Annotated in this window: 721 protein-coding genes, 7 tRNA genes, 2 other RNA genes, 2 pseudogenes and 5 riboswitches (1 of these 737 only partly in view); of the genes and pseudogenes, 412 read left to right on the forward strand and 320 right to left on the reverse strand. The window is 60.9% G+C overall.

Annotated features, from left to right (window positions below; translation table 11 throughout):
- The 8 genes from ACYQ2T_RS05505 to ACYQ2T_RS05540 all read left to right on the forward strand — a co-directional run.
- Positions 1-58, forward strand: partial view of a phage major tail tube protein gene (locus ACYQ2T_RS05505; protein WP_459899089.1) — the final stretch only. The gene continues 449 nt to the left of window position 1, outside the view; only the last 58 of its 507 coding nucleotides appear in the window; its start codon lies off the left edge, out of view; the stop codon is at positions 56-58.
- Positions 59-190: 132 nt separating this feature from the next.
- The gene (locus ACYQ2T_RS05510) at positions 191-436 is read left to right on the forward strand and encodes a phage tail assembly protein (protein ID WP_459899091.1); all 246 of its coding nucleotides are present in this window, start codon (positions 191-193) and stop codon (positions 434-436) included.
- Between the two features lie 319 nt (positions 437-755).
- Positions 756-2255, forward strand: a complete 1500-nt coding sequence (locus ACYQ2T_RS05515) for a phage tail tape measure protein (RefSeq protein WP_459899093.1) — start codon at positions 756-758, stop codon at positions 2253-2255.
- Between the two features lie 5 nt (positions 2256-2260).
- On the forward strand, positions 2261-2674 hold the full coding sequence (locus ACYQ2T_RS05520; RefSeq protein ID WP_459899095.1) for a phage tail protein: 414 nt from the start codon (positions 2261-2263) through the stop codon (positions 2672-2674).
- Positions 2649-2852 carry a tail protein X gene (locus ACYQ2T_RS05525; RefSeq protein ID WP_459899096.1) on the forward strand — a complete coding sequence of 68 codons (204 nt, stop codon included), beginning with the start codon at positions 2649-2651 and terminating at the stop codon, positions 2850-2852. Before ACYQ2T_RS05520 ends, ACYQ2T_RS05525 begins: the two co-directional genes overlap by 26 nt.
- Positions 2843-3862 (forward strand): phage late control D family protein, encoded by a 1020-nt coding sequence (locus ACYQ2T_RS05530; protein WP_459899097.1) that lies wholly within the window; start codon positions 2843-2845, stop codon positions 3860-3862. Before ACYQ2T_RS05525 ends, ACYQ2T_RS05530 begins: the two co-directional genes overlap by 10 nt.
- 616 nt (positions 3863-4478) lie before the next feature.
- Positions 4479-6635, forward strand: a complete 2157-nt coding sequence (locus ACYQ2T_RS05535; RefSeq protein WP_459899099.1) for a methyl-accepting chemotaxis protein — start codon at positions 4479-4481, stop codon at positions 6633-6635.
- 435 nt (positions 6636-7070) lie between these two features.
- A complete protein-coding gene (locus ACYQ2T_RS05540) occupies positions 7071-7700 on the forward strand; it encodes an MBL fold metallo-hydrolase (protein ID WP_459899100.1) in 630 nt (209 codons plus the stop codon).
- Positions 7701-7859: 159 nt separating this feature from the next.
- On the opposite strand, the gene ACYQ2T_RS05545 is transcribed toward ACYQ2T_RS05540, so the two are convergent.
- A complete protein-coding gene (locus ACYQ2T_RS05545; protein ID WP_459899102.1) occupies positions 7860-8567 on the reverse strand; it encodes a TetR/AcrR family transcriptional regulator in 708 nt (235 codons plus the stop codon).
- A 1847-nt stretch (positions 8568-10414) separates the two neighbouring features.
- Here ACYQ2T_RS05545 and caiT point away from each other — a divergent pair.
- The 12 genes from caiT to panF all read left to right on the forward strand — a co-directional run bounded on the left by caiT (position 10415) and on the right by panF (position 25125).
- Positions 10415-11935: an L-carnitine/gamma-butyrobetaine antiporter gene (caiT, locus tag ACYQ2T_RS05550; protein WP_459899104.1), complete on the forward strand. Its 1521-nt coding sequence runs from the start codon at positions 10415-10417 to the stop codon at positions 11933-11935.
- Positions 11936-11985: 50 nt separating this feature from the next.
- The gene (gene caiA, locus ACYQ2T_RS05555; protein ID WP_459899106.1) at positions 11986-13119 is read left to right on the forward strand and encodes a crotonobetainyl-CoA dehydrogenase; all 1134 of its coding nucleotides are present in this window, start codon (positions 11986-11988) and stop codon (positions 13117-13119) included.
- Positions 13120-13164: 45 nt separating this feature from the next.
- Entirely contained in the window at positions 13165-14397 is a 1233-nt protein-coding gene (gene caiB, locus ACYQ2T_RS05560) for an L-carnitine CoA-transferase (protein ID WP_459899108.1), read from the forward strand.
- A 181-nt stretch (positions 14398-14578) separates the two neighbouring features.
- Entirely contained in the window at positions 14579-16195 is a 1617-nt protein-coding gene (gene caiC, locus ACYQ2T_RS05565) for a crotonobetaine/carnitine-CoA ligase (RefSeq protein WP_459899109.1), read from the forward strand.
- 114 nt (positions 16196-16309) lie between these two features.
- Entirely contained in the window at positions 16310-17161 is an 852-nt protein-coding gene (locus ACYQ2T_RS05570) for a MaoC/PaaZ C-terminal domain-containing protein (protein WP_459899110.1), read from the forward strand.
- 105 nt (positions 17162-17266) lie between these two features.
- A complete protein-coding gene (gene fixA / locus ACYQ2T_RS05575; protein ID WP_404844450.1) occupies positions 17267-18040 on the forward strand; it encodes a putative electron transfer flavoprotein FixA in 774 nt (257 codons plus the stop codon).
- A 12-nt stretch (positions 18041-18052) separates the two neighbouring features.
- Positions 18053-19000, forward strand: coding sequence for an FAD-binding protein (locus ACYQ2T_RS05580; protein ID WP_459899112.1), 948 nt, complete (start codon positions 18053-18055; stop codon positions 18998-19000).
- Positions 19001-19823: 823 nt separating this feature from the next.
- Positions 19824-21446 carry a sodium:solute symporter family protein gene (locus tag ACYQ2T_RS05585; protein ID WP_459899114.1) on the forward strand — a complete coding sequence of 541 codons (1623 nt, stop codon included), beginning with the start codon at positions 19824-19826 and terminating at the stop codon, positions 21444-21446.
- 127 nt (positions 21447-21573) lie between these two features.
- Positions 21574-22860, forward strand: a complete 1287-nt coding sequence (fixC, locus tag ACYQ2T_RS05590; protein WP_459899116.1) for an FAD-dependent oxidoreductase FixC — start codon at positions 21574-21576, stop codon at positions 22858-22860.
- A complete protein-coding gene (locus tag ACYQ2T_RS05595) occupies positions 22857-23144 on the forward strand; it encodes a ferredoxin family protein (protein WP_404844454.1) in 288 nt (95 codons plus the stop codon). Before fixC ends, ACYQ2T_RS05595 begins: the two co-directional genes overlap by 4 nt.
- Positions 23145-23320: 176 nt before the next feature.
- Complete coding sequence (locus ACYQ2T_RS05600) at positions 23321-23632, forward strand: YhdT family protein (protein ID WP_459899118.1); 312 nt, start codon at positions 23321-23323, stop codon at positions 23630-23632.
- Positions 23629-25125 carry a sodium/pantothenate symporter gene (panF, locus tag ACYQ2T_RS05605; protein ID WP_459899120.1) on the forward strand — a complete coding sequence of 499 codons (1497 nt, stop codon included), beginning with the start codon at positions 23629-23631 and terminating at the stop codon, positions 25123-25125. The genes ACYQ2T_RS05600 and panF overlap by 4 nt, the downstream gene beginning before the upstream one ends.
- A gap of 183 nt (positions 25126-25308) precedes the next feature.
- Here the strand turns inward: panF and ACYQ2T_RS05610 are convergent, their stop codons facing one another.
- The gene (locus ACYQ2T_RS05610; RefSeq protein ID WP_459899122.1) at positions 25309-25599 is read right to left on the reverse strand and encodes a transposase; all 291 of its coding nucleotides are present in this window, start codon (positions 25597-25599) and stop codon (positions 25309-25311) included.
- A gap of 642 nt (positions 25600-26241) precedes the next feature.
- On the opposite strand from ACYQ2T_RS05610, the gene ACYQ2T_RS05615 reads away from it, so the two are divergent.
- The 7 genes from ACYQ2T_RS05615 (at position 26242) to ACYQ2T_RS05645 (ending at position 32423) form a co-directional block, all read left to right on the forward strand.
- Positions 26242-26628 carry a DUF3568 family protein gene (locus ACYQ2T_RS05615; protein WP_459899123.1) on the forward strand — a complete coding sequence of 129 codons (387 nt, stop codon included), beginning with the start codon at positions 26242-26244 and terminating at the stop codon, positions 26626-26628.
- A 638-nt stretch (positions 26629-27266) separates the two neighbouring features.
- Entirely contained in the window at positions 27267-27602 is a 336-nt protein-coding gene (locus ACYQ2T_RS05620; protein ID WP_404844458.1) for a hypothetical protein, read from the forward strand.
- Positions 27603-27946: 344 nt separating this feature from the next.
- Positions 27947-29008 (forward strand): OmpA family protein, encoded by a 1062-nt coding sequence (locus ACYQ2T_RS05625; RefSeq protein WP_459899126.1) that lies wholly within the window; start codon positions 27947-27949, stop codon positions 29006-29008.
- A 107-nt stretch (positions 29009-29115) separates the two neighbouring features.
- Positions 29116-29889: a hypothetical protein gene (locus tag ACYQ2T_RS05630; protein WP_459899127.1), complete on the forward strand. Its 774-nt coding sequence runs from the start codon at positions 29116-29118 to the stop codon at positions 29887-29889.
- A 114-nt stretch (positions 29890-30003) separates the two neighbouring features.
- Positions 30004-31311: a GGDEF domain-containing response regulator gene (locus ACYQ2T_RS05635; protein WP_459899129.1), complete on the forward strand. Its 1308-nt coding sequence runs from the start codon at positions 30004-30006 to the stop codon at positions 31309-31311.
- A gap of 148 nt (positions 31312-31459) precedes the next feature.
- Positions 31460-31930, forward strand: coding sequence for a hypothetical protein (locus ACYQ2T_RS05640; RefSeq protein WP_404844462.1), 471 nt, complete (start codon positions 31460-31462; stop codon positions 31928-31930).
- Between the two features lie 214 nt (positions 31931-32144).
- Positions 32145-32423 (forward strand): hypothetical protein, encoded by a 279-nt coding sequence (locus ACYQ2T_RS05645; protein WP_404844463.1) that lies wholly within the window; start codon positions 32145-32147, stop codon positions 32421-32423.
- A 343-nt stretch (positions 32424-32766) separates the two neighbouring features.
- On the opposite strand, the gene ACYQ2T_RS05650 is transcribed toward ACYQ2T_RS05645, so the two are convergent.
- Positions 32767-34002 carry an ISL3 family transposase gene (locus ACYQ2T_RS05650; RefSeq protein WP_459899132.1) on the reverse strand — a complete coding sequence of 412 codons (1236 nt, stop codon included), beginning with the start codon at positions 34000-34002 and terminating at the stop codon, positions 32767-32769.
- Between the two features lie 197 nt (positions 34003-34199).
- Positions 34200-35105, reverse strand: a complete 906-nt coding sequence (locus ACYQ2T_RS05655; RefSeq protein WP_459899134.1) for a substrate-binding domain-containing protein — start codon at positions 35103-35105, stop codon at positions 34200-34202.
- A gap of 246 nt (positions 35106-35351) precedes the next feature.
- Between ACYQ2T_RS05655 and ACYQ2T_RS05660 the strand changes: the two genes are divergently transcribed.
- The 7 genes from ACYQ2T_RS05660 to ACYQ2T_RS05690 are packed head-to-tail and all read left to right on the forward strand — an operon-like array spanning position 35352 to position 41954.
- Positions 35352-36590, forward strand: a complete 1239-nt coding sequence (locus ACYQ2T_RS05660) for an ABC transporter substrate-binding protein (protein WP_459899136.1) — start codon at positions 35352-35354, stop codon at positions 36588-36590.
- A 37-nt stretch (positions 36591-36627) separates the two neighbouring features.
- Positions 36628-38646: an ATP-binding protein gene (locus ACYQ2T_RS05665; RefSeq protein ID WP_459899138.1), complete on the forward strand. Its 2019-nt coding sequence runs from the start codon at positions 36628-36630 to the stop codon at positions 38644-38646.
- An 18-nt stretch (positions 38647-38664) separates the two neighbouring features.
- Positions 38665-39378 carry a response regulator gene (locus ACYQ2T_RS05670; RefSeq protein WP_404844467.1) on the forward strand — a complete coding sequence of 238 codons (714 nt, stop codon included), beginning with the start codon at positions 38665-38667 and terminating at the stop codon, positions 39376-39378.
- Between the two features lie 28 nt (positions 39379-39406).
- Positions 39407-39979 carry a peroxiredoxin family protein gene (locus ACYQ2T_RS05675; protein WP_459899141.1) on the forward strand — a complete coding sequence of 191 codons (573 nt, stop codon included), beginning with the start codon at positions 39407-39409 and terminating at the stop codon, positions 39977-39979.
- 3 nt (positions 39980-39982) lie between these two features.
- Positions 39983-41140 (forward strand): rhodanese-like domain-containing protein, encoded by a 1158-nt coding sequence (locus ACYQ2T_RS05680; RefSeq protein WP_459899143.1) that lies wholly within the window; start codon positions 39983-39985, stop codon positions 41138-41140.
- Positions 41137-41619, forward strand: coding sequence for a MauE/DoxX family redox-associated membrane protein (locus ACYQ2T_RS05685; protein ID WP_459899145.1), 483 nt, complete (start codon positions 41137-41139; stop codon positions 41617-41619). The genes ACYQ2T_RS05680 and ACYQ2T_RS05685 overlap by 4 nt, the downstream gene beginning before the upstream one ends.
- On the forward strand, positions 41616-41954 hold the full coding sequence (locus tag ACYQ2T_RS05690) for a hypothetical protein (protein ID WP_459899149.1): 339 nt from the start codon (positions 41616-41618) through the stop codon (positions 41952-41954). The genes ACYQ2T_RS05685 and ACYQ2T_RS05690 overlap by 4 nt, the downstream gene beginning before the upstream one ends.
- A gap of 236 nt (positions 41955-42190) precedes the next feature.
- On the opposite strand, the gene ACYQ2T_RS05695 is transcribed toward ACYQ2T_RS05690, so the two are convergent.
- From ACYQ2T_RS05695 to ACYQ2T_RS05730, 8 genes are all read right to left on the reverse strand, one after another.
- Positions 42191-42925, reverse strand: a complete 735-nt coding sequence (locus ACYQ2T_RS05695; RefSeq protein WP_459899151.1) for a 4Fe-4S dicluster domain-containing protein — start codon at positions 42923-42925, stop codon at positions 42191-42193.
- A 1-nt stretch (position 42926) separates the two neighbouring features.
- Complete coding sequence (gene fdnG, locus ACYQ2T_RS05700) at positions 42927-45956, reverse strand: formate dehydrogenase-N subunit alpha (protein WP_459900088.1); 3030 nt, start codon at positions 45954-45956, stop codon at positions 42927-42929.
- A gap of 429 nt (positions 45957-46385) precedes the next feature.
- Positions 46386-47255, reverse strand: coding sequence for a transposase (locus tag ACYQ2T_RS05705; protein WP_404844473.1), 870 nt, complete (start codon positions 47253-47255; stop codon positions 46386-46388).
- A 209-nt stretch (positions 47256-47464) separates the two neighbouring features.
- Complete coding sequence (moaA, locus tag ACYQ2T_RS05710) at positions 47465-48457, reverse strand: GTP 3',8-cyclase MoaA (protein ID WP_459899153.1); 993 nt, start codon at positions 48455-48457, stop codon at positions 47465-47467.
- Complete coding sequence (locus tag ACYQ2T_RS05715; protein WP_459899155.1) at positions 48454-48975, reverse strand: TlpA family protein disulfide reductase; 522 nt, start codon at positions 48973-48975, stop codon at positions 48454-48456. The genes moaA and ACYQ2T_RS05715 overlap by 4 nt, the downstream gene beginning before the upstream one ends.
- Positions 48972-49577: a molybdenum cofactor guanylyltransferase gene (mobA, locus tag ACYQ2T_RS05720; RefSeq protein ID WP_459899157.1), complete on the reverse strand. Its 606-nt coding sequence runs from the start codon at positions 49575-49577 to the stop codon at positions 48972-48974. Before mobA ends, ACYQ2T_RS05715 begins: the two co-directional genes overlap by 4 nt.
- A 3-nt stretch (positions 49578-49580) precedes the next feature.
- Positions 49581-50330 carry a formate dehydrogenase accessory sulfurtransferase FdhD gene (locus tag ACYQ2T_RS05725; protein WP_459899159.1) on the reverse strand — a complete coding sequence of 250 codons (750 nt, stop codon included), beginning with the start codon at positions 50328-50330 and terminating at the stop codon, positions 49581-49583.
- A gap of 64 nt (positions 50331-50394) precedes the next feature.
- Complete coding sequence (locus ACYQ2T_RS05730; protein ID WP_459899161.1) at positions 50395-51276, reverse strand: formate dehydrogenase accessory protein FdhE; 882 nt, start codon at positions 51274-51276, stop codon at positions 50395-50397.
- 338 nt (positions 51277-51614) lie between these two features.
- Between ACYQ2T_RS05730 and ACYQ2T_RS05735 the strand changes: the two genes are divergently transcribed.
- The 7 genes from ACYQ2T_RS05735 (at position 51615) to ACYQ2T_RS05765 (ending at position 58136) form a co-directional block, all read left to right on the forward strand.
- Positions 51615-52382: an ABC transporter substrate-binding protein gene (locus ACYQ2T_RS05735; RefSeq protein WP_459900089.1), complete on the forward strand. Its 768-nt coding sequence runs from the start codon at positions 51615-51617 to the stop codon at positions 52380-52382.
- A 117-nt stretch (positions 52383-52499) separates the two neighbouring features.
- A complete protein-coding gene (locus ACYQ2T_RS05740; RefSeq protein WP_459899163.1) occupies positions 52500-53201 on the forward strand; it encodes an ABC transporter permease in 702 nt (233 codons plus the stop codon).
- A complete protein-coding gene (locus ACYQ2T_RS05745) occupies positions 53198-53854 on the forward strand; it encodes an energy-coupling factor ABC transporter ATP-binding protein (RefSeq protein ID WP_459899165.1) in 657 nt (218 codons plus the stop codon). The genes ACYQ2T_RS05740 and ACYQ2T_RS05745 overlap by 4 nt, the downstream gene beginning before the upstream one ends.
- 628 nt (positions 53855-54482) lie before the next feature.
- On the forward strand, positions 54483-55466 hold the full coding sequence (gene wtpA / locus ACYQ2T_RS05750) for a tungstate ABC transporter substrate-binding protein WtpA (protein WP_459899166.1): 984 nt from the start codon (positions 54483-54485) through the stop codon (positions 55464-55466).
- Between the two features lie 8 nt (positions 55467-55474).
- On the forward strand, positions 55475-56317 hold the full coding sequence (locus tag ACYQ2T_RS05755) for an ABC transporter permease (RefSeq protein WP_459899168.1): 843 nt from the start codon (positions 55475-55477) through the stop codon (positions 56315-56317).
- Positions 56314-57351: an ABC transporter ATP-binding protein gene (locus ACYQ2T_RS05760; protein WP_459899170.1), complete on the forward strand. Its 1038-nt coding sequence runs from the start codon at positions 56314-56316 to the stop codon at positions 57349-57351. Before ACYQ2T_RS05755 ends, ACYQ2T_RS05760 begins: the two co-directional genes overlap by 4 nt.
- 83 nt (positions 57352-57434) lie before the next feature.
- A complete protein-coding gene (locus ACYQ2T_RS05765; protein WP_459899172.1) occupies positions 57435-58136 on the forward strand; it encodes a molybdopterin-guanine dinucleotide biosynthesis protein MobB in 702 nt (233 codons plus the stop codon).
- Between the two features lie 206 nt (positions 58137-58342).
- Here the strand turns inward: ACYQ2T_RS05765 and ACYQ2T_RS05770 are convergent, their stop codons facing one another.
- The 5 genes from ACYQ2T_RS05770 to ACYQ2T_RS05790 form a co-directional block, all read right to left on the reverse strand.
- Positions 58343-59128, reverse strand: coding sequence for an ABC transporter permease (locus ACYQ2T_RS05770; protein WP_459899174.1), 786 nt, complete (start codon positions 59126-59128; stop codon positions 58343-58345).
- Positions 59125-60000, reverse strand: coding sequence for an ABC transporter permease (locus ACYQ2T_RS05775; RefSeq protein WP_459899176.1), 876 nt, complete (start codon positions 59998-60000; stop codon positions 59125-59127). Before ACYQ2T_RS05775 ends, ACYQ2T_RS05770 begins: the two co-directional genes overlap by 4 nt.
- On the reverse strand, positions 59987-61204 hold the full coding sequence (locus ACYQ2T_RS05780; protein WP_459899178.1) for an ABC transporter substrate-binding protein: 1218 nt from the start codon (positions 61202-61204) through the stop codon (positions 59987-59989). The genes ACYQ2T_RS05775 and ACYQ2T_RS05780 overlap by 14 nt, the downstream gene beginning before the upstream one ends.
- A gap of 161 nt (positions 61205-61365) precedes the next feature.
- Complete coding sequence (locus ACYQ2T_RS05785) at positions 61366-62310, reverse strand: ABC transporter ATP-binding protein (protein WP_459899180.1); 945 nt, start codon at positions 62308-62310, stop codon at positions 61366-61368.
- Positions 62286-63275 carry a phosphotransferase enzyme family protein gene (locus ACYQ2T_RS05790; RefSeq protein ID WP_459899182.1) on the reverse strand — a complete coding sequence of 330 codons (990 nt, stop codon included), beginning with the start codon at positions 63273-63275 and terminating at the stop codon, positions 62286-62288. The genes ACYQ2T_RS05785 and ACYQ2T_RS05790 overlap by 25 nt, the downstream gene beginning before the upstream one ends.
- A gap of 277 nt (positions 63276-63552) precedes the next feature.
- Between ACYQ2T_RS05790 and ACYQ2T_RS05795 the strand changes: the two genes are divergently transcribed.
- Genes ACYQ2T_RS05795 through ACYQ2T_RS05805 form a run of 3 tightly spaced genes read left to right on the forward strand, consistent with a single transcriptional unit; the run spans position 63553 to position 67923 of the window.
- On the forward strand, positions 63553-65541 hold the full coding sequence (locus ACYQ2T_RS05795) for a PAS domain-containing sensor histidine kinase (protein WP_459899184.1): 1989 nt from the start codon (positions 63553-63555) through the stop codon (positions 65539-65541).
- A gap of 59 nt (positions 65542-65600) precedes the next feature.
- Positions 65601-66818: an HDOD domain-containing protein gene (locus tag ACYQ2T_RS05800; protein WP_459899186.1), complete on the forward strand. Its 1218-nt coding sequence runs from the start codon at positions 65601-65603 to the stop codon at positions 66816-66818.
- Positions 66808-67923: an HD domain-containing phosphohydrolase gene (locus tag ACYQ2T_RS05805; protein ID WP_459899188.1), complete on the forward strand. Its 1116-nt coding sequence runs from the start codon at positions 66808-66810 to the stop codon at positions 67921-67923. Before ACYQ2T_RS05800 ends, ACYQ2T_RS05805 begins: the two co-directional genes overlap by 11 nt.
- 89 nt (positions 67924-68012) lie before the next feature.
- Here the strand turns inward: ACYQ2T_RS05805 and ACYQ2T_RS05810 are convergent, their stop codons facing one another.
- The 6 genes from ACYQ2T_RS05810 to ACYQ2T_RS05835 form a co-directional block, all read right to left on the reverse strand.
- Entirely contained in the window at positions 68013-68567 is a 555-nt protein-coding gene (locus ACYQ2T_RS05810) for an FmdE family protein (RefSeq protein WP_459899190.1), read from the reverse strand.
- Positions 68468-69352 (reverse strand): ABC transporter ATP-binding protein, encoded by an 885-nt coding sequence (locus ACYQ2T_RS05815; protein WP_459899192.1) that lies wholly within the window; start codon positions 69350-69352, stop codon positions 68468-68470. Before ACYQ2T_RS05815 ends, ACYQ2T_RS05810 begins: the two co-directional genes overlap by 100 nt.
- On the reverse strand, positions 69349-70419 hold the full coding sequence (locus tag ACYQ2T_RS05820; RefSeq protein ID WP_459899194.1) for a FecCD family ABC transporter permease: 1071 nt from the start codon (positions 70417-70419) through the stop codon (positions 69349-69351). The genes ACYQ2T_RS05815 and ACYQ2T_RS05820 overlap by 4 nt, the downstream gene beginning before the upstream one ends.
- Before the next feature lies 1 nt (position 70420).
- Positions 70421-71530: an iron ABC transporter substrate-binding protein gene (locus ACYQ2T_RS05825; protein WP_459899196.1), complete on the reverse strand. Its 1110-nt coding sequence runs from the start codon at positions 71528-71530 to the stop codon at positions 70421-70423.
- Positions 71531-71831: 301 nt separating this feature from the next.
- Entirely contained in the window at positions 71832-72359 is a 528-nt protein-coding gene (locus ACYQ2T_RS05830; RefSeq protein ID WP_459899197.1) for a GAK system XXXCH domain-containing protein, read from the reverse strand.
- A gap of 193 nt (positions 72360-72552) precedes the next feature.
- Positions 72553-73206 (reverse strand): response regulator, encoded by a 654-nt coding sequence (locus ACYQ2T_RS05835; RefSeq protein WP_459899198.1) that lies wholly within the window; start codon positions 73204-73206, stop codon positions 72553-72555.
- A gap of 558 nt (positions 73207-73764) precedes the next feature.
- On the opposite strand from ACYQ2T_RS05835, the gene ACYQ2T_RS05840 reads away from it, so the two are divergent.
- The 3 genes from ACYQ2T_RS05840 (at position 73765) to ACYQ2T_RS05850 (ending at position 77010) form a co-directional block, all read left to right on the forward strand.
- A complete protein-coding gene (locus ACYQ2T_RS05840) occupies positions 73765-74745 on the forward strand; it encodes an ABC transporter substrate-binding protein (protein WP_459899200.1) in 981 nt (326 codons plus the stop codon).
- Positions 74746-74751: 6 nt separating this feature from the next.
- Entirely contained in the window at positions 74752-76206 is a 1455-nt protein-coding gene (locus ACYQ2T_RS05845; protein ID WP_459899202.1) for an ATP-binding protein, read from the forward strand.
- A gap of 270 nt (positions 76207-76476) precedes the next feature.
- Complete coding sequence (locus tag ACYQ2T_RS05850) at positions 76477-77010, forward strand: hypothetical protein (protein ID WP_459899204.1); 534 nt, start codon at positions 76477-76479, stop codon at positions 77008-77010.
- A gap of 268 nt (positions 77011-77278) precedes the next feature.
- On the opposite strand, the gene ACYQ2T_RS05855 is transcribed toward ACYQ2T_RS05850, so the two are convergent.
- Positions 77279-77599 carry a heavy metal-binding domain-containing protein gene (locus ACYQ2T_RS05855; RefSeq protein ID WP_404844502.1) on the reverse strand — a complete coding sequence of 107 codons (321 nt, stop codon included), beginning with the start codon at positions 77597-77599 and terminating at the stop codon, positions 77279-77281.
- A 309-nt stretch (positions 77600-77908) separates the two neighbouring features.
- Between ACYQ2T_RS05855 and ACYQ2T_RS05860 the strand changes: the two genes are divergently transcribed.
- From ACYQ2T_RS05860 to ACYQ2T_RS05870, 3 genes are read left to right on the forward strand one after another with little or no spacing between them, the layout of a single operon-like run.
- Positions 77909-79192, forward strand: a complete 1284-nt coding sequence (locus ACYQ2T_RS05860) for an alpha/beta hydrolase (RefSeq protein ID WP_459899206.1) — start codon at positions 77909-77911, stop codon at positions 79190-79192.
- On the forward strand, positions 79192-79971 hold the full coding sequence (locus tag ACYQ2T_RS05865; protein WP_459899208.1) for an MlaA family lipoprotein: 780 nt from the start codon (positions 79192-79194) through the stop codon (positions 79969-79971). The genes ACYQ2T_RS05860 and ACYQ2T_RS05865 overlap by 1 nt, the downstream gene beginning before the upstream one ends.
- Before the next feature lie 45 nt (positions 79972-80016).
- On the forward strand, positions 80017-80343 hold the full coding sequence (locus ACYQ2T_RS05870; protein WP_459899210.1) for a hypothetical protein: 327 nt from the start codon (positions 80017-80019) through the stop codon (positions 80341-80343).
- 128 nt (positions 80344-80471) lie between these two features.
- On the opposite strand, the gene ACYQ2T_RS05875 is transcribed toward ACYQ2T_RS05870, so the two are convergent.
- Complete coding sequence (locus tag ACYQ2T_RS05875) at positions 80472-81296, reverse strand: purine-nucleoside phosphorylase (protein ID WP_459899212.1); 825 nt, start codon at positions 81294-81296, stop codon at positions 80472-80474.
- Between the two features lie 126 nt (positions 81297-81422).
- Here ACYQ2T_RS05875 and ACYQ2T_RS05880 point away from each other — a divergent pair, with 126 nt between their 5' ends.
- The 12 genes from ACYQ2T_RS05880 to ACYQ2T_RS05935 all read left to right on the forward strand — a co-directional run bounded on the left by ACYQ2T_RS05880 (position 81423) and on the right by ACYQ2T_RS05935 (position 93219).
- The gene (locus ACYQ2T_RS05880) at positions 81423-82178 is read left to right on the forward strand and encodes a motility protein A (RefSeq protein WP_404844507.1); all 756 of its coding nucleotides are present in this window, start codon (positions 81423-81425) and stop codon (positions 82176-82178) included.
- Positions 82168-82902 (forward strand): OmpA/MotB family protein, encoded by a 735-nt coding sequence (locus ACYQ2T_RS05885; protein WP_459899213.1) that lies wholly within the window; start codon positions 82168-82170, stop codon positions 82900-82902. Before ACYQ2T_RS05880 ends, ACYQ2T_RS05885 begins: the two co-directional genes overlap by 11 nt.
- A 1-nt stretch (position 82903) precedes the next feature.
- Positions 82904-83296: a PilZ domain-containing protein gene (locus ACYQ2T_RS05890; protein WP_459899215.1), complete on the forward strand. Its 393-nt coding sequence runs from the start codon at positions 82904-82906 to the stop codon at positions 83294-83296.
- Between the two features lie 4 nt (positions 83297-83300).
- Positions 83301-84719 (forward strand): biotin carboxylase N-terminal domain-containing protein, encoded by a 1419-nt coding sequence (locus tag ACYQ2T_RS05895; RefSeq protein ID WP_459899217.1) that lies wholly within the window; start codon positions 83301-83303, stop codon positions 84717-84719.
- An 88-nt stretch (positions 84720-84807) separates the two neighbouring features.
- Positions 84808-87078 carry a carboxyl transferase domain-containing protein gene (locus tag ACYQ2T_RS05900; protein ID WP_459899219.1) on the forward strand — a complete coding sequence of 757 codons (2271 nt, stop codon included), beginning with the start codon at positions 84808-84810 and terminating at the stop codon, positions 87076-87078.
- Between the two features lie 75 nt (positions 87079-87153).
- On the forward strand, positions 87154-87804 hold the full coding sequence (locus ACYQ2T_RS05905) for a biotin attachment protein (RefSeq protein ID WP_459899220.1): 651 nt from the start codon (positions 87154-87156) through the stop codon (positions 87802-87804).
- Positions 87805-87812: 8 nt separating this feature from the next.
- On the forward strand, positions 87813-88172 hold the full coding sequence (locus tag ACYQ2T_RS05910) for a hypothetical protein (RefSeq protein ID WP_404844512.1): 360 nt from the start codon (positions 87813-87815) through the stop codon (positions 88170-88172).
- A 37-nt stretch (positions 88173-88209) separates the two neighbouring features.
- A complete protein-coding gene (locus ACYQ2T_RS05915) occupies positions 88210-88722 on the forward strand; it encodes a single-stranded DNA-binding protein (RefSeq protein ID WP_459899222.1) in 513 nt (170 codons plus the stop codon).
- 443 nt (positions 88723-89165) lie between these two features.
- Complete coding sequence (locus ACYQ2T_RS05920) at positions 89166-89786, forward strand: class I SAM-dependent methyltransferase (RefSeq protein ID WP_459899224.1); 621 nt, start codon at positions 89166-89168, stop codon at positions 89784-89786.
- Between the two features lie 245 nt (positions 89787-90031).
- Positions 90032-90188: riboswitch (cobalamin riboswitch) on the forward strand.
- A 170-nt stretch (positions 90189-90358) separates the two neighbouring features.
- Positions 90359-92437 (forward strand): ribonucleoside triphosphate reductase, encoded by a 2079-nt coding sequence (locus tag ACYQ2T_RS05925; protein WP_459899226.1) that lies wholly within the window; start codon positions 90359-90361, stop codon positions 92435-92437.
- A gap of 51 nt (positions 92438-92488) precedes the next feature.
- Positions 92489-92737 carry a hypothetical protein gene (locus ACYQ2T_RS05930; RefSeq protein WP_459899228.1) on the forward strand — a complete coding sequence of 83 codons (249 nt, stop codon included), beginning with the start codon at positions 92489-92491 and terminating at the stop codon, positions 92735-92737.
- A gap of 284 nt (positions 92738-93021) precedes the next feature.
- The gene (locus ACYQ2T_RS05935; protein ID WP_459899230.1) at positions 93022-93219 is read left to right on the forward strand and encodes a hypothetical protein; all 198 of its coding nucleotides are present in this window, start codon (positions 93022-93024) and stop codon (positions 93217-93219) included.
- Here the strand turns inward: ACYQ2T_RS05935 and ACYQ2T_RS05940 are convergent.
- From ACYQ2T_RS05940 to ACYQ2T_RS05995, 12 genes are all read right to left on the reverse strand, one after another.
- The gene (locus ACYQ2T_RS05940; RefSeq protein WP_459899232.1) at positions 93213-94073 is read right to left on the reverse strand and encodes a hypothetical protein; all 861 of its coding nucleotides are present in this window, start codon (positions 94071-94073) and stop codon (positions 93213-93215) included. The two genes, ACYQ2T_RS05935 and ACYQ2T_RS05940, sit on opposite strands and share 7 nt — an antisense overlap.
- Positions 94074-94233: 160 nt before the next feature.
- Entirely contained in the window at positions 94234-95088 is an 855-nt protein-coding gene (locus ACYQ2T_RS05945) for an FAD/NAD(P)-binding protein (RefSeq protein ID WP_459899234.1), read from the reverse strand.
- Positions 95085-96158, reverse strand: coding sequence for a 4Fe-4S dicluster domain-containing protein (locus tag ACYQ2T_RS05950; RefSeq protein WP_459899235.1), 1074 nt, complete (start codon positions 96156-96158; stop codon positions 95085-95087). Before ACYQ2T_RS05950 ends, ACYQ2T_RS05945 begins: the two co-directional genes overlap by 4 nt.
- Positions 96158-97114 (reverse strand): 4Fe-4S dicluster domain-containing protein, encoded by a 957-nt coding sequence (locus tag ACYQ2T_RS05955; RefSeq protein ID WP_459899237.1) that lies wholly within the window; start codon positions 97112-97114, stop codon positions 96158-96160. The genes ACYQ2T_RS05950 and ACYQ2T_RS05955 overlap by 1 nt, the downstream gene beginning before the upstream one ends.
- Complete coding sequence (locus ACYQ2T_RS05960; protein ID WP_404844522.1) at positions 97107-97616, reverse strand: hydrogenase iron-sulfur subunit; 510 nt, start codon at positions 97614-97616, stop codon at positions 97107-97109. Before ACYQ2T_RS05960 ends, ACYQ2T_RS05955 begins: the two co-directional genes overlap by 8 nt.
- A complete protein-coding gene (locus tag ACYQ2T_RS05965) occupies positions 97604-99562 on the reverse strand; it encodes a 4Fe-4S binding protein (protein ID WP_459899239.1) in 1959 nt (652 codons plus the stop codon). The genes ACYQ2T_RS05960 and ACYQ2T_RS05965 overlap by 13 nt, the downstream gene beginning before the upstream one ends.
- 22 nt (positions 99563-99584) lie before the next feature.
- Positions 99585-100481 carry a CoB--CoM heterodisulfide reductase iron-sulfur subunit B family protein gene (locus ACYQ2T_RS05970; protein ID WP_459899241.1) on the reverse strand — a complete coding sequence of 299 codons (897 nt, stop codon included), beginning with the start codon at positions 100479-100481 and terminating at the stop codon, positions 99585-99587.
- The gene (locus tag ACYQ2T_RS05975; protein WP_459899243.1) at positions 100478-101038 is read right to left on the reverse strand and encodes a 4Fe-4S dicluster domain-containing protein; all 561 of its coding nucleotides are present in this window, start codon (positions 101036-101038) and stop codon (positions 100478-100480) included. Before ACYQ2T_RS05975 ends, ACYQ2T_RS05970 begins: the two co-directional genes overlap by 4 nt.
- 115 nt (positions 101039-101153) lie before the next feature.
- Positions 101154-102335: an iron-containing alcohol dehydrogenase gene (locus ACYQ2T_RS05980; RefSeq protein ID WP_459899245.1), complete on the reverse strand. Its 1182-nt coding sequence runs from the start codon at positions 102333-102335 to the stop codon at positions 101154-101156.
- 452 nt (positions 102336-102787) lie between these two features.
- Positions 102788-104128 carry a sigma-54-dependent transcriptional regulator gene (locus ACYQ2T_RS05985; RefSeq protein ID WP_459899247.1) on the reverse strand — a complete coding sequence of 447 codons (1341 nt, stop codon included), beginning with the start codon at positions 104126-104128 and terminating at the stop codon, positions 102788-102790.
- Entirely contained in the window at positions 104121-105326 is a 1206-nt protein-coding gene (locus tag ACYQ2T_RS05990; protein WP_459899249.1) for a two-component system sensor histidine kinase NtrB, read from the reverse strand. The genes ACYQ2T_RS05985 and ACYQ2T_RS05990 overlap by 8 nt, the downstream gene beginning before the upstream one ends.
- A complete protein-coding gene (locus tag ACYQ2T_RS05995; protein WP_459899251.1) occupies positions 105326-106468 on the reverse strand; it encodes an iron-containing alcohol dehydrogenase in 1143 nt (380 codons plus the stop codon). Before ACYQ2T_RS05995 ends, ACYQ2T_RS05990 begins: the two co-directional genes overlap by 1 nt.
- Before the next feature lie 190 nt (positions 106469-106658).
- On the opposite strand from ACYQ2T_RS05995, the gene ACYQ2T_RS06000 reads away from it, so the two are divergent.
- Positions 106659-107012: a hypothetical protein gene (locus ACYQ2T_RS06000; RefSeq protein ID WP_459899253.1), complete on the forward strand. Its 354-nt coding sequence runs from the start codon at positions 106659-106661 to the stop codon at positions 107010-107012.
- Positions 107005-108411, forward strand: a complete 1407-nt coding sequence (locus ACYQ2T_RS06005; protein ID WP_459899255.1) for a hypothetical protein — start codon at positions 107005-107007, stop codon at positions 108409-108411. The genes ACYQ2T_RS06000 and ACYQ2T_RS06005 overlap by 8 nt, the downstream gene beginning before the upstream one ends.
- Here ACYQ2T_RS06005 and ACYQ2T_RS06010 read toward each other — a convergent pair.
- Together ACYQ2T_RS06010 and ACYQ2T_RS06015 are read right to left on the reverse strand one after the other, a co-directional pair.
- Positions 108399-110060, reverse strand: coding sequence for an alkaline phosphatase family protein (locus ACYQ2T_RS06010; RefSeq protein ID WP_459899257.1), 1662 nt, complete (start codon positions 110058-110060; stop codon positions 108399-108401). The genes ACYQ2T_RS06005 and ACYQ2T_RS06010 overlap by 13 nt on opposite strands.
- A gap of 540 nt (positions 110061-110600) precedes the next feature.
- Positions 110601-111971 (reverse strand): alanine/glycine:cation symporter family protein, encoded by a 1371-nt coding sequence (locus tag ACYQ2T_RS06015; protein WP_459899259.1) that lies wholly within the window; start codon positions 111969-111971, stop codon positions 110601-110603.
- 125 nt (positions 111972-112096) lie between these two features.
- A riboswitch (glycine riboswitch) is annotated at positions 112097-112179 on the reverse strand.
- Positions 112180-112181: 2 nt separating this feature from the next.
- Positions 112182-112263, reverse strand: a riboswitch (glycine riboswitch).
- A 396-nt stretch (positions 112264-112659) separates the two neighbouring features.
- Here ACYQ2T_RS06015 and ACYQ2T_RS06020 point away from each other — a divergent pair.
- Entirely contained in the window at positions 112660-115068 is a 2409-nt protein-coding gene (locus tag ACYQ2T_RS06020; protein WP_459899261.1) for a methyl-accepting chemotaxis protein, read from the forward strand.
- 204 nt (positions 115069-115272) lie between these two features.
- A complete protein-coding gene (locus tag ACYQ2T_RS06025; RefSeq protein WP_459899262.1) occupies positions 115273-116613 on the forward strand; it encodes a cyclic 2,3-diphosphoglycerate synthase in 1341 nt (446 codons plus the stop codon).
- A gap of 149 nt (positions 116614-116762) precedes the next feature.
- Here the strand turns inward: ACYQ2T_RS06025 and ACYQ2T_RS06030 are convergent, their stop codons facing one another.
- Positions 116763-117884, reverse strand: coding sequence for a putative NPN-dependent ornithine cyclodeaminase (locus ACYQ2T_RS06030; protein ID WP_459899264.1), 1122 nt, complete (start codon positions 117882-117884; stop codon positions 116763-116765).
- A gap of 282 nt (positions 117885-118166) precedes the next feature.
- On the opposite strand from ACYQ2T_RS06030, the gene bioF reads away from it, so the two are divergent.
- The 3 genes from bioF to ACYQ2T_RS06045 are packed head-to-tail and all read left to right on the forward strand — an operon-like array spanning position 118167 to position 120713.
- Positions 118167-119357, forward strand: coding sequence for an 8-amino-7-oxononanoate synthase (gene bioF / locus ACYQ2T_RS06035; RefSeq protein ID WP_459899266.1), 1191 nt, complete (start codon positions 118167-118169; stop codon positions 119355-119357).
- On the forward strand, positions 119345-119971 hold the full coding sequence (locus ACYQ2T_RS06040) for an alpha/beta fold hydrolase (protein WP_459899268.1): 627 nt from the start codon (positions 119345-119347) through the stop codon (positions 119969-119971). Before bioF ends, ACYQ2T_RS06040 begins: the two co-directional genes overlap by 13 nt.
- Positions 119934-120713, forward strand: a complete 780-nt coding sequence (locus tag ACYQ2T_RS06045) for a methyltransferase domain-containing protein (RefSeq protein WP_459899270.1) — start codon at positions 119934-119936, stop codon at positions 120711-120713. Before ACYQ2T_RS06040 ends, ACYQ2T_RS06045 begins: the two co-directional genes overlap by 38 nt.
- Before the next feature lie 62 nt (positions 120714-120775).
- On the opposite strand, the gene bioD is transcribed toward ACYQ2T_RS06045, so the two are convergent.
- Together bioD and bioA are read right to left on the reverse strand one after the other, a co-directional pair.
- Positions 120776-121402, reverse strand: a complete 627-nt coding sequence (gene bioD, locus ACYQ2T_RS06050) for a dethiobiotin synthase (RefSeq protein ID WP_459899272.1) — start codon at positions 121400-121402, stop codon at positions 120776-120778.
- On the reverse strand, positions 121399-122691 hold the full coding sequence (bioA, locus tag ACYQ2T_RS06055; RefSeq protein WP_459899274.1) for an adenosylmethionine--8-amino-7-oxononanoate transaminase: 1293 nt from the start codon (positions 122689-122691) through the stop codon (positions 121399-121401). Before bioA ends, bioD begins: the two co-directional genes overlap by 4 nt.
- Before the next feature lie 109 nt (positions 122692-122800).
- Between bioA and ACYQ2T_RS06060 the strand changes: the two genes are divergently transcribed.
- The 4 genes from ACYQ2T_RS06060 (at position 122801) to ACYQ2T_RS06075 (ending at position 129596) form a co-directional block, all read left to right on the forward strand.
- Positions 122801-123337, forward strand: coding sequence for an aminodeoxychorismate/anthranilate synthase component II (locus tag ACYQ2T_RS06060; protein ID WP_459899276.1), 537 nt, complete (start codon positions 122801-122803; stop codon positions 123335-123337).
- Entirely contained in the window at positions 123309-124571 is a 1263-nt protein-coding gene (locus ACYQ2T_RS06065) for a chorismate-binding protein (RefSeq protein WP_459899278.1), read from the forward strand. Before ACYQ2T_RS06060 ends, ACYQ2T_RS06065 begins: the two co-directional genes overlap by 29 nt.
- The gene (locus ACYQ2T_RS06070) at positions 124568-125425 is read left to right on the forward strand and encodes an aminotransferase class IV (protein ID WP_459899280.1); all 858 of its coding nucleotides are present in this window, start codon (positions 124568-124570) and stop codon (positions 125423-125425) included. Before ACYQ2T_RS06065 ends, ACYQ2T_RS06070 begins: the two co-directional genes overlap by 4 nt.
- A gap of 136 nt (positions 125426-125561) precedes the next feature.
- The gene (locus ACYQ2T_RS06075) at positions 125562-129596 is read left to right on the forward strand and encodes a DUF748 domain-containing protein (RefSeq protein WP_459899282.1); all 4035 of its coding nucleotides are present in this window, start codon (positions 125562-125564) and stop codon (positions 129594-129596) included.
- 104 nt (positions 129597-129700) lie between these two features.
- Here the strand turns inward: ACYQ2T_RS06075 and ACYQ2T_RS06080 are convergent, their stop codons facing one another.
- Together ACYQ2T_RS06080 and ACYQ2T_RS06085 are read right to left on the reverse strand one after the other, a co-directional pair.
- Positions 129701-132154, reverse strand: a complete 2454-nt coding sequence (locus ACYQ2T_RS06080; RefSeq protein WP_459899284.1) for a methyl-accepting chemotaxis protein — start codon at positions 132152-132154, stop codon at positions 129701-129703.
- Between the two features lie 323 nt (positions 132155-132477).
- Positions 132478-135702 carry an SNF2-related protein gene (locus ACYQ2T_RS06085; protein ID WP_459899286.1) on the reverse strand — a complete coding sequence of 1075 codons (3225 nt, stop codon included), beginning with the start codon at positions 135700-135702 and terminating at the stop codon, positions 132478-132480.
- Between the two features lie 236 nt (positions 135703-135938).
- On the opposite strand from ACYQ2T_RS06085, the gene ACYQ2T_RS06090 reads away from it, so the two are divergent.
- Positions 135939-137624: a peptide-binding protein gene (locus ACYQ2T_RS06090; RefSeq protein ID WP_459899287.1), complete on the forward strand. Its 1686-nt coding sequence runs from the start codon at positions 135939-135941 to the stop codon at positions 137622-137624.
- A gap of 27 nt (positions 137625-137651) precedes the next feature.
- Positions 137652-139823 carry a RelA/SpoT family protein gene (locus tag ACYQ2T_RS06095; RefSeq protein WP_459899289.1) on the forward strand — a complete coding sequence of 724 codons (2172 nt, stop codon included), beginning with the start codon at positions 137652-137654 and terminating at the stop codon, positions 139821-139823.
- A gap of 475 nt (positions 139824-140298) precedes the next feature.
- On the opposite strand, the gene ACYQ2T_RS06100 is transcribed toward ACYQ2T_RS06095, so the two are convergent.
- The 10 genes from ACYQ2T_RS06100 to ACYQ2T_RS06145 form a co-directional block, all read right to left on the reverse strand.
- Positions 140299-141096: an HAD-IIB family hydrolase gene (locus ACYQ2T_RS06100; protein ID WP_459899291.1), complete on the reverse strand. Its 798-nt coding sequence runs from the start codon at positions 141094-141096 to the stop codon at positions 140299-140301.
- Positions 141097-141453: 357 nt separating this feature from the next.
- Positions 141454-142257, reverse strand: a complete 804-nt coding sequence (gene proC, locus ACYQ2T_RS06105; protein WP_459899293.1) for a pyrroline-5-carboxylate reductase — start codon at positions 142255-142257, stop codon at positions 141454-141456.
- A gap of 13 nt (positions 142258-142270) precedes the next feature.
- Positions 142271-142687 carry a nucleoside-diphosphate kinase gene (gene ndk, locus ACYQ2T_RS06110; RefSeq protein WP_404844551.1) on the reverse strand — a complete coding sequence of 139 codons (417 nt, stop codon included), beginning with the start codon at positions 142685-142687 and terminating at the stop codon, positions 142271-142273.
- 72 nt (positions 142688-142759) lie between these two features.
- Positions 142760-143554 carry an ABC transporter ATP-binding protein gene (locus ACYQ2T_RS06115; protein ID WP_404844552.1) on the reverse strand — a complete coding sequence of 265 codons (795 nt, stop codon included), beginning with the start codon at positions 143552-143554 and terminating at the stop codon, positions 142760-142762.
- Complete coding sequence (locus ACYQ2T_RS06120) at positions 143548-144435, reverse strand: ABC transporter permease (RefSeq protein WP_459899296.1); 888 nt, start codon at positions 144433-144435, stop codon at positions 143548-143550. The genes ACYQ2T_RS06115 and ACYQ2T_RS06120 overlap by 7 nt, the downstream gene beginning before the upstream one ends.
- 81 nt (positions 144436-144516) lie before the next feature.
- The gene (locus ACYQ2T_RS06125) at positions 144517-145491 is read right to left on the reverse strand and encodes an ABC transporter substrate-binding protein (RefSeq protein ID WP_459899298.1); all 975 of its coding nucleotides are present in this window, start codon (positions 145489-145491) and stop codon (positions 144517-144519) included.
- A 13-nt stretch (positions 145492-145504) separates the two neighbouring features.
- Positions 145505-146818, reverse strand: a complete 1314-nt coding sequence (locus ACYQ2T_RS06130; protein ID WP_459899300.1) for a divergent polysaccharide deacetylase family protein — start codon at positions 146816-146818, stop codon at positions 145505-145507.
- A gap of 65 nt (positions 146819-146883) precedes the next feature.
- The gene (locus tag ACYQ2T_RS06135; protein WP_459899301.1) at positions 146884-148161 is read right to left on the reverse strand and encodes a S41 family peptidase; all 1278 of its coding nucleotides are present in this window, start codon (positions 148159-148161) and stop codon (positions 146884-146886) included.
- An 89-nt stretch (positions 148162-148250) separates the two neighbouring features.
- Entirely contained in the window at positions 148251-149405 is a 1155-nt protein-coding gene (locus ACYQ2T_RS06140; protein WP_459899303.1) for a murein hydrolase activator EnvC family protein, read from the reverse strand.
- A complete protein-coding gene (locus ACYQ2T_RS06145) occupies positions 149386-150036 on the reverse strand; it encodes an endonuclease III domain-containing protein (RefSeq protein WP_459899305.1) in 651 nt (216 codons plus the stop codon). The genes ACYQ2T_RS06140 and ACYQ2T_RS06145 overlap by 20 nt, the downstream gene beginning before the upstream one ends.
- 117 nt (positions 150037-150153) lie before the next feature.
- Between ACYQ2T_RS06145 and ACYQ2T_RS06150 the strand changes: the two genes are divergently transcribed.
- On the forward strand, positions 150154-152397 hold the full coding sequence (locus ACYQ2T_RS06150; RefSeq protein WP_459899307.1) for an STT3 domain-containing protein: 2244 nt from the start codon (positions 150154-150156) through the stop codon (positions 152395-152397).
- Between the two features lie 199 nt (positions 152398-152596).
- Here the strand turns inward: ACYQ2T_RS06150 and ACYQ2T_RS06155 are convergent, their stop codons facing one another.
- The 3 genes from ACYQ2T_RS06155 to dut form a co-directional block, all read right to left on the reverse strand.
- Positions 152597-153460 carry a 50S ribosomal protein L11 methyltransferase gene (locus tag ACYQ2T_RS06155; protein ID WP_459899309.1) on the reverse strand — a complete coding sequence of 288 codons (864 nt, stop codon included), beginning with the start codon at positions 153458-153460 and terminating at the stop codon, positions 152597-152599.
- 260 nt (positions 153461-153720) lie between these two features.
- Entirely contained in the window at positions 153721-154920 is a 1200-nt protein-coding gene (locus ACYQ2T_RS06160; protein ID WP_459899311.1) for an aspartate aminotransferase family protein, read from the reverse strand.
- A gap of 33 nt (positions 154921-154953) precedes the next feature.
- On the reverse strand, positions 154954-155439 hold the full coding sequence (gene dut, locus ACYQ2T_RS06165; RefSeq protein ID WP_459899313.1) for a dUTP diphosphatase: 486 nt from the start codon (positions 155437-155439) through the stop codon (positions 154954-154956).
- A gap of 219 nt (positions 155440-155658) precedes the next feature.
- Here dut and glgP point away from each other — a divergent pair, with 219 nt between their 5' ends.
- The gene (gene glgP, locus ACYQ2T_RS06170) at positions 155659-158232 is read left to right on the forward strand and encodes an alpha-glucan family phosphorylase (RefSeq protein ID WP_459899314.1); all 2574 of its coding nucleotides are present in this window, start codon (positions 155659-155661) and stop codon (positions 158230-158232) included.
- 262 nt (positions 158233-158494) lie between these two features.
- Here the strand turns inward: glgP and ACYQ2T_RS06175 are convergent, their stop codons facing one another.
- From ACYQ2T_RS06175 to ACYQ2T_RS06255, 17 genes are all read right to left on the reverse strand, one after another.
- Positions 158495-159295 (reverse strand): sirohydrochlorin cobaltochelatase, encoded by an 801-nt coding sequence (locus ACYQ2T_RS06175; RefSeq protein WP_459899316.1) that lies wholly within the window; start codon positions 159293-159295, stop codon positions 158495-158497.
- 159 nt (positions 159296-159454) lie between these two features.
- Entirely contained in the window at positions 159455-160183 is a 729-nt protein-coding gene (locus ACYQ2T_RS06180) for an energy-coupling factor ABC transporter ATP-binding protein (protein WP_459899318.1), read from the reverse strand.
- Positions 160180-160935, reverse strand: coding sequence for a cobalt ECF transporter T component CbiQ (gene cbiQ, locus ACYQ2T_RS06185; protein ID WP_459899320.1), 756 nt, complete (start codon positions 160933-160935; stop codon positions 160180-160182). The genes ACYQ2T_RS06180 and cbiQ overlap by 4 nt, the downstream gene beginning before the upstream one ends.
- A 6-nt stretch (positions 160936-160941) precedes the next feature.
- A complete protein-coding gene (locus tag ACYQ2T_RS06190) occupies positions 160942-161520 on the reverse strand; it encodes a cobalamin biosynthesis protein CbiL (protein WP_459899322.1) in 579 nt (192 codons plus the stop codon).
- Between the two features lie 369 nt (positions 161521-161889).
- Positions 161890-162369, reverse strand: coding sequence for a Crp/Fnr family transcriptional regulator (locus tag ACYQ2T_RS06195; protein ID WP_404844569.1), 480 nt, complete (start codon positions 162367-162369; stop codon positions 161890-161892).
- A gap of 33 nt (positions 162370-162402) precedes the next feature.
- Positions 162403-164154 carry a Na(+)/H(+) antiporter subunit D gene (locus ACYQ2T_RS06200; RefSeq protein WP_459899324.1) on the reverse strand — a complete coding sequence of 584 codons (1752 nt, stop codon included), beginning with the start codon at positions 164152-164154 and terminating at the stop codon, positions 162403-162405.
- Positions 164144-164395: a hypothetical protein gene (locus ACYQ2T_RS06205; protein ID WP_404844571.1), complete on the reverse strand. Its 252-nt coding sequence runs from the start codon at positions 164393-164395 to the stop codon at positions 164144-164146. The genes ACYQ2T_RS06200 and ACYQ2T_RS06205 overlap by 11 nt, the downstream gene beginning before the upstream one ends.
- Before the next feature lie 14 nt (positions 164396-164409).
- Positions 164410-165891, reverse strand: coding sequence for a monovalent cation/H+ antiporter subunit D family protein (locus ACYQ2T_RS06210; RefSeq protein WP_404844572.1), 1482 nt, complete (start codon positions 165889-165891; stop codon positions 164410-164412).
- Positions 165892-165900: 9 nt separating this feature from the next.
- Entirely contained in the window at positions 165901-167400 is a 1500-nt protein-coding gene (locus ACYQ2T_RS06215) for a proton-conducting transporter transmembrane domain-containing protein (protein WP_404844573.1), read from the reverse strand.
- Positions 167400-167795: a cation:proton antiporter subunit C gene (locus ACYQ2T_RS06220; RefSeq protein WP_404844574.1), complete on the reverse strand. Its 396-nt coding sequence runs from the start codon at positions 167793-167795 to the stop codon at positions 167400-167402. The genes ACYQ2T_RS06215 and ACYQ2T_RS06220 overlap by 1 nt, the downstream gene beginning before the upstream one ends.
- Before the next feature lies 1 nt (position 167796).
- On the reverse strand, positions 167797-168630 hold the full coding sequence (locus ACYQ2T_RS06225) for a Na(+)/H(+) antiporter subunit B (RefSeq protein WP_459899327.1): 834 nt from the start codon (positions 168628-168630) through the stop codon (positions 167797-167799).
- The gene (locus ACYQ2T_RS06230) at positions 168630-168875 is read right to left on the reverse strand and encodes a Na(+)/H(+) antiporter subunit B (RefSeq protein WP_459899329.1); all 246 of its coding nucleotides are present in this window, start codon (positions 168873-168875) and stop codon (positions 168630-168632) included. The genes ACYQ2T_RS06225 and ACYQ2T_RS06230 overlap by 1 nt, the downstream gene beginning before the upstream one ends.
- A 4-nt stretch (positions 168876-168879) precedes the next feature.
- Positions 168880-169209, reverse strand: coding sequence for a monovalent cation/H(+) antiporter subunit G (mnhG, locus tag ACYQ2T_RS06235; RefSeq protein WP_404844577.1), 330 nt, complete (start codon positions 169207-169209; stop codon positions 168880-168882).
- 36 nt (positions 169210-169245) lie between these two features.
- Complete coding sequence (locus tag ACYQ2T_RS06240) at positions 169246-169524, reverse strand: MrpF/PhaF family protein (protein WP_404844578.1); 279 nt, start codon at positions 169522-169524, stop codon at positions 169246-169248.
- A 3-nt stretch (positions 169525-169527) separates the two neighbouring features.
- Positions 169528-170097: a Na+/H+ antiporter subunit E gene (locus ACYQ2T_RS06245; protein WP_459899331.1), complete on the reverse strand. Its 570-nt coding sequence runs from the start codon at positions 170095-170097 to the stop codon at positions 169528-169530.
- Between the two features lie 582 nt (positions 170098-170679).
- Positions 170680-172128 carry a transferase gene (locus ACYQ2T_RS06250; protein ID WP_459899333.1) on the reverse strand — a complete coding sequence of 483 codons (1449 nt, stop codon included), beginning with the start codon at positions 172126-172128 and terminating at the stop codon, positions 170680-170682.
- 95 nt (positions 172129-172223) lie between these two features.
- Positions 172224-173708: an SLC13 family permease gene (locus ACYQ2T_RS06255; RefSeq protein WP_459899335.1), complete on the reverse strand. Its 1485-nt coding sequence runs from the start codon at positions 173706-173708 to the stop codon at positions 172224-172226.
- A 795-nt stretch (positions 173709-174503) separates the two neighbouring features.
- Here ACYQ2T_RS06255 and ACYQ2T_RS06260 point away from each other — a divergent pair.
- The 30 genes from ACYQ2T_RS06260 (at position 174504) to ACYQ2T_RS06405 (ending at position 209446) form a co-directional block, all read left to right on the forward strand.
- Entirely contained in the window at positions 174504-175094 is a 591-nt protein-coding gene (locus ACYQ2T_RS06260; RefSeq protein WP_459900090.1) for a TrmH family RNA methyltransferase, read from the forward strand.
- An 8-nt stretch (positions 175095-175102) separates the two neighbouring features.
- Positions 175103-175714, forward strand: a complete 612-nt coding sequence (locus tag ACYQ2T_RS06265) for an L-threonylcarbamoyladenylate synthase (RefSeq protein ID WP_459899337.1) — start codon at positions 175103-175105, stop codon at positions 175712-175714.
- An 860-nt stretch (positions 175715-176574) separates the two neighbouring features.
- Positions 176575-177033 (forward strand): NUDIX domain-containing protein, encoded by a 459-nt coding sequence (locus tag ACYQ2T_RS06270; protein ID WP_404844584.1) that lies wholly within the window; start codon positions 176575-176577, stop codon positions 177031-177033.
- A 43-nt stretch (positions 177034-177076) separates the two neighbouring features.
- Positions 177077-178543 carry a glycogen synthase GlgA gene (glgA, locus tag ACYQ2T_RS06275; RefSeq protein WP_459899339.1) on the forward strand — a complete coding sequence of 489 codons (1467 nt, stop codon included), beginning with the start codon at positions 177077-177079 and terminating at the stop codon, positions 178541-178543.
- Positions 178544-178598: 55 nt separating this feature from the next.
- Positions 178599-178907 carry an isoamylase early set domain-containing protein gene (locus ACYQ2T_RS06280; protein ID WP_459899341.1) on the forward strand — a complete coding sequence of 103 codons (309 nt, stop codon included), beginning with the start codon at positions 178599-178601 and terminating at the stop codon, positions 178905-178907.
- 103 nt (positions 178908-179010) lie between these two features.
- Entirely contained in the window at positions 179011-180009 is a 999-nt protein-coding gene (gene pdxA / locus ACYQ2T_RS06285) for a 4-hydroxythreonine-4-phosphate dehydrogenase PdxA (RefSeq protein ID WP_459899342.1), read from the forward strand.
- 437 nt (positions 180010-180446) lie between these two features.
- A complete protein-coding gene (locus ACYQ2T_RS06290) occupies positions 180447-181082 on the forward strand; it encodes a cytidylyltransferase domain-containing protein (protein WP_459899344.1) in 636 nt (211 codons plus the stop codon).
- Positions 181079-182089 (forward strand): Gfo/Idh/MocA family protein, encoded by a 1011-nt coding sequence (locus ACYQ2T_RS06295; protein ID WP_459899346.1) that lies wholly within the window; start codon positions 181079-181081, stop codon positions 182087-182089. The genes ACYQ2T_RS06290 and ACYQ2T_RS06295 overlap by 4 nt, the downstream gene beginning before the upstream one ends.
- Complete coding sequence (locus ACYQ2T_RS06300) at positions 182086-183240, forward strand: DegT/DnrJ/EryC1/StrS family aminotransferase (protein WP_459899348.1); 1155 nt, start codon at positions 182086-182088, stop codon at positions 183238-183240. Before ACYQ2T_RS06295 ends, ACYQ2T_RS06300 begins: the two co-directional genes overlap by 4 nt.
- A 3-nt stretch (positions 183241-183243) precedes the next feature.
- A complete protein-coding gene (locus tag ACYQ2T_RS06305) occupies positions 183244-184344 on the forward strand; it encodes an NAD-dependent epimerase/dehydratase family protein (RefSeq protein ID WP_459899350.1) in 1101 nt (366 codons plus the stop codon).
- The gene (locus ACYQ2T_RS06310; RefSeq protein ID WP_459899352.1) at positions 184341-185120 is read left to right on the forward strand and encodes a GNAT family N-acetyltransferase; all 780 of its coding nucleotides are present in this window, start codon (positions 184341-184343) and stop codon (positions 185118-185120) included. The genes ACYQ2T_RS06305 and ACYQ2T_RS06310 overlap by 4 nt, the downstream gene beginning before the upstream one ends.
- Positions 185120-186163, forward strand: coding sequence for an N-acetylneuraminate synthase family protein (locus ACYQ2T_RS06315; protein ID WP_459899354.1), 1044 nt, complete (start codon positions 185120-185122; stop codon positions 186161-186163). The genes ACYQ2T_RS06310 and ACYQ2T_RS06315 overlap by 1 nt, the downstream gene beginning before the upstream one ends.
- 28 nt (positions 186164-186191) lie before the next feature.
- Positions 186192-188021, forward strand: a complete 1830-nt coding sequence (gene asnB / locus ACYQ2T_RS06320; protein WP_459899356.1) for an asparagine synthase (glutamine-hydrolyzing) — start codon at positions 186192-186194, stop codon at positions 188019-188021.
- Positions 188021-189142 carry an N-acetyl sugar amidotransferase gene (locus tag ACYQ2T_RS06325; RefSeq protein ID WP_459899358.1) on the forward strand — a complete coding sequence of 374 codons (1122 nt, stop codon included), beginning with the start codon at positions 188021-188023 and terminating at the stop codon, positions 189140-189142. The genes asnB and ACYQ2T_RS06325 overlap by 1 nt, the downstream gene beginning before the upstream one ends.
- Complete coding sequence (locus tag ACYQ2T_RS06330) at positions 189139-189525, forward strand: hypothetical protein (protein WP_459899360.1); 387 nt, start codon at positions 189139-189141, stop codon at positions 189523-189525. The genes ACYQ2T_RS06325 and ACYQ2T_RS06330 overlap by 4 nt, the downstream gene beginning before the upstream one ends.
- The gene (locus tag ACYQ2T_RS06335) at positions 189512-190369 is read left to right on the forward strand and encodes a class I SAM-dependent methyltransferase (RefSeq protein WP_459899361.1); all 858 of its coding nucleotides are present in this window, start codon (positions 189512-189514) and stop codon (positions 190367-190369) included. The genes ACYQ2T_RS06330 and ACYQ2T_RS06335 overlap by 14 nt, the downstream gene beginning before the upstream one ends.
- A gap of 144 nt (positions 190370-190513) precedes the next feature.
- A complete protein-coding gene (locus tag ACYQ2T_RS06340; RefSeq protein WP_459899363.1) occupies positions 190514-191614 on the forward strand; it encodes a radical SAM/SPASM domain-containing protein in 1101 nt (366 codons plus the stop codon).
- The gene (locus tag ACYQ2T_RS06345) at positions 191611-193179 is read left to right on the forward strand and encodes a glycosyltransferase family protein (RefSeq protein WP_459899365.1); all 1569 of its coding nucleotides are present in this window, start codon (positions 191611-191613) and stop codon (positions 193177-193179) included. Before ACYQ2T_RS06340 ends, ACYQ2T_RS06345 begins: the two co-directional genes overlap by 4 nt.
- The gene (locus ACYQ2T_RS06350) at positions 193176-194234 is read left to right on the forward strand and encodes a radical SAM/SPASM domain-containing protein (RefSeq protein WP_459899367.1); all 1059 of its coding nucleotides are present in this window, start codon (positions 193176-193178) and stop codon (positions 194232-194234) included. Before ACYQ2T_RS06345 ends, ACYQ2T_RS06350 begins: the two co-directional genes overlap by 4 nt.
- Positions 194234-196219, forward strand: a complete 1986-nt coding sequence (locus tag ACYQ2T_RS06355; RefSeq protein WP_459899368.1) for a hypothetical protein — start codon at positions 194234-194236, stop codon at positions 196217-196219. The genes ACYQ2T_RS06350 and ACYQ2T_RS06355 overlap by 1 nt, the downstream gene beginning before the upstream one ends.
- Positions 196216-197355 (forward strand): SGNH/GDSL hydrolase family protein, encoded by a 1140-nt coding sequence (locus ACYQ2T_RS06360; RefSeq protein WP_459899369.1) that lies wholly within the window; start codon positions 196216-196218, stop codon positions 197353-197355. The genes ACYQ2T_RS06355 and ACYQ2T_RS06360 overlap by 4 nt, the downstream gene beginning before the upstream one ends.
- Before the next feature lie 90 nt (positions 197356-197445).
- The gene (locus ACYQ2T_RS06365; RefSeq protein WP_459899370.1) at positions 197446-198783 is read left to right on the forward strand and encodes a DUF4910 domain-containing protein; all 1338 of its coding nucleotides are present in this window, start codon (positions 197446-197448) and stop codon (positions 198781-198783) included.
- Positions 198784-198795: 12 nt separating this feature from the next.
- Entirely contained in the window at positions 198796-199710 is a 915-nt protein-coding gene (locus tag ACYQ2T_RS06370; protein ID WP_459899371.1) for a class I SAM-dependent methyltransferase, read from the forward strand.
- On the forward strand, positions 199707-200405 hold the full coding sequence (locus ACYQ2T_RS06375; protein ID WP_459899373.1) for a class I SAM-dependent methyltransferase: 699 nt from the start codon (positions 199707-199709) through the stop codon (positions 200403-200405). The genes ACYQ2T_RS06370 and ACYQ2T_RS06375 overlap by 4 nt, the downstream gene beginning before the upstream one ends.
- Positions 200402-202288: an asparagine synthetase B family protein gene (locus tag ACYQ2T_RS06380; RefSeq protein ID WP_459899375.1), complete on the forward strand. Its 1887-nt coding sequence runs from the start codon at positions 200402-200404 to the stop codon at positions 202286-202288. The genes ACYQ2T_RS06375 and ACYQ2T_RS06380 overlap by 4 nt, the downstream gene beginning before the upstream one ends.
- A 4-nt stretch (positions 202289-202292) precedes the next feature.
- Positions 202293-203159 carry a radical SAM protein gene (locus tag ACYQ2T_RS06385; protein WP_404844607.1) on the forward strand — a complete coding sequence of 289 codons (867 nt, stop codon included), beginning with the start codon at positions 202293-202295 and terminating at the stop codon, positions 203157-203159.
- Between the two features lie 83 nt (positions 203160-203242).
- Positions 203243-205381, forward strand: a complete 2139-nt coding sequence (locus ACYQ2T_RS06390; RefSeq protein ID WP_459899378.1) for a glycosyltransferase family protein — start codon at positions 203243-203245, stop codon at positions 205379-205381.
- 5 nt (positions 205382-205386) lie between these two features.
- On the forward strand, positions 205387-206436 hold the full coding sequence (locus tag ACYQ2T_RS06395) for a TylF/MycF/NovP-related O-methyltransferase (RefSeq protein WP_459899380.1): 1050 nt from the start codon (positions 205387-205389) through the stop codon (positions 206434-206436).
- The gene (locus ACYQ2T_RS06400; protein WP_459899382.1) at positions 206436-207752 is read left to right on the forward strand and encodes a glycosyltransferase family 4 protein; all 1317 of its coding nucleotides are present in this window, start codon (positions 206436-206438) and stop codon (positions 207750-207752) included. The genes ACYQ2T_RS06395 and ACYQ2T_RS06400 overlap by 1 nt, the downstream gene beginning before the upstream one ends.
- 38 nt (positions 207753-207790) lie before the next feature.
- Complete coding sequence (locus ACYQ2T_RS06405) at positions 207791-209446, forward strand: CgeB family protein (protein WP_459899384.1); 1656 nt, start codon at positions 207791-207793, stop codon at positions 209444-209446.
- Here ACYQ2T_RS06405 and ACYQ2T_RS06410 read toward each other — a convergent pair.
- From ACYQ2T_RS06410 to ACYQ2T_RS06455, 10 genes are all read right to left on the reverse strand, one after another.
- Positions 209364-210362, reverse strand: a complete 999-nt coding sequence (locus ACYQ2T_RS06410) for a glycosyltransferase family 2 protein (RefSeq protein WP_459899386.1) — start codon at positions 210360-210362, stop codon at positions 209364-209366. The two genes, ACYQ2T_RS06405 and ACYQ2T_RS06410, sit on opposite strands and share 83 nt — an antisense overlap.
- 9 nt (positions 210363-210371) lie before the next feature.
- Positions 210372-211322 carry a glycosyltransferase gene (locus ACYQ2T_RS06415; protein ID WP_459899388.1) on the reverse strand — a complete coding sequence of 317 codons (951 nt, stop codon included), beginning with the start codon at positions 211320-211322 and terminating at the stop codon, positions 210372-210374.
- Between the two features lie 9 nt (positions 211323-211331).
- Complete coding sequence (locus tag ACYQ2T_RS06420) at positions 211332-212411, reverse strand: N-acetylneuraminate synthase family protein (RefSeq protein WP_459899390.1); 1080 nt, start codon at positions 212409-212411, stop codon at positions 211332-211334.
- On the reverse strand, positions 212408-213022 hold the full coding sequence (locus ACYQ2T_RS06425; protein ID WP_459899392.1) for a winged helix-turn-helix transcriptional regulator: 615 nt from the start codon (positions 213020-213022) through the stop codon (positions 212408-212410). The genes ACYQ2T_RS06420 and ACYQ2T_RS06425 overlap by 4 nt, the downstream gene beginning before the upstream one ends.
- Before the next feature lie 558 nt (positions 213023-213580).
- Complete coding sequence (locus ACYQ2T_RS06430) at positions 213581-214405, reverse strand: tetratricopeptide repeat protein (RefSeq protein ID WP_459899394.1); 825 nt, start codon at positions 214403-214405, stop codon at positions 213581-213583.
- 208 nt (positions 214406-214613) lie between these two features.
- On the reverse strand, positions 214614-215744 hold the full coding sequence (gene carA, locus ACYQ2T_RS06435) for a glutamine-hydrolyzing carbamoyl-phosphate synthase small subunit (RefSeq protein ID WP_459899396.1): 1131 nt from the start codon (positions 215742-215744) through the stop codon (positions 214614-214616).
- On the reverse strand, positions 215744-216487 hold the full coding sequence (gene kdsB / locus ACYQ2T_RS06440; protein WP_459899398.1) for a 3-deoxy-manno-octulosonate cytidylyltransferase: 744 nt from the start codon (positions 216485-216487) through the stop codon (positions 215744-215746). The genes carA and kdsB overlap by 1 nt, the downstream gene beginning before the upstream one ends.
- A complete protein-coding gene (locus ACYQ2T_RS06445; protein WP_459899400.1) occupies positions 216487-217758 on the reverse strand; it encodes a 3-deoxy-D-manno-octulosonic acid transferase in 1272 nt (423 codons plus the stop codon). The genes kdsB and ACYQ2T_RS06445 overlap by 1 nt, the downstream gene beginning before the upstream one ends.
- Positions 217759-217770: 12 nt before the next feature.
- On the reverse strand, positions 217771-218673 hold the full coding sequence (locus tag ACYQ2T_RS06450; RefSeq protein ID WP_459899402.1) for a D-alanine--D-alanine ligase family protein: 903 nt from the start codon (positions 218671-218673) through the stop codon (positions 217771-217773).
- On the reverse strand, positions 218636-219322 hold the full coding sequence (locus tag ACYQ2T_RS06455) for an HD domain-containing protein (protein ID WP_459899404.1): 687 nt from the start codon (positions 219320-219322) through the stop codon (positions 218636-218638). Before ACYQ2T_RS06455 ends, ACYQ2T_RS06450 begins: the two co-directional genes overlap by 38 nt.
- 236 nt (positions 219323-219558) lie before the next feature.
- On the opposite strand from ACYQ2T_RS06455, the gene hypD reads away from it, so the two are divergent.
- Together hypD and hypE are read left to right on the forward strand one after the other, a co-directional pair.
- On the forward strand, positions 219559-220650 hold the full coding sequence (gene hypD / locus ACYQ2T_RS06460) for a hydrogenase formation protein HypD (protein ID WP_459899405.1): 1092 nt from the start codon (positions 219559-219561) through the stop codon (positions 220648-220650).
- Between the two features lie 4 nt (positions 220651-220654).
- Complete coding sequence (hypE, locus tag ACYQ2T_RS06465) at positions 220655-221662, forward strand: hydrogenase expression/formation protein HypE (protein WP_459899407.1); 1008 nt, start codon at positions 220655-220657, stop codon at positions 221660-221662.
- A gap of 335 nt (positions 221663-221997) precedes the next feature.
- Here the strand turns inward: hypE and ACYQ2T_RS06470 are convergent, their stop codons facing one another.
- The 21 genes from ACYQ2T_RS06470 to ACYQ2T_RS06570 form a co-directional block, all read right to left on the reverse strand.
- Positions 221998-223641: an NAD+ synthase gene (locus ACYQ2T_RS06470; protein WP_459899410.1), complete on the reverse strand. Its 1644-nt coding sequence runs from the start codon at positions 223639-223641 to the stop codon at positions 221998-222000.
- A gap of 73 nt (positions 223642-223714) precedes the next feature.
- Positions 223715-224671: a chemotaxis protein gene (locus ACYQ2T_RS06475; protein WP_459899412.1), complete on the reverse strand. Its 957-nt coding sequence runs from the start codon at positions 224669-224671 to the stop codon at positions 223715-223717.
- A gap of 42 nt (positions 224672-224713) precedes the next feature.
- Positions 224714-225562 carry a 4-hydroxy-3-methylbut-2-enyl diphosphate reductase gene (gene ispH, locus ACYQ2T_RS06480; RefSeq protein ID WP_459899414.1) on the reverse strand — a complete coding sequence of 283 codons (849 nt, stop codon included), beginning with the start codon at positions 225560-225562 and terminating at the stop codon, positions 224714-224716.
- 3 nt (positions 225563-225565) lie between these two features.
- Positions 225566-226588, reverse strand: coding sequence for a tRNA dihydrouridine synthase (locus ACYQ2T_RS06485; protein WP_459899416.1), 1023 nt, complete (start codon positions 226586-226588; stop codon positions 225566-225568).
- Positions 226589-226730: 142 nt separating this feature from the next.
- Positions 226731-227591: a hypothetical protein gene (locus ACYQ2T_RS06490; protein WP_459899418.1), complete on the reverse strand. Its 861-nt coding sequence runs from the start codon at positions 227589-227591 to the stop codon at positions 226731-226733.
- Positions 227592-227601: 10 nt separating this feature from the next.
- On the reverse strand, positions 227602-228021 hold the full coding sequence (locus tag ACYQ2T_RS06495; protein ID WP_404844629.1) for a hypothetical protein: 420 nt from the start codon (positions 228019-228021) through the stop codon (positions 227602-227604).
- A gap of 156 nt (positions 228022-228177) precedes the next feature.
- The gene (locus tag ACYQ2T_RS06500; protein WP_459899420.1) at positions 228178-228507 is read right to left on the reverse strand and encodes a hypothetical protein; all 330 of its coding nucleotides are present in this window, start codon (positions 228505-228507) and stop codon (positions 228178-228180) included.
- Between the two features lies 1 nt (position 228508).
- Positions 228509-229222, reverse strand: coding sequence for a flagellar basal body-associated FliL family protein (locus ACYQ2T_RS06505; protein ID WP_459899422.1), 714 nt, complete (start codon positions 229220-229222; stop codon positions 228509-228511).
- Between the two features lie 39 nt (positions 229223-229261).
- Positions 229262-229645, reverse strand: a complete 384-nt coding sequence (locus ACYQ2T_RS06510; protein ID WP_459899424.1) for a chemotaxis response regulator CheY — start codon at positions 229643-229645, stop codon at positions 229262-229264.
- A gap of 21 nt (positions 229646-229666) precedes the next feature.
- Positions 229667-230455, reverse strand: a complete 789-nt coding sequence (locus tag ACYQ2T_RS06515; protein WP_404844633.1) for a FliA/WhiG family RNA polymerase sigma factor — start codon at positions 230453-230455, stop codon at positions 229667-229669.
- Positions 230409-231269, reverse strand: a complete 861-nt coding sequence (locus ACYQ2T_RS06520; RefSeq protein WP_459899426.1) for a MinD/ParA family protein — start codon at positions 231267-231269, stop codon at positions 230409-230411. The genes ACYQ2T_RS06515 and ACYQ2T_RS06520 overlap by 47 nt, the downstream gene beginning before the upstream one ends.
- On the reverse strand, positions 231250-232338 hold the full coding sequence (locus ACYQ2T_RS06525; protein ID WP_459899427.1) for a flagellar biosynthesis protein FlhF: 1089 nt from the start codon (positions 232336-232338) through the stop codon (positions 231250-231252). Before ACYQ2T_RS06525 ends, ACYQ2T_RS06520 begins: the two co-directional genes overlap by 20 nt.
- Positions 232328-234445, reverse strand: coding sequence for a flagellar biosynthesis protein FlhA (gene flhA / locus ACYQ2T_RS06530; RefSeq protein ID WP_459899429.1), 2118 nt, complete (start codon positions 234443-234445; stop codon positions 232328-232330). Before flhA ends, ACYQ2T_RS06525 begins: the two co-directional genes overlap by 11 nt.
- A gap of 33 nt (positions 234446-234478) precedes the next feature.
- Positions 234479-235540 carry a flagellar biosynthesis protein FlhB gene (gene flhB, locus ACYQ2T_RS06535; RefSeq protein ID WP_459899431.1) on the reverse strand — a complete coding sequence of 354 codons (1062 nt, stop codon included), beginning with the start codon at positions 235538-235540 and terminating at the stop codon, positions 234479-234481.
- 33 nt (positions 235541-235573) lie between these two features.
- Positions 235574-236356 (reverse strand): flagellar biosynthetic protein FliR, encoded by a 783-nt coding sequence (fliR, locus tag ACYQ2T_RS06540; RefSeq protein ID WP_404844638.1) that lies wholly within the window; start codon positions 236354-236356, stop codon positions 235574-235576.
- Between the two features lie 75 nt (positions 236357-236431).
- A complete protein-coding gene (locus tag ACYQ2T_RS06545) occupies positions 236432-238309 on the reverse strand; it encodes a polysaccharide biosynthesis protein (protein ID WP_459899433.1) in 1878 nt (625 codons plus the stop codon).
- 166 nt (positions 238310-238475) lie between these two features.
- Positions 238476-239462, reverse strand: a complete 987-nt coding sequence (locus ACYQ2T_RS06550) for an MraY family glycosyltransferase (protein WP_459899435.1) — start codon at positions 239460-239462, stop codon at positions 238476-238478.
- A complete protein-coding gene (locus tag ACYQ2T_RS06555) occupies positions 239452-240462 on the reverse strand; it encodes an NAD-dependent epimerase/dehydratase family protein (RefSeq protein WP_459899437.1) in 1011 nt (336 codons plus the stop codon). The genes ACYQ2T_RS06550 and ACYQ2T_RS06555 overlap by 11 nt, the downstream gene beginning before the upstream one ends.
- Positions 240459-241613, reverse strand: coding sequence for a glycosyltransferase family 4 protein (locus tag ACYQ2T_RS06560; protein WP_459899439.1), 1155 nt, complete (start codon positions 241611-241613; stop codon positions 240459-240461). Before ACYQ2T_RS06560 ends, ACYQ2T_RS06555 begins: the two co-directional genes overlap by 4 nt.
- Before the next feature lie 1347 nt (positions 241614-242960).
- Positions 242961-243866 (reverse strand): M23 family metallopeptidase, encoded by a 906-nt coding sequence (locus ACYQ2T_RS06565; protein ID WP_459899441.1) that lies wholly within the window; start codon positions 243864-243866, stop codon positions 242961-242963.
- Between the two features lie 73 nt (positions 243867-243939).
- Positions 243940-244689, reverse strand: a complete 750-nt coding sequence (locus ACYQ2T_RS06570; RefSeq protein ID WP_459899443.1) for a tRNA lysidine(34) synthetase — start codon at positions 244687-244689, stop codon at positions 243940-243942.
- 236 nt (positions 244690-244925) lie between these two features.
- Between ACYQ2T_RS06570 and ACYQ2T_RS06575 the strand changes: the two genes are divergently transcribed.
- The 5 genes from ACYQ2T_RS06575 (at position 244926) to ACYQ2T_RS06595 (ending at position 248903) form a co-directional block, all read left to right on the forward strand.
- Positions 244926-246209 (forward strand): hypothetical protein, encoded by a 1284-nt coding sequence (locus tag ACYQ2T_RS06575; RefSeq protein ID WP_459899445.1) that lies wholly within the window; start codon positions 244926-244928, stop codon positions 246207-246209.
- 56 nt (positions 246210-246265) lie between these two features.
- A complete protein-coding gene (gene rpoZ, locus ACYQ2T_RS06580) occupies positions 246266-246487 on the forward strand; it encodes a DNA-directed RNA polymerase subunit omega (RefSeq protein WP_404844646.1) in 222 nt (73 codons plus the stop codon).
- 3 nt (positions 246488-246490) lie between these two features.
- Positions 246491-247621, forward strand: coding sequence for a molecular chaperone DnaJ (dnaJ, locus tag ACYQ2T_RS06585; protein ID WP_459899447.1), 1131 nt, complete (start codon positions 246491-246493; stop codon positions 247619-247621).
- Between the two features lie 5 nt (positions 247622-247626).
- The gene (gene moaC / locus ACYQ2T_RS06590) at positions 247627-248106 is read left to right on the forward strand and encodes a cyclic pyranopterin monophosphate synthase MoaC (protein ID WP_404844648.1); all 480 of its coding nucleotides are present in this window, start codon (positions 247627-247629) and stop codon (positions 248104-248106) included.
- Between the two features lie 374 nt (positions 248107-248480).
- Positions 248481-248903 (forward strand): YjdF family protein, encoded by a 423-nt coding sequence (locus ACYQ2T_RS06595; protein WP_459899448.1) that lies wholly within the window; start codon positions 248481-248483, stop codon positions 248901-248903.
- 65 nt (positions 248904-248968) lie between these two features.
- Here the strand turns inward: ACYQ2T_RS06595 and ACYQ2T_RS06600 are convergent, their stop codons facing one another.
- Positions 248969-249253, reverse strand: coding sequence for a hypothetical protein (locus tag ACYQ2T_RS06600; RefSeq protein WP_459899449.1), 285 nt, complete (start codon positions 249251-249253; stop codon positions 248969-248971).
- 140 nt (positions 249254-249393) lie between these two features.
- Here ACYQ2T_RS06600 and ACYQ2T_RS06605 point away from each other — a divergent pair, with 140 nt between their 5' ends.
- On the forward strand, positions 249394-249888 hold the full coding sequence (locus ACYQ2T_RS06605; RefSeq protein ID WP_459899450.1) for a rubrerythrin family protein: 495 nt from the start codon (positions 249394-249396) through the stop codon (positions 249886-249888).
- Positions 249889-250062: 174 nt separating this feature from the next.
- Here ACYQ2T_RS06605 and ACYQ2T_RS06610 read toward each other — a convergent pair whose 3' ends face one another.
- The 3 genes from ACYQ2T_RS06610 to hisH all read right to left on the reverse strand — a co-directional run bounded on the left by ACYQ2T_RS06610 (position 250063) and on the right by hisH (position 252200).
- Positions 250063-250557: a NifB/NifX family molybdenum-iron cluster-binding protein gene (locus ACYQ2T_RS06610; RefSeq protein WP_459899452.1), complete on the reverse strand. Its 495-nt coding sequence runs from the start codon at positions 250555-250557 to the stop codon at positions 250063-250065.
- A 229-nt stretch (positions 250558-250786) separates the two neighbouring features.
- Positions 250787-251566 carry an imidazole glycerol phosphate synthase subunit HisF gene (gene hisF, locus ACYQ2T_RS06615; RefSeq protein ID WP_459899454.1) on the reverse strand — a complete coding sequence of 260 codons (780 nt, stop codon included), beginning with the start codon at positions 251564-251566 and terminating at the stop codon, positions 250787-250789.
- Positions 251556-252200, reverse strand: coding sequence for an imidazole glycerol phosphate synthase subunit HisH (gene hisH / locus ACYQ2T_RS06620; protein ID WP_459899456.1), 645 nt, complete (start codon positions 252198-252200; stop codon positions 251556-251558). Before hisH ends, hisF begins: the two co-directional genes overlap by 11 nt.
- Positions 252201-252392: 192 nt before the next feature.
- On the opposite strand from hisH, the gene rfaD reads away from it, so the two are divergent.
- Positions 252393-253364, forward strand: a complete 972-nt coding sequence (gene rfaD, locus ACYQ2T_RS06625) for an ADP-glyceromanno-heptose 6-epimerase (RefSeq protein ID WP_459899458.1) — start codon at positions 252393-252395, stop codon at positions 253362-253364.
- Positions 253365-253467: 103 nt separating this feature from the next.
- On the opposite strand, the gene ACYQ2T_RS06630 is transcribed toward rfaD, so the two are convergent.
- The 3 genes from ACYQ2T_RS06630 to ACYQ2T_RS06640 form a co-directional block, all read right to left on the reverse strand.
- Positions 253468-254133: a hypothetical protein gene (locus ACYQ2T_RS06630; RefSeq protein ID WP_459899460.1), complete on the reverse strand. Its 666-nt coding sequence runs from the start codon at positions 254131-254133 to the stop codon at positions 253468-253470.
- Between the two features lie 113 nt (positions 254134-254246).
- Entirely contained in the window at positions 254247-256244 is a 1998-nt protein-coding gene (gene mutL, locus ACYQ2T_RS06635; RefSeq protein ID WP_459899462.1) for a DNA mismatch repair endonuclease MutL, read from the reverse strand.
- Between the two features lie 375 nt (positions 256245-256619).
- Entirely contained in the window at positions 256620-258854 is a 2235-nt protein-coding gene (locus ACYQ2T_RS06640) for an LPS-assembly protein LptD (protein WP_459899464.1), read from the reverse strand.
- Between the two features lie 297 nt (positions 258855-259151).
- Here ACYQ2T_RS06640 and alr point away from each other — a divergent pair, with 297 nt between their 5' ends.
- The 8 genes from alr (at position 259152) to thrC (ending at position 266368) form a co-directional block, all read left to right on the forward strand.
- The gene (gene alr, locus ACYQ2T_RS06645; RefSeq protein ID WP_459899466.1) at positions 259152-260273 is read left to right on the forward strand and encodes an alanine racemase; all 1122 of its coding nucleotides are present in this window, start codon (positions 259152-259154) and stop codon (positions 260271-260273) included.
- A gap of 86 nt (positions 260274-260359) precedes the next feature.
- Positions 260360-260671, forward strand: coding sequence for a 30S ribosomal protein S6 (gene rpsF, locus ACYQ2T_RS06650; RefSeq protein ID WP_459899467.1), 312 nt, complete (start codon positions 260360-260362; stop codon positions 260669-260671).
- Positions 260671-260931, forward strand: coding sequence for a 30S ribosomal protein S18 (gene rpsR / locus ACYQ2T_RS06655; RefSeq protein WP_404844661.1), 261 nt, complete (start codon positions 260671-260673; stop codon positions 260929-260931). Before rpsF ends, rpsR begins: the two co-directional genes overlap by 1 nt.
- Positions 260932-260943: 12 nt before the next feature.
- Complete coding sequence (gene rplI / locus ACYQ2T_RS06660; protein ID WP_404844662.1) at positions 260944-261534, forward strand: 50S ribosomal protein L9; 591 nt, start codon at positions 260944-260946, stop codon at positions 261532-261534.
- Positions 261497-262963 carry a replicative DNA helicase gene (gene dnaB, locus ACYQ2T_RS06665; RefSeq protein ID WP_459899470.1) on the forward strand — a complete coding sequence of 489 codons (1467 nt, stop codon included), beginning with the start codon at positions 261497-261499 and terminating at the stop codon, positions 262961-262963. The genes rplI and dnaB overlap by 38 nt, the downstream gene beginning before the upstream one ends.
- 43 nt (positions 262964-263006) lie before the next feature.
- Complete coding sequence (locus tag ACYQ2T_RS06670) at positions 263007-264299, forward strand: phenylacetate--CoA ligase family protein (RefSeq protein ID WP_459899472.1); 1293 nt, start codon at positions 263007-263009, stop codon at positions 264297-264299.
- A gap of 9 nt (positions 264300-264308) precedes the next feature.
- Positions 264309-264815: a DUF456 family protein gene (locus ACYQ2T_RS06675; protein WP_404844665.1), complete on the forward strand. Its 507-nt coding sequence runs from the start codon at positions 264309-264311 to the stop codon at positions 264813-264815.
- Between the two features lie 101 nt (positions 264816-264916).
- A complete protein-coding gene (thrC, locus tag ACYQ2T_RS06680; protein WP_459899475.1) occupies positions 264917-266368 on the forward strand; it encodes a threonine synthase in 1452 nt (483 codons plus the stop codon).
- A 54-nt stretch (positions 266369-266422) separates the two neighbouring features.
- Here the strand turns inward: thrC and ACYQ2T_RS06685 are convergent, their stop codons facing one another.
- Entirely contained in the window at positions 266423-269320 is a 2898-nt protein-coding gene (locus ACYQ2T_RS06685) for a cache domain-containing protein (protein ID WP_459899477.1), read from the reverse strand.
- Between the two features lie 194 nt (positions 269321-269514).
- Between ACYQ2T_RS06685 and ACYQ2T_RS06690 the strand changes: the two genes are divergently transcribed.
- The gene (locus ACYQ2T_RS06690; protein WP_459899479.1) at positions 269515-270303 is read left to right on the forward strand and encodes a TlyA family RNA methyltransferase; all 789 of its coding nucleotides are present in this window, start codon (positions 269515-269517) and stop codon (positions 270301-270303) included.
- A gap of 83 nt (positions 270304-270386) precedes the next feature.
- Here ACYQ2T_RS06690 and ACYQ2T_RS06695 read toward each other — a convergent pair whose 3' ends face one another.
- Positions 270387-271226, reverse strand: coding sequence for a rhodanese-like domain-containing protein (locus ACYQ2T_RS06695; protein WP_459899481.1), 840 nt, complete (start codon positions 271224-271226; stop codon positions 270387-270389).
- Positions 271227-271391: 165 nt separating this feature from the next.
- Between ACYQ2T_RS06695 and ACYQ2T_RS06700 the strand changes: the two genes are divergently transcribed.
- Complete coding sequence (locus tag ACYQ2T_RS06700; protein ID WP_459899483.1) at positions 271392-271904, forward strand: rhodanese-like domain-containing protein; 513 nt, start codon at positions 271392-271394, stop codon at positions 271902-271904.
- Positions 271901-272914, forward strand: coding sequence for a MauE/DoxX family redox-associated membrane protein (locus tag ACYQ2T_RS06705; protein ID WP_459899485.1), 1014 nt, complete (start codon positions 271901-271903; stop codon positions 272912-272914). Before ACYQ2T_RS06700 ends, ACYQ2T_RS06705 begins: the two co-directional genes overlap by 4 nt.
- On the opposite strand, the gene ACYQ2T_RS06710 is transcribed toward ACYQ2T_RS06705, so the two are convergent.
- A complete protein-coding gene (locus ACYQ2T_RS06710; protein WP_459899487.1) occupies positions 272867-273634 on the reverse strand; it encodes a hypothetical protein in 768 nt (255 codons plus the stop codon). The two genes, ACYQ2T_RS06705 and ACYQ2T_RS06710, sit on opposite strands and share 48 nt — an antisense overlap.
- A gap of 2 nt (positions 273635-273636) precedes the next feature.
- Positions 273637-274362 carry an energy-coupling factor ABC transporter ATP-binding protein gene (locus ACYQ2T_RS06715; RefSeq protein ID WP_459899489.1) on the reverse strand — a complete coding sequence of 242 codons (726 nt, stop codon included), beginning with the start codon at positions 274360-274362 and terminating at the stop codon, positions 273637-273639.
- A 115-nt stretch (positions 274363-274477) separates the two neighbouring features.
- On the opposite strand from ACYQ2T_RS06715, the gene ACYQ2T_RS06720 reads away from it, so the two are divergent.
- The 9 genes from ACYQ2T_RS06720 to ACYQ2T_RS06760 all read left to right on the forward strand — a co-directional run bounded on the left by ACYQ2T_RS06720 (position 274478) and on the right by ACYQ2T_RS06760 (position 283564).
- Positions 274478-274915, forward strand: a complete 438-nt coding sequence (locus ACYQ2T_RS06720; RefSeq protein WP_459899490.1) for a hypothetical protein — start codon at positions 274478-274480, stop codon at positions 274913-274915.
- Positions 274916-275133: 218 nt separating this feature from the next.
- Positions 275134-275814, forward strand: coding sequence for a class I SAM-dependent methyltransferase (locus ACYQ2T_RS06725; RefSeq protein ID WP_404844675.1), 681 nt, complete (start codon positions 275134-275136; stop codon positions 275812-275814).
- Positions 275815-275859: 45 nt separating this feature from the next.
- Positions 275860-276279 (forward strand): nickel-responsive transcriptional regulator NikR, encoded by a 420-nt coding sequence (gene nikR, locus ACYQ2T_RS06730; RefSeq protein WP_404844676.1) that lies wholly within the window; start codon positions 275860-275862, stop codon positions 276277-276279.
- A gap of 5 nt (positions 276280-276284) precedes the next feature.
- Positions 276285-277067 carry a GTP cyclohydrolase FolE2 gene (gene folE2 / locus ACYQ2T_RS06735; RefSeq protein WP_404844677.1) on the forward strand — a complete coding sequence of 261 codons (783 nt, stop codon included), beginning with the start codon at positions 276285-276287 and terminating at the stop codon, positions 277065-277067.
- Between the two features lie 62 nt (positions 277068-277129).
- Positions 277130-277474: a flagellar basal body rod C-terminal domain-containing protein gene (locus tag ACYQ2T_RS06740; protein WP_404844678.1), complete on the forward strand. Its 345-nt coding sequence runs from the start codon at positions 277130-277132 to the stop codon at positions 277472-277474.
- Positions 277475-277664: 190 nt separating this feature from the next.
- The gene (locus ACYQ2T_RS06745) at positions 277665-278672 is read left to right on the forward strand and encodes a sigma-54 interaction domain-containing protein (RefSeq protein ID WP_459899494.1); all 1008 of its coding nucleotides are present in this window, start codon (positions 277665-277667) and stop codon (positions 278670-278672) included.
- A 108-nt stretch (positions 278673-278780) separates the two neighbouring features.
- A complete protein-coding gene (locus ACYQ2T_RS06750; RefSeq protein ID WP_459899496.1) occupies positions 278781-281930 on the forward strand; it encodes a tetratricopeptide repeat protein in 3150 nt (1049 codons plus the stop codon).
- A 48-nt stretch (positions 281931-281978) separates the two neighbouring features.
- A complete protein-coding gene (amrB, locus tag ACYQ2T_RS06755) occupies positions 281979-282788 on the forward strand; it encodes an AmmeMemoRadiSam system protein B (RefSeq protein WP_459899498.1) in 810 nt (269 codons plus the stop codon).
- 20 nt (positions 282789-282808) lie between these two features.
- On the forward strand, positions 282809-283564 hold the full coding sequence (locus tag ACYQ2T_RS06760) for a YMGG-like glycine zipper-containing protein (RefSeq protein WP_459899500.1): 756 nt from the start codon (positions 282809-282811) through the stop codon (positions 283562-283564).
- Between the two features lie 462 nt (positions 283565-284026).
- Here the strand turns inward: ACYQ2T_RS06760 and ACYQ2T_RS06765 are convergent, their stop codons facing one another.
- From ACYQ2T_RS06765 to ACYQ2T_RS06820, 12 genes are all read right to left on the reverse strand, one after another.
- Positions 284027-285661 carry a glutamate synthase-related protein gene (locus ACYQ2T_RS06765; RefSeq protein ID WP_459899502.1) on the reverse strand — a complete coding sequence of 545 codons (1635 nt, stop codon included), beginning with the start codon at positions 285659-285661 and terminating at the stop codon, positions 284027-284029.
- Between the two features lie 460 nt (positions 285662-286121).
- Positions 286122-288380, reverse strand: coding sequence for a polyribonucleotide nucleotidyltransferase (gene pnp / locus ACYQ2T_RS06770; RefSeq protein ID WP_459899504.1), 2259 nt, complete (start codon positions 288378-288380; stop codon positions 286122-286124).
- Positions 288381-288569: 189 nt separating this feature from the next.
- Positions 288570-288839, reverse strand: coding sequence for a 30S ribosomal protein S15 (gene rpsO, locus ACYQ2T_RS06775; RefSeq protein WP_459899506.1), 270 nt, complete (start codon positions 288837-288839; stop codon positions 288570-288572).
- A 61-nt stretch (positions 288840-288900) separates the two neighbouring features.
- A complete protein-coding gene (gene truB / locus ACYQ2T_RS06780) occupies positions 288901-289833 on the reverse strand; it encodes a tRNA pseudouridine(55) synthase TruB (protein WP_459899508.1) in 933 nt (310 codons plus the stop codon).
- Between the two features lie 12 nt (positions 289834-289845).
- Positions 289846-290814, reverse strand: a complete 969-nt coding sequence (locus ACYQ2T_RS06785; RefSeq protein WP_459899509.1) for a DHH family phosphoesterase — start codon at positions 290812-290814, stop codon at positions 289846-289848.
- Complete coding sequence (gene rbfA / locus ACYQ2T_RS06790; RefSeq protein WP_459899511.1) at positions 290789-291130, reverse strand: 30S ribosome-binding factor RbfA; 342 nt, start codon at positions 291128-291130, stop codon at positions 290789-290791. The genes ACYQ2T_RS06785 and rbfA overlap by 26 nt, the downstream gene beginning before the upstream one ends.
- A gap of 8 nt (positions 291131-291138) precedes the next feature.
- Entirely contained in the window at positions 291139-291450 is a 312-nt protein-coding gene (locus ACYQ2T_RS06795) for a DUF503 domain-containing protein (protein ID WP_404844689.1), read from the reverse strand.
- A gap of 27 nt (positions 291451-291477) precedes the next feature.
- Positions 291478-294543 (reverse strand): translation initiation factor IF-2, encoded by a 3066-nt coding sequence (gene infB / locus ACYQ2T_RS06800; RefSeq protein WP_459899513.1) that lies wholly within the window; start codon positions 294541-294543, stop codon positions 291478-291480.
- The gene (locus ACYQ2T_RS06805; RefSeq protein WP_404844691.1) at positions 294521-294799 is read right to left on the reverse strand and encodes a YlxR family protein; all 279 of its coding nucleotides are present in this window, start codon (positions 294797-294799) and stop codon (positions 294521-294523) included. Before ACYQ2T_RS06805 ends, infB begins: the two co-directional genes overlap by 23 nt.
- A 14-nt stretch (positions 294800-294813) precedes the next feature.
- Positions 294814-296157 carry a transcription termination factor NusA gene (nusA, locus tag ACYQ2T_RS06810; protein WP_459899515.1) on the reverse strand — a complete coding sequence of 448 codons (1344 nt, stop codon included), beginning with the start codon at positions 296155-296157 and terminating at the stop codon, positions 294814-294816.
- A gap of 36 nt (positions 296158-296193) precedes the next feature.
- A complete protein-coding gene (locus ACYQ2T_RS06815; protein ID WP_404844693.1) occupies positions 296194-296682 on the reverse strand; it encodes a ribosome maturation factor RimP in 489 nt (162 codons plus the stop codon).
- 81 nt (positions 296683-296763) lie between these two features.
- Positions 296764-296839 (reverse strand) — tRNA-Gly (locus ACYQ2T_RS06820).
- 331 nt (positions 296840-297170) lie between these two features.
- Between ACYQ2T_RS06820 and flgF the strand changes: the two genes are divergently transcribed.
- The 11 genes from flgF (at position 297171) to fliW (ending at position 307874) form a co-directional block, all read left to right on the forward strand.
- Positions 297171-297947, forward strand: a complete 777-nt coding sequence (flgF, locus tag ACYQ2T_RS06825) for a flagellar basal-body rod protein FlgF (RefSeq protein ID WP_459899517.1) — start codon at positions 297171-297173, stop codon at positions 297945-297947.
- Positions 297948-297964: 17 nt separating this feature from the next.
- Complete coding sequence (flgG, locus tag ACYQ2T_RS06830) at positions 297965-298747, forward strand: flagellar basal-body rod protein FlgG (protein WP_404844695.1); 783 nt, start codon at positions 297965-297967, stop codon at positions 298745-298747.
- A 24-nt stretch (positions 298748-298771) separates the two neighbouring features.
- A complete protein-coding gene (flgA, locus tag ACYQ2T_RS06835) occupies positions 298772-299797 on the forward strand; it encodes a flagellar basal body P-ring formation chaperone FlgA (protein WP_459899519.1) in 1026 nt (341 codons plus the stop codon).
- 27 nt (positions 299798-299824) lie between these two features.
- Positions 299825-300520: a flagellar basal body L-ring protein FlgH gene (locus ACYQ2T_RS06840; protein ID WP_459899521.1), complete on the forward strand. Its 696-nt coding sequence runs from the start codon at positions 299825-299827 to the stop codon at positions 300518-300520.
- Between the two features lie 100 nt (positions 300521-300620).
- Positions 300621-301718 carry a flagellar basal body P-ring protein FlgI gene (locus ACYQ2T_RS06845; protein ID WP_404845212.1) on the forward strand — a complete coding sequence of 366 codons (1098 nt, stop codon included), beginning with the start codon at positions 300621-300623 and terminating at the stop codon, positions 301716-301718.
- The gene (locus ACYQ2T_RS06850) at positions 301719-302876 is read left to right on the forward strand and encodes a peptidoglycan DD-metalloendopeptidase family protein (RefSeq protein ID WP_459899523.1); all 1158 of its coding nucleotides are present in this window, start codon (positions 301719-301721) and stop codon (positions 302874-302876) included. It abuts the gene before it with no gap.
- Positions 302877-302889: 13 nt separating this feature from the next.
- Entirely contained in the window at positions 302890-303369 is a 480-nt protein-coding gene (locus ACYQ2T_RS06855; RefSeq protein ID WP_459899525.1) for a flagellar protein FlgN, read from the forward strand.
- A complete protein-coding gene (flgK, locus tag ACYQ2T_RS06860; protein WP_459899527.1) occupies positions 303369-305483 on the forward strand; it encodes a flagellar hook-associated protein FlgK in 2115 nt (704 codons plus the stop codon). Before ACYQ2T_RS06855 ends, flgK begins: the two co-directional genes overlap by 1 nt.
- Positions 305484-305496: 13 nt before the next feature.
- Complete coding sequence (gene flgL / locus ACYQ2T_RS06865) at positions 305497-307059, forward strand: flagellar hook-associated protein FlgL (protein WP_459899529.1); 1563 nt, start codon at positions 305497-305499, stop codon at positions 307057-307059.
- Between the two features lie 72 nt (positions 307060-307131).
- The gene (csrA, locus tag ACYQ2T_RS06870; RefSeq protein ID WP_404844702.1) at positions 307132-307374 is read left to right on the forward strand and encodes a carbon storage regulator CsrA; all 243 of its coding nucleotides are present in this window, start codon (positions 307132-307134) and stop codon (positions 307372-307374) included.
- Positions 307347-307874, forward strand: coding sequence for a flagellar assembly protein FliW (gene fliW / locus ACYQ2T_RS06875; RefSeq protein ID WP_459899531.1), 528 nt, complete (start codon positions 307347-307349; stop codon positions 307872-307874). The genes csrA and fliW overlap by 28 nt, the downstream gene beginning before the upstream one ends.
- Here the strand turns inward: fliW and flgM are convergent.
- Together flgM and ACYQ2T_RS06885 are read right to left on the reverse strand one after the other, a co-directional pair.
- A complete protein-coding gene (gene flgM, locus ACYQ2T_RS06880) occupies positions 307871-308167 on the reverse strand; it encodes a flagellar biosynthesis anti-sigma factor FlgM (protein WP_404844704.1) in 297 nt (98 codons plus the stop codon). The genes fliW and flgM overlap by 4 nt on opposite strands.
- 27 nt (positions 308168-308194) lie before the next feature.
- Complete coding sequence (locus ACYQ2T_RS06885) at positions 308195-308611, reverse strand: DVU0524 family FlgM-associated protein (protein WP_459899534.1); 417 nt, start codon at positions 308609-308611, stop codon at positions 308195-308197.
- Between the two features lie 160 nt (positions 308612-308771).
- On the opposite strand from ACYQ2T_RS06885, the gene ACYQ2T_RS06890 reads away from it, so the two are divergent.
- From ACYQ2T_RS06890 to lon, 18 genes are all read left to right on the forward strand, one after another.
- On the forward strand, positions 308772-309620 hold the full coding sequence (locus ACYQ2T_RS06890; protein ID WP_459899536.1) for an NAD(+)/NADH kinase: 849 nt from the start codon (positions 308772-308774) through the stop codon (positions 309618-309620).
- 36 nt (positions 309621-309656) lie between these two features.
- Positions 309657-310838, forward strand: coding sequence for a murein transglycosylase A (mltA, locus tag ACYQ2T_RS06895; RefSeq protein WP_459899538.1), 1182 nt, complete (start codon positions 309657-309659; stop codon positions 310836-310838).
- Positions 310835-311488 carry a DUF4254 domain-containing protein gene (locus ACYQ2T_RS06900; protein ID WP_459899540.1) on the forward strand — a complete coding sequence of 218 codons (654 nt, stop codon included), beginning with the start codon at positions 310835-310837 and terminating at the stop codon, positions 311486-311488. Before mltA ends, ACYQ2T_RS06900 begins: the two co-directional genes overlap by 4 nt.
- A gap of 13 nt (positions 311489-311501) precedes the next feature.
- Positions 311502-312932: an Asp-tRNA(Asn)/Glu-tRNA(Gln) amidotransferase subunit GatB gene (gatB, locus tag ACYQ2T_RS06905; protein WP_459899541.1), complete on the forward strand. Its 1431-nt coding sequence runs from the start codon at positions 311502-311504 to the stop codon at positions 312930-312932.
- Between the two features lie 13 nt (positions 312933-312945).
- Complete coding sequence (gene mtnA, locus ACYQ2T_RS06910; RefSeq protein ID WP_459899543.1) at positions 312946-314004, forward strand: S-methyl-5-thioribose-1-phosphate isomerase; 1059 nt, start codon at positions 312946-312948, stop codon at positions 314002-314004.
- 125 nt (positions 314005-314129) lie between these two features.
- Entirely contained in the window at positions 314130-315467 is a 1338-nt protein-coding gene (gene der / locus ACYQ2T_RS06915; protein WP_459899545.1) for a ribosome biogenesis GTPase Der, read from the forward strand.
- A gap of 165 nt (positions 315468-315632) precedes the next feature.
- The gene (locus ACYQ2T_RS06920; protein ID WP_459899546.1) at positions 315633-316556 is read left to right on the forward strand and encodes a branched-chain amino acid transaminase; all 924 of its coding nucleotides are present in this window, start codon (positions 315633-315635) and stop codon (positions 316554-316556) included.
- A gap of 106 nt (positions 316557-316662) precedes the next feature.
- Entirely contained in the window at positions 316663-318531 is a 1869-nt protein-coding gene (gene dnaX / locus ACYQ2T_RS06925; RefSeq protein WP_459899548.1) for a DNA polymerase III subunit gamma/tau, read from the forward strand.
- A gap of 25 nt (positions 318532-318556) precedes the next feature.
- Positions 318557-318868, forward strand: coding sequence for a YbaB/EbfC family nucleoid-associated protein (locus ACYQ2T_RS06930; protein ID WP_404844714.1), 312 nt, complete (start codon positions 318557-318559; stop codon positions 318866-318868).
- Positions 318869-318877: 9 nt separating this feature from the next.
- Positions 318878-319483, forward strand: coding sequence for a recombination mediator RecR (recR, locus tag ACYQ2T_RS06935; RefSeq protein ID WP_404844715.1), 606 nt, complete (start codon positions 318878-318880; stop codon positions 319481-319483).
- Positions 319484-319593: 110 nt separating this feature from the next.
- A complete protein-coding gene (gene recD2 / locus ACYQ2T_RS06940) occupies positions 319594-321780 on the forward strand; it encodes an SF1B family DNA helicase RecD2 (RefSeq protein WP_459899551.1) in 2187 nt (728 codons plus the stop codon).
- Positions 321781-321870: 90 nt separating this feature from the next.
- Positions 321871-322872 (forward strand): lysylphosphatidylglycerol synthase transmembrane domain-containing protein, encoded by a 1002-nt coding sequence (locus ACYQ2T_RS06945; RefSeq protein WP_459899553.1) that lies wholly within the window; start codon positions 321871-321873, stop codon positions 322870-322872.
- Positions 322869-324230 carry a bifunctional hydroxymethylpyrimidine kinase/phosphomethylpyrimidine kinase gene (thiD, locus tag ACYQ2T_RS06950; protein ID WP_459899555.1) on the forward strand — a complete coding sequence of 454 codons (1362 nt, stop codon included), beginning with the start codon at positions 322869-322871 and terminating at the stop codon, positions 324228-324230. The genes ACYQ2T_RS06945 and thiD overlap by 4 nt, the downstream gene beginning before the upstream one ends.
- Before the next feature lie 232 nt (positions 324231-324462).
- Positions 324463-324547 (forward strand) — tRNA-Leu (locus ACYQ2T_RS06955).
- Positions 324548-324681: 134 nt separating this feature from the next.
- Complete coding sequence (tig, locus tag ACYQ2T_RS06960; protein ID WP_459899556.1) at positions 324682-325998, forward strand: trigger factor; 1317 nt, start codon at positions 324682-324684, stop codon at positions 325996-325998.
- A gap of 269 nt (positions 325999-326267) precedes the next feature.
- The gene (gene clpP / locus ACYQ2T_RS06965; RefSeq protein ID WP_404844720.1) at positions 326268-326876 is read left to right on the forward strand and encodes an ATP-dependent Clp endopeptidase proteolytic subunit ClpP; all 609 of its coding nucleotides are present in this window, start codon (positions 326268-326270) and stop codon (positions 326874-326876) included.
- 7 nt (positions 326877-326883) lie between these two features.
- Positions 326884-328134, forward strand: coding sequence for an ATP-dependent Clp protease ATP-binding subunit ClpX (gene clpX, locus ACYQ2T_RS06970; protein WP_459899557.1), 1251 nt, complete (start codon positions 326884-326886; stop codon positions 328132-328134).
- A gap of 157 nt (positions 328135-328291) precedes the next feature.
- Positions 328292-330781, forward strand: coding sequence for an endopeptidase La (gene lon / locus ACYQ2T_RS06975; protein WP_459899559.1), 2490 nt, complete (start codon positions 328292-328294; stop codon positions 330779-330781).
- 243 nt (positions 330782-331024) lie between these two features.
- Here the strand turns inward: lon and ACYQ2T_RS06980 are convergent, their stop codons facing one another.
- The 5 genes from ACYQ2T_RS06980 to ACYQ2T_RS07000 all read right to left on the reverse strand — a co-directional run bounded on the left by ACYQ2T_RS06980 (position 331025) and on the right by ACYQ2T_RS07000 (position 334260).
- Positions 331025-331654, reverse strand: coding sequence for a trimeric intracellular cation channel family protein (locus ACYQ2T_RS06980; RefSeq protein WP_459899561.1), 630 nt, complete (start codon positions 331652-331654; stop codon positions 331025-331027).
- A gap of 100 nt (positions 331655-331754) precedes the next feature.
- Positions 331755-332426, reverse strand: a complete 672-nt coding sequence (locus ACYQ2T_RS06985; protein WP_404844724.1) for a FlgO family outer membrane protein — start codon at positions 332424-332426, stop codon at positions 331755-331757.
- A gap of 12 nt (positions 332427-332438) precedes the next feature.
- Positions 332439-332726, reverse strand: a complete 288-nt coding sequence (locus ACYQ2T_RS06990; protein WP_459899563.1) for a hypothetical protein — start codon at positions 332724-332726, stop codon at positions 332439-332441.
- Positions 332727-332740: 14 nt separating this feature from the next.
- The gene (locus ACYQ2T_RS06995; protein WP_459899565.1) at positions 332741-333589 is read right to left on the reverse strand and encodes a FlgO family outer membrane protein; all 849 of its coding nucleotides are present in this window, start codon (positions 333587-333589) and stop codon (positions 332741-332743) included.
- Positions 333590-334044: 455 nt separating this feature from the next.
- Entirely contained in the window at positions 334045-334260 is a 216-nt protein-coding gene (locus tag ACYQ2T_RS07000) for a dual CXXC motif small (seleno)protein (RefSeq protein WP_404844727.1), read from the reverse strand.
- A gap of 290 nt (positions 334261-334550) precedes the next feature.
- Here ACYQ2T_RS07000 and ACYQ2T_RS07005 point away from each other — a divergent pair, with 290 nt between their 5' ends.
- The 5 genes from ACYQ2T_RS07005 to ACYQ2T_RS07025 all read left to right on the forward strand — a co-directional run bounded on the left by ACYQ2T_RS07005 (position 334551) and on the right by ACYQ2T_RS07025 (position 340718).
- Complete coding sequence (locus ACYQ2T_RS07005; RefSeq protein WP_404844728.1) at positions 334551-335063, forward strand: ferritin; 513 nt, start codon at positions 334551-334553, stop codon at positions 335061-335063.
- A gap of 46 nt (positions 335064-335109) precedes the next feature.
- Positions 335110-335625 carry a hypothetical protein gene (locus ACYQ2T_RS07010; protein WP_459899568.1) on the forward strand — a complete coding sequence of 172 codons (516 nt, stop codon included), beginning with the start codon at positions 335110-335112 and terminating at the stop codon, positions 335623-335625.
- 35 nt (positions 335626-335660) lie between these two features.
- Complete coding sequence (locus tag ACYQ2T_RS07015; RefSeq protein ID WP_459899570.1) at positions 335661-337385, forward strand: 2-oxoacid:acceptor oxidoreductase subunit alpha; 1725 nt, start codon at positions 335661-335663, stop codon at positions 337383-337385.
- Positions 337378-338229: a thiamine pyrophosphate-dependent enzyme gene (locus tag ACYQ2T_RS07020; RefSeq protein ID WP_459899572.1), complete on the forward strand. Its 852-nt coding sequence runs from the start codon at positions 337378-337380 to the stop codon at positions 338227-338229. Before ACYQ2T_RS07015 ends, ACYQ2T_RS07020 begins: the two co-directional genes overlap by 8 nt.
- 80 nt (positions 338230-338309) lie before the next feature.
- Positions 338310-340718, forward strand: coding sequence for a PAS domain-containing sensor histidine kinase (locus tag ACYQ2T_RS07025; protein ID WP_459899573.1), 2409 nt, complete (start codon positions 338310-338312; stop codon positions 340716-340718).
- A 72-nt stretch (positions 340719-340790) separates the two neighbouring features.
- On the opposite strand, the gene glpX is transcribed toward ACYQ2T_RS07025, so the two are convergent.
- The 8 genes from glpX to ACYQ2T_RS07065 all read right to left on the reverse strand — a co-directional run bounded on the left by glpX (position 340791) and on the right by ACYQ2T_RS07065 (position 349188).
- Entirely contained in the window at positions 340791-341774 is a 984-nt protein-coding gene (gene glpX / locus ACYQ2T_RS07030) for a class II fructose-bisphosphatase (protein ID WP_404844733.1), read from the reverse strand.
- Between the two features lie 30 nt (positions 341775-341804).
- Positions 341805-343784, reverse strand: coding sequence for a transketolase (gene tkt, locus ACYQ2T_RS07035; RefSeq protein ID WP_459899576.1), 1980 nt, complete (start codon positions 343782-343784; stop codon positions 341805-341807).
- A gap of 67 nt (positions 343785-343851) precedes the next feature.
- Positions 343852-344289: a ribose 5-phosphate isomerase B gene (gene rpiB, locus ACYQ2T_RS07040; RefSeq protein ID WP_459899578.1), complete on the reverse strand. Its 438-nt coding sequence runs from the start codon at positions 344287-344289 to the stop codon at positions 343852-343854.
- Between the two features lie 52 nt (positions 344290-344341).
- Positions 344342-344737, reverse strand: a complete 396-nt coding sequence (locus ACYQ2T_RS07045; RefSeq protein WP_459899580.1) for a hypothetical protein — start codon at positions 344735-344737, stop codon at positions 344342-344344.
- A gap of 18 nt (positions 344738-344755) precedes the next feature.
- Positions 344756-345586, reverse strand: coding sequence for a hypothetical protein (locus ACYQ2T_RS07050; RefSeq protein ID WP_459899581.1), 831 nt, complete (start codon positions 345584-345586; stop codon positions 344756-344758).
- Positions 345583-347121 (reverse strand): tetratricopeptide repeat protein, encoded by a 1539-nt coding sequence (locus ACYQ2T_RS07055; RefSeq protein ID WP_459899583.1) that lies wholly within the window; start codon positions 347119-347121, stop codon positions 345583-345585. The genes ACYQ2T_RS07050 and ACYQ2T_RS07055 overlap by 4 nt, the downstream gene beginning before the upstream one ends.
- A 317-nt stretch (positions 347122-347438) precedes the next feature.
- Complete coding sequence (locus tag ACYQ2T_RS07060; RefSeq protein WP_459899585.1) at positions 347439-348197, reverse strand: HD domain-containing protein; 759 nt, start codon at positions 348195-348197, stop codon at positions 347439-347441.
- Positions 348190-349188, reverse strand: a complete 999-nt coding sequence (locus ACYQ2T_RS07065) for a sigma-70 family RNA polymerase sigma factor (protein WP_459899587.1) — start codon at positions 349186-349188, stop codon at positions 348190-348192. Before ACYQ2T_RS07065 ends, ACYQ2T_RS07060 begins: the two co-directional genes overlap by 8 nt.
- 259 nt (positions 349189-349447) lie before the next feature.
- Here ACYQ2T_RS07065 and ACYQ2T_RS07070 point away from each other — a divergent pair, with 259 nt between their 5' ends.
- The 6 genes from ACYQ2T_RS07070 to radA all read left to right on the forward strand — a co-directional run bounded on the left by ACYQ2T_RS07070 (position 349448) and on the right by radA (position 355894).
- Positions 349448-351868, forward strand: coding sequence for a homocysteine S-methyltransferase family protein (locus ACYQ2T_RS07070; protein WP_459899589.1), 2421 nt, complete (start codon positions 349448-349450; stop codon positions 351866-351868).
- A 159-nt stretch (positions 351869-352027) separates the two neighbouring features.
- Complete coding sequence (locus ACYQ2T_RS07075; protein WP_459899591.1) at positions 352028-352528, forward strand: TlpA family protein disulfide reductase; 501 nt, start codon at positions 352028-352030, stop codon at positions 352526-352528.
- A gap of 6 nt (positions 352529-352534) precedes the next feature.
- Positions 352535-352999 carry an N-acetyltransferase gene (locus ACYQ2T_RS07080; protein WP_459899593.1) on the forward strand — a complete coding sequence of 155 codons (465 nt, stop codon included), beginning with the start codon at positions 352535-352537 and terminating at the stop codon, positions 352997-352999.
- A 77-nt stretch (positions 353000-353076) separates the two neighbouring features.
- Positions 353077-353583 (forward strand): hypoxanthine phosphoribosyltransferase, encoded by a 507-nt coding sequence (gene hpt / locus ACYQ2T_RS07085; protein WP_459900091.1) that lies wholly within the window; start codon positions 353077-353079, stop codon positions 353581-353583.
- Positions 353584-353655: 72 nt separating this feature from the next.
- Positions 353656-354477, forward strand: coding sequence for a DUF3426 domain-containing protein (locus tag ACYQ2T_RS07090; RefSeq protein WP_459899595.1), 822 nt, complete (start codon positions 353656-353658; stop codon positions 354475-354477).
- Between the two features lie 55 nt (positions 354478-354532).
- Positions 354533-355894 carry a DNA repair protein RadA gene (gene radA, locus ACYQ2T_RS07095; RefSeq protein ID WP_459899597.1) on the forward strand — a complete coding sequence of 454 codons (1362 nt, stop codon included), beginning with the start codon at positions 354533-354535 and terminating at the stop codon, positions 355892-355894.
- Between the two features lie 94 nt (positions 355895-355988).
- Here radA and ACYQ2T_RS07100 read toward each other — a convergent pair whose 3' ends face one another.
- From ACYQ2T_RS07100 to ACYQ2T_RS07125, 6 genes are all read right to left on the reverse strand, one after another.
- Positions 355989-358523, reverse strand: coding sequence for a transporter substrate-binding domain-containing protein (locus ACYQ2T_RS07100; protein ID WP_459899598.1), 2535 nt, complete (start codon positions 358521-358523; stop codon positions 355989-355991).
- Between the two features lie 225 nt (positions 358524-358748).
- Positions 358749-360206 carry a cysteine--tRNA ligase gene (gene cysS, locus ACYQ2T_RS07105; protein ID WP_459899599.1) on the reverse strand — a complete coding sequence of 486 codons (1458 nt, stop codon included), beginning with the start codon at positions 360204-360206 and terminating at the stop codon, positions 358749-358751.
- Positions 360207-360329: 123 nt separating this feature from the next.
- Positions 360330-361529: a 2-C-methyl-D-erythritol 4-phosphate cytidylyltransferase gene (gene ispD, locus ACYQ2T_RS07110; RefSeq protein ID WP_459899601.1), complete on the reverse strand. Its 1200-nt coding sequence runs from the start codon at positions 361527-361529 to the stop codon at positions 360330-360332.
- An 83-nt stretch (positions 361530-361612) separates the two neighbouring features.
- An RNA gene (rnpB, locus tag ACYQ2T_RS07115) (RNase P RNA component class A) lies at positions 361613-361974 on the reverse strand.
- 39 nt (positions 361975-362013) lie between these two features.
- A complete protein-coding gene (locus ACYQ2T_RS07120; RefSeq protein WP_404844749.1) occupies positions 362014-362745 on the reverse strand; it encodes a zinc ribbon domain-containing protein in 732 nt (243 codons plus the stop codon).
- Between the two features lie 90 nt (positions 362746-362835).
- Positions 362836-363645, reverse strand: coding sequence for a Nif3-like dinuclear metal center hexameric protein (locus ACYQ2T_RS07125; protein WP_404844750.1), 810 nt, complete (start codon positions 363643-363645; stop codon positions 362836-362838).
- 571 nt (positions 363646-364216) lie between these two features.
- On the opposite strand from ACYQ2T_RS07125, the gene ACYQ2T_RS07130 reads away from it, so the two are divergent.
- Complete coding sequence (locus tag ACYQ2T_RS07130; protein ID WP_459899602.1) at positions 364217-367174, forward strand: hypothetical protein; 2958 nt, start codon at positions 364217-364219, stop codon at positions 367172-367174.
- 91 nt (positions 367175-367265) lie between these two features.
- Here ACYQ2T_RS07130 and ACYQ2T_RS07135 read toward each other — a convergent pair whose 3' ends face one another.
- The 8 genes from ACYQ2T_RS07135 to ACYQ2T_RS07170 form a co-directional block, all read right to left on the reverse strand.
- Positions 367266-368429: a UxaA family hydrolase gene (locus ACYQ2T_RS07135; protein ID WP_459899604.1), complete on the reverse strand. Its 1164-nt coding sequence runs from the start codon at positions 368427-368429 to the stop codon at positions 367266-367268.
- Between the two features lie 11 nt (positions 368430-368440).
- Positions 368441-368722, reverse strand: coding sequence for a UxaA family hydrolase (locus ACYQ2T_RS07140; RefSeq protein ID WP_459899605.1), 282 nt, complete (start codon positions 368720-368722; stop codon positions 368441-368443).
- 74 nt (positions 368723-368796) lie between these two features.
- On the reverse strand, positions 368797-369759 hold the full coding sequence (locus ACYQ2T_RS07145; RefSeq protein ID WP_459899607.1) for a 2-keto-3-deoxygluconate permease: 963 nt from the start codon (positions 369757-369759) through the stop codon (positions 368797-368799).
- 163 nt (positions 369760-369922) lie between these two features.
- Positions 369923-371839 (reverse strand): sigma 54-interacting transcriptional regulator, encoded by a 1917-nt coding sequence (locus tag ACYQ2T_RS07150; protein ID WP_459899608.1) that lies wholly within the window; start codon positions 371837-371839, stop codon positions 369923-369925.
- Between the two features lie 349 nt (positions 371840-372188).
- Positions 372189-372264 (reverse strand) — tRNA-Ile (locus ACYQ2T_RS07155).
- An 82-nt stretch (positions 372265-372346) separates the two neighbouring features.
- Positions 372347-373264, reverse strand: coding sequence for an NAD(P)/FAD-dependent oxidoreductase (locus ACYQ2T_RS07160; protein ID WP_459899609.1), 918 nt, complete (start codon positions 373262-373264; stop codon positions 372347-372349).
- Between the two features lie 120 nt (positions 373265-373384).
- On the reverse strand, positions 373385-374074 hold the full coding sequence (locus tag ACYQ2T_RS07165) for a queuosine precursor transporter (protein WP_404844757.1): 690 nt from the start codon (positions 374072-374074) through the stop codon (positions 373385-373387).
- A 187-nt stretch (positions 374075-374261) separates the two neighbouring features.
- Entirely contained in the window at positions 374262-375758 is a 1497-nt protein-coding gene (locus ACYQ2T_RS07170) for a GGDEF domain-containing protein (RefSeq protein WP_459899611.1), read from the reverse strand.
- A gap of 282 nt (positions 375759-376040) precedes the next feature.
- Between ACYQ2T_RS07170 and ACYQ2T_RS07175 the strand changes: the two genes are divergently transcribed.
- The 3 genes from ACYQ2T_RS07175 to ACYQ2T_RS07185 all read left to right on the forward strand — a co-directional run bounded on the left by ACYQ2T_RS07175 (position 376041) and on the right by ACYQ2T_RS07185 (position 379759).
- Entirely contained in the window at positions 376041-376889 is an 849-nt protein-coding gene (locus ACYQ2T_RS07175) for a glycosyltransferase family 2 protein (RefSeq protein ID WP_459899612.1), read from the forward strand.
- A 109-nt stretch (positions 376890-376998) separates the two neighbouring features.
- Positions 376999-378645 carry a glycosyltransferase family 4 protein gene (locus ACYQ2T_RS07180; protein ID WP_459899613.1) on the forward strand — a complete coding sequence of 549 codons (1647 nt, stop codon included), beginning with the start codon at positions 376999-377001 and terminating at the stop codon, positions 378643-378645.
- A 10-nt stretch (positions 378646-378655) separates the two neighbouring features.
- Positions 378656-379759, forward strand: a complete 1104-nt coding sequence (locus tag ACYQ2T_RS07185) for a glycosyltransferase (RefSeq protein ID WP_459899614.1) — start codon at positions 378656-378658, stop codon at positions 379757-379759.
- Here ACYQ2T_RS07185 and ACYQ2T_RS07190 read toward each other — a convergent pair.
- Positions 379683-380594, reverse strand: coding sequence for an esterase/lipase family protein (locus ACYQ2T_RS07190; protein WP_459899615.1), 912 nt, complete (start codon positions 380592-380594; stop codon positions 379683-379685). The two genes, ACYQ2T_RS07185 and ACYQ2T_RS07190, sit on opposite strands and share 77 nt — an antisense overlap.
- 78 nt (positions 380595-380672) lie before the next feature.
- Positions 380673-381590: an exopolyphosphatase gene (locus tag ACYQ2T_RS07195; protein WP_404844763.1), complete on the reverse strand. Its 918-nt coding sequence runs from the start codon at positions 381588-381590 to the stop codon at positions 380673-380675.
- A gap of 186 nt (positions 381591-381776) precedes the next feature.
- On the opposite strand from ACYQ2T_RS07195, the gene ACYQ2T_RS07200 reads away from it, so the two are divergent.
- Entirely contained in the window at positions 381777-382619 is an 843-nt protein-coding gene (locus ACYQ2T_RS07200) for an alpha/beta hydrolase (protein WP_459899617.1), read from the forward strand.
- Between the two features lie 264 nt (positions 382620-382883).
- Here ACYQ2T_RS07200 and ACYQ2T_RS07205 read toward each other — a convergent pair whose 3' ends face one another.
- Positions 382884-384149 (reverse strand): tRNA nucleotidyltransferase/poly(A) polymerase-related protein, encoded by a 1266-nt coding sequence (locus tag ACYQ2T_RS07205; RefSeq protein ID WP_459899619.1) that lies wholly within the window; start codon positions 384147-384149, stop codon positions 382884-382886.
- Between the two features lie 76 nt (positions 384150-384225).
- On the opposite strand from ACYQ2T_RS07205, the gene ACYQ2T_RS07210 reads away from it, so the two are divergent.
- The 6 genes from ACYQ2T_RS07210 to ACYQ2T_RS07235 all read left to right on the forward strand — a co-directional run bounded on the left by ACYQ2T_RS07210 (position 384226) and on the right by ACYQ2T_RS07235 (position 396111).
- Positions 384226-385116 (forward strand): biotin--[acetyl-CoA-carboxylase] ligase, encoded by an 891-nt coding sequence (locus tag ACYQ2T_RS07210; RefSeq protein ID WP_459899621.1) that lies wholly within the window; start codon positions 384226-384228, stop codon positions 385114-385116.
- A 62-nt stretch (positions 385117-385178) separates the two neighbouring features.
- Positions 385179-388883 carry a pyruvate carboxylase gene (locus ACYQ2T_RS07215; protein ID WP_459899623.1) on the forward strand — a complete coding sequence of 1235 codons (3705 nt, stop codon included), beginning with the start codon at positions 385179-385181 and terminating at the stop codon, positions 388881-388883.
- A 220-nt stretch (positions 388884-389103) separates the two neighbouring features.
- The gene (locus ACYQ2T_RS07220) at positions 389104-392700 is read left to right on the forward strand and encodes a PEP/pyruvate-binding domain-containing protein (protein ID WP_459899625.1); all 3597 of its coding nucleotides are present in this window, start codon (positions 389104-389106) and stop codon (positions 392698-392700) included.
- Between the two features lie 140 nt (positions 392701-392840).
- Positions 392841-393512 carry a uracil-DNA glycosylase gene (gene ung, locus ACYQ2T_RS07225; protein ID WP_459899627.1) on the forward strand — a complete coding sequence of 224 codons (672 nt, stop codon included), beginning with the start codon at positions 392841-392843 and terminating at the stop codon, positions 393510-393512.
- A gap of 261 nt (positions 393513-393773) precedes the next feature.
- Positions 393774-394709, forward strand: coding sequence for an IS110 family RNA-guided transposase (locus ACYQ2T_RS07230; protein ID WP_459898185.1), 936 nt, complete (start codon positions 393774-393776; stop codon positions 394707-394709).
- 166 nt (positions 394710-394875) lie between these two features.
- On the forward strand, positions 394876-396111 hold the full coding sequence (locus tag ACYQ2T_RS07235) for an ISL3 family transposase (RefSeq protein ID WP_459899629.1): 1236 nt from the start codon (positions 394876-394878) through the stop codon (positions 396109-396111).
- Between the two features lie 255 nt (positions 396112-396366).
- Here ACYQ2T_RS07235 and ACYQ2T_RS07240 read toward each other — a convergent pair whose 3' ends face one another.
- Together ACYQ2T_RS07240 and ACYQ2T_RS07245 are read right to left on the reverse strand one after the other, a co-directional pair.
- Positions 396367-397290, reverse strand: a complete 924-nt coding sequence (locus ACYQ2T_RS07240; protein WP_459899631.1) for an IS110 family RNA-guided transposase — start codon at positions 397288-397290, stop codon at positions 396367-396369.
- A gap of 345 nt (positions 397291-397635) precedes the next feature.
- Positions 397636-398937, reverse strand: coding sequence for a M23 family metallopeptidase (locus tag ACYQ2T_RS07245; RefSeq protein WP_459899633.1), 1302 nt, complete (start codon positions 398935-398937; stop codon positions 397636-397638).
- Positions 398938-399535: 598 nt separating this feature from the next.
- Here ACYQ2T_RS07245 and ACYQ2T_RS07250 point away from each other — a divergent pair.
- The 4 genes from ACYQ2T_RS07250 (at position 399536) to ACYQ2T_RS07265 (ending at position 403155) form a co-directional block, all read left to right on the forward strand.
- Positions 399536-400489: a hydrogenase small subunit gene (locus ACYQ2T_RS07250; protein ID WP_459899635.1), complete on the forward strand. Its 954-nt coding sequence runs from the start codon at positions 399536-399538 to the stop codon at positions 400487-400489.
- A gap of 62 nt (positions 400490-400551) precedes the next feature.
- Positions 400552-402270, forward strand: a complete 1719-nt coding sequence (locus tag ACYQ2T_RS07255; protein ID WP_459899637.1) for a nickel-dependent hydrogenase large subunit — start codon at positions 400552-400554, stop codon at positions 402268-402270.
- A 94-nt stretch (positions 402271-402364) separates the two neighbouring features.
- Entirely contained in the window at positions 402365-402868 is a 504-nt protein-coding gene (locus tag ACYQ2T_RS07260; RefSeq protein WP_404844773.1) for a HyaD/HybD family hydrogenase maturation endopeptidase, read from the forward strand.
- A 20-nt stretch (positions 402869-402888) separates the two neighbouring features.
- Positions 402889-403155 carry a HypC/HybG/HupF family hydrogenase formation chaperone gene (locus ACYQ2T_RS07265; protein ID WP_404844774.1) on the forward strand — a complete coding sequence of 89 codons (267 nt, stop codon included), beginning with the start codon at positions 402889-402891 and terminating at the stop codon, positions 403153-403155.
- Between the two features lie 279 nt (positions 403156-403434).
- Here the strand turns inward: ACYQ2T_RS07265 and ACYQ2T_RS07270 are convergent, their stop codons facing one another.
- Positions 403435-403872: a CBS domain-containing protein gene (locus tag ACYQ2T_RS07270; RefSeq protein ID WP_404844775.1), complete on the reverse strand. Its 438-nt coding sequence runs from the start codon at positions 403870-403872 to the stop codon at positions 403435-403437.
- 190 nt (positions 403873-404062) lie between these two features.
- Between ACYQ2T_RS07270 and ACYQ2T_RS07275 the strand changes: the two genes are divergently transcribed.
- From ACYQ2T_RS07275 to ACYQ2T_RS07435, 33 genes are all read left to right on the forward strand, one after another.
- The gene (locus ACYQ2T_RS07275; protein WP_459899640.1) at positions 404063-404710 is read left to right on the forward strand and encodes a protein-L-isoaspartate(D-aspartate) O-methyltransferase; all 648 of its coding nucleotides are present in this window, start codon (positions 404063-404065) and stop codon (positions 404708-404710) included.
- Between the two features lie 45 nt (positions 404711-404755).
- Positions 404756-405715, forward strand: a complete 960-nt coding sequence (locus ACYQ2T_RS07280; protein ID WP_459899642.1) for a DUF368 domain-containing protein — start codon at positions 404756-404758, stop codon at positions 405713-405715.
- Between the two features lie 296 nt (positions 405716-406011).
- On the forward strand, positions 406012-406908 hold the full coding sequence (locus ACYQ2T_RS07285) for an Mrp/NBP35 family ATP-binding protein (protein WP_459899644.1): 897 nt from the start codon (positions 406012-406014) through the stop codon (positions 406906-406908).
- Between the two features lie 50 nt (positions 406909-406958).
- Positions 406959-407543 carry a lytic transglycosylase domain-containing protein gene (locus ACYQ2T_RS07290; protein ID WP_459899645.1) on the forward strand — a complete coding sequence of 195 codons (585 nt, stop codon included), beginning with the start codon at positions 406959-406961 and terminating at the stop codon, positions 407541-407543.
- Positions 407543-408103: a CDP-diacylglycerol--glycerol-3-phosphate 3-phosphatidyltransferase gene (gene pgsA / locus ACYQ2T_RS07295; RefSeq protein ID WP_404844780.1), complete on the forward strand. Its 561-nt coding sequence runs from the start codon at positions 407543-407545 to the stop codon at positions 408101-408103. The genes ACYQ2T_RS07290 and pgsA overlap by 1 nt, the downstream gene beginning before the upstream one ends.
- Before the next feature lie 68 nt (positions 408104-408171).
- Positions 408172-409254: a type IV pilus twitching motility protein PilT gene (locus ACYQ2T_RS07300; protein WP_404844781.1), complete on the forward strand. Its 1083-nt coding sequence runs from the start codon at positions 408172-408174 to the stop codon at positions 409252-409254.
- 13 nt (positions 409255-409267) lie between these two features.
- Positions 409268-410431 carry a type IV pilus twitching motility protein PilT gene (locus ACYQ2T_RS07305; RefSeq protein ID WP_459899648.1) on the forward strand — a complete coding sequence of 388 codons (1164 nt, stop codon included), beginning with the start codon at positions 409268-409270 and terminating at the stop codon, positions 410429-410431.
- A 34-nt stretch (positions 410432-410465) separates the two neighbouring features.
- Positions 410466-411101: a zinc-ribbon domain-containing protein gene (locus ACYQ2T_RS07310; RefSeq protein ID WP_459899650.1), complete on the forward strand. Its 636-nt coding sequence runs from the start codon at positions 410466-410468 to the stop codon at positions 411099-411101.
- A 20-nt stretch (positions 411102-411121) separates the two neighbouring features.
- Positions 411122-411397 carry a hypothetical protein gene (locus ACYQ2T_RS07315; RefSeq protein ID WP_404844784.1) on the forward strand — a complete coding sequence of 92 codons (276 nt, stop codon included), beginning with the start codon at positions 411122-411124 and terminating at the stop codon, positions 411395-411397.
- On the forward strand, positions 411366-411737 hold the full coding sequence (locus tag ACYQ2T_RS07320; protein WP_459899651.1) for an FtsB family cell division protein: 372 nt from the start codon (positions 411366-411368) through the stop codon (positions 411735-411737). The genes ACYQ2T_RS07315 and ACYQ2T_RS07320 overlap by 32 nt, the downstream gene beginning before the upstream one ends.
- Positions 411721-412635, forward strand: coding sequence for a tetratricopeptide repeat protein (locus ACYQ2T_RS07325; protein WP_459899653.1), 915 nt, complete (start codon positions 411721-411723; stop codon positions 412633-412635). The genes ACYQ2T_RS07320 and ACYQ2T_RS07325 overlap by 17 nt, the downstream gene beginning before the upstream one ends.
- Positions 412636-412809: 174 nt before the next feature.
- On the forward strand, positions 412810-413610 hold the full coding sequence (locus ACYQ2T_RS07330) for a hypothetical protein (RefSeq protein ID WP_459899654.1): 801 nt from the start codon (positions 412810-412812) through the stop codon (positions 413608-413610).
- A gap of 193 nt (positions 413611-413803) precedes the next feature.
- Entirely contained in the window at positions 413804-414826 is a 1023-nt protein-coding gene (gene fbp, locus ACYQ2T_RS07335) for a class 1 fructose-bisphosphatase (RefSeq protein WP_459899656.1), read from the forward strand.
- Positions 414823-415923 (forward strand): tRNA (adenosine(37)-N6)-threonylcarbamoyltransferase complex transferase subunit TsaD, encoded by a 1101-nt coding sequence (tsaD, locus tag ACYQ2T_RS07340; protein ID WP_459899658.1) that lies wholly within the window; start codon positions 414823-414825, stop codon positions 415921-415923. Before fbp ends, tsaD begins: the two co-directional genes overlap by 4 nt.
- 180 nt (positions 415924-416103) lie before the next feature.
- On the forward strand, positions 416104-416421 hold the full coding sequence (trxA, locus tag ACYQ2T_RS07345; protein WP_404844790.1) for a thioredoxin: 318 nt from the start codon (positions 416104-416106) through the stop codon (positions 416419-416421).
- A gap of 218 nt (positions 416422-416639) precedes the next feature.
- Positions 416640-417368, forward strand: coding sequence for an outer membrane protein assembly factor BamD (locus tag ACYQ2T_RS07350; RefSeq protein ID WP_459899659.1), 729 nt, complete (start codon positions 416640-416642; stop codon positions 417366-417368).
- A gap of 89 nt (positions 417369-417457) precedes the next feature.
- The gene (locus ACYQ2T_RS07355; protein WP_459899660.1) at positions 417458-418339 is read left to right on the forward strand and encodes a hypothetical protein; all 882 of its coding nucleotides are present in this window, start codon (positions 417458-417460) and stop codon (positions 418337-418339) included.
- Positions 418340-418398: 59 nt separating this feature from the next.
- Positions 418399-420450: an elongation factor G gene (gene fusA, locus ACYQ2T_RS07360; protein ID WP_459899662.1), complete on the forward strand. Its 2052-nt coding sequence runs from the start codon at positions 418399-418401 to the stop codon at positions 420448-420450.
- 37 nt (positions 420451-420487) lie between these two features.
- Positions 420488-420997 carry a DUF2062 domain-containing protein gene (locus tag ACYQ2T_RS07365; protein WP_459899663.1) on the forward strand — a complete coding sequence of 170 codons (510 nt, stop codon included), beginning with the start codon at positions 420488-420490 and terminating at the stop codon, positions 420995-420997.
- 171 nt (positions 420998-421168) lie between these two features.
- Positions 421169-421951 (forward strand): trehalose-phosphatase, encoded by a 783-nt coding sequence (gene otsB, locus ACYQ2T_RS07370; protein ID WP_459899665.1) that lies wholly within the window; start codon positions 421169-421171, stop codon positions 421949-421951.
- Between the two features lie 151 nt (positions 421952-422102).
- Entirely contained in the window at positions 422103-423578 is a 1476-nt protein-coding gene (locus ACYQ2T_RS07375; protein ID WP_459899667.1) for an alpha,alpha-trehalose-phosphate synthase (UDP-forming), read from the forward strand.
- 78 nt (positions 423579-423656) lie between these two features.
- The gene (gene rsmA, locus ACYQ2T_RS07380) at positions 423657-424466 is read left to right on the forward strand and encodes a 16S rRNA (adenine(1518)-N(6)/adenine(1519)-N(6))-dimethyltransferase RsmA (RefSeq protein ID WP_459899669.1); all 810 of its coding nucleotides are present in this window, start codon (positions 423657-423659) and stop codon (positions 424464-424466) included.
- A 304-nt stretch (positions 424467-424770) separates the two neighbouring features.
- On the forward strand, positions 424771-425043 hold the full coding sequence (locus tag ACYQ2T_RS07385; protein ID WP_404844799.1) for an HU family DNA-binding protein: 273 nt from the start codon (positions 424771-424773) through the stop codon (positions 425041-425043).
- Positions 425044-425062: 19 nt separating this feature from the next.
- Complete coding sequence (locus tag ACYQ2T_RS07390; RefSeq protein WP_404844800.1) at positions 425063-425251, forward strand: hypothetical protein; 189 nt, start codon at positions 425063-425065, stop codon at positions 425249-425251.
- Between the two features lie 218 nt (positions 425252-425469).
- The gene (rpsU, locus tag ACYQ2T_RS07395; protein ID WP_404844801.1) at positions 425470-425670 is read left to right on the forward strand and encodes a 30S ribosomal protein S21; all 201 of its coding nucleotides are present in this window, start codon (positions 425470-425472) and stop codon (positions 425668-425670) included.
- A gap of 161 nt (positions 425671-425831) precedes the next feature.
- A complete protein-coding gene (locus ACYQ2T_RS07400) occupies positions 425832-426281 on the forward strand; it encodes a GatB/YqeY domain-containing protein (protein ID WP_404844802.1) in 450 nt (149 codons plus the stop codon).
- A gap of 31 nt (positions 426282-426312) precedes the next feature.
- Positions 426313-428613 carry an endonuclease MutS2 gene (locus ACYQ2T_RS07405; RefSeq protein ID WP_459899673.1) on the forward strand — a complete coding sequence of 767 codons (2301 nt, stop codon included), beginning with the start codon at positions 426313-426315 and terminating at the stop codon, positions 428611-428613.
- A gap of 111 nt (positions 428614-428724) precedes the next feature.
- Positions 428725-430473: a DNA primase gene (gene dnaG / locus ACYQ2T_RS07410; RefSeq protein ID WP_459899675.1), complete on the forward strand. Its 1749-nt coding sequence runs from the start codon at positions 428725-428727 to the stop codon at positions 430471-430473.
- Positions 430460-432229 carry an RNA polymerase sigma factor RpoD gene (rpoD, locus tag ACYQ2T_RS07415; RefSeq protein ID WP_404844805.1) on the forward strand — a complete coding sequence of 590 codons (1770 nt, stop codon included), beginning with the start codon at positions 430460-430462 and terminating at the stop codon, positions 432227-432229. Before dnaG ends, rpoD begins: the two co-directional genes overlap by 14 nt.
- A gap of 116 nt (positions 432230-432345) precedes the next feature.
- Positions 432346-433044 (forward strand): thermonuclease family protein, encoded by a 699-nt coding sequence (locus ACYQ2T_RS07420; RefSeq protein WP_459899677.1) that lies wholly within the window; start codon positions 432346-432348, stop codon positions 433042-433044.
- Between the two features lie 412 nt (positions 433045-433456).
- Positions 433457-438025 (forward strand): glutamate synthase-related protein, encoded by a 4569-nt coding sequence (locus tag ACYQ2T_RS07425; RefSeq protein ID WP_459899679.1) that lies wholly within the window; start codon positions 433457-433459, stop codon positions 438023-438025.
- 401 nt (positions 438026-438426) lie between these two features.
- A complete protein-coding gene (locus ACYQ2T_RS07430; protein ID WP_404844808.1) occupies positions 438427-438693 on the forward strand; it encodes an RNA-binding regulator in 267 nt (88 codons plus the stop codon).
- Positions 438694-439352: 659 nt separating this feature from the next.
- The gene (locus ACYQ2T_RS07435; protein ID WP_459899681.1) at positions 439353-440186 is read left to right on the forward strand and encodes a carbohydrate-binding family 9-like protein; all 834 of its coding nucleotides are present in this window, start codon (positions 439353-439355) and stop codon (positions 440184-440186) included.
- A gap of 489 nt (positions 440187-440675) precedes the next feature.
- On the opposite strand, the gene ACYQ2T_RS07440 is transcribed toward ACYQ2T_RS07435, so the two are convergent.
- The 4 genes from ACYQ2T_RS07440 to ACYQ2T_RS07455 all read right to left on the reverse strand — a co-directional run bounded on the left by ACYQ2T_RS07440 (position 440676) and on the right by ACYQ2T_RS07455 (position 446467).
- Positions 440676-441164: a DUF1499 domain-containing protein gene (locus tag ACYQ2T_RS07440; RefSeq protein WP_459899683.1), complete on the reverse strand. Its 489-nt coding sequence runs from the start codon at positions 441162-441164 to the stop codon at positions 440676-440678.
- A 102-nt stretch (positions 441165-441266) separates the two neighbouring features.
- Positions 441267-443657, reverse strand: a complete 2391-nt coding sequence (locus ACYQ2T_RS07445; RefSeq protein WP_459899685.1) for an FAD-dependent oxidoreductase — start codon at positions 443655-443657, stop codon at positions 441267-441269.
- Between the two features lie 81 nt (positions 443658-443738).
- Entirely contained in the window at positions 443739-445373 is a 1635-nt protein-coding gene (locus tag ACYQ2T_RS07450) for a glutamate synthase-related protein (protein ID WP_459899687.1), read from the reverse strand.
- The gene (locus ACYQ2T_RS07455) at positions 445337-446467 is read right to left on the reverse strand and encodes a class II glutamine amidotransferase domain-containing protein (protein WP_459899689.1); all 1131 of its coding nucleotides are present in this window, start codon (positions 446465-446467) and stop codon (positions 445337-445339) included. The genes ACYQ2T_RS07450 and ACYQ2T_RS07455 overlap by 37 nt, the downstream gene beginning before the upstream one ends.
- 445 nt (positions 446468-446912) lie before the next feature.
- Between ACYQ2T_RS07455 and yajC the strand changes: the two genes are divergently transcribed.
- The 3 genes from yajC to secF all read left to right on the forward strand — a co-directional run bounded on the left by yajC (position 446913) and on the right by secF (position 450129).
- Positions 446913-447266, forward strand: a complete 354-nt coding sequence (gene yajC / locus ACYQ2T_RS07460) for a preprotein translocase subunit YajC (protein WP_459899691.1) — start codon at positions 446913-446915, stop codon at positions 447264-447266.
- A gap of 187 nt (positions 447267-447453) precedes the next feature.
- Positions 447454-449052 (forward strand): protein translocase subunit SecD, encoded by a 1599-nt coding sequence (gene secD, locus ACYQ2T_RS07465; protein WP_459899693.1) that lies wholly within the window; start codon positions 447454-447456, stop codon positions 449050-449052.
- 12 nt (positions 449053-449064) lie between these two features.
- The gene (gene secF, locus ACYQ2T_RS07470) at positions 449065-450129 is read left to right on the forward strand and encodes a protein translocase subunit SecF (protein ID WP_459899695.1); all 1065 of its coding nucleotides are present in this window, start codon (positions 449065-449067) and stop codon (positions 450127-450129) included.
- A gap of 1068 nt (positions 450130-451197) precedes the next feature.
- Here the strand turns inward: secF and ACYQ2T_RS07475 are convergent.
- The 3 genes from ACYQ2T_RS07475 to ACYQ2T_RS07485 all read right to left on the reverse strand — a co-directional run bounded on the left by ACYQ2T_RS07475 (position 451198) and on the right by ACYQ2T_RS07485 (position 455174).
- Positions 451198-451563: a hypothetical protein gene (locus ACYQ2T_RS07475; RefSeq protein ID WP_459899696.1), complete on the reverse strand. Its 366-nt coding sequence runs from the start codon at positions 451561-451563 to the stop codon at positions 451198-451200.
- 299 nt (positions 451564-451862) lie between these two features.
- Positions 451863-454280: a methyl-accepting chemotaxis protein gene (locus tag ACYQ2T_RS07480; protein WP_459899697.1), complete on the reverse strand. Its 2418-nt coding sequence runs from the start codon at positions 454278-454280 to the stop codon at positions 451863-451865.
- Positions 454281-454904: 624 nt separating this feature from the next.
- Positions 454905-455174, reverse strand: a complete 270-nt coding sequence (locus ACYQ2T_RS07485; protein WP_404844819.1) for a zinc ribbon domain-containing protein — start codon at positions 455172-455174, stop codon at positions 454905-454907.
- A gap of 1259 nt (positions 455175-456433) precedes the next feature.
- On the opposite strand from ACYQ2T_RS07485, the gene ACYQ2T_RS07490 reads away from it, so the two are divergent.
- From ACYQ2T_RS07490 to ACYQ2T_RS07525, 8 genes are all read left to right on the forward strand, one after another.
- Positions 456434-457132, forward strand: coding sequence for a YitT family protein (locus tag ACYQ2T_RS07490; protein ID WP_459899699.1), 699 nt, complete (start codon positions 456434-456436; stop codon positions 457130-457132).
- A 49-nt stretch (positions 457133-457181) separates the two neighbouring features.
- Positions 457182-457469: a hypothetical protein gene (locus ACYQ2T_RS07495; protein ID WP_459899700.1), complete on the forward strand. Its 288-nt coding sequence runs from the start codon at positions 457182-457184 to the stop codon at positions 457467-457469.
- A gap of 198 nt (positions 457470-457667) precedes the next feature.
- Positions 457668-459077, forward strand: coding sequence for a sigma-54-dependent transcriptional regulator (locus tag ACYQ2T_RS07500; RefSeq protein WP_459899702.1), 1410 nt, complete (start codon positions 457668-457670; stop codon positions 459075-459077).
- Between the two features lie 486 nt (positions 459078-459563).
- Complete coding sequence (locus ACYQ2T_RS07505) at positions 459564-460370, forward strand: FadR/GntR family transcriptional regulator (protein WP_404844822.1); 807 nt, start codon at positions 459564-459566, stop codon at positions 460368-460370.
- Between the two features lie 734 nt (positions 460371-461104).
- A complete protein-coding gene (gene betA / locus ACYQ2T_RS07510; protein WP_459899704.1) occupies positions 461105-462757 on the forward strand; it encodes a choline dehydrogenase in 1653 nt (550 codons plus the stop codon).
- Positions 462758-462785: 28 nt separating this feature from the next.
- Positions 462786-464261 carry a betaine-aldehyde dehydrogenase gene (gene betB, locus ACYQ2T_RS07515; protein ID WP_459899706.1) on the forward strand — a complete coding sequence of 492 codons (1476 nt, stop codon included), beginning with the start codon at positions 462786-462788 and terminating at the stop codon, positions 464259-464261.
- Between the two features lie 395 nt (positions 464262-464656).
- Entirely contained in the window at positions 464657-465583 is a 927-nt protein-coding gene (locus ACYQ2T_RS07520; RefSeq protein ID WP_459899708.1) for a glycine betaine ABC transporter substrate-binding protein, read from the forward strand.
- 452 nt (positions 465584-466035) lie between these two features.
- The gene (locus ACYQ2T_RS07525) at positions 466036-466362 is read left to right on the forward strand and encodes a nucleotide pyrophosphohydrolase (protein WP_459899710.1); all 327 of its coding nucleotides are present in this window, start codon (positions 466036-466038) and stop codon (positions 466360-466362) included.
- A 665-nt stretch (positions 466363-467027) separates the two neighbouring features.
- Here the strand turns inward: ACYQ2T_RS07525 and ACYQ2T_RS07530 are convergent.
- Together ACYQ2T_RS07530 and ACYQ2T_RS07535 are read right to left on the reverse strand one after the other, a co-directional pair.
- Positions 467028-468263 (reverse strand): ISL3 family transposase, encoded by a 1236-nt coding sequence (locus ACYQ2T_RS07530; protein WP_459899712.1) that lies wholly within the window; start codon positions 468261-468263, stop codon positions 467028-467030.
- A gap of 364 nt (positions 468264-468627) precedes the next feature.
- Positions 468628-468960 (reverse strand): TraR/DksA family transcriptional regulator, encoded by a 333-nt coding sequence (locus ACYQ2T_RS07535; RefSeq protein ID WP_459899714.1) that lies wholly within the window; start codon positions 468958-468960, stop codon positions 468628-468630.
- Between the two features lie 364 nt (positions 468961-469324).
- On the opposite strand from ACYQ2T_RS07535, the gene ACYQ2T_RS07540 reads away from it, so the two are divergent.
- The gene (locus ACYQ2T_RS07540) at positions 469325-470833 is read left to right on the forward strand and encodes a catalase (RefSeq protein ID WP_459899716.1); all 1509 of its coding nucleotides are present in this window, start codon (positions 469325-469327) and stop codon (positions 470831-470833) included.
- Between the two features lie 209 nt (positions 470834-471042).
- On the opposite strand, the gene nadB is transcribed toward ACYQ2T_RS07540, so the two are convergent.
- Genes nadB through nadC form a run of 3 tightly spaced genes read right to left on the reverse strand, consistent with a single transcriptional unit; the run spans position 471043 to position 474566 of the window.
- Positions 471043-472623, reverse strand: coding sequence for an L-aspartate oxidase (gene nadB / locus ACYQ2T_RS07545; protein WP_459899718.1), 1581 nt, complete (start codon positions 472621-472623; stop codon positions 471043-471045).
- Between the two features lie 27 nt (positions 472624-472650).
- Positions 472651-473682, reverse strand: coding sequence for a quinolinate synthase NadA (nadA, locus tag ACYQ2T_RS07550; protein WP_459899720.1), 1032 nt, complete (start codon positions 473680-473682; stop codon positions 472651-472653).
- 5 nt (positions 473683-473687) lie between these two features.
- Positions 473688-474566: a carboxylating nicotinate-nucleotide diphosphorylase gene (gene nadC / locus ACYQ2T_RS07555; RefSeq protein WP_459899722.1), complete on the reverse strand. Its 879-nt coding sequence runs from the start codon at positions 474564-474566 to the stop codon at positions 473688-473690.
- 119 nt (positions 474567-474685) lie between these two features.
- Here nadC and mgtE point away from each other — a divergent pair, with 119 nt between their 5' ends.
- Positions 474686-476044: a magnesium transporter gene (gene mgtE, locus ACYQ2T_RS07560; protein ID WP_404844832.1), complete on the forward strand. Its 1359-nt coding sequence runs from the start codon at positions 474686-474688 to the stop codon at positions 476042-476044.
- Between the two features lie 112 nt (positions 476045-476156).
- Here the strand turns inward: mgtE and ACYQ2T_RS07565 are convergent, their stop codons facing one another.
- The 8 genes from ACYQ2T_RS07565 to ACYQ2T_RS07600 form a co-directional block, all read right to left on the reverse strand.
- On the reverse strand, positions 476157-476903 hold the full coding sequence (locus ACYQ2T_RS07565; RefSeq protein WP_459899724.1) for a protein phosphatase CheZ: 747 nt from the start codon (positions 476901-476903) through the stop codon (positions 476157-476159).
- Positions 476904-476933: 30 nt separating this feature from the next.
- Positions 476934-477458 carry a PilZ domain-containing protein gene (locus ACYQ2T_RS07570; RefSeq protein WP_459899726.1) on the reverse strand — a complete coding sequence of 175 codons (525 nt, stop codon included), beginning with the start codon at positions 477456-477458 and terminating at the stop codon, positions 476934-476936.
- 21 nt (positions 477459-477479) lie between these two features.
- The gene (locus ACYQ2T_RS07575) at positions 477480-477920 is read right to left on the reverse strand and encodes an NIL domain-containing protein (protein WP_404844835.1); all 441 of its coding nucleotides are present in this window, start codon (positions 477918-477920) and stop codon (positions 477480-477482) included.
- A 43-nt stretch (positions 477921-477963) separates the two neighbouring features.
- Entirely contained in the window at positions 477964-478974 is a 1011-nt protein-coding gene (gene ybgF, locus ACYQ2T_RS07580; protein WP_459899728.1) for a tol-pal system protein YbgF, read from the reverse strand.
- On the reverse strand, positions 478971-479201 hold the full coding sequence (locus ACYQ2T_RS07585; RefSeq protein WP_404844837.1) for a PLDc N-terminal domain-containing protein: 231 nt from the start codon (positions 479199-479201) through the stop codon (positions 478971-478973). The genes ybgF and ACYQ2T_RS07585 overlap by 4 nt, the downstream gene beginning before the upstream one ends.
- 37 nt (positions 479202-479238) lie before the next feature.
- Positions 479239-479721: a signal peptidase II gene (gene lspA / locus ACYQ2T_RS07590; RefSeq protein ID WP_404844838.1), complete on the reverse strand. Its 483-nt coding sequence runs from the start codon at positions 479719-479721 to the stop codon at positions 479239-479241.
- A 94-nt stretch (positions 479722-479815) separates the two neighbouring features.
- Positions 479816-482638 (reverse strand): isoleucine--tRNA ligase, encoded by a 2823-nt coding sequence (gene ileS, locus ACYQ2T_RS07595; RefSeq protein ID WP_459899731.1) that lies wholly within the window; start codon positions 482636-482638, stop codon positions 479816-479818.
- Positions 482639-482764: 126 nt separating this feature from the next.
- A complete protein-coding gene (locus tag ACYQ2T_RS07600; protein WP_459899733.1) occupies positions 482765-483265 on the reverse strand; it encodes a hypothetical protein in 501 nt (166 codons plus the stop codon).
- A gap of 228 nt (positions 483266-483493) precedes the next feature.
- Positions 483494-483727, forward strand: a riboswitch (cobalamin riboswitch).
- Between the two features lie 251 nt (positions 483728-483978).
- On the opposite strand from ACYQ2T_RS07600, the gene ACYQ2T_RS07605 reads away from it, so the two are divergent.
- From ACYQ2T_RS07605 to cobI, 5 genes are read left to right on the forward strand one after another with little or no spacing between them, the layout of a single operon-like run.
- Positions 483979-484773 carry a sirohydrochlorin cobaltochelatase gene (locus tag ACYQ2T_RS07605; protein WP_459899734.1) on the forward strand — a complete coding sequence of 265 codons (795 nt, stop codon included), beginning with the start codon at positions 483979-483981 and terminating at the stop codon, positions 484771-484773.
- A 21-nt stretch (positions 484774-484794) separates the two neighbouring features.
- Entirely contained in the window at positions 484795-485877 is a 1083-nt protein-coding gene (locus ACYQ2T_RS07610; RefSeq protein WP_459899736.1) for a FecCD family ABC transporter permease, read from the forward strand.
- Complete coding sequence (locus ACYQ2T_RS07615) at positions 485874-486695, forward strand: ABC transporter ATP-binding protein (protein WP_459899738.1); 822 nt, start codon at positions 485874-485876, stop codon at positions 486693-486695. The genes ACYQ2T_RS07610 and ACYQ2T_RS07615 overlap by 4 nt, the downstream gene beginning before the upstream one ends.
- Before the next feature lie 34 nt (positions 486696-486729).
- A complete protein-coding gene (locus ACYQ2T_RS07620; RefSeq protein ID WP_459900092.1) occupies positions 486730-487530 on the forward strand; it encodes an ABC transporter substrate-binding protein in 801 nt (266 codons plus the stop codon).
- A 1-nt stretch (position 487531) separates the two neighbouring features.
- Complete coding sequence (cobI, locus tag ACYQ2T_RS07625; RefSeq protein ID WP_459899740.1) at positions 487532-488239, forward strand: precorrin-2 C(20)-methyltransferase; 708 nt, start codon at positions 487532-487534, stop codon at positions 488237-488239.
- 265 nt (positions 488240-488504) lie between these two features.
- Here cobI and ACYQ2T_RS07630 read toward each other — a convergent pair whose 3' ends face one another.
- Both ACYQ2T_RS07630 and ACYQ2T_RS07635 read right to left on the reverse strand, forming a co-directional pair.
- Positions 488505-489038 (reverse strand): bacterioferritin, encoded by a 534-nt coding sequence (locus tag ACYQ2T_RS07630; protein ID WP_404844845.1) that lies wholly within the window; start codon positions 489036-489038, stop codon positions 488505-488507.
- 226 nt (positions 489039-489264) lie between these two features.
- The gene (locus ACYQ2T_RS07635; protein WP_404845216.1) at positions 489265-489420 is read right to left on the reverse strand and encodes a rubredoxin; all 156 of its coding nucleotides are present in this window, start codon (positions 489418-489420) and stop codon (positions 489265-489267) included.
- Positions 489421-489761: 341 nt separating this feature from the next.
- Here ACYQ2T_RS07635 and ACYQ2T_RS07640 point away from each other — a divergent pair, with 341 nt between their 5' ends.
- From ACYQ2T_RS07640 to ACYQ2T_RS07650, 3 genes are all read left to right on the forward strand, one after another.
- Positions 489762-490499, forward strand: a complete 738-nt coding sequence (locus tag ACYQ2T_RS07640) for a PP2C family protein-serine/threonine phosphatase (RefSeq protein WP_459899742.1) — start codon at positions 489762-489764, stop codon at positions 490497-490499.
- A gap of 110 nt (positions 490500-490609) precedes the next feature.
- Positions 490610-490972: a hypothetical protein gene (locus ACYQ2T_RS07645; protein ID WP_459899744.1), complete on the forward strand. Its 363-nt coding sequence runs from the start codon at positions 490610-490612 to the stop codon at positions 490970-490972.
- Positions 490973-491042: 70 nt separating this feature from the next.
- A complete protein-coding gene (locus tag ACYQ2T_RS07650) occupies positions 491043-491498 on the forward strand; it encodes an alanyl-tRNA editing protein (RefSeq protein ID WP_459899746.1) in 456 nt (151 codons plus the stop codon).
- Between the two features lie 158 nt (positions 491499-491656).
- Here ACYQ2T_RS07650 and ACYQ2T_RS07655 read toward each other — a convergent pair whose 3' ends face one another.
- Entirely contained in the window at positions 491657-492022 is a 366-nt protein-coding gene (locus ACYQ2T_RS07655) for a hypothetical protein (protein WP_459899748.1), read from the reverse strand.
- 519 nt (positions 492023-492541) lie between these two features.
- Positions 492542-493000 (reverse strand): hypothetical protein, encoded by a 459-nt coding sequence (locus ACYQ2T_RS07660; RefSeq protein ID WP_459899750.1) that lies wholly within the window; start codon positions 492998-493000, stop codon positions 492542-492544.
- Positions 493001-493351: 351 nt separating this feature from the next.
- Positions 493352-493502: riboswitch (FMN riboswitch) on the forward strand.
- 121 nt (positions 493503-493623) lie between these two features.
- Between ACYQ2T_RS07660 and ribB the strand changes: the two genes are divergently transcribed.
- Positions 493624-494271, forward strand: coding sequence for a 3,4-dihydroxy-2-butanone-4-phosphate synthase (gene ribB, locus ACYQ2T_RS07665; RefSeq protein WP_459899752.1), 648 nt, complete (start codon positions 493624-493626; stop codon positions 494269-494271).
- A 380-nt stretch (positions 494272-494651) separates the two neighbouring features.
- Here the strand turns inward: ribB and greA are convergent, their stop codons facing one another.
- Together greA and putP are read right to left on the reverse strand one after the other, a co-directional pair.
- A complete protein-coding gene (gene greA / locus ACYQ2T_RS07670; RefSeq protein WP_404844852.1) occupies positions 494652-495131 on the reverse strand; it encodes a transcription elongation factor GreA in 480 nt (159 codons plus the stop codon).
- An 818-nt stretch (positions 495132-495949) separates the two neighbouring features.
- On the reverse strand, positions 495950-497428 hold the full coding sequence (putP, locus tag ACYQ2T_RS07675; protein WP_459899754.1) for a sodium/proline symporter PutP: 1479 nt from the start codon (positions 497426-497428) through the stop codon (positions 495950-495952).
- 585 nt (positions 497429-498013) lie between these two features.
- On the opposite strand from putP, the gene ACYQ2T_RS07680 reads away from it, so the two are divergent.
- Both ACYQ2T_RS07680 and ACYQ2T_RS07685 read left to right on the forward strand, forming a co-directional pair.
- Positions 498014-499513 carry an alkaline phosphatase gene (locus ACYQ2T_RS07680; RefSeq protein ID WP_459899756.1) on the forward strand — a complete coding sequence of 500 codons (1500 nt, stop codon included), beginning with the start codon at positions 498014-498016 and terminating at the stop codon, positions 499511-499513.
- Positions 499514-499591: 78 nt separating this feature from the next.
- Positions 499592-500827 carry a YibE/F family protein gene (locus ACYQ2T_RS07685; RefSeq protein WP_459899758.1) on the forward strand — a complete coding sequence of 412 codons (1236 nt, stop codon included), beginning with the start codon at positions 499592-499594 and terminating at the stop codon, positions 500825-500827.
- 80 nt (positions 500828-500907) lie between these two features.
- Here the strand turns inward: ACYQ2T_RS07685 and ACYQ2T_RS07690 are convergent, their stop codons facing one another.
- Both ACYQ2T_RS07690 and ACYQ2T_RS07695 read right to left on the reverse strand, forming a co-directional pair.
- Positions 500908-502362, reverse strand: coding sequence for a sigma-54-dependent transcriptional regulator (locus ACYQ2T_RS07690; protein WP_459899760.1), 1455 nt, complete (start codon positions 502360-502362; stop codon positions 500908-500910).
- A 96-nt stretch (positions 502363-502458) separates the two neighbouring features.
- On the reverse strand, positions 502459-504411 hold the full coding sequence (locus tag ACYQ2T_RS07695) for a hybrid sensor histidine kinase/response regulator (protein ID WP_459899762.1): 1953 nt from the start codon (positions 504409-504411) through the stop codon (positions 502459-502461).
- Positions 504412-504846: 435 nt separating this feature from the next.
- Here ACYQ2T_RS07695 and ACYQ2T_RS07700 point away from each other — a divergent pair, with 435 nt between their 5' ends.
- From ACYQ2T_RS07700 to ACYQ2T_RS07745, 10 genes are all read left to right on the forward strand, one after another.
- Positions 504847-506883, forward strand: a complete 2037-nt coding sequence (locus tag ACYQ2T_RS07700; RefSeq protein WP_459899763.1) for an FAD-dependent oxidoreductase — start codon at positions 504847-504849, stop codon at positions 506881-506883.
- A 93-nt stretch (positions 506884-506976) separates the two neighbouring features.
- A complete protein-coding gene (locus tag ACYQ2T_RS07705; protein WP_404844859.1) occupies positions 506977-507399 on the forward strand; it encodes a hydrogenase iron-sulfur subunit in 423 nt (140 codons plus the stop codon).
- 10 nt (positions 507400-507409) lie between these two features.
- Positions 507410-508552, forward strand: a complete 1143-nt coding sequence (locus ACYQ2T_RS07710) for a Coenzyme F420 hydrogenase/dehydrogenase, beta subunit C-terminal domain (protein ID WP_459899764.1) — start codon at positions 507410-507412, stop codon at positions 508550-508552.
- A gap of 33 nt (positions 508553-508585) precedes the next feature.
- On the forward strand, positions 508586-512062 hold the full coding sequence (locus ACYQ2T_RS07715; protein WP_459899765.1) for a 4Fe-4S binding protein: 3477 nt from the start codon (positions 508586-508588) through the stop codon (positions 512060-512062).
- The gene (locus tag ACYQ2T_RS07720; RefSeq protein WP_459899767.1) at positions 512059-512622 is read left to right on the forward strand and encodes a 4Fe-4S dicluster domain-containing protein; all 564 of its coding nucleotides are present in this window, start codon (positions 512059-512061) and stop codon (positions 512620-512622) included. The genes ACYQ2T_RS07715 and ACYQ2T_RS07720 overlap by 4 nt, the downstream gene beginning before the upstream one ends.
- Positions 512619-513536, forward strand: a complete 918-nt coding sequence (locus ACYQ2T_RS07725) for a CoB--CoM heterodisulfide reductase iron-sulfur subunit B family protein (RefSeq protein ID WP_459899769.1) — start codon at positions 512619-512621, stop codon at positions 513534-513536. Before ACYQ2T_RS07720 ends, ACYQ2T_RS07725 begins: the two co-directional genes overlap by 4 nt.
- Positions 513537-513551: 15 nt before the next feature.
- On the forward strand, positions 513552-514520 hold the full coding sequence (locus tag ACYQ2T_RS07730) for a universal stress protein (RefSeq protein ID WP_459899771.1): 969 nt from the start codon (positions 513552-513554) through the stop codon (positions 514518-514520).
- A 59-nt stretch (positions 514521-514579) separates the two neighbouring features.
- Complete coding sequence (locus ACYQ2T_RS07735) at positions 514580-515875, forward strand: (Fe-S)-binding protein (RefSeq protein WP_459899773.1); 1296 nt, start codon at positions 514580-514582, stop codon at positions 515873-515875.
- A 298-nt stretch (positions 515876-516173) separates the two neighbouring features.
- Positions 516174-516776: a phosphate-starvation-inducible PsiE family protein gene (locus tag ACYQ2T_RS07740; protein WP_459899774.1), complete on the forward strand. Its 603-nt coding sequence runs from the start codon at positions 516174-516176 to the stop codon at positions 516774-516776.
- Between the two features lie 60 nt (positions 516777-516836).
- On the forward strand, positions 516837-517184 hold the full coding sequence (locus ACYQ2T_RS07745; protein ID WP_459899776.1) for a hypothetical protein: 348 nt from the start codon (positions 516837-516839) through the stop codon (positions 517182-517184).
- Between the two features lie 143 nt (positions 517185-517327).
- Here the strand turns inward: ACYQ2T_RS07745 and tadA are convergent, their stop codons facing one another.
- Together tadA and ACYQ2T_RS07755 are read right to left on the reverse strand one after the other, a co-directional pair.
- Positions 517328-517837 (reverse strand): tRNA adenosine(34) deaminase TadA, encoded by a 510-nt coding sequence (tadA, locus tag ACYQ2T_RS07750; protein WP_459899778.1) that lies wholly within the window; start codon positions 517835-517837, stop codon positions 517328-517330.
- A gap of 138 nt (positions 517838-517975) precedes the next feature.
- Complete coding sequence (locus ACYQ2T_RS07755) at positions 517976-518785, reverse strand: phosphoribosylformylglycinamidine synthase subunit PurQ (protein WP_459899780.1); 810 nt, start codon at positions 518783-518785, stop codon at positions 517976-517978.
- A gap of 329 nt (positions 518786-519114) precedes the next feature.
- Here ACYQ2T_RS07755 and pyrG point away from each other — a divergent pair, with 329 nt between their 5' ends.
- The 18 genes and pseudogenes from pyrG to ACYQ2T_RS07845 all read left to right on the forward strand — a co-directional run bounded on the left by pyrG (position 519115) and on the right by ACYQ2T_RS07845 (position 535889).
- Complete coding sequence (pyrG, locus tag ACYQ2T_RS07760) at positions 519115-520758, forward strand: CTP synthase (RefSeq protein WP_404844870.1); 1644 nt, start codon at positions 519115-519117, stop codon at positions 520756-520758.
- Positions 520759-520923: 165 nt separating this feature from the next.
- Entirely contained in the window at positions 520924-521736 is an 813-nt protein-coding gene (gene kdsA, locus ACYQ2T_RS07765; protein ID WP_404845217.1) for a 3-deoxy-8-phosphooctulonate synthase, read from the forward strand.
- Positions 521726-522268, forward strand: a complete 543-nt coding sequence (locus ACYQ2T_RS07770) for a KdsC family phosphatase (protein WP_404844871.1) — start codon at positions 521726-521728, stop codon at positions 522266-522268. Before kdsA ends, ACYQ2T_RS07770 begins: the two co-directional genes overlap by 11 nt.
- Positions 522265-522831, forward strand: a complete 567-nt coding sequence (gene lptC, locus ACYQ2T_RS07775; RefSeq protein ID WP_459899783.1) for an LPS export ABC transporter periplasmic protein LptC — start codon at positions 522265-522267, stop codon at positions 522829-522831. Before ACYQ2T_RS07770 ends, lptC begins: the two co-directional genes overlap by 4 nt.
- 2 nt (positions 522832-522833) lie before the next feature.
- Positions 522834-523337: an LptA/OstA family protein gene (locus ACYQ2T_RS07780; protein ID WP_459899785.1), complete on the forward strand. Its 504-nt coding sequence runs from the start codon at positions 522834-522836 to the stop codon at positions 523335-523337.
- A 1-nt stretch (position 523338) separates the two neighbouring features.
- Positions 523339-524061: an LPS export ABC transporter ATP-binding protein gene (gene lptB, locus ACYQ2T_RS07785; protein WP_459899787.1), complete on the forward strand. Its 723-nt coding sequence runs from the start codon at positions 523339-523341 to the stop codon at positions 524059-524061.
- A gap of 224 nt (positions 524062-524285) precedes the next feature.
- Complete coding sequence (rpoN, locus tag ACYQ2T_RS07790) at positions 524286-525740, forward strand: RNA polymerase factor sigma-54 (protein WP_459899789.1); 1455 nt, start codon at positions 524286-524288, stop codon at positions 525738-525740.
- A gap of 106 nt (positions 525741-525846) precedes the next feature.
- Positions 525847-526404 carry a ribosome hibernation-promoting factor, HPF/YfiA family gene (gene hpf / locus ACYQ2T_RS07795; RefSeq protein WP_459899791.1) on the forward strand — a complete coding sequence of 186 codons (558 nt, stop codon included), beginning with the start codon at positions 525847-525849 and terminating at the stop codon, positions 526402-526404.
- On the forward strand, positions 526401-526850 hold the full coding sequence (locus tag ACYQ2T_RS07800; protein ID WP_459899793.1) for a PTS sugar transporter subunit IIA: 450 nt from the start codon (positions 526401-526403) through the stop codon (positions 526848-526850). Before hpf ends, ACYQ2T_RS07800 begins: the two co-directional genes overlap by 4 nt.
- Before the next feature lie 2 nt (positions 526851-526852).
- Positions 526853-527755, forward strand: coding sequence for an RNase adapter RapZ (rapZ, locus tag ACYQ2T_RS07805; RefSeq protein ID WP_459899795.1), 903 nt, complete (start codon positions 526853-526855; stop codon positions 527753-527755).
- A 55-nt stretch (positions 527756-527810) separates the two neighbouring features.
- On the forward strand, positions 527811-528242 hold the full coding sequence (locus ACYQ2T_RS07810) for a PTS sugar transporter subunit IIA (RefSeq protein ID WP_459899797.1): 432 nt from the start codon (positions 527811-527813) through the stop codon (positions 528240-528242).
- Between the two features lies 1 nt (position 528243).
- Positions 528244-528714, forward strand: a complete 471-nt coding sequence (locus ACYQ2T_RS07815; RefSeq protein ID WP_404844880.1) for a PTS sugar transporter subunit IIB — start codon at positions 528244-528246, stop codon at positions 528712-528714.
- An 88-nt stretch (positions 528715-528802) separates the two neighbouring features.
- The gene (locus ACYQ2T_RS07820) at positions 528803-529417 is read left to right on the forward strand and encodes a PTS sugar transporter subunit IIC (protein WP_487247227.1); all 615 of its coding nucleotides are present in this window, start codon (positions 528803-528805) and stop codon (positions 529415-529417) included.
- Between the two features lie 391 nt (positions 529418-529808).
- The gene (locus ACYQ2T_RS07825; RefSeq protein WP_404844881.1) at positions 529809-530732 is read left to right on the forward strand and encodes a manganese-dependent inorganic pyrophosphatase; all 924 of its coding nucleotides are present in this window, start codon (positions 529809-529811) and stop codon (positions 530730-530732) included.
- 573 nt (positions 530733-531305) lie between these two features.
- Positions 531306-532457 carry a glycosyltransferase family 2 protein gene (locus tag ACYQ2T_RS07830; protein ID WP_459899798.1) on the forward strand — a complete coding sequence of 384 codons (1152 nt, stop codon included), beginning with the start codon at positions 531306-531308 and terminating at the stop codon, positions 532455-532457.
- Entirely contained in the window at positions 532447-534186 is a 1740-nt protein-coding gene (locus ACYQ2T_RS07835; RefSeq protein WP_459899800.1) for a glycosyltransferase, read from the forward strand. Before ACYQ2T_RS07830 ends, ACYQ2T_RS07835 begins: the two co-directional genes overlap by 11 nt.
- 108 nt (positions 534187-534294) lie before the next feature.
- A pseudogene (locus ACYQ2T_RS07840) lies at positions 534295-535315 on the forward strand (IS481 family transposase).
- A 124-nt stretch (positions 535316-535439) separates the two neighbouring features.
- Positions 535440-535889 (forward strand): tetratricopeptide repeat protein, encoded by a 450-nt coding sequence (locus tag ACYQ2T_RS07845; protein WP_459899802.1) that lies wholly within the window; start codon positions 535440-535442, stop codon positions 535887-535889.
- Positions 535890-536083: 194 nt separating this feature from the next.
- On the opposite strand, the pseudogene dapA reads toward ACYQ2T_RS07845, so the two are convergent.
- From dapA to ACYQ2T_RS07935, 18 genes and pseudogenes are all read right to left on the reverse strand, one after another.
- Positions 536084-536959, reverse strand: a pseudogene (gene dapA, locus ACYQ2T_RS07850) (4-hydroxy-tetrahydrodipicolinate synthase); the annotation flags it as partial.
- Positions 536960-537003: 44 nt separating this feature from the next.
- A complete protein-coding gene (gene dapF, locus ACYQ2T_RS07855; protein ID WP_459899804.1) occupies positions 537004-537858 on the reverse strand; it encodes a diaminopimelate epimerase in 855 nt (284 codons plus the stop codon).
- A gap of 75 nt (positions 537859-537933) precedes the next feature.
- On the reverse strand, positions 537934-538833 hold the full coding sequence (locus ACYQ2T_RS07860) for a UshA-like (seleno)protein family 2 (RefSeq protein WP_459899806.1): 900 nt from the start codon (positions 538831-538833) through the stop codon (positions 537934-537936).
- A gap of 6 nt (positions 538834-538839) precedes the next feature.
- Positions 538840-539115, reverse strand: coding sequence for an HU family DNA-binding protein (locus ACYQ2T_RS07865; protein WP_404844887.1), 276 nt, complete (start codon positions 539113-539115; stop codon positions 538840-538842).
- 108 nt (positions 539116-539223) lie between these two features.
- Positions 539224-540051, reverse strand: coding sequence for a MinD/ParA family protein (locus ACYQ2T_RS07870; protein ID WP_459899809.1), 828 nt, complete (start codon positions 540049-540051; stop codon positions 539224-539226).
- Positions 540052-540066: 15 nt separating this feature from the next.
- Positions 540067-540882 (reverse strand): GGDEF domain-containing protein, encoded by an 816-nt coding sequence (locus ACYQ2T_RS07875; protein ID WP_459899811.1) that lies wholly within the window; start codon positions 540880-540882, stop codon positions 540067-540069.
- Between the two features lie 48 nt (positions 540883-540930).
- Positions 540931-542166 (reverse strand): ISL3 family transposase, encoded by a 1236-nt coding sequence (locus ACYQ2T_RS07880; RefSeq protein ID WP_459897527.1) that lies wholly within the window; start codon positions 542164-542166, stop codon positions 540931-540933.
- Between the two features lie 105 nt (positions 542167-542271).
- Positions 542272-543382 (reverse strand): peptide chain release factor 2 gene (gene prfB, locus ACYQ2T_RS07885; RefSeq protein ID WP_459899812.1). Its coding sequence is split into 2 segments (ribosomal slippage): positions 542272-543306 and positions 543308-543382, totalling 1110 coding nucleotides; the frame shifts between segments, so codons are not numbered across the junction.
- Positions 543383-543449: 67 nt separating this feature from the next.
- Complete coding sequence (lnt, locus tag ACYQ2T_RS07890; RefSeq protein WP_459899814.1) at positions 543450-544985, reverse strand: apolipoprotein N-acyltransferase; 1536 nt, start codon at positions 544983-544985, stop codon at positions 543450-543452.
- Positions 544986-544988: 3 nt separating this feature from the next.
- Positions 544989-545825: a hemolysin family protein gene (locus ACYQ2T_RS07895; RefSeq protein WP_404844892.1), complete on the reverse strand. Its 837-nt coding sequence runs from the start codon at positions 545823-545825 to the stop codon at positions 544989-544991.
- A gap of 63 nt (positions 545826-545888) precedes the next feature.
- The gene (locus ACYQ2T_RS07900) at positions 545889-546995 is read right to left on the reverse strand and encodes a PilZ domain-containing protein (RefSeq protein WP_459899817.1); all 1107 of its coding nucleotides are present in this window, start codon (positions 546993-546995) and stop codon (positions 545889-545891) included.
- Positions 546996-547683: 688 nt separating this feature from the next.
- Complete coding sequence (locus ACYQ2T_RS07905) at positions 547684-548538, reverse strand: menaquinone biosynthetic enzyme MqnA/MqnD family protein (RefSeq protein WP_459899818.1); 855 nt, start codon at positions 548536-548538, stop codon at positions 547684-547686.
- Between the two features lie 130 nt (positions 548539-548668).
- Positions 548669-549340: an adenylate kinase gene (locus ACYQ2T_RS07910; protein ID WP_404844895.1), complete on the reverse strand. Its 672-nt coding sequence runs from the start codon at positions 549338-549340 to the stop codon at positions 548669-548671.
- Between the two features lie 101 nt (positions 549341-549441).
- The gene (gene tilS / locus ACYQ2T_RS07915) at positions 549442-550464 is read right to left on the reverse strand and encodes a tRNA lysidine(34) synthetase TilS (protein WP_459899819.1); all 1023 of its coding nucleotides are present in this window, start codon (positions 550462-550464) and stop codon (positions 549442-549444) included.
- A 114-nt stretch (positions 550465-550578) separates the two neighbouring features.
- Positions 550579-550914, reverse strand: a complete 336-nt coding sequence (locus tag ACYQ2T_RS07920) for a hypothetical protein (protein WP_459899821.1) — start codon at positions 550912-550914, stop codon at positions 550579-550581.
- Between the two features lie 50 nt (positions 550915-550964).
- Positions 550965-552317, reverse strand: coding sequence for a glutamyl-tRNA reductase (gene hemA, locus ACYQ2T_RS07925; protein WP_459899822.1), 1353 nt, complete (start codon positions 552315-552317; stop codon positions 550965-550967).
- Positions 552314-553147, reverse strand: a complete 834-nt coding sequence (locus tag ACYQ2T_RS07930; protein WP_459899823.1) for a cytochrome C assembly family protein — start codon at positions 553145-553147, stop codon at positions 552314-552316. The genes hemA and ACYQ2T_RS07930 overlap by 4 nt, the downstream gene beginning before the upstream one ends.
- Complete coding sequence (locus ACYQ2T_RS07935; protein WP_459899824.1) at positions 553134-553811, reverse strand: precorrin-2 dehydrogenase/sirohydrochlorin ferrochelatase family protein; 678 nt, start codon at positions 553809-553811, stop codon at positions 553134-553136. Before ACYQ2T_RS07935 ends, ACYQ2T_RS07930 begins: the two co-directional genes overlap by 14 nt.
- 148 nt (positions 553812-553959) lie before the next feature.
- Here ACYQ2T_RS07935 and ACYQ2T_RS07940 point away from each other — a divergent pair, with 148 nt between their 5' ends.
- From ACYQ2T_RS07940 to ACYQ2T_RS07950, 3 genes are all read left to right on the forward strand, one after another.
- The gene (locus ACYQ2T_RS07940) at positions 553960-555273 is read left to right on the forward strand and encodes a glycosyltransferase family 9 protein (RefSeq protein WP_459899826.1); all 1314 of its coding nucleotides are present in this window, start codon (positions 553960-553962) and stop codon (positions 555271-555273) included.
- A 104-nt stretch (positions 555274-555377) separates the two neighbouring features.
- Positions 555378-556649, forward strand: a complete 1272-nt coding sequence (locus tag ACYQ2T_RS07945; protein WP_459899827.1) for a CgeB family protein — start codon at positions 555378-555380, stop codon at positions 556647-556649.
- A gap of 338 nt (positions 556650-556987) precedes the next feature.
- On the forward strand, positions 556988-557923 hold the full coding sequence (locus ACYQ2T_RS07950; protein ID WP_459898185.1) for an IS110 family RNA-guided transposase: 936 nt from the start codon (positions 556988-556990) through the stop codon (positions 557921-557923).
- A gap of 324 nt (positions 557924-558247) precedes the next feature.
- On the opposite strand, the gene ACYQ2T_RS07955 is transcribed toward ACYQ2T_RS07950, so the two are convergent.
- The 4 genes from ACYQ2T_RS07955 to ACYQ2T_RS07970 form a co-directional block, all read right to left on the reverse strand.
- Positions 558248-559522, reverse strand: a complete 1275-nt coding sequence (locus ACYQ2T_RS07955) for a replication-associated recombination protein A (protein WP_459899829.1) — start codon at positions 559520-559522, stop codon at positions 558248-558250.
- Entirely contained in the window at positions 559506-560234 is a 729-nt protein-coding gene (locus ACYQ2T_RS07960) for a 16S rRNA (uracil(1498)-N(3))-methyltransferase (protein WP_459899831.1), read from the reverse strand. The genes ACYQ2T_RS07955 and ACYQ2T_RS07960 overlap by 17 nt, the downstream gene beginning before the upstream one ends.
- A gap of 104 nt (positions 560235-560338) precedes the next feature.
- Positions 560339-561421, reverse strand: coding sequence for a glycine cleavage system aminomethyltransferase GcvT (gcvT, locus tag ACYQ2T_RS07965; RefSeq protein ID WP_404844904.1), 1083 nt, complete (start codon positions 561419-561421; stop codon positions 560339-560341).
- A 50-nt stretch (positions 561422-561471) separates the two neighbouring features.
- Positions 561472-563217, reverse strand: coding sequence for a hypothetical protein (locus tag ACYQ2T_RS07970; protein WP_459899833.1), 1746 nt, complete (start codon positions 563215-563217; stop codon positions 561472-561474).
- A 349-nt stretch (positions 563218-563566) separates the two neighbouring features.
- On the opposite strand from ACYQ2T_RS07970, the gene ACYQ2T_RS07975 reads away from it, so the two are divergent.
- From ACYQ2T_RS07975 to ACYQ2T_RS07990, 4 genes are all read left to right on the forward strand, one after another.
- The gene (locus tag ACYQ2T_RS07975) at positions 563567-564721 is read left to right on the forward strand and encodes a glycosyltransferase family 2 protein (protein ID WP_459899835.1); all 1155 of its coding nucleotides are present in this window, start codon (positions 563567-563569) and stop codon (positions 564719-564721) included.
- 84 nt (positions 564722-564805) lie between these two features.
- The gene (locus ACYQ2T_RS07980; RefSeq protein WP_459899837.1) at positions 564806-565768 is read left to right on the forward strand and encodes a GAF domain-containing protein; all 963 of its coding nucleotides are present in this window, start codon (positions 564806-564808) and stop codon (positions 565766-565768) included.
- 125 nt (positions 565769-565893) lie between these two features.
- Positions 565894-566919: a rod shape-determining protein gene (mreB, locus tag ACYQ2T_RS07985; protein WP_459899839.1), complete on the forward strand. Its 1026-nt coding sequence runs from the start codon at positions 565894-565896 to the stop codon at positions 566917-566919.
- Positions 566920-566999: 80 nt separating this feature from the next.
- Positions 567000-567785, forward strand: a complete 786-nt coding sequence (locus tag ACYQ2T_RS07990; protein WP_459899841.1) for an inositol monophosphatase family protein — start codon at positions 567000-567002, stop codon at positions 567783-567785.
- Between the two features lie 120 nt (positions 567786-567905).
- Here the strand turns inward: ACYQ2T_RS07990 and ACYQ2T_RS07995 are convergent, their stop codons facing one another.
- Positions 567906-568382 carry an NUDIX hydrolase gene (locus ACYQ2T_RS07995; protein WP_404844910.1) on the reverse strand — a complete coding sequence of 159 codons (477 nt, stop codon included), beginning with the start codon at positions 568380-568382 and terminating at the stop codon, positions 567906-567908.
- Positions 568383-568514: 132 nt separating this feature from the next.
- On the opposite strand from ACYQ2T_RS07995, the gene rimI reads away from it, so the two are divergent.
- The 5 genes from rimI to ACYQ2T_RS08020 all read left to right on the forward strand — a co-directional run bounded on the left by rimI (position 568515) and on the right by ACYQ2T_RS08020 (position 571475).
- Positions 568515-568985 (forward strand): ribosomal protein S18-alanine N-acetyltransferase, encoded by a 471-nt coding sequence (gene rimI, locus ACYQ2T_RS08000; RefSeq protein ID WP_459899843.1) that lies wholly within the window; start codon positions 568515-568517, stop codon positions 568983-568985.
- Between the two features lie 62 nt (positions 568986-569047).
- Positions 569048-570229, forward strand: coding sequence for a phosphoglycerate kinase (locus tag ACYQ2T_RS08005; protein WP_459900094.1), 1182 nt, complete (start codon positions 569048-569050; stop codon positions 570227-570229).
- A 4-nt stretch (positions 570230-570233) separates the two neighbouring features.
- Complete coding sequence (gene tpiA / locus ACYQ2T_RS08010; RefSeq protein ID WP_459899844.1) at positions 570234-570986, forward strand: triose-phosphate isomerase; 753 nt, start codon at positions 570234-570236, stop codon at positions 570984-570986.
- A gap of 43 nt (positions 570987-571029) precedes the next feature.
- The gene (gene secG, locus ACYQ2T_RS08015) at positions 571030-571377 is read left to right on the forward strand and encodes a preprotein translocase subunit SecG (RefSeq protein ID WP_459899846.1); all 348 of its coding nucleotides are present in this window, start codon (positions 571030-571032) and stop codon (positions 571375-571377) included.
- Positions 571378-571388: 11 nt separating this feature from the next.
- Positions 571389-571475 (forward strand) — tRNA-Leu (locus ACYQ2T_RS08020).
- Between the two features lie 263 nt (positions 571476-571738).
- Here the strand turns inward: ACYQ2T_RS08020 and ACYQ2T_RS08025 are convergent.
- Positions 571739-572674: an IS110 family RNA-guided transposase gene (locus ACYQ2T_RS08025; RefSeq protein ID WP_459899848.1), complete on the reverse strand. Its 936-nt coding sequence runs from the start codon at positions 572672-572674 to the stop codon at positions 571739-571741.
- 660 nt (positions 572675-573334) lie between these two features.
- On the opposite strand from ACYQ2T_RS08025, the gene ACYQ2T_RS08030 reads away from it, so the two are divergent.
- The 4 genes from ACYQ2T_RS08030 (at position 573335) to ACYQ2T_RS08045 (ending at position 577240) form a co-directional block, all read left to right on the forward strand.
- A complete protein-coding gene (locus ACYQ2T_RS08030) occupies positions 573335-574684 on the forward strand; it encodes a sodium-dependent transporter (RefSeq protein WP_459899849.1) in 1350 nt (449 codons plus the stop codon).
- A gap of 455 nt (positions 574685-575139) precedes the next feature.
- On the forward strand, positions 575140-576489 hold the full coding sequence (locus tag ACYQ2T_RS08035; protein ID WP_404844915.1) for a sodium-dependent transporter: 1350 nt from the start codon (positions 575140-575142) through the stop codon (positions 576487-576489).
- A 107-nt stretch (positions 576490-576596) separates the two neighbouring features.
- The gene (locus ACYQ2T_RS08040) at positions 576597-577073 is read left to right on the forward strand and encodes an N-acetyltransferase (protein ID WP_459899852.1); all 477 of its coding nucleotides are present in this window, start codon (positions 576597-576599) and stop codon (positions 577071-577073) included.
- Between the two features lie 80 nt (positions 577074-577153).
- Positions 577154-577240: transfer RNA gene (locus ACYQ2T_RS08045), tRNA-Leu, on the forward strand.
- Between the two features lie 363 nt (positions 577241-577603).
- Here the strand turns inward: ACYQ2T_RS08045 and ACYQ2T_RS08050 are convergent.
- Positions 577604-578539, reverse strand: coding sequence for an IS110 family RNA-guided transposase (locus tag ACYQ2T_RS08050; RefSeq protein ID WP_459899853.1), 936 nt, complete (start codon positions 578537-578539; stop codon positions 577604-577606).
- Positions 578540-578900: 361 nt separating this feature from the next.
- On the opposite strand from ACYQ2T_RS08050, the gene ACYQ2T_RS08055 reads away from it, so the two are divergent.
- Entirely contained in the window at positions 578901-579251 is a 351-nt protein-coding gene (locus ACYQ2T_RS08055; RefSeq protein WP_459899855.1) for a diacylglycerol kinase, read from the forward strand.
- 331 nt (positions 579252-579582) lie between these two features.
- Positions 579583-580515 (forward strand): GSU2086 family protein, encoded by a 933-nt coding sequence (locus tag ACYQ2T_RS08060; protein ID WP_459899857.1) that lies wholly within the window; start codon positions 579583-579585, stop codon positions 580513-580515.
- 307 nt (positions 580516-580822) lie between these two features.
- On the opposite strand, the gene ACYQ2T_RS08065 is transcribed toward ACYQ2T_RS08060, so the two are convergent.
- Positions 580823-581713, reverse strand: a complete 891-nt coding sequence (locus ACYQ2T_RS08065) for a LysR family transcriptional regulator ArgP (protein ID WP_404844920.1) — start codon at positions 581711-581713, stop codon at positions 580823-580825.
- Positions 581714-581838: 125 nt separating this feature from the next.
- On the opposite strand from ACYQ2T_RS08065, the gene ACYQ2T_RS08070 reads away from it, so the two are divergent.
- Together ACYQ2T_RS08070 and ACYQ2T_RS08075 are read left to right on the forward strand one after the other, a co-directional pair.
- Positions 581839-582456, forward strand: coding sequence for a LysE/ArgO family amino acid transporter (locus tag ACYQ2T_RS08070; protein WP_459899860.1), 618 nt, complete (start codon positions 581839-581841; stop codon positions 582454-582456).
- A gap of 332 nt (positions 582457-582788) precedes the next feature.
- Complete coding sequence (locus ACYQ2T_RS08075) at positions 582789-584177, forward strand: aminopeptidase P family protein (RefSeq protein ID WP_459899862.1); 1389 nt, start codon at positions 582789-582791, stop codon at positions 584175-584177.
- A gap of 99 nt (positions 584178-584276) precedes the next feature.
- Here ACYQ2T_RS08075 and ACYQ2T_RS08080 read toward each other — a convergent pair whose 3' ends face one another.
- The gene (locus ACYQ2T_RS08080) at positions 584277-585014 is read right to left on the reverse strand and encodes a sulfotransferase family 2 domain-containing protein (protein ID WP_404844923.1); all 738 of its coding nucleotides are present in this window, start codon (positions 585012-585014) and stop codon (positions 584277-584279) included.
- Positions 585015-585503: 489 nt separating this feature from the next.
- Between ACYQ2T_RS08080 and ACYQ2T_RS08085 the strand changes: the two genes are divergently transcribed.
- The 5 genes from ACYQ2T_RS08085 to ACYQ2T_RS08105 all read left to right on the forward strand — a co-directional run bounded on the left by ACYQ2T_RS08085 (position 585504) and on the right by ACYQ2T_RS08105 (position 596784).
- The gene (locus ACYQ2T_RS08085) at positions 585504-589241 is read left to right on the forward strand and encodes a GAF domain-containing protein (protein WP_459899864.1); all 3738 of its coding nucleotides are present in this window, start codon (positions 585504-585506) and stop codon (positions 589239-589241) included.
- 7 nt (positions 589242-589248) lie between these two features.
- The gene (locus ACYQ2T_RS08090; protein WP_459899866.1) at positions 589249-590649 is read left to right on the forward strand and encodes a sigma-54-dependent transcriptional regulator; all 1401 of its coding nucleotides are present in this window, start codon (positions 589249-589251) and stop codon (positions 590647-590649) included.
- Between the two features lie 370 nt (positions 590650-591019).
- A complete protein-coding gene (locus tag ACYQ2T_RS08095) occupies positions 591020-593119 on the forward strand; it encodes a methyl-accepting chemotaxis protein (RefSeq protein WP_459899868.1) in 2100 nt (699 codons plus the stop codon).
- A 111-nt stretch (positions 593120-593230) separates the two neighbouring features.
- Positions 593231-595687 carry a PAS domain S-box protein gene (locus ACYQ2T_RS08100; RefSeq protein ID WP_459899870.1) on the forward strand — a complete coding sequence of 819 codons (2457 nt, stop codon included), beginning with the start codon at positions 593231-593233 and terminating at the stop codon, positions 595685-595687.
- 2 nt (positions 595688-595689) lie between these two features.
- Complete coding sequence (locus ACYQ2T_RS08105) at positions 595690-596784, forward strand: HD domain-containing phosphohydrolase (RefSeq protein ID WP_459899872.1); 1095 nt, start codon at positions 595690-595692, stop codon at positions 596782-596784.
- A 69-nt stretch (positions 596785-596853) separates the two neighbouring features.
- On the opposite strand, the gene ACYQ2T_RS08110 is transcribed toward ACYQ2T_RS08105, so the two are convergent.
- From ACYQ2T_RS08110 to ACYQ2T_RS08130, 5 genes are all read right to left on the reverse strand, one after another.
- Entirely contained in the window at positions 596854-598443 is a 1590-nt protein-coding gene (locus ACYQ2T_RS08110; protein WP_459899874.1) for an N-acyl-D-amino-acid deacylase family protein, read from the reverse strand.
- 234 nt (positions 598444-598677) lie between these two features.
- Positions 598678-600105: a sodium:solute symporter family protein gene (locus ACYQ2T_RS08115; RefSeq protein WP_459899876.1), complete on the reverse strand. Its 1428-nt coding sequence runs from the start codon at positions 600103-600105 to the stop codon at positions 598678-598680.
- 15 nt (positions 600106-600120) lie between these two features.
- Positions 600121-601305, reverse strand: a complete 1185-nt coding sequence (locus ACYQ2T_RS08120; RefSeq protein WP_459899878.1) for a YgeY family selenium metabolism-linked hydrolase — start codon at positions 601303-601305, stop codon at positions 600121-600123.
- Between the two features lie 12 nt (positions 601306-601317).
- Entirely contained in the window at positions 601318-602538 is a 1221-nt protein-coding gene (gene dpaL / locus ACYQ2T_RS08125; protein ID WP_459899880.1) for a diaminopropionate ammonia-lyase, read from the reverse strand.
- A 13-nt stretch (positions 602539-602551) separates the two neighbouring features.
- Complete coding sequence (locus ACYQ2T_RS08130; RefSeq protein ID WP_459899882.1) at positions 602552-602926, reverse strand: RidA family protein; 375 nt, start codon at positions 602924-602926, stop codon at positions 602552-602554.
- A gap of 305 nt (positions 602927-603231) precedes the next feature.
- Between ACYQ2T_RS08130 and ACYQ2T_RS08135 the strand changes: the two genes are divergently transcribed.
- Positions 603232-604974, forward strand: a complete 1743-nt coding sequence (locus ACYQ2T_RS08135; protein WP_459899883.1) for a sigma-54 interaction domain-containing protein — start codon at positions 603232-603234, stop codon at positions 604972-604974.
- 186 nt (positions 604975-605160) lie between these two features.
- On the opposite strand, the gene ACYQ2T_RS08140 is transcribed toward ACYQ2T_RS08135, so the two are convergent.
- Both ACYQ2T_RS08140 and map read right to left on the reverse strand, forming a co-directional pair.
- Positions 605161-605237, reverse strand: a tRNA-Met gene (locus ACYQ2T_RS08140).
- Between the two features lie 96 nt (positions 605238-605333).
- Positions 605334-606116, reverse strand: a complete 783-nt coding sequence (map, locus tag ACYQ2T_RS08145; protein ID WP_459899885.1) for a type I methionyl aminopeptidase — start codon at positions 606114-606116, stop codon at positions 605334-605336.
- 312 nt (positions 606117-606428) lie between these two features.
- On the opposite strand from map, the gene ACYQ2T_RS08150 reads away from it, so the two are divergent.
- The 5 genes from ACYQ2T_RS08150 to ACYQ2T_RS08170 all read left to right on the forward strand — a co-directional run bounded on the left by ACYQ2T_RS08150 (position 606429) and on the right by ACYQ2T_RS08170 (position 609715).
- Positions 606429-606734 carry a TIGR03905 family TSCPD domain-containing protein gene (locus ACYQ2T_RS08150; RefSeq protein ID WP_404844937.1) on the forward strand — a complete coding sequence of 102 codons (306 nt, stop codon included), beginning with the start codon at positions 606429-606431 and terminating at the stop codon, positions 606732-606734.
- 218 nt (positions 606735-606952) lie between these two features.
- The gene (locus ACYQ2T_RS08155; RefSeq protein WP_459899887.1) at positions 606953-607213 is read left to right on the forward strand and encodes a hypothetical protein; all 261 of its coding nucleotides are present in this window, start codon (positions 606953-606955) and stop codon (positions 607211-607213) included.
- A 500-nt stretch (positions 607214-607713) separates the two neighbouring features.
- The gene (locus ACYQ2T_RS08160) at positions 607714-608067 is read left to right on the forward strand and encodes a helix-turn-helix domain-containing protein (RefSeq protein ID WP_459899889.1); all 354 of its coding nucleotides are present in this window, start codon (positions 607714-607716) and stop codon (positions 608065-608067) included.
- A 77-nt stretch (positions 608068-608144) separates the two neighbouring features.
- On the forward strand, positions 608145-608759 hold the full coding sequence (locus tag ACYQ2T_RS08165; protein ID WP_459899891.1) for a protein RhiA: 615 nt from the start codon (positions 608145-608147) through the stop codon (positions 608757-608759).
- A gap of 98 nt (positions 608760-608857) precedes the next feature.
- On the forward strand, positions 608858-609715 hold the full coding sequence (locus ACYQ2T_RS08170; protein WP_459899892.1) for an endonuclease I family protein: 858 nt from the start codon (positions 608858-608860) through the stop codon (positions 609713-609715).
- 223 nt (positions 609716-609938) lie between these two features.
- Here the strand turns inward: ACYQ2T_RS08170 and ACYQ2T_RS08175 are convergent.
- Together ACYQ2T_RS08175 and ACYQ2T_RS08180 are read right to left on the reverse strand one after the other, a co-directional pair.
- Positions 609939-610015, reverse strand: a tRNA-Met gene (locus ACYQ2T_RS08175).
- A gap of 97 nt (positions 610016-610112) precedes the next feature.
- Positions 610113-610919: an undecaprenyl-diphosphate phosphatase gene (locus ACYQ2T_RS08180; protein ID WP_404844942.1), complete on the reverse strand. Its 807-nt coding sequence runs from the start codon at positions 610917-610919 to the stop codon at positions 610113-610115.
- Between the two features lie 141 nt (positions 610920-611060).
- On the opposite strand from ACYQ2T_RS08180, the gene ACYQ2T_RS08185 reads away from it, so the two are divergent.
- Genes ACYQ2T_RS08185 through lptG form a run of 3 tightly spaced genes read left to right on the forward strand, consistent with a single transcriptional unit; the run spans position 611061 to position 613525 of the window.
- A complete protein-coding gene (locus ACYQ2T_RS08185; RefSeq protein WP_459899893.1) occupies positions 611061-611261 on the forward strand; it encodes a hypothetical protein in 201 nt (66 codons plus the stop codon).
- Between the two features lie 19 nt (positions 611262-611280).
- Positions 611281-612444: an LPS export ABC transporter permease LptF gene (lptF, locus tag ACYQ2T_RS08190; RefSeq protein ID WP_459899894.1), complete on the forward strand. Its 1164-nt coding sequence runs from the start codon at positions 611281-611283 to the stop codon at positions 612442-612444.
- A complete protein-coding gene (gene lptG / locus ACYQ2T_RS08195; protein ID WP_459899895.1) occupies positions 612434-613525 on the forward strand; it encodes an LPS export ABC transporter permease LptG in 1092 nt (363 codons plus the stop codon). Before lptF ends, lptG begins: the two co-directional genes overlap by 11 nt.
- Positions 613526-613634: 109 nt before the next feature.
- On the opposite strand, the gene yihA is transcribed toward lptG, so the two are convergent.
- Positions 613635-614216: a ribosome biogenesis GTP-binding protein YihA/YsxC gene (yihA, locus tag ACYQ2T_RS08200; RefSeq protein WP_459899896.1), complete on the reverse strand. Its 582-nt coding sequence runs from the start codon at positions 614214-614216 to the stop codon at positions 613635-613637.
- A 180-nt stretch (positions 614217-614396) separates the two neighbouring features.
- On the opposite strand from yihA, the gene ACYQ2T_RS08205 reads away from it, so the two are divergent.
- The 3 genes from ACYQ2T_RS08205 to ACYQ2T_RS08215 are packed head-to-tail and all read left to right on the forward strand — an operon-like array spanning position 614397 to position 617826.
- On the forward strand, positions 614397-614861 hold the full coding sequence (locus ACYQ2T_RS08205; RefSeq protein WP_459899897.1) for a type II 3-dehydroquinate dehydratase: 465 nt from the start codon (positions 614397-614399) through the stop codon (positions 614859-614861).
- A gap of 36 nt (positions 614862-614897) precedes the next feature.
- The gene (gene efp, locus ACYQ2T_RS08210; protein ID WP_404844948.1) at positions 614898-615461 is read left to right on the forward strand and encodes an elongation factor P; all 564 of its coding nucleotides are present in this window, start codon (positions 614898-614900) and stop codon (positions 615459-615461) included.
- Between the two features lie 58 nt (positions 615462-615519).
- Complete coding sequence (locus ACYQ2T_RS08215) at positions 615520-617826, forward strand: DNA translocase FtsK (RefSeq protein WP_459899898.1); 2307 nt, start codon at positions 615520-615522, stop codon at positions 617824-617826.
- A 248-nt stretch (positions 617827-618074) separates the two neighbouring features.
- On the opposite strand, the gene ACYQ2T_RS08220 is transcribed toward ACYQ2T_RS08215, so the two are convergent.
- Positions 618075-618620 (reverse strand): L-2-amino-thiazoline-4-carboxylic acid hydrolase, encoded by a 546-nt coding sequence (locus ACYQ2T_RS08220; RefSeq protein WP_459899899.1) that lies wholly within the window; start codon positions 618618-618620, stop codon positions 618075-618077.
- 187 nt (positions 618621-618807) lie between these two features.
- On the opposite strand from ACYQ2T_RS08220, the gene lolA reads away from it, so the two are divergent.
- Positions 618808-619482 (forward strand): outer membrane lipoprotein periplasmic chaperone LolA, encoded by a 675-nt coding sequence (gene lolA / locus ACYQ2T_RS08225; protein ID WP_459899900.1) that lies wholly within the window; start codon positions 618808-618810, stop codon positions 619480-619482.
- A gap of 16 nt (positions 619483-619498) precedes the next feature.
- Positions 619499-620098, forward strand: a complete 600-nt coding sequence (locus ACYQ2T_RS08230; protein ID WP_459899901.1) for a hypothetical protein — start codon at positions 619499-619501, stop codon at positions 620096-620098.
- Between the two features lie 97 nt (positions 620099-620195).
- Here ACYQ2T_RS08230 and ACYQ2T_RS08235 read toward each other — a convergent pair whose 3' ends face one another.
- On the reverse strand, positions 620196-621308 hold the full coding sequence (locus ACYQ2T_RS08235) for a pseudouridine synthase (protein WP_459899902.1): 1113 nt from the start codon (positions 621306-621308) through the stop codon (positions 620196-620198).
- A 9-nt stretch (positions 621309-621317) separates the two neighbouring features.
- A complete protein-coding gene (gene yedF / locus ACYQ2T_RS08240) occupies positions 621318-621941 on the reverse strand; it encodes a sulfurtransferase-like selenium metabolism protein YedF (RefSeq protein ID WP_459899903.1) in 624 nt (207 codons plus the stop codon).
- Between the two features lie 485 nt (positions 621942-622426).
- On the opposite strand from yedF, the gene ACYQ2T_RS08245 reads away from it, so the two are divergent.
- The 6 genes from ACYQ2T_RS08245 to ACYQ2T_RS08270 all read left to right on the forward strand — a co-directional run bounded on the left by ACYQ2T_RS08245 (position 622427) and on the right by ACYQ2T_RS08270 (position 633254).
- Positions 622427-624217: an ABC transporter ATP-binding protein gene (locus tag ACYQ2T_RS08245; protein ID WP_459899904.1), complete on the forward strand. Its 1791-nt coding sequence runs from the start codon at positions 622427-622429 to the stop codon at positions 624215-624217.
- A gap of 3 nt (positions 624218-624220) precedes the next feature.
- Complete coding sequence (locus tag ACYQ2T_RS08250) at positions 624221-624859, forward strand: lysophospholipid acyltransferase family protein (RefSeq protein ID WP_459899905.1); 639 nt, start codon at positions 624221-624223, stop codon at positions 624857-624859.
- Positions 624846-625778 (forward strand): polysaccharide deacetylase family protein, encoded by a 933-nt coding sequence (locus ACYQ2T_RS08255; RefSeq protein WP_459899906.1) that lies wholly within the window; start codon positions 624846-624848, stop codon positions 625776-625778. Before ACYQ2T_RS08250 ends, ACYQ2T_RS08255 begins: the two co-directional genes overlap by 14 nt.
- On the forward strand, positions 625779-626687 hold the full coding sequence (locus tag ACYQ2T_RS08260) for a lysophospholipid acyltransferase family protein (protein ID WP_459899907.1): 909 nt from the start codon (positions 625779-625781) through the stop codon (positions 626685-626687).
- A 377-nt stretch (positions 626688-627064) separates the two neighbouring features.
- Entirely contained in the window at positions 627065-629425 is a 2361-nt protein-coding gene (locus tag ACYQ2T_RS08265) for a CHASE2 domain-containing protein (RefSeq protein WP_459899908.1), read from the forward strand.
- Positions 629426-632666: 3241 nt separating this feature from the next.
- Entirely contained in the window at positions 632667-633254 is a 588-nt protein-coding gene (locus ACYQ2T_RS08270; protein ID WP_459899909.1) for a flavodoxin family protein, read from the forward strand.
- 428 nt (positions 633255-633682) lie between these two features.
- Here ACYQ2T_RS08270 and fsa read toward each other — a convergent pair whose 3' ends face one another.
- The 4 genes from fsa to ACYQ2T_RS08290 form a co-directional block, all read right to left on the reverse strand.
- Positions 633683-634333 (reverse strand): fructose-6-phosphate aldolase, encoded by a 651-nt coding sequence (gene fsa, locus ACYQ2T_RS08275; RefSeq protein WP_459899910.1) that lies wholly within the window; start codon positions 634331-634333, stop codon positions 633683-633685.
- Between the two features lie 279 nt (positions 634334-634612).
- The gene (locus ACYQ2T_RS08280) at positions 634613-634921 is read right to left on the reverse strand and encodes a transcriptional regulator (RefSeq protein ID WP_459899911.1); all 309 of its coding nucleotides are present in this window, start codon (positions 634919-634921) and stop codon (positions 634613-634615) included.
- 74 nt (positions 634922-634995) lie between these two features.
- On the reverse strand, positions 634996-635514 hold the full coding sequence (gene folK / locus ACYQ2T_RS08285; protein ID WP_459900095.1) for a 2-amino-4-hydroxy-6-hydroxymethyldihydropteridine diphosphokinase: 519 nt from the start codon (positions 635512-635514) through the stop codon (positions 634996-634998).
- Positions 635493-636659 (reverse strand): LL-diaminopimelate aminotransferase, encoded by a 1167-nt coding sequence (locus ACYQ2T_RS08290; RefSeq protein WP_459899912.1) that lies wholly within the window; start codon positions 636657-636659, stop codon positions 635493-635495. The genes folK and ACYQ2T_RS08290 overlap by 22 nt, the downstream gene beginning before the upstream one ends.
- A gap of 369 nt (positions 636660-637028) precedes the next feature.
- Between ACYQ2T_RS08290 and xerD the strand changes: the two genes are divergently transcribed.
- Together xerD and ACYQ2T_RS08300 are read left to right on the forward strand one after the other, a co-directional pair.
- Entirely contained in the window at positions 637029-637964 is a 936-nt protein-coding gene (gene xerD / locus ACYQ2T_RS08295; protein ID WP_459900096.1) for a site-specific tyrosine recombinase XerD, read from the forward strand.
- Between the two features lie 99 nt (positions 637965-638063).
- Positions 638064-638816: a polysaccharide deacetylase WbmS family protein gene (locus ACYQ2T_RS08300; RefSeq protein WP_459899913.1), complete on the forward strand. Its 753-nt coding sequence runs from the start codon at positions 638064-638066 to the stop codon at positions 638814-638816.
- Here ACYQ2T_RS08300 and ACYQ2T_RS08305 read toward each other — a convergent pair.
- Entirely contained in the window at positions 638781-639716 is a 936-nt protein-coding gene (locus ACYQ2T_RS08305) for a methionyl-tRNA formyltransferase (RefSeq protein ID WP_459899914.1), read from the reverse strand. The genes ACYQ2T_RS08300 and ACYQ2T_RS08305 overlap by 36 nt on opposite strands.
- Before the next feature lie 342 nt (positions 639717-640058).
- On the opposite strand from ACYQ2T_RS08305, the gene ACYQ2T_RS08310 reads away from it, so the two are divergent.
- The 13 genes from ACYQ2T_RS08310 (at position 640059) to ACYQ2T_RS08370 (ending at position 659352) form a co-directional block, all read left to right on the forward strand.
- The gene (locus ACYQ2T_RS08310; protein WP_459899915.1) at positions 640059-642890 is read left to right on the forward strand and encodes a CBS domain-containing protein; all 2832 of its coding nucleotides are present in this window, start codon (positions 640059-640061) and stop codon (positions 642888-642890) included.
- Positions 642891-643179: 289 nt separating this feature from the next.
- A complete protein-coding gene (locus ACYQ2T_RS08315; protein ID WP_459899916.1) occupies positions 643180-643650 on the forward strand; it encodes a TIGR00725 family protein in 471 nt (156 codons plus the stop codon).
- Positions 643651-643682: 32 nt separating this feature from the next.
- The gene (locus ACYQ2T_RS08320; RefSeq protein WP_459899917.1) at positions 643683-644198 is read left to right on the forward strand and encodes an HIT family protein; all 516 of its coding nucleotides are present in this window, start codon (positions 643683-643685) and stop codon (positions 644196-644198) included.
- Complete coding sequence (locus ACYQ2T_RS08325) at positions 644198-644563, forward strand: lipopolysaccharide assembly protein LapA domain-containing protein (protein ID WP_404844969.1); 366 nt, start codon at positions 644198-644200, stop codon at positions 644561-644563. Before ACYQ2T_RS08320 ends, ACYQ2T_RS08325 begins: the two co-directional genes overlap by 1 nt.
- A 30-nt stretch (positions 644564-644593) precedes the next feature.
- A complete protein-coding gene (locus tag ACYQ2T_RS08330) occupies positions 644594-645736 on the forward strand; it encodes a tetratricopeptide repeat protein (protein WP_459899918.1) in 1143 nt (380 codons plus the stop codon).
- A gap of 77 nt (positions 645737-645813) precedes the next feature.
- Positions 645814-648462 (forward strand): DNA mismatch repair protein MutS, encoded by a 2649-nt coding sequence (mutS, locus tag ACYQ2T_RS08335; RefSeq protein WP_459900097.1) that lies wholly within the window; start codon positions 645814-645816, stop codon positions 648460-648462.
- Positions 648463-648466: 4 nt separating this feature from the next.
- Positions 648467-648889, forward strand: coding sequence for a hypothetical protein (locus ACYQ2T_RS08340; RefSeq protein WP_459899919.1), 423 nt, complete (start codon positions 648467-648469; stop codon positions 648887-648889).
- Positions 648890-649079: 190 nt separating this feature from the next.
- Positions 649080-650318, forward strand: a complete 1239-nt coding sequence (lysA, locus tag ACYQ2T_RS08345; protein ID WP_459899920.1) for a diaminopimelate decarboxylase — start codon at positions 649080-649082, stop codon at positions 650316-650318.
- A gap of 383 nt (positions 650319-650701) precedes the next feature.
- Positions 650702-651055, forward strand: a transfer-messenger RNA (tmRNA) gene (gene ssrA, locus ACYQ2T_RS08350).
- Between the two features lie 425 nt (positions 651056-651480).
- Positions 651481-652908, forward strand: a complete 1428-nt coding sequence (locus ACYQ2T_RS08355; protein WP_459899921.1) for an HNH endonuclease domain-containing protein — start codon at positions 651481-651483, stop codon at positions 652906-652908.
- A gap of 233 nt (positions 652909-653141) precedes the next feature.
- On the forward strand, positions 653142-657473 hold the full coding sequence (gene hyoA / locus ACYQ2T_RS08360; protein ID WP_459899922.1) for an NACHT domain-containing antiphage protein HyoA: 4332 nt from the start codon (positions 653142-653144) through the stop codon (positions 657471-657473).
- Positions 657474-658043: 570 nt separating this feature from the next.
- Positions 658044-658724 (forward strand): hypothetical protein, encoded by a 681-nt coding sequence (locus tag ACYQ2T_RS08365; RefSeq protein ID WP_459899923.1) that lies wholly within the window; start codon positions 658044-658046, stop codon positions 658722-658724.
- A gap of 160 nt (positions 658725-658884) precedes the next feature.
- Entirely contained in the window at positions 658885-659352 is a 468-nt protein-coding gene (locus ACYQ2T_RS08370; protein ID WP_459899924.1) for a hypothetical protein, read from the forward strand.
- 92 nt (positions 659353-659444) lie between these two features.
- Here ACYQ2T_RS08370 and ACYQ2T_RS08375 read toward each other — a convergent pair whose 3' ends face one another.
- Both ACYQ2T_RS08375 and ACYQ2T_RS08380 read right to left on the reverse strand, forming a co-directional pair.
- Entirely contained in the window at positions 659445-663776 is a 4332-nt protein-coding gene (locus tag ACYQ2T_RS08375; protein WP_459899925.1) for a PLxRFG domain-containing protein, read from the reverse strand.
- Positions 663777-663869: 93 nt separating this feature from the next.
- A complete protein-coding gene (locus ACYQ2T_RS08380; RefSeq protein WP_459899926.1) occupies positions 663870-664508 on the reverse strand; it encodes a hypothetical protein in 639 nt (212 codons plus the stop codon).
- A 1086-nt stretch (positions 664509-665594) separates the two neighbouring features.
- Here ACYQ2T_RS08380 and ACYQ2T_RS08385 point away from each other — a divergent pair.
- Complete coding sequence (locus ACYQ2T_RS08385) at positions 665595-666992, forward strand: alanine/glycine:cation symporter family protein (RefSeq protein ID WP_459899927.1); 1398 nt, start codon at positions 665595-665597, stop codon at positions 666990-666992.
- 78 nt (positions 666993-667070) lie between these two features.
- Here the strand turns inward: ACYQ2T_RS08385 and ACYQ2T_RS08390 are convergent, their stop codons facing one another.
- The 7 genes from ACYQ2T_RS08390 to ACYQ2T_RS08420 all read right to left on the reverse strand — a co-directional run bounded on the left by ACYQ2T_RS08390 (position 667071) and on the right by ACYQ2T_RS08420 (position 673907).
- On the reverse strand, positions 667071-668174 hold the full coding sequence (locus ACYQ2T_RS08390; RefSeq protein ID WP_459899928.1) for a mechanosensitive ion channel family protein: 1104 nt from the start codon (positions 668172-668174) through the stop codon (positions 667071-667073).
- 261 nt (positions 668175-668435) lie between these two features.
- Entirely contained in the window at positions 668436-669314 is an 879-nt protein-coding gene (gene rimK / locus ACYQ2T_RS08395) for a 30S ribosomal protein S6--L-glutamate ligase (RefSeq protein WP_459899929.1), read from the reverse strand.
- Positions 669311-669781 carry an ATP-dependent zinc protease family protein gene (locus ACYQ2T_RS08400; protein ID WP_459899930.1) on the reverse strand — a complete coding sequence of 157 codons (471 nt, stop codon included), beginning with the start codon at positions 669779-669781 and terminating at the stop codon, positions 669311-669313. Before ACYQ2T_RS08400 ends, rimK begins: the two co-directional genes overlap by 4 nt.
- Positions 669782-670033: 252 nt before the next feature.
- Positions 670034-670579 (reverse strand): GNAT family N-acetyltransferase, encoded by a 546-nt coding sequence (locus ACYQ2T_RS08405; protein ID WP_459899931.1) that lies wholly within the window; start codon positions 670577-670579, stop codon positions 670034-670036.
- On the reverse strand, positions 670576-671589 hold the full coding sequence (locus ACYQ2T_RS08410; RefSeq protein ID WP_459899932.1) for a D-alanine--D-alanine ligase family protein: 1014 nt from the start codon (positions 671587-671589) through the stop codon (positions 670576-670578). The genes ACYQ2T_RS08405 and ACYQ2T_RS08410 overlap by 4 nt, the downstream gene beginning before the upstream one ends.
- Positions 671586-672599, reverse strand: coding sequence for a D-alanine--D-alanine ligase family protein (locus ACYQ2T_RS08415; RefSeq protein WP_459899933.1), 1014 nt, complete (start codon positions 672597-672599; stop codon positions 671586-671588). Before ACYQ2T_RS08415 ends, ACYQ2T_RS08410 begins: the two co-directional genes overlap by 4 nt.
- Positions 672600-672617: 18 nt before the next feature.
- Positions 672618-673907, reverse strand: a complete 1290-nt coding sequence (locus ACYQ2T_RS08420) for a KamA family radical SAM protein (RefSeq protein ID WP_459899934.1) — start codon at positions 673905-673907, stop codon at positions 672618-672620.
- A gap of 674 nt (positions 673908-674581) precedes the next feature.
- On the opposite strand from ACYQ2T_RS08420, the gene ACYQ2T_RS08425 reads away from it, so the two are divergent.
- The 10 genes from ACYQ2T_RS08425 to ACYQ2T_RS08470 all read left to right on the forward strand — a co-directional run bounded on the left by ACYQ2T_RS08425 (position 674582) and on the right by ACYQ2T_RS08470 (position 688890).
- Positions 674582-675658 carry a YeiH family protein gene (locus ACYQ2T_RS08425; protein ID WP_459899935.1) on the forward strand — a complete coding sequence of 359 codons (1077 nt, stop codon included), beginning with the start codon at positions 674582-674584 and terminating at the stop codon, positions 675656-675658.
- Positions 675659-675849: 191 nt separating this feature from the next.
- A complete protein-coding gene (locus tag ACYQ2T_RS08430) occupies positions 675850-676293 on the forward strand; it encodes a universal stress protein (protein WP_459899936.1) in 444 nt (147 codons plus the stop codon).
- A 24-nt stretch (positions 676294-676317) separates the two neighbouring features.
- Entirely contained in the window at positions 676318-677190 is an 873-nt protein-coding gene (gene phnD, locus ACYQ2T_RS08435) for a phosphate/phosphite/phosphonate ABC transporter substrate-binding protein (RefSeq protein ID WP_459899937.1), read from the forward strand.
- Positions 677168-678658, forward strand: a complete 1491-nt coding sequence (locus ACYQ2T_RS08440) for an ATP-binding protein (RefSeq protein WP_459899938.1) — start codon at positions 677168-677170, stop codon at positions 678656-678658. The genes phnD and ACYQ2T_RS08440 overlap by 23 nt, the downstream gene beginning before the upstream one ends.
- On the forward strand, positions 678655-680010 hold the full coding sequence (locus tag ACYQ2T_RS08445; RefSeq protein WP_459899939.1) for a sigma-54-dependent transcriptional regulator: 1356 nt from the start codon (positions 678655-678657) through the stop codon (positions 680008-680010). The genes ACYQ2T_RS08440 and ACYQ2T_RS08445 overlap by 4 nt, the downstream gene beginning before the upstream one ends.
- 420 nt (positions 680011-680430) lie before the next feature.
- Positions 680431-683067, forward strand: coding sequence for an SPOR domain-containing protein (locus tag ACYQ2T_RS08450; protein WP_459900098.1), 2637 nt, complete (start codon positions 680431-680433; stop codon positions 683065-683067).
- Positions 683064-684101 (forward strand): HlyD family secretion protein, encoded by a 1038-nt coding sequence (locus tag ACYQ2T_RS08455; RefSeq protein ID WP_459899940.1) that lies wholly within the window; start codon positions 683064-683066, stop codon positions 684099-684101. Before ACYQ2T_RS08450 ends, ACYQ2T_RS08455 begins: the two co-directional genes overlap by 4 nt.
- Positions 684076-685521, forward strand: coding sequence for a TackOD1 domain-containing metal-binding protein (locus tag ACYQ2T_RS08460; protein WP_459899941.1), 1446 nt, complete (start codon positions 684076-684078; stop codon positions 685519-685521). The genes ACYQ2T_RS08455 and ACYQ2T_RS08460 overlap by 26 nt, the downstream gene beginning before the upstream one ends.
- Entirely contained in the window at positions 685511-686818 is a 1308-nt protein-coding gene (locus ACYQ2T_RS08465) for a glycosyltransferase family 2 protein (protein WP_459899942.1), read from the forward strand. Before ACYQ2T_RS08460 ends, ACYQ2T_RS08465 begins: the two co-directional genes overlap by 11 nt.
- 77 nt (positions 686819-686895) lie before the next feature.
- Positions 686896-688890, forward strand: a complete 1995-nt coding sequence (locus ACYQ2T_RS08470; protein ID WP_459899943.1) for a copper-translocating P-type ATPase — start codon at positions 686896-686898, stop codon at positions 688888-688890.
- A gap of 93 nt (positions 688891-688983) precedes the next feature.
- Here the strand turns inward: ACYQ2T_RS08470 and ACYQ2T_RS08475 are convergent, their stop codons facing one another.
- The 8 genes from ACYQ2T_RS08475 to ACYQ2T_RS08510 form a co-directional block, all read right to left on the reverse strand.
- A complete protein-coding gene (locus ACYQ2T_RS08475) occupies positions 688984-689445 on the reverse strand; it encodes a hypothetical protein (protein WP_459899944.1) in 462 nt (153 codons plus the stop codon).
- 6 nt (positions 689446-689451) lie between these two features.
- Positions 689452-693405, reverse strand: coding sequence for an efflux RND transporter permease subunit (locus tag ACYQ2T_RS08480; RefSeq protein WP_459899945.1), 3954 nt, complete (start codon positions 693403-693405; stop codon positions 689452-689454).
- Between the two features lie 12 nt (positions 693406-693417).
- Positions 693418-695550 (reverse strand): efflux RND transporter periplasmic adaptor subunit, encoded by a 2133-nt coding sequence (locus ACYQ2T_RS08485; RefSeq protein WP_459899946.1) that lies wholly within the window; start codon positions 695548-695550, stop codon positions 693418-693420.
- 59 nt (positions 695551-695609) lie between these two features.
- A complete protein-coding gene (locus ACYQ2T_RS08490; protein WP_459899947.1) occupies positions 695610-696989 on the reverse strand; it encodes a TolC family protein in 1380 nt (459 codons plus the stop codon).
- 324 nt (positions 696990-697313) lie between these two features.
- On the reverse strand, positions 697314-698003 hold the full coding sequence (locus tag ACYQ2T_RS08495) for a GNA1162 family protein (protein ID WP_459899948.1): 690 nt from the start codon (positions 698001-698003) through the stop codon (positions 697314-697316).
- Between the two features lie 26 nt (positions 698004-698029).
- Entirely contained in the window at positions 698030-698503 is a 474-nt protein-coding gene (locus ACYQ2T_RS08500; RefSeq protein WP_459899949.1) for a DUF4810 domain-containing protein, read from the reverse strand.
- Positions 698503-698850, reverse strand: a complete 348-nt coding sequence (locus ACYQ2T_RS08505; protein ID WP_459899950.1) for a hypothetical protein — start codon at positions 698848-698850, stop codon at positions 698503-698505. Before ACYQ2T_RS08505 ends, ACYQ2T_RS08500 begins: the two co-directional genes overlap by 1 nt.
- A gap of 14 nt (positions 698851-698864) precedes the next feature.
- A complete protein-coding gene (locus ACYQ2T_RS08510; RefSeq protein WP_459899951.1) occupies positions 698865-699833 on the reverse strand; it encodes a CsgG/HfaB family protein in 969 nt (322 codons plus the stop codon).
- A 283-nt stretch (positions 699834-700116) separates the two neighbouring features.
- Here ACYQ2T_RS08510 and ybaK point away from each other — a divergent pair, with 283 nt between their 5' ends.
- A complete protein-coding gene (gene ybaK, locus ACYQ2T_RS08515) occupies positions 700117-700593 on the forward strand; it encodes a Cys-tRNA(Pro) deacylase (RefSeq protein WP_459899952.1) in 477 nt (158 codons plus the stop codon).
- 316 nt (positions 700594-700909) lie between these two features.
- Positions 700910-701833: an IS110 family RNA-guided transposase gene (locus tag ACYQ2T_RS08520; RefSeq protein WP_459898067.1), complete on the forward strand. Its 924-nt coding sequence runs from the start codon at positions 700910-700912 to the stop codon at positions 701831-701833.
- A 761-nt stretch (positions 701834-702594) separates the two neighbouring features.
- Here ACYQ2T_RS08520 and ACYQ2T_RS08525 read toward each other — a convergent pair.
- Positions 702595-703332 carry a FadR/GntR family transcriptional regulator gene (locus tag ACYQ2T_RS08525; protein WP_459899953.1) on the reverse strand — a complete coding sequence of 246 codons (738 nt, stop codon included), beginning with the start codon at positions 703330-703332 and terminating at the stop codon, positions 702595-702597.
- A gap of 303 nt (positions 703333-703635) precedes the next feature.
- Between ACYQ2T_RS08525 and ACYQ2T_RS08530 the strand changes: the two genes are divergently transcribed.
- The 4 genes from ACYQ2T_RS08530 (at position 703636) to ACYQ2T_RS08545 (ending at position 711344) form a co-directional block, all read left to right on the forward strand.
- Positions 703636-706134 carry a 2-oxoacid:acceptor oxidoreductase family protein gene (locus ACYQ2T_RS08530; protein WP_459899954.1) on the forward strand — a complete coding sequence of 833 codons (2499 nt, stop codon included), beginning with the start codon at positions 703636-703638 and terminating at the stop codon, positions 706132-706134.
- A 78-nt stretch (positions 706135-706212) separates the two neighbouring features.
- Positions 706213-708621: an acetate--CoA ligase family protein gene (locus tag ACYQ2T_RS08535; RefSeq protein ID WP_459900099.1), complete on the forward strand. Its 2409-nt coding sequence runs from the start codon at positions 706213-706215 to the stop codon at positions 708619-708621.
- A 131-nt stretch (positions 708622-708752) separates the two neighbouring features.
- Complete coding sequence (locus ACYQ2T_RS08540) at positions 708753-709991, forward strand: Glu/Leu/Phe/Val dehydrogenase dimerization domain-containing protein (protein ID WP_459899955.1); 1239 nt, start codon at positions 708753-708755, stop codon at positions 709989-709991.
- 207 nt (positions 709992-710198) lie between these two features.
- A complete protein-coding gene (locus ACYQ2T_RS08545) occupies positions 710199-711344 on the forward strand; it encodes an amino acid permease (protein ID WP_459899956.1) in 1146 nt (381 codons plus the stop codon).
- 191 nt (positions 711345-711535) lie between these two features.
- Here the strand turns inward: ACYQ2T_RS08545 and ACYQ2T_RS08550 are convergent, their stop codons facing one another.
- The 4 genes from ACYQ2T_RS08550 to ACYQ2T_RS08565 form a co-directional block, all read right to left on the reverse strand.
- Positions 711536-712549 carry a nucleoside hydrolase gene (locus ACYQ2T_RS08550; RefSeq protein ID WP_459899957.1) on the reverse strand — a complete coding sequence of 338 codons (1014 nt, stop codon included), beginning with the start codon at positions 712547-712549 and terminating at the stop codon, positions 711536-711538.
- Between the two features lie 229 nt (positions 712550-712778).
- Positions 712779-716162, reverse strand: a complete 3384-nt coding sequence (locus ACYQ2T_RS08555) for a hybrid sensor histidine kinase/response regulator (protein ID WP_459899958.1) — start codon at positions 716160-716162, stop codon at positions 712779-712781.
- Positions 716163-716536: 374 nt separating this feature from the next.
- On the reverse strand, positions 716537-717496 hold the full coding sequence (locus ACYQ2T_RS08560; RefSeq protein WP_459899959.1) for an AEC family transporter: 960 nt from the start codon (positions 717494-717496) through the stop codon (positions 716537-716539).
- Positions 717497-718050: 554 nt separating this feature from the next.
- Entirely contained in the window at positions 718051-718500 is a 450-nt protein-coding gene (locus tag ACYQ2T_RS08565) for a cereblon family protein (protein WP_459899960.1), read from the reverse strand.
- A gap of 448 nt (positions 718501-718948) precedes the next feature.
- On the opposite strand from ACYQ2T_RS08565, the gene ACYQ2T_RS08570 reads away from it, so the two are divergent.
- Positions 718949-719872: an IS110 family RNA-guided transposase gene (locus ACYQ2T_RS08570; protein ID WP_459898067.1), complete on the forward strand. Its 924-nt coding sequence runs from the start codon at positions 718949-718951 to the stop codon at positions 719870-719872.
- A 333-nt stretch (positions 719873-720205) separates the two neighbouring features.
- Here ACYQ2T_RS08570 and ACYQ2T_RS08575 read toward each other — a convergent pair whose 3' ends face one another.
- The 13 genes from ACYQ2T_RS08575 to ACYQ2T_RS08635 all read right to left on the reverse strand — a co-directional run bounded on the left by ACYQ2T_RS08575 (position 720206) and on the right by ACYQ2T_RS08635 (position 738086).
- Positions 720206-720859, reverse strand: coding sequence for a potassium channel family protein (locus ACYQ2T_RS08575; RefSeq protein WP_459899961.1), 654 nt, complete (start codon positions 720857-720859; stop codon positions 720206-720208).
- A gap of 45 nt (positions 720860-720904) precedes the next feature.
- Positions 720905-722272, reverse strand: a complete 1368-nt coding sequence (locus tag ACYQ2T_RS08580) for a TrkH family potassium uptake protein (protein ID WP_459899962.1) — start codon at positions 722270-722272, stop codon at positions 720905-720907.
- 29 nt (positions 722273-722301) lie between these two features.
- Positions 722302-723750: a TrkH family potassium uptake protein gene (locus tag ACYQ2T_RS08585; RefSeq protein ID WP_459899963.1), complete on the reverse strand. Its 1449-nt coding sequence runs from the start codon at positions 723748-723750 to the stop codon at positions 722302-722304.
- Positions 723751-725118 carry a Trk system potassium transporter TrkA gene (trkA, locus tag ACYQ2T_RS08590; RefSeq protein WP_459899964.1) on the reverse strand — a complete coding sequence of 456 codons (1368 nt, stop codon included), beginning with the start codon at positions 725116-725118 and terminating at the stop codon, positions 723751-723753. It lies immediately after the preceding gene.
- A gap of 1180 nt (positions 725119-726298) precedes the next feature.
- On the reverse strand, positions 726299-726562 hold the full coding sequence (gene rpsT, locus ACYQ2T_RS08595; protein WP_459899965.1) for a 30S ribosomal protein S20: 264 nt from the start codon (positions 726560-726562) through the stop codon (positions 726299-726301).
- 265 nt (positions 726563-726827) lie between these two features.
- Positions 726828-728918, reverse strand: a complete 2091-nt coding sequence (gene glyS, locus ACYQ2T_RS08600) for a glycine--tRNA ligase subunit beta (protein WP_459899966.1) — start codon at positions 728916-728918, stop codon at positions 726828-726830.
- A 21-nt stretch (positions 728919-728939) separates the two neighbouring features.
- Complete coding sequence (glyQ, locus tag ACYQ2T_RS08605) at positions 728940-729809, reverse strand: glycine--tRNA ligase subunit alpha (RefSeq protein ID WP_459899967.1); 870 nt, start codon at positions 729807-729809, stop codon at positions 728940-728942.
- 54 nt (positions 729810-729863) lie between these two features.
- A complete protein-coding gene (gene recO / locus ACYQ2T_RS08610) occupies positions 729864-730613 on the reverse strand; it encodes a DNA repair protein RecO (protein WP_459899968.1) in 750 nt (249 codons plus the stop codon).
- Between the two features lie 18 nt (positions 730614-730631).
- On the reverse strand, positions 730632-731597 hold the full coding sequence (locus ACYQ2T_RS08615; RefSeq protein ID WP_459899969.1) for a helix-turn-helix domain-containing protein: 966 nt from the start codon (positions 731595-731597) through the stop codon (positions 730632-730634).
- Positions 731598-731719: 122 nt separating this feature from the next.
- Entirely contained in the window at positions 731720-732658 is a 939-nt protein-coding gene (locus ACYQ2T_RS08620) for a SurA N-terminal domain-containing protein (protein ID WP_459899970.1), read from the reverse strand.
- Positions 732659-732886: 228 nt separating this feature from the next.
- Positions 732887-733981 (reverse strand): peptidylprolyl isomerase, encoded by a 1095-nt coding sequence (locus ACYQ2T_RS08625; protein WP_459899971.1) that lies wholly within the window; start codon positions 733979-733981, stop codon positions 732887-732889.
- Positions 733978-737439, reverse strand: coding sequence for a transcription-repair coupling factor (gene mfd, locus ACYQ2T_RS08630; RefSeq protein WP_459900100.1), 3462 nt, complete (start codon positions 737437-737439; stop codon positions 733978-733980). Before mfd ends, ACYQ2T_RS08625 begins: the two co-directional genes overlap by 4 nt.
- Before the next feature lie 170 nt (positions 737440-737609).
- Positions 737610-738086: a chemotaxis protein CheW gene (locus tag ACYQ2T_RS08635; protein WP_404845069.1), complete on the reverse strand. Its 477-nt coding sequence runs from the start codon at positions 738084-738086 to the stop codon at positions 737610-737612.
- A 296-nt stretch (positions 738087-738382) separates the two neighbouring features.
- Between ACYQ2T_RS08635 and ACYQ2T_RS08640 the strand changes: the two genes are divergently transcribed.
- Positions 738383-738604 (forward strand): hypothetical protein, encoded by a 222-nt coding sequence (locus ACYQ2T_RS08640; RefSeq protein ID WP_404845070.1) that lies wholly within the window; start codon positions 738383-738385, stop codon positions 738602-738604.
- A 244-nt stretch (positions 738605-738848) separates the two neighbouring features.
- Here the strand turns inward: ACYQ2T_RS08640 and ACYQ2T_RS08645 are convergent, their stop codons facing one another.
- On the reverse strand, positions 738849-740195 hold the full coding sequence (locus ACYQ2T_RS08645) for a UDP-glucose dehydrogenase family protein (protein WP_459899972.1): 1347 nt from the start codon (positions 740193-740195) through the stop codon (positions 738849-738851).
- Between the two features lie 267 nt (positions 740196-740462).
- Between ACYQ2T_RS08645 and ACYQ2T_RS08650 the strand changes: the two genes are divergently transcribed.
- The 10 genes from ACYQ2T_RS08650 to ACYQ2T_RS08695 all read left to right on the forward strand — a co-directional run bounded on the left by ACYQ2T_RS08650 (position 740463) and on the right by ACYQ2T_RS08695 (position 751317).
- On the forward strand, positions 740463-741188 hold the full coding sequence (locus tag ACYQ2T_RS08650; protein ID WP_459899973.1) for a pyridoxine 5'-phosphate synthase: 726 nt from the start codon (positions 740463-740465) through the stop codon (positions 741186-741188).
- An 8-nt stretch (positions 741189-741196) separates the two neighbouring features.
- A complete protein-coding gene (locus tag ACYQ2T_RS08655; protein ID WP_459899974.1) occupies positions 741197-741574 on the forward strand; it encodes a holo-[acyl-carrier-protein] synthase in 378 nt (125 codons plus the stop codon).
- 1 nt (position 741575) lies between these two features.
- The gene (locus ACYQ2T_RS08660; RefSeq protein WP_459899975.1) at positions 741576-743144 is read left to right on the forward strand and encodes an NAD(P)H-hydrate dehydratase; all 1569 of its coding nucleotides are present in this window, start codon (positions 741576-741578) and stop codon (positions 743142-743144) included.
- Complete coding sequence (locus ACYQ2T_RS08665) at positions 743137-743607, forward strand: CBS domain-containing protein (protein ID WP_404845075.1); 471 nt, start codon at positions 743137-743139, stop codon at positions 743605-743607. The genes ACYQ2T_RS08660 and ACYQ2T_RS08665 overlap by 8 nt, the downstream gene beginning before the upstream one ends.
- Positions 743608-743613: 6 nt before the next feature.
- Positions 743614-744090, forward strand: a complete 477-nt coding sequence (gene tsaE / locus ACYQ2T_RS08670) for a tRNA (adenosine(37)-N6)-threonylcarbamoyltransferase complex ATPase subunit type 1 TsaE (RefSeq protein WP_459899976.1) — start codon at positions 743614-743616, stop codon at positions 744088-744090.
- Between the two features lie 64 nt (positions 744091-744154).
- Positions 744155-745387 (forward strand): aspartate kinase, encoded by a 1233-nt coding sequence (locus ACYQ2T_RS08675; RefSeq protein ID WP_459899977.1) that lies wholly within the window; start codon positions 744155-744157, stop codon positions 745385-745387.
- Positions 745388-745391: 4 nt separating this feature from the next.
- Positions 745392-747035: a citramalate synthase gene (gene cimA / locus ACYQ2T_RS08680; protein WP_459899978.1), complete on the forward strand. Its 1644-nt coding sequence runs from the start codon at positions 745392-745394 to the stop codon at positions 747033-747035.
- Between the two features lie 82 nt (positions 747036-747117).
- Positions 747118-747942, forward strand: coding sequence for an MBL fold metallo-hydrolase (locus tag ACYQ2T_RS08685; protein WP_459899979.1), 825 nt, complete (start codon positions 747118-747120; stop codon positions 747940-747942).
- Positions 747943-748228: 286 nt separating this feature from the next.
- Positions 748229-749737, forward strand: coding sequence for a VgrG-related protein (locus ACYQ2T_RS08690; protein WP_459899980.1), 1509 nt, complete (start codon positions 748229-748231; stop codon positions 749735-749737).
- A 218-nt stretch (positions 749738-749955) separates the two neighbouring features.
- Positions 749956-751317: a response regulator gene (locus ACYQ2T_RS08695; RefSeq protein ID WP_459899981.1), complete on the forward strand. Its 1362-nt coding sequence runs from the start codon at positions 749956-749958 to the stop codon at positions 751315-751317.
- Positions 751318-752146: 829 nt separating this feature from the next.
- Here the strand turns inward: ACYQ2T_RS08695 and ACYQ2T_RS08700 are convergent.
- Positions 752147-752803, reverse strand: a complete 657-nt coding sequence (locus tag ACYQ2T_RS08700) for a class I SAM-dependent methyltransferase (protein ID WP_459899982.1) — start codon at positions 752801-752803, stop codon at positions 752147-752149.
- Positions 752804-753049: 246 nt separating this feature from the next.
- On the opposite strand from ACYQ2T_RS08700, the gene ACYQ2T_RS08705 reads away from it, so the two are divergent.
- The gene (locus tag ACYQ2T_RS08705) at positions 753050-754036 is read left to right on the forward strand and encodes an NYN domain-containing protein (protein WP_459899983.1); all 987 of its coding nucleotides are present in this window, start codon (positions 753050-753052) and stop codon (positions 754034-754036) included.
- Positions 754037-754580: 544 nt separating this feature from the next.
- Here the strand turns inward: ACYQ2T_RS08705 and ACYQ2T_RS08710 are convergent.
- Genes ACYQ2T_RS08710 through ACYQ2T_RS08720 form a run of 3 tightly spaced genes read right to left on the reverse strand, consistent with a single transcriptional unit; the run spans position 754581 to position 755984 of the window.
- The gene (locus ACYQ2T_RS08710; RefSeq protein ID WP_459899984.1) at positions 754581-754922 is read right to left on the reverse strand and encodes a phage holin family protein; all 342 of its coding nucleotides are present in this window, start codon (positions 754920-754922) and stop codon (positions 754581-754583) included.
- A 4-nt stretch (positions 754923-754926) separates the two neighbouring features.
- Positions 754927-755271, reverse strand: coding sequence for a hypothetical protein (locus tag ACYQ2T_RS08715; protein ID WP_459899985.1), 345 nt, complete (start codon positions 755269-755271; stop codon positions 754927-754929).
- A complete protein-coding gene (locus ACYQ2T_RS08720; protein WP_459899986.1) occupies positions 755271-755984 on the reverse strand; it encodes a hypothetical protein in 714 nt (237 codons plus the stop codon). The genes ACYQ2T_RS08715 and ACYQ2T_RS08720 overlap by 1 nt, the downstream gene beginning before the upstream one ends.
- Positions 755985-756226: 242 nt before the next feature.
- Here ACYQ2T_RS08720 and ACYQ2T_RS08725 point away from each other — a divergent pair, with 242 nt between their 5' ends.
- From ACYQ2T_RS08725 to ACYQ2T_RS08740, 4 genes are all read left to right on the forward strand, one after another.
- Positions 756227-757180: a metal ABC transporter solute-binding protein, Zn/Mn family gene (locus ACYQ2T_RS08725; RefSeq protein ID WP_459899987.1), complete on the forward strand. Its 954-nt coding sequence runs from the start codon at positions 756227-756229 to the stop codon at positions 757178-757180.
- Between the two features lie 197 nt (positions 757181-757377).
- Positions 757378-757878, forward strand: a complete 501-nt coding sequence (locus tag ACYQ2T_RS08730; protein ID WP_459899988.1) for a hypothetical protein — start codon at positions 757378-757380, stop codon at positions 757876-757878.
- A complete protein-coding gene (locus ACYQ2T_RS08735) occupies positions 757875-758645 on the forward strand; it encodes a metal ABC transporter ATP-binding protein (RefSeq protein WP_459899989.1) in 771 nt (256 codons plus the stop codon). The genes ACYQ2T_RS08730 and ACYQ2T_RS08735 overlap by 4 nt, the downstream gene beginning before the upstream one ends.
- Positions 758642-759925, forward strand: coding sequence for a metal ABC transporter permease (locus ACYQ2T_RS08740; protein WP_459899990.1), 1284 nt, complete (start codon positions 758642-758644; stop codon positions 759923-759925). The genes ACYQ2T_RS08735 and ACYQ2T_RS08740 overlap by 4 nt, the downstream gene beginning before the upstream one ends.
- Positions 759926-760051: 126 nt before the next feature.
- Here the strand turns inward: ACYQ2T_RS08740 and ACYQ2T_RS08745 are convergent, their stop codons facing one another.
- Entirely contained in the window at positions 760052-760933 is an 882-nt protein-coding gene (locus ACYQ2T_RS08745) for an AraC family transcriptional regulator (RefSeq protein ID WP_459899991.1), read from the reverse strand.
- 172 nt (positions 760934-761105) lie between these two features.
- Here ACYQ2T_RS08745 and ACYQ2T_RS08750 point away from each other — a divergent pair, with 172 nt between their 5' ends.
- Positions 761106-762029, forward strand: a complete 924-nt coding sequence (locus ACYQ2T_RS08750; protein WP_459899992.1) for a DMT family transporter — start codon at positions 761106-761108, stop codon at positions 762027-762029.
- Positions 762030-762733: 704 nt separating this feature from the next.
- Here the strand turns inward: ACYQ2T_RS08750 and ACYQ2T_RS08755 are convergent.
- On the reverse strand, positions 762734-764551 hold the full coding sequence (locus tag ACYQ2T_RS08755) for a methyl-accepting chemotaxis protein (RefSeq protein WP_459899993.1): 1818 nt from the start codon (positions 764549-764551) through the stop codon (positions 762734-762736).
- A gap of 113 nt (positions 764552-764664) precedes the next feature.
- Between ACYQ2T_RS08755 and ACYQ2T_RS08760 the strand changes: the two genes are divergently transcribed.
- On the forward strand, positions 764665-764853 hold the full coding sequence (locus ACYQ2T_RS08760; protein ID WP_459899994.1) for a hypothetical protein: 189 nt from the start codon (positions 764665-764667) through the stop codon (positions 764851-764853).
- Positions 764854-764983: 130 nt separating this feature from the next.
- Here ACYQ2T_RS08760 and ACYQ2T_RS08765 read toward each other — a convergent pair whose 3' ends face one another.
- The 4 genes from ACYQ2T_RS08765 to ACYQ2T_RS08780 form a co-directional block, all read right to left on the reverse strand.
- The gene (locus ACYQ2T_RS08765; RefSeq protein ID WP_459899995.1) at positions 764984-766369 is read right to left on the reverse strand and encodes an MBL fold metallo-hydrolase; all 1386 of its coding nucleotides are present in this window, start codon (positions 766367-766369) and stop codon (positions 764984-764986) included.
- Between the two features lie 270 nt (positions 766370-766639).
- Positions 766640-766915 carry a hypothetical protein gene (locus ACYQ2T_RS08770; RefSeq protein WP_459899996.1) on the reverse strand — a complete coding sequence of 92 codons (276 nt, stop codon included), beginning with the start codon at positions 766913-766915 and terminating at the stop codon, positions 766640-766642.
- A 129-nt stretch (positions 766916-767044) separates the two neighbouring features.
- The gene (locus ACYQ2T_RS08775; protein WP_459899997.1) at positions 767045-767248 is read right to left on the reverse strand and encodes a hypothetical protein; all 204 of its coding nucleotides are present in this window, start codon (positions 767246-767248) and stop codon (positions 767045-767047) included.
- Positions 767249-767326: 78 nt separating this feature from the next.
- Positions 767327-768727, reverse strand: a complete 1401-nt coding sequence (locus tag ACYQ2T_RS08780) for an SGNH/GDSL hydrolase family protein (RefSeq protein ID WP_459899998.1) — start codon at positions 768725-768727, stop codon at positions 767327-767329.
- 733 nt (positions 768728-769460) lie between these two features.
- Here ACYQ2T_RS08780 and ACYQ2T_RS08785 point away from each other — a divergent pair.
- Positions 769461-769985 carry a hypothetical protein gene (locus ACYQ2T_RS08785; protein WP_459899999.1) on the forward strand — a complete coding sequence of 175 codons (525 nt, stop codon included), beginning with the start codon at positions 769461-769463 and terminating at the stop codon, positions 769983-769985.
- Between the two features lie 27 nt (positions 769986-770012).
- Positions 770013-770897 (forward strand): hypothetical protein, encoded by an 885-nt coding sequence (locus ACYQ2T_RS08790; protein ID WP_459900000.1) that lies wholly within the window; start codon positions 770013-770015, stop codon positions 770895-770897.
- Positions 770898-771080: 183 nt separating this feature from the next.
- Here the strand turns inward: ACYQ2T_RS08790 and ACYQ2T_RS08795 are convergent, their stop codons facing one another.
- Positions 771081-771851 carry an alpha/beta hydrolase gene (locus tag ACYQ2T_RS08795; RefSeq protein WP_459900001.1) on the reverse strand — a complete coding sequence of 257 codons (771 nt, stop codon included), beginning with the start codon at positions 771849-771851 and terminating at the stop codon, positions 771081-771083.
- A gap of 361 nt (positions 771852-772212) precedes the next feature.
- Positions 772213-773784 (reverse strand): sigma-54 interaction domain-containing protein, encoded by a 1572-nt coding sequence (locus tag ACYQ2T_RS08800; RefSeq protein ID WP_459900002.1) that lies wholly within the window; start codon positions 773782-773784, stop codon positions 772213-772215.
- A gap of 343 nt (positions 773785-774127) precedes the next feature.
- Here ACYQ2T_RS08800 and hpdB point away from each other — a divergent pair, with 343 nt between their 5' ends.
- From hpdB to ACYQ2T_RS08825, 5 genes are all read left to right on the forward strand, one after another.
- Positions 774128-776842: a 4-hydroxyphenylacetate decarboxylase large subunit gene (gene hpdB / locus ACYQ2T_RS08805; protein WP_459900003.1), complete on the forward strand. Its 2715-nt coding sequence runs from the start codon at positions 774128-774130 to the stop codon at positions 776840-776842.
- A 2-nt stretch (positions 776843-776844) separates the two neighbouring features.
- Positions 776845-777105, forward strand: coding sequence for a 4-hydroxyphenylacetate decarboxylase small subunit (hpdC, locus tag ACYQ2T_RS08810; RefSeq protein ID WP_459900004.1), 261 nt, complete (start codon positions 776845-776847; stop codon positions 777103-777105).
- Positions 777106-777190: 85 nt separating this feature from the next.
- Positions 777191-778486: an MFS transporter gene (locus tag ACYQ2T_RS08815; protein WP_459900005.1), complete on the forward strand. Its 1296-nt coding sequence runs from the start codon at positions 777191-777193 to the stop codon at positions 778484-778486.
- Positions 778487-778566: 80 nt separating this feature from the next.
- Positions 778567-779547, forward strand: coding sequence for a glycyl-radical enzyme activating protein (locus ACYQ2T_RS08820; RefSeq protein ID WP_459900006.1), 981 nt, complete (start codon positions 778567-778569; stop codon positions 779545-779547).
- A gap of 148 nt (positions 779548-779695) precedes the next feature.
- Positions 779696-780295 (forward strand): DUF4125 family protein, encoded by a 600-nt coding sequence (locus tag ACYQ2T_RS08825; RefSeq protein ID WP_459900007.1) that lies wholly within the window; start codon positions 779696-779698, stop codon positions 780293-780295.
- A gap of 320 nt (positions 780296-780615) precedes the next feature.
- On the opposite strand, the gene ACYQ2T_RS08830 is transcribed toward ACYQ2T_RS08825, so the two are convergent.
- The 3 genes from ACYQ2T_RS08830 to ACYQ2T_RS08840 form a co-directional block, all read right to left on the reverse strand.
- Complete coding sequence (locus tag ACYQ2T_RS08830) at positions 780616-781599, reverse strand: L-lactate dehydrogenase (protein ID WP_459900008.1); 984 nt, start codon at positions 781597-781599, stop codon at positions 780616-780618.
- Positions 781596-782630, reverse strand: a complete 1035-nt coding sequence (gene gap / locus ACYQ2T_RS08835) for a type I glyceraldehyde-3-phosphate dehydrogenase (RefSeq protein WP_404845106.1) — start codon at positions 782628-782630, stop codon at positions 781596-781598. Before gap ends, ACYQ2T_RS08830 begins: the two co-directional genes overlap by 4 nt.
- A 273-nt stretch (positions 782631-782903) precedes the next feature.
- Positions 782904-783464 (reverse strand): GAF domain-containing protein, encoded by a 561-nt coding sequence (locus tag ACYQ2T_RS08840; protein WP_459900009.1) that lies wholly within the window; start codon positions 783462-783464, stop codon positions 782904-782906.
- A gap of 345 nt (positions 783465-783809) precedes the next feature.
- On the opposite strand from ACYQ2T_RS08840, the gene ACYQ2T_RS08845 reads away from it, so the two are divergent.
- Both ACYQ2T_RS08845 and ACYQ2T_RS08850 read left to right on the forward strand, forming a co-directional pair.
- Positions 783810-784241 carry a MarR family winged helix-turn-helix transcriptional regulator gene (locus ACYQ2T_RS08845; protein WP_459900010.1) on the forward strand — a complete coding sequence of 144 codons (432 nt, stop codon included), beginning with the start codon at positions 783810-783812 and terminating at the stop codon, positions 784239-784241.
- Positions 784242-784272: 31 nt separating this feature from the next.
- Entirely contained in the window at positions 784273-785283 is a 1011-nt protein-coding gene (locus ACYQ2T_RS08850) for a methyltransferase family protein (RefSeq protein ID WP_459900011.1), read from the forward strand.
- A gap of 74 nt (positions 785284-785357) precedes the next feature.
- Here the strand turns inward: ACYQ2T_RS08850 and ACYQ2T_RS08855 are convergent, their stop codons facing one another.
- From ACYQ2T_RS08855 to ACYQ2T_RS08865, 3 genes are all read right to left on the reverse strand, one after another.
- A complete protein-coding gene (locus tag ACYQ2T_RS08855; protein WP_459900012.1) occupies positions 785358-786044 on the reverse strand; it encodes a S1 family peptidase in 687 nt (228 codons plus the stop codon).
- 19 nt (positions 786045-786063) lie between these two features.
- The gene (locus ACYQ2T_RS08860) at positions 786064-786984 is read right to left on the reverse strand and encodes a glycine betaine ABC transporter substrate-binding protein (protein ID WP_459900013.1); all 921 of its coding nucleotides are present in this window, start codon (positions 786982-786984) and stop codon (positions 786064-786066) included.
- Between the two features lie 97 nt (positions 786985-787081).
- A complete protein-coding gene (locus ACYQ2T_RS08865) occupies positions 787082-788710 on the reverse strand; it encodes a BCCT family transporter (protein WP_459900014.1) in 1629 nt (542 codons plus the stop codon).
- A gap of 521 nt (positions 788711-789231) precedes the next feature.
- On the opposite strand from ACYQ2T_RS08865, the gene ACYQ2T_RS08870 reads away from it, so the two are divergent.
- The 5 genes from ACYQ2T_RS08870 to mnmG all read left to right on the forward strand — a co-directional run bounded on the left by ACYQ2T_RS08870 (position 789232) and on the right by mnmG (position 795786).
- The gene (locus ACYQ2T_RS08870; protein WP_459900015.1) at positions 789232-790566 is read left to right on the forward strand and encodes an amidohydrolase; all 1335 of its coding nucleotides are present in this window, start codon (positions 789232-789234) and stop codon (positions 790564-790566) included.
- Complete coding sequence (locus tag ACYQ2T_RS08875) at positions 790563-791966, forward strand: amidohydrolase (protein WP_459900016.1); 1404 nt, start codon at positions 790563-790565, stop codon at positions 791964-791966. Before ACYQ2T_RS08870 ends, ACYQ2T_RS08875 begins: the two co-directional genes overlap by 4 nt.
- Positions 791967-792064: 98 nt before the next feature.
- Positions 792065-792352, forward strand: a complete 288-nt coding sequence (locus ACYQ2T_RS08880) for a PxxKW family cysteine-rich protein (protein WP_404845115.1) — start codon at positions 792065-792067, stop codon at positions 792350-792352.
- A 240-nt stretch (positions 792353-792592) separates the two neighbouring features.
- Complete coding sequence (locus tag ACYQ2T_RS08885) at positions 792593-793819, forward strand: M20 family metallo-hydrolase (RefSeq protein WP_459900017.1); 1227 nt, start codon at positions 792593-792595, stop codon at positions 793817-793819.
- A 92-nt stretch (positions 793820-793911) separates the two neighbouring features.
- Positions 793912-795786 carry a tRNA uridine-5-carboxymethylaminomethyl(34) synthesis enzyme MnmG gene (gene mnmG / locus ACYQ2T_RS08890; protein ID WP_459900018.1) on the forward strand — a complete coding sequence of 625 codons (1875 nt, stop codon included), beginning with the start codon at positions 793912-793914 and terminating at the stop codon, positions 795784-795786.
- 418 nt (positions 795787-796204) lie between these two features.
- Here mnmG and ACYQ2T_RS08895 read toward each other — a convergent pair whose 3' ends face one another.
- The 11 genes from ACYQ2T_RS08895 to ACYQ2T_RS08945 all read right to left on the reverse strand — a co-directional run bounded on the left by ACYQ2T_RS08895 (position 796205) and on the right by ACYQ2T_RS08945 (position 809386).
- The gene (locus tag ACYQ2T_RS08895) at positions 796205-798211 is read right to left on the reverse strand and encodes a monovalent cation:proton antiporter family protein (protein WP_459900019.1); all 2007 of its coding nucleotides are present in this window, start codon (positions 798209-798211) and stop codon (positions 796205-796207) included.
- A 272-nt stretch (positions 798212-798483) separates the two neighbouring features.
- On the reverse strand, positions 798484-799746 hold the full coding sequence (locus tag ACYQ2T_RS08900) for a tetratricopeptide repeat protein (RefSeq protein WP_459900020.1): 1263 nt from the start codon (positions 799744-799746) through the stop codon (positions 798484-798486).
- Positions 799747-799755: 9 nt separating this feature from the next.
- Positions 799756-800439 carry an energy transducer TonB gene (locus tag ACYQ2T_RS08905; RefSeq protein WP_459900101.1) on the reverse strand — a complete coding sequence of 228 codons (684 nt, stop codon included), beginning with the start codon at positions 800437-800439 and terminating at the stop codon, positions 799756-799758.
- Positions 800439-800852 carry an ExbD/TolR family protein gene (locus tag ACYQ2T_RS08910; protein WP_459900021.1) on the reverse strand — a complete coding sequence of 138 codons (414 nt, stop codon included), beginning with the start codon at positions 800850-800852 and terminating at the stop codon, positions 800439-800441. Before ACYQ2T_RS08910 ends, ACYQ2T_RS08905 begins: the two co-directional genes overlap by 1 nt.
- Complete coding sequence (locus ACYQ2T_RS08915) at positions 800849-801433, reverse strand: MotA/TolQ/ExbB proton channel family protein (protein ID WP_459900022.1); 585 nt, start codon at positions 801431-801433, stop codon at positions 800849-800851. The genes ACYQ2T_RS08910 and ACYQ2T_RS08915 overlap by 4 nt, the downstream gene beginning before the upstream one ends.
- Entirely contained in the window at positions 801430-802920 is a 1491-nt protein-coding gene (locus ACYQ2T_RS08920) for a MotA/TolQ/ExbB proton channel family protein (protein ID WP_459900023.1), read from the reverse strand. The genes ACYQ2T_RS08915 and ACYQ2T_RS08920 overlap by 4 nt, the downstream gene beginning before the upstream one ends.
- A complete protein-coding gene (locus ACYQ2T_RS08925) occupies positions 802921-803685 on the reverse strand; it encodes a DUF3450 domain-containing protein (protein WP_459900024.1) in 765 nt (254 codons plus the stop codon).
- Between the two features lie 120 nt (positions 803686-803805).
- The gene (locus ACYQ2T_RS08930; protein ID WP_459900025.1) at positions 803806-805425 is read right to left on the reverse strand and encodes an ABC transporter ATP-binding protein; all 1620 of its coding nucleotides are present in this window, start codon (positions 805423-805425) and stop codon (positions 803806-803808) included.
- A gap of 1 nt (position 805426) precedes the next feature.
- A complete protein-coding gene (locus ACYQ2T_RS08935) occupies positions 805427-806455 on the reverse strand; it encodes an ABC transporter permease (RefSeq protein WP_459900026.1) in 1029 nt (342 codons plus the stop codon).
- Entirely contained in the window at positions 806448-807557 is a 1110-nt protein-coding gene (locus ACYQ2T_RS08940) for a microcin C ABC transporter permease YejB (RefSeq protein WP_459900027.1), read from the reverse strand. Before ACYQ2T_RS08940 ends, ACYQ2T_RS08935 begins: the two co-directional genes overlap by 8 nt.
- Positions 807554-809386, reverse strand: a complete 1833-nt coding sequence (locus ACYQ2T_RS08945) for an extracellular solute-binding protein (RefSeq protein WP_459900028.1) — start codon at positions 809384-809386, stop codon at positions 807554-807556. The genes ACYQ2T_RS08940 and ACYQ2T_RS08945 overlap by 4 nt, the downstream gene beginning before the upstream one ends.
- Positions 809387-809839: 453 nt before the next feature.
- Between ACYQ2T_RS08945 and ACYQ2T_RS08950 the strand changes: the two genes are divergently transcribed.
- From ACYQ2T_RS08950 to ACYQ2T_RS09035, 18 genes are all read left to right on the forward strand, one after another.
- The gene (locus ACYQ2T_RS08950) at positions 809840-812779 is read left to right on the forward strand and encodes a M16 family metallopeptidase (protein ID WP_459900029.1); all 2940 of its coding nucleotides are present in this window, start codon (positions 809840-809842) and stop codon (positions 812777-812779) included.
- 149 nt (positions 812780-812928) lie between these two features.
- On the forward strand, positions 812929-815424 hold the full coding sequence (locus ACYQ2T_RS08955; protein ID WP_459900030.1) for a TonB-dependent receptor plug domain-containing protein: 2496 nt from the start codon (positions 812929-812931) through the stop codon (positions 815422-815424).
- Position 815425: 1 nt separating this feature from the next.
- Positions 815426-816319, forward strand: coding sequence for an ABC transporter ATP-binding protein (locus ACYQ2T_RS08960; RefSeq protein WP_459900031.1), 894 nt, complete (start codon positions 815426-815428; stop codon positions 816317-816319).
- Between the two features lie 46 nt (positions 816320-816365).
- Entirely contained in the window at positions 816366-817037 is a 672-nt protein-coding gene (locus ACYQ2T_RS08965; RefSeq protein WP_459900032.1) for a hypothetical protein, read from the forward strand.
- Complete coding sequence (locus ACYQ2T_RS08970) at positions 817031-818275, forward strand: DUF4857 domain-containing protein (protein WP_459900033.1); 1245 nt, start codon at positions 817031-817033, stop codon at positions 818273-818275. Before ACYQ2T_RS08965 ends, ACYQ2T_RS08970 begins: the two co-directional genes overlap by 7 nt.
- 546 nt (positions 818276-818821) lie before the next feature.
- Positions 818822-820048: a glycine betaine/L-proline ABC transporter ATP-binding protein ProV gene (proV, locus tag ACYQ2T_RS08975; protein WP_459900034.1), complete on the forward strand. Its 1227-nt coding sequence runs from the start codon at positions 818822-818824 to the stop codon at positions 820046-820048.
- An 18-nt stretch (positions 820049-820066) separates the two neighbouring features.
- Positions 820067-820900, forward strand: a complete 834-nt coding sequence (locus ACYQ2T_RS08980; protein WP_459900035.1) for an ABC transporter permease — start codon at positions 820067-820069, stop codon at positions 820898-820900.
- A 15-nt stretch (positions 820901-820915) separates the two neighbouring features.
- Positions 820916-821944, forward strand: a complete 1029-nt coding sequence (gene proX / locus ACYQ2T_RS08985) for a glycine betaine/L-proline ABC transporter substrate-binding protein ProX (protein WP_459900036.1) — start codon at positions 820916-820918, stop codon at positions 821942-821944.
- Between the two features lie 226 nt (positions 821945-822170).
- The gene (locus ACYQ2T_RS08990; protein ID WP_459900037.1) at positions 822171-823997 is read left to right on the forward strand and encodes a cation:proton antiporter; all 1827 of its coding nucleotides are present in this window, start codon (positions 822171-822173) and stop codon (positions 823995-823997) included.
- A 437-nt stretch (positions 823998-824434) separates the two neighbouring features.
- Positions 824435-824749 carry a hypothetical protein gene (locus ACYQ2T_RS08995; protein ID WP_459900038.1) on the forward strand — a complete coding sequence of 105 codons (315 nt, stop codon included), beginning with the start codon at positions 824435-824437 and terminating at the stop codon, positions 824747-824749.
- Positions 824746-828348, forward strand: a complete 3603-nt coding sequence (locus ACYQ2T_RS09000) for a PAS domain S-box protein (RefSeq protein WP_459900039.1) — start codon at positions 824746-824748, stop codon at positions 828346-828348. The genes ACYQ2T_RS08995 and ACYQ2T_RS09000 overlap by 4 nt, the downstream gene beginning before the upstream one ends.
- Before the next feature lie 167 nt (positions 828349-828515).
- Positions 828516-829568, forward strand: coding sequence for an ABC transporter substrate-binding protein (locus ACYQ2T_RS09005; RefSeq protein WP_459900040.1), 1053 nt, complete (start codon positions 828516-828518; stop codon positions 829566-829568).
- Between the two features lie 44 nt (positions 829569-829612).
- Entirely contained in the window at positions 829613-830425 is an 813-nt protein-coding gene (locus ACYQ2T_RS09010) for an alkaline phosphatase family protein (RefSeq protein ID WP_459900041.1), read from the forward strand.
- Entirely contained in the window at positions 830422-831264 is an 843-nt protein-coding gene (locus ACYQ2T_RS09015; RefSeq protein ID WP_459900042.1) for an ABC transporter permease, read from the forward strand. Before ACYQ2T_RS09010 ends, ACYQ2T_RS09015 begins: the two co-directional genes overlap by 4 nt.
- Positions 831257-832030 (forward strand): ABC transporter permease, encoded by a 774-nt coding sequence (locus ACYQ2T_RS09020; RefSeq protein WP_404845143.1) that lies wholly within the window; start codon positions 831257-831259, stop codon positions 832028-832030. The genes ACYQ2T_RS09015 and ACYQ2T_RS09020 overlap by 8 nt, the downstream gene beginning before the upstream one ends.
- A gap of 21 nt (positions 832031-832051) precedes the next feature.
- Positions 832052-833068: an ABC transporter ATP-binding protein gene (locus ACYQ2T_RS09025; RefSeq protein ID WP_459900043.1), complete on the forward strand. Its 1017-nt coding sequence runs from the start codon at positions 832052-832054 to the stop codon at positions 833066-833068.
- On the forward strand, positions 833068-833730 hold the full coding sequence (locus ACYQ2T_RS09030; RefSeq protein WP_459900044.1) for an HAD family hydrolase: 663 nt from the start codon (positions 833068-833070) through the stop codon (positions 833728-833730). The genes ACYQ2T_RS09025 and ACYQ2T_RS09030 overlap by 1 nt, the downstream gene beginning before the upstream one ends.
- Before the next feature lie 30 nt (positions 833731-833760).
- Complete coding sequence (locus tag ACYQ2T_RS09035; protein ID WP_459900045.1) at positions 833761-834489, forward strand: UTRA domain-containing protein; 729 nt, start codon at positions 833761-833763, stop codon at positions 834487-834489.
- 238 nt (positions 834490-834727) lie between these two features.
- Here the strand turns inward: ACYQ2T_RS09035 and ACYQ2T_RS09040 are convergent, their stop codons facing one another.
- Complete coding sequence (locus ACYQ2T_RS09040; RefSeq protein ID WP_459900046.1) at positions 834728-835411, reverse strand: DmsC/YnfH family molybdoenzyme membrane anchor subunit; 684 nt, start codon at positions 835409-835411, stop codon at positions 834728-834730.
- Between the two features lie 241 nt (positions 835412-835652).
- On the opposite strand from ACYQ2T_RS09040, the gene ACYQ2T_RS09045 reads away from it, so the two are divergent.
- From ACYQ2T_RS09045 to ACYQ2T_RS09060, 4 genes are all read left to right on the forward strand, one after another.
- A complete protein-coding gene (locus tag ACYQ2T_RS09045) occupies positions 835653-836672 on the forward strand; it encodes a linear amide C-N hydrolase (protein WP_459900047.1) in 1020 nt (339 codons plus the stop codon).
- Positions 836673-837152: 480 nt separating this feature from the next.
- On the forward strand, positions 837153-837704 hold the full coding sequence (locus tag ACYQ2T_RS09050) for an Hsp20/alpha crystallin family protein (RefSeq protein ID WP_459900048.1): 552 nt from the start codon (positions 837153-837155) through the stop codon (positions 837702-837704).
- Between the two features lie 314 nt (positions 837705-838018).
- The gene (locus tag ACYQ2T_RS09055) at positions 838019-838519 is read left to right on the forward strand and encodes a YgjV family protein (RefSeq protein ID WP_459900049.1); all 501 of its coding nucleotides are present in this window, start codon (positions 838019-838021) and stop codon (positions 838517-838519) included.
- Positions 838520-838652: 133 nt separating this feature from the next.
- The gene (locus ACYQ2T_RS09060; RefSeq protein ID WP_459900050.1) at positions 838653-839861 is read left to right on the forward strand and encodes a tyrosine-type recombinase/integrase; all 1209 of its coding nucleotides are present in this window, start codon (positions 838653-838655) and stop codon (positions 839859-839861) included.
- Here the strand turns inward: ACYQ2T_RS09060 and ACYQ2T_RS09065 are convergent.
- From ACYQ2T_RS09065 to ACYQ2T_RS09080, 4 genes are all read right to left on the reverse strand, one after another.
- Positions 839788-840105, reverse strand: coding sequence for a helix-turn-helix domain-containing protein (locus tag ACYQ2T_RS09065; protein ID WP_459900051.1), 318 nt, complete (start codon positions 840103-840105; stop codon positions 839788-839790). The two genes, ACYQ2T_RS09060 and ACYQ2T_RS09065, sit on opposite strands and share 74 nt — an antisense overlap.
- A gap of 130 nt (positions 840106-840235) precedes the next feature.
- Positions 840236-840520, reverse strand: a complete 285-nt coding sequence (locus ACYQ2T_RS09070) for a hypothetical protein (RefSeq protein WP_459900052.1) — start codon at positions 840518-840520, stop codon at positions 840236-840238.
- Positions 840521-841077: 557 nt separating this feature from the next.
- Positions 841078-841542 carry a phage regulatory CII family protein gene (locus ACYQ2T_RS09075; protein ID WP_459900053.1) on the reverse strand — a complete coding sequence of 155 codons (465 nt, stop codon included), beginning with the start codon at positions 841540-841542 and terminating at the stop codon, positions 841078-841080.
- A 61-nt stretch (positions 841543-841603) separates the two neighbouring features.
- Entirely contained in the window at positions 841604-841867 is a 264-nt protein-coding gene (locus ACYQ2T_RS09080; protein WP_459900054.1) for a helix-turn-helix domain-containing protein, read from the reverse strand.
- Between the two features lie 157 nt (positions 841868-842024).
- Between ACYQ2T_RS09080 and ACYQ2T_RS09085 the strand changes: the two genes are divergently transcribed.
- From ACYQ2T_RS09085 to ACYQ2T_RS09100, 4 genes are all read left to right on the forward strand, one after another.
- A complete protein-coding gene (locus ACYQ2T_RS09085; RefSeq protein WP_459900055.1) occupies positions 842025-842453 on the forward strand; it encodes a helix-turn-helix domain-containing protein in 429 nt (142 codons plus the stop codon).
- Positions 842454-842640: 187 nt separating this feature from the next.
- Positions 842641-843540, forward strand: coding sequence for a hypothetical protein (locus ACYQ2T_RS09090; RefSeq protein WP_459900056.1), 900 nt, complete (start codon positions 842641-842643; stop codon positions 843538-843540).
- 2 nt (positions 843541-843542) lie between these two features.
- Entirely contained in the window at positions 843543-844061 is a 519-nt protein-coding gene (locus tag ACYQ2T_RS09095) for a hypothetical protein (RefSeq protein WP_459900057.1), read from the forward strand.
- Positions 844062-844064: 3 nt separating this feature from the next.
- Positions 844065-845597, forward strand: coding sequence for a KAP family P-loop NTPase fold protein (locus tag ACYQ2T_RS09100; protein WP_459900058.1), 1533 nt, complete (start codon positions 844065-844067; stop codon positions 845595-845597).
- Here ACYQ2T_RS09100 and ACYQ2T_RS09105 read toward each other — a convergent pair.
- The 12 genes from ACYQ2T_RS09105 to ACYQ2T_RS09160 form a co-directional block, all read right to left on the reverse strand.
- Positions 845594-846589: a phage late control D family protein gene (locus ACYQ2T_RS09105; RefSeq protein WP_459900059.1), complete on the reverse strand. Its 996-nt coding sequence runs from the start codon at positions 846587-846589 to the stop codon at positions 845594-845596. The genes ACYQ2T_RS09100 and ACYQ2T_RS09105 overlap by 4 nt on opposite strands.
- Positions 846580-846783 (reverse strand): tail protein X, encoded by a 204-nt coding sequence (locus ACYQ2T_RS09110; protein ID WP_459900060.1) that lies wholly within the window; start codon positions 846781-846783, stop codon positions 846580-846582. Before ACYQ2T_RS09110 ends, ACYQ2T_RS09105 begins: the two co-directional genes overlap by 10 nt.
- Positions 846758-847171, reverse strand: coding sequence for a phage tail protein (locus tag ACYQ2T_RS09115; protein WP_459900061.1), 414 nt, complete (start codon positions 847169-847171; stop codon positions 846758-846760). The genes ACYQ2T_RS09110 and ACYQ2T_RS09115 overlap by 26 nt, the downstream gene beginning before the upstream one ends.
- Before the next feature lie 5 nt (positions 847172-847176).
- Positions 847177-849177 carry a coiled-coil domain-containing protein gene (locus ACYQ2T_RS09120; RefSeq protein ID WP_459900062.1) on the reverse strand — a complete coding sequence of 667 codons (2001 nt, stop codon included), beginning with the start codon at positions 849175-849177 and terminating at the stop codon, positions 847177-847179.
- A gap of 133 nt (positions 849178-849310) precedes the next feature.
- On the reverse strand, positions 849311-849547 hold the full coding sequence (locus ACYQ2T_RS09125; protein WP_459900063.1) for a phage tail assembly protein: 237 nt from the start codon (positions 849545-849547) through the stop codon (positions 849311-849313).
- Positions 849548-849558: 11 nt separating this feature from the next.
- Positions 849559-850065 carry a phage major tail tube protein gene (locus ACYQ2T_RS09130; protein ID WP_459900064.1) on the reverse strand — a complete coding sequence of 169 codons (507 nt, stop codon included), beginning with the start codon at positions 850063-850065 and terminating at the stop codon, positions 849559-849561.
- A complete protein-coding gene (locus tag ACYQ2T_RS09135) occupies positions 850065-851273 on the reverse strand; it encodes a phage tail sheath C-terminal domain-containing protein (RefSeq protein WP_459900065.1) in 1209 nt (402 codons plus the stop codon). Before ACYQ2T_RS09135 ends, ACYQ2T_RS09130 begins: the two co-directional genes overlap by 1 nt.
- Before the next feature lie 4 nt (positions 851274-851277).
- A complete protein-coding gene (locus ACYQ2T_RS09140) occupies positions 851278-851616 on the reverse strand; it encodes a phage tail assembly chaperone (RefSeq protein ID WP_459900066.1) in 339 nt (112 codons plus the stop codon).
- Entirely contained in the window at positions 851603-851842 is a 240-nt protein-coding gene (locus tag ACYQ2T_RS09145; RefSeq protein ID WP_459900067.1) for a hypothetical protein, read from the reverse strand. The genes ACYQ2T_RS09140 and ACYQ2T_RS09145 overlap by 14 nt, the downstream gene beginning before the upstream one ends.
- A gap of 10 nt (positions 851843-851852) precedes the next feature.
- Entirely contained in the window at positions 851853-853397 is a 1545-nt protein-coding gene (locus ACYQ2T_RS09150) for a phage tail protein (RefSeq protein WP_459900068.1), read from the reverse strand.
- Positions 853398-853407: 10 nt separating this feature from the next.
- Positions 853408-854022 (reverse strand): phage tail protein I, encoded by a 615-nt coding sequence (locus tag ACYQ2T_RS09155; protein ID WP_459900069.1) that lies wholly within the window; start codon positions 854020-854022, stop codon positions 853408-853410.
- Positions 854015-854902 carry a baseplate assembly protein gene (locus tag ACYQ2T_RS09160; protein WP_459900070.1) on the reverse strand — a complete coding sequence of 296 codons (888 nt, stop codon included), beginning with the start codon at positions 854900-854902 and terminating at the stop codon, positions 854015-854017. The genes ACYQ2T_RS09155 and ACYQ2T_RS09160 overlap by 8 nt, the downstream gene beginning before the upstream one ends.
- Positions 854903-854998 lie beyond the last annotated feature (96 nt).

Genomic DNA, 854998 nt, shown 5'->3' on the forward strand with positions numbered 1-854998 from the left:
GCGCGTCATCGGCGGCAAGGATCAACTGAAGGAACTTCGCGACGCCTGCGGCATGTAGGTAGCCGTGAGCGCGTCGTGACGCGGCGCAGGGAGTCCACGGGGCAGAGGCCTTTGTGGACTCCCGTGCTGTGCGCCAACGAGTGTGGTGCGGGGGAAGTCAGCACGGCGCAAAGCCATACAAGGAGACGATATGAACAAGGAACGGATTACGCTGGATCATCCGGTAACGTGGCAGGGGCAGGAGATTGCGGCGCTGGACATGCGCCGGCCCAAGGTGCGCGACGTGGCCGCCAACGAGGAGCGCAAAGGCACGGACGTGCAGAAGGAAATCAGCCTGTTTGGGGACCTGTGCGAAGTGTCCGTTGATGTGCTGGAAGACTTGGACATGGCGGACTACCGCAAGCTCCAGCAGGCGTACACGGGTTTTTTGTCGTAGACGCCGAGACCGCCCGGCGCGGCGTTTTGGCCCTTGCGTATTACACGGGCTGGAGCCGCGACGAGCTCTTCGGCATGGATGTGGAGGAACTTATGATGTGGATGTCATATCTCCCAAAAGATGAACGGAGCAGGGCGTAATGCGGGGCAGCACAGCAGGTGTTATCCGGTTTGGCCTTGTGCCGGACGCATCCTTTAAGGCCGTGAGTCAAGACTTTGCGCAGAGTGCGTCGCTTGTTTCCCGGGCGCATCGGCGCGTTGTGGGAAAGCTGCGGTCTACAAAGGCGCCCGGTGGAGGCTCAGCCCCGCAGGTAAGAGGGGTGTCCGGCGGTGCCGGTTCGGGGCAGGCTTCCGGCGCGAGTGCTGCGGCGCCGTCGTCCGCCGCAGGTGCGGGCGGCTCTGGCATTGGCGCGGCGGGGGCGCAGGCCACCCAACTTGGCGCGGCGCTCGGCGGCGCATGGGAGCATGCGAAGACGCTAGGCGCCGCGCTCACAAACTCCAACCGTGAAATGACGCGTTTGTCCAATCAAGCGGCGTCTCTTGGTTTTTCGACCGAGGGACTGGCCGCGTGGAATGGTCTTGGCGCGGAAATGGGCCTGACTTCGGACCAGATTGGCGGCGTTGCCAGCAGTCTGCAGGCCACGATGACCCAGCTGGAGCAGGGCGGCGCTGCGGCGCACGGGGCGAAGGAAAGTCTAGGCGCTCTTGGCCTGTCCTTTGCCGAACTCAAAGATATGTCGCCGGAGGAACGCCTTCAGTGCGTGGCTGAAAGGCTTCGGACATTGGGGGATACGCAGCAGGCGGTGGACATCGGGGGCGCGCTGATGGGTGACAGTGGCGGCGAACTTGCTGCGGGCCTTTCGGAGCGCACCAAGAGCGTTGGCGAACTGCTTGCCACCCAGAAGGAACTGAACGTGGTGTCCGAGGCAGGCCGAAGTGGTGCCAAGAACTACACAGCCGCTTTTGGACGGTTCAGTACGGTGGTGTCCTCGGTGACGGGTGAGCTGTTTGGCGTCATCGGCGGCGCTTTGGCTCCGCTGCTCAATGAATGGGGTCCGCGCCTCGCCCAGTGGGCGCGCGAAAACCGGAGCGAATTCGGCAAAATTGGCGAGGCCGTGGCGCAGTTTGCCAGCGGCGCAGCCAAGGCGTTTTCCACCGTGGTAAGCTGCGTGACATGGGCGGCGGATGCCGTTGGCGGGTTTGAGAACCTTGCCATGATGCTGGGCGCTGTGCTGGCGGGAAAAACTGTGATGAGCGTGGTGTCCTTTGGCGCGTCGCTGATGTCCATTGGTAACGTGATGTCGGGCATTGCGGGGCGGGTGTTTCCGCTGCTGGTCTCTGGCATCAAGGCCGTGGGCATCGCCTTTGCGGCCAACCCTATCGGATTCGTCATCACGGGCATTACGCTGGCTGTGGTGCGGCTTATCACCATTTGGGACGACTTGAAAAAGGCCTTTACCGAGGGCGGATTCCTCGGCGCTGTGGGGCGCTTTTTCTCCCTGGGCGGCGATGACGACGATGAGGAGGACGAGCGCGTCAAACGGGCAAAGCCTGTCCAGCGTGCGAGGGAGCCGCGGCGGTTTGCTCCGGCGGCACGTGCGTCTGTTCCCGCGTCCGCGCCGCGCGCCGTTCCTGCTGTGCCTGCAGTTCCCGCCGCCGCTGGCGCTGGGGCGGCCCCGGCGCAGGTCTCGCAGCATATTGATTCCATCAACATCTATGCGACGCCGCAGCAGTCGGTTCACGACATCGCGGAAGCGGTGCTGCGACGGCTGGATGAACGCAGCCGCGTGGCGCGGCGGCGGGCGCTACACGACGGGTAGGGCTTATGTCGAAGAGTATTATGAAACTCGGTGACTACACGTTTTCCGTGGATACGGCCGCGCCCGGACGGTTGTCGCGCTCCACGGCGTATCGCTGGGGCGCGCAGGAGCGCCACGGGCGGGAGGCGGCGCTGCAGTACCTTGGGCCGGGCGCGGACAGCGTCAGCGTCTCCGGTGTGGTGTATCCGCACTTTCGGGGCGGGCTTTCGCAGGTGGCGGCCCTGCGCGCCGAGGCGGGGCAGGGCAGGCCGCTGCTATTCGTGGACGGGCAAGGGGGCATCCATGGCCGCTGGGTTGTGGAGGGCGTGGACGAAACCCGGCAGGAACTCTTCCCGGACGGGACGCCGCGCCGTATGGAATTCACCCTGAAGCTCAAGTACTACGGAGGGGCCGATGTGGTACCGCACGAAGGACGGTGACATGGTGGACGCCCTGTGCCACAGGCATTACGGGCGGACGGCGGGCACTGTGGAAGCTGTGCTGGAAGCCAACCCCGGCCTTGCTGACAAGGGGCCGGTCCTCGCGGCGGGTGTGGCAATCTTCTTGCCCGACCTGCCGGACCCGGAACCTGATGAAGGGGTGAGCCTGTGGGACTAGCACGCAACACGTATGCGCCGGTGTTCCGCGTGGAAGCTGGTGGTGAGGACATCACCGCCGTCATCCGTGAGCGGCTGATTTCCCTTTCCATCACTGATGAGGCGGGGATGCAGTCCGATGCGCTGTCGCTGACCCTTTCCGATGGCGCGCCGCATGTGGTGCTTCCCACCACGGGCGCGGAACTGCGCGTGTGGTTGGGTTATGGCGACAGCGCGCAGTATATGGGGCTGTATGTTGTGGATGGCGTCACGCTGTCCGGGCCGCCGCGGGTGCTGAGCATTACCGCCAGCGGCGCGCCCTTTGAGCGCAGCGGCACGTATACCCAGCTTCAGACCCAGCGCACGCGGTCGTGGACGCCGGGGACGCTGGGCGAGCTTGCACGGGTTGTGGCCGCAGAACATGGCCTGACGCCCGCCATTGCGGCGGAGGTCGAGGGCCGCCGCCTTGGGCACATTGATCAGATTCGCGAGAGCGATATGAACCTTGTCACGCGGCTTGCCGCGGAGATGGGCGTGCTGGCCAAGGTGGGCGGCGGCTTCCTCGTGTTGACGCCTAAAGCGGCGGGCAAGGCCGTGAGCGGCGCGCCGCTGGCGCGGGTGCGTCTGAGCCCCGGCGACGTGACAAGCTGGCGCGTGGAAATGGCAGAGCGCGGCGACTATCGCCGGGTGGTTGCCCAGTGGCGCGATACGGACAGCGCGTGTGACCGTGAGGAAAGCGTTGGTGACGGCGAACCCGTGTACCGCCTGCGCCACCCCTATGCCTCGCGCGATGCGGCAGAGCAGGCGGCGCGCGCCAAGCTGGAGGCTTTTCAGCGCGGGCGCGCCACGCTGTCCCTTACACTGCCGGGGCGTCCGGATCTGCGCGCTGAAGCGCTGGCGCAGCTTGAGGGATTCCGCGAGGGCGTCAGCGGCCAATGGACTGTGACCAAGGCCGAACACAAGCTGGACAGCTCCGGCTACGTGACCAGCGTGGACGGGGAACAAGGGCAGGACGCCGCCACGCCTGCTTAGGTGCAATGAACAGAGCGTGACGAACACGGGCCGCAGTGTTGCCGATTGGCGATGCTGCGGCCCTTTTGCATGAAGCGTTTGGGCGCGTGGTACTGCCGTAGAGGGGGAACATGTGCGGCGGGAATGTGTATGGCGACGGCTGGCGTATATTGACCAAGGTGCTGGCGGGGTGGGAAAGGGGATATTCGAGGGCTGTGCAGAGGGGGGGGTGCCCAACTTTGCAGTGCGGCAACAGGGCGGAAAAACACCTCTTCCGCCAGATAATTGACGGTAAAAAGTTCGATATTGCGTTGACAATAGTGCCAGAGTCTGGCGTGTATACTTTCGGAACGCCACGTGGGCGCTGCCACCGGAAGGTGGCGGATGGAAAAGCCTTGCAGATGCGGCCGCAAAACGCGTAGCCGCTTTTTCATGACCATGCGGATGATCATGATTATAAAATGCAATGCGATCAAACAGTGTGCCGAGATGTCGGGGCGGGGCGCTGTTGCATTGGGGGCCGGAAGGCGGCGGGTGGAGCTGTACCGCGCTGGTAAAGGTCGTTTCCCCGGCGCATTCGTGCAGAAAAGGGGGGCTGAGGCCCCTGTGAATTGCGCACTCTTTGAGGAGAAGACAAGTGTATTCGTTTCGGTCAATTAAAGGGAAAATTGTTCTATGGTCGGGGCTGTGCCTTGCCGCGTCCATTTTGGTGATCATTGCCTACACCACGTACACCACGCGGCAGGAGGCCCTGAAGGACGCCCTGCGGCAGGCGGAGGACCAGGCCACCGTTGAGGCGCTGAAGATTAAGAGCCGCTTTGAGGTGGGCCTTGATGCCGCGCGTACGCTGGCGCAGAGCTATCAGGGCATGCGCGAAACCAACCAAACGCCCTCGCGCGATGAGATGAGCGGCATGCTCCGCACGGTTGCCGCGGGGAACGAAGCCCTGCTTGGCGCATGGACCGTGTGGGAGCCGGACGCGCTGGACGGCGCGGACGCCGCACATAAGCACTACGACAAAGGGCACGACTCTACGGGCCGCTTTGTTCCGTACTGGAATAAGGTTGGCGGCCTGCACCTTGAACCGTGCGGTGACAGCTATCTCGACCCGGAGCGTGCGGGCTGGTACCTCAAGCCGCTGCGTTCAACGACGGATACGGTCTCCAAGCCCGTTATGTACAACATTGGCGGCAAGCGCCGCATGGTGGTGACCCTTGGTTCCTCCATCCGCGTAAACGGCAGGCCCGTTGGCGCGGTGGGCGTAGATCTGCCCGTGGACTTCCTGCAACAGATTGCGGACTCCATGACCCTACTTGGTACGCGCGCCATGGTGACGCTGGTCAGCCATGCCGGGACCATCGCCGCGCAGACGGACAAGCCCGACCTCGCGGGCAAGCAGGTGACTGAAGTCTTTACCCATCCGGACAAGGTGCTGCGCAGTCTTGCCCGCAACGAAGTCTACCGCAATTTCAGCGAGGGCTATTATGACCTCGTGGTGCCGGTAACCCTTGGCTCCAGCAGCGACCGCTGGGGCGTTGGCATCTCCGTGCCGGAAAAGCTTATTTACGAGCAGGCCAACGCCATGGCTCTGCACTCTGCGTTGATTGGCGGTGGGTGCCTGCTGCTGGCGGTTATCGTCCTGTGGGTGGTTGCCGGCATTATTGCCCGCCCCCTCAAGGTGACCGCCGCCGCAGTGAACAGCATTGCCGAGGGCGACCTTGATGTGCGCCTTGACGCCGAAGGCCGCGACGAGGTGGCCGGCGTGCAGAGCGCCGTGAATGTGATGGCGGAGAAACTGCACCAGAATATGGCCGACATTGAGCGCCAGATGGGCATTGCCGAGGAGAAGTCCCGCCAGGCCGAGCACGCCACGCAGATTGCCGAAGAGGCGCGCCAGCAGGCGGAAAAGGCCAAGGCCGAGGGCATGCTGCAGGCCGCGGAAAAGCTGGAGCGCGTTGTGGAGCGCATTTCCACGGCGATGGAGGAAATCTCCGCCCAGTCCGAGGAAATGCGCAAAGGCACCGAGCTACAGCGCGACCGTGTGCAGTCCACCTCCACAGCCATGGAAGAGATGAACGCCACGGTGCTGGAAGTGGCCCAGAACGCCGGCGACGCAGCGGACCACAGCGTCAGCGCCCGCGACACCGCGCGCGAGGGGCAGGACGTGGTTGGCAAGTCCATTGACGCCATGGCGACCACCAAGCGCCAGACCGAGCGTCTGCGCAGCGCCATGGACGATTTGGATTCGCAGGCCAAGGGCATTGGCAATATCATGAACGTTATCGAAGACATTGCCGACCAGACCAACCTGCTTGCGCTCAACGCCGCCATCGAGGCCGCGCGTGCTGGCGAAGCGGGCCGAGGGTTTGCCGTTGTCGCGGACGAGGTTCGCAAGCTGGCCGAAAAGACCATGACCGCCACCAAGGAAGTTGGCTCGTCCATCGAGTCCATTCAGAAGGTGGCGCACGGCAATATCGCGTCCATGGAGACGGCGGAGCAGGACCTTGAGCGGGCAGTGGCCTTTGCCAACAAGTCCGGCGAGGTGCTGGAAAAGATCGTGACGGGCGTGGAGGCATCCTCTGGGCAGATTCAGGGCATTGCCACCGCCGCGGGCCAGCAGTCCGCCGCCAGTGACGAGATTAACCGCTCCATCGAGGAAATTAACCAGATAACCAACGACACCGCGCAAAGCGTTGAGGAAACCGTCCTTGCCCTGCGCGAGATGGCGGAGCAGTCCTCCGGGCTGGCGTCCCTTATCCGTGAGTTGAAGGACGATTCGCAGGCAAGCCGCTAGGCGCTGTGGACTAAGATACGGCAAGGCCTCCGCGATGCGTCGCGGGGGCCTTTTGCTGCCCTGATTCGCCATTGGCGGGCGGCTCTTTTGGCGACGGAGAGGCGGGGTGCGGCGTTGGCGCCGCCAGCGCGCTGCGGGGGCAATTTCTCCGCCCCTGTCCACTAAAATGCAGGGGCGAAAGGTTTGCATGCAGGCGTTTTTCGTTTATGGACGCGGGGAACAAGGCCGCAAGGCGTCGCTTCGTGAAGCGCGGCGGGGTCGTTCCACACCCGGCGAAACCACGTTTGGACGCGTCTGTATTGGTTTGTAGCGAAGAGTAAGATAGAAAGAAAATCAGCATGTTGCGCGCTGTGCGCCCTTTGACGCTACTGGTTGGAAAACCACGGTGCGGGAGAGGGACCGCGCGGGCGCCGTGCAGAGTGTAAGGGAGTTGCAATGCAGATTCGGAAGTTTCCTCTTGGTCCATACCAAACGAATGGGTACCTGCTGTCCGAGGACGGCAAGGCTGTGGTGGTCGACCCCGGCGATAATTCCCCGCGCCTGTCCAGCATCCTGCGTGAAGAGGGGCTAGAGCTGACGCACATCCTCATTACGCATATTCATATTGACCACTTCTACGGCGCGCCGAAGCTGGCCGGCGAAACCGGGGCCAAGATTCTGGCCAGCCCCAAGGATTCCATCCTCGTCGCGGAGGAACTCCGCAACGCTGGCGAGTCCGGCTACCCCCGCCTGAAGGAAAAGTTCGTGTACGAGCCGCTTCATACGGGCACGCACGAGTTCCTTGGCCGCCCGTGCCACGTGCTGGCCACGCCCGGCCACACTCCGGGGAGCTTGACCTTCCACTTCGAGGATGACGGCGTGGCCTTTGTGGGCGACCTCATCTTTGCCGGCTCCGTTGGCCGCGCGGACTACACGGGGGGCAACGCCAAGGCGCTGTTTACCTCCATTGAGTCCAACATCTTCACCATGGCGGAAGCCACGGTGCTCTATCCCGGTCATGGTCCGCTGACCACCGCCGGCGATGAGAAGGCGCACAACCCGTTCTTCCGGGGACGTCGCCGCTAGGGTCCTTTGAGCCATACGCCGCCCGCCCGCTGGCGCGCGGCACAAGACGTCATACATCAAGGCGCGAATTCCGGAGTCATTTCGGAATTCGCGCCTTGTTTTTTGCGGGTGTGGCGGTGCGTAGCGCACGGAAGCGGTGGGGCTGTGAGGCTAGCTGCCCTAGCTCCACTTGTCGGCGGCTTTCTCCACCAAGTGGCGGTGCTCGGGCAGCACATAACAGCGGAAGATCTGGCGGTAGTACTTCATGGTCTTGGCGGTGCCGGCGCGCTTGTCCAGAGCGCCGGTTTTGACGTCTTCAAGGATGTACTTGGAGACCATGAGGGCGACATCGTTGAAGTCCTCGGCCATATCCTTGGTGATGAAGCCGTCCTCCACACAGTCGTTCAGCATGATGAAACTGCGGGAGTAGAGGTTGTTGATGTCGTATATTTTGTTGAAGGGCGCGGGGGCGTCCTTGACGATGCGCTCGGGAAACAGCTCGTAGTACTGGCGGGTGTATTCTTCGAGCTTGTCGTTGCCGTGGGTGAAGAACAGCAGTTCGTATATCTCGGGGTTGGCAAGGGAATACACCGTAAAGCACTTACAGATGGCCATGTACCGCTCAATGGAGTCCTCGCACTTGTTGACGTAGTGCGGGATGGCCTCGTGGTATTCCTCAAGATAGGTCATGGTCGCGAGGAAGACCAGATGCGGCAGGTTCTCGAAATAATTGTACAGCGTGGCGCTGGCGTAGCCTGCGATGTCGGCGGCCTTGCGGATGGTGACGGCCTCTATGCCTTCCTCTTGGATGATGTGGTTCGCCGCGTCGATGAAGTATTTCATCACGCGCTGTTGTTTGATCTTGGCCTTGTCGTTGGTTTGTCGCATGCTTTCCCTTTTGTTTGGCACCGGATGCGTCTGGTGCATGTTCGCTTCGAAGGACAGAGACAAGCGGAGAAGCATCGCAGTTCCGGGGTCGATACTTTTCCATGGTCGGCGAGCGCTGCGCCCATGGTGTGTGGAAAAAAGGTGTATGGCGTACGCTGCATCCGCGCGCTGGCGCGGTGTGGTTCGTCTGCATCCCGCCGCAGGCTATGAACGTATACCACTTTTGGCGCTACATACCAAAAAAAGATCACGATCATACACCTGCTGCGCCTATCCGTGCCGGGGCATCAAGCGCGCAGGGCACGAGGGCGCCCCGCTACGGAGCGCGCGACGTCTGTCAGGGGCGACGTCGCACGCGGGCTGCGCTTTTGCCGGGCGTGATGCCGGGTGCGTGAAGACGGAGTGGTGGTCCACATGTGGGATGCCAGCGTGGTGATGGCCCAGTGTGCCCTGCATGGTGTGTGGAACTAGCGGAGCAGTGGAGGCGGCGCGATCATAGGGCGCTCGCGTTCTTGGGGTAGGGCTGCCGTGTTCTCTCGCCCACACGGTGCCCGTCATCACAATCTGCTGAAATATAGCCGACTTGATATTCCGTTTCGCTGGAAAAGTCAATCCTAGCGCATCGCCGTCATCATGAAAACCTATGCGCAATAATGCGCAAGCTCCTCCGCGGGCGCCGCATGTATCCTGTCAGCAGTGGAATTTCTGCGTACGCAGTATGTCCTACGCAAGGCGTTTTGGGCGCGCTTGAAACGTTGGGGAACGCTCCGGAAGGATATTCTGTCATCTATAAGACGGTTTTGCGTCGTGGTGGTACATGCCGCTAGCGTCCACATCGGTCATGATTTCGCCCGGATGCGAGGCGATATTGGCGTGTGGGTGAGAAGGGCCGTGCTGCGGGAGCGGGGCCGCGCGAAGTAGGGTATAATCACGATTAGTAAATTTACCGTGATTGTGTTTGTGGTGCGTTTTGTCACGAATCGGACAATCTTGAAGGAAAGCATATTATTTCGACTGTTTATAGTAAATGCCTGCGTCCGCATTCTCCCCCTCAAAATGGTGGCATACCGACCACGCTGGAAAAACTGCCAAAAAAACATTTGAGATAACCCACCGGATTCTCTGCTTTTCACTCAAAAAATCCCGTCTATGAACGTGGTTATAAAAAAAATGTGATTGCAAAATGATCGCGATCATGCAAATTTTCACGAGCGCGGCACGGGAGATTGTCTGGAAATGGACAACCGCACCGCGAGGAGCAAACCATTTGAAAACACGAGCGTATCGTAGGGCACCACTCTCAACGCTTCATTGGTAGCGGTGATCTTGGATCAGAACTCGTGCGGTTTTCGCCTCCAGATTGACAACGCGGGCGGCAAAACGCCGCCACAGCCATGTGCCGGATGGAACTTCCCCGGATGTGTTGAATGGCGAACAGGGCGCAACAGGGCGTGTGGAACACGCGCGCAGGCCACATGTGGCAAGCGCGCGAGCCCGAAGCGGACCGTTCGAAATTCATCCGTATCCACGGAGGGTGGCGCGAAAGCGCCAACTGACGGAAGCAGGCCGCGTTGTCCTCCCGATGTCGCCAGCTGTTGCTGCGTGAGGGGCGCATCACAATAAGCCCCGTGCGGCAACGCGTGTTTTATGCGGTGTAATGCTCATGTCGGGTTGGAACGCAAGGCCTTTAGGGGCAGGGGCATTCGCCTGTCAGGGGGAGCTGGTAGCACCATCCGCGGAGGGTCATGGGTTGGCATGGGCGCATGCGTACGTGACCAGCAAACATGCCGCGGGGCCGTGGGGCTGGCTTCAGGAACATTTTTCAATTGCAGTTGGAGATCTACCGGATGGGTACTGAACAAGGGAAATCAATCAAGATTGATCCGAAAGTCTTTTTTCCGTCGCTGATCATAGTCGGCATCCTGTGCTACTTGACTGTTCGCGACCTCGACGCGGCGAACAAGGTCATCAACTCTCTGTTCCACTACGTCACCCACTCTTGGGGCTGGGCGTTTGAGTGGTACATGATTGTTATGCTGGCTGGCTGGGCATGGCTGGTCTTTGGCCCCTGGAAGCATAACAAGCTGGGCGACCCGGATGAGGAACCTGAATTCAGCACGTCAAGCTGGGTGTTCCTGCTGTTCGCGTCCTCCACGTCCGCTGCCGTTTTGTTCTGGGGCTCCTACGAGGCCTACTGCTACGTGGCTACGCCGCCGTTTGGCTTTGAACCCTTCTCCGTCACGGCGCAGGAATACGGCCTTGCCTACAGCCTGTTCCATTGGGGCCCGCTGCCCTGGGCTGGGTACGGGTTCTTCACCGTTGCCTTCGGCTACTTCCTGTTCGTGAAGAAAATCAACGTCATCCGCCCCAGTGGTACCCTCGCCCCCCTTATCGGCGAAAAGAACTGCAAGGGCATCATCGGTACCGTCATCGACAATATGTACATTGTCGGCCTCATCCTCGCCATGGGCACCAGCCTTGGTCTGGCCACGCCGCTGGTGACCGAGTGCATGCAGTACCTCTTTGGCATTGAGCACACCCTTGGTCTGGACGCCGCCATCATTGCCGCATGGATTGTCTTCAACGCCATCTGCGTTGCCTGCGGTCTGCAGAAGGGCATCAAGTTCGCCTCCGACCTGCGCAGCTACCTGACCATCGGCGTTCTGCTGTGGGTGCTGGCCCTGAGCGGTACTACCTTCATCGCCAACTACTTCACCGACTCCGTGGGCGTGCTGCTCGACAAGTTCGGCCGCATGCTGTTCTACACCGACACCATCGGTGGCGGCGGCTTCCCGCAGGGTTGGACCGTGTTCTACTGGGCCTGGTGGGTCATCTACGGCATCCAGACCTGCATCTTCCTCGCCCGTATCTCCCGCGGACGCACCGTCCGCCAGGTCTGCGTCGGCATGGTTTCCGGCCTGACCGTCACCACCTGGTTCATGTGGACCGTTCTGAGCGGCAACACCATGGACCTTATCCACAAGGGCGCACTGGACCTTACCAAGCTGGTTGCCGAGCACGGCGCGCCGCGCGCCGTCATCGAAACGTGGGCTGCGCTGCCGCTGAGCACCGTGACCATCGGCGCCTTCTTCATCCTGTGCTTTGTGGCGACCGTGACGCTGATTAACGCCTGCTCCTACACGCTGGCCATGTCCACCTGCACCGAGGCCGACGGCTACAGCGAGCCTCCGGTTTGGGTCCGTGTTGGCTGGTCCATCCTCGTGGGCGTCATCGGCGTGACCCTGCTGGCTCTTGGCGGCCTGAAGCCTCTGCAGACGGCCATCATCGCCGGCGGTTGCCCGCTCTTCTTCGTCAACCTCATGATCATTACGTCCTTCATTAAGGATGCAAAGAAGCGGAACTGGTAAGTTCCCTAGTGATACCAGGTAGATAAAAAGAAAACTCAAGGAGAATCCACATGGATTTCAAGCTTTCTGATGAACAGGAACTGTTTGTAGCTGGCGTACGCGAGCTGATGGAGCGCGAAAACTGGGAAGCCTACTTCGCAGAGTGCGACGAAAAGCACGTGTACCCCGAGCGCTGGGTTAAGGAACTGGCCGACCTCGGCATCGACACCATGCTGCTGCCCGAAGAGCACGGTGGAATGGAAGCTGGCATGGTCACTCTGGCCGCCATCTGGGAAGAGCTGGGCCGCCACGGCGCACCCACCTACGTTCTGTACCAGCTGCCCGGCTTCGGCACCATTCTGCGCTACGGCACGCAGGAGCAGATTGACAAGATCTTTGCCTTCCGCGGCACCGGCAAGCAGATGTGGAACTCCGCCATCACCGAGCCCAGCGCCGGCTCCGACGTGGGTAGCCTGAAGACCACCTACACCCGCAAGAACGGCAAGGTGTACCTGAACGGCCACAAGTGCTTCATCACCAGCAGCGCCCATTGCCCCTACCTCGTGGTGATGGCCCGCGACTCCGAGTCCGAGAAGCCTGTCTTCTCCGAGTGGTTTGTGGACATGAGCCTGCCGGGCATCAAGCTGAACCCCCTCGACAAGCTGGGCCTGCGCATGGACAGCTGCTGCGAAGTCATCTTCGACAACGTTGAGCTGGAAGAGAAGGACCTCTTCGGCACCGAAGGTAACGGCTTCAACCGCGTGAAGGAAGAGTTCGACGGCGAGCGTTTCCTCGTGGCCTGCACCAACTACGGCGTGGCCTACTGCGCCTTTGAGGACGCCGCCAAGTACGCCAACCAGCGCGTGCAGTTTGGCGAAGCCATCGGCCGCACCCAGCTGATTCAGGAAAAGTTCGCCCACATGGCCATCAAGCTGAACAGCATGAAGAACATGATCTACGAAGCCGCATGGAAGTGCGACAACGGCATCATGTCCTCCGGCGACGCCGCCATGTGCAAGTTCTACTGCGCCAACGCCGCCTTTGAAGTTGTGGACGACGCCATGCAGATTCTCTGCGGCATCGGCATCACCGGCCACCGCGTGGGCCGCTTCTGGCGTGACCTGCGTGTTGACCGCGTTTCCGGCGGCTCCGACGAGATGCAGATCCTGACCCTTGGTCGTTCTGTCCTCAAGCAGTACCGCTAGGCGACTGGCCCGGAAATCGTACAACACTTCCAAGGACACAGTAGAATGTCGAATAAAGTGCAGACTCCCAAGTTCGGCCCGCTGAGCGGCGTACGCGTCGTGTTCTCGGCCATCGAGATCGCCGGTCCGTTCTCTGCCCAGATGCTCGCCGAGTGGGGCGCAGAAGTCATCTGGATTGAGAACACGGCCTACGCGGATACCATCCGTGTGCAGCCGAACTATCCCGAATACTCCCGCCGCAACCTCCATGCGCTGTCGCTGAACCTGTTCTCCGACGAGGGCAAAGAAGCGTTCCTGAAGCTCATGGAGACCACGGACATCCTCATCGAGTCCAGCAAAGGCCCCGCCTTTGCCCGCCGCGGCATCACCGACGAACTGCTGTGGGAGCACAATCCCGCTCTGGTCATCGCGCATCTGTCCGGCTTCGGCCAGTACGGCGTGGACGAGTACACCAACTCCGCCGCCTACAACACCATTGCGCAGGCCTTCAGCGGCTACCTCATCCAGAATGGCGATGTGGATCAGCCCATGCCCGCCTTCCCGTACACCGCGGACTATATTGCGGGCTTCACCGTCACCAGTTCCGTTCTGGCCGCCCTGTACAAGGCCAAGCAGACCGGTGAGGGCGAAAGCATCGACGTCGCCATGTACGAAGCCATGCTCTGCGTGGGCCAGTACTACATGATCGACTACTTCAACGGTGGTCAGGTCTGCCCGCGTCAGACCAAGGGTAAGGACCCCATCTGGGCCGGTTGCGGTACCTACAAGTGCAAAGACTGCTACTTCGTCACCGAAGTGGTGGGCGTCAAGCAGGTCAAAGGCATGCTCGAAAAGCTGGGCCTGTCCAATCTGCTTGGCACCGAGGACGTCCCCGAGGGCTGCCAGCTTATCAAGCGCGACTGCGAAGCTGGCCGTCTGTTTGAGGACAAGCTCGACGAGCTCTTCGCCGAGATGTCCCTTGAGGACGTGCAGGAGCTGCTTGGCTCCATGCGCATCGCCTTTGCCAAGGTGCTCACCGTCCCCGAGCTGGAGTCCAATCCCCAGTACATCGCCCGCGAATCCTTCACCCAGTGGGAAACGCAGGACGGCAAGGAGTTCAAGGGCCCCAACGTCATGCCGAAGTTCAAGAAGAACCCCGGCAAGATTTGGCGCGCCATGCCCCAGCACGGGCAGGACACCGCCGCCATCCTCGGCGACCTCGGATACACGGAAGAAGCCATCAGCGCTCTTGCAGACAAGGGCATTGTCAAATTGAGCGATCCTCCCAAGGCCGACTAACACTCGGTTAAAGTTGTGGGGGAGGGACAGCCGTTTCCCTGGCGGCTGTCCCTCCTGTCACCACACGGTGGAACGTCAGTTCCTGTGAGACGGTTCCGGCAGATGAACGAAGACGGACCGGAATGCACAAGGTTTCCGCTGTGGCCTGAAGATGAATGAGCTGAGCGAAGAGGTGCGAGCGATGGATATTATCGGCAACAAAAACCTGCGCTGCATGTGGGATGAACTGGCCTGCATGCATGGCAACAAGACGGCGCTGGTTTTTGAAGACATTTCAGGAAATACAAGACAATACACCTATGCCGAGCTCAATAGGGAGATCAACAGGGCCGCCAACCTGTTTCTTTCGCTTGGTATCAAAAAGGGCGACAAGGTCGCCATTCAGCTCCACAACAGCCCCGAATTCATCGTGAGCTGGTTCGGACTGGCCAAGATTGGTGGCGTTATGGTCCCCATCAATGCCCACTATCTGCACGGCGAAAGCGCCTACATCCTGCAGAAGTGCGACATCAAGACCATCGTCATCGAAAAGAAGTTCTTTGAAATTTACGACACCATCCAGCGCAAGGGCGACGCTGCGCTGGAGACCATCCTCGTGGCGCGCATGGAGCACGGCGAGGACATTCCCGGCACGGTGAATTTTGGCAGGGAGATGGCGCAGCAGCCGGACACGCTGCAAACCATTGTCCCCCTGTCCAGTGATGATGTGGCCGAGATTCTGTTTACCTCCGGCACCACCTCGCGCCCCAAGGGCGTGGTCATCACGCACTACAACCTGCTGTTCGCCGGGCGCTACACCTCGTGGCAGTGTTGCCTGCGCAGCGACGACAGGTATCTGACCATGATGCCCGCGTGTCATATCGATTTTCAGTGTACGGCGGCCATGCCGACGTTCACCACCGGCGCGGCGTTCATCATGCTTGAGAAGTACAGCGCCCACCGGTTCTGGAGTCAGGTGTGTCTGCACCGGGCCACCATCACGGAGTGTATACCCCTCATGGTCCGCACCCTGCTGCTCCAGCCCGAACAAGCGTGGGAACGCAACCACTGTCTGCGCGAGGTGCTCTTCTACCTCGACCTCGCGGAGAGTGAGAAGGACGCCTTCATGCAGCGCTTCGGGGTTCGCTTTTTGACCTCGTACGGCATGACGGAAACCATCGTCGGCATCATTGGCGACAGGCCGGGCGATGCGCGGCGCTGGCCGTCCATCGGCCGCGTGGGCCTGACCTACGAAGCCAAAATCGTGGACGAGTGCGGCAACGAGGTGGAGCCGGGAACCCTCGGCGAAATTTGTGTGAAGGGTATTCCCGGCAAGACCATCCTGCGGGAGTACTACAACGCACCGGAAGCCACCGCCCGCGTGCTAAGCAAGGACGGCTGGCTGCGCACCGGCGACAACGGCTTCATGGACGAGGACGGCTACTTTTATTTCATGGACCGCAATATGAACCTCATTAAGCGGTCCGGGGAGAACATCTCGGGGACGGAGATTGAAAACGTTCTCGTGTGTCACCCCAAAATCGTGGACGCCGCCGTTGTGGGCGTGCCCGATGACATCAGCGACGAAGCCGTGAAGGCCTTCGTCATCATCAAGGAAGGCGAAACGCTGAGCGTGGACGAGATTTTTGACTACTGTTCCGCGCACATCGCCAAGTTTAAGGTGCCTTCCTACATTGAGATTCGGAAGTCGTTCCCCCGGTCCTGCTCCGGCAAGGTCCAGAAGAACGTGCTGAAGATGGAAAGCGTTGGAGGCAACAGCTTGACTGCTGCCAACGTATGTAGCGCCAACGCGCAGTAGTGCGCAGCGCGGCAGAAAGCTGAGCGCGCCGGATTCGTGGACGCAAATTCCTGATCGTGATCAGTAAGTGACCACCCGGCAGGTAATAATCACAGTCATAAAAGGAAGGTCGACATGGCTTTAAAGTTGGACATGCAGGGCAAGACCTACGGCCCGTTCGTGCGTGAGTATGATTTCAAGGACCTGAGCCTCTTCGCACTGGGTTGCGGCGCCGGTTACGACGGCAAGACGGACCTCCAGTACGTCTACGAGAAGGACATGAAGGTTCTGCCGATGTTTGCTGCCATGCCCATTGTGGACAGCGAAGTCACCAAGACGATCGACTACGGCTTCAACTGGGGCGGCTCCCTGCACTGGGGCTTTGACCTGCAGTTCCACCAGCCCATGACCGCTCTGTCCGGCACCCTGAGCACCCACGTCCTGCTCAAGGGCCTGTATGACCGCGGCGAAGGCCGTGGCCTGCTGGCGCAGCACATTGGCGACACCTACGACGAGAACGGCACCAAGCTCTTCACCAACGAGAGCTGGGACTGCGCCCTCTACGACGGTGGCTGGGGTGGCCCCAAGGCCCCCAAGGACATTGTCGAAATCCCCGATCGCGAGCCCGACTTTGAGGTGAGCGAAGAGATCGCCCTGAACCGCGCCCTCATCTACCGCCTCTCCGGCGACTTCCACCCCCAGCACATCGACTGGGCCTATGCGCAGGAGTTCGGCCATCCCAAGCCGAATCTGCACGCCGTCAGCACCGCCGGTGTGGCGTGCCGCCACATCATCAACACGCTGTTCCCCGGCGAGCCGGAGCGCCTGACCCGCTTCAAGACCCGCATTACCAAGTCCCTGTACCCGGGCTGCACGATCAAGACCCAGATGTGGAAGTGGGACGACAATTCCATCCACTTCCGCGTGATTGACGCCGACAACCCCGAGATCGTGTACCTGAACTACGCTCTGGCCGAGTGGAAGTAGGGCGCTGAGCTTTTTACTGCTTCCGGGGCACTGCTCCGGGGCCGTCAGGGGGCGGCGCGCGCCGCTCCCTGACACAAAAAGTATACGAGACAGATTGGAGAAAGCATGAAGATCATCGTTGGATGCAAATTGGTTCCTGAAGAGCAGGACATCGCTGTCAACAAGGACGGCAGCCTCGACACCAGCAAGGCCGCTCCCAAGATCAGCCAGTTCGACCTCAACGCCGTGCAGGCTGCTGTGGATATGAAGGGCGAGATTGAGGGCACCACCGTCACCGCCCTGAGCGTTGGCGGCAAGGAGCTGGAAAACACCAAGGCCCGCAAGGACATCCTGTCCCGCGGCATGGACGAACTCACCGCCGTCATCGACGAAGGCTTCAAGGGCGCTCTGCCGCACAAGACTGCCGCCGTCATGGCCGCTGCCGCCGAAAAGGTCGGCTACGACCTCATCCTCTGCGGCGACGGCTCCGGCGACCTGTACGCCCAGCAGGTTGGCGTGCGCCTTGGCGCACAGCTGGACGTGCCCACCGTCAGCGGCGTGAGCAAGATTGTCTCCGCCGAGGAAGGCAAGCTCACCGTTGAGCGCGCTCTGGAAGACGAAGTGGAAGTGCTGGAAATCGCTCTTCCCGCCGTTGTTTCCGTCACCGCCGACATTAACGTTCCCGCCATTCCGGGCATGAAGGCCATCCTTCAGGCCGCCAAGAAGCCCGTGAACGTGCTCACCGCCGACGAACTCGGCCTTGGCGAGCAGTCCGAGCTTGTGGAGTCCGTCTCCGTGCAGGCGCCCAAGCAGAAGGAACGGAAGAAGATCATCATCGAAGGCGATGGCGAAGATCAGATCGCTGAATTCGTCGGCAACCTCCGCAAAGTCATCAACTAAACGGGGAAGAAAATGAGCAAACTTTCCAACGTATGGGTATTCAGTGATGCGGCTTCCCGTCTGGCCGAAGTGATCGCCGGCGGCGCCGAACTTGGTGAAAAGGTCTCCGCATTCGTCCTCGGTTCTCAGGACGACGTGGCCAAGGCTTTCGCCCTGGGCGCAAGCGCCGTGTACCACCTTGGCGACAAGGACTCCGCCCGCATCGTCGAGGACTACGCCGACACCATGGCCAAGGTCATCGCCGAGGGTGAAACCCCGGCAATGGTCCTGCTGCCCGCCACCCGCCGCTGCAAGGGCCTTGCCTCCAAGCTGGGCGTGAAGCTGGACGCCGGCGTGCTGACCGAGGCCGCCGACATCGAAGCCGGCGCCGAAGGCGTGTCCGGCAAGCACATGGTCTACGGCGGTCTGGCCCTTGGCGAAGAGAAGGTGACCTCCGCCGTCTCCATCGTCGTGGTTGCCAGTGGCGTGTTCGCTGGCGGCGAGGCCGACGCCTCCAAGACCGGCGAAGCCGTCTCCGTGGACTTTGTGGAGCCCAAGTGCGCCGTGAAGTGCGTTGAGCGCCGCGCCAAGGAAGGCAGCAGCGTCGACCTGAACCGCGCCAAGCGCGTTGTGGGTATCGGCCGAGGCATTGCCAAGCAGGAAGACATCGCCATCGCCGAACAGCTGTGCTCCGCCATCGAGGCCGAGCTGGGCTGCTCCCGTCCCATCGCCGAAGGCGAGAAGTGGATGGAGCACGAGCGCTACATCGGCATCTCCGGCGTTATGCCCAAGCCCGAAGTGTACCTCGCTCTGGGCATCTCCGGCCAGATTCAGCACATGGTTGGCGCCAACGGCGCACAGACCATCGTGGCCGTGAACAAGGACAAGAACGCCCCCATCTTCCAGTTCGCTGACTACGGCATCGTCGGCGACATCTACAAGGTCATGCCCGCGCTGACCGAAGCTTTTAAAGGCGAGTAGACATCTGGGACTCCGGGCGGGGCCGCACTGCTGTGCGGCCCCGCTTTCAGGGGGCAAATGGCGGGCGGGCGCAGTGATGCGACGCATAGTGCGTGAACGCTTTGCCAGATGCACTGCCGCTGCATGGCGCAGTGTGGTGGCTGGGGCGCTGCTGTAACACGTGTATCTCGCAGGTCATTTTGTGGCCGCGGGTGTGTTCTTTGAATATATGACGATGCGTATTGGGTTTTTGAAGGTGCTGTTTTCGTTTTACACGGCGCGCCGCAGGGCTTATCCCCGACCTCGACGCTCAGGCTTGGCCTTGGCCCTTGCCTGTGACCTCCGCCAGAATTCCACGCCGCTTCCTCGTCATCCGTCGCCCCGCGCTCCATCCGCTGTACGCTGTGGTGCTCCATCCGTCCCGGCAAGGCCATGCTTTGTTGGCTCCGATGCAGAACCACATTGTCCCGGTATCCTGTTGAAAGGGCGCCGCGGTCTGCACTCCTTGGCAGGCCGCGGCACGCTCTTGCTTCATTCGGCAGGACTGTGCGTTTCGACAAACCAAATGCCTCTTTTGTGTGGTCTTCCGTCCGCCAAGACTGTTTGCGGACGTTGTGGGGGATAGTGTTTGTCTTCCAAGGTGTCCGGGACACGGCAAGCGATGTGTGTGGTGCTTGCCATGAGGGGCTGGGAAACAGGAGGTACCTATGGGTGAAATACTTTTTTCCTTATTTATCGGGGGGTGTTTAATCGCTGTTGGCGTCTACATGAATGTGACGCTCCACAGGGAGCAGAGACGAAGCAGGCTTGATCACGACAACGTATAACAATCAGGAGAAACGCTGTGGATGTGTATACAATAGGCGTTCTGCTGAGCGTTGTTGTCTATATGATTGTCGGCACCTATGCCGGCCTCAAAGTCAAGAATGTTGAAGACTATTACGTCTGTGGCAGAAATGCCCCGACCATTTTAATCACCGGGACGCTGTTTGCGTCCATGCTGAGCACCAACGGATTCATGGGCGACACCGCCTACTGCTACGGCGGCAATATTACCACCATGATTCTTATCAACACGCTGTGCGCGTGTGGGTATGTTCTCGGCGCGCTGCTGTTTGGGCGCTATATTCGCCGCGCCCGTGTCCGGACCATGCCCTCGTATTTCGGCTACCGGTTCAACAGCACGCGCATCCGCCGTTTTGCAGGCGTGACCACGGTTGTTTCGCTGACGGCCTATCTTTTGAGCGTGATTCAGGGCACCGGCATCCTTATGCAGACCATGACCGGGCTTGATCGGGGCGCATGCCTCTTGATCGCTTGGGTCTGCATCACCCTGTTCACGTTTTACTCCGGGTCCCGAGGGGTCATCCTGACGGATACCATCATGTTCATTTTCTTTCTGGGTGCCACCATCATCGCCGGGCCGTACGTCTTTGACGCGGCTGGCGGGCTGGGTGACCTGCTGGTCACCTTGGCGCAGAACCCGAACACGCCCCAAGGCATGCTGGATTTCCACGGCAATACGGGCGGCGGGTCGGTCACGGATATTATGTTCTACGCCGTGACCATGGGCATTGTGTGGATGGTCGCCGTGGGCGTGAGCCCGTGGCAGGCAGGGCGCAATCTTATGGCCAAGAACGAGCACGTGACGTTTCGTTCCGGAGCCATGGCCGCTGTGCTGACCATCGTCTTTTCGCTCTATCTGTACCTTATTGCGGTGAGCGTCATCCCCCTGCATCCGGGGATGGCGGAGCCGGAGCGCGTCATCATCTGGGCCGCGTATGAAGTGATGCCCAAGCTGGTGGGCGTGGTGATGCTGACGGGCATCATGGCCGCCGGGCTGTCCTCGGCTTCCACATTCCTTTCCGTGGTGAGCTTTAGCCTGACCAGCGACGTGTGCAACATGTCCTTCAAGGACGACCGCAGCCAGCTGATGTGGACGCGCATCATTGTGCTGCTGGTGGGCCTTATTGCCCTTGGGCTGGCGTATTTGAACCTGTCGAGCATCCGCATCATCACATGGTTTGCCAGCACCATCATTGCGGCGTCGTGGGGCTATGTGGCCTTTGCCAGCGTGTGGAGCAAGTCCCTGACCGAGCGCGGGGCCTTCTTCGCCATGGTTGGCGGGTTCTTTGGCTACTTCATCGCCAAGTGCCTGAAGGAGTTTGCCGGGCTGCCCTTTGAGAATCTGTTCGGCCCGTTCTTCATCGGCGTGGGCGTGAGTGTGATTCTGGGCATCCTTGGTTCGCGGGGGCAGCGGCGTAGCGCGGAAGAGGTGGCTTTTCTGCAAAAGCTGCACACCATGCCGCGCGCCGAGCAAAAGGCCAGCGATTACCGCCGCGACAGAATGTACGGCTGGTTCATGATTGGAACCGGTGTCGCGGTGTCGGCGTTCCTCATCGTGTACTGGGCTGTGCCCTACAACACGCTCCTTGGGCGCGACGTCATGGCAATGCTGCCGTTTTAGCACGTGAACAGAGCGGATTCGTCCGCTTGGAATAGAAACAAGAGGGAAGGCTCCCGCCCATGCGGGAGCTGAACAAGGCGTAACCAACAAACATTTCTTCGGCTCCGCGCCGTGCAAGAGGTGAATTATGTCGGAAGACAAGTTTGACGCTATAATAGTAGGTGCTGGCCTTGCTGGGTGTACCAGCGCCTACCTGCTGGCTCAGGCCGGTTTGGAAACACTGGTCATTGAGCGCGGCAACTTCCCCGGCGCAAAGAATATGACCGGTGGCAGGCTCTACGGCCACAGCCTCGAAAAGATTTTCCCCGGCTTTGCCGAGGAGGCGCCCATCGAGCGCACCATCGTCCACGAGAAGGTTTCCTTCATGGACGAGACCTCCAGCACCACCATGGACTACGCCTGTCCGCAGTCCGAGAACCCGGCCGAGCGTTCCTACTCCGTGCTGCGTTCCAACTTTGACCAGTGGCTGGCGGGCAAGGCCGAAGAGGCCGGTGCCAGCATCGTCCCCGGCATCCGCGTGGACGACCTTATCGTGCGCGAGGGCAAGGTCTGCGGCGTGGTGGCCGCCGGCGAGGAAATGGAAGCCGACGTGGTCATTCTGGCCGACGGCGTGAACTCCATCCTCGGCGAAAAGCTGGGCATGGTGGACAAGGTGACCCCGCACCACTGCGCTGTGGGCGTGAAGGAAGTCATCGAGCTGTCCAAGGAGCAGATTAACGACCGCTTCGGCTGCGCCGACGGCGAAGGCGCTGCTTGGCTGTTTGCCGGTATGCCCTCCGACGGCCACATGGGCGGCGGCTTCCTCTACACCAACGAGGACACCATCTCCCTTGGCGTGGTCTTTGGCCTGCACAACATCGAGGCCGCAGGCAAGTCCGTCCCGCAGATGCTGGAGGACTTCAAGAATCATCCCACGGTGAAGCCCCTCGTCGCGGGCGGCAAGCAGGTGGAATACTCCGCCCACGTCGTGCCCGAAGGCGGACAGGACATGCTGCCCAAGATGGTTGGCGACGGCGTGCTCATCGCGGGCGACGCCGCTGGCCTGTGCCTGAACGTTGGCTACACCGTGCGCGGCATGGACCTTGCCGTTGCCTCTGGCGAAGCCGCGGCCAAGGCCGTCATCGCCGCCAAGGAGAAGGGCGACTTCAGCGAAGCCGGTCTGGGCACCTACATCGCCGAGCTTGGCGAAAGCTTTGTGATGAAGGACCTTGAACAGTACAAGAACCTGCCGGGCTTCCTCGACAATCCGCGCATGTTCAACGACTACCCCCAGATGGTCGCTGGCATCATGAAGGACCTCTTCACCATCAACGGTCCTTCCGCACCGCTTCGCAAGAAGGCTCTGCCGCATCTGAAGAAGGTCGGCTTCCTCAACATGATTAAGGACGGCATCAAAGGAGTGAGAGCGATATGAAGAATACAGTCAACGTTGATGTAAAACTCGGCGTGAACAAGTTTTTTGTCGATGAAGGCAACCCGCATATCGAGCTGATTGAGAATCCCGATCCCGCGGAATTCGCCAAGCTCGAAGCGGCCTGCCCCGCTGGCCTCTACAAGCGTGATGACAGCGGCGCATTCTTCTTCGACTCTGCCGGCTGTCTGGAATGCGGCACCTGCCGCATCCTGTGCGGCAAGACCATCCTGCAGAAGTGGGAATACCCGCAGGGCACCATGGGCGTGGAATTCCGCTTCGGCTAGGACACTTCCCGCAGTGCGCCGGGGCGGGCCGATACGCCCCCCTTTCGGCCGCGTAATCGGGCACTGCGGATGACTACAGACTGAGGTACCGGCAACGTTTATGCGCGTTGCCGGTACTTTTGCATGGCGCGCCGGGTACGGCCGGCGCGCCATAACAGCGCAACGGGAGAGTGAGCATGACGGACAAGGCAGAGGATAAACGCTACAGGCAGGCCAACCGCGAGGCCCTGTTGGCCCTTGGCGTGTACGCGCTGTATTTCGTGTGGTGGTACGGGTGCGCCTACGGCCTTGGCGATGGCGACCCCGAGGGCTATTCCTTCATTATGGGACTGCCGGAGTGGTTCTTCTACAGCTGTATTGTCGGCTACCCGCTGGTGGTGCTGGCGCTGTGGCTGGTGGTGCGTTTTTGCTTTGAGGATATGCCGCTGGACGAGGCGGACGCGGACCCGGACGACACTCCCGGCGCAGGTGGGAGAACGCCATCATGAGCGGAAACGCCGTCACCATAGTGCCTATGGCGCTGTATCTGGCGCTGTCCTTTGCTGTGGCGGTGTGGGGCCGCAAGCGCGCCGAGCGTCCGGATTCCGCACAGGGTTTTCTTGAGGACTACTTTATCGGCGGGCGGTCCATGGGCGGCTTTGTCCTCGCCATGACCATTATCGCCAGCTACACCAGCGCCAGTAGCTTTGTAGGCGGTCCGGGCGTGGCGTACCGCCTTGGCCTGAGTTGGGTACTGCTCGCCATGATTCAGGTGCCCGCTACTTTTTTGACCCTTGGGGTGCTGGGCAAGCGCTTCGCCATTATGGCCCGCAAGACGAACGCCGTGACCCTGACGGATTTTCTGCGCGCAAGGTACCAGAGCGACGCCGTGGTTATCCTGTGCAGCGTGTCGCTTTTGGTGTTCTTCATGGCGGCCATGCTGGCGCAGTTTATTGGCGGCGCGCGGCTGTTTCAGGCGGTGACGGGCTATCCGTACATCGTTGGGCTGGCGCTGTTTGGGGTGTCCGTGGTGCTGTACACCGCTGTTGGCGGCTTCCGCGCTGTGGTGCTCACCGACGCCATTCAGGGCGTGGTGATGATGGTGGCGGCGGTGGTGGTGCTGTACGCCGTGGTCCATGCGGGCGGCGGCATGGAGCGGTGCATTGCCGCGCTTCGGGATATTGATCCCGGCCTTATTACGCCCACAGGGCCAGCAGAGGCCGTGCCCCAGCCGTTTATGCTGTCCTTTTGGATATTGGTCGGCCTTGGCGTTTTGGGCCTGCCGCAGACCACCCACCGGTGCATGGCCTACCGCGATTCCCGCGCCATGCACGACGCCATGATCATTGGCACCCTTATCATCGGCTTTATGATTTTGTGCGCGCATCTTTCCGGCGCGCTGGGCCGCGCGGTGATTCCCGGACTCCCCGCCGGGGACCTCGCCATGCCCACACTGATGGTGGAGCTGCTTTCACCATTTTGGGCCGGAGTGTTCATCGCCGGGCCGCTGGCGGCCATCATGTCCACAGTGGACTCCATGCTCCTCCTCGCATCGGCGGCCATTGTGAAGGACCTGTATGTCCACTACGGCCTCGGCGGTGACGCCTCGCGCCTGACGTCCGCGGGTGTGAAGCGCAAAAGCCTCATGTCCACCGCCGCTATCGGCGTGGTAGTGTTTGTGGCCGCCATCCAGCCGCCGGACCTGCTGGTGTGGATTAATCTGTTCGCCTTTGGCGGGCTGGAGGCGGTGTTCCTGTGGCCTGTGGTGCTGGGGCTGTATTGGAAGAAGGCCAATGCCGCCGGGGCGGTGGCGTCCATTGTGGTGGGCGTTGGCAGCTTTGTGGCCCTGACCCTGATTAAGCCGGACATGGGCGGCATGCACGCCATTGTGCCGACGACGTTTGCCGGGCTTGGGGCGTTCATCGTGGGCACCCGCCTTGGCCGCGCGCCACAGCAGGCCGTCACCCGCCTGTTTTGGGGGCAAAGCGGCAGCGCGTCCTAGGGCGCGGGCTGGAGAAAAAGTGTAAGCAAGGGACGCACCGCGAGGTGCGTCCCTTTTTTGGTGTGGAACGCAGAACAGGCGGCACGCGCCGTGGGGAAGGCTTGGTTGGGCGGGAGTGGCTCTGGTGGTGGCACGGGATGGGTGCGAGGAGAGAGCAGGGCAGAGCGAAGAGCAGGCGCGGCACTACATGTTGGAGAAGGGATGCTGGAGGAACTCGCGTTCTTCCATGGTCAGCAGGGCGCAGAGGTTGTGCCGCATGCGGTACTGCGCCCGCATGTTCTGGTGCACTTCCTGCGCGGTGCCGGAAAAGGAATCCGCAATGCTGGCCTCGGCCTGCTGCTTCCACTGGGACACAAGGCGCGGGTAGATGCCGTACTTGCTGGCCAGCTCGCCAACGCTGAGCGAGCCGGAGAGCGCCTCAAGGGCGACCTGTGTCTTGAATTCTGCCGTGAAACGGTGCTTTTCGCATGACATGGCTCAGGGTCCTATGTTTGTCCTCTGCGTGTTATCAAATGCCCTGTGATCGTTGTACCTTCAAAAAAGAGTTGAGGGCAGTCCAGAGTATTTCGAGTAAAACACGATGCGCGGTGTGGGTCAAGGAGTGTGTGGAAATGAGGTGTGTTGTCTTGTGGAAAATCTGTGTTGGAGAGCGTTGCCGTTGTGAAACATAGCCAAGTTACGTGCGCAATGCGCTGCTATAGGCTGTTTTTCGCGTGCGGGAGGTTGTGGAGCATGGGCGACGCTTTTGCGCGCGCTGTTGTGCGTCAGGAAATTGGCGCATGGCGGATGTTTTGCGTTGTGGTGGCGGCCCAAGCGCGTGTGGGTGGGCGCGGCATGAGGGGAGCGCTTGGCGGCGTGGCAAGCGGTGGAGCAGAAAAGCCAAGAGTTTTGGTGGATTAGCACTGTAGACGCCCGCCGTTTTGGCAGGCCCGATGGAAGGTGCCCCAACGTCCGGCGCAGGCAGGCCCTGTCTTCTTGCGCCGGATTGTGGTCTCGACGGCTCGCGCCGGTGCGCGTGGCGCTTGAGTTGTGGCGTGGTATCCGCTATGGAAGTGCGGAATGAATGAGTATTTGGGTCGGCACTGTTGTGCCGTGCCGAGACCATGGAGAATGGATATGAAAATGATGAAACGTTTGTGTTTGCTTGCCGTCCTGTGCGCGCTGCCGCTGATGCAGGGCTGCGCTGTTGTCGCCGCCGGGGCGGTGGCGGGCGGAGGCACCTATGCCTATGTTACCGGCAATCTTGTCCGGTCCTATAACGCCGACATTGATTCCACCTACGAGGCGACCCTGCGCGCCGCGCGCCGTTTGAATCTGCGCATCGACAAGCGGGTGATCAACCTGAGCTCCGGCTCCGTCAGCGGCACTGATCAGGACCGCTCGTTCTGGATTAGTCTGGACGCCACCAACCCGCATGTGACCGAAGTGTCCGTGCGTGTGGGCATGCTTGGCGATGAGGTGGCCTCGCGCCGCATTCATGAGGCCATTGCCGCCGCGCTGTAGCGTTGGCGTACCGGCTGAGCCTGTTTTTTGGCTCCCATCTCGCAATGAGGTGGGAGCCTTGTGTTTTTTCAGGGGGTTCCCTCACCGCCCCGTGCGGGGACGGGCGTTCGTGCCATGAATATCAATCGGTCTTTCGGCGTCATTTCAGGCGGATGCCGCCCTTTGCACCGCAGGCCGAGCCGGTGGCGGAGGCGGCACAGCGGTTTTCCTCATGATTCCAGAGGAGTAGGGAAAAGTGCCGCAACGCCAAGCTGTTGGCGGCATGTGAAAAATGTGTGGATTGCCATTTATGTAAAAGCAAACGCACTGATTCGGGTGCCTGCATGCAAAGCGGAGGGGTGGACGTAGGCCTTGCAATCATTGATGAGTTGCACAAATGTGTTACGTGTTCGAATGTGTATAGAGTATGGCGCAAAAATCGCTCTTCCGATTTTGCAAAGTCCTCTTTTGCACGAAATGCGGCATGTTTTGCCGAAAATGTAAATTAAAGAAAAGGGCGCTGGCTGGGTGTTGCGGTAACGGCTCAATATACTGCGTCTTCGCGATTTCGGTACTGCATTTGCTTCGCTCTGTCTACGAAGACGGCCTGCACCAGTGGGAAGTGGAAAGGCGTTTTCAGGCGACACGAGGAGGGCGTGATGGAACACGCAACGCTGAACACCCGGCTGCCGGACCGTGCGGAACTGGATCGGGACAAACGAGTGCCAAAGGCGCACAAGGTGATGCTGGAGGACGTGGAATTCACGGCCAACGCCAAGTACACCATTGGTCTGGCGGTGAAAGAGGTCGCGGCCTACTGCGGCTTGATGCCCCGGGAACTGACGTCCAAGCTCAAGGGGCACATGTTCTGGATGGAAGGCACGCAGATCCTCACGATTATTTTTCCTGTGGAAGAGCTGGGCGCGGACATGATGGTGGAGATTCCGCGCGAGCATTGGAGGTTCCGCCATGCGGACGATATGCCCTCGCAGTAGCGTCCATGCGGCGCTAGCGCTCGTAAAGCCCGGCCCTGCCGGGCTTTTTTTTGCCCAAAGCGCCGCGCGGTTCAGGGGCGGGGCGGACCGTCATAATTCCCGCCACAGGCGGAAAAAGGGGATGAATTGTCGTTCAACTCGTTGTTTTCGTTTGAAAGACTCCTTGGGTTGCGGTAGACAATAGATGTCCGGCTCCCTTTACGGCAAACATGCCAAGGAATCCGTCGCCAGCGCTTTGAATGGCATCGGCTTTCTGGTATCGTCGTGAAGGGTTGTGCTTCAAGCGGCTTTTCCGCTTGTGGACCGGATACAATGAACCGACATGAACGAGGAGTAACAACGTCATGACACGTATGAAAATGAGAGCCTTGCTCATCCTTGCGGTGGCCGGCGTATTCCTGCTCAGCGCGGCAAGTGTTGCCAGCGCGAAGGTAAAGCTTGTGCCCAAGGTCGACAGCTTTGTCATCTTTCAGGACTATTCCGGGTCCATGGCGATGAAGCATCAGGACCTCGGCGAGGAGAAAATCGTCCTTGCCAAGCAGTTCCTGAAGAAGTTCAACGCCGCAGTCCCGAACGAACCCTACGAAGCCCGCCTGACCACCTTTGCCCCGTATAAGGAAATGGTGCAGGGCGACTACGACCGCGACATTATGGGCCGCTCCGTGGAGCACTTGAGCACCGGCTACGACGTCTTTGCCCGTCTGACCCCCATTGGCAAGGGCCTGAGCATGCTGGACGGCTCCATCGCCTCCATGAAGAAGGACGTGGCCGTCATCCTGCTTTCCGATGGCCGCAACAACCTCGGTATGGACCCGGTTGAGGAAGCCAGAAACCTGTACGCCAAGTACCCCGGCCAGCTGTGCATCCACGTGGTGTCCTTTGCCGATGAAGCTGAAGGGCAGCGTACGCTGGACGCCATCGCCGGCCTGAACCCCTGCGCGCAGAACGTTTCCGGCACCGCACTGCTTGAGGACGACGCCGCCATGCAGCAGTTCGTCAAGGACGTGTTCTACGACGAAGTCATGGTGAAGGAGCCGAAGCCCGAACCCGTCATGGAAGAGCCTGACGAGGAAGTCATTCCCCTGCGCGTCAACTTCGACTTTGATTCCTCGCGTATCAAGGAACAGATGGTTCCCATCCTTGACGAGGCCGCAAGCATCATCAAGGATCAGGCCGAAGGCACCATGCGCCTGGAAGGCCATACCTGTAACATCGGCACCGATGAATACAACATGGGCCTGTCCCTGCGCCGCGCCAACTCCGTGCGTGACTACCTCATCAAGCAGGGCGTGGACGCCAAGCGGCTGAGCGTGAAGGGCTATGGCGAATCCATGCCCAAGTACGACAACACCACGCGTGAAGGCCGTCGCCTGAACCGCCGCGTCGAGATTATCTTCAACAAGTAGACGACCCGGCAAAAAACGACGAATATGACCATGAGCCGCGGGTTTCCTTCTGGGAGGCCCGCGGCTCTGCTCTTGATGATATTGCCTGCTCCAGTTATGTAGGAGTGGTGAAACCAAAACAACGCATTGCATCATCCGTTGGCGGCACGTCCGTCATGCTTCTTGTCGTCGCCATGGCTGTGGCCATTGGCGTGTGGTTTGTGGTGGACATGACCTCTCATGACGCCCCGGATACGCGGCCTAAGGCCGAAGCCCCGGCTCAGCCCAACGTGGCGGATGCCCCCACCGCGCAGGATGATGGCGCCGCCGCGCCTGCGCTAGAGCCGGAGGCGCTGGGCGAGTATGCCGATGCGTCCCGCGCCGCGCCCGGGGCAGGCAGACTGCCTGAGACGCCGCAGGAGGCCGCGCCGCCTGTTGCCGCCACACCGTCGCAGCCCGCGGCCAAGGCGGAGCAAACTCCGGCCCCGGCCAAAAAGGTCGCCCGCGCAACGCCCCGCCGCGCGCCCAAGACGTCCGTCCGGATCCCTAAGGGGCCGGTGACTATTGAGAAGGCGGCCCTGCAGTTTGAATCCTTTGCCAAAAACTGGGTCCAGCGCGTGCAGCGCAACCTGCGAAACCGCGCCAGCAAAATGCAGCTGCGGCACGATGCGGGCGAGTGGGTGGCCTCGTATACCGAGGTGCAGGACGCCAGCCTTGAAACCAAAGTGAAACCGAGTTCGTCGCGAGTGTGTCCCTACATTGGCGTTTTGCGGTATCATGAATATCATTACGAAGCGCGCGGAACGTCCGAAGACGCCGTGCGCAACGGTCCCTTCACCCCCGTGAAGCGCGTGCGCGTCACGGAGATTTTCCGCTACGACACTGGCCGCTGGATGAATTGACCCTTTTTCGTGTGTGCGGGCTGGCCGCCGCCACATGGCGCCCATGGGCGCACTCCCGCGCGGCATGGGCCGTGCGGGATGGATGAGTCAATCCGTTAGCCTGCGGAGTCCTTCATGCCCGGTCTCCTTTTTCCCTCGGCGCAGGGCGATCCCCTCAAGGGGTGCTCCATCGTGTGCGCGGTGACGGACCACTTTCAGCGCGAGCAGAGCGCCCGCGTGCTGGAAACGCACGCCCATAACGTCTTTATGGCCGAGACGGGCGAGCAGGCGCTGACGCTATGCCGCGAGCGCGCCCCAGACATCCTGTTTACGGAGGTCAGCCTGCCGGACATGGACGGGCTGGACCTTGCCGCCCGTATACGTGAGGAATTCCCGGATATCCTCATTATTGTGGCCGCGGATGTGGACGACCCGTGGGAAGGCTCCCGCGCGGTGGAGCAGGGCGTGGACGGCGTTCTGCTGCGCCCCATTCTGCCGAATATTCTCATCCATGCCATGCGCAAGGCCTGTCAGGAACTTGCCACCCGCGCCACCGTGCGCGAAGCGCAGACCACCCTGCGCACCATCCTTGATGCCTACCCCGATTTTGCCGTCATGATTGAGGACGACCGCATCGTCTACGCCAATCAGGCCATGTGCCGCTTTCTTGGTTTTTCCGACTTTGAGGCGCTCCTTGCCGCAGGGCGGGACGTGAGCGAATTCATCATCAGCGAGGACGCAGCAGAGCGCCCGTGGTTCTTTGCCGTACTGGATGACAGCATTGACCACCGCCCTGTGGTGCGCATCCCGCCGCCCGGCGCGCCCGATGCCCCCTTTAGCTTTGTGGCGACGCATAAGCCCTTTCCCATGCCGGACAGGCACCTCATTACCCTGACGGACGTTACGGAGCTTGTGCAGGAAAAGGAGAGTCTGGAAGACCAAGCCTCGCGAGACCCGCTGACCGGGGCGCTGAACAGGCGGCGGTTCGAGACCATGGCTGTGCGCGTTATGCAGTCGTGCGATGTGTCGGCGGAGCCGCTGTCCGTGGTGATGTTTGACGTGGACTATTTTAAGGCCGTGAACGACGAATACGGGCACGATGCAGGCGACGCGGTGCTGCGCGCACTTGTTGACGCTGTGGCGGACAACATCCGCCCGCAGGACCTGTTGGCCCGGTGGGGCGGCGAGGAGTTTTTGTTGATGGCGCCGGGCGTGGAGCCTGCGGCAGCCGCCGCCATGGCGGAGCGCCTGCGCGGGCTGGTGGCGGCCATGCGTGTGCCGGGAGTGAACCGGCCATTGACGTGCAGCTTTGGTGTGACCGGTCGGCGCGCCTCGGAGCCGCTGGATGCACTTATTGCCCGTGTGGACGGTGCGCTGTATGCGGCGAAGGCGCAGGGGCGAAACTGTGTTGTCATCGGAGATGGAACGGCCGAACCCTCTTGAGGGGACCTGCAATGCCGCGAAATTACTGCACCTGCAGTAGTTGTGCGTCGCTACGCCTTGTCACGATGGCCGGGTTGGCGTATAGGTGCCATTCGTCCTATTTGGAACAAACTTGAGTTTGAAGCATGTGAAGAAATGGAGGAACGATATGAGCGCTGCAGAAAAAATCCATCACATCGGCAAGGCGGCTGGCGCCAAGGCCGCCGCATTTGCGGAACCTGCACCGGAGGCAGTGGAAATCATGAACAAGACCAACCGTGACATGGGCAAGGTTGCCCTGTTTGTTTCCATCATGTCCGTGATTCTGCTTGTGGTCTTCTTCTTTGGCCTCAACCAGAATCTGACCAGCCTGACCCAGAAGGTCAGCGTGATTCCCGGCATCCAGCAGCAGATTGACGGCATTGACGGCAAGATTGCCGGCATGGAGACCGAGCTGACCGAGCTGCGGAACCTGCCCGCCAAGACCAAGAACATGGTCGTTGGCACCATGCTGCAGGAAATGGCTCAGAAGGCCGGTTACCTCGGCACCCAGATGGGCGACGATGCCCAGAACGAAAAGCTCCAGCGGGCTATGCAGCTGATGCAGGAAGTGCAGACCGACCTGCAGCCGAAGCAGTAGCCGCGAGGACGGCGCGCCCCGGCGACATGCGCACCCCGTGCGCGTGGCACCTCCGCCGCGGCCCCATCCCGCACGTTTGAGCCAATACGGCGTAAGCAAGGCGGAAGGCATTTGCCTTCCGCCTTTTTTGTATTTGTGCAATACTGGAGGGCATGGTGGTAGGTCTCGCAATCCGGAAGTGATGGTACCTCGGGCAGTTATGGAGAGATTCATCGTGACGCTGACCAGTGGGCGGGTTGTGGAGTTTGAGGGCAAGCTCGTTGCGCGGGCCACACGCGAAAAGCCGTGGGACGCACGACGCAGCACGGTGTTTCAGTACGAACTGTACAAAACCGCCGAGGGGCGGCTGGTGCTGGTGCTTGAAACCTACGAAAAGATTCAGGGCAAAAGTTTTGTGCTGAATTTCAACTCGCCCGAGGACGCCAAACGCTACGTGGGCGAGGATGGCGACGACGAGGTGGTGCGGCAGCTTTTCGGCAAGGATGCCGACTAGCCGCGTGTGAAGCGTCGCACAAGTGGAATGCGCGAAACGGTCCTTCGGGGCCGTTTTTTTTGTGCTCCGCAGGCTCAAGGGGCGTGGACCCTTGAGAATTCTGAGGGCAGTCATGACGGGTGGGCGTGGATAGGGCAGTCGTCACCCCTGACGGCTCCCGTCCGTGGGGATGTTTTTGGGGAAGGCGTTGGCGTTGTGTGGGGGGGGAAGGGCTGAACTTTTTGTGCTCCGCAGGCTCAAGGGTCGCGGACCCTTGAGAATCCCGAGAGCGGTCATGACGGGTGCGTGTGGATGGGACAGTCGTCACCCCTGACGGCTCTCGTCCGTGAGGGTGATTTTTGGTTCATCTCCCAATTCCGGGGAAGGCTGCTCTGATTTTGAGAAAGAAGTACTCGTCGTCGAGAAAGCCGTAGGCCATCCGTTTGATCACCTTGATCTTGTTGTTGATCCCTTCGAGCAGGCTGGTGTGTAGCGGATATCGGCAGTGTGAGATAATGCCCGTGATGTAAGGTTTGAGGCGCTTAGCGAATTTAATGAGCGGCTCGACTCGGCTTTGCATGGCGCGGCGGTACCAACCTTTCCAAAACCGCTTGGCAGCTTTGGAGTCTCGGTAGTCCCAGAGTCGCTTCAAATCCTCCTTGAGGATATAAACCTTCATCAAATCTTTGTTGGCTCGAAGCAGGTCATAGAGCCGGATTCGATCTTCCTGTCGCATGAGATTCCGCCTGTTGCGCAGGAGCAGCCATCGTGAGCCTTTGACAACCTTACGGGCGTCTTTGTCATGATTGAGGCGATTGGCCTCATCGTTTCGGACGCGGTCGATTACTTCTCGGCCATACTTGGCAACAACATGAAACAGATCGTAGACGATCTCGGCTTTCGGGCATTGCGCCTTCACCTCGGCGGCATACGCACCGTTCATGTCCATTGCAACGGCCTCAATTCGGGCACAACCATCACGGCCAAGCAGTTCAAAGAATGGTCGGATGCTCTCCCGGCTGTTGCCTCTTCCTACCCACAGAACCCGCTTGGTGTAAGGCTCGCCGATGATCGTGGCGTAGCGATGTCCTTTGCGGATGGCAAACTCATCCATTGCGACAACCTTGACGCCTTTCAAGTCAATGGGATTGAGTTTTTCCGCTAGGTACCGCTTGTCGATTGTCTTCACAGTCTTCCAGTTCAGGCCGTAGCATTCCGCGATGTGCTTAATGGGAAGTATGCGGCAGAGCCGAACAACGGACTCGGCCAGCCGCCTTGTGACACGCGAATACCTGTCGAGCCAAGGAAGCTGCTCCAGCTTTGGTCCACAGACGGGACAATGGACCCGACGCCGGATAACGAGCAAATGCGTTGCCGCGTCGAATACAGGCAAGTCACGAACCCAGCGTTCGACATAGTCGTGAACTGCGCAGACAAGCCTGCCGCACCCGCTGCATCTCATTCGCCTTCGCCTGATTGGAATCAACTCGATCCAGACTTCGGGGTGCTTCCGAGCTTCGCTGGCTTCAAGGCGCTGAACAGTTCCAACACGATACCCTTTCCAGTCTCCCAACAACCGGGTAATCTTGCCCTTGGACAACGGTGCCCTCCTTGTAGTTCTCGTCTGTTGTGCAACTATCGAGATTACTGAGGGTTTCCGTTGTCCTCAATTTTTTATGTTTCCCCCGGAATTAGGAGATGAACCTGATTTTTTGGGGGTGAGAGGTGGGGGCGCAAAAGAAAACGCCCCGCAGATCAGGGCGTGCGGGGCGTTTGGGGAGCGGGTGTGGTGCGGCCTCAGCCGCCCGGGAAGATCATTTTGCCGCTTTCGGACAGGTCATAGCCGGTCAGGGCTTCGGCGAGGGATTTGAATTCCTCGTCCGCCAGCATGTTCAGGAATTGCTGGACGGGCTTGTCAAAGAAGCGGTCCTTGGGGATGAGCAGGTCAAAGCGCTCCCAGCCGACGTGCAGGGTTTCAAGGCCCAGCAGGCCAGCCACGGCGCTGATGCCGGGGCCGCATTCCGCGCGGCCTGCCAGCACCTCCAGCCCAACGTCCATATGGCGGGCGCATTCGTTTTCGTAGCCTTTGATGGTGGCGGAGACCGCGCCGGCGTCCTGCAGCAGTCTGTCAAAGAGCAGGCGCGTGCCGGTGCCGAGGGGGCGGTTGGCCACGCTGAGCTTTTTGTCCACGATGTCCTGCACGGACGTAATGCCCTTGGGGTTGCCGGCGGGCAGGTAGATGACTTGCTCGCGGCGGCAGAAGTTGACCACGGCGGGCAGCTCGTGCAGTTCTTCCGCCGCGTAGGAGAAGTTGTATTCCTCGCTGTTTTCCTCGGCCAGATGGCTGGAGGCCATATGGCATGCCCCGCGCCGCAGGGCCTTGATGCCGCCAAGGCTGCCCATGTTGCCGAACACGGCGACCTCGTCGGGGAAGCGCTTCATGTACAGGGACAGGGCGCGCTCAAGGAGCAAATCGTTGGACCCGGCGACAACCAACAGGCCGTCAAGGGAGCCGCTTTGGACCTTGGCCGGGTAGTTTATGGTTTTGCTTTCCACCCATTGCTCCACGAGGTGGCTTGGGAACAGCCACTTTCCCGTGACCTTCGAGGCGGGCAGGCCCTTCTCGGAGATGAGGGAGTAGATCATCTTCTCGTTCACGCCGAGGAATTGGGCGACTTCTTTGGTGGAGAGGAGCTTTTTCATGACTCGTATCCTTATGCTGGCGGGTGGTGTCCCTGCGGAATCTTTGCGTAATCAGTCAGCCGGGAGTGTAGCGGGAACCGCAGGCCAAGGCAACACCACCCCGGTGGCGGCGTGGCCTTCCCTGTGCGCGGGGCCGGGGGCGGCTGCGGGCCGAGATTTCTTGACCCCGGAGGGGGATGTGCTATTTTCCACCCCGCCGGAGATATGGCGGGCATCATGCCCCGCCGTGAACAAAGTGGGAAGAGAGTGAAATACACATCGTGCGTGACGGCGCTCGTCATCGCCCTGTGCCTGTCGCTGGCTGGATGCGGCAGCAGCGGCCATGGCGACGCCCAAGACAGGACCAAACAGGGCGTGACGGAGACGGAGATCCGTGTCGGGACCTCGCTGTCGCTGTCCGGTCATGCCGGGTCCTTTGGCCGCCGCATGCTGCGCGGCGTGCAGTGCTACCTGCAGCACATCAATGCGCAGGGGGGCGTCCATGGGCGCACCATCCGTCTTGTGCCCTACGACGACCAATATTCCCCCGCCCTGTGCGTGAGCAATACGCAAAAGCTCATCATCAGCGACGAGGTCTTCTGCCTGTTCAGCTATATGGGTACGGCCACCACCGTAAAGGTTATCCCCCTCGTGCAGGAGGCGCGGATCCCCTTCGTTGCCATGCTGACCGGAGCAAACCTGCTCCGCGAGCCGTTCCACCCCTACATCATCAACGTCCGCCCTTCGTACTATCAGGAGACCGAGGAAATCGTCCGCCGTCTTGTGGATGACCTTGATGTGACCAAAGTCGCCGTCCTGTATCAGTACGACGCCTACGGCTTTGACGGGCTTAAGGGCACGGAATTCGCCCTGCGCGAGCATGGGCTACGGCCTGTGGCGCGCGGCACCTACGCCCGGGGCACCCTCAAGGTCCGCGACGCTGTGGACCGCATTGCGGCGTCCGGCGCGCAGGCTGTGGTGATGGTGGGCACTGCCGAGCCGTGCGCGCGCTTTATCGAACTGTGCCGCGAGCGCGGTTTTACGCCCATGTTCCACGCGCTGTCTTTTGTGGGCGCGGAGGCGCTGTCCCGCTATTTGGACGGCAAAACACAAGGGGTGTTTGCCTCCCTTGTGGTGCCGCCACCCAGTGCGCCGGGCGCGCAGAAGCGCTTTGCCGCTGTTCAGGAATATGTGCAGCTGCTTGGGCAGTACGCCCCGGAGGCGGAGCCGGACTCCGTGGGGCTGGAAGGCTTCATCAATGCCAAGGTGCTGGTGGAGGCCCTGCAGCGGGCAGGGCGCGAGCTTGACCGTCCGGCATTCATCAAGGCTGTGCAGTCCATCCGCTCTATGGATATCGGCATCGGGACGCCACTGTCGTACAGCATTGTGGACCATCAGGGGCTGGACCATGTGTTCATGACCCGCTTTGTCGATGGCCACCCCGCCATCATCACCGATTGGGACCGCCTGCGCGAGCAGTTGCGGCGCACGGAGAGCACCCAGTAACGCCCACCTGCCGCGCCACAAGGCGGGAACAACGCCCATGAAACAATTTCGCAATATCAGCCTGAAGAATAAGATTTATTTCTCCATCCTCGCGGTGATTATGCTCATCAGTGCGGCCATTGCGCTTTTGGCGCGCGGCATTTTGCTGGAGAGCCTCACCTCGGAATTGGAGAACCGCGGCGTCGCCATTGCCGAGTCCATTGCGGACCGGGGCAGCGGCTTTGTGCTGGATGACGACCGCCCCAACCTGACGGCGCTGCTGTTTGATATCAGCCTGCTGGGCGAGCGGCGGGACTTGGTCTCCTACGCCTTTGTGGAGGACAAGGACGGCGAGGTGCTGGCGCATACGTTTGTCCAGCCGTTTCCGGATGTGTTGCGGCGTATGGCCGTGGCCGGTGGCGGCGGCGGAGAGGGCGGCCCCAGCGTACGGCAAGTGACGGTGACGGGGCAGAAGGCGCTGGACATCGCCGTGCCCATGCTGGAGGGCATCTACCGCGTGGCAACCGTGCACGTGGGCCTGAACAAGCAGCATATCGATACCCTTGTCGGCCGCCTGCGCATTATGTTTCTTGGCTTCATCACCTTGGTGTGTACCATCATCTTCTGGATAAGCCACCGCATCTCCAGCTACATCACCCTGCCGGTGACCAAGCTCATCGAGATGTCCGACGAAATTTCCAAGGGCAACCTGAACTTCAAGCTGGACTTAGGCTCCCAGTACGCGGACCTGCTGTCCGATCAAGGACGGTTTGAGCGGTGCCCGGCCTATCATAACTCCGACCTGCCGTGCTGGCATGTGGATAAGACCATGGGCCCGGTGTCCCCGGACAGCCCGCCGCCTGCCAAGCCGTCCTACTGCCGCGAGTGCGTTATCCGCCACAAACAGATTGGCGACGAGGTGCTCCAGCTTGCGGACTCCTTTGTGTACATGGTGCGCTCTATCCGCCTGTACAGGAACCGCCTGCGCGAGTCCGAGGCCAAGTACCGCTCTCTGTTTGATGCCGGGCCGGACCCGGTCTTTGTGGTGGACGCCGAGACGCTGGATATTCTTGACGTGAACCAGCGCTGCGAGGAAGTCTACGGCTACACCACGCGCGAGCTCCTTGCCATGCGCTTTGACCATCTGGAGGATGTGGACGGGCAGGACTCCCTGCGCAGTTTCGCCCGGGGCGAGCGCGCCGAAGGGCGCATCCTGTACCCAAAGACCCTGCACCGCCGCAAGGACGGCGAACCCGTGTACGTGAACATGCACGCCTGCGAGAGCGCCTATGGCGACCGTGCGGCCATTGTGGTTTCGGCCACGGACATCACGGACATTGTGGAAAAGGACGCTCAGCTGGTGCAGGCCAGCAAAATGACCACCCTTGGCGAGATGTCGGCCGGCATCGCTCACGAGCTGAACCAGCCGCTCAACGCCATCCGCATGGGCAGCGACTACCTCGCCATGATGACGGAAATCGGCAAGGACATCCCGGAGAAGGACCTGCGGCAGGTCACGGGCGAGATAGGCACCCAGATTGAGCGCGCCACGGACATTGTGAACACGCTGCGCCAGTTTGGGCGTAAGTCGGAGCTGACGCCGGAGCGGCTGAATCTGAACGACCCGGTGCAGTCCGTGCTGAAAATCATTTCGCACCAGCTGAAGTTGCAGAATATTACCGTCCAGCTGGATCTGTCCGAGGATTTGCCGCCTGTGCAGGCCCACGGGAACAGGCTCCAGCAGGTGTTCTTTAACCTCATCTCCAACGCGCGCGACGCCATTAATATGTGGTCCGAGAAGGACGGCGACCCGGACGACCGCGTTATCTCCATCACCACGTTCACCACGCAGGAGGACGTTGCCATTCAGGTGTCCGACACGGGCGCCGGCATCAATCCCGCGCAACTGGACAAGATTTTCGAGCCCTTCTTCACCACCAAGGAGACAGGGCAGGGCATGGGCCTCGGGCTTGCGATTTCGTATGGAATCGTGAAAGATTACCGGGGAAATATATCCGTAGATTCGCAGGTTGGCGCGGGCACCACCTTTACGGTGCGCTTCCCGGCCGCAACCTGATTGCACGCAAGGATTCGTATGAACAAGATACTGGTTATCGACGACGAAAAGCCCACACTGTCCATGTTTGAGCTGTTCCTTGGGGCCTATGGCTACGAGGTGCTCACCGCCGAAAGCGGCGAGGAGGGGCTGGAGGTGTTCACCGCCCAGCGCCCGGCCATCGTCCTGACGGACATCAAAATGCCCGGTATGGACGGGCTGGACGTGCTGCGCCGTATTAAGGAAGTGGACCACCAGACCGAGGTCATCGTCATCACCGGCCACGGTGACATGGACACCGCCATCCAGGCGCTGAATCTCAACGCCACGGACTTCATCAACAAGCCCATTCAGAAAAACGACCTTGATGCCGCCTTAAAGCGCGCCAACGAACGGTTGCAGCTGCTGCGCGACAAGGTGGACGAAATCGCCTCGCACAGGGCGGAAGAGGTTGCCGTTATCGAGATAAAGGGCAACATCACTTCCAGTTCAGAGCCGTTCCTGATAGCACAGTATGAGGATGCCCTCTCGTCTGCGGGCGGCATTGTTCTGCACTTTGACGAGAATTCGTCCATCAACGGCGCAGGCATCGCCGTGCTCATCCAGTTGCTGACGGAAAGCGAGGAAAAGGGCACGCCCGTTGCCATTGCCGGATTGTCCGAAAACTTCCGCAAGGTGTTCGACATGGTCGGCATCACGCGGTTTGCCACAATTTACGACACAGAAGAGGATGCCATTAGCGCCCTGACGTAGTGCTCCTCTCATGGAGGGAAAAGACGTAATGAAGCCTGCACACTCCCGACGCCGTCTCAGCGCCGCGTGGCTTAGCCTCGTGCTCACCGTTTTTTGCGCCGCTGGTGCATGGGCGGCAGACCTGCCCGCCAAGGGCGATTCCCTCTCAGACATCAGCTTTACAGCGCCGAAGCAGGCCGGGGACCGTGAGGCCCTTGGCCTGCCCGGCGCATCCCCCTTTACCCTGGCCGACATTGACGCAGGCCTCATCATGATTGAGGTCATCGGCGTGTATTGTCCTATCTGCCACGACCAAGCCCCGACCCTCCGCACGCTTTACAGCGCCCTGACGCGTGATGCGGCGCTGTCCAAGCAAGTGCGCCTTTTTGCCCTTGCCAGTGGTGCCACGGACATGGAAATTGCCTTTGTCCGCAAGGAGCACCGCGCCGAGTATCCCATCGTCCCGGACGTGGACTATGCGGTGCACAAGCAGCTTGGCGAGCCGGGCACGCCCTTTACCATTCTGGCCCGTCCTGACGGAACCGTGCTCTACACGCACATGGGCCGCATTGAGGACGCCGATGCGTTTTTGGACACGATCCGCTCCTTTGTGAAGGAGTAAGGTATGGACGAGGATCCGGCATCCCGTAGGCGCACGCCGCCCCCTCCACCAACGGAAGACCGCAAGCTGGCCTACATGCGCGGGCTGTACGATACGGCGCGCGCGTTGGTCCCCTTGGCGGATATGCCCAAGATGGCGTCTGTGTTCCTGACGCGGAGCATGGAGGTGCTGGGCGTCAGCCACGGGGCGGTGCTGTTTGTGGATGAAGAGCGCGGCGCGGATATGCTTGTGACGCAGGGGTTTTCGCCCGATCAACGCTCCGCGCTGGAAAAGGACAGAGCGGCCCTTGTAGGGCATGTGCGTGGTATTGGAGCCTTTCCCGGCGAGGATGTGCGGCAGGGCAGTTGCCGCGACGTGACCATGCCTTTGCCGCGCGGGGTATGCCTTGTGTCCACATGGACGGGACCGGGGGAGACCGTGGGGCTTATCGCGCTTGGGACGCCAGAGTCCGGACGCGACCACGACGCCGGGGACGCCGAGTTTCTGCGGAGCCTGTCCGTTATCCTTGCCGGCTCCCTAGAGCGCGCGCTCCAGCGGCGCATCATCACGGACCTGAACCAAGCCCTGACCGAGCGCAATCAAAAGCTCACCACCCAGAATGAGGAACTCCAGCAGCTGCTTAATGACGTGAGCGCCTGCCGCGTGGAGGTGGACAACATCGCCGAATCGCGCGAGCGCATCCTGACCGCGGTGCGGCGCGAGGTGTCGCGCCTTGGGCAGGTGCGGGTTATGGATTTTGTGTTCATCATCCTGCTGTCGTTCCTTGTGGGGGCGCTGTTTAACCAGTACAGCCCCAACAAGGTGGACCTTGTGCCCCAGAGCCTCTTGCGGGCCGAGGCCGAACATGTGGAGGTGGAGCGCGCATTCCGGCGCCTTGAGGACGGGGCAATGTTCGTGGACGCCCGCCCGGCGGAGCTGTACCGCAAGGGGCACGTGCGCGGCGCGGTCAATGCGCCGTCGAACCTGTTCGACTTTGTGTACGCCATGCGCTTTGCGTCCCTTGACAGGGAGCGGGAGATTATTGTGTACGGCCACACGGTGAGCCGCCCCTATGATGAGGCCGTCGCCTACTGGCTGACGGAGAAGGGGTTCACCAACGTTCGCGTCATGGCCGAGGGCATGGCCCTGTGGCGCGAGAAGGGCTACCCGGTGGGACCATGAGCATCTGGACGCGCCTTGCGCATTCGCGCCTCAATGCCTTGCTGGCGGTGGCCTTTCGTTTGTATCTCGGCGGGCTGTTCATCTACGCCAGCATTTACAAAATTACGTACCCGGCGGTGTTTGCCGAATCCATCGCCAACTATCAGATTGTGCCGTACGCCCTTGTTGGGGTGATGGCCGTGGTTTTGCCGTGGGTTGAGCTTCTGTGCGGTATCCTGCTCATTGTGGGGGTGCGTTCGCGCTCCGCGTGCGCCTTTATCTGCGCAATGCTGGTCATGTTCCTTTCCGCTGTGGTGTGGGTGCTGGTGGCGGATATCCCCGTTGGCTGCGGCTGCTTTCACAGTCAGGAAGATCCCATAAGCTGGCTGACGGCCCTGCGCGATGCGGGCTGGCTTGCCATGGCTGTGCATGTCTTTTTCTTTGATTCCCTCTTTCATCTGGAGAACCGGTTTTCGTGGACGCTGGAGGACCTGTCATGAAGTGGGGCGCTGGTTTGACCCTGCGGTGGTGCGTTGTGGCGCTGTGCTGCGCCGTGTTTGCTCTTGCCGGATGCCAGCAGACGGACGACGTGTCCGGGCGGTACGTGGCGCAGGCCCAACGTGGCGAGGTGCTGTTGGTCCTTGATGAGGGCGGGCGCGGCACATGGGCCACGGATGAGGAGGACATCGCCTTCACATGGGAGCGCCGCGGCGACGAAGTGTGGCTGCACACGCGTGGTGGCGGCGTGCTTATTGGCGCCCTGTCTGCCGGGGGCGGCATCGTTATGCAGATGCCGGGCGTTGGCGAGGTGGTGTTCTCGCGCGAGCGGCCTTAGCTGGCTGCGCGTGATTCAGACCTCTTTTTCTGCGCTGCGCTGCGGGCCGTGCCGCGCTCCCTGCCCCGCCCTTGTGATGCGCCTGTGGGAGGCGTTTTTGCGGTGGACAGGCCGCATGCTTTTCCACGCATGGCAGCGTTCTTGATCCCAAGCTGTTTTTGTTGGCGAGTATAACGAAAAAGGCGGCCCGGACTTCTGTCCGGGCCGCCTGTGTTTTGTCTTGCGCTTGGCGCGGGTTAGGAGATGTTCTTCAGCGGTGAGAACAGCTTGGCGAACATCTGCTTTCTGTTCATGCCACCGGGGGTATGCGCCCCGGCGTCGGCCATCATGAAGTCATGGTACAGCGAGGCGTCTTCCTCGATGAGGTAGATGACGTTCACGTCGTCCGGGTCCACAAGGGCGGCTTTGGGCTTGGTCTTCTTGACCTTCGCCAGTCGCTCCTGGGCAAGCTCCAGCATGTCTTCGCGGTCGCCAAAGTTCATGGTGCCGGTAGGACAGACCTGAACACAGGCCGGGAGCAGGCCGTTATGGACGCGGTCGATGCAGAAGTCGCACTTGGCCATCAGGCCCGTTTCGGTATCGAAGCGGGGGATGTTGTACGGGCAGGCGAACTGCACTTCTTCCTTTTCCATGTCGTCAAAGGCGGCAAGGCGGTCCGTGAAGAGCACGGCTCCGGTTTCGGAGTCGCGCAGGATGGCCTTTTCGTCGTAGGCATCGGCCACTTCCTTACAGGGAGCGATGATGCAATGACGGCACTGTTCGGGGAAGAACAGCCACTTGAGCTTGCCGTCAACGATATGCTCGTTGAAGCGGACCAGCTTGTAGGTGTGCACCGACAGGTCCGCCGGGTTTTGGTGCGAGCCGTAGTTGTGTGTTTCCTCGGCAGGCAGCTTGTGCCACTGCTTGCACGCGACCTGACATCCACGGCATGCCGTGCAGCGGGTGAGGTCGATGAAGAATGTCTTGTCCATTCTAATCCTCCTGTGCCTTGCGCACGTTGACCATGAACGCCTTCGTTTCGGGAATGCCCGTATTGGGGTCGCCGACGGAGGGCGAAAGCAGGTTCGCCGCGTCGCCGCCGTTCTTCGGGAACACCCAGCCGAAGTGCCACGGGATGCCGACCTGATGGACGGTGTTGCCCATCACCTCAAACGGCTTCACGCGGGGCGTCACGATGGCGATGGCCCACAGCTTGCCGCGGGCACTTTCGACATAGACCTTCTCACCGTTCTCAATGCCGCGCATTTTGGCCAGCTCGGGGCTGATTTCGCAGAACATCTGCGGTTCGGCCTCGATGAGCCACGGGGTGAAGCGCGTCATAACACCACTCTGCCAGTGTTCGGTCACACGGTAGGTGGAGCAGACGAAGGGGTACCTCGGGTCGCAGACGGCCTTGTATTCGTCAGCGAACTGCAGGGCCGTGGGGTTGTGGAGCTGGCCGGAGAACGGATGCTTGGAGATCGGGCACTCCAGCGGCTCGTAGTATTCGGGGAACGGCCCGTCAGCACGGCCCGGGCCGAAGATGTGACCATGGCCCTGCGGCTTCATGATGAAGGCGTACTTGGTGCCGGGCTTCCAGCCGCCGTCGGGCACGTCGCCGACCCATTTGTCGCCGGTCCACTGGATGACGGGCTTCTTGGGCGCGTAGGGGTGGCCCTTCAGGTCCACGGAGGCGCGGTTGTAGATGATGCGGCGGTTGACCGGCCAGCACCATGCCCAGTTGGGGTACAGACCAATCATGGCCTGTTCCGGCGTCTGGGTCTTGTCGCGGCGGGCGGCCATGTTGCCCTTGTCCGTGTAGGACTGGCAGTACAGCCAGTTGCCGGAACTGGTGGAACCGTCGTCCTGCAGGTAGGCGAAGCTCGGGACCAGTTGGCCCTTCTTGAACTTCTTGCCCTTCACCTCAACGTCCTTCAGGAAGTAGCCGTTGATGAGCTTGGCGACGGCGTGCGGGTCAAACTTGCCGTGGGCGCCGCCCCACTGGTGGATGCCAAGACCAAGGATGGGATGCACAAAGGTGCCGCCTTCCTCGGCGTACAGCTCGCGGACCTTCTCCATGAGTTCGACGATGATTTCGCCGTCGGGCATGGTGTTGCCCCAGGGCTTGGGGCCCTGATAGCGCCACTGCATCCAGCGGCCGGAGTTGGTGATGGAGCCTTCCTTCTCAATGGAGACGGCGCAGGGCAGGAAGAAGACCTCGGTCTTCACCTTTTTCGGGTCCATGCCCGGGCCCTTCCAGAAGCTGCCGGTCTCATTGTCGAAGATGTTGACGTTGACCATCCAGTCCAGCTCGGCCATTGCCTGTCTGGTCTTATTGGAGTTGGCACCGCCACAGGCCGGGTTCTGGCCCCAGGCAAAGAAGCCCTTGAAGGTGCCGCTGCTCATTTCCTCAAAGAGGTTGAGCCAGGAGTAGTTTTTGCCGTCGTCGCACTTGGGCAGCCACTCGTAGCCCGTATCGGCGGAGGCCGAGGGGTACATGGATTTGATGAAGCTGGTCATGTACTTGGGATAGTTCTGCCACCACGCGGCGCTTTTGGGGTCCTGTGCGCCGGTCAGGTGCGGCGCGGCCTTGGTGGTGTTGTACTTGTCCAGCGAATCCATGGACGCTGTGGGAATGCCGAGGTAGCCCGGCAGGATGTGCCACAGCAGGCACTGGTCTGTGGAGCCCTGCACGTTGGATTCGCCGCGCAGTGCGTTTACGCCGCCGCCAGCCACGCCAATGTTGCCCAGCAGCAGCTGGACGATGGCCATGGCGCGGATGTTCTGCACGCCCACGGTGTGCTGGGTCCAGCCCATGGCGTACATGATGGTGGCGGATTTATCAGGTTTGCCTGTGGCCGCGTAGGCCTTGTAGACGGACAGGATGTCGTCCTTGGGCGTGCCGGTAATTCTGGTGACCTTGTCCAGCGTGTAGCGGCGGTAGTGCTTTTTCAGCAGCTGGAACACGCAACGCGGATGCTGAAGGGACTCGTCCTTCTTGGGAACGCCTTCGGACTCGTACTCGAAGTTCCACGAGCTTTTGTCGTAGGAGCCTTCGCCGTCAAAGCCGGAGAAGAGACCGTCGCTGAACGAGAAGTCCTTGCGGACGATGAACGAGGCGTTGGTGTAGTTGACGAGGTACTCGCGGAAGTACAGGTCATTGTCGAGGATGTACTTGATGAGGCCGCCCAGGAATCCGATGTCGGAGCCCGACCGGATGGGGGCGTAGATGTCGGCCTTGGAGGACGTTCTGGTGAACCGGGGGTCCACATGGATGAGCTTTGCGCCCTTGTCCCTGGCCTTCAGCACCCACTTAAAGGAAATGGGGTGGTTTTCGGCAGCGTTGCTGCCCATGATAAGCACACAATCACTGTTCTGGATGTCGATCCAGTGATTGGTCATCGCGCCGCGTCCGAACGACTCTGCCAGAGCCGCAACAGTGGCGCTGTGTCAAATACGAGCCTGATGCTCTATCCACACCAGGCCGAGGGAGCGCAGGAACGACTGGTAGGCCCAGCATTCCTCGTTGTCGAGAGCGGCGGAGCCAACGGAGGCAATGTTGTCGCAGCGGTTGACGCGCTGGCCCTTGGCGTTGACTTCGGTAAAGGCGGCGTCGCGGGTGTCCTTGATGCGTCTGGCGATGCGCGTGAGCGCCCAGTCCCAGCTCTTCACTTCCCACTTGTCGCTGTAGGGAGCGCGGTACAGGACGTTCTTTTCGCGGCGGTCGTTTTCGGCAAGGGCCCAAACGGAAGCACCCTTGGCGCACAGTGCGCCTTCGTTGACGGGGTGGTCCGGGTCGCCTTCAACGTTGATGGCACGTTGGCTCATGGTGTCCGTGTGGACGATAAGTCCGCAACCCACAGCACAGTAGCAGCAGACGGAGGTTGTTTGCTTGGCCCAGCTCGTCTTCAGGAGCTGTGCTCTCGCCTTGGTGGGCGCAAGGGATACGCCCAAGCCGCCAAACGCAGTGGCGGCGGTTCCCACGGCGGAGAGTTTCAGAAACTCTCTGCGTTTCATGGATATTCTCCTTGTTTGTGATGAATGCGGTCTAACGGCCTCTGATTTCCCTCGAAAGCTCGAGGAGCAGCGCGTAGCCCGACGGGGCGGGAACGCAGCGCACGGTAGGCACCGTGGGCGAAGCGGGCTTCGTCCACTGCCACCGGTGCGGAGCCAGCAGGCTGGCCCGCGCTGCGACCGGACTCAGGTCGAGTCCAAGCCCCGCGAAGGGTATCGCAGTCGGGCAGGCTGTTTTCATGGCGTTTACCTCCTTTCGTAGTGGATAGCGTGCAATCCGTGATGGATTTACACCTCTATCAACCTATATAAGGTATGCCGATTGGGAGCAACGGAAAACGGACTTGGTTACGGTTCTACACCGCGAAGGGATGAAATGAGAACGAAAAAGCCGCGCCATGAGCGAGTCATGACGCGGCCTGTGGATGTTGCGAAATATCAGTCGGTTGGGACAAAATCGCACAAAAAGCCGGTGAGGATGGGAAAAAGGTCCTTCCCGCGGGAGTTGTAGCGCAGTTCCAGCTCCTTGAGATAGAGCGGAAAGCGCTGTGGCGTCACCCCGTGGAATTTGGTCAGGCGCGAGCTGACAAACTGCCAAAAGCCGAGGTTTTCCTCGTCGATGGGCAGGCCGCGCGGTCCGGGCTTGAAGTAGTCCGCCGCCGGGTCGTTGCCCACACAGCAGATGAGCGTGTCGTAGCGCTGGTAGCGGTCGGTGTAGACCACGTTGCCAAGGCGCACGGTCTTCAGTTGGAAGCTGAGGCTGAAGTGGAGCACGGTTTCAATGTCGAAGCCGGGGATGAGGTCAACAAAGGCCCACGTGCCGCGGTCCATAATACCGAACACGGGCGTGGGCTGCGGGCCGTCCTGCGCGGCGCCTGCGGTGGGCGCCTTGAACATTCTGCCACTGAGGGACAGCTCCAGCGGGGAGCCTTTGCCCAGCAGCTGTTTGGCGTCCAGCGCGTGGGCGATGATGGCAAAGCGCAGGGTCGCCATGGCCTTATAGGCCGTGTTGTACGAGATGCCCAGTTCCTTGGCGGCGGTGCGCGCCGTTGTCTCGTCCTCAAAGAGTCGGATGAGGCGCAGCCACTCCACGCAGGTGAGGTTGCAGTTGTTGACCCAGCGGCCGCTGAAGTCGTGGAACGTGTAGCGGCAGCGGGCACACCTGCGGCGGCCATTCTTGAGCCGGTAGTTGCGGCGGCTGCGGCAGCGCGGGCAGAAGCGCTGGTGGTTCTTCCAGCAGAACTTGAGCAGATAGCGCCGTGCCGCGGCCTCGTCGCGGGTGATGTCGTCAAATGTCGCGGAATCCATTCGTACCTGTCGTCTTGTGCTGCTGTCGGTTTTTGGCCGCTGGTCCCGGTGTTGGACCGTGGCCACGGGGCGTCCCCGCGCAGGGCGGCGGGGCAGGGCGGGGAGGACCGGGCAGGACGGACCATCCACAGCGCCGAATCAGAAAAAACAGTGGCGGGGCCGCTGGCCGAGGCTGCGGCCCCGCCGCCAATATGCGCGTGGCACGTGGGTCAGCCTCCGATGGAGGACATGACCTTGGAACAGACCGAGTTGCCTTGCAGGTGTTCCAGAAGTTTGTAGCCAAGGGGCTTACTCAGGGTGGCGCGCGTCATAACGCGCAGCAGGGCCTCGTCATCCAGCTTGGGCGAACGCAAGATGGGGCGCAGTCGGTATTCCTTGTCCGAAAAAAGGCACGTACGCAGCCTGCCGTCGGAGGTGATGCGCAGGCGGTTACAGGTGTCGCAGAAGTGGTCGGACAAGGCGGAAATAACGCCAAGGCGTCCTGTGCCGCCATCTATGGAATACAGCCGGGCCGGGCCGTCGGTGTCCGCGTGGCGCTCGATGGGCGTCAGGTCTGCTTCCTCGCGGGCACGGTCCAGAATATCGCTGGCGGGTAGGGTGTATTCGCGCTTCCAGTGCGAGCAGCCGCCAATGGGCATAAACTCGATAAAGCGGACGTCCACAGGATAGTCGCGGGCAAAGCGCGTGAACGCGCCGATTTCGTCGTCGTTGACGCCCTTCATGGCGACGGCGTTGATTTTCACCGTCAGGCCGTAGTGCAGGCAGTCCTCAATGGCGCGCATGACGCGGTCGTGAAAGTCGCGGCCCGTGATTTTGGTAAAGCGGTCGCGGTTTAGCGTGTCCAGCGAGATATTGATGCGCTGCACGCCAAGGTGCTTGAGCGCCGGAATCTTGCCGCCCAGCAGAGTGCCGTTGGTGGTGACGCGGACGTCCAGCTCCGGGCATTCTTCCTTGAGCATGCCGAGAAAGGCCAGAAAGTCCTTCCGGACAAAAGGCTCGCCGCCGGTCAGGCGCAGTTTTCGCACCTGCATGGTCTGGGCGGCCTTCACAAGGCGAATCATTTCCTCATAGGTCAGGATGTGGTCATGGTCTATGAAGCTCTCCGCACAGTCCGTGCGGCAGTAGAAACACTTGAGGTTGCAGCGGTCCGTTACCGAAAGCCGGATATAGCTGACGTAACGCCCGTGGCTGTCGGTAATCATTCAAGCTCTCCCGCGATGGAGTGGCCGTTTAGGGCGCGGGCGACGGCTTTGTTCAGCATGCGCCCGGTCATCAGGCCGTCATGGTCCGTGGAGATTTCGCCTTTTCTGTTCAGCACCCACGTTTTGGGGATGACCTTGATATCGTATTTGCGGGCCACGGATTCCTCAGCGATATAGACGGGATAGTTGATGCCTTTCTCCTGCATGGTCTTTGTGAGCATGGCATGGTCGAAGTCGAGGGAGACACCAACCATGTACACGTCGTCCTCTGGCCGGGCCTCACGCAGGGCGATGAATTCAGGAAGCTCCGTCATGCAGGGCGCGCACCACGATGCCCAAAAGTTCACCACCACAACGCGGCCTTTGGCTTCATGGATGAGCTGTTGCAGTCCCTTGGCGGAAATGGCCGCAGGCGTCTTTGCCACAGCGGCGGAAGCCACAATCATCACAAGTGCGAGGGCCAGAAGGAAATGTGTCGCTCCAGACGTGACAGTTGTCAATACGCGTGTTGATTTCATCGGTTATCCTGTGCCCGTTCCACTTGCCGCAGCATGGCAAGGTCGGCGGGGAAGTTTATATTGAAAAAGACCCCCGCATTCTCTCTGGAATAGGGGACATGGTGCCGTAAATGCTCCGGAATCGCACGGGTGAGCTTGTAGCTTTGGCGCGAGATGGAGTCCTCGAACAGCGGAATTGCTGCCGGAGTATAGATGGAGACGAGGGATTCAATATACCCGGTCTCCTGTTGACGGAAGGTTGTCATGACGGTGTCCGCCGGCGCTTTGGCGTGTGCGCGCACCAAGGTGTGCACCGTGGCGATGTCCAGCAGCGGCAGGTCGCAGGCCAAAACCAGCAGCGGGGCCTGAAGCCGGCGCAGGCAGGTCAGGATGCCGCCCATGGGGCCAATGCCGGGAATGTCGTCCGCCAGCCACGGGGCGCTTATTTCAAACTCCTCGGGGTTGCGGCCCGAGACATACACCTCGCCGCAGAAGTGCCCGGCAAGGTCCAGCATGCGCATGAGCATGATTTTCCCAGAGTACCACAGGCAGACCTTGTCCGTCCCAAGGCGGGTGCTTTTGCCTCCCGCAAGGACCAATCCGTAGGGAAGACGTGTCGGCATAGGTTAGCCCTTGCGCCGCGCCGGGTCGTCGAATCGTCCGCGCGGGTCGGTAAAGACGGTGAAGCGTATCTCGCGGGCAAAACCGGCAAGGGTCATGCCTGCCTCGCGCGCTGTGGCCACGCCTGATGTTGTGACCGCGCTGCGGCTGACCATGGCGGAAAAGCCCGCCTGTACGGCCTTGCGGACAAGGGACGTCGTGGCGCGGGCCGACACGAATAGCATCAGCCCCGCAAGGGGGCGGCCCTGTTCGACGGACCAGCCCGCCAGCCTGTCGATGCAGTTGTGGCGGCCAATATCCTCGGCCTGCGTGATGAATTCACCGGATGCCGGGTCCCAGACTGCGGCGCGGTGGAAACAGCCCGTGGCCTCCCAGCGGCCTTCACCCGCGATAAAGCGCTTCATACAGTCCAGGATGGTCTCCGCCGGGATGGGCGAGAGGGTGGGCGGCTGCGGCGCGGCGGGCGCGGGAATTGGTGCGAGGGTGTAGGTGTCGCCGTCAGTGGCGGTTATGGCCGGGTGCTCTCCCGGCGCGCACAGTTCCAGCAGGGCGTGGCCCAAGGCCAGCCTGTCGCACCCTTCGGGGAAGGTGAGCAGTTCGCGCGTGGGCGCGTCCGGCCACTGGAGATAGACCGGGTATTCCGGGGTAACGATGTCAGTAAAATCCCGCCACGCGCCGTTTTTGTACTGACGGCAGGTCAGCTCGCGCAGGCGGGCCTCCTGCGGGGCGGCTGGGGATGTGGGTGACGTTTTCATGGTCAGTCCTCGCTGAGCGTGTGGTCATGGTGCGCGGCGACGCATGGCGCGCCGCGCGAGTGGTCTAGAAGCCCAGAGCCGAAACCGTCGGACGGGTATAGCCGTCCTGCACGGCAAGGATGTCGAGACTCAGCGAATCCAAATCGTCGATAAGGGCAAGGGTTTTGCGGTCCAGTTCCCGGAAGTCTGCACACTTGATGTACAGCTTACAGCTTTCGCAGACGTCGACGCGGTAGCCGGTTTCCCCCTCGGCGGTGAAGTAGGACAGCTTGTCCATGTCCGTTTCGCCGCAAAAGGCGCACATGATACGCGGGATGCGGTACACCGTGTGGCAAAAGGAGCACGTGGCATGGCGAAAGCCCTGCTTTTCGCGCAGTTCGGTGATGAGCGGCAGGCTTCCGCAGACGGGACAGTTGCCCCCGCGTGCTTCGTCCAGCTTCAGGTGCTGTTCGGCCTGCTGCGCAACGGCCCTCAGGCCGGGGGTCAGGCTGGATTGAACCAAAAAGGCCATGGCCCGTGGGGCGTCCGGGGTCTTCTCCGCCCATGCGGCAAAGGGGGCGTCCTCGCCGGAGATGTAGGCCGCGAATAGGGCGGGCAGGTCCACTGCGCCGTCCTTTCGGGCGGCATCTATGGTTTTGGCGGCGTCGCCAAGGGGTGCTGGGGCATCAAGGATAAGGGCGAGCAGGTCGTCAAACAGCCGTGTGGCCAGAGCCTCGTCCACGGGGAAGGACTCGCGCGGCAGAAGCGGCACGTCCGGTCCCAGCTGTTCACGCGGGGTGAGCAGGCTTTCGTCAAGGGCGGTGGCGGCTTCGTCGCGGGCGTGGACCTGCATGGTAAAGACGTCCTTCACCAAGGCGGTGAGGACGTCGGGGATATGATTCTTTTTTTGCAGTTGTTTCAATCTGGTGTCGAGAAGTCGCAAAAGGGAGTCGGTGGATGTGGACATAAAATGAGCACCTGCTTGAAAACGGTTTGATAGTGGAAATTTTCAGCATAGTACACTTTTTGTATTTGAAAGACCAATAGGAGCGCTAATCCGCGCCATATAAGGGCAGAAAGGGTTGGTGCCCCTGCGTATTCTGCAAAAAGTTGGTGCCAAACTTTGAGTATATCTGAAAGGGGGTAGACGTGGGGGCTTGAAGTCAATATGACTGATTTGGTAGTAATTTACCGTGTCTTAAAAACGTCACATGAAAAAAATGACGAAAAAGGAGCGTAAAGGTGAAAAGACGACTGCTTCTACTCTCGCTGCTGGCCCTGTTTGTGGCGGCTGCCCTGCCGACGATGGCACTGGCCGAAAAGCCTGTACTGATGATGGCCACCACCACCAGCACGGACAACACTGGTCTGCTGGATGAATTGGCCCCCGTTTTCGAGCGCGAAACGGGCATCGAACTGCGCTGGACCGCAGTTGGCACCGGCAAGGCGCTGGCTATGGGCCGCAATTGCGATGTGGACGTGCTGCTCGTTCATGCTCCTGGCGCGGAAAAGACCTTTGTGAAGGAAGGCCACGGCGTGGACCGCACCCAGATTATGTACAACGACTTCGTCATCATTGGCCCCGAGGCCGACCCGGCGGGCGTGAAGGGCATGTCTGTGGTGGACGCCATGAAGACCATCGGCTCCAAGCACCGTGAATTTGTGAGCCGCGGCGACAACTCCGGCACCAACAAGAAGGAAATCTCCCTGTGGAAGGCCGCCAAGATGCCCGTTCCGGACAAGGAAAAGTGGTACGTGCAGACCGGTCAGGGCATGATTGCCACCATTAATGTTGCGGCGGAGCGCGGCGGCTACACCATGACCGACCGCGGTACCTACATCAAATACGAAGCCAACCACAACGGCAACGCACCGTTGAAAATCCTTGTTGAAGGCGATAAGGCTCTGTTCAACCAGTACAGCGTACTGTGCGTGAACCCCGCCAAGTGCTCCTCGGTCAAGTATGACCTTGCGACCACGTTCCGCAAGTGGATGGCTTCCGCCCCTGTGCAGAAGCGCATTGGTGATTTCCGGCTGCTGGGCAAGCAGCTCTTCACCCCCAACGCAGAGTAAAGCGCCGCGCGGCAGTGCCGCTACAGCGTAGAGAACGGGGCCGGGCAGCGTGACGCGCGTCCGGCCCTTTTTCATCTCTGCCTGATGACGGTCCGCCACGGCGGAACCGGGAGGAATATGGACTACTTGCTCGACGGCCTCGTCCGGGCCTTTATCTTGCTTTTTCAGCTGGATGCGGAGACGTATTCCGCTATTTACACCACGCTTTCGGTGTCGTCGTTGTCCATCATTGGCAGCCTTGTCCTTGGCGCGCCCCTTGGGTTTTTGCTGGGGCATGCGGACTTTCCGGGCAAACGCGCGCTGCGGATGCTGGTGGACACGCTGCTCTCCTTTCCTACGGTGGTCATTGGGCTGTTGGTGTATGCCTTTTTGTCCCGGCAGGGGCCGCTTGGCGAGCTGGGGCTGCTCTTCACCGTGCCCGGCATTGCCGTGGGCCAGACCATCCTTGGCCTGCCCATCATTATCGCGATGACTGCCACCGCTGTGGAGAATATGGACCGCCGCCTGCGCTGGACGCTCCAGACCCTTGGCGCGTCGCGGCGGCAGATTTTGGTCACCACGTTGTGGGAGGCCCGCTATCACCTTGCCCTTGCGGCTGTGGCCGCCTATGGGCGCATTGTGTCCGAGGTAGGCATTTCCATGATGGTGGGTGGCAACATCAAGTGGCATACCCGCACCATCACCACGGCCATTGCTCTTGAGACGGGCAAGGGCCAGTTTGCGGTGGGCATTGCCCTTGGTTTGGTGCTCCTGTGCATTGCCTTTCTCGTGAATCTTGCCGTCTCGGGCCTGAGGCGCCTTGCGGAGCATGACCGATGAACACCATGTACGAGCTGACAGACGTCCGCCAGCGCTACGGCGCGCGCGACGCGCTGCATATTGATGCCCTGTCCATTGCCCAGCGCAGCATTGTGGGCGTGGCCGGACCAAACGGCAGCGGCAAGTCCACGCTTCTACGCATCCTTGCCTTTTTGGAGCGTCCGGTGAGCGGCACGGTGCGCTTTGACGGCGCGGACGTCACGCAGGCGGGCAATAGTGTGCGCCGCCGGGTGACCCTGCTGACACAGGAGCCGTACCTCCTCAAGCGGAGCGTGGCGGGCAATGTGGGCTATGGCCTCAAGGTGCGCGGCGAGGCCATGGACGAGGGCCGCATTGCCGAGGCGCTGCACATGGTGGGGCTGGCCCCCGAGTCCTTTGCGCGCAGGCCGTGGCGCGAGCTGTCCGGCGGCGAGGCCCAGCGTGTGGCCCTTGCGGCGCGGCTCATCCTGCGGCCGCGTGTTTTGCTGTTGGATGAACCAACGGCCAGTCTCGACGAGGAGAGCGCAGAGCGCATTCAGGCGGCGGCCAAGGCGGCGCGCGAGGAGTGGGGCGCAACGGTGGTCATTGTGAGTCATGACATGGACTGGCTGACCTCTGTGTCCGACACCATCGTGCGGATGCGAGAAGGGCGTCTAGTCCGCCGTGAAGGCTGACCGGGCCTCGTCAGCATAAGGAAAAATGCGCCGGGAAGGGGTCGAGGGCCGCACCGTGCGTACCAGAACCTGTTCCCTATGTTCCCGGACAAAAGTGTTACCCATGTTCCGGGTTGTACAGTCGCTGTCGCGCGTTTCCTACACCTTTCCCTCCTGTGGGCCTGCCGTGCCGGGTGCGCCGGAGCGGTCTGAAAAGCCCAAGATTTGGGGCGGAGTGAGGGTACCGCGCGAGGGGCTTGGGCACAGGGCGGCGCAGCATGGGCGTGAGGGACTCCGCGCGCGTAGGCTCATCTCACCACACCAGACCGGCGGCCAGCGGGGGCGCAGCAGAGCAGTGAAAGACCATCCATTGAGGGTGGTCTTTTGTCTTTTTGGCGCTTGGCGCGTCAGGGCGGCGTCCCGGCGGGAGGGGGCGTTTTGACGGTCTATGCGGAAGAGTGGATGAAGAGGTGTCGTTTATGGGTGGTTTGAGTTTGTATTGGTTTCTCCTATCGGACTACTAGGCGAAGGCCGAAACAAATTGACCATAAAATCCTGAGGGTGGTATGGCGGTATGGCTTCCGCCCGTGTTGAGGACGGGGGCGATTTCGACAGTGTGATCCTGAACCGATACAAGGAGCCTAACGTGATGAACCGCATCAGACACACACTTCGCATCGTCGCGGTGGCGGCGCTGGTTTTTGCCTGCGCTGCGCCCATGGCCAGTGCCGAACCTACCGGCAAGCTCACCATCTTCCATGCTGGCAGCCTGTCCGTGCCCTTCAAGACCATTGAAAAGAATTTTGAGGCCAAATACCCCAAGGTGGACGTGCTGCGTGAAGCTGGCGGCAGCACCAAAATGGCGCGCATGATTTCCGAGCTGGGCAAACCCGCCGACCTGATGGCCTCCGCCGACTACATGGTCATCGACAAAACGCTGGTACCCAAATTCACCGATGTGAACATCCGCTTTGCCACCAACCAGTTGGTGCTGTGCTACACGGACAAGAGCAAGTACGCAGGCGAAATCAACGACAAGAACTGGATGGACATCCTCCAGCGCAAGGGGGTGGTGTGGGGCCATTCCGACCCGAACCTCGACCCCTGCGGCTACCGCAGCCTGATGGTGCTCCAGCTGGCCGAGAAGTTCTATGACCGCGACGGCCTCTACAACGACCTGCTCGCCAACCGCCCCAAGGAAAACGTGCGGCCCAAGTCCGTGGAGCTTATCTCCCTGCTGGAAAGCGGCAACATGGACTACGCGTGGGAGTACCTGTCCGTGGCAGTGCAGCATGGTCTGAAGTACATCACCCTCGACGACCACATCAACCTTGGCAACTACAAGATGGATCCCTTCTACAAGCTGGCCAAGGTGAAGGTGACCGGCAAGAAGCCCGGCACGTTCATGACCCGTACGGGCAAGTCCTGCACCTACGGCGTCACCATCCTGAAGGACGCCCCCAACCGTGAAGCCGCCGAAGCCTTCATGGCCTACCTGCTGGACCCCGAGGGCGGCCTCAAGGTCCTGCGCGAGATGGGCCAGCCGCCGTTTGTCCCGGCCCGCGTGTCCTCCGACGCTATGAAGAATGGCCTTGCCACGCAGCTGCAGCCGCTGGTTGAGGTTCGCAACTAGGCGACGTCATGACGGCACAAACGACCACTTTGACCCGCCAGGCGGGGCAGGCCACTGGCTTTGCCCTGCCCGGCGGGCTTTTTATCTGGCTGTGTTCGGCGTGCGGGGTGGTGGTGATGGCTTTCATCTTGCTGCCCCTGTACGAGATGGTCTCTCAACCGAGCCTTGAGGTGCTGTGGGAAACGGCGCTGGACCCGGAGGTGCGCTCGTCCATTTGGTTGTCCGTGTGGACGTCCAGCTCGGCAGCCCTTGGGGTGTTCGTCCTTGGGACGCCCTTGGCGTGGCTGCTGGCGCGCACGGAGTTTTGGGGCAAGCGCCTTGTGGAGAGTTGTATTGATCTGCCCATTATGCTGCCGCACCCGGTGGTGGGCATTGCGCTTTTGAGCCTTGCCGGGCGGGGGCACTGGCTGGGCGAGGCCCTTGGCGCGGTGGGCCTGCGGCTGATGGGAACGGCCACGGGCATCATCGCCGTGATGGCCTTTGTGGGCCTGCCGTTTTACATCAGCGCCGCCAAAAGTGGCTTCGAGAGCGTGCCCGTGCGGCTGGAGAATGTGTCGCGCAGTTTGGGGGCGGGGCGCGGGGCGACGTTCTTCCGCGTCACTGTGCCGCTGTGCTGGCGGCATATGCTGGCGGGCGTCATCATGTGCATGGCCCGTGCGGTTAGCGAATTTGGGGCCATCATCATTGTGGCCTATCATCCCAAGGTTGCGCCTGTGCTCATGTACGAGCGGTTCACGGCCTACGGCCTCAAGTATTCCCAGCCCGTAGCGGTGTGGCTGATTGGCGTGTGCCTTGTGCTGTTTCTGCTGCTGCGTGTCATCACCCTGCCGCAAAGGAGGACGGCGCAATGATTCGCATCTCGGACCTAAGCATCACCTTTGCGGATTTTGCCGTGCGGGGGGTGAACCTTGACGTGGCGGACGGGGAATTTTTTGCGCTCATCGGCCCGACGGGGTCGGGGAAGTCGCTGGTTTTGGAGTCCGTCGCCGGGCTGGTGCCGCAGGCAAAGGGCCGCATCGCCGTCAACGGGCGCGATGTGACGAACCTGCCGCCGGAGCGGCGCGGCGTTGGCATTGTGTATCAGGACAACGCGCTCTTCCCGCACATGTCCGTAATGCAGAATATCACCTACGGCCTGCGCTATCACGATGTGGACCGCGCCGAGGCGCGGCGGCGTGTGGACTGGCTGGTGGAGATGCTGGGCCTGTCGCGCATTGCCGGGCGGGGCGTGCGCGCCCTGAGCGGCGGCGAACAACAGCGCGTGTGCCTTGCGCGCGCCCTTGCGGTGAATCCGCGCGTGCTGCTTCTTGATGAGCCGCTGTCTGCGCTGGACCCCAACTTCCGGGAGGAAATCCGTGGCCTTTTGAGGACGCTACACCGCGACCTTGGCACCACGTTTTTTATGGTGACGCACGACTTTTCCGAGGCGCTCTTCCTAGCCCAGCGCGTTGGCGTTTTGCGCGGCGGACAGCTGGAGCAGGTGGGCGGCGCGCGGGAGGTTTTCTGTCAGCCCAGCACGCCCTTTGTGGCGGAGTTTGTGGGGATGAAGAATGTGTTCCCGGCGACATTTACCCAGCGGGAGGCCCGGTTTGGCGGGCTGTGTTGCCCGTTGCCGCAGGCGGCTGGGGAGCGCTGCGCCCACGTCGCCCTGCGCCCTGAGGATGTTGCCGTCACGCGCGGGGCGGCGCTCCCGGATGGGTATGTGAGCTTTTCGGGCACGGTGCGCCGGGTGAGCGACCTTGGCTTTATGGTGGAGCTTGGCGTGCGGTGTGCGGAGGCAGACTTCAAGGCGCTGCTGGACAGGCGTACTCTTCTGGAATCCGGCATTGCGTGCGGCGACGCCGTGAACCTTGGCTTTGCCGCGCAGGCAGTGCATACCTTCTAGCCCCGGCGCGGACGGGCGTTGCAAGAGCCGGCGCTTCCCTGTAAGGCTGTGGGACCTCTGAACCATTACGCGGGAGACACCCCATGATTGCCATAAGCATTGTCGGATACAAGGACACGGGCAAGACCACGCTGGCTGTCCAGCTGGGCGAGGAGCTTCGTAGCCGGGGCATTCGCGCCGCGGCGGCGAAGTTTTCGCACCATGAATTGGACGCGCCGGGGACGGATACCGCCCGTCTGCGCGAGGCCTACGGCACCTGCGCGGGGCTGTGGGAATCCGGAGCGATACTCACGTGGGACGGCAAGCGCTATCTGCCGGACATCGCGCCGCTGATGGACTGTGAGGTCCTTGTGGTGGAGGGCGGCAAAAGCCTTGGCTGGCTGCCGCGTGTGATGCTCCTGCGCAGCATTGCCGACGCCGGGACCCTTGATCAGGGGCTGGCCGTGGCGACCTATGGCGAGGTGTCCGTTCCGGGCATGATGCACCTGACGGACGTTGCCGCGCTGGCGGACTGTGTGCTGGAGCAGGGCTTTGCCCTGCCGGGGCTGGACTGCGGCTCCTGTGGACGGGAGGACTGCGCCACGCTGGCGCGGGAAATCGTCTCCGGCAAGGTGACGGAAAACTCCTGCAAGGCGCGCAAAAACGGCATGGAAGTCACCGTCGGCGGCGTCCCCGTGGGCATGAACGATTTTGTCCGGGGCATCATCTCCGGCTCCATCCTTGGCATGCTCCGCGAGCTTAAGGGCGTGGGCGGCGGGGATGTGGAAATCCGCATAACCAAATAAGCCTTGGGCCGTGTGGCGCGGGGCTGGGCGGTGCTGGTGTGAGGCGCCCTTGGGCCGCTGTGAGGCGTTGTGTTTCACTGCCCCTGCCTTGGTGCCGCCACGCCATGACCGCAACGCCGCATCTCCGCACATGGCCACCTTTGCCCCGTAGAGCAACGCATTCGCCCCTGTCTGACCATATGGTCCGGCAGGGGCTTTTTTGCGCGCTAGTACATCCCCTTGCGGCGGTAGAGGAGTGTCATGATGTACTCGATGAGCAGGAAGAGCGTGAGGGGCACGGCCATAAAGATGAGGGTCAGCAGCGCCGCCATGCTGCGGTCCGAGGAGGTCAAAAACGGCACAAGGTAGCCCGTAAAGGAATCCACGGCCCCGCCGCCGATGAGGAAGACCAGAAAGTATTCCGAAAACGCCACCAAAAACACCACGGACCCGCCCGCGATGATGGAGGGAAAGAGCAGGGGCAGGTCCACGCGCAGGGTGCGCTGGAGCCAGTTGGCGCCGAGATTGGCGGCGCACATTTCGTATTCCTCGCCAATGGAGATGTAGCCCGCCGTCAGCGCCCGCAGCATGTACGGATAGCTGAACACCGTCAGCACCAGCACCACGCCGGGGGTGGTGTCCACCAGCCCCAAGCGGATGAACAGGTAATGCACGCCCATGGAAAACGTCATGGGCGGCACAAGGGCCGGGGCAAGAAACACGCCCTCAAGCAGGCTCTTGCCCGCAAATTCGCGCCGCGCAAAGTGGTGGGCCGGGGACAGGCACATGAGCAGCGTCAGCGCCACCGTTGCCATGGAATACATGATGGACCACGCAATATGCCCGGCCAAGGGCCGCGCTTGCGATGCCAGATAGGCGAAGGACCGCAGGTCGATATGCGAGGGCACAAGCTCCGGAAAGCGCCACCCCGGTGCAAGGGCGTAACAGGCCAGCACCCACAGTGGAAACAGCGCAAGCACCGCAAGGGCGGCAAAACTGGCGGCAAGCCTCATAACTTGCGCTCCCGGTGCGCCATGCGCCGCGCGGTGCGGGTGTAGAGCACAATGAACGCCAGCGAGAACAGGAACATGCACACAAGGATGGCCATGGCCGTGGGCCGGTTGGCAAGGTCGCGCCGAAAGTAGAGGTTAAAGACCTCTATGGACAACATTCCCGGCGAACTGCCGCTGAGCAGAAAGGGGATGTCGAACGCGCCAAAGGCGTACAGGAAGAGGATGATAAACGCCGTGTTCAGCGCGCTGGTGATGCGCGGCAGCACCAGCCGCCAAAAGACGGTCAGCTCGCCCGCGCCCAGCATGGTCGCCGTCTCCACCAGCTGCGGCTCAAGGCGGCGGAGCATGGCCATGGCAAGGATGATGACAAAGGGCGTGGACTTGAACACATACGCCAGAATCATGCCCGTGCCGGTGGCGTCGTACATGAGGGAGGGAAAGGCGTCCATGCCGTCCACCAGCCCCAGATGATAGGCAAGGGACGACAGCACGCCAGATGTGCTCCAAAAGATGAGCGTGATGAACGCCACGGCAATGTGCGGCAGGATAAGCGGCACCTTGGCGACCACGGCCCAGCGCTCAAGATGCGGAGGCAGCCGCCAAAACAGATAGGCCAGCACCGCCCCAAGGGCCACGGACAGTGAGGCCGAGGCAAACCCCACCCACAGCGAGAGCAGGGCGGAACGCAAAACATGCTCCGACAACAGCGCCCGGTAGCCCGCCAGCGCGCTGTCTGGCGCTATGGGCACCCACAGGCCGAAGGATTGCCCCACCGCCATCACCAGCCCGCCGCCAAACAAGGCAAGAAAAGGAATCAGCAGGGGCGAGAGCTTCAGAAGCGTCTCGCCCCACAGCGCCTTACCTGAGGACATTGTCCTCCCAGCCTTTTTCCAGCGCTTCCAGATAGGCCGCGGGAATCTCCGGCACGGCCACGGCACTCAGCTCCTCGGAGGACAGCGTGGGCTCGCCAAGGTCCACGGCGGCAAAGGCCTCGCGCTGGGCGTCCGTCAGCGTGGACAGATCGATAGCCGGATAGTCCCCCCAGTTTTCCGGGCGGAACTTGGAGAGTTGCGCCTCGGGCGACATAAGGAAGTTCGCCACCACCATGGCTCCGGCCTTGTTGGGTGCGTTGGCCGGAATGGCCGTGAAATGCAGGTTGAAGATGGCGCCGTCCTGCATGGCAAAGGTGCGCACCGTGTCCGGATAGGAGCCGTCCAGAATTTTACTCTGGGCGTGGGAGGGGTGGTAGGACATGTTCATGCTCACCTCGCCGCGTGCGAACAGGGTGTCCAGCTCGGCGGCGCTCTTGGGATAGGTGGAGCCGCCCTGCCACAGGTGCGGTTCCAGCGCGTTCAGATAGTCCCACAGCTTGGGTGCGGTGGCGGAGAAGAGCTTCGCGTCCCAGCCAGCCATGTACTGCTCGTGTCCGCCGGTTACGGCGTAGAGCGCCTGCCGGATAAAGGCCGACCCGGTAAAGTCCGGCGGCTGGGGGTAGGTGAACTGGCCGGGGTTCGCCTTCACCCATTCCAGCAGTTCGGCAAAGGTGTGCGGGGGCGCGTCGACCTTGGCGGAGTCGTACTCAAAGACGAACTGCGCTTTGCCGTAGGGCGTTTCGTAGCCCTCGACAGGATAGCCGAAATCGTAGGCGGCAAGCTCTTTGTCCACGTGGGCGACGTAGTTGGGGCATTTGTCCGCGTAGGGACCAAACAGCGCCCCGGCTTCCTTGGTGGTCTTGAAATTTTCGCCGTTGATCCACAACAGGTCGATGGTGCCTGTGGTTTTTCCGGCTTGTTTTTCCGTAATGAGCTTGTTGACGAAGACGCTGGCGTCCATGGGCACGCGCTCCAGCGTGATGCCGTAGCGGCGCTTCACTTCCTTGGCGACGTAGGTATCCACCCATTTGTTGGTGCTGGCCAGTCCGCCGTACATGTAAAAGCGCACCGTGGTGTCCTTGGCCTTGGCTTCAATCTGGGGCCATGGCGTGTCCAGCAGGGAGACGGCATCCGTGTCCGAATCAGGTCCGGAGCAGGAGCACAGCAGAAGCGCCGCCGTAAAGAGCAGAAGGAGATGTTTCATCGTGTCATCCTGAGGTTAGCTGGCTGTTGAAAAGAGCACTGTATGGCGCGTGGGCACCGGGAGCGCCCCGCGCCGCCTGCCACAGCGTTGGTTCTGAGCTTTTCCGCGCCGAGCAGCGTCCCATTTTTACAGCCTGTATTGGGGGGAAGTCCAACACGCCGTTAGGTGTTTTGGGCCTGTTCCACCCGCACGTGCGTGCCGGGGCGGATGGTGGTGTCCATGCCAAAAACGGTGAGGCGCTCGCCGTCAACGCTGATGGTAAATTTCGTGTAATGCCCGGCAAACACGGCGCGCTCCACGGTGCCGGGGCCGTTTTCATCCGGGATGATGCGAAGGCTCTCGGGCCGGATGAAGCCGTTGTCCCCGCAACCGCTGAGGCCAAGGCGGGCGGCGACAGGCGCGCTTACGGTATTCACGGGGCCAAGAAAACGCGCGGCCTCTATGGTGGCGGGGTGGGCGTAAACCTCCCCCGCCGGTGCGTATTGCACAAGCTCGCCCCCCAGAATGAGTCCCACCTTGTCGGACATGGCAAAGGCTTCCTCAAGGTCGTGGGTGACGGCAATGGTGCTGATGCCAAACGCCTTTTGCGTGTCGCGGATGAACTCCGCCGTCTCCAGCTTGAGGTTGCGGTCCAGATTGGCAAAAGGCTCATCCAAGAGGAGCATGGCCGGGTTCACCACCATGGCGCGGGCAATGGCCACGCGCTGGCGCTGGCCCGCCGAAAGCTGGTTCGGGTACTTCTGCGCAAGCTGCGTCATGTGGAAGAAGTCCAACATCTCCATGACGCGTTTGGTGACGCTGGCCCCGCGCATCCGCCGGACACGCAGCCCAAAGGCAACATTCTCATATACGCTGAGGTTCGGGAACAGCACATAGTCTTGAAAGACGAGTATGACGGGGTTTTCCTTGCTGGGGGGGCGGCTGAATTCCAGGCGGCCCGCATCCGGCGTTTCCAGCCCGGCGATGATTTTGAGGAGCGTGGTCTTGCCCACGCCAGAGGGGCCGATGATGGACACAATGTCCCCGGCCTCCACGCTGAAGTCCACCCCCCGCAGCACGGGCGCGCCTTCGTAGTCCTTCCCTATGCCGTGCGCGCGAAAAAGCATTCCATGTTGTCCAGATAGTTTTGGATGGTCGTGAAGGTGTGGTCGTTTGTCAGTGCGCGGTCACTGCGGGTGTACTCATGGTAGGCCATGTAGCACCACGACATGGCGCGCAACAAAATGGTGCGCTCCATGAGGTCCGCCCTGTACATGGCGTCGTCTATGGGCATGGCAAGCCCGGCGTGGCGGAGGTAGGCGGCCACGAAGTCCTGCTTCTGCTCAGCGGTGTAGCGGTGTTTGGTCTTCCACAGCGTGGTGGTGGGCACAAGAAAGTGCCCAATGTCCTGAAAGCGCGAGGAGACCACGGCCTTTTCCCAGTCCACCAGCCACGCGTTGCCCTCGTCACCTACGATGAAGTTGTGGGAGTTGACCTCCGTGTTGACGATGACCATGGGGTCCTGCGCAAACAGGGCCTCGGCATCATCCGCAAGGGCGCGGATGGCGTCGTGGTAGCGCAGGAGTTGTCCCTTCAGGTCCGGGCGGGGATGGTCGGCGTAGCGGGTGATGAGGCCAAGGCTTTCGTCTGCGATGTCCCGTACGGGATTGGCCTGCACGATGAGCGCGTCGCTCACGGGCTGACTGTGCACGGCGGCAAAGATGCGCGCGGCGGCGTCCGTGTCGCGCGTGTAGTCGAGGGGGCGGCCGGGCAGGTACTCCATAAGCAGCGCCCCGCGCCCAAGGCCTTCGCGCGCCGCACTGGCGTCGCAGGCAAGGGGGCGCGGCGTCACGCCGGAATGCTCCAGCGCCCGCAGCACGGCAAATTCATATTCAATTTGCGCGTCGCCAAGGCCCAGCTGGCTGCCGTGGTTGATGCGAAAGACGCAGCGCTTCGCCCCGCCGTCCGTGGTGACGAGGTAGTTGGCGTTGTACTCTCCGGCGGCCAGAAACTGTATGTCGATGTCCGCGTTCTCCGGCTGAATCCAGCCGCGTTGACGCAGGAAGGTGTCGATGGTGCGCAGTGTGTCCATATCACCGATAAGTAGCAGAAAAAGTGAAGAAAGCGCAATGGATATGGCCCGCTGTGTGGCGCATAGATGGGGCCTATGCGATGGGCGCTGTCGCATTGGCCGGGGCGGCGCTGGCGCGCCTGAAAAGTGCGTGCGGTGTTGGACACATGGGCCAAGGTGTGTATTATTCTATGGTGTAGATGTGTTTGGCGAATTGTCTTGGCGCGGCGTGGCCGGGTTCCGCACGGTCACGGCTATGGGGCGTACAGGTTTGTGGCGGACGCAAGCGGTGGAACACATGCGCTCAGATTCCATCTCCGGGATGTTTTGGGTTTTCATGACGCTGGTGCTTGCCGCGCAGGCCGTGGTGGTGGGCGGGGTGCTGTATTCCACGACGGCCAACGCGGAGCACACCCTGTGGGCCATGCTGGGGTCGTCCTGCATTATGGCGGTGGTGATGCTGGTGGTTGGGCGCGTGGTTATTGTGGCCCCTTTTGCGGAGCTGGAAGGCCTTGGCCGGGAGCTTGAGGAGAAAAACCTTGCCCTCAGCCGCGAGGCCAGCGAGCGCGAGCAGATTATGAACCTGCTGGAGTTCAAGTCCACCCAGCTACGGAAACAGGAGCTTTTGCTACAGGGCATCATCGAGGATCAGACAGATTTTATTTGCCGCTTTCGCGCCGATGGGATGCTGACCTTCGCCAACGCCGCCTATTGCGCCTTGGCGGGCAAACCGTGTGATGAGCTTGTGGAGAGCGCGCGGTTTGTGCTGTTTGACGACGCGCAGAGCGGCTGGCTTGATTCGGTCCTTGCCAGCCTTGGCTCCGGGCATGATGTTACGTCCAACTCTGCCAGTATGCGCGATGCTGACGGCAATGAGCGCTGGGTGCAGTGGGTCATCCGCGCTGTGAACCTTGAAGGGAACGAAAAGGCCGAAGAATTTCAGGCCGTGGGTCACGACATGACAGAGACCCGCGCCCTGCACACCGCGCTCCAGCAGAGCAACAAGGAGCTGGAGCACCGCGTGGAGGAGCGTACGGCGGAGTTGCAGGCCATCAATGCCACCATGGAGGTGGAGATTCAGGAGCGCGCCCGCGCCGAGGCTGAAGCCCGGGACAAGGAGCGCTTTTTGAGCCGGCTTCTGGATGGCATGCGTGCGGCGTACGTGGTGGTGGACCGCGCCAGCAACGTCATCATCACGTGCAACGACGTGGCCGAAACCCTCCTTGAGGTGACGGCGGCGGAGGTGACGGGCATGCCCTGCGGCGAGGCGTTCGCGCATTTGGCTGGGGAGTCGTGGCGGTATGTGTGCAACCCTCTTGTGGACGGTGCCACCTTTGAGGACGCTGTGCTGGAGCATGCGGACGGGCGCATTGTTCCCGTGGATAAATTCGCCTTCCACCTTGGCGACGAGCGGCTGGCCGTGGTGCTGGTTGACGTGTCGGAACGCAAGGATTTGGAGCGGCAACTGAGTGTGGCGCAGAAGATGGAGTCCATTGGCCTGCTGGCCTCGGGCATTGCGCACGAGATTAACACGCCTATCCAATACGCGGGCGACAGCGTGCGGTTTCTGCGCGAGGCCATTGCGGATATGCTGGAGGTCTTTGGCGCCTGCACGGCGCTGACCCAGCGCGCCAAGGATGCCGGGATTGCCGCGCAGGAGGTGGAGCGCCTTGAGGAATTGGCCGAAGAGGCGGATATGGACTTTGTGGCCGAGGAAGCGCCGCGCGCGTGCGACAGGGTGCTGGACGGCGTGGGGCGTGTGGCGTCCATTGTGCTGGCGATGAAGAACTTCGCCCACCCCGGCAATGAGGAAAAGAAGGCCGTGGACCTGAACAAGGCGCTGGCCAACACCATTACAATCTCCAAGAACGAGTGGAAGTACGTGGCGGAACTCTCCTTTGATCCGGATGCGGAACTGCCCATGGTGACGTGCCTTGCCGGCGACATCAATCAGGTGCTGCTCAACATCATCGTCAACTCCGCCCACGCCATCCGCGAGGTGGTGGGGGACAGCGGCGACAAGGGGCGCATCACCATCACCACCAGCCACGACGAGCACTCGGTCCGCGTGCGCGTGGCGGATACAGGCAGCGGCATCAAAAAGGAGAACGTGAATAAGATTTTCGACCCCTTTTTCACCACCAAGGAGGTGGGCAAAGGGACAGGGCAGGGGCTGGCCATCACCCATGACATCATCGTGAACAAGCACGGCGGGAAAATTGACGTGCAGTCCGAGGTGGGCAAGGGAACGACCATGACCATTACACTGCCCCGGCAGGCGACATAACCTGACGCACCCGTGCCGCCGCAGCTGTGGCGGCATTGAAGCAGACAGCAGGGACAGCCATGAAGACCAAGATTCTGTTTGTGGATGACGAGCCGAATATTCTGCAGGGCTTTCGCGTGGTGCTGCACTCCAAGCGAAAGGTGTGGAAGGCCCGGTTTGTGGAAAGCGGCGACGCGGCGCTGGCCCTGATGGAGCAGGAGCCGTTCGACATCGTCATTGCGGATATGCGCATGCCGGGCATGGACGGGGCGACCCTGCTGACCGAGGTGCGCCGCAAGTATCCCGGCGTTATCCGCATTATCCTCTCCGGCTATTCCGAGATGGAGCCCATTATGCGCTCCGTGAAGCCTGCGCACCAATTCCTCGCCAAACCCTGCGGGGCGGAGCGTCTTATCGGCACCATTGAGCGGGTGGAACGCCTGCGCGATGTGCTGACGGATGAGGCCGTGAGTCAGGGCGTGAGCCGCCTTGGCTCCCTGCCCGCACTGCCCGACCTGTTTTTGCAGATTCAGCAGGAACTCATGAGTCCGGACCCTTCACTGGCAAAGATTGGGCGGCTGGTGGAACGGGACGTTGGCATATCGGCAACGCTTTTGAAAATTGCCAATTCGTCTTTTTTTGGTGTGTTCAACAAGGTCAACAGCCCCGCCCACGCCGTGACGCTTTTGGGCGTGGAGGTCACCAAGGGGTTGGTGCTGGGGGCCAAGCTCATCCAGCAATTTGATGCGTCGCTGTACTCCAATTATTCATTGGAAAAGTTGTGGGAGCACAGCCGCCAGACAGCGGCCTTTGCCAAGGCCCTCGCCCGCGCCGAAGGGCTGGGCGATGATGTGGCCGCAGACTGCTACACGGCGGGGCTGCTGCATGACGTTGGCAAGTTTGTCTTTGCCACCACGCACCCCGCCGAATACCGCAAGGTGCTTAGCGCCGTGCAGGCCGGAGAGGGCGTGGTCCGGGATATGGAACAGCGGCAGCTTGGCGTCACCCATGACCGGGTGGGGGCGTATCTCCTTGGCCTGTGGGGGCTGTCCGAAATTGCGGTGGAGGCCGTGCGCGCGCACCATGAACCGCGGCTGGCCGGGCCGGGCATTACGCCGGGGCTTTTGGTGCACGTTGCCAACAGCCTGCAGCACGAGTTGGTCATCATTCGCGAGGACTACACGTTCACCAAGCTGGATGAGGAGTACATGCATGAGCTTGGGCTGATGAACAAGCTCGTCACATGGCGGGATATTTGTCTTGAGCAGTTGCTAACGGGGGCTGATCATGAAGGATAAGGTTCTCTTCGTCGACGATGAGCAGCAGATTCTCGATACCTTCCGCGCATCGCTTCGCAAGCGCTACGCCGTGGATACGGCCCTTGGGCCGGAAGAAGGGCTGGAGAAGGTGACCTCGTCCGGGCCCTACGCGGTGGTGGTCTCCGACCTCAAAATGCCCAAGATGGACGGCATTACCTTCCTCTCCAAGGTGCAGCAGGCCAGCCCGGATACCGTGCGCGTGATGCTGACAGGTCATGCGGACCTGGAGTCCGCCATTGAGGCTGTGAATAAAGGCTCGGTGTTCCGCTTTCTCACCAAGCCCAGCCCTATTGACGAGATGATTCGCACGCTGGACGTGGCCCTCAAGCAGTATGCCCTTGTAGTGTCGGAAAAGGAACTGCTGCGCGGCACCCTGCGCGGCAGTGTGAAGATGCTGACGGATATGCTGGCCCTTGTGAATCCCGAAGCCTTTGGCCGCAGCGAGCGCATCAAACGCCTTGCCATGTTTGTGGGCAAGGAGCTTCGGCTCAAGAATCTGCTGTATCTGGAACTGGCGTCCATGCTGTGTCAGGTGGGGTGCGTCATGGTCCCCGACAACGTGCTGGAAAAGCTCTTCTCCGGTGAGGAGCTCTCCAGCGAGGAGCAGCAGATTTACGACATGCACCCCTCGGTGACGGCGTCTTTGTTGGCAAATATTCCGCGCATGAACCGCGTCTCCACCATTATCACGCACCAGAACGAACGCTTTTCCGAGAACCCGCAACAGCTCATGGAAGCGCGCATCCTCAAGGCCTGCCTTGACTATGACGACCTTGTCCAAAGCGGCAAGGACAAGCACACGGCCTTTGAAATTATGCGCACGCGCGAAGGGTGGTACGACGATGGGGTGCTGGATACGCTAGAGCGCGGAGCCGCGCGCGACGACGGCTACATCCGCCGCGACATCGCCCTTGGCAAGCTGGAGCCGGGGATGATTTTGGACGACGCCCTGTGGAGTAAGGATGAGGTGCACATTATGGCCAAGGGCACTGAACTGTCGCGCCCGGCGCTGCTGCGCCTTGAGAATTTTATGAAGACCAAGCGTCTGCCGCCCAGTGTGCGCGTGCTTGTGCCCATCGACTAGGCACGGCGCCGCGGCGCTTGGCGCGCAGAGGGCGCTATACAACAGGGGACCGGCCATGTGTGGCTGGTCCCCTGCTTTTGTGTGTTGGGCTAGATTTTCTGCTCCACCTTGCCGAAGCAGGGGATGCACAGGGTTTGGCCGCCAAAGTGGCGGGCGCGCGATTCCATCATGGTTTCGCCGCAGGCTTCGCAGGTCAGGCTTTGCAGCACGCAGGCCGGGCGCGGGGCCGGGGCGGGGGCCCAGTCCAGCGAGAACATCTCCTCAAGGGGCAGGGTCATGTAGTGCTCGCGCATGAGGGTGCGTCCGTCGGTGGGTGTCGGGTCCTCTTTGGGCTGGCGCGCGGCGGGGTTCATAATGGCGCGAAAGCCCTTGCCGGTTTTGCGGCTGTAGAACGAAAAGGCCGTCTTGCCGTAGTCCCGGTGGATGAGGTTACCCTTGCCGTAGGTGCAGCCGGTCAGAAACTGGATGGCGTCCACGCCGCACATGTCCGTTTCCGTAATGGCGACGAGGTCGGCGTCATCGTTGTGACCAAGGTGGCTGAGCGCTAATTCTGCGGCGCGGATGCCGATGGCGAGACCCGGGCAGCTGTGCCCGTGGAAGGCGACGACGGCGTCAAGGTCGTGCTGTGGGATGGTGCAGGGCATGGGTCCTCCTGTGAGGCGTCTGGTGTGTGTGGGCATTGCGGGATGACAACGGGGCTGCCGTCAATGGTGTGGATGGTGACGGGCAGGCCGTAGACCTCGCTGACCATAGGCGCGGTGACCTCGTCCGTTGCGCCGCAGGCGTGGATGCATCCATCCTTCAGGAAGATGAAGCGGTCCGCGTAGCGCAGGGCGGTGTTGAGGTCGTGCATGGTCATGACTGCGGCGATGTTGTGTTCATCCACCACCCGGCGGAGCAGGTGCAGGATGCCCACTTGGTTCTTGAGGTCCAGCGCGCTGGTGGGTTCGTCCAGCAGCATGAGGCGGGGTTCCTGCACAAGGGTGCGCGCAAGGGCGACCTTTTGCAGTTCGCCGCCGGAAAGTTCGTCAATAAAGCGCAGGGAGAGGTCCGCCAGTCCGGTGCGGCGCAGGACGGCGTCCACCATCTTCATGTCGCGCGTTTCCACGCGCCAGCGGATGTGCGGCTTTCGGCCCATGAGCACGGCGTCGTACACCGTGAGGCGAGCGGTTTCCGTGCGCTGGGCCACGTATCCCACGGTCCGCGCGATGTCCTGTGGCGACAGGGCCAGCACGTCGCGTCCGGAGACCAGTATGCTTCCGCTGCGGGGGCGGTGCAGGGCGTTAATGCATTTGAGCAGGGTCGTCTTGCCCACGCCGTTGGGGCCAAGGATGGCAAGGAGTTCTCCGCCGTGGACCTGAAAGTCCACATCGTCCAGCACAGGCTGACTGGCATAGTCAAAGCAGAGGCCAGCTACGTCGAGTTTCATCGTCCCCGCCCCTTGATGATGAGATAGATAAAGGCCGGTGCGCCCATAAACGCCGTCAGCACCGAAACCGGCAAAATGTGCGGGGAGAGAATCAGCCGCGCCGCCGTGTCCGACACAAGCAGCAGCAGCGCGCCGCACAGGATGGATGCGGGCAGCAGGTAGCGGTGGTCTGAGCCAATGACCCGGCGCACCATGTGCGGCACTACAAGGCCCACAAAGCCGATAATACCCAGATAGGAAATGATGACGGCCGTCAAAAGCGACGACAGCAACATGCCCACCAGCCGCACGCGCTGCACGCGCACGCCAAGGCCGTGGGCTGTTTCGTCGCCTGCGTCAATGGCGTTGTAGTTCCACGCGTTGGCGAGGAAGTAGGCGCAGCACACCGCTGTGACGGCGGACAGAGCGCCAAGTTCGCCCCACGAGGCGCGCGCTGTGTCGCCAAAGGTCCAAAAGACCATGGCGGCCAACTGCACGTCGTCCGCGAAGTATTGCAGAAACATGGTCCCGGCGGTGAACAGCGCGCCAAGGGCGACGCCGGTGAGGACCATCACCTCCGGCGTGGTGCCGCGCATGCGCGAGATGGCAACAATGAGCAGCGCCGCGCCAATGCTGCATCCAAAGGCCGCGGCGGTGGTGACGTAGGGATTGGTGATGGTCACCGCGTCCGCTGCCGAGGAGCCCATAATGCCGCCCCCCAGCACCATCACGGACAGCGCCGCGCCAAAAGCGGCGGCATGCGAGATGCCAAGGGTAAAGGGCGAGCCAAGGGGGTTGCGCAGGATGGACTGCATGGTCGCCCCGGCAACGGCCAGCCCCGCCCCGGCAACCATGGCGGAGAGCGCCTGCGGCAGGCGAATGTTCCAGATGATGATGTCCCAGCGCGCAGAGACGTCGAGGCCCAGCAGACTGCGGGCCACGTCACTTACGGGCACGTTGGCCGCCCCAAGGGAGACGGCCATGATGAGTGCGCCCACAAGAAGGACCGCGCCGGAGGCAATGACGACGCGCTTGGCGCGCAGGTAGCGGCAGTAGGCTTCGGGGATGCGTCCGTCGGCAAAGTGCATGCTAGTTGACCGGCACCGGGCTGTAGGCAAGGCCGCCAAAGGCCGCATTCATGGCGTCAAACACGGGCTTGCCGACAAGGAAGGTGTAAATCTCGTCCGCCTTCTGCGCCGGGTCGATGTCCGCGAAGCGGTCCGGGTACAGAATCTTGCCCACGGCGTAGGCGTTGGCGAGGATGGAACCGTAGTTGATGGAGTACCAATTGTAGGGGAGCACGCCATAGACGCGGCCCTGCTGGACGGCCGTGAGTGTGCGGTAGGCCGGGTCGTTGCGCAGTTCGTGCAGGCCGCCCGCGGCGTCGCCCATCTGCACGGTGGACAGGTCGAGGAACAGCACCTCCGGGTTCATTTCCACCAGCTTTTCCTTGGCGATGTCGCTGTGGCGCAGGTCCTTTGCCGCGCCGCCCGTGTGGGCGAGGTTGCGCGCATTCACAAAGGTAAAGGGCGGGTAGAGCGGTTCCGTGGAGTGGTAGCCGTGCGGTCCCTTGAAGGCCACGCCGCCAATGTAGACGCCGGGACGCTCGCTGGCGGGAACGTCCGCCGTGCGCGCGGCAAGGTCGGCAATGGCGTCCTCAAAAAAGGCGATGACGTCTTCAGCGCGCTGGCGCTTGCCGATAACGTCGCCCATGGTGCGTAGGGTCTGGTAGAGCTTGGGGCGGTTGGGGCCGAGGTCTGCGTAGGCCAGCGTCACCACAGGGATGCCCGTCTTGGCGTGCAGTTCGGCGGGGTCGTGCCCCATGCTGGAGGCGTAGGTTTTCAGGATGACCTGCGGCTGTGGCTCCAGCGTCAGAATGCGTTCCGGGTTGTCGTGCCCGCGAAATTGGCCGAACACAGGCTTGGTTTTGTACTGCGGGGTGGCAAGGGCGTAGGGGCGCGAATCGAACCGGGCGCGGCGGGTTTCCATGTCGTCCACGCCAACGACAAGGTCCTGCCCCTGAAGATAGGTGAGCAGGCGCAGACAGCCGGAGCCGGAACAGATAACGCGTGATACAGAATCCGGCACATCCACAGTGGCGCCGAGGGCGTCGGTCACCTGCGCGGCGCGGGCATGGGGAGCAAGGAACAGCGCGGCCAGAAAGACACAGGCAACAGCCCGAAACGACCTGAGCAACATAGAACTCTCCTTCACACGAATGGTTGAAGGGTGACACTATTTGCTCAAATACGTGATGTCAATATTCGTTGCAGGGGAAGCGATGCAAAAGCGTATGCGTAATCCTTATCCGATTACTAGGAGAATGCGACGCGGGGGCGGGCATTCGGGGGAATCGAGTCTTAACAGAACGTGGCGGCGGAGGCTGGAGCGGGTGTGCGGATGATGCAGGCGGGAGGCGGCTCCCGCCTGCGGGAATATGTTGGGTGTGCTGGTCGCGCCGCGCCGTGGGCGCCCCGTCCCAGCGCCCTGCGGGGTGCAATTAGTCGTACAGGTCGTGGCAGCGCGCCTTGAGTGCGGCCAGGGTATCGGCTTCGGCGCGAAAGGCCGCCGCGTCTCCTGCGGCGTAGGCGGCTTCCAGCCGCTCGCAGGCGCTGAGGTATTCCGGGTAGAATTCGTCGCCGTAGCCGGGGTAGGTCACCATCAGGCGAGAGTCCGCCATAAAGGACGAGAGCACCTCCGCCGGGGGCAGTTGCCCGCGGTGGGCGTGGCGCAGGATGGTCCGGAAGTTCGTCTTCATGTGCGACTTGAGGCTGGAGTAGCCGGGCTTGTCGTCTTCGTCATAGTCCACGTCGTCCATGTTCGGGGCATCCTCGCGCCGGGGCGTTTTGAATTTGCCCTTCATGAAGAGCTGCCCAGAGCGGGTGCGAAAGCTCAGTTTGAGGCGGTCGAACCCTGCGGGGACGGGCACGGCGTCTGTGCCGCCCTGTTCAATGGCGTCGGCTATTTCGCGTAGCAGATTGGGGAGCGTGTCGTCGGAAGCGTCGCGGTATATCTTTGTAGATCCCATTCTTTCTCCAGAGTATGGCGTTGGCGCTGCATGTCCTGCCGGTAGCGTTTTTCTGACTTGGCAGGGTAGCAAAAAATGCCCCGGGGCGGAATGATGGGGCGCGCTGCCCCGCCGCGGGCGGCGTGATGAAAAAAGCCCCCGCCGGGAGTCTGGTCCGGCGGGGGCGTGGGATATGGCGCAGTGGACAAGGGGGTCAGGGAAGCGGGGCGTCCCCGACCAGTGTGCGCAGTTCGCTTTGGTTGGCGACCTTGAGTTTGCGCATGATGTTGGTTTTGTGCTTCTCCACCGTTTTAATGCTGATGTAGAGAAGCTCGGCGATTTTCGCGTTGGGGTGTCCTTCCACGACAAGGGCCAGCACTTCCCGCTCCCGGCCCGTCAGCGCGTCAATTTTGCTTTGGGGCTGGTCGGGGGATGTTTTGCCGTCGATGTAGCCGCGGATAACATCCATGGACACTGTGGGACTGAGGTAGCCGTTGCCCTTCATGACGTTGCGCACGGCGGCGGCGAGGTCCTCGTTGGTGGAGTCCTTCACCACGTAGCCGTCCGCCCCTGCCTTGAGCGCGGCGTAGACGAATTCCTCATCGCTGTGCCCGGTCAGCACAAGGATGCGCATGGAGGGGAAGTTGTCTTTGACTTCCTTAATCACACGCACCCCGGTCAGCCGGGGCATGGTCAGGTCGATGAGGAGCAGGTCAACCGCATCAGGGTCGAGCCGTTCCAGCGTTTCCACACCGTCGGCGGCCTCGCCGACGACGTCCCAGTCCGGGTTGGTTTTTATGAGGGCCTTCAGCCCTTCTCGCAAGAGAGTGTGATCTTCAGCAATGAATATCCGTACTTGAGCCGTCACCAGAATCTCCACCATCGTGAGCTGCGGAGCTACACCGGCCCCCTCCCTCAAAGGGGTGCAGTGCATACCCGAAATGTGCGGCAAGCAGCTGGATGGGCGTATCGTCCTGTGCGGTGCGGATTGCATCGCAAAGGTAGTCCGTTAGGCTGCTGACATCGCTGCACGATGCATAGCCGTTTTCCATACTTTTGGGAAGTTTTCCCATATTCACCTGTTCACGGATCCATGCGCTGATGATATCCCCGAATGACATAATTGCCTCCCCTCAAAATTAAGTAAACTAGTTGACTGCACGTGAACAAAATAGGGTTCTTCGACTACGGGTGTAAATGCAGAGCACCCTACTTTTGTAGGTAGGGTGTTGGGTGATCTTTGGTAGGGTGCCGCGAGGAAAGAAGCCGGAATAATTCGCTTATTATGCGTAAAGTGAGGCGGATTAACGGGCCCGCCTTTTCTGCGGGGCGAGGTAGGGCCATTGAAGGAAGGGCCAACTTCGTGTAGCGTATCCCGAAAAATATCCCGGAATTATTGGGGAAACAAACACGAAGAGGGGAACATATGCAACGCTTTATAGGAACTATCGCCGCTTTGCTTCTCACTGTCGCCTTGGCTGTACCGGCCAGTGCGGAATTGCGCAAAGTATCGGTCTCTGCCGGGTCTGGCGGAATGGACGGCGCCGTCTGCATCGCCATGGCCAAAGGCTACTTTGCCGAAAACGGCATTGAAGTGGAGCACAAAATTTACCGCAACGGCTCTGTCGCGCTCAAGGCGTTTCTGGACGGCGAGGTGGATTTCGGCACCACCAACCGCGTGGGCATTGTGCTGAGCGACATCGATTTCGCCAAGGTCGCCCTGCTTGGCGTGTTGGCCTACACCGACAGCCAGACCAAAGTGCTGTGCCGCAAGGATGCTGGCATCTCCAGCCCCAAGGACCTCAAGGGCAAGCGCATCGCCACCGTGCGCGCCACCACCGCGCACTATTATCTGTATAAATACCTGCTGCATAACGGCATTTCCCCGAAGGACGTGTCGATTACCTTCGTGACCAAGAAGCAGCTGCCCGGCGCCATTGCAAACGGTGAAGTGGACGCCATCTGCCAGCATGGCACCCCCATTGAAAAGGCGGAGGCCAAGCTGGGCGGCAACGCCATCAAGTTCACCAACGCCCAGCTGGACCGCAAGACTGTGCCCATCCTTGCCCACCGCAATCTCGTAAACGCCGAGCCGGAACTCATTGAGGGCATGTTCCGCGCCTTGAAAAAGGCCGAAGCTTGGGTTGTGGGGCACGAGGAAGAGGCCGCACGCATCATCGCGGACATGAAGCACCGCTCCTACGAGGGCACCCTGAACTTTGTGAAGAACGAGGTGGAGTACAACCTGTCCCTCAAGCAGAGCCTGCTGCTCAACTTTGAGAGCGTGGAAGGCTGGGCCATTGAGAACAAGCTGGTCTCGCACACGGCGCCGCGCAACTTCATGGACCTGATTGAGTATCAGCCTCTGGAAAAGGTCTTTCCCGGTAGCGTGAGCATCATCAGGTAACTGCGCATGACGATACGCGGAAAACTTCGTCTGCTTATGGCCGGGACGGCATTCTTGCTGCTCCTGGCCATGGGCAGTCTTACTTGGGCCGAGTGGCGCATCGGGCTTTTTCTCGACCGCGGCAACTCCGCTTTTTCCATTCTGAGTGGTCTGGCGGAGCTAAACACCCTGTCCAATGAACTGAGCAATACGAACATTGAACGCGTGCAGGAGCAGTGGCGTTCGCGGGCGGACCGGCTGCATGCGCAGATTGAGCTCTTTGCCGCCATGTTTGAGAGCACGGAGCCGCTGCAGTCTCTTGAGCGCGACTTTGCCAAGGCGGATGCGCTGTTTGTGGACTTTGTGAGGATGGCGCGGCTGGCCCAGCGTGAACAAACCGTGGAGCTGTGGACCGCGCGGCGGTTTTTGCGCAGTCATTTTTCCGTGGTGCTCAGCGCCGTGGAGGCCGATGCCAACGAGATTTTGGAAGAGAACAGTGCAAACATTGCCGCCGTGCAGTCGGCGCGCAATGGAGTGCTGCTGTTCGTTTTCGTCGTCCTGAGCGGATCGTTCCTGATGTGGGCGCGCTTTTTCCAGCAGGGCGTCATTTCGCCGCTGCGGCAGCTGCACAAGGGCGTTTTGTGTCTGCGTGATGGTGAGCTTGGTTGCGAAGTCACGGTGCCCGGCCGCGACGATGAGGTGTCCGCACTCGGCCGCGCATTTAACGAGATGTCCCTGCGGCTCAAGGTGGTCACCGTCTCGCGCGATGAACTCCAGCGCGAAATGCTGGAGCGGCGGCGCGCCGAAACCGCCCTGCGCGACGCCCAGCGTCAAGTCTTTGCCGCAGGGGAGCGCGAAAGGGCGCGCATCGGGCGAGAACTGCACGACGGCGTGTGTCAGGATATTTCGGCAGTGCGCCTGCATATTGGCAACATTCTTGGAGCCATGGGCGAGAACACGGCCGAGGCTGTGGGCAATCTTCGCCGCATTAACGAGCATATCACCAAAATATTGGAGGATATGCGCCGCATCGTCATGGACCTGCGCCCCGCGACACTGGATGAAATAGGCCTTGTGGCCACCCTGCGCTGGAAGTGCCGTCAGGTGCGCAAAACGCAGGGCATTGAGCTGAATCTGGAGGTCCCGGCCAGCGAGGAGCGCATCCCGGAAGATATGAAGGGGCCGCTTTATCGCATTGTGCAGGAAGCCTTGAATAATGTGTCCCGCCACAGCGGGGCCACGCGGGTGGACGTGCAACTCCGTCTGAATACTGACAGGCTGGAGCTTGCCGTGGTGGACAATGGCGTCGGCTTCGACCCCAACACCGCCGGAAGCGCGGGCTATGGCCTGTCCAACATGCGCGAGCGCGCCCGCGCCTTTGACGGCGTATTCTCCATCATGGGCAGCGAGGACGGCACCCGCCTTGAGGTCGCCATCCCCCTGCCGCAGGAGCATGGCCGCGGCGTTGCCGCCGAAGCATAACGCCGCGTCTTTTGCGCCGAATTCATACGGTGATTCAGACCACATCCTGTCGGCATTGCGCCGGGGGATGTGGTCTTTTTTTTGCGGTTTTCTCAAGCGGCGGGTGCCCGGTGAAAAGCCGGGCGTAGCAGGGTGTACGCGCTGCAGAGGGAGTTCGACGGGCCGCGTTGCCTCCGTTTTGCGCGGCAACTGTTTTGCGAAAAGCTCCATGACGGTATATGGTTGCGGAGCATGGCCCTGATGTTGCGCAAGCTCTCTGTGGGAGGATGTATGTCGGATATGGCGAAAGTGGCGTGGATGGTTCTGTTGGCGGGCGTCCTCGCTTTGGCGGGCTGTCAGGCGCAGCGGACGCAGACCGCGCCGTCCAAAGACGCCGTAAAGGCCGAGCGCCCCGGCGACGTACGGTCGTCGCTGCGGTCCAAACTGTTTGTACTGAAGGACCCGCGCGATATGCGCCTTGCCCTGCTCAAGCTGCAAAAGCAGGGGAGACACCGCGACGAGTTAATGCGCCGCGCGCGGTCGCTCAATTTTGCGGACATGGACGCCTTTGTCCGCGCCCATTCCTTGGAGCGCCGCTTTACGCCCCTTGGGAAGGGGCGTTTCCGGTACGACGTGCGCGACTTTATCCTTGGCAACGAGATTATCCCGAGCGCTACGCTTATGCTGACGCTGTCGCAGGTGGACACGGGCGGCAGCCGCCGGGACGCCGTGATGCTGGACGGTTTCCGCGTGCAGGGACGCGACATTATGCCCTTTGCCGCGCCGCGCATCTACGGAGAGGTTTTGTCACAGGCGATGCAGTAGCCGCGGGCGGGGCCGCGGTGGTTGCTCGTGCGCCGCGCGGCGGTCGTGCGGGCCGTGGCCGGAAGATGGGCTGACGAGACGAGTTGCGTCAGATTTGCTGCGCGTGGAGGGCGGAAGGGGGCTGGCGGAGCCGGGACCATCCGGCGGCGTGAAGCCCTCAGGCCGCCAGGCGAAAGAGTGAGAAAAACGGCAAAAGGGAGCGTGCAGCAGTGCTGCACGCTCCCTTTCTGGTGATTACTGGACGCGGTATGGAGGGGAGCCGTTTCGGCTACTTGTCCTCCACCTGTCGCACGGCCGTGCCGTAGCAGGAGATGTACTTGCTGCCATCGGGGTGGAAGGCGACGTTTTCGCGGTAGCCCACAACGGCGTTGGCCCCGTTGGAGATGGCGCGGGTAATCATGCCATAGAACGCCTGCTCCATGTCATATCCCCTGTACGCCGCCAGCCCGATAACGCGTTTGACCGCGCGGGACGGGATTTCCTTTGTGGTTACCACCGGGAACTTGCCCGAGAGGAACAGGTCCTTGGCAATGTGCAGGTTGTCACTCTTTTCGGGTTCGTTGTGGGGCTTTTTCAGCAGAGAAAGCATTGAATTCCTCCTTGGCTGTCACTGTGCCGTGTATGGAAAAAATCGTGTTGATGTCGCTTGGCGGTGACAAAGCAAGCACCTTGCCAAAAGTGCAGGGTCGTGGTGTGGCAACGCTTCCGGGGCGGGCAGGGCGTGATGCGGCAGGGCGGCAGGGGAGAAGCGCCAGAAAAATGACGGTCTTTGAGGACTCGACAGCGGCGGCGCTTGCCGCTAGTTTCGCGTACTTTCAGAAAATGATGACAGCCTGCGGCCCACCCGGCACCACGCCGAAGCGGGGCGAAGGGCGCAACCGGAGCAGATGAACGACTGATGAGCCGATTACTCAATGCAGCCCTCGCCATCGCGCTGATTGCCTGCCTTGCGGGGACGGCCGTGGCCGGAGAGTACGCCTATCCGTACACCGACCCGTATGTGGCCACCGTGGTGGGAACGCCGCCGGATATGATGTACACCCCAAAGCGCACGGCGCGGCCCGTGGGCCATACCCTGCGCGTGGACGACCGCGTTGCGCCGGAGCTTTTCTGGCACAGCGAGGAGATGCGCTACTCCGTGGTGATGCAGGATGGCGACGCCCCGCTGATGTTCCTCGTCGCCGGGACCGGGGCGGGGCACAATTCGCAAAAGAACGCCTTCCTCCAGCAGGTGTTTTTTGACGCGGGCTACCATGTGGTGTGCCTGCCTTCGCCAACGCATCCAAACTTTATCGTCAGCGCGTCCACGTCCCGCGCGCCCGGCTACATCCGCGACGACGTCAGGGACCTGTACCGGGTCATGCAGCTGGTGATTCGTGATTTGGACATTGCGGACCAAGTGACGGACTACAGCGTGGGCGGCTACAGCCTTGGCGGCGCGCAGTCCGCGTTTTTGTCCTGGCTTGATGAGGAGCGGGGCGCGTTCAACTTCCGGCGGGTGCTGATGATCAACCCGCCCGTCAGCCTGTACAACTCCGCCCTGCGGCTGGACGCCCTACACGTGGACGGACCCGGCGCGCAGGATAATATCGAGCGCACCACAAGCCGCCTGCTCAAGACGGTGTCGGAGTTCTACACCAGTCAGGACAAAGTCGATTTTGGCGGCGACCTGCTCTACAGGCTCTACAACTTCCGCAAGGTGCCCGGCGACGACCTGCGCACGCTTATTGCGGTGTCGTTTCGCATGTCGTCGGCCAGCATCATTTTTGCCACGGACCTGACCCTGGGCGCGGGCTACGTGGTGCCGCAGGGCCAGCGTCCGGTGCCCGGCGACCCGCTGCTGGGCTATCTGCTGACCACCGTGCGCCTCAGCTTTGAGGACTACTTTGAGGAATTCCTTGCGCCGTACCTCATCTACCGCAACCCGGCGCTCACCCGGGAGTCCATCATCCGCGACAGCAGTCTCAGGAGCATCCGCGACTACCTGCGCGGCTCGGAGAAAATTGTCATGGTGACCAATGCCGACGACCCTATCCTCGACGGCGCCGAGGTCGACTTTTTGCGCCGGACCTTTGGCGCGCGCGGCATCATTTATCCCGTGGGCGGGCACTGCGGCAACATCATGTACCGGGATAACGTGCAGGATATGCTGCGGCTTATGCAGGCCGGGGAGGGACGCTGATGCGACGCACTACGACACTTTTGCGCGTTCTTCTCCTGGGCGCTGTGCTGGCCCTTGGCGCGGGCTGCGCGGCCAAGGCGCCTACCAAAGTCACGGACTTTACGGCCCCGGTGCAGCATCCGCCCATGAAGGCCGAACTGTCTCCGGACAGCCCCTTTTACGTGTACGACCCGTGGGAGCGGATGAACCGCCGGGTTTACGATTTCAATGCGCGCCTTGATGACTACGTGCTGATGCCCGTGGTCAACGCCTACGAGACCGTCACCCCAAAGCCCGTGCAGAAGGGCGTGTCAAACTTCTTCAGCAATATCGGCGAGGTGCCGACCTTCATCAACTGCGTCTTGCAGCTGGACGTGGAGGGCGCGGCCAACACCCTTGGACGCTTTGTGACCAACACCACCATCGGCCTTGGCGGGCTGGTGGATATGGCGTCGCGCGGCGGGCTGTATGATGAGGATGAGGACTTTGGGCAGACCCTTGGCGTCTGGGGCGTGCCTACCGGCCCGTATGTGGTGCTTCCCGTGTTTGGTCCGTCCAACGTGCGCGACACGGCGGGCGTTGCCGTGGACAGTACCATCATTTGGATGGAGGAAAGCGCGGTCATGGACAAGCTGGACCCGGACCACGCCCTGCCTGCGCGCATTGCCTACGGCACCCTCAAGGGCATTGACGTGCGCAAGCAGATTCTCTTCCACTATTATGAAAACGGCGCGCTGTTTGAGTACGACTTGGTGCGCTTCCTCTACATGAAGAAGCGCGAATGGGATGTGAAGAAGTAGCCGCGGCGGCAGACCAGGCCCCGCGTTAGAACAGGAGGCGCGTGTATGCGAACAGGCGTAAAAATCTTCGGCACGTTCAACGGCATCGGCCCGGAGGGCTACGAGGCGCTGAAGCCGGAACTTACCTTTGATGAAGTGGAATACGACGGCAGCACCATCACCATCGCCCATGACGGCTATCACCCGGACGCGGAGCTTCTCGTCATCAAGGTGATGGAGCACATGCGCGAGGGAGCGGAGAGCGGCCTTGATATCCTCGACCACGACGAAAATACCTTAACGCGCTACGCCATCGAGCACGACGGCTACCGCACGCGCGTGATGAATATGGACGACGTGACCCCCGTCTACCCGCAGCACAGCCACGAGTAGGCGGCACACAGCCAAACGAAAGGCCGGTACACAGGTACCGGCCTTTTTTTCAAGGAAAATCAGGCCAGAGGGGTACAGGAAATCCCTTTCTGGCCGATATGTTTGATGAATGTGCTCCTCAGGCGGCGCTACAGCGCCCCAATGACTGCACCGAGGAGCTGCGAGAGTTTGCCGGTGGACGCCTGCGCCATGGCGATGACGTCATCAAGCGAGGTTTCCTCCATGCAGTCCGGCAAATTCTTGTTGGTGAGGCAGGAAATCCCGAGGACCTCCACGCCCATATGGTGCGCGGCGATAACTTCGAGTACGGTGGACATGCCAACCGCGTCCGCTCCCCAGATGCGGAAGGCCCGTGTTTCTGCCGGGGTTTCGAGGTTCGGTCCCACAAGGCCGAGGTAGACGCCTTTTTCAAGGCGGATGCCCAGCTCAAGGGCCTTGTCCATGGCGATGCCGCCAAGGCGCTGGCTGTAGGCGCGGCTCATGTCAGGGAAACGGTCGCCCCATGCATCGTGGTTGATGCCCACAAGCGGGTTGGCCCCCGTGTAATTGATGTGGTCCGTGATGCACATCAGCCCGCCAGCATCAAACTGCGGGTTCAGCGCGCCCGCCGCGTTGGTGACGATGAGCGTCCTGACGCCAAGGGCCGCCATGGTGCGCACGCCCATGCAGACGTCGGCAGGGGAATTGCCTTCGTAGAGGTGAAAGCGCCCCTGCTGCAGCCAGACGTTTCGCCCGCCAACCTGCGCGGCAAGGAGGCGTCCGGCGTGCCCCTCAACGGTGGATGGCGGAAAGCCGGGAATGTCGGCATACTCAAACGACTGGACATGGGTGAGGGACTCGGCCCAGTCGCCAAGGCCGGTTCCGAGCACCACGCCGATATCCGCTGCGTGCGGCCGTGTTAGGCTGTTGTGGATATAATCCGCTGCCTGCTGGACTTTTTCGGGATTTTGCATAAACTTTGATAAGTAATTATGAGGGGTTCGGGGAAAGGTAATGGTCCGGGGCCACCAAGTTCGGTCATTCTGTACGGGATGCCCCTTCATGTCAACGTCCGCTCTTGATAGGCAGATTTATAGATTATGGATATTGCAACACTTCTTGGCTCCATCATAGGCTTCGTCCTTGTCATCGGCGCCATCCTTGTCGGGGGGCAGCTGGGACTGTTCATCAACGTCCCGGGTCTGATGATTGTCGTTGGCGGCACCTTTGCCGCCATCTGCGTCACCTTCCCCTTGCAGGATGTCATTGATGCCCACAAGGGCGCGCTTTCCCTGTTCATGAAGAAGAAAGGCAAGGTTGAGGACGTGGTGAACATCATGGTCCGCATCGCCGAGATCAGCCGCCGCGAGGGTCTTATCGCTCTGGAAAACATCCAGACCGAGAACCCCATCCTCAAAAAAGCCTGCCAGCTCATTGCCGACAACGCCGACCCCCAGCTCATCCGCGATACGCTCATGATTGAGATTGGCACCATGAAGCGCCGCCACAGCATCTCCATTGATGTTTTCCAAAAGCTGGCGGGCTTCGCCCCGGCCTTTGGTATGATCGGTACGCTCATCGGTCTGGTGCAGATGCTGGCCAAGCTGGAGGACCCGGCAACCCTCGGTCCTGCCATGGCTGTGGCCATTTTGACCACATTCTACGGCACCATCATGGCCAACCTCGTGTTCCTGCCCTTTGCGGGCAAGATGAAGGCGCGAACCTCGCAGGAGGAACTCCACCTCCAAATCATCTTTGAAGGCGCGAAATCCATTCTGGAGAACAACAACCCCAGATTGGTGTACGAGAAGCTCTCGTCCTTCGAGCCGCCCAAGGAGCGAAAGAGTGCCCGATGAAGATCTGAACATGTTCGGCGCTCCGGAAGAAAGCGGCGACAACAACGAGTGGTTGACCACATTCGCCGACCTGTCGCTGCTCCTTCTCGTCTTTTTCATCCTGCTCTTTTCCATGTCCACGCTGGATGAGGAAAAGTTCACGGACTCCTTTTTGGCCGTGAAGCAGGCCCTTGGCGAAAAGGACAAGGAACTCATGACCATGCGCGTCAAGAGCGAGGACGCCGTCATCATGGACACGGTGCGCATGCAAAAGCAGCTCATCGAGTCCCAGCGCAGGGTGTTTTCCGACGTGCGGACCTTCATCACCAAAAAAGGTGTGGAAGGTGTGGTCGGCGCGGTGTTCGACGAAGGCAAGATTATTCTCCGTCTTCCCGGCGATGTGATGTTTGAATCCGGTCAGGTGGAACTCTCCAGCCAGGGGCGCAAAATGCTCGACACCATGCGCGACATGTTGGTGAAATCCGTCGACCAGCAGATCAATATCGTCGGACATACGGATGACATACCTCCTTCACGGAGGAGTAGGTTCAAGGACAACTGGGAGATTTCCAGCTTGCGTGCGGTGTATGTTTTGCGCTATCTGATGCAACTCGGAATCGCCCAGGGAAGGTTGACGGCGACAGGTCTTGCCGATCTGGAACCGATCTTTCCGAACAACTCCGCCAAAAACAGAGCCAAGAACCGGCGTGTCGAACTGGTTCTTGAAAAGATCGTGAGCAAATAGGATGATCGACGAGTACTCGTTCTCTCTGGGCAATGGTGACAACGGCGGACAACGACGAGCATTCCGGACCAAGATTCCGGGGCTCGAGGTCGTCCTCAGGTCTACGGACAGGCATTTCATGGTGCTGGACCTCAGCGCCATGGGGCTGGCCTTCAAGGATTCCGAAAAGGGATTCACAGAAGGCGAACAACTGGAGTTCGATCTGCTCCTTAACAAGAAGCTCTTCCTTCCTGAGATGAAGGCGCGGGTGATGCGGGTGCTGGATAACGGCATCATCGGCATCAATTTCGAGAACAACGACTATCGAAAGGAAGCCCGCCTCGATAAGCTGGTGCTGGAAGTCCAGAAACGCATGATCGCACTCAGGAAGAAGGCGGACAAACAAGGAACGTAAACCAGTGTTGAACAAACATAAGGTACTGGTGGCGAACCGCGGAGAGATCGCCATGCGGATTGTCCAGGCCTGCCGAAAGCTGGGTCTGGACTTTGTTTGTGTGTATACCGCCGCGGACGAGGGCTCCGGCCATGTCAAACTGGCCCGGGAACTCGGCGGCGAAGGTGCGCTCTATCGCATATCCTCCTACCACGACGCCAATGAACTGCTGGCCGTGGCCGACGATGCGCAGGCAACTGCCGTGCACCCTGGCTACGGCTTTTTTGCGGAAGACTTCCGCTTTGCCCGCCGCGTAACGCAGCGTAAAAACCGTCTGCATTGGATTGGCCCCTCGTGGCGCGTCATCCGCGAACTGGGTGACAAGATTAACACCAAGCGCCTTGCGCGCGGCCTTGGCGTGCCCACGGTGCCCGGGTCCGACCGCCCCATCTATGACGAGATGGAAGCCGAGGAAATCGCCGAGAACCTCTTTGCCTTTCAGGCGGAGCAGGGCGTGGTGAATCCGGTGGTGCTGGTCAAGGCGTCGGCTGGCGGTGGCGGCATGGGCATTGAGGAAATCCACGATATGGATTCCTTCCGCTCCATCTATCGCCGCATCCGCAACTACGCCAAGCGGCAGTTCAATGACGAAGGCGTGCTGGTCGAACAGCGCATCTTCGACTTCAATCATCTGGAAGTGCAGATTCTTGCAGACCGTCACGGAAGCGAGCCGGTACATTTCGGCACACGCAATTGTTCCGTTCAAAGCACTGGTCGGCAGAAACGCATAGAAGTCGCCCCCGGTTTCGCCCCCGGTGAATTGGGCTACGGCTTTGATGCGCAGGCGCTTTTGGACGAGATTATCGGGCACTCACTGTCCATGGCCCGCGAGTCTGGCTATGACAGTGTGGGAACGTGGGAGTGGATTGTCACCCCCAACGGCAAGCCCTTCCTGATGGAGGTCAACACCCGCATTCAGGTGGAGAACGGCGTTTCCGCCATTATCTCCCGCACTCCGCAGAGCGAAGTGGTAGACCTGATTGCGGAGCAAATCCGTTGCGGCCTTGGCGAAAAGCTGGGCTACGGACAAGGCGACATCAACTTTGAGGGTGTTGGCATAGAATACCGCATCATCGCGGAGGACCCGGCCAACAAGTTCACCCCGTGGTGCGGCCGTATCGACACCTTCACGTGGAAGGAAGAGTCGTGGCTGTCCATGTACACGCAGGTGCCAACGGACGAGCCGTATCAGATTCCCACGGAGTTCGACCCCAACCTCGCCCTTGCCATCATCTGGGGCAAGGACCTTGCCGAGGCCAAGGAGCGCGGATTGGCGTTTCTTGACAACCTTGTGCTGGAGGGGCAGGATTCCGCAGGTGATGGGCTGCGCTCCAACGTGGAATTTCTGCGGGAGAAGACGGCCGACCTCCTGAAGTTCAGCTGATGCCGGACCCCGCATCATAATGATGCGGCCCCGTTTGCGCCATGGCGCGGCTGGGCACCACCCGACACTCAATCCCAAAGACACGTATATGGACATTGAAAAGCGGATACAGGGCCTGCGCGACAGGCTACAGTATATTCAGGACATCTTCGGGGCGAAGGAGAATGCGAATATTCAGCTTCTCCAGTCCAAGCTGAATGATTTCCTTGCGCGAGAGGACTCCGTGTCCCCCGCGGAACGGGCCAAACAGCTTTCCGCCCTTGAAGACCTGTTCGAGTTCCTGGAAAAGAAGCTTGAACGTGAACTCACCCCCATGGACAAGGTGCGCATTGTGCGTCACCCGCAGCGCGTCTGCCTCAAGGACATCCTTGAGAACGTCTATGACAACTACACCGAACTGGGCGGACAGGACGAATACAACATCGACCCCAGCATGATCATTGCCCGGGCGTACATCTCCCGCCGCGTTGGCGGCAAGGTGCACAACCAGCCCGTTATGGTCATCGGTCAGGAGAAGGGACACGGTCAGGAATTCCGCAACGGCGGTTCCGTGAAGCCGTGGGGCAACGCCAAGGCGCTGCACTATATGAAGGTCGCCGAGACCGAGAATATCCCCATCCACACCTACGTCTTCACCCCCGGTTCCTATCCCATTGAGGACAACCCCGGCGCGGCGCAGCAGATTGCCCGCAACCTTTACGAGATGGCTGGCCTGACCGTTCCGGTCATTACCTGCATCTCCGAGGGCGGCTCCGGCGGCGCGGAGGCCATTGGCCTTGCAGATCACCGGATGATGTTCTCCCATGGCTACTATTCCGTCATTTCCCCCGAGGGCGCCGCTGCAATCGAGGGCCGTCTGCGCAATGGCCAGCGCGCCAGCGTGGAGCTTATAGAGAGTTGCGCACGCAAGATTAAAATGACGGCGGACGACAACAAAGCCATGGGCTTCATCGACCAAGTGTTGCATGAGCCGTCGCTTGGTGCGCGCCCCGAGGACTATGACTTCTTCAAGACACTGCGTCAGGAAGTCATTGCGGCCACGGATACCGTGGTGCTCAACGTCAAGGGCCTGCGCCTTTTCCGCGCCATGACGCTCAGCTCGCGCCGCGCGCGCAAGAAGGGCAAGAGTGCGGAAGACATCTACGTGCGCTGGAACCTGTCCTCGCGCGCCAAGGAGCGCCTCGTCTGGCGGCGCTACCAGCGCTTCCGCCGTATGGCGCAGAAGGCCTATCTCGACGATTCTCCCTTCACCGAACGCGTGAATAATGTGCTCGGCGAATTCTGGTGGGATGTGTACTCGTTCTTCAAGTACGACTTTATGCGGAAGCACCAGAAGAAGATTTCTTCCGTTATGGAAGAGCTGGGTGGAGAGATTCAGGTCGTCAAGGACCGGTGCGCCGCGCCTTTCCAGTGGATGCGAAACCGCATCTCCGAAGGCGAGGGCGAAACCGCGATTGATACGGAAACCGAAAAGAGCCTCACCGAGCTGTCCTGCTGGGATGAGGAATGCGATACGGGCAACGGCACCTACTACGTCAGCCCGCAGGCGCGCGAAGACCGCGCTGTCACCTGCCCCAACAGCGCTACGCATGGCTGTGTGGACCTGTGGGCGCCGGACCTCTTTGGCGACTTCGGCGGCGTGTGCTCCACCTGTGGGCACCACTTCCGCATGGAGTACCAGTGGTACCTGCACAACGTCTTTGACCAGAACTCCATCTACGAGTTCAACCGCAATATCGAAGCCGGCAACCCGCTGGACTTCGACGGGCTGGACGCCAAGATTGAGAAGGCCAAGGCAAAGACGGGCAAAAAGAGCGGTTGCACCACCTTCGAGGCGCGCATCCATGGCGTGAACTGCGTTGTGGCTATGCTTATCGCGGACTTCCGCGGCGGCTCCGTTGGCGCGGCAGAGGGCGAGAAGTTCATCCGCGCCGCCGAGCGTGCGCGCAAGAAGCATTATCCCTTCATTGCCTATGTGCACGGCACGGCGGGCATCCGCATTCAGGAGGGCGTCAACGGCGTCATCCAGATGCCGCGATGCACCATGGCCGTGCGGCGCTACATCGAAGCCGGTGGTCTGTATCTGGTGCTGTACGACACCAACTCCTACGCCGGTCCTGTGGCCAGCTTCCTTGGCTGCTCGCCCTACCAGTTCGCGGTGCGTTCCTCGAACATCGGCTTTGCCGGACCCGGCGTTATCAAGGAGACCACGGGCATCGACATTCCGCCCAACTACCACGACTGCCATCAGGCGCTTTCGCGCGGGCATATTCAGGGCATCTGGGACCGCAGGGAGATTCGCAAGAACCTCCAGCAGGCCCTTTTGACCATGGGTGGCCGCAACCTGTACTACAGATAGACACTTTCGGAGCGAAAGCGGCCCGCGCCGCTTTCGCTCCGGTCAACGTCATACGAACCGCAAGAGGACACTCTCGTGACAGACGTCAAGGCTCTTCTGGAAGAAATGAAAGCCTCCCCCTATGAGATGGTGGAGGTCAGAGCACCGCATACCGGAGTGGTCGAGTACGTAGTGACCGAGACAGCCACCCAAGTTTCCGGCGTGTCCGGAACCTGGGATGAGAAGCCGGGAACGCTGCTCGCCTACCTTGAGCGTGAAAATACCAAAAAGCCCATCCACGCCCCCCTCAAGGGCGAGATGGACGCCGTATGCCTTGAGCACTCCGGCCAGTTTGTGGAGGAGGGAACCCTGCTGTGTACCCTGCGCCACTACCTGACCAAAGAAGAAGTCATCGCCGCAATTCTCAAGAAGACGCTGCACCTGTTCCATGCCCCGGAGCAGGCCAAGTACTACTTCACCCCGGATGTGGATACCAAGGTCAAGGCCTCGGGCTGCAAGAGCGTGCGCGTGCGCGAAGGCATGGACCTGTTCATCATGTCGCGCATGAAGCGTGAGGCGCCGTTGCCGTACAGCGGTCCGGAAGGTCTCATCTACGCGCTGTACTTCAAGCATAACGAATCCGTCCCCGCGGGCGCGCCGCTCATTGGCGTGTGCCCCGAGGACCTGCTCCCCGTCATTCAGGACGTGGTCAACCGCGTGCAGGGTGAGTGGGAAGAACATAACTAGGAGACGCCGTGGGCAAAATTCTTCAGATTCGTGTTTCGGCTTCCACGCCGTATCCGGACGACGTAAAACGTGCGTGGCCCAGACTTTTTGCCATTGCATGGCCGGAAACGGACGCTCCGGTGACCGCCGGAGGCGGCCAGCCTGGAGTTGTGGAATTGGTCACAGCCCTTGACGACCAGGTGCGTTTTGGCCTTAAAGACAAGGAACTGAAGGCGACGTTGCGAGAGGGGCTGGATACGGCCCTTGGCCTCGTCGCCAATCTGGACGCCGCCCTCGGCGACTGGAATCCCGGGGAAGCCAACGCCATCAGCGTACGGCTGGAAGACGCCCTGGACGCACTGGAAGAGAAAGCTCCGGCACCCAAATAGCCGGGGATAGAAACGAAAACGAAATCGGGAGAGTCTCATGGCTTCTTTGAACAAGGTAATGCTTATCGGCCGTCTTGGTCGTGACCCCGAGCTGCGCTACACGCAGGCCGGCCAGCCCATCGTGAACATGCGTATGGCAACGGACGAGTCCTACACCAACCAGCAGGGCGAGCGCGTGGACAAGGCCGAGTGGCATTCCGTCGTCGTCTTTGGCCGTCAGGCCGAACCCTGCGCCAACTACCTGCGCAAGGGCAGCCTCGTGTACGTTGAGGGCAGCCTGCAGACGCGCAAGTGGCAGGGTCAGGACGGCAATGACCGCTACAGCACCGAAGTCAAGGCCCAGCGCGTGCAGTTCCTGGATTCCCGGAACACGCAGCAGCAGGGCGGCTACGACGCTCCGCGCCAGCAGCAGGCTCAGCCGCAGCAGCAGTCCCAGCAGTGGGGCGGCCAGCAACAGCAGCAGCCGCAGCAGCAACAGCAGCAGCCTGCTGAAGACCTCGGCCCGGCATTCCCGTCCGAGGCATCCGGCATGGATGACGTGCCGTTCTAAACCGCGAAGCGGTAGGTGCCACACAAGGCATTTGGGAGGGCGACAGCGATGTCGCCCTCTTTTTTTGGCTTCGGCCCAAGGGGGTGCTGCGCCTGACGCGCCAGAGCGAAAGATCCACCCGCTGTGCGGGGAAGACAGTCGGCGCTCGACGACAATGCCGTTCCGGTACGCGAGGAGTATCTAGGCCCTTTTGTCCGCTCTTGAGGCAAGGAGGCGTCCTTCACCACCGCCGCTCCAGAGGCGGTGGCGGGCCGAGAGGGCGGGGCGCCACGTACAGCGCGCGGGTGCGCCGCGCGGCATCCAGTGCGTCATTCCGAGGAAAACGCCGCATGCCGGGGTTGCGCGGGAAACACCTCCAAATTCTGTCGCCCACTTGTGCGAAGGCGCTGGGAAGCGTAGCGTAATGATTGAGTTTTCCAACCGCTTTGGCGCAAGGAGGAGTCATGCCCGCACCCCGCGATATGTCGTTCTACCGCTACGATGATGCCCACCGTTTTGCGGCGGAGTATCCGCGCCTTGCGCGGCAGGTGGTGGCGGATTTTGAATTGGCGGAGGGCCTGTGCCTCGACCTTGGCACCGGCGGCGCGGCACTTGCCATTGAGATGGCTAAGCTGACGCGCATGCGCTTTGTGGGTGTGGACAACAACGCCGAGGCGCTCGGGCTGGCGCGTGAAAATGGTCAGCGGCACGGCGTGGCTTCCCTGCGCTTGTCCCTTGTGGCGGCGGATGTGCATGCATTGCCGCTGGCGGCGGGGAGTGTGGACTTTGTCATCAGCCGCGGGTCCATTCCCTTCTGGGCGGACCGCAGCCGCGTGCTGGCGGAGGTGCACCGCGTGCTGCGTCCCGATGGGCGCACGTTCATCGGGTGCGGCTTCAGCCGGGACCAGCCCCAAGAGGCCGTGGAGAAGATGCGCCCGGCGTGGGCGCGCGAGGACAGCGACGATGAACGCATGCGCTGGCGCGACCCCGATGTGCTACGCGGCATACTGGAGGCGGCGGGCGTTGAGACGTATCTCATCATGCGTCAGCCCGGCTATGGGCACTGGATAGACATCCGCAAATAGTCCCTGCTGGCGCCGCTTTTCCCACGTCAGTATGGGGCGGTATTTTCGGGAAAATGGGCGGGGGCGTTTTTTGAAGGAAATTGCGCGCGCCTGCCGGGCGGGGTGCGAGTGTCATCTCGCTGTCAGCCGTGCCAGACAGGGGTTTCGCCCCTGTGGAGGGCTGAGAATTTTCCCTGAATTTGGGCAGTATTTGGCAGTATTCGGCCTTGAGGGCCATATACGTTTTTGCTAGGTACCGCTCACTCATTACGCAGTGAACTTCAGGTGCCCGCAGGGCAATTATGGAAATCCGGTGCGAGTCCGGAGCGGTCCCGCCGCTGTATTCCCAAGCATTTCACGGCCATGCCGCCGAGATGCGCGAGAAGGGAAAGCCAGTCATCCTGCCTGAAGCGTTTCTGACCGTCCGGGGTACGCGGATACCACGGCGGGCAAGAAATACATCCCCCGAACCCTCCCGCGGCAAATCTTGGGCCGCAGGGTAAAAATCATGGCACGACGGCTTGAAGCAGTATCGTGGTCGCATGTGTTTTGTCGTGTGCGATCCGGCGCTTTGTGTCGTCAGCGGAGACCCGATGCCGAAACAGATTCTCAAACGCGACGGTTGTCTTGAAACCTGGTCCACGGAGCGCATTGCTGGCGCCATCTTGAAGGCTCTTAATTCCAGCGGCATCAAGGACCCGCTCCTTGGCAAGCGCCTTGCCCGCAAGGTTGCCGAGCATATCGACGCCGAGGGCGTGGACGTTCCGGAGCAGGAATACGTTCAGGACACTGTGCAGTTGGTGCTGATGGAAGCCCGCCTCTACTCCGTGGCCGAGCGCTACATCATCTACCGCGAAAAGCGGCGCGAGATGCGCAACCAGAATCAGGCCTATATCGACATCTCCAAGATGATCGAAAGCTATCTGGACCGCTCCGACTGGCGCGTGAACGAGAACTCCAATATGGTGCATTCCTTTCAGGGACTCATCCTGCATATGGCCGGTTCCGTTCAGGCCCGGTACGTGCTGGAAAAGTACCCGGAAGAAGTGCGGCAGGCCCACAACCACGGCTATTTCCACCTGCATGATCTGTCCTTCGGCCTTGCGGGCTACTGCTCCGGCTGGAGCCTGAGGGACCTCCTGCTGGAAGGCTTTAACCTGAGCGGCCGCTGCTCCTCCACGCCGCCCAAGCACTTTGACGCCGTGTGCGGACAGATTGTCAACTTCCTCGGCACGCTGCAGAACGAGTGGGCTGGCGCGCAGGCGTTCAATAACGTGGACACCTACCTCGCCCCCTTTGTGCGTGAGGACGGCCTGAGTTACCACGACGTGAAGCAGCAGATGCAGAAGCTGCTCCACAACCTGAACACCACCTCGCGTTGGGGCGGCCAGAGCCCGTTCACCAACTTTACCTTCGACTTCGTGCCGCCCAAGCACATGGCTAAAGAGGCCGTGATCATTGGCGGCAAGCTGATGGATTCCACCTACGGCGACTACGCCGAGGAAATGGAAATGATCAACCGCGCGTTCCTCGAAGTGATGCTTGAGGGCGACGCTGACGGCCGCATCTTCTCCTTCCCGGTGCCCACGTACAACGTCACCTCCGACTTTCCGTGGGATTCCGAGTCCGGCAAGCTGCTGCTGAAGATGACCTCCCGCTACGGCGCGCCGTACTTCCAGAACTTCATCAACTCGGACCTGAACCCCGAGGACGTGCGTTCCATGTGCTGCCGCCTGCAGATGGACCTGCGCGAAATCCGCAAGAAGACCGGTGGCCTGTTCGGCGCTGGCGACCTGACCGGTTCCATCGGCGTCGTCACCCTGAACCTGCCCAAGCTGGCCTATCTGGCCCACAACGAGGAAGACTTCCTCGACCTCGTGGCCGAGTACGCCAGCCTTGCCAAGGATTCCCTGGAGTACAAGCGCAAGCTCGTCACCCAGAACCTTGAGGCGGGCATGTTCCCGTTCTCTCGCCGCTACCTGAAGAATGGCTACAAGGGCCACTTCTCCACCATCGGCGTTATTGGCGGCCACGAGGCCTGCCTGAACCTTCTTGGCAAGGGCATCGAGAGCGAAGCCGGTCTGCGCCTGATGCGCCGTACGCTCAAGCACCTGCGCAAGCTCATCGTGGACTTCCAGGAAGAGACGGGCAACCTCTACAACCTTGAGGCCACCCCCGGCGAAGGCACCTGCTACCGTCTGGCAAAAATCGACAAGGACCTGTACGAAGACATCAAGACCTCCGGTCAGGATGTGCCGTACTACACCAACTCCACGCTGCTGCCCGTGGGCATCACCTCCGACGTGGTGACCGCGCTGGAGCACCAGAACGAGCTGCAGACCGTGTATAACGGCGGCACTGTGTTCCACACCTTCCTTGGCGAGGCCGCGCCCTCCGAGGAAAGCGTGAAGAGCTACCTCCTCCGCGCCATGTCCAACACCAAGATTCCGTATATCTCGGTGACGCCCACCTTCTCGGTGTGCAAGGAGCACGGCTACATCTTCGGCGAGCACTTCTCCTGCCCCACCTGCGGTGAGGACACGGAAGTCTACACCCGCGTTGTGGGCTACTACCGTCCCGTGAACCGCTGGAACAAAGGCAAGCAGGAAGAGTATCGCGACCGCAAGGAATACGCTATGGAGTCCTTCTGCGGCTGCGAGTGTAGCGCCTAGCACGGGCGAGAGCAGCGGCCTTTTCGAGAGCGTTTTCACAGGAGTTCATGCATGATACTCAGTGCGCAGCAGTTGCGCGCCCTCCGGCAGCGTAACGATGAGGAATTGCGAAAGGGGCAGTACGCCAAGCACGGCTACCCCGCGCATACCATTCGCGACCTGTTGCAGACCGTGGAGGCGCTGAAAAAGGAAAAGAAAAAGTGGCAACGCCTTGCCACCACGCGCGGCAAAACCCTCGACGAAATCCATGAGCTGGCCGAGAAAAACGGCAACGGCAATGGCACCGGAGAGTGCAGCTAGCCCGCTCGAGAAATACCGCAATAATGAAAGGGCCGGGAGGATATATCCTCCCGGCCCTTTTTGCGTGCGGCCCCAGCAGGGAAGGGGCGCAGATTTGTGCCGCAACGGGGCGGCCGGAATTGTTCAGCTTTTGCTCCAAAATGTGTTGAACTCGGGAAAAGCCTTGTCCCATCGGTGCATTTCGGATTTCGGACAACTGCGAATTGCGTTACCCTTGGAAGGAGTCGATACGTCCGTCGCGCGCTGGCGAGGGCGCGTGGCACAAGCTTCACCAGGGGGACAGGATGAAGATAGCAGTCGAAATCACGGTGTTTAACGAGGTGATTACGAAAGTTGTCGAGTACCCGGGTATCCCGCAGAGCCACGCGGAAGTGATCCGCTGGCTGATGGCTGAAAAGATCGACCTGAAGTGGACGGACTATGAGAACGCCCCGGTTGAGGACAAGTTTGTGTTTGACCTCAAGGACGGTGTGTCTCACTGAGGGTGCGGGGCCGGGAAAAAGACCGTGCGGGAGCGCTGTGCCCCGTGCCGGTTGCCTTTAATGACAAGCACGCGGCCCCGGTCATGAAATTCATGGAGCAAGTGGACGTCGGCGAGATGGGAGAGCGCCGCGTCCAGCTCCGCATCAAGGCGCGCCTCCTCACCGGGGACGGCGCACAAACCAAGCAGGCGGTCGCGCGCAATGCCGCAGCTTCCGCCACAGGCCCAAAGGGCGGCATGCAGCCATCTCGCCAGCCCGTGGGGCGCCAGCAAGACCCGCTCGCGCAGGAACATGCGCAGGGCGGGTCTGTTGTGAAAGGCGCCCGCCACGGCGGGGTGCACGCGGGCGATGCAAGTGTCATCCACCCGGTCATACAGCAGGCTCTGCATCATTTGGAAGGAAATACGGTAGCGCGCGTCCTCTAAGGAGAGGCGGGCATGCTCCAGCCGCGACAGGCTGGCGTGCACGCGGCGGCGGTTGTCCTGACGGCTGCGCAGGTCAAGGGTGGCGAGGATGTCCGGCATGTGCACGCGGACGATGCCGTCGCCGGATTCGCTGTCTCCGGCGGCAAGGCACGCCGTCAGCACGTCCAGATCAAATTGGTCGAACCGTTCGCCGGTGAAGGTGAAACGGCGCGTGGCCGTTGGCATATCCAGCTGATGGCAGTGCATATGTGGCCTGCGTCCGCCCCACACCGCGCGGAACAGGCTGGAGGCCATAATGCAGGCGGGCGTGATGCGCAGAAAGCGGTTCTCGTCCGGGGTGAAGCCGTTTTGCGTGGCGGCGTCGCCGGGATGGGGGCCCGATATGTACCAACTGGGCGTGTCGAACGTGCCTTCATCGGCGTAGAACATGGCGTTATCCTCTGCGCGCCGTATAGCGCGGTGTCCGTCCGACTTCCGGGCGAACGGCGGGGCGAGTCCTCATTCTCCCCGCCGTCCGCGGACCGGAAGTCGCACCTACTATGCCAATCGCGCGGCGGCCATGCGTACCCGCCGCGCGTGACCCCCATTTCTACAGGTCTGCTGGCAGGGTCTTCAGTTCCGCATAGGAGAAGACCGGGCCGTCCTTGCAGACGTATTTTGAACCGATATTGCACCGTCCGCACAGGCCGACGCCGCATTTCATGCGCTTTTCCAGCGTGGTGATGATGTTTTCATCGGCAAAGCCCATCTTCTTCAGCGCTTGCAGCGTGAACTTGATCATGATGGGTGGCCCGCAGGTGACGGCGATGGTGCGCGCCGGGTCGGGGTGGACCTTGTCCTGCAGGACGTTGGGGATAAGCCCCACTTCGTGCTCCCAGCCGGGAGCTTCGTTGTCGATGGTCAGGATGGTGCTGAGGTCGCCGCGCTCCAGCCAGTCCGGCAGTTCGTACTGGTAGGCCATGTCCTGCGGGCTGCGCGCGCCGTACAGCAGGGTGATGTCGCCGTAGTCGCCGCGGTTGTCCAGCATGTACAGGAGCAGGGTGCGAAGGGGCGCCATGCCGATGCCGCCGCCAACGAAGACGATGTCCTTGCCCTTCATGTCCTCATACGGGAAGCAGTTGCCAAGGGGCGCGCGAACGCCAATCAGGTCGCCAGCGCGCAGTTGGTGCAGCTTGCCCGTCAGCTCGCCAACGCGCATGACGGAGAATTGCAGGTAGTCCATGCGCGTCGGTGAGGAGTTGATGACAAAGGTTGCCTCGCCCACGCCAAACACCGACAGCTGGCCGACCTGCCCCGGCTCGAAGGTGAAGGCCTTCATGCGGTCCTCATTATTGAGGGTGACGCGGAAGGTTTTGATATTTGGCGTTTCGTCGATGACCTCTTGAATGGTCGCCATGTCCGGCAGGTAGAGATTGGCCATGTTCTTTTGCGGCATATGGGTCATGATTGCGCCTCCGTCTCGGTGTGCGGCTCATGGGCGAGCACGCCGCATAAGACTTCGCGTATGTCCATGGAAACGGGGCAACTGCGGATGCACCGCCCGCAGCCCACACAGGCGATTTCGCCGCCGTGGCTTTGCGGGTAGTAGGCGAACTTGTGCCCCACGCGGTTGCGGAAGCGTTGGCTCTTGTCCGCGCGCGGGTTGTGTCCGCTTCCTTCCAGCGTAAACAGGGCGGACATGCAGTTGTCCCACGAGCGCACGCGTGTGCCTGCGGAGCCTTTGGCCTCGTCGGTGATGTTGAAGCAGTAGCAGGTGGGGCACACATAGGAGCACACCCCGCAGCTGAGGCATTTGTCGGAAACCTGCTGCCACAGTTCGGTGTGGTCAAACAGCGCCGCGATGTGCTCGGGCGCGCCCGTCAGGTCCGTGGCTTCGCCAAGGGCCTCGCGCGCGGTGGCGTGGGCGGCTTCGGCCTCGTCCTGCGCGCTTTCGGGCGGCGCGGTGAAGTTTTCGTCCTCAAGGAACGGCTCGCCGCGTGGGGTCAGGGCGAGGGCAAGGTAGCCGCCGGTGACGGGCGTCAGCAGGATATCCGAGCCTTCGGTGCCAGCCGGGTCGCCGCCGGTCCAGTTGCAGAAGCATGTGGGCGCGGGGGTGGTGCAGGCAATGCTGGCCACCACGGTGGTGTCGCGCCGCGCGGTGTAGTATTTGTCCGGATTTTCCGGGTCCGCAAAAACGCGGTCGATAACGGCCGCGCCGCGTGCGTCGCAGGGGCGCACGCCAAACAGGAGCGTTGGCGTGGTGTGCAGGGTTTCGTGCACGTCCAGCACCACCTTGTCCGGGTCTTCCGGGTCCTTGACGTAGCGGTAGGCCATAAGGGTTTCGCTGGGCGGGATGAGCGCCGTCTTGGGCGAAACCGTGGCGGGCTGGTCAAGGCACAGGGTTCTGTCCGAGGCAAAGGGGCGGAACACAACGGCCTCCCCCTCCCGGACGGGAGCCAGAACGCGGCGGTCTGCGGCCTGCCGGGTCAGCCACGGAAGAAGGTTCTCCGTGGCAAGGAACTTGGGCGTCGGCATTACCAGCTCCTTTCCTTGATTGTGGGTTCTTCCTCGCGGAAATCGAGCAGCGGCGGTGTGGCGGTGGTATCCGTCCCCGCCGCATAGTCAAAGAGCCGGTTGATTTCGCGGTTCATCTTTTGGCGCAGGGCAAGGATGGGGATGTCCATGGGGCAGGCGCGTTCGCACTCGCCGCATTCCGTACACCGCCCCGCCGTATGCAGGGTGTGCATGATTTGGAACATCAGCTTTTCGCGCGGGTGGTCCTCCTGCGTGACCCAATGCGGGTCGCGCGTTTGCGCGGCGCATTGGTCGCGGCAGACGCACAGCGGGCAGGCATTGCGGCAGGCGTAGCACCTGATGCACCGCGACATCTGCTCCTCCCAAAAGGCGAAGCGCGCTGGCTCGTCCATATCCTCAAGCATGGCGAGGGTGCGTCCGGGCGTGAGCGGGGCGTCCACCGCGCTACTGCGTTCCCCGATGAATTCGTCGGCCAGCAGGGCGTCCGGATAGGCGCAGGAGCGGCACTTTTCCGTCAGCACCTGTTCGCGCCGCAAAACGTGGGTCTCTACGCCGCAGGTGACGGTGACGTCGTCCCCGTCCATGCTGATGGCGTCCGCGTGGCCGCATCCAGCAAGGCGCAGCACCTCCGCCGGGCTGACCACACCGCTGCAGCTGAGGCCGAAGACCGTAATCTCGTCGCGGTCGATGAGATTTTCCTGAATGAGTTCCACAATGGTGCGGCTGTCGCAGCCCTTGGCCACAATGCCCACCTTGTTCCCGCGCAGGTCCGTGAGGTAGCGGGCGAGGTTGTGCACGCACGTGGGGCCAAGGACCATGCGGTCCAGATCGGCCTCCGTGCGGATGAACAGGGGCGCGGCGTGCAGGGCGTCCGGCCCCGTGCCCCACGCCAGCACGACATCCAGCCGGGGCAGGGCTTCGCGGATGGCGTCCTTGAGGGTATCGAGCTTAGACACTGTGCGGCTCCTTTTCTGCGTGGACGGGCATCTGCGCCTGGGTGGCGGCCTGGAAGCGGGCAAGCTCCGCACCTGCCTCGCCGGGGGAGAAGGTGGGGATGGGACCGAGGGCGTGAATCTGCTCGGTGAAGGTGGTGACCACCTGCTGCCAGCGCTGCCCTTCGGAGGCCGAAACCCACGTGTACTCAAAGCGTCCGGGCGCAATGCCAATGATGGGCAGGAAGGATTTGAGCGCTTCCAGCCGTCTGCGGGCGTAGAAGTTGCCTTTGGAGTAGTGGCAGTCGTTGGGGTGGCAGCCGGAGACCAGCACCCCGTCCGCGCCGCTGAGCAGCGCCTTGACCACGAACAGCGGATTCATGCGCCCGGAGCAGGGTACGCGGATGACGCGCAGGTCCGTTGGCTGGCTAAAGCGGCCAACACCGGCGGTGTCCGCGCCCCCGTAGGAGCACCAGTTGCACAAAAAGCCTATGATCCGCAGTTCCTTGCCGTTTAGAACTGGCATAACGCATTGACCTCGGCGAGTATCTGGTTGTCTGTAAAGTGCTGGAGCTGGATGGCCCCTTGCGGACAGGTGGAGGTACAGATGCCGCAGCCCTGACACACCGTTTCAATGACCGATGCCTTGGTCTGGCCGCGGAAGTCCGTCATCTCAATGGCGCCGAAGGGGCAGGTGGACTCGCATTTGCCGCAGCCCACACAGCGGGACATAGACACCAGCGAAACCTGCGGGTCGCTTTCCAGTTTGTCCTTGGACAGCAGGCCCACCACCTTGCAGGCGGCGGCGCTGCCTTGCGCCACGGAGGAGGGGATATCCTTTGGCCCCTGACAGGAGCCGGCCAAAAAGACGCCAGCGGTGTTGGTTTCCACGGGTTTGAGCTTGGGGTGACCTTCCATGTAGAAGCCGTAATGGTCGTAGGAGATGCGCAGCTTTTCCGCGAGGTCCGGCGCGCCCTTGGCGGCCTCGGCCCCGACGGCCAGCACCACAAGGTCGGCTTCGACCTCAACCTGCGTGCCCATAAGCGTATCCGCCCCGCGCACGATGAGCCGGTCCCCGGAGGGGTAAATCATGGACACACGGCCACGGATGTAGCGCGCGCCGTATTCTTCCTGCGCGCGGCGGACGAACTCGTCATAGCTCTTTCCGGGAGCGCGGATGTCCATATAGAAGACATAGGACTGGGAATCCGGCAGGTGGTCCTTGGCTAGGATGGTCTGCTTGGCCGTGTACATGCAGCAAAAGCCCGAACAGTAGGGCCGGTCCACGGATTTATCGCGTGAGCCGACGCACTGGATGAAGACGATGTCCCGTGGTTCCTTGCCGTCGGAGGGGCGCTTGATGTGTCCGCCAGTTGGGCCGGAGGCGGACAGCATGCGCTCGAATTGCAGGGAGGTGACGACGTCCGGATAGCGGCCGCCGCCGTACTCGCCGTAGCGCGTGTGGTCAAAGAGGTCATAGCCCGTGGCCGTAATGATGGCGCCGACGTGCTCGGTGACCATTTCGTCCTGCTGGGTGAAGTCGATGGCTTCCGTGGGGCAGAATTTGGCGCATGCGCCGCATTTGTCCTTGGTGAGCTTGATGCAGAATTCCGGGTTGATGGCGGCCTTTTTGGGGATGGCCTGCGGGAAGGGGATGCCGATGGCCGTGGTGGGGGCAAGCCCCTCGTTGAACGGGTCCTCGGTCTTTTTGGCAGGGCACTTTTCCATGCACAGGCCGCAGCCGGTGCACGCGTCCCAGTTCACATAGCGCGCCTTTTGGCGCACCTTGACGGTGAAGTTGCCCACATAGCCGTCCACCTGCTCCACCTCGGACAGGGCGTGGAGGGTGATGTTCGGGTGCTGGGCGATTTCCACCATGCGCGGGCCAAGGATACAGCTGGAGCAGTCCACGGTGGGGAAGGTTTTATCCAGCTTGGCCATTTTGCCGCCGATGGTCTGGGTACGCTCCACAAGCACCACATCAAGGCCCGCCTCGGCGCAGTCCAGCGCGGCTTGAATGCCAGCCACGCCGCCGCCGATGACCATGACCCGCTTGGTCACATCAAACTGCGAAGAGGACAGCGGGCTGTCGTTTCGCAGTTTGGCGACGGCCATGTGGACAAGGTCCGTGGCCTTGGCGGTGTTGGCGTCCCGGTCCTTGCCAATCCACGAGACGTGCTCGCGGATGTTGGCCATTTCGAACATGTAGGGGTTCAGCCCCGCGCGCTGGACGGCCTTGCGGAAGGTCGCCTCGTGCATGCGCGGTGTGCAGGAGGCCACGACAACGCCGTCGAGGGCGTGGTCGTGTACGGCCTGTATGATGCCCTCCTGCCCCGGTTCCGAGCAGGCGTAGAGGGTGTCCGTTGCGTAGGCCACATCGGGGAACAGGCGCGCGGCGCCGGCAACCTTGGCCGTGTCCACGGTTCCTTCGATGTTGCTGCCGCAGTGGCACACGAAAACTCCGATTCTCATCTGTTTTTCTCCTCGCTGTGTCCTAGGCGGTCGCCTTGGCGTCTGCGGCCTTCGGACCTATGCGGTCCAGCAGCTTGAAGGGCGGGACATAGAGCTTGTCCAGTCCGAGGGCGGCATCATCAAGGCCGAGGGCCAACCCGATGAGCTGGGAATAGTAGAACACCGGCATATTGTGGCGGGTGTTGTTATCGCGGTTGATTTGGCCTTGGCGCATGTCCAGATTCATCTGGCACAGCGGGCAGGCGGTGACGATGGCGTCCGCGCCCATGGATTCGGCCACGTCAAGGATGCGGCCGGATAGCCGCGTGACCACACCGCGCCGCGTGACGCCAAGGGACGCGCCGCAGCATTCCGTCTTGAGCGGGAAGGGAACAATCTCCGCGCCAAGGGCGGGCATGAGTACGTCCAGCGACATGGGGTTTTCCGGGTCGCCGAAGTTCATCAGCTCCTTGGGGCGGCTGAGCATGCAGCCATAATAGGGGGCGAGCTTCAGGCCGGTCAGGGGCTTTGTGGTGCGGTCCTTCAGGCCCTGCGCGCCGATGTGTTCAAAGATGATTTGCAGCACGGAGACAATGGGGATGTCCGTTGGGATGGCGCCGTCCACAAGGCGCTCCACCTTGGCGCGGAAGGCGTCGTCCTGCAGTTTTTGTCTGGTGGAGCGCAGGTTTTTGAGACAGCTGGGGCAAGGGGTGGTGATGGTGTCCAGCCCCATGGTGCCTGCCTGCATGATGTTGCGGGCGGACAGCGCCGCCGAGAGGACCGGGTCTACGGCGTGGGCAGGGGTGGACCCGCAGCAGCTCCAGCCGGGAATTTCTTGAAGGCCAATGCCGAGCTGCTCGCAGATGGCGCGGGTGGACGCGTCGTACTCGATGGACGTCCCCGTTGCGGAACAGCCGGGATAGTAGGCGAAGCGGCTCATCTGGACGTCTCCTGTGCGTAGCGCTTGAATATCTTGGCGATTTCCTCGCGGCCCTGCACGTCGTGCGGCTTGAAGGAAATCTTGCCTTTGGCAAGCACGGCGGGGCCGAGGTCCGTATCGGACAAAAAGCGCCCGGTGCGCGTCTTCCACGAGGCCATAAGGCCTGCCTCGAACACGCGCCCGTGTTTTTCGACGGACTCAAGGAAGCACTCCCAGAACTTGCGGATGTCGCGCTCGGAGACGACGCCCTCGCGCCCGGCGATGTTGCGCAGCACGTCCATGATGTGGGCGACGTCGATAGAGTTGGGGCAGCGCGCGGTGCACGTTTCGCACGAGGCGCACAGCCAGATGGCGCTGGAGGAGAGGACGCGCTTTTTCTGGCCGTTTTGCAACAGGCGCATGATTTGGCTGACCGGGATGTCGTAGGCGAACCCCACGGGGCATCCGGCCGTACACTTGCCGCACTGGTAGCACAGCGCGATGTTTTGGCCGCTTTCACGTTGGACTTCGTCGATGAAGTCCCGGTCGTATGTGTCGTTGACTCTGACGGGTTCCATGGTGCGATCCTGCTTGCTGTGGTGGTGGGCGGGCGGCCAAAGGGGGGAGCAGGCCGCCCGCCGACACAATGAGAGCGCCGGTTCCCGCTGTGTCGGGAACCGGCAGGAGGTGTCTCTACAGGGCCTGCTCGTAGATGCGGCGGACGTCGTCGTCCGTGGGGCAGCGGGGGTTGGTCAGACCGCAGGCGTCCTTCTGAGCGTTGTCGGCCATGGTGGCGATGTCCTTCTTCTGGACGTCCTTGCCGTAGCGCTTGCCAAGCTCGGTGAGGTTGGCGGGGATGCCTACGTCGGCGGACAGCACACGGATGGCGTGCAGGCAGCGTTCGGCGGCGTCGCGCTTGGACATGCCGGAGATGTCTTCGCCCATCCACTCGGCCATTTCGGCAAAGCGTTCCACACAGGCGATGAGGTTGAACTGCTCAACGTGAGGCAGCAGGATGGCGTTGCATTCGCCGTGGGGCAGGTCGTAGTAGCCGCCCAGCTGGTGCGCCATGGCGTGCACGTGGCCGAGGCTGGCGTTGTTGAAGGCCATACCGGCGAGGTACTGGGCGTAGCACATGCCTTCGCGGGCTTCGATGTCCTGTCCGTTTGCCACGGCGCGGCGCAGGAAGGTGAAGATGAGCTTGATGGCCTTTTCTGCGCAGGCGTCGGTGAGCGGGGTGGCGATGGTGGACACGTACGCCTCAACGGCGTGGGTCAGGGCGTCCATGCCGGTGGCGGCGGTGAGCGCCGGGGGCATGCCCATCATCAGGGTGGGGTCGTCCAGCGCGATGCCGGGGGTAACGCGCCAGTCCACGATGGCCATCTTCACCTTGCGGGAGGTGTCCGTGATGATGCAGAAGCGGGTCATTTCGGACGCGGTGCCTGCGGTGGTGTTCACGGCGACGTAAGGGGGCATGGGCTTGGTGGACTTGTCGATGCCTTCAAAGTCATGAATCTTGCCGCCGTTGGAGACGACAAGGCCGATGCCCTTGCCACAGTCGTGCGAGCTGCCGCCGCCCAGGGTGATGAGGGAGTCGCAGCCGTTCTTCTCATAGACCTTAACGCCGTCGTGCACGTTCTTGTCGGTGGGGTTGGGCACGGTTTCGTCGTAGACGACGCAGTCCATGCCATTCGCCTTCAGCAGGTCAACAATCTGCTGGGTGATGCCAACCTTGGTGATGCCCTTGTCCGTGACGAGCAGGGGCTTCTTGCCGCCGAGAGCCGTGATGCGGGCGGGGATTTCCTTGTGTGCGCCGATGCCTACAAGAGTAACACTGGGGATAAAGAAACCGTTCACTTCTTCCCGTACTGCCATTTCACACCGTCCTTAGCTTGTGTGTTTGCGATGCCATGCAATCCGTACTGCTTGAACTCGCGAGTTGCTTCCCTAGAGGCAAAGAACGGGCCAAAGTGAAAAGTGTCGTATTCCGGACACTTACGGAAAAGAGCCTCTGGGCAGAATGCCCCACGGTGGTGGGACAGAGTGCGCACTCGGGTCAAAAGTGGTGCGTTTTCGCGGATATGGAGCTATGGAAGTTCGCCCATGGCGGGAGCTTTCGGGGTGGTGTGTCAGTTTGCGCCGCTTTGTAGCGGGTTTGGGTCAAATAGCGCCGGACGGTGTGGGGCAAGGCTTGCGCAACACACCGGAAGGCATACAGAAAAAGGACGGCGCGTGGCGTCGTCCTTTTTTGTGGCGGAGGATGGGGCGTTGTGGGGCGCGGTTGGGGAGAGGGGGCGGAGAGCGCCGCGGTATGGGCGCGCCGCGCGCTACAGGTCGAACTTTTCGATTTTGCGGTACAGTGTCTTGCGGCCAATGCCCAGCGCTTTGGCCGTCTGTTGGCGGTTGCCGCCGTAGAAGTCCAGCGCCTTGGCGATGTGCTCGCGCTCCATGCGCTCAAGGGAGAGCACGCCCCCGGTTTGGCTGCTGGCGGGCTGGTCGGATATTTCGCGCGGCAGGCAGGCGCGGGTGATGACGCCGTTATCGGACAGGATGATGCTGCGCTCCAGCACGTTGCGCAGTTCGCGGATATTACCCGGCCAGTCGTAGGAGAGCAGGCTTTGCATGGCGCGCTCGCTGACCGTGTATTCCCCTTGTCCCTTTTGACGGCCCAGCTGGGCAAGGAAGTAGTCCACGAGCAGGGGCACATCTTCGCGGCGCTCACCAAGGGTGGGCAGGCTGATGTTGAAGACATTAATGCGGTGGAAGAGCGCCTCGTGGAAGCGCCCGGCTTCCACCTCATCCGCAAGGTTGCGGTTGGTGGCAAATAGGAAGCGGATGTCCACGGTGCGTTCGTCCTTTTCCCCCACGCGGCGGTAGGTGTGCGACTCCAGAACGCGCAGCAGGGAGGCCTGCACTTCAATGGGCAGCTCGCCGATTTCATCAAGGAACAAGGTGCCGGTGTGGGCGAAATTCATGAGCCCTTCGCGGTTGTCCGTTGCCCCGGTGAAGGAGCCTTTGGTGTGTCCAAACAGCTCACTGCGCGAGAGTTCCTTTTGCAGGGTGGCGCAGTTTTTGACGATGAGGGGCTTATCCGCCCGCTGGCTGGCGGCGTGCAGGCAGCGCGCCACCACGTCCTTGCCCGCGCCGGATTCGCCGGTGATGAGCACCGGGACGTCCGTGGGGGCGACCTTGTCGATGAGGTATCGGATGTGCTTCACCGCGGCGGAGCTGCCCACCATCTGTGTGGATGAGGTGGTCTTTTGGGTGTGTTTATAACTGCGGTTCTCGCGCTGGAGGCAGGCGCGCTGCCACGCGCGGTCCACCACCAGCTCCACCCGGTCCAGCCGGAAGGGCTTGGTGATGTAGTCGTACGCGCCGATGCGGATGGCTTCCACGGCGTTGTCGATGTTGCCGTGCCCGGTGATGAGGATGACCTCGGCGTCCGGCTCCATGTCTTTGAATTCGGTAAGCAGTTCCAGCCCGTCGCCATCGGGCAGGCGGATGTCGGAGATGATGACGTCGAAGCGGTGGCGGCGGACGGCGTCGCGCGCGGCGTGTGCGCAGTCCGCGGCGTGGATGGTGCGTTCCGGGCTCGCGAGTTCCTTACTCAGCAGCTTGAGGATGGATTCTTCGTCATCCACCACAAGGACGTTGTACGGTTCAGGCATGGTGCGATTCCTGATGAAGTGGGAGCTTGACGGTGAAGGAGGAGCCCTTGCCGACGGTGGAGTCCACGACAATATCGCCGCCGTGTTCGCGGACGATATTAAAGCAGGTGGACAGGCCAATGCCGATGCCGCGCCCCACGGGCTTGGTGGTGAAGAACGGCTCAAAGAGCATGTTTTTGGATTCCGGCGGGATGCCGCAGCCTGTATCGCAGACGCGCAGTTCCACATGGTCGCCGCAGCGGGCCGTCTGCACGCCAATGGTGCCGCAGTCGCCCACGGCGTCGATGGCGTTGGTCATAAGGTTCAGCGTCACCTGCTTGAGCTGGGCTTCGTCGCCGCTGACGTGGGGGAGGGTGCGCGCAAGGGCGGTGGTGAGCGTGATGGAGCGGCGCTTGCGGAATTGGTGGTGCAGCAGCTTCATGGTGTCCCCCACCACCTGATTGAGATTCACGGGCACAAAGTCCGACGACACCGGACGGCTGAACGTGAGCAGGGTTTTGACAATCTCCTGACAGCGCAGGCATTCCTTGAGGATGGTGTTGGTGTAGTCGCGCAGGTCGTCGGCGAGGTCTTCGGGCACGCTGTCGTCAAGGCGCGCCAGCCTGCGCTGGATGCCTTCGGCAAATCCCGCTACCGCGGCGAGGGGGTTGTTGATTTCATGCGCCACGCCCGCCGCCAGCACGCCGATGGTCGCCATTTTTTCAGCCTGATAGAACTTGGCCTGATATTTCTTCTCCATGGTGACATCGCGCTTAAAGATAAGGATGCGGTGCTCCGAGCGCGTGGGGCTCTTGAGCGGCGAGGCCACCATGTCGAACTGCATATTCCCGTCGCCAATGTGGAAGATGGCGGTCTCCTTGCACACGGAGTTCGTGGACAAGGAGCGGAAGGCTGGGCACTCCGGGCACGGCTTTGAACTGTTGCGGAAGATGCTGTGGCAGGTCTTGCCGATGGGGTTGATGCCGGGGAACAGTTCTTCAAAGACGTGGTTGACGGAGATGATGCGCATATCTTCGGACAGGACCATCATCACGTCGGTGATGCCGTCGAGGATGGCGGCAATTTCGCGGCGCTGGTTTTCGGACTCGCGGTTGATGGCCTTGAGGTCCTCAATGCTTTGCTGGAGTTCCTGAAAGAAGTTGAGCTTGCTGTGCTCAATGCCGATGAGATCGTGCAGGGATGTTTTGTTATTCTGCATTACCACGCCTCCCCGCAGATTTCGTAAAGGTCGCGCCATGTGGCCTGCCGGGGGTTGGTGACGGCGCAGGCGTCCTGCACGGCAATGCGGCATATCTGCTCCAGCCGTGATTCATCGGGCACAATGTCGCGCAGGCGCACGGGGATGCGCAGTTCGGCAAACATGTGCTCCAGCGTTGCGCAGCCCTGTTCGGCAAGGCTCTTGGCCGAGGCGAGGCGCACGCCGTTGATGGTTTGGGCGATGGTGGCCATCTTGTCCGTACAGCTTGGGATGTTGAAGCGCATGATGGGCGGCAGCAGCATGGGGTGCACCATGCCGTGCACCACGTCATAGCGTCCGCCAAGGGAGTGGGCGAGGGCGTGCCCGATGCCCAGCCCCGCGTTGCTGAACGACATCCCCGCCGCTGTGCTGGCGATGGAAAGATTTTTGAGTGCCTCGGCATCCTTGTCGTCCGCTGCGGCCCGTAGGTTGGTGGCAATGAGGCCAATGGCGTTCAGCGCCTGCGTTTCCGTAAAGGGCGAGGCAAGGCGCGACACGTAGGACTCAATGGCGTGGGACAGTGCGTCAACAGCGGACGAGACGATAAGTTCGCGTGTTTTGGTCACCAAGAGGTCCGGGTCGATGATGGAGATGTTGGGCACCAGCGAGCGGCTGATGATGGACATCTTCACCTGCCGGTCCGTGTCCGTAATGATGGCGTACTGCGAAACGTCGGACCCGCTGCCTGCGGTGGAGGGGATGAAAATCATGGGCGGCAGGGGGCGCATGATGCGGTTGGCGCCCTCGTAGTCGCGGATGCGCCCGCCGTTGCCGACAATGGTGGCAATGCCCTTGGCCGCGTCGATGGGACTGCCGCCGCCAAGGCCGATGATGACGTCCGCGCCGCATTCCTCGTAGGCTTTGGCCCCTTTGTGGACCTGCCAGTCGCGCGGGTTGGCCGTAAGCTCGCTAAAGATGATGCATTCCAGCCCGTCGGCTTCAAGGATGGCGCGGATGCGCTCCACCCAGCCCGAGGCCTGCAATCCCGTATCGCTGACGAGGAAGACCCGCTTCGCCCCAAGGCGATGCGCACAGGGGGCCAGATATTTGATGCTGCCATTGCCGAAAATGATTTCCGGTATGGCGAACTTGGTAATCTGCATGCCACGCTCCTGACGCGTAATGGCCGCGACATCTTGAATTTGATGAACAGGGTCTACGTTATTCCTTTGCCTGTCTGGAAAGTCAAGGCGTTAGGGGCATATTCGCACTGCGGGGCGCGGCGGACGGGGGCGAAACGGGCGCCTGGGAAAAGGGCGAAGTGGCAGGCGTTTTGGGCGGCGGAGGCGGCTGGTGCGCGCCGCCACGGCAGGGCGCCTCGCCGGGGCGGGGCTGGCCGCGCAAGCAGGACACGTGGCGCAGTGGTTGTCATTACCCGCGCTGGCGGGGTACAAGACTGTGTGGAGAAGTGAACCTAAGCCCCCGGAGAATGTTGACATGCTGCATCTGGCGCTGCGTTTGTGGTGTTGCCTTCTTGGCCTTGGTCTGGTGCTTCCGCCCTGTGCCCACGCCTATCTGGACCCCGGCGCAGGGAGCATGCTGCTGCAGATTCTGCTTGGCGGACTGGCAGGCGTGGCGGTCATCCTGAAGCTGTTCTGGCACCGCATTAAGGCCTTTTTCCGCATGGGGAAGGATGACGATGCCTGATGTACGGCCCGTTGCCGGGTCCTACCGCGAGGAGGGCAGCCGCGTGTTTCGCGCCGGGGGGCGCGTGGTGCGCTTTTTGGATGCCGACACCGCTCGGGCGTGGCGCGTGCTCTCCGGCGCGTCCTTTTGGGAGTTGGGGCAAAAGACCGGCAGCATCGTCTCCACATGGGAACCGGCGGACGCCCGGGAGCTTGTGACGCAGGGGGGCGGCCCATGGGTCACCGCCGTGGAGCACGAGCCCGTCCCCGCCGTGACCTACCCGTACGAATGGCCCTTTCCCATGCTGCGCCGCGCGGCCATGCTGCAACTGGACCTGCTGCTGTCCGCCCTTGGCGACGGCTTTCTTGCCGAGGACGCCACGCCCTATAATATCCAGTGGAAGGACGGGCACCCGGTGTTCATCGACGTAACCTCCTTCCGGCGGCACGAGGAGGGCGATACGTGGCAGGGGTACCGGCAGTTTTGCCAGTTGTATTTGTATCCTCTGCTCATAGAGGCCTACCGCGATATTCCGTATCAGTCCTTTTTGCGCGGGAATATTGAGGGCATAGAGCCGGAGGTGATGGCGCGGCTTCTTGGCTGGCGTGATATGGTGCGGCGCGGCGTGCTGACGCATGTGTTTTTGCACGCGTCCCTGTCGCGGACCGCCGCCGGGCGGAACGGGGACCTGCGCGGGGCCATTAGTGAATCCGGATTCTCATCCGGGGCCATACGCACAAATCTGCGGCGGCTGCGGTATGTGGTGGAGACGCTGCGCTCGCGCCGGACGGAGTCCGTCTGGACGGCCTATGACGAGAGCGAGAGCTATTGCGGTGAGTCGTGGGCGGAAAAACAGGACATTGTGGCGCGTTGGGTGGCGGAGCGCCAGTGGGATACCGTGTGGGATGTGGGGGCCAACCGGGGCGTCTTTTCGCGCATGGCGGCGGAGCACGCGCGGTGCGTTCTTGCCCTTGATAGCGACGAGGCCGTGTGCGGCGCGCATTATGAGCAGTTGACGCAGGGCGGCCCGCGCAATGTTCTGCCTCTTGTCTACCGCTTCCACGACCCTTCGCCCGCCATGGGCTGGCACCTTCGCGAGCGCCCCGCCCTCGCCCACAGGGCGCGCCCGGACCTGACCCTGCTGCTGGCGGTGGTGCACCACCTGTGCCTTACGGCGAATATTCCCGTGCAGGCGCTGGTGGACGCCCTTGCGGACCTTGGGGGCACGGTGATTGTGGAGTTTGTTGCCAAGGACGACCCGCAAGCCATGCGCCTGCTGCAGAATAAGCGTAAGGCCCATGCCGACTACACCAAAGAGCACTTCGAGGCCGCCCTTGCGCGGCGGTTTCGCATTGCGGCGACGCATCCCTTGCCCAGTGGGACGCGGACGCTGTATTTGGCCGAGCCTCACTCGTCCTGAGAGGACGCGGCGTCCAGCGCCCGCTGAATGGCGCCGTGGTTTCCTGTGAATCGCATCCGTACCTGCGGCAACTGCGCCGGGGGGATGAAGCGTCCTGTCGTGGGCACGTGGTAGAACGTGCCGTCAATGAAATCCCGTCCGCGCTGATGCGCATCCAAAAATACCCCACCGCTGTCCCCAGCCATGAACCGCCGGAGCGCAGGGCGGATGTCCCCGTGCCAGACAAGGGCCGGGTCCGTGCGGTATGGCGCGCTGTCCCCCGGCATCCGCACCATGAGCAGGGGATTGAAGTTGCCGCCGTCCAGCCCATGCCCATGGTCCGAGAGAAAGAGCACAAGGGTGCTGTCCAAAACGCCAAGCGTGTCCAGCCGCGTGATGATGGAATGCATGAGGCGCAGGCCGTACAGGGTGGTGGCTTCCTCGTCCGGGCGCGGGAGAATCCTACCGTCCGCGCCAAAAACATAAGGGCTGTGCGTGACGAGGGAGTGGAAGAAAAGCAGTGTTGACGGCGCATCGCCAACGCGCAGTGCGTCGCGCCAGTTGACGAGGGAACGGCGCGACTTGAGCATGATGTCCAGATCATGCGGGGTGACGCCCTGCGGCGTGTGGCGGGCATGCTTCGCCCGCGGCGGACGGCCGGTGATGCGGCGGCGCAGGGTGTGGGCGCTGCTCCGCATGGCGTCCACAAGGGGCGCAGGCAGGATGCGCCGCAGGGACACCGCCATGTGCTTGGCGTAGGCATATGTGCCGCCCAGCGCGGCGCGCGGGGCGCGGTGCCAGTCGAGGCAGGAGGTATAGGGCAGGCCGCCGCGCGGCATGGAGGCGTAGAACGCCCCGGCGGGCTGAAATCCGGCGGAGGCGGCGTCCGTAAAGATGGAGTCCGCATACGCCGCGCCAAAGATGCCGTTGACGGTCTTGTGCCGGAGCAAAAAGTCCGCGCGCCCTGCGTAGACCACGGGCACGGTGAAATAGGTGCTTCCGGCGACGCCAAGGGCGTTTGGGTACAGCGTAAAACCCTGAAACCACTGCTGCACTTGTGGCCGCGTGGCGATAAGGCGCTCTGCCGCGTCGCCACGGACGTTATCGAAGAGCACCAGAACGATGCTTCGCTCATGGCCGATGGTGCTGGTGGCCTGCATGGTGCGGCGGCCTTCGGTGAGGGCGCGTTCACTCTCGGCGGTGACGAAGGCCGAGGTCCACAGGGCGAGGCCGATGGTGAACAGCAGGGTCACGCCGGTGAGGGTGTCCGCTATGGCGGGCCGCAGGTGAACAAGAAGCATGCCCACGCCCATGGCCGCGCCGAGTTTCAGCATGGCAAAGAGCGCATCCGCAAGGCGCGGGGCCTCAGCGATGTGGCCCGCAAGGGGCAGGGCGTCTACAGGCAGAAAGACCACAATGGCGGCAAGCCCCAGCCCGGCACCGCCGCAGAGGACGAGCGGCAGTTTTGTGCGCGGCAGGGCGACAATGGGGCACAGCACAAGGAACGAGCCGCCCCACGCCACAAGCCCCCACGTCAGGATATCCGCCTTGGGCACAAGCACGTCATTGAGGTTGGTGACATAGACCAAGAGCGGTAGCAGCAGAAAAAGCACCGCACCCGGCAGGGCGGCGTTGATGATTTTTGAGAGCGGCGAGTGCACGTGGCGCATTGGTGTTTCCTTGGTATGGAGGCCGTGTCAAGTGTGGCGGCGGCCCGGACGCCGTCCGGGCTTCCGGGCGGGACAAGGGTAGCACGAAACACGCCTCTGGTGGAGCCACAGGGATAGCCCCGCGCCGCAGGGCTTTGCGCGGGATGTGGCGCTGGCAGTGGGCTCCGGCGGTGTTCGGTGCGCGATGGTGATGGCTGTGTGAGGGGGCATCATGGCGGCAACGCTTGGGAGACAGGGGAATGCCAGGCGTGATGGAGGCGAGGCGTGGTGGAGATGGCGCGGCGGTTTGGCAGAATGCCGTTGACCGGGCGGGAGGAGACGAGTGAGGACCTGGCTGGCGCGGAGACTGAGCGGGAAGGGGGTGCCCTTTGACCGGGGCGCGCGAAGCCCCGCGCGGAACAGGCCAGAGCGGGGTGCCCCGACGCGTGCGGAGCTTCTCCCTTTGGCCAACGCGGCATCCCCACTGGTGCGCCGCGGCATACAAAAAGGGCCGCCCCCAAGCGGGGACGGCCCTGTGTGTCGTGTGGCATGCGTGCGGGGTTACCGCGCGCAGCAGGTTTTGCCGGCGCCGGAGCGTGCGGCAAAGTAGGCGCGGGTCTCGGCGACAACCACGCCGGAGAGGCCTAGCAGGCCAATGAGGTTCGGCACGGCCATCAGGCCATTGACGATGTCCGCCAGCAGCCAGATGGTGTCCAGCTTCAGGAACGCGCCGGATGCCACCAGCAGGATGTAGACGATTTTAAAGGGGCGGATGCCCTTGACGCCCACAAGATACTCCGTGCAGCGCTCGCCGTAGTAGTTCCAGCCAAGGATGGTGGTAAAGGCGAAGAAGACAAGGCCAATGGTGACGATGTACTGCCCAATTTCGGTACCCAGGCCCATGTTGAACGCGGCGTTGGTCATGTCCGCACCGGCGAGGCCGTCGGTGTTCCACGCGCCGGTCATCACCAGCACAATGCCTGTCATGGTGCAGATGACGATGGTGTCGAAGAACGTGCCCGTCATGGAGATGAGGCCCTGACGCACGCAGGAATTGGTGCGCGCTGCGGCAGCGGCGATGGGCGCGCTGCCAAGGCCGGACTCGTTGGAGAACACGCCGCGCGCCACGCCGTTGCGCATGGCCATGAGCATGGTCACGCCCAGTGCGCCGCCAAAGGCGGCCTCGGGCGCAAAGGCGCTTTGGATGATGAGGCTGACGGTGGCGGGCACCTTGTCCGCGTTGAGCACCAGAATCATCACAGACGCGGCAATGTAGAACACCGCCGCAAAGGGCACGATGCGCTTTGCCGTTTCGGAGATGCGGCGGATGCCGCCAAGGGTGACCATGGCGACCAGCACGGTCAGCACGGCCGCGGTGAGCAGTTTGGGCAGGCCAAACGCGCCCTGCGTTGCCTCGGTAATGGCGTTCACCTGCGGAAAGGTGCCAATGCCAAGGAAGGCCACGCCAATGCCAAACACGGCAAACATGCGCGCCAGAAAGCGGTTCCCCAAACCGCGTTCCAGATAATACATGGGGCCGCCGGACATTTGGCCGTTTTCGTCCACCACGCGGTACTTCACGGCCAGCAGGCCTTCGGCGTATTTGGTGGCCATGCCAAAGAAGGCGGCAAGCCACATCCAGAACAGTGCGCCCGGACCACCAGCCTTCAGCGCGGTGGCTACGCCCACGATGTTGCCGGTGCCGATGGTGGCGGAAAGGGCGGTGCACAGGGCGGCAAATGGCGACACGTCGCCCTGTTGGGATTGGTCCTTCTCGCGGCTGAAGACATATTTCAGCGCCAGCGGCAGCTTCAGAATCTGCAACAGGCCAAGGCGGAAGGTCAGGTACGCGCCGGTACCAACAAGAAGAATGAGAAGCGGGGGACCCCAAACAAAGGAGTCAACTTTTTCGAGTAGCTGCAACAAGTCCATTTCTGATGTTTCCTTATGGATTTCAAGGTTCAACAATCAGGAAATGAATGATGCGGCCAGTGGAGGGGAATACATGCGGAAAATACGCCAAGACGCACATGGGGGTGTGCATCTGTGGAATTTTCCCTCTGTCCTTTTGCCTGAGAGTTTCACCGGGGTATCCCAGCTTGCTCCTTCGGCGTTCCCGTTGCGGGAATCTCTCCAGAGGCTCGTCGAACAGCAGTCCTTTTGCCTGAAAGATTTACTTCTTCGGCGCCGCCCCCTCGCGGGCGGTCTCTCCTGCTGTCGTCATCCGATTTCCAAACGCGGAGATGGGGTATAGCGGCAAACGTTTTCCTTGGCAAGCCCTGCCTGCGCCGCGCTGTGGGCATTGGCGGGCCGTATGGGCGGATAAGGGGGAAAGATGTGCTTTTTCAGAGGGTAGGGGTAATCTTTTGCGCACAAGCGCCGATAGACGCAGGCAAGACGTGTGATGCCCTAAAGGTGCTGGTATTAAAGGCTATCAGATATCCGACTGGACATTGTGCGACAATGTGACGTATTCATGACGCCACTGCGACGCCAGCTGAGCGGGCTGGCTTAGGTTCTACACTTCTCATGGCGGAGGCCGTATGCGTGGCGGGTGCGCCCCATGTGTGCTCCGGTTGTCAGGCAACCGCCCCACTCGAACATTTGGATAGGGTGCTTGATGCGACTGAATTTCAACAAGAAACTCATCTCCGGGATACTGCTTACGGTTGCCGTGCTTTTGGGCACGCAGGCGGCTGTGAATCTGTATCAATCCCAAAAGGCCCTCACCGCCTTCGGGCAGGAATTCCTCAAAAACACAACCACAGAGGTTGTCCACGCCGCGCGCATGCAGGACGAAAGCATGAATATGGCGCTGCGCAATGAGGTTGCGCGGTTTAGCCAGCAGGTGAAGGACAACATGGGGTTCTGGCTCTCCAAAAATGACGTGGAGACCATGAACGTCATCAATCAAAAGACGATGGATGCGGAGCGGGTGGATATTCCCTCCCTGCGTCTTTCCGACACCACCGTCCTGAACGACACCTCCATCGTGGACCGCATCCACGACATGTCGGGCTTTCATGCCACCATCTTTCAGGTGCTGCCCGGCAAGCTGGTCCGCGTAAGCACCAGCATCACCAAGGACGACGGCACCCGCGCCGTTGGCACCTACATCCCCGAAGACAGCCCCGTCTACCAAACGGTCATGAATGGCGAGACCTATTACGGCCGCGCCAGAGTGCTTGGTAAGGAGTACATTACCGCCTACGCCCCGGCCACGGACTACGGCGGCAATGTGGTGGCGGTGCTGTTTGTGGGGACGGAGATTATGTCGCCGCACATGCAGTCCATGCTGGGCGAGATTTCCGTCGCCGGGCGCGGCTACGCCTTTGTCAGCGATAGCAACGGCCACCTGCTGTACTGTCCCGAGGACCGCGAGCTCGACTTCTCCGGCAGCGGCAAGGATGTGTGGCGCGCTATCTCCTCCGCGCGCGACAGCATTGTGACCTTTACCAACAACGGCCGCGAGCGCGTTGGCTTTGTAAAGTATTTTGCCCCGTGGGATTGGCTGGTGGTCGTCTCCATCGCCAAGGATTCCATGATGCTGGGTATGGACCGCACGCTGATGCTGGTCAGCCTTGGCATGGTGGGCATCGGCCTTGTGGCTGCGGCGCTGTTTACCGTGCTGCTTCTGCGCCGGCTGCTGCGGCCTCTTGATGAACTGTCTTCCGTGACCCAGCGCATTGCCTCCGGCGACCTGAACGCGCGCTCCGAGTACGACGGCGACGACGCCATTGGCCGCACCGTCTCCTCCGTGAACGCTATGGTGCTGGAGCTGAAAAACAAGCTGGGCTTTGCCGAGGGCGTCCTCAAGGGCATCACCCTGCCGTGCTCCGTGGTCAGTGCGGAAAACGAAATGGTGTTCATCAACGACGAAAAGATACGCCTGATGGAATTCCCCGGAACGCCCGAAGACTACTACGGCAAAACCTCCGGCGAGTTCTTCTTCCACGACGCCGCGCGCGAAACCCTCGCCATGAAGAGCATGGACCAGGGCAAGCGCCTGAGCGCCGACATCCCCATGACCACCACCTCCGGGCGCGAGTTCCAGATTAACTCCACCTGCACGCCCATTCATGACCTTGACGGCAACCCCATTGGCGCCTTGGTCATCTGGTTCGACCTCACGGACATGAAGCGGCAGGAAGAGGAAATCCGCAAACAGCACGAGCGCATGGCCGAGGCCGCGCGCCTTGCCGACCGCGTGGCGGAGCAGGTGTCCTCGGCGTCCGAGGAGCTTGCCGCCCAGATTGACGAGTCCAATCAGGGCTCCGGCGAACAGCTGCGCCGCACTGCCGAAGCCGCCACCGCCATGGAGCAGATGAACGCCTCCGTGCTGGAAGTGGCGCGCAACGCTGGCAGCGCCGCCGAATTGGTGGACGGCGCACGCGGCAAGGCCGACGAGGGCGCGCACATCGTGTCCGAAATGGCCAGCATCATCGACGCCGTGGCCGAACGCTCCGAAAGCCTCAAGTCCATCATGGGCGAGCTGGGCGATCAGGCCGAAGGCATTGGCCGCATTATGGACGTTATCTCCGACATTGCGGACCAGACCAACCTGCTGGCGCTCAACGCCGCCATCGAGGCCGCCCGCGCGGGCGACGCCGGTCGCGGCTTTGCCGTTGTGGCCGATGAGGTCCGCAAGCTGGCGGAAAAGACCATGAGCGCCACGCGTGAGGTTGCGGTCTACATCGAAAGCATCCAGACCAGCGCCCGCCGCAGTCTGGAAAGCACCGAGGAGACCGTCTCCGCCGTGCAGGAAACCACAGAGCGCGCCGGGCAGTCTGGCCGCTCCCTGCAGGAAATCGTCAGCATGGTGCAGTCGGGCGCGGATCAGGTCCGGGCCATTGCCACGGCGGCGGAGGAGCAGTCATCAGCCAGTGAGCAGATCAACCGCTCCACCGAGGAAATCAACTCCATCGCCAGCGAAAATGCCGACGCCATGGCCCAGTCCACCGAGGCCGTGGCCGAACTGGCCCGCCTTGCCGTGGAGCTGAAAAACATCACGGCGGACATGCGCGAATAACCCACAGCGCGGCCAAAAGCCGCAGACGAAAAACTCCCGCGGCGGGGACGCATACGGTGCGTCCCCGCCGTTTTTTGTGGCCTCTCCCGGCTTCGGTGTCGCCTCCATGGGCCTGAAAAAACGGAAAGAGCCTTGACGATATCGCCTGTCTGGTCTTTCGTGGATGTATCGACATGCATGAACCTGAACACAGGAGCCTGACACATGGTCGAGAAGGTCGTCATCATGGGCGCGGCGGGCCGCGATTTCCACAATTTTAATGTCTATTTTCGGGATAATCCCCGCTATGAGGTTGTGGCCTTTACCGCCTCGCAGATTGAAGGCATCGAGAACAGAAGCTACCCGGTGGCACTCTGCGGGGCCGGGTACCCAGACGGCATCCCCATTTGCCACGAGGACGAACTGGAGCACATCGTCAGCGGCAACAAGGTGGACCTTGTCGCGTTTTCCTATTCCGACGTCCGGCACGAGGACGTGATGCACAAGGCGTCGTCCGTTATGGCGGGCGGCGCTGATTTTATGATGATAGGGGCGACGTATACCATGCTGGAGTCCTCCCGCCCGGTGGTGGCCGTCTGCGCTGTGCGCACGGGATGCGGCAAGTCGCAAACCACGCGCAAGGTGTGCGACATTCTGCGGGCAGAGGGAAAACGCGTGGTGGTTGTGCGCCACCCCATGCCCTACGGCGACCTGTCGCGGCAGGTGGTGCAGCGCTTTGCCACATTTGAAGACTTCACCGCCCATGAATGTACGGTGGAGGAGCGCGAGGAGTATGAACCGTTGGTGGAGCGCGGCCTTGTGGTCTACGCCGGGGTGGACTACGCGGCCATCCTGCGCGAGGCCGAAAAGGAGGCCGACGTCATCGTGTGGGACGGGGGGAATAACGACACCTCGTTCTTTAAGCCGACGGTGCAGATTACGGTTTTCGACCCCCACCGCGCCGGACACGAGTTGACCTACTTCCCCGGCGAAACAAATATGCTGATGGCGGACATTGCCGTGGTGAACAAGGTGGACACCGCGCCGCCCGAAGGTGTGGCCATGGTCCGCGAGAATATCGCCCGGCACAGCCCGCAGGCGCAGGTGGTGCTGGCCGAGTCTCCGGTGTCTGTGGCCGACCCGGCGGCCGTGCGCGGCAAGCGCGTCCTTGTGGTGGAGGATGGCCCAACCCTCACCCATGGCGAGATGGGCTTTGGCGCGGGCAGTGTGGCCGCGCGGGCGTACGGCGCGGCGGAGCTTGTGGACCCGCGTCCCTACGCGCAGGGCAGCATCCGCGAAGTGTTTGCCAAGTATCCGCAAGTGGGGCCGGTGCTCCCGGCCATGGGCTACAGCCAGCAGCAGTTGGCGGATCTGGAGGCCACTATCAACGCCGTGGACTGCGATATGGTCCTGCTTGGAACGCCAGCCAAGCTGACGGGATTCCTCTCCATCGACAAGCCCGCCCAGCGCGTGGTGTACGAATACGCCGACAGCGCCGAGGCGGCGCCAGAGGCCACACTTGATGGCGCCCTGCGCGCGGCCTTGCGCGGTAAGGGCGTGCTGTAGCGGGGCAGGAGTTTTTGAACGAATGACGGCGCACCGGCGGGAGCCAAGGGCGCCACCTGAGAAGACGTGAGAGACAAGCGGCGTCCGCTTCCCATAAGACGGGGAGGCGGACGCCGCAGTCATTTGGGGCCGAGCAGGCGGGGCCGGGGCTACTTTTCCAGCGGTGGCGGCCCTTGGCGGCACCAGTCGCGCAGGCCGCGTTCCGTGGTGACCAGGAAGTCCTGAACATTGGTGAGGATGGAGCGCGCGGACAGCGAACCACGGTTCGCCAGCTTGTTGATGACGAATTCACTCATGTCCACGGAGTAGAAGAAGACGGGGCGTACGCCGTGTGTGGTTACGGTGTAGGAGGGCGTCATGTTGCCCACGGCGATGGAGTGCAGCTGGGTTGCCATGGCAATGACCGTGGTGGCCTGCTGGACCAGAGCGCGCATGGCATCCTGCGCGGCGTAGCAGTCCGCCATGACTTCTGGCATGGGGCCGTCGTCGCGGATGGACCCGGCCAGCACGTAGGGGATGTTTTTTTCATGGATGGCGTGCATGACGCCATTTCGCACCAGCCCGGACTCTATGGCGGCGGGCATGGACCCGGCGCGGCGGACCTCGTTGAGGGTATCCAGATGGTGGTAGTGCCCAAGGGGCGCAGAGCGCTTGGAGTACAGCCCCTGTCCGAGGGCGGTGGTGTGTATGGCGGCCTCCATGTCGTGTGTGGCAAGGGCGTTGCCCGCAAGCAGGCCCTGGACATAGCCCTGCCGCACAAGACGGGCGAGGGCCTCGCGCGAGTCGTGGTCAAAAACCACAGCAGGGCCAAGCACCCACAGGATGAAACCGTTGTCCCGCTCGTATTGCAGCAGGGAGTACAGCTCGTCGTAGTCGATGGAGAAGGAGCTTTCGCGCGTCATGCGGGTGCGGAAGGCGAACTTTTCCGCGCCGCCGTCCACGGCGCCAAAGGGTTCCGTCTGCACGAAGATGCCGTCCTCGCCGTCCTCGCGCCTGCCAACGCACACAAGGTCGCCCGGGGCAAGGCGGCGCGGTTCCACAACGTGCAGTGTGTCGCCATCGCGCACCACCACGCAGTCCATGCGTGATTTTTCGGGCATGACCCACATGCCGCGCTCCAGCTGAAAGTACTCCGGATAGATGGACGTGGCGTGAAAGCTCTGCGGGGCTACGCCGGCGCTTTCCACAGGGACAAAACGGGCCAGCGGCGCGTCCGTGAGGGGCGGCTGTGTGAAATCCGGCTGCTTGTAGGGGGGAAGCGTGAAGGACATGCGGCCTCCTTATGGCTGTTGAAACCGGCACTCTGCGGGGCTGACCTCTTCTGCCTGCACGGCTCTCGCATCGTAGAGAGATGCGCTGGGGCGCGGGCATTTTGCGCCGTGCATCGGCCACTTTGGGCCAGCCCGTAGTGCTGGGCGGGGACGTCGCGTTGCCCGCACCTGCGAAACATTTCCCGCATTCATCACAACCATCCGATACAATGGACAAAAAGGCAAGACGGCAGGGCAGGGGCTATTTGCTTCAAGGCGGTATTTGCGGTAGCTCTCCCGCCCATGGCACAGGATCAATTTTGGAAAACGCACATTACGTCGGAGCTTTCGCGCCTGCGCGCGGCATCGCTCCTGCGCGAGATGCCGCCGGTAGACCACGGGGCGGAGCTGTACCTGACCTATGAAGGGGAACGGCTCCTGAACCTTGCCTCCAACAACTATCTGGGCCTGTCCGGCCACGCGGCCCTGCGCGACCACGCCGCCCGCGCGGCGCTGGAGGGCGGCGCGGGTAGTGGTGCCTCGCGCATTGTGACAGGGACGGACGTCGCCTACGACGCGTTGGAGCGCGAAGTGGCGGCCTTTAAGGGGACGCAGGCGGCCCTTGTGGTCGGTTCCGGCTATGCGGCGAATCTGTCCATTATGACGGCCCTTGCCGGGCGCACGGCCACTGTGTTCTCCGACAGGCTCAACCACGCCAGCATCATCGACGGCATCACCCTGTCCCGCGCGCGCCACGTCCGCTACCGGCATAACGACATGGACCACCTGCGCCGCCAGTTGGAGGCGCACGCAGACGCGGCGCAGAAGATTTTGGTGACGGACAGCGTGTTCAGCATGGATGGCGACTGCGCCGACCTTGAGAGCATTGTCCGCCTGTGCCGGGACCATGGCGCACTGCTGGTGGTAGACGAGGCCCACGCCACGGGCGTGTTGGGCGACGGCAAGGGGCTGAGCCACGCCCTTGGCTGCGCTGGCGAGGTGGACGTGCAGATGGGCACCTTTAGCAAGGCGCTTGGCTCCTACGGCGCGTACATCGCCGCGAATGAGGACATCATTGCCCTTATCCGCAACCGGGGGCGGTCCTTTGTGTTTTCGACCTCGTTGCCGCCCGGCGTGGTGGCCGCCAACCGCGCCGCCCTGCGCAGTGTCGCCACGGACACCGCTTTAGCGGGCCGCCTGACGGACCTGAGCCAGCGCCTGCGCGGGCATCTTGATGGGCTGGGCTTTGATACCGGCGGGTCCACCACCCAGATTATCCCGGTCATCCTTGGCGACAACGACGCCGCCATCGCGGCGCGCGAGTATCTGCGCCGCAAGGGGCTGTACGTTCCGGCCATCCGCCCGCCCACGGTACCGCAGGGCACGGCGCGTCTGCGCATTTCGCTGCGGGCGGACATTTCGGACAAGGTCATGGATGACATCTGCGCCGCGTTTACGGACCTTGCGCAGGAGCGTGGCGTATGCCGCGCGTAACGGTTGTGTCCGGCTGGGCCGGGCAGGCGGCGTTTTTCCCGGGGTTGACCGCGCAGGGCGAGCATGTTGCGCCCTTTGTGGACGCATCCCCCGGCGCGGTGCTGTCCCGGCTGACGGGCGGCGGCGTGCTGGTGGGGTGGTCCACGGGCGCGCATATCCTCCTAGGGGACCTTGCGCGGCTTTCTGGACTGTATGACTGCGTTGTGCTGGTTGCGCCCTTTGCGGCGTTTTCCCGCTGCGCTGAGGCCAACGTGCTGGAGACCATGACCGCCAACATGACCACGGCGGCCCAGCGTACGGTGCGCAGCTTTTACCGCAACTGCGGCATCCGCGGCGCGGCCACAGACTGGGTGCAGGGCGAGGCCCCGGCGTTGACTGAGGGGCTGCGATTTTTGGCGCGCTCTACGGTGGAGGCGATTCCCGCCGATGCGGCCCTGTCGAATGTGGTTCTCATCGGCGGCGCGGCGGACCGCATCGTCCCGCCTGCTGAGACGGAGCGCGTTGCCGCCATGGCGCCGGGGGCCAGCTTACAGCGCGTTGACGCAGGACATTTCATCACAGAGGAGGTCATTGCCGATGTCGTACTGCACACGGCAGGTTGCCGCCTCCTTTAGCAGGGCGGGGGCCACATATTCACGCGCGGCCCGCATTCAGCGCCGCGCGGCTTTTGACTGCGCGGACGCCGTGCCCCTTGGGCATTATCCGGTGACGGTGGAAATTGGCACCGGCTGCGGCGTGCTGACGGATTTTCTGCGCCCGCACGTCCTGTGGGACACGTACATTGGGTGCGACATCGCCCCCGGCATGCTTGCCGCCATGCACTGTCCGGGCGACGGCGAGCACCTTGTGGTTGCCGATGGCGAAGAGGTGCCGCTTTCTCCGGGACGGGCGGATTTGCTGGTGAGCGCCTCCACCATGCAGTGGTACCGCGACCCGGCGCGCTCCATCCCGGCGAATCTGCGCCTGCTGCGGCCGGGCGGGCGGTTTTCCTTTGTCATCTTTGTGGCGGGCACCCTTGCCGAGTTGGCGCAGGTCAGCCGCGAGACGGGCTTTGGGCATGTTGTCCCCATGCGCGACGCGCAGGAGTACGAATGGATAATCAGCGGCACGCCGGGCGTCACCTGCCAGACGCGGGTGTGGGACGCGCAGATGCGCTACCCCTCGGTGCGCGACTTTCTGCGCGAGCTGAAACGGACGGGCGTGACCGGGGCCGGAGCGGCGCGGGCGTTTTCCCGCTCGCGCTATACGGCGTTTTGCCGCCGGTACGAGGAGCTTTGCGGTGGCGGCACCGAGGTTGTGGCCTCGTGGCGGATGCTGTTTGTCAGCGGCGTGTTTGACGGCGCGCCACAGGGATAAAAAACGCGCGGCGCCATGAAGGATCGCCGCGCGCCGGAAGGTCTTTCTCTGTCTGCGTCCGGTTACGGAATGTACCGGGCGCAGGCGTTTTTGAGGCCCTGCGGGGAGAGATCATCAAGCATGGGCACCTGCGCCAGCACGGGCACGCGCCCAAAGTGGGCAATGGCGTCCGCATTGGCCGGGTGGGGCGGGCCGTTCATGATAACGCCCGCAACCTCGGCCCCGGCGGCGCGTAGGGCCGCCAGCGTCAGCAGGGTGTGGTTGATGGTGCCAAGGCCGGAGCGCGCCACCACGACCACGGGCAGGCCAAGACGCGTGATGAGGTCCAGCATCAGGGCTTCGGTATTCAGCGGCACCATCAGGCCGCCCGCGCCTTCTACGACCAGTGGCGCGTCCTGCGGCAGGGCGGGCAGGGTGATGGCGTCCAAATCAATGCGTACGCCGTCAATTGTTGCGGCCTCGTGTGGGGAGAGCGGCTCGGTCAGGCGGTAGGCCTCGGGCAGAAAGCGCTCCTGCGGCAGGCCGGTGAGTGCCCGCACGTCGCGGGTGTCCGAGTCCTCGTTGACGCCGCTTTGGATGGGCTTCCAATAGTGAGCATCCAGCGCAAGGGTCAGCAGGGCGCTGATGACGGTTTTGCCTGCGTCCGTGTCCGTTCCCGTGACGAAGAGCCGTTGGGGCAGAGTGCTCATGACAACAGCTCCGGGCGCGCCACGGCGTCCACAATGGCGGACGTTATCTGCGAGAGGTCGTCCCGCTCCATAACGTAGGGCGGCATCACGTACACAAGGCGGCCAAAGGGCCGTACCCACACGCCGCGCTCCACAAAGAAGCGCTGGAGCGCCGCCATATCCACGGGGCGGGTGGCCTCCACCACGCCAATGGCCCCAAGGGTGCGCACGTCGCGCACGGTGGGCAGGTCCGCGCAGGGGGCCAGCTCGCGCCGGAGTTGGTCGCCAATGGCGCTGACGGAGGCGGCCCAATCGTTTTCCACCAGCAGGTCAAGGCTGGCGCAGGCCACGGCGCAGGCCAGCGGATTGCCCATAAAGGTTGGCCCGTGCATAAGGACGGACAGTTCGCCGTCCGAGATGCCGTCAGCCACGCGGTCCGTGGCGAGGGTGGCGGCAAGGGTCATGGTGCCGCCGGTGAGCGCCTTGCCAAGGCACATGATGTCTGGGCTTATCCCTGCGTGCTCGCAGGCAAAGAGCTTGCCCGAGCGGCCAAAGCCCGTGGCTATTTCGTCCGCGATGAGCAAAATGCCCGTCCGGGTGCAGATTTCACGCACGCGGCGCAGGAACTCCGGCGAGTAGAACCGCATGCCGCCCGCGCCCTGAACGATGGGCTCCAGCACCACTGCCGCCAGCTCGCCCTCATGCGTGCGGACACACTGCTCAAAGGCGTCAAAGTGTTCGTCCTCCCACGGCTCGTCAAAGGCCGGAGTGGGGGCGGGGGCGAAGACGCTTTTGGCCAGCACGCCGGCGAACAGGCTGTGCATGCCGTTTTCCGGGTCGCATACGCTCATGGTGCGGAAGGTGTCGCCGTGGTAGCCGCCCCGCACCGTCAGCAGGCGGCAGCGGCCCGTTTCGCCCTTGGACAGCCAATACTGAAAGGCCATCTTGATGGCGACCTCCACGGACACGGAGCCGGAGTCGCTAAAGAACACGCGCTGGAGCGGCGCAGGCGTCATGTCCACAAGGCGGCGCGCCAGTTCCACTGCGGGGCGGTGGGTGATGCCGCCAAACATTACGTGAGACATGGTCTGCGCCTGCTGTGTGAGCGCCTTAACAAGCCGCGGGTGGGAATAGCCGTGAATGGCGGCCCACCACGAGCTCATGCCGTCGATGAGTTCGCGCCCGTCCTCCAGCGTCAGGCGGACGCCTTCGGCCCGCGCCACGGGGTAGACGGGCAGCGGGTTGTTCATGGACGTGTAGGGATGCCAAATGTGCTCCCTGTCAAATTTCACTATGTCGCTTGTCTGCATTGTTGCACTCCTTGGGGCCGCGTGGCCCGTAGGAGGTTGTGGGCGATGGCGGCAAGGATGTCAAACCCAGCCGGGCGGCCCAGTCCCCTGCGCGGGAGCGGAGAGTGCGATGCGTATCGTCATCATCGATAATCGGGACAGTTTTACGCGGAACTTGGAGCATCTTGTGGCGCAGGTGGCCCCAAGCCCGCCCGCCATCGTCCCCGTGGCGGAGATTGACGCTGTGAACCCGGCAGAGTGGGATATGGTGATACTATCCCCCGGACCGGGCGCGCCGGAGGAGTATCCCGGCTACGCGCGCATTGTGGACTCCGGCGTGCCCGTGCTGGGCGTGTGCCTAGGGATGCAGATTCTCAATGCGCACTTCGGCGGCGTGACCTCGCGCCTTGCGGGCTGCGTGCACGGGCGGCAGGACGTGATGCACTGGCGGCAGCGCCAGTGGACCGTGGCGCGCTATCATTCCCTGTATGTCTCCACAGTGGGGGCGGGGCTGGATGTCCTTGCGACCAACGCGCAGGGCGTGCCCTTTGTGCTGGCGCATCCTCAGCGGCCCCTTATCGGCTACCAGTTTCATCCCGAATCCTTTTTGACCGAAAATGGTGGAGCGTTCATCGATTATGCTTTCACGTATTGCGGACTCGCTTGACGGCGGGGGCTTTGCCGCGCTGGCCGCCGCCTGCGCCGCGCGGCCCGATGCCGACCTGTTTCTTTCCTGCGCCGGGGCGGATACGCCGGTCTGCCGTATTGGCGTAGCGCCAACCGGGGAGTGCGTGGTGCAGGAGCACACCCCGCGCGCCGACATTGCGGCGTTTCTCTTCGACACGCCGGGGACGGCGCTGGGGTGCTTGCCCTATGAGTACGGTCTTGCGCGTATGGGCATTGCCACGGACAAGGTGTCGCCCTGCCCGCCCGGACGCTTCCGCAAGTACCGCGCTATGCTGGTGTACGACATGGCCGCGCAGACGCTGGACGCCGAGGGCGACGCGGGCTTTGCGCGGCAGGTGGTGGACGGGGCGCGTCAGGCCCCGGTGGCAAGTGGGCAAACCTTTGCCGCCCAGCACACGCCCCTGCGCGAGAGTTTGGACCGCGAGGGCTATATGCGCGGCGTGGAAGAGGTGCTGGAGGCCATCCGCAGTGGGATGAGCTATCAGCTGTGCCTGTCGTCGGAGTATGCGGCGCACGTGCCGGGGCTGGACCCGGCGGCGCTGTTTATACGCCTGTGGCGTGAGGCTCCTGCGCCGTACTACGCGCTGTATCGCCTTGGGGCCGTGACGGTGATCAGTTCCTCGCCGGAGCGGTTTCTCAGTGTGCGGGCGGGGTGCGTGTTGTCCCAGCCCATCAAGGGCACCCTCGCCTTTGACACCTACACCCCGGACCTCGACGCCCGCGTGACCGAGTCCCCCAAGGAGAGCGCGGAGCTTTCCATGATTGTGGACCTCATCCGCAATGATATCTCCGCGCACTGCGAGTATGGCTCCGTGCGGGTGACGGGGCACAAGTCGACCTTTGTGGTGGAGAACCTCATCCAGATGTATAGCAATGTGACGGGACGCCTGCGGCAGAACAGCACCTGCTTGGACCTGCTGTTGGACGCCTTTCCCGGCGGGTCGGTTACCGGGTGCCCCAAACATTCGTCCATGCGCATCATTGAGGCGCTGGAGCCCCACGCCCGCGGCATGTACTGCGGCAGCCTTGTGGTGGTGCAGGATGAGCAGAACATGGAGTCGAACATAGCCATCCGCACGGCGACCTATGATGCGCGCGATGCGGTCTTTCGGTTTCATGCCGGAAGCGGTATCGTGATAGACTCAAAGCCGGAGGCCGAGCATACGGAAACGCTGGCCAAGGCATCAAAATTTTTCAGGATACTGGGATTATGATCTATTTTGACGGCGCACAGTTCACCAGCGGACGCATTGGCCTGAATGTAGACGGCCCGGCGTTTCGCTATGGGTTTTCGTTTTTTGAAACCATGCTCTGGAACGGCAGCGCCGTGTGCCGCTTTGACGAGCATATGCGGCGGCTATGGTCCAGCCTTAGCGCGTTTGGCGTGCCGTACGAGGTGTCGGACTGCCGGGTGCTCATTCAGGAGGTTGTCAGCCGCAACGGCCTTGAGGACCACTACGCGCGGGTGAACGTTGTTTATCCTGTGGACGCCTCGCCGTCGGCGCCAGCCAGCGGTCCGGCGCGCCCTGTGGTATGCGCCGCGCCGTATACGCCGCCAGCGCCCGGTGCATCCCGCACCCTTGGCGTGTGCCCGCGTCCGCTCCATTCGTGGCTAGGCGCGCACAAGTGCGGCAATTATTTGCCCTATCTGCTGGCGCGCCGCGCCGCCGTGCACGAGGGGCTGGACGATGCGGTGCTCTGTTCCCCGGACGGCAATGTGCTGGAGGCGGCAACCGCCGCGCTGGTGCTGCGCGCAGGGAACAAATACATCACCCCCGTGCCCGTGGACTGCGGCCAGCGCACGGCAGGTGTGCTGCCGTCCATCGCCCTTGCCGCAGCGCGCGAGGAACTGGCCATCACCCCGCAGCCCGTGGCGCTGGCCGAGCTTGGCGGGTTCGAGAGTGCGTACGTGCTCAACTCCCTCATTGGCATGGTGCCCGTTGCCGCCATTGGTGATGTGCTGTTTGACGAGAACGCCGCCCCCTGCGCCAAGGTGCGCGCCGCCGTATGGCGCGCGGATGCGTCAGGACCCGTGGGTGAAGGGAATTCCTCAGCGATTTCTGACTGATGGATTTGGCTTTTGCCGCGCTGACGGCTACCATGGGGCCGAAACTGGACGTCCGTAGAAGGGCCCTGCGCCGCAGTGCCCCCCTCGGCGCGCCATCATCGGCGCAGGCCGTTATCCGTAAGGAGAAGAACGCGTAATGCAGTCGTGGAAGCGCATGACATATAGAGGAAGGACCGCCGTGGTCCTCGCCGCCGTGCTGGTGGTGTATACCCTGCTGGGATTTTTCGTTGCGCCGCGCATAGCTCGGACGCAGCTTGAGGCGCGCTTGCCGGAGCTGTTGTCGCGGCCCGTGACGGTGCGTGACGTCTCGTTCAATCCACTGACGTTGGCCGTTACCGTGGACGGAGTGGAGGTCCGCGAGCCGGACGGGGACGGGGTGTTTGTCTCCTTTGAGCGGCTGAGCGTGAATGCGGAGTGGATTTCCCTGCCGCGCTTGACGCTGGTTTTGGATAGCATCCAGCTGGATGCGCCCTTCGTGCATGCGTGCCTTGCGGGTGACAAGAGCAATTTTTCCGACCTGCTGGAGCAGGGCGGCGCAGAGGATGACAGCGCGCCGGACACTGGCGGCGGGGCGGGCTTTCCGCTGCCGCTGGTGGTGCGCTCCGTGGCGCTGACGGATGGCACCGTGGTGGTGGACGACGCCCTGCGCGGCAAAACCCACCGCGTTGAACATCTGAACCTGTCCGTGCCGCTGACGTCCAGCCTGCCCAAGGATAGGCAGCACTTTATCCGGCCAGAACTCAGCGCCACCATCAATGGCAAGCCCCTGACCATGACGGGCGGAACGCGCCCCTTTGCCGAGGACGTCAGCTCGCGTTTGGTCTTTTCCGTTACCGGCGCAGAACTGCCCTATTATTGGGAGTACGTCCCGGTGCAGACCCCGGTCACGCTGCTGCGTGGCACGGCGGATTGCCGCATTGCTGTGGACTTCGTCCTCGATGAAGACGGCGCGCCGGAATACACCGTCAGCGGTGATGTTTCCCTTGATGACGTCTCCCTTGTGCTCCCCGAAGGGGCCGAGGCGTCCGCGTCCCCGCGCGAGGTGCTGGGGCTGGATGCGCTGCGCGTGCGGCTGGATGAATTTAACCCCCAGCGTGAGCTTTTGGCCTTTGGCGCATGCTCCCTCACGGGGCTGCGGGCGGACGTGGTGCGCCGCGCGGATGGAACGCTGGAAGCGCAGGACTGGCTGCCCGGTGCGGCGTCTGTTGACGCCCCGGCGGAACCCGCGCAGCAGCGCGCCGCCGTGGAGCCGTCCGCCCCCTCGTCCGATGAGGCGAGTGCAGAGGCCGTTACTCCGTCCGAGGCTCCCGCGCCCGAAGCCTCCGCAGATGACAAGACCTCGGCCACGCCTGCGGTAGCAGACGGCACTGCAGAGAAGGGCGTGGAGGTAGACGTCAACGAGGGCGCCGAAGCCCCGGCGGTTCCTGCTCCGGTGGCGGACGCCGCTGTGGCGGAAGAGACTTTAGATGATGAGGGCGAGAGCGCAGCCCCTGCGGCGTCCCTTGATTTGCCCCTGCGCATTCAGTTGACGCGGCTGCTTCTGTCCGGGGCGTCCATACGCTACACGGACCACGCCCTTGGCGGCTTTGCCAAGACGATTGGTCCCCTTGGGATTGATATTGCGGATGTGGACACCGCGCCGGACCATGAGGCCACATTCAGCGTGACCTGTGGCCCGGAGGACGGCGAGCGCCTCGACATCGCCGGAACCATGACCCCGGCCAGCCTTGCGCACAACGGGACGCTGACCCTGCGCGGGCTGGACGTGATCACCTATGCCCCGCTGTACGCGGACGCCGCGCCTGTGGATGTGGCGTCTGGCGTGGTTGATGTGTCCCTTGCGTGGGCAGGGGACGGCAACCCGGACCACCTGACGCTGAGTGATGTGGCGACCTCGGTGCGCACTCTGGCGCTGAGCGTGCCTGAAAGCGGCGAGCCGCTGGTTTCCCTGCCGGAACTCACCGTTACAGGCACCAGTGTGGATGTTGGCCGGCGCGATGTGCATGTTTCGGATGTGACGGTGAAGGGGCTTGAAACGTATCTTCGCCGCGACGCCGATGGACTGGAGGTACAGCGCCTGCTGAGCGCCGGGGCCCCGCCGCAGGAGGGCGCCGCCTCTGTCAGGGATGCTGGCGCAGAGGATGAGCCCCGCGACGACGCGGCTTCTTCCGCCACACAGCCTTCCGCGCCGCAAACCCCGCAGACGGCAACCATGCCGTGGACTGTGGGCATTGACCGTGTGGCGCTGGAGGACGGCGCAGTACACCTGCACGACACCGCCCCGGCGGAGGCCGTGGAGGTCACGGTGTCCGGCATGGACATCACCGTGCGCGGCGCGTCTTCACATGTTGAAGAGCCTGTGGAGGTGGCCTTTGCCGCCACCACGTGGCGCGAAGGCCGGGTGAATCTCACTGGCAAAGGAACCCTCGCACCCCTGGACCTCTCCGGCAAAGTGGACCTTGCGGGTGTGACGCTTGAGCCCCTTGGCGGTTATCTGCGGGATGTGATGGACGGCGACCTTGCGCAGGGGCGGGTTGATGTGTCCGGTGCGTGGGCCCTCAGCGGCGATGCTGCGCCCGGCGTACGTTATGACGGCGCTGTGCGCGTGTCGGACGTGGTGCTGCGCGATGGCGCTTCCGGCAAGAAGGTCGCCGGACTCAAACGCTTTGCCGTGGATGGACTGTCCCTGACCACCGCGCCCTTTGGCGTTGCCGTGGACGCCGTAACGCTGGAGGCCCCAACGGCGGACCTTGTCCGCGAGGCCGACGGCAGAATGAATATTGCCCGGATGCTCGGCCAGCCCGCGCCCGAGGAAGAGGCACCAGACTCGGAAGCTGGCGCCGTTGCAGAAGCTGGCTCCGCAGGAACCCCGGACGCTGACGTGGTGGCCGAGGCGCTGCCGGAAGAGGCACCAGAAGGCGCATCCGCCGAGCTTCCTGAGGAGAGCGTTGCCGACGCCGCATCCAGCGCCGCAGCGCCGCCCCTCATGCGGGTGGACCGGTTGACGCTGACGGGTGGCGGCGTGAGCTTTCATGACGAGACGACTTCGCCAGCCTTTGCCACCTCTGTGGGCGATGTTTCCTGTCAGGTGACGGGCTTTTCCCGCAAGGAGGGGGCCTCGGCCGATGTGTCCCTCAATGCCACCGTTGACGGGTACGCCCCGGTGACGCTGACTGGCTCCATTGTCCCCTTTGGGCAGGAGTTGGACACCAATCTTGTGCTGCATCTGGACAACGCTGGGCTGTCCGGCCTGTCGCCCTACACGGTGCGCTACATTGCCTACCCCTTGAGTACGGGCAAGCTCTTTGCCACGTTGGAGACGCATATTCGGGGCATGGAGATTGCCGTGGATAATCAGATTCGGCTGGCGAATCTGACGGTGGGGGAGCGGGTGGACAATCCGGACGCGCCGAACCTGCCCATAGGGCTTGCGCTGTCGCTGCTGCGTGATGCGCAGGGGAATATTGATCTGGACATCCCGGTGCGCGGGCGGCTGGACGACCCGGAATTCCGCCTTGGCAAGGTGGTGATGAAGGCCATCGTCAACCTGTTCATCAAGGTCGTCGCCTCGCCCTTTACGCTGATTGGCAACATGTTTGGCGGCGGCGAGGATGTGAATCTGATCGCCTTTGAGCCGGGTTCCGTGTTGCTGACGCCGCGCGCCGTAGCCAAGCTGGACGCCGTGGCCGAGGCCATGAACAAACGTCCCGGCCTGACCCTGGAGGTCAGCGGCGCAAGCGACGCGGACGTGGACGCCCCGGCCCTTGCCGAGCGTGTGCTGGCCGACGCCGTGCGCCTGCAAAAGTATATTGATCTGGAAAAGGCGGGCAACGCACCGCGCACCGTGGCCGAAGTGCAGGTGACCGAGGAGGAATATCCCCAGTACCTGCGCCGCGCCTACGAGGCTGCGTCCTTTGCCGAGGAGAAGCTGTTCGGCGGCCTGTGGGATCCGTCCGTGGAGGACATGGAAGAGGAGTTCCGCGAAAGCGTGGCCACGGACGCCGAAGCCGTGCGCGAACTCACCCAGCGCCGCGCCCGCTCTGTCCGGGCCTATCTGCTGGACACGGGCGGCGTGCCGCCGGAGCGCGTCTTCCTCAAGGAGGGTGAAGAGACCGCCGCACCCAAGGACGCCCCGGTGTCCGGCGGGCTTGTTATCCTTGGCCTGCGGTAAGGCGCGCAGGCGACCCTGCCTACACAGGAGAAAATGCCAAAGAAACAGGGCGGAGGGGATGTTCCCTTCCGCCCTGTTTTGCGTGTGGGGGCCGGAGTGCGGGGTTAGCTGTTTTGCATATCGTCGATGATTTGCTTCAGCTTTGACGCCTGCTCGGCAAGGTCGTTCACCGCGGCGTTGGACTGGGTCATGGCCTCGGCGGTTTCGGCGGCGATGGAGTTGATTTCATCCGCCGCACGGGTGATTTCCTCCGATGTTGCGGACTGCTGCTCTGCCGCCGTGGCGATGTTGGAAATCTGCTCCGTGGTGGTTTGCACCAGATTGACGATTTCCTTGAGCGTGTCCCCGGCCTTGTTGACCAGCTCCGTGCTTGTGTCCACAAGGCTCGCGGCTTCGTCCATATCCTGCAGGCTGGAGCGGGTGCCGTTTTGGATGGTGGAAATGGCGTCGCCTACTTCCTTGGTGGCGCTCATGGTCTTTTCCGCCAGCTTGCGCACCTCGTCCGCGACCACGGCGAATCCTCGCCCAGCTTCGCCAGCGCGGGCGGCCTCGATGGCCGCGTTGAGGGCGAGGAGGTTGGTCTGGTCCGCAATGTCGGTGATGACGTTCATCACCTCGCCAATGCCTTCGGCATGGGTGCCGAGTTCGGCCATGCTTTCCTTGAGGCGCAGGCTCTTGGTCTGCACCTGATTGATGGAGGTCACCACCTGCTGCATCAACTCGCCGCCCTCGGCCGCGCGGACTTTGGTATTGTTTGCGGTTTCTGCGGCTGTTCCGGCGTTTCGGGCCACTTCCATGATGGTGGAGTTCATTTCCTCCATGGCTGTGGCGGTTTCGCTGGTGCGCTCGCGTTGCAGGTCCGAACCACGGGTGGACTGCTCCACCTGCGCGGACAGTTCTTCCGCCGCGGCGGTAACCATCTCCGAAACCTGATTGGCGCGGTCCGCCGCGGAGCTGATCTGGTCGTGCTGGCGGAGGACCTTTTGTTCCTGCGCGCGGATTTCCGTCAGGTCGTACCAGATGACCAGCGAGCCGATAAGGTCGTTGTCGAGGTCATAGATGGGCGTGCAGGTGGCATTGATGAGGAACTGCTTGCCGGACGTACTGGAAATGGAGAGCTCCTCTTCCAGCTTGGTGCCTTCGGAAATGGAGCGCATGGCAAGTGTCGTTTTGTCCCGGTCGCCAAAGTAGACCTCGCCGGAAGTCTGGCCGAGGTAGTCGTCCTCGCTGCCTTTGCGGTCCAGCAGTTCCAGCTTTTGTTTGTTGATGAAGGCGATGGTGTTGTCCTTGTTGAGGACGGAGCAGGGCAGGGTGATGCCGTTGAGGACGCCCTGCGCAAAGCCTAGCTTGTTTTTGAGCTCCGCCACCATGGACTTGATGTCGGTGGCAAGGAGGGCCATCTCGCTATAGAATTCGCCCTTGAGTGTTTCGTGCAGGTTGCCGCTGGCGACGGTGTTGGCAAAGCGCTGGATGGCAAGGATGGGGCTGAGAATGACGCGGGAGAAGAACATCGCCACCAGCGTGACGATAATGGCCACCACCACGGCAATGGCGGTGATTTCAAGTTGGAGCATGCGGACGGGCTTCATGACTTCGGCAAGGTCAATCTCCGCCATGAGGGCCCAGCGCTCGCGGCTAAAGGAGATGGGCGTCCACGCGGACAGCACGGGATTGCCGTTGTAGTCGGTGATGATGCGTGCGTCGGTGTCGCCGTTCAGGGCCTCTCGGACGGCCTCGGTGTCCACGCCGTTCGCTTTGATGGTTCCGGCAAAGGAGGCTTTGACGGAGTGGTTTTTGGGGTCGAGGAAGGAGTCTGACCGCATGCGTTTGTCTGAGCCGACAATGTAGGTCTCGCCGGTTTCCCCAAGGCCGGTGCGCTCCTGCATAACGTTGTTGATGGCGGTGATGGAGAGTTGCAGCGCCAAGACACCGATGATTTCACCGTCATTTCGGGTGATGGGGGCGCCCACAAATCCTGCGGGTTCGCCCGCGCTGGGCGCGTAGGGCGCGAAGTCCTGATACCGCACCGTGTTTGTTTCCGTCACCTTTCGCCACAGCTTGCCAAGGCCGGAATCGCGCAGGGGACCGTGCTTGAGGTTCGCGCCAAGGTCATTTTCCTTAACGGCGGTAAACAGCACATGTCCGCGGTCTGCGTCGATGACGAACACGTCGTAGTAGCCGTATTTTTGGATGTAGTTGTTAAAGAAGCCCTCGTAGATTTTCCAGATTGTCTGGTACTCCGGCGCGGCGACATCCATAGGGCCTTTGGGATCCTGCACCGTTCCCATGGAGTAGTTGTGCAGAATGCTGAAGACCTCGGCGACGTTGCGGGTGTTGGAGAGGATTTCCGCATCCACACCACGCTGCGTGAAGTAGCCCTCAATCTGGTTTTTCTTAATCTGCGCTATGGCGGAGAGTTGATTGTACGAACTCCGCATCAGCGCGTCCTCGGCGAGGTTGCTGTTCATGACGCCTAAGAGGATGAGCGGCAAAAGGCTCGACGCGATCAGAAGCGAAATAAGCTTTGCCCTGAGCGTCATATTCCGAAGAAAATTCATATTCCGGCCCCCCGGTGAAGTGGTTGCATACTCGTATCGAGTGTACGATATATGGGCGGTTGTGGTGAAGGGGGCAGGCAGGAAATGTGTTTCTCTGTAGCCATATGCGGGGAGCGGCGGGGCGTTGCGGCGGAAGTCCGGCAAAGGATTCAGGGGCCTAGGGCGTGGATACCATACCCGCGACATCGGAATTTTTTTGGAAAGGATGGGCAAGGGCTCGCAGTGAGCCAGAGAGGATGGCCCGCGTGAAGTCTCGGCCAAAAAAGCGCCCCCGGACGGCTGTCCGGGGGCGCTGTGGTTAAGCGGGAATGGCGCGGCGGCGCTTAGATTTCGAAGAGCATTTCGAGGTCGTCGCGGGTGAGGGACTTCCAGGAGTCCTTGCCCGGGATGATGGCGTCCGCGATGCCGCGCTTTTGGTCCTGAAGCATCAGGATCTTTTCTTCCACCGTGTTCTGGCAGATCATCTTGTACGAGAAGACCTGACGCGTCTGGCCGATGCGGTGGGTACGGTCTGTTGCCTGCGCTTCCACGGCGGGGTTCCACCACGGGTCGTAGTGGATGACGTAGTCCGCGGAGGTCAGGTTCAGGCCGGTGCCGCCCGCCTTCAGCGAGATGAGGAAGATGGGGATTTCCGGCGAATTGTTGAATCGGTCCACCTGCTCAAAGCGGTCCTTGCTGGAGCCGTCGAGGTAGCAGAAGGGCATGTCGTTAATCTGCAACCACGAGCGGATAATCTGGAGCATCTGCACGAACTGCGAGAACACAAGCACCTTGTGGCCTTCCTCGATGATGTCCGTGACCATATCCTTGAAGGCGTCGAACTTGCCGGAGGGCAGGTTGGTGGAGACGCCGGGGATGTCCAGCTTGAGCAGGCGCGGGTGGCAGCAGATTTGGCGCAGCTTGAGCAGTGCGTCCAGGATGGACATCTGGCTTTTGGCGATGCCCTTTTCGTCCACGTCCGCCATGACCTGCTCCTTGAGCCGTTTGGCAAGGGAGGCGTACAGCTCCAGCTGTTCATCCGCCAGCGCGCAGTATTGCACGTTTTCGATCTTGGGCGGCAGGTCCTTGGCCACGGCGCTCTTGGTGCGGCGCAGAATAAAGGGCTTCACGCGGGTGCGCAGGTATTCCAGCGTTTCTTCGTCACCGTCCTTAATGGGCTTGACGATGCCGCGCTGGAAGGAGTGCTGCGAGCCAAGGAATCCGGGCATCAGAAACTCGAACAGCGACCACAGCTCAAAGAGATTGTTCTCAATGGGCGTGCCGGACAGGCACACGCGCAGTTCGGAATCAATCTTGCGCACGGAGCGGGCCGTGATGGTGTTCGGGTTTTTGATGTTCTGCGCTTCGTCAAGGACGAGGGCGTTGAACTCGAATTTTTGCAGTTCCTCAAGGTCGCGGCGCAGCAGGGCGTAGGTGGTCAGCACAAGGTCGGACTCCCCAATCTTTTTGAAAAGATGGTCGCGCCGTGCGCCGTAGATGACCAGCCGCCGCAGCATGGGAACGAATTTCTCGGCCTCTCGTTCCCAGTTGGGCAGAACCGAGGTCGGCACCACGATGAGGTTTGGCTTGTCGTTGCCCTTCTCAATGAGATGCAGCAAAAACGACAGCGTCTGGATGGTTTTACCAAGGCCCATTTCGTCCGCAAGAATGCCGCCGAAGCCGTACTCCTTGAGGAAGTTCATAAACGACAGGCCTTGCTCCTGATAGGGGCGCAGCGTGGCGTTGAGGCTCTGGGGCTGCGTGATGGGGGTAATGCGCTCGAAGCTGTGGATTTTTTCCTTCAGGTTGTCCCAGAAGGTGTCGGTAACGGCTTCGGGCAGGTCCTCCAGAATGCGGTCCAGCACCGGGGCTTCGTATTGCTCGAACTGCTTCTTGGGCGGCTCGTCGGGGTTGAGGCCCATGGCCTTGAGCTTGTGCCCCAGCTTTTCCAGCCATGTTTCGGGCAGGCTGGTGTAGGTGCCGTCCTTGAGCTGTACGTAGCGTTTGCCGCTGGTCCATGCTTCCCAAATCTTGTCGATGGGCACGCGCTGGCCGTCGTAGTCCACCTCCAGGTCGAGGGTGAACCATTTTGCATCCTCGTCCTCTTTTTCCTCGTCGCCGCTTTTGACTTCCGCCACGACGGTTGGGGAGGTGAGGCGCACTTTGTAGCGGGCCAGATTCTTTTCACCGAACACGCGGTACTTTTCGATGAGCGACGGGTACGAGTCCAGCAGGAAGGTGATGGCCTCTTCCGGTTCCAGGAACCAGTTGTCGTTGTCGCGCGGCTGAAAGCCCATATCGATGAGGGTGGAGGTCAGCTCGGCTTCTTTGTCCTGCTGGCGCAGAATGAGGTACGACTTGCCGCCGTAGGCGTAGCTGCCGGTTTGCAGGTCCGGATTCGGGCCGGGCAGGGCGGCTTCGCCGTGTTCCGTCTCGTAGGCGTTGTGCACGCGCAGGGTCAGCAGGCTGCCCTCTTCATCAAGGAACAGCTTGGGCGCGTACTCCGCAGGCACGAAGAAGGGCTTCATCTTTTCGATGAATTTGTCCTGCCCGTGCAGGTCCGAGGCGGGGAGCTTGGTCCACACCCTGTCGAGGAATTCCGAGATGTCGTTGTTGGAAATCATCGGCGGGGTTGCGGTCATCTCGTGGATGAGCGCGGGCGACAGGCTGGTCTGCACCGGGTAGAAGCCCAGCTTGTGGAACACCCAGATGGGCAGCTGGCCGTAGAAGTAGACCTCTTCGCCTTTGATGGAGAAGGGGACCTTGCCTTCATGGTCCAGCAGCACGTCAAAGGTAACGCCGTCCTCGGAGATGATGGGCGAGACCTTGAGGCGCATGGTTTTGGGCTCGATGCGGACGGGCTGTTCGGTGTCCTTCCAGAACAGGTAGTATTCGTTCTGGATGGCCCAGAAGAACCACGAGATAAGCCCCTCGGGGATGTCCACGCGGTGTCCGGCGTAGTCGAGGTAACGGCTGATTTGCTCGGCCACCTGCGGCAGCCGGGGCGAAAGCTCGGCCCATTCCTCGTTGCGGATGATTTGTTCAAGGGTGACTTCGTTCTGCACCGTGGACAGGCCGGATTTATTCTGGCGCGCACGGAAGAACGCTACCTGAAGCCTGCCCGGCTCCGGGTAGAAGCGAAAGATGAGGTAGTGCCGTCCGGCCTCGGGCTCCGGCTCCGTGGCGAAGTAGGACCGAAAGGTCTGCCGCCAGTCGGAGTGGACGGGTTCGTGTTCATCCTCGTTTTTGACCTCGAAGGTCTGAAACAGCTTGAGGGCGGTCGCGGCGACATGTTTGCATACGCCGGAGAAGGACTCCGGGCAGTTGCAGTAGAAGTTGATGGTCCCTTCATTAAGATTCAGGCCCAGCTCGGCGCTGTAGGCCTGAAAATCATCGCCTTCAATCTGGCCCTCCACATCCCAGTAGCCCTCCCGCTTATTGAGAGAGAGCTTCTGGACCCCATTCTCGGCCAGAATCTGCTTCGCCCCGTCTACGATATACTCGGGGACTGTAAAATTTGTGAATTCCTGAAGAAGGCTCTCTACAACCTTCTCGTCAGCAGTATCCATAATAACGATAGCCTCTCACTTCTCACTGGGATTTGAATCGCCGGGTTTATGCCGCATAGTGCTCGCTCGTTGTGCAGACCCGATGAGACTGGCCGATTATATCCATATGCGCTAGATTTTCAAGAGTCCCTTGGCATTTGGGGAACTCTCATTCATACTCGCGGACCCGGGTGCGTACACGCCGCAGTACACCATACCGGGTTTCAGACGAATCGGAAACCACAACTGGAGCACGTATGAATTTTGGAAGGCTGCTCATGCCGCTTTTGGCCGTCGTGTTGTGCTGTGTCGCTGCATGTGGCGGCGATGGGCGAGATTCTGGTGACCAGCCCGGTCAAAAGACCGAGGTGGAGCACCGCGCCGCCGACACAGCGTCGGCCAAGCGTCCGGCACAGCCCGAGCAGGGGGACCTGCTGGTGACGGGAACCATTGGAGAACCCTCCAACCTTATCCCGCCACTTGCGTCGGACTCTGCCTCGCATGAGGTGGCAGACCTCATATACGTCTCTTTGGTTCGCTATAACAAGGATATCGAACTCGAACCCTACGCGGCCGAAAGCTACGAGGTGCTCGACGGCGGCAGACGCCTTCGCTTTACTCTGCGACAGGACATCCGGTGGACGGACGGCGTAGAACTGACCGCCGACGATGTCGAATTCACCTACAAGCTCATGATCGACCCGAAAACACCAACCGCGTATTCGGAGAACTACAAACTCGTAAAACAATTTACAAAGCTCGACAAGTATACAGTTGAGATCGAGTACGAAAAGCCTTTTGCCAAGGCGCTCATATCGTGGGCGATGGAAATTTTGCCGAAGCACCTGCTTGAGGGCGAAGACCTCATGGACACGAAGTACAGCCGCCATCCCGTGGGGGCTGGGCCCTTCAAGTTTAAGCGCTGGGAGGCCGGAAGGCGCATCATCCTTGAGGCCAACGACGACTATTTCGAGGGCCGTCCGCACCTTGATGGCATTGTCTACCGCGTTATCCCCGACATCTCCACCATGTTCCTTGAGCTGAAGGCCGGAAATCTGGACATGATGGGCCTGACGCCGCAGCAGTACCTGTTCCAGACCACGACCTCGGAGTGGGAGAAGTTTTACACCAAGTTCAAATATCTGTCCTTTGGGTATAATTTTATTGGTTGGAATCACCGCCGCCCTATGTTTCAGGACAAGCGGGTGCGGCAGGCCCTTGCGCACGCCGTAAGCAAGCAGGCCATGATCAAGGCCGTGCTTTTTGGCCTTGGGCGGCCCACCGTCGGCCCGTACAAGCCCGGAACGTGGATGTACAACGACGCGATTACCGATTACGACTACGACCCGGCCAAGGCAAAAGCCATGCTGGCCGAGGCCGGATGGACGGACTCCGACGGCGACGGCTGGCTGGACAAGGACGGCAAGCCCTTCGCCTTTACCTTGCTGACCAATCAGGGCAACGAGCAGCGCATTAAGATTGCGACCATTGCTCAGGCGAATCTGAAGGACATTGGCATCAAGGTGAAGATTCGCACCGTGGAGTGGGCCGCATTCCTCAAGGAATTTTTGGACAAGGGCAATTTCGACGCCGTTGTTATGGGCTGGACCATTCCGCAGGACCCGGATATTTTCAACGTTTGGCATTCGTCCAAGGCCGTGCCCGGGGGGCTGAATTTTGTTGGTTACAAGAACCCCGAGCTTGACGAACTGCTGGTTCAGGGCCGGCACTCCATCACCAATGAAGAGCGCAAACCCATTTACGACAAGGTGCAGGAAATCCTGCACGAGGAGCAACCCTATCTGTTCCTGTACTGTCCGTTGTCGCTCCCTGTGGTGTCGTCCCGGTTCATGGACGTGACGCCCGCCCCGGCGGGCATCTCCCACAACCTGAAGTGGTGGTGGGTTCCCGAGGACAAACAGCGTTACACGGCCGTGCCCTAGGCGCGGCCTCAGGTGGCTACAGCAACAATGATTCGCATTCACGAGATACTGGAAAGGACCAAGGGCTACCTCTCCCCCGCAGAGCAGGAGCTTATTCAGAAGGCCTACGTCTATTCGGCCACCGCGCACGCGGGGCAGACGCGCAGGTCCGGCGAGCCGTATTTGTCGCATCCGCTGGAGGTCGCCAACCTGCTGGTGGGTATGCGGCTGGACGGCTACACCATCGCGGCGGGGCTGCTGCACGACACTGTGGAGGATACCAAGGCCGCCATTGAGGACATCGACAACCTTTTTGGCGAGGAAGTGGCGGACATCGTGGACGGCGTGACCAAAATCAGCCAGATGCAGATGTCCTTCGACTCCAAGGAAGCCGCGCAGGCCGAGAATATCCGCAAAATGGTCATGGCCATGAGCGAGGATATCCGTGTGCTGATGGTCAAATTGTGCGACCGCCTGCACAACATGCGCACCCTGGAGTACATGAAGCCCTACAAGCAGCGGGCCATTGCGCAGGAGACCATGGACATCTACGCGCCGCTGTCCAACCGCCTTGGTCTGCACCGCATCAAGGTGGAGCTTGAGGACCTGAGCCTCAAGTACCTGCGTCCGGATATGTACAGCCAGCTGGAAAAGGGCCTTGTGGAGCGCTCGCAGCACGGACAGGCGTACATTGATAACGTCATCGCCCTTATTGAAGACAAGCTGAAGGCCAATAAGATCAAGGGCCGCGTCAGCGGGCGCATCAAGCATATTTATAGCACCTACCACAAGATGCAGCAGCAGGGGCTGGAGCTGGATCAGGTGCATGACCTGATTGCCTTCCGCGTTTTGGTGCCCAGCATCAAGGACTGCTACGCCGTGCTTGGGCTGGCGCATGCGGATTGGAAGCCCGTGCCCGGACGCTTCAAGGACTACATCTCCATGCCCAAGGCCAACATGTACCAGAGTCTGCATACGACGGTCATTGGCCCGGAGGGCGAGCGCATCGAGATTCAGATACGCACCGAGGAGATGCACCGCATCGCGGAATATGGTGTGGCCTCGCACTGGAGCTACAAGGAAGGCAGCAAGAAGAAAGCCCGCGACATGGACCGCTTTTCGTGGCTGCGGCAGATTATGGACTGGCAGAAGGAGGAATCCGACCCCCGCGAGTTCATGAAGTCCCTGCGTTTTGACCTCTTCAAGGACGAGGTCTACGTCTTTACCCCGCGCGGCGACGTGAAGGAGCTGCCAGACGGCGCAACAGCCGTGGACCTTGCCTATCTCATTCACTCCGAGGTGGGCGACCACTGCGCCGGAGCGCGTGTGAACGGACGGTTGGTGCCGCTCTCGCGCAAGCTGCGCAATGGCGATTCCGTAGAAATCATCACGGATCCGAATCGCCGCCCCAGCCGCGACTGGCTCAAGTTCGTCAAAACGGCCAAGGCGCGCACGCGCATCAAGCACTTTATCCGCACGGAGGAGCGCACCCGCTCCATCGCTCTTGCCAAGGAGATGCTGGAGAAGGAAGGCCGCAAGATGGGCATCAACGTGGCCAAAGCCATGAAGGCGGGCCAATTTGACCATGTTGCCGAGGACTTTTCCTTCAAGACCGTGGACGACCTGCTGTCGTCCGTTGGCTACTCCCGTCTCACCCCGCGGCAGGTGCTGAATAAGCTCTACCCCAAGCTGGAGGAAGAGAAGGAGCAGGAACAGCACGCCCGCGCCAAGGAATCACAGCCCCCGGCGCAGACGCAGGACAAGAGCGCGGACAAAATTCGCATCCACGGCGTGGACGATGTGCTCATCCGCTTTGCCAAGTGTTGCAACCCGCTGCCCGGCGAGCCGATTATCGGCTATATCAGCCGTGGCAAGGGCGTAACCGTGCACACCACGGATTGCCCGAACATGGGCAAGATGGAGCCGGAGCGCCTCATCAATATCTCATGGGAGAGCGATCAGGACCGGCCCTATCCGGCCAAGGTCAAGATTGTGTGTAAGAATGAGCCGGGCATGCTGGCGACCATTTGCTCCAAGCTGACGGAGCAGGGCGCGAATATTGATTCCGGCAGTTTCAAGTCCAACGTGGACGGCAATTCCGAATTGTTGTTCACCATCGAGGTGCGCGACTCCGCCCACCTGTACCGCACGCTGGACAACCTGAGCGCGGTGCACCATGTGGTGGAGGCGGTACGCCTTGCCACCAAGGGCGCCAACTGATCCGGCGCGCAATCTCCCCGCACACAAGAGCGGCCCGGAGCCTATGGCTTCGGGCCGCTTTGCGTTTTCATCGGTGCGGGGTGCCGCTGGGTGCGGAAGGGGTGGTCTGGGGGGACCAACACCGATGAAGGTGCATGCCGTCATGCCCGCGCGTGTGCCTTTCGCGCGGGTGGAGAGGATTGCCCGCGCGCCGCGTCCGTCATCCCCTGTACGGCTACGGCGCGCGGCTGTCATCGTCTACGTATGCCAAACCGTATGACGACGGCGTGTCGCGTTCTCTGCGAGCGAGCATGAGAAGCTATACGCATTTGTCTATATTTGTTGTCCAAATGTGTCAAGGGGGGAGTGGCGTTTTGGGGGAATAGGCGGTGGAGGCTGGTGTGCGCGGGAAAAGGGCGGGGATGGGCATGTGCCCCGCGCCGGGAGCCGTCAGGACGGCTGGTGGCGCGGGGCGGGAAGCATCGGTACGGCGCGCTTAGGAGCGGGCGGCGAGAAGGGCTGCGGCGAGCTCGGCAAAGCCGTGCCCGCCTTCGGACTGGGTAATCCATGCGGGCAGGGCGTCCATGTCGTCAACCAGCGCGCGGACGTTGGCAACGCCCACCGCGTTGGGGAAGTAGGCGAACATGGGGCAGTCGTTGGGCGAGTCGCCTGCGTAGACCACCTGCTCGCGGATGGCGGTGAGGTCCTCGCCAAAGGCTTCCTCCAGCAGGATGCGGGTCATGGACAGCTTGTCGTAGCCGCCAAACCAGCCGTTGACGTGGATGGAGCTGATTTTGGCCTCCGCGCCGCAGTCCGCGAAGATGCGGGCAATGCCGCGTACGTCGTCCTGCGGCAGGGGCGGGATATCCTCGCAAAAGTCAATGGCGAGGTCGGCCTCGCGGTAGGCTTGGTCCGTGGCCACAGCGGCGCAGGGGAAGGCGGACAGGACTTTCTTTTTGATAAGCTCCAGCCGCTGGCGGTCGGCGCGGCGTTCTTCGCCCGTTTTGGCGTAGCGGCGCAGCATGCGGCGCTGTGCCTCATCGTAGCGGAAGTAGAACGCGCCGTTTTCGCCCACCAGTCCGTCCACAGGCCACATGCGGGCGATGTGGTCGCACCAGCCAGCGGGGCGGCCAGTGATGGGAATAACGCGGATGCCCGCGCAGCGCAGGTCTTCCAGCGCCTGATAGGCGGCGGCAGGCAGGCGGCCGTCGTTGGTGAGGGTGTCGTCAATGTCGGTTAGCACGTAGCGCACGGCGGCGCGTGCGTCGCGGGGGAAGTCGCAAATTGGGCGCATGGGCGGAATCCTCTCTGGCATGCGGATGAAGCGGGGATGGTTTGTATCAGCGCGTGGCGGATGCATAGCGTTTCCCGGTGATTGGGGCAAGGGCTGCGCCCGTGCGGCTGGCGGGCGGAGTGGCATTGGGCCGGGGCCGGTCTGGTCCGCGGGCCGACGGGAAGGGGATTCCGGTGTGGAAGGACGGTGGGCGAAGGCCGCGGGTATGTGAACGCAACCGTAGCTGGGAGGCGGGAGCAGGGAACGTGCGAACAGGTGGCGGGCGAATGCTGGCGGCGTGTGCGCGGGCGGCGGCGGGCGAAAAAAAGCGCGGCCCGCAGAGCAGGCCGCGCCAAATAGGCTGTCTATGCCGCCCAGCTACTTGCCAAGCTCCACACTGCGCGCAAAGGACTTGCCCACGGCCTGCACAATGGCGGCGCGGACGCCCTCGGCGTCGAGGTGGTTGGTGGCGGCGATGGTTGTCCCCGCGGGGGAGCAAACCATTTCGCGCAGGACGGAGACATGGTGGTCGCTTTCCTCGGCCAGCTTGGCTGAACCGGTGAAGAGCGCCTCGGTCATCTCCGTGGCCTGCTGGCGCGTCAGCCCAAGGGTGACGCCCGCCTCGATGACGGCTTCCATAAAGTAGAAGACGTAGGCGGGGCCGGACCCGGCAAGGGCTGTGAAGGCGTCAAACTGCTTTTCCGGCAGAATGTGCACCTGCCCAAGCGCGCCGAACATCTCCGGCACAAAGGCTTTATGCGCGTCCGTGAGCGCCGCGTCGTCCAGACAGACGGCAAACACGCCCGCGCCAACCATGGCCGGGGTGTTGGGCATAATGCGCACTACGGGAACGCTTCCGCCGGTAAAGGCGCGCAGCTGGTCCGTCCGGAGTCCTGCGGCGATGGAAAGCAGGCATGCGCCGCGCTGCGACAGGACCGGGGCAAGCTCGGTCAGGAGCGGCTCCATGTGCTGCGGCTTGACGGCAACAAGGACATAGTCCGAACGCTTCGCCACGTCCTCGGGGCTGGCGGCAATTTCAATGCCGCAGCGCTCCGACAGCGCGCGGGCGTTGTCTTCGGAAAGGTCGTACCCAACGATGGAGATATCCTTGCGCCCGGCAAGGCCGGACACAATGGCTCCCCCCATATTTCCAAGGCCGATGACGCCGATAACGGTGTGCATAGTCAAACTCTCTTTAGCCTACAATCTCAAGCTGGTTGAAGAAGTAGGCGATTTCGGTTGCTGCGGTTTCGGGGGCGTCGGAACCGTGCACGCTGTTGGCTTCGATATTTTTGGCGAAGCACTTGCGGATGGTGCCTTCCTCGGCCTGCTCGGGATTGGTGGCGCCCATCAGCTCGCGGTAGCGGGTGATGGCGTTTTCGCCCTCAAGCACGGACACGACACACGGGCCGGAGCACATGTAGTCGCACAGGCTGTCGAAGAAGGGGCGCTCGCTGTGCACGGCGTAGAAACCCTGCGCCTGCTCTTTGGTCATGTGGATCTTCTTGGTGGCAACGACCTTCAGACCGGATTCCTCTATCATCTTCAAGATGGAGCCGATGAGGTTACGCTCGACGGCGTCGGGTTTGATGATGGAGAAAGTGCGTTCCATGAGTACCTCCGAATGAGTGTTGGTTGAGTGGGACAGATCGTCCATGCGGGTGAGTGCGGCCCGCGAGAGTGTCTAGGTGAGGAGCATCCTGTCGGACGAGAACTCTTCTCCCTTGACTGCATAGAACTGGGCCAACAGGTCGTTCACGGACAGCGAGTGCTTCTTCTCGCCGCTAACGTCCATGATGATTTCGCCCTGATGGAGCATGATGAGCCTGTTGCCCAGCTTTATCGCCTGATTCATGTTGTGGGTGACCATGAGTGTGGTCAGCCCCAGCTCCGTCACAAGGTGCTCCGTGAGCAGCAAAACGGAGTTTGCGGTTTTGGGGTCCAGCGCGGCGGTGTGCTCGTCAAGGAGCAGGATGTCCGGGCGGACCATGGTCGCCATGAGCAGCGTCAGCGCCTGCCGCTGGCCGCCGGAGAGCAGACCAATGCGGTCGTCCAGCCTGTCCTCCAGGCCGAGGCCAATCTTGTGGACCTCGCGCCGGAAATAGGCGCGGTCGTCAGCGGTAACGCCCTGCCTCAGCGAGCGCGATGCCCCGCGGCGGCGCGCAAGGGCAAGGTTCTGCGCAATGGTCAGCGAGGCGCAGGTGCCAAGCAGCGGGTCCTGAAACACGCGGCCCATGTGCCGGGCGCGTTTGTACTCCGGCCACCGCGATATGTCATCATTTTTCAGGGTGATGGAGCCGCTGTCGGGCATGAAGGTTCCGGCCAGCGTGTTGAGCAGGGTGGACTTGCCCGCGCCGTTGGAGCCGATAACCGTGATGAAATCGCCCTCGTTGATGGTGAGGTCCACGTTTTTGAGCGCCAGCACCTCGTTGACGCTGCCTTTATGGAAGGAGAGTGTCACGTCGGATAATGTCAGCATCTGGCGAACCTTTTTTTCAGTTTGGGCATGGTCAGCGCCAGCACGACGAGAACGGCGGTGATGAGGTTCAGGTCGCTGGGCGTAAAGGAGAAGCTGCCCACCTTCAGCCCAAGGGCGAGGGCGATGGCAACGCGGTAGACCACAGAACCGGCAATGGCGGCAAACACGGCGCGCGGGATGCTGCGGCAGCCGAACACGGTTTCGCCAACGATGACGGAGGCCAGCCCTGCCACAATGGTGCCGACGCCCATGTTCACGTCCGCCGCGCCCTGATTCTGCGCGATAAGCGCGCCGGACAGCGCCACAAGGGCGTTGGACAGGCCAACGCCGTAGATGATGACTTTGTCCGTATCCACGCCCTGGCTGGTAATCATCTGAATATTGTCGCCCGTGGCGAGCATGGTCTGGCCCAGCTCGGTATACAGGAACCAGACAATGGCGATGCCGACCACAGCCGCAAATATGGCAAAGAGCACCGGCGAGGCATAATACCCCGGCAGGCCGAGGCCCATCATGGTGTCCAGCACCGTGTCCACGCCAAGCAGCGAGACGTTGGGGCCGTCCATGATGCGGATGTTGATGGAATACAGCGCCGTCATGGTCAGGATGGACGCCAGCAGGTGCAGGATTTTCAGTTTGGTGTTCAGCAGGCCGGTAATCATGCCGGCCACGAAGCCCGCGCCCATGGCAAGGACGAGGGAGAGGTATGGATTCATGCCGTGCGTGATGGCAACGGCGGAAACGGCGGCGCCAAGAGGCAGGCTGCCGTCAACGGTCAGGTCCGGAAAGTCCAGAATGCGGAACGTGAGGTACACGCCAAGGACCATAATACCGTAGACAAGCCCTTGTTCGAGGGCACCAAGCAATGCGAAGAGGCTCATGATGCGTTATCCGAAAAGGCATGTCCGGGAGCGCGGCGTACCGCGCCCCCGGTGGTTGGATTCTTCGGGAATCGAAAAGGGCTAGCGGATAATCTTGTCGGCCTTGGCCTTCAGGTCATCCGGCAGGGCCACGCCCTGTGCCTTGGCTGCGGGCAGGTTCAGGTGCAGGGTCAGCCCGTCCTGAAATTCCACAGGCGTGGTGGCGGGTTTGGCGCCGTCCACAAGGATGCGCCGCGCCATGTCGCCAGCCTGTTTGCCGTGCAGGTAGTAGTCGAAACCAAGGGCGGCGACTGCGCCGCGCGGCACGGAACCAACGTCCGCCGCGTACAGGGGCATCTGATACTGCTGGCACACCTTGACCATGGACTCCAGCGCGGAAACCACAGTGTTGTCCGTGGGCACGTAGACGGCGTCCGCGCGCCCGGCAAGGCTCTTGGTGGACTGGTACACGTCGCCGGTCTTGGAGGCCGTGGCTTCCTCAAGGGCGACGCCCTTGGCCTCGCAGGCCTCGCGCAGCAGGCGCACCAGCGTTTTGGAATTGGCCTCGCCGGAGTTGTACACCACGCCAAGGGTTTTCAGGTCCGGCTGAATTTCGAGCATCAGCCCAAGGTGCTTGTCCACGGGCGTTAAGTCGGACACGCCGGTGATGTTGGCGCCGGGCGTTTCAAGGTTGGGCACAAGGCCGGACCCCTGCGGGTCCGTCACGGCCGCGAAGATGAGCGGCACGTCGGCCATGTGCGGCGCTTTTTTGATGATTTGGGCGCAGGTCTGCGCGCTGGGTGTTGCGATGGCCAGCACGAGGTCCGGGCGCTCACCGGCGATGGTCTGGGCAATCTGATTTGCCGTGCCCATGTTCGCCTGTGCATTGTGCACGCTGTAGTCGACATCAACGCCCTGTTCCTTCAAGGCGTCCTGAAAGCCCGCCAGCACGGCGTCCAGAGCAGGATGCTCCACAAACTGGCTGACGGAAACGGAGAACGTCCGGGCAAAGGTTGGCGACGGCGGCAAAGCCGCAAGCAGCAGCGCGGTCAAGACGAGTGGTACGATTCGCTTCATGGGTTCCCTTCCTCTAGCGAATAGGTTGTAAGGCGGTCAGCGGCACCATGCGCGCGGTGCGGTTGGTGCGCTGTCCCCATTCCTGCAGCGCTTTGAGCGTTTCGGGGTAGGGATGGCCGATGGCTATGGCCTGCCCCCGCGACGCCGCAAGGCGCTGCGCCTTTTCCAATTGTCGCCGGATGGAGCGTACGTCCCGGATATTGTCCAGGAATATGTTGCGCTTGTACAGCGCCAGTCCGGCATTGCGTCCTTCCTGCATGGCCACGCTTCCCGGCGTGGTCAGGCTGTCGAGGAAGAACATCCCCTTATTGTGCAGTTCACCCATGACGGTGGCCATTCCGGTCGTGTCCTGCGTAAACTTCGAACCCATGTGATTATTGACGCCGATAGCCTCGGGCACTTGCCTGAGGTCATCGTGCAGTGTGGCCAGAATCTGCCGCTTGTCCATGGTGGTAAAGAGCGCGCCGGGACCGGGACGGACGCCGGGGTAGCCCTTTGGCTCCATGGGCAGGTGCAGCAGAATATCCAGCCCCGCCTCATGCGCGATGCGGGCCACCTGTGTGGCGCGGGCCATGTGCGGCAGAATGGAGAAGGTGACGGGATAGGGCAGCTGGGCCAACTTCTTCGCATAGTTGGCGCTTTGCCCCATGTCGTCGATGACGATGGCCAGCTTGCCTTCGGAGAGGTCCTCCGGGCTTTTGGCGGGCGTCATCGTAAAGGTCAGGGTATGCGTCGGGCGGCCCATGAGCATGACGGTGGCGTGTTGCGTGCCGGATTCGTCGTGCTCGCGGACCAGCTTGCTCACCGGCGCCCATTTGGCAAGGGCGCGCTCCAGTGTGGTGATGAAGCGTTGCGGCTTGCTGTCCAGTTCAATGGTCAGCGCCTGATAGTGGTAGGCCTCGCCGTGGAAGCGGCGCAGGCTGATTTCCGTAAATTCCAGATGCCCCGGACCGTAGCCCGTGAGGATAAGGCTCTCCATGAGCGCAAAGTCCACCTTGCGGACAAGGCGTTCCAGCGGCGCGCCGAGGCTTTCCTCGTAGCCGTGGTATTGGCCTTCGTCGTCCTCGGCAATGGCGGCGGGGTCTTGTGCGGGGCTGGCGCCTTGGGCTGCGCCCTGCGGCGGTGCGCCGCCCTCGGCGGGCGGTGGGGGAGCGGTTTGGGTGGTTGCGGCAACGGGTTGCCGCACTTCGGAATTGCCGCCGCTGTCCGCAAGAAAGAACAGCGTGATGCAGACGGCAACAAGCAGGACAATGGTGACGCCCACAAGGTAGGCGGGGCGCAGCGTCAGTCGAGTGGTCTCGTTCGTGGTCTCTTCGGTCATGCCCATATGGCAGCGCCGGACACGAGGGTCCGGCGCTGAGGTAGTGATGTCTTCTGGGGCGCGCGTACGCGCTATTTAATGGCCTTCAGGTCAGGCAGCTTTTTGACAAGCTGGAGTGCCAGACGCAGCTGGTTGTCGCGGGAGAGCATTTCGAGGGCTTCCTCGGTGGCTCCACCGGCGGCGGCACCTTCTGCGTGCGTGGCGTTTTCAATGTGGCCCTGCAGGTCCTTTTCCCGAATCATGTGCAGGCCGTTGTCGGCCTTTTCGCGCGGGGGCTCAAAGGGATAGATCAGGTCGGGGACAATGCCCTCGGCCTGAATGGAGCGACCGCTGGGGGTGTAGTACAGCGCCGTGGTCAGCTTGATGCCGGAGCCGTCGGACAGCGGGATAACGCTCTGCACCGTGGCTTTGCCAAAGGTGCGCTCGCCAATGAGCAGGGCGCGGTTGTGGTCCTGCAGTGCGCCGGCCACAATTTCCGAAGCGGAGGCGGAGCCGGCGTTGATGAGCACAACCATGGGCACGGTAATGTCCTTGGAGGACTTGCGTGCGTTGAAGTCCTTGCGGTTCTTGGGGTTGCGGCCCTGAATGTAGACCACGTTGCCATCGGACAGGAAGGTGTCCGCCACGGACACGGCCTGATCCAGCAGACCGCCGGGGTTGTTGCGCAGGTCCAGCACGATGCCTTCCAGCTTGTGCTTGGAGCTGTACTCATTGATGAGCTGGCGCATTTCCTGCGTGGTGTGCTCGTGGAAGCGGGTCAGGCGCAGGTAGAGGTAGCCGTCCTCCAGCACTTCGCCCTTGGCACCAATGATGGGGATGGTGTCGCGGTTAATGCTGATTTTTTCGGGGGCGGTGGCGTCCTTGTGCAGGATGGTGAGCACAATCTCGGAGCCTTTGGGGCCACGGATGCGGCGCACGGCTTCGATGAGCGTGATGTCCTGCGTGGTTTCACCGTCGATTTCAAGGATGGTGTCCCCGGCCTTGAGGCCGGCCTTGTACGCTGGGGTGTCCTCGATGGGGGAGATGACGGTCAGGCGGCCGTTGCGGAGCGAAATTTCAATGCCGATGCCGCTGAACTCGCCGGAGGTGCCGATGCGCATCTCCTTGAATTCATCTGCCGTCATGAACGTGGAGTGGGGGTCGAGGTCTTGCAGCATGCCCCTGATGGCTCCGTTGATGAGCTCATCGCGCGAGACGTCGCGCACGTATTGACGCTCGATCATGTCCATGGCCTGACTGAACCGCTTGAGCGGGCCGTAGAGGTCCTCGCCCACGGGCTTGGTGATGCCTGTGGACACAGACATGGAGAGGAGCAGGATTGCTGTGAAGAACCAGACGGTTAAACGCATGTAAGCCTCCGGCTAGAGTATGATGGAACGGCCCTGACCGGACCTGTGCCTGACATTGCGGCAGCAGACGGTCAGCATGACGCCGCCCGTCATCTGAGGGCTGTCAGCCACTCATCAGGATTAATTGCTTTTTGCCCAAAACGCAATTCAAAATAGAGTCCGGGCCCATCCGCAGCGGGGTAGGGACCGGTCCAGCCAATAGTCTGTCCCTCTTTTACCGTGTCGCCACGGATGACGTTGCTTTCCGACAGAAAGGCGTAGAGGGAATAATATTTGTCACCATGCGACAGGATGACCACCCGGCCATACCCGCGCAGGATGTCGCTGTGCACAACGCGCCCGGCAAACACGGCGTTGACCGACGCGCCGTCAACGGTATGAAAACTGATGCCCCGGCGTCCGGGCGCCATGGTCAGGCGCGAGCCGGAGCCTTGGCGCGGGGTGAACCGCTTGCCGGAAACCGGCATGTGCAGTGTGCCCTTGCGCCGCTTAATGCCCGTTTCGGACAGCGCCTTGAGACGGTAGTTCATGTCGTCGATGACGGACAGAATCTGCGACAGGGCTTGTTCCTCGCTGATGCGGCGGGTGCGGACCTTGCGCAGGCGCTGCACGAAGCTGAGGCGGCGCTGCACGAGGTCGTCCTTGTCGGCATTGATGGCGTCGATGCGCTCTTCCGCCTCGGCGCGCAGGGCGCGGTGCTGCGTCGCAAGCTTCTGCAATTTCTGGTCCTGTTCGTCCAGTTCACGCAGGGCGGCCTGCACACGGGAGTAAAGCGCGGCCCCCCATGCAAAGCGGCGGTCCGTGGCCGCCCATGCCGGGTCGGACGCAGAGCGGCCCTGCTTGGCGCGCACGCGCAAAGGCCACAGCGCATTCACTAAACGCGACAGCTGACGCCGGGTGCGGGCCTTTTCAGCCTCCACACCCTCCTGCCTGTGCAGCAGGTCCGCACGCTTGTCGTCCAGTGCGGCAAGGCTGTCTTCCCGCTTGGCAATGCGCTTTCGCAGGGTGGCAAGGTCGGCCTCAATCTTGGCAAGGTCCGCGTTAAGGCGGCGCTCCTTGGATGTCAGAGAATCGACTGTCCGGCGGCCCTGTTCGGCGCGCTTGGATTCCTGCCGGATGGATTGGCGCAGGGCGTCCGAGCGGCCCTCGGCCCGTGCGGACGCGGCGGCGCAGAGTGCGGCGACGGCCAGCCCAAGGGCGAGGACAAGCGCGAAGGCGGGACGGCTATGGCAGGAACGGGGCAAGAGGGCACTCCGTGCAGTGCTGCGTGTTTTTGAGGCAGTATGTGGCCGCAACGCGAACGAGCAGCGCGTGAAACTCATTGTACAAGGGGACGTCCGGGTCCAGAACGTCCATGAAAAAGTCGCGCATTTCGTCGTAGAGTACGTCTTCTGGAAGAAGTGCGTGACGTGTAAGTATGCGTCTGGTATAAGCATCTACTACAAAACTCGGCTTTTCGAGCGCGTAGAGCAGTATGCTGTCCGCCGTTTCGGGGCCGATGCCGCGTACGCCAAGTAGCGCCTCACGCGCGGGGCCGAGCGGCAGGGCGCGCAGCTGGGTGAGGGCCATGTCGCATTCTTCGCCGAGGAAGGCAACGAAATCCTTGAGACGATTGGCCTTCATGCGAAAATACCCGGACGGGCGAATGCATTCTGCCAATTCGTCGGGGTGGGCGCTGCGGATGCCTTCCGGCGACAGCATTCCGGCGGCCTTCAGGTTGCCGATGGCTTTTTCCACGTTCCGCCAGTTGGTGTTTTGCGTGAGTATGGCGCCCACCGCCACCTCAAAGGGCGTTGTGGCTGGCCACCAGTGGCTGGGGCCAAGGCCGGTGAGCATGGCGGCGTACATATCGCGAAGCAGGTCTTCTCTGGGCATATTTCGGGTGCGTCCTTGTGCGCGTCGTGTCCCGGCGCCGGTGCGGCGCAGTCGGGAATCCGGGAAGTCTAATGCGCGCGCGGCAATTGTGCAACCATCCAGCAAAACGGGTGAATCATGACATGTGCACGACACGGCGTTGACGGGCAGGTGACATCGGCTGGAGAGTGTTGGGGCGTTTGGGTGGCCTTTGTGGTGGCCTCTGCCGTGGCCGTACTGCTGCACATGGCGGAAGTTCCGGCGTGGCTGCGCGCGGACCTGCGCGTTGGCGGCGAGGCCATTGTGGGTACGCACGACGCCTACGCATGGATGGCCGGGGCCAAGGGCACCAGCCGTCTGGCCGGGCAACCGCTCAGCCTGTTGCTGGGGTGGATGCATGGGGCCACGGGCATTGCCCTTGGCGACATAGCCTTCTGGATGCCGCCGTTTGTGGCCGCCCTTGCCGCGCTTCCTGCCGCCTTTTTGGCCGCGCGGCTGGTGCATCCCGCCGCGGGACTTGCCGCCGGATTTCTGGCCGTGGCGTGTCCCGGTTTTTTCATCCGTACACGTGTCGGGTTCTGCGACACGGACATTCTGACCCTGTTTTTTCCCCTGATGGCAACGGCGTGGTTTTATGTCCTTTTGACGCCCTTTATGCGCGGCGCGTGGCGGTGTGGCGGGGCCGATGCGTCTGCGCCTACGGACGCTGACGCCGCAGACGCAGAGCGCGGGCTGTGGGAGCATCGGCGTACGGCGCCAGCCGGGGCGGTGGGCCTTGGCGCGCTGCTTTGGCTGTACACGTGGTTTTACGGCTCCGGCTTTGTGATTGCCCTTGGCCTGTGCGGCGTGTGTGGCGGTGTGGCCCTTGTGGCGGCGCGGCGGGGCCTGTGGGGGGATAGTCTCTTTGTCGTCGCCCTGACCTTGGCGTCGTGGCTGGCTGGTCCGGTTGGATGGATTGTGGGGGCGGCGCTGGCCGGCGCCGCACGGGCGCGCCCGGAGGCCGTGTGGCGCTGGCGCGTGAGCCTGACTGCGGTCCTTGGCGTAGCCGCCCTTGCCGCGCTTGTTCTGGTCCGGCAGGGAGATGTGGCGACCATAAGCATTATTCTGACCAAATATCTGGGCCTTGGGCCTGCTGATGAGGCTGTGCGTCAGGCGTGGGGCGATTTGAATTTGCCGTCAGTCATCTCCAGCGTGCGCGAGGCCACGCGCCCCGCCCCGGATGCTGTTTTACGCTTTATGAGCGGCAATTGGGTCATGAGCGCCGTGGGCATTGCGGGGTATCTGGCCCTTGCGTGGCGCCGTCCTGCCGCGCTGATGCTGTCGCCCATGCTGGCCCTTGGCGTGGTCGGCGGCTGGCTGGGGACGCGCTTTACCATGTATTCCGGCGTTATTGTCGGCCTTGGGCTGGCGTACATCGTGTCGTGGCTGGTGGTGCGGTACCGTGATTCGGCGCGCACGCACTGGGTGTTTCAGGCGGGGCTGTTGTGTGTGGTCAGCCTGCCCACGGTGATGAATGTGGACGCCTTTGACCCCGTGCCTGTGGTGACGCCGCAGTACGCGGCAACCCTCGACGACGTAGGGCGGCTGGCCGAGCCCGACGCTGTGCTGTGGCAGTGGTGGGACTTTGGCTACGCGGCGCAGTACTACGCGGAGCGCGACACGCTAGGCGACGGCGCGCGGCAGGACGGCAACGTGCTCTATACCCTTGGCAAGGTGCACAGCACGCCTTCGCCTCTCCAGGCGTGGCAGTTTATGCGCTACATGGCGGCGGAGCGTGAGCGGCAGGCGCAGGCGGCCGGGGACGACGCGCCGCAGTATCCGCAGGCATTGCGGCTTCCTGTCGCGCCATTTGACCCTGTGGCGGGCCTTGCGCAGATGGGCGCGGAAAAGGCGCAGGCGTTTGTGGAATCCCTCGCGCGGGAGCGCCGGGAGTGGCCCGTGACCGGGCGGCAGCAGTTTTTGACCGTGGGGTGGGAGAACCTGCGCATCGCCACATGGATAACGCGTTTCGGGCACTGGAAGCTTGACTCCGGCGCGGCGGGCGGCGGGTCGTCCAAGCGGCTTTTGCAGGGGACGAGCTTTGATTTGGAGAATGGGCGGGCGCACATTGACGGCATTGGCGTTGTGCCCCTTGCGACCATGGATTTCATCCGCCGGGACGGGAGCTTTCACCAGTACCAGTGGCACTCGGGTGGCAGGGTGCGCATTGTGGCCAACGAACTCAGCGGGGAGATTCTGGTCATGGATGGCGAGGCGCGCCGCTCACTCATGGCAAAGATGCTTCTTGATGACCCGGCGGCCTTTGAGCCGTATTTCACCTTGGTGGTGGACCGCGCGCCGTGGGCGCGGGCCTACCGCGTGAATACGGACATCGGCAGGTAGGGCATGCAAAAGGGCGGCAGGGCCAAAGCCCCGCCGCCCGGAAGTACGGATATGTTCGTCACGGCGTGGGCGCGGGCTGGCGCTCTGCGCGGCGCGGTGACGCACTGGGGGCACAGCCGTGCGTCAAGTTATGGCGCGGTGGCTGTGCCTTTTTGTGTGGCGGCGTCCCGCGTTTGCGGGGGTATCCGCCGATGCGCCGCTAGGCGTGCATCTTGCTCCAAATGAGCGCGGTCCACTCGTTTTTGGAGTGGCGCTCCGGCGCGGGCAGGCCAAGGCCGGTGTAGACCTCTGCCACGGCGTCTGCCTGTTCGTTCAGAATGCCGGAGAGTACGAGGCAGCCGCCGGATTTGGCTTTGGCGATAATCTGCTCGGCCATGGCCTTGAGCGGATTGGCGAGGATGTTCGCCACGACGAGGTCAAAGCGCTCGTCGCCGCCGGCCGCGTCCACGGAACCGGTGCCAAGGGCGAATTCATCGCCAACGCCGTTGATGGTGCGGTTTTCCAGCGCGTTTTCAATGGCGAGGGGATCAATGTCCAGACCAATGCCGGAAAGGCCCAGCTTGCAGCAGCCAATGCCGAGGATGCCGGAGCCGGTGCCAAGGTCGAAGAACCTGCCGCCTGCGGCAACCGCGCCGCCTTGCACCAGCGAGTCGATGGCTTCAAGGCACAGGGCCGTGGTGCCGTGGTGACCGGTGCCAAAGGCGGTTTTCGGCTCGATGATGATGGGCATGGAGCCTTCGGGGGCTTCGTCCTTCCGCCACGGGGGCAGAACGATAAACCGTCCGGCTTCCACCGGGGTAAAGAACTCGCGCCATGCGCTGGCCCAGTCCTGTTCCTCAATGCTGTCGCGGTGGATGGTGATGTCTGGCCACGTGGCGGAGAGGCCCTGAATAACGTCATGCGCGGCGGCGGATTCCTCAAAGTAGATGCGGAACAGCACTTCCTCGTGCTGGGTGGAGAGCTCCTCCTGCCAGCCGTGGGGGGCGTTTTCCGTCAGGTAGAAGGTGACGTCCTCCACGAGGGAGTCCGGAACCGTGCATTCGATTTGCAGAAGATTTTTCATGAATTCCTGTGGTGTTATACTCTGTTGTCCACAATACGGCCTGTGCCAGCCTCCGGCACGCGGCGCACGCGCTCGGTCGTGGGCGGCGCGTCTGGCGTTATACCCGGACGCTGCCGGGGCAACTGGCGCGGTGCAGGAACGCTCTGCGGCTGTTCTGGGGGCTGTGGGCCGCTTGCGGCTGGTGTGGTCATGGGCATGGGCGTCTTTGTCTTTCGCCGCGATGGACGCCGGGGCCGGGGCCCCGGCGTGAAAAGGCGGCGCTAGGCCTGCGCGAGCAGGCGGTCAAGCTCCTTGGCGTAACGCTCAAGGTCTGCCGGGTCGATAATAAGCGGCGGCAGCAGGCGCAGGATGGTGCCCTGCGTCAGGTTGCAGATAAATCCTGCATCCATGAGGCCCTGCCAGATGTCCTGCCCGGGGATGGCGAGTTCGATGCCGATAATGAGGCCAAGGCCGCGTACCTCGGCAATCTTGCCGGGGTGGCGCTCCTGCAGCGAGCGGAAGAGGTCAAGGGCGTAGGCGCCGGTCTGTGCGGCTTTTTCGCAGATGCCGTCGCGCTTCATAATATCCAGTACCGTGCAGGCCACTGCGCTGACAAGGGCGTTTCCGCCAAAAGTCGTTCCGTGGCTGCCGGGGGTGAAGGCCGCGGCAACGGTGTCCGTCGCCAGCAGCGCGCCCATGGGCAGGCCGTTGGCCAGCGGCTTGGCCGTGGTGAAGATGTCCGGCGTGATGCCGTAGTGCTGGTGCGCCCAGTACTTGCCGGTGCGCCCAAGGCCGGTTTGCACCTCATCCACTATGAGCAGGATGTCCTTTTCGCGGCACAGGGCCACAAGGGCGTCCACATACTCCTGCGACAGTGGCCGCACGCCGCGCTCACCCTGAATAAGCTCCACCATCACGGCGGCGGTCTTGTCGGTAATGGCTGCGCGCACGGCGTCAATGTCCATGAATGGCACCGTGATAAAGCCCTCGGGCAGCGGCTCGAAGCCGTCCTTGACCTTGGGCTGGCCGGTTGCGGTCAGCGTGGCGAGAGTTCGCCCGTGGAAAGAGCCGTCAAGTGTGATAACCTCGTAGGCGTCACGGTCTTTGACGGTGTGCATGTAGCGGCGGGCCATTTTGATGGCGGCCTCGTTAGCTTCCGCGCCGGAGTTGCAGAAGAAGGCTTTGTCCGCGCCGCAGGTGGCCAGCAGGCGCTCGGCCAACTCCACCTGCTCCGTCTGGTGGAAAAGATTGCTCACGTGCCCCAGCTTGGACCACTGGCTGGTGAGCGTGCCGAGCAGTTCTTCGTTAGCGTGGCCGAGGTTGCAGACGGCGATGCCCGCAAGCAGGTCCACGTATTCCTTGCCGGAGCTGTCAAAAAGGCGGGTGCCCGAGGCGCGCTCCACTGCCAGTGGGTAGCGTGCGTAGGTGTTGCAGATGGAAGCGGTGTCACGTTCTTTGAGCGCGCTGAGTGCATCGGACATGGTGGGTTTCTCCCTATGCCGCCGGGTGGCGGATTACATTTTCCCTGTGTGGCCGAATCCGCCAGCGCCGCGGGCGGTTTCGGAAAGTTCAGTCACCTTGGTCAGCCGCGCCTGATGCACGGGCTGAAACACGAGCTGGGCAATGCGCTGCCCTCGTCGGAGTCGTCGTGTCTGGTCCGAGGTGTTGAGCAGGGAAACGATAATCTCGCCTCTGTAGTCGGGGTCGATAACGCCCACGCCTTGGCTGACGGTCAGGCCTTCCTTGGTGCCCAGACCGCTGCGGGAGTAGACGAATCCGGCCACCAACGGGGATTTGATGTCGATGGCGATTCCGGTGGGAATGGCGCGCCGTTCTCCGGCCGGGATGGTCAGCGTCTCTTCGTCGATGCAGGCCCGCAGGTCAAACCCTGCGGAACCGGTGGTGGAGTAGGCAGGCGGATGCTCCTCCAGCACCGGGTGCAGCACCTTGAAGTCGACGTCGATGCTCCCGAAGCCCGGGGCGCTCTGGTCGCTGTACATGGTATGCTCCACAAAACGGGGCCGCCGGGTGGCGGCCGATTAAAGAGTATGACGCAAAGAGGTAGTCCAGCAGGGCGTGGAAGTCAAAGACCAGCCCCGGGGATGAGCCCCAGGGCAGAAGAGAGTGCTTGCCATTTTGCGGGTGCATTGGCAGGTTATAACCTGCCGGAGTAGTAGATACGCAAGAGTGTACGACAAGCGCCATGCAAGGAGTATGATATGCAACCTATCCAGGTTTTCAGCGTGGTTCCGAAACTTCCGGAGAAGTTGAGCCCGCTTTGGGAACTCGCCTACAATTTCCTGTTTGCCTGGAACGGGAACGTTGTGGACCTTTTTTCGCGCATAGATCCAGCTTTGTGGCGTAAGAGCGAAAGTAATCCTGTGCGCTTCATCAACAGCCTGCCGCAGGACACGCTGGAGGAGCTGGCCAAGGACGACCTGTTCCTGACCCGCATGAAGGAGACGGTGGACGAACTCAAGGGCTACGTCGGGGAAGTGGCGACCACATTCAGCTTTCCCGGTAGCTTGGGCAAGGAGCCCGTGGTGGCGTATTTCAGCTTTGAGTTTGGCATCAGTCCGTCCCTGCCCATCTATTCGGGCGGGCTGGGCATCCTTGCCGGTGACCACTTGAAGTCCGCCAGCGACCTGAACATTCCTCTTGTGGGCATTGGGCTGTGCTATCAGCAGGGCTACTTCCGCCAGCGCCTTGCCCCGGACGGCTGGCAGCACGAACACTACCCCGTGTATGATTTTGAGCAGATGCCCATATCCCTTGTGAAGGACGACAACGGGCGGCCCGTGCGCCTTACCCTTGACCTGCAGGACAGGCAGGTAACGGTGCAGCTGTGGAAGGCGGCTGTGGGGCGGGTGAATCTGTTCCTGATGGACACCAATATCCCCGAGAACCCCCCGGAGTTCCGCCAGTTGACCACACGCCTGTATGGTGGCGACTGGGAAATGCGTCTCCAGCAGGAGATGCTGCTTGGCATCGGCGGCATCAAGGCCTTGTCGGCCCTTGGGCTGGACCCCAAAATCATCCACATGAACGAAGGGCACTCCGCCTTTGCCGGGCTGGAGCGCATTCGGGTGTTCATGAAGGAATGCGGCATGAGCTACGAGGCGGCGGTGGAACTTGCGGCGTCCAGCTGCGTGTTTACCACGCATACGCCTGTCCCTGCGGGCAATGACAGGTTCCCGCCGGACCTGATGCAGCGCTATATGGAGCCGTACGCGCAAGAGCTTGGCCTTGCGTTTAAGGTCTTTATGGCCCTTGGGCGCGAGGACCCGCGCGACGATGCGGAATCCTTCTGCATGACGGTGCTGGCACTGCGTCTGTCGCGCTTCAATAACGGTGTGAGTGAACTGCACGGCCACGTGTCGCGCAATATGTGGAAGCGCGTGTGGCCGCAATTCCCCACCGAGGACGTGCCCATCGGGGCCATCACCAACGGGGTGCATCATCCTAGCTGGGTGGCTGATGACCTTGGGTTGCTGTTTGACCGCTATCTTGGCTCCAACTGGCGCGAGGACCCGGACTGCCAGCGTGTGTGGAAAAATGCCGACGCCATCCCCGACGCGGAACTTTGGCGCACGCATGAGCGGCTTCGTGAGCGCCTTGTGGACTTTGTCCGCCACCGCCTGCGGCAGGAGCTTCTGCAAAAGGGTGCGCGGCGCAGCGAGGTGGAAGCCGCCGAGGATGTGCTGGACCCGCAGGCCCTGACCATTGGCTTTGCGCGTCGATTTGCCACCTACAAGCGCGCGAATCTGCTCCTGCAGGACAGGGACCGTCTGCTTAAGCTGCTGCACAACAACCAGCGTGGGGTGCAGTTCATTTTTGCGGGCAAGGCGCACCCTGCCGACAACGAAGGCAAGAAAATCATCCAGCAGATTGTGCAGTTTTGCCGCGAGGGCGACTGCCGGCCCAAGATGGTCTTTCTGCAGGACTACGACATGGACATTGCCGAGCATATGCTCCAGGGCTGCGACGTGTGGCTGAACAATCCGCGCGTGCCCCTTGAGGCGTGCGGCACCAGTGGCATGAAGGCCATGGTCAACGGCGTCATCAACCTGAGCACCTTGGACGGGTGGTGGGCCGAGGCCTACCGCACGGATAACAGCGTGGGCTGGTCCATTGGCCGCGGGGAAACCTACGACGACCTGCGGCATCAGGATTTTGTGGAATCGCAGATTCTGTACACCCTGCTGGAGACGGAAGTGGTGCCAGACTTCTACGACCGCGGCCATGGCAATTTGCCCCGCGCGTGGGTAGAGCGGATGAAGCGCGCGCTGGTGGAGTTGGGTCCGGTGTTTACCTCGCACCGCATGGTGGAGGACTATGCAAACATTGCCTATCTGCCTGCGTACAGAAATTATCTGGAGCTGACGCAGAATGATTTCCAGGCCGCTAAGGAGCTTGCCGAGTGGCGGATGGATATGATGACCAAGTGGCATGGGCTGGATATCCGCAATGTGGCGGCCCAGCAGCAGGGCGAGGTGAATGTGGGCGTGCCCATCCCCGTGACAGCGGAAGTGCACCTCAATGGCATTGAGGCCAGCAACGTGTTGGTGGAAATCTACGCCGGGGCGCTTGATCAGGATGGCAACTTTAAGCAGCGCGCCGCTGTGGAGATGACGCCGGGCGAGTTTGTGGAGGAAGGCTGGTGCCGCTATACCGGCGAGTTTGCGCCGCAGTGGCCGGGCCGTTTTGGCTACACCGTACGTGTGCTGCCGCGCCACAAGAATCTGTTGGACCCGCACTCCCTTGGCCTGATCCGCTGGGCGGACCAAGGGTAGTCCGTTTTACCTTGAGATGACAGCGCCCCGGACCGTTTGGTCCGGGGCGCTTTTTTGCGTGTCTGTGTAGGCGGGAACTCACGCGCCCGTGTGAGAAGTGAATGCCGCAGAACCCGCGCCGTGTTGGGCCGTGGGCTGGAGAAGATATCTACGCGGCTTGGGCGTGCGTGGCGGGCCGGGCGGAAGCTGCGCCCTGAAACAGCGTGGTTGGGCGTCAGGGGGAGCGCTCTGAGAAAGAGCGGCCCGCGCAGTGGGCGGCCGGTCAGGAGGGGGCTTCGGCGTCGTTGGCGATGGCCTCGCTCAGGTGGTCCAGCCAGATGTTGGGGAAGTCGCCGTACTCGGCGGTGCCGCGCAGGACGCATTCCGTCTGAATGCCCGCGGCGCTGAGAATATTGACCCACGAGTCCGGGCCAGCGCCGCACATGTCCTTTTGGACGTGGCGGCCGGGGACGGCCAGCAGGGGGACAAGCCACGCCTTGGCAACGCCCTTTTCCGCCAACGCCTTGGTGACGTCCTCAATAACGAGGCGGCCGTCCATGGTGGCGACGTACACGTTGTCGTCGCGGCGGCGCAGTTCGTCATACAGGGCGTCGTACATGGAGTCGCCCGCATGCCATGTGCCGTGCCCCATGAGCACGACGGCTTCCCCGGCGCGGCGCTCCGGCGGCAGGGCGCGCATAACGGCGTCTGCCGCTGCGGCAACGTCGCCTTCGTTGGTGATGAGCGGACGGCCAAGGACAATGCGTTCAAAGCCGCGCTCGCCACCGCGAAAGCGCTGCACGTCCTCCACAAGGTCGTGGTACTCGTCGCCGGGGATGATGTGCAGGGACTGCACGGCCACATGCGTGAATTTTTCAAACCACATTTTCTCCAGCGCCTTGCGCACGGAGTCGGTCTTCATGCCCTTGTCGGCAAGCTTGCCGCGGACCACACCGGACGTGAAGGCCCAGCGGGCGGGCACGCCGGGAAAGCGACGCCGGACGGCGTCGTCAAAGCGCTTGAGCGACAGATGCGCGGCCTGTCTGCTTGAGCCGAAAGCGACGAGGAGGATACCTTTCTGCATAATGTCCGTTGATGGTGGTGGATGGGAATTGGCGCTACGGGGCAGCGCAAGTCCCATTCATAGCAGAGAAATGGACAATGGAGAAGCCCCGCGCGGGCGGTAGTCGGCGCGCGGGTGATGGCGGAATGTGCGGGCAAAGGGCGCAGAGCCCAGCGGCGGCTAGTCCCCGTGGGTATGGGGCATGGTGCCGTGCGTGTGGGCGTGGATATGCTGGTGGGTGTGGGTTTCGCCGTCAAAGGCGATGCGTCCGTCCTTCATGGCGTAGATGTCATGGGTGGTGCGGGCCAGAAAGTCCCAGTCGTGCGAGATGATGACCAGCGCCTTGTTGAGGTCCGCTAGGATGCGCACAAGGCGCTCGCGCGTGTCCACGTCCAGCGCGTTGGTGGGTTCATCAAGGAGCAGGGCCTCTGGCTCCATGGCAAGAACGGACGCCAGCGAGACCAGCTTTTTTTCACCGCCCGAGAGCTTGTGCGTCACGCGGTCCTCAAAGCCGTCAAGGCCAAGGGTGCGCAGGGTGCGCTGGGCGATATCGCGCGCTTCGTCAGTGGTTTTGCCCATGTTCAGCGGGCCGAAGGCCACATCCTCAATAACGGTGGGAAAGATGAGCTGGTCGTCCGCGTCCTGAAACAGCAGGCCCACGGCGCAGCGCAGTCGCTGCTGAATGTCCGGCGCGTTCACGGGCTGGCCCTTGAAAAAGACACGGCCCTGCGTTGGCTGGATGAGGCCCATTAGGATGTGCGCCATGGTGGTTTTGCCCGTGCCGTTGGGGCCGATGATGCCAAAGCGGTCACCGGGGCGCAGGCAGAAGTTGAGGCCGGAGAGAATCTCGGGCTGTGCGGGGTAGCCGAAGTGGATGTCCTTGAGTTCAAAAAGCGGCGCGGCAGTCATGGGATGAGCAGTTCTCCGGCGGCAAGGGCGCAGGTCAGGGCCAGCATGAGGGCGAGGAAGACGACATCCCGCGTGGTCATGGCTAGGCCGTTAAGGGAGTGGAACGCGCCGTTGAAGCCGCGGCAGACCATGGCCTGATACACGCGCTCCGAGCGGTCGAGGCTGCGGACAAGGACCATGCCGAGCAATGAGGCGTAGGCGCGGTAGGTGTGCATGTTGGTGCGTGGGGTAAAGCCCCGGACCTTCATGGCGGCGCTCAGGCGCTGGAATTCCTTGGCGATGATAAATATTTGCCTGTAGGTGAAAATGAGCAGCCAGCCGAGCTTTTGCGGCACATGCAGTGCGCGCAGGGCGTGGCCCAACGCAGGCACGGGCGTGGTGGCGATGAGCGCCGTCAGCACAAGGATGATGGCGTTGGATTTGATGGTGATGCGCGTGGTGAGGGCAATGGCCTCCTGCGTGGCTGTAAAGCCCAGCACCGAGAACACGGGGGTTCCCGGCATGGAGAAGGGCACCACAATCCACAGCAGTAGGATGAAGATGTTCACCGCCAGCAGGCGTTTTCCAACAGCCCGGAGTGGCAGACCACCGGAGAGCACGACCACCGCGCCAAGGCCAAGGGCCGCAAGGAGTACCGGAAGCTGCTGGCACACGGCAACCACGCAGGAAAAGGCCGTGGCCGCGCAGATTTTGGCGCGGGGATCCAGCGTGTGCAAAGGGGACGAGCCGTAGGCGAAACGTTCGTCCAGCATGGAGCGCTAGCTCCGCTTCCTGCTGGCGACCAGTGCGCCAACGCCAAACAGGCCAAAGATGTAGCCGATGCCGCCAAAGATATCCGCCATGGACGGACCGGATGTCTCCTGCGCGGCAAGGCGCTTGGCAATGGGCGCCAGCTTGCGGTCCACAGCGCGCTCAACGATGCGCTCCAGAGCGGCTTCACTCACGCTGAGGTGCGAGTTGTGCCCGCCGGAGGTGACCGGCGCGGGCTCGGCGTCCGTGATGGGCGTGGAGGGGGTGACCTCCTGCCAATCCTTGGCGCCAAGGTACTCGTCGGCAGCAATGACCCATTCTCCGGCGTGGCCGGTTCCGGCATTGAGTTTGAGGCGCAGGTCCATGCGCTGTTTGGCGGCCTGCGGCGGCACGGGGAAGGAGAAGAGCCCTGCGTCGTCCGTGGTGCCGGTGAGCAGGGTTTCGCCGGTTTTGGCGTTGGAGACCGTAACCGTGCTGCGGCGGGCCTTTTTGCCCCCGCTGAACGTGCTTTCGGTATGGATGATGCCGTCTTCCTCCCACGCGAAAATGGTCACCCTGTGCGCAAAGCTGGGGGCGGCCAGTGCCATGACAAAAAGACACGTGAGAAGCGGGGCCAAAAGCCGGGTGCGGAGAGATATGTGGCGCAAGGGATGCCTCCGGGACTAAGCGTGGGCGGAACTGGTGTCCCGCAAGAACGGCCTTTGTCGTAATATATTTTTTATAAATGTGCCACACCTTGCGCGCGAAAATCCCCCAAGGAGGGCACGCAGCCCCCGTCAGGCAAGGGTTTTAGGGAACAAATTGATGCTGCGGCATGAGAAAGAGGGGCTGCGGGTGGGCGCGATTGGCGTGAGGCTGCGCGGGAATCAGGGGCAAAAAAACGCGGCGCATGGAGAACCATGCGCCGCGTGGCATGCAGTCTGTGGCGTCAGGCAAGGCCGCGACGCCGCTGTCCGCTAGTCGTCCATGGAGGACAGGTCGGGATGGCGGGACAGGATTTTCATGAACTGCTCACTGCGGTAGTCCAGACGGCGGCGGACCAGCATGAACAGGCGGTTCATGAGGCGGTAGCCGAGGTCGTGGTTTTCGTCCATGAGGGCGCGCAGGCCGTCGCCGGGGAAGGCGATGACTTCCGTCGGTTCGGTGGCGCGGGCGCGCATGGTGTGGCTGTAGCTGGGCACCAGCGCGTACCAGCCGAACAGGTAGCCCGGCTTCAGGGACGCGAGGGAGATGGTGACATCTTCGCTGATGTCGCCTTCCAGCAAAGCCTTGCCGGAGCGCAGGATGTAGAAGTCATCTGCCGGTGCGTCGGACTCGTAGATGACCTCGTCGGCCTTGTAGTTCTCCAGCTTGGCCAGCGGCAGCATCTTTTCAAGGGCGTCGTCACCAAGGCCTTGCAGCATGGGGACGTTTTTCAGATCGCTCAGCGTAATCATATCTGTAACCTCGATGGTCGCGGTTATCGGATGTTATCGGTTCAGCATGAAGACGATAATCCCAAACAGGTACAGCAGGGATACCGCCACGGAGAGGCCGATGGGCGACACTCCAGCCTTGAACTGCTTGGCCAGCCGCTCGCGCTGCGCCCCGGAGAGCACAGGGTAGAGCACAAGCTGGGTCAGCTTCAGCGGAGCATTCACAAAGAAGCCGTTGACCAGACCGGTGAGGCCCTTGGCAATGACGTGGTCACACACGGCGTTCAGGCCGTTGAGGACGCTTGCCATCAGCTTGTAGAATGCCCGGCCGCCAAGGCGCCAGAAGATGTCCGTATCAATCGCGATGGTGTCCGTACGCTTCAGCAGCTTCAGGAACACGAAGAACGCGAGAGCGGACAGCATCAGCAGCTGGAACTGCTTGACCACGCCGCCGAAGGTGTACGGCTCATGCGCGGGCATGTCGAAGGGCAGTATGGCATACAGCGGATCCGGGTACACGCCAAGGAAGATGCACAGGAAGGCCATGATGCCCATGGCAACCAACATCGTCTTGTGCGGCGGCTCGCCCGGACGCAGTCCCCTGTCCTGGTTAAAGAACACAAAGTAGGGGAACTTGATCCCCGCGTGCAGGAATACGCCCGCGGAGGCAACCTCAAGCACCAGCCATGCCCACGTGAAGTGCTCGTGCACAGCCGCGTCGATGATCAGGGGCTTGGAGGTGTAGCCGCTGGTGAACGGCACGGACGAAATCGCCAGCGCGCCGATTGTGCCGAATATCATTGTCCATGGCATGGTCTTGTACAGACCGCCAAGCTCGGTGCATTTGCTCTTGCCGGTCATGTAGAGCACGCTGCCCGCGCTCATCCACAAGAGAGACTTGTAGATGATGTGACAGAAGGCGTGCGCCGCTGCGCCGTTCAGGGACATGGCTGTGCCGATGCCCACGCCGCAAATCATGAAGCCCACCTGGTTGATGATGGAGTAGGCAAGAATGCGGCGCATGTCGTTTTCGAGCAGGGCGTACATGATGCCGTACAGGGCCATGATGCAGCCGATGACAATGAGCACCTCATACCCGGCGTAGCCGCGGATAAGGGTGTAGACGGAGGTTTTGGTGGTGTACGCCGACAGGATGAGGCCGCCGGTGACGGTGGCTTCGGGGTAGGCGTCGGACAACCACGCGTGGAAGGGCGGAGCCGCAGCGTTTACAAGAATGCCGAACAAGATGAGGTACGAGGCCCAGCCGCGCACTGCAAAGTGTTCAAACGCCACGGAGCCTGTGCCCTGCACGTGCATCACAATACCCGCCAGCAGGACCAGCCCGCCAAACAGGTGCATCAGCACGTAGCGGAAACCAGCGCCGTAGGCCTTCTTCGTTCTGCGGGCCAGAATGAGGAAGGTGGACGTCACGGCCATCCACTCCCAGAAGAAGTAGAGCGTGACAAGGTCGCCGGCGAAGACCACGCCAAGCGCGCCGCCCATGTAGCCCAGCGCAGCCATGTGCTGCTGGTTGTCCTTCAAGTAGAAGGCATACAGGAAGGCCGCAAAGCCGTTCAGCGTGAAGACATAGCCGAAGATTTTGGACAGCTTGTCAACGCGCAGAAGCGTCAGGTCGTACCCGAAGAAGTGCACCCCCAGGTATTCTCCGTAGGGCAGCTGCGTGATCACCCAGAACGCCAGTGCCGGAAGAAGGCACACGTACAGGCTTTTCATCTTGCCCCGGAAGAATGGCACGAGAATCGCGCCGAGGATGAGTATCGAGAACGGGGGGATGTTAGCGATCATAAAAATCCTCCCTCACCTTGAGCACGTAGCCCATGAGTTTCGCGAGGACAATCAGCACCGCGCAGGACCCGAAGCCCAGTAGCGCAGAGAACCCGAAGAAGTTGTCCCAGCCAAAGTGGCCGTGAACATGGGCGATGGGTTCCAGAACCAGCGTCAGGGCGCAGGTGCCGTACAGGAGCTTCCACAGAAGCTTCCTGTTTTTGTCATGGTCGAACCAGTCGAATTCTTTCTTTTGGCTCATTATCGTCCCTCTCCTTAGGGGGTCACGCCCACGGCCAGCTTGGCCAGGTTCATGAACACGTCGGGGTAGAAGAAGAGCCCAATGGAGCACGCCGCTGTGATGACAAGGGGTGCCACGCACTGGATTGGCGCTTCCTTGACGCCCTCATTGAACATGCATTCATCAGCCGTGCAGAAGAACGCCTTGTAGACGATGGGCAGGAAGTAGGCCGCGTTCAGCAGCGAGCTGACCAGCAGCACCACCATGAACGGCCACTGTCCGGCTTCTATGGTGCCCTGCAGCAGGTACCACTTGGAGAAGAAGCCGCCAGTGGGCGGAATGCCGATGACGGACAGCGAGCCGATAAGGAACGCCGCCATGGTCACGGGCATGCGCTTGCCGATGCCCACCATCTCGCTGATGTTCTTCTTGCCCGCGCCAACGAAAATGGCGCCGGCGCACATGAAGAGCGTAATCTTGCCGAAGGCGTGCATGGCAATATGCACGCTGCCGCCAATGAGCGCTTTTGGGGCCAACAGGCCAAGGCCGAGGACGATGTAGGACAACTGGCCAATGGTCGAGAAGGCCAGCCGCCGCTTCAGTCCGTCCTGCGATAGCGCTATGAGCGAGGCTGTGATGATGGTCACACTTGCCGCCGTGCAGATAAACCACGACAGGTTCATCTGGGCCAGCAGGTCCACGCCAAACACACCGGTGATGACGCGCAGCACGGAGAACGCACCAACCTTAACAACCGCCACCGCGTGCAGCAGGGCCGAAACAGGCGTGGGCGCCACCATGGCTGCGGGCAGCCAGGAGTGGAACGGCATGATGCCGACCTTGGCGAAACCGAACAGGAACATCACCAGCAGGGTGGTGGCCATGGTCGGGGTGACGTGACCGGCAAGGAAGCCGCCGGGACCGAAGTCCAGCGTGCCCGCCTGGAAGTAGGCGACCAGCATGGCCGGAAGCGCCAGACCGATGGACGTGCCCATGATGTAGAGCAGGTACTTGCGGCCGGAGGCGCGGGCTTCGGGGTCCTGATGGTGCGTGACCAAGGGGTACGTGCTCAGGGAGAGAATCTCGTAGAACATGTACATGGTCAGCAGGTTGGCGGAGAAGGCCACACCAATGGTGGAGGACAGCGCCAGCGCAAAGAACGCGAAGTACCGCGTCTGGCTGTGCTCGTGCTCCGCACGCATGTAGCCGATGGAGTAGATGGAGGTCAGAATCCACAAGGACGAGGAGACCAGCGCGAACATCAGGCCAAAGGCGTCAACCTTAAAGGCCAGCGGTACGCCGGGCAGCACCTCGAACATGGTGTATGTAAACTGAACGCCGTCCAGCACGGCCGGCACCATGGATGCCACGATGGCCAGCTTGATGGCTCCCGCAATAAACGTCCATGCCTCACGCGCGTTGGGCGATTTGCCGCACGACGCGATGATGGGCATGACCGCCAGGGAGACCAGAACGGCGATGAGCGGTCTGACAGAGACTATAGTTTCATAGTGCATACGAGTCCCCTAGGCGATGTTGGCCGGAATGGCGAAGTCGATGACGCGGGTGACGATGTCGCCGGAGTACAGGCCCAGCACGATGAGGCCCACTGCCACCAGAAGCAGCGGAACCACCATGCTCCACGGCGCGTCCTTGATGGGCTGCGGCGCAGGGCCGTGGCCGTGTTCATGACCGTGACCTTCGGCGAACGGCTCAAAGTAGGCGATCTCGAATATTCTGAAGAACATGACAACGTTCATCAGGCTCGACAGAATGAGTGCGGCCACAAAGCCGTAGTGATTGGCCTCAAGGCCGCCGAGGATGAGATACCACTTGGAGAAGAAGCCGCAGGTCGGCGGCACGCCAATCATGGCCAGCGCGGCGATGACAAAGGCCGTCATGGTGAACGGCTGCGTGCGGAACAGCCCCTTCAGATTGTCGAAGTGGGTGTTCTCGTGGCGGTAGGCAATGCAGCCAACGCACAGGAACACGCACAGCGTCATCACGGCGTCGTTGACGATGTGCAGGATGGAGCCGGACATGCCGATGCGGTTGCCGAGCCATGCGCCACCGACCATGTAGCCAACCTCGGAAATGAGGATGAAGGTCAGCATGCGCTTGAGGTCGCGGCTGGACAAGGCAAAGAAGGCACCTGCCATCATGGCGATGACCGCCAGCCAGACGATAGCGCGGCTCACCTCGGGCGAGGAGAACACGAACTCGGGCTGGAACACGGTCAGCATCATGCGGATCATCACGTAGACCATGACTTTGGTGGTCATGGGGGCGATGAGGCTGGATGCCGGGTTGCCTGCGTCACCGTAGGCGCCGGGCAGCCATGCGTGCATGGGGAAGAACGCCATCTTGGCGAACACACCGGCCAGCACCAAGCCAAAGGCGGCGATGATGGCGGGGTTGCCATAGAGGTTCGGCAGAATGGTGGCGAGGTCCTGCATGTTGAGGGAGCCGGTCATGATGTACATGTAGCCGACGCCCAGCAGGTAGAACGACGCACCCACAGTACCCATGAACAGGTAGCGCAGGGTGGACAGCGGCGCACGGGCATTGCCCATGGCAAGCAGAGCGTAGCCGGACAGCGCGGCGATCTCGAGCAGGACGTAGAGGTTGAACGCGTCACCAGTAACGACGATGCCGAGGTGACCGGCCACGGACAGGAGGTACAGCGTGTAGAACACGGGGACCTTGCCTTCGTAGCGGCGCTCGATGTCGGCGCGGGTGGCAATAAGGTTGACGAATCCCAGACCGGCGACGAGCAGCAGGACCAAAGCGTTCAGGTGGTCCACATAGTACTCGATGCCGACGGGCGGCGGCCAGCCGCCAAGGCGGTAGCTGAATGGGCCGTCTGCCATCACCTGAGCAAGCAGGCCGATGGCGGAAAGGACGGACACGCCCAGCGCGGCGACGGCCACGGGGAAGTGGATCCGCCGGCCGAACCATCCGCCGATGGCGACGGCAAAGGCCGACAACAACGGTGCGATGAGTATAAGCGCAGGATATTGGTTCATTATTCGCTGAGGTGTTTTAAGATTTCGTCTTCTTCCAGCGTCTTGTGCTCTTTATAAATATTGAGCAGAAGCGCCAGTGCCACACCGAGGGTCGCCACGGAGACGACGATGGCGGTCAGCATCAGCACGTGAGGCAGCGGGTTGATGTAGTCCGCGGCGTTCACGGCGTGGTTCGTCGCGCCGTGTGCGTGCTGAAGGATCGGAATCGTCGCGCCCTTTTTCGAGCCGATGGAGACGTAGAACAGGATGATGGAGGTCTGGAAGATGTTCATGCCGATCACCTTCTTGACCAAGTTGTTCTTTCCAATCATCGCCCATACGCCGATCATCATCAGCACGGTGTACGCCCAGTAGTTGTACTTGGCCGTTATCACGGTTTCGAGCAGTTCATGCATACTAGAGGCCCTCGTCGTATCTGCCGACAGAGGCGACATTGTTGTAGATGATGACCATCGTGGACATGACGGTGAGGCCCACGCCGATCTCAATAACAAGGATGCCGAACGAGCGGGCGGCCACCGGGTCCATGCCCAGAAGGCCCGCCAGGGCGGAGTAGTCGAGGAAGTTGCCGCCGTAGATCATGGCTAGCGCGCCGTAACCGGCGTAGATGACCACACCCGCTGCGGACATAAGCCCCAGCGCCTTGTTGGAGACGCGGTTGATCAGCGTGCGCATGTTGTGCGACAGGCCCAGCAGCAGGAAGGCTGCCGCAAGGATGACGCCGCCCTGAAAGCCGCCGCCCGGGCTGTGGTGGCCGTGGGCGATGACGTACAGGCCGAAGATTTGGATGAAGGGGACCATCAGCTTGGCCACGCGCGAGACGATGAAATCGTACGGTATCCACGTGGGATCGATTTCTTCAAACGCGCCGCCCTCGCGTGGGGTCTTTGCGCCATTGCGGAAGCGCAGCACCACGCCGGTTTCGGTGTGGCGGAACTGACGGACCGTTGGTTGGTCACGCTTGTAGGCACCAAGCATGAAAAAGACGGCCATACCAGCACAAAACACCACCGTGGTTTCAAACATGGTGTCGAATCCACGATAGTCGCCCAAAACGGCGGAGACGATGTTCGGGACACTCGTCTCTTCCATGGTTTTGGTGATGTAGTGGTTCGAAAGGTGCGTGCTGGCGGGGGAGTTCGGGTCGCCCCAAGCCGGGAAGCTGCCGGTGATGTAAATCAGCAGCAGGCCGGTGATGACGACGGTTGCCAGACTCAGATGCTTCATCATCAGTCCTTGGACCTCCTTGAAGTTCTGAAGACGGCACCGATGAACAGCACCGTGCTCACGCCAGCGCCGACGGCGGCCTCGGTAAAGGCCACGTCAACAGCGCCCATGGACGTCCACAGGACGCACATCATGAAGCTGAACGCGCCGAAGACGAGCGCCGCGCCCAAAAGGTCTTTGACCTGCAGGGCGCCGATGGCACAGAACATGACCAGAACCAGAATTGCTTCGTCTATCTGCCAGATCATGCGACTATCTCCTTTCCTGTCCTTTTTTCCACGGCTTCAGACCAGCGCGGAAGCCCGCATCCACAAGGGCGTGGGTCGCGGTAGGGCTGGCAATGAAGACGAAGACCAGAATGAACATGATCTTGAGGCTGGTCAGCAGGGTTGCCACCTCGAAGTGATGCAGGTTGTACAGCGCCAGACCGAGGAGCATCAGCGCCGAACCCAGAGTGTCCATCTTGCCCGCCGGGTGCAGGCGGGAATAGAAGTCCGGGAAACGGACGATGCCAAGGGCGGCCCCGGCGAAGACGACGATGCCCAAAAGCAGCAGCGTCATGACGATGATGTCGAGTATCATGTCTTTTTTTCTCCTTTGTGCAGGGTAAAAGCTGCCCTAGGACTCGTCGTGGAGTCCCTTGCGTTTCTGGAAGTAGCGGCTGGCCGCGATAACGGCGATGAAGTTCAGCATGCCGTACGCCAGCGCAATGTCCACGAACATGTCCACACGATCGAAACTGAAGCCCAAAAGGACAAGCAGCACCACCGTCTTGGACCCGATGGCGTTGACGCCCAGCATCCTATCCATAACCGTAGGACCAACCACCGTGCGGTACAGGGTGACGATCATAACGGCGATAAGGCACAGGGCGGCAAACAGAAAGTACGAATCCATAGGTTACTCTCCGAAAGTCTTTGCTACTTTTTCCTCCATCTCGCCAGGCACACCGGATGCGGACTTCTCGTCAATGGCATGGACGGTGTAGCGGCCGTCCACGTCCACATACACCGTAATGGTACCGGGTGTGAGCGTGATGGAGTTGGCAAAGGCGAGCCGTGCCATGGTTTTCTGCAGGCGGCTGTCGAACTTGATGACCTTGGGGTCAATCTTGTCCAGCATCCTGGGGTGGAAGACGAGATACATCAGCCAGAAGTTGGCTTTGATGATCTCCAGCAGAAGCCACGGGATGTAGAGCGGGAAACGAAGCCAGGTTGCCGTGGGGCCGTTGACGCCGTCTTTGGGCGGAAACAGCAGGTCACTGGAGAACCAGGCGACGATGGCACAGGAGATGACTCCCAGCGTCAGGTGGAAAGCGTCGAACTTTCCCGAGAGAATGACCCATGCAATCGCCATGATGACGAATGTGGATACCATGGGCCCGACACGTCGCTTACGCGGCTTGGCGGACGCACCTATCTTGTCGGCAGGCCCATGCCGCCGTCCAAGATGGTCATTAGAAATGGCCATGAGCGAATCCTTGGTTATAACTGTACGGAATTATTTGGTTAAGATTCCTCTCCTTTCTCTTTTTGGGGGCACCTCCTCCCAAAAAGCAAAGAAATCTGTACCCTATTTGTGCTCATTCGTGAATAGCTTGCCGTCCGAAAAATCCAGAATTGGTGCGGTATTCCTATGATATAGGATATGATCGCACCACCCGAGTGAGCACTCGGTTTGACGCAATTCGTGACGTTTAGAACAAGCCTGTGTGCGCAGGCTCTGCTCCGTGCATATTTTGCCTTCCCTTGCGCTGGCTATATGGGGGTACAGCCCTGTGTTGTACACTATAAACGGCTCATATTCTACGATGTTTTGCTGCAGTATTCGCCGCAGTGTTGCATATCATGTGTTTTGTGTCGTCTCGCGGACGCTTTGGGCGATTTTTACCGGCCCTGTCCTTGGAGCTTGCTGCGGGCTCAAATTGGGCGCTGATGTGAAACCGCGCGTTGAAGCATAGCATAACTGGAGCGGGAAATGCCACGGGGCAGGGCAAAAAGAACGGCCACGCGGTTTCCCACGTGGCCGTTGTTGTGCTGAGGCAGGTTCCAGCTAGGGTGCTGAGAACTCGTCAATGGTTTCCAGTTCCGTGGGTTTAATCTCCAGCTTGGGATAGAGTCCGGCAAGGTCGCCGGAGGGGTAGGGCTGGAGGATATTAAAGGCCATTTCCTGATTCTTCTGGGCGTGTCCGGCGTTGTTGGCTTCGTCGAAGAATGCGCCGTTCTCTTCCAGAATGTGGCGGATGCGGCCACGGAAGGCGTCCGCAAAGACCTTGCCGCTGCCGCTAAAGCGCATTGCGCCCATCTCCATGCCGTCGGTGATCTTTTCCAGATCGACAAGGGCGATGGAGTGCTGCTTGAGGTCGTCGGCATTGCGGATGTAGCCCCAAACCAGCGTGTCGGATGGGATTTCCAGCGGTTCCTCGGCGTCGATGATGGTGTGGGGCATGATGATGGTGTTCGAGCCCACCTGAAGCGGCGTCTCGGGTGTGCCGTGCAGGAAGGCGTTGAAGCCCACAAACACGTGCTTGCCAAGGTGGGCGTGGACCACCTTGCCGCCGTGGGCGGTGACGTCTTCGCCCTCCAGGCTGGAGTGGACGATGTAGCAGTTTTCCTGCGCGTTGGAGCCATGGCCGAGCCATGCTTCCTCAAGGTAGGCGCGCTGGGCTACGAGGACGTTTTTGTCGATGCGGGTTTGGCCCTTGACCACCGCGTACGGCGACAGGGATGCGCCCGGAGGCACCGGAACGGGGTGCTCCTGTATGGAGCTGTAGATGGGCATGAAGTCGGCTTTGCGTTCCTCAACGTAGTCCATGAGGATGCCCGAGGGGGCCTTGCCGGTTTCGTAAGCGACATAACGGCGAAGCACTTCTTCGTCGAACTGGTAGTTGAATTCAAAGTCCTTGGTGCGAATCCAAACCTGGCCGGGCTTGACGAAGGTGTTCACCAACTCGCCGACTTGCGTATAGGAGTAGGTGCCGAACACACAGTTGTGGGCGCTGGTCAGGTCCACGGTGGCGAAGGGGCCGAGGAAACAGCCCTCGACGGGCGCGCCGTGGATGTTGGACCAGTGCAGGGCAACGGTGTTTCGGATGCCAAATTTTTCAAGGTTTTCAGGGTCGTGGGAATGGTTGTGAACGAGGGTTTTGATGAGGTAGCTGTCGCGGATGTAGATGATTTCGTCTTGGAACAGGCGGATCTTCATGTCCCCGAACGGGACCACATCGCCACGGCGCTTGAGCTCGTCGCCGCGGATGTCACTCTTGTAGATGATGGAGCGGTTTACCTCGCACTTGCCGAGGAGATAGGTGCCGGACAGGCAGGATTTATTGAACTTGAAATACAGCGGATGATGCTGGGTTAGGCCATAGAAGGCGTAAAATCCGGCGAGTCTTTGCCTGTCGACAAGGTGTCTGATATGCGGGCCGACGTCCGTAAATTCGCGAAGGTTGACGTTGACCCGGTTGATGATGTTGTTCAACAGGTTTTGAAGCTGAGGCATTGTGATTTTCTCCATCAGAATCATGTTTTGGGCAGGGCGACTGCGGCGGAGAAATCCGCCGCTGCCGCCCTGCATAGCGTACTGTGTATGTCCTCTTATCCTCCTACGGGGATGGTAATGGGCATGCCCATGACAGGCCACAGGAACATCACCGCAAGGCCGGTTACAACCATCAGCAGGATACTGGCGGGAATTCCGTAGAGGAAGAACTCACCGCTGGTGAACTGCTTGGAGTTGTATGCAATGGCGTTTGGCGCCGCGCCCACAAGGAGCAGGAACGGCATGCCCGCCACGACCAGGGAGGAGAACAGGATGACTTCGCCGGCAACGCCCAGATAGGGGGCGATAACCAGCGCAACAGGCAAGGAAATGGCAATGGCCGCAACGTTCATGATGAAGTTGGTCATCATCATGACGAAGAAGGCAATGCCCATGACAAACACGAACCAGTGTGCCTGCTCAAACAGGGTCAGCCAGTTGACGGCCAGCCACTTGGCGGCACCTGTCTCCCACAAACAGAAACCAATGCTCATCGCGCCGGAGAACAGCAGGATGATGTTCCACGGGACTTCTTCGAGATTCTTAAGGTCAAGAATCTTGAAGACGTAGAACAGCACGGTGGAGGACAGGATAATGGCGGTCTTGTCGATAGGCTGCAGAGCCGGGATGAACGAGCGCAGGCTCATGGTAAGGATGGCGCCACCCACAATGACGGCCGCCATAATCTCATCACGGGTGATGGGACCGAGCTGAGCGTTCAGCTCGGCGGCTTTTTCGCGGATGCCGGGGATGGTTTTGCGTTCCGGCGGCAGGAGCAGCATAAAGAAGCCCCACAGCAGGAAGGTCATGGTCCAGCCGATGGGCGCCATGTAATAGGTCAGGGTAAAGAAGCTGACGTCCTGATTCATGATGTCCTTGAAGAAGCCAAGGGCCACCGCGCCGCGCGCTGCACCAAGCAGAGTGACGATGGAACCGGCACCAGCCACGTAGGCCATACCCATGAAGAGCGCCTTGCCGAATTTGGTCGGCTTGGTCTCGTCGGTGTAGAGGCTGTAAATGGCAACCAGAAGCGGATAGAGCGTTGCGGCCACAGCGGTGTGGGCCATGATGTGCGTCAGTGCAGCGCAAACCACGAACGTGCCCAAAAGAATCATGGACGTGCGTTCACCGACGATGCCCAGCATCTTGTAGGCCAGGCGTTTGGTGAGGCCTGTCTTGGTGAAGACAGCGCCAATAATAAGGGATGCGAAGATGAACATCACGGACGGGTCCATGAAGTCCTTAAACGCGGCCTTAGCCGGGCGGATGAGGAACAGCGCCTGAAGAATGCCAATCAGCAGCGAAGTGATGCCGATGGGAACAACTTCAAACACCCACCAGGTGCCGGCAAGCAGAAATACTGCCAGCGCGCCCTTGCCCTCACGCGTGAGGACGAAGTGTTTGCCAGCCGGGTCGATGGCGTCGGCCCACTGGGGGGACCAGTACACCACGACAAAAAGGAGAATACCCGTAAGCATGGCGAAGAATCGCCTCTTATCGAACATCACCTCTTGAACGGCGGCTTTTGCTTTATCAACCATCAAGATCCTCCATCAGACAACAAGCGTTTCGAAGGGAATTGGTGGGCAAGCAAACAGTCGTCGTTTGCCCGTCCAACTGCGTCACTCATCTCAAGCCGTGTCGATGCGTCGCGAAGGGCACTCTTCGTCGGCGCACAGTGCGCTGTCGTCGCGTGTTGGGGCGGAGTTGTCGTGCGTGAGGATGCGGCAAGCACGTTCGGACGGTAGGACCAAGCGGTCCACGAACGGGCTCCAAAGGCGGCAGGTCGCGGTTTGGCGGTATGCTCCCTGTCGGATTTGTTCCAATACGCCCGGGCCGATAAGCGGTTTCGGCAAGGGCGTCCCCCCGGCATTGGCGGTGTCGGCCTTGTGTGGCCGACGCTGACAATCCGTCTCAACTGGTGACGGCGGATTTCCGTTGTACAGAGGGCACTTCCGTACAGGGAAAAAAGCGCACGCCTTGAGAAAAAAAGAACAATTGGCGGTGAAATCCTTTTGTCAGCTAATGCCGAAAAAATCAATTATATTGTACGTCTTTTTTTCAGGGACTGCATGCGGCGGCAGTGTCGCCGCGCTGTCACTTGAGTTGTGAAAAAAAGAGCAGGCGCTTTGGCGCCTCGCCTGTTGAGAAACGTTTATCAAAACTAACGGGTTGCTCGTCAAGGGTATTTTTTGGCATATGAACGGATTTCATGAAAAATGGCGGTGTGGGCGGGTTATTTTCAATTAGGGCAAAAACGTGTAATGAGCGGACCGAACTTTTGGCCCGGGCCACCGGGTGACCCCTTCTTACAAAAGAGGAGACGGATGAAAAAAATACCGCAGTGCCGCACCCCGGAGCGCAAGGCAAAGATGCGCTACGTTCTTGAGCATAGGCAGAAGGACCTGTCGCTCATCATGGCCAATATCTGGGATCCGCATAATGTTTCCGCCATCCTGCGCAGTTGCGACGCCTTTGGCGTTCCTCGCGTTCATCTGTATTATACTGACACCGCATTCCCCAACATCGGGCGCAAGTCGTCCGGTTCTGCACGAAAGTGGGTGGAGTGCGTTCGCCATAGCAGCGCGGAAAGCCTTGTTGGCGGTCTGCGCGCAGACGGGTACCAAATCCTGTCCACGGGCTTTTCCGAAACGGCGCGCCCGTTGATGGACTATGACCTCACGCAGCCCACGGTCTTTATGCTGGGCAACGAGCACCGGGGCGTGGACCCGGAGCTGGACGCGTTGGTTCCCGATCAGATTTACATCCCCATGCAGGGTATGGTGCAGAGTCTGAACGTTTCCGTGGCCGCCGCCGTCATTATGTACGAAGCCTACAGGCAGCGCATGGCCAAGGGGATGTACGACCAGCCCACATACGACCCTGAAACACTTGAAGAAATGGTAGAAGACTGGTGCACGAAATAGAAACCGCCATGCAGCGTGCATGCGCCGTGGTTACGGGCGGGGGCGTCCTCGTCTACCCCACGGAAACCCTGTACGCCATTGGGTGTAGCGGGCTGGACGAAGCCGCCGCAGCCCGTGTGTACGCCCTGAAGAATCGCGACCACTCCAAGCCGCTTCCGCTTATTATTGCGGAGACGGAACAGCTGTCGCTTATTACCAATTGGATGCCGGACGACCTGTTCGAACTGGGCCAGCGTTTCTGGCCGGGTCCGCTCTCCGTTCTGGTGCCCACGCTGCCCGGTCTGCCCCCGCAGATTCAGGACCGGCGCGGGTTGACCTCCGTGCGTGTGACGCCGCATCCCGTCGCCGCCGAACTTGCGCGCCGCACCGGCGTGCCGCTGGTTGCCACCAGTGCCAATATCAGCGGCAAAAGCGCCGTCGCGCGCCCCTCGGCCCTTGATCCGGCCCTGACCGCTGGTGTGGACGATGTGCTGGACGTGGAGCCATGGCCCCGCGGCGGCGACCCGTCCACCGTGGTGGGCATCGAACGCCCCGGCGAGCTGACCATCTACCGCGAGGGAGCCATCTCCCGCGCCGAGCTGGAAGCGGCAGGCTTTGCCGTGTGCCAGCCCGCCGCCTAGCGCAGGACACGCGCCCCGGCGCGCCGTGCCGCAGCGACAAAGCCCACGCATGCAGCGTGGGCTTTTTTTTGAGTTTTTTGCGGTCTGCCAATGTTTTTAAGGGGAGGCCAAGCCTTTTTCCGGTGCCTTTTCCGGGGGTGGTCAAAAATTTTTGACTCCTTTTGGGGCGATTGCTGGAGAATCCTCCAGAGGTTTAAAAAATTTGACCCCAAAATGGCAGTTCGAGGCTGCTGGTGGTTTGATGTGAAATCTATAATTGCCCGTTATTACTGGATTTATTTGAAAAAGCACTGACAATTTCAAAGTTGGCCCGCGACTTGCTCTATTCAAAATACCTTCTTTGTTTTGCAGAAGCCGGCTTTTGGGGTTGCGCCCCCAGAAGCCGGTTTTTGTTTTGTATGCCCTGCCGCGGTCTGCGCGGGTGCTTAGGACGGTTCCCGTCCGCATTTTTCCTTCCTCCATTTCATTGCTCAGGCGGCTGCGCGCCCTGATACAGGGCGGGCTGCGCCGTGCTTGGCCGGGCCCGGGAAAGACGTTTTCCGGTATCCTTCAGGGTATTCCAGATGGGAATAGCTCGGGCTGAGCATACGCACGCCGGGGTCTGAGCCCTTGTGCGAGCCGGGCAAGCACGGGCAGGGGGGTGCGGAAAATCCGCTGTATGTCACCATTTGGGACCGTTCAAAAAATTTGACCATGCGCGAAGCTACGCAAATGGCGCAAACTTTTCTTGTCCTTGGGTGGGGCATGACGTACCCAAATGTCACGGGGATGTCTCATGCGCGTCATGATGAACCACAGGAAAATTCACGACCCTCTGGACGCAAGGGGAAGAAGATGACAGTGTTGGAAGGCATTGCCTGATGATGAAAGAGACACAGTGTCCGCATTGCGGAAAACGTTTTGAGCAGTACTGCAATCCCGTCCCAACAGTGGACGTGGTGGTGTATGCCCCGCAGAGGGGGATTGTCCTTGTGGAGCGCCGCAATCCGCCTCTTGGGTGGGCGCTTCCCGGGGGATTTGTTGACTGCGGCGAAACCGTGGAGCAGGCGGCAGTACGCGAGTTGGCTGAAGAAACGGGCCTTGCCGTGCAGCTTGCCGGGATGCTTGGGGTCTATTCCGACCCCGCACGCGACCCACGCATGCACACCCTCAGCGTCACCTTTGTCGGGACAACGACGGACCCGGATGCCTTGCAGGCGGGGGACGACGCAGGGGACGCCCGGTTTTTTCCTTTGGACGCGCTTCCGGAATTAGCCTTTGACCATGCGAAGATTGTCAGTGACTTCGCGCAATGGCTTCGGGAGCATACGTTGACATAAGGGCTGCGAAGACCACCCCGGCCAGGCGGGGCATGGTGCGTTGATGGCTGATAGGCCGTTGATTCTCCACATAACTTCCGAGATGTACCCCTTCTCCAAAACAGGAGGGCTGGCGGACGTGCTGGGCGCGCTTCCTCCGGCGCTGGCGGAGACGGGTGTGGACGTTGCTGTTGTCACGCCATTTTATGGCCGTCTTTCCACGGCCGGCTATCCTGTCCGGCTTTTGCATTCTGATGTTCCCGTGGGCTACCCGTGGCCGCCGACCACGGCCGAGGTCTTCCACTCGGACTATCAGGGCGTTCCCGTCTATTTCATCAGCCGGGGCGAGTATTTCGACCGCCGCTTCTATTACAATACCCACCGCGGCGACTATTTCGACAACTGCGAGCGCTTTGTCTTCTTCTGCCGCGCGGCGCTGGAGTGGTGCAAGTTTATGGGCCGCACACCGGATGTGGTTCACGCCCATGATTGGCAGGCCGCGCTCAGCATGGCCTACCTGCACTACTGGCGGCAGATTGACCCCTTCTGGAAGGACGTTAAAACCGTTCTCACCATCCATAACCTTGCCTTTCAGGGGCGGTATTCGTCGCGCTTGTTCTGGGAGTGCGGCTTGCCGACCTCGGCGTGGAATATGGACGGCGCGGAGTTTTGGGGCGACTTCAATATGCTGAAGGCTGGCATTGCCTACGCCGACCATGTGACCACGGTCAGCCCCTCCTACGCCGAAGAAGTGCAGACCGAGGCCTTTGGCTGCGGGCTGGAAGGCATACTGCGTAAGCGTTCGGCGGATTTGACGGGTATTTTGAACGGCGCGGATTACGACGTATGGGACCCGCGCGGGGACAAGTATCTGCCGCACCCTTATTGCCGCGGTAACATGAAGGGCAAGCGCATCTGCAAGGAACACCTGCTGCGTGAATACGGTATGGACCCCATCGTCGCCACGCGCCCGCTGCTTGGGTTTATTGGCCGTCTGCGGCGGCAGAAGGGCATAGACCTGCTCCTTGATATCCTGCCCGCGCTGATGAAAATTGGCGTAGGAGTGGTGGTGCTTGGTGAAGGGAACCTTGAATTTGAGGCGCAGCTCATGGAGCTGACGGAGAAGTATCAGGGCCGCCTTGCCGCGCGCATTGGCTACACGGAGGAGTTGGCGCATTACATTCAGGCCGGGACGGATATTTTTCTGATGCCGTCGCGCTATGAGCCGTGCGGGTTGACGCAGATGTATTCCCTGCGCTTTGGCACGGTGCCCATTGCCAGCGCGGTGGGCGGCCTGCGCGACACCATCGTGCCATACCCCCGCTACGGCGCGACGGGCTTTACCTTTGCCCCCGGCGACCCCAGCGCCTTTTTGCGCGCCATTATGGATGCTCTGTCCGTGTGGGATAAGCCCAAGAAATGGACCCAGCTGCGCAGCAGCGCTATGAAGGCGTCATTCTCGTGGCCGCGTTCGGCCGAGGGATACCTTGCCGTCTATAAAAAATTGGGCGTGACCGCGCCTGACGCTTGAACCGAAATTGATGGTTGGGGTATACTCCACGAGGAATGCCCTAAGGAGGAAGCTTATGTCCCTAAAGAAGATGTATTTGCGGAGCAAGCCGGTATGCAAGGTGACGTTCCGGCTTCCCAAGGAAGCCGCCAATGGAGCGGGCTCCGCCACACTTGTCGGTGAGTTTAACGAGTGGAACGAAAAGGCAACGCCCATGAAGCGCCTGAAGGACGGCTCCTTTACCGTGACGCTGAACCTTGAAACCGGGAAGTCGTTCCAGTACCGCTATCTGCTGGATAAAGAGATGTGGGAGAATGATGACGCGGCGGATACGTACGTCCGCAGTAATTTTGGCGATTGTGAGAACTCTGTCGTGACCACGTAGCGCCGCGCAGGGGTGGCGGGGCGTTTCGTGGCGGTAGGATATTTTGCGCCCCCGCAGTCCGGTGCTGGACTGCGGGGGCTCGCTTGCGTACTCTTCTCCCGCTATGCCTGAAAATACACTGCTTCTTACCCTTGGCGACCCGAACGGTCTTGGTCCCGAGCTGGCCTGCCGCCTGCTTGGCGGCGGGGAGCGCCCCTCCTCGCGCATTGTGATGATTGGCCCGGAGCAGGGCCTTTTATACCATGCAGAGCGCCTTGGCATTGCGCCCTTCTGGACGCGGGTGACGCATCCTGCCGATGCGCCGGATGCGTCTGTCTGCCTGCTGGTGCCTGCTGGCCTTGAGGACGTGCCCGTCCACCCCGGCGAGGCACGCACCGAGGGCGGCTACGCCGCTGGCGTCACGCTGGATGCCGCGTGCGAACTGCTGCGCGATGGTGCGGCCGCAGGTGTGGTCACCTGTCCGCTCAACAAGGCCATGCTGCAGGACGCCGGTTTTGATTTTCCCGGTCATACGGAGTTCTTTGCCGAGCGCCTTGGCGCTGGGCGCGAGAATATCTGCATGCATCTGGGCGGGCCGAAGCTCAAGGTCAGCCTTGTGACCACCCACCCCCGCCTTGCCGACGTCCCCGGCCTCATTACGCAGGAGCGTGTGGTCAAGTGCCTGCACCTGACCCATGAATTGGTCCGCGCCCTTGGCGTTGACGACGCGCCCATCGCCGTGTGCGGCCTTAACCCCCACGCGGGCGAGTCCGGCAAAATTGGCACCGAGGACGAGCGCATCATTGCCCCTGCCGTGCAGCAGGCCTGCGAGGAAGGCGTCAGCGCCGTGGGGCCGCTGCCGGGGGACACGGTGTTTCACTTTGCCGTGCAGGGCCGCTACAGCGCGGTGCTGGCCATGTATCATGATCAAGGCCTTGCGCCGCTCAAGCTCATGCACTTTTCCGAAGCCGTGAACGTGACCCTTGGCCTGCCTGTGGTGCGCACCTCCGTAGACCATGGCACAGGCTATGACATCACCGGAAAGTATGTGGCGGATACGGGCAGCCTTGCCGCCGCCATCGACTGGGCGCAGCGCCTTGTGGCCGCCCGCCGGAAACGATAGCCCCCGCGCACCCTGCGCGCCATTTTTTCGACGCCGAAGCCGCTTTGCGGTTTCGGCGTTTTTTTTGTGCTCTTTGGGGGCGTTAGGTTGGGGCGTGAACTCGTGTGCGGCGCAGGGGAACAGGGCTGGTCCGCGCCTTTCGGGCGTGGTGGCGGGGCAGGGGGCGCTTTGGAATACTCTGCGAAAAGCCGCGCGTGGCAGGTGTTTGGAATACTGCACAAAGCGCGTTGCGGCACGGGGTGTGCTGTACAATGGGGCATTGATGCAGGGTGTGCAGCCTCGTCACGGCGCATGTATCGTACTGTGTTGAGATGCCGTGAAATTTTGAAGCAGTGTTGAAATGGCGCTCATATTCTGCTACATGGCAATATGGTGGAAAAAGTCCTGCTTTTTCCGGTGTGTTGCATCACATTCAGACGAATTGTGCAGGTGGCGGGATGTTTCGGGCGTTCATTCAGGCGAGGATGAGTTCCAGCAGGTTCCCGGGCAAGGTGCTCGCTCCGTTTTGCGGGGTGCCGCTCCTTGCGCATGTGGTGGAGCGGGTGGCGCGGGTGGTGCCGCGCACGCGCATCACAGTGGCCACCAGCACCGAGGGCAGCGATGACCCCTTGGCGGAATACGCCCGCCTGCTGGGCGTTCAGGTGTACCGCGGCGTGCTGGATGATGTGTTCCGGCGTTTTCGTGGGTGCCTGCGCGAATCGCCGTGCGACTGGTTTTACCGCGTGTGTGCGGACAGCCCCTTGCTGCTTCCCGGTCTGCTGACGGAGCTTGCCCGCCACGCGGACCCCGCCACGGCGGACATTGTGACCAACGTCTTCCCCCGGACATTTCCCCAAGGCCAGTCAGCGGAGCTGATCCGCGCGGAGGCCTTCCTTTCCGTTGATCCCGCCTCGCTTTCCAATGAGGAGCGGGAGCATGTGACGCTCCATTTTTACAACCGTCCCCGGATGTACCGCATCGTCAACATTGTGAATCCGCACGATGTGTCCACGCCGCAGAGCCTTGCCGTGGATACGCTGTCGGACATGCGCCGCCTTGAGCGGGACGTGGCAAACCTTGGGAGGCTTGAATGATTCAGGATGGGCCACTGCGCTGTGCTGTTTTGGGCTTGGGTGTGGGCGAGGTGCATGCCCGCGCCCTTGTGGAGGCCGGGTGCGATTTGCGGCAGGTCTATGACCCGGACGCGCATAAGGCGTGGGAGGTGGCGACCGCCCACCACTGCGTGGCGGCCCAGCATGTGGAGGAGATTTTTGACGACGGGGCCGTGGATCTTGTGGTCATCGCCAGCCCGGACGATATGCACGCCCGGCAAGTGCTGGCCGCCCTCAAGGCGGGCAAGCATGTGTTTGTGGAAAAACCCGCCTGCCTGACGGTGCAGGACCTGCGGCGCATCCGCCGGGCGTGGTCTGCCCATGGGGGGCGGGTGAAGCTGCTCTCCAATCACATCCTGCGCGCCGCGCCGCTGTACCAAAGGGTGAAGGCCGACGTAGACGCCGGACGCCTTGGCACCTTGTACGCCCTTGATGGCGAATACCTCTACGGCCGGCTAGAGAAAATCACGAGCGGATGGCGCGGGCAGATTCCTGACTATTCGGTCTTTTTGGGCGGCGGCATCCATATGGCGGACCTGATGCTGTGGCTGGCGGGGGAGCGGCCTGTTGCTGTGCGCGCCCGGGGCAACGCCCTGTGCTCGCATCCGCACCGCCTTGGGTTCAATGATTTTGCCGTGGCGGAGCTGGTGTTCCCGTCCGGTCTGGTGGGGCGGCTTGCCGCCAATTTTGGGTGTGTACAGCCGCACCAGCATGTTTTGCGCGTCTACGGCACCAAGGGCACGGTGCTTTATGACGACGCCGGAGCGCGCGCCTACACCAGCCGCTCGCCCGAAACGCCGCATACGCCCTTCACGGAGTCGCCGCATCCCGAGCACAAGGGGGCGCTGCTTACACAGTTTGTCCGCTGGATAGCCGAGGACCGCGACCTTGCGGCCATGACGCAGGAAGTGTTCGACGCTGTCAGCGTGTGTTTGGCGTGCGACACGGCCGCCGCAACCGGGGAAGAGATGGAGATGGAATACGTATGACGCGAAGCCCGAGCATACCCTTTGGCAGGCCAAGCATTACGGACCGCGAGCGCGAGGCCGTGGCCGCGGTGCTGGATGGCCCTATTTTGACCCACGGCCCGCAGTGCGCGGCCTTTGAGCGGACCTTTGCCACATATCTGGGCGGGGGCGCGCATTGCGTGAGCATGAGTTCGTGCATGGCGGCCCTGCATGTGGCGTGGTTCCACCTTGGCATTGGTCCCGGTGACGAAGTCATCTGTCCGGCCATGACGCATGTGGCCACGGCGCACGCCATTGAGCTTATGGGCGCGCGGCCCGTCTTTGCGGACTGCGACCCCGCAACGGGCAATATCGACCCGGACCACGTGGAGGCCCTTGTCACGGACCGTACGCGGGGCATTACGCTGGTGCATTATCTTGGCATCCCCTGCGACATGGACGCCATTATGTCCATTGCCGGACGCCATGGGCTGTATGTGGTGGAGGATTGCGCATTGGCCTTTGGCGCGCGCCTGCATGGCATTCATGTGGGCCTGTTTGGCGATGCGGGGTGCTTTTCCTTTTATCCGGTGAAGCACCTGACCACGGCGGAAGGCGGCATGCTCACAACGGCGAACGAGCAGATAGCGGCCCTTGCCGCGCAAAAGCGCGCCTTTGGGGTGGACCGCACCCACGATGAGCGCGCCATACCCGGCATGTACGACGTGACCATGCTGGGCATGAACGCCCGTATGAGCGAGATGCAGGCCGCCCTTGGGCTGGCGCAGATGGAGCGCGCTGACCAGATGCTGGCGCGCCGCGCGCAGAACCACCGTATTTTGAGCGAAGCGCTTGATGCGCTGGAGGACGTGCGCGTCATCGCGGCGACCCTGCCGGACTCGCGCCCGAGCCACTATTGCCTTGTGGCGCAGCTGGAGGGGCGGCTTGCCCCGCGGCGGGATGACATTTTGCTGGCGCTGCGCCGGGCAGGGGTGGGCTTTAGCGTGTACTATCCGCACCCGGTGCCACGCCTTGCCTATTACAGAGAAAAATATGGCTGGACGGAGGGGCAGTATCCCCGTGCCGCCGCCATAAGTGATGCGTCGGTGGCTTTGCCAGTGGGGCCGCATCTTGGCCCGGATGAGATGCACAGCATAGCCGGCGCTTTCGGCAACATCGTCAAGGAGTTGTGAGCCATGGCAGTCATCCCGATTCGTGGACGGCGCATTGCCCTCGTGGGCGGCGCGGGATTCATCGGTCACAATTTGGCCCTGCGTCTGCGGGCGCTGGGGGCGGAGGTGTCCATCATTGACGGACTGATGGTGAACAACCTGCTGACGTTTGCCTCCGCCGGGCAGGATGTGGCCCACCGCGACATGTACCTGAGTATGCTCAACACACGCCTCGACCTGCTGCATCAGGCCGGAGTGCCGCTGTTTATTCAGGACTGCCGGGACTATAACGCCCTGTCCAAGCTCATCGACAGGATAGACCCGCATGTGGTGGTTCAACTGGCCGCCGTGGCGCACGCCAACAAGTCCAACAAGGACCCCTTCAGCACCTTTGACCACAGCTTCCGCACCCTTGAAAATGCCCTTGACTGCGCGCGCGGGCGGGTGGAGCATTTTATCTATTTCTCCTCCAGCATGGTCTACGGCAACTTCCGCACCGGCATCGTCACGGAGGAGACGCCGTGCGAGCCTATTGGCATCTACGGCGCGCTGAAATTCGGCGGGGAAAAACTGGTCATCGCCTACAATCAGGCCTTTGGCCTGCCGTATACCATCATCCGCCCCTCAGCCCTGTACGGCGAGCGGTGCGTCAGCCGCCGCGTGGGGCAGATATTCATCGAGAACGCTCTGCACGGCGAGGAAATCCGCGTGCTTGGCGACGGCTCGGACCGCCTCGACTTTACCTCCATCGACGACTTTGTCAGCGGCATGCTCTGCGTGCTGCAAAACGACAATTCCATCAACCAGATATTCAATCTCACCTACGGGGAATCGCGCTCGCTGGCGGACATGGCATCCATTGTTGCCAAGCACTTCCCCGATGTGCGTGTGCGCTACGTGCCCAAGGACAAGCTGACTCCGGACCGGGGGACGCTGTCCGTGGACAAGGCGCGCGAGTCCATCGGTTATCGGCCCGAGTGGCCGCTGGAGCGTGGTTTTGTAAAGTATTTGAACTGGTACAAGCAGACGTTTGGTCACGGCAATGGCAACGGCCATGGCAAGGCGGCGTCCGGAGCGGCGCCCGGAGCGGCATCCGGCGCGCGGGTGCGGGAGGTTCGGCAATGACGGTGCAGGATGATGTGCTTTGCGTGCCCGCTGATTTCATCCGGCGGGACGAGTGGTTGGAGCTGCGGCTTGCCCGCCCCTGTTTTGCCGTGGACGGATGCATTCTGTCCGGGCTGGACGCCATGCGCCTGCGCGAGGCGCTGGGTGAACTCTTGTGCGTGCACCGGGTGTTTGTGTCCACACGCATCCTTGCCGATGCGGCGGGGACGGGGTGCGTCCTGCGGCATATGGGCTTCACGCCGGTGGTGACGGCGGTGAGCATGGAGCGGCCATTGGATGACCCCATGGAACAGACCGGGCCGCTGACCATCCGGCTGGCGCGCGCCAGCGACGAGCGGGACGTGCGCCGTATTGCCCGGGAGAGCTTCCATTCCTCGCGCTTCCACCGCGACTCCATGATTCCAAAGCCTGTGGCGAATTCCATTAAGGAGGACTGGGCGCGCAACTTCTTCCTTGGTCAGCGCGGGGACGCCATGGTGGTGGCGGAAAATGCCGATGGCGAGGTGGCGGGGTTTGCTCTGTTCCTCTGCCGGGGGCAGGAACTGGTGCTGGACCTCATTGCTGTGGACGACAGGCACCGGGGCTTTCGCGCCGGGGGCGACATGATGGCCTTCGCCAGCCGCGAGCTTGGGCGCTTTGCCATCATGCGCACGGTGACGCAGGCCGAGAATATGCAGGCCATGGCGTGCTACCACCGCGCGGGGTTTGCCTCCGTCACGGTGGAGCGGATTTTTCACTATCACGGCGCGCAGGATGACCGCTGCGGGGAGTGCTGATGCATATAGGACGGCATAATACGGACCGCCGGGTCTTCATCGTGGCGGAGATTGGCAACTGCCACGAGGGCGATGCGGTCCTTGCGGAGGAGATGGTCTGGCGCGCGGCGGAAGCTGGCGCGGACGCCGTGAAGTTTCAGACCATTACCCCGGTGCGGCTGGTGTCCCCGCGTGAGCGTGAGCGCGTGGCGCAGTTGGAGCGGTTTCGTCTGTCGCTGGAGACATTTCGGCATTTGGCGCAGGTGGCGGGCATGGCGGGGGTGGAGTTTTTGTCCACACCCTTTGACGTGGACGCCGTGGAGTTTTTGGACGCGCTTGTCCCGGCGTTCAAGGTTGCCTCGGGCGACAATGCGTTTCATCCGTTGCTTGCGGCTGTGGCGGCCACGGGCAAGCCCGTACTCCTCTCCACAGGCCTTGTGGGGCTGGAGGATGTGCGGCGGAGCATTGCCTATCTGCACCGGCATGCCCCGGGCGGCGCGCTGGACGTTGCGGCCCTGCACTGCGTCAGCGCCTACCCAACGCCGCCGGAGCAGGCCAATGTTGCCGCCATCCGCGAGCTTGGCCGCCTTGGCGTGGAGCCGGGCTATTCCGACCATACGCTGGGCATAGAGGCCGCAGTACTGGCCGTGGCCTGCGGCGCGCGCATCGTGGAAAAGCACTTTACCATCGACAAAAAGCATTCCTCCTTCCGCGATCATGCCCTCGCCGCAGACCCGGAGGAGATGGCGCAGCTGGTGCGGCGCATCCGGCGGGCCGAGGCCATGTTGGGCACGGGCCGCAAACAGCCCGCCCCGTGCGAAGAGGGCGGCGGCGCGGCAATGACGCGCTCCTTGGTGGCGTCGCGCGATGTGCGGGTGGGGACGGTGCTGACGCGGGAGCATATCGACTGGGTCCGCCCCGGCGGCGGCATTGCTTCTGGCGGCGAGGATGCTGTGCTGGGCCGGGCGCTGACGCGGACCATCCGCCGCGGCGAAATGATTCTGCCGGAGGACGTGGCCCCGCGTGAGGACGCGCTGGCCGCATCCGAACCGGCGGCGGAATAACCGGCCCCGATGGCCGGGAGGACACATCATGTGCGGGATAGCGGGCTACTATGGACGGGCGGAGGTTGCGGACGGCGCGGTGCAGGCGTGCCTGCGCCGTATGCGCCACCGTGGGCCCGACGCCAGCGGCGTGTTTCGCCGTCAGCTTCCCGGCGGCATGAACGTCTGCCTGCTGCACTCGCGCCTTGCCATTATCGACCTCGACGAACGCGGCAACCAGCCCTTTGTGACGCCGCGCCACGCCCTGACCTTTAACGGCGAGGTCTACAACTATGTGGAGCGCCGCCGCGCTATGCAGGATGAGGGCGTCGTTTTCCATACCCGCACGGATACCGAGGTGCTGGCGCGCACGCTGGACGTGGAGGGTACAGGCGGGCTGGACGCGCTGGAAGGCATGTGGGCCTTTGCGGCGGTGGACCTTGCCACGGGCGCGCTGACGCTCTGCCGGGACAGATTTGGCGAAAAGCCGCTCTATATCCGGCGCGACGCCACCGGGCTGTATTTTGCCTCGGAGGTGAAATTTCTGGAGGCGCTGTGCGGGCGGCGGTTCCCGGTGAATATGGCGCACGTGCGGCGCTTCCTCGTCAACGGCTATAAGTGCCTGTACAAAACGCCGCAGACGTTTTTCACCGGCGTGGAGGAGCTTCCGGCGGCGCATGTGCTGACGCGCGGGGTGGACGGCGAGGAGCGGCGCATCCGGTACTGGACGCCGTGCGTTGCCCCGGATGACGCCATGACGCGGGACGAGGCCGTTCGCGGCGCGCGTGAGGCCTTGACCGAAGCCGTGCGCCTGCGCCTGCGGGCGGATGTGCCCATTGCCTTTTGCATGAGCGGCGGGGTGGATTCCAGCTCGCTTATCGCAGTGGCGCGGCGGATGTTTGACCACGACGTGCACGGCTTCACCATCGTCAATACCGACGAGCGCTATGCGGAGTGGGACGCGGTGGAGAAAAGCGTTGCGGACCTTGGCATCCGGCACACGGCGCTGCCTCTGCGCACGGGGGGCTTTCTGGATGGACTGCGCCGCGCGGTGCGCCAGCACGACGCCCCGGTGTATACCGTCACCTACTACGCGCATTGGCTCCTGATGCAGGCCGTGGCGGAGAGCGGCTATCGCATTTCCGTGAGCGGCACGGGCGCGGATGAGCTCTTTACGGGCTACTACGACCACCACGCGCTGTACCTGCACGACATCCACCACGATGCCGGGCTGTATGGCAGGGCGCGGGACAACTGGATGCGCCATGTGGCCCCGGTGGTGCGAAATCCTGTCCTGCAGGACCCGGACGTGTTTGTGAAGCGGCCGGGCGAACGGCGGCATATCTACCTCGATGCGGAGCGCTTTGCCTCCTATCTGCGTGCGCCGTTTGCGGAGCCGTTTACGGAGCGCGGCTACGAGGGCGGCCTGTTGCGCCGCCGCATGCAGAACGAGCTATTTCATGAGGCTGTGCCCGTCATCCTGCACGAGGACGACCTCAACGCCATGGCCTTTTCCGTGGAGAACCGGTCTCCGTTTTTGGACCGCGCGCTGTTTGAGTTTTGTGGCCGCATCCCAACGCGCCACCTCATCCACGACGGCTACAACAAGTCCGTCCTGCGCGAGGCCATGCGCGGCATTGTGCCGGACCATGTGCTGGATGACCGCCGCAAGGTGGGATTCAACGCGCCCGTTTTTGGCTTCCTTGACCGCTCGGACCCCGCCGCGCGCGCCGAGATACTGCGCGAGAGTCCGGTGTTTGATGTGGTGCGCCGCAGCGCGGTGCAGGACCTATTGGACCGCGAAACCCTGCCCAACTGCGACAGCAAATTTCTGTTCAGCTTTTTGGGGGTGAAGATGTTCCTTGAGGAGTACGCCTGATGCGTTGGTGCTCGCGCTGTGTTTTGCCGGATACGCGTCCGGGCATTGTGCTGGACGATGCTGGCGTGTGCACGGCCTGCCGTACCCACGCCGCGCGTCCGCAGGTGGACTGGGACGACAGGGCGCGGCGCTTTGCCGCCCTGTGCGACGAGGTCCGCGGCAGCGGTCCGGGCTACGATGTGCTCATCCCCGTCAGCGGCGGCAAGGATAGCCACTGGCAGGTGCTGACCTGCCTTGAGCACGGTTTGCGCCCGCTGTGCGTCACATGGCGGCCACCGGGGCGCACAGCCCTTGGGCGGCGGAATTTGGACAACCTCATCGCCCTTGGCGTGGACCATATGGATGTGTCCATCGCGCCGGATGTGGAGCGCCGCTTCACCCTTGCGGCCATGGAGCGCTTTGGAACGCCGGGGCTGCCCATGCATATGGCCATATTCAACATACCGCTGAACCTTGCCGTGCGCTTGTCCATCCCCCTTGTGGTGTGGGGCGAGAATTCGGCCACGGAGTACGGCTCCGAGGATGGGCGGCATATGGGCCTGCGCCTGACCTCCGGCTGGCTGGAGCGCTACGGCGTGATGCACGGCACAACGGCGGCGGACTGGGTGGGGGAGCATGGCCTCACTGCGCGCGAACTGACGCCGTATACCGGCCCGGACCCGGACGCACTGGAGGCCAGCGGCGTGCGCGCGGTCTTTCTAGGCTGGTTCTTCCCGTGGGACCCGCAGCGTATGCGCGACGTGGCGCAGGCGCACGGCTTCACCCGCCGCGAGGGCGGCGCGGCAACGGGGCTGTACGACTATGCGGACGTGGACGATGCGTTTATCAGCGTCCACCACTGGCTGAAATGGTACAAGTTCGGCTTCACCAGAACCTTTGACAATCTGTCGCTGGAGATCCGCAGCGGGCGCATAACGCGCGAGGACGCCGTGACCAGCATCCGCCAGCGCGGGGACGATACGCCGCGCGCGGACATCGTCGCCATGAGCGAGTTTTTGGGCATATCCACCGCGCGCTTTTATGACATGGCGCAACGCTTCCGCAATCCGGACGTGTGGCAGTGGGACGGGGAGCGGTGGTGGATACCCGACTTTTTGGTGCCGCAATGGGAGTGGACATGAAAATACAGACCATCACGCCGCCACGGCAGTTTACAACCGGCCGCCGCAAGGATGTCCAAATGCGCGATTGCGCCCACATCCGCCTTGCCCTGGATGAGCAGGTGACGCTGTTGACCGACGCGGGCGCGGAGTACGACGTGGCGCGTAAGTCGTGGGGCTTTTACGCCACACCGTCCATCAATGGCCGCCTTGCTGGGTTTGGCCTGCGCGCTGCGCTCCTTCGCAGCACCATAGGGCGCTATTTCATCGTGCTTATCGAGGACGGGCGCGAGGCCGAATACGCCGCCTATCTGCGCAGTGAACGGCTGACCGAGGTCTGCCGGCTTGATGAGGATGCGCTGGACGCCATAGCAAGCGCGGAGGCGGCCCATGAGTGTGGATAACGGCCTCACTTGCATCTGCGGGGGCAGCGACATGCGGCGCGAACTTGCCTACGACGCGCCGCCGCAGGGCGAAACGCATTTTTCTCTCACGGGCGAGTACCGCCGGGAGTATTGGCAGTGCCAATACTGCGGGCATATGGCCGCGCGCCTGAGCATGAACCTGAGCGGGCTGTACCAGCACGACTATGTGGAGGCCACCTACGGCGGTATGGACGGTCTGCAGCGGTCCTTTGAGCGGGTGGTGAACCTGCCCCCGGAGCAGTCGGACAATGTGGGGCGGGTGTCGCGCATTATCACCTTTGCGGAGGGGCGCTACCGGGGCGGCGACCCGTCCGGCGCGGCCATGCGGCTGCTGGACGTTGGGTCCGGGCTGGCGGTGTTTCCCCACGCCATGCGTCAGCTGGGCTGGAATTGCACCGTGGTGGACGTGGATGAGCGGTTGACGACCCACGCGGCGCAGGTGGCCGGGGTGCAGGCCGTGTGCGGCGACTTTGCCACCATGAGCGAGCTGACGGGGTATGACGCCGTCACCTTTAATAAGGTGCTGGAGCACGTGGCGGACCCCGTCGGCATGTTGGCGGCGGCGGGGGGGAGCCTTGCCCCGGGCGGCTTTGTGTATGTGGAGGTGCCCGACGGCGTGGCCGCGCTGTTTGAAGGCCCGCACCGCGAGGAATTCTTTGTGGAGCATTTGCATGTGTTTTCGCCGGCGTCTGTGGCTATCCTTGCCGCGCGGGCCGGATTTTCACCCCTTGCCGTGGAGCGCGTGCGTGAGCCCAGCGGCAAGTTTACCCTGCGCGCGTTTTTGGAGCCGGACAGCATGGGCCCGCATTGGTGGGCGCTGTAGGCCTCGCTCCAACGCGCTGGAATGCTGGGCTTTGCCCCGCCGTGGCCGCATTTGTGCACGGCATGAAGGATGATGTGGTTTTGACTGGATGATGGGCCGCCGCGCGAAGCGGGCGTGACGGCCACAGCAGACAGGGAGCGTACGGTGCCCCGAACCATCAACCCAAACATCACCTACGTTGGGTCCGCCCTGAGGCAGGCGCGGTACGCCATGAGCCAGCGCCACGCCATGCGGTACCTGATGCACCGGGCGCGGTGGTCGCTTTTGCCCCGGTGGCGTCGGGTTTCGGCCTTTCCGGAGCATGTGGACATTGAAACGGCCTCCGCATGCCAGATGGCCTGCCCCATGTGTTTTCAAACCGTGCGCGGCGATGTGCCGCGCGGCGTGATGGACCCGGCGCTCTTCCGCCGCGTGATGGACGAGGTGGCGGCGCGCCGCCCGTACTCCATCCGTCTGTCGTGGCGCGGGGAGTGCCTGTTGCATCCGCAGTTTGCGGAGCTTCTCGCCTACGCGCGGCAGAGGTTCTCCGGCAGTATATCCTTCCTGACCAACGCCCTTGCGCTGGATGAAGCGCTGATGGAGCGCATTGTTGCCGCGCAGACGGACTATATCGTCATCTCCGCCGACGGCGTGGGCCGCACCTATGAGGCCGTGCGCCGCCCAGCGCGCTTCGACGACCTTGTGCGCAAGCTGGAGCGCCTGCGCGATATCCGCCGGGCGAATGGTTCGCGCTTTCCCCGCGTGCGCATCAACGCCGTGAGCACATGGCTCACCGCCGGGGAGCGGCGCGAGTTTGTGGAGACCTTCCAGCCGTTGACCGACGCCATCCTTATTGGCGAGATGCTGTCCAACTTTGCCGAATACACGCCGCCGCATGACCCGGATGCGTTTTGCGCCTCGCCATGGCAGCGGCTGCTCGTGGGGTGGGATGGCTCGGTGCATCCCTGCTGCTGTGATGTGGCGGGCAAGTACAGCCTTGGCAACGTGGCGGATGCGTCGCTGGCGCAGATGTGGCGCGGTGGGCGGCTGACGGCGCTGCGGCGGGCCATTGCCAGCGGGCGGCGCCTCAGCATCCCCCTGTGCCGCGACACGGATTGCGGCGTGGATGAAAATGACAACGAGGCGTCGGAGGAGTTCATGGACCTGCTTCGCGCGCAGGTGATGCGCCAGCATGGGGTGGAGAGTCCTCTCCTTGGCTACTTGCGCGGCGGTGCGCGCTCCGGCGCGGGGGAGGAGGCGGCATGACATTCAAGATTGCGGCTCTTCTCAACAAATCCGAGCGCGAAGGCCCCACCATGGACGCCGTCCGCGCCCGCCTTGCCGAGTGCGCGCCGGACTGCGAGCTGGAGACCTTCGTCGCCACGGACCCGGCATTCACCCAACAGGTGATGCGCTACCGCCCGCAGGTGCTGTTGTCCTATCCCTACACCGCGCGGACCTGTTCGGTGCGGTCCTATCTGTTCAAGCATATTTTGGGGTGCTTCAACGTGTGCCTGCGTACGGAAGGGCAGTTGGACTACCGCCACGGCAACAAGAATACATGGCTGGTGGGGCTGGAACCCTACGGGCCGGACTTTGTGGACTATGAGCTGTTCTGGAGCCGCCGCATTGCGCAGATGACCGGGGAGGAACTGGTGCGCTGTGGCAAGCTGTCGTCAGCCGAGCGCATCCGCGTCTTCGGCTATCCGCCCTACGAGGTCTATTTCCGCCCGTGGGACGACGCCGAAGACACCATGCCTGCGGCCTACCGCGAGCGCATGGACGCGACCCCGCGCGAGCGGGTGGTGACGTTCATTACCAACTTTTGCTTTGCCGACTACTCGGCGGAGGACATCGTCCGCGCGGGGGATTTGGTGGATGCATCGGCCCCGGATGCGCAGCAGGAGGTGGTGGCGGGCATCAACGGCGCGCGGCGGTGCGCGGTGTTCCGCCAGAAGTGGATAGACAACATCCTGCGCACGGCCTACCGCAATCCGGACGCTCTGGTGGTGGTCAAAAGCCACCCCGTGGAGCACATCATCTTCGACCGCAAGCGCCACAATCCCTACAAGGATGCCTTCTCGCGCCTGCCGAATATCCTCTACATCCGCGAGCCGGTGCGCATTGCGGACCTCTTGCGCCGCACGGGGCTGTTTTTCCACTACGGCTCCACCTGCCTTGCGGAAAGCTACCTGCTGGGCATTCCCTCGGTTTTCGTCACCAGCGAGGAACTCTACGGCGAGGGGAAGAATCCCACCAATCCGAACTTCTACTTCCACGACTCGGGCTGGGAGTCGTCGGCGCGTGCGGACATTGACGATGTCTCCGCCCTTGTGACCCAGCACCTGCGCGAACCGTTGGCCTTTACCATGCGCCCGCATATGCGCCGCGTTCTCTTGGATGTCTTTAACATCGACGACGGGCATCTGCGCGGGGCCAAAGCCTATGAGCCGTCGCTGGAGATTGCCCGCTTCCTCGCCGGACTGGCGCAGGATGCGCCGCAAAAATTGCGGGATGACGACCCCTATGTGCTGAATGCCTTGGACAAGGCCGGACTGTCCGTGCTGGACGCCATGATTGCTTCTGGCGTTGCGGTTATGCAGGCCGGGGACCATGGCGCGGCGCTGCGGGAATTGAACGAGGCGCACGCGCTCTCGCGCCGGCTGGATGTGGACCTGCGCGACCTTGACCACCTGCGCGTCATTTGTATGAGCAGCCTCGGCATGGTCCAGCAGGCGCAGCGCCTCGTGGACGCTATGGAAGACTCGGCGGAGGGCAAGCGCCTGTCCGCGCGCATTGCCATGCCACCATCACAAGGAGGACCGTCATGAGCACCCTTGCCTACAGCCACCTTGAGCCGACCGATCAGGTGCGCCTGATTGCCTATAAGGATTTGGACGCCGTGTTCCGGCGGCATTTTGGCGAGGCATACGACGCCTACCGCCACGCTTGGTACGCCGCGCAGGATGGCGACCACATCCCCGAGTTTCCCCTCAGCCTCGACTTTGAGACCAACAACTTCTGCAACCTGCGCTGCCGCATGTGCCTGTTTTCCACCAATCTGCACCCGGACGCCAAGCGCCAGAAGGGCTTTTTGGGCATGGACCTGTTCCGCAAGCTGGTGGACGAGGGCGCGGAACATGGCCTGCCAGCCATGACCTTTGGCTTTGAGAGCGAGTCCCTGCTCAATCCGGCCCTTGCGGATATGGTGGCCTATGCCCGCAGGCGCGGGGTGATGGATATCCGCGTTGGCACCAACGGCATGCTGCTGGATGCGGAGATGTCCAAGCGGCTTATTGGTGCCGGGCTGACGCGGCTGGAGGTCTCCGTGGATGCCGTGAGTCCGGGCACGTATGCCGAGGTGCGTCGCGGCGGCAACTACCACCGCCTGATGCGTAATATTTTCACTTTCCTTGAGGAGCGCGACAAGGTCGGCTCGGACTTCCCCCTGTTGCGGGTGAGCTTTTTGAAGCTGGACGCCAACCGCGATGAGCTTCCGGACTTTATTAACTATTGGCGCTACGTGGCGGACTACTTTTCCATCCAGAACCTGCTGGACTACGAAATCATGGAGGAACGCCACGGCATGAGCGTGCCGCACGCCGAGGTCCCGCAGGACTTCCGCTGCGCCAAAATCAATCAGCGCATGTACGTGCGCTACAACGGGCAGGCCCTGCCGTGCGGCTACGTCTTTGGCTGGGACGGCCTGCGCCTTGGCGACCTGACGGCCATGAGCGCGCATGACGCGTGGAACTCCCCGAAATTCCGCGACCTGCGCCGTATGCATATGCGCCGCAGGTACATGGACAACCCCTACTGCCTGCGCTGTGTGTCCCACACCACCACGGGCGGGCTGGAAGTGGAACGGGAGCTGGAGGGCACCTGATGATTCAGCCGTACCGGATATGGTTCATTGGCGACTCGTCAGCCTCGGGCATTGGCCTTGGGCGCGAGGTCTTCCCCCGCCGCGTGGCCGCGTTGGCCGCGGAAGGGGGGCGTGGACCGGTGCGGGCGGTGAATTGTGCGGTGCCGGGCTTTACCAGTACGGACGCCGCCGCGCTGGTGCGCGACATTGCCGGAACGGGCGGGCTTGGCGCGGGCAGCGCTGTTGTCCTGTACCTTGGCAACAACGAGCAGGCGGCCTCGCGCTACAAGGGGCGCTACAGCGGGCTGACGCGCTGGCGGCGGGCGCTCAAGTCCTTGATGCCCGAAACGAACGGTGGCGGCGTGGTGCGGTGGGGGCGCGGCGGCCTGCACTTTGAGCCGGACCCGGCAGAGGCGGCCACGGCCAACACCGTGGAGGATTTTTTGTTCAACATGCGGCAGGTGCTGAAGGTGGTGCGCCTTGCCGGAGGACGCGCCGTGGTGGTCATCCCCAGCGCCAACAAGCGCTTTCCCCATGGCGTGGGCCTGCCCAACGCGCCGTGGTTCAAGGCCGCGCACAGCACGGACCGCATCTCGGACTTTATCCGCCAGTGGTATGACCCGGACGGCGGCGTTGTGGGCGGGCTGTACCGGGGCATCCTTGCCCTGGAGAAGGGCCGCTACGGCTTGGCGCAGGAGTTTTGCGCCGAGGCGGCAAGGGCCGATGCGCCCGGCGTCCGCGCGGCGGCGGAAAACAACGCGGCAGTGGCCCTTGCCGGGCTTGGCCGCGTGGATGAAGCCCGGCGCACCCTTGAACGCGCGGCGGCGGAGCATCCCCTCTACGCGCCCCTTTATCTGGACAACGTGGCGCGCATCCTGCGCGTGCAGGGGCGGCGCGGCGGCGCGGACGAGGCCGACCGGGCGGCCTTTCATGCGGATACGTCGCTGTACCGCGTGAAGGACGAAGGGCGCGAGGCCCTGAAGCTGGCCGCGCAGGAGAGCGGGGCGGCTGTTGTGGATGTGGACGCGCTGGCTGGCGACGGGGGCTTTGTGGACTACTGCCACCCCACCCCGGACCTGCACGGGCGCATTGCCAGCGCCGTTATGGAGGCGCTTGGCGGCGATTTGCCACAGGCAGGCGGCGAGTGCGGGTATGAGCGCTGGCTGGTCAGCCCGGACGCTTTCTCCGGGCGGTGCGGCTCCCTGTTGGACTACTACCAGATTGACCGGGGCGAGGCCGACCCTGAGGGCGTGTTCTGCACCTTTATGGAGACCTCGCGCGTGGATGTGCCGGAGGAGGACTTTCTGGCCGAGGCCATTATCGGCTTTACCCGCAGCGCGTTGGAGCATCCGCTGTTTGGCTTTGGCGAGGACCTTATGGCCATGCCGCCGCAGTATTGGTTCGAGATGCTGAGCTTTCCGGAGTTTCATACCTATCGCATCCTCGCGGTGTATTTGGACATGTTGGAGCGCGCAGGAGAGGGCGGCATTCTTGCGGAGTATCCGGGCTTTGACTTTTCTGCCGCGGCCTACCGGGACCTTGTGCTCATGAAGCGAAAGCGGCCGCTGGAGCGCCCGGTGTCCACCTCGCCAGCGTATGCGGCGCGGCTGGTGCAGAGCGTGCGCCGCTACCTGCGCGACAGGGCGCGGTTCGCCATCGACCCCGAAGCCCGCCGCCGTACCGTCATCTATTGGTACACGCGGGAGTCGTTCCGCTACGGCACGCAGTCGCGCACCAGCATGCTGTTTGATGTGTGGAGTTACGAGCGCGCCATGGAGGCGCTTCTCGCCGCGTGCGCCATCTGGCGGGCGGCGGACGACGGGGCGCTGTTTGAGGCGGGGCGGCGGCAGGTGCGGATGATGGCGGAGCATGTGTCCGGGCTGGTGGCCGCACTGGACGAGGGCACCCCGGCGCGGGATGTGGACGCCGTGTCCGCGCGGTTTTTGGCGGAGTTCGACGCTGGCCTTGGGCAACTGGTCTGCACGGCAAAGCGGGAGGCCTCATGAGCATCCTTACCGGCCTTTTGTGGGCATGCGCCGGCCTTGCAGGGGCGGAGGCTGCCGCGCGCGTCTGCTGGCGCACCCTTGTGCCGCGCCGCAAGCGTCTGTTTTTTGAGTATCTGCTGACGGGCAAGGCGGCGCTCACGTCCGCACAGGACGTGGAACTGTCGCGCCCGTCGCTCATGCGGTACCGGGGGCATCCGTTCACGGCCTTTGAGCCGGACCCGGAGTTTGTGACGCCAGAGGGGCGGCGCATGCATAATTCCAGTTCCTTCCGCGACGCGCAGGAGTTTACGCCGGAGTATGTGGAGTCCTTTGACCTGCGTGTGTACCTCGCTGGCGGCAGCACCGTCTACGACACCTGCGTGGATGACGACGCAGACACCTTTGCCGTGCTGCTGCAGGAGGAATTGGCCGCGCTGACGGGCCTGCGGGTGAAGGTATTCAACGCCGGGGTGGGGAACTTTACCACCTTTCAATCCGCAGTGCGCCTTGCGGCGTGGGTAGACACCCTGCGCCCGCATGTGACGGTGGTGTATCAGGGCATTAATGACATTACGCCCTTTTTGTACACCGACGCCGCGCCGGATGCCATCCGCCCGGACTATGCGCATTCGCTGCGGCCCCTGTGCACGGCGGAGGTGCGCGCCCGCCTGCCCCGGTGCGCGCGGTGGTCGCATCTGGCGCGCCTTGCCGCGTCGCTGGCGGTACCGGCGGAGGAGTTCAATATCCGCTTCCACACCCTTGGCGGCGGGCACAAGGTGCACCACATCGGCGGGGATACGGACTTTGCCGTGCGCCACATCGCCCGGCGCATCGACTATGGCATCATCCGCAGCCATTTTGAGAACATTCTCGCCCTGACGCGCTTTCGGCATATCCCCACGGTACTGATGACCGAACGCCTTGCCGAAGGGGACGACTGGTACCGGCCGTTTCTCACGCGCATCAATGCCATTGTCCGGGAGTTGGAGCGCCACGAGGGGTGCTCCGTCCTCGACTTTGACCGCGACTTTCCAAACGACCCGGAATTCTTCGCCGACGCCATGCACTTTTCCAAAAGCGGGAACGCCTGCCGCGCGCAGTATGTGGGCAGGTACCTCGCGGAAACGCTCGGCTACCATAAGGAGGCCGCATCATGAAGAAACTGTGGACCATTCTCCGGCGCATCGTGAATGCCGTTTTCCGGCGCAAGAGGCCCAAAGACGGCGACATCTACCCCCTGTACTAACATGGTGGACCTTGACCGTTTCCGTCAGGCGCTGGAGCTGAACATCGGCGTGTGCCAGCCGGACAATGCGCGGCTGTTGAGCCTGCTGTCGCAGGTTGTTCCTTTGCGCATCTCGCGCTTTGCCAGTGGGCTGGAGCACAACGGCTGGGTGGTGCCCCGGCAGTGGAGCGTGGACGTGGCCGAAATACGCCGCGGCGGGCGATTGCTGTTTGACGGCAGGGTGCATCCGCTGGCCGTTGCGGGCTACTCTTCGTCCTTTTCCGGCACGCTGTCCCGGCGCGAACTGGACGCGCATGTCTTCTGCCGCAAGGACGTGCCGGACGCCTACGCCTTCCACTCCATGTACAACTACCGCCCATGGCAGGAGCATTGGGGCTTTTGCGTGCCGTGGACGGAGTATAGCGGCTGGCCGGAGGACGGCGAGTACGAGGTGCGCCTTGAGACGTCCTTTACCGACGGCGACATGCTGGTGGGGGACCTGCACCTCGCCGGGGAGCGGCCGGATACCGTGGCCTTCAACGCCCACACCTGCCATCCCTGTCAGGCCAATGATGACCTTGCGGGCGTGTTTGTGCTGTTGGAGCTGTTCTCCCGCCTGCGGGAGCGCTCCACGCGGTGGTCCTACCGTTTGGTGCTAGCGCCGGAGCACCTTGGCACGGTGTTCTATACAGCGACCTTGCCGCAAGAGGAGCTGGAGCTTATCCGCCTTGGCGTCTTTGCCGAAATGCTGGGGAGCAGCGGCCCCCTCGCGCTCCAGCGCAGTTTTTATGGCGACAGCCTTGTGGACCGCGTGGCGGCGCACATCCTTGCGGAAGTGCAGCCGGGGTTCACGGACGGCGCGTTCCGCACCATTGTCGGCAACGACGAAACCGTGTGGGAGGCTCCGGGCATTGAGGTGCCCATGATTTCCCTCTCCCGCTGGCCGTACCCGGAGTACCACACCAGCCATGACGACATGCGCATCATGCACCCCGGCAAGCTGGAGCAGGCCGTGGAGGTGCTGGAAGCCATGGTGGACGTGCTGGAGACCGACAGCGTGGTGCACCGGCGGTTCAATGGTCTCGTGGCGCTCTCCAACCCCCGCTATGACCTGTACGTGGAGCGCCCGGACCCTGTGGTGGAAAAGAACCTGACCGAGCGCGACATCCGCTTTGGGCAGATGCAGGACCGGCTCCCCCGCGCCTTTGACGGGGCACGCACCGTGTTCGACATCGCCGAGGCCTTTGGCGTCAGCTACATGCGCCTGCGGGAGTATCTGCAGCGCTTTGAGGACAAGGACCTTGTGGCCCTGACCCCGCCGGAGCATCTGCACCGGCGGCCACGGCCCCTTGGGCCATAGCCGGAGGAATCCATGACGCACCGAACAGCCGAGGACGCCGTCCGGGCCTGCTACAGCACGTGGAGTACGACCTACTACGATGATTACTACGGCGAGGGCGCGGCCTATCCGCCCGTGCACCGGGACCTGCTCCGGCGCATCCTTGCCCCGCGCAAGGGCGGGACGCTCCTTGATGCGGGCTGCGGTCCGGCGTCCTTTTTGCGGGATGTGACGGACCTTGGCTTTGACCTCTACGGCTTTGACCTCACGCCGCAGATGGTTACCGCGGCGCGGCAGGTGCTGGGCGAGCGCGGCGTTCCGGCGGAGCGCATATGGCAGGGCAGTGTGCTGGACGAGGCGGCCTACAGCGCGCCCGGCGGCTGGCCGCAGACCTTTGACGCGGCGGTGTGCGTTGGCGTGCTGCCGCATATTCCGGAGGGTGAAGAGGACACGGTCTTCGCCAATCTGCGCGGGGCGGTGCGGCCGGGTGGGTTGGTCGTGGTGGAGGCGCGTAACGAACTGTTTTCACTCTTCACCCTCAACCGCTACAGCCGGGACTTTTTCATGGACCGCCTTATTGACCGTAGCGGCGTGCTGTCCCGCGCGGCAGGGGAGGAGCGCGGCGCGCTGGAGGGCGCTCTTGACGGTCTGGAGGCCATGTTCCGTACGGACCTGCCCCCGGTGCGCCGGGGCGAGGATGGTCAGCCGGGCTATGATGAAGTGCTTTCGCGCACGCACAACCCGCTGGAGCTTGCGCCGCGTTTTGCGCGGGCGGGGTTCGCGGACGTGCGGGTGCTGTTCTACCACTTTCACTGCCTGCCGCCCATGCTGGGCGAGGCCGCGCCGCAGGCTTTTCGCGCCGCCAGCCTTGCGCTGGAGGAGAACCCGGAGGACTGGCGCGGGCACTTTATGGCCTCGGCCTTCATGCTGGTGGGGAGGCGGGAATGATTCGCGCTGACGGCTGGGGCACGTACTGCATCTGGGAGCACAGCGCTGTGGTGAAGGACCTCTACAGCCGCCGCTGTCTGCTGCAGGCCGAGGAAATGACCTGCCACAAGCAGGCGGCCAGTCTGTTGGCCCGTGTGGCGCGCCCCGGCGAAAGCGTGCTGGATGTGGGGTGCGGGGCTGGAGACTTCTACCACAGCATCGCGCGGCGCGGGCTGGACCTGCGCTATACGGGCATAGATGCAGCGCCGTCCCTTGTGCGGCTGGGGCAGAGCATTCTGCCCGGATACGGTCTGCCTACGCACGCGCTCCAGTGCCTGCGGCTGGAGGATGCCTGCGGCGAGGTGGACCATGTGGTGTGCCTGAACGTGCTGACCAACATCGACAACTACCACCGCCCGCTGGAGCGGATGCTGGGCATGGCGCGGCGGTCGGTCATTCTGCGCGAGTCCGCGTGGGACAGGCCCGCCCGGTACGAGTACGTGCGCGACGCCTACCTTGACCCCGGCGTGGACCTGAGTGTGCACGTCAATACCTATAACGCTCCGGAACTGATGGAGTTTATGCGCGTGCGCGGGTTCCACGTCTGTCAGGTGGTGGACGTGCGCACCGGCGGCGAACCGGAAGACGTCATCGGCTACCCTCATCATTGGACATTCTTTGTTGCCACACGTGATGACACCGAGGAGGCGGCATGAGCCGGATTTGCGGACTGATTTCTCCGGGCGATGCGGCCCGGCGGCACGACCTGCTGCGTATGATGCTGGAGCGCGTCGGCGCGCCCCCACACCGGCGCGAGCGGGTGCTCCATGGCGGCAGCGCCGCCCTTGGCTGGTCCGGCGTGGATGCGCCCCCCTGCGCGCAAAAGGCCGGAGTGCTGGTGGTGATGGATGGCGTGGTGCTGAACCGCGACGCCTTCGAGCCGCAGAAAAGTGACGCGGACCTGCTGCTGGATCTCTACCTGCGCTATGGGCTTACTGATGCGCTCTCGCGCTTGTGGGGCGATTTTGCCGTAGCGGTGCATGATGTGCCGCGTGGCACCCTGTGGCTTGGGCGCGACAGGCTGGGCGTGCGCCCGCTGTACTGGACGCGGCAGGGGCCGCTGGTGGCCTTTGCGTCGCGGCCCGGTGCGCTGTTTGGGTTGCCCGGTGTGTCGCGCAGGTTGCGCGGGCACCGCGTGGCGCGCCTTGCTGCGGCGCATTACCGGCTGTTTGACGACGCGCCGGAGGAGTCCCCCTACGCGGATATTGCCCAGCTTCCGGCGGCAACGGCGCTCAAGGTTACCGAGGCGGGCGAACGCGCCACGCGGTGGTGGTGCGTGGAGGACGCGCCGGAACTGACAGGGACACAGGACGAGCTTGCAGGGCGCTACCGCGACCTTATCTTTGACGCCGTGGACCGGCGCATGGCCGTTATGCCCGCGGTTGGGTTCACCCTGTCCGGCGGTATGGATTCTTCAACGGTGCTGGCGTCTGCGGCGCGGGGCGTGCGCGCCAAGCAGGTGGCGTTTTCCACTGTGTATGCGGACCGGACCTTTGATGAATCCGAAGACATCCGGCCCATGCTGGACCATGCCGTGTCGCGGTGGGAGCGCGTCCCCGTGGACGCGCCGGACGTGATGGCGCTGGTGCGCGATATGGTGCGCCTGCACGATGAACCCGTTGCCACGGCAACGTGGCTGTCCCACTGGTTGCTGGCCCGGCATGCGGCGGCGCAGGGGGTGCGCACGCTGTTTGGCGGCCTTGGCGGTGATGAGCTTAACGCCGGAGAGTACGAGTATTTCCCATACTACTTTGCGGAGCTTCGCCGGGCGGGGCGGCATGCGGACCTGGCGCGCGAGATTGCCGGATGGGTGGAGCACCATAACCATCCCATCTACACCAAGAGCACAGCGGTGGCCATGGCGCTGATGGATCGTCTGACGGACGCCCAGCGTCCCGGCATCTGCCTGCCGGATACTGACCGCATGACGCGTTATGCCGCCGCGCTGTCGCCGGATATGCGCCGCATGCTGGAGCGGCCCGCGCCGCAGCCGGAGCATCCCTTTCCCTCGTGCCTCAAGAACAGAACGTGGCAGGACCTCACGCGAGAGACTATGCCCTGCTGCCTGCGCGCGGAGGACAGGCACTGCGCCGCCCTTGGCATGCAGGCGGCGCACCCCTTCCTTGACCACCGGCTGGTGGAGTTCATGTACCGGGTGCCGGATGGCATGAAGATTGAAAACGGCGTGACCAAGGTGCTGCTGCGCCGCGCCATGCATGGCACTCTGCCGGAGGCAACGCGCACCCGCGTGACCAAAACGGGCTGGAATGCACCGGCGCACGTATGGTTTGCCGGCGAAGGCGGCGACGAGCTTATGGATATGGTGCGTGGCCGCGCCTTCCGCGAGCGCGGCATCTATGACCCTGCGGAGGTGGAGCGCCTTGTTATGGAGCACAGGACCATTGTGGCCGAGGGCGCCCCGCGTGAGAACCATATGATGTTCCTGTGGCAAGTGGTGAACATGGAAATATGGCTGGACGGCTTGGATTCCCGCCGCGCGGGAGCCGATATGGCGCAGGCCGCGCCGGCAAGTGAGTAGATTTATGAAAGAGACTGTTCCGTCAATCTTTGCGCTGGAGACCGTGCTGGGGTGCAACCTGCGGTGCCGGGAGTGCGCCGTGGGCGCAGGCATTGTGGAGCGAAAGCACGGCATGCTGTCTTACGCGGACTATGTGCGCATTGCCGAGCGCATAGCGCCTTACTGCTCGTACCTCTACCTGCATCTGTGGGGCGAGCCGCTGTTGAATCCGGACATCATCCCTATGGTGCGCCACGCGTCCACCTACGCGCAGACCAATATCAGCACCAACGGCAATACTATGACAGCCCACGGCGCGCGGGAGCTGATTACCTCCGGCGTGACGGATGTCATCGTGTCCATCGACGGCGTGTCGCAGGAGGTCTACGGCACCTACCGCAGGCGCGGAGACGTGCAAAAGGCCCTCGACGCGCTGGAGATGCTCCAGCGGTTCAATCAGGCGCTGGGGGCGGGGGTGAACATTTGCCCGCAGTTCATCGTCTTTGCGCACAATGCCCACGAGATGGCGGACTTTGACGCCTTCTGCCGGGGCATTGGCCTGTCGCCTATGTTCAAGGCCCCGTATATCCGCAACGGCTCCGGACTCCGGCCCTCGGGCATTGCGGCCTTTGAGCGCACCTTTGCGGAGACGCCGGAAGGCCGCAAAAAGGCCATGCGCGCCTGCCAAAATCCGCGCGATGTGATGACCATCCTCCTCGACGGTTCCGTTGTGGCGTGCTGCTACGACCACAACGGCCTTACCCATTTTGGCAATATTTTTGAGTCGGACGTGCTGGACATATGGAACAGCCCACACTGCCGGGATTTCCGCCAGCGCATTGCCAGCGGTAACGCGCCGGAGTTCTGCATGGACCAGTGTCTTATGTATTGATGCGCCGCAGGCGCGCGGCACGGAACCGCTTTTGCATGGAATAGCCTGATACCGCGCAGTCCGCGCAAACAAAGGACGAAACCATGTTTGAAATGCCCTACAAACGCCTCCCCCACACCGTGACGATGGAAGACCCGTCGGAAGGCGTGCTCATAGCCAACGGGTTGTTTTTGCGCGGAAAATTCCGTGAAGCCTTTGACGTGTTTGAGCAGACGCTGAACGAATGGCCGGAGATGCATGTCGAAATTTTGGCGGCCTGCTACGACCACTATGAATCCCTGACGGACCGAAGCCGCTACGCCCTCTATCAGTCGCGGCATTTCGACTTTCCCATCTGGGAGGGCGACAGCGTTTTGGACATTGGCAGTGGGCATATTCCCTTCCCCAAGGCCACGCATTTGGCGGACATCAGCCTCTCCGACGGCGAAGTGGGGCGCGCGGGCAAGGCCTTTAAGCGCCGCGACGGTCTGCCTGTGTTTGAATGCCCGGTGGAGGATATGCCCTTTGAGGACAACAGCTTTGACTTTGCCTACTGCTCGCACGTTTTGGAGCACTCCACGGACCCGGAAAAGGCCTGCCGCGAACTGATGCGCGTTGCCCGGCGCGGCTACATCGAAACCCCGGCCCGCGCCAAGGACTGCTTCCTCAACATGGCGCGCGTGTCGCACCATTTATGGGCGGTGGAGTACATCCACGGCACTCTTGTCTTCTCCGAGTACACGGAAGAGGACAAAAAGGGCCTCATGTCCGACGTGCTCATGGACATGACCGCCCACCCCGAGTCCCCGCGCGAAAAGGCCTTTGCCGCGCTCATTTACCTGCGCGCGCCGCAGGTGAACACCATGTTCATGTGGGAGGACTCGTTCAAGGTGGAGGTGCGAAGCGCCAATGATATTTTTGTGGCGGTGAAGGAGTCCGTCGCCCCGCTGCGTAGCGCAGTGGAGCAGGGCGTGCCGACGCAGAATCCCTCGCGCCTGCCGGGATGCGTGCTGCTGTCGGACAATGCCGCGCCGGACGTCCGGCAGGAGGGCGCGGGCCGCGAGAAATTGCGCCTGGTGCAGGTGCATACCTTCTATCCGGCGTATTTGGAGTGGTTCTACGGCCGCTACCCCAAGCTGGCGCAGGCCAGTTACGAGGCGCAGGTCCGCGCGTTGGTGGACGACGGCTTCAGCGGCATCCACATGCTGGCCCCGCATTTGAAGGATTACGATTACGACAGCCACCTCATCATCGCCAACAATCCCAATACGCAGGCCGCGTGGCTGAGTGAGCGGGGGTATCCTTTGCCCAAGGGCGACTGGGTGCGCCACATCGCCATGATGCAGTTGGAGGAGTTGCACCCGGATGTTGTGTATTTGACCGAGCCTATTACCTTTGACGGCAGTTTTCTGCACATGCTGTCCTTTACGCCGCGGTTGACCCTTGGCTGGCGCGCGGCGGACATCCCGCAGGGGACTGATTGGCGCGGCTTTGACGTGATGCTGTCCAGCCTTGCCGCCCTGCGGCAGGAGGCCGAACGCATCGGCGCGCGCGAGGGCGTGGACTTTTCGCCGGGTGTTCCGGAATTTTTGATGCCGCAGGCCGTGCCGGACGATCAGCGCTCGGACATTGTGTTTTGCGGGCAGTGGACGCGCGGCCAGCATGAGCGGCGCAACGCCATGCTCCAGACCGTGGCCCGCGCGGCGTCGGCCAAGGGCTACTCCTGCGATATGCATCTGAGCGGCGAGGTGCACACCATCACGCCGGAGGTCGCCGCCTACGCCCGTCCGGCCCTGTACGGCCGCGCCATGCACGAGGCCCTTGCGCGCGGGCGCATCGCCTTTGACGGGCGCGGCAGAATTGGCACCCCAAGCGGCGGAGCCATGAAGGACCTCGCCGGGCGCGAGAGCGCGAACATGCGCATCTTTGAAGCCACAGGAAGCGGGGCGTTCCTGCTCACGGAGCATTACGACAATCTGTCCAAGTATTTTGACATTGGGCGCGAGATTGAAACCTTCCGCGATGACAAGGAAATGGTCGAGAAGCTGGGCTACTACCTCGCCCACCCCGAAGAGCGTGAGGAAATCGCCCAGCGCGGGCGCGAGCGGTGCCGCAGTGAGCACTCCATGGCGCAGAAGGCCAAACTGTTCGACACCATTGTGCGCGAGCGGCTGGCGCCACAGGCGAAGCAGCCTGCCGAAGCGGCGTGCGCAGGGGAATGCGCCACCAAACCTACAGGATAAGCATCATGTTGCAGCGAATAGAACAGTCCTTCGAGACCGTCCGGCGCATCCTTGCCGGTGTGGACCGAAACAGCCCGCAGGGCGCGTCCATTGTGGAAAGCAGCGTCCGCCCCTTTCTTGTGGACCTTGCCGCCATGACGGAGCAGCTGCTCCAGAGCGGCCAGTACGGCGACGCCCTGCGCCTGACCAGCCTTGCCAAGACGCTTCGCGTTCCCGTGGCGGGGATGGACCTGTTGCGGGCGCAGGCCTTCATCGGCTTGCAGGACCCGCCATCCGCCGTGGAGGCCCTGAAGGAGGAACTGCGCTACACTCCGGACAGCGCCCCCGCGCGTGAGATGCTGGAGAAGCTCAAGGAACTGGGCTTTGGCACCGTGGCCGGGCGGTACGGCGAGGAATTCGCGGAGCTCCTCGCGCGTATCAAGCCCTACACCATGGTGCCGGAGGCGCGGCTGCATTCGCTGTTTCGCCTTGCGCGGCGGGTGTGCACAACGGACGTTCCCGGCAATTTTGTGGAGTGCGGCGTGGCGGCTGGCGGTTCCAGCGCGCTGCTGGCCGCTGTGGTGCGCCGCTACAGCACGCGCGAGCGCCATGTGTATTCCTTTGATACCTTTGAGGGTATGCCCGAGCCCACGGCGGAGGACGTGCACGGCGATGTCCACGCCGAGGAGACGGGCTGGGGCACGGGCACCTGCGCCGCGCCGGAGGAGAGCCTGCTTGCCATCTGCTCCGAGCTTGGCGTGGCGGACATCGTGCGCCCGGTGAAGGGCCTGTTTGGCGAAACACTCCCGGCCGCGCGCGCCGAGGTGGGCGAGGTCGCCTTCCTGCACATGGATGGCGACTGGTACGAATCCACGCGCGACATTTTGCAGAACCTCTACGACGCCTTGCATCCACAGGCCCTTGTTCAGGCCGATGATTACGGCTTTTGGCGGGGGTGCCGTAAGGCTATGGAGGAATTTCAGGCCGAGCGCGGCATCCGCTTTTCGCTGCGGCCCATCGACAACGACGGCGTCTGGTTCGACCGCGCCCGCGTGACGGCGGCGGAGGAGGCCTGATGCGCGTTCTGCATCTGTGCATGCAGCACTATGGCGGGGCCGGAACAGCGGCGTATCGCCTGCACGCGGGCCTTGTGGCGCAGGGCGTGGACAGCCGCATGTGCGTGCTGAACCGTCAGGGCGATGATGCCGCCATTGCTGTGGCGACACGCGAGGGCGAGCCTGTGCACGCCGTTACCGGTCCGGATGGGGTGGTAACGCACATTTCGCAGGCGTGGGTGGATGCGGGCAGGCGCTGGCAGGCCCTGCTGGCGGACTACCCGGAGCGCCCCGGCAATCTGGAAATATTTACGGACACGGCTTCCACGCTGGATGTGGACGATATTCCCGGCATCCATGAGGCGGATGTGGTGCATCTGCATTGGGTGGCCGGAATGATTGATTTTTCCCGCCCCCTTGGGGCACTCTCAGCGCGCCCTGTGGTGTGGACCCTGCACGATATGAATCCCTTCACCGGCGGCTGTCATTATTCTGCCGGGTGTGAGCGCTGGACTGAGGGGTGCGGCATGTGCCCCGCCCTTGGTTCCACGCGGCGTGATGACATATCGCACGCGGCGTGGCGGACGCGGCATGCGGCCTATGGCGCGCTGCGGCCCGAGGTGGTCACCCCCAGCCGTTGGCTCGGCGGGTTGGCCTCGCGCAGTCCTCTGTTTTCCGGGCGGCGTGTACGGGTCATCCCCAACGGGTTGGATACTGAGGTGTTTAAGCCATGGCCCGCGTCAGCAATCCGCGAGGGGCTTGGCGTGCCGCAGGACGCCTTTGTTCTGCTGTTTGGCGCGGCCAGTGTGGCGAACCACCGTAAGGGCTTCCGGCAGATGGTGCGCGCCCTTGAGGAGCTCCGAAGCCTTGGCCGCGTGCCAAACGCCGTGCTTGGCGTGTTTGGACAGTGGGGCGGCGCTGCGCCGCGTCTACCCTTCCCGGTGATGGAGTTTGGCTACGTGCATGACGAGCCAACCCTCGCCGCGCTGTATTCCATGGCGGACATGGTGCTCATCCCCTCGCTGGAGGACAACCTGCCGAGCGTGGTGCTGGAGGCCCTTGCCTGCGGAACGCCCGTTGGGGCCTTTGATGTAGGCGGTATGCCGGACATGGTGGACCACCGCGCGACGGGCTGGCTGGCCCGGCCCTATGATGCGCGCGACCTTGCGTCTGGCATTGTGTGGGCCAACGCCATGAAGGAGCGGGACCCGGCCCTTGGCCTTCGGTGCCGGACCACGGTGCTGGAGCGGTTTTCATTACGCAGGCAGGTGCAGGCCTACCGCGACCTGTACACACGGTTGACGCAGGCCACCGCGCCGCGCGCGTATTCGGTGTAAACAGACAACATCTTCCATCCAAGAGACTCAAGGCAACAATGCGAATCTGTATAGTGAACAACACCCATCTGGCGGACGCGTTTTCCGCCATGGGGCATGATGTGCTTGGCCTGCGCGTGCAGCCGGGAATCCAGAATATTGCCGCTCTGCTTGCGGAGCATGATTTTCAGCCGGAATTGTTTGTGGAGGTGGAGGTCCTTGGCGCCCGTCCTGTCCTGACTGGGCTGAACGAAATAGCGTGCACCAAGCTCTTTTGGTCTGTGGACACACACCTGAACGCATGGTGGCATGTGGATTATGGGCGGCTGTTTGATGCGGTGCTGACCACCCAGCAGCACTGGGTGCCGCGCCTTGAGGCTTGCGGTTTGCCGCGCGTGTACTGGCTGCCGTGGTTTGGCGTGCGCCGCCCCTACCGCCCGTGGCAGGAGCGCAGCCACACCTTTGGCTTTATTGGCCGCCTGTCCGGCTATCGCCCCGTGCGGCGCAGGCTGGTGGACTATATGACCATCCACCACGGCATGGCCTTCTATGAAAATATTCCCTACGACCAGCTTCATGAGACTTACGCCGATGTTTGCGTCATCCCCAACGAGTCCATCCTCGCGGAAGTGAACTTCCGCCTGTTCGAAGGGGCGAGCGTGGGAAGCCTTGTGCTGAACCAGCGCGGCGGCACCGACATTGCCGGGCTGTTTGAACCCGGCAAGGAAGTGCTGGAATACGGCGACGTGTTGGAGCTTGAGGAGCACGTGCGCTACGTGAAGCGTCATCCCGAAGTGGCGGAGGCCATGGCCCACGCCGCGTGGGAGCGCGTACAGCGCGAGCACCTTGTAGAGCACCGCGCGCAGCGGATTGTGGAGTACGCGGCCCAGTGCGGGCAAAACGGCGTGACCGGAGAAGACGCCGCGTGGCATATGGCGTCCACACTGTCCATGCTGTGGGAGGCTGAATACCTGCGCGGCAACGGCGAGCGCATTTTGCAACTGGCTAAGGGCTTTGAGGATGAGCATATGGTGGCGCGGACCCTGCGCCTTGAATGGTCGCTGGAAAAGCATGAGGACTTGCGCGAACTGTGCGCGTGGCTGATGGATTCCGGCGACTATCACCAGAGCTTTGTGGTGAACTTTGCCGGGAGCATGTGCGCGTTGGGCCTTGGTGAGGTTGGCCTTGCCAAGGGGTTCTGGTACCGGCAGGTCACTGACGGTGGTTCGTCGTTTCTGAAGGCGGAAACGCCGTGCGATGTGTACATGGCGTGGGCGCGGGAGTGCCGTAAGCGTGGGCTGCTGTTCCGTCCGGGCCTGCGCTTTGTGCCGGGGCAGAGTTTGCCTGAGGCTGCTGTGGAGTGCTGCATTGCCGCCTCGGCCTGCGCGCCGGAGGATATGCGGGTGATGAAACAGTTGGTGAATCTGTGCGGCACGCTGGAGGGCACGGGCGAATACCACCTGGGTTTTGCCTCGGCGCTGTCCCTGCGCGAGCCGGACAACTGGCGGCTGGGCGTGGACCTTGCGCGGGTGAACTTTGAGGTGGTGCGCTATGAGTCTGGCGTGGAGGAATTGCGCCTTGCCCATGAAAGCGCCGTGAAGCACCAGCGCGAGGAATCGTTTTTTAAGATGCTTATGCGCCGTGACCCGTCGGGGCGGACACTCCGTCTTGTCCGTGAAGGGGTTCGGGCGTCTGTGGGTTCGGACGCGCCGTAAGGTAGACGCCCTCGGCGATCCATTTGTCATGATAGGCCGCCCAGCTGTCCCCTGATTCCCGCCCGATGTCGTGGTGCACGCAGATGGAGTAGGGCAGGGGATAGTCGGCGCGCAGGCTTTGCCCAAATGCCCGCAGACGCAGCTTTTCCAGCCCCAGCGCGGTGATGTGCACGTCAAAGTGCTGCGTCTGGCGTGGTAGGGGCGGTAAGGCCCGCAGGCGGGCGTTGTTGGCAAGCTGCTCTTCGCGCAGGGCCGTACAGTTGTTGGCGGCGTGCTGGCGGTACCAGTAGAGCTTTTCCGGAATGAAGGCCGTCTTTTCTGCGCCCGCCCGTTCGATAAGGGCAAAGTACAGCGCCAAGTCTCCTGCCGCGCGCACGGGCTGGCCGCTGTCGTCACACAGGACCGACCGGTCCAACTCCTCCAGCAAATATCCCTTGAATGTCCGCAACTGGGACAGGCACCATAGCTGTTGCCGTACCGGAATGCCCGGTATCAACGGCGCGCCCGTGGAGCCCTCCGTCCCCTGAATCTGCATATCCGTCCAGACCACATCATAGCCAAGGGCGTGCGTTTGCATCACCCGCGCAAGTGCGCCGGGCAGGAGCATATCGTCCCCGTCAAGAATGGCGACCACATCGCGCGGGCCGGGCGCGGCGGCGTCGATGCCGCTAAGGGTGTTGCCCATCAGGCCAAGGCGCGTGCGCTGGCGCAGAAAGGTGATGCGTGGGTCGCTCAGGTAGTCCCGCGCTGCGTTGACGGTGTCGTCCGTGGACGCATCGTCAGCGACGGTGGCGGACCAGTCGTCCCGCTCCTGCGAGACGAGGGAGGCGAGGCACTGGGCAAGCCATTGGCCGCAGTTGCGGCAGGGGATGATGATGTGCAGGTGCCGGGGAGCAAGGGCGCTGTTGATGGGCATGGTGGTTCCTCACGAAAGGGTGGCGTACACGCTGCTGAGGTGGGCGACGACTTTCCGGTCGCTCCAATGGTCTTCCATAAACGCGCGGCTGGCGCGGCCTACGGCGTTGCGGCGGTCGCAGTCGCAGGCAAGGTCCGTGATGGCGTGGGCCAGTTCGTCCCGCCCATGGGCCACAATCCATGGCAGGTCCTGCGTTTCGGCAAAGTCCTGCATATGTCCTGTGCACCACTCATCCAGCCCCGCCACCGTGGGCACGCCCTGACTCAGCCCCTCAAGGCTGCTCATGCCGTAATAGCCCTGCATATGGTCAAACTGCATGTGGCACTGACGCTTGCGGCGCAGGCATTCCTTGTGGGGAATGTCATCCATAAGCTCCAGATGCGGGCGGGAGCCGTTCAGGGTGGTCAGCACGTGGAGCAGGTCGTCCGTATTTTTGAGGTCCTTGCGCGTGGGGGAATGGGCAAGGCGGACGGGCGCGGCGTCGCGCTGGTCAAGGGGCATGTAGAGCGGGTCGTCCTGCGGGACGAGGTTTGGCTGCCATGTGGCCTCCGGCAGCAGGCGCAAAAGGTCCGGCGTGCTGACAAGGAGGTTGGAGCGGCCAAGGGCAGCGTACTTGTCCCGGAAGTGCTGGGGATTGCCGCGAAAGGCCGGGTGCCCGTGGTGATGGTGGACGATGGCCTTGCCGCGCATGTAGTCGGCGGGGACAAACGGCCCTAGGCGCAGGTGCTCGTCCGCCGTCATATGAAAGTGAAAAACGTCTGCGTGCTCCAGCTCGTCGCGCAGGGCGTCTATCCCGGCGGCATCGAGGCTTGGCACATGCAGGTCCGCGTCCCACGCGTGGCTGTAGCGCGTTTCCAGCGTGACCACGCGGCAAAAGTGCTCCGTGTGCTGGTTCAGGGCGTTGGCAAAGCCGATGGCGGTGCCCGCCGGGTCGTTGATGGCAATCATCAGTATGCGCATGGCGTTGTCCTATCGCCCCACGGCGTGCTGCGCGGTTTCCATATCCTCCCAGCACAGCTGGGCGTCCGCCGGGATGTCGCGCAGAAGGCTTTGTCCGAGCACGGCGTCCCAGTGGATGGGGGAGAGGCCCGTTCCCGGGCACTTGGCGGCGATGTCGGCTTCGGTGATGCGCTGTCCGGCGCGCAAGGGGCGGGCGGCGACGATGCTTTTGCGCAGTTTGGCCGCGCACTGCTGCTCCGCCGGGAACACGCGTTTGGTGGTGGTGCGCAGGGCGGCCTGCGTTTCGCGGACCATGGCCGAAAGCTGGGCGAACTCCGCCGGGTCGAGGGAGGCCTTGTGGTCCGTGCCGCGCATGGTTTTATCCAGCGTAAAGTGGCGCTCCACAATGCAGGCCCCAAGGGCCACGGCGGCAAGAGTGGGCGCAAGGCCGGACTCGTGCCCGGAATAGCCCACAGGCAGGCCGTAGCGCGAGCGCAGCTGCGCCATGACGGGGACGCCTGTGTCTTCGGGCGCGCAGGGATAGCTGCTGTTGCAGTGCAGCAGTGCCACCGGAGCCTCGCCGGCGGTAAGGGCGTGCACCGCGGCGTCAATGTCCGCAAGGTCGCTCATGCCCGTGGAGAGGATGACGGGGCGGCCCACAGCGCTCAGGCGGCGCAGCATGGGGATGGTGGTCAGGTCCGCCGAGGCGACCTTGAACAGCTCCACATCCATGCCGATAAGCCCCTCGAGGCTTGGCATATCCCACGCAGAGGCGAAAAAGACCATGCCCAGCGCTTCGGCTTCGGCCTTGAGTTCGGCCAGTTGGGGCAGAGTGAGTTCCAGTGCTTCGCGGTGTTCGCCGTAGGTGGGACCAAAGCTGTTGGCCCCGGTGTAGGGCGCGCACAGCCCGGCCTGCGTGAACAGTGCGGCGTTGTCGCGCTTTTGAAATTTGACGGCGTCCGCGCCGGCGCGGGCGGCTTCGCGTACCATCTGGCGGGCAATGTCCATGCTGCCTTGATGGTTGTTGCCGACCTCGGCGATGAGAAAGCAGGGCAGGCCGGGGCCGATGCGTCGCCCGGAGGCAAGCTGTATGGGGGGATGCGGGGTCATAGTTTCACCACGGGGATGTTTCTGGTTTCAGCAAGGGGCTGAATCTGTTGAAAGATGTCGTCCGCCTGTCCAAAGGACGTAATGACGATGGCGTCGCAGGTGAGCGTTTTAAGGACGTGGGGCGGAAAGATGGTATGCCCGGCCAGCTGCTGGCTGTGTTTGTCCGGGTCGTTGTCCAGCAGGGCGAGGACGGTGCAGTCCATGTGCCGCAGGGTGGAGAGGGCAATCTCGCAGGTCTCGGACGCGCCAAAGAGCACCAGCCGTTTTTGGCCGCGTTCCTCCAGCACTTGGAGTTTGCGCCGGACGAGGGATTTGACGGCGGTGTAGCTGCGGACAACCTCCGCGCAATAGGCGGAGAAGAGGTCGCGGCGCAGGCGCTCGCCCGCGTCGGTCAGCAGGTATTCATAGTTGCGGGCGTTGACGGGGCGGGCCTCGACGCAGTTTTTGCCGCGCAGATCTTTGAGGTAGCTGTTGACCATGGCACCGGACATACCGGTGCGCTCCCCAAGCCCGGACTGGCTGAGGTGTGGCGTTTCCGCAAGCGCCTCAAGGATGGCGAGGGTGCGGTATTCTGTGCTGGGACGGACAAATTGTCCCGAAAGGTGCAGCATGGTCACTCCGCGAAGCGCGTTAAACATTCACCTACTGAATGTTTGTATGCAATGCAGGGGCCAATGTCAAAGCCGTGAGCAAATCCAGGGGCTGGGAAAATGGCTGGGGAAAAGTGTCGAAACTTTGGCGCAGACTTTGCCGGGTATGGTTCCGTTCAGGGGGTGCGGGAGCGCAAGAAGCGGGGCGCACCCGCGCTCGTGGAACTCCCGCATGCGGTATGGGCCGGGCGAAATATTCGTTGACTGAATGATGAGCGCAGGCGAGGTGCGGCTCACGGCTCACGGCTCACGGCTCACGGCTCACGGCTCACGGCTCACGGCTCACGGCTCACGGCTCACGGCTCACGGCTCACGGCTCACGGCTCACGGCTCACGGCTCACGGCTCACGGCTCACGGCTCACGGCTCACGGCTCACGGAGGGCGGGGATGTGCTCTAGGGTGGGATTGACTGGACGCAAAGCGGGGACGCTGGGCGGAGGGCCGGAGGGCCAGAGGGCGCAAAAAAGGGCGCGGTCGTCACGACGGCGCCCCTGTGGTCGGGTGTGGTTGCGTGCAGGCTATTTGTCCTGCTTGGCGGCTTCTTTGCGCATCTTCTTTTTGGCGAAGGTGTGCATCTTTTTGGCCTCGGAAAAGTCGGGCGACAGCTTCACCGCCATGGCGGCAACGCGGGCGACCTTGTCCCACTTCTCCCAGTCGATGTACAGGCGGCCGATGTTGAAATACAGCCCCGGGTCGTCTTTGGCGAGCTTCAGCGCCTTGACGTAGTACTTCTCGGCCATGTCAAAGCGGTTCATCTTGCGCAGAACCATACCCACGCGGTTGTACAGGTGGGCGGACTCCGGAAATTCCTTCAGCGCCTGCGTCAGGTATTCCAGCGCGTCCTCGTGGCGTTCGGCCTTGAGGAGCAGTTCGGCGATCTGCGTTTTCAGGTCCGTATCGTCGGAAAATTGCAGAACCAGCTTGTCAAAGACGAACTTGGCGTCCTTGAACTTTTTGCGTCCCAGCAGTTCCTTACCACGGGCAAGGCCCGTGACCTTTTGCTCCTCAATGGCGGCCAGCAGCTGCTTGGCCTCGTCCACGGCGCTGCCCTGAAGGTCTTCGAGCAGTTCGCGCAGGGTGCCCATGAGCTGCTTTTCCTGCCCCGCATTGTATTCCAAAACCATGGGGCAGACTTTTTTGAATTCGGCGTCGTTGTTGAGGGTGTACAGCGCTTGCTCCACGCTGGTGCCGAATTCTTTCTTCTCATGCGCCATGAGCGGCGTGCGCAGGATAATGCCGATGGCGTCGTGCAGGCTGACAATGGCCGGAAGGAGCTTCTTCTGCTTGAGATAGCGTTGAATGCCGGAAAGTTGCGATCGTGCTTTGATGAGCTCGGTGGACATGCCGTTTCCTTGTCTGAGTGTCGGATGTCTTTCAGATGTAGGGGAAAAATGGGCCGGATGCAAAGCGAGTTTCAGCGTTCACACGCGATTTTGTGGCGGCGGCGGGGGAAGGTGCTGCCAGTATTGGCAGTTCCGTCAAAAGTGCTTGATGACGGGGCTTTTTTCCGCGCCGCGGGCAAATCGCGTGTGAACGCTGGGGCTTACGTTGTTACACTCCGGCGTGGGTGCGAATGAGTTCGCGGAAACGGGGGAAGAAGTACTGGCTGTCGTGCGGACCGGGCCCGGCTTCCGGGTGGTGCTGGATGGCCAGAATGGGCTTCGTGGTGTGGCGGAAGCCCTCCAGAGTGTTGTCGTTGAGGTTGATGTGCGTCACCTCGATGTCCTGCACCCCTTCCATGTCCACACAGAAGCCGTGGTTCTGGGAGGAAATTTCAATGCGGCCGGTGGTGAGGTCCTTGACCGGATGATTCACGCCGTGGTGGCCGAATTTCAGCTTGTAGGTCGTGCCGCCGAGGGCCTGACCAAGAATCTGATGACCAAGGCAGATGCCCGCAAGGGGGTAGTTGTTTGCCAGCGTGGTGACGGTGCCGATAACGTCGCCAAGGGTGGCCGGGTCGCCGGGACCGTTGGACAGGAAGACGGCGTGGGGCTTCACGGCGTCCACCTGCTGGGCGGTAAAGTGCGGGGGCACGACGAGCAGGTCCAGCCCCTGTGCGGCGAGCAGGCGCAGGATGTTCCACTTCACGCCAAAGTCGTACACCACAACCTTGGGGCCGTTTCCGGGCCAGTCGTAGGTGCCGTCGGCGGCGATGGAGACGGTGCGCGGGGCGCCGTCCACCCATGTGTACGGCTCCTTGGGCGCGACGCGCTCGGCAAGGTTTTGGCCGTCCATGGAGGGCAGGCCCTTGGCGCGTTCCACCAGCTCCTCGGGGGTGACGTCGTCCGTGCTGATGATGGCGCGCTGCGCGCCGTGCAGGCGGATGTGGCGGGTCAGGGCGCGGGTGTCGATGCCCTCAATGCCCATGACGCCATGCTCCGTAAGGTAGTCCGGCAGGGACATCTTGGAGCGCCAGTTGCTGGGGACCTTGCAGCATTCCTTAACGATGAAGGCCTCGACCCAGACGCGCGAGGATTCGACGTCTTCCAGATTGACGCCGTAGTTCCCAACAAGGGGATACGTCATGCAGACCATCTGTCCGGCGTAGGAGGGGTCCGTAAGGACTTCCTGATAGCCGGTCATTCCAGTGTTGAAGATGGCCTCGCCGCCAGCATTCCCGGCGCCGGTGAAGGAGCGGCCCTCAAACCAGGTGCCGTCTTCCAGGGCTAAAATGGCTTTCATCAGTTGTTCTCCGATAACGCGTTGATGACTTTTTCGATGTCCTCGGGACGGTCCACGCCGTGCGTGCGAAATTGCGTGGGCACGACGTAGATGGGGATATCATTCTCAAGCAGGCGTAGTTGTTCCAGCTTTTCCTGCCGTTCCAGCTCGCTTTGGCCAAGGGCCACAAAGCGGCGCAGGGTGCGCATGCGGAAGGCGTACAGGCCAATGTGACCCCAGTAATTCCCCTCGCCGCCATCGCGCAGGTGAGGGATGGGGGCACGGGAAAAATACAGCGCAGAGCCGCTTCTGGTCCAGACGACCTTTACTTGGTCCGGGCTGGCCGCTTCCTCGGCGGTAATCTTGGTGGCAAGGGTGGCCACGCGGATGTTCGGGTCCGCAAAGGGCTCCACCAGTTCGGTCAGCATGGCTGGCTCAAGCAGGGGTTCGTCGCCCTGAATGTTCACCACCACGGCGTCGTCCGGGACGGAGAGGGTCTCTGCCGCCTCCAGCACGCGGTCTGTGCCGCTGGTGTGCTCTGTGCCCGTCATAACCACGGGCACGTTGAACTTGCAGGCTTCGGTATAGATGCGGGAATCGTCCGTGGCGAGGACGACTTTGCCGAAAAGGGGGCATTGGATGGCGCGCTGGTACACGTGCCAGAACATGGGGCGGCCCAGAATGTCCGCCAAAGGCTTGCCCTCGAAGCGGGACGAGGCGTACCGCGCGGGGATGATGCCGTAACAGGGAGGAAGCTGTGGCATTACAGATACCTGGTGATGCAGTCCACCGCCGACCGCGTGCCGCCCTGCCGCGCGCCGATGTATTCTGCGGCGCGGCGCTGCACGGAGTCCTGCGGTTTGGGACGGTTCAGGTTCTTGATAAGTGTGGCCGCAAGGGTGCGGGCGTCCGGGACCTCGGTGACGAGGCCACTGTCCACAATGTCGCGGCCGATCCAGTCAAAGTTCTTCCAGTGCGGGCCGATGACGGGCGAAACCCCGTGGGTGAGCGGCTCAAGGAAGTTCTGACCTCCCAGCGGGCGCAGACTGCCGCCCACAAAGACGGCGCGCGCAAACCCGTAGGCCGCGCCCAGCTCGCCGAAGGTATCCCACAGGATGGGCGTCCCCGGAGGCGGTGCTTCGGAAAGTTGCGAGCGCAGGACAACGGGCAACCCGGCTTCATACAGGGCTTTCGCCCAAAAGTCGAGCCTGTGCATGTGCCGGGGAAAAACAGCCAGATTCGTCTTGGGCCGCGCCTCGTGCACCAGCGTTATGGCCTCCATCACCTCGGCTTCCTCTTCCTGCCGGATGGAGCCGAAAACGGCCGTGGAGGTTTTGCCGCCAAGGATGCGCGCTACGGGAGTGTCCTTGTGCGCCTGCTGGGGTGTGGTGGGGCAGCGGTCAAACTTGATATTGTTCATGCCGCCGACGCGGTCCTCGCCAAAGACAAGGGAGAAGCGCTGGCGCGCCGCGCCGTTGATGGCAAGGATGCGCTCTGGTGCTATGTCCTGCAGCAGGTCCTGCACGGCAAGGTAGCCGGGAAGGCTGCTGGCGCTCATGCGGCCGTTGACCACCAGCACCGGGATGTCGTGCCGCTTTGCGGCGGCGAGCATGCCGGGCCAGAGTTCGGTTTCCAGCGAAACGATGACGCGGGGGCTGAAGCGCTGCATGGCCGTGTTCATGAGCATGGGCATGTCCAGCGGAAAGTACGCCAGCCGCGTTGCCAGCAGGTTGTTCTTTTCGGCTTCGTCTGTGGCCTGCTGGAGGATGTCCATGCCCTGACTGGTGCCGGTGGTAATCAGCACGCGCAGGGGCCTGTCGTCCGGCAGGGCCAGCAGAATCTCACGCGCGAGGTAGGCCTCGCCCGCTGATGCGGCCTGCATCCAGATGTCCACAGGGCCTTCAGGGCCGGAGAGGAGTATGCGTTCCTGCCAGCCCTGACGCATGCGTTTGGACAGGGCAAGGGCCGGAAGGGCAAGGGGCCAGACAGCACTGTAGAGGCCGAGTGCGGCTCGGGTTTTCATGGTGAGTGTCATAGGCTCTCTAGGCTAGCGGGACAGACCGAGGTCGATGAGTCTGGCGATGAGGTCGTCGAAGGAGTATCCGGCCTCGGCGGCGGCCTGCGGCACAAGGCTGGTGGCCGTCATTCCCGGCAGGGTGTTCATTTCAAGCAGGTAGGCGGCGTCGTCCGTGACGATGAAGTCGCCCCGGCTGTAGCCGTACAGGCCAAGGGCCTTGTGCGCGGCGAGAGTGGCCTTGCGGATGGGCTCCGCCACGCTCTCGTCGATGGGCGCGGGGCAGATTTCCTGCGCAACACCGGGCTTGTATTTGTTTTCGTAGTCAAAGAACGCCGCGCTTTCGTTGGGCTGAATCATAATCAGGGGCAGGGCCTCGTCGCCAAGGATGGCGCAGGTGACTTCCTTGCCCTTCATGAGGGGTTCCAGCAGCGCCTCCTGCCCAAGGTCGGCAATGGTGGCCAGCGCAGGGGCGAGGTCGGCGTGGTCGGTGACCATGCTCATGCCAAGGCTGGAGCCGCCAAGGTTGGGCTTGGCAAACAGCGGCAGGCCGATGCTGGGCGTCCAGTCGGGGCCGGGCTTGTCGGTGACCAGCTCCCAGTCCGGCGTCAGGATGCCATGCTCGCGGAACACGCCCTTGGCCGCGGCCTTGTGCAGGGCCAGGAAGGACGCCGCAGGGCCGGAGCCTTGGTAGGGGCAGCCGACGGTATCCAAGATGGCCTGAACTAGGCCGTCTTCGCCGGGAGCGCCATGCAGGTTGATAAACGCAAAGTCGTGGGCGCGGGCGGTGGAGATGAGGGAGTCGAAGGACGCGGAAAGATCGAAGAACGTGACGTCATGACCAAGGCGGAGCAGGGATTCCTGCACGGCCTTGGCACCGCTGAGGGAGACGGCGCGCTCAGTCGACCAGCCTCCCGCTATCAAAAGTACACGCATTGAGATTGACCTCGAGGTGTTCGTTAAGGCTTTTTTCAATGGCCATGGTCTGCTGCATGGAGCGTTCTATGCGGCTTCGGGCCATTTCGCTCTTGCCGTATCGTTCAAGGATGTCGGCAAAACGCACGCCAAGGGGCACGATGGCATCGTGCCGCACGCGCTTATCGGCGTAGAGCACGACAAGGGGCAGAAAGTAACGGACGACGTCCACGGTGTAGGGCCACCATACGTGGTGCAAAACGCCCTGCGACAGCAGCGGATTGCCGGTGTGCTCCATGGCCCATGCCGCACCCAGCTGGCTGTGATGGCCGCCGTGCTCGATGCAGTAAATTTTGGCGATGTCGTGGAGCAGGGCGGAGGCGCGGACAAGGCGCACCGCGGGCTGGCCGTCAATAAGGCCGCGCTGGGCTGCGCGCTCTGCTATGGCGGTGGCAACGCGGGCCACCTGCCGCGAGTGATTGCGGATGTGCTCCGGCATGCTGCGCAGGTCCCAATAGGCCGTGCAGGTGTCGTCGTCTGGAACAAAGAACTCGTCCGGCGTGAAGGGGACGGCAAGGTCCAATTCATCCGGGGTGGGGAGGAAATCCCTGCCTGTGCGCGAAGATGCCTTGGCTGTGCAGGCAGTTTCCTTGCTTGTGGATGAGCGCATGAAAACAGAATTCCTTGGGGAAAAACGGGTGGAGTCCGGCTTATGCCGAACGCGTAGTCGTTCTACCAGCCGAAGCTGGAAAAATAAAGGGTCCGCTTGTGCTTTGGGGGGCTTTCGTAGTATGCCCGAAATCTCCCGCAACAAGTTGAAATGAGCGGGGATTTCCCATGTTCCGGCGCTTCCGGGACCTCTGGGGGAACTGCAACCCGACCGGAAACCGGCGAAAGGATACGACTGTGAGTGTGCTCGACAAGTTCAGTGATCCGAAGCTCTGCCGCTCCCTTCTGGACAGGATTCATGCGGAGCTGGACGGTGAACTGCGATTTATGGAGGTGTGCGGCACGCATACAGTGTCCATCTTCCGCAGCGGCCTGCATTCGCTTCTGCCAGAGCGAGTAATTCATCTCTCCGGCCCCGGCTGCCCCGTGTGCGTCACGCACGAGAGCGAGGTCGCCCTGTATTTGGACCTTGCCGCGCGCGACGACGTCATCGTGGCGACCTTTGGCGACCTGATGCGCGTTCCCGGTCCCGGTGGGCGCAACCTCAAGGCCGCGCAAGCCGAGGGCGCAAGGGTGCAGGTCGTCTATTCGCCCTTCGACGCCATAAAACTGGCGCAGGACAACCCGGACACCAAGGTCGTGTTCCTTGGCATCGGCTTTGAGACCACGGCACCCACCGTGGCCGCCACCGTGAAGATGGCGGAGCAGGCCGGATTGACCAATTTTCACGTCGTATCCTTCCACAAGCTGGTTCCGCCCGCGCTTGCGGCCCTTATGGCGGACCCGGAACTGCGTTTGGACGCCCTCATCATGCCCGGACATGTCACGTCCATCATTGGTCCTGCCGCGTACGGCTTCCTTGCCGACGAGTTCAAGCTGCCCGCCGTGGTCACCGGGTTCGACCCGCTGGACATTCTGCAGGCGCTGCTGGAACTGGTGCGCCAGCGTAATGACGGACGCGCCGAGGTGGTCAACATGTACACCCGCGCCGTGCCCGAGGAAGGCAACCCCAAAGCCGTTGCCATCATGAACGAGGTCTTTGATACGGCGGACGCCCTGTGGCGCGGCCTTGGGAAGATTCCGGCCAGCGGGCTGGAGTTTGCGCCGCAATATGAGCGGTTCGACGCCAAAAAGGTGCTGGGCCTCACCCTGCATGAAGAGCCGCCCATCCCCGGTTGCCGTTGCGGCGAGGTTTTGAAGGGCAAGCTCGCCCCCAACAAGTGTCCGCTCTTCGGCAAGGCGTGCACTCCGGCAAAACCCGTGGGCCCGTGCATGGTCTCCACGGAAGGTTCCTGCGCCGCGTACTTCAAATACCATACGGAGCTCTAGAGCAATGAGCGATACGAAGGTTCTTCTGGACTATGGAAGCGGAGGCAAGGCCTCCCAGCGTCTCATCAGTGACCTCTTTAAGGCGAACTTTTCCAATCCGGTGCTGAACAAGCTCGACGACGCCGCATTTCTCGACATCGCCGGACCGCTTGCCATGAGTACCGACACCTTCACCGTGGACCCCATCTTCTTCCCCGGCGGGGACATTGGCTCGCTGGCCGTGCATGGCACCGTCAACGATGTGGCCATGCTGGGCGCGCGTCCGCTGTATCTGTCCTGTGCTTATATCATTGAGGAGGGGCTTGATTTTGAGGTGCTGGAGCGCATCGTCAAGTCCATGGCGCGTGCGGCGGAGAATGCTGGCGTGTCCATTGTGACGGGCGACACCAAAGTTGTGCCCAAGGGCATGGCGGACAAAATCTTCATCAATACCACCGGCGTCGGCACCATGCTGGCGGAAAACCACCCCAGCGGCGAAAGCGCGCGCCCCGGTGATGTGGTGCTGGTCTCCGGCACCATGGGCGACCATGGCCTGACCATCCTTGCCCAGCGCGAGGGACTGCCCCTGACCACACACGTGGAAAGCGACAGCACCAACCTGAACCACCTGACCGAGGCCCTTATCACCGAGGTAGGCGATATTCACGTCCTGCGCGACCCGACGCGCGGCGGCCTTGCCACCACGCTGAACGAGATTGCCGAGGCCTCCAACGTGGGCATCACGCTGGAGGAGGAGCGCATTCCCGTGCATCCCGGCGTGAAGTCCGGCTGTGACATCCTTGGGCTGGACCCGCTGTATTTGGCCAATGAGGGCAAGTTCCTGTGCATCCTGCCCGAGGCCAAGGCCGAGAAGGCGCTTGAGGTCCTGCGCGCCAGCGAAGAGGGCCGCGAGGCCTGCCTTGTGGGCCGCGTGAGCGAGGACCACGCGGGCAAGGTCATCCTGCAGACGCCCCTTGGCGGCAAACGCCTGCTGAATATGCTGGAGGGCGAGCAGCTGCCGCGCATCTGCTAATCGCCTTCCCACTCTGCCGGGACGCGCTGCCGGCGCATCCCCGCGCGCTGATGCGGCCCCGCCGTCCCAGCGCCCAGAGCAGACCATAGAAAAAGCCCTTGCCATCCACGGACGGCAAGGGCTTTGTTTTGGCTCACTGGCTCACTGGCTCACTGGCTCACTGGCTCACTGGCTCACTGGCTCACTGGCTCACTGGCTCACTGGCTCACTGGCTCACTGGCTCACTGGCTCACTGGCTCACTGGCTCACTGGCTCACTGGCTCACTGGCTCACTGGCTCACTGGCTCACTGGCTCACTGGCTCACTGGCTCACTGGCTCACTGGCTGATGAAAAATTACTTGATAACGGCGGCAAGGGGCATGCGCCAGCCGGTGCCAAAGGCGCGGTCTGTTACCTTGATGCCCGGGGCGGCCTGTCGGCGTTTGAATTCCGCAATGCGTAGCAAGTGGCGCACGCGCTCAATGGTGTCGCGCTCAAAGCCTGCCTGCACGATGTCCTCGGGGGACTGGCGTTGGACCACAAGGCGCTCAAGGATGGCATCCAGCACCTCGTAGGGCGGCAGGGAGTCCTCGTCCTTCTGGTCCGGGCGAAGCTCGGCGGACGGGGGCTTGGTGATGACGCTGTCCGGGATGATTTCGCGCCCCTGCGTCATGTTGAGCCAACGGCACACGGCAAAGACCAGCGTCTTGGGCACGTCGGAGATGACGGCGAGGCCGCCGGACATGTCGCCATAGATGGTGCAGTAGCCCACGGCCAGTTCGGACTTGTTGCCCGTGGTGAGCAGCAGCGACCGGAATTTGTTGGACATGGCCATGAGCAGGTTGCCACGGATGCGGGCCTGAATATTTTCCTCGGTGACGTCGCGCTCAAAGCCGTCAAAAGCGCCGGAAAGGGCGTCGTCAAAGCCCTGCATCAGCGGGGCGATGGGGATGGTGCGCGTGGCGATGCCGAGGTTCGTTGCCAAGGCTTCGGCGTCGGCAATGCTGCCGTCACTGGACCACGGCGAGGGCATCAGCACGCCCAGCACGTTTTCCGGGCCCATGGCCTCGGCGGCCACAGCGGCCACAAGGGACGAGTCGATGCCGCCGGACAGGCCAAGCAGCACGCGAGAGAAGCCGCACTTGCGCACGTAGTCCCGCACGCCAAGGACAAGGGCGCGCCATGCCTCGCTTTCGGGCGTGAAGTCGTCGTCCTCCATGCGTCCGGTACAGGCCTGCGTATCCACCATCAGAACGTCCTCGTCAAAGGCCTTGCCGCGCGCGAACAGGCGGCCGTCCGGGGCAAAGGCCATGCTGCGCCCGGCAAAGACGAGGTCGTCGTTGCCGCCCACCTGATTGGCGTAGACAAGGGGCACGCCGTAGCGCCTTGCCGTCCACGCCAGCATATCCTGCCGGATGCGCTGCTTGCCGATGACAAAGGGCGAGGCCGAAAGATTGACGATGAGGTCCACACCGTCCTCGGGCAGTGTGCTCAGGGGGTCGCTGGAGTAGCGCGGCGTGTCCCAAAAGGTGGAGTCGTTCCAAACATCCTCGCAGATGGTGACGGCGATGCGGACGCCGTCCATGCGCAGGATGCCGGGGCCGTCTGCGGGCTCGAAATAGCGGTCTTCGTCAAAGACGTCGTAGGACGGGAGCAGGCTTTTGTGGAAAACGTCCGCAACTTTTCCGCCGGAAAGCAGGGCGGCGCTGTTGCGGTAGGGTTTTCCGGCTCCGGAGGTGTTTGGCGTGGCAATGCCCACCAAAACGGGGCAGGTATCGGCAAGGGTGGCGGCAAGGCGCGTGAGCGCCTGGTTGGCACGTTCGACAAAGCCGCCTTGCAGGAGCAGGTCGCGCGGGGGGTAGCCCATGACGGACAGCTCCGGCGCGATGCACATCTGCGCGCCCTTGCTGGCGGCAGCGCGGACGGCGGTGGCGATTTTCTCGGTGTTCCCTTCCAGATCTCCAACGGTCAGGTTCAGCTGCAGCAGAGCGAATTTCATGCGTAGAAGGACGCACTCCTACCCGGCGGACGGGAAGGAGTGCGGTTTTGAAGAAGTTGCGTGGCTGGAAGAGTTATTCCGCGGCTCCCATATACTTGTCAATGAGGTCCTTGGCGCGCAGGGCAAGCTGCGAGACCTCTGGCTTGGAAATCTGGTCGTCCGCGCCTACAGAATCGCCCTTGTGACGCAGGCGGTCTGTAATGAGGGAGGAGAAGAGCATGACGGGCAGGTCCTTGAGCACGGGGTGCTCCTTGACGTTCTTGGTCAGGCTCAGGCCGTCCATGCTGGGCATCTCGATGTCCGAGACCAGCACGTTGACGTAGTCCCAGATGGGCTTGTTGTTCTCAAGGGCGAGTTTGCTCAGCTCCTGCAGGCGGTCCCACGCTTCTTTGCCGTTGTGGGTGACCTCGACGGTGAAGCCGGCCTTTTGCAGCAGGTCCTTGAGCATCTCGCGGATGAGGGCGGAGTCGTCGGAGATAAGCGCCTTGAGGTTGTCGCCGCTTTCCCAGTGGATTGTTTCGTCAAGGCGCAGCCCGAGGGACGGGTTCAGTTCCGTGACGATTTTTTCAAGGTCGAGGATAAAGATGATGCGGTCATCCATCTTCACCACGCCGGTGATGGAGTCGTTGGACAGGTTGGAGACGTAGGTGTTCGGCGGCTCCACTTCCTCCCAGCTGATGCGGTGGATGCGGGTAACGCCGGAAACCATGAACGCCGTGGTGACCCTGTTGAACTCGGTCACGATAACCTTGGGCGGCTCGTTTTCCGTGCGCTCTTTGCCCAGCCACATGCTGAGGTCCACAAGTGGTGTGATGTGCGATCGCTGATTAAAAGCCCCGAGCACCGAGGGGTGCGTCACTTCCGGCATTTCCGTCACCTGCGGCATGCGGATGATTTCAAGGACCTTGGCGACGTTGACGCCGTAGTAGCCTTGATAGTGTTCGCCTTCCTCGGACGGCTCGTTAATGTAGAATTCAACGATTTCGAGCTCGTTGGTTCCCGATTCGAGCAGAATATTCGTATGGGACATAAGTGCTCCTTCGGTCCTCCTGTTGTGGATGAGCCGCTGGGTTTAGAAAGACTTCAGCTTGTCGACAATCTCACCAATTATTTTATCAGGCGTGGACGCCCCGGCTGTCAAGCCGATTCTGGAAATCCCCCGGTAGGCATCGGCGCTCAGTTCATCGGCGGTCTCCACATGGTCGCACTGGACGCCTTGGTCGCGCACCACCTGAACAAGGCGGCGCGTATTGCCGCTGTTGCGTCCGCCTGCAACAATCATGCGATCCACCTCGCGCGCAATGCGGATCGCTTCCTGCTGGCGGATGCGCGTGGCATCGCAGATGGTCTCCAGCACAGGAATGGGCGCGGGAAGTGCGGTGGCAAGATATTCTTTGAGTTCTTCAAAGAGGTTACGGTCCTGCGTGGTTTGGGCGGCAAGAAAGTACTCGGTGCCGGGCTTGAGTGCTGCCTTGAGCTCCTCCAGCGTTTCAAAGACCACGGCGTCCGGCCCGGCGTAGGACAGCAGCCCCCGGACCTCCGGGTGGTCGGCTTCGCCGTACAAGAGCAGGGTGCGGCCGTTTTCCGTCTCGCGCGCGATGAGCAGCTGGGCTTTTTTGACCTTGGGGCAGGTGGCGTCGTGGATGTCCACGCCGCGCTTTTTCATGTCGTCCTCAAGCGCCTGCGGCACGCCGTGGGCGCGGATGACCACCACATCGCCGTCTTCGGCGTCCTTGGCGCATTCAATCACTTCCACACCGTGGGCGGCGTAGTGCTCCAGCACCTGCGGGTTGTGAATGATGGGGCCGAGGGTGCGAATGTGGCGAATGCCCTCGGCGGCTTTCACAACGGCGTTCAGCTTTTTGAGGGCAAGGCTGACGCCCATGCAGAAGCCCGCGGTATCGGCGAGTACGACTTCCATGCGCTATTCTCCTTGGCTTTCGGGGCGGGCGGCGGTGGCGCCGTCCTCGGCGTCGTTTGGCATATGCATGGCCAGAAATTCAACAACAATGTCGTCCAGCTCTTCCCACGACTGGCACCCCACCACGCGCGAGCGCAAAATGCGCGCGCCCGGCAGGTCGCGCACGTAGCGCGGCACAATGGTGCGCATCTTGACGAGGGCCTTGCGCTCCGGGAAGTACTCCCGCGCCAGCTGGGCATGGCGGCGAATCATGGCCGCGATGTCATCGCCCGTGGGCATGGGCGCGTCCTCGCCGCGCATCATGGCGGCAAAGCGGGTGAAGATGAACGGACTGTACAGCGCGCCGCGGGCAAACATCAGCCCGGCAACGCCCGTCTCGTCCAGACAGCGGACGGCGTCCTCGGCGGAGAACAGGTCGCCGCTGGCAATGACCGGAACGTTGACGGCCTGTTGCAGCTCGCGCAGGGCGTCCCAGTGGGCGGTCCCGGAGTAGCCTTGGCGCGCGTAGCGGGGGTGCAGGGTCATCCACGATGCCCCGGCCTGCTCCATGCGCTTGCCGACCTCCAGATAGTTGTCCTCGCCAGCGGCCCAGCCGCGGCGGAACTTGACGCCGGTCTTGCCCGGGGCAAGGCGGCTCATGGTGGAGACAAGGGCTTCAAGGCGGTCCACGTCCTTATGCAGGGCCGCACCCGCGCCGGTTTTGTTGACCTTCTTCACCGGGCAGCCGGAGTTCAGGTCGAAATATTCAAAGCCTTGTTCCAAAAGCGGAACCATGGCCTTTTCAATGAATTCAGGTTCGTTGCCGAACAGCTGCACCACGAGGGGCTGGTCGTCCGGTGTGGTGTCCAGCAGGTTGCCCGTACCGGGGCCGCCATAGACAAGGCCCTTGGCGCTGACCATTTCCGTGCAGGCGATTTTGCAGCCATGCTCACGGCACAGCAGGCGAAAGGGCAGGTCGGAGTATCCGGCCAGCGGCGCGAGCCATGGCGTGTCCTTGGCGATGAGTGGATGTTTTTTCGTGTTCATACCGGTTGTTGGATGAAGGAATGAAAAGACCCGCCATGTGGCGGCGTCGCAACGTCAGCGGTGTACCATTGCCCCCGGGGGAACTCAAGGGATGGCGGGTACGCCGCGGCGGGAGGGAGAAAAGCGGGGCCGGGACGGCGCACTAGACGCGAAGGCGCAGCCGCCGGCCGGGAGTGGCGTCCACAAACCGCGTGAGTGCGCCGCTGCGGCTGGCCTGCGGCAGGCTGGCCGGGGGCAGTACCGTCGGCGTCAGGCCCTGTGGGACAAGAGCCTTGGCGGCTTCGCCAAGCTCCGGCGCATCGGCGGGATGTTCCATAAGGACGCGGCAGGTGGCGTCTGGCGGCGAGGCAAACACACGCAGTTCGCACTGCCCGTGCTGCGGCAGGGAGAAGGAAAATACGGCTTCACCGCCGCGCGGGGTGTCCATGGCGCGGTCGTAGACGATTTCGCCGGACAGCGCGGCGGGGAGGAGCCACGGGCGGTAGTCCGCCTGCCACGGACCGTTGGCCCCAAGGGTGGCATTCAGCAGACGCAGGGCGCTTTGCACGGCGTCCCACAGCGGCGGTGCGTCGGGATGCTCGGCAAGGCGCTGCGTCCATATTTTGGCGGTAACAGGAGCGGAAGCGGCCTGTGCGGCAAGGGCGGAGCGCAGGTCGTGAGTGTGCTGCTCAAAGGCGGCGCGTGCGGCCCAAAAGGCTTGCAGAGCATGCCCTGCCGGGGTTTCGGAGGTGTCCGCCACGCCGATTTCCTGCAGGACGATTTCCGGTGTCAAACGCATGACCCGGAAGAGCACAACCTGTCCGGGGCTGGGCGCGGGAGTGGACTCGATGCGGGCCAGAAGCTCCAGCCCTTCAAAGTCCACACGCGCAAGCCCAGACGCCTCATACTCGATAAGGCGGCCGCGCAGGTGTTCGCCAACGCGGTGGCGGCCCCGGAACAGGGCGGCCTTGTCGCCGTGCGAGCCGCCGCCAAAGCCGCGGGAGCCATATCCGGTAATGCGCATGGCGCGGGTCCTATTGTCCGGCCTGATCCAGAATCAGTTCCACTTCGTCCACGCTGAGTCCTGTGGACAGGGCGAGCGCCTGTGCGGACTTGCCCTTGCGGTGCCCGGAGAGGATGACCTCGCGCAGGAACTGCGGGGAACGGGAAATCTGTTCGGCCTGTTTCACGAGCTTTTGCAGCTCGTCGGAGCGTTTTTCCAGCAGGTCGTCCAGCTTGGACAGTTCGGCCTGCCGCTTTTCAAAGGAGGAAACCAGCTCCTGCTCCAGCTCGGCGTTGAAGTGGAGCTTTGCCAGCAGCGATTCCTGATTCTGTTGCAGGGAATTGAGCACGGATTCCGAGCGGCGCAGGCGCATGAAGAAGACGAGCAACAGCCCGAGGAGCACGATTTCGGAAAGGCTCAGAAAGAGCAGAAGGAGAAAAGAAGATGTCATTGTGCGGCCAGTCGTATGGGTTAAATGTCTGCCATGGCGGGTGGGGAGGGGCGTGCGGGCGATGAGGCGCAGAAGATTGACGCCGCAGGAGCGCCCGGAATGCGCCGCCGGTGCCGCAACGCGCCTGCCATCATATGCCGGCGCGGTGTGCAGACGTCAGATTTTCATATTCACGATGTTTCCGGACCACGGGCTTTTGGACGGGGACTTCTTAGGGTCGTCCTCTTCCTCTGCGCTGTGGTCCTTTCTGTCGCGCATGTGGCGACCCTGCTTGGAAGAGCCGTCTTTGCCCTCGTCGTCTACGACTTTCGAGCGCTCTTGCTTTTCGACTTCTTCCACCGAGTGTTGACGGCGAAGTGCCTCCTCGCGGGCGCGCTGTTCGGAAAGGGCGGTTTGCGCTTCCGGGCGGGCCTGCTCCACGCTGGTCAGCTTTGACAGATGTGGCAGCTGCGCCAGCAAGACAGGGAGGTTGATGCTCGTTGGCATTTTACTTCACCAGATATTCCTCGATAAGCAGGGTCTCCAGCCTTCCGTTGCTGAGATATTGGTTGATGACGGAGAGAATATCGGCCTTGAGGGTATCCGCATTGTCCATGTCTGCAAGGTAGGCCATGTCTTTGTTCTTCAGGTAGTAGAACACGGCATCGCGCAGGGTGGTGGTCTTTTGCGTAATCTCGAAGGAGAGCTTTTCGTTTTCCGTCACGGTGGCGAACTTGCACCGCAGGAAGTGGATTTCTCCGTCCTTGCCCCGCATTTCCACCATAAAGGGGGCGAGGGAGACGATGAATTCCTGCACTTCTTCCTCTTCCACCATGGGAGCGGGCTGCTCTTGAGGCTGAATCTCTTCTACGGGTGGCTCCGGCTCGGCCACGGGCTGCGTGGCGGGTTTGGTGTAGAGCCATATGGCAAGGCCAGCAAGGAGAAGGAGCAGGACGGCCGCAGCCGGGATGACGATGCGCTTGTTCTTGAACCACGGCTCTTGGTCGCCGGCTGGTTCCTCGTCGACGACGGAAGGGGCTTCCTCTTCGGGAAGCTCCTCCTCGTCCTCGTCTTCATCCTCCTCCAGAAAGGGCGCGTCTTCCAGGTCGAGTTCAACCTTTTGCGAGTCCTGGGGGAGGGATGCGGTCAGTTCATCGGTATCGAGTTCGGCTTTAGCCGAGTCGTCCTCTCCATTAAGGAGATCGTCGAGTTCGTCGGTCATTCTGTGTTAAACCAAGCCAAAACGCTGTTGCGGAGCGGCTTATCCCTCAAAAATCTTTTCGATTTTCTGGTTCATGGTTTCAGCGGTGAAGGGCTTCACGATGTAGTTGGACACCTTGGCCTGCACGGCCTCGATGATGTTCTCCTGAAGGCCCTCTGCGGTGACCATGAGGAAGGGGATATCGGCGAACTCTTCACTGGCGCGGACTTTGCGCAGCAGGTCGATGCCGGGCATCTCGGGCATGTTCCAGTCCGAGACGATGAAGTCGATTTTGTCTTTATTGAGGACTTCCCATGCGGTGGAGCCGTCGTCTGCTTCGACGATGTTGTTGAAGCCCAGCTGCCGAAGGATGTTCTTGACGATTCTGCGCATGGTGGAGAAGTCGTCCACCACGAGAACCCGCATGTTTTTATCAATAGCCATAAAGGTCTCCCGTGCTAGGTTTTATTCCTGCCCATAAGAGGCGCGGAATTTCTTTTTCAGTTTTTTAAGTGCCTGTGAATGAAGCTGCGAAACGCGGCCTTCGGTTATTCCCATAACCTCCGCCGTTTCTCGCATATTCAATTCTTCAGTGTAGTAGAGGGATAATACCAGTTTCTCTCGCATCGTCAACTCGTCGATGAGACTGGCAATCTTGTCAATGATGTCCTGCAGGGCAGTTGATTTGTATGGCTCGTTATCATGGTGCGCGTTCTGGTCCGGCGAAAAGTGGTCCTGAATGGCATCAAGACTAAGGCACAACTGATTCTGCAAGGCACCAAGGCCTGCCTCCACTTCCTTCTCCGACAGTCCCGTCTCTTCCCGAAGCTCCGCTTTGCTGGCTTTGCGTCCTGTTCTGCTTTCCACTTTGCGGATGGCTTCTTCCAGTGTACGGACGCGCTGGCGCAAACCGCGGGAGAACCAGTCCATACGACGCAGTTCATCAAGCATGGCGCCCTTGATACGATTTTCCGCGTAGGTCTCGAACTTAATGTTGAGCTCGGGCTTGAACTTGCCCAAGCACTCAATAAGCCCAAGCGTACCTGCGGAAAGCAGTTCGTTCAGGTCGACCTGCTGCGGCAGCTTCCCTTTGAGCCGGAGTGCCAGAATCTTAATCTTGGGCGCGTAGTGGCGGACGATGAGCTCCCGCTCGTAGGCGGAGAAGTCATCCCAGCGCACTTCGCCGGATTCCAGCAACTTCCAAGGCTCATTCTTGGAAGAGGAGTTTTTTCCAGAAGAACTTAATGTTTCCATCGAGTTGTGTGGGTGCCTTCCAAGCATTGATTCTGCGTGCGACCCCCGCGAGGGCCTGGCTCGCGGGGCTGTCCGGAAACGCCTGCGCAAACGGCTGCTGCTTGATGACGGACGAGCGCACCGACTGGTCATAGGGAAGCACGCCCAAGAGATCGAGGGAAACCCCCGAGAGGAACTGGTCGCACGCCGTGTGGAGCTTGAGGTAAATCTCCTTGGCGGCGGCCATGTTCTTGGCCATGTTCACGACCACGCGGAAGCGTTCGATGCCGTGTTGCGCCTTGAGCACCTTGATGAGCGCGTAGGCGTCCGTGAGGGACGTCGGCTCCGGGGTCAGGACGAGAATGCGTTCCTGCACCGCAAGGTTGAAATACAAGACATTGTCGTTGATTCCCGCTCCTGTGTCCACAAGCAGGTAGTCGATGTCATTCTCCAGTATATCCATCGACTCAAGAAGTTCCAGCTTTTGTCCCGTATCAAGGTCCATCATGTCCGACACGCCGGACGAGGCGGGAAGGATGGAGAACCCAAAGGGCGTGGGATAGAGGATGTCGCTCAGGCCCGCATTTTCGTGGAAGAGGTGAAAAAGGTTCTTCTGCGGTGTGAGGCCGAGCATAACGTCCACATTGGCGAGGCCGAGGTCCGCGTCAAGCAGCACCACGCGCTTGCCCATGGAGGCAAGCAGGTAGGCGAGGTTGGCGCTGACGTTGGTCTTGCCCACGCCGCCCTTGCCGGACGTGATGGAGATGACGTGCGGAAAACCGGTTCCGCTGTCTGCCGAGGGGCGAGTCTTGTCTTTACTGAGCGTAGTTGCCACGTTTTTCCTCGAGAGGGCTTTCGGGGAGCTGGCGCTTGAATATCAGTCTCCACAGCATGCCAGTGTCTGCGGGCACGAGGGTGCCACGCAATCCGGACCCGATTGAAAGGGCTGCCACGGGCAGACCCGTAGCGTGGGCCGTGTTGACCACAGCCCCGAAGTTACAGGCTTCGTCAAGCTTCGTCCAGATAACCGATGCGCATTTGGACGAGGCGTACTTGCGGGTAAACAGCTCCAGCTGGGCGGGCGCGTAGTGCGGCGACAGCACCAGATGCACGGCCATGTCGTCGCATTCGCCAAGGCCAATAAGCTGGAGGTACCTATTCAGCGTGGTTTTCCCCGACATGGCGGGCATGTCGACGAAAATCCTGTCAAATTTCTGGCCGTCCTTAACAAGGTCCAGCATCTCGCGGGCGTTCCGAATGTCCTTGTAGGCCATACCGGAGAGTTCCGCAAAGTACTTCAGGTACTGCCGCGCCTTTCCGCCGGAGGCGTCAAGGTTCACAATGCAGATGCGGCTGTCCGGACGTTTGGTATGACATGCAAGCGCCATACGCAAGAGGGTTGTGCTTTTTCCGCATCCGCTCGGGCCTGCCAGCACGTGCAGCTTCTGCCGCCAATTCTTCCAATTCCATGCGTGGGGGCGGACAATGCGGCCCAGCGCGCCAAGGATGGAGCTTTCCCTGTCGCCGCGAAGCGTATCGTACAGGGCAAGGCTCACGCCTTCGGCCACGCCTTCGCGTTCCAGCAGTTCCAGCGCCTGACGCTGCCGCGGCGCCAGCATGGACATATCCAGCTGCGGCTTGATGAGCGCCATCATGTGCGACTTGATGAGGTCCCATTCGCGGTGCCACTCGTTCCAGCCCGGCGCGCCGCCAGTCTGCGGATCATCTCCGGTTGCGGGCTTTTCCGGTGCGGCATGGTCCGTGGCGGCGGTGACCTCGCACCACGTCTTTTCGCCTTCGCTGACGTTTTGCGTGCCGAGAATGACGGCGTCGTCTCCAAGCACCTGTTTGACCTGCTGGAGCGCCTCGAAAGAACTTCTGCCTCTGAATGTCTTAACCTGCATAGTCAATGTCCACGTTTGCAAGAGTTACGAGTTTCACATCTGCGGGAATTTCAGCTTGAGAGATAACAGGGAGGTTCGGAATGAACCGGACCAGAAGCTGTGCGAGGTGTGAGCGAGTTACCGGTGTCGTGAGGAGGACAGGTTGTCCATCCGTGGCGACGGCGCGTTCCGCCGCCTCATTGATGTTTTGTATAATCTGCTGGGCAAGGCCCGGCTCCATAGCGAGGAAGGTGCCCTGCTCGGACTGGCGCAGGCCATCCTGGAAGGCGCGCTCCACGTTGTGCGACAGCGTGATGATGGGCAGCGTGCCGCCGCTGTCCAAGTAGGGCTTGATGATGGTGCGGCCCATCTTGGAGCGGATGTATTCCGTCAGCTGGTCGGGGTCCTTGATGCCCGTACCGTAGTCGGTCAGGGTTTCCGCCACGGTCAGGATGTCGCGGACGGAGACATTTTCGCGCACGAGGTTCTGCAGCACCTTCTGTACTGTGCCAAGGGGCAGCGTGCCGGGCACGAGGTCTTCCACGGCCTTGGGGGCGCGCTTGGACAGGTTGTCCAGAAGGGCCTGCGTCTCCTGCCTGCCGAGGAACTCGTGCAGGTTGCGGCGGAACACTTCCGTCAAATGCGTGGCGATGACGGTGGACGGGTCCACAACGGTGTAGCCCGCGAGCATGGCCTCTTCCTTCTGCTTTTCGGGAATCCACAGCGCGGGCAGGTTGAATGCCGGCTCCTGCGTCTCGATGCCCTGAATCCTGTGCTTGGCGTCGCCGGGGTCCATGGCCAGATAGTGGTCGATCATGATTTCGCCGGTGGCGACCTGATTGCCCTTGATGAGCACGGAGTACTGGCCGGGCTTCAGCTGCAGGTTGTCGCGCAGGTGCAGGGACGGGATAACCACGCCCATGTCCAGTGCGAACTGTCGGCGGATGGAGCGGATGCGCGCCAGCAGGTTGCCGTTCTGGTCCTCGTCCACCAGCGGAATGAGGCCGTAGCCCACTTCCAGTTCCAGTGCGTCGAGGGGCAGAAGGCTCTGGACTTCCTCGGGGGTTTCCAGCTCGCCGGTCTGTGCGGCTGTGCCCTTGCCCTTGGCCGCCGGGCCGCCCGCTTCCTCAACAGCCTGATGGAAGCGGCTGGACAGGATGGAGACCACGAACAGCACGCCCGCCAGCAGCAGGAAGGCAAAGGTCGGCATGCCGGGAATCAGGCCAAAGATGACCAGAATGCAGCTGGTCAGCTTGAGCGCGCGGGAGTGGTAGGTCAGCTGGCCGATGAACTCTTCGCCCATCTTGGCTTCCGCCGCCGCGCGGGACACGATGATGCCCGAACTTGTGGAAATGATGAGCGACGGAATGGTGGAGACCAAGCCGTCACCAATGGTCAGCAGGGTATAGGTCTGTGCGGCCTCGCTCCAGCTCATGTCCTGCTGGACCATGCCAATGAAGATGCCGCCGATGATATTGATGATGGTGATGAGGATACCGGCCTTCACGTCACCACTGACGAACTTGCCCGCACCGTCCATGGCGCCGTAGAAGTCGGCTTCCTTTCGCAGGGCGTCGCGGCGCTGGGTGGCTTCTTCCTCGGACAAGAGACCGGCGTTGAGGTCGGCCTCAATGGCCATCTGCTTGCCGGGCAGGGAGTCGAGGGTAAATCGTGCGGCCACCTCAGCAATGCGGGTGGTGCCGTCGACGATAACCATCTTGTTCAGCGCAAACAGGATGAGGAAGATGACGATGCCGATCACGAAGTTGCCGCCGACAACGAATTGACCAAACGCTTCAATAACCCGTCCCGCTGCGCCTGGCCCTTGGTCGCCATTGAGCAGGATGAGTCTGGTGGAGGCAACGTTGAGCGCAAGGCGAAGCAGCGTAGCCACGAGCAGAAGCGAGGGGAAGATGGAGAATTCCAGCGGGGATTTCATGAACATGGTGGTGATGAGCACCACAAGGCTGAGCGAGATGGAGCACGTCAACATCATGTCCAGAAAGATCGTGGGCAGCGGGATGAGCATCGTGAACAGAATGACTACGACGCCAAGGGCCAGCAGGACATCACCCTGCTTGGCAAAGCGTTGGTAATCAAGGTTCATGATAGAGGACTGATTCGCCATAAAATTGACATCCTATCTCAAGCGTTTTTCAGGCTAGCGGGGGCGGTTCTTGAATATCTGGGCCAGTATTGAGGCCACTGCCTGGTACATTTCCTCGGGGATGACGTCCCCAACTTCTACTGATTTATACAAAGCCCGTGCCAGCGGCTTGTTTTCGCGGATGGGAATGTTGTTTTCCCGGGCGACTTCTTTGATCTTTTCCGCCATGTGGTCCACGCCTTTGGCCAGAACCAGCGGCGCTGGGGCTTCCATGGCGTCGTATTTGAGGGCGATGGCGATGTGCGTGGGGTTGGTGATGACCACGTCCGCCTCCGGCACTTGCTGGAGCATGCGGCTGGCCATGGACTTCATCATCTTCTCGCGCTGCTGCTGTTTGACCAGCGGGTCGCCTTCGGCCTGTTTGCGTTCGTCCTTGACCTCGTGCTTACTCATCTTGAGGTTCTCTTTGTAATCCCAGAACGTGTACCACGTGTCGGCAATGCCGATGATGAGCATGGGAATAAGGGCGTAGATGCACATCTTGAGGCCGATGGACAGGATGTAGCTGGCCACGCCCTGCGCGTTGGAGAAGAACAGCGGCGCAAGGTGTGTAAGCTCCGTCTTCAGCACGATGTAGGGCGCAATACCAATGGCCAGCGCCTGCATAATGCTTTTGAAGAGGCGTACCAGCACCTTGGGGTCGGCAAAGATGCGCTTGAGGCCTGAGGCAAGGTTGAACGTCTTCTCAGGCTTGGGAACGAAAACTTTGGTGGTCCACAGACGGCCTACCTGCATGCGCATGGTGGCAAAGGCCACTACGGCGAGGATGGCAAATGTGGGCAGCAGCATGAGGGCAAGGCGCTGTGACATGTCCACAAACAGCGAATACACGCTTTGCTCGGTGATCTGAAAGCTCAGCCCCTCGCCGCAGAACCATGTGAAGACGGACATCAGTTCCTTTTCGATGACGCCAATATAGAAGTACATACCAATAAGACCACCCAGAAGGATTGTCGCTTTGCTGAGCTCCTGGCTCTTTGCGACATTGCCTTCTTCTCTGGCCTTGTTTTTCCGTTTTTGTGTCGCCTCTTCTGTTTTACTCGGATCTTTCGCCATTTCGTAACGTCCTGTGTGCTTTGCGCGGCGCGGCTAGCCGGCCATGGTGCGCAGCAGGTGGTGGAACATGGGCCCCATACCGGCGATGAACGTTGAAACGTGCTGCGCCAGATAGGTAAACAGGATGCCGAGGAAGAAGAACCCAACAGCAATCTTGATGGGAAAGCCGAGGATGAGCACGTGCATCTGCGGGGCGGCGCGGCCAATGAGGGCGAGGGCAAGGTCCACCATGAAAAGGGCGGCCATGACCGGCGCGGCGATGCGGACGGCAAGGGTAAAGATGCTTCCCGCCAGCTTCATGAGGCCTTCGCCAAGCTCCGGCGTAATAAGCAGGCCCCCGGGCGGGATGATGGCAAAGCTGTCGGCCAGTCCCTGAATCAAATACAGGTGGCCGTTCAGGCTCAGGAAGGTGAGCAGGGTGGTCATGTACAGAAAGTGCGAGGTGATGACCACGGAACTGCCCGTCAGCGGGTCGACGATGTTGATCATGGCAAAGCCCATCTGGAAGCCAATAATCTGGCCGCCCATCTGCACGGCGGCAAACAGAAAGCGCACAACCAGCATCAGCACAAGGCCAATGAGCAGCTCGCCAAAAATCATCAGCGCAATGTCGAAGGGATGACGCGGAAACATCACGCCCGTAAACGACAGCGCAGGCCACACAGCGTAACTCAGGACAAGGCACAATGCTGCCTTAACCGTGGTCGGCACCGAGTTGCCGCCAAAAAAGGGCAGGACAAAGAGAATAAGACTGACCCGGAACAGGGTCAGGAGAAAGCTGAAAAATGTCGCGGGGTCGAAGTTGAAGATGTCCATGCGGCTGGATAAGCAAGACTCGCGCCAGTTTCCGGGCCGCAGTTGAGACGCCGCGTGGTTGCTTATCCGGCGGCGTCAGCCTGCCTTTTCGGGGTGGTATTCGGGCACCAGATGGCCAAGTTTTTGGCGGATTCGCTCCGGATCGCGCGAGTCCGCGGCCTGCCGCAATTCCTCAAGGTGGCGGGTGAGGGTGAGCACGTCGCAGGTTTGGCCCCGCAGGACCATTATTTTGTCATGCTGCGTGGGGACAACGCCTTCATCTTCGGTGATGAGCTCCTCATAGAGCTTTTCTCCGGGGCGCAGGCCGATGTAGCGCAGTTCGATGTCCGTTCCGGGTTCGCGCCCGGACAGGCGGATAAGGTCCGCCGCCATGTCCGCTATGCGCACGGGCCGGCCCATGTTCAGCACAAACAGTTCCCCGCCTTCCCCCATGCTGCCCGCCTGCAGGATAAGCTGGCAGGCTTCCTCAATGGTCATAAAATAGCGCACCACGTCGGGGTGCGTCACCGTGACGGGACCGCCGTGTTCGATTTGCCGCCGGAACAGCGGAATAACCGAGCCAGTGGACCCCAGCACGTTGCCAAAGCGCACCGCCATCATGGCCGTACCGTTGCCGCAGTGCGCCTGCATGATTTTTTCCGTGACGCGCTTGGACGCACCCATGACGTTGGTCGGCCGAACCGCTTTGTCCGTGCTGACGATGAGCAGGCGCGGCACGCCGCGCTTGACCGCCGTAGACACAAGGGCATTTGTGGCAAGGATGTTGTTGTACACAGCCTGCCACGGGTTGGCCTCCAGAAGCGGCACATGCTTGTACGCCGCCGCGTGGAAGATAACGTCCGGGCTGTGCGCTGTGATGATGTGCTTCACCCACGCCTCGTCGCACAGGCTGCCCAGCAGGGTTTCGTAGTCGTGGAAATCGCGCTCGTGCTCCAGCTCCATCTGGATGGTGTAGAGGGCGTATTCGCTGGCGTCGAGCAGGAGCAGGCGCTTGGGGCCGTAGGCGAGTATTTGGCGGCAGAGCTCGGACCCGATGGAACCGCCCGCACCCGTGACCAGCACGACCTTGCCGCGCAGGTAGCCCGCAATTTTGCGGTCATCCAGCGAGACGGGCTGGCGGCCCAGCAGGTCTTTGTAATCGACGTCGCGCAGGTCCTTGATGGAAACGCGCCCGCCCGCGATGTCCGTCAGCGACGGGATGCGGCGGCAGGCGAGGTCCGCGCGCTCGCACAGCGTCATCAGGTGGCGTATCTCTTCGCCCGAGGCATCGGGCAGGGCGATGAGCGCGTCGGTGACGCCAAACTTTTCAATGCGCTTCCACTCCGGCAGGGCGTCTAGCCCGCCCACCACGGGCACGCCGTGGATGGAGTGCCCGTGCATGCTCTTGTCGTCGTCAAAGATGGCGACGATGCGCAGGTCCGAAGCGCGGTTGGACTGGCTCTCGCGCAGCAGGGTTTCCCCGGCTTTGCCCGCGCCCAGCAGCACGCAGGTTGTCTGGTCAGGATTCTGTCCCGGACGCGGAAGCAGCACCCGCGACAGGGTCACAAAGCCCGTGCCGTAAACCATACGGATGCCGATGCGCACTCCGGCCACAAAGGCCATGGTGTACACCCAGTCCAGGATAAAGACCGAGCGCGAGAAGCCTTGGAAATTCCGGAAAAATACGATGTAGGCGAGGAGCAGTACCGTGGACACGGTGGTGGCGCGGGCAATGTCCACAAGCTCCGGCAGGCTGGTGTAGCGCCACATGCCCTTGTAGAGGTCAAAGTACAAAAAGCAGGCGATCTTCAGCGGCACCAGCACGGGCAGAACCGACGTGAACTGCTCCAGATGCACGGCGGGTACGGCGAACTCGAACCGCGTCAAGTACGCAAGGGCGTGCGCCGCAATCACAAGCGCGGCATCCAGAAGAATCAGGATGTAGAAGTTGATGGACCGGAGCTGCTGAATCACGGAGCCGTCACCTCTCTGGCTGGTGTGGTCGTGTGCTGTCTCTCTTGCGGTGCTTTCGCGCTGTGTCCGTGTATGCGGGCGGCGCCCAGTGCGGCGTGGTGAAGGGGCATCACGGCGCAGAACGCAGGCCTATGCTCCTTGTATATCAGAAAGATGGGAAAGGGTGTTACCGGATTTTCAACTTCTGCGCGCGGATGCGTGCTTCGGCAAGGGCGATGAGTAGGGCCGCGCCGCCAAGGCACCACAGGGAGCCGAATTTCGGCCACATGGTTACAGCGAAGGCGGCCGCAATGCTGACCACGGCGTAGGCAAGGCTGACGCGTCCGTGCGACCACCCCGCGTCGCTATGCAGGCGTTGGTACACGTGGGAGCGGTGGGCGCGGAAGATATTCTCCCCCCGCAGCAGGCGGCGGCAGACGGTGTAGGCGGCATCAAGCGTTATGGGCAAGGTGACGGCAATCATGCCCGCGGTGGCATGCGTGGATGGCGTATGCAGCAGGGCAAGCGACACCGACCCGCCAAGGAACGTGCTGGCCGCATCGCCCATGAAGATTTTCGCGGGCGGCAGGTTCCATGGCAGAAAGCCCACCACCGCCGCCGCAAGCAGAATCCACGCGGGCTGGTTCATGCTGACGGCGCAAAAAGTGAAGAACACGGCGCTGGTGCCCGCCACAAGGGCGTCCATGCCGTCCATGAAGTTATAGAAATTGATGAGCGCGGTGACCGCAAGGATGCTCACCGTCCATGCGCCAAAGCTCCACATTCCTTCCTGCGGCAGAAGGGGCAGGGACAGTGGCCCAAGGGCGATGCACGCCAGCGTCGCCACAGCGATGTGCACGGGCAGGCGCACGATGGCGGACAGCCCGCGCGTATCGTCCAGCCAGCCCAGCAGGACCAGCGGCGCAAGCACCGCCAGCGACAGGCGCAAGGACAGGGTGGAGAGGACTCCGCCCAGTGCTGCGTCTATGGCGAGAGCCGTGGCGAAGGCAATGATAAAAGCCAGTCCGCCGCCGCGCGGGGTTGGTGTGGTGTGGGAGCTTCTGGCGTTGGGGATGTCCACCACGTTGCGGCGCAGGGCCGCGCGCCGAAACCAGCCCGTGAGGGCAAAGGACACAAGGGCGGCAACGGCGCACAGCGCCAGCTTATACGCCATGCCCTGCCCCTCCGGCGCGGGTGGTGTGCGCCGCGTACCATGCGGCGGTGGCCGTCAGCCCTTCCTGCGGTGAGAAGGGCGGCGACCACTGGAAGTCGTTGCAGAATCGTGAAGAGTCAACCGTCAGGGAGCCGATGAGGCGGTCCATGGTCGCGCCCTTGCCCACAATCCGCGCGAGACCCCGGAGCAGGAATGGCGGCATACGCGTCAGGTAGGCGCGCGTATGCAGCGCATCCGCAATGGCGCGGATAAGGTGCGGCGTGGAAAAGGACAGCCCGTCGCTGACAAGGTACGCCGTTCCCGTCCCCTGCGACGGCCCAAGGCTGGCCACAAGCGCGTCGGCAAGGTTATGGACGTAGATAAGGCTGCGCTGGTTGTCCACGGAACCAAAGGGGAACGGGATGCCGCGCTCAATGCCCTTCATCAGCCGTAAAAAGTTTGCCCCAACGCCGGGGCCGTACACCAGCGGCGGGCGCAGGATAATGGCGCTGAGTTTCGTCCCCTGCGCCGTGTTCATCAGGAGCATTTCGCCGTCGTGCTTGGAGCGGGCGTAAGCGTCCTGCGGGTTTGGCTGGTCATTGTCTGTTAAGACGCGCGGGCCGCCCTCACCTAGTACCTTCACCGTGCTCATGAAGGTCATCCGGCGCACTCCATGCTCCGCCGCCTGCGCCGCCAGTTGTCCTGTGCCGCTGGCATTCACCCGCGCAAAGGCCGCTTCCGCCGCGTCGCCGCTTTCGTCCATTCTATGCACGCGCGCGGCAAGGTGGATGACGGCGTCCGCACCCGTCAGGGCGGCGCTCCAGTCCGTTTCCGGACCAACATCCGGCACTTCGGTCTGCTCGTATTTGTCAGCGGGCGCCGTTGGCGCAACAGGCGGCAGTGGGCGCCGGACGATGCCGCGCACCCGGTATCCGGCGTCCAGCAGGCGGCCCACCGTGGCGCGGCCAATGAACCCGTTGGCTCCGGTTACGCAGACCAGTCCGCGCGGCGCCGGGGTCATGCCACGCTCCGTTCGTGCTCGCCTGCGAGCATTTCTTCATACAGCGCCAGTGTGCGGCGGGTGACGGCCTCCACGGAGAATCCATCAAGCACACGCTCGCGGCCCGCCAGCCCCATCTGCTCGCGCAGGCGTTTGGACGTCACAAGCCGGACCAGCGCGTCAGCCAGCGATTCCACATCGTGCGGCGGCACAAGGAAGCCATTCACATTGTGGTGGACAATATCCCGGCACCCCGGCGCATCCGTCGTCACGATGGGCCGCGCGGCAGAGGCGGCCTCCAGCAGCGACAGCGGCACGCCCTCGCGGTATGTCGTCGGCAAGCAGGCGATGTGGGACTGGGCAAGCAGGGCAGGCATATCCTCCACGTAGCCCTGCCACTCAATATCCGGCTGGCTGGCCCATTCCCGCAGGGTGTGTTGCGAAATGGACGCGGGGTTGTCCTCGTCAGGACGCCCCGCCAGCACAATGCGAAACGGTAATTTCAGTAGCCGCAGCAGTCGCGCTGCCTTTACAAGTTCACCCGCACCCTTGTCCCACAGCATGCGCGCCGCAAACAGAATAACAGGAGCTCCGTCAGGCTCCGGCGTCGGCGCAAAGCGCGAGGTGTCCACGCCAGACCCCGGGATAAGCGTCGCCTGCTCCTCCCGCGCAAGTCCCTCCGCAATAAAGAGGCCCATGTCGTCAGGATTTTGGAAAATGACGCGTGTTCCGGCCGGGTGCAGGCTCGTGCGCAGCCAGCGCGACACGCACAGGCGCAGCGCGCTTCGCTTCAGCCCGCCGCGCGTGAACACGTATCCAAGGCCGGTCACAGCATTCACCACATGCCGCACCCCGGCGCGCTGGGCGGCAGCGGACCCCAGAAGGATGGGCTTTAAGGCCACGTGGTGCACTAGTGTCGGATTGATTTCGCGGTACAGCGCTGTCAGCGCGCGGATGGCCGTCAGTTGGCGCAGGGGGTTGGTGCTGCGCCGGTGGAGCGACAGCGGGTGGTACGTGAAGCCGGCCTCGCGGATGGCATCCACATGCGCGCCCGGGGCGGCAATAACATGCACGTCATACCCAGCCGCCTGCGCGGCGCGGGCAAGTGGGGCGCGGTGTTTCCAGAAATACCAGTCTTCCGTGACAAGGTAGGCAATGCTCGGATGCTTCACTGGCGCGTGCTCCCGGTTGCGTCGTGTCGACCAGCGTGATGCATGGAAGGGGGTTTCTTCTTCATACGGTGAATCACACGCCACGGCAAGGGGGCGTCCAGATTTCCAGTGCAAGACCAACCACTTCAGTAGCCCTCAGCCCCCACCTTCCTCCTCCCATGTTGGGATTTTTAAGGGCAAGGCCCTTAAACCTGCGGAGCATCCGTCCCGCACGCGGCGCTGCGACCCGGCCTTGCCGGTGGCACCCGTCTGGCGTGACGGGAGGGGCGGGTTGGCTTGGTGTTGGTGGTTGCGCCGTGCTCTTTGACCTCCGGTGGTTTAAGGATTTCATCCTTAAAAATCCTGTTTATACGCACCGGTGTTCTGTGGAAAAGGCGGGCTCTATCGTGGCGTGGGGTTGGAGCGTTGGCTGGGAGAGGGGAAGAATTATTTTTTGGGGGGGGGAGTGGAGGGGCGGTGCGATGGGCGGCGCAAGGAGAGGCGAGGGGGGGCAAAGGGCGCAGGGCCGTAGGCAGGGGCGCGGCGCGAACGAAGCGATAAATACCCCGTTTCCCCATGTTGGGATTTTCAAGGGCAAGGCCCTTAAACCTGCGGAGCACACGTCCCGCACGCGGCGATACGACCCGGCCTTGCCTGAGGCAACCGTGTGGCGTTGCGGGGGGCGGGTTGGCTTGGTGTTGGTGGTTGCGCCGTAGTCTTTGACCTCCGGTGGTTTAAGGATTTCATCCTTAAAAATCCTGTTCATACGCACCGGTGTTCTGTGGAAAGGGCGGGCTCTATCGTGGCGTGGGGTTGGAGCGTTGGCCGGGAGAGGGGAAGAATTTTATTTGGGGGGGAGTGGAGGGGCGGCGCGATGGGCGGCGCAAGGAGAGGCGAGGGTGGGGAGCAAAGGGCGCAGGGCCGTAGGCAGGGGCGCGGCGCGAACGAAGTGATAAATACCCCCGTTTCCCCATGTTGGGATTTTTAAGGGCGAGGCCCTTAAACCTGCGGAGCACACGTCCCGCATGCGGCGTTACGACCCGGCCTGGCCTGTGGCAACCGTGTGGCACCACACCGTGGCGCACTGCCACCAACCTCTGCCTCAAACCACCACCTTCCTCCATATTGGGATTTTTAAGGGCAAGGCCCTTAAACCTGCGGAGCACCCGTCTCGCATGCGGCGTTACGACCCGGCCGTGCTGGTGGCAACCGTGTGGCAGCACACCGCGGCGCACTGCCACCAACCTCTGCCTCGAACCACTGCCCTTCATCCTTAGCCTTACCAACACCAAGTTGCCGATGAAAAAAACCGCCCTGCGGCGTGGTGCTGCAGGGCGGTTTGGGTGTGCTTTGTGTTGCGCGGGGTGCTTAGTTGAGCACGTAGCGCATGGGGTTGACGGGAACGCCGTTGAGGCGAACCTCGTAGTGGAGATGTGGGCCGGTGCTTCGGCCGGTGTTGCCGACGTAGGCGATGAGTTCTCCGCGTGTGACCTTTTGTCCGCGCTTGATGGCGATGGAGTGCAGGTGTGCGTAGCGGGTCTTGATGCCGGAGCCGTGGTCGATCATCATGCTGAGGCCATAACCGCCGTCGCGTCCAGTGAAGATGACGTTTCCTTTGGCCGGGGCGTAGATGGGCGTGCCGTTGGGCGCGGAGATGTCGAGGCCTTTGTGGAACTCGCGTTTGCCGGTAAAAGGCGAGGTACGCGCGCCAAAGGGCGAGGACACCCAGCCTTGGACGGGCCAGATGCTGGGGGTTGCGGCCCAGAGGTCCTGATTGCTGCGGATAACGTGCATCAGTTCCTGCTGGCGCACCTCTTCGAGGCGGGCTTCGGTATTGAGCTGATGCAGGAAGTTGTGCATCTTACGGGCGAGGAGTTCCTGCCGGTGCATGGGCAGGTAGCTGTCGGCGAAATCCGTGGATTCCGGCCCGCCGATGGGCGAATCGCTGATGCGGCGGTCTTGGTCCAGATTAATCATAACGCGGAGCTTGGAGTCGAAGTCGCGGATGCGCAGCAGGTCCTTTTCCAGCGTTTTGATTTTTGTCGCAAGGGCGAGGAGCTGGGTTTTCTGCTCCTGAACGGTCTTTTGCGCGTCGTCCAGATTCCGGTCCGCCGTCTTGTAGTTGACGAAGGTATTCCAGAAAAAAACATTGGACGCGATAAGCGCGATAACAAGACCAGCAAGGGCCATCCCTATCCATCCGCGCAGGCGGAATTTGCTTGAGATGCCCTCGTCTTCCTTGAACACGACGATTTGATATTTCCGAAAAAGCATATGGCTTCTGGAAGAATCCTGTTATTTCGTGATGTTGGGTTAAATCCGGTATACGTAGGTAATCAATTAAAAACTATTGGTTTTTCAGCGTCAAGTCAAGCTGCCAACGCTGCAATGCCTTCAAAACATTTCGCTTCATTTTCGGGTCGTGTCCGCAGGTTTTTTCGATCCAGTCCTGCGTGCGGCTGCGTTCGGTGCTGCCGGCGGAAGGGCAAGGATTCTGCCATACTGGAAGCCCGAAGTCGCGCGCGGCTTTCTTGATGATCTTTTTTTCGATATAGAGAAGCGGACGGATGACTTTGAGCTGGCCGTCAAAAAAATCTTCCGCCATGGACAGGCCGTAGACGTTGCCTGTTTTGAAAATATTCATGAAAAATGTGGCGGCGAGGTCGTCTGCGGTGTGGCCGAAGGCGAGGTGCGTCAGGTTGTAGTCGCGGCACAGCTCGAAGAGGCGCTTGCGGCGAAGCATGGCGCAGTAGAAGCAGGCGGAGCGCTTTTTGTTTTCTTCCGAGTGGGCGCGGGGGCCGTGGTCGGTGACCTCAATATGCCCGCTGACGCCGCTTTCACGCAGCCAATCCACGAGGGGAGCGTGGTTCGTGGCGTCGAAGCCGGGATTGACGTGCAGCGCCATGAGTTCAAAGGAAAAGGGGACGATGCGCTGGCGCATGGTGAGAATTTTCATCAGCACCCAGCTGTCCACGCCGCCGGAGACCGCGACGCCAATGCGCGAGCCGGGCTGAATCATCTCGGTCTGCTGCATCAGCTTGCCCGTTGCGCCCAGACATTGCTTTTGGGCGTATGTGAGTTTGCCCCATCGTGCCATATGCTTGTATATCCTTATAAGGTTTCCGGGCAGACGCGCACGCCCGCCGGGGTTGGTTTCGGACCAGTTCGGTTGGGAATGGATAAAACAAGGCGGGCCGGGGCGCAATGGGAAACTGCGTCAAGAGGCTTGTGTATTTGTCTTGACAGTTGCCACGTGGCAGCATAATAAGACCGATTTTGCCGGAGTGGCTGCGGGGAGAGTTCAACGCCGCATCCGGCAAGAGGGGGAGTTGAGTGAAACGCGCGCACAAATGGGTGCTGCTGCTCTTTGCCGGTTTGGTGGCAATGGCCGTGCTCCTTGTGGGGCCGGGTGTTGGCTTCAGGGCTGAGGATCAGGACCATCCGTGGCCTTCTGTCCAGCGTAAGGATGTGACGGGTATCGCCCTGCACAGCCGCGCTGGCGGGTATACGCTTGTGCGCGAGCACGGCACATGGTGGGTGCGTTCCCCCGAGCTTCAGACGTCTCTGCTTGCAGATGAGCGCCGTGTTGCGGCGTTTACCGATATGCTTTTTGGCTCCTGCCCGAAGGAGCGCCTGAGCGCGAATGCTTTGCCTTATGACAAGGCGGAGACGGTGGCGGTTCTCTCCGTCAACGACGCGCACGCGGCCCATGTGGTCACCACGCCGGCGGGGCTGTTCCTTGAGCATGGCTCGGACGCCTACGCCTTTCCGCAGTGGACTGAGGATGCGTTTTTGCGCCCGGCGTCGTGGTTCCATGATGATCGCCTGTTGGTGTTTGACGTGGATTCCATTGAGCGGGTGGTGGTCAGCCCCCTTGCCGGGGACGAATGGGAAGCCCGCCGCACGGACGACAGCTATGTTTTTGTCCGGCCACAGCGCTTTGCCGTGGACGGTATTCAGGAGAGTGCTTTGGAGCTGTTCCTGCACCGCCTTTCATCGCTGACCGCCGATGTTGCGCGTGAGGCGACGGTCCCCGCCGATGCCCAGCCGGACCTGCGCATCCATTTGCAGGGGCGCGGCGCGGAGCATGACCTTGGCATCTACATTATGAATGGCGGACGCCTGCTTGCGCGCTCGTCCAGACAGCCCGCATCCTTCCTCCTTGACCAAGTGGGCCTGCATAAATTAGACTTAAATGCTTTTTCTCTTGTTGACCGCCGCCTTTTTGGGTTTTTGCCCGGTACGGTGAGCAAGGTCTCCCTGACGCAGGAGGGCCGGGAATACGGCGTTATGCGTGGGGATGACGGATGGGTCAACGAGATGGGCGACAGAGAGCATGCAGGTATTGACATGCTGCTCTGGCGTCTTACTTCACTGCAATATGAGCTTGGCCCCGCCCCGTTGCCGGACACCGCGACGAGGGCGCTGGATGTGGCACTCACCACAACCGGCAGCGCTGAGCTGAACATTGCCTTTTTCCGCGACCCGGCACTCCCTGTGGGCCAGTGCTGGGTTCGTCCGTCTTCCGGTAGCCAGTGCTATCCCGTGGACGGCAGAATGCTGATTGACTTGGAGGGGCTTCTTCCGGCCTTGACGCAGGCCGGAAGTGGTGCCTGAACCAGTTTATCCCGTGCCTTGCGAAGTGGACGCAAGGCCATAACAAGGAGACATACATGGCACGCATCACCGTCGAAGACTGCCTGGAGCAGGTCAACAATCGTTTCATGATTGTACAGATGGCCATCAAGCGCGTGAAACAGTTCCGCGAGGGCTACGATCCGCTTTTGGAGTGCAAGAATAAGGAAGTCGTTACTGCTCTGCGTGAAATTGCCTCCGGCAAGGTTCTCGCCGAGGAAGACCTCTCAGACGTCGGCGTTAAGGCTGCCAGTAAGTAAGCCATGTCCCAAAGAGATTATTATGAGGTGCTTGGCGTCTCACGCGACGCCGGCGAGGACGAGATCAAAAAGGCCTACCGAAAGCTGGCCTTTCAGTACCACCCGGACCGCAATCCCGACGACGCCGAGGCGGAAACCAAGTTCAAAGAAGCCGCAGAAGCCTATGAGGTCTTGAAGGACGCCGACAAGCGCGCCACCTACGACCGCTTTGGCCATGCTGGTATGAACGGTTCCGGCTTTGGCGGCGGCTTCTCCAACTCCGAAGACATCTTCTCGTCGTTTAGCGACATCTTCGGCGATTTGTTCGGCTTTGGCGGTGGCGGCGGCGGACGTGGTCCGCGCCCGACCGCTGGTGCGGACCTGCGCTACAATCTGACCATTTCCTTCCGTCAGGCGGCCAAGGGCGACGAAGTCACCCTGACCATCCCCAAGCAGGTGCATTGCCCCGAGTGCAATGGCACCGGCGCGGAACCGGGCACCAGCCCGGAAACGTGCCAGCAGTGTGGCGGTAGCGGACAGGTTGTCCAGTCGCAGGGTTTCTTCCGTGTGTCCGTGCCGTGTCCGGTGTGCCATGGCCGTGGTCAGGTCATCCGGTCCTTGTGTCCGCGCTGTAAGGGCGATGGCACAGTGCCTGAGACCCGCGAGCTTTCCGTGCGCATTCCCGCCGGTGTGGACAGCGGCTCCCGCCTGCGCCTGCGCGGCGAGGGCGAACCCGGTGAATACGGCGGTCCCCACGGCGACTTGTACGTGGTCATCTACGTGGAGGAGGACGAGGTTTTCGAGCGTCAGGGGCAGAACCTGATCTACCGCTTGGAAATCGACTTCACACAGGCCGCCCTTGGCGAGACTGTGGAGGTCCCCACCCTCGACGATCCGACCACCCTGCATATTCCCGCCGGAACGCAGAGCGGCAAGGTGCTGCGCCTGCGCGAACTTGGTCTGCCGCATATTGGCCGTCAGCCGCAGGGCGACCTGCTGGTTGAGGTGAACGTGAAAACCCCGCAGGACCTCACCAAGGAGCAGGAAGAACTGCTGCGCGAGTTCGCTCGCCTTGAGGAGGAAAAGCAGGGCAAGCCGCTGAACCGGGCCAAACAGTTCTTCAAGAAGGCCGTTGGCAAGGCCATGGGAGAGTAGGGCATATGTCGGGCAAGCTTTCGCACATTGATCAGGACGGCAACGCATGCATGGTTGACGTGGGCCACAAGGCGGAAACCCAGCGGACGGCCATTGCCGAGACGCGGGTCATTCTGTCGCCCGAGACCTTTGCCCTGCTGTCCGAGGACGCCTTGCCCAAGGGCGACGCCCTCACCACCGCAAAAATTGCGGGCATTTTCGCCGCCAAGAAGACGGCCGAGCTGATTCCCATGTGCCATCCGCTGCCGCTGTCCTACGTGGATGTGCGGTTTACGGCGCTGGAGGAGTCCTCGACCATCGTCATTGAGGCCGAAGCCCGTACTGCCGGCCAGACCGGTGTCGAGATGGAAGCGCTGACCGCCGCGCAGGTGGCCGCGCTGACCGTGTACGACATGTGCAAGGCCGTGCAGAAAGACATCATTCTTTCCGATTGCCGCCTGCTGTACAAAAGCGGGGGCAAGAGCGGAACCTACGACGTCCGCTAGGACGGCGTAAAGACAAGAGCCATCAAGGGGCCGTGCGGCAAAGCCGCGCGGCCCCTTTTGTTTTGCGCAATGGTTTCGTATGGTGGGCAGGTTGTTGCCAAAACAGGGTGTTCACCAACGAGGGCATGCAAGTGCGAACACAGCGCAAAGCCGCCGCGCCGCGATGGCTTGAGCGCTGTGAAACGCTGCAAAGCCCCGGCAGTGGCCCCCCTGCAAGAGAAGCGCGCCGCCGTGGCTCGCTTTGACGTTGACGTTGTCCGGAAAGAAAACACGGTCCGGTTGGTAGTCCGGGCGCACGTGTCCTGCGTGTCAGTAACCTTCCCCCCTTGGGTTGTCCGTTTCCGGATGTGCATTCCATTCAAAGGGGTAACCGCATGGAGTTCTACCGCACGAGCTTTTGCATTGTTTTTGAAGACGGCTTTTGGGTCGGGTACGCGGAGATACGGCATCAGGACACCTTCCGCGTGGCGCGCCGTGTGTTTGGCGCGGAGCCGACCGGGCCGGAGATAGCCGCCTTTGCCACTGGTTCGCAGTACCAGCGGCTGGCTTTTTCGCGCCCATTTGCGGCGCAGGAGCGGACGCGCCGGGCGGCGAACCCAAAGCGCCAGCACCGCGAGATAGCGCGCGAGCGCAAGGCCGCCCACGGCGTGAGCAAGGCGCGTGATGCCGCCAAGGAGCAGTATCTGGATGACAAACAGATGCGCAGGAAAGCAGCGCGGGAACGTCGCGACGCCCTGCGGGAGCGTCGTTTTGCCGAGCGGCAGGAGAAGCGGCGGCAAAAGCGCCGGGGGCATTAGCGCCGCAGTACGGGGCGCATGACGAAATGGCGCGCAGTCGCCGGTGGATGTGTCATCGCAGCGTATTACGTCGCCGCGCGCCCCTGCCCGACAAGGAGCATCAGGTCGTCAATGTTTGGCTGTCCGCAGGCGGCGGGCTGGTAGTCGAGAAACTGCTTGAGGATAATTTCCCCGCAGCCGGGCGAAAAGTAAAAGACGCTGTACGGGCGGTCGTCCTCGTTGAGGGCATACATTTGCATATCGGCCGCTGCCGTGTTTTGATTCACGGCGTGGATGAACTTGTCCTGAAGCCGGGCGGTTTCTCCGGCCGCGACATCCTGCATGCTGAGCGTTATGCGGTACCAGTCCATGGCTCCTCCTTGGTGCGGGGCGTGGACGGACAACGGATGAATTTTGATGTATCACCGAATAGGCTACATCAGATTGAGGAAAAACGGCAAACCACAAGCGGTTTGCCATCCCCAAAAAAGCTCTCGTAAGGAGACGTGAAATGAGTAAGACCACAGCGAATTTGGAAGCGGCGTTTGCCGGTGAGTCTCAGGCCAACCGCAAGTACCTTGCCTTTGCCGAGAAGGCCGATAAGGAAGGGCTGGCGCAGGTTGCCAAGTTGTTCCGCGCAGCCGCCGCTGCGGAGACGGTGCACGCGCATGCGCACCTGCGTCTGCTCAAGGGCGTCGGTTCCACCAAGGAGAACCTGATGACCGCCATCGCTGGCGAGACGCATGAATTCAAGGAAATGTACCCGGCCATGATTGAGGACGCCAAGGCCGAGGGCGAGCGCGCGGCAGAGCGGTACTTTGGCTTTGCCAACGCCGTTGAGGAAGTGCACGCCTGCCTGTACGAAAAGGCGCTGAATGACCCCGAAGGTCTGCCCGCCACGGAATACTACGTCTGTAGCGTGTGCGGCCACGTGCACGAAGGCAAGCCCACGGAGAAGTGTCCTGTCTGCAATGCCAAGCCCGAGGCATATTTCCTCGTGGACTAACGGCGCGAAAAAGCCAAGACGGCGCGGCTTGTGGCATTGACACCGGCCGCGCCTGTGCGCGCCGGGCTGCCCTGCCGGGCGGCTGCGGCGCGCATGATACGATAGACCGTCCCCGGCCTCGCCGTGGGCGGTCTTTTTTTATGGCACGGGGCCAGTGGATTCGCGGGCTGTGGGTTAGCGTCTGCCGCCACCCATGCCGCGTCCGCCGCCACCGCCCATGCCGCGGCCACAACCGCCACGGCCACCTCGGCCGCCGCCCATGCCCCTACCCATGCCGCACCCTGCGCCGCGTCCGCCGCCTTGGCCCATGCCTTGACCGCGGCCCTGTCCGGGCTGGGGCGTGCTGGGTGCGGTCTGGCCGGATTCGGCCTGAGCGAGGGCGTCGCTGCATGTGGCGGCGTTCACCGTGATGATGCGCAGGCCCGCCTGCGTCAGCGCGGCTTCGGCCTTGGGGCCAACGCGGCCGGTGATAACGGCCTGTACGCCAGCGTCCACAACGGTCTGCGCGGCCTGAATGCCTGCGCCCTGCGGCTGTGTGGCGGCGGTGTTGTCAATGGCTGCGGTCTGGCCGGTTTCCGTGTCGTGGATGAGAAAGACCGGGGCGCGGCCAAAGCGCGGGTCCAGTGCGCTGGTGAGTTCCGGGCCGGTACTGCTGATTGCATACTTCATGAGGAAAGACCTCCTGTTTTGTGTGTTGCTCTGTTGCTTTGAAGTGAGCAAAGGCTGTGCCGGATGTGGAAAGTCAAGGAAGACAAGTGGTTATGATTTTACCCGGTTTTGAAAAGGCGCATGTTTCGCCTGTTTCTGTGCGGGGCAGGGCGCAATATGCGCCCAGACGAAAAAGCCCCCGCGCGGGTGCACGGGGGCTGGAAGTGCCGGAAAGGGGCAGGGTGGGCGTTTACCAGACGCTACGGACTTTGACGCCGCGCTGCTGCATCACGTCCTTGCACTGGCGGATGGAGTATTCGCCGTAGTGGACAATGGAGGCGATGAGCGCCGCGGAGGCGTGGCCTTCGGTGATGGCGTCGGCCATATGTTCGGGCGTGCCAGCACCGCCGGAGGCGATGACCGGGATGTGCACGGCGTCGGCGATGGTGCGGGTCAGGTTCAGCTCGTAGCCGTCCTTGGTGCCGTCCGCGTCGATGGAGTTGACGCAGAGTTCGCCTGCGCCAAGGGCCTCGGCGCGCTTCGCCCATGCGATGGCGTCCATGCCCATGTGCTTGCGGCCACCGTGGATGACAATTTCATAGCCAGAGGGAATCGACTCGGACACGGGAACGCGCAGGACGTCCATGCCCACCACGATGCACTGCGAGCCAAAAGCCGCCGCGCCTTCGGAGATGATGTCCGGGTTCTTTACGGCGGCGGAGTTGACGGAAATCTTCTCCGCACCGGCAAGGAGCACGTCGCGCATATCGCTGACGGTGGAGATGCCGCCGCCAACGGAGAAGGGGATGAAGATTTCCTGCGCCACGGCTTCCACAACCTTGAGCATAATGCCGCGGCGCTCGTGCGAGGCGGTGATGTCGTAGAAGACCAGCTCGTCCGCGCCTTCCTCATAGTAGGTGCGCGCGGTGTCCACCGGGTCGCCGATGTCGATGTTGTCCTTGAACTTGATGCCCTTGGTCAGCCTGCCGTCGCGGACATCAAGGCACGGGATGATGCGCTTACTCAGCATTTTTGACCTCCAGGCAGTAGTCGTGGAAATTCTTGAGCAGGGCGAGGCCAGGCCTGCCGCTCTTTTCGGGATGGAACTGCACGGCCCACAGGCCTTCGCGCCCGTGCATGGCGCAGAATTCGTGCCCGTAGGTGGTGGTGGCCAGAACATACTGTGCGTCCGCGTCCGGGTAGTAGCTGTGCACGTAGTAGAACTCCGCACCCGGCTCAATGCCCCGGAACAGGCGCTCGTCGGGATTCTTCGGCGTGACGGCGTTCCAGCCCATATGCGGGATGCGCACGGGGGTGCCGTCCTCTTCGGTCATGTCGCCGTCAAAGCGGCGGCAAATGCCGGGGATGATGCCGAGGGTGGTGGTGTTGTTCTCCTCCGACGAGTCGAGCATAATTTGGCAGCCCACGCAGATGCCAAGGAGGGGCTTGCCGCTGTCGATAAGCGAGGAGAGAACGGAGTCCAGACCGGTGGAGGTCAGTTCATTCATGGCCTGACCTGCCGCCCCCACACCGGGAAAGATGACGCCGTCTGCACTGCGCAGAACGTCCGCATTGTCCGTGATGGTGCATTCTATGCCCAGATGGTCGAGGGCGCGGCGGACGGAAGTCTGGTTTCCGGCCTTGTAGTCGAGTATTGCGAGCATGTCTTTCTCCTTCGTAGAACTCAGCAAATTAGACAATATGCGGCTGCAATACAAGTGCGGGATTTGCCGCGCGCCGTTTTGCGCCGCCGCGTGCTGGTGGAGCGCATCCGCGCGCGTGGGGGTTGCCCTCATATGGGGCGGGAGTATACAAAGCTGGTTTGCGTAGCACAAACCACAACCAACGGAGATGGTATGTATATAGTGACCGGCGGCGCGGGCTTCATCGGCAGCGCCTTTGTGTGGAAGCTCAACGAGATGGGCATTCATGACATTGTGGTGGTGGATGACCTTGGCACCGGGGACAAATGGCGCAACCTCGTGAACCGGACGTATATGGACTTCGTGCACAAGGATATGTTCCTTGAGATGATTCTGCACGAGGACCTGCCCTTTGACGTGGACGCCATCATCCACATGGGCGCGTGCTCCTCCACCACGGAGCGCGACGCCAATTACCTGATGGAAAATAATTACCGGTATACGATGACGCTGGCGCACTTTTGCCTTGAGCACGACGTGCGCTTCATCAATGCTTCCTCCGCCGCAACCTACGGCGACGGCGCGTTGGGCTTTGATGACGACCCGGCGGGCATCCCTGCGCTGAAGCCGCTGAACATGTACGGCTACTCCAAGCAGCTGTTTGACCTGTGGTCCCTGCGTACGGGCGCGGCGGACAAGCTGGTCAGTCTGAAATTCTTCAACGTGTTCGGGCCCAACGAGTACCACAAGGGCGATATGAAGTCCGTGGTGTGCAAGGCTTTCTCGCAGATTGGCGACACCGGGGCCATGCGCCTTTTTGCCTCGGAGCGTGACGACTACCCCGACGGCGGCCAAAAGCGCGACTTTATCTACGTGAAGGACTGCGTGGACGTGATGTGGTGGCTGCTCAATAATCCGCAGGTGAACGGCATCTACAACCTTGGCACCGGCTCCGCCAGAACGTGGAACGACCTCGCCCGCGCGGTGTTTCACGCCATGGATGTGCCGGAGGATATCCAGTACATCGACATGCCCGAGACCCTGCGCGGCAAGTATCAGTACTTTACCGAGGCCAGTATGGGCCGCCTGCGCGCGGCCGGGTGCCCGGTGGACTTTGCGCGCCTTGAGGACGCAGTTGCCGACTACGTGGGGAACTACCTCGCAACGGGCGATCCGTACTTGTAGCCGCTGTCGCGGCGTGGGCGGCTTTGCCCGCCACGTGTTGAACAAAAGGAAACGCCGGGTGCGCAGTGCGCATCCGGCGTTTTGTGTGCTGTGTGGTCTGCGGCTACAGGCCGGGGAGTTCCACGGGCGGAAAGTCCGCGGCGTCCAGCTCGTGCCCCAGCTTGGAGAACAGGCGTGGTTCCAGCATTCGGCGGCCCTTGCTGGGACCGTCCACAGGCGTCAGCTCTTGACCGTCGTAGGTGACGCTGGTGATGAGCGGCTCGTCAAAGCCGAAATCCGTGAAGGTATCCACGCTGACGTTCAGCAGGGCCGACCGGAAGTCGCCTTCGAGGGCTGGCAGGGTGAAGGTCTGTGTGCCCTTGTCCACGGAGCCGAGCAGAATAAGCACCTCGTCCTTGGCAATTTGGGTCAGGAAGGGGCTGAGGTGCACCGGCGAAGGCGTGGCCGCGACATTGTCGGGGTACAGCTCAACTTCTGGCACGCCGTCGATGCAGGCCGTCATTTTGAGGCTGTTTTCAAAACAGTAGGCGGCGCGGTGGTACAGGCGGTGGGCATTCCACCAGCCGGACCACGAAAAGCCCACAGCCTCCGCGAATTTTCCTGCAAGCTCCTCGTCAAAGTAGAGAATGCCCTTAAAACAGTTGTTGGCGAAGTAGGGCGTGTTGTTCTTGCCGAGACAGTGCTTGTAAATCTTGTGGACAAAGCGCTTCGGGATGGACGTGATAATCACGTTATTCTTGTATCCCGCGATATCGATTCGTAGTTCCATATCGTCTCCTCCGGTCACATCGCAATGACAGGCATCCTGTGGTGTAAAGGATTACCTAACCACCGCTTTTTCCTTTAGGCAAGGAAAATCGAAGAAGGAAACTGTCCGCCCGCTTACACTTTGCGTTTAAACAGCCGCTCCAGGTCGCTGAGGCCCCACTGTACCTGCACGGGGCGGCCATGGGGGCAGTAGTCTTTGCCGGGGGTGGCGCGCCATGCTTCCAGCAGGGCAAGGGCTTCGTCGCGGGCAAGGGTCTGGTTGGCCTTGACCGCCGCTTTGCACGACAGCATGGCCCACAGGTCCGTGATGCCCTTGGCTTGTTCGCTGAGTGCGGCGCGCAGGTAGTCCTTGGCCCGGGCCGCCGTGAGCAGGGCGGGGATGGCCGTTACCGCAAGCAAGGTATCCGAGCGGCGCTCTAGGGAGAAGCCAAGGCGGCTCAGGTCCGCCCATATTTCATCCAAAAGCGCGCCCTCGGAGGGGTGCAGGGCCAGTTCCAGCGCAATGGCCAGCGGCTGGCTGTCGCCGCGCTCTCCTGCCTGCTCAAAAGTGTGGTAGAGCACGCGCTCGTGCGCTGCGTGCTGGTCCACAAGGGCAAGGGTGCCGTCCCGGTAGCGCAGGATGAGGTAGGTGTCCGCCAACTGGCCGAGGTATTCACTCCCATCGCTTGACGGCGCGGCAAAGATGGGCGGGGCTGTTTCGCCAACGGAGTCGTATAGGTCCGCGTTGCTGGACACGGCAGGCTCATGCATGGCCGCGGCGCGCGAGGCATCCGGCGCAAGGTCGAGGAAGTTTTCGCGCTCGGTCATGCGCTTAAATTCCGAATAGGTGGAGAAGCCGGGGCGCGTGTCGTCAAAGTCCGCCGCGCGCGAGGGGCCGCCAGAGGTCGGTCCCGAGGTGGACTGGTGCGCCGGACGCGGGCTAGCAGTGGCCGTGGCGCCAAAGGAGGACGGCGCGCCAGTGGACGGGCCTGACGCCGCGCCAAAGGAATCGGGCAGTGCATCCATGGAGTCCATGGCGCTGGAGGTTCCAGAGGGGCCGGGGGCGTTCCCTGCGTGGTCTGGCATACTGACGTCTTCGGTGCGGTGGGGCTGAGCCGAAGCGTCCAGCGCGGTGATGATGGCGCGGCGGATAACGGAGAACACCGCCCGCTCGTCACGGAAGCGGACCTCGGTTTTGGCCGGGTGGACGTTGACGTCCACATGCTCGGGCGGCACTTCCAGAAAGACCACCGCCTGTGGGTATTCGCGGGTGAGCAGGCGGCCTGTGTAGGCTTCGCGCACCGCGCGCAGGAGCACCTTGTCCGTCACGGGGCGGTTATTCACATAAAAAAGGATGCGGTCCGCGCGGGCCTGCGCCGTGCGGGGACTGCCCGTGACGCCGTGGGCGCGGTAGCCGTTTTGCTCGTGGGCAAAGGGCATCAGGCCATCGGTGATGGCCGGGGGCCACGCGGCGGCAAGGCGCTTGGCAAGGTCCTGCCCCGCGCTGAAGGTGTAGACCTTGCGCCCGCCCACGGTCAGCTTCATGCGCACGTCAAGGCGCGTGAGGGCAAGACGGAAAAAGGCGTCCTGACAACGGCGGGTCTCCGTGGCAGGGGTTTTGAGGAACTTGAGGCGCGCCGGGACATTGGCGAACAGGTCCCGGATTTCAATGCGCGTTCCTTCGCGTAGCATGGCCGGGCCGGAGTCCGCCGCGCGGCCCGCGTCCACTTCCACAAAGGAGCCGGAGTCCTCGCCGTGGGGGACGGAGGTGATGCGCATGCGCGACACCGAGGCGATGGACGGCAGCGCCTCGCCGCGAAAGCCAAAGCTGCGGATGGTGTTCAGCTCGCTGATGTCGGCAACCTTGCTGGTGGCGTGGCGGGTGAGGGCGAGGTGCATCTCGTCCTGCGTCATGCCCCAGCCGTTGTCCTGAATGTCTATAAGCCCCTGCCCGCCTTGCTCGATGGTGACGGTCAGGCTCGTTGCTCCGGCGTCGAGGCTGTTTTCCATCAACTCCTTGAGCACGCTTGCGGGGCGCTCCACCACCTCGCCGGCGGCGATTTGGTTTTGCAGTTCCGGGGACAGGATATGAATAGGCCGTTTGGTAAGGGCTGTCTGTGCGGTGTCGGTCATGGGTCGGTTGTACAAGAAACGTCAGGAGCTTTCCACCATTGTGTTCCATGGGGTGGAAAGCTCTCATATTGGGAAAAGCACGCGTGGTTTCAGGGGATTGCGGGCGGCGCGCGTCGGCGCTTCACTCAGCCATGGACGTTTGGCGCGCCGTACGCATTGCGCGCGGGCGCAGTAAGCAGAAGAAAAGCGGGGACGGCGTGCCGCTTGTGGGTATGGGTGACGAGCTTGTGGGCGGCTGTCCCATGGCCGCGTGGGTGGACGATGTCCCATGGCCGCGTGGATGGACAATGTCATTTGGGCGCGTGGCCGCGCCACGCAAAACGGGCGCGGAAGCAAAGCTCCCGCGCCCGGTGATGGTGTGGTGTGCGCCGCGCGCTACAGGGACAGGCCCAGCAGCGTGATGCGCGCTTCAAAGCGTGCTTCGTCGTCGGTCTGCGTGGTGAGCAGTTCCAGCGCGTAGCATTGGTGCGTGTAGATAAGGCGCAGGGTCTTTTCCAGATCCGTCGCGGCCTCGATATCCGTGCGGTACAGGAAATCCACGGTCCAGTTGGGATTAATAATCCACGCCATGCCGAACTTGAGCTGGCGCAGGCGTTCGCGGTCCTGCCGCTTGTACTCGTCCAGCGCTTCCTGAAAGTCCACACCAAAGGATGCGCGCATCATCTGGGGGATTTCGTAGGTCAGGAAGTGCTCGTGCTCGGTCATGTCGCCAAGGTAGGGCGAGAACATGGTGCGGCTGGTCCAGCTGACGTTTTCGTTGTAGCGGAACTGGGCCTCGGCGAGGAAATCCGAGAACGGGCGGCGCTCGTACTCGTCGCGCTCGTCCTCGCGGGTGGCCTCGCGGCGGTCGTAGCTCTGTTCAAGGCGCAGACGCAGGAAGTCCAGATAATCCACAACCGGTTTGTAGGCGGTGGTGTCGCCGTCGGTGTACGGGGTGATGCGCACGCGCCTGCGGTCAAGGACGTTGGTCACGGAGTAGGTGATTTCGTTTTGGGCATCCAGCCTATCGAGGTCGTCGTAGTAAGGATTGTCCTCCTGCCCGACGTAGGGCATCCAGTCGTAGTCCACGCGTGGCTGGATGGAGTGGCGGATGCGCTGCCATGCGCTTTTGCCGTCGTTTTCCTCGGTGGCGTCCAGCGTGTCGGAACCAAGGTCGTACACGCGGGACAGCTCTGTGAAGGCGCTGACGGTGAAGTTCGGCAGGTGGCGCATGCGCAGGTCTTCCGCATCGGTTCCGCTTTCGTACTCATCCTCAATGTAGAGGGTTTCGCGTAGTCCGGCGGTGGGGATGACGGAGATGGGACCAACCTCAAAGGGCAGGCTGAGGGACGGTTCGGCTTCCACACGCATGCCGGAATCGCCCTTGGCGCGCCAGAAGTAGCCCGAGGACGAATCCATCATGAACTCAAGGGGCAGCCCTTCGAGCAGTTGATCCTTCCAGACGAAGCCGAAGAGTTCCGGCAGGCGCTGGAGGGTGGGATTGTCGTCGGGATCGTGGTTGTCGTTCATGTAGGCGAAGTTCTGGGTGTATTCCAGACGGCCCGCCACGCCCACGCGGTCCCACGAGCGGGAGACGAGCAGGGTGGAGGTGCGTTCTTCGGCGTCGGCGTCGGCGATGTCGCGGCCAAATTCGTCAAGGAAGACGCTCTTGGTGCGGTCGAAGCCGGTCTTCCCGGCCTTAAATTCGCGCAGGTAGTTCTGGTCCGAGGCGTAGTCGATGTCCAGCTTCACCTTCCAGTCGGGGTTCGGCAGGTGGCCATCGAACTTGCTGCGCACCCAGAAGCGGTTGCGGTTGGGGCGGATGAGGCCGTCGTCGTCAAACTGCGAGTCCTCGTCGGACTCGGAGTTGGCGCGGATGCTGTCGTGCAGCCAGTCCGCCTGCCAGACGCCCTTGGTGTCGGCGTCCGGGGTGTTGCGGTACTCAATGCCCTGCTGCAGGCCGCGTTTGGCCATGAAATTCTCGTAGAACGTGGCGTCCTGTTCGTCATCAATGGCCCAGTAAATGGGCTGATTGTAGAACACGCCATTACGCGAACTGGCACCGAATTCCGGCAGCAGCAGGCCGCTTTGGCGTTTGGTCTTGGCGGGCAGGATGAGGTAGGGCGAGTACATCATGGACGTGTTCCCCACCTTGAAGGTGGAGTTCTTGAGCCATGCGTAGCCCTCAATGGTGACTTCACCCTCGTCCATGTCGATGGACCATGCGTCGTCCGGGTTGTCACAGGCCGTGACCGTAGCGGAGCGGAAGCTGTAGGTGTCGCCCTCGTGTTTTTCGATGCGGGCGCCGGAGAAGTAGAGGTGGGCGTCGTCCACGTAGACGAATCCGTTCTTCAGCCAGCCAACTTGGGTGTTGAGGTCGAATTCGGCTTCGTCCGCGGTCATGCGGTCCGCGGTCCAGACGGCTTCCACGTTGCCCTTCAGGTAGACCCAGCCGGTTTTTTTGTAATACCGGGCAAAGTCCGCAGTCAGGTAGCGATCGCCCTGGGTGAGGCGGACGTTGCCTTTGGCCTCGATGATTTCGGGGTCATGCTGGGCGGCGAGGTGGTCGGCGCTGAGCTGCCATGCGGAGGCCTCATGCGAGGCGGACTGGTCCTCATGCCGGGTGGGCATGTCTGCACCTGCTGGCGCGGCAATGGCGACGCCAAGGGGCGCCATCACGACACAGGTCAGCAAAAGTAGTGTTAATACGGCCTTTTGGGGGAGCCGAGTGCGGATCATTGAAGTCATGATCGTCCGTGCGTTATAGGGTACAAGCGAAAAGAGGCACAGCGGCCGTCACCTAGCGACATCCGGGCACGTACCATAGGTCCGGTGAAATGAACAGTAGGCATAAGGATGGAAATTTCTTATACATGCACCCGACACAAAGGTGCAACCACCCGCCCCACGCAACTTGACGAGGACTACATGCCTATCGCCTACAATCATCTCGAAACACTCGTTTACCCAGGCAGAATCGTTGAAAATTGGCGCAAGCTGGAAGCACGGGGCGGCCACGCCTACGCTGTGGTGAAGGCTGACGCCTACGGCCACGGTCTGCGGGAAGTGGCGCGGGCGCTTGCCGCCGCGGGCGCGCATACGCTGTGCGCCGGGACCGTTGAAGAGTCCGTCAGCATCCGGGGGATGGGGTATGAGGGGCGCGTTGTGTCCCTGCTTGGTCCCCAGCTGGAGGAGGACTTCGCCGCCGCCATCCGCCACCGGATTATTCCGTTTATCGCCGACGCCGAGCAGTTGAAGCGGCTGGATGCGGAGGCCGCAAGCCTGAACGTGGTCCAGCCCATATCAATTAAGATAGATACCGGCATGGGGCGTCTTGGCTTTCGGGCCGAGGACGCGCAGGCCGTGGCGGACCTCTTGGACGGGCTGCCTCATGTGACGGTGGCGGGCGTGAGTTCGCACCTTGCCTCGGCGGATATGCCGCAGGACAGGGCCGCGGTAGAGGCGCAGAACGCGCGGTTTTGCGACGCCGTGCAGGTGTTGCGCTCGCGCGGGCATGAGTTTGAGGCCAACCTTGCCAACTCCGCCGCGCTGCTTGCCTATCCGGAGATGCACCACGACGCCCAGCGCCCCGGGCTGGCGCTGTACGGGTGCAACCCCTTCTGGGGGACGGAGCAGGCCGGGCTTGGCAGCGACTTGGTCCCGGCCATGGATGTGCGCTCGCGCATCTACCAGACGCACGGGCTCCGCGCCGGAGAGACGGTGAGCTATGGCCGCACCTTCACTGCCCAGCGCGGCATGCGCATTGCCGTTATCGCCGCAGGGTATGCGGATAATTACATGCGCGCCATGTCGGGCGTTGGCGCGGTGTGTGTGCGCGGACAGCGGGCGCAAATTCTTGGGCGGGTGTGCATGCAGATGACCGCCGTGGACGTGACGGACATCCCGGACGCCACACGCGGCGACGACGTATGGCTGCTGGGCGGCCCGGACGAGTGCGCCGTGCGCGCCGAGGAGTTCGCCGACTGGTGCGGAACCATCAGTTATGAGATACTCTGCCTTCTGGGCCAGAACCCGCGCCGCTACGCTTGACAGAGCGTGGTGGTTGGCTTATTGACTGCGTTTTCCCTTGCTCTTGCCGATGGCGGTAAGGGCCAATAGACCATGAGGAGTAATTCATGAGAAAGTTCGAGACTTTGCTGCTGCTCTCTCCTGAGCTGTCAGCCGAGGAACGTCAGACGGTTCTCGACACCCTGGGCGCTGTTGTCGACCGCGAAGGCGGCAAGATGCTCACTGTCGACGAATGGGGCATGCGCGACCTCGCCTATGCCGTGAACAAGAAGACCCGCGGCTACTACGTGCGCCTGGAGTACACCGCTCCCGGCCAGCTCGTTGCCGAGCTGGAACGCATCGTCCGTATCACCGACGGTATCTACAAGTTTGTCACCGTTCGTCTGGCCGACAAGGTTGAAGCTGAGGAGAACGCATAATGGCTTTCAAAAAGAGATTCACTCCGCGGAAGAAGTTCTGCCGTTTCTGCGCAGACAAGGAACTCCCCATCGATTACAAGCGCCCCGATATCCTTCGTGATTTCGTGACCGAGCGCGGCAAGATCATTCCTCGCCGCATCACTGGCACTTGTGCCAAGCACCAGCGTCGCCTGACCGTTGCGATCAAGCGCGCAAGGCAGATGGCTCTTCTGTACTACACTGCCGTGCACAGCAGTGCAGTCAAGAAAAGGACGCTCTAGGGGAGGCTTGTCATGAAACTGATTCTTCGTGCAGATATCGACAATTTGGGCCGCCTGGGCGACGTCGTTGACGTAAAGCCCGGCTATGGCCGCAACTTCCTTCTGCCTCAGGGCTTTGCCATGGTGGCTACTGAAGCCAACATGAAAGTCTTTGAACTGGAGCGCAAGAAGCTCCAGGAACAGATGGACAAGATCCGCTTCGACGCCGAAGAAATGGGCAAGAAGCTGGAGGACGCCACCATCGTGCTCCGCATGCGTGTGGGCGACGGCGACAAGCTGTACGGCTCCGTCACCAATGCCAACATTGCGCAGGCTCTTGCCGATCAGGGCTTGGAAGTCGACAGGAAAAAGATTATTCTTGGCGACCCCATCCGCTCCCTGGGCCGCTACGGCGTGCCCGTCAAGCTGCACCCCGACGTGCAGTGCGAACTGAGCGTGTGTGTTGTCCGTCACGACTGGGTCGAAGGCCAGCCCATCACTGCCGAAGAGGCAGAGGCTGCCCTGGAAGAACAACCTGAAGCACCCGCCGAGGCTCCGGCCGAGGTAGCGGAAGAAGAAGCTGTAAATGACGCAGGACAGGCCGAAGAATCCGAACAGGCCTAGCAACGATATCTCCCGGTCCCCTCAGGGGACCGGGGGTTCCGCTGTTGCAGATACCCTTTCCAGGGCGTCTGGCGACATGCTGCGGAAAGTCCCCCCCCATAACCTCGAAGCCGAACAGGCGGTTTTGGGGGGTGTTTTTTTAAAGTCCAACGTATTTCATGATCTGGTGGACGTCCTGTCCGAGGACGACTTCTATTCACCGGCCCACCGCATCATATTCCGGGCATTTCAGGAATGCTTCCGTAAGTCCATTCCCATGGACCTCTTGACCGTCGCCGAAGAACTTCGGATGCTCGGCAAGCTGGACGAAGTGGGCGGTCCCGTCTATTTGGCGGAACTGGCGGACTCCACGGTCAGCACCTCCAACGCCCTCTACCATGCGAAGATTGTTCGCAACAGGTCGGTTCAGCGCCAGCTTATCGGCGTGGCATCGGACATCATTGGCAACTGTTTCGACAGCGGCAGTGATGTGGACGCGCTCTTGGACGAGTCCGAGCAGTCCATCTTTGCCATCTCTGAGCAGCGCTCGAATAAATCCTTTGTTGCGTCCAAGGAGCTGGTGAACCAGGTTTTTGAAAAACTGCAGGAACTCTACAGCCGCAAGGAGCTCGTCACCGGCGTACCCACCGGGTACTACAAGTTTGACGAGCTGACAGCGGGCCTGCAACCTACTGACCTCATTATCATTGCCGGACGTCCCGCAATGGGTAAGACCTCCTTCGCCCTGAACCTTGGGCTGAGGGCGGCTTCCGATTACGGAACGCCCACCGCTGTGTTTTCGTTGGAAATGGGCATGGACCAGTTGATGATGCGTATGCTCTGTACCAAGGCAAGAGTTAACCTTGCAGACATGCGAAGGGGCTTCATCGACGACGAGGCTTGGGCGCGCCTGTACGACGCCGCCGAAGATATGTCAGCCTGTCCCATTTACATTGACGACACACCGGCAATCAGCACGCTGGAGCTTCGCGCTCGTTGCCGCCGACTCAAGGCGGAAAAGGGACTGGGACTGGTTATCGTCGACTACCTGCAGCTTATGCGAGCAGGTCGCACCATCGATTCGCGTGAACAGGAAATCTCCGAAATCTCACGGACGCTCAAGGCACTGGCGAAGGAAATTCAGGTGCCCGTGATCGCGCTGTCGCAGTTGAACCGTAAGGTGGAAGAGCGCACGGACAAACGTCCCAAGCTCTCTGACCTTCGTGAGTCCGGCGCCATTGAGCAGGACGCCGACATGATCGTCTTCCTCTACAGGGACGAGGTCTACAACACCAGCGACGACAATCCCAAAAAGGGTGTGGCCGAAATCATCATCGGCAAGCACCGTAACGGTCCCACCGGCACGGTGGACCTTGCCTTTATGAAGGAACACACGGCCTTCGAGAACCTCGCCGTCCCCGCGGAAGCTGCTGACTACACGAACTCTTGACATACCCCGCGCAGGTCACACTCAACCGCATCTGGAGCCGACTGTGTACTTCGACAAAGCCGAGACCTACTCCCGTGAGGACATCGAAAAGGTTCAACTCGTCCGACTGCAAAGCACCATTGAGCGTGCACGCAACTCGCGCCTGTATAGGGACAGGCTGAGTGGCGTTTCCGCTTCGGACATCCGCTCCATCGACGACGTGCGTCGTCTGCCGTTTACCACCAAGGACGACCTGCGCGGCAGCTATCCCGATGGGCTGCTGACCGTGCCGCACGAGGACTTTGTGCGCCTGCACGTGTCCAGCGGCACCACCGGCAATCCCACTGCGGTCTATTACACGCAAAACGACCTGAATTCCTGGGCCGACCTCATGGCGCGGTGCATGCACATGATTGGCATCCGGCCCGGCGATACCTTTCAGAATATGAGCGGCTACGGGCTGTTCACCGGCGGGCTCGGCGTCCACTACGGCGCCGAGCGGCTGGGCTGCCTGACCATCCCCTCCGGGGCGGGCAACACCTCGCGCCAGATTAAGCTGATGCAGGACTTCAGGACCAGCGCCATCCACATCATTCCGTCCTACGCGCTGTACTTTGCCGAAGCCCTCGAAAAGCGCGGCATTGACCCGAAAAAGGACCTCAACGTGCGCGTCGCGCTCATCGGCGCGGAGCCGCACACCGAGGAGACCCGCCGCAAGATTGAGGATGCCCTCGGCATTAAGGCCTACAACTCCTACGGGCTGTCCGAGATGAACGGCCCGGGCGTTGCCTTCGAGTGCGAGCATCAGGACGGCATGCACGTGTGGGAAGACGCCTACATCGTGGAAATCATCAATCCCGAGACCCTTGAACCCGTGAAGGAAGGCGAAGTGGGCGAGATTGTCATGACCACGCTGCAGCGCGAGGGCATGCCCATTATCCGCTACCGCACGCGCGACCTGTGCCGCTTTATTCCCGGCACCTGCGCCTGCGGCCGCCAGCACCGCCGCCTCGACCGCATCAAGGGCCGCGCGGACGATATGATGATCCTTAAGGGCGTCAACATCTACCCCATGCAGATTGAGCAAGTGCTCATGGCCATGCCCGAGGTGGGCCAGAACTACCTCATTGAGCTGGATAACGACGGGCACATCGACTACATGCGCGTGCGGGTGGAAGTGAAGGGCGAATTTTTCATTGAAGACATGCGCGCGCTGAATGCCCTGCAAAAGCGCATTCAGACGTCGCTGCGAAACGAGATACTCATCACGCCCAAGGTGGAACTCGTGGAGGCCAACAGCCTGCCCAAGAGCGAAGGCAAGGCCAAGCGGGTTCAGGACCTGCGCAGCGTGTACTAGGGAGACTGTATGGCTGAGTTCCTTGCGGTTGGCTTCATCGTCATCATGTTTGGCGTTTTGCTGCTGCACATCTTTTCGCTGCCTGCAAACTGGATTGTGTTGATCCTTGTGGGGCTGTGGAAGGTGACGCATCCTGATATGGCGCTTTCGTGGCTGGGCTTTGGCGGCCTTGCCGCCCTTGCGGCCCTTGGCGAGGCGCTGGAATTCGTCATCCGCATGAAAGGGGCCTCCCGCTACGGCGCGTCCACACGCGGAAACTGGGGCGGCGTTATCGGGGCCATTGTCGGCGCGATATTCGGCGCTGGGTTCCTGCTGGGCGTTGGGGCGCTGCCCGGCGCGCTTATTGGCGCGTTTGGCGGATGCCTTGCCGCGGAGCGGCTGTCCGGCCGCGACTTTGAGGGCGCGCGCCGCGCCGCTGTGGGCGCCATGTATGGCACCTTCCTTGGCCTTGTGAGCAAGGTCGGCATTGGTGTGGTTATGGCGTGGTACGCCGCCGGGTCGGTCTGGCCCGCGTAAACTGGCATTTCTTGCGGTGTGGTGGGGCGCACGGGGCGACGACCCCCCGCGCCCGCCGCGCCCAACCTCTAGCCTGTGTGAAACGAGAAGGACAAAGGACAATGTCTGAGAGGAACGCGTTTCCGGAGTACCGGGGACGCATGGAATATTACTGCCTTGGCTGCGGCGCCACCTATGGCACCGAACAGTTGCACTACACCTGCCCGGACTGTGGCGGCGTGTTCCTGCTGCGCGACACTGGCTTTGACGCCCTCAAGCAGACGTCCGGCGAGACGTGGCGGAGCATCTTTGATGACCGCGCCGCCTCCAAGACCGACGCCCTGCGAGGCATCTTCCGTTTCTATGAGCTGATGGCTCCGGTGATGGATGAGCGGGACATTGTCTACCTTGGCGAAGGCAACACTCCCATTATCCACTCCAGCCGCCGCCTGAGCGACCAGCTGGGCGGGCAGAAGATGGCCTTTAAGAACGACGGCCAGAACCCCAGCGCGTCCTTTAAGGACCGGGGCATGGCTTGTGCGTTCAGCTTCCTGAACCACCTCATCCGCACACAGGGCCTTGATGAAGTGCTGGCGGTGTGCGCCTCCACGGGCGATACCTCCGCCGCTGCGGCGCTGTATGCCTCCTACGCGGACAGCGCCATCAAGTCCGCCGTACTGCTGCCCGAGGGCAAGGTGACCCCGCAGCAGTTGGCCCAGCCGCTGGGCAGTGGCGCTGTGGTGCTGGAAGTGCCCGGCGTGTTTGACGACTGCATGAAGGTTGTTGAGCACCTTGCGGACAACTATCAGGTGGCGCTCCTCAATTCCAAGAACGCATGGCGCATCCTCGGGCAGGAGTCCTTCGCCTTTGAGGTCGCCCAGTGGTATGACTGGGACCTCGCCGGAAAGGCCGTGTTTGTGCCCATTGGCAATGCGGGCAATATTACCGCCATCATGAGCGGCTTCCTCAAGCTGCACGAGCTTGGCGTGATTGACGCGCTGCCGCGTGTGTTTGGCGTGCAGTCCCACCACGCGGACCCGGTGTTCAAGTACTACGCCGCCGCGCCGGAAGAGCGCCAGTGGCAGCCCATGCAGGTGGAACCCAGCGTGGCGCAGGCCGCGATGATTGGCAATCCTGTGTCCTTCCCCCGCGTGCGCTCCTTTGCTGAACGCTTTGAGGCCGTGGCCGGAGCGGGCAGCTTCCAGGTGGTGCAGGTGACGGAGCAGGAAATTATCGAGGGCATGCTTCTGGCCAACCGCCACGGACATATCTCCTGCACGCAGGGCGGTGAATGCCTCGCCGGGCTTATGAAGGCGCGCGAGGCCGGCCTTATCCACAAGGACGAGACCGCCGTGCTGGACGCCACCGCCCATATGCTGAAGTTCATTGGCTTTCAGGATATGTACTTCCAGAATGCCTTCCCGCCCGAGTACGGCATTACGCCGGACCCGGAGCGCACCAACACCCCCCTGCGCGTCATTGACGCCGGGGAGAAGGAGCGCCTCAGCGAGGCCGAATACACCAAGGCCTGCGCCACGAGCATCGTGGATCGCCTTGGCCTGAAGTCGCGCTAGAGCGGGATACAGAGAGACGACATGACGGGGACGCCTGAGAGGGCGTCCCTTTTTTTATTCGCCGCCTACGGGCAGGGTGATGGTGAAGCGTGTCCACTCGCCGGACTGGGAGTCCACCCGGAATTCCCCGCCGTGGTTGCGGGTAATGATGAAGTACGACACGGACAGCCCAAGGCCGGTCCCCGCGCCGGCCTCCTTGGTGGTGTAGAAGGGCTCGAACACGCGGCGTTTGAGGGCCGCATCCATGCCGGGGCCGTTGTCCTCCACCTCCACGCGCACGCGCTCGGTGTCGTGCGAAATACGAAGCGTAATGTGCGGCGTATCGTTTTCGAATGACTTTGTCGCCAGCGCCTGCCCGGCGTTTTTGAGCAGGTTGAGGAACACCTGTTCAATTTCCGTCCGGCTGACGTGCACAAGGGGGACGTCCGCGTCGTAGTCGCGCTGGATGGTGATGTTGCGGAAGTCGTATTGCTTGTCGGGCTGGTAGTCCTTGGACGCAAGTTCCACGGCATCATCAAGGATGGAGCTGAGGTGGTAGGGGCGCTTGTTGGTGTCGTTGCGGCGGCTGAAATCGAGCATGTTGCGCACGATGGTGGCCGCGCGGTTGCCGGCCTCGGCAATGCCCTCCAGATAGGTAGGAATGCGCCGCATGTGGAGGTATTCGCTCACTGCCTCAAGGTCCACGCCGGTGGCGCGGGCGGCCTTGGCGTTGGCGGGCAGATTGGGGGAGAGGCGGCGGATGATATTTTGGTTGGATTGCAGAATGGCGCCGAGAGGGTTGTTGATTTCGTGCGCCATGCCTGCGGCCAGCCCGCCAAGGGAGACCATTTTTTCGGATTCGAGGATCATATCCTCAATGCGCACGCGTTCGGTGACGTCATCAATGCGGATGACAGCGCCGGAGGTCGTCTCCGTGCCGAGTGGATAGGCCGTGATGTCGTAAAACCGCTGTTCGCCGTCCGCAACATGGACGAGGCGCGGGGTATGCTGTGGTTCCTTTTGATGGATGGCGTGGCGCACCATGGGCATATGCCCCGCCATGGCCGGGAGGATATCGTCCAGCTTTTCGCCGAGTGCCCCCTGCATGTCGATGCCCGTATAGTCCTGTGCGGCGCGGTTCCACTGAATGATGCGTTCAAACTCGTCCACGGCCACCAGCACCGAGGGCATGGAGTCCACAATGTTGCCCAGCAGCAGACGCAGGCGGCTCAGTTCGCCCTCGGCCCGCCTTTTTTCCGTGATGTCGCGGAAGTTGTAAATGGTGCCCAGCGTGGCGTCTGCATTGACGAGGGGGTAGGTGGCGCGCTCTATGATGCGCCCATCCGTGCAGATAAGCTCGTCAAAGAGAGCGGCGTCCACCGTGGCAACGGTGGGGCGGGGCCACTGCGGGGGCACCGTCAATTGTTCGGCAATGCGCTCGCGCACCCGCCGGACACTGAAGCCAGAGGGGGCGTCGCTTGGGGGGATGCCCCACAGTTCATGAAAGCGGGGATTGGTCTTGATGATGTAGTCCGCCGTATCCGTCACCAGCAGCCCGTCGCCAGTGGAGTTGAAGGTCACGCGCAACAGCTCCTCGCGCTGGAGGAGGTCGTTGTTCATTTGGCGGAGCTTGGCGGTTTTGGTGCGGACGCGTTCTTCCAGCTCGCTGTGGGCTTTAGCGAGTTCCGCAAGAGCGGCGGAACGTTCGCGGACCATCTCGTTGGCCGGGGCGGCCAGCTGGCGGAATTCGTTAAAGACCATGGCCTCCGGGTCGATGTAGGCGGCTCCTGATGCGGCCTCGCGAAAGAAGTTGGTCAGCGCGGCAAAGCTGCTGTTGAGCCGGGCCGTCAACACCCGGACGATGATGGTGATGCTGATGAGCAGCACGGCCATGATGGCCCCAATGGTCAAAACGCGGTCGCGGATGTCGGCGCGCAGGTCGGCTTCCATGGCGACCATGGCGCTGTCGAGGTCGTCGAGGTACACCCCGGCGCCAAGAATCCAGTTCCACTGCGGAACGTGCAGAAAATACGTCAGCTTTGGGTAGCGTCCCGGACCTGCGGGCTTCTCCCACACGTACCGCAAAAAACCGCCGCCCGGAGATGTTGCGGCGCGGATGACCTGTGGGATGAGGGGGCGGCCGTCTTCATCGGTGGTGGCGTTCATGGACTTTCCGGCAAGGCTTGGCTCCGCGCCGTTGGCCAGCATGATGCCGTGCATATCCAGCGCGAAGACGTAGCCCGTTTCGTCAAAGCGGATGCGCTCTATGCGGTCCAGCGTCTCCGCCTTAATGACTTGCTCTACGTTTTCCAAGTATTCGCCGGTGCCGAGAATCCAACCAAGGGGCTGGAACAGCTTCACGTACGCTATTTTGGGTTCCGGGCTGGCTGGCTTTCCGGGCTTTGGCCACAGGTAGCTATAGAATCCTTGGCCCTTGGTGGCGGCAATATCGATGAGGTCCTTCACCACACTGCGGCCACTGGGGTCGCGTAGGCCCAGAATGTTTGTGTGCTCCATCTCGGGGCGCACGGGCATGAGTTGCTCCACGCCGTGTATATCCGTGGCAAAGTAATACCCCCGGCCCGAGTTGAAGCGGATGGGGCGCAGGGCCTCGCGGATGAGGGCGCCGGTGCGCTTTGGGCCAAGGGGGCCGATATTGAGTCTGTACAGGTGGCTGGCAATGGCGTGGGCTTCTTCAACGCGGTCGCGGATGGCGCGACGCAGGCGGGTGTCCGTGGTGCTTTTTTGGTAGGAGATATAGTCGAGCACCTGTGTGACTTCTTCGCGCAGGACAAGGCGGCTTTCGAGAATATGCTGTTGTTTCAGCTCCTGCGAGGTGGCCTGAAACATGGCGTATTCACTGTATATCCACAGTCCGCCGGTGAGGGCCATGGCCGCAACGGCAAGAAGCAACATGCGCTGCTTGATGGTTCGGGTCAGGCTCCGGACAGTGGCAGAATGTGGTGCCGCCATAGTTTCACTTGGGCTGGAGGGTGAGCCGCAGGACGGCGTATGCAAATCGCCTACCTCATGTCATAGTGATAAAGCACGGAAGCGGCTATGGCAAATAGACGCTGCAAAGCGTGGAATACTGCCGCGCACTTGCCCTCCGGCGCCGTCTGTGCAATGAGAGCGCGGACCGATTAACATCAACGTGCGAAGAATGTATGGCAAAGAAAAAAGTACGGGCCGACCAGCTCGTGTTCCAGCAGGGATTGGCCGATAGCCGCGAGAAAGCGAAGCGGTTCATCATGGCGCGTCAGGTTTTCATTGAACTGGACGGCCGCAGGGAGCCTGTGTCCAAACCCGGCCAGCAGTTGGCCGAGGACGCCGAACTGTCCGTGAAGGGCGCGGACCGTTTTGTCTCGCGCGGGGCGCATAAGCTGCTCACCGCTATTGAGCACTTTGGCCTGTCCTGCGAGGGCAAGGTTGCGCTGGACGTTGGCGCGTCCACGGGCGGGTTTACGGACTGCCTGCTCCAGCACGGTGCGGCGCGCGTCTACGCCGTGGACGTGGGGTACGGTCAGCTGGATGCCAAGCTCCGCACTGATGAACGCGTGGTGAACCTGGAGCGCACCAATATGCGCCTCGCCGCTGATGACCTTATCCCCGAGCCTGTGGACATGATTGTGGCGGATGTGTCGTTCATCTCGCTGGTCAAGGTCATGGGCCCGAGTGTGCGGTTTTTGAAACCCGGCGGCGAGATTGCCGCCCTCGTCAAACCGCAGTTTGAGGTTGGCGCGTCGCAGACCATTAAGGGCGTGGTCAAGGACGAGCGCCTGCGCCAGCAGGCCGTGGACAAGGTTGTCCATGCGCTGGTGGCGGATATGGGGCTGGAGTTCGTCGGCGTTATCCCCTCACGCATCAAAGGCCCCAAGGGCAATCAGGAATATATCATTTATATGCGCCGCCCTGTGGACGCCGCCGAAGCCGCGCCTGAAAAGACGGACGCGTAACGGCAGCGCGCCAAGGCCGCACCGTCAAACGGCCCCGCAGGTTTGTCCTGCGGGGCCGTTTTGTGTCTGCAATGGGGCGGCCGTTAGGCGGGCTGCATGCGGTCCATGAGTGTGCCAAGGGCCTTGAGGTGGCGCTTTTCCTCATCCGCAAGGGTGAGGAGCAACTCGCGCGATTCCTGCACCCCGGCCTCTCGGGCGTAGCGCATGTAGAGGTCCAGCGCCTGCGCCTCAAACATCATACCTGCTTCCACAACGCCTTTTGGCGAGGTGAGCGCAGGCATGTTGCGCTTAATGAATTCATCGGCGGTCAAGCCGCCTTCAAGGGGCGGTGCGTCCTGCGGCTGGGCGGACGCCGTGAGCTGGCTTTGGTCCAATTCCTCGCCGGTATGCTGGCGGTAGACGGTAAGCAGCCACGTTTTATGCTTGGCCTCGAAGCCCGCGAGACGCTCAAGGGTGTCTGCGACTTCTGGCGCTTCGGCGCGTTTGTCCTCGGCCATGCGCTGGTAGAACTCGCCAAGGTTCTCCTCCATGCGGCAGGCTAGGGCGATGATTTCCGACAGGGTTTCCTCGCCGCTAAAGAACACAAATCCTGCGCTGGCTGGGCCTACCGCGCCCTCGCCGGTCCACGCCGCAATGCCGCCGACAAGGTTGTACACCTCGCCAAAGCCGTCGCTGCGCAGCATGCTGGCAGCCGCCGAACTGCGTCCGCCGGAGTGGCAATAGGCAATGACAGGTTTATCATGCGGAATAGTGTGCAGGGCCTCGGCAAGACGGGGCAGGGGGATATGCAGCGCCCCCGGCAGGTGCTCCTCCTCATATTCCCAGTCCTGACGGACGTCGAGGAGGGTGTAGGTCCCTTGGGCATTGGACGCCATGTAGGCGCGGGCTTTGTCTGGGGACATGTCCTTGTATTGGGAGAGCATTTTGCGTATTCCGCCTATGAGTTTGATGAGAAACATAGGGGATATGGTATCATGCAGCGCACCCGCATGCAAAACCGGAGAAAAGACTTGATGATCGGGCGTGTGTGACGCAGTATTTCCCGGTTCCGTGATAAAACCGCAAGAGTTCAGACAAGTTGAGGCGAAATGCGACTGTTTTCTCCGAAGATTACCTTTGTGTATGAGATGGTGGCGCTGCTTGTGCTGTCCGTGGTTGCCGCGCATCTCCTGAGCGACCATCACCCCAAGGGCCTGACGTGGGAGCGCCAGCCCCTGCGGCCGGAGGTTGCCGTGGAGAGTGCGGACCAACTGCCGGAGCCGCAGGAGCTTGGCACCATTGGGACCGATATGGCCCTGCGGCTGTATGCCGAGCAGGACGCACTGTTTGTGGACGCCCGTTTTCTTGAGGACTACGAGGCGGGGCACATCCCCGGCGCGGTGAACATTGCCCCGGGCATGTTTGCCGACGAGGTGGAGGCCGTGCTTGGCGCGCCCGAGGACGAAACCACCCTTGTCATTTATTGCAGTTCCGCCAGCTGTATGATGAGCCACGAGCTGGGCGAGAACCTGCGGATGCTGGGCTACACCAATATTTTGATTTATGAGGCCGGATTCAAAGGCTGGCAGGACGTTCAGGGCGACGTGGAGCAGAGCGAATGAGCAGAGTGGAAGACTTTGGACGCATCGTCCTTGGCGTGGTGTTCATGGCCGCGTCCGTCATGAAGATACTGGAGCCGGGCCTGTTTGCGCAGGTGGTGCAGAACTACCAAATCCTGCCGCCCGAGGCGATCAACCCCGTGTCCATGGTGTTGCCGTGGCTGGAGTTTGTGTGCGGCGCGGCCCTCGTGTGCGGCGTGGCCGTGCGCGGCGCGTCCGTGCTTATTACGGGCATGCTGACGGTGTTCATTATTGTCATGTGGTACAACGTCTCCCGCGGGCTGGACATCAGCTGTGGCTGCTTTTCCGTGCGCCCAGACGCCAAGGGCGAGATGATGTATTCGGTCTGGCGTGATACCGCCCTGCTGGTTTTGTCTATCCTTGTGATGTGGCGCAGCTTTGTGGAGCACGCGGCAGAAGTGCGCTCGCACCGCTTGCAGCGCGACATCCGCCGTGCCCAGCGTCGTGGCAGAACCCTCGCCACGATGGATGCGCCGTCTGCCGCACCTACGGGCGCTGTGGCCGGAATGCCTCGCGTGGAGGCTGAGACGGGACAAGCGAGCGACCCGTGGGCGGAGCTGGACAGCGCGGCGCAGGACGCGGGAAAAGGCGAGGCCGCGGATGGCGGCGCATTTCCCGCTGGCTACACGCCGCTTGGCGAATCCGCTTCAACGGCTCCCCGGTTTGGGGATGCTGAGCGCGCTGTGGATGCTGACGGAGTGGTAGGCGCTGGCGATGCGGCAGACGCTCAGCCAAAGGCCGAATCCGCGCCTGAACCCATCGCGCTGGGCCCTGAGTTTGCCGCGTCAGAGGGTGAACCGGACGCTGAATTGGACGCAAAACCGGACTCGGAGAATGAAGAGCCGGACGCGGAGAAGTCTGCTCCCCGCGCGCCGGAATCCGCCCCAGCCGGGCAGGGCGACGCCGCCAGCGATGACGGCGGCCAGTCGGCCCAGCCGGAGTCGTCACAGCCGGGCGAGGATGAACCCGGCAAGAAGGGCGACGCTTCCTAAGCACCAATGAGCGGCGTTGGCCGGGAAAGGTTCCCGCCACGCCGCTTCTTCGTCCAGACCGCGCGAGGCAATGGCTATGGTCTGGTTCCATGTTTTTTGGCTGAGGGCGCGGAGTGCGGCCTGCGGAAGCAGGATAAGGCGTTGCCGCCACGGCACGTTGGTCCCGCGCAGGCGCATGGTCTGCCGCAAGCGGGCAAAGGTCTGCCACGTCAGCGGCAAAAAGTGGATCATCAGCGCAAGGGCGAGGGCGACGCTCCACGCGCGGCGGCCAAGCACTGGGCGCAGCATCCACGCTAAGGCCAGCCCCAGCTTACGCGGCGAAGACGACAGCGCAAGACACAGCCCCACCAGAATAAGCAGCCCCAGCCGTAGGCCAAGCAGGCCGCTCTCTGTCAGGGCCGCCGCAACGGACGCACCGCTCCAGAGTTCCACGAGGCACTTCACCACGGTCCACAGCCACACAAAAATCCCCGCCGCAGCGGTCAGCCGCAGGTCAGCCGCAGACCGGCGGCTGAGAAACGCCGTCAACGCCGCGGCGGCTCCGGCAAAAACGCCAAGGCCAACCGCCCCGGTGTGGAGGATAAGCAGGCCAAAACCAAGGGCCAGCAGGATGCGGACCCGGTGGTCCAGCACGAAGTGGGGCGGCTGGGCGGGGCCGCCATGTGTAGCGCTGGCTTGGGGCGCGGCGGCTGTGGGCGCAAGGCGTTTTCCGTCCTGCATAGCTATTCCCACCGCCGCAGGGTGCGGTCCAAGGTCCAGCTGTCCGGTGGACGCACGCCATATTCTGCAATGCCGTCCAGCACCTGTTCCGGGCGTCCGGCGCGCACCAGTCTTCCGCCGTGCATCACGGCGATGATGTCGGCAAGGTCCACCAGCGGGGCAAGGTCATGCGAGGTGATAATCTGCGTGAGTCCGGCCTCTTTGCTGTCTTCAATCAGTCTGCGCATTTCGCGCATGCCGGGGTAGTCCAGCCCGCTGAGGGGTTCATCAAGGAGCAGGAATTCCGGTTCGCGCAGGAGAGTTGCGGCAAGGCATAGCTTGCGTTTTTGCCCCCATGACAGGTGCTGAACCGGGGTCTGCCATTGCTGGAGAAGGTCAAAGCGCTGGGCCATGTCGCGGGCGGCTGCGCTGCGCTGTGGTCCTGCCCCGCCAAGGAGCAGATCTTCCTCCACCGTGGAGCCGAGAATTTGCAGGTCCGCGTCCTGCAGCAGCAGCCCGGCGCTGCGCCGGAAGGCCTTTTCATCGCCGGGTGTGGTGATGGGGCCGCGTGCAATGCTCCCGGATTTCGGCGACAGCAGTCCCGCCAGCAGGGAAAGCAGGGTGGTTTTGCCTGAGCCGTTGGCCCCGGCAAGCACCACGATGCTGCCCGCCGGGATGGACAGGGAAATATCCTGAAGCGTGGCCGGGGCGCCACTGTAGCTGAAGCAGACGTTGTGGATTGTTATCATTATGGTAGTCTCGCTTGAAGTCGTAGGGCGAACAGACAGTTGCACATGCCCCGCCCCCTAGTCCAGCCCGGTGTGGGCCCTCATGCGCGGGGGCGGAAAGATTTCTGGAGGCACCATGCATCAGCTGCTTCACATGTTTCATCCGGCCCTTATGGGCGTGCTTATTCTTGTGGCCCTGTATGTATTCTATACGGGAACGCAGCGCGCGAGAATGCTGCATTTTGGGCACAAGGCACGCTTCGCGTACGGGCGGCACGTTTTTCTTGGCGCTGTGGTGGTGCTGGGGATGGTGCTCGGTATGCCGGGTGGGATGTATTTTGCGTGGCACCGTACCGGCGAGCTTGGCAGCACGGGGTGGCACTTCGTTAATGCGGTTTGGTACATCCTGCCGCTGCTCGTTCTGGGCGGCGGCGCGGGCTGGCTGATGCATGTGCGCCGTGCCAAGCGGCTTCTTCTCCCCGTGTTTCATGGGCTGTGCATGGTGCTGCTGGTTGCGCTTGCCCTGTGTCAGGCGTCCACGGGCGTGCTGATATTGCGCTCCACGCCGTATTAAATTATGCCGAGCCCTCCCCCGGGCCATGCATACTCCTTTGGTGCCCGCCAGAGGACGAAATCCGCGCGCTTTCGGCGCAGGGTGTCATATTCTGCGTGTGAAAAATGGTGCGTTGTATGCCGGGTCTATTGACATCGTGTTACTGCGGGTGTAGCGCCGGACGTGGAGTGGAGCGCAATAATTGCTGCATCCCACGTTTGTAAGGAAGTGACACGATTATGCAGGACAAAACCCCCCACATTGATGTGAACGGACCGCGCCAGCGCCTTGAGGTGACCGCGGCGGGGCGGACGTGGCTTATTGAGCGCACGGCCGACCTTGAAACACTGTGGGAGAGCATTGGCGAGGACGATTTTGGACAGGACGAGCGCCTGCCCTATTGGGCCGAACTGTGGCCCTCCAGCGTGGTGCTGGCCAACTGGCTGGCGCAAAACCGCGAGCGCATCGCGGGCCGCGTTGGGGTGGACATGGGGTGCGGCCTTGGGCTGACCGCCCTTGTGGGCGCGTTGTACGGCGCGCGGGTTTTGGCCTTTGATTATGAATATGAGCCGTTGGTCTTTGCCCACGGCAATGCGCCGCTCAACGGCGTCAGCCAGCCCCTGTGGGTGCAGATGGATTGGCGCTCCGCCGCGTGTGCGGCAGGGGCGGCGGACTTCATCTGGGCCGGGGATATTATCTACGAAAAGCGCTTTATCGGCGCGGTGACGGATTTTTTGGACCACACTCTGGCGGCGGATGGCGTGGCATGGATTGCAGAACCCGGCCGCGCTGTTGCGAAGCCCTTTGAACGCGCCGTGCGAGAATTGGGCTGGAGCTTTCGGCGCGTGGTCACCGAAACCATGCAGTGGGAAGGCCACCCCGTGACCGTGCATATCCTTGAAATAACGAAAAATGCTTGACCATAACGGTCTGGTATGAAAACCCCGATCATTTCGGAGGACGCAATGGGAAAGACGATCCGTTTTGGTGTCTCGCTTGATTCCGACCTGCTGGACAAGTTCGACAAGCATTGCGAAGAGCACAGCTACCAAACACGTTCCGAGGCCATTCGCGACCTCATTCGTAACACGCTGGTAAAGAAAGAGTGGGAAGAGTCCGATAGGGAAGTTGCCGGAACGCTCAGCATGGTCTATGACCACCACCAGAGCAACCTTTCCCAGCGTCTCACGGAGTTGCAGCACGAGGCGCACGAGCTTATTCTTTCGACGCTGCATGTCCACTTGGACCATCACAACTGCCTTGAGGTGCTCGTCCTCAAAGGCCCTGCGGACAGGATCCGCAGCCTCGGCCAGCGGCTGGCTTCGACCAAGGGCGTCAAGCACGGCAAGCTGAGCCTGACTACTACCGGACAGGACTTGGTATAGACCCAATGAAGGATGTACAAAGCGGCCCGGCCGATGTGGCGTTGCCCATCGACCGAGTCGGCGTGAAGAATTTGCGCCTGCCCGTTCTGGTAAAAAACCGGGACAACAAGGGCGAGGTGCAGCATACCGTGGCGCAGGTTGACCTTTCCGTCGATTTGCCCGCACGCTTTAAGGGTACGCACATGAGCCGCTTCATCGAAGCGCTCAAAGAGTGGAGCGAGGAGCTGGACTACGCCAGCTTTATGCGCCTGCTGGGGGATGTGCGGACCCGGCTCGAGGCCGAGCGTGCGCACCTGATCTTTCGGTTTCCGTACTTTCTTCTGCGCAATGCGCCGGAGACGGGAACCGCGGCACCAATGGACTACCAGTGCAGCCTGGTAGGCGAATTGGACAATGGGAATCTGACCTTCGAACTGGGTGTGGATGTACCCGTTATGACGGTGTGCCCGTGCTCCCTTGCCATTTCAAGTGGCGGGGCGCATAGCCAGCGCGCCATTGTGCGGGTTCGGACTCGTTCGCAGGGTATGGTGTGGATAGAAGACCTTATCGGCATTGCCGAACGCGCCGGGTCGTCCCCGGTTTATGCGCTCCTCAAGAGGGAAGATGAGCGCCGCGTGACGGACGACGCCTTCGCCAACCCCGCCTTCGTAGAAGACGTGGTGCGCGCGGCGGCGCACGAACTGCGCCAGCTGGAGCAGGTGTCGTGGTTTAAGGTCGAGGTGGAGAGCCAGGAGTCTATTCACAATCACAGCGCGTATGCCATTATTGAAATGGACAACGACTTGTGAGAACCTGATAGACAGCGAGGGGTCTTCGTGTGCCCTCGTGACCCGAAAAGGACGGTTTTCCCATGAAAGTGCTAGGCACAGCCCAATCAGCTCTCAGTGCGTTCTCCACGGCGCAGGCCGTGACGGCGAACAATATTGCCAATGTGAATACCGAGGAGTTCATGCCCTCGCGCACGGACTTTGAGGAACGCCCGGACTATTCCGGCGTCGCCGTTGCAGATATCAGCCAGGAGGGCAGTGCCGTGCCCACCGCGGGCGGCGTCCTGCCGTCCCCAGCCCCATCGCAGACGGACCTAGCCGTGGAAATGACCACGCTCATGTCCAACCAGCGGGCCTTCGAAGCGTCCGCTGCTGTTGTTCGCACACAGGACGAAATGCTTGGTACGCTTCTTGATAATCAAGTGTGAGATGCCGAAAATGCTGACAAAATACCGTCAGTAGCCAGTATTCGGCATACGTGTGTCCTGGTTTTCTAAAAGTTTTCTTGACTTTGCGTCAGTGTATTGACAGCAATATGCTGATAGCGTGTGTCTTTACGCGTTGTTTCCGGTGCTTGTCAGAGGGGGGACCGGCAACCGGGGCTCATGTGGAGGATCAATGGATATCGTTAAGAGTGGTATCATAGGACAAAGCCCGGCCCTGAAGAAAGTCTTCGGGGTGCTCGCCAAGGTCGCCCCTACCGAAAGTACGGTCCTTGTCACGGGTGAATCCGGAACCGGTAAGGAACTGCTGGTTCGCGCACTCCATGCCAACAGCAAACGGGCGGACAAGCCTTTTGTCCCCATCAACTGCGGGGCCATCCCGCGCGAACTTCTGGAGTCCGAACTCTTCGGGCACGAGAAGGGCGCTTTTACGCATGCCATCCGTTCGCGCGCCGGCCGGTTTGAGCTGGCCGACGGCGGCACCATATTCCTTGATGAAATAGGCGAATTAGACCTCTCTTTGCAGGTGAAAATCCTGCGCGTACTGCAGGAGCGCGAGTTCGAGCGCGTTGGCGGAAGCAAAACCCAACAGGTGGATGTGCGCATCGTTGCCGCCACCAACCGCGACCTTGAGGACGAAGTCAACAAGGGCAACTTCCGCGAGGACCTGTTCTACCGTCTTAACGTCATTCCTTTGCACCTGCCGCCATTGCGGCAGCGCGGGAACGACGTCTCGCTGCTTGCAGACCATTTTCTGAAACGCTTCACCGATACACAGGGTTGCGCGCCGCTTAGGCTGGGTCCGGAGGCGCGGGCCATGCTCCTGTCCTACTCATGGCCGGGAAATATCCGCGAACTGGAAAACTTCATGGAGCGGCTGTCCATCCTCTGCGATGGCGATACCATCACGCCCGAAGACCTGCCGGAGAAAATCTGGTCGGACATCGGACGCGAGCGCCCCATGGAGGAAATGCCCCCAGCTGTGCCTGCCGGCTTTGCATGGCCGCAGGTTCAGGACCTTGTGGACAAGGACCTTGACCTCAAGGCCTTCCTGGACAAGGTGGAGGAAAAGCTGCTGGTGGAGGCCCTGGGACAGGCCGATGGCGTCAAAAACCGGGCTGCCGAGATCCTCGGCATCAAACGGACGACGCTCATCGAAAAGTTGAAGAAGAAAGGCCTGTAATCCTGTGACTGTCAGCGGTCCCCGCCGATTGGGGCTTCCCGTGGCAAAGACATATCGTGCAGGACGCATTTGTAAGCGTTTTGCATGGTTGTTGCATAAAGAGTTGTCGTGAGCGTTCGTACTATTAGCAGCCTGTTCTGCATCCTCTTGCTGGCAAGCCTTGCGGGGCTTTGTTTCCCGGCATCCGGCCGGGCCGTGTCGTATTCCTTCGGGCTTCACCCGGATAAGGAACGCGTCGTCTTTACCTTTCCAGACAACCTGCCAAAGTATGACGTCGTCCGTACCGGCAAGCGCAGTCTGACTGTTGCCGCGCCGGAGGGTATGGGCACCGTTACCGGGGGCCGCCCGGACCTTGGCGGGGCAAACATTGTGGGAAGCGTCACCCCAAAGCCGGACGGGGCAACCCTTGGGCTAAAGACCGATGCCTTCGGGTATGTGGCCTTCACGCTGGAGAACCCGCCGCGCCTTGTGGTGGACGTCTTCCCGGACCCGCTGGGCGCGCGGTGGACGCCGCGCGCAGGGGCTGAGGCGCCGCAGGCCAAAGCGCCTGCACCCGCCAAAAAGCCCGCCCCCAAGGCGAAAAACGCGACGCGTACCGCGCCGAAGGTGAATGCCACCACGCCACGCCGCGCCGCCGCGCCACAGACCAATGCGACGGGGAACCGTACCGCCGCCCCATCCCGCACCAATGCCACTCAGGCCAATGCCACCGCACCCTCCCGCGCCGCCGCGTCCAATCAGACCGAGTCGAAGTCCATGTCCCAACGCGTGGACAGTGGCGACGACGCGGCCAAGGATTCCGGCAATGTTTTTCGTGGCCGGGTGGTGAAGGGGCAAGGTGTCCCCGAGGTGCGTCAGAAGCTGACGGCACCGCAGGCCGTGCGCCGTCCTGTGGCGTCCAATACCACCGCCACGCCGGAACCGCAGGTCTCCGCTGCCGCCAAGACGCCGTCGCAGCGTGTGGAGCAGAAGGCCAATGGCACTGGTGTACGCGAGAAGGTGGCTGATTTTCTGCGTGACGAGTCCATGCCGTGGGCCGTTCGCGCCAAGGTGAACCGTGGTTCCAAGGCCGACGCAACTCCCCTCAGCGCGCCTGAGGATGATATGTCCGGCGTGAGGGCGGCTTCGGACGCGCTCCCGCAGCCCGTCGCCGAAGAGCCGCAGCCCGAGCCGGAAGTGCAGCCTGAACCGGAATCGCCCCAGCAGCCGGAGGAAACGGTTGTGGCCGAAGCGGAGATGACTCCGGCCGAGGACAACGCCACCAACGCCACCAATGCGACGCAGACGCCGGACTTTGAGGAAGTGATGCTGGGCGCGCAGACGGCCCAGAGCATGGGAGAGTATGACACCGCGCTGGAACAGTTGGATATCCTGACCCGCGACACCCGCGTGCCCGACGACATGCGCGAGGAAGCGCTCTATATGAAGGCCGATGTGCTCTACAGCAAGCACACGGGTGAGCTGGAAAGCCACTTTGACGAGATTAACGGCGCGTACGAAACCGCCATGAACTCCAATCTGGACTCCCAGCGCGTGCCCACAGCGCTCCTCAAGCGCGGCGTGCTGAACCTCAAGGTTGGCAATATTCCCGAAGCGACGGCGTTCTTTAACCGCCTGCGCAAAAAGTACCCCAACGACCTGAATGTCCCCCTGACCTATTATTACTGGGGTGACTACTATTTCAAAAACAAGAACTACCAGCGCGCAGCGGACGAGTTCCAGTACCTTGTCCAAGTCTACCCGGACAGCCAGTTCGTGCGCGAGGCTTCCCTTGGTCTGGCCCGGTCCCTCAAGGAGCTGGGTTACGACAAGCAGGCCTTCCAGATTGTGGACTTTATCGAAAAGCGCTGGCCGCGCTATTATATCGAGTTCCCGCCGTTCCTGCAGTTGCAGGGCGACGCCGCCTATCAGGTGGACAATTTCGAGGCCGCCAAGGACTACTACTGGTCGTATTACAACATCGACCCCAAGGGCGACGACGCGGACATCATCCTTGCCCGCCTTGGCGATATTTACGTCAAGACGGACAAGCCCGCCGCCGCGCGCGAAGTGTACCAAAAGGCCGTCACCGAGTTCCCGGACCGCGAGGGCGGGCTGATTTCCAAGATGCGCCTTGCCGAGGAAGGCATCTACGACGCTCCCACCGTGGAGCAGATGTACAGCATCTTTGACAAGCCGCTGAACCTCAAGCCGTCCGAGATTTACAACGAAATCATCGCGGACCACCCGGAGAGCGCGCTTGCGCCGCTGGCGCACCTCAAGCGCGGCATCTGGGAGATGTGGAACAAGAAATACCTCGACGCCATTGCCTCTTCGCGGGCCTTCGCCCAGAAGTACCCGGAGAACAAGCTGCTCCCCCGCGCCATGGATGTGGGGCTGCAATCCTTTAGCCAGTTCGTCGAACCGCTGGTGCGCGAGGAAAACTACCCCATGATTATCAAGCTGTGGGAGGAAAACGACTTCCTGCGCAAACAGCGCGAGCAGCTTTCACCCGGCGCGCGTATGGCCCTTGCCCTCAGTTTCTGGAAGCGCGGCAATCCCGAGCGCGCGCTGGATATCGTGACGCCGTTCCTGAAACAGGCGCAGATTCCCGAAGCCTCGGAAATGGCCATGAGCCTTGCCCTGTCCGTGTATCTGGAAAATCAGGCGTGGGAAAAGGTGCTGGAGACTGCAGACGCCGTGAAGGAGTGGGAGCTTTCCCCGGACCATCGCCGCGAACTGCGCTACGCCGAAGCCCTTGCGCACGAGAATCTTGGTCAGTTGGACAAGAGCCGTCCCCTGTGGATGGAACTGGCGCAGGACCGCCAGCTTGACGAGCGCCAGCGCGCCTACGCCCTGTACTTCATGGCCCTTGAGGCCGAGGAGAAGGGGCAGCTTAAGGTTGCCTACAACAACGCGCAGGAGGCCCTTGATACCTTGCTCCGCAGGGACGAGGACCAGAGCAAGATTCGCGATACCTTGCGCATTCTTGTGAATGTGACCGAGCGCTCCGGCCGTGTGCCCGAGGCCCTGAAGTGGTCGCAGGAGTATGAAAAGCATATCCCTGAGGGCGACCCAAGCCTGCGCGCCCTGCATTACCGCATGGCGGGCCTGCACAAAAAAATTGGCGACACCAAAAAGTGGCGCGAAATGCTGGGCAAGCTGGCCGATTCCGCACCGGATACGCTCTATGGCCGTATGGCCGCGTCTGACCTCAAGCTTGACAGTCTTGAGCAGGCCACGCGACAGTATCAGCCAGACGCAACAACGTTGCAGTAACGCTGGAAGCATCCCCGTCAGCGCGCGCTGGCGGGGCGGAGGGGGAGTATGGATAGACTACCCGTCGTCGCCGGACAGTTCTACAGCAATGACCCGGACGCCCTGAAGCAGGACATCGCATCATGCATGTCCACCGCGGAAGGGAAAATGCCGGAGCGCACCGTGCTCGCCATGGTGCCGCACGCGGGCTATCCCTTTTCAGGGGGCGTGTGCGGCAAGACCATGGGCGAGGCGAACTTTGCCTCGCGCGTGATTTTGCTGGGCCCCAATCATACGGGCAATGGCCGCCCGCTGGCCGTGTGGCCAGATGGGGCGTGGCGCATTCCCGGTGGAGAGGTGCCCGTGGACGAAATGCTCGCCGCGCGCGTCATTGCCTGCCACACCGCGCTGGAGGCCGATACTGTGGCGCATGCCTACGAGCATTCGCTGGAGGTCGTGCTCCCCTTCCTGCGCACGGTTCGCCCGGATGTTGGGATTGTGCCCATCTGTGTGGCGGAATCGAATATTGACGTGCTCCGGGCCGTGGCCGGGAGCATTGCCGCCACCCTCAAGCAGGATCCCCAACCTGCCAGCATCGTCGTCAGCTCGGACATGAGCCATTTTCTTAGCGACGTGGAAACCCGAAAACTCGACACATCCGCCCTGAACGCAGCGGTGGCCCTTGACGCCGAAGCGCTGTATCATGAGGTCCTGTCCAAGGATATTTCCATGTGCGGCATTTTGCCGATGACACTTGGTCTTTTCCTCGCGCGCGAGCTTGGCGCAAACAGCGCCCGGCTTGTGGCGTATTCGACCTCCGGCGATGTGACGGGCGACTACAGCAAAGTGGTCGGCTACGCCGGAATACTGGCATCCTAAGCGGTGCAAGGAGTGTGACCATGATTTCTGCTTTGCGGCCGGGGGCGGCGAAGATTCTGCTTCTGGTGCTTGCGTTTACTCTTGTGGTGGGCTGCCAGCCCACAAAGCCTTTGCCCCAGCCCCGCCGGGTTGTGAATCCGGCCACGGTTTCCGGCGCGGTGACCACGCCAAAGTGGGATATCGCCGCCGTTGCTTACGAGCATTTTGGGCAGGGCATGGACTATGCCGATGCCGGCTTGGCCCCGGTGTTCCTCGTTTTTCATAATAAGGGCGACGCCAGCCCCGTGGTGCGCGTGGAAGAAACGCGCGGCAAGGGTGTGGACGGCGAGTACCTTGCCTACAACCATGAAGAGGCCACACGCCTCGTCTTCGCCTCCGAAACCTTCTCCAATACGGCGTCCAACGCGGGCAAGACCGCGGCGCTTGGCTCCTTCCTTGGTGCCGGGCTTGGCGCGCTTCTCGGCACCATTGGTGGTGGCGACAATATCTGGAAGGGCGCGGCCATTGGCGCGGCAGGCGGCGCACTGGTCGGCGGCGCTGGGGGCGTGTACGCGTCCTCCGAACGCGACCTCAAGCGCGTTATCCGCCGCGAATTGGACCAGTACGGCTGGAATGATGAGCCGGTCCCGGCGGACTACACCCGCGTGGGATATCTCTACTTCCCGGCGGAACGCCAGATTAACGCCGTGCGCCTCATCGTGCGTGATGGCGGGAGCATCCATTCCTACACGGTGCCCGTCGCGGCCACTGAAATGGGCGGGAAGGACGGCAAATAGTCGCGGACTCCCTCAGTATTTGAAACGCCTCCAGAGCGCGGTGGTCAGTTATGACCGCCGCGCTTTTTTGTGCGCAGGACGGGCGGGGGGATGGATGCCCTGCTCTTTGCGCCGGAGCGTAAAGGGTCAGAATGTCGGATGGGGGGGCATAGGGCGAGACTGCGGCTTTCGGAAATGAGGTGGCTGTGCGGGCGGCGCGCGGGCCTCAGATTGACACACGAAATCATGACGCAATGTGCGACGTGGTGTGGGCTGAAACGTCATCGCGCTTCAGCGTTTGGGCTTGGTGTCCGTAGGGGAGTGGGGCGGCCTGAGGCCGGTGACGGGGGAGGTGTCGCAGTATGGCGGCTGGACGGTACAGGAGGAGGACATTCTGTTGACCGTAGGCGTACAGACAAAAAAGCGCCCCGCAGATAAAGTCTGCGGGGCGCTTTATGGATTGCGCCGGGATGTGCGGGCGGCCTAGCTGTTAAGGATGCGCTTGGCCATCTCGTCCTGCACGTCGGTGATGAAGGGGACACCCGTTTCGCGTTCGGTCTCGCGGTTGGCGGAGGCGATGTCGCCGCGGGTGATTTCGTCAAGGGCGAACTTGCGGGAACCGGCCAGCAGCTGCTGGAGTCCGGCGGACAGCTTGTCCACGAGGCCCCACATGGCGACTGCGCCGTAGGGGATGTTCTGCATTTCTTCCTTGCCCACCTTCTGCGCCACGTCGTGGTAGCCCGCGAAGATTTCCTCTGCGGTGGAGCCGAGGTCGCTGACCGTGGAGGGCAGCTTGTCCCAGTTACCACACACGGCTTCGCGGCGCTCGGGGCGCAGTACGCCCTCGATGTTGGAGCCGAGGAAGCCCGGAATCATCATGGCGCGGCCCATGCACACCATCTTGGTGTACGGCGCGCCAAGGGCGAGGGCCTTGAAGATGTTGGAGCACTTGGCAAAGCCGCCGGCAAAGCTCATGTCCACAACCTTGTGGCCCTTGGCCGCGAGGATAGAGGCATATTCGTGCGCTTTGGCGTGCAGCAGGATGGAGGGGACGCCCCACGATTCCATCATGTTCCACGGGCTCATGCCCGTGCCGCCGCCGGAACCGTCCATGGTCAGCAGGTCCAGCTTGGCTTCCGTGGCGAACTTGATGGCCATGGCGAGGCCTTCCATACCGTAGGAGCCAGTCTTGAGCGTGATGCGCTTGAAGCCCAGCTTGCGCAGGTATTCCACGGTGTGCATGAACTCTTCATGCACCTGCTCATAGCTGTTGAGGTGCGTGTAGCCAAGGCGGCTGTGGCGGGCAAAGGAGTGGATGGAGCCGCTCTTGAAGGCTTCCTGCACTTCGGGGCGCTCGGGATCTGGGTCCACGAGGTAGCCGCGCTGCTTGAGGAAGCGGGCGTACTCAAGGCTGGTGACTTCAATCTCGCCGCCGATGTTCTTTGCGCCCTGACCCCACTTGAGCTCCACAACAACTTTGTTGCCGTACTTCTCGGCGAGGTACTCGGCCACGCCGTTGCGGGCGTCCTCAACGTTGAGCTGCACGATGATGGCGCCGTAGCCGTCGTAGTAGCGCAGGTAGGTGTCGATGCGGCGTTCCAGCTCGGGGGCGCTGGTGATGCGGCCGTCCTTCAGCTGGGAGGCGCGGTCCACGCCCACAACGTTTTCGCCCACAACAATGGGAATACCGACAAGGGCGCAACCGATGGCAAAGCTGTCCCAGTATTTGGCGGCGATAAAGGTGGAGCCGAGAGCGCCCGTCATGAAGGGCACGCGGGACGTGGTCTTTACCTCGTTGCCGAAGGTCGTCTCCAGAGAGACGTCCGTGAACAGACAGTCGCCACACGCAGCCTTGTCGCCGCCGGCAGCGGCGCCATAGTTGGTGCCCTGAACGCGCAGCGAGTTGTAGGACACGCCAACGTGGGTGGTGTTGCCGCTGCCGGCGGTTACCACGCCGAAGTCGCGCGGGTAAAGCGTCTGGCGCCCCTTTAGGCTGGACAGCCACGTTTCGCACTTGCCCTTGCAGTCCGCGCGGCACAGCGTGCACAGACCGGACTCGATGGCGTTGCCACGGTTGACAGAGCCAAGAACATCATTGTTTTTCGACCACTGCGTCATATCAGCTCCATGAAATGCTTAAATTCTGATCAGATGAGTGTATCCGCGCCGTATGGCGGCGCTGCTTCCCTATGCCTTGCGCAATTCCCCTAGAATGTTGCGAATTCCAGTGAGTAATCGCTTTTGCCCAAGGCGTCAATCCGGTGCACAGCATGGCGGTGCGGCGTGGCGCACTTTTTCGTGTTTTGGCAAAAATGGCATTTGGGGCGATGGAGAGAGATAAAAATGGGCATATGCGCATGAGGGGCACTGATGCGGCGCGTGCGGCGTTTTGGCTGTTTGGTGATGCGTGGGCAGGGGAGTCGGCGAAAAAGGCGTGAGGCGACGGCATGTTGCGGGCGAATTTTCGCCGCTGCGGGCGTTTGTGCCGTGGAACGGGGAAAGGGTCACGTTTAAGAAAAAGGGCCGTCTGCGCGTAGATGCGCAGACGGCCCCATTCAATCAGCGTTGTCGGCTGGAATTAGCGGCGTCCGCCGCGTCCTCCACCACCGTTACGTCCACCACGGTCTCCACCGCGGCCGCCTCGGCGGTCACGGTCACCACCGCGACGGTCACCGCCACCACGGGGCTTGTTGGACTTGGTGAAGTCGGCGAGGTCAACGGTCTGACCAGCTTCTTCCATCAGCACGGCCTTGCGGGACAGGCGGACACGGCCGGAAGGCTCAACTTCCAGAACCTTAACCTTGACGGTGTCGCCAAGGCTGACCACGTCGCTGGGCTGCTCAACGCGCTGGATGTCCAGCTGGGACACGTGCACGAGGCCGTCCAGACCGGGAAGGATTTCCACGATGGCGCCGCAGTCGATGACGCGGGTCACGCGGCCTTCATAGTCTTTGCCCACTTCGGCGGTCTGGTCATGGTACTGGACCATTTCCCGGGCGCGTTCGAGGGATTCCTTGGTCGGGGCGAAGATGAACACGCGGCCGTCGTCTTCGATGTCGATGTCAGCGCCGGTGTCGGCGGTGATGGCCTTAATGTTCTTGCCGCCGGGTCCGATAACGGAACGGATCTTGTCCGGGTGCACCGTAACAATTTCCAGCTGCGGAGCGTACTCGGAAACCTCGTCGCGGGGCGCTTCGATGACCTGGTCCATCTGGTCCAGGATGTGAACGCGGCCGGCCTTGGCCTGACCAAGAGCGTCGCGCAGCACCTGAGAGGGAATGCCGGAGATTTTGATGTCCATCTGGATGGCGGTCACGCCCTCGCGGGAGCCGGCCACCTTGAAGTCCATATCGCCGAGGGCGTCCTCGTCACCGAGAATGTCGGTAAGCACGAGGTAGTCGTCCTCTTCCTTGATAAGGCCCATGGCCACGCCAGCGATGGAGGTCTTCACCGGAATACCGGCGTCCATCAGAGCGAGGGAGGAACCGCACACCGACGCCATGGAGGAGGAACCGTTGGATTCCATAATCTCGGACACGACGCGGATGGTGAAGGGGAACTCGTCGTCCTTGGGCAGAATCGGAGCAATGGCGCGCTCGGCGAGGGTGCCATGGCCGATTTCGCGGCGGGAGGGGCCACGCAGGAAGCGGGCTTCACCCACGCAGTAGGGCGGGAAGTTGTAATGCAGCATGAAGCGCTTCACGCAGTCGCCTACGAGGGAGTCCATGCGCTGCTCATCACGGGAGCTACCCATGGTCGCGGTGACCATGGCCTGCGTTTCACCGCGGGAGAACAGGGAGGAGCCGTGGGTGCGGGGCAGAAGGCCAACCTCAATACCGATGGGGCGGACCGTGGTCAGGTCGCGGCCGTCGATACGGGTCTTTTCTTCCTTGATGCGGCCACGCACGATGCGCTTGGTGATGTCCTTGAGGACGTCGCCGAGGCACTTGGTGCGTTCCGGCGCTTCGGCGAAGCGCTCAGCAAGGGCTTCCTTCACTTCGTCCTTGATGGCGTCCTTGGCGGCGTAGCGCTCAAGCTTTTCAGGGATGAAGAGGGCTTCCTGCAGCTTCGGCGTGGCAATCTCTTCGATGGCCGCGCGGACTTCGGCGTCCTGCTCGGGAGTAGCGACTTCCAGCTTGGGCTGGCCGCAGGCTTCGCGCAGGGCGTCCTGCGCGTCCAGCAGGGGCTGCATCTGCTGGTGACCCCATTCAATGGCGTCGGCAATAAGGGTTTCGGGGGCGAACTGCGCGGAACCTTCAACCATGACAACGGCGTCACGGCTGCCGGCCATCACGAGGTTCAGTTCGCTCTGTTCAATCTGCGCGTAGGTGGGATTGAACACGAATTCCTTGTTGATGTAGCCAATGCGGCCACCGGCGATGGGGCCCATGAAGGGAATCTTGGAGGTGTGCAGAGCGGCGGACGCGCCAGTGATGGCGAGAACGTCGGGATCGTGCACATCGTCAGCGGAGTGCACCTGAGCGATGATCTGCACCTCGTCGCGGAATCCTTCGGGGAACAGCGGACGGCAGGGGCGGTCGATCAGGCGGCAGACGAGAACTTCGCGCTCGCTGGGGCGGCCCACTTCGCGGCGGAAGAAGCTGCCGGGAATGCGGCCGGCGGCGTAGGCGAGTTCTTTGTATTCAACGGTAAGGGGGAAGAAGCCCTTGTCTTCGGGCAGTTTCTGGGTCACGGCCGTCACGAGGACGACGGTGCCACCGCACTGGACCCAAACGGAACCATGGGCCTGCTTAGCAAGCTTGCCGGTTTCGAAAGAGATCTCGTTGCCGCCAATGATGGCGGATTTGCGGGTGGGAGTGAAAGTCAGTGTACTCATGTAATAGATACCTCTTGATAATGTTTCGGCCTTGTACCCTTACAAGACCGTATCCCCCGAGGTACGAGTAACGCTGCAAAGTTGTAAGAATAGGGCGTTGCGGAGAAGGGTCGCCCCATTGTCGCAACCTCGCAGCTGTTTACACGCTTCGGGGGTGGGGGAGGCCCGAAGGCCTCCCAACCATGATTGCTACTTACGCAGACCCAGACGTGCGATGAGGTCCCTGTAGCGCTGAACGTCATTCTTCTTGAGGTAGTTCAGCAGTTTCCGGCGCTGACCAACCAGCTTCAGCAGACCCGTACGAGAATGGAAATCCTTCTTGTGGGTCTTGAAGTGTTCGGTGAGGTACTGGATGCGGGACGTCAGCAGAGCGACCTGAACCTCGGGGGAACCGGTGTCGCCTTCGTGCTGCTTGTACTCTTCGATGATCTGAGCCTTGACTTCGGGTGTCATAACCACAGCGATATCCTCCAAAAATGGGGGTTGTGTCCGCTATATGCGGGGGTGCGGCTTCGCAGTGCTACCAAAGGCCGCGGAGTATTGACCAAAGAACCATCCCGTCGCGCTCCTTGGCTTCCACGAGCGCCAGAGGCGTCTCGTCTGGGCCAATGAGCATGGCGAGCGTGCCGGGCAGGGCTGGCTGGTCCTGTTCGCCAACTGACGTCACAGGCAGCCATGTACCGTTTTGCACCTGCGCCGCTTGCGCCTCAGAGAGGTGCAGGGCGGGCCAGTGCGGCAGGGCATCCCGCATGGGGATAACCCGCTCGGCCAGCAATTCCGGATGCTCGACAAGGTCGTCCAAATCGAACGCCTGATCAAGCCCGAACGGATGGCAATTCTCCCGAATCAACTCTGTCAGCACTGCTCCGGAGCCGAGTCGAATCCCCAAGCTGTGGACCAGGGACCGCACGTAGGTTCCGGCGGAGCAGCTGACTCGGAAGCGCGCCCACGGCAGGTCCATTTCCAGAACCTCGGCGTGGGAAATATGTATGGGCTTCGTCTTGATGGGGACTTCCTTCCCTTCCCGGGCAAGGGCGTACAGGGGCTTGCCCTGATGCTTGGCCGCGGAGACGGGCGGAACGTCCTGCGTTTCAAGATTCAACCACGAAAGAACACCCTCTTCTACCTTTTCAGGGGAGAGATGGTCAAATGGCAATTCTTCAACAATTGTGCCTTCGGCATCGTATGTATCGGTTTTTTGCCCAAGACGAAACTGTCCTGAATACGTTTTGACGCCATTTGTCAAGTATGACGCCAGCTTGGTGCCGTGCCCGAGGAGCACGAGCAGAACGCCCTGCGCCATGGGGTCAAGGGTACCGGCGTGGCCGATGCGGCCTTGGTCCAGCTTGCGGCGGATGATATTCAGGCAGTGGGCCGATGTGGGGCCGGACGGCTTGTTCAGAACAAGAATTCCGTCGTGCTGATTTTTACTGCGTTTTCTTTTTTTGCCCATGTATGTGCGGTGCTACTTGCAGGAAAGATAGTCTCGGGTGGCGTCGAGGACGATGCGTTCGGCCTCGTCGATGGGGGCCTTGATGAGCGCGCCAGCGGCGTTTTTGTGCCCGCCGCCGCCAAGGGTGCTGGCAATGGCCTGCACATTGACAAGGCCGGAGGAGCGGAAGCTGATCTTGGTCTGCGTCGGGCCGTCCTCACGCAGGCTGATGGCTGCTTTGACGCCTTTGATGCGCCGCACGTAATTCACCAGCCCGTCGGTGTCCTCGCTGGAGGTGCCGGTTTCTTCAAGCATGGCTTCCGTGATGCGGATGGTGCCGATGGTGCCGTCCAGATGCACACTTGCCGCGCCAAAAACGCGCGACCACAACTGCATGCGCCCAAGGGACCACTGGTTCAGAAACCGGGCGTTGAAGAACTCCGGATCAAGGCCTTCGCGCAGGATGTCCGCGGCCAGCATCATGGTGTCCGGCGAGGTGTTGCCGTAGCTGAAGTAGCCTGTATCCGTGACAAGGGCAAGGTAGATGCCTTCGCCAAGCCCGCCGCTGAGCGGAATGTCCAAATCCTGAGCAAGGTTCGCCACCATTTCGCCAACGGACGAGAAGGACGGGTCCACCCAGTTCACTTCGGCATATTCGGGATTGCCAAGGTGATGGTCGATGCAGACCGTTCCACGGCGCGTAAAGCGCGCGGCCAATGCGTCGCCAAGGCGGTGCAGGTCGCCGCTGTCCAGCGCGATGACCCACTGGGGCAACTCGCCCGGCAGTTCGGTGACGACCGGGACGGGCGTGTCCAGCCAAGCGAATTGGTCGGGCATGCCGGAGGCATTGTAGATGGTGACGGATTTGCCGAGGCGGGTCAGCAGATGCGCGAGAGCGACGGACGAGCCCATGGCGTCGCCGTCGGGGCTGGTGTGCGCCGCAATGAGAAAGCTCTCACCACTGGCGAGGATGTCTTTAATCGTCGTTCTGGGGGTGGTCATAGACCATATCCTCCAGATATTCGTCGTAAACGAAGCGGATTTTGGGCAGATACTTGTTCCTCAGGCGCTTGCCGAGGAGGGAGCGGATGTGGCCGGTTGCCTTGTCCAGAGCGAGCGCCGCGGCTTCGCGGTCCTCGTCAGAGCCGTAGGAGGTGTAGAGTACCTCGGCGATGGACAGGTCCTTGTTCATCCGCACGCCGCTTACGGTGACCATCTCCGTACGGGGGTCGCCGATTTCCTGCGTGATGATGGTAGCCACCTCGCGCATGATTTGGTCGCCCAGTCTATGGGCTCTGCGGGAATTGGAACGTTGCATGATGTATCCTAGAAAAGCGTGTCCGGGTCTTCGCCGGCGCTGAAAATTTCCATCTGGCTGTCAACCAGTTCTTCACTGGTCACATCCTGAACCATCTCCAGGATTTTCGCCAGCCGACTTTCTGTGTGCCGAGCACTTGTCGAGACAGTGACCACGCCCAGGACAAGCCGGTGATGGTTGTCCTGGGCGTGTATCTCACTTACCGCTGCATTGAAGCGGTGTCGTATCTTGTCTTTCAAACTGACGGCAACGCGTCGTTTTCCCTTGAGGGAGCGGTTGCCGTGCAGTCTGAATGTGAGGGTGAGAGTACCAATGTGCATGGTGAACCCTCAGCCTTGCGGCCGTGGCTAGTCGTCGAGCGTTGCTGCGACTTCCACTTCCTCGAAGGCTTCGATGACGTCGCCGACCTTGATGTCGTTGAAGTTCTCAAGACCGCCGCCGCATTCGTAGCCCTTACGCACTTCCTTGACGTCGTCCTTGAAGCGCTTCAGGGAGTTGAGCTTGCCGGTGTAGATAACCACACCGTCGCGCAGCAGGCGGATGCCAGCGTTGCGGCGCAGCTCGCCGTCCACGACGAAGCAACCGGCTACGGTGCCGACCTTCGGGATGCCGAAGGTCTCGCGGACTTCGGCCTGACCGAGGTACTTCTCGGTGATGACAGGCGCGAGCATGCCGGTCATGGCGTCCTTGATGTCGCTGACGAGCTTGTAGATGATGTCGTAGAAACGGATTTCCACGTTCTCCAAGTCGGCAACGTCTTTGATTTTTGCCGTGGGGCGCACGTTGAAGCCGATGATGATGGCCTGCGATGCGGCGGCCAACAGGATGTCGGATTCCGTGATGGCACCGGCGGCGCTGTGCACAACATCGACCTTCACCTTGTCGGTGGAGAGCTTGAGCACGGCTTCGGTAATGGCTTCCAGGGAGCCCTGCACGTCGGCCTTGAGCACGAGGTTCAGGGTCTGCACGTCCGCGTTGGGGCGGGAGGCGAGGAAGCTTTCCAGCGTCACCTTGGACTCGCGGGCAAGGGCGCGTTCGCGTTCCTTGATCTGGCGGTCGCTGGCGATGCGGCGTGCAACCTTATCGTCCTCAACACAGATGAACTCGTCACCGGCTTCCGGCACACCGTCAAAGCCCTGAACTTCCACAGGGATGGACGGACCAGCCATCTTGATCTTTTTGCCCTTGTCATTGTGCATGGCACGGACGCGGCCGTTGTGGGTGCCGCAGACAAAGGCGTCGCCCTGATTCAGGGTACCGCCCTGGATGAGCACGGTGGCGACAGCGCCACGGCCCTTGTCCAGACGTGCTTCGACAACGTGGCCGACAGCGCGCTTGTCCGGGTTGGCCTTGAGTTCCAGGAACTCGGCCTGCAGCAGAACCATTTCGAGCAGAGTGTCGAGGTTCATGCCGGTCTTGGCAGACACGTTCACAAAGATGGTGTCGCCGCCCCAGTCTTCAGGAACCAAGCCGTGGTCGGCCAGTTCGCGCAGAGCGCGTTCGGGGTTGGCTTCTTCCTTATCCATCTTGTTGACGGCCACGATGATGGGCACGCCAGCAGCCTTGGAGTGGTTGATGGCCTCGCGGGTCTGGTCCATGACGCCGTCGTCGGCGGCCACAACCAGAATGACGATGTCCGTCACCTGAGCGCCGCGGGCACGCATGGCGGTAAACGCTTCGTGACCGGGGGTGTCGAGGAAGACAACCTTGCCGCGGTCGGTTTCCACGTCGTACGCGCCGATGTGCTGGGTGATGCCGCCAGCCTCTCCAGTGGTGATCTTGGACTTGCGGATGGCGTCCAGCAGAGACGTTTTACCGTGGTCAACGTGGCCCATGATGGTCACGACAGGAGCGCGCGGCTTGAGGGTCTCGGGGCTATCCGCTTCTTCGGGCGCGAGGTATTCGGCCTCGGAGAAGCCGACCTTTTCCATCTCGTAGCCGAATTCGGCGGCAACGAGGGTTGCGGTCTCGAAGTCCAGGGACTGGTTGATGGTCGCCATCACGCCGAGGTCGAAGAGCACCTTGATAAGCGCCTGAGCCTTGGTGCCCATCTGCTTGGCGAGGTCGGACAGACGGATGGCTTCCTCCATCTTGACCTTACGCTTTGCGGCCTTGATGGGCTGCGTGCTGACCTGATGCTGCGAAGCATCTGCGCCACCGCGGCCTTTCTTCTTGCGGTTGCGCTTCTGGAAGCCGAAGTGATCCTCGTTGGACTTCTTGGAGAAGTCGACAACGCGCTTGTCCTTCTTCTTCTTGTTGCGGCGCTGCTGTTCACTCGTGGGCGGCGTTGCGGGGGCACCACCGGGCGTAAAGCCGGGCGCGCCGGGACGACCACCACCGGGACGGGGAGCACCGCCGCCGGGACGGCCAGCGCCGCCACCGGGACGTCCACCACCGGGACGGCCAGCGCCGCCGCCGGGGCGTCCACCGGCAGGACGACCGGGTCCACCGGGACGACCGCCGGGGCGGTTGTCACCAGCAGGGCGACCGTTTCTGCGGGAGTCGCCGCCAGCCGGGCGCGTGGGCGCGGGGCGTGCGGGCTGCGCATTGGGGTCAGGACGGGAAATAACGCGGACCTTGGGCGCTACGGGAGCGTCCTTCTTTTTGGTCTTCTTCTTTTTCTTGCCCTTTTTGTCGTCGTCAGCGGCAGCCTTGTCGTCGCTCTTGGCCGTTTTGGCCTCGGGCTTTTCGGAATCCTTGGCCTTGTCGGCGGATTCAGCGGGCGCTTTGTCTGCGGGCTGTGCGGCTTCGGCGTCCTTTTTGGGGGCCTTGGCTTTGGCGGCTGCGCCAGCCTTTGCGTCTTTACCTTCAGCCTTCTTTTCTTCGGCTTCGGGCGCGGCGGTGGCGGGGGCTGCCTTAACGGCGTCGGGGGTCTTCACGGCTTCGGATGCGGGCTTTTTCTCTTCTACGATCACTTCGGGCTCAGGGGTTTTTTCTTTCTTGGGCTTGATGACTTTGACCTTCGGCTCGGATTTCTTGGCGGGTTTGGCAGGCTTAGCCTTGGCCGCGGTCTTGGGCTTTTCGGCGGGCTCTTCAGTGGCTTCGGGAGCGTCGGCAGATTCGGAATCGGCCTGTGGCGCTTTGGCCGAGTCGTCAGCGCCTTCGGGCGCTGCGGCCTGCTTGGGAGCCTCTTCGGAAGCCTTCTCTTCCGTTGCCTCGGCGGGCTTATCGGTCTCTTTGACCTTTTTTCTGCGTCGGCGAACGACCATACCGGGCTGTACTTCCTTCCGAACCACCTCACCGGATGCGGACGTATCCTGCATCTTGGAGCGAACGGTCGCCACCTCGTCGGCGGTCAACGTGCTCATGTGGCTCTTCACTTGGATACCGAGCTCGCGGCATGCGTGCAGCAGATCCTTGTTCGTAACCCCGAGCTCCGTTGATATGTCTTTAACCCGAAATTTTTCTTCCATGTTTAACCCCCTGGCTTTTCTTGCGCCAGCCCTTGTATTTGGGAAACCGCTTGCCGCAGTCTGCATCGGAACAGAGATAATACCCTCGGCCGGGCAGTGTGCCCGTTTCGTCCCGCAAGAGGGCAGGCGTGTCCCCGTCCGAGCGGACATAGCGCGTAAGCTCGTGCTTCGGGAGCCGCCGGCCGCAAATAACGCACCGGCGTACGGGGACATGTCTGTTCCGTGTTTCCATCGTGTTCGATACGGCATCCGTCATCGGACGGACATCCGTTACTCCTCTTCGGGAGTTTCCTCAGTGACTTCGTCACCTTCTGCGGCTGCGACTTCGGCGAACTCTTCCGCCGATACCTCATCTTCTTCGTCGCCCTCGGCTTCATCAGCCTGGAACGAACGCAGCAGGTTGATAGCGGAGCGGACATCACCGATCTGGGATTCGGACAGCGACTCAATGGAGAGCAGGTCTTCATCCTCTGCGGAATCCAGCTTGTCCACGGAATCAAAGCCAGCGGCAAGGAACTCTTCCACGGGGACCTCGGCCACGCTGGCAATCTGCTCCAGGTGCTGGAGCTCTGCGTGGAGGTCGCCGTAGCGGGACTCAGTAAAGATATCGATCTTCCAACCCAAGAGGCGCGCGGCCAGCTTGACGTTCTGCCCCTTGCGGCCAATGGCCAGCGTGAGCTGATCGTCGGGCACGACGACTTCAAGCATGTTCTCTTCCTCATCCACCGTAATGCGGGAGATAACGGCGGGGGAGAGGGCGTTGACAGCGTAGGTTGCTACATCCGGGCTCCACACGACAATGTCGATGCGTTCGCCGCGCAGTTCCTGAACGATGTTCTGGATGCGCGAGCCACGGATGCCGACACATGCGCCCACGGGATCGACGTCCCTGTCGCTGGACTGGACGGCAACCTTGGCGCGGCTGCCCGGATCGCGGGCGACACCGAGAATGCGCACGGTGCCGTCTGCCACTTCGGGCACTTCCCTCTTGAAGAGGGCGGACATGTACTCCGGGCAGGAGCGGGACACGATGACCTGCGGGCCACGGCCCTCGCGGCGTACCTCGGTGAGGTAACACTGCACGCGGTCGCCACGCTTGTAGCGCTCTCTGGGAATCTGCTGGTCCTTGGGCAGAAGGGCTTCCGTTCTGCCAAGGTTGATGATCCAGCCGGCCTTGTCGCGGCGCTGGATGATGCCGCTGATGATTTCGCCGACGCGGTCCTTGTATTCCTCGTAGATGATTTCCTGCTCTGCGTCGCGCATGCGCTGGATGATCACCTGTTTGGCAGACTGGGCGGCGATGCGTCCGAGGTCTTCGACGTTCAGGCGGAAGCCCAGCTCGTCGTCAACCTGCGCACCGGGATCATGTTCCTGTGCGTCTTCGATAGTGATTTCGGTTGCCGGGTCGTTGACCTCTGCGACAACCGCTTTGAACTGATATACTTCGATTTCGCCGGTTTCCTCATTGAGGCTGACTTCGATGTCGATGTCATCGCCGTACTTGCGTACGACGGAGGAGCGAACGGCTTCTTCAAGGGTATCGACGAGCAGGTCGCGGTCGATGCCCTTGTCTTTGCTGATCTGTTCTATGGCTTTTTTCAGTTCCATACTCATGGAAAAACCTCCAAGCTCGGCTTGCCGATTGAAGTCCTAGCCTTTTCTCCCCTTGGCGCCGGGTTCCGGAAACGCATAGCGGAGGTTAGCCTTCTTAATCTCGTCCCAGTTGCACGAGAGTGCATCTGTCCCATCATTAATGGTAATGGTCTGCCCATCGACGGAGACGAGCTTTCCGGTATATCCCTTTTGGCCTTCCAGAGGCTCCAGCAGGGTAACGGACACATCCTGGCCCACGTAGGCAGCCATCTGGTCCGCAGAGAAAAACTTGCGATTCAGTCCCGGCGAGGAGACTTCCAAGGTGTACTTGCCTGGAATGAGGTCTTCCACGTCAAGGGCCACGCTGAGGTCGCGGGAGAGGCGTGCACATTCGGCGATGGTGACGCCGTCGTCTGTTTCAACGTACACGCGCAGGACGGAGCGGTTGTCGTTGCCCGCAAGGTCGATGCCCCACAACCACAGGCCCTGTGCTTCAGCCATGGGCCTGATCAGGTCATCAAGTTCCTGAATCAGATGTGTGTTCATAGTGTGATCTGCCTGAAAAAAAAAGTGGACCGCGAGGTCCACTCGTCTCATTTTGGAATAGATCCGAGGGGTTAGAAGTTCTGGAGCGGGTGACGAGGTTCGAACTCGCGACTCCAAGCTTGGGAAGCTTGTACTCTACCAGCTGAGTTACACCCGCGCCTCGGAACGAGACGAAATACCAAATTGAGGCACCTTGTCAAGCGTCCAGGGTAAAATCCGGTAATTTTTGATTTTGCCTCGCGCAGAAAAAATGCCGGATTCACGGACGGCTTTGCGTGGGCGCAGCCGCCAACACGCAATCAATTACCATAATATAGAACAGGGTTAAACCCTTTTGAAAGAGAAATCCCGTATGAGAATGGTTCTCATGCGGCGGGCTTTGGTGCGCGCCGGCGCAGACGCAGAAAAATGCTGTGGCATACCGAATTCCTTTTGGCGCGGTACTTGCTTCTCTAGGCACAGGAAACTCGCGCCAAGGAGGCGGAAAAATGCAAGACGGTATGTATAGCGCGCTTTTCGGGGCTTTGACCCAAGAGCACCGCATGAACACCATCGCCAATAATTTGGCGAACGTGAACACCACCGGCTACAAACGCGACCGGATGGCCTTTCGTGACGTGTTCGTTCGTTTCGCTCATGACGTGATTCGGGAACCGGTTTTGAACGTCCGTTCCAAGCCGCTTTTCCCGGAACCGGACTATCTGTCAAAAGTCCGCATAGCGGAGTCGCGCATTGATTTTAGTCAGGGGAGTATGAAGAAGTCGGACAACCCGCTGGACCTTGCCATCTCGGGCGAGGGCTTCTTCAAGGTCCGCAACGACAACGGCGACTACTACACTAGAAACGGCCACTTCACCGTGGGGCCGGACGGCATCATCGTCAACGCGGACGGGCATCAGCTCCTCGGCGAGGGCGGCCCCATTGCCGTGCCGCCCAGCACGCGCCTGAGCGTGACGGCGGATGGTCAGATTTTCGCCGACGGCGAGGCGCTGGACGCCATCCAGCTGTCCACGGTCAGCAACCTGACCGCCCTGCGCAAGGTGGGGCAGAACCTTTTCGAAATCCACCCCGACCGTCAGGCCGTTGAAGAACCGGCACTGGAGGCGCAGGTGGCACAGGGCTACCTCGAGGCCCCCAACGTCGAGGTCGTGACCGAAATGGTCAAGATGATCGAAACCCAGCGCTCCTTCGAGGCCTATCAGAAGGTTATCACCACGTCGAAGGAGACGGACTCCAACGCAATCAATAAGGTCGGCAAGGTCTGATCAGGAGGCTACTCACCATGATGCGATCCTTATGGACGGCCGCGACGGGCATGGTCGCCCAGCAGCTCAACATTGACGTCATCTCGAACAACCTCGCCAACGTGAATACCATTGGCTTTAAAAAGAGCCGGGCGGAGTTCGAGGACCTGATGTACCAGAACCTCAAAATGGCGGGTTCCCCGACCGACGGCGGCGGCTTCACCCCCACCGGCCTGCAGGTTGGTATGGGTGTCAAACCCACGACGGTACACAAGTTTTTCACCCAGGGTGACTTTCAGAACACCAACAATCCGTTGGACATGGTCATCGAGGGCGATGGCTTCTTTCAGGTGGATATGAACGGTGAGCAGGCCTACACCCGTGCCGGTGCGTTCAAGTTGGACAACGAGGGCACTGTTGTGACGGCCAACGGCTACACCCTGCAGCCCGAGTTCACCGTGCCGGTGGACACCGCCAACATCGTCATCACGGACAAGGGCCATATGGCGGCCTTGGACAAGAACGGCGAGGAACTGGCGGCAACGGATATCCCGCTCTACACCTTCGTCAATCCCGCAGGCCTCAACAGCATCGGCAAGAACCTGTATCTGCCGACCGAGGCATCCGGCGACGCCACCGAAGGCACCCCGGGCGAGGACAACGTTGGCACCGTCGCTCAGGGTTTCATTGAAATGTCCAACGTCGAAATCGTTGACGAAATGGTGCAGATGATCGTTGGCCAGCGCGCCTACGAGGTGAACTCCAAGGCTGTGACCACCTCGGACCAGATGCTCCAGATTGCCAACCAGCTGAAGCGATAGCATGACCGAGCCAAGGAGGATGCGATGAATATGACACGCGACACCGCAGCAGGACGCAGGCTGTCGGACTTTGCTCCGGTGCTGGCGACCCTTATTGGGGCGCTGGTTGTGCTGTGCTGGCTGTTCGTTGCCGTGGCGCAGGCCGGGGAGACGCGGCCAACGTGGCGCATCGCCGTCCGGGACGCCGCAGTGGTGCAGGGCGATGTCGTGCGTCTTGGCGAGATTGCGTCCCCCGTGGGCAACCTGAAGCCCGATGAGTGGAAGGTGCTGGCGGCCACGGAATTGTGGAAGGCCCCGCGTGAGCGCGGCGACCAGACCAGCATCCCCCGTGAAAAGCTGCAGCGCATCATGGACTACTACCTTGAGGACTACGGCGAACTGTGCATTTTGCCCGGTCGCCTCGTGGTCCAGAAGGGCGGCAGGCTGGTGCGGCGCGATGGACTCATCAAGGGCATCGTCGAAACCTTGACGCCCAAGCTGAAGGCCATGCCCGGCGAGAATTCCCTGCGGGATTACCGCCTGCCGGATTATGTGTTCCTGAGCGACAGCCAGAATACGCTGAAGTACGAGATCACCGGCGATATAGAGCCGGGGCGTCTTTCGCTGCAGATTCTGGAGATGACCATGGACGGGCGGCTGTGCCGCCGCATGACGGGTACCGCGTTTGTGGACTCATGGCGCTCCGTGGCGTGTGCGGCCAAGCCGCTGAACCGCCGCGAAACCGTGACGCCGGATAAGGTGACCTTCATGCGCAAGAACGTGGCCTACCTGCGCAACGCGCCGTGGGACGGCAAGACCATGGGCGTGCGAGTGATGCGCTCCGTGGGCGAAGGGCAGGTCATCTACGCCGAGATTCTCGACGATGTGCCGTTGGTCTCGCGCGGGGACAAGGTCACGCTGCTTTTTGAAGGGCGGAACATTCAGCTTGCCGTGACGGCCAAGGCCCTTGAGGACGGCCGCTTCGGCGAAACCATCGTGGTGCGCAATCTGCAAAGCAACCGCGAGGTGTCCGGCGTCGTCCGCGACGGCGGTTCTGTGGTCGTGCGCTAGCACGGCCCAATATGGAGGAAGGAGACAATGAGAAAGAACGTGATACTCCTGTTGGCCGTTGTTGCCCTGTTTGGGTGCACGCCGCAGCAGAAAGTCAGCCAGCCCATGCCCGTGCTTAACAGGCCCATGGAACAGGCGCCGCCGCCGGAGGTGAACCCCGGCTCGCTGTACAGCCCGGATGACGCGGGGTTCCTGTTCTCGGACAACCGCGCCCGCCGCGTTGGCGACATTGTGCAGGTGAACATCGTCGAGACGTCCAACGGCAAGCACACCGCCGATACCACGTCGGACCGCGACTCGACCATGAGCATGAACATCACCGGCTTCTGGGGCCGCTCCAAGGCGGAGCTTCCCGGCGTGGGCAGCATCGGTAACGTGGGCGAGACGCCCATCGTTGGCGGCACCGTAGCCAATACCTTTGAAGGAACGGGCGAGACGAGCCGCACGTCCAACGTCTCCGCCACAGTGGCGGCGCGCGTGGTCCGCGTGATGCCCGGCGGCCTGATGCAGATTGAAGGCGCGCGGCAGGTGAAGGTCAATAACGAGACGCAGGTACTGGTGGTTCGTGGACTCGTGCGCGGCAAGGACATCCGCCCGGACAACTCCGTCACGTCCAACTACATCGCCAATGCGCAGATTGAGTACTACGGTCAGGGCGTGCTTGCCGACAAGCAGCGTCCCGGCTGGCTGACCCGTCTGCTGGATAATGCGTGGCCCTTCTAGCCGCGCTCGCATCGAGAAACCGGAGAGAGACATGAACCAAGGCATTACCGCACACCGCCAGATTCCGCGCCGTCCTGCCGACAGGACACTGGTGCACATTATGACGTTTGCGCTGGCGCTTGTGCTGGCTGCGGGAAGCTGCCTGTGGCCCGCCAAGGCCGAGGCCGTGCGTTTGAAGGATTTGGCCACCTTTGCAGGTGTGCGCTCCAACCAGCTGGTGGGCTACGGCCTTGTGGTTGGTCTGAGCGGCACCGGCGACAAGAAGAAATCGCGCTTCACCATCCAGTCCATGGTCAACATGCTGGAAAAGATGGGTGTGGCCGTAGACAGCGCCACCCTCCAGCCCAAGAACGTGGCCGCGGTGATGGTGACGGCCAAGATGCCGGTTTCCGCCCGTCCCGGCTCCCAGCTTGATGTGACGGTGTCGTCCCTTGGCGACGCCAGCAGTCTGCTTGGCGGCGTGTTGCTGATGACGCCGCTCAAGGGCATTGACGGCAAAATCTACGCGCTGGCGCAGGGGCCGATGGTTCTTGGCGGCATGTCCGTTGACGGACAGGCCGCATCCGCGCAGAAGAACATCCCCACCGTAGGAGCCATCCCCAACGGCGCCACAGTGGAGCGCGCCGTGCCCTTTAAGTTCAACACGCAGGACGAAATGGTTCTGCATATGAACAACCCCGATTTTTCCACCACCATGGATGTGGTTGAGAAGATCAACCAGACCATGGGGCAGGAGTATGCCCGCGCCGATGATATCGCCACCATCAAACTCGCCATTCCCGAGGAGTTCCGTGGCAACCTCGTCCCGCTGATGGCATCCCTTGAGAATCTGGAAGTCAGCCCGCAGGGCAAGGCCAAGGTTGTGGTGGACGAAAAGACCGGCACCGTGGTGCTTGGGCGCGACGTTCGCCTGTCCAAGGTGGCTGTGGCCCATGGCAGCCTGCAGATTGTGGTGCGCGAGGGACAGGACGTGTCCCAGCCCACAGCGCCCTTTGGCGGCGGCGAGACCGTGGCTACACCGCAGACCGACATCGCCGTGCAGGAAGAGAACAAGCGCCTCATGCTCATGGAGGGGGCAACCCTTCAGGAACTGGTGGACGGCCTGAACTCCATTGGCGCAACCCCGCGCGACCTTATCTCCATCCTGCGCACGCTCAAGTCCGCTGGCGCTCTGCACGCGGAATTGGAGGTCATCTAAATGGTAGGCCCGAAGCTGAATGCCGAAGCCGCCATGATGCAGGCCGACCAGAGCGAAGCGCTGAAGCGTAAGCTGGGTCTGGATCAGTTGCGGCGCCAGCTCGCCACCGGCGAGACGGAAGAAAAGAAGCTCCGCAAGGCATGCGAGGGCTTCGAGGCGGTGTTCATCAATAAGCTGTGGAAGCAGATGCGCACCAATGTCCCGCAGGAGGGCTACCTCCATAGCCGTGAGGAAAAGTTCTACGTGGGCATGTTCGACCAGAAGCTGGCCGAAAAGCTCGCAGACTCCGGGGGCGTTGGCATTGGCGATATGCTGTTCAACCAGCTGCGCGAGCAGCTCCTTGACGGCAGTCGTACCGCGCGCACCGTGCGCAAGTCTCCGGAGGAACTGAATCCGCTGGAGATGCCGGAACGTGCGGATGCGGCGCAGGCCTCGGGCATCAATATCAAAAAGAAGCCGCCCCTTGAGGTGGTTTCCGAACCGGAGGAGGGCGGGGCCAAGCGCCCCGCCGCCCCGGCGCCCGAACCCGTGCGCGAGCCGCAGGCCGTGGTTGATGACGCCGCCGTGGTCGCGTCCGTCAAGAAGGACCGCCTGCCAGCCGCCGCGCCGCCGGAACTGATGGCCAAGGCCATGCAGCTTGCCGCGAGCATCGAGTACCAGCACGCCCGCACCTCGGCAGGTGCGCCCCCGGACCTGAAGGCCGAGCCCGTTGCGGCGCCTGCCGCACCGGTGGAGCGGGGGGCCCTGTCGTGGCCCGCGCTTGGAACGGTGCAGGGCGAATTCGGGTGGCGGACGGACCCGGTGACCGGCGCACGGGAGTGGCACCCCGGCCTTGATATTGCCGGGCGCGAGGGCGACCCCGTGGCCGCATGCTGGGGCGGAAAGGTCGTTTTTGCCGGAGAGCAGGGGCGCTACGGCCAGACCGTGGTCATAGAGCACCCCGGCGGATGGCGCAGTATGTATGGGCACAACCAGAAAAATTTGGTTGAAATTGGTCAGGTTGTCGAAGCTGGTCAGAAAATTGCAACAATGGGAGATACCGGGAGCGCACCCGGAACGATTCTCCACTTTGAACTGCGCCAGGGCGATCAGGCCATGAACCCGGAGCGCGTCCGGGAGACCATGCAGGCCGTGGCGTCCGCAGACGACAACGCATAAACGGAGCGCGTACATGTTGAGCCGAATCAAGGAAAACATACACCGCCAGAACAAGGCGATGGATTTCCTCCATGAATTGCTTGAGGAAGAATTTTCCCATCTTACGGGCCACGACCCCCAGCAGGTGACCAGCATCGAGCTGTCCCTGCAGGAGCTGTTGCGCCAGATTGCCATGGAGCGCGTCTACCTGCGCCAGCTGGTTACGGAAATGGTCCCCGAGGCGGCGAACATGGCCGACCTGACCGCCACGCTGACGCCCGAGGAGGCCGCCCCCATTCAGGACGTGCTGGACGAGGTGGACGCCAAGGAGCAGGTCTGCGCCGTACAGGCGGAGAAGAATGCCCAGCTTGCCGTTGCCCTTGTGGAGCAGAGCACCAGCATGCTGGAGTTCATGCACCAGCAGATTCAGCCCAAGCAGGAAAACACCTACGGCCGCAGTGGACGCTACGCCAAGCACCACCCCCAGGCCGCGCTGCTTAAAGGGAGGCTCTAATGCCCGGAGTCAACTCGATTCTCGACATCGGTAAACTGGGTCTTTTCGCGTCTCAGTCGGCAATCGAGGTCACCGGCAACAATATCTCCAACGTTAACACCCCCGGGTACAGCCGTCAGCGCGTTAACCTCGAAGAGGCTATCAGCATTGACTATCGTCCCGGCCAGATGGGAACGGGTGTTCGCGCTACGGAGGTTGTCCGGTATTTCGACGAGTTCGTTGAGCAGCAGTTTACGGTGAAGGTTGCCGACAGAAGCCGCTGGGACGCCCTGTGGCAGAACCTGCGCAGCGTCGATGGCCTGTTTAACGAAAGCTCCACCCGCGGCATTAGCTCGTCTATGGACCAGTTCTTTAACGACTGGCAGGACCTGTCCGCCCCCGGTTCGGCGCAGGCCAAGCGCGAAGCGCTGCTTGGCAACACCCGCACGCTGCTGAGCGCCATCCACACGGCGCAGTCCGACATGGAGCGCATGCAGCAGCAGATGAACGGCTTCATTGAGCAGGAAGTGGAAGATATCAACAATCTCATCCACGACATTGCCGCTGTGAACGCCGAAATCGCCATCCATCACGATCCCGGCAAGAACAACGCCAACTCGCTGCTGGACCAGCGCACCCAGCTGGTGCGCGATCTCGCCAACCGTATGGACATCGATTACATCGACAACGGTGGCGGCAACTTCACGGTGCTGACCAAGGCCGGGCACACCCTCGTGGACGGCAATCAGACCTATGAAATTACGATGGAGAACGCCAAGACCGTCGCGAACCTGACCCCCGGTTCCGGCTTTGATGGCGAAATCTACTTCGAAGGCAGCGACGACTTTGAGTACACCGTTGAGGTGCTCACTGATGGCGACGTCTCCAGCGGCGCAGGCGCGGCAACCTTCCGCGTGTCCCTTGACGGCGGCCGGACGTGGATGACCGATGAAGACGGCAACGAAAAGCATTTTTCCGCCCGCCCCGAGGGTGGCAAGGTCAGCGTCGGCGACCTGAACATCTGGTTCGGTGAAAAAAGCGACGCCGGAACCGCCCCCGGTACAGATCTTTCGGCCGGAGACTCCTTTACCATCGTGCCCAAGGCGGGCCTGTACTGGTACAAGAATACCTCCACGGCCATGAACATCACGCCGCAGTCCTACAGCAACGGCGCAGACGACAAGCGTCGCCTGACCGGCGGTTCCCTGACCGGCTACTTCCACTTCCGCGACCAGCACGTGGGCAAGTACAAGGACCGTTTGGACGCCCTTGCCAAGTCGCTGGCGTGGGAAGTGAACCGCCTGCACTCGCAGGGCGTTGGCGAGCAGAAGTTCACCGATGTGACGGGGACCTACACCGTCAACTCCTCGTCCGTGGCCCTTGGCAGCAACTCGTCGGGCCTTGCCTTTGGCGACAAGCTCCAGAAGGGCAACGTGGAGATGTTCGTCTACGACTCCACGGACGGTTCCGTGATTTCCAGCGGCGCGCTTGACTTTGGCGGCGGCGCAAGCTTTGACCCCGCCGTGCATACGCTGGACGATGTGGCAACGGCCATCAACAATACCTTTGGCGCCAACGTGACAGCGTCCGTCTCCAACGGGCAGCTGCGCATCCAGAGCGACGACCCCGATGTGGAGTTCGCCTTTGGTTCGGACTCATCCGGTCTGTTGGCCGGCCTTGGCATCAACACGTATTTTCAGGGCAGCAGCGCCAGCGACCTTGAGCTGAACGCCGCCATTGTCAAGGACCCTGAACTGCTGGCCATGGGGCACGTCAACGGCGCGGGCGAGGCAAACCTCGGTGACCGCGTGACCGCCACCAATATTGCCAAGCTCAAGGACAAGGACGTTGGCATCAGCACCAGCCGCGAGGGGCGTACGGAACAGACCCTGAACGAATACTACAACAACATCGTCGGAACCGTTGGTGCGGATACCTCGGCCGCCGAATACAACTACAAGTTCAACAACACGCTGGCCCAGAATCTTGAAGACCGACAGGAAGAGGTCTCCGGAGTCAACCTCGACGAGGAAATGGGCAATCTTATCAAGTTTCAGCATTCCTACACGGCGGCGGCCAAGCTGATAACCACCGCCGACCAGATGCTGCAAACCGTGCTGGCACTCAAGAACTAGGAAGGTTCACGTCATGCCTATCAGAGTTTCACACAGGAGCCGTTTCACGTTCTTCATCGGCAACATGAATTCTTCGCTTGCCGATTTGATGGAACTGAACACGCAGGCCGCCACCCAGAAGAAGATCAACAAGCCCTCGGACAATTCGTCCGGTATGGTGCAGGTACTGGACCACCGCAACACCCTGAACTCCATCGCGCAGTATCAGGAGAACGTCACCAACGCCAAGGGCTGGTTGGCCGTGGCCGACGACAAGCTCACCAAGGCCAACGAAATCCTGACGCAACTGCGCGGGCTGGCCGAGCAAGCCGCAACGGGCACCATAAGCGACGACAACCGCGAGCAGGCCAGCTACGAGGCGCGCCAGCTGCTGGACGAGCTTATCGCCCTTGGCAACACCGAGTATCAGGGCAACTACATCTTTTCCGGCCACAAGACGGACACGCAGGCCTATGAGCGTGCCCTGTGGGTGACGGACAGCGATGGCAATTCCACGGACGCAAACGGCGACCCGCAGTTCTCCGTGACAGGTGGACTGGAGCGTTCCGCCATTGTGCGTTTTTTGGATACCGGCGACATCGGCGGCGGCTCCGCCATCAACTACGAGTACTCCACTGACGGTGGCCGTACCTTCTCCTCCGGAACCATCCCGGCGGGCGCGGGCGACAAGACCATCACCATCGGCGGCGCGCAGTTGACGCTTAATGACGGCATGCATGTGGACGCGGTGGATACCAGTGTGGACTCCACCAACAACAACGGCACCACCCTGTGGGTTCGTCCCTCGGCCCGCTACAAGGGCGACGACGTGGACTCCATCAGCGTGCAGGATTTTGGCAATCTGCCTGCGGGCATGAGCGCCAGCGCGGCGGGCGTATTCGGCGGCAACGTGACGGTGCGTGTGGACTCGGGCAATACCCTGACCGCGGGCAACACGGTGGAGTATTCCTACTCCATGGACGGCGGCGCAACGTGGGAGACGGGCCAGACCGCCACAGTGGCGGCCGACGGTGAACTGACCTTTAATGTGCCCGGCGGTCACCTGGACCTTGCCGGCGGCGCAGCGGGCGATACCATTTCCACGGACAGCCAGTTCCTCGTCCGGCCGCGCTCGGGAAAAATCGATCTGCAAATAGGTCCTAACGAGTCGATTGAAATAAATAATATTGGCAAAGATATCTTTGGCGGTGTATATGCATCACCAAGCGGGAGTGGAGTCACTCTTGCCACCGGATTGCCTCTGGACCAGAACATGTTCGACGTCATCGGGGAGATGGTGGGCTATCTGGAGACGAACAATCAGCAGGGTTGTCAGGAGAGTTTGGAGCAGATTGATGCTGTGTCCAAGCACATCCTGACCAATGCCGCCCGCGTTGGCGCGGCGGAAAACCGCCTGCAGATTACCGAGAACACCCTCGGCGCTCTGAAGCACAACGAAACGAGCAGACTGTCCGACGTAGAGGATGCTGACGTCAGTGAACTGATGACCCAGCTGGCCAACCAGCAAATCATCTACGAGACGGTGCTCAGGTCGTCGTCCATGATCATGAGGATGAGTCTGGCGAACTTCATGTAATGAATCGCCGCCCCGGCCGCCTCTGGTATAACCCGGGCGGCTTATGGTAAACTTTTACGCACTCGGGATGACATGCTCATCTTAACACGACGCCCAGGGGAGAGCATCTACCTTGGGGACGACATCAAGATAACCGTCCTCAGCGTGCAGGGGAAGCAGATCAAAATCGGGCTGGAAGTGCCCGATGATCTGCCAGTGTATCGTGAGGAAGTGTATTTACGGGTTCAGGAGCAAAATAAGCTCGCCCTCCAACTGTCAGATCAGGATTTGTTCGCCGCGACACAGCTATGGCAGACAGAAAAGAAGAAAAAGTGATCCAGACACGGCTCGGTACGCTGACCGTGGACATGGAGCGTGTGATTGCCTTTCCGCGCGGGCTTATAGGCTTTGAGGACTGCAAGCAGTTCAGCCTTGTGCAGCTTCGCGAGGATTCGCCTTTTCTCATCCTGCAGAGCATTACGCATCCGGAGCTTGGCCTGCTTGTGGCCGACCCGTTTTCGTTTATGCAGGACTACAACATCAAACTCGGCAACGCCGAACAGAAAATCCTGCAGCTGGACAGCGCGGAACAGGTGGCGGTGCTGGTGACCGTCAACATCCCGCAGGGCAAGCCGGAGCATACCGCGCTGAACCTGACGGGCCCCATTATGGTCAACCATCAGGCCCGCATTGGCCTGCAGGTGCCGCAGGTGGATTCCAAGTACCCCAGCAGGTATTACATTCACGGAGAGGGTGGGGAGCTTCCCGCGCCCGGCACCGAGGTGCCTTCGGCAGGGCAGAAGGATGAGACCGGGGGAACCGGACCCGCCGACTAGATCAGCAGGTCCAGATCCTCCTCAACGATCTTTTGCGCGGTTTTGCGGGTGTCCGGAACATATTCTCCCGCATCAACCTGCGCCTTGATGGCCAGAACCTTGGCGCGGCGGACTTCCGGAGCCGTCTGCGCCTCGCTCAGGGCGGAACTGTAGAGCTTGCCTTCAGAGGACAATTCTACGGAGTCGCCCTTTTTCGTATGGGCGCTGGATGAGCGCCCCTTGCCGGGGCCTGAACCGGGTTTCTCGACCTGCTCATAGGTCTTGAGCCCGGTGAGCGGTCCGAGTATTTTCATGGTTTCTCCCCCCTTTTCGCATTGCAGCTAGAGCATCGTGTCGTCGACCTTTTCGAGAGTGATGTCCCACAGGCGCTTGATGATGAGGTTCCGCTCTTCGATTGAGACTTCTTCGGGGCCGTCCTCAGTGAGCTTGTAGATGCGCATGTCGGCCTCGCCCGGAGGATAGGTCAGCTCAATGCTGTTTCCGAACTCGGCTTCAAGCGCGGCGCGAATCTCTTGTACAACGGTGTTGTCGCTACCCGCAGCCATAAGGTTTTCAATGATTTCTCGAGAAACTTGCTCTACCAGCATACGCCGCTTGGCCAGACGGGATATCTGGACGTCGTCCTCGGCGGCAGTCGCCGCAAGCGATTGCTTGAAGCGTTCCAGACGCCGGGCACTGGTCAGTTGCCGCCCGTAGGTCCGAAGCATTGTTTTGAGCTGATATGAGTTTGCCGTCACGTACTGGTTCCCTCTTGCCTGTGGTATCGGCACGGATTGAACGAATCTTTAGGAAAAAATACAGGAAAAATGAAAAAATTTCATTCCGGGGGTATATTCCTGTCGGGAAAGGATCACGATTCTTGAATAGTAGACGGGTTTTGTCTAGGTAAGGACTTCTATGCTGAATGATATCAAGAAGATTTTCATCGTAACGAAGGCCCGCGACGCTCAGGCGGCGGACCTCGCCGTCGAGATAGCTGGCTGGCTGGACGCCCACGGCGTCACTTCCGAAACCGTGGAGCATCACCGGGGGCTGGGCAGTCTGCCGTGCACTGTGAATGGGTGCGACCTTGTCCTTGTCCTTGGCGGCGACGGCACCATGCTGGGCGTTGCCCGCGAGGTGGCGGGTACGTCGCCCATGCTGGGGCTAAACCTCGGGCGGCTTGGCTTTTTGACGGAAGTCCCCCGCGACAGCTGGCAGGATTTTTTGACCAGCCTGCTGGCGGGCCGCATGCAGGTCCGCAGGCGTCTGGCGCTGTCCTACAGTGTGGCGCACGCGGACGGCAGGCAGACGGCGGGTACCGTCATCAACGACATTGTGGCCAACCGGGGCTGTTTGGCGCGGCTCATCAACCTGACCGTGCGCGTGGACGGCGAAAGCCTTGGCACCATGCGCGCCGACGGGTTGGTGCTCTCCACACCCACAGGCTCCACAGCTTATTCCATCTCCGCAGGCGGTCCCATTGTGCATCCGGATATCGAGGCTGTCACCGTCACGCCCATTTGTCCGTTCATGAACACCTTCCGCCCCATGGTGCTGCCCGCCGCCAGCCGCATTGAAGTGGTGGTGGAGGACCCGGACCCGGAAGTGTTCCTGACCATCGACGGGCAGGAGTGCGTCGCCCTTGGGCAGGGGGATGTGATTACCGTGCACAAGGACGAAATGGGCCTGCTGCTCGTGGAACCGGAGGCCCCGACATATCTGACCCGCCTGCGCGCCAAGGGTGTTATAGAGTACACCCGCTGACCACGCTTATCCTCTGACCTCTCATCGGGAGCGACAATGTTTCGATATGCAAGGCTACTGGCCCTGATTCTGCTCTTTTCGCTTTTTGGCTGTGCCAAACCCCCAGCGCCGCCGCTGACCTTCGTTTCCGACGACAATGCCGCCCGCCAGACCGCAGAGCGCATGCGCCCGGCTGGGCAGGATATGCAGTCGTGGATGGACATGGAGGAGGGCGTGCGCCGCAGTTTGGCGTATGTGTCCGTCAAGCCGCAGGGCGCGACGGCGGTGCGTGTGGAGGACTTCTCCCTGACGTGGGGCGAGCTGCGCCGCAGTCTGGAGGAGCTTTTGGAGGTGCTGCCGCGCCTCGACGCGGAGCCGGACCTGTTGGCGGAGCATTTTCGGTGGTACCGCCTGTCGCAGGGCGCGCTGATGACGGGCTATTACGCGCCCTACATCGAGGCCAGCCCCGTGCGGACCCCGGAATACCGCTATCCACTTTATGGCGTGCCTGAGGACCTGCGCACGCTGGACCTTGGCGACTTTCACCATCGCTGGAAGGGTCAGCGCCTTGTCTACCGCATGGAAAACGGCAAGCCCGTCCCGTACTACGACCGTCAGGAAATCGACTTTGAAGGCGCGCTGCGCGGACGCGGCGAGGAAGTGGCGTGGGCCAAGAATATTGTCGATGTGTTCTTTTTGCAGATTCAGGGCTCCGGCCTGCTGCACTACCCGGACGGCACCAAGCACCACATCCTGTACGCCGGAAAAAATGGACGCAAGTATGTAAGCCTTGGCAAGATACTCATCCAGCGAGGCATGCTGACCCGTGAAGGCGTCAGCATGAAGAGCATTCGCGACTATTTGGCCGAGCATCCCGAGGAAATTCCCGATTTGCTCGCCACCAATCCAAGCTATGTTTTCTTCCGAGTTGGGACCGATGGCCCCTACGGCGCGATGGGGAAATTGTTGACGCCGAAGGTTAGCGTGGCTACAGACCCTAAGTTTCTGCCGCTTGGTTCGGTGCTGGCCTTTGAGGCGGACTTTCCGCCGGAGGCGCCGGGCGAGGAGGGCGAACGCATCGCTGGTCTGGGGCTGGCGCAGGATACGGGCGGCGCCATCAAGGGCGCGCGGCTCGACTGGTACTGCGGCAGTGGCCCGGATGTCGAATATTTTGCCGGACACATCAAGGCTCCGGCTTCCGTGTATATGCTTGTAAGCAAAGAGGTTCTGAAACGATGACAAGACCCGGCTTCGCCGAGTTGAAGAAGACGCTTGAGGAATGCTTCGCCGAGCAGGTCGCCTATGTTGCGGACTGGCATACGGCCGAGCCCGAGGACATTGACGTTCCCGAGGGTGAGGCTACGCCCGCGACCCTTCGCGCCCTCATCGCGCGCGAGCATCTGCGCAATTACCGCCTGTGGCACGTCGAGGACGAAGCCCGCCGCAAGGACGTCGGCCCCGAAATCATCGCCCAGTGCAAGCGCGATATCGACGGGCTGAACCAGTCCCGCAATGATTATATGGAAAAGGTGGACGCCTGCATTGTGGAGCTTGTTTTGCCGCACCTGCCGCAGAATGCCGCCGAGCGGTACAATACCGAAACCATCGGCGCGGCGGTGGACAGACTGTCCATCATCAGCCTGAAGATGTTCCACATGCGCGAGCAGACCGAGCGCGCGGACGTCAGCGAGGAGCACATCCGCTCCTGCCAGCAGAAGCTGGCCGTTCTGCAGGAGCAGAGCGCGGACCTGCGCCGCAGCGTTCTGGAGCTTGTGGATGACTACGCCGAAGGCCTCAAGCGCCCCAAGGTCTATTATCAGTTCAAGATGTACAACGATCCCAGCCTGAACCCGGCCGTGTACGGTGCGGCTCAGGCCGCGTCCAAATAGAGCGGAGGTTACGATGGCCCAGTACGAAGCCGTCATCGGGCTGGAGGTTCACGCCCAGCTCAAGACGAAGTCCAAGCTCTTCTGTTCCTGCTCCACGCAGTTCGGCAAGGAGCCGAACTCCAACGTGTGCCCCGTGTGCACCGGCCAGCCCGGCAGCCTGCCGGTCCTGAACCGCCGCGCCGTGGAATACGCCACCAAGATGTCCCTCGCCATCGGCTGCACGGTGAACGAGCGCTCCATCTTTGCGCGCAAGAACTATTTCTACCCCGATCTGCCCATGGGGTATCAGATTTCCCAGTTCGACCTGCCCATTGCCGAGCACGGCAAGGTGGACATCGACGTGGACGGCGCAAAGAAGACCATCGGCGTCACGCGCATCCACATGGAGAACGACGCGGGCAAAAGCGTGCACTCGCAGGCGGATAACGCCAGCTACGTGGACCTGAACCGCGCCGGAACGCCGCTCATCGAGATTGTTTCCGAGCCGGACATGCGCTCCCCCGAGGAAGCCGTGGCCTACCTGCGCTCCCTGCATTCCATCCTGCTGTACCTCGGCATCTGCGACGGCAACATGGAGGAGGGCAACTTCCGCTGTGACGCCAACGTCTCCATCCGCCCTGTGGGGCAGGAAGAGTTCGGCACCCGCGCAGAGCTGAAGAATATGAACTCCTTCCGCAACGTCCAGCGCGCCATTGCCTACGAAATCAGCAGGCAGGAAGATTTGCTGGACGACGGCGAGGCCGTGGTGCAGGAGACCCGCCTCTTTGACGCCGACAAGGGCGTGACCCGCTCCATGCGTGGCAAGGAAGAGGCGCACGACTACCGCTATTTCCCGGACCCGGACCTTGTGCCGCTGGTGCTGGACCACGAGTGGGTGGAAGAGCTCCGCGCCGGTCTGCCTGAGTTGCCCGCCGCGCGCCGCGTCCGGTTCATTGAGCAGTACGGCCTGCCGGAAAGCGACGCGGAGCTGCTCACCGGCGACCGCGCCCTTGCCGACTACTTTGAAAAGACCGTGGCCGCCTATGACCAGCCGAAAAAGGTCTGCAACTGGATTTCTACGGACATTCTGCGCATGGTCAATGAATGCGGCGGCTCCATCGCGTCCTGCGGCCTTGCGCCCGAGGATTTTGCCACGCTGGTGCGCATTGTGGACGAGGGCGTCATCAACCAGAAGGTGGGCAAGAACGTGCTTGGCGAACTCTTTGCCGAGGGCGGCGACCCCGAAGCCTACGTCAAGGACAAGGGCCTTGTGCAGATTTCCGACACCAGCGCCCTTGAGACGGCGGTGGACGAAGTCATTGCGGACAACCCGTCCGAGGTGGAGGCCTTCCGCGGCGGCAAGACGAAGCTCATGGGCTTCTTTGTCGGCCAGGTGATGCGCAAGACCAAGGGACAGGCCAACCCCAAACTGGTGAATCAGATTCTGGCCGACAAGCTCAAATAGCCGGAGGAACAGCATGGATTGGCATATTCAGTATTCGGACGAGAAAGCGTGCCTGATGCTTCTGGACCAGCGCTACCTGCCCGGCAGGGAAGACTGGTACGCCTGCACCGACACGCAGAGCACCATCTACGCCCTGCAGACCATGGTGGTGCGCGGCGCGCCCGCCATTGGCGTTACCGCGGCCTATGGCTGCTGGCTTGCCGCGCGCGAGGCGGCGGGCGAGGGCTGGCGCGAGCGTCTGGGCCAGCTGCTGACGGACCTTGAAAACGCCCGCCCCACAGCAGTGAACCTGCGCTGGGCCGTGCGCCGTATGCGCGCCGCGTGGGCAGAGCGTCCGGAGCTTGACCATGCCGGTCTGTGCGCCTTTTGGCTGGAGCTGGCACAGCATATCCATGACGAGGACAAGCGGTTGTGCCGTCTTATCGGCACGCACGGCGCGGCTGTCCTCGACGACGGCGACACGGTGATGACCCACTGCAACGCTGGCGCGCTGGCCACGGCGGACTACGGGACTGCCCTCGGCGTTATCCGCGGCGCGGTGGACGCGGGCAAGAGCATCAGCGTCATCGCCAACGAGACCCGTCCCTTCCTGCAGGGCGCCCGCCTGACGGCGTACGAACTGCACAAGGACGGCATCCCGGTGAAGGTTGCCTGCGACAACGCCTGCTCCCTGCTCATGAAGCGCGGGCTTGTGGACAAGGTGGTGGTGGGTGCGGACCGCATCGCCGCCAACGGCGACGCCGCCAACAAGATTGGCACCAGCGGCGTGGCCATCCTTGCGCGGCACTATGGCGTTCCCTTCTACGTGGCGGCCCCGCTGTCCACCATCGACAGGGAAACGCCAAGGGGAGACGACATCCCCATTGAGGACCGCACCCCGCGTGAGGTCACCCACGTTGGCGACCACCAAATCACGCCCGATGGGGTGGGGGTGTTCAATTATGCGTTCGACGTGACCCCCGCCGAGATGATAGCGGGTATCGTCACGGAGCGCGGCGTGCTGCGTCCGCCCTTCGGACCAGCCATCGCCGCCGCGTTTTCAGAGCGTGACGACGAGGAAGCCGCAGTATAGTCTTTCCGTGCGCACCAAGTGCACACGGCCCTAAGGACGACGGTGCGGGCCGGGAGGGGGAAACCCCGGTCCCGGCCCGCTTTCGTGTTCAAAACCGCATAAAATTCGAGTACAACGGTATTATTATGTTACCGACAATAGCCCTTATAGGACGCCCCAATGTGGGCAAGTCCACCTTGTTCAACAGACTGATTCGCAGGCAGAAGGCGCTGACGCACGACCTGCCCGGCGTCACGCGCGACCGCATCTACGGCGAAGTCCGTGCCACGGAAAAGCCCTTTGCCCTTGTGGACACCGGCGGTCTGGTCATGGACGAGAACGAAAACTTTGAGCAGGAAATCCTCCAGCAGGCGCACGAGGCCATTGCGGAATCGCAGGTCATCCTGCTGGTGGTGGACGGCAAAAACGGCCTGAACCCCGTTGACGAACAGGTCGCCCGCGACCTGCGCGAAAGCGAAAAGCCCGTTTTGCTGGTGGTCAACAAGGTTGACGGCTACGAGAAGGAAGACCTCGCCATCGAGTTCCATTCCCTCGGCCTTGACCTCATCCCCATCAGCGCCGCCCACGGCTACAACGTGCCGGACCTTCTGGAGCGCGTTGGCGAACTGATTGACGGCACCGGCTTTGACTACAACGCCTATGAAAATGCCGAGGAAGACGCCGGGCTTCGCCTTGCCATGGTGGGCCGCCCCAACGCGGGCAAGTCATCCATCTGCAACGCCATGCTGGGCGAAAAGCGCTTCATCGTCAGTGACCGCGCGGGCACAACGCGCGACAGCGTGGACGTGACCTTTGAACGTGGCAGCCGCCGCTACACCTTTGTGGACACCGCCGGTGTGCGCCGCAAGGGCAAGATTTCCGACTCGCTGGAGCGCTTCTCGGTGCTGCGGTCCCTGAAGGCGTCCAAGAACGCGCAGGTGGCCGTGCTCACCCTCGACGCCGAGGATGGCGTGACCCTGCAGGACAAAAAGCTGCTGTCGTTCCTCGACCGCGAGAAGACGCCGCTTATTCTGGTGGTCAACAAGATGGACCTCATCCCCAAGGACAAGCGCGACAAGGTCAAAAAGTACTTCAAGGAAGAACTGCGCATTGCCCCCCATGTGCCCATCGTCTACACCTCCGCCGTGACCAAGGCTGGCCTTGGCGGACTGTTGCCGCTGGCGGACAAGCTGTGGCAGGAGTGCCAGATTCGCGTGACCACGGGCGTACTGAACCGCAGCCTGCAGGACGCCATCACCCGGCACCAGCCGCCGGTGGTCAAGCGCCGCCGCGCGAAGTTCTACTACCTGACGCAGACGGACATTACGCCGCCCACCTTCGTGTTCTTTGTGAACAATCCGGACCTCGTGAAGGCATCTTACCAGCGCTATCTGGAGAACCAGCTTCGGAAGTCCTTTGGCCTTAAAATGGCCCCGATGCAGGTGTATTTCCGCTCCAGCCACGACAAGAACAAGAAGAAGTAGCGCTTTCTGTAGCATCTCCGGCACTTGAACGGTTTTGCCGTCTTGACCGGACCAGAGGAATTTCATACCGTTTCCCGATTGCTTGACAATCCGAGATGAAGGCCCCGTTCGCGATTTCCGTGGACGGGGCCAAGAACTCGACGCTACGCATAGGGAGAAATACGAATGGTTCAGCAAGTGGAAAGCATCTGGTTCGACGGCAAACTCGTGCCTTGGAATGAGGCACAGGTTCACGTCCTGACACATACCCTGCACTACGGCTGTGGCGTGTTTGAGGGGATTCGCGCCTACAAGCTGGCAGACGGCGGCTCTGCCGTGTTCCGCCTGAAGGAGCACGTGCACAGGCACTTCAACTCCGCCAAAATCTTGGAAATGCAGATCCCCTTCACCGAGGACGAAATCTGCGACGCCATCCTTGAGACGCTGCAGGCCAACAAGATGGACGAGGGCTATATCCGCCCGCTGTCCTTCATCGGCGCTGGAGCTATGGGCGTCTTCCCCGGCGACAACCCCATCCAGACCATCATCGCAACGTGGCCTTGGGGGGCGTATCTGGGTGAAGAGGCTCTCGACAAGGGCATCCGCGTCAAGACCTCCAGCTTTACCCGTCACCACGTCAACGTGATGATGACCAAGGCCAAAACCAGCGGCAACTACGTCAACTCCGTGCTCGCCAAGCGCGAGGCACTGGCCGACGGCTACGACGAAGCCCTGATGCTCGACACCGAGGGCTACGTGTCCGAAGCCACGGGTGAGAACATCTTCATCGTGCGCGGCGACACCATCAAGACCACACCGTTGACCTCCGTCCTCGACGGCCTGACGCGCAACAGCATCATCACCGTGGCCAAGGACCTTGGCTACGAGATCGTGGAACAGCGCTTCACCCGCGATGAGTTGTACTCCGCCGATGAGGCGTTCTTCTGTGGCACCGCCGCCGAGGTGACCCCCATCCGCGAGGTGGACCGCCGCCAGATTGGTGCCGGAACCGGTGGCCGCATCACCAAGCATCTGCAAACGGAATACTTCAAGGTCGTGAAGGGCGAGAATCCGAACTACGCCCACTGGCTGGACCGCTACACGGTATAGCCTGACGGCCCGGAGATATTGAGCCGGACACCACGAGCCGGACATATCGAAACGAACAGCCGCGCCGCGCCCGCATCCCGGGCGCGGCGCATATGACAAGGACCACATGAGCCAGTCTCACCTGACGCACAAGTACCGCCCGCAGAGCTTTTCCGACGTGGCCGGACAGGAAACCATCAAGGCCATCCTGTCCCGCGCCGCCGCAACGGGAAAGATTGCCCCGGCCTACATGTTTTCCGGCACGCGCGGTGTCGGCAAGACCACCATCGCCCGCATCTTCGCCAAAGCCATCAACTGCGAGCACGGCCCCGCGGCGGAACCCTGCAACGAGTGCGTGCACTGCCGCCAGATTGCCGCCGGCGCTGCCGTGGATGTGGCCGAGATTGACGGTGCGTCTAACACCGGCGTTGACGACGTGCGAAGCCTCAAGGAAGACGTGGGCTTTGCGCCCATCGACTGCCGCTACAAGGTCTTCATCATTGACGAAGCGCACATGCTTTCCAAAAGCGCCTTCAACGCGTTGCTGAAAACGCTGGAGGAGCCGCCTGCGCACGTCACCTTCATTATGGCTACGACTGAGCCGCATAAATTTCCGCCCACCATCATCAGCCGCTGCCAGCACTACACTTTTCAGCGCTTGACGCAGAAGGGGCTGGAAGCGCACCTGACGAACGTCCTGCAGGCCGAAAGCCTTGGCTGTGAGCCCGAGGCCGTGTCCCTTATCGCGCGGCGCGGCGCAGGCAGTGTGCGCGATTCCATGTCCCTGATGGGGCAGGTGCTGGCCCTTGGCGGCGACACCCTGACCACGGACGACGTGCGTACTGTCCTTGGCCTTGCCGGACGCGATATCATGTTCCGGCTCATGGAGGCCCTGCACGCCCGCGACTGTGTGGGCGTGTCCCAGATTCTGGCAGAGATTCTTGATCAGGGGCTGGACCTTGGATTTTTCCTGCGCGAACTCACCGAAGCGTGGCGCACGCTGTTCCTGCTGGCCCAATCCGGCGAGCGGGCGCTGACCGTTCTGGACATTCCGGAAGAGGAAGCGCGCCAGTGGATGGAGTGGGTGCCGCGTTTTTCCGTTGCGCATATTCACGCCTGCTGGCAATTGACATTGGAAGGGCAGCAGCGCGTGCGGCAGAGCTTAGAGCCTGCCCTTGCCCTTGAACTGCTGCTGCTCAACCTTGCCTACCTGCCCGAGCTTGTTGGGCTGGAGAGTGCGGGAACCGGCAGCACGCCCCCAGCCCCCGCGCCGGGGAGCAGCGGCGCGCCGAGTGGTGCGGCCAGTCCGGCGTCTGGCGGCGCTGGTGCTCCGCCCGCACAGGGCGGAGGCATGCAGAGCGCGCCCAAGAGTCGGCCCACTGCCCCGCAGCAGGCCGCGCCGCGTCAGGCTCCGCCGCGTCCGCAGCAGGCCGAAGCCGTGGCTGTGGCCGAACCGCCGCGCCCGGTGGTGGAGCAGAGCGCTCCGGCCCAGACGCCGCGCCAACAGGGCGACCCGGCCATCTCGCGCCGCGAACAGCGCCGCAGCGCCCCGCAGCCGGCGCGGACCTATGCCTCAACCGAAGGTCTGCCCCAGGTCCCCGCTGGTCCCAAGACGTGGGAGACGTTTTTGGACTATGCGGAAGAGGCCAAGCAGGCAACCGGGCGGGGCATTACCGGCCTGCGCCAGGTCAAGGCTACTGTGTCCGGCGGGACCTTGCTGCTGCATTGCAACAACAAGTTCCATTGCGAGCAGATTAAGGCCGATAGCTCCTTTTCGTTTTTGCAGGAGTTGGTTCGCGAGTTTTTCGGACCGGAGTGCACCATTGACTTCCGGTTCCAGACCAAGGAGCGGAAAAACCGCTCGCAAATCAAGGATGAGGTGAGCCGTCACCCTGTCGTCGAAGATATGATGAAGGAATTCGACGCACAGGTCGTCAGCGCCGGACCGCGTACGGACGCGGCGCAGGACGGCGGCTCTGGCCCCAACGCCAATTGATATACCGCTTGTAAGGAGATACACGATGAAAGGCATGAACGACCTGATGCGTCAGGCCCAGATGATGCAGCGCAAGATGAGCAAGCTCCAGGAAGAAATGGAGGACCGCACCGTTGAAGCCTCCGCCGGTGGCGGCATGGTGACCGTCGAGGCCACCTGCTCCGGTTCCGTCAAGGCGCTTAAGATTGATCCTTCCGTTGTGGACCCCGAAGACGTTGAAATGCTGCAGGACCTCATCCTCGCCGCCATCAACGAAGCCGTGAAAAAGGGGAAGGACACCCAGCAGGCCGAGATGCAGGGCCTCACCGGCGGCATCAATATCCCCGGCATGTTCTAGGGGGCGACCGTGCAGCAGCTCCCGGAACCGCTGAAGGCGGTTGTTGACCAGTTGGCGCAGTTGCCGGGGCTGGGCCCGAAGTCCGCTCTGCGCGCGGCGCTGACCATCCTCAAGTGGCCACGGCCCCGCGCCAGCGCCCTTGGGCAGAGCGTGCTCGACCTGCGGGAAAAGCTGTGCATCTGTGAGCAGTGCGCCAGCCTGTCCGATTCTACGCCCTGCAGCATCTGTGCAGACGCCGCCAGAAACGACGATGAACTCATGGTCGTGGCGGAGTGGGATAGCCTCATCGCCATTGAGGATGGCGGATTCTTCAAGGGCAAGTATCTTGTCCTTGGCGGTCTGCTTGCCCCGCTGGATAACGTCAGCACCCAGAACCTTGAAATTGGCCGATTGCGCAAGCGCCTCGACGAGGGCCGCATCCGCGAGGTTATCCTCGCCCTTGGCACCACCCTCGACGCGGAAGCAACGGCAACCTACATCAAGGAATTGGTGGAAAAGAACTACCCCGGCGTGAACGTAACGCGTCTGGCACAGGGCATTCCCTTGGGGTCCGAGGTCAAGTACATTGACCGCGAGACGCTCCGCCAGTCGCTGGAGTTCCGCCAGAAGCTGTGATGGCCGCAGTCCTTGACGCGTCCGCGAACACATGAGACGTAGCCGGGTGGATTCCCAGAAGTAGGGAATCCCCCGGTTTTTCTTTTTATTCTTTCAGGAGTCCTGCGGCCATGTCCGATACACTGAAGGCCGAGATTAAAAATATAGTCTTCCACAATCCGTCCAACGGCTACCTCGTGGCGCGCGTCGTCAGCGAGGGGCAGCCCGGCGTCATCACCATTGTTGCCACCATGCCCGAACCGCACCCCGGCGAAATGATGACCCTGCACGGCCAGTGGAAGGAGCATCCCCGCTTTGGCCGTCAGTTTCAGGTGGAGACGTGGGAGCAAGTCATGCCCGCCACGCTCAACGGCATCCGGCGCTATCTCGGCTCCGGCATGGTCAAGGGTATTGGTCCCGTGCTGGCAACACGGCTGGTGGACGCCTTTGGCAAGGACGTTCTCGACATCCTCGAAAACGACCCGGAAAAGCTGCTCACCGTAGAAGGGCTTGGCCGCAAGAAGCTCGAGGCCATCAAGGTCTCGTGGGATGCACAGCTTGAGGTGCGAAACCTCATGATTTTCCTGCAAAGCCACAACGTCCCCCCCACTTACGCCGCGCGCATCTTCAAGCGCTACGGCAACGGCGCCGTGGCGAAGCTCAAGGAAAATCCCTACGAGCTGGCCTACGAGATTCGCGGTGTGGGCTTCAAGACCGCCGACAGCATGGCCCTTAAGCTGGGCTTTGCCGAAACAGCCCCCCAGCGCATGGAGGCCGCGGTCATCTATGCGCTGTTTTCCGCCAGTGAGAAGGGGCACCTGTTTCTGCCCGTTGAAAAGCTCATCGACGCCGTGGACAAGCTCATCGGCGGGGTGGACCCGCAGTGCATTGAGGACGCCGTGTCTGCGCTGGAAGGGCGCAAGCGCGTAGCCGTGGAGTCACTGCCCGCGCAGGATGTGGAGCGGGCCGTCTACCTGATGCATTTTTACCGGCACGAAAGGGAGATTGCCTCGCGCTTCCTTGCGCTGTGTGAGCACCCGACGCCCATGGACCTTGAAAAGATCCGCCGTCTGCTGCCGCAGCTTGAGGTGGACGAGGACATCCAGCTCTCCAGCGAGCAGCGCGACGCCGTGCTTGGCGGATGCGAGAACAAGGTCTTTGTGGTCACGGGTGGACCGGGTACGGGTAAGACCACCATCACCCGCGTTATGGTGCGCGCCATGGATAAGATGGGCTTCAAGATTAAGCTCGCCGCACCAACGGGCCGCGCGGCCAAACGCATGGCCGAGGCCACGGGCTACCCCGCGTCCACACTGCACCGCATGCTCCAGTACCAGCCTGACGGCGGATTTGCCCATAACGAGGAGAAGAAACTCAAGGCGCAGGCCGTTATCATTGACGAGGTGTCCATGCTTGATACCTCGCTGTGCCTTGCGCTTCTTCGCGCGTTGCCGCTGACGTGCCGCCTTGTGCTCATTGGCGACGTGAACCAGTTGCCCTCGGTTGGTCCGGGCAACGTGCTGGCGGACATTCTGAACAGCCAGTCTGTGCCCAGCGCGCGCTTGACGCATATCTACAGGCAGGCGCAGGAGAGCCTTATCGTCACCAACGCCCACCGGGTGAACAGCGGCCAACTGCCCGAATGCTCGCCGAAACCCGCCCCGGCCAATGATTTCTTTTGGGTGCAGCAGGAGGACGCAGCGCGCATCCAGCGCCTTATCGTCCAGTTGGTGACGGACCGCATCCCCGACATGTACGGCCTTGACCCCATGCGCGACATTCAGGTGCTAACGCCCATGCACAAGGGCGACCTTGGCACCCAGACCCTGAATCAGATTCTGCAGGAGCATGTGAACCCCGGCGAAGGCGGCATCCGGCGCGGCAATCATACCTTCCGCAAGAACGACAGGGTGCTCCAGATGCGCAACAACTACGACAAGGACGTCTTCAACGGCGACCTTGGCTGGGTGAAGACCATCGAGCCAACGCGCGGGGAGATGCTGGTGGACTTTGAAGGGCACGTCGTCAGCTATGAGCTGAAGGACATTGACGAACTGGCCCCGGCCTTTGCCGTTAGCGTGCACAAGTCGCAGGGCAGCGAGTATCCGGCCATCATCATGCCCGTGGTCACTCAGCACTATATGCTGCTGCAACGCAATCTCATCTACACGGCGCTGACCCGCGCCAAGCGCCTTGCCGTGCTTATCGGCGGGCGCAAGGCCGTGCAGATTGGCGTCTCGCGCGAGGACAGCAACAAGCGCTTCACCCACCTGCAATACCGCATTCAGGAAGCCTTTAACGATTTGCTCTGCGGATAGGGTCTCCTCATCGTCCCGGTTTTGCGGTACTCTGCAAGACTCCAGATTTTTTTGGAGCCTCGCACCACCGCAACCTGACCGGGAGGGCCGATGAAGCGCTGGACAGGGCCGATTCTGCGCACCGCGCTGACCGCCGGATGCATTTGGTATGTCGCCCGCGGCCTGGATGTGGCCGAGCTTGGCCGCGCCATGCGGGATATGGCGCCCATGGCGGTGGTGGTGACGCTGCTTGCCGCGTGTGTGGACTATGTCGGCATGGGCCTGCGGCTTCGGGCCGTGAGCGGTTGGCGCGTGGGCTGGGTGGATGCCATCCACGCGTGTGTGCTGTGCAACGGGCTGAATGTCATTTTGCCAGCGCGTATGGGCGAGGCCGCCAAAATTCTCTATATGCGCCGTCAGAGCGATATCCCGGCCGGAAGCGGCATGGGCATGGTGTTCTGGGAGCGTTTTGCAGACCTGAACATGCTGGTGCTGTTCATCCTTGCCGCCGCGGCGGCAAGTGGCAGGGCGCTGGCTATTGCGCCGGTGGCACTGGTGGCGGCGGGGCTGTGGGGCTGTTTGGTCCTGCTGCGGTTTTTCCCCGCGCTGCGCACTCTTGTGGTGCGCGCGGTGTATTTCTCGCGTTTGCGGGCTTTGGCCGAAGATGTGCTGGGCCAGCTCAATGGGCACATGCGCTTTGGATTTTTGCTGCTCATCGGCGTGTTGTCGCTGTGGCCGTGGGTGATGCACTGGGTGCAGCACTGGCTGCTGTTGGTCTGGGGCGCGGGCCTTGCGCTGTCGCCGGGTGATGTGCTGGCGGTCTTTGTCATCAGTGCGGGCGGGCTGGCTATCCCCTCGTCCCCCGGCAACGTTGGGGTGTACGAGGCCGTAATGGTGGCCGGGCTGGCGCTGTTTGGCGTGCCGCGTGAAAAGGCGCTGGCACTTGCGCTTGTGTGCCACATGGCGTTCCACATCCCCCTTGCGCTCTACGCATTTGGACTTATGACTGTTCATGGACTCGGGCCGAAGGCGCTTCGGACCGGGGCGAAAGCTGAATCGGAACCGGAATCTGAATTTTCTGAAATCGCATTGGAAAAGAGAAATAACGCATGACTGCACAACCTTGTATCCTGACCATAGCGGGGTCTGATTCCGGCGGTGGCGCTGGAATTCAGGCGGACCTCAAGACCATGGCGATGCTGGGCGGCTTTGGCATGTCCGTCATCACCGCGCTCACTGCGCAGAATTCCATGGGCGTGACGGGCATCCACGCGCCTGAGCCGGATTTTGTCGGCCAGCAGCTGGACGCCGTGCTGAGCGATTTTCCTGTAGCCGCCGCCAAAACAGGCATGCTGTTTTCCGGCCCCATCATTGCCGCCGTGTGCGAGCGCCTTGCCACGCGCACGTTCCCCTTGGTCGTTGACCCGGTGTGCGTGAGCCAAAGCGGGCACCGCCTGTTGCAGGAGGAGGCCGTGGACGTCATCCGCCAGCGGCTTATCCCTCTTGCCGACGTCTTCACCCCCAACCGTCCGGAAGCCGAGCTTTTGGCCGGGATGACGATTGAGACGGAGCAGGACATCCACCGCGCCATAGAGCGCCTGCAGGAGATGGGCGCCAAGGCCGTGCTCCTCAAGGGCGGACATTTTGAGGGCGAGCGCATGGTGGACTGGCTGGGCATTCCCGGCGAGGCTCCCGTCGCCCTGGAGCAACCCAAGATTGAGACGAACCATACCCACGGGACAGGCTGTACGCTGTCGTCCGCCATTGCCACGGGCCTTGGAAAGGGGCTCAGCGTCCGGGACGCCGTGACCGCTGCCCAGCAGTACCTGAACAGCGCCCTTGCCGCCGGGTTTGGACCGGGCGAGGGCTATGGACCGCCCAACCACAGCATTCCGCTGCTGCGCCTGCAGGACCGGGAGCAGTGCCGTCAGGGCATGCGCGCTGCGCTTGCCGCTTTGCAGGGCGGCGCCGGCCTGCGCTGCCTGCTGGGCGAGGGATGTATGAATATTGCCTGTTCCACGGTCCACGCACGTGGCGTGGAAGACGTCTGCGCCGTGTCCGGCGGTGTCCTTGTGGACCCGGCCGGGCGGACGCTGGTGGCAGGGGCGCCGGAATTTGGCGTGTCCCAGCGCATGACGGGTATTCTTGCCGCCGCGCAGGCGGTGCGGCCATCCATGCGCGCCTGTGTCTGCATGCCCCGGAGCGCGCCCCTTGCACAGGCCATTGCCGCCAGCGGCATAACCGCCTTTGAAGAGGTGCAGGACCCCGGTCAAAGCCCGGACGCCGCCCGCGATGGTGCGCGCGCCCGCCTGCAGGAGCGCCTAAGCGCCTTGGAGACCGCTCCGCCTGCGCTGGTGGTCGCCAGCCGCGAAGGGCAGGGCGAGGGCGGCACGGTCTGCATCCTTGCCACAACCCTTCACAATGCCATGAAGTGCCTTGACACCCTCGTCGCAACCAGCCAGAAGTCCTGAATATCCCGTGTGTGATTTTTGTAACATGCACGGTGTTTGAGGGATTGACAGTTACGGGCCGGAAGTTTAGTGTTTGCCACTTTGTAAGACAGCGCCCACTGTTGCCCCGGCCAATTTTTTGGCCGTGAGGTGATTTTTTGTCGTTTTATCGATAGACGCCGAGCGCCCGAAAGGGTACAGGGCGCGGTGTCCGGGGAGAAAACCCTCCCCGCGCGGCCTCTCATGAGCATATGCGGCGGTGGCGAAATTGGTATACGCGCTGGTCTTAGGAGCCAGTGCCTTCGGGCTTGCGGGTTCAAGTCCCGCCCGCCGCACCAACCGCGCCATGCGCGGCGAAGGCCGCACACCATCACGTGGAAAACGTCCACATCAGCCCGGGGCGAAGCCGCCGGGCAACGGATAACAGATATCATCTGGGCTTGCCCAAAAGGCTCAAGGAGGAGAGCATCCAATGGAATATACAGTCGAAGAAATTTCTCCGGTAGAGCGGAAGGTCAACGTTACCGTCCCCGCTGAAGAGGCGAATGCCGCCATCACGGCCACTGTCGCCATGTACAAGACTTCCGTGGACATCAAGGGCTTCCGCAAGGGCAAGGTCCCGTCCTCCCTCATCGAGTCCCGCTTTAAGGATCAGGTGTATCAGGAAGCCACCAACGACTTGGTGAACCTGCAGATCAACCAGATCCTCGGCGAGTCCAAGCTGCAGCCCCTGTCCCGTCTGGACGTGGACGCCAAGGAACTCGTCCGTGACGAAGATTTCAACTACTCCGTCGGTTTCGAAGTCGCTCCCGAGTTCGAGATGCCCGACTACTCCAACCTTTCCGTCGAGGAAGAGGCCGTAGAGGTCAAGCCCGAGGAAATCGAGGAAGTCATTGAGCGCATCCGGACCAACATGAGCGAGACCAAGGAGATCGAAGAAGATCGCACCGCTCAGGACGGCGACGTTGCCATCATCAGCTTCAATGCGTGGAGCGAAGGCAAGGAGCTGGACGAGATCAAGGCCGACAACTTCGAGCTTCCCATCGGTGAAGGTCAGGCTCTGGAAGGCTTCGAGGACATCGTCAAGAAGCTGAAGAAGGGCGAAAAGGGCGAAGGCGACATCACTTTCCCCGAAGACTTCATCAACAAGGACTTCGCCGGTCAGACCGTGACCATGCGCGTGACCCTGCACTCCATCAAGGAGCGCGTGAAGCCCGAAGTCGACGACGAGTTCGCCAAGAAGGCCGGCGGCTTTGATAGCGTAGCCAAGATGCGTGAAACCATCGAAAGCTCCTACATGACCAGCCGCAAGAATCTCGCCAAGGCCGACGCCCAGAAGAAGCTGCTGGACGGCCTGATGGAAAAGACCGAGTTCATGCTGCCCCCGAGCCTGCTCGAAGAGAACATCGACCGCCTCGTGGCCGATGTGAAGGACCGCGTGGAGCGCGAAGGCCGCCGTCTGGAGAGCCTTGGCAAAACTCCCGAAGAGCTCCGTGAAGAGCAGCGCGAGAAGGCCGAAGAGCTCGTACGCACCCAGCTCTTCCTGCTGGCCGTTGCCAAGAAGGAAGACCTGTCCGTCGATCCTCAGGAAGTGGAGACCTACATCTTCCAGGAAGCCATGCGCCAGCGCATGGACCCCGAGGCCCTCAAGCGCGCCTACGAGGAAAACAACCTCATGTTCGCCCTGCGTGACCGTCTCCTCGCCGACAAGGCCATGGAGCTTATCTACGCACAGGCTGATGTGAAGGAAGTTCCTGCCGCCGACAAGGCCGAAAAGGAAGAAAAATAGCACTCTATACATGGCGGGGAGTCCTGTGCTCCCCGCCTGTTTTCTCCCCTTCCCCGCCAGGGCCGGGCAGCGCTGTCATCCACTGGCTGCAGGCTCGGCATATTCCTCCTCATGACGGATTCGGGTGCAACCTCCCGAGACAAAAAGCCTTCTGAGAATATCGTCGGGATTTGGCAGTGGACTTGCCAAGTCCTTTTGGCGTATTATTTTCCTTGAGACAATCTTTTCACCAGAGCTACACGAACTGCACACAAGGGAGAGCGATATCCATGGGCACGATACCCATCGTAGTTGAAACCACCGGACGCACCGAGCGCGCTTACGACATTTACTCGAGGCTTCTGAAGGACCGCATCATCGTCCTCGGCACCCCCGTTGACGACCATGTGGCCAGTCTCATTTGTGCGCAGCTGCTGTTCCTGGAATCGGAAAATCCCGAGAAAGAAATCTTTTTGTACATCAATTCTCCCGGCGGTGTCGTGACGGCTGGCATGGCCATTTATGATACCATGCAGTATATCTCGGCTCCCGTGGCAACCCTGTGCATGGGTCAGGCCGCCAGCATGGCCGCCCTGTTGCTTACCGCCGGTGAGCCTGGTATGCGTTATGCATTGCCTAATTCACGGATTCTGATCCACCAGCCGCTCGGCGGCATGCAGGGTCAGGCGTCCGATATCGAGATTCACGCCGCTGAGATGATCCGCATGAAGGAGCACCTCAACGGCATCATGGCCAAACACACCGGCCAGGACCTAGACACCATTGTCAAGGACACGGACCGCGATCACTTTATGGGCGCGGAAGAGGCCAAGGGTTACGGCCTGATTGACAAGATCCTGGTATCCCGAAAGGATATTACGGAAGATAGCAAGGAGTAAGAGGCCTATGTCTGATTCCAAGATGAGCCTGCCACCGGAATTGTGCTGCTCCTTCTGCGGCAAAAGCCAAGAAGAGGTGCAGCGGCTCATCGCCGGCCCCGACGTTTACATATGCGACGAGTGCGTTTCCCTGTGCAATGAAATTATTGCCCAGGAGAGTCTCACCGAGGATGTTGAGGACGGCAAGCTCCTCACCCCCGAAGAGATCCGCAACCTTCTCGACGACTATGTGATCGGCCAGCACCAGTCCAAGAAGACCTTGGCCGTGGCCGTTCACAACCACTACAAGCGTGTGTTCTTTGCTGGCAGCCAGGCTGGCGATGTGGAGCTGGACAAGAGCAACATTCTGCTTATCGGACCCACCGGTTCGGGCAAGACCCTGCTCGCCCAGACCCTCGCACGCGTGCTCAAGGTGCCGTTCGCCATTGCGGACGCCACCACGCTGACCGAGGCGGGCTACGTTGGTGAAGATGTGGAAAACATCCTCGTCCAGCTGTTGCAGAATGCCGACTACGACATTGAATCCGCCTCCAAGGGCATCATCTACGTGGACGAGATCGACAAGATCGCCCGCAAGGGCGACAGCCCGTCCATCACGCGTGATGTGTCCGGCGAGGGCGTGCAGCAAGCGCTCTTGAAGATCATTGAAGGCACCGAGGCGAACATCCCGCCCAAGGGTGGCAGAAAGCACCCGCAGCAGGAATTCATCCGTCTGAACACGGGCAATATCCTGTTCATTCTGGGTGGTGCGTTCATCGGGCTGGAAAAGATCATCCAGCAGCGCGAAGAGGGCGGCGGCCTTGGCTTTGGCGCCAATGTTGCCTCCAAAAAGGAGAAGGACTTCTCCACCCTTATCAGGGACGTGCACCCCGTGGACCTTATCCGCTACGGTCTCATCCCCGAGTTTGTCGGCCGTATCCCAATCGTCACCTCCCTTGAGGAGTTGACGGAGGACGATCTGGTCCGCATCCTCACCGAACCGAAAAACGCGTTGGTGAAGCAGTACAAGAAGCTCTTCGAGCTGGACGATGTGCAGCTGCGCTTCACCCAAAACGCGCTCAAGTCCATCGCGCGTAAGTCGCTGGAGCGCAAAACCGGCGCCCGCGGCCTGCGAAACGTGCTTGAGAACATCATGCTCGACATCATGTACAAGCTCCCTTCACTGACAGGTGTGAAAGAGTGCGTTGTCAATTCCGCCGTTGTGGATAGCGGTCAGGAACCATTGCTGATCTTCCGGCAGGAAGTGAAATCAGCCTAGCCAATACCGATATTCGCTGCGCCCCGCTCGGTCCCGACCAGCGGGGCGCACATGAATCGGACATTGGCGATTGACAATCCACGATACGGAGTTAGGTTGAGAAGAGTTCCATCCGTCCCGGATGGAGCAAGACCCTGTTGCCGAAACGGAGGAGTGCATGTCCGATTTCCCGATGGTGGATAACGATCCCCATTCCGCTCATATACAACTGCCTCTCATGTCGCTGCGCGAGGTGGTCATGTTCCCCCGGTCCATCGTGCCGTTGTTCGTTGGACGGGAAGCCTCTGTCAAAGCCATCGAGACCGCGCTGTCCGATTTCAACAAAAAGATTTTTCTCGTCGCGCAGGAATCGCCGGAAACGGAAAAGCCCGAACCGGCAGACCTGTACGAAGTTGGTACCGTTAGCAAGATTCTGCAACTGCTGCGCCTGCCCGACGGCACCATCAAGGTGCTGTTCGAGGGGCTGTACCGCGCCCGCTGGTCCCGCGAGAAGGGCTTTGAGCCCCTCCCCGAGGACTTTCTGGAAGACGACGACGATGAGGTGACGTTCCCGCTGGTGTCCGTCTCCCGCGTGCAGGAGCAGGCGGAGAGCACCTCCGGCGGCGAGGCGCTGGTGCGCGCCATGCACGAGTCCCTCGACGAGTACGGCAAGGTCAATAAGAAGCTCGCTTCCGAGACCATTATGGCCATCTCGTCCCTGACGGACCCGGGCCGGCTGGCCGACGCCGTTATGCCGCACCTGAAGGCGGACTACGTCAAAAAGCAGACCCTTTTGGAAGAGCTGGACCCGGTCAAGCGTCTGGAGGAGACCTATACGCTCCTGCAGGGCGAGATTGAGATCGCCTTCCTTGAAAAGAAAATCAAATCCCGCGTGAAGTCCCAGATGGAAGGGAACCAGCGCGAGTACTATCTGAACGAGCAGCTCAAGGCCATCAACAAGGAAATGGGGCGCGAAGAAGACCCCATGGCCGAGGTGGACGAAATTGAGCGCAAGTTGGCCGAAAAGGAGATGGCGGAGGAAAACCGCGAAAAGGCTCTCCGCGAGGTCAAGAAGCTCCGCCAGATTCCCCCGTCCTCTGCGGAATACACCGTGGTGCGCAACTACGTGGACTGGATTTTGGACCTGCCGTGGAACGTCTACAAGAAGACGGACCTCGACATCGACAAGGCGCGCGGCATCCTTGAGGCCGAGCATTACGGCCTGAAGAAGCCCAAGGAGCGCATCCTTGAGTACCTTGCCGTGCAAAAGCTGGTGGATACCATCAAGGGCCCCATCCTGTGCCTTGTCGGCCCGCCCGGCGTTGGCAAGACGTCGCTGTCCAAGTCCATCGCCCACGCCACGGGCCGCGAGTTTGTTCGCCTGTCCCTTGGCGGCGTACGCGACGAGGCCGAAATTCGCGGCCATCGCCGGACGTACGTTGGCGCGCTGCCCGGCAAGATTATTCAGGCGCTCAAGCGGGTGAAGTACAACAACCCGGTGTTCTGCCTGGACGAAGTGGACAAGATGAGCACGGATTTCCGGGGCGACCCGTCCGCCGCGCTCCTTGAGGTGCTGGACCCCGAACAGAACGGCACCTTCAACGACCACTATCTGGACATGGACTACGACCTGTCCAAGGTCTTCTTCATCACCACGGCCAACAGCCTGCATTCCATCCCCCTGCCGCTGCAGGACCGTATGGAAATCATCCAGCTGCCCGGCTATCTGGAGACGGAGAAGAGCAAAATCGCCAAGCAGTTCCTTGTGCCCAAGCAGGTGAAGGAACATGGCCTCAAGGACGACAACGTGGTCTTTTCCGACAACGCCATCCTTGAGATTATCCGTCGCTACACCCGCGAGGCGGGCGTGCGTAATCTGGAGCGCGAAATCGCCGGCATCTGCCGCAAGACGGCCATGAAGCTGGTGGAAGAGAAGGACCTTGAAAAGTCCATGCGAGTGACCATGCAGACGGTGTCCAACTTCCTTGGCGTGGCGAAGTACCGCTACGGCGAAAAGGAAGAGAAGCCGCAGGTTGGCGTCAGCTCCGGCCTTGCGTACACCGAACTCGGCGGCGAGATGCTTATGGTGGAAACCGCGCTTATGCCCGGTTCCGGCAAGGTGTCCATCACCGGCAAGCTCGGCGATGTGATGCAGGAGTCGGCCAAGGCCGCCGTCTCCTACCTGCGCTCCCGCTCCGACCTGTTTGGTCTGAAGTCGGACTTCTACAAGTGCATCGACATTCACGTGCACGTGCCCGAAGGCGCCATCCCCAAGGACGGCCCCTCGGCAGGCATCACGCTGGCAACGTCCATCATCTCCGCTCTGCTGAACATCCCGGTCTCCAACGACCTCGCGATGACGGGCGAGATTACCTTGCGCGGACGCGTGCTGCCCATCGGCGGCCTGCGTGAAAAGCTCCTTGCGGCGCACCGCGGTCTTATCAAGACCGTCATCATCCCCAAGGACAACGCCAAGGACCTCAAGGACGTGCCCGGCAGCATCCTGCGCGACCTCAAGATCATTGAAGTCGAAAATATGGATGAGGTGCTTGAGCACGCGCTTATCTGCCCCGACCCGGAGCAGATATTCAGTGGCCGGGGCGACAACGTCGGCCCCATCTCCCAGACCCTCATGAAGGAAAACTGTGAGAACGGTCACGCCCACTAACCGCCGCGCGCGGTAAGCGTACAGCCAAAGCAAAGGGCCGGAACGAGAATGTCGTTCCGGCCCTTTTTCTATGCGTGATGCGTGTTGGGCTCCCTCCTGAGCCACAAAGCCCGGCGGCTTGATGAGGCGATGCCCCCGACAAGGCAGCGGGGCCGCAATGCACAGCAGCGTTGAACGGCTGGCTCTGCGCGTCGGCGGTGGACTGGTTCCGCGTCGTAGCGCGGAGGTCTTGGAGCGGTGTGGTTATTTGGGCTGGGCGTCGTCGCCGGAGTCTGCGCGGCGCACTCGCGGCAGGTGCATATTGGTGCGCATGGCAAAGATGCGCAGCGCGGTGGCGCTGACGATGGTGCCGGTCACCTGAATGGACTCCCCAAACCCGGCCGCGCCAAGGGAGAGAAAGACGAGGCTGCCGAGGATGGCGGCCGTGGCGTAGAAGTCCGTGCGGATGATGGCCGGAACCTCACCCGCCAGAAGGTCGCGGATGGCGCCGCCGCCAACGGCGGTCAGGGTGCCCATAAAGACGATGCCCATGGGGCCAAGGCCGTAGTTCGCGGCTTTGGCCGCGCCAATGGCGGCAAACACGCCAAGGCCGAGGGCGTCGGCGGTCATGACCATATTCCAGCGCCGCGCAACATACGGCGCAACAAGGATGACAATCAGTGCGCCGGCCAGACAGGTAAAGAGGTACACCTCGTCATGGAATGCCGTCGGCGGCGTTGCGCCCAGCAGCACATCGCGGATGATGCCGCCGCCCACGCCCGTTGCCACGGCAAGGACCATGGCCCCGAGAATGTCGAGGCTGTTGCGCGAGGCCTTGAATGCGCCGGAGATGGCGAAGACAAAGGTGCCGAATATGTCGAGAGCGTAAAGCATTGGCGTCTCGAAAAGGTTGGGGTTTATACAAAAAAGCCCTGCGCCGCTGGTGGAGCGGCACAGGGCTTGTACGTGAAATGCGTCTGGTGCGCAATAACGGTTAATACGTGGTCAGGTCGATGGTGTCCGGCCCCTGCGCCATGGAGTCCGGCACGATGAGCGGGGTTGGGCGGCGCGTGGTCTGTACATCGCCGGAGCGCAAAATGTGGGTCTCCACCGACGGCCTGATACGGCTCATCTCCTCACGGGCATCCATATTGAGCAGTTCTGCGACCTCGTGAGTGAGGGGCAGGGTGGCGCTGGACATGGCCAGCACTTCGTTGGACGGGGTGTGGATAAGGCGCACATTGAAGCGCACGTGCTTGCTGGTGCGGGAGTAGGTGCCGGTGAGCATCACCGCGCTGTGCACGTAGCGGTTGTCCGCCAGTTGCACGTCGCGCGTCAGCAGCATTTCGCCGCGTCCGGGCTTGAGCAGGATGTACTTGCCCTTGCGGATTTCCTGCACCTTGTAGCCGGAGCCGACAAACCATGTTGCCAATTCCTCGGCCAGTTGGCGGGCGAGGGGCGAGCTTTGCTCAAGGTCGTCAAGGTTGGCGGGAGTGGTGACGATGAGCGCCGTGCCGCGTGCGGGGCCGTGTTCCAGGCCAAGGCGTTCGGCCAGCTGGGCGTCCAGCGTGGTGGCCAGCGTGTCGGCGGTCTGCGGAATGCTTCCGGCCAGCGCCGGAGTGGCAAAGATGCAGAGCGCGGCAAGTATCAGAAAAATGTGTCGCATGATGGTGCCGTCCTATCGTCTGGTTCTGATGAGCCTGTCGGTTGTTTCAATTTCTTCCGTCAGGGCGGCGCGCATGTCTTCGCGCTGCGCGGCGGCAAGCCCCTGCAGAAAGGTCTCCCTCGCCAGTTCAAAGCGCCCTTGGCCCTGATAGTCCCGGCCTAGGGCAAGGTTGCGCAGGGCCAGTTCATTATAGGGCAGGGCGTCGGCGCGGGTGGTGTTGATGAGCGGCGAAACCCCGCCCAGCGAACACCCGCCCAGCAGGACCCCGGCGGTCAGCAGTATGGGAAGCAGTCGTTTCATTCTCTCCTCCGGGGCTAGTGCAGGTCGTCCTGCTCCAGCATGAAGCCGAGGCTGGTCTTGTCCTTCATCTCGTCATAGGAGCGCATCTCCGTCTCCGCCGTGCGCAGCTGGCGCGCCGCGCTTTTGGCCAGCATGGCCTTGGTCAGCGGCGTCTGCTGGATAAGCGCGGATGCCGTGCGGGCCACCACGCCGTCCGTTGGGCGGAACAGGCGGGCATTCACAAAGAGCGAGTTCTCGTCAAAGTAGTAGGTTCCGGCTAGGACAAGGCCCGGTTGCACCTGCGGGGCGGCGCGCTCCATGTCGCGGGTCAGCACAAACTCGCCGTTGGCGGGATAGGTCGCTACCGTGGGCATGGTGCGGTATTCGCGCACGGGGATGCCGCGCCGGGACAGCTCGTGGAACATCTGCTCCGCCACAAAACGCCCAAAGGACGAGGTGCGCATAAAGTTGTCCTGATTGACGAAGGAGACGGGAATGGTCACCGCTCCGCCAAGGTCAGGGCCATCGGCCAGCAGCTGCGCCGCCAGTTCGCGGATTTTCAGCCGCAATTCCTGCGCGGCGGCCATATGTTCCGGCGGGGCGGACATGGGGTCGTTGGAGTGCAGCCAGATATAGCCGTCTTTGCCGTCGGAGACGAGCACGCCGGGGTGGATGGTGCCTTGGTTGCGCAGGCCGTGGGTTTCCCCATTCTTATGGATGACGCCACCGAATTTGGAGGTCACGCCACTGCCCGGACCCAGCGTATGCTGGCCCGATGACGCGAGCATCTGCTCGCCCGGTGTCGGCGTCTTGTCTTCCGCATGAACTGGAGGTGTGGCCACGAGTATGCTTAGCGCGGCCGCGAGTATCACATGTCTTTTCATCAGGTCTTCTCCTGGTGACGCCTGTTGGAAAAAGTGCATCGTAGTATCTAGATGCCCTATCGGACCCGTGCAGGATTTCTTTAGGATAGTTGAGGATTTTGGTGCCCGACGTGGCGGCAAAAGGTGAATGGTCGGGGGCGGATGCGCGCATGGGGAGAAGGAAAGCGCGAATGCAGCGCGGCGGCGTTGTTGCGCGGCAGGGTGAGGGCGGTCGCCACACGCGGGGCCAGAGGCCGCGCAGACGAGAGGCCGCGGGCGCAGGGCGCAAGCTGGGCGTGCGGGAGTGGCTTTCTGCTCCGCGTTGCGAACAAACGAAGGGCAGCAGGGGGGCGAGAATTCAGGAGAGAGTGTGTCGGCTGACGGACAGGGCGCGGTAAAGGCGCAAGAAATCGTCGGGGCAGGCCCCTACGGAAGGAATTGTCGTGTATGCTGGCGGGTGACGAACGGGGGCGACGTCAGATGCGATCGAAGGGCACGTTGGCCATGAATTCTTCGATTTGATCAAAGAATTCCATGTATTCTCCGAGGGCGAAGCGTCCGCCGCAGGTGTCGCAGAACATGTAGACTTCCTTGCAGGCGCGGATGACGCGGAGCGTGCCGTTGCACGATTTGCACGTCATTTGGGTATTGGCTTCACGCGGGGCGTTGGTGAACACCGGCTGGTCGTGCATCAGGAGCTATCCTCCGTTTCGGTTCGAGAACGTGGCGCGGGCCGTTTGGCCGACGCAACAGGGTGAACCACCTTGTGCACCATTCTCGCGCCGAGGGCAACCCTGCTTTTGCCCGGGCGCCGCCCGCACAGGCCGCAAACCCGCGCCGGTACAGCTTTGCTTGCGATAATCGCAATCATGTGTATCCTTTGAAGAGTCGCCCAATTGGGCGAGAGCGCCGCCCGGCGCTTCTTTTGCGAAAACGAGCGGGGCACGCACCCCGCGGCATGGTCCCAATAGGAGGAAACCACATGCTGAGTGAAAAAATGGAAAAGGCGCTGAATGCGCAAATTAAGTGGGAGTTCTACTCCAGCTACCTGTACCTCTCCATGTCCAGCTACTTTGCGGACAAGGGCCTGCCCGGCTTTAGCCACTGGATGCGCACGCAGGCGCAGGAAGAGCTCTTCCACGCCACCAAGTTCTACGACTACGTGCTGGAGCGCGGCGGCAAGGTTGAGCTGCAGAGCATCGACCAGCCCCCGTCCAAGTGGGACGACACCCTTGATGTGTTCAAGGAAACCCTTAAGCACGAACAGCACGTCACCAAACTCATCAACGAGCTGGTGGACACCGCCATCAGCGAGAAGGACCACGCCTGCAATATCTTCCTGCAGTGGTTTGTTGAAGAGCAGGTGGAGGAAGAGGACAGCGTGAACAACGTTCTGGACCGCCTGAAGTTGATGGGCAAGGAAGGCAGCGGCCTGTTTATGCTTGATCAGGAACTCGGCAAGCGTGTGTTCACGCCGCCGACGACGGCGCAGTAGCGCGTCGTACAGGAAGGAACCGCCCGCAGTATGGGAGGATTGCGCCATGCATGACCGGACCACAATGCTCGACACCATCATCGAGATGAACAGGAAAAGCGCCGTGCTCTACGACAGAGCCAGCGCCGCCTGTAGTGACCCGCTCGGCAGTATGATGTTTGCCTTTCTCCACCGCGAGAAGGAGACATCCGTCTGGCGCTCCCATGTTGCCAAGCTGTCCCTGCGGGGAGAGCTGTGGGCGGCGGCTCCTGATCCTGTGGGGGGCGGCGTGCCCCCGCGCGTTCTTTTTCGGCGGTTGGCGGCGCGGACTGAGCCCGCGCCGCCCCCGCTTGAGCGCGAGCAGGAGAGTGTAGAGCTTGCCCTTGATATGGAAAAGGCCGTCGTCGGCTATTATAGCGGACAGTTCGAGGCTGCCGTGCAGGACGAGGAGCGCCGGTTCATTGAAACAATGATCGCCTCCGGACAGGAAGTCATCCTGCTGCTTACGGATTTGCAATACTATTTTAGTGACCCGCACGGGTGGGTCAAAGCCGCCGAGACCGAAGGAATGGACACCGCCTGAGCAGAGCGCCACCGCTTTGCCAACAAGGAGGCACTATGTCTGAACGGTTCGTAAATGTCGTTATTGGCGGAGCCGCCGGGCAGGGGCTTGTCACCATGGGCCAGCTGCTGGCCAAGAGTGTGGCCCGCGCCGGGTATCAGGTCGCCGTCACGCAAGTGTACATGTCCCGCGTCCGTGGCGGGCACAATACCTTTGCACTGCGCATGGGCGCCTCTCCGGTCCCGGGACCGGATGAGGATATTGACCTGCTGGTGGCAATGAATCAGGAAACCGTCGATCTGCACGCCGCGCGTGTGCGGCCCGGCGGTTTTGTGATTTTGGGCGAGGGACTCTCCTCGGACGAGGCCGCCACCCTGTCCATGCCCCTCAAGGAGCTGGCGCCCAAGCCCATTTTTTACAATGTGGTGGGCCTTGGCGTGCTTGGGGCGGTGCTGGGCATTGGGCGGCAGGTCATTGCCGACCTGCTGCAGCAGACCTTTGGCAAAAAGGGCGAAAAGATTGTGGCCCAAAACCACGAGGTGCTGGACGCCGCCTACGCGTGGGCTACAGAACACAAACCGGAATTTGCCCCCCTTGGCGACGTGGACGGCGGCAAGGACCAACTGCTGATGAACGGCAACGAGGCCATCGCCCTTGGGGCTATGGCCGCCGGAGCCAATTTCTGCTCCTTCTATCCCATGACGCCGGGGACATCCATCGCCCAAAATCTTATCACCAAGGGCAAAAGCCTTGGCGTGGTGGTGGAGCAGGTGGAGGACGAGATTGCGGCCATCAATATGGCGCTTGGGGCGTCCTACGCCGGTGGACGGGCCATTGTGCCCACATCGGGCGGCGGATTTGCCCTGATGACCGAGGGCGTCAGCATGGCCGGAGTGGGCGAACTGCCCGTGGTCTGCGCCATTGCCCAGCGCCCGGGACCAGCCACAGGCCTGCCCACCCACACCGAGCAGGCGGACCTGAACCTTGCCCTGTACGCCGGGCATGGTGAATTCCCTCGCGCCATCATGACGCCCGGAACGGTGGAGGAGTGCTTCCACCTTGCCTACCGGGCCATGGATCAGGCCGAACGCTATCAGACGCCTGTCATTATCTTGACAGATCAATACCTTGCGGACTCCCTGCGGACCATTGCGCCCTTTGACCTTGAGGCGCTTCCCGAGGTGGCGCGGCCCGCGCGTCATGACGAGGTGCCGGAGAAGTACCAGCGCTATGCGGAAACGCAGACCGGCGTCTCTCCGCGCTTGTTGCCGGGATTCGGCGAGCATGTCGTTGTGGCGGACTCACACGAGCATCTGCCGGACGGGCATATTACCGAGCGCCCGGACGTGCGCAACGCCCAGAACGAAAAGCGCCTGCGTAAGGAAGTGGGCCTGCGGGAAGACGCCGTTGCCCCCAGCTTCTACGGCGATGACGCCCCGGATTGCCTGCTGGTGTGCTGGGGCTCGTCCGTGGACGCCACGTGCGAGGCGGCGGAGGTCTTCCGCGCCCGTGGCGGCAAGGTTGGCGTGCTGCACTTTTCGCAGGTGTGGCCCCTGCGCCCCGGCGATTTCAAGAAGCGGATGCAGGATGCCAAGATGGTCGTCTGCATAGAGGCCAATGCCACAGGCCAGTTTGCCGCGCTGCTGCGTAAGGAAACGGGCCTCGTGTGCGACGCGCTGGTCCTGCGCTACGACGGGTTGCCGTTTACGGCGGAATTCATCGTGGGACAGTTGGAAGAGCAGGGGTGCACAGGCGAGAAGAAGGAGGGCTCCAATGGTTAGCGTTCAGGACTTTGGCGACGTTGAAACGGCATGGTGCCCGGGGTGCGGCAACTTCGGCATCATCAAGTCCGTAAAGCAGGCATTGGCGGAGGAAGGGTATGGCCCGCATCAGGCCATTATCGTCTCCGGCATTGGACAGGCGGCAAAACTGCCGCACTATATGCGGGTGAATTTCTACAACGGCTTGCATGGGCGCTCACTGGCTTCGGCGCAGGGCGTACGGCTGGCCAATCCGGAGATTCCCATTTTGGTCACCAGCGGCGACGGGTGCAGTTACGGCGAGGGCGGCAATCACTTTTTGAATGCCCTGCGCCGGAATATGAATCTGACCCTCATCGCGCATGACAACCAAATCTACGGCCTGACCAAGGGCCAAGCCAGCCCCACCACCATGCTGGAGCATGTGACCAAGGCCCAGCCGTGGGGCGTTGCGGCTGAGCCGTTCAACCCTGTGGCCGTGGCCATTGCCATGAACGCCAGCTTTGTGGCGCGTGGTTTTTCCGGAAACGGCGAGCATCTGACCAAGCTCATCCGGCAGGGGATGAACCATAAGGGTTTTGCCCTTATTGATGTGCTGCAGCCCTGTGTGTCGTTTAACAAGATTAACACCCATGCGTGGTACAAGGAGCGGTGCTACGAGTTGCCGGAGGACTATGACCCAACAGACCGCGCCGCGGCTATGGACAAGGCCTTGGAATTCGGCGACCGCATCCCCCTCGGGGTGCTGTACACGGTGGAGAAGCCCAGCTTTGACGAACGGTTGCCGCACTTGCACGGCGCGCCCCTTGGTGAGCAGACCGTGGACCGCGAGGCTCTGCGCGAGGTCATGATGTCCTACGCGTAGTGCGGATACCGCGAGTAAAAGAGGAGCCGGACCAGTGGTTCGGCTCTTTTTTTGTGCGCTGTCTGTGGTAGAATAGTCCGATGAGTACAGGCTATTCCCCGGATTCCATATGGAGCCGCCAGCGGCTGGTACGGTACGGTATGTCCGCGCTGTGCGCTGTGGTGTGCCTGTGCGCCGCGCTGTGGGGGAGCGTGCCGGCTTGTGCTGGGATGGGCGCCCTCGCGGCACCGGCGGGGCATGTGCAGGTGGGGGGCCAGCCTGCGCAAGCGGCCCTTGATATGGCCCGCATTTGGGAGACGGTTGCCCTGTTTGGCGAGCCGGACGCTCTGCATGGCACGGCGTCGCACCGTGTACCGCAGACGCGCCTGCGGCATCTGGCGGCAGTGTTTATGGGCATATTTGTGGTGCTGGGCGTCTTTGTCTTTACCCATTACCGCGCAACACGCATCCGGCGCGAGGTGGAGGACCGTCTGCGGCGGCGGGAGCGTGAATATCGGGTGCTGGTGGAGAATATCCCCAGCGTTGTCTACCGCTGCGTGAATGACGAGGACTGGACCATGCGCTACCTGAGTGAGCGCGTGCAGGCCCTCACCGGGTACGCGGTAGCGGATCTGCTGGGCAACGTGCGGCGGAGTTATGGGTCTATCATCCACCCGGATGACAGGCAGGCCGTGGCGGATGGCGTCGCCGCTGGTTTGGACTATGACGGACGCTTTACGCTGGAGTACCGCATTATCACGGCCACTGGCGGTGAAAAGTGGATATATGAGATTGGGCAGGGCGTTCGCGGGGATGACGGCGAGTACAGGGTGCTGGTGGGCACGCTTACCGACGTGACGGACCGCAAGCTGGCCACGGCGGCACTGCAGCGCAAGGCGCAGGAGTATGCCCGCGTGGTGGAGGAGCGCGAATTGCTGCTCAGCTCCATGCGCGACTTTGTCTATCGGCATAACCGTGATGGGGTGTTTGAGTATGTGTCCCCCAGCGTTGAGGCTGTGCTTGGGTACAAGCCTGAAGAATTCCGGGTGCATTACAGGCAAACGCTGACGGACAGCCCGCTGAACGCCAAGGTGGAAGAGCAGACAAGGCAGGCGCTGACTACGGGCATTGCGCAGCCGCCATACTTGGCAGAAATGGAGCACAGGGATGGCTCGCGGCGCGTGATGGAGGTGAGCGAGCGGCCCATTATGCGTGATGGGTTGGCCATTGGGATGGTTGGTGTGGCGCGCGACGCAACGGAGCGCGTGCACGCCGCCAACGAGATAGAGCGCCTGCGCAAGCTGCTGGCGAACATCGTGAATTCTATGCCCTCGGTGCTTGTTGGAGTGGATGGTGACGGCGTGGTCACGCAGTGGAACCGCCAAGCGGAACGCGAAACCGGCACCAGTGCGGAAGAGGCCATTGGGCAGTCCATTGAGGCAGTGTTCCCTCGCATTCAGCGGCAGATGGACCGGGTGCGCAAGGCCCTGCGCGAGCGCGAGGTGCAGGCGTCCAGCAAGGCGGCCAGCATCCACAACGGGCGCACCGTGTATGAGGATGTCACCGTGTATCCGCTGGTGACAAATGGGGTAGAGGGCGCGGTTATCCGCATAGATGACGTGACCGAACGTGTGCGCATAGAAGAAATGATGATTCAGACGGAGAAAATGCTGTCCGTTGGCGGGCTGGCGGCGGGTATGGCGCATGAAATAAACAACCCGCTGGGCATCATTCTGCAATCCGCCCAGAATCTGGAGCGGCGGATGAGTCCGGACCTTGTGAGGAACGTTGAGGTGGCGCAGGAGTGCGGCGTGGACCTTGCCGCCGTGCAGCGCTATATGATTGAGCGCCGCGTGGATACGTATGTGGCGGCCATTAAGGAGGCGGGTCAGCGCGCCGCGCGTATTGTCCATAATATGCTGGACTTTAGCCGCAAGAGCGAGTCTGCCCTCGCGCCCTGCGATATCAATGCCTTGCTCGACCGGGTGGTAGAGCTGGCCTCCAGTGATTACGACCTCAAGAAGCGCTACGACTTTAAGCTTATCGAGATTGTGCGCGAGTATCAGGACGGACTGCCGGACATTGTCTGCACGCAGACCGAGATAGAGCAGGTTATTTTGAACCTTTTGAAGAATGCGGCGCAGGCCATGGCGGAGACCACGCACGGGCGCCAACCCCGCATCACCCTGCGCACGCGGCAGGAGGACGACTCTGTCCGCATCGAGGTGGCGGACAACGGACCGGGGCTCAAGAAGGAACACCGCAAGCGCGTGTTCGAGCCGTTTTTTACCACCAAGGCGCCGGGAGTTGGGACGGGACTGGGGCTGTCCGTGTCGTATTTTATCATCAGCCAAAACCATTATGGGACCTTCCACGTGGAATCCACGGAAGGCGGAGGCGCAACCTTTGTCATCTGCCTGCCACGGGATAGGGAGGCCATGGCCCGGCGCATGAAAGAAGGCAAGCCGCCGCAGAATATGTTTGGCGCGGACGAGGACGACCCGACATAAAAAAAGCCCCGGCGAACCGGGGCTTTTGTGTATCTGTCATCAGCGCCACATGGGGCTGGTGAGGACGACGGACTAGTCGTACTTCACCGAGGAGAAGCGCATCAGCTTGTTCCAGCTGTGGGAGGCTTCAATGTGGCGGATGGTTCCGGTCTTGCCGCGCATGACCAGCGAATGGGTCGTTGCGCCGCTGCCGGAGTAGGTGACGCCCTTCAGGAAGGTGCCGCCGGAGATGCCCGTAGCGGCAAAGAAGGTGTCGTCGGTCTTCACCAGCGTACGCACGGTGAAGATTTCGCGGACGTCGATGCCGGAGTCCATCAGGGCCTGCTCTTCCTTTTTGGAGCGCGGGTCCAGACGGGCGAGCATTTCGCCGCCCATGGCGCGGATGGCGCAAGCGGACAGCACGCCCTCGGGGGTGCCGCCGGTGCCCATCATGCAGTCAACCTCAGAGCTGGGGTTGATGGCCATGAGGGAGCCAGCCACGTCACCGTCGGTGTGCAGCTGGATGCGTGCGCCAGCGGCGCGGATTTCCTGAATAAGCTGCTTGTGGCGGGGCTTGTCCAGCACGAAGACGACGAGGTCGTCCACGTCTTTGCCCAGGGCCTTGGCAATCTTGGTCAGGTTGTCTTTGACCGGGGCGTCGAGGTGAACGACGTCCTTGGCCGGTGCGGGGACGACCAGCTTCTGCATGTAGTAGCTGGGACCGGGATTGAACATGGTGCCCTCGGGCGCGACACCAACGACAGAGATGGCGTTGGGGCGGCCAAAGGCCAGCAGGTTCGTTCCTTCCACGGGGTCCACAGCGACGTCAACGCCGATGCCGCCGCCAGCGCCCACCTGCTCTCCATTATAGAGCATGGGGGCTTCGTCCTTTTCGCCTTCGCCGATGATGACGGTGCCGTTGATGGGCAGGGCGTTAAAGGACAGGCGCATAGCATCCACAGCAGCCTGGTCCCCGGCCTCTTTGTTGCCTTTGCCGAGCCAACGACCCGAGGCAAGGGCCGCCGCTTCCGTGATGCGGACCAGATCCATTGCGAGATTGCGTTCAGGGGCTTCCACTGTGACTCTCCTTTCTAGCGCCGTATTCGGTTAGCCGAGCTTTTCGGTGATAATGCGGGACAGGTTCTCGGGAGTAAAGCCATATTCCTTGGCGAGTTCGCCCGCGGGGGCGGAAGCGCCGAAATGGTCCATGCCGTACACGATGCCGTCGATGCCAGCATACTTGTACCACAGCGCGGTGGAACCAGCCTCGACAGCCACGCGCAGGCCGCCGCCGAGAACGGCGTTTCTGTACTCTTCGGGCTGCTCGTCGAACAGCTCGTGGCAGGGGATGCTGACGATGCGGACCTTGCGGCCGTCCAGCTGCTTGGCGGTCTCCATAGCGAGGGAGACTTCGGAGCCGGAGGCCATGATGGTCACGTCGGGTTCGCCTTCGCAGTCCTCAAGGATGTAGCCGCCCTTGGCCGGGCCGTCCACCACGGAGGGGTAGGAGGCCGGAGCCAGCACAGGCAGACCCTGACGGGTCAGCAGCAGGGTGCTGGGGCGGTCGGTCTGCGTGAGGGCGATTTCAAGGCTGGCACGGGTTTCGTACGCGTCGGCGGGCCTGAAGACCAACAGGTCCGGAATCAGGCGCAGGGAGCTGACGTGTTCCACCGGCTGGTGGGTCGGGCCATCTTCGCCAACGTAGAAGGAGTCGTGCGTGAAGACGTGCAGGACGGGCAGCTTCTGCAGGGCGGACATGCGCAGGGCGTTGCGTTCGTAGTCGGAGAAGACGAGGAACGTCGCGCCAAAGGGAATCACGCCGCCGTGTGCAGCCATACCGTTGAGGATGGCGCCCATGGGGAATTCGCGTACGCCGAAAGAAAGGTTCCGCTTGCTGTGGTCGTCGGCGCAGAACACGCCCACGGTGTCGCGGAACTTGGCAGTCTGGTTGGAGGGGTCGAGGTCGGCGGAGCCGCCAGCCAGCAGGGGCAGCTGGTGCATGATTTCATTCAGGCATGCGCCCCAAGCCTTGCGCGTGGCAACGGAGGAGCCGGCCTCGAACTCGGGCAGGTTCAGCTTCAGGTCGGTGCGTTCGGCGGTCACGCTGGCCCACAGGGCGTTGAAGTCGGCGTCGTTTTCGCGGCGTTCGACAATCTTGCGGCTCCACTTCTTGGCCTCGGCCTCGTAGAAGCCGAAGTTGGACTGGAAGTGGGTGAGCACTTCTTCGGGCACCTGGAAGTCGGCCTTGGGATCAAGCCCCCACTTTTCCTTGGTGGCGGCGATTTCCTCGGGCGGCAGCGGCGCGCCGTGGGTTTCGTGGTCGCCTTCGCGGGTGGCAGTGCCCTTGGCCATGACGGTGTGGCCGATGATGAGCGTGGGGCGCGAGCTGAGCTGGGCGTCGCTGATGGCCTTGCGGATGGCGGTGTGGTCGTGGCCGTCAATGTCGATGACGTTCCAGCACATGCCTTCAAACACGGCCTTGTAGTCGATGCAGTCGCAGCGGTCGGTGGGGCCGGCCAGCTGAACGTCGTTCTTGTCGTACAGCACAACCAGCTTGCCAAGACCCCACAGGCCGGCCAGAGAGGCGGCGCCGAGGGCGACGGGCTCCTGCAGGTCGCCGTCGGAGGCCAGCACGTAGGTGTGGTGGTCCACGGCGTCCTTGCCGGTTTTGGCGCGGAGCATGGCTTCGGCGACAGCTTCACCAACACCCATGGCAAAACCCTGACCCAGCGGACCGGTGGTCACTTCCACGCCGGGAATTTCAATCTCGGGGTGGCCGGGGGTTTTGCTGCCAAACTGACGGAAGGCCTTCAGGTCCTCGATGTCGAGGTAGTCACAGAAGTGCAGCAGTCCGTACAGCAGGGAGGACTCGTGACCTGCGGACAGGATGAACCTGTCGCGGTTGAACCAGTCGGGGTTGGTGGGGTCGAAGCGGAGAAAATCCTTGAACAGAATGTAGGCCATATCCGCGGAGGACATGGGGCCGCCGGGATGACCGGAATTGGCTTTGCGGGTGGCGTCCATGACCAATGCCTTGAGGACGTTCACGGCCTTGGCATCCAGAGCGGGAATCACCTCGGTCTTCATGGTCTATTTTCCTTTCCGCCGGGGAGGCGTTTGGGTTTGTATCCGGATAAGCCGGAGAATCTTGCGATTAGCTCTTTTCAATGAGGTCGATGCGGCGCTGGTGGCGTCCGCCTTCGAACTCGGTGTCGATGAAGATGTCGAGAATCTGCTGCGCCGCGCCGGGGCCGGTGACGCGCTCGCCAAGGCACAGGACGTTGGCGTCGTTGTGCAGGCGGGTCATGAGGGCCTGGTAGGAGTTGGCGCAGACCGCAGCGCGGATGCCGGAAACCTTGTTGGCCGTCATGGACATGCCAATGCCGGTGCCGCAAACGAGCACGCCGAGGCATTCGTTTTCCAGAACGTACTGGGAAAGCTGCTTGGCGTAGACGGGGTAGTCGACGCTGCAGGTGTCGAACGGGCCAACGTCGTGGACGGTGATGCCGCGCTCTTCCAGGTGCTTCTTCAAGGTCTCCTTGAGGGAGAAGCCTGCATGGTCAGAGCCGATGGCGACCGCTTTCTGTGACATGATGCCACCCTTTTCGTGATGTGAGTTTTGATGGTTCGTGGCAGACGGCCGGCTATTTGCCGGATTCCAGACCGAGGTCCTTGGCACGGGTCTTCAGGTCGTCCTCGCGGGCGCGGGTGCACTGGTCGCGAAGGTAGTCAATCTCTTCCTGAAGAAACTCGATCTGCTTGAGCGAGAGGTGAATCGCGGAGTCCGCGGCAGGGATGCTGCCCGTGGACGTGCGGCCGTCTTCGCCGGGGATGATGGTTTCGTGAACCTGTTTGCCTATGGCTGCGTACTCTTTGGCGAGCCGCTTTTCCAGTTGGCGGATTTCAATGGCGCGCAGGCCTTTGAGGACGAGCCATTTCAGTTCGCCCATAAGGACCTTGAGGCCGGTGATCAGGTTGTCCGTCACGCTGTCGCTCTTCTGCCGAATATCCGTTCTGTCCATCTTGACGTCGGGCATCATTCAGTTCCTTGAGAAATGTCAGAGTTCAAGCGGTGCAAGCGAGTCCAGAGGACGCATCACCGTTCCGGGGGGCAGAGGAAGTTCCAGTGCGCCCCGGGGCCAAACATGTGTGGACGTATCCACGTGCTTCACCCTGAGAACCGCCCGGTCGCCGGGCTGAATGCGTAAGTCCAGACGACGGGCGCGGGGTGCCGCGTCCGCTTCGTCTGTATACCGCTCAAGGCGAAGGGTCCAGTTTTTGTTTTTGTGCCGCCCGGTCAGTTCCACAGGTTGGGCCATTGCGTCAAGGGTTATGCTTGACACTTTGCCCCCTGTAAAGTGGTAACAAAGCCCGCCATCCGGTTGTATTTCAACGGAATCGTACGATTTGGCGACAAGTTTTGCGTATTGGCCGCTGAGCAGTTGCGAGAGCTCCGCAAGGCCAAATGGCACAGGAACGCCAAGGGCGGCGGCGGTACCGTCACCGCCATGGTGGACATAGGCGGTGCGCTGGTCGGGTATGTAGCCGACAAGGGTGCCGGGGTCCTGCCGCAGGCTGGCGACAAGGGAGCCAAACCCCGCGCTGACGTCCATACGCAGTGCGCCACCCGGCTGTCCCCACAGTTCAATGCGGACGCGTCCGGTGCGGCGGCCTTCCAGTTGCAGGCTGGCCGCGGCGCGGATGCTCTCCGCTTGCCGCGCAAGGGAGCGCTCCTGAAAGGTGGCCCACAGGGCCGGAGCGTCCACAACGGGCACAGCGGCCGGGCGGGGCTTCGCACAACCGGAAACGAGCATGGCGGCCACAATGGCAGCCAGCATGACGAGAGCGGCCCGCGGCATGTGCCGCGGGCCGTTGACGGTTGGAATCATAAGGCGTCCAGCTTCTCCTGAACGGCAGGATTGCCGGGATTGAGTTCAAGACTGTTGCGGTAGCCCTCGCGGGCCTTGGCCATTTTGCCAGCCGCGCGGGCGATGTCGCCGTAGTGCTCCCATATGGTGGGGTCGTCGGCAACGCGCTCCACGGCGCGGATGATGTGCTCCCATGCCTTGGCATAGTCGCCTTGCAGGTAATACAGCCACGCCAGCGAGTCGATGATGTAGCCGCTTTCGGGCTTCAGCTCCAGAGCGCGGTTGATGAGGATGGCGGCGCGGTCAAAGTCTTCGCCGTCCTCGGCAAGGGCGTAGCCCACATAGTTGAGGGCGTCTGCATGCTCCGGATTGATGGAGATGATACGCTCCATGGTGGCGATGCCTTCCTGCCGCAGCCCCTGCTTGTCCTGAACAATGCCAAGGGTGTAGAGCAGGCCGGAATCCTTGGGCCAATGGCTCAGCGCGCCTTCCAGCACCTTGCGGGCTTCGTCGTTGTGGCCAAGGGTCTCGTGGATGCTGGCTTCAAGGAGCCAGTAGTCCTTGATATCCGGGTTCTGCTCTTTTTCGTGCTCAACAAGGGAGAGGGCGGCGTCGCTTTTGCCGGTGTCCACCAGCAGCTGCACGCGGAAGCGTATGGCCTTGTCGTGGTGGACGTCCTCGCGCGGGATGCGTTCGAGGAAGCTCAGCGCTTTGCCGGGGTTCTGGTCCCCATCGTAGGCGAGCAGGGCCTTGTAGAACCACACGCGGGACGCGGCCTCGGACTCGTCCAGAGGCAGCGGGTCCAGTATGGCGTGGGCCTGGTCGAAGAACTTTTCCTCAAGGAACATGGTGGCGGCTTCCAGCGCGAACTGGGTGTCCTCCGGGCCCTGCTTGAACAGGTTGAGGGCCTTGTCCGGGTTGTTCATCTTGAGGTTGAGGTCAATAAGGCGCAACCACACTTCGCCGCTGGTTTCACCAAGCTCCAGAATGCGGTTGTAGGTCTCCTCGGCGGCGACGTAGTCACGCTCCACCTCGAAGAGGTAGGCCATTTCGGCCCATGCTTCCACGAATTCGGGCTTCAGCTCCACGGCGCGGTACAGCTTGCCGATGGCCTGACGGTTCAGGCCAAGGCCTGCGCTGGCTTTGGCGCTGTAGTAGAGCATGGAGGCGTCGCGGGAGTCGTCGGGCACGCGCTTTAAGACGTCAAGGGCGCGGGCAAAGTGCTTGGACTCGATAAGGACGACGGCCAGCTCTTTTTGCGCGCCCCAGTCGTCGGGGTGATGGGTGAGGTAGTCCTCAATGGTCACCGCCGCCGCGTCGAAGCGCTTTTCGGCAAAGTAGGTGGTGGCAAGGGTCAGGACGAGGTCGCGGTTTTCCGGGTGCAGTTCAATGCCCTGTTTGAGCAGTGTGCGCGCGGTGCCAACGTCGTTCTGGCTCCAGTAGAAGTTGGCGCCTTCGAGGAAGACGCGTGGAGTGGGCGAGAGTTCGAGCAGCCTGTCAATGGCGGCAACGGCCTTGTCGTGCTGGCCGAGGCGCTGGGCTGTTTCAAACTGCATGAATCTATAGGATGCTTCCGCCTTTTGGGTCATTTCCCATGTAACGGGCTCTTCTGGCGGCGTCGCCGTTGGTCCGGCGGCGCAGGAGCAGAGCAGGGCCGCGGTTATCGCGGCGAGCGGAAGGTGTAGCAGTCGAGGCATAGCGGACATGTGTCTCCGGTTGGAATGAGGATGCTTCCGCAGGCGGCGCCACATGCTTGCGCCCTTTGCCACAGGCAACGGCGCAGCGTGGTCCGCCTTGGGCCGGGGGCCGACCACAGGGACCGTCTAGCACGGTATCGTGTTTCCGTATCCGCTGACAAGGGCGGCATTGCGGCCTAGGTGCCCAGCAGCTCCTGCTCAATTTCCTTAAGGCGTCGGTAGATGGCCGGAGCGAGGGACAGCCCCTGCTCGATGAATTCCGGCCCAAAGGCCTGCCCGGTGCGCGTGCGGAACGTGGTGGAGATTTCCTTGATCTTTTCCAGCCCCACGGGGAACAGCTCCAGAATTTCCTTTACGGAGAGTTCGTTGTAGTCGCACATTTCCCAGAGGGTGGTGGAGAAGTTGTCCGGTCCCCAGCGGAATTTGTCCGCATCGTACAGGGCGTTGGCCACGATTTCGGCCTCGGGGTCGTCGGTGGAGCGGCGCTCGCGAAAGGCCTCGTGGTCGCTGATGGCGAAGGTGATGATTTCCTTGTCACGGTCGGTGATGGGGTAGTCATTGAGGATCATGAGCGCCACTTCCGCGCCTTTGGCGGCGTGGTCGTCCTCCAGGCGGCAGGTGTCGTGCAGCAGGCCGCTCATCTGCGCCAGATAGGACAGGTGACGGTTGCGCTCCACGTCTTCGCCGCGGGTTTCGCACAGGACGATGGCTCCGGCCTCGATGGCGACTTTTTTGGCGTGGTAGACGCCGTGGCTCGCGTCGTCGTACAGGAAGGGGATAACGTCTTCCTGCAGGCGCAGCATAACCGGGTTGTCGAAGAAGTTGCGGTTGCAGTGGCTGATCTCGGCGGCGCATTCCGTGTAGAAGGCGGGCTGGTCCAGCTTGGCGGCGAGCACCTTCGCCTCATTTTTCATTCTACGGAGTGTTTCATTCATTCGTATGGATCCAGTCGTCTGAAAAGTCTGCGATGTGTTCGGCCATGTGCTCCCGGAGCTTTTTGAGCAGGCGCGCCTCGATTTGGCGCACCCGTTCGCGGGTGATGCCGTACTTCTCGCCAATTTCACGGAGTGTGACGGGAGAGTCCGACAACAGGCGCGAGCTGAGGATGTCCTGCTCCTTGTCGTTCAGCTTGGGGAGGATGGTCTTGATGTGTTCCCGGACCATGAGAGAGATCTCATCCTGGGCGACATCTTCTTCGATGGCGGGCTGCAGCGCGGGCAGAAAGTCCATGCGGGAGGCCCCGCCCTCTTCGCCGATAGGCATGTTGAGGGACATATCTTGCCGCGAGAGCCGCTGGTCCATCTCAATTACCACGTCCTCGGACACGCCGAGGTTCTTGGACAGTGTCGCCGAGTCCGGGTCGAACCCAAGGCTCTGCAGGCGCTGCCGTTCTTTGTTCAGATTATAGAAGAGCTTGCGCTGGGACTGCGTGGTGCCGATTTTAACCAGCCGCCAGTTGTCCATGATGAACTTGAGGATGTAGGCCTTGATCCAAAACGCCGCGTAGTAGGAGAATTTGATGCCCTTGTCGGGGTCGAACTTCTGCACGGCGCGCATCAGGCCAACGTTGCCTTCCTGCACGAGGTCCAGAACGTTCTGCATCCAGCGGCGCTGGAAATCCATGGCGATCTTCACCACAAGGCGCAGGTGCGACGAGACGATGCGGAAGGCCGCCTCGTTGTCGCCCTCATCACGCACGCGACGGGCGAGCTCCTGCTCCTCTTCCGGGTCCAGAAGAGGAAACTGGCTAATCTCGCGCAGATAGAGCCTGAGCGGGTCGCGCGGCATAAGGTCCGAGCTGCCGGCGGGCTTGAGAACAAGCTCACCCGGCGCCTCGGCTGCATCCGGGGTAATCCCGTCGCCGTCTACGGTCTCTTCGCTTTCCAGCTCGATGTCGTTTTCGTCGATAATGGTGTGATCTTCCATTCTTTGTTATAAAACTCTTCAGCTTTGTTGTGTCTTTCCGGGCCGTGCCACCAGGCAGGGGTTGGGCGAGGGCGCAGAAGGGGGCAAAAGGCCTAAAAAAAAGGCATAATGCCTGCCACAGGGTTTGTGAAGTATAGAGTTTTTATTTGTCCTTTTCAATGTTTTTAAGTACACAACTCAGGCCCGGCAAGCCCCGGAATCCGTGGTTGACGGGCACATTCGGTCTTGGCCGCTTAACCAGCAAACACGGAGCACAACGTTGCCAGATTTTCGCCGTTTTCTCAAAGAACGCAACGTCTTTGCCTTTGACGGAGGCATGGGGACGCTTTTGCAGGCCCGCGGCCTGCAGCCCGGGCAATCCCCGGAAGCGTTCGGCATGGCCCATCCAGACATCGTCGCCGACATCCATCGTGAATACATAAACGCCGGAGCGCGTGTTGTCACCACCAACACCTTCGGTGGAACGGATTTCAAACTTGATTCCGGTCTCGATGCCTTCTCCTTCAACCGCGAGATGGCTGCCGTGGCCCGCAAGGCCGCCGGCGACCGAGCCTTTGTTGCCGGTAGCGTAGGCCCCACGGGCCAGTTCTGCAAGCCGCTTGGCGACCTGACCTTCCGCGAGCTTGTGGAAGCCTTCGCCAAGCAGATTCGCGGCCTTGCCGAGGGCGGAGCCGACCTCGTCATTGTGGAGACGCAGTTTGACCTTGCCGAGTGCCGCGCCGCTGTCATTGCCGCGCGCGAAGTCGGCGATCTGCCCGTTGCCACGTCCATGACCTTCGAGGACGGCGTCAGCCTTACCGGCACGCGTCCGCTGACCTATGTGGACACCATGCAGAACCTTGGCGTGGACCTTATCGGCACCAACTGCTCGGCTGGTCCCGAGGGCATGCTGGAGGTCTTCAAGGCCATGATGCCGCGCCTGCGCACGCCGTTTTTTGCCGAGCCGAACGCCGGATTGCCCGAGCTTGAGGGCGACCAGACGGTGTTCCGTCTTGGGCCGGAGGATTTCGCGCGGCAGATTCGTCCCTTCGTGGAGATGGGCGCCAAGTCCATCGGCGGCTGCTGCGGCACCACGCCGGAGCACATCCGCTGTGCATGCAAGGAATTCGAGAACGCCACATGGACCATGCCCCAGGCGACGGAGGCCGAGAGCCTTGTGGTTACCTCGCGCTCGCAGTCCGTGGCCCTGCACCCGTCCCGCCGCAGCAAAATCATCGGCGAGCGCATCAACCCCACGGGCAAGAAGCAGCTCACTGCCGAGTTGCAGGCCGGGCAGTATACCGAGGCCTTCCGCCTTGCCAAGGAGCAGGTGGAGAGCGGCGCGCATATTCTGGACGTAAACGTTGGCGCGCCTATGGTGGAGGAACAGACGTTGCTCCCGGACCTCGTCTCGTCCCTCGTCTCCCGCGTGCAGATGCCCCTGTGCCTTGATTCCACGAACATTGACGCCATCCGCGCCGGGCTTGAAGCCTACCCCGGCTCCCCGCTTGTGAACTCCATCAGCGGAGAGCCCGGCCGCATGCAGGAGCTTGGCCCGCTGTGCAAGCACTATGGCGCACCGTTTATCATGCTGCCGCTTCAGGGCCGCAAGCTGCCTGTCACGGCAAGCGAGCGCCTCGCCGTCATTGAGGAATTGCTCAAGGAAGCCGACTCCCTTGGCATTCCGCGCCACTTCATCATTGTTGACGCGCTGGTGCTGACCGTGTCGTCCAAGCCGGAGTCCGCCAAGGCGTGCCTTGATGTTATCCGTCATTGCCGTGACGAGTGGAATCTGGCCACGGTGTGCGGCCTGTCGAACATTTCCTTTGGCCTGCCGGCGCGCGAACTGCTCAACGCCTCCTTCCTTGTGATGGGCATGGCGCAGGGGCTGTCGGCGTTTATTGCCAACCCCGGTTCCTCGCGTCTTATCGAGAGCGTTGCCTCCTCCGAGGTGCTGTTGAACCGCGACCCGCAGGCGCGCTCCTACGTGGCGAACTTTGCTGAGTGGAAGCCCACGGGCGGACCGCTTCCCGGCCGCGACAGCCACCTTGGCGGCGCCAAGAAGGTGGAAAGCCTTGGCGACGCCGTCATTGCTGGCGTTGGCGACGAAATTCTGCCCCTCATCGACGCAGAATTGGAGAAAGACCGCGACCCTTTTGACCTTGTTGACGCGGACCTCATCCCCGCCATCACCGAAGTGGGCGAAAAGTACGAGCGTAAGGAATACTTCCTGCCGCAGCTTTTGCAGTCCGCCGAGACGATGCAGACGGCGTTTGAGCACTTGCGTCCATATCTTGAGGCCAGCTCCGGCGCTAAGGAAAAGACCAAGGTCATCATGGCCACCGTTGAGGGCGACATTCATGACATCGGCAAGAACATTGTCATTCTCATGCTGCGCAACAACGGCTTTGAGGTCATCGACCTTGGCAAGGATGTTCCTGCCCAGCGTATCGTGGAGACCGCGCGCGAAGAGGGCGCGGCCGTCATTGGTCTTTCCGCACTGATGACCACCACCATGATCCGCATGGAGGAGACGGTTTCGCTGGTGCGCGAGATGGGCCTTGATTGCGGCGTGATGGTTGGCGGCGCGGTGGTGACGCAGGACTACGCCGACAAGATTGGCGCAGACGGCTACTCCCGCGACGCCGTGGACGCCGTGAAGGTGGCCAAGACCCTTGCCGCCCGGCGCGCTGCGTCGTAGGACAAGCCGTTGGCCGCGCCGGACTGCTTGCCTCTGCGGGTGGCCTGGCTTCGCTATTTGAGACAAACGACCACCGGCGGCGCTTCCGCATGGCCCGGACGGGCTACGGGGCGCCGCCGGATACAGGCCGCACATGCACCGGCGGCAAGGAGATACAGTATGCGACGATGCATGATGCGCTATGCGGCGCTTTTGGCGCTGGTGACGGTGTTGCTTCTTCCCGCGCGCATGGTCCGCGCTACGGCGGATTTGCCGGGAGCCACGGGCGACACCGTGTCCGCCATGGATATAATCCGGACGGTGGGCAGCGCCGAGGGGCGCGTGGTTATCGTGAACTTTTGGGCCACATGGTGCCCGCCGTGCCGCCGCGAAATTCCCGAACTCAACCACCTGCGGGGGCAGTATTCCCCGGATGATGTGCTCCTGATGGGCATCTCCGTGGATGAGGACGAGGCGGCCTATACGGACTTTGTGGCCGAGCAGGACTTTACTTATCCCGTGCGCCGCGCCGAGCAGTCGGTGCCGCGTTTCTTTCGGATTTCCGGCATACCCCGTGTGATGGTGTACGACACCACGGGCAAGCTGGTGGTGAATCATGAGGGGATGGTCACCGCCGACCAACTCGGCGAGGTGGTCGATTCCCTCCTTGAACAGAAGTAGGACGACATGGACGTATATATTCGCAAGGCGCGGATGCAGGATGTGAAGAGCATTCACCTGCTGCTGATGGAATGCGCCGGACAGGGGCAGCTGTTGCCCCGCTCGCTTAGCTCGCTGTATGGGCATTTGCGTGATTTTTATGTGCTGGTGGACCGTGGGGACGAAACTGTTCTTGGCTGCTGCGCGCTGACTATTTTCTGGGAGGACCACGCGGAAATCCGTTCTTTGGCCCTGCATGAAAAGATGAAGGGGACCGGCTGGGGCCGCCGTCTGGTGGAGACCTGCCTGTCCGAGGCGGTGACGCTGGGGGTTTACAAGGTCTTCACGCTGACGTATGTGAGCGGCTTTTTCGCACGGCTGGGCTTTCAGGAAGTGGAAAAGGACGTGTTGCCGCAAAAGGTGTGGACCGATTGCATCAACTGTCCCAAGTTCCCGGACTGCGACGAAACGGCCATGCTCATCACGATGTAGCTGCCCGGGCCACGCGCCCGCGCCCACGGCTAGGACCGCAAACAAGGATGCAAGGTTTGAGCGACAAGACCAAGAATATGAAGGTAGTCATCTCCCCCGAGGAGATTCAGGAACGCGTAGCCACCCTTGGCCACGAAATTACGGAGCGCTACAAGGGCGAGCCTGTCGTCGTTGTCTGTGTGCTCAAGGGCGGCTTTTTGTTCTTTGCTGACCTCGTGCGCCACATCGACCTCGACCTGGAGCTGGAGTTCGTGCGTTTGGCCAGCTATGGCCGCGGCACGGAAAGCGGCGAGCTGGTGTTCACCAAGGACATGGAAATCTCCATCAAAGACCGTAACGTCCTCATCGTGGAAGACATTGTGGACACCGGCCAGTCCATGGACTTTTTGATGCGCACCCTTGAGGAACGCAAGCCCAGAAGCCTTACCATCGCCGCGCTAGTGGACAAGTACGAGCGCCGCGAAGTGGACGTAAAGGTTGACTTTCCCGGGTTCCATCTTGATAAAGGGTACATCGTCGGCTATGGAATGGATTTTGCCGAACGATACAGGGAGCTTGACGGAATTTACGAGCTCGTCGAATAATCCACCGCCGGACGCGGCGGTAGCACATGGATTTGGCTCCGGGTGCGGAGGCTGAAGGAGAGTGATTCGCGTATGGTCGTTGAATGTCCCAGTTGTCACACGACATACAACTTTGATGACAGCGTTGCCCAGCCCGGGCAGAAGCTGCGCTGCACAGTATGCGAACATGTCTTCGCATTGCCCTCCGGTACCGATGGTGCAGGAGACGATGCGGACCAGCCGTCCGCAGACGACGCAGGCGCTGAGGTTTCCTCTTCTCAGGGACAGGAGGGCGATGCAGGGGGAAGTTACGACTTCAATCTGGATAGCTCACCTTCCGGGGAGAAGAAGGGCAAAGGCAAAACGCTGCTCATCGCCCTTATTGCCGTGGTTGTTCTTTTGGGCGGCGGTGCAGGGGTAGCCTACTACTTTGCGCCTCAGCTACTTGGGGGCATTGTTGGCTCCTCGTCGGATAACACTACCGCCGACGGCATGCCGGACCCTGCCAAAATGCAGGAGATGGTGAAGCAGATATCGCTGGAGAGCATCCGCCAGTATTACGTGGACAACGAAAAGGCCGGGAAGATTTTCGTCATTGAAGGCCGCGCCCTCAATGCCTCGGACGCCCCAAAGGAGCTTATCGAGGTGGAGGCCAGCCTGTTTGATGCGAACAACGCCGTGCTGGATTCGTCCCGCCAATTCTGCGGCAATACGCTCTCGCTCTTTCAGCTTCAGGTGCTGGGGCAGGAGGAGATTGCCACCGCGCTGACCGATGAGGCCGGTGTGGGCTCCAACAACGTGAACCTGCAACCCGGACAGGATGTGCCGTTCATGTTTGTCTTCTTCTCACCATCGGAGAATGTGTCGGAGTTTGTGGTCAAGGTGGCCGCAGTCCGGGACGTCGAAGACCTTTAGAAGCTTTACAGAGGGCCGCACAGGGTGCGGCCCTTTTCTTTTGCGATAGGGAATCATGAAGAAAAAGCTCATATACGTGTGCAACGAGTGCGGCAGTGTCAGTCCCCGTTGGCAGGGGCAGTGCCCGCACTGCGGCATGTGGAATTGCCTTGAGGAAAAGGCCGCGCCCAAGAAAGCCACGGGCACGGGCGCACGTGCGGCGTCCGCGCCGGGCGGCAGTGTGTCGTCCATGCATGCGCCGGTGGCGCTGACGGAATTCACCGAGGAGAATGCCGAGCCCTACACCAGCGGGCTGGATGCGCTGGATCAGATTTTGGGCAAGGGCCTCATGCCCGGCGGCGTGGTGCTGATGGCGGGCAACCCCGGCATTGGCAAGTCCACGCTGCTTTTACAGCTGACGGGCAGCGTTGGCAGCAGTGGGCGGCGCGCGTTGTATGTATCCGCCGAGGAATCCCTTGGTCAGGTGCAGGGGCGCGCCCAGCGTTTGGGATTGCTGTCCCCCAACCTGCTGGCCATGTCCACCACGCGTCTGGAGGATGTGCTGGCCGCCATGGAGGGGGCTGGCCGTCCGGAGCTGATGATTGTGGACTCCGTGCAGACGCTGGCCTCGGACGAGGTGGACGGCCTGCCCGGAAGCGTCAGTCAGGTTCGCGCCGTGTCCACATCGCTTATCGAGCGGGCCAAGTCCACGGGCATTACGCTGGTGCTGGTGGGCCACGTGACCAAGGACGGGCAGATTGCCGGGCCGAAGCTCCTTGAGCATATGGTGGATACGGTCCTCTCGCTGGAGGGGGACAAGCGGCATTTGTTCCGCATTCTGCGCGTGATGAAGAACCGCTTTGGCCCCAGCCATGAGCTTGTGGTCTTTGAGATGCGCGGTAGCGGCATGCAAGTGGTGCACGACCCGTCTACCTTCTTCCTGCAGGACCGTGACCCCGGCCTGTCCGGAACCGCCCTTGTGATGGCCGTTGACGGGCAGCGGCCTTTTGCCGTTGAGGTGCAGGCGCTTGTGAGCAAGTCGTTCCTGTCCATTCCCCGCCGTACGGCGCTGGGGTTTGACGCCAACCGCTTGCACCTGATTCTTGCGGTGCTGGAAAAGCGCCTGCGGCTGAATCTTTCCGGTGTGGACATCTACACCAAAATCGGTGGCGGCATGAAGATGACGGACCCGGGGCTGGACGCTGGGATTGTGGCGGCGGTGTTGTCGTCCTTCTATGACCGGCCGCTTCCCGAAGCCGCGGTGATGTGGGGCGAGATTGACCTCAACGGGCAGGTCCGCCCGGTCGCCAGCCATGACATCCGCATGAAGCAGGCCCAGCGCCTTGGCTACGGGCCTATTGTTGCGCCGGAGTCCGGCGGCAAGGGAGCGAAGACCATTAACATGTTGCAGACGCGCCTGTTCGGCAAGGGGGACTAGCTCCGCGAGCACCGCGCCTTCGCCATACAACGCATTACGAAAGGGACCACGCCGTTTGGTGTGGTCCCTTTTTTTGTGTGCGGACAGGGGGGAGTTAGGTGCCGCCGTTGCGGGCGCGGGCAAGCAGGGAGTTAATCATATCCTGCAGGGCCTCTGGCGGCATGGGGTAGGTGATGGTGCCGGCGATGCCATTGTCCATGAGGATGCTGTGCTGCACGCTGGCTTCGCGCTGGAGAATGCCGATAATGGGCGGCGGAGATGGCGTGATCTCGTGCAGAGCCCGCAGGGCTTCGAGGGACTCCGTCGCGCTGGGACCGGCCACAAGCAGGATGAAGGCGAAGCTATGCGCCCGAAGCGCTTGGAGGGCTTCGGCGTGATTGCTGACCCGGATGGGTGAATACCCCATGTGGCCGAGGGGCCGTTCAAGGGCAAAGTGGTTGACTTGGTCGTCCCCGACAATGAGCACCTGTTGCTGTGTCATGCGTGATGACGCCTTGCGGTTCCCGGAGGGATCCGGCGGGCCTTGGGGCGCTGCCGAGTCGGGCAGCTCGACCTGAATGGTGAAGTAAATGGCTGTTCCAACGGTTTCCTCGGAATCCACGGCGAGCGTGCCGCCGAGGCTCTCCACCATTTGCCGGATGATGCCGAAGCCCATTTCTGGGGAGCTTTGCCCGGATGGCGTAAAGGGGAGAGTGGCGGGGCGAGGTTCAAAGCAGGTGTCGACCCTGTCGTCGGCGAAACCGATGCCTGTATCCGTAATGACGAAGAGAATCACCTGATGTTTCCCGTCCGGGCGGTAGGGCAGAGGTGCCACCTCAATGTCCACGGTTCCATGTTCCGTGAACTTGATGGCATTGCCAAGGAGGTTGAAGAGGATTTGCCGGATGCGCCGCGCGTCGCCAATGACGGAGCCTGTGGCGGTGTCCGCGATGTTGGTGCGGATTTCGATGCCCTTGACCTTGGCCTCGGAAACGAAGGAATCCACCACCGTGGTGATGATGGCGGTCAGGGTGAATCTGTCGTGCAAGATTCCGGTAATGGGCGATTGCATCATGGAAATGTCAAAAATATCATTGAGCACGGTCAGCAGTCCGCTCCCTGCCCGGCGGGCAAGGGTGGTCGGCTCGATTTGCTCTGCGGAAAGCCGCGTGCGCTCAAGCATCTGCAGCATGCTGAGCAGGCCGTTGAGAGGCATGCGGATTTCGTGGCTCATGACGCCTACGAATTCGGACTTGACCCGGCTGGCCAGTTGCGCCTGCTTGTTGGCTTCCTCCAGCTCCGCGCGCAGGCGTGTGGATTCCGTGATGTCCATGATGCTGAGGAGTGTGGCTGTATAGGTGCCGTGCTCGTCGCTGACAGGGGCAAGGGACATCATAACGTTCAGCACCTCGCCATCTTGTCGCACAAGCTGCGTCTCGGTGGAGATGGGGAGGGTATTCTTGATGGTGAGAAGGTTTCCCAAAAAGTCAGCTCGGTGCTCCTCGGGGAGGTAGTCGTCCGCAGTGCTTTGCAGCAGCTGGCTCTGCTTGACACCCAGCAGTTCAAACATGCGCGGGTTGGCGTACAGGGTGTGCCGGTCCGGATCCACCAGCCAGATGCCTTCGTGCAGGTTTTCCACCACCAGCCGGTATTGCCGCTCGCGTTCGGCCAGCGCCTGTTGGGCGGCTTCGCGTTCGGCAATGCTTTCCTTCAGGCGTTTGTTGGTTTCGCGCGTGCCAAAGTATTTCCAGAGCACCATGGCAATGCCAAAGATCACCATTATGCTGAACATTGTGGTTACGAGACGCTTGGACGCAATGGCTGACTCGTGCTTGCCGTACCACTTTGTGTAGATGGCGTTGTAGTTCTTGCTTTTGACGAAGTCGTGTATGGCGCTGTCGAGCCGTTTGAGCAGTTCCGTGCGGCCGCGGGCCACACCGATGCCACGTTTGATTTCCTTTTGCGGGGGACCAATGGTTCGTATGCGGTCCTCAATGTCCAGAAGGCGCGCCAGCCGCCAAATAAGCGGCTCCGGATAGATGATGGCATCCGCCTGCCCGGAGATGAGCAGGCTGAGCAGGTCCTGCGGGCTTTTGACAAGGATGATTTTGTGGCTGCCGAAGTCCTTAAGGATGGTATATCCCGCGTTGACCATGATTGCGCCAATGACCTTGCCCTCAAGGTCTTCAAGGGTCTCAAGGTCCGTGGAGGCGGAGCGTACAAAGAAGGAAATCTTGAACGTTTCGATGGGGGCGGTGAATTCAAGGAAATCGGAGCGCCGCTGCGTGATGCCGATATTGGGGATGAGGTCGGCCTTGCCGGTGCGGAGTGCGTCGTGAACGAGGGTCCAGTTTTTGTAGATATCGTAGCGGATGTTCAGCCCGGTGCGCTTGGCAAGATGATTCATGATGTCAATGGCGAAGCCGGTGGTCCTGCCGGTTTCATCCACCATGTAATGCGGTGGAAAATGCTCGGGCACGGCGGCAATGATGGTCTCGTTGTCGCCTCGCGGGGCACACCGCCCAGCGGGCGGCGCAAGGAGGAAGAGGCCGAGTACACACGCGGTCAGCAGAGCCTTGAGAGCCAGCAGAGAGGGCGCTGGCTTATGGCGCAGGTGTCCGTGCGGTATCCGCTTCAGTCCAAATTCCATAATTGTCCCGTAGCATAAGCCGATTACAGGTATAGGTTCTACGTAGAGAGTACTATAAAGAGACCGTTTGGGACAAGCGGTGCAGGACGAAAGTGCGGGGGAAAAAGGGCGCGTGGTAGGAGGCGTGTGAGGCTGGAGAGGGCTCAGGTGGCGGTTGGCACAACGAAAAAAAAGGTCCATCCCCGTTGGGGATGGACCTGTATCAGTGTGATTGTGCCGGCAGGACTACAGCACGTCCCACTCCTGTCCGGTGGCGGTGTCGTGTACGTCCACATGCATGGCGGCCAGCTCGTCACGGACGGCGTCGGAGGTGGTGAAGTCCTTTTCCTTGCGGGCGCTTGCGCGCTTTTCCAGCAGTTCGTCAACCTTGGCGGTGTCGATGCCGTAGCGGCGGACCTTTACCTCGCGCAGTTCACGCAGGAAGGTTTCGGGGTCCTGATTGAACACGCCAAGCGCGGTGCCCCACGAGGCCAGCAGGTACAGGGCGCGCGTCCACAGAGCCTTGGCCCCTTCGCTCTTGCGCCAGCTCTTGTTTTCCGCAACGCGGCCAACAAGGCGGATGAGGCCGAACACGTGGCCAAGGGCGCCGGCGGTGTTCATATCGTCGTTCATGGACTTGTTCCACTCGGCTTCAAGGGTGCTGAGTTCCTCGGTCAACTCGGCGGGCAGTTCTGCCCCGCTCCACTTGCTGCGCTCCAGAGCGGTCTGGATGTCGCGGCGGGTGGTGTAGATGCGGCGGAGGTTCTTTTCCGCTTCAAGCATGTTGTCCGGGGTGAAGTCGATGGGGCTTCTGTAGTGCTTGGTCAGCAGGAAGTAGCGCAGGGTCTCGGGGTGGTAGCTTTCGAGAATGTCGCGGATGGTGGAAAAGTTGCCAAGAGACTTGGACATCTTTTCGGAGTCCACCTGAACGAAGCCGTTATGCACCCAGAAGCGCGCCATCTCGGTCTGCGTGGCGGCCTCGGACTGGGCGATTTCGTTTTCGTGATGGGGGAAGATGAGGTCCTGCCCGCCGCCGTGGATGTCGAAGGGCAGGGCAAGGTGCTTGTCGCTCATGGCGGAGCACTCAAGGTGCCAGCCGGGGCGGCCACCGCCCCACGGGCTTTCCCATTCCGGCTCGCCGGGCTTGGCGGCCTTCCACAGGGCAAAGTCCAGCGGGTCTTCCTTTTCGTCTCCGGGCTGGATGCGGGAGCCGGAGCGCATTTCGTCAATGTCGCGGCCCGAGAGCTTGCCGTAGCCGTCAAAGGAGCGGACGCGGAAGTACACGTCGCCCGATTCGGTGGCGTAGGCGTGGCCGTCGTTTATGAGCTTTTCCGTCAGGGCGATCATCTCGCCGATGTGTTCCGTTGCGCGGGGTTCAAGGTCCGCACGCAGCACGTTCAGCTTGTCCATGTCCTCATGGAACGCCTCGATAAAGCGCTGCGCCAGTGCGGAGGGATCCTCGCCGTTTTCGTTGGCACGGTTGATAATCTTGTCATCCACGTCCGTGAAGTTGCGGGCGAAGGTGACATTGTAGCCAAGGTGGCGCAGGTAACGAACCAGAACGTCGAAAACAACGGCGGAACGAGCATGGCCAATATGACAGTAGTCGTAGGCGGTGATGCCACAAGCGTACATGCGGACATCGTTGTCCCTGAGCGGTGTGAATTCCTCTTTACGACGTGTCATTGTGTTGTAGAGCTGCATTGGCCGTACTCCAGTTTTGTCCTCAAACGGATTGATAATGTTGGTAAAACCCCGGCAGGATACACTATCCGGGCGGGGTGGAATCATGCCTCAAATGAAGTAGGGCGTCAAAGACCTTTGGCCCTAATTTTCCGCGCTCTGCGGCTGCCGCATGCCGGTGACGCAGGCCACGGCCTTGATGCCGTGCTTCTTGCCCGTAAAGCCGAGGCCTTCTTCGGTTGTGGCTTTCACGTTGACGCGGGCGGGGTCCACCCGCAGCAGCTGCGCGACATTGTCGCGGATGCGGCGGCGGTAGGTGGACAGCTTGGGCGTCTGCGCAATGATGGTCAGGTCCGCGTGGGTGATGGTCAGGGCCTCGCGGTGGGCGATGTCCAGAACCTCGGCCACGAGGACGGCGGATTCGATGTTGTCAAAGGCGGGGTCGTTGTCCGGGAAGTGCTGGCCGATGTCGCCTTTGCCAAGGCAGCCCAGCAGGGCGTCTGCAAGGGCGTGCAGCAGCACATCGCCATCGGAGTGTGCTACTACCTGCAGGTCGCCGTCGATGGGGATGCCGCCAATTTTCAGCGGGCGGCCCGGGCCGTATTTGTGTACGTCGTAGCCCCAGCCCACGCAGGGGTAGGCGACGGGCGCATTGGTGGTGAGCATGCGCAGGTCCTCCGGAGTGGTAATCTTGATGTTGCCTGCCTCGCCGGGAACGGTGGCGACGCGTTCACCGATGGCTTCCACCATGGAGGCGTCGTCCGTGACGGCGAGGTTCTGGTCGCGGCAGATGTCGTGCGCGCGCTGGAGCAGGGGCAAGGCAAAGGCCTGCGGGGTCTGACAGGCGCGCAGTTCGGCGCGGGGCAGGGTTTCGGCTATGGTGCCGTCTTCGCCCACGCGCTTGATGGTGTCCGCAACGGGGATGGCGGGGATGACGGCGTCGTTCCCGGCGTCCATGGCGGCAAGCAGTGAGGCAATGAGCGGAGCACTGGCAAAGGGGCGCGCCGAGTCGTGCACGAGGACGTGTGTGCAGTCCTTAGGGAGCATGGCGAGGCCGTTGTGGACGGAATCCTGCCGCCGCGGGCCGCCTGTGGCGACGAGGCAAGGCAGGGAAAAGTCGTCCTGCGCGGCAAGCTCCTTGACGGTGCGCGCGCCGTCCTCGGCTTCGCCCTCGGGGAAGACGAACACGAATCCGGCGATGCGGGGCACGCGGACCATGGTCCGGGCGCTTTTCCAAAAGAGCGGGGCGCCCTCATAGGGCAGGAACTGTTTCTTGGTGGCAAGCCCCGATGCGGCGAGGCGGGAGCCTTGTCCCGCGGCGAGAAGTATGGCCCAGACTGACATAGCGGTCTTCTTTGCGGTGGAAGGTGATGGATACAAAAGGGGCGCGAAGGCGATAACGCCTCCGCGCCGCCTGTCCTTGCGGAGATGGGAGTCGGACGGTAAGCCGGGTTCTGTCTCCCCTTGCGGGGCGGTCATCATTCCTCTAGGGCCATGGTTGCCCATGGCCTCCAGCAACCTACCCGGAAGCATCAGTCGGGCCGACCTCAAACGCTTCCCTATTTGGTCTTGCTCCGAACGGGGGTTACCTAGCCCGCCGTGTCACCACGGCGGCTGGTGGGCTCTTACCCCACCGTTTCACCCTTACCAGCACGGAGTGCTGGCGGTTTGCTTTCTGTGGCCCTGTCCATGGGTCACCCCACCTGGACGTTATCCAGCGTTCTGCCCTACGGAGCCCGGACTTTCCTCCCCGGCCCATGCGGGCCGCGACGATGACCTGTCCAACTCCCGAATATTGTGCGCCCGGCCATGGCCGGACTGCGGGACGCTACGCGGCGTCCGGATCGGTAAAGTGATTCGTCCAGTAGACCAAGCGCTGGCAGTTGGGGCAGCTCATGATCTGTTCACCCTTTTGCAGGTCGTTGAAGGCCTGCGGGGGGATGAGGATGTGGCAGCCGCTGCAGACGGCCTCGTCCACGGGGACGATGACCGGATGGCTGATGCGGGCGCGGATGAATTCATAGCGGCCAAGCACGCGCGGCGGGACGACTTCGCACGCGGCGGCGCGGTCCTTCTGCAGCTTGTTCAGGCGCTTTTTGGCGGCAGTGGTGCGCTTTTTGAGCGTGGTGCTGTTTTCGTCCAGCTGCTTTTTCAGCTCTGCGCCTTCTTCTTCCATGGACGTCTGGAGTTCTTTCTGACGTTCCAGCTCCTCGGCGAGGGCGACTTTCTCTTCCTCGCGGGTGCGGTTGATCTTCTCCATGTTGTCCATTTCGCGCATCATGGCGTGGTACTCGCGTGAGTTCCCGGCCATCATCAGCTTGTCCTTGCTCTTCTTGATCTTTTCTTCGTTGCTTTCGATCTCGTCGGCAAGAACGCGCTGCTGGTGCAGAAGGATGTCGGTCTTTTCCTTGACCTGGTTCAGGCGCTCATTGAACTTTTCATACTTGTCCTCGAGCGCGGCGAGTTCCTTGGGCAGGCTCTCCAGTTCATTTTCCAGGGTGATGATCTCGTCATCGACTTTCTGCAGAACGATGAGCTGCTCGATTTGCTTGAGGTACATGCTCAACGGGGTATCCTCCTCGGCAGTTGCCTTTGGCGGCCGGCTGCCGGCTGCCGTGAATGTATTCAGTCCCTTGCGTAAGGGCTGTGATCACTTGTGTCGCGTGGGCCAGGGGCCCGTATGCAGAGAGAACGGCTCCGCCCCCGGGAAGAAACGGACGGTGGTGCCGTCCTTTTCCATATCGGGGGCAAGCTCCTCGGCAAAGATGCGGGTCATAATCTCCTCAAGGGAGAAGTGCCCCACATCCACGGTGAATATATCCGATTCAAGCGCCAGATGGTACTTGATGTCGCCGGTGATGAAAACGTCGGCTCCGGTGGCTGCCGCTGCGTCAATGAGCGAGCCGCCGGACCCTGTGCAGTAGGCCACGGTTTCCACGCGCTCGGGCGCAGCACCGATGGACAGCAAAAAATCACGCTCAATCAGCCCGCCAAGGGTGGCGGCGAAGTCGTCCCAGCCAAGGGGCTGGGGCAGGCGTCCGGCAAAGCCGAAACCCGCGGGGTGCGCTTCGTCGGCGATGGTGGTCTCAATGATGGAGAGGTCCGTCAGGCCAAGGGCGCGAGCCAGCCATCCTGCGGGCCCAGCGGGCTGCACATCCAGCGAAGTGTGCGCCGCATAGAGCCACGCCCCGCGGGAGAGCACCCCACGGGCAACGTCCAAAAAACGGCCCGGAGTGTCCAAAAAGCGGGGCTGCATGCACAGGGGATGGTGGGTCAGGATGCACTGCGCGCCCCAGTCGAGAGCCTCGGCCACGGCGTGTGGCGTTGGGTCGAGGGTTACGGCGAGCTTGGTGATGTTGCGGGTTGTCCCGGCAATCTGCACGCCGCTTTTGTCCCATTCGGCCGCGCCGCAAAGCGGGGCCGAGCGTTCGATGCGGGCAATGACGTTCTGGATGTCCATGGTATCCCTCAAAAATAAAGGTGCTTCCCCTCTCTTCGCCAGGAGGAAAGCACCTGCTTATCGCATAGTGCCAGGGGAGGGCGCGGCGCTTCGGTCCTGCCTACGCGGCTTGGCCGGGGGGCGGAGCCGGTGCGGGATGCAGCGCGTTGATGCTGGGCATCAGTCTCCCGGGGCATGGTGCGTCCGGTTGCACGTATTTTTGTCAACGCACCCAAAAAGCGAAAGATTCTTCAATCGGAACACCCTATCTCATAGCAAAAAGAAACCACCCACGCAAGCTGGCCGGGGACGCTGTGTGGCGTTTCCGGTGGCCTGCGCTGCGGGCGGAGGATGCCGAGCGGACGGTGTCTATGCCATACGCGGCGGGGCGCGGTCAAGGAAAGTGTGGGATTTCGGGCGTGGGGATTGGGCTGGCGCGCGGGCACGCGCAGGGAGGGCCTCGCAGAATTTCTTTGGCATATGGCACATGTGCATACATCCGGAAATCTGCCATGGCACAACTGGCCGTAAAGCGCATGGGCGCTGTGGTCCCACGCGTGCAGCCAAACCCCAGACAAGGAGCAATGGACACATGAGTGTTGATTCCACCATCGGCAAGGTCCGCTATGAGGGAAACGGGAGTGCCCGCCGGTTTCCCGTGGGCTTTGTCTACGACGATGCCGACCACCTGCGGTGCTATCTGCGCCGCCCTGTGGGCAGCGGCAGTGGCGTTATGGAGCAGGTCGAACTGGTGCGGGGCGTGGATTATGCCCTTGAAGGCAACGGCGAGGCGGGCGAAGGGCTTGTGGAATATCCCCTCAGCGGCGACCCTATGCCCGCGGGCGAGTTGTTGACCATTCTCCAGTTTGTGCCCATCACGCAGGACCGCTCGTGGTCCAATGCCGACGCCATTGATGTGCGCGAGATTGAAAAATCCGACGACAAGCTCACGCGCATTTGCCTGCAGCTTCAGGAGGAGCTTGGGCGCTGCGTCAAGGTGGACGTGACGTCCGATGACAATCCGCGTGAATATTTGAGCAAAACCCAGCATGCCTATGCCTCGGCCCTTGCCGCGGCGGACAACAGCGCCAGCGACGCCGCCACGGCCCGCACAGCGGCGGAAACGGCCAGCCTCGCGCAGGAATCATGCACCAAGGACAAGGCCGAGGCCCGCCGCGCCAGCGATGTGGCCGCCGCAAGCAAAGTGCAGGCCCGTGTGGCGCAGGAGCAGGCCGCGCACGAAGCGGACGCGGCCCGGCAGGCCGCCGAGGCGGCAGCCCGCGCCCTTGCTGATGCGGGCGGCGCGGGGGAGCGCGTTCTGCACGAAGCCGTAATGGACCTTGTGACGGGCACGGCCTCGCGCCCGGCGGAGACGATGTGGTGCGTCACCGGACTGGATGCCCGGGCCTGCGCGCGCAAGGACACCATGGAAACGCCCTTTGGCACGGCGCTGTGCATCTGGCTGGAGGGCTTCCTGCACGGGTATGCCGCCGGCGACGAGATAGGCAGTCTGGAGGGCTTTGACGACGCCAAGCAGATAACGCTGTCGTGGGGCGGGCACCATTACCGGGTTATGCACTGCCTGTTGCACGAGCGGTTCCGCCAGACCCGTGTGACCCTGCACCCCATGTACACGTCCTATGGCTCGAATTACCCGACCAGCAGTGAAAACATGGTGCTGACGACCTGCGAGCGCTGCGCAGTGGGCAATGTGGCGCCGCATCAGCGCATCCACCGTGAGCTGTATACCTCGGACCCGGTGCGCCTGTGTCTGCTTGGGGATACGATTTGGGATGACCTGTCGCAGAACTTCGTCTGGACCACACCGCCTGACGGCATCACCATGGATGAGGACCTGACCCTGCACCTGAGCGCCGATGGCGAGGTTGAAGTGACGGCCAAGGGCACGGCGTACAGGACGCAAAACCTTATGGAGCTGGACGTTCAGCTGACGGCGGGTTCCATTCATGTGCTGATGCGGGATTCGGACGGGAACCTGCGCACGCGGGTGTGCGATATCCCGGCGGATGTAACGGGCAAGGTGCCGGTGATGCTGCCTGTTGGAGACAGAGAGGGCAGCATTGTCATCCGGACCGGCGCAGGGGGCGCGCAGGGGACTGTGAAGGTGCTTGGCATTTGGCAGACCCTGGGCAAGGACGTCAGCCCCATGCCGCTTATGCAGGGGGAGATGGAGCTTGAGTGCTCCGAAGGCGTTGTCTGGCACAAGGGCGACGGAGAGTACTACGCCGACTACGCGACCGAAGGCCCGCACATTGTGCGCCTGCCCGGAGCGCAATGGGGGCTGAGTACCGGCACAATGTATTGCATGCAGGTGCGCATGCCAAAGTGCCCCGGACGTGCGAATCTTCGGACCTCTCAGGCGCAAACCTTGGGCCGCCAGTTCGGAGAGGATATGCTGTTCACCTATACCCTTGAGTGTCCGCCGGACAAGGACATGTATCTGTGGCTGGACGGTCCGGGGCGGTACAGCATCAGCGAGTTCCATTTCTATAAGGCGCCCGCCTTTCCCTTTGCCATGCCGGGGCGGCTCAATGCGGGGGGATTCCTCGGCGGGGAGTTGGTCCCCGCAGGCGTCGTCCCTTGCGCCGACGGGGGCGGTACTGTGCGCCTGCGCCCCGGTCGCGGTATGGACCCCGCAGCTACAGGAGCGCTTCGCTTTGTGGGCAATCGCGGGCAGGCATGGCAGGGGAATGTGGACGGTGCGGGCGCTTTGGCCTGCCGCCGCGACCTTGACGCGGCAGAGTTGGAATTTGCTGTGGGGGAATCGCTCCAGTGGCTGGATTTCGATACGTTGGACCATGCCCTACGAAGCTGCGTGCTGTCTCATGAGGGGCGGGCGCGGCATCGGGCGCACCAGCCTGTGGACGTCCGGGACTTCCCGGTACTGCTGCCGGGGCGCAGCGTGTGCGGCGTGATGGATGCCCGAGACGGTTTTGGCGGTGGCCTGCTGGCGGAGTTGTTTGACGTCCATCCCTCAACGCAGGGACAGGACAATGCCGGCCTGCGCAGCGCGGCGGTGCACCATACGCGGCTTGGGGCCGGGAAAAGACTGCCCTGCGACGGCGCGCCGTGTGTGGAGTATGCCGCTATGCCCGGCGGCGCGTTTGAGGCGGGGGTGGCCCTGTGGCCGTTTTTGTCGGTGAAGGACGGCGAGTATTGGCTGGTGTGTCTGTGGAAGGAGGTCCGCTGCGCACCCCTTGGCGGCGGCGACATCGCCGCGCATGACGCGGGCGTGGTGGTTGTTCCTGAGAGCGGCCCCTTGCAGGGGCAGAGCATCTGGGCGGGCACAGCGGCGGCAGCGGCCACCAATGCGGCGCTTTTCCCCTTGCCGGATGGAGGCGTTGGCGTGATGAAGAACGGCCTTCTTGAGCCCTTGGCGGAGCACCGCATTATTGGGGGCAGGGCGCTGGACACGGGCACGATGACCGCCCGGGCGGGGAGCCGGGTTGTGCTTGTGGACGACGGCTTTGGGCACATGGTGCACGCGGGCAGCCTTGGCGCGCCCCTTGGCATTACGGCCACATCATAATGCGGGGAGGCCCGCGCCGCACAAATGGCAACGCCGGACTGGAGCGAGGAACTCCAGTCCGGCGTTTTTTCGGGGGAGGACGTGCCCGAGGTTAGAACGTGCCAGTCAGCTTGTAGATGCCGAACTCATGATGCCCAAGGCTTTCGGCCTTGGTCTTCACGCCGTTGCAGGCCTTGACCACAGCGTCAAAGAGCTCCTCGCCGATTTCCGGCAGGGAGGCGCCGTCGGTGATGATGCGGCCAGCGTTAACGTCGATGTTGTCGGGCATCTTGGCGTAGGTTTCGGGGTTGCCCGTCACCTTAACGACCGGCGCGATGGGATTGCCGGTAGGCGTGCCACGACCGGTGGAGAAGACGACGACCTGTGCGCCGCCGGCCACCATGCCGGTGATGGAGTCGATGTCCTGACCGGGGGTATCCATAAAGTACATGCCGTGTTTGTCTGCGGCGGGAATCTCGGCGTAGTCCAGCGCGCCCTTAAAGGGGGCGGTGCCGGCCTTGTACATGCAGCCGAGGGACTTTTCCTCGATGGTGGACAGGCCGCCGACCTTGTTGCCCGGGGTGGGCTGGCCGCTGCGCAGATCCTCGCCCATCATGATGGCGCGGTCTTCCACGCTCTTGACCTGAGCAAGGAACTTGGCGCGCTGGTCGTCTTCCTCAAAGCGCGCGGCGATGAGATGTTCCGCGCCGATGACTTCTGTGGTCTCGCTGAGGATGGCGCTGCCGCCAAGGTCGATGAGCTTGTCGGCCACGTAGCCGATGGAGGGGTTGGAGGCGAGGCCGCTGGTGGGGTCCGAGCCGCCACATTCCATGGCGAGGGTGATTTCGCTGATGTCAAACTCCACCTGCTCCTGCTGGGACAGCTCGCGCGCCATGGGGGCCGCAAGCTCAGCGCCCTTGGCAATGGCCTTCAGGGTGCCGCCGCAGTCCTGAATAACCACATGCTCCACGGGCTTGCCCACCTTGGCGATGTCCTCGGCCACGGCGCTGGCCTGCACGCCGTCACAGCCAAGGCCAACCACCAGCACAGCGCCCACGTTGGGGTTCAGGCCAAAGCCAGTGATGGTCTTTTGCGTCAGGGCAAGGTCGGAGCCAATCTGACAGCAGCCGTGCTGGTTGGGGATGGCCACCGCGCCGGGAACCTGCGCGGCGATTTTGAATGCCGTATCCGCCGCGCACACGGAGGTGGGGATGACCAGCAGGTGGTTGCGGACGCCGTATGTGCCGTTAGCTCTTTTGTATCCGTAAATGGTCATTGCGCTCTCCTTTAGGCGTTGTTTTTGTCGCCGCGGCCGCGGGTGCTTTCGATGTTGTGAACGTGGACGTGGTCGCCGGCGGCAATGGCCTGCGTGGCGTCGCCGATGATTTCGCCGTACTTGTAGCAGAGGCCGCCGACGGGGATGTCCGCGATGGCAATCTTATGGAACACGGGGATGTCCATGGTGGCGGTCACGGTGATGTCGTCGATGGTGATGGTTTCGCCTTTGTGAATGGGGCGCAGGCAAGTGACGACGTTGTCCTTGCTGCTCATGTGCAACGCTGCATTCATGGGAGTGTCTCCTTGTGAGTAGGGTTCATGGCCGGGTGGCGAACCACACGGCGTTAAATGACGTAGGGCTGCCGTTAGGCGTGGGCCGTGAGAGTGGTCTGGGCCTTACGCCGCTCGTACCTGTCGAGGAAGGTGACAAGCAGGGGGCAGAGGATGGCGGTGACGATGACGGCGGCGGCAACCTGTACCGTTGCCACGGCGGCCACAGCGCCAATGGTTGGGTCTGCCGCGGCAATGGCGGCGGGGGTGGCGGCGGAGTTGCCCGCACTGGTGCCAACGGCCGCGCCAACCTGCGGGGTCTTGGAGCGGATGAGCTTCATGGCAAAGTAGCCGGCAAGACCGGTGATAAGGGTGTTGGCCACGCCAAGCAGAATGCCGGGAGCGCCAGCGGTGACGAACTGGTTCAGGTTCAGCGCCGCGCCAAGGGGGAAGGCAAAGAAGGGAATGGTGATGTCCACCGCGGGGGCGAGCCAGTCGCGCAGTTCGGTATCAAGGTTGCCGACAATGCAGCCAACGATGATGGGCAGTACCGCACCCAGCAGCATAACCAGCGGAATTTCGGCCAGTCCGGTCATGCCGAAGGCCAGCATGGTGAAGAAGGGGCCGTCGTTGATGGATAGAATGGACAGGGCGCCAACGTCGCTGGAGTCGCCAAATTCACCGGCCAGCGCGGCAAAGAGACCGCTGTTGGAGTTGGTCAGCGAGGCAACGACGGCAAGGGGGACGATGCCCATGATGCCGGCCGGACCGCACAGCTTGCTGACAAGGACGCCGAGCAGCGCGCCGAGGGCCACCTTGGACGCCGTGAGCGCGGCGCCCTTGGCGAGGGGAGTGCCCACCTGCCGGACATTGATCTGTGCGCCGGTACAGAACATAAAGAAGGCCAGAATAGGCATGGCGCCGTCTTTCCAGAGGTAGGTGCTGAAACTGCCAAGTTCCAGAAAGCCGGGAAAGAAGGTGTTGACGATGACGCCCAACAAGAGGGGGACGATCATCAACCCGCCAGGAATTTTCTTGATTGAAGCCAGGATACGCATTGCAACTCCTCCAGAATTATGAATTTCCCGGAGCAGTAACAATATGCGTGCCGAAGTGTATTCGGTTTATATTTCAGATACTTACAAGGTTGGCAGTGTGTGACGTTTCATTTTGCGACGCTGCGAGGTCGCAAAATGAAACGAATGTCGCAATATGAAACCGCTACGGCTTGAGGTGCCGCCACAGAGTGGAGCGGCTGATGCCGAGGATGGTGCACGCCTCTTGGACATTGCCGCCTGTGCGGTCAAGGACGCCGCGCATGTAGGTGTGCATCATGGTGCGCATGCTGGGGAGGGCGTCCAAGGGGGCGTCTGGGGCGGGAAGGGGAGAGCAGGCGGCCGGGGCGGCGGATGCTGTGGCCGCGGCGGCAAGGGGCGAGGTTTCGCCCTCCAGCGCCTTGGCGACGCTCCCGAGGATGACGCTGCGCTCCATCAGGCCCTTGAGCTCGCGCACATTGCCCTTGTAGGGGCGCGAGGTCAGCTGGGCGCAGGTTTCTGGTGCCAGCCGGGGCACGGGTCTTGCGTATTTGGCGGCGTACCGGGCCAGAAAGTGCTCCGCAAGGCGGATGATGGCCCGGGGGCCAAGCTCGCGCAGCGATGGCAGGTGCAGGGTCAGGACGTTAATGCGAAAGAGCAGGTCGCGGCGGAATTTTTCCTCCTCCACCATCAGCTCCAGTGGCCTGTTGGTGGCGCAGATGATGCGGACATCCACGGGAATAATCTTGTCACCGCCGATGCGCATGATTTGATGCTCCTGCAAAACACGCAAAAGCCGCCCTTGCAGTTCCAGCGGAATTTCGCCGATTTCATCCAGAAACACCGTGCCCTGATGGGCGAGCTCAAAGATGCCCGCCCGGCCCTTGCGCCGCGCGCCCGTGAAGGAGCCACTCTCGTGCCCGAAGAGTTCCGCCTCAATAAGTGAGGGCGGAATGGCCGCGCAGTTGATGGCGACAAAGGGACCGTTGCGGCGTGGGCTGGCATTGTGCAGGCTCTGGCAGAACAGCTCCTTGCCGACGCCAGATTCGCCCGTGACAAGGAGCGGCGTGTCGTACAGGGCATACTGTTTGCCCTTGTCGATGCACTCGGCCATTGCGCCGGAATCGTGGATAATGTCGTCAAAGGTATGCTTGGCGGTGAAGCCTCTGTCCGAGAGCTCGCGCCGGATCTTTTGCTCCACGCTTTGGACTTCCGTCACGTTCTGGATCGTCGCCACCGCGCCGACGACTTCCTCGCCGATGAGGACGGGGGCGCGGTTCACCACAAGGTTGTTCCCCTCAATGGTCAGCACCTGTCCCACACTGGGGGTGACGTTTTCCAGCGTGAGCAGCAGTTCGCACTGGGGGATGGCGTCGTGCAGCATGCGGCCGAGGACAGCCTCCTTGCGCACGCCAAAGATGCTCTCCGCCGCGTGGTTGAAGATGGAAATGCGCCCGCCCTCGTCAATGGCGATGATGCCCTCGTGCACAAAGTCCGTCACGGTGAGGATTTGCTGGGCGCGCTGCTGGCGGCTGCGGATGGAGGCGTAGAGCTTGCGCGCCTCCTGTATGGAGCGGTGGATGGAGCTTTTTTGCGAGGTAATCTGGATGCCGAGGTGCCCCAGCTCCTCGGAGACGGTTTTGACGTTGGAGTCGCCGATAAAGGTGGTGATGCCCGCCTCGCGGTAGCGGGCAATGGCTGTGGCGATGTCATCCTTGCGCTGGAGTTCGATCTTGACGATGTTCATGGGCAGCAGGGTTTTGAGGATGTCGAACCCGTAGATGACGTGGCTGTGCCCCACAACGCCTATGGATTCCTCCTGCCCAATCTGGCTCATAATGGGCGCGAGGCTCTCTACAATGTCATACGCGCTGACCGGTATCTCCACCGCCGGGATGTCCAGCTCGTTTTCAATCATATTATAGGTCCACCCGCGCGACACAACGACGGACGCACCCTGCGCCTGCCCCTTGCGGGCCATTTCCAGCCCTTCCTGCATGGTGGCGAGGACCACGTCTACATCACCGTATCCGTATTCCTGAACAATACGGACCGACTTGTCATAGACGTCCTGAAGGGGGGCGACGACGAGGATATCTTTCATGGCAGACCTTGCGGAGTGATAACGCGTTGAGGGTGAGGCTGACGCTGCGGCGCACTCTGGGCGCAGCGGGCCGCATGGCAAAGCCTTCCTGTAGACCGGTGTGGAACAAATGTCGATGCGTGGGGGGCGCGATGTGGCATGAGCACCAAGGCGTGCTTGAGGAGGGCAGACGCGGACGAACCTTGTGTGCCCAGCCACTTCGTATTGGATAACCGGGATGAGGCGGGAAGTTGCGGGAGGTTATGAGGGGGGGGGGATGTTTCGAGATTAGGCTGTATGCTTGGGTAGCAAGAGGGTAGCAAAAAGGGTTTGGAGTGATTAAGAAATCTCTCCAAACCCTTGGGATTGCTGGTGGACCAAGTAGGATTCGAACCTACGACCATCCGGTTATGAGCCGGGGGCTCTGCCAACTGAGCTATTGGTCCCTTTGATGTGCGAGCGGGTTCTATAGCTGCAAGAATTCCGCTATGTCAAGGATTTGGTCGCGAGGGACAGGAGTTTTTCCTGTTAGGAAGCGGCTTCCTTGGCGGTTTTCTTCACGTGGTTTATGGCTTGGCGTGCGGCAAGCGCGCCTTCGCCAACGGCCACGGCTATTTGCAGAAAACGTCCAACGCAGTCGCCCGCGGCGTAGATGCCGGGGAGGTTGGTGCGCTGGTTCTCGTCGCTCTTAATATAGATGCCCTCGCGCTCAAGGCCAAGGGTCCATGCAAAGTCACTGGCCGAGGCCTCGCCCATGGCGATGAAGATGCCGTCCACGGCAATGCTTTCGCCGTCGTCAAAGATGGCGCGCTCCAACGCGGGAGAGCCTTCAAGGGTGGTGACTTTCTTTTCAATGATGGGGATGCCCGCTTCGTCCAGCCGGGCGCGGAAGTCGTCGGTCATGGTCAGCGCCTTGCCCTGCGAGCACAGGGTGACGTCGCTGGTGTAGTTTTTGAGCTCAAGGGCCTGATTGACGGCGTAGTTGCCTTCGCCCAGCACCATCACGGGCTTTTGCTTGTAGAAGAAGCCGTCGCAGCTGACGCAGTAGGAGATGCCCTTGCCGTCGTAGTCGTCCAGATTGGAGATGCCGGGGCGCACGCGGGAAACGCCAGCCGCAAGGATGACGGAGCGCGCCATAAAGGTGCTGTGCTCGGTTTTGACCTCAAACGCGCCGTCCATGCCATGATGGATGCCCAGCACGCGCTCGGTGACGAGGTCCGCTCCGAACCGCTCGGCCTGCTGCCGCCCGCGGGCCATGAGTTCGGAGCCGGTGACCGTCTCGTCAAAACCAAAGTAGTTGTCGATGTCGTATTCCCCGTCAATTTTCGGGGGCATGCCGACAACGACTGTCTTTATGCCAGCGCGGGCCGTGTAGATGGCGGCCGAAAGACCGGCCGGACCTTGGCCCACGATGAGCGTGTCCACAGATTGTGCAGTCGGGAACATGTCAACCTCCCGGAGTTGTTTGTCAAAGGTACCGGATAGGATAAGACATGCCCCGCTTCTGTCAACCGCCTTCCGCCGCAGGGCGACGCGCCGCGCGCGGCGGAAGGGAGCGGAGACGGATTACGCGTACTGCTGGGTCTGCGGCAGCGGCTTCACGCGCCGCGCAAGGTAGATAAAGGGCGTGTCCAGCGCCGCCACAAAAGCCTTAAAGAGGTACGTCGTAAAAACGATTTCCCAAAAGACATTCATCTCAAACACGCCCCAGAAGGCGATGAAGCAGAACACCACGGAGTCCAGCAACTGGCTGACAAGGGTGCTGACGTTGTTGCGCAGCCACAACAGCTTGCCGCCGGTGCGCTCCTTGAGCCTGTGGAAGGCCCAAACGTCGTGGGACTGGGAGATGATGTAGGCCGTGAGGCTGGCAAGGGCCAGACGCGGCATGAAGCCGAAGATGGCCTCAAGGTGCGGCTGGGCGAAGTCCTGCGGCGAGGGAGTAAACTGGAGCGCCAGCTGCATGTAGCCCGTCATGATGACAAGCGACACAAAGCCGAGCAGAACGCCGCGTTTGGCTTCCTGCTTGCCGTAAAACTCGCTCAGGAGGTCGGTGGACAGATAGACGCTGGCGTACAGAATGTTGCCAAGCGTGGTGGTCAGCCCGAAAAGCTCCACAGTCTTGATGACCTGAAGGTTCCCGAGGATGAGGTTGAAAACGATGAGGGCGTACAGCCCCGGACGACCAAAATGCCGGAACAGGAGGACCACGAGAGACAGGTCAACCACGGCAAAAGAGAGCCAAAGAATCTCGTTCATTGTTGTCTCCGGAGTTAGATTTAGAAGGAGGGCGGCCTCCTTCCCGGCGGGATTGCCGGACGGCGGGAGTAGTATCCCCCTTGCCGCTGGTGGTCAAGTCTTCGCTTGCCTCTGCACGCACTGTACACGAAAAGGGCCGCGACACGAAGTGCCGCGGCCCGGTGTGGTTTTGTGAGGGATGAAAGGGTTAGTAGCCCGTTTCGCTCTGTTCCTGCCCGTCGTCCTTGGGGCAGCCGCGCGTGGTGCAGACCATGTTGCGGCCCGAGGCCTTGGCCAGATACAGCGCGCGGTCGGCCTGACGCAGGATGTCGATATTCTTGCGGAATCCGCCCGGGGCGAGGGAGGCGACGCCGATACTGGCCGTTACCGTAAAGTCCCGCCCTTTGTGCGAAAAGCGCATGCGGGCAATCTTGTGGCGCAGGCGTTCGGCAAGGTTCCACGCCTTGTCCTCGCTGGTGTGCGGCAGGATGACCGCAAACTCCTCGCCGCCGTAGCGTGCGGGAAAGTCCATGGAGCGCAGCGTTTCCTGAAGCAGCGCGCCAACCTCGCGCAGGACAAGGTCGCCCGCCTGATGGCCGTAGGTGTCGTTGATGGCCTTAAAGTGGTCAAGGTCCAGCATCAGCAGCGAGATTTCCTGATGATAACGCTGGGCACGCTTAAGTTCATCCACCAGATGTTCGTCAAAATACTGACGATTGTAGATGCGGGTCAGGCCGTCGTGGTCCGCGCGGATTTTGACCTCGCGGTAGAGCAGGGCGTTTTTGAGGGCAAGGCCAAGGTGGTTGACTGCGGAGTGCAGCACGTCGCGCTGTTCCTTGCCAAGGCGGACCGGCTCCTTGGTGAGCAGGGCCAGACAGCCAAAGTCGATGCCGCCCGCCTTGAGCGGCAGCAGAACAACCTGCCCGGGGCGCGGCGAGAGGTCTTCGCCCTCGTCGGTTGTGGCGGCGTCCATCAAAAAGGTGAGCTGGTAGCTGTCCACATGGCTGCCGGACAGCTTGGCCGCCGTTTTGAGCATGAGTTCCACCCACGCTTCCTGCACGGTGTTGTGCTCATGGAAGGCGAGGAACAGTTCGGCCTCGATGTTCTCGCGGCCGTTTTCGGTCCAGAAGATACACTGCGCGGCCTGTACCGGCATCAGCATGTTCAGGTCCTGCCGGGCCTGCGCAAGGATGGTTGCGGGGTTCAGGCTTTCCACGGCGCGCGTCATGATGCGGTTCAGAAACAGCAGGTAGCTGTTCTTGCGGGAAAGAATCTCACGTTCAAGGGAGATTTCACGCGTCATGCGCATAATGTCGTCATAGAGGTTATGCACCTCAATGCCCTTGACGAGGGTGTCCTGAATGCTGGCGGTCTTCAGCGGCGAGGTGACCATGGATAGAAATCCGTGGTCCAGAAAGACCTCCGGCGAGGGCGCGTCCGCATTGGCACCGACAACCATGACCTTCTGCGTGGTCTCCCAATCAAGGATGGCGGCCTTGCGGTCGTCGTCCAGCGTGGTCCAGACGCCATAGTCTATCCAGACGAGAAAGGGCTGTTCGCGTTCAACCTGTCCGTTTTCGGGCAGGGCGGAGCCGGGCCAGTTGAGCAGTGTGTAGCTGTCTCCGGCTTCGGCTTCTATTTTTTTACGGTCAATGTCGTTGAGGCCAAAGCCCCAGAGGACGGTGCGGTTGTCATTATGTTGCATGTGCGGTCCCCGCTAATGATGGAATGGAGTTCCTGTCTGGAGGCCAATGAAGCAAAAACGGGGCCAATGGCGGGGAATGCCGCATAACGCGCGGGCTTGGCGGGGGGCGGCGGCGAGGGGCCTTGTGTCGCAGAGTCCGGGGAGCGTTGAATTTTTGACGCTGGGGCGCAGTGAAAAGTTCCTTTTTTCTGGTATGGTGGAAGTGAGGAGTCATCACCACCTGCCGATACGGGGCGGACGGATTTGCCCCCATATCCCTAGGCCAGAATGAGGAGAACCCGCGTGAGCCCCCGCATTTCGGTCATTATCCCCAACCACAACTACAGCCGGTACCTGCCGGAACTTTTTGCCTCTCTGCGCGCGCAGAGTGTCGGGCTTGGCGAGGCGGAGGTGCTGTTTGTGGACGACGCCAGCACGGATGATTCCGTTACCGTGGCGCGGCGCGAGGGGGAGACGCTGGGCGCGCTTGATTTCCGCCTGCTGCGCGTTGCGCGGCAGGGGCGGCCCGGCCTGGTGCGCAATGTTGGCCTTGCTGCGGCCCGCGGGCGGTATCTTTTGTGCATGGATTCCGATGACGTGCTGGAATCCCGTTTCCTGGAGGCAACACTTGCCGCCCTGAAGCAGGACCCGCGCGCCGGACTGGCGTACACGGACCTTGTACGCATAACGCCGGACGGGACGCACTATGTGGCCTTGCCGGAGTGCACCCTCGACGTGCTGCGCCAGCAGAATGTGGTGTCGTCCATGGTGCTCCTGCGCCGCGAGGCGTATGAAGCCTGTGGCGGCTTCCGGGGCGACACGCTGTACGAGGATTGGGACATGTGGCTGCGCATTGTGGCCGCCGGGTTCACGGCCGCGCATGTGCCCGAGGCGCTGTATGTGTACCGCGTGCACGGGGATAGCTTCACGTCCGGCGCGGTTCTGCGCGATGCACAGGCCAAGGCGGCCATTGTCCTTGCCAACAGGCAAGTGTTTCCGGCCACGGTGGCGGCGTGGGCGCGCGGCGTCATGCGCGGCGAAGCGTGGGCGGCGCCGTTTGGGCGCGGGCTTATTCCACGGGCAGAGGATGTGCGGCGGCTGAGGCAGATAGCGCAGGACGTTCTGCGTAGGCGGCTGGAGCGCAAGCCCTAGCCGGAGAGTGACCATCATCCGCGGATGAACAATCGGTGCGGATGACAAAACCGGAGCGGCGCGCCAGACGGCCTTGACGTCGTCGGTGCTCTGTGCTCCTTGCAGCTTCATGAAATCACAACGAATATGGGGAACCCTCGACCCCTTTTATGAGGGGGGAGCCATCATGGGGCGCAGTGTGGCCAATGTGGCCTTTCTGCGCGCGCTTCTGCGGGCCGACCCCTTTGACGAATACCATTTCTTTTTGACGGGAAAAAAGCAGGTGGACAGCGTAACGGCGCGGCTGGCGGAGGACTTTCCCGCTATGGCTGAGGCCGGGCGCTTTTGCGTGCGGCGGCGCGAGGCGCTCCCCGCCGCGCTGGCGCAGACGGACTACCACGCCTTTCACCTGTCGGACTGCATTAATTATCCCGCCTATCTCGCGGCCCTGCGTAACGCCGAAAGCCGTGAGATATTCCCCATCACCGGGCCGACGCACTCCCTGAGCTATCAGCGCTATATGCGCGATTTCCTCGCCCACTTGTGGCCGGGGACCACCCCGCGCGACTGCGTGGTGGCCACTTCGCGCACCGCCGTGGACGTTGTGGACGGCTTCTACAGCGCGTTGGAGTCCGGCTATGGTCTGCGCGGCGGCATGCGGCCCACTGTACGGCGCATCCCCCTTGGCGTGGACGCGGACTACTACCGTCCGGCCACGTCACAGGAGCGCGCTGCGGCCCGCGCCAGCGTGGACATGGACCCCGACGGAGTGATGCTCCTCGTCTTTGCACGGCTGTCGCCATACTCCAAGATGGACGTTCTGCCTCTGATTCGGACGCTTTTGCGTGTGCGGCGGGGCGGGATGGACCTCTCCAAGGTGACCTTGTGCCTTGGCGGCTGGAATGACGGCGTGGGGAACTTTCCCAATATGCTGAGGGAGATGGCGCGCAATATCGGCGTGGGCTGGCGGCTGGAGGAAAGCCCGTCGGACACGCGAAAGCGCGAACTCTTCTGGGCGAGTGATGTGTTCCTGTCGCCTGTGGACAATCCGCAGGAGACCTTTGGCCTGACGCTCCTTGAGGCCGGCGCCATGGGTGTGCCCGTCTTGGCCTCGGCCTATGACGGCTACCGCGACCTTGTGGTGGACGGCGCGACGGGATTCCTTGTCCCCACGGTGGGCCCGGTACGCAGTGGCAGCATCGACAGGACGGCCCCCCTTGTGGCCGACGCCGAGGCGCACCTGCATATGGCGCAGCAGACCGCCGTGGATGTGGCCGTGATGGCGCAGCGGCTGGAGGCGCTGATGGTGGACGCAGGCCTGCGGCAACGCATGGGCGCGGCGGCGCGGGAGCGCGTGGCGCGTGATTTTTCCTGGGATGAAGTGGTCCGCCAGCACTGCGCGCTGTGGGACGAGTTATGGACCACGCCCGTGGACCGCGAGGCCCTGCGCGGCGTACGCCACCCCATGCACCTGCCCTATGCGGAGCTGTTTGGCGGCTACACGACGCTGCGCGTGGATGGCGACCTGCGCCTTGTCTGGTCCCAGTCCGGGCAGGCCGTGTACCGGGGGCGCGACTTTGTCACCATGTATGAAGGCATAGAGCGGCGCATTTCACCGGAGGCCCTGCGGCGGCTGGTCTTTTTTGCGCGGCGTCCCATAGACGCCGCAGAGCTTGTGTCCCGCTACGCCGAGGCCGAAGGGCTGGGCGCGGAGGACGCGGAATTTGGCGTGCTGTGGGCGCTGAAGCATGATTTTTTGGAGCGGACCGATGTGTGATGCGCCCCCTGTGCATATTCATAGTGTGTTGGAATCGCGCGGCGGGGCCACGGCCATTGCCCGCGCGCTGCATGAGTCGCTCCTGCGGGAGGAGGCCGACAGTACCTTTGGCTTCGAGATGGCGGAACTCGGCGACGCCAGCCGCGCCGCGCTGTGCGCGCCGCAGGATGTTGGCGCGCAGGCGACGCCCTCGCGCCTTGTGCACCTGCATGCCACGCGAGATTGGACGGTATGCCTTGACGGTGTGGCCGGGCATCCGGCGTCTTTGGTGACGCTACATGATTTTTCGCTTCTGACCGGCGGGTGCCATGCCCCGCTGGAGTGTCAGCAGTGGCGCACCGGCTGCGCCGGACCGTGCCCGCAGGCCTACCCGGAGACCGAGACGGAGTGCCGGCGTCGGCGCGATGCCGTGGGGCGCGTGGCTCCGGTGCTGGTGTCGCCGTCGCGGTACCTTGCCGCCAGCACGCGCGAGGTGTTTCCGCAGGCGGATGTGCGCGTTGTCCCCAATGGCGTGCCGTGGCCGCGGGGCCATATCTCCCGGGCGGAGGCGCGCCGCATTGCCGAAGTGCCGCAGGATGCGAAGCTGGTGCTTTTTGTGGCGCATGGCGGCACCAAGGCGGCGTTTAAGGCCGGGGGCAAATGGCATGACGTGTGGCGCAGCATCAAGGCCGCGGTCCCGGAGGCGCAGTGTTTTATGGTTGGGGGCGAGCGTTTTGAGCGGCAGGGCGACGTGACGCTTTGGCCCTACGTGGACCGCCGCACCATGATGTGCTTTATGCGCGCGGCGGATGTGCTGGCCTATCCGACCATGGCGGACAACCATCCGCTGGTGGTGCTGGAGGCCATGAGTATGGAACTGCCCTGCGTGGCGTTTGGCGTTGGCGGCATACCGGAGCAGATGGTGCACGGCGAATCGGGCATGGTGCCTGCGCCCGGACGCTGGAATGACCTTGCCGCGCAGGTGGCAATGCTCTTAAAGCGCCCCCGCCTTGCGCGCGGCATCGGGCGGGGCGGCTACGAGCACGGACAAACGCGCTTTACGCGGGAACGGATGGTTGCGGACTATCTGCGGCTGTACCGGCGTCTTGGTGAGCGTCTGCGCACGCCTGTGTGATGAACGCCGTTGCGGCCCGAGCGGCCTCAGCATCATACAACAGGCCAATGTGGCTAACGGGGCGGGTCATCTGTTCCGTCCAGCTCGGCAGGCTGATGCGCAGGGCGCGCCCCGGCAGGACCATGGCGTCCACAGGCGAATACAGGCTTAGGCACGGGCACGGCGGCGTAGGCTCCGCATTGCGGATGGCCCGTATGGCCGGTCCGTTAAGGCGGATATCCTTCGCCAGCGTGCCAAGGGCGAGGGCCGCCAGCTTACTGCCCTGATGCGGCGTGCCCAGTGTGACCACCGCGTCCGTGTGGCGGGCGATGGTGGGATATTTGAGCAGGGCGCGGATGAGCAGGCCGCCCATGCTGTGCCCTACAAGGACAATGCGCCGCTGCGGCTCTTTGTCCAGCTCCCGGACAAGGCGCAGGGCAAGGCGGTCGGCCGTGGCGGTGAAGTCGCGCCCAAAGCTGCAGTAGCTCAGGGTGCGCTGGTCCGTGAGCCCCGCCCGCGCAAAGCGCCGCGAGGCCACAATCCACGCCGAGGCGTTGTGATAGATGCCGTGGATGAAGACCACACGCGGCGCGCCGTCGGCACTGGCCTTTGGCAGCCAGAGTTTGGGAGCAATGGCCGCTGGCGAAGTCAGCAGGATGGTCAGTTGACTGCGCACGCTGTTGAGCGCGCCCCGCAGGGTCCACGCCAGAGCGCGCGGCCCGCCAAGGGGATGCAGGGGCGAGGCGTCGCCCTCGTTGATGGCCTCGTACCAGAAGAGCAGTGTTGTTGCGCCGATGAAGAGCGCGACAAGGGCAAGAACCGTGGCCAGCAGCGTAATAAGAAGCGTTGTGAGCATGGGGAAAATCTTTCCAAAAAGGCGAAAAGGCCGCATCCGGGTGATGCGGCCTTTGTGTTTGTGTCGTGATGCAGGGCGTTAGCCGTCGGCGGTGATTTGGTCCACGATTTCTTTGAGCTTGGCTTCGGATTCCTCAACGGGAACCTGACAGGTGCCAACGGCTTCGTGTCCGCCGCCGCCGTAGCGGAGCATGAGCTTGCCGACGTCGGTCTTGGACGTGCGGTTGATAATGCTTTTGCCCACGGTAAAGACCACGTTTTGGCGGTTCAGCCCCCACAGGATGTGCAGGCTGATGTTGATCTCCGGATACAGGGCGTAAATCATAAAGCGGTTGCCCGCGTAGATGATGTCCTGATTGCGCAGGTCGATAACGCCGCAGTTGCCGTGGACGGTGGTGTTATCCTGCAGCATTTGCTTGAACAGCTTTTCCTGCTCGTAGTAGCGGTCCACGCGTTCCTTGACGTCCGGCAGGGCCAGAATCTTTTCCACCGGCATGGCGCGGCAGTATTCGATGAGGTCTTCCATCAGGCGGTAGTTGCTGATGCGGTAGTCGCGGAAGCGGCCAAGGCCTGTGCGTGGGTCCATGATGTAGCCAAGCAGAATCCACCCGGACGGGTTGAGGATTTCTTCGCGGGTCAGGTTGGCGCTGTCCACCTTGTCCACGGCTTCCATCATTTCGTCGAAGTCTTTGGGGAATTTTTCATGCCCACCGTAGTACTCCCAGATAACGCGCGCCGCGCTGGGAGCCATCTTGTACATGCCTTTGTACTCGAAGTCCGCACCAAGGCGGGCTCCCTCACTGGAGTGATGGTCGAACCACATTCCGGCGCCCTGCACATAGGGGACGTTGGCGAGGATGTCGTTCTCCGTGACTTCGATGGTGCCGTCCTGCAAGTCCTTGGGATGGGCGAATTTCCATTCGTCAATCAGCCCGAGTTCGTTAAGCAGGACCGCGCAGATCAGTCCGTCGAAGTCGGATCTGGTAAGCAGTCGCATGAAAGTTCCTCCTTGCTGGAGCTTGCCGTGGTGGCTCTGCGCCGCCATGGGGTAAGCGGAGATGCATGTATGCTATACATTCAATCTTATAGCCAGAACGGTTAAAATCTGTCAAAGATTTTGGGTGAAAGTGGGCGCGGTGAATTCGGTTTTTTCCTCAACATATGGTTTTCAATGAAAACGGTCATGCAGCTGGCTCTTTCCGTCATTGTCGCCGTGGGCGCGTATTTGGGGTGGCTTTACGTTACGCAGGAGCGTTTAGTGTACTTCCCGGACGCCGATGTACGGGGCACGCCCGCCGATGTGGGCCTGCGTTTCGAGCGCGTGTGGCTGACCACATCCGATGGCGTGCGGCTGCTCGCGTGGTACATCCCCCATGCTTCGCCGCGCGGCGTGGTGCTGTTTTGCCATGGCAACGCGGGCAACATGTCCCATAGGCTGGACACCGTGCGTGTGCTGGCGTCCATGGGGTTGTCCGTTTTGCTGTTCGATTACCGGGGCTATGGCGAGAGCGAGGGCGAGCCGACGGAGGAGGGCACCTATAAGGATGCGCAGGCCGCGTGGGAATATTTGACCATTGCGCGTGAGATTCCGGCGCGGGAGGTCATCGTCTGGGGGCGCTCCCTTGGCGGGGGCGTGGCCTCGTGGCTGGCGACGGAGCATGCGCCGCGCGCCCTTATCCTTGAATCAACCTTTACGTCCATCCCGGACCTTGGCGTGCGTGTCTACCGCTGGCTGCCGGTGCGGCTTTTGGCGCGCGTCCACTACGCCACGGAGCGCCGCCTTGCCGCCATTTCCTGCCCTGTGCTCGTCATCCACAGCCCACAGGACGAGGTGGTCCCCTACGACCTTGGCCGCCGCCTCTACGACGCCGCCCGCCCGCCGCGGCGGTTTGTGGAAATAGAAGGCCCGCACAACGACGGATTTCTCCGTTCACTGCGCAAGTACACAGAGGGTGTTGAGACGTTTTTGCGCGATGAGGCGCGGACGCGGGGGAGCTTTGACGAGGCGGAGCGCCTTGCGCGGTGATTGGGCCGCGTGCATGGCATACAAATGTGCCAGCTGTCGCCGCAATGGCGGCGGCCAGTGGGGCTGGCGGACAGGAGGTGTTGCCGTGGGCGAGGCCGTCGGCGTTGGCGGCGATGGGGGCGCAGGGGACTTCTCGCGTGTGTTTTGCCGCCGAGGAGGACGCCCAGAGTGCATAAGGGCAGGGAGGCTGGTCGTCTTTTTTCCCCGCGTTGCCGGGGCAAGCACAGCGCGCCGCGCGGATGAGTCCGGGCGGCGCGCTGGCGTTTAGTCGTCCTTGGGTGGCGTGCGGGCGGGCTTCTCCTCACCACCCTGCCGCATCACGCGGGCGAGGGCTTCGGAGCGGAGCATGCGGAGCTTGTCGCCGGAGGCGGGACCGTTGTCTTGGTCTTTGTCCTCAAGGTGCACGGCAAGGATGGAGTCCAAGTCCCGACGCGCCGTGGCGCTGTGGTCGTGATGCTTGTCGGCCTTCACCACGGCAAAGAGTTCGGATGTCAGCTGCTGGGCATGGGCGGCGGTGAGCAGGTCCACGCGGGTGCCGGGACGAAGCTCCGCGTAGCGGCCCGCCGTCATATGCAGGCGCGCGCTCAGGCCGCCTGCGCGGATGAAGCGCGTGGGCAGGGCAAGGCGTTCACCAAGGCGCAGGGCCGGGGATTCGCCAAGGTCGTCGTGGCCGTGGTGGCTGGGGTGCTTGTCTGCGGGCGTCATGGTTTTGCCGAGGTCATGGCACAGCGTCATCCATGCCGCCACCTCCCGGTCCGCAGGTGCGGGCGGGAAGTCCTCGTCGCCAGCCAGCCGGTCCAGCGCCTGCGCCGTATGCTCAAGAACGTCTTCGTCATGCCACGGCAAAGGCCCTGCCGGGATGCCCGGCGCGGAGAGGAATTCCTGAAACCATACGCCAAGCGCGCCGCCGCTGTGCAGGGCGCGCAGAAAGTTGCCCGGAGCCGGGGAACGCAGGGCCTTGCGCACTTCCTGCGCGATGCGCGGGGCGGCAAGGGCCGCAAAATCCGGTGACGCCGCGGTCTCGCGCATGGCGGCGAGGGTTTCCTCGTGCAGGGTGAAGTGGGGCAGTTGGGCCGCAAAGCGCGCGGCGCGGAAGACGCGGAGCGGGTCATCCTGAATGGCGCGCGCCGAGGCGGGGCGGATGGTGTGTTCGCGCAGGTCGCGCGCGGCGCGGGGGTGGCCTATGACCATGGACAGCGCTGTGCCCGGCGCGGGTATGCGCGGATAGTCCGGCAGGGGCAGGGCGAGGGCGTTGATGGTGAAGTCGCGCGCGTCGAGGTCCGCCATAAGCTGGGCCTGCGCCAGCGCGCCGGGACCACTGCCGCAGCACGGGGCGCACGCAGAGCGGGGAAAGGCGTATTCGTGCCCGTCCATGATGAAAACGGGGAAGGCCTTGCCCACCTGCCGCGCGCTGGGAAAGCGCTGCTGGAATTCCTCCGCAGTGGCGTCCAGCACCAAAAAATCAAGATCTGTGGCGCTGCGGCCCGTGAGCATGTCGCGGACGGCGCCACCTACGAGGCATATTTTCATGCCTCCGGCGTATCATTTCTTGGAAATTGGGGCCAGTGGGATTGACCATGGCGACGCGGCGCAGTAGTGCTGCGGCATGAACACGAACAAGGGCCTCTTTCTTTTGGGGCGGGGACTGGACGGCTTGGCCGACCCCCTGACCCCACAAACACTTGCGTCCTCGCACCCGGTGTGGGAGCGTGACATTGCCGCGCACGGGCCGTGGCGCGATGCCGGAGAAGGGGCTTTCTCCGCTGCGTCGTGGCCCCGGCAGCAGACAACACTGCTGTGCGGACCGTGTTCGTCCACGCTGGATGTGGCGCGTGATCCTGCCGTTCTGGAGCGCCTTGGCGACTGGGACGGTGTGCTTGCGCAGTCGCAGTGGGCGGGACGGGGGCAGCTTCGGCGCGATTGGTCGTCGCCTGCCGGGAACATGTATTGCGCCCTGCGCATTCCCCGGTTGGACAAGGAATGGGACGCGGTATTGCCGCTGCTCATTGGCTTTTTGTGCGCCGACGCGCTGGACGCCTTCGGTATCCACGCCCTTATCAAGTGGCCCAATGACCTGCTGGTGGAAGGGCGTAAAGTCGGCGGCATTCTTATAGAAGAGCGCGCCGGATGCGTCATCGCCGGAATAGGCGTCAACATAGTGGCCGCGCCGCCCGCCAGCACACTGCGCGAACCATGGTCCCCGCACGCCGCCGCACTTGCCGAGTGGTCCGGGGATGTTACGCCTTTAGCCCTGTGGGCCGCACTTGTGGATCGTTGTAAATATTGGTACAAGACTGCGCTCTGCGGTGACACGTCTCGAATATTTCTTCAACGCATAGTCGGGCGCATGGCCTGGGTGGGTCATGACGTTCTGATTCATGGAACCGAAAAGGAATTTCGGGTCACCGTTGTCGGCCTTGCTCCTGACGGTGGGCTTGTCGTCAGGCGTGATGGGCGCCAAGAGATTCTTTACGCCGGAAGCCTCTCTCCGGCATAACGCCGGGTTCTCCTCCGGCCCCGCGTCCTGCGGGAGAAACGTTACGCATTGGGAGAATAGCCTTGTCAGGGAACAACTCGCGCGCGACCTCCTTCTCCGAGGTCCTGGAACATGTCAGGGGCAAGCGTATTCTTGTGGCCAACCGGGGTATCCCCGCGCGGCGCATAGCTCGCTCCATCCGCGAAATGTGGGGTGCCATCCCCGTGATGACCGCCACAAAGCAGGACAAGACCTCGCCGGCGTCAAACGGCGTTCAGGAGCTGTTACTGCTGGGTGATAATCCCCGCGCCTATCTTGATATCGACACCATTATCCGAAAAGCGAAAGCTCAGGGTGTCATTGCCATCCATCCCGGCTGGGGCTTTGCCGCGGAGGATGATTCCTTCCCCGAAAAGTGCCGTCAGGCCGGGATTGAATTCCTCGGGCCCGAGGCCGAACCCATGCGCATCCTTGGCAACAAGGTGCAGGTGCGTGAACTGGCCCGCAAACTCGGCGTGCCCGTGGTGCCGGGGTCCGATTCCGCCGTCAGCATCCCCGAGGCCCGCAAGGTCGCCGAGGACATTGGCTACCCCATTATGCTGAAGGCAGAGGGCGGCGGCGGTGGCCGTGGCATCTATGAAGTCTACAAGCAGGAACAGCTTGAAGACGCCTTCGCCAAGGCGTCCACCATGGCGCAGGCCTCCTTTGGCAATCCGCGTCTGTACGTGGAGCGCCTGCTGACCAGCATCCGCCATATCGAGATTCAGGTCATCGCGGACAAGTACGGCAACGTCTTCGCCTTTGACGAGCGCGACTGTACCGTGCAGCGCAACCACCAGAAGCTGGTGGAAATTACTCCGTCCCCGTGGCCGATGATGACCGAGCAGCTGCGCGAGCAGCTCAAGGAATACTCCCGTCAGCTTGTGAAGGCCGTTGGCTACCACTCGCTGGCAACGGTGGAGTTTCTGGTGGATCAGCACGGGCGTGCCTACCTCATCGAGGTGAACACCCGCCTGCAGGTGGAGCATGGCATCACCGAATGCCGCTACGGCGTGGACCTTGTGGAAGAGCAGATCGCCATCGCCTTTGGCGCGAAGCTGCGCTTCAATGACGAGGACACCAAGCCGCTGAACCACGCCATGCAGGTCCGCGTGAACTGCGAGGACCCGCAGAACGGCTTTGCGCCCAACTCCGGCCTCATCACGCGCTACGTCTCTCCCGGTGGTCCGGGCGTGCGTATCGACTCCTGCGTGTGCGCCGGGTACGAATTCCCGTCTCAGTACGACTCCGCAGCCAGCCTGCTGGTCGCCTACGGCAAGACGTGGAAAAAGACCCTGCGCGTCATGGAGCGTGCGCTTCGTGAATATTTTGTCGGCGGCGTCAAGACGACCTTGCCTTTCCACAGGCAGATCATCCGCAACCGCCAGTTCCGCGATGGCGAGTACGATACCAACTTCATCGCCAAGACGCCGGAACTCATGCATTACCGCTATGAGGAGCCGGAGGCCCACCGCCTGACGCGCCTCGTGGCCGAGATATCCGCCAAGGGCTACAACCCTTATGTGCAGCTGGGCGAGTACCGGGGCCGTACGGACAAGCGCATGGCGCGCTTTGAGCCGGTGCTGCCGGAGCTTGATCCCAAGCGTTTTGAATCGCCCTATCCGCAGGGTGACCGCAAGGCGCTGCTGGACTACCTGCGCGACACGGACCATGTCCACTTCATGGACACCACCGCGCGCGACATCACGCAGTCCAACAGCGGCAACAGGTTCCGTCTGGCCGAGGATAAGCTCATTGGCCCGTACCTCGACAACTGCGGGTTCTTCTCGCTGGAGAACGGCGGCGGCGCGCATTTCCACGTGGCAATGCTGGCCAACATGACCTACCCGTTCACCGAGGCCGCGCGCTGGAATCAGTTCGCCCCCAAGACGTTGAAGCAGATTCTCATCCGCTCCACCAACGTGCTGGGCTACAAGCCGCAGCCTCGCAACCTGATGCGCCGCACGGGCGAGATGATCAACGAGCATTACGACATCATCCGCTGCTTCGACTTCCTGAACCATGTGGAGAACATGCGGCCCTTTGCCGAGGTGGCGCTGGCGTCCAAGGCGAATGTCTTTGAACCGGCCATTTCCATGTCGTGGGCGCAGGGCTTCACCGTTCAGCACTATCTGGGCGTGGTTGAGGAAATTCTGGCCCTTGTGCGTGACGTTGCGGGTGTGAGCCTGAAGCAGGCCGAGAAGATGATCATCCTTGGCCTCAAGGACATGGCTGGCGTGTGTCCGCCGCACTTTATGCGCGAGCTGGTCGGCGCCATCCGCAAGCAGTATCCTGAACTGGTTCTGCACTACCACCGCCACTTTACGGACGGCCTCTTTGTGCCCGCCGTTGGCGCGGCCGCGCAGGCCGGGGCGCACATTGTGGACACTGCCATTGGCGCGTCCGTGCGCTGGTACGGGCAGGGCGAGGTGCTGTCCACCGCCGCCTACCTTGAGCAGGAACTCGGCCTCAAGACGAATCTGAACAAGGACATGATCCGCTCCTGCAACTTCGTGTTGAAGCAGATTATGCCGTACTACGACCGCTACACCGCGCCGTACTTCCAGGGCATCGACTACGATGTTGTGGACCACGGCATGCCCGGCGGCGCCACGTCGTCCTCGCAGGAGGGCGCACTCAAGCAGGGGCACATCCGTCTGCTGCCGTATATGCTGAAGTTCCTTGCCGGAACGCGCAAGATTGTACGCTATCACGACGTGACCCCCGGCTCGCAGATTACCTGGAATACGGCCTTTCTCGCTGTGACTGGCGCGTACAAGCGCGGCGGCGAGCGCGAGGTGCAGGAACTGCTGGACGTTCTGGACTTTGTGGTCAAGACGCCCGAAAACGAGCTGCCCGAGAATATGAAAAAGGCGCGTCTGGCACTGTATTGCGACGCCAACGACGCGTTCCGGAGCCTGCTCCTTGGCGAGTTTGGCCGCCTGCCGCTGGGCTTCCCGGCGGACTGGGTGTACGAGAGCGCTTTCGGGCCGGAATATCAGTGCGCGCTGGACCGCCGCACCGAGGCGTCTCCTCTCGAAACGCTGCCGGACGTGAACATCGACGCCGAGCAGGCTTCCTTGTCCGAGCGCCTGCGCCGCACGCCCACGGAAGAGGAGCTGGTGATGTACCTGAATCATCCCGGCGACGCCCTCAAGACCATCGAATTCAGCGAAAAGTTCGGCGACTGCAATTGCCTGCCGCTGGATGTTTGGTTCGAGGGGCTGGAAGTGGGCCGCGAGATGTTCTTTGAGGACTCCGACGGCAAGCCGCACTCCATGACCATCCTGCATATGTCCGAGCCGGACGAGCAGGGCATGTGCATTGTGCGCTACTCGCTGGATTCGGAATTCCTGAGCATGGAAGTGAAGGTTGCCGAGGCGCAGGCCGCCGCAGCCGAGGGGATGGAAATTGCCGACCCCAAAAATTCCATGCAGGTCGGGTCCCCGTCCAATGGCGACCTTTGGGTGATGTACGTCAAGCCCGGAGATATCGTGGAAAAGGGCGAGGAGCTGTTCAATATCTCCATCATGAAACAGGAAAAAGCTGTGCTGTCGCCGGCTGCGGGCATCGTTAAGCGCGTGCTCCGTGCGGCGGATTATCAGGAAGACAGGAAAATGATTCCCGTCAAGGAAGGGGAACTGCTCGTCGAGCTTGGTCCCATTCCCAAAACCTGCCCGACATGCAGGCAGCATATCCCTGCGGATGACTACGTGTTCTGTCCCGGATGCGGGCAGAAGCTCCAGTAGCGAAGCACCCGGGCAGGAGTCCATCCTGCCCGGTTTTTTTGCGGAGCAATCGTGTTGACGAGGCGAGGGGTGTAGGGGTATGTACAATCAGGTTATATTATTCACTTAGCAGATTGTGCTTGACCTACGCCGCGTTCATTATCTAAAGCCTGAGCGGCGCAAGCTTTTGCGCATGCAAATACAGATCACTATTCCCGATCCGCTCTCATAGGAGGAGAGAATGGCCAAAGGACAGCAGAAGGTAGCTGACGCTGAGAAAAAGACCGCCAAACCCACGAAAAAGCAGACATCAAAAGTGGACGCTCTTAAAGAAAAGATCGTGCTGAACGGCGCGGATATCGTCGCAATTGGCGAAGAGGCAGAGATCCTCGTCGGTGGCAAGAACTACAATACGGCCATCATCAGCCAGGTTGAAGGCATCAGGGCCCCCCAGTTCCGGGCTATCTCCTCCATCGCTTTCCATAAGCTCCTCGACGAAACCAAAGTCGACGCCGCTCTGGTTCGCTCTTCCGTTGAGGAAGAGTACAAGCGCATCGACTGGGGCGATGAAGAAGTCAATAAGGATTCGGATTATCTTCAGAAGTTTGTGCGGAACGTTGCCCGTAAGGTGCGCGAGTCCGACTCCGAAGGCACAAAGGTCCGCCTGCGTTCCTTCGTGAATAACGTTGTGGACGGCTTTGCGACCTCTCCCGAGGGCATCGACCAGCTCCGCAAGCGTTCCGTCTTGGTGCAGACCGCCATCCTTTCCGTGGTGCTGCCCGCAGACGTGGAGCGCGAAGTTCGCTCCGCCTACACCGGCATCTGCAAGGAAGCCGGTCTTGAGGACGTGCCTGTGGCCGTCCGTTCCTCCGCAGCAGGCGAGGACAGCCGGAAAAAGGCGTTCGCCGGTCTTCAGGATACCTACCTGAACATCGTTGGCGAAAACCACTGTGTGGAAGCCTACCACTGGGACTGCGCCTCCGCCTACAACCTGCGCAGCATGACCTACCGCCGTGAAGCCATCCTCGACGCCATTGCCGAGGCAGAGGCCACCGGCGACGATTCCATCGCCACCACGGCGAAAGAAGAGTGGGCCATCGAGAATACCTCCCTGTCCGTGTGCATCATGCGCATGATCAATCCGGTCATCTCCGGTACCGCCTTCTCCGCGGATACCGCCACCGGTTGCCGCGGCACCGACCGCAAGGACCTCGTCTCCGTTGATGCCAGCTATGGCCTCGGCGAAGCCGTTGTCGGCGGCATGGTCACCCCGGACAAGTTCTACGTCTTCAAGCGTGACGACAACGCCGAAGTCGTTATCCGTTCCATGGGCTTCAAGGACAAGAAGATTGTCTACGATCCCGAGGGCGGCACCAAGATTGAGCGCGTTGATGATTTCAACGCTTACCAGTGGTCTCTGTCGCTTGCTCAGGCCGAGGAAGTCGCCCGCGGCGTCCGTGGCATCAGCAAGGCCTACGGCGGAATGATCATGGATACCGAATTCTGCATCGATTCCTCCGACCGTCTCTGGTTCGTGCAGGCACGCCCCGAGACCCGCTGGAACGAAGAATTCGAGCAGCACCCGCACACCATTTTCATGCGTCGCCTCGAAGTGGACCCCAAGGCGCTCACCCGCGCCGAGGTCATCATCGAAGGCAATGGCGCATCCCGCGGTGCTGGGCAGGGCGTTGTCCGCTTCCTGCGTTCCGCCCTTGAGCTGAACAAGGTCAACAAGGGCGACGTGCTGGCGGCTGAGCGCACCGACCCGGACATGGTTCCGGGCATGCGTATCGCCTCCGCCATCCTTGCCGATGTGGGTGGCGACACTTCCCACGCGGCCATCACCTCCCGCGAGCTGGGCATCCCCGCCATCATTGGCATCCAGCGCGCCGAAGTGTTGCGTAACCTCGACGGTCAGGAAGTGACGGTCGACGGTTCCCGCGCCAAGGTGTACCGCGGCAAGTTGCCCCTCATTGAGGTTGGTGGTGAGATTGATACCGCCAAGCTGCCGCAGACCAAGACTCGGGTTGGCCTCATTCTCGCCGACGTTGGTCAGGCGCTGTTCCTGTCCCGTCTGCGCAATGTGCCGGACTTCGAAGTTGGCCTGCTGCGCGCCGAGTTCATGCTGGGCAACATCTCCATCCACCCGATGGCGCTGGAAGCCTACGACTCCGGCCTGCTGGACACCCTCGTGGACAAGAAGCTCCGCGACCTCGACGCCCAGCTGACCAAGGTTGTGCGCGACCAGCTCGCTTCCGGCGTGCGGACCCTCGACCTCAAGCTGCGCGACTACGTCGGTGAAATCACCGACCTCGCTCCGCAGATTCAGGCCCTGACCGAACGCGAAAGCACTCCCGGCGGCACCGAGGAAGTCCTCGCCATCCATCGCCACATGCGCGAACTGGATAAGCAGCTCGACTTCCATCTGGAGCAGGCCACCCATCGCCTCGACGTGCTCAAGACCTCCGAAGATCTTGAGGCCCACGTTGCCGTGGTTATGGGCTGGGCCGACGCCCTTGAGCAGTTCTCCGGTTCCGACACGCACAGCGTCAAGAGCCGTCAGGAGCTGCAGGCCAAGATCAACGAGCACATGCAGCTCGTGAAGGACAACCCCTACATTCAGGACGTCCTCCAGCGCATCGGCGAGATGCGCCGCGAAGTCGCCCGCCAGACCGGTCTGGCTAAGGAAATTGAGGAAGTCCGCACCCTGCCCGAGCGCATCCGCGAGCTTATCAAGTCCCGCGGCTACCGCAACGGCAAGGAACACTACGTGCAGACCCTGTCCCAGAGCCTCGCGCTCTTCGCCATGGCCTTCTATGGCAAGGACATCGTCTACCGTACCACCGACTACAAATCCAACGAGTACCGCAACCTCATCGGCGGCAACCTCTTCGAAAGCTACGAAGACAACCCGATGATTGGCTACCGCGGTGTCTCCCGTAATATCCATGACTGGGAAATCGAAGCCTTTAAGCTCGCCCGTGGCGTGTTTGGCGGCAAGAATCTCCAGATCATGCTGCCCTTCGTGCGTACGCTGGAAGAAGCGCGCAGCATGAAGCGCTACCTTGAGCAGGTGCACAAGGTGAAGTCCGGCGAGGACGGTCTCAAGATCATCCTCATGTCCGAAATCCCGGCCAACGCCATTCTTGCCAAGCAGTTCATTGAAGAGTTCGACGGCTTCTCCATCGGCTCCAATGACATGACGCAGATGGTGCTTGCTACGGACCGTGACAACGCCAGACTCCAGCACATCTACGACGAAGAGGACCCGGCCGTTATCTGGGCCATCCTCGTGACCATCTTCACCGGTCAGAAGTACGCCAAGAAGGTCGGCTTCTGCGGTCAGGGTGTCTCCAACAGCGTGATTCTGCGCGGACTGGTTGCCATTGCCGGCATCACCTCCGCCTCCGTTGTGCCGGATACCTACCACCAGACCAAGGAAGAGATGGCCGCTGTCGAGGCGCTGAACATTCCCCTCGCCAACCTTGGCAAGTGGCTTGGAAAGCAGCACCTCAACCGTCTCATCAAGCTCCTTGAGGAGGAGAACTACGGTCACATCCTCAAGAAGTACAAGACGCCTGCCGACTTCCTCGAATGGTACGAGGGCGAGCTTGCCCGCTTTGCCGAGCAGCTTCGCGAAAATCTCGATGCCGAGAAGGAAGAGTTCTACCGTCAGGAGATGCAGCGCTTCCGTGCCACCTTCCACAAGCCGGTTATCTACGCCAGCTGGGACTGGGAGAGCACCGTTCTCGACGCCCTGCATCAGGCTGGCTTCGCCAACTTCGACGAGCAGATCAAAGCGCTGGAAAAGCAGCGTAAGGCTCTCGGACTGGCCTAGTTCTCCGCACACCGGAGACCGTACGGCATCCGCATGCAAAGCCCCCCGGACCATCGGCCCGGGGGGCTTTTTTACACCGCAAGGGCCGCCCGCAATGCGTCCCGCACATCGTAATGACAACCCATAGGGAAAACCGCCATATGCCCACTCCACAAGCGTCCCTCGCAGGCTGGGAACAGGCCGTGCCGCTTCTTGCCGAAGGGGCACACACCGCGCTCCTGGACACTGTTCACAGCATGCGCCAGTCCGCTACCATCTATCCGCCCGAGGGCCTCGAATTCAACGCCCTTGCGCAGACGCCATTTGACGCCGTTAAGGTCGTCATCCTCGGTCAGGATCCCTATCACGGGCCGGGGCAGGCCCACGGGCTTTCTTTCTCCGTTCCCGAAGGCGTCCGCGTTCCGCCGTCCCTGCGCAACATGTTCAAGGAGATTCAGGCCACCGTGTACAACGGCGAAGAGCGTCAGTGCTCCACCGACCTCACCCGCTGGGCGCAACAGGGCGTTTTGCTTCTGAACGCCATCTTCACCGTTGAGGCAGGCAAGGCAGGCTCCCATCGCCGCCTCGGCTGGGAGCGCATCTCCGACGCCATTGTTTCGGCCATTTCGGACCAGCATCAGCACGTCGTCTTTCTCCTGTGGGGCAGCTTCGCCCGCAGTAAGGCCGCCCTTATCGACACCACCAAGCATCTCGTCCTCGAAGCCGCTCACCCCTCGCCACTCTCCGCCTATCGCGGCTTCTTCGGCTGCAACCACTTCGCCCTTGCGAATGACGATCTTGTGCGCCATGGGGTGGAGCCTATCGAGTGGTAGAGGGAAAGGGGTAGGGGAAGGGGGAGAAAGTCAATGCCTCCGGCGGGTTAAGGAAATAATTTCCTTGTATATTGACCCTCAAGCCGAAGGCGGAGAAAAAAGGAAGCCGCCTCCATGACTGGCATGAAGGCGGCTGTTGCGGCAGACCGTACGTCCTTGAGTAATGAGCTCGTTGTTAAGCTGGGTCGCCGCAATATGTAGTACAAACTCGAATGATTGTTAGAGCACAAAGCTCGAATTTGCAAGGAAGAGTGAACTACGATGAAACGCACCATGGGCATTGACGTATCGAAGGCCAAGCTTGATGTCGCCATTTCTGGTGACGACAGCACGTCCACTGTTGAAAATACCCCTTCGGGTTTTCAGCAAATCGTTGAGACGGCAGAAGCGCATAATGTTGAGCTCGTCATCGTGGAAGCGACAGGTGGATATGAGTCTGACGCCGCAGATTTTTTGATGGAGCAAGGCATTCCCGTCGCTGTTGTGAATCCTCGCCGTGTGCGTGACTTTGCCCGGAGCCTCGGAGTGTTGGCGAAGACGGATCGTATTGATGCTCTTGTTCTTGTTCAGTTTGGGGAAGTCGTCCCTGTCCGGGAAAATCAAAAAGTCCGGGCAACTCAGCGCAAGCTGGAAACTCTAGTTAACCGTCGTCGGCAGGTCGTCGAAATCCTTTCCCGGGAGCGCGTTCGCTTGCAGCGAGCTTCGTCTGATGTGCGCCCTTATATTGAAGACGTCATTGCTACTCTAAGAACGCAAGAAAAGAGTTTGTCACTTGAAATCAAGAAACACATTCTCAGTGACAAAGATTTTAGCGATAAGGCAACGTTGCTTGAAACCACGAAAGGGATTTCGTCAGTAACCTCTGCGACTCTTCTTGCTTTCTTTCCTGAGTTGGGGACGTTAACGCCGAAGCAAGCAGCTTCTCTAGCAGGCCTGGCACCATTCAACAGGGATAGCGGCAAGAAAACGGGGCAACGTTGCGTTTGGGGAGGACGAATAAAAGTACGTAGCGCCCTTTACATGAGCGCAATCTCAGCGACTGTCTGGAACCCTGCAATTCGAGCCTTCTACCAGCGTCTTTGCGATGCGGGCAAACCTAAAAAGGTCGCCCTCACTGCCTGTGCAAGGAAGCTTCTCGTGATTTGCAATGCGATTTTACGGACGGGAAAACCTTGGGATCCTGCACTTAACGCTTGATTGCCAATACGATTGCTTAACAATCCTTAGGATTTTATGGGCGGAAGCCGCCCATAAAATAGGTTCATCTCCCAATTCCGGGGGAAACATAAAAAATTGAGGACAACGGAAACCCTCAGTAATCTCGACAGTTGCACAACAGACGAGAGCTACAAGGAGGGCACCGTTGTCCAAGGGCAAGATTACCCGGTTGTTGGGAGACTGGAAAGGGTATCGTGTTGGAACTGTTCAGCGCCTTGAAGCCAGCGAAGCTCGGAAGCACCCCGAAGTCTGGATCGAGTTGATTCCAATCAGGCGAAGGCGAATGAGATGCAGCGGGTGCGGCAGGCTTGTCTGCGCAGTTCACGACTATGTCGAACGCTGGGTTCGTGACTTGCCTGTATTCGACGCGGCAACGCATTTGCTCGTTCTCCGGCGTCGGGTCCATTGTCCCGTCTGTGGACCAAAGCTGGAGCAGCTTCCTTGGCTCGACAGGTATTCGCGTGTCACAAGGCGGCTGGCCGAGTCCGTTGTTCGGCTCTGCCGCATACTTCCCATTAAGCACATCGCGGAATGCTACGGCCTGAACTGGAAGACCGTGAAGACAATCGACAAGCGGTACCTAACGGAAAAACTCAATCCCATTGACTTGAAAGGCGTCAAGGTTGTCGCAATGGATGAGTTTGCCATCCGCAAAGGACATCGCTACGCCACGATCATCGTCGAGCCTTACACCAAGCGGGTTCTGTGGGTAGGAAGAGGCAACAGCCGGGAGAGCATCCGACCATTCTTTGAACTGCTTGGCCGTGATGGTTGTGCCCGAATTGAGGCCGTTGCAATGGACATGAACGGTGCGTATGCCGCCGAGGTGAAGGCGCAATGCCCGAAAGCCGAGATCGTCTACGATCTGTTTCATGTTGTTGCCAAGTATGGCCGAGAAGTAATCGACCGCGTCCGAAACGATGAGGCCAATCGCCTCAATCATGACAAAGACGCCCGTAAGGTTGTCAAAGGCTCACGATGGCTGCTCCTGCGCAACAGGCGGAATCTCATGCGACAGGAAGATCGAATCCGGCTCTATGACCTGCTTCGAGCCAACAAAGATTTGATGAAGGTTTATATCCTCAAGGAGGATTTGAAGCGACTCTGGGACTACCGAGACTCCAAAGCTGCCAAGCGGTTTTGGAAAGGTTGGTACCGCCGCGCCATGCAAAGCCGAGTCGAGCCGCTCATTAAATTCGCTAAGCGCCTCAAACCCTACATCTCGGGCATTATCTCACACTGCCGATATCCGCTACACACCAGCCTACTCGAAGGGATCAACAACAAGATCAAGGTGATCAAACGGATGGCCTACGGCTTTCTCGACGACGAGTACTTCTTTCTCAAAATCAGAGCAGCCTTCCCCGGAATTGGGAGATGAACCATAAAATAGGGGGCGGGTGCGGGAGTCGTCAGGGGTGACGACTGGCCTGTCTCCGCGCACCCGGCCTGTGCGCACGCAGGATACATAAGGACGGGAGTCCTTATGCCCCCGGAGGGGAAAAAGCGTAGGGCATTCCCGCCCCGGCGGGCTTGCCATGCCGGTGGGAGCGGGAGTCGTCAGGGGTGACGACTGGCCTGTCTCCGCGCACCCGGCCTGTGCGCACGCAGGATACATAAGCAATCGTATTGGCAATCAAGCGTTAAGTGCAGGATCCCAAGGTTTTCCCGTCCGTAAAATCGCATTACAAATCACGAGAAGCTTCCTTGCACAGGCAGTGAGGGCGACCTTTTTAGGTTTGCCCGCATCGCAAAGACGCTGGTAGAAGGCTCGAATTGCAGGGTTCCAGACAGTCGCTGAGATTGCGCTCATGTAAAGGGCGCTACGTACTTTTATTCGCCCACCCCAAACGCAGCGTTGCCCCGTTTTCTTGCCGCTATCCCTGTTGAATGGAGCCAGGCCTGCCAGAGAAGCTGCTTGCTTCGGCGTTAACGTCCCCAACTCAGGAAAGAAAGCAAGAAGAGTCGCAGAGGTTACTGACGAAATCCCTTTCATGGTTTCAAGCAAAGTTGCCTTGTCACAAAAATCTTTGTCACTGAGAATGTGTTTCTTGATTTCAAGTGACAAGCTCTTTTCTTGCGTTCTCAGAGTCGCAATAACGTCTTCAATGTAAGGGCGCACATCAGACGAAGCTCGCTGCAAGCGAACGCGCTCCCGGGAAAGGATTTCGACGACCTGCCGGCGACGGTTAACAAGAGCTTCCAGCTTACGCTGAGTTGCCCGGACTTTTTGATTTTCCCGGACAGGGACGACTTCCCCAAACTGAACAAGAACAAGAGCATCAATACGATCCGCCTTCGCCAACACTCCGAGGCTCCGGGCAAAGTCACGCACACGGCGAGGATTCACAACAGCGACGGGAATGCCTTGCTCCATCAAAAAATCTGCGGCGTCAGACTCATATCCACCTGTCGCTTCCACGATGACGAGCTCAACATTATGCGCTTCTGCCGTCTCAACGATTTGCTGAAAACCCAAAGGGTTATTTTCAACAGTGGACGTGCTGTCGTCACCAGAAATGGCGACATCAAGCTTGGCCTTCGATACGTCAATGCCCATGGTGCGTTTCATCGTAGTTCACTCTTCCTTGCAAATTCGAGCTTTGTGCTCTAACAATCATTCGAGTTTGTACTACATATTGCGGCGACCCAGCTTAAGAACGAGCTCGTAACTCAAGGGCGTACGGTCTGCCGCAACAGCCGCCTTCATGCCAGTCATGGAGGCGGCTTTCTTTTTTCTCCGCCTTTGGCTTGAGGGTCAATATACAAGGACGGGAGTCCTTATGCCCCCGGAGGGAAAAATGGGTGGGCGTCGCCGGCCCGGTGGGCCAAAGCACCATGAAAAAAGGGCGCTCCTGATGTATCGGGAGCGCCCTTGATGCGTTTGGAAGGGTGAGGGTGTCGGTTAGTTCATGCGCGAGGTGATGTTGTTGTCAATCCACCGTCCATCCCACCATTCGATGGGGTTGACGGGCACGCCGCCGACGAAGACGCCAAAGTGGAGGTGGTCGCCACCAGCGAGGCCGGTTGCGCCTGTGCGACCGATGATCTGGTTCTTTTTGACCATATCGCCGACGCTGACGTCGATGCTGCTCATGTGCGAGTAGAGGCTCATAAGTCCAAGGCCGTGGTCGATGACAACGCTTTCGCCGTAGATGCCGAAGAAGCCGGTGTGCACAACCTTACCGTTGTTGGCGGCGGGGATGGGCGCGTGGCGCACGGAGGCGAGGTCGATACCGAGGTGCGTCTGATGGTCCACGTCCTTACCGGCGTACTTGTAGGTGCGGCGGTCGCCGAATCCGGCGCGGTTGGCGGCGTTTGGCAGGCGGGAGAAGCGGCCTTCCCACATGGGGGTCGCTGTGCTTTCGCTGCCGAGCTTGTGCATTGCCGCGCGGTTTTTCACGCGCAGTTCGCGGTTGACCATCAGATAGCGTTCCAGCTGTGTGGGCGCGTTGGGGAACTCGTCCTCGAACTGGGGCATCTTGGCGTTGAGGAAGCGGTCGGGCAGGTTGATGACGTCGTGCCGGAATTTCCGGTCGTTGACGTGGTAGTAGAAGGAGTCCTTCCGGGTGTTTCCTGCCTTGTCCGTAGCGATGAGCACCGGGGAGAACTGCTCCACGGTCATATCCTGCGGGAAGGCGAACAGGCAGAGGTAATTGCCGTTTGCCTGCTTGTACCCACGGAAGAACTCGTCGCCAATCTGCACGCCGGACTTGGAGACATCCTCATTGACGGTGTAGGCAACGCAGCCGGAGCCGCCCCTGTTCAGGTTGTGCTGTCCGGAAAGGACGACAACGCGGGGCTTCTTGGTATCCAGTTCAAATTCCCACGTCTGGTTGGCGGTGTTGCCCTGTCCCATGTTGTAGATGGAACGGTCCGTGGCGGAAACCGTGATGCTGACCGGGCCGTTGCGGAATTTGGTCTGCGAGAGATCGAATTCCACTGTTGCTTCCAGCGGATTGGCGAAGGTGTCCTGCTTGAGCAGGGCAACGCTGCGGCCTTTCTGCGTGGCGATGACGGACAGGTTTTTGATGCCGGTTGTGGGGTCCACGGCGGTGAGGGAGAACGAGGATTCCGCACCGAGGTAGCCTTCGCCGGGTGTCAGGGTCAGCTCGGGGGCGCGTCTGTCCTTGAGGTAGAGGATGCCGCCCACGGCTACCGCTGCAAGGAGAAACACGAGGATTGAGACTGTTACGAGTTTTTTCATTCTACTATTGCTCTGTAATGACGGATTTCAGGTTGAACGAGTCCTCTGCGAGGACGGTTTGCCGTTGGGTTCGGCTTTGATGGATACCGTTTTCAGGGGCTTATGCCAACCCTCGGCAACATTTTGTCGCACGCGGGTAGAGCATGGTGTCGGATATTCGACGAAACTGCTGTGCGACGCGGAAAAAGGCAATTACGATGATGCGCGCATTGGGTGGCAACGTAGTACGACTGATGGGAAAAATTTCGATAGGGGGTGGATTATTCCATAGTTCTCTTGTATGGAAAAATTGTTTACTCACTCAAATCAGAGGCTTATACGGCATTCAGTGAATGCCGTTTAAGAAGTGAATACGATTTACTGAGTTGTGATACCGATTGACATACCATTTCAACCATCATGCAAAATGCGCAAATATATGGCGTTTTACTGAAAAAAAATGGCCGATTCCATTGACTGGGTACTGTATTTGTGCTCATTCAACAGGAAATACCATTCGTGCAGTGCTGATTCCATAAACACTTGAACGGTAGGATGGAACGCCAGTTTTTCTTTGGCGGATTGGTCCGCCGCTGTTTGGTAACTATGGAGGTGTCTTATGAAATGTTCAATTGGTAGCGGTAAGCATGACGTCATGGAAGCCCTGAAAGCAAAAGGGATTTCACGCCGTGAGTTCATGAAGTTCTGTGCCGCTGTATCCGCCGCTATGGCTGCGGATGCGTCCTTCACTCCCGCCCGCGTGGCGGAAGCCCTCACCGCTAAAGAGCGGCCGACGGTTATCTGGCTGCATTTCGCCGAATGTACGGGCTGTTCCGAGTCCGTCCTGCGAAGCACCGAGCCGGATATCGCGACGGTTCTGTTTGATGTCATCTCCCTCGATTATCATGAGACCCTCATGCAGTGCGCCGGTGAAGCCATCGAAGAAGTCCTGCACAAGACCGTCCACGAGAAAGAAGGCAAGTTCGTTCTGGTCCTCGAGGGCGGCGTGCCCACCAAGGACGGCGGCATCTACGGCAAGGTCGGCGGCAAGACCATGTACTCCACCCTGCAGGAGATTTACCCCAAGGCTCTGGCAACCATCGCCATCGGCACCTGTGCTGCCTACGGCGGCGTGCAGAAGGCTGCCCCGAACCCCACCGGTGCAAAGGGCTGCAGCGAAGCCCTCGGCGGCGCCCCGATGATCAACGTCCCCGGTTGCCCGCCCAACCCCATGAGCTTCATCGGTACCGTGGTGCACTACATCACCAAGGGTATGCCCGAGCTCGACGATTACGGCCGTCCCTACCTCTTCTACGGCGCAACTGTTCACGAAAACTGCCCCCGCCTCAAATACTTTGAGGAAGGACTTTTCGCCCCCTCCTTCGATTCCGAAGAAGCCAGAAAGGGCTACTGCTTGTACGAGCTGGGTTGCAAAGGCCCCAACACGTTCAACAACTGCCCGAAGGTTCTGTTCAACCAGGTCAGCTTCCCCATCCAGGCCGGCCATCCCTGCATCGGCTGCTCCGAGCCTGATTTCTGGGATGAGATGAGCCCGTTCTACGACATCTACTAGCGTGGAATTGTAGAACACACTGGTTAACAGAAGACGCTTGAACTATCATTTAGGAGGAAGTTATGGCTGGTTGTAAGTCCAAAGCGGCCCCGGTAACTCCTGTCGGGGATTACACCGGTAAAGTCGTTATCGATCCCATTAATAGAATCGAGGGCCACCTCCGCATCGAAGTGGAAGTGGAAAACGGTCGCGTCAAGAACGCGTGGTCCAGCTCGCAGCTGTTCCGTGGCTTGGAGCTGATCCTCCAGGGCCGTGACCCCCGCGACGCCAAGCACTTCACTCAGCGCGCCTGTGGCGTGTGCACCCACGTGCACGCCCTCGCGTCCACCCGTTGTGTGGACAACGCCATCGGCGTTGACAAGCGCATCCCCGAGTCCGGCCGCATCCTGCGCAACATGCTCCTTGGCGCGCAGTTTATGCATGACCACATTGTCCACTTCTATCACCTCCATGCCCTCGACTGGGTCGACGTTGTCAGCGCGCTGTCCGCCAGCCCCAAGGGCGCGGCAGACCTCGCCAACGGCGCAGGCCTTGGCCACCGCAAGCACACCGTGAAGGAACTGGAAGAGACGCAGGCGCGTTTGAAGAAGTTCGTTGGCTCCGGCCAGCTGGGCATCTTCTCCAACGCGTACTTCCTGGAGCCCCACGCCGCGTACAAGCTGCCGCCGGAACTCAACCTGCTGGCCACCCATCACTACCTGCAGGCCCTGAAGCTTCAGATCCTGCCCGCACGTATGATGGCCATCATCGGCGGCAAGAACCCGCATACCCAGAGCCTCTACGAGGGCGGCATCACCTGCTACGACGCCCTGAAGAAGGAAAATCTGGCGCAGTTCAAGGCGCTGTATCAGGAAACCATCGAGTTCGTGAACAACACCTACCTGCCGGACATTCTGGCCGTTGCTCCGTACTACCTCGATTGGGGCGGCATCGGTGGAACCACGCACTTCCAGAGCTGCGGCGAGTTCCCCACCGACGAAGCCGACATGTACAGCCGCTTCATGCCCTCCGGCGTTATCTACAACCGCGACATCGCCAACATCCACGACTTCGACCTCAAGAAGATCGAGGAAAGCGTCAAGTACAGCTGGTACAAGGACGGCGATCCCAAGCATCCGTGGCACGGCGTCACGGAGCCGGAATACACCGGCATGGACCGCATGACCTCCGAAGACACCGGCAAGTACAGCTGGATGAAGGCTCCCCGCTACAACGACAAGGCCACCGAAGTTGGTCCGCTGGCGCAGGTGCTGGTTGCCTACGGCCGCGGCCACAAGCCCACTGTGGAAGTGGTCAACAAGGTGCTCAGCACCCTCGGCGTTGGCCCCGAAGCTCTGTTCTCCACCCTCGGCCGTACCGCCGCCCGTTGCATCGAGACCAAGGTCATCGGCGACGAGATGGTCAACTGGATCGAGCAGCTTGAGAAGAACGTCTCCATGGGCAAGACTGACATCGTGGCTCCCTTTGAGATGCCCGACAAGGCCTTCGGCGTTGGCCTCGTCAACGCACCGCGCGGCACCCTGTCGCACTGGGTCGAAATTGAAGGCGGCAAGATCAAGAACTTCCAGCTGGTCGTTCCGTCCACTTGGAACCTTGGCCCGCGCAGCGACGACGGCACCCTCAGCCCCGTTGAGGAAGCGCTCATCGGCACTCCGGTGTTCGATCCCAAGCGTCCAGTCGAAATCCTGCGTACCGTCCACTCCTATGACCCCTGCATCGCCTGTGGCGTGCATGTGATCGATCCCGAAAGCAACGAGACCTACAAGTTCAAGGTCTGCTAAAGAGGGTAGACATCACGTTTGAATCGTTTAACAATGGACCCGGCCCGAATTCACGGGCCGGGTCTCTGTTATTCCATGATCTTCAGGAGTTCGAGTGACTGATACGACAAAGATTCTTGTGCTGGGTTGCGGCAACATCCTGCTGCGCGACGAAGGAATAGGCGTACGGGTGGTAGAGCGCCTCCAAGAAGAGTACGAGTTCTCGGACAACGTCCAGCTGGTGGACGGGGGAGTGCGTGGTCTTATCCTGACGGACCTTATTTCGCAGGCGGACCATGTCATTATCCTTGATGCCGTGATCAATGGCCACGAGCCGGGTACGCTGTACCGGCTGGATGGCGAGGATTTGCGGCTGTCGCTGGCCTTTAAGAACTCCGTGCACGACATGGACCTGTTGGAGACCTTGTGCTGTTGTGAGCTGATCACCGGCCACAAGCCCTCCGCGATTATCGTCGGCATTGAACCGAAGGACTACCAGTCCGAGCCGTCCCTCGAAATCAGCGAGGAGCTGACGTCGCGCATCCCTGAAATGATGGCGATGGCGGTGAAGGAAGTGGAGGCCGCCGGTGGACGGTGTGCCGTGAAGAATCCCGCATAACGAGTGGACGAGGTGCGAATATGTGCTTGGCAACGCCCTGCAAGGTGACGGAACTCCTTGAAGAAGAACTGGCCATGGTTCAGGTTGGCGACAGCCAGACCTTTGTGAAGTGTTCGCTTATGCTGATGCAGGACAAGCCCGCCATTGGCGAGTATGTGCTGGTGCACGCCGGTTTTGCCATCAGCAAGGTCGAAGAGGAGGAAGCCCGCAAAACCATTGACCTCATCAACGAGATGAGCGAGCTGGCTGGCGACCGCCCCCTCGGAAACACCGCCTTCGACCTGTAGCGCGGCTGCGCCCCTGCGCGCCGCTCCATGAAAATTCCAGAAAAAGCCCCCGCGTCATGGTAACGCGGGGGTTTTCTTGTGTGAGTGGGGTGGGGCGTCTGTGCGCGGAGAGGTCACGTGGGGCCCCGGGGATGCGGGGACGGACGGGACAAGGCATCCCGACGCGGCTTTTGCCGCGCCGCTACGCCGCTGCACATGGGCGTGTTTTTTTGTGCCTGCAACCGCGCCAGCCCGCGGCGCAGGAAGCACAGGGCTGCGCGTCGCCGTTGGCCGTTGGCGCTAGTCCTCGGCTTCGAGGTCCAGCGCTTCCATGAGGCGGATGGTCATTTGCAGGAAGTCCGCTTCCGTGATGATGCCCACGAGTTTATCCTCGTCCACCACGGGCAGACAGCCGTATTTGTGGTGGAGCAGAACTTCTGCGGCGTCCTGCAGGGGCGTTTCCGGGATGACGGCGGTGACGTCGGTCCGCATGATTTCCCGGATGGGAATGCCCGCGTCGATTTCGTCTTGCGTTTTCCTGTCCACCTCCGCAAACTGCGATAAGGTGGCGGAGAGTATGTCCCTGTGTGTCAGCAGGCCCTTGAATTCCATATCGTCCGAGACGATGGGAATGTGCCGGATGCGGGCGAGGGACATCATGGAACGGGCCGTCTTGATGGTGTCCATCTCGCGGAGGGTAAAGACGTCCTGTGTCATCAGGTCCTTGACTTTCAGCATGGGGACTCCTTTTTTTACATGAATCATAGTCTCCCTGCGCCCTTGTTCCTGTCAAGTGCTTTGCGCCGTGCGCGGCAGAGTATATTGACTTGATTGAAGAAATCTGGTCAGCATGGCACGCGCCAAAGTCGCCCTGCTTCAGGATGGTCTGAACGGGCGCCTTGGCAGCACTCTTTGAGGATACAACTGCATGGTTCAAATTGATTTACGACGGAATAGGGAACGCATGGTGCGCGAGCAGATCGAAGGGCGGGGCATTACCGACCCGGCGGTGCTGGACGCCATGCGCACGGTGAAGCGTCACCTTTTTGTGGATGAGGCTATGCAGGCGCAGGCCTACGAAGATCATCCCATACCCATAGGGTTTAAGCAGACCATCTCGCAGCCGTATATGGTGGCGCTGATGAGCCAACTGCTGGACGTGAAGCCCGGAATGCGCGTGTTGGAAATCGGCACGGGGTCTGGCTATCAGGCCGCTGTGCTGGCGCATATGGGGGCGGAGGTCTTCACTGTGGAGCGCATCCGCGAGTTGCACGTCGCCGCGCGAAACAAGATGACGCGCCTTCGGTATTTTGGCGTTTCCCTCAAGCTGGACGACGGCACCCTTGGCTGGCCCGAGGAAGCTCCGTTCGACCGCATTATCGTGACGGCTGGCGGGCCGGAGCTGCCCCAGCCGCTTTTGGACCAACTGGCCGACCCCGGAAAGCTCATCATCCCGGTTGGCGCATCGCGCCGCCAGCAGAGCCTCATCGTTGCCCGCAAGGAAAACGGCGCGGTGACGCAGGAGAATATGGGGAACGTGGTCTTTGTCGATCTTATTGGCTCGCACGGCTGGTAGCGCGCCATGCCTGCTCCTCGTGAACCTGAATCCAACGGACAGAACATGACATTTCTTCAGGCCTTGCTTTCCGGTCCGGGGCCGGACTCTCCCCGTCGCGCCTTTGCGCTGGCCTGCAAGGGCTTTTGCATGGGGGCCGCGGATATTGTCCCCGGTGTGTCCGGCGGGACGGTGGCCTTCATCACCGGCATTTACGAGGATCTCATCGCGGCCATCCGCTCGGTGAACCTGCGCGCCATCAGCGCCGCGTTGCGCCTCAATTTTACGGGCGCGGCCAAAGAGGTGCACCTGCGCTTTTTGCTGCCTTTGCTCTTTGGGCTGGGTGCGGCGCTGGTGTCCATGGCGGGGCTGATGAATACGCTGCTCAAGCAGCATCCGGTGGAGATTTGGTCCCTGTTCCTCGGGCTGATTGCCGCGTCCATCATCGTGGTGAGCCGCCGGGTGGAGGAGTGGAACGCCGGGGCCGTGGCTTCGCTGGTTCTTGGCGCGGTGGGCAGTTGGTTCATTGTGGGGATGATACCCGTCACCACGCCGGAATCGTGGTGGTTTGTCATGCTGTGCGGGATGATTGCCATCTGCGCGATGATTCTGCCGGGCATCAGCGGCGCCTTTCTGCTTTTGATCCTTGGAAAATACGAGTATATAACAGGGGCGCTCCGCAATCCGTTCGTCCTTGATAATCTGCTGACACTCGGCGTATTTGCCTGTGGTTGTGCTCTTGGCATCGCAGCTTTCTCGCGCCTTTTGCATGTGTTCCTGCATCGCTGGCACGCCCAGACCATCGCGTGTTTGACCGGCGTTATGCTTGGTGCGGCGCGCAAGGTGTGGCCGTGGAAAGAGGTGCTGGAGACGCAGGTCATCCGTGGCAAAGTTCACGTTCTGCGTGATGCCAACGTGCTTCCGGCATTTGACGGGGATTTCCTCTTTGCCGTATTCCTGATGGCCGTCGGCTTTGCCATGGTGATGCTGCTGGACCGCGTCTCGCGCGTTCGTACGCACGTGTAGCAGGCGACAGGCCCCGCAGTGCGTTACTTTTCGGGTGACACAGTGTGCCCAAACCCGCAGGCCGGGCCGCACCACAGTGTGGCGGCGCGCCGCGTTGGCCGGGCAGGGGAGCCTGCGGGAGCGCAGGCCAAAACATATTTCAGTCGGTTCAGTGAAAAGATTCTGCGCCCCTACTGGTCAACGGCCATGGAGGCATTATCCTTGAGGACTGACCGCCGCCCGAATGTCGGACGGCACACGTACTGGTACCGTTACGGTGTGAACGTCAAAGCGTAACTACGAAGAGGCGAGAGACAATGACCCAATCCGGATGCAGCTCCTGTTCGTCTGGTGGCGGCGGCGAAAATAAGCCGAACGCCAAGCAGATGATTCAGGACCAGATGATCTCCAGCACGCTGGAGAAGATCAAGTACAAGCTGTTCATCATGAGCGGCAAGGGCGGCGTGGGCAAGAGCTCCGTCACTGTGAACGTTGCGGCCGCGCTGGCCAAGCTGGGCTACAAGGTTGGCATCATGGACGTGGACATCCACGGTCCCAGTGTGCCGCGTCTGCTCGGCCTGTCCGGCCAGCTGGACGGCGACGAGCGTGGCGGCCTCATCAAGCCCAAGGAATACAACGAGAATCTTTCCGCTGTTTCCATGGACAGCCTGCTTAAGGATACGGACCAGGCCGTGCTGTGGCGCGGTCCCATGAAAACGTCCGCCATCCGCCAGTTTATCTCCGACGTCACGTGGGGCGAGCTGGACTTTTTGGTTATCGACTCTCCGCCCGGAACCGGCGACGAGCACATGACCGTGCTCAAGACCATCCCGGACGCCCTGTGTGTGGTGGTGACCACCCCGCAGGAGCTGTCCCTCGCCGACGTGCGCAAGGCCTGCAATTTCCTGCAGTATGCCCATGCCAGCGTCCTTGGCGTGGTGGAGAACATGAGTGGGCTGGTCTGTCCGCACTGCCATGAGGAGATTTCCCTCTTCAAGAAGGGCGGCGGCGAAAAGCTGGCCGAGAAGTACGGCATTCCGTTCCTCGGCGCCATTCCGCTGGACCCGGCCACCGTCGTCGCCAGCGACATCGGCAAGCCCGTGGTGTACCTTGACGAGGAGACCCCCGCCAAGGACGCTCTGCTGAAGATCGCCAAGAAGATTAGCGAAGCCGCCGAGAATAGCCTCGAAGCGGTGTCCACCATTCACGTGTAGTCCGCCTGCGCCGTAGGGCGCGGTCCGGGCCTCTAGCCTGCGGGAGCCGTATGCGCCGACCCCTGGCCATAGCGACAGCCGGTGTCATGCTGGCGGCATCACTTGCGATGTCCGCCACGGATGCTCGCGCGGGCAAGATGTATTATTACGTTGACGAGGAGGGCGGGTTCCACTTTACGAACCGGCCCTCCTCGACCGCGTACAGCGTGTTTGCGGTGTTCCGCAATTTTCCGGATAAGAGCCGTGACGAGATTATGCGCGTGGTGAAGCGCATGTCCCGCCGTCACGGGGTGGATTCCAACCTCGTCGCCGCAGTCATCGAGGTGGAGTCGAATTTTGAACCAGACGCCGTGTCGCACAAGGGCGCTCAGGGGCTTATGCAAATCATGCCCGCGACAGGCAAGGACCTTGGCCTCAAAAAGCCTTTCGACATGGAAGACAACATCGAGGCCGGGGTGAAGTACCTTAAGGAGCAGCTGCGCCGCTTTGGCGACAACGCGCTTGCTCTTGCCGCGTACAACGCCGGTCCCAAGCAGGTCGAGCGATACGACGGCATCCCCCCTTTCCCCGAAACCCGGCAATACGTCCAAAAAGTACTTTCCATCTATAAACGACTCAAAGGCGGCAAACCCTAATGATCGAGCTCAACTTGGCGAACAAGCTCACCCTTGCGCGCATTCTTGGTGTACCCGTAATCGTTCTCCTGTTGTATTTTCCCACCAAGATGACCTGTCTGTTGGCCATGCTGGTCTTCATCATCGCATCCCTGACGGACCTGTTCGACGGCCTTGTGGCGCGCCGTCTGGGCATGGTGACCAATTTCGGCAAATTTCTCGATCCGCTTGCGGACAAGATTCTGGTCGGCTCCGTATTGATTATGCTGGTGGAGCTGGGCTGGGTGCCCGCGTGGGTGGTTATCATCATTGTTGCCCGCGAAACGACGGTGACGGGCCTTCGCGCCGTGGCGTCGGACATGGGTATGGTCCTTGCGGCGGACAAGTACGGCAAGCTGAAAACCGTTATTCAGATTCTGGCACTGTGTCCTTTGCTGTTGCATTTTGAATGGTTTGGCTTTGATCCGGTCGGCATCGGCACCTTCTTCCTCTACATCGCGCTTGTGCTCACAGTGTTCTCTGGCGGGAATTACCTGTACAAATTCTATAAGAACTGGTTAGATGAAGAGCGTGAGGCCTAGTGCCATGGGGTTGTGGCATAGCATTGTGTTGTGCCATAAATGCAGTGCGTTAACTGCGGGGGTGCCGTATGGCTCAGATTGATGCGTTCTTTAAGATGATGCATGAGATGGGGGCGTCGGACCTCCATCTCTCCAGTGGCAGCCAGCCCATCATTCGACTGCATGGTGAGCTGGAACGGGTGAAATACAAGGTGCTTGAGCATGATGAACTCAAAAAGCTCCTGTTTGAAATCACCCCGGAAGCCAAGGTGAAGGAATTTGAGGAAACAGGCGATATCGACTTCGCCTACGAGGTCCCGAACCTCGCCCGCTACAGGGTGAACTTCTTCAACCAATCCCGAGGCATCGCAGGCGTCTTCCGCGAAATTCCGCAGAAGATTCTGACCATCGAAGACCTTGCCCTGCCGGAGGTGCTCCGCAGCCTCTGCTTGCTCCCCAAGGGGCTTGTCCTTGTAACCGGCCCGACCGGCAGCGGTAAGTCCACCACCCTCGCCGCGATGGTGGACTACTGCAACAGGATGCGCCGCCAGCACATCCTGACCATCGAAGACCCTATCGAGTTCGTCCACACTCCCAACCAGAGCCTTATCAACCAGCGTGAACTCGGGCGCGACACCAAGAGCTTCTCCGCCGCCCTGCGCGGCGCGCTCCGTGAGGACCCGGACGTCATCCTCGTTGGCGAAATGCGCGACCTGGAGACCATCCAGCTGGCCCTTGAGGCGGCAGAGACTGGCCACTTGGTGTTTTCCACCTTGCATACCATCTCGGCGGCAAAGACCGTGGACCGTATTATCGAGGTGTTCCCCGGCGACCTGCAGGCGCAGATTCGCGCCGGACTGTCCGAGGCACTGCGCGCCGTGGTGGCGCAGAACCTGTTCAAGCGCGTGGATACCAAGGGCCGCGTGGCCGCGTTGGAAATCCTCATCGGCATCCCGTCCGTGCGCAACCTCATCCGCGAGAACAAGACCTTCCAGCTCAACTCCGTCATCGAGACCGGCAAACGCTACGGCATGCAGACGCTTGACGACGAAATCCTGCGTCTGCTCCAGAAGGGCATGATCGACCCCAACGATGCCTACGAAAAGGCGGTGGAGAAGAGCAAGTTCAAGCAGTACCTGACAAAGGACCCGAACGACTTCACCGAAGGCTGACGGAGGGGCTGTCATGCTGCGTTCGCAATTGGATCATGTCATCGGGCAGGTGCTGGACGCCAATCCCGATACCTCGGACATCTTTTTTGTGGCGGGCAAGCCGCTGCAGGCCGAGGTGCACGGCAAATTGACCGATGTGGAACTGGACCCCGGCCTTGGGGCGCTGTCGCCAAACCAGACCGAATCCTGCGCCTTTTGTATGATGGGGCGCAACCAGCGCGTCTATGACGACCTTGTCCAGCACGGCTCGTGCGATTTGTCCTATGAACTTTTGGGCCGCGCGCGGTTTAGGGTGAATATTTTCAGCCAGCGCGGTTCGCTGTCCATCGTGATGCGCCAGTTGTCCACGGACGTGCCGACATTTGAAAAGCTGGGACTGCCGGGCATCTTTGAGGAGATGGCGCTGGAGAAATTTGGCCTCATCCTCGTTACCGGCTCCACGGGCAGTGGTAAATCAACCACCCTTGCCGCGCTTATCGATTCCATTAACGCCCAATTCCCTGTCCATATCCTCACCCTTGAAGACCCTGTTGAATTCGTCCACCCGCACAAGATGGGGACCGTGAACCAGCGCGAAATGGGGCAGGACTTCGACAGTTTCGCCTCGGGGCTTCGCGCGGCGCTGCGCCAAGCGCCCAAGGTCATCCTCGTCGGCGAAATCCGCGATAACGAAACCATCGAAATCGCCATGCAGGCGGCTGAGACGGGGCATCTTGTCCTTGGCACGCTGCATACGTCCGACACGGGGCAGACCATTAACCGCATCATCGGCATGTTTGAGCCGTCCGAAGAGCACCTTGTGCGCCAGCGCCTTGGTGAAAGTGTGAAGTTCGTCGTCTCCCAGCGCCTGTGCCCCAAGGAGGGCGGCGGGCGCGTGGCGGCCTTTGAAATCCTGCGCAACAACCTGCGCATCAAGGACATCGTCGTCAACGGCGAAACGCCGGAGAAGACGTTCTACAACGTGCTGGAAACCTCCGAGACCTTCGGCATGATGACATTTGACCAATGTCTGGCCCGGCTCTTTGAGGAGGGAAAAATCAGCGAGGATACGGCGACCATCTATGCATCCGACAAGTCCGCGTTGATGCAGCGGCTTGATAGGATTAAGACCTTGCGCGGTGATCAGGTGACGGATATCTCCGGCTTGGAGATTGACAACGATTACGGCAAGGAGTAGCCCGCCGCTTTTGCGGCGCTTCAGGGAGGCGGCTATGCAGGTGACCTGCTCGTCATGCCAGAATGTGCTGAATATTCCGGATGAGAAGATCCCGGCCAGTGGCCGGTTTAACGTCAAGTGCCCCCACTGCGCGAACAAGATTCTCGTGGAAGGGGCGCCCGCTACGGAGCGGCGCGAGGCTCCGGCCAAAAAGGTTTCGGCCCCGCCAAAGCCGGAGTTGAACCTGCCCGCTGTGGAGCCGGACATCATTCCGCCCGGCACCGAAGCGGCGTTTATTTTTGTGCAGGACGGCGGCTGGAAGAGCGCCGCCAAGGCGTGGCTGGAGCAAAAAGGCTACTTTGCCGGGGGCGCGGATGACGAGCTGGAGGCCATAGCCAAATTGCGCCTGAACAGTTACGCTGTCCTTATCCTTGAAGATTTTGACGGCTCGCGCCGCCTGCGTGACGAGGTTGCCATGTGGCCGGGCCACAAGCGCCGCGAAACGAATCTCATCCTCCTTGGCACAGAGGCCAAGAGCCTTGACCAGAATTTGGCCTTTCGCAATGGGGCGAATTTCTATATGAACACCAGCGACGGAGAGAACGCTCCGGAGTTGCTAGAAAGTGCCATTCAGGGTTATGAGCTGTATTACGAATTGTTCAACAAAGCGGCGCAAGGCGTCGGGAGCTGACCTCAACCTGACGGAAAACCATGGATTCCAAGACTTCCATTTTGCAAACACGGCTGATGAACTGCCTGGAAACCATCATCGAGCTGGAACAGGACCTTGAGCGCCTGGAGCTTGGTCATGTGCTGCTGGATGAGTTCAGTCAGCTCAAGGCCTTTATGAAACGCATCGATCAGGTGGACGTTGAGGAAGAGGACGTGCGTCGCATAGAGCGGGCTACTGCCAACTTCCTTGAAGAACTGAGAGGGCCGCTCGGGCTGGCTTCCCATGAGGAAGAACGTCCGAAGCTGGTGCAATGATCCCGGCGCAGTGAGACGAATTTTTCTTGTCATACTCATCCTGCTCAATTTAACCCTTGGATATCGCCTGCTTGTGGGCGACCAAGGGCTTATAGCCTATCGTGAACTGCGTGAAGACCACGAGCAGATGACCCGGCGACTTGCCGAGGCCGAGCAGCGCGCCCGCGACCTGTCGCGGGAAATCCGCCTGCTGAAGTCTGACCGCGACTACCTGAAGGATACACTTCGCAAGAGAATGAACTATCTGGAAAGAGACGAAATCGTCTACGTCTTCCCGGATTCGCAATCCGATACGCCTGACACGCACCCAGGAGCCGCCATCGATGCAGACCAAGATTAAATGGTTCAAGGAAGTGCTGGAACTGGAACCAGCGTCCAAGGTCTTCTTCCCTCTCGCCCGTCTGTACTTTGAGGATGGACAGCTTGAGGAGGCGGCCGCCACCCTGAAGGGCGGTTTGGAGCGCAATCCCGAACACCTTGAAGCCCGTTTCCTGCTGGTGGAAGTGCTGAGTGCCCTTGGCCGCAGCAATGAAACCACCGGCGAGGTAGAGACCCTGACGTCCGTTCTGTCCGCGTATCCAGCGTTCTGGAAGGCATGGGCCGAAAGCGGCGCATCGCGCACCAAGGACTCCGCGCTGGCGTTGTCCTTTCTTGCGGCGGATTTTCAGGGCAACAGCATTTCCTGGTCGCAGGTCATTGAGCGCGGTCTGGATTCTCTGTATGCCCAGCCAGGTACAGCCGCCCCGCGCGAAGAAGCGCAGGACGCAGACGGCGAGGACTTTGACGACGACGTTGATGTCGTTGCCGAGGCCGAAGCCGCAGGTCTGCCCGAGGCCACGATAGTGGCCGAGACGCTTGCCGCCGCTGCGGATACCGAGGGCAGTGTGGCGCCGCCGCAGGTCAGCCCCCGCCCGTCCGTGGTGGAACCGCGCGAGGACGAAACGCAGGAGGAAGCCACCCTGCGGACCCGCACCATGGCGAATCTGCTGGCGGAGCAGGGCGACTACCGCGGCGCGGTGGAAATCTATCAGGAACTGCTCACCGTCTGCGACGACGAGACGGACCGGGCGGAGATAGAGGACACCATCGCCGGGCTGAAAAAGCGCATCCGCAAGGGCCCGTCCAAGGGCGCATCCGCCGAGGAGCAGATGCCCCCGGCGGAACTCCCCGGCAAGGAGAAGCTGCTTGGCACGCTGGAAGCGCTGGCCGAGCGACTTGAAGCCCGGGCGACCCATTAAAATGTTCCAAAAAGGCTTGCGCCGCCGTCTCCGAAAGGGGCGGCGGCTCATTGCCGCTTGACCTTTATGGAGAGATAGCGCTTGCCCAAAGGCGCATCTTCTGTCACACCACCCAAAGGCAACATGTGGGCAGTCTGCCCGCATGCATTGACGACGATTACAAGGGGTTGGATTTTGAAACGCAAGCTCGCGCTGACATGCGCGGTTCTGGCCGCGACCTTTATGCTGCAGGGGTGTGAAACGCTCCAAGGCACATGGAAATCGACCAAGGAATACTACAAGGAATATATCAACGTTGACCCGCAGGTGGACCTTGAGCAGAGAGACTACGACTCCCGCGAGGAGCGTATGGCCGCGTTGTTCTCCCCTGTGGATACGCAACTGGAGTCGCTGTCCATCTACGTAAACCGGCAGGACCGTCTGCCCGGTGAAAAGTGGATTGACGGGCTGTTCTCCGAGTATTCCTGGGTGAACGGTGTTGCCGCGAGCATGCTCGACGGTGATGTTATCCTCCGCCGCCCCGACGCCGCGATGAAGCCGCTGAACATCGCCCCTCTGCTTGAGGACGGCGACGCCCTGCGCGACCGCGAGTTGCGGGTCTTCATTGACAAGACCCCCCTTGGTCCCGAAATGTACATGGGCACCGCCCTGTTCAAGGGCAACGACCTTGCCGGTATTGTCGCCGTGCATTTTGACATGCGCAGCGTCATCAATTTTTGTCCGCAGCCCGGTGAGTTGGTGGTCTTCACGCCCGAGCAGATGCTCTGGGAGGGTGAGAACAAGGCCACTGCCGAGGCGCTGTTCGACAGGCCTTGGGACGAGATGCTCGCCCAGCAGAGTGCGGGCACCATTACCATTGACAGCCGCGAGTACGATTGGATGAGCCGCTACATCGGCAACAAGCAAATCGTGTACGCTGTGCGCGCCCCTGAGGGTTCCGTCAGCGATTCCGGCAGTTTCTGGAACGTGTTGTAGTTTTCTGCGGCAAGGCAGTGCGGCGGAATATATTCTGCTGTAGGGCCGAGCGCTGTTTGGGCGTTCGGCCTTCGCTTTTTCGGGCCATGCGGGCCGGAAAAGGCATGTAAAACTTTGCCATGAATGTGATTTTAATGCTATTTATGATCTGTGAGCCGCTCTTTCTCGACCGACTCCTGTAGGAGGACTTGCGATGAGTCAGGTAACGGTTACCGAACATCTGCTTTTGCATCAGAAAAAGACGCCGATGGCGACAGGGCGCTTTACCAGTCTGATTAACGAACTCATTCTGTCGGCCAAGATCATCTCCCGAGAAGTCACAAAGGCAGGGCTTGTGGATGTCCTCGGCTTTACGGGCGATACCAACGTGCAGGGCGAAAAGGTCCGCAAGTTGGACGAATTCGCCAACAATGTGCTTATCCACCGCATGCGCCGTTCCGGCGTGCTGTGCGCCATGGCATCCGAGGAAAACGGCGATCTTATCCATATCTCTGGAGATCTGCCGCGCGGTGACTACATTTTGATCTTTGATCCGCTGGACGGCTCATCGAACATTGACGTCAACGTCTCCATCGGTACCATCTTCTCCATCTACCGCCGCCCGCTGAAGAAAACCGGCGACAAGCCCTCCATGCGCGAGGTGCTCCAGTCCTGCGATAAGCAGATCTGTTCCGGCTACTTCATCTATGGCTCGTCCACCATGATGGTGTACACCACGGGCGAAGGCGTGCACGGCTTTACGCTGGACCCCAGCGTCGGCGAATTCCTGCTCTCGCACGAGGACATGAAGATCCCCGATCAGGGCAAGATTTACTCCGTGAACGAGGCCTACTGGAACTCGTGGGACCCGGCCACCAAGGAAGTGCTCGCCCATTTCAAGAGCACCACCAATAACCTTGGCCAGCCGTATTCCTCGCGCTACATCGGTTCCCTTGTGGCGGACTTCCATAGGAATCTGCTGTACGGCGGCATCTTTATGTATCCCGCCCGCACCCTTGACGATGGCAGCAAGGGCGGCAAGCTGCGCCTGTTGTGCGAAGCCGCGCCCATGGCCTTCCTTGTGGAGCAGGCCGGTGGTCTGGCGACCGACGGCACCCAGCGCATCCTCGATTACCAGCCCACGGAACTCCACCAGCGTGTGCCGCTGTTCATCGGCTCCCGCAACGACGTGGAGAAGGTGGCGGAAATCTACACCAAGCATCAGGAGCAGAAGTGAGCCTGACGCTTGGCATTGAGACATCATGTGATGAGACGGCCATGGCACTTGTTGCCGATGGCCGTCTTGTTGCTGAGCGCATTGCCACCCAGATTGACGCGCATGCGCTCTTTGGCGGAGTGGTGCCCGAGCTGGCCTCGCGCGAGCATTTGCGTGTGCTGGCCCCGCTGCTGGATGACTTGCTGGCTGCGGCCGGAGTCGGGCTGGATGATATCGACAACATCGCCGTTGCACGTGGGCCGGGACTGCTCGGCAGTTTGCTGGTCGGCCTGTCCTTTGCCAAGGGGCTGGCCCTTGCCACGGGCGCGCGCCTTGTGGGTGTGAATCACCTGTGGGCGCACCTGACGGCTCCCGCTCTTGAGATGGACATCACGTATCCCGCGCTGGGCCTGCTTGTGTCCGGCGGCCATACGCAGACCTATCTCATCCGCTCCCCCCTCGACTTTGAGGTGCAGGGCCGCACCCTTGACGACGCCGCGGGCGAGGCCTTTGACAAGGCCGCCAAGACCTTCAATTTCCCTTACCCCGGCGGCAAGTTTATTGACGTCATCGGCCAGCGCGCCACGCCGGACAAGTCCATGTTCCCGCGCCCTTACGTTAATAACGACAATCTCGACTTCAGCTTCAGCGGCGTAAAGACCGCTGTGGTCAACTATGTGGCCGCGCATCCGCATTTGCGTCTGCCGCATATGCCCGAAGCGGGACAGGATGTGGAAGACTTGCTGGCCAAGGCCGGCGTGCTGGACGAGTTCGCCGAGGTGTGCGCCTCCTTCAACTGGTGCATTGCCGATGCGCTGCGCATTAAGGTGGACCGCGCGCTTAATGCCGTGAAGGAGCAGGGCGTCACAAGCCTTGTGGTGGCGGGCGGCGTGGCGGCCAACAGCGTTATCCGCCGCGTTATGACAGAACTTGCCGAAAGCCATGGCCTGACCTGCGTTTTGCCGCCCCTGCGGCTGTGCACCGACAACGGCGCAATGATTGCGCTTGCGGGCGAGAAGGTGGCGCAGGCGGGCTGGAAGCATGATCTTGACCTTGAGGCCATACCCCGTGGCCGGGCGATTCCTTGGGATTATCAGCGGATAGTTGAAGAGGACTGACCGCTATGGTAGGTTGCGATGTCTTGACAGGCTCCACCCGTGAACTTACTGTCAAAGACTGCATCGCTCCGCTATCCGGTGTGCTGTCGTGGGAAAGCCATAAAGGCTATGGGCTGCATGACCGAGGAGCAGGGTGGAACACAATCAATGCCACCACCTTGAAAAGAAAAGGAGTACGATATGGCTTCGCAAGTGACTGACGGCAATTTTGAATCTGAAGTGTTGAAGAACGACGTGCCCGTTCTGGTCGATTTCTGGGCTCCCTGGTGCGGTCCTTGTCGAGCCATGGGTCCTGTGGTGGACGAACTGGCCGAAGAGTACGCCGGCAAGATCAAAGTCGTGAAGATGAACGTCGACGAGAACTCCGGCACGCCCAGCAAGTACGGCATCCGCGCCATCCCCACGCTTATCCTGTTCAAGGGCGGCGAAGTGGTGGAGCAGGTGACCGGCGCTGTCTCCAAGAGCAGCATCAAGGAAATGATCAGCTCTAAGATTTAGTGGCTTTTTTAAAAAAGCCTGTGTCAACAAAGGGTGGATTGGCGGTGCGCCGTCCGCCCTTTTTTCCTATGGGGATGCGCCGGGGCTTGACCGCGTGCTGTAAGCTCCTGTAGGTACCGTGACTGGATGTGCAAGGCTCTTGCCGCGCGCACCGTCATCCAAGTACTGCCCGGCCTACGCCGTGGCGTGAGATCACCGAGAATCCGGAAACAGGACACATGAAGAAAGTATTTCGCCTCTTTGCGGCTATTTCCATGGCCGTTGTCATTACGGGCTGTGGCTATATCGACTCCTATTTCATTGAGCCGCCGGAAGATACGGCGCAGGAGCTGTACGAGGCAGGCCGCGACGCCATGCATACCAAGGAATATGCGGACGCCGCAGGCTACTTTGGCAAGCTGCGCGACAGGTACCCCTTCAGCCCCTACACGCCGTCCGCCGAGCTGGCCCTTGGTGACGCCTACTACATGGACGAGCAGTACGAGGCCGCTGCAGACGCCTATATCGAATTCGAGGCGCTGCACCCCCGTCACGAGGAGATCCCCTACGTGCTCTTCCAGATTGGCAAGAGCCGGTACAACCAGTTCTCTTCTATTGATAAGCCGCTGGAGCATGTTTCTCAGGCCATTGAGTACTTTGAGCGCGTGCGCGAAAGCTACCCCGATACCAAATACGCCAAGGAAGCCACGGCCTACATCAAGGGATGCCGCCAGTACATGGCCGACCATGAAATTTACGTCGCCGACTTCTACTGGCGCACGGAGCGCTACCGCGCCGCGTGGCAGCGCTATGAATCTATCGCGAAGAATTTCCCCGACCTGCCTAAGGTTGTTGACTACGCCGCCGAGCGTTCCAAGCTCGCTTACCTCCGCTTCCAAAAGGATTCGTCCGAGGACGTGCGGGAAGAAGCGCAGGGCAGTTGGAAAAAATGGTTTAAATGGTTGTAGAATAAAGCGGCCCCTCGCAGGGCCGTTTTCTTTTTGAGGCCCGGACAGACGCCGACGCGTCGGCCGGGCCTTTTTTTTAGGAGAGAAGCATGACCGATGTGCAGATGGTTCCGGACTGGTTGGAAGAGCGCCGCGTGGACGACGCCAATTTTGCAAGCGCCTACGACGGACAGGGCGGCGAGCGCCGGGCGTGGATGAAAAAACTCATCGCCCAGCAGTACGCCATGGATGCGCCCAGCGCCCAGACGCGCGCCACGTCGCGCGCCGCGTGGCGCAGCGGGTTCACCAGCGTAAAGGGAGCCAGTGCTCCGGATTTTGCCGTGGTGGTCCTTGGCGCGGGCGTGCAGTCCGGACCGCAGGCTGTGGCGGCGGCGCTTCCGGCTGTGGTTTCCGGCGCGCGGACCGTTTTGGCACTGCGCCTTGGCGAGGGCGGCGCTGATGCGGACGCCGTGCTGGCGGGTATGGAACTGTGCGGCATGGAGAATGTTTTTGCCGTGAGCGTGGACGAGGCGTGCTGCGTCATCGCGCATTTGAATGCCTCCGGGCGCGGCGCTGTGGTTGTCCTTGGCAACCGGGACGAACGCGTTGCCGTGTGCGGGGCGGCGCAGGGCGAGGCGCGCTGCGCGCAGGTGCTGACGCTGCCGCAGGCGATGCGCCTTGGCGTGTGGTATAGTGAGGACGCCCCCGAGTGGGACACCGAGACCATTCTCTGGGCGCATCCCGGCGCGCAGGTAGATGTCTGGAATGCCCCGCACGCGCAGGCTGGCTGCGATGCCCATACAGGCACGCTGGAGGAATTTGAGGCCGCCGGTTACGACGCCGTCTATGTGCCGGAGTCCCTTTTTGCGGACGTGGCGGAGCTTGCGGGCCGGGCTTTTGGTCCTGGGCAGGAGGGCGTTTGGGCGTGGCCCGGTGTGACGTGCGATTTTTTCAGCGTTTCAGGCTTGGCATTGGGTGGTATTTCCGCGTAAAACTCCCTTAGAACACAGTGGATTCTCAATCAGCCCCCGACTTGTACAGGAAAGGATCAATGGCAAAGAAAACCGCGATTCCCAAAGGGTATATCCAGTCTCTGCGCAACATCGGCATCATTGCCCACATTGACGCCGGAAAGACGACGCTGACCGAGCGCATCCTCTATTACAGCGGCAGGATACATCGCATGGGCGAGGTGCACGACGGCACCGCGACCATGGACTTCATGCCCGAGGAGCAGGAACGCGGCATTACCATTGGCTCCGCCTGCACCACATGCAAGTGGGGCGACAAGACCATCAATGTTATCGACACCCCCGGCCACGTGGACTTTACCATTGAGGTGGAGCGCGCCCTGCGTGTGTTGGATGGTGCCGTCGGCGTCTTCTGCGCCGTCGGCGGCGTGGAGCCGCAGTCCGAGACAGTGTGGCGGCAGTCCGAGCGCTACAAGGTTCCCAAGCTCGCCTTCATCAACAAGATGGACCGCATCGGCGCGGACTTTGAGGCCGTGCTCGATTCCATGCGCGACAAGCTCCGCGTGACGCCGCTCCCGCTCCAGATTCCCGTTGGCGCGGGGCAGGAATTTACAGGCGTGATTGACCTCATCGACATGACGTACCTTGTCTTTGACGAGGCAAGCCATGGCGGTTCCTTTGAGTCCTTTGACCTCACTGACGAGCAGCGCGAACTGGCGACCCCGTGGCGGGAGAGCCTCTTTGATGCCGCGTCCGAGGTGAGCGACGACCTGATGGAGCTGTACCTTGGCGGCGAAGATGTCCCGCGCGGGATGGTCCTTGATGCCGTGCGCCAGCTGACGTTGGATTTGCAGGTGGTGCCCGTGTACACCGGCTCCGCCCTGCGGAATGTGGGCGTGCAGCCGCTTCTTGACGGCATCTGCGCCTTGCTCCCCAGCCCCGAGGACGTGGCGCGCCAGCAGGCTACCGATGCGCGCACCAGAAAGCGCATCGACATTATGCCCTCCATCAAGGAGCCGCTGGCGGCTTTGGCCTTCAAGGTCTCCCTGGAAACGGGGCGCAAGCTGGTGCTCATGCGCATCTATTCCGGCGAGATTGAGGCCGGGCAGGTGGTCTACAACGCCACCCAGAAGAAGGAGGAGCGCGTGGCGCGCCTCTTTACCCTGCACGCGGGGCACAAGGAAAAGGTGGACCGCGCTGTGGCCGGTGAAATTGTTGCCGCGTCGGGCATGAAGTTTGCCCGCACGGGCGACACGCTGTGCATGCAGGATACGCCCGTCATCCTTGAGCATATTGAGGGCTATAAGCCTGTTATTTCCCTTGCGCTGGAGCCGCGCAACAGCGACGAGGCGGAGAAGCTGGACGAGGTGCTGGAGAAGCTCCTGCTGGAGGACCCCACCCTTGCCCTGACCACTGACGAGGACACAGAGCAGCGCGTGCTGTCCGGCATGGGCGAGTTGCACCTTGAGGTTGTGCTGGAGCGCGTGCGCCGCGAATTCCACGTTGAGCCGCGCGTGGGCAATCCGCAGGTGGTGTATCAGGAAACCGCAGGGCAGAAGGCGTCCGCAGAGGGCGTTTTCGACAGGGAACTCGGCGACGACACGCATTATGGCTACGTCGCCCTGACCGTGGAGCCACTTGGGCGCGGCGAAGGCCGCAGCGTGCGGTTTGGCTTTGGCACCGAGGAATGGCCCGACCAGTGGCTGGATTCTGTGGCCGAGGGCATCGAAGATAGCTTGCAAAGTGGGGTGCTGAGAGGGTATCCAGTTCAGGACGTCCGGGTGACAATCGATGAATTGCGCCGTGAGGAAGGCAAATCCAGCGCAGTTGGATATCACATGGCGGCCGTCTCGGCAGTTAAGGAAGCCTTGCGTGGCGCCAGCCCGCAGCTTCTTGAACCCATTATGCAGGTAGAGGTCAACGTTCCGGACGACTTCGTGGGCGATGTCATCGGCCTTCTTGGGACCAAGGGGGCAAAGATCGACAACATGTACGATATGAATGGACAAAAGATTGTCCAAGCCCTGACGCCTCTGCGGCAACTTTTTGGGTTTTCCACGCAACTTCGGTCAGTCACACAGGGACGCGGGGGGCTGATGATGCAGTTCTCCCGGTTTGACGTCCTTGGGTGAGTGCAACTCCAGTTTCTGGATTTCTATCTGAAAACATATGCATACAGAGCTTGTTTCAAGGTGGGTCCGGCTGCGGCGCTGGATCCGCTATTCCTACTTGCGCATTATGCGCCTTGGGGCGACGCCGCATTGCATCGCCCTCGGTCTTGCGCTTGGCATCTTCATCGGCTTTATGCCCATTGTGCCATTCCAGACCGTAGCGGTGCTGACCCTTGCGTTTATCTTCAAGGGAAACAAAATCGCCGCCGCCCTCGGCACGTGGATATCAAACCCCATTGATCTGCCGTTTTTCTATTACGGCCTGTATCTGGTTGGGCGCTGGGTTCTGCCCTTTGACGGGCCGGGTTTCGACCCCAAGCATCTGGAGATGAGTCAGCTCATCGCCGCAGGTTGGGAACTGTTCGCCATGATGGTGACGGGTGGGCTGCTGCTTGGCATCCCCGCGTCCATTGCCACCTATTTCATTACCCGCCGCATGGTGGTGGGCTACAGAAAGCGCCGGATGCTCCGGCTGCTGCGGAAGCGCCTTGGCCGTAAGGCCAAATAAACCGCGCCATTTTTGCCCCACAGTAAAGCCCCGGAACGTCCGGGGCTTTTTTTGTGCGCGCCGCGCGGAAGGGGAGTGCGGGGGCGAAGTGGTATTGCCACTTGAAATGTCATGTTTTTTTCAGGCATACTCGCAGAAGTGTCTCCACAGTCTCTTTCCGGAGGAAGGTTTGTGAAACGCTGGTCCGTTATTCAAGGCGATGAGGAGTTCTGGAGCGACCTGAGCAAGGCGCGGCGCTGCGTACTTATTTTGGATTATGACGGAACGCTGGCCCCCTTTGTCCCCGACCCCGCGAAAGCCGTGCCCTATGATGGCGTGCGCGAGGTGGTGGAACGCCTGATGGAGAATTCCCACTGCCGGGTGGTCTTTGTGACGGGCCGCTCCTGCGATGACCTTGTGCGTCTGCTGGGGCTGCCACATCAGCCTGAGGTGTGGGGCAGCCACGGCGGCGAGCGCTTGCTCCCAAGTGGCGAGCGGCAGCTGTTTGATATTGCGCCGGGGGCTGAAACCGCCCTGAAGCGGGCGGAGACTATGGCGCGCGAGGCCGGGTACGTGGACAATCTTGAAGTGAAGCCGGGGTGCGTGGCCTTTCATCTGCGGAGCCTGGATGAAGATGTGCAGGAGGAGGCATTTGCGTGGGTGTCGAACCATTGGCAGAGCTTGGCCGATGGCGGCGGGCTGACTTTCGCCACCTTTGACGGGGGCGCGGAAGTGCGGTCCCCCGGATTCACCAAGGATACCGCCGTACTCTCCATCTTGGAGGAGACCGGCGACGATGATGTGGTGTTCTACCTTGGCGACGACGCCACGGACGAGGACGCTTTCGCCGCCATTACCGGACAGGGGATTGGCATTTTAGTGCAGGCCGAGGACCGTCCAAGCCTTGCAATATGGGTTCTGCGGCCGCCGGAGGAAGTGTTGGCCTTCTTGAGCGCCGTCGATAACACACTGTAATGACGATGGCAGATGCTGGGCTGTTGGAAGGGCTGGCGTTGTCTTTTTCTTGAATTCCTTGCATTTGTGGAGTGTATTCTGTACAAAATGAAGTGATTTTTGGGGCGGGTGTAATTCCCGCCCGTTGTGCAATCTCTTCCCAAGGTGTTCAATGCCAAAAAATGCAGTTCGCTTGCTTGTGGTTTCAAACCGTTTGCCCATATCCCTCAAGCGCGATGGCGACGACTGGGAAATCGAATCGGGCAAGGGCGGTTTGGTCACAGCAATGGCCCCTGTTTTACGCAACAGGGGCGGGGACTGGATCGGCTGGCCCGGAGCGGGCAGCGATGTCGACCTTGGTCCCTATCTTGCGGAATATTCCAAGAAGGCAGGCTACACCCTGCACGGAGTCAACCTGACCGAAGATGACGTGCAGGGCTTCTATCAGGGCTTCTCCAACGAAGTCATCTGGCCGCTGTTTCATGATGTGCAGTCCCGCTGCAATTTTGCCCCCGAATATTTCAAAAGCTACTACGATGTGAACGGAAAGTTCGCCGACGTTATCGCCCAGGTCTCCACGCCGGATGACTACGTGTGGGTGCACGACTACCACCTTATGCACGTCGCCTCGCGCCTGAAGGAGAAGGGCGAAACGCGCCAGACGGGCTTCTTCCTGCACATTCCTTTCCCCCCGCTGGATATCTTCCTGAAGCTGCCATGGCGGCATCAGGTCATCCGGGCATTGCTCGACTTTGACCTTGTGGGCTTTCAGACCTTTCGCGACCGCCGCAATTTTTTGCAGTGCGTGACCACGCTGTGCAAAGGCTACAAGCCTTCCGGGCGTGGCCCTGTGGTGCAGATTCGCGGCGAGGGGCGCGTGATTAAGGCCGGGTATTTCCCCATTAGTATTGATTATAAGGACTTTTCCAGTCAGGCGCGCACCCGCGCCGCCGCAGAGCTGGGCGATCAGGTGCATGATGCCTTTCGGCGGCGCGATTTGGTGCTGGGCGCGGACCGCCTCGACTACAGCAAGGGCATCCCCGAGCGCCTTGAGGCCATGCGGGTGCTGCTGACCAAGTATCCCGAGCTGCGCGAAAAGATATCCCTTGTTCAGGTGGTGGTGCCAAGCCGTGAAAAGGTGCCGGAATATCAGAACATGAAGCGGCGCATCGAAAGCCTTGTCAGCGAGATTAACGGCGAGTTTTCGGAGCCGGGATGGGTGCCGGTGTATTACATTTTCCGGAGTCTCGACCGCAATGAGCTGGTGGCCTACTACCGGACGTCCAAGGTCGCGCTGGTCACGCCCCTGCGCGACGGGATGAACCTTGTGGCCAAGGAGTACTGCGCCTGCAACGTCACTGGCGACGGCGTTTTGGTGCTTTCCGAGTTTGCGGGGGCGGCGGCGCAGTTGCAGCGCGGGGCGCTCCTTGTGAATCCGCACGACGTGGAGGGCGTGGCCGACGCGATTTACCGGGGCTATCACATGAGCCTTGACGAGAGGCGCTCCCGGATGCACAAGATGCAAACCACGATTCGTAAGTTCGACATCTACTGGTGGGTTGATTCATTCCTCAAGGCGGCGTTCGGCAAGCATCTGGACGATTTTCCGCCGCAGGAGGTCGTGGACTACCATACAAGCGAGGAATGAGCCGGAGCCCTGCGCGCCGGCCCCGTTGCCCGCCAGCCTTTCGCATCCGGCGTGCGCGCCACAACTGAGTAGAACAGCGTGAAAAAGATTCAGAATCCAGCATACGGGCGCTACGCCAAGAAGCGCTTCGGCCAGAATTTCCTGCACGATGCCAACATCGCCAGAAAAATCGTAGAGACCCTGCGCATTGAGCCGCAGGACAAGGTCATTGAAATCGGCCCCGGACACTGCGCACTGTCCGTGCACATCGCTGACGCCAATCCGGCGCTGTACGCCGCGGTGGAGCGCGACCTGGAGCTTGCCATGGAGCTGCGCGACAAGTGTCCCGGCGTTGAGCCGTTGGCGGCGGACGCGCTGTCCATCCGCTGGGAAGGGCTGCCCTCTGATGCCTCGTGGAAGGTGGTGGGCAATCTGCCGTACAACATCGCCTCGCCGCTCATGTGGGAGCTGTTTAGCCGTGGCCGCGCCGTCACACGCGCCGTGTTCATGATCCAGAAGGAAGTAGGGCAGCGCCTCGTTGCCGAGGCCGGAGGGCGTGCCTATGGCGCGCTGACGGTATGGGTGCAGAGCTTTGTGAAGCCGCGCTACGAGTTCACTGTCAGCCCCAACGTGTTCATTCCGCGGCCAAAAGTTGAATCCGCGGTGCTGTCCTTTACCCCACATGAGAACCCGGGCCATTTTGACCCACGGGCCTTGTCCGGCCTTGTGAAGCTGTGTTTTCAGAACAGGCGCAAGCAGGTCGGTAAGATATTGAAATCATTGTGGAATGATGAAGTGGACGAATGGTTCCGCCAGCAGGGCCTTTCCGCCAAAGTTCGGCCCGAGGATTTGACGCCAAACCACTTTCAGGCCTTGTCAGTTCTCACAAAAACTCATTTTATGGCTTGACATGATTGAGAATCTGTTGCCAATGTTCAATGCGGCGGTAAGGCAAAGCCCCATGCGGACTCCGCCCATATACGCCCCCCGAAAGGCAGCAGGTAAAACCTGATAACTACTGGACATAAACGCCTGTATGCTTTAAGGGGCAAGAAAAGCGTGTAACGCATCGCCCAATTAGGCTGCACTAGTCTCGCATCGACGCGCAAAGGATGCCGCGTCAAACGTACGGCCCACCGTCGAAAGCAGACATGGTGATAGGAAGTTGTTTTTGGGGAGATAGAGACTAACTACTATGAGGAGGAATGGACTGATGACGAAGGCTGATCTGGTTGTAAAAATCGCTGAGAAGGCCAACATCACCAAAGCCAACGCTGAGCGTTCCCTGAATGCTTTTCTGGATACGGTGGAAGCAACGCTGGTGAAAGACGGCAAGCTGACCCTGACCGGCTTTGGCACTTTTGTGGTTGAGGAGCGCAAGGCTCGCACCGGTCGCAACCCCCGCACCGGCGCACAGATTGAGATTCCCTCTTCCAAGGTTGTTAAGTTCCGTCCTGGCAAGCTCCTGAAAGACGCCGTAAAATAAGTCTTAAGGGAGGACAGTTATGATTCACGGAGAAACTCTTCACAGCGCCCTGCCCTGGGATCTCCCCTGGTGGGCCCCCGACCATGTTGTATTTTTCGGAACCTTGTATCTGGTTCTGGGCATCCTCGGTCTCGCCCTTGGCTACGCCGCTGTGAAAGCCTACATCGATACTGTCGCCAACCCGAAGTCCGGCGCTAATTCGCATTAGTCCTCCGGTCTCTCGACGAACGAAGCAGCCCGGTGCGCCTAGTGCGTACTGGGCTGTTGTTTTTTCAGCGCTTTTTCCGCCCACGCCCGCGAGTGGAGGAGAGGTGAGAATCCCTTTTTCCCTAGATTTTTTCTTGCCCTTTGGGTAAATATGACCTAAAGAAGTCGTCTTTACATTGGCACGGCACATGTCCGTGCACCCAAGGGGAGGTGATTTACGTGCCCGGAGTAACCCTCGAAGATACTGAAAACTTCGATATCGCTCTGCGACGCTTCAAGAAGCAGGTCGAAAAGGCCGGCATTCTGTCCGAAATGAAGAAGCGCCAGCATTACGAGAAGCCCAGCGTGCAGCGCAAGAAGAAGATGGCTGCCGCTCGCAAAAGGCTCCTCAAGAAGATGCGCAAAATGAACATGGGCTAAGCCCTTCATACCGTGAAGGTCGCTAGCAGTCTGCCGTAAGGCGGGCACCATGACCGATCCCTTTACAGTTATGCGGGGCGGCGGTGACGCCGCCCCGCATTTCCGTTTATCCATCCTTTGCAGTGCGGGTCCGAAAGGGTACCGCAACGGAGCCGAATGTCATGAGCAGTCTCATCAAGCGAATCGAATCTGACTTCATTGCCGCATACAAGGCCAAGGACACGGACCGCGTGTCGGTTCTGCGGATGCTCAAGACCGCCGTAAAGAACAAGCAGGTAGAACTCCAGCGCGAGCCGGAAGAAGGCGAAGTGCTCGACCTGGTGACCAAGCAGGTCAAGCAGCGTCAGGAGTCCGTGGACCAGTACACTCAGGCTGGCCGTACCGAACTCGCCGAGCAGGAAGCCCGCGAGATGGCCATCCTGAAAGACTACCTGCCCGAGCCCCTCACCGAGGAAGAAGTCGCCGCCATCGTCGACGAAACCATTGCCAAAACCGGTGCCGCAGGCATGCAGGATATGGGCAAGGTGATGGGGGCCATCACGGCCGCCTACAAGGGCCGCATTGACGGCAAGGCTCTGTCCGCGCTTGTCCGCTCCAAGCTTAATTCCTGATTTTTTGCCACGAGAGTAATACTAGAACCATATGGATTCTCGAACATATCAGCTTCTTGAGTTCCCCAAGGTCCTGGCGTTGGTTGCCGGATACTGCGTATCCGAGCCCGGCGCCGAGAGCGTGAAGGGCATCCGCCCCTTTGCGGATAAAACTGCCCTTGCGCAGGAACTCGAAGTCATGAGGCAGTGGCTGGCCTGGAGTGCGGAAACGCGCTTCAGGCTTCGCGGTTTTCCTTCCCTTGATGGGCTTTTTGCGTATCTGGAACGCCCCACGGCGCTTCTGGATTTGGACGCCCTGTGGGCGCTGGCCGATGTGCTGGGCGTGGTGAAGGAAACCCGTGAGAGCCTCGCCGAGGCCGACGAAGAACGCTTCCCCCTTCTTGCCGAGAAGGCGGGAACAGACTGGCCGCAAAAGCTGCACGCCGCCCTGAAGCGTTGCCTCGGGCGCGACGGCAACCTCCGCGACGAAGCGTCGCCGGAGCTGTTTTCCGTGCGTCAGGAGATTCGCTCCGTCCACAACCGCTGCTCCAAGCGCGTGAAGGACTTCATAGAGGGCGAAGGGCTGTCGCATTTTCTGCAGGACGACTATGTTACCATTTCGTCCGACCGTTACGTGGTGCCCCTGAAGGCGAACGCCAAGGGACGCGTGCGCGGCATCATTCACGACTACTCGCAGACCGGGGAAACCTGCTACTGCGAGCCGCTTTTCCTTGTGGACCTCAACAACGAGTTGCAGGACCTCAAGCAGGAGGAGCGCGAAGCCGAGCGTAAGGTTTTTCGTTATCTGACGGACCTTGCGCGGCAGGAGTTTGACGCGCTTCAGGCAAGCTACGGCTTTGTGGTGATGTGCGATATGCTGTGCGCCAAGGCCGCCTTTGCGGGCGAGTATGGCGGGCGCACCATTGAAATTGGCGAGGACAGCCCGCTGCGTCTGCGCGATGTGCGGCATCCGCTGCTTATGAAGAGCGGCAGCGCCGTGCCCGTTGATTTGGAGCTTGAGGACGGCCAGCAGGCGCTGGTGGTCAGCGGCGGCAACGCGGGCGGCAAAACGGTGTGCCTCAAGACCCTTGGCCTGTGCGCGCTGATGGCGCTGTCTGGTTTGCCGGTGAGTGCCGCCGAGGGCAGTTGCGTTCCGGCGTGGGATAAAGTTTTCGTTGTACTTGGCGATGAGCAGAGCATTGAAAACTCGCTGTCCACCTTTACGGCGCAGATAAAACATCTGTCCAGCGCCTTTGGTGCAGTTGACTCTCGCACACTCGTGATTATGGATGAGTTTGGAGCCGGAACCGACCCGAGCCAGGGCGCGGCCCTTGCGCAGGCGGTTGTGGACTCCATCCTGGACCGTGACGCGTGGCTTGGTGTGGCAACGCACTTCCCGGCGCTTAAGGCCTACGCCCTGAGTAAGGAGCGCGTGCGCGCCGCGTCGGTGCTCTTTCATCCGCAGACCAAAAAGCCCCTGTACCGCCTTGCCTATGACCAGGTGGGCGCCAGTCAGGCGCTGGATGTGGCCAAGGAGCACGGTCTGCCCGCAGAGATTCTGGAGCGCGCCGAACAGTACCTGTTGCTGGACGGTTCGGACACCTCCAAGATTGTGGAGCGCCTGAACGCGCTGGCCGTGTCCCGCGCTGAAGAATTGGAAGGCCTTGAAGCCGAACGCAAGAAGCTCCACGACAAGCGCGTGCGCTTCAACGAGCGGTTCGAGCGCGAAAAGCGCGCCCTTATCGATGAGATTCAGGCGCAGGCCCAGACCGTTCTGAAGGAATGGCGCGACGGCCGCATCGGTCACAAGGAAGCCCGCAAAAAGCTGGCCGAGGAGCGTAAAAAGCTCGCCGGAAGCGGGGCCGCATCCGCCACGGCGGAGCAGCCCAAGCAGTTCCAGTGGGAGGACGTCGAGGTAGGCGAGTCCTACGTGTACGGCTCCTGGGGCAAGAGCGGTGTGGCGCAGGAGAAGGACGACAGGAAAAAGCGCGTCAAGATCGACATGGGCGGCGTGTCCGTGTGGGTCAAATTCTCCGAGCTGGCACCGGCCACCAAAAATGCCGAGAAGCCCAAGGCCGCATCCGGCGGCAGTGTGGCGCCCTCGGCGCCTACGGCCCTGACGGTGGACCTGCGCGGCATGCGCGCGGATGACGCTGTGGCCGAGGTGGCGCGCTACTTGGACAACGCGGTGCTGTCCGGCCAGAATCGGCTGGAGATTATCCATGGGCGCGGAACCGGCGCACTGCGCCGCGAAGTGCACGACTTTTTACGGACTTTTCCCCCGGTCGACCATTTTGCTCTGGCCCCAGAGGATCAGGGCGGCGATGGGATGACCATTGTGGAGTTGAAATAGCGAGTCCCGCCTGACGGGGCATGTGGCGCCCTAGCGCCCTGAACGTGTTGCGCTCGGGGCGCGGCGCAAGTGCCGCCGAAGCCGGGAGTGGCAGAACATTCAGGAAAGGGCATGGCAAAGTTCGATTCTGGAGTGATTGCAGCCATCAAGTCGCGGCTCGACATTGTCGAGCTGGTCCGCAGATATGTGGACCTCAAGCGCGCTGGTGGACGTTGGATGGCTCCATGTCCGTTCCATCAGGAAACCAAACCGTCCTTCACGGTGCATCCAGACGGATATTTTTATTGTTTTGGATGCCGAGCTTCCGGTGATGTGATAGATTTCTACTGTCAGATCAACGGGCTGGACTTCCGTGAAGGGCTGACGCAGCTTGCCGAGGAACTCGGCGTGGAGCTGGCCACCGTTAAGCCGGATCCGGAGGCGGACGCCAGACGACGCGCGCGCAGCGACAGCATCAAGATGCACTCGCTGGCCGGTGAGTTTTTTCGTGCGAATCTGGACGCGCCTTCGGGCAAGATTGCGCGGGACTACATCGTCTCACGCGGGCTTTCGCCGGAAGTGGTTTCGGCGTTTGGGCTGGGATACAGCTTGGACGACTGGCACGCGCTGGAAAAGCACCTGCGCACACGGGGCTTTGCCCCGGACCGCGCGGCAGCCGCAGGCTTGCTGGTAAAGAACGAACGGGGCAATGTTTACGACCGGTTTCGCGGCCGGCTCATGTTCCCCATACATAACCTTTCAGGTCAGGTTATTGCCTTTGGCGCGCGAACGCTCACAGGCAACGACCCGAAATACCTCAACAGCAGCGAATCGCCCATCTATGTGAAGGGCGACCACCTCTACGGCTTGTTTCAGGCCCGCCGGACCATAGCGCATAAGAAGACCGCGCTACTCACGGAGGGCTATACGGACGTTCTGTCCCTGCACCAGTATGGCTTTACCAATGCCTGCGGCGTGCTGGGAACGGCGCTGACCCCGCATCAGGTGCGGCGCCTTGGTGGCTTCTGCTCTGACCTGTACCTTGTCTTTGACGGCGACGGTGCAGGGCGCAAGGCGGCACTGCGCTCCAGCGAGATGATTCTTGAACAGGGGCTCAAGTGTCGCGTAGTCCTTCTGCCCGATGGCGAGGACGTGGACAGCCTGCTGCAGACGCAAGGGGCGGACGCGTTCGCGCAGCTTATGGAGTCGGCAGAGGACGGACTCAAGTTCTGTCTGAGAACCGTTGGGCGCACCTCAACACGGGAAATGGTGGACTGGGTCCACAAATTCCTGAGCGGGCTGAAAAACCCGGAGTGGAAATCCTCGCTGATTTCCGAGGTGGCCCTCAATATAGGACTAAACGAACAGGATTTACGAAAACGTCTGCAGGCCAGCACGCGGGAAGCGGCTGCCGCCTCAGGCGGTGCGGGTTCTGGTGGTGGAAACCAGCCACGCCGGACCGCTCAGTCCACACGGGGAGAAAAGCTTGACCGCCAGCTCATGCGGTTTGCCGTACGCAACCCCCGCTTTGTGCGGGAGCTGGAATCAAGGGGCATGGGGGAAGCTCTTTCAACCCCCTTCGCCAATGGTCTGTGGGGGAAGATGGTTACCCATCCGGATGCCGATATCTTTGCGTTGCTTACGGAACCGGAAAAGCGGTATTGGGTGGAATGCAACCTCGATGGACCAGACAGCGAAGAGCAAGTGGACAAAGAGTGGTGCGATGTGTGCGAGCATCTTTCGCGCGTCCAGCTGAACTGCCAAAAGCGGTTCACCATCGACGCCTTGCGACGGGCGCAAATGAATGGCGACCACGCCGAAGTGCAGCGGCTGTTGCAGTTGCAGCAGGAGATCTTAGGGAGGCTAGATGAGCAACATTAAGGAAATCCAGCAGATCAAGGCGTTGATCGCGCAGGGCAAGAAAAAGGGCTTTCTGACCTTTGATGAAGTCAGCAAGGCGCTGCCCTCCGAAATCAACAAGCCGGATCAGATCGAAGAAGTCATCGGCATCTTCGAGCAGATGGACATCGCCATCGTCGACACCGAAAAGGAAGGCGACGAAATCCGCTTGGCCAATGCGCAGGAGAGCAGTGACGACGACTCCGGTCTGGAACTGGCCGAGAGCGAGGAAAGCTCTACGGACTACGCCTCGCGCAGCACGGACCCCGTGCGTATGTACCTGCGCGAGATGGGCGCAGTGTCCCTGCTCGACCGCGACGGCGAAGTGGACATCGCCAAAAAGATCGAAGAGGGCGAGCTGGACGTCTTGTACGCCCTTGTCGAAGTGCCCGTCGCCATCGAAGAACTGGTCTCCATCGGTGAGGACCTTGAGGACGGCAGCGTCAAGCTTAAGGACGTCGTGAAGACCATCGAGGAAGACGACCCCAGCGAAGACGAGATGAACCAGCGCCAGCGCGTTATTCACCTCCTCAACGAAATCGGGGAAATCTACATCGACAAGCGCGACCTGTACATCAAGCAGGACGAGTGCGCCACCACGGAAAAGAAAGTGGTCGATCTCCAGCAGGAGATTTTGGACTACAAGGAAAACATCGTTAACAGGCTGCGTGACATCAAGCTCGAAAAGACGCTTATCGACGGCATCATCGAGCGTGTGAACGACTACGTGCGCCAGATGCACAACTGTCAGCGCGACCTTTCCGCCTACCTGCTGTCCACCGGTAAGCCCACGCAGGAAATCCGCGACCTGTTCGACCAGCTCGACGCCCGCGAGATTAACCCCGTGGTCGCCGCTGGCGAGCTGGGACTCACCGTGGAGGAGATGTTCTCCTTTAAGGAAATCATCTCCGGCAAGATTGAAATCCTCAAGCGCCTTGAGGACAAGTGCTGCCATCAGGTGCACGACCTCGAAGAAGTGCTGTGGCGCATCAAACACGGCAACCGCATGGCCTACCGCGCCAAGCAGGAGCTTATCCGCGCAAACCTGCGCCTTGTCGTGTCCATCGCCAAAAAGTACACGAACCGTGGCCTCCAGTTCCTGGACCTGATTCAGGAAGGCAACATCGGCCTCATGAAGGCCGTGGACAAGTTCGAGTACCAGCGCGGCTACAAGTTCTCGACCTACGCCACGTGGTGGATTCGTCAGGCCATTACCCGCGCCATTGCGGACCAGGCCCGCACGATTCGTATCCCCGTGCATATGATAGAGACTATCAACAAACTTATCCGCACCTCGCGCTACCTTGTGCAGGAGCTGGGACGCGACCCAACGCCGGAAGAAATCGCCGAGCGCATGGACTACCCGCTGGACAAGGTGAAGAAGGTGCTCAAAATCGCCAAGGAACCCATCTCCCTCGAAACGCCCATCGGCGACGAAGAGGATTCGAGCCTTGGAGATTTTATCGAAGACAAAAAGGCCGCCGCACCCGCAGAGGAAGTGGTCAATACCAAGCTCGGCGAACAGATTGCCGGAGTGCTGTCCGACCTGACCCCCCGCGAGGAACAGGTGCTGCGCAAGCGCTTTGGCATCGGCGAGAAGAGCGACCACACCCTCGAAGAGGTCGGCAAGCTCTTTAACGTCACGCGAGAGCGTATTCGTCAGATTGAAGCAAAGGCACTGCGCAAACTGCGCCACCCCGTGAGGAGTGCCCAGCTGAGGTCGTACTACGAAAACTAGCCTTACGCCTCCCTGCTCAGACATCGCGGCCCGCATGGCTTACCATGCGGGCCGTTTTCGTTTGGCAGGGCAGGGCGCTTTTTGACGCATTGATGCGCCTGGAGTATTTTGCAGGTATGAGTGGAATTCGGTTCTTTGGGCGCAGGCAGCGTGCATGGCGCGGTGTCGCATGCGCTGTGGCTTTGGCGCTTTTCCTTGTTCTGGGGCACGGCACAGGGTGCACGACGTCCGCGGATGAACTGGCATGGGCCAAGTGGATTCCCGACGGCGACACCGTTCAGCTGGTTGGCGGCACATGGGTACGGCTGACGGGCATTGATGCGCCGGAAACGGGCAAGCATGGCGCGCCGGGGCAGTACTATTCCGGCCGCTCGCGCGGCGCGTTGCAGGAGCTTGTGGGCGGGCGGCCGTTTCACGTGCGTCCTGTTGGGCGCGGGGCAGACCGCTACGGGCGCGTGCTTGGTGAAATCATCCTGCTGGATGGCACCAATGTGAACGAGGAACTTTTACGCAGTGGGCACGCCTCGCTGTATTGGTTCCCCGACCACCCGGCGGAGCTTATTTCGCGCTATATCGCTGTGCAGCGCGAGGCCATCAGCCACGAGCGCGGTTTTTGGCCGCGCGTGCTTGGTCAGCCCGTGGCGCGCGGACCGTGGGTGGGCAACGCCAGAAGCCACCGCGCCTATCCGGCGGGCAACAGCCGGGTGAAAAAGATATCCCCTCGCAACCGCGTGGAGTTCTCCTCGCTGGAGGACGTCTATATGCACGGCTATAGCGCCGCGCGTTCGCTCTCGCCGTGGTGGCAGGTGCGGTGAAGCCTGTTTAACATTCTGATTTGCTTTGTGTTTTCCATTTTTGTTATTTCAAAAATTTCAGAAATGGCAAAAATTCTCTTTCTGTTTGACGCTGTTCTGCGAAAACCGTATTCTGACCGACCCTTACATGAGATAATGGGGAATATGCCCGGCTTGGCGCTGGTTCGCGCTGTTGTGCGCGGCCTGCCGCCACCGCTGGCGGAAAAGGCCCACAACGCGCCATGTTGTGCCGCAATTTGTGCAGGCTTTGGCGCGCCGCCATCCGCCGCCGGGCGTCCTGATAGTTGCTGAGTCTGCCCCGGCTGCGCACGCCCCTCGGCGAGGCGGCCCCCACGTGCGATGGGAAGAGGGCAGACCGATGGACCTCAAACTTTTCAGCAGAGCCTCGGTGTACCGCAAGAGGGAACAATCAATGCAACGTACTCCAATCGCCCAAGAACAAGATGCATGCGCAATCATAGCCTTTATCGATAAGCGCGGGCGCTCGTCCCACGCCAACATCGTCAAGACCATAGAAGCCCTAAAAAAGATGGCCCACCGCTCGGGCGACATCAATAACGAAGGTGACGGCTGCGGCGTCATGACGGACATCCCGCGCGAGGTATGGGCGGGGCGTCTGGAAAAGGCCGGACTCTCGCGCCATTTGGCCGAGAGCCGTGGCTTCTTTGTTGGTCATATTTTGCTGCCCCACCAGACGCGCGACAACGCGGACACCATTATGTCCCGCGTGCGCACGCTATTTGCCGAGCGCGGCGCGGAGTTGCTGCACGAAGTCATCGGCAACACGCGCGATACCGAGCTTGGTCCGCTGGCCGCTGCCGAAGCGCCGCTGTTTTGGCAGGTGGCGGGCATTCTGCCGCAGGCGGAGCTGAATTCCGGTGGGCGCGTGCTGTTTGATGTGCAGATGACGGTGGAGGCGGAGCTTCCGGATATTCACATCGCGTCCCTGTCCACGGACAGCGTGGTCTACAAGCTGCGCGGCGTTCCGGACCTGTTGCCCCGCGTGTATCCCGACTTGCAGAATCCCGAGACGCGCTCGGTGATGACCCTTGGTCACAGCCGTTATTCCACCAACACACTGCCCACGGTGGAGCGTTCCCAGCCGTTTTCCATGCTGGGGCATAATGGCGAAATCAACACCATTGAGCGCCTGCGCAGCACCGCCCGCACCCTTGGCATTGAGCCGGTGCCGGGCGGAAGCGACTCGCAGGACCTCGACCGCATTCTGCAGGGTCTCGTCAACATCTACGGCTTTGAGCCTATGGAAGCCTTTGCCATGGTCTTCCCGGCCGTGCATTCCGAGGTGGCGGCCTACCACAAGGACCTGCAGGACGTGTATGCCTATTACCGCTGGTTCTTCCCGCCGTCCGCGCAGGGACCGGCGGCGGTCATCGCGCGGCATGGGCATGTGGTCATGGGCAGTGTGGACGCCCTTGGCCTGCGCCCGCTGTGGTTTGGCGAATCCGACTATGATTATTTTCTGTCTTCGGAGAAGGGCGTTGTGGACATCGAGTTCAACGCCGCAGACCCCAAGCCCCTTGCTCCGGGCGAGAAGATCGCCATCATCTCCGGGCACGAGCGGCGCGGCGTGGTGCTGGATTATTCAGCCTACCAGCGCCGCCTTGCCAAGCTGATGACGGGCCGTAAAAAGGTGCTGGGCGCAGTGAGCGGCCTGTACGACGCTATCCCGCCGCAGAAGGACGCCATGCCGTCCCTGCGGGAGTTCCTCGGCCGCGGCGACACTGCCCATACCGAGGACGACCTTGTGTCCACCAACGCCCTTGGGGCGCTGGGCTGGCAGAAGTACGACGTGGATATGCGCCAGAAGGTCGCCACCACGGGCCGTCCGGTTATCGGCTCCATGGGCCACATGGGCCCGCTGGCCTGCCTGAACGAGGACGCGCTGCCCTGCATTGCGGAGTATTTTAAGGAAAACGTGGCCGTGGTGACCAACCCCGCCATCGACCGCGAGCGCGAGGCGGACCATTTCTCCACGCGCGTCATCCTTGGCGACAGGCCGGATGCGGCGGGCGGCAAGTCGCCCTCGCCTGTGGGCTTGAGCCTGAGTACACCTTTACTGTTGGGCGGCTGCTTCGGCGACGCCGTTTCCCATGCGGAAATGGCGGACATTGCCCACGCCTTTGGCACGCAGACCTTGGCCGAGGTGCTGGACTTCTTTAGTGCCCAGCGCCGCGACGCTTCGCGCTACCACGTCATGGACGCCACGTTTGATGCCAAGGGCGGCGGCCTGCGCCAGCGCCTTGATGCGCTGTGCGATGAGGCGTGCGAGGCCGTGCGCGGCGGGGCTGTTATCCTTGTGGTGGACGACGCCGCAACCTTTGAGGGCGGGCGCGTGTTCATCGACCCCGGCCTTGTGGTTGCCAGCCTTGGGCAGGCCCTGAGCAGCGCCGGACTGCGGCGCGACTGCTCCATCGTGGTGCGCAGCGCCGCCATCCGCAATCTGCATGACATCATGTTCCTGCTGGGCCTTGGCGCGGACGCGCTGAACCCGTACCTCATCTGGCGTATGGCCCGCGAGCACGCCACGGAATCCCGCCCGGCGGAGCACGTTATCCGTGTGACCATGGACGTGCTGCAGAAGGGCATCGAGAAGGTCATGTCCACTATGGGCATTCATGAATTGTGCGGCTACGGACGCATTTTCTCGTCCATCGGCCTTGCTGATGACCTTGCTGACGTGTTTGGCTGCCCCAATTTCTGCTTTTCGGAGCGCAAGGGCTTGTCCTTTGCCCGCCTTGAGGCCATGGGCGCAAAGCGTCTTGAGCGCGCAACGGCAACCGAGGACCGGCCCCTGTGGCGCGACCCGCGCCGCAACGTGAAGGTAGGCCGCATTCTGCGCGCCGCTGCGGAGGGGCGCTCCGGCTACCGCGAGATGGCTCAGAAGCTGCGCGACGTGGAGCGCGAATCTCCCGTTGCCTTGCGCCACCTGATGGATTTTCATTCCAAGGCGGACCAGCCCGAATTGGCCATGAGCGATGTGGACATCACTTGCGGCGACCACGCCATGCCGCTGGTTATTCCGGCTATGTCCTTTGGCTCGCAGGGTGAGAACTCGTTCCGTACCTACGCCGAGGCCGCCAAGGAATTGAACATTGTGTGCATGAACGGTGAGGGCGGCGAAATTCCGGACATGATGGGGCGCTACCGCAAAAACCGCGGTCAGCAGATTGCGTCCGGGCGTTTTGGCGTGTTTATGGACTTCCTCAACTCCGCTGATTTTCTGGAAATCAAGATCGGGCAGGGCGCCAAGCCCGGTGAGGGCGGCCACCTGCCGGGCCAGAAGGTCTCGGACATGGTGGGCGAGGCGCGCCACTGCAAGCCGGGAATCGCGCTGATTTCTCCGTCCAACCATCACGACATCTATTCAATTGAAGACCTTGCGCAGATTATTGCGGAGCTGAAAACCGCCAACCCCGGCGCGCGCATCAGCGTGAAGATACCCGTCACCAGCGGCGTGGGCACCATTGCCGTTGGCGTTGCCAAGGCCGGGGCGGACATCGTGAATGTGTCCGGTTTTGACGGCGGCACCGGCGCGGCCCGCGAGCATGCCAAGAAATACGTTGGCCTGCCCGCCGAGATTGGCGTCTCTCTTGCGCACCGCGCCCTTGTGGAATCCGGCCTGCGCGAGCGCGTGGAGCTGTGGTGCGACGGCGGCATGCGCTCCGGCGCGGACGTTTTGAAGATGATTATGCTGGGTGCGGACCGTGTTGGGCTTGGCACTGTGGCGCTTATGGGCCTTGGCTGCATCAGCTGCCAGCGGTGCCATTTGGACAAGTGCCCCAAGGGCATCTCCACCCAGCTGCGCACCAAGGAGCAAGCCGCCGAGCGCGGCGTGAAGGGGTTCACTCCCGTTCAGGTCGCGGCGGAGACGGGCAACCTTGTCCGCCTGCTGGGCTACATCGGCGAGGAAATGCGCTCCATTCTCGCCCGCCTTGGCGAGCGGCGCCTTGCCGACGTTGTGGGCCGTACGGACCTGCTGACGCAGGCCATGCTTGACGACGCGGTGGACCTGTCCTCCATTATCAATGCGCCGTGCGACGCCATCGCCAGCGCAGGGGCCGAGCCCGTGCGTACCACGCGAAAGCCCCTCGACTACCTGACGCGCCTTATCTCCGACATCGCCATGACATCCTTTGGCGAGGACGAGACCACCCGCGTGCGCTATACGGAGCAGGGCATCCGCAGTGTGGACCGCGCCGTGGGCACCTATCTGGCCGGCGCCATGAGCCGTGAATTCGGCCCGGGCACCGACCGCCACGCCTACCTGCGCTTCGATGCGTCCGTTCCGGGCAATGGCCTGTGCGCGTTCAACATTCCGGGCATTGACTGCATCGTGAATGGCGGAACGCAGGATGGAACGGCCAAGGGCTGCTTTGGCGGCAGCGTTGGCGTGTTTAAGGAAGCCAATTGGCAGGGCAAGCGCATTGATGGCTCCACGGGCAAGAGCTTTGCATATGGCGCTATTGGCGGCACGCTGATGGTGCAGAATTATGCCGATTCGCGCGCGTGCGTGCGCCTGTCCGGTGCGGACGCCATCTTTGGCGCGCGCATTACCGCCCCGGTCAGCGACGAGAGCGGCAATCTGGCTTCCCGCGCGCACCTGAAGGGTTTTGCCTTTGAGTATATGACGGGCGGGCGCGCTGTAGTCTTGGGCGACCCGGGACCGTGGATGTGCGCCGGTATGACTGGCGGCGTCATCTACCAGTGCCTGTATCCGGAATATGGCTTTACCAAAGCCTCCGTGGTGCGGCGCTTGGCTACGGGCGCGGATGTGGGTGTTATGCCCCTTGATGAAGCGGGATTGGACGATGTCCGTGAATTGCTGGAGCGATACATTCATGAACTGCGCAGCAGTTTTCAGGACGACGAGGCGGACGCGGTGCAGGAACTGCTGCGTGATGCATCCGAACGCTTTGTGGTTATCGCCCCAGCGCACAAAAATCCGCCCAAAGCCGAATGATGGCGGCGCGGCCAAGATGAATTGGTAAAGAGATTGAACATTGTAGGACGGCCCCGGCATTGCCGGGGCCGTCTGTTTTGCGGGCGGGAAGAGCGGGGTTCTGCTGGCGGAAGGCGCGGGCTTGCAGACGTTTTGGCCCTGTTATGAACAGCTTTATGATGCGTGGCCCCCGCGCGGGCTGCTGTGCTTCAATGCGCATCTGTAGTGCTACGCAATTAAATGCAAAATTATTTTAAAATAGTTGTTGACCCGGACGGACGTTTAATTATAAGTAGAACGACATTGAGAGGGCGATGGAACGGCAGCTACACGGTGTACTGCTACGCATCACCCGAGCTGGGTAACGGCTAAACAGTGACGACCCGGTGATTTTTTCCTTTTTTCTTTTCGGAGTTTTTTTCTTGTCTAAGAACATTTATGTCGGCAACCTGGCCTGGGGCGCATCTGATGAAGATCTTCATTCCCTCTTCTCCGAGTTCGGTGAAGTGCGGTCCGCACGCGTCATTCTCGATCGTGAGACCGGTCGCTCCCGCGGCTTCGGCTTTGTCGAAATGGATGATGACGACGGCGCTCTCCAGGCAATCGAGGCACTGAACGGTAACAACTTCATGGGCCGTGACCTCCGCGTCAACGAAGCCCAGCCCCGTGAGCGCCGCCCCCGCTACTAAGCGAGGAAATATACGGCATATCACGAAGCCCGCAGCGAAAGTTGCGGGCTTTTTTGCGTTCTGTGCCCGGGGGCCATGTGGCGAGGCGCGGTGATGACGGTGGAGTGGGGAAGTGTGGGCTTATCGCCGCGCTGCGCTATGGTGCCGGAGATGATCGGGAAAAGCTGGTATTGCGGGATGGTCTTTGCGGCGCGTTTCGTGGAGTACGAAGGGCGGTTGTGTCTGTGGGGAGCGTGTGAGAGGCCGCCGCGTGTCGTGCATCGTTGCGCTTGTTATGCGGGGCGCATGGTGAAGGGCGCCGTGCGTCGTGCTCCATTGCGCTGGTAATGCAGGTGCGTGATGAAGGGTGGCGGTATGGGCCCCGGCGTCCGGAAGTGAAGGGGCCAGTCGTCCTCTTGACGCATTGCGCGGTGATGACGGGCATGAGCGGGTAAAGCTGGTATGGTGAGGCGCCCTCTACGGCGCGTTTCGTGGAGTACGAAGGGCGGTTGTGTCTGTGGGGGGGAGAGTGGGAGAGGCCGCTGTGCGTCGTGCCAGCCGCGCTGTTGTGCGATGTTCGGTGTGCTGGGGGAGCGCGTTGTCCCGGGGCGTTGAGGTGTGGGGCTGGCGTGGGGTAGACTGCGCAGAGTGGCGCGTGTGCAGAAGGGAGGTGCTTCGCTGTGAAGCGTTTTGCTTGGGTCCTGAGTCTTTGCGTCCTGTTTGCCGGGTGTCCTTATGCCATGGGGCAGACGCCAGAGTTGGCGGCGCGGTATGCGTTAGTTGCTCCGGTGATTGACGGCGCGCTTGATGAGGCGTGCTGGGACGCTGGGGGGTGGTCGGGGCAGTTCGTGGACCTTGTGGATGGGACGCCGGGCTGGCTGGACTCGCGGTGCGCCGTGCTATGGGATGATGAGGCGCTGTACATTGCCTTTCGCTTTGCCGAGCCGAACGTGACCGCGCACCTGACAGCGCGGGATGCCCCCATCTACCGCGAGAACGATGCGGAGCTCTTCATTGCTGGTCCTGATGCGTATTATGAATTTGAAATCAACGCCCGGGGCACCATTTATGAGGTGCTGTGGGTGTGGAATGACGCCTATGAACCGCACGGACGGCATGCCGCACTGGACCCGGCGGGACGGACCATGCGCCTGACCGGTATTGGCGACCATGTGCATCCGCGCGGGCTGCGCATTGGTTTTTTGGAGTGGGATTGGCCGGGGCTGACGGCGGCGGTGGCTGTGGACGGGACGCTCAACGATGCCTCGGATACGGACCGTGGGTGGACTGTGGAAGTCCGCGCGCCGTGGGCGGGGATGGCGGCGATTATGCCGGACGCGGCACCAACGCCGCGCGAGGGCGATACGCTGCGCGTGGACTGCTCACGCTTTCAGCACGTTGACGCGGACGGCCGCACACTCAGTCCCCCGGCGGGATGGGCGCTGCGCGCACATGGCGAGTATGACTCCCACATGCCGGAGCGCTTTGCCCGTGTGCGTCTTGTCCGGCAGTGATGCGGCTGGCGGAAGCGTCAGCTAGGAATCCAATCCTTGTCATGGCCCTCTGCCGCAAGTGGACCTCCGCCTTTTCGCATGGGGGAGCAGTGCTGCTGCAAATCTCCTTGTGCAGACCTCCGACGTCTTGCGAGAATGACGCCCCTTGTGGGCAGGTGATGCTCATCAGGCTGCGAAAAGACCTCACGCGGCAGTTTACGCCGGGGCATTCTTTCGCTTCCGTGGGCCTTCTCTGTTCTTTCGCTCACTCTACGGGACCTATGGTCCACATCCTTTTCACACGGGGCGGTACTTTGCCGCAAATGCTCCGCGCGCATTATCCCGACGGCTTTCGCTGTGTCCGTCCTTCGGGCACAGCGCCTCCGTGTACGGATGATGCTCGGCAGTCAGCAAAAAGACTCCCCGCGGCGATTTGCGCCGGGGGCAACATTGTGCCTTCTCTGGCTCCCTTCGCTTCACCCTCTCCCTGAGCCTCACGCATCCCTGCGTTTATTCTGCCCCATCATTTGGCATCGTTTCCGGCAATGTCTCTGGCTCCGGGATGATGGACAGCAGTTTACGCAAGCGTTCCACGCGGCGGCGGTTGACGCCGAAGTCGTAGTACCCTGTGCGCGCGGCGGAGCGGATGTGTAGCAGGCCGTTTTCGGCGTCGTACAGGCATTCCAAGTCGTCGTGAAAGCCGAAAAATGCGCTGGTGAACACCGCATGCAGATAGGGGCCGGAGAGTCGCTCCACCTGACTCCGCGGCAGGCTGCGCACGGCGGCCTCGACGCGCGCCATCACGTCGGCGACATCGCCGTCGATGCGGATGGGGGCGATGGCGTGGCCATCATCCATGGTGGAGCTGACGCAGTTGGGGGACCCCGGACATGGGGACAGGCCGTCGACGCCGCCAAGGTTGTCCGGCGTGGAGGAGCACCCCGCCAAGGCGAGGCAGACAAGGGCCGTCAGTGGAAGAATGATGTTATGTATGGACATGCCGCAAGAATACACGTTCCACACAGGCGTGAAAAGCCGCGAAAAAACAGGGCCGCCATGGCATATGCCACGGCGGCCCTGATGGGTGTGGAGGGGGGCGTGTTAGCCGAGCGGGGTGTTTTTTATCAGCGCCCAGATGCCGCAGGGGCAGGCGTCGGCGCAGAAGCCGCACCCAATGCACTTGGCCGGGTCGGCAATCATCGCAAAGTCGCCGTCCGGCAGGCTTTGGCGGGTGATGGCGCCCTGCGGGCACAGGGTTTCGCACAGGCCGCAGTCGCGGCATTCGCCGCAGGACGAGCACTGCGCCGCGCAGTCGTCAAGGTCCTGAAAGTGCGACACGCGCGGATCAAAGTACTCCAGCGTGATGCGGGAGTAGTCAATCATTTCGGACAGGCGGCCTTCGTCGTCAAGGGAGCCGAGGCGGGCGCGGATGTCATCGCTCATGGTCTCGGCGTCGCCCAGCGGGCGTTTGCCGGAGAGGATGGCGTCCATGACCACCGCCGCGCGGCGGCCGTCGCCTATAGCCTGCGTGATGAGGCCGGGGCGTACAATGTCGCCAATGGCAAAGACCTTGGGGTCCGTGGTCTGCATCACGTCGTTTACCGTGACAAATCCGCGCTCCGTGGCGATGGAATCCGGCAAAAAGCCAAGGTCCGGCGCGTCGCCAATGGAGATAACCACCGTATCCGCCGGGAGCACTTCGCCCGTGGAAAGCATCACGCCTTCGGCGGTGATTTCTTTGGTGAAGCAGGGCCAGCGGAAGGTTGCGCCAACCTTCTCCGCCTCTTCGCGTTCCTTGCCAAAGGAGGCAGGCTCCTGCACGTCGATGAGGGTGATGTCGCGCGCGCCAAGGGTGGCGCCGACTGCGGCCACGTCACAGCCCACGTTGCCCGCGCCGATAATGACAAGACGCTCGCCGCACTGCTGCCCGCCGTGCTTGGCCCCGCGCAGGAAGTCCAGCGCAGTGACAAGGCGCTCCTTGCCCGGAACCGGCAGAACGCGGGGCGTTTGCGCGCCCGCTGCCAGCACGACAAAGTCGAAGTCGTCCTTGAGGCGGGTAAAGGCGTCGGCGCCGAGTTCTTCATCCAACTGCACGTGCATCACAAGCCGCTGGACACGCTCCAGCTCCGCGCCGAGGACATCGGCGGGAATGCGGCTGTCCGGGATGGCTGCGGCGATTTTGCCGCCCAGTTCGCTGTCGCGGTCAAAGACGACTGGCTCATGACCGAGCAGGCGCAACTGCCACGCCACGGAGAGGCCCGCAGGTCCGCCGCCAACCACGGCAACCTTGTGCCCAGATGGTTCGGGAAGCTCCGGGTCACGCGCCTTGAGGCTGGCTTTGCCCATGGCCTTGACGTCCACGGGGATAAGTTTTTGCGTGGTGCGCGTGCAGCCCTCCATGCACAGGTTGGGACACAGGTGCCCGCAGACTGTGGCGGGCAGGGGCGTGTAGCTCATACACAGGTCCATGGCTTCCTGCACTTTGCCCGCGCGGATGAGCTTCCAGCGCTTGCGGACGGGGATGCCCGTCGGGCAGTTGGCCTGACACGGCGCTTCGTAGCGCCTGTTCTCCCACACCGGTACAAAGCGTCGCATCTCCCCGGTGGGAACGAGGGGGATGGGGCTGCGGTCGAGGTCGGTCAGGTCGCCGATAAGGCCGCCACGCCCAAGCTCGGCGTCCCACGCATTGGCGCGGAAATCCGCCATGCTCCGGCGCTTTTTGCCCATCTTCTCGTGCGGGGAGAGGGCGACGAGGCACTGCCACTGGCTGCGGTCGCCAAGGATTTCAAAGAGTTCCGGGCGTCCGATGCGCTCCAGAAAGACCATCAGGTTGTCGCTGAGCCAAGCCCAGCGCTCGTCGTCCACTTCGATGAGCTTGGCGTCGGTCTGGCTGAAGCCCTTGTGCGGGCCGCGGAAGTAAATGGAGCCGCCAACCATGCCAACGCAGGGGCGGTAGCCCAGCACATTTTCCGGGTCTGCCGGGTCAATGCCGCAGATGACGGCGATGCCCCCGGCCATGAACTCCGCAAACGAATCGCCAACGCCGCCCAGCACCCACAGTTCCGGCGGGGTGTGGCGCGGGTTGTGTTTGGTCATGGTCATGCCGCGCGCGCCAAGGCCGCCATCCACCCAGATGCGGCCCTGCGCCATGGCGTTGGCCGTGCCGTTGGTGGCGTTGCCGTGGATGATGATGTCCGCGCCGGTGTTCAGCCAGCCCGTATCGTCGGACGCGGGCCCAAAGACCTCAATAGTGGTGCCGGGAAAGCCCATGGACCCAAGGCGCTGCCCCGGTGATCCATAGACGGAGAGGTGCAGCTTGGGGGCGGTTTTCTGCCACAGTCTGCCGCCGATGCCGTGCTGGCCAAAGGCGTCTACCTCAATATGTTCCGCGCCCGAGCGTACGGCGGATTGGAGGCGTTCCTCCAGAATGCGCGACTCGATGCGCTTGCCGTCTTCAAGTCCGCTCACGCGGATGTTGTGTGATTCGGCCATACAATGATTCTCCGATAAAGCTCCTGAACGTGATGCCATCCCTGCGTCTGGCGGTGCCAGCCGGGGATATGCGGGCCGCGCCTACACGACGTACTTGATGCCCAGCCGCTCCGCTGCGTCCTTGTCGCCAATGCCCAGCGCGTCGGACATGCCGATGGGCAGGGTGGTGGAGCGCCCAAGGGGGGCCAGTATCTTGCGCATTTCAAGGTCAAAGGACAAAAACACGTCCACCACGCGTTCGGCCACCTTCTCGGGGTCGAGGCGGCGGTAGATGCGCGGGTCCTGACTGGTGATGCCCTTGGGGCAGACGCCGATGTTGCAGACGTTGCAGCGGTCGGCCTCGGAGCCGACACAGCCTGCGGCGGCCTGCATGATGTATTTGCCCACCTGTACGGCGGATGCGCCCATCATGATGAGCGCGGCGGCGTTGGCGGCAAGGTTGCCGTTTTTGCCGATGCCGCCACCTGCGATGATGGGCAGTTCGTTCTGTTTGCCCAGCTTCACAAGGTTCAGGTAGCTGTCGCGCACGTTGGAGGCGATGGGGTGGCCCATGTGGTTCATGGACACGTTGTACGCCGCGCCGGTGCCGCCGTCTTCGCCGTCGATGGCGAGGCCTGCGGCGTAGGGGTTGCGCGTTAAGTTGTTCAGAACGGCAAGGGAAGTGGAGGAGGCCGAAATCTTGGGATAGACCGGCACGCGGAAGCCCCACGCCATGCTCATGGACTGAATCATCTTGGCCACGGCTTCCTCGATGGAATACTTGGTCTGGTGCGTGGGCGGCGAGGGCAGGCTCACACCCGGCGGCACGCCGCGGATGGCGGCGATAAGGCTGTTGACCTTGTGCCACATAAGCAGGCCGCCGTCGCCGGGCTTTGCGCCCTGACCGTATTTAATCTCCACCGCGCAGGGATCGACCTTCATTTCCGGGATGGCCTGAATGATTTCGTCCCAGCCAAAGTAGCCGCTGGCAATCTGCAAAATGACGTACTTCAGAAAGCGCGAGCGTAACAGGCGCGGCGGACAGCCGCCCTCGCCGGTGCACATGCGCACGGGCATGCCCAGTTCCTCGTTGAGGTAGGCAACGCCCATTTGCAGGCCTTCCCACATGTTGGGCGACAGCGCGCCAAAGCTCATGCCGCCGATGACAAGGGGGTAGATTTTGCGCACGGGCGGGGTCCAGCCGCCCTCAAGCTGCGCCTTCAGGCCGTCCTCCGGGGACTGGACGCGCCCAATCAGCGTGCTGAGGTCAAACTCGTGACGGCCTGCATCCAGCGCCGGGTCCGTCAGCATGGAGATGCGCACGAACTTGATGGCGTCCAGCAGACTGCCGGAGTCGTTGCGTCTGCCGCCACGGGTACGTGCGCCGCCGCCACCGCTTTGGTGCATACGCAGCTTGTCCGGCTCGTCGCTGTGGTAGGGCATGATGGCGTCGTTGGGGCAGACCTGTGCGCACATGCCGCAGCCTATGCAGGCCGTGGCCGGAGCGGTCTTCTGCCGGATGCCATAATAGATGGAAAAGTCGTTTTCGGGTTTTTTGGTCAGCCCGAGGGGCGTGCGCACTTTCCGCTTGCGGAAGACGCCAAGCTCAATGGCCCGCACCGGACAGACCGACGTACACTGGCCGCAGAGCGTGCACTTGCTCTTGTTCCAGTCAATCTGCCACGGCAGATCCTTGCGGCTTAGCGAAGATGGGGTAATGGCTGCGTCTGACGGCATATCTCAATCTCCTCGCACTGGGGCGAAACAATGGCGGTATCAAGGTGCATGGGCTGGAAGTCCGCGCTCTTGTCGCGGTCCGGGATAACGGCGTCCAGCCCGCAGACTTCGGACGAGAAGGCGTACAGGCCGGGGCGGCCACCAACGACGCCGGGGCGCAGCTTCTTCTTGTCCTGAACCATGAACATGCTGCGGTCCGGGGTGACGCCGATAACGCAGTTGGGGCCGTCGATGATCATCTTGCGGCAGACCATCTTGAGCCGGGCGAGGAACTCGCCGTCGGCGTGCGCGTCCAACTGGGCGTCGGACAACGGGGTGATGATGTGCTTATAGGCCTGCAGGGGCAGCCCGAGGCGCTTCATCGTATAATGGAGGATATGGGCGAAGACTTCGGAGTCCGAATGGTAGCCCGTGTATCCCGTAATGTTTTGCGATTCCAAATACTCGCGGATGGGGACGAACGCTGTATTCTCGCCATTGGTCATGGTGCAGATGCCCTGAATGAAGAAGGGGTGGCACGCATAGAGGTTGATGGCGTAGTTGGTGTTCTGGCGGCCCTGCGCAAGGATGGTACGGGCGTAGAAGTCGTGATGGTCCAGCCCGAGGTATTCGCCAACGCTCAGCGGGTCGCCAATTTCCTTAACCATGACGACGTCCGGCCAAAAGGAAAAGACCGTGATGTCGTCATGCTCCAGCCCGGCGATTTTGAGGGCGACGCGGGTGGCGAGGAGCTCTTCCTCGCGCGCTTCTTTGGAAAGGTCGTCCCAGCCTGCGGGCGGCTCAAAGGCCTGGACAAGGTAGGCGTGCCGCGCGGGCGTGCCAGCCGGGAGGGTGGCCGAGTGCGACATGGAGAGTCTGTGCCCGGGCGTATAGCCCCGGTGCCGCATGAATTCCATAAGGCGTTCTTCGCCTTGTTCCGTGACGATGGCGGAGAGGATGGGCGTATCCGGCATTTTGCCGAAAGCGCCGTCCAGACCGGTCAGATACAGCCCCACACCAGAGCCGTCGTGTCCCTCGCGCATGACGTCCAGAGCCTGGACCGCCTCCATGGGGGATACGGGGTCGGTGCTTGTAAGGGCGAACAAGCGGCACATTGTCTGCTGACTCCTTTGCGTTCTGAGGAAAAAGGGGCGGGAGGGGGCGCGGGCGCGCCGTGTGGCCGGAAGCCATGCCCCTTTGGCCGGATATCGCATCCGACGTGCATCTGTAATTGCGGGACAAATAGTAATAGCCAATAGTTACTTTCAAGTCCAGCAAAGTCAGTGCTGTCCGGGGCTTGCGGGGGTGTTTTGCATGTCGCGCAGGCGACGTTTTGGGCAGAAAAATCCCCGTTTTTTCCTGTGGCCCGCAAAACGGGCAAAAAAGGCACGGCAAGCGGGCTTCCAACGACCGGTAACGGTTGACGAAAGGGTGCTGAGGCTTTATTTGAAGGCGTTGCGGCCTGTCATTTTTGCAGGCCGCGTGATACATGTACGTTGCGTTTGCCGCGGGGCGTCCCGGCGGCAAACGATGATTCCCAACACTTCACTAGGAGGCCAAATGCTTTTCGCTGACATCGCCCATGCCATGGGTGCCGGTGCTCAGGGCGCTGAGGGCGCTGCCAACCCCATTGCTGGGATGGTGCCCCTTATCCTGATGTTCGTCATCTTCTACTTCCTCCTCATTCGCCCCCAACAGAAGAAGGCCAAGCAGCACAAAGAGATGCTGGGTGCCATCAAAAAGGGCGACTGGGTGCTCACCGGTGGCGGCATCTACGGCCGCATCGTTGAGATTCGCGAAGATGAACTCGTCGTCGACCTCGGCAACAATGAAGTCGTGATGAGCCGGGCCTTCATTTCCAGTGTTCTGGACAAGGCTCCCAAGGCCTTCCCCTCCAGCAACAAGAAGAAGTAGCAATGGCGCGGAGTTCTTCCGCGCCTCGCTTTTCAGGGCAAGCGATGCAGATGGCCGGAATGTTTCGGACCAATATGCGCGCTTGCCTTTGCTATTGATACAACGTAGTTATCAATAGCTTACAGAGGTAGTTGGCGCGGCCATTTGGGCCTGCGCCGTGTTTGTGTCTGGACCCCGAGGAGAAACAATGAAAGGGAGCCTGCGTTACCGCATCATTCTCGCCCTGCTTGTGGGCGTGCTCGGACTCGTCTACGTGCTGCCCTCGTTTATCGCGAAAGAATCGCCCCTGAGGAGCGCTCTGCCCGACGACGAGATCAGCCTGGGCCTCGACCTGAAGGGCGGCGTGCACCTGACCCTGGGTGTCGATATCCCTGAGGCTATCGAGTACAACCTCAATCAGATGGGGCAGGATATTCGCACCACGGCACGTGACGAGGGCATCGCCGTCCTCAAGCCCAGTGTGCGAGGCAAGGACAAGCTGAACTTTACGCTGCTCAAAAGCGACCAGCGTGCCAAGCTTGATGGCCTTCTGAATAAGCACTTCAACATGCTGAAGGTCAAAGCCCGCGAGAACATTAGCGACGGGAAGGTCCGCTACACCCTGGTGATGACCCCCGAATACAAGCGCGAAGTCTCCAAGCTCACCGTCGATCAGGTGCTTAAGACCATCCGTACCCGTATCGACCAGTTCGGTGTGGCAGAGCCGGACATCCGCCGTCAGCAGGGCGGCCGTATTCAGGTTCAGCTGCCCGGCCTCGACGACCCGCAGCGTGCCATCAGCGTCATCGGCCGTACCGCCCGTCTTGAATTCAAGATCGTGGACGACGCCGCAGATCTGACCAAAGCAAAGCAGGGCATTCTGGCTCCGGGACGCGAACTGTCCACCCTGAAGCATTATCGTATGGACGGGACCTACTCCACCGAGCCCATCGTTCTGCATAAGGATACCGTGCTGTCCGGCGAGTACATCACCGATGCACACGTCAGCTACGACAACTTCGGACAGCCCATGATCAGCATGAACTTCAACTCCCGTGGCGCACGCATCTTCTCGCGTGTGACCGGTGAAAACATCGGCAAGCGTCTGGCCATCGTGCTGGACGGCGAGGTGTACTCCGCCCCGTCCATCAAGGACAAGATTCCCGGCGGCCGCGCCTCCATTACCGGTTCCTTCAGCGACAGCGAGGCCGCTGACCTTGCTCTGGTGCTGCGTTCCGGTTCGCTGCCCGCTTCCGTTCACGTCATGGAAGAACGCACCGTTGGCCCGTCTCTCGGACAGGAGTCCATCGACAAGGGCGTTACCGCCGCTTTGGCCGGTTTCGCCGTGGTTCTGCTCTTCATGGCTGTGTACTACGGCTTCGGCGGCATCGTTGCCGACACCGCGCTGGTCATGAACATCGTGCTCATTATGGCCGGTCTTGCCGGCTTTGGCGCGACGCTGACGCTGCCCGGTATTGCGGGCATCATTCTGACAATCGGTATGGCCGTGGACGCCAACGTCATCATCTTTGAGCGCATCCGCGAGGAACTCCGTAGAGGACTCACCGCGCGTGCCGCCATTGAAGAGGGCTACGCCAAGGCGACCCTGACCATCCTTGACGCCAACGTGACCACCGTGCTGGCCGCCATCATCTTGTACCAGTTCGGTACCGGACCCATCCGCGGCTTCGCTGTCACGCTGACCCTGGGTATCCTGGCCTCCATGTTCACGGCCATCTTCGTGACCCGCATTCTCTTTGATATGTGGGCCGCCAAGGCCAAAACCGGTGCCAGACTGAGCATCTAGGGGAGTACACAGATGGGACTGCAACTCATCAAGCCCGATACACATATCGATTTCGTTGGCTTCCGTAAGATTGCCTTCGTTATCTCCACCCTTCTGATTCTGCTTGGCATCGGCTCCCTGCTGATGCACGGCGGACCCCGCTACGGCATCGACTTCGCCGGTGGTATCACCGTGCAGGTGAAGTTCGACGAAGGCATCGAGATCGGCAACCTCAAGGACGCCCTCGCCACCACGGACATGAAAGACATGACCGTGCAAAGCTTCGGCATGGAGCAGGATAACGAGTACCTCATCCGCATCTCCGCCATGGACGTGACCTCCGATCAGGTGCGTACCGCCGTGGAAAGCGCCCTCACCAACCACATGGACGCCGGATACACCGTTCAGCGTCAGGAAATGGTTGGCCCGAAAGTTGGCGCGGACCTGCGTGAAAAGGCCCTCGAAGCTATGTTCTACGCCGTGCTGCTCATCGCTATCTATATCTCCGGCCGCTTCGAGGCGCGCTGGATGACAGCAGGCATCATGGCCGCAGCGCTGTCGGGCGGTATTTATTTGCTCGGCCTCGTCAATCTGCCCATGAGTATGCTCATCCTCGCCGCGATGCTCATCACCGTGGGCTTGTGCTGGTATCTGAAATTGAACTACGCCCTCGGCGCGGTTGTGGCGCTCATTCATGACGTCATCATCACCGTGGGCGTCTTCTCAATGATGGATAAGGAATTCGACCTCACCATTGTGGCCGCGCTCCTGACCATCATCGGTTACTCGCTCAATGACACCATCATTGTCTTCGACCGTATCCGCGAAAATCTTCGCAATAAGGTCGGCGAGAACCTCGGCGAAACCATTAATGCCTCCGTCAACCAAACCCTGTCTCGAACACTGCTGACCTCCGGCACCACGCTGCTGGTCGTCTTCTGCCTGTTCGTGCTGGGCGGCGGCGTCATTCACGACTTCGCCTTTGCCCTGCTCATCGGCGTGGGCATCGGTACCTACTCCTCCGTGTTCGTTGCCAGCCCCATCCTCATGGGATTCGGCCCGAGCCTGGAGCACGACTCCGAAGAAGCCGCCGCCTAAAGCGTGCAGCAATACTCGGTTTGCAGCCCCGGTTCCAACAGGAACCGGGGCTTTTTATTTGCCTCCGGCGGCTCAAGGAAATAATTTCCTTAAGGATCCTTAGGATTTTCAGGTGCGGAAGCCGCCCCTGAAAATAGGGGGGAGGCTGGTCATAAAGGGGTAACATCAACCGGGATTCTCACGGCTTTATCAGTGGTACCAACCCCACCCCAAAAACAGCCATCCCCGCCGCGAAAGCCTCGCAGGGGTGCCGCCGTCATCCATCCACAAGCACCCGTCATGCCCGCACTCGGGATTGTTAAGGGGCCGCGCCCCTTAACCCTGCGGAGCACAAAGAGTTCCGCTTTCCCACCGCGTATTGACTACGGCTCCCCCCTCTAGTCCCACCGAAGCCCCTTCGGCCTTGCCCCCAACCCCTGCCAACCACCACATATTGCCCCGCCGCGAAAGCCTCGCAGGGGTGCCGCCGTCATTCGTCCACAAGCACCCGTCATGCCCGCACTCGGGATTGTTAAGGGTCCGCGACCCTTAACCCTGCGGAGCACAAAGAGTTCCCCTTTCCCACCGCGTACTGACTACGGCTCCCCCTCTAGTCCCACCAGCCCCTTCGGCCTTGCCCCCAACCCCTGCCAACCACCACATATTGCCCCGCCGCGAAAGCCTCGCAGGGGTGCCGCCGTCATCCATCCACAAGCACCCGTCATGCCCGCACTCGGGATTGTTAAGGGGCCGCGACCCTTAACCCTGCGGAGCACAAAGAGTTCCGCTTTCCCACCGCGTACTGACTACGGCTCCCCCTCTAGTCCCACCAGCCCCTTCGGCCTTGCCCCCAACCTTTGCCAACCATCACATCTTCCCCCGCCGCGAAAGCCCCTCAGGGGTGCCGCCGTCATCCATCCATAAGCACCCGCTATGACCGCACTCGGGATTGTTAAGGGGTCGCGCCCCTTAACCCTGCGGAGCAACAAAACGCGTGGGTTTTAGCGCACGCTGGCGCAAAGAGAGAGGCCACACGAGCCGTCTGGTGGCTGGGTGTGGCCTCGCCGTAGGGGGGTGTGGAGGAAAGATTTAGTTGACGAACATGGGGTAGTCCGTGGAGCGCAAACACTCGACGGCGTCGCTGTGCCAATCATCGCGGGGGGCGTGCTTGCCGTAGTGCTTTCCGGGCTGGCCTGTGGATTCACTGACGACGATGGAGGAGAGGTTGGGCCAGTCGTTGACGGCGCACCATTTTTCTATGCAGGCGAGGGGACCGGTGAGTGTAGAGGCCTGCCGCGGGTCGCGGTCCAGCATTTCGCAGAGTTCGCGGTAGGTGAGCAGCCGTTGCGGCGCGTCCTCCTTGCGGACGAGGGGCGTTCTGACGCGCCGCTGGTGGTAAAGCAACTTGTTGACGACCTTGATTGAAAACGGGGTGAGGGGGGTGTTGTCAAACATGGTGCCTCCTTTTGAGGTGCTTTTCCATCTAATACAAAACGCTGTGAGAAAACTCAACTCCGTGCTACTATAATGGGTTTTGTCCGTAGTGCATGGCATACAATGCTTTTTGCATTTGCCGAGAAATGCAGAAACTTGCACATGGCGCAATGAGGCTGGTGGACGGGGCCTTTTGCGGGTGGAGGAAAAAGGAACTTTTTGAAAAAAAGATGGATGGCGGCTCTGGCGCTAAAAAGACGCCGCCCCGGAACGCGGGTGGCGTTCCGGGGCGGCGGTATGGTTGGTGTGTACGGGCGGTGCTACTTGGCCGAGAGCTCTTCAAGCTCGCTGGCGAGGCGGGCGAGTTGGGTGACGGCGTCGCCTGCGTCGTTCATGCGGCCGGACACGCCGTTGGCCATTTGGGCCACTTCGTCCACTGCGGCGTTGATGTGCTCGCTGGTCATGGACTGTTCTTCGGCAGCGGCGGCGATGTTCTCCACCTGATTGGAGGACGCGTTGACGAGGCTGACGATGGTTTCGAGGGCCTCGCCGGACTTGGTGGCCAGTGTGCTGGCTTCGTCCACCATTTGGTTGGTGCGGTCCACGGCGTCGATGGAGGATTGTGCGCCTTGCTGAATGGACACAATGGCCTTTTCGACTTCGTTGGTGGCTTGCATGGTCTTTTCGGCCAGCTTGCGAACCTCGTCGGCAACGACGGCAAAGCCGCGCCCGGCGTCGCCTGCGCGTGCGGCCTCGATGGCGGCGTTGAGGGCGAGAAGGTTGGTCTGGTCGGCGATATCCGTAATAACGCTGAGAACCTGCCCAATCTCCTGCGCCTGCGAACCGAGGCCGTGCATGGTCTCGCGCATGGTGCGGGCGTGTTCGCTAACGCGGAGGATGGACTCCACGGCTTGCTTGACGACGCCGGCACCGCTGTCGGCTTCGCTGCGGGCGGCACCGGTCTGCTCGGCGGCTTCGGTGGCGCTGCGCGCAACCTGCTGCACGGCGGCGTTCATCTGATCCATGGCGGAAACGGTTTCCTGAATGCGTCCCTGCTGGGTGGCAAGGGCGTCCTGCACGCCACTGAACTCATGGGTGAGCCCTTCGGTGGTGCCGGTGAGGCGTTGGGCGGCGTCGTGCGTGGCCTCGTTGACTTTGGCGATGCGCTCCAGCTTGTCCTGAATTTCCTGCTCGGACTGCACAAGGTCGGTGACGACGCGGGCGACTTCCACATAGCCAACGACGGCGCCGTGGCCGTCGTGCAGGGCGGAGGCGGAGGGCTTGATGTAGATGCTGGAGCCGCCGTGCTTCAGCTCGATGATGTCGGCTTCGGCCTGGCCGCCAAGGCGCTTGACCATATCAATGGGGCAGCCGGGGGTGCCGCAGACAGTGGTGTCGAGCTGTTCGTGGCACTTGCACTGGTGCAACTGGTCCTGCGTGATGCCGAGCAGGTCGAGGGTCGCTTTGTTTGCCATCTTGAGGTTGTAGTCGTTGTCCACAACGAAGATGGGGTCGGGCACGGTGTTCAGCACGTTCACATAGCCGCGCATCTCGTCCAGCATGGTCGAGAGCTTGTGGGTGAGGGTGTTGAATGTGCGGGCCAGCTCGCCAATTTCGTCACGCTGGGTGTTCTCCAGCTGTTCGGAGAGGTCGGCGCGGTCCTCGGCGATGTCTTCAATCTTTTGGGTGATGCTGCGAATGGGCGCGCTGACGAACTTGCGCAGAACAATGAGCAGAACAATGACGGGACACAGGGCCATCCCGGCCAGCATTAAAATGAGGGTGGTGTCCGCACGGGCGGCCATGGCGGCGATGTTCTTGAGGTCCACCACGCTGACGATAACGCCAATCTGGTTGCCATTGTAGTCGCGCACGGGGGCCGCGCCGAGGGCGAGCTCGGGCTGCATCTGCAGGGTGTAGCCGTCGCGGCCGTCGTCCAGCAGCTGACGGGTGAGATGCGTCAGGGAGCTGGTGTTGCGCGGCGCTGTGGCGCGGACGTAAGCGCCATCCAGAACCGGGTACTTGGAGGAATCCTGAAGGGATTTGGTGATGCTGAGCTTGTCGGCGTTCATGTACAGGACAAGGTCGTTGGACTCGTCGCGAACGTCGTTAAGGATGGGGGCGAAGCTCTCCAGTACCTCAACGGAGCCGAGCTGCTGGCCGTTGGCGGCGGTGATGGGCACCACGCCGCGGATGGCAAAGCCGCCTCGGCCGAGTTCAATACCACTGACGGATTGGCCTGTGCGGTTTACGTCCAGCACGGTTTGGCGGAAGGAGGAGATATCGTCGGAAATATCCACCCAGTGGCCATTGCGTTTGGTTTGCTTGTCGCGCCACATGCGCACAAGGCTTCTGCCGTTGGGCAGATGGAAGTGCAGACGCAAACGGCTGCCGGCGGTGGCCTTGTAGCTGTCCAGCATTGGGGCCAGCTCAGAGCGCAGCAACTCGCGGGCGGTTTGGGCCTGCGGGGAGCGGGCGTCGTCAATGTCGCCGGAGGAGGCGATTTCATAGGCCTCGCGCACCTTGGGCAGGCGGGCAAAGACGGAGGCAAGCTCCTTGGCGCGACGCGAGGCCTTGTCGATGTCCTCGGAAATGCGCGTGTACTGGTGATCCATCGTGGAGGCGACGTAGTGGTCCCTCAGCTCGTTAAACGAGGAGAAGATAGTGATGTAACTGGCGAGCCCGAGCGCCAGCACCACGATGACCTGCGGGATGGAGAGTTTCCAGAGAAGTTTCATACTGTTGTCCGTACGGTTTTAAAGTTCCTTAAGCATCCGGTTGTGCATCGGCGGCCGCTACGTGGAATGCGCGGCGGGGCGTCGATGCCGCGCAGCCCGTCCGGCGTTGCCGGGGCTGCGCTGTTATCCCCTGTGCTCCCTCATAGAGTGCCAACCCTCGCAAAGTCGGCTGGTGTGACGATGTCTTTTCGGTACCCTTCCCAGGTTCCTTAAACTTATCATGTGTACTTTTGGGGGACGGGGGGAACAAGGAATCTCTCTGTCTCGTGCCAATATTCACAATCTGGCCCTGCCAGATGGGCGGGCCTGTGAATCGTCGCATGTGGTGGCGTGTGTGAAGGCGTAGGGAGGAGGAAAGCTGAGAACGGTGTCCGTGTAGCTGAGGCGTGAAGGCTGAGCGTGCGCTGTGTTGAATCGCGGGAGAAGCATATCGCCGCGTGGGTGAAAGGGCAAGACCTGCGGGGGTGCGGACATGGCCGGTGATGCGGAAGAGGGGCGGTGCAGTGCGCAAGGGAGCGGGCGGGGCTGGGCAGGGGCAAAGACCGCGCGGAGAATCCGCCCACGCACGGGGGAGGCGCGCCGCGTGGAGGCGATGCGCGGCGCCGTCTTGGCCGGCAGAAGGCGCTAGCCGTGGCGAAACAAATGAACAATGCCCTCAGCGATGGCGATGCAGAGACCTACTCCGGCCATGGTGATGGCGTCCTGCGATTCTCCTGCCTTGAGGGCGAAGAGCGCCGCTCCCATAATGACGAGAAAGACGCCAAGGGCGCGCAGCGGTCTATCCAGCCCGTATGAGGAAACCGTCGGCGGAATAATGGCTACGCCGCACGAGGGGCAGTACCGAGTTTCGGTTGTGATGTCGTGGTGGCAGTGGGGGCACTTGGTCTTTCCCATAATAACCTCCCGAAGTCTCGCGAGTGGCCGCGTGGGCGGCGGGCGTCAGTCCGTGGCGGACGTCTGGTGATGGTCGCGTTGTGATAAAGCGCGGGCCTTGTCCCGTGTCTGCGGCGTCTGCCCCGCGCTGGGTAAGCTCTCTGGATATGTGGTACCAAGGTTGGGCAAAAGGGGCAAGAGGGTAAAGAAAGACGCCCCGTTACGTGTAACGGGGCGTCTTGTGGCGGCGTGGCCAGCGGCAGGTCGTGTGGTGGACCGAATGTGTGGTGTGCCGTTGGCCGATTGGTGCTTTTCCCGTCCTCTACCGCCAAAAAGTGGTCGTGTGCGCGGCGTATTGCGCGGGACAATGGGGCGCAGATGTCCACACCGGGCATTCGGACGTGCGGTGCGCCGCGCTGCGTCCAGCGGCCGCGAGGCGTTGACCTGCATAACGCTGAAAGCACGGGTAAAATGGAACATCCGCTTGCCGATATCCCTAACAGGATGCCCCAAACCCCGCAACCCGCAACACGCAGGTATTGCGGAAAAACTGCCACAAGCGAAAGGGCGGCCGGATGGATTCGGCCGCCCTTCGCAAGAGGATGCTTGATGCTTCGGTTTCTTTTTCTACACCATTTAGGAGGAGGTTATATGTCTTCGATACGGTTGGAGGAAAGGGTCTGACCTCGCCCGCATCGTCGAAGAGGGAAGTTGTGAGAGAGCTTGATGGTTGCAGAAGGCTTCCCGTGCCTTCTGTCCCTCTTCTTATCAAGTGGCGTGCCAATTACGAAAAGTGAAGGATTCTAAGCCCTTGTAAGGTTGGCGGCTGTTTACTTGAGTGTGCATGGTGCAAGGGTTCGCACAGAAAAAGTGCAACGCGTGCAGTGGGTTGCACTTTTTCTGTGCAGGGGGGAGGACCAAATGTGTGTAACTGGTTGAAAATTTTGGGGGCGGAGAACGAATGGGATATGAGAGGGCCGAAAAAAAGGAGAACCCAGTGTTCCCGTTCCATAAATCCGGTCCTGCAAGTTCCGGTTTGATTTGGGCGCTGGGTACAATAAAGAGTGTTATATTTAAGCATGTTAGAGTGCCTATCAGGTAGAAAAGGGGTAGGAAATGGGTAAAAGCGGAACCCCGAATTCCTCTTTTGTTAAGAATGGAAAAGTATAACATGCTGTTTTTATTGATTAAATAGACTTGGCACAGAGCGTGCTCATTGCGTGACGCCTCGCCCGGACAGCGCATCCTGGCGGGAGTTTTTTATGAATAGGTGGAACGCGATGCGCAGAGTGCAATTTCGGGATGTATCCCACGAGGCGGCAAGCCTTATGCTGTTGACCCTTGGGGCGACTATCACGGCTTTTTCGTGCAAGGCCATGGCCATTCCTCAGGGTGTGGTGTTTGGCGGGTTGTCTGGGGCGGCGCTGTTGGCGCACCGTCTGTCTGATTGGGCGACTCCCGGTATGTGGCTGCTGGTGCTGAATGCACCGCTGTTTGTGCTGGGCGGGGCGCTGGTTGGGCGGCGCTTCTTTTTTGTGAGTCTGTACGGGATGCTGTGTCTGTCTTTGGGCATAGACGCCATCGACGTACGGGTAACGTTTCCAAACCCTGTGGCGGGCGCTGTGGCTACCGGCATGGTGATGGGCCTTGGCACCGGGCTGGTGCTGCTGGCGCATGGGTCGCAGGGCGGGCTGGATATTGTCGCAAGATGTCTGTCTCAGAGGTTGCAAGCCTCTGCCGGTGCGGTGTATCTGTCTTTCGATGTCGTGCTGTTTGGCTGCGCGGCTATGATCCTTGGAGGGGCCACGGTTGCGACCTCTTTGACGGTGACAGTCGCCATGGCGGCCACGACGGATATTGTCATGCGGTGTGCGGTGTGGTGTCGCGCGCATGCCGCCCGGATGAGTGTTTCCGTGCCGGTTGGTGCCGGCGCTCACGCGGTAGTTCCCGTGCCTGTACATGTGCGCCGGAAGCACTGAGAGAAGTGATCTTTACCAGAGAAGGGTCAATTGACCCTCGGAGATGAGAATGACCAAGGCACGTTCGGGGTTGCAGACCATTGAGGGGTATGTTGGGCCGTACAGTTGGGACGAGAATGAAGAAATCGTCACGGTGTCGGTCATTACGGATGAGAACAGGGAGTATGTGGTGGAGCATGCCGGTCCGGGTGTCCGCCTGCTCGACTATGTTGATGAATACATCCGTGCCGAGGGGGCGGTGCGCAAAAGCCGCGATCATTTCAGTCTGACGGTACAGAGCTTCGATGTCATCGACGCGCCCGAGCTGGACGACTGGATTGAGGATGACGACTGGTAGGGCATCCTCGCCACCCGTCAGGGTTTTTCCCACGCAGAACGAGACTCCGCAGGTTAATGCCGGCGGGGTCTCCGCTGTTTTGAATGCAGGAAGCTGGCGGACCTCTCGCGCCCCAGCCTGCGGGGTGCTGATTTTGGTTGCAAGGGGGGACGGGCCGGACGTACAGTGCCGCCACCGGAGTTCCTGGAGAAAAGTACGATGAAACGTGTTTTGGTCGCGACACCGGATGCCGCCGTATCTGGCATCATCCGCGAAAGTTATACCACGCCGCCCACCATAGATACCGCCTTGAAGCGGGAGGAGTTCGGCCACCATTTGGCGCGCAGGCAGTACGATACGCTGTTTGTGGATGTTGCCATGCTGGATGTGCCGCCCACCAATGGCGATGCGCAGGCCTTTGTGGATGCGCTGGCGCCCATTGCCCGCACCAGTCCGCATGCGGAAATCGTTATCCTTGCGCCGCCGGAGCGCCTGCGCGCCGCCGTCAGGCTGGTGAAGGCCGGTGCGGACGACTACCTCAATTATCCGCTGGACCGTACCGAGGTCCGCTATGTGCTGGAAAGCCTGTACGAAAGCCTCAAGCTCCAGACCGAGATGGACTACTTCCGCGCGGAGGTCGGCGTGGGGCGCTTTATGCAGGTTGTGGGGACGCGCACGCCATCCATGCGCGCCGTGTTCGACAAGGCGCGCCTTGTGGCGCCAACGTCGTCCATTGTGCTCCTCACGGGCGAGACCGGGACGGGCAAGGGCGTTATCGCCCGCCTTATCCACGCCCTTGGCGCGCACAGTTCCGGGCCTTTTGTCAGTGTGCACTGCGGCGCAATTCCCGATACGCTTATCGAGAGCGAACTTTTTGGGCATGAGAAGGGCGCATTCACCAGCGCGGTGAAGCGCAAGCTCGGCCGCTTTGAGGTGGCCGCCGGCGGCACCATATTCCTTGATGAAATCGGCACTGTGACGCCGTCCGCGCAGGTGAAGCTGCTGCAAGTGTTGCAGGAGAAGGTGTTTCAGCGTGTGGGCGGCTACGCGGATATTCCGCTGAAGTCGCGCATCATCGCCGCCACGAATATAGACCTCGGCGAGCTGTGCGCCCGGGGCGAGTTCCGGAAGGACCTGTTCTACCGCTTGAACGTCTTTCCCATTGAAATCCCGTCGCTGCGGGACCGGGCGGACGACATCCCCATGCTGGCGGAGTTCTTTTTGACCAAGCTGAACGAGCAGCACATGAAGGACATCCGCGGCATTCACCCCACAGTGCTGGGCGCATTGGCCGGATACGACTGGCCGGGCAACGTGCGAGAGCTGGAAAACCTCATCGAGCGCGCCTATATCCTTGAGCGCTCCAATGTGCTGACGCCCGAGAGCTTCCCCGTGGATATTGCCGCCAGTGGCGCGCCAGCGGCCAGCCTGCCGCTGGACCTGACGCAAACCCTTGCGGAGTTCCGCGAAAGCGCCAAGGAGAGCGCGCAGCGGCACTACCTCAAGGAGCAGCTTGCTGCCCACAACGGGCGCATGAACAAGACCGCCGAGGCCGCAGGCATCAGTCCGCGCCAGCTCCGTAAGCTCATGACGCGCTACGGCTACCGCAAGGAAGACTTCAAGGTCTGATTTTTCCCGGATAGCAGGGCTTTGCTCCGTCAGAGCCATACCACCCCCGTGTTTTCGTCCTCTGTGGCGGCAGACACGGGGGTGTTTTTGTTTGTGCCCATATGCCGGGAGGATGTGGAATGGTCCGACCATAGCGGTAGGTAAAGGTCCGACCAAAACAATGTGAAAAAAATGTGCGGGGTGGCACTGGAATAATGTGTTATACATAAGCAACTGATTTTATTGAAATAAGTCTTTTCGCCGATGTCGCCTTCTGGATTCTGCATGGTGGAAAGGTCCGACCAAACTCCGGGGAAAGGGTTGACAGCGATTCCAGTATTGTGCAGAGTTTGGTCCGACCATTTGACGGGGCAACGGATGCCGCGCAGATGGTGCAGCTGTGCACGTTAACTGAGTTTGGTGAAGATTTCGCAAGAAATGGGCTGGCTGCACGCTTCGTCGCCATACCGGCGGCTGGCATATTTGGACAGAAAGGTCATACCATTCATGGATCAGACAGAAATGAAAAAGGTCTTGGCATTCACTCCGGCGCAGATTGGTCGCGCCAGCGAGGATGTGGCCCTACAGATTGAGGCGGCCATCACCAGCGGGCGCATTCAGCCCGGTGAGCACCTGCCCAGCGAACGTGAGCTGCAAAGCCTGTTTCAGACCGGGCGCGGCGTCATCCGCGAGGCCCTGCGAACCCTTAAGCAGAAAGGGCTTATCGAAATCCGTAAGGGCGCCAAGGGCGGCGCATATATCAAACAGATAGAAGTCGACAACGTCAGTGAGTCCCTCGCGCTGTTTTTGAAGCAGCACTCCGTGGCTCCCGACCGCATTATCGAGTTCCGCGAGAGCATTGACCGGGCCATCACCTGTTTGGCCATCTCCCGCGCAACGGATGAGGAGAAGCAGCAGCTTGTGGACGGCGCTCACCGTCTGGAAAAGATGCTGGAAGCGCCGAATCCGGACCTGAACCAGCTTGGCGAGCTGGACAGGGAACTCAACATCCTGCTGGCGAACATGGCGCATAATCCCGTGTTCGAGTGGGTGATGCGTGCGCTGCAGTCCGGCTTTAGCTCCCACGATTTCGCGCTATACGAAATGCCCGAATACCGTGAGGCCACCGTCTCCAACTGGACGGATACCGCGCGCGAGATTGCGCAGGGCGAAACGCTGCGGGCGCTGTCGTACATCGGTCATCACTATGTTTTGCTCAGCCGGTGTGTGGAGGCGCGAAGCGCCGAAGGCCGCCCCGGTGTGACGGAATTTTTGGACACGTCCTCGGACGAGGCAACCGAGACGTCGTCCTAAGGCACTTCCGGTACTCTCCTACTGGTTGCACTGCACCTCCGGGCGCTGCCGTGCCCATTATCCCGGCGGCGCCATCGGCACTGCCCTGTGCCGCACGGGGAGGCGCGGATGTCACGTTCCACAGACGCCGCGCCTCCCCGCCGGAGGAGTGCACGCCGCGGCCCGCGCCAGAGTGGGGCCAACGCGGCGAAAAGGCTGGCATATCCAGCCAAGGAAAAGTGGGAAGCATCGCCCGTAAGGGCGCAGGAAAGAAGGGGAGAAGAAGGGTTTCTTGCACAAACCGGGCGCCGCTGAAGGCGGACGGCCCGGGGCTGGCAGGATGTGTGTGTGGAAAAGGCTGCGCTAGGTGTGCGCCATGACAGCCCTAAGCCGTACCACGAAGCATCAGCGACGCCCGGTTTGTGCAGGAAAGCCGTGAAAAGCCGGTCACCACGGTGACCGCCGGGGAAGCGCTCCTCTCGCGTGCGTTCTCCTCATAACCATTCTCCCGGCGTTTATGGCTGCATCGCGGCCATGACGGCACCCAAAAGAAAGCGCGCCACAACGCGGCCCAAACAAGGGCGCACGCGGCGCGCGCACGGCAAGGACGGCCCGTCAGCGTGTGGCGACGGACGGGCCGGAATTCAACGCAACACTATAAAGGACAGCCCGCCGCTCCTTGGCAGAGGATATGCGCGGCGGGCCGCCCTGAACCGAACATGCCGTCTGGCAGGACGACATGAGCAGGAGGTCCCATGGCTAAAAAGATGTATGATTACATCATTGTTGGTGGCGGTTCCGCCGGTAGCGTACTGGCCAACCGTTTGAGTGCGAATCCCAAGAACAATGTGCTGGTGCTGGAAGCCGGTCTTCCGGACTTTCGTCTGGATTTCCGCATCCATATGCCCGCGGCACTGACCTACCCCCTCGCAGGCAAGACCTACAACTGGTGGTACGAGTCCGACCCCGAGCCGTACATGCACAACCGCCGCATTTATCAGCCCCGCGGCAAGGTCCTTGGTGGTTCCAGCTGCGTCAACGGGATGATCTACATCCGCGGCAACGCGATGGACTACGAAAAGTGGGCCAAAATCGATGGCCTTGAGGACTGGGACTACGCCCGTTGCCTGCCGTACTTCCGCCGGTTTGAAACCCGCATGGACGGCGCAACCGCCTACGACGGTGCCAACGGCCCCTTGTACCTGACGACCCCCGAGTGCGACAACCCCCTGTTCAACGCCTTTTTCCAGGCTGTTCAGCAGGCTGGCTACCCCGTGGTGGACAACGTCAACGGTTACCGTCAGGAAGGCTTCTCCAAGTTTGACGCCACCATCTATCAGGGTCGCCGCTGGAACGCCGCCCGTGCCTATGTGCACCCGGTGCGCAGCCGTCGCAACCTCAAGGTCCGCTGCGGCGCGCAGACCTCGCGCATTCTCTTCGACGGCAAGCGCGCCGTGGGCGTCGAGTACGATACCCGCTTCCGCAAGGGCGTCAAGGCATACGGCGGCGAAGTTATCGTCTGCGGTGGCGCCATCAACTCCCCGCAGCTGCTGCAGCTGTCCGGCATCGGTAATGCGGACGAGCTGTCCAACCTCGGCATTGACCCGGTGCAGCACCTGCCCGGCGTGGGCGAGAACCTGCAGGACCATCTGGAACTCTATGTCCAGTACGCCTGCAAGAAGCCCGTCAGCATGTATCCGGCACTCAAGTACCGCAATCAGCCCAAGATTGGCGCCGAGTGGCTGTTCCTGCACAAGGGCGCTGCGGCCACGAACCACTTCGAGGCCGGCGGCTTTATCCGCGGCAACGACGAAGTGGACTACCCGAACCTGCAGTACCACTTCCTGCCCATCGCCATCCGCTACGACGGCTCCGCGCCTAACGAGGGCCACGGCTATCAGGTCCACGTTGGCCCCATGAACACCGACGTTCGCGGTCATGTGAAGATCAAGTCCGCCGATCCGAAGGAATACCCCAGCATCCTGTTTAATTACCTCTCCACCGAGCAGGAGCGCCGCGAATGGTGCCAGGCCATCCGCAAGACCCGCGAAATCATGACGCAGTCCGCGTTTGACGAGTTCCGCGGCGGCGAGCTGGCCCCCGGCGAACATGTGCAGACCGACGAAGAGATTCTGGACTTTGTGGCACGCGAGGGCGAAAGCGCCTACCACCCCAGCTGCACCTGCAAAATGGGCTACGACGACATGGCCGTTGTGGACAGCGACCTCAAGGTGCACGGCGTGGAAAACCTGCGTGTTGTGGACGCCTCCATCATGCCGCTTATCACCAACGGCAACATCTACGCTCCGGTCATGATGATCGCCGAAAAGGCCGCGGACAAGATTCTCGGCAACACGCCGCTGGATGCTTCTCCCGCGCCGTTCTACAAGCACGAAAAGGGCGAGTAGACCCCGAGACCGCAAGGAGACCTGCAATATGATGCAGAAAAAGATGTACATCGACGGCCAGTGGGTGGACGCCGAGTCCGGCCGCACCACGGAAATCATCGATCCCGGCAACGGGCGCGGTGTGGCCGTGGTGGCCGAAGGCTCCCGCGATGACGCCAAAAAGGCCATCGCCGCCGCGCGCGAAGCCTTCGACTACGGCCCGTGGCCGCACACCCCCGCATCCGAGCGAGGCCGCCTCGTCTGCCGTCTGGCGGACCTTATAGAGCGCGACCGCGAGGAACTGGCCCGGCTGGAGAGCCTGGACACAGGTAAAACAGTTGAAGAAAGTCGTTGGGATATGGATGACATCGCCGGTATCTTCCGCTACTTTGGCGGGTTGGCGGACAAGGAAGGCGGCGAAGTGATTTCTTCGCCCATTCCGGACTCCACCAGTGAACTGGTACGCGAACCCATCGGCGTCTGCGGGCAGATTTCCCCGTGGAACTATCCGCTCCTTCAGGCGTCGTGGAAGATGGCCCCGGCTTTGGCCGCAGGATGCACGATTGTCATGAAACCCAGCGAGATCACCCCGCTGACGACCATTAAGGTCACGGAACTGGCCGAAGAGGCCGGATTCCCCAAGGGAGTGGTCAATACCGTACTCGGCCCCGGCTCCGCCGTGGGCGCCGAACTGTCCGAAAGCCCGGATGTGGACCTGATATCCTTTACGGGCGGCATCGACACCGGCAAAAAGATCATTCAGGCCGCGAGCGGCAACGTGAAGAAGATGGCCCTTGAGCTTGGGGGCAAAAACCCCAATATCATCTTCGCCGACGCCGATTTCGACCTTGCGGTGGACTACGCGCTTAACGGCGTGTTCTTCCACGCTGGTCAGATTTGCTCCGCCGGCGCCCGCATCCTTGTGCAGGACGACATCTACGACGCCTTCGTGGAGGAACTGCACAGACGCATCAGCCGCATCGTTGTGGGTTACGGCTTCGACGAAAAGACCGAGATGGGACCGCTCATCTCCGCCGAGCATCTGGCCAAGGTTGAGGACTACGTCCGCATTGGTCAGGAAGAGGGCGCGCGCCTGCTTTGCGGCGGCAAGCGTCCGGACGACCCGGCGCTGGAGGGGGGCTTCTTCTACATGCCCACCCTGTTCGCCGACTGCGAAAACGACATGCGCATCGTGCAGGAAGAAGTGTTCGGCCCGGTTATCACCGTGGAACGCTTCTCCACCGAAGAGGAAGTCGTTCAGCGTGCCAACAGCACCGTCTACGGCCTGTCCGCTGGTTTCTGGACCCGCGACCCCGACCGCATCAAGCGCGTTTCCCGCGCATTGCGCTTCGGCACCGTGTGGGTGAATGACTTCAACGTGTACTTCACACAGGCACCATGGGGTGGCTACAAGCAGTCCGGCCTTGGCCGCGAGCTTGGCCGCATGGGGCTTGAGGAATACACCGAAGTGAAGCACATCTTCCAGAACAGCAACACCCAGCCAGTGAACTGGTTCGGTAAATAGACCACAAAAGGGGAGAGCACAGGAGTGTTCTCCCCTTTTTTCATGTGGACGAGAGTGTTCCCGTGGCGGACGCCGTCAGCAACGTGGACGCAGCCCCGGCAAAGTGCCTCTGTGCACAGGCAGCCGTCCGTGGCGTGCCATTTTGTTGGCGGAGTGTTCGTCATCAGTGCCGCGCGGAAGGAACGTTTCGCGCGGCGTCCGGCCGGGTTCGTCATTGTGGCGGCGGCTGGTCACCCAGACAGCGTGCGGCGCGGCGGCGCAGGGAACCGGAACGATTCCGGCATACGCCGCTTTCCGGCGCGCACTGTTTTGGGCGGAGCACGGCACAAGCGGGGCATGGCCCCGTTAACAGCAACATAGGAGGTATGATGTTTGATGAAGGCCCAAGGAAGTTGATGACAGTAGTGCTTCTTCTCTTCATGTTCGCCTTCACCGGCGTGGCTCACGCCAAGAACAACGAGGTACGTTTCGTCAGCATCGGCTGGACGGGCGTATCCATCAAGACTGATATCGCAGTAGAAATGCTGAACAGTCTTGGGTACTCGGCCACGAATCTCTTGGTGTCCGTGCCCATCGCCTACAAGGCGATGGACATGCAGGAAGCCGACGTCTTCCTCGGCAACTGGATGCCCACCATGGAGACCATGGCCAACAAGTTTTTCAAGAAGGGTACTGTGGTCAAATACGTGGCCAACATGCCCGGTGCCAAGTACACCCTCGCCGTCCCGACCTACGTCGCGGAAGGTGGCTTGAAGAACTTTAGCGACATTGCCAAGTACGCCGACAAGCTCGAAGGCCGCATCTACGGCATCGAGGAAGGCAACGACGGCAATGCGGTCATCGAAAAGATGATCGAGGATGATATGTTTGGACTGGGTGATTTCAAGCTCGTGCCCTCCAGTGAGAGCGGCATGCTCGCCCAGGTGCAGTCCTTCGCCAAGGCTGGAAAGTGGATCGTGTTCCTCGGCTGGGCACCGCACAGCATGAACGAGAACATCGACATGACCTACCTTGACGGCAGCACTGCGGAGACGTTCGGTCCCAACAACGGTTCGGCTACCATTTATACCAATGTGCGCGCCGGCTTTGTGGATGAACATCCGAACGTGGGAAAATATCTGAAGAATTTGGTTTTCCCCATCAGCATGATGAATGAAATCATGGTGGCTCTGCACAACGACGATGGCCTGAAGACCAAGGAAGCAGGCATGCAGTGGGTCAAGAACCATCCGGAAATGTACGAGAAGTGGCTGGATGGTGTGACGACTGCAGACGGCAAGCCCGCTCTGCCTGCCTTTAAGGCATACCTTGAGACCATCTAAAAACGGCAAGCTCTCCGCGTAAGCGGAGAGCGCCGTATGTTGCGTCATTCGGCCGCTTGCGGGGTTTTTCCGTAGGCGGTGAGGTCTTCCGTGCAGAAGACTGCCTCGCAAGTCGCCGCGCGTGCTCACTGTGAGACGTGCGGCCGCTGTGCGGGCGGAGGCGCAGCCGGGTGGAGCCTTGAGCCAATTGGGTGAAGCTCGTATTCCTTGAATACGCACGTTGAAGGGCGTCCTGTGCTGGAAGCAGCGGCAGGACGCCCTTTTTGTTGTCTTTCTCCCGTCAGCGTTGCCGCTCCCATCCCCGTCATTTCTCCTTCCACATCGCCCCCCGCTTTTCGTTCGTATCCCCGGTTGCTTTTCACGATTCACAGGCCTACCCTCGGCTCGCCGGTGGGCCGTTGCCTACATCGGCGCAACTGTGAAATTCAAGAGACTGCCAAGTGAGGCGAGATATGCAACTGGACGACGTGGCGCAGGCCGTAGCAGACCTTGCGCAAAAGAATGGCTGGTACGGGGCGCAGTCCAAGCGGCCCCAGACGCCAAGGAACCTTGCCGTATCCCTTTCCATAGAAGCGGCAGAACTGCTGGAGTGCTTCCAGTGGACCGAAGACGCCAACCCCGACGCCGTGGCCGACGAAATCGCCGACGTCATCATCTACGCCGCACAGCTGGCGAACGTGATGGGCATGGACCTCAACGAAGTGCTCCAACGTAAAATCAACCGCAACCTCACCCGTACCTGGGATCAGGACGGCGCTCACGGACAGGCTGGGTCGTAGCACGGGGTTGGTGCCTTTGGCTGGGCCGGGTCGTCACGCCGGGTTCGGGAGGGTATCTCCGATGGTTTAAGGGGTGCGACCCCTTAAAAATCCCGAGGTTTTTCGGGCTGGAAGCCAGCCCGAAAAAAAGGGTGGTTGCTTTTCTCGCGTGGGGGCGGTTGCCCGCGTGGGTGGGGCGGCAATGCCGAGGCTGGATAGAGGCCGGTCGTGCGGAACGTATGACTGGCGTAGAAATGGGATCGTTAAGGGCCCACGGCCCTTGACCCGCCGGAGGCTTCTCTCTTGGCTGGGTCGTGTCGTCACGCCGGGTTCGGGAGGGTATTTCCGATGGTTTAAGGGGTGCGACCCCTTAAAAATCCCGAGGTTTTTCGGGCTGGAAGCCAGCCCGAAAAAAGGGGGTAGGCGCTTTTCTCGCGTGGGGGTGGTTGCCCGCGTGGGTGGGGCGGCAATGCCGGGGCCGGATAGAGGCTGGTCGTGCGGAACGCATGACTGGCGTATAAACGGGATCGTTAAGGGCCCACGGCCCTTGACCCGCCGGAGGCTTCTTTCTTGGCTGGGCCGTGTCGTCACGCCGGGTTCGGGAGGGTATCTCCGATGGTTTAAGGGGTGCGACCCCTTAAAAATCCCGAGGTTTTTGGGCAGGAAGCCACCCCGAAAAAAAAGGTTCATCTCCCAATTCCGGGGAAGGCTGCTCTGATTTTGAGAAAGAAGTACTCGTCGTCGAGAAAGCCGTAGGCCATCCGTTTGATCACCTTGATCTTGTTGTTGATCCCTTCGAGCAGGCTGGTGTGTAGCGGATATCGGCAGTGTGAGATAATGCCCGTGATGTAAGGTTTGAGGCGCTTAGCGAATTTAATGAGCGGCTCGACTCGGCTTTGTATGGCGCGGCGGTACCAACCTTTCCAAAACCGCTTGGCAGCTTTGGAGTATCGGTAGTCCCAGAGTCGCTTCAAATCCTCCTTGAGGATATAAACCTTCATCAAATTTTTGTTGGCTCGAAGCAGGTCATAGAGCCGGATTCGATCTTCCTGTCGCATGAGATTCCGCCTGTTGCGCAGGAGCAGCCATCGTGAGCCTTTGACAACCTTACGGGCGTCTTTGTCATGATTGAGGCGATTGGCCTCATCGTTTCGGACGCGGTCGATTACTTCTCGGCCATACTTGGCAACGACATGAAACAGATCGTAGACGATCTCGGCTTTCGGGCATTGCGCCTTCACCTCGGCGGCATACGCACCGTTCATGTCCATTGCAACGGCCTCAATTCGGGCACAACCATCACGGCCAAGCAGTTCAAAGAATGGTCGGATGCTCTCCCGGCTGTTGCCTCTTCCTACCCACAGAACCCGCTTGGTGTAAGGCTCGACGATGATCGTGGCGTAGCGATGTCCTTTGCGGATGGCAAACTCATCCATTGCGACAACCTTGACGCCTTTCAAGTCAATGGGATTGAGTTTTTCCGCTAGGTACCGCTTGTCGATTGTCTTCACGGTCTTCCAGTTCAGGCCGTAGCATTCCGCGATGTGCTTAATGGGAAGTATGCGGCAGAGCCGAACAACGGACTCGGCCAGCCGCCTTGTGACACGCGAATACCTGTCGAGCCAAGGAAGCTGCTCCAGCTTTGGTTCACAGACGGGACAATGGACCCGACGCCGGATAACGAGCAAATGCGTTGCCGCGTCGAATACAGGCAGGTCACGAACCCAGCGTTCGACATAGTCGTGAACTGCGCAGACAAGCCTGCCGCACCCGCTGCATCTCATTCGCCTTCGCCTGATTGGAATCAACTCGATCCAGACTTCGGGGTGCTTCCGAGCTTCGCTGGCTTCAAGGCGCTGAACAGTTCCAACACGATACCCTTTCCAGTCTCCCAACAACCGGGTAATCTTGCCCTTGGACAACGGTGCCCTCCTTGTAGTTCTCGTCTGTTGTGCAACTATCGAGATTACTGAGGGTTTCCGTTGTCCTCAATTTTTTATGTTTCCCCCGGAATTGGGAGATGAGCCAAAAAAAAGGGTGGGCGCTTTTCTCGCGTGGGGGGTGGTTGCCCGCGTGGGTGGGGCGGCAATGCCGGGGCCGGATAGAGGCTGGTCGTGCGGAACGCATGACTGGCGTAGAAATGGGAACGTTAGGGCCCACGGCCCTTGACCCGCCGGAGGCTTCTTTCTCTTCTGCCGCAAGCCGATGAGGCGAGGCGAGATGAAAAAACGGGCGCCGGGAGTGTTACTCCCGGCGCCCGTTTGTTGTGTGTCGTATTAGGCGCGGCTACTCGGCGCAATCCACGCAGAGGGAGGCTTCGGGCATGATGAGGAGTCGGCGGACGGGGATGGGTTCGCCGCATTCTTCGCAGTGGCCGAAGTCCTCATCGTCGACATTGGCGAGGGCGCGTTCAAGGCCGAGCATTCGGCGCTTGGACTCGGCCAGCACTTTGCCGCTGATGCCCTGATTGGTCAGCGAGTCCATGCGGGAGAGCCTGCCGATGGGTTGGTCCAGATCAACGGTCTTGGCGCTGTCTTCCAGACGGGCGACGGTTTCGCGGAGGGTCTCGATTTCCTCACGAATGCATGTTGCGATCTGTTCGCGTTCTTCCTTGGTCATGGCTATCCTTCCTTCAAGATGTTCCTGCGGGTTTGCCCGTGGAGGGCCGGAAAAACGCACGCGACCGCCGCAGATGCTGTTTGCGTCTGCGCGGTGAATTGTGCGTCGTATGGCGCGCGCCCGGATGACCCGTGCGTGCAAAGTTCCTACTGTAGCAAGGTGAAAAGAGACCGGCAACCGCTTTGTTCTTTTCTGCGCGGAGGATGGAGCTGGATGGGGTGCGTTGCGTGATGTATGCATGTCGCGTGTTGTGTTTTGCATTGCGTATGGAGTGTGTTATGCATGGGAGGAATATCAGAAAGTCCACCTTGGACGTATGTCCTTGGTTTTGTTGTTCTGTAATCCATGCATTGTGAGGTTTTCCATGGCAAAGAAGAAGATGACAACGGCTTTTGGCGTACCTGTAGGGAACGACTTGAATACGTGGACCAGTGGTTCCCGTGGTCCGTCGCTTTTGCAGGACGTGCACCTGCTGGAAAAGTTGGCGCACTTTGATAGGGAGCGCATCCCCGAGCGTGTTGTGCACGCCAAGGGCGCCGGGGCGTACGGGTATTTTGAAGTAACGGCGGACGTGAGCACGTATACGAAGGCCGCGTTCCTGTCCAAGGTTGGCAAGCGCACGGACGTTTTCGCGCGTTTTTCCACTGTTGGCGGGGAGAAGGGCAGCGCCGACGCAGAGCGCGACCCCCGCGGCTTTGCCGTGAAATTCTATACGGAGGAAGGCAACTACGACATGACCGGCAACAACACCCCGGTCTTCTTCATCCGCGACCCGCTGAAGTTCCCGGACTTTATCCATACGCAGAAGCGCAACCCCGCCACCAACCTCAAGGACCCGACCATGGCGTGGGACTTCTGGTCCCTGACGCCGGAATCCATGCATCAGGTGACGATTCTGTTCTCGGACCGGGGCACACCTGCGACGTACCGCAACATGAATGGCTACTCCAGCCATACCTATAAATGGTACAACGCCAAGGGCGAGTATTTCTGGGTGCAGTACCACTTCAAGACCGATCAGGGCATCAAGAACCTGACCGGCCCCGAGGCGGCGGCAATGTGTGGCAAGGACCCGGACCACGCCACGCGCGACCTGTACGACGCCATCGAACGCGGTGAGCATCCGTCGTGGACGCTGGAGATGCAGATTCTCAGCCCCGAGCAGGCCAAGGACTTTGGCTGGGATATCTTCGACATCACCAAGGTCTGGCCGCATAAGGAGGTGCCGCCCATCACCGTGGGCAAGCTGGTGCTGAACAGGAATCCGGAAAACTACTTTGCCGAGGTGGAGCAGGCCGCATTCAACCCGAGCAACCTTGTGCCCGGTATTGGTGTGTCTCCGGACAAGATGCTGCAGGGGCGGCTGTTCTCGTATCACGATACGCACTTGCACCGCCTTGGGCCGAACTATCACCTCATCCCCGTGAATCAGCCGAAGCACGCCATGGAGCAGAACTACCAGCGCGATGGGAACATGCGCGTGGATGCCAACGGCGGTGGGGGGCCGAACTATTGGCCTAACAGCTTCCATGGCCCGGCGCCGGACCCGTCCTATGGCGAGCCGCCCATTGAAGAGCATGGCCCCGGCGACCGCTACGAGTTCGACCACCCCAACGACGACTTTGTCCAACCGGGCAACCTGTACCGCCACGTGATGTCTGAGCAGGACCGGACGAATCTCGTCAGCAATATTGTGGGCAATATGGGGAGCGTCCCGAGGCCCATCCAGCTGAGGCAGTGCGCGCTCTTCTTCCTGGCGGATGAGGACTACGGCGCCCGCGTGGCCGAAGGGCTGGGGCTGGATATGGCCGAGGTGAAGCGCCTTGCCGCAATGTCGCAGGAGGAGCGCGTGGCCGCGACACCTGTGAAGTAGCCGCGATGTGAAGAAAAACGATGAAGCCGGGACGCCGCGTGCGTTCCGGCTTTTTTCGTGCGCTGGTTGCGGCCCGTGTGTGGCGGGGCTGGGGCAATGCGGCTGTATTGGGCGCGGCTATTTGGCGGCGGAAGGTGGCGCCAAAGAAAAACGGACGCTCCCGGTATGGGGGGGGCGTCCGTGTTGCGTCTGTGTGAGGGCGGCTGGGGCTATTTGCGGAAGTGACAGCCCCGGCTGTTTTTGTTGCGCATGGCCGCGAGGGTGACGATGTACGCGGCGTAGCACCCATGGAACAGGTCCACGAGGGATTTGGAGATGGGCGTTTGCTTGTAGAAGTCCTGCAGATGCCTGTTGAGACTGCGCATGTCGTCATAGGCGCGCTTGAGGCGCTGGGTGGTGCGGGTGATGCCCACATAGTTCCACATGGTGGTGCGGATGGTGGCCCAGTCCTGCGCAACAAGGGCGGGGTCCTCGTTTTGGGTGTCGCCTGCCGCCACCCAGTCGGGCATGGCGTCGGCAAGGCGCTGCGGCAGTGCGCTGCGGCGCGGGGATTTCTTGGCGATGTCCTCGGCGGCGGCCACGCCCCACAACAGGCCCTCCAGCAGCGAGGTGCTGGCAAGGCGGTTGGCGCCGTGCAGGCCGGTGCAGGCGCATTCGCCCACGGCGTACAGGCGCGAGAGCGTGGTCTTGCCTGTGGTGTCCGTGAGGATGCCGCCGCAGAAATAGTGCGCCGCAGGAACTACGGGGATGGGTTCCTTGGTCATGTCGAGGCCGATGTCGCGGCATTTCTTGGCAATGGTGGGGAAGCTGGTCTCAATGTCGCGCGAGACGTGGTTTGCCGCGTCCAGATAGACGAAGTCCGCGCCGGTGGCGAGCATCTCCTCCTGAATGGCGCGGGTGACGATGTCGCGCGGGGCAAGGTCGGCGCGCGGGTCGTAGCGCGCCATAAAGGCTTCGCCCTTGTCGTTGAGGAGCTTTGCGCCCGCGCCGCGCACGGCCTCGGAGACGAGGAAGCGCCGTGGCGCGCGGTGAAAGAGCGATGTGGGGTGGAACTGCACATACTCGGCGTTGATGGTCTTGGCCTTGGCGCGGGCGGCCATGACCATGCCGGACCCGATGGACGACGAGGTGTTGGTGGTGTGCAGATACAACTGCCCAATGCCGCCCGTGGCAAGGATGGTGGTGTCTGCAAGGATGGTTTCCACCTGCGCAAGGTCCTGATTGAAGACATACGCGCCGCAGCATTGGTTGCTGAGCTGGTACTTGAACTCCAGTTTGGTGGAGTGGTGATGGCTGGTGAGCAGGTCGATGGCTGTGCGGCCGGTGAGCAGGGTGATGTTCGGATGCTCCGCCACCGCTGCGACCAGCTTGTCCATGATGGCGCGGCCCGAGAAGTCCGCGCAGTGTGCGATGCGGGGCTTGCCGTGGCCGCCCTCGCGGATAAGGTCCAGCTCACCGTCGCAGGTGGTGGAGAAATCCACGTGCAAGGTATCGAGCAGCACCCGCTTCACCACGTCCGGTCCCTTTTGGGACAGAAAGCGTACCGCCTTGGGATTGTTGAGTTTCCAGCCGGCGGTCATAATGTCGGCCTCAAGGTCACGCGGATTCTCGTCGATGGCTTTGTAGACAATGCCGCCCTGCGCGAGGGCGGTGTTGCCTTTGTCCGGCGCGCTGTCAGCGGTGAGCAGGGTCACGTGCCGTCCTGCCTCGGCGAGGATGAGGGCGCAGGTGGCTCCGGCAATGCCGGAGCCAATGACAAGGGCTTCAGTGGAATAGCGGGTGGTGTTCATGGGTGCTGCTCGATGTGGTTCAGGGTGCTAGGCGCAGGCTTCGAGCATGCGTTCGAGGGCGATGCGCGCGTAGTAGGCCACATCGTCGGGGACGCGGACAGGCTCGGAGGTCTCCAGATTCATGAGGGTTTCGGCCAGCAGGGACTCTGTGGTCTTCGCCATGTTGCGGCACGAGCTGGGGCGCAGCGGGCGGATGCGCTTGCTGTCGCGGTTGGTCTTGGCCAGCCGTTCCACAAGGTTAATCTCCGTGCCGATGTAAATGGTGGAGCCGGGAAGGGCGTCGTCCACAAATTTGATGATGGCGGATGTGGAGCCGGCGGCGTCGGCCTTGGCAACCACGCCCGGACGACACTCCGGGTGCACGATGACGAGGGCGTCGGGGTCGCGCTGGCGAATTTCGTCAATGTGCTCCTCGCGGAAGCGTTCGTGGATGGCGCACAGGCCGGGCCACAGCAGCAGGCGCTTGTCCGCTGTCTGGGCGGGGTCCACATCTCTGCCGCCGTTGCGGATATCCAGCACCATGCGTTTTTCTGCCGGGACGCCAAGGGCGTCCGCGGTGTTGTTGCCAAGGTTCTGGTCGGGCAGGAACAGTACGCTGTCGCCGCGCTTCATGGCCCAGTCCAGCATGGTCTTGGCGTTGGCGGAGGTGCACACGGACCCGCCGTAGCGGCCCACAATGCCCTTGATGGCGGCGGAGGTGTTCACATACGCGAGGGGAATCACGCGGCGGTCGGTTTCGCTGAGGCGTCTCATGACACAGTCGAGGATATGGGCGGGAGCCATGTTGGACATAATGCACCCGGCGTCCGGCGCGGGGATGATGACCTTTTGCTCCTCACCGGCGAGCATGGCCGCGGTTTCGGCCATAAACTGCACGCCGCAGAACACGATGTACTCCGCCTTGAGGGAGGGCACCTGCCGGGCCAGTTCCAGCGAATCACCGCGCAGATCGGTATGCAGGATGACGCGGTCGTGCTGGTAGTGGTGCCCCATGATGACCAGATTTGAGCCGCGTTGTTTCCTTATGTCGGTGATAATTTGGGTGGAGTTGGATGTCATGAGGATTATCCGTGCGTTATACGGACACGCATGCTGAAGTCCGCAGCCGGAGCGGAGTGGGTCAGCCTACCCACGGAAACGTAATCCGGCCCGATCCTTCCTATGTCCGCAATGGTGGAAAGATTCACCCCGCCGCTGACTTCGGATTCGATGCCGCTGGGTATGCGTTCCAGCGCTTCGCGCAGCGTGTCGGGGGCCATGTTGTCAAGCATGATGCGGTCCACACCCAGGTTCGCCGCTTCCGTGACGTCGTCAAGGGTTCTGCATTCGACCTCTATCGGGGGGCAGGGGGAGTAGGTCTTTCGCAGAGCGTCCACCGCCGGGCTGATGCCGCCCGCTTGGTCGATGTGGTTGTCCTTGAGCATAAGCATCTCGGCGAGGTCCATCCTATGGTTTTTGCCGCCGCCCAGCAAGACTGCGTATTTTTCCGGATATCTGAGGCCGGGAAGGGTCTTTCTGGTGTCGAGCAGGATGGTGCGCGTGCCGGACAGCGCGTCGGCGTAGCGCCGGGTCAGGTTGGCAATGCCGGAAAGGTGACAGATAAAATTGAGGATGACGCGCTCGGCCTTAAAGGCCACAGCGGGCGGACAGGTGAACTCCGCCACCGTGGTGCCGGGGGCCACCGAGTCGCCGTCTGCAAAGAAATGTGTTACATCGTGGGATGTTTCGTGTTCCAATGCGCTGAGGACGATGGGGATGAGGGGCAGCCCCGCGCAGATGGTGGGCTCCTTGGCGATGATGACGCTGTGGGCGCGTTCATTGCCGGTAAACACGGCCTCGGACGTCAGGTCCGGCCCGTCTTCCTCCAGAGCCAGCGAGATGGCCCGGTCAAGATAGGTTCGGGCGTCTCCCTGGAAAAAAGCGTCGAATAGCGTATGGTTCATGGCGTATCCGTATGGCTTGGAGTTGTGTCTGTACTCGGCTCGTAAGGCAACGGCCAGCGCGAGTCAAGATGCTTGAATCTTTTGACCTCAGACCGCATTTAGGATACCTGACAACCGCCATGACAGAGAAGGATAGATACACCTCGCATCCCGGGCCCGAAGGTCCGGAAGGGCAAGAGAATCTCACAGCCCAGACAGACCCCGCAGCCGACTTTGAGTACGCTCATCCGGCTGACGGGGCGGCGCAGCTTGAGAGCCTTTCCCTTGAAGAACAGATTGAGGTGGTCAAGAGGCTGGAGCCGGAAGACGCCGCAGAATTCATCGCCGAGATGGAGCGCCACGACCGCGCCCGGCTGATGAAGGACCTGCCGCCGGACTTTGCCGCCGACCTTCTGGAACAGATGTCGCCCGACGACGCGGCGGACGTTTTGGACGACCTCGACGACGCGCACCAGTTCCGGCTGCTGCAACGCGTGGAGCAGGAAGAAGCGCTTGAAATCGAAACGCTTTTGACCTTCGACGCGGACACGGCCGGCGGCGTGATGAACACCGAGGTCACAGTCCTTGACCGCAACCTCACGGCAGATCAGGCCATCCAGCTCATCCGCAGCGCCGCGGAAGAGACGGAAATTCCCTACTACGCCTACATCGTGGACGAGGCGGACCGCCTTGTGGGCGTGCTTTCACTCAGAAACCTTATGCTCAGCCGTCCGGGCCAGCGCCTGCGCGATGTGCTGGGCAAACAGCAGCTTATCTACGCGCATTTTGACGAGGACAAGGAAGAGGTCGCGCGCCTTTTGACGCACTATAACTTCCTTGCCGTGCCCATTGTGGACCACGAAATGCGCCTGCTCGGCGTGGTGACGCATGACGACGTCATCGACATCATCCATGAAGAGGCCAGCGAAGACATGCTCGGCATGGTCGGCGCCGGTCAGGACGAGAGCACGGATACCCCGTGGCTCCAGTCCGTGAAGATGCGCCTGCCGTGGCTGGTGGTCAATGTGGCCAACTCCGCAGTGTCCGCATGGGTGGTGCACCTCTTTGAAGGGACCATATCGCAGATGGCTATCTTGGCCGCCCTGATGCCCATTGTGGCAAACCAGGCGGGCAACTCCGGCCAGCAGTCCCTTGCCGTCATCATCCGTCAGCTCGCCATGGAGGCGTTTGACCGCAAGCGCGCGTGGACCGCCGTCATGCGTGAGGCGCGCATTGGCATGGTCAATGGCCTGATTGTGGGCCTTATGGTTATGCTGGGCGTGTTTTTGCTGACATCCAACATTCAGCTGGCCGCCGTGATGAGCGTGGCCCTTGGCGTGGATATGTGCATTGGCAATGTGGCCGGTGCGTCCATTCCCGTCATTTTGCAGGAGCTTGGCCGCGACCCGGCGCAGGCGTCCAGCATCTTTCTGACCACGCTCACGGACAGCGCGGGCTTTTTGACCTTCCTTGGTCTGTCGTCGCTGCTTCTTATGTGAAAGGCAGAGGCGGGACCGGAAAGCCCACGAAAAGCATCAAAAAAGGCCGCTCCATGTGCACCATGGAGCGGCCTTTTTCGTGCCGTAATATATGCGGATGCGCCGCGCGGGGCTATTCCAGCCCAAGCTGCTTGAGCAGGTCGTCCACATCCTCCTGCGAGGAGTCCTTCTGCGGGCCCTTGAGGGCGGAGACGGTCTGCTTGGCTTCCTCGGCAATTTCCGAGGCGTCGCGTTCCGGCGTCTGGTCGCGTTTTTTCACGGCAAGGCCGGTGGACATGTAGACGTCGAAGACCACTTCCTCAATGCGCTTGAGGGCGTTGACCACACGCTTGATGCGCTGGCCCGTCAGGTCCTGGAAGGAGAGGGCGGTCATGATTTCGATGAGGTCGGCGGTGTGGGCGTCGTTCAGCTCAATGAGTTTGTTCACGTTCTCCTTGCTGGCGCCGCCGCTGCGGAATTCGCGCAGCAGTTTGCCGGAGTGGGCAATCATCTCCTGATGCTTTTCAACGATGTCCATGATGCGGACGGTGGCGTCCTCCGTGGATTGGAGGATTTGGTCCAGCTGGTCCGAGGCTTCGGACAGGAGTTGGTCGGTGTCCACCTCGTGGGCGGCGCTGATGCCTTCCTCGCGCTTGGCCTTTTTGATTTCCTTGTAGATTTCTTCCAGCCCGTGGCGCATGTCGTCATTGACCTTGCGGAAGAATTCGCCGTCCTTGATCTCCTTGTTCAGGCTCTTGGTCAGAACCGATGTCACTTCCTTTTCGATGGCGTCCTTGATGACGGTGTCGAGGCCGGACACCACGCTCATGGTGACTTGTTCAACAAGCTGATCAAGCTGTTCTTCAATCTTCGGGGTCATACAGTGCCTCCTGGGCGGGGGTGGTATTGGCTATTCCGACCATTTGCGCTCGCGGATGCGCTCGCGCTGTTCGCGGAAGACAAAGCGGACGATGGCCTCCTGATCGCTTTCGCGTACGGAGGTGAAGTCCACGGCCCAGATGGGCGCGCCGTTTTCGTGGTGTCGCTTCTCCACTACGTTGCCAACTGCGGCGGCGACACGCAAGGGGAATTGTCCGAGCAGGAGAGCAAATTCCAGCGAGTCTCCCGGCGTGAAGCTGGCATCGCAGGTAAAGGCAAGGCCAGCGCCGGACAGCTCCACCACCTCGATGGTGTGGTCAAATTCCGTTTCCAGCCGCTCCTGCCCGATAAGGCCGAGCAGGGCGTCCAGCTTGGAATTGATGGATTCCAGAAAATTGACGAGGGGCTCCTGCAAATTGGCCCCGGAGAGGTCCAGATCCTCCGTTGCCGTTGGCACGATGTGCTCGTGGAGCATGGGAAGAGAGGAGGCCGAGTCCATTCGGCGGATGTATCCTCTGATGCGGGTTGCGACGCTGGAGAATTCTCCTGTGTTCATGGCTCGGCCTCCGGAAGGTGCTTAGAAGTCGGTGTCGTCAAGTTGAACGTTCATGGCATTGACGGGGCACACGCGGGTGCACATGCCGCAGGCGGTGCACTTTTCGGAATCGAAGTGGATGCGGCGGGTGGCTTTGTCCAAGTACAGGGCCTTGGTGGCGCACAGCGCCGTGCACATGCCGCAGTCGATACAGATGTCCTCGTCGCGCGAGATGCGCTGGGCAACGACCTCGACCTTGATCCCCTGGTCGCTGAGGTACTTGATGCCCTTGTCGTAGTTCTCCTCGCTGCCGGTCAGCTCCAGGGTGAGGGAGCCTTCCTGCCGGTGCGAGATTGTGGCCTGAAGGATGTTGAACGAAAGGTCAAACAGCCGTGTCAGGTTGCAGACCACCGGCCTTCCCGAGTTTTCGGGCGGAAAGGACAGATGGACGATTTTCCGGTGTGCCTTGATGACGTCTTGCATACGGTATCCGTCAGATTTCCGGAAGCGTGTCCGGGGCTGAGGTTTAGAGTCCTTTGAGGATGGCCTTTGCGCGGCGCGCCTCGGCGGACTTGGGGAACTTGTCGATGACGTCGTGCAGCAGCAGGCGGCCAGCCTTGACCCGGCCAAGACGCATAAAGGACAGGCCCTGCTTGAGCAGCGACGTGGGGTACTTGTAGCTCTTCTTATACTTATCCAGCACTTCCTGATACTTCAGAACAGCGCGGGCGTAGTCCTTGAGCTGGTAGTAGCATTCGCCCTGCCAGAAAATGGCGTTGGAGACGAGCTTGTGGTCCGGGAAGTTGGTTGCGAACTCTTCCCAGCGGGCCTGCGCCTCGGTGTAGTCGCGCTTTTCAAAGGCGGCGCGGGCGGAATCGTACAGCGTGGTGGCGGCGTCGAGCGCCGGTGCCTGCTTGGCGATGGCGGCGTCGGTGTCTGCCGCCTTGGCTGCCGTGTCAGCAGGCTGTGCGGCGGGCTGTGCGGCGGCGTCGCCTGCGGCGGAAGCCGTGGCGTTGGCGTCAGCAGCCGGGGCACCGGGCTCGGGAGATTCGCCGGAAGCGGGCTGCGTGGCCGTCGCGTTTGCATCCATGCCGGGCAGCGGCGCAGGGGCAGGCTGTGCGGCCTGCTCGCGGGCGAGGCGCTCCTTGCGGATGGTGTCGAGGTCAACGTCCGCGCCCAGCTGGGTGGTCAGGCTGTGCCAGCCGGTCTGCACGTCGCGCACATCGCCGGTCAGCGCCTTGGTGGCGTTGGTGTTGGCGGCTATGGCGGTATTCTGCTCGTCCAGCTGGCGGCGCAGGGTGGCGACCTCGTCCTGCAACTCGCCCATCTCGCGGCGCATGCTCTGCACCTGCGACCAGATGTCGGCCTGTTGCGGGTCGGTTTTGGAAAGGTCGTTAACTTTGGTTTCGATGGTGTCGATGCGGACTTTTTGGTCGTAGACGCGGTTGTCCAGCGTCTTGATGTCGTCCGGGTTGACGCAGGCGGTCATGGACAGGGTGGTCATGCCCAGAAGGCTGAGTGTGAGCAGGCGTTTCATGATGCGTTTCTCCGTCCACGTTTTGCTCCCCAGAGGAGGTAGATAAGGCCTCCGAAGAACGGGATGAACACGGCGATTGCCAGCCAGATGAACCTCTCCTGCGGGTAAGGGAATACGCGCCAGAAGGCGTGCCAGATGGCCCAAAAGCTCAGCGCGACGCAGACGAGGGCGCCGCCGCAAATGGCGGCGATAATTGCCGGAGGAATGGTGCTGATATCAACGAACATCGTGGTGTTTCGCTCCTGTGTGACGTAGTGGGGTGGGCTAGGACGCCGTGTCGGATTTCACAATGGTGATGAGCATAAGGCCAACACCAAGGCAGATGCCAATGTCCGCAACATTAAACGCCGGCCAGTGCCATGCCTTGTAGTGAAAGTCCAAGAAGTCGACCACCGCGCCCAGATGGACTCGGTCCACAAGGTTGCCCAGTGCGCCGCCAAGGATAAGTCCCAGTGCGGACACGGAAAGCTTGTCCGTAAAATGAGCCGTCTTCAACAGGTACATAATAGCGCCGACGGCGACAAGAGCCACAGTGATAAACAGGGTGGTCTGCCACGCGATGGCGTCGGTATCCAGAAAGCCAAAGGCCGCGCCCTTGTTCAGCACATGGACCATGTTGAAAAAGCCCGGAATAACGGCGTAGCCCTGCCACGGGGGAATGGTGGCCTGCACCCACAGCTTGGTCAGCTGGTCAAGGATAAGGACGCTGCCCGCGATGGAGAGGGCCATGGCGTATCTGTTGCGCATGGGGGTGCCGTGTGCTCCATGGTTAAAAGCCCGGACGCGGTCTGCGCCGCGCCCGGGCCAAATGAAGGCGTAAGGTGAGGGGGCCGCGCGAAAGCTATTTGCTTTCGGCTGCCATCACGGAAGCGCAGCGCGGGCACAGACCGGGGTGGTCCGTACTGGTGCCCAGCTCTTTGGAGTAAATCCAGCAGCGCTCGCACTTGTCGCCAGCTGCGGCTTCGATGCCAATCTTCAGGCCGTCCACCTCTTCGCTCTCGTAGGCGTCTGCCGGGGCGTCGGCCAGAGGAGCGGTGGTGATGGCGGAAACGATGCACATTTCGCGCAGATCCAGACCTTCGGTCGCCAAGTCGTCCAGCAGCTCTTCGCGGGCGTAGACGGTGACCTTGGTATCCAGACTATGGCCGACGGTGCCAGCCTTGCGCACAGGCTCGATGGCGCGGTTCACTTCGGAACGCACGGCAGCGATGGTGTCCCACTTGTGGCGCTCGGCCTCGGAGAGCAGGTACTTCTCGTCCATGGTAAAGCGCATGGCGAAGACCGTGGGCACGCCGGGGTGCAGGGCTTCCGGCAGGTGCTGGAAGGCTTCTTCTGCGGTGTAGGACAGGGTGGGCGCAATATCGCTGAGCAGGGTCATGAAGATCTGCCACAGCGCGGTCTGCGCGGAGCGGCGCTCCTGCGAGTCGGCGGCGGACACGTACAGGCGGTCCTTCAGGATGTCCAGATAGAAGGCGGACAGGTCCGTGACGCACATGTTGTGCACCGCATGGTACACGCGGTGGAACTCGAACTCGTTGTAGGAGCGCTCAATCTTCTTATGGATGGACTGGATAAGGTCCATGGCGTAGCGGTCCAGCGGCAGCATCTGCTCGGGGGCGACGGCGTTGACCTTGGGGTCGAAGTCGCCGAGGTTGCCGAGGATGAAGCGCATGGTGTTGCGGATGCGGCGGTAGGCGTCCACGAGGCGGCTCAGGATGTCGTCGGAGATGCGCACGTCAGCCTGATAGTTCTCGGAGGAAACCCACATACGCAGGATGTCCGCGCCGTACTTGTCGATGATTTCCTGCGGGGCCACCACGTTGCCGATGGACTTGGACATCTTTTTGCCCTCGCCATCCACAACATAGCCGTGGGTGAGCACGGACTTGTAGGGCGCCTTGTCACGGGTGCCCATGGAGGCCAGCAGCGAGCTGTGGAACCAGCCGCGGTGCTGGTCGGAGCCTTCCAGATACAGGTCGGCGGGGTAGGAGCACTCGTCGCGCTGTTCCACAACGGCGGCAAAGCTCGTTCCGGAGTCGAACCACACGTCGAGGATGTCGTCTTCCTTCTCCCAGTGGTTGCCGCCGCAGTGCGGGCAGGTCAGGCCTTCGGGGACGATGTCTTCAAGGGCGGCCTCGAACCAGTAGTCACAACCGGTTTCGTGCTCCTCGAACTTGTCCACGATGTTCATGACCCAGTCGCTGTCGAACCATGCCTCGCCGCAGTCCTTGCAGAGCAGGGCCACGATGGGCACGCCCCACGTACGCTGGCGCGAGATGCACCAGTCCGGGCGCATTTCAATCATATTGTGGATGCGCTCACGGCCCCATGCGGGAATCCACTGCACGTCCTCGTCAATGGCCTTGAGGGACTTCTGGCGCAGGTCGTTGTTGTCCATGGAGATGAACCACTGCGTGGTGGCCCGGTAGATAACGGGCTGCTTGCAGCGCCAGCAATGGGGGTAGGAGTGGCTAATCTTCTCCATGGCGAGAAGGTTGCCCAGCTCCGTGAGCTTGTCGATGACGTGGGGGTTGGCCTCGTCAACGCGCAGGCCCGCAAAGAATTCGACGGTGGGCAGGAAACGGCCCTCGTCGTCCAGCGGGGAGTAAATGTCCAGACCGTAGCGGTAGCCGGTCATGTAGTCATCGGGGCCGTGGCCGGGGGCGGTGTGCACGCAGCCGGTGCCGCTCTCCAGCGTGACGTAGTCGGCCAGCACCAGCAGGGACTCGCGGTCGTAGATGCAGTGGCGGGCCTTCAGGCCTTCGAACTTTTCACCCTTGAGGGTCGCCACGGTGGTGTACTCGTCCCAGCCGAACTTTTCGGCGCAGGAGGCCAGCAGCTCTTCGGCAAGGATGTAGAACTCGTCACCCTTCTTGACGCAGACGTAGTCGTAGTCGGCGTGGAAGGCGATAGCCATGTTGGAGGGCAGGGTCCACGGGGTGGTGGTCCAGATGCAGACGAAAGTCTTTGCCGGATCGGCCTCGGGGATGATGTCCGTCACCTTTGCGTCGGTGAGGGGGAAGCGCACGAAGATGGACGGGGACGTGTGGTCCGCGTACTCCACCTCGGCCTCTGCCAGTGCGGTTTTGCAGTCGTTGCACCAGTAGATGGGCTTCTTGTTGCGGACGACGCCGCCTTTGGCCATAAAGCGACCAAGCTCGCGGGCGGTGGCGGCTTCGTAGCTGGGGCGCATGGTCAGGTAGGGATTGTCCCACGTGCCCAAAACGCCAAGACGCTGAAATTCCTTGCGCTGGGTCTTCATCCACTTTTCCGCGTAGCTGCGGCAAATCTTGCGGATGGTCAGCGCGGGGAGGTCCGTCTTGCCCTTGGCTTTGAGTTCCTGCCCGACCTTATGCTCAATGGGCAGGCCGTGACAGTCCCAGCCGGGGACGTATTCGGCCTTGATGCCCTGCATGTTCTTGTGCTTGACGATGATGTCCTTAATCACCTTGTTCATGGCGGTGCCAAGGTGAATGTGCCCGTTGGCGTAGGGCGGACCGTCGTGGAGCGTGTAGCTCTCCTGGCCTTCATTGGCCTCGATCATGGTCTTGTAGACATCAGTGTCCTGCCAAAATTTGAGCGTCTTCGGCTCGTTCTGGGTCAGGTTCGCCTTCATGGGGAACTTGGTCCGGGGCAGGTGCAGGGTTTTCTTATAGTCGCTCATGGATGTGCATGTCCTCCACGGAAATTAAACAGAGTCGCCAAAATAAAGAGGACAAAGGTAACCAAGTCTCCTGCAAAGTCAAGGACAGAGCGGCCTTGCCGCGAATCTCCCCTGCAGCGTGCATTTCTATACCATAAGGCACCCCTGCGGCAGCGGCGGCGGACCGGGCGATGGCGCGGTGGGCGGAACGATAACGCCGCGCTCCAGACGCTCGCCGTGGGCGCTTTTGCGCATGGCATCGACGGTGAGGGCAATAAGGCGCGAGGCAACGGTCTTGGCGATAAGCGAGTGGTCCGTGTCCGGGGTCAGCCCTGCCGGTGCGGTGACGGCGTCATCGGCGGTTTGCGCCGGGGCGGCCTCAGGCGCTTTAGGCGCGGGGGAATCCTCGGGGCGTTGGACACCGCCGGGTCCGTCTGGCGCCGCCGGGGACGCGGCGTGGATGGCCCGCGTGGTGGTGGCGGAGTAGGTGGGCGCGTTCACGGCCATGCGGACAACGTGCCGCTGGGGCTGTACGGGCGCTATGCGGTGCTGTGTCGTTTCAGCAAAGATGGCGTATTCTGTTTCGATGGCGGTGGAGGTGGTAAAGATGCCGCACAGGGTGAGGATGATGGTCATAACGGTCCGCATAATGGCTCCCAAATGGTGTGGTGTGGATGCATTGGCGCGCCTCTGTGCGCCGTGATTTTGTCTTTGTGTTATGAAATGCATCAAGTGGGCCATTTGTGGTGTGCTGTGAAATCGTTTGGAAAAGCTCCGGCGGTGGGGGCATGGCGGCGCAATTTTGACGGCGTCCGGGGTGGTGCGCCGGGTGCTGCGCGGGTGTTTTGTGCAGTGACAAGAGATGTGAAATCGCCTATGCTTCCCGCGTCTTGAGGTAGCCCCGTATTGGCGGGGCTTGAAGAGGGAACCCGGTGCAAATCCGGGGCGGACCCGCCGCTGTAAGTCCGGCGCCGCGTTGGCACTGCCCGCGCGGACGAGTCTTGCACCCCCTACAATGCCACTGCCCTGTGCGTGCAACGCGCACCCGGGCGGGAAGGCGGGGGTGGAATTCGGACAAGCCAGAAGACCTGCCTCAGGGCCTTGCGTCTGCCATGCCGGCAACGAGGGCTATTGCCTGCATGGACCTCATCCCGAATGTTCGGGGTACATCCCTGACGCACTCCGGCGCTGTGCGCCGGCTTTCTTCCTGTATTGGCAGGTGACGCCCGCCTGCGGTTTCACTGGAGCGAGTTCAGATGCTCACATCCCGTTTCTCTGGCACGCGCGTTTTCGCGCTGTGCCTCTTGGCGCTGGTCCTGTCGATTTCCACTGCATTTGCGTCGCATGGTGAGGGAAAGCCTGTGAAGAAAGGTGTGCTGTTCGTGGCCTTTGGTACGAGTGTTCCTCAGGCCGACAAGGCCCTGCACGGTCTTGAAGCCACCTTTGAAAAGACCCATCCCGGTCTTGATGTGCGCTGGGCGTTTACGTCCAACATCATCCGCCACAAGCTGGCGAAGCAGGGCCGCGAGCTCGATTCCGTAGCCACCGCGCTCTCCAAAATGCTGGATGACGGCTACACCCATGTTGCCGTGCAGTCCCTGCACACCATCCCGGGCGAAGAATTCCACCAGAAGGTGCTCAGTGTGGTCAGCCGCTTTAGCGGTGGCCCCGGCGGTTTCCGTCAGGTCACGGTGGGCAGCCCCATGATGGCGACGGATGCCGACATGCAGGCGGTGACTGCGGCCGTTCAGTCCTCCATCCCCGCCGAGCGCAAGGCTGACGAAGCCGTTGTGCTCATGGGCCACGGCACGCATCACTCCGGCAACATTTTCTACCCCGGTCTGCAGTGGTATGTTGCCCAGAAGGACCCCAACATCTTTGTTGGCACCGTTGAGGGCACGCCCTCTCTGGACACCATTGTGGCGGAGCTGAAGGCTCGCGACATCAAGACCGCATGGCTGATGCCCCTGATGTCCGTGGCTGGCGACCATGCCCAGAACGACATGGCTGGCGACGAGGACGACTCTTGGAAGTCCGTGTTCAAGGCCAACGGCATTACGCCGAAATGTGTTTTGAAGGGCACTGCCGAGTACCCTGAATTCGCGGCCATTTGGCTTGGCCACGCCGAAGACGCCTTGAGTCGTTTGGCGCAGTAGACTGTAATGGCAGGGGGAACCATGAACGACGCGGTCCTGACGCAGACCTTTGCGCAGGAAAGTGCGGCCCGAAAGCGGCGGCGCGTGCTGCTTTGCGCGCTTGCCGCGGTGTCGTGCGCATCCGTTATCGGGGGCTGCCTGTTCGGCCCCCTGCCTCTTTCCGCACGCGACGTGTTTGCGGTGTTGGCCTCGGCTCTTGGCCTGCCCGTGGATGCGCCCGCAGACCCGACGCTGTCTGTGGTGATTCTTGATATCCGGCTCTCCCGCGTGTGTCTTGCGTGGGTTGTGGGCGCGGCGCTGGCCGCCGCCGGGGCCGTGTTTCAGGGAATTCTGCAGAATATGCTGGCGGACCCGTTCACCATTGGCGTGTCCACGGGATCGGCCTTTGGCGCTTCACTCGCGCTGTACTTCGGGCTTGCGGGCGTCCACACGGTCTTTGGTCCGGGCGTTTTGCCCCTTGCGGCCATGCTTGGCGCGCTGGGCGCGCTGGCCGCGGTTATCTCCCTTGGCCGTGTGGCCGGGCACCTGCGGCGCGAGACGGTCGTCCTTGCGGGCATTGTGGTGGCGACGTTTCTCTCCGCGCTTATTGCGCTCCTCAAGAGTTTGGACGAGGAGTCCATGTCCAGCATCGTTTTTTGGGTGATGGGCAGTTTTCAGGGGCGAAGCTGGGAGCATGTGGGCTTTGCCGTGCCGTATATGCTGGTGGGCGGCCTTGTCATTATGGCCTACGCCCGCGAGATTGACCTGCTGTCCATGGGCGACGAACAAGCCGCCATGCTGGGCGTGAATACCGACAGGACCCGCCTTATAGTGCTGGTGGCCGCCAGCCTGTTGACGGGCGCGGCGGTGAGCGTTTCCGGCGTTATCGGCTTTGTGGGGCTGGTGGTGCCGCATTTGGTGCGCATGCGCATGGGCGCGGAGCACCGCCCGCTCATTGCGGCCTCGGCCCTTGTGGGCGGCGTGGCGCTGATGTGGTCCGACGTGCTGGCCCGGTGCCTGCTCCCAGAGGGGCAGGAGCTTCCGGTGGGCGTCATCACTGCGCTGATGGGCGGGCCGTTCTTCTGCCTGCTGCTGCGGCGGCGCGCCAAGGAGATGGGCCTGTGATTCGCATAGAGGACCTCTCCTGCGGCTACGGCCAGCGCCGTGTATTGGATGGCATTTCCGCAACCCTGCGCCGCGGGCAGATGGTTGGCCTGCTTGGCCCCAACGGCAGCGGCAAGACGACGCTTATGTCCGCCGCTGGCGGCATTTTGCCTGCCATGGGCGGTCAGGTGCATTTGCAGGAGGATGGCGGATGGTGCGACGTGCTCGCCATGTCCGCCAAGGAGCGCGCCCGGCGCATCGCCTTTGTGCCGCAAAAGGCTTCGGCGGCGTTTCCGCTGAAGTGTTCGTCTGTGGTGCTGATGGGGCGCTACCCGCATCTGTCGGCATTTTCGGGCTATGGGCGTGAGGATATCGCCGTGGCGCGGCAGTGCATGGAGCGCGCCGGAGTGGGGCACCTGTGGGACAGGCCCACGGACGCCGTGTCCGGCGGCGAGTTTCAGCGCGTGCTGTTTGCCCGCGCCTTGGCGCAGGAGACGGACGTGATGTTTTTGGACGAACCATCGGCAAGTCTGGATATGTCCGGCACTGTACAGCTGTTTGACCTGCTGCGCGGCATGGCCGATGGCGGCGGGCTGGTGTTCGTTACCGTGCACGATTTGAACCTTGCCGCCCTGTACTGCGACCGCGTCATCTTTTTGAAGAACGGCGCCGTGGCGGCGGAGGGCGCGACCGGGACGGTTTTTGATGAGCAGATACTTTCTGGAATTTACGAAACGCGCATCCGTGTGGGGACGCATCCCGTCACTGGCGCGCCGCAGGTGCATATGGTGCCTCGTCACGCTGGCGCTGTGCCTGACGGCGTCTGCGGCCAGCGCTGAGGTTGTCACCGTCCGTGATGGCCGGGGGGACACGGTGCGCCTTGATGCGCCAGCGCAGCGCATCATTGCCCTGTATGGTGGGTTTAACGAGATACTGCACGCCATGGGCCTGTCGGACCGCATTGTGGCGCGCACCAGCAACGAGACGTTTCCCCCGGGTATAGAGGGCAAGCCCGGCATCGGCACGCATATGCGCCCGAATATGGAGCTTATCGTCGGGTTGCGGCCGGACGTTGTGCTGCAATTGGCCGGGCGCAAGGCCGCGGGGGAGACCGTAACCCGCCTGCGCCAGCGCGGCGTGAAGGTGGCGGCGTTGAGTCCCGCGACCATAGACGAACTTTTTGACACCATCAGGACCATTGGCGCACTGACCGGAAGCGCTCCGGCGGCGGAGGCCCTTATTGGGCGCATGCAAAGCCGTCTGGATGCCGTCCGCGAGCGTGTACAGGATGTGCAGCACAAGCCGACAGTCTTTTTTGAGGTTCGCTCACCGAATCTGCTTGGTGCCGGACTCGGCGGCATCGTCAACGATGTCATAGAGCACGCAGGCGGACGCAACTGCGTGCGCGTGGACCGCAAAATGGTCCGGCTGGGCGAGGAAGCGCTCATCGGCTTGGACCCGGATGTCTACGTCATTCAACAGGGGCCGATGAATCAAAGCCCCCGGCCTTTGGCCGAGCGTCCTTTGTACCGCACGCTCTCCGCCTGCCAATCCGGCAGGACGCTGGTGGTGGACGAGCGGATGTTTTCGCGGCCCGGACCGCGCATTGTGGAAGCTGTGGAAACCCTTGCCCGCTTCCTCCACCCGAACAGAATGAAGAACAGGAACGACTAGCGTGAACTACGGAACCCTCTATGGAATAGGCGTTGGCCCCGGCGACCCGGAATTTCTTACCCTGAAGGCCGTGCGCGTTTTGGGTGGTGTGGACCGCATCTTTGCCGCGGCCTCGTCCAAGAATACCTATTCCGTCTCGTATGATATTGTCCGCCCGCACTTGAAGGCCGATGTGGCTGTGCAGACGCTGGACTTTCCCATGACCAAGGACCGTGAGGTGCTTCGGGCCGCGTGGACCAAAAACGCCGAAGCCGTGCTGGACGCCATGAAGCGCGGCGAGAATGTGGCCTTTTTGACCCTTGGCGATCCCTTGACCTATAGCACCTTTGGCTATCTGCTGCGCACCCTGCGCGAGATGGTGCCCAATGCGCCCGTGGAAATCATTCCCGGCATTACGTCCTACAACGCTGCCGCGGCCGCCGCACAGACCGTGCTGGTGGAGGCCGAGGAGAGTCTGACCATTGTCTCCGGCGCCAAGGGCGGCGACAGGGTCCGCACCATTGCGGACTGTACGGATAGCCTTGTCGTCCTCAAGACCTACCGCCAGTTTGGCGACATCACCACCGCCCTCAGCGAAGGCCTGCGCCTTGAGGACGCCGTGCTCGTCAGCAACTGTAGCATGGAGGGCGAATGCGTGGTGCGCGACTTGGAACCCGGCATGCCCGCGCCCAAGTACTTCTCCCTTATCATCAGCACCCCGCGCCGTTAGGCGCGCTGGTGGTGGCCCGCCTCGTGGCGGGGGGGACGCGTTGTGCTGGTTCCCTGTTTGGGTGCGCCCGCTGGCGGCGCGGCCAGAACGCTTCGGGAGCCTGCTCCATTGCGCCCCTTGGCGCAGGAGGCGGCTCCCACAAGGCAAGCAGCGCCAGTAGGAGGGGAGCACCCCCCGCCGCATTGGCCGTAAGAGAAAAAGCCGCCCCCGGGACCGTGGTTCCGGGGGCGGCTGTCATTGTGGTCTGTCTGCGTGTTGGCGCGGGCTATTCGCCCTTGTTGACGGCGTAACCCTGCGGTTGCAGTCCTGTGGAGGAAGGGGTTCCGGCAATGCGCGAGAGGTAGGACGGGCCAAGGTCTTTGATATGCCCGGCGATGCTGTCGAAGTAGTTGTAGTGCTCCTGCTCTTCGTCGATGATTTGTTCAAACATCTTGGCCGTGACGCTGTCGCCGTTTTCCCGACACTCCTGCAGGAAGCGGTTGTACACGTCGATGGTGTCGTCCTCCAGCTCGGCGTCAAAGTCGAAGATGACGCCAACCTCCTGCCCGCGTTCCACCTTGTTTTTGTAGTTGGTGGTCGGCTCGCCGCCAAGCTCCTTGATGCGCTCGGCGAATTGCTCGGCGTGGCGCATTTCGTCGATGGCGATGAGTTTCATGTTCCCGGCCATTTCGCCGTAGTCCATGTCATCCAGCCCATAGTGCTGGTTCATGTACTGGTTGATGGCTTGCAGTTCCATGGCGCGGGCTTCGTTCAGGATGTCGATAACCTTTTTGCGTCGTGCTTCCTTGTCGCTACTCATGGCAATATCCTCCTTTGTGGATGCGTCAAAGTGCGTGTTTTCTCGGTAAGGTACAACGCTGCGGCCCTGCGGCCGAAAGTTTTCAAACAACATCATAAATACGCGGCAATGACAAGTGGGTGCACAAAAAGACGCTTGGTTGTCACCGGGGCCCGCCAGCACATAAAAAAAGGGCGACCCCAATGGTCGCCCTTTGACTTTGCTCAAGTGTCCGTGGCCGGAGCCGTTAGACTTTTTCGAAGTATTCCTTCTCGGCCCCACACTTGGGGCACACCCAGCTTTCAGGAACATCTTCCCAAGCGGTACCCGGCTCTACGCCGTTGTCCGGGTCGCCCTCTTCGGGGTCATACACGTAGCCGCATGGGCATTCCCATTTCTCCATGGCCATGACGTCCTCCATCGCGGTTGATGTTTGCTGTTGTGGGGAAACAGGTCGAGAATAAGCGTCTTCCCGTAAAAGGCAAACCGTTTTTCAGCCGCCGCTTTTGGGCAGGGCGGGGCGTGTCTGTCCATAACAGGCCGTGAGAGCGCATAATCTCACTGACGATTGGACAGCTTCTGCGCGCTGGGTGCCGTGGCGGCGGTGGACCGCGCAGAGGCGGCGCCTGTGTGTGAAGGAGCAGGATGGGGCGGGGAAATGGTGGCAACCGGCAGGGCAACGGGTTACTGTTGGGGGGCGGGAACCCTCCCGGCACCTTGTGGAGAGCAACACCGGAGATGAATGTGGAGAGCTTTGCGGCGACACATGTCGGCCTTACCAAACAGCGCAACGACGATGCGGCCATGGCGCACAGTATTCATGGCGGCCGGGGCAAGGGGGGAAGCTGGATGCTCCTTGCTGTGGCGGATGGTATGGGCGGGCACCGCGGCGGCGATGTCGCCTCGCGCCTTGCCCTTGAGGTACTGCGTGAACTTCGCCCCACACCCGGGCACGAGGAAGCGGCGCTGGAAGCGCAGGTGTATGCGGCGGGCGAGGCGATACGTGACAAGGCGCGGGCGGACGCCAATCTTGGCGGTATGGGCACCACGCTGACGGCAGCGCTTGTGCGCGGGCGCAATGTGTGGTGGGCCCATGTCGGCGACAGCCGCCTGTACGTCCTGCGGGGCGGCGTGCTGGAGCAGGTCACCCGGGACCATACCTTTGTGCAGGATATGCTGGATTCCGGCGGCATGACCGAGGAGGAAGCTGAACTGCACCCTATGCGCAATCTGCTGGACCAATGCGTTGGCGTCGCACCATTTCGCGCTGATGTGGGGCATATGACCCTGCGCGGCGCAGACGTGCTTTTGGTGTGTTCCGATGGCGTGCACAAGGACGTTCCGCTGGAGCGCATTGCCGGGATTCTGTCGGGGCAGGCGCCGCTGCAAGTGCGTGGGAACGCACTGGTTCAGGCCGCGCTGGATGTGGGCGGCTTTGATAATATCGGCATTGCCATTTTAGAAGTGCCGCAGGCGGATTAGCGCCCATGGCCGCAGTTTTTGCCAATTGCCATTGACTGGGGTGCACTCTTCTGCGTTAATTGTGGAAGAATGAGAATCCCTACGCTGGTGTCTATGGCAAGGAGGCGGACATGGAACCAAACCGGCGGGACGACGACCGTCGTCAGGTTGACCTTGATGTGGATGTGTTGCTGCCGAGTGCGAACAACTCGCACTTGCACCTGCTGAGTGGGCGGGTGCGCAATGTTTCCTGCACGGGGGCGCTCCTGCGCGTTGACCCTGTGTACGCGCCGTATTTCCGCCCATCCTCCCTTGGCACCCCTATCGAACTGCTGTACTACGACCCGGACACCGATGCCGCCATTGTTGCGGAGTACGTCATTGGGCGCATTCTCGTGGGCAATGCCGCCATTGAGATTGCCTGTGACGGGCGGCACCAGAAGGAGCCGGACATCTTGCCCTTTGTGGATTGCGCGGAGGGGAATTCGCCGTAGAATCCTTTACTGTGCGGGCTTCAAGGGGTAGCATCCGCCGCTTGGAAACCCAATCGCCAAAGGAGACGGCATGGCCAAAAGCTACGCTCCGCGGATGCACTCCGCCGAACATATTCTCAACCGGACCATGGTGACACTGTTCGACTGCGACCGCTCGTTCAGCGCCCATATCAACAAAAAGAAATCCAAGTGCGACTACCACTTCGACCGCGACCTCACAGAGGACGAGGTGCAGGAGTTGGAGCGGCGCATCAATGCCGTCATCGACAGCGGCGTGGATGTGACCGAACGCATGATGCCTAGGGATGATGCCGCGCGCGAATTCAACCTGAAGCGCCTGCCGGATGATGCGGGGGAAACCCTGCGCATTGTGGATATTGGCGACTATGACGCCTGCCCCTGCATTGGCGAGCACGTGGACAACACCAGCGAGATTGGGGCGTTTCGGATGGTGTCGCACAGTTTTGAAGACGGTGTGCTCCGCCTGCGGTACAAGCTGGCGGCACCCGCCGAAGCCAGCGCCTAGCCGCGGCTTCGCCCCGCGCCATAGACGGCATGCAAAAGCGCCCCGGAGGTCTGGTCTCCGGGGCGCTTTTTGTGCATGGGCGTGTGGCGGGCGGAGTCCGACACTGTGCCAACGGACCCCACCCATCCACGGTGCCTAGAGGGAGGTACGATGATGACCTAACCGCCAAACCAGCCGGGGCTGATGACGGACATGGCTTTTGTATAGTGCGTCCGCAGGTCCTCGAACTTGCGGCCGACTTCGGATTCCACACCTTCGAGGGAGGTGGGGCACTCAAAGCGCATCTTTTCCATCTGCATTTCAATTTCACGCAGGACGGACTTGATTTGTTCCAGGGTGTCCTTCATGTCCGCGTGTTTGTCCGTTTCGGCAAAGACGTCGAACAACCGTGCCTTCCAGGAATTCAACTCCATCTCCATTCCCTTGCAGTAATGTTCGACACTTTTCTTGCGTGCCTCTTCACTGGCGCACTCTTCAAGAATTTGGCAGTTGGGGCAGGGGCCGGGGTAGTCCATGTTGGGCATGACACGTCTCCTTGTTGGTGGAATACCAATGGTATTTTACATACTGCGGCCCATAGTAGCATCGCCTGATTTTTCAGTAAAGAGGATGCTGCGCTTTTTGCGAAAAGTTGCAGAAAAGACGGGTGGCTGGGGCTTTGTGAGGAGTGATTGTGCTGGGAGTTTGGCCTGATGGGGGAGAGGAGGTGCGCGGGTTACTGTTCAGGGATGAAAGAGAGCGGCATGGCCCGGAGACACCGGGCGCGAGGGTTGTGGGGGGGCATGCGCGGTAGGGAGCGGTGTGGAGAGGGCGGCCCCTCTGGGGCGGCGTGTGATTGGGGACAGCGCGGTGCACAAGGCGCCGCGTGCGGGGCGGGGAGTCACAGAAAGCGTGGGGTGCGGGATAACGCGTGCTCTGGGCGTCTGGGGCGGCATTGCGAAAAGGCGGGTGAGAAGCCGGCTGAATTTGCCGAAACGGTGCGGCTCATGGGCGCTTTGGGGACATTGGGCGGGAGGCAGGTGACGGGGACGGGGTACGGGCGGCTACAGGCCCCGGCGGGGGCGTCTGGTTTCCTTGTAGCCCTTGATGAAGGCGCTGACGAGAAGGGCGAAGATGTCCGAGAGGATGGCCGCGCCGAGACTGAGGTAGAAGAGGCTGTGGGCGTTGCGCACAAAGAGCTGCGGGCGGAATGCAGTGAAGTAGTAGAGCACCAGCAGGGCGACGGAAATGCATGCGCCAATGCTCGCGGACACGCGTTCCGGTTTGCTGAGGTTCATGCCAAAGGGGTCGTGGGGGAAAAATGGACCAAGGATGAGGCCTACAGTGCCACAGACAAAGAACCCCCACGCCGCACCAAGAAGCGTGCTGGCAAAGAAGCCAAAGACCGAAAGCTCGTAGTCCACAACATCGGCAAAGGCAAAGCCCGCGCCAATGATCCAAAACAGATACCAAACGTACCGAAAGGCACTGTCGAAGAACGTCGGCGTCTTTTTCTGTTGCACAGCCCCCTCCAGCTGTCAGACATGAAAAGCGGCGATAACCCCCATGTTACGCGCTCTGTGTCACACAACGGTAAAACAAACACGGGCGACACACAATGAAAGACAGCATAAAATCTAGGAAAAAATCCTAAAAATTCGGGAAAGAGAGGGAGAAAACCACAGAAAAGGCGTGGGGGATTCCCCCGGAAGAGGGCCGCGCGGTCCCGTGCGGCGGACGCAGCCGGGCGCTTGGGCCGCAGTGCGTGGCAGGCAGAGCGCACAGGGTGCACGCCCCCAAAGCTCCCGTCCGGGAGCGGAAAAATCCAAGAAACTCATTGACAAGCGGGGCTCTTTGGGAGCATCAAAGACCCATCTTATTCTCAGGGCGGGGTGAAATTCCCCACCGGCGGTAACCCGAGTTGCTACGGGAAGCCCGCGAGCGCTTTTCCAGACGGGAAAAGGTCTAGCAGATCTGGTGAGACTCCAGAGCCGACGGTTACAGTCCGGAAGGAAGAGGGTAAGACAGCCTAGCATCCGCCCCTGCCACCTCCCCCGCGAGGTCCAGTGGCTGTTCGTCATGCGTACAGCTGTCTGTCTTATCGCCCTGATTCTGGTAATCGAAAATGGTTTTGAGGAGCATTGCCATGAATCAGAAGACCCTTTGTGGTACAGCAATCGAGCGAGTTGAAACTGCACTTGAAGCCCTGCGTAATGGGCAGGGTGTCCTTGTGACCGACAACGAGGACCGAGAGAACGAGGGCGACCTCATCTTCTCCGCCGAGCATTTGACGGCGGACCAGATGGCCGTGCTTATCCGCGAGTGCAGCGGCATTGTCTGCCTGTGCCTCACCGACGACAAGGTGAAGCAGCTTGGCCTGCCCATGATGGTGGAGCACAACAAAAGCGCCTATCAGACGGCGTTTACCGTCTCCATCGAGGCCGCAGAAGGCGTGACTACCGGCGTTTCCGCCGCGGACCGCGTGACGACCATCAAGGCCGCCATCGCAGAAGATGCGAGCCCCGCGTCCATTCACAGCCCCGGCCATGTCTTTCCGCTTCGCGCCCGTCCCGGCGGCGTGCTGGAGCGCGGCGGCCATACCGAAGCCACAGTGGACCTGATGCGCCTTGCGGGCCTGAAGCCCTGCGGCGTGCTGTGCGAGGTCACCAACCCCGACGGGACTATGGCCCGCTTGCCGGAGATTTTGGAATTCGGCGGCACATGCGGCTACCCTGTCCTGACTGTTGACGACATTGTGGCCTACCGGGCCAAAGAGCAGAAAAAGGCCAGCTAAGCTGGCGGGCACGGCATAACGCCGCCGGGCCACCGGTCCGGTCCTGCACTGTGTGGAGGGTTAAGGATGCCGGGGTTTCGGCCCCGGAGCGGACATCCCAATAAGTACCCACGCGGCGCGCTTTGCCCGGTACGTTTGCCATGTGCTGCCCCAGCAGTTGACCACACGAGCACCTGCTCGCCAAAGAATCCGTTTCCAAGCGATGCGCCCCGGGCCATCGCCAAGGCATAGTGAAAGCGCCCGCCCAAGTGTAACTTGGGCGGGCGCTCACGTTTTGTGCGGTAGGGGCGCGAAATACGAAAAAGCCCGGGCCTTGCGACCCGGGCTGAACATACATCAGATGGCTCTGAAATAGTGCTATGCCTCTCAAAGCCGCAGGTCTACTCATCCCCCGGGAACGAGACGGAGACGATTTCGTATTCAATGCGTCCGCGCGGGGCTTCCACAACGAATTCGTCGCCTTCTTCCTTGCCGAGCATGGCCTTGGCGACGGGGGACAGGACGGAAATCTTGCCGACCTTGGTGTCCGTTTCGTCGGGGCCGAGCAGGGTGTAGGTCTTGGTCTCGCCGGTGTCGAGGTCTTCGATCTCCACGGTGGCGCCGAAGGTGACCTTTTCGCCATTAAGGGTCCGCAGGTCGATGACATTGAACCGCGGAATGCGCGACTCGATGTAGTTGATGCGGGCTTCAAGCATGCCCTGCCGTTCGCGGGCGGCGTCGTAGCCTGCATTCTCTCGCAGGTCGCCTTCTTCTCGCGCTTTTGCAATGGCATCAATGACTTCGGGGCGCTCCTTCTTGAGCTCCTCAAGTTCCTTTTTGACTCGCGCCAAACCTTCTACAGAAATCGGAATGGTGTTCATTGTTAATCCTTGGCTTCTCTCAACATCAATATTTGCCAACAGTTGATACTGCCTCGTCATGATAGGGCGGGCCGTCGCCTGTGTCGGCTCTACAGGGTGGCGACAGCTGTGAAGGAAAGTGTTGGCCCCTTCCCATGCCGGACAGAAAGTACCTTGCGCTGGGCGCTGCCGCCAACGTCGGTGCGCGCTCAGTGCTGGCCATGGGGAAACACACGGTGAGCTTCATGCTATTGCATCACGGGGTTTCCGGCCTCCTCCTCTCCCCTCGAAACGTCAAAAAAGCCCTTGCGCGCGTGCTGCGTGCAAAGACTCACATATGGCGATGGGGAATGATGGAGGGCTGTCAAAACAGATAACAGAATTCACCATGGTCCGCTACCTTTTCAAGCACTGAAAAAAGTTTTTCTATATCGGGGACATGTAGCCCCATAGCGCTTGGCTCAGGGTGCGGTCCATGGTGTCTGGCTATGCACAGACGCTGTGCACCAAGAGGGAGTGTGGCCGAAATTGCGTGGAAGGTCAATTGAAGTCTGGGAGATTTTCGCCCAAAAAGGTCAACAAAAGGCGGCGGGCGCAGATGCTTGAAATTATTGCGACTCTTGGTTGGTTGACCAGTCTATGTGCTGGGCGGGGTGCCTGTGTGGAGGATGCCGGGGCAATGCAACGCGCAGGGGGCGCATGCCTTTTACGGCGCCGGGCTGGGTGCGGGGTGGCCGAAAATGGCGGAGGCTGTGCCGCGCAGGAGGGCTGCCATGAAAAAGGAAAGGGCCGCTGGATGCATCCAGCGGCCCTTTCGGTCACGAGACGTCCGGGTGGAGCTAATACCCGTTTTTGACGTTTCGGCGCATTTCGTCGAAGCGGGTGAGGATGACCTCATCCTGCTGCGGCGAGAAGGCGTTGATGAGCGTAATGGTCAACAGGTTGGCCGCAAAGCCGGGGACAATCTCGTACATGGTTTCGCCAAGGCCTGCGTGCTTCCAGAACACCAGAACCAGCGTACCAACGATCATGCCGGCGAGGGCGGACTGCCACGTGGTCTTGCGGCTGTAGAGGGCAAAGAGGACCACGGGGCCGAAGGCCGCGCCAAATCCGCCCCAAGCGTAGGCCACAAGGTCGAGGATGGTCTTGTTCGGGCTCAGCGCCATGCTCAGGGCGATGACGGAGATGATGAGCACACACAGGCGGCCCACAAGGATGAGTTCCTTCTCCGAGGCCTCGCGGCGCAGAATCTTCTTGTAGATGTCCTCGGTCAGTGCGGAGGAGGACACCAGAAGCTGGGAGTCGATGGTGGACATGATGGCGGACAGGATAGCCGCCAGCAGGATGCCGCCAACCCAAGGGTTAAACAGCTTGGCAATCATGTAGATGAACACTTTTTCCTGATCGCCACCGGTGAGCCCGTCGAACATGGGAATCGCCACCATGCCGATAATCACTGCGCCGGCGAGGGAGATAAACACCCATGTGACGGCGATAACCGTCGCCTTGGGGATTTCCTTCACGGAGGTGATGCCCATAAAGCGCGCAAGAATATGCGGCTGCCCAAAGTAGCCAAGCCCCCACGCCATCGTGGAGATAACCGCCACTATGGACAGTGTTTGCCCGCTGCCGTCGTGGAAGAGACTGGTGGAGATGCTCTTGGCGGCCATGTCGGCCTCAATGGCGGAGATGCCGCCGTTGCTCGCGGTGCCCAGCATGGGGACAACCAAAATGGCGAGGAACATCAAAGAGCCCTGGAAAAAGTCCGTCCAGCACACGGCAAGAAAGCCGCCGAGGAAGGTGTAGGCCATGATGACGGCGGTGCCGGTAAATACGGCGACCTTGTAGTCCACCTGAAACACGGATTCGAACAGCTTGCCCGCCGCCACCAGCGCGGAGGACGAGTAGATGGTGAAAAAGATGAGAATGATGACCGAGGAGCCAACGCGCAGGAGGCTGGTCGGGTCGTCAAAGCGGCGCTCAAAGAAGGAGGAGAGCGTCAGGGTGTCCGTCATCTGCGTGTAGGAACGAAGACGCGCGGACACGCACGTCCAGTTGAGTACAGTGCCGATGAACAGCCCCACGGCAATCCATGCGTTGACCATGCCGCCAAGGTACACAGCGCCCGGCAGCCCCATGAGCAGCCAGCCGCTCATGTCACTGGCCTGAGCGGAAAGCGCCGTCACCCAGCTGCCAAGACCGCGTTCACCAAGGATGTAGCCCTCAATGTTGGTCGTTTTCTTGTAGTAGAACCATCCAACGGACAGCAAAAACACAAGGTAGATGAAAAACGTGATCAGCGTCTCGGTCTGGATCATAAAAGCTCCGTTCCTGCGAGTAGGGATTGAAAGATATCGTCATAGGCGCGGGCAAAAGCCGCGCTTAGATGCGGGACAGGGGCACCGTTGCGTCGGTGTTGCATGCGACGTCCCGTGCAGACTTGCAGAAATGCATTGCCTGCTCTTCCGGGTGGGGAAGTGCGCATAACATATACGAAAAAAAGATTTTTTCCAATCTCACTCAAGAGAAAAGTGAAAAGTGGCAAAATTCCGAACTTTCGTCTCTGACAATATGCCATCCAGAACAATATTCACCGTTTCGCTTGTTTTGGCGTATATCGTTCGGTGAACATGCGGCTTTGCCAAAGGCTTGGGGCTGGTTTTGGGGTGGGGAGTTAGAAAAAATCATGAAAATCTTTGGCGAATTTTTTTCGGCGCTTTTCTTCCCGGCGCGAAAACCGATGCGCGTCGCAGGGTGACGGCCAGAGGACTGCTGGGGCGTTCCGCGGGCGGAGTGCATCACCAAGCCGTCTGCCATTCGACACAAAGTCGTCATGATGCCAACGGGTTGTGGTCGTATTCTCCCAGCGGTTTCACTTAACAGAAAGCCCCAGGAGGATTCCCATGAACCGCATTTCGTCCCGCTTGGCCCGCACGGCGCTTTTAGGCGCGGTGGCGGCTGCACTTCTGTGCCTTGCCCCGGTGCTCACCGCGGCCCATGCCGCAGGTGGCGGCCTCTACAGCGGCGCGCCCGCCAAGTACGTGTTCTTTTTCATCGGTGATGGCATGGGCATTCCCCAGCGCGCCGCCGCGTCGGCGTACTCCGGCAAAACGCTGGTGATGGATACCTTTCCCGCGCAGGGGCTGACCACCACCCGCGCCAACGACCGCTTCATCACCGGGTCCGCCGCCTCGGCCACGGCGCTGGCCTCCGGCACCAAGACCAATATCAATTATATAGGCGTAGACCCGCAGTTTCGCCCGCTGAAGACCGTTGCCGAACTCGCCAAGGAAAAGGGCATGAAGGTTGGCATTGTCTCCAGCGTGTCCATCGACCACGCCACCCCCGCCGCCTTCTACGCCCATGTGAAAACCCGCAAGATGTACCACGAGATTGACCACGCGCTGGGCGAAAGCGGCTTTGACTACTTTGGCGGCGGCGGACTGAAGGACCCCAAGGGCAAGAAGTCCGACAAGCCGCTGGGCGACGCCATCGCCAAGGCCAAAGCAAACGGCTACCGCATCGTCACGGACAAGGACGAGTTCATGCAGTTGACCCCGCGCTCCGGCAAGGTGCTGGCGTGGAACGACTGGCTGCAGGACAGCGGCGCACTGCCGTACGTTATCGACTCCCGCCCGCAGGACATCACGCTGTCGGACTTTACGGCTAAGGGCATTGAACTGCTGGAGAACCCCAAGGGCTTCTTCATGATGGTGGAAGGTGGCAAGATTGACTGGGCCTGCCATGCCAACGACGCCACCTCCGCCCTGACCAACAATCTTGAGTTCGACAAATCCGTGCAGCTGGCCGTGGACTTCGCCAAGAAGCACCCGAATGAAACCCTTATTCTCGTTACCGGCGACCACGAGTGCGGCGGCCTGACCCTTGGCTTTGCCGGAACCAAGTACCAGTCCTTCTTTGACGTGCTCAGCAAACAGAACATCTCGTACGTGCAGTTCGATCAGGACGTCATGGCGCAGTTCAAGAAATCCGCAGGCAAGGCGGCCAGCTTCGACGCGGTAAAACCCCTTATCACCAAGCATTTCGGCCTGCGCTTTGCGGGCGACCCGGCGAAGGACCGCCTCGTCCTCGCCCCCTTTGAGCGCAAGATGCTGGCGGATGCCTTCCGCCGCAGCGTCTCCGGCTCGTCGGAGAAATCCGGCGAAGAGGAGTACCTGCTCTATGGCGAATACGACCCCATGAGCGTGACCATCACCCACATCCTGAACCAAAAGGCGGGCCTTGGCTGGACCTCGTATAAGCACACCGGTGTGCCTGTCTCCACCTCCGCCATGGGCGTTGGCGCCGAGACCTTCAACGGCATGTATGACAATACCGACGTAGCCAAGAAGGTGATGGCCATTATGGGCGTTCCTGCCCGCGTGCACATTGCCGAGCGCTAGGCGCGCCGTGTTCGGGCACCATGAACGTGTGCGGCGCGGCTCCTTTGGCCGCGCCGCTTTGCCATGAGAGAGGGCGTAATGCAGATTAAGACCGAAATGCGGCGCAACATGCTGCTGGTTGCCGTCTTTGCCGTGTTGACCGTTGGGCTGTGGCTGTTGCCCACAGGCTATGAGGACCGTGTGGCGCAGGACGCCGTCCGCTGCCGGGGGACGGTGCTGTCTGTGGATGACAGTCAGGTGATGACTATTGGAATGATCCGCAAGGGCGAGCAGGACGTGACCCTGCGCCTTGAGGATGGCGCGTACGCCGGGCGCGAGGTGCGCGGTGTGAACCAACTGCTGGGAATGCTGGACCGGGACAAGCTCTTCCGCCCCGGCGACAGCGTCCTTGTGGTGCTCACTCTCGACCCGGATGGCGGCATCGCCAGTGTAAACCCGCAGGCGCATTACCGCCTTGGGCTGGAAGGGGTGTTGCTGGGACTGTTTGCGGTACTGCTCGTTGCCTATGGCGGGTGGACCGGCGCTAAGGCGCTGCTTTCCTTTGGCTTTACGGCGCTGATGGTGTGGAAGGTGCTGGTTCCGCTGTTTTTGGATGGGTACGACCCGCTCCTTGTCAGCCTTGGCGTTACGGCTTTGCTGTGCGGGGGGATTATCTTTCTTGTGGCCGGAGTATCGCGGCGGGGCGTGACGGCGTTCCTTGGTGCGTTTCTTGGCGTACTGACGAGCTGTGTGCTGGCGGTGTACTTCACGCAGCGTCTGCATTTGCACGGCGCGGTGCTCCCCTTTGCGGAGACCTTGCTCTACTCGGGCTTTGGGCACCTGAACCTTGTGGAGATTTACGTGGCGGCGGTGTTTCTCGCCGCGTCGGGCGCGGTGATGGACCTTGCCATGGATGTGGCGGCTTCCATGGATGAAGTGGTGCGAAAGCGCCCGGACATCACCCGCGCCGAGGCGCTGCGGTCCGGCCTGCGTGTTGGGCGCGCTGTGGTCGGCACCATGACCACCACACTGCTGTTGGCGTATTCCGGCAGTTATATCACGCTGCTCATGGCCTTTATGGCGCAGGGCGTACCCCTCGCCAATACCTTTAACCTTATTTATGTGGCGGCGGAGGTGCTCAAGACGTTGGTGGGGTCCTTTGGGCTGGTGACGGTGGCCCCGTTTACGGCGTGCATTGGCGCTGTATTGCTGGTGCGCCATGTGCCGGGGCCTGCTTCGTCCGCCGCAGCGTACGGCGGGGGGATTTCGCCCCGTCCTGCGCCCAAAGCTGTACCAGAGGCGGGGGCACGTGCTGTTGCCGATACTGCGCCATAAGCTGTGGCCCGCGCCTGAGTGCGTGTCGCGCACTTCTGCATATCCACCATCATTTTCATAGTTGCACCACATCCCCGCCGCTATGTACCAGCTGATGACGGCCCCTGCTCCGGCGGGGGCTTTTTTGTAGCACTGCTTCCGCGCGGGATGTCGTGGGTTTTGAGCAGGGCGTAGAGGCGGGCGCGGGAGAGGCCGGACACATCGCAGGCCTGCGGCACACTGCCGCCGCACAGGGCCATAAGTTCGCGCAGGTAGTGCTGTTCCGCATCGGCCATGCGCTGGGCACGGTAATCGCGAAAGCTGGGGAAGTCGTCTGCGGCCAGTGGGTCCATCTCGCGCTCTTGTGTGTGGGGCGAGTCCTTGAGCCGCGCCCGCGCCCTGTGCACGCGGATGGCCGTTGGCAGATGCCGGGGGAAGAGTGTGCCCGAGCCTTTGGCGGCGGAGATGGAACAGGACACCGCGCTGAGGAGTTCCCGGACGTTGCCCGGCCAGTCGTAGCTTTTGAGGGCTTCAAGATACTCCGGCGAAAAGCGCTTGGTGCCGCTACCTACGCGCCAGCCGTAGCGGCTGATGGAGTGGCGCACCAGTTCCTCAATGTCCTCGCGCCGGTCCGTGAGCGGGGGCAGGGTGATAAGAATAGTTTTAAGGCGAAAGAGCAGGTCGCGCCGGAATTCCCAGTGGTCCACAAGGGCGTCGAGGTCGCGGTTGGTGGCGGCGATGAGGCGGAAGTCGCTGGATTCCTCGTGCCTGCTGCCAACGGGGCGGAAGCGGTGCTCCTGCAAAACGCGCAGAAACGCGCGCTGGGCGGAGAGGGGAAGCTCACCCACCTCGTCAAGGAACAACGTGCCGTGGTTGGCCTGCTTGACCAGTCCGTCGGCCTTGCGGTCCGCGCCGGTAAAGGCGCCCTTTTCGTGCCCGAAGAGGGTGCTTTCCACCAGCTTCTCCGGCAGGGCGGCGCAGTCCACCACCACAAAGGGGCCTTCGGCCCGGGCGCTGTTCTCATGGATGGCGCGGGCGAAAAGCTCCTTGCCGGTGCCGGTGTCGCCGGTGATGAGCACTTCCGAGTCATTGGCCGCCGCCTGCGCCACAACGTCGAGGCAGGCGCGGATGGCGGGGCTGGAGCCGATGATGCGGCTGCGGTGCAGGACAGGAGCTTCGCGCTCAAGGGCCTTCTGGCGGTAGTCGATGGCCCGGAGTACGGGCAGTTTGATGTCGCTGATGCTGGCGGGCTTGGCAATGTAATCCCACGCGCCGCTGCGGATGGCCATTTCCGCCCCGTCCGGGTCCCCCGCGCCGGTGAGGATGATGACCTCCGGCTCGCACGGGCAGGCGCGGAAGTCCTGTAGCGAGGCCAGCCCGTTCCCGTCGGGAAGCCATACGTCAAGGAGCACCAGCAGATAGTCCCCACTGGCGGCCTGATCCAGCCCTTCCTTGAGGGTGGCGGCCTCCACGGGGGTGTGGCCGATGTTTTCGATGACGCGGCACATGGCGTCGCGGAAGAGGTGGTCGTCGTCAACGATGAGTATTGCGGCCATGTATCCTCCCTGTGTGGCTCTGCTGGGGCAGGGACAACGGGTGTGAACCGGCCCGGCGCAAAGTGGCACCGTGAGGCGCGCCGGGCTTTTTGCGCTCTACCGCCGGGGGGCGCGGCGTTTGCCCAGCGCCTCGGCCACGGCGTGGGAGAGGTCGCTCAGGCTAAACGGTTTGCCCAAAAAGCCCTTGGCCCCAAGGCGGCGCACTTTGCCGGGGGTGAGCGTGTCGTTGTAGCCGGAGCACAGCACAATGGGCAGGTCCGGGCAGAGAACGCGCAGGCGGCGTGTCATCTCAATGCCGGACATGCCGGGCATGGTGACGTCGATAAGGGCAAGGTCCACGGCGTCCGGGCGCTGTTCGAGCCGCGTAATAGCCTCGGCGGCGCTACGGCTGGTGGTTACATGGTAGCCAAGGCGCGAGAGCGCGGCGCGGGCGCTGTCGCGGACGCTTTTTTCGTCGTCCACCACCAGCACGCGGCCACGTCCGGGTTGGGGCTTGGCCGTGGTGGCGTCGATGACGTTGCGGCCAGCTTGGTCGTCGTGCAGGGGGATGGCAACGTGGAAGACGGTCCCGCGCCCCGGCGTACTTTCGGCCCGGACCATGCCGCCAAGCTCCGCGATGATGTTGTGCACAACGGTGAGCCCAAGGCCGGAGCCTTTGGCTTTTTTGGTGGTGTAGAACGGCTCGTAGATGCGTTCCAGCACGGTGGGCGTCATGCCTTCTCCGGTGTCGCGCACGCGCAGAAGGGCGTAGCAGCCGGGGGTGAGGGCGTGGAAGCCGTTTGGCGCATCCTGCGAGACGGTGGCCGCGCTGACCTCCACCCGCAGGGTGCCGCCGGAGGGCATGGCCTGCACTGCGTTGGTGCATAGGTTGACGATAACCTGATGTACCTGCGCCGGGTCCGCGAGGACGATGTCGCGCTCCCCGCTGTGGTCAAGGATCACTTCAATGGAGGAAGGGATGAGCGGACGCAGGAGTTTGAAGCATTCCTTGGCCAACGAGGTCAGGGAAAAGGGCATGGTCTTGCCTATCTTGCGGCGGCTCAGATTCAGAATTTGCTCCACCAGCCCGGCGGCGCGTCGCGATGCGGAGAGAATTTGCGTAAAGGCGTGGTGGGCGGGGTGGCTGTCTGGCAACGCCTCAAGCCCAAGCTCCGCATGCAGGATGATGGGACTGAGGATGTTATTGAAGTCGTGGGCGATGCCGCCTGCCAGCGTGCCGATGGCTTCCATTTTTTGCGACTCGCGCAGTTGGCGCTCCAGTTCGGAAATTTGCGTCATGTCGCGCCAGACGCTGACGTACCCCAGCACCACGCCGCGCTGTCCCCTGATGGGGGAAATCATCTTTTCCGTTTGGAAGGTGCGCCCGTCGCGGGCGGTGTTCCAGCACAGACCGGTCCATGTTTCCCCTTGCTGGATTGTTCTCAGGATGGCCCGGAGTTGGCGCTTTTGGCGCGTGCCCTCGTAGAGCACGTCCACCTTCTGCCCCCGCATGTGGTGCGCGGGGTAGCCGGTCATGGCTTCAAAGGCTTGGTTGACGTATTCGATGGTTAGGTCACTATCCATGATGATCATGGCTTCCGCGGCCTGCTCGATGGCGGTGGCAAGGCGGATGCGTTCCTTTTCCGCCTTTTGTCGCTGGGTGATGTCCGTAAAGAAGACCACGGCCTGCCGGAAGGCGTCTCCGCCGTCGGAGAAAGGGATGATGCGGGCGTTGTAGACGCGGCCCGGACGGCAGATGTCGTCGTATTCCACAGGCTCGCCAAGGCGCAGGCTCTGGTGGAGGATGGCCTTGCGAAAGCGTCCGGCGTCCTTGTTCATCAGGGAGAAGAAGTTGCGGCCCTTCAGTTCGCTGCGGCTGGTTCCCACCATATGCGCCAGCCGCTCATTACTCATGAGCACGGTGCCGCGCTCATCCAGTAGGACGGCGGCGTCCGAGGTGGCGGCCAGAAGCTGCTGCACCATTTGGCAGGCTTCCTGCCGCTGCGAGCCGGGACCAAGACAGGGCCATTCGCCTTGTGCTGTCTTGGGCGGCGAGACCTTTGCGCACATGCCGTCCTCCTCGGTGTGCTGATGGACCTTCCTTCATTGTCTGCTCCCAAAAGGCAGGTGTTGTCAAATCCGCAAAAGTCCCGATGCGGCAGGGGCTTGCGCCCGGTGGTGACAAATCTTGTTGTGCAAGACGCCGTCCTGCGCCTGTATTTCGCATGTGGCTGCGGCCCGTAATGCCTCGTGGGCGCAGGTCTTTTCGGCGTCAGCTGTGCGCCGGGTGGTTCCTGTCTTGCCGTGTGGGACAAAATCTTGCGGGGCAAGACATTTTCTCCCTGTTTTGGAGCCGGAAGACGCGCCGTGGGTCGGGAGATGTGCGGGTAACTGCTTGAAATGGCAACCCTTCAGCAATGCGGCACGATTCGTGGTCTGGAGGTGGTAGTAAGCCACCCCTTCCCTGGGATGCGCGCAAGCGGCACAGGACAAGGAGGAACGACCATGAGCAGTCGCATAGGCGTCTATGTTTGCCATTGCGGAACGAACATCGCCGGAAAGGTAGATTCCGCCGGCGTTGCGGAGTTCGCCGCCGGACTCAAGAACGTGGTGGTGGCGCGTGATTACAAGTTCATGTGCTCGGACCCCGGGCAGGACCTTATCATCAACGACATCCGCCAGATGGGCGTGAACCGCGTTGTGGTGGCCTCCTGCTCCCCCCGCCTGCACGAGAAGACCTTCCAGAATGCCCTCGCCCGCGCCGGGCTGAATCCTTACCTCTTTCAGATGACGTGCATCCGCGAGCATTGCTCGTGGGTGACGGAAGATCCGGGCGAAGCCACGGACAAGGCCAAGAAGCTGGTCGCTGCGGCGGTCAGCCGCGTGAATTGGCATGCCCAGCTCTATTCGCGGCAGGAGGCCGTGCACCCGGACGTACTCGTGGTGGGCGGCGGTATTGCGGGCATTCAGGCCGCGCTGGACGTGGCGAAGTCCGGGCACAGGGTGCATCTGGTGGAGCGTTCGCCCTCCATCGGCGGGCATATGGCGCAGTTTGACAAGACGTTCCCCACGCTGGACTGCGCGGCGTGCATCTCCACCCCCAAGATGGTGGCCGTGGCGCAGGAGCCGAATATTGACCTGATGACCTACAGCGAAGTGGCTGAGGTATCCGGCTTCATCGGCAATTATACCGTCACCGTGCGCCGCATGCCCCGTTACGTGAATATGGACCTGTGTACCGGCTGCGGGCTGTGCCTTGAGAAGTGCCCGCGCAAGGTTCTGAGTGAGTTTGACGAGGGCATGGGCGTACGCAAGGCCATCCACCGCAATTCGCCCCAGAGCGTGCCCAATACGCCTGTAATCGACGCGGACAACTGCATTTACTTCAAGAAGGGCAAGTGCGGCGCGTGCCAGAAGAATTGCCCCTCCGGCGCTATCGACTTCACCCAGCAGGAGACCACGGAGACCTTCCAGGTCGGCAGCATCATCCTTGCCACGGGCTTTGACGCCCTGGACCCCACCAGCCTCGAACAATATGGCTTTGGCCGCTACGACAACGTGCTGACGGCACTGCAATTCGAGCGGCTGAATAACGCCGTCGGTCCTACCGGGGGCAAGATTCAGCTCAAGGACGGTACGCCGCCGAAGAGCGTTGCCGTTATCCACTGCGTGGGCAGCCGCGATGTGAACCACCACGAGTACTGCTCCCGCGTGTGCTGCATGTACGCCCTCAAGTACGACCACCTCATCCGCGACAAGGTCGGGCATGATGTGGACATCTTCAACTTTTACATCGACATGCGCTGTTTCGGAAAGGGCTACGAGGAGTTCTACCGCCGCGTGCAGGAGGAAGGCGTCACCTTTCTGCGTGGACGCCCGGCAGAGGTCACCCGCCACGCCCTGACGCCCGAGGAAGAGGGCAAGCTCATAGTGGTGAGCGAGGATACGCTCCTTGGCCGCGTGATGCGTGTGCCGGTGGATATGGTCATCCTGTGTACGGCCATGGAGGCCAGAAAGGACGCCCCGGACGTGGCGCGCATCTTTGGCATTCCGCAGGGGCAGGACGGGTTCTTCCTTGAGGAGCACCCCAAGCTTGGGCCGGTGTCCACAGCAACGGATGGCGTGTTCATCGGCGGCACCTGTCAGGGGCCCAAGGACATCCCGGATGCGGTGTCCCACGCCTCTGGCGCGGCGGCGCAGGCGCTGTCGCTGGCGGCCAAGGGCGAGGTGTCCATTTCGCCCACCACATCGAACATCAACCCGGATGTGTGCATTGGCTGCAAGACCTGCATCGGCCTGTGCGCGTACTCCGCCATTGAGTTTGACGAGCGGCGCGGGGTGAGCGTGGTGAACGAAGCCATGTGCAAGGGCTGCGGCAGTTGCGCCGCCCACTGCCCAAGCGGCGCGGCGCAGATCAAGCACTTTACGGAGCGGCAGATATTCGCGGAACTGGAAGGCCTGCTTGCGCGGCGCCCCGCACCGGCTGGAACTGAGGCCCAGACGGAACAAGGCGCCGAAGACGCGGCGCAGGCCAAGGCGTAAATGGCGCGCCGGCGCCCGGGCTGGTCCCGGCGCAGGCACATTGGGGACGAAACGCCGGACGCCTCCGGCAGCAGAGAATCCGGGAGGAAAGGCATGAGCGACTTTGAACCCACCATCGTGGCATTCGTCTGCAACTGGTGCACCTATACCGCCGCGGACCTTGCCGGGACGTCGCGGATGGTTCAGTCCCCCAACGTACGCCTGGTGCGCATGATGTGCACAGGCATGGTGGACCCCAAGTATATCCTCAAGGCGCTTCTTGGCGGGGCGGACGCGGTGCTGGTCTCCGGCTGTCACCCCGGGGACTGCCACTACATCAACGGCAATTACAAGGCCCGCCGCCGTGTGAAGCTGATTCAGGAGCTGCTGGCGCAGTACGGCATAGACGAGCGCCGCGTGAAGCTCACATGGGTGGGGGCGAGCGAAGGCAACGAATTCGCCGAAACGGTCAACAATCTGGTGGCCGAAATTCGGGAACTGGGCCCAAGCGAGGTCCGGGACATTCAGGCCATCTAGGAGACCCGTCATGGCAACCACGGCACAACTCACAGTGAAGGACAAGGACCCCTTGGGGACCGTGCAGGACTTTTTGTCCATGCTCCTTGCGCAGGGCGAGGTGGCGGCGGTGTTTGTGCCCCGGCATATGCCCGGCGGCGGCCCGGTGATGCCCTCCCTTGTCACGGATACGGCGGAACTGGCTACGGCAGACCCCTTTGCCCCGTCGTTCCCCCTGAACGCCGCGCGCCTTGTGGCGCGCCTGAGCCGGGGCGAAACCGACGGCACGGTGGCTGCGGTTCTGCGCCCGTGCGAAATACGCGCCTTTGTGGAGCTGGTGAAGCTGAACCAAGGCAGCATCGAGAATCTGCTGATTATCGGTGCGGACTGTGCGGGGGCCTTTGCCAATGCCGAGTACACGCGCTTTGTGGGCGACAGGGACCCCGTAGCCGCCAGCCGCGACTTTGCGGCCACAGCGCTGAAGACGCAGTGGGAGGGCGAGCCGAAGCTCGCCAAGGCCTGCATGGCCTGTGAGCATCCTTCGCCCGAGGGCGCGGATATCATCATCGGCGGCTTTGGTGTGGACCGCGAAAGCTGGCTTCCCCTTATGGCCAAGACCCCGCGCGGCGAAGGCCTGCTGAGCCGGCTGGAGGTGCCGGACAGCGAGGCCGCCTCCGGGCGCGACGAGGCGCTGCGGGCCGTTGTGGACCGGGCGGAGGCCTTCCGCGACGCCATGTTTGAGGAAACACGCGGGCAGGTGGGGAGTATCGCCGGGCTGGCGCAGTATTTGTCCGGCTGTGTGGGGTGCTACAACTGCCGCGTGGCCTGCCCGGTGTGCTATTGCCGCGAGTGCGTCTTTGTCACCGACGTGTTCGACCATGACCCGTGGCAGTACATGGACTGGGCCCGGCAGAAGGGCGCCCTCAAGATGCCGACGGATACGGTGTTCTTCCATCTGACGCGGCTGGCGCATATGAGCACCGCCTGTGTGGGCTGTGGTCAGTGCTCCAATGCCTGCCCCAACGACATTCCGGTTATGGAGCTGTTCCGCTCCGCCGCGCAGAAGACGCAGGCCGCCTTTGACTACGAGGCAGGGCGCGATCCTAACGAGCCGCCACCGCTGGCCGTCTTTCAGGAGAAGGAATTCTCCGCCATGACGGGCGGGACGGACTAGGTCCAACACGGACGCACAGCAAGCGAGGACGCCATGAAAAAGAGATACGGAGCGGTTGTCATCGGTGCCGGTATCGGCGGGATACGCGCCGCGCTGGACCTTGCCGAGACAGGCCAAAAGGTGGCGCTGGTGGACCGGCGTCCCACCATCGGCGGCCTGCTGATGCAGCTTGATTATCAGTTCCCCAACGACCACTGCGGCATGTGCAAGATGCTCCCCCTGACCGAGAGGGATTCGTCCAGCCAGTTTTGCCTGCGCAAGGGACTGTTCCACAAGAATATCGACATCCACCTGTCCACGGACCTTGTGGCGGTGGAGGGCGACCCCGGCACGTTTCAGGTGACGCTGTCCAAGCGCTCCGGCTTTGTGGACCCGTCGCGGTGCATTGGCTGTGGTGAATGCTCCGCCGTGTGCCCCGTTACCGTGAGTGATGACTTTAATGCCGGGCTGAGCGAACGGTCGGCGGTGTATCTGCCCATGCCGCTTGCTATCCCGAACCACTATACCGTGGACCTCGACCATTGCCGCAGGTGTTGGCAGTGCTTCGAGGCCTGCCCCACAGGCGCTATCGACTTTAAGTTCAAGGAGCGCGAGAGCTTTGGCGTGCTTATCGCCGAGGCGGACGACGCGGTCTACGCCGAACTTGAGGAGTGGCTGAAGAGCCTGAACTTCCCCGTGGAGCGTGCCCGCACCGGTGAAGAAGTGCTGGCCCGCGTGAGTGAGCAGGCCGCGCCGCGTATGGTGCTCTATGGCATGGCGCTACCGGGCGAAAGCGTGGAGCGCGTGGTGTCGCGCGGTATTGAACTGCACCCGGAGATGCTCTTCCTGCTCATGGGCGGTGAGGAGGAACGCGAACGCGCCGAGGCCCTTGTGCAGGACGGCGCTAGGGCTTTTGTGCCGACGCCGCTGGAAAAGGGCGACTTTGTCCCGTGGCTGGATAAGCTCTATATGCGCCATGTCACGGACGAGCCCTTCTCGGTGGAGGCGGCGGCTGTGGTGCTGGCCGCGGGCTTTGACTGCTACGACCCGGCAACGGACCCCTTTGGCGGGGCGGATGTGCTGGGCTACGGCAGTGTGCCCGGCGTTGTGACGTCCTTGGAATTTGAGCGCCTTGCCAGCTCCACCGGTCCTACGGGCGGACGTTTGTTCGTGCCGGGGACGGAGCGGCCCGCCCGGCGCATAGCGTGGCTCCAGTGCGTTGGCTCGCGCGATGTGCAAAAGCGCGCATCCTACTGCTCCAGCATCTGCTGCATGATTTCCATCAAGGAAGCCCTGCTGGCGCGCAGGCGCCTTGGGCCGGAGACGGAAACCGCCATCTTCTACATGGATATGCGCACCTTTGGGAAGGATTACGAGATGTACCGGCATAGCGCCGAGCACGACGCCGGGGTGCGGTTTATCCCTGCGCGCATCCATTCCGTGACGCCCGTGAACCTGCATGACCCCGCCGAAGGGCTGGTGGTGGAGTACCTTGGCGCGGACGGCACGTTGGTGCGTGAGGTGTTCGACATGCTGGTGTTGGCTGTTGGCGCACGCGCCCCCAAGGGCACGCGAGAGCTAGCGGACGCCGCTGGTGTGGACCTGAACGAGCACGGCTGGTGCCAGACCCAGTACTTTGATCCGTCCCGCACCAGCAGGCTTGGCGTGTACGCGGCTGGCTCCTTCGGCGCGCCGCGAGACATTGCCGAGACCATCGTCACCGCCGGCGCGGCGGCGGCCGAAGCCTCGCGCCTGATAAACATCTATGCTCCCCTCAAGGAGCAGCAGCCCGACCCCGAACCGGAATACCGCGATGTCTCGCGTGAGACGCCGCGAACCCTGCTGGCCCTTTGTTCCGCCTGCCCTATCCTTGAACAGCGTGTGGATATGGACGACCTGACGCGCCGCCTGTCCGCCATGCCCAATGTGGTGCGGGTGGAGCATGTGGAGCGCGCCTGTACCGGCGATGGCTGGGAGCGCATCGTGGCACTGACCAACGAGGTGAAGCCCAACCGTCTGCTCATTGGCGCGTGTATGCCCTACGCCTATGTGCCGCGCCTGCGCGAGCTTGGGGCGTCCATAGGCCTCAAGCCCGCCCTTATGGACGTGGCGGACATCTATACGCCGCTACTGGCCCATGACGCTGAGGCCAACGGCGTCACTACGCAGGAGAAGGTCTTTGCCGCCCTGAATATGGCCGCAGTGCGGTTGCAGGACGCGGACCCCTCGCCCTTGCCTCCGCCGCAGACCGTGGCGCGCGAGGCGTTGGTCCTTGGTGGCGGTTTGGCGGGCATGACGGCGGCTATGAGTGTTGCGGACCACGGCTACAACGTCTGTCTGGTGGAGGAGGGCGAAGAGCTTGGCGGGCTGGCCCGTCACCTGCGCACCACCCTGCAGGGCGAAGACCCGCAAAAGTACCTGACGGAGCTTGTGGAACAGGTGGAGAAGCACCCCTACATCACCGTGCGGACCGAGTCGCGGGCCGTGCTGTCCATGGGCCGGGCCGGACGCTTTATGAGCGTTATCTCCACCCCGGACGGGGCGCTGCCCCTTGAGCACGGCGTCTCCATCATCGCCACCGGCGGGCGCGAAGGGCGCATATGGGACTACAGCTACCGTGTGGACAAGCGCATCCTGAGCCAGCTTGAGCTGGAGGACGCGCTCGCATCTGGCACGCTGGATACCGGCGGCCTGCGCAGCGTGGTGATGGTGCAGTGCTGGCGCTCGCGCGATGGGCACCGCAACTACTGCAGCCGGGTGTGCTGTCAGAGTGCGCTCAAGAACCTGTTGCACATCAAGCGCAAGAACCCGGACGTGCAGGTTTACGTCTTCTACCGCGACATCATGACCTACGGCTTTGCCGAGGACTTCTACACCGAGGCCCGCAGGCAGGGAGCCATCTTCATCCGCTACGACGTGGACAGCCCCCCGCAGGTGAAGGCCGAAGGCGACGACGTGGTGGTGCGCGGCTACGACCCCGTCCTGCGGCGCGACATTGAAATACGCCCGGACCTCGTGGCGCTGGCCACAGGCATAGAGCCGGGAGAGAACGCAGACATCGCCGAGGTGTTTGGCGTGCAGACCGACGAGAATGGTTTCTTCCGCGAGGCGGAGTCCAAGTGGCGGCCCGTGGATTTCCTGAAGCAGGGCGTCTTTGTCTGCGGGCTGGCGCGGGGACCGGGGTCCATGGCCGAAACGGTGGCCTCCGCCAAGGCCGCGGCCCAGCGCGCGGTGCGCATTTTGAGCGTGAAGCGCCTCACCTGCGGCAACGTGGTGGCCGAGGTGCGCGACAGCCTCTGTTCCCGCTGTGGCCTGTGTATCGACTTTTGCCCCTACGGCGCGCGGCGCCTGGACCTGACGGAAAACCGCATCAAGGTGGACGAGCTTTTGTGTCAGGGGTGCGGGTCGTGTACGGCGGTGTGCCCCAATAGCGCCAGCGTCATGCGCGGATTCAGGGACGCCCAGATGATGAAGGTCATTGACGCGGCGCTGACGCGGCCCCTCGTGGCCGAAACAAAGGACGGTGGATGATGCGAGCCGAAACAGCCCAGAACACGGCGCGGGCCGAAAGCCTGCTCAAGGACATCCGCGAGGAGTTGCGGGCCTGTATGCAGTGCGGAACCTGTAGCGCTAGCTGTCCGAACAGCCATGCCATGGACCTGACCCCGCGGCGCATGTGGCGGATGATTCTGTGCGGGCTGGAGGATGAGGTGCTGGAGAGCAACACCTTCTACCTGTGTTCCTCCTGCTACAGCTGTACGCTGCGCTGCCCGCGCGGTCTGCCGTTGACTAGCGCTATGGCCGCGCTCAAGCGCCTTGCCCAGCTTCGCGGGGCGCCGGGGGCGGCGGCGCATACCGCGTTCTACCGCACGTTTGTGGACAATATCCGGCGGCATGGCCGCGTCCGCGAGGCCGACCTTATGGCGCGGTATCTGCTGGCGGCAAGGAATCCCGGCCTTGCCATGCGCTTTGCCCCCCTTGGTCTGCGGATGCTCGGCAAGGGCAAGGTTCACCCAATAGGTGGACAGCATGTGGACTGTGACCTGAGCGCGCTGTTTGACGCGGCGCGGGAAAGGGAAGGACTGCCATGACCACATACGCCTACTATCCCGGATGCTCCCTGACCGAGAGCGCCAAGGAGTTTGATGTCTCCACCCGTTTGGTGATGGAGCGCCTTGGGGCCGATGTCAGGGAAATAGACGGCTGGACCTGCTGCGGCGCAAGCGCTGTGGAGTCTGTCAGCACCACGCTGACGCATGCCCTCCCGGCGCGCAACATCGCCCTTGCCCAGCGGCAGATGCCGGAGGCCGACATTCTGGTGCCGTGCAGCGCCTGCTACCTGAACCACCTGCGGGTGGAGAAGGACGTTATGCCCGACAGGGCGACCCTCTCCGGCGTGAATGACCTGCTGGGGACCGAGGGGTTGAACCTTGCACCAGCGGGCGGGCGCGTGCGGCATATTCTGGATGTGCTGGTGAACGACATAGGTGTGCAGCGGCTGCGCGAGAGCATCACAAAGCCCCTTGGCGGGGTGGTGGTTGCTCCCTACTACGGATGCCAGATTGTGCGGCCGCATGCGGACTTTGACAACCCGGAACGGCCCCGGAGCATGGAGCCTATCCTTGCGGCGCTGGGGGCTGAAGTTTTGCAGTGGGACATGGGAGCGCGGTGCTGCGGCGCGTCTCTGATGGCCACGCGGCAGGATGCGGCGCTGGTCTCTGTGGGGCGCATCTTGGACGCCGCACACGGAGCGGACGTTATCGTGACCGTATGCCCCATGTGTCAAATGAATCTGGAGGCCTACCAAGCACAGGCCATACGCGGCGGCCACGCCCGGCAGGGACGCCCCGTGGTGTACCTGACCCAGCTTTTGGGGCTTGGCATGGGCTTTTCGGAGGAGGAGATGCTTCTCGGCAGAAACATGGCACCCAAAGGCTCCTACGCGGAGCGCGCGCAGACGCCTGCGGCAGGGGCTGAGGACGCCGTGGAGCCGGGAAACACCTAAACAAAGGAGGAGGTCATGTTCAAGGACATCATTTTGGCGGTAACGCCTTCGGAGATTTGCGAGTGCGCCGCCGATGCAGCTATCGGCTTTGCCCAGCGCTTCGACGCGAAGCTCTACATGCTGCACGTCTGCGGCATGGCCCAGGGCTGGGGATCGGTGGAGCATCTGGTGCCGTCCGGCGAGGCAGACCGCATTAAGGGCAGCATTGAAGAGTACTACGCGGAAAAGCTGAAGAGCGTGCCCGAATGTCAGGTTCTGGTGACTCCGGGTATGCCGCATGCGGAGATTCTGCGCTCCGCGCGCAAGCATAATGCCGATCTCATCGTCATGGGTCCGCATACCAAGGACTACGCGGAAACGCGCTCCAAGATGTGGGGCATGGCGGGCAGCACTTTGGAAAAGGTCAGCCAGAAGGCCCGGTGCCCGGTGATGATCGTCACGCGCAGCACCCCCTATGGCGAGAACTCCTTCGGCAACATCGTGGTTGCGACGGACTTTTCCGAGCAGGCCGAATGCGCGGTGCACTACGGCGCCCAGCTGGCGCGCAACTACAAGGCCAGCCTCACCATTCTGCACGTTTTGGACGTGGACACCGCTACGGATGCACACATGCCCGCACAGACCGTCATCGAGCGCAAGACCGCCGAGGCGCTGGAACGCATGGACAAGGAATTCACGGAACGCCTCGCAGGTGTGCAGCACTTTGAATACCAGTGTTGGGAAGGCAAGCCCGCCATGGAGATTCTGAAGCTGGCGCGCCTGAAGAAGGCGGACCTTATCCTCATGGCGCACCACTCCAAGGAGCAGGACCCTGAGAAGGCCTTCCTTGGCTCCACGGTGGCTCAGGTGGCGCTCAACGCCTCCTGCCCGACCATGAGCATCAACCGCCACTTCGACCTGCGTTGCGGCATGATGTACGACCAGTCCGGACAGGTTGTGGACAGCAAGAAGACTGAAGGCGAAAGCGTGGGCGAAGGCTTGTGACAGCACGGACCGGCGCTGCGGCCCATGCTCCGGCGCCGGTCCCAATACGGGAGGCCATTATGGCAGAGACCGTCATCCTTTCTCCCGAACGGACCGGGACCTTCAAGGACAAGGTGAAGGCCATGCTGCCGGACGGCGGCAACCTTGATTTGTGTCTGACGTGTGGGCTGTGTTCCGCCGGGTGTCCCGCCACGGGGCTGGAGGATATGGACCCCCGCAAGTTCCTGCGCATGTGCGCCTACGGCATGGATGAGGAAGTGACCACCACGCCGTGGGTGTGGATGTGCACCATGTGCCAGCGGTGCGTCTATGCCTGCCCCATGAAAATCGACATCCCGCGCCTGGTGTACGAGGCGCGGGCAAGCTGGCCGCGTGAGGAGCGCCCCAAGGGCATACGCGGCTCGTGCGATGTGGCGCAGGGCACCGCCACCAACAGCGCCATGGGCGCATCCTCGGAGGACTTCCGCTTCGTCATCGAAGACGTGGCCGAAGAGGTGCGCGAAATGCAGGAGGCCTGCAAGGACATCATCGTCCCCATGAACAAGAAGGGCGCGAAGTACTTCATGAACCAAAACTCGCGTGAACCCATGACAGAACCGGACGAGATGGTGCCCCTGTGGAAGATTCTGAACATTGTGGGGGCGGACTGGACCTACGGCGACGTGGGCTGGGCCGCGGAAAATTATTGCATGTTCCTCGCCGATGACGCGGCGTGGGAAGCTGTCGTGCGCAACAAAGTCAAAGCAGTGGAGGAGCTTGGATGCCAGTATTGGCTCAACACCGAGTGAGGCCACGAAATGTACGCGGTCCGGGCCGGACTGCAAAAATTCGGCATTACGCCAAAGTTTGAGATTGAAAGCATCATCCGGTGCTACGCGCGCTGGATACGCGAAGGACGGCTGCCCGTGAGCTCTGCATGGAACGATGACCTCGGCATCACCTTCACATTGCAGGACCCCTGTCAGCTTATCCGGAAGTCCTTCGGCGACCCCGTCGCAGAGGACCTGCGCTTTGTCGTGAAAAGCGTGGTCGGGGAGAGAAACTTCATCGACATGGTCCCGAACAGAACCAACAACTACTGCTGCGGCGGAGGCGGCGGCTTCCTCCAGTCGGGCTTTACCGAGGCGCGGCGCGCTTACGGCAAGCGCAAGTTCGATCAGATAACCGCCACCGGAGCGAAATACTGCATTGCCCCGTGCCACAACTGTCACTCGCAGATTCATGATCTGTCCGAGTTCTACGAAGGGCACTTCCCGGTGGTACACCTGTGGACGCTCATCTGCCTGTCCATGGGCGTGCTGGGCGAGAACGAACGCACCTACCTTGGGGAAGATTTAGCCGAAGCCGGGCTGTAGCGGGTGCGGATGATGCATGGACGGTGGGCCGGAGCGTGGGGGCGCTTCGGCCCTTTTCTTGTGCGGGCAGTGCTTGGGGCTGGCTGGACGCTGCGGCGACATGTGGCGCTGCGGATGCTTGGAAAGGCCCCTTTATCGGGCCGTGTGGCGCGGTGGTCCTGCTTGGGCGGTGAATGACATCCGCGTGCATCCATTTGACTTTGCTTGGCGAAAAAGGGAAAAGAAGTGCACAATGCGGTAAAGCTCTTTGGCGGCGGATCGGCAATCATCCGGCACACGGCATACCTGCGGAGGCACTATGTATTTCCATAACGATGACGCAGAGCACAGCGCTTCGGAATCGGCCATGATTCACCGCCTGTGGACGGTTATCCGCGGCTGCGTCAAGGCGCTGGCCGTGCTGATGACGGCGGTTATCTTTTGGGGGATGCTGGACGTTATCTGGGTACTGTATGAGCGCATGACCACCCCGCCCATGCTCCTGCTCAACATCAACGACATCCTCGCCACGTTTGGCGCGTTTATGGCCGTGCTTATCGCCATTGAAATCTTCGCCAACATCATCGTGTATTTGGAATCGGAAATGATTCACCTGAAGCTGGTGCTGTCTACGGCGCTTATGGCTGCGGCCCGAAAGGTCATTGTGTTGGATTTTTCCGTGAACACGTTTCTTGAGGTGTTTTCCCTTGCCGGGGTTATACTGGCCCTGAGTGTTGGCTATTGGCTCATTTGCCACCGCAGCAAGTGCCTGCTGATGTCGTCCATGTCCAACACGGAGGAGAGCGCGGCTGTGTGCCCGCTTTTTCCGCGGAACGGCGAGAACGGCGGCAAGAAGGGCGACGCGGAGAAGGCCAAAGAGCACGCCAGCGCGCCCACGCCGCCGGAAAAGGGCGAAGCGTAGGCGATGCGTACTCGGCGAAGCGCGCCTTTGCGGCGCGTGGAGCCAAAGGGGGATGGAGTTGTGGGCAGAAGTGAACGGGTGGTTCTTGTGGCGGTCATCGCGTGGGGACTGGTTGCGGTCCTGTGCTGGAGTGCGCCCCGCGTGCACGCCGAGGACGCGACGTGCGAGGACGTCTACGCCATTTATAAAACGTGCTATGACGGCGGACGGCAGATGGACCAGAGTGGGTGCGATTATCTGGTGCAGGCCCTTGGTCCGCGCCTGATGGGCGAGGACGGCCTTTCCGGCTTTTCAGCGGCGCTGTCTGTCGCCATGTGCAAGCGCGGGTGCGAGGACGGAGCAAGCGGCAAAAAGGTCATGAGCATGCGGGAATTTCGGCGCGAGTTTTGTAGCGGCAAATTGAAGTGAACGCTGCGGTCCAGCACTGAGAAGAAGAGCGGGGCGCTTCGGCATATGGTCCGAAGCGCCCCGTTTTGCGCGCGAAAAAGCCCGCGGGGCGGATGCGCCGCGCGGCTGTTGGCGTTGACTGCGCCGTGGTGAGGGGGTGGGCGCTAGGAGTCGGCTGGCTTTTTGCGGCGGGCGCGGAAGAAGTCGCGCAGGGTCTGGCCGCATTCATCGGCAAGGATGCCATCCAGCACGGGGAAGTGGTGGTTGACGAAATCGAGGTTCGCGCCGTCCATGCGGGAGGTGACCGCGCCGGTTTTGGGGTCGTGCGCGCCAAACACCAGCCCGGCGATGCGGGCGTGGATAAACGCGCCGAGGCACATCAGGCACGGCTCCAGCGTAACGACAACGATGCAGTCGTTGAGGCGATAGTTCCCCAGCTTGTCCGCGGCAAGGCGCATGGCGCGCATCTCCGCGTGGGCGCTGGGGTCGTTTTGGCTGATGGGGGCGTTGGCGGCTTCGGCAAGGATGGAGCCGTCCGGACCAAGGACGACGGCGCCGACGGGGACCTCGCCACGCTCTGCGGCGCGGCGGGCCTGCTCAAGGGCACGGCGCATGACCTGCTCCCAGCTTTCCCACTGGCCGGGAAGCGCCGGGAACTCCATTGGCGTATTCATGATAACTGGCCTTGTTTGTTGTGTGAGAATTCACGCGAAAAGGTTTCCGGACGGACGCCACAAACTCGCCCACAGGACGATTTTCGTGCAGTGCCTGTGGCGTCCGTCTCGGAAATGGTACGGTCTTTTTTGGGGAAGTTAAAGGCTCTTGATGTACTTGACGGCGTTCTCCATGAGCACAGTGCCCAGGGTGGGGCGTGCGCCACGGGTCCACGCGGGGTGGTTCGTGGGGTGGTTAAACGCTTCGGGGTGCGGCATCAGACCAAGGATGCGGCCGGTGGGGTCCGTCAGTCCGGCAATGCCGCCCGGTGAGCCGTTGGGGTTGAAGGGATATTCCTGCGTCGGCTCGCCCGTTTCGGGGTGGGCGTAGCGCAGGGCGACAAGGTTTTCGCGCTCCAGGGCGTCCAGCACGGCGTCGTCTTTGGCAATGAGCTTGCCTTCGCCGTGGCGGATGGGCATTTCGAGCAGGTCGAGGTCCTTGGTAAACACGCAGGGGCTGTTTTTGTTCACCTTCAGGTGCACCCAGCGGTCCTCGAACTTTGCGGAATCATTGTGCGAGAGGGAAACCTGACGGTCGAAGTAGTTGCCGTCAACGGCAGGCAGAAGACCCAGCTTCACCAGCAGCTGAAAGCCGTTGCAGATGCCGAGGATAAGACCACCGGCAGTGAAGAAGGCCTTGAGCTGGTTGACGAGGGGATCGCCGTTTTCAGTGGTGGCATACTGCCAGCGCAGTGCGCCGGCCTGTGCGGCGCCGAGGTCGTCGCCATCCAGAAAGCCGCCGGGAAAGATCAGGAAGTTGTAGTCCTCAACCCGGCAGCGCCCGGCAATGAGGTCGGAGAAGTACACGGTTGAGACGCTGTCCGCGCCCGCCAACTCGGCCGCATGGGCCGATTCCTTATGACAGTTCGTACCGTTGCCGGTAATGACGAGGCTTCTGACCTCCGCCATAAATTCCTCCCGTTGTCTTGACACCGCCAAGGGCGTCGACTAGCGTATCCAAGGTCTGTGGGACCATAATGACACGTAAAGGTGTCGTCAACAGCGTAAAAAGACTGATTATGGACTCCCAATTATCGGGCACATATGTAGAGCTAGAGATTTTACGGCAGTAGTGCCTCGTATCGACCCGCCGGGATCAGAAAATGTTCCGGCGGGTTGATATTTGATGTATGTTCGCGGGGTACGGAGCACGTGCATAAACGTTTCGTGCGTCACTGCCGGAAGTATTTTTGATAACTCCCTTAAGTTCAAGACAAAAAAGAGGACAGGTCCGGCGAATGAAAACCAAGTTCATCTTTGTCACTGGTGGCGTATTGTCTTCCCTCGGCAAGGGGCTTTCCGCTGCCTCCATCGGCGCTTTGCTCAAGGCACGCGGGCTGACGTGCACCATTCAGAAGCTCGACCCTTACATCAACGTCGATCCTGGCACCATGAATCCCTTCCAGCACGGCGAGGTCTACGTCACCAATGACGGTGCTGAAACTGACCTCGATATGGGCCACTACGAGCGCTTCATCGACGTGCCCATGAGCCAGAGGAACAACTACACCTCCGGCAGCATCTATCACAAGGTCATCACCAAGGAACGCCGCGGCGATTACCTTGGCGGCACCGTGCAGGTGATTCCGCACATCACCGATGAAATCAAAAACGCCGTCCTGAGCCTGGCCAGCGACGACCTTGACGTTGCCCTCATTGAAATTGGCGGCACCGTCGGCGACATCGAGGGCCTGCCGTTCCTCGAAGCCATCCGCCAGCTGCGTATTGACCTTGGCAAGGAAAACTGCCTCTACATCCACCTGACGCTGGTTCCGTACCTTGCCGCCGCCGGTGAAGTGAAGACCAAGCCTACGCAGCACTCCGTTAAGGAACTCCGCTCCATCGGCATCCAGCCCGACATCATGATCTGCCGCAGCGAAGTGGCGCTGGACGAACACCTCAAGGGCAAAATCGCGCTGTTCTGTAACGTGGACCCCGACGCCGTGTTCTGTGCCCGCGACATCAACAATATCTACAAGCTGCCGCTGGCCTTCTACGAGGAAGGTATTGATCAGAAGATCGCCATCATGCTGCGCCTGCCCGCCAAAAATCCGGACCTCGCCCAGTGGTCCGGACTGGCCGAGAAGATTGACCACCCCAAGGGAGAGGTCACCATCGGCATCGTGGGCAAGTACGTGGACCTCAAGGAAGCCTACAAGAGCCTGCATGAGGCCCTCATCCACGGCGGTTTCGCCAACGATGTGACCGTGAACCTCACCTACATCAATTCCGAGGAAATCACGGACGAAAGCATCGCCAAAAAGAAGCTCAAGGGCCTGGACGGCATCCTCGTCCCCGGCGGCTTCGGCTCCCGCGGTGTGGAAGGCAAAATCAAGGCCATCCGCTACGCCCGTGAGAAGAAGATTCCGTTCTTCGGCATCTGTCTCGGCATGCAGTGCGCTGTTATCGAGTACGCCCGCAACGTTGCCGGCATCGACGCCGCCAACTCCGAGGAATTCGACCAGAACACGCCGGATCCGGTCATCTACCTGATGAAGGAGTGGTACGACTTCCAGCGCGGCCGCGTGGAGCGCCGCGACGAAAGCAGCAACAAGGGCGGCACCATGCGCCTTGGCGCGTACCCCTGCAAGCTCGTTCCGGGCACTTTTGCTGGCAAGGCCTACGCTGAGGAAAACATCAGCGAGCGCCATCGCCACCGCTTCGAATTCAACAACGATTATCTGGAAAAGCTCCAGAAGAGCGGCCTCGTCTTCTCCGGTACCTCTCCGGACGGCGAGCTGATGGAGATTGTGGAAGTTAAGGATCACCCGTGGTTCCTCGGCTGCCAGTTCCACCCGGAATTCCAGTCCAATCCCATGCGTCCCCATCCGCTGTTCAGGGACTTCATCAAGGCCGCCAAGGGCCAGAAAAAGGGCAAATAGCTCTTTGACCAGTCATTTACCGGACTCGCTCCCGCACGCCTTCGCCACCTGCGCGAAGGCGTGCGGTGCGCCGGTTGTAGCGGGGCCACTGCGCTGGGTGCCCCTTGCGGCACTCCTTCCGCCGCGCCCCGTCCTCCTTCCCCCGCAGAAAAGGGTATGCTTATGATGACTGCATCCGAACTCTACACGCATTCGTGCGCGCATCCGTTCCTCATCGCAGGGCCGTGCGCGCTGGAAGACCTCGATATCGCCCTGCAAGCGGGCAGGAAAGTGGCCGAAATCTCCAAGGACCTTGGGATTGCGGCCATTTTTAAAAGCTCTTTCGACAAGGCCAACCGCACCTCCGTCACCAGCTTCCGCGGTCCCGGCATGGAGCGCGGGCTGGAAATGCTGGCGCAGGTCAAGGCCGAGACGGGCCTGCCCGTCATCACCGACATCCACTCCCCGGAGCAGGCCGAAGCCGTGGCCGAGGTGGCGGATGTTCTGCAGATTCCCGCCTTCCTCTGCCGCCAGACCGACCTGCTGGTGGCCGCCGCCAAGACGGACAAAATCATCAACGTGAAGAAGGGCCAGTTCCTTGCCCCGTGGGACATGCGTTCCGTAGTGGAAAAGGTTCGCTCCACAGGCAATTCCAAGATTTGGCTCACCGAGCGTGGTGCCAGCTTTGGCTACAATAATCTGGTGGTGGACTTCCGTTCGCTGGCGATTATGCAGAGCCTTGGCTGCCCCGTGGTGTTCGATGCCACGCACTCGGTCCAGCTTCCGGGCGGGCAGGGCGGCTGCTCCGGTGGACAGCGCGAATACGTGCCCATGCTGGCGCGCGCCGCTGTTGCCGCTGGCGCAAACGGTGTGTTCCTTGAGACGCACCCCGACCCGGATTCCGCCCTGTGCGACGGACCCAACTCGTGGCCGCTGACAAAGCTGGACGCCCTTGTCCGCGACCTCGACAACCTATGGAAGCTGCCCCATGAGTGCTAAGCTGACTGCCGCCGCCAAGGAGCGCGCGAAGAACGTGCGCGTGCTGGTGCTGGACGTGGACGGCGTGCTGACCGACGGCGGTCTGTACTACGACGCATCCGGGCACGTCTCCAAGCGCTTCAACGTGCAGGACGGCCTTGGCGTGAAGCTGGCGCAGGGCGCAGGCCTTGTGGTGGCCGTCATTACGGGCCTCAAGTCCAAAGCCGTGGAAAAGCGCGTGCGCGAATTGGGCATCAAGGACTACTACGCGGGCCACACGGCCAAGATTCCGCTGCTCCAGAAGATTTGCGATACCCATGGCGTTACCATGGACGAGGTAGCCTACCTTGGTGATGATTGGGTGGACGCCGGGCCGCTGGCCAACGTGGGCCTGCCCATGGCCGTGGCCAACGCCCAGCCCGAAATTCACGACATGGCCGTGTGGGTCAGTGAGTGCCGGGGCGGCAACGGCGCAGTGCGCGACGCCATCCGCTTTATCCTTGATGCACAGGGCAAGCTGGACATCCTGTGGGCGGAGTGGAAACAGCGATGAACAGAGCGCGTATGCTCCTTGTCGCGGTGCTGGTCCTTGTGACCATGCTTGGCGGGGCCTATATCATTTGGCGCGGGAGCGGCGCATCTGTGGATGATGTGCCCATCACCGCCCCGCCTGTGGATATGGCCATGCAGGGCGTGGAACTCACCCGCAGCGCCGGTGACGGCTCCCTGTGGACCCTCAAGGCCGAGAGCGCCGACTACGAAAAGCAGGACGGCCGCATCACGGTTGAGGCTCCCGTCATCGACTGGACCAAGGAGGGCCGCGAGCCTGTGCATATCGTTGCCCCCAAGGGGCGCGTTGATCAGGCGACGGGTTCTGCGGAATTGTGGCCCGAAGTTGTCGTGACAAGTGGCGATACCACAGTGTATTCCAAGCGTCTGAACTATGACGGCGAGGCGCGGATTATCACACTCCGCGAGGATGTCCGCATTGTGCGCGAGGGCATGACCCTCCGCGCGCCGGAAGTCGTCTATGATCTTTCCACCAATGTCATCACCGCCACCGGGGGCGTGGAGTCCGTCATGGACGGCATGGCCGCCCCGGGCAGGGAGAAGTAGCCTTGAAGACGTTTGCACGCACCGCCGCACTCGCTCTTGCGGGTGTGCTCGTAGCGGCCTCGCTGGCCTTTGCCGCGGCCGCCGATACCGTACCGACCAAAATCACCTCTCAGAAAACCGTTTACGACGAAAGCGGCAAGACCGTCGTCTTTACGGGAGATGTGCTCGTCACCCGGCCGGATATGAAAATCTGGTCCGACAAGATGACAGTGCACCTCACCCCGTCCAATACGCCGGATACGCCCGGAACCATCCGGAAAATTGTCGCCACCGGCAACGTACGCCTGAAGCGCGAGGGCAAGACCGGCACCTGCCGCAAGGCTGTGTACACCGCCGAAGATGGTCTGCTGACCCTCACCGGCAAGCCCGTGCTCAAGGATGGCGAAAATAGCATCGCCGGCAAGATTATCCGCCTGTGGCTCAAGGATAACCGTAGCGAAGTGGAAAGCGGCGACGCACCCGTGGAAGCCATCTTCTTCACCCCGGCTGACGGGGGCGGCAAGTAGCATGAGTGTCCTTTCAGCCAATGATCTGTGCAAGATCTATGGGCAGCGCAAGGTTGTGCAGGATATCGCCGTCAATGTGGCGCAGGGCGAGGTTGTTGGTCTGCTTGGCCCTAATGGCGCGGGCAAGACCACCACGTTCTACATGCTGGCGGGCATCATCAAGCCCAACGGCGGCGCAGTGCACCTTGACGACGAGGCCATCACCATGCTGCCCCTGCACGAGCGCGCCCGCCTCGGCATGAGCTATCTGCCGCAGGAAAGCTCCATCTTCAAAAAGCTGTCCGTGCGGCAGAATCTGGAGATTATTCTGGAGCAGAGCGGGCTGGACAGCGCAGAGCAGAAGCGGCGCGCGGACCAGCTGCTGGACGAGCTTGGCATCACGCGCCTTGCGGACCAGAAGGCCATGCACCTCTCCGGCGGTGAGCGCAGGCGGCTCGAGATCGCCCGCGCGCTTATTCTGAATCCGAAATTCATGCTGCTGGATGAGCCTTTTGCGGGGATTGACCCCATCGCCGTGGATGACATACAAGGAATTGTACGCGGGCTGAAAGAGAAGGGCATTGGCGTGCTCATTTCCGACCATAACGTCCGCGAAACCCTGCGTATTTGCGACAGGGCCTACCTTGTCTACGAAGGCCGCATCATCCTGAGCGGCACTCCGGAAGAAATTTGTGCCGATCCTAAGGCTCGCCGGGTCTACCTTGGCGAGACGTTCTGCCTGTAACCTTCCGGAAATTCTATATAAATCCCTATATTCAAGAACCTTGCCAGTCTTGGTTGCAAGCTTGTTGTGAATGTGGCATGGTGCTTGTGCGGTCGGTAACGAAGTCCGCACAAGCACCATTTTTTTTAGATGCCGTAGGCACTGTCGCACTTCCGCCCCCTTTGACGGGGCAGCCTGATACGGAATCTGCAACGCCAACATTTCGCAAGAAGACATAAGCCAACATGGCACTTGAACTACGACAACAACTCAAGCTCTCTCAGCAACTGGTCATGACACCGCAGTTGCAGCAGGCCATCAAGCTGCTGCAGCTCTCCCGCGTGGAGTTGGTGGACATGGTCCAGCAGGAACTCCTCGAGAATCCCCTTCTGGAGGAGGCCGCCGTCGAGCCGTCGCAGGAGAAGGCCGAGGCCGAGCAGGACGCCCGGTCGGCAGAAGCCGTAGATAACGGCGAAGCCATGGCCGATGGCGTTGGCGATCAGGACGCGATGCAGGGCGCGGATTGGGAAAACTACCTCGGGGAGTTCTCTTCCACGGGGCGGCAGTCCTCGGCGCGTGAAGCGGAAATCCCGGAGGAGGGCTTGTCCTTTGAGGCCCGCCTTTCGTCCAAGCCATCGCTGGAAGGGCATCTGGAATGGCAGATCCGCCTCTCGGACATGACGCCGGAGCAGGTGAACATCGCAGAGGTCATCCTTGGCAACCTTGGCTCGCAGGGCTACCTGCAAAGCACCGTTGAGGAAATCGCCGAGGAAGCCAAGTGCTCCGTGGACGCCGTGGAGGAAACGCTGCACCGCGTCCAGCGCATGGACCCCGTGGGCGTTGCCGCCCGCGACCCGCGCGAGTGTCTGCTTGTGCAGCTGGAGGTCAACGGCTACGACGACCCCATCCTGCACTCCCTCGTCAGCGACCACCTGGAGGACCTTGAAAAGCGCCGCTACAAGCCGCTGGCGCGCAAGTTCCGCCTCACCCTTGAAGGCCTCAAGGAATACCTCGACTTTCTGCAAACCCTCGACCCCATGCCCGGTGCTGCCTTTGGCAGTGGCGAGGCGCAGTACGTCAGCCCGGATGTGCACGTCTACAAGTACGAGGATGACTTCGTCATCGTGCTCAATGACGACGGTTTGCCGCAGCTGACGGTCAATGATTTCTATCTTGATTCCGTGAAGGATGGGCGCGGCGCGCCGGAGAAGGAATACCTGCACGAGCGCCTGCGTTCCGCCCAGTGGCTGATGAAAAGCCTGTACCAGCGCCAGCGGACCCTCTATAAGGTTATGGAGAGTCTTGTGCGCTTCCAGCGTGGGTTCTTTGAGCATGGCGTGACCCGTCTGAAGCCCCTTATCCTCAAGGATGTGGCCGATGACATCGAGATGCACGAATCCACCATCAGCCGCATTACCACCAGCAAGTATGTGTCCACGCCCCATGGCGTGTTCGAGCTGAAATTTTTCTTCAACAGCGCCCTCGGTATGGACGACGGATCGCAGGTCGGCTCCGAGAGCGTGAAGGCACACATCAAGGAACTCATCGGAAAGGAAGATACCAAAAAGCCTCTTTCGGACGAGAAAATCGCCGAGATCCTCAAAGGGCGGCTTCAGGTCAACATCGCACGGCGAACTGTTGCCAAATATCGCAGCTCCCTCGGCATACCGTCCTCCTCCAAACGCAAGCAGGTCTTTTAGGAGGGGCGGAGCGGCGACAACACCCTTTATTTTCAGGCTGAATGCAAGTACACTTTCCTCTATGGTGAGTATTCGATCCAACCCCAGCAGTTAAGGAGGATCGTCGATGAACATCAGCTTGACCTTTAAGAATTTCGAGCCTTCGGACCATCTCAAGCAGTATGCCCGCAAGCGCTTTGAAAAGCTGATCAAGTACGCCGATACCGGCAATGCCGAGTTGCAGATCAACCTGAGTGTGGAGAAGTTTCGCCACATCGCGGAGGTCTCGCTTGCCGGGGACAATATGAACATGTCCGCCGTTGAGGAATCGGAAGACATGTACTCCTCCATCGACCTTGTGCTGGACAAGATGTCCGCACAGGTCCGCAAGATGCGTGAAAAGGACAAGGACCGCCGCCGCGCGCGCGATACCGTGCGCCAGGAGGACGTCGCCGCCCTTGGCGGATTCGACGCCGAGGACATGGACGCCGCATCCGGCCCTGTCATCGTGCAGGCCGACACCTACACGCCCAAGCCCATGATGGCCGACGAGGCCGCCATGCAGCTGGACACCTTCAAGTATGATTTCCTCGTGTTCCGCAACGCTGAAACCGAACGGGTCAATGTCATCTACCGCCGCAAGACCGGCGAGTACGGCCTCATTGATCCCGGGATGTACGAATGAAGCTCGGAGATTTTGTCGATAGCGATTTGATATTCCCTGAACTTTCGGCCAGAACCAAGTCTTCGGTTCTGGCCGAACTTGTGGCCGGGGCTGCGCAGCATGTGCAGGGCATTGACCCTGAACAGGCCAAGGACGTCCTGCTGGAACGGGAATCCCTCGGCACCACTGGAATCGGCGACGGCATCGCCATCCCCCACGGCAAGCTGGAGGGGCTGGACGACATCGTCGTCGTTGCCGCCAGAAGCCGCGAGGGCGTTGACTTTGATGCGCTGGATTTTAAGCCCTGCCACATCTTCTTCCTTGTGCTTGCGCCGGAAAAGGTGGCCGGGATGCACCTGCGCATCCTTGCCCACATCTCCCGTACCCTTAAGGATGAGAAGTTCCGCACGGCCTTCTTGGAGGCTGGCGATAAGGACGAACTGGTCCGCCTTATCAAGGGAGCCTAAGCATGGAACCTGTCGTGCCGGGAGCGGCCACCGAGCCGGATTTTCCCGTCATTATCCTCTCTGGTCTTTCCGGAGCGGGCAAATCCACTGCCCTGAAGGTTTTTGAGGACCTTGGCTTCGTCTCCGTGGACGGGTTGCCCCCGGATGTCATCCCCGAATTCGTGGACCTGTTTCGCCGTCAGAAAGAAGTGTACCACCGAGGATTGACCCTTGGGCTGGACGTGCGTCACTCGGACTTTACTGCCAAATGGGAACAGACACGGGGTATCCTTGCCGAAAGCGGCGTGGAGCCGCGCGTGGTGTTCATTGAGGCGGGAGAGAATGTCCTGCGCCGCAGGTATGCGGCCACCCGCCGTCCGCATCCGCTGGAGCAGGGCGTTGGGCTGGACCGCGCCCTTGTGGAGGAGCGCCGCCTGCTCGCCCCGGTGCGCGATTTGGCCGAGCTTGTCATCGACACCTCGGATTATTCCATCCACGACCTGCGCCGCACGTTGCAGGAGAAATGGAATTTCCTGCAGGACAAATGCTATGGCCTGCACGTGTATTTGGTGACCTTTGGCTTTAAGCACGGGGTGCCAACGGACGCGGACCTTGTCTTTGACCTGCGCTTTTTGCCGAATCCGTATTTTGAAAAGTCCCTGCGGAGCCTCACGGGCCGTGACAAGGCGGTTTCCGATTTTGTCCTGCGCTCGCCAGAGGGCGGGGAATATCTTGAGAAACAGCTTGATTTCCTGCACTATGTCCTGCCGTGCTACGCGCGGGAAGGGCGGTACAGGCTGACGGTTGCCATTGGGTGCACCGGCGGCAGGCACAGGTCCGTCGCCGTGGCCGAAGCCGTCTTTGACTCTCTGCGTCAGGCAGAGTATTCCGTATTTCTTGAGCACAGGCATCTCGACCTCGAATGAGGCGGGTGAAGGACGAAATTCCATTCGCGCCGTAAGTGGCGCGCTAGCGGGTATCATGAGCGAAAAGACAACCAAGACAGTCGGTGTGGTCATCGTCACCCACGCGGAGTACGGCGAGCATTTGCTGAATGCCGCCGAGGTCATCCTTGGCGAGCAGGAATACTGCGAAGCCATCGGTGTGGGCGTGGATCAGGAGATGGACGAAATTCTCCAGAACCTGCGCGAAGCCGTGGAGCGCGTCGATGCAGGCGCCGGCGTACTGATGCTGACCGACATGTTTGGTGGCACTCCCACCAACCTCAGCCTGTCCCTTATGGGCTCCGGGCCGCTGGAGGTCATCACCGGCGTGAATCTGCCCATGCTGCTCAAAGTGCTTGGTACCCGATCCATGAAACTGAAAAGCCTTGCCAGCGAAGCCGCAAGCGCCGGCTGTCAGGGTATTGTCGTCGCAGGCGAAATTCTGCGGCGCAAAGTCGCGGAAGGCTAAGATGTATTGGGTGCGCGTGGACAACAGACTGATCCATGGTCAGATTATCGAAACGTGGCTCCCCTTCACCAAGTCGCGCTGGATTGTCGTGGCGAATGACGACGTGGCCCACGACCCATTGCGGCAGGAAATTATGGGGCTTGCCATCCCACACGGGGTGGAGAAGTGTTTTGTGGACGTGGCGGGGCTCGCCGCGTTTATGCATGCCAAGTTCGGGCCGGACCCGGACCCCGATGTGTTGGTCCTCTTCGCCTCGTGCGAGGACGCCCGCCGCGCCCATGAAGATGGCCTCGGCTTTGGGGTGCTCAACCTTGGCAACCTGCACTACGGACCGGGCAAACAGCAACTGTGTGCCCACGTTTCCCTCTCCGAGGAAGACAACGACTGTCTTGGCTATTTCTCGTCCACCGGCGTGGAACTCGACTTCCGCTGCGTGCCGACGGAACCCGTGCATGTGAGACGAACATGGTAGGAACTCCGCTTGCGAGCATTGCCACGGTTGTGGCGGTCGGTTTTTTTTTGCCCTGAGCTCTCTCGGGCGTTTTGCCGTCACTGTCGGCATCATTGAACGCCCCATGGTGCAGGGCCTCATCTGGGGGCTTGTCACCGGCGATATGACCCTCGCCCTCAGTGTTTCCGCATTTTTTGAGCTGTTCTGGCTCGACCTCATCCCCGCAGGGACGTTTATACCTCCCAATGCCGCGGCGGCGAACCTTGCCGCGCTCACTTTGGTGCACTTTTTTGGCTTCACCACGCCCGCCGAGGTGGTGTTCCCATTGCTCTTCAGCTTGCCCCTTGGGTGGATAGCGGCGCGGGTGGAGTACCTGCACAGGAACTTCCAGAACGCCTCCTACAATAGCTTGCAGGCGCAGGTCGGCCTGAGCGCCAGCCCCAGCGACTACGCGCCGGGTCGCCTTGTCAGGCGCTCCATCATGCAGATGGGCGTCTTGTCGTTTGCGTTTTTTGAGGCCAGCGTTCTGGTGCTTATCGTCATCGTGAATTTCTTCCTGATGCGCGGCTTCCTGCATTTGCCCGCGGACGCTGTTACGTGGGGGCATTTGTGGATTGCCGCCTCCATTGGGCCACTGCTGTCCCTGCGCTCCGCCAAGGCTTATGCCCTTATCTTTGTCCTTGCCGGCGGCATTGCCGCGCTTGCGGCGCTGGGGACGTTTTAACCCCCAGACCAATTGCGGCAGAATTTCTGCGACCAACGGCCCGTATGAGTACCCTCATGCGGGCCGTTTTTGCGTCTGGCAGGAGAGAGCGGACAGGCGGGCGATTTCGAAAAACTCCGTTATGTCAATGGGTTGATTTTTGATTGTGGGCCCGATATCTGTCGGTTTATCGATATTTTTAAGCGGCGTGCTTTTCTTGTTCCTTTTTGCGCAAAGTTTTTGTAGGCTCAGAGCCGCCGGTTGGCGGGAAATGGTCCAAAAGGCCCGTGATTCCCATACATTTTTTTTGAGTGCGTAGGCTCTTGGCAGGACAAGACCTTTGTGCTATTTGGCACAAACTTACAGCGTCAACTTGCCTAAGCTTTCGCGCTAAATCCATTGTTAGGAGGATTTGTCAATGTTAGTTCTCGGTCACATGAATCCTGATACTGACTCCATCGTCGCCGCCATTGCCCTTGCCGACCTGCTCAGCAAGCGTGGCATGGAAGCCAAGCCCGTCGCTCAGGGCGAGGTTACCCCCGAATCCGCTTTCGTTCTGGAAAAGTTCGGTCTGACCGCTCCTGAGGTTGTGACCTCCGTGGCTGGCCAGAAGGTCGCCATCGTCGACACCACCGAGCTGACGCAGCTGCCCGCCGACATCGCCGAAGCGGAAGTCGTCGCCGTGGCCGACCACCACAAGCTGGGCGACCTGGCTACCCCGAATCCGCTGGAAATGTGGGTGTGGCCCGTTGGCTGTACCTGCACCGCACTCAAGGGCATGTACGACTACTACGGCATCGAGATCCCCAAGAGCATCGCTGGTGCCATGGTTTGCGCCATCCTGTCCGACACCGTTATGTTCAAGTCCGTCACCTGCACCGACGCCGACAAGAAGGCCGTTGAAGAAATGGCTCAGGCCGCCGGTATCTCCGACGTGACCGAACTCGGCATGGAAATGTTCAAGGTGAAGAGCGCCGTCGACGGTGCCCCCATGCGCGACCTCGTGTTCCGCGACTACAAGGACTTCGACATGGCCGGCAACGGCGTTGGCATCGGCCAGCTGGAAGTTGTGGACCTCGACATCCTTAAGCCCTACGTGGACGGCCTGTACGAAGAGATTCAGAAGGTCAAGGACGAGAAGGGCCATCACACCGTGATGCTCATGCTCACCGACATCATGAAAGAAGGCACCGAGATGCTCTTCGTGTCCGACGACAAGGAAGTCTTCAAGAAGGCTTTCGGCGTGGACGCTGGCGATCGTTCCTTCTGGCTGCAGGGCTGCATGTCCCGCAAGAAGCAGGTTGTTCCGGACTTCCAGGGCAAGGCTTTCGCCTAACCCAGTCCGTTCAGTCTGACTGAATAGAGCACGCATCAGACCCGGCAGGAATTTCCTGCCGGGTCTTTTGTTATGCCGTTATGTGGCCGATAGGTGGATGGTGTCAGCGTGTCGACACGTCTCGCTTGCAGTCTCTTCTGCGCAGGTTTGAATGTTACGCCCGCGTCTGAAGCCACGGTCTGTCTGCTTGCCGTGTCGCTCCCTACGTCGCGCCGAGCCTCGGGAAGGGCTGCTGTCTGCGGAAATTCACTGACGATCGTTGCGGGCTGGTATGGATCGTGCATTTATGTGAGGCAGAGCAGGAGAAATGTCAAAATTTTCTGGGAGGATGTTGAGAAGACCGTGTTCACTTTGGCGATATACGTTTTTCTGTAAAACGCCTCATAACAGAATGCGCCTCTTTTCCTGACTGATGCGCGGCTTACAGCACAGAGCGGTATGTAGACCAAAAACGCACTGCACACTTGAGACGCGTAGCGACATCAGACCTGATTTTCTGCACAACTGCGAGCACACTATTGGCACCACACTCTAGGAACCGCGACACGAACGAAGATAAACCGGGACGCACTCATGACTGCACACTATGATGTATCCATCGTGATACCAGTTTTCAATAAATGGAATCTGACGAAAGACTGCCTTGAGAGTATCGCCGCCGCGAACGAAGTCGTTCGCTACGAGGTCATTGTTGTTGATAATGGTTCGTCCGATGAAACCGTCAGCGCATGCGAGGTCTTGGGACGCCGGCTTTTTGGCGGAGCTTTCCGCTACGAGCGTAGCGAACGCAACCTCAATTTTGCCGCAGGCTGCAACCGCGGCGCATCGGTGGCAACAGGGCAGTACGTCCTTTTTTTGAACAATGACACCATCGTCACTCCCAACTGGCTTGGTCCGTTGGTCGCGCGGATGCAAAGCGACAGACGCCTCGGCGCAGTCGGCCCGCTCCTTATGCACCCGGACCGGGGGGTAGGCGATCGAATTCAACATGTTGGAGTTGGAGTTACTGGGCAGAAAAAATTGTTACACATTTTTCAGCATTGGCCTGTGTCCCATCATGTTGTTCACATGCGACGCGCTCTGCAGGCGGTTACTGCAGCAGCTATGATTATGCCAATTCGACTTTTTGAACACATTGGAGGATTTTGTGAGGAGTACCGTAACGGCTTTGAAGATGTTGATCTATGTGTTCGTGTCTCAAGGTCTGGTGCAAAAATGTGTTGTGAACCTAAAAGTCGGGTTTATCATCTTGAAGGGCAGTCTGCAGGTCGACACGACAATGAAAGTTATAATAGCGCGTTAGCAATTCGTCGGGCTATTCCATATATGTACCCTGATGCAGGTGACCTCGCCGAGCAAGCGGGATTCTCTTGGAGTGAAAATAGTCGCGGCAAATTCGTTGTTGAGCTCAGGAAAGAACAAAAAAAAGAAATTCAGTCATGTTTGGCCGAGTCTAAATCTGCAAATACGATTTATGGTCTGCTTATGGACTATCCATGTTGGTACGAGGGGTATTCCTTTCTTGCAAATCGTCTTATAGATTCGGGGCGATCTTTTGAAGCGTTGGATTGGTTGATTTTGCGACTTCGTCTAAACACAACCCAAGCGGTTTTGATTGAGGTTGCAAAAATATATGGCCGGCTTGGTTTAAAAGAGGCGGCGAAGGATCTGCTGGGAAATATAGAGCGACATAATGTCGCCGGTGGAGGTGGTTGTGTCCGATAGGCGTGCTCAATGTAAGCGACATGTTCATTCTTTGGGGCCTATTGAGGGTTTCAAGGTGTGTATTAAAATTAATGTTTATAATAAATGGGATCCTACTGAGGTTGAGCAAGAGATTGTTAATAAGGCGAGGGTCTTGAGTTATGTATTTTGGAAGCGTGGAGTGGAGTGTGTAATCCATTGCCGAAATGAGTGGGGGAAAATTGATTTAGACGTTGATTTGGTGATTTTGATTGGTGATTGCGGTGAATATAAGAGTAAACCCTACAATTTGAACATTTTATGGTGTCCTACTGTAGAGTACAGTACATCAAAAAGTGTAGATGCAGTCATATCAAATGATACAAAAAAGCAATTTGTATTAAAATGGAAAGAGGATATTGAAAATAAACGTTTGCTAAACGATACACCTGTTGTGCTTTCCGATGTTCGGAGTGGAATAGAAGAAGCCATTGGGTCCATGTTGCGGTATTTTGAAAAGCAATGTGAGTCAATAGTCGCGCATCGAAGAACGCTTCGAAAAGATTATTATAGTTATAAGAATAATGCACCGCTTGTTTCTGTCATTATGGCTACATATAATCGTCGTAGTAAACTTAGGCGGTCGATGCAGTCGGTACTGAATCAAAGTTATTCAAATATTGAATTGATAGTCGTTAGGGACGGTGGTGACCCCATTCATGATATTATATCAAGTTTTGATGATGAACGTATTGTTTTCGTTGATAACGAAAACAATTGTGGAAAGCCTAGCGCAATTAATTGTGGACAGCAGGTGAGTAAGGGAAGGTACATATGCTATTTGGATGATGATGATTTGTATTATCCATGGCATGTTGAGACTTTGGTTGGGGTTCTAGAAAATATTCCCGGTATTCAGTTCGCATATTCAAATGCAGTCAAGACAGATGTTATTATAGATGCACGTGGAGTAGAGAGTGTTTGCAATGAAGAGGTCGTTTTCCGACAGCAAACGTCTATGCATCGACTGCTAAAATCTAATGAGATCACGTGGCCTTCAGTGATACATAGTCGGGAGATATTTGAAACTGTAGGGGGGCTGGATGAGCGTTTAAGCGCTTTGGATGATTATGATTATTTTCGTAGAATTGCGGCATTATATTATCTATACCATGTCGATGTCGTCACTGCGAAGTACTTTTTGCGAAACATGCGAGGGCTATCAGGAGAAGGACAAATCACCAATATGTATACAGACGATCCTGTGAAGTATTTTTGGTGTGAAAAATTAATTAAAGAAAAGGAAGTTTGTATAGGCGGAGAGGCTTTTCTTGCCAACCATGAAGTTTTGGAAAGGAAAAAAGCTCAAGTAAAATATTATAAAGTAAAGGGTGATTTTTGTGTTGCCGCTAAGAATTATTACAGGGCTAGCGTCTGTTATGAGCAGGCATTGAAGTTGATGCCAAGCTTAGATGATATTGAATTACGGCTGGTCTCTGCTTTGATCGAACTAGGTGATTATAAAAAAGCATTGAAATATTTTAAAGAGAATGTCGATATAGCGAAAAATAGTAATATTGATTTGCTGATTATCATTGCTCAATGTGCTTTACAGGTAAGAGATGTAGAGTCCTATTTAAAATTGATCTTTCGAATTGATTGTTTACACATTAATGAGATTCAAAAACGGAAAATTTTACAGCTAAATAAACTTGCCAAGGCAATTATAAAACACAATGCTCAATTTGTAGGAGTTTGTTCTTATGAATAATATTGGGAATAATGTTCATAAAGTTTGTGCCGTTGGAATCGGAATGATTTGACCTACTAGGTTAGTCCTCAGACAGATTTTGGGGTACAGTCTCACGATGGAGGCCCCATGAAAGCTGCAGAGAAAGTCGCCCGCCAGCGTATGAGTGTGCTTGAGCTTGCAGAGAGCTTGGGAAACGTCAGCGAAGCCTGACGGCGATGCGGTATGCACCGTAGTCAATTCTACGAATACAAGCGGCGGTTCCAGACTCACGGCCTTGAAGGGCTCAAAGATCTGCCGCCTATTCCGAAGTCCCACCCTTTCACCACCTCCGAGGAGGTGGTCGAGCAAATCTTGGAATTGAGCCTGGCTCATCCTACTTGAGGGGTGCGTTCGCCTTTCCAATCAGCTCAAACTCATCGGGGTTTCGGCGAACTCCCCAACCATTCAAAACATCTTGATCAAGAATGGCATGGGCACCAAGTACGACCGCTGGCTTAAGCTAGAGCAGAAGCGAGCTGGCGAACCCATTGAATTATCGGGCGAACAGGTCGCTTTCATTGAAAAACAAAATCCCGTTTTTAAAGAACGACACGTCGAGAGTTCTCGCCCTGGGGAGCTGTTGTGCCAAGACACCTTTTACGTGGGACTTCTCAAAGGAGTGGGGCGAGTTTACCTGCATGTCGTCGTCGATTCCTTCTCAAGCTATGCCTTCGGCTTTCTGCATACCAGCAAGCGGCCAGAGGCTGCCGTTTCCGTCCTGCACAACGACGTCATGCCGTTCTACGAGGAAAAGGAAATTGCCGTTTCCGCTGTCCTTACTGACAACGGCAGGGAATTTTGCGGCACCGACACCCATCCATATGAACTCTATCTGTCCCTCAACGAGATTGAACACCGCCGTACCAAGGTGCGATCACCTCACACAAATGGCTTTGTCGAGCGGTTTAATGGCACTGTGCTTGATGAGTTCTTTCGAGAAGCCTTCAGAACAACGCTTTATGAGACCGTAGAAGCACTCCAGGCCGACCTGGACACCTGGCTGACCTACTACAATACTGAACGCTCACACCAAGGGTATAGAAACATGGGACGTCGTCCCATAGAAACCATTAACGAGTACCTCGAATCTGTCAGAGAAGAACGCTAGTAGGACAATTAATTGTCAGTCTCTGAGTCATTGGGCTAATATTTTCAGTAGTTTAGGCTGGGCTCCTTTGGTCCCTGAGTCTATGTTTGTGCGATGCGTTGCCAGCCTTCCCCGGAATTGGGAGATGAACCTTTTAAAACGGGCAAAGTTTGTGAGCCGCGACGAATTGATGAGGCGTTGGCACCCTTTGATTCAAATTGCTGAATATAATCATAAGTGGTGCGGGGATAGTCAGACAAAAATTTTTGACATGTTGAGAGCTAAAGTTTGTGTTCATGCGTATCCTGATCATTTGATGGCATTTAATTATTCTGATAAGTTTACCTGTCAATACAGTTTTGAAAAAGATATCGTCCAAAGTGCAAAAATTTTGTTGCAAGAAGAGCTGAGGAAATTTGTAGGTGACGCTCATATTCACTACCTTTTAGGTGGGGTATGCCTGCGAGAGGGGGATACTCAAACGGCTCGTTTTTATTTTGAAAAAGCTGTTGAGATTTGTCCGGAGAATCGCAACTATAAGAAGGTATTGTTAAGACTTCTGCGGGATACCGCGCGAACTGACTTGATAAGTTGACCTACTAGTCATCACAAAGAATCCCCCGGAAGTCGTGCTTCCGGGGGATTCTTTGTGAATTGGTCTTCTGTGCCTTGTGGCTGTATGCAAGGCTTGGGCCAGCCTGCGTGCGGGCCGTTTGGGGCGCGCTCTTGCTACGCCGTCGGAGCGGCAACGCCCTCGGATTCGTCTTCTTCGTCCACAAGGGCGGCGCCCAGGAGGCCGGTCTCCGTCATGGTTTGCTGGAGGGCGGCGTGGGTGTCGGGTTGCATGGAGACGAGGGGGAGGCGGAATTCTTCCGTCATCAGGCCCATGAGGGAAGCGGCGGTCTTGACCGGGATGGGATTCGTCTCGGAGAAGAGGGCGCGGCACATGGGCATCATGTGGTAGTGTAGCTTCTGCGCGGTGGCGATGTCGCCTTCGGCAAAGGCTTTACACATGCCAGCCATGGCGGCGGGCATGATGTTGGACACCACGGAGATGACGCCGCATCCGCCAACGGACAACAGCGGCAGGACCGTGAAGTCGTCGCCGGACAGCACACAGAAGTCGTCGCCACACAGTTCAACGACCTCGGAAACCTGACGCAGGTCGCCCGTGGCTTCCTTAACGCCAATGACTTCCGGAACGGCGTCCCTGATGGCCTTCAGTGTTTCGGGCTTCACGTTCAAGGCCGTGCGGCCCGGGACGTTGTACACGATGAAGGGCATGGACACCTCTGCGGCAATGGCCTTGTAGTGCGCTACAAGCCCCGCAGGGGTCGGTTTATTATAGTAGGGCGTGATGAGCAGCGCGCCGTCAGCGCCGGCGTCTTTGGCGTATTTGGTGAGTTCGACGGCCTCGCGGGTGTTATTAGACCCCGCGCCAGCCAGAACCGGGACGCGGCCTTTGACCTGATCCACACAAATCTGGATGGCCCGGCCATGCTCGGCGTGCGTCAAGGTGGCGGATTCACCAGTGGTGCCACAGGGGACGAGTCCGTCAATGCCCTGCTCAATCTGCCACTCGATGAATTCGCGGAACGTTTCCTCATCGATCTCGCCGTTTCGAAACGGCGTCACAAGGGCGCTAAGCGCTCCCTGGAACTGCATACTGCTCCTCCTCGGGTCAACAGTCCGGCGCGGAGGCGCCGGTTCTATTCCACAGGCGTCAGGCCCATGGATTCAGGATACATTTCGCCCTGATACGTCATAACAGCCTTTCCCTGCAAAAAGACCGTACCGTTTTCTATAGAGATTTGCAAAACCTCGCCGCCGGACGTGGTGAGTTCCACCTCTGTGTCGACAAGGCCAAGCTGATGCGCAACGTACGCAGATGCTGCCGCACCCGTGCCGCAGGCGAAGGTTTCGGCCTCCACGCCGCGCTCGTAGGTGCGCAGGTACAGGCGGCCTCTATCGCGCACCTGAATGAAGTTGACATTGGCTCCTGCCGGGGCAAAGTGCTCATGCTCGCGCAGGGCGCGGCCAAGCTGCATCACGTCCACGGCGGCAACGTCGTCACACACGGCGACGGCGTGCGGGACGCCCGTGTTCACAAAGTGGACATCAAGGCTCTGGCCGTTCACGTCCAGCTTTGCCCCAAGGGCGAGGTCCAGCGGCGGCGTCAACTCCACCTTCACGCGTTCTTCGGCTTCATTGACTTCCGCATGGATGGGGCCGGCGTCCGTTCCAAAGACGTGGCTGCTGCCAGCCAGCCCAAGGCGGGCGGCAAGGCGGGCGGCGCAACGCGAACCGTTGCCGCACATCTCCGCGCGGGAGCCGTCGCCATTGTAGAAATGCCACACGTAGTCGACATCCTGCCGCTCGGGCGCGTCCTGCAGGAAGATAAGCCCGTCCGCGCCAATGCCAAAGCCGCGCGGGCACACGTGGGCGGCCCATTCGCTCATGGCAGCCTGCGGCAGGCGCAGCGCGCGGTTGTCTATCAGTACAAAGTCATTGCCACTGCCGTGCATCTTAAAGAAGGGCACGCCAGTTCCAGAATGTTTGCTCATGGCACTCATCCGAAAAATGGTTGGGAGTTTGCGACAAGGGTGCAGTGTGGCGCGTTTTGTGAGGAAGCGCAACCCCTAGCGGGCATTGGGGAAAAGTTTCCTCAGCGTGCGGGCCATTTCGCTGTCGGGCAGGGAGTTGTCGCGAAGGGGGCGGAAATCAAGGACGATGTTCTTCTTTGGGGTCCACTTCCAGTCCGCATCGTCGTGGCGTGGCCACGTGTTGATGCGCAGAACATGCACGGCGCGGCCCTTGCTGTAGGAGCGCACCCAGAAGGTTTTGCCGCCAGTTTCCACGCGTCCGGCAAGGCCCGGACCGGGGCCGGCGCCAAACAGAACGTCGAGGACAGGCCCGGCGGCGTCCAGATAGTGCTTTTCCGTCATGAAGCCCCACGGACTGATGCCGATGACGAGCTTGGTGCGGCTGCGCAGGCTTTTGGCCTTGGCGGCGATGCTTTTCATGAGGTAGCGGGGGACAGAGGTCTGCCCGGCGGGGAGCATGGGAAGGTAGATGATGCCGATGGAGGCATTGTTGACGTCCATGGTAGAGAATTGCACATGGACCGAGGCGGTGCGCCAGCCCTCTGGGCGCGAAAGGCCTGCTGCGCTAAGCCAGTCGGCTTCCCTTGGGGAAAGGTAGCCGATGTCGTAGGCCAGCAGGTCGTAGGCGTCCTTGAGGGACTGGGCAAGAGATGCGGGACCGTCCGGTTCTTCCCCGCAGGGAGTGAATTCGAACGGTCCCGCCAAAAAGAGCGAGCGGGCACCCTGCTTGTCATTGTCTCTCACGGAGGCGAAAAGGGTGGCGCGTCTGTCCAGACCGCCGAGCGTCTTGCCGCCTCAGGTGGGGCAGGGTGCGTAATGCCCGTAGGTATTCGATGTGTAAACCAGCTGAAGTCGAGTCTCGTCGTGGGGAGCGGCGAAAGCAGTGCTGAATGAGAGCGCAGCCAGTAGGAGTATGAGTGTGAGAATCCGGGGCATTGCTTCCTAGCTGTTGACGAATTCCTTCAGCTCTTTACCGGGCCTGAAGAAGGGGAGCTTCTTCGGGCGGACCTTGACGATTTCGCCGGTTTTCGGATTGCGGCCGATGTACCCGCCGTAGTCCTTGATTTTGAAGCTGCCAAAGCCGCGAATCTCCACCCGCTCCTCGTGGATGAGGGAGCTTTTGATGGAGTCGAAGAATGTGTTGACGACGACAGCCGCTTCGTCAACATGCAGATTCTTCTTTTCTGCCAGGGTCTTGATGAGTTCACTTTTGTTCATAGTCTCCTCCCGGTTGCGAAAATACGTGTTCCCCATACACGTGGTGCCAAAAAAAAGGCGCTTTCTTGCTTATGCAAATATGCCGAATTTCGAGGAATTCCGTCAAGCCTATTCCGCGTCATTTGAGGAAAAATTTTGCAATACCCCCTGATTGCCGACATGGGGCAGCAGATTATCCCTCATGCGGCGCAGCTTGATGGCCAAAGTGAGGATATCTCGCCCTGCGTCGGAGGAGGGGGCGTACTTTAAGAGCGGCACCTGACGGACAACGGCGGCGGCCACGGCCGGGTCGCTGCGGACGGTGCCCGCGTAGTTCAGCGTAATGCCAAGAAAACGCTCGCACGCGGCGTTGAGGCGCTGAAAGCCCTTGCGGCCCTCGGACTGTGAGGCGGCTTGGTTGACCACCACATTGAAGGTGTCCACGCCGTATTCGGAGTGCAGTACCTTAATAAGGGCGTAGCCGTCAGTGAGCGAGGTAGGCTCGGGCGTGATGACCACCACGCGCTCCTGCGACATGGCGGCAAAGCGCAGTACGGTTTTGCTGATGCCCGCGCCAATGTCCATCAGCAGAAAATCATATCCGCCGATGATGCTGTTGAGCTTATCGAAAATGAGGCCTTGCAGGTCCTCGTCAAGGTCGATCAGTTCGGGCACACCCGACGCCGAGGGGAGGAAGTCGAAGTTGGATTCCTCGATGGGAACGACGATATCCTTGGCCTTGGCGTCATCGGTCAGCAGGTCCTGAAGGCTTTTGTCCGGCGTGAGGCCGAGCAGAACGTCCAGATTGGCCAGCCCGAGGTCGCAGTCCATCAGCATAACAGGGTGCCCGGCTTTGTGCAGGGCGTACCCGAGGTTCAGGGCGAGGTTGGTTTTGCCGACACCGCCCTTGCCGCTGACGATGGAGAAGCTGATCGCGTTATTCTTTTTGTCAGTCATGTCCATGTCCTTGGATCAGTTTCCCGTGAACAGGAATTTCTTTTCATTGGTTTCCACAAGCGTCGCTTTGGACGGTGCGGCCACATCCTGCAACGGGGCGGTGACGACCGTGTCCTTTCCGGCAGCCTTGGCGGAGTAGAGCGCCTTGTCCGCCAGAGCGATGAGGTCTGGCGGCGTGCCTTCGGCCATGCTTTTATATGTGACAAGCCCTGCCGAACAGGTCACGGAGATGGGGGTGTCCACTCCGGGGCAGGGGATCTGCGTTTCGCGCATGCGCGCGAGCAGGCGTTCCACCATGGCGCGCGCTTTGATAAGGCCGGTTCCGGGCAGCAGGAGCGCAAACTCCTCGCCGCCAAGGCGCGCGGCAACGTCGTAGCGCCGGGTCTGGGTCAGCATCAGCCGCCCAAGGGTCACCAGCACTTCGTCGCCGCAGGGGTGGCCGTAGGTGTCGTTGACGGTTTTGAAGTCATCAAGGTCCAACATGACGACGGAGAGTGACGACCCGGCGCGCTGGGCGCGCTCCAGCTCCTGCTCCAGACTGCGCTCAAAGGCGCGGCGGTTGAACAGGCTGGTGAGCGGATCGTGCTCCGTCTGGTAGGCCAGCTCTTCCAGCGTCTGCTGGAGATGCTCCAGAAAAGGATAGTCCCCCTCGCCAAAGGGCAGGGCGAGCCATTCGCGCAGGCCATATTCTTCCGCCAGCGTGGGCCATTGGTCCAAGGACAAGCCCGGACACAGGCGCAGTATGCCAAGCACACCGTCCTTTGCGTCACAGGCGGAGAAGTCCTCGTGGGTGCTGTGCACCAGCCTGCGCAGGGATTCCAGCTCCCGCACAAGGGGGTCGTAGTCGACGTCGATGGTCGCGGCGGTCTTATTTTTGGTTCATCTCCCAATTCCGGGGAAGGCTGCTCTGATTTTGAGAAAGAAGTACTCGTCGTCGAGAAAGCCGTAGGCCATCCGTTTGATCACCTTGATCTTGTTGTTGATCCCTTCGAGTAGGCTGGTGTGTAGCGGATATCGGCAGTGTGAGATAATGCCCGAGATGTAGGGTTTGAGGCGCTTAGCGAATTTAATGAGCGGCTCGACTCGGCTTTGCATGGCGCGGCGGTACCAACCTTTCCAAAATCGCTTGGCAGCTTTGGAGTATCGGTAGTCCCAGAGTCGCTTCAAATCCTCCTTGAGGATATAAACCTTCATCAAATTTTTGTTGGCTCGAAGCAGGTCATAGAGCCGGATTCGATCTTCCTGTCGCATGAGATTCCGCCTGTTGCGCAGGAGCAGCCATCGTGAGCCTTTGACAACCTTACGGGCGTCTTTGTCATGATTGAGGCGATTGGCCTCATCGTTTCGGACGCGGTCGATTACTTCTCGGCCATACTTGGCAACGACATGAAATAGATCGTAGACGATCTCGGCTTTCGGGCATTGCGCCTTCACCTCGGCGGCATACGCACCGTTCATGTCCATTGCAACGGCCTCAATTCGGGCACAACCATCACGGCCAAGCAGTTCAAAGAATGGTCGGATGCTCTCCCGGCTGTTGCCTCTTCCTACCCACAGAACCCGCTTGGTGTAAGGCTCGACGATGATCGTGGCGTAGCGATGTCCTTTGCGGATGGCAAACTCATCCATTGCGACAACCTTGACGCCTTTCAAGTCAATGGGATTGAGTTTTTCCGCTAGGTACCGCTTGTCGATTGTCTTCACGGTCTTCCAGTTCAGGCCGTAGCATTCCGCGATGTGCTTAATGGGAAGTATGCGGCAGAGCCGAACAACGGACTCGGCCAGCCGCCTTGTGACACGCGAATACCTGTCGAGCCAAGGAAGCTGCTCCAGCTTTGGTCCACAGACGGGACAATGGACCCGACGCCGGATAACGAGCAAATGCGTTGCCGCGTCGAATACAGGCAAGTCACGAACCCAGCGTTCGACATAGTCGTGAACTGCGCAGACAAGCCTGCCGCACCCGCTGCATCTCATTCGCCTTCGCCTGATTGGAATCAACTCGATCCAGACTTCGGGGTGCTTCCGAGCTTCGCTGGCTTCAAGGCGCTGAACAGTTCCAACACGATACCCTTTCCAGTCTCCCAACAACCGGGTAATCTTGCCCTTGGACAACGGTGCCCTCCTTGTAGCTCTCGTCTGTTGTGCAACTGTCGAGATTACTGAGGGTTTCCGTTGTCCTCAATTTTTTATGTTTCCCCCGGAATTGGGAGATGAACCTTATTTTTGGGCATGAATACTCAGCAGGTAGTTTCTGATGAGGGTATCCAGATCACCGTCCAGCACCGCGTCAACATTGGATATTTCCGTGTTGGAACGGTGGTCCTTGACCAGCCGGTAGGGCTGCAGGACGTAGGAGCGGATTTGGCTTCCCCATGCGATGGCCTCTTTGTCGGCATATTCGGCCTGCCGCTGTTCGGCGCGCTTGCGCATTTCCCGCTCATAGAGGCGGGCGCGCAGGACTTTGAACGCGGAGTCCTTGTTGCGGTGCTGGGACTTGTCGTTCTGGCAGGAGACGACGATGCCCGTCGGGATATGGGTCAGCCGCACTGCGGAGCTGGTTTTGTTGACGTGCTGGCCGCCCGCGCCACTGGCGCGGAAGACGTCCACACGCACGTCCTCGTCCCGGACTTCAATTTCCACATCCTGCGTGGCGTCGGGGTAGACGTCAACAGAGGCGAAGGACGTATGCCTGCGGCCCGTGGAATCAAAGGGCGAAATACGGACAAGACGATGGATGCCCTTTTCGGCCTTGAGCAGGCCGTAGGCGTTGGTGCCTTCGATGAGCAGCGTGACGGACTTGATGCCTGCCTCGTCGCCGGGAAGCTGATCCAGCGTCTTGATTTTGAAACTTTTGGCCTCGGCCCAGCGCACGTACATGCGCAGCAGCATTTCGGCCCAGTCCTGCGCCTCGGTTCCGCCTGCGCCGGGGTGGATTTCAAGGATGGCGGGGGCGGCGTCGGCGGGTTCGGCCAGCAGGGTGCGCAGTTCGGCTTCCTGCAGACGTTCGGCCAGCAGGTTCACCTGCTCCTGCAGGGCTTCCAGAACATCCTGACTTTGGTCCTCGTGTGCCATCAGGAGCCATTCGTCAAGGTCTTCCTTGGCCGCCAGCAGGGCGTCCCACTGCTCCATCAGGCTGGAGAGATGGCTTTTTTCCTGAAGCATAGGCGTCAGCGCTTCGGGGTTATCCCATGCGCCGGGACGCGACAGCTCCATCTCTATGTCTGCAAGCCGGTCTCTGCTCTGGTTCCGGTCAAAGACGCCCCCAGAGGCTTTCAAAGTCTTTGAGCAGGGAGCCGCCTTGAGCCTTGAGATCGTGATATTGCAACATGGTCGGAAATATATCCTTTGGATTGAATGTCTTGGAAGAACCCAAGAGTATAGGTGATTCGCGGCTGTCAATCAAGCACGCGCACCTGCTCCCGCGCGGGGCGCAGGCAGGCGACGCCGCCAAGGATGAGCGCAAGGGCGAAGCTGGCCGTCAGGATGGCTGTGCGGTGGCGGTGAAATGGCGTCATAACGGAAAGAAGGCCCACACCGGAAGCCACAACGCTTTCCGCGCGGAAGAGCGAACTGTGGGCGTGGATGCGTCCGTAGGGATCGATGATGGCGGAGATGCCGGTATTGGTGCCGCGCACCAGCCAGCGTCCCTGCTCAACGGCGCGCAGGGCGGACATTTGCAGATGCTGAAAGGGCGCGGACGAGTGGCCGAACCATGCATCGTTGGAGATGTTCACCAGCAGGTTGGCCCCGGCCGCCACACGGGCCTGCGCCAGTTCCGGGAAAATTGTTTCGTAGCAGATGAGGACGCCAATATCCATCTGCCCGGCGGGCAGGGGCGTGCTCTTGATGCCGGGCACAAAGTCCCCGCCGCCCTGCACCAGCTTGTTCAGGAAGGGCAGATACTCGCCAAAGGGCACGTATTCGCCAAAGGGGACAAGGTGTTCCTTGTCGTAGAATCCCGCGTTGGAGCCGTCCGGACCGATGAGGAAGGCGCGGTTGTGCATGCGGTAGCCGCCGCCGTCCGGAATGGGCGTGTACGCAGGCGCGCCGGTGAGCAGATTGGTGTGCCCCTCCCGCGCCAGCTTGCGCACGCGGGCGCTCATGAGGCTGGTTTCCTGAAAATAGAACGGCAGTGCCGTCTCGGGCCAGACGATGAGGTCCGGGGTATTGCCGTCGCGGGTCTGTGCGCCCTCGGTCAGGGTGGCGTAGCGGTCTACGGTGCCATTTTGGAACGTGACGTCCCACTTTTGGGCTTGGTTGATGTTGCCCTGCACCAGCGCCACGCTGATGGCCCCGTCCGAAGGCAGGGGCTGGGCGGTACGCATCATGCCGTAGCCACTGATGGTTGCCAGCACGCCAACGCTCACCGCCACGGCGGCGGCTTTGCCGCGCGCGGCCACGGGCATGGCAATACTTCCGGCAATGAGGCCGGCAAGGGCGTTGGCGCCGATGAGCGACGCCGCCTGCAACAGCCACGGTACGGGAACCAGCGCGCTGGAGAGCGGTAGCCACGCAAAGCCTGTGAACAGCCAGCCGCGCAGGGCCTCAAGGGCGGTCCAGAGCGCAGCGGCGAAAAGCCCTGTCGCCAGCCAATGGAGCCTCCCCTGCACCAGCCGGAGCCCAGCGGCGAAGATGCCCGTGTACAGCCCGCAGTACACCCCAAGCAGCATGGGGCAGGGCGCGGCCAGTATCCACGGCAGGTTGCCGTAGTCGTGCACGGGCAGCGCCACCCAGTACATGCAGCCGCCGTAGGCCAGTGCGCCCGCAATGAGCGCGCTGCGGAAGGCTTTGGCTGGGGTGGCGGCAAAGAGGCCGCACAGCGCGATGCCAAGTGGGAACAGGAGAATGAGGAAAGGGACCTGAATAAATGGATTGGCAAATCCTATCCAGGCCCCGATGCAGGCAATGAGCGTAGCGATGATGTGGCGCAATTGCTATTCCGAGTCTGTAGGAGCCTCTGAGCGGGGCTTGATGAGTATCCAGTGGATTTGCTTGGCGTCGGCGTCCTTAATCTCAAAGACTTCGCCGTTGACGGCGAAGCTTTCGCCATTGGTGGGGACGCGGCCTGCCAGTTCGCAGATGAATCCACTCAGGGTCTCCACCTGTTCGGACTCCAGCTTCAGCCCCAGCCGCTCCTCAATTTCCTCAAGGGGGGCGCGTCCACTGACCATGAAGGTGTTTTCTTCAACGGTCTGGATGTCTTCCGGGCGGGGCTGGTCGTATTCGTCTTCAATCTCGCCGACGATTTCCTCCATGATGTCCTCGAAGGTCACGAGGCCGGAGGTGCCGCCGTATTCATCAAGAGCGATGGCGAGGTGATTTTTGGTGGAGCGGAAAAGCTGCAACATATCCGTCACGGCCTTGGTCTCGGGGATGAGTAGCGGCTGACGCATAATGTCGCGGCATGTGGCTGTGCTGTCCTCATGCTTATGGCTGACCCGCAAGAGGTCCTTGGCGTGGACGATGCCTACGATGTTATCTCGGTTTTCCTTGTAGATGGGGATGCGGGAGTGCCCGCACTCCATAATGAGGGCGGCAATGTCTTCCAGCGGGTCCTCAATCTCCGCACACTGGATGTCCGTGCGGGGAATCATGATATCGCAGACCTGTTTGCGTCCAAGTCGGAGGACGTTTGACATCATGGAGACTTCCGTCGCCGTGAGTTCTCCGTCCTGTCTGGCCTCAAGAAGGGCGTCTTCGATCTGGCTGCCCTTGTGGCCGAAAAGTCTACTGAAAAGAGAGGTGAACAATCCTTCCGAATCGTCTTCCAACGTGGTTCCTCCTGTGGTGTGTTGGCGCGTAATACTTCTTCGAAAATGTAAGAGGTTGCAAGCCTACGTCAAGCCTTTTTCCCGGTAGAGTTGCAGATGACGTCGTGCAACCCAGTTGCCGACGGCGGGAATACCGTTTTCGTCCACCGTCCGCCAGACAATTTCGCCCCCGCCTTCCTTGAGCAGGCGTCCGCGTTCCATGAACTGTATTCCGGCCTCCAGGCGCTTGGTGTCGAACTCTTCGTACCTGTTCTGCACACGCACCATGGACCACAGGGTGACCTTTTTGGACGCCTCCGGGTCAAAGAGCTGCGCCATGACGACGTAGCGCTCGCCAATTTCAAACTTCAGGCCGGACTGTTTCACGGTCTCGTGCGGCAGTTCAAGGCGCATGCCGCCGGAGGAGATATTCATGATGCGGATGGGCCTGTCGGCCATATCGCGCGAGGCAAGAAGCGGCGGACGGCCCCAGTCCTTGATGTGGGTGAGGCGTTTGCCGTCTCTGGACAGCGGGTCCGGCCACAGGGCCAGCCCAAGCGTGTATTGCAGGGGCGGCTCTATGCGCAGGGACAGGCGTTTTTGGCTGAGTTCCACATGCTCGGGAACCGGCAGGCTCAGCAGGGTGACGTCCTTGGAAACCTTGCGGATGCCCTTGATGCGCGTGGAAAAGGTGTAGAAGTCGGAATGTCCGGGCCGGGCGGGGTTCGTAATGCGGAAGAAGCACTCCACGGGGCGCTCCAGCCAGCCTTGGTGCGCTTTGACAAAGCCGGAGATTTCAAGCTCCAGCAGGCCGTTTCGGACGTCTTCCAGTGAACAGGCGGTGGAGGTTCGGTTGCCGGCGTTGCTTTCGCCGCCAAAGCGCAGTTCGATTTTGCTGCGCTGAACCATGACGGAGTCAAAAAGGTTGGCGATGTCGCCGGGGTCAACAATCCATGACGGGGGCGTGGTTTTTTTGCGCGAGCGCATGTAGTGGTTCACCAAAATGCCGCACCCGCCCACGATGAAGACCACGCTCAGCGTGGCAAGAATCGTGATGAAGGTGTCGCCGGACAGTCCCCAGGAGCCGAAGGTGTTCTGGACGTTGTTCAGGAAGGACTTGTCGATAGTCCCGCGCTGGGCCGTGATGAGCGGCAGGGCGCTGTCTGTGAGAATGTCGGGGGAAAGCTGCATGGACTCTCTGGCTCCTCCTCGGAGCATAGTGTGTTTGCTGTGCGCCGCCGTGGCGGCGGGGGTGTGGCAGCATGGCGCGGTGGCGTTTGGGGCGACGGGTTTTTGACGCGGCAATTGGCCGCTGTGCGTATTTGCCCGTCCTGCAAGGAAAAGCGTTGGCTGCTGCCCTGTATTTATGCAAAAAGAAGTCCAGAGTACAAGTCTTTTGATGCATGAAAAAGAGCTGAAATGGCGGGATATTGCGACGAGGGGATGACGCGGCCACGAAATGGAAGGGGTGTGCGGGCCAAGCAGAGGCGAAACGCAACCGCCGACGGGGCGCGACGTGTGCCAATAGTATACGCCGGGAGATGTGTGGTGTGAACGATTTTCGTCACAAAATCGTCACAGGCGCGGTGCTCTTGGTGGCGGCCAAGGGCGGTGCCGGCAGCTGTTGGGTGAGCGCATTGAGAGGTGGCGCGTGGGCGGTGAAGTGTTGAGAGGTGGTCGCGGAGTAAGGCGCGGGCTGGGGCGCAGACGGGGCGGCTGGCAAGCGTTCGCCGCCAAAGGGAGGCGCGCGGGAAGTCGCGCCGTGTAGTAAGGCGTCAGCCTCGTATTATGCCTTGAGGCGCGCAGCACGGGCTGCGGGGCCTCGCGCGTTGCCGCGTCCCGGTGCGCTGTGGACCGGGACGCAGGACAAGGGCGGCAGTTAAAGGGCCCAGCGCAGACCGGGAGCGCCGGGAATAAGGCCGAGTCTGCGGCAGTAGTCCGCAAACAGGGTCAGGGAGGCTTGCTCCTTGGGGCCAAGCTCGTAGTCCAGTGTGGACAGGTAGTCTTCAATGCCGTCGCGCGAAATCCATGTACAGATGTCGTCCATCTCGGCAATTTCGCCGATGGCTTCGTGGCAGGAGAGCTTGCATTTGACAAGGGCGGTATGCACGTCCGCCAGCAGGTCCAGCTGTTCCTCGCTCAGGCCGTTTCGGACCATCCAGACCGCAAAGACAAAGGGCAGGCCCGTGAAGCCCCGCCATTCGTTGGCAAGGTCGATGATGTGCCAGCCTTCGGGTGGGCGCAGCCAATGCCGCAGCGCGTAGTTGCCAATTTCAAGGAACGGGCGGTCCATGGTGTGGCCGGTTCCGGCGTCGATGGCCGTCCAGTCCGCCTGCGGGAATTGCCAGTGGAAGTGCCACAGCGTCTTGAGCAGGGCCACGGAACTGGCCGAAGCCTTGGTCACGTGGATTTGGGGGCCGTTGTCGGCCATCCACTGCGGGATGTCCTCCAGCGCCACGGGGCTGACGAGCAGGACGCTCTTGACCGGGCCGGCGGGCGCGGTGATGGACAGGCCGGGAAGCAGGCGGTAGCGCTCCGCGTGGGCGAGGTATTCAAAGGCGGAGCCGGGCGACAGGTCGATGCTGCCGTCCAGCAAACCGGCGTTCATCTCCGCGGGGTGCCCCTGAATGTAGCGGATGTCGTCAGACGGCGGAAAGTGGTGCTTGAGGGTCTGAAAAAGGGGCAGCACGTTCAGATAGCTGATTTGCCCGATATTGAGGCGAGGTGATGTCATGTTGAGATGTCCTTTGTTGCGCGTAACGGCTGGGGGCGGTGGGCGCGTGGCCCCGCCACCGCAATGAAAAAGGCCACCGAAGCTATAGCTCCGGTGGCCGTATAACGCAACAGACTGATGCGGGCTGTGGCTAGTCCAGCTGGGAGATCAGGTACTGCTTGATCTCGTCGATGGAGCCTTCGCCGTTCAGCTCAATGTACTTGAAGCCAGCGGAGTCGGCCTTGTTCTTGTAGTAGTAGGCCGCAGCGAGGGTGCCGGTCTCGGTGTCGTAGTAGATGTTGTGGCGCTTGTCGATGGCGTCCTCGTCCTGGTCGTCGGCGCGGGCGGTCAGCTCGCCACCACAGACGCGGCACTTGTCGCCATCGGGAGCGATGACCGGGATGCCCACGTTGTTGGGGTGGTTCGGGTCGTTGGCGCAGAGGCGACGGCCCATGATGCGGGCTTTGGCGACTTCGCGGGGGAGCAGGATTTCAATGACGTAGTCCAGCTTGACGCCGTCCTTTTCCAGAGCTTCCCACAGCTTCTCGGCCTGAGCGATGGAGCGGGGGAAGCCGTCCAGCAGCCAGCCGTTGGCGGAGGACTGATTCAGCACGTCCAGAACCATGGGGATGGTGATGTCATCGGGAACCAGCTCGCCCTTGTCGATGTATTCCTTGGCCTTTTTGCCAAGTTCGGTGCCGCCGCCGATGTGCTTGCGGAAGATAGCGCCGGACTCAATGTGGTCGAGATTGTATTTCTGCTTAGCCAGGGAGCCTTGCGTACCTTTACCGCTGCCATTGGGACCGAAAATAAGAATATTCACTGGTTCCTCCTTCACAAGTTGAAAATTTCACAAAGCTCTATCCTTCTCGCCAGCCGCTGTCAATGCCAAGACCCGGCAAGAAGGCAAAAAGTGCTGGGAGCTTAGCCGCAGCGGGGTTTCAGGAGGACGCCGGCGGCAGAGCACGTGGCGGTTTTGCCTCCCGGAAACTGGACGGTCTTGCCGCCCTCGCGGCTGAGAAAGAGCGCATCCAAACGGTGGAGTGCGTCGGCCCGGGACTGGCCGGGACCAAGGCGCTCCAGCGCGGCTTTGAAAATCCGCAGCCGCAAGGCCTTGTGTGTATCTTCAATGATTTCACGGCGCAAGAAGATTGTGCCGTCGCCTTGAACCGCTCCGGACAGGGCCGCGCTCACCTGCGCGGCAAAGAAATTCGCATCAAGGCGGGCAAGACGCCACTGTTCAGCGATGCTGCCCAGAAAGTTCGGGTTTTCACGAGCAAGGCGGGGCAGGATGTCGTGGCGGAAGCGGTTTCGGGTATAGGTGGTATCCGCATTGGTGGCATCCTCCACCCACGGCAGGCCAAGGCCTGTGGCAAAGGCTTCAATCTGCGCGCGCGTGGTGAGCAGCAGAGGGCGGATGACGTGCCGTTCCGGCACCACGGCGCGCATGCCGCCCAGCTGGGGCCAGCCTGCGCCGCGCGTCTGGCGCATCAGCACATCTTCGCCGAGGTCGTCAAGGGTGTGTCCAAGGGCAATGAAGTCCGCCCCCCCGTCCGCGCGAACCTGCTCAAGAAAGCCGTAGCGCGCCGAGCGGGCGGCGTTTTCCACGCCGGATGCCCCGCCAGCCATAGCGCGGACGTCAACGCGCCGGTGCGTGAAGGGGATGCCCCATGCCTCGCAGGTGCGGCGTGCGTGGGCGGCGTCCTCTGCGGATTCCGCGCGCAGGCCGTGGTCCAGATGCGCGGCGGAGACGGTGCACTCCAGCCGCCGCGACAGCAGCGACAGCGCAGCCAGCAGCACCGTGGAGTCGACGCCACCGGAAAAGCCCACGACAATGCGCGCGCCGCGCAGGTCGAGGCTGAGTTCATCGGTCATGAAGCGCTGGACGCGCAGGCAGAACCGGGCGTGTTCCGGGGCGAGATCTTGGATGCGGTGGGGGAGTGCCATGGTCAGCCTCCTCGCGCTTGCGGGGGCATGCGGTGTGTTGTGGCTACTTAGGGTGCGAAAAGGCGGGCAGAGCGCGCGGCTCTGCCCGCCATGCGTATGGAGTAAAAGTTGGCGTTAGGCCGGGATGTCCTGTTCTTTGAGCAGGCCGTCCAGCCAATTGATGGCGTAGTCGCGCTGGTCCGGGGTGGCGTAGGTGACACAGCCGCAGCGGATGATGTTTCTGGCGCGGGCCAGCAGTTCCATGCGCAGGCCGTCTTCCAGCACTTCGATGCCGAAGCTGTAGGGGCCGCAGGAGTCCGCGTGTTCGGTCTGCAACTCGGAGTAGAGCTCGCGGGGCAGGTCCAGCCAGTAGAAGCCTTTCATGGAGCCGCTCATGTCTTTGGCGTCGAGGGCTTTTTGCAGTCGCTCAATGTCGTCAGTCGTCAGTTCGTCGATGTGGTAGTTGCGCATGGTCCTCTCGCTGGAAGTGTCGGTGTCTGTCCGTGGCCGGTGGCGTTGGACTATTCGGATTTCTTACAGCCGCAGGCCGCGCGGAGCTGCACCACATTGCGTTTGCGGTCCGCGTGGGCGTTCTCCGGGATGGATTCGCCATCGAGGTTGAACATCCTGCGTGTGGTGTCGATAAAGCGCTGCGCCGCGCCTTCTTCCTGCGTGCGGCGTTTCAGGAAGGTGATAGGCTCGTGATAGAGCTTATGCGCCAGAGATTTGACAAGGGTCTCAAGGGCTTCGCGCTCTTCATCGGACACATCGCCAAGGCGCTTCATGGTCTTGGACAACTCGCGCATGGCAATGGTTTCGCCCTTGTCCAGCAGGTCGCAGATGGTGGGGTTGAGCTCTAGGGACTCCAGCCACGTATCAAACTGCCGGGTTTCGGAGTCGATAATGGCTTCGGCCTTGGTGGCTTCCTCCCGCCGTTGGGCAAGGTTTTCCTCCACCACTTCCTTCAGGTCGTCGATGTCGTACAGGTAGACGTTGTCAAGTCCGTTGACGTCGGGGTCGATGTCGCGCGGGACGGCGATGTCGATGAAGAACATGGGGCGGTTGCGGCGTTTTTTGAGCACGGGCTTCAAGTCCTTGGCGCGGATGATGGCTTCCGTTGCGCCGGTAGAGCTGATGACGATGTCAACGTCCGCAAGCTTGCGGTGCATTTCCTCAAACATGATGGGCGTACCATTCATGCGGCGGGCAAGCTCCTCACCACGGTGGTAGGTGCGGTTGGCGACCATGATTTCCTGCACGCCACCGTTGATAAGGTGGGTGGCGGCAAGTTCGGCCATTTCGCCTGCGCCGACCAGCATGGCGCGGTGGTCGCTCATATCGCCGAAGATTTTCTTGGCCAGTTCCACCGCAGCGTAGCTGATGGAAACGGCGGAGCTGGCGATGGACGTTTCGGTGCGCACGCGCTTGGCCACGGAGAACGCCTTGTGCAGGGCGCGGTTCACAATGACCTTGGCCGAGCCGTACTCCACGGATTTGCGGTAGGCATCCTTGAGCTGGCCCAGAATCTGGGGTTCGCCAACGACCATGGAATCAAGGCTGGCCGCCACGGTGAACAGGTGCTTGATGGCGTCCAGCCCCTCGTGGATATACACGTGGGGTTTCAGCTGCGGCACGCTGCCGCCACAGTTCGAGGCCCAAAAGTGCAGAATGTCGTCCGCCGTCATGCTGTCGTCGGTGACGACCAGCATTTCGACACGGTTGCAGGTGGAAAGGGTGAGAGCCTCGCTCACGCGACCGTCCGGGGTCACGAAGCCGAGTTCCACGGTGTTACAGTCCTTGAGGGCATATGCCTCGCGGATTTCCACACCAGCCGTCCGGTGGTTGAGTCCTATGAGAAAAATCTTCTGTTTCATGAGATCTGCATGAAGTTGTGGTGCGAGGGCATCATGAAGTTCACGACGACCAGTGAAAGGACACTGAACAGGAACACGGCAATGGCGAGCAGTGCCGCCTTGCGCCCACGCCAACCGACGGCGAGGCGCTGGTGGAACAGGTAGGCATACACCAACCAGATGAGAATGGAGACCACTTCCTTGGGGTCGCCGGTGATGATGCGCCCCCACGCGAAGCGGCCCCAAATGAAGCCAGACAGCAGGCCCACGGTGTACAGCGGAAAGCCGAACACCACGGCGTGGTAGTTGGCGCGGTCAAAGGTATTCAGCGAGGGCAGGTCCTTGCGGAAGCCCGTCAGCTTTTCCTTGGTCTTAATCTTGCGTTCCAGATGGATGAACAGCACGCCTGCGGCAAAGGCCATGGCCAAAAAGGCCAAGCTGAAAAACAGCGAGCCGATGTGCAGCATAAAGAATGACCCCGCCAGCGCCTTGGGCATGAGCACCTTGGAGCCGGGCAGGGTGACGGACGAAAGATAGAGGAGCAGCGCCAGCGGAGAGGCCGCCAGTGCCAGAAAGTCGAGTTTTAGGCGCCACCACAGGGTGAAAAAGATAGCCAGCAGCACCCAGCCCAGCAGGCTCAGGTGAAAGCCGCCTTCCAGAAAACCGGAGTAGCCCATCTGGTTGAAGAACAGGGCGAGGGAGATGGTGTGCAGGCCAAAACCTGCACCGGACGCGACCCCAGCGGCCTTTTTCAGGCCGGGACGCACGCCGAGCATGCCGCCGATGAACAGGGCGGCGCCCAGCGAATACAGCAGCGTGATGCCAATTGGCAGAGCGTTAAACAATTCCATCGATGAGTTCTCCGATGTGGGGATGCAGCGCCTTAGGCAGTGTATCCTGCAGGATGGCCTGCATGCGCTGGCTGTCCCCGTCCCCCACGGCGTCAAGAAGCGGACCGTAGGCGAGTTGTCTGAAAAGTGTTGTGTTGTCGCAAGTCGGCATGCCCTGCTCCAGAACCAGTGGCCGGATGCGCCCCATCAACGTGATGAAGCCGCCATAGCGCGGACCGAGCGTGTCTTCAAGCTCCTTTCGTATGCGGCGGCATACGGCAGGGCTGGCTCCGCCCGTGGAAAACGCCACCACGAGGCTGTCGCGGCAAAAGGTGGCCGGTACGATGAAGCCGCTTTCGGCCGGGGCGTCGGCAATATTGCACAGGGTGCCCGCGGCGTTGCACAGCCGGGCCACGTGCGCGTTCAGTTCGGCATTGCTCGTGCATGCAAAAACAAGGGTGCGCCCCATGATGTCATCATCGCTGAACGGGCGCTGGTTATAGACCACGGCGGGGTCGTCCAGCAAGGGGATCATGGCCTCGGATGGCGGCGCGGTATCTATGACGGTGATTTCGGCAGGATGGCACGAGGCAAGTGTCTTGACCTTGCGCAGGCCAACCTCACCGGCACCCACCACCAGACACCGTCGTCCGTGCAGGTTCAAAAATGCGGGATAATGTCGCATGGCCGCGTCATACCAGAAGTGCACCCCGCCTGCAAAAGGTTATCCGGCCGGATTGTCTGCGGATTGTTGCCCGCAACGCCAAACTGCGGTACCTTCGCCGCTGGAAAAACTGCGCGAAAACACGCATTTCACGGAGATAGAGCCTACAATGCCAACGTCCCGCCCAGCCTCCGCTGGCCATTACCTTATCATACAACTTGCCCGCTTCGGTGACCTTTTGCAGACCAAGCGGCTTATCGCCACGCTGCTTGCGCGCCCGGAGAGCACCGTCCATCTGGTGGTGGACCGCTCGTTGGTGGACATCGCCCAGCTGGTGTACCCGCAGTGCGTGGTCCACGGCGTTATGGCCCACCGTTCCGGCGCTCCCGCGCCTGCCGAAGTGCTGGCCGCCAACCTTGGCGTGTTCTCCTCGTTGCGGGATATCCCCTTTGCCGAGGTGTACAACCTGAATCTTTCTGGCATGAATTTCGCTCTCTCTGCGTTGTTCGCTCCGGAGCGTGTTCGTGGGCATAAATTGCAGGGTGGGCAGGAGATTTCGGACCTGTGGCCGCGCATGGCCATGCGCTGGACGCGCGTTCGCCGCGCCGCCGGGCTGAACCTTGTGGACTTTTGGGCCGAGCTTGCAGACGACCCCATCGCCCCCGGCGAGGTGAATCCCATCGCCCGGCGCGGCGGCAAGGGCGTCGGCGTGGTGCTGGCCGGGCGCGAATCGCGCCGCAGTGTGCCGCCAGCCATGCTCACCACCATCGCGGGCGCTGTGGCGCAGGGTACGCGCAGTGAGCGCATTGTGCTCATGGGCAGCCGCGGCGAGCGTTCCCTTGCCAAGGAGTTTATGGGCGCGGCATCGTCCCGTCTTGCCGCCATGACCGAGAACACAGTGGGGCAGACCGACTGGGCGGGTCTTATCGACACGCTCACCGGTCTGGACGCCGTTATCACGCCGGATACCGGGACCATGCATCTTGCCGCGCATCTTGGGGTGCCCGTGCATGCGCTCTTTCTTTCCTCGGCGTGGTGTTTCGAGACCGGCCCCTACGGCATCGGCCACCGGGTCTGGCAGACGAACGAGTCCTGCGCGCCCTGTTTGGAGTCCGACCCGTGCCCCTATGACGTGGCCTGTCTGTCCGCCTTTGCCGACCGCGAACTGTTGCGCCATCTTGCCGGGAATCCGGCGTTTGAGATTCCGCAGGGGCTGGTGGGGTACGTCAGCGCCGTGGACCCCCTTGGCGTGACGTATCGTCCCGTTCTTGGCGAGGACCCTGCCGCCGAGAAGCGGCAGGCCTTCCGCGCGCTGGTGGGCCAGCATCTTGGGCGCGATATTCTCGGCCCCGCCCCGGACCAAAGCCTTGTGCACCGGATTTTCCACGAGGCCGACTGGATGCTGGAGCAGGGCGCACCGCGCCTTGAATCATTCGAGAGCACCCCCGCGCCCGAGGCAGGCACCCCCGCGGCGGGAGCCTAGGCAGGCGCGGAGACATCGCACCCCGGACCGAGTACACGCAGCCCACGCCCGCGCGGCGTTCTGCGCAGTTATCATACGATTCACAACAGGTAGAGTAAGGTTTTATGGATACACCCATTCGCGTTCTGGTCGTCCTGCCTCTGTACGGCGGTTCCCTGCCCATCGGGCGGTACTGCGTTCGCGCTCTAAAGCGCCTTGGTCACACCGTGGAGGTGTTCGAAGCGCCGGATTTTCATCCCGCGTTTACCTCCCTGAAGGATTTGCACGTCTCGCGCGAGCGGCTCAGCTCCCTTGAAAACGGCTTTCTGAACGTGGTGTCCCAAGCCATTTATGCCAAGGCGGAGACCTTTCAGCCCGACCTCGTGTTGACCATGGCGCAGGCCCCCCTCAGCATGCAGATTCTCAAGCGGTTGCGGCGCGATGGCGTGGCGACCGCCATGTGGTTTGTCGAGGACTACCGCCTCTTTACCTACTGGAAGGCCTTTGCTCCGCAGTATGACTATTTCGGCATCATTCAGGAAGATCCGTTTTTTGAGGAGCTTGAGGCCGTGGGGCAGGAGAATGCCATTTATCTGCCCCTCGCCGCAGACCCGGAATTCCACGCCCCCATGGAAATCAGTTCTGTGGACCGCCGGGTGTGGGGCGCGGATGTCGCCTTTATGGGCGCAGGCTACCCCAACCGCCGGGCGGCCTTCCGGCAGTTGGTGGGCTACAACTTCAAGATTTGGGGCACCGAGTGGGATGGCGACATCGCGCTGGAGCCGCTCGTCCAGATGCAAGGGCGTAGACTCTCGCCAGAAGAATGCGTGAAAATCTTTAACGCCACGACAATTAACCTGAATTTGCACTCCAGCGTCAGTGCGCGGCAGCTTATCTCCGGCGGCGACTTCGTTAACCCCCGTACCTTCGAGCTTGCCGCCTGCGGCGCATTTCAGCTGGTGGACGAACGCGCCCTTATGCCCGACCTTTTCTGGTCCGACGAGCTGGCGACCTTTACCACCATCTCCGAGATGCAGGACGCCATCGACCACTATCTCACTAACCCCGAAGAGCGCGCCGCCTACATCGAGCGCGGCCGCAAGCGCGTTCTGGCAGACCACACCTACGACATTCGCATGCAGACCCTGTTGGACTTTATCGCCGCCCGCCGCGACGGGTGGCCGTCTCAGAATCGCGGCGAAGTGGACTTCTTTCAGGACTATCCCGAAGAGCTCCGCAGCAAAGTTCTCGGCTTGCTTGGGTCCCTCGGGTTGCCGCAGGACACGTCCTTCGAAGACCTCGTCTGGAACCTGCGCCAGCAGCAAGGCGAACTCTCCGACATCGAGACCGCCATTCTCTTCCTCGACGAATGGAAGAAGCAATACGGCTCAAAATAGTCTCAACTTTTTCTCACAGTCTTCTCATTTCCACGCCCTCCGGGCCGCCTTGCGGTTTGGAGGGCGTGGTGCGTTTGGGGGGGGGGAGGTTGGGCCTTAGGCGGTTAAGGCATGCCTCCGGCGGGTTAAGGACTACCGTCCTTGTATATTGACCCTCAAGCCGAAGGCGGAGAAAAAAGGAAGCCGCCTCCATGACTGGCATGAAGGCGGCTGTTGCGGCAGACCGTACGTCCTTGAGTAATGAGCTCGTTGTTAAGCTGGGTCGCCGCAATATGTAGTACAAACTCGAATGATTGTTAGAGCACAAAGCTCGAATTTGCAAGGAAGAGTGAACTACGATGAAACGCACCATGGGCATTGACGTATCGAAGGCCAAGCTTGATGTCGCCATTTCTGGTGACGACAGCACGTCCACTGTTGAAAATACCCCTTCGGGTTTTCAGCAAATCGTTGAGACGGCAGAAGCGCATAATGTTGAGCTCGTCATCGTGGAAGCGACAGGTGGATATGAGTCTGACGCCGCAGATTTTTTGATGGAGCAAGGCATTCCCGTCGCTGTTGTGAATCCTCGCCGTGTGCGTGACTTTGCCCGGAGCCTCGGAGTGTTGGCGAAGACGGATCGTATTGATGCTCTTGTTCTTGTTCAGTTTGGGGAAGTCGTCCCTGTCCGGGAAAATCAAAAAGTCCGGGCAACTCAGCGCAAGCTGGAAACTCTAGTTAACCGTCGTCGGCAGGTCGTCGAAATCCTTTCCCGGGAGCGCGTTCGCTTGCAGCGAGCTTCGTCTGATGTGCGCCCTTATATTGAAGACGTCATTGCTACTCTAAGAACGCAAGAAAAGAGTTTGTCACTTGAAATCAAGAAACACATTCTCAGTGACAAAGATTTTAGCGATAAGGCAACGTTGCTTGAAACCACGAAAGGGATTTCGTCAGTAACCTCTGCGACTCTTCTTGCTTTCTTTCCTGAGTTGGGGACGTTAACGCCGAAGCAAGCAGCTTCTCTAGCAGGCCTGGCACCATTCAACAGGGATAGCGGCAAGAAAACGGGGCAACGTTGCGTTTGGGGAGGACGAATAAAAGTACGTAGCGCCCTTTACATGAGCGCAATCTCAGCGACTGTCTGGAACCCTGCAATTCGAGCCTTCTACCAGCGTCTTTGCGATGCGGGCAAACCTAAAAAGGTCGCCCTCACTGCCTGTGCAAGGAAGCTTCTCGTGATTTGCAATGCGATTTTACGGACGGGAAAACCTTGGGATCCTGCACTTAACGCTTGATTGCCAATACGATTGCTTAACAATCCTGCGTGCGCACAGGCCGGTTGCCTTTATATGGCGCAGTCGTCACCCCTGATATGCTCTCGGCCGGGTGGATGGAGGGAGTTTTTTGGGGGCGCTGGTGGTTTGGCGGGGCGGTGAGAATCCCTGTTGGGCGGGTGGGAAGCGTGAGAGGGCCGGGCTTGGACGCGCTGGCATAGAGAAGAGGTCTGACTGATCCCTCAAGACCGTACACCCCAAACCCCAATATTTTCGGGGCGGCTTCCGCCCCGAAAATCCTAAGGATTGTTAAGGAAATTTTTTCCTTAACCAGCTCTGCTCTCTTTATCTCTTCCGCATACGGTTCTTCCACAGGGCGGCGAGTTTGGGTTCTTCGCCTTGGTCTTTATCCTTATAGAAGCGCCGTCCGACGAGTTGGTCGGGCAGGTAGTCCTGTTGTACCCACGCGCCGGGGAAGCTGTGGGGGTACTTGTATTCTTTTTTGTAGCCCCATTCTTCCATGAGCTTGGTGGGCGCATTGCGCAGGTGCAGGGGCACGGGCTTGGGGCCGTTTTTGCGAATTTCTGTAGCGGCGCGGTGGTAGGCCTCGTAGGTGGAGTTGCTCTTTTTGGTGAGCGCCAAATACACGGCGCACTCGCTCATGGGGATGAAGCCTTCGGGCATGCCGACGAACTCCACAGCCTGCTGGCAGGCCACGGCCATCTGCATGGCGTAGGGGTCGGCGAGGCCGATGTCTTCGCCAGCGGAGATGATAAGGCGGCGGCAGACAAAGCGCGGGTCTTCGCCGCTTTCGAGCAGGCAGGCCAGATAGTAGACTGCGGCGTCCGGGTCGCTGCCGCGGATGGACTTGATGAGCGCGCTGGCAAGCTCGTAGTGCGAGTCTCCGGCTTTGTCGTGGCGCAGAACGAGGTCCGGCAACACGGTCTTGAGGTGGTCCGGTTCGCGGTGTTCTTCGGGCAGGTCGGCGACGTACTCAACGAGGTTGAGCAGTGAGCGCGCGTCACCCTGGGCGATGCCTGCGAGAACGCGCAGGGTCTCCTCGGGAATGGTGACGCCGAGCTTTTCGGTGCCGCGCTTGGCGACCTGCATCAGGTCGCGGCGGGAGTGCTCGTGCAGGCGCAATACGTGGAGCCGCGAGAGCAGCTGCCGCGTGACGGAGAAGGATGGATTCTCCGTGGTGGTGGCAATGAGCGTAATCTCGCCGGACTCCAGAATGGGCAGGAAGAAGTCCTGCTGCGCCTTGGAGAACCGGTGAAGCTCGTCAAGGACGAGGAGTTTGACGTCGTCCTGAATGCGTTTGCGCAGGGCGCTGAGCCCGGCCTCCGGCGCGCTGACGCGCAGATAGGGCAGTCCACTGCGCTTGGCGAGGAGCAGGGCAAGGGTGGACTTGCCGCAGCCGGGCGGGCCAAAGAGCAGCAGACTGGGCACGCGCTCGGATGCCAGCAGGGCGTCAAGCTTTTCGCGCAGGTGCGATTGACCGACAAACTCCTCGAACTCGTGAGGGCGGATGCGGTCGGCAAGGGGGCGCGTTTTGGCCGTGGAGCGGCTGGAGCCGCCGCCCAAGCCAGCGGGAGCGTGGCCTTTAGGATTCGTCAACATGATGCCTCCCCCACCAGAACAGGCTGAGACAGACAAGGGCCGCCGTTTCCCAGCGCAGAATGGACCCGCCAAGGCTGACGGGGGTGAATCCGGCGTCAACGAGGGCTTCGGCCTCGCCGGGGGCGAAGCCGCCTTCCGGGCCAAGGACGCAGAGCACGCTCCCCGGCGTGCTGACGGCAGGATAGTCAAGCACGGCAGGGCGCGACAGGTCTTCCCACAAGAGGAAGCGGTGGTCGTAGTCCTTGCCGAGGGCGATGAGGTCCTGCACGCCGCCGGGGCAGGTGTGAATCTCGGGCAGGAAGGGGTTGCCGCATTGCTTGGCACCGGCGATGAGCTTGGTGTCCCAGCTTTCCTTGCTGCCTGCGGGCACACGGCCCTGACTGCGTCCGGCTTGCCAAAAGACAAGGCCGCCGGCTTGCAGTTCCACGGCTTTTTCAAGAAGCCAACCGCGCCGGATGCCCTTGGCCCAGCCGAGGGCGAGGGTCACGGGATTGGCGGGCGGGTCGATGTGCTCGATGTGCTTGGGCAACAGCTCCGCGCGGGATTTGCTGACGGAGACGATTTCAAACGTGCCGGTTGCGCCGCAGCCGTCAAAGAGGCGAACCTCCTCGCCGGGTTTCAGGCGGAGAACGCGGGAAAGGTGGTGCGCTTCCGGGCCGGTAAGGACGTATGGCTCGCGCCAGTCGTCCGGATGCATGTAGAAGGTTTTCACCGTAATGTGTCCTTGTTGTTCAAAAAAGCAAAGCCCCAAGCGCCGCCTGTGGTCCTGCACGGAGCAGGGACAGGCCGGGGCTTGGGGCAATGAAGACGGTATGCCTACAGCTTAAGGCGTGCTGTCCCCTCCTTGTAGAAGGGCAGGGCCGAGCGTTTGGCGGAAATTTTCTTCTTGCCTTTGCCCGCGAGGAATTCCTCGTTTTCGGCGGCGTCCTTTTGGACGTAGGCCAGTGCCACGGCGTGGCCGAGGCTGGGGGCGTAGCAGCCACTGGTGACGCGGCCGACTTCCTCGCCACTGGGCAGGAAGACGGGGTCGTCGTGTCGTGCGGCTTTGCGACCTTCCATTTCGAGGGGGATGAGCTGCTCGCGTACATCAAAGGCGTGGGCCTTGCCGATGTAGTCCGCCTCGGACTTGAGGAAGAACGCGCCGCCAGCTTCTGCCGGAGTGTGCTTGTCGTCAAGGTCCTGTCCGTAGAGGGAGAGGCCGACTTCAAGGCGCAGGGTGTCGCGCGCGCCAAGTCCGGCGGGTTCCACGTCCGGGTGGGCGAGCAGGGCTTCCCACAGGCGCAGGGCGGCTTCTTCGCGGATGTAGAGCTCGTAGCCGAGTTCGCCTGTGTAGCCGGTGCGGCTGATGATGCACGGGTCGTTCATGAACTCGGCCTTCTTGAAGGAGAAGTAGCTCAAGAAGCTCCAGTCCTCACCGGTGACGGCATTGAGCACGGTGCATGCGGCGGGGCCTTGGAGGTCAATCTTCGCCGTGAGCTCGGAGATATCTTCAAAGAACATGTCCGCGGGCAGGTGGGACTTAATCCACGCGTAGTCCGTCATGGTGCGCGCACCGTTGACCACCAGCAGGTACTCGTCGTCGCTCATACAGTAGACGATGAGGTCGTCAATGATGCCGCCGTCCTCGTTGAGCATATAGCCGTAGCGGCAGCGCCCGGGGCCGAGGGTGGCCAGGTTGTGCGTGACAAGGCGGGAGAGGTGCTCCTTGGCCTTGGCGCCCTTGAGCTTGAATTCGCCCATGTGGCAGATGTCGAAGACGGACGCCCTTGTGCGGGTGTGCGTATGCTCGCTGATGATGCCAGCGTACTGGACGGGCATATCCCAACCGGCGAAGGGTACCATCTTGGCACCATTGGCTACGTGCCACTCATGAAGTGGCGTGGTCAAAAGCTTGGACAATGAATCTTCCTCCGAAGCTGGGGGCGAATGGAAGCGGCCATGGGGCGTTGTTATACCGCAGTGCCCGGGCCTTTGTCATCCGAGTCTGTGCGGGACTTTCGGATGGACTTGAATTCATCAATGAGCGACACAAGACGCCTATAGCGCTTTTTGATTTCCTGCCCGTAGGGCGTGAGGTCTTCGTCCTTTGGTCGGACGTAGGTGCGCACGAGGTAGGAGTCCCGCAGGATGTTCTTTGCAATGCCTAGTACATTCTGCACCAGTTGGTCAAAGTAGTTGACGATTTCAAACTTGAGATCATGCAGGACGGCGTTGGTCTGCTCCAGCATTTCCAGATAGTTGATGCGCTTTCCCTTGAACGTGCGGTGCTGCAGGTTTTCAAGCAGCTGCACCTTACGGGCCTGCTGGATGTAGCTGTATTTGGTCCAAACCTCTTGATACAGCTCGTTCATGGTGTTGAACGTTTCATAGTTGTCCGGGTCAAGGAGGTAGGTGTCCAGCACTTTGACCATGGACGAATAGAATTCGTCGGAATAGGCGATGATGCGCCGCTGATGCTTGGACAGCCACGCGTACAGGAATTTTAGGCGCTTTTCATGGGTGTCCGTATTATCCACCACTTCGTTCCGCTTATAGACAATGCGCCCGATGTATTCACCTTTGGCGATGTCGTTCATGCGCACGACCATGTTGGTGGCGTCCTTGATGAGGTTCACCTTGTCGTTCACACGGCCGGACCATGGGTGGATGATTTCCTGCTTCAGCACGGACAGCGCGCGGTCCTGCCGGACGTTGTCCTTGGAGTAGACGTGCTGGCGGTACACCACACGCATGATGACCACGCGCTTTTCCTTATCCACGAAATAGCGGCCCCGGCCGAGGCTGGCGAGGGCTTCGCGCTGGTTGTCGTCCACCTGCACAAGGGCGATTTTCTCCACACGCGGGTACCGCTTTTGGGAGGGATGCGTGTAGATGGTGGTCAGCGTGCGGTCGGACTGCCCAAGCACGCGGATGAGGAACTTCTCGCCCATGGCGTGCAGACGCCGGGCAAACAGCGCGCTGGAGGTGCGGCGCTCGGACACGATGGGGAAGCCGTACAGCTCCATGAGGAACTGATAGACGAAATTTCTGTTGCGCTCGTAGCGGGCGTTATCGCCCACGCGGAATTTGCCGATGCGCAGGCCAAAGCGCTTGATTTCCGTATCAAGGTCCGAAGGCAGCGAAGCATAGATGCCCGAGAGATGGAAGTTGCCGTCAAGGTTCTGGGCCATCACATGCGCGCGGTCGAGATTGAGCAGAAACTCCAGCATGTCCGGGTACTGCTCAATGGCGGTGAAGTCCTTGCGGCCAAAGCGGCGGCGGAAGGCTTCCTGATAGGGCTTGGGGAGGCGGTCCAGCAGAACGCGGCGGTTTTGGTCCATCACGTTCTTTTCCAGCGGGCAGGCGAAGCCGTCGCCGTAGCTTGTGGCTTCCAGAAAGTCGTGCAGAATGTCGAACTGGAACGGCTCGCTGAAATAGTTGAGCGGCCGCGCAAGGGCGACCATGCTGAATCCCGGCAGGTTGGCGTACTCGAAGGTGTCGGACTCGAAGGACGGCAGCAGTTCACGCCAGTCCAGAATGGGGTAGTCGTCGTTTTCGAAGTAGGGCTTCAGCAGGCAATGCTTAACGTGAACGCGGTCAAGGTAGCGCTTCAGGGTGGAGAGCGAACTGATGTTGAGGGTGAAGTCTGTGTCGTCGCCACTTGGGGCGTTGAATTCCTTGGATGTACTAAAAGCGTGTTCCCAACTGAAGCGCATGCCGTTTTCCAGAGGCCTCCGAGGCCTGTAAAAAGGTGGGCGGTAGCGTTGACTATGGCGATAGAATCACCTCCGTTCTCGGTGTGTCGTGTCGTACCGTGGCCAGAGCCCGGCGGCACATAGTCAACAGAAAAAGTCTACATCCTGTCAGAAAGAATGACAATAGTTCGTCCCGCCATGGGCGGAAATTTCTTCATTTTTTCCTCTTTTCCCGCCCCAGCGGCACTGCGGGGCGACGACAGACCCGCGAATCGGCCTTGGCGCATGGTAAAAGGGCCGCGTTTCTGCTACGTTGCGGCAATTAGGCCGGTCATGGCCGGTGGACAGCGTCAGCCGCAGGGGAGGAGCCGTGGGCGATGAGTTGACGATGGTGACCTATACGTTCAATGACGCGCGCTTGGCGGACGGACTGCTCAGGTCCGTGCCGACGTGGAGCGTGCGCCCGCAGCGCGTGCTGGTGGTGGACGATGGCTCGGCTACCGCGTATGCCACGCCGCAGCTCCCTGAGGGCGCGCCGCCTGTCGCCATTGAACGGCTGGATGAAAACCGCGGCCCGGCAGGGGCAAAGGCTCATGGCCTTGCCGCCGTGGCGGGCAGCGACATGGTCCTGTCCGTGGATTGCGACATCCGCCCCGCGCCGTATTGGGTGGCGCGCGCCAAGGAGCTTTTGGCGGAGGAGGGTGTGGGCCTTGTCGGCGGCATCATCACGTGTGACGCCGGAAGCGGGCCTACCGCGCGCTATATGGCCCGGTATGACATTTTGGATTTTGACCCGCAAAAGACGGGCTTTTTAACGGGGAACATTTGGCTGATGCGCGGCGAGGTGTGGACGGCTGTGGGCGGCTTTGGCGCGCACAGCGGCCCAACGCATGAGGATTTTGCCTTTTGCCGCCGCCTTGCGGAGCGCGGATACGTTTTGCGCCGGGTGGAGGACGCGCCCGTGCGGCAGGTGCGCCGCATGAGCCGCCGCGCCTTGGCCGCCCAGCATTCGCGCTATACCGGGGCCAGCGTGCGGGCCGTGGTGGAGCGCAAAAGCCTGTGGGATGGCCTTGGCCCCATTGTGCAACTGGTGTCCATGCGCATGAGCAGCGCCGTGCAGCGGGGTGAGGACGTTTTCGTTTATCTGGAGCTGTTGCTGTTTACGCGGCTGATGCTGGACCTGTTTGCGGCGCGCACGCGTTTTGTGCCGCAGGGGGCGCTGGATGTTGCGGAGTTTCGCGCAGCGCTCATGGGGCGGCTGGAGCCGTACCCCACGGTGCGTAAGCTGCTGGAGTGCGACTTGGCGGACGTACCGCCTGCGCCGCCGGGTGGCGGCACGGGAGCGCGGGACGTGTGGGAAACGCTGCTGGACATGTTTACCCCGTTTATCCGCGCCGGAGTCTTTGACAGGCTGGAGCGCGAAGGCGTGGCCAACCTGCGCCGCGAGGACGAGGAAACCGCGTTCGACTTCCATTATCTGGCCCCAAATGCCGATGCCCCCGCCACGGATGGAGGCGTAAAATAATGCTGTTAAAATCTGGCCCGGTATCGTACACCTTAGGCCGCGCCGGTCAATCCGGGCCGAACGCTCAAACGCTTCAAGTTGGATATGGTTAACGACAGCCTTGAAAAACTTCTGGGTATCGTCTGTAGCGTATTCGACGCCTATTCCACCCTGCTTTTTTTGCCGGGGGAGGATGCAAAAGAATACCACCTGAGGGCGCAGTTTAGCCTTGGGGACGATATTCGTGAAGACACGACGATAGCGCCGGGACAGGGGCTTGTGGGCTGGATTATCAGAAACCACGAGCCGCTCTTGATCAACAACTTCGACCGCAAGCGTAGCAAACTGGGCTATTACGCCAACGACGAGGAGAACAAGGTCAAGGCCTTCATGGGCTGCCCCTTGGGACCCAGCGGAGGGGCGTTGTGCGTGGATAGCCGCCGATCGTACAATTTTAGCGGTAAGGATCAAAAAATCCTACAGCTCTTTGCTGACCTTGCCTGCGACATCCATTGCGGTGCTTCGCAGGTGAAGAAGGACCAGGAAGAGCACCGCTTCTACAAAAGCCTGCAACTCATACAAGGGTTGCGGAAGCAGTTTCCGCGATGGGATGCATTTCTCCAGCACTTTTTGGAGATTGTTGTGGAAGCGACGCGTTTTTCGCATTGCTTTTTGGTGGCGAGGGACGAACGGGGAGAGTCGTACTTCGTCGAAGGGGCCAATATTCCGGTCATTTCCGGCCCCAGCAGTGGGTCCGGGCGTTTTCCCATACGCTCCGGGCTCGTTGGGTGGGTGTTTGCCAATGGGCAGGCCGTCCACTCCGGTGATGGCGACGCCTCGGGCGCGCCGCAGCCTCTGCTGGGGAAAAATTCGGGTGCACCGGAATTTCGAAGCTCCATCTGCATGCCGCTTATTATCCATAAGCGGACACGCGGCGTTCTGGTCCTCGCCAATGAGGCCCCAATGGAGGTGACTCCGCCAGTCAGGGAATTTGTCGAGATGGCTACGGACCATCTGGCCCTGTTTCTGGAAAACCTTTTCCTCAAAGGCCGTCTGCAGGAAACCTAGCGGATGGCTGGGGAATCTTCCCCCGGGCGTTGCCGCCACGGGGGGAATCGAGTATAGAGTACCGAGCCTCACATGAGGCATGACGCGGATTCAACCTCTACTACGGCAAAAGAGAGCTGACATAGATGATTTTCAAACGCCTTTTCGGCTTCCTCGGCAAAGACCTCGCCATGGACCTGGGAACGGCCAATACGCTGATATTCTCCCCGAAAGACGGCATTGTCCTGAATGAACCCTCCGTTGTGGCCATGGACGCACACAACGGCAGCATTCTTGCCGTCGGCAAGGAGGCCAAGGACTTTCTGGGCCGCACTCCGGACAGAATTCGCGCCATCCGCCCCCTGAAGGACGGCGTTATCGCCGACTTTGAAGTGACCAAGGAGATGATCTCCTTCTTCATCAAAAAGGTCATCACCGGCATGTCGCTGGTGAAGCCGCGTATCGTTATCTGTGTGCCCACAGGCATCACGCAGGTGGAAAAGCGGGCGGTTATCGAGTCCGCCCTGCAGGCGGGCGCGCGGGAAGTTAAGCTGATTGAGGAACCTATGGCCGCCGCCATCGGTGCAGGCCTGCCCATTGAGGAACCCATCGGCAACATGGTGGTGGACATTGGCGGTGGTACCACGGAAGTGGCCGTCATCTCCCTGTCCGCCGTGGCCTACGCCGAAAGCGTCCGCGTGGCGGGCGACGAGATGAACGAGGCCATCCAGCGCTATTTTCAGGACGAGCACCAATTGCTCATCGGCGAGAATATGTCCGAGCGGGTCAAGATGACCCTTGGTACGGCCATGCCGCTGGACGCCCCGCTGACGGGCGAAGTCTCGGGCAAGAACCTCGTCAATGGCACGCCCAAGACCATCCAAATCTCCGACGAGGAAATCCGCCACGCCATTCAGGAGCCGGTGGCGCACATCGTGCTCGCCGTAAAGCGTTCGCTGGAGAAGACGCCCCCGGAACTGGTGGGCGACATCGCCAACAACGGTCTGCTGCTGGCGGGCGGTGGGGCCTTGCTCAAGGGGCTGGACCGCCTCATCTGCAAGGAAACGAACCTCAACGTCATCGTGGATGACGATCCGCTGACCACCGTTGTCCGCGGAACGGGCCGCAGTCTGGAAGAGGCCAAGCTCTACAGCAAGGTCTACATCAACTAGCCCGAAATACCATATTCATGCATTCTGACAGGCGGCCCAAGTGGCCGCCTTTTTCCTGACCAACGCTCAAGGAGAGAGCCATGTCCGATTATGTGACGCCACTCCTGTTGACCCGTACTCTCGCCGCCGTGCGCGAGGCGGGGCGCATCGTAACCGACGCGTGGAACACCCCGCGCAATATCACGTACAAGGGCCGTATCGACCTCGTCACCGAAACCGATGTGGCCGTGGAAAACCTGCTGAAAGAGCGCCTTGGCGAGATTTTGCCCGAGGCCGGCATGCTGGCCGAAGAAAGCGCGGAAAGCCTTGAACCGCAGGCGTTGACGTGGATTGTTGACCCTGTGGACGGCACCACGAACTTTGCCCACGGCATTCCGATGTGCGCTGTGTCCGTGGCCCTGTGGCGTGATGGCCGCCCCGAGCTTGGCGTTGTTTCGCTGCCTGTGATGGATGAATTGTTCTACGCCGTGCGCGGGCAAGGGGCGACGCTCAACGGCGCGCCCATCAGCGTCACCACCGAGGCCGACCCAGAACGCGCGCTGGTGGCGACGGGCTTTCCCTACACGGTCAAGGAAGACCTGCCGCGTATCATCTCGCCGCTGGAACGCGTGCTGGCCACGTGTCAGGGCGTGCGGCGCATGGGCGCTGCGGCTGTGGACCTTGCCTATGTGGCCTGTGGGCGGATGGACGCCTTTTACGAGCGCGGCCTGAAGCCGTGGGATACTGCGGCGGGCATGCTGCTGGTGGAGGAAGCGGGCGGACGCGTCAGCGCTTTTGACGCGAACACGCCGTACACCTTCGGCGGCGGCATTCTTGCCAGCAATGGCCCTCTGCACGAGGCCATGAGCGGCCTTATTACCGATTAGAGACGATACGACACGGCGCAGGCCGGACGATATGTCAGCCTGCGCCGCATCAAAACAGCGCCGGACCACAGTTGTGGGCGGCGCGCTGCGTGGTAAAGGGATGGCCGGGTGGGGCGGGCGCTAGAACAGCATGCCCAGTTCCCAGAAGGTGACGATGGCCGGCGTAAGCTGGTCGCGGAAGTCGCGGACGAGCAGGGCGAGTTCTTCCTCGTCAACGTACATGCCGCCGGAGACTTCTTCGGGATTCGTCTTGAGGCGCGCGGTGACGCGTCCGGCGGAGTACAGCGAGACAAAGGCGTAGCCCGTGGAGTGGCTGGCCGGAACATCGTGCACGAAGCGAAGGCCCGTCACGCGGACGCCCAGCTCTTCGTACAGCTCTCTGATGGCGGCGTCCTCGCGGGATTCGCCAACTTCAACATGGCCCGTGGCGGAGAGGTCCCACCGTCCGGGGTAGAGGGTTTTCTTGCGTGAGCGCTTTTGCAGGTACAGGCGGCCGCGCTCATCGTAGACCAGAACAAGGACGGCCCGGTGCCGCAGGGTCTGCTGGCTGGCGTCGGGCAGGGCTATCACACAGAGCGGGTTGTCGTGTTCATCCACGATTTCCACACTTCCATGCTTTATCGGCGGTGTCGTATTCCCTAAGGAAAACAAAGTGGTGTTTTGCGTTGACGGCATACGCCGTGTATAGCAGGGGAGGGAGAAAATTCAACTTTCAGACAAGGTTTTTTCGTGACTGAGGTAAAATATGTTTTCGACAGGCTTGGCGCGGACGACGTAGACGCCCTTGTCGCGCTGGAGTCCGAGTGCTTTTCCCACCCGTGGGGAGCGGAGCAATTTCGGCTGGGCCTGGAGCGAAAAGTCTTTTATGTATTTGGACTTAGGCAAGGCGACGCCCTTGCGGCCTACTGCTCGCTCTACCTCGTGGCGGACGAGGCCGAGATTTTGAACATTGCCGTGCGCCCCGGCCTGCGCGAGGCCGGCCTCGGCTCGCACTTGCTGGGTATGATATTGCAAATTTCCGCTAAAATGGGCATGAAAGCCGCGCATTTGGAAGTTCGCGCTTCCAATGTTCCGGCGCAGCGCCTGTACGCAAAGTTCGGCTTTGAGCAAGTGGGCGTGCGCCCGAAATACTATCCAGACACAGGGGAAGACGCCTTTCTCATGACGCTGGATATGGAAAAATCATCCGGCAGGGGCTAAACTCATCCGGATGCCCGAGCCATACGTACAAAGAAATCTTTCAGGCAAGGAGAGATGCCGTGTTGAAATTTATCGATCAAATTGACCTGAGCGGCAAAAAACTACTTATCCGCGTGGACTACAACGTCCCCATCAAGGACGGCGTTATCGCTGACGATAACCGCATCCGCGCCAGCCTGCCCACGGTGCAGCATGCCTTGGAGCAGGGCGCGGCCCTGATTTTGTGCGCGCACCTTGGCAAGCCCAAGGGGCAGGTCAAGCCGGAGTTCTCCCTCGCCCCGGTGGCCAAGCACCTTGGCGAACTGCTGAGCCGTCCCGTGAAGATGGCCCCCGACTGCATCGGTGACGAGGTCAACGCCATGGTCGCCGGCCTGAAGTCCGGCGAAGTGCTGATGCTTGAGAACCTGCGCTTCCACCCCGAGGAACAGGCCGGTGACGACGCCTTTGGCCGTCAGCTGGCCGAGCTGTGCGACGTGTACTGCAATGACGCCTTTGGCACCGCGCACCGCGCCCACGCCTCCATGACGGGCATTCCCGCCCACGCCAAGGAAAAGTGCGCAGGCTTCCTGCTCAAGAAGGAGTGGGAGTTCCTCGGCGAATCCCTTGCCGACCCCAAGCGCCCCTACGTGGCTATTTCCGGCGGCTCCAAGGTGTCCTCCAAGCTGGGCATCCTGAACAAGCTGCTGGAGAAGGTTGACTCCCTGATCATTGGTGGCGCCATGGCGAACACCTTTCTGCTGGCGCAGGGCGTTGGCGTTGGTTCCTCTCTGGTGGAGAAGGACCTTGTGGACGAAGCAAAGCGCGTGATGCACACCGCCGAGGAGCGCGGCGTGAAGCTGGTTCTGCCCCTCGATTTTGTGCTGGGCGAAGGGCCGGACGCCGCCGCAGCGGTGAAGACCGTGGACGCCGCAGACGGCATAGACGACGGCCTGATGGCTCTCGACGTGGGCCCCAAGACCGTTGCCCTCTACCGCGAGGTGCTCCAGGGCGCCAAGACGGTGGTTTGGAACGGTCCGGTCGGCGCGTTTGAGAACCCGGCCTTTGCCGAAGGCTCCATGGAATTGACCAAAATCGTTGCCGGGCTGGCCGATGCCATGACCATCGGCGGTGGCGGCGATACTGGCTCCTGCCTCAAAATGGCGGGGCTGGCGGATAAAATGACCTTCATCTCCACGGGCGGTGGCTCCTTCATGGAATTCATGGAAGGCAAGGACCTGCCCGCATTCACCGCACTCAAGGAGTAGCGCAATGAAGCAACTGATGGCTGCCAACTGGAAGATGTACAAGACGGCCGGTGAAGCCCGCGAAGTCGCCGACGAGCTGGTGAAGCTGGTCGGCGAGGTGCCGGAAGGGCGCGAAGTTCTGGTCATCCCGCCCTTTACCGCGCTGCATGCCGTCGCCGGGGCGTTTAATCACGGAACCGGCTTCCACCTTGGCGCACAGAACTTCTACCCCGAGGCTGAAGGTGCGTTTACGGGCGAAATTTCGCCAGCCATGCTGCGCGACGCATGCTGCTCCTATGCCCTTGCCGGGCACTCCGAGCGCCGTCACGTCATGGGCGAAGATGACGCCTTCATCGGCCGCAAGGTGGCCTACGGTCTGGAGCAGGGCCTGCGCATGATTTTGTGCGTTGGCGAGCTGCTGGAGGAGCGCAAGGCTGGCCGTGTGGAAGAGGTTTTGCGCTTGCAGCTGGAAAAGGGCCTTTCCGGCGTGCCGCAGGATGTTCCGGCAGAAGATATCGTCGTGGCCTATGAGCCTGTGTGGGCTATCGGCACCGGAGAGGTTGCAGGTCCGGACGAAATCGTGCATGCTCACGCCTTCGTCCGGAGTGTCCTCGTTGACCTCTTTGGCGAAAAAGGTCATGAAATCTGCATTCAGTACGGTGGCAGCGTGAAGCCTGCCAACTGCTCGGAAATCATAGCGCTTGACAATGTTGACGGTGTGCTGGTAGGAGGCGCAAGCCTACAGGCTGAAAGCTTCAGCCAGATCGTCAAGGCATAAGCAACACGACCCGCCAAAGATGCGGGATTCAAGGGAGTTTGATTTGGAATCCTTAGTTCTTACTCTGCACATTCTTGCCTGTCTCATCCTTATCGTGCTGGTTCTGTTGCAGTCCGGCAAGGAAGGCATGGGTGTCATCTTCGGCGGCGGCTCCAGCACCGTGTTCGGTTCCTCCGGCGCAGGTGGACTTTTGACCAAGCTGACGGCGTTCCTCGCTGCAATCTTCTTGGTCACCTCGCTGGTCTACAACGTGCTCACCAGCTCCAAGCCCGGTGATGAGTCCATCATGACGAGCGTCCCCGCCGTGACCGAACCCGCTCCCGAAAAGGCCGCTCCCGTTGCCAAGCCGGACGACATCCCCGTCGCCCCGGCCGAGGAAAGCGCAGAGTAGTCTGACATAATGCCGAAGTGGTGGAATTGGTAGACACGCTATCTTGAGGGGGTAGTGGCCGAAAGGCCGTGGGAGTTCGAGTCTCCCCTTCGGCACCAGAGATTACAAAAGCCCGCAGCATACGCTGCGGGCTTTTTTGCGTCTGATGGCAGGGGGGCGTTGAGGCAGGGGGAGTGGGGGGAAGAGTGCCTTCGGCGAGTTAAGGAAATAATTTCCTTAACAATCCTTAGGATTTTCTGGGCGGAAGCCGCCCAGAAAATAAGGGTGGGCCACGGGCGAGAGTTGTCAGGGGTGACGACAGTCCTCTCTACACGCACCCGGCCTGTGCGCACGCAGGATTCTTAAGCAATCGTATTGGCAATCAAGCGTTAAGTGCAGGATCCCAAGGTTTTCCCGTCCGTAAAATCGCATTGCAAATTACGAGAAGCTTCCTTGCACAGGCAGTGAGTGCGACCTTTTTAGGTTTGCCCGCATCGCAAAGACGCTGGTAGAAGGCTCGAATTGCAGGGTTCCAGACAGTCGCTGAGATTGCGCTCATGTAAAGGGCGCTACGGACTTTTATTCGCCCACCCCAAACGCAGCGTTGCCCCGTTTTCTTGCCGCTATCCCTGTTGAATGGTGCCAAGCCAGCTAGAGAAGCTGCTTGCTTCGGCGTTAACGTCCCCAACTCAGGAAAGAAAGCAAGAAGGGTCGCAGAAGTTACAGACGAAATCCCTTTCATGGTTTCAAGCAAAGTTGCCTTGTCGCAAAAATCTTTGTCACTGAGAATGTGTTTCTTGATTTCAAGTGACAAACTCTTTTCTTGCGTTCTCAGAGTCGCAATGACGTCTTCAATGTAAGGGCGCACATCAGACGAAGCTCGCTGCAAGCGAACGCGCTCCCGGGAAAGGATTTCGACGACCTGCCGACGACGGTTAACAAGAGTTTCCAGCTTGCGCTGAGTTGCCCGGACTTTTTGATTTTCCCGGACAGGGACGACTTCCCCAAACTGAACAAGAACAAGAGCATCAATACGATCCGTCTTCGCCAACACTCCGAGGCTCCGGGCAAAGTCACGCACACGGCGAGGATTCACAACAGCGACGGGAATGCCTTGCTCCATCAAAAAATCTGCGGCGTCAGACTCATATCCACCTGTCGCTTCCACGATGACGAGCTCAACATTATGCGCTTCTGCCGTCTCAACGATTTGCTGAAAACCCAAAGGGTTATTTTCAACAGTGGACGTGCTGTCGTCACCAGAAATGGCGACATCAAGCTTGGCCTTCGATACGTCAATGCCCATGGTGCGTTTCATCGTAGTTCACTCTTCCTTGCAAATTCGAGCTTTGTGCTCTAACAATCATTCGAGTTTGTACTACATATTGCGGCGACCCAGCTTAAGAACGAGCTCGTAACTCAAGGGCGTACGGTCTGCCGCAACAGCCGCCTTCATGCCAGTCATGGAGGCGGCTTCCTTTTTTCTCCGCCTTTGGCTTGAGGGTCAATATACAAGGACGGGAGTCCTTAAGCCACCGGAGGGAACACAAGTGCGGCATCAGCACCCGGCGTCGGAGTAGCAGGCCATGAACGAGTCCTCCCGCGCGGTGAATGAGCTTGTAACCCTTGCGGACAAGTTGGCACGGTTATCGCCAACCTGCGCAATCAGTAGTCAGCGTCATACCTCGAGGCGAAGCGAAAATCGCCTGATATTCTGCGCCCGTCTTTCTTGCTTGAGGAAGGCGGGCGCAGTCGTTTGGGGATTTTTCCTGTGCTGGAGGCCGCTGCCGGGCGAGGGGGAGCCGTGGCGAAAAAGCCGCTGGTTGCCAAAGGCGTTATGACAAAGAGGACTTAGACTCTAGGGCGGTCATGAGCTAGATTCGCGCGTTCGGCAAGAGGCGACCTCCTCAAATGGTCAGGGAGGTGTGGAAGCAATGCATAACCCGTTATCCTGGGGGGATGGCGGAGGCAGGGTGAAATGACGAAGAGAGATGGATTTACTTCAAACATTGGCGTGACCCTCGCAACGCTGGGGTCCGCTGTCGGTCTTGGTAATATTTGGAAATTCCCATACATGACGGGCATGAACGGCGGCGCGTCGTTTTTGATCGTGTATGTGCTGTGTACATTCCTCGTGGGCCTTCCGCTGATGGTTGCGGAGATTCTTATTGGCCGCAAGGTCAAGGCCAACGCCATCACCAGCTACAAGAGCCTGTCGCCCAAGGGCCAGCCGTGGTTCCTTATCGGCGTGAGTGGCGTGCTGTCGGCTTTTTTGATTCTGGCCTTTTATTCCGACGTGGCGGGCTGGGTTTTCGCCTATATTTTCAAGAGCATCGTGCTGGCCTTTACCGGTCCGGCGACTGCTGACAGCGGAGCCGTGTTTGCCGAGTTGGTGGCCGACCCTGTGCGGTCCTTGCTGTGGCAGTGGTTCGTCCTCATCTTTGTTGGCGGTATCATTATGATGGGCGTCTCCAAGGGCATTGAGGGCACGGTGAAGCGCCTGATGCCCGTGCTGTTTGTGTTGCTGATTGTCATGGGCGTGCGGAGCCTGTCTTTGCCCGGAGCCAGCGAGGGCCTTACCTTTCTGTTCTCCCCGGATTTCAGCAAGTTGAGCTTTACGGCTGTTCTGATGGCCATGGGCCTTGCGTTCTTTAAGCTGTCCGTCGGTATGGGCATTATGACGACCTATGGCAGCTACTACCGCGATGACCAAAACGTGCCCGTGACCACGCTGCGCGTTATGGTGGCCGACCTTGTGGTGTCGCTTTTGGCTGGTATCGCCATTTTCCCGGCAGTGTTTGCCTTTGGCATGGCTCCCGAAGCTGGGCCGTCCCTGTTGTTCGTCACCATCCCTAAGGTCTTTGAGTCCATGCCTCTTGGCGGCGTGTTTCAGGCGCTGTTCTTTATCCTGACGGGGCTGGCCGCCACGGGCGCGATGCTGTCGCTTCTTGAGGTGCCCGTTGCCTTTGCCACCGAGACGCTTGGCATGTCCCGCGCCAAGGGCACCGCTCTGACTGTTCTGCTGCTGGCCGCTGCGGGCGCCCCCGCGACGCTGTCCGAAAGCGTGCTGTCCGATGTGACCTTCTTTGGGCTGAACTTCTTTAGCCTGTACGACTATATGACGCAGAACGTTCTACTGCCGCTTGGCGGCGTGGCCGTCTGTGTGTTTGCAGGATGGGTGTGGGGAGCGGATGCCTTCCGCAAAAGCCTCACCAATGACGGTGTACTGCCCCTTGAAAAGGTGGCAAAAAGCTTCCTCTTCCTGCTTAAGTTCGTCACCCCTGTGCTCATCATGATCATCATGCTGAAGGGGCTTGGCATCTTCTAGCAGTCCTGTGGGAGGACGTGGTATAAAAACTTGCCAGGCATAGTGTGGGAATGCAGTGGCGCGCTCTGTAGACGTGCGCTCACGGCGAACGCTTTGCGGTGTGTTTGGCACCATAAAAAGTCACAAAATTGTGACAAAATTCCATAGCGCTTCATGCATGTGAAGTGCGGAACAAGTAGTGCATTGACGAGGGGTGTGGCAGCGTGTCGCGCCCCTCGTTTTTGTATTGTACAGCGGGCGGTAAAGAAGTCGGCGTTCTGTAGTGTTGCAGTTGCACGGCGGCGTAATAAAGATGCATCTTTTCAAGGAGTTATGGGAGGAGGGTTGTTTGACTCCAGCGTTGTCCTAGGGTACAAGGCGCAGTTTACTCAAGGTAGGCTCCCTGCATGGTCGCTGGGAGCGTGTACGCAACGTTCAGTCCGTTGTCCGGGGGGGATGACGGAGGTAGGGGTGATATGAGCAACAGAGACGGGTTTACATCGAGCATCGGCGTGACCCTTGCAACACTCGGGTCTGCGGTCGGTCTCGGTAATATTTGGAAATTTCCCTACATGACGGGGATGAACGGAGGCGCGTCCTTCCTCTTCATTTACGTCCTCTGCACTTTTCTTGTGGGGCTTCCGCTTATGGTGGCGGAAATCCTCATTGGCCGCCACGTGAAGGCCAATGCCATCACCAGCTACAAGACCCTGTCGCCCAAGGGCCAGCCGTGGTTCCTTATCGGCGTGTGCGGCGTTATCTCCGCCTTTTTGATCATGGCGTTCTACTCGGACGTCGCGGGCTGGGTTTTCGCCTATATCTTCAAAAGCATCGGCATGCTCTTCTCCGGGCCAGAAAACGTTGATACCGCCAAGATGTTCACCGACTTGGTCAAGGACCCCGTGCAGTCGCTGTTTTGGCAGTGGTTCGTCCTTATCTTTGTGGGCGGCATCATTATGATGGGTGTCTCTAAAGGCATTGAGGGCACGGTGAAGCGCCTGATGCCCGTGCTGTTTGTTCTGCTCATCGCCATGGGCGTGCGCAGCATGACGTTGCCCGGTGCATCCGAGGGCCTGACCTTTTTGTTCACGCCGGATTTCAGCAAGCTGAACTTTACCGCCGTCCTTATGGCCATGGGCCTCGCGTTCTTTAAGCTGTCCGTCGGCATGGGGACCATGACCACATACGGCAGCTACTACCGCGATGATCAGAATGTGCCCATCACCACGCTGCGCGTTATGCTGGCGGACCTTTCCGTGTCGCTGCTGGCCGGTATCGCCATCTTCCCGGCGGTGTTCGCCTTTGGTATGGCTCCCGAAGCCGGGCCGTCCCTGCTGTTTGTGACCATCCCCAAGGTGTTCGAATCCATGCCTCTTGGCGGCGTGTTCCAGGCCCTGTTCTTCATCCTGACCGGCGTGGCCGCCACTGGCGCAATGCTGTCGCTGCTTGAGGTTCCCGTTGCTTTCGCCACCGAAACGCTTGGCATGTCCCGCGCCAAGGGCACCATTCTTACCGTACTACTGCTTGCCGCCGTGGGCGCGCCTGCCACGCTCTCCGAGAGTGTGCTGTCCGACGTGACCTTCTTCGGCCTCAACTTCTTCAGCCTGTACGACTACATGACGCAGAACATCCTGCTGCCCCTCGGCGGCGTGGCGATTTGCCTGTTCGCCGGGTGGATTTGGGGGGCGGATGCCTTCCGCAAGGCCCTTACCAATAACGGCCTGCTGCGCCTTGATGGTGTGGCCAAGATGTTCATCTTTGTGCTGAAGTTCGTGACCCCTGTGCTGACGGTGCTCATCATGCTCAAAGGGCTTGGCATTTTCTAGCCACGCCATGCTGCGGCAGTGAGCGCATCACGAAGACACAACAAGGGGTACGGCGGTTGCTGTGCCCCTTTTTTTCTGATTCTCCATCTCGGCCAAAGGAAAGCGCCATGATTCGCGAATTCCGCACAGAAGACACCGACGCCGTCCTCGCCATTTGGCTTGACGCGTCCCTTGCCTCGCATGCCTTCATCGACGCTGCATTCTGGCGCGGAAACGTCCAAGCCATGCGCGAGGTCTATCTGCCCCTTGCCCGGACGTGGGTGTACGAGAAAAATGGGGAGGTTGCCGGGTTCATCAGCATGAATGGTGAGTACCTCGCCGCACTCTTTGTCGCGCCCAAGTGGCAGGGTAGGAGAGTGGGGACGACACTGCTCAACCACGCCAAGACCCTTTCACCCGTGCTGCGCCTTGCCGTCTACACCGAAAACACCGCCGCGTGCCGCTTTTACGCGCGCCATGGCTTCCTCTTGGTGCAGGAGCGCCTTGATGAAACAACCGGGCACCGCGAGCAAGTGATGCGCTGGGACCAGCCCGGTTCCACCCGTTTTGCGGCGGATGGCGGGAAAAATGACGTTGAACCATAAAAAATGATTGACGATACGCCGTCATATCTTATAGATACCTCTCCGTCAGCGGCGCAGAGCGCCAACTGACAATACCCCGTGCCGAAGTGGTGGAATTGGTAGACACGCTATCTTGAGGGGGTAGTGGCCGAAAGGCCGTGGGAGTTCGAGTCTCCCCTTCGGCACCATAAAGACGACAAAAGCCCGTAGCACACGCTGCGGGCTTTTTTGCGTCTGGTGGTGGGGCGTTGGGGCTGGGGAGTGGAGAGGGAAGACGAGAAGAGAAGATGCCTTCGGCGAGTTGAGCTCTTAGGTCCTTCGGCCTGAAAGGACGGAGGGCCTTAGAGATCAAGATAGCAGAGCTGGTTAAGGAAATTAGGTGAATTGCAATTCACCTAATTTCCTTAACAATCCTTAGTATTTTTTGGACGGAAGCCGTCCAAAAAATAAGGGGTTGGCCGAGGGGCGGGAGTTGTCAGGGGTGACGACAGTCCTCTCTACGCGCAAACGGACTGTGCGCACGCAGGATTCTTAAGCAATCGTATTGGCAATCAAGCGTTAAGTGCAGGATCCCAAGGTTTTCCCGTCCGTAAAATCGCATTGCAAATTACGAGAAGCTTCCTTGCACAGGCAGTGAGGGCGACCTTTTTAGGTTTGCCCGCATCGCAAAGACGCTGGTAGAAGGCTCGAATTGCAGGGTTCCAGACAGTCGCTGAGATTGCGCTCATGTAAAGGGCGCTGCGTACTTTTATTCGCCCACCCCAAACGCAGCGTTGCCCCGTTTTCTTGCCGCTATCTCTGCTAAATGGTGCCAAGCCTGCCAGAGAGGCTGCTTGCTTCGGCGTTAACGTCTCCAACTCAGGAAAGAAAGCAAGAAGAGTCGCAGAGGTTACTGACGAAATCCCTTTCATGGTTTCAAGCAAAGTTGCCTTGTCACAAAAATCTTTGTCACTGAGAATGTGTTTCTTGATTTCAAGTGACAAGCTCTTTTCTTGCGTTCTCAGAGTCGCAATAACGTCTTCAATGTAAGGGCGCACATCAGACGAAGCTCGCTGCAAGCGAACGCGCTCCCGGGAAAGGATTTCGACGACCTGCCGGCGACGGTTAACAAGAGCTTCCAGCTTGCGCTGAGTTGCCCGGACTTTTTGATTTTCCCGGACAGGGACGACTTCCCCAAACTGAACAAGAACAAGAGCATCAATACGATCCGTCTTCGCCAACACTCCGAGGCTCCGGGCAAAGTCACGCACACGGCGCGGATTTACGACAGCGACGGGAATGCCTTGCTCCATCAAAAAATCTGCGGCGTCAGACTCATATCCACCTGTCGCTTCCACGATGACGAGCTCAACATTATGCGCTTCTGCAGTCTCAACGATTTGCTGAAAACCCGAAGGGTTATTTTCAACAGTGGACGTGCTGTCGTCACCAGAAATGGCGACATCAAGCTTGGCCTTCGATACGTCAATGCCCATGGTGCGTTTCATCGTAGCTCACTCTTCCTTGCAAATTCGAGCTTTGTGCTCTAACAATCATTCGAGTTTGTACTACATATTGCGGCGACCCAGCTTAACAACGAGTTCATTACTCAAGGACGTACGGTCTGCCGCAACAGCCGCCTTCATGCCATTCATGGAGGCGGCTTTCTTTTTTCTCCGCCTTTGGATCAGGGGTCAATATACAAGGACGGGAGTCCTTAAGCCACCGGAGGTAAATACAAGCGTGGCGTAACCACCCACAGGAGCGCCAGCGCGGCACCTGCCGCACGAAGTGTTACGGTTTCTTGACGGTTGCCCTGTCTCCGGCGTAGGAGAAAGGGCTTTTTGTTTGTCAATATCGGAGATTGGAATGAACAGCAGAATTGAGCGCATCGTTAATGCGACGAAATACTCCATGCAGGGCCTGCGGGCTGCACTAGGCAGCGAGAAGGCTGTGCAGGAGGAATTTGCCATTTTGGTCCCGGCGGTGGTGCTGGGCCTGTGGATTGGGGATACGGGTGTTGAGCGGGCGCTTCTGATTGGAAGCTGGATGGTGGTGATCATCACGGAGCTGCTGAATTCCGCAGTGGAGGCCGTGGTGGACCGCTTTGGCTCCGAATGGAACGAATATTCCAAGCTCGCCAAGGACCTCGGCTCCGCCGCTGTGTTCATGGCATTGGCCCTCGCCGCTGTGGTGTGGGGTTGTATTGTGTTTGGCTAAGAGAAGAGAGAGTGAGAGAGTGAGAACCTTACAGACCTAGCTGTTTGGCCTGCTGTGCGCTGTGTCCGCTGCGCCTGAGGCCGCCGCGACGGTGCAGTAGCGGGCGGCCTCGCGTCTTGCCCGCCGGACGTGGAACTGATACCACTCCCGCTGGCCAGACCTTGCCGGGGCGGCGCTGTGGCGCACGTTTCGGCTGATATACAAAGACAAGGCTCCGGTCACTGTGACCGGGGCCTTTTTCATGCGCGCGGCGGTTTTGGCGCGCCGCGAGGCCCTTTTCCGAAGACTCTCCACCGGAAGGCGTAAGCCTCCTGATGCAAAGAAGGCCGTAATGCTCGATTTTTCCAAGATTAAGACGTTTCCCATCGCTGAACGCGAGAACAAGTTTCACCTTGGCATGATGCTGCGCGCCGGTGACGCCGCAGCGCCGGAGACGGTGCCCAACATGCAGGACCTCGTGGAGCATGTGCTTCGCGCCAAGGCGGAAGGCGGCAAGGTCGTGGTGATGATGGGCGGCGCGGTCATCAAGGAAGGATGCGGCGCACTGCTTATCGACCTGATGAAGCGGGGCGTTATTGATCACATTTCGGGCAACGGCGCGGTGTCCATCCACGACTTTGAAATTGCCCTCATCGGCCAAACCTCCGAGCATGTGCCAAACGGCCTGCGCGACGGCAGCTTTGGCATGGTGGAGGAGACCGGCGCGCTCATGAACCGGGCCATATGTGAGGCCGCGGCAGACGGGAAGGGCTATGGGTACGGCATTGGCCGCATCATCGATGCCGAAAACCTGCCCCACAAGGAAGAGAGTGTCCTGTATACTGCCTACAAACTGGGCATTCCTGCCACCATCCATGTGGCCGTGGGGGGCGACATTATCCACCAGCACCCGGCGTGCGACGGCGCGGCGCTTGGGGCGACGTCTTTTCGGGATTTTGAAATCATAACAGAGACCATCGCCAGCATGGGCCGCGGGGCGCTCCTGAATATCGGGTCTGCGGTGCTTATGCCCGAGGTCTTCCTCAAGGCGCTGACCATTGCCCGTAACCTTGGGCACGACGTGTCCGGGTTCACCACGGCGAACTTTGACTTTCTCGATATGTACCGCCCGCGCACACGTGTACTCCAGTGGCCCGAGGAGCTTGGCGGAACGGGCATAGATATCCGTGGTGGCCACAGACAGACCGTTCCGGCGCTGTATGGCGGCATCGTCAACCATCCTAGGGCGGCGGCGCTGCAAGCCCGTGAGGGCGATGCGGCGTAGAGTGGGCCGCACGAGTTGCCCGTGTTTTCTCCGGACGGACTGTCTGGCTGATACGCAAAAAGACGGCCACAGCACTGCGCTGTGGCCGTCTTTTTGCGTGTGAAGTCTCGAACTGTGAGGCTGGCGGAAGGGGGGAGCGGTGCGTGCGTTATTCGTCCTGCCGGGTGCGCCTCGCTTTCCCGCGTCTGGCTTCTTGTCCTGCCACCGTGTGCCCGTTTCTCCGCCTGCCTGTTCGCCTGTTTGCTCCTGCCATTCCAGCCCTTCCGGTTATGACGTAGCCTGCCCACCTCTTCCCCTCCCGCGCCGCTTATTGCGGCAACACAGTGCGGGCGTGTTTGACTACAAGCTGGGTCAGGATGTTTACGGCGTCCACGTCCAGCCCCCATGTGTGCCAGTAGAGGTGCAGTTCCAGACATTTGTCCGGGGCGAGATTGATGAGCAGGCCTTGTTCAAGCTCCCGCAGAACCTGCAATTCCGGCACAAGGGTGTAGGCCATGCCGCGCAGGGTTGCCTCTACAAAGGCCTCGGACGAGGGCATGATGTGAAAGGGGATGTCACCCACCCTGAGGCCGTAGTGTTGCTCCAGAAAACGGAAATGCAGCTCGTCCTTGCGATTAAAGATAACGGCGGGGGCGCGGGAGAGGGCGTTTTCGCTGACGCCGGCCGGGAACCACATCTGCGCGAAATCCGGCGCCGCTACAAGGATGTAGCGCATACGCCCAAGGGGAAAGGTCTGCCCGCCCTGCACAGGAGATGCGTGCGAACCAACACAGCCCACCACTTCGCCGCGCTTGAGCAAGAGGTGCGTCGTCTCTTGGTCATCCAGCACAAGGTCCAACAGGATGCCGTGCCGGAAGGCCAGCGGCGCAACGGCCTCCAGAAACCACGTCGCCAGACTGTCGGCGTGCACACCAATGGACAGCGTCACCGGCCCCTCCACAAGCTGAGGTGACAGCTCCATGAGCGTTTGTTCCTCCAGCAGGCGCACCTGCTCGAAGTGCCGGAGCAGTTTGTGCCCAGCCTCGGTGGCGGTGACGGGCGTGCCCCGGACCACAAGGGCCTGCCCCATGCGCTCCTCCAGCACCTTGACCCGCTGCGATACCGCAGACTGGGTGATGTGCAGAACCCGGGCCGCGTTATCAAAGCCTTGTTCCCGTATAACCGTCGCAAGTGCCTCAAGGTGCTTGTAATCCAGCATTGGCGTCCTTTCGTAGTGGTATTAGCAAAACTTATAGGTGATGAAAAAAATGAGTTTTACTGATTCAAACAGGTACCGTAGAGATAGAGGCCAGTCAAACATTTGTAGGAGGACAAGGTACACCAATGTTCATCATGCCGTTTCTTCAGGGAATGGGGACCGGAGCGGGTCTTATTATTGCCATCGGGGCGCAGAACGCCTTTTTGCTGTCGCAGGGGATTCGCGGCAATTATTCCTTGCAGATAGCCCTGCTGTGCAGCATGTGCGATGCCATTCTCATTACGCTTGGGGTCTCGGGGCTTGGGACGCTGGTGGCCAATAATCCCGACCTTGCCCGCATTGCCGGGTGGGGCGGTGCCGCCTTTTTGTTCTGGTATGGCCTTGGCTCCCTGCGGAGCGCCTTTTCCGGCAAGGCGCTGGACGTCATGCAGGAGCAGAAAAAGTCCCTGCGGGCTGTTTTGCTTGCCACCCTTGGCGTGACCTTTCTCAATCCGCAGACCTATTTGGATACCATCGTCCTGCTTGGCGCCATTGGCGGCCAGTTTGAGGGGCACGGACGGTTTGTTTTTGGTGCTGGGGCCATCACAGCGTCGCTGATGTGGTTCTTTACCCTGTGCTTTGGCGCGCGCCTCTTGGCGCCGTACTTCCAAAGCGCCAAGGCGTGGAAGGTGCTGGACCTGTGCACCTGCGCCATTATGTGGGCAATCGCCGCGTCGCTTGTTCGGGGGCAAATCGTCCTCTGAGCGATGTGGAAATGATACAGTTGATTATGGAACCGGAAAGGGCCGTGGCGGACACCACGGCCCTTTCCTTTTGAAGGCGAGGGGGAGAGGTGGACAGACGGCGGGGCGCTGGGCACAAAGCGAGCTTTCCTGACGCTTGAAATCCCGTCCTTTGCACGTCCTGCAACTGGTGCTGTTATTCGGATCCCAGCTTGAGTCTGCTTCCTTTCGCGGGGCACGCTGTCCGTATCGTGCCTTTGTGCTTGGAGAATTGCCGCGCGCCAGCTTGACATCGTGGCGCATTCAGCGACACTCGCTTTTTTGCTCCACTCAATCCGCAGAAGGAATCCGTCATGTTCGACAGCACCATCTACGCCGCGCGCCGCGCGCGGCTGGCGCAAAGCGGCCTGTCCGGCATTGCCGTTTTTCCCGGCAATGTTGAAGCGCCCATGAATTATACCGACAACTGTTATCCCTTCCGTCAGGACAGCACCTTCCTCTATTACTTCGGGCACGACCTCCCCGGCCTGTGGGGCACCCTTGACCTCGACACCGGCGAAGCCGTGCTGTGGGGCGAGGACGCCACCATGGACGATATTATCTGGACTGGCCCGCTGCCCAGCGTCGCGCAGCGGGCGGAGCGCGTGGGCGCGCAGGGCAGTGGCTCCCTCCGCGCGCTGATGGACGTGCTGCGTGCGGCAACAAAGGGTGGGCGGCAGGTGCACACGCTGCCGCAGTACCGCGCCGAAAACCGCGAGCGTATGGCCGCCATGCTTGGCATTTCGCAGGACGCCGTCAACGCCGCTCCCTCGCGCGCGTTGGCCCTTGCCGTCATTGACCAGCGCAGCTGCAAAGCGCCAGAGGAGATTGACGAGTTGGAAAAGGCCCAGCTGGTCTCGCGCCAGATGTATGACGTTGCCATGCGCATGGCGCGTCCGGGCGTTGCAGAGCGGGACATTGCCGGAGCTTTGACGGGCGTTGTGGCCCGCGCCGGGGGCCTGCACTCCTTCCCGACCATCCTCACAACCCATGGCGAGACCCTGCACCAGCACGCCCATGATGGCGTGCTTGAAGCAGGGCGCATGCTGCTTATCGACTCCGGCGCGGAGTCTTTGGAGCATTACGCCTCGGACATTACGCGCAGTTTCCCCGTGAATGGGCGCTTCGACACGCGCCAGCGCGAGCTGTACTCCATCCTGCACGATGCGCAGGTCGCCGCGTGCGAGGCCTGTGCGCCGGGCGTCAGCTTCCGGGATATTCATCTGAAGACGGCCCGGCACATTGCCAAAGGGCTGACGGCGCTTGGCATCATGCGGGGCAACCCCGAGGACGCCGTTGCCGCCGGAGCGCATGCGGTCTTCTTCCCCCATGGGTTGGGGCATATGATGGGGCTGGACGTGCACGACATGGAAGGCTTCGGCGAGGACCTTGTGGGCTATGGCGAGGGCGTGGAGCGCTCCGCGCAGTTTGGGCTGTCTGCCCTGCGCTTTGCCCGGACTTTGCAGCCGGGGCATGTGGTGACGGTTGAGCCGGGGCTGTATTTTATCCCCGCGCTTTTGGACAAATGGAAGACCGAACGCCGCCACGAAGCCTTTATCGACTACGCACGCGTGGAATCATACGTGGACTTTGGCGGCATGCGCCTTGAGGATGATGTGCTTATCACTGGCGATGGGGCACGCATCCTTGGCCCCGGCATCCCCAAAAGTATTGAGGACATCGAAGCCGCCATGCAGCAGTAAGGCAGCCCTCTTTCGTGAACGGCATAAACAGACGCCGCCCGGACCAGTGGTCCGGGCGGCGTTTTGCGTTGTAATCCTTGGCGCCGCGTCAGGCGCAGGCTACAGCCCCGCGGCGGTGGCGGACATGGGGAAGCAATGCGTGTTGTAGCCTTGCCGCAGGCGCTTCATAAGGATGTATTCATCCTTGAGCATGGCGCGCAGGCGGACGGATTCCTTGGAGGTGATACTGACCTCAATTTTACTTTTGTTGTAGTTGCCGTTGCGCAGGTTGGTGTTGAACACCGTGGACAGAATGCTCAGCGAGCGTTCAATGTCCTCCAGGAAGAAGTACGCATTGAGCGAGCGGATGCGTTCAAAGGCTTCCTTGACGTTGCAGGAGGGCGAGAACATGTACAATTGCCGGAGCAAGTGCTCCTTGGGGATGTTGTCCAGAAAGTCCGAGAACGTGTCCCCAAGCCATGTGAGTTCCTTTTCCCGGTCCGGGTTGCCGTCTTCAATTTCGCGCCAGCGCAGCAGGTTTTTGTAGTGCGAGACCACGCGCTGGCACGGGTCGCGAAAGGAGGTGAAGACGAAGGTCCGTTCGGGCAGTTCGATTTGGTGCAGGGGCGTGTGCGAGAAGGCGTAGAGGAACTTGCCTTCCTTCAGGTAGTTCAGGGTGTGGCCTGAGAAGATAAGGCCGTTGTAATAGACAACATTGCCTTTGTTGATTTCCTGAAACAGGAAGCCGCTTTCGTTGTCGAAGGCATTCAGAAAGATTTTGTTCACCGACGTTCCGCCGCATTTTCTGATGTGGCAGAAGTAATACCGTTCGTATTGACCCTTGATGTTCAGATACATGCCAAGCCCTCCCGCATGGCTTCGACATTTCCGCAGAGCATTGTCCAAAACGCGCCGAACTGTGCCGCCTGATGGATGCGCCGTACAGGGACGGATTTCCCAGACGTTCACCAAGAATAGCATATGCATCCATGAAAGGGGAGCATCGTGGCGGACTTTTTGAGGAAAGCGCGTCATGTTGTCCAGCCTTGTCGCGCCGCGGCTCCTGTACGAAAGGAGAATGCATATTCAGCGCCGGGGGCGTCTTTTCTTCCAGATATCCATAGCCTGCGTGTGCGCGGCCTCGCCCCGCGCCTGTGGCGCGTTCTGCGCCGCGCCAAAGCTGTGACGGGCGCAAGTTGACTTCGTCCGTCCTTTGTATGTTATTCTTGGCGGGTGTGTTGTGTGTTCGGAAAATGGGGCCGGAGCGATGCCGATTTTTCCGGGCCTTGCGCCAAGGTGGCGCGCTGTGGTGGATGCTGTTGTTTTGGCTGTTTGGCAGGGGGATGCATGACAAAGTCCGGTCAGCAGGGAGCTTGTGGCGCCGCCGCGCAGCAGTGGCAGCTGGTTGTGGAGCAGATGCCAGCGCCGGTCTGTGTGGTGGATGCCCAAAACTGGCGCATTGAGTACGCCAACCCGGCGGCCAAGGCGGCCTTTGGCGGCGAGTGTGTTGGCAGTCGGCTCGACGAGGTGCTTGGTGCCCACCGCGCCGCTGACATGCTGCGGGCGTGGAGCGAAGGCGATGACCAAACCGGCATATCGTGGCGCCTTGCCGTTGGCGGCGAGACCTTTGCCTTTACCGCCGCCCAAAGCACATGGTCGGATGGCCGGACGGTTTTCATCGTGACAGCCGTTCCCGCTCCGGAGGAGCAGGAGTGCGAGGATCCTGATTCGCCGGAAGCGGAGCAGGCGCGGCTGTTTGCCATGGCTGTCGACGCCGTGAAGGATGGCGTGTGGGACTGGCACATCCCATCGGGCTGGGCGTTTTTTAGCCCGCTTTACAACACTATGCTGGGGTATGAACCTGGCGAATTGGAGCCAACGTACGAGACGTGGAGCGACCTGCTGCATCCGGACGACAAGGAACGCGCGCAGCGGGAGGTTAAAGCCCACATTGCGGCGTCCAGAGCGTATGATGTGGAATTTCGCATGCGGACCAAGTCCGGCGACTGGAAATGGATTCAGGCGCGCGGCAGGGTGGTGGAGGTGGACGACACCGGGGCCGTGGTGCGCATGGTTGGCACGCATAGCGATATTTCGGAACGGAAGGCCGCAGAATTGGCCCTGAAGGAATCCGAGCATCTGTTTGCGCTGTTTATGGATCAGCTTCCCGCCCTTGTCTTCATGCAGGACGAAGACATACGCCTGACGTACGCCAACGCCTTTTTCCGCGAAGCAACGGGGATAGACGACCCCACGGGGCTGACCCCGTCGCAGTACTATCCCGAGGACGTAGGCCGTGAACTGGAGGCGCAGTCCCGCCGCGTCCTTGCTGGCGAGGGCATCCGCGGGCAAAAGCGCTTGACCACGCGGGAGGGGGTGTCCTTCGTCCATCAGGTGGTCAAGTTTCTCATCGAGCGGGACGGCCGCCCGCCACTGGTGGGCGGCGTGGCGTGGGACATAACGGACATGGTCGCCCTTGCCGAACTCATGCGCGAGGTGAATGCCGCGCCGGGGTTGGATGAGATGGTGAGTGCCATCCTGCGTTGCGTGAGCGATTCGTTTTCCGTGCCGTTTGTGATGATTCTCCTCAAGGAAAATGGCGCGTTTGTCCCGCGTGGAATGCATGGCTTCAGCCTCTCCCCCAACGCCGCGTCCGAGATTTTGCAGCAGGATGGTTTGTGTCCGTGCCTTGCCGAGGCGGCGCGGGGCACGCCCGCGTTTATCAATGATGTGCCGTCAACGCAGGGTTGTACGGGAATGCTCTGCGCGCGCGAGGGGATTGTCTCGCAGGCGTCGCTGCCTCTTATGGAGCAGGGCGAGGTCATTGGCGTATTGGGTGTTGGAAGCGGCGTTCCCCGCGATTTTGCGGCAAAGCGCGACATTCTTGAGTCTCTTGCCCTTGTGGTGACCCTTGGCCTCAAGCGTGCGTTTATGTTTGAGGAACAGGTGAAGCTGGCGGACAAGTTGGACGCCAAGGTTGCCGAACGGACGCAGACACTGGAGGCCGTGAACCGCGAGCTTTTGGCGAGTTTGGATTTGCTGGAAAAGGCGCGTGTTGAAAATCGCTTTAACCAGCAGCGGCTGGAGGCGCTGGTGGAGCTGGCGCGTATGGAGACGGCCTCGGCGCAGGATATTGCGGACTACGCGCTGGAGCAGGCCGTGAGCATGACGCGCAGCCGCATAGGCTATCTGCACTTTGTGGATGAGGAGAGCGGCATAATCAACCTGCACTCATGGTCCCAAAAGACCCGCGAGCAGTGCTCCATGGATATGAACGAGCACTATTCCCTCGACCACGCCGGAATATGGGCGGACTGCGTGCGTAAGCGAAAGCCCGTGGTGCACAATGATTATCCCGCCGCGCTGCACCGGAATGGCTATCCTGAGGGGCATATCCCCGTTACCCGGCATATGAGTGTGCCTGTTATTGTTGGCGGGCGTGTGGTGGCGGTGGCTGGTGTCGGCAACAAGGACGTGCACTATACGCCCTCGGACGTGAACCAACTGTTCTTGTTTGCGGATTCGCTCTTTCGCATTATCCACCGCAAAAAGAGCGAGATGGCCCTCCAGCAGGCCAAGCGCGAGGCCGAAGAGGCCAACGCCGCCAAGAGCGAATTTCTCGCCAAAATGAGCCACGAGATACGCACTCCCATGAACGCCATCCTCGGCATGGCGGAAAACGTGCTGCATACGCCGCTGAATGCGGAGCAGCGGCGGATGGTGGACATCCTCAAGCGCTCCGCCGGGTCGCTACGGGGCATCATTGACGACATCCTCGACATATCGCGCATTGAGGCGCGGCGGCTGGTCCTTGCGGATGCGGATTTTTCCCTTGAGGACGAATTGCGCGAGGTCACGGACGCGTACCGCACGCTCTTTGACAACAGGGGGCTTAGGTTGGCCGTGAAGGTGGAGTGCTCCGCCGCCCCTGTGGTCCGTGGCGACGCGGTACGCTTTCGGCAGATTCTGTCCAACCTGTTGGGCAATGCCCTCAAGTTCACCACGCACGGTGGCGTCACGGTGGTGCTGGCCTCGTCCGAGTCCGCAAGCGGCGAGGATGTGCACGTGGTGCTGGAGGTTCGCGACACGGGCATCGGCATTCCAAAGCACCATCTGGAAACCCTCTTTGATGCCTTTGTACAGGTCCGCAGCGATACCTCGGCGGCGCGCGAGGGGGCGGGGCTGGGCCTCGCCATCGTCAAGGAGCTGGTGACCATGATGCGCGGCACTATCGACGTGGACAGCACGCTGGGCGACGGTACCGCGTTCACTTGCTCCCTGCTTTTGCCCAAGGGTGATGAGGGGGCGGTCCAGGCGCGGCAGGCGGCAAAGCCTGCGTCACAGGATGAGCCGCCGGTGACCGGACTGCATATCCTCCTTGCCGAGGATAACGAGGAAAATGTGCAGGTGGCGGGGCTGTTTCTCCAGCGCCTCGGGCATACGTGGGATGTTGCCTGCGACGGAGCACAGGCGCTGAAGCTGCTCACGGAGCGCGCCTACGATGTGGTGCTGATGGACCTTGAGATGCCCGTGATGGATGGGCTGGAGGCCACCCGCCGCCTTCGCGCTGGGGAGGCGGGCGAGGCGGCGCGCACCGTGCCTGTTGTCGCGCTGACGGCCCACGCCGTTTCCGGCTACGAAGAAAAGGCCCGCGAGGCCGGGATGGACCACTTTTTGACCAAGCCCATGAACTTTCGGGAGTTTGACGCGGCGCTGCGCCTTGCTGCGCCACATGAGGACGCGGCCAAGAAGGGTGCGGTTATCGACCGCGAGGCTGTGCTCTCGCACCTTGATGGCAACGAGGTGCTCCTTGGGGAATTGATTGAAATCTTCCTGCGGAATATGCCCCCGCGCCTTGCGGCGCTGCATGCCGCCTGCCGCGCGCGCGATGTTGAGGACGCCCTGCGGGCGGCGCATTCCCTTAAGGGCAACGCGGCGACCATTGGTGCGGGGCGTCTTGCGGAGTTGGCGGAGAGGGCGTCGGGGCTTATCCGGGACGAACAATGGGGAGAGTTGGAAACCGTTTTGCCGCAGCTTACCGAGTGCTTTAGCCATGTCCAGCTGAGCCTGCGGGAGGAAATGTGAGGGCAGGATGGGGTACGTTCTCATCGTCGATGACGACGAACTCATAGGGCATCAGCTGTCACGCACTGTGGAGCAGATGGGCTGTACGCCATTTTGGGTGCAGACGCTGGCCCATGGGGAGCGCGAGGTGCTGCGCGGCGTGTATGATGTGGTGCTGCTTGATGTCTCGCTGCCCGATGGCAATGGGCTGGAGGCGCTGCCCCGTTGGGTTGAGTTGCCTGCCGCACCCGAGGTGGTCATCATCACGTCTGCGGAGGGCGGCCGCGCGGCGGAGCAGGCCATTACCAGCGGCGCGTGGGACTATATCCGCAAGCCCGTGGACCTTGCTGAATTGCGCCTGACGGTGCTGCGTGCGTTAACCTACAAGGCATCCAAAACGGCGCGGCGCAGCAGTGCTGCCTTTGGGCGCGATGCCATTATTGGCTCCAGCCCGCGACTGCTTGCCTGCATAGAGCGCGCGGCAGAGGCCGCCAGCGGCGACGCCGCCGTGCTGCTGCTTGGCGCAACCGGGACGGGAAAGGAGCTGTTTGCCCGCGCCATCCACGACAATAGCGCGCGGGCAAATGGGCCGTTTGTTACTGTGGACTGCGCCGCGCTGCCGCCAACCTTGGTGGAGAGTACGCTGTTTGGCCACGCGCGGGGCGCATTTACCGGAGCGCAGGAGCCACGGGAAGGGTTGGTGGCGCAGGCGGACGGCGGAACGCTGTTTTTGGACGAGGTGGGCGATTTGCCCATTGATGTACAGCGTTTGTTCCTGCGCGTGTTGCAGGAGCGCCGCTTTTTGCCCGTGGGGGCAGATTTGGAGCGGCGGAGTGATTTTCGTCTTATTGCCGCCACCAATCAGGACATGGACGCGCTTGTGAGCGCGGGGCGTTTTCGGGCCGATGTGCTGTTTCGCATACAGGGATTTGTTCTGGCCTTGCCGCCCCTTACGGAGCGCGAAGGCGATATTGAAGACCTTGCCGTGCACTGGTGCGCTGAGTTTTGCCGCCGCGCCGGGGTGGATGTAAAGGGGCTGTCGCGCGCCTTCGTCGCGTGCCTTTCGGCGTACCATTGGCCCGGAAATGTGCGCGAATTGGTCCAAACTGTGGAGCGGGCGGTCTCCGCCGCGTATGATGCGCCCCAGCTTCGCCCGCAGCACTTGCCGAGGCCCCTCCGCGCGGCCGTGGCGGGCAGGATGCATGGTGCGGAGCAGGAAAATGGCGGGCAACACGTTGCCGAACGCGGCGCATTGCCCCTGTTTGCGGAATTTCGGCGCGAGATAGTTACCCGGGGAGAGAAGGACTACCTGCGCATGCTTGTGGACGAGGCGCAAGGTTCGCTTGAACGGGCGCTTGCCCTTTCCGGGCTGTCCAAGACCCGGCTCTATGAACTGCTCCGCGCGCACGGCTTGCGGCTGCGCCCTTAGCCCGGCGTCGTGCTGCCCTCCGCCGTGGGAGTGGTGCGTCATGGCGATACGTCTTTTCGATGGGAAAGTGCAGTCTTCCGGTTTTTTCGGAGTGTGTGCGATTTTCTCGTCCGTTTCCGTTTTTATCGCACTTTCGGCACGGGAATGAAACAGTGTGGAAGGCGCGTCACACACGCAAGAGGTTGGCTTTTCAGCAGGTGTTGAAATGTACCGTGGCTATGAAAAAATGGCATCGTTGTTGCTCCTGTAAAGATGATTGGCCCGCAGTGCATACAAGAAGGGCCCGCACCATTGTGGCGCGGATGAGCTTCAAGGAAAACTGCAGATTGTAGAAGAATGCACCGCCGGCCATTACCCTTGGGAGGGGATTATGCTCAAGGATTTGTCGATTTCCAAAAAGGTAACAGGTGGTTTTGCCGTCGTTCTTGCCCTGATGGTCGTCATGGGCGTTGTGGCATTGCAAGGGCTTGAACACGGGGCCAAGGGCTTTGAAACCTACAGAAACTGGGCACGGAATTCCAACCTCTCCAGCGAGGTGCGCGACCACTTGGTCAACGCGCGCCTTGCTATGAAGGACTATGGCCGTGGCGAGGATGAGGTTTTGCCGACGTTCAGAGAAAACTGGGCGGATATGAACGAGCATCTTGAAGAGGCCCGTGAACGCATCGCGAGCCCGGAGCGCGTTCGCCTGCTGAAGGAATTCGAGGCGTTGACCAAACAGTATTCCGCATCTGTGGAGCGCATGACCAATGCCGCGACCCAAGGCGAGCGAGAAGAGATTCTTCACAGCAGTTTGGATGTTCTTGGCCCTCAGCTGCTTGACCGCATTGAGCAAATTCAGACCAGCTATGTGAAGAATCAGGACGCCCTAGGGCCTGTTCTGCAGGCGCAGAATAGCCGCACCGTCACCCTTGCGACAAGCACAGGGATCGCGGCACTGGTTATCGGCGTTCTGTTTGCCGTGATGATTTCCCTCGCCATCACGCGGCCCCTGCGCAAGTCCCTTGCGTTTGCCGAGGCCGTGGCCAAGGGCGATTTTCAGGCGCACCTTGATGTGGACCAAAAGGACGAGACCGGCCGCATTGCCGCCGCTATTCGTGACATTGCAGGCATTGTAGGTGGCGTGACCGAAAAAATGGACGTGATGATGCAAGAGGTCTCGCACGGGAAGCTGCATACGCGCACAGATGCCAGTGGCTATTCCGGCGGATTTAAGCAGCTTGTGGATGGGGTGAACAGGCTTGCGGATCGCCTTGTGGGGCTTATTGACGGCTTGCCGCTTCCGGTTATGGCCATCGACAAAAACTACAACGTTCTCTTCATGAACGAAGTTGGTATCGGCCTTGGCAATGCGGAGCGTGGTGATGTGGAAGGGCGGAAGTGTTACGACTTCTTCAAAACGTCCGACTGCAAAACAGCCCAGTGCTCCTGCACCCGCGCCATGGATTCGTTGGAGTCCGCAACATCGGAAACTGACGCGCACCCTGGCGGCAATGACCTTGAGATTCAGTACAGCGCATCACCCATCTTGGATGACGACGGCAACGTGGTCGGCGCCTTTGAGGTTGTGGTGGACCAGACGGATATTGTGGAGGCCTATAGGCGTATGGAAAACATTGCAGGCCGTGCGCAGACCATTTCCTCCCGTATGTCCGAACAGGCCGAGGAGCTTGCCGTGCAGGTGCGGCAGGTGACCGAAGGCGCAATGACCCAGCGCGACAGAATGACCGAGACCGCAACGGCCATGGAGCAGATGAATTCCACGGTTTTGGAAGTGGCGCAGAACGCCAGCTACACGGCGGAGAGCACAGGCAAGGCCCGCGAGCACGCCGAGGGCGGCGCAAACGTTGTTGGCGACGCGGTGTCTGCCATTAAGGAAGTGCACGAATCCGCCTCGGAGCTGCAGGAGAGCATGCGCTCCCTTGGCCAGCAGGCCGAAGCTATCGGTCAGGTGATGAACGTGATTACCGACATTGCGGACCAGACCAACCTGTTGGCCCTGAACGCAGCCATTGAGGCCGCCCGCGCGGGCGATGCCGGGCGCGGGTTTGCCGTAGTGGCAGACGAGGTGCGCAAGCTGGCCGAAAAGACCATGAGCGCCACGCATGAGGTTGGCGTCAGTATCAGCGCCATTCAGGACTCAGCGCGCTTGAATGCGGCCAGCATGGACCGGGCTGTGACCAGTGTGGACCGGGCAACAAAGCTGGCTGGCGAGTCCGGAGACGCCCTGACGCGCATTGTCCAGTTGGTGGTGGATTCCTCCAGACAGGTGGACGGCATCGCCACGGCCAGCGAGGAGCAGTCCTCGGCCAGCGAGCAGATCAATCAGGCCATTGAGGAAGTCTCAACCATTGTGAATCAGACCGCAGACGGCATGTCACAGTCCTCGCGCGCATTGGAGAGCTTGGCGACGATGTCCGGCGAACTGAACGACCTTATCGCAGAACTGCGCACAAACGGTAAGAATTAGCCGCGCTCTTGGCGGCATCCCTTCCCCTTCCCGCACCCGCGCGGAGGGTGGTGCATGGGCGCCGCCCTCCGCCGGGCAAGCGGCCCACGAAGATTTTGCAGGATGATGCATATGGCAGATTGTACCCCCCATATATCCATGAGCCGGTTCCTCGTTATTGATGATGACGAGATGAGCCGCCACCTTTTGGTCGCGGTACTCACGTCCCTTGGGGGCACGGTGCATGCCGTCCCCGAAGACCATGACATCCCCGAAAGCATACCTGAGGATGTGGACATTATTGTGATGGATGCCGCTATCGCCAGCGCGAAGCGGGAGCACATTGTGGAGCATCTCCGTCATAAGGGGGCGCACAACGGGGACCATAACGGGGAGCAAGCCGGGGAGAATGAGGAGGAATGCGACGTCATCCATTCCCCGGGCCTTTTTATCACGACGGCTGTTGTGGATGACGAAACCCTGCGTCAGGCACTTGCCCTTGGTGCGGAAGCCGTGCTGCAAAAACCGGTGAACAAAACCGAAATGTCGCTCCGCATAGACGCCGCTCTGAAGCGGCGGGCGGAGCAGATGGAACTGCTTTGCCTGCGCGGTGAGTGCGAGTCCCTCCGCCGCCGCGTGCAGGAATTGGAGGACCAGCCCCGCGCGGCGGACCCAGCTTTGCCTCAGCCGGCCCCTGCCCACTGTTCCTCTATAGGGCCTTGGGCGCCGGAGGGGCATGAGTTGCCCGAGTCCTATGCGCGCTCGCTGGAGCAGGAGCGCCAGCGCTACAGCGCCATCCTTGCCTCATTGGACACGGGCCTGACACTTCTCGGGCCGGATATGCGCATTGAATGGGTCAACGACCATGTCCGCGCCATGTTTCCGAATCGCCAGCCGGAAGGCGAGCTGTGCTATCGCTTTTATTACGGCAAGGAAAAACCGTGTGTAACCTGCGGCGTCCGCGAGGTATTCCGAACTGGTGAACCAACGACTTTTGAGCGCTATTCCCCGGAGACCGGGCGGTGGTACTCGGTCTATTCCGCTCCGGTTTTTGACAAAGGGCAGCAGGTGACCCGTGTGCTGGAGGGCGTGACGGACATCACCGAGCGCAAGCATCACGAACAGCGTCTCCTTTCGGCACTGCACAAGCACGAGCAGTTGGCGTTTATCCTGAACAATAGCCCCCTGTACGCCTTTGTGTGGAAAAACGAGCCGGGCTGGCCTGTTGAGTTTGTGTCGGACAACATCACAGGCCTTGGCTATGCTCCGGAGGATTTTCTGGGCGGACACATTGCCTACGCCGACATTCTGCATCCCGATGATGTGGACCGCGTGGCCGCGGAAATCCGCCAGCATAGCGAGGCGAAGCGCTCCGAATTTAAGCAGGAGTACCGTCTTGTCTCACGCGACGGAGATATGCGCTGGATGGAGGATATGACGTGGATAATCCGCGATGAGCAGGGCGAGATAACGCATTTTCATGGTATTTTATATGATGTCTCCCGCCGCAAGCGCGATGAAACCCAGCTGCGCAAGCTTTGGCGCTCCGTTGAAAACAGCCCCACCACCGTGGTCATTACCGATACGCGGGGCATTATTGAGTATGTGAATCCCGCTTTCACCACGGCAACGGGCTATTCCCGCGAGGAAGCCCTCGGGCAGACCACGGGCATCCTGCGCTCCAACGTGCACGACGACGCCTTCTACGCCGAGCTGTGGACGACGATATCCGCCGGGAAAACGTGGCGCGGCGAGATTTGCAACAAGCGCAAGGACGGCACCCTCTTTTGGGAGCAGGCGTCCATTTCACCTGTGGTGGACGACGCAGGGAGCGTCACCCACTATGTGGCGGTCAAGGAGGACATCTCCGACAAGAAGGACTTTGAGCGGCTGAAGCAGGACGTGGAGCGCATTATGCGTCACGACCTCAAAACCCCGCTCAATACCCTCATCGGCCTGCCGCAGGTGCTGACGATGGACGACAACCTCACCGAGGAGCAACTCGAAATCGTCCGCGCCATTGAGGACTCCGGCAAACGTATGCTGCATATGCTGGATATTTCCGTGGACCTGCTCAAGATGGAAATGGGCGAGTACGAATACATTCCCGGCGATGTGGATATCCTCGCCGTTATTCGCAAGCTGCTCGGCCAGTCGCACCACAAGTTGGTGGTGAAGCAGTTGGAGGTCAACGTGCAGTTGGACGGCGCGCCCGTCACGCCCGCCATGCGCCTGTATGCCTGTGGTGAAGAGCGCCTCGTCTACACAATGTTCTCCAACCTGCTGGACAACGCCATAGAGGCCTCACCCCGGCAGGGGGCCATCTCCATCAGCATGACGCAGGGGCAGGAGATACTTACCGCTGTTGTCCGCAATAGCGGCGCCGTGGCGCAGGAAGTGCGCACGCATTTCTTCGAAAAGTTCAAAACATACGGCAAAACAGGCGGCACAGGGCTTGGGACCTATTCCGCCAGGCTCATGGCCGACGCCATGCAGTATGACATCGCTATGGAAACGTCCGACACAACCGATGAAACATGGCTTACGATAACGATGCCCGCATCCTGCGCTGGCTTCATTGAGGGCTGACCATGACCACACACAGCCATACCATCCTTGTGCTGGATGACGAACCGCACAACGTTTTGCTGCTTCGGGAGCTGCTGCGGAAGCAGGGCCACGAGGTGGTCGGCACAAGCTCGCCTATTGAGGCGCTCCAGATTGTGGACCGCTCCTTCGACCTTGTGCTGTCCGACGTCATGATGCCGGAGATGAACGGATTTCAGTTTGTGGAGCAGTTGCGCGGCAATCCGGAGACTGAGGACATCCCCGTCATCATTGTGACCACGCTGTCCGACAAGCCGGACCGGCTGCGCGCTGTGCAGTCTGGCGCCAATGACTTCATCACCAAGCCCGTGGACGCCTTTGAACTGGAGGTCCGCACGGCGTCCATGCTGCGGCAGAAGCGCCAGCAGGACGAGATTAAACTCTTTCAGCAGGACCTTGCGGGCATGGTGGAGGAACGCACCGCCGACCTGCAACGCACGTTGAATCGACTGCATACGTCGCATATTGAGAGCATTCTGCATCTTGCCGCCGCCGCGGAATACAAGGACGAGGACACCAGCACCCACATCAAGCGCATGAGCCGTTATTCCGCGCTTATCGCCAAGAGTTTGGGGCAGGATGACCACTATGTGGACCTTATCCTCAGGGCCAGCCCCATGCACGACGTGGGCAAAATCGGCATTCCGGACGACATTTTGCTCAAGCCCGGACCGCTGACGGCGCAGGAGTGGGAAACGATGAAGACGCACACCACCATCGGCGGCAAGATTCTTGGTGCGGGCAGTTCGGAGTATATGCTCATCGGCACCAGCATTGCCCTGACCCACCATGAAAAGTGGAACGGCACCGGCTATCCGGCGGGGTTGGCCGGGGAGGATATCCCTCTGTGCGGGCTTATTTGCGCTGTGGCGGATGTGTTTGATGCGCTGACCAGCAAGCGCCCCTACAAGGACGCCTTCCCCGAGGACAAAGCCTTGAGCATTCTGCGCGAGGGCAGGGGAGTGCACTTTTCACCGCGGGTGCTGGACGCCTTTCTTGACAACTTGGATGCGGTCCGAGATATCCGTGCCAAGTACTGTGACGAGCATGCCAACCACTGCGACGACCACGTCAATTAAGACAAAAAGGCCCCTCCGTGTGCAGCGGAGGGGCCCAGAGGGGTTGTGACGCAATAAAAGAGTCACAAACTATAAACGAATCACCGTGCCGGGGGCGGCGTCGGTGTTTTCGCCGTCTTGAACCACGGCCTCGCCATTGACGAAGACATGCGGGATGCCTTCGGGATACTGGCAGGGGTCCGTGAAGGTGCCCTTGTCCTCAACGGTTTCGGGGTCGAAGATGACAAGGTCGGCAAAGTTGCCGGGGCGCAGGACGCCGCGCTCGGGAATGCTGAAGACGGACGCCGGGCGGCCGGTCATCTTGGTCACGGCTTCCTCAAGGCCAAGGCTGCCGCGCTGGCGCACGTAGCGGCCAAGGACGCGCGGGAAGGAGCCATACACACGCGGATGCGGCTTGCCGCCAAGCAGGCCGTCTGTGCAGACGTTCATTTCCGGACGGCGCATAAAGCCTTCCACATGCTCTTCCAGACCGTAGAAGTCCACCATGCCCACGGCGTTATCTTCCTGCAGCAGCAGGTCAAAGGTAGCCTGATACGGGTCCATGCCACGCAGCTCGCCAATTTCCGTCAGATTCTTGCCAATGCAGTCGGCGTTGGCCTCGGTCTTCACGTCCGTGACGTAGATGCCGTCCAGCCCGGCAAACTGCACAAAGTTGTCCCAGCCGTCGATGCCGTTTTCGATGTCCTGAATCATGCGCTTGCGGGCTTCGGCGTCCGCGAGGCGCTGGAGCAGGTTGTCCGTGCCGCCGTCATGCGCCCACGGGGGCAGAATGACGCCCAGCATGGTGGAACCGGCCACGTAGGGGTACTGGTCAAAGGACACGCGGATGCCCTCGGCCTTGCACTTGTCCAGTAGCTGCAGGACCTTTTCGTACTTGTCGGCGTTGTTTTTGCCGCAGACCTTAAAGTGCGAGAAGTGCACCTTGACGCCGGACTCGCGGCCCATGGTGATGACCTCTTCCATGGACTCAAGGATGGTGTCGGCCTCGCTGCGCTGGTGGATGACGAGGGGGCGGTCAAACTCCGCGGCGGCCTTGCACAGGGCGACCATCTCGCGCGTGTCGCTGTAGGCGCAGGGCATGTAGATGAGGCCGGTGGACAGGCCCATGCCGCCCGCTTCAAGCTCGCGGCGCAGGATGTCCTGCATGCGCAGCAGGTCGTCGTCCGTGGCTTTGACATTGCCAAGGCCAAGGGCCTCCATGCGCACGTTGCCGTGGGGGATGAGGTAGCCCTCGTTGGGGGCGCTGCCGTTGGCTTCCAGCAGCTTCAGGTAGCCGTCCGTCGTCTCGTAGGACCAATCCAGCTCCTCCACATCGCCGTCCAGACCGGCAAGGTTCTTGCGCCACGGGCTTTCGTACTTGGTGGGCATGGGCGCGGCGGAGATGCCGTCCTGTCCCAGAATCTCGGTGGTGACGCCCTGACGGGTTTTGGCCGGGACGTGCTTCTGGCGGAAGATGAGCAGGTCGGAGTGGCTGTGGGTGTCGATGAAGCCGGGGCAGAGGACCTTGCCCTGCGCGTCCAGCTTCTCGTCAAAGTCGCCTTCCACGTTCTGGCCGCGCACCACGTCGATGATGCGTTCGTCTTCGGTGATGACGCAGCCGTCAAAGCGCTGCTGGCCGGTGCCGTCGATGATTGTGGCGTTGTGGATGAGTCGTTTCATGGTCGGTCTCCTTGGGCGGGTGGTCCCGCTTTCTGGTCCTTTGCGGCGCGTGGACATGCGCGGCCTGCAAGGGGAGGTGGTAAAATATGTCCGGCGGCTGCTTCCTGCCGCCGGAGGGTGCCGCCCAGGCGCGCTCTGGTGCGCCGGGGCGGCTGGCTGGGCCGGATGTCGGGGCCTGCTGTCTGGCCCTGATAGAGGGGGCTGACGCAGGGGATGACATTCCGGCGGGGTGGACTATTCTCCGGCTGCGGCGGCTTCTTCATGCTCCTTGGTGATGGCCAGCGGGGCGGGCTTGCGGCCCATGGCGATCTCTATCTTGGAGATGAGGAAGAACGACAGCGTACTGACAAGGGAGCCGAAAACGATGGCCATGATGCCGTACGGTTCACCGGCCTGCTGCCACGCGATGGCGGCAACGGAGCCGAGGATGATGGAGTACAGGCCGCCGTTGACGGTGGCGTTGTTGTACATCAGGCCGAACACAAAGGCCGCGAACGGACCGGCCGCACGCATGGTAAAGGCCAGAATGAGCAGCGAGATGATAGAGTAGTTGCCAAGGGCGATGATGACGGAGCAAGTGCCGACGAACAGGATGGCGCCCTTGCTCCAGGTCATAAGGTCCTTGTCCGTTGCGTTCGGGCGGATGTAGCGCTGGAACACGTCCTTGGTGAACAGGGTGGACACGGCCAGCATGTTGCCCGAGGCGCTGGACATGGTGGCGGCGACCACGGAGGCCAGCACCACACCCGCGATGATGGTGGGCGCGAAGTGCTGCGCGGCCGTGGGCAGGGCGCTGTTAGGGTCGATGTCCGGGAAGTGGGACAGAGCCACAAGGCCGATGACCGCCGGGATGAATCCGTACAGGGCCATCAGGCAGGAGCACATGAAGGAACCCATCTTGGCAACCTTGGCATTGCGCGCGGCAAAGTAGCGTTGCACGGCTTCCTGACCGGTGGAGAAGGTCATGAAGTACATCAGGATAAGGCCGAGGATGGTCTTCCAGCCAACGTTGGTTAAGCTCATCTGGTGTGCTGGCAGAGTGGACACCAGATGGTCCCAACCGCCTGCGTTGTGCAGGATGATGGGCATTGCGACGGCCATGCCGATGGTGATCACAAGGATGTGCACGATGTCCGTGAACGCAACCGACATAAGCCCGCCCATCAGGGTGTAGGCGGTGACGACGCAGCCTGCAAGGATGATGACCTTCTGCAGCTCAATGCCCGTCACAACGTGGATGATGGTGGAGGTGGCGATGACCTGCGCCGCAGTGGCGAAGAACAGCGCGGAGATGGACAAGAAGGTCGTCATGATGTGCGAGGTCCGGCCGTAGCGGCGGCCGAGGATTTCCGGCACCGTCGTCGCCATGGATTTGCGCAGATACGGCGCAACAAAGGAGACGAGGAAAATGCCGATGCCCGCGCTGACAACGTACCAGCCAGCGGAGAAACCCCACTCGCCATAGGCCTTGGCCGCGACACCCAGGGTACTGCCGCCGCCGATTTCGGCGGCGGCGAGAGTCCCTGCCATCATGGCCGGGCCAAGCTGGCGACCGGCGAGGAGAAAGTCCTCGGATTCACGAATCTTGCGCTTGGCAACCCACAGGCCGATACCGATCATGCACGCCATGTAGGCGAGGATGACATAGAAAGTGCTGGTCATGGCAGGAACTCCCTCTTAGGTGTGCAGCAGTGCGCGGCTGATGGCCATGTAGCCTTCAACGGCCTTGTGCAGTTGATCAAGCTCAATGTACTCGTCGTCGGTGTGGGCCAGCGTCTCAAGGGACGGGCCGTAGCCGAAGGTCTTGATGCCTGCTTCACCGGCATAGTGGCTGCCGTTGGTGCAGAAGGCGTAGTGGTCAATCTTCGGGCTTTGGCCGATGCCGCGCAGCGCCTCAAGGGTGCTCTGCACAAAGGCTTCGTCCTTGCTGTATTCCCATGCGGGGAAGAACCGCTCCGCGCTGATGGTCTCGCCGGTGTGGCACGGGGCCTCATCAATGGCGAGGCTTGCCGTGGCCGCAAAGTCCGGGTCTTCGGCCTTCAGGGCGTCGATGGCGTTTTGGATGGGCTCAAGGATGCTCTCCTTGGTTTCACCCACCAGCGTGCGGCGGTCGTAGGTGACGCGGCAGCCGGAGGGCACCACGGAAGCACCGGGATAGGGCGAGGACTTGATGTCCGTCAGGGCGTTGGTGCCCTTGCCGAGCATGGGATGCTCCGGCGGAGTCAGGGCCTCCACGCGGCGCACCAGCTCCATCATCTTATGGACGGCGTTGATGCCTTCGTCCGGAGAGGCGGAGTGGGCGGGCTTGCCCTCGGTCTCCAGCACGATTTCGGCGCGGCCACGCTGGGCAATCTTGACGTTTAGCTGCGAGGCTTCGCCAATGACAACGTAGTCCGGCTGCACGTTCTTGCTGATTTCGCGGCCGGCCACACCCTCGAAGCATTCCTCATGCACCACGCCTGCGACGTAGATTTCACCGGCGAAGTTGCGGTTCTCGGGCTTGGCCATTTCGGCGGCGGCAACGGCCATGGCGGCGACTGCGCCCTTCATGTCCGAGGTGCCACGGCCGTACATGCGTCCGTCCTCAATCTCCGCGCCAAAGGGCTTTTTGGTCCAGCGGCGCTCGTCTACGGGCACGGTGTCGATGTGGCCGTCAAAGAGGATTTTGGGGCCGGGGGCGTTGCCCTTGACGCAGCCGATGATGCTGCCGTAGCGGTCGACGGTGACTTCGTCGAAGCCCGACTCCTTCATGAAGGTTTCAAGGACGGAGACGACGCCGGCTTCCTCGCCGGAGACGCTGGGCTGTTGGATAATATCGGCGCACAGGGCGACGACGGCGTTTTTTGCTTCCTCGTGTATCACGTGCCTCTCTCCTTATTCGTCCACTTCGGGGTAGGCGCCGTACCAAGTGATGCGGCGGTACATTTCGGGGTCGGTGTCGCCTTCCGTGCTGATGACCAGAACGCGGGAAGAATCGTCCAGTTCCAGATTTTCGCGGATGGCGGCAAGCTCGGGGCGGTGCATGATGCACTCCACGATGCCGGTGGTCACTGCGCCGGACTCGCCGGAGATGACCTTGGGGTCGCTCCCCTTGGGCGCGGCCAGCATGCGCATGCCGTTGGCGGCCACCCAGTCCGGGCAGGAGATGTAGCCGTCGCTGTAGTCGCGGAGGATGCCCCAGCCCACGGTGTTTGGTTCGCCGCAGGCAAGACCGGCCATGACGGTGGCCATGTCGCCCGTGACAAAGTGCGGGTCGCCGTCTGCGGCCTGCGCAGAGCGGAAGATGCAGTCCGCAAGCTCCGGCTCAACGACGACGGTCTTGGGCCTGTCGTCGCCGTAGCGCGCGGCCAAAAGGCCCTGCACGCCGCCAGCAAAGGAGCCGACGCCAGCCTGCAGGAAAACATGGGTGGGACGCGCGCCTTCCTGCTCCTCGAACTGCTCCAGCGCCTCAAAGGCGAGGGTGGTGTAGCCCTGCATGATCCAGCCGGGAATCTTCTCGTAGCCGTCCCATGCGGTGTCCTGCACCATGACCCAGCCCTTTTCCTGCGAGTTTTGCCAGGCAAGGCGAACGGCGTCGTCGTAGTTCATGTCCGTGATGCTGGCGTCAGCGCCTTCGGCGCGGATGTTGTCCAGACGCGCCTTGGCCGAGCCTTTGGGCATGTAGATGACGGACTTTTGCCCCAGCCTATTGGCGGCCCAAGCCACGCCGCGGCCGTGGTTGCCGTCCGTGGCGGAGACGAATGTGATTTCGCCTACAGCCTCGCGTACTTCGGCGGAGCAGAGCTTTTCCATGCTCATCTCGGAGATGGGCGTGTCCAGCACTTCGCAGATGTGGTTGGCAATGGCGAACCCGCAGCCCAACACCTTGAAGGCATTGAGGCCAAAGCGCTTGGACTCGTCCTTCACGTGGAAGCTGGCCACGCCAAGGTCGCTGGCGAGGGCGGGCAGGCCTACCAGCGGGGTGGGGGCGTAGCCTTCAATGGTGCTGAAAAAGTCGCGCGCCACTTTGGCGTGCTTGACGGACAGAAAATCGACGTCGACTTTCTGTGTGGCCGCACGGGCCGTTTTGTTGGCAATGAAACGTGTTGTGCTCATATGTCCTGAATCCTTAAAGGTCCGCGATGACTTCAATCTCGACCAGTGCGCCCTTGGGCAGTGCGGCAACCTGAACGCAGCTGCGCGCGGGATAGCCGCCGGTGAAGTATTCGGCATAGATGTCGTTCATGGTGCCGAAGTCCTTCAGGTCCTGCAGAAAAACGCCGACCCGGCAGACGTTGTCACAGGTGGCGCCAGCCTCTTTCAGGATGGCCTTGACGTTTTCAAGGCTCTGCCGTGTCTGGGCCTCGATGCCCTCGACCAATTCGCCCGTGGCGGGGTCCACCGGAAGCTGGCCGGAGACGTAGAGGGTGCCGTCCTTGATGACAGCTTGGGAGTAAGGCCCGATGGCGGCGGGGGCCGCATCGGTATTGAGTACGGTTTTCATTGTACCTCCTTGGATTTCAACGTGATGTGAAACTCTCTAAGGCAAGGAGGGTGCCAACATGGCGTGATTTTTAAAAAGCGTATGTATTCCAGAGTGTTGCGATATTCTGCCGCATTTGGAAGCCTTGCTTCACTGCGATTTTGCTTCTCAAACTGAAAAATAATTCTCGTATCGAGAATAAACATTTGCTATAGCCAAAATGCCTTGGTTGACAGGGCTTTTCATCCACTACCCCGAGGCGGAAGCCTCCATCCAGCAAAAAATGTCGTGAAAGCTATTTTCATTTTGAGAACCGGAGCCAGAGCATGATTGAGACCATTGAGCCGTCCATCCGCCGCATTGCGGAAGTTATATCCATTGTCATCGGGCTTGATGTGGAGGTGGTCAACTCCTCCTTTACCCGTGTGGCGGGGACGGGGCGCTACGCCCAGGGAGTGGGCACCAGCATCATCGATGCCGGGCAGGTCTACCGCACGGCGCGGCGCTCCGGGCATCCTGTGTATGTGGAGAAGCCGCGCTTTCACCCCATCTGCAACGGCTGCAAAAAGCGCGATACCTGCGAGGAAAAGCTCACCCTGTGCGCGCCCATCATGGTGGATGGCAAGGTGGAGGGCATCATTGGCATTATCTGCTTCAATGAGCAGGACAGGGCGCGGATTCTGGAAACGCGGGATTCGTTCCTGACCTTTATCGAGCTGATGTCCAATATGGTTGCGGGGTCCATTGCGGATACCAAGCGCCTGCAAGCCATGTCGCAGACGGTGGGAATGCTGCAGGGCGTGGTGGATGCGTATTCCGATGGGGTGTTCGTGTTCGGCAGGGACGGGGAGATTACATACGTGAACTCCCACGCACGGCGCATGATGAAACTGCGGCAGGACGTTCTGCCCCGCGCGGTGGACATGACGCCCACCGGCAACACCGTGGAGGACGCCGAGGAATACGACCTGCGCTGTAACGGCGTGGAGCTGACGGTTATGGCGCGGACCGTGGAGCTGGTGGGCGACGATGCGCGGTTTGCCAAGCTGGTAATCTTTGAAAGCCAGCGCGACTATATGCGGCGAATGTCGCGTATCAGCTCGCAGCCGCACGGTGAGGGGCTTGGGGCCATCCTTGGCGAGTCTCCGGTCATTACCAAGTTGAAACAGCGCGTGCAGAGCATTGCCACGTCGTCTTCAACGGTGCTCATCACGGGCGAGAGCGGCACGGGCAAGGAGCTGTTCGCCCGCGCCATCCACAAGGAAAGCGACCGCCGCGACCAGCCGTTTATCGCCATCAACTGCGGCGCCATTCCGGATACGCTATTGGAAAGCGAGCTGTTCGGCTACACCAGCGGCGCATTTACCGGGGCGCGCTCGTCCGGGCGTGTGGGCAAGTTTGAGCTGGCCAACGGCGGCGTGCTGTTCCTTGACGAAATCGGCTCCATGCCGCTGTATCTGCAGGTGAAGCTGCTGCGCGTTTTGCAGGAGCGCACCGTCATCCGTCTTGGCTCCAACAAGCTCATCAACATCGACATCCGCGTTATCGCCGCTACTAACGACAATCTGCAGGAGCAGATCGCCAACAACACGTTCCGCAGCGACTTGTTCTACCGCCTGAACGTCATCCCCTTTGAGATTCCGCCCCTGCGCGACAGGCTGGAGGACGTGGACATGCTGACGGAGCACTTTTTCCGCAAGTACGGGGAGCGCTTCAACAAGCGCCTTGAGCACATCTCGCCGCAGTGCATGGAGATGTTGCGCAGCTATCCGTGGCCGGGGAATATCCGCGAGTTTGAGAACGCCATTGAATTTATTGTGAATATGATGCCCGCCAGCGGCGAGGTGACGCCGGACTGCCTGCCAGCTTTCCTGCACGCCATCAAAACCGACGCCCCGCGCATTGAGGTTGCCGATGATATCCGCCCGTTGGAAGAAGTGGAGCGCGAGGCCATAGCCAAGGCGCTGGAGCGCTTCGGCACGTCCACCAGCGGCAAACGCCTCGCCGCCAAGCGCCTTGGCATCGGCCTGGCGACCCTGTACCGCAAAATCCAGCTATACGGGCTGTAGGCGGGGATTGCGCGCCGCCAAGGGGCACATCAGGACGGGTGGGCGCGCCGCCCGAAGAGGGGCTCAAGGAAGGAACGCCCCCGCAGAGCATGGCTTTGCGGGGGCGTTCCTTGTGTGTGGCAGGGCGGGGGGAGCGGGGCACAACAAAAAACCCCTCCCGCCGAAGCGGAAGGGGTTTGATAATCATGGTAGCGAGGAGAGGACTTGAACCTCCGACACTGCGGATATGAGCCGCATGCTCTAACCACCTGAGCTACCTCGCCATTTTGTTGGTGTGACGTGTTCCGTCACCCGCGGAGAAGACGTCTACGCACTTCTCAGGATATTGCAAGCACTTTTTGGGAAAAAGTCCAAAAAAGTTAGTCCAGTGCCCATCCTTCGCCGTTCGGGCCGCAGGTCATGACCTGAGCGCCGGCGGCGGTGACGGCGATGGTGTGCTCAAAGTGGGCGGAGGGACGGCGGTCCTTGGTCACGATGGTCCAATGGTCCGAGAGGGTCTCCACTTCCTTGACGCCAGCATTGATCATCGGCTCAACGGCGATGACCATGCCCTGCTTGATGCGGAAGTCCGTGCAATTGCGCGAGAAGTAGTTGGGCACCTGCGGCGGCTCCCACATGCTTTCGCCAATGCCGTGCCCCACAAGGGATTCCACGACGGAGAAGCCGCAATTACGGGCGTGCTTGGCCATCTTCTTGGCGATTTTGCTCCATTTGACGCCGGGACGGATGTCTTTGATGGCGATGCGCAGGCACTCTTCGGTGGCGTCCATGAGCGCGCGCTTTTCGTCGTCAATGGTGCCAACGGCGTGCGTGCAGGCGCAATCCGCGCACCAGCCGTTAATCTTGAGGCCGATGTCCACGCTGATGATGTCGCCATCCGCCAGCTGGCGGGACGAGGGAATGCCGTGCACAACTTCCTCGTTCACGGACATGCAGCACGTGGCCGGGAAGGGGACTTCGCCGGGAACACCCTTGAACAGGGGAACAGCATTGTGCCCGATGATGAACTTTTCAACCTCGGCGTCGATGGCCTCGGTGGTGACTCCGGCCTCCGCCATGTCTGCGCCAATCATGTGGGCCTGCCACAGCAGCTGACCCGCCTCGCGCATCAGCGCGATCTCTGACTTCTTCTTGAGCTTCAAAGTAGCACTCCGGTTTTTTCCATACGCAAAGGGCAAGCTCATACTCCAACGTGCGGCCATGTCAACCATAGGCGGCATGAAGCCTGTATTCCCAGCCTTGCCCTCGGATTTCTGCTCCTGCGGTCCTCAGCCCGCGTTGCGCCCCCATGGTACGCGCACAAGCGCCAAGACGCCATGCCCGTGCGGAAGCGGCAGAGGACGCCGGGCCGTGTTGACACGGCGCAGTGGATGCCTATAGTTCTCGTTTGCTGGCAGGCCAAAAGCCACATCGGCCGCCAAAGTTGAACCTGTAACGCAAAGAGATAGTGCCTCATGAATCTTGAAGAACTTACTCCGTCCGGTGCGGCCCAGTCCGCGCAGGAAGCCGATACCGCCAAGGTCTTTGTCCCCAAGGGCGTCTGCTCCAAGATGATCCGGTTCGAGGTTGAAGACGGCAAGCTCCATAACGTGGAATTCACGGGCGGCTGTCCCGGCAACCTCATCGGCATTGGCCGCCTTGTGGAAGGCATGCCCCTGACCGAAGTGGCGGAGCGCCTGCGCGGCATCCGCTGTGGCCGCAAGTCCACATCCTGTCCCGACCAGCTCGTGGAAGCCATCACGCCCTACATCGAGGGCTAATACGCGCCACGCGCTGCTGACGACGCGCCTCCAAGCCCCCGGCCTCCGGGGGCTTTTCTTTTGCCCAAGGGCGCGGAGTGAGGGCGAGTGCAGGGGCCAAGCTCACGCCGTCCCCGTGGCGCAGGAGCGCGGAATCTGCTATGTGTGGAGAACGCCCCGGCCAGCGCGCTGCGCCTCCCGGCGGCGGAATCCTCCCTCAAGCACAAGGAGAGAGCGCCATGACCATCCTGACAGGCATTTTGATGCTGTTTATCCTTGTTCTTGTGTATGGCTCGCGCAATGTTTTCCTTGCCGTTGTCGTCTTTACGGGCGGTGTGGGCGCGGGGAGCATACTGCTCATTGGCGTTGGCCGCCTGTTTTTGGAGTTTGCGGGCACGGCGGGGGAGACGAATTTCCTGTCCATCACCCTGTGCGCCGCTTTGGTCCTGCTGCTCGCTGCCTCGGGAATAGGGTTTTTGCGGCGCTTGCTGCGCTGGTAGTTCTCTCCTTGTCCGAATTCTTTCCATAGCCATCCATTGGCCGTAACGATCCGCCTCCGGCACTGCCGGGGGCGGATTTTTGCATTCTTGGCCGTCTCTAATTCCCCGCCTTGGCCCTGCGCCTCTGGGCGCGTCCAGCTAAAAAAAGCCCATTTTTCGCCGTGTGGGGGCGTGTTCGCCCACAGAAGGAACATGGACGCATCTCCCCGTCCTTGCTTTTGATGCACGGATTTGCACGCGCACCTTGCGCGCCGCTGTGCGGTCTTTCTGCATATCCACCGTGGTGAATTTCCCTATGCGTCAGTGTGTTGCCCTGATTGCCGCTGCGGCGCGGCGCGGGTATAGGCTTGTCTATATCTCGGGGTTCCAGAAATTGCACGACGGATATTTAATGCAGTCAGTACGGCACATCAATCCAGAGGCGCAATACAGATATGCAGAAAAAGAATTCACATCAGAATCGAAGATGGACCCGGCTGGAAGAAGCGGCGTTTCGCATCATGAATGCACGGGACGACGAGCTTTCTCAAATGACAGTGCAGAGCCTTGCGGATGATATCGGCATCACGCCGACGCATCTTTGCCGCCTGTACAATAAGCGGTGCGGCGAAAAGAAAAGACACCTCGCGCGGCTGTCCATTGAGTGGGAAAAGATGCGCAGGGCGCGCCGTCTTTTGGAGTGCAACAGGGAAATCCGCGTGGAGCAGGTGGGAAATCATTTCGGCATTGCCAAGGAAGAGGACTTTTGCCGCAAGTTCAAGGAGCACTTCCACGTCACACCCGGGCAATATCGAAAACACTATTTTCTGCAGAAAAAACGAGTGGAGGAGACGCAACAAGGAGAGTGCGTATGAAGTGATACCCCTATGCGGCACGTGGAGCAAAAAGTAACCGAAGGCAAATGACACCAACCCGACAAGGAGACAACACCATGCAGTATTCCATCCAGTTCGTGAACAATTCCACCAACAGTGGCGACTTCTGCGTTTTCCAGACGCCGCCGGATATGAGCAACTCCAACATTCTGTCCTTGGCGTGGCTGACCAAGCGCTGCCATCCCAAGAACTACCGCCTGAAATTCACGTGGAGCATCGACTACAACTTCACGTGGAGCGAAGTGGGCGAGCTGATTCCCGGCGTGGTCTTTGACGCCCAGCAGCTGTGGCCCGCCGACCTCGTGACCTCCAATCACGTGGACTTCACGCGTTATGACGGCGCGTACACCTTCCTGGACCAGCGCAAGGGCGCGCAGGCTGGCAACCTCTACATCCATCAGGACGACACCATCCCGCTGCGCGAGGCCTCCGTTGGCATCGCCATGGGCGGTAAGGCGTCCTTCGCCGTGGAGGCGCAGCCCAACCTGACGGAAGTCTTCATCCCGCATCCCACCTACTGGGTGGCCTTCGGCGATTACGTGGAAGGGCAGGTGCTGGACGTTGAAACCATCACCAACAAGGCCGTGGTTGAGTTCCCGCCCAACGTCTACAACATGACGGCAACCCTTGGCGCGGACAACGCGTGGACCATCACCCCCGCGAAGTGCTAGCAGCCGCCGCGCGGCCCGGCCTGTACCGGGCCGCGCATTCCAACACGTCATAATGCCGGAGGCGCGCCACCCGGCGTCTGCGCCGGCTTGGAGGGATCATGCGAAAACTCATCGGGAGTCTGCTTGCCCTGTGTGCGCTTTCGGCGGCCTTCTATGCGTCGATTCAGGCGCAATGCTTCGATGTCGCAACCCGGAATCTGTACCCGCCGGCTGTCGTCCTTGCCTACACCGAGGGCAATGGCACAAAGCTACGCACCGCGCTCAACACCTTCATCCATCAAAACACGACATTTGGGAGCTATGGTTCAACGTGGAATTCGCTGTTCTGGACGGACGGATGTCCCAATGCCACGGTGCGCCTTCTCTATAGCCGCAACATCCTTCCCACAGGCGACAAGTGCAGCGATACCTACACCAGTCAGTACTGCTGGAACAGAGAACACCTCTGGCCTACCAGCAAAATGCGTAATGACAAGAAAGACAAGAAGTGGATTGAAAAACATGTCAAAGCCGCGGTGGACCTGCACCACTTGTATCCCGCCAACAGCAAAATCAACGCCGACCGTGGGAACCGTGATTTCGCGCCGGGCGGCACCAGCTTTGTGTTCAACGGCACAACGTACAAGATGACGGCAACGACATTTGAGCCGCCCGACGAGGTGAAGGGCGACGTGGCGCGGGCGCTCTTTTACATGGATGTGATGTACGATGGAGCATTCGGCAACACCGGGAACCTGACTCTTGTGACCTCGAATGCCACCAGCACCAATGGCACCGACCTGGGCAACCTTGCCGAGCTTCTCACGTGGCACACGCAGGACCCCGTCAGCGATTGGGAACGGACACGGAACTCACGGGTCCACTTCACGCAGGGCAACCGCAACCCCTTCATCGACTGCCCGGAATTCGTCAGCATCATCTGGCCACCTGCAAACGCCACCAACTCCACCCCCTAACCGCCTTGGCTTCCAAGGCAACCCAAACCGGGCAGGCGTATGTCTGTCCGGTTTGGTGCTTGGGTTGGGCCTTGAGTGGATGGGGGCAGGGGCGTGTTCTCGCGCCTTTGCCACGCTCGTGAAGGGGCGTGGATGGGCGCGTTGCGCTGGAGAGGGGAGGAGACGAGGCTCCCAAATACAGAAAAAGCCCCTTCCGCTTTCGCAGAAGGGGCTATGCAATCAGTGGTAGCGAGGAGAGGACTTGAACCTCCGACACTGCGGATATGAGCCGCATGCTCTGACCACCTGAGCTACCTCGCCACTTTATGGGTGCCGCGCTGTGAGTTTTGCCTCACCGCGTCGGGAATTGGCTTATAGGGAGTTTCAAAATTGAATGCAAGGGAAAATTACGATTTTTTCAAAAAATCCCCATCTGCCAGCAGACAAGAACGATTGGCGCGATGGCGAGACGGTACCATGCAAAAGGCCGCAGTGTCACCTTGCCAAGCAGGCTGATGAAGACCTTGATCGCCAGCCACGCGGAAATGAAGCTGACGACGAAACCAACGGCCATGAACGGAATATCCGCCGCGGTGAACAGGTCGTAGCTTTTGAGCAGGTCGTAGCCGGTGGCCGCGAACATGATGGGCACAGCGGCGATGAAGGAGTATTCTGCAGCAACGGTACGCCGCGCCCCCAGAATCATGCCGCCCATGATGGTGGCGGCGGAGCGCGAAAAGCCTGGCCACAGGGCAAGGCACTGAAACGCGCCGATGCCGAGGGCCAAGAGTGGCGTCACCTCGTCGAGGGTGTTGGTATGCGCGGGGCGCTGTTTGCGCTCCACCCACAAAATGGCCAGCGCGCCAACGCCTAGGGCAAGGGCGACGGTGTAGGGGCCAAAGAGGTGGGTTTTTATGAAGTCATGGGCGGCCAGTCCGGCCAGCCCTGCGGGCAGTGAGGTCAAAAACAGCAGCCACAGGCCGTATATTCCGGAAAACCGGCGCTCCTCGGTTGGGCGGACAAGCCCCCAAAAGCGCTCCCAGTACAGCACGACCACCGCGAGGATGGCGCCAAGCTGGATGACCACTTCGAACGTATTGGCCTTTTGCCCCGTGAATCCGAGCAGGTGCCCAGTGATGATAAGGTGCCCTGTGGACGAGACGGGCAGGAACTCTGTCAGCCCCTCCACAACGCCAAGGATGGCGGCTTGGACGATGGATTCCACATTCGTCTCCTTGAGAGTATATGTTATGTGCGGCGGTTATGCGCCGTCACCAGCGCCTAGCCCATGAGGGGACAAGTTGCAAGCACCCCGGTGATGGTGTAGATGCCAGTGAACCCCGCAACCCGGCGGGAAGGAGGGACTATGACGACGATTATGCCCGAGAGTGAACTTCTGCGCCGTGCGGTTTGTTGGTTGAGTGAGCAGCTTGAGGATGAGCCAAAGGACATCCACGCCCTTGTGCAAGAGGCCTCTATGCGTTTCAACCTTGGTCCAAAGGACGAGGAACTCCTCGTGGAATTCTACAGAAAGAACCTCAAGAAACAGGACGACTCCCCTGCGTAATCCGCTATTTCCATCACTTTTGCAACGACAGATGTTCAAGGAACTCGCCACGCTGTTTGCGCTGTGTGCGGGGTCGCTTCTGTCGCTTCTTCTTATAGGTAGACTGCTTCAGCTGCGGGATATCCTTATCAGTCAGAGCCTTGGATTTGTGGACATCCTCAAGATGTTCGCCTACCTCAGCCCGTTTTTTTTGCTGTTGCTCATACCCATCGCGTGCATGCTGGCCGTGTTCCTGACGCTGCTGCGCATGAATACGGACCTAGAAATTACGGCGCTGCGCGCGTCCGGCGTGAGCCTGTATCAGCTTTTGCCCGCGCCGCTGCTTCTTGCGCTGATGTGCACCGCCGCGACGTTCTGGATATCCTTTTCCGGCCTTGCTTGGGGTATGGAGAACTTCCGGTCCACCATGCTGGAGCTGGCCCGCTCCAAGACGCAGCTTGTTCTGCAACCCGGCGTCTTTAATATGGATTTTCCGGGGCTGACCCTCTATGCCCAGAATGCGGACACCAAGAGTGGCAAGCTGAAAACCGTGTTCGTCAAGGACGCCTCCAGCGGCGAGCGCGCGTCAACCATCCTTGCGCCGACAGGCGTTATCAAGACCAACAAGGACAAGGGCGAGATCGTTTTCCAGCTGGAAAATGGCAAGATTTACCGTCACGAAAAGGACGGCCTGAGCGTTATCGGCTTTGGCACCTATCAGGTGCGCATGGACCTTTCGCGCATGTTCCACGGCTACAAGCCCGGAGACGTCCGCCCCAAGGAAATGTCGTGGACGCGCCTGCATGAGCTGAATGACAAAAACATTAGCGAGGGCGTGGACGACAACTGGGCGCGTAAAATCCGCGTGGAAATCCAGAAGAGGGTGGTTCTGCCGCTGGCCTGTCTGGTGCTGGGGCTGTTCGCCATTCCCATGGCGTCCATGTTCAGCGGCCTGCACAGGCACTGGGGGCTGCTCCTCGCGCTGGGCTTCTTCCTTGGGTACTACACGCTGTTGTCCCTTGGCCTGTCCCTTGGCGAAACCGGCGTCTTGTCCCCCGTTGTGGGGCTGTGGCTGCCGGACGTGCTGTTCTTCTTTGCTGGACTCTATGGCCTGCGGCAAGCGGCCAATGAACGCTCCATCCCCGTGGTGGAGTGGATGCGACACCTGAGAACGCTGGGACGGAAGGCCGAACATGTTTCATAAGACGCTCAATACCTATCTGCTGCGGCAGAACATGTTCTATATCCTTACATGTCTTGCCGTTGGTGCGGGGCTGTACCTGCTGACCGACGTGTTCGACAGGTTGGACGACTTTCTGGAGGCGGGCCTTGGCCTGTCCACCATTGCGACATATTTTGCGGTGAAGCTGCCGCTGATTATTTCGCAGATTTTGCCTGCGGTGTTCCTGTTGTCCGTGGTGGCCCAGCTGTGTCTGATGGCGCGCCACCGCGAACTGCTTGCCCTGCGGGCAGGGGGCATCTCCTTTGGCCGCCTGTCGTCGTTCTACATTGCCTACTCCCTGCTGTGGTGCGTGATTCAGCTTGTCTTTGCGCAGTTTGTGGGCGTGTATGGGCAACAGATGTCCAGCCGCATCTGGTCCGAGGATGTGCGCGGCAACGTGGTGGAGGAAACCACCATGCGCAACCTGTGGCTAAAAGAGGGCGATTATATTGTTGAAATCGCCGAGGCCGTGCCCGCACTGCGTCAGGCGCGCGGCGTACACATCTATCAGCTGAGCGAAGACCGCCGCTCCCTCACCCATCAATACGACGCCGCCTCCGCCGAGGCGAAGCCCGGCCACTGGGTGCTGCAGGACGCAAGCGTGCTGAACCCCCAGACCTTCCGCTATGAGAAGCGTCCGGAAGTGACGGTGCCCATCAAGCAGGACCTCAAGGCCTTTTTGGCGGTGGACCCGGACATGGACCCCGCTCAGCTTCCGCTGTGGCAACTGAGCGATACCATCTCCAAGCTGGAGGAATCCGGCTCCAATGTGGAGGTGCTGCTTACCTCGTGGCACAGCAAATGGTCGTATGCGTTCTCCATCCTTGCCATGGGGCTGCTTGCCATGGCGCTGGTGACCCTGTCGGAGAATATCTATCTGAACATTGCGTTGTCGCTGGTGCTGACCTTTGCGTATTATGTGGTCTTCATGATTGGTATGACGCTGGGGCAGAATGGTGTTTTGCCGCCTGCCATCGGCGCTTGGCTGGGTAATATTGTTTTCTGTACCCTTGCCGGGGCGCGCCTTGTATGGTGCGCCATCCCTACGCGCCAAAACGCGTAGGGCGCGGCAGGGAAGGGCCAATAAAAAACGCTGCCGGAGTGATGCTCCGGCAGCGTTTTTTTATGTCGAATTGCGGAAAGGTGTTGAGTGGCGGGGCGGGCGGGCTGGACTAGTCGTCCTGCGCGGCCTCGCGAAGGGCGGTCCAGATTTGATCCTGTCCCATGCCAGTTTTGGAGGAGCTGATGATGGGCTTGGCGCCGCCAAGGATGTTCTGCCACTGATTCTGGCGCTGGGAGCGCTCCTTCTGCTTGACCTTGTCGGCCTTGGTCAGGATGGGGATGATGTCGATGCCCAGTTCCTGCAGGTAGCCCACCAGTTCAAGGTCAATCTTCTGCGGCGTCAGGCGCGAGTCAAGCAGCACGGCCACGGCGCGCAGCCATTCGTTGCGCTTGAGGTACGCGTCGATGAGCTTGGCCCATTTTTCGCGCTCCGTCTTGGAGCACTTGGCGTAGCCGTATCCCGGCAGGTCCACGAGGTAGAAGTCGTCGGGCTTGACTTTATAGAAATTCAGACTGCGGGTTTTGCCGGGGGTGGAGCTGATTTTCGCCAGCTTCTTGCGCCCGGCAAGGCTATTGATGAGCGATGATTTTCCAACGTTGGAGCGTCCGGCCATGGCGACCTGTGGCGCGGGCATTTCCTCCAGCTGGTTCATGAGGTAGATTGTCTTTTCAAGTTCGAGCATCGGGTGCATATGGGCTATCCTGCGCGTGGTGCGCTTTCGTTAGGTTCTAAGGTTTGCGGCCAGTCGCGGGGCGCGAGTATGCCCGGATTCTTTGGATTTGCCAACCACAGGGGAAACATATAATACAGAGGCGCTTAGGACGGACGCATCATGCGGCCGTCATTGTCGTTTTCCAAAGGATACCCGAACATGGCAAAATATTCGATACTCGTGCTCAACGGCCCGAACCTCGGGCATCTTGGCGTGCGCCAGCCCGAAGTCTACGGCAGCCACGGCATGGACGACGTCCCGGACCTTGTCGCCTCGCTTCTTGGCCCAGCGGCCAGCGAGGTGGAGCTTACCTTTGACCAAAAAAATGGCGAAGGCGAACTCATCGACAGGCTGGAGGCGGCGCGGGAGCAGGGTATTGACGGTGTGGTGCTCAATGCCGGAGCGTATACGCACACCAGCCTTGCTCTGGCGGACTGTCTGGCGTGGATTGGCATCCCCTTTGTCGAGGTGCATATTTCCAATGTTTGGGCGCGGCAGGAACCGCTGCGCCACACGAGCCACATTGCCAGACACGCCCTCGGCATCATCGCCGGTTTCGGTATCGAGTCCTACGCCCTTGCGGTGGCAGCCGTCGTGCGGCGGCTCTCGCAGGGTGATGTCTAAAATTTTTTGTGATATTCCGCTATATTGGGAGGATGAATGTACTCAACGACTGATTTTAAGAACGGCCTGAAAATCGAAATGGACGGAACCCCTTACGAGATTCTGGAGCACCAGCACCACAAGCCCGGCAAGGGTGCCGCCGTCATGCGCACCAGACTGCGCAACCTGCTCAATGGCCGCGTTATCGATAAGACCTTCCGCTCCGGCGAAAAGGTCGCCAAGCCCGATCTGGAAACCCGCGGCATGCAGTTCCTCTACCGTGAGGGCGCCTCGACGCTGGTCTTCATGGACATGACCTCCTACGAGCAGATGGAAGTGCAGGCCGACCAGCTCGGCCCCAGCGCTGGCTTCCTCGTGGACGGCTCCGAAGTGAAAATCATGGTCTACCAGGGCCGCGCCATCGACCTCGATATGCCCGCCTCCGTGGTGATGGAAGTTATCGAGACCGAACCCGGCATCAAGGGCGACACCGTCAGCGGCGCGACCAAGCCCGCCACGCTGTCTTCCGGCGTGAACGTGCTGGTTCCGCTGTTCATCAACATCGGCGATTCCATCAAGGTTGACACCCGCTCCGGCTCCTACATCGGCCGCGAATCCTAAGCAAAAGGAATGAAGCGGCGCGCCGTGATGCCATGGCGCGCCGCCCCCCGCATATATCATGGAGGAACGCACACAAAACGGCGCCAAGCTCCTTAAGGAGATTATGGCCCTCGCACTCGCCTTTTGGGCGCTGCTGCTGTTTATATCCCTGGCGACCTACAGCCCGCTGGACCCCAGCCTGAACCATGCGGTGAGCAGTGGGCACAAGGTCCACAACGCAGCAGGGCTTATTGGCGCATATCAGGCCGATTTGCTGGTCATGCTGTTTGGCGTGGCAAGCTACCTGTTCCCCATCGCCTTAGCCGCCTTGGCCGCGGGCAATTTTGTCCATCGGCTGTTCCCTGTGTGGTGGCGCTGGGTCGGGGTTTATCTCTTCTTTGTGGCGCTCAATAGCTTTGGCGCATCAGACTGGGCACGGGAGCACATCCGCATCGGTGCCATTTCCGGCGGTGGCCTGCTCGGCGCCGTCCTGTACAACGAAGCCCAATACTATCTGCGCCCCCTTGGGGCGTTTCTTGTCTGGCTGTTTACCTTTTTGGTGTCGCTGCAGCTTATGGCCGGCCTCACGTGGGCCGGATTTGCCAAGCGCATCCGTATGCGCTGGCTGGACGCCATTGCCAAGCTGACCGAGCGCGCCGCGCGCCGTCGCCGCAAGCGTGAGGACGACGCAGCGGAAAAAGCCGAAAAGACCGACGCAAAGGCAGAGAAGAAGAGCAAGGGCCGCAAGTTGCTGACGCCAAAGTTCGGCAAAAAGAAAAAGGCCGAGGCTGAGGGCGAGGACGAGTACATCCCGTCCCTGTCCGCCACCCAGCCGGAGGCGCAGGGCGAGCCGGAAGCGCAGGCCAATCCTGCATCCAAGCCCGCTGCGGCCAAAAAGGCCCAGCCTCAGCCGGTCAAGAAACCCATTGATACCTCTGGCCCGCCCAAGGTGGACTTCCTTAAAGCGCCCCCGGCGGACGCGGAGGTCATCCCCAAGGACGTGCTGGAAACCAAGGCCAACGACCTTGAGACCTGCCTTTCGGACTTCGGCATTCAGGGCGAAGTGAAGGGGGCCGATCCCGGGCCGGTGGTCACCATGTTTGAATACAAGCCCGCCCCGGGCGTGAAAATCAGCAAGATTGCCAACCTTTCTGAGGATTTGGCCCTTGCCCTGCGCGCTAGCGCGGTGCGCATTGAAGCGCCGCTGGCCGGCCGCGACACCGTGGGCGTGGAAATCCCCAACGAGAACCGCCAGACGGTCTTTTTGCGGGAAATTATCGACTCCAAGGCGTTCAAGTCCTCCAAGTCGCTGTTGACCCTTGCCCTTGGCAAGGACATCTACGGCAAGCCCTGCGTGGCCGACCTTGCCAAAATGCCGCACTTGCTGGTGGCTGGCGCGACCGGTCAGGGTAAGAGTGTGTGCTTGAACTGCCTGCTTCTCAGCTTTTTGTACAAGGCGGCACCGGAGCAGCTGAAGCTGCTGTTGGTGGACCCCAAGCGCATTGAGCTGTCCGTGTATTCCAAGCTGCCCCATCTGGTGCATCCGGTGGTCACGGATATGGCGCTGGCCAAAAACGCCCTCGACTGGGCCGTGTACGAAATGGACAAGCGCTACGACGCCATGGCGCGCCTTGGCGTGCGCAACATCGAGGGCTACAACAACAAGCTGAAAAAGCTGGGTACCGATCGCCCCGAGGGCTGCGAGGACCTTGAGCCCATCCCGTACCTTGTCATTGTCATTGACGAGCTTGCGGACCTGATGCTGACGGCGCGCAAAGAAGTGGAAACGTCCATCGTGCGGCTGGCGCAGCTGGCGCGTGCGGCGGGTATTCATATGATTCTGGCAACGCAGCGCCCCTCCGTGGACGTTGTGACCGGCCTCATCAAGGCGAACTTCCCCAGCCGTATTGCCTTTACCGTGACCTCGCCGCAGGACTCGCGCACCATTTTGGACAGCGTGGGCGCCAACCATCTGCTGGGCAAGGGCGATATGCTCTTTAAGCCCGGTGGCGGCAAGCACAACCGCGTGCACGGTGCACTGGTGGACGAGGACGAAATCGGCAATATCATTGAGTACTGGGAAGCCAAGGCCAAGCCCGAGTTCGACCTCGACTTCGGCCAATGGTCCAAAGACGGCGACGCCGGTAACGGCGGCGCAGGTGGCAACGGCGGCGGTGGCGGCGACGGCATCCCCGACGACCCCATCTATGCCGAGGCCGTGGAATTCGTGATGGAGCAGGGCAAAGCGTCCATCTCCCTCATTCAGCGCCGCTTCCGCATCGGCTTTAACCGCGCGGCCCGCTTTGTCGAACAGATGGAGCAGGACGGCGTGGTTGGTCCTGCCGACGGCAGCAAGCCCCGCAAAGTTATTGTGGGACGCGAATAGGCGCGCCGCCCAGCGGTTTGCCTTTGGAAAACACATAAAACGGCCCGGTTACCATGTGTATGGTAGCCGGGCCGTTTGCTTTTTCGGAGGGTGGGGCGCTTGGCGCGTCAGGAGCAGGGCAGCTTCCCACGGTGTGGGAGCCGCTGTGCATGCCGAGTTGTGGACGGCGCGGCGCATTGGCTCCGGGCTGTTTGGGACGGGCACCCAGTCGCCTGCCGGAGGGCGCCCGCATGGGGCCGCGCTTTCGCCTAGCTTGCCGGAGGCGAGGACGAGAACGAAGCCGCGCGCGTGGGCGGGGCCTCGTCGCTAAAGGTGCGGTCCTCGGTCCAGACATAGCGGAAGGGACACATCCCCCCGCCCGTACTGATGGTGGTGGCGCGGGCCAATTGCAGATGCGGGGAATAGCCCTTGGCAAAGGCAAGGTCGCGACGGCACGAGATGGTCCATGCCAGCTCCGGCGAGAGCCCCATTTCCTTGATGTACATGTGCGCGTACTGGCAGCGGGTGATGTCCAGCGCAAAGACGTCGCCCTGAATTTCGCGCCTGTCGATATCCAGGGCATTTCCGGCGCGCATCAGGTCGATGAAGGTTGCAAAGTGTTCTAGGCTGGGGCCGTTTGGCGCGGCGGCGGCAAAGCGCTTTCCGGCGGCCTCCGCCTCGGCGTCCACGGCTTCTCCGATGAGGGCGAGGGCCTTTTCGTCCCCGAAGCGTTGTGACAACACGGCAAACATGCGCGCCATCATTTGGGCCTCCACCCGGCGACGCTCCAACTGGGATAGCGGCGGATGTGTCATGGATTCCCTCCGGTTGCAAATGCACAAGACCAATCAAAGTGGCGCGGGCCGCCGTCCTTGCGCCATGCCACGTGGTGTGGCATCTGGACATTTGGACGAAACCCGTGCATTCCTGTCGGGAAACACACTGTAATTTTTACAGCTTTTCACTATGAACTGCAACAACTCAACGAACTTCGGAGGACACATGCGCCAACGCAGTATCGTGGCGATACTGGTCGCGCTGATGCTCTGGGCATCTGGCGGGGCCGTTTGTGCACAGGAAAGCGCGCCCGCTGGCGATGCAGCGGAGATAACCGCACGCATGCAGGAGAAATACGAGGCCCTGACGGGCTTTTCTGCTGACATCGTGCAACGCCTGACCAACGCTGCAAACGGTTCAACGCAAACGCGCACCGGCGCGCTGGCCTTCAAAAACCCCTCGCTGGTGCGCTGGCAGACGGCCACACCGGAGCAGGAGCTTCTTGTGGTGGGGCAGGATGCGGTGTGGGACTATTTCCCCGAGGAAGGAACGGCCTACCGCTACACGGTGGAGCAGGTGCTCGGCTCCAAGACCATGCTCCGCTTTTTATCCGGAAAGGCCCGGCTGGACGAGGAATTCTACGTGACGCCCCAAGGCCGCGAGGATGGCTACATCAAGCTGGAACTCATACCCCACACGCCGGAATCCAATCTTGTTCAGGCCTATCTGTGGCTGACGCCGGAGAGCTTTTTGCTGCGCCGGGTGGTTATTGTCGACTTTTTTGGCAATGAGAACGACGTTACCCTCACCAAGCTGCATCTGAATCCAGACTTTCCGGATGGACATTTTACCTTCACGCCGCCGGAAGACGTGGAAATCGTGGAGAACAGCAAGCCATAGGACGGTGCGCCCCTGCGTGTGCAAACTTGATTTGACCACGGCCTATCCGCAGTACTACTCGGCGGAGCCTCGCCCGCATTTGGTTGATTTTCCGCCTGCTGCCTACCTGTGCGCCAATGGACAGGGCAGACCGGGCGGGCACGAGTTTGAGCGGATGGCCGCCGCAGTGACGGCCCTTGCCTACGGGGTGAAGCATCTGGCGCGCGAGGAAGGCCGCGACTTCTACATGCCCAAGCTGGAATCCCTGTGGTGGGGCGATGGCGGGGCGGATGTGCTGGAGACGCCGCCGGAGCGCTGTAACTGGAAACTCCTGCTGCGTATGCCGGAATTCGTCTCCTCGCGCAGTGTGGAGGCTGTGCGGCCCGAGGTCGTCGTGCGCAAACAAAACTCGGACATCCTCGACGTGCGCTTCGAGCATTTGGAAGAGGGCGCGTCGATGCAGATGCTGCACGTTGGCCCGCCGGACAGTCTGCCCCAAGCGGTGCACGCCTTGCGCGCCGCGCTTGCCGAACGCGGTTTTACGCCGTGCGGGCCACTGCATTGCCTCTACCTCTCAGACCGCAAAAAATCCTCACCCCAGCGCCGCCGCATCATCATCCGGTATCCGGTGGGGTGACCCGTGCTCCGCGCTCCTCGCGTATAAAGAAAAGGCACCCGTTGTGGGTGCCTTTTGTCGTTTGGCCTGTGGAAAAAAAGACGCGTGAGCGGCTGGGCTAGCGTTCGCCGGAGCGTTTGCCTTTGCCCGGGCGTGTGGGGCGTCCGCCGCGTGGGCGGCCACCGCCAGAATCGCCGGGGCGGTCTGCGCCGCGCCGGTTTTCTGTGTTTGGCCTGCCGGAGCGGGGGCCTGTGGGACGGCCTTTGCCTCCGCGCGGAGCTTCGCCGTGAGGGCGAGTGTCACCGGTTGCGCGGCGTGGTTTGCCGCCTTGGGGAGCTTTGCCCTGTTTGCCGCCGTGGCCGGGCTTTTCGGAAGATGGCGCACCGGAGGGAGCGCCGCCCTGCGACGGGGCCGGGGCGGGCATGTCCACAGCAGTCAGCAGGGCCGTGCGTTCGGCGTGCGTGAGTTCGCGGGCCTTGCCCTTGGGCAGACGGCCAAGGCGGACCGGACCCTGTGCAATGCGCTCCAGCCGGAGGATGGTCAGGCCAAGGTCGCGGCACATGCGCCGAATTTGGCGGTTGACGCCCTGAATGAGCGTCATGGTCAGCAGAACTCCCTCGCCGCCGTCGCGGCTGGCCTCAACAGGCACTGGCGCAAGGCGTTCGCCTTCGGCCAGCGTCATGCCTTTGCGCATCACGTCCAGCTTGTCTTCGGTAACGCCGCCGCGGACGCGGACGTTGTAGACCTTGGGCAGGTGCCAGCGGGGGTGCGTGAGGCGGTTGGTCAGCTCGCCGTCCGTGGTGAGGAGCAAAAGCCCCTGCGAGTAGTAGTCCAACCGGCCAACGGGAAAGACCCGGCGTCCCCGCTGGGCCGCGGGCAGCAGGTCCAGCACCGTTCGGCGGCCCTGCGGGTCGCGCGCGGTGGTGACGACCTCCACGGGTTTGTTCATGACGAGGTAGACATGCTCTTCCTGTCCGGGGACGGGAATGCTCACGGGAGTGCCGTTGACCTCCACCACATCGGTGGCGGGGTCGATGCGCAGACCGGGCTGGTCCGCGGGCTGGCCATTGACGCGCACGGCTCCGCTGGCCACCAATTCGTCGGCGGCGCGGCGGGAACAGACTCCGGCCATGGCTAAGGCGCGGTTGATGCGCAGCAATGTCGGGGAATCGGAAGCGGGCGTCTCCGCAGAGGCGGGACGCCCGGAAGATTTCGGGGTGTTCTTGGGCATGCCCCGTAACTAGACGTTAATGACCTTGGTGGCAAGCTGAAGACTCGTCACCACGTCCAGCATGTTGGTGGTTTCGCCAACGGCCTTTTGACTCAGCAGGCCAAAATGGTCCAGACAGGTGCCGCAGACCAGCACGGTTGCGCCCATGCGCTCCAGCTCCTGAATCTTTTCGCAGCACGGATTGCCGGCTATGGCCAGCTTGACGCCGCCGTTTACGAGCACAACGCGCCACAGTTCCTCGCCAAACTCCGGCAGAGTAGCCAAAAAGTTCAGCATCAGCTTGGAGCCAAGCTCATCGTCACCGCCGCCCAGCACGTCGCGCTGGATGAACACCGTCACCTTTTGGTCCACGGCGGCAAGCTCGGCGGAGCTCATAATCTGGCAGGCTTCGCATTCTGCGCCATCCTGCGCGGCGGCCTCAAGGCGCCCGGTAATCATCCAGCCACCCTCAGTCTCCGTAACGGAAGCCGCATAGCCTTTGGTTCCAATGAACCGGCTCACGTTCTCCTTGGCGGCTTCATTATCAACAATAACGGCAAATTCGGCCGGAGCCTCGGCTTCAATATGCTTTTTCGCGGTCAGGACGGGTTGCGGACAGGGTAGGCCTTTGCAGTCGAGTATATTCTTTGTCATTATGCGGGGTCTCCTTAATCCATGTATGGAAACGCGAGAATGCCAGCGGGTCAAATTGATAGTTCCGATTGCAAAGTGCCAAACGCATAGACAAACCTGCTCACAGCGCAAAGCCTTGCGGCGCGGGCGTTTGTTTGTACCTCGGGGTGATTGGGCGTGGAGAAGCCGCCCTACACGCCAACGCGTGACAGCCCGGAGGGCAGGGCGCGAGCACGCGTAGGGGGACACGGGGCAGGGATATCCCCGGCTGGCGGCGGATGCGCCGGTTGCGCCGCGAAGCCTCTTCTCTTTAAGGACATGTCCGCTACGCCTTCGCGCGGCCCCACGCGCACAAGCCCCGCACCCCAAAATGCCCGGGCGCAGCGGGCGCGCTCCGGAATTTCCTCTGGATTTCGGGGCGGGAATCCTTTATCTGTACGCGTTTGCGCGCGTTGCCGCATCCTGCGGTTCTCGCACAAAGACAAGATCATCCTTCGGGAGTATACGTGGCAAAGCAATACGATAGAAAGGTCAAGAGCATCCCGCTTCTCAAGCGCTCTCTGGGATATTTTACCCCATACAAATTCCGCATTTTTCTGGCCGTTATCTCCATGGCCATCGTGGCCGCCTGTTCCGGCGCGGCCGCATACCTCGTCAAGCCTGCCTTTGACGATATCTTCGGCAACAAAAACGAGCAGGCCCTGCTTATTATCCCCGCAGCATACGTTGCGGTTTTCCTCATCAAGGGTGTTTTCCGCTACCTGCAGAATTTCGAAATGCGCATGTGCGGCCTCAAAGTGTTGGAAACACTGCGTAATGAGCTGCACGACAAGATGATGCACCTGCCCGTCGGCTTCTTTGAGGAGCAGCAGGTGGGCAACCTGATGTCGCGCATAACCATGGACGTCTCCATGATTCGCAACAGCCTGCCGTCCATCGTTATGCTTATCCGGCAGGCGCTGGAAATGGTGGGGCTTATTTGCGTGGCGTTCTATCAGGAGCCGTTTTTGGCCTGCATCGCGCTTGTTGGCTTTCCTCTTGCCGTTTATCCGGTTGTTTTCTTTGGTAAAAAGCTGCGCAAAATTGGCCGCAAGAACCAGAGCAAAATTGCGGATATCAACGTCATCCTGCAGGAAATCTTTAACGGCATCCGCGTGGTGAAGGCCTTTGCCAACGAAGAGCGCGAAACCGAAAAGTTCGCCAAGGAAAACAACAGGCTGGTCAAAATTGCCGGAAAGGAAGTCGTGTTCAGCGAGCTGTCCTCCCCGGTGATGGACCTTGTGGGCGCTGTAGGGACCGCATTTGTTATGTGGTACGGCGGCACGCAGGTTATTGAAGGCGCGACCACGCCGGGTTCGTTCTTTTCCTTCCTCGTCGCGGTGGGCCTCATGTACGCCCCGGTAAAGAAGCTGAACAGCGCGAATATGGAGATTCAGCGCGCCCTTGCCGGCGCAGAACGCGTATTCGACATCCTCGATTCCCCGGAGTACACCATTGAACAGGACGGCTCCGCCATTTTGGAGGGCGACTTCAAGGAACTCCACCTTGAGGGCGTAACCCTGCATTACCCCGGGTGCGAGGCTCCTGCGCTGGACAACGTCACGCTGTCCGTGAAGGCGGGTGAGCAGGTGGCCCTTGTGGGCCCAAGCGGCGCGGGCAAGACCACGCTGGTCAATATGATTCCGCGCTTCTACACGCCGCAGTCCGGCCGCATTATGTTAAATGGCCGCAACGTGGACGAATACACGCTGGCCTCCCTGCGCCGGAACATCGGCATCGTCAGTCAGGATACGTTCCTGTTCAATGCCTCGGTTTTGGAGAACATCGCCTATGGCAACGATTCCCCGGACCCGGACGTGGTACACAGGTGTACGGAGATGGCCTATGCCGACGGGTTTATTCAAGAATTGCCCGCAGGCTACGATACCGTGCTTGGCGAGCGCGGCACCAAGATTTCCGGTGGGCAGAAGCAGCGCTTGACCATCGCCCGCGCCCTGTACAAGGACCCGCAGCTTCTTATCCTTGACGAGGCCACCAGCGCGCTGGACACCCACGCCGAGCGCAAGGTGCAGGCCGCCCTTGAAAACCTGATGCACAACCGGACCAGCATCGTCATTGCCCACCGTCTGTCCACCATTCTTGGTGCGGACAAGATTGTGGTGATGGAGAGCGGACGCATCGTGGCGCAGGGCACCCATGCCGAGCTTTTGGAATCCTGCGGCCTGTATGCCCAGCTCTACAACATGCAGTTCAAAAATGCCGGACCTTCTGGCGAGGCCCCGGACGAGGCCGAATAGCCCATGAAAATCCCTCTTCATCCTGAAGTCGTCTCCCTGCCGTTGTCGTGGCTGTACCGTTTGTGGACGGCCACCATCCGGGTGCATGCGGAGAACATGGAGCCGCTGCAGGACATTTGGGAGCGCGAAGGCTCCATTGTGCTGGCGTGCTGGCACAACGAGCTGTTTATCTTCCCCAAGCTGCGCGCACGTACGCGCAGCAGGTGGGTGGGTATTGTCAGCCTCAGCAAGGACGGCACCATCGCTACCCGTATGCTGAATCACCTTGGTGTGGACATCTGCCAAGGTTCATCCAGCCGCGGCGGAGTGCGCGCGCTTATGGGCGCATGCCGCATGGTGCGAAAGCAGGGCAGGCAGGGCTTTATCACCGTGGATGGCCCGCGCGGCCCCCGGCACGAGGTGAAGGACGGCGTGTTTTATCTGGCCCAAAAAGCCCGTTCGCCTATTGTTCCGGCGCGCGTTGTCCCTTCCCGGGCCAAGGTTTTTGACCGCTCGTGGGATAAATTCATCCTGCCGCTGCCGTTTTCCAGCTGCCGCATTATCTTTGGCGAGCCGTATCACGTGTCCGAGGCCAAACTCACCGACGAGGTGCTGGCCGAGGAGCGCCGTAAACTCAAGGAAAAACTGGATGCTCTGGTCTAAGTGCGTTGGCCGCTCCTCCGTGCCGGTGCTGTGCTATCACAATATTGATGGCAACGGCATGCCGTGGGCCGCGTTTACGCGCCAGATGCTGTGGCTCAAGGCGCATGGCATCCGCACCATCAGCTTGGACCGGCTGGAGCGTTTTTTGGATGGCGAGGCACTGTCTGCGCCATCGGTCTGCGTCACGTTCGACGACGGTTTTCGAGACCTGTACACCCGCGTCGCGCCGTTTTTCCGTGAACATGGTCTGCACGCCACGGTGTTCATCATCAACAACCGCATCCGGCCCGAGGATGAATCCGGCGTGGATGAGCCTATTATCGCGCACGAGGCGCACCGGGATTTTTTGGTCACTGGTGCGCGCGGGGCGTGGATGAGCGAGAGTGAAATCCGCTCCATCATGGCGGACGGCACCTTTGCCATTGGCAGCCACTCCACCACCCACGTTATGGGGAGTATGCCCCCGTGGCAGAAGCCGGAAAAGCCCGACCACTGGGCCTATGCGCGCTGGCATGCCGGGCTGGAGCAGGGCGAGCCGCCGCGTATGGTGCCGGAATTCACCGCCCATTTGTATCTGGCGGACAAGGAGCGTCTGGAGACGGACGACGAATTTTTCGCGCGCGTTCAGGATAACCTTAGCGCCAGCCGTGGCGACTTGGAAAAGCGCTTTGGCGCGCAGGTGACAACCCTTGGCTGGCCGTGGGGCGCCGCGCATCCTATTGCGGTGGAAGCCGCGCAGGCCGCAGGTTTTCGCCTGCTCTTTACACTGGAGAACGGCCCGGTCGCGCTCGGAACATCGCCCGCGCACATCTGCCGTTTGGAAGTCCGCCGCAAAAAAGGCCCCAGCTGGTTCAAAAGCCGCGTTGCCATCTACAGCCGCAAGACCATAGCGGCCCTCTACGCATGGATGAGAATCTAGATGAAAGAGATTGTTTACCAGGGGCTTGCCCGGGCAGGGCAGACCATGAGCTTTGAGACGGCGGCCCGCGCAGGGGAGCGCCTTGGCGACCTGCTGTGGACCGTGCTCCCCGAGCGCCGCAAAATGGCGACGGAAGGCATGATGCGCCACCTTGACCTGCCGCGCCCCATTGCGGAAGCCACGGCGCGCCGCAGTTTCCGAAACAGCGGCCGCTCGTTTTTGGAGATATTTCTCTCCAGCCGCGTGGATTGGCGCTTTGTGCAGGATCGGCTGAGCATCGCCACGCCAGAGTCCTTCCAGAAGATTCGCGATCTCGACAGGCCCGCCATCGCCGCAACGGCCCATATGGGGGCCTGGGAGCTTCTTGCGGGCATTTTCCAACTCTTTATACGTCGAAGCCCCAAACAAATCGTTGTACGGCGTCCTAAGGACGAAGCGCTGCATAGGCTGATGACGGAATTGCGCAGCAAGTCCGATGTGGACGTGCTGGCGCACCGCATGGCGGCCCCCAAGGTGCTGCGTTGCCTGCGGCAGGGCGGAATGACGGGATTTTTGGTGGACCATAACTGCAGCACCAGCGAAGCCGTGTTCTTGCCCTTTCTCAAGGACTTTGCGGCGGTGAATATGGGGCCGGCGCTCCTTGCTGTGCGCGCCAAGGCCTGCATTTGCCCCATTTTTATGCTCCGCGATGAGAAAGGCAGCTATGTTATCCACACTGAGGATTACCTTGATACCCGCGAACTGGAAGGCTCCAGAGAGGAGCGCGTCCAGAAAGCCGCAGAGTTTTACACAGGGGCTGTGACGCGGATTATCCGCAAATTCCCCGATCAATGGTACTGGATGCACCGCAGATGGAAGACCCAGCCCCCGGAAGGCTGGCAGTACTCCGGACCACTGCTTCAAAGTTGAAGTTCCACTTGAAGGAAGAGCATAAGGCAGCCAAATGGCTGCCTTTTTTTGTGGCGCAGCGCGGGGCGAGCGGTTGTGAAGCGGCGTTTGCCGCCGACGAGGGCAACGCCTCCCACCCGGCGCGCCAAGGGGTGCCCTTTGGCGCGGGGAGTGGTATGCTGAAGCGTCTTGGTCTGTTGGGCGATGGCGCTGGTGGACTGACGCCACTGTGGCCTGCTGTCACTGTCGGATGGACGCCGCTTTAGCGGCGGGAGTCCACAGAGGCCCTGATTGACCGCGTGAGGCCGTGGAAGAAGCCCCCTGCGCGGAGAAAATGCCGCCGAGAATTGCCCAGCGCCAACGTTTTTCATCTTCACCCCAGCCGATGAGAGGGCACCATGACCGAGAAGGGGCGCTTCAAAACGGTGATGAAACGCCTGCTGGGCGGGCGACTGCCCGTATTCCTCACGGGCCTTGCGTTTTCCGTGCTTGTGGCGTGGTTGTATGTGCGCCAGCCGTATTTTCTCAGGCTGCTGGACCTCAAGCTCTATGACGTCATGCTGCAGCAGACGCATACCCCGGCGACAACGGGGGTGCCGGTTGTGGTGGACCTCGATGAACGGACGCTGTCGAAGTATGGCCAGTGGCCGTGGCCGCGCTACCGTGTGGCCCTGCTTTTAGCGCGGCTGCGGGATGCCGGGGCGCGGGTGGTGGCGCTGGATATTCTCTTTGCGGAGGCGGACCGTACCTCCCCCGTGGTGCTCAAGAAGGACCTGCGGCGCGATTTGAATGTGGAGGTTGAGTTCTCGGGCATGCCTGAGGCGCTGATGGATAATGACAGGGTCTTTGCCGGTGTATTGGGGCAAGGGCCCTTTGTTTTGGGCTATTTCTTCAATTTTGCCGGGCAGGCACAGGGCGCGGGCTCGCAGGACTGCGCCTTGCACGAACTGTCCCGCGCTGTGATCCGCTCCGCGGGTGCTGGCGAGTATGAGCAGTACCTGACGGGCGCGCCGTCCGTGGTGTGCAACCTGCCTGTGCTGGGCCGGGCTGTGGATATGTCCGGCTTTATCAATACAACAACGGATGCTGACGGCGTGGTGCGTCGGATTCCTCTTTTGGTGCATTACGCGGGAGAAATTTATCCGAACCTTTCCCTTGCGGCGCTCATGAAGGCCTCTGGCGTGCGCCAAGCAACGCTCAAGGTCGGGCCAAACGGCCTCGAGAGCGTTAAGATAGGGCGCACCATTGTTCCGGTGGACACATCCGGGCGGTTTTTATGCAAGTACCGTGGGCCACGCCACACTTTCCGCTACATCTCCGCCAGCAAAATTTTGGACGGAAGCCTTGGAAAGCATGAACTGGAGGGGAAAATCGTTTTTGTCGGCACCAGCGCCGCAGGGCTTTTGGATCTGCGCGCCACGCCTTTTGACGCCACGCTCCCGGGCGTGGAGGTGCACGCCAATGTGGTGGATAATATTCTCCGGGAGGACTTTCTGCATGTGCCGGAATGGGCGCGTGAGATGGAGCTTTCGCTCACGTTTGGCGCGGGCGTTTTCGCGGCCATCCTGCTCACATGGGCCAGCGCGGCCTTCAGCATTATCCCCCTTGGCGTCTGTGTTGCCGGGGCGTGGTATGGGGCGCTGTGGTCCATGGGGGGGCGTGGGTATTCCATTTCGCCGCTGTATATCTTCATCGCCATTGGCGGCAATTTTGTCCTGCTGACGTTGATGAAATACTGGCGTGAAGAAGGGCAGAAAAAGTTCCTGCACAGCACCTTTGCCAGTTATCTGTCGCCCGAACTGATCGACGAGATGTTCGAGAACAAGGAAATGCCGGAACTTGGCGGCGAAGCGCGGACAATTACGGCGTTTTTCTCCGACATTCAGAGCTTTTCGACGTTTTCCGAAAAGCTCTCCGCCCCTCAGCTTGTTGAACTGCTCAATGAATACCTGACAGCCATGACGGATATCCTCATCGCGGAACGTGGCACCCTTGATAAGTACGAAGGTGACGCCATTGTGGCGTTTGTGGGCGCGCCTATGGATGTGCCGGACCACGCGCTGCGGGCGTGCCGCATTGCCGTGCGCATGCAGGCCAGCATTCTGGAGCTGCGCGCCAAATGGCAGGCGGAGCGCATTCAGCCCGGCGAGCCAGAGCGCAACCTCAAGGGATTCCCGCCTGAAGAGTGGGCCCCCGGCGATAAATGGCCCCGCGTGGTGCACGAGATGAAAACGCGCATTGGTCTTAATTCCGGCGAAATTGTGGTGGGCAACATGGGCAGCACCATGCGCATGAACTACACCATGATGGGCGACGCCGTGAATCTGGCGGCGCGTCTGGAATCCGGAGCCAAGCAGTATGGCGTGTATAACCTCATCAGCGAGTTTGTGCTTGAACAGCCTGCAGGGGAGGGGGCTGTGGTGCGCGATATGGTGGAGGTGCGCTTTATCGACACCATCGCCGTTGTGGGCAAGGACGAGCCTGTAAAAGTGTACGAACTGTGCGCCATGAAGGGCGAATTGACGGAGCAGGAGAAGCGTCTGTTTGCCCTCTTTGACGAAGGAATGGAGCTCTATTTGAATATGGACTGGGAACCCGCCAAAAAGCGCTTCACCGAGGCGCTAGAATTCGAACGCGTTCCAGAAGGCAAGACCACTCCCTCCGAGGTGTATGTGAAGCGGTGCGAAGAGTACGCGCACAATCCGCCGGTCCCGCCTGGTGAGAGCTGGGACGGCGTGTATCGCATGACCAAGAAGTAGCCTGCTGAGGGAATTGGGGCTCGGGGTGGGCTTAAAGCTCTACTTTAAGTTAGGACTATTGGCATATAATTTCAGTATGTTGCAGCTGTTCGCGCCAGGCTTTGCCGTGGACAAGAACAACAGAAGGCGGAACGGCGGGGTAAGACGCCGGGCGCATTGGTCTGGCAGGTTCACCGGGGCGTCGTAGGGGAAAAGTGAACAGAAAGAGACTGCTGCGGGAAAGGTTCCGTGTATGTATTTGGAGTAAAATAAAGATTTACGGAGGAATAATCCCTAAGATGTGAGTAATTAGGATTAAATAGGAAGAACAGTCGAAATTCAATTGTCACTTGAAGAATACCGCAATTATCTGAGATTAGTGGCGAATACATGTTGAGTCCTGCTCCTTAGAATGCATGCCGATTCCCCTCTCCCCATGTGTACAGGTGCGGTAGTGTGCGCCGAAAGGGGAGTGGGGCAAGAGGACGGGAAGAAGGGCAAGGGCATTACTGGGCTGGAAGAAAAATCGTGTAGATTCAGCATGTTGAAGAGTAGATTCAAGTACAACTTTAAGTTTTTAAAACGAGCTAAACCACCACGACTCACACTCCCGGTTGAGTGTTTGGGCACGGCAAGGGTGTTGTGCGCGTAGCCGTATGGATCTGGCGCGAGTGGCCTAGCCGTCCCTTTCTTTTCATCCCGTCCGACCACACTCCCTTAGGATAAATTCGCCTGCCTGAGCAGGCCGCTTTGCCTTCTCTCTGCGTAGAGACGGTATGTTGAGCGTGCGCCTTAGGTCTAGGCGTTACGTTCGACGTTGCGCGGGCGCTTGTCTGCTACGCCAAGGGAATGATTGGGACAGATGCCCATGGTGGAGACCGCCTTCCCCTTTGCCAAGCAGCTGGAATGCATCCTGTGCGTGATGGGGGCCAAGCGAAAGCTGCTTTCTTCCGCCTACCGACGCATGAACATATCATCCGTGGTCATCGCCCATACCAACAGCGCCCCCCCCGTGAGCCTTAGACGCCTTCTCCTGCGCCACGGGGGCTCCGGGAGGCCCCCTCACGCTTTTCTTCCCTACGCTCTGGAGGCGGAGCACAAGTCACAAGTCGTCCGCGCGCTCTCGTGTGGCTCCCCAAGTGCAGGAGGGACTTGTCGGCTTCTGAGGGGGCGTCTCACGCGAGACAGTGAGGCGCCATGTCGGCCAGCAAGCTGTCTCTGTGCCAATCGCTTCAGAGGGCCCGCTTGGAGTACTTGAAGCGTACCGATTGGCGGAGTCAGACGTATCCCCAGCATGCGGAGACAGCGGCCTTCGAAGGGAAGATTATGAGGCATATTTTTGCGTGAAAAGCACTCTGTTCGAGCGAGTTTTGTGCTTGTCTCAGGAGCTAGGGGGAGCGCCCGTTTCACGGACTCCTGTGGCCGGGCAATGCGTATGGATTCCGCAGACGAAGACGGGCACTGGAGGCTGTGCAGGCCAAGGAGAAAGCAGAAAGAGAGAAGCTGAAAAGAATGCGAGCCTAGCCATCCTACGGTGCATGGGGGCGTTGCCGTTCGTGCGTGTGGGCCTTCGAGTCCGGCAAAAAGGAGCACGCATTCCCACCGGTCATGTCAGGCGGAATCTGCCTATGAATTACGTCATAATCACCGAAGCCTGAGAGAGGCGGACAGGGAGAAGTGTGCCGTTTTGGGGCGGCGATTTTGTCAGAGTCGTCGGCGAGGCCGGTCAGTCTTTCTCCGGTTTGACGTCCAAGATGGCGGCAGCGGCGCCGGAAATCCTTCAACCTCAAGTGAAACGTGGGAAAAGTGTTTCACAGATAGGGGTGAAAACACAAAACCCTCATGGATAAAAGGCTCCCGCATTTCCTTTCGTTTATTAAAGTTAACATAATTTACATTATGAGACTTTTATTCAAGTCGAAAACGGGCCGTGATTGGGCTTTCGCCCCGGCATTTTGCCCCCGTTTTTGGCCGCTTTGTCTGGCGCGTTTTCGCCCTGATTCGACACCTGAGTTTCAGATCTTGAGCTTTTGAGGGCTTCTGGCCGACGACTTTTCCTGCTGAATTCCACAGCTTTCACAGCGTTGATATGCGAGCGTTTAGGCGGATTACGCCCATGCTATGACGGTTCTTCCTCGCCGGCGCTCCGCGCCATAGTCTCGGGCCTATGAGGCACCACTCAATGCCGCGTGGTGCCTCATTTTTTCCGCTTCACAGGGGGCACTTTCTACGTCTTTTCACCGCCCTTGACGCCCTATCCCGGCATGTATTCGCGCAGCTTTTATCACGATGTTTCACGGCGTTTTTGAGGCCTTAGGCGAACAGCGCCAAGGTGGTTTTGTGGGTGTCTTTTCCACGCTTCGTCGACAGGTTCTCCACACGGCTTGAGGCGGCTCTGGGTGCTGATTTGACACAGTTGCCCTTTCTTTGACGGCTTGGTGGTGCTGCGTTGTTGGCTCTTTCCCTCATTGGTATCGAACATGCCTCAGGATTTCCTTTTGCCGGATGTGGATATGTCGTCTGTTTCTCGTTAGTGTGTGCTTTCATGCGCCTTTTTGCGCTGTAATATGGCTTCTTGTGATGATTGCCGCCCGCTTTCAATGCCTACTTTGTTCTGGTATCATTGTGTTTTTCGCTTTTTCATTGGTTGTTGGCTTTTGAGTCGTCACTTTGCACGCATTCTGCGTCTAAGTTCCTCGAATTGGGCCACTTGTGGGGTTTTGAGCCATGTTGAGGCCCCTTTTCCGGCGAAAGGCCCTTGATGCGCCTCCTCGAAAGACTTTGGAACGGAGCTTCGCCCTTTCAAGCCGTGCTCCCCTCCCCTACCGCCTTGTCTGTCCATGCTTTTTTGGCTTTGACGGCGTTCATTGTGTGTCATGAGTGCTTGGCGCGGCTTAAAACGCGCAAATTCGCCTTGTACGGCGTTTTTCACGTCTGCGTGACGTGTGTCCCTTACAGCAAAGGAGAAAAGGCCCGCAAAGGCGCTACTGTGTGAACGAAGGGGGAAGGTACGGGGGGTCTTTAGTCTGTTTCTGCTATGGACGCAGAGAGAGGGAGTCTGGAGATTCCGTTGCGCTGTTGGGTGAGGGTGTTGCCCTCAATCCTTCGCACATTATCTGCCATCGGTGTTCATTTGCGACACGGTTTCACCGGATTCACCCAGTGCAGCATGGCCTTTTCTTGTTTCAGCTGGCAAAATGCATGAGAGAGTATCGCAAATGAGCGCGCCGATGCGTATCTATCGGCTATCGTAGGAGGAAATATGATTCTTGGAGTGGAAGGAAGCCCCAGAGCGAAAGGCAACTCGCACGCATTGCTTGATGCCGTTTTGAGCGGCGCTGCCGACAAGGGCCGGCATATTTTTTCAGCGCATCTGCGCGATTACCGCTACGAGTCCTGTGTCGGATGTGAAAAATGCCGCAAAGAAAAGATGTGCACACGCCTGCAGGACGGAATGACTCTTCTGTACCCACGCATTCAGGAGTCCAAAGGACTTGTTCTCATCTCGCCAGTGCACAACTACAATGTTACCGCATGGATGAAGGCCTTTATTGACAGGCTGTACTGTTATTATGACTTCGAAGACACCCGCCCGCGCGGTTGGTCCAGCCGGCTTGCTGGACAGGGGCGCAAGGCCGTCATCGGCATTATTGGCGAGCAGCCCGACGAAAAGGAACTCGGCTTTGCCCTCGACGCCCTGCGTCTGCCCCTTGAAGCGCTCGGCTACGACATCGTCTCCGCCATGTCCGTTCCTTCGCTCTTTGACCGGGGCATCATCTCCTCGCATCAAGACCTTATGGAAATGGGCTACAATGCTGGCGAAACCCTCGCCGACGCGCTCAAAGGGTAGCGAGGGCGAAGGGGTGCTTAGGGGGCAGGCCGGGTCGTTGCGCCGGGGGCAAGAGGGTATCTCCGATGGCTTAAGGACTTCGTTCTTAAGAATCCTTAGGTTTTCGGGCTGGAAGCCCGCCCGAAAAAGAGTTGGGCGGCATAGCCTCTCCTTTTCAGGCCTCCTAAAAAAGGGAGGACTCCCCTTCCACGCTTAGGCAGTTGCCCGCGGAGGCGTGGCGCCAACGCCGGGGCCTGAGAGAGACCGCTCGTCCGGAACGCATTACTGGCGTTTAAACGGGATTGTTACGGGCCTGCGGCCCTTAACCCTGCGGAGCATCTTCTTCTTTGCCGGGTCGTCACGCCCGCTCCACCACCCACACATAAAAAAGGACGCCTCCGCTTTGCGCGGGGGCGTCCTTTGCTCGTTTGTATTCGCCACTCGGGGCGCTAGGAGGCGCCGGGGGCTCTTTTCCAGTCTTCAAGGAACTTTTCCAGCCCGATGTCCGTAAGCGGGTGCTGGGACAGGCTTTTGAGGACCTTGAAGGGAATGGTGGCAACGTCTGCGCCCATGAGGGCGGATTCCACGATATGCATGGGGCTGCGTACGCTGGCCACGAGCACCTGCGTTTTGAAATCGTAATTGCGGTAGATGGTGACAATCTGATTCACCATTTCCATTCCGTCGTAGGACATATCATCCACACGGCCGACAAAGGGGCTGATGTAGGTTGCTCCGGCCTTGGCCGCGATGAGCGCCTGAGACGGCGAAAAGCACAGCGTGACGTTGGTGGCGATGTTCTCCGACGACAGCTGGGCTACCGCTTTCATGCCTTCGAGGAGCATGGGAATCTTCACCACCACATTGGAGGCGATGGAAGCGAGGTCGCGCGCTTCCTTTATCATCTCTTCAGCCGTTGTCCCAACAACTTCAAGACTGACCGGGCCGTTGACTTCCTTGCAGATTTTCTCTGCCAGAGTGCGCCAGTTTTCGGACTCCTTGGCAAAGAGCGACGGGTTTGTGGTAACGCCGTCAATCAGGCCATAGCGCTTGGCCTCCCGGATTTCCTCAAGATTTGCCGTATCAATGAAAAAACGCATGTATGGCTCCCTTGTGAGGTTAAAAAGCGGAAACTTCCCGCCAACCTAGCATAAAGGGCGCGGTTTTCAAATGCAAAACGCCCCGGCCAGACGCTGAGCCCGTGGGGCTGGTCTGGTCGGGGCGTTTGAAGGCCTACGGGCGCGGGGCGCGATGCCCTCTCGGGCGCGGCGTCGCACGCGCTGTGTGTCCCCTTCACGCACGGGGTGCGATGGGGGATACGAGAAGAATCGGACATGGGGGCGGAGGCAAAGCCCTACCCCGCGGATGCCGTGGCGGCGTTAGTCGCCCTCGGGCGCGCCCTCTTCGCCTTTGGCGGCGCTGGACTGGGCCGGAGTGGCCTCAATCTGCTTGAGGTATTTGTCGCGGCACTCGTAGCTGCAAAAACAGTGAACGCCGCTGCCATCCTTCACGCGGATATTGGCGTCACTTGGCACATACGTGCCGCAGACGGGGTCTTTGACGGTCTCGCCAGTGGCGGACATAGTCTCCTTTTCCTTCTGCTCCTTGGTGACCTTCTTTTTCTGGTCGCCCTTGATGAGCTTAAAGAGGAGAAAGGCGCAGACGATGACGATGAGGAATTTCAGCATGTTCGCACCACTTGGCCAAAACACGGCCTGTCGCTAAAGGGGTTGAAAAGACGCGCAGCAGGGGCGCGGCGGCGCTAGTCCTGCCAGATTTTGGCCTCATCCACGCGGTAGTCAAGGCGCCCCAAGGCGCCGCGCAGCGTGTCGCCATCCGGAAAGAGCAAATCGCCCGCCAGCTCCGCAAGGGGAACCAGCACAAAGGCGCGGTCCTTCATACGTGGATGCGGCACCTCAAGCGTGGGAGTGATGAGCACTTCGTTGCCGTAGAGGAGCAGGTCTATGTCGATGATGCGCGGGCCAAAGCGGACTGCCGCCTCGCCGCGTTCACGTCCAAGATCCTTTTCCGCAGTCAGCAGTGCATCAAGCAGGCGATGCGCCGAGACATCCGGCTCGCATACCACGCGCACAACCTGATTGGCAAACCACGGCTGTTCCTTCACATTCTGCGGCTCGGTAAAGAAGACTGATGAGGTCTTGTCCACGCGAACACCGGAAATCTCGCCCAGGCGCGTAATGGCCCGGGCGAGGTTGTCTTCGGTGTCGCCAAGGTTGGAACCGAGGCAGATATAGGCTGTTACAGGCTGGAGATACGTGATGCCGCCTCCTCAAGCCGCTCAGTAGGCACGGTGAGGGAGATGCGGAAGAACCCTTCTCCCGGCTCGCCAAAGCCGCTGCCGGGGGTGATGACCACGCCCTTCTCCTCAATCATCTTGGTGACGAATTCGGCGGAGGTGTAGCCTTCCGGCACCTTGGCCCACAGGTAGATGGTGGCGTCGGGCACGCGGCATTCAATGCCGGCCTTTTCAAGGGCCTTTACCATCACGTCGCGACGCTTGCGGTAGACCTTGCGGTTTTCCTCAACGGCGGCGTCGCCCTCGTTCAGGGCGAGGATGGCGGCCTCCTGCACGGCCTGGAAGCAGCCGGAGTCCACGTTGGTCTTGATGTTGCCAAGTGCGCCGATGAGCTGCGGATTGCCCACGGCCATGCCGACCCGCCAGCCGGTCATGTTGTAGGTCTTGGACAGGGAGTGGAACTCCACGGCGACGTCCTTGGCGCCTGGCGTCTCAAGGATGGACAGGGGCTTGTTGTTGTCGTCGAAGTAGATTTCCGTGTAGGCGGCGTCGTGCACGATGATGGTATTGGTCTCGCGGGCGCGGTCCACCAGCTTCTGGAAGAACTCCGGCGTGGCCATGGCGGCCGTGGGGTTGTTCGGGAAGTTGACGTAGATGGACTTGGCGCGCTGCCACATTTCGTCGGACACGGAGTCCAGCAGGGGCAGAAAGTTGTTGGATTCCGGCTGCGGGATGAACACGGTTTCGCCGTCGGCAAAGTCCGTGGCGATGGGGTACACGGGATAGTTGGGCGTGCACACCAGGTTCACGTCGCCGGGGTCGGTGACGGCCAGCGCAAAGTGGGCGATGCCCTCCTTGGAGCCGATAAGGTTCACCACCTCGGTTGCGGGATCGAGGGAGACGTTGAAGCGGCGGCCATACCAGTTGGCCACAGCCGAGCGGAACTCGTCCAGCCCCTCGTAATCCGGATACCGGTGGTTGGCCGGCTTCCTTGCGGAGCGGCACAGTTCGTCGATGATGAAGTCCGGCGTCGGCAGGTCGGGGTCGCCGATGCCGAGGCTGATGATATCCACGCCGCGGGCGGCGACTTCCTTTTTCACCTTGTCGATGCGGGCGAAAAGGTACGGCGGAAGGTCGGCCACACGACGGGCAAGTTTGAATTCAGACACGAGATGTCTCCTTCAAAGGTGTTTTCCAGTTCAAGCGGTATCCAGTTATTCCCTGTGGTAAAGGGCGAAAAGTAACCGCCCCCCGCAGGCTATGTCAACTGCGCCGCGCGCTGCAAAACCCGCGAATGCTGAAAAGACGCCCCCTTGCGGACGAGGGCATGCGCAAATTCTGCTCCGCTGCGCTGTATTGCGCCGTTTTCCGCGCCAAAGTGGCATGCGGGGCCGCCTTTGCGGTTTTGATGTGGCCTGCCGCCGCTTTTCGGCTGCGCCCTCCCCCAGCCTCAAACCACCCACCGCCACTTGAGGAGCGCCGCGCGTATGTGTATCGTCGCGGAGCATATGGAAAAACCTGCAACCACAACAAAGATTATGACCTCCACCCCTTCCGAGACCGCCCCGCGCCGCACAGCGCATCCATGGCTGGACAGTTACCTTGAGCACCTGCTGGTGGTTCGCGGCCTGTCCGAGAATTCGCTCAGCGCCTACGCCGCCGACCTTGCGGCATTTACTGACTTTTTGGACGAGAAGAAGGCTCCTCTTGAGGGCGTGACCCAGCAAAGTCTGTCCCTGTATCTCTTCCACCTGCGGCGTAAGGGCGTGAAAAGCCGCAGCCTTGCGCGGTATCTTTCCACCCTGCGCGGCTTCTTTGCGTGGCTGGAGGACGAAGGGCTGGTGCAGGGGAATCCGTCCCAGTATCTGGAAAATCCCAAACTCCCCCGCAAACTGCCGGAAGTGCTGTCCGTGGAGGAAATGTCCGCCATCCTGCAGCGCCCGCGCACCGAGGAAAAGCTGGGCTACCGCGACAGAACCATGCTGGAACTGCTTTACGCGGGCGGGCTGCGCGTGAGTGAGCTTATCGCCCTCAAGGCTTTTGATTTTGACCCGCAAGTGGGCGTTTTGAAGATATTTGGCAAGGGCGCCAAGGAACGGCTGGTGCCCATCCATTACGCCGCGCAGGAGTATTTGGAAACCTACCTGCGCCATTGGCGCCCCCAGTTTTCGCCCAAGCAGGATTTCGTCTTCCTGAACCGCTCCGGCAAGGGGCTGTCGCGCCAAGCGGTGTGGAAATGCGTGAAGCGCTACGCCCTTGAGGCAGGCATCACGCGCGATATTTCCCCGCATACGTTCCGCCACTCCTTTGCCACGCATTTGTTGGAAGGCGGCGCGGACCTGCGTACCGTGCAAATCCTCCTCGGGCACTCCGACATCACGGCAACGGAAATCTATACCCACGTGCAAAGTGGCCGTTTAAAGCGTATGCACAGTCAATTCCATCCGCGTTCCGGTATGAAGGCGAAAAAATAGAGGGTTTTGCGAGAGCGCCAGCGGTGTGGTACGGTCCTTCTACACTGGCTACGCCATCCGGGCGGGCCGAGACCTGCCACGCCTCTGGGAGGACAGATAATGGCCGTAGCCATGACGTTTGATGCGGATTGGGCGCCGGAACCCGTGCTGGAATACGCGGTGCGCCTTGTGGAGTCCTACGGCATTCTTGCGACGTTTTATGCCACCAACCACAGCCCCGCGCTGCATTGGGCCGCCAGACAAGGGCACGAGGTTGGCCTGCATCCCTTTTTCGGTCAGCCAGACGCGTCAGACCGCGACACCCTGCATCACCTGCTAGACCTGTACCCGGATGCCGCTGGCGTGCGAAACCACCGCTACCGGATGGACAGCACCAGCATCTATCTGTTTGCCAAGGCGGGGTTGTCCTACGATTGCAACATCATGGCGCACGATTCCCCCGAAGTGCCGCCCTACGTCCACCATACCGGACTTGTCCGGTTTCCTCTCCACTTTGGCGACGGCGCCAGCCTGCAATATGGCCTGCGCACGCCGCAGGACCTCCTTGCCGACCCCGGCAGGCAGGACCCGGTGGTTCTGCTCTTCCATCCCATCCATATCTATTTAAATACGCAAAGCATGGCGCATTATGCCCGCGCTAAAAAGGACCAGCACGATATGGCCGCGCTCAATAGGCACGTTGCCTCGGGCGAGGGGCCGGGTGTGCGGGAATGGTTCCATGAGGCCTGCGCGGCGGCGCAGCAGCGTGGTGCCGTATTGATGCGGGATGCGGCAGACGCCATAACCCACGGCAAAAGCCAGACCGCGGCCCAGCCCTCAGACGACGCGGGCGCGTACACTGCGCCGCAATAGCGCTTTGGCTTCGGCGGGTGTTTTCCCTTCCATACCGACTTCTTCAATCTCCACCATCTGGCGGGAATCGCCGCAGGCGACGACGGGATTTTCCCCTTCGACTCGGCACACATGCCCGGGCACGGCCAAGAACGGCTGGCGCGGGCGGTGTGGCCGTGCGCGCCATACCGTGACGCGTTCGCGCCCTTCATACAAGCTGAAGGCTCCGGCAAAAGGCCGCGATGTCGCGCGGACAAGACGGCAGATGGCCTCGGCGGAGGCTGTCCAGTTGATGCGGCCATCCTCGGGGCGGCGTGGATAGCACCGAAGCGCCTGCTCCGGGTCCGCCGGTTGCGGCTGGGGCGTGATGTCCCCGTGCAGGAGGCCCCTAGCGGCGTTGGCGAGGAGGTCCGGCGCGCACGCCTCGTACCACTGCATAATGTCGCCGATGTAAGTGCCATCCGAGATGGGCAGGTATTCCTTGAGCAGTATGGGCCCGGCGTCGATGCCGTCGGCCATCTGATGCACCGTGAGCGCCACGGACGTCTCCCCCTGCAGGAGTGCCCAATTGGCGCATGCACTCCCCCGGTAGCGCGGCAGGTCGCCGCCATGACAGTTGAGGATGCCGTGGGGAAACAGCGCCCGGACGGCCTTTGGAATGCGGTAGAGGTAGCCCATGGAAATGGCGACATCGCACCGCGCCGCGGCAAGGGCCGCCTGCGCCTCCGGGGCTGTAAGGTCGGGACTGAGGCGGTAATCCGCCCCGGTTTCGCGGGCCAAGGCGGCAAAGGCTTCTGGCGGCGTGCCTTCGTAGTCCTGCGGTGGACAGGTCCAGACCACGGGAATCCGCGCGCCCTGCCCGTGCAGGCGGCGCGCCGCCGCAAGGAGTTTTCCGGTTCGCCCAATGACTGCAATGCGCATGCGGTGCCTCCGGGGCAAAGGTGAACAGCCTGAAATACGGGACAATTCTGTGCCATACTAGAGGACGGGCAGAGCACAAAGCAAGGCCGTGGCGCAAAAAGTTTGCCCTTAGGTGCTTGAAAAAAAAGCTGAAATCCATAACCCTCGGCAGAACCCTTCCTTCCCGGACGTTTGGTGGCTTCTCGCCCCGAAGCGTGTACGGTAAGGGAGGCCGCGCGCCCTCCCCGCGCGCCTGAGGTTTTGCGTGGGGCGCGGCTGCGCCATCCCCGCATCAATGCCTTTGCCTCAACGCATGACAACACCGCGCCACTGCCGCGCACGAAAGTAGAACCACAGGATACCATGTCCAATAAAATCAGCGCCCCCACCATCATTACCACGCATATGAATGCGGACTTTGACGCCCTTGCCGCCATGATAGCCGCAAGCCGCCTGTATCCCGGGGCAACGCTTGTCTTCCCCGGTTCGCAGGAGCGCAACCTGCGCAATTTCTACATCCAAAGCGCGATGTACATGTTCAACTTCCGCAACGTGAAGGAAATTGACCTGTCCACGGTGAGCACCCTTGTGGTGGTAGACACCCGCCAAAAATCGCGCGTGAACCACGTGGCCCCGGTTTTCGAGAACGAGGGCCTGATCATCCACGCCTACGACCATCACCCGGACACCCCGGACGATGTGGACTCCTCGGAAGGCATCGTCAACAACTGGGGCTCCACCGCCACTATCCTCTGCCACGAGCTGAAAAGGAAAGGCATCACCGTGGAGAGCCGGGAGGCGGACATCATCGCCCTTGGCATCTATGAGGACACCGGCTCCTTTACCTTCAATTCCACCACGGTGCACGACTATATGGCCGCGGCGTGGCTGCTGGAACAGGGCATGGATGTGACCTTTGTGTCCGACCTTATCACCCGCGACCTCAGCGCCGATCAGGTCGCCCTGCTCAACACCATGCTGGAGGCCGCCCAAACCCACGATATCCGCAATACCGCGGTGGTGGTCACGGAGGTCAGCACCGAGGAATACGTTAACGATTTCGCCCTGCTGGCGCACAAGATGCTGGACATGGAGCACATCAACGTGCTGTTTGCCCTTGGCCGCATGGGCGACCGCATTCAGCTTGTGGCGCGCTCGCGCAGTCCAGAGGTGGACGTCAGTCAGATTTGCGCCTCCTTTGGTGGCGGTGGGCATGCATCCGCTGCGTCGGCCAGCATCAAGGACAGAACGCCCTCGCAGGTGAAGGACGAGCTTTTCGCCCTTCTGCTCTCGCACATCGCCCCGCAGGAGCGGGTCCGCCAGCTTATGTCGCACCCGCCCATCCTCATCGAGAGTGACAAGACCATCACCGAGGCCAGCGAAATCATGACACGCTTTGGGTTGAAGGCCGCCCCTGTGGTGCAGGCCGAAACACGGGAATGCCAAGGCATCTTGGAGCATCAAATCGCGGACCGCGCGGTGGCCCACGGCCTTGGGCATCTGCCCGCCACGGACTACCTGACCCGCAGCAACGCCACCGTCGCCCCGGAGTCGGACCTGTACAACGTGATGGAAATCGTGCTGGGCCGAGGGCAGCGCCTTGTTCCCGTCATTGAAAACGGGCTGGTGATTGGCGTGCTGACGCGCACGGACCTTATCAACATCCTCATCGAAGAACCCGCGCGCATTCCCGAGTCCCTGCAGCCGGAGAAGCGCCGCGAGCGCAATATCCGCATCATGATACGCGACAGACTGCCCAAGGAGCTTTTCTCCATCCTGCGCCGCGCCGGTGAGCTTGGGCGTGATATGGGCATGGAGGTCTACGCCGTGGGCGGCTTTGTACGCGACATCCTTATGCATACGCCCAACTCCGATCTTGACCTTGTGGTGGAGGGCAACGGCATTGACTTTGCCCGCGCCCTTGCGGCCAAGCTGGGCGGGCGCGTGCGCGCGCACCATAAATTCCGCACCGCCGTGGTCATCCTTGAGGACGGCCAGCGTATCGACGTGGCCACGGCCCGCCTTGAATACTACGAGTACCCGGCGGCCCTGCCCACGGTGGAGCTCTCCTCCATCAAGATGGACCTGTACCGGCGCGATTTCACCATCAACGCCCTTGCCGTGCAGCTCAATCCGGACCGCTTCGGCAAGCTGGTGGACTTCTTCGGAGCCCAGCGCGACATCAAAAACCGCGTCATCCGCGTGCTCCACTCCCTGTCCTTTGTGGAGGACCCAACGCGCATTTTGCGGTGCATCCGCTTTGCCAAGCGCTACAATTTCCGCATTGGCGGCCAGACGGACCGCCTTATCCGCAACGCCATGCAGCTGGATATGATCCCCAAGCTCTCCGGGACGCGCCTTTTCCACGAGATGAACCTCATCTTTGACGAGGAAAACGCCGTGGAGTGCCTGAAACAGATGCGGCACTATAAAATTCTGGAGACCATGCACCCGTTGCTGACGCTGACCCCGGCGCAGGAGACCCTGCTGGAGGAAATTAAAAAGGTGCTGGACTGGCACCGCCTGCTCTACCTTGGCGACCTGCCGCACAACTGGATGCTCTTCTTCATGGCGATGCTCAACGGCATGCCCGAGGAGGACGTGCAGTCCGTTGCGACGCGCTTTAATCTGACCAAGCGGCAATCCACGGAGCTTTTGGCCCTGCGGACGCAGGTGAACAACACCGTGTACGCCTACAAGAAATGGAAGCACCGGGGCGGCCCGGCCAGCGAACTCTATTTTATGCTGGAGACACTGCCCCTTGAGGGCATCCTGTACATCATGGCGCGCTTTAATCAGGAGGATATCCGCAAGAGCATGTCCCTGTTCCTGACCCAGCTCAAGACGCAGGAATTGGAAATAGACGGGCACGACCTGCTGGCCATGGGCCTCCAGCCGGGGCCGGAGTTTGGCACGGTGCTCAAAAAGCTGCGCGCCGCAATGCTGGACGGGCAGGCCTCCTGCCGCGAGGACCAACTGGCCCTCGCGCACCGTTTGGTGGACGACCCGGACTATCTGGGCCTTGAAATGGCTCCCGCTACGCCGGTTGGCTCTCAATCCGGTGAAGTTGCCGCAGGGAACTCCTCATCAGCTGGTGAGGCTGAGGGGGCACCTGCGGACGAGCCGGAGCGCAAGTCTGGGGAGAACACGTCAAAGGATGGGGCAGACAGCGCGGCAAAGACCGACGCGGAGTAATCCGCGCGGCGCACGGGGCCAATATTGCAGGCCCGGCGCATGCCCCATGCAGGGCGCGGGCAACGACGCCGCAGTGTCGCGCGGCGGACACGCTGGACACGCCGCAGGTGCGTGGTGCATTTCGGTCTGTGCCTAGGATTGTATGATTTCTGTGCCGTGTTGGGACGCGTTGCGCCGTCCCTCTGGCCCGGGGGCACAGCGCGCCCCTTGCCCTTGCGGCCTATGCCGTGTAAATGTTTCGCTTTCACGGCGTATGTGACACACAACATGCCGGTAGGATGACAAAACTATGAAGCGCCGCCCACGGATTTCCGTCATAGGGTCCGGCCACTGCGACGAAACCACCGCCGCAGTCGCCCGCGAGGTTGGCCGCCGCATCGCTGATGCGGGGTGCGACCTTGTATGTGGCGGCCTTGGCGGCGTGATGCATGCCGCCGCCAAAGGCGCGCAGAACCTCGGTGGCCGCACCATCGGCATTCTGCCCGGGAGCAGCCCGGACGATGCAAATAGCGCCATCGACGTGCCCATAGCCACTGGCCTTGGGCAAATGCGCAACGCCCTCGTTGTCGCCAACGGGGATGTGGTCATCGCGGTGGAAGGCGGCAGCGGCACCCTGTCCGAGGTGGGCTTTGCCCTCAAAGCCGGGAAAGCCGTCATTGCCATTGGCGCCTACGCGGACATGACAGGCGTTATTGCCGCGACATCGGCGCGGCAGGCCGTGGACCTCGCTTTGCGGCATATTGCGGACGACGCCCACTAACCGGGCGCAATCACAACCAAGAGGTACGTCATATGGAAGTACTATGGGCCCCATGGCGGCTCGATTACATCCTCGGCCCCAAGCCGGACACCTGCCCTTTCTGCCTGCCCAAGCACACGGACGAAGACGCCGCGCGCCGCATCCTGTACCGGGGGCGGTATTCCTTTGTCATCATGAACATTTTCCCCTATAACAACGGCCACCTTATGGTGACGCCGTACCGCCACGTCATGAGTCTGGTGGACCTGCGTCCGGAAGAACACCATGAAATGATGGACCTCATGCACGAATCCACCCGCATACTCACAACGCACTTCTCCCCCCAAGGCATCAACATGGGGGTCAACATGGGCGAGGCCGCAGGCGCTGGCATTAAAGAGCACCTGCACTTCCATCTCGTCCCCCGATGGGTCGGGGATTCCTCCTTCATGGCATTCGCCTCGGAAACCCGCGTCATCCCAGAACATATTGATCACACCTATGCCAGCCTCAAACCCTATTTTGACGAGTTTAAGACGAAACAATCCGCCAAGGAGGAGGAAAGTTAATGCGTTACTTGAAAGTTCTGGCCCTGCTTGTCCTGTTTTTCCTGACCATGGTGCTGTTTGCACAGAACATGGAGTCCCTGTCGCAGCAGGTTGAGCTTGGCCTGACGCTGTTTGGGCAGGATTTGTTCCTGATCCATCAGCCCATCTATTTCATTCTTCTGTCCGCTTTTGTGCTGGGTGGCATTCTGTGTACGCTGTACTTCCTGTATGAGAAGTTCCGCACCTGTGCAGAGCTGCGCCGCTGCCGCAAAAAGCTCAGAAACCTTGAAAAGGAAGTGACCTCCCTGCGCAATCTGCCGCTGGAGGACAAAAACTTCCCGGCAGAGACCCCGGCCGCAGAAGCCGAAACTCCCGCAGCACAGTAAAAAAACGGCCGGAACGGCCAAGGGATTTGCATGAACTGGCTCACTCGCCTCTTGCCCTTGCGTGGTGGCAAGAGCTTCTCCGGCGGCACCGAGGTCGCGGACCCCGGCAGCTTTGCTCCGGTTTCTCGTGATACTCAGGCCGCCATTGCGGAACTGAGTCAGGTTGCAAAGGACAATCCCGACGCCGTTGAAATATATCTGGCTCTTGGGAATCTGTACCGCTCGCACGGCGAAATTGAGCGGGCGGTACAGATTCGTCAAAACCTCATCGTCCGCCCCGGTCTGGACGACGCCGTCAAGGCCAAAACATGGTACGAACTGGGGCTGGACTACAAGCGCGGCGGCTTTATCGACCGCGCCCTCGGCGCCTTTGAACAGGCGCGCAAAATTTCTGGCGACAACCCCGCCATCGTTGACGAACTGGCCCGCATGACCGCCGACACAGGCGACTTTGAACGCGCATCGCGCTATTATGCCCAGCTTGGCAACGACATTGCCGAGGCCCACTACATGGTCCGCCTTGCGCAGGACCATTTCGACGACGACAACGTCGCAGCCGGGAACAAGTGGCTCAAAAAAGCCCTCAAGACCTACCCCGGCTCCGTTGAAGCGTGGCAGGCCCACCTGCTGCATGACCTCGCCAACGAGGACTGGCCCACCCTGTCGAGGCACCTGCACAAGGCGCTGAATAAAGTAGACGACAGTCTCGCCTTTGTCCTGTTTGAAGGCATCCTCGCCGCCGCCCGCCAGCACGACGCGCTGGAAGGTGAACTCGACACGGACAAACCCTTCAGTTATCACCCACCTAGAGAGCTGTGCGACGCGGTTCTCTCCGTTTTGGAAAAACGCGACCCGGACCTTTTGGCGCAGTTTTACGCCGCATGGATGGTCTGTAGTCACGACAGCGAAAAGTCCCGCGCATGGCTGGAAAAAACCCTTGTGCTCAATCCGGACTTTTGGCCCGCGCGCCTTGAACTTTTAGCCATCAGCATGGACGATCAGCCGCTGTCCCCGGCGTTTCGCCAGCAGCTCGAGTTCTTCGTCAAACATGCCCGCGGGCTGAAACGCTTTGTCTGCCGCCGCTGCGGCCTGAAACGCGAGCAGGTCTTCTTCCGGTGCCCCCGGTGCCAGAGCTGGCACTCCATCACGTACCGCACCCTCATCAACGAATAACCCGCGTCCGGCTCCTCCCGTCCCGGAGTGCGCCGGGCATACAGAAAGAGCACGTGAGCAAAACAAAACTGACGCCAATGCTCGAACAATACCTGAGCATTAAGGCGGAATATCCCGATGCCCTGCTGTTCTACCGCATGGGCGACTTCTACGAGCTGTTCTTCGAGGACGCGGAGATCGCCGCGCGCGACCTTCAGATCGCCCTCACCTCCCGCAATCCCAACGCTGACGCGCCCGTGCCCATGTGCGGCGTGCCCTACCACTCCTGCGACGGCTACCTCTCCAAACTGTTGGAAAAGGGCCACAATGTCGCCATCTGCGAGCAGGTGGAGGACCCCAAGCAGGCCAAGGGCCTTGTCAAGCGCGAAGTGACGCGCATCCTCACCCCGGGCACCGTGGTGGAGGACTCCAACCTTACGTCCAAGACCCACAACTACTTGACGGCTCTCTTCTGGGACGCCAAGGCAGGCGCCGGCGGTCTGGCGTGGGTGGACTTTTCCACGGGCGAATGGTCCGGCATCCAAAGCACCAAAGAGGTCGAACTCTGGCAGTGGATGGAAAAGACCGACCCGCGCGAAATTCTGCTTACCCGCGAATACGACGTGCCAAAGCGCTTCACCGACCTTGAATCCAAGGTCCACTTCGTGCCGCTGCAGTCATTCTTTGACCTGCCCGGCTCCAAGCGCCGGGTTATGGATTCGCAGGGCGTGGCCGACCTTGACGCGCTGGACCTTGACGACAAGCCGCAGCTGACCCAGTGCTGCGGAGCCATCCTCGCCTACCTGCGCCAGACGCAGAAGCACGACCTCACGCACCTTGCGCCCTTCCGGCCGCTCAGCCTCAGCAAGCATCTGCTGCTGGATGAAGTGACGGAACGCAATCTGGAGATTTTCCGGCGTTTGGATGGCGGACGCGGGCGCGGCACGCTGTGGCACGTTATGGACCGCACCATGACCCCCATGGGCGGACGCCTGCTGGCGGAGCGCCTTCAGCGTCCGTGGAAGGACGAAAAGCCCATTGTGGCAACGCAGGAGGCCATCGCCTTCCTGTTCCACGGCGAAGAACTCCGCGAGGACCTGCGCGAAAAGCTGGACAGCGTGTACGACCTTGAGCGCCTGTCCACCCGCATTTTCCTCAACCGCGCCACACCCAAGGACTTCCTCGCCCTGCGCAATTCCCTTGCGGTGCTCCCCGATGTGGAAAATCTGCTGGAGCAGGCGCGCGGCACCGAAGGCGACGCCCTGCCCCGCGTCATGGACCAAATGCTCAAAGGCTGGGACAGCCTGTCGGACTGGGCACAGCTTTTGGCTACCGCCCTTGCCGATAATCCGCCCCACCTCATCACCGAGGGGGGCCTGTTCCGCTACGGCTACAACGCCGAACTGGACGAGTTGATGGACCTGACCGAGCACGGCGAAGGCCGCCTCAAGGCGCTGCTGGAGGAAGTGAAACAGGATTCCGGGCTGGAACGCATCAAGATCGGCTTCAATAAGGTTTTCGGCTACTATTTCGACATTCCGAAGACCCTGTCCGACAAGGTGCCCTACCACTTTGAGCGCAAGCAGACCCTCGTCAACAGCGAGCGCTACATCACGCCCCAGCTCAAGGAGTTGGAGGACAAACTCCTGTCGGCCTCGGACCAGCGCAAGATGCTGGAATACCGCCTGTTCAACGAGTTGCGGGAAAAAGTCGCCGGTGCGCGGCACCGCTTCATGGACATGGCCGGGCGCATCGCCGCGCTGGACTACTGGCAGGGACTGGCCGAAGCCGCCGCCCAAAACGATTGGAACTGCCCGGAGATGCACGACGGGCTGGAGCTTGCCATCACTGCCGGACGCCACCCCGTGGTGGAGGCCGTGCAAGGCAGCGCCAACTATATCCCCAACGACGTGCGCGTGGACGAAAACAAGCGCCTGCTGGTCATCACCGGCCCGAATATGGCGGGTAAGTCCACCGTGCTCCGTCAGGCGGCCATTATCACCATCATGGCGCAGATTGGTTCCTTCGTCCCGGCGCGCAGCGCCCGCATCGGCATTGCGGACCGCATTTTCTCCCGCGTTGGCGCATCGGACAACCTTGCGCAGGGCCAAAGTACGTTCATGGTCGAAATGATGGAAACGGCCCGCATTCTGCGGCAAGCCGGGCGCAGAAGCCTCGTCATCCTTGACGAAATCGGCCGTGGCACCAGCACCTTTGACGGCCTCGCCCTCGCCTGGGCGGTGGTGGAGGAGCTGTGCGCGCGCGGCAAGGGCGGCGTCCGCACTCTTTTCGCCACCCATTACCATGAGCTGACCGTGCTTGAGAGCAAAATGCCGCAGGTGGCGAATTTCAACATCGCGGTCAAGGAGCACAAGGGCGATATCATCTTCCTGCGCCGCCTGCTCCCCGGCCCGTCGGACCGAAGCTACGGCATCGAGGTTGCGAAGCTCGCAGGCGTGCCGCGTGGCGTTGTCACCCGCGCCAAGGACATTCTGCATGACCTTGAGCGCCGCTCGCGCGAGTCCAACGGCAACCGTCCGCCCCAGCCGGAGACCAAAAGCGTCCTGCTCCCCGGGCTTATTCCGGCGGATGCGCCCATTCCCGACGAGGAATGCGGCCCGGCCATTGAGCCGGAGCGCCTTGCCGTTCTGGATGAACTGGACGGCCTGGATGTGAACGCCCTGACGCCCCTCGACGCCCTGAACCTCTTACACCGGTGGAAGGCCACCGGTACCAACAAGGACTAACCCCATGCGCACGTCTCGACTGCTTCTCGGTCTGATGGCCGCCCTGCTCTGCGCCGTCATGCTTGGTGGCTGCGGCAAAAAGGTCTGGCCCGAGCCGCAGACCTCTCAGGATACCTTCGCCATCGAAAACGCCACAGCTACGCTGAAAAACGGCTGCGTCACCGTCAAAGCCGACGTCACCGGCAACTGGCGCAAGGTTGCCGCCGTGTATCTGGAGGTCTCCTCCGCGGATTGCCCGGGGTGCCCGTTTACGCCCGAGCGCCGCATTGAATTTACCCGTGCTTCCAAGGACATGACCCTGAGCGGTGGCAGCCTCACCCTGCGCGCCTGCGGTCTTGGCGACCAGCCGCTTTTGTGGCGCGTCACCGCCGACAATGTCCACACAAGCATCCGGGGCACCTCAACCAAGGTCCAGATGGTTCCGTAACCGGCGTCTGCCGCGCCACGCAGGACCGCTTGCCACATTGGAAGACGTGCGCCATCCTTTCGCAGTGGCGCACGATGGCGTTCGATGCCAGCGGAGAAGCCGGGGCCCTGCCCTGCCGCTGGTACAGCAACACCGCCATGACACTGCTTCTTTGAATCTTCAATCGTTATAGGGATATCAGGAGAACGGCATGCATTTCTTCACTCTTAAGGACGGAGAACTCCACGCGGAAGACCTCAAGGTCGCCGACCTTGCAAAGGAGTACGGCACCCCGCTGTACGTTTATTCCGCCGCCACCCTGCGCCGCCATTTTAAGGCGTATGATTCGGCGTTTACCTCGCTGCGGCATATGACGTGCTATTCCGTCAAAGCCAATTCCAACCTCTCCGTGCTGAAGCTGCTGGCCGAAATGGGCGCAGGCATGGACATCGTCTCCGGCGGCGAACTGCACCGCGCCCTCGCCGCTGGCGTGGATCCGCAGAAAATCGTCTACTCCGGCGTTGGCAAGCGTACCGCCGAAATCCGCGAGGCGCTTGAGGCAAATATCCTCATGTTCAACGTGGAGTCGCAGCAGGAGCTGGAACGCATCGGCGCCGTGGCGCAGGAAATGGGCAAAACCGCCCGCATTTCCGTGCGTATCAACCCCGACGTGGACCCCAAGACCCACCCCTACATCTCCACCGGGATGAAGAAAAACAAGTTCGGGCTGGATCTTGAGACCTCCCTTGCCACCTACCGCCGCGCCAAGGAACTCCCGGCTGTAGAGGCCGTTGGCATTGACTGCCATATCGGTTCCCAGCTCACCACCGTGGAGCCGTTCCTTGAAGCGCTGGAGAAGATTCTCAACTTCTACCAGCAGCTGTGCGACATGGGCCTGTGCATCGAGTACATCGACCTTGGCGGCGGCCTTGGCATCACCTACGACGAGGAAGAGCCGCCCCACCCTGCCGAATTCGGTGAAGCCCTTGCCAAGCGCCTTGCAGACCTACCCATCACACTCATTTTGGAGCCGGGCCGGAGCATCGCGGGCAACGCGGGCATCCTTGTGACCGAGGTCGTCTACACCAAACAGACGCCCAGCAAGCACTTTGTCATTGTGGACGCCGCCATGAACGACCTTGTCCGCCCCTCGCTGTATGGCTCCTTCCACCGCATCGCCGAAGTTGCCCCGGCCGGGCGCCCGGAGGAGGATGTGGACGTGGTTGGTCCCATTTGCGAATCCGGCGACTTCCTCGCGCGCGACAGACAGCTGCCGCGAGTGGAGTCCGGTGAATTCCTCGCCTGCTTCTCTGCGGGCGCATACGGCTTTACCATGAGCTCCAACTACAATTCCCGCCCGCGTGCGTGCGAGATCATCGTAGACGGCCAAAACGTCACCGTGGCGCGCCGCCGTGAGACATATGAAGACCTGACCGCGCTGGAGCGTTAAACGCCTCCACGCACGATTTCAGCCGTTAAAAAGGGCGCGCCTGTCAAGAAGCAGGCGCGCCCTTTGTGTGTGGTGGATGGTGGGGCATAAAACGCGAAGCCCCGGCCGCTGGAGTCCCGATGCGGCCGGGGTATTCACGCTTTCGGCGGGCTGGAACGCCGAAAGCAGGGAGCATATGCCCCCCTGCCCACTTGTGGGCCCCACCTACAAACGCAGGATGGGGAGTTGGACACATACTACACGCATCCTGCCGGAAGGAATACCCCTTATGCAAAATTCCCAGAGCAACACATCCTCCCGGCACACAAAGAATTTTCCCGAACACCCCATGACCCCCTTGCCAAATCTTGAAAAGTCCCTATATTCCCCCTAGCTCTTTGATTGGGGGCGACCAGGTTTCGACGGGGATGGTTGAAGCCAAGGTTGCAGGCCGAGGCGCCGCTGGCCTCGTAAAAAAGCGGCAAGGCTATAAATGCCAATGATACCGAATACGCTCTGGCAGCTTAATTAGCCAGCACTTAACCGATGGATGCCTGATAAATCGGAGCGGTGACAACCCTTTCAGGCTGGCTACTGATTCGCGTTCGCCGGAATCAGGGCGAGAACCAAGGTGAACTGGCCGTGCGCAAGCCTGTCCGTCGGCGGGCAATCGGTAAGACACAAATGATGGACTAAGCCTGTAGACGCCTTGTGTGGAGCATTCTCGGACGGGGGTTCGATTCCCCCCGCCTCCACCAGATACCCCAACAAAATCAAGCCCTTGGATTCGTCCAAGGGCTTTTTTTGGTGGTGAATCGGTGGTGAATGGCATTTCACGTAAGTTGAAAAACCGAAAATCAACTTACGTGCATTTCGCCTCCTAAAAAGAAGCGAGCCGAAGCTCCTCCGACTCGCCTTCACGTGCCCTCTGAGTGGTCACTCATTCAGGGCTATTTCTCTCCCCTTCCTCTTCTCATCATATTATCAAAACGGTCTTTTTCTTGGTGTCAAACATTGCGCAAGCAATGAGTTGGGAATTGATATAGCGTTTCAAAAGATATATCGTCCTTATCCGGTACGGGAAGGCCTGCCCGTATAGCCTTGCTGACACAACTGCTGGCAGCCTCTTCGTCGAGGAGCTGAGACTGCCCTTCATTCTGATTCTCCTCGCAAGGACCAGTTCATGCCGACCCGTCGAGACGCCATCAAGCTCTTCACCGTTGGCGCCATAGGAGCACCAATGACCTGCACGTCTGCGCCACTTCCTGACGGCGTTGCCGCCACCCTTTCAGAAATCACCCTGTCTGAACTGCACGCCAAAGCGCGTGAGCTCCAGAGCGGCGACCGAATTCTTGCCGCTCCTAGGGACATTTCCGAAAAGCTCCTGCTTCGGACCTATGGATTTGAATACATAGATGACGCTGACCAAGGGCTTCTCTTTCAGTTTCTGCCTGCCAGAAACAACAGTATCGAAACAATCTCGTCCATCCTTTACGACGACTCCAAGGTCGCCACATACAAAATCGCCCTACTCCGGGCTCTCGTGGACATCGCGTCGGGCTTGAGCAGCGAGCTTGTCGAGTTTCATACCGAGGATGGGCAGGATTACGCCTTCATCCCCTACGGACTCGTTTGCCTTCAGTGGATCAAGTATTACTGGCCTCTTGTGGAGAAAGGCATTCCACAGATTACCCGTGGAACGAACATGGCCTTTGAGGATGAACTGCGCGAAGTAATGAAGCTAGCCAAATCGCAGTTCGGTCTCTGCCCCATGACGCAGTTCATCGCGGAGTTTAAGAAAGGGTTTGAGCAGGCTTCGCCGTTTTACGGCCCTACGCGTAAGCTCATGACCAGTTTGCGTAGAACCATTATGGAAGGCCCCGTGCGGCACGCCGGAAGACCGGAAACCTTCGTCAGCTCCGCTAGGCACTTCTACGCGATAGCCCACAATCTTTCATCATTTGCCGATTACATATCCACCCGCGGAGCCATTCGGTTGCCCGTGGATCTCTTCTTCGAGATGAAAGTCTTCGGCAATATCCTGTCCGACGCAATCGCCGTAAAATGGGCTCAGGAGAGCGTCCGCCTCTCAGCGCGGCGTGATGCCCCTAAAAGCCTTACGGACATCCTCCCGGCGATTCTGACCGAGGAAATCGAGTCCCGAGATCAAAGCCTCGCCCGTGAAGTCGCCCTGGAGTACCTCGACCGATTCGGGCAGCTTCGCTGCGTCTACTCAAACGCCCAGCTCCGGGCGAGCAACTTCGCCATGGACCACATCCTGCCCTACTCTATCTTCTACAATAACGACCTCTGGAATCTCATGCCGTCCAAACCCAGCATCAACACCCAGAAGTCCGACAAAATCCCCAGCATCACCACCCTCGAAGCCGCACGCCCCCACTTCTACACGTTCTGGGACTTTGCGGCCTCGGCCAAGCCAAGAATCTTTGCCGGAGAGATGCGGTCTACGCTTGGGATCAAGGTGGGCGATGGAGACTGGAAAGAGCCGCTCTTCGGCGCACTTGCACGGCAGGCGGATGTGACTGCTGAACATCGGGGGATGGAGAGGTGGGGAATGAATAAAATTAAGGGGCTGCTACACAGATGTTAAATGGAGCAGAATTCCTTTTCATGCCAAAGATGTTAATCCTGATTTTATTACAGAGTTTTGGACGCGGAGTTATCCATGCTTTGGGCGGTTGGTGATGGTACTAGTTCACGTGACGCGTCGTTGAGAAATTACGAGCTTGTGAATAGCTGCGACAATCTTGAAACTAGTAGACATAAAGGCGACTAGTCAGTGGTGTGTAATGTTTGTTTGATTGATGAAGGAGGCGTTTCGAATTGTGCGATCAGCCTGTGCCAGTAGTTCGTTTTTTTTCACCTGTAAGGAAATCGGATACAGACTCCAATGATCAGGAGTTGCAAAATTTTCTGAGTGGTCGTGAGCGCGTAAATTGGGATGATATCGAAAAAGAGTTTCGGACAGTTATCCTTGCAGAAGCTGGCGCAGGGAAAACTTATGAAATGGAAACACGTGCAACGTCTATGGATGAAGCTGGAAAAGCATCCTTTTTTATCCGAATAGAAGACATTGAGGATGGATTCGATTCGGCTTTTGAGGTTGGTAGCGCGGATGGCTTCGAAAAATGGCTGCAATCTCAAGATGAGGCCTGGTTTTTTCTCGACTCAATAGATGAAGCACGATTGAAGAACCAACGCCTTTTCAAAAAAGCGATTGAGCGTTTTGCAAATCGTATTAAACCAGCGCAGCATCGCGCGCATATTATTATATCAAGTCGTCCTTATGCTTGGCGTTCACGCTCTGATAGTGATCTACTTAATAAGCTGTTGCCTTTCGAAAGGCCAAAGACAGAGGCTGTAAGTGTTGAACAGAATGATGTTGTAGAGACGAAACCAAAGAAAGATACTGAACAAAAAAGTGCCCTATGTGTCTATTATTTAGATCCTCTCAGTGAAGATGACGTTCGCGTTTTTGCTAAGCACCGCAACGTATTGAATATTGACCAGTTAATTATTCATCTTCAACGTGCAAATCTTATGTCGTTGGCAGGAAGGCCGTTTGATCTTAATGGAATTCTTGTGAAATGGGAATCGGATCAGCGGTTGGGTGGACGGCTTGAATTGTTGCGGCACAATATTGATTTTCGTTTGAAGGAGATTGATCCCGACAGAGCGCAAGACCAGACCCTTAGTCTCGATAAGGCACGGTGTGGCGCTAGATTGCTTTCTGCAGCGGTTATCTTGACTGGTAAACGTGGGATTTGTGTCCCCGACACAAATCAATCCATAGAGGGGCTTGATGCGGAAGCTGTTCTGGACGATTGGAAGGCTTCAGAGGTCTATGAATTATTGGGACGTGGAATATTTAATGATGCGCTTTATGGGATGGTTCGTTTTCGACACCGAGAGGTGTGCGAGTTGCTTGCGGCCGAATGGTTCAATGAGCATTTAAGGAGTGGTAATTCGCATCGTGCCGTGGAATCACTTTTTTTTCGTGAACAGTACAAGCATAAGGTCATAACACCTCGGCTACGGCCTGTGTTGTCTTGGCTCATATTGTTCGATGATGCAATTCGTCGTACGGCCGTTGATATTACACCGGAAGTTGTGGTTGAAGGCGGCGATGCTGCACAGTTGCCTCTTAGAGAACGGAAAGCATTGCTCGAAAATATTGTTGAGAGAATAGTCAATAATACAGATGAACATTCTGCACGTGACAATAGCGCAATAGCTCGCATCGCCCAGGCCGACTTAGAAGATGATGCACTTCGTTTGATTACTCTCCATCAAAATAATGACGATGCAATTTTTTTCCTCGCTCGGCTCGTGTGGCAAGGGGAGATGTCTAACTGTTTACCTAAGCTGTCTCAGATTGCGACCACTTCCTCGTGCGGTATCTACGCGCGTATCGCCTCGACACGCGCTGTGATGACATGCGGCACTCTAGACCAAAAGCTGGACCTGTGGCGAAAGCTGATCGGATTGCAAGAGAGATTGCCTCTTAGGATTTTTGCAGAAATCATCGAAGAAGCCGAAGCTAATGAGTTATCTGTATCACTCTTGCTCGAGTCAATCGATAAGATAGAAGCTCCACAGCGCTTTGACTCATCAGGGGTGAAAGACGCTCTTCATGGGTTTATTGATCGAGTGCCCTTTGAGACTCCTCCGAGTGGCACATCTCCCTTAATGCAGCTCGTCATTGGGATGAATAATTTTCTCAAGAAAAGACCTTATATTGAACGGAGAGAGTGTCATGTTTCAAAGACTTATAAATGGTTGCTTGGACCTGCCACTCATGCTGTTGAACGGTTGGTGGAATGGCGTCAGAAGGATGCCTTAAAGGCAGAAGCGTTGGCCATTATGCGCAAGGTGCCTATGTCACGCGCTTGGGATGATGACAATTTTGACAACTATAAGGAACGTCTACATGAACTTGTCCCCCGTTGGACCGATCTCAATGACGCGTTGTTTTGGGTTACTGTAGAAGAAGCGCGGGCACAGATTGCAACTGATAGAAATCAAAGTTTAACTGAATATTGGCAAGTGCAATGGATGGAGCACTATTGGAGTTTTTCATCAGATAGATTTTATGACGTCCTTCATTTCATTTCTCAAAGAGATGTCGAAGATGACAAGTTAGTTGCGCTGTCGCTTGCACATCAACTGTTTGCAGATTCGGATATGCCTTCAGACTGGTTAAGTGCTTTAAGAATGGCTGTTCAGGAAACCTTAGCCTTGAAAAAACAGTTGGATACTCTTTTAAATCCGACAATACCTCAGAGTGTTCTTGAGTCTCAACAAGAAGATGAAGAGTGGGCCAAAAAACGAGAACAAAAGAAGGCTAAGCATGCCGAAAATCGCGCGAGGTGGATTGAGGAGTTGAAGGCAAACCCGGATGCTGTCAACTCTCCTCCGGATTTGAAGCCTAATGAAATAACTGATCATCAGTCTTGGCTACTTCAAGAAGTCCGAGACCGCGGTCCGCAGGCAGGTCATTATAATGGATCGGATTGGAAAACGTTATGCATTGATTTTGGGGATGATGTGGCGCGAGCCTACCGCAATGCTGCGGTAGACCGTTGGCGCAAGGTTACACCAGGATTGCGTTCTGCGGGTTATGATACCACTTCAGTACCGTACGCATTGATATTCGCGATGGCGGGGTTGGAGATTGAAGCTCGCGAAAGGGAGGATTTCCCCTGTTATCTTGAAGAAAATGAAATTCGTCATGCTCTGCGGTATATTGTTTGGGAATTGAATGGGTTCCCATCTTGGCTAGAGGTAATCCACCGGGTATATCCGCAACTCGTATCAAAAGCGGTGCTAACAGAACTGTTTTGGGAACTGGAGAATACCGAATCGGACCAATCTCAGCATTATATTTTACATGATTTGGTCTACTATGCACCATGGTTGCACTCTTCGTTAGTCAATCCGCTTCTTGAATGGATGGGGACTAATGAAATATTGAATCAAGAAGCACTCGGGCATTGTATTCAGATCGTGACCAGTGGGGGAGCTACCATTCATAGCCTTCTCCCTCTGGTCCAATCTAAAATTAATACTGGCGGGTCGGTCGAACAACTGGTGGTTTGGTATGCGATTTGGGTAGACGTAGATGCCGTGGATGGCATCCCTAAACTGGAGGAATGGCTTAGATCTCAACAGAATTTTGAAGACGCCTCACGCGCAGCACAATTATTCATTACACGCCTGATGGGAGGGCGTCGGTTGGGGAAAACTGGAGCTACATATTGGAGTTTCCGCAATGCAGACCACCTGAAAGATCTTTATGTGATGATGCATCAGTATATTCGGGTAGAAGACGATATCGAGCGTGCGGGTACAGGCGTTTATTCCCCGGTTTTGCGCGACGATGCACAGGAAGCGCGAAATGACTTGTTTGCCGAGTTGACTCAGATACGAGGCAAACAGGCATATGAGGCGCTTTCTGAATTGGCGCAAGATCACCCGGACCCGAGCTCTCGGTCTTGGATGGCTAAACTGGCGTTAAAGCGGGCTGAAGAGGATGCTGATCTAGAGCTATGGTCCGCATCACAGGTGCGTGAGTTTGATCAAGACCAAACGATCACACCAGCAACGCATCGCCAGCTATTCGATTTAACTGTTGCTCGATTGAATGATCTTCTGGCTTGGCTCGAACAGGGAAATGATAGCCCATACAAGACGTGGAAAAGGCCTGATGGCGAAACAGAAATGCGCAATCTTGTAGCTGGTTGGCTGAATGTCCATTCTTTAGGCCGCTATAGTTGTGCGCAAGAAAATGAGCTTCCCAATGGACAACGGCCGGATATCTGGACTCAAGTTCCGGGTGTTTCTTCAGTCCCTATCGAGTTGAAACTACTTGATAAGAATTGGACTGGACCAAAACTTTGCGAACGATTACGCAACCAACTTGCTGGAGACTACTTGCGTGCAGAAACAGCAGGTTGTGGAGTTATGCTTTTAATTTGGCAAGGCCGATCGGAACGACAGAGCTGGAAAATTGACGGTCGTAACGTTACACTTGCGAAACTAAAAGAGGAACTTGAAACTTACTGGAATTCTATAGCCAGTACTTTCCCCAGAGTCGAGGCGATTGAGGTAATCTTGATCGACCTCACTGTGCGAGAGAAAAAATCCAGTATATGATCCTGCTACACAAGAATGGAGGGTCAAGTAAGCGACCTAATAGGTTAGTTCTCGGGCACATTTTTAGGCACAGTCACACGATGGAACTCCACGAAAGCTGAAGATGACCAACGCTGTTTTACTATAGATGATTCTGATCCAGCATCCTTTAGCTTCTTTTTAAGCTCCTTGATGTACCGTTGTTCATTGAGGCTATTTGTCTTGGCCTAGAAAAGCGATGTATCCATGCTGCGGCATGTGTCACGTCGCAAAGGTAGATAAAATCTTCGCCAAACCTAAGGCCCTCAGCGACATCTGTCATGGGGTAGTACGCCCATATTTATCAACCATGAGTATAGTGTTTTGTTTGAATTCTGCATCATCTGTCCTGTGAGTTTTGCTCATCCACGTCTCCTGTTTGGTCGTCAGGATAGTGGATTAACACCGTGTCCACAACTCTGTAGTAGAATTACACATCTGGAATAATAAACTTCATCGGTTTTACCCTGCAATTTTATCCTGAAGTTGAACCTAATAATGTAGACACAAATGCAAATCACATTTTCAAATATATAAAAATAGAGACTGATTATGAAACAGTTTTTGCGTTTTCAAATATCAGGATTGACGAGTTTGTTATGGTTCCTGCTTTTCTTTTACCCTTATGTGGATTTAGCTGATAGTGGAATATCAACCAGCAAGGGCGTAATCGCATTTTGCCTATCTTTTGTTACTCTTGCACTTCCACTAGGAACAATAGTTCATCAAATTTCTATAACGCTATTTAGTCCTTTTAGGAAAAATCGTTTTTTTATTTTAAAAAGAAAGGCCTTGTGCGAAATTAATGATTTTAAACCTTTCAGGATGCAAGATGCGCACAAATTGAAACAATACAAACTTGCACTAATTAAAGGCACAAAAGTGTGTCATAAAATTAGCAACAAAGAAGTGTCACTAGACACAAGTGCCATCTCAAAAGAAATAAGCAATAGGTATTCTTACTACTATCTCAGAGTTGATAATGGAATTGTTGCTCCGAGTATAGGATTCATAATATTTTTCTACTTCAAGAGCATATCCCTCGCTCATGATTGCACATTTTTGAGAGAGCCTGCTGGAGACTATCTTTGCTCAATATTGTTTGTAGTATTCCTCTATGTGATTTTAATGATGTGGCATGTCCCAACTATACTTAGTGAAATTGATGACCTTGAACGTACCATGATTCGATTCTATAAAAAAAACTTCCCATCTTTGTTTAGTAATTGCTAAATAGTAATATGCATATCGCAAAACGGCGTAACAGCACTTATATGTTGTATAAGTATTGGCAGTCTAGAGGCCATGCAGCATAGCCTGTATGTCTGTATATTTTACTTTTTAATTTGTGTATTCAACGGAGTTTAATTTTATATGCGGGGTGCTGGGAATCATGAATATTAAACGTGGATTGTTTAGGATGTGGGTTGTATTGAGCATTGTTTGGATCGCAGCCTGCCTCTGGACTTCAAAAGATTTGTTATTAAATTCTGAATTTAGAATTCAAGTACCCGTCTTTAAGCAAGAGCCAGTCATATCTTTTCCTTATGATGTTGAATTAGACAAGGCAGCATTAGCGTTGGGTGAACTATGGGATAAAAAGTGGAAAAGCAAAGAGGTGATCTTTCAAAAAAGTTATGAATCTAATCTCAAACCAATATTCATGTTGCCATACAGATGGGAATCAGCAAAGACGAAAGAAGAGTTTGTGTTTGCATCAATATCTTGCATGAAAAACAAGATTACAAAACGCAATAAAAAATTATGGATTGTTGTGGCTCATAGTTTTTTGCCTCCAATACTAGCATTTATCAGTGGCTGTGCGCTTTTGTGGGTAATTTTGGGATTCAAAAAACATTAGATAACCTACGAAGTTAGGACTTGAACATACTTGTGGCGTGGCTTCTACATACGATGTTTTCACAATTTGATTGTTCATATTGTGTGTCCATTCTAGTGCTGGGCATTTCGCGATAACTTCCCCCGCACTAACCCCGGCAGCGGCTTAATCATGAACTGCTCCTTCCCGGCCTCATGCATGCGCTTATTCCATTTAAGGCGCTCGCGCATGGCTTTGCGTCGTGCTTTTTCGTCGCCTGATCTGACGGCCTGTAGGTAGTCGTAGACGAGCTGTTTTTGTTTGCTTTGCCGAAAATTCTTGAGGTCTTCGGCTATGGAGTAGGCGTCCCAGCTTTTGGTGCGGCTGAGGGGTTGGAAGCCGATTGCCTGGGCTATGGCTTCCTCTGCGGTGAGGCGGTGAGCCTCGGTTTCGCCGGGGAGTGCTATGGGGCGGCCTGAGCGGGTGTAGGCGCCTTTGGTGGTGAGCCGGTGGGCCTTGAGGATGTTGGCGAGGCCTGCGGGGAGTATTTCTTCCAGCGCCCTGCCCGTGTTGCCCTGGCGCAGGTATCCTGCAGCGAGGCCGATGTCCTCTATCAGCGCCACGGGGACGCCGAGGATTTCGAGGCTGTTGTCGAGGACCTGATCCGTAAGCTGCTGGTCGTATTCGATGCGCTCAAACACCGGCAGTTCCATGCCCAGCGATCCGGAGAGGTTCACGCCGAGGAGCGCGGGCACGCCATAGGTGGCCGCATCGCGCGCCTCGGGGCTCTCGAAGTAGCTCCGGACCATCTCTGTAGGGTCTTCTCCGAAGAACTGGCGTACGATGGACGCAAACATCTTGTAGAGCGGCAACGCCGTGACGCCACCGAACAGCGCCGTCGCGCCAAGGGACATGGCCACTGCCCTTTTCCCGCGCCAGCCCTTCTTCATAAGGAGATTTCGCCACAGGCTCAGCAGGCCGTGGGTGAATGTCCGGAAGGTGTACGCCGTGCTCAGAAACTTGTTGCCGGTGCCGCCCCGGAAGAGCTCGGGCCGGTTCGACTTGCCGTAGAGGAAATGCGAGTCCAGCACCACGGTTTCTGCGTATTCACGGGCGTCTTCGTAGCGCCACTTCTGCCCTTTCTTGTATCCCGCCGCCTCAAGCACATCCTTCGCCCGAACCTTCCCGTCCCGCGCGATGCGGTACGCCGCCAGCGCCAGCGAGCATCGGTTGAAGCGCTCCGCCACGGACATGGGCAGGCCCGCCGTCTGCACGATTTTTCCGTAGAGGCCATACGCCTTCCCGGCCACCTGCCCGCGCAGTTCACGCATCATGAGGTCATTGGTGATGCCGGTGTAGTACAAGTCCTCAAGGAGCTTGCGCTCGTCCTGCTTGAGCGCACCAGCCCGCCCGACCTCCTTCACAACGTAGTCCATGGCCGACGTGAAATACGAATGCGCCGTGGCAAACGATGTATCCGCCGACAGCCTCGGAACGCCCGCCACCATATTCTGGGTGAAGTTCAGCGTGGCGGTTTTGAGGTTGTAGCCGAGGTACTTGAGGAAGATGAGCGATTTCACACCCTGAATGATGTGGTCCACGCGGTCGGAGTTCTGGAGCATGTCCTGCACATAGCGCGCGGCGTAGCCGTAAAGCCGCGGCTGTTTGGCGGCGTCGATGTTGTATAGCGCATCCGTAAACGCCCGCGCCGCGTCCATTTTGGAGAGCCAGCCGTACAGCCCGCTCTTGTGCTCCCACAGGATGCGTTCAATGTCGTCCTTTTCGAAGCCGGGTATATCCTGCCGTTTTACGGCATGCCGCCCCCAGCCGCGCGTTTTGAGCACGTCTGAGACAGACCGGTGCAGCAAGTCGCGCAGTTGTCTCTGTTCAGCCGGGTCCTTGCCGCTGCGCTTTACCGCCGTACCAATAACCTGCTCCATGGCGTCCACGGGGATAGAATGGTCATAGACGTCCTCGGGGAGCCCCTGTACTTTGCCATAGTCCCACTTCGCATCGGGGAATTGTTTGCGGATTCCCTTCATCAGGCGCGCCGCTTTCATGTCGCCCAACGTTCCGCCAAAGAAATGCTCACGATACAGCGTATCGCCAGTGCGTGGGTCCGTCGCCTTGATATAGTGCGTACCACGCCGAATATGCGGGAAGTAATTATGGATGCGCCCCATGGACGTGCGGTACCGTTCTATCTCCCCCGGATGCGCCTGCATCTCTCGCATGGTTCGCAAACGGTCATAGACCTTGCGGACATCGTTATCGAGGGACCGACGGATAACGACTACGGCTTTCGCAATCTTCATCGGTACGCCGCGATTCAGCAGAACCTGCCCCAGTTGGATATAGTGCTTTATGTTTTCGCGGCGAATGTTGTGACCGCGCTCATCTTTGCCAACCACCACCGATCGCTTTTCGGTGATGCCCTCCAACTTCTTCCCCTCAATACTCCAGATAACCTTAGTAAGCAGTTTCCGCTCGCGGGCACTCAATCCATCGAAGTGCTCTTTGACCTCCCCCCACGACCGGAGCAGTGCTTCTGTCCGCGCTTCTTCACGTTTGAGTTCGATATGCATGAACGTCCTGAACTGCGGATGGTCCTTGGCAATCCAATATGGTTGCCGGATGACCCTTTCGAGAACGCCGATGTCCTTCTCCTTGAGCAGACGGACCTGCCGCATTTCTTTTGCTGTCTCCCAGAACGTACTGCCTTCGTCCTCCGTAACATGAAAGACAAAGTCCTCAGCTTCGAACGACCGGGAAAAGCGGTGAGCCCCGCTCATACCCATCGCCTCGCGCGGTCCGTGCACCGTCCAGCGCACGGCATCGGCCACAATCTGTCCCATCTCGCCTTCGGAAAGCGTCATCCGGCGACGGCCCACCAGAGCCCGGACGGCGCGCTTCAGTGCGGCCTTCACGCGTTGCCACAGGCTCTTCTCCCGCTGAGTGAGAACGTCGCCGAGGCTGACCCGCTCCGCGATGCGCGCAAGGTGCTCCTCTGCGGCTTCCCGGCGGCCGCTGGGCGTATTCTCCAGCCCGCGCTCTTGCAGAATACTCCGCATCGCATCCCTCGGCGTGGAGCGCGCTACAGCGTTGAGCATGCGCCGGAGCTGTCCGGCGTCCGGGAACAGGCCGCGCAGGCCGTGGTGCAGGCCCTGTTCGTGGAGCCACAGCGCCACCGCGCGGTTCTCCGAGGCGATGTTCTCTGCGATGAAATAGGTTGTGCCCGCCTCTCCGTCATACACGGCCTCCACAAGTCCCGAGCCGCGCTCACGCCGGGCTTTGACCTGAATATCCTCCGGTAGGTCGGAAACGCTTTGGACGACCTCAAGGGGCAGCGCATTCACGGCCCTCGCCTGAAGAGCATCCACAGCCCGCCGCACGCGCTGCGCGCCAATGCCTTTGCCTGCAGCAGGGTCCCAATGGCGGCGGCTGAAGCGTTTCTTCTTGTCCCCAAACTCGCGTTCAAAGGATTCCTCCGCCGTGGGCGTCTCCACGCCGGGCAGGCGCCCCTGCCCGCGCACGCTGGCGACGGCATCCTTGGCGTACCGGTCCCATGCGGCCTTGAACGCCGTGGGCTTCATACCGTCGAGGGCATATGCCAGCCGCACCACATAACGGTCGCCCTTGGACGTATCATCCTCCAGCAGGCTTCCAGTGGCGAAATACTGCCGCAGGTCCGCCATACCCTGCGCGCGCATGCGCACGATCTGCCGTAGCGCGTGCTTGAGCTTGTCCGAGATGTCCCACTCGTCGCCGCGCACCTGCACCTTGGCGACGGCGGGGAGCACGCGGTCTATCTTGCTCAGGGCGGGCGCCGGCGCGGCGTCCAGCAGGTCGAAGTCGTCCACGACACGCCCGCGCAAGGCCAGCTCCACCTGCCGCTTGCCCTCGTCGCTCAAAAGGCCCGTTTCCTTATTCAGGATGCGCCCTCTTTGGGACGCCTCCAGAACGCCGTCGGCCTCAAGGGATTCGATGAGCTTTCGCGAGCCGGGCTGATTCAGGTACTCCCGGAGCGTCGCATGCCCTTCCAGCGCTTGGGCCAGAATACCCATGGAGCGCTCCGAAACCATGCGCCCGCGGCTGACGCCCTCGGCCTTGGCGTCCAGCCCCTGCGTGAACGCCTGATTGTACAGCCGTGCCCGGCGCGCCATGGTCTGCGCGTCCATATCGCCTTCCACGACGCGCACAAGGACGGGCCGCTCAAAGCCGTCAACGGCCTCAGGCTCCAGACCGAACAGCACGGCCTTCTGCCGCAGGGCCTCGCGGTACGTAGCCGCGTCGCCGCCGTCGTAGGCAAGCTGGATGGACATGGCGCGGGAGTTACCGCCAAGGACAACGCCCGCATCGGTGACGATGGGCGGGCCATTTATGGCGTCGGGATTGTCGGAGACCACAAAGCGCGGATCAAGGCTGGCGGCATTCCGCCGGACCTTCTGCTGCTCTGCCGGGTCCAAATGGTAGGGGCGTTCCTGTACGCCGTCGGGATAGCTGGGATTCTTTTGGAAATTGTGCTTAAAGCCCGGGTAATTCCCCAGTACACAACTCTCCTACAAAGTTTCCCACCAGAAGTCAGCATTGGGGTTGGAGGCGACTGAGGGGGTCCAGGTTTGGCCGTCTGTTGATTCTTGGACATTGTAGATTTTTGTTCCTCCCAGAGCGAGCCACTCAAATTCAACCCCTCTGTCCCAATCCGGCGGTGTTTGCTCCGACAGGATAGCAATTCTTTGCTGCAAGGGTTTGGTCATAATATTGGCAACAAGCCAAAGCACAAGTGCAGGGTCGCGGGAAAGGTCATGTTTGCCTTTCCAGACATCGCTGCGCCAGATGTCAAACTTGAATATAATTGTAGGATTGAAGCCCTCTCCCCATCCTGTGTCTGCACTCGAACTCGTCATGGAGACGTACTTACTGTATGGGGTTTCGATTGCTCCCGACGTTCTCCGTGACGATTGACTGTGAAGATTACGCAACTCTCGCTCACCAAGGTGTCCGAATTTTGTATCAGCCTCAAGCGGCGCAAACAGCATCAACCATGTTAAATCTGAAGGACGATAACGCTCTCTGTACTGGGCATTGCTGATAAGCCGACCGTTGCGAATTGATCGCTGTTGCCAGGGGACGTTGGTAGCGCGCATCAAGTTGATCATGATGTCCGGTCCACGGTAGGCGACGTTTTTCCACGGCATACATTTCTCCTTGGATGGTTCGCTCTCGCAGTCTACGGTGACGGCAACACACGGAAAACACGACTCATCACGTCTTTACTGTGTTTTTGAACTCGGTTTCCGCTCCCAGCACCCTTGATACGCTTCAATGCTGCAAAATTCTCCAGCACGTGACGCGGCGGCGCCATTCTAGGTCCCTTCTTCCATTATGCTGACGGCTTAAGCGCAGTTCAGCCGCTCCAGACTACCATAAAATGCGTGCAAAGGAAGCGATACCCATGCAATTTCAAGTGCATGGATGCCATTGTCTCCTCATAAATCCACGAAAGTGACCATCCTGGGCCATATTTTGCTTCTTATGTAGACGCAGCCCCCTACGCATTCGCCTCCTTACCCTTCACGTAAGCCAGCCATCCCCACTTTCGCCGCTCTCAGCATTCCACCCGGCCTCTTTTTCGCCCTCATTTTTTTGCTTTTTCCTCCCCTTTTTTTGTCCACTTCCCGCCTCTTCCCCCGGCAACAGTCTTTCCATTACGATATTTGGGGGATAGCGGTGGTTTGCGGCGGGTGCAATGGTCAAAGGTGAGGTGGAGATTGCGGAGCGTAGGAATGGAGCAGGTTCGCGGGTTGTTTGGGACCATTTAGTAGCAAGTGGAAAAGATGAGGGCTTAATCTTTAAGTTTTCGAAAGAAAAGGGTGCGTATATTTTCCAAACAGAAAGAACGCGGGACACAGCAAAAATGCAGGTATTTTAGTGTCTTGTGAGCTTTCATATCCGAAAACAGTATTGACAACGTAAGCCTTTATTTCGTAGCCCCATCATATGCTGCGCGTTATCCGCAACGCGCGAGGATCGTCAGCAGAGCAACACTCCCCTAAGTAATCGAAACTGCACGCAAAGGTCGGATGAGGCCGCTCCGTGGGACGAGCGCCACCGCACCGGCCTGCCGCGCCCTTGAACTGGAGACTGACAAGGCTGTCGCCACCGGCGTCGCCGCGCCTTTGGTCTTGGCTCTTGTGGGCGGGGGCATGCCGATTTTCGGTTGCAAGGGGAATTTTCGATAGTCGCGTATATGGGACTCTGAGATTCGAAACCAAGGGGATAAGATGGACTTTATGACTTCATTGGATGCAATTGTGGCTAAAGCTGGGGCCTTCGCCTGGGGCGTGCCGATGCTCATTCTGCTTGTCGGAACCGGCCTTGTGCTCACCATCGCACTGCGCGGCCTGCAATTCAGAAAATTATGGCATGCCCTTTACCTTGCTCTGGTCAAACGCAAGGACGAATCTGACCAGCAGGGAGATATTTCCCACTTCCAGGCACTGATGACCGCGCTGTCCGCAACCGTTGGCACCGGTAACATTGCAGGTGTTGCCACCGCCATCGCCGTGGGTGGCCCGGGCGCGCTGTTCTGGATGTGGATTACCGGCCTTGTGGGCATGGCCACCAAATACGCTGAGGCCGTGCTGGCCGTGAAGTACCGCGTGGTGGACGAAAACGGCGAGATGAGCGGCGGCCCCATGTATTACATTTCCAAGGGACTCAAGCTGCCGTGGCTGGGCGTTGCCTTTGCTGTGTTCGCATCGTTTGCGGCCTTTGGAATTGGCAATATGGTGCAGTCCAACTCCGTGGCCGACGCTGTGGAAGCCACCTACAGCATCTCCCCGCTTGTGACCGGTCTGGTGCTGATGGTGTGTACCGCCGCAGTCATCCTTGGCGGCATCAAGAAGATTGGTAAGGTTACCGCCTTCTTCGTGCCGATTATGATTGTGTTCTACGTTGCCGGCGCACTGTACATCATCCTTATCAATGCCGCCGAAGTCCCCGGCGCCATCGCTTTCATCGTTGAGCAGGCCTTCAACCCCACGGCTGCCGTTGGCGGCTTTGCCGGTGCCACCATTATGCTGGCCATCCGCATGGGTGTTGCACGTGGCGTGTTCTCCAACGAATCCGGCCTCGGTACGGCTCCCATCGCCGCTGCCGCCGCCAAGACCAACTGTCCCGTGACGCAGGCGCTCATCTCCATGACGCAGACCTTCATCGACACCATCATCGTGTGCTCCATGACTGGTCTGGTACTGGTGCTGACCGGCGTGTGGTCCAGCGGCGCAACGGGCGCAGAGCTGACGACCATGGGCTTTGCCGCTGGCTTCTCCGGTGGTGAGCACATCGTCACCCTTGGTCTGATTCTCTTTGCCTACTCCACCATCCTTGGCTGGAGCTACTACGGCGAGAAGTCCATTGAGTACCTGTTTGGCGTCAAAGCCATCCTGCCCTACCGCATCGTCTTCATCTGCTTTGTGGGTGTGGGCGCTGTGGCAAAGCTCAGCCTTGTCTGGAACATCTCCGATGCCATGAACGGCCTGATGGCCATTCCGAACCTTATCGGCCTGCTGTTCCTGACGCCGGTTGTGGTCTCGGAAACGCGCAAGTACTTTGAAAAGCAGAAAGCGGACGAATCGGGCGAGCTCGAAACCTCCGTTGCCTACGAAAGCCAGGACTAATCCCACCACGGGAGAGCCTTTGTGACGGGCCTTTCTTCTGCGGCGTCAGCCAAATGAAGAAAGGCCCGTTTTTTTGCTCTAGCCCTCCATATCCGGCCCTATGGACGTAGGCGCCCTTTCCCCGCGCTGTTCGCGCCGCTCTTCAAGAACCAGCCGCCGCCGCGGCAAGCACTCGGGGTACTGGCGTTGCAGAAATTCGATAAGCCCTTCGCGCACCTTGCACCGCAGGTCCCACGCCTTTGAGGCGTTGGGGGAGCTCATAATCGCCCGCAGGGTCATGCAGTCGGCGGCGGTGTCCGTCACCTGTAGGACGCAGGTTGCGCCGTTCCACAGGTCCGGAGACTCCTGACACAGCCGCTCCAACTCCGCGCGCAGCGGCGCAATGGGCGTTGCAAAGTCCACATGCAAAAAGACGGAACCGATGATTTCAGCGCTGGTCCGCGTCCAGTTTTGAAACGGCGTCTCAAGGAAATAGGTCACCGGCACCACAAGGCGCCGCAAATCCCAAATGCGGACAACGACATACGTAAAAGTGATGTCCTCAATCCGCCCCCACTCCCCTTCAACAATGACCACGTCGTCGATGTTGATGGGGTGCGACAGCGCCACCTGAATGCCCGCGAGGATAGCGCCGAAGGTTTTCTGCGCGGACAAGCCAATGACAATGCTCAAGACCCCTGCCGAGGCAAGGAGCGTCCCGCCCAGCATCCTGAACCTGTCGAACAGCATTAACGCAGCGGCAAAAGCGCCTATCCAGATAAGCACGATAACGATGCGCTGCAGGATGTTGATCTTGGTGTGAACCTGCCGCGCCACAAGGTTATCCGGCGTGCTGAGGTCATACTTCCAGTCCACCATAACCCGCAGCGCCCATGAGGCGAGGGTTGCCGCCCATGCCGCCATGACAATCCACAAGACGTCCAAGGCCTTCACCAGCCTACTCCATGCCCCGTCCGAAAGGCCGAGAAAGGGCACAAGGAGCGTCAGCACAAACAGCGACGCCGCGCACACGGTAAACAGGACAAGGCGCGGCTGGAGCGCAGTTGCCAGCGCGCTCAGCAGGCCCTTGTCATCCTCTCCTTGGCGTCTTTTGAACCACCGCATCACCGCGAGCGCCAGCCATAAAAGCAGTACCGCCACAAAGGCCCGCGCCGCCCAGCTTACCATTCCTGCTGTGTGCATACGTCCTCCCGGTCCTCGGGGTCATTCTCTTTAATCAACACAGCATTGTATGATATTGGGCGCAGGATGCAACGCCTTGTGACAAGGGGCGAGGTCGCCCGCCTTCTCCCATCACGATTTCCTTTACCGCCCCACCACGCGCAGCCATAGAGCAGTCGCAGTGGCCCTGCAACGCGCCATTCTCCTCCGCCCTCGCGCCCAAAAAAAGGGCGCCCGGCCTCTTGCCGCGCACCCTTGCAGATGTGATGGGGACAGATGCGGTCAGCCGGCCGCGTTGTCCTCCACGAATTTGATAATACTTCCGGCAATGTCCTTGCCTGTTGCGTTTTCAATACCTTCCAGCCCGGGCGAGGAATTGACCTCCAGCACCACCGGGCCGTGGTTGGAGCGCAGAATGTCCACTCCCGCCACATTCAGGCCCATGATGCGCGCCGCGCGCACGGCTGTGGAGCGCTCCTCCGGGGTGATTTTGACGGGGATGGCGGTGCCGCCCCGGTGCAGATTGGAGCGGAATTCCCCTTCCTTGCAGGTGCGCATCATGGCCGCGACCACCTTTTTGCCGACCACAAAGCAACGGATGTCGCAGCCCTTGGACTCGCCAATGTACTCCTGCACAAGAAAGTTGGCCTTTAGCCCGCGGAAGGCTTCAATGACGCTCTCCGCCGCCTTGTCGGTTTCCGCCAGCACAACGCCGAGGCCCTGCGTGCCTTCCAGCAGTTTCACCACCAGCGGCGCGCCGCCCACAAGGTCGATAAGCTCGCGCGTGAACTTGGTGGAATGGGCAAACCCGGTCACCGGCAGGCCGATGCCCTTCTGCGCCAACAGTTGCAGGCTGCGCAGTTTATCGCGCGAACGGTTAATGGCCACGGATTTGTTCAGCGTGGACACGCCCATCATCTCAAACTGACGGACCACGGCCGTCCCGTAGAAGGTGATGGACGCCCCAATGCGCGGGATGATGGCGTCAAAACCCTCAAGGCGCTCGCCGCGGTAGTACACGGCAGGGCTGTGCGAGGTGATGTTCACATAGCACCGAAGCGGGTCGATGACGTGCACATCGTGCCCATGCTCCTGCGCGGCCTCTTCAAGCCTGCGGGTGGAATAAATCTGCGGCCTGCGCGAAAGAATGCCAATTTTCATGCTTTTCCAGCCCCCCGGAGGTACGCTCCGGCCAGTTGCTTGCCGCACACATATGACGCAGCAGAGTCGATGAGAAAGTGATTTTCCAAGGCAGTGCGCCCAACCAACATCCGAAAGCCCATCCCTTCGCGGTTGGTGAGCGTCACTTCTACAGGCCGCACCACATTGCCAATGCGCAGCGGCGTTGCGATGACGATGCGTTCCTCGCTTTGCCCGCCGGAGTTGGTAATGGTGCGTGTGTCCACCACAGGGGCGGTGCACCAGATTTCAACCCGCGCATGCCTGCGCAAAGGATGCATCCCAAAGCGCACATACCGCACGCCCTGCGCCTCGTAGGTCACAAGGTCGAAGGCGTGCAGGGCCGATGTCCTCGCGCCGGTATCCATTTTGGCCTTGAGCGCTGGGATGCCCAGTTCGGGCAGGGCCACCCACTCACGCCAGCCAATGATTGTCTTTTCCATAGCCATGAAGGCCCCCTCACAAGAAAATGCCGCGCGGAAGATTCCCCTTCCGCGCGGCCTGAAAATCCATGTGTCTCAAACGTGGAACAGTCCGCTTCACACCGCGCCGCCACGGGCTGCGTGGCAAACGAACAAGGCGCATTGTGGACAAATTCCTCGGAAGGAAAAGCCACATAGAGTATTCCGGACCCTACGCCAAGACATTTCTTCTCATTTATGCAGGTTTTGTGTCAGCCTCTCTCATGATGATTCTGCGCGCTATGCGCAATACTCTCCCCACGCGTTATACGCGTCGCCGGATTCAAAGCCCGTGGCGAGTTCACGCGTGTAGGTGAGGCGGGATTCACCGGGGGCGTAGAAGTCCACATCCTCGCGCGACACCACGTAGCCAAAGCTTTCGTAGAACGCACGCGTCGGGGCATATTGCTCGCGCGCGGATGTTTCTATGCGCACGGTCTGCCCGCCGGCAAAGATGATCATATCCTCGGCAAGGTTCAGGAGCATGCGCCCCACGTGCCGGCCGCGGTATTCCTGCAGGACGCCTATCCAGTACAGGTCAAACAGCGCCGGATTCTCCTCCGACGGGCCGTAGCAGGCAAAGCCGACCACCAGCCCGCCGACCTCGGCAAACAGAAACTCATAGCCGCTTTCCGCGCCCCTTTCCCTGTGTTCCTGCACCAGCGAGACCGCCATGTCTTCCTCCCAGTCGGTAAAGAATCCGCTGGACGACACAATGCGGCGCACGGCCTGTTCATCATCTGCGTGTACACAGCTGCGGAGAACCACATCCATTTCCGGCTTCATTGTATTGCCTCCAGGGCAGATGCTTTCCCTGCCACCGAAGTGGCGGCAAGAATCCGCGCGATGGCGTCTGTGTAAGCTATCCCCGCGCGCTCAAGGGCGGCGGCATAGCCTGCATCCGGCGACAGGCACGGGTTGGCGTTCACGTCGATAATATTCAGCTCGCCACGGGTATTGGTCCGAAAGTCAATGCGTGCGTACCCGGACAGGCCAAAGGCCCGCCAGCAGGCCAACGCTGTGGTGCGCAGGTCCGCATTCAGGCTTGGGCACCTTTGGCAGGCGTCAAAGTCGCGCCGCACGGTCACATACTCCGAGGACGAGACGTCCCACTTGGCCCGGTAACCAATGATGCGCACCGTGCCGACCTGCTCCTCAAAGCACATCCGCGCCGCGGGCAGAACCTCCGGTCCATCTGGAGAATCCAGCAGCGCTACGCAGTATTCGTGCCCATCCAGATAGCGCTCCGCAAGGCATTCTCCGCCAAGGCGCGTACGCAAACGCCGCACCGCATCACGAAGCGCCTTCCGCCCGCCCACCTGCACCACACAGTCGGCCTCCAGCCCGTTAGAGGCATGCTCCCACGCGGACTTGATAATAAACCGCCCCTGCACGTCGCGGGTACCGCTTTCAAGCTGCCGCAGACTGCGCCACGCCGGGGTGGGCAACCCTGCCGCCCGCATCACAACCTTAGCCATAAGCTTGTTGGACGACAGAGCCATGGCGGTGCTGCCCGCCCCGGTAAAGGGCAGGCCCATTTCCTCAAGGAGCGCCGGGGCAAAGTGGATGAACCGCCCCCGCCCCTCGGCCCCCTCGCACAGATTAAAGACCACATCCGGGCGCACCTCAGCGAGGTGCTGACGCACGGCGGTCAGGTCCAGCGTAAAGGGGACGCTCACGGCCACATGCCCCAGCGTTTGCGCCGCCTCGGCCACAGCGCGCAGCTGCGTCAAGGTATCGCGGTCGTCCTCGCCACAGCGCTCGGGCGGGGGACTGTAGAGAAGAGCCAGCCTCACCGCCACGCCTCCGCGCGCGCCATGGGAGCCGCCGCCTCGCCCTGACGTTTAAGGGCCAACTGCACAATGCCGGTAATCAAATCCGAATAGCTAATTCCGGCCAAACGACAGATGATGGGCAGGTCCGAGTCGTCGGGGTTGAGGCCGGGCAGCGGGTTGGCCTCAATGAACATGGGCACGCCGCCTGCGTCGAGGCGCACGTCCACGCGGCCTGCATCGCGGCAGCCAAGAGCGGCCCACGCCTGCATGGCCAGTTCAGCGGAAGCTCTGGCCTCGCGGTCCGAGACGAGGTGGTAGGACACCCGCTCCTCATACTCCTGCTTGGCGACATAGCTGTATACGGCGCCAACCCCGCCACCATCGGCCACTACTTCCATAACGCCCAGCACACGGGCGCTGCCGCCCGAGCCAAGGATGCCCACCGTAAACTCCCGCCCCGGCAGATACCGCTCCACAAGCACCGGCTGCGCGTGGCGCATAAGCAGGCTCTCGCACACTCTGCGCAGGGCGCGCTCGTCCTCCACCAGCGAGGCGCCGGTCACGCCCTTGCTTGTGCCCTCGGCAACGGGCTTGGCAAAGACTGGAAACTCCAGCGAAAAGCCCTCCACATCGCCAAGGTGCTCCACCACGCGAAAGTCCGGCGTGGGGATGCCCGCGTCACGCACAAGGCGTTTGGTGGTGGCCTTATGCAGGCACACGGCCAGCGTCAGGGAATCCGAAAAGGTGCATGGAATGCGCCACGCCTCCAGCAGGGCCGGGATGGCCGCCTCACGCCCAAAGCCGTACAAGCCTTCGGCAATATTGAAGACAAGGTCCCACCTGCGTCCGCCGGAAAGGCGCTCCACAAGGGCGTCAATCCCGCCAATGCGCTCTACGGCGTGGCCGGCGGCGATGAGGACAGATTCAATGCCCTCAATGGTGCGCAGGCTGTCAAACTCCGCCGTTTCATCCAAGGAATAGCCCCGCGCCAGATAGTCGCTGCGCAGGTCGTACGTCATGCCGATGTTCACAGTATTCTCCTGAGCGCCTTAGGCTGCCGGTACCGGACCGGGCGCAGGGTCAAGGGTGCGGAACTGCCGTCCCTCGTAGTTTTCAAAGACAAGCTCCTGCCCATCGCGCCCCACAAGGTACTGGGGCAGAACAGGCGTTTTGCCGCCACCACCGGGCAGGTCCACCACAAAATGCGGAACCGCATAGCCGGAGGTGAAGCCCCGTAGGGAGTGCATAATCTCCACCCCGCGCGCCAGTGGCGTCCGGAAATGCGCCGTCCCCGCCACTTGATCGCACTGGTACAGATAATATGGCCGCACGCGGCACCGCAGCAGCCCGCGCATCAGCTGGCCGATGGTCTGTTCGTCATCATTTACGCCCTTCAGGAGCACGGTTTGGCTCCCAAGGGGAATACCGGCATCGGCAAGGCGTCCGCACGCCTGCGCGGCCTCGGGCGTCAACTCCGCCGGATGTGTGCAGTGGATGCTGACGAACAGCGGATGATACCGCCGTAGCATTCGCACAAGAGCGGGCGTCACCCTTTGGGGCAAAACCATGGGCGCCTTGGTCCCAATGCGGATCATCTCCACATGCGGTAGCGCCCGCAGCTGTGACACAATGTACTCCAGTGCGCTGTCCGGCAGCATAAAGGGGTCGCCGCCGGAGATGAGTACGTCGCGCACCTGTGGACTGCGCCGCACATAGTCAATGGCCCCGTCCCACATCCGCATACGGAAAGTGCGGGTTTCCTTTTGCCCCACCAGCCGCGAACGCGTGCAGTAGCGGCAATAGGTGGAGCAGATGTCCGTAGCCAAAAACAGCACGCGGTCCGGATAGCGGTGCACAATGCCCGGAACCGGGCTGTCGTGCTCCTCGGCCAGCGGGTCGCCGCATTCGCCGCATGCTGTCCTCCGCTCTGCCTCCGCGGGGATAACGCAGCGCCGCAGGGCTTGTGCTCCGTCGCCTCCAGCCAGCAGGCTGGCGTAGTACGGCGTCACAGCCACAGGCAGACGCAGGCCGTCCATACTCAGTGCCCTGCGCTCTTCTGGGCTCAGGCCCACCATGCGGGCAAAATCCGCAGCGCTGGTCAGCCTGTTTCGCATCTGCCAGCGCCAGTCGCTCCACATGTCGTCGCTCACGCCGGGAAAATGCGCGTCCCGAAAGGCACGCGGCGCCGCCCCCACAACCATGAGGGGCCTTCTACGGCGGCGCTGCCCTATGGGCGCAGTCGCCCCGGTGGTCTGTTCAATCAGTTGCGCCACCTGCGCGGCGCATGCCTGCCCCCCGCCCAAGGGCGGGTGGTCTTCCTGCTCGATGATGTCTTCCATCGTTCCTTGTCCGTCCTGACGGCAGGGGCAGAGCCGCCACCGCCGGGACCGTTCCAGCCGTTATGGGAAAACGCGCCTCACTGCCGAAAAGCGCGCCAAAATGTCCACCATGGGACGCTGTCCAAACAGCAAAGGATGCGCCAAAGTGTAACTATCATGAATACCACACTTTTTTATGCACACGTCGCCACAAAGCGGAAGCGGAAGGACCGCTCCGTTGCCGCCCTTTCCCCCTCGCTGAAGAAATCGCCACAATCCCAAGGCCCATAGGCCCCTTGCGCCGCCTTGCCCGCGCCCCAAGGGGGAACCACAGGATCCTCTTTTCACAAAAGGGAACCTGCGCTTCCGCTCTGCGCCTGCGCAATGCTGTGCAAGCCGTGCGTTTTCTGCTGCAAAATCAGAGGGCGGCATGACGTAGGGCCGCGCAGTTGAGGCGGTTTCCGGGAGAAGGAAGCCCGAAGGATGCGGGAAATGCGCCGTATGGCGGCCATTTACGATGCGTGTTCCCCCTTGGGAACACGCGGAGGGAAACGACGTTCCTGCGAGGGAACGTTTTGGGCATGACTGAGAATTGGGACGAAGAATATATACATCAAAATCAGTGTGTTACAACGAAAGCCCAGCTTGGCGTGCAAGTTGCTTAGTGAAAAGCATCACGATTACTGGAGGACTGCATGTCAACGAATACTCAGGCAATGGACGGATCACTGCGCAGGGATTTTTTTCAGGAAATTCTGGAGAGTATACCGGGATTTCTGCTGGTCATCTCTGTGGCGGTTTTCGCGCACGTTACCGCGCCGCTTCTGAAACACTATGAGTTTTTCAGAACGTACTTGACCATTAAGGACTTTATTCTGGCTATCTTGGTGGGCATCGCCATCCGCAACACGGTGGGCGTTCCCAATATGCTGCGCCCGGGGCTACGGTTTTCCACCATTCTCACCAAGACCGGCATCGTTGTCATGGGCGCCAAGTATTCTTTGGCGGGACTGGTGACGGTTGGCGGGCAGGCGCTGGGACTTATCGCCTTTTTCCTCTTCGCCTCCGCTGTGGTGCTGATGTGGATTGGCAAGAAGATGAACATCTCCACCTCGCTGAGCGCGTGTCTTGCTGCGGGGCTGTCGGTGTGCGGCGTTTCGGCCACCATCGCTGTGGCCCCGGCCGTGAACGCCAAAAAGGAAGAGATGGCCTACTCCATCGCCGTGGTGCTGATGTTTGGCCTGCTGGCGCTGGTGGTGTTTCCGCCGCTGGGGCAGTGGCTGGGCCTGACGGACGCGCAGTATGGCGCGTTTGCGGGTGTGGGCATCATCAACTCCGCGCAGGTGCTGGCCGCCGGGTTTGGCTTTAGCGACGATGCTGGCGTTATCGCTGGCGTATACAACATCGGCCGCGTTATCTTCCTGCCCTTTGTTGTGCTGATGCTGACCATCATGGCTTGCCAGCGCTCCTCCGAGCTGTCCTGCGAGCCCATCAACAAGTGGCAGATTATCGTTTCCAAGTTCCCAGTGTTTGTCCTTGGCTTCCTCATCGTTGTGCTGATGAACACGGCTGGCATGATTAGCGACCCTGCCGTGAAGACGGCCAAGACCTTCATGGAATGGGCCTTCCTGCTCGGCTTTGCCAGCATTGGTCTGACCACCCGTCTGGCCGACCTCAAGGCCGCGGGCTTTACCGGCGTGCTTGTGGGCTTCACCGTGGCGTCGCTGAAGGCAGGCCTCGCCCTGCTCGCGGTGCTCTACTTCATCAACTAGAATCAACACAGGGAGTCAGTCATGCTGCGTGCATTAAAGAACCTCTCGGCCAGCCGCAAACAGGACCTTATGGTTTGCCTCCTCGGCATTGGTTTGGTGTTTGTGGCCATCATTATGAACTAGGCCGATTTATGACGAACGTTGGGGGAGCGCATCAGGGAGCGCTCCCCCAACACCCTTTGGGAGGGATTATGCAGACAAGTACCATCGTTTTGGCAACCACCGGCGGTGAATGTTGTAAAAATGCCGAGGATTACGCACTGGCCTACTGCGCCAAAAACAGCGCATCCCTCGGCATTGTGCACGTTGTGGAGTCTAGCCTTTCGCACTATGGCTTGGTAGATTCCCTTGCCACCGAGGGCGACCGGCACGACTTTATCCGCCACGCCCGCACGCAGGAGATGCCCGAGGTGGAGCGCCGCCTTGCCCGCCTCATCTCGCGGGCGGAGGCCATGCACATTCCTTACAAATTGCACGTGGGCTGGCAGTCGCCGCTGTACTGCATCCTCAAGCAGTTGCAGGAGAATAACGCCCAGATGCTCATCGTGGGCAGCAAGCACAGCCGCCCCAACCCGTTTAGCCTCACCAGCTGTCTGCGCCGCAAGGCCCCCTGCGATGTGAGGCAAATCCGTTAACCCCTAAGACAAGCGCCATATGCAATGATCCGACGCGTCCTTTTCACCGTTTGCCTGCTTTTTGTCCTTGCCGCACCGGCCAGCGCGCAGGCCCCGCCGCCCGGGCGCATCACGTTTGGCGTCATTACGCTGAACCATCCGCTGATGATGTACCGGCAGTACCTGCCCTTTACCGATTTTCTTTCGGAGCGGATGGGCCTTCCCGTTGAGCTGGTGCTGGCCCGGGACTACGCCACCATCATTGACGACCTCACCTCCGGCCGCATAGACATCGCCCTGCTGGGCGGCTTTTCCTACATCGAGGCGCGCGAGGCCAGCGCCGAGGTCAGCCCGCTGTGCGCGGTGCTGTCCCCGGACGGCACGCCCACCCACCGCACCATTATCTTTACGACCAAGGCCCGCACGGATATCACCGCCCTGCGCGACCTGCGCGGCAAGGCCTTTGCCTTTGCGTCCAAGCACTCCACATCCGGCTACCTGCACCCACTGTGCTTTTTAGGCGCCCACGGCGTTAGCAAGCAGGACTTTGCCACAGCCACCAACCTGCGCACGCACGAGGCCGTTGTCCGCTCCGTCACCCGTGGCAATCACGACGCCGGAGCCATCTCCGTCGCGACTTTTGAACGCTTTGCGGATTCCGGCCTGCGCGCCATCGCCAAGACCGGGCCGCACCCCGGCTTTGTGCTGGTGGCCCGCAAGGCCGGGGTACCTCAGCTCCAGCGCCTGAAGCACCTTCTGCTGAGTACGGACTTTTCCACCCCAGCCATGGCCGCCCTGGCCGGACGCTGGACACCCCTTTTGCGTAACGGCTTTGCCCCGGTTTCCGACCATGACTATGCATCAATACGAACCTTGCGAGACTGCGCGATCACTTATGGGTACGGAAACGAGACATAAGCTGTCCCCGCGCGGGCTGCGCTTCAAATTCATCGGCATTGTGCTGCTCTGCCTGACGGGAACCATCTTCTCCACCGCCTATTATATGCTGGAGAAGGAGCGCGACGTGCTCATGCAGACGGCGCGGCAGCAGGCAACATCACTCACCAAGGCCTCAGCCATCCTCTTCACCAACACGTTCATCTATGAAGAGTTGGACATGTTGGATGAATCAGACATGATTGCCTACCTGTCATATTATGTGTCGGACGTTATGCGCACGGACCCGCGCATTCTCGCCTTTACTGTGGTGGACAAGCACGGGCGGGAGGTGGTCAGCAAAGCGGCGCCCTCTGGCGGCGACCACGCCGCCGCGCCCAGAATCTCGCCACAGGTGCCGGCACAGGCCAGCGTACAACTGCTGGGCACCGGCGCGGACGCGGTGCTTGCCGTGCAGGAGCCGCTGTCCATCGAGTCCAAAACATGGGGCGCATGCCAGTTGCTCTTTTCCCTGCGCGATATTGAGAAGGCCCGCGTTTCCGTGCGCAATGAAATTTTGGCCATCTCCGCAGGGTGGCTGCTCTTTTCCCTGATTATTGTCGGATTTGGCGCGGAATACCTCATTACCTCGCTCCAGAAGCTGTCCGATGCCATGGTCGGCTTTACGGTGCACGGCGACTTTTCGGAGCCGTTCCCCAACCTGCCGCCGCGCAAGGATGAAATTGGCCAATTGCAGCACAGCTTTGAATGGATGGTGCAGCGCCTGCGGCGCGAGGAGCAGGAGCGCGCGCAGACCAAGAAAAAGCTCTTCCACACCGAAAAAATGGCCACCATCGGCCAACTGACGGCCAGCATCGCCCACGAGGTCAACAACCCCCTTGGCGGCGTGATGCTGTGCTTCAATAATCTGGTGAAGGGCAATCTGGACGACGCCGGGCGCGAACAGCACATCGAGGTCATCAACTCCGGCCTTTCGCGCATCCGCAAAATTATGGGCGATTTGCTCGATTATTCCCGCCAGTCGTCGCTCAACATGCAGCCGACAGCCGTGGACGATGTGGTGCACAAAAGCGTATCCCTGCTGGAACTGTTCAGCCAAAAGAAGCGCGTGAGCCTCAGCGCCCTCCTGCCAGGCGAAACGCCGCCCATCCTGATGGACAGCACCAAGATTCAGCAAGTGCTGGTGAACCTCCTCCTCAACGCCATCCACGCCACGCCAGAGGGCGGCGCGGTGACGCTGGAGGGCAAGCTGCACGACGACAGCTTCACCTTCATCATCTCGGACACAGGCCCGGGCATTGACGGCGCCATTCAGGGCAAGATTTTCGATCCCTTCTTCACCACCAAGGGCGAGAAGGGGACAGGACTAGGGCTTGCCCTTGCCAAATCCATTGTGGACCAGCACGGCGGCAGGCTTGAGCTTGTACAATCCACAGCACGCGGAAGCATCTTTGCCATACACCTTCCGCGCACGGGAAAAGACACATGATACGGAGCATCATCGTTGTGGAGGATGAGCTGTCGATGCGCATCGGCATCCAGCACACCCTTTCGGCGGCAGGATATATCGTCGAGGCCTTCGAGGACGCAGACAGCGCCCTGCGGGCCATGGCGTCAAGCAGCTTTGACCTGCTCATCACGGACATGCGCCTGCCGGGCAAATCCGGCCTCGACATGCTGGGCACGGTGAAGGAGCTACACCCCGGCACAGGCATGATTCTCATCACGGCCTTTCCGGAGATTGAGCTTGCCGTCAAAGCCATGCGCCTTGGCGCGTTTGACTTCCTCTGCAAACCTTTCTCCAACGAGGGTCTGCTCATCGCCGTGGAGCGCTACTTCAACTACCACGACCTGAAGCAGGAAAACACGCGCCTCAAAACCAGCAACGGTCTGGACGAGATGATTGGCGGGCAGTCCATGCAGCCGGTCTTTGAGCGCATCCGCGCCGTGGCCGATGCCTGCACGCCGGTGCTGGTCCTTGGCCCCAGCGGCACGGGCAAGGAGCTTGTCGCCAACGCCCTGCACAACCTCAGCCGCCGAAACGACAAGCCCTTCCTGAAAATCAACTGCTCCGCCCTGCCGGAACATTTGCTGGAGTCCGAGCTTTTCGGGCACGAGAAGGGCGCGTTCACCGGCGCGCACAAGCGCCGCATAGGCAAATTCGAGGCCGCAAACGGCGGAACGTTCTTCTTTGACGAAGTGGGCGACATGCCGCCCGCGCTGCAGGTGAAGCTGTTGCGCGTCCTTGAGGACGGGGAAATAACGCGCATTGGCGGGAATACGCCCATCACCGTGGACGTGCGCAGCATCTTTGCCACGGCCAAGGACCTGGAGACGCTCCTTGAGGACGGCTCCTTCCGCGAGGACCTGTACTACCGCATCAACGTCGTTCCCATCACCCTGCCCCCGCTGTGCGAGCGCGGGGACGACATCCTCAAGCTGATGCAGCACTTTCTGTTCATCTACGCCTCCCGCCACGGCAAGGAAGGCGTCCAGCTGTCGCCAGAGGCCCAAAACGCCCTGCTCCACTATGACTTCCCCGGCAATATCCGCGAGTTGCGCAATATTATGGAGCGCTCTGTTTTGCTGGCGCAGGACGGCGTGATACGCCTTGGGCACCTGCCCCAGCGCGTGTGCGAAGGCGCCGCCCCCCACTACGCCCCCCAAGCCCCCGAGGACCGCGCCCTCTCCCTTGAGGAAGGCGTGATGCAATACGAACGCGACCGCATCATCGCGGCGCTGGAAGCCACGGACAACCGCAAGCAGCGCGCCGCAGAACTGCTGGGCATAAGCCGAAAGGTCCTGTGGAAGAAGATGAAGGACCTGGACATCATGGCCTAACGCCCGCCCGCCGTCCCCGCGTTCTCCATGTCTGCCGCGCCTTGCGTGACGCCGGCACCGCGCACCACACGCCGCATAAAGCCGCGGAAGTGCCAGACGCCCCGCGCGTCCCCTCCGCACGCCAGACGAGTGCAGTGCGCCGCTTCCCCCCCCCACGCCACGCAGGAACTCATAAGGCCGTCAGAATTCACCTGACGGCCTTTTCGCTGTATGGCGCGCTTAATTCGCCCTGCCATATCCCTTTTTTCTTGCCGTGCCCGCTGTTTTTCACGCGCCGCACACAGTCTGCCTGCTGCCGCAAAAAGCCCGTAAAGCAGTTGTTCTCCTATGATTTTGTAGTACAATCCAAGGATAATGAGAAAAATCCGGGTATGCTCCGCCACCTTTGTCCGCCGCGCCGCAGCACTCAGCATTTCCCTTATGCTGAGTGTGTCCCTCGCGGTTGCACAGGCGACAACTCTCCGGGAATATTACACTATACAAGTTGGAAGCTACTCGCACAAATCCGGCGCAAGAAGCATGTACCGCACCTTAAAGGCCCAACTTCCAAAGCGCATACATGACCTTCTGCGCGTGGAGCTGGTGGGGAAGTACTACGCCCTGCGCATTGGCGACTTTCGGGACCGGGCATCAACAGCCGCCATCACGGCCATTTTAGATGAGCGCAAGAAGGACTGGCTGCTGCTCTACGCGCCCATCAAGGTGGAGCGCCTGCGCATTGCGCCCAAGGTGCGGCTCTACCCGCCAACGTCCCGCGCCGCCACGGCCGCACCGTCCATGCCGCAAGCGGCCCCAGAAAAGCTGCGCCGCGTGGGGAAAACAACGCCAGCGGCAAACGGCTCACCCCTCCCAGCCCCTACGCCAGAGCCTGCGGCCCATAACGAGGCGGGCCCCACGCCCAGCAGGCCCGAGGGGCCGAGTCCCACAGTGGCGACATCATCCCGCCCCACGTCCAAGAGGGCCGCATCCCCGCCTGCGCCGCGCGGCGCAATAAGCGCCCCAACCGTAACACTGCCCCCGCGTGATGCGGCGTCCGAGCCTCGCCCCCTTCAGACTGCCGAGCGCACAACACCGTCACCCCCGCCTCTGCCCCTCGACGGGCGCAACGCGGTGCTGGTTCTGGCCCAGCGCCTGCTGAATGCCCCGTCTGAGGATGAACAGAACGGCGACGTCCTGCTGGAACACTTTATGACCATGGACGGCGACGGACTCAGCATTACCGACGCCACAGTCGACAATCTCCTCATCCTTGCGGAGGAAACACCGCGCGACCTTGGCGTGGACCTGCGGGCCACATGGCGCAACAACGCATGGGACAGCCAGACGGATAACCACCACTTTGACCAAAACGCCATACGCTTCGGCGTCATTTGGGATGTCGTCGCCGACGGCTTTCTGGATACCCGGCGCGAGGCGCAGGACTATCACGACAGATTCCGGCTGGCGCAGATGGACGCCAACGCCTCCCGGCAGGGCGAGCGGTTTATCTACCGCGACGTGCTCATGGCCATGCATTTTGCCGCGCTGCGTCTTGGGCCTCTTGGTGAGCTTCGCCTACTCCAACAGGCGCGGCTGGACGAACTCATCACCCTCTACCACTCGGGGCGTGTCTTTTTGGATGACGTTATTGAGGCGCAGGGGGAGCTTGCCGAAACAACCGCCCATATCGATGCCATCCACTATGCGCTGGACCAGTTGCCGCAGTATCAGCCGCCGCCCCACGCGCAGCATCCCCCAGTGCTGGACCTGAATATGGATGCCATCGCGGGCGGCCTACGCAATATCGCTACGCAGGACGGCCAGCGGTTGGCCTTGCAGGAGTCCATCCTCCGCCGCAAATACGACAAAGCCTACGACATCGACCTTGAAGTCTTCTCGGACATCGGCTCGCAGATGGACCGCGATGGCCGGGACGAAGACTTCCGCCTCGGGCTGGACCTGCGCATTCCCATAGCCTCCAGCAGTGAAAGACTGCTTCGGTCCTCCATGCGCAAGGAGCGCGTCGCCCTCGCCTCCACACGGCGCAACCAGCGGCTCGACCTGCTGCGGCGCGCGGGCACCTACCGCGAGAAGCTGACCGACGCCATCGTCATGCACCACCGCCTGCTCCTCACCAAGGAGCGCCTGCGCCGCGCGCTGGCCTCGCACACGCTCCGTCCCCAGCCCGGCGGGGACCGCCTTGGGCCGGACCTGCTGCTGGTCAGCAAGCAGGCAACAGAAGTCCTTAAGGTGCAGATTGAACTGCTGGGCGTAAAGGAAAGCCTCTACCGCCGCCTGCTGCAACTGTTCACCGAGGGGGGCCTTGCCTACAGCCCGGACATGGTTGCCCTGTGGCAGCCAAGGCACAGCGCCCCCGCAGCCCGGCGCGGCGAGCGGTCCGTGTACATCTGGTCCACGGTGTTCAACGCCACGCCCAATGACTACATTCTTGAATTGTTCCGCATCAAGCACATCACCCGCGCCCTTGTTTCCGCAAGCCAACGCACCCACCCCGGCAAGCTGGCGCGATTCCTGACGCAGGCCAAAAAGCGCGGCATCGACGTAGCGCTTATGTACAGTGTGAACGACTGGGTTCACCCGGAAAACCACGCCCGCGCGCTGGAGCGCATCACCCGCGACGCCGCCATCACCGGGCACGTGCACCTCGATATCGAGCCGTGGACGCTCCCGGACTATGCGGACAATACCCGCCGCTATCAGCGCGCGCTGGTGACGCTCGCGCGGGCATTGCGTCAGCGCCTGCCGCGTCATGTCCACCTCAGCATGTCCATTACGCCGCGCCTCACCCCGGCGACGGTGCGGGGGCTTCTTGACCACACGGACAGCCTGTATGTCATGATTTACGGCAAAACCCAGCCCGCAGGCATCGCCCGCGTGCTTGAGCGCACAACCCTGTCCCCCGGCGAATGCGTTGTAGCTCTGCGGCCCGCTGATTTTGAAGATGAAGCCGCCCTTGAGGCCACCATGACGGAACTGGCGGACTCCTCCGGTGTGGCGCGCTTTGCCCTGCATGACCTAGAAGGCTACCTGAACCTCACCGCACGGATACGCCCATGAAGCTGAGAAAAAAGCAGTCGGGATTCAACATCGGGCGCGAAGGGCAGCCCCCGAAAAAGCCGCTCATCAGAGTGACATCTGTGGCGTATATTCTACTGCTGGTGGGGCTGTTTGTTTATGTGGCGCACTTTGCGGCCATGCGCATCCTAACCATTGAAGGCGTGGGACGCGTGGAACTGACCCGCGTTTTCGTCGGCGCGGGAAGCGAAGGCATCGTGCGCGCGGTGCACGTGGCGGAGCGGGAAAAGGTCTCCGCCGGGCAAATCGTGGCCTCGCTGACGCTCAACCCGAACGAGGAACGCGGCGTAACCTCCGTAACACCCATCCAGCGCGACATCCTCGGCACCATGAACGATCTTGCCCGCATGCGCTCGCGCCATGGACTGCTTACCGCACGCCTGCGGGAGAAGGAGCGCTGCCTTCGCGGCATACTGCAGCAGGAGGAATACGAACGCGCGCTGGAACTCCGGCTGGCCGAAAACACCGAGACCCAGCGCCTGGTGCGGGACATTGAGGACCTGCGCTACAGCGCCTCGGAACTTGGCGCGGACATCCGGCACGAGGAGGCCTACCTCGCCCAGCTTCAGACCGCGGCGCAAAACGTTCCCCTGCCCTTGCGTCCGGTAACGGAAACGGCTCTCACCTCCCCCGTCAGCGGCACCGTGGTGGCTGTCTTCAAGCAACTGCGGGATTTTTTGACCAAAGAAGATGTCCTGATGGCCATTGTCCCCACGGGTGCGCGGGTGCGCATCCGCGCCTTTTTCGACATTGACGACTTAAAGCATCTCGCTTCCGGGCGCGGCGTGCTTTTGCTCTTTCCTGACGGGCGCAAAATCCACGCCCGCATCAGCGAGATATTCGCCTCCACATCGCGCTCTCGGGCCAGCGCGCCCGATCCGGGACAGACCACGCCCGCACGCGTGGAGGTGGAGGTCTTGGCCCCCAATACCGAGGACTTTCTGTTCTGGCACAAGTACGACAGCATGGACATCAACATAAGGGTGAACCGTGAGTGGTTTGATTTTGGTCTCTGACCGCAAGGACATTAAAGTGTGCGACGGGGTGGACTACGAGATCATGACTCCGGGCGCAGTGCGCAATCTGCGCTCCTTGGACGCGGACCTCATCATCATTGAGGCGCGGCAGGAGGAGTTTGCCCTCATTGCCTTGGCGGCGGTGCGCCAGAATGGCTCGCCGGATGTGTACCCCATGCCTGTGGTGCTCATGGGCGATGAAACGGAACTCTCCACCCGCCTTGTGGAGGCCGCCGACGAAGTTGCCTCGCGTGAGACCATCTGTTCCTACGGTGGCCTGCATATCCGCGAAAAGTTCACTGCATGGCTCAAGCGCCTGCGCCAAATCCGCGCCATGGCGTCCGCCACATCCGGCGCCGAGGCAGGTCCGCCCCACGACGCCAACCTCGGCGTGCGCATTCTGCGCTATATGTACGTGCGGCGCGGGGATATTCTTCCCGTCCGTGGCGTGTGGTCCATCCACGGCTACCACTACCCCAAGTTGTCTATGTTTCTGGACTACGACGACATCAGCGTGACCAAAATGCTCCAATATTTGCAATCGCAGGCGCTTATAGAGGGACAGTTTCACGACAAGGCCTACGCCTGCGCCCGCTGCGGCTGCAATTTTCTCAACTTTCGCGAAACCTGCCCGCACTGCCACTCCGCCAACCTCAAGGTGGACGACCTTGTCCACCACTTCCGGTGCGGCCACGTGGCCCCTGAGCCGGAATTCAAGCAGGGCAATGCCATGACCTGCCCCAAATGCAGCCGCGAACTCACAGGCCTTGGCACGGATTACGACAAGCCCTCCCTTGTCTATTCCTGCTTGGACTGCGGGCATATTTTTCAGGATCCGGACATCTCGGCAGTGTGCTTTAATTGCAGCTTTTCCGCGCCACCGGAGGACATGACCCACCAAACCATAAACCGCTACAAAATCACGGCATTGGGGGAGAACGCCGCCATGCATGGGCTGGAATCACTGTTCCGCGAGGTGCTCACAGGCAAAATGCATGTTGTGGACCTTGAGACGTTCAGGGTCTTCGCCGAGGTAGAGCGCAACCGCATCCGCCGTTACAAAAAGTCGGAATCCAGCGTTATCTACTTTACCATCCGCAACCTTGGCACCCTGCATATGGAACTTGGCGACAACGCCAAGGCTGTGTTCAACGAGCTTTCCGACGTCGTTTCCGGAACGCTGCGTACGTCCGATGTGGTGAGCCCCCTCAATGAAACAACCTACCTTGCCCTGCTGGCAGAAACGCCGCTCAGTGGCGCCCAGATTGCCACCAGACGGCTGGACGAAAATATCTCGGCGCTGGTGCAGGCCAATGTCTCCGACGACGCAGACATCCGCACCCACGCCTTCGCCCTAGACCCGGAAGAAGAAACCGCGGAACTCATCAAACGCGTGATGGACCACGCCAATGCTGAATAACCTGCTGGAATTCATCGCCTCGCGCTCCGCCTCGGAACTGCTCTCGCTGTTCTGGTACTTCTTTTTGTTTGAGCTCACGCGCTACGTCATTTTGGACGGCATCGTCATCATGGCCTTTCTGTCCAAGCGCCTTGTGCAAACGCGGCAATTTACAACGGCGCGGGGGATGCTTTTTGGCGAGCGTCCGCTTATCTCCGTCATTTCGCCCGGACGCAATGAGGGCAAGCACATCCAACGGCTGGTGGCCTCGCTTCAGGAGCAAACCTATACAAACTTTGAGCTCATCATCGTCGACGATGGCTCCGATGATAACACCTACGACATCTGCAAGCGCCTCTACAAACAGGGGCATATCACGCGCTTTTTCCGCAACACGCACCGCGGCGGCAAGGCGTCCGCCGCAAACCTTGCCCTGCGCTACGCCAAGGGGCGGTTCATCGTGCATCTGGACGCTGATTCTCACCTGAAAAGCGACGCGCTGGAGCGCATCATTGCCCCGTTTTACATTGATGGACGCATCGGCGCCGTTGGCGGCGACATCCGCGTTGCCAACCTTGATGCCTCGCTGTGCGCGTCACTCCAGTGCATTGAGTACATGAAGGCCCTTTCCACGGGCCGTACTGTGGCATCCACCCTTGGCATTTTGCGCATCGTTTCCGGGGCGTATGGCGCATTCCGCGCGGACCTGCTGCATCGCCTCAAAGGCTGGGACCCCGGCCCGGGGCTGGACGGCGACATCACCCTCAAAATCCGCAAAATGGGCTACAAGGTTGTGCATGCGCCGGATTCGGCCTGCTACACCAATGTGCCCACCACATTCGGCAAGCTGACCAAACAGCGCTACCGCTGGGAGCGCTCCCTCATCCGCTTTCGGTTCCGCAAGCACAAGGACCTGTTCTCGCTCCGGAACAAAAACTTCAACATTTTCAATACGCTGACCGTTGTGGACAACATCCTCTACAACTTCGTCTTCAACATCAAATGGTGGATATATATCGGCCAGATTTTATTCTTTAATCAGGACGTGTTGCATTATGTCGTCACCATAAACATTATCCTCTACACCATGAGCAACAGCATTGAGTTTCTCATGGCGTGCCTCCTGTACGGACAAACGCTCCGGGAGTCCGAACTCCAGCGGGCCATCTATCTGCCGCTCATGCCCTTTTACACAGGCTGGTACCTCCGCGTTATCCGAACCTATTCCCATATTATGGAACTCTTCTTCCATGCCTCCTACCGGGACAAGTGGAATCCGTGGAAGGTCTCCAGCGTGGCGCGTAAATCAAAAATGTAAGCCCCTTGCAACAAACACATGATGCTGTACCGTAGGGCTACGATTCGGTTATGAACCTCAACCTCTCGGGACGAATCATGAAGCACGACCATCATGCAGACGACTCGAATGGACACCAATCACATCACGAGCATATGGCGCAGGACTTCCGCACCCGCTTTTGGGTGAGCCTTGCGCTCACCATTCCCATCCTTGTCCTGTCCCCTGCATTCAAGTCGCTTATCGGGCTTGGGGATATGCTCCGTTTTTCCTTAGAGCAGTATGCCCTGCTGGCGTTTGCCACGGCCGTCTTCATCTACGGTGGCAAGCCCTTCCTCACCGGGCTTCGGGACGAACTGGCCGAGCGCTCGCCGGGAATGATGACCCTTGTGGGGCTGGCCATCACGGTGGCCTACGGCTACAGCGCGGCCGTGGCCCTTGGCCTGCCGGGCAAGACCTTCTTCTGGGAGGCCGCTACCCTCATCGTCATTATGCTGCTGGGGCACTGGATAGAGATGCGCTCCGTCATGGCGGCATCGTCCGCGCTGGAGAAGTTGGCGGCGCTGTTGCCGTCTACGGCGCACAGGCGCACATCCGGTGGCGATGTTGAGGACGTCCCCGTCTCCGACCTTGCCCCCGGCGACGAAATCATCATTAAGCCCGGCGAAAAAGTCCCCGCAGACGGCCGCATTACCAAGGGGGAATCTTCCGTCAACGAGGCCATGATTACCGGCGAATCCGTGCCCGTGAGCAAACGCGCGGGGGATGACGTTATCGGCGGCGCGGTCAACGGCGAAGGCTCCCTCACCGTCGAGGTCGCCAAAACCGGCGACGACTCCTACCTGTCGCAGGTGATTTCCCTTGTGCGGCAGGCGCAGGACAGCAAGTCCCGCTCCCAGAGCCTTGCAGACCGCGCGGCCTTGTGGCTGACCATTATCGCCATTGCCTCGGGCACGCTGACGCTGCTGTTCTGGTTTGGCATTGCGGGGCGGGACTTTGTGTTTTCCCTCGAGCGCACGGTGACGGTGATGGTCATCACCTGTCCGCACGCCCTTGGGCTTGCCATTCCGCTGGTTGCCGCCGTGTCCACATCCATTGCGGCGCAACATGGCTTCCTCATCCGCAACCGGACGGCTTTTGAGCAGGCGCGGCGCATCGGCGCGGTGCTCTTTGACAAGACCGGCACCCTCACCCTTGGCGAATTCCGTGTTGACGCGGTCTACCCTGTGGACGGACGCGAAGAGGACGACGTTTTGCGCCTTGCCGCCTCTGTGGAGGGGCATTCGGAGCATCCCATTGCCAAGGGCATTGCCGCCACCGCCGAGGAACGCGGCATCACTCCCGCGTCCCCGCAAAACTTTGAAGCCATCAAGGGCAAAGGCGCACGCGCCACGGTGGACGGCGCGAATGTTGCCGTGGTCAGCCCCGGATACCTTGAAGAACAGGACATTGACCCCGCCCAGCACCTGCCACAGAAGGCACTGGACCATGAGGGCACTGTTGTGCATGTGCTGGTGGACAGCCAGCCCGCCGGAGCCATTGCCCTTGCCGACGCCGTGCGTGAAACCGCACGTCCGGCCATCCAAAAGCTGCAATCCATGGGCATCAAGTGCATGATGATTACCGGCGACAACGACAAAACCGCCTACAACGTGGCGCACGAGACCGGGCTGGACGACTACTTTTCCGAGGTGCTGCCCGACCGCAAGGCCGACAAGGTCAAAAAGGTGCAGGACAAGGGCATTGTCACCGCCATGGTGGGCGACGGCATCAACGACGCCCCGGCCCTTGCGCAGGCGGATGTCGGCATCGCCATTGGCGCGGGGACGGACGTTGCCATGGAAACGGCGGACCTTGTGCTGGTGAAGAGCAACCCCGGTGACGTGCCTGCCATAATCTCCCTCGCCCACAGCACCCGGCGCAAGATGCTGCAAAACATCTTCTGGGCCACGGCCTACAACGCCCTTGCCATTCCGCTGGCCGCGGGCGTGCTGGCCCCGTGGGGCATTGTGCTGAATCCTGCCGCCGGGGCGGTGCTGATGTCACTGTCTACGGTCATCGTCGCCATTAACGCCCGCATGCTGCGCCTCTAGCCGCATCCCAACAAAAAGAGCGAGGCCCCACCACCGTGGGGCCTCGCCTTCTCAGGACGCGTCGCGTCACGCGATATGCGCCATACTTAGGCGCTACATGTCCATCATCTGCTGCATCTGCTGCACTTCGCCCTTCATCTTATGCAGGCTATCCTTCATCATGGGGATGGCGGACTCGCGGTCCTTCTTCATCATGCCCATGCCCTTCATGGCGGACATCATGTGCTTGTCCACCTTCTTCATGGCCTTCTGCATCATGGCGTGGCCGGACTGCTCCGCAGCCTTTTGCACTTCCATCATGCCTTTGTGCATGTCCATCATGTGCTTGTTCATGGACTTCATATTTTGGGAATCCATGGCGGCGTCCACCATGGCCTCCACGTCCTGCATCATCATGTCCAGATTCTTTTCCATGGTCATCATGCCTTGGTGCATGTCGGCCTTGCCGTTCATTTCTCCGTGGCCGTCATGTCCGCCATGGGACGAGGCAAAGGCAAATCCGGCGGTCAGCACGCCAAGGGCGATGGTCAGGGCGATAAGGGTCATACGTTTCATTTCGTTCTACTCCGTGGTTTGGGGTTCATTCTGTTCTGTCGCTTCCGCATCTGCCCCAGCCTTCCGCAGGCGCCTTTGCAGGCGGACTTCTTCGGCAAAGCAGTACAGAACCGGCACAACAAAAACAGTTAAAATGGCGATGGTCATGCCGCCAAAGGACGGTATGGCCATGGGCACCATGATATCCGCACCCCGGCCCGTTGATGTGAGCACGGGGATAAGGGCAAGGATGGTTGTGGCCGACGTCATCAGCGCCGGGCGGATGCGCCGCCGCGCGCCGTCCACAATGGCGTCTCGGATGGCCGTGGTTGAGGACATGTCGCGGCGGGTGCGGCTCTCGTCCAGATAGGTCGCCATGATGACGCCGTCGTCGGAGGCAATGCCGAACAGGGCAAGAAAGCCCACCCAAATGGCCACGCTCAGGTTAATGGGACCGACCTGGAACAGGTCGCGCATATTGATGCCGAACACGGAGAAGTTCAAAAACCACTCCTGTCCGTACAGCCATATCATCAAAAAGCCGCCGGACCACGCCACAAGGATGCCCGAGAACACCATCATCGTCGTCCCAAGGGACTGGAATTGCAGATACAAGATGATGACAATGACAAGGAGCGCCAACGGCAGAATAATGGACAGCCGCTTCTGCGCGCGGACCTGATTCTCGTAGTTGCCCGCAAACTCGTAGGACACGCCGCTTGGCACGGTGAGTTCGCCGGAGTCCGTCAGGCTTTGCAGATAGTCCCGCGCGTTTTCCACCACGTCCACTTCCGCGTGGCCGGGTTTCTTGTCAAAGAGCACATAGCCGATGAGGAACGTGTCCTCACTCTTGATCATCTGCGGGCCGCGCACATAGCGCACATGCGAAAGCTGGCGCAGGGGAATTTGCTCCCCGCCCGGCGCGGCCACCAGCACGGTATCCAGCGACTCGATGCTGTCGCGAAGCTCGCGCATATAGCGCACGCGGATGGGGTACCGCTCGCGCCCTTCCACTGTTGTGGACAGCACCTTGCCGCCCAGCGCCACCTCAATGACGCTCTGCACCTTGGTCAGCTTAATGCCGTAGCGGGCAATGGCCTCACGGTCGATAACGATTTCCAGATACGGCTTGCCCACAATGCGGTCGGCAATGACCGTGGCGGGCTGGATGGCGGGGACCTCCTTCAGGTGCCGCTCCAGTTCAAGGCCAAAGCCTTCAATAGCCTCAAGGCTGGGGCCTTTGATCTTGATGCCCATGGGCGCGCGCATGCCGGATTGCAGCATGACGATGCGCGCTGAAATAGGCTGGAGGCGCGGCGCGGATGTCGTTCCCGGCATTTCTGCCGCATCGGTGATGGCCTGCCAGATGTCGTCCGGGGTCTGGATGCCCGGCCATGCGTCACGTCCGGGGTTCAGCGCCGGGTCCAGCGCCCTGCGCCAAACGCGGAAGGGCTTCCCGTCCTCGGCATCCGGAATCAGGCGGCCTTCGCCATCCCGGGGGAAGTAGCCCTGCACAAGGTAAGGCAGCCCGTCCCCTGCGGGCAGTGGCGTGCCGTCCTTGGCGCGGAAGTAGTCCTTTTGGTCCGGGTCAAAACGGAACCGCAAACGGTTGCCGCTGTCGTCCACAAGGTACTCCGGCGCGTAGTTGATGACGGTCTCAATCATGGACACGGGCGCGGGGTCCAGCGGGGTTTCCGCGCGGCCCAGCTTGCCCACGGCGGTGTCTACCTCCGGGATGTCAAGGATGGCCATGTCCTGCTTGGAAAGCACATCCTGCACCTCGCCAATGGAGGCGTGGGGCATGGTGGTTGGCATGTACAGGAAAGCGCCCTCATCCAGCGGGGGCATGAACTCCTTGCCAAGCCCGGGGAAGGCATGCGTCAGCGCCGCCACCGGGCGCGAGGCACGCACGCTGTCCGGCATCCACGAGGTCAGCGGCGCGGCGCCCAGCCAAATCATGCCGCCAAAGGCCACCAGAAGAAGCGGCAAGCTCATGAACGCGGCCTTATGGTCCAGCACCCAGCGCAGCATGCGGGGATACCCTCGCTGGAACAGCTGGAAAAACAGCATCACGCCGCCGATAAGTCCGGCCACGAAGATGATGTTGCGCAGGTCGCCCTTCTCCGGCCCAAGGGGCATCCAGTTTTCGGCAAGCACAATGCCCACCAGCAGGATGACGCCAACGTTCTCGCTGTAGCCTATAAGGCGCTCAACGCGCGGCGGAAGCGTCGGCCCAATCAGCCTGTGCACCGCCGGAACAATGAACAGCAGCCCCAGCCACCACGTGACCAGCACACTCACCGTCACACCGGCGGCCAGCATCAGCGCGCAGCGCATCCACTCGCCAAAGCGCGTGCAGGGCTTCTTCCTGCGCTGGAAGATGAGGTGCGCGAGGGCCGGGAGCACGGTCAGCGCCACAATGATGGAGGCGATAAGGGCGAAGGTTTTGGTGTAGGCCAGCGGCTTGAACAGTTTGCCCTCTGGCCCATCCATGACGAACACGGGCAGGAAGCTGACAATAGTCGTGGCTACAGCGGTCATAATGGCTCCGCCCACCTCGGACGCGCCTTTGTAGATGAGGCCGAGCCGCCCCTCCCCGGCGCGCGCATGCTCGAACTTTTTCAGGATGTTCTCGCAAATGATGATGCCCATATCCACCATGGTGCCGATGGCAATGGCTATGCCCGACAGCGCCACGATGTTGGCGTCCACGCCAAAGAGCTTCATGGCGATAAAGCACATCAATACCGCCATAGGCAGCAGCGAAGAAATAAGCAGCGAACTGCGCAAATGCATCACCGCTATGAGCACCACAAGGATGGTGATCAAAATCTCCTGCGTCAGCGCGGTATCCAGCGTGCCAAGGGTTTCGCCAATCAGTCCGGAACGGTCATAGAAGGGAACAATGGTGACCTTGCTGACCGTGCCGTCCTCCAGCACTTTGGAGGGCAAGCCCGGGGATATCTCGTCAATTTTGGCCTTAACGTTTTTAATGACCTGCAAAGGATTCTCGCCGTAGCGCGCCACCACGACGCCGCCCACGGCCTCGGTGCCGCCCTTGTCCAGCACGCCGCGCCGCAGCGCAGGGCCAAGTGACACCCGCGCCACGTCCGACACGCGGATGGGCACGTTGTTCACCACCTTGATGACGGCCTTTTCAATATCCCCCAGCTTCTTCACAAAGCCGATGCCGCGGATGAGGTACTCAACGCTGTTCACCTCGATACTGCGCGCGCCAACGTCAAGGTTGGACGCCTTCACAGCCGAGAACACATCCTGAAGCGTCACCCCGGCGGCGCGCATGGCGTCCGGGTCCACGTCAATTTGGTACTCCTTGACGAAGCCGCCAACCGAGGCCGCCTCGCTCACGCCTTCGGCAGACAGCAGTGCGTAGCGCACGTACCAGTCCTGAATACTGCGGAGTTCGTCGGGGTCCCAGCCGCCGGTGGGGTTGCCGTCCTTGTCGCGGCCTTCCAGCGTGTACCAGTACACCTGCCCCAGTGCGGTGGCGTCCGGCCCAAGGGTGGGCTGCACGTCCTGCGGCAACGTGCCCGGCGGCAGGCTGTTGAGCTTCTCCAGCAACCGCGAGCGCGACCAGTAGAACTCCACATCCTCATCAAAGATGACGTAGATGGTGGAGAAGCCAAACATGGAATAACTGCGCACCGTCTTCACTCCCGGAATGCCCAAAAGCGCCACGGTGAGCGGATAGGTGACCTGATCCTCCATGTCCTGCGGGGAGCGCCCCTGCCACTGGGTAAAGACAATCTGCTGGTTTTCGCCAATGTCCGGGATGGCGTCCACGGGGACGGGGTCGCGCGGCATGTCGCGCACGTTCCAGTCAAAGGGCGCAACCATCACGCCCCAGCCAAGGGTAAACAGCACCAGCAGCATAACCACCAGCTTCTGCTCCAAGCAGAAGCGGATAACCTTGTCCGCCAGTGTTCGCGCCTCAAGGGGGGAGTCGTTTTTGTGTGTCATGCTTCCCCTCCCCTACCGCGCAAGCTGCCGGGTGACTTCGCCGCAACGGAGCATGGCCGCCCCGAAGTACGGATTCCGCACGGTTTCATTGCGCTGGAGCCATGTTGCGCCCTCGTAGTCGAAGGCCATGGGGCAGAACATCTCGTACACCGGTCCATCAGCGGCCACGCCCAGCTTCTGCACGGCCTGCGTCAGCCCGGCGGAAACCGGCTCAAACCCGGCGCGGATGTCCACCAGCCCCTGCGCGTCGCGGATGGTGTCCAAACCGCCTGTCATGGTGGCAAGAGCCTGCGTCCACGCCGCGTGCGAGGGGCCGCTCAGGGTGGCGGCGTCCAGCTTGGTCAGCGCCTCGGCAAGGCGTGCGGCGGCGGCTTTTGCGCCGTCGGTGTCGTCCTCGGCAAGGGCCTGAGCCAGCGCGTCATAATGCGCATAGGCCTCGCCAAGCCCGGTGCGGAACGCCTGCGGCGCGGTGAGGTCCTGCTCCGCGGAGCCAACGCCAAAGGCCGCCCGCACAGCGGCATAGTGCCCCTGCATCTCCGCAAAGATGTGCTCCAAGCGCTCCTCGGTGGCGGCTTCCGCGCCAAGGATGGCGTCGTTGCCAAGGCGCATGGAATACTCGCGCCAGATGCGCGCGGCGTCGCCCTCAAGGTCGCTGCCATCAATCAGACGCAGTTCCTTGTTAAAGCGCCCAAAGGCAAGGTGGGTCTGGCTGAGGTCCTTGGATGCAACGGCCTGCTTTACGTCCGTAAAGGTCTTGTCCAGCAGAATGAGCTTGGAGGCGAACAGCGGCGGCACCTCGCCTGCCGCAGTTGCCGGGGTTTCAGGATTCATCATGCTGGGGCGGGCGATAATCTGCACCGCGCTATCAATCTTGAAGTTGCCTTTGGTCACCACGTGCTCACCGGCTTTAAGGCCGCTTTTCACGATGTAATATTCGCCGGCGCGCGGCCCAAGGACCACCTCGCGCCCTTCAAACACGCCCTCACGCGCGGGGTCGGCCACGTACACCACGGCGCGCTTGCCCGTGATGAGGGGCGCAGATGCCGGAATGACCAGCGGCGCCTTGGCGCCGTCCTCGTCCGCGCCGGGTTTCTTCTGTGTGGCATGCACCAGCATGCCGGGTTTCAAACTGCCGTCCGGGTTGGGGACGGACAGGCGCACGCGTACGGTGCGGGTCTTCTCGTTAACCAGCGGGTCAATGTAGACGACCTCGCCGCTGAAGACCTTGCCGGGGTAGGCCTTGGTCTGAAACTCGACCATGCGGCCGATATCCACCCATGGCAGGTCCGTTTCATAGGCCTCCAGCACCACCCACACCTGCGAAAGGTCGGCAATGGAATAGATGCTGGCGCCGGTTTTCACGTACTGCCCCTCGTTCACATCCTTGCCGATGACCACGCCGCCCTGCGGGGCGTACAGGGTAATGTGGTCGCTGGCTTCGCCGCGCCGTGCAACCTTGTCTATCTGCGCCCGCGTCAGTCCCAGCAGGCGGAGCTTTTCCCGCGCGGCCTTTTCCGTGCGCGCGGCGCTCTCCTTCACAAGGTCAAGGGAACTGCCCTGCAATTCCCGCACGGCCTTGATGGCCTGAATCAGCTCGGCCTGCGCCGTCAGCAATTCCGGGCTGTAGATGGACACCATGGGCTGACCCTTTTTGACCACGCTGCCGGTGTAGTCCACATACATTCTGTCGATGCGGCCCCCGGTCCATGCGGTGATGTTGCCAACGCGCGTTTCGTCGTACTCCACCTTGCCGACCATGCGGGTCTGCACGGCAACGTCCATACGCCGCGCCTCGTCCACAGTTATCCCGGCCAGCTTTCGCGCCTCCGGCGAGAGGGCAATCTCGCGCAGGCTGGCGCGGTCGCCATCTCCGGAGCGCTCCAGCGGAATAAGGTCCATAAAGCAGATGGGGCATTTGCCCGGCTCCGGCAGTTGAATCTGCGGATGCATAGAACAGGTCCAAACGACCTCCCCCTCTTCCGTCACACTGACGTCCACGCCGTGGCCTTCGTGGCTCTGGGTGGCGTTTTGTGCGTCCTGACGCCCCACTCCGGGGCCGGAGCCGTCTCCGCCACGCAGGACGTAGCCCGCAGCAAAAGCCGCCAACACCAGCGCCACCACGGCGATGCGTCGTTTTGAACCCATTACAGACATACTCTCTATCCTTCACACGCTCCGGGGCTTGAGCCGGAGCACAGTGGTTATCAGTCCTGCGGGAGCAGGGAACCGTGGAACTCGCACGGCAACTCTCTGCCCACCAATGTTTCCATCTCCGCCATACGCTGGGCTTGGTCCGTCACCGCGCGGTAGTAGGCAAGCTGCAGTTCCAATATGGTCTGCTCCGCGTCGATAAGGTCCAGCGCGGAGCCGTTCCCGGTCATGAAGGCCTCCACCACCACGCCCAGCGCCTGCTTGGCCTTGGGGATGAGGGTCTTCTTGTACAGGTCTATCTTGCGGCCTGCGTCCTCGTAGTTGTACAGCGCCAATTCCAGGTCCGCCCGAAGCTGGCGCTCCAACCCGGCGCGGCTGCGGCGCGCGGCGCGCAGCTTGGCGCTTTGCTCATCCACGGCGGCCTTTCGCGCATCCAGCCACAGCGGCACATTCACGGACATGGACACCATCACCGGATTCTGGCCGCCCCCGGTCATGCCGGGACTGCGCGAGTCGTCCACCTCCGTGGACTCCAGCCCAAAGGTGAAGTCCGGCAGGTAATTGCGCTCGGCAAGGCGCTTCCCGGCTTCCTCCTTGGCCGTCACCGTGTCCCAGTAGGCAAGCTCGGGATTCTGGGTGGACAGCTGGGCCACCAGACCTTCTTTCTCTTCGGTGATGCGCATCACGGGGACGGACGGCGGCAAGGGGATGTCCTCCCCGGCGGGCCGGTCCAACAACGCATTCAGCGTTGCGGCCTGCGGCCTGCTCAGGGCGCGCAGGGACCGAAGGCGGTCCTCCAGTTTGCCAAGCTCCACCTGCGTGCGGATCACCTCGCCATGCCCGGCGGCGCCCGCGGTGTAGCGGACCGTGGCAATCTTCTCCATGTACTTGATGAGTTCGATGGCTTCGCGCGTGGTTTCAATGGAGCGGGCAAGGTAGGCGTACTCGTAGTAGGCCTTTTTCACCTTGGCGAAGGTTGCGAGCTTTAGCGCGTCGAACTTCGCTTTCAGGCCATCGGCCTCGCGCAGGGCCACCTGTCCCTTGAGGCTCAGCTTGCCAAAAAATGGCAGCGACTGAGACAGCCCGTACTTATAGCGGGCGGGACCACCGCGCGTTTCCAGCGGCGTGGTGTAGTAGGCAAAGCTCAGGCGCGGGTCCGGCAGGCTTTCGGCCTGTGTCACCCGCTCCACCGCCGCACGCCACGACGAAAACGCCGCGCGCAGCTCATTATTGCGCTCCGCGGCTTCCATCAGATACGCGCGCAGTTCGCGCAATTCCCCGCGCCCGGCCATATTCTGGCCCACCTTGGCGGCGTCAGCCGGGGGTGTGGTTTCCTCCTGTGCGGATGCCAGCACAGGAAGGAGCACGGCGCACAGGGCAAGAAAAACCCCTCCCCGCGCCGCCGGATTCGACAATATTTTCAGTACATTCATAATCTCTCCCTTTGGCGTCCAAAGTCCAATATCCATGCCAGCGGCAGAAAACGCCCTCATTCCCGACTATTATAGTCAGAATTAAAACACAAGCGGACTGCACGGATGTGCAATATGTGCAACCCACTGCACATCCTGTGCATGGGCACTTGTGCACAGGGTACCACATCATGCGGGCAGATGAAGGAGAATCGGGACGAGGAGAGGGGAAGCAGGAAGCAGCACAGGGACGCTGTACAGACGCGGCATTTGCCCAAGGCGCGGGCATGCACAAAAAAAGGGGACGCATGGTGCGTCCCCTTTGCTCTCGTATCCGGGCGTGGTTTATTCAGCCGCTTTGGGCTGCTGCACCGCGCCTTGGTCGATGATTTTGTCGGATTGGTCCTTCATGTGCCGGGCGTGGTACTTGCCAACAGGCAGCGCCGCGTAGGCCCGGTAGTTGGCGAGCTTGGCGTAGGGAACGTAGTCCGCCGCCGCACAATTCACCGCCGTCACAACAGCCTTTAGCACCAGCGAGAGGGGATCCGCGCCGCCGCCACCGGACAGGTCCACCACCACGGTGCCGTTGTACTTCCACAGCACGCGGTTGGTCGTTGTGGAGCGGATTTCACTATCAAAGGACACCGTCAGATTCCCCGCGATGACCATGTAGACAAGGTCCCACTTACGGATGGTGGTAAACAGCACGGCGTCCGCGCCGAAGTATTCCTTAAATTTATTCACAGGCAGGTTGTACAGCATCTCGGTGTCGTACACGCCCTCCTGCTTCAAAATCTCATCGGTAATCGGCATGGGGAACGTGTAGTACCCACTCTGGGACAGTGGCTCCTGAATGGTGGTGGAGTAATACTGCTTGGCGTCCGCCGCCGTGCTTTGGTTCATGGGCGGCAGAAGAAGGATGGACGTCGGCTCCTCCTCATACATACCGGGGAAGCGGTCCTGCTTGGTCACCGTCTTGGCGCAGCCGCCAAGGAGCACGGCGCACAGGACCACAGCCATAAGCCGTACAGACATATGCATTTTCATTCTACATCACTCCCCTACTTCTCGGCGGCAGGTGCTTCTGCCGTGGTTTTCGCGGGAGTGGTCTGCGCAACCGTTCCAGCTTCGCTCTGCTCCTCGCCAGCGGGGGCGGCTACCTGCTCTTCGGCGTCGCCCTCGTGGGTCTGCGTTTTGGCGATAAGGCGCTCCATGAAGATGCGGGATTCCGGATACAGTTCCTTTTCCAGCGTAAAGTACTTCACGGCTTCGTCGGTCTGCCCGGCCTTGAGCTTATAGTAGCCATATTCCGCATAAATGCCCGGCGGAACGGCCTTATTCAGCCTCTTGGACTGCTCGATAACGGATTCAATGCTCTGCACATGCGTCGCCAGCGTTTCTTCGGTAGGAGACTGCATATACTGATAATACGTTTCCGAATAATCGCCCCAGTAGTAAATTCCGGTCTTCTGGCAGCCAGCCAGCATAAGGATGCTCAGTGCAGCGGCAAAAACAGCAATCGTGGTCGCTTTCATTACGGAACCTCAATCTCCCGGGTGGTGTGGTTGCCAAGCAGCAGCACGCGTTCCAAAATCGTCTGGCCGTCGCGGACCAAGCGGATGGTGTGCTTGCCGGGGTCGATTTCGTAATGGACTTCGGAGCTTTTTGCCCGCTTATTGCCCATGGAATCCGTATAGTAATGCGGGCCAAGCTCCACAGGCCCCTGCCCGTCGATGTATGCCTGCACGCCTTCCGTCTCGCCCGTGAACCACAAGTACGCCTTCGGGTCCGGGGAAACAGTGCCTTCCTTATAGCCGCAGCCGCCAAGGCACAGGGCCGAGAGCGCCACAGCGCAAGCGATGAGTACGAGTGTCTTTTTCATAATCAAACGCATCCTTACTTGGCTTCCTGCACAAGCAGGGTCGAAAAGTCCGCGCCCTTGGCGATGGAGCCGCTGGCAACCTCGCAGAACGACACTTCATTCTTGGGCGTATCGCCCGTCGTCGTCACCACACGAATCGTTGCGATTTCCTTTCCGGGCAGCGTCACCGGCATATTGGTCTGCGGGTTCGTGATGGTCTTGCCCTTGCGCATCACGCGGAACGTATCACCCGCCTTGATGCCCTGCGTCGCACCGCCGCCAATTACGTAGTATCCATCGGCCTTGGTCAGGATGTAGCTCTGCCACGGCTTGTCCATCAGGTTCTCAATAACGTTGGACGACAGGTTCACAATGGCGGCCTCAAGGGCCTTGTCGTTCAGGGTGGAGTCGTACCCGGCACGCGCGCCAACGCCAAATACCGAGCCAGCCTCGGACGAGGACAACCCTTCGCCTTCCTCCGCGTACAGGACTTCGCCAGTGCGCACGTCCACCAAGCGGATGTGGACCTTGGCAAAGGCGGCCTGCTCCTTGGTCCGGCTAAAGATGCCGACCTTGCCGACTTCCTTTCTGCCAAACTCCGTCACAGAGCCAACAATCAGGTAGTCGGCCATGTTCTTCAGGGGCGAGGCGTCGCCCATCTCAAGCTCCTTGGAAATCTTGGACAGGTCCGCGCGCTCCAGAAGGATGAACTTCTCCGTGGAAAGCAGCACGGCAGACAGGATGTCCACAGCCTGCTTGCCGATGGGGTCGTTGTCCTTGTCGATAAAGAAGCTCTGGCCGTACTTGGTTTCGTTGGTGAAGCGCCCGATGGCGACCTTGCGCTTCAGCCCCTTGTACGGCGAGGCCTTTTCCGCCTGGATGGTCTTGCTCACCACCGGCTTCGACTTTGGCACCTTCTGGACATCCGGCTTGGACACCGTGGCGCAGCCAGAGGCCAACACAACGGTAATCAGGCAGCACGCCAGCAGAAAATAACGCTGCATACTCACTCCTTACGATTGAAAATTTACGACGCGGCAACCTATATCAACAATCACAACGCATCAAGCCTGAAATCATTGCGGTATTGATTATTACTCCGCAAAATGCCGCCCCAATCCCCCAAATGCTTTCATGAGCACATTTTCATACATATCCGGCCCAAAACGCGGCACAACCCTCTCGCCCCCGGCCTGTGCCACCTGCTTGCCGAGCCGTCGCAAAAAACGCTATACGGCCCCTACACAGGCCCCGGACATTCACCCTAACCACCGCACAAGCACCGTCATGACTCCCGCAATCAAAGCAGCCAAGAAAGCCAAAATTTCCTTTCAGATTCACGAGTATCACCACGATCCCTCGGCCACGTCCTACGGCGCGGAAGCCGCGGAGAAGCTGGGCGTAGCCCCAGAGCGCGTTTACAAGACGCTCGTCACCGCGCACGGCACCAAGGACCTCGTCGTCGCCATCGTTCCCGTGCTGCAGCATCTGAACCTCAAGGCGCTGGCCAAGCACCTCGGCGTCAAGAAAGTCGCCATGGCGGACACGCAAGCCGTCCAGAACACCACCGGCTACATTCTCGGCGGCGTCAGCCCCCTCGGCCAAAAGAAACGTCTGCCCACCGTCATCGACGCCTCCGCAGAGCAGTACGACACCATCTTCGTCAGCGCCGGACGCCGAGGCATGGACATCGAACTCGCCCCAAGCGACCTCCTCGCCCTGACCACAGCTACCTACGCCGACATCGCCAAAGACTCCCGCTAAGACCCAGCGCGGCGCGACGCGACGCGGCGTCAGGTGACGCCGGGTGTGGCCTACCGCGTGCTGGTGCCACGCTTGTGTTACCTCCGGTGGCTTAAGGACTCCCGTCCTTGTATATTGACCCTCAAGCCAAAGGCGGAGAAAAAAGAAAGCCGCCTCCATGACTGGCATGAAGGCGGCTGTTGCGGCAGACCGTACGCCCTTGAGTTACGAGCTCGTTCTTAAGCTGGGTCGCCGCAATATGTAGTACAAACTCGAATGATTGTTAGAGCACAAAGCTCGAATTTGCAAGGAAGAGTGAACTACGATGAAACGCACCATGGGCATTGACGTATCGAAGGCCAAGCTTGATGTCGCCATTTCTGGTGACGACAGCACGTCCACTGTTGAAAATAACCCTTTGGGTTTTCAGCAAATCGTTGAGACGGCAGAAGCGCATAATGTTGAGCTCGTCATCGTGGAAGCGACAGGTGGATATGAGTCTGACGCCGCAGATTTTTTGATGGAGCAAGGCATTCCCGTCGCTGTTGTGAATCCTCGCCGTGTGCGTGACTTTGCCCGGAGCCTCGGAGTGTTGGCGAAGACGGATCGTATTGATGCTCTTGTTCTTGTTCAGTTTGGGGAAGTCGTCCCTGTCCGGGAAAATCAAAAAGTCCGGGCAACTCAGCGTAAGCTGGAAGCTCTTGTTAACCGTCGCCGGCAGGTCGTCGAAATCCTTTCCCGGGAGCGCGTTCGCTTGCAGCGAGCTTCGTCTGATGTGCGCCCTTACATTGAAGACGTTATTGCGACTCTGAGAACGCAAGAAAAGAGCTTGTCACTTGAAATCAAGAAACACATTCTCAGTGACAAAGATTTTTGTGACAAGGCAACTTTGCTTGAAACCATGAAAGGGATTTCGTCTGTAACCTCTGCGACTCTTCTTGCTTTCTTTCCTGAGTTGGGGACGTTAACGCCGAAGCAAGCAGCTTCTCTGGCAGGCCTGGCTCCATTCAACAGGGATAGCGGCAAGAAAACGGGGCAACGCTGCGTTTGGGGTGGGCGAATAAAAGTACGTAGCGCCCTTTACATGAGCGCAATCTCAGCGACTGTCTGGAACCCTGCAATTCGAGCCTTCTACCAGCGTCTTTGCGATGCGGGCAAACCTAAAAAGGTCGCCCTCACTGCCTGTGCAAGGAAGCTTCTCGTGATTTGTAATGCGATTTTACGGACGGGAAAACCTTGGGATCCTGCACTTAACGCTTGATTGCCAATACGATTGCTTAAGAATCCTGCGTGCGCACGGGCCGGGTGCGCGTAGCGGGGACTGCCGTCACCCCTGACAACTCCCGCCCCATGGGCAAGCCCTTTTTTGGGGGCGGCCTTTCTCCAACCGTGTGCTTGTGTCGCACGTGTGTTACCTCCGGTGGCTTAAGGACTCCCGTCCTTAAGAATCCTGCGTGCGCACAGGCCGGGTGCGCGTAGCGGGGACTGCCGTCACCCCTGACAACTCCCGCCCCATGGGCAAGCCCTTTTTTTGGGGGCGGCTTCCGCACCCAAAAACCTGAGGATTGTTAAGGGAATCATTCCCTTAACCCGCCGGAGGCAAATCTCTCCGCATGAAGTCTGACATTAAAGACGTTGCGACGCCCTCAAGTCTGCATTCTGGATGGCAACAGGCACAGCGTGCACGATGTGGAGGCGGACGTGAAATATGTCAATCCATACCTTACGTGCTACTGCGCAACAGGGCGTTTTCTCTGACTCTGTAGCCATATACAAGGCCAACGAACGGAAGGCGAAGGCCCTGCTGTTGTGCGCGGATATGGCGTGATATGAAGGCTGGAGTGCGGGCGGGGAATGGACGCGGGGGAATATGGGTGCGTTTATAGGGATAACGTCATACTTTGACGATGGGGATGTATAACGCCACTGCGTCTACGGTGCGGGGCGAGGCTGTGAAAAGAACAAAAATACGGGAACAGGCAGAGCCTGCTCCCGTATTCCCTTCCATATACGAAACTCAAATTACGAGAAATGCACGTCGCGGTACAGATGCTCCTGCGAAGTGAGAGCATTCTTCATGCTGGAGACGTGCACAAACATGCGTTCAAAGGCAAGATGCGGGTCGCGTCGCATCATGGCTTGGAATATTTCCTTATGTGCCTTGTCGTTATGTACGTACGGCTCGGTAAAATCCACCATCTCTGAAAACATGCGGGTAAAGTTCATAAAACTCCTTATGGAGACTTCATAGAACGGGTTTCCGCTGAGTTTGCCAAGGTAGACATGAAACGCAATGTTGTTGTCTGTCTTTTCTGCGAGGTCATCGCCTGTTGCCACCTTTTCATTAAGGTCTGACAGATGCTGCAGATCGGTTGTTGTTGCGTTCATGGTGGCAAGGCGGGCCACTTCGGGCTCAATAAGCAGGCGCGCGCTGAGCAGATGCTCTATCTTCATGCGCCCCATGAGGATGAGATCTTCAAACACACTGCCCATTTCCTTGGATTCCACCACATTCTGGACAAACGTCCCACCATTCTTTCCGCGTTTTGAAATGAGGTACCCTTTGGTCTTAAGAATACTGAGAGCCTCTCGAACCATCGGGCGGCTCACACCAAAGCTGTGCGCCAGTTCTTCCTCTTTTGGAAGCAGGTCCCCCGGGACATACTTTTGAAGCAGAATATCCTGCTTCAACGAGGCCACAATATCATCGCAACGTGTCGCGCTGCGCACCTTCACCTCCACCGTGCTTTTCTCTGACATGTCAATCTCCTTCCAGTGTAAACTGATACATCATAGGCATTATGTCAAACAATTAATTTGATGCCTTGCCCATCCTCACAGCCGCCACCACTCTTCTTATAACCTCCCGGAATTAAAGCCTTTTCGTGAATTCCATACTAAATAAGTTCGGATATCGTATGGAAAAAATAGCATATTAATCACAAAAAAACTGTCAGCCCGTTGACAAAAAGTCATACTTTAAATAGTCCTGAACTCAACACAAGCTGATCACGGGCTCACGCTACGATTTCTTAACGCGCCACTTCTCAAGGAGAATGAGTCATGAATCCCATTAAAGAGTTCTGTACCAGACCAGCTGGCGACGCTGTGGTCATGCAGGGCAACATCGCCTTCGCCGTTGGTTGCGTACGGGCGGGCATCCACTCCGTGGACGGCTACCCCGGAACGCCCAGCACTGAAGTCATCGACAAGGGCCTGCGCCATGTTCAGGATATGATTTCCACGCATTGGTCCGTCAGCGAAGCCACGGCAACGGCCGTGGGATTCGGACACAGCCTCGCCGGTGAGGACAGCGTTGTCACCATGAAGATTCCCGGCCTGTACCAAGCAGGCGACACCTTCAGCAGTGCAGCATTTTTCGACAAGCAGCGCGGCGCGCTCGTGTACTATGTGGCCTCGGACTTTACGCCCAGTTCCACCCAGCACCTTGTGGACCCGCGCCCCTTCATCAAAAGCTGTTTTACCCCCATCATCGAACCCAGAGACCATCAGGAAATGCACGAGGTTGCGGAAATTGCGGCGGACATCAGCCGCGAGTTCAAAACCCCAGTGGTGGTTATGCCCAGCGGCACCCTGTGCCACAGCGAAGGTCTTGTCAGACTTAAAGAGCAGCAAACTCGCGAGCGCCTCGTCCCGGACGTTCCGCTCAAGGCCTTCAACACCCTGCCCGTCACCGCCCGCAGGCATTATGATTCCGTTCTGACGGAGCGCATGCCCGGCCTTATCGAGATGGTGGAAAACAGCCCCCTGAACCGCTGGGAGAAGGGTAACGGCAAGCTCGGCGTCATCACCTACGGCGCAACGGAACTCATGGTCCGCGAGACGAAGCTCGCCCTTGGTGTGGACATGGACATCCTGTCCCTCGGCTTCACCAACCCCCTGCCCATGAACCGCATCGCCGAATTCTGCAAGGCCATCGACGGCCCGGTGTACGTCATTGAAGACGGCTACCGCTACGTGCAGGAAGAGCTGCAGCGCGCGGGGCTCTCCGTCCTCGGCAAGGCGCCGACGGACACCCGCACGGAGTGGACGCCAGAAGCCGTAGCCCAGACGCTGGGGCTGGAGCTTCCCAAGCAGAAGTCCCTGTCCGTCGCGCCGTTGAACCGGCCGCCCATGATTTGCGCGGGCTGTCCCTACCGCCTGTTTGGCGAAACCGTAAAGAGCCTGCGCAAGAAGGGCAAAATTGAAGCCTGCTTCGGCGACATCGGCTGCAACACGCTGCTGTACTTCATGGATACCGTAGATACCTGCGTAGCCATGGGCGCAAGCGAAAGCAACCGCGCCGGGTACGTTATCTCCAATCCGGATAAGGCCTCGAAATGCATCAGCCTTCTCGGCGACGGCACGGAGTGCCACAGCGGCCTTGACAGTACCCGAAATTCCCTTTTTCACCAAGTTCCGGGCGTAAAGGTCATACTTGATAATGAGTGGACCGCCATGACCGGTGGTCAGCCCGGTCCCACCTCGCCCGAGAACCTCGCTGGCACGCCCAATACATTCAATTTGCAGGACACGCTTAAAGCCCACGGCGCGCGGGTTGTGGAAGTCAGCGGTTATGACCGCAAGAGCATCCGCAAAGCCCTGACCGCCGCCCTGCAGGACGCTGAAGACGGCCACCTGACCACCCTTGTGGTCAAGGGCACCTGCATCCGCAAGGTCCCCAAATCCGCCTACGGCACCAAGATGACCGTGGACGCAGAGCTGTGTAAGCGCTGCGGCATGTGCCAGATTTGCCCCGGCATTCAGGCCGACGACGAGGGGCTGCCCTCCTTCAACAACCTGTGTACGGGCTGCGTCAGCCAAACGGCCGCCTGCTCGCAGATGTGTCCCGTTGGGGCCATTTCGCCCCTCAAGAAGTCTGACAAATCACAATCCGCCAAGCCACAGTTGCCCGCCGCCCCCGAATCGGTAGAGACGCCCGACCTCTCGTCCCTTACCCTTCCGGAAAAAATCGCCGTCGCAATCCGCGGCGTGGGCGGTCAGGGCAACCTTTTCTTTGGCCGCGTTCTCACCCAGCTGGCCTTCCTGGCCGGATACGACGACACCAACGTCGTCAAGGGCGAGACCCACGGCATGGCCCAGATGGGCGGCCCGGTCATCTCCACATTCAGTTGCGGCAAGGTCTGCTCCCCCATCCTTCTGCCCGGCACGGCGGATTGTCTGGTGAGTATGGAGCAGAGCGAAGTGCTTCGCCCCGGTTTCCTCGACATGCTGCGCCCGGACGGCACCATCCTGCTGGCAGGCACGCAGGTGCTCCCCTACGGCGCAGGGCGCGAGGACTACCCCTCTGCCGAGGCACTCGGCGCCGCCCTTGACGGCTACAACGTTGTGCATCTGGATGTGCTGGGCAAGGCCATGGAGCTTGGCGACACCGCAGGGCGCAGCGCCAACGTGGTGATGATAGGCGCCATGAGCACCCTTGGACCGTGGAAGGAATTCCCGGCCGAACTGTGGCTTGCCGCCTTGCAGAAGGTTAGCCCCACGCCCGCCATTTGGGCCGCCAACTACGCGGCCTTCAACGCCGGAAGAGACATGCTCTAGAGGCCGCCGGGCAGGGGGCTTGATCCTCCGGCCACCTGCCCGCACCTCCCACGCAGAATCAGGAGAACCGACATGAAGATGAATATGGGCACCTCCATCGACTTCGACGCCATCACGGACCTGCTCACAGGCGTGCACCGTGAAGGGCGCTCCACCCTCTTCGAGTACGAGGTGTACAACCTGCTCGGCAATTCCGGAGCGGAAACCCCGCCCAAGTGCGTGCTGCTTCCCACCGGCGCGCGCACCTCGGACGACGAACTGCTCGCCCTGCCCGGGGACAAGGTTGTCCTCAAAATCGTCTCGGAGCACATTGTCCACAAGACCGAAGTCGGCGGCGTCCGCGTTGTGGATAAAGACGCCAACGCCATCCGCTCCGCCGTGCGCCGTATGCTCTACGACGTGCCGCGCAAGTTCGCGCAGGACATCACGGCCAACCCCGCCCACGCCCCCAAAGCCTACGACGGCCTCACAGGCGAAGAGCTGGAAAACGCCATCCACAGCGACATCAAGGGCGTGCTGATGGTCCAGTTCATGCCCCCGGACTCCAGCGCCTTTGGCAACGAGCTTATCGTCGGCCTGCGCAACACGCGTGAATTCGGCATGGTTATCAGCGCCGGACTTGGCGGCACGGATACCGAACTCTACGCCAAGCGCTTCCGCAAGGGCCAAGCCATTGTCGCGGCCTCGTGCGAGCTTATGACCGGCGAGGAATTCTTTGAGCAGTTCAAGCGCACCATCTCGTACCGCAAACTGGCGGGCCTCACCCGCGGCCAGCGCCGGGTGGTCACGGACGAACAGCTCATGGAATGCTTCTCGTCCATGATCGAAATGGGGCGTCACTACTCCGCCGCCAACCAGGACGCGCCCTTCATCATTGAGGAAATGGAGATCAACCCCTACGCCTTTACGGATTTCCTCATGGTGCCGCTGGACGGGATGTGCCGCTTCTCGCACCCCGAAACGCCGGAAAACTCCCGCCCCGTCGCGAAGATTCACAACCTGCTGCATCCCGAAAGCATCGGCATTGTCGGCGTCTCGACCAAGCGGCGCAACTTTGGGCGCATTATCCTCGACAACATCCTTGCCGAGGGCTTCCCCAAGGACAAAGTCTGCGTCCTCAAGGACGGCGCGGACGAAGTAGGCGGCGTGCCGTGCTATCCGGACATTGCCTCCCTGCCGCACAAGCTGGACCTGCTGGTGGTGGCCATTGCCGCCGCCCATGTGCCGGACCTTGTGGATGAAGTGATCAAACGCGACGCCGCCAACAGCGTGATGCTCATCCCCGGCGGCATTGGCGAAACCGAGGAAAGCCGCGAGCGCGCGGAAAAAATCATCGAGGCCATCAACGACGCCCACGCCACCGAAGACGGCGGCCCGGTCTTCATCGGCGCCAACTGCATGGGCGTGGTCTCGCACCCCGGCAAATACGACACGTGGTTCATCCCGGACGAAAAGCTCCCCAAAGACCGCGAGCGCTCCTACCACCGCTCCGCCTTCATCAGCCAAAGCGGCGCATTTATGCTCCACCGCATCAGCCAGTGCCCGGAGCTGAACCCCGCCTACATGCTGTCCATCGGCAACCAGACGGACCTGACCCTTGGCGACCTGATGAAATACTTCATGGATTCCGACGAGGTAGACGTCATCGCCGTGTACGCCGAGGGCTTCAACGACCTTGACGGGCTGGAATTCTGCGCCGCCGTACGCGAAGCGGTGCTCGCGGGAAAGGAAGTCATCTTCTACAAGGCCGGACGCACTCCGGAAGGCAAAAACGCCACCAGCGGCCACACGGCCTCCCTCGCGGGGGACTACATGGTCTGCGAATCCTGCGTGCGCGCCGCTGGCGCCACCGTGGCCCGCACCTTCTCGGAATTTCAGGACATCTTCCTGCTGGCCGAGAACCTCTCCGGCAAAGCTGTCACCGGCAACCGCCTTGCCGCCGTCAGCAGCGCAGGCTTTGAGGTGGTCGGCATGGCCGACTCCATCCACTCCGACGACTACGCCATGCGCCTTGCCTCCTACGCCCCGGAGACGAAGGAGAAAATCAGCGCAATTCTGGAATCCAAGCGCCTCCAGAGCCTTGTTTCCATTGCCAACCCTCTGGACATCACCCCTTCCAGCGACGACGAGGCCCACGCCACCTTGGCCGAAGCCCTTGTGGAGGACCCCAACGTGGACGCCTTGGTCATTGGCCTTGGCCCCATGGGTCCGTCCATGCACACGCTGAAAGATACAGACAACCCCATGTTCGACATGGCCGACCCCGGGAGCATTGTCTCCATCATCGGCGAAAAGGCCCGCACATGGACGAAACCGGTCATCGGCATCATTGACGGCGGCCGCCTGTTCAACCCCATGCGCGATGCCATCAACTCGTACGGCATCCCCGTCTTTTCCACCTGCGACCACGGCGTAGCCGCGCTGGCCCTGTATCTGGAGGCCCGCCTTGCTGCTGAGCGCATGAGAAAAGCGGAGATTGACGACTGACCACAGGGAGAGGCTTCAGGACGAACGTCTCGGACGCCCGCCCGGAATTATCAAGTTCCCTGCTGTCACTGCTGTTAAGTTTGCCTCTTGGTGAAAGATCTCAAACACTTCTAATTCTACGGAGAAGCCAGATGAGCAACGTCAAAGAACTCCTGACCCAGTTTGAACAGCACACTCCTAACATCGTCTTTGAATGGAACGATTCCGAAACCGACGCCCAAGGCTGGGTGGTCATCAACTCCCTGCGCGGCAACGCCGCTGGCGGTGGTACCCGCATGAGGAAGGGGCTGGACAAGCATGAGGTTGTCTCCCTTGCCAAGACCATGGAAATCAAGTTCGCCGTGTCCGGCCCGCAGATTGGCGGCGCCAAGTCCGGCATCAACTTCGACCCCACGGACCCCAGGAAGGAAGACGTCCTCAGGCGCTGGTACAAGGCTGTTTCGCCCCTGCTGAAGTCCTACTACGGCACCGGCGGCGACCTGAACGTGGACGAGCTGAAGGAAGTCGGTCCCCTTACTGAAATGTGCGGCCTGTGGCATCCGCTGGAAGGCGTGGTTAACGGCCACTTTGCCGACGACCACGACCTGCGCATCCAGAAGATTGGCCAGCTGCGCGGCGGCGTATCCCTGCCCGTGTACTCCCCGCAGTACTCCCCGGACACCTCGCGCCGTTACTGCGTGGCCGACCTCATCACCGGCTGGGGCGTGGCCGAGTCCGCCCGCATCTTCTACGAGCTGTACGGCTCGTCCCTGAAGGGCAAGCGCGTCATCGTGCAGGGCTTTGGCAACGTGGGCGCCACCGCCGCCTACTACGCCGCCCAGAACGGCGCAAAGATCGTGGGCATTATCGACCGCGGCTGCGGCCTTGTGGAAAAGGACGGCCTCACCTTTGAGCAGGTGCGCGAACTGTTCCTGAACCGCAACGGCAACACGCTGAACACCGAGCACCCCCTCTCCTGCGAGGAGACCCAGAAGCTCGTGTGGAATGTGGGCGCAGACGTCTTCATGCCTTGCGCGGCCTCCCGTCTGGTGACCATGGATAACCTGAAGGCCCTGAAGGCCAGTGGACTGGAGCTCATCACCTGTGGCGCAAACGTGCCCTTCAATGACAATGAAATCTTCTACGGCCCCACCGCCGAGTTTGCGGACCAGAACTTCAGTGTGATTCCGGACTTCATCGCCAACAGCGGCATGGCCAGAGCCTTCAACTACTTCATGAGCGCCAAGGTGGACCTCAACACCGAAGCCATTTTTGAAGACACCACCAACACCATCTACAACGCCCTCAAGGCCGTGCACGAGCACGCAACCGGCAAGACCGGCCGCACCGCCACCGCCCTTGAGCTCTTTATCAAGAAGATCATGAACTAACATTCAGCCACGGGACCTGCGCCGCCACGTTGCGGCGTGGGTCCCGCTCCACAGACCCAGACCGGAAATGTACCGCTTGCGCGCAAAGTACCATTGAGCAGCTCAGACCCCACTGGCCCATCGGCCTGTTGCCCCGGGCCACGATAAGGCACCGTCAGCATTCCAACCCACTACTACCACCCCAAGAGCTGTACAAAAGAGGACATCATGAAATCCCAATACCTCGGCGCCACGTGCATCGTGGCGGGGACCTCCATTGGCGCGGGCATGCTCGGACTCCCCATGAGCATTGGCTGTCTTGGCTTTACCATGGGCAGTTTGGCACTCTTTCTGGTCTGGATCATTGCCACGTATGCCGGATTGCTCCTGCTGGAGATCAACCTCGACTTTGGCAAAGGCGTGCACCTGAATTACATGTCCTATGCCGTGCTCGGCAGGCCCGGTCAGATTATCACCACCATCAGCGTGCTGTTTTTGCTCTACTGTCTGCTGGTGGCGTACATCACCGGCATGGGCAGCCTTATCTCCGGCAATACCAGCCTCAGTCAGCCAGTGGCGTCCATCCTCTTCACGGTCATAAGCGCCATTGTCTTTTACGCCGGAACAAAGGCTATCCTTTCCATCAACAACGTGCTGTTCATTTCCATGATTATTTCCATGCTGCTCAGCTTCACCAGCCTGGGCACCACGCTTGATTTTTCCAACCTCAGCCTTGGCAATGCGGACCAACGGATCTTTCTCCTTGCCATTCCTGTGCTGTTCACCTCCTTTGGATTCCAGACGTCCATCCCCAGCGTGGTGAACATTGTGGGAGCCAAGAAGAAGCCCCTTGTCATCATCATTACCCTTGGCAGCACCCTGCCGCTGGTGTGTTATCTGGCGTGGCTTATGGTCTCCCTCGGCGGCGTCACCCCGGACGCGCTGGCCGGCCTGAGCAACGTGGACCAACTTATCGGCATTCTCGGTCAAGGTACGCCGTGGATACAGAATGTCCTCTCCCTCTTCGCCCTCGTTGCCCTGCTGACCTCGTTCATCGGTGTATCCCTCAGCCTCTTTGACTTTGTGGCCGAGACCTTCCACCGCAAGAACGACCGCGTCGGCCGCGCCGGAACCAGCGCGATGATTTTCATCCCCACGCTCTGCGCGTCCCTGCTCGCACCGGATGGATTCATCAGCGCGCTGGCACACGCAGGAACCGCGCTCAGCGTCATCGCTATTCTTCTTCCCTGTGTCATGGCTTGGAAGATGCGCGTCAACGCCGAAGACAAGGTCTTCCAAGTCGCCGGTGGCCGCCCTGCTCTCGTCCTGAGCTTTCTGTGTGGCATCCTGATTATTACTGCCAACTACCTGTAGCCCGCAGACCATAGCGACCACCGGCAAAAGGGCCCCCTCCCACCGTGACGGGAGAGGGCCCTTTTCATTGCGGAGCGCATGGGGGGCTGGCGCGGGCCTTTGCGGCGTCAGCATGTGACGCAACACATCTGAAAGGTGTTCAAAAGCGGTCCCCCCACCCTGCTTAAGGCGTGCTCTTCCCTTCCTCGGCCTTACGGCTCAAAGGACCGCACACGGTCCACAAAGCGCCCAAGAAAGGCTTCATGGTCAGCGCTGGTGACCACGTGGACAGCCGGACCGTTGCCGGAGTCTGTAAGAAAGGTTGCGTCGGGGCGCAGGAGGCGTGCTTCGTCAATATGCATGGCGCGAGTGGTGAACAGGTCGGGCCAGAGGACGACGGCGAGGGCGAGGGGGTCGTGCATATGCATACCGCTCAGGCCGCGCACATCGTGGCTCCAACGCATCCACGGCTGAGCGGCGCGGCGCAAAAAGCGCACAAGCGGGTCCACGCCGTCCCGCCATGACTCCAAAGCGCTTGGGGGCATGACGCACTGCATGGTGACGTTGGCGGGCACAATGGTCACAGGAATGCCGGAGGCAAAGACCAACTGCGACGCCTCGGGATCGTACAGCGGATTAAAGCGCAGGACATCGCGCCAGACCTCGGCGGGAATGTCAGGTGTGGAATCTTCCCAGCCCGCCTCGCCTTCTGGGCTGGGCCACGCACCGCCCATGTGCACAACTCCCGCCACCTGCGAAACGAGTTCCGGCTCCTGCTCGATGGCGAGGGCAAGATTCGTCAGCGATCCGGTGGCGACGATGACGAGTGTTCCGGGGTGTCGCCGCGCGGCTTCAATGATGCAGGCTGTGGCGGAATCCTCGGCCGGAACAACTGGCGGGGCGGGAATGGGCGGCACATTCTCCCACAGCAGCGACGCCGCCGCATCGCGCTTGCTGTCCAGATACTGAAAATGCCGCGTCCTGTCGCGGCGAAGCGGCGCATCCGTGCCAAGGCCCTGCGGTACGGCCTCGCGGCGGGCCAGATGGAGCATGTAGCGCGTTGCCGCGTAGGACTCGGCCGCGCGGCAGTTTCCGGCGCACGCCGTACAGGCCACAAGCTCAAGCTCCGGCGAAGCAAGCGCCAGCCCAAGGGCCAGCGCATCATCCACATCCGCGGCAGGGATGCCGCACGCATTGTCCATATCAAGCAGTAGAGGGATAGGCATGTGTCCTTGTACCATGGACCCCGCCCGCTGAAAACATTGAACAACCCCAGCAAAGCGCGCGGCAAGCGAACGGCGAGGGGAAAGACGCCGCCCTCACCATAGCGCGCCCAAGGCCCCACCCAGGAAGAACACGCAGGTTTCGTGGGACTCTGGCCCCGCGCCGGGCAAAAACCGCCATACACAAAAGGGAAAACAGACGAAGGAAGCAGGGAAAGGTACACGCGGCGGATTACACGCCGCTCGTCTCCTGCATAAGGTACATTTCGATGGATGACAGGACGGTCTGGAGCGCCTGCCGGAAGGCTTCCACTTTCTCGGTCATCTCTGCCGTGCGCTGCTCGCGGAAGCACATTTCGGTCTGGTAGGACGCATCCTGCAAGCCATGCGCACCAATGTTCCCGGCCACGCTCTTGAGGCTGTGGGCAAGGGCTGCGGCGCCCTCATAGTCGCCCTCGGCATGCTTGGCGGCAATGTCGTCCGCCATACCTGCGTACTGCTCACAGAATGACCCAAGCATGTCTTGGTACAGCGTGTTATTCCCCATGAAATGGATAAGCCCGCTCGGAACATCAAGGTCCGGGAGCCTCTCCATGGCGGGGGTGGAAAGGAGGGTTTCCTCCTCGTGGTCGCCTTCGCCAAGGGTGGAGCCGATAGTCATGGCTTGGCGAAGCTCTTGGTCTTCATACGTGCTTCCGCCATTGCTCATTTCCGTAGGCGCCTCGTAACTCCCCCGCCCTGCCCAATAGGCAATGAGGTCATACAACTCCTGCGGAATAACCGGCTTGGAGATATGCGCCACCATCCCGGCGGCAAGGCTCTTTTCCCTGTCACCGCGCATGGCGTGCGCCGTCATGGCAATAATGGGCACGTCTCCCCGCTTGTCCGGCAAGGCAGAAATGCGCCGCGTGGCCTCGTAGCCATCCATCTCCGGCATCTGAATATCCATAAGGATGATGTCGAATTCCCGCGTTGAGGCGTACTCCACGGCCTGCACGCCGTTGCCTGCCTCCTCCACGACAATGCCGACGGATGTCAGCAATTCCCGCGCGAGGTCACGGTTGAACTCGTTGTCCTCTACCAGCAGAACCCGCACGCCCTTGAGGGTCTCCACCTCGCTCGGGGCATGCGCCTGATGCGCTTGAGGTTCCTCTCCTTCGCGGATTTCCTTGCCAAAGGCCTGCAAGGTTACGTCATACAACAGCGAAGGCGTTGCGGGCTTGAGCAGCAATCCGCCCAGGTCCATATCTTCAATCTGACGGGAAACCTCTTCGCGGCCATACGCAGTCATAATGATGATGACCGGCGTTTTGGGCAATTTCAAATCGTTCCGGATGTGCACCGCGACTTCCAATCCATCCATCTCCGGCATTTGCCAATCGACAATGGCAAGGTCAAAGGGATGGTCTGCCGATGCACGCAGAAGCTCCAGCGCCTCCGGGCCGGACGTCGCGGTCTTTACCTGAAAGGACAGGGACTCAAGGCAATTCTTGATGTAGGCGCAGCTGGTGAGGCTGTCGTCCACCACAAGCACATGCAGGTTGCGCAGGTCCTTGGGCATGGCAAGGTCATCAACGATGCTCCGCTTGCCGCTGTGGAATGCCGCACTAAAGGCAAAGGAGCTCCCATGGCCGGGAGTGCTGGTGACGGTGATTTCGCCGCCCATCATATCAACGAGCGCCCGCGAGATGGACAGCCCCAAACCGCTGCCGCCATAGCGGCGCGTAGTGGAAATATCCGACTGCAAAAACGGTTCAAACACTTGCTGAATCTGCGCCTTATTCATGCCGATGCCCGTATCGCGCACGGTAAAACGAATCCATACCCGGTCGCCCTCGCGCCTTTCCGTGTCCACCTGAATGCAAATCTCGCCGCGCTTGGTGAACTTCACCGCGTTGCCGACAAGATTTTGAAGTGCCTGCCCAAGGCGGAGCGGGTCGCCCTGCAAGTTATCCGGCACATCGGGCGAGATAGCCATGACGAACTCCAGCCCCTTGCGCTGGGCGGAAAAGGCCGTCACGTCCGCAAGCTGGTCCATCACGCTTTGCAGGCTGAACGGGATGTCCTCCAATTCCAGACTGCCGGACTCAATACGGGAAAAGTCCAAAATGTCGCCAATAACGCCAAGCAGCGTGCGCGAGGCCGACTCGGCCTTTTCCAGATACTGCTTTTGACGCGGGGTGAGCTTGGTTTTGCGGCACAGATGAATCATGCCGACAATGGCGTTCATGGGCGTACGTATCTCGTGACTCATGTTGGCGAGGAAGGCGCTCTTGGCCTGATTTGCGCTTTCGGCCGCGTCGCAGGTTTCCTGCAGGGAGAGTTCGGTATTCTTGCGGTCCGTGATGTCTATGGCCATGCCAAGCATCCGGTCCGGCTGGCCGTCATCATCAAAATACACTGTCCCGGTCACGGCTATCCACCGCTCTTCGCCATCGGGACGCAGAATGCGGTAGTCGAGGTTATACTTGCTCTCGCCCCGCAGGGCGGCGTCCAAGGCCTCCTGAACCCGCTCCTTGTCCGCGGGATGAATGGCATCGAGGAAAACCTTAAACGGCAGCGACTCGCCCTCCGGCCCAATGCCAAAAATCTTATAGACAACATCGCACCACTCCAGCCGCTCTTCCTTGATGTGCCACTCCCAGCCGCCAACGCCCGCAAGCATCTGCACCTTGCTCAGGCGCGATGTCAGGCCCTGCTCTTCGCACTGCTCGACCTCTGCATGCGCTTCGGCCTGTTCGTTGACGACAACGGTCATCCCGGCGAACTTCCCGGAAACATCGGCCATGGCACTCATGGAGAGGAGCAGCGTCCGAGGGGAATCATGAACGACAGCCTCGCGGCGCGAGACGGAATACTGCTTTCCCTCTTTCAGGAAGTCCTGCACATCGGGCGCTATCCACGGCAACACATCGGCGCAGGGTTGCCCAAGCACCTCCGCACCGGGGCCAACACTCTGCCCATTGCCATTCGCGGCGTCCGACAGCAGGTAATATAAACCTCCACTTGCAGCGGGAAATCCCAAAAAATCCAGCCCCGCCCTGTTCACATTGCGGACGCAACACGCATCGTCCAACACAAACACCGGCACGGCGACGCTTTCAAACAAGGTAAGGTACAGGTTCTTTTCATTGGTCATCTGCCGCATGCGTTCCTGCAAGGCGCGCATGCGTTCCTCGTCGCCTGTTTTGGCCCATTCAACGGCAAGGGCCAGCTCAAACCGGTCAAACGTACGCAGGATGTAACTGGACCACGGCTGGACCTTGTTCTCATCCCCCTTTTCCGCCACCAAATCGAGGTAACTTTGGCGGTAATACTTGAGAAGCCCCAAGAACATGCCAAGGTCTATCCCGCGTTCACGATGACGGCGGGCCTCCAGAATGCCGAAAGCCGCAACCGGGTCCTCCGCGTAGTTTTCGGACGAATTGAATTCAAAAAGGGAAGGATCCTTGGCGTAGGCTTCGGTTATTGACGACGTCAGCCCAGAAATAGAAAGCCGCCATGCCTCCGGAAGTGTGGAGGTATAGCGGGTATAGTCATGTTCTTTGGCGTAATGGAGTATCCGGTCCATTAGCCAGTCTTCGTTGGATACGAGGAGGGTGTCGAGTCCCGTCATCCTGTGCGTCCCTTAGGGCAATCGAATCTGCCCGTGCGTCTTGTGAGCAATTGCAGCCGGGGCGGACCAATACCTGCCGCACCAAGAATTGCGTCACCCCGAAATGCAAACATTACAGGGAGGGCAATGTTGCGAGTGTAATATAAATGAAACGATTATGCCAATGCGATATCCACAGAACCGTGGAGAAAACGGCCATGGAAAACCACAACAATTCTATGCCGTTGCAGTAAAGCGGATTATGGAAAGAAAAGGGGAATGAAGAAATATATAAAACGCTCCGGCCCGGGGGATGCGTTGCAGTATCGCACAGAGGGGTTAAGGGGATCGGGCCGGAGCGGTTTTATCGGGGAAAGATTGCGCCGGGACAGGGGTTAGCCGATGGCGACACCCATGCCTTCAGCGACCAAAAGCGTCAGCGCAAAGGCCGGAACGTACAGGAGCATGGACACCAAAACCGTGGCGGAAGTCTCCATCTCGCACGTTTCGTACACCTGAGACAGAATGCACGCCACAGCCGCCGTCGGCATGCCTGCCAGCAGAACGCCCATGACGAGCAGCTCGCCGCTTACGTCAAAGAGGAGCAAAAAGCCAAGGGCCAACAGCGGCTGGACAATGATTTTCACCACATTCACAGACAGTACGCTGCCAAGGCGCAGGTTGCGCTCCAGCCGCGCCATCAGCATGCCCACGGCAAACAGCGCGCACGGCACGGATGCCATGCCGAAGCTCTTCAGCCCCTGCGCGGCATAGTCCGGCATGCCAAGGTCAAAGTATGACGCCGCCACACCGCAAAACGATGCGAGAATGATAGGCGTTTTGACCATGGTACACACCACCTGCCCTGCAATGGACAGCGTGCTCCTGCGCCCACCAGCACGGTGGAACTCAAACTCCGCCACAACAATCATGACAATGAGCGTTGGCAGCAAAACACCAAGCGTGCTGGTAACAAACGCCGTCCTGCTGCCATGAAAGAGCGACAGCATGATGGGAAAGCCAAGGTACCCGCAGTTGGGGAAGCTGGCAGACGTGGAGCGCAGGCAACTGATGGTGCGGTGCGTTTTGAAAAAGAGCGACGAAACAAAAAACATCAGCACATATGAGGCAAACATCGCCAGCGTGAATCCGGCAATAAACCGGAACTGGAATATTTCCTCAATGGGCGTGGTGGCCAATGAAACAAACATCAGCGCAGGCAAGGAAAAATAATAGACAAAATCGTTCAGCGCCGTGGCGCTGCCCTCGCCCAGAATGCCCCTACGCTGTGCGTACCACCCGGCAATAATCATTGCGAACAGCGGCAACAGTGAAGCGACAACAATATGAAACATGCTCGGATACCTCTCGGAGGCGCTCTGCGCCCCATCTCATGAAACGTTATTCTTCCCGGCTTGGACAAACCAAACACCGGGTGTGTGGCGATACTCTCGCGCGTCGTGCTTCATGGTGGCTCGTAGGCATGCCTGCGAGTCGTCCCCCGGACACTTCCGCCCGCGCCTATGCAGGCGCTGTGGTGGGCGTATTCCGGGCAACTTCACGTGTGGGGGCGGTGGATGCTGTCACATTCTTGCCCTCATCGCGCTCTGTGTCCTGCGGACGCGCTTTGAGGTCCACGCGGACTGTTTGGTCAACCAAACAGTCTGCGTGGCGGAGAGCGTTAATAGACCTCTCACAAGTGAGAGTCCAGCACTTTCTCCACATTTTTTTGCATTTGCCGCATCGTGAATTTTTCCACGAATCTCCGGCGGGAAACACTGCAGGAAACGGCGTAACCATGCGCCTTCACGCTGAATTCATGTGCAAAGAGGAACATGGAGATGAGGCCGCTCTCCCCGGGTTTGCCTGATCCTTCCCAGCCATTCATCTGGCCCCTACACCACAGGATTCACTCTTCCTCCTCCGCCACTTCACGAAGCGCAGTGAGGACAAGGCCATAAAAGCCGCCACCGCCGCTGCCTGTATAGGACCACCCAAGGTGGCTTCCACAGCTGGCGCAGCCGACATTCTGCCACGTATAGCCGGGAAACCATGTAAACTCCGCACTCGCCATTCCGCCCGTAACCAGCCCCTGCGCAAAGGAAAAGCACCCAACCTCGAACACCTGCCCAAACGGGTTAAAGAACACATGCTCGTGCTTGCCCTGCACCTGTATGCGCGCGCCAGCAGAGGTAACCCGCTGCCCGCACGCACGGCACACAATCTTGTTGCCGCCACCGCCAAACGACTCCTCCGGCCGCTCCAAAACAGCAGCGTCATCGCCCTGCACAGGCTCATCCTCATGCAGCACCCGCCACGCCCCAGCGCCGCACCCTTTTCCACATCCACACTGTGTCATACCCGCTTCCAAACCTCCTGAACTTTCTCCACCTATACCACAAGATGACGCCCCACGCTGGGCTTTTTCTCCCGTCGGGCCCCTGAGGATTAACCGTGCGCTGGTGCCACACTGTTGTTACCTCCGGTGGCTTAAGGACGACTGTCCTTGTATATTGACCCTCAAGCCAAAGGCGGAGAAAAAAGAAAGCCGCCTCCATGACTGGCATGAAGGCGGCTGTTGCGGCAGACCGTACGCCCTTGTATATTGACCCTCAAGCCAAAGGCGGAGAAAAAAGAAAGCCGCCTCCATGACTGGCATGAAGGCGGCTGTTGCGGCAGACCGTACGCCCTTGAGTTACGAGCTCGTTCTTAAGCTGGGTCGCCGCAATATGTAGTACAAACTCGAATGATTGTTAGAGCACAAAGCTCGAATTTGCAAGGAAGAGTGAACTACGATGAAACGCACCATGGGCATTGACGTATCGAAGGCCAAGCTTGATGTCGCCATTTCTGGTGACGACAGCACGTCCACTGTTGAAAATAACCCTTTGGGTTTTCAGCAAATCGTTGAGACGGCAGAAGCGCATAATGTTGAGCTCGTCATCGTGGAAGCGACAGGTGGATATGAGTCTGACGCCGCAGATTTTTTGATGGAGCAAGGCATTCCCGTCGCTGTTGTGAATCCTCGCCGTGTGCGTGACTTTGCCCGGAGCCTCGGAGTGTTGGCGAAGACGGATCGTATTGATGCTCTTGTTCTTGTTCAGTTTGGGGAAGTCGTCCCTGTCCGGGAAAATCAAAAAGTCCGGGCAACTCAGCGTAAGCTGGAAGCTCTTGTTAACCGTCGCCGGCAGGTCGTCGAAATCCTTTCCCGGGAGCGCGTTCGCTTGCAGCGAGCTTCGTCTGATGTGCGCCCTTACATTGAAGACGTTATTGCGACTCTGAGAACGCAAGAAAAGAGCTTGTCACTTGAAATCAAGAAACACATTCTCAGTGACAAAGATTTTTGTGACAAGGCAACTTTGCTTGAAACCATGAAAGGGATTTCGTCTGTAACCTCTGCGACTCTTCTTGCTTTCTTTCCTGAGTTGGGGACGTTAACGCCGAAGCAAGCAGCTTCTCTGGCAGGCCTGGCTCCATTCAACAGGGATAGCGGCAAGAAAACGGGGCAACGCTGCGTTTGGGGTGGGCGAATAAAAGTACGTAGCGCCCTTTACATGAGCGCAATCTCAGCGACTGTCTGGAACCCTGCAATTCGAGCCTTCTACCAGCGTCTTTGCGATGCGGGCAAACCTAAAAAGGTCGCCCTCACTGCCTGTGCAAGGAAGCTTCTCGTGATTTGTAATGCGATTTTACGGACGGGAAAACCTTGGGATCCTGCACTTAACGCTTGATTGCCAATACGATTGCTTAAGAATCCTGCGAGCGCACGGGCCGGGTGCGTGTAGAGGGGACTGTCGTCACCCCTGACAACTCCCGTCGGGCCCCTGAGGATTAACCGTGTGCTGGTGCCTCACTGTTGTTACCTCCGGTGGCTTAAGGACTTCGTCCTTAAGAATCCTATGTGCGCACAGGCCGGGTGTGTGTAGAGAGGACTGTCGTCACCCCTGACAACTCCCGGCCCACGGCCAACCCTCTTTTAGGGGGGCGGCTTCCGTTCCATAGAAAACGCCGCAAGCGGCGCGGTGGCGCGCTTGCGGCGTTGAGTGGCTGTTGAGGGGGCAGTGCTATGGAATCAGCTTTTTGAGCATCTTTTCTTCCACAAAGACGACGAGCTCCGCGCCTTTGGTAAGCACGGTGTCGGCGCGGGGCAGGAATTCGAAGGCGGCGTCGTCCTCTGAGCGGACGGCCACCACCTGCACGCGGTAGCGGTTGGTGAGGTCCAGTTCACGCAGGGTCTTCCCTGCCCACTTATCCACGATAAGGCGCTGAATAAGCACGCCCATGCCAAAGGGCAAGTAGTCGATGAGGCCGGGATGCGTCATGCGCAGCGCCAACTGCTGCGCGCCGTAGCGCTCGGGGAAGAACACTTCGTCCGCGCCGATTTTAGTGAGCACCTTTTCGTGCTCCCAGCTAATGGCCTTCACCCACACATGCTCCACCTCAAGCTCCTTGAGATGCAGGCAGATGAGAATACTGGCCTCCATGGCGGACCCAACGCTGACCACAACGTGCGATAAGTCCTGAAAGCCAAGCTGCTCCAGAACCGTTCTGTCAGTGCCATCGGCCTGAAAGACTCGCGTCAGTTCATCCTGCGCGCGGCGGACAAAGTCCGGATTGGAGTCCACACCAATAACATCGTGCCCAAGCTCCATAAGGCGCTGGGCCAGAAAAAAGCCGAATTTGCCAAGGCCAATGACGCCGACTTCCAGCTTATCCATTCTTCACTCCATATCCACGGCGCAACACGAGGGGGTGCACCTAGGCTAACCGATGGGCAGACGTTTTTCCGCCCAACGGAATTTCTCCTGAGTATACAGCTCCTGCAGCACCTGCAGAAACACGATGGGACCAAGGCGGCCCACAAACATTAACGCCGTCAGCGTCAGCTTGCCCGTTGTAGACAGCTCGGGCGTGATGCCCGTGGACAGCCCAACGGTACCAAATGCCGAGACCACTTCGAAAAGGATTTCCAAAAACTGCCCACGCGTGGCCGCATGCGGCACCGCGCCCGTCTCGCTGACGCAGAGGATGAGCGTCGCCAGCGCGATAACGCCCGTGGCCAGCATCATCAGTGTGAGTGCGCCGTTCATGGTAGATTCGTCAAGGGCGAAGTTGCCGACCACGGCCTGATGCCGCCCCTTGAGGCGCGCCACGCAAAACGCCGTCATGGCCCGCAAGGTAGTGACTTTCACGCCCCCCGCGCAGGACCCCGGCGCGCCGCCAACAAACATCAAAAACATCATGACCAGCAGCGAAACATTGCTCAGCGTGCCAATGTCCATGGTGTTGAACCCCGCCGTGCGGCAGGTCACGGACTGAAACAGCGAGCCTAGGAGCTCCTCGCCGGGGGCGTACTGCCCCGAATGGAGCAAAAACTCCACCACGAGTATCGCCAGCGCGCCGCCGATGATGAGCCATACACTCATGCTCATCACCACCCGCGCATGCCAGGACAGCCGTCCAATAGGCTGAAAACGGCTCCCGCCCGCGCGGATGTGCTTGCCGGTGGCGTGCTCGGCAAGCTCCAGCAGCACCACAAAGCCCAGTCCGCCAAGAACGATCAGCGCCATGAACACGGCGTTGACGCCGATGTTGCCGCGCCAGTGCATCAAACTGTCCGACTGCAGGGCAAACCCGGCGTTACAGAAGGCAGACACCGCGTGAAACAGCGCAGAAAACGGCGCGAAGCCCTGCGGGTCCAGCAGAAAGAGCGCCAGCGCGCCAAAGGCTTCGATAAGCAGGCACCCCAGCACAACGTGCTTAAGAAAGTGCCCAAGGCTGAATTTGGGGTCGTGCAGGAGGGTCTGGCTCACGGCCTCGCGGTCGGTGAGGGAAATGCGGTTGCGCCAGAGGTAAAAGATAAGGCTGGTGTAGGTCATAATGCCCAGCCCGCCGAGCTGAATGAGCGCCAGCAAAACGCTCTGCCCTGCGGTGGAAAAGGCGGTGCCGGTGTCCACCACGGCAAGGCCGGTCACACACGTGGCGGACGTAGCCGTAAACAGCGCGTCAACCCAGCCCAGCGGCTCGCCCGTCAGGCTGAACCGCTGGTGCAGGAGTATGGTCCCCGCAAGGATGGTCAACGCAAACCCCGCAATGGGGAACAGAAACGTGGGTGTCTTTTTTCGGAGCATGAGTTCTCCTCCACGAAAGCGCCGCGCGGCTACTTTCGCCAGAACTCCGGAACGAAGAGGATAATGACGGTGTAAATCTCAAGACGCCCGAGCAGCATGCAGAAGACGAGCAGCCATTTGCCCAGCTGGGGAATCTCCGCATAGTTGTCCGTGGGGCCTACGCCGCCGAGGCCGGGGCCAATGTTGCCAATGCAGGCGACCACGGACGAAAACGCCGTCACAATGTCCACACCCATGGCCGCCAGATAAAACGACGACAGGATGAACAGACCAAGGAACAACAAAAAGAATCCGGTGATGGAGTTCATCACTTCCGGGGGCACGTTCTTGCCGCCCAGCTTCACGCGCGTCACCGCGCGGGGATGGATAAGGCGGTACAGTTCGTTGTAGGCGTGCTTGAACAGCAACAGGACGCGCATACACTTGATGCCGCCGCCCGTAGAACCGGCGCAGCCACCAAGGAACATCAACGTAAATAACAGGGCCTGTGGGAGCGGCGTCCATATTTCATAGTCCGCCGTGGCATAGCCCGTGGTGGTCACGATGGATGCCACCTGAAAGGACGTATAGCGCAGGGACTCCCAGAACGATTCATAATTCACGCCCCACACGGAGAACGTCGACACCAGCGTAAAAACGCCAAAAATGCCCATAAAGAACCGGAATTCCGGGTCGCGCCACATGAGCAGCGGACGCCCGCGCAGCAGTTGGTAATGCAGGGAAAAATTTACGCCGGCCAGCAGCATGAACACCGTAATGACCACATCAAAGTACACGCTGTCGTACGCGGCAATGGACGTGTTGCGCGTGGAAAAACCACCCGTCGCCATGGTGCCGAAGGTATGGCACAGCGACTCGAACATATCCATGCCGCCCAGCAGCAGGAGCACGGCTTCCACCACGGTGAACAGCACGTACACCTTCCACAGCAGCGATGCGGTATCCTTGATGCGCGGCTTCAGCTTGTCCGGCACGGGGCCCGGCACTTCGGCCTTGTACAACTGCATTCCGCCAACGCCGAGGAACGGCAAAATGGCCAAAGACAGCACAATAATACCCATGCCGCCCAGCCAATGCGTCAGGCTGCGCCACATGAGCAGGCCGCGGGGAACGGCCTCGATGTTCGACAGCACCGACGCGCCCGTTGTCGTAAAGCCCGAAATGGACTCGAACAAGCAGTCCGTAAAGGTCGGCAGCATATCGCCAAACCAGAACGGCAACGCGCCGACAAATCCCGCCGCCAGCCACCCCAATGCCACGATAGCCATGCCCTCGCGGTGGTTCATAGGCGCGGCCTCGGTATCGCGGAACAGATAGAACAGCCCCGCACCACAGGTTGCCGCCACGCTGATGGCCTTCATCAGCGGCAGAGTCCCCGCATCGTCGTAGTACAGGGAAAAGCCCAGTGCAAAGAGCATAGAAACGCCCACACTGAGCAAAATAGCCCCCACGATGTGCAGGGTGTAGCGCCAGCGCATTTAGAACGTCTCCAGCTTCACCGTCAGGCGTTTTTCTACACGGGAAATATTCTTGGCCGTACTCAGCAGGATGATTCTGTCGCCCGGATGGATAACGGTATCGCCCGTGGGGAAGATAACCTTCTCGCCACGCACCAGCGCCAGAATCAGCGCGCCCTTGGGCAGGTGCAGGTCCTTCACGGACTTGCCGACAATGTCGGAATGCTCCTGCGCAACCGCCTCCAGCGCTTCGGCGGCTTCGCCCTTGATGGACGCCGCAGACAGCACCTTGCCCTGCCGCATATACTGGAGGATGGAATTCACGGCGGACAGCCGCGGACTCACGGTGTTCTCAATGCCAATGGCACGCACCAGCGGGAAATACGCGAACTTGTCAATACGCGTCACCGCGCGCGCCGCGCCAAGGTTCTTCGCCAACAGCGACGTCAGGATGTTCGTTTCCTCATCGCCGGTCAGCGAGATAACCATGTCCATGTCCGGCACGTTTTCTTCCAGCAGCAGCTCTTGGTCCGTTCCATCGCCGCGCAGGACGAGCGTCCGGTCCAGAATCTGCGCCAGCTCCTGACAGGATTCAGCGCCCTGATCCACCAGCTTCACATGCATATTCTTCATGCGCTCCAGCCGCTGGGCCAGCCGCAGGCCAATATCGCCGCCGCCGATGATAAGCACATCGCGCACCGGGCGGAAATGGCTGCCAAAGTGCTTCATAATGGCCGGCAGGTCTTCATCACGGCACACAAAATAGACAAGGTCGCCCTTGTGGATGAAGTCCTCACCCGACGGGATAATCAGCTTCTCGCCGCGCACAATGGCCGCGATGATGATATCCACCCCGCCCATCTCGTCGCGGATGCCAGCCAGCCCACTGCCCACTACGGGGCTATTCCCGGAGACGTTCAGGCCAATGAGCTTCACGTGGCCATCAGCAAACTCGTTCACCTCCTCGGCGTCCGGCAGGCTGATGATGCGCTCAATGGTCTTCACCACCTCAACATCAGGATTGATGATCTTATCAATGGGCAACACCACCGTGCCGCGCGTCTCCTGAAAATCGATGTACTCGTCCTTGCGGATGCGAGCCAGCTTCACGATGTCCGGAGCCAGCGCCTTGGCAAAGGTGCACGCTATGATGTTGATTTCGTCGCTGTCCGTGACGGCAAGCAGGACATCCGCCTCCGCAACGCCAGCAGCGTCAAGGATGGCCGGATCACTGCCAGATCCCGCAACGGTCTGGACGTCCAAGTATTCCGTAATGCGCTTGAGCGCATTCGCGTCCTTGTCGATAACGACAACTTCCTTGGACTCTGTGGAAAGCCGCCGGGCAATGTGAAATCCCACTTCGCCCGCGCCGATGATGATGACTTTCAAGGGTTCGCTCGCTTTTTTCCAAAAGATAAGAGGAAACTGTGTCGTGGCACCCTTACTGGAAAACCCTACTCAAATCCAGTGCCGACTGCACCCCCAAAAATCATACCCAAGGGCACCACTAGGCCCACCGGGCATAACGCCACAGGGCGCGCTGTGGCGGGCCGGGTCGCTGCGCCGCATGCAAGCCCAGCCTCCGGCGGCTTAAGGGCGTTGCCCTTAAGAATCCCGCTCTTGGGGTGGGTACGGGGCATAGGGCAATAACATGGGCAAACCCAGCCCTCTGCCCTAACCAACCACCCGCCGCGCCCCAGCACGCCTTCCCCAAATATCGGATTCTTAAGGATGGAATCCTTAAGTCCCCGAAGGGAATACACGTATGGCGTCACCCCGACGTCTGCCAAAGGCGCACGCTATGCGTCACGCCGCTGGCGGCGCTGTGGCGGGCCGGGTCGCTGTGCCGCATGCAAGCCCCAGCCTCCGGCGGCTTAAGGGCGTTGCCCTTAAGAATCCCGCTCTTGGGGTGGGTACAGGGCATAGGGCAATAACACGGGCAAACCCAGCCCTCTGCCCTAACCAACCACCCGCCGCGCCCCCAACACGCCTTCCCCCAATATCGGATTCTTAAGGATGGAATCCTTAAGTCCCCGAAGGGAATAGACGTATGGCGTCACCCCGACGTCTGCCACGGGCGCACGCTATGCGTCACGCCGCTGGCGGCGCTGTGGCGGGCCGGGTCGCTGCGCCGCATGCAAACCCCAGCCTCCGGCGGCTTAAGGGCGTTGCCCTTAAGAATCCCGCTCTTAGGGTGGGTACGGGGCATAGGGCAATAACATGGGCAAACCCTGCCCTCTGCCCTAACCAACCACCCGCCGCGCCCCAGCACGCCTTCCCCCCAATATCGGATTCTTAAGGATGGAATCCTTAAGTCCCCGAAGGGAATAGACGTATGGCGTCACCCCGACGTCTGCCAAAGGCGCACGCTATGCGTCACCACAAAAAGCATTGCGCCACGGCAAACCAATCGCCCTAACAGGCTAGTCCGCCTGACGAAACATATTTTGTCAAGAGCGGGGAGATGAATTTGGGGGGAGGAAAGAAGGAAGGGGCTGGGGAAACGACAAAAACCCGCCGCGCAGGGCGCGGCGGGTATCGGGTCGTATTTCTGACTCGTCAGTAGGCTCTAGGCGAGCTTGTTGACGGCCAGGGAGAGGCGGGAGATCTTGCGGGCGGCGGTGCGCGCGTGCAGGACCTTCTTGGAAGCGGCCTTGTCCAGCAGGACGGTGGCGGACTTCAGAGCGGACTGAGCCTGCTCTTTGTCGTTGCTTTCCACAGCCTGGCGAACTGCCTTGACCACGTTCTTGATACGGGTCTTGACGGTGCGGTTGCGGGCGTTGCGCTTCAGGCTCTGACGGTGCCTCTTAATGGCGGATTTGTGATTAGCCAAGGTTCTTCCTCCTGAGAAAACTTATATTTCTACATTATCTTGCGGTTCTTGCGTTCAAGGAGATTGGTGCAATAAACGGTAGCGTACCCTTTGTCAAGGGATTTCGCAACGCCTACGTCCAATCCCGTCTCCTCTGCGGAGCGAAAATCCGGTGCTTGTGTCGCCTTTGCCTGCCCTTGGCCTGCCGTCTTTGCTCATAACGGCGGGGAGATTGGGGAGAACTCTGGCGCGCCAGCCCGGGGCGCTCCGGCATTCCAACTGTCAACTAGACTTGCAGTGCGGAAAAGTCCGCCAGCAGTCCAAGGCGCGAAACGAGCGCGGTCAGCAGGTTGAGCCTGTTGGTGCGCAGGTCGTCTTCTTTGCACATGACCATAACGTTGTCGAAGAAGGCGTCCACATCGGGGCGCAGGTCGCGCAGCAGACCCATGAGGCTGGCAAAGTCGTCCTTGCCCCACAGCTCTTCCCACTTGGGCGCAATTTCCTTCAGGCGTGCTGCCAGTGCCTTTTCGGCGTCCTCGACAAGCAGGTCCTCGGAGTAGTCTCCGGTGAGGGCGACATCGCCCTTGCTGCCCTGCTTAACGATGATATTGGCGGCACGCTTAAAGGTCAGCACGGCCTGCTCGAAGTCGTCGGCCTTGCTGAAGGAGGACAGGGCGTCCACACGGGCAGCAGCAGCCCACAGGTCCGAGAAGCCAGCGCCAAGCGCGGATTCCACAACGAGGGTCTCATAGCCCTTGCCCTGGAAGTATGCCTTCAGTCGATTGGCGAAAAACGCCTTCATCTTGTCGAAAGCCTCGTCGTGCGAGAGCTTCCAATTGATGTCGCCATAGCCTTCCTGCGCCTGACGCAGGAACGCGTCGAGGTCAATACGCAGGTTGTGCTCCAGCGCGATTCGGCAGATGCCGAGGGCCGCGCGACGGAGAGCGTACGTGTCGTTCGCACCGGTGGGCACCTTGTTCAGGCCAAAACAGCCTGCCAGGGTGTCCGCCTTGTCAGCCATGGACAGGAGCGCACCGCTCAGTGAGGATGGGACGGGGCTGTCGGGACCGGCAGGAAGGTACTGTTCGTACAGGGCCTTGGCCACGGCTTCCGATTCGCCGTGCTTTGCGGCATAAATGCCGCCCATGATGCCCTGCAGTTCGTCGAACTCACCAACCATGTCGGAAACGAGGTCCGCCTTTGACAGACGTCCTGCGCGTGCAATGTCCTTTTCCATGGAGGGATCGGTCTGTTTCGCCAGCCATCCACACAGACGCTCCAAACGGCGCGTCTTGTCGCCCATGCTCCCAAGGGGTCCAAGGAAGATGACATTGTCAAGCTTGCCAAGCCAGGTGTCGGCTTCGGTCTCGAGGTCAGCCTTCCAGAAGAAGCGTGCGTCTTCGAGGCGGGCACGCAGAACGCGCTCCCAGCCTTTTTTGACCAACGCAGGGTCCTTGGGTTCAATGTTCAGTACGGGGATGAAGTGCGGCAGCAGCGAGCCGTCCGAGGCCTCCACGCCAAAGCTTTTCTGATGACCTTCCATGCTGGAGAGCAAAACCTCGCGGGGAACGTCGAGGAACGAGGTATCGAAATCACCCAGTATGACAACCGGGTGTTCGACAAGGCCGCAGACCTCGTCCAGCAGATCATCATTCCAGACCACAGAGCCACCAACACTGGTAGCAAGGCGGTCGCCTTCGGCGCGAATGAGAGCCTTCCGTTCATCCGCGTCCAGCACCACTTGGCACTTGTCGCGGATGACGTCGAAATATTGTGATGCGTCGGCAATCTCGAAGGGGCCGTGACCCATAACGCGGTGACCGCGCGTGGACCGGCCGGAGGTGACGTCCGCGATGGTGAAGGGAATCACCTGATCGTCAAGGAGCGCCACAAACCAGTGGATGGGGCGGCCAAAGCCGAACTCACGGGCGCCCCAGCGCATCTTCTTCGGGAACTGCAAGGACGCGACGGCCTTTTCGCAGATGGCGGGCAGCAGGTCCGCAGTGCGGTTGCCGCCGGTCATTTTACGAACGGCCAGATATTCGCCCTTCTCGGTTTCGAGGATGTAGCAATCCTCAATACTCACGCCCTGCGTCTTGGCAAAGCCGAGTCCGGCCTTGGTGGGTTCTCCGTCCTCGCCGTAGGCAATGCGCTTCGGCGGTCCGGTAAAGAGCTCCTCTTCCCTGCGCTGCTGGGCGCAGACGTCCTCAATGCAGAGGACGATACGGCGGGGCGTGGCGAAGGTCTTCACTTCCCCATGGTCCACTTTGGCGTCGGCAAGGGCGGTGTGCACCAACTCGCCGAGCTCTTCGTGAAGCCGGGGGAAAAAACGTGCGGGAATTTCTTCCGTTCCTATCTCAAGGACAAATCGGGACATGGGAACCTTCCTCTTTCCGACTTACTTGGCGAGCATGGGATAACCCAGCTCTTCACGCTGGGCGGCATACAGATGGGCAACCCGGGAGGCGACGTTGCGCACGCGGCCGATGTAGGACGTCCGCTCCGTGATGGAGATGGCGCCCCGCGCGTCCAACATGTTGAACGTATGCGAGCACTTCATGCAGTAGTCGTAGGCGGGCCAAGGCTGGCTGGCCTCGCACAGCCGCAGACACTCGGCCTCGTACATGCCGAACAGCTTCAGCAGCATGTCGGGGTCGGAAAGGTCGAAGTTGTAGCGGGAGTGCTCCACTTCGCCCTGATGGTGAACATCGCCGTAGGTGATATGGTCATTCCAGGAGAGTTCGTACACGGACTCTTTTTCCTGCAGGTACATGCAGATGCGCTCAAGGCCGTAGGTCAGCTCCACGCTGACGGGGTCCATGTCGATGCCGCCAACCTGCTGGAAGTAGGTAAACTGAGAAATTTCCATGCCGTTCAGCCAAACTTCCCAGCCAAGGCCCCACGCGCCGAGCGTCGGGGACTCCCAGTTATCCTCCACAAAGCGGATGTCATGCTCTGCCGGGTCGATGCCAAGGGCGCGCAGGCTGTCGAGATACATCTCCTGCACGTCGTCGGGGGACGGCTTCAGCAGCACCTGAAACTGGTAGAACAGCTGAAGGCGGTTGGGGTTCTCGCCGTAGCGGCCGTCCGTGGGTCGACGCGATGGCTCTACATAGGCAACGCGCCAAGGCTCGGGACCAATGGCCCGCAGAAAGGTCGCCGGGTTAAACGTTCCGGCGCCGGTCTCAACGTCGCACGGCTGCTGGATGGCGCAGCCACGTTCGGACCAGAATTGCTGCAGGGTCAAGATAACATCCTGGAAATGCATATCTTCTCCTTCTTTACATAAACCGGGCATAAGGCCCGGAGAAATCGTCTGTTCTCATATTCTGAGGAAGCGGCCGTCTTCCCACTTCAGCCCAAGGTGCCAGCGGACAAAGCTGTCCGCCGCATCGTACAGGCTTCTGCGATCCACGCCCTGCGGCGACAGGGAGCACCACGTCAGTGGCGCTTCGGTGCGGACCTGTTCCAGAACGGCCACAGCCCCCCGGCTCATGGCAATGCGGCGGCCCGATCCGGGAGAGCAGTCCTCGCAGATCATGCAGCCAGCTTCCACCAAAAGCGAAGGGGCAACCGAAGTCTTTAAGTCTTTTCCGCACTGAGAGCAAGTGCCGAGACAGGGACCGTACCCCTGCTCAAAGGCCACGCGCAACCGGAAAAGTATAGGAAAGATGGGGGAAAGCGTTTCGCAGTGCTCAATGGCGTCGAGCGTATCGCGAAGCAGGGAAAAGCCTGCGGCGGACGTTTCCGGTTCCACATGCACGGCCTCGAAGAACTTCATGCAGTTGGCTGCGGGGCCAAGACGGGCCGGAGCATTGCGCAGACCGCGGTGGCCGTCAAGCAGTGTGCCTTCCGTCAGGGAAAGATACGTGCCACTGCGGCTGCGGGAAAATCCAAAATGAACCAGATTGAACGGATCGAGGCAGCCAAGAAACCGTTTCCGGCTCCGGCTGCCTCCAAATGCGAACGCGGTCAGCAGGCCATGCTGGGGGGTAAACATCCGCAGCCATAGGTCCGCCTCGCGAAAGCGCCCTACCCGCAGGATGATGGCTTTGTCCGAAAAATCCTGCATTGGCAGGGCGACCCGCTGTTATTCCGCCGTAAAGCGAAGGGTGCGAACCTGTCCGGGTTCGCCCTTAAAGTCGTAGGGAGCGCCGTTGAGCGTCACGGTAACGCCACCGGCGTTGCCCAGCTTTACGGTCATGTTCTCGGCAAAACGGAGCAGCTTCTGCTGGCCGGGGCGCAGGGTCACGTCCACGGTCACGCCGCCGTTTTCCTCGCCGCCGTCCACTTTGGCCAGCAGCCAGCACACGTCCTTCGCCACAATTTCCACACGCTGGCGTGCCTCGGCAACCTGCGCGGGCTGCTGGGGGGCAACGGGAGCGGCCTCAGTCTGCGCGGGGGCGGACTGCGCCGGAGCGGCAGGCGCGGCCGGAGTGGCTGCGGCGTCCTGCGCCTGGGCTTCTTCGGCCTGCGCGGGGGCGGCGTCTTCGGCCTCAGGCTTCGCCGTGGCGGCAGGCTCGGCCACAGTTTCGGGCTGGGTGTCCTTGACGGATTCCTCAGCCAGCTGGTCCAGCGGCGTGGGCTGCTCCACCTCGGCGGGGGCGGCCTCTTCCTGCTGCGCAGGCTCGGCCGGAGCCTTTTTGGCGATAAGTTTATCGTAGGCCATGTAGCCGCCAAAACCGGCAAGGATGACCACGATGGCGGCGATGAAGACCATCAGGTTCGTCTTGCGGCGGTTCTCGTTATCGAGGGCTTCGGACGCGGCGCGCATGGCGGGCTCGGAGTCAAGCTCCTCACCGGGGGCGTCGCTCTCCACGGGATACTCAACAGCCATAATTCCAGCCAGCCGCTCGACATCAAGGCCAAGCAAACGGGCGTAGTTGCGCACAAAGCCCTTGGCATAGACGGGATGCGGCAGCAGGTCCGGATTGGCCGTTTCAATGGCTTCGATGTTGATTTTGCTGATTTTGGTCTTTTCCACCACTTCGTCGATGGTCAGACCCTGACGTTCCCGCTCCTGTCTAAACAGGTCGCCCAGTTCCTGCAGATTCATTCAGATACTCCGTATTCGATTCCGGGAAGTCGGTCGCATTCCCCTGCGCGGGCCCCGCACAGGGATACGCAGTCCGCCCGGATACTCCGGTGCGGACTGCGGTAGTGGCTTCAATCGGTAGGTTAGAGCTTAATGTCGATAAGCGCGTTTTCCTTCAGCTTGGACATGTACTCTGCAAAGCGCTCTTCCAAGCGCTGCTGGTAGATGGCGTCGTAGATGGCGTCGTGAACTTCTTCAATGGGCTGGGTGCCTTCGGACTCCACGTGGTTCACGTAAAGCAGCGCTTCGTGCCCCTGAATGAAGAACGGCTGCGACATTTCGTCTTTGCCCAGACCATCTAGAGCGGACTGCCATTCCGGAGCAAGGTCGCCCCAGCTCATTTCACCAATGCGTCCGCCCTGCCCCATTCCGGGGCCCTGCGAATACAGGTCGGCGGCGTCGGCGAAGCTGATTTCTTCCTTTGCGATGCGGTCGCGGAGGCTATCCACATCCACACCCTCGGCGCAGACGATGAGGCTTAGGTCCACGGTACGGTCGCCGCGGAACTGGTAGCTGTGCTCGTCGTAGTAGCGCTGGATGTCCTCATCGGTGACAGCCACCTTACGCTTGACCATGTAGCCCAGCAGTTTGTGGCGCAGGATGTCGTCCCGCAACTTCTGCTTGAACTCGTCCACGGTCATGCCTTCCAGCGTCAGCTGCTTTTCAAAGGACGTGCCGTTCAGGTTGGCGCGGGTCTTGTAGGACTCCATCTCGTTGTCGACTTCCACGTCGGAGATGTTGATGCCCAGACGCTGCACTTCCTGACGGATGAGGATATTGTTGACCATGCCGTCCAGCAGCTTATGCTTCAGCTTCATGATGGACGCCTTGTCGGCCTCGGTCAGCTGGCGGCCCTTGTACCGCTCAAGGTAGGGCTTCACCCGCTGATTCAACTCAAAAAGCGTCACGATCTCGCCGTTGACATCGGCAACGACCCTGTCCACGACCTGTCCCGCAAAGGCAGCGGGTGCGGTGGCCAGAACCAATACAGCGGCAAGAATATATCTGGAAAGTCGGTGCAAGGATTTCCTCCGAAAATGATGGTCCGGCCCCGCCGGACAAGGGTTGAGAACTGCCCTGCGCTCACTTGGCGCAGTTGCCTTTCGATAATAGCTTTCACGCCATAATGCAACGCCACTGTGCCACGGCTTACCCCAAAAAATGCCCAAAGGGCGCATTCCCCCAAAAGCAAAACAGGGAGGCATGCGCGCGGCACTCCTCCCTGTGTGGTTCAATCTTCCGGCATGGGGCTACTTTTCAGCCTTTTTGCCGCCCTCTTCCGCCGTCGCCGCAGCGTCTGCGGACGTGGCGTTTTCTGTAGCATTTTCTGCGGCGCTTTCATCCTTGGCTGGAGCGGCGTTCTGGGGCGCTGTGGACGGCTGCGGCTCGGCGGCGTCATCCTGCACGGGCATACCGTGGTCGTCCAGCAGATGGGTACTCACCTCAATGCTGGCATTCGCAAGCGCATCGCTCAGCCACGCGTCAAAGGCCTCGCGCAGTTTGCGCTCCACCAGCACCTTCTCCACCACAGGATACGCCCGCGACGGGTCCAGCACCTTGGCCGGGCTCTTTTCCAGATAGATAAGGCTCTGGAAGTCCGACTCGCTGGTCATCACCGGGGTGGCGTCTCCGGGGGACAGCGGCTTGAGGGCATTTTTCCATGCGATGGTCATCCGGTCCTCACGCACGCGGAGCTCGCGAACCTCCACCTGTTCGAATTTTCCTTCAATGGCGTCCACACTGCTGTTTTTGCGGTACAGATCCACGGCGGACTGCACCGCGTCGCGGCTGGGACCGCTAACAAGATAAATGCGCAGACGGGGCGGCAGGTAAAATTCGTTGATATGCTGGCGGTAGTAGGCTTCGGCCTCCTCGTAGCCCAGTGAAATGCCGGGACGCAAAACCTCGCTGAAGAACTTCTCCAGGGCGAGACGGGCGCGCAGCTCCTGCCGCCAGTAGTCAATATCAATATATTCTTCGACGAGGACCTGCTCAAAGGTATCCTCAGGGTAGTCCGCGCGGACTTCGTCCTCCGCGGCCTGCACTTCCTCCTGCGTGACGCCGAGGTCCCGGCGCTCCAACTCCTCGTCCACCAGCTCCTGCACGATAAGGTCGCCAAGCAGGTGCCCATAGTCTTCCTTCAACTGTGCCACACTGGGCGCGGCGTCGAAGGAGGAATCCAGATGCATAAAGTCATATTTCAGTTCCAGGCGGTCCAAGGTGATGGGGCGGCCATTCACGCGCGCCACAACGCCTTGCTGCTCCCCTTCTCCGGAGCATCCGCCAAGGGCGAAAACGAGCGCCATAAGGACGCAGACGACGCCTATCCTGCTGTTTTTCATCATGTCCTTTCCGTTTCAGTGCGTTCGGTATGGTCTTGTGCTGTGGTATCGGCAGGAAGCAAGGCGGTCAACTCCCGCTCCACTTCGGCAAGGCTTTCGCACACGCCCGTGGCGGCAACGCGAAGCTCCAGCCTATCCGGCGGCAGCATGCGCACAGAGCCTTCCTTCTCCTGCACCCACTGCACCAAGCGTTCGGGCGGCACCACGGCGGCATCTTCGGCAAAGGTCATCACCACGCGGCCCTCGTATACATCGGCCTTGGTCACCTGCAGGCGGCCAAGCAAGCGCTTGAGCCGGAGCAGCGCAAAGAACTGCTCCATCTGCTGGGGTGGCACGCCGAAGCGGTCGCGAATCTCGCCGATGAGTTCCTCCAGCGCGCTGGCAGAATCCGCCGACGACAGCGCCTTGTAGTAGCGCAGGCGCTCGCGGGCTTCGGGCATATATTCTTCGGGGATATGCGCCTCAAAGACGATGTTGAGCTCGGGGCTGGTGTCGCGCCGCAAGTCCTCGCCGCGCACGCGGCGGACCTCCTCCTCCAGCATCTCAAGGAACATATCAAGGCCCACCTTGGCCATACTGCCGGACTGCACCTCGCCAAGGATGTTGCCCGCGCCGCGAAGCCGCAGGTCCTCCATGGCAATCTGGAAGCCCGCGCCAAGGTAGTCCATATCAAGGATAACCTGCAGGCGTTTGCGGGTCTTCTCCGGCAATTTATCCAGCGAAGGCACCACAAAGTAGGCGTAGGCCTGCGTGGCGCTTCGTCCCACACGGCCGCGCAGCTGATATAGCTGCCCAAGGCCAAACAGCTGGGCTTGGTCCACAATAAGGGTGTTCGCCTGCGGAAAATCAAGGCCGGATTCCACAATGGCCGTGCACACGAGGATATCTATCTCGCCGTGCCAAAACTTGTGGATGGTTTCCTCAAGCTCGCGCTCGCGCATTTGGCCGTGGGCCATGCCCACGCGCGCGCCGGGCACAAGCTCCTGCACGTACTCCACCACGCGGGGCAGACTGCGCACGCGGTTGTGCACCCAGAATATCTGGCCCTCGCGGTCCAATTCGCGCTGCACAATGGCGCGCAGCGGCTCCCTGTCGCGTTCAAGGATGGAGGTCTGCACGGGCTTACGGTCCACCGGCGGCGTCTCCATCACGCTCAGGCTGCGGATGCCGGAGATGGACAACTGCAAGGTGCGCGGGATGGGCGTTGCCGTCAGGGCAAGGACGTCGATGTCCTTGCGCATCTGCTTCAGGCGCTCCTTGTCCTTGACGCCGAAGCGCTGTTCTTCGTCAAGGATGAGCAGCCCGATGTTGGGCAGGTGCACGTCCTGCGACAGCAGGCGGTGGGTGCCGATAAGGATATCCACCTCACCACGCGCGGCAGCGGCCAGCACGGCTTTTTGCCGCTTCCGCGGAACAAAGCGGCTGAGCAGGCCCACCGTGAGGGGAAAACTCTCCATCCGGCGCTTAAAGTTCTGGTAATGCTGCTCCGCAAGCACGGTTGTGGGGCACAAAATGGCGACCTGACGGCCATCGAGCGCGGCGCGGAAGGCGGCGCGCATGGCGATTTCCGTCTTGCCAAAGCCCACGTCGCCGCAGATGAGGCGATCCATGGGTTCGGGCTTTTCCATGTCCGCCAGCACGGCGCGGATGGCCTTTTCCTGATCCGGCGTCTCCTCGAAGCCAAAGGACGCCTCGAACTCGTTGAACATGTCGTCCACGGGCGAATACGAGTAGCCTTTGGCCACCTTGCGCCACGCGTACATTTCCACCAGCTCGCGGGCAATCTTCTCAATGGCCTTGCGGGCGCGCGCTTTGGCGCGGTTCCAGCCGGCCCCGCCCAGCTTGTCCAGCGCGGGGGATGCGCCTTCCGGCCCCTTGTAGCGCTGGATGACGTCCAGTCGGTCCACGGGCAGATACAGCTTATCGTCGCCGGAGTAGTACAGGAGCAAATAGTCGTTGCTCACACTGCCAAGGTTCAGGCGGTGCAGCCCGCCAAACCGGGACAGCCCCCACTCGCGGTGCACAAGCAGGTCGCCCTCGGACAGGTCCTCATAGGTCTTGAGACCCTTGAAGTCCGCCGCACCGGGCAGCGCCGCGCGGGTGCGCGACGGCTGGATAACGTCTTCACCCAGAATGATGGAGCCGTTCCAGCCGAATTCGATGCCCTGCTTAAAAGACGAGACAAGGGCAAAAATGCCGCGCTGGTCCGGAACGTAGGACGTGGCGGGCGTCACGCCGTCCTGCTCCGCCAGCGCCAAAAACTTTTTGCGGGACTGCGCGGTGCGGAAGGACAAAATAACCTGCGCGCGCTCCTGCGACCACTTCTTAATGGCCGCCATCAGCGCCTGCCATGGACGGTTGCGGTCGTCCGGCTTCCAGAACAGTTCCTCAAAGGCGGCGTAGTTCTTTTCCGGCAACTCGATGCCGTCGCGCTTTTCGCCTATGGTCAGGTCCTCGAAGTGGATTTGCGCGTTGTCCTGCCACATTTTGCGCGCGCCTTCGGCCTGCTGGATAATGACATTGCGCGGCCTGCGCCAGCCAAGGCGCTCGGCCTCCTCATCCAGCGATTCGGTCCAGTCCCATTCCACCTCTTCCATACGCGTCCGCAGACGCCCCGCGCCGCACAGCACCCACGCGGCATCGCGCGGGAGCCATTCGTCAAGGGTGACGGCATCATCATAAAACAGCCCCGGGCGGATGGAGCCGGTGCCCTCGTCCAGCATCCGGTTCAGGTGCTGCTGCGCGCCGGGGTCCAGCTCGCCAATGCCGCGCAGTTTCTCCCACCGCGTGCGGGCGGCGTCGCACTCCTCGGGCGTAAAGACCGAGGGGGACGCAGGTAGGAGCACCGCCTCGTCCAGCGCATCGCTGGAGCGCTGGGACATGGGGTCAAACAGACGGATGTCGTCCAGCGTGTCCCCAAAGAATTCAAGGCGCAGGGGCTTCGGGTAGCCGGGGGCGAAAATATCCAAAATATCGCCACGCATGGCCATTTCGCCGGGGCGCGTCACCATGCCCGTGCGCTCGTAGCCCCAGCTGGCGCACTGCTCCAGAATGCTCTCGGACAGAATCTCCTCGCCCCGCGGCAGGACAAGGTGGTGGGTGTCGAGAATGCGGCGCGGCGGCCACTTGGGCAACAGGTTGTCCGGCGTCAGCAAAATGCCGCGTGCGCCGGAGCCTGTGGCGAGGGAATAGAGCGCAGCCCAGCGCGCGGCCCAGCGGCCCGGGTCCGTGGACTTGGCGGGATAGGCGGGAAAGGTCACCCACTTGGAACCGCCAAAGGGGCCGTCGCCCGGAGTTAGCAGGCCAAGCAGCGCCTGCATCTGCACCAATTCCTTGGTGCCGGGAACAACCATCACCACACTGCGGGAGCGGGCAAGAAGGCCTGCGGCAATTGCCGCCTGTGTACCGGGGCCGGACTTGTAGACGCGACGGGACAGCGCCGCCCCTTCCGGCGACACCATGCGGCCGGATTGAGCGAACTCCCGCAACTCAGGAGGGAAGAGCAACTGGTTTGTTTCCTTGTTTTTTCGTTTCCACGAATACGCACAACGAAAGACCGCCGCGCGCAACAGCGCAGCGGCGGTCATCATGCCTTGTCAGGCGGCGAGCCGCAACAACTGAAAGGCTGTTTTTACACCTGAGCCAGAACGTCCTTCTCTTCGTTAGAGAGCAGACGGTTCAGATCAAGCAGGATGAGCAGGCGGTCTTCCAGCTTGCCCACACCGCTGATGTACTCCGATTCCAGGCCGGAAACGACGGGCGGCGGCGGCTCGACCGTGTTTGCCGGAATGCGGAGCACCTCGGAGACGGAATCGACTATAAAGCCCACGATCATGTTGTTGATCTCGATGACGATGATCCTCGTGTGCTTATCATGATCCCGCGTTGCAAGGCCGAAGCGCCTGCGCAAATCAATAATGGGAATGACGTTGCCGCGAAGGTTGATGACGCCCTCGACAAACGCAGGAGCCTTCGGGACCTTCGTAATCTCCATGGTGCGGATAATTTCCTGCACCTTAAGGATATCGACGCCGAATTCCTCTTCCCCGATGCTGAATGTGACAAGCTGTATCAGCTCAGCATCCTGTCTCTTTTGGGTCTCGTCCATCAGTGTTCTCCTGTGGTGTGAATGAGAATGGCCGACGGCATGGAAGTCATCGCCAATCATTCCGCCAATAACACATAAATAATCCGAAACCGCGCATAAGGCAACACAAACGCGCGGACGGCCCTTTTTCATCGGACTCTGGGCACTTACACAGGCCTTATCGGCAACAGCTCCGAATACTTGACCTTTTTTGTCGTGAAAATCTGTTGCGCTTGCGCCCCTCGTTCATTATCGTACCGCGAGCGCGTCAGGGAAGGTTCCGGGCGCGTGCAGATCACAAGGAGGACGACCCCTGCATGGCACAATTCGCACCACATAAAACGAATTACGCGTTGGAGGATCAGATAAAGACCCTGCGCGACGAAGAGCTTCTCGACTTCTGGGAAGAGGCGCAATATCTGGAAAAATTCCTTCAAGATGAATTTAGTGCAGGAGCCGGAGCACACATCGAATACGAACGCATCATCCTCAAGGAACTCCAATACCGCACCTGCAAACGTTGCGTCAGCACCAGCTAGCCAACCGGCTCAAAATTTCTGCATCTCCACATTTTCTACCACTGCATTGACAAAAAAGCCCCCGCTCCACATGGACCGGGGGCTTTTTTGCGCGTGCGGGGCAAGCGCCCACGCGCAAAAACGGCGCTCCGGACGCCGGGCGCGCCGCCCTGCCCTCTCCGGCTCGCAAAAAAGAGCCGCCAGACGCAACGTCCAGCGGCTCCTCTGAGTGCGAAAAAGCGCCGCACAGTCCGGCGGGGCTGCGCTACTTCTTGGCCTTAGCCACGGGGCGGCCAATGCTAAAGTAGGCAAAGCCGTCAGCGGCAAGCTCGGATGGGGAATAGAGATTGCGGCCATCAAAAATAATGGGGGCGCTCAGCTTGTCCTTAATCTGCTGGAAATCGGGCTTGCGGAACTGGTTCCACTCGGTCACCACGGCCAGCGCGTCCGCATCTTCCAACGCGGCGTACTGCTCGTCCACAATTTCCACAAGGTCGTTGCCTTCCAGCGCCTTGCGGGAGTTCGGCCCGGCAACCGGGTCAAACGCCTTCACGCGCATGCCGCGCTCCGTCAGGTAGCGCACGGTGACAAGCGAGGGAGCCTCGCGGATGTCGTCGGTATTGGCCTTGAACGCCAAGCCCCACAGAGCAAGGGTCTTGCCTTCCACGCCGCCCTGATTGGCGAAGTAGTCCTCAATCTTGCGGGCCACGGAGAACTTCTGGGCGTCGTTCACGGAATCCACGGACTGAAGCAGGCTCGGGGTGTGGCCGTTTTCCAGAGCGGTGGTGATGAGCGCCTTCACGTCCTTGGGGAAGCAGGAGCCGCCGTAGCCGACGCCGGGGTAAATGAAGTGGTAGCCAATGCGGTGGTCGGAGCCGATGCCAAGGCGCACGTCGCCCACGTCCGCGCCAACGCGCTCGCAGATGTTGGAGATTTCATTGATGAAGGAAATCTTGGTCGCCAGCATGCAGTTGGCGGCATACTTGGTCATTTCCGCACTGCGCACGTTCATGACGATGAGCTTTTCGCGGCTACGGGCAAAGGGCGAGTACAGGGAGCGCATGACTTCCGCCGTCTCGGGATCGTTGGTGCCCAGAATGACGCGGTCGGGCTTCATGAAGTCGCTGACGGCGTCGCCTTCCTTGAGGAACTCGGGGTTGGAGACCACGTCAAACGCAATGGACTCGCCGCGCTTTTCCAGTTCCTCGCTGATGAGGGCACGCACCTGATCGGCGGTGCCGACGGGCACGGTGGACTTGTCCACGACGATCTTCTTGTCCTTCATATACTGGCCGATCTCGCGGGCCACCTGATGCACGTACTTCAGGTCGCAGCTGCCGTCCTCGCGGCAGGGGGTGCCCACGGTGATAAAGACGACCTGTGCGTCCTCAAGGCCTTCGGCAAGGCTGGTGGTGAAGCGCAGGCGGCCTTCGGCGTTGTTGCGCTTGACCATTTCCTCAAGGCCCGGCTCGTAGATGTGGACCTTGCCGCTTTCAAGCGTTTTGACCACGGCGGGGTTCACGTCCACGCAGGAGACGGCGTTGCCCATCTCGGCAAAGCAGGCCGCACTGACCAGTCCGACATATCCAGTACCAACTATGCAAACATTCATGTATCCAAACCTCGTTTGGTGCTTCGTCTCTGGGGATTTCTTTTGATATAGCGAGAAAAGACGGAATAATAGCGCGCAGGGGCGGCCAAGTCAATGCACGGGCGCACGCCCCGCAGCGCCGCAAAACGCCCCCGCGCGCCCCGGTTTAGCGCGGAAACACAAGCTTTCCCTTGACTTTCGGCCAGTGTTGGCGACAATTTCCTGCGGGCGCCAATACCGCCCCACCTCATTCTCAACTCTGAATCACCTCGCAGAAAGGATCGAAATATGCCTTCACTCGCAGTCAATATCGATCATATCGCCACGCTTCGACAGGCCCGCCTCGGTAAAGAGCCGGACCCGGTCACCGCCGCTCATCTTTCGGAGCTGGCCGGTGCGCAGTGCATCATCTGCCACCTGCGCGAAGACCGCCGCCACATTCAGGACCGGGACGTGGACCTGCTGCGCGCCACCGTCAAAACCCGCCTGAACCTTGAAATGGCCGCCACCGAAGAAATGCAGGGCATCTGCCTGCGCACGCGCCCGGACATCATCTGCCTCGTCCCCGAAAAGCGCGAGGAGCTCACCACCGAGGGCGGCCTTGACGTGGCCTCCCGCGTTGAGGAGCTGTCCAACTATCTGGCGCCCATCCACGCGCAGGGCATTGAGTCCAGCCTGTTCATCGACGCGGACCCGAAGCAGATTGAAGCCGCTGCCAAAATCGGCAACCAGTATATTGAAATACACACCGGCCACTACGCCGACGCCGAAACCCCGGCGCAGGCCAAGGCCGAGCTGGAAAAGATTCTGGCAGGCATCCGCCTTGCGCAGGACCTTGGCCTGAAGGTGAACCTTGGGCACGGGCTGAACTATGTAAACATTCTGCCCTTTGCCAAGGTCCCCGGCATCAACGAATATTCCATCGGGCACAGCATCATCGCCCGCGCCGCCTACGTGGGCATCACGCAGGCCGTGCGCGAGATGAACGACATCGTCCGCGGCTTCGTGGACTAGGCACGCCGATGATAGTTGGGCTTGGTCTGGATGTGGTGGAACTCTCGCGCATTGAGCGCATGCTGGAGAAGCACCCCGAGCGCTTTCTCGCCCGCATCCTGACCCCGGCAGAGCGAGACGCCATGCCGGAACACACACCTGTCCCCTACGTGGCCGCGCGCTTTGCGGCCAAGGAGGCCGCCGCCAAGGCACTTGGCACCGGCATCGCCGAGGGGGTAGGATTTCAGACAATGGAAGTGCAGCGCGAGGCCAGCGGACAACCGCGCCTCGTCCTGCATGGACCGGCCAAAGACCGCGCACGAACCCTTGGCGCGGACAACGCACATATCACCCTGACGCATGGCCGCGACATCGCCGCCGCCGTCGTCGTTTTGGAGAAGATGTAGAATGGAGATGTACCACGCAGTCCCCCTGCCCACGCCGGAAGAAATGGCCGCTTGGGACCACGCAACCATTGAGGACTTCGGCCTGAGGCAGGAAGTGCTGATGGAAAATGCCGGCCTTGGCGCCTATGGCGTGCTGGAAGAGGCCATCGGCCCCGTGGAGGGGCTTCTGGCACTGGTGGTCGCCGGTTCCGGCAACAACGGCGGCGACGCGTTCTGCCTTGCCCGCCATCTGGCCAACTCCGGCGCGCAAGTCGTGGTGCTGCACACCGGCAAAAAAAAGGCCTACCGCGGCGCTGCCGCCGTCAATATGCGCCTTGCGCAGAAGATGGGCATCCAGCTGGAATTCCTCGCGCCCGGGCACAGCCTGATTGAAATCTCGCAGGAATACGGCATGCCGGACATCATTGTCGACGGCCTGCTGGGCACCGGGTTCACCGGCGCACTGCGCGAGGACGCCCTGCGTATCGTCGAGGACGTCAACCTGCTTGGCGAAGACTCCTACGTCATGGCGCTGGACACGCCCTCCGGCCTTTCCGGCCTCACGGGCGAGCCGTGTCCCGTCGCCGTCCGCGCCGATGTCACCGTTACTTTTGAGGCCGCAAAACTCGGTCTCGCCCTGCCCGTTGCCACGGAATACACCGGCGACGTGCACGTCTGCGGCATCGGCATCCCCGAGTTTATCAAGAACTCCTCCCCGGCCACCTTTGGCATGCTCACCGACGGCGTGCTGGACCTGCTGCCCACCCCGCATCCCGAGATGCACAAGGGCACCGCAGGGCACGTGCTGGTCATTGGCGGCAGCACCGGGCTCACCGGCGCGCCGCATCTGGCCGCCCTTGGCGCGCTGCGCGCCGGAGCGGGCATGGTCACCGTGGCCTGCCCCGCCGCCCTCGCGCTGGAGGTCAAGGCCGGTTCCCCGGACATCATGACCCTGCCGCTGGGCTCCGGTTCCAACTGGAACGAGAGCATGGCTCACGACCTGCGCGAGCATCTGCCGCGCTTTACCACCATTCTTATTGGTCCCGGCATGGGCCGCGATGAACGCGCCCTCGGCTTCCTGCGCGCCCTTGCGGAACTGGACCTGCCAAACGTGGTGCTGGACGCCGACGCCCTGTACTGGCTTGCCGAGGCTCCCGGCCTCATCAAGCACATGGACGCCCCGGCCGTCATCACGCCCCACCCCGGCGAAGCGGCCCGCCTGCTCGGCTGTACCACCGACGAAGTGCAGGCCGACCGCCTTGGCCACGCCCTGACGCTGGCCCACAACACGGACAGCGTCACCGTGCTCAAGGGTGCGGGAAGCATCATCGCGCTGCCCGATGGCCGCGCCTTCGTTTCGCCCTTTGCCGTATCCAATCTGGCGGTTGCCGGTTCTGGAGACGTGCTTGCCGGACTGGTTGCCAGCCTCATGGCCCGTGCGGCGGACCCCGAGGATGCCGCCTGTCTTGGCGTGTACTGGCACGGCCTTGCCGGAGACCTGCTCGGCGCGGACTACCCCGCCCGTGGCAACACCGCCAGCGAAATCGCCCACGCCCTGCCGCGTGCGCTGAAGGAGACCGTCGATGCTTAAAGCCAAAGACATCATGACCAAGGACCCCATAACGCTCTACCCCGACGACGAAATCACCGTCGCCGCCCAGACCATGCTGGAAAAAGGCATCAACGGCCTGCCCGTCCTGGACGAAGGGGGGAGCGTGGTGGGCATCCTGTGCCAGAGCGACCTTGTGGCACAGCAGAAGAAGCTGAACCTGCCCTCGGTCTTCACCCTGCTGGACGGCATCATTCCCTTTTCCTCCACCCGCGACCTTGAGCGCGAGATGGAAAAGATGACGGCCATGACCGTTGCGCAGGCCATGACGGAATCGCCCGTCACGGTCAGCCCCGAGACCTCCCTTGACGAGGTGGCCTCCATCATCGTGGAAAAGCGCTTCCATACGCTGCCCGTGGTGGATGGCACCCATCTTGTGGGCGTTATCGGCAAGGAAGACATCCTGCGCACCCTCATCCCTCAGCCGTCCGAGGACGATGAATAGCGCGTCATGACCATCACCGTGCATCTTGAAGACGAAGCCGCCACCCTCGCGCTGGGCCAACGCCTGGCGCGGGCGGTGGCGAAAGACGCCACAGGGCTGAACGTTTTGCTCTGCGGCGACCTTGGCGCAGGCAAGACCACACTGGTGCGCGGCCTTGTCGCCGCCTTGCCCGGGGGCGAAGACGCCCGCGTGTCCAGCCCCAGCTTCAACATTATGAACCTGTATCCCACCACTCCCGAAACGGCGCACTTTGACCTCTACCGTCTGGAATTTCAGGAACCGGACGAATCCCTTCTGGAATTCCTCGCCGACGATGAGACCCTTGTGCTTGTGGAGTGGTCGCAGTACCTCGACCGCGAATTCTGGCCGGGGGATTATCTGCTTCTAACGTGGCAGCCCGCCCAAACGGGCCGCACGCTGGAACTGACGGCTCAGGGCGCAACCGCCACCGCGATTCTCCGCGCCGCCACGCACGAGGGCTAGCCGCCCCGCGTGCTCCAAGGCGCCGCGCAACACACCCCAACACTTAGTGAGGAGCTACGCTTCAATGGCCATCATCGTTCAGAAGTTCGGCGGCACCTCGGTCGCCAACCTCGACTGCATGCGCAAGGTGCAGACCAAGGTGGAAAAGGCCCTCGCCGACGGGTACAAGGTCGTCGTCGTGCTGTCCGCCATGGCAGGCGAGACAAACCGGCTTATCGACCTTGCCAAGGAATGGTCCACAGCCCCGGACCCAGCCGAGATGGATTCCCTCGTCTCCACGGGCGAACAGGTTTCCGTTGCCCTCTTCTCCATGCTGCTGAAAGACGCAGGGATCAAAGCCCGCTCCATTCTGGGCTTTCAGGCCGAGATCACCACAGACAAAAAATATGGCCGCGCCCGTATTCTGGACATCAACGCCGACAATATGAAACGCCAGCTCGATGACCACGATGTGTTGGTCGTGGCTGGTTTTCAAGGCTGTGACGACCAGCGCCGCATCACCACGCTGGGCCGTGGCGGCTCGGATACGTCCGCTGTTGCACTTGCCGTTGCAGTTGGGGCCGATCTTTGCGAAATTTTCACTGATGTGGACGGCGTGTACACCACGGACCCCAACATCGTCTCCCGCGCCAAAAAGATCCCCAAAATCTCGTACGACGAGATGCTCGAAATGTCCTCCATGGGCGCCAAGGTCCTACAGATCCGCTCCGTGGAGTTCGCCAAAAAATACAACATGACCGTTCACGTCCGGTCGACTTTTTCCGACTGTCCCGGAACGTACGTAACCCAGGAGGATGAAAGCATGGAAGCCGTTCTGGTTTCAGGCATCGCATATGACAAGGACCAGGCCCGCGTAACACTTCTGGACGTTGATGACCGTCCCGGTGTGGCGTCGTCGCTGTTCTCGCCCCTTGCCGACGCCGGAATCATCGTCGACATGATCATCCAGAATACCAGCCGCGACGGTGAAAAAACCGACATGACCTTCACCGTGCCCCGCGCCGACCTTGACCAGACCATCAAAATTATTGATGAAATCAAGGAGACCCTCGGCACGCGGCAGACGCTGTACGACGAGCGCGTCTCCAAGGTGTCCGTCATCGGCGTTGGCATGCGCAGCCACTCCGGCGTTGCATCGCGCATGTTCCAGGCCCTCAAGGCGGAAGGCATCAATATTTTGATGATCTCCACCTCCGAGATTAAGGTCACCTGCCTCATCGAGGAAAAATACACCGAGTTGGCCGTGCGTACCCTGCACGAATCATTTGAACTGGAGAAAGAAGGAATGAAGTGTTGACGCCATGAAGAAGATCTCCATCTACGATACCACGCTGCGTGACGGAACCCAGGCCGAAGAAATCAGCCTCTCCACTGGCGACAAGATTCGCATTGCCAGAAAGCTTAACGCGCTGGGCGTAGACTATATTGAGGGCGGTTGGCCCGGCTCCAATGAGACCGACCGCGCCTTCTTTACGGAGATTCGTCAATACGACCTATCGCATTCCAAGGTCGCCGCGTTTGGCAGTACATGCAGCCCCCGGTGCACCGCGAACGAGGACCCGAACCTCGCCGCGCTCATCGCGGCCGCGCCCGACGCGGCGACCCTTTTCGGAAAGACGTGGGACCTGCACGTCACCGAAGCCCTTCGTGTTTCGCACGAGGAGAATCTGGAGCTTATCCGCTCCTCCATCGCCCACATGGGCGCCAATGTGCCCGAGGTCTTTTTTGACGCGGAGCACTTCTTTGACGGCTACAAAGCCAACCCGGACTACGCCGTTGCCTGCCTGAAGGCCGCCCACGAAGCGGGCGCGCAGGTGCTGGTGCTGTGCGACACCAACGGCGGCTGCCTGCCGTACGAGGTGCGCGGCATAGTCGCCGCCGTGCGCGACGCCCTGCCCGGCGACGCCCGCCTTGGCATCCATACGCACAACGATTCCGAAACCGCCGTCGCCAACACCGTCGAGGCCGTCCACGGCGGCGCGGTGCAGGTGCAGGGCACCATCAACGGCTACGGCGAACGCTGCGGCAACGCCAACCTCTGCTCCATCATCCCCAATCTGGAGCTGAAAAGTGACGGTGCGTACCGCTGTCTGCCGGACGGTGGCCTGCGCAAACTGACCGCCACCAGCCAGTTCGTTTCGGAAATCTGCAACCTGCGCCCCTTTACGCGCCAGCCCTTCGTGGGCAAATCCGCCTTTGCGCACAAGGGCGGCATCCATGTCAGCGCGGTGCTCAAGAATCCCCAAACCTACGAACACATCCCCCCGGATACCGTGGGCAACGAACAGCGCGTGCTGCTCTCGGACCTCTCCGGCCGCAGCAACATCCTGTTCATGGCCAAGAAATACGGCTACGAGCTGGACAAAAACGATTCCGCGGTCCTCGACCTGCTGGCCGAGGTGAAAAACCGCGAGAACATGGGGTACGAGTACTCCACGGCGGAAGCCTCCTTCGAACTGATGTTCTTTCAGGCCATGGGCTGGTCCAAGCGCTACTTCCAGCTTGTGCGCTTCAACGTGGTTGGCTCCATGCGCCCGGAATACTCCGCGCCCTACGCCGAAGCCACGGTCATGCTCAAGGTGGGCGGCACAGTGGAGCACACCGCCGCCACGGGGCAGGGTCAGGTCAACGCGCTGGACTCCGCACTGCGCAAGGCGCTGGTGCCCTTCTACCCCAATCTTAACGAGATGCGCCTTGTGGACTTCAAGGTCCGCGTCCTTCCCGGCTCGCAAAACGACTCCGACGGCACAGCCTCCGTGGTCCGCGTTCTCATCGAATCCGCAGACACCACGGACCGCTGGACCACCGTTGGCGTCCATTATGACCTCATCCACGCCAGTTGGCAGGCGCTTGTGGATTCCATCAATTACAAGCTGTTCAAAGACGATCCGAAAAAGTTCCCCGTGGGCGGCAAGCACTTTCCCGCCGCGCCCAGTGGGAAGTAGTCATTCTCTCCACCGGGCGCGGCCACCCCGCGTCCGGTACTGACAGTACAGCAGACGACCTACGCTCCAAGGAGCCTCGACTATGAGCGTTACCATCACACTCCTCATCGACAACACGGCCCATCTTCCGCACCTCGCTCATGAGCATGGATTTTCATGCGCCGTTACGCCGTCGGACGGCAGCCTGTGGCTGTGGGATACCGGCGCCAGCGCGGCCTTTTTGAAAAACGCCGATGCCCTCGGCATTCCGGCGCACGAAGCGCGGGGGCTTATCCTCTCGCACGGGCACTGGGACCATGCGGGCGGACTCGCTCCCCTTCTGGAGCGCGGCTTTACCGGCGCCGTGTACGCGCACCCCGCCTACCAGCGCGAGCGCTACTCCTGCCACCCCGGCGAGGAGTCCCGATATATCGGCGTCCCCAAGCTCTCCGACCATCTGCCGCGCCCGGATGTACGCGGCGTAGCAGATGGCTTCAGAATCGGCGACGATATCACCGTGGTGACGGATATCCACCGCGAACCGGGCCAATACGAGGCCACCAAGGACTTCTATACGGATACGGACTGCACGCAGCCCGACTCCGTACCCGACGACGCGTGCCTGCTTATCCCCACCGCCAAGGGCATGGTCCTGCTCCTTGGCTGTTGCCACAGCGGCATGGCCAACACCCTCGGTCATATCCGCGAGCGCTTCGGGCTGGACCAAATCTACGCCGTTATCGGCGGCACGCACCTTATGGACGCGCCGGACTCTGCCATCCGTGAAAGCGTGGACGCCCTCAAGGCGGCGCGCGTTCAGCATATCTATCCCGCGCACTGCACCGGCAAACGCGGCTTTGAAGCGCTGGAGAAACTGCTGCCCGGCAAGGTCCACCCCACAGGCGGCGGGCATTCGCTGACGTTCTAAGTGCGCACTGTGGCGGCCACGCGCAAGGCATACGCCGCCACAGCGCTCCGCGTACGGGACGGGGTTTGCCGTCCTGCTATGACGGCTGGCACGCCCCACTTTGCACAACATTCCCTGCCAGAAGCTCGACACGCGCCCCAAGCTGGGGCAACATCATATGAACCAGCTTCGCCTGCTCCGGGCGCGCCTTGCGCGCCTTGGATTCCGACTCGACGTCTACGGCAGGAGTTTTGCAAAGACAGCCATGAACACACAACTTTCTGGCACTTTTGACGATACAACATACATGAACCGGTCCCGAACTCCGTTGCCGAATATCTCCGCACGCCTTGCTGCGTCCGCCCCCTCCCTTGCCGCCACACTGCGGCGGGTCTGGCCCCGCGCCCTGCGCAGGCTAAGCCCACAGGAGAGCGCGGCGCTCATCGCCTTTGCGCGCAGCACGCCGCCAGCACGGCTTCCAGGCGTGCTCCTGCGCCCGTGCGTCAGCGCCATGCACCGTGCCGCACGGGACTTTTGCCACGCCATACGCCGCGGCAACCCTTGGCAACGCGGTGGCCTGTACCCCGCTGTCATTTCCTTGGCGGTGCTGAGTCTCTTCTGCGCCGAATACGCCCTTATTCAGTTCAGCGCGCCAGCGGCCCCCATAGCGCAGGTGGCGCGCTTCCATCAGATGTCGCAGGACCAGCAGGCCATGCTGAAGCGGTATCTGCCGCTCTATCCTGCCACGCAGGACGTGCGCTTTTCCGCAGGCTCGTTTACGCGGGCGCAGACGCTAGGCGCACCATGGCGCACCAACGCCGCCCTTGCGGAGGTGGTCCACACCGCACGCGCACCGCACCCGCTGCTCGCCGTCTCCCCGGCCATGCTCCCCACAGCGCCGCTCATGGCGTCCGTCCGCGGCAAAGTGCGTCATCATATTGTCCGGATGCCCGTGGACAAGCAGGCCTTCCACCCGCTGGACAAGGAACGCTTCCTCGCCTTTGCCAGCACCTCATCCAACCTGCGGCGCATGTTCGCCGCCGTCCCCACCACTATGCCGGACCTCGCCAGCCTTGAGCCGCGTCCGGCCTCGGCCATCGCGCCGCCCACAACGCGCCTTGACGCCATCCGCGCCAAGCTGGCCAAGCGGCGGGAGCTGGGCAAGCTCTGCGCGCTGTTTGAATCCGGCATCCACGGCTCGCGCGCCATTGGCTACGACCCCGACGGCGGCACGTCCTACGGCAAGTATCAGATGTCCTCGCGCAAGGGCACGGTTCGGCGCTTTATCCGCTATCTGGACCACAGGGCCCCCAGCCTCGCGCGCCGCCTCAAGGGCGGCCGGGCCAATACCGGCAGCACGCGCGGCGCGCTGCCCGGAAAATGGCGCCGCGTGGCGGACAATTACCCCGGCCTGTTCGAGCGCTTGCAGGACGACTTTATCCACAACAACTACTACACCCCCACCCTGCGCGACATCCGCATGCGCACGGGCATTGATCCGTCGCGCCACCCGGCCATCCTGCGCGAGGTGCTGTGGAGCACGGCGGTGCAGCACGGCCCCCGTGGCGGCGCGTATATTTTTGAACGTGCGGAACTCAAGGCCCGTCTGCGCCCCGCGCGCGACTACCACCGCGCCCTGATTATGGAAATCTTCCGCGAGCGCGAGCGCCGCATCCGCCGCCACAGCCACCCCCGCCAGCTCAAGGGCCTCATCCGCCGCCTGCGGGAAGAACGCAAAATAGCCCTGACAGCTCTACAAAAACCCGTGGACTACGCAAAACTCTCGCGTTCCATCCGCGCTAAGGGCATCCTGTAGACGCACAATGCGCGCGGCTCGTCGCAATGGACACGCAGCGCGGCCACGCCTCACTTTCCCTCTCTACCGAGCCATATTCCCGCCCCGTCGTCACGCTTGCTAAGGGCAGTCATTGCATGATAGAGCGCATCATAAGTCCTTGATTCACAAGGATTGTGCTCATTCAATGCGCGGCTCTAGCCCGCTTGCACCATACTGCCGCAATGCAGAGGTTCATAATGACAGAGAGAAAGGATGTCCTCGTTCTGGCTGTTGACGCCAACCCGTCACTGCAAAAGATCATTTCCCGCCACTTGCATGACGGCGGGTACAACGCCGTGCTCCTTGCCGGAAGCATCCCAGAGGCATGGAATATCCTCACACAAAAGGACATCGGCCTCGTCATTTGCGACCTCGTGGTGGGACAGCACAGCGGGGTCGCCCTTCTCCAGCGCATCCGCCAATCCCCAAAAATCGGCAAACTCCCCGTCGTGGTCATGTCCGCCAAAAAGGACAAGCGCATCGTCACCGCCGCCGCCCGCGCCGGCGCTTCCGCCTTTTTGGTCAAACCCTTCTCGCAGGACACGCTGCTGGCCACAGTAGAAAAAGCCATTTCGCACTCCGCCAAAAAGGCGCAGGCCCCCGCCCCCACCAGTCAGGACGCCCAAAAAGTGCTGGATGCCGGGTTCAAGGCGCTGGACGAGCGCGACCCGGACAAGGCCATTGCCTATTTTTCCAAAGCCGTGAAGGCCAGCCCCAAAAGTGCGGACGCCTTCCGCGGCCTCGCCTACGCCTGCAAAGCCAAAAAGCAGGACGACAAATTCGCCCAGTTCCTCCTGACGGCGGGTAAAGTGCACGTGGAAAACGGAGAATTTTCCGAGGCGGAAAAGCTCTTTCTGGAGCACCGCCGCCACGACGCGGGCGCCCCCAGTCCCTTTGCCGAATGCGCCCGCGCCCTCACGGAAAAGGAAGACTACGAGCCAGCGGCCCGGCTATACGAACGCGCTCTCATGCTGGACCCGGACAATACCGAACTCCTCGTCGGCAGCGCGGAGGCGCTTTCGCATGTGGGCAAGGGGGACACCGCCAAGGAACGCTTGGAACTCGCCCTCGCCGCCAACGACGACGCACCGCAAGCCCGCAAACTGTGGAAGAACCTCACCGGCAAAAGCTGGAGCCAAACCGCCAAGGAGCGCGCCAAGGCCGACACGAACGAAGAGGAGCGGCGCGAGGCCGTCCGTTTCTGGGTGCCGGATCTGCTGCTGGAGCTTTCCGGCTACGAGGACCACTTTGCCATTACGGAGCTGAGTATGGGGTCTGTGGCCTTTAGCCCGCAGGAGCAGACCTTCACCATGGATGCGTCCATCCCCGCCAAAATTTTGCACCTCACCGAAAACGGCGTCACGCCGGAGCTGAAACACCTCACCCTCACCGTTGCCCGTGTGGAGGAGGAAAAAATCGGCTGTCTGCTCGGGGAACTGACCCCGGAGCAGGAAACCCGCCTTGGCGAAATCCTGGAGGCCGCGCAGGAGCGGCAGATTGAAAACAAGCAGAAGGAAAAGACCGACATCGGCTTTGATATCGACATGCTGTTTATGTAGCAAAGCAAGCCCCCGCTCCATGCCGAGTCATTCGGCCTGAACGCGGGGGCTCATGTGTAGGGTATGGCTTGAGGTGGCGATGTTCCGGGCGGATCGCGCCCTGCTTCATGCTTGAACCGCATAATGATTGTCTCCGGAAAGATTTCGCGCGTCTGGCGGAAGGATTTCCCCAAGGCGCATGGTTCCCGAATCTGCCACCCCTTTGGGCGGCCCACTCTTCCCCCTACCCCCGGAACGGAAATTCGCATGTGCTTCCAACTCCCCGTCACCAAAAGTAGAGGTTTTCCCAGTTCACCTCACACTACAGCATTCTGGTTTCCATGGCGATAGAATTTCGCATTTTTGCCCGCCAGAATTGAATTTCCGCCAGATTCGCAAGTATCTCCATCCCTTGAAGCCTTCCCCCTTTGTTCCATTGTGCAACCCCCTGTCTTACCAACTGTTTTTCAGCCCACCCACCCCGGCGCAGGGCGCAAAAAAAGCGCTGGAATTCCAGCGCGTTTCATCATGGCCTCATCGCCATGGCACAAAGCGCGGCTCGCGGGAGCCGCACCCTGAGAAGTTCGGCAAAAAATACGCCCACGCAGGGGCACTGGCGCGTCAGGCTAGGGACGCCCACACGCCCACAGAAGCCCTGCAATGCGGGAAAACAGCGGCGTCCGGATGACCCCGCGGGGTGCCGCGCCCCTTCCGCAAAACACGGCTTCAGACAGGCGGGGCAAAGAAAACCGGCGGCGTACGGGGATAACGCACGGCCCAAGCGCCGCCACAAGACGCAATGCCCCGGCATTTTTACATAAGCACAGCTGCCGCCGCCCCCGCCCACCAGCTAGGGATAGAGGCACGTCAGGCGCAGAGTATCCGTCAATTCAAGGGGCACGCCTTCATCACGCGGGCCAAGAAAATCGCGTATTTTTGCAATGTTTTCAGCGGTTGCCGGGACGCCGTAGTATCCAAGCACATAGTCATCCACCGAGGCGACATCATCAAAGCGCCAGCGGGTGGTGAATTCGCGCCGCACTCTGCGGGTCACTGGCGCCGCGTGCAGGGCGGCGTCTGCCTGCGCCAGTGCGTCGCCCTCGTCGCCAAAGAGACTGCATAGCTGCTGGATTTCACCTTCCTGCACCGGTTCCAGCGCAAGGATGCGTCCGTTCTCGCCCACCATATGGAAGGCCTCGGCCAAAGCATCCTCCGGGTCCGGGTGGTGGTGCAGGGACATGGTAAAGACCACCGCGTCAAACGTGCCATCGCGAAACGGCAAAGCCATCCCGGATGCCCGGACAAACTGACAGTCCGGAACCGAAGCCGCCGCAACGCACAGCGCATCGTGCTCCACTTCAATGGCGCACAGACGGCGTGCATGCCCGGCAACATCCGCCGTCACCCGGCCCGGCCCGCACCCAATCTCCAAAACATCTGCTCCGCAGAGCTCGCCATGCTGAACCAGCATGTTCCGTGTCATTTTTTCCTTGTCCTGTGTATGCATCGGAGTACCCTACACAGACAGACACGAAGCCTCAACCCACCGATGTTGCACCACATCGCCGCCGCTGCTGCATGACGCAATATTCGATAAGGGCTTGACACCACGCCGCGCTGGGCGTATGTGATTTTTATAACTATTCGGCATAGCAAACATGCCATTCATATTCTGGATGCAGAAAAGCATCGATATGTGACAGGGGAGGTGCTGTGCGCCTCCCTTTGTCTTTTTATTTATGAGGTACCTTATATGCATAGACTTGGTGTTTTCGTCGACGCCGGCTACTTCTGGTGTCAGACCATTACGGTTATTCATGGCCGCATGACGGAACGCGGCCGCGTGGCGCTGAATTACAAAGAATTGCGCCGCCAACTGCTCAACACCGCCGCGGAGGAATTCCCCCACGCCAGCCTGCTGCGTGCCTACTGGTACGACGGCCCCGGCAACCACGGCAAAGCCGAAGAACACGGCCGCATTGAAGAGCTGGACGACTTTAAGCTGCGCCTTGGCACCCGCAACAGCACGGGCCGCCAAAAGGGCGTGGACGGCCTCATCATTGCGGACATCATCAGCCTGACACAAAATGGGGCCATCTCCGACGCCCTCCTCATCACGGGGGACGCCGACCTTGCCCCGGGCATCGACGCAGCGCAAAACCTTGGCCTGCGGGTGCATTTGCTCACCCTTGGCCCCTCCAATGCCACGTCCCCGCACCTTGCCGCAGAGGTGGACCGCAAGCGAAGCTGGTCCGACGACATTGTGCGCTCCTTTGCCAGCCCGCAGCACTTTCCGCTGGCGCGCGAGATTTCGCCCGCACCGAACAATGGCGCCAGAAACGGCGCGCCAACCGGCCCCAGCGTCCCCAGCACGCCCAGTGCGCCAAAGCCGGAGCCCGCGCCAAGGCCGGACCTGCCAGAGGATGAGGACGCCAAGATTGAGCTTATCGCCAAAACCTTTGTGGAGCAGTGCTCACCGCGCGACGTCTACCAAATCCAGTCCGGCAGCGGCTGGGAAATCCCCCACGACATTGACCGGGAACTCCTGCGCCACAGCCGAACCGTCCTTGGCGACTATCTGGACCATTACCAAAAGTACGAACTGCGCAACCGCGTCAAAAAAATAGCCAACGACCGCCCAACCATCACGGCGGACAATATCGGCAACGTCGCCCCGCCCGAGGAGTTTGCTTTCTCCGACGAGCCGGACGACACGAACGAGACGAACGAGACGCCCTAGGGCGCGTCTCTCGTCCAAACGGCGCGGCGACCGCCACACGGCCCAAATGCGCCCGGTGCCCCTAAAAGCTCACGTGATGCCCCGAAAAGCTCACGTGCGGAGTGCCCTGCTTGCCAAACAGAAGGGCGCGGCAAAAACGCGCCCTCGGCGTAGATTCCAGCGAGACAAACCTCTTGGGCATGGGGCCTCTGGGGGGCTTTGCTCCTCCGCGCAAATACGCCACAAGGCCCACGCCATCCCCGCTGTGTGGCGTCAGGCAACCGCTCTTTGGCCTGCAACGCCGATGCGCCGGAGCTAAGGCGACGAAGTTAAGCACGGCGGGCAAACGGCAGCTTTCCACACCCTACGCAAGGTTGTGGAAAAATGCGGCGCAACTTTTCCACAGACAGCCGCGTTACCCACAGACAGATTCCCAAAGCACACAAGGAGTGAGGGCCACACCCTCACTCCTTGTTTTGCGCTTCCTCACGTCCCACTCGGCCGCAGGTGCGCCCTGCGCCGAAACGCAGAAAGAAATATCCGGACGCCCTTCGTCGATGAGCGCCTACTCGCCGCGCGGGTCGGACTTGTCCAGCGGCGAAAAGGTCTTTGCCGCTGCGCACATCCGCGCGGAGATGATGTCCAGCAACTGCCCGCCCGCATAGCCCGCCACCCCTACACAGGCCTGCCGCATGCCCTCGGGGACAAAGGTGGCGGGCTCCAGCAGCAGATGCACCAGATAGCCCGTAAACGCCGCCGTTACCACGGTGGCCAGCACCTGCCGCACGGAGCATGGTTCCGGGCCACGCAAAACGCGCACGGTTCCCCCAGCCAAAGCCAGCAAAACGGGCGGCACGAAGCCGCCCATAAGCTGAAGAAGCGACGCGATGGTCTCTTTTTCATGCATCGCGTTACCGCTCCGTTGTCTCCGCATGACGCCGCAGGCCAAACAAGCCAACGCCTTCAGGCGTGGGCGCGTCGCCACCGCAGTCGCCTTCCGCCGGGGCCACGCCCTCGGCCTGCTGGCTGGTCACTGCGCGTTGCGCGCCCGCCGTTGGGGACGTCCCCGGCGCATCCGCCACGTTTTCAGCGCCCGGCGTCAGGTCGGGCAAAGCCCGAAGGGCATCGGTCTGCGCAAGAAAAGCGTCAAGCTCCGGCACGGCGTAGCCTTCCTTATTCAGGCGCATGGCCGCTTCCAGCGCTTGCAGACCAAGGCGAAGTCCCGAGGACACCAGCATCACAGTCGTTTCGGTCATTATTCCCCTCCCGCGTCATTGCTTTGCGCTGTTGCCAGCATCATGGCGCACTCCGCCAGCGCCAGCCTCACATCCTCTGCCCGCGCCGCGTGTTCCGTGCGGCTGGCCGCACTTTCACCGTCCTGCAAGGCCACAGCCCCGCTTCGGTATGCCACCAGCAAACGCTTGGCCGCGTCCATGCGCGGGGCGACCTCTCGCTCCAGATACGCCACATCCTCGGGGGGCAGCGAGGCTTGCAGAGCGCCGTATTCCTCATACAGCGCCACATAGGCAATGCGCAGCTCCTCGCCTACGGCCAGCGCCTTCTGCGCGGGTGTCAAATCGCGCATGGCGCAGGCCTGCAAGCACAGCGGCAACGCCACAGCAAGTAGCACAAGCGGCAGGCCGCGGCGCGCGCCGGACGCCTTGCCCGGCTTGTCCTGCTCCTCGCCCGGCGTTTTCGCCTCTTCGCCCGGCGCGGCCTCTGCCCCTTCCCTCCCCCCACGGGGGGCGCGGCGCACGCGGGGCACGCGAACGGCCTTGCTGGCGTGGATGCGGCCATACACCGCCAGCACGCCACCAAGGGCGGAGCCAATCAGCATGCCGCACTCAAGCATCTCGGCGCGCGTGCCTTCATCAACGTCCACACCCGCAATGGCAAGTACGGCGCAAACAAGGGCAACCATCCCGCCCCAAAATGTCCGCGACTGATACAACGCTTTCTCGTCCCTCACATTCGACCTCCTTTGGTCCTTGCGGTGAATCACAACGCGCGAACCATAGAAAAGCCGCATGTTTCCAGCGAGGGGCATGTGCGCAGACCTGCACTTTCGCCGCGTTCACCCGTCCCGGCCATGCGCTGCACACCCTGCCAAAACGCCGCCGCCTCTGGACAAGGGGTCTGTTATTTGTTCCATTTACGGATGGTTATTGATGCGCCCATGTCGTTCCACACCAACACCGCACAAGAGGCCTCATGAATTCCAACGTTCTCAAAAGGGCCCGCATCTGGCTGGCGAGCATTATGGCCTGCCTTGCCCTCGCCGCCCCGGCCAGTGCTTCGGACGGCCTGAACATTGTCACCTCCACCACCCAAATTGCCGACTTTGCCCGCAACATCGTCGGCGACCGGGGAGAAGTGCACTGCATTCTCGCCCCGGGCGCGGACCCGCACACCTACCAGCCCACACCGGACGACGTGCATATCGTCCTCGACGCGGACCTGTGCTTGCAAAATGGCCTGCACCTTGAGGGCAAAGACTGGATGGGCACCCTCTCCCGCGATGCGGGCAAGCCCATCGTCACCTGCACCGACGGCGTCCAGCCGCTGGCCATCAGTCAGGACGGCCAAACCATACCAGACCCCCACGCATGGTTTTCGCCGCGAAATGCCGCCGTCTACGTCAACAATATCACCCGCGCCGTCAGTCAGCTGGACCCGGACGGCAAGCGCCAGTACGAAGCGCGGGCTCAGCTTTTCCTGCAACAACTGCGCGTACTTGACGCATGGGTGCGCCAGCAGGTGGCGCGTATTCCGCCCCACCGCCGCATCCTCGTCACCACGCACGACGCGTTCAATTACTTCTGCCGGGAGTTCAAGTTTAACGACAGGAACAACTATCTGAGCATCGCCCCGGTGGGCTGGTCCACAGGCAGCGAAGTCGGCGCGGGCATGACGCCCGAGCGCCGGCGTGTGGTGGTGGAATCCATCGCCAACTCCGGCGCGCCCGCCATCTTTGTGGAAACCACCATCAGCCCCAAGCTCATCCGCGAAATTGCCCGTGACACAGGCGTTGCCATTGGCGGCGAGCTGTACTCGGACTCCATGGGAGAGGCCGACACAGCGGGTGAAACCTACATTGGCATGATGCGGGAGAACGTCCTGCTCATCGTCAATTCCCTGCTGACCGACGGAGACGTGCCGGGCTGACGGCCTGAGCGCCCCGCCCCGCAATGAAGCAATGCAGGCGGGGCACCCAGAGCAATGTAAGGCGAAAACCATCCAAAGCCCACGCAAGGGGCCAGAGCAACACGAGAGTTGGCACCAGCAGGCGCTCCAGGTAGGCGACGCTCACCAGCCTCACCGGCCCTGCGCCCATGTCATCAACGTCAAAGGATACAGGCACCATGCTTCGATTCCTGCTTACCATTTTCATTTGGATTACCTTTGTCGGTGGGGTTGGGGTGTACATGCACCTGCGCGACTCCGGGCAAGCGCCCCCAGCCCTTGCCGAAGCCGCGCCCGAAGCGGCCCGCGCCGTGTACGACATTGAGCTGACCCCAACGTTCTCCGCGCAGGCCGACCCCTTTGCCCTGCGCACCACGGACGCCGACGCGCCAGCCATAACCGTCACCCTCAACGGCGCATCCATTGGCACCATCCCAAGCGGCATCAGACCCGGTCATCCGTGGGTACGGCGCGCCGTCTCCGGCGTGGTGCAGGGGGCAAACGAAATCTACGTACAGGCCGCGCCGCCCGTCGCCGCAGGGGGCACCCGCCATGCGGTGCGCGTCCGCGTCCTGCGCAACGGCCAGCCCACAGCGGAAACCACTTTCTGGAACGACGGCGGCGCAAGCGTCAGCGGAACCCTGCGCTTTACCGCAGCCAGCGACGGAGACCATTCATGACCACCACAGAGCGCAAAACCGTCATTGAGGTCAAACATCTCACCGTCAGCTACGGGCCAAAGCCCGCCCTGCTGGACATGACGCTCTCCATTGAAAACGGCCTGTTGGTCGGCGTCATCGGCCCAAACGGTGCGGGCAAGTCAACGTTCATCAAGGCCATTTTGGGCTTTGTGCACCGCGATGTCGGACATGTGCGCATCGACGGCATTGATGCGGAAAGGGCCAAGGGGCGCGTGGCCTATGTGCCCCAGCGCGGCGCTGTGGACTGGGACTTTCCCATCACCGTGCGCGAGGTTGCTATGATGGGGCGCTACAACCTCATCCCGTGGTACCGCAATCCCGGTCCAGAAGACCGCGACGCCGTGGACGAAGCGCTGGACATGGTGCGCATGGCCGAATTTGCGGACCGGCAAATCGGCCAACTGTCCGGCGGCCAGCAGCAGCGGGTATTCATGGCCCGCGCCCTTGCCCAAGGCTCGGACATTCTGCTGTTGGACGAACCCTTCGCCGGGGTGGACGCCGCAACCGAGCGCGCCATTTTAGACGTGTTGGAGCGCGCCAAGTCCGCAGGCAAAACCCTTGTCGTGGTGCACCACGACCTTGCCACCGCCGCCGAATACTTTGACCGCCTCGCCCTCATCAAGCAGCGTCTGTTTGCCTACGGCACGCCGCAAATGGTCCTGCGCGAGGACCTGCTGAGCGAGGTCTATGAAGGCAAACTCCGCGTCTTTTCCGATGTTTTCCGCAAGGAGGAAACCACGCCGTGATAGATTTCCTCAGCCATGCGTTTCTTGACCCACTCTCACAGGCGTATTTTCAAAAGTCGCTCATTGGGGCCAGCATCGTTGCGGTGGTGGCCAGCGTTGTGGGGTGCCTTGTTGTGCTGCGCCGCATGGCCTTTTTGGGCGATGCACTCTCCCACGCCATGATTGCTGGTGTGGCGGGGGGCTATCTTGTCATGAAGATGCTCTTTGGGCTGGAAGCCAACGCCCCGGGCATGCTGATTGGCTCGCTCATCGCGGCCATCCTCACCGTGGGGCTTATCGGCTTTGTCTCCCGCGTCTCACGCGTGAAGGAGGACACAGCCATCGGCATCATGTACACGGGCGTTTTTGCCCTTGGCGTGGTGGTGGTCTCCATCTTCCGGCACTATATCCACATTGACCTCATGCACTTCATCATGGGCGATGTGCTTGGCATTTCGGATACGGACCTGTGGGTCAGCGCCCTTGTGGCCGCGACGGTGCTGTCCTGCATTATCCTGTTCTTCCGCCATTTTCAGATATCCGCGTTTGACCCGGTTATGGCCGCGTCCATTGGCTTGCCCATTGTCTTTTTGGACTATCTGCTGACCACGTGCGTCTCCCTTGTGGTGGTCAGCGCGGTAAGCATGGTGGGCGTTATTCTGGTGGTAGGACTGCTCATCACTCCGGCGGCAACGGCGTACCTGTTGTCCGACAAACTCTCGCGGATGATGGCGCTAGCGGCGCTCTTTGGCGTGACCAGCGTGGTGGGCGGACTGTACCTGTGTGTGTGGCTCGACACCGCCGGCGGCGGCGCAATTATGGTGTTCTCCACCCTGCAATTCATCGTTGTGCTCACGCTGGCACCGCGCTACGGGCTTATCGCGCGCTGGCTGCGGCAGCGCCACGCCGTGCCCCAGCATGTGCTGGAGGACATCCTTGGCGCACTCATCCGCCGCGCTGGCGACCCGGCCACAGCAGGCGACATCCGCCCCTACGTGGCCGACGGCAAGCGCCTGCGCGCCTCGCTGGGGAATATGGTGCGCGATGCTCTCATCACCGAAACCAACGCCCATTACACCCTCACCCCCAAGGGCGCGCAGGAGGCCAGCCGCATTCTGCGCGCGCACCGGCTGTGGGAAAGCTATCTGGAGCACATCGGCACTCCCGCCGGGGAGGTGCACGAACGCGCCCACATTCTCGAACATATTCAGGACCAGCGCGCCATAGACTATCTGGACAGCTTGCTGGGGCACCCCACCACAGACCCCCACGGCAAAAGCATCCCCCCAAAACCCGCCTAAAAAAAGGGCTGACGGCACCGCCGTCAGCCCTTTTTTTGTCATCATGTTCCCGTCACGCACAGAGCAAGTGGCGGCAAGAAGCGCCCTCCCCTGCCACAACCCAGCGCAGCCCCGCATGCGCCGCCGTCACCGGCGCGCCACAGGGACGCCGGATGCTACGCGCCCGCCGCGGCGGTACTGAACGGGCGTTGCTCCGGTGAACTGCTTAAAAACGCGAGAAAAATGGCTTTGGTCGGTAAAACCGAGCTGTGCGGCAATATGACTGATGGACAGATCCTGCTGGAGCAAGGCCTTGCCTTCGTTGACCCGGAGTTGATTCTGGTAGGCATGGGGCGCAAGCCCCACTTGCGCCTGAAAGAGGCGAAGCAAATGATAGCGGCTCATATTGGCGGCCTGCGCCAACTCATCAAGCGTAATTTTCTGCTGCACGCGCTGCGCGATGTAGTCCTGCGCCCGCGCAACGGCTGGTGAGCCGGATTCCGCCGGTGCGCCGACGTCGCGCGCCGCCATGCCGCGCTCCTGCCTCATATAGAGCTGCAGCACATCCGCCACAGCCCCCAGCAGGCAGGACTGCTTCTGCAAAGGCCCACACTCGGCCGCAATGGCCTCGCATGCCTTTTTCCAGCGCGCATACAGGGCCGGGCTCTCCATAACCGGATGCGAAAACTGCGGCAGAACGACGTCCGAGCCAAACATCTCCCGCGCGCCACGCTCCAGAAATGAGGCATCGATGTAAAACATCCAGTACACCATGACGGATGCGGCGTCGGGATTACAGGCGTGCGCCACGTTTGGCGGAATGATCACCAGCTGCCCGCCGCGTACGCTGTGCCACGCATCGCGCAGGGCAAACGTTGCAGAGCCGCGCTCCACCAGTCCAACCGAGTATGCGGCGTGCGTATGCCGCCGGAATGCTTCCTTGTGGTAGCTCGAATACCGAAGCTCCACGCCCGGCAAGTCGGCATCCCGCCAGAACTGAACAGTTGTATTTTCCGGCAACTTTCCCATGTGTCTCTCCAAGTCGCGCCAGCGCGGCGTGCGCCATGCAGTGTGGGCATTGTTGTATATCCCGCATCACCGCCAGAGCAAGCCCTGCCGGATGGATTCCGCAATTTCGTACAATACCGCCGCCCGCAATGGCTGTAACCTCCTGCCTGACGCATACTGAGAAGGAGATATCATGGAACACGTTGAGAAAGCGCAAGTAGCGCACGGCGCCAGCGCAGCGCCAGATTTGCCAATCCGCAAAACCTTCGCCCTGTTGTGCCTGATGGGCGCGGTTATCTTATGGGGCACATCCTTTATGGCGACTAAGATCGCTTTGGCCGGTTTCTCCCCGCCCATGGTAATCTGGCTTCGTATGGCTCTGGCTTCGGTGTTGGTCGTAGCCCTCTCCCCCCGCATTCCCAAGCCGCAGTACCGGGCCGGAGACTGGAAGGTGCTCGGGATTTTGTGCCTGATGCAACCCTGCCTGTATTTCCTGCTGGAAAGCTACGCCATCACCCTGACGACCTCGTCGCAGGCAGGTATGATTTCCGCGCTGGTGCCCCTGCTGGTGGCATGCGGCGCCTGGCTTGTGCTGCGCGAGCCTCTGTCCATCCTCGGCATAACCGGGGTAACGGTCTCCATGGGCGGCGTGGTGTGGCTCTCCATGAGCGGCAGCCCGGACGCCACCGCGCCAAACCCTGCCCTCGGCAATCTGCTGGAGGTCGGCGCCATGTGCTGCGCCGCCTTCTACATGGTGGTGATGAAGCGCCTTTCCGTGCGCTACTCCACGTGGTGGCTCACAGGGCTGCAATGCGTTAGCGGCGCGGTTTTCTACCTGCCCACTCTCGCCTTTACCGGCCTTCCTCCGGTTGAGGGCGTTTCGGGTACGGCGTGGCTGGCCGTCCTCTATCTTGGCTTTTTCGTTACGCTTGGGGCGTTTGGCCTCTACAACATGGCGATGACGCTTATGCCCGCGGGCAAGGCCGCGCAGGCTATCAACCTCGTCTCCCCCGTCGCGCTGCTCACAGGCTGGGCGCTCCTTGGCGAGTCCCTCTCGCTCATGCAACTGGCCGCCTGCGCCGTTATCGGTCTTGGCGTGTGGATTGGCAGGAAATAACCCCACCCGGCGGCGCTCCGCGCCCCGGCAGACAAAAAATCACCTCCCCCCCAGCCGCGTCGCTCCCCCCCCGGAGCACTGCCCTCTGGAGCACTGCCCCCGTCCGCGCACATGCCGCAACACGTGAATGCGGACGGGGGCGCCGCGCGGCACCTGTGCAACGCATCCCACTGATTGAACGATCAAACTATAGAACCGCACGCAATTACACCCCGCTGACTGTTCAATCAATGAACGGCGCACATGGCGCAACGCACTGACCAAGCAAGCCACAAGCAGAGCCACACAGAACAGCACCTTGCCACTCTTCTGCGTGCGCACAGCACAACCACATGCGCAAAAGTACCATCCCGCCGTACTTTCCACTTGCGAGAAACAACACCTGTTTGGTAGAAAATTGTCAGTCACAACAGTCTGTTTAAGGAGGAAATGCCATGGAAGCCAGTCCGTGTCCCAATTGCGCGTATGTTGTCTCCAACTACGCCAAGCAATGCCCGAACTGTGGCAGAGACCTCACCGCAAAGTCCGAGGGGGCGAGCGCGCCCCGGGATGATTACGACAAGTAACCCCTGCCACTTGTGACCCGCGGGGGGCGTCTGCGCCGCACTCGTCAGGCGTCCCCCGCCGCCAAAGCCACCACAACACAAAGCGCCCCCGGACCAATTGGTCCGGGGGCGCTTCTTTTTTTGCGTGAACAGGTGAGGCTAGTTCTGGTTGGCGTCGTCCTTGAGTTCCTCGATAAGGCGGTTCAGCCCATCGGCCTGATCCGCAAGGTCGCGCACAGCCTGTGTGGATTCGGCAATGCCACGGGCGTTATCCGTGGTGATGCGGTTAATCTCATCAACGGAGGTGCTGATTTCCTCACTGGCGGCGGACTGCTCTTCTGCGGCCGTCGCAATGCTCTGAATCTGCTCTGCGCTGGACTGCGAGCTCTGGACGATATCGCTCAGCACTTCGCCGGACTGGTTGGTGTAGTCCACAGCCTTCAGCAGCTCGGAAACGGCGTCCTCCATGGACTGCATGTTGTCCTCAGCCACCTTCTGAATGCCGGAGATAGCTCCGCCAACTTCCTTGGTGGCCACCATGGTCTTTTCCGCCAGCTTGCGGACCTCATCCGCGACAACGGCGAATCCGCGCCCGGCTTCGCCCGCGCGGGCGGCCTCGATGGCGGCATTGAGGGCCAGCAGGTTGGTCTGGTCCGCAATGTCGGTGATAACGCCCATGATGTTGCCGATGGACTGCGCCTGATCCTGCAACTGGGTCATGCTGGTCTTCAGGGCTTCGGTCTGCGTCTGTGTGGCGTTCATGGCCTTCATGGAATGCTGGACCACGTCCTGACCGTTGAGCGCGCGGTTCAGGGCTTCGCGGCTGGCATCCGCCGCCATGGAGGCGTTTCGGGCCACTTCCAGCACGGTGGCGTTCATCTCTTCCATGGCCGTGGCCGTGGTACTGATGCGCTCCTGCTGGGTCATGGTGCCGTTGTTGATTTCCTCGGACATGGCGGAAATCTGCGCCGTGGCGGAAGCAAGGCGGCCCACGATGTCCTCCAGCTTGGTGGCGGCCATGAGCATGCCCTCGCTGCGGGCGCGCTTGGCGGTTTCCAGCGCGGCGTTGGCTTCTTCCGTTGCGGCCTCGGCCTGGCGGGCCTTGTCTTCGGCGTCGCGGGTTTTGGCCTCAATGTCCGCCATGTTCTGCTTCAACGTGCGGGACATGATGAGCAGCGCCTCTTCCAGCTTGGCGGCCTCGTCAGTGCCCTGCGGCTCAAGGGAGACATCCAGCTGGCCTTCGGCGATGGACTCTGCGGCCTCTGTCGCGCCGTTGATGGGGCGCACAATGCTGCGGATGATGGCAATACAGCCCACAACCACGATGAGCAGCAGCACGCCAAGGGTGATGAGCATGCGCGTAAACTGCGTAAGGGCTTCATCATGCAGGGCTTGTGTCACCTGCTTTCCTTCGGCCTGCACATTATCAACGTACACGCCCGTGCCCAGCCACAGGCTGGTCCCCGGAATCATCTCGGCGTACGCCAGCTTGGGCTGCAGGCCCATGCCCGGCTTCACAAAGTCATATTCCACAAACCCACCGCCAGCATGGGCCTGCTTGGCAAGCTCGCGGACGTAGTAGATGCCGTTTTCATCCTTAGCGCCGGACAAGTCCTTCCCCTCAACTGAAGTCTTGGCCGGAACGGAAAACGGCACCGTTCCCTTGTAGGCGAAATAGTATCCTGATTCGTCATCTTCAAAGCGGATGTCATTGGTCATCTCGCGGATGGCGTCCATCTTCTGCTGCTCCGTATCAAGTCCCCGGACGGCGTCAGCAAGCGTCAGTGCCATAGAGTGAGTTGAGATGCGAATCTTGTCCTTGTGCCCTTTGAGCATCTTTTCCTGAACCGTGGTGACAGAGATACTCTCGAGCTGGGCGGAGATAGCGTAAAAGCTGACTATCGCCCCCGCAAAGAGCAGCACCATGACCCCCAGAACGAAAAAAATGCGGAAGCCAATGGATAACCTGCGAAGCATAAAGGATCCTCCTCATGTTACGGCCTTTGCGCCGCGCCGCATGATGTCAGGCGGACGACACGGCAAAAGCACCGTACGATTGAACGAATGCTCACATAAGTTGCACTGCGAGCATGGCTGAAATATCGGCCAGTTACAGAATTCCTTTACTCTCCCCCTGCGGAATCCTGTCAATTTCTTTAGCAGACAACCGCAAGGGAAAGCACGAACAAAATGCCGAAGTTCCTCGAAAAAGTGGGGGGCTGCAGCGCAAAAAACGGGAAGAAAATCTCCCGGCAAAACATATCGTTATGGAATTATAGCATGCGCAACTGTGCTGCCGCAAAATTATTTTGCGCAGTGCATTCCGCCACGCTCTCGCGGCAAAAAAAGGACCGCACCAGCTGACTGGTGCGGTCCTCAAATGCTTCATGACGAAGCGTCGTGTGTGGGTTACGCAGCGGGCGCCTTGGCGCGGGCCTTGGCCCACGCCGTCATGCCGCCGGCAAGAGATTTGACGTTGGTGTAGCCATGCGCGCTCATATACGAGCCAGCAATGTTGGAGCGGTAGCCCGTGCCGCAGTAGACCACCACCTCATCGGAGGTCGGCAGTGTGCAGCAGGCGTCCAGAATCTCGGTAAAGGGCATATGCGTTGCGCCTTCAAGGTGCCCGCCATCCCATTCCGCCTGAGTGCGTACGTCCAGCAGAACCGGCGGCGTGCCCGTTTCCAGACGCTGGGACAGCTGGTGCGCCGAAACCTGCTCCAGGCTCTCCACCGGCTTGCCCGCGTAAATCCATGTCTGCATGCCGCCGGACAGGTAGCCGATGATGTTGTCGTAGCCGATGCGGTGCAGTTCGGTGCGCATGGCGTCGTAGGCCTGTCTGTCCTGCACTACAAGGAGCAGTTCGGACTCCGGCGCAATGACCATGCCCACCCAATTCGCAAGCTGCTTCTCAAAGCCGATGTTCACCGCGCCGGGGATGTGGCACCCGCCAAAGGCCGCGCCGTCGCGCGTATCGATAATGGTTGCCCCGCGCTCCATGGCGGCCTCAAAGTCGGCTACGGTCAGGGCGCGCTCCATGGGGCACCGGTCCAGCAGCGGCGCGCCGGACGCGTTGGTGGAGATGATGTACTTAAAGCTCTTGGGCCGCGTGGGGAAATCCGCCCCCATCACCTCGGCAAAGGCATCAAAGGAGCCGTACTGCAAGCGCGGATTATGCCCACGCTCAAAGCCAAGGGTGGAGTGCGGCTTGGCGCTCATACCCTTGCCACACAGCGAGCCTTCGCCATGGGCGGGGTACACTTCCAAATAATCCGGCAGCTTGCCCAGCTTTTCGTACAGCGAGGTATAGAGGTTGTGCACCTGCTCCTGCAATTCTTCCTTGCCTGCAAGGTCCGGACGCCCCACATCACCCACAAACAGCAGGTCGCCGGTGAGAATCATCATCGGCTCTTCTGCGCGGGCAAGGTCCGTGACCACAAGGGAAATGGAATGCGGCGTGTGACCGGGAGTGTGGAGCACTTCCAGCTTGGCGTTGCCCGCCGTGAGGGTGTGCCCTTCCGGCAGGGGGGTGAAGGTGAAGGTGGCGGGCGTTTCAGGATGCATGCAGATGGGCGCGCCAGTGCGCGACGCCAGCTCATGCGCGCCGGAAACGTGGTCCGCGTGGACGTGGGTGTCGATGATATGCGTGACCCGCATGCCTTCGTCGCGGGCAATGTCCAGATAGTCCTGAATATCACGCTTGGGGTCGACGACAATCATCTCACCGGCCTGGGGGCAACCAAGAACATAGGACAGGCACCCAAGGCCATTGACTTGAATCTGCTTAAAATACATGGGCTTTCCTCCATTTTTCCAATGCTTTTGGAGCGGCGCAAAGCGCGCCGCATGGTTGACCGCGCCGCGCCCAATCTTCTGCCAGAACCTTCCCAAGTTCCCGCATACTCACGATATACTGCGCAACGCGTCGCGAAAGCCTCATTCGCTCCTCGGCATTCTTTGTCCTAAAATTTCGTACGGTTGTCTAGCCCTTGCCGCATATTCTTTTGCGGAGCGGCCAGCTAGGTCGGCGCGCTCCGCGTCCGGTGGGGGCACCCGCAGGCGGCGTCACATGGCGCATGGCGCGCTGCGCTGCCTGTCGCGATAGGCGCGGCCCACGGCGTCGATGTAGTCCTGCGTCATGGACGAAGTGCCATGTTTTTGCTCATCCTTCACCTTTTGGGCGTGGACCTCCACAAAGGACTGCATATCCACATTAATGACCTCCGTCGTGGTGAAGGCGTACCCGCACCGCTTGCACCGGCGCAGGCGCGACACGGTGCGCACATCATCAAAAGACCGCAAAACCGACGACTCACCGGCGCATTTGGGACAATACAGCATAGCTTTCTCCATTTTCCTTGCATGATGGCAGACTGGCGCGGCCTCCGGCAGGTCCGTCCTCCGGTCCGCGTTCTGTCTGTCTATACGGTCACGCCAAGGAAAGATGGCACATGTGCCATATGCCATAAATTATTCGCCTTTTTTCTCGGCGGCCTGCCGCCTACGCCGGGGCGTATCAAAAATGGCGAGCACCACGGGCAGCACCACAAGGGTCAAAAACGCGGCTTCGTACACAAGATCCTGCATGGGCATGCCGTACCACCAATGCACCACATACGCGCACCCCGCATAGACTAAAGGCGCAAGCACCACCGCCCGCACAACCTTTCGCATCGCGCCCTCCTCTGCTCATTATGAAATATACGGCAAGCTCCGCGCCACCGTTACGCCTCCCGCACCAGCCAACGCCACTTAACGGGCCACACCCGCCGCGCCCTCTCCGGGCGCTCTTACGCTTTCTACGCCGCCGTCACGCAGGACGGACACAACCGCCCGCGCAATGGCGCGGGCCTTGGCCTGCTGGCCTGCGGCTGTCATATGCGCAAGGTCGGTATACAGGTCATTCTGCCCGGTGAGGTCTTGGGCAAGGTCAAGAAGCGTCACCTCCGGCACACTCGCCGCCACGCGGCGCGCCACGGCATTGGCCGCATCAATGGCCGGAGCCTCCTCCGCATACCGGACCTGCGCGGAAGTGGAGCGGGGCTGCGTCACCACCACCAGCCGCGCCCCGTTTGCCCGTACCAGCGCGGCCAGCGTGCGCAGTGCGCGCTCAAAGGGCCGCCAACGCTCCGGGCGCTCAATCAAGGTCATGTCCCGCTCGCGCGGCTGATAAATGGCATGCCACAGGTTCATCCAGTCCGGCGCCCCAACGCGCCACACGCCAAGACGCGCCAGCACACTTACCCGCAGCAGAGGCCGCAGGCTCGCCGGAGGACGCGCCGGAGCATAGGACTTGTACGCATGGCTATAATCCGGGCGCATCGTGCGGGTGTTGACCACGGCCTCAATCTCATTCCAGCCATGGTGGAACACCACAACATCCGGCGCGAAGGCCTGCCCGTTCAGCATATAGTTCACGACGGAGTGCAGGCTGGTCCAGTAGCCTGTGCCAAAGTTCAGCACCTCGTACCGCGTCTCACCGGGCGCGGCGTTCAGGATGCCTTCCAGCGCGCGGGGGTACCCCGTGGCCGTGGTGGAACCGCCAAGACACGCCACGCGCACAGTGCCCTGCGGCTTAACCAACGACCATTGCGGCCCAATGAACCCATACGAATTGAACGGCACCCCGCGGCTCAGCACCTCTGCGTCGGGATAATACACCCGCCCGCTGCGCCCGCGAAAGTGCGTCAGCGCCTGCCCCTTAAATAGCGCCCCCGATGCGTCAAGGGAGCGGGCGATGCGTTCACACGGCGCGGCAAGCTCGGGCGCGGAACGCACCACCGTCCGCGCGCCAAGCTCCGCCCACAGCAAAACCATCAGTCCCAAAACCACCGCCACCGTCCGTGGCATCCGCGCCCCGCGCCACCAGAGCGCCGCGCCCACAACGATGAGCGCCGGGCCAAGGGCACCCGCCACGCCTAGCACAGCAAGCTCGGATTCGCCGGGGACCATAAATACCGCCGCAAAGACCGGCGGCAGGCACGCCGCGCCACTTACGACGCACAGCGCCGCCACCAGCCGCGCCGCCGCCCGCGCCCCGCGCTCTTCACGCCAAGGTGCACCCGGCTGCGCGCCATGGCGCGCGGTGCTGTCGCCCCCATCCGGCGCGAGCGGCGCTGCCTGAGGTGCGCCCTTGTCCGCTTCGTGCGTCATTCTGCCTCCCACACAGGGTTGCCGTTCTCCTGCCGCCTCAGCCAGTTGCGCCCAAACTGAAAAACTCCGCACCACTCCCGCGTCTCTGCGACGGGGGAGAAACACGTGCCACCTGTACCGCCATGATCTGTTCCCGGACACAAGTGTTCCCCATGTTCCGAGTTATGCAGAGGCTCCACCCTCAACTGCCCGCCCCGCTTGTGCACATCGCCCTTGGCAACATGTGCACTTCTTGTGCAAACTTGTGCAACACGCCACCTCACATCTTGTGCACCCTGCTGCACATCCTACACAGTGCACATGGCACATCTTTTTTGAGCAATTCTCTAACATCCCGCATTCACACACTTTTCAAACTTGGCACGGGGCTTGATAGAGAGAAGACAACGGCAATGGTTGACGGACCATAAGCCACCTCCACAGCTCTCTAAAAACACTAACCCGTCACGGCGCAAAAGACGACTCCCCCCTCGTCGCGCTGTGAACCTCTCCTCTTCACCTAACGACTGCATCCTCAACAGGCGGCCGGGACCGGCGACATCCCGGCCGCCACCCCCTCTCCAAAAAGCCGCGCCATCCCCCCCTCTGGATGGCGCGGCTTCTCTTTTGCCCGGGCCCTATCCCCCCGCACTGCCCATACGGCGTCCAGAGCCTGTGGACTGGGCAATTTCACACTGCCCGTTGTGCGCCGTGCCCACGGTGGTGTATGCTGGAGCCAAGGGAGGGCAAAGCAGTGAACGATGTGTATCCAGACCGTTTTCGCCTGCTGGGCATCATTGCCTTTCGCGGCGGCATCGTGGGGCTGTTGTTCGGGGTGCTGTGGGCGCGCCTGACGCGCCCGGACTTTTACGAGCCAGCGCCGGATGTCTGCGTGCTGGCGCTCCTGCCGCTTATCGCCGGAGCCGCCGCCGCGTTGGTTCCGGCCCTACAACGCTTGTTCCGCAACACACCAAGCCTTGCCATCTCCAATATGGAGGTCTTCATAGACTGCTCCATCCTTGGCCCCACCATCGTCCGGTGGGACGACGTGGAAAACGTCCGGCGCCGCCGCACACTGTTGACGGATTCCATTGAAATCGTCCTCACGGAGCGGGGCGTGGAGCGGCTGGACTTTTGGCGACGCCTTGCCCTGACCTTCGGCCTCGGCGGGTCAGCCAATTCCCTGCGCATCCCCGCCAGCATGCTCCCCGGCGGGGTGGACGCCATCGGCAGTGAGCTTGGTCACATCTTCCGTCAACGCGGCACGCTCCTCGGCTAACGCCCGCCGCACCACGCAGGAACGCCCATGGACAGCTTTCACGCAAAACACAGCCTCACCGCCCACACAGGGCAGCCATCCTGCGCCGCATCTTCCGACGACCCGGCGCGGGACAGCGTGGTGCGCATCATCCTGAACCTTGGCGACGCCGGACATGCCGTGGGCAGCGGATTTGTGGTGGCAGGACCGGGCGGCCCCAGCGTCATCACGGCCTTCCACAGCCTCAGCGGCGGCGTCAGCCTACGCGAACGCCTCCGCGCCAAAGCCATCCGCCCGCCCATGCGGGGTAGCATCCGTCATGGGGCGGAAGTCATCGCGGAATTTCCTCTATATCAGCGCGGCATCAGCATCTTTTTGCGCCACCCCGCGCCGGAGCGCGCCAACTGGTGCGACGTCGCGTGCATTCCCTTCGACACACTCACGCTGTATGCAGTGGGCACCTCGCGCGCGGCGCGCTTTTGGTCACTCCCCGGCATTGACCTGCCGCGGGTGGATGACGGCGCCACGCTGGTTGACGACATGGCCTTGCCCGTGGGCAAGCCGGCCCTGCTGTATGGCTATCCCGGCGGGCGCGACTTTTGGGGCGCACCCATAGGCGTCAGCGCCACCATTGCCGCGCACGCACCGGAGCGCAGTTTTCTGCTCATTTCAGGGAATATGGATATGGGGTGCTCTGGTGCTCCCGCCATGGCGCGGGAATTTGGAGGGTATATGCGCAGCGCGCAGGATGGGCCGCAGCACGTCGCAGCGCGCACGCCCATCGTGGACCAGTGGCTGGGCATGTACAGCGGACGCCTCTACGCCGTGAACGCCGCCCGCCAAGTGACGCAGCACGAAACGCCCGTCGGCGTGGTGTGGACGCCGGACACCATCCGGGACGTCATAACAGACGGCGTGCCCGACGTTCTGTAGCCGAAGGCGCCGCCCGGCTGAGAAGGCGCGCCTCTGGACTCATGAATGAAGCGCGCAACCAAAAACGCCGCCCAAGAGATGGACGGCGTAAGACGCAAAGAGAAGCCGGGTGCGCCCGGCAAGCCCAGACCCCACCCTGTGGGGGCCAATCCCCCTCAGCCAGCACAAGCCAAGGCGAGTCATCTACCGCTCAAGACGCCGCAGCACAAAATCACGCGCCAAGCGCTCCACAACAGGCCGAGTTTCCCGGTGGGTGGTAAGAACGTGGCGGCTGGTTACCGTTTCCGAGATGGGCAACAGCCGCACCTCCCGCTCGCAGGAGCGGACCTTGGTGATGATTTCCCACGCATTCTCCTGCGGGACAGTCCGGTCCCCCTCGCCCTGAATCACCAGCAGCGGCGCGCGCACATCCATAAGCCGCCGCCGGGTGGAACGCATCCCCGTCAGCAGGCTGTGGAGCGGACCAAGGGCCATCACGCCCTCATAGCCACGCCACGGCGCAATGGCCACGGACTCGGGCCGACGGCGGCTCGTGGGCCACATGGGGCGGATGCTTTTGAGGAGTGGGATGAAAGGCAGTCGCCAGTCCGTGCAGACAAAGGGATACAGGCGGTAGAGGAACAGCGGCGCGGCCATGGTGACGATGCCCGCCGGGTCAAAGCGCTGGGCGATATGCAGCGCCAGCGTCCCGCCCATGGACAGCCCCATCACAAACACGGCCTTGTGCTGGCGCGCGAGGTCGGCGTAAGCGTCATGGGCCGCAGCGGCCCAGTCGTGAAAATCCGTTGTGCACCAGTCGTCCACGCTGGTGCCATGGCCGGGAAGCAGCGGTACGGAGACCGGAAGCCCCTCCGCCTGAAAGACGCCCTCCAGCCCCTGCATCTCGTACGGCTCGCCGCCAAAGCCATGCAGAAGCAACACAGCGGCATCACGGTGTTTTGTCGGTGTAGGCATACCCCTACAGATAGCCCGTGACCGCCCACCACGCAAGAGGCGAAAACCCATGCGTCCTGCGCGCCCCGCTCAGGCAACCCGCCCCGATCACGCAAAAACCGGCGCGGCCTGCTCACAGACAGGGTGGCCGCCTCTCAGCCGCAGACGCCCCGTCGCTGCCCCGTCGCTGTCCCCTGCGCTACGCACCTGAGCACGCGCCACAGCGCACTCGCCCGGTCCATCCCTGACCCAAAGGCCAACGAAAGACTGCGGCGCACCAAAAATGCCACGATTTTCCAGACAACGCGCGCAAAGTATGCCACGGGACCAAGGAAGCCCTACGAACCGCTACGGCCCCGGTCTGGCGCGCCCGCACGCCCTGTTATGACACGGCGGGATCAGGCTCCCGCTCCGTACACTGTGGACGCCCCTCCATGTCGCTGATTTCATACTTGGCTATCTTCTTGTACAGAAGCGGACGCGATATGCCGAGGAGCTTCGCGGCCTTGGAGCGGTTCCCTTCGGCGGTGGCCAACGCGGAACGGATGGCGCGGCGCTCGGTCTTCTCCACCATGGAGCACAGGCTAAAGGAGTCATCATCCAGCATGTCTTCATCCGGGCGGGGGGTGACGGAGTTCTGAATCAGCACGCGCTGGATGTCGCTTTTGCCGATGCGGTCGTGCTTCACCATAACCAGCAGGCATTCCAACACGTTTTTCAGCTCGCGGATATTGCCCTGCCAACTGTGGTGCTGCAGGGCGAGGATGGACTCCGGGGTCAGGCGCTTGTGGAAGATGCCGTGCTCGCGCGATATCTCGCGCCACAGCTGCTTGGCGAGGCGGGGAATCTCCTCCAGCACCTCGCGCAGGGGCGGGATGGTGACCGGGATGACATTCAGGCGATAGAACAAATCCTCACGGAAGGTGCCCTGCGCCACCATATCCTTGAGGTTGCGGTTGGTGGCGGCAATGATGCGCACGTCCACCTTCTGGCGCTTTTCACTGCCAAGGCGCTCCACTTCCTTCTCCTGAATAACGCGCAGCAGCTTCACCTGTGCAGAGAGCGGCATGTCGCCTATCTCGTCGAGAAAGATGGTGCCCTTGTCCGCCAGCTCGAACTTGCCCTTGCGTCCGCCCTTGCGCGCGCCCGTAAATGCGCCCTCCTCGTAGCCGAACAGTTCGCTCTCGATAATGGTTTCCTGAATGGCGCTGCAGTTAAGGCGGATAAACGGCCCACAAGCGCGCAGACTGTGGTTATGGATGCTCTGGGCGAAGACCTCTTTGCCCACGCCGGACTCGCCCTGCAGGAGCATGGTCACGTCCGTTTGCGCGGCCTGCATGGCTACGCTCTTGGCGTGGCGCAGCTTCGGGGCCACGCCCACGATGCGGTCGAAGGTATAGCGCGTGTCCGTATGCGCGGACCGCAGCTGGCGCAGGTCCTTAATTTTGTTTTGCAGGGACTTGATCTTGTTGGTGAGGAGTTGCACCTCCTCCATGTACCGGAAGCGGATCATCCCCACCACGCCCACACACTCCCCCTTCTCCACAATGGGAATGCGCGAGACCACGTACGGCTTGCCGCATATATCCTGAAAGTGATCATGCTCCGCCTCGCTGGTCTGCGCGGCGATATGCATGCGTGTGTTCTCTATGACTTCGGTCACGTGGCGCCCCAGCACTTCACATGTGCGGACGTTGTGGACCTCGCAGAAGCTATCGTTGATGTAGATGATGTACCCTTCCGTATCAACGACCATAAGCGCATCCGCACAGTAGTCGATAATCTTGCGCTGAAATTCGATGAGGTGCTTGATGTCCGCAAACCGCTCCACTCCGTCCAGAACGTCCACCCCCTTGGGAAACGACTCCACATCCAACGTGTTGCCATCCAGTGCGTGAGAGACCAGCAGACCTGCCCGCTTGAGATTCCGGGAATCGACCTTCAGCCCTTGCATGAGTGTCCTCCAGATTTTGTCACGGTTCACATCAAGCGTGTCGCAATGGGTGTAACGCGGCGTGACACCCGTGTCACACACAGACACATATGTGAAGAGTTTGTCAATCCTCGATTTCCGGCGTTTTGAGCGCACGGCCCAGCGCGGTGGCGTGTCACGCTGCGTTACACATCCCGCTATTTCATAGCACAAGAGTCTAGTTTGCATATTCATATAACATACTGAAATGTATGCTAAATTTTGAAAAACCTTCCCCCGCAGTGGCCTTGGCACACTCCCTGTAATGCTCCGGGTGTCATGAAGCGACACACAGTTTCATTCACCACTCAAACGGAGGCCTCACATGGCTAAAACATTCAAGGAAGTTATGGCAGATGCGGGCATCTCCATGGATTTCCAGGCGTGCGGCACCGCACCCCAAGAAATCGTGGACCGCGAGATCGTCCTTGAGCCCCACGAGCGGGTTCAGAAACTCAAGAACATCTTCATGCAGACGCTGTCGTCCGCAAACAACGAGTTCCCCTACTGGTACACCCGCGAGTACGTGAAGCTGGACAACGAGATTCCCGTCGTCCGCCGGGCCAAGGCCCTGAAGCGCGCATTCAGCAACCTCACCCCGGTCATCTTCCCCGGTGAGAAGCTGGTCATGCACAAGGCGCACTACTTCCGTGGCTCCTTCCCCATGCCGTGGCTGTCCGAGGGCTTCTACGTGGCGCAGGAGGACGAGCTGTATCAGGAAGCCATGAAGCGCGGCTCCGCCTCCGCTGACGAGCACTCCAAGTTCGGCTCCGGCGGCGGCAACGTCGTTGCCAGCTTCGGCAAGGTCATCTCCATCGCGGGTAAGTTCGGCATGCGGCAGGAAGAAATCCCCGCTCTGGTCAAGCTGTCCAAGATGTGGGTGGGCAAGTCCGTGGACGACCTCGGCAACAAGTACGAGAAGATGGTCCCGAACTACGAGACCAAGGAACAGATCATGCGCAGCATCGTGTGCATGTTCGACTCCGGCTACACCCTCCCGCAGGGCCGCGAGGTCATCAACTATTACTATCCGCTGGAATACGGCTTTGACGGCATCATCAAGATGGCGCGCGAGCTGAAGGACAAGGTGGCCGGACGCGCCGACGGCGACGGTCTGGTCGGCATGAACCGCCTCTACAACTACGAGGCCGTCATCAACGTTGTGGAAGGCGTGCAGAACTGGGTGCTGAACTACGCCAAGGAAGCCCGCCGCCTCGAATCCGTCGAGCAGGACGAAACCCAGCGTGCAGAATACGCGGAAATCGCCGAATGCCTCGAATGGATCGCCCACAACCCGCCGCGCACCTTCCGCGAGGCCTTCCAGATGATTGAAACGGTCCACCTTGCCGTGCTGAACGAGGACGCCATCTCCGGCATGTCCCCGGGCCGCATCGGTCAGGTGCTGTACCCCTACTTCGAGCAGGACATGGCCGCCGGCCGCCTGACCGAAGACGAAGCCCTGGAGCTGCTGGAACTGGACCGCATCGTCAAGACCTCCATCGACTGCTTCGCCTCCATGGGCGTTGTGGGCGGCGTGCTGTCCGGCAACACGTTCAACACGGTGTCCGTTGGCGGTCTGGACAAGTTTGGCCGCCCCGCCACCAACCGTCTGGAATACCTCATCCTCAAGGCCGCGGCGTCCAACGCCATGCCGCAGTCCACCATTGCCCTGCTCTACGACGAAAAGCTGCCCGAGGACTTCCTTGTTCTGGCGGCGGAAGTCATCAAGACGGGCGCTGGCTACCCGGCGTTCATGAACAACCAAATTGCGCTGGAGTTCCTGACCGCGCACTACGGCCCCGAAGGCATGACCAATGAGGAAGCCCGCGCATGGGCCATTGGCGGCTGCCTTGAAACCTCCGCAGGCTGCTGGAAGCCCCTGCACCTGAATGGCAAAGAATACTGGATTCCCGGCGGCTGCGGCCAGCCCACCAGTGTTGGCGTGCATTTCGTCTCCATGCCCAAGATTCTGGAACTGACCCTCTTTGACGGTCTGGACCAGCGCACGGGCGAGCGCGTGTTTGCCCCGCACGGCAAGAAGCTGGAAACCTACGAGGAAATCTGGGAGCAGTTCAAGCTGTACTGGCAGGAGGCCGTAGACGTCCTCACCCTGACCAACAACATCCAGCACGACGTCTGGCGCAAGAACAACATGGGCGTCTTCCAGTCCATGCTCAAGCCCGACTGCCTGGACTCCGGCCACCTGATCAACGAGCTCGGCTACCGCTACAACGCCACCTACAACGTGGAATCCACCGGTACCATCACGTTCGTGAACTCCATGGCCGCCCTGCGCAAGCTGGTGTTCGACGACAAGAAGGTGGACCTCGATACCTTCCGCACCGCCATGCTGGAGAACTTCGGCTTCCGCACCGCGCACGAGGTCAACTCCTTCTCCATCGCGGACCAGCAGAAGCGCGACGACGACAAGGGCCAGTGGAACAAGCTGCACTTTGAGTGCCTGCAGGCGCCCAAATACGGCAACGACGACCCCTACGCGGACGAAATCCTCCTCGACTGGGAGAACTTCTTCTGCCCGGACTGCTACAACTACGAGTCCCTGTACGGTCACCCGCTCTACGCGTGCCAGATTTCCGTCTCCACGCACGGAGCCATGGGTTCGGCCACCATTGCCAGCCCGGACGGCCGCCTGTCCGGCACCACCTTCGCGGACGCCTCCCTGTCCGCCTACCCCGGCACGGACCGCAACGGTCCCTTCGCCCTCATGAGCTCGGCCTCGGTATGGGACCACTCCATGTCGCAGAACTCGCAGCTCAACATCAAAATCCACCCCAGCGCCATCAAGGGCGTGGAAGGCTCCCGCAAGCTCGTAGACCTCACACAGGCCTACATGCGCAAGGGCGGCTTCCACGTGCAGTACAACGTGGTGGACTCCAAGATGCTGCGCCGCGCGCAGGACAAGCCTGATGAATACCGCGACCTGATGGTCCGTGTGGCGGGCTTTACCCAGTACTGGGTGGAAATCGGCAAGTCCGTGCAGGACGAACTCATCGCAAGAACCGAATACGAGGGGATTTAGACATGAAACTGGAATACCGCGACACCCGTGAATTCGTGCCCGTTGACGTGGACAAGGGTCTGGACCGCCTCACCGGCGAAATGGTCAAGGGCGACACCGCAGCGCCCGAAGGCTACACCATGCTGCCCAAGTGCAAGTTCTGCGCGAACTACGAGGGCACGGACACCTTCGACGGCATCTGCCAAGCCAGCCAGCAGGAACCAAAGTTCATGGCGTACGGCGACATGACGGCAGTCACCTGCGAGATGTTCAAGGCCAAATAGCCCCACCACGAGCGGCCGGGAGGAACATCCTCCCGGCCTTTTTTCCACCGGGCGGCCAGCCGCCCCCTCAAGAAGAAGGTTCACTATGCAAAGCAAGAACAAACTCTACGGATGGTCCGTGGTTGTCGCCTCGTGGCTGGCGCTCTTTTGCCTGTTCGGCTACCGCGCCACCTTCTCCATCCTCAAGGTGCCCATGAGCACGGACATGGGCTGGAGCCAGGCCGAGATCACCCTTGGCTACTCCCTGATGATGATGTTCTACGCCATCTTCGCCTTCATGTGCGGGATGATTTTGGACAAGTGGGGCACCAAGCCCGTGTACTTCTGCGCCGCCATCTTTGGCGCGGCGGGTTTCTACGTCACCAGCTACGCCACCAGCCTGCCGTTCTATTACTTCTCCTACGGCGTCTTGGCGGGCATCGCCACGGGCATGCTGTGGGTGTCGTCCACCATTAGTGTGCGCAAATGGTACGTAGGCAAGGACTACGCCAAGATGTTCGGCCTCGCCTTCATGGGCGCGCCCATGTCGCAGGTCATCATGAGCCTGTTCGTCAAGGAGAGCCTTGCCGGAGCACAGGGCGACGCGTGGCGCTCCGCCATGCAGCTGCTGGGCATCCTGACCCTTGGCTGCCTGCTGCTGGCCACCATAGTCGCCAAGCGCAATCCCGAAAACTACGGCATGGAACCCTTTGGCGAGGTGCCCTCCAGCACGCCGTCCGCAGCCGAATACGTGTGGAGTATCCGCGAGGCCTTCTCCACCTATCCCATCTGGTGCGTCATCCTCACCTTCCTGACCAGCATGCTGGCCGAGTTCCTCGTGTGGACGCAGATGGTCAGCTACTGGACCGCCGACCTTGGCATCTCCCTGCCCAAGGCCACCAACCTCTACGTCACCATTGGCGTGGTGGGCATCTTCTCCATGCCGCTTATGGGCATTGTGGCGGACAAGGTGGTGCAGGCGTCCAAGTGCGAATCGCAAGGACGCAAGCGCATGCTCATCTTCGGTCCCTTTACCGGCGCCATCGCCTGCGGCCTGCTCTTGATGCAGACCGCCACAACCACCCTGCTGGGCATTCTGGCCTGCTTCATCTTCGCCATCTACTGGGCCGTGGTTCCCGGCGGCGTGGTGGGCTACACGGGCGCGGTCTACGGCCGCAAGACCCTTGGCAAGATATGGGGCCTCGCCACGCTCATCGTGATGGGCATCGGACCGTTTATCGGTCCGCTCATCGGCGGCTACCTCAAGGACTCCACGGGCAGCTACACCTACTCCATCCTGTTTGCCCTTGGCTCCTTCATTGTCTCCATGCTGTTGGCCTCCACCCTGCCGCTGGCCACACAGCCCGTTGACGCCCGGGAAAAGGTCGCCAGTCAGGCGTAACCCCTTCTGAACCAGACTGACTACCGGGGCGCACGCGTGTGCGCCCCGGCCTGAACCATACCAAGCCCCAAGGAAGCGACATGTACAAGGTTATTCATCCCCAGACGTCACCAACACCAGCCGCAGGCCTGACGCCGCAGCCCACCGGGCTGATTTTCGACGTACAGGGGCACTCCGTCCACGATGGTCCGGGCACGCGTACCACCGTCTTCCTGAACGGCTGCCCCCTGCACTGCGTGTGGTGCAGTAATCCCGAAGGGCTGTTCCACTCGCCCGTGATGATGCACCGGTCCAGCCAGTGCCAGTGCTGCGGCAAATGCATTGAAACCTGCCCGGTTGGCGCGCCCTCGGTGCAGGACGGCGTGCTCGTCTTCGACAGATCCAAGTGCGACGGATGCACCACTCACGAGTGTTTGGACACCTGCTACCACGAGGGTCTCGTCGTCAGTGGCGAGCGCTTCACCGTGGACGAACTGATGCGCATCCTCCAGCGCGACAGACAGTTTTGGGGAGCGAACGGCGGCGTCACCTTCAGCGGCGGCGAGCCGCTCATGCAGAAGGATTTCATCCTCGCCATGCTGAAGGCATGCAAGGAGCACTACATGCACACCTGCATTGAAACCACCTCCTGCATAGAAACCGAATTCTACCTGAAGGCCACCCGCTCTGTGGACTGGATATTCACGGACCTCAAACACATGGACTCCGCCAGCCACAAGCGCCTCACCGGCGTTGGCAACGAACTCATCCATAAAAACATCCGCCTGCTGGCCCAAAGCGACTGGAACGGCGCGCTCATCCCGCGCATGCCCGTCATCCCCGGTGCCAACGACTCGGACGAGAACATTGAGGCCACGGTGGCCTTCATCCGCGACATTGGCCTTGATGTGGTCAACTTCCTGCCCTTCCACCGCCTTGGGGAATCCAAGTACCGCCAGCTGGGGCGCACCTACGCCTACGCCGAGCAGACCGCCCCCACCGACGAGCAGATGAACCACTTTAAGGACATTGCCGAGAGCTACGGCCTGTTCTGCTTCCTTGGCTGGAACACACCGTTCTAGGCCGCATCGCCCGCCGCGCGGCCCTTGGGGGGCGCGCGGCGCTTCGACCACGGCGCGGGCAGAGCCCCCCCCGCCACATACGCCGCACACGCGGCGCGCAGAATCCTCAAGCGGACGGCCCTTTCCGCCGCCCACGGGAGCAACACCCATGAAGGATACGCAAACACAGCGCACCATAGAACGCATTGTGGATTTGGAGCTGGAGATGTTCAAGTCCGTCTATTCCAGCGTCCACACGCCCTGTCAGGACCACCTGCAAACCTTCCGCACCATGCGCTGGATGACGCACTCCGTCATGCCGCAAAACGTGCTGGACGCCTACCTTGGCGACCTGCAGGAGGCCAAAGGCTACGACCGCAACCTCATGGTGGAAAAATACGCGCGCATGGAAGGCCGCATGCCCCCCATTCGCGAGTCTCTGCTCATTGATGAAATAGTGGATACGGAAATGGCATGGATGCGCGAGATGCACAGCCGCTACCCGGCCCTGTTCGAGTCCAAGGGCGAGGCCTTTCGGACCTACATCTCGTGCGAATTGGAAACGCTGTCCCTCAATACGCTGGAGCGCCTGCACAGCTTTGTGGTGGACTCGCGCCGCGCGGGGCGCAACCTTGTGGAGGAGCGCTACGACAACCTCTTCCGCCATACAGGCTACGAGTCCACAGCCCACCGCAACCAGATAGAACAGCAGCGCCGCAGCGCCCAAAGCGCCGACAACACCACAGGAGCGGACACGGGCGCGGCATAATCCCCTTCGGCAAAGACTCCACGGCTAAAAAAATACGGCTCCCTGTGTGCAGCAGGGAGCCGTATTGCGAGGGGTCTTGTGACGAATCGCTGATAGTCACAATATGCAAAGATCCCTTGGGGCGTGAAGCCGCATGGAATCAGTGTGCCTAAGCCCGGCGAACCTCCCCGGACGGTACGCGTCCGGCGGGTTCTCAACTGGGAATATTGTATGCCACGAAAGGTCGGCAAGACCTATGGTCATCGTCCGAACTTTCTCCTTTGTCAAGGCTTTCTCCAAAGATACCGCCGCGCGCCCTCCGCCCGCCATGGCGATGTGGGCTACGCCTCCTTCAAGGACGTGATGGCCTCGTGAATCACTGCGCCGGACTGCTGGAGCGCCGCAAGCTCCGCCTCCGCAAGGGGCGTCTCCAGCGCCTGCTCCACGCCACTGGCTCCAATAACGCACGGCAGGGAAATGCACACGTCGTCATCAAGACCATGCAGACCCTTTGCCGGTGCGGACACCGTGAGGATGGTCTTGGAGTCGCGGATTATCCCCTCCAGAATGCGGCACAGGGACGCGCCAATGCCATAGGCCGTGGCGCCCTTGCGGTCGATGATTTCATACGCGGCGCGGCGCACGTCGGTATCAATGCGCTGGCGGGTGGCGTCGTCAATGACTATGCCCCGCTGCTGGCAGAAGTGCTCCAAGGGTACATTGGAGACATTGGCGCGGCTCCACACGCATACCTCGCTGTCGCCATGCTCGCCAAGGACATGCGCGTGCACGCTCTTCACGTCCACAGCGCAGAGGTTGGCCAACTGCCGCCGAAAGCGCCCGGTATCCAGCACCGTGCCGGAGCCGAACACATGTCCGGGCGCAAGGGTGGATGCCTGCACGGCCACAGCGGTCATCACGTCCACCGGATTGGTGACGATGATGATAATGGGCGTTGGCGACACGTTTTGTATGTCCTTGACAATGCGGGTAATAATGCCCGCATTCTCCTGCAAAAGCTCCATGCGGCTTTGGCCGGGCTTCTGCGCCTTGCCCGCCGTCACAATGACGATATCCGCGCCGCGGCACGCCGTGTCGTAGTCCTCGGGCGTGACGCCAGCGGAGGTAATGCTGACGGACCGGGAATAGGCCGTGGCGTGGGAGAGGTCCATAGCCTCACCCGCCGCGCGCTCCTTATCAATGTCCATCAGCACGATTTCGCGGGCAAGGCCGCGCATGGCCGCGCCATAGGCAAAGGCCATACCCACCGCCCCAACGCCGACAACTGCCACTTTGGGCAAACTCAGACGCGGTGTTGCTGTCATGCCTTATCCTTCATGAGTTTGGCGAGGTCCGCCACGCGGCAGGAATAGCCCCACTCGTTGTCGTACCACGTCACCAGCTTGGCAAGGCGCTTGCCCTTCACAAGGGTGTGCTGCTCCTCGACAATGGACGAATTGGGATTGCCCTTAAAGTCCATGGAGACAAGGGCCTCGCCGCTGTAGTCCAAAATCCCCTTCAGCTCGCCCTGTGCGGCTTCCTTCAGCACCTTGCGCAGGTCTTCGGTGGTGGCGTCGTTGTTCAGGACAAGGGCGCAGTCCACGATGGAGACCGTCGGCGTCGGCACACGCAGGGAGTAGCCGTCGATGCGGTCCTTGAGTTCGGGAATAACGAGGGCTACGGCCTTGGCCGCACCCGTGGACGTGGGGATGATATTCTGCGCCGCAGCGCGCGCCCGCCGGAGGTCCTTATGCGGCAGGTCAAGAATGCGCTGGTCATTGGTAAAGGAGTGGATGGTGCACATCAGGCCGGAGTCGATGCCGAACGCGTCATGGATAACCTTGGCCGCAGGGGCAAGGCAGTTGGTGGTGCACGAGGCGTTGGACACAATGTGGTGCTTATCCGGGTCGTAATCCTGATGGTTCACGCCAAGGACGACGGTGAGGTCCTCTTCCTTGGCCGGGGCCGAGATGATGACCTTTTTGGCGCCGGCGTTCATATGCGCGCTGGCCTGCGGCCCGGTGCGGAAGATGCCTGTGGACTCCACCACAATATCCACGCCAAGGTCGCCCCACGGGATATCCCGCGGGTCGCGCAGGGCAAAGCTGGTGACGTCCCAGTCGCCATACTGAATGCTGCCGGTGGACAGGCCGCCGTCGCTTTCCTTAAAGCCGACATCCACAGGCGCGCGCCCGTAGTTGGTGTCGTACTTCAGCAGGTGGGCGTTAGTGCCGACGTCAAACAGGTCATTAATGGCGACAACTTCCAGCTGGTCGCTCCATCGCTCATGCACCGCCTTGAGGACCTGCCGACCGATTCGGCCAAAGCCGTTGATGCCGATTTTCCATGTACTCATTACGTCAATCTCCTCTGCCGGACGGGGGCATGCTGGGGCCACTGTGGTACGCCGGTTTCCCAGAGTGGGCCGGGGCACCCTTGGCCGCGGCGCATGTGGCGCCGCCCTCAGCCGCCGCGCGGACCATGCCGCGCGGGCGTGCCGCCCCTCGCATCCGGATTAGTGGGATGTTGCATCTGTCTTTACGCGCGTGCCGCACGTGTACCGCGGCGCCGCCCATGCCCAGTCACGCCTTACGGCGCGGCCCAGACAAGGCCCGGCGCCATGGCGGCGCTAGTCCTCAAAAATTCTGTACTCAAAGGACGTCTGCGTCTCGTAGTCGCGCTTGAGCGTCTGGTAGAGACGGGCGTTGTCCAGAGCCACCGCGGACAGGGCGGCAACGCTGCGCGCAAATTCCTGCTCGTCCGCGTCAAACTCGCGCGGGCGCTCGGAATAGAAGCGCAGCACGCCAATGTTGCGCTTTTGCGCCCGAAGCGGAAGAACCAGCAGGGACACAATGCCCTCCTCGCGGGCCTGCTCCTTGTACTGGAAGCGTTCGTCGGTGGTGACGTCCGCGATATAGACGGAATTGCCGGCAAGGGCCTCGCGGTCCACGCCGCTCTTTTCCACCTCCACCGAGCCCTTGCGCATGTATTTCTGCGACAGGCCGTAGCTGGCGCTGGGCAGGAGCTGCTTTTCCGTGCGGTCCAAAAGCCGCAGGGAGCACCCCTTGACCTCCAGGGCTTCCGTTGCCTTCAGCGTGACCGTGAGCAGGACTTCCTTGAAATCCAGACTGGAGTTGATGGCCAGCGCCACGGCAAAGAGCGATCTGTAGTACCGCTCGTAACGTTGCATGGGAGACTCCTTTGGTTTGGGATATCTGCCGGTACTCGGCTTTTTTCGCTGCGTCAGGGTTCCCCGCCAACCCAAACGGGTCAAAACGGACAAAGAACCACACCTGACAAACACTTTTTCGATACCAAGTATCGCATCCGGTGTATAGGACGGAAACACTTTTCGGCGCATCACCACGGCGCCAGCCGCCGCCAGTACGCCACAGTCCACCCCCACCAAATTCCCACTATGCCACAGCCTGCGCCCTCCCGCCAAATGCATCCGCAAAAAGTCACTTCTTGCTTGCCAAAAGGTGTATAGGCCCTATACACTCCACCCATGCCAAACTACCCCAAAGACCTGCACATGCAGCATCTGCAACGCTTCCTGCACAAGTTCAGCCGTGTGGCCAAGCGCGCCTACGACTTTGGCGGCTACGCCCTGCACCCGGTGGAAATCCACACCCTCGCCTTCATCACCGGCAAGGGGCGCTCCTACGTCAGTGAAATTGCGCGGGAGACCGCCGTCACGCGCGGGGCGGTGTCGCAGGTGGTGGCGCGCCTGACGGACAAAGGGCTAGTGGACAAGGCCCCGGACCCGGCCAATACCTCACGCATGCTCATCCACCCCACCGCAGAGGGCGAGCGCGTCGCCGCCGCGCACGACACCTTCCACGACCAGCGCGACCAGCGTTTTCTGGCTTTTCTTGAGAGGCTGGATGCCGACCAGCGCCGCATCGTCAAACAGCTGTTCTTCGAGATGGACTGTTGGATGGACAACTATCTCGACGACACCTGACCTCCCCGCACTGCGGGGGAAGGAGCGAACCATGTTCGTGCCCAAAGTTACCGCGGACTTTCGTCCCATCGAGCGCCTCATTATCCAGTCCCAGTTCAGCAATCTGCTGACCGCTGCCCTTGAGATGCGCGTTTTTGATTATTTGCCCGCCACGGCGGATGGCGTTACGGCACGCCTTGGATGCCGCGCGGATGTCTGCGCGCGCTTTTTGGATGTGCTGACCGCCATCGGCCTTCTTGAACGCAAGGGTGACACCTACCACAACACGCCAACGGCGCAGGAGTTTTTAGCCACCTCCTCCCCGGCCTACCGCGGAGCGGAACTGGACCTCCAACTCAAGCATTACGAAACCTTCTCCCAAAGCATCACCGAGCGGATCCTGCACCCGGCCCACAAGGAACGCGACCGCACCGACACAGGCTGGGCCAGCCGCGACGCCCTTGAAAGCCTTGGCAACTACGCCCTGTGCGGCATGCTGCAGGAGTCCACAGCCTTCATCACCGCCCTGCCCGGATTCTCCGGGTTCAAAACCATGTGCGATGTGGGCGGCAACCATGGCTATTACAGCATGGCCCTGCTGGACCAAAATCCCGGCCTGACAGCAACGGTGTGCGACCTGCCCAGCGTTGCGGACACCATCCGCGCCTTCCACGCCGAAAAGGGCTACGCGGACCGCATGACCACCCGCCCCATGGACCTGCGCACAGATGATTCCCTTGGCGCAGACTACGACCTCGTCTTTGCCTCGCACGTGCTGTACGGCATGCACGACGCCATGGACGCCATCCTTGGCAAAGTGACCGCCGCCCTCGCTCCGGGCGGATGGTTTGTGGCCTGCCATTGCGCCCGCCCAGAAGATGAGGCGTGGCACCCAGCGCAAGCGTTTACAGAGTTTCTCACCGTCCTCAGCGGCTACCCGACCCACCACCTTGACCGGGAAGCCATGCTGGGGCACCTGCACGCCGCAGGGCTGAGCAACCTCCACGCACAGGTTTCCCCCACCACGGGCATCCTGCTCCTTGCCGGACAAAAGCCCGCCTAACGGCGACCGCGCATAAAAAAAGGGACGGAAGGCCAAAGGCCTTCCGTCCCGTCAATTCACGCAGTTGCGCAGGGCTAGAAAATTTCCAGTCCCTGCTCCTCCATGAGGCTTACGCCGTACTCGATGGGGACAACGGCGGAGATGTTGGTATCCATGGAGCCTTCGCATATGGCGCCGCGGATGTCCGAGCCGTCGCGCATGGGGCAGAAGCGTCCCCACACAAGGCCGACGATGCGCTCGTCCTCAACGGAAATGACCGGACCGCCCCTGTCGCCCATGTGGACGCGGGAGTCGATGAGGATTTCCTGATAGCCCTTGGGCATGATGACCTTGCTGGACACAATGGACGACACAGCGGCAAGGCTGTGCAGACGCTGGTTGCCAAAGGGAAAACCAAGGCTCAGCACGCTGGCGCCAATGGCCAACGTTTCGCTGTTGCCAATCAGATGGTCCGGCGTCTGGAAGGTCAACGCAGGCTCAAAACGCAGCAGCGCCACGTCACTGCCCGGGTCCTCAGCCACCACTTGCACGGAAAGCGGGGTCACCTCTTCGCGCACGATGGTCTGGTATTCGTCCGTGGAACGGGCGGGGACAACAACGAGGTCGTCAGGGTTATCACCATACAGGTGCTTAACGGTCAGCAGAAAGCCTTCGCTGTGGCAGATAAAAGCAGTACCAAGGAAAATGGCACCACCCTCGCCGTGCTGGCGCATGAGCATCATCGTCGCATGCTGGTACTTATGAGAAGCGGAAACGAACATAGTGAACAAATCCTATCTGTTAGGGACGGCGGCCAATCCACGAATTCACCTGCGCGGGATGGGTCTCCACCCAGCGCAGCGCCTTGCCGTAGGGGTCAAGGCCATCGTCCAGTTCAATCCATGTCATGAGCAGACCCATCTCTTTGGGCGTCCAATGGAAATGATCCAAAAACTCGTACACGTCAGGCATATCCCGCTCTAAGCCCTTACGGGCAATGGTATGGATGGATTCTGCCGTGCCAAAGACTCCCTTGGGATCCTCCAGCATGCGCAGCTTCCACACACCAAACATCCAATGCGGCGTCCACCCCGTAACGACAATCCACTCCTGCCGCTGAATAGCCCGTGACAGCTCCTCCAGCATGGTGTCCTCGTCGCCTTCAACCAGACGCATATTGTCCAGCCCGTACACCTGCAGCGCCTCGCGGGTTCTGTGCATCACGCCTGCACCGGGGTCGATGCCGATGATGCGCCCGTCAAAACGCTTCGCATACTTTTTCAATTCGGGGATGCTGGTCACGGGGATATAGGGGGCGTTGCGCTGGCCGGTCTCGTTGGGCAGACGGCCAACGTTTACATCGGGCACAACCAGCCCAAGCTGCGCACCAGCTAGGTTTGCGCCAAGGTCATCAACCTTGCTGCCAAACTCGCGGTAGTAGTCGGCCTGTGTTCGGGGGAGCCATGCGCCAACCAGAACATCCTGCCGCCCTTCGGCAACGGACGCCCACATTTCGCGGGGGGACATTTCCGTCAGCACGCAGGGGCGGTCATACCGGGTTTCCACAACGGCCTTGATAAGATTGGCGCTGGCGACCTCGGTCTTCCAGTTCACATACGCGAGCCGAAGGGGAGCCTCGCCATCCGCATGTGCGGCATGGATGGGGACGCAGAGAAAGCTGAGGAGAATGGCAAGCAGGGCAAAGGGGCGTAAGAGTTTCATGGCTGTCCTCCGGTTACACTGGTTGGTCACGGAACGCCGATAGTCTCTTTCGGGATAGCAAAGCGTGGGCCGGGCGTGCAACCCGGCCCACGACGCGTTAGCGCATTTTTTTCTTATTGAGTCGTGCGATGGTTTTGGGGCTGGGCTTGGTCTTGAGCTTCACCTTAATCTTGGGACGCTTTTCCACGCGGAAGCGCTGCGGTCCAACATATTCATCAAGCCCCTTATACAAACTCCAGCACATGAGGAGGATGACCACCGCAAAAGGCAGGCCCGTTGTGATGGCCGCCGTTTGCAGTGCCACAAGGCCACCGCCAAGCAGCAGCGCTCCTGCGACCACACCTTCGGAAATGGCCCAGAACAAACGCTGGAGCACCGGCGGGTCGGGGTTGCCATCGGCGGTGATGATATCGATAACCATGGAGCCGGAGTCCGACGACGTCACAAAGAAGGTGATGACGACGATGACGGCCAGCAGGCACGTAAAGCCGGACAGCGGGAACTTCTCCAGCAGCACAAACAGCGAAACGGGAATGTTTTCCTGCACCGCCTGCGCAATCTGGCCGGAGCCGAACATTTCAATATTCAGGGCGCTGTTGCCGAAGACGGTAATCCACAGGAAGGTCACAAAGGACGGCACCAGCATAACGCCCAGCACAAACTGGCGGATGGTGCGGCCCTTGGACACGCGGGCGATAAACATGCCCACAAAGGGAGACCAGGCAATCCACCAGCCCCAGTAGAACACGGTCCAGCCATTCTGCCACGACGTGTTCTCGTAGGTTTCACTCCACGTGGAGAGCTGGGGCAGATTCTGCAGGTAGAAGCCAATATTCTCGATGAGCGCGTTCATGATGAACAGCGTGGGGCCAACGGCCAGCACAAAGAACATCAACGCGGCGGCGACCATGATATTCAGCTCGGACAGGCGCTTAATACCCGCATCCAGTCCCTTCACCACGGAGACAGTGGCAATGGCCGTAATACAGGCGATGAGCACAATCTGCACAATGGGGGTCTGCGGCAAACCGAACAGGTGATGCAGACCGGCATTCACCTGCCGCACACCAAGGCCGAGGGAAGTCGCAACGCCAAACAGCGTGGCCACAGTGGCCATAATGTCCACGGTGTAGCCCCACGGACCGTTGACCTTGTCGCCCAAAATCGGCGCAAGCACGGAGCGGATGGTCAGCGGGTAGCCCTTGTTGAACGAGAAGAAAGCGAGGGAAAGGCCAACGATGGTGTACAGTGCCCAAGGGTGGAAACCCCAGTGCAGGAAGGACAGGTCCATCGCCAGACGTGCGGCCTCGGGAGTGCCAGGCTCCGCAAAGGGCGAGGCCACAAAATGGAACATCGGTTCCGCAACGCCGTAGAAGAGAAGACCGATACCCATGCCCGCACTAAACAGCATGGCAAACCACGCCGTTGTGCTGAACTCTGGTTCGGCGTCGTCGCCGCCAAGGCGGACATCGCCGAATCGGCCAAGGAGGAGCGTGATGGCAAAGACGAGGGCAATGTTCATGGTCCAGATGAAGAACCAGCCCCCGTAGTTCGCAATGTTGGACTGCAGCGTCTCAAACCAGTTGCCAATGGCCTGATGGAACGAGATGGCCAAGACAACGAACGAGACGATTAGCCCTGCGGAAATGTAGAAAACATAGGGGTTGACATCAAGCTCTAGCCAATTCCTTTTCTGTGACTGCGTATGAGGTTCCTTATCAATCAAAGTGCCTCCAACTGTTGTGTCGCCAATGGGAAGAAGAGCGCTTCCCGAATACAGGATGTGTGTGTGATGCGTGCGACGGTTCGTAGATATGAAGAAGGTGGGGAGGCTAGCGACATTTTTGTCATTTTTCAAGTACCCGATCGGGCTTTAGCCAGCCTGAATCCTCGCGATACTCCATATCACGCCGCTTCCACCTACCCTAATTCACCCCGACCGGACTGTTTTAGTCGGGTATGTCTTCTCACCATTCTCTACCCGGTAGCCCGGGCAAAGGTGACATAAACGGCCTTCCCGCTGCGCATGTTTCCCTGTTTGGGGGCGGAGCCACCCCGGCACAAACGCCGGGAGGGAGCACCAAGGCAGTATGCCATATCTCGAGCCGCTTTGCCGCAATTTTTCGCCGCGCCCACAGCCCCCGCCAGCGCCAAACATGCTCCGCCGCCTTGCAGGGACCACGGGCTTGCCGTACAACTTCTCCTTTGAACACAACGCTTCATCGCTCATGCGAAAGGAGTAGCCCTATGCATACATGCGATACCCTCGTCCGCGCCGACTGGATTGTGACGCAAAACGACACCCGCGACGTCATCCAGGACGGCGCGGTGGCCATACAGGGCGGCGTCATTGCCGCCGTCGGTCCGTTCGCGGATATTTCCGCCAACTGGTCCGCCCCGGAGACCATCGACCTTGGCCCCAACCTGCTGCTGCCCGGCCTTGTCAATGCCCACACCCACGCACCCATGACGCTGATGCGCGGCCTTGCCGACGACCTGCCGCTCATGCAGTGGCTGACGGATCACATCTTCCCCGTGGAGCAAAAGCTGACGCCCGAGCTTGTCCGCCTGAGCGCCCTGCTCGGCTGCTGCGAGATGCTGCGCACCGGCACAACCTGCTTTTATGATATGTACCTCATGGAGGAGGCCGTTGCCGACGCCGTCCGCGAAACAGGCATGCGGGCGCGCATTGGCGAGGTGATTTTCTCCTTCCCCACTCCGGCCTACGCTGATGAGAACGCCGCCTTTGACGTGGTTCGCCGCATGCACGCCGCCAGCGCGGACACCCCGCGCATCCGCACCGCCGTCATGCCGCATGCGCTGTACACCACCTCGCCGCAGCTGCTTACCCGCGCCCACGAGCTGGCGCAGGAGCTGGGCATCCCGCTGCATATCCACCTCGCGGAGACGGAAACGGAAACCGCCCAGAGTCTGGAAAAATTCGGCAAGCGCCCCGTGGCCTACCTCGACAGCCTCGGCCTGCTGACTCCAACCACCCTCGCCGCGCACTGCGTGGACCTCACCGATGACGAGGTCGCCACCCTCGCGCGCACTGGCACCCATGTGGCGCACAATCCCGAAAGCAACATGAAGCTGGCCAGCGGCATCGCCCGCGTCCGCGACATGCAGGCGGCTGGCGTCAGCCTCGGCCTCGGCACGGACGGCGCATGCAGCAACAATAATCTGGACATGTTCGCGGAGATGGCCTCCTGCGCCATGCTGCAAAAGGTCGCCACCCTCGACCCCACAGCCGCCCCGGCCCAGCAGGTGCTGGACATGGCAACGCGCGGCGGCGCGGCCTGTCTGCAGTGGGAGGAAATCGGCAGCATTGCTCCGGGCAAGGCCGCGGACCTCACCGCCCTCGACCTTGACCAGCCCGGCCTGATGCCCATTTACAACCCCATTTCCCACGCGGTGTACGCCGCGGGCGGTGGCGACGTGCGCTTCACCATGGTGGACGGCCACGTTCTGTACCGCGACGGCGCGTTCCTCACCGTGGATTACCCCGCCCTGTGCGCGGAAGTGCGCGACGCCGCCGAGTGGATTCGCAAGCAGACCGGAGCGGAGGCCGCCAGCAAATGAGCACGCTCCCCCACGCGGATACCATCATCCGGGCAGGAATCCTCGTCACGCAGGACGCTGACCGCCGCGTCATAGAGGACGCAGGCATCGCCATTTCCGGCGGCGATATCGTTGCCGTGGACCATTGGTCCGCCATCAGCGACGCCTTTGCCCCCAACATGGACGCCGCGCTCACCCCGCACGAGGCGCTGCGTCCGCAGCAGGCAGACGCACCACGCGTCATCGACCTGTCGCGGCACATGGTGCTCCCCGGCCTCATCAACTGCCACACCCACGCGGCCATGACGGCCTTTCGCGGCCTCGCCGACGACCAGCCCCTTATGGTCTGGCTGCAGGAACACATTTGGCCTATGGAAAAGGGCCTGACGCCGCAGCTCGTGCATGCCGGGTCCATCGTGGCCTGCGCCGAGATGCTGCGCACCGGCACCACCTGCTTTGCGGATATGTATATGCTGGAGAGCGAAACAGCCCGCGCCGCCCAGCAGATGGGCATCCGCGCCATGCTTGGCGAGGGGATTCTCGGCTTTCCCACCCGCTCCTACGACACGCCGCAACAGGCCATTGAGCTGACCGCCGCCCTGCGCGACGCCGTGGCGGAGACGGACACCATCCGCGTCTGCATGCCGCCCCACGGCGTCTACACCACCAGCGAGGACATCCTGAAGGACACCTTCCGCGCCGCCGAGGCCATGGACATGCCGTGGATGATTCACCTCAGCGAAAGCGCCGACGAATGCGCACAGTCCCTTGAGATGTATGGCAAGCGCCCCGTGGCGGTTGCGGATGATGCGGGGTGCCTGTCGCCGCGCAGCGTGCTCGTGCACTGTGTGGACCTGACCGACGGCGAGATAGAACGCATCGCCGCATCCGGGGCCAGTGTGGCGCACAATCCGCGCAGCAACATGAAGCTGGCCAGCGGCATTGCCCGCGTGCGCGACCTGCTCGCCGCCGGGGTCAACGTGTGCCTTGGTACCGACGGCGCGGCCAGCAACAACAGCCTGAACCTCTTCCGAGAAATGACGGCCTGCGCCATGCTGGGCAAGGTTTCCAGCGGCGACCCAACTGCCGTTCCAGCCGCGGCAGTGCTGGACGCAGCCACCGTCAACGGGGCCCGCGCCCTGGGCTGGGAAGGCCTCGGCAGCATCTGTGAAGGAAATATCGCAGATATTGTTGCACTTTCGCTCGACGAACCAGCCCTTTGTCCTGTATACAACCCAATCTCACACGCCGTGTACGCGGCAGGAGGGCACGACGTCGCCCTAACCATGGTTGGCGGCCGCGTCCTCTATGCGGACGGCACATTCGCCAACATCACCACCGAGGAACTCCGCGCCAACGCGCGAAGGTTGTCGGAGTGGGTGGATACGGCCCGTAGTGGAAAACCCCATTCTGGGGCTTGACAAATACGCCCATATCAATAAATACTCACCCGCTTTCGAGAGACAGCCAAGGAAACACTTCCCGTTTCCGGGTCGTATTTAGAGAGGAGAAATATTTCATGGCCAAAAAACATCGCAAGACCATCATCGACGACGCCGTCATGACTGACGAAGGCCTCACCTACAACGGTGTTGCCCTGCAGCAGGTTGTCGAAAAGTGTGAAGGGTGCGACCGTGTCGTGGCTCACGAGTCTGGCAACTACTGCACCACCTACGCCCAGCCCGAACTGAAGTGGCACAGCGGCGTTTGTAACTTTGCTACCCATGTCCGCGCTGAGAAGGACAAGGCCGGCAAGGTCAAAGTTAACCCCCTCAAGGCCTCCAAGCGCGCCGCCAAAGGTCGCTAGTCGGCATTTGACGAGGAATCAAAAGGGCGGGCCGAAAGGTCCGCCCTTTTCCGTTGAGGCCTACGCCACGCCAGCGCACGCCGCATCCACCCTGCGCCCTTCTCGCCACCACGTGGCCCCACCCCTTTTTACTGGCGGCCCACGGCGATTCGCGGTACCCACATTCCGTAGACGCGGCGCACAGCTTGGGGCACGCCCCTGCCAGCGCTCTTTCGCCTCCTCTCACCCAACGGAGCACTCATGAAGAACCAAATTTTTACATACATCGACTCCCAGCGCGACGCCCTGCTTGACCTGCAGCGCAAGCTGGTCGCCATCCCCGCCCTTGGCCCGGACAACGACGGCCCCGGCGAAAAGGCCAAGACCGACTTCCTCATGGAGTACATGCGCGAAATCGGGCTGGAGAACATCACCGAACTCAGCGCCCCGGACGAGCGCGCCGAAGCGGGCTACCGCCCCAACATCGCCGCCATCATCCCCGGCGCAAACCCGGACCGCACGCTGTGGATTATCGGCCACACGGACATCGTGCCCCCCGGCGACGAAAGCCTGTGGGACGGCGACCCCTACACCCTGCGCGTTGAGGACGACCTGATGTACGGCCGCGGCGTGGAGGACGACCACGCAGGCATCGTCCCCAGCCTCATCCTTGCCAAGGCCATCCTCGAAACCGGCGCCACGCCGGACGTCAACCTCGGCATCATGCTGGTGGCGGACGAGGAAACCGGCAGCAAGTACGGCCTCGGCTACATTGCCGAGCACCACGCAGACATCTTCGGCAAGGACGACCTCATCGTTGTGCCCGACATGGGCGCCCCGGACTCCACGCAGATTGAGGTAGCCGAAAAGTCTTCCATGTGGGTGAAGGTTTCCGTCATCGGCAAGCAGTGCCACGCGTCCACCCCGCTGGAAGGCGTCAACTCCCTCATCGCCGCGTCGGACTTCATCACCCGCGTGCATGAGCTGTACGACATGTTCCCCGACAACGACGACCTGTTCGAGCCGTCGGTCTCCACCTTCGAGCCGACCAAGAAGGACGCCAACGTCCCCAATATCAATACCATTCCCGGCAAGGACGTCTTCTACATCGACGCACGCATCCTGCCGCACTACGACCTTGACGACGTCATGAGCGCCATCAAGGACATGGGTGCGGATATCGAAATGGAGCACGGCGTACGCTGCGAATACGACATCCTGCAGGGTGAGCAGGCCGCTCCCGCCACAAGCGAAAACGCCTTCGTGGTCAAGAAGCTGGCCGAAGCCGTCAAGGCCGTCTACGGCGTGGAAGCCCGCCCCGTAGGCGTTGGCGGCGGCACCGTGGCCGCATTCCTGCGCCGCTCCGGTCTGGACGCCGTGGTGTGGTCCACGCAGGAATCCAACGCGCACCAGCCCAACGAGCGCGCCCGCGTCTCCCACCAGCTGGGCGATGCCAAAGTCTACGCGGAGATGCTGTTCTCCGAATAACCCATGACTTCACGCGGCGCACGCGCGCCACACCAGTCAACAATCCATCGCCGCCGCGCGCCCAGACGGGTGCGCGGCGGCTGGTTCAAAGCATGAAAGCACCTTTCCCCGATCTTTTCGACATCATCATCGTCGGCGCAGGACACGCCGGTTGCGAGGCCGCTCACGCCAGTGCCCGCCTCGGCATGAAGACCCTCCTGCTCACCATCAATGTGGACCGCATCGGCCATCTGTCCTGCAATCCCGCCATCGGCGGCCTTGCCAAGGGACACATGGTCCGCGAAATAGACGCCCTTGGCGGACGCATGGGCGTTTGGGCCGACAAGGCGGGCATCCAGTTCCGCGTGCTCAACACCAGAAAAGGCCCCGCCGTCCGCGCCTCCCGCGCGCAAATCGACCGCGACCGCTACATCAAGGCTGTGCAGGAAGACCTGTTCAATCTGGACAACCTGTGGATTTTTCAGGACATGGCCGCCGAAGTGCTCACGCAGGACGGCCGCGCCACAGGCGTGCGCACCGGCCTTGGCGAGTGCTTCCGCGCCCGCAGCGTACTGCTGACCACCGGAACCTTCCTCCACGGGCTTATCCACATCGGGGAACGCAACTTCAGCGGCGGCCGCCTTGGCGACCCCGCCTCCTCCGGCCTGTCCGAGAATCTCCGCCACCTTGGCTTTGAGCTCGGACGCCTCAAAACAGGCACCACCCCGCGCCTGCTGGCCGACAGCTGCGACTTTTCCAAGATGGACATTCAGCCCGGCGACAATCCGCCGCGCCCGTTCAGCTTTCACGAGCCGTTCACGCCCCTCACGCAGCTGCCCTGCCACGTCACGTGGACCAACGACGCCACGCACGAGGCCATTCGCGGCGGCTTTGACCGCTCGCCCATGTTCACCGGCGTCATCAAGGGCACCGGAGCGCGCTACTGCCCGTCCATCGAGGACAAGGTCGCCCGCTTCCCCGAAAAGAACCGGCATCAGATTTTTGTGGAGCCAGAAGGACTGGACAGCCCCGAGGTCTACCCCAACGGCATACCCACCTCCCTGCCGCTGGACATTCAAAAGGCCATGATTGCCACCATTCCCGGCCTGGAGAACGCGCAAATCGTCCGCCCCGGCTACGCCATCGAGTACGATTTCTGCCCGCCCACGCAGCTGGACCCAACCCTGCAGGCCAAGGTTCTGCCCGGTCTGTGGCTGGCAGGCCAAATCAACGGCACCTCCGGCTACGAGGAAGCCGCCGCGCAGGGCCTGTGGGCCGCGCTCAACATTTTCAGCGCGCAAAACGGCCTGCCGCCCTTCCTCCCCGGTCGCGACAAGGCCTACATGGCCGTGCTCGTTGACGACCTTGTCACCAAGGGCACCAACGAGCCGTACCGCATGTTTACCTCCCGCGCCGAGCACCGTCTGCTGCTGCGCGAGGATAACGCCGATGCCCGCCTCACCGAGATGGGCCGCGCCCTCGGCCTCGTCCGCGACGACCATTGGCAGATTTACGCCGCCAAGCAGACCGCCATCACCGAGACACTCAGCGCCCTGCGGACCATCCGCATCCGGCCAGACGCCGCCACGCGCGACGCCCTTGCCGCCATTGGCGCCGCCGCCCCCGGAAAGTCCGTCATGCTTGCCGATGTGCTCCGCCAGCCCGCCGTCAGCATCGACGCTCTCGCCGTCTTCCACGAGGCCATCGCAGACACGCCCGCCGACGCCCTCAAGGAAGCCGAGACCATCATCAAGTACGAAGGCTACCTCAAGCGCCAAGAACAACTCGTAGAGCGCTTCCACCACCTCGAAGACGTCTCCCTGCCCGCCGACCTCGACTACACCACCGTCGCCGGGCTTACCCGAGAAGTCGTTGAAAAACTCACCGAAATCAAACCGCTCACCCTCGGGCAGGCCAGCCGCATCTCCGGCATCACCCCCGCCGCCATCGCCTGCCTTGAAGTGCACCTGAAAAAACTGGGGCTGTAAGCCCACAGTGGCGGCTTGGCATAACGCCATTACAAAGGCCCCCCTGATTGCTCAGGGGGCCTTTGTTTGCCTCCGGCGGCTTAAGCAAATAATTTCCTTAAGAATCCTTACAACTTAGGAAACCGGAAGCCGGTTTCCTAAGAAAGGGTGTATGAGGTTAGGGCGTAAGGTTGCCCCGCTTACATACGTCACCCAACCCTTTTTGGGGCTGGCTTCCAGGCCCAAAACCTCGGGATTCTTAAGGGCCCACGGCCCTTAAGCCTGCGGAGCACCTCTTTCCTCCACCCCCGTTTTCCCACGTCACCCAACCCTTTTTGGGGCTGGCTTCCAGGCCCAAAAACCTCGGGATTCTTAAGGGCCCATGGCCCTTAAGCCTGCGGAGCACCTCTTCACTCTTCCTCTTTGCCTTCCTCTGCCCCTAGGCCGTCGCCACAGGCGTATCCTGCATGTCCTCGTGTGTTGTGCCGGGCATGCAGTAGTGGTTGCGGAAGGCGGCGAGCTGGGGGCCGCTTCCGATGACGGCGACCACGTCCCCGGGGGCGAAGTGCAGGGTCGGTTCGGGGTTGACGTGCAGGGTGTCGTCCCGAATGTAGGCGAGGATAGAGGCCCCGGTCTGCGCGCGGATGTCGGCCTCGGCGAGGGACGTCTTGAGCAGCGGCGAGCCGTCCTCGACCTGCACCCACGAGAGATCGAACAGCCTGTTGGAAAGGCGCAAACTGCCGGGGACGATGGCTTCAGCGTCGTCATCGGTAAAGGGCGCGTAGACGTCCTTGTGAATGGCGTCGGTCAGCCGGATGATTTCGTCGGCGGGAATGCGCAGCTGCATAAAGGCCTGCCGGATGAATTCAAGACTGGCCTCAAGGCTCGGCTCAACGACCATGTCGACGTCGCAGCGCGAAAGCTCCTTGATTTGGTCGCGCCCATCGGAGCGGCCAATGATGACAATGTCATCCCTCAGGCTGCGGGCAAGGCGCACCACCTCGCGCGCGACGGACGGCGCGGGGGTGGTGACGAGGATGATGCTGGCACTCTCCACACGTGCGGCCTCCAAAACCACCTCGTGCGCGGCGTCGCCGTAGATAACGGGATGCCCGGCGCGGCTGAGGCTCTCCATATTGTGATAGTCGGCCTCAACCACCACGTACTTGTGCCCAAAGCGCGCCAAAATGTCGGCCACAAAGCCGCCGATGTTATCGCCGCCCACCACCACAACATGCCCGCGCAGGGCGCTGTCCGGAATGTTGACGGTCTGCAGGGTCGGCATGCGGAAGAGACGCTGCTTAAGACGATACAGCGGCGCGGTGAGCTTGGAGAGCACGGGGGTAAGCATCATGCTGACCACGGCGGTGGGCAGAATGACGGAATACTGCTCGCGGCTGAATGCCCCGGCGGCAACGCCCGCGTTGGCGATGAGGAAGGACAGCTCACCAATCTGCGACATGCCAAGGCTGGTGGCCAGCGGGATGACGTTGCCGTAGCGGAAAACACGCGTCAGTATGGCAAAGATGAGCCCCTTGCCCACGATGACGCAGCCAAGCAGCAGCAGGATTGTGCCGTATTCCTCCACAAGGGCGTTGGGGTCAAGCAGCATGCCGATGGAGGCAAAAAAGAGCAGGCCGAAGATATCGCGCAGGGGGAGCACGTTGATCAGGGTCTGCTCGGCGTATTCGGATTCACTCAGCATGAGGCCCGCCACAAAGGCGCCAAAGGCGAAGGACAGCCCGGTCAGATACGTCACATACCCGATGCCGAGGCCAAGGGCGCACACCGTCAGCAAAAACAGCTCGCGCGAGCCGCACTTGGCAACGCGGCGCATCAGCGGCGGGATAACGTAGCGTCCGATGATGACCATACCCGCAAGGAACACCACGGCCTTGCCGATGGCAAAGCCAAGGGTGCCAAGCTCCTGCCCCAGATTGCCGAGCTTGGGCAAAATGATGAGCAGCGGCACAAGGGCGAGGTCCTGCACAATGAGCATGCCAATCATCACACGGCTGGACAGCGTGCCCAGCAGGTCCTGACTTTCAAGGGTCTTGAGCACAACCATGGTGCTGGACAGCGAAATAACGCCGCCAAGCCACAGCGAGGGCGTGACCTCCCAGCCCAGCATCTGCCCGACGCCAAGGCCAAGAAACACGCAGATAATAATCTGAATGGGCGTCCCCAAAAGCGCAACCATGCGCACAGGACGCAGCTCCTTGAACGAAAACTCAATGCCGAGGACAAAGAGCAACAGCGCCACGCCGATTTCGGCCAGCAACTCTATCTCGTGCACGGTGGATACGGTCCAGCCCCCGGTGAAGGGCCCAAGAACAATACCCGCCGCAATATAGCCGAGGATGAGAGGAAGTCCGATGCGCCGCGCAATAATGGCGCACAGCAGCGAAGTAACAACGATGACGATAAGGTCAGAGGCAATGCCCATGGCCGCAACACTCCACATCCAATACCACCACACCCGCGCAGGAAGCTCCCGCGCGGCATGCGGCTTTGGACTGCTTGAAATTACAGGAAAAAGGACCCAGCGAATCACCCGAAGAATACCGGGTTTTCACCCCTCACTCAAGGGAAGAACGTTTTTTGCGCCGCATATCGCCGCGCAGTGACGAAAATGGCCCACCGGCTGAAACAACCGGCGGGCCACATATGTGTGATGATACCGCGCGAAGGCGCGGACGGACGAAGACGGGAGAGGCGTTAGCTGGGACTGGCCCCTGCCTTGGCTTTTGTTGCGTTGCTGGAAACGGGACGGTCCTGCTGTGCGGTCTGCGTGGCTTTGGTGGCCGCGGCTTCGGCCTCGCGCTCCGCTTCGACCAAGGCGTCAAGGGACGCAATGGCGTTCTGCGCATGACGCTTGAACTTCCGGCACTTGCCCGCCGCGCAGAAATGGCGGCGCGCGGCGTTCCAGTTGCGGCGGTCCCACTCCAGCAGGCCAAGGAGATAACTGGCCTGCCCCGTCTCTTCACCAAGGGCCACGGCCCTGCCAAGGGCGTCCTGTGCGGCGTCCATATTACGCTCCTTGTACAGAATGCGGCCCAGCCACAGCCAACGGTGGGCTGTCGGCTCCTGCGCAATGGCGCGCTCCAGCGCCTTGGCGGCCTCGGCGCGGCGGCCGGCCATCATATAGGTGCGGGCCATGCGCTCGCACACCTTGGCGGACGGCGCTTCGGTAAAGGACTTCTCAAGGGCCTTGGTGGCCAGCAGCGGCGCGCCAACGTACGCATATAGCTGCGAGAGCGTCTCTCGCTCCGAATCCGAAGGCGCTTTGAGGCGATAGGCGATTTCCAGCGCGGCGGCGGCGTCCTTGTAGTGCGAACGCTCGGAACGGACGGACGCGAGCAGTTTCCAATAGTCGGCCTGCTCCGGACGCGCCCGCAAAAAGCGCAGTAGCGTGGCTTCCGCCTCGGTCCAGCGCTTTTGGGAGACGAGGCAATGCGCGTACAGCTTCACCCACCCGGCCTTCACCTTGGGCTGGGCCAGCAGGCCCTCCAGCACGGTGGCCGCGCGGGAGAATTTCTCCGCATTGTAGTAGCAGGCCGCGGCGTGATACCGCCAGCCGTGGCGTGGCTTCTCGCTGGCATCGGCCGCGCGCAGGAAAAGGTCCCCCGCATCGACGAAGCGCTCCTGATGGTAGCGCACCACACCAAGGTTCAGCGCAATGTCCGGGCTGTCCGGTTCACGCTGCAGGGCGTCCTCGTAGACGCGGGCGGCCTCGGCCATTTTGTCATGGCGCATAAGCCAATTGCCGTAGAGCAGGCTCCCGTAGGGATGCGGGTTCTTGGACGAGGTAACGTACTCCGCCAAAACCTCACCGGCGCGGGCATCCTCGCCGCGCTCCTCCAGCTGCCGGGCCTGATGTAAAACGCGCCCCGCCGCAGGCGAAAGCGGCCGGGACCACTCCGCCCACGCCGGGCACGCCGTCACCACGGTGAGTATAAGTGCCAAAAGACAACTTCGCATGACGTTTCCCTACTTGCTGAAGGTCAGCTTCTGATTGACGTACCAGCGTACTGGCCTGCCGTTTTTGGTTCCGGGCTTAAAGCGCCAGCGCAGCAGTGTTTTGCGGACGGTCTCGGCAAAGACCTCCACATTCTTGCCGCCAAGGATTTGCACCTTGCTTACATGGCCCTTTTCATCCACGAACATCTTGGCCAGCACGTGTCCGGTCACGCCGCGGCGCTCCGCCTGAAATGGATACGGCGGTTGCACCTTAAAGAGCACGCGGGGTGTGTCGTCCAGCTCGCCAATGGTCAGCGACCCACCAGCCGAAGACGGGGCCGGAGCCGCCGCAACAGCGGGCTGGGACGGCGCGGGAACGGCCATGCCGTCAACAAGGTTCGGATTAATGTCCAGCTCCGCAAGGGGGATATCAATATCCAGCTGCGGCTGGGGCATGTCCGGCGTGTCCATTTCCGGCTGGGGCATGGTTTCCGTGAACTCCTGCGGGGTGATTTCGTCCTCGGGGCTGATCTTCTCCTGCGAGTCGCGCTGCTCATGCTCCGGCAGGCTGGACAGGCGCACCGCGCCCATCATCTCCGGCAGCGGCTCCGGCATTTCCGGAGCCGCCACCAAAAGCGGCAAAACGAACAGGACAAGGTTCACGCCAAGGGTAAACACACCGCCCAGCGCCCACCAGAGGTACCGTCTGCGCATCACTGCGGCCTCCGGGCGGCCACGCTGACGTTTTTCACACCTGCCTCACGGCAAGCGTCCAGTACCTGAATGAGTATGCCGCTCTCCGCGTGGGCGTCTGCGGCAACCATCACCGCGCCCTCCGGAGTTTCGGCCAGAAACTGCTCCATCCACGGGCGCACGGAGCGGATGTCGATGCTGCGGCCATCCAGCCACACAACGCCTGTGGCGTCCACACCAACCATCACGCTCACGTTTTCCTTTTTCTGCGCGGTGTTGGCCACCGGACGCTCCACGTCCACCCCGGACTCCTTCACGAAACTGGTCGTCACGATGAAGAAGATGAGCAGGATGAACACCATGTCGATAAGCGGCGTCATATTGATTTCAGACGACTTGCGCCGCTGTTTGCGATACGGCGAATATGCACTCATGCCGTGCTTCCTCCCGAAACGATGCGCTCCACTCTGCCAAGGAACAATTCCATCCGCCGCCGGAGCTTAATGGCCAGACGGTACAAAAGGCCGCCCGCCACCATGCCCGGCACAGCCACCATCAGCCCACTCTGCGTGGTGATGAGCGCCTGTGAGATGCCTCCGGCGAGGCCCTTGGCGTTTCCGGTGCCAAACTCGGCAATGACGTCAAAGGTATCAATCATACCGGACACCGTGCCCAAAAGACCCAGCAGCGGCGCAACGGCGGCCAGCACGATGATGGTGGGTATGCCCTTCTCCGCGCGTCCGGCGTGGCGGTCCACCAGCACCTTGGCAAGCTCGGTGTCCAATTCCTCGCGTCCGGAGCGGCTGCGCATGTAGTCGTGGGCGATGGCCTTGTGCCAGCCGTTGCCCTTGCGCTTCACCACATCCACCGCCGCATGGTTCTGGCGCAGCAGAACATACAGCTCCCGCGCCTTGAGGAAGATGAGCCACCACATCACGCACGACAGCGCCACAATGGGCAGCATCACGAACCCACCATCCATCAGATGGTTCCACAGTCCGCTGCCTGAGATCATTTGTCGCTCCCGGAGGAGACAAGACGCGCCACAAGGGTCGTGCCCTTCTCTTCCATGTCCGCCACAATGCGGTCTACCTTGCGTTCAAGGAAGTGATGGATAAGCGTCAGCGGCACGGCCACGGCAAGGCCAAGCTGTGTGGTGATAAGCGCCTCGGAGATGCCGCCGGACATCATGCGCGGGTCGCCCGCGCCAAACACGGTGATGACGCGGAAGGTATCAATCATACCCGTCACAGTACCAAGCAGACCAAGCAGCGGCGCAACTGCGGCCAAAATGCTCATGGTGGGGAGGAAACGCTCCAGCTTCGGCAGTTCCTGAAGGATGGCTTCCTGCAGGCCCTTTTCCATGCTCACCAGCGTGCCGCCGGAGTGCAGGATAACGTGGCTGAGTACGCGGCATGTGGGCGTACTGCCCTTGGTGCCAAGGCACGAGGCGCATTTTTCAAGGTCGCCGCGTCCGGCCCAGACAAAGGCTTTATTCATGCGGCATTCCGGGCACACGCGGATGCGCCACAACGTCCAGAAGCGTTCCCCCGCCAGCAGCAGCCCAATGACGCCGGCCAGCAGGATGGGCCACACCAAGAGACCGCCATTGCGCAGGCTGGTCACAAGGCCGTTGTCCTTCTGGAAGCGCCGGAACACTTCGCCGCCGCTGAAATCAAGGGGCGCGTCGGCGCGCTCGCCATCAGCGAATTCCTCAACGGCGTTAACAGCGCCATTCAGGTCGCCGACCACAGCCTCCAGCACGCCGCCCGGAGCGGGACGCAAATACCCGGCGCCGTCCTTGCCCACATACCCGGCGCACAGCGCGCCAAAGCGGACGATGGTGCCGGACTGTTCACTGCCGTCGGCGCTGACCCAGGTTCCTGGGTGCTTCACCACCTCGCCGGAGGCTTTCATTTCGTTCATGGCAACGCCAGCCAGCGAGCGGATACCGTCCAGACCGGGGAAGCGGTCCGTATCCAGCAGCGCATTCAGCGTGGCAAGGCGTTCGGGATACTCGGGCGTCACGGGGCTGTTGAGGGCCCGCTCGCGCATTTGGCGCGCCGCGCCGCGAACCGTACCCTCAAGGAGCTTCATCTCCTCGCGGCGGTCGGCAAGAAGGCGGCGGGCCTCGGCCTCGGTCTTGACGGAAGTTTTGAACTGGCTGACGCGCTCTTCGTACTCGCGCTTCATGCGCTTTCGTTCGGCGCGCTTGGCCTTCAGTTCCTGCAGGAGTGCGGCGCGTTCCTCACGGATGGAGCGCTTGGTACGGCGCGCTTCGGTGCGCGCGCCATCGCGCAGGCCTTCCACGCCCTGCACGGTCTTTTTCCATGCGGTGGACGGCGCGCCCTCTTCCGCCGCGGCCTGCTGGGCCATGGCAGAGCCGGGAAGGGCCAGCACCGCGCACAGCGCCGCGCACACGGCAAGGCTGACTATGCGGGACAAGGCAGAGCATGCGCGGTCAGTGCGGCGCGCCTGCACGGTGGAATATACAGCGGACATCTACTCCACCTCCTTCACAGGCAGGGCGACCAACTCGGTAAAGCGCTTCTGCTTCACCATGTCGCGCAGGTGCGCCACGGAGCGCACGTAAGCACCGGGCAGAGTGACGTAGCGTCCCTGCTCTTCATTATAGCGTCCGGCGGTTTCGCCGTCGGGCGTCAGGCAATACAGGCCAAGGCGTCCGGCGCGGACCACAGTCACGTGCGAGGGCGTGCCGTCAAGGTCCACCGTCTCGGTCGTGACTTCGGCGCTTTGGCCGTAAGCGGCCTCTACTTCCAGCGCCTCAAGGATGCGGCGAAGCTTTTCGCCAAGGGGCAGTTCATGATCGTCCAGCGAGGACTGCAAGAACGCCACGCGGCGGGAGCGCTCCTCCTGCAAAAATGGCAGGTCCTGCTTCACGAAGGCCGTGACCGTTTCCACCAGTTCGTACAGGTAGGGCTCCAGTTCCTTTTCCATGCGGTCCAGCTCACGCCGGGTGCGTTCCAGACGGTCAATCTTGGTCTGCAACTCATCAACATAGCCGGAATATTTCTTTTCCTGAAAGGTGTACCACAGTGTCTCGTTGTCGAGGTGGCGCATTTCCTCCAGCATGGCAGAACGCTCGGCCAGCCAGCGCTCATTCTCCTTTTGCGCCGCCACCTCGGTGCCAATGGCGTCCTTGACCAACCCCTCGGCGTCGTGCTGCGCCATGGCCGGGGCGCCGCCCCAAACCAGTGCGGCGCAGCAAACAGCCGCCAACCACAAGCCTCTTCCGTGTTGTTTCATACTGTATTCCTTCATTCTCTACTGGATGCCGTACAAATTCATACCCTCACTCCCGTCCCCGCGCAATGTGGCTTTCGCAATGATTTCACTGCATTTATGCGCGTGGGCTGCGCCTGTGCATCAGGCGCAGCGCTCCAGCCCTGTTCCGGACAAGCACCCGGACAGCGCCGCCGCCGAGACAAGGGTTTTGGTGTATTCTTCCTGTGGCGACGAGAAGACCTCGTGCGTTGGCCCCGCCTCCACAATGCGCCCCTGCCGCATCACGAGGACGCGGTGGCAAAAGGCGTGGGTCAAGTGCAAGTCGTGCGTGATGAACAGATAAGACAAGCCGCGCCGCTGCTGCAGGTCGCGCAGCAGATCAATGACCTGAAACTGCACGCTCCGGTCCAAGGAGGACGTTGGCTCGTCGAGGAGCACAAGCTCCGGACGCAGGACAAGCGCCCGCGCAATGGCAATGCGCTGGCGCTGGCCGCCGGAGAATTCATGCGGGTAACGGTGACGGACTGCGGGGTCCAGCCCCACTTCGGACAGTGCCTCGCACACGCGCGCGGATGCGTCCTCACGGGGCAGCTTTTCATGGGCGTACAGCCCCTCCGCCACAATATCCTCCACGCTCATGCGCGGACTCAGGGAGCCGAAGGGGTCCTGAAACACCACTTGCAGACGCTGGCGCATGGGGCGCATGTCACTCTCGCTCAGGCCGCTAATGTCATCGCCGCAAAAGACGACGCGTCCCCGCCCCCGCAGCAGGCGCAGCACCGCCAGCCCGAGGGTGCTCTTGCCCGATCCGGACTCGCCGACCAGCCCAAGGCATTCCCCCCGGCGCAGACGCAAGGACACGCCGTCCACGGCCTTCACATGTCCAGCCGTGCGGCGCAGAAAACCCTTTTTGATGGGGAACCACACTTTCAGGTCGTCCACGCTCAATATCTCCGGCGCATCCTCCTCGACGCACGCGGGCTTGCCCGTTGCGCCAGCGCCGATGAGCATCCTTGTGTACTCATGCCGGGGCGCGGTGAACAGCTGCTCCACGTCGCCCGTCTCCACCACGCGCCCGCCGCGCATAACGCAGGCGCGGTCCGCATAGTGGCGCACAAGGCCAAGGTCGTGGCTGATGAACAGCACGCTCATGTGCAGCTTGCGCGACAGCTCGGCCATCAGATCCAGAATCTGCCGCTGCACGGTGACGTCCAGCGCGGTGGTCGGCTCATCGGCAATAAGCAGGCGCGGCTCGCCAGCCAGCGCCCCGGCAATCATCACGCGCTGGCACTGCCCGCCCGAGAGTTCATGCGGGTAGGCGCTCAGGCGCTCCTCCGGACGGTCAAGGCCCACCATGTCCAAAAGCTCCAGCGTTCGCTGCCGCGCCGCCGCACCGGAAAGTCCGGCATGCCAGCGCAGCGTCTCGCCAATGCTCTTTTCCACAGTGTGCAAGGGATTCAGGCTTGGGCGAGGCTCCTGAAACACCATGGCGGCCACTCCGCCGCGCAGGCGGCGCACCGTCTCGTCCGGCGCACCAAGAACCTCGGTCCCGCTCAGGCTCACTGCGCCAGACGCAATGCGCGCCTCCGGCGGCAACAGCCCAAGCACGGCCCGCGCCGTGACGGACTTGCCGGAACCGGACTCGCCCACAAGGGCCACGGTCTCGCCGGGGTATATATCGAAGGACACGCCATCCACTGCGGCGTTGTCGCCAAAACGCACGCCAAGGTCGCGCACGGTCAGTACGGGGGAAGTCTGCATATCAGGTGACACTCCGGTTGGGGTCGAGGGCGTCGCGCGCGGCTTCGCCAATAAAGACAAGAATGGTCAAAAGCAGCGACAGCACCACAAAGGCGGAGAGGCCAATCCACGGGGCATGCAGGTTCGCCTTGCCCTGCGCCAGCAGTTCGCCAAGGGACGGCGAACCCGGCGGCATGCCAAAGCCCAAGAAGTCCAGTGACGTCAGGGTGCCGATGGCGCCGTTGAGCACAAAGGGCAAAAAGGTCAGCCCCGCCACCATGGCGTTGGGCAGGATGTGGCGGAACATGATGCGCGCATCGCTCACGCCCATGGCCCGGGCGGCGCGCACATAATCAAGGTTTCGCCCGCGCAGGAACTCCGCGCGCACCACGCCCACAAGCGCCATCCAGCTAAACAGCAACATGATGCCAAGCAGCCACCAAAAGCCGGGCCGAATCATATCCGACAAAATGATGAGCAAGTACAAAACGGGCATACCGGACCAAATTTCCATGAACCGCTGCCCCGCCATGTCCACGCGTCCGCCGTAGTAGCCCTGCACAGCCCCTGCGCCAATGCCAATGATGCTGCTCAGCACAGTCAACAGCAGGCCAAACAGGACGGACACGCGAAAGCCGTAGAGCAAACGCGCCACAAGGTCGCGCCCCTGATCATCCGTGCCCAGCCAATGCGCGCTTGAGGGCGGCGCAGGCGCGGGCACGTCCAGCGTGTAGTCAATGGTGTCATCCGCAAAGCGGATGGGCGGCCACAGCATCCAGCCTTCGGCGTTGATGTTTTGGGCGATGTAGGGGTCGCGGTAATCGGTTGGCGCGTCAAAGTCGCCGCCAAAGCGCGTTTCCGGATACTCCACAAACACCGGCGCAAAAACCTCGCCCTTGTAGACCGCAAGGATGGGTCTGTCGTTGGCGATAAACTCCGAACACAGCGACAGCACAAGCAGGGTCAAAAACAGCATCAGGGACCAATATCCCCGGCGGCTGGCGCGAAAGGTGCGCCACCTGCGCCGCATAAGAGGCGAAATCCTAGGCATGGCCGCCTCCTCGCGTTTCAAAGTCGATGCGGGGGTCAATGAGCATATAGGTCAGGTCGCTGGCCAGCTTGGTCAGCAGGCCGATGAGGGTGAAAATGTACAGCGTGGCGAACATCACCGGGTAGTCGCGCTGCATGGCGGCCTCGAACCCCAGCAGGCCAAGCCCGTTCAGGGAAAAGATAACCTCAACGAGCAGTGACCCGGTGAAGAACATATGCACAAACGCGGCGGGAAAGCCGGACACCACAATAAGCATGGCGTTACGGAAAATATGGCCGTACAGCACGCGGGACTCATTCAGCCCCTTGGCGCGCGCCGCCACCACGTACAGCTTGCCGATTTCATCCAGAAAGGAGTTCTTGGTCAGCATCGTCAGTGTGGCAAAGCCGCCAATCACCATAGCCGTGATGGGCAAGGCCAAATGCCGCACATAGTCCGCAATTTGCTGGAGCAGCGTCATCTGGTCGAATCCCGGCGACGTTAAGCCGCGCAGGGGGAACCACTTCAGATAACTGCCGCCCGCAAACAGCACCACCAGCAGGATGGCGAACAAAAACACCGGAACGGCGTTTCCCACCACCACGGCAACGCCCGTTGCCGCGTCAAAGCGGCTGCCGTGGGTCACGGCCTTGCGGATGCCGAGGGGGATGGAGACCAGATAGATGATAAGCGTGCTCCACACCCCAAGGGAGATGGACACGGGCAGGCTGTCGCGCAGCAGTTCAAGCACGCTGCGGCCCTTGAAAAAGCTGTCGCCAAAATCAAAGCAGATATAGTCCCACAGCATAGTGACAAAACGCTCATGCAGGGGCCTGTCAAAGCCGTAGAGCTTCTCCACCTCGCGCACCAGCTCCGGGGAGATGCCCCGCGTGGCGGACAGTTGTTCGTCGCCGCCTGCGGGGTCGTCCATCTGGGCGCTGACGCCGTCGCCGGCCGAACCGCCAATGCGCTCGATAACCGCGCCGCTCTCCCCGGAGAGGCGGGCCAGAAACTGGTCCACCGGGCCTCCGGGGGCGGTCTGAATAATGAAGAAGTTCAGCGCCATGATGCCAAGCAGCGTCGGCACCACCAGCGCAAGCCGTCGAAGGATGTAGGCGCTCAACTGTTTTCGCCTCCGCTCCGGAATCCGGCCTGCGCAACGCGCTTCGCGCCGTCCGCGTCGTACCACCACGAGAAGATATCCAGCCCGCGCGAGGGACGCGTCTGCGGCATGCCAAAGACGTCCCAGTACGCAAAGCGGTCCACGGGGGAATACCAACCGGGGATGGCGTACCACTCGCTGCGCAGCACACGGTCAAGGGCGCGCACGCAGGTGGTCAGAGTGTCGCGGTCCTTTGCCGCGATAAGCGTTTCCACCAGTTTATCCACGGCGGGGCTGCTTACCCCGGCGAGGTTGCGGGTGCCGGGCGTTTTTGCGGCGTCGGAGGTCCAGAAGAACCGCTGCTCGTTCCCCGGAGAATCCGACTGGCGGATGACGGTGGAAATCATGTCGAAATCGTAGGCGCGGACACGGCGCACATAGCGCGACGCATCGGCCATGGCGACATTCATGGTGATGCCCAGCTTGGCGAGGTTCTTTCCAAGGGGGAGCGCCACGCGCTCCATGGTGGGCGAACGCAGAAGCATTTCAAAGACGAACGGCTGGCCCGCTGCATTGCGCAGGGTGCCGTCCTTCAGGGTCCATCCGGCCTCGCGCAGCAGCGCAAGGGCCTTACGGAGCTGGCCGCGCAATCTCCCCGATCCATCGGTGCGCGGCGCCATGACCGCAGGACCAAAGGCTTCGGCAGGGATGCTGCCCCGCAGCGGCTCAAGGATGGCTAATTCCGCCGCGCTGGGGCGGCCCTGCGCGGCAAAGACGGAGTTGGTAAAGTAGCTGTCGCAGCGCTTGTACTGGCCATAGAAGAGGGCCTTGTTCGTCCACTGAAAATCAAAGGCCAGCGCGAGGGCCTTGCGGACCCGCCGGTCCGAAAACAGACCGTTTCGGGTGTTGAACACAAAGCCCATCATACCCGCCGGGCGGGAATGCGTGAACTCGGCGCGCTTGATAAGCCCCTGCCGGATGGCGGGACCGGTGTAGTCCTGCGCCCACGCCTTGGCGCTGCTTTCCGCGCGGAAGTCAAACTCGCCGCTGCGGAAGGCCTCCGCCGTGACGGTCCTGTCGCGGTAGACATCGTAGCGGACGATGTCGAAATTATAGCGGCCCTTGTTCACGGGCAAATCCTTGCCCCACCAGTCGCGCACGCGCTCGTACACAATACTGTAGCCGGGGCGGAAGCTCTTGACCTTGTAGGGACCGCATCCGGGCGGCACGTCCAGCGTAGGCTCGGCAAAGTCGCGTCCCTCCCACCAGTGTTTTGGCAAAACAGGCACCTGCCCCACGAGGTACGGCAACTCCGGGTTATTCGCCTCCACAAAGTCAAAACGCACGGTGTGCGCATCCAGCGCCTTCACGGACTCCACATCGCTGTAGTAGCGCAGGTAGGTCGGGCTGCCCTTGGTGGTCAGCGCCGTGAAGGTGAACACCACATCGGCGGAGGTAACGGGCACACCGTCGGAAAAGCGCGCGGCGGGGTTCAGGTGCACAATGACGGAGGAGCGGTCCGGCGCAACCTCAAAGGAGCGGGCGACAGACGCGTACTGCGTAAACGGTTCATCGCGGGAGGAATCCCCAAGCCGCGCCGTGGTCAGCCCGCTGCCCGGTGCGGGGATGCCGCGGGCGATAAAGGAATGGAAGCTGTCAAAGGCCGCAACCGTCGCAAGGCGCAGGGTGCCGCCCTTTGGCGCGTCGGGGTTGGCATAGGGATAATGCGTAAAGCCCGGCGGCAGCGCAGGGTCCACGCCTATGCTCAGCGCGTGCTGCTCCGCCGCCGTCACAGCCGCGGGAAAGGCAAGGAGAACCGTCAAAAGGAGAGTCCAGAGTCGTGAGGTCATACATCAGGTCCAATGGGTTACAATGCTGGCACAAAACGGCCCCGGCCAGGGCACACACCACCGGGCGCATGCAGGCCAACAGGCCTTCGTCCACAGAACGTGCCGTGCGGTCAATTCAGCCAAAAGTGCCGACTCCTCATGGCAAGGCCGCTGGAGCCACAGCAAAATTTTATGAACGCCTAGGGGGCGGTGTAGGCGATGTTGAAAATCAAAGTCAAGTGATTCAGCATTTTTTTCACCCAACTTCTCAATGCCAATTATACGCGTATTAGAGCATAACAGCCCACCAATTGGGAATTTTTCACCCCACGCCTTGAGGCAATTATTGCGTGCGCCACGTTGCAAATGAAAGTGAATTTCATTCTTGACTCGGGGTGTTTTCTGCTCTAACCGTGCTTCCATACGACTGACAATCCTCGAAAAACCGCTTAAGCGACAGGTATGAAGAACACTATGACACATCAGCACACACAGGCCGGGAGTTTCGCCCCGCTCACGCGGCGTTTTCGCGCTGGCATGCTGCTGGCTTGCCTTGCGGCCCTTATGGTCACAGGCACCGGCGCGGCGCACGCGGCCAAGGCCCAGGGCGAAGCCTACTGGCTGGACGGCAAGTGGCCCCATGAAAAAAGCGACCTCGCTCAGCACGAAGACGCCGTTTATGGCCGCCTTGAAAGCGGCTTTCGGTATTTTCTCCTGCACCACGACCAGCCGGAAGGCCGCACTGCCATGCAGCTGGACGTGCAGGCAGGCTCCCTCATGGAGCGCGACAACGAGGCAGGCATCGCTCACTACCTTGAGCACATGGTGTTCAACGGCACCGAAAATTTTGCCCCGGGCGAACTCATCAAGTTTTTCCAGCGCCACGGCATGAGCTTTGGCGGCGACACCAACGCCCATACTTCCCTTACGGAAACGGTGTTCAAGCTGGACCTGCCCACCTCCACGCCGGAGTCCATCTCCAGCGGCCTCACCGTACTGGCGGACTTTGCGCACGGCGCGCTCATCCTGCCCAAAGAGGTGGACAAAGAGCGCGGCATCATTCTGGAAGAAAAAACCGCGCGTGATACCGTCGGCTCCCGCGCCCGTCAGCGTAGTCTGGACGTCATCTACGACGGCACCCGCTTTGTGAACCCCACCATCGGCACCGAAAAGGTCATCAAAGGCGCGGACGCAGCGCTGCTGCGCGGCTTCTACGACGCATGGTACCGCCCGGAAAACACCATCCTCGTCATGGTAGGCGACTTTGACCCCAAGGCCATTGAGCCGATGGTACGCTGGGCCTTTGCCGACTTCGGCCCCCGCGCCCCCAAGCGCGAGGTCCCCAGCTGGGGCGACATCACCCCGAAGCAGGACCTCACCGTGCACTACGACCCCGTCTCCGGCTTTTCGCCCATGGTCATGGTGCAGAACCTGAAGCAGCGCCAGTGGACCGTGGATACCAAGGCCCGCCAGCGCCAGCAGTTGGCAGAGCAGTTGGCCTCTCAGGCCCTGCGCCTTCGCCTGATGCGCCTCACCACGCAGAAGGATGCTCCCATCCTGCGCGGCATGGCTGGCATGGGCAAAGCCTTTGACCTGTTCGACAACGCCCGCGTGATGGGCATGTGCCGCCCCGGCCAGTGGAAAAACGCCCTGACCACCATGGAGCACGAACTGCGCCGCGCCCTTGAGCACGGCTTCCACGATGCGGAAATCGCCAAGGCCAAAGAGGTGTACAGCACCATCATCACACAGGGCGTTGAGGAAGAGGCCAGCACGGACTCCAAGTCCCTTGCCGCCAACATCATCACCACCCTAAACGCCGGGTACGTGGTGCAGTCCGCCGAGCAGACACAGGCGCTCTACGCCCCCATGATTCAGGACATCACCACCGAGGAAATCGAACAGGCCTTCCGCAATGCGTGGAAGGGCGGCAACCGCATCCTCACCGTCACGGGCATGGATATTGACGCCAAGGACCCCGAGGCCCTCATCAAAGCGCAGTGGGACAAAAGCGCCAAGGACGACGTTGCCCCCTACGAACCGCCCGTTGATGTGGAATTCCCCTACCTCGCCACCCCCAAGACGCCTGCCAAGGTTGTCTCCAACGTACAGCACACCGAGCTTGGCGAGCCGTATACCTACAGCGAAGTGAAGCTGGACAACGGCATCACCCTGCTCATGAAACCCCGCAAGACGCAGAAAAACACCATCATGATCGGCCTTGGCTTTGGCACTGGCACCGCTCTTATGTCCGAGCGTGAGCAAGCCTTGGCGCGGCTGGCCGCCCGTGTGGTCTCCAACTCCGCTCCCGGACGTTTGACCCGGAGCGAGATGGCGCAGATCCTGCCCGGCAAAGCCATTCGCATCGGCTGGCAGTCCCGCGCGGACACCATGGGCATTAGCGCAGCCTGCCTGCCCGAAGACCTTGAAACCTCCCTGCACCTTGTCCGCGCCATGCTCCGCGACCAGCACATCCGCCCGCAGGCCATGCAGGCCGCGATGTCCACGCTGAAAGTGGAAACCAAACGCAGCACGGATACGGCCCAGCAGGCCATGATGACCAAAGTGCCCCGCTTCCTGTCCGGCCGCCCCAATGCCATTGCTCCCATCACGCTGGACGACGTCAAAGGCTTCACGCTGGACGACGTACGCCGCTTTGTGAAGGAGCAGACCGCCATTGGCCCGCTGGTCATCACCGCCTCCGGCGACTTTGATCCAGACACGCTGGTCAACCTTGTGGCACGCACCTTTGAGGGCATCGCCCCGAAGCACAATGACGCGAAGCCCATGGAGCTGCACTTCCCCGAAGGACAACGCGGCAGCTACCGCCTTAAGGGCGATCTTGACCAGTCCGCCGTCATGATTGGCTACCCCGTCCCCGGCGCCGTTGGCGCAGCGGGCGCACCCATCAAAGAGGGCGACGTCCTGCGCAACACGCAGATTGCCGTGCTGAGCAGCGTCATCTCTGACCGCCTGCGCATCCACATCCGCGAGGACCTTGGCGCCACCTACTCTACCTTCTGCGCGTACCGGCAAATGACGGCCTTCCCGGACTTCGGGATGCTGTACACCATTGTCACCACGAACGGAGCCAAGGTGCAGTTTGTGGAACGGGAGCTGAAAAAGGTGTTCGCCAACCTGATTGAGGACGGCATCACCGAAGAGGAAGTCTCCCGCGCCAAACGCCAGATGCAGACCTCGCGCAAGAGATTCATGTCCCTCGCGTTCTTCTGGCGCATGCTTCTGGATCAGGAAGCCTACACCGCCCCCGGCGCGTTCGAGCGCACCAAGGCGTATGACGGCTTCCTCAAACAGACCACGGCAGAGGACCTCAACGCTCTGGCACAGACCTACGTTCAGCCTGAAAAGGCGGCAGTCTTCACCGTCCTGCCCCCCAAGGCGGCGACCAACTAGGCACAACAGCCCCGCTCCCGGCCGGGCGGCACTGCCGCCCGGTTTCGGGCCGGGGCTTTTTTACACCCTTTTGATTGATAACGATTCTCAAATTCACATTCAAAACCTTGCCGGAAGCGTATCCGGCACCTTCTGAGGAGAGAGCACCCGTGAAGAAACCGTTTCGTAAAAGCACAAGGATGCGCCGCATTATCGCCACGCTGGCGCTGGTCCTGACCCTGTCCGCCCCCGCGGCATACGCGGGCGACGCCGCGCCCGCACAAAACGCCACCAAAGACGCCACACCCACCGAAACCGCGACAAACGCCACCGAGCAGGACGAGCGCGTCCTGACCATGGAAGAGATGAAAATCACGGCAGAAGAGCATGAGCAGGGCAAAGCCGTCATTGACCGCACAATGCTGGACCGCCTGCCCTCCACCTCATCCAGCATCACCGAAACCCTGCGCACCCAGCCAAACGTCCAGTTCGACGACGGCTTCGGCTCCTCCACGCAGGGCGGAGAGTTGACGCCGCCCAAGATTTCCATCGGCGGCGGCAAATACTATCAGAACGCCTTCACTGTGGACGGCCTGAGCATCAATAACCGCATTGATCCGTCGGGCTTTGACCACAGCAACCCTTCGGCCTTCCCAGGAAGCCCCGCGCAAGGGATGTTCCTGGACACCGACCTGCTGGAAAAAGTCGAAGTCTACACCTCCAACATTTCCGCAAAGCACGGCGGCTTCCTCGGCGGTGTGGTCAATGCGGAAATCCGCGATCCATCAGGCGAGTTCGGCGGCAAGGTGAAAGTCCGCCACACCCGTGACAAATGGACCAACCAGCGCGTTGCCGACGGCGAGGCCTTTGAAAAGTCCTCCTCCCCGGACAACCAGCCCCGGTTCAGCAGATACGAAGGCTCTTTCTCCATGGATGTGCCCATCTCGGAGCAGACCAGCGCCCTGTTTGCCTACGACGTCAAGCACGCCACTATTCCGCTGTATTACATGGACGGCGAAAAGGACCAGACGCGCGTCAGCCAGAACTTCCTCGCCAAGGTTGTGCACGACATCGACAGCGATACGTCCATTGACTTCACCGCCATCTACGCGCCCTACGCGGCGGATTGCTTTACCGCCAGCAACAAGGATTCCGAATACACCATCACCAATGGCGGCTCGTCCTTCACCCTTGGGCTTGAGCACGCCATGAACCTTGGCACCGTGGAGTTCCGCACGGGCTACTCGCAGATGCGTACCGAGCGCGACGCGGACAACAATATCCACACCACTTGGACAAAAAAGAACAACTCCTCCACACAGTGGGGTGACAACAACTACTTCGCCATGGAAGGCGGCTTCGGCAGCGCATATAACGAGCAGCGCTCTCTGTCCTCCATGCTGGACTTCAGCTCCCGAGAAATGGCCCTCGGCGCTACCACCCATGTGCTGAACATGGGCCTTGCGCATGAGAACGTCTTTGGCAAATACGAACAGAAAGACGACCGCATAGCCTACTATAGGCCCAGCCTGCAATCTGATGTCATCGACAACGGTAGCGGCGGCATCATCGCCGGCGAGCAATACACCAAATCGAAAAGCGTGAAGGGAGCAACCTCCCGCTCCGCCTCCATGAACCTTCTCGGTGCATACGTTGAAGACGAAATGAGCTTCGGTGACCTCACCCTGCGTCCGGGCCTCCGCCTCTCCTATGACGATTTCCTGGAGAACACGAACCTCGAGCCCCGATTCAAGGCCACCTACGACATCTTCGGTGACGGCGACTATATGATCATCGGTGGAGCCAACCGCTACTACGGCGCCCCCCTTCTCACCTACGCCCTGCGCTCTGATGAGCCGATGTACAAGTACAGCCGTACCAACTCAGGTGGAATACTGAGCGATTGGATAAACCCTAAGCCCAAAAAAAACAAAAGCTACGACATCACCGGGCTGGACACCCCCTACTCTGATGAACTGATGCTGGGCGGCACGGCCAACCTCTGGGGCGGCACCCTCTCCCTTGAGTACGTCAAGCGTGAAGGGCACGACCAGTTCGCCTCGCACCGCGACGGAGAAGGCGGCATAGAGTACAGCATGACCAATGATGGTGAAACGGAATACACCGGATACACCATCAGCTATGAAAAAATGGTCAAGAACCATTACTTCAGCATCGGCGCCACGTACTCTGAAAACGAAACCAACTTCAACGACTTTCTTGACTCGTCCAACAACAATAATTTCATGCCCGGATACGACTTTGACAAGGTCTACTACGACGGGGAACTCATCAACCGTGATGAATTGCCTGCCTCGAACTTCAACCGTCCGTGGGTGTTGACCTTTATCTACAGCGGCCGTTTCTACGACAAGCTGACCTTCACCAACACCACCCGCTACGTCTCGGGCATGCGTTCCATCGTCCAATCCAAACCCTACACGGATGACGACGGCATCAGGTACAACTCATACGAAGACTCCAACATCGACGAAGCTATAACCTTCGACTGGCAGATCGACTACGAGGCGTGGAAGTACAAGAACCAGCTGCTGACGCTGAACCTCACCGTGACCAACGTCTTTGATGCCACGTCCATCATCGACAAGGACGGCAACCGCCTGACCGGTCGGCAGTTCTGGGCCGGCATGACCTACGAGTTCTAAGATGCACAGCGGACCAGTCATATCCTGCCGCGACCTGCGGCACAGCTACGGGGAGAAGACCGTTCTGGACGGGCTGACCTTCGACGTGGAGCCGGGGAGCATCTTTGGGCTGTTGGGCAAGAACGGCGCGGGAAAGACCACCACCATCAATATCCTGATGGGCTTCCTGCGCCCGCTGTCCGGCCAGTGCCGCGTCCTCGGCGAGCCAAGCAACGACATTGCCCCGGCCACTCGGCGCGACATCGGCCTGCTGCACGAGCGGTTCATCCAGTACGACTTCATGTCCATTGAGGAGATAGAGCGCTTTCACGCCGCCTTCTACCCCAAGTGGGAGCGGGACGTGTTCTATGACCTTGTCGGACGGCTGGATGTTCCCGTGACGCGGCGCATCTCGCGTATGTCCTGCGGGCAGCGCTCGCAGGTGGTGCTGGGCCTCATCATGGCCCAAACCCCGCGCCTGATGCTGCTGGACGACTACTCCATGGGGCTGGATGTCGGCTATCGGCGGCTATTCCTTGAGTTTCTTCAGGAATATGTAGCCGAGCGCGGCACCACCGTGCTTGTCACCTCCCACGTGGTGCAGGACCTCGACAAGCTCATCGACCGGATGGTCATCATCCAAAGCGGCAAGACCCTTGTCACCGGACGGAAGGAAGACTTCTTGGACTCCTTCCACGGCTACAGACTGCCGCGTACGGAAGTCACGGACCGCCTGCGCCCCACCGGGCACATTGCCAATGTGGAGCACAGCGCCGCGACAACCAGCATCTACGGCTATCTGGCCTATGACGAGATGCGCGCCACCCTTGCCTCGGCAGGTGTGGCTGTGGATGACCTGACGGAAATGCCCATGGACTTCGAAGACGCCTTCATCGGCATCACCGGTAAATACTAAGTACGACGCGGGGGCGCGGCATGCGCCCCCGCCTTTTGGAGAACACATGCATTCTGCATTGGCATACAAGGAGTGGCTGAAGCTGCGACGCGTGTTTTGGGTGCCGCTGGCTGTTGCCGCTCTCGCCCTTGGCTACACGCTGGTCAGCTTTCGCCACGTCGCGGAAGTCATTGGCCCGGTCATGCTGTGGCTGGACGCCGTCTTCTACGAGAAAGTGTTTTACAACCACGTGCAGTTGGTCACGGCCTTCTCGGGCATCTGGTTTGCGCTGTTTCAGTTTGTGCCGGAGTGTTCGGGCAAGCGCCTGCGCCTGCTCTTTCACCTGCCCGTGCCGCACCGCAAGGCCATCTATTCCATCGTCGCCATCGGCCTTGGGGCGACCCTTGGCGTGGCGGCACTCACCTTGGCGGGCGTGGCGGCCATTGTGGCGACATATCTGCCCGCAGAGGTCGTTGTAAGCGCCATGGTGACCACTGCGCCGTGGCTGCTGGCGGGCATCCCCGCATATATGGGGACAGCGCTCGTCATCATGGAACCCCGCCCCGCGCGAAAGCTCTTCCTCAGCGCCATTTTTGTCCTGTTTCTGCTGCCGCTCTTTGATAACCCCGTCCCGGCAGCCTATGGTCCCATTTTGCCCGGCTACGCGGTGCTGTGCCTGCTATGGCTTCTGCCGCTTGACCTTCTGGCCCACCGCTTCAAAAGGGGGACGACATGGTAGCCCTCGCCCGCGCCTGCGCGCTCGCCATCATCATCTTTGTGCTTGCCAGCACCCTGCCCATTGTGGCGCATAAGGCCACCAGCACCCGCTCCGGCACGCCTGTGGTCTTCTATAGTTCCGTGCTGGAACGCTTTGTTATGCAAAAAAGCACGGACAGCGGCCTTGAGCGCTTTGACGAAAACGGCGCGCCCCTCGACTACGTCGCCTACTGCCGCGCCCTGCCCTTCATGTTCCACGGCAACCTTGCCAAGTGGGGGCAGTGGGACGGCATGGTCAAAGGCCAGCCCTTCACCGCAGAGCAGATTGCCCGGCGCATGCAGTTCATCCGTCTGTCCCCGCGCGATATCAATACCCCAGAGCCGCCCCTTGGCCTGCTTATGGAGTCCTCCCCGCGCGGAACCAACCTGGAGTATCCCCCGGATATGTTCCGCCTTGGCGACAGGCTGGAGTTTCTGGACTGCAAAACCAACCGCGTGAATGCCGACAAATCCCAGCGCTTCACCGCCGCCCTCAAGGACGCGGGCTTCACCTTCCCCGGCGTGTTGGCGGCCATGAATCCCACCAACCAAAAGCCCGTTGACTGGGGCGCGTTTCTGCTGGACGGCACCGGCCGGCTGTTCCACCTGCTGATGGTCAAGGGCGAGCCGGTCTGCCGCAATACGGGCCAGCGCTTTGACCAGCCGGTGCGCAAAATCATCGTCGCCGAGGCAGAACGCCGCGAGTTCTACGCCCTTGTGGTCACGGAGACGGACATCCACGCCATTGCCTGCGACGGCTACCGTCGCATGACCTTACCGCTTAAGGGCTATTCGCCGGATACCGACTCCGTTCGCATTCTCGCAACACCGCTGAACATCATGGTGCAACAGCAAACGCCGACCACGCTGCGCAGCGTTGCCCTTGATACCACGTGGTCCGAGGTCCACAGCCTCTCTAATGATATATACAACCCGACCAAGGAGCGCCGCGCCGAGCTTGTCGCCTTTTTCCTGCCTTTTAAAATCACCACATCCAGTCCGCTGAGCCGCTTTGCGGGCATTGCGCCGACTGATGTGTTTGCCTACCCCCTGTGGTCCGCGGCAGGATGTCTCTTTGCGATACTCCTCTACATCCCGCTCCACAGACGCCGATTCCGCCGCCTGCCAAAGGCTGCGGACGTCCTCCTCCTTGCCGGTACGGGCTTCTATGGCCTTGTGGCCATGGCCGCCTTCGGCCCCCTCGCAAGTCCGGACGAATAGCGCCCTCGTCCGCACATCGCGCCTTCAGCCGCCCCGGTCAGTTGCCGCCTGACCGGGGCGGCTTTCGTTTTACACAGCCACGCCGCCCCCAGCAGCCAACGCTGTGGAAAACTTCGCCTTTCCCCGCGCTTTTGCGCGCCCACTCCCGCGGCACAGCGCCCTACCCGGCGCGCTCTCCCCACTGTGGCCCGACGCACCACCAGCCAACGCTTTTCCGCCTACCCAGTGCACAGACACCCGCACAATCCCCCCGCGACGAAATACGAGTTACGCAGTGTGGAATATAACCTCCCAAATCGACACAACATCACTGCACACTGCCACGAGCAAAGGAATATCGAAGATATTCCCGCGCGCATACGTTGATCCAAAGCCAAACCTTGACAAAAAACAGCATTCGAGTACTTATATTTAACACTACTGCAGTGCATTCATTTCGTCTGGCGGCAGGACACACAATCGACACTGAAAAAGAAAGTCTGCATTGCTCTTTACCCACCAACGTACACCTTCCTGCCACAGCGCATCACTAGACCGGGAGTAAACATGGAAAAAATCCGCGTTCGCAATCTCTCCAAAATCTTCGGCCCCAACCCGCAAAAGGGGCTGCGGCTTTTGGAGAAGGGATTAGCGAAGGATGAAATCCTCGAACAGACCGGCATGACCGTTGGCGTCAACTCGGCGTCGTTTGACGTTATGTCTGGCGAAATCTTCGTCATTATGGGGCTTTCCGGCTCAGGCAAGTCCACCATCGTCCGTATGCTTAATAGGCTCATTGAACCAACGGCAGGCACCGTGGAAGTGGACGGGCAAGACGTCACCGCCATGGGCGAGGACGAACTCGTAAAATTCCGCCTGCACAACATGAGCATGGTCTTTCAGTCCTTTGCGCTCATGCCGCACCAGACTGTTCTGGATAACGCCGCCTTCGGTATGGAGCTTGCCGGCATCGACAAGGAAAAACGCCACGCCCGCGCCCGCGAGGCGCTGGAGCAAGTGGGGCTGGCGGGCTGGGAGGACACCTACCCCAACCAGCTTAGCGGCGGCATGCAGCAGCGCGTAGGCCTTGCGCGCGGGCTGGCCGTTGACCCGGACATCCTGCTCATGGACGAGGCCTTCTCCGCCCTCGACCCCCTCATCAGGACCGAAATGCAGGACGAGCTGCTCAAGCTGCAGGAGGAAGACCAGCGCACCATCGTCTTCATCTCGCACGACCTTGACGAAGCCCTGCGCATTGGCGACCGCATCGCCATTATGGAAGGGGGCAGCGTCATCCAGGTGGGCACGCCGGAGGAAATTTTGCAGAACCCGGCCAACGCTTACGTCCGCGCCTTTTTCCGTGGGGTGGACCCCACCGGCGTCATTTCCGCTGGGGACATTGCCCGCGACACGTACCCCACCATTGTCATGACCAAGCAGGGCAACCTGCGCACCACCCACGAACTCCTCAGCGGCAGCGAACGCGACTACGGCATCGTGCTGGATACGCGCCACCGCTACCTCGGCATGGTTTCGTCCGAATCCGTCATCGAAACGCTGGACGCCGCCCAAAGCGACGGCGACAAGTCCTTGCGCCGAGCCTTCCTCCCCGATGTCACGCCTGTGGATGTCAGCGACTCCATGCAGGAGCTTTTGCCCTCGCTTGCGGCGCGGGGCTGGCCTGTCCCCGTCGTTGCCGACGGCAACGTGTACAAGGGCGTTGTTTCGCGCAACCGCTTCCTGCGCACGCTGCACCGTACGGAAGAGGACATCGAAGAAGCACAATCCGCATAACAGCGAGGACGATACTCCATGTTCAACGAACAGATTATCCCCCTCGACGCCTGGGTCACCCAGTTCGTCGATTGGCTGGTAGATAACTACCGAGACATTTTCCAGAGCATTAAATGGCCCGTGGAACAAACACTGAACGGCTTTGACGCCGGGCTGAACGCCCTGCACCCGCTCATCATCATTGCCGTGGTGGCTTTTGCCGCGTGGCGTTTTTCCGGCTACAAGCTGTCCATTTTCTCCATCATCACCTTTGTGCTTGTGGGGCTGCTTGGTCTGTGGGAGCAGTCCATGACCACCCTCGCCATGGTACTCTCCTCCGTGCTCTTTTGCGCCCTTGCGGGCATTCCCCTTGGCATTGCCGCGGGCCGCAGCGACCAGTTCGAGGCCGGGATACGCCCGGTCCTTGACGCCATGCAGACCACACCGGCCTTCGTCTACCTCGTGCCCATTGTGATGCTGTTTTCCGTGGGTAACGTGGCGGGCGTTCTGGCAACCATCATCTTTGCCCTGCCCCCCCTTATCAGGCTGACCAGCCTTGGCATCCGCGGCGTCCACCCAGAGTTGGTGGAGGCGGCGCAGGCCTTTGGGGCAACGCGCACACAGGTGCTTGTCAAGGTCCAGATTCCCCTTGCCATGCCCACCATTCTTGCCGGGCTGAACCAGACCATCATGATGGCGCTGTCCATGGTCGTTATTGCCGCGCTTATTGGCGCGGGCGGCCTTGGTTCACCAGTCATTCTTGGTCTGAACACTTTGGATATCGGGCGCGCCGTCATCGGCGGCCTCGCCATCGTCCTCATCGCCATTGTGCTCGACAGGATCACACAGTCGATGGCGCACAAAAAATCCTAAAACACAGGAGGCTCAATGCGACTGCACCATGCACTTCTTACCATTCTCTGCGTGGCCCTTTTGGCCACGTCGGCCATGGCTTCGGACATGAAGCCGGGTGAAGGCGTCACCGTCAAACCCGCCCGCGCAACATGGAACACAGGCTTCTTCCAGGAGGCCCTTGTCCGCCGCGGTCTGGAGGAGCTGGGCTACGACGTGGACCGCCCCAAGGACCTGCAGAACCCCATCTTCTACAAGTCCGTCGCCCTTGGTGACGTGGACTACTGGACCAACGGCTGGTTCCCCAACCACGACAGCCAGCTGCCCCGCGGCTTCTATGACGACGCGCAGAAGGTCGGCTACGTGGTGAAGGCTGGCGGCCTGCAGGGCTACCTTGTCTCCAAGAGAGAAGCGGATAAGTACAACATCACCTCGCTGGACGACTTCCGCCGCCCGGAAGTCAAAAAAGCCTTTGACCAAAACGGCGACGGCAAGGCCGACCTCACGGCCTGCCCTCCAGGCTGGGGCTGCGAAAACGTTATCTCCCACCATATGAAGGTCTATGACCTTGGTGACGACATCAACCTTATCAAGGCCTCCTACGAGGCAGGCATGGCGTCCGCCCTTGGCACCTACAAGAGCGGCGGTCCCGTATTCTTCTATACTTGGGCTCCGAACTGGACCATCTTTAAGCTGAAGCCCGGCAAGGACGTCGTGTGGATTAACGTCCCCGAAATCATGCCCACCGAGGCGCAGGCCCCGGCCAAGGACCGCATGACGGTTTCCGGCATTGAAGGCGCAGTCACCGACCCCATCAAACTGGGCTTCGTGGTGAGCGACATTCAGATTGTGGCGAACAAGGAGTTCCTGAAAAAGAACCCCGCCGCCAAAACGTTCATGGAAGAATTTACTCTGTCCCTGAACGACATCAACGAGCAGAACACCCGCATGAACGAAGGTGAAAAGTCCGAGCGCGACATCGCCAAGCATGTGGACGAATGGATCGCCAAAAACAAACAGACGTGGAATACTTGGCTGACCAAGGCGCGTAACGCCGCCAAGTAATCACGCACCCGCGCATAACGCCCCGGCGGGACATCCCGCCGGGGCGTTTTTGTACTTGTGCCCCATCTCAGGGCGACACCTGTGCGCTAAAAAACAGCCCGTTCAACAGCGCACGGCGGATTCACCCGGCGCGGCGATGCCATTGCGCAAAGGGCACCCCGCTCATCCGAACGTCTCCAAAGCGCAACGGATTTCCACGGTTGAACAGCGAAGCAAGGCCAAACAGATGCACGAACACGCCGTAACCGGACTCGCCCTCATCCTTCTTGTCGGCTTTGCCTGCCAATGGCTGGCGTGGCGCGTGCGGCTTCCGGCCATTATCTTTTTGCTTGCCACGGGCATCATTGCCGGGCCTGTTCTGGGCTGGCTGGTGCCGGACGACCTTTTAGGCGACCTGCTCTTCCCCTTTGTTTCGCTGGCTGTCGCGATCATCCTGTTTGAAGGCAGCCTCACCCTGCGCCTGCGGGACATCCCGGGGCTGGAGCGCGTCATCCGCCGGCTCATCACCTACGGCGTCGCCATGACGTGGGGCATCACAGCCGTGGCCACGCACATCCTGCTTGGCTTCTCGTGGGAGGTGTCGTTTCTGTTTGGCGCGCTGATGACGGTTACGGGACCAACGGTCATCGCGCCGCTTCTGCGCACGGTCCGCCCACGGGAGAACGTGGCGCATATCCTCAAGTGGGAAAGCATCCTCATCGACCCCATCGGGGCCATTACGGCCGTTTTGGTGTATGAATTCATCGTGGCGGGTGGTCTGGAGGGGGGCCTTGCCGCAGGCTTTTTGGCCTTTGGCAAAATCGTCGTCATTGGCGCGGTGTTCGGCACAGTGTCCAGCGCGCTCCTGCGCGCCGCGTTTGTCCGCAACTGGATTCCCCACTATCTGCAAAACTTCGCCACCCTCGCCCTTGTTTGCGCCGTGTTCGCGGCGTCCAACGTCCTTGAGATGGAATCCGGCTTGCTGTCGGTAACGGTGATGGGCATTTGCCTTGCGAATATGGACGGCATGGACCTTGGCGAGATTTTGGACTTTAAGGAAAGCCTGAGCATTCTGCTTATTTCCATGCTGTTCATCATCCTTGCGGCGCGCATGAACCCGCAGAGCTTCATGGCCATTGGCTGGGGCGGGCTGGCGGTGTTTGGCGTCATCCAGTTCCTGACCCGCCCCCTGAGCGTAATGGCCTCCACCATAGGCTCCAAGCTCTCCATGCCGGAGCGGCATATGCTGGCGTGGATAGCTCCGCGCGGCATTGTGGCCGCGGCTATCTCCGCGCTGTTTGCCATCCGCCTGCAGGAGATGGGCTACGCCGATGCCAGCGGCCTTGTTTCCCTCACGTTTTTAGTCATCATCGGCACGGTGGTTCTGCAAAGTGCGACGGCGCGCCCCATTGCCAAGTGGCTGGGCGTAGCCGAACCGGAACCGGAGGGCTTTTTGATTATCGGCGCGGGAAACGTGGCGCAAACCGTGGCGCAGGAGCTGGTGGACAACGGCTTCCGCGTGATGCTTGCCGACCAGAACTGGGACAGAGTGGTGGAAGCCCGTTTGCACGGCCTGCCTGCCTACTGGGGCAACCCCGTGTCCGAACATGCGGAGCGTCACCTGGACCTCACGGGCATTGGCAAACTGCTGGCGCTGACGCCCTACGCGGAGCGCAACGCCCTTGCCGCACAGTACTACCGGCTGGAACTCGGCCCGGAAAATATCTACAGCGTGCGCACCCACCGCACGGAAAACACCACCGCCGACGAAAAGGCCGCCTTACGGTTTGGCGGCACGGACCTGTTTGACGAGTCCGTCACCTACTCCGCCCTGCGGCAAAACCTGCAAGACGGTGCAATTCTGCGCACCACCCCCCTCACCGAGGAATTCACCTACGAGGACTACCTTGCCTTCAGTGAAGGCGGCGAACGCCGTACGCCGCTGTTTGCGGTGTCCCCTGCTGGGCGCATTTTCCCCTTTACCGTGACGCCCCGGTTCACTCCGGCCGCCGGCTGGCGCATCATCGCCCTCATCTACCAGCCCCCACTGCACGAGGAAACAGAGACCGCCTAACCCGCATTCTCGCCGCCACTCCCCGCTTTTCGCGCAGTCCTCCCCACCTTCCCTTCGCCTTTCATTTTTTTTGCATGTGTTCTTCCCTTTTTTAGTATCGCCTGATACATAGGCTCAACGCCCACACGCATATCCGACAACCATTCCGGCATTCCCGCCACGTCCATGACGGGTCCGGATGCGCTTTTCAAGTCCTCCTCCTTCTTGGGCTTGATGCAAAGACCGCCCACTCTGTTTCGTCGCAGAGTGGGCGGTTCTTTGTGGTGGCGTGCCCCTGCCGCGCGGGCATGCGTATTCATTGCCCATCCACCGCAAAACGCGCTATGCTAAGGCGCTTCCGTCGTTTTGGCAGAGCCGCGCGCATAAGGCCGCAGCGCGTCAAAGTATCCACTTCCACCCCAACCGGACGCCACGCGCTGTCCCGAGGCCGAGAGACCATGAGCAAGCTGCGCACCATCCTCTCCGGCAAGGAATTCCACATCCTTATCTTTGTGGTGGGGTGTTTGGTCTTTGGGTGGCCGCTGGTGTCCATTGCCAACATTCCGGGCGGGCCACATCTGTTCATCTACCTGTTCGCCCTTTGGGGACTGTTTATTGGCATATTGCTGGGCATAGGCCTGTCGGGCTTTCCTGAAGACGCGAAGCACTCAAGCCCCCAGCCGCCGCCCATTGCGCCGCCCCCCGGTACCGAGCCGCCCACGGAAAACGGGCCCCCTCCGCCGCCCTACGCCAAGCCGGAGGACTCCCCATGAGCGTGACCAGTCTGCTCGGCCTTGGCCTTGCGGCCTACTTTGCCCTGCTCATCGGCATTGCCCTGTGGGTGGAGCGCAATGCACATATCAAAGACTGGTGCGCCCGCCAGCCCATCATCTACGCCCTCTCCCTTACCATCTACAACACCACGTGGAGCTTTTACGGCCTTGTGGGACAGGCCGCCAGCGAAGGGCTGACCTTTATGACCACCCACCTTGGCACCACCCTTGGGCTGTGCCTGTGGCCATTCATGCTGCGCAAAATTGTGCGCATCAAGTCCACCCACCGCATCACCAGCATTGCGGACTTTCTGTCCGCGCGCTATGGCCGCTCCCAAGGCGTGGCCGGACTGGTGACCACCATCGCCCTTGTTGGCACACTGCCCTATGTTGCCATTCAGGTAAAAGCGGTAAAACAATCGCTCCACCACATCGTAACGGCCCTTGGGGAGCCGGATTCCTTCCTCGTTTCGGGGCTTGATCCCATCCTTGCTTCCGTGATGATTCTATTCACCATTCTTGCCGGAGCACGCCGCCTTGACCCAACGGAGCGCCACCATGGCATGGTGGCGGCCCTTGCGGTGGAATCGCTCATCAAACTGGGCGCCATCCTTGTGGTGGGGTTCACCATTACCTATATCTTCAACGACGGCTTTGCCGATCTGTTCTCCCGCTTTGCCGAAACGCCATGGGCGCCGCTTACGGGCCTTCCTGCTCTGGACACCCCGGCCTACTCGCAGTGGACCACTGGCATGGTGCTGGGCATGGCAGGCATTCTTGTTCTGCCGCGGCAATTCCATGTCGCCGTGGTGGAAAACTCCAATGAACGGCACATCCTGCACGCTATCTGGATGTTCCCCATCTACATGGTGCTGTTCAATATCTTTGCCCTGCCCATGGCCATGAGCGGCCTGCTGGAAGGGCTGCCCCCGCAGGAAGCGGACATGTTTGTGCTGGCTCTTCCCATTGCGCACAACGCCCCGTGGCTTGCCGGGGTCGTCTTCTTTGGCGGTTTTTCCGCTGGCATCGGCATGGTGATGGTCACCTCCATGACCATGGGCACCATGATTACCAACCACCTTCTACTGCCGCTGATGGAGCGCCTCCCCGCGCTTTCCGGCTTCCGTAACAGGCTCTTGCAGCTACGTTGGGGCGTCATCTGCGTATTCATCAGCCTTGGCTTTGCCTTCAACTCCATGGTTGGGCACTCGTATATGCTGGTCAGCCTTGGACGCGTTGCCTTTGCCGCTGTGGTGCAATTCGCCCCGCCGCTTGTAGGGGGGCTGTACTGGTCCCGCGCCTCGCGCAAGGGCGCGCTGGCGGGGCTGACCGCCGGCTTCATGGTGTGGTGCTACACCCTGCTGCTCCCCGCCTTCGTCAACGGTGGCTGGCTGCCGCCGTCCCTGCTCTCCACCGGCCCGGACGGGCTGGGGCTGCTGAACCCGGAGCACCTCTTTGGCCTGCACGGCATGACGCCGCTGACGCATAGTGTGTTCTGGTCGCTCCTGCTTAACACAGGCTGTTTTATCATCTTCTCCCTTGGCACGCAGACCACGCGCGAGCAGTCCGAGGGCTACCGCTTCATCAACGTCATGGATGACGAGCGCCACGACTTCGCCCGCAGCGGCTCCCTTGACCCGCACATTCAAATTGGCCCCAAAAAGCGCATGGTTGAGGAGCTTTTTGCAGAGTACTACGCGCCGCTTCGGGCCAAGCAATTGGCGCGGCAATGCGTGAGCCGCGCGCAGCTTATTGGCCTGCAATACGTCACCATTGATCAGCTTGCCCGCTTCTACGAGGAAGTGGAAGCCATCCTCACCGGAGCCATCGGTGCGGCCATGGCGCACAAGGCCATGCGCCGCCGCCCCCTGTTCACCACCAAGGAGGCGCAGGAACTCTCCACAATGTACGCGGACATCCTTGCGAATATGCACCTGTCGCCCGAGGACCTCATCCGGCGCATCAACTACCACGAGGAGCGGGAAAACCTGCTCGGCCAGCATGCCGAGGAGTTGGAGGAAGCCAACGCCCGCCTGCGCGCGGCGGAGGAAAACTACCGCCTGCTCTTTGAAAATGCGCTGGAGGGTATCTTCCAAACCACGCCTGATGGCCACTTTTTGGCCGCCAACCCCGCACAGGCCAAGCTCCTGGGGTACGAATCCCCCGAGCAGCTTCTTGAGGAAGTCCGCGACATAGGGCGCGACATCTACCACTCCCCGGTGGACCGGGAGCATCTGCTCACCGCCCTGTACGACAAAGGCTTCATCACGCAGTTTGTTCACCTCATCAAACGCCGGGATGGATCGCTTATCTGGGCGGAGATACACGCCCGCCTCGTGCGCGATGAAAATGGCGCCCCCCGGCGCATAGAAGGCACCATGCGCGACATTACGGACCGCAAGCGCGCGGAGCAGGAAATCATCCGTGCAGGTCAATATGTGCGCGACGTGCTCAACTCCATGCCCTCCATCCTCATCGCCGTGGACGAGGACCTGCGCATCACACACTGGAACAAGGCCGCAGAGCATGAACGCGGCATGACGGACAGCGACGTGCTGGGCCGCTACCTTGGCGACGTGTACCCGGAGATGGACCCGCACACGCCCCTCATCAGCGAAGCCCTGCAAAGCCGCGCCCCGCGGTATTTGGAAAAGGTCCCCTACAAGCGCGGCAATGAAATCCGCCGCATTGACCTGATGGTCTATCCGCTGTCGTCGCAGTCGCGCGCCGAGGCCGTCATCCGCATGGACGACGTCACCGAGCAGAGCAAAATGGAAGAAATGATGATTCAAACGGAGAAGATGCTCTCCGTTGGCGGACTGGCCGCAGGCATGGCGCATGAAATCAACAACCCCCTCGGGGGCATCCTGCAGGGCGTGCAGAACATCCAGCGCCGCGTTTCGCCGGAGCTGAAGGCCAACCAAAAGGTTGCCGAGGAGCTCAGCTGCCCGCTGGAGACCATTCAGGAATACATGAAACGCCGCAAGATACTCAGCATGCTGGACGGCATCCGCGAATCCGGCGAACGCGCCGCAGGCATCGTCATGAACATGCTGGAGTTCAGCCGCCGCAGCGAGGCCACCATGGCCAAGGAGGACATCCACACCCTGCTGGACCACACACTGGAGCTGGCCTCCACGGACTATGACCTGAAAAAAAGTTACGACTTCCGCTCCGTCGCCATCCAGCGAAACTACGCAGAAGGGCTGCCTGCCGTGGTCTGCTCGGCCTCGGAAATCGAACAGGTGTTCCTCAACCTCTTCAAAAACGCGGCGCAGGCCATGACCGAACACGGCTCCACAGGCCCGCCCGCCATCACCATTACCACCAGCCACCAGCACGGGCGCGTGCGCATCGACATCACGGACAACGGCCCCGGCATGGACGAGGGCACACGCTCGCGCATCTTTGAACCGTTCTTCACCACCAAGCCAAAGGGCGTTGGTACCGGCCTTGGGCTTTCGGTGTCGTACTTCATCGTCACCTCCACCCACGGCGGCCGCTTTAGCGTGCACAGCGCTCCCGGAGAAGGCACCACCTTCACCATAGACCTGCCCGTGACGCCGCTGGACAAAACCGACGACGCGGCCCCGGCCTAGACGCCGCAAAGGGCGCACCACAAAGCCAACCGCGCATCTCATCCATTCCGCGCGCCGCACAAGGCGCAGCCGCCACACAAAAACGACGCCCCCGCCACAGCGCCGACACATTTCACAGCTACTTCCTCCCCATCAGACAAACTGGACTATACCAAAGGAGTCTTGCTGTGAAACACCACGTCTGGGCCTTCGCCCTTGCCCTCGTTCTGACCGCCACCGCCGCCAGTGCGGCCTCTTCCGTCCCGCAGGACCTGCTTCGCGCCGCCAAGGCCGAAGGCGAGGTCAACAGCGTAGGCATGCCCGACACCTGGGCCAACTGGAAGGACACTTGGCGCGACCTCAAGGTGAAATTCGGCCTCTCCCATCAGGACACGGACATGAGCTCCGCGCAGGAAATCGCCAAATTCGCCGCCGAGAAAAACAGCGCCACCGCCGACATCGGCGACGTGGGCTTCGCCTTCGGCCCCATTGCCAAAAAGAAAGGCGTCACCCTGCCCTACAAGCCCACCACCTGGGACGACATCCCCGCATGGGCCAAAGACAAGGACGGGCACTGGATGCTGGGCTATACCGGTACCATCGCCTTCATCTCCAACAACAACATCGTCAAAAATCCCCCCAAAACGTGGCAGGACCTGCTGGATGGCGACTACAAGGTCACCGTCGGCGACGTAGGCTCCGCCGCACAGGCCAACAACGCCGTCCTGGCCTGCGCCTTTGCCACCGGCGGCAGCGAAGCCGACATCTCCCCCGCGCTGAACCTGTTCGCCCAGCTGGCCAAGCAGGGCCGCCTGTCGCTCAGCGACACCAGCCTCGCCAACCTTGAAAAGGGCGAAGTGGAAATGGCCCTGCTGTGGGACTTCAATGCCCTCAACTACCGCGACAGCATTGACCGCGACCGCTTCACCGTCAGCATCCCGCGTGATGGGTCCATCATCTCCGGCTACGCCACCGTCATTAACAAATACGCCAAGCACCCAAGCGCCGCCAAACTCGCCCGCGAATACATCCTGAGCGACGCCGGGCAGATTAACCTTGCCCGCGGCTACGCCCGCCCCATCCGCACCAACGTCACCCTCCCCGCCGACGTGCAAAACATGCTGCTGCCAAACGAGCAGTACACCAACGCCAAGCCCATCGGCGACTTTGACACCTGGAACCGCACCGCGCGCAAACTCTCCCGCCTGTGGCAGGAGCGCGTGCTCATCCACATGCAGTAATTCCGAAACCCCATCGACCACAGAACCACCGACCGAGGTTTTTCTTGTCACACACCGTCATCCTCGTCCTCGTTGATGGCCTCAGCGCCAAGGTAGCCCATGCGTGCATGGGCTACCTTCAGGCCATCGTGGACGCCGGGCACGCGCAGTCCTACACCCTGACGTGCGAACTGCCCTCCCTGTCCCGGCCCCTGTATGAATGCATTCTTACCGGCGTACCGCCCATTGTCAGCGGCATTGTGGACAACGGCGTCGTCCGCCGCTCCCGGCACGACAGCATTTTCTCCCTTGCCACTGACGCGGGACGAACCACCGCCGCCGCGGCCTACCACTGGGTGAGCGAGCTCTACAACCGCGCCCCCTACGACCCCACGCGTGACCGCTATACCGATGACCCGGCCCTGCCCATCCAGCACGGCATCTTTTACAACGTGGACCACTACCCTGACTGCCACCTCTTTGCCGACGCCCAGCACCTGCTGGCGCGCCACGCCCCGGACCTGCTGTTTCTCCACCCCATGAACGTAGACGACGCCGGGCACACGCATGGCGGCGACGGGGACGGCTACCGTGCCGCCGCGCGGCGCATGGACAGCCTGCTCTCGCGCTATGTGCCCCAGTGGCAGGATGCGGGGCATCAGGTCATCATCACCAGCGACCACGGCATGGCCCCGGACCGCATGCACGGCGGCACCACGGACGATGAACGCCGCGTTCCCCTCTATGTAACCGGGAGCCGCTTCTCAATGAACCCAAGTGCCAGCCCGGCCCAGACCCAGCTTTGCGGCCTTGTCTGCGAGCTGCTGGACATCACCGGCCATGGCAAACCCCACTGCAAGGAGCTGCTCGCCTCATGACCCATTCCACAACACGCCGCTTTCCGCTCATGGCGGCGGCAGGCCTTGTGCCCTTTTTCGCCATGCTGGGGCTGTTTCAGCTGGCCCCCATGGGCTGGGTGCTCATCCACAGCGTCAACGTGGATGGCGCATTCAGCCTCGGGCACTACCGCGAAATACTGTCCTCCGCCTTTATGCGGCAGGCGTTCGGCCACAGCCTGACCATCGGCCTTTGGTCCAGCCTCGGCGGGCTGACTCTTGCCACGGTTGGCGCGGCGGCGCTGCGCCGCGTGGGCGGCAGACTGCGCCAGTTCATGGTGGCCTTCACCAATATGGTGGGCAATTTCTCAGGCGTGCCGCTGGCCTTTGCCTTTATCATCTTCCTTGGCGCCAACGGCAGTTTGACCATCATCCTGCGCGAGGTGGGGCTTATCAGCGGCTTTAACCTCTATTCCATCAGCGGCCTGTCCGTGGTCTATACCTACTTCCAGATTCCACTTGCCATGCTGCTGCTTTTTCCGGCCTTCAATGCCCTTGATGACGATTGGCAGGACGCCGCGGCCCTTCTGGGAGCCACGCCCGCCAGCTACTGGCTGCGCATTGGTCTGCCCGTGCTGGCTCCTGCACTGGTCGGAACGTTCATCATCCTGCTGGCCAATGCCATGGGCGCGTACGCCACGGCCTACGCCCTGACATCCGGCAACGCCAACCTCGTCACCATCCGCATCGCCAACCTTGTGGCCGGAGACCTGTTCCTTGAACCAAACCTCGCCGCGGCGCTGTCCGTCCTGCTGGTAACGCTGCTGGGCCTTGTGACCACCATCAACCGCTGGCTCCTCAAGAGGAACGTCCATGCGTAGCACCACGCCCATCAACACCATCATCGTCTCCGGCCTTATCGCCCTGCTCAGCATCCCCCTTGTGGCTACGCTGGCCTATTCCCTTGCCAGCCAGTGGGGCGCAACCATCCTGCCCAGCGGCTTCACCTTCAAATGGTACATCGCGCTGTGGAGCGACCCGCGCTTTCTGGCCGCATTCGGCCACTCGCTGGCCGTATGCCTTGGCAGCCTCACACTGTGTGCCGTGCTGACCATACCGGCCATATTCATCGTGCACTACATCTTCCCCAAGCTGGACGGCCTGATGAACGTGCTCATCCTACTGCCCTTTGCGGTGCCGCCTGTGGTGTCCTCCGTTGGCCTGCTGCAACTGTACGCGGACGGGCCGCTGCCGATTATTGGCACGCCATGGATCCTCATCGGCACCTATTTCACCGTGGCGCTGCCGTTTTTGTACCGGGGCATCGCCAACGCCATGCAGGGGCTGGACGTCCACGCCCTGATGGACGCCGCCCACCTGCTGGGAGCCAGCACCATGCGGGCGTTCTTTGTGGTCATCCTGCCGGGCCTGCGGCGGGGCATTATGGCGTCGCTGTTTGTCTCCTTCACGTTCCTGCTTGGGGAATTCGTCTTCGCCAACATCCTCGTGGGCACGCGCTACGAGACGCTTCAGGTGTATTTGAACAACATGCGCAGCACCAGCGGCCACTTCACCAGCGCACTGGTCATGTCCTACTTCATCGTGACCCTTGTCCTGACGTGGTGCGCGGGCCGCTTCAACCGATAATCCCCACAGAGCACAACTCCTATGCATTACGTTACAACCCACGGCCTGACCAAACGCTTCGGCTCCGTCACCGTCTTCGACGGCCTGAATATGTCCATCAACAAAGGGGAGCTCGTCACCCTGCTTGGCCCCAGCGGCTGCGGCAAGTCCACGCTTCTGCGCTGTCTGTCGGGCCTCACGCCCATCAACGGCGGGCGCATCAGCGTTGGCGGGGACGACATCACCGCCGTCAAACCCCAAAACCGGGGCATCGGCATGGTCTTCCAGAGCTACGCCCTGTTCCCCAACATGACCGTCCGCGCCAACATCGCCTTTGGCCTCAAGATGAAGCGCATCGCAGGCGGCGAAGCCACGCGCCGCGTGGCCGAAGCCGTCGCCCTTGTGGAGCTGGGCGGACATGAGGACAAATACCCGCACGAACTCTCCGGCGGTCAGCGCCAGCGCGTGGCCCTTGCCCGCGCACTGGTGGTGCACCCGCGCATTCTGCTGCTTGATGAGCCGCTCTCGGCGCTGGACGCCCGCATCCGCCGCAACCTGCGCAAACAGATTCGCTCCATCCAGCGCGAGCTGGGTCTGACCACCATCTTCGTCACCCACGACCAAGAGGAAGCCCTGACCCTCTCGGACCGCATCTTCCTCATGGACCGGGGCGACATCGTGCAAAGCGGCTCTGCCGAATCCATCTACACGGACCCGGCAAACGCCTTTGTGGCGGGCTTTATCGGCAACTCCAACCTGCTGACGGCCCAGCAGGCCAAGGCTCTGCTGGGCATGGACATTACAGGCCAGCTGGCCGTCCGGCCCGAATCCATTTACGTCCGCGAACCGGGCCGCAACTACGCCCTTGGCGTCAGCACGCCAGTGGAAGCCACGGTCCTCTCCCACCAACTGCTGGGCAACGTTATCCGCTATCAACTCCTCTCACGCGGGTGCGAGCTGACCGTGGACCTCTTAAACCGCTCCTCCAGCCGTCTGTTCAAGGCCGGAACCGAGCTGGAAATTCTTTTCAACCGCAACGAACTTCGGGAGGTCGCCTAATGCCCCTCGCCCTCTTTGACCTTGATGAAACCCTCATTCATGGCGACAGCGCCACCATGTGGCTCCGCCATAGCGTCGCCAAAGGCTGGGCCCCCGCCACCGCGCTCGACCGCGAAGAACAGCTTATGCAGGACTACCGCACCGGCACGCTGGACATGAAGGCCTACATCCGCCACTGCGCCGGCCATCTGGAAGGGCTGCCCATGGACGAGGTAGCGCGCCGCGCGCACGAATTCGCCGAGGAATGCATCCGTCCCATCGTCTACCCACAGGCGTGGGAGCGCCTGCGCTGGCATGAGGAAAGCGGCGACACCGTGATCATCATCTCCGCCACCAGCGACTTCCTCGTCCGGCCCATCGCCGCCATGCTGGGCGTTGACAACGTCATCGCCATCCGCCTTGCCGAGGACGCCGGATGCTTCACCACGCAAACCGTCGGGACGCTCTCCTTCCGCGAGGGCAAAGTCACCCGCCTACACGATTGGATCATGACCGAGCGGCGCAGTCTCTCCGGAAGCATCTTCTACTCCGACTCCCATAACGACATGCCTCTCCTCGATGCTGTGGATGTACCCATCCCCACCAACCCGGACGACGCCCTGCGCCGCTACGCCCGCCACCGGGGCTGGCGCGTGCTGGACTGGAAACGGGCCGCGGCCTAGCCCCTGCACCATCAACGCACACACCACGGCATGAAACACCACACAAACAGACAATTCCTCTCCATCCGCGACTCCCTCGCAGACCAAATCGCCGGGGGGCTTCTTCCCGTCGGGGACAAGCTCCCGTCAGAACGCCGCCTCAGCGAGCTGTACGAAACCACCCGCATCACCGTGAAGGAAGCCCTGCTCGTCCTTGAGGCCGAGGGCAAAATCTACCGCGAGGAGCGGCGGGGATGGTTCGTCTCGCCGCCCCGGCTCATCTATAACCCCATGACCAAATCGCACTTTCACGAGATGGTGCAGGGCCAAAAGCGCCGGGCCGTCACCTCGGTACTGGCCGCCGCAACCGTGCCCGCGCAGGCAGATATGTGCAAACAAATGGACCTGCCGCCATTTACGCGGGTGCACCACATTCGCCGTCAGCGCTGTCTGGACGGACGCGCCGCGCTCTATGTGGAGCACGTAGTCTGCGCCCAGCGCTTCCCGGACCTGTTGGAGCAGGACCTCACCCAGTCCATCACCGGCCTGTACGAAAGCCGCTACGGCGTACGGTATGGCCGCTCGCGCTTCACCATCACCCCCACCGCCGCCATGGGCCACATTGCGGATATGCTCAGCATTGCCGACGGCAGCAGCATTCTGCACATTGCCCGCGTCAACTACGACCAACACGGCAAACTTATCGACTGCGACATGGAATACTGGCGGCACGATGCCATCCAAATCGCCGTGGATACCGACTCGTGGCAGGAGCTGTAAGCCCAGCCAGAGCGCCGGACATGCACATGCTCCATCCAGCCCTCCGCCACCGCGGGGGGCTTTTCTTGTGTTATGGGAGGCAGGACGGAAAAAAGTGCGCCCACGGCGCGGCTTCCGGTAGAGCGGAAAACCAGCGGCGCGGGCGCACGCCCTCAGGAGAGTGATGAGGAAAAACGTCCCGGCGGGGTCAGCCGAAGGGCCAGCCACCGCCGGGAGAGGCGGGAGGAGGATTTATGCCTTACATCGTTCCGATGAGCGATGCGGTGTGAACGCTCTCGGCAAAGAACACGACTCTAAAGAGCAGTTCCGTCACCAACAGCAGAACGGGCAGCCACAGCGGGATGCGCCGGGTGCGCAGAACAAGGGCCAGCGGCAACGCCAGCCCAACAAGCCCCCGCACCCAGTACAGGGAGGACTCCAGCCACGCCGTCCCCGTCATACGCATGGGCGTACTGCCGGAGAGCCAAATGCTCGGAATGAGCAGATGCAGAACAAGAGCGAGGGCCAAAATGCCGCCAAGGATGCGGGCGGGGCGCTCCTGCTCGGCTGCGGGCAGCAGCGCGCCAAACCCGGCAACGCCAAGCATGGCGGCGGTCACGGCGAACAAGGCGCCCGGCACCGCGTTGTCGAGCGCGGGGATGCTGGGCGCCATGTACGCCAGTGCGGATGTGCCAAGGGCGGCCAAGCCCACAACGGGGACCACCACAGACACGGCGCGACTCCTTACGAACAGGGACACGATCATAAGAAATGCGAATGCGCCAAAAGCCAAAATCTCACGGCTGAGCCACGAATGGGCAATGTTCACCAGTGCGCGGGGCGCGCCAAGGGGATGCCCCAGATGAAACACCGAGGCCACAAGCCCGGCGCAGACCCAGCGCGCCCACCACCCACGGCTCCCAGCCTCTTTTCGCGTCACCATCAATCCCGCCTTGAACATATTTCGAAAAAAGAAACGCACAGCCTGATACTGGCCGGGGCATGCCCGGTCAACCTCCGCCCAAGCCCCGCAAGCCTTCCCGCCAACTCCCTGCCAGCACTGCGAGCGCAATCACGCGTCTGGCAATTACTCACAAAACACCTGCCATTCCTCAAGAAAATCATTTATAGGCGGCAATGGCCTTCACTGCGGAACCTTCCGCACAACCCATATGGAGTATACAATGATGACCACTCTTCTTCGCCGCGCCAATATGCTGGCGCTGACCCTTTGCCTGCTCCTCGTCGGGGCAACCTCCGCCCTTGCCTGCTCGGAAATCTTTGTTGGCGGCGCGCATCCTGTTTCCGCCCGGACCTTTGACTTCATGTTCGGCGGCGGGCAGGCCCTGTTTACCCCGCGCGGCGTGGACAGGCAGACCCTCACCTTCAACGAAGACGAGACCCCGCTCGAATGGACCGCCAAATACGGCAACATCACCTTTAGCGCCTTTATGCCGCTGGAAGACGGCACCTCCGGCCTCACGGGCGTGGACGGCATCAACGAGGCGGGCTTCAAGGTCGGCACCTACTACCTGCCGGATTCCGTCCTGCCGCAGGGCGCTGGCGGCACCGTGCTGAACGTGGCCTCCTTCGTCCAGTACGCCGTGGACCGCTTCGCCACCGTGGAGGAATTCATTGCAGACCTCAAAAGCGGCGAATACCGCGTGACCTCCATGCCCACCGCCGTGGACCTGAAGCTGCACCTCTTCGTGCACGACGCGGCAGGCCAAAGCGCCATCATTGAATACATTGACGGCAAGCTGGACGTCATCCGCAACCCCGAGGTCCCCATCCTGACCAACACGCCCTACCGCCAGTCCATTGAGGACCTGAAGGCCTACCACGAATTCGGCGGCGAAACGCCCATCCCCGGCGGCCAGTACCCCTTGGAGCGCTTTGTGCGCGGTGCGTATTACTCCCGCCACATCCCCACGCCCGAGAGCACGGAGGACGCCCTTGCCTCGGCCACCGCAGCCATCATGAACCTGACCGTTCCGCCCTTCTTCGACTACGGCTGCACCTTCTGGCACCTTATCACGGACATGGAAAACAAAACCGTCTACATCCACACCCTGCATAACAGAAAGCAGCGCTGGGTGAACCTGAATGAACTGGACATGAGCGAAGGCAACGCCCCCATGAAGCTGGACTTCCAAAACCCCGACCTGTCGGGCAACGTGAAGGACGCCTTCAAGCCGTTGTAGCCGGCGCATAGAACACGCCGTGGACAGCGCGGCACGTTCGCAGCCCATGCGCCTCCGCCCGAGGCACAGCGTGGGAAACCAGACAAAAATATGCCGGAAACGCCCAGCGTTTCCGGCTTTTCTTATGCGGCCCCGCACCTCCTGAACAAGGCAGTCTCAATACCTCTCCACAGCATGGCGCGGCCTGCTCCGGCACGCGTCCCCGTGTCGGTCTCCTCGGCGTATTCGTAACCCTACTGACGACGAAGCCCAATTGAGCCTGAGGCCCGCATAGTGATTCTATGCCCAACGCGCCGCCCCGCGTCTCCCCGCCCCCCTCCACAACGCCAGCAGAGGGCGGGCGTCACAGAGCCGCTACGGGAGCGCTCGACACTACCCGGAGGACTGCGCGCCAGAGCCCATCCCGCCCTCTTGACAGCGCGCAAAGCCTGCTTATTTATTCATTCACAAAGGGAAAACCACTAATGAAAGGAGGATGTTATGGACATGACCAAGCTGAATCCTTGGAACTGGTTCAAGAAGGAAGACGAGCAGACCCCTCTGCTCCCCATCCGGCGAGACGAGAACGACAGGCGGAGCGCATCCGGCTCACTTGCCAGCCTGCACTCGGAGATTGACCGGCTCTTTGACCAAGCGTTCAGGGGATTCGGATTCGACTCTCCCCTTTCCCGCCCCAGCGCCCTGACGCGCCTTGCAGGCACGGGCTTCAAGCCCAGCGTCGACGTTGCCGGGTCCGAGAAGGAGTACACCATCACCGCCGAACTCCCCGGCATGGACGAAAAGAACATCTCCATCGAACTCAAGGGGGACTCGCTCATCATCAAGGGCGAAAAGCGGCAGGAGGAAAGCTCCGAGGACAAGGGCTTCTACCGCGTCGAACGCAGCTACGGCGCCTTCCAGCGCATCCTGCACGTCCCAACGGACGCCGACACGGACAACATCACCGCCCGCTCGGACAACGGCGTCATCACCATCACCCTTCCCCGCAAGGACGCACCAGACGCTGAAACCAAACAGATCACCATAGAATAACCACCACCCCAACCACTCCACCACCAAGCCCCCGGCCCAGCCGGGGGCTTTTTTGTATTGTTACAATTTGGAGAGGGAGGGGGCAACCTGTACCGCCATAACCTGTTCCCTCTGTTCCCGGACAAAAGTGTTACCCATGTTCCGTGTTGTACAGAGAGTGGAGGCTTTCCTAGGAAAAAGGAAAACACAGGGAGAAGCCGAAGGACGAAACAAATCCTTAAATTCGGACCAAAAAACAAGGAATTGTTGCGCCTCACGTAAACCTTCCCTACAGTTCGGCCTTCCCAGTCTTTTTCCCGGAGAAGCACCACCACATGACCCCATACACTCTGTCGCAAATCCTCGTCGGCATCGCCATTATTACGGACATCCTGTCCTTCCAGTTCAAGGACCGGCGACGCATTGTCTTCTGCCTCTTTCTCTCGGGCATACTCATTTCGTCACACTTCTTCCTGCTGGGGCACAGCACTGCGGGACTTCTTATGCTCATCGCCACCACCCGCTATCTTACCAGCGTCTTCACCACCTCACGCCGCGCCATGGGCTTTTTCCTCTCCCTCTCCACCATCGCCGCAGCATGGACCTATGAAGGGCTCCTCAGCATTATCAGCTCCCTCGGCTCAGCCTTCCAAACAGCAGGTGCCTTCGCCCAACACGACAAACGCCTCCGCCAACTCATGATCATCGGCACCCTCTTCTGGCTCCTCCACAACACCCTCGCCCAATCCCTCACCGCCGTCCTGATGGAGGCGCTGTTCCTTGTGAGCAATATTGTTGGCTATTATCGCCATTACCGCACTGCTCACACCCAATAACGAAAACACACAAACCGTCATACACCTTGTTATCACGGTCACTTTGGGTTAATCCTGAGCCATTGGCTTTCACGATATTGGGTCGCAATAGGGGCGCATTTCCGCCCTTAGGGTAGCAATAGGGTATCATAATATGCAGCGCCAAAAAACCAAATTTACAGGTGTTTACGTCCGTCGCAGCGGGGAGCGCCGCTTCAATGGCAAGCCCGATGAGTGCTATGACATTACCTTCAAGCTGCCGTCGGGAAGCAAGAAGTGGGAGAAAATCGGCTGGAAGTCCGAGGGCTACACCGCGAATATGGCATCGCAGATCCGCGCCGAACGCCTGCGCGCCATGCGGCATGGAGACATGTCCTCGGTGCGCCGCAAATCGCAGGAGCTGACCTTCGGCGAGGCATGGACGCTGTACTTTACAGAGCACCTGAAGCCGAAGTCCGATCCGGAAAGCACGAAGAAGCACCCGGACGAATCGCGCTACGACACGCATCTTGCCCCGCGCTTCAAGGACATGCCCCTTTCGGCCATCACACCGCTCGACCTTGAGCGCATGAAGAATGATATGTTCCGAGCCGGGCTGGCTCCGCAAACCTGTGAACATGCCCTCGGGCAAGTCCGCCGTGTGTATAGAAAGATGATCGCGTGGGACAAATGGTTCGGCAAAATCCCCACGGAGAAGGTCGAGGTGCCGCAATTCGACAACAAGCGCCACCGTTGGCTCACTCCCGCTGAAACGGGCAGACTTTTGGACGCCCTGCGTGGTCGGTCGGAGCGCACCTATCAGATCAGCATGATTAGCTTGCATACAGGCATGCGTGCGGGAGAAATCTTCGCCCTCAAGGGGCAGGACGTCATGTTGGAGAGCGGCGAAATCCACGTTCTGCACTCGCGCAAACACTCGGATGGGCGCACCGTCTACATGACGCCGAGCCTGCACAAGGTCATGGAAGCTCTGACGCTGCGTTCCGGGGACTTGGTCTTTGCTAGCAGGAAAGGGACAAGGTTGCCGCATATCGGCGGAACCTTCAAAAAAATTGTCAACGAGCTGGGCCTTAACGACGGCGTCAACGATCCGCGTGCCCGCGTGGTGTTCCACACCCTGCGGCACACGTTTGGCAGCTGGCTCGCTCAGGCAGGCGTGCCGCTCTACAGCATCGGAGAACTGATGGGCCATTCCCAAGAGGAAACGACCCGCCGCTACGCCCACCTCTGCCCGAACCGGCAACGTCAGAGCGCCAACATCATTGAGGCCATCTTCAACGGCGAAGAGGTTAATGCTGCTCATACGTCTTCACCCGCCGAGACTGCAGATACGCTTCGACGTCTTTTCGGCGGTAGCGAATAGACTTTCCGTCCTTGATGAACGCGGGGCCGCGCCCCTGACTTCGCATGTTGCCGAGCGTCCCCGCGTTAATGCCGTATAACATCTGGACCTCTTTATCCGTCAGCAACGCCTTACGATTCAGCAACTCCAGTTCATTCACTTCACGGGTGACGCCAATATTAGCTGCGGCCAGAGCCTCACGCACTGCGGCTTCGACAACATCCTGCACCCGCTCAATGGGAAGCACTACGATTTCGGGCTGCACGTCTATCCTCTCCTCACCGTAAGATACGTTCCAATCACACGGCCCAGCATGCGCCACAGCGCCGCAAAGCAAATTATACCGACAATCCCAAGCAACAAGCCGAGGACACTGATGAATTCGGCCTGAAACGTCACAGCTCTGGCCTCGGCATTTGGCTGCACCCTCGGGGGAGCCTCGCAGCTGCATCCAAACGCCGCACAGACAGCACGCGGCAGCCGCAGCGGCGCAGATTCGTCAAAAGCTGTTCAATGCCGTCACGCCCGCAGACGGAAAAGTCCGTTTCAACATTGTGGCCATCCGTGTTCTGAGCGCAAACTCGCAGCCGCAGCACCCGGCCCTCGATATCCTCAGGGCAGGAAACCACGCCCTGCTCCATAAGCTGGCGTATCAACGCCTCTCCTCGTTCCGTCTGCATGGCAAACTCCTTACCGTTGTCGGCAAACCATCCGGACCGGGTGCAGGTGGGGGACACATCATTTCGTCAGGCTGCTGCACGTTGCGGTTTGTCGGAGGTGTTCTGGCTCTAAGCCGCACCCAGTCCGGAAATATTCATCGTGCCCCGAAGGGATGCAGGACACGTGGCCCCGCTTCACACCAAACCGCAGGAGGAGCCACTCCCCTCCTTTGGCACCCCTTCGGGCCACAATGCGTTGTGTTCAAAGATCAACCCGAAATCCGGGCCTCTAGCGGATACCTGTCCCCGCCACGAGAAGCGCGGACTTCTCGCGGCGGGTGGAGCTACCCGCTTGGCAACTCACTCCCTGCTTTCACACCTGCTTCGTAACGCATGCCTCCTGCTTGAGTCTGGATCGGAACCTTTGCCGCTCCCCCGCCGGGAGACCTTGTTTCAGTTTCACGACTTTTCAGGGTTTGGTTCAGGCTCTTCGGAACAACCGAAGCGCACTCCCTGCGGGGAAATATCGAGAATCTTCGTCAACCATTCTCATCACCCTGCCCGAAGTAGGCGAGGCTTTAGGAGGCCTTCACCTCGCACCGCACGCTTTCGATGAAGCTCTGAATGGCGGTCAGCGCCTCGTGCCCTTCCTTTTCGATGTGCACCAGCTCGTCCGCAGTGATGACATGGTCTGCCGCCGCCTCGTTGTAAGCGGTGATGACCTCGCCAAACTCCTGCACGGCCTGCAGGGCCTGTTTCTGGCTTTCGCACGTCCCGTCCACCACATCAGGCAGCCGCACGAACATGCCGCCCAAAATACGGGCAATCTGATAGCGGGAGGCCTCAGAGTCGCACAGCGAGATCACTTCCAACCCATCGAGCAGGCCGAGCTTGTGTGTAGGGATGGCGTCGTTCAGCTCATTCATGAGCGTGGAGTACGACTTGCCGAGGTGAGATGCGAGAGAGTCTGCGATCATACCGCTGGGAGCGGCTTTGACGTCTTCGCGCAGAATGCAGAGGAGGCGCTTGTGTTCCCTGTCCATGATAATCACCCTTCACGGTTCTCATCGATTTCATGTTTGGAATGGGTCAAAACGGGGAAGGCTATTTGGTGCGGGGCTTTGGGCCACGTTTTCGCCCCTTGTAGGGCGGGGGGAGCAGGTCGCGCGGCACACCAAGTTCGACCAGACGCTCAATCCGATCTTTAGGGGCACGCTCTCCCGTGGTGATCATGGACATCATCTGAGGACTAATGCCTACGGCCCGAGCGAGATCGCGGGACTCAACACCATGCTCAATCATCCACGCACGGAGGCGAGCTTGACGGGTGGGTTTATGGAGTTGTATTGATTCACTTAAATTTTTCATTGTTCATCCCTATGGTTTTACAATGAATCAATTGGCGGGAAGCATCGGGCGCCTCTGCGATGAACCAAAGCTAACAGCCCGTCCCGTCTGACAAGTGAAGCAATACCCAAGAACTCAAACCCAGTCAACAAAATTCGTTGACTGTGGACTATAATGAATGGGCGCATCTAGTTTTCAACAAAGATTACGAGAAGTTATCCACGCGTTAAAACTCGAACACCAAGAGTTTGCACGCGCTGGTGGCATCACGAAGGCAACCTTGTCTGGGTACGTCCAAAGTGACCGCCAGCCCAAGGCGGAAACGCTCGGCAACTGGGTTTCTACCTATGGAATTGACGCCAATTGGCTTTTGGTTGGAGATGGGGAAATGTTCAAGGGGCAGGCCCAAGCTGCTCCGCAGCCTTCCGAAGCCCCCAAGAGCGAACTTGGCAAGGAACTCGAAGATATCAAGGCGACCCTCGCCACCGTGGGGGCCAGCGAGGATGAGATCAAGCAAGCCCTGCTCGACTACATCCGCAACGCAGGCACGCCCCGGGACCAAATCATCGCCACCGGAACCGAAGACGACCTGAACTCAAGTCGTTAAAGGGTAACAAGAAAGGCGATGGCATCCCACGAGGGAAGCTATCGCCTGTTTTTTGACGGGGGTGCGATACGAAAAGGCTATAAAGGTGAACAGCTTCATTTCACAGGAAAATACGGCGCTCGAAGAGGTTGCAGATAAACAGAAAAACAAACTTATAAAAATAGACACATAGAGACAAGTCGACACTATGAACGTAACAGAATACCGTTTTTTCTTATTCCGACTTATTATCCGGTCCAAAACTGCAAAGAAAAATTTATTCACTGTTGACAAGGGGCAATTACTAAAAAAACTCATAACGTCACAACCGCAAGGTGAAGTTAGAAAAGACCAAATCTGGGTAGTATCTTCTGAAATAACAAACTTCGATTCCATCAACGGATTTCATTTTGAATTTGGAAGAATCGGAAAAAAAGAAAAAAGCGCGTACGATCCCGAACAGGCCATCTTTCTCAATGAAGAAGGCGAAGAAGTTGAATACACAAACTGCTTCTTCTTTCCAACAGAACAAGTCCTTGCTATTCGAAGTGGACGCGGCATTAATGTCCAGCCTAAAAGTATAGCAAAATATTTGTGTAAGCTGTTGCAAAGGATGGTTGAGAGTGAGGAACTGTTAAGCGCAGAAGAACGAGTCATCTTACAGAAAAGCAATATAATTGCTCTTCCAATTAAAAACCCCAATTCTTTTATTGAGTTGATAAACAAAGCATACAAAGTAACTACTTACACAATTGAGTATGGCAAACCAAATCCACCCAATTACAAATCCTTAATCCAAAAGCCGATCGAAGAAATTACTGAACATACAGGAGCTGAAACGGGCGCTCTTAAATTAAAGAATAAAAAAGGGCTCGAAACGAAGCCCCTTGAAGACATATCTCGCTCTGCAGCTATCATGGATAGTACAGTCAGCGCCAAAATCCACGCTGACGAAACGGACTCGCTGGGCACAACAATAAAAATGCAACGCGCTGAAGATTTTCATATAGACATTCCGGAATCCGATCTCACAAACAAAATGGGAAAGGTTGCAACAGTTCTCTTAAACTGCTTCAAGACTATTGCTCCCACGAACAACAGGAAATAACTGTGTCCAACTATTCTTTTTGGACTTGGTTCATTAATGGATCAAAACAAAAACCTGGAATATGCAACTATATTGATCGGTTTATTCTACTTCATTTTGCCATAGCAATCGGAGGTTACAACTTAATATCTCCATCTTTAAAGGAAGCTTCTTGCGCAATGATGCTCCCTCTCTTCAGCATATTGTTTGGCATCACCTTTGCGTGGTCTGGCAACATCACCGCGTTGCTCTCAACCACTGAAATCAACAGGCTCTCTGATGAAGTAGACGGAGGGCTTGAGGAATACGTTTATTATACTCAAGGCGTTGTTTTATTAATTCTTACTACAAGTATTGGCTGGGGACTAGCCGGGCTAGAGCTTATCACAAACAGACTCTGGTATATTCCACTGTTCTGCCTGACCTCCATTTCAATCCGAGAATGCTGGAATCTGATTCTCCTAGCCCAATACCTAACCCTAGCTCGTCGAGATATCGCGAAAGCCACTGCCCTTAAGAAAAAAAACAATATTCCCAACTAAGCCATGACACACTTCCAAAGACTCCCCCATTTTTCGACAATAGACCCCAATGATCCATGGAACCCAGACCACCTCAATCGCAAACCGATTGCCGATCAGCTCACTAAACTGATTACGAGTTTGAACCAACCATACGTCCTGAGTATCAACTCACCTTGGGGGACTGGTAAAACTGAATTTTTGCGACGCTGGAGGGCTGACCTCGAAAATCAAGGCTACGCCTGTATTCACTTCGATGCATGGTCCAACGACTTCGCCGAAGATCCCTTCTTTGCCTTTATGGGAGAAATCAAAAAATACGTAGACGAAATCACCAACAACGATGAGGAGTCTAAAAAAGCCAATCATTCACACGTAAAAGAGGCGTGGAAACAACTAATAAAATTCGGCGGAAATTTCCTTGAAAAATCCCCAAAGCATCTTGCACGCTTCCTTACTTATCAAGCCCTTAAACAAGGTATCAACCTCGCGGACTTTGCTGAAGACCTTTGCGATGAAAACAGTGACTCGTCACAAGATCGGGACTCAACTCCAAACCAAAAGACATTTGATGATGCAGCAAAAATGATTTCAGGCATTACTGCTGAAGCCGTCTCTGGTTATCAAAAAAAACAAGAGTATCGCGAAGGTTTTCGTAAAGCGCTCACTAAATTCGCCCATTCTCTTAAGGCTAAAGACGAAGAGAATCCCCTCATAATCCTTGTTGACGAACTCGACAGATGCCGCCCAGACTACGCACTAGAGCTTCTTGAAAGGATCAAACATCTTTTTTATGCCGATGATGTCGTCTTCTTACTTGCCGTCGACAAAACACAACTTTGTAACACCATTTGCACAGTCTACGGGCAAGGCATCAATCCTGAAACATACCTTAGAAAATTTATTGACATAGAATTCACTTTACCTACTCCATCCTGCTCAAATTTCTTTGATTACCTTTCTGCAAAATTCAAAATGGAAGGACTTGTTCAGCCCTACCCCCAGAATGGAAATGACTACTCTGAATTTAAAGAATTGTTTGTATCTTTGTCCCAAGCGTTTCGCCTAAGCCTAAGAGACCAAGCGCAAATAATGACTCGGCTATCCATCATATATCGAGTTTATAACAAAGAGAACAGCACTGTCGCCAGATTCATAGCAGCCCTTGTAATGATGAGTTTTCACAAAAGCCGAATTGACAAAATCTTTTTTGACCCACAATTCGAAAAAAAAGTTTTCTCTGAAAATGACAAAAGTGACTCTAACGAACCACTATTATCCTATATGCGCCGCACCTGCGACCTTTCAGCAACGCACTGCCAAACAACTGAATTCATAATGACAGCATACAAATACTTATCCACCCCAGATAAAAACCGTAAACAATTTTATTACGACATGGAGAAATCACTCATCCGACGACAACATAGAGATGAACTGACACAACAAACGGCAAACAAAACCTATTATACAGTCGCTGCGTTCTATGATCAAAAAATAACACATGATTATCTTCGCAATATAATAGAAATGTCTAAGGCTTTCGAATCCAACTAACCCTCCCCCTCCACCTCCGACACAAACCCAGCGCCACCGAGTCGATGCACAGCCTTGGTGGCGCTCCACGTTCCGGCTATGCCGTGGCGGAAGCCTCTCAGTTCCATTTTACACTCTGCCTGCAGGTCTGGCCTTCCGGGGAGTGTTAGGGTTACCGTTTGCTTGCCTTTCTGGAAGGCTTCCAGCTTGGCGCGGGCGGCCTTGGTTGCGGCCTTTCGGGAAGGGTAGGTGTGGCGTATGCGGAAGGCTGGTTCGCCTTCGCCCACGGTTTCGTCCACGTCCTGCGCGGCGTCCTTGTCGCGCCATGTCGCTATGACGCGGCGGTAGGCAGCGCGCTCGGTGATATCCACGCTCCAGTTGGTCACATCCTCAGGCGTTAGCGTGACGGTGTGCAGGGGCTTGCCGCTGGCGGTTTTGCCTTCGCCCTTCTTCACGAACACCAGCGCTCCGCCGTTGGCCTTGGCGACCATACCCATGTCGGCGGCGACGCGTGTAAGAAGATTCATGTCGCTTTCCCCGATTTGATCAAGGTGCCCCAGCGGCTCGCCCGCCACGTCTTCGGCAATGGCGGGGGCAAGGCCATGCTCCGCCGCTATGGTCCGCACCACGTCGCCCACAGTCCCCGGCGTCCATGAGCGCGTGCGCTGCGTCTGGAGCTGCGAATAGGTTCCGCTCTTCTCGAACGGTGCGCCGCTAGCCGTGATGGCCAATTGTCCCGGTGGGCCAGACAGGGTGAGGCCATCCACAACATACAGCCCCATATACCGCGCGCGATCGCCGTACCCCAGCCACACACGCAGTTCCGCGCCCGTGGCCGGAAGGCGGATGTGTGGCGCTGTATCGGCAAGGGTGATGCTCAGCGCGTCGGACTGCATCCCGGCTTCGTCTGTGATGGAGAGCGACGCCAACCGCTCGCGGATCGCGCTGGTGATGTCGCTCCCGTTCGCCACCACGCGGAAGGCGGGCGCGTAGAGTTTGCGGTCTAATCCCACAGGCTCACCCCTTCATCAGGCTCCGGCGCGGGCAACTCCGGCAGGACGATCACCACGCCCGCATCCAGCACAGGGCCGAGATCAGCAAGGTCGGGATTCGCCTCCAGCACCGATTCCACCACGCCCGCCGTACGCCCGTAATGGCGCTGGCAAATGGCGTCCACCATGTCACCATCCTTGGTGCGATACCGCATCGGACTCTCCGTAGTATTTGAGCTTCAACGTAAATTCGATCTTACGCGGCACGCCGTCGGCAAAGACGGTGCCCCGTGTTTCGTCCACGTTCAGCACAACCCACCTGCCATGGATACGGCCAAGGCCATCAACCAAGAGCAGCGGCTTGCCCTGCCCCGCCTCGCGCCGCATGTCCTCCACTTGCGACAGTCCGCCCCGGAAATGTGGATACACCACGCCGGACAGGCTGATGGATTCCTCACCCGGCCCAAGGAACTGAAGCGCCGCCTCGCGCCCGTGCCGCTCCTGCGCGGCCCAGCGGTACGCGGTGCTTCGCTGCACCTGATCATACGCGGCGGAATTCAGTCCGAAGGCATACCGCCCCAGCTTCATCATGATGTCCGACATATCGCCTACCAATCATACAGCGCCTGCCGCTTTGCGGTGCGCTGCATGCCGTTCAGTTTCCGGATAACCGCCGACGCAAGGGCTTCCTCGTCCTGCCCCGGCGCGGCATTGATGGTGATGCCGCCGACCTCCATAGCCACGCCCGCGCCGCCCGCCTTGGGCAGGGACTCCGGCACGTTCAACGCGGCGCGCGTACCACTGGCCGCGCTCTTCTCCTTCTCAGCCAGCATACTGCCCACTTTGCCGCCCAACGCCTCGCCGCCAAAGCCGCCAAGGATCCCACCGACCAGGCCACCAACAGCCGTGCCGACAACCGGCACCACAGAACCAATAGCGGCCCCGGCCAGCGCGCCCCCTGCGGAGCCGCCAAGGCTACCAAGGTTCTTGCCCACGCCCTCCTTGTCGCCGGAGCGCACTGCGCTGTACAGGCCAGCGCCCGCCATCATCACGCCGAGGGGCTTGGCGAACTTTCCAAGGAGCCGTCCGCCGCCGCGCAGGAGCTTCCCCACGCGTCCAAGCTTGCCAAGTTTCCCCAGCCTGCCCAGCTTGCCCAAACGGCGTGAGCGCCGCCCCTTGCCCTTGCTGCCCGAGCCGCCAAAATCATCGGAGCCATAACCGCCACCGCCGTTCACCACGCGCACGGGGATGGCTCCACCGCGCCCGCCGCCCTTGCCGCTGGCCGCACGGCCAAGCTTGCCCATCGCGCCCACGGTGCCGACAATGCCACGGCCAAGGCGCGCCATTCCCATCGCCGCCTTAGCGCCCACAAACGCCACGCCGCCAATGGCCGCCGTCAGCGTCCCCCACGCGGCCACACGTCCGGCCATGCTCACGGCATCGCCCACGCCAAACAACCCGTCGCGCAGGTCCTGCACCCACGCCGCCATCCGGATGCCTATACCGTTCACCAACGGCGCAAGCGCGCCGCCGATCAGCCCCGCGAACTCGCCCGCCGTACTGCCGACCACCGTACTCAGCCGTCCAAAGGCGCGGTTGTACTGCTCCGCCCCGGCGCGGCCCTCGTCGGAAAGCTGGTTCAACGCCTGCTGCTGGGCAAGCAACGTCTCTACGCTTTCCTCACGGGTGCGCAGATAGCCAAAGAACTTATTCGCCTCGCCGCCCATCAGGATATCAGCGGCGCTCACGGCCTGCGCGTGGTCGTCCACACCCTTAATGGCTTCGGCAAGACGCAGGAACTGCTCCTCCGGCGCAAGGTTCTGCAAATCCTCAAAGCCGAGGCCAAGGATTTGCAGGGACTCCTTAACAGGAGTGATTTCCTCAAGCCCTGCGGATTCGCCGAGCTTGTTGTTCATCTCCTCCATAAGGTCGCCGACGTGGTCGGCCTCGAACCCGGCTTCCTTGGCAATGCCGCCCCACGCGGCGAAGGTGTCGGCGCTGACGTTGAGGGACTTGGCAAGCGCAGTCTGCTTGGCCGTGAGCTGGTTCGTCATGGTCATGGCCGCGCCAGCGACGCCGATGGTCCCGCCAACCACAGCGGTATAGCGGGCCGTGGTCCCAATCATGCTCTTGAGACGGGCGGCGCGCTCCTGCACGCCCTGCATCCGCTTGTACTTCGTTTGCAGGCGGTCCATTTCGCGCCCAAGGCGGTTCGTTTCCTGCGCCGCCGCGCTGGTGTCCACGCCCACGGCTTCAAGCTGCTTCTCCAGCCCCTTCAACTTCTCGCGCTGGGACTGATAGGCGCGGCCAGCCTTGCGCGCGGCTTTCTCGGCGCGCTCCACCTGCTGCCGTGCCCGCTTGGTCGGCTTTTTGGAGCGCTCATACTCACGACGGAGGCGGGCCGCCTCCCGTTTCAATGTCCGGTACTCGCGGCCCGCCTCGCGCACCCCTTGCGGGTTGAACTTTTGCAGCTTGTCCTGCTGCTCCTTCACGGTACGAATGGACTCCCCAATGCCGGAGAAGTCGCCCTTCACGGCCTTGGTCGTCGTGCGGAAGGAATCGGATACCGCCGCGCCAATCTCGACCACGGCGGACATTTTCTTGCGCATCAGCTCGCGTTCTCCTGCGGTAGTTCAGCTATCCAATCAAGCATGTCCTCCACGGCCATGCCCGTCAGCTCCGCGCACGACCACCCCGTGTAGCGCGCAAGAAGCAGCACGCACCGCCGCGCCTCTCGCGGCGTTAGGACAAAAAATCCCGGTACACCTCCTGAAGCTTGGTGTAGTCCTTGAGGTCCATCCCTTCGAGCACCTCGGGCGACACCTCGCACAGGTTGGCGAACAGACGAAGCTCCTGCTCCACGTCGGTCCCGGCGCGCTGGACGGCGATCTGGTCGCGCACCTTGGGGCGACGCATGTTCAGCGTCTCCAGCTTTTGGCCCTTGTATTGAACCGGGTACTCAAGCGTAATCCGTTCCACTGTGTCCTCCTTTAGATGCCGCAGGCGTCGCGCAGTTCTTTGAGTTGATCGGTACCGCCGATGACGCGCTTCATGTTCAGGGCGTCGATTTCGTGCAGCGTTTTGCCGCCCTGTTCGCGTTTGAAATAGGTCAGCGCCACAGTCACGGACAGCGAGGCCGCTTCGCCAGGTTTCCACGCGCCGTCCTCAATCTTGGTCACGGTGCCGCGCATCTTCACCACCACGGGCGTCACCACCCCGTCGAGGCTTTGCAGACCGCCGCGCGCCGTAAGCTGAATGCCGTTGTTCTGAATGACGCCAAAGCTGCCGAGGATATGCTCGCACTGCTTGGACAGCGTGAACGTGGCCTCCATTTTCTCCATGCCCATATCAATGGCGATGGACGTATCCATACCGCCCGCGCGGAAGTCCTCGGTCACGAGACTCAGCGCCGGGAGCTGGAGTTCCTTGCATTCGCCGACGTAGCCGCGTCCGTCCACGAACAGGGCAAAGTTTTTCAAGATGTTCTCTGCGGGCATTAGTTGAAGACCTCCTCGATGTAGTCATTGACCAAATGGCTGCGGAACGTGACGTGCTCCGCCGGATACGGGGGCGTGAAGTCAAAGTCGAAATAGACCTTGCCCTGCTGGACTTGGTCGGGCGTATTCAGTTCCGGATCCGCCCAGCACTCGCCGCCAAGGATCGCGCCCACGGCTTCGAGGTGACGCAGGTAGGCGTTCACGCCTTCCACCACGTCGTCCACGTAAGTTTTGGTGATGTTCCGGTCCACGGCCCACAGGTGCGCGGCAAGGATGGACTCGTTGATCATGTCCGCCGTGCGGCGCACGGACAGGAAGGACCACTTCGGGTCGGTGCATCCGGTGCGGTTGCCCCACAGACGGTAGCCGCCTTCGTTGATGATGGTGGCGACGTTCTTCTCGTTCAGCATGTTGGCGCGGCAGTTGACGTCACCCAGGGTGAAGTCCACAGGACGCGCGGTGCCGGAAATGCCCATCACCTGCTGGTTGGAGGGCGACCACCAAAAGCCCCGGTCGTTGTCGGAACGGGCAATCATGCCGGCCACACGCGCGGATGCAGGCTCGGCAACGTATTCGCCGTCGCGGTAGACCTTCACCCACGGGTCCACCATGAACACGCGGGCGGTGCCGAAGTCGCCCATGGCGGCGATGGCGTCGGTGTCGTTGGAGTTCGGACCATCCACGATGACCACAGCGCGCAGACGCTCGGCAATGCCTTCCAATTCGGCGGTGACGGGATTTTTGAGGAAGGAACCGGGATTGTCCGCATCCTCGGCGCGCTGATGCGTAAAGCCGGGAGCGAGCAGAACGCGCGGGGTAAAGCCAAGGACAGACGCGCTGGCGCGCAGGGCCTGCACGCCCATGTACTGCCCGGTGGCTTCATCCACGCCGCCGACCACGTTGGTCATGGTCGCGGCATCATCCGCACCCTCGTCCACACGCACCACGACAACCATGGCCCCGGACTGGTCCAGAATGCCGTCCAGCGCGGCAGGTAGCGTGCCCGCGCCATCGCCCACGGTATCCAGCTTGGCGGCCTCGCGGCGGTTGCCCGCAACAAGGACCGGAGTGTTCAGAGGAAAGACGCTGGCGTCGGCGTCCGGAGCCGTGCCCACAATGCCGATGACGGAGCTTTTCACGGTACGAATGGGACGCGGACCACCATCAATCTCGACGACTTCCACGCCATGCAGAAACTGTTCAGGCATTAACTTAGACCTCACTGGTTGCAGGTTCAGAGGCGGACGCACCAGAGGCGCCTGCGCCCCCAGCTAAAGACGGCTCGGCAGGCGCTTCCGGCCAAATGATGTCACGGGGAAAACCTACTTGTTCGGGCACAGCCTCCAGCGCATTAGCGTACGCATCCCACTCCGCAAGCTGCGCATCGATGCCCGCCGTGTCGCCCGAGGCGGCCACGACAACGCGCCGCTTGCGCAAGAGCTGCATCACGGCGGGGTCGTACTCCTCGCGCATGAGACGGTCCCGCTCGGTGCGGGCTTGTGTAGCGAGCAGTTCAGACTTTTTGGTTTGGTCAATTTTAATCAAACGCATTCGATTTCCCTCCAAATCCGTCGGTCAGGTCGGCGGCGTCGATTGTCCAGAGGTCGCGCTCTGTGCGGTCAACAGGAATTTCGGATGCATCAACTATTTTGTAGGGCGTTCCAAAAGGAACATCCTTTTTGGCAATAGCTTTTATTCCGTGCCTCAGTAGAGCTTCTGGCGTTGGGATGATTACCGCTACTTTGTTATCGTCTGTTTTGTAAATTATTCTTTTCATGTGTTTCCTCTTAGCAAAAGATTTGTAGAACAGTTGATGGTGAGTCATACTTTTTGTCACTGTAAACCACAATAATTTGCAAACTGGTCGCTGTTTTGGTCATAATTGGCGCTCTCGACACAGTAACATAACCACCACCTTCTACTGGGTCGTCCGCGCTTGCACTCCAAGAATAATTCGCATCAGGCATCGCGGTAGTGAAATTAACCGTGTAGTTCCCAACACCATTATCTGTAATACTACTTACGTTGCCACTTGCTATAATTGTAGGTGTATCCATCCCGTTGAAGTTCACCCACGCCCTGCATAAATACAGCGGCGCACTTCCCGGTGCTGTGATTGCTGCTTTGTCGAGTTTGTTCCCATTAATCACCGCCACTTGGTCAGCCAGCGCCATCATGTCCACCTGCGCGGCGTTCACGGCCACGTCGGCTACCTTGATGCAGGGGAGCACTGCGAGTGAATTAACAAGGTTCTCCCCTGCGCCATCAGTTGAGGTATAACCTTGATATTCTGGTTGTTCCTGGGAGTTTCCCCCACTAACTCCTACAAATCCGGGCAGGTCCTCAACCGTACGCCCGTACACAGACACAAAATCACTTCCACCTGCATCGGTCACACCGTTTTTATGCTTATGGGCCAGCACCTCCCCAGCGATCCAATCTCCAACCTCTCGACCAGTGACACCTTCCTGCGCCGCAGCAAAGTAATGTTTGTAGCACGGCAAAATGATGTGCTCCGCCGTCAGGCAATACCGCCCACACGAACCCTCCTGCGCCGCTCTCTCGGCATCCCACGCGGCCTCGTCGGTCAGGTAGTTCCCGGCGGCAAGGACGGCCTCGTCCAGCTGAGGGTACAGGCCGCGCTGGAACTTTTGTTTGACATTCGCGGGCACGGTTCCGGGCAGGGGGACGCCAAGCGAGGACCAGCACAGCTCCCCAACGGGGACACCTGCCACATTGCCCCACGCCACGCTGCCGTCCTCCTGCATCACCAGCACCTGCCCCGGCTCTCCGCCTTCGGGGATAGTGTGGTGGGGATCGTCGGTGCGGGCGATGTGGGTTTCCAGCAGGGTGCGGACTTCCACAACCTGCGCGTCCACATAGCCGCGGCTTGCGAGCACCACCGTCGGGTCCACCTTCAGTTCCACGGCGGCGGTGTTGCTCACCTCCATAACAAGGCGCACGCGCAGTTCGGCGGCGGAGCCTTCGGCAATCTGCGGTTTGTAAGTCTCAGGCAGGTTGCCCACGGCAAACAGATCGCCATCGGCGTCAATGATGCCTGCCTCGCGGATGGTCCAACCGCCTTCCTCGGACGGAATGACCAGTTCGGCCACGATGTATGCCGGGTTGTCCGGGTCTGTTTCCAGCGTGTTGAGCTGGGCGCGGTAGACCTCGCGGGTCAATGCAGTCTGCGCCGCATCCGGCGTCACCATCTGCCCCGCGCCATCGCCTACGGCGCAGTGCGTCAGGGACACAGTCCGGCCAAGCGCTACGGCATTCGCCAGCTTGGCCCGGCCCGTCTCGGTGAGGATGACAAAAAAGTCCTTGGCCATATCGTCCTCGCTAGGGTTGAGCGGTTACAGTCGTAAACGTTTGCAGCGTCGCGCCGACATGCAGCGGCGAATTCTGCTCGATATTCTCAGGACGCCACGGCAACACCGTGAGGGCTGCGCCCATATGCAGGGCCATCCCCGCATGAACGTATCCGCGCGAGGTCGAGACCACGGCAAAACCGCGCAGGTGCGAGCGGGTATTCTTGGCCGCATCCACCACGCGCGTCAGCATGCCGTACAGGCCTGCATCCACGCCGCGATCATCCACCTCGATCTCAATGGCGAAGGTGTACGGCTCGCCCTTTGGGTTTTCCTCCCACCATTCGCGGATGCGCACCCGGTAGCCAAGGGCGCGCACCGCCCGGTCCACCGCGCCGCGCGTCCCCTTGTGCCTGTGCACCCACACGGCGGCACGGATGGCCTCGCGCTTTTGTGCTTCGGTCCAGCTTTCGTCCCATGCGTCCACAGACAGCGACCACGCCAGCCACGCAAGCAGCGGCTCCGGGCATTCCCCCGCGCGCCACACAGCGCGCAGCGGCACGCCAACGTCAGACAACCGCGCCACGGCCTCGGACAGTGCCCGTTCCATGGCCGTTGCGCTTGGCGGCAGCAGGTCCCTAGGCACGCTCCACCTCCAGTTCCACGCCCGTGCAATACGCGGCCTGATGCGGCGCGCAGGCCACATCCGCCACAGGCTCGGACAGCGCCACACGTGCAACACCCTCCACCTGCAACGCCGCATAGACCTTGGACAACGGCATCCCCGCACCCAGCACATGCCCTGCCTCGGCCACGGCCCACATATCCGCAAAGGCTTCGTCACGGACGGCCTCCGCGCTAGGGCCGGGCTGAATGGCAAGGGTTGCGCGGACGGCATAGGTGACGACCTCTGCCGCCTGCACGGTGACGTGATCCGTCAACGGACGCGTCTCCGCCGCCATCAAGACGGCTTCCACGGCAGACAGCACCGAGGGGTCCGGCGTACCGCTCCCTTCGCGGCCCAACACATGGACCACGACCTCACCGGGGGCGGGGCTGCTTACGGCAGCATCCCGCACACCCGGCACAGTCAGGGCATGAAAGATATACGCGCGGTCCGGCCCGGCCACGCTAAAGCCTTCAGGCGCAAGCTGGATGCGGCGGCGGAACTCGGCATCGGCCTCCCACGTTGGCGGCACAGGCGGATACGCGTCCGGATCGCCGGGAGCCACAAGTTTGCGCTCCAGCGGCACCAAAGCCGCAAGGTGATCCAAATCCGTCCCCCCGGCATAGGCCAGCATCACACTACGGGCCGCATCGTTCACACGCTGGCGAAGCAGCGTTTCGCGGTAGGCGGCGGTCTCTAAAATCTTGTATGCGGGATCAGACTCCACAAGCGCGGTGTGCTCCGGATGCCGCGCACAGAAGTCCGCCAGCATTTCGCCAAGCACGGTTTCGGCGTCCAGCTCCTCCACCACCTGCGGCGACGCAAGCAAGGACAAATCAATATCCGAGAACCCGCTCATACGATGATGCCCTCCATGGTCACGGGTCTGCCGTCCGGCAGGTAGATGCCGACCAAGTCAAGCTCCACATGCCCCGGCCCAGCTTCGCGCGCGGTG

The sequence above is a fragment of the Desulfobaculum senezii genome (genome assembly GCF_054657395.1).

Coding starts and splice junctions, on each gene's coding strand:
- ACYQ2T_RS05510 (WP_459899091.1), top strand. CDS start 191: ATGAACAAGGAACGGATTACGCTGGATCATCCGGTAACGTGGCAGGGG.
- ACYQ2T_RS05520 (WP_459899095.1), top strand. CDS start 2,261: ATGTCGAAGAGTATTATGAAACTCGGTGACTACACGTTTTCCGTGGAT.
- ACYQ2T_RS05525 (WP_459899096.1), top strand. CDS start 2,649: ATGTGGTACCGCACGAAGGACGGTGACATGGTGGACGCCCTGTGCCAC.
- ACYQ2T_RS05540 (WP_459899100.1), top strand. CDS start 7,071: ATGCAGATTCGGAAGTTTCCTCTTGGTCCATACCAAACGAATGGGTAC.
- ACYQ2T_RS05545 (WP_459899102.1), bottom strand. CDS start 8,567: ATGCGACAAACCAACGACAAGGCCAAGATCAAACAACAGCGCGTGATG.
- caiT (WP_459899104.1), top strand. CDS start 10,415: ATGGGTACTGAACAAGGGAAATCAATCAAGATTGATCCGAAAGTCTTT.
- caiA (WP_459899106.1), top strand. CDS start 11,986: ATGGATTTCAAGCTTTCTGATGAACAGGAACTGTTTGTAGCTGGCGTA.
- caiB (WP_459899108.1), top strand. CDS start 13,165: ATGTCGAATAAAGTGCAGACTCCCAAGTTCGGCCCGCTGAGCGGCGTA.
- caiC (WP_459899109.1), top strand. CDS start 14,579: ATGGATATTATCGGCAACAAAAACCTGCGCTGCATGTGGGATGAACTG.
- ACYQ2T_RS05570 (WP_459899110.1), top strand. CDS start 16,310: ATGGCTTTAAAGTTGGACATGCAGGGCAAGACCTACGGCCCGTTCGTG.
- fixA (WP_404844450.1), top strand. CDS start 17,267: ATGAAGATCATCGTTGGATGCAAATTGGTTCCTGAAGAGCAGGACATC.
- ACYQ2T_RS05580 (WP_459899112.1), top strand. CDS start 18,053: ATGAGCAAACTTTCCAACGTATGGGTATTCAGTGATGCGGCTTCCCGT.
- fixC (WP_459899116.1), top strand. CDS start 21,574: ATGTCGGAAGACAAGTTTGACGCTATAATAGTAGGTGCTGGCCTTGCT.
- ACYQ2T_RS05595 (WP_404844454.1), top strand. CDS start 22,857: ATGAAGAATACAGTCAACGTTGATGTAAAACTCGGCGTGAACAAGTTT.
- ACYQ2T_RS05600 (WP_459899118.1), top strand. CDS start 23,321: ATGACGGACAAGGCAGAGGATAAACGCTACAGGCAGGCCAACCGCGAG.
- panF (WP_459899120.1), top strand. CDS start 23,629: ATGAGCGGAAACGCCGTCACCATAGTGCCTATGGCGCTGTATCTGGCG.
- ACYQ2T_RS05610 (WP_459899122.1), bottom strand. CDS start 25,599: ATGTCATGCGAAAAGCACCGTTTCACGGCAGAATTCAAGACACAGGTC.
- ACYQ2T_RS05615 (WP_459899123.1), top strand. CDS start 26,242: ATGAAAATGATGAAACGTTTGTGTTTGCTTGCCGTCCTGTGCGCGCTG.
- ACYQ2T_RS05620 (WP_404844458.1), top strand. CDS start 27,267: ATGGAACACGCAACGCTGAACACCCGGCTGCCGGACCGTGCGGAACTG.
- ACYQ2T_RS05625 (WP_459899126.1), top strand. CDS start 27,947: ATGACACGTATGAAAATGAGAGCCTTGCTCATCCTTGCGGTGGCCGGC.
- ACYQ2T_RS05635 (WP_459899129.1), top strand. CDS start 30,004: ATGCCCGGTCTCCTTTTTCCCTCGGCGCAGGGCGATCCCCTCAAGGGG.
- ACYQ2T_RS05640 (WP_404844462.1), top strand. CDS start 31,460: ATGAGCGCTGCAGAAAAAATCCATCACATCGGCAAGGCGGCTGGCGCC.
- ACYQ2T_RS05655 (WP_459899134.1), bottom strand. CDS start 35,105: ATGAAAAAGCTCCTCTCCACCAAAGAAGTCGCCCAATTCCTCGGCGTG.
- ACYQ2T_RS05665 (WP_459899138.1), top strand. CDS start 36,628: ATGAAACAATTTCGCAATATCAGCCTGAAGAATAAGATTTATTTCTCC.
- ACYQ2T_RS05670 (WP_404844467.1), top strand. CDS start 38,665: ATGAACAAGATACTGGTTATCGACGACGAAAAGCCCACACTGTCCATG.
- ACYQ2T_RS05675 (WP_459899141.1), top strand. CDS start 39,407: ATGAAGCCTGCACACTCCCGACGCCGTCTCAGCGCCGCGTGGCTTAGC.
- ACYQ2T_RS05680 (WP_459899143.1), top strand. CDS start 39,983: ATGGACGAGGATCCGGCATCCCGTAGGCGCACGCCGCCCCCTCCACCA.
- ACYQ2T_RS05685 (WP_459899145.1), top strand. CDS start 41,137: ATGAGCATCTGGACGCGCCTTGCGCATTCGCGCCTCAATGCCTTGCTG.
- ACYQ2T_RS05690 (WP_459899149.1), top strand. CDS start 41,616: ATGAAGTGGGGCGCTGGTTTGACCCTGCGGTGGTGCGTTGTGGCGCTG.
- ACYQ2T_RS05695 (WP_459899151.1), bottom strand. CDS start 42,925: ATGGACAAGACATTCTTCATCGACCTCACCCGCTGCACGGCATGCCGT.
- ACYQ2T_RS05705 (WP_404844473.1), bottom strand. CDS start 47,255: ATGGATTCCGCGACATTTGACGACATCACCCGCGACGAGGCCGCGGCA.
- moaA (WP_459899153.1), bottom strand. CDS start 48,457: ATGATTACCGACAGCCACGGGCGTTACGTCAGCTATATCCGGCTTTCG.
- ACYQ2T_RS05715 (WP_459899155.1), bottom strand. CDS start 48,975: ATGAAATCAACACGCGTATTGACAACTGTCACGTCTGGAGCGACACAT.
- mobA (WP_459899157.1), bottom strand. CDS start 49,577: ATGCCGACACGTCTTCCCTACGGATTGGTCCTTGCGGGAGGCAAAAGC.
- ACYQ2T_RS05725 (WP_459899159.1), bottom strand. CDS start 50,330: ATGAAAACGTCACCCACATCCCCAGCCGCCCCGCAGGAGGCCCGCCTG.
- ACYQ2T_RS05730 (WP_459899161.1), bottom strand. CDS start 51,276: ATGTCCACATCCACCGACTCCCTTTTGCGACTTCTCGACACCAGATTG.
- ACYQ2T_RS05735 (WP_459900089.1), top strand. CDS start 51,615: ATGGCACTGGCCGAAAAGCCTGTACTGATGATGGCCACCACCACCAGC.
- ACYQ2T_RS05740 (WP_459899163.1), top strand. CDS start 52,500: ATGGACTACTTGCTCGACGGCCTCGTCCGGGCCTTTATCTTGCTTTTT.
- ACYQ2T_RS05745 (WP_459899165.1), top strand. CDS start 53,198: ATGAACACCATGTACGAGCTGACAGACGTCCGCCAGCGCTACGGCGCG.
- wtpA (WP_459899166.1), top strand. CDS start 54,483: ATGAACCGCATCAGACACACACTTCGCATCGTCGCGGTGGCGGCGCTG.
- ACYQ2T_RS05755 (WP_459899168.1), top strand. CDS start 55,475: ATGACGGCACAAACGACCACTTTGACCCGCCAGGCGGGGCAGGCCACT.
- ACYQ2T_RS05760 (WP_459899170.1), top strand. CDS start 56,314: ATGATTCGCATCTCGGACCTAAGCATCACCTTTGCGGATTTTGCCGTG.
- ACYQ2T_RS05765 (WP_459899172.1), top strand. CDS start 57,435: ATGATTGCCATAAGCATTGTCGGATACAAGGACACGGGCAAGACCACG.
- ACYQ2T_RS05770 (WP_459899174.1), bottom strand. CDS start 59,128: ATGAGGCTTGCCGCCAGTTTTGCCGCCCTTGCGGTGCTTGCGCTGTTT.
- ACYQ2T_RS05775 (WP_459899176.1), bottom strand. CDS start 60,000: ATGTCCTCAGGTAAGGCGCTGTGGGGCGAGACGCTTCTGAAGCTCTCG.
- ACYQ2T_RS05780 (WP_459899178.1), bottom strand. CDS start 61,204: ATGAAACATCTCCTTCTGCTCTTTACGGCGGCGCTTCTGCTGTGCTCC.
- ACYQ2T_RS05785 (WP_459899180.1), bottom strand. CDS start 62,310: ATGCTTTTTCGCGCGCACGGCATAGGGAAGGACTACGAAGGCGCGCCC.
- ACYQ2T_RS05790 (WP_459899182.1), bottom strand. CDS start 63,275: ATGGACACACTGCGCACCATCGACACCTTCCTGCGTCAACGCGGCTGG.
- ACYQ2T_RS05795 (WP_459899184.1), top strand. CDS start 63,553: ATGCGCTCAGATTCCATCTCCGGGATGTTTTGGGTTTTCATGACGCTG.
- ACYQ2T_RS05800 (WP_459899186.1), top strand. CDS start 65,601: ATGAAGACCAAGATTCTGTTTGTGGATGACGAGCCGAATATTCTGCAG.
- ACYQ2T_RS05805 (WP_459899188.1), top strand. CDS start 66,808: ATGAAGGATAAGGTTCTCTTCGTCGACGATGAGCAGCAGATTCTCGAT.
- ACYQ2T_RS05810 (WP_459899190.1), bottom strand. CDS start 68,567: ATGCCCTGCACCATCCCACAGCACGACCTTGACGCCGTCGTCGCCTTC.
- ACYQ2T_RS05815 (WP_459899192.1), bottom strand. CDS start 69,352: ATGAAACTCGACGTAGCTGGCCTCTGCTTTGACTATGCCAGTCAGCCT.
- ACYQ2T_RS05820 (WP_459899194.1), bottom strand. CDS start 70,419: ATGCACTTTGCCGACGGACGCATCCCCGAAGCCTACTGCCGCTACCTG.
- ACYQ2T_RS05825 (WP_459899196.1), bottom strand. CDS start 71,530: ATGTTGCTCAGGTCGTTTCGGGCTGTTGCCTGTGTCTTTCTGGCCGCG.
- ACYQ2T_RS05830 (WP_459899197.1), bottom strand. CDS start 72,359: ATGGGATCTACAAAGATATACCGCGACGCTTCCGACGACACGCTCCCC.
- ACYQ2T_RS05840 (WP_459899200.1), top strand. CDS start 73,765: ATGCAACGCTTTATAGGAACTATCGCCGCTTTGCTTCTCACTGTCGCC.
- ACYQ2T_RS05845 (WP_459899202.1), top strand. CDS start 74,752: ATGACGATACGCGGAAAACTTCGTCTGCTTATGGCCGGGACGGCATTC.
- ACYQ2T_RS05850 (WP_459899204.1), top strand. CDS start 76,477: ATGTCGGATATGGCGAAAGTGGCGTGGATGGTTCTGTTGGCGGGCGTC.
- ACYQ2T_RS05855 (WP_404844502.1), bottom strand. CDS start 77,599: ATGCTTTCTCTGCTGAAAAAGCCCCACAACGAACCCGAAAAGAGTGAC.
- ACYQ2T_RS05860 (WP_459899206.1), top strand. CDS start 77,909: ATGAGCCGATTACTCAATGCAGCCCTCGCCATCGCGCTGATTGCCTGC.
- ACYQ2T_RS05865 (WP_459899208.1), top strand. CDS start 79,192: ATGCGACGCACTACGACACTTTTGCGCGTTCTTCTCCTGGGCGCTGTG.
- ACYQ2T_RS05870 (WP_459899210.1), top strand. CDS start 80,017: ATGCGAACAGGCGTAAAAATCTTCGGCACGTTCAACGGCATCGGCCCG.
- ACYQ2T_RS05875 (WP_459899212.1), bottom strand. CDS start 81,296: ATGCAAAATCCCGAAAAAGTCCAGCAGGCAGCGGATTATATCCACAAC.
- ACYQ2T_RS05880 (WP_404844507.1), top strand. CDS start 81,423: ATGGATATTGCAACACTTCTTGGCTCCATCATAGGCTTCGTCCTTGTC.
- ACYQ2T_RS05890 (WP_459899215.1), top strand. CDS start 82,904: ATGATCGACGAGTACTCGTTCTCTCTGGGCAATGGTGACAACGGCGGA.
- ACYQ2T_RS05900 (WP_459899219.1), top strand. CDS start 84,808: ATGGACATTGAAAAGCGGATACAGGGCCTGCGCGACAGGCTACAGTAT.
- ACYQ2T_RS05915 (WP_459899222.1), top strand. CDS start 88,210: ATGGCTTCTTTGAACAAGGTAATGCTTATCGGCCGTCTTGGTCGTGAC.
- ACYQ2T_RS05920 (WP_459899224.1), top strand. CDS start 89,166: ATGCCCGCACCCCGCGATATGTCGTTCTACCGCTACGATGATGCCCAC.
- ACYQ2T_RS05925 (WP_459899226.1), top strand. CDS start 90,359: ATGCCGAAACAGATTCTCAAACGCGACGGTTGTCTTGAAACCTGGTCC.
- ACYQ2T_RS05930 (WP_459899228.1), top strand. CDS start 92,489: ATGATACTCAGTGCGCAGCAGTTGCGCGCCCTCCGGCAGCGTAACGAT.
- ACYQ2T_RS05935 (WP_459899230.1), top strand. CDS start 93,022: ATGAAGATAGCAGTCGAAATCACGGTGTTTAACGAGGTGATTACGAAA.
- ACYQ2T_RS05940 (WP_459899232.1), bottom strand. CDS start 94,073: ATGTTCTACGCCGATGAAGGCACGTTCGACACGCCCAGTTGGTACATA.
- ACYQ2T_RS05945 (WP_459899234.1), bottom strand. CDS start 95,088: ATGACCCATATGCCGCAAAAGAACATGGCCAATCTCTACCTGCCGGAC.
- ACYQ2T_RS05950 (WP_459899235.1), bottom strand. CDS start 96,158: ATGCCGACGCCCAAGTTCCTTGCCACGGAGAACCTTCTTCCGTGGCTG.
- ACYQ2T_RS05960 (WP_404844522.1), bottom strand. CDS start 97,616: ATGCCAGTTCTAAACGGCAAGGAACTGCGGATCATAGGCTTTTTGTGC.
- ACYQ2T_RS05965 (WP_459899239.1), bottom strand. CDS start 99,562: ATGAGAATCGGAGTTTTCGTGTGCCACTGCGGCAGCAACATCGAAGGA.
- ACYQ2T_RS05970 (WP_459899241.1), bottom strand. CDS start 100,481: ATGAGCCGCTTCGCCTACTATCCCGGCTGTTCCGCAACGGGGACGTCC.
- ACYQ2T_RS05975 (WP_459899243.1), bottom strand. CDS start 101,038: ATGGAACCCGTCAGAGTCAACGACACATACGACCGGGACTTCATCGAC.
- ACYQ2T_RS05980 (WP_459899245.1), bottom strand. CDS start 102,335: ATGGCAGTACGGGAAGAAGTGAACGGTTTCTTTATCCCCAGTGTTACT.
- ACYQ2T_RS05985 (WP_459899247.1), bottom strand. CDS start 104,128: ATGCCTGAACCGTACAACGTCCTTGTGGTGGATGACGAAGAATCCATC.
- ACYQ2T_RS05990 (WP_459899249.1), bottom strand. CDS start 105,326: ATGCAGAATAACAAAACATCCCTGCACGATCTCATCGGCATTGAGCAC.
- ACYQ2T_RS05995 (WP_459899251.1), bottom strand. CDS start 106,468: ATGCAGATTACCAAGTTCGCCATACCGGAAATCATTTTCGGCAATGGC.
- ACYQ2T_RS06005 (WP_459899255.1), top strand. CDS start 107,005: ATGCCTGATGTACGGCCCGTTGCCGGGTCCTACCGCGAGGAGGGCAGC.
- ACYQ2T_RS06010 (WP_459899257.1), bottom strand. CDS start 110,060: ATGCGCCACGTGCACTCGCCGCTCTCAAAAATCATCAACGCCGCCCTG.
- ACYQ2T_RS06015 (WP_459899259.1), bottom strand. CDS start 111,971: ATGGACTTGTTGCAGCTACTCGAAAAAGTTGACTCCTTTGTTTGGGGT.
- ACYQ2T_RS06020 (WP_459899261.1), top strand. CDS start 112,660: ATGCGACTGAATTTCAACAAGAAACTCATCTCCGGGATACTGCTTACG.
- ACYQ2T_RS06025 (WP_459899262.1), top strand. CDS start 115,273: ATGGTCGAGAAGGTCGTCATCATGGGCGCGGCGGGCCGCGATTTCCAC.
- ACYQ2T_RS06030 (WP_459899264.1), bottom strand. CDS start 117,884: ATGTCCTTCACGCTTCCCCCCTACAAGCAGCCGGATTTCACACAGCCG.
- bioF (WP_459899266.1), top strand. CDS start 118,167: ATGGCACAGGATCAATTTTGGAAAACGCACATTACGTCGGAGCTTTCG.
- ACYQ2T_RS06040 (WP_459899268.1), top strand. CDS start 119,345: ATGCCGCGCGTAACGGTTGTGTCCGGCTGGGCCGGGCAGGCGGCGTTT.
- ACYQ2T_RS06045 (WP_459899270.1), top strand. CDS start 119,934: ATGTCGTACTGCACACGGCAGGTTGCCGCCTCCTTTAGCAGGGCGGGG.
- bioD (WP_459899272.1), bottom strand. CDS start 121,402: ATGAGCACTCTGCCCCAACGGCTCTTCGTCACGGGAACGGACACGGAC.
- bioA (WP_459899274.1), bottom strand. CDS start 122,691: ATGCAGACAAGCGACATAGTGAAATTTGACAGGGAGCACATTTGGCAT.
- ACYQ2T_RS06060 (WP_459899276.1), top strand. CDS start 122,801: ATGCGTATCGTCATCATCGATAATCGGGACAGTTTTACGCGGAACTTG.
- ACYQ2T_RS06065 (WP_459899278.1), top strand. CDS start 123,309: ATGCTTTCACGTATTGCGGACTCGCTTGACGGCGGGGGCTTTGCCGCG.
- ACYQ2T_RS06070 (WP_459899280.1), top strand. CDS start 124,568: ATGATCTATTTTGACGGCGCACAGTTCACCAGCGGACGCATTGGCCTG.
- ACYQ2T_RS06075 (WP_459899282.1), top strand. CDS start 125,562: ATGCAGTCGTGGAAGCGCATGACATATAGAGGAAGGACCGCCGTGGTC.
- ACYQ2T_RS06080 (WP_459899284.1), bottom strand. CDS start 132,154: ATGAATTTTCTTCGGAATATGACGCTCAGGGCAAAGCTTATTTCGCTT.
- ACYQ2T_RS06085 (WP_459899286.1), bottom strand. CDS start 135,702: ATGGATACTGCTGACGAGAAGGTTGTAGAGAGCCTTCTTCAGGAATTC.
- ACYQ2T_RS06090 (WP_459899287.1), top strand. CDS start 135,939: ATGAATTTTGGAAGGCTGCTCATGCCGCTTTTGGCCGTCGTGTTGTGC.
- ACYQ2T_RS06095 (WP_459899289.1), top strand. CDS start 137,652: ATGATTCGCATTCACGAGATACTGGAAAGGACCAAGGGCTACCTCTCC.
- ACYQ2T_RS06100 (WP_459899291.1), bottom strand. CDS start 141,096: ATGCGCCCAATTTGCGACTTCCCCCGCGACGCACGCGCCGCCGTGCGC.
- proC (WP_459899293.1), bottom strand. CDS start 142,257: ATGCACACCGTTATCGGCGTCATCGGCCTTGGAAATATGGGGGGAGCC.
- ndk (WP_404844551.1), bottom strand. CDS start 142,687: ATGGAACGCACTTTCTCCATCATCAAACCCGACGCCGTCGAGCGTAAC.
- ACYQ2T_RS06115 (WP_404844552.1), bottom strand. CDS start 143,554: ATGCTGACATTATCCGACGTGACACTCTCCTTCCATAAAGGCAGCGTC.
- ACYQ2T_RS06120 (WP_459899296.1), bottom strand. CDS start 144,435: ATGAGCCTCTTCGCATTGCTTGGTGCCCTCGAACAAGGGCTTGTCTAC.
- ACYQ2T_RS06125 (WP_459899298.1), bottom strand. CDS start 145,491: ATGAAGCGAATCGTACCACTCGTCTTGACCGCGCTGCTGCTTGCGGCT.
- ACYQ2T_RS06130 (WP_459899300.1), bottom strand. CDS start 146,818: ATGGGCATGACCGAAGAGACCACGAACGAGACCACTCGACTGACGCTG.
- ACYQ2T_RS06135 (WP_459899301.1), bottom strand. CDS start 148,161: ATGCGTTTAACCGTCTGGTTCTTCACAGCAATCCTGCTCCTCTCCATG.
- ACYQ2T_RS06145 (WP_459899305.1), bottom strand. CDS start 150,036: ATGCCCAGAGAAGACCTGCTTCGCGATATGTACGCCGCCATGCTCACC.
- ACYQ2T_RS06150 (WP_459899307.1), top strand. CDS start 150,154: ATGACATGTGCACGACACGGCGTTGACGGGCAGGTGACATCGGCTGGA.
- ACYQ2T_RS06155 (WP_459899309.1), bottom strand. CDS start 153,460: ATGAAAAATCTTCTGCAAATCGAATGCACGGTTCCGGACTCCCTCGTG.
- ACYQ2T_RS06160 (WP_459899311.1), bottom strand. CDS start 154,920: ATGTCCGATGCACTCAGCGCGCTCAAAGAACGTGACACCGCTTCCATC.
- dut (WP_459899313.1), bottom strand. CDS start 155,439: ATGTACAGCGACCAGAGCGCCCCGGGCTTCGGGAGCATCGACGTCGAC.
- glgP (WP_459899314.1), top strand. CDS start 155,659: ATGCAACCTATCCAGGTTTTCAGCGTGGTTCCGAAACTTCCGGAGAAG.
- ACYQ2T_RS06175 (WP_459899316.1), bottom strand. CDS start 159,295: ATGCAGAAAGGTATCCTCCTCGTCGCTTTCGGCTCAAGCAGACAGGCC.
- ACYQ2T_RS06180 (WP_459899318.1), bottom strand. CDS start 160,183: ATGACTGCCGCGCCGCTTTTTGAACTCAAGGACATCCACTTCGGCTAC.
- cbiQ (WP_459899320.1), bottom strand. CDS start 160,935: ATGCTGGACGAACGTTTCGCCTACGGCTCGTCCCCTTTGCACACGCTG.
- ACYQ2T_RS06190 (WP_459899322.1), bottom strand. CDS start 161,520: ATGGCACTGGCCGCCCCCAGCTTTGCGCACAGGGTGACCATTTTCGCG.
- ACYQ2T_RS06195 (WP_404844569.1), bottom strand. CDS start 162,369: ATGATTACGCTGAGCGATCTGAAAAACGTCCCCATGCTGCAAGGCCTT.
- ACYQ2T_RS06200 (WP_459899324.1), bottom strand. CDS start 164,154: ATGATCGCTAACATCCCCCCGTTCTCGATACTCATCCTCGGCGCGATT.
- ACYQ2T_RS06205 (WP_404844571.1), bottom strand. CDS start 164,395: ATGAGCCAAAAGAAAGAATTCGACTGGTTCGACCATGACAAAAACAGG.
- ACYQ2T_RS06210 (WP_404844572.1), bottom strand. CDS start 165,891: ATGCACTATGAAACTATAGTCTCTGTCAGACCGCTCATCGCCGTTCTG.
- ACYQ2T_RS06215 (WP_404844573.1), bottom strand. CDS start 167,400: ATGAACCAATATCCTGCGCTTATACTCATCGCACCGTTGTTGTCGGCC.
- ACYQ2T_RS06220 (WP_404844574.1), bottom strand. CDS start 167,795: ATGCATGAACTGCTCGAAACCGTGATAACGGCCAAGTACAACTACTGG.
- ACYQ2T_RS06225 (WP_459899327.1), bottom strand. CDS start 168,630: ATGATGAAGCATCTGAGTCTGGCAACCGTCGTCATCACCGGCCTGCTG.
- ACYQ2T_RS06230 (WP_459899329.1), bottom strand. CDS start 168,875: ATGATCTGGCAGATAGACGAAGCAATTCTGGTTCTGGTCATGTTCTGT.
- mnhG (WP_404844577.1), bottom strand. CDS start 169,209: ATGATACTCGACATCATCGTCATGACGCTGCTGCTTTTGGGCATCGTC.
- ACYQ2T_RS06240 (WP_404844578.1), bottom strand. CDS start 169,524: ATGGATTCGTACTTTCTGTTTGCCGCCCTGTGCCTTATCGCCGTTATG.
- ACYQ2T_RS06245 (WP_459899331.1), bottom strand. CDS start 170,097: ATGGCCATTTCTAATGACCATCTTGGACGGCGGCATGGGCCTGCCGAC.
- ACYQ2T_RS06250 (WP_459899333.1), bottom strand. CDS start 172,128: ATGCCTCAGCTTCAAAACCTGTTGAACAACATCATCAACCGGGTCAAC.
- ACYQ2T_RS06255 (WP_459899335.1), bottom strand. CDS start 173,708: ATGGTTGATAAAGCAAAAGCCGCCGTTCAAGAGGTGATGTTCGATAAG.
- ACYQ2T_RS06265 (WP_459899337.1), top strand. CDS start 175,103: ATGCAGCGTGCATGCGCCGTGGTTACGGGCGGGGGCGTCCTCGTCTAC.
- ACYQ2T_RS06270 (WP_404844584.1), top strand. CDS start 176,575: ATGATGAAAGAGACACAGTGTCCGCATTGCGGAAAACGTTTTGAGCAG.
- glgA (WP_459899339.1), top strand. CDS start 177,077: ATGGCTGATAGGCCGTTGATTCTCCACATAACTTCCGAGATGTACCCC.
- ACYQ2T_RS06280 (WP_459899341.1), top strand. CDS start 178,599: ATGTCCCTAAAGAAGATGTATTTGCGGAGCAAGCCGGTATGCAAGGTG.
- pdxA (WP_459899342.1), top strand. CDS start 179,011: ATGCCTGAAAATACACTGCTTCTTACCCTTGGCGACCCGAACGGTCTT.
- ACYQ2T_RS06290 (WP_459899344.1), top strand. CDS start 180,447: ATGTTTCGGGCGTTCATTCAGGCGAGGATGAGTTCCAGCAGGTTCCCG.
- ACYQ2T_RS06295 (WP_459899346.1), top strand. CDS start 181,079: ATGATTCAGGATGGGCCACTGCGCTGTGCTGTTTTGGGCTTGGGTGTG.
- ACYQ2T_RS06300 (WP_459899348.1), top strand. CDS start 182,086: ATGACGCGAAGCCCGAGCATACCCTTTGGCAGGCCAAGCATTACGGAC.
- ACYQ2T_RS06305 (WP_459899350.1), top strand. CDS start 183,244: ATGGCAGTCATCCCGATTCGTGGACGGCGCATTGCCCTCGTGGGCGGC.
- ACYQ2T_RS06310 (WP_459899352.1), top strand. CDS start 184,341: ATGACGGTGCAGGATGATGTGCTTTGCGTGCCCGCTGATTTCATCCGG.
- ACYQ2T_RS06315 (WP_459899354.1), top strand. CDS start 185,120: ATGCATATAGGACGGCATAATACGGACCGCCGGGTCTTCATCGTGGCG.
- asnB (WP_459899356.1), top strand. CDS start 186,192: ATGTGCGGGATAGCGGGCTACTATGGACGGGCGGAGGTTGCGGACGGC.
- ACYQ2T_RS06325 (WP_459899358.1), top strand. CDS start 188,021: ATGCGTTGGTGCTCGCGCTGTGTTTTGCCGGATACGCGTCCGGGCATT.
- ACYQ2T_RS06330 (WP_459899360.1), top strand. CDS start 189,139: ATGAAAATACAGACCATCACGCCGCCACGGCAGTTTACAACCGGCCGC.
- ACYQ2T_RS06335 (WP_459899361.1), top strand. CDS start 189,512: ATGAGTGTGGATAACGGCCTCACTTGCATCTGCGGGGGCAGCGACATG.
- ACYQ2T_RS06345 (WP_459899365.1), top strand. CDS start 191,611: ATGACATTCAAGATTGCGGCTCTTCTCAACAAATCCGAGCGCGAAGGC.
- ACYQ2T_RS06350 (WP_459899367.1), top strand. CDS start 193,176: ATGAGCACCCTTGCCTACAGCCACCTTGAGCCGACCGATCAGGTGCGC.
- ACYQ2T_RS06355 (WP_459899368.1), top strand. CDS start 194,234: ATGATTCAGCCGTACCGGATATGGTTCATTGGCGACTCGTCAGCCTCG.
- ACYQ2T_RS06360 (WP_459899369.1), top strand. CDS start 196,216: ATGAGCATCCTTACCGGCCTTTTGTGGGCATGCGCCGGCCTTGCAGGG.
- ACYQ2T_RS06365 (WP_459899370.1), top strand. CDS start 197,446: ATGGTGGACCTTGACCGTTTCCGTCAGGCGCTGGAGCTGAACATCGGC.
- ACYQ2T_RS06370 (WP_459899371.1), top strand. CDS start 198,796: ATGACGCACCGAACAGCCGAGGACGCCGTCCGGGCCTGCTACAGCACG.
- ACYQ2T_RS06375 (WP_459899373.1), top strand. CDS start 199,707: ATGATTCGCGCTGACGGCTGGGGCACGTACTGCATCTGGGAGCACAGC.
- ACYQ2T_RS06380 (WP_459899375.1), top strand. CDS start 200,402: ATGAGCCGGATTTGCGGACTGATTTCTCCGGGCGATGCGGCCCGGCGG.
- ACYQ2T_RS06385 (WP_404844607.1), top strand. CDS start 202,293: ATGAAAGAGACTGTTCCGTCAATCTTTGCGCTGGAGACCGTGCTGGGG.
- ACYQ2T_RS06390 (WP_459899378.1), top strand. CDS start 203,243: ATGTTTGAAATGCCCTACAAACGCCTCCCCCACACCGTGACGATGGAA.
- ACYQ2T_RS06395 (WP_459899380.1), top strand. CDS start 205,387: ATGTTGCAGCGAATAGAACAGTCCTTCGAGACCGTCCGGCGCATCCTT.
- ACYQ2T_RS06400 (WP_459899382.1), top strand. CDS start 206,436: ATGCGCGTTCTGCATCTGTGCATGCAGCACTATGGCGGGGCCGGAACA.
- ACYQ2T_RS06405 (WP_459899384.1), top strand. CDS start 207,791: ATGCGAATCTGTATAGTGAACAACACCCATCTGGCGGACGCGTTTTCC.
- ACYQ2T_RS06410 (WP_459899386.1), bottom strand. CDS start 210,362: ATGCCCATCAACAGCGCCCTTGCTCCCCGGCACCTGCACATCATCATC.
- ACYQ2T_RS06415 (WP_459899388.1), bottom strand. CDS start 211,322: ATGCGCATACTGATGATTGCCATCAACGACCCGGCGGGCACCGCCATC.
- ACYQ2T_RS06420 (WP_459899390.1), bottom strand. CDS start 212,411: ATGACCCCGCATCCCCCCATACAGCTTGCCTCCGGGCGACGCATCGGC.
- ACYQ2T_RS06425 (WP_459899392.1), bottom strand. CDS start 213,022: ATGCTGCACCTTTCGGGACAATTTGTCCGTCCCAGCACAGAATACCGC.
- ACYQ2T_RS06430 (WP_459899394.1), bottom strand. CDS start 214,405: ATGTCCACCGAGCTCATCAAAGCACGATCGCAACTTTCCGGCATTCAA.
- carA (WP_459899396.1), bottom strand. CDS start 215,744: ATGAAAGCCATTTTAGCCCTGGAAGACGGCACCTGGTTTGAGGGCCGC.
- kdsB (WP_459899398.1), bottom strand. CDS start 216,487: ATGCCACAGCTTCCTCCCTGTTACGGCATCATCCCCGCGCGGTACGCC.
- ACYQ2T_RS06445 (WP_459899400.1), bottom strand. CDS start 217,758: ATGACACTCACCATGAAAACCCGAGCCGCACTCGGCCTCTACAGTGCT.
- ACYQ2T_RS06450 (WP_459899402.1), bottom strand. CDS start 218,673: ATGCGTGTACTTTTGATAGCGGGAGGCTGGTCGACTGAGCGCGCCGTC.
- ACYQ2T_RS06455 (WP_459899404.1), bottom strand. CDS start 219,322: ATGCGCTCATCCACAAGCAAGGAAACTGCCTGCACAGCCAAGGCATCT.
- hypE (WP_459899407.1), top strand. CDS start 220,655: ATGAGCGATACGAAGGTTCTTCTGGACTATGGAAGCGGAGGCAAGGCC.
- ACYQ2T_RS06470 (WP_459899410.1), bottom strand. CDS start 223,641: ATGAAATTCGCTCTGCTGCAGCTGAACCTGACCGTTGGAGATCTGGAA.
- ACYQ2T_RS06475 (WP_459899412.1), bottom strand. CDS start 224,671: ATGTCCCATACGAATATTCTGCTCGAATCGGGAACCAACGAGCTCGAA.
- ispH (WP_459899414.1), bottom strand. CDS start 225,562: ATGGAAGTCGTACTCGCCGATACCGCGGGCTTCTGCATGGGCGTCAGC.
- ACYQ2T_RS06485 (WP_459899416.1), bottom strand. CDS start 226,588: ATGAACACGAAAAAACATCCACTCATCGCCAAGGACACGCCATGGCTC.
- ACYQ2T_RS06490 (WP_459899418.1), bottom strand. CDS start 227,591: ATGCGCATTACCGGATATGGCTCCCGCGGCTTTGGCGGCGGCTCGCAC.
- ACYQ2T_RS06495 (WP_404844629.1), bottom strand. CDS start 228,021: ATGACATCTTCTTTTCTCCTTCTGCTCTTTCTGAGCCTTTCCGAAATC.
- ACYQ2T_RS06500 (WP_459899420.1), bottom strand. CDS start 228,507: ATGCCAACGAGCATCAACCTCCCTGTCTTGCTGGCGCAGCTGCCACAT.
- ACYQ2T_RS06505 (WP_459899422.1), bottom strand. CDS start 229,222: ATGACCGACGAACTCGACGATCTCCTTAATGGAGAGGACGACTCGGCT.
- ACYQ2T_RS06510 (WP_459899424.1), bottom strand. CDS start 229,645: ATGGCTATTGATAAAAACATGCGGGTTCTCGTGGTGGACGACTTCTCC.
- ACYQ2T_RS06515 (WP_404844633.1), bottom strand. CDS start 230,455: ATGGAAACATTAAGTTCTTCTGGAAAAAACTCCTCTTCCAAGAATGAG.
- ACYQ2T_RS06525 (WP_459899427.1), bottom strand. CDS start 232,338: ATGCAGGTTAAGACATTCAGAGGCAGAAGTTCTTTCGAGGCGCTCCAG.
- flhA (WP_459899429.1), bottom strand. CDS start 234,445: ATGGCGAATCAGTCCTCTATCATGAACCTTGATTACCAACGCTTTGCC.
- flhB (WP_459899431.1), bottom strand. CDS start 235,540: ATGGCGAAAGATCCGAGTAAAACAGAAGAGGCGACACAAAAACGGAAA.
- fliR (WP_404844638.1), bottom strand. CDS start 236,356: ATGGACATCTTCAACTTCGACCCCGCGACATTTTTCAGCTTTCTCCTG.
- ACYQ2T_RS06550 (WP_459899435.1), bottom strand. CDS start 239,462: ATGGCGTATAAGCTGGCGCTGTGCGCCGTTGCCGCCCTTGTGTCCTTT.
- ACYQ2T_RS06555 (WP_459899437.1), bottom strand. CDS start 240,462: ATGACCCCGGCGCCGCGCGGACTGGTCTGCGTAACCGGAGCCAACGGG.
- ACYQ2T_RS06565 (WP_459899441.1), bottom strand. CDS start 243,866: ATGCTTTTTCGGAAATATCAAATCGTCGTGTTCAAGGAAGACGAGGGC.
- ACYQ2T_RS06570 (WP_459899443.1), bottom strand. CDS start 244,689: ATGGCACGATGGGGCAAACTCACATACGCCCAAAAGCAATGTCTGGGC.
- rpoZ (WP_404844646.1), top strand. CDS start 246,266: ATGGCACGCATCACCGTCGAAGACTGCCTGGAGCAGGTCAACAATCGT.
- dnaJ (WP_459899447.1), top strand. CDS start 246,491: ATGTCCCAAAGAGATTATTATGAGGTGCTTGGCGTCTCACGCGACGCC.
- moaC (WP_404844648.1), top strand. CDS start 247,627: ATGTCGGGCAAGCTTTCGCACATTGATCAGGACGGCAACGCATGCATG.
- ACYQ2T_RS06595 (WP_459899448.1), top strand. CDS start 248,481: ATGGAGTTCTACCGCACGAGCTTTTGCATTGTTTTTGAAGACGGCTTT.
- ACYQ2T_RS06600 (WP_459899449.1), bottom strand. CDS start 249,253: ATGGACTGGTACCGCATAACGCTCAGCATGCAGGATGTCGCGGCCGGA.
- ACYQ2T_RS06605 (WP_459899450.1), top strand. CDS start 249,394: ATGAGTAAGACCACAGCGAATTTGGAAGCGGCGTTTGCCGGTGAGTCT.
- ACYQ2T_RS06610 (WP_459899452.1), bottom strand. CDS start 250,557: ATGAAGTATGCAATCAGCAGTACCGGCCCGGAACTCACCAGCGCACTG.
- hisF (WP_459899454.1), bottom strand. CDS start 251,566: ATGCTGAGTAAGCGCATCATCCCGTGCCTTGATGTCCGCGACGGCAGG.
- hisH (WP_459899456.1), bottom strand. CDS start 252,200: ATGCTCGCAATACTCGACTACAAGGCCGGAAACCAGACTTCCGTCCGC.
- rfaD (WP_459899458.1), top strand. CDS start 252,393: ATGTATATAGTGACCGGCGGCGCGGGCTTCATCGGCAGCGCCTTTGTG.
- ACYQ2T_RS06630 (WP_459899460.1), bottom strand. CDS start 254,133: ATGGAACTACGAATCGATATCGCGGGATACAAGAATAACGTGATTATC.
- mutL (WP_459899462.1), bottom strand. CDS start 256,244: ATGACCGACACCGCACAGACAGCCCTTACCAAACGGCCTATTCATATC.
- ACYQ2T_RS06640 (WP_459899464.1), bottom strand. CDS start 258,854: ATGCCCACCCGGCATGAGGACCAGTCCGCCTCGCATGAGGCCTCCGCA.
- alr (WP_459899466.1), top strand. CDS start 259,152: ATGCCTATCGCCTACAATCATCTCGAAACACTCGTTTACCCAGGCAGA.
- rpsF (WP_459899467.1), top strand. CDS start 260,360: ATGAGAAAGTTCGAGACTTTGCTGCTGCTCTCTCCTGAGCTGTCAGCC.
- rpsR (WP_404844661.1), top strand. CDS start 260,671: ATGGCTTTCAAAAAGAGATTCACTCCGCGGAAGAAGTTCTGCCGTTTC.
- rplI (WP_404844662.1), top strand. CDS start 260,944: ATGAAACTGATTCTTCGTGCAGATATCGACAATTTGGGCCGCCTGGGC.
- dnaB (WP_459899470.1), top strand. CDS start 261,497: ATGACGCAGGACAGGCCGAAGAATCCGAACAGGCCTAGCAACGATATC.
- ACYQ2T_RS06675 (WP_404844665.1), top strand. CDS start 264,309: ATGGCTGAGTTCCTTGCGGTTGGCTTCATCGTCATCATGTTTGGCGTT.
- thrC (WP_459899475.1), top strand. CDS start 264,917: ATGTCTGAGAGGAACGCGTTTCCGGAGTACCGGGGACGCATGGAATAT.
- ACYQ2T_RS06685 (WP_459899477.1), bottom strand. CDS start 269,320: ATGGCGGCACCACATTCTGCCACTGTCCGGAGCCTGACCCGAACCATC.
- ACYQ2T_RS06690 (WP_459899479.1), top strand. CDS start 269,515: ATGGCAAAGAAAAAAGTACGGGCCGACCAGCTCGTGTTCCAGCAGGGA.
- ACYQ2T_RS06695 (WP_459899481.1), bottom strand. CDS start 271,226: ATGCTCTCCCAATACAAGGACATGTCCCCAGACAAAGCCCGCGCCTAC.
- ACYQ2T_RS06700 (WP_459899483.1), top strand. CDS start 271,392: ATGCGACTGTTTTCTCCGAAGATTACCTTTGTGTATGAGATGGTGGCG.
- ACYQ2T_RS06705 (WP_459899485.1), top strand. CDS start 271,901: ATGAGCAGAGTGGAAGACTTTGGACGCATCGTCCTTGGCGTGGTGTTC.
- ACYQ2T_RS06710 (WP_459899487.1), bottom strand. CDS start 273,634: ATGCAGGACGGAAAACGCCTTGCGCCCACAGCCGCCGCGCCCCAAGCC.
- ACYQ2T_RS06715 (WP_459899489.1), bottom strand. CDS start 274,362: ATGATAACAATCCACAACGTCTGCTTCAGCTACAGTGGCGCCCCGGCC.
- ACYQ2T_RS06720 (WP_459899490.1), top strand. CDS start 274,478: ATGCATCAGCTGCTTCACATGTTTCATCCGGCCCTTATGGGCGTGCTT.
- ACYQ2T_RS06725 (WP_404844675.1), top strand. CDS start 275,134: ATGCAGGACAAAACCCCCCACATTGATGTGAACGGACCGCGCCAGCGC.
- nikR (WP_404844676.1), top strand. CDS start 275,860: ATGGGAAAGACGATCCGTTTTGGTGTCTCGCTTGATTCCGACCTGCTG.
- folE2 (WP_404844677.1), top strand. CDS start 276,285: ATGAAGGATGTACAAAGCGGCCCGGCCGATGTGGCGTTGCCCATCGAC.
- ACYQ2T_RS06740 (WP_404844678.1), top strand. CDS start 277,130: ATGAAAGTGCTAGGCACAGCCCAATCAGCTCTCAGTGCGTTCTCCACG.
- ACYQ2T_RS06745 (WP_459899494.1), top strand. CDS start 277,665: ATGGATATCGTTAAGAGTGGTATCATAGGACAAAGCCCGGCCCTGAAG.
- amrB (WP_459899498.1), top strand. CDS start 281,979: ATGGATAGACTACCCGTCGTCGCCGGACAGTTCTACAGCAATGACCCG.
- ACYQ2T_RS06760 (WP_459899500.1), top strand. CDS start 282,809: ATGATTTCTGCTTTGCGGCCGGGGGCGGCGAAGATTCTGCTTCTGGTG.
- ACYQ2T_RS06765 (WP_459899502.1), bottom strand. CDS start 285,661: ATGACGCAGTGGTCGAAAAACAATGATGTTCTTGGCTCTGTCAACCGT.
- pnp (WP_459899504.1), bottom strand. CDS start 288,380: ATGAGTACACTGACTTTCACTCCCACCCGCAAATCCGCCATCATTGGC.
- truB (WP_459899508.1), bottom strand. CDS start 289,833: ATGGGCAAAAAAAGAAAACGCAGTAAAAATCAGCACGACGGAATTCTT.
- ACYQ2T_RS06785 (WP_459899509.1), bottom strand. CDS start 290,814: ATGACCACCCCCAGAACGACGATTAAAGACATCCTCGCCAGTGGTGAG.
- rbfA (WP_459899511.1), bottom strand. CDS start 291,130: ATGCAACGTTCCAATTCCCGCAGAGCCCATAGACTGGGCGACCAAATC.
- ACYQ2T_RS06795 (WP_404844689.1), bottom strand. CDS start 291,450: ATGCACATTGGTACTCTCACCCTCACATTCAGACTGCACGGCAACCGC.
- infB (WP_459899513.1), bottom strand. CDS start 294,543: ATGGAAGAAAAATTTCGGGTTAAAGACATATCAACGGAGCTCGGGGTT.
- ACYQ2T_RS06805 (WP_404844691.1), bottom strand. CDS start 294,799: ATGACGGATGCCGTATCGAACACGATGGAAACACGGAACAGACATGTC.
- nusA (WP_459899515.1), bottom strand. CDS start 296,157: ATGAGTATGGAACTGAAAAAAGCCATAGAACAGATCAGCAAAGACAAG.
- ACYQ2T_RS06815 (WP_404844693.1), bottom strand. CDS start 296,682: ATGAACACACATCTGATTCAGGAACTTGATGACCTGATCAGGCCCATG.
- flgF (WP_459899517.1), top strand. CDS start 297,171: ATGCAAGACGGTATGTATAGCGCGCTTTTCGGGGCTTTGACCCAAGAG.
- flgG (WP_404844695.1), top strand. CDS start 297,965: ATGATGCGATCCTTATGGACGGCCGCGACGGGCATGGTCGCCCAGCAG.
- flgA (WP_459899519.1), top strand. CDS start 298,772: ATGAATATGACACGCGACACCGCAGCAGGACGCAGGCTGTCGGACTTT.
- ACYQ2T_RS06840 (WP_459899521.1), top strand. CDS start 299,825: ATGAGAAAGAACGTGATACTCCTGTTGGCCGTTGTTGCCCTGTTTGGG.
- ACYQ2T_RS06845 (WP_404845212.1), top strand. CDS start 300,621: ATGACGTTTGCGCTGGCGCTTGTGCTGGCTGCGGGAAGCTGCCTGTGG.
- ACYQ2T_RS06850 (WP_459899523.1), top strand. CDS start 301,719: ATGGTAGGCCCGAAGCTGAATGCCGAAGCCGCCATGATGCAGGCCGAC.
- ACYQ2T_RS06855 (WP_459899525.1), top strand. CDS start 302,890: ATGTTGAGCCGAATCAAGGAAAACATACACCGCCAGAACAAGGCGATG.
- flgK (WP_459899527.1), top strand. CDS start 303,369: ATGCCCGGAGTCAACTCGATTCTCGACATCGGTAAACTGGGTCTTTTC.
- flgL (WP_459899529.1), top strand. CDS start 305,497: ATGCCTATCAGAGTTTCACACAGGAGCCGTTTCACGTTCTTCATCGGC.
- csrA (WP_404844702.1), top strand. CDS start 307,132: ATGCTCATCTTAACACGACGCCCAGGGGAGAGCATCTACCTTGGGGAC.
- fliW (WP_459899531.1), top strand. CDS start 307,347: ATGGCAGACAGAAAAGAAGAAAAAGTGATCCAGACACGGCTCGGTACG.
- flgM (WP_404844704.1), bottom strand. CDS start 308,167: ATGAAAATACTCGGACCGCTCACCGGGCTCAAGACCTATGAGCAGGTC.
- ACYQ2T_RS06890 (WP_459899536.1), top strand. CDS start 308,772: ATGCTGAATGATATCAAGAAGATTTTCATCGTAACGAAGGCCCGCGAC.
- mltA (WP_459899538.1), top strand. CDS start 309,657: ATGTTTCGATATGCAAGGCTACTGGCCCTGATTCTGCTCTTTTCGCTT.
- ACYQ2T_RS06900 (WP_459899540.1), top strand. CDS start 310,835: ATGACAAGACCCGGCTTCGCCGAGTTGAAGAAGACGCTTGAGGAATGC.
- gatB (WP_459899541.1), top strand. CDS start 311,502: ATGGCCCAGTACGAAGCCGTCATCGGGCTGGAGGTTCACGCCCAGCTC.
- mtnA (WP_459899543.1), top strand. CDS start 312,946: ATGGATTGGCATATTCAGTATTCGGACGAGAAAGCGTGCCTGATGCTT.
- der (WP_459899545.1), top strand. CDS start 314,130: ATGTTACCGACAATAGCCCTTATAGGACGCCCCAATGTGGGCAAGTCC.
- ACYQ2T_RS06920 (WP_459899546.1), top strand. CDS start 315,633: ATGGTTCAGCAAGTGGAAAGCATCTGGTTCGACGGCAAACTCGTGCCT.
- dnaX (WP_459899548.1), top strand. CDS start 316,663: ATGAGCCAGTCTCACCTGACGCACAAGTACCGCCCGCAGAGCTTTTCC.
- ACYQ2T_RS06930 (WP_404844714.1), top strand. CDS start 318,557: ATGAAAGGCATGAACGACCTGATGCGTCAGGCCCAGATGATGCAGCGC.
- recD2 (WP_459899551.1), top strand. CDS start 319,594: ATGTCCGATACACTGAAGGCCGAGATTAAAAATATAGTCTTCCACAAT.
- ACYQ2T_RS06945 (WP_459899553.1), top strand. CDS start 321,871: ATGAAGCGCTGGACAGGGCCGATTCTGCGCACCGCGCTGACCGCCGGA.
- thiD (WP_459899555.1), top strand. CDS start 322,869: ATGACTGCACAACCTTGTATCCTGACCATAGCGGGGTCTGATTCCGGC.
- tig (WP_459899556.1), top strand. CDS start 324,682: ATGGAATATACAGTCGAAGAAATTTCTCCGGTAGAGCGGAAGGTCAAC.
- clpP (WP_404844720.1), top strand. CDS start 326,268: ATGGGCACGATACCCATCGTAGTTGAAACCACCGGACGCACCGAGCGC.
- clpX (WP_459899557.1), top strand. CDS start 326,884: ATGTCTGATTCCAAGATGAGCCTGCCACCGGAATTGTGCTGCTCCTTC.
- lon (WP_459899559.1), top strand. CDS start 328,292: ATGTCCGATTTCCCGATGGTGGATAACGATCCCCATTCCGCTCATATA.
- ACYQ2T_RS06980 (WP_459899561.1), bottom strand. CDS start 331,654: ATGCTTTACGCTCTCGACATATTCGGCACCTTTGTCTTCGCCATCTCC.
- ACYQ2T_RS06985 (WP_404844724.1), bottom strand. CDS start 332,426: ATGCGACACATTTTTCTGATACTTGCCGCGCTCTGCATCTTTGCCACT.
- ACYQ2T_RS06990 (WP_459899563.1), bottom strand. CDS start 332,726: ATGAAACGACTGCTTCCCATACTGCTGACCGCCGGGGTCCTGCTGGGC.
- ACYQ2T_RS06995 (WP_459899565.1), bottom strand. CDS start 333,589: ATGAAAAGACATGTGATACTCGCGGCCGCGCTAAGCATACTCGTGGCC.
- ACYQ2T_RS07000 (WP_404844727.1), bottom strand. CDS start 334,260: ATGCACGACCAGCCGGTGTTCACCAACGCCCCGCGTGAAGCCAATACC.
- ACYQ2T_RS07005 (WP_404844728.1), top strand. CDS start 334,551: ATGCTGAGTGAAAAAATGGAAAAGGCGCTGAATGCGCAAATTAAGTGG.
- ACYQ2T_RS07010 (WP_459899568.1), top strand. CDS start 335,110: ATGCATGACCGGACCACAATGCTCGACACCATCATCGAGATGAACAGG.
- ACYQ2T_RS07015 (WP_459899570.1), top strand. CDS start 335,661: ATGTCTGAACGGTTCGTAAATGTCGTTATTGGCGGAGCCGCCGGGCAG.
- ACYQ2T_RS07020 (WP_459899572.1), top strand. CDS start 337,378: ATGGTTAGCGTTCAGGACTTTGGCGACGTTGAAACGGCATGGTGCCCG.
- ACYQ2T_RS07025 (WP_459899573.1), top strand. CDS start 338,310: ATGAGTACAGGCTATTCCCCGGATTCCATATGGAGCCGCCAGCGGCTG.
- tkt (WP_459899576.1), bottom strand. CDS start 343,784: ATGAAGACCGAGGTGATTCCCGCTCTGGATGCCAAGGCCGTGAACGTC.
- rpiB (WP_459899578.1), bottom strand. CDS start 344,289: ATGTCACAGAAAGCGGTCGCCATCGGCTCTGACCATGCAGGCTTCTCC.
- ACYQ2T_RS07045 (WP_459899580.1), bottom strand. CDS start 344,737: ATGATGCCCGACGTCAAGATGGACAGAACGGATATTCGGCAGAAGAGC.
- ACYQ2T_RS07050 (WP_459899581.1), bottom strand. CDS start 345,586: ATGATTCCAACCGTCAACGGCCCGCGGCACATGCCGCGGGCCGCTCTC.
- ACYQ2T_RS07055 (WP_459899583.1), bottom strand. CDS start 347,121: ATGCAGTTTGAAACAGCCCAGCGCCTCGGCCAGCACGACAAGGCCGTT.
- ACYQ2T_RS07060 (WP_459899585.1), bottom strand. CDS start 348,197: ATGAATGAAACACTCCGTAGAATGAAAAATGAGGCGAAGGTGCTCGCC.
- ACYQ2T_RS07065 (WP_459899587.1), bottom strand. CDS start 349,188: ATGGAAGATCACACCATTATCGACGAAAACGACATCGAGCTGGAAAGC.
- ACYQ2T_RS07075 (WP_459899591.1), top strand. CDS start 352,028: ATGCGACGATGCATGATGCGCTATGCGGCGCTTTTGGCGCTGGTGACG.
- ACYQ2T_RS07080 (WP_459899593.1), top strand. CDS start 352,535: ATGGACGTATATATTCGCAAGGCGCGGATGCAGGATGTGAAGAGCATT.
- hpt (WP_459900091.1), top strand. CDS start 353,077: ATGAAGGTAGTCATCTCCCCCGAGGAGATTCAGGAACGCGTAGCCACC.
- ACYQ2T_RS07090 (WP_459899595.1), top strand. CDS start 353,656: ATGGTCGTTGAATGTCCCAGTTGTCACACGACATACAACTTTGATGAC.
- radA (WP_459899597.1), top strand. CDS start 354,533: ATGAAGAAAAAGCTCATATACGTGTGCAACGAGTGCGGCAGTGTCAGT.
- ACYQ2T_RS07100 (WP_459899598.1), bottom strand. CDS start 358,523: ATGGAATTTGGACTGAAGCGGATACCGCACGGACACCTGCGCCATAAG.
- cysS (WP_459899599.1), bottom strand. CDS start 360,206: ATGCAGCTCTACAACACAATGACACGTCGTAAAGAGGAATTCACACCG.
- ispD (WP_459899601.1), bottom strand. CDS start 361,529: ATGTCAGTCTGGGCCATACTTCTCGCCGCGGGACAAGGCTCCCGCCTC.
- ACYQ2T_RS07120 (WP_404844749.1), bottom strand. CDS start 362,745: ATGTACCTCAAGCAAATCGAGCAGCTCATCGTTCTGCAGAAAGTCGAT.
- ACYQ2T_RS07125 (WP_404844750.1), bottom strand. CDS start 363,645: ATGGACATCCAGAACGTCATTGCCCGCATCGAACGCTCGGCCCCGCTT.
- ACYQ2T_RS07130 (WP_459899602.1), top strand. CDS start 364,217: ATGAGTGTTGATTCCACCATCGGCAAGGTCCGCTATGAGGGAAACGGG.
- ACYQ2T_RS07135 (WP_459899604.1), bottom strand. CDS start 368,429: ATGACCATTTACGGATACAAAAGAGCTAACGGCACATACGGCGTCCGC.
- ACYQ2T_RS07140 (WP_459899605.1), bottom strand. CDS start 368,722: ATGAATGCAGCGTTGCACATGAGCAGCAAGGACAACGTCGTCACTTGC.
- ACYQ2T_RS07145 (WP_459899607.1), bottom strand. CDS start 369,759: ATGCGTATCCTGGCTTCAATCAAGAAAATTCCTGGCGGGTTGATGATC.
- ACYQ2T_RS07150 (WP_459899608.1), bottom strand. CDS start 371,839: ATGAAAGATATCCTCGTCGTCGCCCCCCTTCAGGACGTCTATGACAAG.
- ACYQ2T_RS07160 (WP_459899609.1), bottom strand. CDS start 373,264: ATGTTCCCGACTGCACAATCTGTGGACACGCTCATCGTGGGCCAAGGT.
- ACYQ2T_RS07165 (WP_404844757.1), bottom strand. CDS start 374,074: ATGAACGAGATTCTTTGGCTCTCTTTTGCCGTGGTTGACCTGTCTCTC.
- ACYQ2T_RS07170 (WP_459899611.1), bottom strand. CDS start 375,758: ATGCAACATAATGACAACCGCACCGTCCTCTGGGGCTTTGGCCTCAAC.
- ACYQ2T_RS07180 (WP_459899613.1), top strand. CDS start 376,999: ATGAAATCACAACGAATATGGGGAACCCTCGACCCCTTTTATGAGGGG.
- ACYQ2T_RS07190 (WP_459899615.1), bottom strand. CDS start 380,594: ATGCTCACAACGCTTCTTATTACGCTGCTGGCCACGGTTCTTGCCCTT.
- ACYQ2T_RS07195 (WP_404844763.1), bottom strand. CDS start 381,590: ATGCGACTGCTTACCAGATCCGACTTCGACGGACTGATCTGCGCGGTC.
- ACYQ2T_RS07200 (WP_459899617.1), top strand. CDS start 381,777: ATGCAGCTGGCTCTTTCCGTCATTGTCGCCGTGGGCGCGTATTTGGGG.
- ACYQ2T_RS07205 (WP_459899619.1), bottom strand. CDS start 384,149: ATGAAAATATGCCTCGTAGGTGGCGCCGTCCGCGACATGCTCACGGGC.
- ACYQ2T_RS07210 (WP_459899621.1), top strand. CDS start 384,226: ATGAACACGAACAAGGGCCTCTTTCTTTTGGGGCGGGGACTGGACGGC.
- ACYQ2T_RS07220 (WP_459899625.1), top strand. CDS start 389,104: ATGGCCAAAGGACAGCAGAAGGTAGCTGACGCTGAGAAAAAGACCGCC.
- ung (WP_459899627.1), top strand. CDS start 392,841: ATGCCCACTCCACAAGCGTCCCTCGCAGGCTGGGAACAGGCCGTGCCG.
- ACYQ2T_RS07230 (WP_459898185.1), top strand. CDS start 393,774: ATGAAACGCACCATGGGCATTGACGTATCGAAGGCCAAGCTTGATGTC.
- ACYQ2T_RS07240 (WP_459899631.1), bottom strand. CDS start 397,290: ATGGGCATTGACGTATCGAAGGCCAAGCTTGATGTCGCCATTTCTGGT.
- ACYQ2T_RS07245 (WP_459899633.1), bottom strand. CDS start 398,937: ATGAAAAAACTCGTAACAGTCTCAATCCTCGTGTTTCTCCTTGCAGCG.
- ACYQ2T_RS07250 (WP_459899635.1), top strand. CDS start 399,536: ATGAAATGTTCAATTGGTAGCGGTAAGCATGACGTCATGGAAGCCCTG.
- ACYQ2T_RS07255 (WP_459899637.1), top strand. CDS start 400,552: ATGGCTGGTTGTAAGTCCAAAGCGGCCCCGGTAACTCCTGTCGGGGAT.
- ACYQ2T_RS07265 (WP_404844774.1), top strand. CDS start 402,889: ATGTGCTTGGCAACGCCCTGCAAGGTGACGGAACTCCTTGAAGAAGAA.
- ACYQ2T_RS07270 (WP_404844775.1), bottom strand. CDS start 403,872: ATGCTGAAAGTCAAGGACCTGATGACACAGGACGTCTTTACCCTCCGC.
- ACYQ2T_RS07275 (WP_459899640.1), top strand. CDS start 404,063: ATGGTTCAAATTGATTTACGACGGAATAGGGAACGCATGGTGCGCGAG.
- ACYQ2T_RS07280 (WP_459899642.1), top strand. CDS start 404,756: ATGACATTTCTTCAGGCCTTGCTTTCCGGTCCGGGGCCGGACTCTCCC.
- ACYQ2T_RS07285 (WP_459899644.1), top strand. CDS start 406,012: ATGACCCAATCCGGATGCAGCTCCTGTTCGTCTGGTGGCGGCGGCGAA.
- ACYQ2T_RS07290 (WP_459899645.1), top strand. CDS start 406,959: ATGCGCCGACCCCTGGCCATAGCGACAGCCGGTGTCATGCTGGCGGCA.
- pgsA (WP_404844780.1), top strand. CDS start 407,543: ATGATCGAGCTCAACTTGGCGAACAAGCTCACCCTTGCGCGCATTCTT.
- ACYQ2T_RS07300 (WP_404844781.1), top strand. CDS start 408,172: ATGGCTCAGATTGATGCGTTCTTTAAGATGATGCATGAGATGGGGGCG.
- ACYQ2T_RS07305 (WP_459899648.1), top strand. CDS start 409,268: ATGCTGCGTTCGCAATTGGATCATGTCATCGGGCAGGTGCTGGACGCC.
- ACYQ2T_RS07310 (WP_459899650.1), top strand. CDS start 410,466: ATGCAGGTGACCTGCTCGTCATGCCAGAATGTGCTGAATATTCCGGAT.
- ACYQ2T_RS07315 (WP_404844784.1), top strand. CDS start 411,122: ATGGATTCCAAGACTTCCATTTTGCAAACACGGCTGATGAACTGCCTG.
- ACYQ2T_RS07320 (WP_459899651.1), top strand. CDS start 411,366: ATGAGGAAGAACGTCCGAAGCTGGTGCAATGATCCCGGCGCAGTGAGA.
- ACYQ2T_RS07325 (WP_459899653.1), top strand. CDS start 411,721: ATGCAGACCAAGATTAAATGGTTCAAGGAAGTGCTGGAACTGGAACCA.
- fbp (WP_459899656.1), top strand. CDS start 413,804: ATGAGTCAGGTAACGGTTACCGAACATCTGCTTTTGCATCAGAAAAAG.
- trxA (WP_404844790.1), top strand. CDS start 416,104: ATGGCTTCGCAAGTGACTGACGGCAATTTTGAATCTGAAGTGTTGAAG.
- ACYQ2T_RS07350 (WP_459899659.1), top strand. CDS start 416,640: ATGAAGAAAGTATTTCGCCTCTTTGCGGCTATTTCCATGGCCGTTGTC.
- ACYQ2T_RS07355 (WP_459899660.1), top strand. CDS start 417,458: ATGACCGATGTGCAGATGGTTCCGGACTGGTTGGAAGAGCGCCGCGTG.
- fusA (WP_459899662.1), top strand. CDS start 418,399: ATGGCAAAGAAAACCGCGATTCCCAAAGGGTATATCCAGTCTCTGCGC.
- ACYQ2T_RS07365 (WP_459899663.1), top strand. CDS start 420,488: ATGCATACAGAGCTTGTTTCAAGGTGGGTCCGGCTGCGGCGCTGGATC.
- ACYQ2T_RS07375 (WP_459899667.1), top strand. CDS start 422,103: ATGCCAAAAAATGCAGTTCGCTTGCTTGTGGTTTCAAACCGTTTGCCC.
- ACYQ2T_RS07385 (WP_404844799.1), top strand. CDS start 424,771: ATGACGAAGGCTGATCTGGTTGTAAAAATCGCTGAGAAGGCCAACATC.
- ACYQ2T_RS07390 (WP_404844800.1), top strand. CDS start 425,063: ATGATTCACGGAGAAACTCTTCACAGCGCCCTGCCCTGGGATCTCCCC.
- ACYQ2T_RS07400 (WP_404844802.1), top strand. CDS start 425,832: ATGAGCAGTCTCATCAAGCGAATCGAATCTGACTTCATTGCCGCATAC.
- ACYQ2T_RS07405 (WP_459899673.1), top strand. CDS start 426,313: ATGGATTCTCGAACATATCAGCTTCTTGAGTTCCCCAAGGTCCTGGCG.
- dnaG (WP_459899675.1), top strand. CDS start 428,725: ATGGCAAAGTTCGATTCTGGAGTGATTGCAGCCATCAAGTCGCGGCTC.
- rpoD (WP_404844805.1), top strand. CDS start 430,460: ATGAGCAACATTAAGGAAATCCAGCAGATCAAGGCGTTGATCGCGCAG.
- ACYQ2T_RS07420 (WP_459899677.1), top strand. CDS start 432,346: ATGAGTGGAATTCGGTTCTTTGGGCGCAGGCAGCGTGCATGGCGCGGT.
- ACYQ2T_RS07425 (WP_459899679.1), top strand. CDS start 433,457: ATGCAACGTACTCCAATCGCCCAAGAACAAGATGCATGCGCAATCATA.
- ACYQ2T_RS07440 (WP_459899683.1), bottom strand. CDS start 441,164: ATGTCCATACATAACATCATTCTTCCACTGACGGCCCTTGTCTGCCTC.
- ACYQ2T_RS07445 (WP_459899685.1), bottom strand. CDS start 443,657: ATGGCCGAATCACACAACATCCGCGTGAGCGGACTTGAAGACGGCAAG.
- ACYQ2T_RS07450 (WP_459899687.1), bottom strand. CDS start 445,373: ATGCCGTCAGACGCAGCCATTACCCCATCTTCGCTAAGCCGCAAGGAT.
- ACYQ2T_RS07455 (WP_459899689.1), bottom strand. CDS start 446,467: ATGTGCCGCTTGTTCGCCCTTACAAGCACCGACCCCGTATCCCCCATG.
- yajC (WP_459899691.1), top strand. CDS start 446,913: ATGCTTTTCGCTGACATCGCCCATGCCATGGGTGCCGGTGCTCAGGGC.
- secD (WP_459899693.1), top strand. CDS start 447,454: ATGAAAGGGAGCCTGCGTTACCGCATCATTCTCGCCCTGCTTGTGGGC.
- secF (WP_459899695.1), top strand. CDS start 449,065: ATGGGACTGCAACTCATCAAGCCCGATACACATATCGATTTCGTTGGC.
- ACYQ2T_RS07475 (WP_459899696.1), bottom strand. CDS start 451,563: ATGTTTGACAACACCCCCCTCACCCCGTTTTCAATCAAGGTCGTCAAC.
- ACYQ2T_RS07480 (WP_459899697.1), bottom strand. CDS start 454,280: ATGAAACTTCTCTGGAAACTCTCCATCCCGCAGGTCATCGTGGTGCTG.
- ACYQ2T_RS07485 (WP_404844819.1), bottom strand. CDS start 455,174: ATGGGAAAGACCAAGTGCCCCCACTGCCACCACGACATCACAACCGAA.
- ACYQ2T_RS07490 (WP_459899699.1), top strand. CDS start 456,434: ATGCGCAGAGTGCAATTTCGGGATGTATCCCACGAGGCGGCAAGCCTT.
- ACYQ2T_RS07495 (WP_459899700.1), top strand. CDS start 457,182: ATGACCAAGGCACGTTCGGGGTTGCAGACCATTGAGGGGTATGTTGGG.
- ACYQ2T_RS07500 (WP_459899702.1), top strand. CDS start 457,668: ATGAAACGTGTTTTGGTCGCGACACCGGATGCCGCCGTATCTGGCATC.
- ACYQ2T_RS07505 (WP_404844822.1), top strand. CDS start 459,564: ATGGATCAGACAGAAATGAAAAAGGTCTTGGCATTCACTCCGGCGCAG.
- betA (WP_459899704.1), top strand. CDS start 461,105: ATGGCTAAAAAGATGTATGATTACATCATTGTTGGTGGCGGTTCCGCC.
- betB (WP_459899706.1), top strand. CDS start 462,786: ATGATGCAGAAAAAGATGTACATCGACGGCCAGTGGGTGGACGCCGAG.
- ACYQ2T_RS07520 (WP_459899708.1), top strand. CDS start 464,657: ATGACAGTAGTGCTTCTTCTCTTCATGTTCGCCTTCACCGGCGTGGCT.
- ACYQ2T_RS07525 (WP_459899710.1), top strand. CDS start 466,036: ATGCAACTGGACGACGTGGCGCAGGCCGTAGCAGACCTTGCGCAAAAG.
- ACYQ2T_RS07535 (WP_459899714.1), bottom strand. CDS start 468,960: ATGACCAAGGAAGAACGCGAACAGATCGCAACATGCATTCGTGAGGAA.
- ACYQ2T_RS07540 (WP_459899716.1), top strand. CDS start 469,325: ATGGCAAAGAAGAAGATGACAACGGCTTTTGGCGTACCTGTAGGGAAC.
- nadB (WP_459899718.1), bottom strand. CDS start 472,623: ATGAACACCACCCGCTATTCCACTGAAGCCCTTGTCATTGGCTCCGGC.
- nadA (WP_459899720.1), bottom strand. CDS start 473,682: ATGACATCCAACTCCACCCAAATTATCACCGACATAAGGAAACAACGC.
- nadC (WP_459899722.1), bottom strand. CDS start 474,566: ATGAACCATACGCTATTCGACGCTTTTTTCCAGGGAGACGCCCGAACC.
- mgtE (WP_404844832.1), top strand. CDS start 474,686: ATGACAGAGAAGGATAGATACACCTCGCATCCCGGGCCCGAAGGTCCG.
- ACYQ2T_RS07565 (WP_459899724.1), bottom strand. CDS start 476,903: ATGACCCCGAAGATTGAAGAACAGCTTGATCAGCTTGTTGAACAAGTC.
- ACYQ2T_RS07570 (WP_459899726.1), bottom strand. CDS start 477,458: ATGAACACAGGAGAATTCTCCAGCGTCGCAACCCGCATCAGAGGATAC.
- ACYQ2T_RS07575 (WP_404844835.1), bottom strand. CDS start 477,920: ATGCAAGACGTCATCAAGGCACACCGGAAAATCGTCCATCTGTCCTTT.
- ybgF (WP_459899728.1), bottom strand. CDS start 478,974: ATGAAACGCCTGCTCACACTCAGCCTTCTGGGCATGACCACCCTGTCC.
- ACYQ2T_RS07585 (WP_404844837.1), bottom strand. CDS start 479,201: ATGTTCGTTGATATCAGCACCATTCCTCCGGCAATTATCGCCGCCATT.
- lspA (WP_404844838.1), bottom strand. CDS start 479,721: ATGCGCAACAGATACGCCATGGCCCTCTCCATCGCGGGCAGCGTCCTT.
- ileS (WP_459899731.1), bottom strand. CDS start 482,638: ATGAGCGACTATAAGAAAACCCTGCACCTGCCCCGGACCAAGTTCCCC.
- ACYQ2T_RS07600 (WP_459899733.1), bottom strand. CDS start 483,265: ATGCGGACCGTTATGACCATCATCCTCACCCTGTGCGGCATCTTTACC.
- ACYQ2T_RS07610 (WP_459899736.1), top strand. CDS start 484,795: ATGAACGACGCGGTCCTGACGCAGACCTTTGCGCAGGAAAGTGCGGCC.
- ACYQ2T_RS07630 (WP_404844845.1), bottom strand. CDS start 489,038: ATGAGTAGCGACAAGGAAGCACGACGCAAAAAGGTTATCGACATCCTG.
- ACYQ2T_RS07635 (WP_404845216.1), bottom strand. CDS start 489,420: ATGGAGAAATGGGAATGCCCATGCGGCTACGTGTATGACCCCGAAGAG.
- ACYQ2T_RS07645 (WP_459899744.1), top strand. CDS start 490,610: ATGGAACCAAACCGGCGGGACGACGACCGTCGTCAGGTTGACCTTGAT.
- ACYQ2T_RS07650 (WP_459899746.1), top strand. CDS start 491,043: ATGGCCAAAAGCTACGCTCCGCGGATGCACTCCGCCGAACATATTCTC.
- ACYQ2T_RS07655 (WP_459899748.1), bottom strand. CDS start 492,022: ATGCCCAACATGGACTACCCCGGCCCCTGCCCCAACTGCCAAATTCTT.
- ribB (WP_459899752.1), top strand. CDS start 493,624: ATGAATCAGAAGACCCTTTGTGGTACAGCAATCGAGCGAGTTGAAACT.
- greA (WP_404844852.1), bottom strand. CDS start 495,131: ATGAACACCATTCCGATTTCTGTAGAAGGTTTGGCGCGAGTCAAAAAG.
- putP (WP_459899754.1), bottom strand. CDS start 497,428: ATGATCCAGACCGAGACGCTGATCACGTTTTTCATCTACCTTGTGTTT.
- ACYQ2T_RS07680 (WP_459899756.1), top strand. CDS start 498,014: ATGAACCGCATTTCGTCCCGCTTGGCCCGCACGGCGCTTTTAGGCGCG.
- ACYQ2T_RS07685 (WP_459899758.1), top strand. CDS start 499,592: ATGCAGATTAAGACCGAAATGCGGCGCAACATGCTGCTGGTTGCCGTC.
- ACYQ2T_RS07690 (WP_459899760.1), bottom strand. CDS start 502,362: ATGGCCGCAATACTCATCGTTGACGACGACCACCTCTTCCGCGACGCC.
- ACYQ2T_RS07695 (WP_459899762.1), bottom strand. CDS start 504,411: ATGTGCGCAAAGGTCTCGCCGCCCAAGACAGCACAAGGCGAATGGCCC.
- ACYQ2T_RS07700 (WP_459899763.1), top strand. CDS start 504,847: ATGAGCAGTCGCATAGGCGTCTATGTTTGCCATTGCGGAACGAACATC.
- ACYQ2T_RS07705 (WP_404844859.1), top strand. CDS start 506,977: ATGAGCGACTTTGAACCCACCATCGTGGCATTCGTCTGCAACTGGTGC.
- ACYQ2T_RS07710 (WP_459899764.1), top strand. CDS start 507,410: ATGGCAACCACGGCACAACTCACAGTGAAGGACAAGGACCCCTTGGGG.
- ACYQ2T_RS07715 (WP_459899765.1), top strand. CDS start 508,586: ATGAAAAAGAGATACGGAGCGGTTGTCATCGGTGCCGGTATCGGCGGG.
- ACYQ2T_RS07720 (WP_459899767.1), top strand. CDS start 512,059: ATGATGCGAGCCGAAACAGCCCAGAACACGGCGCGGGCCGAAAGCCTG.
- ACYQ2T_RS07725 (WP_459899769.1), top strand. CDS start 512,619: ATGACCACATACGCCTACTATCCCGGATGCTCCCTGACCGAGAGCGCC.
- ACYQ2T_RS07730 (WP_459899771.1), top strand. CDS start 513,552: ATGTTCAAGGACATCATTTTGGCGGTAACGCCTTCGGAGATTTGCGAG.
- ACYQ2T_RS07740 (WP_459899774.1), top strand. CDS start 516,174: ATGTATTTCCATAACGATGACGCAGAGCACAGCGCTTCGGAATCGGCC.
- tadA (WP_459899778.1), bottom strand. CDS start 517,837: ATGAATACGCCAATGGAGTTCCCGGCGCTTCCCGGCCAGTGGGAAAGC.
- ACYQ2T_RS07755 (WP_459899780.1), bottom strand. CDS start 518,785: ATGGCGGAGGTCAGAAGCCTCGTCATTACCGGCAACGGTACGAACTGT.
- pyrG (WP_404844870.1), top strand. CDS start 519,115: ATGAAAACCAAGTTCATCTTTGTCACTGGTGGCGTATTGTCTTCCCTC.
- kdsA (WP_404845217.1), top strand. CDS start 520,924: ATGACTGCATCCGAACTCTACACGCATTCGTGCGCGCATCCGTTCCTC.
- ACYQ2T_RS07770 (WP_404844871.1), top strand. CDS start 521,726: ATGAGTGCTAAGCTGACTGCCGCCGCCAAGGAGCGCGCGAAGAACGTG.
- lptC (WP_459899783.1), top strand. CDS start 522,265: ATGAACAGAGCGCGTATGCTCCTTGTCGCGGTGCTGGTCCTTGTGACC.
- lptB (WP_459899787.1), top strand. CDS start 523,339: ATGAGTGTCCTTTCAGCCAATGATCTGTGCAAGATCTATGGGCAGCGC.
- rpoN (WP_459899789.1), top strand. CDS start 524,286: ATGGCACTTGAACTACGACAACAACTCAAGCTCTCTCAGCAACTGGTC.
- hpf (WP_459899791.1), top strand. CDS start 525,847: ATGAACATCAGCTTGACCTTTAAGAATTTCGAGCCTTCGGACCATCTC.
- ACYQ2T_RS07800 (WP_459899793.1), top strand. CDS start 526,401: ATGAAGCTCGGAGATTTTGTCGATAGCGATTTGATATTCCCTGAACTT.
- rapZ (WP_459899795.1), top strand. CDS start 526,853: ATGGAACCTGTCGTGCCGGGAGCGGCCACCGAGCCGGATTTTCCCGTC.
- ACYQ2T_RS07810 (WP_459899797.1), top strand. CDS start 527,811: ATGAGCGAAAAGACAACCAAGACAGTCGGTGTGGTCATCGTCACCCAC.
- ACYQ2T_RS07815 (WP_404844880.1), top strand. CDS start 528,244: ATGTATTGGGTGCGCGTGGACAACAGACTGATCCATGGTCAGATTATC.
- ACYQ2T_RS07830 (WP_459899798.1), top strand. CDS start 531,306: ATGACTGCACACTATGATGTATCCATCGTGATACCAGTTTTCAATAAA.
- ACYQ2T_RS07845 (WP_459899802.1), top strand. CDS start 535,440: ATGAACCTTTTAAAACGGGCAAAGTTTGTGAGCCGCGACGAATTGATG.
- dapF (WP_459899804.1), bottom strand. CDS start 537,858: ATGAGCAAACATTCTGGAACTGGCGTGCCCTTCTTTAAGATGCACGGC.
- ACYQ2T_RS07865 (WP_404844887.1), bottom strand. CDS start 539,115: ATGAACAAAAGTGAACTCATCAAGACCCTGGCAGAAAAGAAGAATCTG.
- ACYQ2T_RS07870 (WP_459899809.1), bottom strand. CDS start 540,051: ATGACTGACAAAAAGAATAACGCGATCAGCTTCTCCATCGTCAGCGGC.
- ACYQ2T_RS07900 (WP_459899817.1), bottom strand. CDS start 546,995: ATGCAGCTTTCCCCCGACATTCTCACAGACAGCGCCCTGCCGCTCATC.
- ACYQ2T_RS07905 (WP_459899818.1), bottom strand. CDS start 548,538: ATGACATCACCTCGCCTCAATATCGGGCAAATCAGCTATCTGAACGTG.
- tilS (WP_459899819.1), bottom strand. CDS start 550,464: ATGGCACTCCCCCACCGCATCCAAGATCTCGCCCCGGAACACGCCCGG.
- ACYQ2T_RS07920 (WP_459899821.1), bottom strand. CDS start 550,914: ATGCGCAACTACCACATCGACGAACTGACGACTGACGACATTGAGCGA.
- hemA (WP_459899822.1), bottom strand. CDS start 552,317: ATGAAACAGAAGATTTTTCTCATAGGACTCAACCACCGGACGGCTGGT.
- ACYQ2T_RS07930 (WP_459899823.1), bottom strand. CDS start 553,147: ATGGAATTGTTTAACGCTCTGCCAATTGGCATCACGCTGCTGTATTCG.
- ACYQ2T_RS07935 (WP_459899824.1), bottom strand. CDS start 553,811: ATGCGACATTATCCCGCATTTTTGAACCTGCACGGACGACGGTGTCTG.
- ACYQ2T_RS07940 (WP_459899826.1), top strand. CDS start 553,960: ATGCCAACGTCCCGCCCAGCCTCCGCTGGCCATTACCTTATCATACAA.
- ACYQ2T_RS07945 (WP_459899827.1), top strand. CDS start 555,378: ATGGATACACCCATTCGCGTTCTGGTCGTCCTGCCTCTGTACGGCGGT.
- ACYQ2T_RS07950 (WP_459898185.1), top strand. CDS start 556,988: ATGAAACGCACCATGGGCATTGACGTATCGAAGGCCAAGCTTGATGTC.
- ACYQ2T_RS07955 (WP_459899829.1), bottom strand. CDS start 559,522: ATGTTGACGAATCCTAAAGGCCACGCTCCCGCTGGCTTGGGCGGCGGC.
- ACYQ2T_RS07970 (WP_459899833.1), bottom strand. CDS start 563,217: ATGCGCTTCAGTTGGGAACACGCTTTTAGTACATCCAAGGAATTCAAC.
- ACYQ2T_RS07980 (WP_459899837.1), top strand. CDS start 564,806: ATGGTTAACGACAGCCTTGAAAAACTTCTGGGTATCGTCTGTAGCGTA.
- mreB (WP_459899839.1), top strand. CDS start 565,894: ATGATTTTCAAACGCCTTTTCGGCTTCCTCGGCAAAGACCTCGCCATG.
- ACYQ2T_RS07990 (WP_459899841.1), top strand. CDS start 567,000: ATGTCCGATTATGTGACGCCACTCCTGTTGACCCGTACTCTCGCCGCC.
- tpiA (WP_459899844.1), top strand. CDS start 570,234: ATGAAGCAACTGATGGCTGCCAACTGGAAGATGTACAAGACGGCCGGT.
- ACYQ2T_RS08025 (WP_459899848.1), bottom strand. CDS start 572,674: ATGAAACGCACCATGGGCATTGACGTATCGAAGGCCAAGCTTGATGTC.
- ACYQ2T_RS08030 (WP_459899849.1), top strand. CDS start 573,335: ATGACGAAGAGAGATGGATTTACTTCAAACATTGGCGTGACCCTCGCA.
- ACYQ2T_RS08035 (WP_404844915.1), top strand. CDS start 575,140: ATGAGCAACAGAGACGGGTTTACATCGAGCATCGGCGTGACCCTTGCA.
- ACYQ2T_RS08040 (WP_459899852.1), top strand. CDS start 576,597: ATGATTCGCGAATTCCGCACAGAAGACACCGACGCCGTCCTCGCCATT.
- ACYQ2T_RS08050 (WP_459899853.1), bottom strand. CDS start 578,539: ATGAAACGCACCATGGGCATTGACGTATCGAAGGCCAAGCTTGATGTC.
- ACYQ2T_RS08055 (WP_459899855.1), top strand. CDS start 578,901: ATGAACAGCAGAATTGAGCGCATCGTTAATGCGACGAAATACTCCATG.
- ACYQ2T_RS08060 (WP_459899857.1), top strand. CDS start 579,583: ATGCTCGATTTTTCCAAGATTAAGACGTTTCCCATCGCTGAACGCGAG.
- ACYQ2T_RS08065 (WP_404844920.1), bottom strand. CDS start 581,713: ATGCTGGATTACAAGCACCTTGAGGCACTTGCGACGGTTATACGGGAA.
- ACYQ2T_RS08070 (WP_459899860.1), top strand. CDS start 581,839: ATGTTCATCATGCCGTTTCTTCAGGGAATGGGGACCGGAGCGGGTCTT.
- ACYQ2T_RS08075 (WP_459899862.1), top strand. CDS start 582,789: ATGTTCGACAGCACCATCTACGCCGCGCGCCGCGCGCGGCTGGCGCAA.
- ACYQ2T_RS08080 (WP_404844923.1), bottom strand. CDS start 585,014: ATGTATCTGAACATCAAGGGTCAATACGAACGGTATTACTTCTGCCAC.
- ACYQ2T_RS08085 (WP_459899864.1), top strand. CDS start 585,504: ATGACAAAGTCCGGTCAGCAGGGAGCTTGTGGCGCCGCCGCGCAGCAG.
- ACYQ2T_RS08090 (WP_459899866.1), top strand. CDS start 589,249: ATGGGGTACGTTCTCATCGTCGATGACGACGAACTCATAGGGCATCAG.
- ACYQ2T_RS08095 (WP_459899868.1), top strand. CDS start 591,020: ATGCTCAAGGATTTGTCGATTTCCAAAAAGGTAACAGGTGGTTTTGCC.
- ACYQ2T_RS08100 (WP_459899870.1), top strand. CDS start 593,231: ATGGCAGATTGTACCCCCCATATATCCATGAGCCGGTTCCTCGTTATT.
- ACYQ2T_RS08105 (WP_459899872.1), top strand. CDS start 595,690: ATGACCACACACAGCCATACCATCCTTGTGCTGGATGACGAACCGCAC.
- ACYQ2T_RS08110 (WP_459899874.1), bottom strand. CDS start 598,443: ATGAAACGACTCATCCACAACGCCACAATCATCGACGGCACCGGCCAG.
- ACYQ2T_RS08115 (WP_459899876.1), bottom strand. CDS start 600,105: ATGACCAGCACTTTCTATGTCATCCTCGCCTACATGGCGTGCATGATC.
- dpaL (WP_459899880.1), bottom strand. CDS start 602,538: ATGAGCACAACACGTTTCATTGCCAACAAAACGGCCCGTGCGGCCACA.
- ACYQ2T_RS08130 (WP_459899882.1), bottom strand. CDS start 602,926: ATGAAAACCGTACTCAATACCGATGCGGCCCCCGCCGCCATCGGGCCT.
- ACYQ2T_RS08135 (WP_459899883.1), top strand. CDS start 603,232: ATGATTGAGACCATTGAGCCGTCCATCCGCCGCATTGCGGAAGTTATA.
- ACYQ2T_RS08150 (WP_404844937.1), top strand. CDS start 606,429: ATGAATCTTGAAGAACTTACTCCGTCCGGTGCGGCCCAGTCCGCGCAG.
- ACYQ2T_RS08155 (WP_459899887.1), top strand. CDS start 606,953: ATGACCATCCTGACAGGCATTTTGATGCTGTTTATCCTTGTTCTTGTG.
- ACYQ2T_RS08160 (WP_459899889.1), top strand. CDS start 607,714: ATGAATGCACGGGACGACGAGCTTTCTCAAATGACAGTGCAGAGCCTT.
- ACYQ2T_RS08165 (WP_459899891.1), top strand. CDS start 608,145: ATGCAGTATTCCATCCAGTTCGTGAACAATTCCACCAACAGTGGCGAC.
- ACYQ2T_RS08170 (WP_459899892.1), top strand. CDS start 608,858: ATGCGAAAACTCATCGGGAGTCTGCTTGCCCTGTGTGCGCTTTCGGCG.
- ACYQ2T_RS08185 (WP_459899893.1), top strand. CDS start 611,061: ATGACGACGATTATGCCCGAGAGTGAACTTCTGCGCCGTGCGGTTTGT.
- lptG (WP_459899895.1), top strand. CDS start 612,434: ATGTTTCATAAGACGCTCAATACCTATCTGCTGCGGCAGAACATGTTC.
- yihA (WP_459899896.1), bottom strand. CDS start 614,216: ATGCACCCGATGCTCGAACTTGAAAAGACAATCTACCTCATGAACCAG.
- ACYQ2T_RS08205 (WP_459899897.1), top strand. CDS start 614,397: ATGGCAAAATATTCGATACTCGTGCTCAACGGCCCGAACCTCGGGCAT.
- efp (WP_404844948.1), top strand. CDS start 614,898: ATGTACTCAACGACTGATTTTAAGAACGGCCTGAAAATCGAAATGGAC.
- ACYQ2T_RS08215 (WP_459899898.1), top strand. CDS start 615,520: ATGGAGGAACGCACACAAAACGGCGCCAAGCTCCTTAAGGAGATTATG.
- ACYQ2T_RS08220 (WP_459899899.1), bottom strand. CDS start 618,620: ATGACACATCCGCCGCTATCCCAGTTGGAGCGTCGCCGGGTGGAGGCC.
- lolA (WP_459899900.1), top strand. CDS start 618,808: ATGCGCCAACGCAGTATCGTGGCGATACTGGTCGCGCTGATGCTCTGG.
- ACYQ2T_RS08235 (WP_459899902.1), bottom strand. CDS start 621,308: ATGCCCAAGAACACCCCGAAATCTTCCGGGCGTCCCGCCTCTGCGGAG.
- yedF (WP_459899903.1), bottom strand. CDS start 621,941: ATGACAAAGAATATACTCGACTGCAAAGGCCTACCCTGTCCGCAACCC.
- ACYQ2T_RS08250 (WP_459899905.1), top strand. CDS start 624,221: ATGAAAATCCCTCTTCATCCTGAAGTCGTCTCCCTGCCGTTGTCGTGG.
- ACYQ2T_RS08255 (WP_459899906.1), top strand. CDS start 624,846: ATGCTCTGGTCTAAGTGCGTTGGCCGCTCCTCCGTGCCGGTGCTGTGC.
- ACYQ2T_RS08260 (WP_459899907.1), top strand. CDS start 625,779: ATGAAAGAGATTGTTTACCAGGGGCTTGCCCGGGCAGGGCAGACCATG.
- ACYQ2T_RS08265 (WP_459899908.1), top strand. CDS start 627,065: ATGACCGAGAAGGGGCGCTTCAAAACGGTGATGAAACGCCTGCTGGGC.
- ACYQ2T_RS08270 (WP_459899909.1), top strand. CDS start 632,667: ATGATTCTTGGAGTGGAAGGAAGCCCCAGAGCGAAAGGCAACTCGCAC.
- fsa (WP_459899910.1), bottom strand. CDS start 634,333: ATGCGTTTTTTCATTGATACGGCAAATCTTGAGGAAATCCGGGAGGCC.
- ACYQ2T_RS08280 (WP_459899911.1), bottom strand. CDS start 634,921: ATGCTGAAATTCCTCATCGTCATCGTCTGCGCCTTTCTCCTCTTTAAG.
- xerD (WP_459900096.1), top strand. CDS start 637,029: ATGACCTCCACCCCTTCCGAGACCGCCCCGCGCCGCACAGCGCATCCA.
- ACYQ2T_RS08300 (WP_459899913.1), top strand. CDS start 638,064: ATGGCCGTAGCCATGACGTTTGATGCGGATTGGGCGCCGGAACCCGTG.
- ACYQ2T_RS08305 (WP_459899914.1), bottom strand. CDS start 639,716: ATGCGCATTGCAGTCATTGGGCGAACCGGAAAACTCCTTGCGGCGGCG.
- ACYQ2T_RS08310 (WP_459899915.1), top strand. CDS start 640,059: ATGTCCAATAAAATCAGCGCCCCCACCATCATTACCACGCATATGAAT.
- ACYQ2T_RS08315 (WP_459899916.1), top strand. CDS start 643,180: ATGAAGCGCCGCCCACGGATTTCCGTCATAGGGTCCGGCCACTGCGAC.
- ACYQ2T_RS08320 (WP_459899917.1), top strand. CDS start 643,683: ATGGAAGTACTATGGGCCCCATGGCGGCTCGATTACATCCTCGGCCCC.
- ACYQ2T_RS08325 (WP_404844969.1), top strand. CDS start 644,198: ATGCGTTACTTGAAAGTTCTGGCCCTGCTTGTCCTGTTTTTCCTGACC.
- ACYQ2T_RS08330 (WP_459899918.1), top strand. CDS start 644,594: ATGAACTGGCTCACTCGCCTCTTGCCCTTGCGTGGTGGCAAGAGCTTC.
- mutS (WP_459900097.1), top strand. CDS start 645,814: ATGCTCGAACAATACCTGAGCATTAAGGCGGAATATCCCGATGCCCTG.
- ACYQ2T_RS08340 (WP_459899919.1), top strand. CDS start 648,467: ATGCGCACGTCTCGACTGCTTCTCGGTCTGATGGCCGCCCTGCTCTGC.
- lysA (WP_459899920.1), top strand. CDS start 649,080: ATGCATTTCTTCACTCTTAAGGACGGAGAACTCCACGCGGAAGACCTC.
- ACYQ2T_RS08355 (WP_459899921.1), top strand. CDS start 651,481: ATGCCGACCCGTCGAGACGCCATCAAGCTCTTCACCGTTGGCGCCATA.
- ACYQ2T_RS08365 (WP_459899923.1), top strand. CDS start 658,044: ATGAAACAGTTTTTGCGTTTTCAAATATCAGGATTGACGAGTTTGTTA.
- ACYQ2T_RS08370 (WP_459899924.1), top strand. CDS start 658,885: ATGAATATTAAACGTGGATTGTTTAGGATGTGGGTTGTATTGAGCATT.
- ACYQ2T_RS08380 (WP_459899926.1), bottom strand. CDS start 664,508: ATGCCGTGGAAAAACGTCGCCTACCGTGGACCGGACATCATGATCAAC.
- ACYQ2T_RS08385 (WP_459899927.1), top strand. CDS start 665,595: ATGGACTTTATGACTTCATTGGATGCAATTGTGGCTAAAGCTGGGGCC.
- ACYQ2T_RS08390 (WP_459899928.1), bottom strand. CDS start 668,174: ATGCACACAGCAGGAATGGTAAGCTGGGCGGCGCGGGCCTTTGTGGCG.
- rimK (WP_459899929.1), bottom strand. CDS start 669,314: ATGAAAATTGGCATTCTTTCGCGCAGGCCGCAGATTTATTCCACCCGC.
- ACYQ2T_RS08400 (WP_459899930.1), bottom strand. CDS start 669,781: ATGGCTATGGAAAAGACAATCATTGGCTGGCGTGAGTGGGTGGCCCTG.
- ACYQ2T_RS08405 (WP_459899931.1), bottom strand. CDS start 670,579: ATGAAGCCGGAAATGGATGTGGTTCTCCGCAGCTGTGTACACGCAGAT.
- ACYQ2T_RS08420 (WP_459899934.1), bottom strand. CDS start 673,907: ATGGAAGACATCATCGAGCAGGAAGACCACCCGCCCTTGGGCGGGGGG.
- ACYQ2T_RS08425 (WP_459899935.1), top strand. CDS start 674,582: ATGTCAACGAATACTCAGGCAATGGACGGATCACTGCGCAGGGATTTT.
- ACYQ2T_RS08430 (WP_459899936.1), top strand. CDS start 675,850: ATGCAGACAAGTACCATCGTTTTGGCAACCACCGGCGGTGAATGTTGT.
- phnD (WP_459899937.1), top strand. CDS start 676,318: ATGATCCGACGCGTCCTTTTCACCGTTTGCCTGCTTTTTGTCCTTGCC.
- ACYQ2T_RS08440 (WP_459899938.1), top strand. CDS start 677,168: ATGGGTACGGAAACGAGACATAAGCTGTCCCCGCGCGGGCTGCGCTTC.
- ACYQ2T_RS08445 (WP_459899939.1), top strand. CDS start 678,655: ATGATACGGAGCATCATCGTTGTGGAGGATGAGCTGTCGATGCGCATC.
- ACYQ2T_RS08450 (WP_459900098.1), top strand. CDS start 680,431: ATGCTGAGTGTGTCCCTCGCGGTTGCACAGGCGACAACTCTCCGGGAA.
- ACYQ2T_RS08455 (WP_459899940.1), top strand. CDS start 683,064: ATGAAGCTGAGAAAAAAGCAGTCGGGATTCAACATCGGGCGCGAAGGG.
- ACYQ2T_RS08465 (WP_459899942.1), top strand. CDS start 685,511: ATGCTGAATAACCTGCTGGAATTCATCGCCTCGCGCTCCGCCTCGGAA.
- ACYQ2T_RS08470 (WP_459899943.1), top strand. CDS start 686,896: ATGAAGCACGACCATCATGCAGACGACTCGAATGGACACCAATCACAT.
- ACYQ2T_RS08475 (WP_459899944.1), bottom strand. CDS start 689,445: ATGAAACGTATGACCCTTATCGCCCTGACCATCGCCCTTGGCGTGCTG.
- ACYQ2T_RS08480 (WP_459899945.1), bottom strand. CDS start 693,405: ATGACACACAAAAACGACTCCCCCCTTGAGGCGCGAACACTGGCGGAC.
- ACYQ2T_RS08485 (WP_459899946.1), bottom strand. CDS start 695,550: ATGGGTTCAAAACGACGCATCGCCGTGGTGGCGCTGGTGTTGGCGGCT.
- ACYQ2T_RS08490 (WP_459899947.1), bottom strand. CDS start 696,989: ATGAATGTACTGAAAATATTGTCGAATCCGGCGGCGCGGGGAGGGGTT.
- ACYQ2T_RS08495 (WP_459899948.1), bottom strand. CDS start 698,003: ATGTCTGTACGGCTTATGGCTGTGGTCCTGTGCGCCGTGCTCCTTGGC.
- ACYQ2T_RS08500 (WP_459899949.1), bottom strand. CDS start 698,503: ATGAAAGCGACCACGATTGCTGTTTTTGCCGCTGCACTGAGCATCCTT.
- ACYQ2T_RS08505 (WP_459899950.1), bottom strand. CDS start 698,850: ATGAAAAAGACACTCGTACTCATCGCTTGCGCTGTGGCGCTCTCGGCC.
- ACYQ2T_RS08510 (WP_459899951.1), bottom strand. CDS start 699,833: ATGCAGCGTTATTTTCTGCTGGCGTGCTGCCTGATTACCGTTGTGTTG.
- ybaK (WP_459899952.1), top strand. CDS start 700,117: ATGACTCCCGCAATCAAAGCAGCCAAGAAAGCCAAAATTTCCTTTCAG.
- ACYQ2T_RS08520 (WP_459898067.1), top strand. CDS start 700,910: ATGGGCATTGACGTATCGAAGGCCAAGCTTGATGTCGCCATTTCTGGT.
- ACYQ2T_RS08525 (WP_459899953.1), bottom strand. CDS start 703,332: ATGTCAGAGAAAAGCACGGTGGAGGTGAAGGTGCGCAGCGCGACACGT.
- ACYQ2T_RS08530 (WP_459899954.1), top strand. CDS start 703,636: ATGAATCCCATTAAAGAGTTCTGTACCAGACCAGCTGGCGACGCTGTG.
- ACYQ2T_RS08535 (WP_459900099.1), top strand. CDS start 706,213: ATGAATATGGGCACCTCCATCGACTTCGACGCCATCACGGACCTGCTC.
- ACYQ2T_RS08540 (WP_459899955.1), top strand. CDS start 708,753: ATGAGCAACGTCAAAGAACTCCTGACCCAGTTTGAACAGCACACTCCT.
- ACYQ2T_RS08545 (WP_459899956.1), top strand. CDS start 710,199: ATGAAATCCCAATACCTCGGCGCCACGTGCATCGTGGCGGGGACCTCC.
- ACYQ2T_RS08550 (WP_459899957.1), bottom strand. CDS start 712,549: ATGCCTATCCCTCTACTGCTTGATATGGACAATGCGTGCGGCATCCCT.
- ACYQ2T_RS08555 (WP_459899958.1), bottom strand. CDS start 716,162: ATGACGGGACTCGACACCCTCCTCGTATCCAACGAAGACTGGCTAATG.
- ACYQ2T_RS08560 (WP_459899959.1), bottom strand. CDS start 717,496: ATGTTTCATATTGTTGTCGCTTCACTGTTGCCGCTGTTCGCAATGATT.
- ACYQ2T_RS08565 (WP_459899960.1), bottom strand. CDS start 718,500: ATGACACAGTGTGGATGTGGAAAAGGGTGCGGCGCTGGGGCGTGGCGG.
- ACYQ2T_RS08570 (WP_459898067.1), top strand. CDS start 718,949: ATGGGCATTGACGTATCGAAGGCCAAGCTTGATGTCGCCATTTCTGGT.
- ACYQ2T_RS08575 (WP_459899961.1), bottom strand. CDS start 720,859: ATGGATAAGCTGGAAGTCGGCGTCATTGGCCTTGGCAAATTCGGCTTT.
- ACYQ2T_RS08580 (WP_459899962.1), bottom strand. CDS start 722,272: ATGCTCCGAAAAAAGACACCCACGTTTCTGTTCCCCATTGCGGGGTTT.
- ACYQ2T_RS08585 (WP_459899963.1), bottom strand. CDS start 723,750: ATGCGCTGGCGCTACACCCTGCACATCGTGGGGGCTATTTTGCTCAGT.
- glyS (WP_459899966.1), bottom strand. CDS start 728,918: ATGTCCCGATTTGTCCTTGAGATAGGAACGGAAGAAATTCCCGCACGT.
- glyQ (WP_459899967.1), bottom strand. CDS start 729,809: ATGCATTTCCAGGATGTTATCTTGACCCTGCAGCAATTCTGGTCCGAA.
- recO (WP_459899968.1), bottom strand. CDS start 730,613: ATGCAGGATTTTTCGGACAAAGCCATCATCCTGCGGGTAGGGCGCTTT.
- ACYQ2T_RS08615 (WP_459899969.1), bottom strand. CDS start 731,597: ATGAATCTGCAGGAACTGGGCGACCTGTTTAGACAGGAGCGGGAACGT.
- ACYQ2T_RS08625 (WP_459899971.1), bottom strand. CDS start 733,981: ATGATGAAAAACAGCAGGATAGGCGTCGTCTGCGTCCTTATGGCGCTC.
- mfd (WP_459900100.1), bottom strand. CDS start 737,439: ATGGTGTCGCCGGAAGGGGCGGCGCTGTCCCGTCGCGTCTACAAGTCC.
- ACYQ2T_RS08635 (WP_404845069.1), bottom strand. CDS start 738,086: ATGGACGAGACCCAAAAGAGACAGGATGCTGAGCTGATACAGCTTGTC.
- ACYQ2T_RS08640 (WP_404845070.1), top strand. CDS start 738,383: ATGGCACAATTCGCACCACATAAAACGAATTACGCGTTGGAGGATCAG.
- ACYQ2T_RS08645 (WP_459899972.1), bottom strand. CDS start 740,195: ATGAATGTTTGCATAGTTGGTACTGGATATGTCGGACTGGTCAGTGCG.
- ACYQ2T_RS08650 (WP_459899973.1), top strand. CDS start 740,463: ATGCCTTCACTCGCAGTCAATATCGATCATATCGCCACGCTTCGACAG.
- ACYQ2T_RS08655 (WP_459899974.1), top strand. CDS start 741,197: ATGATAGTTGGGCTTGGTCTGGATGTGGTGGAACTCTCGCGCATTGAG.
- ACYQ2T_RS08660 (WP_459899975.1), top strand. CDS start 741,576: ATGGAGATGTACCACGCAGTCCCCCTGCCCACGCCGGAAGAAATGGCC.
- ACYQ2T_RS08665 (WP_404845075.1), top strand. CDS start 743,137: ATGCTTAAAGCCAAAGACATCATGACCAAGGACCCCATAACGCTCTAC.
- tsaE (WP_459899976.1), top strand. CDS start 743,614: ATGACCATCACCGTGCATCTTGAAGACGAAGCCGCCACCCTCGCGCTG.
- ACYQ2T_RS08675 (WP_459899977.1), top strand. CDS start 744,155: ATGGCCATCATCGTTCAGAAGTTCGGCGGCACCTCGGTCGCCAACCTC.
- cimA (WP_459899978.1), top strand. CDS start 745,392: ATGAAGAAGATCTCCATCTACGATACCACGCTGCGTGACGGAACCCAG.
- ACYQ2T_RS08685 (WP_459899979.1), top strand. CDS start 747,118: ATGAGCGTTACCATCACACTCCTCATCGACAACACGGCCCATCTTCCG.
- ACYQ2T_RS08690 (WP_459899980.1), top strand. CDS start 748,229: ATGAACCGGTCCCGAACTCCGTTGCCGAATATCTCCGCACGCCTTGCT.
- ACYQ2T_RS08695 (WP_459899981.1), top strand. CDS start 749,956: ATGACAGAGAGAAAGGATGTCCTCGTTCTGGCTGTTGACGCCAACCCG.
- ACYQ2T_RS08700 (WP_459899982.1), bottom strand. CDS start 752,803: ATGCATACACAGGACAAGGAAAAAATGACACGGAACATGCTGGTTCAG.
- ACYQ2T_RS08705 (WP_459899983.1), top strand. CDS start 753,050: ATGCATAGACTTGGTGTTTTCGTCGACGCCGGCTACTTCTGGTGTCAG.
- ACYQ2T_RS08710 (WP_459899984.1), bottom strand. CDS start 754,922: ATGCATGAAAAAGAGACCATCGCGTCGCTTCTTCAGCTTATGGGCGGC.
- ACYQ2T_RS08715 (WP_459899985.1), bottom strand. CDS start 755,271: ATGACCGAAACGACTGTGATGCTGGTGTCCTCGGGACTTCGCCTTGGT.
- ACYQ2T_RS08725 (WP_459899987.1), top strand. CDS start 756,227: ATGAATTCCAACGTTCTCAAAAGGGCCCGCATCTGGCTGGCGAGCATT.
- ACYQ2T_RS08730 (WP_459899988.1), top strand. CDS start 757,378: ATGCTTCGATTCCTGCTTACCATTTTCATTTGGATTACCTTTGTCGGT.
- ACYQ2T_RS08735 (WP_459899989.1), top strand. CDS start 757,875: ATGACCACCACAGAGCGCAAAACCGTCATTGAGGTCAAACATCTCACC.
- ACYQ2T_RS08745 (WP_459899991.1), bottom strand. CDS start 760,933: ATGGGAAAGTTGCCGGAAAATACAACTGTTCAGTTCTGGCGGGATGCC.
- ACYQ2T_RS08750 (WP_459899992.1), top strand. CDS start 761,106: ATGGAACACGTTGAGAAAGCGCAAGTAGCGCACGGCGCCAGCGCAGCG.
- ACYQ2T_RS08755 (WP_459899993.1), bottom strand. CDS start 764,551: ATGCTTCGCAGGTTATCCATTGGCTTCCGCATTTTTTTCGTTCTGGGG.
- ACYQ2T_RS08760 (WP_459899994.1), top strand. CDS start 764,665: ATGGCTGAAATATCGGCCAGTTACAGAATTCCTTTACTCTCCCCCTGC.
- ACYQ2T_RS08765 (WP_459899995.1), bottom strand. CDS start 766,369: ATGTATTTTAAGCAGATTCAAGTCAATGGCCTTGGGTGCCTGTCCTAT.
- ACYQ2T_RS08770 (WP_459899996.1), bottom strand. CDS start 766,915: ATGCTGTATTGTCCCAAATGCGCCGGTGAGTCGTCGGTTTTGCGGTCT.
- ACYQ2T_RS08775 (WP_459899997.1), bottom strand. CDS start 767,248: ATGCGAAAGGTTGTGCGGGCGGTGGTGCTTGCGCCTTTAGTCTATGCG.
- ACYQ2T_RS08780 (WP_459899998.1), bottom strand. CDS start 768,727: ATGACGCACGAAGCGGACAAGGGCGCACCTCAGGCAGCGCCGCTCGCG.
- ACYQ2T_RS08790 (WP_459900000.1), top strand. CDS start 770,013: ATGGACAGCTTTCACGCAAAACACAGCCTCACCGCCCACACAGGGCAG.
- ACYQ2T_RS08795 (WP_459900001.1), bottom strand. CDS start 771,851: ATGCCTACACCGACAAAACACCGTGATGCCGCTGTGTTGCTTCTGCAT.
- ACYQ2T_RS08800 (WP_459900002.1), bottom strand. CDS start 773,784: ATGCAAGGGCTGAAGGTCGATTCCCGGAATCTCAAGCGGGCAGGTCTG.
- hpdB (WP_459900003.1), top strand. CDS start 774,128: ATGGCTAAAACATTCAAGGAAGTTATGGCAGATGCGGGCATCTCCATG.
- hpdC (WP_459900004.1), top strand. CDS start 776,845: ATGAAACTGGAATACCGCGACACCCGTGAATTCGTGCCCGTTGACGTG.
- ACYQ2T_RS08815 (WP_459900005.1), top strand. CDS start 777,191: ATGCAAAGCAAGAACAAACTCTACGGATGGTCCGTGGTTGTCGCCTCG.
- ACYQ2T_RS08820 (WP_459900006.1), top strand. CDS start 778,567: ATGTACAAGGTTATTCATCCCCAGACGTCACCAACACCAGCCGCAGGC.
- ACYQ2T_RS08825 (WP_459900007.1), top strand. CDS start 779,696: ATGAAGGATACGCAAACACAGCGCACCATAGAACGCATTGTGGATTTG.
- ACYQ2T_RS08830 (WP_459900008.1), bottom strand. CDS start 781,599: ATGACAGCAACACCGCGTCTGAGTTTGCCCAAAGTGGCAGTTGTCGGC.
- gap (WP_404845106.1), bottom strand. CDS start 782,630: ATGAGTACATGGAAAATCGGCATCAACGGCTTTGGCCGAATCGGTCGG.
- ACYQ2T_RS08840 (WP_459900009.1), bottom strand. CDS start 783,464: ATGCAACGTTACGAGCGGTACTACAGATCGCTCTTTGCCGTGGCGCTG.
- ACYQ2T_RS08845 (WP_459900010.1), top strand. CDS start 783,810: ATGCAGCATCTGCAACGCTTCCTGCACAAGTTCAGCCGTGTGGCCAAG.
- ACYQ2T_RS08850 (WP_459900011.1), top strand. CDS start 784,273: ATGTTCGTGCCCAAAGTTACCGCGGACTTTCGTCCCATCGAGCGCCTC.
- ACYQ2T_RS08855 (WP_459900012.1), bottom strand. CDS start 786,044: ATGTTCGTTTCCGCTTCTCATAAGTACCAGCATGCGACGATGATGCTC.
- ACYQ2T_RS08860 (WP_459900013.1), bottom strand. CDS start 786,984: ATGAAACTCTTACGCCCCTTTGCCCTGCTTGCCATTCTCCTCAGCTTT.
- ACYQ2T_RS08870 (WP_459900015.1), top strand. CDS start 789,232: ATGCATACATGCGATACCCTCGTCCGCGCCGACTGGATTGTGACGCAA.
- ACYQ2T_RS08875 (WP_459900016.1), top strand. CDS start 790,563: ATGAGCACGCTCCCCCACGCGGATACCATCATCCGGGCAGGAATCCTC.
- ACYQ2T_RS08880 (WP_404845115.1), top strand. CDS start 792,065: ATGGCCAAAAAACATCGCAAGACCATCATCGACGACGCCGTCATGACT.
- ACYQ2T_RS08885 (WP_459900017.1), top strand. CDS start 792,593: ATGAAGAACCAAATTTTTACATACATCGACTCCCAGCGCGACGCCCTG.
- mnmG (WP_459900018.1), top strand. CDS start 793,912: ATGAAAGCACCTTTCCCCGATCTTTTCGACATCATCATCGTCGGCGCA.
- ACYQ2T_RS08895 (WP_459900019.1), bottom strand. CDS start 798,211: ATGGGCATTGCCTCTGACCTTATCGTCATCGTTGTTACTTCGCTGCTG.
- ACYQ2T_RS08900 (WP_459900020.1), bottom strand. CDS start 799,746: ATGCGAAGTTGTCTTTTGGCACTTATACTCACCGTGGTGACGGCGTGC.
- ACYQ2T_RS08905 (WP_459900101.1), bottom strand. CDS start 800,439: ATGCGCAGACGGTACCTCTGGTGGGCGCTGGGCGGTGTGTTTACCCTT.
- ACYQ2T_RS08910 (WP_459900021.1), bottom strand. CDS start 800,852: ATGAGTGCATATTCGCCGTATCGCAAACAGCGGCGCAAGTCGTCTGAA.
- ACYQ2T_RS08915 (WP_459900022.1), bottom strand. CDS start 801,433: ATGATCTCAGGCAGCGGACTGTGGAACCATCTGATGGATGGTGGGTTC.
- ACYQ2T_RS08920 (WP_459900023.1), bottom strand. CDS start 802,920: ATGTCCGCTGTATATTCCACCGTGCAGGCGCGCCGCACTGACCGCGCA.
- ACYQ2T_RS08925 (WP_459900024.1), bottom strand. CDS start 803,685: ATGAAACAACACGGAAGAGGCTTGTGGTTGGCGGCTGTTTGCTGCGCC.
- ACYQ2T_RS08930 (WP_459900025.1), bottom strand. CDS start 805,425: ATGCAGACTTCCCCCGTACTGACCGTGCGCGACCTTGGCGTGCGTTTT.
- ACYQ2T_RS08935 (WP_459900026.1), bottom strand. CDS start 806,455: ATGCCTAGGATTTCGCCTCTTATGCGGCGCAGGTGGCGCACCTTTCGC.
- ACYQ2T_RS08945 (WP_459900028.1), bottom strand. CDS start 809,386: ATGACCTCACGACTCTGGACTCTCCTTTTGACGGTTCTCCTTGCCTTT.
- ACYQ2T_RS08950 (WP_459900029.1), top strand. CDS start 809,840: ATGACACATCAGCACACACAGGCCGGGAGTTTCGCCCCGCTCACGCGG.
- ACYQ2T_RS08960 (WP_459900031.1), top strand. CDS start 815,426: ATGCACAGCGGACCAGTCATATCCTGCCGCGACCTGCGGCACAGCTAC.
- ACYQ2T_RS08965 (WP_459900032.1), top strand. CDS start 816,366: ATGCATTCTGCATTGGCATACAAGGAGTGGCTGAAGCTGCGACGCGTG.
- ACYQ2T_RS08970 (WP_459900033.1), top strand. CDS start 817,031: ATGGTAGCCCTCGCCCGCGCCTGCGCGCTCGCCATCATCATCTTTGTG.
- proV (WP_459900034.1), top strand. CDS start 818,822: ATGGAAAAAATCCGCGTTCGCAATCTCTCCAAAATCTTCGGCCCCAAC.
- ACYQ2T_RS08980 (WP_459900035.1), top strand. CDS start 820,067: ATGTTCAACGAACAGATTATCCCCCTCGACGCCTGGGTCACCCAGTTC.
- proX (WP_459900036.1), top strand. CDS start 820,916: ATGCGACTGCACCATGCACTTCTTACCATTCTCTGCGTGGCCCTTTTG.
- ACYQ2T_RS08990 (WP_459900037.1), top strand. CDS start 822,171: ATGCACGAACACGCCGTAACCGGACTCGCCCTCATCCTTCTTGTCGGC.
- ACYQ2T_RS08995 (WP_459900038.1), top strand. CDS start 824,435: ATGAGCAAGCTGCGCACCATCCTCTCCGGCAAGGAATTCCACATCCTT.
- ACYQ2T_RS09000 (WP_459900039.1), top strand. CDS start 824,746: ATGAGCGTGACCAGTCTGCTCGGCCTTGGCCTTGCGGCCTACTTTGCC.
- ACYQ2T_RS09015 (WP_459900042.1), top strand. CDS start 830,422: ATGACCCATTCCACAACACGCCGCTTTCCGCTCATGGCGGCGGCAGGC.
- ACYQ2T_RS09020 (WP_404845143.1), top strand. CDS start 831,257: ATGCGTAGCACCACGCCCATCAACACCATCATCGTCTCCGGCCTTATC.
- ACYQ2T_RS09025 (WP_459900043.1), top strand. CDS start 832,052: ATGCATTACGTTACAACCCACGGCCTGACCAAACGCTTCGGCTCCGTC.
- ACYQ2T_RS09030 (WP_459900044.1), top strand. CDS start 833,068: ATGCCCCTCGCCCTCTTTGACCTTGATGAAACCCTCATTCATGGCGAC.
- ACYQ2T_RS09035 (WP_459900045.1), top strand. CDS start 833,761: ATGAAACACCACACAAACAGACAATTCCTCTCCATCCGCGACTCCCTC.
- ACYQ2T_RS09040 (WP_459900046.1), bottom strand. CDS start 835,411: ATGGTGACGCGAAAAGAGGCTGGGAGCCGTGGGTGGTGGGCGCGCTGG.
- ACYQ2T_RS09045 (WP_459900047.1), top strand. CDS start 835,653: ATGATGACCACTCTTCTTCGCCGCGCCAATATGCTGGCGCTGACCCTT.
- ACYQ2T_RS09050 (WP_459900048.1), top strand. CDS start 837,153: ATGGACATGACCAAGCTGAATCCTTGGAACTGGTTCAAGAAGGAAGAC.
- ACYQ2T_RS09055 (WP_459900049.1), top strand. CDS start 838,019: ATGACCCCATACACTCTGTCGCAAATCCTCGTCGGCATCGCCATTATT.
- ACYQ2T_RS09060 (WP_459900050.1), top strand. CDS start 838,653: ATGCAGCGCCAAAAAACCAAATTTACAGGTGTTTACGTCCGTCGCAGC.
- ACYQ2T_RS09070 (WP_459900052.1), bottom strand. CDS start 840,520: ATGCAGACGGAACGAGGAGAGGCGTTGATACGCCAGCTTATGGAGCAG.
- ACYQ2T_RS09075 (WP_459900053.1), bottom strand. CDS start 841,542: ATGGACAGGGAACACAAGCGCCTCCTCTGCATTCTGCGCGAAGACGTC.
- ACYQ2T_RS09080 (WP_459900054.1), bottom strand. CDS start 841,867: ATGAAAAATTTAAGTGAATCAATACAACTCCATAAACCCACCCGTCAA.
- ACYQ2T_RS09085 (WP_459900055.1), top strand. CDS start 842,025: ATGGGCGCATCTAGTTTTCAACAAAGATTACGAGAAGTTATCCACGCG.
- ACYQ2T_RS09090 (WP_459900056.1), top strand. CDS start 842,641: ATGAACGTAACAGAATACCGTTTTTTCTTATTCCGACTTATTATCCGG.
- ACYQ2T_RS09100 (WP_459900058.1), top strand. CDS start 844,065: ATGACACACTTCCAAAGACTCCCCCATTTTTCGACAATAGACCCCAAT.
- ACYQ2T_RS09110 (WP_459900060.1), bottom strand. CDS start 846,783: ATGCGGTATCGCACCAAGGATGGTGACATGGTGGACGCCATTTGCCAG.
- ACYQ2T_RS09115 (WP_459900061.1), bottom strand. CDS start 847,171: ATGTCGGACATCATGATGAAGCTGGGGCGGTATGCCTTCGGACTGAAT.
- ACYQ2T_RS09120 (WP_459900062.1), bottom strand. CDS start 849,177: ATGCGCAAGAAAATGTCCGCCGTGGTCGAGATTGGCGCGGCGGTATCC.
- ACYQ2T_RS09130 (WP_459900064.1), bottom strand. CDS start 850,065: ATGCCCGCAGAGAACATCTTGAAAAACTTTGCCCTGTTCGTGGACGGA.
- ACYQ2T_RS09135 (WP_459900065.1), bottom strand. CDS start 851,273: ATGCCTGAACAGTTTCTGCATGGCGTGGAAGTCGTCGAGATTGATGGT.
- ACYQ2T_RS09140 (WP_459900066.1), bottom strand. CDS start 851,616: ATGCGTTTGATTAAAATTGACCAAACCAAAAAGTCTGAACTGCTCGCT.
- ACYQ2T_RS09145 (WP_459900067.1), bottom strand. CDS start 851,842: ATGAAAAGAATAATTTACAAAACAGACGATAACAAAGTAGCGGTAATC.
- ACYQ2T_RS09150 (WP_459900068.1), bottom strand. CDS start 853,397: ATGGCCAAGGACTTTTTTGTCATCCTCACCGAGACGGGCCGGGCCAAG.
- ACYQ2T_RS09160 (WP_459900070.1), bottom strand. CDS start 854,902: ATGAGCGGGTTCTCGGATATTGATTTGTCCTTGCTTGCGTCGCCGCAG.